This window comes from Marinomonas communis, assembly GCF_004363305.1.
Lineage (GTDB): Bacteria > Pseudomonadota > Gammaproteobacteria > Pseudomonadales > Marinomonadaceae > Marinomonas > Marinomonas communis.
The window spans coordinates 150,902-957,133 of the sequence record NZ_SNZA01000001.1; the positions used below are offsets into that span (position 1 = coordinate 150,902).

Genomic DNA, 806,232 nt, shown 5'->3' on the forward strand with positions numbered 1-806,232 from the left:
AGAAGTAAAGCTGATATCGAGATTTTCTAGGTGTTGCTCCAACTGTTGCTTCGAGTCAGCAGAGACAGCCAGAATGTCTACGCCTGCTTCGGCAAATGCTTGTTTATATGTCTCAATTTCATTTAGATATTTGGTGCAGAGCGGGCAATGTTTACCACGATAAACAAACACTGCTTGCCATGTCGTATCACCTTCAGGTTTGCCTAGCTTGACTTTGGTTCCATCAAGCTTTGTTGCTTCTAATATAGGAAAAGCGTCACCCGCTTTGAGTTTTTGTGAATATGTCATCTCGGTTCCTTATAGAAAGCACTGTTCTAATGCGGTAAACAGTGTTTGATAGCTTCCTGCTAATTTCTGTACCGGTTTGAAGTTATTATCGAGATTATTGCTATCGGCCAGAATAACACCAGTGTCCTCTATCAATATCAAATAGCCATCCTGACCAAAGTGCACCTTCTGTACCACTTCGGTCAGTTTGTTCAGACTAACGTCCAGTCCTATCACGCCTTCAAGACCACTTTGAGTCGTAAAGGTATGCAGGTAATCAATTAACGGTGCTTTGGTCGTCAGGTCTTAATACACCGGCGGGCGAACAATTTCACCGGGCTTGCTGATAGTCGCTTGATACCAAGGACGTTTTCTGGGGTTGTAATTGCCTAATTTGCCTTTAGGCCATTGAATATAACCCCCGGTTTCAAGCCCCAGGAAAACATAGGCAAGATCTGGTCGGGCCTCACCAAAGGCGTTCATCAGAGCAAAAGCTTCCGCTTCAATATTGCCTTCCAGCTGAGAAAATGTGGGCTTTTCTTCTGCAACATAGTGGTTGGTATCAGCAGTAAGGCGTTTAATCGCGGGACTCTCTGTCAGGTAGCGGGCGTCTTCTGCTAAACCATTCAGGTACAAGCTGAAAGCGTTATCAATATGCTTGATCTCAGCTTGTGCTTGTTGCTGATACTGTCCAAGCGCGTTTTCTCGTATTTGCAGTGTTATCAGAACGGTGATCATTAACAGAGGAATGATTACCGCACAGAATAGTGATGTGATAAGTCGGGCTTTGATCGACATGACTAGCCTTTATCTCAGATTATTTCTTTTACTGTACTTAGCGTGGCTTTTAGCGACAGGGAAAGGCCGTAGCGATAGCTGGCCAAACCTCACTTTAATGCTGACACAGCCTGATTAACGGACAATTGATTTATAGGAATGCCAGGTCAGACAAAAACTCATCCCTGATTTATTTATGGGCCTTAACATGGGGGTTAGAGGCTAGGTTTCTCCATAACAATATCAGGCATTACCTGATGTAATGACCCAGTGATTTTTATTGGTTTCTCTTTTTTTTCCCTCTGCGTCAATCTTGCTTTCAGAGCTTAAACACAAGCTTTTTCAACCAAGCTAGCTTGAGCCGGTAACTAAATAGGTAGCTATACCGGTAACAACAAAAATCAAGAATCAGGATTAACGCTATGCAATACGTACGTCTAGGCCAATCCGGCCTGAAAGTATCCCGTCTGTGTCTGGGAACCATGAATATGGGCTCTAAAGAGTGGAAGCCCTGGATCTTTGACGAAAAGGAGAGCGAACCGATTATCCGTCACGCTCTGGATAACGGCGTTAACTTTATCGATCTGGCCGATTTTTATTCCACAGGTGCCGGTGAAGAAGTGGTGTGTAACGTACTGCGCCGTATTGGTCGTCGTGATGAGATGGTTATCACGACAAAAGTGGGTTATGCCATGAGCGATGATATCAACGCTCAGGGACATTCCCGCAAGCATATTTTTGATGCGATCGATGCTTCTCTGACCCGTATGGGCATGGATTATGTTGATATCTATATGCTGCATTATTTTGATACCGAGACGCCGGTAGAAGAGACCATGGGTGCTCTGAACGATATTGTACTGGCAGGTAAAGCCCGTTATATCGGTATCTCGACCATGACCACTGGTCAGCTGGCGAAGATTCTGATGGTGTGCGACAAAAACGGCTGGCAGCGTCCGATCAATATGCAGCTGCAGCTGAACTGTGCTTACCGTGAAGAAGAGCGTGAGATGATTCCGTTCTGTATGGATCAGGGCATCGGAGTATCTGTCTTCAGCCCGCTGGCGCGCGGTATTCTGACTAATGATCTGCAGTCAAACCGTAATCAGACCGATTTCTTCACAGCAGAGATGTACAACGATCAGGCGTCAAAAGATATCTCTTACTCTGTTGCTAAGGTGGCTGATGCCCGTGGTGTACTGCCTGCTCAGATCGCTCAGGCCTGGGTGCTAAACAAGCCGGAAATCAGTTCTATGCTGGTTGGTGCTGATACGAAAGAGCAGGTTGATAGTGCCCTGGCTGCGGTGGAAACCAAGCTGACCGAAGAGGAAATTTATGAGCTGGAGCGCAACTACACGCCATGTGATCTGATTAACGACTACACCGCAGGTAAGCGTATTCCGCGGACTGCCCGTCCGGCTAAAGGAGATTTTGCCTGATCAACCCCTGCGTTATTTTTTGCTATAACCTTTGATGGTGATTAGCTAGGTAAATTCCAGGTGAAGGCAGTTAAATCTCTGTTTTCAGCCCTCTCGTGCAAGAGTTTGGAAGTTTACCTTACTTGTTAAGCCTTTTGTGTTCACTGCTCTTACAGATTGCTAAGCTGTAAGACAGTACTTTAGCCCTGCCAGAGCGGGGCTTTTTTATATCTATTTTCTTATATATATAGTGGTCTAATAAACCCGGACACCATTTTAGGTGGTAAATGAACAGTGGATGACCTCTCAAAAACTCTTATGACTTTTTTGCATACTCCTTTGTCTTTTTATCTCTTGTCCAAAACTAATGAAATCTTTTTTATAGAGTTTTTGCCCCTCTAATCAAGGACACCGGAATGACTGAAGTAGTGACATCGATACCCGCTGAAACCATCAGGGAGCGAACAGAAATTGATCTTATTGGCCCTGTTCTTGTACCCTCTAATGCACTTTATGGAGGTCAGACTCAGCGGGCACTTAATCTCTATCCCTTAAATGGTGAAAAGCCGTTATCGGATTACCCTCAGCTGATTCGAGGTATACTGGCAGTTAAAAAAATTGCGGCACTCACTAATCGACAGACCGATGAACTCCCCTCTGAAGTTGCGAATGCCATTATTGCCAGTATTGAGTCTCTGGAGGCTAATCTTCCGTTGGATCAATTCCCGGTACATGCTTGTCACGGTGGCGGTGGTATCTCTACCAATATGAATGTTAATGAGGTGCTGGCAAATCTGGTTAACCGTGATTTCTTCCAGCAACCGTTGGGTAGTTACCGCCCGGTTCATCCCAATGATGATATCAATCTGAATAACTCCACCAGCGATGCACTCACCACAGCATGCCACTTTGCAATAATTGAGCAGTGGCAGGGTTTACAGGTAGCAATTAAAGATTTGTCAGCTGAATTTTTACTACAGGCTGAGCAGTGGCAGCACGTACAAAAAATTTCCCGTACCTGTCTACAGGATGCGGTTGAGATCAGTTTTGCCGATCTTTTTAGTGGTTATATCAGTCTGATTGAGCGTAACCAAAAGCGGTTGGATCAAGATGTTGAAGCGCTTTATCGCATTAATCTGGGGGGCAATATTATTGGCCGTAAAGGTGACTGCTCAGAGGCGTTTTTTGCTCAGGTAATGCCGATGGTGCAACAGGTGATGGGTAATGAAAAATACGAGCATAATCCTAACCTGTTTGATGCGTCACAAAACCACGATGATCTGATTGCTGTTGCCAATCGCCTGGATCTGTTTGCCCGTGGTCTATTGAAGATCGCTAAGGATTTCCGTTTGATGTCATCAGGCCCTGCGACCGGTTTTGGCGAGCTGCATTTGCCTGCGGTGCAACCAGGTTCCTCTGCCATGCCAGGTAAGGTCAATCCAACCATTCCTGAGTATCTGGTGCAATGTTGTATGCAGGTGTGTGGCCGCTGTTACTCCGTGCAAATGACCCAGGATCATGGTGAGCTGGATCTGAATGTTTGGCAGGCGGTAGTGATCCACAATCTGCTGGATGCGATGAGTTGTTTGGAAAACGGTATTCGCGCTTTTACCGAGTATTGCGTCAGTGGTTTACGTCCAAATCTGGAACGCAACCAAGAGAATATTAATACTCTGATACCCGTCTTGATTCGTTTGAAACAGAAAAAGGGTTACTCGTTTGCTTCACGTATTTATAAAGAAACGGGAGGGGATTTGGAGCAGATTCTAGCTTATCTGGACTAGTCCATAGCAATCCAGTCATATACGGAACAGGCCACATTACTCTTAAAATAGGCGCTTGAATTTATAGGATGAGTTTTTTGCAGGGTTGGCATTCAGTAATGTCAATTGTGCCTGAGGGCACCTCTTTATAACATGCTTGTGTTCATTTTTGGCAGAGTGGCAGTCGATTCACTACCCTGAATTAAGTAGTCATTCTGCCTTTTATCTATGACTACAGGAAATCATCATGACAACAAATAATATTCCTCTGGCTTGGGCTCGTGACTGGCTGCAACAACCAAAACAACAGTACATCAATGGTCAATGGGTTGACGGTAACAGTGATGATTGGGTGGTCAGTAATCCGGCCAATGGTGAAGAACTGTGCCGTTTTGCCATGGCGGATACAGATCAGGTTGAACAAACTGCTGTGATTGCCAATCAGAACCACGAAGCGGGTACCTGGTCGAAAATGAGCCGCACCGAGCGTGCTAATGCTCTGCGTCAAATCGCTGACCTGATCCGCAATAATGTCGAAAAGCTGGCGCTGTTGGAAACCCTACCAAACGGTAAGCTGTTTGCAGAATCCATGGCTGATGATATCCCAACCTGTGCCGATATCTTTGATTATTATGCTGGTTGGACCGATAAGTTTTACGGTGAAACCTCTCCGGTTGATGACGGTTTCCTGAACTACACCCTGAAAGAGCCCGTGGGTGTCTGTGGTCTGATCGCACCGTGGAACTTCCCGTTGTATCAAGCTAGCCTGAAGATCGCTCCGGCTCTGGCCATGGGCAATACGGTGATTATCAAACCGTCTGAATATACCCCGCTGACCATGATCTACCTGATGGAGCTGATCGACAGCGAACTGGATCTGCCTGCTGGTGTGCTGAATATGCTGCTGACCGACGGTGTTAACGCCAATCAACTGACCATCAGCAACAATGTACACAAGATCTCGTTCACCGGTAGTACAGGTGTGGGTCGTAAGATTGTACAGAATTCTGGCGCCTCTAACCTGAAAGCGGCCACCCTGGAGCTGGGTGGTAAGTCACCTTGTATCTTCTTTGAAGATACGCCGGATCTGGACGGTGCGGTTGATCGTGCCTTTACCGTGATGTTCTCCCACAAAGGTGAGAAATGCTCTGAGCCAACCCGTTTCCTAATTCACGACAGTATCTACGATACGGTAGTGGAAAAGCTGGTTGAGAAAGCGGAAGCGATCAAGTGTGGTGATCCACTGACTGAAGGTGTGGATCAGGGCCCGCAGTGTAATAAGGTTCAGTTCGATAAGATCATGGAGTATATCGAGATTGGTAAAACCGAAGCCAAACTGGTTGCTGGTGGTTATGCCGATATCGAAGGCGACAATGCCAAGGGGTACTATATCCGCCCAACGATCTTCTCTGATGTGCCGGCGGATGCCCGGATCGCCCAGGAAGAGATCTTTGGCCCGGTATTGAGTTGTATCCGTTTCCACAGCACCGAAGAAGCGGTACAGATCGCGAACTCAACGGAGTACGGTCTGGCTGCAGGTCTGTATACTGCTGATGTTTCCCGTGCTCACAAAGTGGCTGAGCAACTGGATGCCGGTATGCTGTTTATCAATCGTTATGGCTGTTACGGCCTGGCCGCACCTTTTGGTGGCTTTAAACAGAGTGGCTGGGGCAAAGAGATGGCGATTCACTCCCTAGCCTCCTACACCAAAACCAAAGGCGTTTGGGTGTACTACGGGGACTAATACGTTACCTGTATCCTTTGAATCAAGCAGAAAAAAGCGCTCTAGGGCGCTTTTTTTTGTACCTGTTCGTCTTATACTCAAAACACACAATTGCTCAAAATTGGTTGATTTAAGATTATGTAAGATAAAGCTTTTGGGCGAAAGTAGAATAAAAATATTTTGTGATGTTCAGGGCATTCCAGGTTTAAAAAATATGCGACAACTACCTTCTTTAACCGCGTTAAGAGTCTTTGAGGTGGCTGGTAAACAGCTCAGCTTTACAATGGCAGCCAAGCAGCTGTATGTGACGCAGGGTGCCGTTAGCCGACAGATCAAGCAGCTGGAGGATTATCTGGGGGTTCCCCTGTTTGTGCGTATGCATCACAAACTGGAACTGACCGATTCAGGTCGACAGCTGCTGCAGAAGATTGAGCAGTCCTTTGATTTAATCGAAACTGCCGTTACTGAAATTCGTGATCCCAAGTTACGGCAAAAGCTGAATATTCTGGTCCCCCCCACCCTGGCCACTCGCTGGTTAGCAAGGCGCTTAACAGAGTTCCATAAGCGCTTCCCTGAGCTGGAAGTGTCTGTTTATGATCATCCTAGTGAGCATGTATTATTTGACTGTGAAATTCGCTTTGGTCGTATGGCGAAACCCAAGCACTTTAGTGAGATGCTTTTTCTGGAGCAGCATGTACCTGTTTGTTTACCGGATATGATCGACAGGGCACAAAACCTGACGCTGGAAGCAGGCAATTTGCTACACATATTGCACGAAGGAGAAAGGTTGCCGGTATGGCGAGACTGGCTGGAGGCAGCAGGGCTCCATCAACAAGTAGACGCAGATCGAGGCCTGTCGTTTAGTACACTGGATCAGGCCATCAGTGCATTAAAAGCGGGCACGGGTTTTGCGGTGATTGAGAAGCATATGATTAGCAGGGAACTGGAAGAGGGTCGACTGGCTCAGTTCAGTGATATCGAGGTGAGCGGCCCTTACGGCTACTGGCTGGATATTCCACCGGAGCGGCAGGGATTATCCAAGGTGGTCTTTTTTAGAGAGTGGCTGCACGAGCAGTTGGCTTGATGGCAGACCGTGTTCTGCTTTCCAGCAGAACACGGTTGCGTTTTTGAGAACGGTTTAAGGCCTGAACTTTAGAGGGAGGGCTAAGGTGCTGGCGATACTTCCTGTTGCATCGGCTCAGAGTCACTATCTGAATCGGTATCCATATCCTGTTTCTCCGCTATCAGCGCCTTGATAAAGCCAGCACACATCACAGATACGATAATCGCAAATGGGAAGCCCAGGATGATCAGGACCGCCTGAATCGCACCCATACCACCTACCATCAGCAACAGGATGGTCACGGTAGATACGGATACCACCCAGAAAATGCGTTGCCAAACGGGGGCCAGATCACCATCCTGAGACGTCAGAATATTAATCACCAGAGTACCCGAATCTGCTGTGGTGATAAAAAAGACAAAGATTGAGAACAGTACTAGGTAGCTAATAAATTCAACGCCTGCAAACAGCTCAAAGAATTTAAACAGAGCGGTAGATGAGTCTGCAGATACGGCTGTTGCCAGCTCAGTGATCCCTTGATTATGAATCATATCCAGAGCGGTAATACCGAAGATGGATAACCAAACCAGTGAGAAAGCGACAGGGATAATCAGCACGCCAAAGACAAACTCACGAATGGTTCTGCCACGGGAGATACGAGCAATAAAGACACCGGTTGGTGCAGCGAAGGCGATCCACCAGGCCCAGTACAGTAGAGTCCAGCCTTCAAACCAGGAAGGGTTGGTTTGCGAGTAGGTTTCAAAGGTCAGAGGTACCAGATTGCTCAGGTAATCTCCAACGCTATTGACTGTCGCGTTAAGCACATCTGAGGTATTACCTGCAAACAGGACAAAAATCATCAGGCCGATAGCCACATTGATATTCAGTACCGACAGCTGCTTGATGCCCTTTTTAAGACCCAATAGCAGAGACAAGCAGGTCACAATACCAATACCGATAATCAAAGCGACCTGTACACCGACACCTTTAGGCACGTCAAACAGGTAATTCAGGCCGGAGTTGATCTGCATAACACCGAAACCCAGCGGTGTCACAATACCAATCACAGTTGCTAATACGGCAAAGGAATCGACAAAATCGCCGATAGGGCCGTAGATTTTTTTGCCAATCAGTGGGTAGAGAGCAGAGCGCATCTCAATAGGTAGGTTTTTACGATAAGCCGCATAAGAGATCACTAAAGCCACAATAGCGTAGATTGCCCAGGCATTAAAACCCCAGTGAAAAAAAGTAATGGTCATGGCCTGCTCCATCGCCTGGGCCGTTTTAGCTTCGGCCACCGGTGGTGACAGATAATGCATCACAGGCTCGGCAACACCAAAAAAGACCAGGCCAATGCCCATGCCGGTGGAGAACAGCATAGCCCCCCAGGCAAAGGTACTGAACTCGGGACGTTCATGATCCTGCCCCAGACGCAGGTTACCGATTTTAGTACTCATACCACAATAGGCCAGCACCAGCATAAAACCTGCAACACTGAGCATGTAAAACCAGCCAAACTTTACTGCGATCAGATGCTGCGCCTGTTTAACCAGGGCTGTAGCACTGTCCGGGGTGACCAGGACAAATAGGATCAGAATACTCAGGACAGCGCAGGAGACTGCAGCGACCCGTTTCTTATAGTTGTTCTCTGTAGTGATCATATTAGGTTACTTCTTTTATGTTTGTGGGAAGTACCACTGAGATAGGATCATGTAGCTTCTTGCTATCCCGTGGTTGAAAGGCGCTGGATGGCATCCAGCGCTCAAGGTTTCAAGACTGTAAACTGCTTAGACAAATCTGAAACAGTGTTACAAGCCTGAAAACAGTGATTATTTCAGCAGGGCCTCTTCAAACGGGTAGGTGGTCAGGTTTTCAAAACCGTTTTCAGTGATGATGACCTGATCTTCAAGCTTAACACCCTCTTTGCCGTCAACAGCGCCAACGTAGGCTTCTACACATAATGCCATGCCGGGTTCCAGTACGCCGCTGTAACCGTGACCTTCCAGATCTTCAGGGTAACGGATGGATGGGTATTCATCACATAGACCCACACCGTGCATCATCACGCCATAGCGCTGCGCGCGGAACTCTTCCGGTAAGCGCACACCGGCACGAGTGACCTCTTCAAAAGTCATGCCTGGGCGCAGAATTTCCATATTGTGTTGGATATGGTCATAAGCCACTCGATACAGGCGTCTTTGTTCTGCCGTGGGCTCGGCATCACCAATCATCCAGGTACGGGAGATATCGGCACAGATACCATAAGGGCCGACCAGATCGGTATCGAAAGCCAGCAGTTCACCGTTTTGCACAACACGCGGGCCCGACTCCTGGAACCAGGGGTTTGTGCGTGGGCCGGAAGACAATAAGCGGCATTCAATCCATTCGCCGCCACGCTTAATATTTTCAGCATGCAATACTGCCCAGATATCATTTTCGGTAGCTCCTGGTACAGAAGCCTGCTGCATCTTAGCCATGGCAATTTCAGTGGAAGCCAGTGAGCAACGCATGGCGTTAATCTCATCCTCGTTTTTGATAGCGCGGGCCAGTTCCATCACTTCCTGACCATCGAAGGTTTCGATATTCAGACGATCCAGCTCACGCAGACCTACGATTTCGATCTTGTCTAACGCCAAGCGGCGGTTATTGCCGCTATGCTCTTTTAGAATGGACTCGATCTCTTGAGCAAAGTGACGGGCATGTTCTGTAGTGCGATCACCTGTTTCAAAGTAGAAGAAAGAAGCTCCACCACGCAGCTCCTTAACTAGCGGTAGGTGAGCGGTGAGGTGATCACAGTTATGGAAATCCCACAAAATGATATGGCCAGAGGCAGAAACAAAGCAGGCGCGAGCAGAGTTGTGGGTTATCCACAGCTGCATATTGGTAGAGTCCGTGGCGTAACGAATATTCAGCGGATCAAACAGAAGAATACCACCTAGGTCACGCTTTCGCAGTTCATTTACAATGCGTTGTAAACGGTACTCACGCATACGTGCGAGGTCTGGGGCTATCAGCCCCAGGGCTTCCCACTCGTTAAAGGCCAGATCCGTTGGACCTATTTCCACTCGGTCATTTTCATTGGGAGAACCATCGGGTTTAAAAGCGCCGCGTCGACGCGTTGGGTCGATTTTTCGGTTTGAACTTGCAATTGAAAAAGGGGACCAGTTCATTAAGCTAACCTCATATTTTTGTTGTGTTTATTGTGATAAGCCAGCACCTGTTGAACGCTGAAGAACTACGTATCCGGTGGACTACAATCGAATGAGGTTTATTATTCGGGGGATGCTAGGATTGAACAACGCACTAAAAAACAATCTGCTATGACTTAATGTAATGGTAGATCAAATAGGCCTTCATCTTAGGTATAGAGCTTGCCTGATAAGACTGCTAATTAAGGGATTACATCGGCGATCAAAGTCTTGTCTGAAAAATCAAAGAAATATCTGTGGATTCAATCTTAATGTAATTCTGACATTAATTGGAGTGGACCTCGTTCAGTAGACATCCTATGACTGTTATTCCATCAAGGGCTAGTGATCTTAACACGCTCAGATTGGCTTAAAGCAGCTGATGGAGATTATGCAGATGAGTACCAAAAATATAAGGCTGGAGTCGTTAAGGCTCATTTGCCTTTGTTATGGAAGCAGATTGAAGAAATGGCTTCAGGCCCAGAATTAAATCTAGAGTTTTTTTATGAAGTATCATCTTAACTATGCCTAACGACATGTTAAGTGAAATTAAATACCGGTGACGAGAAAAGTTAGTCGAATGGGCCGAAGAAAAATTAATAGTACGGTCTATTAATAGAGACTTTCATGTTAGTTGTTTCAGCTAGGTATGAACTAGGTTACTAAAAGTATACTTATTGCATTCAGTCTCTAGGGAACTAAAATATACCGTAAGACGCTCGCCATTAGGTAACTACGCATATTCAATAACTATGAGTGACGTTTTTATTATCAATGACGATAAACTACGTTACTTAGCTTCTTTAAATGACGAGGGGCTGTATGAAAGCTAAAGTTAAAGTTGACCAAAAAGGGCGTAAGAGCGTTATTGATGCTTGTACCGAGCCTTGTGCAATCGAAAAAGGCATGAGGATTTTGGGTTCAAAGTGGAAAGGTTCAATTATCTATCATCTGAAAGATGGCCCAGTGAGGTTCAATGACCTTTCGAGAATGTTGGGTGGTGCAAGCAAGAAGATGGTTGACCAGCGCCTAAAAGAATTAGAAAGTGAAAACATGGTAATGCGTCGAGTGCTCAATGAAAAACCATTGGCGGTCAGCTACGAACTCACTGAGTTTGGGCGCAGTGCGCTAAAAATTCTTGAAGAGTTGAGAAAATGGTCTGAAAGCAACAATGTGCAGCTTAAATAGTGTGAGCAACATTCATCTAAGTCCTTCTTTAACAAAACAAGGCAACCAATAGGTTGCCTTGTTTTGGTTCAATCGACTGTTTCAATAGTCTAATTTGCCACGGATTGGGTAATCGTTAGCTGGGTTACGAATCCATGCAAAACCTCGGGTCAGAGCACCGAGCTCAGGTCTTACAAACGGATTATTGGATAGGTCAACCACGTGTAAGTTGCCGTGTTCATTGACGACAAACAACCCAGGCTCTGCAAAGTTATGGTCGGTTTCTGCTTCAGAGCGTGGTAGCGATATATAAAGTCCCAGAGTTTTCATCTGTTGCTCGGTAAGACCATAGGCGATAGTAAAGCTGATATCGAGATTTTCTAGGTGTTGCTCCAACTGTTGCTTCGAGTCAGCAGAGACAGCCAGAATGTCTACGCCTGCTTCGGCAAATGCTTGTTTATATGTCTCAATTTCATTTAGATATTTGGTGCAGAGTGGGCAATGTTTACCACGATAAACAAACACTGCTTGCCATGTTGTATCACCTTCAGGTTTACCTAGCTTGACTTTGGTTCCATCAAGCTTTGTTACTTCTAATATAGGAAAAGCGTCACCCGCTTTGAGTTTTTGTGAATATGTCATCTCGGTTCCTTATAGAAAGCACTGTTCTAATGCGGCAAACAGTGCTTTAAGTTGTGTTTGCTTGTTCTTGACTGAGTTTAACGCTCGCTAGGATGCGTCCACGCAAACTTCTGGAATGGCGCATCGGTTTCAGTATGTGCCAGTGCATTCGTGAAGTTTGAGATAAGCTTAGCAGACAAGCCAGTCAGCACTTCCAGCGCTTGACGTTTGGTAAAACCAGCGTCTAGGAATGCTTGCAGTTTTTCATCACCGATATGACCACGGTTATCAAGCAGTGCCTTGGTAAAATCATGCAGTACTTGTAGCTTCGCATCAGGAATGGCAGTACCTTCACGTAATGCTTCAATCACCTCATCTGGCATTTTGCCCGCCTTCATCATCCATGTATGACCAGGAACACAGTAGTGACAGTTATTCTCAAAGTTAGCGGTCATAAAGACCACTTGTTGCTCCAATGGACTGAACGTTGTGTTTTTCATAAACAGGTCAAAGACCGTGTTGTATGCTTCGTAGGTAGCCGGTGCTTCAGCAAGAACCGCGTGCAAGTTTGGTAGCATACCGAAGCCTTTTATTGACTGAGCTACCAGTTCTTTAGACTCTTCAGGAGCCGTTTCTGCATCGTAGTAAGTAAATTCAGTGCTCATAGATACCTCCTTAGAAGTGTGTGTCTAGGTGTGTTTCAAAGCGAACAAAGTCGTTTTCAATGTTTGCGTTCTTCATAACGTCGTAGCACGCAAATGTTGGTAGTGCTGACATGCCAAAGAAGCGGAAATTGACGTGCATGTGAAACATCAAATCATCTACACTGCGGCCTTGGAATAGGTATTCTCTATCATCATTAAATGATTCTTCTGGTGCATTAAGTGTGAGCGAAAGCATGTATTTAGTATTTGTACGAGTACCGCCTGTTCCATAATTTTTCTTTGGTTCTTCTGCCGTTCGGCCATCAAAAGCACAAAGCGCACCCCCCATTCCTGCAGTGAAGACTTCATCCATGTATTTTTTGAAAGACCATGGGATAGTCATCCAGTTGACAGGCGACTGAAGAATCACTCTCTCTGCCCATTCGAAATTCGCCAGCTGCTCATCAACTACGATGTCATCTTGCATTGTAACTACACGAACTTCGTGGCCCTTTGATTCTAACTGGGTGCGAGCTTTCTCAACTAAAGTCGCATTTAATTTTCCCTCTGAAAAAGGAGATGGTTCGTGCGCGTTAATGATTAGAACGTTACTCATGATATTAACCTTTCAATAATTGGTTGTTTTACAGAGCGAATAATGATTTCGCCGTCTTGCGGTTTATTATGGTTACCTGCATTTCTAGTTCAATTAGTTAACTTTTAGTAACCACCATGAGAGTTGAATGAGATGGAGATAAAACTATGTTTATTATGAATTTTATTTTTTACATTGAAGTGTTTATACGAAGAGGCAGGTGCTTAAAGTTACCAAAAGTATACTAATTGAAATTATTGCTGGAGTTAGCATACTGAACAAAACATGCGGCTTAGCGCAGTGATTATGTAAAGGACATAACGATATGGATTTAGCCAAGAAACATCCATTGTGGCGCAAGCCCAAGCATCATCTAGATGTGGAGACCAGCAATGATCATGTGCACTGGATAGAACTTTTTTACGACTTGGCTCATGTTGTATCAATTTTCGTGCTGGGAAATTACTTGAGTTATCACCTAGGCTTTACTGGATTCACCGTTTTCGCGCTGCTATTTATCGTGATTTGGTTCGCTTGGTTTGATATAAGCCTTTTTAACTCGATTTATGTCAGCACGGATGTACAACATCGCTACATTATGGCGGCTCAGATTGTCACCATTATGATTATGTCATCCGCTATCGTTCACATTGGTGGTGCTGGATGGATGTACTTTGCTATAGGTTATGCATTAAATCGAGCGATAATCTCGTTGCTCTATTTTAGGGCTAAAACGGTAGAAGAAAGTAAAACATGCTTACCAAGTCATATGTTTCGATGCTTTGCGATTGCAGCTGTCATTTTCTTAATCAGCGCGTTTCTGCCTGCTCCATATAGTTATATGGTGTTCGCTGGAGGTATGGTAGTTTTAGCAGCTTTGTATGTCGCCCCGAAAGTTGGTGCTGTCTTTCAACAGCGCTTCTTACCACGATTTGGGCATATGTCTGAGCGCTTTGCGCTGCTTTTATTGATCGTTGCAGGTGAAGGCTTCTTTAAGCTGGTTATCACTTTAGCAGAAAAAGGCATTGATAATGTGGTTGGCGACGTACTAGTAAACTACGCGTTTGGCGGCCTATCAGTTTTCGTTTTGTGCTGGATATATTTTGATTTTGTTGGCAACGGCAAGCCGCGAGACAATGAGCCTGCCACATTCGTCAAGTGGACGATTGCTCACCTTCTGCTGATGTTATCTGCTGTCACGATAGGCGTTGCATTGTCAGCAGAGGTCAAAATAGGATTTATAGATCAATATCCGTTCAAATATGCATTGATTGGCTGTTTGGGCTTAGCGGCATACCTGTATTGCCTACTTAAGATTCAACATGTTATCGAGCGTCGTACCGCCCATCGCTTTGCCACTGCGAACGTTCGTTATATGGGGATCATGCTTTGTTTCGTGACCCTAATTATCGTTCCTTTTGTTCCTTCAATCGTGGCTAATATGGTGTGGGGGGCAGCATTGTTCTCTCAGATTTTGGTTCCTGTAAGAACCGCATTCAAAACTCTGACTCGAGAAGCGAATCAAGCGCTCGACTAAGCCGTTTTAATTTATACGTTAGCTCTGTTGAACTTCTAATGGTTTGCCACTATGTATCGACCCAAAGTAACGGAACACATTACGAGCTTTCAACTGGCAGTATTAGTACTATCCGTATTTGTTGTTTTCTCTCTGGTAATTGAACTTGTCTTTAACTTGCCACCTGACGTCCTGCAGATTCTGATCTATGTAGATACATTTATTTGCACAATCTTCTTTATTGATTTTGTTCAGCAGTACCGAGCTGCGCCGTCTAAGCTTGAGTATATGAAATGGGGCTGGCTTGACCTTATTTCTTGTATTCCATTAATGGAGATGAATCAATTTGCACGTTTAATTCGAGTTTTTCGTCTGGTCCGTGCGATCAAGTCGATCTCAATGATTTCTCATGCACTTAATGAAAACAAGGTTTCAACGTCACTGCACTTCATGGTAGTGACCGCACTAATGATGATGCTGTTTGGCTCTATTTACATTCTCTATCTCGAGAAGGATATGCCGGGAGCTAATATTCACAACGCTGGCGATGCATTTTGGTGGACATTCGTCACTATCACAACGGTTGGCTACGGTGACTTCTTCCCAGTGACATTGGAAGGTCGCATTGTTGCCATAATATTGATTACAACTGGCGTTGGCATGTTTGGGAGTTTTACCGCAGTTTTGGCCTCATGGATTATGGATGTCTCTGACGAGCGAAAGATGGAAATTCAGATTCTAGAAGAGGTGCATACTCTAAAAGCAGAGCTTAGGGATATGAAAAAGCTGCTGAAGAAGCAAAAAAATGAGTAGCTAGCTATTTTGCAACTAGCATTTGTAATGCTTGTCATTCTTTAGGGGCTATTTTAAACCATGTGTAACACATCTGATTAATATCAAGTTAGCTATTGCGTGGATTTCATTTAAGTGACTGAATTAGAAGGATCTAATGCTTTATCCTTTATGCATTAGTAACAGGTTATAAAAGCACTTAATCATCTGTTTTATCAAGAGTTGGTTGAGCTTCACGGTGCGAGGTACTGTTTGAAATAATGGTTTAGTGAGATCCGCAAAAATATCTTGGTTTTGCAGTGCAAGTTGGACGATACGCGCAGTAAATAATGTTAGACTTCGCGCCATATTGAGTTAGAGGTCCAGCATGGAAATCAAGGTAAATTTTTTAGACAATCTTCGCTTAGAAGCCAAGTTCGACGACTTCACGGTCGTAGCGGATCAACCCATTCGTTACAAAGGGGATGGTTCTGCGCCAAGCCCATTTGACTACTTCTTGGCTTCGTCTGCGCTCTGTGCTGCCTATTTCGTAAAGGTTTACTGTAAGGCCCGTGATATCCCTACAGAGGATATTCGCCTATCGCAAAATAACATTGTCGATCCTGAAAACCGTTACAACCAGATTTTCCAAATTCAAGTAGAGTTGCCTGAGTACATCAGCGATAAAGATCGCCAAGGCATTTTACGTTCTATTGACCGTTGTACCGTTAAAAAGGTGGTACAAGAAGGCCCTGAATTTAAGATCGAAACGGTTGAGGACTTAGACGCAGGCGCGTCGCTTATGGCGATGGCGCAGCCTGACGGTGCTGAGAAAACGGTAATCTTGGGTAAAGATCTACCGCTAGAAGATACCATCGCCAATATGTCTGGTTTGTTGGCAGATCTTGGTATGAAGATCGAAGTGGCGTCTTGGCGTAACATCGTGCCAGGTGTTTGGTCTCTTCACCTGCGTGATGCCGCGTCGCACATGTGTTTCACCAACGGTAAAGGGGCAACCAAAGAAAGTGCGTTGTGTTCTGCGCTAGGTGAGTTCATTGAGCGCGCTAGCTGTAACTTCTTCTACAACGATCAGTATTTTGGTGAAGAATTAGCGAACGCGGAGTTCGTGCACTACCCAACAGAGAAATGGTTCCCGCTGACCGAAGACGATTCTCTTCCACAAGGTCTGCTTGACGATTACTGCTTGGATATTTTTGACCCTGAGCAAGAGCTTCAAGGCTCACACCTGATCGATACCAACTCTGGCAATATCGAGCGCGGTATTTGTGCGATCCCTTACGTGCGTCAATCTGACCAAGAAACGGTCTACTTCCCATCAAACCTGATCGAAAACTTGTTCTTAAGTAACGGCATGAGCGCAGGCAACACGCTACCAGAAGCCATGGTGCAGTGTTTGTCTGAGATCTTTGAGCGTGCTGTGAAGAAACAAATCATCGAGCAAGAAATTGTCTTGCCTGATGTGCCTATGTCGGTCTTGGAAAAATACCCAGGTATTTTGGAAGGCATTAAAAGCCTAGAAGAAAACGGTTTCCCTGTGGTAGTGAAAGACGCGTCTTTGGGCGGTCAATTCCCTGTGATGAACGTGACGCTGATGAACCCGCGTACCGGTGGTGTGTTTGCCTCCTTTGGCGCGCATCCAAGCTTTGAAGTGGCGTTAGAGCGAAGCCTAACTGAGCTGCTGCAAGGTCGTAGCTTCGAAGGTCTAAACGATGTGCCGCTGCCAACGTTTAACTCGTTTGCGGTACAAGAGCCGAATAACTTTGTTGAACACTTTATCGACTCGACCGGTGTGATTTCTTGGAAGTTCTTTAGCGCCAAAGCAGATTACGAATTCTGCGAATGGGATTTCTCAGGCACCACAGAAGAAGAGCGTGATGGCCTAATGGGCATCCTCGAAGACATGGGCAAAGAAGTCTACATGGCGGTATTCGATGAGCTAGGTGCTAACGCTTGTCGAATTTTGGTGCCAGATTACTCAGAAGTGTATCCTGCAGACGATTTGATTTGGGACAACACCAACAAAGCTTTGCTTTTCCGTGAAGACATTCTCAACATTCACTCTCTAGACGACGAAGCGCTAGAAGCATTGCTTGAGCGTTTAGAAGAAAGCGAGCTGGATAACTACAACGATATTCGTACCTTGATCGGTGTTGAGTTCGATGAAAACACCCCATGGGGCCAGTTGGATGTAGGTGAGCTCAAACTCTTATTGTTCCTCGCGCTGCAAATGCACGAAGAAGCGAAGGATCAAGTGCAGGAATTCCTAAGCTACAACAACAATACCGTAGAGCGTGGTTTGTTCTACCAAGCAGTCAGCGCCGTGTTGGAAATCGCTTTGGATGATGAGCTTGAACTCGAGGATTTCCTACCCAACCTATCGCGTATGTTTGGCAAAGAAGTCATGGAAAACGTCGTGGGTTCCGTGAATGGTACGGTCAAGTTCTACGGCCTGGCACCAACGAATATGAAACTTGAAGGGCTAGATCGTCACTTGAAACTGATCGATAGCTATAAAAAGCTACACGCATACCGTGCAAAGAAGCACGCTGAGGCGTCTAAGTAAGCTTTTACCCGAGCGCAAAGGGAATTGCGCTCAGGTAATAAACCTTCCTTAAAAGAAGCTAATTGGCAGGTAAAACTCCAAATCGAAGCTTTCGTCTTCCGTTAAGAATTGGTTATGATAATACTGCACGTAGCCTGGAGTAGAGCGCAGTTTAAACTTCGAGCTGGGCAACCAAGTTTCCAGAACTTGGCTGATTTTAGGTAGCAGTTCCCCGTATTTTCCCTGTAAGTGAAACACCGCATGCAAACCTGCAGGTATCACCAGTTGGCTGACTACGGAATGTCTCGCCACAGGCCTATCGATTTCTAAACACGCCACATAGCGACACCGATTAAGCTCTACCCACGCCGGATTAGAATGATGCAAACCAAATTGTTTATCCGTATCTCGCTGTTCTGTATTGGCCCAAGCCATCAATGTCATCCACGCTTCTTTGATTGAACGGTTATAACCTTGATGGCGCTTGTAGGCGACCAATCGAGCAGGGCACTCTTGAATGCATGGTGTGGGAAGCGGGCAAATGGCGACGGACTCATAACCACGCGCCACATCGGGATCTTTTAGGTAGGGCTTTTTCAACGTTGGACTTTCTTGTTGTCGCCAAGCCGATGGCGCACAGTGGAAGGTGCTTTTAAACGCTTTGTTAAAAGAAGAAGCCGAGCTAAAACCACAGCGATTGGCGATATCGATAATAGAGGAGTGGTTATCGAACATAAGTTGATTGGCGGCGTATTCCATGCGAACACGACGAATGTATTGATGAATAGACTCTCCCACAACACTTTTGAATAAGCGATGGAAATGCTGCTCAGAGTAGGCCGCGACCTCTGCTAGCTCTTTCGCCCCCAAAGTCCGACTGATGTCTTGGTGAATGTAGAACAAGACTTCATTAATACGGTTCTGATGTTGCTGCATAGAGAGCGAAGACATAGTCAATTCACCAAGTTTGAAAGACTTAAAATAGCATAAATGGACAAAAGCTATCGCATAAATGGACAATTAATATTGTATTTGAATTTGTAGGATAGTGTTTCCAAAAACAATACAAATGGATGCCTAACCATGCAAACCGCTGCTTCTCTTGATCGTATGAAGTCTTCTTTTATCCGTGAAATCCTTGCCGCTGCCAGTGACCCAGATATGATCTCGTTGGCTGGTGGTCTGCCCGATGAAAAGACGTTTCCTATTGAATTGCTAAAACCAACGATTGCGCAGTTACACAACGACATATCGTTGTTTCAATATGGTCCCACTCAAGGGTATGCACCGCTGGTTAAGCATTTGAATCAGTTGTACCAGTTACCTGAACACCACAAACTACTGGTGACCACAGGCTCTCAACAAGGATTGGACTTAATTGCACGGGCTTACATGAACCCTGGTGATGGGGTGGCGATGGAAGCACCCAGCTATTTGGGCGCGATGCAGGTATTTGATTTTGTGCAAGCCTCGATTCTACCTATTGCGCAGTTAGCGGATGGCCCTGACTTAGAGGCATTGGAACGATGCTTTGCAAACGACAAGCCAAAGCTCTTTTATGCCGTGCCAGATTTCCATAACCCAACAGGCGTGTGCTGGTCTTTAGCGACACGACAGGCGGTGGCCAAGCTTTGTATTGAATATGACGTCACGCTTTTGGAAGATGCGCCTTATCGACCGCTGCGCTTTTCTGGTGAGGCATTACCTATGGTATCGAGCTTCTGCCCTGATCAGGCGTTGGTGTTGCGCTCGTTTTCAAAAATTGCCTCGCCAGGCCTTCGCATTGGGGTTGTGTCCGGTCCAGCGCAATGGATTGAACCTTTGATCAAGGTAAAACAAGGCGCGGATCTACATTCTAATGTTCCAGCACAAGCCATGTTGTTAGGGCTGTTGGAACATCCAGAATTTGAACAGCACATCGCCAAAGTGTGTGACTTATACCATGGCCGTTATCAAGTTTTGCTGAAGGCTTTGGAGCAACTAGAACCGTTTGGATGTCAGGCACAACCTGTTGCTGGGGGGATGTTTGTCTGGCTGACTTTGCCTGATTGTGACAGCTTTGCATTCGCAAAATACTTGATTGAGCAAGGTGTTGCGACGGTGCCTAGTGACGTGTTTTATTCTGCTGAGAAAGGCGTATCGGCGCTGCGTTTAAACTTTACCAATGCAACGCCGGATATGTTGCAAGAGGCGGTGTCGAGGTTGGCGCAAGCATTGGCGACGCGATAATAAAAAAGCCAGAATGCAAAGCATTCTGGCTAAAAAGGGAACCGTTAGAACTGATAGATTTTACCAGTTGTGGTTAAGCGTCAATTTGATGTCACGACCAGGGTTGTAGAAGTCCGCAGAACCAGAGCCCGCGACATATTCTTTATCCAGTAGGTTACTAACATTCATTGTCAGTTGTGTTTGTTTAGAAATGTCATAACCAAATGATGCATCGACGATGATGGCAGATTCGCTTTTCGCTGTGTTGGTGTTTGCGAAGTAGTAAGAACCTATGTAGCGAGCACCAAGACCCACTGACATGTCTTGGCGTGGCAAGGTGTAGTGTCCCCATACAGAAGCCGAGTGCTCAGGCACATACGCGATGGTGTTGCCTTCGTAGTTATCGTCTTCTGTGATTTTTGGTTCCATGTACGAGTAGCCACCAGAAATAGTCAAGCTGTCAGTAATCTCTGCACGTGCTTCTAGGTCGACACCTTTAACGCGGTTTTTACCGATCGTTTCACGAAGAATGCTGCCATTTTGTTGGAAAGAGGCTGTTTCAACGTTGCTCTTTTGTAGATCGTAAACCGCTACGGCGAATAGGGCATTCATGTTACTTGGTGCGTATTTAGCGCCCACTTCAATCTGTTCACCACGTACGATTTTCGTACTAGTCGATGGTGGTGATACCGACTCAACTTGGCTAATGTAGGCCGACACTTCTTCGTTAAACTTATACGTAAACGCTGAGCGGAACGTATTTTCAGAGAAATCGTTAGATGAGCTGGTGCTGGTTACATAGTTAAATTGGTCCACATTGATGTCATCGTGACGTGCACCGATGGTCAAGATGTACTTATCGTCCCATGCGAAGTTCTGCTGAATTAACGCTGCCTTAGTTTGGTAGTCATTTTTGGTGTTTCCGTACAGCGGGAAGCTACCTGTGACACCAGAATAAACCGGGTTGTTAATATCGATACTAGTACTATTGCCGTAATAAGACGCGGAATCCGTCGTTGAGTTTTGGTACTCCACGCCAAACACTGTGCTGCTGTCTAGGCGACCAGCAGAGAAGTCATATTGACCCAATAAATTACCGTTGAATTGCTCAACCTCAGAGCTTTGGCCGTAGTAATCACGACCCATTGTGCTACCAGAGGTATCAGCAGAGTATTTGCTTAGGTAAATGTAGCCAAAGCCATCTTCTGCTTCGCTGTAACGAAGGTTAGACAGTACTTTAAAGTTGTCATTTACATAGTGGGTAACTTGGGCGCTGATGTTAGTTCGCTCAACGTCATGGAAATTGTAGTCTGGTTCGCCATAGAAAATGCTCGCATCGTAATCTTTGCCAGCTGGGTAACCGCCGCTGTTCGGGCTGCTGTCAGTTTTTAAATAATCCACGACTAAGCTTGCGCTGGTGTCATCGTTTGGTTCCCAAGTTAAGCCAGCCATCAAGAATTGAGAGTCGTCTTTTGAGTAGTCGTATTCACGGTCAGCGTCTTGCACTTTACCCGTTAAGCGATAAGCAAGTGTTTCGTCTTCATTAAGTACATCGCCCACGTCAATGCCAACTTCTTTATGGTCATTTGCGCCATAGGTAATGTGTGCATTACCGAATTGTTCAAACTTAGGTCGCTTGGTAACGAAGTTAATAGAACCACCAGGGTCTGCAGGGCCAAATAGTGTCGAGTTCGCGCCACGAATCACTTCTACTCGCTCGTATGCGTACGCGTCTTCTCGAATGCCACGCATAGAACCCAGTGTTAGGCCATCACGGTATGTGGTAGCACTGAAACCACGGATGTTGAAATAATCGTTGCGATCGTCAGTAGCGTAGTAGCCAGTCAGGGTGCCCGGAGTGTATTCCAGTACTTCTTCCGTCGTGGAGGCGCCACGTTGCTTGATCTCTTTTTCAGTAATAACAGAAACGGAAGCAGGGGTATCTTGAATGCTCGTGGCTACTTTACCGCCTACCCATAACTCTTTGGCAACAACCGACTCAGAATCATTGTCTTCAGATTCGTATGAGTCATTGACTAGGATAGGAGAAAGACGAAATGCTTCTGTATCCGTGTCTGCGAAGGCACTAATCGGCGTGATTACTGCGTAGCAAAATAGTGTTGCTGTAGCGTATTGGCTCTGTTTAGCGGAGAGCTTCATGCGTTTCTTCATTACTGTTCTACCTTTTGATTTTAGTGATGTTAGTAAAGTTGTTAATGATTATTGATATTGGAATAAATTTTTTTTGGTTGCCTAGTCGGGTGAATTAGGCTTGTTTATAGCGCCCAATTGGCAGCACCATGGGCGTTTTGGATATTGGGTCACTGATGACTTTGTTATTGAGGCCGAACACCGAATGAACGGTTGGCTCAGTCATCACATGCTGTGGCGAGCCTTGGTCGAATACGCGCCCTGATTTCATGGCGATCAAATGATCAGAATAACGGGCGGCCAAGTTCAGGTCGTGTAACACTAAAATGATCGTAGTGCCGCGGTCCTGATTCAGCTCCACCATCAAATCTAGGATTTCGATCTGATGGGCAACATCTAAATAAGTGGTTGGCTCATCCAAGAGTAAGATGTCTGTTTCTTGTGCTAAGGCCATGGCAATCCAGACACGCTGGCGCTGGCCACCAGATAGCTCGTCAACATCTCGATCGATTAATTCTGCTGTGTTGGTGGCTTTTAATGCACTGGTAATGGCCACATCGTCCGTCGAACTCCACTGGGAGAAGAGCTTGTGATAAGGGTGTCGTCCGCGGCTTACTAAGTCGCCGACCGTAATGCCTTCAGGGGCAATCGGTGATTGGGGCAGTAGCCCTAGGAGCTGAGCTAAGTCTTTTGTCGCCATCTTATGAATTGAGCGGCCATCCAACAGCACTTGCCCTTGATGCGGTGTGAGCAGGCGAGACATAGTTCTTAGCAAGGTCGATTTACCACAGGCGTTCGCACCGATAATAGATGTGATTTGGCCGGTTGGAATTGTGATATCAATACCATTGAGAATGGAGGTATCACCATAGCCAGCACTGAGTTGCCTAGTCGAAAGTGTGTGCCGTGCGGTCACAGTGAGCCTCCTTTACGGTTAGTTCGGATCATAAGATAGATTAAGTAAGGGGCGCCGAGAGCACCGGTAACAACACCTACTGGATAGCGATTGGGAAGTAGGAATTGACCAATGTAGTCGCCCCCCATCACTAAGCAGGCTCCGATCAGTCCAGCAGGCAAAAGGGCAGAGCCAGTATTACTAATTAAACGAACGGCGATAGGTCCCGAAAGAAAGGCCACAAATGCAATGGGCCCTGTGGTGGCGACTCCCACAGCAATCAGGCCAACCGCGCTTAACATGACGACTAAGCGAGTTTGATTGACCCTGACTCCCAGAGCTTGAGCGGTTTCATCACCAGTTCTAAGCACTTCTAAGTCTTTGCTTCGAGATAACAATAGACTGCCGAAAACGGCTACCGATATGCATAAAAGTGGTACTTGCGTAAGTTGTGCTGAGTTAACGCTGCCTGTTAGCCAGCGCATGGCTTCTTGTAGGTCCCAAGATTGGGCTTGGGAAAGCAAATACGCGATAACACTTTCCAGCATGGCGGCCATACCAATACCGACCAGTATCAAACGAGTGCCTGCAGACCCATGTTTAAACGACAGACCAAAGACTGTTAGCGTCACCATCAGTCCAGCGAAAATAGAGAATACGGCAACACTTCCACCTGACATGTTCAGCATAATGATGGCAAAAACGGCGGCAGCGCTGGCCCCAGAGCTAACGCCAATGATGTCAGGGCTGGCTAATGGGTTGCGAAGCATGATCTGAAAGGCGGCTCCCGCCAAACCAAAGCTCGTCCCTACCAACAACGCGACCAGTACTCTTGGTAAACGTAATTGTCCCACCACGAAAGAAGCACCAGGCACTTGCTCTCCGAGTATGACTGCGACAACCTCTGACAGAGGCGTAATAGATTGCCCGACACTGAGCGTCAGTAGGAGCAAGGCAATTACTAGGATCAAAAGGAAGCCGACAACACGATACCAACGCCATGCACGTTGCTTTCTGGCCTGTTTTAGGCGTTGTTCGATGGGATTGATTGCTGTCGTCATAGTGCTTTGACCTTCTGACGTCTGACAATCCAGATAAAGAATGGCGCACCAATAAACGCGGTGACAATTCCCACCGACAATTCGCTGGGGCGAGCCAATATACGTCCTAAAACATCTGCTGCTAGCAGCAAGTTCGCGCCGCATAATGCGGACAACGTCATCAACCAACGATTATCGATACCGACTAATAGACGGCAAAGGTGCGGTACGACCAAGCCAACAAATCCTATAGGACCGCAAGCCGCTGTTGTTGCCCCAGCTAACAGAACCGCAGCAAGCCAAGCGTGAATGCGTATGCGAGTAACGCTTTCACCTAATCCCATAGCAACATCATCGCCAAGTGCAATCGTATTAAGCTTTCGCGCTACGGTTAGGCTTAACAAACCACCAATGAGCAAGAAGGGCAGAATCAAGGTAATACTGCCATAGGTCGCCCCGCCGACACCGCCAATCTGCCAAGACTGGACGCTGCCAGCGATATCGTTGCGTGGTAGTACAACGGCCATAATGAAAGAGGATATAGCGATAGAGGTGGCAGCACCCGCTAGGGCGAACTTTAAAGGTGTAGCACCGTCGTGTCCGATAGCGCTAATCACATGAACAAATAGAGCGGTCGTTGCAGCGCCAAAAATGGCTAACCAAACATAATGCGACATTTGGGACAGGCCAAACCAAACTAAGCCGATTACTACGAAGAACGACGCGCCAATGTTGACCCCCAATAGACCTGGATCCGCTAAAGGATTTCGAGTAACGCTTTGCATGATGGCACCTGAAATCCCCAGCGCACTACCAGCAAGCAGTGCAAGCAACGTTCTAGGGAGTCGCATAGCCACAGAGGCCTCTTCCATGGTTGCAACGCTCCCCATCAGTCCATTAATAATGTCCTGCCAAGCAACAACCCGTGTACCGATGGAAATCGACAAAGTACACATGATGATCAATAGCACCGCACTACAACCGATTAACATCATCGGTGGAAAGCGATTGGCAGAGAAATAGGTACAAAGAAACTTCATTTTGACTTACGCGCCGCTTCTGCTAACGCTTCTAAATAGCTATCCAGTACCCAAGAGATCGATAACGGCGTTGGGTTGGCAGCAGTAGCGATCTGCTGGTTACCAAGCATGACAATAGCTCCGTTTTTTATGGCGCGCATTTTCGATAGCAAGGGATTAGCGTTCACAGGATCAAGTAGTGTTTTATTGCCGTAGGTAACGAAAATATCGACATCATTGAAATCATCTATTTGCTCTACACTGCTTTCACCGGAAAATTGCCCGCTTTGGCTAATACGCTTAACGCTATCGGGCGAATGCATACCTAGGTCTTCGAAGAAACTCACTCGGGTATCATTGGCAGTATAAAAACGAATAACACTCAAATCTGTTGGGTCAAGATGGGTAATAAACATGGCTGTTTTTCCCTTAAGTTCGGGGAAATGAGCGGCTTTTTCAGCGATTTCGTTCTCTAGACGCTGGATCAGCGCTTCGCCTTCTTTGGCCATGCCTAGGCCCAAGCTGTTAAGGCGAATCATGTCTCTCCAGCTGGTAGACCAAGGTGTGCTTGGGTACGCGACCACTGGAGCAATTAGGCTAAGAGTATTGTAGTCGGATTGGCTTAACCCTGAGTAAGCCGCCAAGATGACGTCGGGTCTGGTCGCCGCGACGGCTTCGAAATCAATGCCATCACCTTCATCAAAAAGAACTGGTGTTTGAGCGTTTAAACTGTCTAATTTTTCAGAGACCCAAGGCAACACCCCGTCTTGGTCATCATCACCGAATGACGCTGCAGCGAAGCCAACTGGCACAACCCCAAGGGCAAGAGGGACTTCATGGTTGGCCCAAGCAACCGTTGCAACGCGTTCAGGCTTTTTAGTAATAATGGTTGTGCCAAACGCATGTTCAATCTTGATTGGGTAATGGGTACTGTCTGCCCAAGTTAAGGCTGGCATTACGCTATAGATAATGCTGGTGAAAATGATTATCAATGATTTGTTCAATTTAAAATAATCCCTGAAACTTTAAGTTCTTAAAATCGTGTAAGCACTGAGTTAAAGGCGTTGTAACGCTCAGATAGGGTCAAAAAGACCGAGCTATCATAGGACTATTTTTTTGAAGATAATTGTATAAATCGGTCACTTTTATCGTGAGCCAACTGCTTTGGGGTCAAGCTAGAGTATTTTTTGATGAGCTTAATGTAGTGAGATTGGTCGTTGAATCCATCCTCTGGAAACAGTTCGCCTTCTTTTAGAGAATCAAAACTGTGACGGAATCTGAGGATATCGCAGTAGCTTTTTAAGGGTAATCCTAGCCATTTATTAAAATAGCGATTGATTTGTCGACTGCTCCAGTTCGCAGCTTCTGCAATATTGCTCACCGTGATGGCGCCGTTCGTTTCATAGATCATATCCGACATGATGCGTTTACGTGGATCCACACGCTCGTCTAATAGTGCTAGAAAATAGGACTCCAGCTTTTCGACAAACGATGGGAAATCCTCTAGATCACTGGATGATATATCTGCAAAGCCCCGATCTAAGGTGATGCGATCATTTAGTAATTCGGCTACGGGCTGTTTTAAAAGAAACTCCGCCGCCAGCAACTTTAAACGCACACCAAACAGAACCGACTGCTTAGGCATATAAGCCGATTGCGAGTGAGTCTCCAAGCCCACCAACGATGTGTGGATCGGAACCTCAGCATTGCGAAAGAAATACAGATCAATACCGCCATCAGGGAATGTAATTACCTGCTCATCAAGATCCGTTGGATTTTTCATCATCCAAAAGCTCTCAACAAAAGGCGCTAGCGATTCGCAAGGTTGGGCTGAAGCTGTGTTTAAAGCATCCGACATCGTTGTCTCATATGGGCATCGTAATGGAAAAACGATGGCATTTTACTCAGCATGGCAGGTTAGTTCCAGAATGTTGAACTGATCATATGCATTCATGATGGCTGAGTTACTAGGTCAAAATACACTGTCACGGACATTTCTTACTCAAGAGTGGTGAACTTTTCAGTATAAAATACTACTAAGTAGTTAGCAGCAATTGAAATTATGTGCGCTGTTTGTTTATAGTAGCCAAATTATTGATCCCGAAGCAGCTTTTATTTAATGATTGAATTAAGTATTAATAGAAAACAATTGGTAGCGATGGCATTCGTGCTGTTTGCTGTATTATTGTCTTCAATTAATTCGGTTAATGCTGCGATCATGTCTTTGGATATGACGTTCTCTGCTGCTTCACAACACAGCTCTGATGAGCATGACTCGTCTCATAGCTCCCATTGTGTTGAAACAACTAGTGCTTCGCATTGTGAATCAAGTCCTGATCAACATGATCATGCGCAATGCAGTGAATTGCACTGCAGTAGTGTTTCATACCCAGTCTCCACCGCGTTGCAAGATATTTTTCCCCCATCCAGTCATGTGATCATGTCTGTTTCGTCGATCTATTCCTCAGTTCCAAAGGCATCGCCCTATATGCCTCCAATAGTCGCGATTAAATAACGTCTAATGTGCCCTTTGTAGGGCGTTTCATTTGTTATTTTTTGAGCGATTTTTATGACTTTTTTAAAAATTGGATCTCTACGTGTATCGTCACGTGGGGTAAACGGCCGCTCGGTGATGTCAACGAGTGGGGCGGTCAGCCTTTTGCTAATAGGCCTGAATGCGCCAATTTTACATGCGCAAGCTTTGACCTTAGAAAGTGCCATTGAGTTGGCTATACAGAATGACCCTTGGCTTAAATCAAACCTGTTTCAAGAGCAAGGTTTTCGGGCGAGCGCTGTCTCGGCTAATCAACTGCCTGATCCTAAACTAACGCTTGGGTTGGCGAATTTACCGACCGACAGCTTTGACTTTCATCAAGAAGCTATGACGCAGGCTGTTCTGGGAGTCAGTCAGTCATTCCCAGCAGGCAAAACATTAGAGCTGGGTAGCGAAAAGCTATCAACCAAAGCCGATCAAACTTTTTATGCGAGAGAGAATCGAGTCGCGCAGCTTCGTCAAGCCATCTCTCAAATTTGGGTTGAGATGTATCGTTACGAGCATACCCTTAGTGTTCTCTCCGTAAACAAAACGCTTTTAGAAAGCTTAAAAGAATCTTTATCGAGTAGTTACAGCGCAAGATTGAATCGCGTGAACCAACAGGCTCTAGTCAACAACGAGCTGGAAATCGCAAAGATCGATGAACGAGCTATTCAAATTCAGCAATCCCTTCAACAAGCAAAAGCAAAGCTGAGTCAATATTCCACCGCTTTCCAAAACGTTGAGCAGCTTCAATTTGTTGCTCTGACGACAGAGTTACAAGCGGTTAAAGAGCTTGATGTTAGTCCTGACTCTCTTGCTCAGCATCCTGCCGTACAGTGGTGGAATCTTCAGCAGGATATCTATGAAATTGATCAATCTTTGGTAGAGCAACAATTTAAGCCTCAGTGGACACTAAACTTGGGGTATGGATACCGAGGAAGCGATCTTTCTGGGCGTGAAAGAGCAGATTTAGCGTCTGTCTCAGTCAGCATGAATCTACCTTTTTTCTCCCGCCAGCGCTTGGATGCTGATACTAAAGCAGCCATTTCATCTCAATCTTCAGCAGGCCATGAACGAGATCTAAAACTCAACGAGCTTAGTGCTCAGTTACAGTCCGTACAATCAGACCTAATGCTACTAGAGCAGCGGGTCAAGCTTTATCAAAACACTTTGCTGCCAGGTTACCGCAAAAGTTATGAAGTGGCTTTGAATGCTTACCGCTCAAGCGAGTCAAGTTACCGTGATGTTATGTTGTCCAAAATTATGGAAATGAATGCTCGTATTGAGCTCATTCAGCTGCAATCAGACCAGTTCAAACGACTCACTGATCTTCAATATTTAGCCACTCAATCTTTAGAAGGAGCTCAATCATGAGTGTTAGTCGTTATGCTTTAGCGATGATCGTTGGCGGTGTAGCAACCTATGGGGCACTGAACTTCTTTCCTGTATTGAATCATGATGTTTCCGCTGGTGTCAGTGACACCTCATCGACAACACAGGAACCGTTGTATTGGGTTGCCCCGATGGATCCTAACTACCGCCGAGATAAACCCGGAAAATCGCCCATGGGCATGGATTTGATTCCATTCTATGGTGATGATGCTCAGCAAAACTCGCCAGGCACGGTTGCCATTTCACCTGAGGTGGTCAACAACTTGGGAGTGAGTACTACCCTTGTAAAAGACAGTGTTCTTCAACAAACCATCAGCACAGTGGGTTATCTGCAGTACAACTCAGATCGTTTAATTCACATCCATGCGCGAGTAAATGGTTGGGTCGAGAAAAGCTTCATTACGGCGAATGGTGATGCGGTCGCAAAAGGTGACCCACTGTATGACGTTTACTCCCCAGAATTAGTGAATGCGCAAGAGGAATTGATCTTTGCTTTAAATCAGAAAGACATGGGACTGATCTCAGCAGCAGAAGAGCGTCTTCGTTCACTACAAGTCCCGGAAACCTTTATCAGTCAGTTAAAACGTCAGCGAAAAGTGTCGCAAACCGTACGATTTTTTGCTCCACAGAATGGTGTAGTCGATAACCTTGGGGTTCGTGAAGGCTTCTATATCACTCCTGGTATGACGTTGATGTCGATTGCTGATCTAAACGAGATTTGGCTGGAAGCGGAAGTATTTGAACGTCAGGCACACCTACTAGATGTTGGTCAAAAAGTGGAAGCGAGGACGGACTTTCTACCCGGAGAAGTACTGCAAAGCGAAGTAAGCTTTATTTACCCAACTATCGATGAAAAGACGCGTACCGTTCGAGTCAGAGTCCGTTTAGACAATCATGATTTACGTCTTAAACCGAACATGTTCGCCCATCTAACGATTGATGCAAAAGAACACCAATCGACGCTGGTGATCCCAAAACAAGCCTTAATCCGCGGTGCTAAACAAGACCGTGTTGTACTTGCACTAGGGGAGGGTAAGTTTAAATCGATTGCTGTGACGACTGGCCGCTATGGTGATGATGACGTTGAAATTCTTTCTGGGCTCAAGCGCGGTGATCTGGTTGTTACGTCGGCTCAGTTCTTATTGGATTCTGAATCCAGTAAATCTTCAGACTTTATGCGAATGGCGCCTTTATCAGATGACTCTGCTGACATGGACCACTCTGCTCACAGCCCCATGTCGGCCGAGACAGAAATGTCCGATAGCAAAGCATTAGAACCTGCAAAAAACGTTTGGGTTGCCGCTCGAATCAATCGCGTGGATTTACCAGCCCGTAAGGTAAACGTTGACCACAGTGCTATCCCAGATTGGAAATGGCCAAAAATGACGATGGATTTTACCGTAGCAGAATGGGTTGAGATGTCAGAACTTCCGATTGGCAAAAACATTCAATTAGAAATCACCAAAGAGAGTTCAACGAAATTCTCAGTGACCGATTTCTATGATGCGGATGCGCAGTAAGGTGACATTATGATTGAAGCTGTGATTCGATGGTCCATCCATAATCGGTTTATGGTGTTGCTAGCCAGTGCCATGCTAGTTGGTATAGGTCTATTTTCCTTGAAAGAAACGCCTGTGGATGCGATTCCTGACTTATCTGACGTGCAGGTCATCATAAAAACAAGCTATCCCGGTCAGGCACCGCAAGTGGTAGAGGATCAAGTGACATATCCGCTGACCACGGCCATGTTGTCAGTACCCGGAGCGCAGACAGTACGCGGTTATTCTTTTTTTGGTGACTCATACGTCTACGTGATTTTCGATGAAAACACAGACATGTATTGGGCTAGAAGTCGAGTGCTTGAGTACTTGAGTCAAGTTGCCCCTTCATTACCTGATAATGCAAGAGCGCAGCTAGGCCCCGATGCGACAGGGGTTGGTTGGGTATATTTATATGCTTTAGTGGATCGGACGGGACAACACGATTTAAGTCAATTACGCTCCCTGCAAGACTGGTTTTTAAAGTATGAATTGCAAACAGTACCCGGTGTGTCGGAAGTGGCTCCCATTGGCGGTATGGTCAAGCAATATCAAGTACGAGTGAACCCAGATAAGTTGCGGGCACTCAACATGCCTTTGACGCATATTCAGAACGCCATACGTCGAGGGAACCAAGAAGTTGGTGCGTCTGTGATCGAAATGGCAGAAGCTGAGTACATGGTCCGGGCTACGGGCTACATCCAAAGCGTTGAGGACATTGAAAGCATTCCACTTGGTGTCAATGACAAAGGGATTCCCATCACACTAAAAGATGTTGCTGACATAGGCATCGGCCCACAGATGCGCCGTGGTGTCGCTGAACTCAATGGCGAGGGCGAAGCGGTTGGTGGTGTAGTGGTTATGCGCTTTGGAGAAAATGCCCAACGGACCATTGATGGCGTGAAGGCAAAGCTAGAAGAGCTGAAAAAAGGTCTACCTGAAGGTGTCGAAGTCGTTACTGCTTATGATCGATCAGGTCTGATTGATCGTGCGGTGAACAACTTATGGACCAAGCTTTTAGAAGAGTTCGTAGTCGTTGCTTTGGTCTGCATTGTCTTTCTTTTTCATGTGCGCTCGTCTTTGGTGGCGATCATCAGCTTGCCAGTGGGGATTTTAACCGCATTCATTGTCATGCATTGGCAGGGGATCAACGCCAACATTATGTCACTTGGCGGTATCGCGATTGCCATTGGTGCCATGATTGATGGGGCCATTGTGATGATCGAAAACCTCCACAAGCATATGGAACGGGAACCTCTGACTCGTGACAATCGATGGCAGGTGGTGGCTCGTTCGGCATCCGAAGTAGGCCCTGCATTGTTTTTCAGCTTGCTGATCATCACGGTAAGTTTTGTGCCTGTGTTTACCTTAGAGTCCCAAGAAGGCCGAATGTTTGGGCCTCTGGCTTACACCAAAACCTACGCCATGGCGGCGTCTGCAGCGCTAGCGATTACATTGGTTCCTGTTCTGATGGGATACTTTGTACGAGGCAAGGTACTACCAGAGCATAAAAATCCAGTAAACAGACTGTTAATTGCTGGCTACATGCCTTTACTAAAAAGCGTTTTGAAATACCCCAAAACAACGCTATTACTGGCGTTAGTTGTATTGGCGGTTGGGATGTGGCCATTGGATAAGCTGGGCAGTGAGTTCATTCCAAGCTTGGACGAAGGTGATCTCATGTACATGCCAACGGCTTACCCAGGAATCTCCATTGGTGAAGCTCGTCGGGTTTTACAGCAAACCAACAAGTTGATTGCGACGGTGCCAGAAGTGGAATCTGTGTTCGGTAAGGTAGGGCGAGCTGAAACCGCCACGGATCCAGCACCACTAACCATGATTGAAACGTTTATTCAGCTTAAAGACCATTCTGAATGGCGTCCAGGTATGACGACCGATAAGCTGAAACAAGAGTTGGATGGCTTGGTACAAATCCCCGGCATCACGAATGCTTGGGTTATGCCCATTAAAACTCGTATTGATATGCTGGCAACAGGTATTAAAACGCCTGTCGGGATAAAGATTGCTGGACCAGATTTGAATGTCATTCAAAACATAGGTCAACGCTTGGAGAAAGTACTAGGGCCAGTTCCAGGGACGGCATCGGTTTATTCTGAAAGGGTAGCGGGTGGGCGCTACATTAAAGTCGATATCCAACGACAAAAAGCAGCTCGATACGGTTTGAATATTCGAGATATTCAGGAACTGATCGCCTCAGTGGTCGGTGGTGTCAATGTTTCAACATCTGTTGAAGGCCTTGAGCGCTACCCGATTAATATTCGTTATCCGCAAGAGTACCGTGATTCCCCTGAACAACTGGCACTTTTACCTATTGTGACGCCAACTGGCCAAAGTATTGCTTTGGGTGACATTGCTAATGTCTATGTTGAGGACGGTCCTCCAGGCCTAAAGAGTGAAAACGCTCGCTTAAATGGTTGGACGTTTGTTGATATCGAAGGCATGGACATAGGCCGCTATGTCGCTAATGCCAAAGAGGTGGTTGCACAACAAGTGGATATTCCTGCGGGATATTCTGTTACCTGGTCTGGACAATATGAGTATATGGAGCGGGCCAAGGAGAAACTGACCTATGTAGTGCCTCTAACCCTGCTGATCATCATTGTGTTGCTGTACCTAAACTTCAAGAACATCGCCGAAGTTGCCATCATCATGGGTACTTTGCCTTTGGCAATGGTCGGTAGTGTGTGGTTAATGTATCTCCACGGCTTTAACTTTTCTGTGGCGGTAGGAGTCGGTTTTATTGCTCTTGCTGGTGTTGCGGTAGAAATTGGCGTCATCATGTTGGTCTATTTAAACCAGTCATGGCGTGATACTCAGCAAACGTGTGCCGAGAAAGGTGTTGAGCCTAGAGAAGAGACGCTTAAGCATGCAGTGCTGCATGGAGCAGGAATGCGTGTTAGGCCCGTCATGATGACTGCAGCGGCAGTGATTGTGGGTTTACTGCCTATTTTATATGGCTCCGGTGCGGGTTCAGAAGTAATGAGTCGGATCGCCGCACCTATGGTTGGTGGCATGATTAGCGCCGTAGTGCTGACATTATTGGTATTACCCGTTGTGTATTTCTTATGGAAACGCTCCACCCTTGCCAAGACGGCGAGCACGAAAGAATTAGCTGAATAAGCTGAGATCGGTGCTCGCCAACCATTGAGGTGAGCACCTTATATTGAATGAATGAGGTGAAACATGAAAAAACAATCTTTCCTATTAGGCTCTTTTGCACTTGTGGCATCAGCGAATGCTTTTTCCCATGGCATGATGAGTATGATGTACCCAGAAGATGGGGCAATGATGATGAGCCAAGCTGAACGTGTAGAAATGCACTTCAAAGCACCTGTTAAATTAGTAAGTTTGAAGGTTGTTCCTGAAGGTGGCGCACCATTGCCTCTATCAATTGACCGCTCTGCGCCAGCAACCGAGCATATTATGGTGAAACTTCCACAGCTAACACCAAATAACTATACGGTCCATTGGAAAGCCATGGGGACTGATGGGCATATGATGAGCGGTTCATACGGCTTTATGCAGCATTAATTAAGGAGGTGGCATGTTATCGTCGTGGGAGGTGTTGCAGTTTATAAGCCGCTGGGGACTGTACTTATCAATATCAGGTACGGTTGGCGGCATTGGCTCCATGCTCTTGCTACGACAATGTGCCACCGAATTAACCACCAAAATTGAGCGTTATGTTTGGCTAAGTAGCGCAGCAGGATTCGTTTTAAATTTGCTGTATTTCTGGGCATTTATCGGTGGAGCGCTTGATGCATCATTTCAGCAATCATTTGATAGTGAAATGGCGACGTTTCTCTTGAGCACTCCAGTGGGCAGCTTTTTTAAGTATGGTGCGTTAGGCTATGGAGGGATCTTTATTCTGCTCAGCTTAAGCAGAACTTACCCAACGAGTATTTCGCTTTGGCGATCTTATTTAGGCATCATCAGCCTGGTCTTTTTGAGCGTATGGATAGTATTAGGTTTTGCCCAAATTGGTCATTCAGTATCACAGCATTGGCTTATTTCTTTAACTCTGGTGCTTCATATTCTTGTTGCCTCTTGGTGGGTTGGAAGCTTGCTTCCACTGATATGGTTATGTAAGGGCGAATCAATGGTTAACACCAAATCAGCACTTGATCAATTTGGGAAAGTTGCTGCGGCCCCCGTCATTTTGTTGTTGGTTTGTGGAACCCTAATGGCCATAATTTATATGCAAGGCAATTCATGGTTTCGCTTCGAATACGGTCAATTTCTATTGGTAAAAGTGACTATTGTATTGATGCTGCTACTGCTAGCGTTTCATCACAAAATACATCGAGTACCAGCTATAAAAAATCTGAGCACCTTAGTGAAAATGAGAATTTCAATATATGTAGAGCTTGCAGTCTGTCTGATAATTTTCCTTTTAACAGCCTACTTATCTACATTTATAGGACCTCCGGGGCATTGATTTCTTTCACAAGACTTTTGCAGCTACTATGACGGAAGGAAATCAATAGCTCGTTTCAACGATGCTAAAAAACAAGAACAGGCTTACGCTGACGGTTACTTTGATAATAAAGGTCGATTGCTTCCTTCCAATGTTGGAAGGGAATTTCTTCCGGTTTGCTCAAAACAGATTGCTTGAGTAGCGGCCATATATCTTTACTTAGAGTCTGGGGGCAAAAACTCTAACAAAGAGCGTTTTGCATGTTTCACATGTTGGAACATTAGCTCGGCTGCTCCCGCGGCATCCTTTGCACGGCACAGTTCAATTAAGGTGTGGTGTTCATCTACTGCGCGATCCGCTCCATTGGAAAAAGACAGCTGGGCGCGTAAATATCGCTCTGTTCGGTCATAGATGGTGTTCAATACACTCAAATGGAAAGTCATATCTGAAGCCTGGAATAGGGCATGGTGTAACTTTCGATTCGTGTCCGTCCAATCTCCAGACGTTTTTGCGCTAGCAAACTCAAGACAGTATTTCTCCGCCTCATCGATCTGATCATCGGTGAGGTTTGGCACCGCTTTTAACATCACCTCACGCTCCATTAACGCTCGCAGATCGAACATTTCCTCTACTTCTTTTAGAGAAATGCTAGCAACCACAGCGCCTTTATAGCGAATGGTTTTGACTAAACCTTCTTGTTCGAGGCGGTTGATCGACTCACGAATGGGGATACGACTAGTACTGAATTTCTTCGCCAACTCCTCTTGTTTCAATGGCGTACCGTCTTTCAGTTCTCCAGTAATGATCGCTTGTTTAAGCGTTTCAAACACAATACTCGAGGCTGAGCCTGCTTGAGAGACATCAATGCCTTGGAAGTGGTGAAGGGAATCGGATTTGGCCATGAATCAATGCTTTAGCTCGTGAAATCAAAGAAAGCATTTTATTGAACCAGAAAGGCAATGTATATAAATGAAAATTGGTTATTGTAGATTGGATCCAATATTGTTAGGTTTCGCTTTATTGTGTTTGTCACAACAACAAATCAACTTATTTCACAAAAGGAAACTTCAATGAGAACCACAAAAGTCGTGCATGTTGTGTCTTGCCACGCAGAAGGCGAAGTCGGTGATGTGATCGTCGGCGGTGTTCAACCTCCTCCAGGTGAGACACTTTGGGAGCAGCGTGAATGGATTCATCAGGATCAGACACTGCGTAACTTCGTTTTAAACGAGCCCCGTGGCGGTGTCTTTCGTCATGTAAATTTGCTGTTGCCTTCTAAGCATCCTGAAGCCAGTTACGCGTGGATTATTATGGAGCCAGAAGATACTCCCCCCATGTCAGGCTCAAACAGTATCTGTGTTTCAACCGTGCTGTTGGATACTGGCTTAGTGCCAATGGTGGAACCTGTCACGACAATGACGCTAGAAGCGCCAGGTGGCTTGGTGAATGTCCGTGCGGAGTGTTCTGACGGCAAGGCACAACGAATCTTCGTTGAAAACGTACCGTCATTTGCATGCGAATTGGATCAAAAGCTAGAAGTGCCAGAAGTAGGTACTTTAACGGTCGATATTGCCTACGGTGGTGACAGCTTTGTAGTGGTTAACCCAGAACAACTATGCATTGAATTGGATGCCATCAACGCGGATAAATTGGCCAAAATAGGGGCGGAAATCACTGACGCGGCTAACGACCAATTGGTGTTTAACCATCCCGAAAAAGATTGGAAACACTTCTCTTTTTGCTTGTTTGCAGGGGCTTTAGCCAAAACAGAAACAGGTTACGAAGCGCTGTCGGCAGTATCGATTAAACCAGGCAAAATTGACCGCTCCCCGACGGGGACGTCCGTTAGTGCACGTATGGCTATCCTTCACCAGCGTGGACAAATGGCGGTAGGGGACACGTTTAAGGCTGTCTCATTAATCGGTTCAACTTTTACAGGCAAGATTCTTCGTACCTGTAAAGTAGGCGAACTTGATGCCATTGTGCCTGAAATCTCAGGAAGAGGCTGGATAACAGGTACTCACCAACACATGTTAGACCCATCAGATCCTTGGCCAGAAGGTTACCGTCTAAGCGACACATGGCCGAACCATAAACAGAAGTGAAGTCTAAAATAATAGAGCTTATGCAAGCGGTGCTGCTTTAGGTGGCACCGCTTTTTTTTAAATTAAATCAATGCATTCATTCAATGAATTGTGAAAATAATTTAAAATTATAAAAAAATAAAATCATTAAGTTAGCGAATACATTTCAATGCATAATCACTTCCTTTTACTCGATAAATACCGAAAACACGAGCGCACCATACGAGATCTGTTGGCTTCGATCACTACCAGTTTAGATTCCATGGCATTGCTTAAAAGTGAGCAACAGCAGATTGCGACAATCAATGATTTGAGTCGTTCCTATCCGTTTATCGAACTGATGTATAGCCTCGATCAACATGGAATTCAGCAGTTTGAGACGGCTTTAAGTAAAGGCGTGACGGCGGCCAAGAAGCGTCACTTCAGTAAAGGCACGGATCGCAGTCATCGACCTTATTTTTTAGAAGCACAAAACAGTTCCAATTCAACTGTGGTGACTGCGCCATATTTATCGTCAGCGACGCACACGCTTTCATTATCGTCAGTGCAGCATTTGGTGGACGAAGAGGGCAATGATCAAGGCTACTTGGTGATTAACTTTAATCTGCCTAAGTTAGTAGCTTACTTGTTAGGTAACGTGCGTCAAAATGCATTACATCCCTTCTTTCAGAGCATATATGCTTTGATTGGTGCCTCGCTTATTGGGGTTGCCATCTGGTTGCTTGGTGCATCGTTCTATAGCTTCTTAAATGTGTTTGATGAACAACGCAGCGCGCCGGATATTTCCTTTGGCATTGTGGTCATGTTGACCTTGTCATTAGCGATATTTGATCTTGGTAAAACCATCCTCGAAGAAGAAGTATTGTCGAGTAAGGACATTAACCACTATCAGTCTTCACGTAGAACCATTATGAGGTTTATGTCCGCGATCATTATCGCGGTAACCATCGAAGCTCTATTGTTGATGTTTAAATCGGTGTTGAGTGCGAACGTGCAGAATATTCAATTTGGCGTCTGGATGCTGCTTTCAGGAGTTGGTTTGTTAGCAGGGCTTGGTGCGTATCTGAGGTTAAGCCGTGAAGACGGTTAATATTAGGCAACGCTCAAACCCTTATTAGGTCTGAGCATTAAAAGAGTAGTCACCATTAAACGGTGTTTTTATTATCAGCTCTTCGATTAAATCGACCAGGGCGGAGCGTTTATCTTCTGCTGGGCTTTTGAATACAGCTATCTCCAGAGCGGGTAGTGTTGGCAGTGCCTTATGGTTCACCAGGGGTAAGCGTTCAGGTACAGAGCATTTGGTCAACATGGATAGTGCTATGCCGCTTTGTGCGGCGGCGATCTGACCTGCAATGTAGGCGCTACTGTAAATGATTTTATAGCCGCCTTTTAATTGATCGAGAACTCCGGTGATTTTCTTGCGTGCTTCGCTGCCAAATTCATACATAGCGACAGGAAGAGGCTTGGATTCATCCCATTGGTAAGGAATATAGCCAGCCCAGACAAGTGGTACGGTCGCTATTTTTACGCCTCTGTCAGTTCTGTCTTGGGTGATAATGCCTATGTCTATTTCACCTTTTTCGATCCGTGGCACTAGGGTAGAAGAAGGCTCGCAGACAAAACTAATTTCGATTTGAGGGTAGGCCTCATTTATAGCTCTTAATATGGCCGGAAAGAAACTCACCGCATAGTCGTCTGGAATGCCCAAGCTGATTTTCCCAGTTAGGTCTTGTTCTTTCGCCATGACAAGGGCAGAGCGATGGGCTTTTAAAATATTGTCAGCATGGATCAGAAACTCTTGTCCCAACGTGGTCAATGTAAGGCGTCTGACTTCTCGATGAAATAACTCGCCATCTAGAACGGATTCTAAGTTTTTTATGTGCATGCTGATGGCAGACTGGGACCGATTCAGCAAGGTGCTGGACTTGGTCATGGAACCTGTTTGGGCCACCGATTTGAAGGTTCGTAACCACTGGATTTCTAAGTCTCGTTCAACATTCACAATGATGGTCCATTTATCTATTCGATTTTCGGGTAGAGTATGGTTGTATTATGCATTTTACGGGACGAAAAAACGCTGCTATTGTCACTTTTTTTAGGGAGTGCTAAATGACAACAACGAAAAATCACGCAGTTTTACTGGTTCATTTGAGCACAGCGTTATTTGCGTTATCGGCCGTATTTGCGAAAAACATGGAGGTTTCTGTAACCAATATTGTTTCCATGAGAGCTCTGCTGGCGGCGTTAGCGTTGGGTCTGGTGTTGGCTTTCTTCAAGAAGAATCAGTGGCGCAGACTGAATGTAAAGGAGTGGGGCCATTTAATTACGCTCGGTGGGCTTTTGGCGTTGCACTGGCTGTGCTTTTTCATCGGCGTTATAGAAGCCGGGATCGCTGTAGGGACATTGGGCTTTGCTTGTTTCCCAGTGTTTGTCGCACTAATCAATAAAACACTCTACGGGCCCATCATTTCTAAATACGAATGGCTCTGTATCAGCGTGATTATTGTCGGCTTATCCATCTTATCGCTTGATAGCTTCTTAGATTCCGACAGCCTGCTGGCACTGGCTTGGGCGATCGCTTCAGGGGCTTCCTATGCGGTCATACTGGTTTACAACCAAAGAGTGTCAGTAAAGGGTTCAGCGATACAATCATCGTGGATACAGTTTGTCAGTTGTGGATTATTCGCATTGCCATTTGGAGTCAGCTCTTTGCCTGCCATCAATGCCGACGATGTTGTTGCACTGATCGTAATTGGCTTTTTGTGCACGGGTGTTGCTTACACAGTACTCACCAAAGCACTGCAATCTGTGCCATCGTCCAAAGCCGCTGTTGTGATTACTCTTGAGCCAGTTTGGGCGATTCTATTTGCGGCGCTATTAGGTACTGTGCCAACCGTAAGCGTTTTGATCGGTGGTGGACTGATTATCGCCGCAGTGACGGCGAGAACATTAAAAGTGTCGGATGTTTAAAATGTTTTATAGCTCATAGGATTAAAGCTCATATTTAATCGCCAGTCGCATAGTAGCATTACTGTAGACACTATAGTTACTCTACTATGTTACTGGCGATTAGGATTCCGGGTAGCAACCCAGCCAAGAATAGAACCAAAGCTAACCATCAAAGCCCCCATCCAAAAGCTTTGGTTCAGTTGTGTGCTGAGATAGATGGATGCGAAGACCGAGGAAAGCACAGGCGTAAAGTACGAAAGCCCCGCTAGCAGCGTGACATTTCCTCGTTGTAAGCCAATATTCCAAAAGGCGTACCCCAATCCAATCGCCAATGAGGCACAGGTAATTTCAATAAGAACACCAAGGCTTACTGAAAAGGCGGGCGCATCCTCAAGAAAGTATTTTGTCCATAAAACGATGGCCGTTGCGGCAAAGAAAGCCGTCACGCTTGAGGATTTTCCTTGGGTCAGTGTTGGTGTTGCTACACAGTAAAGTGACCAGAAAATAGCACCTAGAAAAGCCAATAAATACACCGTTGGATGACTGGCAATGCGTTCTGTTACCGCGCTGAGGTCAGGTGCCGCCGTGCCTGACAATACGGTATAAACACCCCACAATGAGCAAAATAGCCCGGGCCAAAGTAACCATTTGGCAGGCTTTTTCAGCACAAACACCGCTAAAACCGCCGTCAGTGGTGGCCATAGGTAATTTAAAATACTGACCTCAATGGCTTGTGTCGGACTGCTTGATTGGCCAATGGCTAATGCCAAGCAGACTTCATAGCTGACAAACAGCGTCCCGCCGATAATAAAGTAACGCGGTGTGATTTTTCTAAGGCCTAGCCCTCTGCCATGAATCATCAACAGCACAGCGGCGAAGGAATAAATCAGAGCGGCGCCAGCGGTTGCTCCCACTTGATCGGTAATGCTGCGAATGAGCCCGACAACCACGCTCCATAACACGATAGCAAGTACACCAATAAACGTTGCTTGATTCACAAATGCATCCTTTCAGTGAGATGTTTAGGACTGTTCTCTATACAGTGAGCATGGAGTTTAACTTTACCTTATTAAAAAATACATCAATCACCTAAGGCTTGAGACCAGCTGTTTAGAAACTGCGTTTTTTTGTGTTGATCTAAATACAACAAAAGCTCGGGAGCTAGGCGAATGGGGTGAAAGTTGGTGCTGCTGTTGAGCTGATTTTCGGGATCGTTATGAGAGCCTAGCGTCCGATCTAATGGCATTAAAGCCGTGTTGTTGGCGATGGTTTGCTGGCCTGCTGGGGATCTTAAGTAAGCAATAAAGTCCGCACCCAGTTCTGCCGCCTTAGCGTCACGATGCACAAAGGCAGAGCGCACAATCACCAAAGCGTAGTCCTCAGGAACAATCACGCCAATGTGTTCATTGTTCATGGCTTTTGCCATGGCATAAGAGCCCAGCAAGTTGTAGCCAAATACCAAATCACCGGTTGTCAGTCGAGTTAGTAATAAAGACGTACAGCAATGAATATCCGCCCGTGCTCGACCTAAGCTTTCCTGTAGACGCCCTGTAAGGCTAAACGTGACCTCATCTTGAGAGGCAACCAAATAACCTAACCCTGAACTGGCGGCGTCATAAGTTCCAATGCGTCCTTGGTAAAATTTCGCCTGTTCCCTTAGCTGCTCAGCTAATGCTTCATGGGTATGGGGAATGGATCTGTTTTGAAACGACTCTTTATTGTAAACGAATACAATTGGTTCATAGGTAAAGCCAAACAGTTCGTTGCTCCATTGTGCCCAAGGTTGGTGGCTGGAAACATTCGGCACGTCGTAAATAGGTTGTGCAAAGCCATCATTGACTAGTTTTACTTGTAGATCTGAAGCCGAGCTGATCACCACATCAGGGGGCGGCAATATCGGATCGAGCAATTCATCATAGAGTTCTTGGGTATTAAACTCCCGATACAGAATGGTGGCCTCAGGGTTTAAGGTTTCAAACTCATGCAGCAATGGGCGAATCGCACTGATGTCCGTGGCACTGTAGATTCGTAGATTCGATTCTTGTGCCATCAGCGGCAACGAAGAGAAGAATAAATAGCATACAAAGGCGATTCTAAGCATCGTTAGCGTCCATTATATGAGGGAATGAAAAACACACAGCGAGTCCACCTAGTTCGCTTTTAGATAGCAAGAGTTGGCCTCGATGGGTTAACGCAGCACTTTGTGCGATAGCAAGCCCAAGACCAGATCCCTGAGTGTTACGGCCTACTTTAACGAAACGCTCTAACGCTTGGCTCATCATACTTTCCGGTATACCAGGACCATTGTCTTCCACCCATACTTGATGATTTTCCTGCCTATAATGGAGACTGATGCGGATGATCGCTGTCGTGTTTGAAGTATGGGAGCCATGCTGGACAGCGTTATCAATGACGTTTCGCAAGGCTTCTTTTAACACTAACTCGTCACCTAATATCTGCACATCGTTGTGCGGCGGAACGTATTCGAACTCTATATCCGTATGGGCGTAGTCCCGCACGGCCTGAGTGATGACGTCTTGCAGGATCTTTTGCATGGTCAATACAGAAAATGTTTGACGATCACCGCGATGAACGATGGTGGCATGGGCCAACAGCTGATTGGTTAATCGGGTAAGCTTGGTATGGTCTTTATAAATCTCGTTAATGGTATTTTTATCAATTTGCTCGTTATCTGAGGTGAGAGCAATTTCTAGCTGTGCTTTCGTGGTGGCTTGTGCGGTTCGGATTTGATGAGAGGCATCGGCAATAAAATCACGCATAGCCGCCAATGCACTCAGCCATTGTTGACGATAGTCGTTGATGGCTTGAGTTAAGGGCGCAACTTCAAGCATCTGGGTTGTCGGTAGGTTTTGCTTATCCATTGGCGATTGAGTTTTGAGCTGGGAAGACAGCCAATTCAAAGGGGACAATGCGCGATTGATGGCGATCCACATCACTAACAAAGCCGTGCCCATTACCACCATTAGCGTTGTTAGAGCGGCGTAAAGTGTGTCCCGCATCTGAGCGTCTCTTGCTAGGGTTGTTTGGCCCAAAATAATAGTGACATTGCCTGCCACTGAACGCTCACTCAGGCGTTTTTGGCGAACGATAAAACGCACTTTCTTCCCTTTATAGGTGTGCAAGGCGTAATGAGGTTCGATTAGATCCGCTTGTTGGTCAGTTAGCTTTACGGGCAGGTCAAAATATCCACTGAGAAAATCAGCGTTAGGCCCGTAAATGGCGTAGTAGACCTTATCGTCTGGGGCCAGTTGTAAAATTTCGAACGCGGAATAGGGTAAGTCGATATGAACCTGATTTTTGGCCACATTAATGCCGTCTAGCATGGTGACGCTTGCACTGGATAACAGTCGATCATAGGAATAGTCTGCGCTGGTATTCGCGTAATGCCAAACGCCCACACTCAGTATGGCTAGAACGGTACACATAAACAGCGCCGTTCTTGTCAACATTCGCTGGCGTAAGGAATACTCCTCAGAGGATGAAATCAGAGCGAGTATTTTTTCAATCGTGGACATGCGCTAAATACCCCAGACCACGGACAGTCTTAATGATTAATGTGGAGCCTTGAAGTTGTTTTCGTAACCTCGTCAGTGTCTGTTCAACCGCGTTAGGGGTGTAAGCTTCATCGAAATTGTAGAGCCGATTTGCGATGTCATCTTTGGTCAGCATGCGATCAAGATGGGTTAAAAACAGCTCAAGCATTTGTACTTCTCTAGGGCGAAGCTCAATGATCTCTTGGTTGACCTTGACGACTTTGGTCGCACTGTTAAAGCTTAAATTACCGCAATGAATTTCATTATCGGACTTGCCTCGCTCCCGACGAACCAGTGCTCGACAGCGCGCCGCCAGCTCTCTTAAATCAAACGGTTTGACCAAATAATCATCGGCGCCTAAGTCTAGCGCACTGACCCGATCATCGACTTCGGCACGGGCGGTTAGAATTAAAACAGGAATCGAGTTTTTTCTTGATCTAAGTGACGTTAGCAGCTCAAAGCCACTTTTTCCTGGCAAGTTCACGTCAAGAATCAATACTTCGATGGTGTCATGAGCCAAGATGGATTCCGCTTTTTCAGCACTGTCTACCCAATCAATGGCATGTCCCATTTCAGAAAAATACTGGACAATGGATTGTGCTAGTCCTTGGTTATCTTCAGTGAGCAACACTCGCATATTCGCTACTCTTTTTTGTTTTTTTATTCGGTGTCAGTTTGATGTCAGTTTCAACGCTTACTTTTACGCTACTGCGTTTTTGGGCGCAGAACAATAACAACAAAAGTGGAGCTTTGTTAATGAAGACTTTCAAAAAATCCTTACTTGCTATTTCAATCATTGGTCTAACGTCAACGGCGTTCGCCTACGAACCTTCCAAACCGACGTGTATCGCCCCAGCGAAACCGGGTGGCGGTTTTGACTTAACTTGTCGTGTGGTATCAACGGGGTTCGAGCGTGCTGAATTGTTGCAAAAGCCAATGGCGGTAACATTTATGCCGGGTGGTGTTGGCGCAGTTGCTTACAACCACATCAACAAAGTGAATCCAGATGATGGCGATGCGTTGGTTGCTTTTAGCTCTGGCTCACTGCTTAACCTAGCGCAAGGTAAGTTTGGCAAAGGCCTAGATGAGAACGATGCCCGTTGGGTGGGCACAGCCGGTGTGGATTACGGTGCCATTATGGTCAAGTCTGATGCTCCTTGGCAGACCTTAGGTGAGTTGGTGGAAGACATGCGCAAAGACCCATCGGCTTTCGTATTGGGCGCTGGCGGTGGTGTTGGTAGCCAAGATTGGATGAAAGCAGCAATTCTGATGAAAGCCTCTTCTATTGATCCGAAGAAAATGCGCTACGTAGCCTACGAAGGTGGCGGTGAGGCGGTAGCCGCGCTGATGGGGGGACATATCAAGGTTTACCCAGGTGATATCGGTGAAATGAAAGGTCAACTGGATGCCGGCAAAGTTCGTGTGCTAGCAGTGATGTCTCCAGAACGTTTAGAAGGCGAGTTTGCCTCGATCCCAACTGCCCATGAGCAAGGCTTTGATGCGGAATGGACCATCATGCGTGGTTACTACCTAGGGCCAAAAGTGTCCGATGAAGCGTATCAATACTGGTCAAACAAGTTTGCAGAAGCCTACAAAACGGATGCATTCAAACAAATCGTGGCGGAAAAAGGGCTAATGCCATTTTACATGCACGGTGCGGCGTTAGATGAATACGTAAAAGTTCGAGTTCAGGACATGCGTGAGCTTGCTAAAGCAGCTGGTTTGATCAAGTAATGAGGCTTTTTATGTTTGACCGCCTATTTGCTGGCGCTCTGTTAGGTTTGTCCGGGCTTATTGCCTGGACAGCTTATCACTTTGAGGTAGCGTTTCAGTATGAACCCCTTGGGCCAAAGGCCTTCCCTCTAATTTTATCTGCTGTCTTAGCAGTGTGTTCTGTTTGGTTAATCATTAAGCCGAGTGCAAACAAGTGGGCACCCACGGGTGCTGTGCTGGTCAAGTTAATCAGCGGTGTTTTGTTGATGACTGGTTACGCATTTCTGTTTGAGAAAGCCGGATTCATTATCTCGACAGCCATTGTGGGTACGGTTTTTTGCGTGCTGTTCGGTGAGCAAACCAAACGCGCGGTGCTGTACTCAGTGACGTTAAGTGTTGTGAGCTATTTTGTTCTGAAACATGTTTTACAGTTAAACGTACCGACCGGTATGTTATTCGGAGGTTAGTATGGAAACACTCGACTTTTTAGCGACGGGTTTTTCTGTGGCTCTCGCTCCTATGAACCTTGCCTTGGTGCTGATCGGCTGTTTTGTCGGCACACTGATTGGTTCGTTACCGGGTATCGGCCCAATTAATGGTGTGGCCATTCTATTACCATTGGCTTATGCCATGGGCTTTCCTCCAGAATCGGCGCTAATTCTATTAGCAGGGGTCTATTACGGTGCTGAGTACGGTGGTCGTATCTCTAGTATCCTGCTTAATGTCCCAGGTGATGCAGGGGCCATTATGACTACCTTAGATGGCTATCCTTTGTCGCAAAAAGGGGAAGGTGGAAGAGCGTTGGCGCTATCTGCGGTTGCCTCCTTTATCGGAAGCATGGGCGCATTGATCCTGATCGTGCTGTTTGCGCCTTTGCTAAGCGAACTCGCACTTAAGTTTGGCCCGAGTGAATTTGTTTGGTTGATGGCGTTTGCCTTTACCTGTCTTGCTACCATGGTTGGTAGCCGCCCTTTAAAAACAACCGTTGGGGTTGTCATCGGTTTATTGTTGGCCACTGTGGGTGTGGATTCAGGCACCGGCGTGTTGCGCTTCACCATGGATATTCCGAATTTCTATGATGGTGTGGATTTCTTGGTGGTTGTCATCGGCATGTTTGCGATCAGTGAAGTGCTGATTTTGCTGGAAAACTGGCTGAAAAATGACATGAAGCTCACGCCCGTTGGCAAAAGCTTTGTCTCAATGAGCGACTTGATTGCGGTGAAATGGGTTGTGCTTCGCTCTACTTTGATTGGTTTTGTCATCGGTGTTTTACCAGGTACTGGGGCGTCAATTGGTAGTGCGGTGGCGTACGGCACGGAAAAGCGTTTTGCTGAAGGTAACGATGATCAATTTGGAAAAGGAGATATCCGTGGTTTAGCGGCTCCTGAAGCGGCCAACAATGCATCAGCCGCAGGCTCCATGTTGCCTATGTTAACTCTGGGCATTCCTGGTAGCGGTACAACAGCGATTTTATTGGGTGCGTTGCTGATGTTTAACATCACACCTGGACCGCTTTTGTTTGAACAGCAGCCAGAAATCGCGTGGGGTCTGATAGCATCCATGTTTGTCGGCAACATCGCTTTACTGGTTATGAACTTGCCTTTGATCGGTATGTTTGTGCGATTGCTTTCGATTAAGCAGTCTTATCTAGTGCCTATTATCGTGATGCTGACCTTTATCGGTATCTATTCGATCCACGGTGATAGCTTTGATCTGTACTTCATGGTTTTGTTAGGCGTCTTTGCATTCATCTTGCGTAAACTAGGTTTTTCTTTAGCGCCAGTGATTTTAGGTCTGGTACTGGGTGAGGTGTTAGAAGAAAACCTTCGTCGAGCTTTGTCTATCAGTGGCGGCGAATGGAGCATTCTGTTTAATGGACCGATCTCTATTTCGCTTGCGGTGGCGACCCTAGTTGCTGCGACAGGGCCTTTTATCTACAAGGCATTAAAGCCGAAACAATAAACTTTACGAACACAAGTTCATCATTTAAGCCACTGATCTAGACGGTCAGTGGCTTTTTAATTTGATCTCACTACAACCGCATTACGAATAAAGCGAGCAGGGGAGGTTTGTTGATTAACATAGCGATAGCGTTGATCACTCGGGTAGCTGATAGATTGGCCAGCCTGAAGGACATGGGTTTGATCGCTAAGTTCTAGATGTAAGACACCTTCGATGATGTAAAGCATTTCATAGAAGCCTTGTGGGTCTGGCTCTGCCTGGTAACAGTCGCCTGCAGCAAGTTTCCATGACCACAGTTCCACTTCATTTTGCGAGATGACTGAGCAGCCTAAATAGGCTTCACTGCCAGCTTTCGCACCTTTCCAAGTCAAAATCTGCTCTGGCTGGGTCGTGTTGTCGATAGCAGGACGAACAATTTCAGAGAACGTCACGCCAAGCACCATGGCCAGTTGGTTTAATTTTGCGAGGCTGATGTTGGCTTGACCATTTTCAATGGACGCCACCATTCTGCGGCTAACCTCAGATTGGTCGGCCAGTTGTTGCTGGGTCAATTGGCGCTCGTTACGAAGGCGCTTTACATTTTCAGCCACGAACTCCAAGACAGCAGGAGTTTCGGCAGGGTTTGAGTCGGACAAAGCAAACTCCATAAAAATTGCATGTGCAGTATATTGCACAATATGCAAATGAGTGTTAATTTGTGCACTATATTACACAAATCAATAAGAGTTAACAGCTATGTTTCAAAACACAGTATTGCCATGGTTGGCCCGTTGGATAGGCCCTAAAACCGCTTTGCTTATGGTGACAGTGGTCTGGGGGGGGACGTTTGTGGTGGTGAAATTTGGCCTGACTTTGAGCTCTCCCATGTTTTTTGTGGCGTGCCGGTTTCTTGTAGCCGCTTTGGCGATTGGACTGTTGTCCTATCAGTCGCTAAAACGCACCACCAAAGCCGACTTAATAGCGGCCATGGCCATTGGTTTGTCTATTACAGGTGGCTACGGCGCACAGACCGTGGGTATGCAGTACATCACCAGTAGTGAGTCGGCGTTTATTACGGCTCTATATGTTCCTTTGGTGCCATTTATCTTGTTTCTGGTGTTCAAGAAAGTCCCTCATTACATGACCTGTATCGGTGCCTTGGTCGCCTTTATGGGATTGGTAGTGTTATCTGGCGGCGGTTCCAGTTCTCAAACTATGAATTTTGGTCACATCATCACGGCGCTCAGCACCATCGCGCTGGCGATTGAGATTATTTTAATTAGTCACTTTGCACCCAACGTGAACCTTAAAAACGTCACGATCTTACAATTGTTCTTTGCAGCGGTGTTTGCCTTTATCAGCATGCCAATCGTCGGTGAAACAGAGCTTCCTGAGTTCTCTTGGGCGTTAGTGGGCATCATTGGCGGATTGAGTATGGCCAGCGCCATTATTCAGCTCACCATGAACTGGGCACAACGCAGTGTGGATTCTTCTACTGCTGCCATTATTTATGCGGGCGAACCGGTTTGGGCTGGCATCATTGGACGTATAGCGGGAGAGCGACTACCTGCGATGGCATTACTAGGCGGTGTATTGGTAGTGATTGGACTATTGCTTAGCGAGCTTCGACCAAAGCGTAAAAAAGCCTTGATCGAAACCCCAGCAGAGCAAGTCAACGACGCATTAGAAAAATAGTACGCTGGCACCGTGCCAACACATGTAAACGCCGACAACACAGATCAGTGCGCCTGATAGATAGGGCGCGCGGGTCGCAATGCGATTAAGCCCTGACCAGCGTTGTTGGGCTTTACGAGCGCCAATCGCCGCAATGACTCCGACCGATACTAATGTCAGAGCCAGTCCTATGCTGAAAGACAAAACCATGGTTGAACCAAGGGCAACTTCTTTCAATTGAAGACAGATCAAAAGCACTGTTACTGCGGCAGGGCATGGAATAAGCCCACCCGTCAGGCCGAAAATAAGAATCTGCAGGTTAGTCGCAGGTTTGTTTTCAAAACGCTGTTTGATTTCCATTGCATGGGCACGCTCATGGTCATCAAAGTAGATTTCCTCTGGCACATGACTATGATCGTGGTGGTCATGGTCATGGTCATGGTCATGTGAATGATGGTGATGATGTGCTTGGCTGCGCTGAGTTCGCCAAATCATCCAGCTACCCATGATCAAAACAATCCCTCCTGAGAGCAACTGAATCCATGGTTCAACATGGGTGGCGGTGAGTTGATTACTGACATATAAACCGCCTAAAGCAATCAACCAAACCACCAATGTATGTGAAATCGTCGCCGCCAATCCGAGCATAATGGCTTGTTTGACGGTGCCGTGAATCGCCACAATAAATGCCGCCATCATAGTTTTTGAGTGACCAGGCTCTAAGCCATGCAAAGCCCCCAACAGGATCGCGCTAGGGATATAGAGCCATGCATTGCCATTTTGTAGAAGTGAAACAAAGTCCATAGAAAAGTCTTTTAAAGTAAATGTTGAGAAAACTATACCCCCCCTTAGTATAAAATACTATGGGGGAGTATAATTATCCTGCTATCTTTGCCAGTACAATAGGCACTGTTCATTCATCAATAGGTTTGGCTATGTCGCATACGATAAAAGACAAAAAGAAGTTGCTTGCACGTGTTAGTAAGATCCAAGGCCAAATGAATGGTTTGAAAAAAATGCTAGAGGAAGACGGCGAATGTGAAGCCGTATTACAACAAGTGGCCGCAGTAAAAGGTGCGGTGAATGGCGTGATGCGTGAGCTGATCAAAGGGCATTTGGTGGAACACATCGCTGAGCAAGAAGACGCTCAAAAACGCGAACAGGATATGCAAGTCATCCTAAAAGTATTGGATTCTTACATTAAGTAATGATGTAACGCCCCTTAACCAATCAAAGCTAAGAGGCGTTAGTTATGGGTTATTATTGGCAGGTATAGCCGCCATCAATCACAACGGCTTGACCAGTGATGCCTTTCGCGGAGGCGCTGGTCAAATACAAGCAGTAGTCCGAGATCTCTTCCACCTCCAGTAATCGTTTTTGCGGTACCAAAGGCCAGATGACCTCTTCTAAAACTTCCTCTAGAGCGACACCGCGGGTACTGGCTAAGTCTTTAAGCTGATTACGAACCAAAGGAGTGTCAACGTACCCTGGACAAAGAGCATTGACGGTCACACCATAAGGGGCTGCTTCTAAAGCCGCAACTTTAGTCAAACCAATGACCCCATGTTTTGCCGAGTTGTAGCCCGCTTTTCCAGCGAAACCGATTAGACCGTTGATTGACGCCATATTGATAATACGGCCAAAGCCTTGTTCCTTCATTAATGGCATCAGTTTCTTAATGGCCACGAAAGGGGCAATTAGCATGATATCGATTAACTGGCGATAACGCTCAGTAGGGAACTCTTCGATCGGTGCCACATGTTGAATACCTGCGTTATTGATCAAAATATCTACTTTGCCAAAATGCTCAATTGCTCGATCCATCGCATTTTCAAAATGCACTTCATCCGTGACATCACTCTGCAATAAACAAAGCTGTGTGGAGAAACGGGTCAGGTCTTTAGCGACTTGATCCAAAGCAGTTTGGTTAAAGTCGATAATGGCAACATTGGCGCCTTGTTTAAGAAACGCTAGTGCGATTTCAAGGCCAATTCCGCTGGCTGCGCCAGTAATTAAAACGGTTTTATGTTTCATAACGATTCTCTTAAATTAATTCCCATACATCGATTGAGGCAGCCACAGCACAATATCAGGGAAGTAAAACACCAAACTGACCGCTAAAAGCTGAATTAAAATAAATGGGATGACGCCTTTATAAATATCAAGGGTGGTGACATTTGGCGGTGCGACACCTTTCAGATAAAACAGTGAGAAACCGACCGGAGGCGTTAAGAAAGAGGTCTGTAGTGCCAGCGCAAACAAAATCACAAACCAGACCAAGTCAAAGCCCAACTCGACCACAACAGGGCCTACTAATGGCAGTAAAATTAAACTGATTTCTAACCAATCTAAGAAGAAGCCTGCCACGAACGTGATTAGCAAAATCACGATCACAATCCCCGCCGCTGACAACGGGATACTTTGTAGCATTTCACTGATGAACTCATCACCACCAAGGGTACGTAGCACCACAGCAAAGGCGGTTGCCCCTAGGAAGATACCGAATACAAACGCCGTAGTGACTGTGGTTCGACGACAAACATCGGCCAACATTTCAAACGAAAAACGCTTATTCACGATCGCGAGAAGAGTGGCCCCCAAAGCACCAACGCCTGCCGCTTCGGTAGGAGAGACAATGCCAAGGAAAATGGAGCCAAGCACCGCTAAGATCAAACCTAAAGGTGGTAATACCGCAAGCAAGGTTTCTTTAATAAGCCCCCAAGTAACAGGCGGTAAATCCGTGGGTAACTCACAAGATTTAGGGTTCAGAAATGCGCTAGAAATGACGTAAGCAATGTACAAAAAGCCCAGCATCAATCCTGGCATCAAGGCTCCCATAAAGAGGTTGCCAACGGAAAGCGACAGTTGATCCGCCATAATAATCAACATAATACTAGGGGGGATCAAAATCCCCAGCGTGCCGGAAGAGGCGACAATGCCACTGGCAAAGGATTTAGAATAGTTCTGTTGCAGCATGACAGGCATAGACAGCATCGCAAGCAGCACCACGGATGCACCTACGATGCCAGTGGAAGCGGCGAAAAGAATGCCAATCAAGATAACGGAAACGCCTAAACCACCACGAAAACGGCCAAACAGTCGAACAAAGTTGACCATTAACTTTTCGGCAACACCGGAGCGTTCCAGCATCAGTCCCATAAAGATAAACATGGGGAGTGCCACCAGTACCCAATTACTCATTTGTGCGTAGATACGTTGAACAAAGGTGCCGTATATACGCCAATTGGTCATGTAGTAAGTGTCCCAATCAAGGTATTCGTAGCCAATAATGCCTACACAACTAAAGACCACGGCTAACCCAGCCAAAATCCAGGCAACAGGAAAACCGGTGAAGATTAGGGCAATGAAGCTTCCTAGCATTGCCATAACAAGAATTTCATACGTTTCAAACATGTTTGGCTCCTACGCAGACGTTCGTGAGTGAGATTGACGTAGGAAGGCAAGACAGCGCAGCCAACGAGAAAATGCCGCTAATGCCAGCAGTACAAATGCCACGACAATGGTCGATTTGATCAACCAACGCATGGGTAATCCGCCGGGGGCAGAGGACACTTCATTTAGTTGATACGCCCGAGAAATAAAAGGGATGGCGTAATCAATGACGATAAAGCAAAACGGGAATAGCAGCAGAGTTAAGCCAATCAGCTCGATGATGGCCCGTGTGCGTAACTGACTGTGCTCAACTAAGGCATCGACACGCACATGACCGTCGTGGATTAAGCAATAAGAAAGGCCAATCATGAATCCCACAGCGTAAAGGTGCCATTGCAATTCTTCTAATGCGATGAAATTGACGCTGAAAAAATAGCGCATCAGAGCGTTAGCCACGATTAACAACATTAATAGAATCCAAACAAACGAAATATTACGTCCAATGGTTTCGATAACCTGTTCAATGCGTCGGCTTAATGTTGTGTGTGGTAGGGCAGACCAAGTAGTGTCTGATAATTTTGCTTCGATCTCTTCCAGATCAAGGCGGTTATCATGATTCGACATACTAGAATTCCAAATCAGAAATGAGCGAACAAGGCCAGCGTAGGCTGGCCTCTTACAACGACGTTACACAGTGTTGTGTGGCTTAGTTATTGCCCCAATCACGTGGTAAGTAGCCGAATTTCTTCCATGAGCTGTGCTCTTTTTGGAATGCTTTCATGGAAGCGTAAATATCACCAAAAGCTTTATCGCTTGCTGAGCGGCGAGCCATTACTTTTTGCGTCGCTTCTTCAAACGCCATTAGGATTTCTGGTGAGTACTGGTGCAGTTGAACACCTTTCTCTTCAAAGTCAGATAACACAGCGCCTTGCATGGCTTCTGCTTTGGCGATAGACAAAGTGTTTGCGGCCATACAGGTGTTCTCAATCAGTGATTGAGTCTGCTTGTTTAGACCATTCCAGCTATCTAGATTGATGTATAAAAATTGGTTCGTACTAGGTTGGTGCCAGCCTGGCAGGTAGTAGTGTTTGGCCACTTGATAGAATCCAAGTTGCTGATCCACGGTTGGGATCGAGAACTCAGTACCATCTAGGACGCCTGTTTCAAGCGCTTGATACAGTTCACCGCCAGGTAGAACCGTTACCGACATACCTAGTTCTGACATGATTTCACCACCCACACCAGCGGCACGGAACTTAAGCCCTTTCATGTCTTCAGGGGTATTAATTTCATTTCGGTACCAGCCCGCTGCTTCTGGGCTGATTGTTCCACAGAGAATAGGGTAAACATTATGTGGTTTGAAAAGGTCTTTAAGCATTTCATTGCCGCCATGGAAATACATCCATGCGGTGAATTCGCTAGACTCTAAGCCAAAGGGGGTTGCGCCAAATAGGGCAGAGGCTGGTACTTGTCCCCATTCATAACCCATCCAAGAATAGCCAGCGTCAATGGTACCGCTACTGACGTTTTCAAAAACGCCCAAGGCTGGAATGACGGTATTGGGCTCAAAGACTTGCAGTTTGACTCGACCGTCACTGGCATCACTTAGCATTTTAGAGACTTCTGGCATAGTGTCGCCAAGAGCCGTGAGAGTAGAAGAGAAGGACATCGGTACTTGCCAGCGAATCTTATCGAAGTCTGCATAAGTTGGAGCAGATAGGGCAAGCGCTGACGCGCATGACAGTGCGACAAGAGTTTTCTTCATAATGAGATCCTGTAGTTATTGTTGTTTTAGTGCCTGAATGCATTCCAATGCAGAGGCAATTATCTAGCGGAAGTTTCTATATCAATAAAGATGCCAATTGGTAAAAATCATTTAAAAACAATTGCTTATGGTTTTTATGGTGTTTGGTTTAGATTTTTTTCACAGATATAGTCCGAGAAATCGAACGCTTTGTGATGGTTTGTTAATCAAAAATGATAATTGAGGTGTCCGAATAATCGGACGGCGTTCGATTATTCGGACAAAATGCATGATATTTTAGGCTATCTGATGCTTGCTCAGCTTTTCATAGAGGGTGGATTTGCTAATGCCTAACTGTTTTGCTGCCAGTGTTCTGTTGCCAAACGCTTGACTAAGTGCTTGTTTGATAGCTGTTTTTTCAGCCCGATCCATTTGTTCTTTGAGAGTACCTGTTGTTGTGTAGACTGATGTTGTCGCGCTTTCGTTACTTTGTTCAACGGACGTTTCTAACTGGGTATGATTACGAACATTCGAAGGTAACAGTGACAAGGGGATCTTACGATCTTGTGCCGTGAAAAATGCTGCTTCCATGATATTTTCTAGCTCACGTATGTTACCAGGCCAATGGTATTCCAGTAGTGCGGTCATTGCCTGCGCTGTTAGCTTAGGGGCGCGACGGCCAGTTCGACGTGACAAGGCTTGTAAGAAGTGCTCAGCCAGCTTGGCAATGTCTTCTTGTCTTTCACGAAGTGGTGGCAGTGAGACATTGACGACATTAATGCGGTAATAAAGGTCTTCGCGAAATTTCCCTTCTTTGATCAGAGTCTCTAAAGGGCGATGCGTAGCGGTAATCAAGCGGATATTGACGGGACTGGGTGATGTGCTGCCCACAGCCTCAACTTCTCGCTCTTGAAGAACGCGCAGTAACTTCGCCTGCATAGATAAGGGCAAGTCGCCAATCTCGTCCAAGAACAAGGTGCCACCATGGGCCAACTGAAACTTACCGGCTTTACCGCCTTTTTTGGCCCCAGTAAACGCGCCTTCTTCATAGCCGAACAGTTCACTTTCTAAAAGATTCTCAGGAATAGCAGCGCAGTTTACTTTAATAAACGGTGCATCGGCTCGCTCTGAAAGTTGGTGAATGGCATGAGCATAAAGCTCTTTCCCTGTCCCTGACTCACCTCTTAATAGGACGGTGACATCGCCCGATGCGACTTGCGTAATGGTTTGATTCAGCTCTTTAATGGCTTTGCTGTCGCCGACGATATCGGCTAAGCGATAATGACTGCTGGTAGGTAATTCTGGGGTGTTTTTGTCTTGTGCGCGAAATTCATGCTCTGCAAGTAGGGCTTTAATATGGCTGTTAATTCGCTTCCACTCATAGGTATCGTGGAAAATAACCGTACCCACAGCACCGATGACTTTGCCTTGATCCGTAATCGGAAAGCGGCTGGCGATCATATTGCTACCGCGAATTTTCTGGATGGATAAGCGCTCGGCTACACCTTTTTCAATGGTGATATGCATTCGTGTGTTTTCGATGACATCAGTGACTTTCTTGCCTTTTACATCATCCGCATTAACCCCTAAAAAGCGTGCGTATGGACGGTTCAAGAAGAAGATCCGCGCGTTGTGGTCCACCACGACCACCCATTCTTCAAGGGCATCTAAAATGGTGCGATAGGTATCCGCCGCTTGGCGTAGTTTCGATGTCGATGATGTTTTCATGAGTCTGACTCACTTTGTTTAATCGGTTGAGCAAAGGCATCCATTAAGGTGTCGAGCATAGCGGCTGCGGCTATAGATAACATGGATCGTGGCTTACAAATGACGCCGACCGTCCTTTCTATAGAAGGGGAGGTAATGGTTCGTTCAACCACGTTCTGTTCGCGAATTTGTTGTCGGCAGGTGGCTGGAACCACCGCCACCCCCATGCCTTCACTGACCATGCGAATCACAGTAGTTAATTGGTGAGCATCAAAGGCAACGGTCAAATCAATATTGGCGTCCTTGAGCGTATTTTCTATCATCTTTCGGACACTGGAGGGGCGCTGTAGGGTGATGAAATTGTGTTGTAACAAAGTCGTCCAAGTGACTTCTTGTTGGGATGCTAGTGGATGTTGTTTCGGTAGAATGGCAATAAATTCATCGTTATACAGAGGATAAAACGTCAGACCTTCCGAATGTTGAGGCTCAAAGGTGACACCCAGTTCAACACTGTTGTTGGCAACTCGTTCTACCACGATATCAGAGAGCACATCGTCTATGGCAACTTGAATATTTGGAAAGCGCTGATGGTATTGTTGAATCGCTTTAGGGAGCAATGATCCAGCGAATGAAGGCATGGCTGCAATAGAGATCTTCCCCAGTTGCAGAGCGAAGCGTTGCTTCATTTCGTCTTCCGCATCTTGCCACTGTGCTAACAAACGTTTGGCAATCGGAACGAGGGCATCCCCTTCGGGCGTTAGCGCAATGGTTCGAGTCGTACGGGTTAGCAGTTTCCCGCCCAAAGCTTCTTCAAGCCCTTTGATAGCAAGGCTTAGGGCCGGTTGAGATAAGTGCAGTTGATTAGCGGCTTGAGCAAAGCTTAACGACTCTGCGACGGACAAAAAGGCCTTCACTTGCTTGATATTCATTTGTTTTTCTTATTAATAAATATGAAAAATAAAATTAATTAATTTTTACCAATAAGTCAAACTGTTTGCCATACATCCCAGACAGCATTAATCACACAATAATAATTAGGAGTGGCGTGATGGCGGGTTTTGACAAAGTAGTCGTATCCTACGAAGAGGCCATGTCAGGTCTAGAAGATGGTATGACCATCATTGCCGGTGGCTTTGGCCTCTGTGGCATTCCAGAAAATCTCATCGCAGAAATCAAGCGCCGCCAAACCAAGGGCCTCACCGTTGTGTCGAACAACTGTGGTGTCGACGGTTTTGGTTTAGGCATCTTATTAGAAGATAAGCAGATCAAGAAAATGATTGCCTCTTATGTGGGCGAGAACGCATTGTTCGAGCAGCAACTGCTGAACGGTGAGTTGGAAGTTGATCTCACCCCTCAAGGCACCTTAGCGGAAAAGATGCGTGCAGGTGGGGCTGGTATCCCTGCTTTTTACACGGCTACAGGTGTTGGTACACCCGTCGCCGAAGGCAAAGAAACACGCAGCTTTCATGATCGAGAATACCTTTTAGAAGAGTCCATTACCGGAGACTTTGCCATCGTGAAGGGCTGGAAAGCCGACCGCTTTGGCAACGTGATCTACCGTCATACAGCTCAAAACTTTAATCCGCTGGCTGCAACAGCAGGCAAAATCACCGTGGTTGAAGTTGAAGAGATCGTCGAAGTGGGCGAACTTGAGCCGTCTCAAATCCACACACCAGGTATTTATGTGGATCGTGTCATCCAAGGCTCATTTGAGAAACGCATTGAAAAAGTCACCGTTCGTTCTTAACGGTTTCTCCTAATCCAACAATAATAAGAGGTTGCTATGGCTCTTTCACGAGAACAAATGGCACAGCGCGTGGCACAAGAACTGCGCGACGGGTTTTACGTAAATTTGGGTATCGGCATTCCAACCTTAGTGGCGAACTACGTCCCTGAAGGTATGGATGTCATGTTGCAGTCAGAAAATGGTTTGCTAGGCATGGGAGCGTTCCCGACAGAAGAAACCTTAGACGCTGACATGATCAATGCAGGCAAACAAACGGTTACCGCAGTCGCTGGCGCATCCATTTTCTCATCCGCAGAATCCTTTGCCATGATTCGCGGTGGTCACGTGGACTTAACCGTGTTGGGGGCTTTTGAAGTGGATGTAAATGGAAACATCGCTTCATGGATGATCCCTAATAAACTGGTAAAAGGAATGGGCGGCGCCATGGATCTTGTGGCTGGCGCAGACAACATCATTGTCACCATGACACATGCTTCTAAAAGTGGCGAATCAAAGCTGCTATCTAACTGCTCTTTACCATTGACGGGTAAAGGCTGCATCAAGAAAGTCTTAACCGATCTGGCTTGGTTAGAAATCGAAAATGGTTGCTTCGTTCTTAAAGAACGTGCGCCAGGGGTTTCTATTGAAGAGATCAAAGAGAAAACGGCCGGTGAGTTGATCGTTCCTGATCATGTGCCGGAAATGACGTTCGCATAAGGCTTGAAATCTCGTTTGGTACGGGAGACATTCACGGCTTTATTTTTCTTATGATCATGGTTTAAGACAAGAGGAATACATTATGAAAGCGGTAATCGTGGCAGCAGGACGAAGTGCAATCGGGGCATACCAAGGGGCGCTATCACCACTCAGTGCGGTAGACATTGGCACTCAAGTATTACAAGGATTATTAGACAAGCAGCCTTCGTTAGCAGAACACATTGATGAGGTGATACTTGGTCAAGTGTTAACCGCAGGCTGTGGCCAAAACCCTGCACGTCAAACGACTTTAAACGCTGGACTTGGCAATCATGTTTCAGCGATGACCATCAATATGGTCTGTGGTTCAGGCTTGAAAGCCGTTCAGCTCGCGGCTCAAGCCGTTCTGAATGGTGATGCCAAAGTAGTGGTAGCAGGTGGACAAGAAAGCATGAGCCAAGCGCCTCATGTATTGCCACAAAGTCGCACGGGCAAAAAAATGGGCCATTGGTCAATGCTGGATACGATGATCACTGATGGCTTATGGGATGCGTTCCACGATTACCATATGGGACAGACTGCGGAGAACATTGCAGATCAATGGCAAATCAGCCGTGCTCAACAAGATGACTTCGCAGCAGCTTCACAGCAAAAAGCGGCCAAGGCACAAGAAGCAGGGCGTTTTCAGGATGAGATCATCCCTATCACCATTCCACAGCGTAAGAGCTCACCCATCGTTGTGGCAGAAGATGAGCAGATTCGTCCTTACACCACGGCTGAGTCTCTCGCGAAATTGCGTCCAGCCTTTACTAAAGAAGGCAGTGTTACTGCGGGCAATGCCTCCACTTTAAACGATGGCGCTGCCATGGTTGTGGTGACCACAGATGCAGAAGCGAAGCGCCTAGGCCTGCCTGTGCTAGCCACCATTGAATCGTCTGCAACCTCGGGTGTAGATCCGAAAATCATGGGAACAGGCCCGATTACTGCCACCCAAAAAGCGATGCAAAAAGCCCAGTGGCAGGTTGCGGATTTAGATTTGGTTGAAGCTAACGAAGCCTTCGCTGTGCAAGCACTGTGCGTGGGGCAAGAGCTTGGGCTCAACCCTGAACGAGTCAACGTCAATGGCGGTGCGATTGCCTTAGGCCATCCGATCGGTGCCTCTGGATGCCGTGTATTGGTGTCACTTATTCATGAAATGCAAAAACAAAAAGCTGAAAAAGGATTGGCGACTTTGTGTATCGGCGGAGGCATGGGCGTTGCCATGTTGATCAGTCAATCACACTGAGTTCGTTCAGTAAAAGCAAGTGGTAAAAATAGGGCCACAAGCCCTACCTAAAATAACTATAAAATCGGGAAAACATATGTCTCATTCAATGACTCAGAAAACCGCTTTACAACGGATAAGCTACTTCTTCGTAACGCTATTACAACGTTACTTACCGGATCCATTCATTTTTGCGATTGTCCTAACACTAGTGGTGTTCGCATTGGTGATGCCCAGTACTGGGCAAGGCCCTGTTCAAGTGGTTGAAGCTTGGGCAGGTGGCTTTTGGAAGCTGCTCAGTTTCTCCATGCAAATGGCCATGGTTGTAGTGACAGGTCATGCCATGGCCAGTGCGCCTGCGTTCAAACGTAAACTTGCCATTATGGCAGGCATTGCCAAAACACCAGGCCAAGCCATCGTATTGGTGACAGTTGTCAGTGCCATTGCCTGCTGGGTCAACTGGGGCTTTGGCTTAGTTGTTGGTGCCATTTTTGCTCGTGAACTTGCCGCTAAAATACGCGGAGTGGATTACCGTCTATTAATCGCCTCTGCTTACAGTGGTTTCTTGTTTTGGCACGCGGGTTTGTCTGGCTCGATCCCATTGGCAATCGCAGGTGGTGCGAACATTGAGACTGTAACGAATGGTGCAGTGACCGCAGCGATCCCCACGTCGGAGACGATTTTTTCACCGATGAACATCACTATATTGTTGGTGATGCTGGTGACCATTCCCCTATTAAATCGCTTAATGCATCCAGCGCCGCAAGATACGATCGAATTCGATACCTCAGAATTATTAGAGTCGAATGCCGCTGAGTCGATCGATAAAGCGTCCATGACACCTGCAGAACGCATGGAAAATAGCCGTGTGCTTTCTGGTTTAATCGGTCTAATGGGCTACGTATTTGTCGTGTACTACTTTGTTCAGAACGGCTTTGCACTGAATCTTAATATCGTGAACTTCACCTTTTTGTTCACCGCCATCTTGTTACACGGCACACCGAAAAGCTTACTAAACGCTGTATCCGATGGCGCGAAAAACTGCTCAGGTATCTTACTTCAATTCCCGTTCTATGCAGGGATTATGGGGATGATGACAGCAGTGGGTAGCTCTGGTGACAGCTTGGCAAGTCTTATTTCTCAAGGCTTTGTGGCGATTTCCAATGAAACCACTTTCCCACTATTTACCTTCCTAAGTGCTGGCATAGTGAACTTCTTTGTACCATCGGGTGGCGGACAATGGGCAGTGCAAGCTCCGGTCATGATGCCGGCTGGCGCTGAGTTGGGTGTGGACGCTGCGAAAACCGCCATGGCAATCGCATGGGGGGATGCTTGGACCAACATGATCCAACCTTTCTGGGCACTACCTGCCTTGGCTATCGCAGGGCTTGGAGCAAAAGATGTGATGGGGTACTGCCTACTTGCTCTACTTGGTTCAGGCGTCATCATCGGTCTAGGTTTAATGATTTTCTAACGAAGTTATTCCGCTCCTTCGTTAAGCAAGCGCCCGAGAAATCGGGCGTTTTTTTATGAGCTGACTTCCTGCCAGATCTCTTCCGCCATCTGCTTGAGGCGCAATGAGTCTTGCCAGCGATCGTTGATATCGTGGCCGTCTGCTCCGGTGATGGCGTAGGGACGTGTGCCCAGTTCACAGGTAAAGGACAGAGTGTCATTCTTGTTCGCACGTTCAAGCCAGTTTTGAAAGCCCCAACGCCACAGGGAGCGAAACGCCTCAACCCATACTTGGTGCTGTGGGAAGCCAAGCGGGATTTGCACTTGCTCGCGGCTGGCAACACGACCATGGTAGGCATGACAATGACGCATGATGTGTTGCAGTTGCTTGATTTCCTCATCGGCACCTTCATCAAAGGGGATTTCATGGCCGACCACATAATGGGAGAGATCCCCGAGCAGCTGTAAATTTGGCAGTTCTTTCAGGATCTCTAGGGTAAACAGCAGATCATTGGTTAAGCGGTAACGGTGGGTTTCAATATAAACTGGCACATCAATTTGCTCCACTAACCGTTGCCAGCCTTCTAGTAATGCCATTGCTTGTTTGAGGTCATGGGTGCGCACATTCGGTTGAATGGTCACATGGTGGGGACGAAATTCTGCCGCCAGCTCCAGCGTGGGTTGTAACGCGTCCACACTGGTAGGGAAACATTGCCCCTCCATCGTTAGCCCATGGGCTTTTAATTCTCGTATCAGTGGCAGTACCTGCTGTCGTTGCATCATATGATCTGTGACACCCTGAAAGCCGTGCGCTTTAATCTGTGCAATGGCGTCAGGCATAGGCAGTGTTTCACTGTTGGGCAGGATATTTTCCATTGCCCACATGGACTGCAATATTACTAAACTCATGCGCACTCCTTAGCTCGCTTTAATAAGCTTTTAAGTGGCACGTTTACATCCCCCAAAGTGGTGATATCGACTGTGCTGTTTTGGTTAATAAGGCGCTCGATGACCTTAATATCCTTGGCGACACTGTTGCCTGGTCCAATAGCGCAAGCGCATAAAATTTGCTGTTGTTCATTGAGTTCCACATAAAGGCGTGTTCGCTCATCGTAACGTCGCTCTAGCCTAGTTACCGGATTGATCGACAAACCAACAGATTGCAGTCCTAAATCGTATTGATCGGACCAGAACCAAGGGGCTTGCTCATATTGAGCCCTATGACCGAGCATATTGAGCGCAGCGATTTCCGCTTGCTCCTGCGCACAACGCCAGGATTCCAGTCGCACTTGAGTGCCATAACGGGAGAGGGGAAAGTTACAGACATCGCCAGCAGCATAGATATCAGGGTGGGAGGTTTTCATCGCGGCAGTCACTTTAATGCCATTTTCAAGGGCCAAGCCAGCTTGGTTGGCTAAGTGAATATTTGGCTCTGCACCAATGCCCACCACAAGCCAGTCGGCGGTAAGGCGGGTTTGTCCAACAAGATCGACTTCAACCACATGATCGAGTCGAATATCCTCAATCTGACAGTTTAAGCGGATATCAACACCCTGATCGGCATGGGCCTGTGCCAACACCTCTGCGATAGGGGCAGGCACGGCACGTTGTAGAATACGTGCTTGAGACTCAAGCACGGTCACCTTTAAGCCTTTACTGCGAAGACTGGCCGCAAGCTCCAAACCAATAAACCCTGCACCGACCAAGACCACATGTTGCCCCGCTAAGGCGTGGGCACGAATACGCTGACAATCAGCAGCGCTTCGCAATGAAAACAGTAAAGGGTGTGAATCCAAGCCTTTTTGTTGCAGCAAAGGCAATGCCCGTGCTTTGGCGCCAGTGGCGATGAGCAGTTTGTCAAAAGCCAGATATTGCCCATTGGATAGATGAACTTGCTTAGACGCAGGCAATAACTCGTCCACATAGGTGTCACTATGATAGTGAATCGACAACTGCGTTAACTCTTCTTCAGAGATAATGAGCTGGCGCGTAAACGCTTCGTCCAATAAGGCACTTTTGGAAAGGGGCGGGCGTTCATAAGGCAGGCCATTCTCGCGCTCAAACAGATGAATCTCGATGTCTGGGCTATGCTGACGCAGGGTGCGAGCGGCCCTTACGCCCGCTTCGCCTGCGCCAATGATCACCATTGTCTGACTCATGGCGCTACCTCAATGTAGATGGTGTCGTTTTCTATTTTGGTCGCGAAGGTTTTTAAATGCTCGCATACTGGCGCACCTTGGGCTTGGCCATTTTTATAGTTAAAGCGGCCATTGTGTTTCGGGCATTCAATGATGTCATCCATCACTAAGCCATCGGCAAGGTGAATGCGTTCATGGGTGCACAGTCCGCTGGTGGCAAATACATCCCCTTCGGGACAACGGTAAATGGCGTAGGTGTGACCTGCGTGATCAAACGGCACCACATCTTCTTCGTCAATTTCATCTAGGGCGCAAACTTCGATCCAATTCGACATAACAGTCTCCTTTATTATTGTAATGGTGCGTGTCTCTTGAGTAGTAAGTGCTAAGCGGTTTGAGCCGCCATGGTGGTGGTTGCGATATCTTCTGCTGGATTCTGAGGTGGCTCGCGACGCACATAGTGTTCAGGGTCTTTTCGCTGTCGCCACATGGCCGTCACCACTTCTTTAAAGGCCGACCAAGTGCTGCGATACACTGGAGGGCAATCGTGCTTCATTAATTGATGCAACGCTGGAAGCTGGTGATAAGGCACCATCGGAAACATGTGATGCTCGATGTGGTAATTCATATTCCAGTACAAGAAACGGAACACGGGATTCATGTAAATAGTTCGGCAGTTTTGGCGATGATCGAGCACATTTTCCGCGAGGCCAGCATGCTGGGTCAGGCCAAAGACATAGGCTAACCAAACACCGCCCATGGCTGGTAGGGGACCGATTATCAATGCTAGATACCATGACTGAAAACCTACGGCCAAGCCAATGCACAAGGCATAAAGAGCCAACATGACGCGGGCGGTGCGAAACACAGAAGTCAGCTCCATAGATGGAATAAAGCTTTGTTCGTCGGCGGATAAGCGGCCGCCAGCATGACGCACTAGACTTTTCAAAGTGCCCCACGTTTGCGGCACGCCAACCATGGCTAGCATATGGCGCAGAACTCGTGTTGGGCGGTGCCCCATAATTTCATAGTCCCGTCCAACGACAATGGTATCGGTGTGATGGCGAGCATGACTCCACTTCCATACCTTGGGCTCGCGTATCACCATAAAGCTGGCGAGGTAATATACGGCGTTGTTCATCCAAGGGGTTTTAAACGCTGTTCCATGACTGCATTCATGCCAGCGAGAATCTGACGCAGTGCCGTATAACAGCGCATAACAGAAAAAGACCAGTGCTGCCCACAAGGTCCCCCAAGACACATACAACGCCGTAGCGAACGAGACGAGGCAGAGCAGCCAAATCGCCGTATCACGAATAGCGGGGCCATCAGAGCGCTTCATTAGCGTCTTCATCGTTTTGCGGGGAATATCGGTTTGATACCAGGTGGCCGACGCTAGTCCTTGCTCTTGAGCAAGACGGCTGGAAGCGCCAGTTAAACTGTAATCGCGCAGAGTCATAGAAGTCTCCCATGAGTGACACACAGTGCCATTAGGTTTGTGCATGGCACTGTTGTGCTTGTTATTTTTATTTTGAGACGTTCACTGCAGAGCTAGCAGCAACGAATCTCATGGGGAGATTGTCCTAAGAAACAGGCTTAACGGTACATGCCTGATATGGATCAAAACCTATCTGAGATCACACTCTATTTCGAAAGGTTGTCGCGATATTGACGTGGGGAGAGGTCGTGGGTCTGTTTGAACAGTCGTGAAAAATGGAACGGTGAAGCGAAACCACATTGCTCTGAAATGAGGGTGATGGAGAGCGGGGTGTGGCGCAGTAGGCTTTCAGCACGGTCAAGTCTGAGGCGCCATAGATAACGCATTGGGGTCGTACCCACCGTCGCTTTAAATTGATTGATGAGGTGGTTTACCGAGCAGTGACTGGCGGCGGCTAAGTCTTCTAATTGTAAGTTGTCTGAAAGGTGAGCCTGCATACAGTGAATGGCATTACGGACAATACGCGAGGTGGGTTGTGGTCGACGCTGATCGGGCAGTTCGGCCATGTCGACATAATATTGCGCCAAGCTTTCCGCCAGTCGTAAGAGCACCGATTGATTGGCGAAGGATTGGGAGTTGGTAATACCAAGCCCTACATTCATTAACTCTTCCACATCTTTGGGCATGGGCAGCGTCGCGGGCAGTTTGGCAAATCCCTCAACGATGTCATTTGGACACTGATCAAAGTCCAATTGGCACCAGGCATGAACCGTCGGCTGTTCTTTGTGAAATTGATAATGCTCTTGCCGCCCAGGTAGCATCAGTGCCATATGGCCTGGTAGCAAGCGCTGTTTCGCCCCATCGACCGTGATGTCGATCTGACCTGAAATCAAATAAACGAACTCAATGCCACGCTGAATACGTGGTCCCAATGTGCTGCCAGCTGGGTATTTCACATAGCCAAAGTAGGTTTCACTAAATAGATTGCCCAGTGAGATGGATGGTTGAATCATACTACGCAGACTCCTCAATGAAGCTCATGCTGTAGAAACCTAAATATGATGAAGTTGACTGTTCATCTAATAATCCGAGTGAGATCAACGCCAACTCATGGGCCGCATGAGCTGCGCCATGGAGTGATGCTGCTTCTGGGCTATGGCTTGTTTTGATAGTCGTATTGGGCAATAGCGATTTCGCTTGTGTTATGAGCGTCTCGCTAAAGCGTTCATTTTGCGTCAGTTCACCCCCTAAAATAATCGACTGTGGCGCAGTGACCTCACAGACAGAGCGTAGCGCTTTAGCAATGTCCTCAAAGTTATTTTTATGAACACGCTCAGGCTGACTTTTAGCGGATTCATAGAAGGCTTCAGTGTAGACACTTTCGAGTAAATTCTTTTCGTTGTTAAGGGTTAGATAGCCTATTTCCCCAGCCATGCCGTTGTGGCCTCGTATCAAGGTTTGATCAAAATACAAGCCACAGCCAATGCCTAGGCCTAAAAAGACGTAGAGGAAGTTATTGAAATCAGTCGTTTGTTGCTCGTGTAATGTCGCCCAATTCACATCGTTATCAATGGTCAAAGAGCATTGAAACTCTGTTGTCAGCAGCTCAACAAAGTTGATTTGTTGGGCCGTTGGGAAAGGGGAGTGTGGCATCGGAACAACACGTCCCGTTTTGGGGTGAACCGGATCAGCAATGGACACTCCTATCGATAACAGAGGCAGGCTGATTTGCTCAACTGTGCAACGGATGAAATCCACTAAGTCATCCTCGAATTGCTTAACAGTGCGCCCTCTGGGGAATTCCTTACTTTCAAGTTGACGAACATTGCCTTGCAAGTCTGTTGCACAGAGTTGGCTGCGGTTTTCCTCTAGAACAATAGCAATGGAGATGCCACGATCTTTATTGATCTCATAAAGAACAGCGGGACGTTTTGAGGTCTGCGTATCTTTCACTGCGCATTCAGAAATCAATTCACGAGTTAATAGACGTTGAGCAGACTCTGAGACAGTGGGCTTAGAAATGCCTGTTTGTGTAGCTATTGCCGCTCTGGATAAAGTCCTGTGCTCACGCAAACATGCCACAAACGCACGATCCGTATTGACCGCCAAACTACTGGGTTTATGAGCTGAGTGTTTCGGCACGGAAGATTTCCTTTCAATAAATGACTTTACAAGATGGTGCTCTGAGATTAATCTGAATTAAAAAGTTAGGAAACTTTACTTATTTAATTTAGAGGTCACAATGACAACAACAAAACACCTTTCAAAACACACCCTGCCAGAGGATGTTTCTCAGGCCATTATTGAAATGAAAACACAGTGGCGTGCATCGATCGGTGATGTCCCTGCATTGATGGCGCAGATTGTTTCGGAGTTAGAAAAAGACATACAAGACATCGAAGCCACCCAAAAAGCGGGCAAAAGCGCCTGGCCTGAAGTGTCTTATCATGACATCGCCAATGGGGGTGTCTCAGCTGACACAATGGCGTTGATTAAGCGCCGTGGCTGTGTGGTGGTCAGAGAACACTTTCCTTCAGAGCAAGCAAAGCAATGGGATAGAGAGCTGGTGGAATATGTGGAACGCAACGACTTTGACAACCAGTACCGCGGCCCAGGTGATGACTTCTTTGGTACGTTAAGCGCTTCTCGACCTGAAATTTTTCCTATTTATTGGTCAAAACCCCAGATGGAAGCGCGCCAAAGTGAGCGCATGCATCATGTGCAGTGCTTTCTCAACAGCTTTTGGAAAGTAGAGTCCGAAGGCAAGCAGTGGTTTGATCCGAACATCAATTATATTTATCCCGATCGTGTGCGCCGACGCCCACCGGGTACCACTTCAAATGGCTTAGGCCCGCATACGGACTCAGGTGCCTTGGAGCGTTGGTTATTGCCCGCCTACCAGAAAGTCTTTCGCCATATCTTGAGTGGTGATTTTCATCGATACGATCCTTGGGATGCCGCTTATCGTCCTGATGTGGATGAGTACGTGGGAGGCACCACCAAATGTTCGGCGTTTAGAACCTTCCAAGGTTGGACGGCACTGTGTGATATAAAACGTGATCAAGGGGTATTGTTCACGATTCCTTTGCCAGCGGCCATGGCTTATCTCTTGATTCGCCCTTTGCTTGATGATGTCGCTAACGAAGCGTTGTGTGGTGTGTCGCCTCGTAAAGTCCTGCCGATTGATGAGCAATGGCACAGCTTGTTATTAAGGGCCAAAGCCTTGATCCCAGATCTTAACGCAGGGGATTCCGTGTGGTGGCACTGTGATTTGATTCATGGTGTGAACCCCGTTGAAAATCAGCAAGGTTGGGGCAATGTGATGTACATTCCGGCGGCACCTGGGTGTGAGAAAAATCGCCAGTATGCCAAACAGTGTGCTGAGGATTTCAAAGCTGGTCGTTCGCCGGATGATTTCCCAGAAGAGCATTATGAAGCCTCGTGGCAGGATCGCTTTCAATGGCAGGACTTGTCTTCACTAGGTCGTAAAGCGTTTGCCGAAAGGTAAACGCTAATTTAGTGAGAAACTATGACGTGAGGCTTGAGGAAAAGAAGCGACTTTATCGTTCTAATTTCATATCAATATGCGGAATCCCATCTTCTATGTACATAGTCGATGTCGGAACAAAGCCATGTTTTTGATAGAAGGTAGATAGGTATTCTTGAGCGCCGATTTCTATTGGCTCATTAGGCCAAAGTGCCTCACATGAATTCAGAGCTTGCTGTATGAGTTGGTGGCCAGTACCACTGCCACGGTGGCTTTCTGCGATAGCCACACGGCCTATGCTTACCGATGGGTAGCTAATACCTTTCGGTAGTAGGCGGGCGCAAGCCACCAGATGGTCGCCGTCATAGCCTAATAAATGGTTTACCGCATGCATATGGTCTTTGTCATCGAGCTCTTGATAAAGACACTCTTGCTCTATCACAAACACGTCCATTCTGAGTTTTAGCAGTTGATAAAGCTGCATGGTCGTTAACTGGGAAAACGATTTGAGTTGCCAAGTAATCATTCAATAGTTGCCTTGCGAATTGTCCCATTTCTACTGGGATGAAATGACTTTACTGCAAAGCATCTTAACTTATCCATCGTAGATCATGCTACGAAGGTTCCTGTTTTGCTCTGCACGTATCATTATTTTGAATAGTGCTTATCCAATCTCGAATATTGTTCTTTATATAAATAAAAATCAATAATAATGCTTTCTAGGACGATTACCTCATGTTGGAGAAAAAAGCGTGGTAGACCTATGGCAATCATTACTTCCTGAAGCCCTCAGTTCATTTGATTTCATTTTGTTAATCATCGTCAGCATTTTTACATCCGCGATCACCGCGGCGTTTGGTGTTGGCGGTGGCGCAACGTTATTGGCGCTAATGGCGAATATCTTGCCCGCTAACGCGGTGATCCCTGTTCATGGAGTGGTTCAGTTAGGCTCAAATACTGGACGTTTGCTGACGATGCGCAAGTTTATACATTGGCGTATGACCTTGTGGTTTATCGGGGGTTGTGCAGTGGGGAGTTTGATCGGCGGCCAAATTGCTGTGTCCATCCCTAAAAACTGGCTACAAGTGATCTTAGGTAGCTTTATCTTAGTGATGTGTTGGGAGCCTTTTAAAATTAAAGCGATCCGAGATCGATCCAGCTTCTTGTTAGGTAGCGTCACATCTTTCTTGGCGATGTTTGTCGGAGTGACAGGCATTTTTGTGATTTCAACTCTTAAACATATCATCGAAGACCGCCGTGAATTAATCGGCACCATGGCGGCCATGATGATGTTTCAACACCTGAGTAAGTGCGTGGTGTTTTTCGTACTAGGTTTTTCCTTTAGTGATTGGGGCTGGCTGATTGTTTTGATGATTGCCTCAGGATTTATCGGCACATTACTTGGTCGCAACCTATTGAATAGAATGTCCAATCAGGGCTTTGGCACCGCGATCAAGATACTGATTACCGTTTTGGCGCTGAGATTACTGTATACAGGCATTACCGCAACAATAAATGGCTAACGGCTTGGTGCTTTGGTTGAGCGAGCGCGCTCAATATGTTGTTTAAGCAGTGTTGAGGCTAAGCTCATTTCATTCGCTTGGATCGCATAGAGAATATCTAAGTGTTCGTTAGATTGGATGTTACGCGACATGGCGGTTTCTATTTGTCGGTATTCCACAAGACGTCTCAACTGGTTTAGGCGTTGGATGGCCTGCAGTGTAAAACGATTGTTAGCCCAGCTGATGATCGTTTCGTGAAAACGGATATTGGCGTCATAAAGTTCTTTAGCGCTGAGTTTTTCAAAACCATGGTTTTGGATGAATTGTTGCTCTTCGATTAAGCTTGCCAACTCGTTTGGGTCAGGTTGGAAGGATTCAGCCAGAAGTGCAGCGGGTTCGTTGAGTAAACGAAACTCATAGCTTTCACGGTAAGCGGTTTCGTCATTAACCACTTCGATAAACTGCCAGCCATGGCCTTCATTTCGTACGACCCAGCCTTCTTGCAGGATTTTTGACAAACACTTCAGCAGCAGGGCTCGAGAGGTATCAAAGCGACGCATCATTTCCGATTCGCTTAATTCTCCCAATGGATCAGCAAAATGATTGTCGCAAATACTTTGATAGAGCTTTTCTAGACCCGACTCGGGTAGCGTCTCAAGTTGCTCGTCGAGCGCATCGTAATGACAAGCAAGCAGATAGCCTTTGTTTTTGTCGTAATGAACCACATCGTCTTTCACCAACACATCTAATGCAGCTAACACGGGGGTACGAGACACGCCAAACTGTTTAGCGATCTGAGATGTCACTAATTTATGCCCAGCTTCCAATCGCTCCACACGGATCCACTGGAGTAATTCCCGTAGAATTTTTTGCTGTAAATGATTGTGCTTCAAGATAGTTCCTAACAACAGACATGCATAAGTGGGTGTATTTATAACATAGGATATCGCTGATGGTGATGCTCACTTGGTCTTATAAAACTACTGTTTTTGATGCGAGTTATTTTCATGGGTTTTGATAACAATAGGTTATGAGACAAAACGATAGATTAAATAAATTCAAGATAATCAGTAAGTTAAGATAAGTGATTTGATTCTTCTCGATAAAACCTCGAAAGCTATGACTCAGTTAGTCGGATTGGGTGAGTTGTATTTTGGATACGTAAAGTGTAAACAAAACGTTTGCCTCTAGCTTGATAAGAAGAACAGAATGGACTTTATCGAAAACATCCAAAACTCCGGCAGGCTTGCCATTGACCTTGTTTTATATTTGATGCTTCCCATTACCGTCGTGATGGGGGGACTTATGAAGGTGATCGAAAACAAAAGGATATTGGCTTGGTTATCCGTCAAACTGTCCGCTGTTACTCATACTTTTGGGGCATCTGGCTTGAGTGTGATCGCCTCCACCAAAATGCTATTTGTGAGCTCTGTTGCGCCTTTTCCAACGTTGGCAAAAATTGATTTGATGGAGCAAGATCAGCGCAAGTTGGCTGCGTCCATGGCTTTAGTCCTGACTTTAACCCAAGGCAACATTTCCTTTCCGATGATTGCTTACGGCGTCAATATTTGGGTGCTATTGGCCTCTTCAATTATCGGTGGCGTCCTCGCTTCGGCTTTTACCTACTATGTTTTAATGCGTAATCAATCCGCCTACGCAAACGGCACAGAAGCCATCGAAGAAGGCCCTAAGGTTAAAAAAACCATCGTGCAATCTCTGTCTGATGGGGGCATGGAAGGTATGAAAATCGCCATCAACATGATCCCAATGTTGATCATCACGATTTTTATTCTAACCATTCTAAAAGATTTGCATGTTATCGACGTGCTAACTAAGTGGCTGGAGCCGATCTTTAGTTCGCTAGGTTTGCCAGGTGCTGCGGTACTGCCAATTATTACTAAATACATCGCTGGCGGAACGGCCTATTTAGGGGTGATTATTGATCAGGTGGAGCAGGGCACACTGACAGCAAGGGATCTGAATATTATTGTCGGTTTGGCCAGTAACCCTGTGGATTTAGTGGGTTTAGCATTATTTTCAGCCATCGGTCCTCGTATCGGTAAAATCTTCCGTTATGCGCTGATGGGGGCGTTGTTTGGGCTGTTGGTTCGAGCTGTGATCCACATCGTTTGGTTTATCTAACGTTTCAAGGTTTCTTAGATATAAGATTTTATGATAGGCCTGATTTTACTTGGTGATTGGTCTTATAACTGAGTATCCATCATGATGGCCTCATCGAAACGCACCGTATGGGACGGTGCTAGATGAGGATTTAACATGAGCGATATTATTTGGCCGAAAGGCTTTGTACCAGGTTTTACAGACAACTACTGTTCAAATGAGGTGATTGTGGCGGGATTGAGTGCAGCAGAAGTATGGCCATTGCTAGCTCAACCAGAGCAATGGCCGAGCTATTACGAAAATTCAGCAAATCCTCGCTTTTATGACGATAAAGGACCTGAACTTTCTAAGGGCGTGCGTTTTTACTTCGAGACATTTGGTTTTCCTGTGGAATCTCAGTGTGTTGAATACATCGCACCGATCGAAGGCGAAGCAGGGCGAGTGGCTTGGCATGGTTGGGCTGGCGAAGGTGAGACTCGTTTGGATGTGCACCACGCATGGTTGGTCGAAGATTTATCGGGTGGCCGTGTACGCATTCTGACTCAAGAAACTCAAGTCGGTGAGCCTGCCAAAGAGCTTGCGAAGACGGTTCCTAATCCCATGATTAATGGTCATCAGGCTTGGTTAGATGGCTTGGTTGCGGCGGCAAAAGCCCGTAAAGGCTAGGTTTATATTGCTATAAGCATTGCAAAGGCTGTACTTATCTTGAGTACGGCCTTTTTTATTGGCCTTAAATTATGGCTTAATCTCATTATCTTAACGCTTCACGACAAGACGATGGCGAACTTAAAACATCTAGATCTGAATTTATTAAGAGTTTTTGACATTCTGATGGACGAGCGCAATGTGTCTCGTGCGGCAGAGCGTTTGTCGGTTAGTCAGCCTGCTGTGAGTGGTATGTTGACTCGGTTGAGAGATAGCTTGGACGATCCACTCTTTATTCGTGGTCAACATGGCATGATTCCTACGGAGCGCGCCTTGGAGCTTGCCGATCCCATCAAAAAAGTATTGCAAGACATAGATCAGATCGTCACACCTGTTGAGTTCATTCCACAAGAAGCACATTTCACAGTGACCATCGCAGCAACGGATTACGCTTTACAAGTCATACTGACGCCCTTCCTAAAACAGCTATCGCTGCAGGCACCGCACATCAAGGTCGATGTGCGAATGATTCAAGACAGCACCGTCCAAGAACAAATGGAACGAGGCTTGATCGACTTCGCTTTGATGACACCTAATACGGCACCACCAATGCTTCGTGCCAAAACATTGTTCCAAGAAGACTATGTTTGCGTAGTACGTCAAGAACACCCAACAGTGCAGGGTGATGCGATGGATTTAGACACCTTTTGCCGGCTTGATCATGCGCTAGTGTCTTATAGTGGTGGGGCATTTTCTGGGGCGACGGATCAGGCTCTCAAAACGCTAAACCGACAGCGAAATGTAATGGTATCAATGCCTAGCTTTCTGTCCTTGGCAGAACTGATTCGAAGCACTGACTTTTGCGCAGTGGTCCCGAAAAGGCTGGCAGAAGGCCAGCCCTTGTTGAAACAAGTGGCATTGCCATTTCAAGTGGAAGGTTTTACCAAAGTACTGGTTTGGCATGAACGTACCCATCATCAAGCGGCTTTTAAGTGGCTCAGAGCGCTTATTTATGACACCTGTCAATTGTTGGATATTGCCCCTTTAGCTGCTCAAACCAAGTGAGTGCGTCGTCCCACATCGGGGAGGCGTGTTCTCTAAAGTATCCCATATGACCGACTTTGCCTTGGTAATTTTTGGGGTCTAAGTCTTCTCGCTCAATGGTTGCATTCGTATAGGCTTGTAGAAAAGCATCCCTCGATGCAGGCATGGCCCATAAATCATCGAGCGCATTGACAGCATAGATCGGCGTTGTAACCGCAGCATAACTTTGTTCAATCCCTTGCATAGCTGGGTCGTCGAAAAAGTAACGGGGAAATTGGCACCAATGACGCCACTGACGAAATACATCGAGAGGTAGGTCTTCCCCGAGCCCTAACATCTTCCAAGGACAATAACCTTTCCAAAGAGTGAGTGCTGGTAGCAACGTTCGCCACATAATTTGAACTTTGAGTCGCTCTAACTTTGGCATGTATCCATGCCAGCCAGCGCTGGTACCAAACACATAGAAGCCGTTGATTAAGTCATGATTTGGCAATAAACCAAGAGCGTGTCCGCCATATGAGTGTCCGACTAAAAACAAAGGGACATCTTCTGAATGCATATACGATACGGCCGCTGCCAGATCTTTTTGCCCCCAGTCGAGCAAACTCATTCGAAATCCCTTTAACTGCTCTGGGCGTGACAGGCCAATGCCACGGTAGTCAAAAGTTAACGTCTCATAACCTTGATCAGCGCAATATTGAGCGAAGCGTCGATAGAAACCTTGTGGAACTGCGGTGGCCCCCGCGACAATCAACTTCGCTTTAACGGGCTTTTTGGCAGGAAATATAAAACCTTGGAGCGTGTAACTATCCTCTGTTATGAGGCTAATAGATTGATTTGTTGCCGACATAGGTCCCTCGTTTCGTTGCTAAATTGAACGGTTATAACGACTGTTATAGAAATGTAGCCTATAACGACTGTTATAAAAAGAGGGTGTGACAAATTTTTATGATAAGAAATGACTTAATGCTGGGATATGGCTTGGCGCATTAGCTCGTCTAACAGCTGTTCGATTTCATCTAATGGTTGCAAGCTACGGTGGGCGCGGCATAAGGCGACAGAGCCTTCAACCGAGGCAACGGCCAGTGTTGCAATACTATTCGCTTGAGCTTTTTCAGCCCCATGTTTGATGAGCGACTCAGCGAGTAGAGAGCGCCATTTGGAAAAGACTTCTGAGGCAGCTTCTAAAGTAGCTAAACCGACTTCGTCTGTTGGCTCTTCTGTTGCCACAGCAAGAACCGGACAGCCTGCTTGGAAATGACTTTGCTTTACTCTTGAACGCCAAAGATCCAGAAAACTGTGTAATCCTGCAATTGGTCCAGCTTCTAGTGCTTGTTGAAGTAAATGCGCGACATTATCACCAGCATATTGAATCGCCTCAACCGCCACTTGCTGTTTACCACCGGGAAAGTAGTGATAGGTAGAGCCTAAAGGCACCTTCGCGTACTTAGCGAGTTCACGAATACTGGTCGCATCAAGTCCTCGGCGGCTGATCATATCCGCAGCGGAGGAGACTAAACGTTGGCGTGTTTCTGGCTTATTGTTGCTCATTGGCGAGTCTCTAAAACAAACTGATTAAAGCCTACCAAATGACAACATATTTGTCTGAGCCTTTTTAAGTTTGTTTATAACGGCCCCATCAGCATCAAAGAACTTAGTGTCAGCATAAACACTGCGATGATGGCGTCCAGTACACGCCACGCATTTGGGTTGTTAAATACGGGGATTAGAAGTTGTGATCCATAGCCTAGAGACATAAACCAAGCCACGCTGGCTAGGCAGGCACCGATGCCAAATGCCAGTTGCCCCAGTCCTGGATAATGGGTGGAAATACTGCCCAGTAAAACCATGGTATCAAGGTACACATGGGGGTTTAGGAAGGTAAACGCCAAGCAGGTTAGCACCGCTTTTTTCAAAGAATTATGGTTGGCCGCGTCGTCGGCATTGAGAGCACCGGCACCCGACCAAGCACGCTTAGCGGCTTGTAAACCATAAAACGCAAGGAATGCAGCCCCACCAAATTGCAGCACTTGCATCAGTTCAGGCCACTCTTTAACCAGTAAACCAATGCCTGCTACGCCCAGTGTGATCAGTAAAATATCGCTTAGGGAAGTAATCGCGACAATGATGCCAATGTGGTTGCGCATCAAGCCTTGCCTAAGAACAAAAGCGTTTTGAGAGCCGATGGCGATGATAAGTCCCGCGCCTGTAGTAAAACCTGCAATTAAAGCTGTCAGTAACATTTGATAATCCAGTGAATGGTTAGAGATTGAATGGGCCCATGATCTGAGAAAACTGAAAGTTAGTAAAATTAATAATTCTATGTATAGTTAAGAAAAACTTATCTGAAGGCTATTCTCATGAGCTTAATACATCCCCAACTAGCGGCGTTCGCAGCAGTGATTGAAGAAGCGAGTTTTGATGGGGCGGCGCAACGTTTATCAGTGACGCCATCGGCCATTTCACAACGTGTCAAAGCATTAGAAGACCGTTTAGGGCAGGTGCTCATCGTTCGACAATTACCGTGTCGGCCGACAGAAGCAGGGGAGAAATTACTGCGAAAAGTGAAGCCCATGCTGGCATTAGAAGCGGAAGCCTACGAAGACTTTGAGCTTGAACAGCCCAACGCAGTGAATCGACGACTGGCCATCGCAGTCAATGATGATTCGTTAGAAACTTGGGTATTACCAGCACTGGCCACCTTAAATCAGGAGTTTGGTTACTTATTTGATGTCATCGTAGATGATCAAGACCACTCACTCAGCTTATTGCGAAATGGCAGTGCAGTAGGCGCTGTAACATCCGAAACCAAAGCAATTCAAGGATGCGATATCCATGCACTAGGCACCATGCGTTATCACGCCATTGCATCCCCTGAATTTAAGCAGCGCTTCTTTTCCGAAGGCTTAAACCTTGAGAGTTTAACCAAGGCGCCAATGTTGGTGTTTAGCCGTAAAGATGAGCTACAAAATCGCTTTATTCATCAGGTAGTGGGGCATGATTTGTACCCACCAACGCACTACATCCCCACCTCAACAGGCTTTGTTGAAGCCGCTTCGCTGCATCTTGGTTGGTGTATGGTGCCTGAATGTATGATTCAGCAGGCGCTAGCCGATGGCAAAGTAGTTTTGATCCATCCAAGTGTCACGATTGATGTGCCACTGTACTGGCAACATGCTTCTATCCGTTCAACCACACTTCAAAACCTAACCAAAGTCTTTGTAAATCAAGCTCAGGCGAAATTGGCATTTGTAGAACCCTAATGACAGAAGAAAGGCGTTAGTCTAAGTCTTGATAATAATCTTCAATTGTTTGTATTAGCTCTGCGATGGCGGTGTTGTGCTGTTGGCTCCTTGGGTAAACTAAGCCGACTTCCCGAAAAAAGGTTTGTTTGCCAAGGGGCAATTCGGTGATGGAGGATTGCCAAGGTGAAAAATCAAACGCTTTTGGGATTAAGGCCACGCCAGCCCCCGCAGCGACTAATCCAATCAAGGCTTCAAGTTCATCGGCTTCACACTTCTCATCTACATCAACCGCCGCACGTTGAAGAAATCGGTCGACTTGTCGTCCACCGAATGAGGTTCGGTCGTAACGAATAAAAGGTTTGGTGATGAGTGCTTCACGCCAGTCTAGGCAATCCCAATCCTTAGGGGTGACACAAACATAAGGCTCACTGACCAAAGGACGCCAGATCAAATCCGCATGCAATGGAAAGGGTGGCATGATAGTCACAGCCAAGCTTAGCTCGCTGCTGTCCACTTGATCCACAAGATTGATCGAAACCCCTGGCAGGATCTTAATGCGCACATTGGGTTGCGATTGAAAGTATTGCTGTAAAATATGCGGCAGCGCATGCCTTTGCGCAGAGGAGATGGCGCCGATTTTTAAGGTTAACGCGTTAACAGTCGTTTCAGTGGAAGTACCTAAACTGTTATAGCGATCGATGATGTCTTTGGCTTGATCGAGAATCTGGCGACCGGTGCTATTCAACTCAGCACTACGTCCGACCTTATCAAACAGTTTTAATCCAAGCTCTTGTTCTAGTCGCTGCATCTGAGCGCTGACCGCAGCTTGAGTTAGGCCAATTTTATTACCAGCGGCAGCGAAAGTGCCTTCTTTTGCCACGACAAGAAGCGTTTTCAATTCTCGAATCATTCATAAAATTCCTTTATGTTTCTGTAAAAAATATATTGATTTTTTTACTGCATTTCCAGCATTAGAATGAATTCACAACAAAATAAAACGTTGTTTTAACGTTAGCTAGCCAACAAAAGGAAGCCAAAATGAGCCTACAACCATTTCACCTAGCCATCCCTGTTTACGATGTACCTTTAGCCCGCGCTTTTTACCGTGATGTCTTTGGTCTTGAGGAAGGGCGTTCAGCGGAAGCTTGGGTCGATTTTAACTTTTTCGGCCATCAGCTAGTGATTCATAGCCATCCAAAAACACCTTCTCAAGAAAATGCCACGACCAACCCAGTGGATGGTCACGATGTGCCAGTCCCGCATTTTGGTGTCGTATTGGAATGGCAACAATGGGAAGATTTAGCCGAGCGCTTAAAATCATTCGATACCCAATTCGTCATCGAGCCTTACATCCGCTTTAAAGGCCAAGTTGGCGAACAGGCGACTATGTTCTTGCTCGATCCATGTGGCAACGCGTTAGAATTCAAAGCCTTTAAAGATATGGGTCAACTGTTTGCTAAGTAGTGGTTAGTTGATAAATAAAACGCACCTTGAGTGGTCTCAATGTGCGTTTTTTTGTTTTTAGGGGGCTAAGGTAGAGTCAAAAGTTCTGCTGGACAGCCCACGATGAGATATGTCTTAATACTGTTTATTTAAACAGTATCGTGTTTCCATGCAGAATCCTTCTAACTACCAAAAAAAGATTATCCATATTGATATGGATGCCTTCTTTGCGTCGGTAGAAATGCGTGATTTCCCTCAGTATCGCCATATTCCGTTGGCAGTTGGGGGGAATGAAAAGCAGCGTGGGGTTATTAGTACTTGCAACTACGAAGCACGTAAATACGGTGTTCGTTCGGCTATGTCGACGGCGATTGCGAAGAAGCTGTGTCCACATTTAACGGTGATTCCGGGTAGGATGCAGGTTTACAAAGATACCTCAGCTAAAATTCGGGCGATCTTTGCTCGCTATACGGATTTGATCGAGCCGTTATCTTTGGACGAAGCTTATTTAGATGTCACACACTGCCAGCAACATCATGGTTCAGCGACCCTTATTGCTGAGGCCATACGAGATGAGATCCGAACAGAATTAAATCTAACAGCCTCAGCGGGCGTCGCCCCGATCAAGTTCTTGGCCAAAATTGCCTCTGATATGAATAAACCTGATGGGCAATTTGTGATTACGCCTAATCAAGTGCAATCTGTGATTGACCAGTTGCCACTTGGCAAAATCCCAGGTGTCGGTAAAGTCAGCCTTGAGAAGCTTAATCATGCTGGGTTTTATGTCTGTTCCGATATTCGTAATGCCGATTACTTAGCGCTCGTAAGGCGCTTTGGGCGATTAGGTGATTCTCTTTGGAATAGAAGTCATGGGATTGATCCGCGAGAAGTCACACCCCATCGTCAACGCAAATCTGTTGGTGTTGAAAGAACCTTTGCCACCAATATATCAAGTTATGATGAGTGTTGGCAGGTGATCGAGCAGCGCTTATACCCTGAGTTACAGCAGCGCCTTGGACGTCATACTAAAGATAAAAGCATCACTAAGCAGGGTATTAAAGTTAAGTTTGCGGATTTCCAGCTTACAACTATTGAGCATGTTCACCAGAAGTTGGATCTTGATTACTTCAGAGATTTATTAGAGCAGGTTCTAAAACGCCAGAATGGACGTGAAATCCGCCTATTAGGCTTAAGTGTCATGCTAAAATCCGAAGAAGAAGCTCGACAGCTTCACTTGGATTTTGCTGAGTCATGATGTTTAAAAGAAGGGCAGCCCCTGTTTGGTTTTCATTTCGACGACTGGCTCCGAACGGTGACTTAAAGACCGTATCAATATTGGTGCGACAATAATACTAAGCACTACATTGGATAGTGGCAGCGCCAGCCATATTCCTTGTGTCCCCAGCACTGCAGGAAAGGCCAACAGGAATGGGATTTGAATCACGATATTTCCCAGTGCGACGAGCATGGCTTCACGGTTTTGTCCAACAGATAAGAAATACACCGATGCGACAAATAAAAAACCATCCAAGCATAAAGCAAACAAATGCAGTCGCATGCCTTCAATTGTAATTTGAACCAGTCCAGTTTGTTCAGTCGTAAATAATCCGATTAACTGCTCCGAAAAGATGTTGGCGATCAGCGTGGTGCATAAGCCAAGGCCTAAGACGATTTTTAAAGCCAATATCATGGTGGTCTTTATGTGCTTAGGCTGCTTGGCCCCATAGTAATAACTGACAGGAGGCTGAATGCCATTCGCTAACCCCTCTGCAATCAAGTAATAGAGCAGGGCAATGTAATTAATAATCGCGAAGGCACTCACATACTCAACGGAGCCGTATTTAAGTAATAAGGTATTGTGCGCAGCAACAATAAAACTAAAGTATAAAAACATCACTAAGCCAGAGCTGCCTGTTTTCAGTACCTGCATAAGTTGTTTGAGGTTAATAAATTCCAGTGCTAAGCGGATGCTGGCTTTGTTCGAACAAAAATAAAGCAAAGCAAACACAGCAACAGTGGCTTGAGAGATTACCGTAGCTATCGCCGCACCTTTTAAACCTAGATTCCAATGCCCGAGCATTAAATAATCTAAAACGATATTGAGCAGTGCACCTATCCCTAACAATAACGTAGCTAGGTTAGGGCGATCATCATTGCGAACCAACATGGGCAAAGCGCCTGATGCAATCGTCATGATCGCTCCCCATTGAAAAACACTGATGTAATCAAGGGCCCATTGATAAGCTGTTGCTTCAGCGCCTTGTAGTGTAAGCAGCTGGCTACCACTCAATGCTAAGTAGCCACTGGAGACGATGGAAAGTAATAGAATCAGCCATAAAGAAGCAGTTAGACTACTGGACGCTTTTGCTTCATCACCTGCGCCACGCTGTTGGGACATGATGGCACCGCCACCCATGCCCACTAAAATCCCAAAGCCAATGATTAGACCCAGGATTGGCCAAGCCAAGTTCATGGCTGCAAGTCCATTTGCTCCGACATAGTGTCCAACAAACAAGCCATCAATGACTTGATAAAGCCCATTGACCAGCATGCCCGCCACCGATGGGATGGCAAACCGCCAAAAAGTTCGCTGAACAGAGCCTGTGAGGGAAAGAGATGCGTGTTCCATGATGTCACCTGAAGTTGATGTCTATATATTATTAAATGAAAATAAGATGAACCAAAATTAGCATTCATCTTAAAAAGAGATGGAGTGGCGCAGGAGTAAGAGAGTTTGAATTGGACAATTGATCAACTAAAGATCTTTGAAATGGCCGCAACAGAAGGTTCATTTTCAGCAGCAGCACGTAAACTTGGTAAAGCCCAATCCCGAGTGAGTACTGCGATTGCTGATTTAGAGTTAGATCTTGGGGCTGAACTATTCGACCGTTCTTTGCATACGCCGACATTAACGTCCTTTGGCCAAGAAATGCTAACTGAGGCTCGGTTTGTATTGGCTCAGCGAGATAGACTAAATGCCAGAGCCATGGCTGCCGTAGCAGGTCAAGATATTGAGCTGGTTATTGCTGGAGATGAGGCGGTCCCGCTCGTTGGCTTTCAAACCATTTTTGCGCGATTGGCTGAGCAGTTTCCAAATTTAAAGCTAACTCTCACACATGGATCTAGAAATGATATTGCCGCCGCTGTGCTATCCGGTAGAGCTACTATGGGGGTCTTGTTCCGATCAAGTCAGTTAGACGATGACATAGAATTTCATTCAGTTGGGCATTTTAAACAAACCCTAATTGTTGCCAAAGATCACCCACTTTGCAGCAGCGCTGAACCTAATTTGTCCCAGCTACAAGCTTTTCGCCAGTTGGTGATTTGTGACCGTTTAGGAGAAAACCGAGCGGCACCGCTGACGTCTAACTACTGGCACATTGATAGCTATTATCAAATCTCTGAAATGGTGGCCATGGGGCTAGGCTGGGCGCTTGTGCCTGAACACATAGCGCGTTCCCCTTGGTATCGCGATTCACTAATTAGCTTGTCCACGCAAAACATCCCGCAGTCCACCCTAGTCGAAGTGGGCGTGATAAAACGACGGGATCAGCATTTTGGTGAAGCCGGACAGTGGTTACTTCGACAGCTAGAGCAGCTCTTTAATCATTAATCTAAGCTGAGCTCCCGAAGGATCGACGCAAAATTTAAGGTCGTTGGTGAGGGGAGACGTTGTCGATAAGCCAAAGCAAGACTAACCTTTGGTGTCGGGGCGGTAATGGAGCGGAAGGTAACGCCTGCAATGGACAGCTGTCGCATGGAATCAGGCAATAGAGACACGCCTAGATTGGCCGCGACGAGGGAGAGTATGGAGGCGATTTGTGGTGCGGCTGGCCCCAATTTGGGCTCAAACCCTGCTGCTCGACAGTTTTCCAGCACCGCATCATGCAGGCTGATGGCGTCTTCTCTTGCGGTCATGATAAAGGGGGAAGCAGCCAGTTCCTGCAAGGCAAGGGTTTCGCTTTCTGCTGTTGCGGCCAAAGGGTGATCGATAGGGAGTACGGCGATCAGTTCTTCCTCGATGATCTCGCGGATATACAAACTTGGGTCATCGGAGCTCGATGGTCGAATAATGGCAATATCCAACTTTTCTTGTAGCAATAACTCAACCAGTTTTAATGCCGTGGCCTCCTTGATCACCAACTCGACCTCTGGATACGCTGCTTGAAAGGCTTTGATGGTGGCTGGAATCTTTGGGTTCAGCGCTGCGGTACCAGTGAAGCCGAGGTGTAAACTACCGGATAGCCCTTTTGCCGCTCTTTGGCTCATGTGCAACGCATGCTGAGCTGTGGCGGGTAGATCTTTAACGGCTTGATAGAACACTTCGCCGGCTTCTGTTAGCTCCACCCCTTGCGGGATGCGATGAAATAGAGCCGCGCCAACCTCCCGTTCTAAATCCTTTATTTGCTGACTTAACGGCGGTTGATTAATACCTAGATTAGCTGCAGCGCGGGTCATGTTTTTTTCATCGGCTACCGCTAAAAAGTAGCGAATATGTCTAAGTTCCATAGGGATATGCAAATAGTATTGAAGAGAAAGTCTTAATACTTTATACGACTTTCTATTTGTTCACTATTAAAAGTCTCAATTTGGAGCTAACTACCTTTCAACAAGGCCGCTAATGTCTACAAAATGTTGTTTTAGCCACTGATATGATCTTTCTTGTGTTCTTGTTTTATGGAAGTAGAGACAAGACTGATGGGTTGGCGCTGGTAGCGGTAATGGTCGAGTGGTGATCGCAAACTCTTTACTTAGTTGGAGCGCTAATGAGCGTGGCAGGATGGCAAAAAAGTCGCTTTTTGCGACGGTTTCCGCAATAACCAATGGTGAAGAGAGCGTTAGCATAACATCACGTTTTAGCCCCATCTCATTTAACTTCTCATCAATTGTCCCAGGCTTGCCATCCCAATGAACCACTAAAATATGCGGATAATGAATGTAGCTATCTAGGCTGATCGGTTTCGTTTGGTCACTACTGATCCCAGGATGATTGCTCCGTGCAATCATTAAAAATGGCTCTTCGAGAAGTATCTGAGACTCGACGATAGACGGAACCTCACCAGAAAAGGGTGTTGCAATAACAAAGTCGATCTCTTGGTTAGCAATGGCTGTTAAAGCCTGCTTGTCCATCTTTTCAACATGCAGCTTGATGCCTCGAGAAAGATGCTGCCATTGTGTCATAAGTGGAGGAATTAATGTCAGCTGAGCATAGTCATTCGCTACAATGGTGAATGTCTTCTCATCTTTAGTTGGATCGAACCCTTTGCTTGCATCCAGTGCTTGTTGAAGCAACAACAAGGATTCTGTGATTCTCGGAGCAATCAAGTAGGCCAATGCGGTTGGTTGCATCTGATTATCTCGGCGGATAAACAAGACATCTCCTAGGTTTTCCCTTAAACGAGCCAGCGCATGACTGAAAGCGGACTCGCTTAGCGCAACCTTGGCGGCAGCTTTTTTGACAGACTTTGTCTCCATTAAAGCATCAAAAATAAGCATAAGATTAAGATCAATGTTGCGTAAATTCATTCTGCATTCCCTGCAGGTTGTCCTGCATATTAAGCACTTCTATTGATTGGTCGGATTCCATAAGATGGTTTCAGAGAGACATTAGTCTTTCTGTCAAACGATAATAATATAAGGAATGTATCAATGCGATTTGCAATCAAAACGCTGGCCCTTTCAGTTTCTTTGTTGAGTAGCTCTGGTCTCATGGCTGCTGGACAAGCAGCTGATGCTTTTTCACCCGAGGCCGCCGGAGCCATTGAGCAGAAAAAGTTAGTTGAGGCACACAATTTTATGGTGGCCGCAGCTAACCCTAAAGCTGTGGAAGCTGGCTATGCTGTGCTTAAGAATGGTGGTTCTGCTATGGATGCGTATGTTGCTGTTCAAGCAGTTTTGGGGCTTGTAGAGCCGCAATCATCAGGGATCGGTGGTGGAGCGTTTGCCGTATACTACGATGCCGCTAAGCAAAAAGTAACCACTTTCGATGCCCGAGAAACGGCCCCATTAGAAGCGACGCCAGAGCTGTTTCAACATGAAGACGGCACAACTTATAAGTTCTATGATGCGGTTATAGGAGGGCGTTCAGTTGGCACACCCGGAACGGTAGCGTTGATGCAAAAACTGCACAATGTTCATGGTAAGCTGCCTTGGAACTCACTGTTCGAACCTGCCATTAAGCTTGCAACAGATGGCTTTGCAGTGTCCCCACGTTTGGCTGGTGCGATTTCTCAAACTCATGAATCTCTAGCTAAGTTTCCTGAAACGGCTGAATACTTCCTAGATAAAAGTGGCCAACCTTTGGCAGAAGGAACGCTTTTAAAGAATCCAAAATACGCTAATACACTTAAGCATATTGCTTCGACGGGTGCAGAAGGCTTTTACCATGGTCAAATCGCTGAAGATATCGTAAATACCGTCCGTTCTATCTCAGACAATCCCGGTGTACTTTCCTTAGCCGATTTTCAAACTTACAAAGTAAAAGAGCGACCTGCGACCTGTCTACCTTACGAAGCATTTGATATTTGTGGTATGGGGCCACCAAGTTCGGGTGCTCTAACCGTTGGTCAGATTTTAGGGATTACACAGCACTTTGATTTGGCTTCTATGGGGCCTGAATCCGCTCAGGCATGGCAAATTATAGGGGATGCTTCGCGTTTAGCGTTTGCTGACCGTGGCCGATACATGGCTGACACGGATTTCGTGCCGATGCCCGAAGGCTTGTTAGACAAAAGTTATTTAGCCACCAGAGCACAATTAATCACTCCAGGAAAAGCATTGTCTTCGGTAGCGGCAGGCGAACCTCGTTGGCAGAAAGCCGTGGTTCAAGCGGATGACCAATCCATTGAGTTTCCAAGTACGAGTCATATTTCCATCGTCGATGCGGAAGGTAATGCCTTATCGATCACGACTACGATTGAAAATGGCTTCGGCTCACGAGTAATGAGTAATGGCTTCTTACTAAACAATGAACTAACAGACTTCTCATTTGCGTCTTACAGTGAGGGTTATCCGATTGCTAACCGCTTAGAACCCGGAAAGCGTCCTAGATCTTCCATGGCCCCAACAATCGTATTGAAGGATGACAAGCCATACATGGTAGTGGGCTCACCAGGTGGCTCTCGAATCATTGGATATGTGTCCAAAGCCTTGATCGCACATCTAGAATGGGGCATGGATATGCAATCCGCCATCTCTATGCCAAATATGTTAAACCGTTTTGGCATCTATGATATTGAAAAGGGGACTTCAGCAGAATCTCTTGCACCAGAGCTTGAGTCGATGGGCTTTGACGTCTCGGTGAAAGATTTAAATTCCGGTTTACAAGGCATAGTGATTGAGAACGGCAAACTTTATGGCGGTGCTGACCCACGTCGTGAAGGCATTGTGATGGGCGATTAAAGATACACAGAGTAAGCAAGCTCTTAAGGGGCTTGCTTACTAATTACACCTGCAAGGCCTGTTTGCTTTTAATCGACGACAGTAGCATGTAGGTGTGTAAACCGGAGATAAAGCTGGCTTGTAAGGTGTCGTTTATCAGGTGGTTAAACTCTTCCATGGTTTTACAGTAGACGTGCAGCATAAAGTCGTCTTCTCCTGTTATGGAATGACACTCATGAATTAAGGGGTGATTCTGAATCAGTTCGATGGTTCTTTTGCGTGCATCGACTTCGCTTTTCCGGTACTGCACCATGATCACGGCAGACACATCAATGCCGACTTTTTTCTTGTTCACGACTGCGACATAGTGGTCGATTACGCCTTCCTCTTCTAGCCGCTTAATTCGACGAAAACACTGTGACGAAGACAATCCAATTTGTTCAGCAAGCTCAATACGGGGTATTTGGCTGTTTTGCTGAAGTAAGTTAAGAATGCTGATGTCATATCGATCAAGGGCAGGGTGGTGCATGATTAATGTCTCAAATTTAAGATTAATGAAATTATTCATGCATTATGGGTTTTGGGTCAAGCCAATTTCGCTGAGATAGTGGCGTAGGTTTTGGGATACATTTTTAGTCCTTATCCCCTTACCAGCTCGTGAGAAATTGAAATGAATTTAGTCTTACTCAGTGTGTTTATTCCGACCTTCTTTTTTGTCTCTATCACCCCCGGAATGTGTATGACGTTGGCCTTGAGTCTTGGCTTAAGAGTCGGTTATCTGCGCACACTTTGGATGATGCTGGGTGAATTAATCGGCATTGGGTTAGTGTCACTTGCCGCTGCATTAGGGGTCGCGTCGATCATCGACAGCTACCCATGGCTGTTTGTCATGCTTAAATACGCAGGTGGTGCGTATCTGCTGTATTTGGGCATTTCTATGTGGCGCTCGAAGGGCAGTCTAGCCTTGTCAGCTCATAACGATGAACAAAAAAGTGGCAGCAATGTACAGCTAATGCTGCAAGGATTTGTGACTGCAGTGGCGAACCCTAAGGGCTGGGCGTTTATGATTTCTTTATTACCGCCTTTTATCGATAGTAGCCAATCGTTAGCGACACAGTTAGCCAGCTTAGTCGCAGTGATTTTAATCATTGAGTTTGTTTGCATGAGCATTTACTCAATTGGTGGCAAAAGCCTAAAGCACATGCTCAGTCATTCAGACAATATTCGCACCATGAATCGAATCTCAGGCGCCTTGATGGTAGGCGTGAGTTTTTGGTTGGTAATGAGTTGAGTTATCTCTTTTGATACTTTTTATGTATGGAATGTGATAGCGCCATATATTAGAGCGCTTATAAACAACTCACTAAAATAGTCTCACTTTAAAAAGGAGACCTTAAAGTGAGTACATCGCAATCCTATCTTTCCCAACCTTCCACCCAGCCTAACAGTAATGACGGCAATGCCTCGCTTGTTTTTATCGAGCGGGGGACGGCTGCCTATCGCCGTGCGGGCTGGGCATTATTTCTCGCAGGGTTTTCCAGTTTTTCCCTTATTTATTGTGTTCAGCCGTTGCTACCTATTTTTGCCAAGGAGTTTGCTGTCTCCGCTGCTCAGAGTTCCTTGGCCTTGTCTTACACAACTGGAGTACTAGCGTTTGCCATTGTACTGGCGGGCGCCTTTTCCCAATCCCTAGGTCGTAAAGGGTTGATGTGCGTTTCGATGTTATTGACGGCAGGCTTATGTGTTGCGTTTTCTCTAATGACAGATTGGAATGCCTTTTTAATCCTAAGAGCTTTGATGGGGTTGTTATTAGGTGGCGTGCCTGCAGTTGCCATGGCGTGGTTAGCAGAAGAGATTGATCCTGCACATTTAGGTAAAAGTATGGGGCTTTATGTGGGGGGCACGGCATTTGGAGCCATGATGGGCCGAGTGGGGGGGGGCGTGCTCACCGAGTTTGTCTCTTGGCGCATGGCTATGGGAACTTTGGGTGTTCTCTGTTTGTTGACCACATTAGGGTTTTGTTGGTTATTGCCGCCTTCTCGAAACTTTGTACGCCAATCTGGTTTCAGTCTAAGTATTCATTTGCGTTATTGGGGCAAGCACCTTGCCAACATGAAACTGCTGGCTTTGTATGGGGTGGCGTTTTTACTACCCAGTGTCTTTACCACCTTGTTTAACTACGCCACGTTTCATCTAGCGGGGCCTATCTATCAGCTCTCGCCATTTCAAAGTAGTTTGCTATTCCTCGCCTTTGCATTTGGCATGGTGTCTTCCACACTGTCTGGAGCGCTTGCCGATCGGTTTGGCCGAATACCTATGATCCAGCTAGGCTTTGTTTGTCTTTTGCTAGGCAGTGCGACGACGATTTGGCAGCCACTTTGGTTACTGGCCAGCGGTATATCTTTGGTGGCTATAGGCTTTTTTATCGGCCATAGCGCCGCCAGCGGCGCGGTCGGTCGTATAGCTCCCCAAGCGAAGGGGCATGCTACATCACTGTATTTACTGTTTTACTATCTAGGCAACAGCGTGACTGGCACCCTAGGTGGTTGGTTTTGGCATCTAGGCGATTGGAGCGGGGTGGTGGTGCTCACGACAGTGATCGCTATGATCGGGCTTATATTTAGCTTGTTCTTAAGGGAATAGATCTGTCTATTACTAAAGTTCTAACGTGCCTTGTTTGGAGTTTTTGTGGTGATACATGTGCTTGTCAGAAACTAATAGTAGTTCATTTAAGGATTGCCCATGTTCTGGGTAAGAGGCGTATCCTACTGATGCGCTCATTGAAATTGGAATCGACTCACATAAGAAAGATTTTGAGATAGTTTCTAACAGTGATGCCTCTAGTTCTTTGATGTTGTTAGCGTGCTTTCTAAGGATGACAAATTCGTCACCGCCTATGCGGAATGCCAAATCGTCAGGCGCTAGCACGCTATTAATTTTACTGGCCATTTTTTGGAGTACTTTATCGCCGATATGATGGCCATGAACATCGTTGACTTGCTTAAACTTGTTCAAGTCGATGAATAGAAGAGACAGTTTATCGCTTTCTTTGAGCGCATTATTAAATGCTGTTGTTAAGGCTCCACGATTTAATAAGCCAGTGAGAATATCGTTATTGGCTAAAAAGTGTAGTTTTTCGTAGTTGGTCTTCCATTCAATGAGGTTGTTGACCAGATCTGTTATTTTCAGCAGATTTTTGTGAGCCAGATGGCTATTGCCTTCATCATTTGTGGATGTGAAAACAATGTAACCTTTTACTTTCTCTTTGTTGACGTCATGAATGGCGTGAAAAATAGCACCGCTGCTATCTTTAATCTGGCTAATTTCATGGATGGCATCATTTGCTGATCTAGACAATATAATGGATTCAACCGACTTGTAAGAGGCTGGGTGGCTAGGATCGATAAACCGCAAAAAGTGGTCATTAATAATGACAGCGACTTGAGCGTGGAATGAGTGCGGTAAACGGTTAACACGATCAGTAAAAGCTTCAATGTATTCAGCTAACGACTCAGACAGATTGGGAGCACGGGATAAAAAGTCTTTCTCAAGAGTCAAAAGTTTTTCATTAAAACGAATTTGCGTTTCCCGTCTTACTAGTGCTGTGTAATCAATGACTCTAAGCAGGACTCCACCCACCTCACTTAGAGGTGTGACGAGCACTGAAATGTCGAGTTTATGTTGACCTGATTGATTACTCACATGCAGAGGTAGTAGTTGCTTATGCATTTTATGAGAAAGCATACGGCTTAGTGTGCTGGATCTCGCTTGCTCAAGCGCACTTAATAAAGCTGGTGATATCCCTTCAAAAACGTACTCTAATTTACGCTTTATCAATGCATCTCTATTTAACTGACAGTGTTTTAGGATCCAATCGTTGACATGCGCGACCTTACCATTTTTATCGAGAATGATGATGCCACCTTCAATTGAATCCAGCGAAGACATCACAATATCAATAGGAATTGTTCGGTCGATCATGGCTTATTCCCCAAGCTCGTTAAGGTAGTTTTGTAGCGCTTCTTTAAAAGTATCTACGATTGAAAAATCAATGGTGAAAACTAAATGTCCAGACAAGTCTTTGTGTTTTAGGCTAAAGTCGATGGTCAAAAGCATGACTACAACAGACTTGGGTTCTTCCCCTTTGCTTAAGTGTTTGAGCAAACTGTCTGATTCAATATGGAAGGTCGTAGGGAGATCTGTATGCAGACTTTCGCCAAGAATGTTGGCAATGGTCGATAGGCAGTTGTTTAGCAAAATATTGCCAAGCTCTGATAGAACTTCTTGTTCAAGTTCCGCGTCCAACTCAATGTCATCGTCTAATTCTTCCCCAAGCATTGCCGTGACCAGATCTAGACTGCGAGCTTCGGGAAAAAGTAGTGTAGCGGTACCGCCAATAAAACCTTTAAACTCCTGGCTTACGCCACTTAAAGCAACAGAAAGGCGCTCATTGAAAGCACTTTCCGCTTCTTCATAAGACAGAAACTCAAGTTTTGGCACGCATAATGTCACTTCATCATCGGCAATTTGAGAAAGCGAAGCGGCTGCTTTCCCAACACCGATGTTCATGAGCTCAACGACTAAATCATGTTCATCAGGGTTAAGGTAATTAATCACAGAAGCCTCCTATCACTTCAGCCAGTTGGCTTGCGTTGACAGGTTTGCCGACAAACTCTACTCCTAATCCCTTTGCCTTTTCTTGAATGGACGTTTGAATGTTTGCCGTGACAAGCACGTATTTCATATCGGGATGCTGACCAATGATGGCTTCAACCAACTCTAAACCATTGCGTCCAGGCATGTTGAAATCAATCAATGCGATATCAGCAGTATTGTCTTGCAGGTAAGCTTCGGCGACATCCGCGTTTTCAGCCTCGGAAATTTCAAACTCTTGCGATACACCCTTAATCGCTTTTTTTAATCCCATTCGACTTACGCGGCTGTCGTCAACCAATAAAACTTTAACTGTCATGGCAAAATCCTGATATAGATCAATTTATTCTTTAATAGTAAATCAAACAAACAGCTCTTGTGATGCCGTAAACGTATAAGTTTGTGTAGTTATTGTTAACTGAGTGAGTTTTTGTAGACAGAAAACTTATGGTATTTCAGCGCGTTAGATTTTCGAAAAAGACGTTATAAGCCAATCTGAGAAAAGTTTTGCGCTGGGGGATAATCGGCGGTTTTGGGGCGATACAAGGTAGTAGCCTTTACCGGAAGGGATGCGGATTGGTAAAGGCTCAATTAATGTTCCATTACTCAGTTCTTCGGCAGAGAGTACTTTGTTGCTTAATGTGACCCCTTGACCACGTTTGGCTGCTTCAATCGCTAATAGGGATTGATCGAAGTACAGCTTAGGCCCACGACAATGGACAGACGCGCCAGCTTTGCTCAACCAGAAATTCCAGTCAGGGTAGAGGCTTATTTCAATGAGCGTGGTTTGATTGAGCTGCTCAATTTGCCCTAACTGAGCCTTGGCCTGATAACTAGGGGAGCACACCACCATGACTTCGTCTTCGCACAATAATTGGCAGTTCAGGTCTTTTGCTTGACCGTCAAAGTAGCGTATCGCCATATCGACTTTGTCTTTGCGAAAATCCACCACATCGTTAGTCGCATTAATGCGCACGTTAATCTCTGGGTGCAAGATCATAAAGTCAGCAAGTCGTGGTGCCAGCCATTTTGCTGCCATGGATGTGGACATCGACACTGAAACATCGGTGCTTGCTCCGGCTCTGTAGCGCTGGCAAATCTGATCTAAATTGCTGAGTGAGTCGGACAGCTCTTGGTAAAGAGCCTGCGCGGCTTCTGTGATCACCAGCTTACGTGTTCTTCTCTCAAATAAGGCATAGCCCAACCATTCTTCTAGCTTCTTGATCTGCTGGGAGACGGCTCCTGGCGTTACGTTTAATTCTTCTGCCGCAACTTTGAAGCTGCCAAGTCTTGCCGTTGCTTCGAATGCCCACAATGCTCTAATGGGGGCTTTGCTATTGGAGGTTTGTGGCTTATGCATTAGAAAAACTACTTTATATGAAAATTAAATTGGTTTGTTTTCAGCCTCTTTGAAGGAGACCATACATCGATACATTAGTTTATCGAGAGTATGCTATGAACTATAAATTGACCAGTACTAAGTTTCTAATCTTTTCTGCCTGTTGCTTGCTGATCCTTTCCTTTGGATATCGGTCTGGCTTTGGCCTATTTATGGAACCCATTTCTGATGCCAAGGGGTGGGGGCGAGATACGATTTCCTTTGCCCTGGCGTTGCAGAACCTGATCTGGGGTGTGGTGGCGGTGTTTGCGGGTGGTCTTGCTGACCGCTATGGCAATGCCAAAGTGATCATTGCCGGAGCTATAATGTACGGTGGCGGCATGATGCTGATTACGGTTTCCGACTCGCCGCTTTTACTAAATGCCACCATGGGATTATTAATTGGCTCGGGGATTGCCGGAACCGCTTTTGGCATTGTGCTGCCTGCGATGGCACGCGCTGTGGGAGAAGAGCGCCGTCAATGGGCACTAGGCGTCGGTACAGCGGCTGGCTCGATGGGGCAGTTTCTGGTGGTACCAATAGCCCAACAATTATTGGGTTCTTTAGGCTGGGAAATGGCCATGTTAGTACTGGGGGCAAGTGCCTTGTCCATGGCGATTTTTGCCATGCCACTCGCACCATATTCAGGTGCTAATGCCACTTCTTCAAATAATGGACCTTCTCAAGGAGTTTTCGAGGCGCTATGGGAAGCACTCAATAACCGCTCATTTCTATTATTAACGGCAGGGTTTTACGTCTGTGGTTTCCAATTAGCGTTTGTGACGGTACACATGCCTGCATACCTACGAGACTTAGGCTTCGACCCTTGGCTAGGTGCGTGGAGCATTGCGGTGATCGGGCTATGTAACGTGATTGGTTCTTATGTTGCAGGGATTGTGTCAGGAAAATACTCAAAGTCGCTGGTATTAGGGATTATTTACTTTGTCCGTGCTTTATCGATCGTTGTCTTTATGCTGCTACCTACCAGCACCTTTAGTGTATTAGGCTTCAGTGTATTGCTAGGCTTATTCTGGCTGGCAACAGTTCCACCAACATCGGGACTGATTGCCGTACTATTTGGCACCCGTTATATGGCGCTGTTATACGGCGTGGTTTTCTTAAGTCATCAAATTGGTAGTTTCTGTGGTGTATTGCTGGGTGGTGTTCTGTATGAAATGAACGGAAGCTACGATGTAGTATGGTGGTTAAGTGTTGTATTGGCTTTGATTGCAAGTATCCTTCATTGGCCAATTAAGGAGCAGCCCGTGCAGCGACTTGCGACCGCATAATTTGGCAATTAAAACGAGGCCAGCTGAGATAGCTGGCCTCGTTTTTATAAAAGTGAATTAACCTAAAAGCACCACAACTACGCCAAATACCGCAACGCCGGAAAAGATAGGCCAGCCCATCGAACGGGTTCGACGCCAGACTAAGTAAGTCATCATGACTCCCACAAAGGTTGCAAACCACGTTGTCACGGAAGGGTGCCCAGGAACTAAAGAGGTACCAAACATAGCCGCGATCATCGTTGGTCCCAAAATCGTCAACCAACTTGGCATATTGGCAATGCCTTCTTGAGTGTTCTCTCTTTCTAGTTTTCGCGCCATCCATAGATATGGCAACAGTCGAATCAAATACGTACCGATAGCGATGGTAAGTAGGGTGATCCAAATCGTATGGCTCATGAGTGTGCTCCTTGTTTGCCTGTGTACTTAAGTGCATAGAACGCTAGAGCACCGCATAAGGCTGCCGCCGGGATAGCGATATTTGGAAAACCAAAGACTTTCAGCAGCATGGCACATGCAGCGGCACCTGCAATAGTCACTGTCCACTGTAGGTTATTGCAACGGGGCACGATGAGTACAAAGAACAAAGCAGGTAAGGCAAACGGAAGGACGTCATTGATTAACGGCCAGCGCTGCATTAACTCATCCCCGGCAATGGCCCCCAAAGCCGAGCCCCCAATCCAACTCAACCAAGCCAAGGTTGCCGCTCCGGTGTACCAGCTAATACGTGTTTCACTGGGCATTTGTGGTAAGCGTGTGTGGGCGATGGCGAAGATCTGATCCGTTAGACCATGCATGAGTGGTCCCCAACGGGCATCCTTGGTTAAGTAGGGCGCTAAGTTTGGGCCATACACAACATGTCGTGCGTTGATCAGCAACGTCATAATAATCACCAGCCAAAGTGGAGCGCCAGAGGCCACCATAGCGACAAATAAAAACTGTGATGCACCAGCGTAGATAAAGGTCGAGATCAAGATGGTTTCAAGCACACTGAAACCAGATTGAACAGAAATCAGACCAAACGAAATCGCCACAGGAATATAGCCACCTAGAAGCGGAATCGCATCTTTAATACCTTGCTTCCAAGGCGTCATAGATAAGGGTTGTGTAATGCTACTCATATTGACTGCTCCTGTTTAGGGTAGGTGATCACCATGATCAAAGTCGTCCATAAATCCCCTGTCCGGTAACAGTGAGATTTATCGGCTGAGAAGGTAAACGTATCGCCAGCACTAAGCTTTTGTAGGTCCTGCTCCTCACCAGCAAACAATTCGCCACTAATAATAGTGATCGATTCAGTGGAGCCTGTGATATGAGGCTCCGACAGTTTGGTTGTATGAGGCGCACACGACATCCAGTAGACATCAACCCTTGGGTTATCTGTGCCTTGATCGATCAGCTTTACTTGAATGCCATTTTCACCCAATGAGGCGGGTACTCTGGCGATTAAGTCACTAAAAGGCACATTCAGCTGTACCGCTAAGCGCCAGATCGTTTCGATGGTCGGGTTACCATCCCCTTGTTCAATCCTAGACAGATTGGATTTGGCGATGCCTGCATCTTGTGCAAGCTGTGACAAAGACAAGCCCTTCTTAAGGCGCAGGGTTTGTAGATTCCTGCCTAAAATGTCGAGATTTGGTTTTTCCATAGAGTTGGCTTCTTATTTGAGCGTTTCATAAATTGTTCCATATATCGAACGTTCTATATATAGAACAGTTAAAAGTCAATTAAAGAAGCTGTTTTTGCACAATTCATATGCAGTTGGCGTTTTTGTCCGTAAGTGACAGGTCTATTATTGAAAAAAAGTGAATAAAGATTTAACCCTCAGAAAGCGTAAGGAAATACGCATGTGGTTATAGTGATCAAGCTAGTTAATCACAATAAAGGGTTACATAATGAATAAAAATAAAATTGCTCGTTTTACAAAACCTCTCCTTACTGCGATGACAGTAGGGGCTTTGTCTATGTCAATGTCGTCAATGGCGGCTGAAGACTTTCCGTCAAAGCCCATTAATTACATTTTGACATTCAATGCCGGCGGTGAGTCTGACTTATCTGCTCGTTTCCAACAAACCGTATTTGAAAAGCACGCCGGTGTTAAAACGGTAATCCAGTACATGCCAGGTGCTGGTGGGGCGGTTGCGTGGTCGCAGCTAAACGGTATGGAAGGTGATGGTTACACTATTATGGGGATTAATATTCCGCACACCATCATGCAACCAATCGTGAAAGATTCGGGTTACAAAACCGAAGAACTGACTCCTATTTACTACTTCCATTACACACCGAATGCGATTTTCGTTCCGGCAAACAGTAAGTTCGAACAATTATCCGACTTGGTCGATTATGCGAAAAAGAATCCAGGTATGGTGACGTTCGCTGGTTCTGGCTCTAATTCCGCCAACCACATTGGTCAAACCTTGTTCGATAAAATGACAGGTGTCACCACAACGTATGTACCTTTCAGTGGTATCGGTCCTGCAATGACGGCATTGATGGGAAATCAGCTGACTGCTGGATTTAACTACGCCACATCTGGCGCTAACGCAGGGGATAAACTGCGTATGTTGGCTGTATCTGCTGAGAAACGTTTGAAGGCGTTCCCTGATGTGCCGACGTTTAAAGAGCTAGGCATTGATCTAGTCGGTGGCGCTTACCGCGGTTTGGCTGTGCCAAAGTCGACCCCTGAAGAAGTTCGCCAGAAGCTATCTAAGATCATCGGTGATATTAATAGCGATCCAGAGTTCGTTAAAAAGATGGAAGATAATGGCTTTGTGCTAACGGACATTCCATATGAACAAATGGATGCATTTATGGAAGCCAATCAAAAGGAATATGAAGGCGTTGCAGAGTTACTGGGCTTGAGCAAATAAAAAAGTAGGTAATCAAAATGGAACTACTGAGCTATTTAGTTGAAGCCCTCACGCCTTTAAACCTGATGCTTGCATTGATTGGCGTGATTGCTGGGACGGTTATCGGCGCCATGCCTGGGCTGTCAGCGACAATGGCTGTCGCTGTATTAGTGCCATTTACCTATGTGATGGGGCCAGCTTCTGGCCTCATCGTACTGGGGGCGATTTATACGGGTGCCATTTATGGTGGCGCGTTTGCGGCCATCTTGGTCAATACACCAGGAACACCTTCTGCCATTGCGACCACGTTTGATGGTTATCCGATGGCAAAACAAGGCAAAGGTGCATTGGCTATTTCCTTAGCCACTCTCGCCTCCGTCGGCGGTGGTGTAGTGGGTGGCATTGCTTTGTTATTGCTTGCACCTCCGCTAGCGGAAGTGGCGTTGGCATTTGGTCCAGCCGAGTACTTTTGGATGGCGGTATTTGGTCTTACGTTGATTTCCGCACTGTCTATTGGCAACACTGTAAAAGGCTTGATTGGTGCCTGTATCGGTTTGATCCTCTCGACCGTGGGTGTGGCAGTGGTGGGCGGCGATGTACGTTTTACCTTTGATCAAGTGTCTCTACTAGGTGGCATCGACATCACCTCGGCCATCATTGGTCTTTATTGTATGCCGGTGATCATTGATCTGGTGGCGTCGAAAACGCCGCATTTAAACTTCGCCAAAGTTGAGGGAGAATCTTCTCTTAAAACGGCTTTTACTCTCGCTGCAAAGCGTAAGTTCAACCTTCTGCGAAGTTCCATTATCGGTACTGTGGTGGGTATCTTACCAGGTGCAGGCGGCTCTATTGCAGGCTTGGTAGCTTACACCGAGGCACGTCGTAGTTCTAAGGAATCGGACAAGTTTGGTAAAGGCGCACCGGATGGCATCATTGCTACTGAATCTGCCAACAATGCTACCGTGGGTGGGGGCTTTATTCCGACCTTGGTATTGGGTATTCCGGGCACACCACCTGATGCAATCATTCTAGGCGCTTTGTTAGTTCAAGGCATCAAAACCGGTCCTACGCTCTTTACTGAGCAAGGCAGTATTGTTTACACCTTTATCTACGGCTTATTGATTGCAACATTGCTGATGTTGCCAGTTGGACTGGTGCTAGGTAAGTACGCTTACAAATCGATTGCTAAAACGCCAAAGCAGTTGTTGGTGCCAACGGTGGCGTTCTTGACCGTGATTGGTAGCTACGCGATCCACAGCAACCCACATGATACCTTTGTGATGTTTGCCTTGGGTGTTTTGGCTTGGGTATTGTCGAAATTTGGCTTCAGTGCCTCACCGATTGTATTAGGCTTAGTGCTTGGGAAAATCGCCGAGCAAGGTTTCGTGCAAACCTACTTGATTGGCTCTGCGCAAGATCGAGTGATGGAGATGTTCTTTGGTCGCCCGATTTCGATTGGCATTATTATCTGTGCGGTGTTTGCCTTGATTTATCCATTGTGGATGGCGCGTCGTAAGAAGAGCCAAGAACAAACCGTGGCGCTAGATAATAAACCTGCCACCTTGATGGTAACGCTGCTGATCATGGCTGGAAGTGGGGTACTGCTTTCACAAATGGATGGCATGTCAAAATTAGGCGCTGTATTCCCAAGCTATATTTTGTATGCGGTATTGGTTCTATCAGGTTTGTTGCTGATTCGACTGTTGAGAACGAAGCATTCAACGCCGTTTCTACAGTTGGGTGTTTTGCCCACTGCACGTCAGTCAGCGGTTGTCGTGACGATCGGTTTATGGACGCTGTTTATGTCGACTTTGGGCTTTGCTCTGTCTTCTTTGTTAGCGTTTACCAGCATCATGCTGATAGCGAACTTTGATAAACCGAAGCTGGTACCAATGTTGCGTAACGTGTCGGTATCGGTAGTGATTGTGGCGGCATTTTACTTATTAATGAAAGAAGTATTGTTGCTGAGGATGCCTGCAGGGATCTTGTTTTAAAGTATAACGGCAATCGCTTTACTCAAGTTATTCCTTAACATTCCTACCAGAAAGGTCCTACCAAAAGGACCTTTCTTTGTTTTCATTGTTTAAAAATGAATCCTGTAAGTAATCCAAAAAGCGAGTGACCTTAGCGGATTGATTCAAACGCTCCATGTATACGGCATAAATATCTGCTTCAGGTGTTTCGTAGTCGGTAAAAATCGCTTCCAACTTTCCTTGGCGCATGTATTTCGCCAAATCCCATTCCGCGCGCATCACAATGCCATGACCATCTAAGGCCCAGCGTAAGGCGATTTCGCCGTCGTTGGTGAGCATGTTGGCCTTCACTTTGACTACTTCTTCTTGATTGTCTTTGTAAAAGCGCCAAGCGCTGGCCACTTGCTGGTTTTGTTTGATGATAATGCAGTTGTGCGACATTAACTCCGCAGGCGTCTCTGGTTTGCCAAAGCGCTTAAAGTACGTAGGGGAGGCGCAGACCAAACGGCGATTGGGGGCTATTTTACGGGCAATAACTCGTGAGTCAGGTGCTTGGCCAAAACGGATGCACACATCTACGGACTCGTCCGGTAGGGTGATAGGGCGGTCGGTGAGCATCAGCTGAATTTCAACTTCTGGGTTTTCGGTTAAAAACTCCGACAAAATCGGCGCAATGTAATTCCTACCAAACCCTAAAGGCGCGTTAACTCGCAATAAGCCTCGCGGGGTTGAGCGTCGGTTGGTGACCGCTGCTTCCATTTCTTCGATTTGCGTTTTGATGTCTTTAGCGTGTTCTAGATAGATTTCCCCTTCATTGGTCAGACTGATACGACGAGTGGTGCGATTGACGAGACGAACCCCAAGACGAGACTCCAAATTGTTCAAGCGTTTCGTTACCGCTGAGGGTGTTAGATTGAGCTCACGGGCGGTGGCGGATAACGCGCCATTTTTGGCCAGTGAAATGAAAAATTCGAACTCAGAGTTTGCGTCCATTATTGCCTCTAGGGAAAAAGTGTCTGTCTTTTATTTTTAACTGATGACGTCTGATATCCCTAAAATCATATCACCAGCCTCATGATAAAAACCAATAAAGGGGGAGATATGAGCAGCGAAAACTCTGTGGAGTACATGTCTGACGTGATGACCAAGTTTACCAGCTACATTGGTAAACGTTTACCGAAAGACGTTAAGCAAAAACAAGCGGATTTGAGAAAAAAAGAAAAGAATCCGATGGCCATCGAGATTTACGACACCATGGCCGAAAACCAAGAAGCGGCGGATAAATTAGACCGTCCGAGCTGTCAGGACACGGGTGTTATTCAATACTTTCTAACGGTCGGTGCCAAATTCCCTTTGATCGGTGAGCTGGAAGATATCCTTCGTACCGCCACCCTTGAAGCGACTAAAAAAGGCCCGTTACGTCACAACGCAGTGGAAACGTTTGACGAAAAAAATACCGGCACAAACACTGGCTCGAAAATCCCATGGTTGGATTGGGACATCGTACCGAACGATGATACGGCGACGATCGAAGTCTACATGGCCGGAGGCGGTTGTACCTTACCAGGCCACGCTAAAGTCTTGATGCCAGGGCAAGGCTATGAAGGTGTTGCTGACTTTGTCTTTGATGTAATCACCTCTCGCGGCATTAACGCATGTCCGCCATTGTTAGTAGGTGTTGGAGTATCGACGTCGGTGGAAACCGCTGCACGTTTGTCGAAGAAAGCCATTTTGCGTCCAGTGGACACCTCTAACCCGAATGCGAATGCCGCCTTGATGGAGCAGTTATTGGAAGAGGGGCTAAACGAAGTAGGGATTGGGCCTCAGGGCTTAACCGGTGATAACACGGTGATGGGGGTGAATATTGAATCCTCTGCTCGTCATCCATCGACCATTGGTGTTGCGGTATCCACTGGCTGCTGGGCTCACCGTCGCGGCACGATTAAGTTCAACTCGGATTTAAGCTACGAAATCATCTCTCACGAGGACGTCACACTATGAAAAAAATCCTAACGACCCCTATTTCAGATGAAGCATTGGCCGACCTTAACGTGGGCGACATTGTTTATCTGACCGGACACTTAGTGACCTGTCGTGACGTGGCACATCGTCGTCTTATCGAACTTAAGCAAAAATTGCCAGTGGACGTGCGTGGTGGGGCTATTTTCCACGCAGGTCCAATTGTTCGAGAAAAAGACGATGGCTCTTTTGAAATGGTTTCCATCGGCCCTACGACCAGTATGCGAATGGAGAAATTTGAACGCCAGTTTATCGCCGAAACGGGTGTGAAAATGATCATTGGTAAAGGTGGTATGGGTGAGGAAACGGCCGCGGGCTGCCTTGAGAACAAGGCAGTTCACGCGGTTTTTCCTGGCGGTTGTGCTGTGGTCGCAGCCACCAAAGTGGAAGCCATTGAAGCGGCAGAATGGCGTGATCTGGGTATGCCAGAAACCCTATGGGTGAACCGCGTCAAAGAGTTTGGTCCATTGATTATTTCCATCGATACCAAGGGAAATAATATCTTTGAACAGAACAAGAAAACGTTCAACGAGCGCAAAGGGGCCATCCTTGAGCGTATTCATGAACAGGTCAAATTCATCAAGTAATCGAGGAGCCTCCACCCAGTGGGGGCAGTTTTTTACTATTACAGTGATACTTGATTAAGTCTCACAAGGATGTGAACTTGACGGTATAATGTCCCCTCCATGGAGACTGAATACTAATAAAGAGGACACAATGGAAATAACTCGACTAGATCACTTCGTGTTAACCGTAAAAGATCTGCAAAAAACCGTAGCCTTTTACACTCAAGTGATGGGGATGAAAGAAGTGCGTTTTGGCGAAGGGCGTATTGCCTTGGAATACGGCCAACAAAAAATCAACCTGCATGAGCTAGGCAATGAATTTGAGCCCAAGGCTCAAAATGTCCGTGAAGGCAGTGCTGACCTGTGCTTTATCACACAAACACCATTAGAAGGCGCCATGACCCATGTCCGAGAGCAGGGCATTGAATTATTAGAAGGCCCAGTAAAACGAACGGGTGCCCAAGGCCCGATTCTATCGTTTTACTTCCGCGATCCTGACGGCAACTTAATCGAAGTGTCGAATTATCTTTAACAAGAAGCATCTGCTTGTAGTAGAACTTTGATAAGATAACACTAGTTTGTAACGATTTCGGTAAGCCTCATGTCCCAAGAATTTCCCTTCAATATTTACGCGAAAGATTGCCCCTCCCGAGTGTTCTTTGAACGATTATCTGACAAGTGGAGCATGTTGATCATTGGTTTGTTGGTGCAGGAAACCAAGCGCTTTAATCAGCTTAAGCGTGAAGTGGAAGGCATCTCACAAAAAGTTTTATCACAAAAACTAAAGCAACTTGAGCGTGATGGATTGGTGCATCGTGAGGTACAGGCGACGGTGCCGGTGACGGTGAAATACAGTTTGACCCCACTAGGTGTTTCGTTCACTGGCATCATTGATGAGATGAAAGTTTGGGCGGAAGGAAATGTTATGCAGATGTTGGAAGCGCAGCGTGAATATGATTTGGCGAATGCCTAGCATCCTAGCCAGTTACTTCTGGGTAACTAGCGCACTTCAAGGTAACTAATTGTTAAGTAAGTTTCTTAAGGATACTATACCCATATCTAATTCACATGACCTAGATATGGAGTCAGAAATGAGTAAAACAGCTGTTGTATATTTTTCAGGTTACGGTCACACCAAGCGCGTTGCAGAGTTTGTTGCAGAGGGCGCTCAAGCAGAGCTAATTGCTATTGATGAAAACGGTGATATCGCCGAGTCTGCATGGGACACACTTAACAGTGCCGATGCGATTATCTTCGGTGCGCCAACTTACATGGGATCTTACCCTTGGCAGTTTAAGAAGTTCGCCGATGCTACGTCAAAAGTTTGGTTCACTCGTGGCTGGCAAGACAAAGTGTTTGGTGGTTTCACAAACAGTGCCAGCTTGAACGGTGACAAGCAAGTCACTCTGATTGCATTACAGACACTTGCGTCACAACACGGCGGTATCTGGGTAAGTCTAGGTTTAGCACCATCCAACACTTTGGTCGCTTCTCGCGAAGACGTAAACAATCTAGGTGGTTCTGTAGGCCTTTTGGTTCAGTCTCCTTCTGATGCGGGTGCAGAAGCTATCCCTTCAGGCGATTTGGAAACAGCGCGTCAATACGGTGAGCGTGTGGCGGCTGTGGCAGCACGCTTTGCTTAATGCATTACAAGGTAGGGCCGTTGCGTCCTACCTTTCTATCTATATTTGAATGCCTCCAAGAACGCCAAAAATGCAGGCGATGATTGTCTTCGGTTTGGGTAGTAAAGATGAAATCCAGGGAAATACGGTGTCCAGTCGATTAGAACCGTTTTCAAACGACCATCATCCAGATAAGGTCTTGCCAACTCTTCTGGAACAAAGCCTAAACCAACCCCGTCTACAGCAGCGTTTAGTACGTGCATAATACTATTGAATACAATATTTCCCTTACCTTTGACGGTGAATTCTTTACCATCTTTCTCAAACTCCCATGCGTAGATAGAGCCGTCTGGTCGATGACGAATATCAACACACTTATGTTGGGGTAATTCGTAAGGTGTTTTAGGTTCTCCGTATTTTTCAAAATATTCAGGAGATCCAACGACTACAAGGCGTATATCTGGACCCACTGGAATGGCAATCATATCTTGGCTGATGGATTCGCCTAAGCGAATGCCTGCATCAAATCTTTCAGTTACGACATTGGTAAAGCCATAGTCCACATAAATCTCTACGGTTACATCAGGGAAGTCCTCTAGAAATTTAGCGATTTTGGGTCTCAAGCAGAGCTCAATTTGGTCATCCGTACAGGAAATTCGAATCGTGCCTGATGGCTTATCTCTCAACTCACCAAGCGCTTCTACTTCTTGAGATATCATTTCAAATAGTGGTGATAATGAGTTGATTAAGCGTTCTCCTGCTTCCGTAGGAGAGACATTACGCGTTGTTCTAGTCAGTAGTCTAATCCCTAGCCGTTCCTCTAGGCTTTTCATTCTGTGACTCAATGCTGATGGTGTGATGCCAAGTCTTGCTGCAGCTTTGGTGAAGCTCTGGTCTTCTGCCACTGCTAGGAAGGCCTGTATATCATCGATTTTTGTAATATTCATTGCTGAGTATTTCTCACAAGTACATCAAATTACCTCCTACTAATCATGCTAGAGCTACTGTGTCAATATTTAATGAATTATCAAACAGTTCAATCATGGCTCAATCAAAAATGATTAAGGGGACACGCAAATGACTTCACAAAAAACTAACCAGGAATCAACTAATGACGTTCCAGCTCGACGTACTTTTTTAAAACAATCCGGTGCGTGTGCTGCGGCGTTAGGCGCGTTAACCGTGACGGGAGGGGCTTATGCAGCGGCTAATTGCGCACCAACATTGGCACTTGCAACAGAGTGGGATAAGACATTCGAGAAAAGTGACAAAGTTGATCATCAGAAAGTAACGTTTAAAAACCGATATGGGATCACGCTAGCGGCAGACCTGTATCACCCCAAAAATGTTACAGGTAAGATCGCAGCACTTGTGATAAGCGGTCCATTTGGCGCGGTAAAAGAGCAGTCGTCGGGGCTCTATGCGCAAACCATGGCTGAACGAGGATTTATTACACTTGCTTTTGATCCATCCTACACAGGGGAAAGTGGTGGAGAACATCGTGATGTTGCCTCTCCAGACATCAACACAGAAGACTTCAGTGCAGCGGTAGACTTTATTGGTATGCTTCCTAGTGTTGATCGTGAGCGCATCGGCGTCATTGGTATTTGTGGTTGGGGCGGCATGGCATTGAACGCTGTCGCGGCCGATAAGCGCGTCAAAGCAGTCGTTGCTAGCACCATGTATGACATGACTCGCGTTATGTCAAAAGGCTACAACGATAGCATGACGTCAGAACAACGTACTCAAGTTCTGGAGCAATTAAGCCAACAACGCTGGAAAGATGCAGAGAATGGTAAGCCCGCATACCAACCAGCCTACAACAGTGGGCTTAAAGGTGATGAGCCACAGTTCATGGTGGATTACCACGATTACTACATGACACCACGCGGTTATCATAAACGTGCTGTCAATTCAGGTAACGCTTGGACTATAACGAATAATATTTCGTTCATGAACATGCCAATTCTGACTTATATCAAAGAGATTTCTCCACGTCCTGTGTTGTTCATTCACGGTGAGAACGCTCACTCACGCTACTTCTCCGAAACCGCTTATGCCGCAGCGGCACAACCTAAGGAACTTATGATTATCAAAGGGGCTAACCATGTCGATTTGTATGATCGTATCGATAAAATTCCATTCGACCGTATCACGGCGTTTTTTGGCGAGCATCTTAAGTAAGTCATAACTGAATGCTCCTAAAGGTAGATAAATCATTAATAAGGGATTGATATTGTATGACCGCTCAAATAGATGGAACGCTTTCTAATCATCATGATGGCTCTTTCCAATCTGCAAATTGGAGTGGTGTATTCGCCATGTCATTGTGCGTTTTTGCATTGATTGCATCGGAGTTTATGCCAGTAAGTTTGCTGACTCCGATAGCGTCGGACCTCAATGTTAGTGAAGGTATGGTCGGGCAAGGGATTGCCATTTCCGGTGTTTTTGCCGTGTTAACCAGTTTGTCAATTGCGTGGCTGGCCGGTGATATGAACCGCAAGACACTACTGCTGACATTGACAGCATTGATGGCTGCCTCTGGCGCAATTGTGGCATTAGCGCCGAATTATTTAACTTATATGGTGGGGCGTGCGCTTCTAGGTGTCGTGATTGGCGGCTTTTGGTCTATGTCTGCAGCCACTGCCATGCGGCTAGTCCCAACAGATCAGGTGCCGCGGGCATTGGCAATATTTAACGGAGGCAACGCTATTGCGACGGTGATAGCCGCACCATTAGGCAGTTTCTTAGGATCTGTTATGGGCTGGCAAGGGGCCTTCTTTTGTATTGTGCCTGTGGCTGTTGTGGCCTTGATTTGGCAATGGATTAGCTTACCCAGCATGAAGCCTGCTCAGCGCAGTCGCGAATCAGGCAATGTATTTACGTTATTTAAGAGTCGACTTGTAGTCTTGGGCATGGCTGCCTGTGGCGCATTTTTTATGGGTCAATTCGCCTTGTTTACCTATGTTCGGCCATTTCTGGAGACAGTGACTTTGGTAAATGTCTCCAGTCTTTCGCTGATTTTGTTGGTGATTGGTGTGGCTGGCTTTGTTGGGACAGTGATTATCGGTTCAGTGCTTCGACAGGGCTTATACCTAACGCTGATGACCATTCCAATACTGATGGCAGTTATCGCCTTGGTGTTGATTCCTTTTGGCGCTTGGCTTGCTGCCGTAACCGTGCTTTTGGGTTTATGGGGCCTGCTGGCGACAGCTGCTCCGGTAGGTTGGTGGAGTTGGGTTGCCAAAGCGATGCCGCAAAACGCTGAGGCCGGTGGTGGTTTGATGGTTGCTGTGATCCAACTGGCCATTGCTCTTGGTTCGACCATAGGTGGTTTGTTGTTCGACTTAGGCAGCTATCGAAGTACCTTCATGTTTAGCGCAATTGTATTACTGATAGCAGCCTTACTTGCGTACCTAACGTCACGCAGGAGTGCTTTATGATCATTACCTATATTGTTTCTAACTCTGCAGGTCACATTGTTTAAAGCAAAAAAGCGGTAGGCCTTGTGGCTTTACCGCTTAGTTAGTTGCTTTTTGGATTAGTGCCTAAATTGCCATTGTGGCAAAGGCTTCTCCGAATGGTCAATCTGTATCAGATCTGCTTTGTATGTGTTTTCAACCACAGAAGTATGGTGCATCTTGCTAGGAGTGGCGTAGTAAACGGTTTCCCCCCGCTCGATGATGAGCAATGTATCTGCATAGAGTGTTGCCAAGTTCAAATCGTGCAACACACAGAAGATACTCATGCCTCTCTCTGTCATCGTTTTTAACAGCCGCATAACGATTTGCTGTTGTTGTAGATCTAGAGCAGAAATCGGTTCATCTAGGAAGAGTAGTTTGCCTGTCAAATCTTGCTCGCCATGAGCGAGTAATTGCACGAGTACTCGAGCAAGTTGAACACGCTGCTGTTCACCACCAGAAAGGCTGTTAAAGACACGGTCTGAGAAATGCGCCATGCCAACCATATTCAAGACATCAGTAATCGCCTTGTCTTGCTCTTTGATGGTCAGCGACCATGGGCTCAGTCCTAAACTCACCACTTCGTGCACACGCAAAGCAAATGGTATGGATAACTGTTGAGTTAACACCGCCCTAGACTGAGCAAGTTCATTTAAAGGCCACTGTTCCAAAGTCGTGTTATTTAAATGGATACTTCCTTGTGATGGCTTGAGTGTTCCCGCACAACATTTAAGTAACGTCGATTTACCCGCTCCATTAGGGCCAAGTACCACAAGTAATTCACCAGCCAATAGGTCAAAGGTTATGTCACTTAGCAGCGTGTCACGCTGATGTTGATAAGACAGTTGAGTTACTTTTAGCATTACTGTCCTCCCTTGATATTACGCATTAGTAGCCAGAGGAAAAATGGTCCACCAAGTAAGCTAGTCACCAAGCCAACGGGCAATTCTGCAGGGATGACCAGAATTCTAGCAACAGTGTCTGCACTGGTTAGCAGGGCTGCTCCAAGAATGGCGGAGCAGGGTACCACGAGGCGGTTATCAGAGCCGAACATCATGCGTACCAAGTGCGGAACCATCAGGCCGATAAACCCTATTAAGCCAGAGAAAGCCACGGCAACGCCCACTAGCAATGCAACAACAAGCACTATTTGCCCTTTAAAACGCTCAACATCTAAGCCTAAATAACGGGCCTCTTCTTCACCTAATAGTAGCAAGTTAAGCTGTTGAGATTTAATCACCAAAAAGATCAGCATTGGGCTGAGTAACGATGCAAGTGTAAACACATGTTCCCAGCGGGCTCCGCCAAGATTGCCCATGGCCCAGAAGGTTAGGGCGCGTAATTGCTCATCACTGCTGATGTAGGTGAGTAAACCTGTAGCAGAGCCAGCAATCGCATTGATGGCAATCCCCGCCAACAATAGATGCAAGACCGATACTTTTCCTTGGTTCTTGGATAAGCGAAAAATGACGCTACAGGTAATTGTCGCTCCGATAAAAGCCGCAAAGCTTGAGGTATATGGTTTCAGCCACTCTACCTGTTGCAGAAACTGCCAGTGTTCTCCAAAAACGATCAGAAGTCCTACCGCCACCGAAGCACCGGCTGCAATACCCAGCAAGCCTGGGTCGGCCAATGGGTTGCGAAATAGTGCTTGCATCAACGCACCTGACACAGCCAGTGTCGTACCTACTAGCATTGCCATGAGCAGCCTAGGTAAACGCACGTCCATAATGATGTCTTGATCTAATGAATAGCCAGTTGTTTGCAACACGCTAAACCACGAGATCTGATAAGCACCTTGAGTTAATGCCCATACGCTGATCCCTCCTAATAAAATAAAGAGATACAAGTATGGGCTAATCGATTGGCGTACCTTAGTCAGTGATTGGACAAGTTCGCTCATGGTGTCCAATCACCCATTTGCTGATAAATAGCTTCAATAGCTTGTGGGGTTCTAGGTCCGAAGCCAAGAGCGAGTAGGGTATCAAGTTCGATTAAGCGCTTTGCTTGCGCCGCTGGCGTGCTTTTAATGCCAGGTATACGCCAAATAGTATCCGCTTTCGAACCATGACTACCATGTGACGTTACGACAATGGCATCAGGCTGAGCTTGCATCAGGGCTTCGGGCGTGAGGTTTTTATATCCTTGAACGTCACCTGCGGCATTAATCGCTCCTGCAAGGTTAAATAGACCGTCTGGCCCAGTATCCCGACCAGCAATCATCGGTGATCCACCCATTTGCATAATAAACAATAGCCTTGGCGCTTTAGTCCAATTCTGGGGGCGTTCTAATTTATCAAACGCGGCCTCGACATCTGCCACTGCATTTTGTCCTTTTGCTGGAACCTGTAGGGCATCAGCAACGGTTTGAATAGCATCGAGGATGCCTTGTTTAGTCCGCGGTGTATCAATAACCTTGCTCTGAATACCGGTATCTTCCAGCTGACGCAGTACAGATTGCGGTCCAGCGGTGGTCGTCAGTAATAGCATGTCAGGACGAACACTTAATACGCCTTCTGCTGAAAGGGTTCTCTGATAACCCACCTTTGGCGTTTGATTGGCCGCTTCTGGATAGACGCTACTAGTATCAGTAGCGACTAATTGATCAGATTCCCCTAGCAAGTAGACAATTTCGGTGACTGTGCCACCGATACTGACGACACGTTCAGCCCAAGCTGTAGAAGAAACAAAACTGGTACTTGCGATAACAAGTGCTAAGAGCGCTTTACAAGACATGGCTAGGCTCCTCTTTTTCAACAGATTCAGCAAGCTCTTGCCAAGTAGGGAGTTCCACTTCACCTGGCTTACGTTTACCAAACAAAGTGATCACTGAATCGCCGTATTGGTTAAAGGCTTCGATAGACGTGATGATGCCGTCTTTACTTGGGCGACGGATGATCCACGTTTCAGTGATGAGGTCCGGTCTGAGGTGAAGGTTAAATTCAGGGTCCAAGATATTGAACCAAGGCCCATAAGGCATCAGTTTTTCGATGGTGCCGCTGAATATTTGGATACAGCCTGGGTTGCCAACAAATATCATGATCGGACATTGTTGTTGCTGGGCCCGCTCTAGGGCATCAACGACAGCATTAGGGTTCAGTTTCTGCGCCCAATTTGGACCAATATTTCGTAGCGCCTGCGTGCGGCTCAGCTGATGCTTCTTCAACATTCCGTGATATTCATGCACGTCTTTCAAGTCCGCCCAGTCGCGGTCGAATTGTTGGGCATCAAAGTTTTCTGGTGTGCTCTGAGCTGGGCTGATTTTCTGACGGCTTGGCTCGAATTCAATGTTTTTAGGAGCGTCGTCACGAAATTGCTGTGTGATTCGCTGCCACTCGTTCTCATCCGAGGCGTCTGTTTTATAAACTTTGTGTACAGCAATGCCATATTGATCGAAAAACTGCAGGCTTTCTCGCCCGTTTTCAATCACATGAAAACCACTGCGCCATTGGCTTAAAAATAGTCTTAGGTCTAAATCCTCTGATAAGACCAGCCCCATTTTGCCTTCACCATAAATGCTTAGTTTTCGATAGATTCCATGATGCTCGTGAACGGCTTCATCGTTACGAGTGATGGTCATGATCTCACCGATCTTTACTAACTCGGTCAGCAGTTCAGTGAATGGGAATTGTAATTGCCATACTTGATTTCCTTGGCGGCATGCTACCAGCTGTCCTTCGCTGACGTTTAACGCAGCGGCAAGCTCACGTGCGCGGCGTTTAGGTTGTTCTTGTATTTCAGCCTGAAAACGTTGAAATAGCGTTGGTTCAGGCATAACGTCAGAAACTGTCATAAGTTAACTCTCAGCTACAAAAAAATAGGCAGTGTTGATGAACACTGCCTTGTGGGTGGCGTTAGAATGAAACCGTTACATCAACACCGACATTTCGGCCTGCACGAGTGTATCGAGCTAGATTGACGCTGTTATTGGAAAGACTGCGAATGTCATTCCATACCCAGTACTCTTCATCGAACGCGTTAAATACACCGGCATTGATCGTTACGTAGTCGGTTGGTTTGTAGTACGCAGTTAGATCAACCAGCGTATGGGACGGAGTGGCTAGCCAGCTGTCTGACTCTGCAAGGTCGCTGGCGCTTTTACTAGCTACCCAAGTTAGGTTTAGTTTTGAGCCCCATTGTTCACTCGGTGCGTCATAGCCAAGACCTGTGACCAATGTAAGAGGTGAGATGCTGTTCAGCGCCTCGTTGCTGTTTTTGTCTTCACCATCAGCATATGCAATGGCTCCAGCAATACTCCATCCTTCACCAATTACTTGATCTAAAGACCATGCGCCTTTGGCTTCAACCCCTTTGATGACAACATCGTTTAGGTTAATCGTTGTGTATTCGCCGTAAGGGTTTTCTGCTGTTGCGCCGAGGCGGTAATTGCTTTCAATGAAGTTATTGTAATCATTGTAGAAGGCGACCACTTCAGCGAAACCGCGGTTGGTTTCATAGCGCACGCCCGCTTCAGCGAACAAACTTTCTTCAGGCTCTAGATCAGGGTTTGGCACAATTGCGTAGCCTCGACCACTGCTGTAGTAGTAATACAGCTCGTCTAGTTTAGGTGCACGGAACCCTGAACCTACTTTACCAAACACAGACGTTGTCTCTGTGATGGTAAATTCGCTAGCAAGTTGAGCCGTGAAGGCTTCGTTGTTGCTATCGTCATAGGCAGAAACGTACTCATCACCTGATGTGCTATAGCGGTAGCTGTCAAAGCGAATAGCTGGGGTCAATAGCCAGCGATCGTTGACTTGCCAAGCATCTTCAAGATAAATACCTGCGATATCCGCATCGGCAAGAGGAGAGAAACGAGAGTTACTGTACAAGGTATCTTGGTTGTAGTTCTCTAACGATTTCTGCTCAGCATTTATGCCGTATCTCAATTGATGTTGGCCTAGCTGCTTGTTGGCATCGGCCTTGAAGGCAATGGCTTCTTCTTCATAGAATCGTTCAATATTTCGCACCGGTGTGCTGGCAATATTAGTACGGTTCGTGGTCTTAGTATTTTGATAATCTAACTGCCATGCTGCACTATCAAATGCAGGCGTTTTGCGCTGATATTCTTGGAAAATACCAATTCTCTGGCGAGTCTGGTCATCATCAGCATCACGAAGTTGACTGTTTGTGCTTTCCGAATAGAGATCCGACGTCATCTCACTTTCATAGTGTTCAGCGATGAGGCCAATCTTATTGTGCTCGGATAGGTGGTATATGCCTTTCAGTAATAGGTTGTCTGAACCATTATCTTGAGGGTCAACTGACTGACGATCGCTTCCCATCGTAACGTCACCGTTGCTATCTCCGTAATAGTTTTCCGTTTCTTCACCATCTCTGTGCGTATAAACAACTAATGACTCAAGTTTGCCTTGGCGATTGGCCACAGTAACGGTTTCACTCAACTCATTTGATGCACTCTTGTAGCCTAGCTTTACGCTGCCGAAAGTATCATTCCCTTCTGGATTAAGGTAAGAGGCTGGCGATTTAGTTTGGTAGCGAACACTGCCACCAAACGCACCGCTACCGGCAACGACATTACCGCCTTTCTCAATGGTGATTTTCTCTAGGGAATCTACGTCCAGTGCATTACGACCCGTACGTAAATACGTTGAAGTCGGGCCATAAGCATCGGCTTGATCCATGCCATCAACGCTTAATTTAACTCGGTTTTCATCTAGACCACGGATCGTAATGCCACTGATACCGAAACGAGCATCTTGAGTCGTGCTGACACCAGGCTCATAGCGCACAGCATCATCTAAATCACGGACTAGATTCGTCTCAAGTTCTGCATTCGTTACCGTACTAGTGCTACTACCAACGGTTGAGTTGTTATCCAAAGCCTCAGATTCAACGGTAATGCTCTCTAAAGCGACGGATGTTTGGTGAGTTTCAGCCCATGCTGAAGAGTGTCCAGCCAGTAAAACAGCGCTGGCAATGACGGATAGGGGGAAGCGATTTTTGATTTGTCTCATATACCTTTCTCTAATTCACGTGTTGCACGTTTGCACAAAGGAGACAGAGTTATACAACAAATAATTGAGAATGGGAATGGTTATCATAAACATTTAATCCTTGTGTTATACGATATGTCTATTACTTCAAGTTATTGTTTCTGCGATGCAAATGTTGTTTGTGACAGTTTGTTGGCACTGGTTACTATCAATAAGTTGGAAAGAAGAGAGGGAAAGTTTGGTGACAGTGATGTTTGCTGCTACATAGATTGAGTTAGAGACGCATACCAAAAAGTTATCTAAACTAGGTGAGGAATTAGAGGAGCTGACTCATCGTTTTAATCTGTCTTAAAGCAGTAGCCGCCGATCATTAGGGAAGATTGCGCGAGGCGGTTGATATAGATAATGACCAAAAAGAGTACACCATGGCAAAGCCAATTGAGCCGGATCAAATCTTGCTAAAAATGCCATCGCTAAGGGCGGTGAAGTCCTTTGTGGCGGCAGCAAAATATCTCAACTTTACGCGTGCGGCAGAGTCGCTTTGTGTGACTCAAGCGGCGATAAGTCGTCAAATTAGAGAATTGGAGGTGGCTTTAGAGGTGCCTCTTTTCAAACGTACTGGGCGTGCTGTGGAGCTGACCGAGGCTGGGCAAATATTTTATGATGCGGCCTACTTATCCTTTGTAAACATTGCTCAAGCGGCTCAGAGAATTCAAACCTCTGCGAAGAAGAAAAAAGAGCTAAGCATTTGTTGTACGCCGGCTTTCTCATCATTTTGGCTAACTAGCCGCTTGCCTGATTTTGTGCAGCAATATCCGGATATAGACATCAATGTGATCTCCACCAGCAGTATGTTGAATACAGAGCCTGGGGTGTATCCAGATATTTTTATTAGCAAGCTGAGTGATCCGCGAGAGGGCTATCATTCAGAAGAGTTGTTTCATGATCTTATTTACCCAGTATGTTCGCCATTCTATTTAGAAGAGCACCCTGAGTTAGATGAGTTTGTGAATTTGGATGGCGTGACACTTTTGAACCTAACTCCTTATGGGCGCTCACAAGTAGCGGAGCATGTGGATTGGGATGTTTGGTTAAATAGCCTGAGCTTAGGATCAGAAGCCATTGGCGAGGCACATTATTTCAATACGAACGATTACAACATGCTGATCCAGTTGGCAGTGTCGAATCAAGGTGTCTGTCTCGGTTGGCATCACTTAGTCGCACCATTAATCGAACAGGGTGCGCTGGTGAAGGTAGGTGAAAAAGAAATGGTGTATCGGGAAAAGCGACACTATTTGTCTTACGCCGAACGTAATGAAGGGAATGAAGCGTTACAGTCCTTTAGGAAATGGTTTTTGGAAGATTTGAAAAATAATTTATCAAATTTATTTTAAGGTTTTAAGCGGCTCATCAGGCCGCTTTTTTTTGTCTCGCTGTCTATCGATTTACCTTTTATCCATAACTTAATGTCATCAATAGATTGGAAAAATGGTTGATTGTGACAGTTTGAATACGCTGGGTAATATCAATTTAGGTTAGGTGGCTTGTTCACCCTCATCACAGCGTATTTGATAGAAGGCAATTAGAATGAAATTTGAAGGGATCTACACTCCTGTTATAACCCCTTTCTTTGAAGACGGCTCGATCAATTATGATGCGTTTTCACAACACGTAGCGTACCTAAAAGAGTCTGGTGTGCACGGTCTAATGATCGGTGGCACTACAGGTGAGTATTATGTTGAAACCCTAGAAGAGCGCTTAGAGCTGCTATCCACTGCGCGTAAAGCTGTGGGTTCTGATTTAACGATCATTTTCGGGACTGGCTCTGTTAATCCAAACGATTCCATTTGGTTGTCTGAGCGTGCCAAAGGCGCAGGCGCTGACTGCATTCTATTAGCCACACCTCCTTACTCTCTGCCAACTCAGAAAGAATTGGCAACCCTTGCCCTTGAGATTGATCGCGTCGCGGACCTACCAGTCATGCTTTACAACTACCCAGATCGTATGGGTGTGAACATGGAAGCAGAATTCTTTGAGCTAGTGAAAGGTGCAACCAACATCTGTGGCATCAAAGAAAGTTCAGGCGATATCAACCGTCTACACATGCTAATGAACGAATTCCCTCACATCCAAGTCACTTGTGGTATGGACGACCAAGCACTTGAGTTCTTCGCTTGGGGTGCAAAAGGTTGGGTGTGTGCAGGCTCTAACTTCCTGCCAAAAGAGCACGTAGCGCTTTACCAAGCTTGTGTTGTTGAAAACGACTTTAACAAAGGCCGCAAAATCATGGCAGCGATGATGCCGCTGATGAGTGTTCTTGAGCAGGGCGGCAAGTTTATTCAGAGCGTTAAGCACGGTGTTACCTTTGATGGACGCGATGCGGGCATCGTTCGTTCACCACTGATGGGCCTAGACGAAGCTGAGAAAAATGAACTAGAGCAAGTGATTGTTGCGCTGCAGAAAAACATTGCAAGCATCGTTGCCGAGTAATCACGCATCTAATTGATACGACCTTGTCATCATAAGAAATAGGAAAGGAACATGTCAGAATTTTTAACCACTTCAGAATACAAAGACATTGCTAAATCGTTGGTGCTGCCAACTACTAGCTTTATCAATGGTGAAGCATACCGTGCTATGAGCGGTGAGTCGTTTACATCAACGAACCCTGCAACAGGTGAAGTGCTAGCTGAAATTACGGCCTGCCAAGCAGACGACGTAGATTACGCTGTGTCATGCGCTAAAGGAGCATTCGATAGCGGTGTTTGGAGTGAACTTCACCCAAATGAGCGTAAAGCGACGCTATTGGCTTTGTGTGACCTAGTTGAAAAGCACCAACACGAACTTGCTGTGATGGAGAGCCTAGATTCAGGTAAACCTATCTGTGACTGTGAATCCATTGATATCCCAGAGTTCGTTCATACGGTTCGTTGGCACGCTGAGTTGATGGATAAAATCTACGATCAGACGGCTCCAGTAGGCTCGGATGCTATGTCGATGATCGTGCGTGAACCTGTTGGTGTTGTGGGTGCGGTTCTGCCATGGAACTTTCCTCTACTTATGTTGGCTTGGAAAATCGCTCCTGCCTTGGCAGCCGGTTGTTCAATGGTGATCAAGCCTGCGAAACAGACGTCTTTGACTGCGATCCGTATTGCTGAGTTAGCCGCTGAGGCAGGCCTACCAAAAGGTGTACTGAACATCATCACAGGTGGCGGAGCAGCAGTGGGCGAAGCCATTGGTCGTCATATGGACGTTGATATGGTGACGTTTACAGGCTCTACGGTCACTGGTCGTCGTTTCCTACAGTACTCATCTGACTCTAACCTGAAGAAAGTGGTACTTGAGCTAGGTGGCAAAAACCCATGTGTTGTTCTAGACGATGCAGAAGATCTAGATTACGTCGCTCAACAAGTATGTGCTGCGGCGTTCTGGAACATGGGTGAAAACTGTTCAGCAGGTTCTCGCTTGATTGTTCATGAAGCGATTCAAGACAAGTTGCTTGAACTGGTTAAAAAGTACTCTTCTCAATGGCAGCTGGGTGATCCACTGGATCCACAAAACAATTTGGGTGCGATGATCGATACTGGTCACTTCAATAAAGTTTGCGAATACCTAGAGCTTGGTAAGCAAGAAGGCTATGAAGTTGTGATCGGTGGTAATGCCCGCGATGGTCGCTTTATTGAGCCTACTATTTTCGCAGGCGTGAAAAACAGTGACCGCATGGCGCAAGAAGAAATCTTCGGCCCAATCCTTTCAGTTATTACGGTGTCTAGCTTCGAAGAAGCGATGGAAATAGCAAACGATACGGAATACGGCTTAGCCGCCTCTGTTTTCACTGCGAACTCAAAGCGCGCTATCAAGGCGGCACGTGCGATCAAAGCGGGAACTGTCACGGTGAACTGCTTTGGAGAAGGGGACATCACAACACCATTCGGCGGCTACAAGCTGTCAGGCTTTGGTGGTCGTGATAACTCTATCCACGCACACGATCAATACACAGAGCTAAAAACTATCTGGGTAGATCTATCTGATCATTCAGCATAGTGCATTAGACGCAGTGCATTGCTATAGGCATTACATAGGGTAATGCCTAACCGATTCTGGCCGCATTTCTGTGCGGCCTATGGCTTGTTGTAATGTGGTAATCATATGGTCAAAACAATAAAGACAAAACGCCTTCCTAAAGACCCTGGGCCAGCGGGTTGGAACGAAATTTATCGTGATAAGTCGTCCTTTCCAGCGTTAGATAAAGATATCGAAGTGGATTGGGTTATCGTGGGAGGTGGTTTTGCAGGGCTTGGTGCAGCAAAGCGTTTGCTACAACTTTTAGGTAGCAAAGAACGTATTGCAGTGGTTGAAGCCCGAGGGATCGCCCAAGGCCCAGCAGGGCGAAACAGTGGCTTTATGCTGGATCTTCCACACGAATTAAACTCTGATACCTATGCTGGCTCTAAAGAGCAGGACTTGCGTCAGATTCGTTTAAATCGAGAAGCCATTAACCTGGCCGAAAGTATTGCCACCCAATACGGTATGGATAAGGCCCTGTTTAGTCGCTCAGGGAAAATCACCGCGTCAGCCACCCAGCGGGGTTATCGAAGTATTGAAACTTACGCCAAACACCTGACGGCTCTAAATGAGCCATTTGAACTGTTGGGTGCTTCAGAGCTAAAAGATCTACTTGGCATTGATTTCTATACTCAAGGGCTGCGAACGGATAAAACGGCGATGATACAACCAGCAGGGTATGTTCACTCCGCTTATCAAGGGTTGGTGTCTGAAGGTGTTCAGGTGTACGAATGTTCTCCAGTTCAAGAAATGCTATTGGGCGACAGTGTTCATACATTGAAATGCGCGAACGGCAACATTAGAGCTAAGAATGTGATCATGGCAGTTAACGGCCACATCCAATCTTTTGGCTTTTTCAAACAGTCGTTATTGCACATATTTACCTACTCATCCATGACTCGGGCTCTAAAGCCTCATGAATTGAAAGCTCTAGGTGGTATTGATAATTGGGGCGTTCTGCCAGCAGACCCCATGGGTAGTACCATACGTAAGATTTCTGATCATGCCGGATCAGGTCATCGCGTGATTGTGCGCAACCATGCGACCTTGAATCAAAGCATGGAGGCGTCAGATGGCAACCTTAAAGACGCTGCAAGGTTGCAAGATAGGTCTTTTGTAAGGCGTTTTCCAATGCTCGATGGTGTGGAAATGGAGTATCGCTGGGGAGGGCGCTTGTGCCTAACCTATAACTCAGTACCCGCATTTGGAGAAATCGAAAAGCGGGTTTGGTCGGCCTGTTGTCAAAATGGTTTAGGAACCGTCAAGGGGATGCTGTCGGGGATGATGGCGGTTGAACAAGCGGTGCTTGGTCAATCCGAATTGCTATCGGAGTTCTTAAAGCATCAGCAGCCTAAGCGACTTCCTCCTGAGCCTTTTTTGTCTGTGGGGGCGAATGCCACCTTAAGATGGAAAGAATGGTTGTCAGGAATTGAGCTCTAGTACGTCTCTTTTTTAAGAGCGTTAGCAATGTCTACAGTCTCATGTCCATGAGGCTGCATTCATGCGTTTCAGTAATGTTTCCTCCAGTGCTTACACGACCCTTTTGTGTAAGCCATCTTTAGCCGCCTCTATGTTAGAGGCGGCTTTTTTCGTTATGGGTTACGTTGTTATTTCTGGTTGGCGCAATAAACGATGACTTTAGGTTATGGTTTGATGAGTGAATATATTATTGGACGGTTCCTGAGCGCAAAACTTATTCTGTAAATCCCAGAATAAGTTTAACAAGTAAGTCGTAAAGCACTGTTTTATGGCTAAAAATAAAGGAACTGGATGATATGAATAATGTTTTCAATACAGGTTTGAAATACACGAAATTGATCGCGATGACCACCACGCTGGCGGTAGCTGGAATGGGTTCAGCATTGGCGAGCGATGATAATCACAAATTCAATTTGGCTCTAGAATCAGGCGATCGCGATTCTGCATCAGGTAAATCGATGCAAATGTGGGCAGATTTAATTCGTGAAAAATCGGATGGCCGTATGAAGGTCAATATCTTCTATCAAGGTGAGCTAGGTGGTCAGCAAGAGCTATTCGACCAGCTAGTAAAAGGCAACATCGATATGATGTTGACGTGGCCGCAAACGTCTTACGACGAGCGTTTAGGTGTGAACTACATTCCATACCTGACTCTTGGTTGGGATGACGCTCTGAAAGCGTATGGCGAAGGTGGTTGGTTGAAAGAAATCTTCGGTCCTCTATACAAAGATATCGGCCTTAAATACTTCGGTCCATACCCAGAAGGTTTTGGTGGTGTAGCAACCAAAGGCAAATACGCGACGAGCTACGATCAAGCCGTTGAACAAGGCTTGAAAGTGCGTTCAGCGCCAGTTTTCCCACTGCCACAAACTGTTCAAGCGATGGGCTTCCAAGCTGTTCCTATCGATTGGAACGAAGTGTACACCTCTATTCAAACAGGCGTAGTGGATGGCGATTCTAGTAACGTTATTTACTGGGATTACGAATACTTCCGTGATCAACTTGACTACTACGTTCACACTAAACACAACTTCTCTTCTTACGCGCTACTAATGAACGACGACACATGGGAAGAGTTGGATGCATTTGATCAAGCAATTATCGAAGACGCAGCACAACAAGTGATTAACAAGCAGTTTGTTGATGCCAAGATCGAAGATGAGAAATGGATCAAAAAAGCACAAGAAGCCGGTATGCAATACATCGAGCCAAGTGCTGAAGACATGCAAGTTTGGGTGAAGAAAGTACGTGAAGAAGTCTGGCCGATTGCTGAAGAATCGCTAGGCAAAGAAATCATGGATGAAATCCGCGCGAACGCTTCTGTTCCAAAATAAGATTGCCACTCTCTATGCGTGGGGCAGGTAACTGCTACCTGTCCTTCGCTCGCTGTATTCGAGGTTTTTTATGTTCTCTCTCAACAGCCTTATCGGCTTAATCGATAAGATATTGACGATGATCGTCATCCCCGTTGTTGTGGTCCTAAGTATAGCCATTGCCTCTATGCTGGCTTGGGGGATTTTTAGTCGTTCTTTATTAAACGCACCCGTCTTCGGTCTAGAAGAATTGGTTCTGATCTCTGCAATGTGGCTGTACATGCTAGGCGCAGTGTTAGCTGCGAAGGATCGTTCTCACTTAACCGCTGATTTTGTATCGGTCATTTTTAAAAACGAAAAGCTGATCGCTGGCTTTGCGATTCTAGCGACGACTATTTCTATAGTCATGGCGCTGTATTTCGTTTCCTGGAGTTATGAGCTTATGGCTTGGTCACTAAAGAAAGCTCAGATAACGCCTGTTTTCAAACTGCCATGGTACATCTCTCAAAGCAGTTTGTTTGTAGGAAGCCTAGCGCTGGTTTTCTACTTAATTCGAGATTTTATTAAAGATTGCCAGAAATTTATTAACGTTTAGTGACGGTTGGGGAATATTATGGGCGCGTTATTAGCCATAGGGGCAGTAATTGTATTGATGATGGTCGGTGTGCCAGTTGTCTATTCATTTGCCGCCATGACATTAGTGTTATCGATCGTTTACGACGTCGATGTATCTTCTTTAATGACCACAGGGTTTTGGTCGGTTAACTCGATCATCCTGCTGGCTTTGCCACTGTTTGTGATGACAGGCTACCTGATGCAAGCAGGGGGCATGGCAAGTCGATTGGTTCATTTCGTTGAATCGTTAGTGGGTAAATCTCGTACTGGTATGGGCTCATCAATGGTTATGGCCTGTGGTGTGTTTGGTGCGATTTCAGGCACAGCTTCTGCAGCGGTGGCATCAATCGGTACGATTATGATTGGTCCCATGGAAAAGCATGGCTACAAGCGAGAATATACCAGTGCGCTATTGGGTATTTCATCTCTATTAGGGCTGTTAATCCCACCCAGTTTGACAATGATTTTATATGCTGTGGTGACTCGTCAATCGGTGGCGGCGTGTTTCTTGGCGACGATCGGTCCCGGTATCCTGTTGATCATCATGTTGTGTCTTTTGAACTGGATCAAGATGCGTAATGCGCCAGGTGAAGTGGTCAAAATGACCTTTAAAGAGCGCACAGACCTTATCAGCAAAAACTTTTGGAAGGCGATGCCTGCCCTGATGTTACCAGTGATTATCTTAGGTGGCATTTACGGTGGCGTATTTACACCGACTGAAGCAGCAGCGATTGCCGTGGTGTACGCAATCCCTGTCGGTCTGTTTGTGTACCGTGAATTAAGCTTTAAAGATCTAGCGCGTTGCCTTGTCAGTGCTGCAGCAACAACGGGCGTGATCATGGTGATCCTTGTGTTCTCATTTGTTTCGAGCCGTATTTTTACGTTTGAACGTGTGCCACAAGAGCTAACCGAACTGTTGATGGAAACGTTCCAAAACAAGATTCTTATTTTGCTTGTGGTAAACATCTTTCTGATTCTGCTTGGCATGATTATGGATGATGTCAGTGTTGTGGCAATCATCAGTCCACTGCTACTGCCAGTGATGGTTAATATCGGTGTGGACCCAATTCAGTTTGCAGCGATCGTGGGTACCAGTGTGGTTATTGGCTGTAATAGCCCGCCGATGGCCCCGATTCTCTTTATGACCTGTCGAATAGGTAAAGTGGGTATGAGTCAGGTTATGAAACCAGCGCTGTTCTTTATGTTCTTTGCCGCATTACCTGTCATGCTGGTGACAACATACTGGCCGCCATTGGCGCTGTACCTACCAAAACTGTTCGGTTACTTGTAACTCGGTGGGTTTTATTTAGATCTGTTTACACACTCTCTACGTAGATGATTTGTAGGGTTCTTGACCCTTTCAATACATCACCCTTTTGGGAAGCATGCATTGGTCATCCAATCATGCTTCTTTTTTTATCTCTTAAACTTTCCAGTTCCAGTCACTTGCCTCAACAAAGCTTGCGACAAGTGTCTCGATGCCTTGTTGATCATCTTGAGTGAAACGATGGGTCACGGGGCTATCTATATCAAACACGGCTTTTAATTCGCCATTGACGATCACTGGAATCACCAATTCCGAATTAGACGCCGCATCACATGCAATGTGGTCAGGAACCGCATGTACATCGTCGACACGCTGTGTTGTTAGGCTTCGAGCCGCAGCACCACAAACACGCGTTGAAACGGGATACGCGTGCAGGCCACTTTGCCAACATAAGGACCTAGCACTAGCTCCTCTTGACGAGCAAAATAGAATCCCGCCCAGTTTAGTTCAGGCAGTGATTGCATGATAAAAGCGGAAAATTGTGCGGCATTACAAATCAGGTCTGTTTCACCCGTTAGCAAGGCTTGCAGTTGTTGGTTTAGATCTTGGTACAACTCTGCTTTTGGCAGGTTGTTATCGACTTCAATGTTGAACATGGAATGGGTAACTCCAACTGTCTATAGAAATTTTTCAGCAGACTAACGTAATTCTAAAGAAAACGATAGATTGTTCATAAATTTGAACAGACTGTTATCTATTGGGCTATTATTATGTTCAATGAATTCTCCTATGATGAGCTTACTTTAAAACAGAAAGCTTGGAGAAACAGATGAAAATATTAGTCGTAGGTGCACACGGCACGATTGGTTCTGGTGTTATCAATGAATTAGCAGATCGCCATGAAATGATTACCGCTGGGCGTACCAGTGGTGATGTGACCGTGGACTTAACCGATGTAGACTCCATCCGCGCGATGTATCAGAAGGTGGGTAAGGTAGATGCCGTCATTGCGTGTACAGGGCATTCTAAGTGGGCACTTGTCACAGACATGACCGCTGAAGATTACCAGTTTGGCTTAGAAGATAAGCTAATGGGTCAAGTTAATCTCGTACTGGAAGGCATTGATTATCTCAATGATGGTGGTTCGTTTACCTTAACATCTGGGGTAACAGACCATGTTCCTGTGCCAATGGGATCGTCTGCATCCATGGTGGCGTGTGCATTAAGTGGATTTGTTATGTCTGCTGCGACGGAATTGCCTCGTGGTATTCGCCTTAACTTGGTGAGCCCTGGGGTGATTGAAGAGGCGATGGACAAATACGGCGCGTTCTTTCGTGGGCATCAGCCTGTGCCCGCAAGTCGTGCCGCGTTAGGCTATGCCATGAGTGTGGAAAGCAAGCAAACTGGTCAAACATTCAGAATTGTCTGAGTATTCTGCTGATGTGACCAATCCTGAAGAATAGGAAACAGTATGCAGGAAGTGGTTCAAGAAATGATTACCTTTGCGGTGGTCAATCGAGAGGGCAGCCTAACGGCTGCCGCTCACGCATTAGGTAAATCAAAAGGTTATGTCAGCACACACATTGCACGTCTAGAGTCTTTTATGGAGACCAAACTGCTGTTTCGTTCTACCCGTAAGATCGCACTAACCAAAGCGGGCGCATTGTTGTTACCCCATTGCGAAGCCTTGGTTGAACGTTTGGATCTTGCGAAACACACCATGAGTGAGAGTCATGAGCAAATGTCAGGGGAGATTCGTCTCACCATTCCCATGTCTTTTGGGCATTTTGCCATTCAAACCTGGATTTCAGAGTTTAAGCAGCTTTATCCAAACGTGATGTTGTCGGTTAGCTTATCCAATACCCCATTTGACCTCGAAAACAGTGACTTTGATTTGGCTATTCGTGCGGCAAACGATGTTTCTAATCTGGATTATGTTGCAGTGCATTTAGCGAGTTTTCACTATGCACTGTATGCATCTAAGCAGTTTTTAATGGAGAAAGGGGAGCCGAAAAACATCGGTGAACTTGCTCACTATGATGCGGTGTTACACAGTGAAGTAGACGCGACAAAGACATGGCAGTTGACTTCATCTGAGCAAACGATTGTGATTGAGCCGAAGGTAAGCTGCTCGTTCAACAGTGCGGAAGCATGTATGCAAGCAGCGCAAATGGGCTTAGGGATCGCACGATTACCTGAGTACCTTGCCGCGGAGACTGACTTAATAAAAGTATTAAGCCACTACCAGTCTTCACCTATAGCGGTCCAACTGATTTATCCTTATCAGGGACAGCAACCAAGACGAGTTCGCGCCTTGATTGATTTCTTAAAAGCAAAACGGGAATTGGGAGAGCTACTCGCTCACTGTTAACGCTATCGATTTACATTGATCGAAAAGTTAAACAGGTAGCCTTTTTGTAAGAAATTAATGAATCGATCACGAAACAGTTCCGTATGCTCGTGTGCCATTTGTTCTGCTAAATCGGCATCTTGATCAATAATGGCTTGTGTTAAGCCACTGTGTTCGGAATGGTTTAATTTACTGTGTTCGTCTTCCATGATGAACTCATAATGTAGATGCAACATTCGCTGCCCCTCATCCAGTAGGCGACGGTAAAAGTCACTCACGTAGGGGTTCTTGCTGGCTTGACCGATGGCGTTATGGTACGCCTTATTGGCTTCAGACATGGCCAAATAGTTCTTTGGCTTTACCGATTTCTCGTAGGCTTTTTGAGCCGCTAAGATCATTTCTACATCCGCGTCACTGCGCAATTGCGCGGCAAGCCTACACACCATGCGTTGGGCAACATCAAGGGACTCAATGTATTTTGGAAATTGAGCAATGTCTAAAGGCGCCACTTGGTTGGTGCGATTTGAAGTGCCGATCACCAAACCATCGCCAGATAGGCGAATTAATGCTTCACGAACGGGGGAGCGTGACAGGTTGAAACGTTCAGCCAGTTGGCTTTCATCTAGAAATTTCCCAGGTGGCAGTTCTAGCGTTAAAATTTCTCGACGAAGCACGGTATAAATTTGTTGTGCACCAGAGCCTTTAGCGAGCTTACGCGGTGCGGTTTCTTTATCTTTTGCATGAACGCTAGACATGTAAAGTACTCCAGAAGAAAGCAAAAATTGGAGGCCGAAGCCTCCATGTGCAGTGGCTCAGTATACGATATCCTAGATACCGTACCAAGCATGACTAGTTCTCAAGATACCAGCCCCACGGCTCTTCGCTGTGGAAATCGGTAATTTGTTTGGTAGTTAGGTAGTTTGACAATCCCCAGTGGCCTAACTCACGGCCAATACCGCTTTTCTTGCGTCCACCCCATGGCGCTTCGACGAAGGTTGGTTGTGAGCAATTGGTCCAGATAATACCGGCATCCAAATTACGCGAGACACGATCAAGGCGAGATTTGTCTTTAGACATCACCGCAGCTGCCAGACCAAACTCAGAATCGTTCGCCAGTTTCACGGCTTCCTCTTCTGTAGCAAAAGAACGAATACACACCACTGGACCGAAGATTTCTTCTTTCCAAATACGTGCTTGAGGATCTACGTCAGCAAAAATCGTTGGCTTGATAAAGTAACCTTTGTCAAAACCGTCAGGACGCTTACCGCCCGACACAAGGTTACAGCCCTCATCAATACCAATCTGAATGTAGTTAAGGACGTCGTTGTATTGTTTTTCACTGACGGCAGGTCCCATTTTGATGCCTTCTTCAAGACCATGGCCAATCTTGATCTTGCGTGTTTCAGCAATCAGTTTTTCCATAAAGGCATCGTAGATGTTCTCATGTACTAACACGCGTGAGGTAGCGGAGCAGACCTCGCCTTTGTTCCAGAAAATACCGAACATGGTCCATTCCACCGCGGCATCGATATCGGTGTCGTCAAAAATGAGAAGGGCTGATTTACCCCCCAATTCTAACGTCACTGGTTTGATACCAGCGGCTGCCGCTTTCATGACCGTGCTGCCTGTTTCAACGCTGCCAGTGAATGCCAGTTTGTCTACGAGTGGGCTAGACGTAATGCCGGAACCACCACCGGTGACAATGTTCAGTACACCTTTAGGTAAACCAACTTCATGGGCGATCTGTGCTAACCATAATGCCGTCATAGGAGTCTGAGTGGAGGGCTTCAATACCGCTGTGCAGCCTGCTGCCAGCGCTGGTGCAACTTTCCAGGCTGCCATCAGTAATGGGAAGTTAAACGGGACGATTAGACCTGCCACGCCGATTGGCTGACGAATGGCTTTGCTTGTGAAACGATCATCCCCAAGTTTAATTTCTTCTTCAGGGTTTTCATCCAGCTCTTCAGCCAGTTGGGCATAAAATGAAAAGCAGTCTGCCGCATCGGTGATGTCCCATTCTGCTTCTGGGTAGGGCTTACCGTTATCTAGGGTTTCCATCTCACTGATTGCTTGCAGGTTATTACGGATCGCATCACCCATTGCATATAGGTAGCGAGCACGCTCTTTGCCTGTAAGTCCTGACCATTCACCTGAGTCAAAGGCATGACGAGCTGCCTGTACTGCGTTGGCCGCATCTTGGCTACTCGAATTGGCAATGGTGGCAATGATGGATTCGTCCGCGGGATTGATGATGTCTAACGTTGCGCCGTGCTCTGCATCGACAAATTCGCCATTGATGTATAGCTTAGTTTGCATAGGTGTTCCTTTTACTCGAAAGTGGATCAGTTTGGAGGGTGGGGGAGCACCCTCCAAGCGTCGTTATACTGCTTGTGCCAACTCGTAAGCAGCACGCATTGCAGCTTTTTCGTCCTCTGTTAGCGGTAGCAGTGGTGCGCGACACTCACCACCCGGTACGCCTGCTAGTTCAGCGCCGTACTTCAGTTTTTGGATGAATTTAGATTCTTCTAGACAAGCCATTACCGGGAACAGACCTTCGATAATGCGTTTCGCTTCTAGAATGTCGCCAGCTTCAAACGCGTTGTAGAAACGTACGACTTGTGGTGCAAGGAAGTTTGCAGGACCACAAATCCAGCTAGTCGCGCCCCATAGGAAGAAGTCCAACGCCTGGTCATCACTGCCACAAGACAGGTCGATTTTGCCTTTGAACTTGTTGTTGATGTCCAGTGCACGAAGCAGGTTGCCGCTGCTTTCTTTGATCGCAATAACACGATCGTTGTCTTGGAAGGCTTCCATGATTTCTAAGCCCACATCCACGCCAGAGCGGATTGGGTAGTTGTAAAGCACAAGCTCAACATCGACTGCTGCCAGCACTTTGTTGAAATGCTCGATTAGCTCTTCGTTTGAAGGCAAAGCGTAGAAAGGCGCTGACAAGAGTACTGTGTCATAACCGATTTCTTTCGCTGCTTTGGTCAGCTCGATGACTTCACGAGTAGAAGGCGCGTTTGTACCAGCGATAAGTGGCACACGACCATTTACTTGCTCTTTAACAAACTTAAGCACTTGTGCGCGTTCCGCATGGCTCATGGCGTAGTATTCACCAGATGTTCCTAATACAGCGAAGCCATGAACGCCGTCTGCAAGTTGCTTTTCGATCACTTTTGCTAACGCATCGAAGTCGATGTTTTCATCTTTATCAAATGGCGTGATAAGTGCTGGAAGAATACCTTTAAGTTTCATAACTGCTCCTATTGATTAAGCATAATTGCGAACATAATGTTCTATTTTAAAAATCCACACTGAATACATTGTGTATGCAATGATTTTGGCGTCAAAAAAAGACAGGCCCAGAATTGGGTCCTGCCAATGACAGAAACTAAGCTTGAGTTATTTCGTTGATAAAACGTCCCCAAGTGTCCGAAAGCGTAAAGCCCTGTTTAAAAGGATCGGTTGGATCGACCATTAACTGCTGTGTGCCATAGATCCAAGCGCGACCAGTTACCTTTGGCAAGACTGCCGTTTTGTCTGCAATCGTCGTGGTATCCTCTAGCAGCACACCAAATTGACTACCAATGATGGACTGTGAGGTCAGTGAGTCTCCAACTTCCACGAGGTTGCGAGCGTACATAGTGGCGAGGTTTGCAGAGCTTCCTGTGCCGCAAGGAGAGCGATCACAACGGCCAGGTTTTAGCGTGGTACAGGTTTGTACCAATGCACCATCTATGTTGCGGAACATCACATAAGAGATTTTATTTAACGAAGCATACATTGGGTGCTGTACAGAATATTGTTGGTTCAAGCGAGTGACCAAATCTACGCCGATATCAAACAAAAGATGTGCATTTTGCGGCGCGATTTCCATACCTAGCTGCTGCACATCGACGATACCGTAATAATCACCACCAAAAGCAATATCCGCTTTGATCGTTTGATCCATGTACGGGATCTCAACGTCTAGCGCTTCTACAAAAGATGGCACCATAGACAAGGTGACGTCGATACACTTACCACCCTCGCAGCGTGCCGTTGCTGTGACTAATCCCGCCGCGGTATCCAATCGAACAATTGTCTCTGGCTCGGTCATTGGAACCATGCCTGTTTCAAGTAATACAGTGGTGACACAAATCGCATTAGAGCCTGACATTGGGTGTGCACCGTCAGGTTGCAGAATGACAAAGCCTGCGTCAGCGTCCGGACGGGTTGGTGCTGTGACAATATTCACTGATCCATGGGGTACGCCTCTTGGCTCAAAGCATAAGAACCTTTGTAGGTCACGGCCTTCATTGTTGAGGTAGTCGAATTTCTCCTGCATGGTGGCGCCAGGGATCTGCAACACGCCACCCACGACCACGCTGCCGTTTTCTCCTTCACAGTGTGCATTAACGACTTGAATATACTTAGACGTATTCATAAGGCTTCCTAAAAACGGTCCGCACGATAAAAAGACATGTCCATTTGCATGGAGGCTTCACTGGTTATCATATCTGCGACTAACTCACCAGAAATAGCACCATAGGTAATACCTAGCTGTCCGTGACCACAAGCATAAATGACATTATTAAAACGCGGTGAACGGTCAATCACGGGTAAGGTGTCTGGCATCATTGGTCGATAGCCAACCCATTCTTTTGCGTCTTCATTTTGGAGGTTTGGCAGGATTTTCTGTGCTTTCTCAACAATGGCTTGGGCGCGTTTGAAGTTAGGTTTGCTGTTTAAGCCTCCCAACTCTAATGTACCGCCGACACGAATGCCCATTTCCATCGGTGTGATGACAAAGCCTCCATGGTGGTGAAGCAGGGGATGTTTGATTTGCACATTCGGCTTAGCAATCGTGGTGTTGTAACCCGCCATGGCTTCTAGCGGAATATAATCGCCCAGTTTGTTAGACAGTAATGGCGTCCAAGCTCCCGCAGCGATGACGTAATAATCAGCACTCAATACATCACCGCTCTCAAGTGTCAGGTCAGTCACGTGGTTAGGTTGTTTATCAAACTGAGCTACTTTATCAATGCGGATACGCCCACCTTGCTCCACGAAATGGCGAGCGAGGTCTTTGGTTAAGCGTGCTGGATCAGCAAAGTAGTCCCAGCCTTTCATTAGCATGGCGCAAGCAATGTCTTGGCTGATTTCAGGCTCTAAATCGTGTAGTGCTTTATGATCCAAAAACTCACTGTTAAAGCCGTACTTTAAACGTAAGTCCCAATCATATTGCCCTTCAGCGATTTCCTTTTGCTCGTCGAAGAGATACAGCACTTCATAGGGTTGTAGTAGGTCTTCAATCCCAGCTGATTTCAACAGCGGTTGATACGCTTGCGCTGCAGCGGCAGACAACTGCGTTAAGCCCTTGGCAATGTGTTGAACATTTTCAGGACGTCCCGCTTTTAAAAATTGCATGAACCAGCTAGTCATGGTGATCGCATGGAGCGGTCGAACGCTAATCGGCCTGGTCGGATCTGTGAGCCATCCTGGCACCTGAGATAACACTCCTGGTTTCGAAATGGGCACGATCTCACCAACAGCCATCAGTCCACAGTTGCCCGTGGAGGCTCCGGCGGCAATGGCTTCTTTTTCAATCAGAGTGACGTCGAATCCTCTTTTTAGCAGGTTGATCGCCGAAGTTACCCCAATAATGCCGCCACCAATGACGGCAACGCTTGGTTTGATTGAAGTTTCTAAATGCGTGGTGTTCATATACGTATTACTCGCAAACGGGGCTAAAGCGCAATTTTATGAATCAGTTTTCGTTCTACCCAACTCACTGAGCGAGTGAGCGGGAAGGCGATTAGGAAATAGATCACGGCCACAGCAGTGAGCATTTCAACCGGTTTAAAGGTCACGCTGGAGATGTTTTGACCGATGTACATTAGGTCAGACATACCGACAGCAGAGACCAAAGCACTTTCCTTGAACAGGCTCACTGAGTTAGAGAGCAAGGTAGGGATTGCGCGAAGGATGGCCTGAGGCAAAATGACGTAGAAGATTTTGGTAAAGCCACCAATACCTAGTGCGACACAGGCATCCATTTGATCCTTCTCGATGGCACGAAGCGAGGAGCGAAAGGTCTCGGATACGATGGCGCCCATGTATAAGGTGAGGGCGATGACCGCTGAAACAAAGTTGCTGATCTCAAAGCCTAAGATTAATGGCAAGCAGAAGAAGATCCAGAACAACTGTATCAGTACCGGTGTGCCACGAAAGAACTCTACATAAAGTGTGGTCACGGCTTTCACAACGGGATTGCTGGATAAACGAAGCAGAGCGACGACAAAACCCAGACCCAAACCTAAGATCAGACAAAGCCCAGTAATGCCAAGGGTTGTCATTAATCCTTCTAACAAGGCATCCCAGTAGTCCAAAAGAAATAGGAAATTAACGTTGTACGACATGGGAACTCCTTAAGCCACTTTTAGACGTTTTTCGAGTTGACTGCTGATGTACATCGCAGGCAATGCAATGGCAAAGTAAATCAGAGCAACCACAGTAAAGGTTTCAATCGGGCGATAGGTTTCCGTGGAAAGCATTTTGCCCATGTACATTAAGTCTTCGATGGCAACGATTGCCACCAAGGCGCTTTGTTGAAAAATACTGATGCCATTAGTGACCAATACCGGCAGTGCCAAACGAATGGCCTGAGGCAGAACCACGTAGACATTGGTTTGAATTTTGTTCAGACCAAGCGCCACGGATGCATCCAATTGCGCCTTAGGGATAGCCTGAATTGCGGCACGATACGCTTCTGCATTGAAAGCAATTAGGTTTAAAGACAGTGCTAAAACGCCCATTACAATCGGATCTAAGAACACGTTAAAAAGCATGGGGACACAGTAGAAAATCCATACAATCTGTATCAATGCTGGAGTGCAGCGAAAGATCTCAATGAAGCTGGTGGCTGGCCAGCTCAGCAATTTGCTTGGACTCATTACCATCAAAGCCACAACAAAACCCAATGAGACGCCGATCACGATGGAGGTAAGGCTGAGTTGTAAGGTGACTAGCAAACCCTCCATCAATGTATCTATGCCTTTTAAGGTATAGAAAAAATCAATGTCATAACTCATGCCGCGTTCTCCGTGTGCAGGATTTTCTCAAGGAAGTCACGGGTACGTTGTTCTTTAGGGTTACTGAAGATCTGTTCAGGTGTACCGTCTTCCACAACGACACCGCCGGCACAGAACACCACACGTGTGGCGATGTTTTTGGCGAACCACATATCATGGGTCACAATCATCATCGGCATGTGCTGATCGGCTAACTGCATCATCACAGACTCGACCTCGTTGACCAATTCTGGATCAAGCGCTGAAGTGACTTCATCAAACAACATCAATTCTGGGGAAAGCATCAACGCACGAGCAATGGCAACACGTTGTTTTTGGCCGCCCGATAGTTGACTAGGTTGCGCGTCCGCTTTGTCTGCTAGCCCTAGGCGTTTAAGTAGACCGCGAGCTTTTTCTTCGGCCTGAGAACGTGGGATACCACGGGATTTCACTGGTGCAAGGGTCAGGTTTTGCAAAATAGTGAGGTGTGGAAACAACGTGTAGTGCTGAAATACCATGCCCACTTGCTTTTGAATGGTGTGATCAATGGCATTTTTTTCTGTGCGGCCTTGCCCTTTAATATACGGCTTGCCGTCCACTTCGATCGTTCCTTCATCGATGTTTTCAAGTCCCATTACGCAGCGCAGTAGGGTACTTTTACCACCGCCACTGGGGCCGATGACGACGATGCGGTCACCAGGATACATGTCCAAATCCAGGCCTTTCAACACCTGTATAGTTTCGCTGTAACTTTTCTTTAAACCTCGGACCTTAATAAAAGCTGGGGTGTCTTGAGTTGTTGTTTGCATGGGGCGTTCCTCTATAGAAGGGCAAGCTCCATCTAGAGCTTGCCTAATTGTTATTTGACGTTACTTCTTAGCGTTTGCGATGGACTGTTCTGTGTAGAACTCAGTCATGCGTACGATGTCGCCTTTGGCAATTTTTTCTTCTAGGAAAATGTTGAACGCTTCGATATCTGACCACGCCACGTTTTTACGTAGACCGTTGGCAATACCTTGTTTCAATAGAGCTGGTTCTGGGTAAACGGTTTCTGACCAGTCTTTATTGGTCGCTGCAAAAATTCGGTTGGTATCAGCCATGTCGACAAGTACATCTGCACGACGAGACATCAGTGCTAGACGTGTTTCATCGTTAGCTGGAAGACGTAGGATTTTTGCGTTTTTGATCACATCGGTAACAGCTTGATCCTGAACGGTTCCTGACATCACTGCTAAGGTAATACCTTTCTTATCGAAGTCTGCCAGTTTGCTGGAGTCTTCAGGAAGTTTGCTGTTGTCTTTGTTAAAGACGAATGATACTTCGCCGTACATTGGCGAAATAGAGAAAGCAACCGCCATGGCGCGCTTTGGCTTACGGTTCAATGCGAGTGAGATATCCCATTTTCCTGCTTGTAGGCCTGCAATGATGTTATCCCATGTTGTATCCATAAACTCTGCTTTAACACCTAAGTGTTGTTCTGCAAATTCACGACATAGGTCCACATAGATACCGCTGTATTCACCAGTTTTAGGATCACGGATGACATATGGCGGCGCAACGGCTGCGCCACAACGAAGGCTGCCGCGATCTTGTGCGTCTTGCCAAAGTGGCTCGGAATCAGCAGCTTGAGATAAGCCTGACACCATAGTTGTTGCTAACAACATGCCTGCTGCAAAGGTCTTCTTGAGGGAAATGCCAAATTGCTTGTTCATGTTTTGGTTCCTTTCTCTACGTTTTGTTAGAAGTGTTATTGCCGTATTTGCTTTCTCGTAACCAGTTCTCGAAAGCTAATATACACTTTGCATACAAGAAAAAGATCGGTCAATAAATTTTTATGGCTCGTCATTTTTTTTTAATAAACTTAGATTAAGTAAATACAAAACTAACTTTAGTTACTGGCAATAAACTGGTTTTTAATTCAATAAAAACAGATAGATAAGATATTTTTAGAATGATGTTATGCAAATTAATCGTGCTTTAACGAAGTGATTAATACTCGTTTTTTATTTTTTTAATGTGATATAAGTGAATTCATGTATACACAAAGTACATTTTAATTGTCTGTTTGGATTGCTGATAAGAGGTGGTTTATGTGCAGTAGATTTTCAGGGAAAAGTGCGATTGTAACGGGGGGCGCGGGAGGCATTGGTCAGGCCATTTGTCAAAAACTTGCAGAAGATGGCGCAGCCATCGTGGTGTGTGATATCCAGCTTGAAACAGCCGAAAAAGTTGCACAAGAGCTGATCGATAAAGGACATCAAGCTATTGCGGTGGCAGCTGATATTTCACAAAAAACAGAGTGTGAGCGAGTAGTAGAACTGACGTTACAGGCCTTTGGTTCGGTTGACTTGCTTGCCAATAACGCGGGTATTAACCGCCGCGGAAATCTGTTGTCCTTAACGGATGAGGATTGGCTTACTTCTTTCGATGTGAATCTACATTCTATGTATTACTTAACCAAAGCAGCGTTGCCGCATATGGTTGAGCAAGGTTCTGGAGCCATCGTCAATACTGCATCGCAGTGGGGGTTATATCCTGCTCCTAACCACATTGCTTACAACACCACAAAGGCTGCGGTGGCTGCCTTTACGCAAAACCTAGCGCGAGACTATGCACCACACAATGTACGTGTGAATGGTATTTGCCCTGGCGAGGTCCATACTCCAATGCTCGAAGCTGGAGTAAAACGCGCAGGAAAAAACATCTCTGATTTGGATGCTTTGGTGCCATTTGGTCGAATTGGGAAACCTGAGGAAATCGCTAACCTCGTGGCATTTTTATTGTCAGATGAGGCGGCATTTATGTGCGGTTCATTAGTAGAAATCACCGGCGCGCAAGCGGTTGCATAGGAGCAAGGTATGACTCAATTAGTTGAAAAGAAAGTGGTACTGGTCACTGGTGCAACCCGAGGCATTGGTTTGTGTATCGCCAAAGCACTATTAAGTGAAGGTGCGTTAGTCATTGCCCAAGGACGCAGCTGTTCAGACGCTCTGAAAGAGCTAATGACTCAACATCCTGATCGGCTAAAGTTTGTTGCTGGGGATTTGATGGACAGTGCGTCTATTCAAAGCTTTTGGCAGGAAGCGTTCTCATGGCAACAGCGAATCGATGTTCTAGTGAACAATGCAGGGGTTTACATTGGATCACCCTTAGCGGATGAACTGCATTGGCGTGCAGGGTGGGGGGATAACTTGCAAATCAATTTAGTCGCGGCTGCGGATCTATGTCGTTTAGCGTTGCTGGCGTTCAAAGATCAGAGCCAAGGCATCATTATAAATATGGCTAGCCGCTCATCACATCGTGGCGATGACGCAGAACACTTGGCATACGGCGCAGCTAAAGGCGGTTTGCTCGCGTTAACCAAAGGCATTGCTCGTGGGTACGGTGGACAAGGTGTACTGGCTTACGCATTAGCACCAGGTTGGGTACGAACAGATATGGCTGAGGATTTTATCGCGCGTGTTGGGGAAGAGGAAGTGACGAAAAACTTACCGCTTAGAGAAGTAACGCCACCTGAAGATGTGGCGGCCATGGTGAGCTTCTTAGCCAGTGGGCGCTGCCGTCACGCGACTGGATCGACCATCGATATCACAGGTGCTGACTACGTCCGATAAGCTTGTTATCTAATTAGTATGAATAAGTCATCACTGTTGGTTTTTTACAAGTGAACAATGCATTACCCTGATACGCTTGGGTAGATAAATATTGTCTACGCAAACGTAATGATAGGAGTTTACATGCGTTACAGCTTTCTAAATGATTACAGTGAGGGCGCTCATCCAAGTATTCTTAATGCTTTGGTTGAGTCCAACATGATTCAACAAACGCCCTATGGAGACGATGTGTTTTCAGTGGATGCAAAGCAACGTATCCGCAAGCATCTCGGGGCGTCTTTTTCCGGTAGTGTGCATTTTGTTGCTAGTGGAACCTTAGCAAATCTCGTATCGATCAGCAGTGTGCTGAAGCCCTATGAGGCGGTTATCACCGTACAATCGGGACATATTGTGTCACATGAAGCGGGTGCGATTGAGGCCACGGGGCATAAACTGATTACCGTCCCTGGTGTAGAAGGCAAGCTAACGCCAGTCAATCTGAAAGAAGCCATCGCTAAAAACTCTTTCTTCCCACATATGGCAAAACCAGGGCTGATTTATATCTCCAATGTCACTGAAATGGGTACCGTTTATACTCACGCTGAGCTTAGCGCGCTATCAGCGATCGCCAAGGAACATGGACTATTGTTGTTCATGGACGGTGCTCGTATGGGGATGGCGCTGGCGTCTAATAAGAATGACATGACCTTAGCTGATATTGCTGAACTGTGTGACGTCTTTTGGATCGGTGGTACTAAAGTTGGAGCGTTACTAGGAGAAGCGATTGTTGTCAGTAACCCAGACTTAGTAGAAGGCTTTGATATCTGTATTAAGCAAAAAGGTGGTTTGCTAGCAAAGGGTCGTCTGCTGGGCGTGCAGTTCCAAACCTTATTTAATGATGAGTTGCTATACGTTGACATCGCAAGGCACGCAAATGCGATGGCCGCACAATTGGCACAAGGCATTAAAGCGGCTGGTTACGATCTACAGGATGAACCGGATGCTAACCAAGTGTTTGCGATTCTACCAAATACATTAATTGAAACACTTAAGCAGTCATTTGAGTTCTTCGTCTGGCAACCTGTGGATGATAAAAAATCTTTGGTGCGCTTGGTAACGTCTTGGGCGACAGAAGAATCTCAAGTTATTCGTTTTGTGGAACAACTGAGCAGTTAAAGGAACGACTGCTTGAAAAGTGAATAGGGCGTGAAACTTAAGATCTGTTCATGCCCTAAGTATTCAATCTGTGGTTTAATGACCTCATGAATGATGAGTCTTGAGGTATGTATGACACGAGTTTTAACTTCCCGAATTGTAAAAGGGTTTTCCATACTAACGGTTGCTTTCAGTGCCAATTTTGCTATGGCCGAAACTTCTGACGATTGCACTGCGAAGCTAGAAAAATATTTGGACACGCTGCGTAAAAATGTTGCCTCGGATTACATTTCACCTAGACAAAAAGAAGCCTCACAGAAATTGATTGATAAGGCTGCGAGACTGCGCGCTAACACAGAATACACTTATACGGATTGTGCCGTGTTCGATAAGTTACTGTTCTAATTCCAATCTCGACGTAATAAAAAAGCTGGCTTTATGAGCCAGCTTTTTTATTAGTAAACCATTCTGAGTTGTTTTGCTTTTTCGTTGTTATTCTCTGTCCAATCAGAGATGGGGGAGGGCTTGCCGAAGTAGTAGCCTTGCAACGTATCACAGCCCAAGCTAATTAATAAATTAGCTTGTTCACGGGTTTCTATGCCTTCTGCAATGACACTCATATTTAGAGATCTAGCAAGTTGGATGGTGGATTTAACGATATCTAGGTGGCGTTTGTCATCCGGAAGAGGTGCAACGAAGCGTCGGTCAATTTTTAGAATGTTTGCAGGTATATCAATAAGCTGGCCCATAGAAGCTTGACCTGTACCAAAGTCGTCAATTGCAATGGAGTAACCGTACTGAGATAAAGCGCGTAAACGTTTATGAATCAAAGGATTGGTCATAACAGGGCTGGTTTCAGTGATTTCTAGCTCAAGCATTTCACTCAGCCATGGGCGCTCTGATGTCATCGACATTAACAGAGCAAAGAACACATCGTTCATGAGTTCTTGCCCTGCTAGGTTAAATGCGATTGGGGTTTTGATGCTTTCTTGATGCCACGCTTCTAACACGGACACCAATTGTTTTAAGAGGTTTTCAGCAAGTTTAGGTAGTAATCCTAATTCTTCTGCAAGTCGAATGAATACGATAGGCGATACGTATGAGCCATCGTCTAAACGCCAACGCGCTAGGGCTTCAAATGAACGTATCTCGCCAGATGATACAACTTGTGGCTGTAGCCAAATCTGGATTTGCTTATTTTTAATGGCATCACCCAAGGCCAAACCAAGTTTGTGCTCTTGGATAAGTTTCGCTTCAAGTTGTTGATCAAAGAATGCAATACGCTCAGCTGAGGTTGAGTATTCCAATGCCATTTCACAACGTTCTAGGAGCTCTTCTGCTGTCTCACCTTCATTTTGGTAATAGGCAACACCAATTTGGTAATCAATATTGAGTATATCTTCTCCAATACGGATTTGTTCAGGCAGTACAGATTTGATCAAGGTTCTGAGGTTACGCTGTATTAGATAGGTTTGGCCCACTGGCATAAAACAAGCGAACTTCACACCGCGCAAGCGACCGGAGATAGTTTTATCTGAAAGGCGAGCTTGTAAGGTACGAGAAAAGTTTAAAATGACTTTGTTGGATTGCTCACGACCGTACTGTTTATTTAGTAATTTAAACTGGCTAATACGGATGATAAACATCGCACCAGTATAATAATCTGATACGTTTCGGATGCGGTGATTGACTTGATTACAGAAGTTTTGGTGATTTGGTAATCGGGTCAAGGAGTCAAAGTGCGCCAGACGTGAGTTGGTTTGCTGAGTGGTCTCAAGCTCTTCTGTCAACGCTCTAAGGTGAGTAATGTCTTGCAAGTGTAGAACGTAGTGGCCATGTGTCGTCAGACTGGACCGATGTACTTCCAAGAAGTTTTTAGAATTAGACTTGAGTACACATTCGGATACATTCTTTTGCCAGAAAAAACGGCTTGATGCGTCAGAAGTTGAAGCGATCCAGTCGTTGATTTTAGTGCCTTCAATCGTATCAGCAGAAACATTTGGAAAGAGGTCGAGTGCTTTCTGGTTTAGCTTGAGTACGACGCCTCGTTTGTCACACAAAAGTGTTGGTGTACCCGTATGTTCGAAAATTTCTTCGTATAGCTCTGATTGGTGATTGATGTTCTCTGCTAACTCTTTATGGCTATCTATGCTCATTTGCAGTGTTTTAAGCAGTCTAGACACAGAGAGAGGTAAGCCAAAGTTCAGCAGTGCAAATAGCATCAGCTGCATGTATAGGGTACCGCTGCCAGTCTTGAAGTCTTGGCTTTGTGCCAAATACAAGTCAATGCCAAGGGTAGCAATGTTGGCGATACTAAAGCACAACGAAGCTTTAAAACTGTAAAACAGCCTCACTATCAACGGCAACGAATAGAGTGCTATGACACCAAATTCGACGCCATCATTGGTATTAGAGAATCCAATAAAAAGTGCACCGGTGACAGCAATAAGACTGGCCAAAGCAATGGCTGCAAACTCATGGAAACGTCGAGAAACAATTAAAAGGAGAGCAACAATTAGAGTGTAAAGTATGCCTAAGGAAACAAATAAAACACTCTCATCAGAGGCGTCAAATTCGATCAGGCTGCTGGAAGTAAAGCCCAGAATGGCAAGTAAACTAACGGATAAAAGAATTCTCAGAGCGCTGATACGAAAGCGGCTCGAGTGGTGAGAATCATTGTCAGTGTCATCAAGTACAAAATACTGTTTAAAAAAGTTTAATAACATCAAACTACTACAATCAGATTTAAGGCAGCTGTCTTACACAATGTGCAAGACAGCCTATCAACACTACCTAAAAAAACTGCCTCTGACCATCCTGAGATTGATGCAATTTACGAAAAAGTTATATGTTTAGTTCAATTCGGCGTAGATGGTTATCCCAGTGCACCCCAACCAACTGATTTATTTGACTAATTTGACTATTACGGGGCGCAGATAGCAACTGCTTACCTGTGCCGCTGGTCAATACAAACTCATTTATTTTGTCTGTCGCGACCAGGCCGCATACATCACGGCAGTTGTCCACTTTTAAAAATGTTCGTGATGGCACATCCCAATATGCGACAAAGCCTCCTCGAGGAGTGCTGATAGCCAAGGTTTCACCTGATTGGTCAAAACAAACACTGCCACAATATTGTTTAAATCGTGCTCTAACGTGTTCAGGGATAGGCAAGTATTCCAAGTCTTTTGATTCCTTAGTAGAAATCGCAACCAATGGTACTTGCTCCCATAATTCACCTTGGTATTGGAAGCCCAGAGCTACTTCTCCTTTAGCATTTACGTCTAAGTGTCGAATACTTAACTTATGAAGCTCTGGCGCATGGCTAACATGGTTGAGTATCGAACCATCTTTTAATGACAAATAAGTGACATTAGGCTGCATCGTATCCAAATTCAGAATATCACGATCGTTGTCTGGGTGAGTTTTTAAGCCGCCATTCGCAATGACTAAGGTGGACTGGTTCATTAACACCGATTCATGAGGGCCGATTCCACCACTTGAATATTCATGCAGAACATCGCCAGTTGGCCACTGGCGCAAAACGATTTTCCCTTCGCCAGTCGGGTAGTGGTTTTCTTGTGTGATTAACGTTTGACCATCTTCGGTAAATACGGCATGTCCATAAAAATGATGGTCTTTTAATGGCTCGATACGAGAAAACAACTTACCTGTTATGGGATTGAAAAAATCGATATAGAAACCAGGACGACGCGCTACCGCACCGACCACCGAATGGGTGGGGTGAACGACTGGCGCATGGGCCCTATCAGGTAACGCCATGGACCAAAGTAGCTCGCCATTCGTTAAGAAAGCACCGATAAAATGCTCTGTTTTGCTTTTGGAAAAAGCAGATATGAACAGCTCTTGGTTTGACTTCACCGGGAGAGACGATGCCCAAGTAGGGATCGTCCACGCAGCCAATGATGACGCTAAGAATTGACGTCGGCTCAAATTCATAATCAATCTCCATCACGGCTATTGAAGCCGATTTGGAACCCCATCGAAGTCACTAAGTTAGTGAGTGTTTGTTGGCTATTTGAAATAGCACTAACTAGAGGTTTTGCCATCTCAACTCGTTGTTCTTGAGTATAAGACCCAGTGAAGTAGTCCGATGGTAATTGCATTGCAATCTTCAGGTTGTCAGCTAGAGCATTTTCGAGACTCTGTGCTAACTCAGGCTGTTGAGCCTTAGCCGCGTCATACAGTGAAGGCGAACCTACATGATAAAGAGTGCGGTAGGATTTTAGATTAGTTTTGATCGCCTCTAGCGATTGCTCGCTACGATAAAACTCTGCCAGTTTTAGATTGGCGCGCTCTTTATATCCAATTGGAACTTCAAGCTTAGCGTCTTTCACCACTGACATATGTTCCAACCACTGCTGGACCATTTGTTCTAAAACAAGGTGCTCCGCAGAAGCGGTGGCGCCTTCTTCAGGAAAGATCCAGTCAGTGGCTTTGCTTTGTTGCCATTGATTAAGCACGTCTTGTGTTGTGCTGGCATGATGCTGACTGACTGCTTGGAGAACTTCACAATCGCTTGGGCGAGCCACAACATTGAAATCACCATGATATAGCAGCGACTCAATTGCAGTCATACCACGAACAGCAATACTCGCTGAGGTCCAGAACTTGGGTGCCTGCATGGTCTGTGGATCAGCACTGAGGCTGCGTAGTTGTCGTTGAGTCACCCCTTTTTTATCCGGCCAGTATTCGTATGCGTAGTAACGCATGAAGTAGGTAACAGGTCCGAAATTAAGCCACTGCAATTGCTGCCAATCTTCAACATTGTTGATAAAAGCCTGCTTTGCGTCGAGGAGCGTTTGTTCACTCGGTGCGCTACATAATGCCTGAGTGGAAGTTGCTAAAGCCTCAGCACTTTGACTAAATTGAGAGTATTTAGGAACGATAAACTGGCTTTGGATTTGTTCTAGAGTGACATCCAGGCTATCAGCGGTAGCTTGGCCTGCTGTAATGATTGCGAGAGCGGAAAAAAGCGCTTTTTTACTGAATAACATTAAAGTGACTCCAAGAATCGGATAAATAAATCGCGTTGTTTCGCATTTAAATTTTTGTAAGCCATTTTACTGGCTTGAGCTTCGCCACCGTGCCAAAGAATGGCTTCTTCAATCGTTCGTGCACGGCCATCGTGTAAGAAACCGTTTCGTCCAGATACTTTTTCAGATAAACCAATTCCCCAAAGTGGCGCGGTACGCCATTCTTGAGGCGCAGCGTTGAGGACCGGAAACTCGTTGGCTAGATCAGGACCCATGTCATGCAAAAGCATATCAGTAAACGGATAAAAATCTCTATGCGCCAACGCAGCAAATTCTGAGGAGCCTGTAGTTAATTTGGGGCGATGGCAACTACCGCAATTTAAATCATCAAAGATTTTCTTAGCGGGTCTAAACCAAGGCTCATTAAGGTTCCTCATGGCAGGAGGTCGGCTTAGGGCGACATAAGTATCTAACAGTCGGCTTTGTTCCACGCCAACTTCCAAGTCATCAATGTGCTGGCTATTACCGTTTGGTGCAGATAAGCAGTCTAGTTGTTCAGTAGTACAGTCACCACTTGGTGCTGGGAATAACGGTGTAGAAAGACCTAAATCACCATTAAATGCGGATTGGTTTTGCGCTGTAAGTGATGTCACACTGGCTTTATGGCCAAATTTTCCTAGCCGTTTTGTGCCTTCTACTTCAAGCCAATTAGCCTTGCCAGAGATGCCGTCGTTGTTATCATCATCTGGATCTGCGAATTCTAGAATGGTTTGCGGATCGACTGCATCAAGTAATCCCATGCCCACAAGCGGTGGCGTAACACGCAGCGAGACACCGGTTTCTTTTGACATAGGGCCATAATTTAAAGAGGTCCAATGTAGGCTTGGAAAGCGCATTTGTACTTGATGACCATCTGGGAATGTTTCCGTTTTTTCATGCCAAGTGATTCGGTAGTCACCCTCTGGCTGAATATTGGTAGAGCTAAGTGGATGGAATTGGCGTCCATAAATATAGTCGCCAACGACACCTGTACTAGAAAGTTGTGTCTTGCTGCCTAAGCGGATAAAAAATGAAGGAACTTCGCTGCCCAATTGATCGGCGGTTGGTGCATGCCCTCGACCACTATTGATATGGCAACTGTGACAAGAGCGAGCGTTAAAAAGCGGTCCTAAGCCATCGCTTGCCGTCGTAGAGGACGGGGAGGGGACCCAAAAGCGCTCAAATACACTTTCCCCAAGATAGAACGACTGTTTTTCCTCTGCAGACAGATTTGCAAAAGGTTGTTTATAAGCATCACTAAGACCGTCGGCTAATGCACTAACACTGATAAACGTTAGCGCGGCGACATAGTATCTCGACAAGATCATCATTACATTGTTTCTCAAACGACAAAAGGGGTGACACTGTCCCCCCTTTGTAAAACACTGTTCGATTATTCGAAGACTGCGCTTGGGTTATCCAAACTGTCAGATCCTTCAAGAGTGATATCTTGTAGGTCTAGAGTACGGATTAAGTCTTCCGTTGTACGAGTCTGATCAACTAGAGAATCAACAAATGTTTGTACTAGAGCATTACCTGCTGTGTTGTTCATCGCAATCAAGACGTCAAACGTTTGACCTTTTTTAGCGGCTTCCACCATAGCAAGACCCGCAGCATCTGTTTTCTTAAGGTCCGCTTTCATCTCTAGGTCTAGCGCAGGATCTTGTTTAGCAATCAATGCAGACAGTGATGGACCTTTAACCCAGCTGCCATCAACACGCTTGTATTCGCCTAGGTAAACGTTTTCGATACCTTTCGCATCGTAGTAATGAGACCAGTGCGTGTTATCAGAAAAACAATCATGCTCTTCTTCTGGGTCATGAAGCATTAGGCCAAGTTTGGTACGCTCACCACCAAGTTCACCGTAAGCAAGGCTACCCATACCTGTAAGGATAGTGCTTAGGCCTTCTTCAGCAGTTTGATCAGTCAAAGCAGTACGCGCTTCACCGCCTTGTTTCCAAGCATTTGCCATGAACTCAAGATCCGATACTAGCAAGTCAGTCGCAGCAGCTAAGTATTGACGACGACGGTCACAGTTACCGTTAGTACAGTTCTCAACATCGAAGTCTGTTGCTGGACGTTCACCCGCACCAGGTTTCGTGCCATTTAGATCTTGGCCCCATAGAAGGAACTCAATAGCGTGGTAGCCGCTTGCTACGTTCGCTTCAACGCCATCAGCCTCTTGAAGGTAGTCAGCAATAAGTTCAGGAGTGATTGTGCTCGCATCAACTGCTTGACCACCGATCATTAGCTTTGGATTAGCGATGACGTTTGCAGTGTATAGAGGGTTGATGTCAGATTCTGAGCCGTAAGATGTTGCTGATACGTAGTCGATCAAGCCTTCATCTAGAGGCCAAGCGTTAACTTTGCCTTCCCAATCATCAACAATCGCGTTACCAAAGCGGTAAACTTCTGTTTGTTGGTAAGGTGCACGGGCAGCAATCCAAGCATCTTTAGCTGCTTGAAGGTTGTGCTCAGTAGGTTGAGCTAAGAAAGCATTGATCTTATCTTGTAGCGTCAATGCTGTGGTGTACGAATCTCCGTATGCGGCTTCTGCAATGTCAGCGTAATGCGTAACAACTGATTCTGGTGTTACGGCAACACTGTCTGTTTTAACCGATTGTGTACCACAAGCAGTCAACATGCCGGCAGCAACGATTGCTGCGATAGGGGTCAACACTTTTTTCATTGCTTAATTGCTCCTTATGCAAAATGTGCAAACATTCTAGGAAAAATGAAAATGATTATCAATAGTCAAAACTTTATCTAGATCAATCAATTCTTATTCTTAGTAAGAGCAATTAAGTGGCCATATCTAGTCGGGGTTACAGCAAGTTATTCACAGGTTACACCGAATTGACTAAGAGATTTTGTGGGTAATTTATATGAGCAACTTGCGTCGCGGTAATGATCTTCGCTCTCCCAAGAGATGGAGACCGTTGTTGGCGAGCTTTGTTTGTAGCTTGGGATGAAACGGTAGGACGCCAACACTTCTATATCACTCTTTGGGCCAAGCTCAATTGAGTGACCTATTAACCTTTGACGAGTGGCAGGATCGTACAAAGTGTAATCGGTTGTATATTCTCTGTTGCCGTTCTCATGTTCAAAGTAAAGCCAAATTTTGCGATAAGTCACCGATTCACTGCTTGGGTTGGATAGGGTGAACTTTGTAAATATTTGCTGAGGCTGGCTTAAAGACTGACTGGCTTTGACAAAACCTGTTTGGTCAGTAGAACGTTGCCACGGACTGGTTGCACCGTACGAAATACTGGCAAGTTCGATATTGGCCTTAGCGACTTTCTGACTTGCAAAATTCAACAGATCTTTTGCTGGAGCGTACATAGCCATCAACATCATCGCTAAAATTACGTAAGAGGATTTACCGCGTAAGAAGTGGATCAAAGTGTTCATAAACTCACCTGTACTGTATCGATATACAGTACTGTATAAAAAAACAGATAATTGATGCAAGCTTTTTCTTGACGGTTTCTTGAACACTGATGGTTATTGATTCAGAGCGAAGTATGTAAATAAAATATAAAAAAGTGCTTGATTTAAAAAACTGCACTGATTTATAAGGGAAAAATTGATATTCCCACAGTCTTTTTCACCTTTTCTGTGGAAATAAAATGGAATGCAATTTGCTGTAAACAAATGAACTAGCGCAAGACTATTTCGCTGTTTTCGGTATAATGCCCGACTCGAAAATAGGGGTATCAATGGAAAGTTTTGACGTAGTAATTATCGGTGCAGGTGCATCAGGCTTATTCTGTGCAGCGCAAGCTGGTTACCGTGGTCGTAAAGTGTTGGTGATTGACCACGCAAATAAAGCCGGTAAAAAAATCCTGATGTCTGGTGGCGGACGTTGTAATTTCACAAACCTTGATGCTGCCCCTAAACACTACTTATCGAACAACCCTTATTTTTGCATTTCGGCATTGAAGCGTTATACCTCTTCTGATTTCGTTGAGCTGGTAGATCGTCACGCGCTTGATTATGTTGAAAAGGCCCCCGGTCAATTTTTCTGCGAACATTCTGCAAAAGATCTGCTACAAATCCTTTTAACAGAATGCGAATGGTCTGGATCAGAAATCCGTCTTAATACTTCTGTTCAGCAGATTACAAAAAATGAAGAGTCATTCACGCTGCTCACGAATGCTGGAAGCATTAAATGTAACTCCTTAGTGGTTGCTACTGGTGGCCTGTCTATACCTACTTTAGGTGCGTCTGGTTTTGGTTATCAGATCGCTGAACAGTTTGGTTTAAGCGTACTGCCAAGGCGTGCAAGCTTGGTTCCGATCACAATTCAACCAGCTATGAAAGAAAAGTTATCCACACTCTCTGGTGTCAGTGTGGATATTGAAGCGACTGCCAATGGTGTTAGCTTTAAAGAGCCGATGCTTTTTACCCATCGAGGCATCAGTGGCCCTGCAATTCTTCAAATAAGCAATTTCTGGCAACCGGGTGATGACTTACAACTTAATTTATTGCCAGAGATCGATCCTGAGCTTCATTTCAAGCAAGTACGCCAAGATAGACCGAAAAGGGCACTTGAAACCGAACTTACCAGTTTACTGCCAAAACGATTTGTCGAACTGATGAAGCAAGATTTCTCATGGCTAAGTAAACCTATGGCGGAGTTATCTAACGATCAGCTAGCTGAAATTACCCAATACTTAACCCACTTCGATGTCCAACCGAATGGCACAGAAGGCTATCGAACAGCCGAAGTCACCTTAGGCGGTATTGATACAGACCAAGTAAGCTCTAAAACCTTTGAATGTAACACTGTAAAAGGCTTGTACTTTATTGGTGAAGTGCTAGACATCACTGGCTGGCTTGGGGGCTACAACTTCCAATGGGCATGGAGTAGCGGGTATGCAGCGGGTCAGTATGTGCAATGAGTTGGGTTCAATAAATTAAACCGTTAACTATTTAATTGCACCGTTAACTTTCTCTGGTTTCCATTAAATTAGACCGTTAACTTTTCAGCTAAAATCCTCATCAAATAGCCTCAATGCTAGATGCACTGGGGCTTTCAGTGTTTTTCGAGCAAAATCCCGCCAAAAATGGAATTAGAGTGTTAACTTTTGGTTTTGCTCTGATATGGTGCTCTAGATTTTGAAGAAGGGTTTGATGATTAGCGTAAAAACTGTCTAGTAAAATCTGGTCGATTCAGTTTTAGTCGCCACTAGACAGCCTGTCTAATTCAATAAATGTTTAATTGAGTTCCAAAGGGGTGGGCCCCATGCGGTAATTCTGATCAAGGTGACTGATTTCTGCTATGTCAGCCTTTGATAATTCAAAGTCGAATACGGCCAAACTGTTTTCAATTCACTCTGGGATTACCAATTTAGGGATCGCTACATTGCCTTCTAAATGTTATTGGTGATCAATTGATTTTGAGTGTGTTATTGGTTTGTTTTGCGTTGATAAATAAGTGAGAGCATCATCAGGATAATGCCAAACAATGCGAGGGCGCTGCCTACCCAGCCTGTTGAGGACCAACCAAATCCATACGCAATTGATAGCCCACCTAAACTCGCGCCGATAGCATTAGAGATATTGAACGCACTGTGATTCAGCGAGGCCGCCATGGTCTGTGCGTCACCTGAAACATCCATCAGTCGAACCTGTAGTGCCGGCACTAGCGCAAAGCCACATCCAATCATAAAGAGCGTCGCGAGGGCACCTATTGGGCTGTGGGCATACACTGCAAAGAGCGCAAGGCTAATCACGTTCCAGAGCATGGTTGCTAGAATAGTTTTTGTTAGGTTAATATCGGCCATCTTTCCGCCAACTAAATTACCAACGACCATACCTAATCCCCAAAGCGCGAGCACCAATGGAACATGTTGTGCTTTGAGCCCTGTGATTTCAGTCAGTGTGGGTGTGATGTAACTGTAAACCGCAAACATCCCTCCAAACCCAATGGCAGCCGTGGCGAGGGTCAGCCACACTAGAGGTTTTGCTAGGCCTTTCAATTCGGATAGAGGCTTGGCGTCTTTAGTGCGTGATAAGTTAGGCAAGCAAACTGCAAACAATCCCATCGTGATGACCCCTGCTGCCCCTAATGCCCAAAAGGTTGCCCGCCAGCCGAACTGTTGTCCTATCCAAGTGGCAATAGGCACGCCAACAACGTTTGCCGCAGCAAGGCCTATCATCACAAAGCCTGCTGCTTGAGCCTTTTTATTTTTTGGAACTAAGGCTGCTGCAAATAAGCAAGCAACGCCATAATATGCGCCGTGGGGTAGGCCGCCAATAAAACGTCCAGCCAGTAATGAGCTATGGTTCCATGCACTAGCGCTTAAACCGTATCCAACTGCAAATAGCCCTATTAAACCGATTAGCAATGTTTTACGAGGCAGTCTCGCCCCTAAAATAGCAATGGTCGGTGCGCCTATCACAACTCCGACTGCGTAGGCACTGATATAGGCACCAGCATTTGGTACAGAAATGTTCATTGCCCTCGCTAAGTCTGGGAGTAAACTCATCGAAACAAACTCGCCCGTCCCGATAAACAAGCCACCACTGGCCAGTGCAATAAAAACTAGGAAGATGTGATAGATTGACTCTTGCTGGTTTGTAGATTGGTATGAGTGCATTACTTGCAGCCTTCTTCAATGTAACGTTGAAAGGCTTCTTTATAATCTGAGTGCCAGCGGGACAAAGCCGGACGATTTTTGATCATGTCATCTGCTGCCCATTGCATACGCATATGATCAAGCTGTTCAGTGACTTCATTGTCTTGGCAAAAAATGTAGAAATCCTGCTTGTTCAACCCTTCTACTAGGCGATCGGCCACTTGTGCCGCAGTCCATGGGGCGTTTGGCTTTTGAGTTTGGTCTTTCATCTCAGGGAAGTTCATTGGAGTAAAGGTATAGCCGGGCACCAAGAGATGTGCGGTGATTGTATTACCTGATAGTTGTCTTAATTCATGGGCGAGCTGTTCTGTCAGTACTTTCACACCAGCCTTTGAGACAGAGTATGCGGCATTGCCTGGCGGTGTTGTGATACCCTCCTTAGAACCAAGATTGACTATGGCAGCAGGCTTGCTTTGTGTAATTAGGTGCTCAACGAAAAGCGACTGAATCTCTAAGATGCTCCAGAAGTTAACATCCATTGTTTGGCGCCACTGAGTTAGATCATGCCAAGGGCCAGCACCTTTTAGGATGGCTGCATTGTTGATTAGGAGTGCAATATCACCTAGTTTGGTGGCTGCTTGGAAAAGGTCTGCTAAAGACTATCGAGATGTGACATCGCCATAAACAATAGAGACCTCAAGGCCTGGGTATGCTTGTACCAGTTGAGTCTTAGCATTGTTCAATTTGTGTTGATCACGATCAAAAAGAACGAGCTTCATACCTTCCTTAGCCAAACGCTCCGCAATGGCATAACCAATCCCTACAGCGGCCCCTGTGATAACGGCGACCGCATTGTTTCTAATAGCTGTAAGATTCATATTAATGTCCTTGTCTTAGTCAGGTTGGTGAAGTGTTATTTCAGTGATTTCCGATGGTACGCCTAAGCGGATAGGGAAGCCGTTCCACAGTGCTGTACCGTTGCTGACATAGACATACATGGAAGAAAGCTGATACAGGCCTGATATGAGTCCTTGGTTGGCATATCTAGCCATCTGATTAAAGCCCCAAATCATCCCTCCATGGGTGTGTCCTGATAGTTGCAGGTCGGTGCCATTTTGACCTGCTATTTCAGCATTAATTGGTTGGTGTTTTAGTAAGATAATTGGGCTGTCGTGAGGTGCATTTTTAAGCGCCAGCGAGACGTCGGGTTGGGGCAAATCAAATTGTGCAGCAGACTCATCCGTTACGCCTGCGATAGTGAGTTGTTCGCCGTTGACATTTAGAACAATATGTTCATTTTCCAGAATATTAATACCTAGTGACTCAATGTGATGTGCCCAGTCTTTTGCATCAAAGTAGTACTCATGGTTTCCTAAAACCCCGTAAGTACCGTATTTAGACCGTAAATTACTTAGCGGTTGAATATCTTTGGAACGGTTATTGACTGTTCCGTCAATGAAATCTCCAGTGATAAGAATGATGTCAGGATTTAGTGCGTTCACTTCCTGAACGATTTGCTGTGTCCATTGCTTTGGGTACAGAGTACTGATGTGCAGGTCAGTAATCTGTACCACTTTTAGTCCATTTAATGCTTTTGGCCACGTCTCAAACTCTAGCGTTACTTGCTTAACCTTAGGTATCTGAAGGGCGTTATATACCCCCATGGCGGACAAGGAGCTCGCTATGACGACGATCAGTAGCGCAGAGATGGATCGCCATAACGGAAGAGTGTTCATTTTATGAGATATGTTCCACATGATTTGGATAAGGTCCTTTACTAAGGTGACAGGCACCATTAATACAAAGGTACAAAACGCCCAACCTAAAAGAATGACCTGCCACCTTGGAAGTTCTGGTGAAAACATATTTCCAAAAATGGCAGTCAGTAACAGGTGGTATTGAGAGATAATTAAAAGCAGTACGGTAAGCCCCCATTTTTTTGTACTAGATATTGAAAGGGGATAAATTAGCCGCCATGCCAGTAGTAAGAAGCCAAGGAAAATGTAGAAATGGAACAACTCGTTCTCCCGAGATTACTATTGAGATGACTTTACTTTAATAGTTCGAGTGAGTTTGATCTTGCGGCTTTGATGCATGCTTCTTTGAATATAATTCAACAATAGGTTTGTGCCATGATCTTCTATAGTTGATTTAATAACAGATTTGCAGTTTAGTTAGTCGTCTTTTTCATTGTAAGATGAATAAAATTAAATGTTTTTATGGGGCGGTTGGTGCTGTGAGCACGAAACTATCAAAGAAAGATCTATCTAATCTAAATGCTTTTTGTAGCGTTGAGCGTTTGAGAAGCTTTACGCAAGCTGCTAATGAATTAGGTATTACGACTTCTGCGTTAAGTCATTCCATAAAAAATCTAGAGCAGAGGTTAGGTGTTAAACTGCTGAATCGCACGAGTCGAACCGTTGCTCCGACAGACGCAGGAGCGAACCTTGCGCGAAGGTTAGAGATAGGCTTCAAAGAGATTGGATTAGCTCTAAATGATGTAAACCAGTACAGAGACAGACCTTTTGGAAAGCTTCGTTTAAGTGTGCTGACTGACAGTGCGAGATTAATACTCGGAAAGTATCTTCCAAGATTTCTCTCAGAGTATCCAGATGTTGAGTTGGAAGTCTCTGTTGATGACCATATGATGGATATTGTAGGTGAAGGGTACGATGCGGGTATTCGCTTCGGTGGTACCGTTCCTGAGGACTTTGTGGCGGCAAAACTCGGTACAGAGCTAAAATGGGTCACTGTCGCCTCGCCTAAATATTTGTTTGAGCATCCAGCGCCAGACACGCCAGAAGACCTATATCAGCACGTCTGCATTCGCTTGAGAAATGGACGTGGTGAAGTCTTCAAATGGGATTTTGAACGGAATGGAGAGCAACGTATTATCGATCCCAGAAGCAACATCTGCGTCAATGAAACAGCCTTATCAATCGAGCTATCACTCGCCGGGACAGGTATTACTTACTGCTTGGAAGAGTTGATCAAACCCTATCTCAAGAGCGGCGAGCTGGTATTGGTACTACCGGACTGGTGTACATTTGAGCCGCCTATGTTTTTGTATTACCCGGGTCACCGACAGGTACCGCAGGGGTTACGAGAATTGATTGCTACGTTACGAGAAGAAATTGATTTTGATATAGCATCTAGCTTGTAAAAATACATAACTTTTTTCGTTTTACAGTTTAATCCCGTTGATACATAGTTGCTTGGTCTCAAAGAATTTGCCGTTAATTTTCTAGGCCTATCAACTAGGCACTACAGTCTCCCAAATCCAATTTGGGCCATTTCAGTTAGGCGGCTTTGGGTGCGTCGAAACTCAAATAATAGGGTGCCTGCTTGGTATAGCTGTTCAAGCGGGACTTCAGCTTGAAGGATTAAGCGTACTCGTTGGTCGTAACACTCGTCGACAAGGCTGATAAATCGTCTCACTGCATCGTCGTTAATGGCGAGAGATACCACACGATCCCCCGTTTTTCCTGAACCTAGTGCACTGTCTTCGGTGCCGCGGGCTTTGATATGTTCAAAGGCTTCACCACTCAAGCACGGAATTTGACTGACGATGATTTCGTCGAATTGGGAAGCGAGTTCCATATAGTCTGCAGCGGCGCGTGGGCCAATACATAGGTCTTCAAACCGGAACCATATTTGGTTTTCATTACGTCCTTGAGCTGTTATCGGGCGATGATTGATTTTTATCGTATCGATCGGGGAGAGTATCGAGGCATTCAAGTAGGCGGTAAATTCTGTTTCAGTTGTAAAGTAAATAGGTCGAGTAGGGCGGGGCTGAAAGCGATGATCAACATCTCCAGTTAGATGAATGCTTGTAAACGCTTGTGACATTCTATCGATGGTGGGTTGAAAGCGCTCTTTTTGCAGCTGAGACTGAAACAACCCAGTAATGGCAATGTTTGAAGTGGCTACGATGATGACACCTCGGTCAAGCAATGCACTAACTATACCACCGAGCAGCATGGCATCGCCGATATCGCTGACAAAGAACTCATCAAAACACAGTACTTGATACTCAGATGCCAAGCGATCAGCGATGGTCAACAAAGGGTTGGCTTGTCCAAAGGTTAGGTTAAGTTCCCTATGTAGTCTCGCCATAAAGTGATGAAAATGAACTCGCTGCGCCATCCCGCTTGGTAAGGCTCCATAAAAGATATCCATCAGTTTCGTTTTACCGCGTCCCACGTCTCCCCACAGGTAAATACCTTGCTTAGCATATTGCTCAGTAGTGCTAACTAGGGCCGTGTAAATGGCGTTCAGCTCAGTGATTGCCTCTTGTTGAGCGTGATCAGTCTTTAATTCCTCAGAGGCACATAAGCGCTGATAAATGTCGGCGGGGGAATTCATCTTATCTTCTTTCAAAGCTTAAACATGGGGCGCTAACATACACTCCACCCCCTTGTACTGCAATGACTTGGCTAGGTGACTTGATATCAGTGAAAGTTATTCGTTTCAGTTTGTCTAAAAAAGCGGGTGGGCAATTTTATGTAAGGGTCAGCCTTATCAGGTGGAGACGCCCTAGATAAGGCTTGATGTTTTTAAAGGCGATCTTTAAAAAATGGAATGACTGAAGACAGCGCTAAATTAACAGCTTCTGGTTGATCATATAGCTCGTAGTGAGAAATACCCTCAGCTACGATAATGTGTTTGTCGTTCGAGGCTGCGCGTCCATAGATCTCCATGCCATCTCGGTATGCTCCAAACCCTCCCACTTTGTCTCCTACGACGACTAGAAGTGGTTGAGTAAGCAGTGTCTCGGCATTGAGAAACGCATCCCAACCCAATGCCGCTCCGTTAAATGAGAACAGACCGCTGGTTTTCCCGTTTGATCTTTGGCCTCTTGGGGTTTTGTAGTAATCCGTTGCTTCTAAAACGTCGATATCTGATATCCCTGCTGTTTTGGCGTCTTCAACAGAGTTGGGTAAATAATCCAAGATGTAAGCTTGCTCGCCTTTGGCTTCAGCGGTGCGTTGTTTGGCAATGGCTTCTAGTGCCGATACAGGGTCGAACTGACTAAAACCTTCTCGTAGTAGCCGACCAAAATTCACACCAGTAATCGATGCTACCGCTTTAATACGATGGTCAGTGATAGCAGCATGGATGGAATAAGCACCACCGCCACAGATGCCAATAGCTCCAATTTTATTTTCATCTACAAAGGATAAGGACATTAAGTAATCGATTGCGAAGCGGATATCTGATGTGCGAATAGATGGGTCTTCGATAAAACGTGGAGATCCACCACTTTCACCCTGAAAGCTGGCATCGAAAGCAAGTGCAATAAATCCTGCATCGGCTAGTGCGCGAGCGTATATGCTTCCTGATGTTTGTTCTTTACAGCTTCCGATAGGGTGTGTGCTAACGATTGCCGGATAGGTTTTACTTTCATCAAAGTCGCTAGGTAGATATAAGTGTGCGGCTGATGCCCAGCCTAAATTCTGGTAAGAAACCTGTTTCAATGTACACATTGGGAAAACCTCAGATTCTGTCGGTATTATCTAAGGCGAGTGTATGGACTCGCCTTAGAACTTTATTTGTTAAAGAGTGCGTTGGAAAAATGGCGCAAGTTTAGACACAGCTTGATCAACATAATTTGGCAGGTCGTAAAATGACATATGGTTGCCACCTTCGATGATCTCGAGTTGTTTGTCGTTTGAAGCTGCACGTTCAATTAGGTTTTCGCTCATCCAACGACTGCCTGCTTGACTGCCTGCGACCATCAATAATGGTTGTGTCAAAAATGCCTCTGCAAGGTAATAGGCATCATAAGTTACCAACTGGTTTAGGTTGCGCGTCAATGTATAACCGGGTGCATTTGGGTGCGCACAACGAGGCGTGTGGTAATACTCCCAAGCTTCCGCCAACTCTTCATTTGGCGCATCTTCCCTACGCATTGGGGCCAAAGGGATTTGCATCAAATCGGCTCCGCTTACATCATTAGTTCTGGCGTTTGAACCAAAGTCTAAATATCCCATGGCATCTGTATCAGCGACTGAGCCGTCCCATCCATTTCGAAACATCTGCCCAATGTTAACTGCGCTGACTGTTGCAACGGACTTTATTCTGCGATCATTAATCGCAGCATTAGCGGAGTATCCGCCGCCTGCACAGACTCCTAGAGCGCCGATGCGATCAGCGTCTACGTAACCTAAAGTGGTTAAGTAATCAATTACAGCGCTAATATCTTCAGTGCGGGTGTATGGGTTTTCCAGCTGTCGAGGCTCGCCAGTGCTTTCCCCTTGATAGGAGGCATCAAATGCAATCGCAATGAAGCCATTCGCCGCCATATGTTTGGCGTATAACCCAGCCGCTTGTTCTTTAACACCACCGCCAGGATGTGTAACGACAATGGCAGGGTATTTGTTTGATTCAACAAAGGTGGATGGAAAATAAATGTTTGCAGACATAGTGATACCTGCACCGCTGATGTTTTTAAAAGTCACGTTTTTCATGTTCTGCACTCCTAAAGGTTTGGTAGCGTTGGTTCGTTCAACCGATAGAAAGCAGTTTAGATGGGGTTACCGTATAGAAAAATATGCTAAAACTATCATCATAATTTAGCAGGACTTAACAATATGGCTCTCGATTCTTCTTTATATTCCTCAATGATTTGGTTTTCTCATGTTGCGCAACATGGAGGTTTCACGAAAGCAGCAGATCACTTGGGGGTGACACGCGCGGCGCTATCTCAGCACGTTAAATCCTTAGAAGAACAGCTAGGGGTTCGTTTGCTTAATAGAACCACTCGTAGCATGTCGCTGACAGAGGAAGGTCAAAAGCTAATGGATGTGTTAACACCTTCGTTTGATTCTATAGAGCGTGTAGTGACCGAACTTAGAGAAGCCCATGATGAACCGAGTGGTATGATCCGTATTAATACATCTCGTGTGGCTGCCAACCTTCTGTTGATACCTGTGTTAGATCAGTTTCTTGAAAAGTTTCCCAAGGTGCGCGTGGAGGTGTCTATCAATGATGGGTTCTCTAGCATCATTTCTGATGGCATGGATGCGGGGATTCGTCTAGGAGAAAGCTTGGATGAAGGCATGGTTGCGATCCCTATTTCTCCCGCGATCACTCCTACCATTGCTGCTTCGCCAAGTTACTTAGACATTTATGGATACCCTAACACTCCTGAAGACTTGGTGGATCATAATTGTCTGGCCTACCGCTTCTCATCTAGTGGCGCCATCGACAGATGGAAGTTCCAGCATAGTAGTGATCGAGAGCGAACGCTTGAATTTGAGCCTGTAGGAAATGCTATCTTCAACGATGATGAGAATATGATTAAAGCCGCATTAAATGGTGTTGGATTGATGAAGCATTTGGATTTGTGTATCGAACCGCATCTCAATGAAGGCCGCTTGGTAAAAGTACTTGAAGATTGGTGTCAGTCTTTTCCTGGATTTTATCTATATGTGTCCTCAAGAGAGAATATGCCAGCGAAGATTCGAGCCTTGATCGATTTTCTGCTTGAGCAACGAGGTCAGTTTAGCAAGCTATGACATGTAGCTAGCAAGGCATTGATTTTCAATTCTTTACCCCCAACTTCATTAGATACAATGAAAGGAGGTTATAATGATGAGTCGTCATTTTGAGAAAGCCGAAGGTTTATGCGAAGAAAAAGATCCCGCTACCAATGGGTTTGTGTTTAACCAAACAATGTTGCGCATTGCAGATCCTGTTCGGTCGCTGGACTTTTACACTCGAGTGATGGGCATGACATTGCTAAGAAAGCTCGACTTCCCAGAAATGGAGTTCAGTTTGTACTTTTTGACCTATGGCGAAGATTTTTCTGATATCAGTGCCGATGAAGGTAAGCGAACGGCGCAAACGTTTGGTCGTCCAGCAGTGTTGGAGTTGACTCATAACTGGGGGGACACGGCAGATACGGTGGAATATCACAATGGTAATAGTGATCCACGCGGTTTCGGTCACATTGGTTTTCATGTACCCGACTTAGAAGGGGCGTGCCAACGCTTTGAGGATTTAGGTGTGACGTTTCAGAAAAAGCTGTCTGACGGTAAGATGAATTATATTGCATTTATTAAAGACCCTGATGGTTATTGGATCGAGATTTTCGATGCGAATCGTGTCAATGGGTAATTAAGTCAACGCATGATCATTAAGCAGTCTATATAAAGAGCCAGTTTCAACAAAGTGTGATACTGGCTCTTAGCTTTATTAAGCATGTATTAATGGGATAACCTCACCAGTGTTTATATTTGGTAGCTGTCTGTGCTGGTAAGGAGCAAGTTTGAACCAAGCTGTTCGCAGTATCTGCAAAACATCGCCATGTGCAACCAGCAGAATGTTTTCATTTCGGTGGGTCTCTTCTAGCCTTGCTATGACAAGCATAGCTCTTTTAAATACCTGATCGGTCGTTTCTACTCGATGAGTAGATCCGCTTGTACCCAATGCATCATGTTGCCATACCGTATCGTAGTAACGATCACTCAGGCCGTCCCATTCGCCAAAGAAGCGTTCCCGTAATAATGGCTCAATTACGGGTTCAGATAATGAAAGGTTGTCGGTCAGTAATTGAGCGGTTTGTTTTGTTCTGAGGAAGTCGGAGCAGTAAACGCTTTGTATCTTTAGTTCTTTACATGTGGGTAAGCTATTTATTACTTGCTTCTTACCTTCGCAAGTTAGGCCAAAATGAGTGCACCCTAGTTTGGGGGCGCTGACAATGATGCCTGCAACATTGGCTTCACTCTGGCCGTGTCTCATTAAGTAATACTGATTGCTGAGAGTCATTTTCTTATAGCTCTGGGTGATAATTCGAAAGGGGGTTAGAACTCTTCTTAAAAGCTCTAACCCATGGTTTTAAATCTATGATTAGAGTAGTTTTTTACGAATTTGTACGACGATAATCTCTGCAACAATTACCACTGCGAATATTGCAAGTAATGCCATCGCTACTCGCTGCCATTCAAATAGGTTCATGGCATCGCTCAAAACAACGCCAATGCCACCAGCTCCGACTAACCCCAATACTGCCGATTCCCGAACATTAATATCCCAGCGGAACAGAACAATACTGAAAAATGCAGGTAGCACTTGAGGCCAATAACCCTTCAAAAGTACGGACGCCCAAGAAGCACCTGTGGCGCGCAGTGCCTCGATAGGCCCCATGTTTATCTCCTCGATAGCTTCTGCTAGGAGCTTACCGACAAAGCCTACCGAACGAAATGCAATAGCTAATACGCCTGCCAGCACTCCTGGCCCAAAGATTGCGACAAACAATAGTGCCCAAACTAACGAGTTCACTGAACGGGATGACACTAGAAAAAATCGTGCGACCCAATGACTAATTGGTGAAGCCACAATATTGTTAGCGTTCATTAAGGCAAATGGGATGGCGAATAGTAATGTGACTAGTGTGCCAAGAGTCGCGATGTTTAGAGTCTCGATCATGGCATCGTGAACAGAGATTGAATAAAAAGCAAAGTCAATTGGCCACATCCGTGTAAACATGTCAGCCATTTGCTCTGGTGCATCATAGAAAAACTCTGGAATCACTTCGACTGTTCGAATGGACTGTACTAACGCCAGTAATAAGATGAGATAGACTGAGTAGCGCGACAACTTTTGTTTTAAAGTAAAACGTTGCCAATGAGAGTGCATAGTGGTCATTTTGATGTCCTCATTGGGTTATCTGAAAATGCGACGAACAATGTTGGAAAGAAACTCGCCGAACATGATCAGTGCAATGATGGTGATTAAAATAGCGGCAACAAAGTCGTAGTCAAAACGTTGGAAAGCTGAAAAAAGAGTACCACCAAGCCCGCCTGCGCCGACAATTCCGACCATAGTTGAGTTACGTAAATTCGAGTCTAACTGATAGGTCGAAAAGCCGATGAAACGTGAGAAAACTTGAGGCATGACTGAAAACAGAATCAGGCTTACAAAGCCTGCTCCAGTCGCGCGTATAGCTTCCACTTGTTTCAAAGAAATTTCTTCGATGGCCTCAGCAAATAATTTTGCAATAAAACCAATCGATGCAACCACTAACGTGAGAATCCCTGCTAGCGCACCAAAACCAACGCTTTTAACAAACAATATAGCTATGATGACAGGATGAAACGTTCGACATAAAGCAATTAGACCACGCATGGGAACCGTCACCCAATTCGGCATCAGGTTCCTCGCAGCAAATAACCCCAAAAACAGTGATAATATAATCCCTGTAACGCTGGCAATGATGGCTATTTCCAGACTTTCTGCTAGTCCGCTTAGAAGCAGTTCCCAACGAGCGAAGTTGGGTGGAAACATGCGTTCGAAAAGTTGACCCGCATGACCTAAGCCTTCCGAGAAACGCGTCCAATTAAGCCCCATTGCTTGCACAGAATAGAGTAGATAAGTTATCAATAATGCCCAAAGCCCAGTAACGAACCAGTTACGTTTGAAGGGGTTATCACGATGAGTAGACGGAGTTATACCAGCCATGACTCACCTCCATAGATTTGTTTTAGGTGATCATCTGTGATGCCTTCAGGAGCACCATCATAAACCACGACACCCTCACTCATACCTATCATTCTGGTGGCAAAGCGGCGTGCTAAGTTCACATCGTGAATGTTAACCAAAGTGGGGATGTTTTTTTCTTCAGCGAATTTTTCTAATAGCTCCATGATTTCAACGGCTGTTTTTGGGTCAAGAGAGGAAGTCGGCTCGTCCGCCAACAGAATGTGAGGATCTTGCATGACCGCCCGGGCGATGCCGACTCGCTGGCGTTGTCCACCAGACAGGCTGTCTGCGCGTTTGTTTGCATGTTCTGTCAACCCAACAGCATCTAATAACTGAAAGGCCATATCGATATCCGCTTGACTGAATTTACGGCGCCATGCGCTCCACGCAGACATATAGCCAAGTCGGCCTGTGAGTACATTCTCAATCACCGATAGACGTTCTACTAAGTTGTACTCTTGAAACACCATGCCCACGTGACGGCGAAGCTTGCGTAACTGGCTACCTTTAGCCAAACAAAGATTCGATTGATGGAAAATGATTTCACCGGCTGTTGGGTCAATAAGCCGATTAATGCAACGTAGTAATGTGCTTTTCCCTGTGCCAGAAGGGCCGATAATGGCAATGATGCCAGGCGAATTGATTTCAATGTCAATGCCTTTCAAAATGGGGTTTCCAGGGGTGTATTCTTTCTTTAAACCTCGAATGTATAGTGCATTGGGTGAGACTGGAAAATCTGAGGCGGTTGTCATAGCAAGTTCCTTTGGGTAAAAGGGCCCCTTACCGCATATATGAGCACAGCGGTAGAGGGGTATCGTAAGACAGAAGGGAGTTGGTACTCCCTAAGTTGGGTAGCAGAGCTTAATTAGTGCTCTGCATCGCTTGTTTTTTCGCTGCGGCTTTCGCAGCTTTCGCTGCATCGGCTTCAGCCAGCTGTTTTAGGCCAGTTTTGGTGTAAGCTGTACCGGAAGCATGAGCAATATCACGGATGACTTTCCAATCTTCTTTATAGGTGACTGGGTAGAAACGGTCTGCACCACCAAAGGTTTTTTGCATGTCTTCCGAGAAGCGGAAGCTATCAAAGGCTTGCTTGATTTTGGCAACAAGATCAGGGTGTAAGTCGTGGGCATAGCCAAACGCAGAGGTTGGGAACTTAGGACTCTTGTAGATGATACGGAAGTCCTTTTCTTCAATACGACCACCATCGACCATACGGTGGAATACGTCCGAAGCAACAGGGGCTGCATCGTAGTCGCCTGCTAAAACACCCATGATTGATTGGTCATGTTTACCTGAATATTTTACTTGGTAGTCTTTATCTGGCGTAACGCCCACGTACGGGAATAGAGCTCTTGGGGCTAAATTACCTGAGTTGGAAGACGCGGAAGTATGGGCAACTACTTTACCTTTTAGATCTTCCATTGAGTGGATATCACTGTCTGCACGAGTAATGGTAATTAGGTTATAACCTTGAAATCCATCTGCTGTGCCTTTTACTGCAATTGGTACATAACCGCCAAGATTCACTGCGTAGCCCGTTGGGCCGGTTGAAAAGCCTGCGATATGAAGCCGACCTGATCGAATCGCTTCAACTTCGGCAGCATTTGAATGCACAGTGTAGTAAATCACTTTTTTGCCAGTGGCTTCACTTAAATACTCTTGAAAGTCATGGAATGCATCCTTGTATACTGCAGGATCCTCTACTGGAGTATAAGTGAATACTAAAGTGCTTGGGTTGCGCCATTGAGAAGAGTCTTTAGGGCTGTCAGCAACAAGATCGTGATTCTCATCACAGAATTTATCGTCAAGAACACCACGATGTGAGCAGTCATCTGCTAATACAGGGCTTGCTACAAAAAGCAAGGAACCCGAAACAATCAAGCTTGTAAGCAGTTTTTTTGACATTATGTGTACCTCTTTAAACATTGTTTTTATTGTTATCGCCGGGCGGGAGGAGCCGTTGCCGGAGATGGCTGACTCTGCGTTATAAAGCAGAGGCAGCATTTAGATAGCAAATCAAATACCAACATGATTATTCATAATAAAAACATGAGGTTAGGGGACTCTTGTCGATGGGAAGTTAACTTATGGGACAGACATGTCCATCCTAAAAATAACAAACGGGTCATAACTGTCCTTTTTCCAAATTGCTACGGAAGACTTGTTTATCAAGATGGTGCTTTTTCATTTTGCGATATAAGGTTTTACGTGAAAGATCCAACAAGTCAGCTGCTTCATGTAACTGTCCTTGGGTGGCTCTTAGACCCTGTTCTAAGATTTGACGTTCATACTGTTCCATGCGTTCTTCGTAACTAGCACCGGTGGGACTATCTTCATGTTGTAATGAGGCTAAAGAGGTTTCACTGATGCCGAGCACAAATCTGTCGGCTGCATTTTTGAGTTCGCGGACGTTACCTGGCCAATTGTGTTGTAGTAAATGAGTCAAGGTCGTTGGCTGTATTTCTGGAAGGGGCCTTACAAAGTGTTCTGCGGCTTTACGAACATAATGATGGAAAAGAGGCAGTATGTCTTCAGGTCTGTCTTTTAGAGGGGGAATAGTCAAGCTGGCTACATTGAGGCGATAGAACAAGTCTTTGCGAAAGCGACCATCCTCGCTAAGCTGAGCAAGATCATCTTTACTTGCGGCAATAACTGTTAGAGAGACTGGGATAGGAGTTGTACTGCCAACACGCTCGATGGTTCGATCTTGTAAAACCCTGAGTAGTTTAATTTGTACAGAAATTGGCATCGTTTCTATTTCGTCTAGAAATAATGTTCCGCCGTTAGCGGCTTCGATCTTGCCGATGTGTCGTTTATTAGCCCCTGTAAAAGAGCCCGCTTCATGGCCGAATAATTCGCTTTCAATCAAACTTTCGCTGATACCGCCACAGTTTATTGCGATAAACCGCTTGTCAGATCGCTGGCTAAATCGGTGTAATGCTCGTGCGACAACGTCTTTTCCTGATCCTGTTTCACCATAAATAATGGTGTCTACATTGGCTTGCGCCAGAGCTAAAATATGTCGGCGTATGTTTTTAATCGCAACCGAATCGCCGATAATGAACTCGTTCAGCCCACTTTGCTGTTCTAAGTTTTGCTTTAATGAACGGTTTTCCAATACTAGCAGACGTTTTTCAACCGCTCTTGAAAGCTGATTGACGAGTTGATCGGGCTTAAGTGGCTTTTCTAGAAAGTCATATGCACCATCTCTCACTGCTTCGATCGCCATCGGAATATCCCCATGGCCACTCATTAGGAGTACGGGAAGTTCACAATCAAGCTTTTGCAGCCGTGTAAGCAGTGCTAGACCATTCATTTTTGGCATTCTTACATCGCTTAGAATCACTGCTGGACTGTCAGTGTCCAGTGAAGCTAAAGCTCCTTCGGCGTCAAAAAAGCTTTGGATTTTAAAGCCTTCCAGCTCCAGCATTTCTGTCAGGGCTTCAACGATGGACTGATCATCATCTATGATTATTATTTTAATATCCTGATTCATTTTATTGCTCTGCCTTATTTAATATCAGAGTAAAACAGCTACCTTTACCCAAAGTGGAGCAAACGCGAATGCGCCCTCCAAAGTCTTGAATAATGTTGTAACTGATAGACAAACCGAGCCCGAGTCCTTGCCCTACTTCCTTTTGCGTGTAAAAGGGGTCAAAGATCAGTTCAAGTTTGTCTGGCTCAATGCCAATGCCTGTATCTTCCACTTGAATCTCAATTACAGACCCAAGGTCAGTAACTTGGATGCTAATCTTCGCATCGGTTACTTGACTGTCATTTTGTTCTAGAGCATCCAAAGCATTACTCAACAAGTTCACCAGCACTTGCTCTAAGCGTATTGGCTCAGCAAGTACGGTAATCGTTTTGGAAGGTGCTTGATAGTCAAACTGACATGGGTGTTCTTTCAAACGATTTGACATAAGGTCAACAGTGTCTTGAATGACTTGATTAACTGACACCGGGGATAGCTCGGTTTCAGCAACCCTTGCAAACGTTTTTAGGTGACGGGTGATTGAGGCCGTTTTATCGAGTAAATGTGATATTTTAATCATCGTCTCGCGGGCTTTTTCTGGTTCATTTTTTTCTAAACGGCGTCCTAAAATATGCAGCTGGCTTGCTATGGCGGTTAGGGGCTGATTGATTTCGTGGGTAATACCAACACTAAGTTGACCAAGTGCTGCCAGTTTACCTGCTTGCACCAGCTCATTTTGTGTAGCTTTTAGTTGTGCTTCGGCGGCGATACGTTCTTCTATTTCGGCCGCAAGCTTGTGATTTGTTTGCTCCACCTGGATGGCTGTATTTTGAAAGTGTTTAAGGTCCATAGCCATGCTTGATACTTCATCGTCACCAAGAATACGAATTTGTGTATCCAGTTTTGAACTGGCGATGGCACGCATGTTTTTCTGAAGCTCTTGAATCCGTTGGAGCACATTTCTTTGCACATAAAACCAGGATATTGCCCCGGCTACGATAAGGCTTGCTAATGACAGCAGCAGCACGCTACGGATGCTGATGTTGATTGACTTGATAGCGTTGTCTAGTGACGTGCCAATACTAGTGTTAGTTTGATTGGTGTATTGGTTGATCTGAGCGGCCAACTGTTGAATATGGTTTTGGCTGTTTTGAAGGTAAAAAGACTGTTGGTAAAGTAGATCAAGTTCCTGATTTTTAAGTAAAAATAGTTCCCCCTTACGTGACCCCATCTTAATAAGACTTTGTAACTCATAGTGTGTGTCGGGCGCTATATCCAACTTGCTGGCATTTACTTGGAGTTCTTCTCCAAGTCGTTCTAAATGTAAAAACGTATAGTCTAAATCGTTAAAAGATGCGTCATTTCTGATTTTCTCGGCCATACCAGAAAAATAATAAAGGTGGCTAATAACAGATAAGACGTCTGCTGGTGGAGATTGTTTAAATTGATCAATTAATTGCTCGATGCGAGGAAATATCAAGCTTAAAGTCAGTACCAAGTCTCGATGAACGAGTTCTCTTTGTTCAACGTTTTGATTAAGTAAGGTCAGGCTATTATGAATCTGTGTGATCAGTTCGACGAAGTAGCGGTTGTAATCGGGCAGGTTGCGCATCAACAGGTCCATTTCATCAATGGCAACATTAAGCTCGGCCATAGCTTGTAATCTTGAGGCATTTGATTCGCTGCTTACCAATAGAGGAGCCGTAGAGACAATGAGGCGGCTTTTATCGTTAAGTTTTGCTGCAGCATCTAATCCTGGTATGTCTTGGTGTTGAAGTAGTTCTAGCTTGCCTCGCAATTGGATATAAGTGTTTGTAGCGAGGGTACTGGCAACAATTGTAATGGACGAGATCAAAACGAATGCTAAAAAAAGACGCCCACCAATACCGATATGACGAATCCAACCGCGTAAATTAATACTCATGCAAGTATCCTATTATTATTGTAGTAAGGCCTTGTAATGAAAAAAGGATGCCAGTTTTACCTGCTTAAATACAAGGTAAAAAAATAATGGATCGGTCAGAAATGTCCCTTTTAAATTGATTGTTGGCTGCTAACTAGGTGGTAGCAAGTTATAGTATTTTTCAATACAGCCTCAAAATTATGAATCCCTGTTTCTCAACTTGAATATTTACAACGCTACATAAAAAGCGAATTCTTCGAACTCACTAACAATAAAAACCAAGTTAACTCATATGCGTATTCTTATAGCAGAAGACGATCCGGTCTTGTCAAAGTCTGTATCCAGCCAATTCGAGAAGCTGGGTTTTGTAACAGACGTGGCGTTCGATGGTGTCCAGGCAGAAATATTAATGAAGGAACAGCCATACGATTTGCTGATCCTAGATCTTAATATGCCTAAACGTGATGGCAACGAGGTACTGTGTGCGCTGCGTCGAGGAGGTAATAATACGCCAACTTTAGTTTTAACGGCACGAGGTGCGTTAGACGACAAGTTGAAGCTTTTTAATCACGGTGCTGATGATTACCTAACTAAGCCGTTTCGATTTGAAGAATTAGAAGTGCGCTGTCGAGCACTTATTCGGCGTAATCGGGGATTAGCTAACGACCAAATTGAACACAATGAAGGTGCTCGATAAAAATTATCAAACACTATTTAATTGGGTTTTAACTGTTTTAGCGTTTCGTCTAATTTGGCTCTCACTGCAAGAGTACTTGTGATGCTAACTTAGGTGGACTGTTTAATGATGATGGACGCGTAAGTGTATGGTTGCGCGTTCGCTAATTTCTTGAATGTTGATGAAACCTCCATTATCACTTTGTACTCCACCATTTAAGATACATTGTTGATATTCCTTCACGCTTAATTTGGTTGTTGAATTGTCAGTTTCGAAAACTTCTACAGTGGTTTCAAACAAAGCATAGGGCGGCATTGAAAGCCTGAATACTGCAGTCAACACGCTAAACCCACTTGCCCCAATTAATGCCTCTAACTCATCTAGCGTATAATAAGTTTTGTTAGGATGATTCCGAACATAATTGGCAATTTCTGTCCAAACAGCACCACATGGGTAAAGTGTCTCATCAACTAGCTCGGCAAGCCGTAACTGGGTTTTCTTGTAGGAGCTACTTGTCATCTATTCACATCCTTTGAACGGGTTATAACAACCAAATACTAGTCAAGCGTGAACATCTTGTTTGGTGCAATTTGTAAACTTTCATTTCTATTTATAAGTAATGTAATGATTTGTTATCTGATGGGTGTTGACTGAAACCTTAAGATAAATATCTTCAATAAAATCAATTGGTTGTGTTCAAATCAATATAGATTTGATGGTTTTGAGCAACTTAAAAATTTTAGCAAGTGGTTTTGCCCTATATCTAATAGTGATCATAGAGTCGTATTTTGGATGAGATATCAAGTTGATAAATGATTAACATGAAACTGTTTATGCATTAAACAAAATTCGTGTGGCTCCTTTAAAATAAAAATGATTCTAGGAGGGTATTCATGCATCTCAAAGTGTGTGATCGAGAGGCGGTTGGCGTCTCTGCTAAGTCCGTATCCGACTTTCTAATGAGTGAGCATTTCGGCAAGCATGAGCTTATCGAAGGCTCACCAAACGATAGATTGGCTGAAATAAAATTTAAACGCTTTGGCGTTTTATCTATTTCAGAGCATTGTTTTGGCTGTGAAGCGAAACTTAATGCTCTTGGATCATCTGAAAATTTTCATTTGCAAGTGGTTCTAAGCGGTGAAAGTGTGGTTCAAAGTCGTGGTTTGATTCAGCGACTACGACATGGTGATAGTATGATGCTTGCTCCTCATTCATCGTTTACCAGCACTTACAGCGCAGACTGTCGAAAGTTAATAATTTGCATACCTGCATCGTTTATAGAGCAAACGGCATTTGAATTCGGGTATCGAGTGCACAAAGGCACTATTGAATTCTCGTTTGAAAAAAAACGTTTACCTCATTCCAGCTCTTTTATCTGTTTATTGGAAGCTATACTGCAACAGACTAAAGATAATTCCAATGATCGAGGCTTTATGTATTACAACAAATTACTTGCGCATATGGTGATCGGAGAATTCTCTTGTAATTTAGAACGCTATCGTCAGTTGCCAATGAGTGAACATCGTTTGATAGAGCGTATTCGTCAACATGTACTTAGGAATATCGTGCAAGATATTAGCATTGAAGATTTATCTAAGGTGTGTCGTTTAAGTCGTAAGTCAATATACAACTTATGTCGCAGAGAATTGGGTATGACACCATTGTCGTATATTCGTTGTTTAAAGCTTGATAGTGTGTACTCTGAGCTAAAACAAGATGATCGCGTCCGTAATGTAACGGAAGTCGCTTTAAAATATGGATTCACTAATTTAGGCAGGTTTTCTGCCCAATACAAAGAGTACATAGGTGAATTGCCATCACAAACATTCCGAAAAGGAGTATTTTGATTAGCTCCGTGAACACTCTAGCCCAAGCAAAGGGGTAGCCTGGGCTAGAATGTCTTTACAGTATGGGTTATTAGAATTTGTACATAGCCATTAATTCAAGCTGTTTTCCTGCAGGGCGAACAGATGTTCCTTGTGAGGTAGGTGGACGGTTTCCGGCATTTTGCTCTCTAACTTCTATGCCCAGATCTACATTAGGCAGGTATGCATACACCATGTTGATGGCAGTTTGCTTAAGTGTATCGTCACTCAGGCTAGATTTGTCCGTACTTACTTGGCCATAACGCAGGTTTGCACGCAATTTGTCTGATATTTTATGTCCAATTCCAGCACTAAAACCAGTTGTCGTGATAAGGCTGCCGTTATTGTCTACTTCCATTTGCGCGTCTAATCCTCGTGCTCCGTTATAACCCCAGCCCGAATAGATTGCTGCTCCTTTACCTGTAAAACCGCTAATGCTCACTGTGGTATCGCCAAACTTCAACTTACTTGCCAGGGAAATCGCAGCACCATACTTTGATTCGTCATCAGAAGTAATACTTGGGGTTGTATCTACTTCACGGCCAGTTAAAGCAAGGTTAAATGCATGGCCTGACGAGGTTCGATGTGTATATGCTAAAACGGCATCTGGAGTATCTGCGTTACTATATAGAGGATCTTGGGCGGTAAAACGCCAACCGTCTTTTACGTAATGTATGACTAGATTAGGTCTGATTGGTGCACCATTTCCTGCGATGGTACCAATTCCAAGCCCCCAAAAGTTTAATGTTTCAGTATCGAATGGTGCGTTAGCAAAAAATTGACCATTCCAAGTTTGGCCAACAGTTACATTGTCAATATTAATGTAAGCATGACGCAAGCGCCAAGCGTAGCTACTGTCAGAGGAGGTGTTGTTGTCCCAAAAGTCGCCTTCAATGAATCCGCGGATTTTATGATCTTCAACCATGCTTGATGTACTTAAATTAAAGCGTGATTGTCGAACGCTCCCCTCGACAGAGTTTTCGCCAACGTCTGGTTGGTCGAAAACAGTCTCCGCTTTCAAATAACCACCAACGCTGAAGTTAGTACCGTTGAATTCACCTAAGTCAACGGCGAGTGAGTGTGCTGAAAGGCTTGCTGTTGTAATCGCAAGCGCTAGTTTTGTTTTTATCATAGTGATATGCCTTCATTATTATCATTGTTGAAAGGTGTTTTCACTATGGCAAAACAATGTAAGTACAAATATTCAAATAGTGTAATGTTTGTACAGTGCACTCTACGAATGCATCATGAGGCTAATAAACAATGTAAAACAACGTGTTGTGGCACAAATCTTTCATGCTATAACGCAAAAACTGGGCCACTTTATATCGCCTAGTTTCCAGTAATGTGCGAAAATGACCATTTAGTCAAGATCAATGCCATTATTAAAGAGGTTTCCATGAGCGTTTATGAAATTCGTCACCCCCTTGTACAACATAAAATTGGCTTGATGCGAAATCAGAAAATGAGTACCCGCGGGTTTCGTCTTCTAGCATCTGAGGTTGGTAACTTACTGACATATGAAGCAACAAAGGATTTAGAGCTAGAAGATTATCAACAAGATGGTTGGTGCGGTCCGACGACATGCCAGCGTATTCGCGGCAAGAAAATTACGGTGGTACCGATTCTACGTGCTGGCCTAGGGATGCTGGACGGTGTGTTGGAGCTGATTCCTAGTGCGAAAATCAGTGTTGTCGGTATCTACCGTGACGAAGAGACGCTAGAACCAGTGAGTTACTTTGATAAGCTTGCAAGCGACATTGATCAGCGTATGTCATTGGTTGTAGACCCAATGCTGGCGACCGGTGGCTCATTAATTGCGACCATTGATCTTCTTAAAAAGCATGGCTGTGAGACGATTAGAGCACTTGTTCTAGTGGCTGCACCAGAAGGCATCAAGAAAGTTCAAGAAGCTCACCCTGATGTAGATATTTACACTGCGTCAATTGATAGTCACTTAAACGAGCATGGTTATATTGTTCCTGGTTTAGGTGACGCAGGCGATAAAATCTTTGGTACTAAATAACAGGACGGTTCCCTTCACATGGCTTCTCAAATATCTAGCCACTATCTAGCTGGGTGGCGATTGCTTCTTGCGGGTGCACAAATGCTGTTTGTGGCATTTGGCTCATTAGTGCTTGTTCCTTTAATAACAGGTCTCGATCCTAGTGTTGCATTGTTTACAGCGGGTTTGGGTACGTTAATTTTCCAGCTTTGCACAAAACGATCTATTCCTGTATTTCTAGGTTCTTCGTTTGCTTTTATTGCACCGATCATTTTTGCGGTGGAAACGTGGGGGCAGGCGGCAACCATGGGGGCGCTTTTCTGCGCGGGTTTAGTCTATGTGTTGCTATCAATTTTGGTGGCTTTAAGAGGCCCTGGCTTCTTACATCGACTATTACCACCTGTCGTAACTGGTCCGATTATTATGGTCATTGGCTTAGGCTTGGCACCTGTCGCCGTCAATATGGCGCTAGGTAAAACGGGAGATGGCTCTGCGCAGCTATTCCCTTATGCTGATGCAATTTTAGTATCAATGCCTGCTTTGTTAACGACTTTGCTTGTTGCTACTTATGCAAAAGGCGTATTCCGGTTAGTCCCTATCATTGCTGGCGTGTGTGTTGGCTACATAGTCGCTATGATCATGGGGCTTGTTGACTTTACTGCGATCCAAACCAGTGCTTGGGTAAGTGTGCCTGCGTTTGTGATGCCTGAATTCAAGTTAGCAGCTATTCTTTTCATGCTACCTGTAGCCATTGCGCCTGCTATCGAGCATGTCGGGGATGTATTGGCAATTGGTAGTGTGACTGGCAAGGACTATGTTCAAAAGCCTGGTCTACACAGAACCTTGCTCGGTGATGGCTTAGCGACGTCTGCAGCATCTTTGTTTGGTGGCCCACCAAACACTACCTATTCTGAGGTAACGGGTGCTGTGATGTTAACGAAAGCTTTTAACCCTGTTGTGATGACTTGGGCGGCAGTTTTTGCAGTGGCATTGGCGTTTATTGCTAAATTCGGTTCATTCTTACAAACCATTCCAACTCCAGTAATGGGGGGAATCATGATTCTTTTATTTGGTTCCATTGCTGGCGTTGGTATGAATATCTTAATCAAGGCTCGAGTCGACCTTAGCGCACAGCGTAACCTTGTGATTGTTGCCGTTACATTGGTATTTGGTATCGGTGGTATGACTCTTGGCGGATCAGGCTGGCATCTACAGGGCGTTAGCCTTTGTGGCCTGGTTGCAATTATATTGAACCTGATTTTACCAAAAGCGGATCAAACGAACGATTTACATGAAGAGCAGGGAGTTGTTGAGGATCTAGTCCATCCAAAACACTAAGTCATTCTCTTATTAATTATTTACCTGAAACATAGTGATTTAACTAAAACGTATGCATCTCAAACCCGATTAGGGAAGCCTAATCGGGTTTTTTTATTGGCAATATGATAAAAAACGAGGCCATTTAGGCCTCGTTTGATAAGAATCTAGTAAAAGAAGCGCTGCTTTTTCTTACCAGCCAGTGGCTTCACCACTTGTATCAAACTGCAAATCAGTTTGTGGCATGCCATTACTGCTTGTGTCGAATTGCAGAGCAGGGGGCGTCGGCATACTTGGAGTAGTGGCCATATTATCAACACTGTAAATGTTCCAGCGTTTTTCTTGATTGGTTTGGCTTGCATAAAGGTTTGCGACAACCCGACGATTTTGCAAGCGGCCTTCGGGTGTCTCATTCGAAGCTATCGGTCTTGTTTCGCCGTATCCAATGCCACGAATACGCTCCCGGTCTATGCCGAATTGGCGAATCAGTACTAATGCAATTTCGTTGGCCCGATTGCGAGACAGCGTCAAGTTCTTATTAGCATCACCAAGGTTGTCTGTGTGACCTTCAATAATCACACTAGAAGTAGGGTTGGCAATCATGAAATCAGCAACTTTTCTAATCTCAGAGTAATATTCAGGTTTCACATCGTATCTTGCAGGATCAAACAATACTCGTAGGTTTATTTTCTGCTCAACTGTGTTTACTGTCGGACAACCATCGTTATCAACTTTAGCTCCCGCTACTGTTTCAGGGCAGAAGTCTCTGATATTAATGACGCCATCTTTGTCATCATCAGCAATGTTTTGAGGTAGTGAAGCGCTGTCATAGAGAGGCTCGCTGGCTACACACAAAGGGGCACTAAGTAATCCCGCAAGCAGTAATCCATTTTTCGCGAATTTTGATATGGTCATTGCTTTATCCCATTATTAACTAGACAGTTATGTAACTATAGTTGGCTAGGGTTACATAACTCTAGCCACTATTTGTACGCATAGCGCTTTTATGGTGTTGCAATGTAATTTTATGTAATTAAATGTTACCAGCTGCCTGTGTTTTCCATCGAAGCCCATGGCTCTTGAGCGACTAAGGCATCACCTGTTTGTAATAGCTCAATGGAAATACCATTAGGGTCTTTAATGAATGCCATGTGCCCATCGCGTGGTGGGCGAAGAATGGTAACGCCCATGCTTTGTAAGTTTTGGCAAACTTGATAGATATTTTCGACCTCGAAAGCAAGATGACCAAATTGATCGCCACCAGAATAAGTTCTGTCATCCCAGTTGTGTGTTAGTTCGACTTCTGGTGCGCCTTGTTCAGTTGCGTAGTAAATCAGTGAAAACTGGCCTTTTTCACTATCATAGCGGCGAGTTTGAATTAGCCCTAGGCCTTTAGTGTAGAATTCGTGGCTTGCCTCTGGGTTAGCGGTGCGAATCATTGCATGTAAATAACGTATACTCATCTTTTCTCTCTCCAAGTGGATGAATTTCCTTATGGTAGAGTAACTTAGCTAGGCTATCAAAAGATGCAGTGAGGCTTACAAAGACTTTCCTTAATCTTCCCAGACGTACCGGATTGGATCTCCGAAATCGTCGTAGATGATTTTCTTCTTAGGTTGCTTTGATTTTTCCTTGGCAGGAGGTGTTGGTGCTTTTTTATCCGACTTTCTTTGCTGGATGGCGGCAACAACATGATTTAGAGGGGTTCTATCTTTTTTAGGCTCAATAAATCCTATATGGCTCGTGTTATACTTGCCATCTTGTAAGCCGGAAGCGCCCATTTCAACTTGCTTAATCTCGCCTTGCTGGCGTATAAATCGCTCAACTTGTGATTCGATTTCTTTTCGAGTTTGCGCCTTTGTTTTAACTGGTTTAGTCATTACGCTTGTTTAGGTTGCTCCTGTTGGCGAATGCATATTACAAACCATTCATACTAATCGTAAGAGGTTACTAGTGTCTATTGTCAATTTAATTGTTCACGAAGTTCAAAAAGAAGAGGGTGAATCTAAGGCGATGCTGGTCGCTCGCCCAAATGAAAACCCAATTGATTCTGATGCGGAACAACTAGCCGACAAGGTTACACACTTATTTAACCGCTCTGGTATGAACACTGGACAATTTTCCAACCCAGAAGGCAGTGAAGAAGGGAGTAAGTTGCCTGCGCTGCTTCACAAACATTTTACTGGTTCTGAGTTCGATGATTTTGCTGCGTTCAGTAAGGCCTGCGCTGCTGAGTACGTCCGATTTCTTGAGAGCGTTTCTGAGGCTGAAGGTGGTTTATTATGGTTTAACCATTACGAGCTAGGTGGTTCACACTTTCTGTTTATCGTTCTATTGAAGCGCAAAACAGGGATTACGCTGGGAGATGATTTGAGCTTTGCCCAAGTGAATCCTCTAGAAACAGATAAGCTGCATATGGCTTTGCGAATCAATTTATCTGCTTATCATGATCGTGATGATACACGGTATATTGCGTTTCGTTTTGGTAAAGCACCAAAATGGGAAAGTGAATATTTTACTCAGTTTATTGGCTGTGATGAGCCTAAAGTCGCAGCTAAAGAAACACGTAAGTTGGTAGAGGCTGCTTCCGCTTTTTGCCAATCTCAGTCTTTGCCATCTAAAGCAGCCAATGAATTTAAACGTGCTGTAGCAGAACAATGTTTGGAGAAGGCTGAAGAAAGGGAGCCGTTAGAGCTAACTGATATTGCCAGACAAATAGAGTCACGCTTTTCCGCAGAGCAGGCGTCGAAGTTTTTGGAGATTGCTGAGTCAGATGCTTTTCAGGTAGAAAAAGAGATTTTCGTTGAAAAGGCTGCATTAAAGAAACTAACCCGCGCTTCTGGTTCAAACCGATCTCTGACATTGAGCTTTGATACAGATCTTCTTGGTGAAAGTATTGAGTTCAATGCAGACACTGGCGAACTCACTATTAAAGAGTTGCCGCGTAGTCTGCTTAAACAACTGATGTCATTAGAGTCTTAATTTACGATGTAAGCCCTAGGAGGCTCTGAAGCTCTTTCATGGAGGCGAAGGTTGCATCAGCACCAGCCTCTTTCTGAAGACTCGCCGGTAAAACAGCGCTGTACGCATAAACTCTTGCACCAGCCGCTTTTCCGGCCTGAATGCCTGCAAGAGAATCTTCAATGACAATGCAGTCTTCTGGGGCAACACCTAGTGCATCGGCAGCCTTTAGGTATAAGTCCGGTGCAGGCTTGCCTTGAGTGACATCATCCACGGCAAAGCGTGTTTTGAAAAAGTGTGTTAACTGGATAAGCTCAAGCTTTAGCTCCATCTCTGCACGCTTTGCATTAGTAGCCATGGCAATAGGGCAGCGGATTGAGTTAAGAAGCTCAACCACGCCTTCTATCGGCGTTAATGAATTTTGAATTGCGCTGTTAAATGCTTGTCGGTATTGCTCTGGAAAGGTTTCGGGAAGTGGTTTCCCAAGCATCGATTCTGCTAGTTCGAGACATTCTTGCGTGGTGAATCCTGCAAATTGAGTATGAAGTGTGTGATCGTCTACATTTAACCCAATTTCATGAAGCATTTGTTTAAGGATATTTGAGGACAGTGTTTCGGTATCGACGATGACGCCGTCGCAATCGAACAGAATGGCTTGATAATCTGGACGCATTACAACTCCTTTGCGTGTAAGTAAGTTTCTTACAGGAGTGTAGCGAGTCTGAATATAGAAAGGAAAGGGGGTGTTATTCTTTTTCTCCCCAATTGCTTAATTTCTGTGAATTCAAAGTATTATTGAAAGTTAATGTTTTTATAGGTGAGCACCAGAGTGCTGTTTACCTAAAACAGGAGCGGCTTTAACGAAACTAAACAGTGACTTTATCGCAAAAACACCCTTTTTGAAGGATTTAGCAACTTTAGTTGTAAAGCTTTCGCTGTGGTATTGTGAGTGAGTTACGCCCCATTTGGATAACAAAGCTTCATACTGTTCTTGTGAATCTTTGGTTTGCTTAGCTGCGCCAGTGTAGTGCAGGTTATACAAAGCGGATGTGTTTACGTCTTCTGATGTGTACATGTTTAAATCTCCGTAAAATATAAAATGTAGTTTTATTACTACATTGATAGCTTAGTGCTTTCATTTGAGAGTCGCAAACGCTGTTTTTTCACTAAATAGGTTATTTTTTTTCATCAATTAGGTGGTTATATGTCTCAATACCGTTCCCTTTCGCTTTCTGGTAAGGAGTGGGTGTTTAAAAGGGAGGAGCCTTTTGTGTCGGCTGATGATCGAGAGCAAATTAAGCTTTTGGGTGAAGTTGCTGGCGCTAACATTTGGCGGGATTACGTTTCCGACTCTTTTCTATATCCTGATCTGTTTTCGGGCGACGTATGGGTTAAGAAGAACATCGTTGACACATGCGAGTGGGAGCAAGCTTGGGAGTCTGATGAGGAGAGTGTGCCCGATATGATGCTTTCGCACCTTGAAAATTGGGGTGATGATACAAGGGTGTACTTCTGTTGCCATGCTGATTTAGTTCTTGAGACAACTTGGGCTGTGTTTAAGCGAGCATGGAAAGCGTTTTTGTTTTTAGAAAGCGATGCTGTCTTGGTAGGTAAGAAAAAAAAGCAAGCGATCCAGTTCTGTGAGGATGGTCGCTTGACGCTTTTGATGAGGCCAAGTTAAGGGTGTTTATTCGCTTTCATCTAAGATCGCAAACGATAAGCATGTGCTAAACAATATTCCTCCTACCAAAATCGGGGGTGTAGGGAAAATTAGCATTAAAAAGCCAGTTCCAGTCCACAGTGTTTTTACAAGTCTTCGTTTAGCTTTATAGCGCCCACTGAATCGTCTGAAGTGGGCGTGCTTAGATTCTGATGAAGGATCAAGGAAGTCCTTTTGATACCAAGATGGCATGATACGAGAAATAGACAGGTGCACATAGAACATAATTAAGCAAATGATCATAAACCTCACCAAGGAAATCAGTTTGGATTTATGATTAGTTTAGTTGTTTCTTACTAAAGTGCAGTTCGATTCTGTCGTTTGTTGGTGAATCTAGGTGTTCAAGTGTAATTTCTGGTTGCTATCGACGCCTACTCGTCATGCTTCGCTCATTGAAAATGTTGTAATACTTAAATAAAGCTAAAGCCTCTTCAGGTGCATGTAAGGACTCTAGGCACATCGAGGCGACTTCTGCTGTAGCAAATTGATGGTCATGCTTTGCGTGTCGAGTTTTAAAAGAGCGAATGGCTTCACTACTAATGCCGTAAGTTGGAATATCATCAAGCCAGCGGCTTTGATGCAGCATTTTGCTGGCTAAGCGCCATGTGGCGTCCAATAAAATGATGTGCTCAATTTTGTTTTCGGCGGTTTCTGCACTCAAATAATCTCCTGATGCTTTTCTTTTTTCTGTTTCAGGAAAAAGGATTGCCGTATTGCCCTTGAGGGCATTAAGTCGTTCTAATAGGTCTTCTTCTGGTTCTGTTCTGGACCACAAATACGCTTCAGTCTGATTTGGGAATAAATCTGCCAAAAGTCGACCGCTATTAGTAGGTTTATGGATTTCTGTATTGTGATAGAGCAATGTGAATTGGATTGGGCTTGTCATGCTGGTGCGTTCAGAACAAAAGCAGGCTGACTCTGACATGAGGCAAGAAGGGCAGCGAACGGTATTCGATCCACGAGCAATAAATGCTCTTTGGCTTGCTAGTTCTAGTTTGGTGCGAAGTAGATCAACGCAGTGAGCAGGGTGTTTGCGCTTGGGTTTTTCTATCATGAGATCGATATAATCATAAAGAGTAATTTGACATAAATTTTGACTCTTTTTGTAATATTTTTCTATTACATATCAGTGCTCTTTACGCAAAATATGCAAATTTAGTGGAATCACTGTAGAACGCTTTGCAACGGACTATCTAGTATTTATTCGACACGCTAAGGTTACGTCATGATGTTTTTTATGAGTGAATTATGAGTCGATATATTTCGCCCGTGTTGTACATTTTAATGATGTTGATTGGGTGTGCGGCGTTTGTTTCTATTTCAGGAGTGCGAGTTGGCTTTATCGAGCCGATCACGGCTTTTGAAATGCTGCGTAAAACCGTATATGCAGCCATTGTGTTGACTGTTTTGACAGCAGCTTCTTTACTAATCTGTCGTAAAGAGTGCAGCGCAGGTGGTCGTCGATTCTTTATCCTCATAGGTGTTGTCTCGTTTATATATAGCGTCATGTGGGTTGGCCTGTATATGCAGAAGTCCAAACTCCCCGATTTGTATGACATCACTACTGACCTAAATAACCCTCCTGTTTTTATCAATATCACATACCTTCGTAAAGCGTCTGAACATGGTCTGGCATATGATTTTTCTGCAGTACCTTTGCAGAAAAAGTACTATCCAGAGATTAAGCCGCTTGTAGTAAATACACCTTTTAAAGAAGCCTACATTGAGGCAGTCTCCCTTGTTAAAGAGCGTGGTTGGGAAATGGTTTCGCAATATCCTAGCGCTGGTGTTATTGAGGCAACGGCGAGAACGCCTATTTTTGGCATGCGAAATGACATCGTTATTAGGATTTCGCAACAGCAAGAAAGTGTAGTGGTTGATATGCGCTCTTGTTCAAGAGCTGGGAAATCTGATCATGGTAATAATGCTGAGCGCATTTCTGGCTTTCTTGGTGAGCTTGGCTCCCGCTTGAAGCCCGTTCCAAAGGAATTTGCGTTCCGTAATTGATTTTTTGTTGTTCACCCGGACACTTCTTTTGGTTAGACTCACCTTATGAAAACAGGGAGATGACGAAAGTGAATCGTCGAGAGCAGCAGAAAGCCAATACACGAGCCAAAATAAAAACCGCCGCAAGAAAAGCATTTCATGAATTTGGGATCGAAGCGACAACTACACGAGAGATAAGTCGTTTATCTAATGTCGCGGTGGGCACTTTCTTTGTACATTACGCTGACAAGCTGGAGCTTGTAAAAGAAATATATTTTGACGACATGGATGAGGCCTTGTCTTCCAGTGTAGGGCAGTTGGCTCCTACATCATCTCCAGCAGAATACCTTATTCAAATTGCAAAAATCCTCTTCCCTTTTTACTCCGATTACATCGAATCCACTCGTCACATTGTGGCAGATAGCATTAACCACGGTGGTTTCCATACGCAGCAAATGCAATCCATCAGCCAAGGTGTGTCAAAACGTTTTGCGGATGCCGGTATTGACACCAAAACGGCTCAACTATTTGCAGAAAACATGATGGCAAACTACTGGTTGGTATTCATGGAGTGTTTGCCAAAGAACGAGTTTTCTAATGGCTCAGTAATAGAGCGATTAGAGGGTTTAAATTTGCCATTCAAGATTTCTTTTGAAAATGCCTTACAAGCTAAACGCTAGCTTAAGGCATTGGCTTTTCGGTAAGGTCCTTGATAGTCAAACAGTAGCTGTGTCACGCGCCAGTGTTTTTTATCCTGTTCTGCAATAACGAAGTCAGGGCTAGGTAGGTAACTGGCGAAGGGTGTGATTTGTTCTGCACTATCGAACTCCAAGGGAGTGCTCCCTTCGCCAAGTCGACGTCCGAACTCATCATTAAAGCGTTGCCTGCTTTTTTTGAAATCAAAATTAAAGCTCTGTTTAAGCTCGTCACCATCCTCATCATGGTAAGTAATGTGAACTTTATTGCTTTCTATCTTGCATGATATTGCTTGGCAACGAATCACTTTATGCCCTTTGAGGTTTAAAGCTTTCTTCAAAATGTTGTCTGGGTCGATTAAGCGCTCATGACAATGCTGGCAATGACGTGCGGCAATATCATTTTCTTCGTTGCAGTGTGGGCAGCGTTTAAAGACAAAGCGATAATCACACTGTAATTCTCCGTGCAGTGTTTCAGCTAACCCCTGGCAGCGACGGCCGTAATGCTCGCGAATGGTGCCATCAGCTGCTTTGATTCCCCAAAATAGATTTTGATGTGCGCACTGGGGGCACTCGATTTGTACAAGCTGGCAGTTTGGATTGGGCTTCTTGGTGCCGATTTCTGGCTGAAAGATATCGTAACCACTGTTGGTGTAGTCAAGGATCAAGCAATCCGTTTTATTAGGGGAGAGTCTAAGTCCACGCCCAACCATTTGTTGAAACAAACTAACGGATTCAGTGGGGCGAAGTAGTGCAATGACATCAACGTGTGGTGCATCAAAACCAGTCGTCAAAACCGATACATTGACGAGGTATTTGATCTGTTTGGCTTTAAACGATGTGATGATTTGGTCACGCTCTTTTAAGGGGGTGTTGCCTGTGACAATTTTAGCTTCTTGCTCAGGGAGATAGCCCATTATTTCCTTGGCGTGTTCAACAGTGCTGGCGAAAATCATCACGCCATTGCGTTGCTTGGATAGCTCGATGATTTGTTCGCAGATAGCTTGCGTGACACGAGGGTGTTTACTGACTAGTTCGTTGAGCTGTTGCTCTACTGGGGATTGATCGTCATTGTATTCGTTGCTGTGCAGTTGGTTAAAGTCGTAGTGTGCTACAGCTGCATCGTAGACTTTTGGCTCCGTTAAATAGCCATCTTTAACAAGGCGTCTTAACGGCAGCTCATAGATGCATCGACTGAAAAAAGACTGTTCAGTGTCACGGGCAAAGCCCCAGCAATGTTTGTGATAAATCCAGCCGCTGTCTAGACGATATGGCGTCGCAGTAAGGCCTAATACTTTGAGTGTCGGGTTAAGTTGTTTAAAGTGTTCAATGACTTGGTGATATTGCCCTTGCTGATCTTTTGGTATGCGGTGGCACTCATCAATGATTAGAAGTGATAAAGCGTCTTGGTGTTGCTCAAGGCCTCGTGCGATGCTTTGAATGCTAGCGAAAGTGACTTTGTTTTTGATGTCTTTACGTCCTAGCCCTGCTGCGAATATGCCAGCGTCTACACCCAGTGCGATAAGTTTTTGGTGGTTTTGCTCAACTAATTCTTTTACATGGGTAAGGCAGATGACCTTTTGGCGAGCAAGTCTGCATAATTCAGCAATTACTATACTTTTTCCGGCACCAGTTGGCAGTACGATGACGGCGGATTCATTGCTTTTTCGAAAGTGATCTAGAGTCGCGTCGACTGCTTCTTGCTGGTAGTCACGTAGTTGATACATTTGCTAAGAAATCGTTAAAAGTTGGTGTTTTCGCAGGGCACGCTACAGTATCATTCGCCCCATTACAACGTTCCACACAGGTTTTCATCATGAGTTCAATTGTTCCTTTTACTTCAGAGACACCGTTTGACAAAGTGCTTGCGGATATACGAGAGAAAGGCTGGAGTATTACGGATGATTTCTTTTCGGATGAAATGGTTGAAGCTTTGATGTCAGATATCTCTGATCTCGACAATAGCTATATGAAGCAGGCTGGAGTCGGTCGTTCATTGGATCACCAAGTGGCACTGGAACGCCGTCGAGATTACATTCGGTGGATTGATCCAGTCAATCCAGCCCGTAGCGCTTTTCTTAATGCGATGGGGGAGCTGCGCCTAGAATTTAACCGTCGTCTGTTTCTTGGTTTATGGGATTATGAAGCACACTTTGCACGCTATGAAGAGGGCGCTTTCTACGAGAAACACTTGGATGCATTCAAGGGTAAAAGCAACCGTGTCTTATCGACTGTCTTGTATCTGAATGAGAATTGGGAAGAAGGTGATGGCGGTGAGTTTGTTCTCTTTGATGAAAATGATGAGCATAAAGAGCTGGGGCGCTTTCACCCGAAAAAGGGGCGTTTGGCTGTGTTCCTCAGTGAAGAGTTCCCTCATGAGGTGTTAAAGGCGAAGCGAACGCGACACAGTATTGCTGGGTGGTTTCGAGTCAATAACAACATCCAAAACAATCTTGATCCTGGTCAATAAGATTCGCAATTTATAAGACTTTTCCCTATAATGCGCGCCTTCAATTTAAGGCTCTGGTTTTACGTTCCAGATCGCATTAGGAGAAAAAGACGTGTCAAAAGTTGTTGTATGTGCCCTGTATAAATTCGTTCAGCTTGATAACTATGAAGAGTTGCGCGAACCCCTTCGTCAAACCCTTGAAGATAACGGTATTCGCGGTACATTGCTGCTAGCGAAAGAGGGTATCAATGGTACGGTTGCGGGCAGCCGTGAAGGCATTGATGCTATGTTAGCTTGGTTAGATCAGCAGCCGGGCCTTGAAAACATCGTATACAAAGAGTCATACGATGAGGGTATGCCGTTTTACCGAACTAAAGTTAAGCTGAAAAAAGAAATCGTAACCATGGGTGTTGAAGGTATTGATCCACGTAAAGTGGTCGGTACCTACGTTAAGCCGAAAGATTGGAACGCACTGATTTCAGATCCTGATGTAGTATTGATTGATACACGTAATGATTACGAATTCCAAATCGGTACGTTTGAGAACGCGGTTAACCCTAAAACTGATACCTTCCGCGAGTTCCCTCAGTACGTTAAAGAAAACCTTGATCCAGAGAAGAACAAGAAAGTTGCTATGTTCTGTACAGGTGGTATTCGTTGTGAAAAATCCACTGCTTACTTGAAAGAGCAAGGTTTTGAGGAAGTTTACCACCTTGAAGGCGGTATCCTTAAATACCTAGAAGAAGTGCCTGAAGAAGACACTATGTGGAAAGGTGAGTGTTTCGTGTTCGATAACCGTGTATCGGTAAACCATAAGCTTGAGAAAGGTGAATACGACCAGTGCCATGCTTGCCGTATGCCAATCACTGAAGAAGAAAAGCAGGATGAGCGCTTTGAACAGGGCGTGAGCTGTCCACATTGCTTCGATAAGTACACAGATGAGCAGCGCCGTCGTTTTGTTGAGCGTGAGCGTCAAGTTCAGCTTGCAAAAGAGCGTGGTGAAGCTCATATTGGCGCAGAAGTTGTCGATGCAGTGGAAAAACACCGTCGTGAAAAAGAGCTTGAGCGTGAGCGTCAGCGTCAAGCAGGTCAACAAGCAAACTAATTGCTTATGTGATATTTCAAAAGGGTCAGCGAATGCTGGCCCTTTTTGCATTTTGGTACTAATCGCATTCCTTTTTGGGCTGAAAAAGCTTAAAATTCAGTAAATTATCCACTGTGCTGTTGAATGCAGCCCCAGTCATCACCAGATTACATTGCATGAGCTATCAAGTACTCGCACGAAAATGGCGTCCGCAAACCTTCCTAGAAATGGCAGGTCAAGATCACGTATTACAAGCCTTAGTTAATGCTTTGCGCCAACAGCGCTTGCATCACGCTTACTTGTTCACGGGAACTCGTGGTGTGGGTAAAACCACCATTGCGCGTATTTTTGCTAAATGTCTGAATTGTGAAACCAATGGCATTTCACCGGAGCCGTGTGGTGAGTGTGATAGTTGCCGCGAAATTGCTGAAGGTCGCTTTGTCGATTTGATCGAAGTCGATGCGGCATCTCGAACTAAGGTGGAAGACACCCGCGAACTACTTGAGAATGTTCAATACGCACCGACTCGTGGTCGATTTAAAGTCTACCTGATAGACGAAGTGCACATGCTTTCGACACACTCTTTTAACGCTTTATTAAAAACGTTAGAAGAACCACCAGAACACGTTAAGTTTTTGCTGGCGACAACTGACCCACAAAAACTACCCGTGACGATCTTGTCTCGATGTTTGCAGTTCAACTTGAAGAATATGTCGGCACAGCGTGTCGTTGATTATCTGCAAAAGGTATTAACAACAGAGCAAGTGAGCTTTGATCAACCTGCATTGTGGCAAATAGGCCAAGCAGCCAACGGCAGTATGCGTGATGCTTTGAGTCTCACCGATCAGGCAATCGCCTTTGGTGATGGTCAAATCACCGAGACTGGTGTTACCTCTATGCTAGGTTTGGTGAATCAAAGCCAGATCCTTGCACTGCTTGAGTCAGTGGCAGCGAAAGATGCCGCACAAACCCTTCAAAAAATTGAAGCACTAGCTGACTATCAGCCAGATTTTGTTTCAATATGTGGCGCTATGTTGGATTCACTGCACCGTGTTGCGATTGAGCAGCAAGTACCAGGGGTGTTGCAAGATCAGATAGGCGATCTGGCTCGAATAAAGCATATTGCGCAAACGGTTTCACCTGAAGAAGTTCAAGTGATGTATCAAAGCTTGTTGGTTGGGCGTAAAGATTTGCCGCTTTCGCATTCGATAAAGTCTGGCTTTGAAATGCTTATGCTAAGGTTGATCGCGTTCCGTCCTGCCAATGCAATGGCTGTTCGTTATGATGCGCCTCCAGCTCCAGCTCCAGCTCCAGCTCCTGAGCGCTTGGCCACATCGTCTTCACCTGCTGATGTGACGCAAGAGAACACTCCATTAGCGGCGCCTATGGTCGAACAACATAAGACCAAAGAAACTGTCGATGTGCCTGATAGCATTGATGAACAAAGCTCATTGGCAAGTAGTGACTCGCTTGAATCTCAGGGAGCAGCTGAATCGGAACCGAATACGCTAACTGCTGAGAGTATCAATGGTGCTGCGGTGGTCGATGAAGAAATCGAAACAACGCCTCCGCAAGAAAACACAATGGACGCTTCACCCCCAGTAATTGATGAGCCTTCATATGATGGTGTGCCGCCATGGGATGAGTCACTACCAGACAGCTCGCAAAATACGACAGCTATGCAATCTGTTGATGCGGTCGACAATGTGACAGCTGAAACGCCAGCACCGTCTACTAAAGCATCTGGCATTGACCCCGCTGAGCGCTTGTCCAGAATGTTGCATGATGATTCGAATGATATGGACGATGAGGAAAGCGATGAAGAGGCCGATGAGCGCGCCATCGCAGAAACGGAAGATCCTTATGCAACGGCGGCTAATTTGGTTGAGGCGGTAAATGAAAAGCCTTCGCTAATTGATAAGCATCCAGATACCGTTGCACAGCCTGCGCTAGCGATGCCTTTGCCAGAAATCGCACATTTTAAAGATATGACCATGAATTTATGGTGGTTAGTAGCGCCTCGGTTGAAATTAACGGGCTTAGTACAAAATATAGTTATGAACTCTTGTTTGATGGATGCATCGGAACAGGGGCTTAGATTACAGGTGCCATTAGAATACGGACACATGCTTAATCAGGCACGTTATGAACAAATTCAACGTGAGTTGTCCGGTTTCTTTGAGGTACATGTACCGCTGATCATTGACACACTTGAGGAAGTCCAAGGTGTTACAGCGGAAGAATTTGCGGCAAGCAAGCGTGCAGAAGCATTGCAGGCAGCCATTACACATTTGAATAATCATCCCATCGTACAAGCTTTGGCTAGTACGATGGGAGGGCAAGTTATATACGACACTGTTAAAGTGAAAGCCTAGTTAGAATATTGGAGAGAGTTATGTTTAAAGGTGGTATGGGCAACATGATGCGCCAAGCGCAGAAAATGCAAGAAAATATGCAAAAAGCCCAAGAAGAAATCGGCAACATGGAAGTAGAAGGCCAAGCAGGTGCTGGCCTAGTTAAAGTGACTATGACAGGTCGTCATGATGTAAAACGCGTTTCTATTGATGATTCTTTGTTTGAAGATGACAAAGAAATGCTTGAAGACCTAATCGCAGCAGCGATTAATGATGCTGTGCGTAACATCGAAACAGCTTCTAAAGACAAAATGTCTGAAGCAACGGCGGGTATGCCAATTCCTCCTGGCTTCAAAATGCCATTCTAATTGGAGATAGGTGCTTGTTTAGTCCGTTAATTAAAGAACTCATTGAATCTTTGCGATGCCTACCAGGTGTAGGTCCAAAGTCTGCTCAGAAAATGGCGTTGTACCTTTTGGAACGTGATTCTCAAGGCGCTGACCGCTTAGCGGCTTCACTTCGTTCCGCTTTAGACAAGGTAGGGCGATGCCAACAATGTCGAACTTTAACGGAAGATAACTTGTGTCCAATTTGCGCTGATGACCAGCGTAATCAGCAACGACTCTGCATTGTGGAAACGCCAGCAGATGTTATTGCAATCGAAAGTACTAAGCAGTTTGACGGCTTATATTTTGTTCTTCTAGGGCATCTGTCTCCGATTGATGGGATTGGCCCAGAAGAACTTGGTTTGGACCGTCTTGAAATGCTTTGTAAAGAGCAAGGTGTCGAAGAAGTCATCATCGCGACTAATAGTACGGTCGAAGGTGAGGCGACATGCCACTATATTGCTCAACTCCTTAAGCCAAATGGTATTGACGTAAGCCGCATAGCCCAAGGTGTGCCGATGGGTGGTGAGTTGGAATACGTTGATGGTAATACCTTGGCTCTGGCACTTGAAGGTCGGAAGAAACTCTAACATGGATACTCAAAATCAAAATTTAGACATAGTCTGGGTGGATACAGATGCTGTCTTGAAAGAGTGGTGTGACTATTGGAGCACTTTACCTTTCGTTGCAGTGGATACGGAGTTTGTTCGTCGAACAACTTATTATCCAGTCACAGGGTTGATTCAGATTTCTGAGGGCAAAAAAGCAGTACTTATTGATCCGCAAACGATTTCAGATTGGTCTGCTTTACGGGACTTAATGGTGAATGAAAGCGTTATGAAAGTCTTTCATGCCTGCTCGGAAGATCTTGATGTATTCGATCGCTTGTTAGGTGTTCTGCCTGTGCCTTTTTATGACACTCAAATTGGTGAAGCTTTCGCCGGTGCTGAGTGGTCTTTAAGCTATGTTAAGTTGGTCAAGGCATACCTAGACATTGACGTGGCAAAAGATGAGACGCGCTCAGATTGGACACTACGACCTCTAACCGATGCGCAAAAACGTTATGCGGCGCTGGATGTTATCTATTTGGCAGAAGTTTACCCAATGCAAGTTCAGCGACTACAGAGCAAAGGCATGTTGGACTGGGTATTGGAAGATTGCGAAAGCCTGAAATGGCAGTATCAACAGAACAATGACCCAGAGCAGAATTGGGACGGTGTCAAAGCGGCATGGCGTTTAAGTCCAAAGGGGCTGACACTGCTTAGAATGTTGTTTTTATGGCGTGATGAGCGTGCTCGTCAAGATGATTTGCCCAAAGGGCAAGTTCTAAAAGATCGCTCTTTATGGGCAATCGCTAAATTCATGCCGGACAGCGCAAGAAGCTTAGGTAAAGTGGAAGACGTAACGCCAAAACAAGTGCGCCTATACGCTGATGTTGTGTTAGAGAAAGTTGCTTGTGTGAATGAACTAAGCGCTGATGAGTTTCAAAATCCATTGCCGGCGCCATTGCCATCGGATGCTGGGGACTTATCTAAAGCGATTCGCAGCTACTTAAAAGAGTTGGCACAAACATTTTCTATTGCTCCTGAAGTGGTATTGAAACGCAAATTGCTCGACCCGTTATTGCGTCATATTTATGAAGGTTCACCGATGGACTGGTCGAATCCAGCTTTTAATGGTTGGCGTCAAGATAAGGTTATTAAGCCTTTGTTAGAAAAATTCGCCAAGTAAACAGTTACCTTGTGAGACTCATTATGAGCCAAATGATTATTGAAATTTTTCGTTCGTCAAAACGTGATGAAATGTATTTATACGTTGAGAAGCAAAAAGGTACAAAGGATGTTCCTGAAATGCTGATGGAGCGCTTTGGTAAACCAATCAGTGCAATGACGATGCTTTTAAAGCCAGAGAAAAAACTGGCCCGTGCGAACGCTGAAGATGTGATGAAAGCGATTCGTGAGCAAGGCTTTTATTTGCAAATGCCACCTGTTCGCGACGAGTACCTGCTAGATTTATATAAAGCACCAACGGAAGCTAAGTACTAATGATCGCCAAGCGTTATGAACCCTTTTGGAAAACGACTCCACTGGCACAAATGTCTCCTACGGAGTGGGAGTCTATTTGTGATGGTTGTGCGAAATGCTGTCTGCAGAAGTTGATGGACGACGATACAGATGAGGTTTATTACACTGATCTTGCCTGTCATCAACTGGACATCAAAGGCTGTCGTTGTAAAGTTTATGACAAGCGTTTGGAGAAAGTAGAAGGGTGTCTCTCTCTGACACCTCAAGATGTGACTGCGTTTGAGTGGCTTCCAGATACTTGCAGTTATCGAGTATTACATGAAACAGGTGACCTTCCGAATTGGCACCCTTTGGTTGTCGGGAGTCATCGCGAAATGATTAGCCAAGGTCTAACCGTAAGTCATTACGCGGTTAACGAAAATACTGTTGACGAAGATCGCTGGCAAGAACATATAATCAAATGGGTTCACGGCATGCCGGAGTGCTACGATCCGACCCAAGACTGAAACCATTAAACATGGTTTAATTCGCCGCCCAAGGAGTATCAAAATGGTGAAACGAAGACAGTTACAAACTTATGTATTATCACTGTTTCTTTTCTTTGTACCTTGGGCCTGTGCGGATACCCAATTTCGATTAATCGTCGATGCATCAGGCAGTATGTTGATCAGTGATCCTGATAAGTTAACGTCTGAATCTCTTAAATTAATCTCTGACCTCGCACCTGAACAAGAAGCCACCCTCGGAGTATGGCTCTTTGGTGAGCGCGCTCGCGTACTGCTGGCCGAATCTAAAATCAATGCTTCAACCAAGGCTCGCCTAAATAAAGCAGTAAACAGTTATACGCCAGGTGACCTACAAACCGACCTAGAATCTATTATCAAATTGCTTTTGCAAACACCTGATGTAGGTGGTTTAGAGCCAGGCTTTGATCGACACTGGATACTCGTGACCGATGGCATGGTGGATGTCAGTTTAGATGAGGCAGTTAACCAAGCTTCTAGAAATCGTATCACTAACGAGCTCGCTACTCAGTTGGCGGAACGTGGGGTGCACTTGCACACGGTTTCGATGACAGGCTACACCGACAAAGAGCTGCTTCAATCGGTTTCGACGTTGACCAATGCAACACACACCGAAGTAGCCACACCTGATGAGCTGCTTGATACATTTGATCGTATCTTTTCACAGGCCTCACCATCTGAAGAAGTGCCTTTTGAAGGCAATACTTTTTTCATTGATGAGGCAATTGACGAAGCCACACTGCTCATCTTTCATGATTTAGGTGTTCAACCAAAGATTTTCAAACCCAATGGTCAACCGCTTGTTTTGACAGAAGCTAATGTCTCTGCAGTCGATGCAGATCATTACCTGCTGGCAACGATTACGAAACCAGCTGTGGGGACATGGCAAGTGGAAGACGTTGACTTAGAACGTAGTAATATCCGTGTCATAACAAAGCTGAGTGCGCAAACCACCAAAGTGGCGCCAGTGTTGTTTGTTAATGAGCCGATCTATTCAACAGTTGGCTTGTTTCAAGATGATCAACTGATTAACGATGCTAAAATGTTGGAGTTAGTTGACGTCCATCAGCGATTAAACTTATTAAGCGGGGAGAGTAGTAAAGAGCTGATGAAGCGTCCCCTTGATATTGCAAACTATCAGTTCAAGAACAAGATTGACCAAATAACGGATGTAGGTAACTACGAGCTGATTTCTGAAGTGGACGGTAAGACTTTCGTTCGTAAATTGAGTCAATTCTTTTCCGTGGCTGCGCCGATCACCTTTGAGGCAGAGCGTCAAAGCGAAAACCTGGTCTCGTTCTCTGCCAAGCCCACAAACCTTCGATTAAATGTTTTAAGAAGTAACGCGCGTCTTATTTTGACGTCAGCAGATGGTGGTGAGGAGTCTTTAGAGTTGCCATTGATTGGCGAAGGGTTCTGGCAAAAGATTTACCCAGTGCCGCCAAATAGTACCGTCAGCGCTCATGTGCGATTAATCGGTATCACTCAAACGGGCGTTCGATTTGAGTACTCAACACCTTCTTGGTATCTGACCCGTGATGGAGCGGGCAGTGTAACGGTCAGTCGATCTCAACAAGAGCCTGATACAGCACTTGCAGCGGCCGCAGCAATCAATAGAGACCTCGTTCCTTTGGTTGTAACACCACAAGTGGCTATCGTCTCTGAGTCCGAATTAGACAATGAGCCTGAGGGAATGAGCAATGAAGAAGATGCAGGCTCAACGGATGAGCCTTTGCCTGAAGCATCAGATGAATCATTAGTTGAAGAAGCTGAAACAAGTCTATCCACTACAGACTGGCTGCTTTATGGTGCTCTAAATGGCCTAGGCTTACTGTTATTTATCGGTGGCTATTGGTTATTCCGACGTATTCGGAAAAAACGTAAACAACTAGTAATAGAAGATTAAACAATGTGTGAGTTACTTGGCATGAGTGCCAATGTCCCTACGGACATCTGCTTCAGTTTTTCTGGTCTACGAGCTCGTGGCGGTCGTACAGGCCCCCACAAAGATGGTTGGGGCATGGCAATGTATCGTGACAGTAGTGTGTGGTCTATTCATGACCCGAGACCTAGTGCTGACTCCGATATGGCTGATGTAATGAGCAAGACTTCTCTAAAATGCCATATTGTAATCAGCCATATTCGACAAGCAAATGTTGGCAATGTTTGCTTACCTAATACTCATCCTTTCAGTCGTCTCTTGTGGGATACAACATGGAGCTATGCTCACAACGGCCAGCTTGATACCCCTCAAAGTCTGACATTGCTGACCCATTATCCTTTGGGGACAACCGATTCTGAGCGCGCGTTTTGTTGGTTGATTGAGCAGCTGCTGGCGAAGTTCGGAGATCAAATGCCAGAGCTTGAAGAGCTAACGGCATTTCTCGGTGAGCAATGTGACCGCTTAAGGGAAAAGGGTGTGTTCAACATGATGCTCTCCAATGGGCAGTATTTATTTTGCTACTGTACAACCAAGCTTCACTGGATAACCCGTCGTGCCCCGTTTAAACCAGCAACACTTTCTGATGAAGATGTCACCATTGATTTCAAAGAAGTCACCACGGACAAAGATGTTGTCACTGTGATCGCGACACAGCCTCTTACTCATGATGAGACATGGCAGCAAATGCAAGTGGGTGAGATGTGTGTGTTTGATGCGGGTGAGTTGGTGGCTCGAATTGAATCAAGGGCGACGGCAGAATGAATAAAGCAAAAAAGCTATCAGTATAATAAAGTTAATTGATTTTGTTGTTTGATTGAGTTGCCCTACATTAAAGCTACACAGAGCAATTAAGCTCAGCAACGGATTAGGTAGCCGTTATTTAATAAGGGGAATAACTGATGAAACATTACACTTTATATTGCTCAGCTGATAACGAGTTTTGCAGCATTGCAAAGAACACATTAACACGAAATAACATTGCTTTTGATACGTTAAGTGTTGATACGAATTGCGCGAATGAATCACTAATGCGTGTTTTCGAAGGGGAAAACAATAAAACTCCAAAAGTTTTTTATGGCGCAGAATACGTTGGTGATCTCGGTGACATCGAGAGACTTTTCAATAGAACAGTCTAAAAAAAACAGGCTCAATGAGCCTGTTTTTCGTTTAAACGATATTAATTCAAATTATTGAACGGTTTCGTTTTCGCTGAACTCGCCTTCAAAAAGCGCTGTTGATAGATAGCGCTCACCAGAATCTGGTAACACAACCACAATTTTCTTATCAGCAAATTCAGGATCTTTGCTTAGCTTTTCCGCTGCAACCACTGCCGCGCCACAAGAGATACCGCATAGGATACCTTCTTCACGCATTAGGCGTTTTGCCATGGCAATTGCATTTTCGTTGGTAACTTGTTCAACACGGTCAACAACTGAAAGGTCAAGATTCTTAGGAACAAAACCTGCACCAATACCTTGTATCTTATGTGGTGCTGGAGTAGGCGTTTCACCGTTAATGGTTTGTGTAATAACAGGTGATGACGTTGGTTCTACTGCAACCGAGGTAATGGCTTTACCCTGAGTGTTTTTAATGTAGCGGCTTACACCTGTGATGGTGCCACCTGTACCAACACCCGCTACGAACACATCGATTTCACCGTTGGTGTCATTCCAAATTTCTGGGCCAGTGGTTTTCTCATGAATTTCAGGGTTAGCAGGGTTATCAAATTGCTGTAGCAAGACAAAGTTAGGGTCTTGTGCAATCTCTTGTGCTTTTTCGATCGCACCTTTCATGCCTTTGGCTGGCTCAGTTAGAACAATGTTAGCGCCCAATGCTTTCATGACTTGGCGACGCTCAAGACTCATGCTTGAAGGCATAGTGATGGTGATCGGGTAGCCACGAGCTGCGGCAACGAAACATAATGCAATCCCAGTGTTACCGCTCGATGGTTCTACCAGTGACTTACCTTTGGTAAGAACGCCACGTTTCTCTGCGTCCCAAACCATGTTCGCACCAATACGGCATTTAACAGAAAATGCAGGGTTACGGGCTTCAACTTTAGCCCAAATATTGCCGTTACCGATTTGATTAAGTCGCACTAATGGCGTGTTACCAATCGTCAAAGAGTTATCATTAAATACTTTTTCAGACATGGGTCATCCTTATCTTTTACATCAAGCGTTTTAAACGTATTGGATTCTAGTCATTCACTATACCTGCTTCCAGTAGGAGGAGGTAAGAACTTTGAACTATATGGTTAGATTTGATGGTATGAAAAACAGCTGGTATTCATACCATACTCGTGAAGCAATTTAGTGGTAGAATCCTATTTATATTAAATAGTTATCGTCAGTGCTCGATATTTAGCACTGCACAATTGAAAGGTCACATCCATTTCATGCGAGAACACACCGAATCCATTGCCATGACTGCTGGGCAAGATCTGCTGATGGCAAAAGATCGCTTCGCGATAAAACGCAAACTAGACGTACTTGATAAGCGTCGTAAAGAAGGTCTGCCAACATCTAAGCTTGAAGCTGAATTGGCAGAGTTGGTCGAGGCATCGAAAGCACTCTATCAAGCCCGACAAGAACGCATGCCAACCATTACTTACGACGATTCGTTACCCGTTTCTGCTCGTCGTGATGAAATTATTAAAGCGATACAAGAAAACCAAATCGTAATCATTGCCGGTGAAACCGGTTCTGGTAAAACGACTCAACTTCCTAAAATGTGCTTGGAAGCTGGTCGAGGTTTGACTGGCCAAATCGGCCACACCCAGCCACGACGAATTGCGGCACGCAGTGTGGCGGAACGAATCAGTGATGAGCTACAGGTTAAGTTGGGGGAAGCAGTTGGTTTCCAAGTCCGTTTTACGGATGAAAGCCAAGAAGATACCCTGATTAAGTTGATGACTGACGGTATATTGCTCGCTGAAATTCAGCAAGATAAGTTCTTACAAAAATACGACACCATCATTATCGACGAAGCCCATGAGCGTAGTCTGAATATCGACTTTTTGTTGGGGTACTTAAAGCGTATTACAACGCAACGTCCTGACCTGAAAGTTATCGTTACTTCGGCAACCATCGATGTGGAGCGCTTTTCACGTCATTTTAATGATGCACCAATTATCGAAGTATCCGGGCGTACATATCCTGTAGAAATTCGTTATCAGCCGTTATTAAGTAAATCCGATTTTGAAGAGCTCGATGAAGATCAATCAATGGAGCAGGGTATTCTTGATGCCGTGACCTTATTGATCGATGAAGAGCGTGAGACGGGGTATCGCGGTGCCGGCGATATTCTTGTGTTCTTGCCTGGTGAGCGTGAAATTCGTGAAACCGCTGAGTTGCTGCGTAGGGAAGCGCTTCAAGGGGTTGAAGTATTGCCACTCTATGCGCGATTAAGCAGTTCGGAGCAACAACGAATTTTCAAACCCCACGGCGGTCGACGTATTGTGTTATCGACCAACGTGGCGGAAACATCTTTGACGGTACCGGGCATTCGTTATGTTATTGATCCAGGCTTAGCGCGTATTAGTCGTTACAGTGTGCGCTCAAAGGTCCAGCAGTTACCGATCGAGAAGATTAGTCAGGCCAGTGCAAATCAAAGGGCAGGTCGATGTGGTCGTGTGGCGGAAGGTGTTTGTATTCGCCTTTATGACGAAGAAGATTTCAATGGGCGCCCAGAGTTTACCGATCCGGAAATTTTCCGTACCAACTTAGCCTCTGTTATTTTGCAAATGGCGAATTTGCGTTTAGGTGCGGTTGAAAAATTCCCATTTGTTGAAATGCCAGAAAAACGCATGATTAACGATGGTTATCGTGCATTGACCGAATTGGGGGTATTGCGTGGGGATCGACTAACCACTATCGGCCGACAATTAGCAAAGCTTCCGATTGATCCCAAACTTGGACGTATGTTGATTGCTGCCAATGATCACCATGTCTTGAAAGAAGTCGCCATCATTGTCAGTGCGTTATCGGTACAAGACCCTCGTGAGCGTCCACAAGACAAGAAAACTCAGTCAGACCAATGTCACGCTGTCGATAAAGACGAAAACTCTGACTTCATGGTATTGCTGAACTTATGGCAACGTTATGAAGAACAACGCCAAGAATTGTCCCAAAATCAACTACGCCAATACTGTCGTAAGCAATTTTTGAACTTTATGCGGATGCGTGAATGGCGTGATATTCACCGTCAAATATTGATTGCTTGTAAACAGCTGGGCTTTAAAGAAGTTGAACATGAAGAGCGTCAGTACGACTCAATCCATCGTGCATTGTTGGCTGGCTTGTTTACTCAAGTGGCCAATAAAATGGACGAAAGCAAAGAAATGCTAGGTTGTCGCTCGCGCAAGCTATCCATCTTTCCAGGCTCTATGTTGTTTAAGCGCCCGCCACAGTGGGTGATGGCGGCTGAGTTGATTGAGACGAGTAAGCTATACGCGCGAATCGTTGCGAAAATTGATCCTCAATGGGTTGAAGACTATGCCGCACCATTTGTGAAGCGACAGTATTTCGACCCACATTTCGAACGAAACCAAGGTCGTGTTGTTGCCTTTGAGCAAGTGTCATTGTACGGCCTGATTCTTGTAGCCAAACGTCGTATAGATTATGGGCATGTGAATCCAGAAGATGCTCGCGAAGTCTTTATTAGGCAAGCATTGGTCGAGGGCGACTTAAAATCCAAAGCCGCTTTTTATAGGCAAAATGCTGAACTGATAAAAAGCGTTGAGACTCAAGAAGCAAAGCTCCGTACACGTGATATTTTGGTTGACGATGAAGCTGTGTTTGCTTTTTATAACGAACGTTTGCCTGCTGATGTGCGTAATCAAAAGAGCATTGAGTATTTTGCGAAGCGAAATCCCGACGCACTGATCATGACGCGTGACGATCTGATTAATCAGGATGTCAATGTTGATGAGTATGCCTTCCCTGATAATTACTCGTTAAATGGCGTTGCCTTACCTATAGACTACGAGTTTGCCCCAGGCCAGCAGAAAGATGGGGCCACTTTGAAAGTGCCTGTCGGATTGCTAAGACAGCTCACTCTAGATGAGCTTGGTTGGGCTGTACCTGGTTATGTTAAGGAGCGTTGCGAATCTTTGATCAGAGCGCTACCCAAAGCATTACGTCGCCGCTTTGTCCCCATACCACAGTTTGTTGAACGTATTTATCCAAATTTGTCGAAGGACAAAGGGGATCTATTAGAACAGCTTTCACTTCAAATTAAGCGAGAAACTCTGATCGATATTCCATTAACCGAGTGGAATGCGGATAAATTAGAAGGGCATTTAACGCTTAATATTGATGTGATTGACGAACGCGGCAAGGTGTTAGGCAGTGGTAAAAATCTGTCTGAGCTACAAACCCGCTTTGCAGAGATGGTCGAAAAAAGCTTTGCAAAATTCGGCACGAAGAAGCATGAACAAGTTGAGTTGACCGAATGGCCCGATCAGGATGTGCCAGAGCGTCAAGAAATAAAGCAAGCAGGCATTAAAGTAACTGCTTTCCCAGCCCTAGTGGCGAGCGATGGGAGCAGTGTTTCTTTAAAAATGTTCGATGACCCAAATACGGCCATTGAAGCTCACCGTAAAGGGGTTATTGCTTTATTAAAGTTAGCGCTTCATAAGGATATGAAATACCTTGAAAAGAACTTACCTAAGTTACGAGAGTCTATGTTGTTATTCTCACCAATAGGTAAGAAGGAAGTATTACTTCAAGATTTGCTGGATGCGATCGTCGAAAAAGTGTTTCTCGATGAACGTCCATTGCCGCGTACCAAAGAAAGTTTTGAGCAACGCTTAATGGATCATAAAAAGCAGCTCATCAGTATCGCTAATGACATGGCGTTACAGTTACATGCCGTTTTATCCGCTTATCAACATGTGGCTAAGCGAATGAAAGGCTCCATTCCTCTACCTTGGACTCGAGTCTATGGTGATATAAAGAATCAGTTGGAAAATTTGGTGTACCCAGGTTTTATCGGTGCTACGCCACTTTATTGGTTAGGTCAATTGCCTCGCTACTTTAAGGGTGTTGAGGTTAGGCTAGAACGTTTCCAGAACCACCTCAATAAAGAGAATGCCGCAGTTGGTGAGTTGGAAAACCTTTGGGAGCAATATCTGCGTCAGAAAAAAGCTCATGATGAGAAGGGGATTTATGACCCTAATCTGACGCGTTATCGCTGGTTATTAGAAGAGTATCGAATTTCATTGTTTGCACAAACCGTTGGAACGTTAGAGCCAATTTCTGACAAACGCTTAGCTAAACAGTGGCAAGAAGTTAAAAAACTTGTTTAAACGCAAGGAAGGAGAAACACATGAAACGTATAGTAGCCAGCATTGGATTGCTGATTGCCTCACTCTTTGCAGTGGCTGAAACTGCAGAGGATCCATGGGAGGGTTTTAACCGTTCCATGTTTACCTTTAATGAGACAGTAGATGAGTATGGGCTTAAGCCCCTAGCGCAGGGGTATGACGCGGTAACCCCAAACTTTATGCAAAAAGGGATTAGTAATTTTTTCTCCAATCTAGGGGAAGTTCCCAATGCATTTAACAACCTGTTTCAAGGTAAGTTTGACGAAACCGCATCATCGACCTTTCGTTTTATCATCAATACCACATTCGGTATTTTTGGTTTGTTTGATGTGGCGAGCGAAATGGGCTTGCAACGTTATAAAGAAGACTTCGGTCAAACGCTAGGTCATTGGGGAGTCGATTCTGGGCCTTATTTGATGTTGCCATTTTTTGGTCCCTCTACGGTTCGTGATGCAAGTGGCATGGTCGTAGACTATTCTATTTATGATGCCATGGATTTGTATGATTTTAGTGATGATCAGAAGTGGATCGCACGAGGTATCAATGTCATCCAGGTGCGTGCTCGCTATCTTTCTGCTGAGCAAATGGTATTTGGTGATCGTTATACGTTCATCCGCGATGTCTACCTTCAGTCACGTCGAGCGGAAATAGAAAGTCTTTCAGGCGGCGATGAGTTTTCTGCTCAAGACCCTTATGCAGATGAGGTTCAAGGTGACTCTTGGGGGGATGAAAGTGAAGATTCCTGGGGTGACACTGACTCTTGGGGAGAAAGTAATTAATTAGATTGTTAGCTCCCTTTAACAGAGGAGGATAAGCATGGTTGTATTGAAACATTTTTATCCTATAGCGACATTGGCGCTGCTGTTAGCTTTGCCGATTGAAGCACAAGAACAAAGGGAGCCTTTGGTTTTTTACACATGGGAAGATTTTATCGATCCAAGCCTTATAGAGGCGTGGGAAGAGCAGTCCGGAATCCCAGTAAAAGTCATTTTTTACGATGACGAAGGTTTGAGAAATCTAGTGCTATCTAGGTCTGATCTGGCGGCTAAAATTGATGTAGCTATCGTTGATAATGCAACGATGCATGTTTTACAAGAAGCGGGTCATCTTTCAGAAATACCTTCTGCTCGTTATGAGCAGTTCTGGCCTGATGCTTGTACTGGGTTCGGTCGTCCATATCTTTGGGGTGTTTACGGACTTGTTTATCGTCAAGATAAAATGCAGAGCAATATTTCAAGCTGGAGAGATATCTTAAATCCCAAGTCCTACCTAAAGGGACATATTGGTATGCTAGGGCAGGCTGATGAGCTTATGACGACAGCGCTTGCTGGAATGGGCTACCCAATAGACTCAACGGATGAAATGTATTTGAGGCAGGCATTTAGTCTTTTAAAACTACAATCTGAATATGTTACGACGTATGATTACATATATAGTTTCATACTATCTGACCCTGAAAACAATGACTTATGGGTTGCGCCTGCTTATTCGGGTGATCAGTATGGGTTGAATGAAATACAGGGAATAGATGCGTGGCGATTTGTGGTTCCCGAAGAGGGGGCAATTGTCTGGGTTGATTGCCTTACTATTCCTGCTTCGTCTATTAGAAAAGACGAGGCGCTTGCTTTTATCGATTTTATAACTCGCTTGGATAACAGTGCTCAAAACTCCGAGTATTTATGGACGGCAAGCCCTTATAAAGAAGTGAATTCTTTAGTAAGTGCAGAGCTTAGAGAAGATCAAACCATCTATTTAGATAAGGACTCTCTTGCGAAAGCCATCCCTTTCAAGGATATGAAAGGGACCGATATTCTTCAAAGGACGCGTATAAAGGACGCTTTACTACGATATTATGACTCTCACTAAGCGCTTAGTACTCCTTGTGCTGCCTATTCTATTTGTAGGCGTTTTAGTAGCCACAATTGGAGTTTTTAAAATTCAGACGGCGACGCTTACGGAAGTTGAGCAGAATCGCTTGGACTTAAAACTTCTGCAAGCAAAAGTTGAGTTTGAGAGAGAGGCTAATATCAGCTCCGGTATTCTTGCGTTGCTTCTGGAAGGAAAGACTTTAACTGAGTTTGCTCGCTTTGCTGGCAATGATATTCGAGAGTATATCGTTACACAAAGGTTGGATTATCTACTCAGCAATGTTGTAGAGAATAGCAGTATCCGAATCGCTATATCTGTTTTGGATGCTAAAGGGGATTCCATTTATCACTATGAGAGAAGTGATAACCCTTTCTCCAGTACTCCTAGCTTTTTACCTGGTTTTGCTCGCTCTTTGCTAATGAAGCAGGAGATGGAAGAGCAAAAGCTGATGTTTCTTAAAAATGGAAATCATGCTTATTTATACGGTCGTAGTATTGATGCTGCCACCCTAGCTAGTCCAGTTCGAGCGTCCTTAGAAGATACACTAGCGATCGTTGTAACCGTGTATATGTCAGAGTTTGATAGATTATACTCTGAGCTAGAGCAGGAATATGGCGTAACTCCATTGATTGTCAATCGCTCACCAACGTCACCAATAGTTTCTACCAGTCATATCAGAACAGTAGAACTGTTTCCCGGTACTATTTTAGAAATGGAGCTTACTCAGGATTATATTCGCTCAGAGCGAACAGCCTTAGTGGATTGGCTGTTGGCAATGTCAGTTATGCTTGGCTTAGGCATCACCCTGTTACTGTTGTTCTTAATTAGGCGTTTTATTATTCTGCCGATTGAATCCTTGGATAATCAGCTGTCATTAGTTATGAATGAGCATCAGTCTAACATCGAGAAGCCCAAGGGAATCGATGAAGTTAGTCGCCTGGGTGTGAAGTTCTACGAGCTCTATGACCAACTTAATATTAACCTTAAAGAATCTCAGACATTAGCTGTAACAGATTCTCTTACGAAACTTCCTAACCGCACACGCTTTCAAGATTTCGCAAAACGTGCATTGATTCGTGCTTGGAATCGGCATAGCCATGTTTCGTTGATTTACATAGATCTTGATAACTTTAAATTTGTGAACGACCGACTTGGGCATGAAGCTGGGGATGAGTTACTACAGTACACTGCGCAAGCGTTCCAAGACCTACTGACTAAACATGTCCCTAAAGAACAAGCGGCATTAGTATCTCGGTTAGCTGGAGATGAATTTGCCATTGTTCTAGCTCATGATGTTTTAGATGATCGTTTGGATCTGGCATCCAGTGTTGTGAACCTGTTCGAAGGTGGCTTCAAAACGGATCGTTACATAACACCGGTATCTGCGAGTGTTGGGATTGCAAGCTATCCAAATGATGGTGAGGATCTACGCGAGTTGATTGCAAACGCGGATATGGCGATGTATCACGCTAAGCGTACTGGTAAAAACCGTTTTGCTGCGTATTCTCATACCATAGCTAGAGAAGCACGTCGGGTTAAGCTTATTGAAGATGCGCTTAAATTTGTGAACTGCGACGAAGAATTTTCTCTAGTGTTTATGCCGTTTGTGGATAAAGACCGAAAAATTAAAGGTCTTGAAGTGCTGCTTCGTTGGTATTCACCTGAGCTTGGTCAAATAACGCCAGATGAGTTTGTGCCTATCGCTGAGCAGACTGGAACTTACACTAAGATTGACGATTGGGTATTTAGAAACGCCTTTGAGCATCTTGAAAAGCTTAGGTCATTCTTAGGTGCAGACATCGTTATTGCGATCAATATTTCTGCTGGCGAATTAGGTCAAGCGAGTTTCGTTGATCGTATAATTGAACTTAAGAAACTGTATTCAGTCCCTGATTCTGCGGTTGAGCTTGAGATTACAGAAACGTTTGGATACTTTGCCGTTCAGCAAGTGTTAAGTGTTCTACGAGATTTACGAAACCATGGTTTTAGAATATCGATTGATGACTTTGGAATAGGGTATACACCCTTGTTACAAATGATCGACTATCCAGTCGATAAAGTTAAATTTGATAAAGAATTGGTCGATCGATTAACGGATAAATCTCATCATCAGTTAATGCAACCTACAGTAGAGCTATGTCACTTGCAGAATATCAAAGTGACAGCGGAGGGGGTTGAAAATGCGGATAAGTTTGAACTGTTAAAAGATGCTAAATGTGACTATTTCCAAGGCTATTCAATTGCCCAGCCAATGACGATTACTGAACTTCGTCAATGGCATAGACAATATAAGCTATCAAATGAAGATTAGTGTAAGTTGGATGTATCTTTAGGTCTGATATTTAAAATACGTCCTGAGTCGGTGCTGATCATCAGGCTACCGTCTTGCATTTCAATGACGTCTCTCATACGTTCATTGAGGTCTTCTAAAAAGCGTGTCTCGAAGACTTCGCCAGACTCCAAACGAACATTGTTTAAATGGCGTAGCGCAAGAGCAGTTGATAGAAAATCACCTTCCCAGTCTTTAAATAATTGACCACGGTAGATTAGTAAAGAGCTCGGTGCGATAGAAGGAATGTAAACTTTCGCAGGGTCTTCCATGCCTTCTTTACTGGTGGCCTCACCGACAGAAAGCGGCGCCCAGTATTCCTTACCATGAGAAACGATAGGCCACCCATAGTTTGCACCGACACGAATTAGGTTAATTTCATCTCCACCCCGTGGGCCGTGTTCGTTTGACCATAGAAACCCTGTTTTTTGGTCAAAGAATAAGCCTTGTGGGTTTCTATGCCCAAAACTCCAAATCTCAGGTTTAATATTGCCATGACGAACGTATGGGTTGTCTGCAGGAACTGAGCCGTCCATGTTTAATCTTAAAATGCTACCCGCATGATTCTTCAGATCCTGTGCATTGGCGCGTTTGCCTCTGTCACCTACACTGAAGAACACATGCCCATTACCATCAAACGCAATTCGACTGCCAAAATGCTGCCCTTTGTCAGACGATGCCTCGGTAATAAGAAGGTCTTGCCAATCAATTAGGGATAGGTCTTTCAACTTCGCTCGTGCAAGAGCAGTGGTCGCTCCTTCTTCAGTAGGATGAGCGTAAGTAAAATACACCCAACCAGATTCTCTATAATCTGGTGCTAACGCCACATCTAATAGGCCGCCTTGCCCAATTCTCGCAATATCGGGCAGCCCTTGTATTTCATCCGCATCACCTGAGTTCAAGTTGATACGTAAAAGCTTACCATCTAGGATGGTAACCAAAAGAGTATGCTGGTCTAGTTGTGCCATCCCCCATGGAATGCCATTCACTTGTGCCACTTCATCAATTTGAAATGTTTTATTTGCTTCCGCTGCATAGCTAAGTGTACTGAACGATAGAAGAACACTAAGACTAAAAGTTTTTAAACGTTGAAGCATATTGATACCTAGTTCATTCAAGAGCTTTGAGTATAGGTTCAAAAAGCATAAGAAATGCGGCGAAATGCTGTGTTTCATATTCATTGCGGAATACTTGCCAACTGATCATAAAATCAGCAGCTCAAATAACAAAACGCGACATAAAGTCGCGTTTTGAGGAAGATTCAGCTTAGCTGAATTTTAGAGAGTGGATTGTAGCCTTACAGCTTCTCTTCAATCATCTTCTCAAGTTTACGTTGGTCTACTGCGAAATTACGGATGCCTTCAGCCAGTTTTTCTGTTGCCATGGCATCTTCGTTGAGTGCCCAGCGGAAAGCTTGCTCAGTAATTGCTTCGCCAGCAGGTGTAACGTCTGAAACTGGTACCAGTTTGCGTTCAAGTGTGCCTTCGTCTTTCTTAAGTTCTTCAAGAAGGTTCGGACTAATAGTTAAACGATCACAACCAGCTAGTTGTTCGATTTCGCCGATATTTCGGAAACTAGCACCCATTACAATCGTTTTATAACCGTGCTGCTTGTAGTAGTTGTAGATCTCAGTCACTGAGACAACACCTGGATCCGTTTCAGCTGTGTATTCTTGGCCAGTAGATTTTTTGTACCAATCTAAAATGCGACCAACAAATGGTGAAATTAAGAAAACACCTGCCTCAGCACATGCTTGAGCCTGTGCGAATGAGAACAGCAATGTAAGGTTACAGTTAATGCCCTCTTTCTCTAGCTCTTCAGCTGCTTTGATACCTTCCCATGTAGAGGCCGCTTTGATCAAAACACGATCTTTTGAAATACCGGCTTCTTCATAAAGTTTAATTAGGCGACGCGCTTTCTCGATCGTCGCTTCTTTATCGTATGAAAGGCGAGCGTCTACTTCAGTAGAGATACGACCTGGAATGTATTTAAGGATTTCTGTACCAACAATTACTGCAAGCTTGTCGCTAGCGTCAATAACCTGCTGCGCTTTGTCATTGCTTTGCTCTTTCGCCCAAGCGACAGCTTGGTCAATGAAAGGGGCGTATTCAGGAATCTGAGCAGCTTTCAGCATCAATGATGGGTTAGTCGTTGCGTCTTCAGGTAGGAAATCCTTGATCGCAGTGATATCACCCGTATCGGCAACAATCGTTGTGAACTCTTTTAATTGAGATAACTTATTGCTCATTGCTCTTATCCTTTGCTTTTATCTAGCTTTTGTTTAACCAATTCAATGGCGTCTACTAATACGTCTATTGTAGCGTCACTTCGATGACCGTTTTCTGAAAGGTAGCGTCTAAACTGCTTGCCACCTGGCAAACCTTGGAAAATACCCAGTAAATGACGAGTTAAATGCATCAAGCGCTCGCCCTTTGCCAATTGACTCTCTGCGTATGGGATGAAACGCTCTAACGCTTCAAAGCGATCATTGACTACGTTTGTAGCCCCAAAAATAGATTGATCCACTTCACTGAGAACCCAAGGGTTGTTATATGCTTCTCGCCCCATCATAACGCCATCAACGTGACGTAAATGTTCTTTTGTTTCTTCTATTGTTTTTATCCCACCATTGATCAAGATTTCAAGGTCAGGGAAGTCTTTCTTCAATTGATACACAAAGTCATATTTAAGTGGTGGGATTTCACGGTTTTCTTTAGGGCTTAAGCCTTGCAAAATAGCGTTGCGGGCATGAACAATAAATGTTTCAACCCCTTCGTCAGCAATCATACCAACAAAATCACGCACAACCGCGTAGTCTTGCTGATCATCTAATCCAATGCGGTGCTTAATCGTTACTGGGATAGACGTGGCATCCTTCATGGCTTTCATCGCATCAACCACTGTTTGTGGATGTGCCATCAAGATGGCTCCAATTAAACTATTCTGAACGCGATCACTCGGACAGCCTGCATTTAAATTCACTTCATCGTAACCGTATTCTTCGGCCATCTTGGCACATTTCGCTAGATCTGTAGCGTTGGAGCCACCCAGCTGCAATGCAATGGGGTGTTCGCAGCCATCATACTTAAGAAAACGGGCAGGGTTGTCACCCTGAAGCAAAGCACCTGTTGTTACCATTTCAGTGTAAAGAAGCGTGTGTTTTGTTAAACAGCGTGCAAAAACACGGTAGTCAGACGTAGTCCAATCCATCATGGGCGCTATAGAAAAGCGTCTATCTAATGTACGAGAAGTGTTTAAAGGGCTTTGATCAGTTGTGTTTTGCATGGTGTCAGTTTGGTGAATCTATCTATGTGAACAAAAGTCCTAAGTTTACCGTTTCTCATCAAAGAAAAGTTAAAAATCTACCGTTAGCTCAAACACAAGCTATCTATGTAATTTTATTACATGACTTAAGGTTGAGCTAATAAAATATCACCTGATTATGTCATAAAATTACATCGATTTGGAATCGACCGTTGTCGGATAGTAGGACTTTTTTGCGCTATGTATTTATTCAGTGTTTTTGACAAAAAAACTGTGATCCAACCGTTAATTTGTTTACGTATAATTACATAAATTAATTAGCTTATTGTTTTACAAGAAATATTGATTAAGAAATGTCTTGATTAAAATGTAATCAAAGGTTAACAATGTCAAATAAGTGTTTAATTAAAAACTGAGTCATAGTTGTAGGAGTGAAGATGCCAGACGTTACTCGTATCGCTTTACCTGAAACTTTTTCATTTGAGCACCATCAATGGTTTAGGGGGCAGTGTACGGAAGCATTGAATCGTTCTCAGCGTGTTGAGCTGATATGTGATCAAGTTAAATACTTAGATTCTGCTGCACTTGGGATGATTGTTTCCTTCCAGCGTAAACACAAAGAAAAGCACAATCACGATATCTGGGTTTCAAATCCAAGCTTGTACTGTGATGAACTTTTCACATTAGCTAATTTGTACAACAAATACCTAAATAGAATGCCCACATAAGGCTGGTCTAGCTTTACAAGTCAATACATTCTTTAACAGGGTTGTCAGTGTAATTAATTCAGTTATGCATGATTCTTAGGGTAACAAATATATATTCTGTTACTTCTTTGGAGCGCTACTGACATGACCTCTTCAACAAAAGATCTTGTAGATGCTACCTCTCCAAGTATCGCATCCATAACGGAAGCCTTCTTTTCATCTACTGATGGCGCTCCGCTTTTCATTCTTGATCCATCAAGTGATTGTCGCGTTATATTTAGTAATCCACCTGCTAAACGATACTTTCAGCTTTCAGATGATTGTGGTGACCAATGGTTTATAGAGTGTTGGGGGAGAGACAAGCCAGATACATGGTTAGATAAGTTCACTGCTCAGTTCGAAAAAAGCTCAAAGGTCTATCAACGCATTCCTGATCATCTGCTGCGCCATAAGAATTCTGCTCAAGAGTTGTGTTTTATTCAGTTTAAAGCGCAAGAGCAGTTATTTATTGCTGCAGTAATCATAAACTCAGACACGAGAGTGCTAAATAATTTTGAGCCAAATGCCATCCTCAGTGCTTTGGAGCTTGGGGATTTTTATCACTCCGTACTGGATAATTTGCACCAAGCAATTGGATTATTTGAGTTAAATCAAAACGAAAAATTAGAAATCGTCTGGCTTAATGAAAAGGCGATGAAATATGTCGCACCGCATACAACAGTCAAAGGAGAGTTAGTTGAGAGTTACTTGCCGGACAATATTCAATACAGCTGGGGAGAACTCGAAAAATCCTTGAAGACTAGTGATGGCGACATTACTTGTAGTTTTCTACTCGGCGATAGGTTCAATCACCAGGCATGTGAAATCCAATTTTACCCTGTTGACTTGTTAAAGCGTGCTGGCAGTAAACAATTTTTGGCAACTTGGTTTAATGTTACCCAACGATACCAAAAGGAAGTTGCCGAGACTCAGAAGAGACAAGACTTTTTCAATCTGGTTGAAAATGCCCCTGATGTCATCATTCGTTACGACGTTTTGGGACGTCGGACATATGTTAATCATATGTTTGAAAAGGTCACTGGACTAAAGCGAGATGATGCGATAGGTAAATTACCCGCTGAGCTTACTGGAATTGGTGAGAGTACGAACCTGTTGCAAAGGCATGTAATGAGTACGATCCAGTCAGGTTTGGCGAAAACTGAGCGTATGGTCATGGATACTGGCTCAGAAACAAACCCAACGTTTGAAATTAGATTTTTACCCGAGTTTAGTAAGCTAGGTGCTGTCTCTGGGGTTTTGTTGATCGGCCGTGATATCACTCAGCAAGAGCAAGCGATTCAGCAAACGAGAACTAGTGAAACGCAGTTTAGGAGTTTGGTTGAAAACTCACCTGATTACATTTGCCGATATGATTTAGATTGCAAGCTACTTTATTCGAACCCAGTGTTGGCACGCTTATTTGACTGCCCAATCAGTGATTTACTAGGAAGAACACCAACTGAGTTGAATCAGTTCCTGCATAAACGGTTTGGGGTAGATGTGCCACAAGAAGAATCCATTCTGCATCATCATTTGAAGAATGTACTGCGAACACAAAACAGCATTGAGTGTGAAATTTCGGGGCCAACAGTTAAGGGGCAGATTCACTCCTATGTAAGTCTTACTCCAGAATATAGTGCTGAGGGGGTATTGAGCTCTGTTTTGGTAATAGGCAGAGACATTACTGAACTAAAAGAATATCAAGAGAGAGTCGACTTTTTATCTAAGTTTGATTCACTAACGGGGCTACCCAATCGGGCCAACCTATTAGAAAAAGTGAGTTCAAAGGTCATCAATGCAGCCTTGGACAGCCATAAAATTGGTTTGTTGGTAATTGGTGTCGACCATTTTAAAAACATTAATGATAGTTTTGGCTATAAATATGGGGACTTTGTATTAAGGGCGTTAACAGCCCGCTTACAAGCTGTCATTTCTTCTTCAAGTTATGTTGCGCGTATCGGGGCCGACGAGTTTGGTGTCTTTTTACCAACAGTATTGAACCGGCATGTTTTCAATAATGAAGCTGAACGGATTGCTAACGCTATTTCAAAGCCAATTCGCATTGGTGAAACAGAAATAATTATCTCGGTTAGTATGGGGGCGTGTCTGTTCCCAGATGATGCCGATGATCTGGATGATATCGTACGGTACGCAGACTCTGCCTTATTTGCCGCAAAGGCTACACAACGTGGGAGTATTCGATACTATTCCCAAGAGCTAACTGATAGGGCGCTTGAAAGAATGGAGTTTAGAAATTCCATTCGTTCGGGAATTAAAAACAAAGAGTTCTGTGTGTATCTGCAGCCAAAAATTAGTCTGTTTGATGGTTCACTTATGGGGGCAGAAGCGTTAGTAAGATGGCATCACCCAAGAAGAGGGCTGGTAACACCGGATTCATTTATCCCCGTTGCCGAGGAAATGGGCTTGATTTCCGAAATTGACATGCTTGTTTTAGACCAATTATGTGAATATTTATCTTCTTGGCGTAGCCTCCTAGACGATGGACAACGTTTTGCTGTCAATTTATCCGCGGTGCAATTCAATCGGCAAGATTTAATCAGCTCTATTGATAAGATTGTCCAGTTGCACCATTGCGATACAGCTAATCTCGAACTTGAAATTACAGAAGGTGTTTTGCTTGTCCACTGCGAGCATCTAGAAGAGAAAATTAACGAGCTTAAAGCTATGGGGTTCACCCTTGCACTAGATGACTTTGGTACGGGCTACTCTTCACTGAGCTACTTATCTCGTTACCCTATTGATGTATTAAAGATTGATCGGTCTTTTATCATGGATATGAATCAATCTAAATCAAGCCAAGTATTAGTAAAAACTATTGTATCAATGGCTCAAAATCTTGATATGAAAGTCGTTGCTGAAGGAGTTGAAGACCATGATCAAGTATCACTTCTTCGAGAGTATGGTGTGGACTTAGCTCAAGGCTTTTTGTACTCAAAACCTATTCCGATAGAACAGTTTGCTGAAAAATACGGATTGCCAGTATCGAAAAGCGCCATCTGAAGGTTGATCCCAGTAGATGCTATCTGTTCTTTCTACGTGTAAATTTGAACAATGAGTTAAGAATATAAATCTCGTTAATTTCCAACATAAGCCGCATTTTTGCCTTTTGGAAGTTTGATTCAGAGCAAAGCACTGACGAAATCTCGTAATTTAGTTAGAATTTCGACGTTTTTCGTATGAATGCCTATTTCGAAATTTATGTCAGAAATAAGGCCGTTTTCAGGAGTAATTTCATGGCAACCCCATCCCAACACGATCTACGTAAAGACTTTCGTGCTTTGCTAGAGAGCGACAACTGTTATTACACTGCTTCGACGTTTGATCCAATGTCAGCGCGTATTGCGGAAGATTTGGGTTTTGAAGTCGGCATCTTAGGTGGTTCGGTTGCTTCGTTACAAGTGCTGGCAGCGCCGGACTTTGCTCTGATTACCTTAAGTGAATTTGTAGAGCAGGCGACACGAATTGGCCGTGTCGCACGTTTACCGATTATTGCTGATGCCGATCATGGCTACGGTAATGCGCTAAATGTGATGCGAACTATTACGGAACTTGAACGAGCAGGTGTAGCAGCTCTGACAATCGAAGATACTCTTTTACCTGCAAAATTTGGTCATAAATCTACTGACCTGATTCCTCTCGACGAAGCGGTTGGTAAAATTGAAGCGGCACTTGAAGCTCGAATCGATCCAACTATGTCGATCATTGCTCGAACCAATGCAGGGCAATTAACGACAGAAGAAACAATTGAGCGTGCCAAAGCTTATCAAGCAGCAGGTGCTGACGGTATTTGTATGGTTGGCGTGAAGGACTTTGATCATTTAGAAGCCATTAGTGCGCATGTTTCAGTTCCTCTTATGTTAGTTGCTTATGGCAATCCAGAGCTTAATGATCGAGAACGATTGGCTAAAAATGGTGTCCGTATTGTTGTAAATGGGCATGCTGCATACTTTGCGGCAATTAAGGCAACTTATGATTGTCTGCGTGAACAAAGAGGTATTGCGGAAGGTAAATTAAATGCATCGGAGTTATCTACACGTTACTCGACTTTGGATGAAAGCCGTGAATGGGCTCGCCGCTTTATGGAAGTAAAAGAGTAATACTTCTTTCACTATATAGATTAATAAAAATGCCAGCGTAAATGCTGGCATTTTTATTTAAAAGATCAAACTATGCACAAAATTAATTTGTGGCATTCTCTACTTCGGTTTCGGCATCGTTAGCACCATCTTTAATGGCATCTACACCGTCTTCCCAAGCATCACCCACTGCATCTGCACCGTTTTCCATTGCCTCAGCAGTTTCATCATACGCTTCACCAACAGCATCTTTGCCATCTTCGTATAGAGCTTTAGCTTTCTCTTTTCCTTGTTCAATACGGTAATCAAAGCATTGATCTGAAAAGTCTTCGCGAATTTTCAGGTCATCAATTTGTTGAATGCTTTCCTGAGTACAGTTCTCTTCGTTTACTGTTGGCATTTTTTCACTACAAGCAGTGGTAAACGCTGCAACAGCCATAAAACCAGCGATGTAAATAGGCTTAATGTTTTTCATAATACTTCCCTCAAAATTTATGTGGATTTAATTAATTAAGTGTCTATTCAGCTTTTCCATAAACAGTAATAGAGCGCTTTTGTATTAATAATTAAAAACCAATCAGCAAAGACAGTTTTTTAATATATACAGCTGTTTGCTGTGTCCTTAAGCATGGATATATTGTTATTTTTGGGAGAGGGATTATCAATTCAGGAAATTGTAAACATTATTTTTTCGGAACTTCTTTCAAAATTTTTGAAAACTAATTCCGAAGTGTAAAGATCCATGTGGCGCACGGGTTTGATGAGGAAATTAGAGATAAAAAAAGCCCCTTTCTAGGGGCTAATCTAAAAGGGTCTTTACATTACAAATCGCGTCTAAATTGGTCAACAGCGAGTTTGTAGCAGTGCAAAGCTAGCTCAGCATCGTAACGCTCGCCTTCATCACGCATAAATGCATGTTGGCCGTTGAACTCATGCCAAACAAAGTTTCTTTCGGTATCAATGAGCTGCTGATAAATTTTTTGGCGTCCTTCAGTCGAAACATGAGGATCCTGTTTCCCCCAAATCATAGTGATCGCGCCTTGAATATCTTTTGTTCGACTAAAAGAGTCATTGCCATCTTGGCAAGGAAGCGTATTTGAATGTATGTCTGTCGCATACAAACAAAAAGCGGATTCAATTCGTGGATTCAATGCTGCACGATAAGCTAAGTGCCCGCCTATACAGACACCCATTGCACCAAAACGTTTCGAGCAGTATGGCTGTTGTTCGAAATATTCAATCATTGCGACAGTATCACTGTCATGATCTTCTAATGGCTTGGTGAACTTGTCTTGGTTGCCTTTATCTTTGCCTGCATCATCATAAGCCAAAACTGTTCCGATCGCGTTAAGCTCATGAAATACTTCAGGCACAACCACAACGAAGCCATGTCCAGCCATTATTCTAGCGCTACGCTCGATAGGTGCGGTGATCTGGAAGATTTCAGAATAGAAAATAACGCACGGAAATTGACCCTCTTGAGTAGGGCGATAGACATTGCAACGCATGGTGCCAGTTGCTGTATTAAGATCGATTATGTCTTTTTGTGAAATCATACTTTTCGACTTATTCTATGGAAAGGTATTGATACTTATATCATTTTTATTAACTTTGATGAATCAAATCGATCTCAGACTATATACTCGAGTTGCCATCAAGTCGGCATCTTCTTGGTCGTGAGTCACTAAGATAGTAGGCACTTGCGTTTTCTGAATAGCATCTAATACAAGTTCTCTCATTTCTGCTCTGAGTGAGTGATCTAATTTGCTAAAAGGTTCATCCAACAATAAGGCTTTAGGCTTTGCCAAAAGGGTTCGCAATAACGCTAAGCGTGCCTGCTGCCCGCCAGATAAGTGTTGCGGTAGTTGATGCTCTAATCCTTCTAAGCCAATTTCCTCTAGCTTCGAGCGTATGGCTTGTTTTCGTAAAAATCGAGATTCGGGGCTTTTATAAGCGAATAGTAGATTCTCTTCTACGGTTAAGTGGTTAAACAGTAAAGGGCTTTGTTGGAGCAGGCCTAATTGACGTTTTTCGATGGGAAGATCTTGGATAGCGAGGTGCTCTAGTGTTACCTCACCATGCCCTGATAGTCCGCTCGGTAACGTTCCCGACAAATACGCTAGTAAGCTTGATTTACCGACGCCACTAGGTCCCATTAATGCTAGTACTTCCCCTGCGTTGATGGTTTCAGAAACGGGGGCGATGATTGGCGCATGATCTCGGGCGATGTATACATTTTTAAGAGTTAGCAAAACTTTCTCCTTAAAGCGACACGCCAAGTTGTCCAGTGTTTCGGCATCACTGTGGCGAGATAAAAACAAATCAATGGTAAGAATGCTTGAATCAGAGCAAGTGAACTGACGAGCTTTCGGTCACCTGATGACGCTCGGGCAACCGCTTCAGTTGTCAAAGTGTTAATCCTTCCTTCTCCAGACATTATAGTCGGTAAATACTGAGCCATGCTGACCGCAAAGCCGAGCGCGAAAGCTGCACTGAGCGATACTTTTAACAAAGGAAGCTTAATGAGTAGATAATTTTTTATCGGTGAATCTTTAAGTAAATTCGCTTGCTGAAGTATGCGCTCATCAAAAGCGAGATAGGGAGCTTTTAAGGTCAAATACACATAAGGAAGCACGTAAATCAGATGCAGTAGTAGAACGCTCCACCAGTTACCGTTCCAACCAGTCCAAAGTAACCCCACCTGAATGCCAAATAGAAGTGTGATCTGAGGCATCAAAACCGTGAAAAGCATCATCGTTGTAACGAGTTTAGATTGTAAAAAACGGCGCTCTCTTTCGAGTAATACTAACGAAATTAGCAGAGCTACAAAGCCGCTGACTAAGGCAAGGGAAAGAGAAGACATACTTAGCTCGAAAAGTCGCTGACCTAGGCGGCTAATCGTATTTAAAGAGAATTGAGAAGGCCAAGTATCAGGAAAACGCCAGCGATGGGCAAAGGCCCAGATAGGCAAAACTATTAAGGTGAGCGCAGTCAGCAAAAATATACCACTACCAACCAATGCACTAAACCAAGTAAGAGGTCTGATATTCGTTATGCCATCACCCGACAATGTCACGTACTTACGAAGCTTGTCGTAGATAAAATAACAAGCTTCCCAAAGCAGCATCATACAAACGACACCGCAAGCTAGTACGATTGCTGCTGCACTGGCTTGGCCGCGCAGCATTAATGATGGATCGTTAAACCATCGAAGTAACGTCACAGCCAAGGTTGAAGGGGTATTAGGTCCTATGATCAACGCCACATCAACAACTGTTATGCTGAACGCTAAAACAATCATGATGGGGAGTCTAACTAATCGGTAAAGCGGCCCTAACAAGGTGCCATGCCATGCAGAAATCGTTGTATGGCCTAATATTTTGGCAGTTTGAATGCGTGACCTAGCATCAAGTTGTGATAACGCAGCCATAATGGCAAAAACAAGGTAGGGCGTTTCCTTAATAACAAGCGCCAGAATCATTGACCACCCTTGAGGGTCTTGAACGATAAGCCAGTTTGGAGGTCTTTCAAAACCGGTCAACCAAGGACTAAACCAGCGCACCAGCCAACCAGAGGGGCTAATCAAAAAGATTAAGCCAATACTAATGGCTACATGGGGAATCGAAAGAATGGGTGCAATAAAAGTATTTAAACGGTCAAACCAGTGGCTTCCAAAACACGCAATGACTAAGCTGGTTGCGATCCAATAAGACAGAGCAGTGGAAACTACGCCTATAAACAGGCTAAGGGACAAACCTGACCAGAACTCAGCTGAATGAAAGAGCTGCTTCCAAGCCGTTAAAGTAAATTGATCAGACCCGGCCGCTGGATCAATGCCAAAGCTGGGTAGAAAAACGCCTAAAAAGCCCATTACAAGAAGCAAACAAAACATCAATGTAATAGGCCAATAAAAGCATGTGGAAAAGGTGTATCTCATGCGTTACTGTGCGTATCGTTCACGCCATGCGCTTTCGAGCGCTTCCATCCAAGTGCTATGAGGTTCAGGCAACGTCGTACCTAGTTCGTCTACACTCAGTGTCGCAATACCTTTTGGTAGATCGTCAAAACGCGCTTTCTGCTCATTATCTAACGATGCGTAATCTAACACCGTCATATCACCCCAAACTGTTGGATGCTGTTTGTAGGCTTGAGCTTCTGGAGATAACAAGAAATTCGCCACTACTTGCGCTGCTTCTTTGGCGTCGCTGTTGTATGGGATCGCTACAAAGTGTGTGTTACCAATTGTTCCTTGGCTTAAAACATAGGAGCGAACCGTGTCAGGTAAATTGCCTTGTTCAATTTGAACGGAAGCGGCTGACACGTCAAAACTCAACGCAATGTCGATTTCACGATCATCGAGTAAACGCATCATTTCTTCACTGCTTGATGGGAAAACAGCGCCACGACGCCACGCAACAGGGTGTAACTCATCCAAAAATGCCCATAGAGGTTGAGTGGCACGTTCGAAATTCACTTCTGAGACGGGTTTTAACAATAATTCAGGGTCAGGTGTTAGTTCATGCAATGCTTGCTTAAGAAATGTAGAGCCAAGAAACTGAGGTGGTTCTGGGTAGGTAATTCGTCCAGGGTGATTTTTTGCATAATCCAACAGTTCACGCATAGATTTAGGTGGTTTAGATAGCGTTTGAGTGTCATGCATGAATATCACCTGAGCCATTCCCCAGGGGGACTCCATACCATCCACTGCTGTGCCAAAATCTTGGGTTAAACTTAAACGTGCTTTCGGATCGACGTAGGCTTTATAGTTTGGAAGGCTTTCTGAGAATGGCCCATACAGTAGGCCGTTTTCTTTCATGGCGCGGAAGTTTTCACCGTTTATCCAAATGAGATCAACAGAGCCATCGGTATCTTTACCAGCGGTTTTCTCTGCGAGAACTCGACTTACTGTGTTAGCGGTATCTTGGATTCGTACATGTTTTAGCTGAATTTGATAATCTTTTGCAACCCGATCCGCTACCCACTCAATGTATGCATTGATATTGTCTGCACCCCCCCAAGCATTCCAATAAACGGTTTGACCAGCTGCTTGATCAACTGTGTGTTGCCAAGCCGATGCGTCATCATCTGCAATGGATAGGCTGCTGAAGAGGGAAGCACTGACCAAACTTGATGCCAGTAATGTAAACAGTGGTTTCATCCAAGACTCCTAAAGCGTTGATATTATTCCATTAGACGTACGGAAATGCGTTTTATTACATGGTTTTATTTTTTATTCGTTCGCGCTTTAGCGTACCATGTTGCACCGAGATATCATTGTTGGAATTTGTAATCTTCCTCTGTTCTAAGGAATTTGGTTTTTCATGAGCTATCAACTGTATTCGCATACATTACCCAGCGCGACACCAGGCACGCATCGTATTATCAAGGCTCATCACTTCGGTGAAGCGGGCGCACACCCTAAAATCTATTTTCAGGCAGGGTTACATGCGGATGAATGGCCTGGCTTTTTGGTGCTCAATACGTTGATTAAAAAGTTGATCGAAGCAGATGAAAAAGGGCTTATTAAGGGAGAGATAATCATTGTGCCAGTGGCAAACCCTATTGGGTTAGGCCAGAACTTCCATGGCTACATACCTGGGCGTTTTGCATTCTCAGATGGCGGCGGTAACTTCAACCGTAATTGGCCACAGCTAGGTTCAAAAGTTGAAAACCAAATCCAAGGTAATATCTCGGGCGATGTCGAAGAGAACATTGCTATTGTTCGCCAAGCCATTAAAAAAGAGCTAGCTCAGCTCCCTGAGTTGACCGAACTACAAGGTCTACGCAAAACCCTATTAGCGCTTTCCATGGATGCGGATGAAGTAATTGACCTGCACTGTTCTGGTGAAGCATGTATGCACGCCTATGTGGCACAAGAGTTTGAAGAGCACTTTACGCCATTGTTAGATTTACTTGAAGCAGAGGTAGCCTTATCAGAATTGGAAACCGGCGCGCATTCTTTTGATGAAACCAATGTAAGTGTGTGGCGTCATTTAAAGACACACTACGCTCACATGATGCCTTGGGGTTGCCGATCGTTGACATTAGAGCTTCGTGGTGAGAACGATATTTCTCATGAATTGGCGGAAAAAGATGCCTCGGCGTTGATGAAATATCTAATTCTTCGAGATGTGGTAGCAGGGGAAAAACCAAAGCTTAAAAAGCAGAAGGTTACCTTTTACCCACTTGACGCCATGGACCTGGTCAAAGCGCCGGTGGCAGGCATTGCGTGCTTCCATAAATCACTAGGTGAGCCCGTTGAGGCGGGAGAAGTGATTGGCGAAGTCATCGATTTGATGGCGGATGATGTCACACAAAGTGCGCACCCTTTGATCGCAAGAGCCAATGGTGTATTTTTTGCCCGCTTCCAGCGTCGACTGGTTGTCTGTGGCGAGTCGATTGCGAAAATTGCGGGGCGTGAACACTTAGCGTTTCGCGAGATTGGTCATTTGTTTGAAGATTAACCTCGCGGATTGGATGTGATGAACAACTCAAAGATTGCCTTTACGGCCGAACAGTCGGCGGTTATCGAGCACGATAGTGCAAAGCATGCGAAGGTCATCGCGGTTGCTGGTGCTGGCAAGAGTACCACCCTGATTGGGCGTATACAGTACTTGCTAGATCAAGGTGTGCAGCCAGAGAAAATTGGCGTTTTCATGTTTAACAAAAGCGCGCAGGAAGAATTCTTGCAACGCTTGCAAACGGCGATGTCTGAGCGTAATTCTGCCCGTGCGCCTCATGTCATGACATTTCATGCGTTCGGAATGCGTTTAAGTAAAAGGCTTGAGCAACGCGGTTTATTGCCTTCTGCAAAGTTGGTGACAGATGAGTTTTCTCTGGTAAAACTCATCCGAGAAGCACGTCACAGATTGATGCGCATGAATCTAGACGTAGAAATGCATGATGAGCGCGATTGGTTAGAAGACTTCTTACTCTTCATTGATCAAGTGAAAGCTACCAGTACCTGTGCAGATATTGTTTTCGAAGCAGGTAATTGGTCCAGAGAATGCCGTCATTTTGTCGCATTGTATGAACAACTTGAAAGCTTACGCAAAAAATCGAATCTACGCTTTTTCTCAGATCTATTGGCTGACCCCTATGCACTAATGCAAGAGGCTGATGCCGCTTTGATGGATCGTATCCGAACCCTGGCACCACAATATGATCATTTGTTAATTGATGAATTTCAAGACATAAACCCTTGCCAATACGAGCTGTTAAAACTGCTTTATCAAACGCAATCCAGCTGGATGATTGTGGGCGATGTTCAGCAATGTATTTATGAATGGCGCGGTGCCTCGCCTGGGATCATGGCAGAGCAATTCGATCAAGATTTTGGCGCAGTGAATACATACCCGTTAGCATTTAGTTTTCGCTTTGGCCACAGCATAGGGATGATGGCTTCCTGTGTTGTTTCACAAAATGATACCCAGCAAATCGTGATCGGTCAGGGGCAGAATACAGAAGTGGACTTTGCCCGTTCAGAACTGCCTGGTCGAGCATTGCTAGCTGAGCTAAAGAGTTGGCATGAACAGGGCGAGTCACTAGATCAATGCGCCGTATTAGTGCGTTTGTACAGCGATATGGTGCCGATCCAGTTAGCGCTCATGCACAAAGGGGTGCCGTATCAACTGCACGGCGATTCACCATTACTTGAAAACCGTCAAATACGTATGTTGATGGCGTATTTATCAGTGATGGCAGGAGGGTTAAATGATACGACTAAATTTTATACCCCAGCAGATGTTGAATACCTCGTCACTGTACCGAACGTCACTCAGGTCGCAGCAGATCGACAGCGGCTTTTGACGCAGGCGCGACAGAGTCCACACCTTATTCCAGAGCTATTAGAACGTCTTGCTGAGCAGTCAGAGGGCTGGAAATCAAAGAAAATTGCTGAGCGAGCAGACTGGTTAAGAAGTCTTACGCTGTATCACAAAGAGCCAGCACAGGGGCTATTGCAGACCATAGATAAGCTAGGCATCTATCGCTATTTCGAGCATTCCAGTAGCAAAGACATTCAGGTGCAAGAGAAGATCGCTACCTGTGAAGCGTTTTTAAGTTACGTTCGTGGCATGAACGTTGATGCTGGAACAATCATTGCACAGTTGATTGGCCTGAACGAGCGTGAGCTGCAAGCAGGGCAGGGCGTACACTTGATGACTATTCATAAATCAAAAGGGTTAGAATTTGATTTGGTGATGATGTCTGGTCTACAAGAAGGGCGATTCCCTTATTATGAGGACGATTTGAGCTCAATCGACAAGCAAGCCGCTGCTGAAATGCAGGCGGAGCGTCGCTTGTTTTATGTCGCGATGACTCGTGCGAGGAAGCGTCTGGTTTTCCTAGAAACGCCTAATGGTGACGCGGTGCGCCGTTTAAGTGACGGTACGTTGTCAACAGGGGCGAGTAAAGCTGGCACTTTAAGTCGATTTCTCTATGAAGCACAGCCTATACCTGTGCGGAAAATCAGCCAGCAGTGGCGTGCAGATGCATCAGTAGAAGTGCAATCTGAACTGGACGGCTGCTTGTCTAGATACTTAGGAGAGGCAGGTGATAATGCCCCTAATGTTAGTTTTAAACGATCTAACACACAGTCAAAAAGAGATTTGAAAGCAGGTGACAAGGTTCGTCACGAGCAATATGGACAGGGTGTCGTTGTGCGACAAGAAACATCCGGCAAAAACATGATCTATGTAGATTTTGCCGAAGGGGGATTAAAGCGTTTTAACCCCAAACATACACGGCTGGTTCGTCTGGCCGATCGTCATCATGAAGCATAATCGGAGCAACAATGGGTATTCCATTAATTGATTTTTCAAAGCTAACAAGTCCAGACAAAACATTACGCAGTCAGGAAATTCAGAGTTTAGACAAGGCGTGTCGTGAAATTGGCTTTTTTTACTTGATCAACACTGACATTGATACTGCTCTGATTTCTCGCATTATGAAAGCGGCGAAACGCTTTTTTGATGAGCCATTAGATGAAAAGCTTAAAATCGACATTAAGAACAGCCTAAATCATCGTGGCTACGGTGGTGTAGGGGAAGAACAGCTAGATGAGGTTCATAAGGCGGATTGGAAAGAAACCTTTGATATGGCGCTAGACCTTGCTGCGGATCATCCGTTGGCAGCAAAATACCCCAAAATGTATGGGCCAAACCAAAACCCAACTGATCCTGTGGTGTTGGAAACACTCCATGACTACTATGTTACTGCGTTCAATGTATCTCAACATGTATTGGCAGCTATGGCGGAAGCATTGAATCTAGAGCAGGATTTCTTTACTCGTTGCTTCAAAGACCACGTTACCGTATTGCGTATGATTCATTACCCACCACGCCCAACGTCAACTCATGATAATGGCGCCGGTGCACACACAGACTATGGCTGTGTCACGCTTTTGCTACAAGATCAGATCGGTGGCTTAGAAGTTAAGCATCGTAACGGTGAATGGTTACAGGCGACCCCTATGGAAGGTGCGCTGGTTGTTAATATTGGTGACTTGATGCAGCGCTGGACTAACGATGAGTATGTTTCTACAGCTCACCGTGTACGCGCGTCTGAAAATGGCGTGCATCGTTACTCGTTCCCATTTTTTGTTGAACCGGATTACGAAACCCTAGTGGAATGCGTTCCAACTTGTATGAGCAAAGATAAACCCGCGAAATATGAGCCAATTTACAGTGGTGATTGGATTCAGTCGCGTTTTGATGCGACTTACGCATATCGAGACAACGAGAAATAGTCTTTCTCAACAGAATATTGGGTGCCTAAATGGCACCCAATTTTTATGTCTGTTATTTACTCAGAAGTGCACTACTCAACGGTTAATGACTGGCTGTTGTAATGCTCTATACCAACTTTCACGATGTGTCCCGGTTCGACGAGTTGCCAACCTTCACCAGAAAGATCTAGAGGCTCTGAGCCCACGACGACATGATCACCAAACTGCTTGTAGTAAAGTGATGGAGCATGTTCATCGCTTGAAAAGCGAACCGCCCACATGTCTTTGCCATTTGAAAGCATACTGGTGAATCTAAATGGTTCTGTAATACCTTTCTCGCGCATAAGATCTAAGATCTGCTGCAGCGTCTTGTTGATGGCATTCGCAGGGTTTTCATCCAACCCATTTGCAATCATCAGCATGAAAATCGCCTCGGAGTCTGTGCCGCCACGTCGATGATTATAAAGCTCTTCTGGTATCCAACGATCGATTTGCCAGCGCACTTGCTCGTACTGACCGATTTGTCCATTGTGCATAAAGAGCCAGTTCTTATAACCAAATGGGTGACAATTCGATCGTGCGGTTGAAGCACCGGTTGAGGCACGGACGTGAGCAAAGAAGAGGCCGCTTTTGATATGCCGAGCCAAGCTTTTAAGATTGCAGTCACTCCATGCGGGCAGTATTTCATGGTATTGACCAGGTTCTTCACGCTCATCGTACCAACCTAGGCCAAAACCGTCCGCATTAACGGTCACTTCAGATTTACGCGCACTTAGGCTTTGATGAATAAGAGAGTGGTCAGGCTCAAATAACCACTGTTCTAAATAGACGGGGCTTCCTTGGTAAGCCATCCAACGACACATATTCACTCCATTTGGAAACGATCAGAGAGCAGGCGCTCTCTGATCAATGCAGAAAGGTTAAACTTTAAAGTAACGGATTTTACTGGTTAATTGAGAAGCAAGCGATGCCAATTGGTCAGAACGTTCACTGATTGCGGTAATAGACTCGTTAGTACGTTCAGCGATCGCAGAAATAGTATCCACGTTTCGACGAACTTCTGTGGTTACGGCCGCTTGTTCTTCCGCTGTGGTTGAGATCGAGTCATTCATCGCTCTAATTTGAGAAATTGCCTGACTGATATTAGATAGAGTGGCGCCTTCCTCACGAACCTGACTCACTGCATTGCTTGAACGTTCATGACTGTTTTTCATGGCTTCAACGGCTTTGGTTGTGCCTGCTTGAAGCTGTTGGATCATGGTTTCAATTTGTTGAGTCGCGTTTTGAGTATTTTGCGCTAGATGACGAACCTCATCTGCGACCACTGCAAACCCTCGACCTTGCTCGCCAGCGCGTGCTGCCTCAATGGCAGCATTCAAAGCCAATAGGTTCGTTTGTTCTGCAATGCCTAAAATTACATTCAGGATGTTATTAATTTCATCCGTGCTCTGTTTAAGGTTCGTGATAGTGTTCGAAGAAGAGCTAATTTCTTGCGCTAAGGATTCAATGGTTTGAATGGTTGAGTTAACAATGCGCATACTGTCTTCCGCAGCAGATTCAGCAGAGTGGGCGGCATTACTGGCTTCAGTGGTTGACTCGGATACATGCACTGCGGTGCTCTGGATTTCATGAATTGCATGGGAAATATGACCTGTTTCAGAACGCTGCTCACCAACCATTTGAGTTGACTCGTCAGTAATTCGGTTTAGATCGTTGGCAGCATTGGTCAATGCATTGCTGGATTCCGCTACGTCTTTGATGATGTCACTCAGTTTATCAACTAACTGATCAAAGGCGTTTTCTAGTGCACCAATTTCATCTTTTCTTCCAGTATTGGATTGACGACGAGAAAGCGTGCCGGCTGCAATTTCTTCAGCTCGAATAACAGCATTGCGAAGCGGTTGGGCGATACCGTTAATGATCATAACGCTAAATAAAATGCCAATAGCCACTAATACACCAGCAAGGCCGATATTGGTGTAGATGCTTTGATCCAGTTTACTTGCTTGAGAAGACGATACTTGCTGGTTGTAAGCATCAATGGTGGTAATGATTTCTTCCATGCTGGTGTTAATGGACGTTAATGTCTCATCAGCACTGCGGCGAGCTTTGTTGGCTTGCATCGTTTTAAGCTGCATCCACCAATCGTAAGTTGTGGTGCTGGCTTCTAAGAATTCTACTTGTAACGTTTCTAACGTGTTGATCTGCTCGTTCAGCGTCGGTAGTAGGTCGTTTGCAGGCAACGAGTTAAGTGTCGATTTCACCGCTTCTAGGCTGGCTTTGAGATCGGCTGAGTAGGTCTGAAAGTTATCAGATGATTCTTTAATCAACTCGACACCGTAGCCGCCCATTGATTTGGCGATGGAGACTTGGAAAAAGCCACGCTCAAACTCAACCGTTTGCTGTAACAGTAACTGTCTTGCTTTCTCAAGGTTTTTAACGAGCTCTAAAGTTTTGCTCGATACGGATTGCAGGTCATGAGCAACGGATTTGCTGGTAAAGGACGAATTGGCGGCTGTTGCCAATATCGCAATGGTAAAAAGAAATACTAGAGAGAGTATCTTGGTTCGTACGGATAGGCTGTTCATGGGGTCACCCTTATAATCATTTTTATAATCTCTTCACAATTGGGCATCGCAGTTCCTTTGTGATGTGTTTATCTATCCATACTAGCAATATTAATTCCAGCTTTTCTTTTATTTTCAATATGTTAACTATGGTAAGTTGTAGCTAAGTGTTGCTTTATGTAACTGGTAGCGCCAATGGTGATGCTAGAAGAGTGCTAACTAGTTATAAAGATTACTTATGAGAGTGGCTAAGAGGGGAAGGAGAGAACTGTGTTACTTCAATTTAGTTCAAGAATGGATGGTTGCAAGCGGAGTATTGAAGAGATTTGTAATGATGAGAGGTTCACTTTTACCAGACGAACGCGAAAAGTGAACCATTATGGTGCAATTTATTTAGGGTCAGAATCAATATGCACCTTGCCATCTCTCACTTCAAAAAAGAAGCAATCTCGGCGATTAGTGTGGCAAGCTGGGCCTTGCTGATCGACTTGTAATAATATCGCGTCCCCATCGCAATCGAATGCCATGGAAACTAACTTTTGTCTGTGGCCAGAGCTTTCGCCTTTACGCCAATAGGTTTGACGAGAGCGGGACCAATAGCACACTTGACCTGTTTCAAGAGATTCACGAATCGATTTTTCGTTCATGTAAGCCAGCATCAGCACTTCTTTTGTATCATGCTGCTGTGCAATCGCCGCAATCAAGCCGTCTTTGTCAGTTTTTAAATTCGCCATGATCAAATCAAGATCAAGCTCGGTCCCTTTCGGAGACATTTCAAATTCTTTTAAACTCATTTGCTTACCTTAAATTCAGAGATAGCACCTTTGCCAATGCCTTCAAATGCATGAACTTCAATCATGTCATTAGGGTTTTCTTGAGCGAGTTGTTCAGCGATGTGTGCCGATAGAGACTCTACTGTGGTATCGCATGACAACATGTAAACCTGCTCACTACGAATAATCAGCTCAAATAAACCTTGCTTGGCGACGTAAGTGAAATGATGGTAACGATTTTGATCTTCTTCAATGATGCCAATAAGGTCATCTTGAGTACCTAGATAAATGTCGTTCCAGCGAGTTGACCAATCTTGTTCAAGCGTACGATCACGTTCCCCGTTACGGTAAATCTCAATAACGGAACGATGGCCATGAGCAATACGCTGGCAATTACCATCGTGCTTCTTTAGACCATGACTGTACTGGTATTGAGCCTCAGTAGTGCTCTCTGGGTGGAACTTTACAGATACGGCTTCAAGTTCTGCTGGTAATAGGTCTAAGATCTGCTCTTCTACCCAACGGGCAGCATTTTCTGGCGTGATATGCTCAACAGGTAAAACAGAAATGGCTTGCGTTGGTGCGTTACATTGAAAACGCTGACCATTTTCATGTTGGAATGAAAAAGCAACTCTGTCGTCGCTAAGCTCTTCTAGATGAGTCGCAGAATTTTTACCTGGAACAGCCAATGTGTGATCTAAGTGTGCGTCAAGCCACTGCTTGATCATCTTTTTAACAATACTAAAATCGCAGACCATGCTTTCATCGTTTAGCTTCCCTGTTAACACGATATCTGCTTGCCAACTTTCACCTAGCACACCGCGAGTAGGGCAAAAGTAAGACAAATCAACATGGGTTAGGTTTTTTACAAACAGCTTCAACGAACGGCCCTCAATCAATTATTGCGGGGTATAGTACTAAATGCTAAAGCGTATACCAATGGTGAAAGTGTCACATAACGAGAAACCCACATTAAAAAATATTCGCTAAGTGACTGAAAAATATAGATCCTTGGTTGCACTTTCAAAAAAGCTACGTATAATGCGCTTCCAAGGTCAACGGGCCTCCTTTATGGTGTCTCCGCTGGTCCCCTCGCAACGATAAACCGTTAACCTGGTCAGGTCCGGAAGGAAGCAGCCACAGCGGCGGACTCGGGTGCCGAGGTGAGGCTGGTGGAGATGCCACCTTAATCTCCCCAAAGATTTCCACTCAAGCTAATCATTTAGTTTTTGTAATTCTGCATCTCTTTTCTTATAAGTTAATCCATCCTTGGATCGAATCTGTCATTGAGTTTTTATTTCAAGTAACGACTGATTAACGCTGTCATTTTCATTATTGCCAAGACCAGTAAGAAAGCTAAAGCAAAGAAGCTCATGCTTTGATTTGTGAAATCCCAGAAATTCATCGTTTGAACCATCAATGCTTTGTTTTTGATATCAAGTTGTGCAAATGCATAAGCCCCAATATAAACAATGGTTAACCATAAACCCAAAGATAAAAATTTCGGTGTCTCACCAAACTTTCCTTTCCATATCTTCGAACGAAGGTAGCCTTTCATTTTGGGGAAGTGTTTACCTATATGAACGCCTATCATAAGCAATAGCCAGTATGCTGAGGCTTGATGCCATTGTTTGATACTAAAGTCATTAGTGAAAGGGCCAATTGGATTAATAGATCGAGACAGTAGGGTGCTGGTTATTAATAGAAGAATAACCATTAAGATTAGCACCGCATGAGATAGCAAACGAATGCTTCCCCATCTTTGGCTAGACATGCGCTTAGCAGAGGATGTATACCACTTTCTGTTGATTATGTTGTGGCATAAAACCAATGCCATGAAAGTAAATCCAACTACCTCATGAAAAACGTTTGTCTGCCAATAGTAGGCTAAAGATGAAATAAGCAGTGCTAGGCCAAAGCAATCTAAGAATAGCTTAACTGAGAAAGGTGTCTTCATCGACACTAATCCTCCCTGCGACGCTCAATGTAAGCTTTTAGATCGCTATAGGTGAACATGTAATTCGCGTTATCGCGACTTTGATGGCATGACTGGCAGCGCTCAGTGTTTTCGTTCACATTGATGCTGCCATCTGGCCAATACCATTGAAATTGCCAGTCTGCTGTTTGACGATAAGTTGGGTAATCGTCGCCCCAGTTGGCGCCTTTTTGCATGACAAAGTAGCGATATATTTCATTGTCACGATAATCCGCCAATATGACTTGGGTGCCATTGGGCATTTCTTGTCCTTGTTCTATGGCATTCAGCGCTTCCTTGCTGGTTAGCATGTGCTCCGTAATATCACCGCGGTTAACGGTTGTGTAGTGAATGAGAGAGTCAATGTTCTTGGGAAACTCAACCCTATTTGGTTCGGCGATGGATGATGCAGCTGACAAGATAAAAAATAGGCTAATACAGGTACGCTGACTGATGGTGAAGTTGCTCATTTGATGTGCTCATTGTTGAATGAATTTTTCACATTAACAGCCTTAGCCGGAAAGCTTTATTGTCTAAGATAAGTTGCCCTAATGAATAAAACTCATGAAACTTTTTGGCGGTAATGAAGTTCGAATAAGTTATTTATTAATGAGATAAATTCATATCTGTTAGCTAAACTAATGAATTATTGCATATTAAAAAGCTGTTAAAGTGATTGCATTGTTTTATTGATAGGGTTTATCTAGGTCGCTCATGAATCGTAACTACAATGATTTACTTGCCTTTGTCACGGTAGCTAAGGAGGGGAGTTTCACTAAAGCCGCTGGATTGCTTGGCGTATCACAATCGGCTTTAAGTCACACGGTCAGGGGCTTAGAGGAACGACTCGATGTTCGTTTATTACACAGAACAACTCGTAGTGTGTCTCCCACGACGGCAGGGCAAAAACTACTAGAGTCCATTGCTCCAAGATTAGCTGAGATTGACTACCATCTAGAGATGGTCAATGAATTTAAGAGTAGGCCCGCAGGAACGTTACGGATTACTGCCGCCGAGCACGCCATGTATGCTTACCTTTGGCCTAAAGTTAAAGCGTTGCTCTTGGATTACCCTGATATCAACATTGAAATAAGTCTAAACAATAGTTTTGTAGATATTGTTGCGGATCGTTTTGACGCTGGCGTTCGCCTAGGGGAAAGCCTTGATCAAGATATGATCGCAGTGCCGATTTCACCACCGCTACGTATGGTGGTTGCAGCATCGCCCCTATATTGGCAACGTCACCCAAAACCCCTTACACCACATGATTTAGTGGAACATAATTGCATCAATATTCGTCTGCCTACCCATCAAAAATTGTACGCATGGGAATTTGAAAAAGACGGAAAGCCATTAAATGTGAATGTCCGAGGTCAATTGACGATAACCAGTGGGCAAGCGCAAATTGACGCAGCATTAAGTGGTGTTGGAGTGATGTTTTCGCCAGAAGATAAAATCAAAAAGTATCTCGACTCAGGTGAATTGGTGTTGGCATTGGATGACTGGTGTCCACCATTCGATGGGTATTACTTATATTACCCTAACCGGCAATTGTCATCGCCTGCTTTGAAATTACTCATAGAGACCCTTCGATACCAACGTTGAGTGATTTATTAAAATATCTCATGAGCCCATGCACTTTTCTGCCGTTCACAGAATAAATCTTGCTCCTTAGTATGGTTGTACACACAACGACTCAACGATTAAGGAGCAATTCATGCCCAAAACTATCAATGCGATTGGAGTACATTCAGCGCAATCGGATATGACATTTATGTCAATTCAACGCCGCGATTTAAAGCCAACAGATGTCGAAATGGAGATTCTATACTGCGGGATTTGCCATTCAGATTTGCATCAAGTTAACAATGATTTTGGTGCGTCACATTATCCGATGGTTCCTGGTCACGAAATAGTAGGGCGAGTGACATCAATCGGCAGCGCAGTCACTCAGTTCAACGTCGGAGATTATGCTGCCGTGGGCTGTATTGTTGATTCTTGTGGTACTTGTCCAGCCTGCGAACGTGACATGCAACAATTTTGTGAGGGCGGTACAAGCCTTTCATTTAATACCCCAGATAAAGAGATGGGCGGCTTTACCTTCGGTGGTTTTTCGAAAACCTATGTATGCAAAGAAGACTACATGCTACACATGCCTGAAAATGTTGACCTAGCCGCCAGTGCGCCTCTTCTGTGTGCAGGGATTACCGTTTATTCGCCTCTAAAACATTGGAATGCTGGGCCTGGTAAAGTAGTAGGTGTTTTAGGCATAGGTGGATTAGGACACGTTGCTATTCGCATCGCCAAATCAATGGGAGCGAAAGTCGTTGTATTAACCTCTTCTCCAGCAAAAGTAGAAGATGCGAAACGCTTGGGTGCGGATGACGCTGTGTTAACCAGTGATACCGAACAAATGGCAGGTTATGCCAGCAAGATTGATCTAGTGATCGATACGGTTTCAGCGAACCATGACGTGAACGCTTATCTTAACTTATTAGCCATCGATGGAACGGTTGTGCTGGTTGGCCTTCCTAATGAACCAATAGAAATAGGCGCTTTTAACGTTGTTAAAGGTCGTCGCAGTTTCTCAGGCTCGAACATTGGTGGCATTGTTGAAACGCAAGAAATGCTAGAGTTTTGCGCTGAACATGGCATCGTTGCTGACATAGAAATGGTTCAGCCCGATCAAGTTAACGAAGCCTTTAAGCGCCTCGAAAAGGGGGATGTGAAATATCGCTTCGTTGTTGATATGAAAGCGCTGTAGCTCAAATCGATAAGCAGCTGATGAAAAGGTGAAGCGTGGCTTCACCTTTTTATTTGTGTTTAAGAAACAATTTTACCAATGTACACAGAGTTGGCTGGAAGGATCATTTTATGGTTCTCGTATTCGCCGATCTTTAACCCTTCAGGCATGACGATATTGCGGACCTCATAGCTCAGTGGTGCTGTAAAATGAGCTTGCTCACCGCTATTAATGCCAACGATCAGACTTTCTTCTTTGTGCGTTCGCGTAAAGACAAGCACATCGTCGTCACTGAATAAAAACTCAATGTCGCCATCGATCAAAGCAGGGTGGTGCTTACGGAAGTGTAAGAAGTCACGGTAAGCATGCAGCACGGAATGGCGGTCGCCTTGCTGAACGTTCACGGCAAGTGGTAAATGCGCTTCACTTACTGGTAGCCAAGTGTTTTCGATTGTAGAAAAACCGCCTTTGCTGTCGTTGGTCCAAGGGAACGGTGTACGGCAACCATCGCGTCCTTTAAACTCAGGCCAAAAGTTGATACCAAATGGATCGACCAATTGCTCAAAGGTTAGCTCGGCTTCTGGTAAGCCAAGTTCTTCTCCTTGGTATAAACAGACGCTGCCGCGAAGCGATAACAGCATTGCCATAAACACTTTACTTTTCGCTGGATTTGCTTTGCCATGATTCCAACGGGAAGCCACGCGCTCCACATCATGGTTGCTCATGGACCAGCAAGGCCAGCCGGTGCCAAGACCTTCTTCGATGGTACTCATGGTTTTATGGATGTGGGTCATGGTGCTATCGTGGGTTAACAGATCAAACGAATAGCACATGTGCAGCTTATCTGTACCTTGGGTGTATTCCGCCATGGTCTTGAGCGAAAAGTCACAACCCACTTCACCGACTGTAGTAGTACCTGGGTACTCATCAAGCAATGCCCGTAAACGTTTTAGAAAGGCAATGTTTTCAGGGCGTGATTTATCATAAAGGTGCAATTGGTATCCGTAAGGGTTGTCCAAGCTCACACCAATACTGCCTTCGACTATCTCTTGTTTTGGCGGATTGTCTCTTAGTTCTAAATCGTGGAAGAAATAGTTAGCGGTATCCAAGCGGAAACCGTCTACACCGCGCTCTAGCCAAAAGCGCACACTGTCTAATAACGCATCCACCACATCAGGGTTATGGAAGTTCAAATCAGGCTGGCTATCGAGGAAGTTATGTAGGTAATACTGACGACGGCGACTGTCCCAATGCCAAGCTGGGCCGCCAAATACCGATAGCCAGTTATTTGGCACTGTGCCATCCGTTTTCGCATCCGCCCAGACATACCAATCAGCTTTGTCATTATCTCGGCTTGAGCGGGACTCTTTAAACCAAGGATGCTGGTCAGAGCTATGGTTCAGCACCTGATCAATGATCACCTTAATATTATGCTTGTGAGCATGCTCAATAAGCTCATCAAAGTCTTCTAGTTGGCCAAAGATCGGATCCACATCGCAATAATCCGACACGTCGTAGCCGAAATCTTTCATTGGCGAGGTAAAGAAAGGCGAAAGCCAAATAGCATCCACTCCAAGGGAGGCAATGTAAGGCATTTTTTCAGTGACGCCTTTTAAGTCGCCAATTCCGTCTCCGTTTGAATCCATAAAACTGCGCGGATAAATTTGGTAAATCACGGCACCACGCCACCAGTCAGACCCTTGCTTGCTCATCTTGGACTCCTTTATCTAGACGACTCTCTTTAACCTAGCATTTATTTATCACAACGCATGTGATTTAAACGTGTATATTAGGTTTCATTTGCGGATTCTTGTAATAATTCAATAAACGCCGAGGCAGCACGACTAAGCGTGCGCTGCTTATGATGGATAACACCTAATTTACGCTCTACGTTCAGGTCGGGCAAATTCACCACCACCAACTGTTCGTTCACAACAGTAGAAGGCACTAACGACCATCCCCAGCCGATACTGGCCAGCATCGCCAACGTTTCTAGATTGTTGGTATTCATCTTCACCTGTGGCCGCACACCGTTTACGGCAAACACTTTCTCGGCGATTTGGCGGGTAAAGGTGTTGTCGTGGGGTAAAACACAAGGGTATTTGGATAGTTCGACAACATCCACATCATCCATTTGGGCTAAAGGATGATCGTGGCTCACCACACACTTTAATGGATCAGACCAAATCGGTATCGCGTTTAGCATCGCTTCAGAATGAGCGGACAGCGTGATAATGCCCAGCTCTGCATCGCCTTTTAGAACCTGCTTGTGAGCATCTTCCGACTGAGTGAAGTCAATGTGGATTTCCGCTAAAGGGTAAGTCTGTTGAAAGGTTTTTAAAGTATTGGGCAAACGGTGCAAACCAATATGATGACTCGTGGCAATTAAAAGCTCACCGGATACATCTTCCATTTGCAATGACATGCTGCGCTTGATGTCATTCACATCTTCAGCGACTTTCTTAGCTTTGGGTAGTAATCGACGACCCGCTTCGGTTAAGTGTACTTGACGGCCAATGCGGTCAAATAAGCGCACATTTAAGTGGCTTTCCAGTGCCGCAATACGTTTGCTTACCGCCGGTTGTGTCACAAATAGGGCATCGGCTGCCTCGGAAAACGATTGCGTTTCCGCCACCTTAATAAAGGTTAATAGCTCTTGAATATCCATGATTCCAAAAAATTATCCAAAACATGAAAAATATGAATTGGAGTAATTTAAGTTCAGCCAGTACTATAAAGCAATGCTTATGTAGGAGAGAAAGCAATGGCAGGTAAAACACTTTATGACAAGTTGTGGGACAGCCACCTTGTTCAACAACGCGACGATGGTAGTGCCTTAATCTACATCGACTTACAACTACTACACGAAGTAACGTCTCCGCAGGCGTTTGAAGGTCTACGCATGCATGGCCGTAAGCCATGGCGTTTGACGTCAAGCCTTGCAACACCGGATCACAACGTTCCAACAACCGTTGAAGAGCGTAAGAGCGGTGTCAACGGTATCGCCGATCCAGTATCAAAAATCCAAGTAACCACTTTGGATGATAACTGTGACGAATTCGGCATCACAGAATTCAAAATGACCGATATCCGCCAAGGTATCGTTCACGTTGTTGGGCCGGAGCAGGGCGCAACACTACCAGGTATGACAGTCGTATGTGGTGACTCGCACACTTCTACTCACGGTGCGTTCGGTGCATTAGCACATGGTATCGGTACGTCAGAAGTGGAACACGTACTTGCGACTCAATGTCTAGTACAAAAGAAAATGAAAAACATGCTAGTGCGCGTAGACGGCCAATTGTCGCCATACGTCACAGCGAAAGACGTGGTCCTAGCGATCATCGGTAAAATCGGCACAGCCGGCGGTACTGGCTTTGCGATCGAATTCGGTGGTGAAGCAATCCAGTCGCTATCAATGGAAGGTCGTATGACCGTTTGTAACATGGCAATCGAAGCGGGCGCACGCGTTGGCTTGATCGCTGTTGACCAAACGACTATCGACTACGTTGCAAACCGTCCATACGCACCTAAAGGTGATCATTGGGATATGGCGGTAGAAGCTTGGTCTGACCTTGTTTCTGATGCGGACGCACAGTTTGACGAAGTGGTTGTACTTAATGGCGCAGACATTAAACCACAAGTGACTTGGGGTACGTCTCCAGAAATGGTTATCGCCATCGACCAAGACATCCCACGTCCAGAAGATCAAGCAGACCCTGTGGCACGTGAAGGTTACGCTCGTGCATGGAAATACATGGGTCTAGAAGGCAAGAAGACCCTTGCTGATATTACTCTAGACCGCGTATTTATCGGTTCTTGTACCAACTCTCGTATTGAAGACTTACGCTCTGCTGCAGAAGTAGTAAAAGGCCGCAAAGTGGCTGCTACGTTGAAGCAAGCGATCGTGGTTCCAGGTTCTGGTCTAGTGAAAGCGCAAGCGGAAGAAGAAGGTCTACATGAGATCTTTACTGCGGCAGGTCTTGAATGGCGCGAGCCAGGCTGTTCAATGTGTCTAGCCATGAACGCCGACAAACTAGGTCAAGGCGAGCACTGTGCTTCTACGTCTAACCGTAACTTTGAAGGTCGTCAAGGCTTTGGCGGTCGTACGCACTTGGTTAGCCCAGCGATGGCAGCCGCTGCAGCGATTGCCGGTCACTTTGTTGACGTAAACGATTTGGTTAAACAGTAGGAGTTAGCGATGCGTCCATTTACAAAACACACAGGTATCGCAGCGCCATTAGACTTGGCCAACGTTGATACCGACATGATCATCCCAAAACAGTTCTTGAAATCGATCAAGCGTACTGGCTTTGGTAAAAACCTTTTTGACGAATTGCGTTACCAAGACGAAGGTCAGCCAGACCAAGATTGTACTGGCCGTCCGTTACGTGAAGACTTCGTGCTAAACCAAGCACGTTACCAAGGTAGTAGCATCTTGTTGGCACGTAAAAACTTCGGTTGTGGTTCAAGCCGTGAGCACGCGCCTTGGGCACTAGACGATTACGGCATGCGTTCTGTGATCGCACCAAGCTTTGCCGACATCTTTTACAACAACTGTTTCAAAAACGGTCTACTACCGATCGTTTTGACAGAAGAAGAAGTGGATCAGCTTTTCAAAGAAGTAGAAGCGAACGAAGGTTACGAACTAACCATCGATCTAGAAGCGCAAAAAGTGATCGCGCCTTCTGGTGCTGAGTTCAGCTTCGAAGTGGATGCGTTCCGTAAGCACTGCCTATTAAATGGCCTAGATGACATCGGTTTGACGCTACAAGAGTCGGATGCGATCAAAGCTTACGAAGAACAACGAATTAAAACAGCGCCTTGGTTATTCGAAGCGCGCTCATTGTAAGGAAAGAACATGTCTAAGAAAGTATTAGTATTGCCGGGCGACGGCATTGGTCCAGAGATCGTAGAACAAGCGGTACGCGTCCTTGATGCAGTAAACGCTAAATTCAACCTAGACATCGAGCACGAGTCTGCCTTGGTAGGTGGTTCTGCTTACGACGAAACAGGTTCTCCACTACCAGAAGTAACGTTAGACAAAGCGAAAGCTGCCGATGCGATCCTTCTAGGTGCGGTAGGTGGTCCTAAGTGGGATGGCCTAGATATGTCTGTTCGCCCAGAAAAAGGCCTATTAGGTCTACGTTCTAACCTAGAACTATTTGCCAATTTGCGCCCAGCGATTCTTTACCCACAACTTGCTGACGCTTCTAGCTTGAAGCCAGAAATCGTTGCCGGTCTAGACATCCTAATCGTACGTGAGCTAACAGGTGGTATCTACTTCGGTCAGCCACGTGGTATCCGTACCCTAGAAAATGGCGAGCGTGAAGGTTTCAACACTTACGTTTACAGCGAGTCTGAAATTCGCCGTATCGCCCGTTCTGCCTTTGAAGCGGCGCGTCAGCGTGGCAAACGCGTATGTTCTATCGACAAATCAAACGTACTAGAAGTTACAGTTCTATGGAAAGAAGTCATGGAAGAAGTAGCGAAAGAGTACCCAGATGTTGAATTGTCACACATGCTAGTCGACAACGCAGCGATGCAACTTGTACGCGCGCCTAAGCAATTTGACGTCATGGTAACCGGCAACATGTTCGGTGACATTTTGTCAGATGCGGCAGCCATGTTGACAGGCTCTATCGGTATGTTACCTTCTGCTTCTCTAAACGCAGAAGGTCGTGGTATGTACGAGCCATGTCATGGTTCAGCACCGGATATTGCAGGCAAAGGCATTGCAAACCCATTGGCTACGATCCTTTCTGTTGCTATGATGTTGCGCTATTCGCTTGACGCAAAAGACGCGGCGGATGCGATCGAAGCGGCGGTCAGCACAGTGCTTGACCAAGGTCTTCGTACAGCAGATATCGCTTCACAAGGAAGCGAAACAGTAAGCACATCACAAATGGGTGATGCGGTGCTTGCTGCACTAGAAGCTTAATTCATAATAATTAAGCATTAACTCGGGATACTGCTCTTGGTATGAGTAGACCCACACTAAAAAAGGTAAAGAAAACATGTCAAAACAAACTGTAGGTTTAGTCGGCTGGCGCGGAATGGTTGGTTCTGTGCTGATGAAGCGTATGCGTGATGAGAACGACTTCGATCATATTGATCCAGTGTTCTTCTCTACGTCCCAAACGGGCCAAGCGGGTCCAGATATTGGTAAGGATATTCCACTTCTACAAGACGCAATGGATATTGAGTCATTGAAAAAGATGGATGTCATTATTACGTGTCAAGGTGGTGACTACACTAAAGCGGTCTACCCACAGTTACGTGAGGCAGGTTGGAAAGGTTACTGGATCGACGCAGCGTCTTCGCTACGCATGGATAAAGATGCAATCATCGTCCTAGACCCAGTTAACCAACACGTGATCAAGCAAGGTCTAAAAGATGGCGTGAAAACCTTTGTAGGTGGTAACTGTACTGTATCTTTGATGCTTCTAGCTCTAGGTGGTCTTTTCGAAAAAGGCCACATCGAGTGGATGACATCTATGACATACCAAGCAGCGTCTGGTGGCGGTGCACGTCACATGCGCGAGCTACTCAACCAATTCGGTCTGCTTAACGCAGAAGTAGGTGCTGAACTGGCTGACCCAGCAAGTGCAATCCTAGACATCGACCGTAAAGTGGCAGAGAAAATGCGCTCTGGTACGCTTCCGACTGATCAGTTCGGCGTACCTCTAGCGGGTTCTTTGATTCCTTACATCGACAGCCAACTTGAAAACGGCCAAAGCCGTGAAGAGTGGAAAGCACAGGCTGAGTGTAACAAGATCCTAGGCATCGACGGTAAACCAATCCCAGTGGACGGCCTATGTGTACGTATCGGTGCGATGCGTTGTCACAGCCAGGCTTACACGATCAAGCTAAACAAAGATATCCCAGTAGCGGACATCGAAGGCTTGCTTGCTGAGCACAACCAATGGGTTGATGTAGTACCAAACGACAAACAAGCAACTATGGAGCGTCTAACTCCGACTGTTACTACTGGTACTCTAAACATCCCAGTAGGTCGTATCCGTAAACTGAACATGGGCCCTGAGTACATCAGCGCTTTCTCAGTAGGTGACCAGCTACTTTGGGGTGCGGCAGAGCCACTACGTCGTATGTTGCGTATTTTGATCGAAGGTTAATTGGCCTTTGGTTGGATTGAGTTAGAAAGACCCGTTGTCGGAAGGCAGCGGGTTTTTTGTTTTGGGATTTTAATGGAACTTTGATTATGGAAATAAAAAAAGACTTTACAATTCTTATTGGCGAGAACGGAGGGGGGAAAACGACTTTGCTTTCTGAAGTAGCTGATAAGTATGTCCGATTGGGGCGAAATGTAATAGCTATCTCAAACACAATTCATGACAAGTATGATGATGAGTTATTAAAAAGAAATAACTTTTCTTTTATGGGTAACAGATATGGAAGTGATGTGACTCATAAATCATTTGAGTTTTTTTTTAAATAGATATTTGAAAATTAATAGAAAGGAAAACCCTGAAGACATAAGTAAATCTAAGTTGGCTTCGATATTCGAGTACATTGGGTTTGATGCTAAAATTGGCTTGAAATATCATATTGAAAATGAAGATGATTTCAAAGATATTGAAATTTTTGATAAAAAAATGTTTTATTTTTATAAAAAAATTAAAAATGGATTTGATGAAGTGTATTGGATTGACCTTGGTGGAGACTGGTTTAAAAGTAATCTGAAGCTTAATGATCTTGATTTTGTTGCTTATGAAAATAATTTAATTAAATCTGGGGTAAGATTAAAAAAAACATTTTTCTTGAGTAAGAATGGGAAGAGTATTGCTTCTACTAAGGCTAGCTCTGGTGAGCTTCATCAGCTCTCATTACTGTTGTTTATTGCTTCTAATATCAGAATAAATAGTATTGTTTTAATCGATGAGCCTGAAAATAGCCTTCACCCAAAATGGCAAAAAGAATACATTGCTCGCCTCAATGATTTATTTTTTATATACAGACCGCAAATAGTACTTGCGACTCACTCGCCTCTATTTATTTCCGATTTCAATAAAGATAATGAATCGTTTTTTGATTATAATAATTTCACATATGATATTTATGAAATAAAAGGTTCCAAGTTGAATTATAAACAAGCCTCATCGAACCTTGAGGAAATTTTCTTGGATAAATTTGATGTTCTTACCCCAGAAAATCATTACTTGTCGAATTTAATTATTGAGCTTATTAATGAAATGAATAGTGGGCATCAGAGTCCTGAGAATGTTCTTTCTAAACTTAAACATTATTATGATATATCGTATGATGATAAGCAAAAGAATCTAATTAGAAGTATTGCTTCAGAAATTCAAAATGGGAGGCTATTATGAATTACTCAATAGCTGACATTAAATTGATTCTTAAAGCTTTGAAACAGGATGACATATGGGGCTCCAGTCATATTTATGATATAAAAAAAAGACTAAAAGAGCATCTTCTTCATAAAGGTGGTCACAGATGTTGCTACTGTTTAAAAAGTTTTTTTGGTGAATTTTCTTATGTTATAGATATTGAGCATATCTTACCAAAAAGAAAATATAGAAGCTGTATTTTCGATATTGTAAACCTTAGTTTGTCTTGTAAAAGATGTAATATGAAGATAAAGAGGGATGATGTAAGCTTTTTGAATGTAGATTTGCTTCGCTTGTATGGTGGCGATAAGTTAAAATATTTTAGATCTCACTTTTACAATATTGTTCATCCAAATTTAGATGATATTAATAGTCATATCTCTATGGTGAATATAGATGTTGACTTTAATAGATTGGTAAAGTATAAGATTTTAAATGAATCAAGAAAAGGGAAATATACTTACGAATATTTCAAACTAAAAGAGTTTGAGATTGATAGTTTTGACTCAGCTCAAGGTTTGAGTGTTTCAACGCCTAATTGTGAATTATCAGCTAGAATTAAAAATATACTTCTTGAGTCCGGAGTCTAATAAATTGAGAGAGTAAGTTTAATTGAGACACCCACCTTAAAAAGTGACTGGTAGCTCAATTCTAACCAGCACCGATCAACTAGCCAGTTTCAGTCGAAACTGGCTTTTTTATGTGTGTTAGTTGGGAAATTGGCTTTAGTTGAACTGTTTTAGAGGGTTTAAGGCAGGGGTTAATCAAGACACCCACCCCAAAAAGTGACTTGTAACTCAGTTCTTACTAGCGCCAAATAACTAGCCAGTTTCATCCGAAACTGGCTTTTCTATGCGTGTTTGTTGGGAAATTAGCTAATTAATTGAGACATCCACCTTAAAAAGTGCTCAAAACCTCACTCCTTGGAGTTCAATTAAGACACCCACCTTAAAAAATGACTGGTACTTCAATTCTTACCAGCACTAAACAACTAGCCAGTTTCAGCCGAAACTGGCTTTTTTATGCATGTTAGTTGGGAAAATAGCTGTAATTTTGCTGTTTTGATGGGTTTAAGGCGAGCGGGAGCCTTACCAGTAGGGTAATTAGTTCATGTCGGAGATGATCGGGTTAAGCCAGTAGTTGTTTGGCTTTGTTGATCTTGGGCCTTCGTTTGTAGCCGGCGTTTTGGTAGTAGTTGGAAAGTATGGTTTCAGTACCCACAGCGGCGAAGGTATGTTGTTCAAATTGAGTGGAGATGGTGAGCCAGTTTTCCGATGGGATATTGAGGCGTTGTAGAATAGGAGCAAGGCTTAGGTCGATGCTGCCGCGTTTATCTTCTCGCACAATGCGGCCAGTGAGATCCACAAGTTCTAGGTAGTCTTCCAGCTTAAATGGCAGACCTTTGGGCTGGTCTGCTCGTGGGTTGCCAACAAATGGATGCAGTACTTTTGGTTGTTGGTTTTGCTTTGCGTTATGAATGCGTTTTTTGATGCTGGTGTAGTCTGACGTTTCGGGTGAGTCGGCCATCTTGGCACGAACAGGGTTGAGATCAACATAGGCCATGCAAGCCATCAGCGCAGCTTCGTCCAGTAGTGCTTGAGATTTGAATCTGCCTTCCCAAAAGCGTCCCGTGCAGTTGTCTTCATAATTAGCTTGTCTGGCGATATTTTCGTTCAGCTCACGTAAAAACCAACTGATGTCCATTAGCCTTTGTCGGTAGGTTTCAACGGTTGCGTCCAGTAATGGCTGTAAGTAGTCGGGCACTTGGCCTTGTAACATGTATTGCTGGGTAATCATGGTGCCTTTATGGATTGTATGCCAGCGGGATAACACTTCCTCGGTTGTCCAGTTTTCCGCGGTGTCATGGTCGATAAACAACACTAGGTGGGTGTGATTACTCATTACAGCGTAAGCACAGACTTTGATAGCAAAAATGCGGCTTAGAAACAGCAATCTCTTCTCGACCCAATCTCTTCGATGCTCATAGCTTTGGCCAGTCATAGGGTCTTCCCCACATAGAAACGCTCGACGAACACAGCGAGAAACGCAGTGGTAGTAAGGTGTATCAGCAATGCTGATCAGTTGTTTTCTAGGTTTTGGCATACTCAAACCCTCTGTCCTTGAGGTATTTGGGTAAGTTTAATATAAAACTGTACACATATACAGTATCTGACTAAATGGTATGCCTGAAGAGGCTAGCCTCTAGCTCCTAGCAATGAAAGGGTCAACGCTTCGAATGACGCTGAGGCGAAAAAAGCGGCCTATTTGCCGCTTTGAAGTTCCTTTAAGGAGATTAAAGTTGATTCAGGCTAATGAGTTCAACTCGGTCATTCAATGCTGCCAAAGCAATGTTATGAACCATTTCATCTGGTGCGGTACACGCTTCGGCCAATACTTGTACCTGGTAGTTGGCTGCGCTGGAGGATATAGCTGTGTGGGTCACACAGTTTTGCGTCATTATGCCGCATACAACGATGCTATCAATGGCGTGTTCTTGAAGAACATCGTTTAAGTTCGTATTTAAGAAACTGTCCGCATGCGCTTTAACGATAATGGGCGCGTCAACAGCCTCAGCTAGCACCGCAGGGTGAATGTCAATGCCCGTGCCACTGGGATTAAATATGGGCGATTCTTGGCCAGCAATATGTTGCACCACAATGACCAAGTCACCCTTTTCAAGAAAATGTTGAATTGCCTTTATGGTCTTATCCAATGCACGCTCAACGTCCCATTGAAGGTATAAGCCAGTTGGAAAATATTCCATTTGTACATCGACCACAACTAATGCTTTTTTCATTTAACTCTCCTATCTCTATGTGTATTTGATAGGGAAATTATGGATTTTAAGGGCAGAGTTCAGTAGTGTCTTAAATGACATATTAAGGGTTAAATACGACAAAATGACAACTCAACTATATTCAGTAAATATTGCTGTCTTGGCATATCCAGGGTGTTTGCAGTCTGCGGTATTCGGTCTGCAAGAGATGCTGCAATTAGCCAACACTGCAAGTGTTGAGTTAGGACTGGAGCATCGTTTTATAACCGACATTGTGCGTTGGCCAGATGATTTCCAATCACAAATCGCCTGTTCGCATTTCTCCATTATCATCATACCGCCGAGCCTAGAACACAGTTTTGTTTTAGCGCCAGATGAGAGCTTGGTCAATTGGCTCTCAAACCAACATAAGCAGGGCAGTGTTTTAGCTTCTGCCTGTGCCGGGGTATTCATTCTCGCTAAAACGCCATTATTGAAGAATAAAAAGGTCACCACCCATTGGGGGTTGAGTGAATACTTTAGGTCACTTTATCCCGCTATTGAGTTGTCGACCGATGCGATTTTGATCAATCAAGGGGATATCATAACGGCAGGTGGTTTGATGTCATGGCTGGATCTTGGCCTAGAGGTCATCGCACAATTTGGCACTCCGGCTATTATGAGACGCGTCGGCAAAACATTGGTTATTGATACCGGTAAACGTGAACAGCGTTATTACCAGCCTTTTACGCCAAGCTTGCAACACGGTGATCATAACATTGTCGCGCTGCAGCACTTTATACAAGATCACTTTGCAGATCCTTTGACTTTGTCTCGGTTAGCAGACCTCGCAAGTTTAACCGAGCGGACACTGCAACGACGCTTTATCAAAGCGACAGGGTTGAGCCCGAGCCAATACTTACAACGAGTCCGAATACAGCGTGCATGTGATTTACTGGAATCCTCGCAACAAGCTTTTGAATCGATTAGTACAAGCGTTGGCTATGATGATGTGAGTGCTTGTCGCAAGACGTTTATCAAAATCATTGGTTTAACGCCTAGCGAATTTAGAAAGCGCTTCCATTAACCATTGAACTTTCTTTGTTTTATAAGTTACCCCGTACCGTCAAAGGCCAATTGCTACAAAGTGATAACCGCTGTTACTTTGCCATTGATGCAAGTTAATTAAGACACCTACCTTAAAAAGTGACTGGTATTCGATGTTAATAGGATTCAGTTCTTACATGTGGTGGTAGTTTTTTTTGAACATTGTGTTTTATTAATGCTTATTTGCAGATTCGAAGAAACCGTCTCTCTCGCTAAGACATAGTACTGCGCTTACGCCATTATGTTGGGATACCTAACTAAGGAGTGGCACAAGATGAGCAAAGATGTAGCAGAAGTGATCGTTGAAACGTTAGCTGAGGCAGGTGCAAAACGTTGCTACGGTGTGGTCGGCGATACCATCAATCACTTAACCGATAAGATTCGTACCTCAGACATTGATTGGGTGCATGTGCGTCACGAGGAAGTCGGTGCGTTTGCGGCTGGTGCTGAGGCGTATATGACTCAAGAGCTTGCATTGTGTGCAGGTACATGTGGCCCAGGCAGCTTACACTTTATCAACGGTATTTTTGAATCTCACCGCAATGGCTCGCCTTTAGTATTCATTGCTTCAAATGTGGATCGCCAAGAAGAAGGCCTTGACTTTCCGCAAGAAGTCGATCAAACCAAACTTTATGAACAGTGCTCTGTTTTTTGCGAACGCATTTCTCATCCTGATCAAGCCGCACGTATTTTTACCCAAGCGGCTCAAGCAGCACTTACACACCAAGGCGTGGCGGTTGTAGTGGTCAATGGTGATATGTTTAAAGAGAAAGTTAACAGTGATACCCATTGGTCAGTACATCGTTCTCAGCCTGTGATTCACCCAAGCCCAGCCGAGTTGGATGGGTTGGTAGGTTTAATCAACAACGCTGACAAAATTACCTTGTATGCGGGTATCGGTGCTAAGGGCGCTAATGAAGAATTGATAATGTTGGCTGACCGCTTGAAGGCGCCAATCGTACATAGCTCGCGCTCGAAAGAGTTTGTAGAGCCGAATAATCCCTATCAAGTCGGCATGACAGGCATTTTAGGTAACAAAGCCGGCATGGAGTCTGTATTAGATTGTGATCTGCTGATTTGTCTTGGGACGGATTTTGCCTACAGCCAGTTTTATCCTAGCCATGCCAAGATTGCTCAAATCAACCTTGAGCCAACTCATTTGGGTAAACGTTGCCCGATCGACTTAGGTTTGATGGGCGATGTTAAAGCGTCCATTGAGCAGCTACTTCCCAAGCTAAACCAACGTACTGACGAGGCACACCTGGATAAGGCGCTTAAGCAATGGCAGAAAGATCAAGAGGGCTATCGCAAAGAAGAGGTATCTAAACACTCGTTGATCCATCCGCAAACCGTGACTCGCCGCTTGAATGAGCTAGCCGGCGATGATGCGATTTTCACAGCCGATGGTGGCTCGCCCATGGTCTGGTTGCTGCGTCATTTAGACGCAAAAGGTTCACGCCGTTTTCTCACCAGTCTGTCACATGGCACCATGGCTAATGCGTATCCTCAGGCGATGGGTATTGCCAAAGCTTATCCTGAGCGCCCAGTAATAGCTTTGTGTGGTGATGGTGGTATGACGATGTTAATGGGTGATCTGCTTACGCTGATACAAGAAAACACCCCCGTCAAATTGCTCATCTACAATAATGAGAGCTTGGGCTTTGTGGAGATGGAACAGCGTGTTGAAGGTCAGTTAGACAGCTTTACTAAATTGCAGAACCCTGATTTTTCAGAGGTTGCTAAAGCCATGGGATTAGATGCTTGGCGAGTTGAGAATCCAGATGAATTAGAAAATGCCATGTCGAAATGGCTGGCATCTGACAAACCTGCATTGCTGGATGTGAAGGTCAGTCCAATGGAATTGGTAATGCCGCCGAAGATTGAAGCTGGTCAGGTAGCGTCTACGGCTTTGTTTGGTATTAAAGCGGTCTTAAATGGGCGCGCGGATGAAGTTGTGGATTTGCTAAAAGATAATTTCCTTCGCTAATCACAACCCCTTAATAACAACTGCTTGGAATACTTATGGATCAGATACTGGCTATTTCAAATTGGATAATACAATGGGGCGCGATCATTGTGTTCGCGCTACTGCTGGCGGTAATAGTCTACTTCAGCATTTTATATTTTATCGACGTGCGTCAAACTAAGCACACGATTCGACGCAATTACCCATTGATCGGGCGAATGCGTTACACCCTCGAGCATTTAGGGGAGTTTTTTCGGCAATACTTTTTTGCCTTTGATCGCGATGAACTACCTTTTAATCGAGCTGAGCGCTCTTGGGTGTATCGTGCTGCCAAGCATGAAGATACCACTCAAGGTTTTGGTTCGACACGGCCACTCACTCAAGAAGGTGATGTGTTCTTCGTTAGTAGTGCTTTTCCTAAGTTGGCCAGTGAAGCTGTTGAGCCAAAAGCCGTTGTTTTCGGCGAACACACAGCGCGACAGCCTTACAGTACTAACTCCATCATCAATATTTCTGGCATGAGTTTCGGTGCGCTGTCTGAGCCTGCGGTAAAGGCGTTGTCGATTGGTGCAGCCAAAGCGGGTGTTTGGATGAATACTGGCGAAGGTGGGTTATCACCTTACCATCTAGAAGGTGGCTGTGACATTGTGTTTCAGATCGGTACCGCGAAATATGGTGTGCAAGACAGTGAAGGTCATTTGGATACCGATCGTCTGCAAAAAGTAGCCTCTTATGAACAGGTTAAAATGATCGAAATAAAAATGTCTCAAGGGGCAAAACCAGGCAAAGGTGGTATGTTGCCGGGAGAAAAAGTCACCGCGGAAATCGCTGAGGTGCGTAATATTAAGCAAGGCGAAGATTCGATTAGCCCTAATCGACACGTAGACATTGGCAATATCGACGAGTTATTAGACATGATCGTTAAGGTAAGAACACTCACAGGCAAACCCACTGGCATAAAGTTGGTGGTAGGTGAGTTGCAGTTCTTTGATGATTTGTTCAGTGAGATTCATCGTCGCGGGCTTGAATACGCCCCGGACTTTATTACCTTAGACAGCGCGGATGGCGGTACCGGCGCTGCTCCTCAAACCTTGATGGATTACGTGGGCATGACTGTTCGAGAAAGTCTGCCAGCTGTGGTGAACCGTGTGACATCTTATGGCTTAAGGCCTCGTATTAAGATTATTGCGACAGGCAAATTGATGATACCTGGCAAAGTGGCTTGGGCCTTTGCGATGGGGGCTGATGCGGTGGTGAGCGCGCGGGGCTTTTTGTTCTCTATCGGCTGTATTCAGGCACTTAAGTGTAATAAAAACACTTGTCCTACAGGCATTACTACCCATGATAAAAAGCTGCAAAAAGGCTTGGTGCCACAAGAAAAAGCTGTCCGCGTCGCAAATTATGTTAGTGAAATGAAACATAGTGTTGGGCTGATCGTACATGCATGCGGCGTCTCTGAGCCACGCGAGTTAAAACGTGAGCATGTGCATCTGATCCAAAATCAAAGTCACTCTATACGTTACTCAGACATAGACCCTTTGCCAGAAGAGAAAAAGCGCGCCTCTTAGGGGCTGCTACCTTTCTAATAACTTTTAAGTCATCAAGCATTTGGCTTTTTTGGACTAACAGCCAAATGCTTCAAGTTAGATATTTATCTTGCCACTTACTGTGCAGATCAACTCTGTGCAAATAATGCATCTTAATTGAGGGTTTTCCCTTTCTAGGTTGCTTGTTTACGCCTGATCCCTCTAATGTGTTTTCAAAAGAGGGATTTTTTTATGACTAAGCAAAGATTAAATAGAACTCTAATTTGGGTAGGTGTGATTGCTCTACTTTTGTTGGTCATTCATCTGACATTACCTTACTGGTTGACCAAGTTTTTGAATAAACGACTAGAGAATATGGATGGCTATAAGGGGCATATTGATCATGTATCACTGCAATTATACAGAGGGGCATACCAGCTTCATGACCTATCCATCGTTAAGGTGGATGGCACCAAGCAAGTGCCTTTTGTGCGGGTGGATGAAATCGATATCTCATTGAGCTGGAAAGCGTTATTTAAAGGTGCTGTGGTGGCTGATTTCGTTTTTGATGAACCAGAAGTGAATTTTGTTGATGGTGAGTCAGAGCAGCAAAGTCAATCTGGTCAAGGTGCTGATTGGCGTAACGTGGTCAACGACCTAACCCCTATCGTTATTAACAAAGTAGAAGTTCATGGTGGCACGATTGCTTTTCGCAACTTTCAATCAACACCACCTGTTAACATTCAAATAAACAACATTGAAGCGACGCTGAATAATTTAACGAATGTCGATCAAGGCAACGGTAGGGTGGCGACATTAGATGTGAAAGCCAATGCATTAAATGATGCGAAAATGATTGTTAATGCGGAACTAGATCCATTTGTGGACGATGATTTTATTGTCGCCTTACGTTGCGAAGAGTTAAGTCTGCCCATGTTTAATGATCTAGCAAAGGCTTATGCGGGCCTTGATTTTAAAGGTGGTACAGGCCAGTTGGTGAGTGAAATACAGGCAACGGACGGAGCTCTAAGTGGTTATGTTAAACCTTTATTTAAAGATGTAGACATCTTTGATTGGGAGCAAGATGTCGAAGAGCAGCACGACAACCCTTTTCAAATGGCATGGGAGGCGATCGGTGGTGGCGTGGCTGGCATTCTGACCAATAGCGATAGCGACAAAGTGGCAACGAGATTAGATTTTTTTGGGCAACTGGATAACCCTGAAATTGGCACTTGGCAGACCATTAAAAACACTTTAAGCAACGCATTTTTAGAAGCTTACAACACGAGGTTTGAAGGCTTGTTTGAATCCAGCACTAAAGAAGCCGCCAGTGATGTAAATACTTAAGTGCTCACTAGGTTCTAACTTAATAAGCTAGCTACCATGGCGCTTAGAACTAATAAGATTTGCCAAAGCGGTGACCGCTGCCAGTCACTGCTGATGAAGCAATTCAGGTGCTGAAAGTACTTGATGCTGCATTACTCAGCGCTAGTAATTGATGCTAATTGAGACACCCACCTTAAAAAGTGACTCGTGACTCAGTTCTAACCAGCACCAAACAACTAGCCAGTTTTAGTTGAATCTGGCTTTTTTATGCGTGTTCGTTGGTAAATTTGCTTTAGTTGAACGGGTTTAATTAAGACACCCACCTTAAAAAGTGACTGGAAGCTCAATTCTAACCAGTACCGATCAACTAGCCAGTTTCAGTCGAAACTGGCTTTTTTATGTGTGTTAGTTGGGAAATTGGCTTTAGTTGAACTGTTTTAGAGGGTTTAAGGCGAGTGGGTGTCTTACCAGTTAGGCAATCGCTTAAGGGCGGGGAGGATTGAGTTAAGCCAGTAGCTGTTTGGCTTTGCTGATCTTGGGCCTTCGTTTGTAACCGGCGTTTTGGTAGTAGTTGGAGAGGATAGTTTCAGTACCCACAGCGGCTAACGTGTGTTGTTCAAATTGGGTGGCGATGGTGAGCCAGTTTTCCGATGGGATGTTGAGGCGTTGCAGAATCGGTGCGAAGGATAAGTCGATGCTACCGCGTTTATCTTGGCGAATAATACGGCCACTGAGATCGACTAGTTCTAGGTAGTCTTCCAGTTTAAAGGGCAGGCCTTTGGGTTGGTCTGCTCGTGGGTTGCCAACAAATGGATGCAGTATTTTTGGTTGTTGGTTTTGCTTTGCGTTATGAATGCGTTTTTTGATGCTGGTGTAATCTGACGTTTCGGGAGTGTCGGCCATCTTAGCGCGCACTGGGTTGAGATCAACATAGGCCATGCAAGCCATCAATGCTGCTTCGTCTAGTAAAGCTTGAGATTTAAAGCGTCCCTCCCAGAAACGGCCTGTGCAGTTATCTTCGTAATTAGCCTGCCTGGCGATATTTTCATTCAGTTCTCTTAAGAACCAGCTGATGTCCATTAGCCTTTGTCGGTAGGTTTCAACGGTTGCATCCAGTAATGGTTGTAAGTAGTCAGGCACTTGGCCTTGTAACATATATTGCTGGGTGATCATGGTGCCTTTATGAATGGCGTGCCAGCGGGTTAATATCTCTTCCGTTGTCCAGCTTTCCGCTGTTTCATGATCGATAAACAACACTAGATGGGTGTGATTACTCATTACAGCGTAAGCGCAGACTTTGATGGCAAAGATACGGCCTAGAAACAGCAGTCGCTTCTCAACCCAATCCCTTCGATGCTCATAGCTTTGGCCAGTCACAGGGTCTTCCCCACATAGAAATGCTCTACGAACGCAGCGGGAAACGCAGTGGTAGTAGGGGGTATCAGCAATGCTGATCAGTTGTTTTCTTGGTTTTGGCATACTCAAATCCTCTATCCTTGAGGTGTTTGGGTAAGTTTAACGTATAACTGTATAAATATACAGTTATACGTTTTAGGTCACTAATAGTAATGATATATCCTTTCTAAATTGGAAAGGTGATTGACTACGCTCTGTGCAAATAATGCATCTTAATTGAGGGTTTTCCCTTTCTAGGTTGCTTGCTTACGCCTGATCCCTCTAATGTGTTTTCAAAAGAGGGATTTTTTTATGACTAAGCAAAGATTAAATAGAACTTTGATTTGGGTAGGTGTGATTGCTCTACTGTTGTTGGTCATTCATCTGACATTGCCTTACTGGTTGACCAAATTTTTGAATAAACGTCTTGAGAATTTGGAGGGCTATAAGGGGCATATTGATCATGTTTCACTGCAATTATACCGAGGTGCATACCAGCTTCATGACCTATCCATCGTTAAGGTGGATGGCAACAAGCAAGTGCCTTTTGTGCGGGTGGATGAAATCGATATCTCATTGAGCTGGAGAGCGTTATTTAAAGGTGCTGTAGTGGCTGATTTCGTTTTTTACGAACCAGAAGTGAATTTTGTTGATGGTGAGTCAGAGCAGCAAAGTCAATCTGGTCAAGGTGCTGATTGGCGTAAAGTGGTCAACGACCTAACACCTATCGTTATTAACAAAGTAGAAGTTCATGGTGGCACGATTGCTTTTCGCAACTTTCAATCAAGCCCATCTGTTAACATTCAAATTAACAATATCGAAGCGACGCTGAATAATTTAACGAATGTCGATCAAGGCAACGGTAGGGTAGCGACCTTAGATGTCACGGCTAATGCATTAAATGATGCCAAAATGATTGTTAATGCGGAACTAGATCCATTTGTGGACGATGATTTTATTGTCGCCTTACGTTGCGAAGAGTTAAGTCTGACCATGTTTAATGATCTAGCAAAGGCTTATGCGGGCCTTGATTTTAAAGGTGGTACAGGCCAGTTGGTGAGTGAAATACAGGCAAGGGACGGGGCTTTGAGTGGCTATGTTAAGCCTCTTTTTAAAGATGTAGACATTTTTGATTGGGAGCAAGATGTCGAAGAGCAGCACGACAACCCTTTTCAAATAGCATGGGAGGCGATCGGTGGTGGCGTAGCTGGCATTCTGACCAATAGCGATAGCGACAAAGTGGCAACGAGATTAGATTTTTCTGGGCAACTGGATAACCCTGAAATTGGCACTTGGCAGACCATTAAAAACACTTTAAGCAACGCATTTTTAGAGGCTTACAACACGAGGTTTGAAGGCTTGTTTGAATCCAGCACTAAAGAAGCCGCCAGTGATGTAAATACTTAAGTGCTCACTAGGTTCTAACTTAAAGTTGATGAAGCAATTCAGGTGCTGAAAGTACTTGATGCTGCATTACTCAGCGCTAGTAATAATCAAGTTATCGAACTTGGTTCAAGCTAATCTTAAACATAGATAGCGACCTAATAGTCGCTATCTTTTAAGTTGTTCCTAGCATTCAAGCCGCTGCATCCTGTTTAACTTTCTTCGCAGCGTCGTCAGTGACTAAGTTTAATGTTACTGCATGCTCTACGGCATCTCCGGCGTCACGTATGAATGCAAATGGGACGTTGCAATCAGAAAACTCCGCTACGGCTGATATCATTTTCTCAGAACGTGCATCAGGTTTAAGATCACGAATGTAAACCGCAAGGATTCTATCAGGGTAATCTTTCGCTACTTTTAAGTACGCGTAGACATCTTTTTGACCAGAGTCTCCGATCAACACAAGTTTTAAGCTTGGGTACGTTCTAAGAATCGTCTCTATGCGGTCTGTTTTATAGCTTTCATGGCCGCTCTTAAACCAACGATCTTCACGCAAACCAAAATCTTTTAAGAGTACAGGGCCTTTGGGAAGTTGATGAATATGGATGAACTCGGCAATTAAGTCATAAATATTCCAAGGGCTGCTTGATACATAGTAGAACGGGTTTTCTGCCTTGCCTGAGCGACCTTTGTGCAACGCGTTGTAGAATTCAGACGTGCCTGGCATTAGTTCGCGGGTGTGGGCATTGTTCATGAGCACAGTTTGAGTGTGGCGAAAGAAGTTTGTGGCACCGGTATGCATGATGGTGTCATCGACATCACTTACTACGCCAAATTCGGTGCTTTCACTGAGTAAAGAGACCTCTGCAACACTGTGCTCTTCGGCTTTTGGTAACTTGGGATCTGTTGGTTGAAGGACAAATTGCGTCCATGGATTTTGTATGTATTGGCTATCTTTTGTGTGCCAACGATAGTGAAAATAGCCATGTGCATCCGTTGTTACGGTACGCACTTCATCGCCTAATATGAGGTTGATGTCGGTAAAAGGGATTTCATCACTACGATAACGGCGCACCATATGTAACATATTTTTTAGGCGGCTATCTTCTAGGTGACCTTGAATTCTTTTCGCTTCTAAGAGCCTGCCCGCAATCCATAGGTTCTCAGCCGTTCCATAGGTGATGTAAGGTTGCACGATAACAGGGGAGTAACCACGCCAACGTTTTAGGCGGTGCTTAAGCTTGTCGTAGCGGCGGCCAAAGCGATACACCCATTTTCGAGTGGTTTTTTGCATGGTAAATCCTTGAATAACAGGCATTAATATTTGATCAGATGAACTATGCGAATTTTACAGAGAAATAGAACGTATTAAAAACACTTGTATGGTTTGTTGCTATTCATATCAACTCAGCATTTAGACGCAAGCAATAAGAACTCAGGCACGAATTCGTATAAGAATTCGCAAGCTTCTTAGTTAAATTGTTCGACTGCGGCTTTGGCCTTATCATTGCGCACTTTTTGGATGTCCGTAAAAAGGAATGGTATGTCTAATTCTTTATACTCCACCGAGTGGCGCATTAAGCCTCTAATCGCTTTAAATTCCATCGCTTTCTTACTACTGATTTCATGGTTGTTACCTACCACACGTTTGTTGTGGGACAGGTTTGATTATTTCTTATTCACCTTGTTGAATGATCCCATTGAAACCAGTGAAATCTGGGCCACTATTTGGGCCGTTGGAAGTGTCAGGTTAACAGACATAGCTGTTGGACTTGTAATGCTGTCCTTTCTTTTATGGGGAAGATTGTTATTTCGCGGTGAGCAAATTAGAAGCGCATTTATTGGCTTCATCGTGTTGTTAATTATGATGTTGCTGGTTCGAGTGGGATTTACTGAATTCAGCGAGCTTGTAGGCTGGGGGCGAGCCAGTCCGACGATGTTGCTTCCTGAGTCTGTCCGCCTAAGTGAAATATTTCCTGAGTGGGTGGCGCTTGGATTGAAAGACTCTTCTTCGCAAAGCTTTCCTGGCGATCATGCATCAGTGATTCTATTGTGGGCGCTTAATCTTAGTCTGGCTGCCAAGGGCTGGCGCTGCGCTGTTATATGGGCATTAGCAGTTGTCTTTATGCTACCTCGTTTGGTGGCTGGTGCTCATTGGGGAACAGATGATTTCGTAGGAGGGCTGTTCATTAGCTTGATGACGTTCAGCTGGGCTTGTTGCACGCCATTGCTGGCGACTGTTACTGGAAAATTGCTTAATATTCTCGCCCCTATCTTTAACTACCTTGGGCGTTATCAGCCTTTTGCTTGGTTTGAATTTTTCAACCCTACATCTGTTAAGTAAGTTTTGGTGCTATAAAAATGGGAGCTAATTTAGCTCCCATTTTATTTCGCTTTAGTCTGAAACTGTATTCCAAGGAAGATGCCCAGGCGCTGCATCCACGAAATTAAAATATTGCTCTAACTGATCAATCAGATCACGGATTACCTCATCTTGGCTACAGCCAAACAGCTCGTAACCTAGAGCACCGTTTCGAATGTAGACATCCGCCTGCCAGTGAGTATCGTATTTTGAGTTTTCACTGTGTGCTTCTGGTATCTCATGTTCCGTGGCGATGACTTGGTAATAAAAGTCTAATTTGTCATCGCGCTCTAGCTGAAAGGTTACGCCATTCTCTTCTCGAGTGATGTTGGCATTCCAGCCATGGGCAGCAAGCTCTTTCTGTACTTCAACCATAGCCGGGTCAACCACTTCTTTGATGAAATGTGTAACCTTTGCTTCCCCTGGGAATTTAAAAAGTGTGCTTAGGCGTTTTCGCCAGTTTCCTTCGTTGCTAAATGCGCGAGCAGGCGTTGCAGCGGCTTCAACAGCGGCGCCTCGATGCCCCTCGATTACCAGTGCTCGCCATAAGCCTGCTGCAGCGATCAACATAATTATCGCGAACGGTAACGCAGCTAAAATACTCATGGTTTGTAATGCACTCAAACCACCAGCTAGTAGCAATGTGGCGGCGATGACGCCCTCAAGAGAGGCCCAAAATACTCGTTGCCAAATTGGAGTTTCCAGTGCACCGCCAGATGCTAAGGAATCAACAACTAACGAACCAGAGTCGGAGGAGGTGACGAAAAAGGTGATGATTAAGAACACCGTCACAACAGACAGGAATGTTGATCCTGGCAGTAGGTCATAGAATTGAAAGAGAGCAACAGAGTGATCCGCTTGAACTTCGCCAATCAGTACGTTTTTGCCTTCTTCCATGATCAAGTGCAAGGCCGTATCCCCAAAGATCGAGAACCATAGGAAAGTGAAAACAGTCGGCACAGCTAGCACACCGAAAATGAATTGACGGATCGTTCTGCCTCGGCTGATTTTGGCAATAAACAGTCCGACAAAAGGAGCCCAAGCGATCGTCCATGCGAAGATAAACAGAGTCCAGTTCCCGATCCAATCACTTTGAGTATAGGCTTGTAAGTTAAAAGTACGCTCAACGATGTTGCTCAAGTAAGACCCTGTGTTTTGTACAAATGCATCAAGGATATGGATGCTTGGCCCGACAAAGAACACAATCGCCATAATAAATACGGCTAAACCCATATTTAGAATGGATAGGTTTTTCACGCCTTTATCCATACCCGCGACCACTGAGCCGATTGCCGCTAATGTAATTAAACCAATAGCGGTAATTTGAACGGTTGTACTGATAGGAATATCACTCCAAAGATAGTGTAATCCCGCATTAATTTGTGTGACGGATAGGCCAAGTGTTGTGGCTAAGCCGAATAGAGTGCCGAGTATGGCAAATACATCGACCGTATGACCAATAGGTCCGTGGATACGATCACCGATTAAAGGGTATAAAGCTGAGCGGACGGATAATGGTAAACCATGACGGAAGGTAAAATAGGCTAATACCAGCCCCATTAGACCGTAAATCCCCCAGATGTGTAGACCCCAATGGAAGTAGGCAATTTGCATCGCTTCACGGGCGGCGGAGATGGTTTCTGGTGTGGCGCTAGGCGGTTGAGAAAAATGTAGCACAGGTTCTGCCACACCAAAGAACAGCAAGGCAATACCGTAACCAGCAGAAAACAGCATAGCGAACCAAGCGGGGAAACTGTAATCAGGATCGCCGTGATCGGAGCCTAGTCGAATGTTGCCCCAGCTGCTGAATCCAATGCAGACAAGAAAAACCAGAAACACTGCAGTAGCGAGCATATAGAACCAGCCAAAAGTGTTGGTTATCCAAGCCAAGGCACTCTGAAAAGCTTCTCCCGCAAGCTCAGGATTGCTTAGAGTACCAATAATTAGAAGTAATGTGATAACAGCAGTTGGAACAAATACTGGTAACAGCATTGCCCCCGCCCCTGCCTTTTTGATTTGATTCATGGTCGATCCTCCTTTATTAAAAGTTTACAAATGGAAGGGGTGAAGGCAACTAAAGTGAGCGAAATATAGTTAGAGATCTAATTATTTTCTTGGTTGTATTGAAATAGGGATAAAGTGAGGCGGAAAGAAAGGGGGAGTATTGAGAAGGTCAAACCTAATCCATGGATAGATTAGGTAATATAATTATCATAGATACTTAATTTGCTTACCGTTAACAACGGCTAACCAAGCAACGGCGATACTTAGCTGGGGTAATTCTCATAATGCCGCGAAACTCTCTAGTGAAGTGTGATTGGTCACAGTAGCCGCACTCCAAAGCAATTTGAGTCATGCTCTTGCTTGTGTCCATCTTGATGGCAGTCATTGCTTGCCTTACGCGATAAATACGTGCGAGATGTTTCGGTGTGATGCCACATTGCTGTTTAATATGTCTTTCCAATTGACGTTGGCTAAGTGGGGTTTCATCAAGCGCATCCATAAGGGTTTGTCGTTCAGCAAGTCGCTGAATAAATGCATGCGTAAAATCAGCGATATGATCTCTCGAAAATGTGAAATCAAAATATGGTGCCAAGGCTTTTTTAAAGTCTAATAAATTGTTGCACTGTGTGACTTGTTTAGAGATACAACTTAGATTGTCTATTTGGGTTAACGGGTGGTTTAGTGCTTCAAGCTGTGAGTAGCCCGCCGGTTGAAAGCGTATTCCAAACAGCATCATTTCATTTGAATAAGTGAATTTTTTCGATTGCAGTGAATGCTTCTGAATATCGTAAGGCTGCATGATCGGTTTATCGTCAACTTTAGCGTTGCCTCGCTTTAAAAATACGATACCTGATCCGGCATCACTTGGCAGCCAAATCTCACCGTCAGTTGTACTACGCGCAAACCATAGAGATTGCACGTAGTAACCTGCATCACCCTGGGGTGACTCTATTTCAAGGGAGAGCGGTTCAGTCATTGAATTCCACATCAGGCTTAAACATTTTGACGACACGGTTCCAGCTATTGATGGCATTGATTGCTATGGTCAAGATTACCAATTCCTTGTCGTCAAATTCGCTGGTTAGTTTGCCGTAGAAATGATCATCTATCTCGTAAGATTGCGTCAGTTTCTCACACAGCTCAAGCGCTAAACGTTCTTTTGCATTATAGAAGGGCATATCTCGCCAAGCGCTTAGCCCTATGATCCTTTTATAATCTTCTCCCAACTGTTGAGCCTGTTTAGTGTGCATGGCAATGCAGTAAGCGCACTGATTAATTTGTGATGAGCGAAGTTTGATTAATTCCCAAATAGTTAAACCAAAAGAGATTTCCGATTGTTGCTTTATCAGTTCTTCTTGCTCAATCAAGTGCTTCAGTAAAGTAGGGGATGTATTGAAATAATCAGCTCGTTTCATAATGCTTCTCCGTTTAGTTTGGAGGCATTTTAAGGGCGATAGGTGGGCAATAATTGAATAAAATCGACGTTATAAATACTCAAGGCTTGAGTTGACTTGTTTACCCAGAGTAAGCTGGCTGAATATACACAAACAAGGATGCCCCAATGATTACCCCTATTTACGCTGCTTTACTAGCATTGCTATATGTTTATTTAAGTGCTCGCGTCATAAAGTTACGTATGAAATATCAAGTTGGCATAGGGGATGGGCAGCAAACGTTGTTAACCCGTGCCATTCGAGTACAGGGCAATTTTGGTGAATATGTACCATTCGCTCTGTTATTAGTGTGGATGTACGAAACATTGAGTGGTGGGCCGATTGTGGTTCATGTTTTGGGGAGCGCGCTTTTGGTCGGCCGCTTACTTCATGCATACGGTGTAAGCCAAAAACATGAAGTCTTAAAATATCGTCAAATTGGCATGATTATGACTTTCGTAGTGATTGTTGTAAGTGCTTTGTTGTTGCTGTTTAAAACAATTATTTAAAAACGTGGCGCGTTAGTGTCAGGCTATCTAGTTTTCTGACACTAACGCCCCTAAAGAAAAGCCTGAAACTTCTGATACTCTGCCACGCCACCATACCCCTCGATTTTCGGGTACTGGTGAACCTGAGGTATGAAAAAAGTGAGCATTTTTAAGGTGTATGTAATTTGGCTGCATTGGTTGGCCGCCAGATTGTGTATAGACGTTGCCATTTTTGGCAAAAGCGGCTTTGACTTTCTTAGCTGCTTCGCCAGACAAACCGAAAGAGAACTCCTCGCCAAAACCCTCAAAGTATTCTTTACCGCCTACCAGAGTCCCTGATACAAGAAACCCGCCCACAGTCAATGTCACATCAAAACTCATTTTGCCGCTATTAACGATCTCGATGAGATCTTGTAAAAACCAGTCTTTACTGTCTACATTGACGACTTTGGTTAATGTTGTTTCTGATTCGCTCATGCTATCCCTACACCTTGCCGATAAAATTGAAGCTACGTTAATAACATAGACCATCATTCAATAAGTTCAAAATAGATCGTCATATGAGCTTAGCAACAACGATACAAAAGTTAAGATGACAGTTTTGTTTTGTACGTAAAGTTTTTGATAAGGATATGGTGTTTGCCTGAGCGATTGGTTAGACTCGGCTTGTTTAGGGGAGTAGCCTTCTTCATTCATTGAAGAGTAAACATCAACAGTCTCCAAGCATCTGCTTGTGGTGTTTACGTACTTAAGTGTATTGGCAAGACTTAAGCGATATTTGCGTGCGGACAGGGCGTAGATGTTGCTTGAGTAAATGCCTGTCCGCTAACAAGAGTACGTACAGTGAAAACCTTCCTTTCTAAGATGATCAATATGTCTTACTTCACACACACTGAGTTTTATAGTGGAGGTAATTCATGATTTTACCTATTGTCGCCATCATCGTTGGCTTTTTCTTACTTATCAAAAGTGCTGACAAATTTGTTGAGGGTGCGTCTTCGGTAGCGCATCATAGTGGTATGCCGCCTTTATTGATCGGTATGTTAGTCGTGGGCTTTGGTACTTCTGCACCAGAAATGGTTGTCTCTGCCATGGCTGCGATGGATGGCAACCCGGCTTTAGCGCTTGGTAATGCAATTGGCTCAAACATCGTCAATATTAGCTTAATCCTTGGTGTTACCGCTGTTCTAGCACCCATTGCTGTACATTCAAATATTGTTCGTAAAGAGCTTCCTATACTGTTGCTTATATCATTGGCTCTAGGTGTGATGCTGTGGGACTTTGAGATCAGCACCATAGAAGCAATTGTGCTTTTAGGCATTTTTTTTAGTGTCTTTGGGTGGCAAATCTATGCTGGACTAACCGGGAAAGGCGATGCACTAGAAGCTGACTGCGAAGCGGATGTCGGCCCTATTGATACATCGTTATCAAAATCCATTTTGATGCTGACGCTTGGGCTTATCGTACTAGTCGCAAGTTCTCGATTATTGGTTTGGGGCGCGGTTGAAATTGCGGCTGCATTGGGTGTAAGTGATCTAATTATTGGCCTGACCATTGTTGCTTTGGGCACTTCCTTACCAGAACTGGCTGCATCCATCACGGCAGTACGAAAAGGTGAGCATGACTTAGCCATAGGCAATGTTGTGGGATCTAACATGTTTAATACTCTCGCTGTGATCGGTATTGCCGGTGCGATTCAGCCTATTTCAAATATTGGTGCAGAGATTTTCTGGCGTGACTGGATAGCGATGATTGTTTTGACTGTTCTCTTACTGCTGATGTCTATTAAAATCCGTAAATCACGTACCATTAACCGTTATGAAGGTGGTGCGTTGCTATTAACCTACGTTGGCTATAACGCATATTTAATTTCTTCTAGTTTTTAGGTTTGCATCATGACTGTCCAGGAGTTTAAAAAATGGATACTTTGTTAGCGTTTTATCACACTTATGAGAATCAGATTTTTAACATGGGTAAGAATACGTTACTCACGTTGATGATCTTGGTAATAGCGTCTCTGTTATCAAAAATGGTTAAGAAAGGGGTGTTTGCTAGCGTTTCACGCCTGAGTAAGAACGATGAAATTGTGTCTGCTCTGTTATCTAAAGTAGCTGCCTATGCCGTGTATTTGGTGGCAATGGTCATTATTTTAGATTTGTTCGGCGTGAACACTGCAAGTTTGGTTGCTTTAGTCGGTGCCGCTGGTTTAGCCATTGGTTTGGCATTGAAGGACACGCTTAGTAACATCGCCGCAGGCATTATGATTTTGTTTTTAAAGCCAATCAAAAAGGGCGAGTTCGTAGAATTTAGCGGCACCATGGGAACGGTAAAAGACATTGGCCTGTTTACTTCGATTTTTGAAACGGCGGATGGCTTGTACATTTCTAGCCCAAACAGTGCTGTGTGGGCCTCGACGATTAAAAACTTTTCTCGTAATAGTCGTCGTCGAATGGATATCACGGTAGGGATTTCTTACGATGATTCCATTGATGTGGGCATGAAAGCGCTATTGGATTTAGCCAGTGAGGTGGAAGTGCTTCTGAAAGATCCTGCACCTCAGGTGATTGTTCATATGCTTGCTGACAGCTCGGTGAACCTTCAGTTGCGTGCTTGGGCACCAACGGACAAATATTGGGAAACATTCTGGGCAATGCAGAAGAATGCCAAGCTTCGTATAGAGGAAGCAGGGCTTACGATTCCGTTCCCGCAGCGGGATCTGCATATCTACAACCATGCACCTGCACAACAGAACGTAACTCAATAAATAGAATTATTTATTGTAAAAGGCCTCATATGAGGCCTTTGTTTTGTGTACATTCGATGGCAATAAATCACAAAAGCCACTCAATACCTATCTAATCTTTAAAAGGCTTCATAGTATGAACAAAAAGCTGGAAGCGAAGGTAAGAGATGGGAATTTTAAACAGTATTGAACAAACGACAAAGCGAGCGATTAACTCGAAACACATGCTTAAGGGGATTACTCTTGCTTCGTTTTTAGAATCCATCATCGTTCCCATTCCTTTAGAAGCTATATTAGTCCCATTGCTTCAGGCTCGTAGAGAAAAAATATGGCTGATTGCCTTGATGACAACCTTGGGTTGTATGGTGGGGGCATTAGTTGGTTATGCCTTAGGTTATTACTTATTTGACCTGATTGGTGACTGGGTCATACAAACCTTTTCCAGCCCTGAGCAATTTGAACAAGTTAGCAGTAAAATGGAAAGCCAAGGCTTTTGGTTTGTTTTAACTTTGGGGATTGTCCCCGTGCCGTTTCAAATCGCCATGCTTGCTGCAGGAGCCACAAAGTATTCACTGATTGGGTTTATCGTGGCTACAACGATTGCTCGTTCTATCCGTTATTTTGGTCTAGCTCTTGTCGTTTATTTTGCAGGTAATCAAGCGGAAAGTCTGATTCGTAAGTACAAAACGAAAGCTATTATCGCACTATCCATATTGGTTCTATTGCTTTGGTGGGTATCTTCGTTGCTTTAAAGCTCACTCGAAGGCATCAGTCGCTTTAATGGTGATTGATTTGTATCATAATGATTAAACAGTGGTAGGCAGCAGGAACTAGACAGGCTTCTAACGGTCAATATATGCTTGAGCCACTTTATTTAGTGATCTATATATGACTCGAAGAAGCCTTACCACCATTCTATTGCTGATACTTTCTTTCGCTGTATTTTCGAATAACGCTTTGGTGAATGGAATGGATAGCATGGGTACACATGCTATGCTGGCTTTTGATATGCCTAATCACGCGCAACAGGACTGCTGCAAAGAGCTAAACCACCAACAAGAATGTGGTTGTTATGTTGCAGGGGCAGTTAATCTGGCTCATCAAATAAGCTACAGTCATGAAGCACTTGAATATTTATGGCCCACCTTTGGAAAGCCGTTAACCTATACCGCCAAATTATATCGTCCTCCAAAGTTTGTTTAGTTAGACCCAGCTAACACTTAACTTTTTTAAACTTTGGAGAATTCTATGAAACGATTAACACCTATCGCTATGGTTGCTGTAATCAGCCTACAAGCCTTTGCACTAAGCACTGCTGTGCAAGCACAGCAAAATATTACCTTTAATGCTGACAAAGAGTTTTTAGTTCACAAAAGCCCTACATGTGGTTGCTGCACTGGTTGGGTTGATCATATGACGTCCCATGGCGCTCATACCAAGGTGCAGCATTCGGATAATTTAGCAGACTTAAAAGCTGATTTAGGCATACCCGCCAACGCTAGATCCTGTCATACCGCAATCACAGAATCAGGCTATGTTTTTGAAGGTCATATTCCTGCGAAATTTATTCAGCAATTTCTAAGCAACCCGATCCCAGATACAAAAGGGTTGGTGGTGCCGGGTATGCCGGTTGGCTCCCCTGGAATGGAGTACAACGATCAGTTCATGCCTTACGCTGTATACTTATTAAAGTCGGATGGAAGCCTAGAAGTTTTCGCAAAAGTGAATTCCCTAGCGGATCAAACTTAAGTGTTATTGAATTAGCAATTTGCACATCAAACGCTGCTACATAGCAGCGTTTTTTTATCAAGATAGGTTATGGTTATCAAATGTTAATTATTGTAGGTCATTGATAATTATAGATTTATATTCAATTTAAAGCACTTATTCTGGCTCTGATCAATTGCTTCAAAAAATTATCAGTCTTTTTACTCAGCACTGGTTGAAAAAGGATTAAAACACCCTTAGGTTAATAGATGTGACAATGAAACGCTAAACGTCCCAGATGAATGGGATAGGAAGAAGGAATTATTATTATGTATACATTAGATATCAGCGGTCACCATGTTCACACTACTGAAGACGTTCAGGCAACAATCAAAGAGGGGATGGACCAGCTTGCTGACATCAACAGCCACATTACTTCAATCAAAGTCATTGTTAATTCTGAAAACCATCACAATAAAAGCGAGCTAATTGTAGAAGCTCGAGTACATATTCCTGGTCACGATCTATTTGCATCGGTGACAACAGATAAACAACTAGGTGTTGCTGTTGATACCCTAGTTGAAAAACTTGAAAAACAACTTCTTAAGCACAAGGCTAAGCATGAAGGCCGTAAGCACCACCCAGATGCTCGCGATGTTGAATCTTTAGAAGAGCGCGAAGAACAAGACGAGTTTAATGAACTAGATCGTCGAGATGCGATCTAAGTTTTGAAATTAGATTTCTAAACGAAGAAAAAAGGGCGCTTTAAAGCGCCCTTTTTAGTGGCTAACTAGTTTAGCTGTTTTAAGTAACAGCATCTGTTGCGATCACAGATGATGCTTTCTTAACGTATTCACCCATTTGATCAAAGTTCAAATAGTCGTAGATCTCAGCAGACATGCTGTTAATCTTATTAGCGTATTCGAAATATTCTTCTGGGGTTGGTAGTTTGCCTAGTAAAGATGAGACTGCTGCTAATTCTGCAGATGCAAGATATACATTCGCGCCATTCCCTAGGCGATTAGGGAAGTTACGTGTTGAGGTAGAGACAACAGTTGCTTTATCTGCGACTCGTGCTTGGTTACCCATACACAATGAGCAGCCCGGCATTTCAACTCGTGCACCAGCTTTGCCGAAAATACTGTAGTAACCCTCTGCAGTGAGCTGTTGTTGATCCATTTTCGTTGGTGGAACCACCCAAAGTCTTGTTGGAACAACTTGCCCAGCTGACTCAAGGAGCTTGCCAGCAGCACGAAAGTGGCCAATATTGGTCATGCATGATCCGATGAATACTTCATCGATTTTTTCACCTTGCACCTCGGAGAGTAAACGAGCGTCATCAGGGTCATTTGGCGCACACAATACCGGTTCTTTTAAGTTGTCCAGGTCAATTTCAATAACGGCTGCATATTCCGCATCTGCATCTGCGCGCATTAGTTTTGGATCATCCAGCCAAGCTTCCATAGACTTCGCTCGACGTTCCAGAGTCCGTGGATCACCGTATCCTTCGGCTATCATCCAACGTAACATCACGATATTGGACCTTAGATACTCTGCTACAGACTCTTCCGATAGATTGATTGTACAGCCTGCTGCAGAACGTTCAGCAGATGCATCCGAAAGCTCAAAGGCCTGCTCCGCGGTTAGGTGTTCAAGACCTTCGATTTCAAGGATACGGCCAGAAAAGACGTTCTTCTTACCTTTTTTTTCAACGGTCAAGTGACCATCTTTAATTGCTTGATATGGAATGGCATGAACTAAATCACGTAATGTGATTCCAGGCTGCATTTTGCCCTTAAAACGAACAAGTACGGACTCGGGCATATCGAGAGGCATCACACCTGTTGCTGCAGCGAATGCAACGAGACCTGAGCCTGCTGGAAACGAAATACCTAAAGGAAACCGTGTATGAGAGTCGCCACCGGTGCCAACTGTGTCCGGAAGCAGCATTCGGTTTAACCATGAATGAATGATGCCGTCACCTGGACGCAGAGAAACACCGCCACGATTCATAATAAAGTCTGGGAGTGTATGGTGTGTAGTGACATCTACTGGTTTGGGATAGGCTGCGGTATGACAAAATGACTGCATCACAAGATCAGCGGTGAAGCCTATGCAGGCTAAGTCTTTTAACTCATCTCGAGTCATTGGGCCAGTTGTATCTTGTGAACCAACAGTTGTCATTTTAGGCTCACAATAGGTGTTTGGTCGAACACCTTCGAGACCACACGCTTTGCCAACCATTTTTTGAGCAAGGGTATAACCTTTGCCAGAATCCTTAACGTCACCTGGTTTTAAGAACAGGTCTGAGTGACCTAAACCTAAAGATTCTCGTGCTTTGTTAGTTAGACCGCGCCCAATGATTAATGGGATGCGACCACCTGCACGAACTTCGTCTAGCAATACTTGAGTTTTTAGCTCAAAAGTTGTGATGACATCGTCAGTTTCGTGTTTTTTAACGACCCCTTCATAAGGATAAATATCGATTACATCGCCCATTTCCAGCCCATCAACATTGAGTTCGATAGGCAGAGCACCAGCATCTTCCATAGTGTTAAAGAAAATTGGTGCAATTTTGCTTCCTAAACAAATACCACCTGACCGTTTATTCGGAATAAATGGGATATCTTCACCCATGTGCCAAAGTACTGAGTTGGTTGCAGACTTTCGACTTGATCCTGTGCCTACAACATCGCCAACATAGGCTAATGGAAAGCCTTTCTCTTTCAGCTTGTTGATTGTTGTGATAGGGCCAACTTCACCATCAACATCTGGGGTAATGCCCTCGCGGGCCATTTTGAGCATCGCATTAGCATGCAACGGGATATCAGGGCGTGACCAAGCATCTGGCGCAGGCGATAGATCATCAGTATTCGTCTCGCCAGGTACTTTAAATACTGTGACAGTAATTTTCTCAGCTAACTTAGGTTTACTTGTGAACCATTCGCCTTCAGCCCAAGATTCTATGATTTGCTTGGCGAAGACATTGCCTGATTTAGCTTTTTCTTCTATATCGTGGAAAGCATCAAATATGAGTAGAGTATGAGACAGTGCTTTCACCGCGATTGCAGCAACCTCTTCGTCATCTAGACATTCGATTAGCGGTTGGATGTTGTAACCACCCAGCATAGTTCCTAGTAACTCGGTGGCAAAGACTTTATCAATTAGAGGAGAGGAGGCTTCCCCTTTTACAATAGCGGAGAGGAAACCAGCTTTAACGTAGGCTGCCTCATCTACGCCAGCAGGAATACGATTTTTAAGTAGATCGAGCAAAAACTCTTCTTCACCGGATGGCGGATTCTTTAGAAGGGCTACTAATTCTGCGGTTTGTTCTGCATCAAGTGGTACGGCGGGAATGCCTTGAGTAGCACGTTCTTCGACGTGTTTTCGATATGCTTCTAACATGATAGATCCCCTTACTTTTGGGCATCGATTTTTGATCGATGCTGTTAAAGCCTAAGCTACACTGCTCACATAAGAGTTTTCATGAGAGCAGAGCTCGGCACTGGCAAATAGATCAAATATCATTCTAACGAAAAATCGGTGCTCAAGAGCACCGATTGGCATATGAATGGAAAATAGGTGGTATTTATGCTGTTTATTGAAGGATTAAAGCTTCACGACTCTAACAACTCTAAATCCCCAGTTGCTAGCTCTTAAGGTTGGTTCTGCTCGATACCGTGTTGCACTGCGTCCTACCGTTGGGACATCAAACCAAGACCCACCGCGAAGGACTCTCCCAGTACATTGGTCTGATAACCATACTTGATTGGTTGCTGGAGCACCTTCATAGCTGTCGTGATAACAATCTTCAACCCATTCAGCTACGTTGCCATGCATATCGAAAATCCCTAGTGGGTTGCTTGCTTGAGACGCGACAGGCGCTGTGGATACGCCATCCCATTGACTGCCACAACTGTCACAGACACTGTAGCCTGGCTTAACATCATTGCCATACCAATAAGCCGTGGTTGAGCCTGCTCGGGCGGAGTATTCCCATTCGATTTCGGTGGGGAGTCGATACTCCGCGCCGGTTTGTTCAGATAACCATGCCGTGTAAGCTTTTGCATCATACCAGCTGACGTTTATGACTGGGCGATTAGCTCTACCCCAGCCATTATCAGGTGGTGGCATTCGTCCAGTGGCGGCGACAAAGCGATCGTATTGATCAAACGTCACTTCATTTTTACTGAAATAAAAACCAGTGGGGATATTAACTTCGTGTACAGGAGATTCGTTATCATCGCCAGAGCCATTTATATCTCCCATTTGGAAGGTTGCAGGCGCTATTTTTTCAACTTTTGGTGCTTTGCCACCGTCTTTTAGATCTTCTTCTAGAATTTGTGGTAGCGCATCAAATCGACTTTCAGCAGAAACCGTAGCAGTCACTTGAGGTGGATTAGCCGAAGATTCTGGCTCTGGCCATAAAATGACTGCGGCAAATGTTGAAGCAGTAATGGTGCCAAGGGCGGACCAAAGCCATTTCTTGTTGATCTTACGTTTTCTTACTGTCTCGCGTTTGACTGGTTCTACACTCGATTTAGAACTGTTTAAAAACAAGTTGGCACGTAAAAAACGCATAACTTCGACTAACGATTTTGGGCGATTACGTTCTGATGGATGCGCCCATTTTCGTAATTTATCCCACGTCTCTTGGTTTAATGTGTCTACGTGATCAGGCAGGTGATCCAGTTTTCCATCATCAAGCCATGATTCTCCGACAAGAGACGCTAGCAAAAGCCGCATAAACATGTAGTTATCGGATGCAACCGACATGCTCGGACGGCGTTTTTTGTACTCAGGTGGGATAAAACGTTCGTCCATATCTTGGTCAGTGATTTTATCAAGCCAGCTGTGAGTGCCAAACCCTGTTAACACGCCTGCACCGTTGACCACGTGAACACTGCTTAAATCGAGGTGACCATGAATGTAGCCATGCTGATGTACTTGATCGAGCGCTTTGGCAATTGGGTCAAAAATACTCAGAACAATATTGAGTGGCGCCCCATCAGGGTACTTTCCTAAATGACTGAAAAGGCGTTCACCACCGCATAGGCTATATATCGAAAAAACCCACAGATTTGAATAGAAGGGTGGGTAACTGCGTGTGATGGCTGGGTGTTTCAATTTAGCATGGCGTCGAGCAATGGATAGAAACTGATTCACATCGCCACGGTCTGAGCGATAAAATCGCAACACAAATGATTGGCCGCCTTGGTCTGCTACCCAAACGCTTCGGTCATCGCTTAGTGGATAGTTAAGCACATATGGGTCGACTTCAACGCCGACTTGCTGTCCGATGCTTAATTTACTTACGTCATAAAAATGATTCATTGCTGAATTGATATCCAAATCAATGTTTTGCTTGTGCTGATTAAACGTCTCAATGAGAGTATAATCCGTTTTTTTTTAGAAAAAAGGTAGCATTGATGTTAACTGATTATCCTGAGCTAGTAGCTTTTTTGCCATGTGAGTCACCAAAAGAATGGGTGCAATGGGCTTTGGAAAACGAAGAGTTACTATTAGTTGATCACGCTCACTGTGAAAAAAAGGCGGCGTCAACAGCGATGAACTTAATGTATCGTTATGTTGATCGGGAAAATCTTTTACACAAAATGTCTCAACTTGCCCGTGAAGAACTGCTGCATTTTGAACAGGTACTTAAAATCATGAAGAATCGTGGCATAGAGTATCGTCATCTTGAGGCTTCGCGCTACGCAAGTGGTTTACGTCAGCACATTCGTACTCATGAACCAGCAAAATTGATTGATACCTTAATTATTGGTGCATACGTAGAAGCTCGTTCTTGCGAACGATTCGCTGTGCTTATTCCACATCTTCCACCAGAGATTGCAAAGTTCTATAAGTCGCTACTGAAATCTGAAGCACGTCATTTTGAAGATTATCTGTCTTTGGCTGAAGAATATGCAGGACATCCGATTGATGATCGCGTGGCGTTTTTCCGTGAAGTAGAGCGTCAGTTGATCGAAGAACCAGATGTAGAATTTCGAGTTCACAGTGGTCCGCCAAAAGCTGCTTAGATACATTCCTTTACTGAATTAAAACAAACGTTTGTAAAGATTCTTCTTCACAAACACATTTGTGGTGCTACACTCGAATTAACTGCTCTAACAAGAGGAGGGCATGCGATGGGCACTCAAATGAATGATTTATTGCCAGACGTGACCTACTGGCTAACATTACAAATTGCAAAAAGTGATCCGGGTATCGATCTCGAGCAAGTTTACCAAGGGACTGTTGAACTAGATTACCTTTATCAAGTGCTAACCAGTAAAGCTCAGCAACACTGGTGGTCTAAGTACGGCATTGAGCTTAGTCCTGTGACGGTTAACAATGCTTTTTTTAGAGCCATTGCAGTGCTTCATGACCGAAATCTAGAATACAAACGGTCTAGAAATCGCTCTGAAACTGACTGGGTTCGAGAACTCCTCCACTTATAAAAAAAGAGCAGCTTAGCTGCTCTTTTTTATGCATGTATATTTTATAAACTTCGATGACAATTAGAGGATTATAAATTCACAGTCTGCATTGCCCGCCACTCAGATACTGGTGTTACTTGATCGAGATAGCTTTGAGTGTCCATCGAGTAATGCTTGAAGGAATTGTCCTTTAGAACACCGCACCAGATCGATCTGTCCCAGTCTCCTAGAACTAAGCGTTTAATGTTTTCAGAGTCATGTAAGGCTGGTCTATGTGTATGGCCGTGAATCAGCAAATCCGTATCTGATGGCAGTACACGACTGATTTCATCAAGGTTTACATCCATAATGGCCATGCTTTTGTCAGCAGAGCTACTTTTGGAATCGTCCCTAAGCTTTTGGGCCAGTGCTAAGCGTTGTTCAAGAGGCATGGCGAGCACTTGCTGTTGCCAAGCCGGCTGTCTAACCATGGCACGAAACTCTTGATACGCTTTATCGTCAACACAAAACTCATCACCATGAGTGAGTACAACCTTTATGCCATCAATCGTAAGCGGGCTTTGTTCTGGCAACTCAATGACTTGGTTTCGTTTGAACCATCTGTCGCCCACTAAAAAATCACGATTACCAGCAATAAAGTAAGTTGTTACTTTGCGTTGGTGAAGTTTCTGTAACTGAAGATCGAGCTGTATAACCCAATCAGGTTGGTAGTCATCACCGATGTAAGCTTCAAAAAAATCACCAAGGATATAGAGTTCGCAAGGTGCTTTTGAGTGGCAAATTTCATCTGTTAAATGCACAAACGCCTGGATTAGATCCAGGCGCTTGTCACTCAAATGCAAATCTGAGATGAAGTATCGAAGCATGCGCTTATTCTTTGATTAGCTCAGCTGATTCGATGATCACGTCTTCAGCAGGAACGTCTTGGTGACCTGCTTTGATCGTTGTTTGAACTTCTTTGATCTTGTTCACAACGTCCATGCCAGCGGTTACTTTACCAAATACTGCGTAGCCCCAACCGTCAGGTGTTTTGCTGCGGTGGTTAAGGAAGCTGTTGTCAGCAACGTTGATGAAAAACTGAGCAGAAGCTGAGTGTGGATCCATTGTACGCGCCATTGCTAGGGAACCAGCAACGTTTTCAAGGCCATTGTCTGCTTCGTTTTCAATTGGAGCACGTGTTTCTTTTTGCTTCATACCTGGCTCAAAACCACCGCCCTGGATCATGAAGCCATTGATAACACGGTGGAATACAACACCGTTGTAAAAGCCTGATGTTACATATTCTTCGAAGTTTTTAGCCGTTTTTGGCGCTTTTTCGTAGTTAAGTTCGATAGTGATGTCGCCAAAATTCGTATGGAAAACGATCATGTAACTTTCCTTTATTCAGTTAGGTTTAAATCAATCAATGCCGAGCATTTTATGTGTTTGTAAACTTAGACGCCACTGCGGATTCTGTAAACAATAGCGAATTGTCTGTGCTTGAGCGTCATTGATGCGCTCATGACCCTCTGGAAGGGCACTCTGATCCATTGGTTGGAGGTAAAAGTGCTCAAATTCAAGGTCAGAGAACAAATTAGGTGGCAAATGATCCTGCGGAAAAATGAGCTTGAGTTCACTGCCTTGGTTCACAACTAAAGGCTCTGCTGTTTTAGGGCTAACACAGATCCAGTCAATGCCATCGGGAAGGGGAAGTGTTCCGTTGGTTTCAATGGCCAAAGTGTAGTGTGAAGCTTTAGCAGCTGCTATTAACGCTTCGTCTAGTTGTAAAGCAGGCTCACCACCGGTGAAGATTAAATATTTATGGCTTGTTTGTTCAGGCCAGAGTGTATCTAAGTGCTCGATCAATGCTTCTGCAGTTTTGAATTTGCCGCCATTTTGACCATCGGTACCGATAAAGTCGGTATCGCAAAATTGACATTTAGCACTGGCTCGGTGTTTTTCTTTGCCAGTCCACAAGTTACAGCCAGTAAAACGACAAAATATTGCAGGGCGACCTGCATGAGCGCCTTCTCCTTGTAGGGAATAGAACGCTTCTTTAATTGAGTACATGGTTATTCCTTCAATCACCCGAAGACAGTCGGGGTTGATAGTGATAACGGTCATTAGCAAATTGCTTGGCAAAAGCTAAATCAGGTTACGTGTTTTTTACGAATCGTTAAGCTTCGTAGTTTAGTGGGTCAGTGACGCCTTGTTCAGTAAACGCTTCAAGGCGCTCATTACAGGCACCACATTTACCACACGCTTTTTCACGCCCGTTGTAACAAGTCCATGTATCAGAGTAATCCAAATTTATGGCTAAGCCGGCAGCTAAAATCTCACCCTTAGAGTTGTTTAAGAAAGGCGTAACAATTTCTACAGGCTCATAATTAGCAATTTTAGACACAGCATTCATGGCGTGAACAAATTCTGGACGGCAATCTGGGTAAATATGATGATCTCCAGAGTGTGCACCATAATAAACTTCTGGCGCTTCAAGCGATACTGCGTAGGCAATCGCCATAGATAGAAGCACCATGTTACGGTTAGGAACGACCGTATTTTTCATGCTTTCTTCGGCGTAATGGCCTTCTGGGATGTCGATTTCGCTGGTTAGTGATGATCCAGCCATCAAGCTATTGATTGCCGAAATATCAACCACCTTATGCGGAATGCCGTGCTTGGCACAAACTGCTGCGGCTACATCAAGCTCTTTGCTATGGCGTTGGCCGTAGTTAAACGACAGCGCATACACTTCTTTTCCTTCTGCTAAGGCTGTGTGCAACACAGTGTAAGAATCCATTCCTCCTGAATAGACCACAACGGCTTTATTTGACATGGATTATTTCCCCTTCGTTTCAAGGGCGCGGATTATAGCAAAAACCGTATTTCTAACTAGTCCTAGCCATGAAATAGCAACGCATAAAACGAGGAAGTAACAAATTAACTTGTGCGTAACTGGTTACGCATATAAAGTATGTAACCAGTTACATAATGTGAGAGTTAATTCGTCGTGGAGCAATTTGGAATTTTATCCCTAGGGAGTCGCCTTAAAAGATTAAGTGATTATCTATACAGTGAGGTTCAGTCAATCTATACAAGTCAGTCTCTTAAAATCTCATCTACCTACTTTCCAATTTTGCGCTTATTGCAGCAGTCGGGGCCGTTGTCAGTGGTTGAGATTTCAGAGCAATTGGGGTTATCGCATCCAGCGGTAAGTAAGCAAGTGACAAAAATGCTAAAGGAAGGCTTGCTTTTAAAAGTTCAAGATCCTGATGACCAACGCAGATCATCAATTAGCCTTTCTACATTAAGCGAGCAGGAAATGTTGAAGGCTGAACCTATCTTAAAAGCGATCGGAGATGAGCTTCAGCGATATCTAGATCGTGTTTCTGGTCCATTTCTTCAGCAATTAGAGCTGCTTGAGGGCGAACTGTTAAACGGCCCTTATGCAAAGAGAGTCATCTACAGGCTTAACCCTGAGCAATTAGTTATCCAAACCTGTAACACCGACAAAGACTTTAAAGCATTTAAGCAACTTAACTTGGAATGGCTTGAAAAATACTTTTGCAATGAAATCTACACCAAGGACAGACAATTACTAAGCCAACCTCAGAAATATATTGGTGACTTAGGAGGTGTTGTAAAAGTTGCCAGCGTAGGGGGAGAGGTCATAGGTGCTTATTATGTGTTGCCTCATTCAGCTCATGAAATTGAGCTTGGTAAGCTTGCAGTGACTGAAGCTTATCAAGGACTGGGCATTGGTGAGGCGCTTTTAAGTGATGCGATGGATGAAGCAAAACGACTAGGTGGTCAGCGTTTGATGCTTGAGTCACACACATCACTGGCACCAGCACTTAGGTTGTATCGTAAAGCAGGGTTTATTGAAGATTTAGACGTTGATGGGTTCAGCGTGCCGCGAGCCAACATAAGAATGATAAAACAATTGGTGGAATAAAATGAAAACACTACGACATGCGCAAAGAGGCGCTATTGCCTCAATACCGATGATCATTGGGGGAATTCCATTCGGTTTATTGTTCGGCTCATTAGCCATCGCGAATGACTTAAGTATTTGGTTCGCAATCGCTATGTCGAGCATCGTATTTGCTGGGTCAGCACAATTTGTTGCTTTAGGATTAATTGCTGCAGGTGCGCCAATATGGGTAATTGTATTAACGACTTTTGTGGTCAACCTAAGGCACATATTGTATGCGGCCGACATGCTAAAGTTTGTTAAACATTTACCTTTAAAACTAAGGTTATTTATGGGTTTTGGGCTCATTGATGAAACATATGCTGCGGTTCGCCCAATGTATGACATGGGGTCAGCCAACAAAGATACCGGTCACAAAGTCTATATCGGCTCATTCTTTAGCTTTTATTTAATGTGGAATGTGACAACGATTATTGGTGCTTTAGCTGGTGAGTTGATACCAGGTATCAGCCAATGGGGCTTAGAGTTTGCCATGGTTGCCACGTTTATCAGCATTGTGACTCCGTATTTGAAAAGCGTTCCTTATTGGGGGGCGTTTGCTGTTGCAATCGTTGCTTCGGTGGCATTGCGCGAGATGCCAAACCACCTAGGATTGATAATGGCCACATTGATGGCGGTAACAACGGGTTATGTACTCGATCGTGGCAATGCTCAGAATGCTTCACAGGAGGCGAAACATGTCTAATGCACAGCTAACACTGATTATCATCGGTATGTTTTTAGTAACTTATTCTGTACGGACGGTTCTGTTTGCGAGTGCGCACAAAGCTCACATCCCAGACTGGTTAAATAAAGCGCTGAAATTTGTGCCGATTTCTGTGTTAACCGCCATCATTGCACCTATGTCCTTAACCAATGCCAGTGGACTTTTGCTTACGCTCTCTAACCCTTGGCTAGTTGGGGCGCTAACATGTCTTGTAGTTGGCTTGTTCTTTCAGCGTCAGTTACTCACGATATGTGTTGGCGTGATGGTATTTTTCGTTATGAAAGTCTTTGTTGTGGCGTAGTTTTCGCTTTTGAACATACCAATCAATCGACAAAATCAGATATACTCTAACGCTAATTTTTCTAAACGTTACATGAACACCAATCGGGATTCGAACATAACATGTCAGAAGCGTCTAAAACTGGGAATTTCATTACCCAAATTATTGATAAAGATAACGAAACTGGCAAACACGGTGGCAAAGTCCTAACGCGCTTTCCGCCTGAGCCAAACGGTTATCTTCACATCGGCCATGCTAAATCTATCTGCCTAAACTTCGGCATAGCACAACGTTACCAAGGCCAATGTAACTTACGCTTCGACGACACCAACCCTGAAAAAGAAAGCGTTGAGTACATCGAGTCAATAAAACGTGACGTTGAATGGCTTGGCTTTGATTGGGCGGGTGAGCCTAAATACGCATCAGACTACTTTGATAAGCTTTTTGAGCTAGCTTGCGAATTGATCAAACAAGGCAAAGCTTATGTTTGTGAGTTGAACGCAGAGCAAATGCGTGAATACCGTGGCACACTAAAAGAGCCAGGTAAAAACAGTCCATACCGCGACCGCACGCCAGAAGAAAACTTAGCACTATTTCTAGAAATGCGTGATGGCAAATACGCTGACGGTGAGAAAGTATTACGTGCGAAAATTGATATGGCTAGCCCAAACATCAATATGCGTGATCCAATTATCTACCGTATTCGCCACGTCCATCACCATCAAACTGGTGATAAGTGGTGCGTATATCCAATGTATGACTTCACCCACTGCCTATCAGATGCACTAGAAGGCATTACTCACTCTATTTGTACACTTGAGTTCCAAGATCACCGCCCGCTATATGACTGGACGCTTGAAACACTTGGTACTGCGCACCCACAGCAGATTGAGTTTGCGCGTCTAAACCTAAACTACACGGTGACAAGTAAGCGTAAGCTAAAACAATTGGTCGATGAAAATCACGTGGAAGCATGGGATGACCCACGTATGCCTACTATTTCAGGTATGCGTCGTCGCGGCTTCACGCCAGCTTCTATTCGAAACTTCTGTGAACGTATCGGTGTGACTAAGTCAGACAGTATCGTTGACTTTGGTATGCTTGAACACGCAATCCGTGAAGATTTAGATGCTAATGCAAACCGCGCGATGGCCGTGCTGAACCCAATTAAGGTGACACTGACCAACTACCCAGAAGATAAAGAAGAAATCTTCACCGTTGGCAACCACCCGAAAAACGAAGAAGCAGGTACCCGTGAAGTGCCGTTTAGCAAAGAGCTTTTCATTGATGCCGCGGACTTCGAAGAAGTACCACCGCGTAAGTGGAAGCGTTTAAGTCTGGGTACTGCTGTGCGTCTGCGTGGTGGCTACGTGATTACCTGTGACGAAGCCATTAAAGACGAAAATGGTAACGTTGTTGAGCTGCTATGTTCTTACGATGAAAACACGCTTGGTGTTAACCCAGAAGGTTACAAACCAAAAGGCGTTATCCATTGGGTAAGCGCTAAGCACGCTGTGGACGCTAAAGTTCGTCTATACGACCGTTTATTCAATGACGAAGCCCCGGATGCGAAACACGAAGGCAAAACGTTCCTAGACTTCATTAACCCTGAGTCAATGACTGTTGCAGAAAATGCGAAACTTGAGCCGTCTCTTGCGAAAGCAGAAGCGGGCGTTGGTTTCCAATTTGAACGTGAAGGTTACTTCTGTCGTGACTTGAAAGAAGAAGGTATGGTGTTTAACCGTACTGTGACACTACGTGATTCTTGGGCGAAAATCGAAGCGAAAGGCTAAGGCATAGCATGTTAAAACTGTTTAACACCATGACCGGCAAGAAAGAAGAGTTCAAGCCGATCGAGGAAGGTAAAGTAAAAATGTACGTATGTGGCATCACAGTCTATGACTTTTGCCACATTGGTCACGCGCGGGCGATGATCTCTTTCGATGTCATCACGCGATTCTTGCGTCACATTGGCTACGATTTGACATTTGTTCGTAACATCACGGACGTTGATGACAAGATCATTAAGCGTGCAGAGGAAAACGGTGAAAAGCCATCTGAGCTTACCGAACGCATGATTGCGGCAATGCACGAAGATGAATTGGCTCTAGGTAATAAACTGCCTGACCAAGAGCCTAAAGCAACTGAGTTCATGCAGCAGATCATCGACATGATCCAAGTATTAGTGGATAAAGGCTTTGCATACCAAGGCGAAAGCGGCGATGTATTTTACCGTGCAAGCAAGTTCTCTGAGTACGGCAAGTTAAACAACCGTAAACTTGAGGATATGCTAGCTGGTGCTCGAATTGAAGTGGAAGCTTCAAAAGAGCACCCAGCGGATTTCGTACTTTGGAAGCCTGCGAAAGCTGGTGAAGTCTCTTGGGATTCTCCTTGGGGCAAAGGTCGCCCAGGCTGGCACATCGAGTGTTCAGCAATGTCGACTCACTGCCTTGGTAATCATTTTGATATCCACGGTGGCGGCCCGGATCTTAAGTTTCCACACCACGAAAACGAAATTGCGCAATCTGAAGCGGCAACAGGCGAGCAGTATGTTAATTACTGGATGCACTGTGGAGCGGTTCGCGTAAATAACGAGAAAATGTCTAAGTCACTAGGCAACTTTTTCACGATTCGTGAAGTGCTTGAGAAGTTCAACCCAGAAGTAGTGCGTTACCTGATGGTATCGAGCCAATACCGCAGCAGTATTGATTACTCTGACTCGAGCTTGAAAGAAGCCAAGACAGCACTTGAGCGACTGTACACAGCGCTTCGTGGTCAAGAAATCGCAAGTAGCTATGTTGCTACGGAATACACTCAACGCTTTGAAGATGCGATGCGTGATGATTTCAATACACCTGTAGCGCTTTCTGTTCTGTTCGAGTTAGTGCGTGAGCTAAACAAAGCACGTGCAGAGGGAAGCGAGCAGGCAGCAATGCTTGCAGCTGAACTTAAAGCATTGGCGGATCTTGTTGGTTTGCTATCTCAAGACCCAGAATACTTTATGCAAAACAGTACGGTTAACGAAGGTTTGTCTGCTGAAGAGATCGAAGGTTTTATTGCTGAACGTGCACAAGCACGTAAAGATAAAAACTTTGCACGCAGTGATGAGATTCGCGACTTGCTATTAGAGCAGGGGATTACACTGCTAGATACACGTGAAGGCACGACCTGGACACGTGGTTAAGTCTTTACGTATTGACTGAGTATTAAAAAGGGAGGCTTTGCCTCCCTTTTGTTTAGATCGATGTCTCTATCTCGGATCAGTCACCTGATTTAACACGAACAGCTAATACATCACATGGTGCGCCGTGCAGTACGCCATTGGCTGTTGAACCTAGAAGCAAAGCCAAGCCATGTCGGCCATGGCTGCCGACCACAATTAAGTCAGCGTTATTTTCTTCCGCTACTCGATGGATTTCGGTTTCAATACCACCCTGGGTAACGACAGTGGCTTGTACAGGAACATCTAGTTGATCAACTAAGACTTCCATTCTTTGTTTTGCTGTAGTCTGCAGTTGTTCTTGAATGTCGCTTACATCAATCGGCACATCGCCGCCGTAAGCGTAGTTTAAAGACTCAATAACGTGGATAATAGTCAGTTGACCATCAAACGCCTTGCACATTGCAGCGGCCTTGTTGGCAACTAAAATACTTTGGTCCGTTAAATCCACCGCCAAAACAATGCGTTGGTAGGGCATGGGATACCTCCAATTTTGGGTTCCATTTGTTCTCAACACTTTAAGAGTAATTCAATGACAGCTTTAATTGTAGTGTTTATTACCCTTTCCTTGATGGGGTCCGCTTTATGGATCATGCCTTCAAAGAGAGAGCGAGAAAAAATGTCTCTTCGGATGCTAGCTCGAAAACACAATATCACCGTTCAATTAACCAGTATTGAACTGCCCGATAAATGGGATAAGGTAACAGAAAAGGAAAGTGTCTGTGCCTATCACAAGTATCGTGAAAAACCGCTTAAAGACTTTAGCGATATCAATGTATACCCATATGAGGTTTGGAAGCACCCGGAAGTTTGTAAAAATTGGTATGCAAGCCAATCATTTACTCTTTCAGAGCGCGCTATTTCTATATTGGAAAAACATCATGGTGTCTTTGTGGCAATAGAAATAAGCGCAGCGAAAGTAAGCTTGTACTGGCGAGAGAAAGGTGACGAAGAAACCGTGAATGAGGCTAACGAGCTTATTGAGGACCTTTTGCAGCTTCGTCTTGGTTAGCCTCGGCTTGACTTTGATCTTCCAAAGAATGCATAAACTCCGAGAGCACTTCCTCGGGGTTTTCAGCATCTTGAATCGCCATGATTTGTGGTGCAAAAATCTCTTTCATTCGTTCATCGACAAACTTTTCTAATTCTTTCTTTTCTGGTCGATCAACATTATTAGATTTCAAATGTGACAAGATGACACTATATAGGGTCTGCGCTACACGCATGTCACCAGAATGAAAATTCTTGTTTGCCTGTACAATCTGACGATTCAACTGAATCCATAGGTTAAGCCAGCGTAAGTAGGTGTAGCAAAGTTTGTAGTGTGTGTTGCTAATACGACCTTTACGACGCATGTAAAGAAGCATTTTCGCTGCTTTCGTTAACCGTTCTTTGTACTTGGTTTTCTCGTGGAAACTCATCTCATCTGGTTCAAGATTAAACTCAGTGGGTGCGTCTTCACGTTCTGCTTCAGCTTTAGCGATACGCTCTTCTATTTTTTCAGGATCATCCGAGTAGGAAACTAGTTCCCTTAAATTCTCCAAATAAAAGTCATAGAATACATCGCTGACAATCATGTCGGTATTTATGCCGCGTAAACCAATGATGTGCTGCTCCATACGATCAGCGCGATTTTGTAACTGTAGATACTTTAGTCGACGCTCTTTTAGCTCCTGTTCTTTTTGATGTGCACGAGAGCCAATCACTACTGAAACCAGTACGATTATGAAAAGAATGACTATAGTTAAGATCTGAAGCGTGGCCATGATTGTCCTTTTTAAATGATTTCAGTATGTTAAAGGGCAAATGCTGGACTCGGCAATAGGAATGTTGCGAATCTGTAAGGGATTGCTTGTCATATAATAGCGCTTTGCTTAATATCTGCGCCCCTAAAGTATTCAAACTACGTTCATCTTTCAAAAGTAATTAAGGCTCGAACAACTCAATGGCTAAATCTCTAGTTATCGTGGAATCGCCAGCTAAGGCGAAAACAATTAACAAATACCTCGGCAACGACTTTGTCGTAAAGTCGAGTGTAGGTCATATACGAGATCTGCCTGCAGGGACTACATCAACCTCCACTCCGCAGGAGCGTGCTAAGCAAGCGGCCTTAACTCGAAAGATGAGTCCAGAAGAAAAAGCGGTTTACAAACGCACTAAAGCTCGCAAACAGCTCATCAACCGTATGGGTGTTGACCCTGAGCAAAATTGGGCTGCTCACTACGAAGTGCTTCCTGGTAAAGAGAAAGTCGTTGATGAACTAAAACGCCTAGCCAAAAATGCTGACACTATCTATCTCGCAACCGATTTGGATAGAGAGGGTGAGGCGATTGCGTGGCATTTACGTGAAGCCATTGGTGGTGATGACAGCCGCTATAAGCGAGTAGTGTTCAACGAGATCACTAAAAACGCCATCAAATCCGCTTTTGAGACGCCATCTGACTTGGACATGAACCGAGTCAACGCTCAACAGGCACGTCGTTTTCTTGACCGTGTTGTTGGCTTCATGGTGTCACCACTCCTGTGGGCAAAAGTTGCCCGCGGTTTATCCGCTGGTCGTGTGCAGTCTGTGGCTGTACGCCTAATTGTTGAGCGTGAAAAAGAAATTCGAGCTTTCATTCCAGAAGAGTTCTGGGAGTTGGATGCTAACTTAGCGACAAAAGATGATTCAAATATTACCTTTGAAACCGCTAAGTACCAAGGTAAAGAATACCGCCCAACGTCTAAAGAGCAGTCTGACGAGCATGTTCAGCGAATTGAAAAGCTGCCGTTTAATGTCGCTAATCGTGAAGACAAACCGACTAAGTCTAAGCCTTCAGCACCATTTATCACGTCTACTCTGCAGCAAGCTGCCAGCACTCGCCTAAGCTTTGGTGTTAAAAAGACAATGATGCTCGCTCAACGTTTGTACGAAGCGGGTTACATTACTTACATGCGTACTGACTCGACCAACTTGAGCCAAGAAGCGGTAGAATCTGTTCGCGAGTTTATTCAATCGAGTTACGGTGATGCTTACTTACCAAAAGAAGCACTGCGCTATTCAAGCAAAGAGGGCGCACAAGAGGCGCACGAAGCGATTCGACCATCAAGCGTAACGGTTACCCAAGACATGCTTCAGGGCATGGATAAAGACGCTCATCGTCTTTACGATTTGATCCGTAATCAGTTTATTGCCTGTCAAATGACGCCTGCAGAATACACGTCGACAACGATCACTGTGATGGCGGGTGAATACGAATTACGTGCTAAAGGCCGCATCCTTCGTTTTGATGGTTACACGCGCGTGTTAACCCCTGTAGGTAAGAAAGCAGAAGATACGATCCTGCCTGATGTACAAAAAGGCGATCAACTAACCCTTCTGAACTTAGATCCGGCGCAACACTTCACGAAGCCACCGGCTCGTTTTAGTGAGGCTAGCCTTGTAAAAGAGCTAGAAAAGCGCGGCATTGGTCGTCCTTCCACTTATGCTTCGATCATCTCTACGATTCAAGATCGTGGTTATGTTCGAGTTGAAAACCGTCGTTTTTATGCTGAGAAGATGGGAGACATTGTAACCGATCGCTTGGTGGCAAGCTTTGACGATCTAATGAACTACAGCTTCACTGCACAAATGGAAGAGAAGTTGGACGACATTGCAGAAGGCGAGCAGGATTGGATCAAAGTTCTGAATAACTTCTACTCAGATTTCAGCAAGACCTTGAATCAAGCAGAAGCTGAAGACGGTGGTATGGCTCCAAACGAACCAACACCAACAGATATTCCTTGTCCGACATGTGGGCGCCCAATGCAGATTCGTACAGCAAGTACAGGCGTTTTCCTATCATGTTCTGGTTACGCATTGCCACCAAAAGAGCGCTGTAAAGCCACGATCAACTTGGTAAGCGGTGATGAAGCGGTTGCTGTAGATGATGAAGAGGGCGAATCTAAAGTACTGATCAACAAGCGTCGTTGTGATATCTGTGGCTCAGCTATGGATAGCTACTTGGTTGATGAGCATCGTAAGCTGCATGTGTGTGGTAATAATCCATCTTGTACTGGTTACGAAGTTGAGCAAGGCACCTTTAAATTGAAAGGCTATGACGGCCCTGTCATTGAATGTGACAAGTGTAGCTCTGAAATGCAGCTTAAGACTGGTCGTTTTGGTAAGTACTTCGGCTGTACCAACGAAGAATGTAAGAACACTCGTAAGCTTTTGAAAAATGGTGAAGTGGCTCCACCAAAAATGGATCCAGTACCAATGCCTGATTTGGCATGTCAAAAAGTAGAAGATCACTATGTTTTGCGTGATGGTGCGACTGGCTTATTCTTGGCTGCAAGTCAATTCCCGCGTAAGCGTGAGACGCGACCACCATTGGTAAAAGAGTTGAAGCCTTACATGGATCAAATTGATCCTAAATACCACTACTTCGATAAAGCCCCTTTACAGGACGAAGAGGGTAACCCAACCGTTATTCGCTTTAGCCGTAAAACTAAAGAGCAATACATTATGACTGAAGTAGAAGGTAAGCCTACTGGCTGGAAGGCTTTCTATGAAGGTGGTAAATGGAAAATCGAACACGGTAAGAAGAAATGAGTAGCTCAAGCTTAGCAAGCGTAACCAACCAGCGTCTAGACGCTGCTAGAAGACTGCTTCAGCAAGCAACAGAAATGGATAACGATTGGATGACTCAAAGCCTCGAGTCATCTGCATTGTTCCAGTTAAGAAGTGGCCTGAATGGATTGCTGCAAGAGGTGAAAACCTCTTACAGCCTACCTGCTGCTCTCGATTTAGACTTGTTGCTTCAAGCCGCAAATGCGAAAGGGATCAGTGTTCCTGTGCTGAATGAGTTGGCACTATTGAAAAGCAATGGTCAATCTTGGTTGAGCCAATTGCATATTGCCTTCCAAGCCGCCTTAGATTGCCAAGTGGCTAATCAGTCCTATGGAGCAGGAGTGGAATTGATTGGTCGCGGCTCTGATGCTGGCACATCTACGAAATACATTTTGAGCTCTTTAACAGAGCTAGTCTTACGCTACCGCGAAGACGCAGCTGAATATTAGTGATGAAAGATACATACTTAGAAATTGTCGAATTGGAAAATGGTGAGATTGTCTTACGCCCAGCAGGGGAGGATGACGATAAAACTCCTATTGCAACACTCACGATTTCCGATGATACGAAAGACTTCCTAAAAGACCGTTATTTTGAGCTTGCCAAGTGCATGTTCCATGCGGGCATCGACTTCGTTTATTCAGAAGATTTCGGTGGCATGGATTCGTCTGAAGGCGATGTGCACGATGAAGAGTTTATGCCGCGGATTTTGCATTAAATAAACCGTATCGAATCATGGTCAATGCCATAAAAAAGCCTCTATCACTAGAGGCTTTTCAGGAATTGATTATAAGAATTGATTAGTGGCCTCGTCGTATTACGCCAACCGACAGCCCTTCAATGGCAAAGTCTTCGCTTTCCAGATCTACGATAATGTCATTAAATTCTTCGTTTTCCGGGATTAAGCGAACTTCACGACCTTTTTGCTCAAATCGCTTCACGGTTACTTCGTCACCGATGCGGGCCACCACGATCTGACCATTGCGAACGGTGTGAGTTTTGTGGACAGCTATCAGGTCACCATCTAGAATGCCTGCGTCTTTCATACTCATGCCGTTAACAGACAGTAAGTAGTCAGCTTTTGGTGAGAACATTTCGGCGGCAATAGGGATTCTGGCATCGATGTTCTCTTGTGCCAAAATTGGATAACCTGCGGCGACTCGTCCAACGATTGGTAAAGTGCCAGCTTCATCGTTCGCACTAACAGGTGCTTCTTGCTCTACAAGGCGAATGCCACGAGAAGCGCCAGAAAGCATTTCTATTGCGCCTTTTTTGCTAAGCGCTTTTAAATGTTCTTCTGCTGCGTTTGGTGAGCGAAAGCCTAAACGCGCCGCAATTTCAGCACGAGTAGGTGGAAAACCTGTTTCGTTAATAAATTCGCGAATTGTTTCTAGTACGTCAGACTGTCTTTTTGTTAATTTAATCATACGGCATCTGTTTGTTTATACAGTTACTGTTATTATATACAGCTATCAATCAATTGCTCAACTATATTCCATGCTTTCAGACTCGATAAAAGAAAATATACAAACAGCCTATCGCGCTTACCTTGAAGCTAAGGGCCATAAAGCACGTGTTGGTCAGCGTCATATGATTGCTACGATTGCACGAACGCTTGGTAATATACGACAAGGTTCAGAAGGCGAAAGGCTTGGTGAGAAGCATGTTGCCGTGGTTGAGGCTGGAACAGGTACTGGTAAAACACTTTCTTACTGTTTATCTGCAATCCCCATTGCGAAAGCGAAAGGGCTTAAATTAATCATATCAACAGCCACTGTTGCGCTGCAGGAGCAGATTCTCCATAAAGAGCTACCAAGCCTGCTGGAGTACACCGATTACACGTTTCGCTATACCTTGGCCAAAGGTCGTGGTCGCTATCTTTGCTTAAATAATTTAGAGAGCTTTTTAAGTGCGGAAGATCAAGCCACTGAAGATATGTTTGCGGGCCTGTTTGAGCAACACTTAACACCTGATGATGTAAATACCGTTTTGTATCAGGAAATGGACGATTCACTTCGTGATGGCAAGTGGGATGGCGATAAAGATAATTGGGAAGGCGTTATTCGTGAGCAGGATTGGCGACGTTTAACCACCGATCATCAGCAGTGCACGAACCGTAATTGTGCTAATTTTTCTGCTTGCCCGTTTTTTAAAGCCAGAGCAGAGTTAGAGACGGCCGATGTCATCGTGGCTAACCACGATTTGGTGTTAGCTGACTTATCATTAGGTGGCGGTGCGATCTTATCCGATCCCAAAGAAACCATTTATGTGTTTGATGAGGGACACCACCTACCAGACAAAGCAATCGGTCATTTCCGACATGAAGTTCGCCTTCAGCAAAGCATTAGTTGGCTTAAGCAGCTAGATAAGAACTTGATCAACCTACGTCAAGAGCTAACCGATGAGGTCAGTTTAACGGGGCAAATACTTCTAAAATTGCCACAGCAGATACAAAGCACGATCAATTTTATTCAGTATGCACAGCAAGGGCTCGCTCCATTTATTCAGAATTTAGGTTTAGATGAAGACTCGCGACAACATCGCTTTGAGTTTGGTGTGATTCCTGATGAGTTAAGACAGCTTGCTTACAGCTTATCTACTTCCTATCAAAAGCTGTTTAACCAGATTGAGAGCATTCAGGACGAATGTAAAAAGGTGAAACAAAACGAAGGGATGGGATTAACCGAAGAAACCGCAGAGAACTGGCTGCCGATCCTTGGTGTCATCCTTGGTCGCTTAGAAGCTTGTGTGGAACTATGGAAGCTTTACGCGGCGCTGGACGATCAAAACTATCCCCCAAACGCTCGCTGGTTGCTGGTGGTTGGACAAGGGCTTGAACAAGACATAGAGCTAGGCGGATCACCGATCTTGGCGGCTCATACGCTGAGAATGCAGCTGTGGGATAAGTGTTTTGGTGCTGTGGTGACATCGGCCACACTGACTGCGTTAAACGAATTTCATCGTTTTAATATGCGCTCTGGTGTGCCAAGAGAAAGCGAATACCTAAGAGTCGTCAGTCCCTTTGATTTCCAGCGCAAGGGTACTCTGGTTGTTCCGAATATGACGTCCGAGCCCAATCATGCAGAAGCTCATACAAAAGAGCTCATCACATACTTGAACGACAACGTCGATACATCGCTTGGCTCGTTGGTGTTGTTTTCCTCACGACGCCAAATGGAAGAAGTGGCTGCTGGCCTAAAAGATCCCCTTAAAGACATCTTACTGATTCAAGGGGAGCAGTCGAAACGTATTATTTTGGAAAGCCACAAAGATGCCATAGATGGCGACAAAGGCAGTTTGCTATTTGGCTTGGCAAGTTTTGCGGAAGGTGTCGATCTGCCTGGTAAATATTTAACAAGAGTGTACATCGCCAAAATCCCATTTGCGGTTCCAGATGACCCTGTAGAAGCCACATTAGCAGAGTGGATTCAGCGACGTGGAGGTAATCCATTTATGGAAATTACGATTCCGGATGCCTCGTTACGACTTGTTCAAGCAACCGGTCGATTACTGAGAAGTGAAACTGACAGTGGCGAAATTCATATTCTGGATAAGCGCTTACATACGAAGCGCTACGGTAGACAATTAATCAACAGCTTGCCACCTTACAAACAGATTTAACCAAACTTAAGGTGATAAAGAGTTCCCATTTAGGTACACTTTGTGCCTTGAGTACCTACATTCATTCAATAGAGATTAAAGACTCTCACATGGAAAAACAGCAAGAAGCCGCGCGCCCTGCATCAAAGGGACCAAAGCGCCAACGTAGACCCCGTCGTAAACACAACAAAAGCAGTGCTAACGCAACGGGAGCTAGTACTCCAACTGCTGAAGAAACGCCTAATGGAGAACTTTGGTCAATTAAAGACTTCAAGGTCGCTGAAGTTGAAGGCAAAGTACGTTTTCATGATATGAACCTACCGGATCGTGTGATGAAAGCCATTCAAACCATGGGGTTTGAATACTGCAGTGAGATTCAAGCCGCGACGTTACCTGCCACACTTCAAGGTTATGACCTGATTGGTCAAGCTCAAACAGGCACCGGTAAGACAGCCGCATTCTTAATTGCGATGATCAGTGACTTCTTAGATTACCCAGTTGAAGGTGAACGTGCCAACAACTTCCCGCGTGGTCTAATCATTGCCCCAACTCGTGAGCTTGCTTTGCAAATTGCTGATGAGGCAGAGAAGTTAACCAAGTACACCAATCTAAATGTTGTGTCATTGGTTGGTGGTATGAACTATGACAAACAGCGTCAGCAACTTGAGACAGAGTTTGTTGATTTAATCGTTGCTACGCCAGGCCGTTTACTTGACTTTGCACGAAGCAAAAAAGTCATGTTGAACAAAGTAGAATGTGTGGTGCTAGACGAGGCCGACCGTATGCTGTCAATGGGCTTTATCCCAGACGTGAAGAGCATTATTCGTATGACGCCTCATAAAGAGCGCCGACAAACGATGCTGTTTAGTGCAACGTTCCCGAAAGACATTCAGGCATTGGCTCGTCAGTGGACATTCCATCCAAAAGAAGTGTCTGTTGTTCCTAAAGAAACAACGAATAAAAACATCGATCAAGTCATTTACACGGTTTCTAATAACCAAAAATGGCCAATTTTGAAAAAGCTAATCGAAGAAAATGGTAGTCAACGTACCATTATTTTTGCGAACCGCCGTGATGAGACCCGTGATCTCCACGAAAAACTGAAGAAGGCTAACATTAACTGTGCCATGCTATCAGGTGAGGTTTCACAAGATAAACGCGTTAAAACCCTTGCTAAGTTCAAAGACGGAAGCATTCAGGTATTAGTTGCAACAGATGTGGCTGGCCGTGGCATTCATGTCGATAACATCGAGCTAGTCGTTAACTATGCATTACCTGATGACCCTGAAGATTATGTGCACCGTATCGGTCGTACTGGTCGTGGTGGCGAACAAGGTAAATCTGTTAGCTTTGCAACAGAAGATGACTCTTTCATGATCCCTGAAATTGAAGCGACCATCGGTACGTCTATTCGTTGCGAATACGTTCGAGATCAGGACTAGAAATAGTTTATGCGTTTGCAGCATCGTTTTGCTCAATTAGGTAATGAGTTTAGTGCTCATACCCATATACAACCGTTGCAAGAGCAACGGTTGGTTGAGATAAACAAACTTCATGCTCAACATTTAGCAATTGATGTGACTGATGCGCAGACGCTTTCTATCTTATCTGGCGAAACCACTTTATCCGACAGCCTTAGTATGGTGTATGCTGGCCATCAATTCGGTGGTTTTACGCCACAGCTAGGAGATGGGCGAGGTGTTTTGCTGGGTGAAGTCATCGCTCAGGATGGCTCCTACCATGATCTTCACGTAAAAGGTTCTGGGCAAACGCCATTCAGCAGGCAAGGGGACGGTAGAGCCGTTCTTCGCTCATCTATCCGTGAATATCTGGCCTGTGAAGCAATGGCAGCTCTTGGTATTCCGACATCCAGAGCTTTAGCTCTGTATGATAGTCAGCAAGCTGTCTATCGTGAACGTCCCGAAATCGGCGCTATGCTCATTCGCACGGCTCAAACACACATTCGCTTCGGGCATTTCGAATACTTTTTTGCTCATAAAAAGACCACAGAGCTACAGCGTCTCATCGACTTTACTCTCGAAAATTATTTCCCCCATTGCCTCAACACTGAACAACCAATAAAAGCCATGCTTATTGAAGTGGTTGAGCGGACTGCTCGAATGATCGCCAAGTGGCAAGCGGTTGGTTTCCAGCATGGGGTAATGAATACCGATAATTTCTCTATTTTAGGAGAAACCATCGATTACGGTCCGTTTGGTTTTATGGAAGATTTCAATGATCGCTGGATTAGTAATCATTCCGATCATGACGGTCGATATGCTTTTCATCGTCAACCCGGTATAGGGCTTTGGAACCTAAACTGCTTAATGCACGCTTTCTCAGGTCATTTGACTCGTGACGATCTGATTGAGGTGTTAAAGCATTACGAGCCCTGCCTACAAGATCATTACGATACCTTGATGGCACAAAAGCTTGGTATCAAAGTAGATGAAAGTCTTGAACCTTTACTAGAAAAATTATTCGCGCTACTGCGCCGTGAAAAGCTCGATTACTCATTTTTTTTTAGATCTCTGTCGCATTTAACACCTAACAATCCAGAATTACTCTTAGATGAGGTGATCGATAGGGAAGCAATGTCTCAATGGCTTGACTACTATTGGTCTGTGCGCAATAAATCACAAGTGGCTAATGCCCAGCACATGATGCTGTGCGTTAACCCAAAATTTGTTTTAAGAAATTATCTGGCTCATGAAGTCATAACAGCTGCTGAAAAGGGGAATTATTTGCCATTTCGTCAGCTGCTTGCGGTCTTATCTAGTCCTTTTGAGGAGCACCCAGAGAGTAACTCTTTGGCCATGCGTAGCCCTGAGTGGGGAAAAGACCTAGAAGTAAGCTGCTCATCTTAATGTAAGGTTAAATATTTATATGGATAAGCAATCAGTTTGTGTATTAGGTGGTGGTAGTTTCGGTACAGCGCTGGCTAACATCATGGCAAAGAATGGTCACCAAGTAAGCCAATGGATGCGCAACGAAGAGCAAGTGGAAGAGATCAATTTAACAGGGCTTAATAGCCGCTATCTTCCTAATGCACCGTTACATCAAGAGCTACTTGCCACCAGCAACTTGGAAGAAGCCATACGTACTAGTAACACGATCTTTGTATCGATTCCTTCGAAATCATTTGAGCAGGTCGTAGAAAGAATTAAGCCGTTGCTGACACCTAATCAGGTTTTGATCAGCACGACTAAAGGCTTCAACCCTAATCGTTTTGAGCTTATGAGTGATATTCTGAAGCGAAACGGTGTCACTGAGCGCATTGGCGTATTAAGCGGTCCAAATTTAGCAAAAGAAATTGCAGCAGGCCATTTGACTGGATCCGTTATTGCCAGTGATGATGACGCACTTAGAACTACTGTTATTGAGCTACTTAAATCTCGGACGTTCCGAGTCTATGAAAACCATGATAGTACTGGTGTTGAATTAGCCGGCGCCTTGAAAAACATCTATGCCATTGTCTGTGGCTTGGCCAAAGCTATGAAAGTGGGTGAAAACACCATGGCAATGATCATGACGCGTAGTCTTGCAGAGATGAGTCGATTTGCGGTTCACTTTGGTGCTAACCCAATGACATTTTTAGGCCTTGCTGGGATGGGAGACCTAATCGCCACCTGTACCTCTCCGCTTAGTCGTAATTATCGAGTAGGTTTTGCCTTGGGGTCAGGAGAAGAGTTGGAAAAGGCAATTGGAGCCATTGGTGAAGTTGCTGAAGGTGTGAATACACTGAAAATGGTAGTTGAAGAAGCGGATAAGCATGGCTTGTATATGCCATTGGCTTCTGGTTTATATAAACTAATTTTTGACAACGCGAGTTTAGATTCTTTAATCGGTAGCATGATGACCGGCGAACAGAAATGGGATGTAGAATTCGCAACTGCTGGAGTAAATAGAAATGAATAAACCTGGTTACGCAAATCAAGAGTTTTGGATCCGACTTGTCTTCATGTTGATTTATTGGTGTCTACTAAACCTAGCACTCACTGTGTTTGGTTTCTTGGTTGTTATTACCACGATCGTAAAATTCGCCTCTAAATGCGAGCTTTCTGGATTGACGTATTGGGTTCGTTCAACCGGCGTATTTGTTAAACAAATCGTCTCTTTTTTATCTTTCAGCACTGAAGAAAAGCCATTTCCTTTCCAGCCATGGTCAGATAAAGATGGCGAGTAATCTTAAGCGCTTATATGTCATGAGGCACGGCCATGCCGAGCCTTTTGGCTATGACAACGATGCACAACGAGAGTTGACCACTCAGGGTTTTGCAGAGGTACGACAAACTGCTGAACAGTTTGCTGTGAAGCAAGAAGACTTTGATGCTATTTTTGTCAGCCCTTATATTCGCACACAACAAACGGCCAATGAGTTTATCAAGGTACTGGGTACTGGAGCTAACTTCCAAACGGTGGATTTGATTACTCCGAGTGGTAAACCGCTTGATGTGGCATTATGGCTTCACGACTTACCTTATTCTTCAGTCTTGCTGGTTACTCACCAACCCTTCGCTCATCAATTAGTGGATATGTTGGCTGACGAACCTTTGCCTTATGAGTTCCAGATGACAACGGCAACTATGGCAGCTCTTGAGGGGGAACTCTTTGCAACCGCTTGCTGTCAATTTAAATGGGCGATCTCTCCAAAACTGTAAAGAGTCTATTAAATAAGTTATGTCCAACGATACACAATATAACTTAGGTCACACCAGTTTAGCCGGTCAGCAATGGCTATCTAGCAACCCTAATGCCCTAAGGGTATTAATGCTCCATGGCTGGCTAGATAATTCGGCTTCCTTTACTAATTTAGCCCCATATTTATCTGATTATAATTTGTCCGCTGTGGATCTTGCGGGACATGGATTATCCGACCACCGTCCAGATGGCTGTTTTTATCATCTATGGGATTATGCATTAGATATTATTAGTATTTTGAACCTTAGCTCGCAGCCTCTTTGGTTGGTGGGGCATAGCATGGGAGGCGCAGTGGCTATGCTGGTTGCTGCTTTGGCCCCCGAAAAGGTGCGCGGATTGATTGTTTTAGACAGTCTTGGTCCAGCGACGGCGACGCCCAATGAGCGTGTCGTCACTATGAAACGTGCTATGCAGAAAATGCTAAAGCAGCGAAGCCAACGAAATACGCATTACCCATCTCAAGAAGATCTCGTTTACGCAAGGATGCATGGCATGACAGAGCTGAGTCATGATGCGGCAAAATTATTGGTTAAACGAGGCTCAACAGTAAAAAATGGCGAATGGGTATGGCGAGCAGATCCTAAACTGTCTTTTCCATCGCCATATCGTATGGATGAAGACTCTGTTGAAGCTTATATTTCCTCCATTAAATGCCCAACATTGGCTTTGTTAGCGAACCAAGGGTTTTATGGAAATGAACCGGATTTGCTTAAACGACGTACCCAGATGTTCCCATGGATAAAAGTGCAATTTCTTGATGGTAGCCATCATTTCCACTTAGAAACTGCAACGTGCTACTCGGTTGCACAGGAAATTCATCGATTTATCGACCAGAATTAATATTCGTATAACCGTGTTAAGGAGTGAGCAATATGTTTCGTAACTTTGTCACCGCATTCACGGCAGCTTGTTGTCTAAGCAGCACGGTTGTCTTTGCAGCAGAATCATCGAATCCCCCACAAGAAATACCTCTTTATCGAAGTGCTCAGATCGTTAAAAGTACGCCTGTAGAAAACGCCAGTTTTGAAATTCCTTTGGCCAAAATATACCGTTCAGGACGAGGCTGGGAACCAGAAAAAGTGACGGTTGTTGAAGGCTCTTCTGTTCAAACACTTTATAAAATTGGTCGTAATGTTCCGATGGAATCGGTTGAGTCTTTTTATGATCAGGCTATTCGAAACTTAGACGGTGTCGAGCTCCTTTTTGAGTGTCATAGTCGTTCATGTGGCAGCTCAAATGCTTGGGCAAATAACTTCTTTAATGACTATTTACTTTACGGAGCAGACTCTAGCCAGACGTTGTGGGTCGCAAAAGATGCGCAACAACATTACTGGGTGGTATACCTGAATCGCCGTGGAGCCGGTGATGTTATGGTTAGGATTGACGAGGTCATTCCCAAAGGCAGTGATCAGAATATTGCCATCCTTGCTCAATTTAATGCTAGCGACATCCCAAGAATTCGACGCTTTCTCTCTGAATCCAATGATTTAACAACTATCATTGGTTTTGTCACAAGCCAAGCCGATCATCGAAGTGCGGTAAACGTTGGCGACCAGTATATTAGCGATATCCAATTTGGCTTAAGTCCTGAAGAGAATCAAGACATTCGCTTTATCAACTTGGCAAATATGGGTGATCCAGCACTTGGTGCTGACAGAGTGATCTTCATTCGCAACCAATGAATTCAAGCCTTAAAGGAATAAAGAAGTATGTCAGGTAAAACCGTATCGTTGGTGCTAGGGAGCGGGGCCGCTCGAGGTCACGCACATATAGGTGTGATCAATGCACTTGAGCAACAAGGGTATGAAATTATTTCCATATCAGGCTGTTCAATCGGATCCATCATCGGTGGTATTTACCTCTCAGGCAAGCTTAAGGAATACCAAGAATGGGCAGAATCTTTAGATCGATTTCATGTGCTAAAGCTGCTGGATATGGCGGTGCTAATGGGGGGTTATGTACGAGGCGACCGCTACTTCAAAGTTATCGAAGAGTTATTAGGCGATGATCTAAACATAGAAGATCTACCACGACCATTTACTGCTATAGGTGTTGATTTACTCAGCCAAAAAGAATTTTGGTTTCAAAAGGGCAGTCTGCTAAAAGCTATGCGGGCTTCTTCTGCAGTGCCTTCTATTGTCAGTCCAGTTCAAGTGGGTGGACGAGTTTATGTTGATGGTGGTGTCCTTAACCCGTTACCTATTATACCCACGGTGTCGGCTGGGGCTGATTACATTATAGCTGTGGATCTAAATGGTCCAGCGCAAGAGCTATCCGAGGCAACAGTTGTTCAACCAGAACAGGAAGCTGAGTGGTGGCGAAGTGTAAAAGACTTTTTTGGCAAGATGGGAGACGACTCGGGATCTGAGTTGGAGCCAGAAACGCGCTACGACACCCAAAACTGGGGACGCATTCAAACTATCAACATGATGTTTGAAACCATGCAAGAATCACTGACTCAATACAAAATCGCAGGCTATCCGCCAGATTTGTTAATTTCTCTGCCAAAGGATGCGTGTAGCTTTTATGAGTTCTGGCGTTCAAAAGAATTAATCGAACTCGGTCATAAAGTCACCACTGATGCTTTAGCGCAATTAGAGTCACCAAAACGCGACTACTTTTCTTTCCCTAGCTAATTGTATTGTTTCGCACTGCGAGCCTCAAACATAGATATAAAAGATAAAATAAGTATAATATTTTTCATTATTATTTTATCTAGGGTTTTATTGTTATGGCTCGTAAGGCAAATATTGCGAAAGAAGAAATCATCCAAGCCTGCTGGGATCTTATTGAGCAGAACATCTTTCCTAACATTCCACGATTGAGTGATTACTTTAAAAACCTTGATGGTCGCGGCTGTTCGAATACAACATTGCTAAACGCCATCAGCGAATGGGAAGAATCGTATAAAGAACATCAAGAGAATGAGCTGAAAGAAATCACTGAGCATTTCGCTCCAACCTTCAAGCGCTTCGAAAGAGATATTATTCAATCACTTTCTATCATCCTGGACGAGCAGATCACTGCGCATGAAGAGAAACTATCTCTTAGACAATCATCTATTGAAGGTAGAGAGCGCTCCCTATCAGAATCTTTTATTAACTCTCAACAAGCGCTAGAAACAACTCTTGAACAAAAGCAGATATTTGAGACACGCTGTAATGAATTGCAACAAAGCCAAAAAGCACTAGAAGACCGACTAGAGCATTCATTAACTCGAAACAGGGTACTCGAATCCGAAATTGAACAATGGAAGCTAGCTCAGAGAGAAGCAGACACCAAACTCCATCAAGCGCAAGTTGATCTAGCCAAACTGGATAATGAAATTTCCCAGTTAAAACAGCTTTTAACGGACAGCCAAGCAGAGGTTCAGCGCTTAAAAAAGCAAAACGATCAGCTTTTAAACAGTGCAATCGAACAAGTCTCAAAGCTTGCAGAAAGCGTGGCGACAAAAGCTTCAGATTCATAGAGTCTAGCGGGGATTATCGCTATAATGACACGCATTTTTAACGCATAAGATATTGCTATGAGTAGACACCAATCCGCCATAAAGGATTTATTGACCATTCAAGATTACATCCGCTGGACGTATTCTCGTTTTCGTCGTTCTGATATTTTTTATGGCCACGGTACAGATAATCCTTGGGATGAAGCTGTTCAGCTGGTTCTTGGGGCGCTTTCATTACCTTTAGATTTTCCAAAGGAACACTTGGACAGTCGCTTAACCCATGATGAGAAAAAGCGGATCTTAAAATTGGTAGATCGCCGCATAAACGATCGTGAACCATTGCCGTACCTATTAGGCGAAGCATGGTTTATGGGGCTACCGTTTAAGGTTACTAAAGACACCTTGATTCCTCGCTCGCCGATTATGGCTCTGATTGAGAATCAATTTGCTCCATGGTTAGAGCAATACCCGCTGTCCATTCTTGATATGTGTACTGGTTCTGGGTGTCTAGGCATCGCAGCTGCGTTAACCTTTGATGAAGCTGAAGTCGACATTACTGACGTTAGTGATGCGGCATTGAATGTGGCTTTGCAAAACATCGCTATGCATGAGGTGGAAGACCGTGTACATGCTATCCACTCCGATATGTTTAATGCATTATCCGGTAAGCAGTACGATTTGATTATTTGTAATCCGCCGTATGTGGATGCGAATGACTACAATACTGCGCCAAGAGAATTTCACAACGAACCACAGTTGGCCCTAACATCCGGCGATGATGGTTTAGACTTCACCAGAGCATTCCTAGCGCAAGCGGCAGATTATCTTCATGATAACGGCATTGTTGTCTATGAGGTTGGCAACAGTGAAGTAGCATTACAAGAAGCGTACCCTGATACACCATTTATGTGGGTAGAATTAGAGAATGGTGGTAACGGCGTCTTCGTATTAACGAAAGAAGAATTGAAAACCCTACAACAAGAGTAACTAGACAACATGGCTGGCAATACATTTGGTACGTTATTTAAAGTCACAACTTTTGGGGAAAGCCACGGTTTAGCCCTAGGCGCAATCGTTGATGGTTGCCCTCCAGGACTTGAGTTGACTGAAGCTGATCTTCAGCGTGACTTAGATTTACGTAAACCAGGCACATCAAAACATACAACTCAACGCCGAGAGCCGGATGAAGTAGAGATTTTGTCAGGTGTATTTGAAGGCAAAACAACCGGCACACCGATTGGTCTTTTAATTCGCAACACAGATCAGCGCTCAAAAGACTACGGTAATATCAAAGAAACATTCCGTCCTGCGCATGCTGATTACGTGTACGACCAGAAGTTTGGCTTCCGCGACTATCGCGGTGGCGGTCGTTCTTCAGCACGAGAAACAGCGATGCGAGTTGCGGCGGGGGCTATTGCAAAAAAATGGCTTAAACAGCGCTACGGCATCGAAATCCAAGGTTTCTTATCTCAACTTGGTCCAATTAAATTGGATGTTAAAGATTTAAGCCAAGTCTACGAGAATGCGTTCTTTAGCCCTGATCCTGATGCCATTCCTACGCTTGAAGAGTACATGGTAAACCTTCGTCGTGAAGGCGATTCTGTAGGTGCCAAAATCACAGTAATTGCTAAAAACGTACAGCCAGGATTAGGTGAGCCAGTATTTGATCGTTTAGACGCTGATATCGCCAAAGCAATGATGGGCATTAATGCCGTAAAAGGCGTCGAAATCGGTGATGGCTTCGATGTGATCGAGCAAAAAGGTAGCCAACATCGTGATGAAATGACACCAGAAGGTTTCTTATCGAACCATGCCGGCGGTGTAGTTGGTGGCTTATCCTCTGGTCAAGATATTGTGGTACACATGGCATTAAAACCAACGTCGAGTATTACAATTCCAGGTAAAAGCATTGACCGCTCAGGTCAAGCGATAGACGTCATTACAAAAGGGCGTCATGACCCTTGTGTCGGCATTCGAGCGACACCAATTGCTGAGGCGATGCTTGCGTTAACCATTATGGATCACGCATTACGCCATCGAGGGCAAAATGCGGATGTCCATTGTGAAACACCCATTATTAAAGGCCAAGCCGAATAATATACAAAAGGTCGCGATTGCGGCCTTTTTTGCTTTAGGGAGAACTTTATGTCGAGTGTGGTAATAAGAGTATTAGTAGGCTCCACCAACCCAGTGAAGAAAGGGGCTGCGATGAAAGCTTTTGCTAAAGCATTCCCGGATCATGCTATTCATTGTGAAGATCTTAATGCTCCATCTGGAGTAGCGGATCAACCCATGAATGAGCAAGATACCAAGCTTGGAGCACAAAACCGAGCAACATATTGCGCCCATTTTGATAGCCAACAGAAATACGATTACTACGTGGCGATGGAAGGTGGTGTGGATTATTTTGATGAAGGGCCCGCAACCTACGCATACATCACAGTCCGAAATCAGGAAGGACGAATGATCACGGGGCGAACAGCCAATTTACCGTTACCTCAGTTTGTCTATCAACGCCTTGAACAAGGCGAAGAGTTAGCTCATGTGATGGACGATATATTCAATCAGCACAATATAAGACAAAAGGGCGGTGCTATCGGTGTTTTGACAAACCATATCGAAACCCGTGAAAGTGTTTATATGCAAGGGCTAGTGTTAGCTCTCGCGCCGTTTTTACACAGTGAGATGTTTTATGAATCATCTGTATGATTTCTATATTTTTGATGCGGACCATACATTGTTCGAATTCGATGCTTTCGAAGGGCTTAAGCACATGTTTGCTAATTTTGATGTGCAGTTTGACTTGGAAGATTATGAGTTCTACCAACAAACTAATAAGCCATTATGGGTGCAATATCAAAACGGTGAAATAAGTGCCGACACATTACAAACAGTGCGATTTAGTCATTGGGGTAAAAAGCTCAATATACAGCCTAAAGAGCTAAATGAGAGTTTTTTAGACAGCATGGCGGAAATATGTGAGCCGTTGCCAAATGCTAAATTGTTATTGGAAACGTTAAAAGCTAAACGAAAAAGCCTTTCCATACTGACCAATGGCTTTACAGCCTTGCAGCAGCGCCGATTGAATAAAACAGGTTTAACTGATGTATTTGATCATGTGATCATTTCTGAGCAAGTTGGCTTCGCTAAACCAGATGAACGTGTTTTTAGGCATACTCTGGACAAACTAAATATCAACCAAGACCAGAGGAATCGCGTTCTGATGATCGGTGATACGTTTGCTTCAGATATTGTTGGAGGACAACGGGCAGGTATTCAGACATGTTGGTTAAATCATCACAACGAACAGCTTACGGATGAACAGATTAAGCCAACGTATGAAGTTAAGTCTTTAAAAGACTTGATGGCATTATTAGAGCTTTAATAGCTCTAAAATAGGTCTGCTATTTCCGATAAATGTTATTATCGGAAATAGTATAATATCAGGAATTAAGGCCTTTCCCTCGTAATTTCTTTCTTATTAGGCTCAAACTAAAATTCTAAAACCGTTCGTTTTACAAATTGAAGCTGCTTCTTCACCTGTGTTGCCCTTGTTGTTAAATGATTCGTCAAAACGAATTCATCTTTTGTGCTACCCAAGCCTATCGAGGAAATAAATTCTTTTATCGCGGACTGGAGTCAGCTCGTACGCCGTATTCCATTTCGTACGGCCCGAGATAAAAATTACTTTAACGCTGACAGGATTCTCAGCTAGTACGCAAGACTACAGCAGAAATAATAAATCCGTCATCACTGACTGGCGTCTGCTTATACAACTTCGATTTCATCAGCAAAACAATGTTCAGATCGCTCACAGCTCGTATGATCCGATTCCATCAGTGGCTATCCTTGTTTATTGCTTAATCGTTCGATTGACATGTCACCTCAAAAACGAGTTAATAACAAAGTCATATAAAGACATTTCATTTAACCCTAAACCGATTCGGAGGCCATTATGACTTGCATGCATTCCATCATGACAACATCTATGACTACGCCTCGAATTTATGTCCGATCAGCCAATAAGGCCTCTGGCATTCGCGTTTAGTGTTGTTTATTACATTGATCGCGGGAATTTACGCGGTCAACCAAGCATTTAAGCCCACTCCTCGTAAATTCTCATGATCTTCCTGATTAGGAGAACATTATGAGCTTTATCGCACTTTTAAACTTGGCAAAAGAATACTTTGAACAGCGCCGTTTAAACCAAACGTTCGGTCACCTTGATAACCATGTTTTACGAGATATTGGTTTTATTCGTACCGGTTCTGGCATTCGTCCGTTAAACCCTCATGCTAAAGGCGAAACACCACCGCCCCAAAGTGAGTTAAGTCCTAGGTGATGATTGACGCTGGAGGCAGGATAAACAACATATTAATGATTTTCCTGCTTCCTCTGTCTACTTGCTAACGCATCACCCAGTATTGAAAAATATTGTTGGAACATCTCATTAATCATCAAACGCTGCTCACCATTTGGATATAAACCAAGCTTGGCTTCATCGGTTCCTATTGTCCCTCTTACTAAGAAACGACTATTGGGTAAGCAATCCTCAATAAACGCTTCAAACGCACGAGCACACATTTCTTCTGGCTTTGAGTAGTAGAAGCTATTCAGTCGAGAATCTGTTTCTCTTGAGCAAATAAACAGCGGACTTGGCTCCTTACCGTCAACTGACAACAAAATCGTTTCGTAACATTGAGCCAGTAATGTATTCAGGGTATGCGGCCCATATTGGTAATCGTTTAACCATAGTTTCGAGGCGAATACCATGCGGTCTGCAATAGGAAACATCTTGTCTGCCATGTAGTGATCAAATGCATGAAACCATTCGTGAGCGAGACTACCGGCTCCAGCATTCTTCGCTAACGAAAGCTTTTTAACTGCAGGCATGTAGTGAGCGGAAACACCTAACTGCCCGCCTTTACCGTACTGTAATCCAAGCGATCCTCTAAGTGAGATAACGGACTCCGGTACTTTTAAAGCGTGCATTAGATCCACTAAAGCTTGATGGAAATTTAAGGCAGCTCTATCACGTTCTTTGGGTGTAACCCATTGACCAAGTTCGATGCTTTTAAAGCCAAATTGACGTCGTATTTCAACAAAGTTCATGAATGTGCATATATTAGGATAATTTGAAGTGCGCCCTTATATTTTATCATCGGGATGCATGTTTGATTCATATTTAGCCCTTTAAATTCGTGTAATTAAGTGAAGAATACTACCCTTTATTTAATCGACTAAACTCTTGTTCGGAACCCCTATGACACAATTACCTCCAGCGAGTACCACACCCAAACATGTGCAATATCTTCGTGTGCTTGCGCTGGGTTTTTGTGCGTTTATTTTTAACACATCTGAGTTTGTACCGGTTGGGTTATTATCTGATATATCCGAAGACTTTGGCATTACACCGTCACAAACAGGCTGGATGTTAACGATTTATGCATGGATTGTTGGTGTTATGTCTTTGCCTATGATGCTGATCACGAGTCGCATGGAACGAAAACTGTTGTTGATGGGAACATGTACAGTTTTTATCGTCAGTCATGGTTTATCAACCATCGCTTGGGACTTCCAAAGCTTAATGATTAGCCGTATTGGTGTTGCGTTTTCGCACGCAGTGTTTTGGTCCATTACAGCATCCATTGCGATTCGTGTAGCACCTCCAGGAAAAATGAATTTTGCCCTCAGTGTGCTTGCGACAGGTACGGGTATGGCAATGGTACTAGGGGTTCCTCTTGGCAGATTAATAGGCCAGCACCTTGGTTGGCGAATGGCTTTTGAGGTGATTGGACTGGCTGCATTAGTCATTACCGCATTGGTATTTCGCCTACTGCCGCCCTTACCAAGCCTTACCAGTACTAATCTGACAGCCAAAGTAAAATCGGTATTCACGAACAAGCGTTTGTTCATCATGTATTTGTCTGTGTTTCTTGTGTTCACAGCTCATTACGGTACTTACAGCTACATTGAACCGTTCCTAATGGATTTCGGCGGTGTTTCCAGCAATTTAACCACAGTCATCCTACTAACATTTGGTATATCAGGCATTATTGGTAGTACGTTATTTAGCTATCTCGGTGAAAGGTATGGTGCTCAATTGATGATTGGTAGTTCTGTCGGCATGGCTCTTTGTATGCTGTGTCTAGCCATTGCTTTAAGCTCTGAGACCGCTTTGATCGTCATTACTGTTGTTTGGGGGGCTGCATTAATTCTGACTTGCTTGGCCATGCAATCTAGGGTTCTGAGTATCGATACCAGTGCTTCAGATATCATCATGTCGCTTTTTTCTGGCATCATCAACATGGGAATCGGGGCTGGCGCACTGGTCGGCTCTATCAGCATAGAACAAGTGGGATTAGGCAATATTGGCTACGTCGCATCAGTGGTTGCGTTTCTAGCAATATGGGTTGTGATTTATATTGCTAGAATGAACATCAAGCCAGTTGCGGTTAGCGGTGGTGGACATTAGGCGCCTTAGCGCAGCAATGTGGCTTATGACGTGCATTAGCCCGTATATTTTCACTTACCTGCTGTGCCACTCGGTATTTCCAACGCCACCATAACGAATCTGTATTCGGCTTAACATCGAGTTCTGAAAGCAAATTAATAATTTCTTCAAGCGCTAACAATGAGGCATCATAGTGAAAGACGATGATGCCACTTTTAGCATTGAGTTTAATTAAGTCAACAGCTCTAGTGTCTGTAAAATACAACTCAACCAAAGGGATGGTTGAGTTGTTTAAACCAGAGAACTTTAAGGTAACTTGATGGCGATAAGCAGAATGCTTAATTGCTGACATAAGAACTTCCTATTTCCCTAACCAAAACCACCAAACGATAAAAGCAATGGCAGCAAGTCCAATAAGATTTAAATAGATCATCACTATTTAGCTCCTTTAGCAGTTGAATTAGGTCTGAACCAGCGCAGGCGATTAGCGTTTACAACTACCGTAATCGATGACAGGGACATGGCTGCCCCAGCAATGACAGGACTCAAAAGCCATCCTGTTAATGGATACAATAATCCCGCTGCAACAGGAATCCCCAGGGTGTTGTAACCAAACGCCCCCCAAAGGTTTTGTTTGATATTACTGAGCGTTGCTTTACTGATTTCGATGACGTTTGCGATATGGTTCAAATCACTACCAATGAGCGTAATATCAGCGCTTTCCATCGCAACATCTGTCCCCGCCCCCATCGCAAAGCCAACATCAGCTTGAGCCAATGCAGGCGCATCATTGATGCCATCTCCGATCATACCAACCGTTTCACCTTCTTTTTGCAGATGTTGGACAAAATCGAGTTTGTCTTGCGGCAACATATTCGCCTTAAATTGATCTATCCCCACTTCATCAGCAACCACTTTAGCCGTTTCAGCGTTATCACCAGTAAGCATGATCACTTTAATGTGATTCGCATGTAACTGCTTAATCGCAGCCTTAGCACTTGGTTTTATTTTGTCTTCAATAACAAAACCAGCCATCAATTGTTTGCCTTTAGATAGATACACATGCGAACCCGCACTGAGCCCAAATGTGACGTTTATACTTATTCCTTTTTGTGTCATCAGAGCCGCATTACCTAGCGCATAATCGATACCATCAATGGACGCTGTAACCCCTTTGCCAGGCACATTGTCAAAGTTTTCAATCAATTGCTCTTCTGCACTGTCTGAGTACTCTAACAAGGCCTGTGCTAATGGATGGTTCGCTCCTGATTCAAGGCTTTTAATGATGCTTTTGATAGCGTGCTCATCATCACCTATCAGCTTCACTTCGCTGACGGTTGGTTTACCCTCCGTAATCGTGCCCGTTTTATCAAGCACAATCGTTGTGATTTCACTCGCTTTTTGAAGTGCATCACCATTACGAATTAAACCGCCGTATTCAGCCGCCTTACCGACTCCGATCATGGTCGATATAGGTGTGGCTAACCCTAATGCACAAGGGCACGCAATGATTAAAACAGACACCGCTGCAACCAGCATGTGAACAGCGGCGGGTTGAGGGCCGAAATTCAACCAAGCCATCGCTGCTAAGATAGCGAAAATAATGACACTTGGCACAAAGACAGAAGACACTTTATCTGCCAGGCGACTGATTGGCGGCTTAGAATTTTGCGCTTTACCAACCATCGAAATAATTTGAGCCAGCAACGTATCACCGCCTACTTTTGTCGCTTTATATACAAAGCGTCCGTTTCCATTCACCGTACCTGCAGAGACAGTGTCGCCTTCACTTTTTTCGACTGGTACCGGCTCACCAGTCAACATAGACTCATTGATCGATGACTGCCCTTCCACAATCACACCATCAACCGGTAGCTTCTCACCTGATTTTATTAAGATGTGGTCATCGATTTTTATGGCTGAGATATGAACCGTATGGGTTATGCCATCTTGTAAAACATTTGCTTGCGAAGGTTGTAGATCTAATAGTCTTTTTAGCGCAGCACTCGTTTTACCTCGAGCCTTTACCTCCAAAGCTTGGCCTAAATTAATCAAACCAAGGATCATCGTGCTGGCCTCGAAGTACAAGTGTCTAGCGTTAGCAGGAAGCCATTCAGGCAGCAAAACGACAGACATGGAATACAACCAAGCCGAACCAGTGCCTATTGCAATGAGAGTGTCCATATTGCTATGCCGATGCTTAAAAGCACGCCATGCACTGCGATAAAAATGCCTTCCACTGTAATACATGATAAGCAAAGAAATCGCCCCAACAACACCCCAAGCGATTTGTTCTCCAGCTGTCGTTACCATCATAGAACCACCGAGCAGCCCCCACAGCATTAGCGGAATACCGATGATTAGGCCTGCAGCTGAGAATCGTACCTTGGTGCGGTACTCATCAAGTTCTCGTTGAGCTCGCTCATCCTGTTCTTTTAGAGGGTCTTTGATCTGCTCTGCTTCATAGCCAGCATTTTCTATCGCTTTTATTAATTCATCGACAGGAGCTTGGCCTTGAACCTGAGCTGTACGGCTTGCAAAGTTTACTTCTGCTTCCGTTACATCAGGTAGTGCCTTAAGAGCTTTTTGAATGGTATCGACACAGCCAGCACATGTAATTCCTCTTAAGCTTAACTGTACGGCAGGGTCAGACGCCTCTTTTTGTTCAGGCTTATTTGAATGAACAGGATCAGTGGAATTGGCATTATCTTCAATAGATGTGCCTTCTTCACCAATTGAATAAACACCGTCAAACTGATATCCCGCATCTTGAACGATTGATTCAACATCTGATGCATCTAAACTTGATCGAACAGTGAGCTTTGATTCCTTGGGCATGCCTTCTACTTCTGCCATTGGGTCCATATCAATGATCTTCTTCCTAACCTTACCAACGCAACCTTGGCAAGACATGCCTACAACCTTGTAGTGTACGGCTGAATTAGCAGGTTCATACTCTCCTTTAAACTGAAAACCTGCTTTGGCAACAGCCTGGCTGAACTGCTCTTCCGTCATGTCTCCCATTAAGATAATTCGGTCTTCTTTAGGAAAACCTTCAATGTCAGAAGAGGATGAAATGGATTGAATTTCATTGCGCAGCTTTTTGACGCAACCTTGGCAATTAAGCCCCTCTACACGATAAGAACTATTGTGATGAGCTTGTTCAGTCATTTTTACCTCCATTTCCACAGCAGTCATCTGGCTTATCCCATTCCTCAATTAAGCAGCAAATGGAATGCCCATTAGGAACGCCATCCTGCATTTGATCCCAGACGGATAAAGCCGCTTCCATTTTATTTAAGTGAGATTGAAGCTGAGCAATCTGTTGTTTCACTTCTGGGACTTTTTGCTTTAAAAGATCCCTAACCATTGGGCACGGTGAATCTCCCGAGTCTGATTGCTCAAAGATATCCTGCACTTGCTTAAGGCTGAAACCTAGCTCCCTCGCCTGCTGTATGAACCTGACTTTGCGAAGTGCTTCTTTATCGTATTGATGGTAGCCATTTTCAGGGTTTCGATTCGCTTGTATTAAGCCCTCTCGCGTGTAATGCCGAATAGTTTCGGGCGTTACATTGGCAGTGTTAGCAAGTTCGCTGACTTTCATAGCAACCTCCTTTAGTCTTCTTAATAGACAGTTTAAAACCTTTGGGTTACACAAAGGTCAAGCGAATTTGAAAATATGCTTTTTAATTACAAGACAGATGCCTTTTTGCCAAGTAAAGTAGAACAAAAATCCACTACATCAATGAGTAATCTATGTTCTCAGCACTCTCCATGGCCTTAACACCTATTCTACTTTTAGGAGCATTAGGCATTTTTCTAACAAGACGAACACAATACTTAGATAGCCCACAATTAGGTTCTCTTGTCTCGAACGTTGGATTACCAGCTCTACTACTGTCCTCTGTATTAAAAATGGATATGGATTTGGGGGGAATGCTTTCTATTGTGGCGGCCACTCTTCTATGCTTAATGGCTATGCTAGTTGTTTCGCTGATTTTTCTAAAAATCATGAAGCTGCCCTCTCGCTATTACTTGCCGCCATTGGTGAACCCCAATACTGGTAATCTTGGTATTCCTGTTGCCTATGCGTTATTTGGTGAAGAAGGCCTTACCGTCGCAGTGGTCGTAAGCTCTGTCGTGCAAGTAAGTCACTTTACATTAGGCGTGGGTTTTATGTCCGGAAGTTACCGGCCAAAAGAGCTTTTAAAAAATGGTCCTGTGGTCGCGTTAATTCTAGGGGTTTTAGCATTACTCTTTGACGTCTCACTTCCTGCACCAATGTTAAAAACATTGGAAATGCTCAGTGCTATCACACTACCTATTATGTTAATGCTATTGGGCAAGTCTTTAGCGAATTTGTCCTTCAAGCAAAGCAACACGCTTTATCGTTCCATCAGCTTTGCTCTTTTTAGACCACTTGTTGGTGCAGGGATTGCTGCGTTCATTGTGCCTTGGTTTTCGTTTTCTGAGGTAGAGCAAGCCGCAATCATTGCTTTACAAGGTATGTCTGTTGCGGTCATTAGCTATATGTTGGCCACTAAATTTGATGGCCCTAAAGATGAAATAGCCCTAATGATTTTACTATCTCTACCTGTTTCATTGGCCGTGGCAGCACTGGTTTGGTGGTTGAAAGTCGCCAGCTAACTAAGGCTGGCAAATTTATTCTTCAGTATCTAGATCTGATACTTCAACGTAGGGTGATACGGAGCCGTCCGTGTTCAATTGTAAAATTGAAAACGGCATGCTTTGACCATTGATTCCCAAATTTGTGGCGGATGGTAATGGTGCAACCAACCCTTTAGCGTTGCTTGGAGGGTTCGCTAAAAATTGTTTTACAACCGCTGCAGGAATATTACCTTCAAACAAGTAGCCACTCTGAGATAAAGAGGTCTGGCACGAACGAGCATCTAGAGGGACACCATAACTGTCTTTGATTTTATCCAATGCGTTCGAAGAATGAATAACCGCCTTCATCCCCTGGTCAGTCAACCCACCAACCAAGTCACCACAGCAACCACATGAACGGCTAATATGAACATCTAAGGTATCATCTTTGGGCACAATGCTGGTTTCGCTTGCACTATATAGCCAAGGGCTTGGAAACAATAAGAATAGTAAAGGAAGTGTACGGATTACATTCATAGTCATGCTTAAATAGTTTCATTATCTTTAAGATATTAGCAAGAATGTAGAGGCTGCATCTGCGCTAGTTTATTGAAATAACGTTTTTTCCGTAATAACCGAAACTTAAAACAAACTGTGCACAACATATAAGTAAGGGAGCAAAGCTCCCAAACTTATATAGAACTGGTTATTTCTTAAGCGTCCAGTTTACTTGACGTCCTGCATAAAAAGGCACAATAGGTTCGCCTGTTGGTAGGTCAATTGACTCTGGTACCACCCACTGCTCACGCACAAGAGTGATGGTATCTGTGTTACGTGGTAACCCATAAAAATCAGCACCGTGTAGGCTGGCAAAGCCTTCTAACTTATCTAGTGCGTCTAATTCATCAAAGACCTGCGTGTACAGCTCAATAGCAGACCATGCGCTGTAACATCCAGCGCAACCACAGCCAGACTCTTTGCGATGCTGAGCATGTGGAGCGGAATCCGTGCCTAAGAAAAACTTAGAAGAACCTGTTTTTACCGCTGCACGAAGCGCTTCTTGGTGAGTCGAGCGTTTTAGAACAGGCAAACAGTAGTTATGCGGACGAATACCACCATCTAGCATATCATTACGATTCAACATCAAATGCTGTGGTGTAATAGTTGCCGCCACGCCATCACGAGCAGACATAACAAAGTCAGCCGCATCTTTAGTGGTAATGTGTTCAAACACCACTTTTAGGTGTGGGATTTTCTCAACAATCTTCACTAAGTGCTGATCAATAAATTCCTTTTCACGGTCAAAAATATCAATGTGCTTTTGCGTCACTTCACCGTGAACTAATAAAAGCATGCCTTCATCAGCTAGCGCTTCAAATACCGGGTAAAGACTGTCCAGCGAACTTACACCAGCGTCAGAGTTCGTTGTTGCACCGGCTGGGTACATTTTAGCCGCCACAACGCCCGCAGCTTTTGCGGCACGGATATCTTCTGTTGAGGTTTTATCGGTAAGATAAATGGTCATTAAGGGAGCAAAAGAATTACCCGCCGGAATCGCCGCTTCAATGCGCTTACGGTACTCTACTGCTAACTGCGCATTGGTCACAGGCGGAACTAGATTGGGCATAACAATCGCTCGCGCAAAACAGCGAGCAGTCGCTGGTACAGTTTCCTTAAGCATATCGCCATCGCGGAAGTGTAAGTGCCAATCATCTGGACGAATAATTGTAATTTGATCCATCTCTAATCCTGCTTTTTTAAAATATTGTTTCTGTTAAACCATTATCCCCGATGGAATCGGGTCGTAAGAGAGGAGGCTCCCCTCGCTAACTCAATCTGGCATGTAATTGTAGGACCGCGCTGTGCGCGGGAAAAGCCATATCACTCGGGAACCGATGTCCTACTTTCCAATGTAAATCCGGTCGTACGCAAATTTCTTTCAATAAAAAGCCGAGCAATGCTCGGCTTTTTGAGAACTTAATCTTTATTACGAGGACGTGGCTTACGGTCGCCACGATCTCCGCGATCACCACGGTCTTTATTAAAGTTACGTGGACGACGGTCACCACGATCACCTCGGTCATTACCTTGGCGACGGCGATTACCACCAGCAGGACGCTCGCGCTCGAAAACTTTATCATCAGCATTTTCAAGCATTGTTAGGTCACAGCGTTGGCCGCAAATACGAGTCTTAGCCAATTTGCTAACAGCTTGCTTGTTCATATCAGCAGGTAAATCTACCGTTGCAAAATCTTCGAAGATTTCGATATGACCAATCAGGCGGCTGTCTAGATCCGCTTCGTTTGCAATCGCGCCTACGATATTACCCGGTTTAACACCGTCACGGTAACCCACTTTAACAAGGTAACGCTTCATTTCTACCGAAGGGTTATCTTTAAGAGGCATCGCTTCTTTAGTAATGTTGCGAGGCTTACGTGGAGCGCGATCACCACGATCTGGACGTTCACTGCGCTCACGAGGTTTGATCTCGATCTCTTTCAATAGAAGAGGTGTTTTACCTTGTGCCATGTAAGCTAACGCAGCAGCTACTTTCGTAGGATCTACTTCGTTTTCTTTTTGGTAGCCTTCCATCAATTCGATGAAGAAATCTAGATCTTGGTTATCAATTGTGTCAGTGATACGTTGCTTGAAGCGAGCCACACGTTGCTCATTGATGTCTGCGGCTGTTGGAAGCTGCATGCGCTCAATGGTTTGGCGTGTTGCACGTTCGATTTGTTGCAACATACGGCGCTCACGGTGACCAACAAATAGAATCGCAGTACCAGAGCGACCTGCACGGCCGGTACGACCGATACGGTGTACGTAAGACTCAGTGTCGTATGGAATGTCGTAGTTAACAACATGGCTTACACGATCAACGTCTAGACCACGAGCTACAACGTCCGTAGCAACAAGAATGTCAATCTGACCTTTCTTGATACGCTCAACAGTACGTTCACGAAGGTTTTGGCTGATGTCACCGTTTAAGGCTTCACAAGCATGACCACGTGCTGTCAATTTCTCAGCAAGCTCAACCGTTGCCGCCTTCGTACGAACGAAGATGATCATACCGTCGTGTTCGTTCATTTCTAGGATACGTGTTAGCGCATCTAGCTTATGAAGACCACTTACTTGCCAGTATTTTTGAGTAATAGTCGTTGCAGTAGACGTCTTAGTTTGGATCTTAACTTCTTTCGGGTTGTTAAGATGTTGTTGCGCTACTTTACGAATGACACCTGGCATTGTTGCCGAGAACAATGCGATTTGGCGTGTCTTAGGTGTGTGCTCCAGAATCCACTCAACGTCGTCGATGAAGCCCATACGTAGCATTTCATCCGCTTCGTCTAGAACAAGCGACTGAAGGCCATCTAGTTGAAGGGTCTTACGACGAATGTGGTCCATGATACGTCCTGGCGTACCTACAACAACCTGCGCGCCACGCTTAAGTTGGCGAAGCTGAGAGTCGTAAGACATACCACCGTAAATCGGTAGAACGTGAAAATCTGGAATGTAACGAGCGTAGCTCTGGAATGCTTCAGAAACCTGAATAGCCAACTCACGTGTTGGCGCCAACACCAATAATTGTGGTGCTTTATTTGCTACATCAATGCGAGATAGCAATGGCAGAGCGAATGCCGCCGTCTTACCCGTACCTGTCTGCGCTTGACCTAGAAGGTCGTGCCCTTCTAACAAAAATGGAATACTTTGCGCCTGAATGGCAGAGGGTTGTTCGTAACCTAGTTCACTTACCGCTTTAAGAATTGGGGCGGCCAGACCCAGAGAATCAAAAGTAGGCTGAATATCAGCGTCAGACATGTAGATGGTAACCTTTAAATAGGATAAGAGACGTGCGAGAATCCGCACCGAAAAAATCAATCGCGTATTCTAGTAGAGATTAGGAAATAATGCCAGTTCTTATTTAACTAACCTCTACCATTTGATGAGGAAAAATTATGGATGAGCTTTTGAATCAATAAGAATCGCTAGCCATCGCATTTTAGGATTCGCCTCAAAGGCAAACTTTAAAATAATCGTTAACGGGATAGATAAAAGCATACCGACAGGCCCGAATACCCAGCCCCAAAGCATTAATGACAGGAAAACGACTAATGGCGACAAGCCAACTCCTTTCCCCATAAATTTCGGCTCAATTAGATTACCCATCACTAAATTTACCAATAAAAAGCCTAAACCGGTAATGAGTGCTTCAAAACTACCCAACTGAACGAAGGCCAAGAAGACCGCAGGGATGGCTGCTAAAATGGAGCCAATATTAGGAATGAAATTGAGTAGGAATGCGCAAACGCCCCACAATACCGGGAAATCAACGCCTACGACCCATACCCATACGCCAACAAACACACCGGTTCCAATGCTAATCAGTGTTTTAATCATCAAATAACGATTCACGGTTGCAATAAACTGATTAACCTTGGCCATTGAATGCGTAGCATCATCAAGGGCATAGCTTAATTTCTTTGGAATCTCAGCCGCTTCCAACAAAATAAACACAACGATCATGATCACAACAAACACATTGGTTAATACACTCCCAAGACTAGTAAGCGTATTGGTAAACAGTGTCATCAATGAGGATGGGTCTACATAGCCTTTAATTTGCTGATATGAAATATTGATACCTAAGTGATTAAGCTGCGCGAATATTGCTGACATTTCACTGCCAAAGCGCGTTCGGTAATTGGGGAGTTGCTTAGAAAAATCGTCCAATGAAGCGGCCACCAACAATCCAACAGACCCTAAGCAAGCCACGATTATAAGCACGATAAATACAATCGATAGCCAAGTCGGTACATGATAACGGCGCAAAGTGTTTTGCAGCGGTGAGCAAATGATCGCGATAAATACAGACAGCATAAACGGCACGACGATTTGTGATGCCTCTTTAAGGCCTGCAATGATTAGAATAAACGCCGCAATACCGACTAACCACTGTGTGGTACCTCGTGACTCGCTCATGCTCAGGTCTCTCCTTGTATATAGCTCGTGTGGCCGATTATTAATATGGATAAATGCCTTGGGCATAATCCGCTAAGTCTTGCAGCATGATGCGCTTACTATCAGGTAGACTTTCATCCAGCGCCAATTCATTAAGACGCTTAAAATATTGGTCCATGGTGATACTACCGCCGCCATCGGCTTCTAGCAGTCGTACGCGTCGATACTCCTCCCACTCTTCCCTCTGCTGACTGTTCATTTGCTCAGGATAATTTCTAGCAAGATATCTCATAAACATTTCAGGCAAACGACGATCATCAAACGTCAGTTCCAATTCCCCTAAAATATCGCTTGGGGTTGAGCGTATCTCATCCATTCGTTGTTTGTCATCACGAGAAAAGAAGCCGCCGCTATAGAGCATTAAATCTGGATCTTTGTCGATCTTTTCAAAAGCTTGCATAAAGACATTGGACAATTTAGCAGCAAGTCCAGGTGCATTTTTTAACAGTGACAAGTTTTTGCGACAAATATCACCGTCCAAATTAAGCCGTTGCACAACTTTTTCATCTTTTAGGAAAGTAGCCGGAGCCACAGCTGGACATTTATTCAAATGAATCACTTTCAGCGGCAGTCGTGTTTCTTCGGCCAATTCTTCTTTAGTCGAAAAAACGCGGCGCTGAATTTCTTCAACGGATAGATCAATTAGTGGCTGCGCATCTTCCATAAGGTCATACACAATAACACCATTTTTATTGGTGGGATGCGGCGCTAACGGAGCGACAAACGCAGCAAACTTTTTCTCAAGCCCAAACATTCCCGAGATATGCAAAAATGGCTTCATACGAACCGGGTCTACAAATTGTTGCAACGCTGATTTTTCACGCATAGCAAAGTAGTAATCGAAGAGTTTTGGGTGAGTTTCCTTAATCAACTTGGCCATGGCGATAGTGCCATGCACATCTGATAAGGCGTCATGAGCCTGTTCGTGAGCGATCCCATTTGCCTTAGTCAGATCTTCTAACTTAAACGAATAGCTTCCATCTTCTTTTTTAGGCCATTTTATGCCGTCAGGTCGCATGGCATAGGTCATGCGTACCAGATCGATAATATCCCAGCGGGAACAGCCGTTTTGCCATTCTCTTGCGTATGGGTCGATAAAGTTACGGTAGAAGCTATTACGGACCACTTCATCATCAAAGCGCAGTGTGTTGTAACCTAAAGAGCAGGTTCCTGGAACGGAAAGTTCCTGTTCAATTTGTTTAACAAACTCAGATTCTTTTAGGCCTTCTCTAATAGCATCTTGCGGCGTAATACCCGTGAGCAAGCATGCATCAGGGTGAGGTAACACATCATCAGCCAACTTACAGTAAAGCATGATGGGTTCACCGATTGGATTAAAGTCCAAATCCGTGCGAATACCAGCGAACTGCATTGGTCTATCTTTGGCGGGATCCACTCCGGTAGTTTCAAAGTCGTACCAAAAAAACGATGTTGTCGCACTGTTACTCACAAATTAGTCCTGTTCGGTTTGTTTAAAACGGGTATTATACGCATCTAAACAAGAACTTGGCGATGAAGGAATGTGAATGACTCCACCTGCTCAATGTCCCTGCGGATCAAAAGCACATTATGAAATGTGTTGTGGAATGTACCATAACAACCCTGGCACGGCTCCTACTGCCGAAGCCTTAATGCGATCACGCTACAGCGCTTTTGCACTTCAGAACTTCGACTACATTGCCAAAACCCAGAATCTGAAAGAAGACACTGGGCAAACAGCCGATGAAATACAAGACAGCAATGGTGCAACACAATGGGTTCAGCTTGAAATCATTGCTACCGAAGATGGTGGGCCAAAGGACAAAACTGGAATGGTCGAATTTGCGGCGCATTTCAAAGAAGGTTCGAATACTGGGCGTCTATCAGAGCGTTCTCTTTTCGAGAAGAAAAACGGTCAATGGTTGTACATCTCAGGTGAGCATGAAATTCAAGGCCATACTCCTTATGTTGCCCCAGATAGCGCCAAGGTTGGACGCAACGATCCTTGCGTTTGTGGGTCAGGCAAAAAGTATAAAAAATGTTGCGGCTAGACGTGCAATTTAGTTAGCAATGCACTCTGTCTAAATAGACGAATAATGTCTATTTAGACAGAACAATAAAAATATTTTCAATTACCAAATCATTACCCCCTTTCCTGCCACTCAGCCTTTACTGCTCTAATTTGATCATCTTGTGAAATGAATGCCGCAACAAGTTTGGGGTCAAATTGTTTACCAGCATTGTCTTGTAAATACTGATACGCTTCTTCGACCGTCCAAGCTGTTTTATACGGCCTCTCCATTGTTAGTGCATCAAACACATCTGCAATTGCAACGATTCGCGCAGTGAGTGGAATTTCTTCTCCTTTAAGACCTGATGGGTAACCTGAGCCATCCCACTTTTCATGGTGCCCTAATGATACTTCAGCCGCCATTTTGAACAATGGTGCTTTGCTGTTGCCGAGGATATCCGCGCCAATCACAGGATGCTGTTTCATGATATCCCATTCTTCAGGTGTCAATTTTCTTGGGGCTTTTAGAATGTTATCAGGTATCCCTATTTTTCCCGTGTCATGCATCGGCGCAGCAAGATGGATATTTTCTACATCTTGCTCACTCCACCCAAGGCTTCTAGCCAACACAGCACAATAATCAGCCATCCGCCACATATGACTTCCTGTCATTTCGTCATTATACGTGCCTGCTTCACTTAGCATTTTCACTGCCGAGTACAGAGCCTCTCTGAGCTGAGCTGTACGCTGCTCAATGATAAGGCGGTTACGTTGGTCTTGTTGTGACAGAGCAAGGTGGTTGGCAACACGAGCTAAAGTGGTCAAAGGCGTGATGGGTTTGGTAATAAAGTCCACCGCACCAACCTCGAACCCTTCTTGTTCATCTTCAATGGAGGTCATAGCTGTTATGAAAATAACGGGGATATGACAAGTAGCTGGATCTCTCTTGATGGCTTCACATACCTGATAACCATTCATCTCAGGCATCATAACGTCTAGAAGCACCAAATCGGGTTGCTGATTGGCAATAATGGACAAAGCTAACTTGCCGTTTTTAGCGACAAGAACATCATACTGTTCCTGCAAAATGCCTTTCAGAATATTAATGTTATCGGCTAAGTCATCAACGACTAATACCTTGAAACGGTTTTTAGAGCACTCAAAGCTCTCTAGCGACTCATTAAAATAATCCAAATCAATCATCGATTATCACACCTGCCTTTACAGCTCTTCTTTGAGTTTTTCTAACTGCTCAATAGCTAAATCATAGTCGTAATTGTGTATCTTATCCTGGACTCGCTTAAGCACTCGCGCATGATCTTGGTTTACTTGATGGAACAATGACTCCAAATGATCAGAAGCATCTGCTGCGCCCATCTCAAGTTCTTTAATCAACCTAGACACGGACTCAATAATCTCATTATTCGTTAGTCGTTCTTCTGCTTGTGAAGCAACAGGAGCGCCATAAAGATCATGCTGTTCGTTTAGATACACAGTGATTTGTTTCAGAAGTTCTTCTGCCGAATCACGTACACGCATTATCTGGACGGTATGTTCTTTATCGCCACTATTTCCACCTTCTGCCAGGTCCCTTTCTAATAGTGCGACTTCCGCTGCAAATTGCTCGCCTCCGATATTGGCCGCACTACCCTTAATGCTATGCAATTCATAAGAGGTTAACGGCACTTTCGAGGCTTGCTGCTGTGTGTAGGGAGTCAATAGCACAACAAATCGTTTTAGTAGTTCAAGATAACGCGCTCTTTCACCACCAACACGATATAAACCAAGGTCTGATGCAAAAATACGCTTTGGCTTGGCTGTGTTATCAGCAATATGATCAACGGTTTGCCCAACCAGCCACTCTTCTAATTTATTCAGCAATAACAATGGATCGAGTGGTTTAGTTAGAAAGTCGCTCATGCCTGAGTTCATCGCTACTTGTCGATCCGAGTCAAGCACACCCGCAGTTAGTGCTAGCACAGGAGGATGTTCGTCACCACAATGTTGAATGATGGCTTGCGTGGCTTGATAACCATCCATCACTGGCATCTGCACATCCATCAACACCAAATCAAAGGTTTCTTTTTGAACGGCGCTGACGGCCTCTTCCCCATTCTTGGCGAGCACAACCACCACACCTAGCTTTTCTAGTAAGGCGGAGGCAATCTCAGCATTGATAGGATTATCTTCGGCAAGCAAGATTTTCTTGCCCAGTAAGCTATCGCATTCGTGATATCGATCTAATGGATCGGAATCATGACCATCAATTGAGGTTTTCAGATTAATATAGCTGTTTAGTTTTGTCTTAGTCATCAGACAAACTTTTCGCCAATGGAATGCACTTTCATGGGACAGGGAGCGACCATGAACCCATACCTGCCCACTGAACCCCGCGTTAAGTAAGGCTTCGTTTGAAGGATCCATCTGACTGTAAAAGGCATCACTAATAATCAAATATTGCCCTGAGTTACCAATATGCGAGACCGTTGTAATCAGGTACTTTATTTCAAGCTCGTTTAACAATCTTTGCATTGCCACATCATCTTCTAGAGCACATAGATTGGCATTAAGAGAGATAGGCGAAGCATCACTTACTGCTGTAAGCGGTAACTCAGCGAAAAATGTGGACCCTTCGCCTAGACGACTTTCAAAGTAAATATTACCGCCCATTAACTCCACTAGACGCTTCGAAATACCCAACCCCAAGCCGGTACCGCCATACAATCTGGTTGTGCTGGTATCTGCCTGACTGAAGCCCTCGAAAATATCGTTATCAGATTTGATACCAATCCCCGTATCAGAGAAGGTAAATTTCAAATGATTCTCTTCTTGGCTGACGAATAGCGATACAGAGCCTGAGTTAGTAAATTTCACCGCATTACCAAGAATGTTTACCAATATTTGCTTAAGGCGGGTGGCATCCCCCTTCCAAATATCAGCTAAAGCAAAGTTTCTTGAAACCGAAAAATCTAAATGCTTATCTTCTGCCGACGTTCTGCATATTTGATAGCTGTACTCTAAGATCTCGTCTAAAGAAAATGGCGCAGACTCTAATTGAAGCTTACCTGCTTCAACTTTCGAAAAGTCCAATATGTCATTGATAATCAAAAGTAGATTATTTGCAGAACTCTGAATCTTAGAAACATAGTTGCGTTGTTTGGGCTGTAAGTCTGAATCCAAAACAAGGTGAGACATACCCAAGATAGCATTCATTGGCGTTCTGATTTCATGGCTCATCGTTGCCAAGAAGTCTGATTTAGCTCGAGTTGCCGCTTGTGCCGCCGTCGCTGTTTGCTGTAACTCATTCGCCAATTGTTTAGTCTGATTATAGGTTTTGATACCTTCTTTAACTTGTCGAATCAACATGCCAATAATGAGCACCATAACCAGCGTTAGAGCTGCGACTAATATCCCTAAATAGTGATAAAGTGTCGCCATACTATTTCGTTGAGTTACTTTTTCAGCAGAGCGACGCTCTAAGGCACTAAATACAACCGCCTCACTTGTTTCAAGCAGCTTCTCAACTTGATCAATCATCATTTGTTTATCGATACTCTTTGGATCATCGACAAACAATATTGCATCAATTGAATCCATGCTTGATCTAAGCTGAGCTCGGTACTCATCAGCATGAGCTAGATCATTGAACAGGTGCTTAAGTTGACCAGCAGAAATGATGTTTAAACGACTGTATAAAATGTCAAAGCGTAGCTGTGCTTCGTCCAGACGATCATATTCTTCAGCAGCGGTCTTAGAGTCGATAAACAGCCTAACTGAATTACGAAACTTTAGAGCTTCCCGGTCAAGCTGATAAGAGGCCCATAATGCATCCTCTTCAGCTGCAGATAGAAGTGCTTTCTGGCGTTCCAAAAGTTGCATGTAAAGAAGCACGACAACCACCAAAAATACAGCGGCCGCCGTCACTAATACGCTTAAAAAGCGTCCATATCTGAACTTAAGAAACGCCCACTTCATCTAATGACCTACTCGACAGTGATGCTTTTGACTTGCCAAACAGAACGGTTATGTATTACTTCGTTGTTGAGAGATGGGTCCTTAGCGAAAGGGTATAAAACAAATACCGGGCCTTTGTCTCTGACTGACATACGCTTGCCATTCATATCCATTGCCAGCATGACATCATGATCGTAAGCATCTTTAGAGGGGACATTTGCAGTGTAGTCATTCAACGCTGTAACCGCTAAGTTACTTCCGTTCGCCCCAACCGCTTCTAACAAAGACTTGAGAGATGGTCCATTAAATGTATTGATGCCCTCCGTCCAAGGGGTATCGGTCATCAGCTCTTGCTTTCCAAGTGCCATGAGCATTTCGCGATCAAACTGAGCTCCGAATGAGCTATTTGTCTCGGATATGTTGCCCGACACCGTTAAAATAACGCGCCCCTTAGGTGCCTCAAGCGCAAAACTAGTATTGGCGACGAGCAACGTACCCACAGCAACAAAAATAAGCGTTTTCTTCAGTGTTATGGTCATGGCAACTTACCTCACATGGTGGTTGGCTAGTGATTGCATTCAGTGAATACTATAGGCCCTCAACCTGTGCAGTCATTGACATGTTACCAATCTTTACGCAATCACAACCCAGCTATACGAACCATTAAACACAATGTGTACAAACATTAATCAAGACCATTAATAAGCTCGCAAAACGGTTGCAGTCAGCCACGAGTAAACGTATCGTACGAAGAAATGTAAGAAAATAACGAAGTTGTATTTTGATACCTCACTTCCTTTGGTATGGATAGATTCATGAACTCCCTAACACTTGGTCCCCTTAATAGCGCCAACGGCGAAATCCAAATCCCTGGTTCGAAAAGCTTATCAAACCGTATTCTCCTGCTTGCAACACTTGCAAAAGGCACTACTAAAATCACAAATTTGCTAGACAGTGATGACATTAAGCACATGCTGAATGCACTTAAGACCATGGGAGTGAGCTATCAACTGGAAGATGAAGGTCGCACTTGTATTTTAGAAGGCCTTGGCGGTCCAATAAATGTTGAAAATGCTGATCTGTTCCTAGGTAACGCTGGTACAGCAATGCGCCCGCTGACAGCAGCATTATGCCTTGGCACAGGTGAATACCGTTTGCACGGTGAACCACGTATGCATGAGCGCCCAATTGGTGATTTGGTGGATGCGCTAGTAGATCTAGGTGTTGATGTTCAATACGAGGATAACAAAGACTATCCTCCGCTTTTGATCAAAGCTAATGGTATCCAAGGTGGTGAAGTATCGATAAAAGGCAATATTTCTAGCCAATTCCTGACAGCTCTTTTGATGAGTGCGCCATTAGCAAAAGGTGACTTAACCATTAAAGTTGATGGTGAACTGGTTTCCAAGCCATACATCGACATTACATTGTCTGTCATGAAGCAGTTTGGTGTAGAAGTTGAGAATCAAAATTACGAAGCATTTGTGATCAAAGGCAACCAGACTTACCAAAGCCCTGGCGAAATCATGGTGGAAGGTGATGCTTCCTCTGCTTCTTACTTCCTTGCGGCAGCAGCGATTGCTGGCGGCAAAATTAAAGTTCATGGTGTTGGTTCTGAAAGCGTACAAGGCGACGTCAAATTTGCTGAAGTGCTTGAAAAAATGGGCGCAAAAATCACATACGGCCCAACATGGATTGAATCGGAGCGTGGTGAGTTAAATGGCATTGATATGGATATGAACCACATTCCTGATGCTGCGATGACTATTGCGACAACCGCGTTGTTTGCTAAAGGCCCAACAACGATTCGTAATATCTACAACTGGCGCGTAAAAGAAACCGACCGTTTGTACGCCATGGCAACTGAGCTTAAGAAGCTTGGTGCGGATGTGGTAGAAGGTGAAGACTACATCACGGTCACGCCTGTTGAGACTTTACAGCATGCGGCTATCGATACTTACAACGATCACCGTATTGCGATGTGTTTCTCTTTGGTTGCTTTTTCAGACACACCTGTAACGATCAATGACCCAGGCTGTACATCAAAAACCTTCCCGACTTACTTTGACCTATTCAATAGCATCACAGAGTAATCTGAATAAAATTTATTTAAGGCCAGCATTGCTGGCCTTTTTTATAATTATGCTAAACCACTGTTATTCAATCATTTTTCTTTTCCATGCTAGAATGCAAGGACTTACTTGAAGCGAAGAATGATTCAAATGTCTGCTCCACTTCCGTTAATTGACAACTTAGAACACTTGCCTAATCCATTTACACAGTTTCATGGTATTTTGGGACCTTTGCAAAACGATATCCCGCAACTTAGCAAAGTGGATTACCAGCGAGACTTACAATTAGCGCTTTGTTTTATTTACAGTTACAACGGTTCTCAAGCAACTTTTAATTCTTATCGTCGTGAAGTAGAGAGACTCTTGCTTTGGGCTTGGTTTGTCGTTGAATCACCCGCTCTGGCACTGCGCCGAGATCAAATCGAAGAATTTATCCATTTCTGTAATGCGCCACCAGAAGATTGGATTGGCACTAAAAACGTAGCTCGCTTTAAAAACAAAATGGGGGAACGAGTCCCTAATGATGAATGGCGTCCATTTGTCGCACACGTTTCCAAACTGGACTTTCGCAACGGCCAAGTGCCATTGTCACAGCAATATTCCCTATCACAAGCGGCTATTCGTGCCACCTTCTCTATTTTATCGTCTTACTACGGATTTTTAATGCAAGAAGAGGCGGTGCAACAAAACCCCGTCGCTTTGATCCGCCAAAAAAGTAAGTTTGTTAAGAAGGAAGTCACGCGCCGCCAAGTTCGACGCATCTCTAATTTACAATGGGATTATGTCATTGAAACCGCTGAATTAATGGCTGAAGAAGACCCTGCCACCCATGAACGCACTTTGTTCATTATGAATGCACTACTTGGGATGTATCTGCGTATTTCTGAATTGGTCGCGGATGAACGATCAGCGCCAATTATGGGAGATTTCATTAAAGACGCTGATGGTAACTGGTGGTTCAAGGTTTTATCGAAAGGCAATAAAGAGCGCTTGGTAAGCGTTTCGGATGAAATGCTTAACGCGCTGATTCGCTATCGCCGTTTTCGCCAGCTTCCAGATTTACCAACCGTGGCTGAGCAAACCGCCCTCATTCCGAAAACTCGTGGGCAAGGCGCTATGACCAGCTCTCGACAAGTGCGCAATATCGTACAACATTGTTTTGATCAGGCTTTCTATCGTATGTGTGATGATGGCCTAAAATCTGACGCGGAAGATCTAAGGGTGGCTACAGTTCACTGGTTACGTCATACCGGTATTTCAGAAGACGTGAAAGTTCGGCCTAAAGAGCACGTTCGTGAGGACGCTGGCCACGCAAGCATGGCCACGACTGATCGATACATAGATACGGAATACCGCGAACGACATGCCAGCGGTCGCAAAAAGCCGCTTCGACCACATTAATCTATACGCCACCTATCGAGACTGGCCTCATCACTTGCTTTTGCTTCCACCCACTGCTCTCCTTCTGGAGTGACCTCTTTTTTCCAGAAGGCAGCACGGCTTTTTAAATAATCCATAATAAAGTCACAAGCAGCAAAGGCTTCCGCTCGGTGAGCTGATGAAACACCGACGAAAACGATCTGGTCGTCAACTGATAACTTACCAATGCGGTGTACGACTTTTACATCTAATAGCGTCCAGCGCTGATTTGCCTCTGCGACGATTTTTTCTAGATTATGCTCAGTCATACCTGGGTAGTGCTCAAGTATGAAGCTTGATTGAGCGGGATCATCGCTAAAATCACGAACCCGCCCAACAAACATTGCAACCGCACCTGTTTTGTTTGCTACGCAAAGCGAGTCATATAAAGACTGAACATCAAAGTCTTGTTCTTGAACGGCGATCATTTATCCCCCTGTTACTGGTGGGAAGAAAGCCAGCTCTCGCACTTTGGCTGGGTCAACCAGGTCATCGTCACGGGCAAAATCAAAATCAATCGCTGCTTTGACCTTTTCTTCAAGCAAAATAGACTGCCCTAACTCTTCAGCTAGGCGCTGTTTAATCTGCAGAATAGTAAGTGGCGTTTCCAATAACAGTTCGAGCTCATCGCACTTCATGGCTTCACGCAACGATGCAAAAAAGACAATTTTGATATTAGCCATTATTTACGCTCCAAGAGCCACTTTTGCCACCATGTTTTTCTAACAAAGATGTCTCTACAATGGTGATCCCTTTATCTACCGCTTTACACATGTCATATAAGGTTAATGCCGCGACGCTTGCTCCCGTTAATGCTTCCATCTCGACGCCCGTTTTTCCACTCAAAGCGCAGGTACATAGAATCTCAATTCGACAATCATCCAGCACATTAATCCCTACCGTTATTTTCGTCAGCATTAGCGGGTGACACAAAGGAATCAATTCTGGCGTTTTCTTGGCAGCTTGAATGCCGGCAATACGAACCGTAGCCAACACATCACCTTTTGGTAGACCACCTTCAATCACCTTTTTAAGCGTCTCAGGCAACATTTTTACAACAGATCGAGCGGTTGCAGTACGCTTAGTAACGTCTTTATCACTCACATCAATCATGTGTGCATTGCCATTACTGTCTAGGTGGGTCAAAGTTTCGCTCATGGGCTTTCGCTCTTGCCTGTTATTCAATGAAAAACGTTTATAGTCGCAAAACTTCAGCACAAATCAAGGCTTAAGATGTCATTGGGTTTGTGCTTGGACGTTATTGAGGCATAATGATTTGAAATTGACGTAAGTTGACCCTATGAGCCTGATCGACGATTTTAACCTTCTTGAATTACCGACTAATGCAACGGAGCAGGATGCTAAAGCCGCATACCGTCGTTTAGCACGTCGTTACCATCCAGATAAAAACCCTGACCAAGATACCACAGAACATTTTCAACGAATTCATGACGCCTACCAAAATGTCTTAACAGCGATTAAGCGCAGTCAAGGTCAAGATTGGAAGCCCTATGCGTTTACCGAAAAGGCCAGTAGCCGCAACACCTCTGGGTTTGAGCGTTACGAGTTTGAAAGCGATGCCAAACAACGTGAATACGTAAAAGAGCAACAACGCGCTTACGAAGAAATGAAACGCGGCAATGCACAACAGGAGCGAGCTCGCGAAGAGGCGCTTCGTAATGCTCGTAGCACTTTACACCAACGTCGCATGAATGCTTTATATGAGGAAATGCGCAAAGCTGAGTCAGGCCAGCCCAAAGCAGAATTTGATCAAGATACCTTTAATCGTTATGCCGAGGACTATACTTCATCTGACGAAGCTTTTTATGCAGATTCTGACTCAAGTTTTGATCGTGAGCCAAATGCTAAAGCTTCGAGCATGCCACCAAGAGTAAAGCCTTTTAGACGAAGCGCAGCGAAAGCCGCTTTTATTGCCAGTACATATTTAGCGACCTTTGCGATGGGGATCTATAGCGCCCATTATTGGAACAATCTGTTTACTCAAGAGCAAACCTTTGAGCAGTCTTATATCAGTGGACTCTACCCACAATTCCAATTGGGAGATCACTACACTCTAAAAGATACTCGGCTGTTTACAGAGCCAAGCGTCGCCTCACAAATCAAACAAACCATCTCTGCTTTACAAGATGTAGAAGTCGTTCAAGCACAAGGCGACTGGTACACACTGAGTTATTCAGGTAATACTGGATGGTCAAAAGCGGAGAATTTTGGTTTTGGTCAATCTAGCTTTGCGCAGCAAACAGGCTGCCTCGGCCACCCAGGAGTAGCCCCAGTTCACGGGGAAGTGATTGGCAAGGCTAGCGGCTCCAGTCGATTGAGGATTCTGAACCAATTGCCTGAAGCCAGCATATTAAAATTTGAGTCCTTAGATGGTCTCCCCCCGTTTTCTGTGTACTTACACGCCAACCAACCTTTTGCGGCTAATTTCATACCGAAAGGAAACTACCGGTTGGTGTTAGAGACGGGTTCCCTGTATCATCAGGCTTGTCAGCGTTTCCTATTCAATGAGCAGCAACGTACCGTGCTCGAACAAGTTAGTTTCGCCAGCACCGAGCAAACGCTCACCTTGAGAAACCTCAACACTCCGTAATCTGATAACGTAAACGAGTTACCATTTCATGCTTAGCAATATTCGCATTGTACTGATCAATACCTTCCATCCTGGCAACATCGGCGCTATTGCACGCGCTATGAAAAACATGGGCTTAAGTAACCTGTATTTGGTTGATCCAAATGACTACCCATCAGAAGAAGCAACAAGCCGTGCGGCAGGTGCTGTGGATCTGTTAGAAAATGCGACCATTGTGAACACTCTTGAAGAAGCGATTTCTGACTGTAGCTTAGTGATTGGTACCAGTGCTCGTCATCGTACCTTCCAGCTGCCTATCATGAATGCTCGTGAGTGTGCTGAAACCGTTATCCCAGAAGCAAAAGAACACAATATTGCGATCTTATTTGGCCGCGAAACGATGGGGCTTTTAAATGAAGAAATCGCCCAGTGCCATCGTCAGGTATACATCGATGCAAACGATGAATACCCTGTACTTAACATTTCCCAAGCGGTGCAGATCGTAGCCTATGAAATCTGGATGGCTCATCAGAATGAGCAAGTGCATGAGAAGACCGTTCCAGAATACCCACGTAAAAAAGAAATGGACTTGTTTTACGAGCACCTTGAAGAAACTTTATATGGTATTAACTTCGTTGTTCGTAACCACCCTGGTAAGGTACTCGACAAACTTAAACGATTCTTCAACCGCTCGCGTCCAGAGAAACAAGAATTGGGGATTCTACGTGGTGTTCTAGCTGCGGTTGATCGTGAGGCTGGCCTGAATGAAGGCATGAGTCACGAAGCGAAGAAAACCAAAGAAGAACAGGAATAGACCGCACTCAAAGGGGTCAGATCCCTTCAACACAGAGTCTTTTGGAAATATTCAAATGATTTCGGTGTATAAGGGATCTGACCCCTAAGATATTCATAAGTGTCAGCTCGTCCAAGTTATTTCATTTCTTCAAGCACTGCCAATTTAGCTTGTATAAACTCAGAGTGTTGCATAAACAAAAGCTCACTGATTTTGCGAATACGGTGATCTTCATGCGCATCCAAGTTTCCATCCGCATAAGCTACTCGCCATAAGCATTTCAAGAGTTCAAATTTCTGCTCTAGGCTTGCCTGCTCATTAATGACTTTAGTGAATTGATAAGCGTCGTTAGCATCATGAATGGTATTTTTAACGTCATCAAATAGGCGATCAATATCTTCACCCAAGTCACTTACTGATTTTATTGCCTCTTTGGCTGATTGTTCTTCACTTGGGTGAATTTCATCATCAGCAATCACTACTTCAAGTAATAGAGCAGCAACCGCTTTTTGATAGCTGATTGGATCTGCAACGGTGTCTGTAGAGCTAAATAGTTTTTTTAACGCATTGATCATGAAGAAACCTTAAGTCTTGTTTTTAACGCTTCAATAAGTACATTTGGGAATTGGCGGTAGTCCAAATACGGGCTCCATATATATGAGCCAGATAGATAAACAGCATGCTTTCTACATACGATTTGCTCTGCATCTTGCGGAATGGGCATCTGTTCGAGAAATGTTTTGCCCACAATAACTGTACATTCACCCTTCAAAGGCAGCTCATCGGCACTGAAGCAGAGCTTCGCCCTTTCCCATATATATTGATCTCTAACTATACGCCAATCTTCACCAGGTTCAGTAAGCAACTTTGCAATGATTGTGAGTATTTTACGCCAGTGATTGCCATTGAGTTCAATCAACTGTGTAGGAGCACAGTCTAAGTAACTATCACAGGTGTCTGGTAGGATCGGGGCGTTTGGTATTAAGAAAATCATTAGTCGTATAGGTGGTTTTGAGAGTTACAAAATTCTAACTTTTTGACCAATAAATTGCTTCATAAAAGCTAGTAAATGCCTTTATATTAGATTATTCTTATTTAAATGGTTTTATATGAGGTATTATTTATGGAGTCCTTTTCACTCCCACTATTAGGTGGCTTGCTTATTGGTCTTACGACCGCCGCTTACCTTCTTCTAACAGGAAAGGTGGTGGGGATCAGTGGCATTCTGGCCCAAGCTTTATTTAGCAGAGATCGATTGCTTCCCTTTCTCTTTGTCATTGGCTTAATCCTAGGCGGAAGTGCTTACGGGATTTTTGTGGAACCATCGCAACCCTTCCCTGAAATGAGAAGCCCAATACTGCTGATCATATCAGGCCTTTTAGTGGGTTATGGAACACGTTTAGGTAGTGGCTGCACCAGTGGTCATGGTGTTTGTGGGATTTCACGACTTTCACCTCGATCATTGGTTGCGACGGCGATATTCATGACCACTGCGATAATAACCGTTTTGCTAACCAAGTAGCTGGAGCTTTACTATGTACGCAATCATTACATTCCTTACTGGCCTTCTATTTGGATTAGGATTGGCAGTATCTGAAATGACGAACCCAGCTGTAGTCATTGGTTTCTTGGATATATTTGGAGAGTGGAACCCGTCTTTGATTTTTGTGATGGGTGGTGCGGTTTCTATTGGAATGATTGGCTATGTCATTCGAAATAGACGTTCAAAGCCTTGGCTTGCAGATAAGTGGTACGTCCCTACGCGACGTGATATCGATAAGAACTTGGTATTAGGGGCAGGACTCTTTGGCATCGGTTGGGGGCTAAGCGGCTACTGCCCAGGCCCTGGTTTGACCGCATTAACCAATAACCCAATGGAAGGTGTGTATTTCGTTGGCGCATTAATCACAGGTTCTGCACTTTTTCACTTTCAAAACCATCGAAATAATAGTTAGAACTCTATACACTAAAGGCTCTTCGGGGCCTTTTTTTCTACCTGAAAAAAAGATAAAAATTTACTTGACGTGAAATTCATTGCGCCTTAAATTTCGCCTCGCGTCGTTGCTGAACATATTCCGCACCGCTTCAACTGCTGCGCTAGTCGCTTAAGGCTTAAAATGCCGGATAAGTAACAGCTACAAGTAGGATGGGGGGAGGTAAAGGCGTATTTTTCGGATTATGTTTTCTCAAAATAAGGAGCAATGCGCCATGTCAATGATGCCTATTGATGTACATTCTTTTTACACACCTGAACAATTCAAACGCTTGAAGTCTTTGGCTGACACAAAGGAAACCCCTTTTGTTGTAATCGATACTAAAATGATCGACGAAGCGTATACTGAATTGGCAAAAGGCTTTCCTACTGCTGATATCTTTTACGCAATTAAAGCCAACCCAGCACCAGAAATTTTAACGCTTTTACGTGATCGCGGTTCAAACTTTGACGTTGCTTCACGCTACGAGCTAGACAAGTTACTTGCTATTGGTGGTGTAAAACCTGAGCAAGTTAGCTACGGCAACACAATCAAAAAAGCCCAAGACGTTCGTTACTTTTACGAGAAAGGCGTGCGTATGTTTGCAACAGACTCAGAAGCTGACCTTCGTAATATTGCGAAAGCTGCTCCTGGATCGCGTGTTTACGTTCGCATTCTAACAGAAGGCACTGTATCAGCTGACTGGCCGTTGTCCCGTAAATTCGGTTGCCGTCCGGACATGGCTATGGATCTATTGATTTTGGCTAAAGAGCTAGGTCTAGAACCATACGGTGTATCATTCCACGTTGGTTCTCAGCAACGAGATATCGGCGCATGGGATGCAGCGATCGCCAGCGTTAAAGTGATTTTTGAACGTCTAAAGAGTGAAGACAACATCACTCTAAAAATGATTAATATGGGTGGTGGTTTCCCTGCGAACTACATCAGCCGTACCAATGATCTTGCTACCTATGCTGAAGAAATCACTCGATTCTTGGAAGAAGATTTTGGTGATGATATGCCGCGAATTATCCTAGAGCCAGGTCGCTCTTTGATTTCTAATGCGGGTATCTTGGTAAGTGAAGTGGTATTGATTTCTCGTAAGTCACACACTGCACTTAACCGTTGGATCTTCACTGATGTTGGTAAGTTCTCAGGCTTGATTGAAACGTTGGATGAATCGATCAAATATCCTATTCACGTTGAGAAAACAGGTGAGCTTGAAGAGGTTATCATTGCAGGACCAACCTGTGACAGCGCCGATATCATGTACGAACACTACAAGTACGGTCTACCATTGAATCTTGCTATCGGTGATCGCTTGTACTGGTTATCTACAGGTGCGTACACCACCACTTACAGTGCAGTAGAGTTTAACGGCTTCCCTCCGCTAAAATCTTACTACATCTAATACAATTACCTTGAATTAGGTAACAGACCGGCCCCCTGTGATGTATCAACATCACAGGGGGCCGCTTTGTTTGTGGGCTGCACGCATTTTTACAAAGGGTCAGATCCCTTTTCTAGAATGATTGAAAACATTACATAAGCGCTCTTATAAGGGATCTGACCCCTAGACCTCTATCGGTCAATACCTTTAAGATAACTTAACGCTCATTTCATCTAAGGATTATTCGTGTCTCTGCAAGTCTCTCAATTAGCCGTTTACCCTTTAAAATCTTGTAAAGTTATTCCATTGAACTCATCTAGGGTCACATTATCTGGATTAGAGTTTGATCGACGTTATATGTTAATTGATGAAAAAGGGCTATTTTTAACGGCGCGAGACTACCCAGCTCTAACACTTATCGAAGCAAGCATTTCTGGTACTACGCTTTCCTTAAGCCACCCAGAACAGTCTGTCGGCATCTCGATCAATCCAGATCAATTTGATGATCACTACGTCAATACTGAGATCTGGGAAACGCCCGTTAGTGGGCAATTAACCAGCAGCCAATTTGATACTTGGTTTAGCGAATTACTCAATCTGCCCGTAAAGCTTGTCTATTTTGGTGATCAGTCCGAGCGCTTTACAAGTCGCAGACCGGATCTTCCTGTAGCTTTTGCTGACGGCTACCCTTTCCTATTGACCACTGAAGCATCGCTTAAAGACTTAAACAACAGCGGCCCTCAAGTAAATGAGATGGAACGTTTTCGACCAAATATCGTCATCACTGGCAATGAGCCCTTTGCCGAAGATACTTGGAAGAGAATTCGAATTGGCAATGTGGTTTTTGAAAATGTTAAGCCCTGTGAACGCTGTATCTTTACCACATTAGACCCAAATACTGCTGAAAGAAGCCGCAAGGGAGAGCCCCTTAAAACGCTTGCTAAATTTCGCTTAATTGCAAAAGAAGGTGTTACGTTTGGTGTAAACCTAGTTGCTGAAAATGAAGGCACTATCCATGTTGGTGATGAAGTAGAGATATTAGAGTTTCAGCAGGCATATCCTTACAAAGACAAACGTTAAGTCATTTTATTAACACTCTGAGTACATTCCTGCTCTCAAGTTGTAGCAAACGATTACGGTTTGCTACGAATCTCTATGCAAACTACATGGTTAAAGGCCTGTAACGGACATATGCTGTAAACAAAGGGAGGTGATTGTTATGAATACAGTCAACACTAAAAACTGCCCTTACGATCTGACAGCAGATACGTTAAAGACAGGTTCTATATTTGGTGCACTCAGTGCTTCAGCGATCGATTACTTGGTTAATCGTGGAAAAATGATTCATTTGGAGCAAGGTGAGCAACTATTTTCAGATGGCGATAAAGGCGACAGCTTTTTCATCATCATTGAAGGCACTTTGAGCTATTACCGAGAGAAGAACAATGCCTCTTCACTCATACGACAGGTGACATTTGGACAAGCGTTAGGTTATGTCACTATGGTTTCACTGTCTGCTCGTAATGGTTACGCGATAGCAGATACAGATGCCGTGTTACTTGAAATTGATTACTCGGCATTCGGCGAGTTCCATGATCGATTCGCCTTTGATTTTGGGATTTTGATACTGAATTTATCAAGAGATATGGCTCGCAACATCCAAATATTGAGCCATACTATTGCCGACGCTGGAATCAGCGTCGACCTTAGCAAACACTAACTAAAAGGTTATTTCTCAGCAGCAACCACTGAGATCTCAACCAACAACTCTGCTCGCGCCAGGCGTGCTTCGACACAAGCACGTGCTGGTGCATGACCTTCTGGTACCCATGCATCCCAAACAGCGTTCATGGCAGCGAAGTCTTTCATATCACGAAGGTAAACCGTCGCAGAAAGCATATGTTCACGGCTAGAACCAGCTTGCTCAAGCAGTGCATCCACTTTATCTAGCATAGTTTGAGTTTGCTCAGAAATATCAGTATTTGCATCCGCAGCAACTTGGCCACACAAAAACACCATTCCGTTATGCTTAACAATACGGCTCATACGCTGACCAACTTCTTGACGCTCGATAGCTGCCATGACCACTTCTCCAATAAGTTAAAAACGCTATGATACCAATCTAACTGCAGTTTATTTGACTAAAATAATCAATCAGATCAGATTTTTATCCCTAATATTATGGATAAATCGAAATTACGACCTTATTTGAATTGGGGGGAATTAGCTTAAGGGGTCAGACCCCTTTCCCTGAAGCAATTAGCATTGAAAGATAACCTTACAAGGGATCTGACCCCTAGGAGAGGATCGCTGACATGAGTCAGCTCGTACGACTCGGATCCTTCCGGGGAAGCAAGGCTTTTATCGCTGGATGCAAACCGCTCACAACCAACGCAATCACTAAAATTCCAGCCCTTTCTGGGCTTTAATGCCTCGCTTGAAAGCGTGTTTGATTTCTTTGATTTCACTAACGGTGTCGGCAAGTTCAATCAGCTCATCGCTTGCACCACGGCCTGTCACAACAAGGTGCTGCATTTCTGGTCGCTCCATAAGCGCTTTGAGGACTCTATCGGCTTCTAGATATTCATAATGAAGTAAGTAGGTGAGCTCATCTAACACAACAAGATTATAGCTTTCATCTTGAAGTAGTTGTTCTGCTTTCTCCCAGGTCAACTTAGAGCTTTCGATGTCTTTCTCACGGTTTTGGCTTTCCCAAGTAAAACCAGTTTCCATGATGTGCCAAGTAACATTTGGATGAGACTTAAAGAAATCAATCTCGCCAGTGTTCCATTCACCTTTTAGAAATTGCACGACACCGACTTTCATATCATGCCCCAATGCACGTGCAACCATGCCTAATGCAGAGCTAGACTTCCCTTTACCATTGCCTGTAAGCAGTACAAAGGTACCCTTTTCTTCTTGGGCTTTCGCAATTCGTTTGTCGACATGCTCTTTAATTTTCTTCATGCGTTCTGCATGTTTTTCAGGATCATGAATTGCTTTTGCCATAATGTTAAAACCTCTCAGACTGAAGCCTTAAACTCTCCAGCCATAAATTAAGTATATTATTTACGATTAATTTCTTTTCATTCCAAATGCGCGATGCAAATGCGCCACTTAAAACAAAAGATATGGTCACCTCTGTCTGAGCCACACCAATGGATGAAAAATGAATTTGCCATTGCTCAGTATGTTTGGTCAAGCAATGACGGAAATGCCCTTCAAGTACGAGCAGCTGGCCAGGAATGGATTCAATGACTTCAAATTTTGCAGTAAATGGACCGCGAAGAGATTGAAAAGTGATGTTTTGCGTTGAGCCAGTTAAAAAGCCAAAATCCGAATCAAACGATTGTATCGCATGATTCCAGTTTGTCTGATTTGGCTGAGTGAAAAGATCCCAAGCGGCTTGGCTTGGGATCTTAAGTTGAATGCCTGCCTTAAGGCTGAATGGCGAATTAGATTCGATCATCCTCTGGGTCGTATCCTAAATTAGGGGCCAACCAACGCTCGGCGTCATCTTTCGTCATACCTTTACGCTCAGCATAGCTATCGACTTGGTCTGGACCAATTTTACCCACACCAAAGTAATTACTTTCTGCGTTACCAAAATACCAGCCACTTACCGCAGCAGTTGGCAGCATCGCGTAGCTTTCAGTAATTTCCATACCCGTGTTTTTGGTCACATCCAGCAATTCCCAAAGCTTGTCTTTCTCAGTGTGATCAGGACATGCAGGATAGCCTGGCGCAGGACGAATCCCTTTGTAGCGCTCTTTGATAAGCTCTTCATTCGTTAGAGATTCATCTGGCGCGTAACCCCAAAGCTCTTTACGAACTTTCTCGTGTAGATATTCTGCTGTCGCTTCCGCTAAACGGTCAGCTACCGCTTTGATCATGATCGAATTGTAATCATCATGATCTGCTTCGTAACGTGCAACAATTGCATCGATACCAAAACCAGCCGCACAAGCAAAAGCCCCAATGTAATCGTTGCCCTGCTCTTTAGTCGCCACAAAGTCTGACAAACACTGGTTGTATTTACCTGGCGCATTTAGCTCATTCTGGTTACGCAAGAAGTTTAATGTCATCACCTCTTCCGTACGAGACTCATCTGTGTAAATGACAACATCGTCATGGTTTACTTGGTTCGCAGGAAATAGACCCACTACTGCTTTTGCGTCTAACCAACTCTCTTCGATAACGGTCGCAAGCATGGCTTTAGCATCTTCAAACAAGCGAGTCGCCTCTTCACCAACAACTTCATCCGTTAGGATTCGTGGGTAGGCACCGGCAAGCTCCCAAGTTTGGAAGAATGGCGTCCAGTCGATGTAGTTTTGCACTTCATTGAAGTCGATATCTGTTGTATCAAATACTGTGATACCAAGCTTCTCAGGTGTTTTAATGCTAGTGAAGTCCACTGGCGTTTTATTGAGACGCGCCTTATCAAGTGATACACGACGACCCGCTTTAGCACGATCTTTAAAGCGAATACGTGTTTTCTCATAGTCATCTTTGATTTCAGCAATGAACTTAGCATGACGCTCAGCATCTTTAGTCAGTAAATTACTGGCAACACTTACACTTCGCGAAGCATTGGTCACGTGGACGACTTGGTTGTTTTTGTAGTTCTGCTCGATCTTAACCGCTGTGTGCGCTTTTGAAGTGGTTGCACCACCGATCATCACTGGAATATGAAAATCCTGACGCTGCATTTCTTTGGCAACATGTACCATTTCATCCAGTGATGGTGTGATCAAACCTGATAGACCAATGATGTCTGCGTTTTCTTCTTTCGCGGTACGCAAGATCTTTTCAGACGGCACCATCACGCCAAGGTCGATCACTTCGAAGTTGTTACATTGCAGCACTACGCCAACGATGTTCTTACCGATATCGTGTACATCACCTTTAACGGTGGCCATGATCACTTTACCAGCGCTTGAAGAACCTTTCGTTTGGTTACGAGCTTTTTCCTCTTCAATGAATGGCATCAAGTAAGCCACGGCTTTCTTCATTACACGTGCTGACTTAACCACCTGAGGAAGGAACATTTTGCCGGAGCCAAATAGGTCACCCACGACGCCCATACCATCCATCAAAGGACCTTCGATTACTTCTAGAGGTCGATCAAACTGTTGACGTGCTTCTTCAGTGTCTTCGTCGATAAACTCTGTGATACCTTTCACCAAGGCGTGCGTTAGACGCTCACCTACTGGCAAACCACGCCACTCTTGTGTTTCTTTTTCTGCTACTTCACCCGTGCCAGCGAATTCACCCGCAATAGCCAACAGATTGTCTGTTGCATCAGGTGTGCGGTTAAGCACGGCGTCTTCTACCGCATCACGTAGACGCTTTGGAATGTCCTCGTAAACCGCAAGTTGACCTGCGTTTACGATACCCATGGTCATGCCATTTTTGATCGCGTGGTATAGGAATACCGCGTGGATCGCTTCACGAACAGGATTATTACCACGGAATGAGAAGGATACGTTTGATACACCACCAGAGATTTTCGCGTAAGGAAGCTCTCGCTTGATATCACCGGTTGCTTCAATGAAGTCTAAGGCGTAACGGTTGTGCTCTTCGATGCCTGTTGCGATAGCAAAGATGTTCGGGTCAAAAATGATGTCTTCTGGGGGGAAGCCCACTTTGTTTACCAACACATCGTATGAACGGCGACAGATTTCGATTTTACGCTCTCGTGTATCCGCCTGACCGACTTCGTCAAACGCCATCACGATAACCGCTGCACCGTATTTCATCAGCAGTTTAGCTTGTTCGATGAACTTTTCTTCACCTTCTTTCAAGCTGATCGAGTTAACAACACCCTTACCTTGAATGTTCTTAAGACCTGTTTCTAGAATTTCCCATTTGGACGAGTCCAGCATGATTGGCACACGAGAGATATCTGGCTCAGAGGCGATCAGTTTCAAGAAGCGCTCCATAGCGGCTTCTGAGTCCAACATCCCCTCGTCCATGTTGATATCGATGATTTGCGCACCGTTTTCTACCTGTTGACGAGCAACATCTAGCGCTGTGTCAAAATCACCCTCTTTGATCAGGCGTTTAAACATCGCAGAACCCGTAACGTTAGTACGCTCACCTACGTTAACGAATAAACTTTCATCGCTGATATTAAACGGCTCAAGACCAGATAAACGACATTCTTTTGGAATTTCAGGAATAACGCGAGGCGTCGCTTCTAGGAACGCATCGGCAAAGGCTTTGATGTGGCTTGGTTCAGTGCCACAACAACCACCAATAATGTTCAAGAAACCGGCGTCCACCCAAGTTTGAATCTCTTCCAGCATTTCTTCTGGTGTTTCATCGTATTCACCAAACGCATTTGGCAGACCTGCGTTAGGGTGCGCAGAAACATGCGTATCAGCAATATTTGAAAGCTCTTCGATGTACTGACGTAGATCTTTTGGACCCAAGGCACAGTTCAAACCTACAGAAATTGGTCGAGCGTGAGAAATGGAGTTCCAAAAAGCTTCAGTGGTTTGTCCAGAAAGTGTACGACCTGACGCATCGGTAATCGTACCGGAAATCATGATTGGATAACGAACACCATGATCTTCAAAGTATTGAAGCGCAGCAAAAATAGCGGCTTTAGCATTTAGGGTATCGAAAATGGTTTCGATTAAAAGCAGGTCTGAACCGCCTTTAATCAAGCCATCAATGGAAACAGTATAGGCTTCCACTAATTCGTCAAATGACACATTACGAAAACCTGGATCGTTTACATCAGGCGAGATCGTACAAGTTCGGCTAGTAGGTCCTACCGCACCCGCAACAAAACGTGGCTTATTTGGGTTCTTAGCCGTAAATTCATCAGCCGCTTCACGAGCCAGTTTTGCAGACTCATAGTTAATCTCGTAGCTCAAAGACTCCATATGGTAGTCGAGCATCGAGATCGAGTTCGCATTGAAGGTGTTGGTCTCGATAATATCCGAGCCAGCTTCTAGATAAGCAGAATGGATAGCCTTAATAATTTTAGGTTGAGTTAATGACAGCAGGTCATTGTTGCCTTTAAGTTCACTGTGCCAGTCACTGAAACGCTCGCCTCGATAATCCTGTTCCTCAAGCTTGTAGCTTTGGATCATGGTACCCATACCACCATCCAAGATCAGAATATTATCTTTTAAACGATTCTCAATAACTTCATACGAATCAGACTGAACCACTGCCACTACCTCTATATTTGAATGCGAGCTTAATATAACAAACTCATCACGCAAGTTGTTGAATTTTAGTAATGCTAAGATGAAGGATTGTGAAGTGATGGCGCAATTGAGCAGATTTCAGCTAAATTGCACCATAATTGAATAGCTTAACAATGGTAATGCTTTGGTATCAGCTTCGCTTGCCGACTTTTCCACCGACAAAACCAATTAACAAACCACCAAGGATAGCGGCCACCCAAAAACCGTATTTGCCCAGCCAATCGTTAGATATCAGCTCAACACTTTGAGTATCTCTGTACACCTTTCGCAGTATCATTTGTCCATCGTAATTAACGGCTTGCGTGACCGAGACATTCATCGTGGCATTTGGTCGCTCATTCAAACCACTCAGACGCCAACGGAAATTCAGTTTGCCTTGATTGACCGTCGCCTCAGCTTCAGACGAACTCATCATGCTCAAGGCACTGTCAGTAAACAGTTCAGCAAAATAGGTTTGACCTTGCACCGGCTGATCAACCGTCGCTGAAAGCTGAATTTCAAAGGTATCGTGAAGGTTAGCGGAAGTTGGAAGCGTCCAACGAACATCTGACAACTCGCTTTTCAGCTGTTGTTGCAAAGACAGAACCGCTCCTTCAAAAGGAATCAAGTTATTGACTTGGTTCTCTAAACGAGCCTTTTCTTCCTGTTGCTGCTGTGACTCATTTTCCAATTGTTGCACGCGCTCATTGGATGCAGCATAGCGCTGCTTCAGTTCTGTTAATTGAGCTAAAACGGTATTTTTTTCTGCAGAAGTATCCTGGAGAGCTTGTTGAAGCTGCTGTGCATTTTTCTCACTAGCTTCTAGCATCTCCTGAACAGCCTTAATTTCACGATTTAGCGTCGCATTTTGAGCCACTGCTTCGCGGTACTTCAACTCAACACTAGACAGCTGATTTCCTAAATCATCTTCCTGACGAACAAGCGCTTGCTCTAATTTTTGAACATCACCTTGGTAGTTGGAAATCAAAGCATTTTGAGCATTCAATTCTGCTTTTAAGCGTGCTATTTGAGACTCTAATTTAGAAACATCTGCCACACTGTTGCTATCTGGAGTTTCCGCAGCACTGATCAAAGAACCGCTACGGCTTAAATTGGCATTTTCTGATTGTAATGTGTCAATCACATTGCTCTGAACTCGAATCTTGTCCCATAGAACCTGGTGCTGCGCCCTTGCTTCAGATAAGGCACCGCCCAGTCTTAGATTGTCTTGTTTGACGGCATTAAACTCGGCTAACAAACGATCATTTTGAGACAGCAAAGATTCAAATTCACTTTTCAAATGCGCATGCTTGATGGATAAGTCACGATAATCTTTTGAAAGGGAAAAGTGAGCACTATCAAGGGTACGAAAGCTTTTGTTTAACTCAATAAAGTCCGTTTGTTGTTGCGCAAGCTGCAGCTCAGTCTTTTCAGCTTGGTTTTCAAGTTCGGCCACCCGTTGAGTTAGGCGATCATTTTCAAGCCTTAACTGGTTATACTTTCGCTCAAGGTCTTCTCTTTCGTTTTGAAGTCTTTCGATTTCGATTAACTGGGAAGCATTTTTTTCAGTTGACATGAGGGTTGCAAGCTGACGATCTTTTTCATCAAGCTGCGCCGTCAATATCACCAACTTCTCAGAGTTTTGTGCTAATTGCTTACGAAGATCACGAATGATTCGTTCTCTTTCTAGAAGCTTTGTGTCATCTAGTTTCGAAGAATTAACACCAAAAATTGAAGTCTGATTAGATGAGTCGCCAGATGACATACTAGACTGAGTTAGCGTCGATGAATCTGTCTCACTCGTTTGAGTCGTACTGCAAGCACTTAACGCTATTCCCAGCGCAACCGGCACAACATAACGATATGGCTTTCTCATTATAATTCTCCCATCTCTGTTGAACAGATCTTCAAAATCAATCAGTTAATTGTAGATTGTATTGTTGACGTTTACCTTACAAAAAAAAGCGCTGGTCTGACCAGCGCTTTTCTCTAATTTAAGCCAGTGATTTTGAAACCACTTCGTAAACATCTTTTGAAAGATCTTCTCTCGCAATGCGCTCAAGCTCCCCTTTCATTTTTTCCGCTAGCGCCGGCACCATTCTCTGCCAACGAGTTAGAGGCGTACACAGACGAGATGCAATCTGAGGATTACGCTTATTTAACAAAATAATCTGATCCGCCAAAAATGCATAACCGCTGCCATCTAGATTATGGAATGCGTCAACGTTTTGACCTAAGCCACCAATAACTGAGCGCAGTTTATTAGGGTTCTTGATGTCAAAGCTTGGATGTTCCATCAAAGCCTTAACTTGCGCTAAACCATTTTCATGCTCACGAGCCGCGGACAGCATTAGCCATTTATTCACCACAAGCGCTTCATGCTTCCATTGTTCAAAGAATGCATTGAGCAATTCATCGGCTTCTGCCAAGTTGAAATGCACAACACAAGACAACGCAGCAAACTGATCCGTCATATTGTCTGCATTACGGTATTGACGAACCACAGCTGCTTTCGCTTCGTCACTACCAGATGCCACCCAGTAGCTTAGTGCGGCATTCTTAAGAGAACGTTTGGCAATTTGTTCTGCACTCGCTTGGTAAGCCTCATTAGAAGCATTGCTTTCATAGACATGCTTAAACTCTACTTCAAGAGCTTTCGCAGCAATCCCACGAAGATGCTCTCGCGCAGCTTTGATAGCTTGCGGATCAATCTTATCAGCTAGTTCTGACATATAAGCCTGACTTGGCAAACCAAGGATCAATGCCACCATGGCAGGATCAAGGCTTTCATCTGCAAGCAATGCTTTAAAGCCTTCAACTAACGGTGTTTCCTCGCTGAATTGTGCGCCATTTTGGTATTGGGCAATCAGTTTATTCAGTTCATTAACAGCCAGCTGTTGTGATGCACTCCAACGGTTAAAGCCATCTGGATCGCCTGACATCAATTGTAGCAATTGCTCTGTTGAGTAATCGTAGTCAAGTTTCACAGGAGCAGAGAAACCACGAAGCAATGACGGAACCGGCTTAGACATAACGTTTTCAAAAACAAACGTTTGTTCAACATCATTCACATGTAGCACAACTTCGTCTTGAGTTTGTCCATCAAAAGTAAAGCTTAACGCTTCATTGGACTGACCAACCAATCCGACTTTCACTGGGATATGTAATGCTAATTTAGTCGGCTGATTAGGTGTGGGTGGAGTCATCTGCTGAATCGTCAGACTGTAAGTTTGAGCCTGTTCATCATAGCTATCTGTGACGGTCAGACGCGGCGTACCCGCTTGTGAGTACCAACGCTTGAATTGGCTCAAATCTACGCCATTAGCATCTTCCATAGCCTTTACAAAATCATCACAGGTCACCGCTTGACCATCATGACGCTCAAAGTAAAGATCAGAACCCTTACGGAAACCTTCTTCGCCTAATAACGTATGGATCATGCGCACAACTTCTGAACCTTTCTCGTAAATTGTTAAGGTGTAAAAGTTGGAAATCTCGATAAATGAAGCAGGTCGAATCGGATGTGACATTGGGCCTGCATCCTCAGCGAATTGCGCTGTTTTAAGGAAAGACACATCCTCAACACGTTTCACAACATCTGAATGCGTATCAGCAGAGAAGGATTGATCACGGAACACTGTGAAGCCTTCTTTTAAGCTCAACTGGAACCAATCACGACAGGTTACACGGTTACCCGACCAGTTATGGAAGTACTCGTGCGCGACAACCGCCTCAACACGCAAGTACGCATCATCGGTCGTGGTTTCTGGGCTGGCCAGCAAGCAAGAAGAGTTAAAAATGTTTAGCCCTTTATTCTCCATCGCGCCCATGTTGAAGTCATCTACGGCAACGATCATAAAAATATCCAGATCGTATTCGCGGCCATACACTTCTTCGTCCCATTTCATCGAGCGCTTCAAAGAATCCATGGCAAAGTCGACTTTATCGATATTGTGCTTTTCGGTGAAAATCTGAAGCTTCACATCACGACCGCTCATGGTTGTGAAACTATCGTTTAAAACTTCAAGATCACCGGCTACCAAAGCAAACAGGTATGCAGGCTTTTTAAACGGGTCGTGCCATGTGACGAAGGTTTTACCCTCTTCTGTTTTACCACGCTCAATTTCATTACCATTTGAAAGCATCACAGGGTAACGCGTTTCATCGCCAATAATGGTCGTTGTAAAAATCGACATGACATCGGGACGATCTAAGTAATACGTAATATGACGGAAACCCTCTGCTTCACATTGAGTGCAGAACATAGAAGATGAGCGGTACAGACCTTCAAGCTTGGTATTGTTCTGTGGCTCGATCATGGTTTCGCACGTCAGCACAAACTCATTGGGTGTGGCAGTTATAATGAGTTTGTCATCTTTGATCGTATATTCTTGCTCTGGCAAAGCATAATCATCAATTGCAACGCCAATCAATTTCACATCTTCACCACCGTCTAATACCAGTGCAGAGGTTTGCACCTTGCTTTCTGGGTTTCGGCGTAGATGCAGGCGTGACGTCACAATGGTTTGTGTTTCGTCCAGATCGAAAGTCAGTTCCGTTTTATCGATCAGAAAGTTCGGGACTGTGTAATCTTTTAAATAAATTGCTGACGGCTTTTGCTCTGCCATGATCGGCTCCTATAGCGTGAATTCCGCTTCATATCCTGTGTATTTGCGTAGGTTGATAACGCCCGTGTCCAAAATCCAGTACTGACCTTTGATACCCATTAACGTGCCTTCTACAAACGGCGTTTTTTCTGCATTAATGCTGGCTATTTTAGATGGGTATTCTAGTACAGGGTAGACAAATTCATGTGTGACGTTATCAGCAGATAATTCTTGAATGGATTGTAATCCGTATTCGTTTTGCAGTGCGTCCAGACCTTCCCATAAACGATTAATCAAACGCTCTTGCTCTGACTCAAGGTCTATCTCGACATCTAACCCTTTTAGCATATTTCGCCAATTGGTTTTATCCGCCACTTCAGATTTAAATAATGTTTCAACTAAACCTGACATACGGCGATTTTCCACCAGAAATATTGCGCGTGCCTGAGTCGCACCTTGATCGATCCAGCGCGTTGGTAATTGGTCACCACGGGTGATGCCGACTTTCAATGAGGTGGTATTCGATAAATACACGTAATGACTTTGCATACAGTATTTTTCCGCCCACTCCGGCTCACGACAAGTACCTTCATAGTAATGGCACTTTTCCGGACTCATAATGCATGTGTCGCAAGCTGCCAGTTTCTTGAAGCACGGGTAACAGTAACCTTGGCTAAATGATTTTTTACTAGCACGCCCACAATGAATGCAGTTTATAGAACCAGTAAAATTCAAAGAGACTTTTTGCCCAATTGCTTGCTCAAGTGGAAAAAGCTGATCGCCAAGTTTTAGCTCGTAACTAACTTTGCCATCTATAACTTTGGCTGGCATTTTACGAATACTGCCTTGGATCATTGCTTGCTATCCGGGTTAGTTACCCATTTCACTGTTTCATGCTCAAGAGTATCTTTTTTGCTGCTGCAACCAAGGTGTGCTTCACGATCAATAAAGCCAACACGCTCTTCTTCAGGTTTATTAGTGTAGTCATAAGTAATCACTGCCTGCATACACAACTCTGTTTGCTCTGGCGTGAGTTTCACACCATTAGGCCATTTGCCTAATTCAACAGCTTGTTTAAGGCGGCCGTAAACCTCGGGCGACATATTGTCGATCATATCTTTAAAATTCATAACTCACTCTACCGGAACACCGGTTAATTAGCGTTGTTTGATTAGTTTCCAAAGCAGGCTGTAGACACCTGCAAAGACTAAACCTGAAACCAAGCCCATAAGATGCGCTTCATTGGCCATATTGCCAAGGCCGAGAGCAGAAAATACGTCGGTGTATCCTGCCATCAACCAAACCACAAAGAAAATCATCAGTGGTTTTGAAATAATTGGCGGCCACCCCTTGATTAAATAAGGCATTACCCAAGCAAAAGCGATTAAGCCATACACTAAGCCTGATAGCCCGCCAAACAAAGGATAGCCGTTAATTAAGTATTGTCCGATATTGCTCACGACTGACACAAATACCGCAAAAGCCAGCCATATTAGAGAGCCCATCAGACGCTCAAGCTTACGTCCGACTTCCCACACCCATAACGAATTGAAAATAAGATGCGCGATACCAAAGTGCAGGAATGCAGGTGTAAGCAAACGCCAGTATTCTCCTTTACTTAGCACTTCGGCTAATGGATTAAACTGAATACGATTGCCTATCACTTCAAACGAAGAAATCGTAAACCAACTGATAGTGTCTAAATATTCGCCTAGACCAGTAATTACTGCCACCAAGCATGACAATACTATGAATGCCAACGCCATGGGAGATTTGTGCCATTGTTGAAAGACTGGACTGCTAGACTTCTGACGCTTTGGGGCTTCAGGTAGTTCTAAGTCCTCGTCAGGAGAGTGCTGCCATAACTGCAATATTTCCATTGCTTTATGCGTATCAGAGGGATCTAAAACCCACAATTGATCTCGATTGTTCGACTGGACGATACGATGACCGATACGCTGCTGCCAAAGAATCTTACTCAGTGGTTCTGGTGATTCATTAACAGCAAATTCGTAAAGTAAAACCATAGTAATAGGTCTACCCTATTGGCGATAACCTGACTGCCATCCCAGCTTGGTGCGACACACATCGTAAAAATCATGATCTTTTGGATGGATCAAACGGATCCCACCCTTACGACGAGTTATATGGATTTCGTCACCTGGAGCAGCGGTAATATTAAGTTGGCCATCACAACTCACGCTTGGGTACGTCAAATTCGATTCACAGACAACGATTCGAATTTTAGCATCCGCGTCAATCACGATAGGACGATTACTTAATGTATGAGGGTGCATTGGCACTAATACAAGTGCATCAAGCTTTGGCAGCATAATAGGACCGCCAGCAGACAATGCATAAGCGGTAGAGCCAGTCGGTGTGGCAACAATTAAACCGTCTGACTTTTGGTTCATAACGAACTGATCATCAATAAATAGATCAAAGCGAATCATCCGAGCAGACTTGCCTGGGTGAAGAACCAAATCATTTAAGGCGATACCCTCACCGCTTGGTCGATTTTGACGCTTAATTTTTGCTTCGATCATGAAGCGCTTCTCTTCAAGGTATTCTCCTCGAAGAATCGGCTCTAACTCATTTTCAAAATCCGTTGGAGATATGTCGGTTAAGAAACCCAAGGTACCACGGTTCATTCCGAGAACTGGAATATCGTAATCAATGATTGCCCTAGCGGCTCCTAAAAAGCTGCCGTCTCCACCAACAACGATTACTAAGTCACAACGGTCGCCTAACTCTTTTAAAGGGGCGGATGAAAGTTTCGCCCCAGACATCATGGTAGCCAAATCCGCCTCTAGAACAGGGGTAACACCTTGCTCCAAAAGAAAATCTGTTAGTTTTTTAACCGTGTCTAGAATTTGTGGTTTATCAAGACGCGCAATAATACCGATTCGTCTAAAAAGACTCATGTAATCAATCTTTCCCATCACTGATTCGTATACGGCACGCTTGCCGTTACGAAATTAATTTTGCTGTGGTTTCAATCAATTAGCCAACAAGCTACCTATTCGTAGAATGTAACACGAAGCAACGCTATAGGCTATGACACGACACTATTGAGCGTATTGAAAACACTCTCAATACACTTGTTTTTCTAAAGGAAGCCCTTGCCAGCCCTGTAATCCACCTGTGTGAACAAACAAAGTATGATCGTGCTGCCATTCCCCCTGTGCACACAGCTGATTCACTTTATAGACCATTTTAGAAGTATACAATGGATCTAATGGTATATCGGGATTGAGTGTTTTAAGGGTTTTCAGGAAATCGAGCTGAGCTGTTGATACTTTACCGAACCCTCCGTGGAGCGCCTCATCAAACCCTTTTATCGAGGTGTTGATTGACAAGCCAGCGTCTAGACATTGATTCTCAATGTTAGTTGTTAAGGAAACGACTCCCTTTAAAGCTGAAAATACTGTCATAGAGGAAAACCCTGACGCTGCAAACCCTGCCGCAGTGGTTCCTGTACCGCTTGCAATACAAAGGTGGAATGGTTTGCCACGGCAGAGTCTATAAATTTCATTGGCCCAATCTAAACAGCCACGGACACCTTCAGCGCCAGCGCCACCTTCTGGTATCCAATACACTTGATGATCATAATATTCATCTACGACTTTCTTTATATTGGCCCTTAGGCCAAGTTTGTAATCTACCCGCTCACTTGGAAATAAGAGCGCGCCGGAATCGACAGCCTGACGCAATGTCGGTGTTAACTTAGCCCATGTTTCACCGCGTACCACGATGAGTGGTGTTAACCCTTGATGCTTACATTGCGCTACAAAGGCTGCAATATGATTTGAATGAGGCCCGCCAAATGTGGCCAGTATTTTTTTGTTTTCTTTACTGGCTTGCTGTAGATGATACTTAAGCTTATGGCGCTTATTACCCGGCGCGACACTACACTCTAAATCACCTCGATAGATGTAAAACTGACACCCGCAGGTTTGCTGGGTGGGCAAATATAAAGGTTCTATGATCATTTGATTGTCGTTTAACAGATTCTCAATAAAGGCACCGTTGCCAATGTCATGCATGACAAAATACGTTTACTTAATGCGTAATTATTTATTAAGTCCACACTCATGTTAAGGCGTTTATTTGTTACAATGTAACAAGCAATAGGCTACTAACATCGGAGAATAGTACATGATCCCTAAGCTGTCTGAAGTCTCACCAGTCCAAGCAAAGTACCTCGCTTTTATCGAACGCTTGAAGACTTCAGGATTCCAAGGAGATACCAACCCAGATTACGCTAACCGAGTTGTGTTAGCGACCGATAACTCCATTTATCAAGTACTACCACAGGGCGTCATTTATCCTAAGTCGGTAGAAGATATTCAGCTAATCACGCGCCTTTCAAACAACGACGCTTTTCAGGATATAGTTCTGAGTCCGCGTGGCGGCGGAACAGGAACGAATGGCCAATCCCTTACAGACGGACTGGTAATCGACCTTTCTAAGTTTTTGAACAACATATTAGAAGTCAATGTCGAAGAAGGTTGGGCTCGAGTGCAAACTGGGGTGGTAAAAGACCAGCTAAATAAAGCAATCGAAGCACATGGGCTATTCTTTGCACCAGAGCTTTCCACCAGTAACCGAGCAACCATTGGCGGCATGATCAACACCGATGCAAGTGGTCAAGGTTCCGTCATGTATGGCAAAACCCGCGATCATGTATTAGAGCTCAAAACCGTTTTGCTAGACGGCGAACTGCTGACCAGCCATGCCATTTCCGAAGATACCCTAGAGCAAATCAAGCAAGGCTCAGGCTATTCGGCTTATGCCCACAGAGTCGTTGATACCATTGCCACAACCAAACAAAGAGAGATTTCAGAAACTTTCCCTGAGTTAAATCGTTGTTTAACAGGCTATGATCTCGCCCATATCCGTGGTGAAGATGGCTTGTTCAATATGAACAATATCTTATGTGGATCCGAAGGGACGCTCGGTTTTATCGTCGAAGCGAAGGTCAACCTACTAAAAATCCCCAAATACGCTGCTCTGGTCAATATCCGCTACAACAGTTTTGAAGCATCGTTACGCCATGCCAAGGATTTATTATCCGTTCAGCCAACCTCCATCGAAACCGTAGACTCTAAAGTTTTAGGGCTCGCTAAAGGCGATATTATCTGGGACTCTGTGTCAGAGTTCTTCCCTGAAAAAGCGGGTGAGAACACACAAGGAATAAACCTTGTGGAATACACCGGTGACAGTGAAGAAGAAATTACCGAGCGTATAAAAGTCCTAACAGATATCTTAGATAAATTAGCAAACACACCAAACAGTAGCGCTCTTGGCTACACCATTGCTAACGGTCATGCCAATGTTAATAAGATTTGGGGCATGCGAAAGAAATCTGTTGGCTTATTAGGAAACGCAAAGGGTGAGCAGCGCCCCGTGCCGTTCGTAGAAGACACCGCCGTACCACCAGAAAACCTTGCTGACTTTATTATGGAATTTCGCACGGTCTTGGACTCTTATGGCGTTACTTATGGCATGTTTGGGCACGTCGATGCGGGGGTGTTACACGTTCGCCCTGCCCTAGATTTAAAAGATGATTCTCAAGTGCCTATGATCCGTGAAATCACAGATAAAGTCGTAGCACTGACACAAAAATACGATGGTTTACTCTGGGGGGAACACGGTAAAGGCGTGCGTTCAGAGTATGCACCCGCGTTCTTTGGTGATCTATATCCAAGCATTCAGCAAATAAAAGGCGCATTCGATCCGCGTAACCAGTTAAATCCCGGAAAAATAGCAACACCTTATGAATTAGGTGCCGAACTCCTTAAAATAGATCAAGTGCCACTACGCGGCGAATTAGACCGTCAAATTCCTTTGACCAATCGCGATCAATTCAAGGACGGTATGTATTGTAATGGCAATGGTGCCTGCTTTAATTTCGACCCTGATGACGCTATGTGCCCTTCTTGGAAAGGCACACGTCAGCGCATCCACTCCCCAAAAGGTCGAGCATCCTTAATGCGCGAATGGCTTCGAGGCATGAGCAATCATGACATTGATATCTCGAAAGAGCGTTACAAAGTCAGACACTCTAATCTTATAACCAGCTTCTTCCCTAGGCTCAAGAACACCTTAGGAAAACGCAAAGGCGAGTATGATTTTTCACACCAAGTTCATGAGTCCATGATGGGGTGTTTAGCTTGCAAATCTTGTGTTGGTCAATGCCCGATTAAAGTCGATGTACCTGAGTTTAGAGCAAAGTTTCTGGAGCTGTATTACAGTCGATATTTACGACCAATAAAGGACTATTTTGTCGGCTCATTGGAATATATGACACCGACCTTGGCATTGTTCCCAAAACCCTACAATTGGCTTATCCGTAACAAGGTCACGAATCGTTTGATGAGTAAGGTGATCGGACTAGAGGACAGTCCAGCGTTGTCAGACCTTAACCTTAAGCGAGAGATGTCCCGACGCGGCATTCGATTAGCCACACCGTTGGCAATTGAATCCCTAAGCCCTAAAGACAGAAAACGTGCGGTTATTGTTATTCAGGATGCGTTCACCAGTTACTTTGAAACACAGCTGGTATTAGACATCATGGAGTTGTTGAGCCGCTTGGGCTTTCAAGCCTACTTAGCGCCGTATATGCCAAATGGTAAACCTTTACATGTGCATGGTTTTCTAAAGCCTTTCGAAAAGGCCGCCAAGAAAAACCTCGATATGCTGCAAAACCTTGCATTTTATGGCATCCCGATGGTGGGTATCGACCCATCAATGACACTCACTTATCGATCTGAATACACAAAAACCTTTGGTACTAGTCGCCCTATTCCTAAAATTCAGTTAATCCAAGAGTGGCTCGCAGGCCAATCTGAACATTTACAAAAACAGGGAATCTCGGTCAAAGATGAAACATTTCATATGATGGCCCACTGCACCGAAAAGACCAATGCAGCACCATCGATAAAAGATTGGCAGCAAGTATTCGAATTGCTTGGCCTGAATCTGTCCATTGAAAATGTTGGCTGTTGCGGCATGGCAGGCACCTACGGCCATGAGTCCCGAAACAAAGCGACTTCTGTTGAAATTTATAATTTATCTTGGAAAGAAAAAGTCAACGACCCCAGACTTCAAAACAAGCTGGTCGCAACTGGCTACTCTTGCCGCTGCCAAGCTAAACGCCTTGATGCTACAGCGATAAAACATCCGGCTCAGGTATTGCTAGAACACATAAAAGCAGATTTTGCTTAGCCCCAAAGTTCGTTATGATACAGCCAACAAGGCCAGACAGTTGTCTGGCCTTTCTTTTATCACGAGAACAACCATGTCACTAATCTTTGAAACTCAAGATGAGTTTGGTGTGATCAGCGTTTATGACGATGGCAAATACCGTATCTTATCTTTTGCAGAAGGCGACGAACAAAGTCGCGTTCAAATTAAAAGCCCTCACGTCCTTCAGCATGAATACACACAGGCTATGCTGTTAGCGCTGATGGACCGAACACCAAAACGAGCCTGCATTCTTGGCTTAGGTGGAGGTGCCTTAGTACATGCTCTTGCTAAGGCGATCAGCGGCATACATATTACTGCTGTAGAACTAAGACCTGAAATCGTTGCCATCGCTGAAGAGTTTTTTAGACTACCAAAAAGCAAACGCATAGAAGTGATAACACAGGACGCCATTGAATTTGTTCACAGTAATAAATCTAAAAAATTCGATATTTTATTTACCGATCTATATCAGCATTTCGGAATGGATAATCGCGTTGCGACAGAGGCCTTCTTGGACGATGCCAGCAGGCAGATAAAGGAAAGCGGCATGTTAGTACTGAATTGTTGGGAAGAACATCAGTACCAACATGACTTGAAAGATTCATTAAAACAGAGATTTAACACTGTGACGGGACTCGATACTGGCTGCGGAAACTGGGTGGTTTTTGCGACCAACGCTCCACACGATCTCAACCTAAAACAACAAAGAGACGAGTGCGAAAAGCTGTCTCAACAGCTTGGCTTTCCGTTGAACAAATGGCTAAATCGCTTAGAAGACGTTGAATAACGTCCTCTAAGCTTCCCAGCTCAAGCAGAGATTAGCTTAAAACTGTGTTAACCAAAGCCACAGCTTCCTTTTCAAGCAGTGCTAAATGCTCCTCAGAGACAAAACTTTCTAAATAGATCTTATAAACATTTTCTGTACCGGATGGACGCGCTGCAAACCAACCATTATCCGTCGACACTTTCAGCCCACCAATGGCCGCGCCATTGCCTGGCGCGTGAGTGAGCTTGCTAACAATCGCGTCACCAGCAAGTGTGTCTGCTTCTACAGAACTTGCTTCTAACTTACCAAGTATGGCTTTTTGCTCTGGGGTAGCCGCTACATCGATACGCTTGTAATAAGGTTGTCCAAAACGCTGCGCTTGCTCTTGCGCAAGTTGCGCAGGATTTTTGCCAGTAACGGCCAGAATCTCAGCAGCGAGTAACGCCAAAATAAAACCATCTTTATCCGTTGACCAGACACCACCGTCACGACGTAGGAAGGAAGCACCAGCACTTTCTTCTCCACCGAACGCCATGCTCCCATCAAATAATCCGTCAACATACCACTTAAAGCCAACAGGCACTTCACAGAGCGTTTTATTAAGTGACGCAACAACTCTATCAATCATGGCACTTGAAACCAGAGTTTTGCCATATTGAATGTCAGCAGGCCAGTCTCGATGGGTTGCTAAGTATTCAATCGCCACAGCAAGGTACGCATTGGGATTCATTAAACCGAAACCAGGGCAAACGATGCCATGGCGGTCATAATCTGGGTCATTGCCTACCGCTACATCAAATTGGTCTTGGATCTTAAGCAAGTTATTCATTGCATAAGGCGAAGAGCAATCCATTCGGATACGTCCGTCTTTATCTAAGGGCATAAATGAGAAGGCGGGATCCACTCGATCATTCACGACCTCAATATTCAGACCATATCGATCTGCAATCGGTTGCCAATAGGCAATACCAGAGCCACCCAATGGATCAACACCAATACGAACATTAGCATCGCGAATGGCATTCATATCGATCACATTTTCAAGATCCGCTACATAATGCTCAATGTAATCGAATTCTTCTACCAAGCTACTCGACATGGCTTGCGCAACCGACACAGCATTTACACCATTGAGTTGATTGGCTAACAATTCATTCGCGCGGTTCGCCACCCAATCGGTTATGTCTTTGTCAGCTGGACCACCTTTAGGTGGGTTATATTTAATGCCTCCATCTTCTGGAGGGTTATGGGAAGGAGTGATGACAACACCATCAGCCATTTCTTCAGAAGATTGATTATGAGTCAGAATAGCGTGTGAAATAACAGGTGTCGGGGTATAACCATCCCCTTTCTGAATGCGTACCGTCACTTCGTTTGCGACAAATACCTGAAGTGCGGTTGTAAACGCGGCTTCCGATAAAGCATGAGTATCTTTACCTAGATAAAGAGGACCATTGATATTGTGCGACTTTCGGTATTCGCAGATGGCTTGGCAAACCACCAGAATATGATCTTCGTTGAAACTTGTATGTAATGCACTGCCTCGATGGCCTGATGTACCAAAACTTACTTTTTCATTAGGATTAGCTACATTCGGCTTTTGGGTGTAATAGGCACTCATAAGCTTTGGAATGTTAACTAAATTGTCCGTGGGAGCAAGCTGCCCTGCTAGCGGATGAATTGCCATAAATAGCCCCTTTCTAAAATGCTGTTATTATGTTCCTTAATAGTTTGTAAACTTTCAACACAATTAATCATTAAATCAAGTAATTACGAAGGTTTGATGACCTAATCAATCTTCACTCACTAAAACATCTACTAGTAACATTTCACCATTTCCCAAACGAACAACGATTGTCTTACAACTTTTACCCGAATGCAGGTCGTAATAAACATCGGATACGATGGCACGCCTTGCATTACTGGCTTTGCAAAAATAAGGGCGCCAAGACCAATTAACATTTTCCCAAGGCGTTCCTTCATCAACAAACTGCCCAGAAGAGTTCAGTGAGAAATTAGGCGACAACTGATTACCTTCGTAATCCGTCATGTAGTAACGAATTAAGTGAGAAATAGCTTTTAATTCGGGCTCTATATCATTTCTGATAAAGCCTGCCACATGACTTCGCTCTTTGATTCGATTGATTGTTTGCACCAAATGCTTATTCCAACGGGTAGAATCCCGCAGCGTCTTTCTAGCCTCATTAAAGTAGATTGTTCTTAGAGTTTCTATTTGATCTTTGAATGTATCCTTTGGCAGGAACTCAGCAACTGCTGGAGAAAAAAGATAGCCCTGCATGTAGTGAGCACCACAACTTAAGCCAAAGAAGAATTCTTCTTCTGTTTCTACCCCCTCCATGACCACAAGAGCGCCACTTTTTTCGCAAAAATCGACAATAGATTTCACAGCAACTCTTGCGAAACGCCCACCAGATAAAGCCTTCTTCAATAAACGCATATCTAGCTTGATGATGTCTGGGGTTAATTCAATAACACGATCAAAATGCGAAAAACCCGAACCAAAGTCGTCAACAGCAATGCGTAACCCTTGCTCTCGATATCGATGCACGAGCACCGCTAAGTCAGAGATAGCACCATCGGATTCCACCAGCTCGATAACGACTTTCTGAGGCGAAATATTTTCTGATTTCAGCATCATCGTCGTTCGGATAATAGGCATCCCATCCTGAAACTCTATCAACTCTGGGGAAATATTAACTGTCAAGCGTGTGTTATCAGGCAAGCTCTGGATATTTCTAATGGCTTGCATGCGGACATGCTGATCGAGTTCTCGCTGAATATTTTTAGGCAGGTAATCATCATGGAACAAAAAAGCCGCAGAGCTTATTTCCCCATTTGGCTTGTGATAGCGAGCCAAAGTTTCAAAGGCAGTTATCATCCCAGTTGAAACCTCTACGATAGGCTGAAAAAAGGGAACCAGCCCTTCTTTTAGGCTATCTAAATCATGAGTATCCATTTCATGCTCCATGATGAATCTAGTAAGTAACTTAAGCAGCACTAACTTTGAACAAGCTTACCAACCTTGAAAGCGAGCTTGCTTTAGCATTAACCTGCTCTGCATTAGCACTTACTAATTTTACACAGGCCCCCATCTGAAGTGAACTGGCTGCAACCTGATGTGCATGGTCACCGTTTGCCTGGCTGCTTTGAGATATTTGCTCAATGATTGAGAACATATCCTGTGCTATCAACGAAAGTTTATCACTGTCGTTCGAAGCCTCTTCGTTTCTCAGCAAACTCTTATTAACGTCTTGAACGCCTTTTTCCATGAATATAACAGCACGATCTGTCTCAAGCTTTATACCCTCAACCACTCGACCAATATCCGCTGCCGCCGTGGCAGTCCTGTTGGCAAGCGCTCTTACTTCATCAGCAACAACTGAAAAGCCTCGACCAAACTCACCGGCCCTTGCGGCTTCAATAGCAGCGTTTAGCGCTAGGAGATTCGTTTGGCTGGTGATATCAGTTATTTCATCAACAAATTGACCAACGTTATCTGCTTGCTTACTCAATGAGTTAACCGAATCTGCTGATGTTTGCACCACATCGCGTATCGTTTCTGTACTTTGTCTAACCAATAAATATTGGTTTTGAGCACCTTGAACCGCCGCGTCCATGGATTCCTTCATATTTGATACAGTATCATTGGCTCTGGTTACATAACCTGCTTGTTGCTGCACGATACTTAGTGAATCATTTGCGGCCTCTTGAACTGCTTCAGCCGCTTCAGCCGCTTCTCTATTAGATGAGTCCATTTGCTGAGAAAGAGTGGTTACTTGACGAGCGGAAACAATTACCTCCCCGACAATTTGATCTAGATTGTCGATGAAGCTATTGATCCAGCGCCCCAGATTGCCCGCTTCGTTAGGAGGTAGACGCGTGAGATCCATTCGCTGAGTGAGATTTCCTTCTCCTTCGGCTAATCCGCGTATGACTTTTGTCATGCCGCCAAGCTGTCTTGACGTTTTAGCAGGGCCCTTTGCCGAGAAAAAAGCACCTATGATAAGAGCGGCTAAACACGATAAAGCTAGGTTCGCCCAAAGAGGTAGTCCACTGTAACTAAGCAGCAAAAATTGAATGAACAAAGCACTGATTAATGAAACACTAAAAAGCTTCATGGTTGTAAAGTGAATAGATCGAGGACGGTACACTTCCTCAACGTCGCCTTCACACATCATCCCCCATCGATCATCTGAACCTTCTAACTGAAAGGTAACGCCCTTGCCTATCACCGGAATATGGCGGTAATCAGAATAACCTGGGTATTTAACAAATAGATTACTGCCTTTTTTGATGGTTTCTCGTACACCTGGGTGTAACTCACCAGTTGATGGGTCGGTAAACATCACTTCAAGTTCAGTGTGCTCTTTGATCGAAACCACTCCAAATGGCGTTTTAACACCTTGCTTTAAATTCTCACCTAGAAAAAAAGTATCATCTTCGAAACGAGAACGACTGAGTGCGATACCTGGCTGAATAGCCGTATCAAAATTGGATTCCACCATGAACAAGTAATTGTCACCGGACTCATTAAAAATGTGGCCCGCTTCGCGCTGTATCAAGTCACTCATCACATCATTTGGTATTCGAGCGCATAACAATAAACACGTTGTTTCACACTGCACTGGCAGATAAAACATCATGGTCATTTGATCATGAAACTTTGAAGTGGTTGCTCCTAAAGATAACGTAATCGGATCCTTATAAGGTCCATGCAGAAACTTACTTGCTCGAGCTCTTGTGGCTGCTTTAATTTGTGTGTGAGATTGCTGAGTATGCTTCACTTCAGTTGACGCGATCACAATATTGTCTTGATCGAGGAGAAATAACTCTGAGGCTTCCGGAAGGGACTGCTTTAATAAACCTAATATAGCTTCATGCTGTGAATCAGATACATTTTGTAACGTAGGAGCAGCTTGCTCAAGCCTTTCCCAAACAGATCGAGTAAATTGTTTAAGTAATCGCACTCGAGTATTTGCGATCCCTTCAAATGTTGCTTCAATATCTTGGTAAGCAGAGCGATTAACATAACAGCTCCAGCCTAGGTTTAACTTTCCGTTCGCGCCAAACCATTTCAGCCAACGCTTTTCTTTACTACTAAGCGACATCAAATCACTTGCCAATTGGGTCATGGGGGTCCCCTTCTATGGTAGGTGTGGCGAGCCATCATCATTGATGCTCAACCAATCTACATAGCAATCGTCATACCAAAAACATTACCCCCATATAGATACATTCAATACCTAAGCAGGTAGAGAAGACGACACTTTGCTAAAATTTTACAACTGTAAACTATAATAGTGACTTATATTGCATTTACACTCCGTTACAGAAGAATCTACATCTGCAACCAATTAAAATCTTTTGAAGTGTTAAAAACTATAATCTTAGATTACATTTAGCTGTATAAATATCGTGCAAATGATACCGAAATCATGCACCAACTTGAGACGCGATTCACAATAAAGCACCATGTAAAATCATTTTTCAAAATCACGGTGGTCTCAATGCTTTAAAGGAGTGCAAATGGCTAACAAAAAAGCACTACTCCTATCTGGCGGTGGCGCTAGAGGCGCATATCAAGTAGGCGTCTTGATTGCCTTATCGAGCATGTTGAATAAAAAGACGCCCATTCCATTTGATATTTTATGCGGGACCTCTGCTGGCGCTTTAAACGCAGCATTCCTTGCCACTCAGGCTGATAGCTTTAGAAAAGGTGTTAAGCAACTTTCATATATTTGGCGCCATCTAACAACGGACCAAGTCTTTATGATGAGTCGCTGGCCTATCGCTTCGTCCATCACCAAAACGATTACCTCAGCATTCTTACAACAACAATCTGGCCACTCATTGTCTTTGTTAATGAATCAACCGCTTGAAGAGCTTTTAAATAGATTTTTGGATTTTAATAAAATATCCATTGCATTGAATCAAAGACATATTGAAACACTTGCCATAACAGCGATGAACTACAGTGACGGACACTCTACAATGTTTTTTCAAACGTCAAACAATGAACTACCCAATTGGACTCATGGCAGAAAAGTAGGCATTAAAAGTGCTGTGACAATTGACCACCTATTAGCATCTAGCGCTATCCCCGGCGTTTTTCCACCAAGGAAGATAGGCACTCAGTTCTACGGCGATGGAGCTGTGCGGCTTGGTTCAGCCATTCAGCCAGCTATAAACCTTGGAGCAGATAAGCTACTGATGATTGGTGTCAGCGATAACCGACAAGCAAAAGATTGGACTCAATCACCAACAAGTATCAATCATGATGCACCCTCTATTGTTCAGGTTTTAGGGCAATTACTAAATAGCGCTTTCATCGACACCATTGATCAAGATATTGCGCACATAGATGAATGCAATCAATTGCTAGCACTGATTCCCGAAGAAAAAAGACCTTACAATTTAGCACATCGTCAGACGCTAGTTATATCACCCTCTATAGGGCTTAATGTGCTCGCGCAAGAACACCTAGAAAGCCTGCCATTGAAAATCAGAAAACTTCTAAGGACCGCTACTGGTGATAAATCTAAAGGAGCCGCTTCAGCAGCAAGTTACTTGATGTTTACGCCAAGTTACTGCCAAGCTCTTATTGAATTAGGTTATAAAGATGCAATGTGGCAAAGAGATAAAATAGAAGATTTTTTTGCAGATTAATTTCAATTATACGATCCGATTCTATCGGGAATGGAGAACATTGTAGGACCGCAATACGCGCAAGACTCCAGGGCGTGGTTCACCTTCAACACTAGCAAATAAAAAAGGCAGCCAATTGGCTGCCTTTCGGTTCTGAATCAGAACAATTCGATTACAGAGTCAAACGACGTACGTCGCTTAGCAATGCATTCAAGTAAGTCATAAAGCGACCTGCATCAGCGCCGTTTACGGCACGGTGGTCGTAAGACAAGCACAATGGCAACATTGTACGAGGCTCGAACTCTTTACCGTTCCAACGAGGCTCGATGTCAGCTTTAGATACACCTAGGATACCCACTTCAGGAGTATTCACGATTGGAGTGAAGCCTGTACCACCCATAGCACCAAGGCTAGAGATAGTGAAACAGCCGCCTTGCATGTCAGCAGGTTTAAGCTGCTTAGCCAGCGCTTTCTTGATCAGTTCACCTGCTTCTGTAGCGATTTGAACAACAGACTTCTGGTCAACATCACGTAGAACAGGGACCACAAGGCCTACTGGTGAGTCTACTGCGATACCGATGTGAACGTATTTCTTCTGTACGACGCTTTCGCCGTCAGCATGCAGAGATACGTTGAATGCAGGATTCTTAACCAATGCTTGAGCAACAGCTTTGATCATGAATGGAAGCGGTGTTAGTTTCACACCTTGTTTTTCCATTTCAGGCTTCAAGCTCTTACGGAACTCTTCTAGGTCCGTAATATCAGCTTTGTCGAATTGCGTTACGTGAGGAACATTCAACCATGAACGCGTCATGTTAAATGACGTGATCTTCTGAATCTTGCTCATCTTAACAACTTCAACTTCACCAAATTGGCTGAAATCGATTTCCGGTACGCGTGGAATACCTGCACCTTCAGCAACTGGTGTAGCAGACTCTGCTGGAGCAGAAGCCGCTTTCTGAACCGCTGCTTTAACGTAGGCGTGTAGGTCTTCTTTCGTGATACGACCACGAGGACCTGTTGCACGCACTAGCGCAAGATCGACGCCTAGCTCACGAGCCAACAAACGCACTGCTGGGCCAGCATGCACTTTCTTGTTTGGAGCAGAAAGAACAGCACCTTGGTCTACAGCAGGTGCAGCTGCTTTTGGTGCTTCTTGCTTAGCAGGAGCGGCCGCTTTCGGTGCTTCTTGCTTAGCTGGAGCTGCTGCAGGTGCAGAACCTTCCACTTCAAGCTCAAGAATCAACGTACCTTCAGATACTTTATCGCCTTCTTTGATAGAAAGAGATTTAACCGTACCTGATTTAGGTGCTGGGATGTCCATAGAAGCTTTGTCAGTTTCAAGAACGATGATCGAATCACCTTCTTCAACTTTATCGCCTACCGCAACAGACACCTCGATTACGTCAACATCTGTTGCGCCACCGATATCTGGAACATTCACCGCTTCAACACCACCTGCTACAGGTGCAGCTGCTGGAGCAGGAGCCGCCTCTTGTGCTGGCGCAGCTTCTTGAGCCTCAGCAACAGGTGCTGCAGCTTCCGCTGGAGCAGCGCCCTCAGCAAGGATAACAAGAATGTCATCGCCTTCAGAAACTGTGTCACCTTCCTTAATCAGAAGCTTAGAGACCTTACCAGTCACTGGAGAAGGAATGTCCATTGAAGCCTTATCAGTTTCCAGAACGATGATTGAATCACCTTCAGAAACCTCATCGCCTTCAGCGACACAAACTTCGATAACATCAACACCTGTAGCACCACCGATATCTGGAACAGAAACAGTCTGTTCAGCAGATGCAGCAGGAGCTGCTGGCTTTTCAGCTGCAGGGGCTGGAGCAGGAGCAGCTTCGGTTTTAGGTTCTTCTTTAGCAGGCTCTTCAGTGGTTGCAGCACCCTCAACTTCAAGAGTCAGAATGTCGCTACCTTCAGAAACTGTATCGCCCTCTTTAACAGAGATCGCAGTAACTTTACCTGCTAACGGAGACGGAACGTCCATAGACGCTTTATCAGTCTCTAATACGATAATTGATTGGTCGACTTCAATAATGTCGCCAACTTGTACGCTAACTTCGATAACATCGACGTCAGACGCACCACCAATATCCGGTACTCGAATGATCTCAGTACTCACGGAAATCTCCTTTGTCGTAAAGACGCATCAAACTTTTACAAACTGGGCCGACTTTTGATTAGTCGGCCCAGTCCCGATTATTCTGCCAATTAGCAGGTAACTGGGTTTGGCTTGTTTGGATCAAGGCCAAATTTGCTGATTGCTTCAGCAACGACGTCCGCTTTCACTTTGCCGTCTTTCGCTAGAGCGCTCAGTGCAGATACAACAACCCAGTAACGGTTCACTTCGAAGAAGTGACGTAGCTTGGCACGAGTATCGCTTCGACCGAAGCCGTCAGTACCAAGAACATTGTAAGTACTGTTAACGAACGGACGAATTTGATCTGCGTAAAGTTTAATGTGGTCAGTTGAAGCAATAACTGGACCTTTATCACCTAGGCACTGTTCTACGTAAGAAAGACGTTGCTCTTCTGTTGGGTGAAGCATGTTCCAACGCGCAGCATCTAGGCCTTCACGGCGCAGTTCGTTGAAAGAGGTTACACTCCAAACATCAGCATTAACGCCGAATTCTTCGCTTAGGATCTCTGCAGCCGCTTCTACTTCACGTAGAATTACACCTGCACCTAGAAGCTGAACAGATTGTTTGTTGCCTTTCTTCTCAACAGACTTGAACTTGTACATACCTTTCAGGATGCCTTCTTCAACACCTTCAGGCATATCAGGGTGTTCATAGTTCTCGTTCATTACTGTCAAGTAGTAGAACACGCTCTCACGGTCTTGGTACATACGACGTAGACCGTCTTGTACGATTACCGCAACTTCGTAAGAGTATGTTGGATCGTAAGATACACAGTTCGGGATAGTGCCCGCAAGGATGTGCGAGTGACCATCTTCGTGCTGTAGACCTTCACCGTTAAGTGTTGTACGACCCGCTGTAGCACCTAGTAGGAAACCACGAGCTTGTGAATCACCTGCCGCCCAAGCCAAGTCACCAATACGTTGGAAACCAAACATTGAGTAGTAGATGTAAACAGGAATCATTGGGTAGTTGCTGTTACTGTAAGAAGTAGCAAGCGCTAACCAAGCAGACATCGCACCCGCTTCGTTAATACCTTCCTGTAGAATCTGACCTTTTTCAGACTCTTTGTAGAACATTACCTGCTGGTGGTCATGTGGCGTGTAACGCTGACCTTCAGACGAGTAAATACCTAGTTGACGGAACATGCCTTCCATACCGAAAGTACGTGCTTCGTCGGCAACAATTGGTACAACACGAGGACCAATGCCTTTGTGTTTAACCATGTTGTTCAAACAGCGAACAAAAGCCATCGTCGAAGAAATCTCACGACCAGCTGTGCCTTTAATCTGCGCTTTGAAGTCTTCCAGTGTTGGAACATCTAGAGCTTCACAGTCTTTACGACGCACAGGGAAGTCACCGTGAAGCGCTTCACGACGTGAGCGTAAGTACTTCATCTCTGGGCTGTCTTCAGCTGGGCGGTAGTAAGGAAGATCTTTTAGCTCTTCATCACTGATAGGAATACCGAACTTGTCACGGAATTGAGCCAGAGACTCTTCATCCAACTTCTTAGTTTGGTGAGCAGTGTTTTGCGCTTCAGCTGCCTTGAACATACCGTAGCCTTTAACGGTTTGAGCAAGGATAACGGTTGGTTGACCTTTGTGAGAAGTCGCTGCTGCATAGGCTGCGTAAACTTTGTATGGGTCGTGGCCACCACGGTTAAGGTTCATGATGTCATCGTCAGACATATCCTTAACCATTTCTAGCAATTCTGGGTACTTGCCAAAGAAATGCTCACGAGTGTACGCGCCGCCGTTTGCTTTGTAGTTTTGCAACTCGCCGTCACATACTTCGTCCATACGTTTTTGAAGAAGACCTTTATCATCTTTTTCAAATAGCGGGTCCCAATGACGACCCCATAGACATTTAACAACGTTCCAACCTGCGCCGCGGAATACGCCTTCAAGCTCCTGAACGATTTTGCTGTTACCACGAACAGGGCCATCAAGACGCTGTAGGTTACAGTTGATAACAAAGATTAGGTTATCTAGCTTTTCACGGCCAGCCAATGCGATAGCACCTAGTGATTCTGGCTCATCACACTCACCGTCACCTAGGAACGCCCATACTTTACGGTCGCCTTGTTTAACAAGTTCACGGCTATCTTGGTACTTCATAACGTGAGCTTGGTAAATTGCTTGTAGTGGACCAAGACCCATAGACACCGTTGGGAACTGCCAGTAATCAGGCATCAACCATGGGTGTGGGTATGAAGAAAGACCTTTGCCATCTACTTCGCGACGGAAGTTGTCCATTTGCTCTTCAGTCAAACGACCTTCGATGAATGAACGTGCGTAAATACCTGGTGCGATGTGACCTTGGAAGAAGACCATATCGGCTTCTTGTGTTTCGCTAGCACCACGGAAGAAGTGGTTGAACGCGATATCATACAAAGTTGCTGCAGATGAGAAACTTGTAATGTGACCACCAAGTGTTGAGTCTTGGCGGTTCGCTTTCATAACCATCGCCAGTGCGTTCCAACGAATGATAGAGCGAATACGACGCTCCATGAACAAGTCACCAGGAAGTGGCTTTTCATTCTGTGGTGCAATGGTATTGCGATATGGCGTAGTAATAGAAGCCGGCATTGGAGTGCCAGATTTAACAGCCTCTTTACTTAAGCGATCCAGAATATACTGGGCACGTTCAGGACCTTCTTCTCGAAGGACAGACTCGAGTGCATCGACCCACTCTTTAGTTTCAATTGGATCGATATCTTCGAGGATATGCTGCTCCGTCATAGTGTTTATAACCCCCGCTATTAGAACAGATCTTCAAACTTATAGAGGCGTTTGGTTGTTTTGCTCTCTATAAGCAGTTTAAACAGACATTGCGAATTCAATTTATGAATCCAGCCGATACCTACATACAGTAAAAGTGACCGAGTTATTGGCCTCTTATGTATGTAAGCTCGATCTTGAACATGCTTTTTATTCTAATTAGACGCTTGTCGCCATCGTTACCGACCACCCATCATCTTGGGTCAGTCTGTTTCCGTATTAAAAGTTTGATTCTCAAACTTTCTGCTTACTCAGAAATCTGCACACTGTTTTGCAGTGCAGTCGATCTAAGTAGGCGTTAACAGATGCCACATTTTTGCCTTAGTAAAACAGATGAAACTAAGGTTTTCTCGCTATCCATGGCTCGATTTATAAGCTTCCGCTTCAATCGATGTAGCTGTTAATCCCGTGAGTTGGTACAAAAAACGCGGCCTAGGTTACCATCTAAACTCACCAAGGAATAGATATAGGACCTAAGTTACTGCCTTAAAACCGAGCAAACAGCACCTAAAGTGATTGTTTTTCGTGCAATTTATCTCTTCAAGCACCGTAAAAACCTGATTACTAGGGCATAATAATAGCACCATTCCCCAAACTAATATCACCTATACATATAAATTATACCCAAGTTTAGGTGCTAGCAGCCTAACAAATGTTACAAAACCAATTTCTAAACTGACTAAAGGGATGATAATCGATACAATTGAGGAACATATCGAGCTAAATAATTGGATACATGAATGGCCACTCTTTCCAACTCATTACAAGACCACATATCTAAGCATGTGCAAGCTTCTCTCGAAGAAGACATCGGTTCCGGCGATATCACCGCCAAATTAATACCTACAGACAACACGTTAACAGCGTTAGTTATCTCAAGAGAGCCTGCTGTCCTTTGCGGCCGCGCTTGGGCAGACGAAGTGTTTGCTCAATTAGATCCTAGCGTTTCCTTAGAATGGCTAGCTGATGATGGTGATGAACTTACACCAAACGAGCCTTTCCTTAAATTAAGCGGTAACGCTCGAAGCATTCTTACTGGTGAACGTACTGCCTTAAACTACATTCAAATGTTGTCCTACACTGCGACCATTTCAAGACACTACGCCAATATGGTTCAAGATGCGTCTTTGACTATTTTAGATACTCGTAAAACCATCCCAAGCCTTCGTCTTGCGCAAAAGTACGCCATCAAAGTTGGCGGTGCATCAAACCATCGAGTTGGTCTATATGATGCCTTTTTGATTAAAGAAAATCACATCATGGCCGCTGGCTCGATTACGGCAGCAGTTACACAGGCTCAATCCATTGCTCCAGGGAAAACGATTGAGGTAGAAACTGAAAACTTGGTAGAAGTTGAAGAAGCTGTAAATGCGGGTGCCGACATCATCATGCTCGACAATTTCTCATTAGAAGATATGCGTTTCGCGGTAAATAAGTATCAAGGCAAGGTTAAATTTGAAGCCTCAGGTAACATGACAGATGCCCACATTAAAGATGTGGCAAGTACTGGAGTTGACTTCATTTCTGTTGGTGCGTTAACAAAACACGTTCAAGCAATCGATCTATCATTACGTGTTGTAAAAGAGGGTATTTAATATGTCACAAGTACTGGTTGTTAATTGCGGCAGTTCCTCACTTAAGTTTGCTATTATGGATGGATCCGGTGCTGCACCATTGCTTGAAGGTATTGCGGACAGACTTGGCTCTGAACACAGCAATATCACGTTTAAGTTTAACGGTCAGAAAGTGGAGCAGCCTCTTCATGAGCATGACCACAAAGGCGCTGTAACGGCCATTAAACAATGGATCGATGATCATAAAGATCTGAATATCCAGCTAGTTGGTATCGGACATCGAGTGGTTCATGGTGGTGAAACATTTAGCCAATCTGTTTTAATCGATGAAGCAGTGCTTCAAGGTATTGATGATTGTTCAAAGTTTGCCCCACTTCACAACCCAGCACATGTAAAAGGCATCAATGAAGCACAAGCTTTATTTGGCGACTTGCCACATGTCGCAGTGTTCGATACAGCATTCCACCAGACCATGGAAGCAGACCAATACCTGTACCCTATTCCAATGCGCCTATATCGTGAGCATCATTTTAGGAAGTATGGATTTCATGGCACCAGCTACCGTTATATCTCGGCAAAACTAGCCTCGCTTAATGAGAACTTCGGCTCTCAGAATACGCTAATCGCTCACCTAGGTAACGGAGCAAGCGTTTGTGCTGTGCGTGCAGGAAAGTCTGTTGACACTAGTATGGGCATCACCCCTCTTGAAGGCTTAATGATGGGGACAAGAAGTGGCAGCCTAGACCCAAGTCTACTATCGTTCATTAGCGATGCAGAAGGCATCTCAATGAAACAAGCATTAGATATCTTGAATAAAGAGAGCGGCTTAAAAGGTGTTTCTGAGATCTCAAATGATTGTCGAACGATTGAAACAGCGCAAGCTGCAGGTGATGATCGCGCAGAGTTAGCGCTTAATATGTTTGCCTCTAAAGCAGCCAAGCATTTGGCCTCAGTTGCGACAAACCTTAATTCTGTAGATCATCTAGTCTTTACTGGAGGGATTGGAGAAAATTCCCCAGTATTAAGGGACAAAATCTGTGAGCGACTGAAAATGATGGGAGTTAGATTAGATCAAAACCTGAATCAGACTTGCCCTCGTGGTGAAATCAGCCAAATTTCTTCAGATACGTCTTCTGCCAATATTTGGGTGATCCCAACAAACGAAGAGCTTTTAATTGCTCAAGATACTTTGTCTCTAATTGATAAACATTAATCAAACCCTGTTAACGGTATTTTATTTATATGTCTACCAACGTTTTAATGACTGTCCCTACTGGCCCTGGTGTCGGACTAACTTCTGTGTCAGTCGGACTGGTTCGCGCATTGGAACAACAAGGTTTGAAAGCCAGTTTTTTCAAGCCAATCGCGCAACCGCATCCAGGTGATACGGGACCAGATCGATCAACCGCAATGGTTGCTCAAGGGTCAACCTTACGCCCTGCAGACCCGATCCCGCTTCACGAGGCAGAACGTTACTTATACAACGATTCTATTGATGAACTTATGGAAGAAGTCGTGGGGCGTTTTCAAGCCAGTATAGAACCTGATTCCACCGTTATTGTTGAAGGGCTTGCGCAAATTCCTGGTCATCCCTATGCCACCCGTTTAAACAAAGCCATTGCTCGCACATTAGATGCTGGCATCGTATTGGTAACAGCACCGAACAAGATGCGTGTAACTGAGCTGGAACATCACGTAGAGATTGCTGCTGGCTCATACGGTGGTATCAAGGCGGAAGATGTAATTGGTTGTATCTTAAATAAGACGCAGCCAGGCTCTTTAGGCATGAAGTCTTATGGAGACTCTTTCGCACAGCGCCCAATTTTCAAACGTAACTTTAGTCTTCTTGGTCAAATCCCAGCCTCTGAAGAATTGACTTACCCACGTGTTAAAGATGTGGCAGATTTCCTTGGCGCCAAAGTCATCAGTGCCGGCGAAATGGAGACTCGACGTATTCAGTCCTACACTCTATGTGCTCGTGGTGTAGAAAATATGCTTGAAGCATTGAAGCCAGGAGTATTGGTATTCACCCCTGGCGACCGGACTGATGTCATCATGGCGACAGCGATTGCAGCGCTTAATGATACAAAAATCGCTGCTCTGGTGCTCACGGGTGGTTACCAACCTAGTGAAGCTCTTATGACGCTATGTGGTAAGGCCATGGCGAAAGGGTTGCCGATTCTATCCGTAGACAGCAATAGCTGGGAAACAGCGATAAAAATGCAGTCTTTCAACCAAGAAATCCCGCTTGATGACAAAGAGCGAATTCTGACGGTCAAAGAACACATTGCCCGCTGTATTGATCATGACTGGATTAATACATTCGCACTGAATAATGAGGAGCGGAAACTTTCTCCTCCAGCGTTCCGTTATCGATTGATTGAGCAAGCACGCTCATTGAACAAGCGAATCATCCTACCAGAGGGTGAAGAAATTCGTACGATCCAAGCGGCATCCATCTGTGCTGAACGTGGTATCGCACGCTGTACTCTTCTAGGCAACCCTGAAGAGATACAACGTATTGCTCAAAACAACGGCATCGACCTTAACTATGGCGTCGAAATACTTGATCCGAAAACCATTCGTGATCAGTACGTCGGACCAATGGTAGAACTGCGCAAGCATCGCGGCCTTACAGACATCGTTGCCAGAGAACAGCTTGAAGACAATGTTGTTCTGGGTACCATGATGCTGCAACAAGATGACGTAGATGGTCTAGTATCTGGCGCAGTGCATACGACAGCCAACACTATCCGCCCTGCTCTACAGCTAATCAAAACCTCTCCGGATTCAAGCTTGGTCTCTTCGGTGTTCTTTATGTGTCTACCTGATCAAGTTCTGGTGTACGGTGATTGCGCCATTAATCCAGACCCAACGGCTGAGCAGCTGGCCGAGATTGCCATTGAAAGCGCCATGTCCGCACAGGCATTTGGCATCACACCTCGAGTAGCAATGATCAGTTACAGTACTGGCGGCTCAGGTTCTGGCAATGATGTTGATAAAGTTCGTGAAGCAACACGAATTGCTCAAGAGAGACGTCCAGATATTCTTATCGATGGCCCTCTTCAGTACGATGCAGCCATCATGGAGAAAGTTGCCAGCCAGAAAGCACCAAATAGTAAAGTAGCAGGTAAGGCAACTGTGTTTGTCTTCCCTGACCTTAATACAGGAAACACTACTTACAAAGCGGTGCAGCGAAGCGCTGAAGTGGTAAGCATTGGACCGATGTTGCAAGGCATTCGAAAGCCAGTAAATGATTTATCTCGCGGCGCCCTTGTCGACGATATTGTTTACACTATTGCGATCACAGCAATCCAAGCAGGACAGCTGATAAAGTAAACATCTATTGATCAATATCTAGACAAAAAACGGTTATTTGATTACATTTAAAAAGTTAATGTTAATTGAATGGCCGTTTTTTATGTCTGGTAGTGTTTCTCTTTCAATTGAAGCGCAACGCTTAGTTAATGAGCGCACCTCTAATGCCGCTTCAGACAAAAGCAGTTCAATTCAGCCAGAACAGCCATCAAGCTCAGCTATTCAAAGCCGTTCCAGCTCTGATTATACAGTCACCCTTTCCGAAGATTCCCAAAGCCTTTTAAATGATGAACGTCAATCAGAGGCTCAAGATGCCGACATAACGAATGATGAAGTGGATAGAAGTTCATCAGCTCAAGATTCTGAGGATGTATCTGCTAACGAGTTGACTGAAGAAGAACAGCAAGAAGTAGAGGAACTTGAAGCTCGCGATGAGGAAGTACGAGTTCATGAACAAGCTCATGCTTCGGTGGGTGGCCAGTACGCAGGAAGCCCATCATACAGTTATGAGCAAGGCCCTGACGGCAAACGTTATATTACTGATGGCGAAGTTCAAATCGATGTCAGCCCTATAGCCAACGACCCACAAGCCACGATTGAGAAAATGAAACAAGTTTATCGTGCTGCACTAGCTCCTGCCGAACCTTCTGCAGCCGACCGATCTGTCGCCAGCGAAGCCCAACAACAAATTGCTGAAGCGACAGCAGAATTGGCTCAACCTAGTCAGAGCAATGAAACAAACGAAACATATCAATCAAGCAGCAATCGCTCTACATTAGAAATTAATAGCTTTTATTCTCAAACCAACAGCACCAGAGGAGCCCAAATAAATTTAACTGCTTAACACTTTCACAAGACGTGATTTTACACTCATACATTACAGATTATTTCATGGAGGAAATAGGTAATGAAGAACCAGAGAAACTTTGGGTTTACCCTTATCGAACTAATGGTAGTAATTGCCATCATTTCAATCTTGGCAACAGTAAGCGCCCCCACCTTTGAAAAACACATCGCCAAGGCAAATTTAGTAGATGTTCAACTCTACGGTAATGAGCTCACTAGTGCAGTCGATGAATTTGTCTTAACCCATTCAGCGTTTCCAAGCGATACAGACTTTTCCAATTTCAAACCAGATCATAGCAATATAGATCTCATAAAAGCAGTAAGCCTATCTAAGCTCGACACGCTGCAGGGCTCTCTTTCGTTGAGTTTTGTTAAGGGCATTGGCATCAATGAAAACCAATTCATCAAGTACTCTAGAACGTCCAGCGGGACTTGGGTTTGCGAAACGTCATTAAGCAGCCAACTCATTCCCGAAAAATGTACGCCGGCAGAGTGAGTGCAGATATGACTTTGGATCAATTAATGATTAGCACGATCGAGCGACAAGCCACAGACCTCCATATTCTCGTTCAACCCACACATGCTTGCGTTAAGTGGAGGTGTCATGGAAGACTTTCAGAGGAGCAGCTTCTTCCTAATGGCGAAATCCTTGTTAATCGAATAAAGATTTTATCCGAACTTAACATTGCCGAAACTCGCCGTGTTCAAGAAGGGATGTTTGACTATGAACACCTCAATCAACGCTACTCTATCCGCGTAAGTATTGTTCGGTCTGACAAAGGTGAAAAATTAGCTCTTCGAGTACTGCATTCATCGATTAGTGTTTTGATCGATGAACTAGGCCTAGGCAACCTTGCTTTGAGCGCTTTAAAAGAAAGCATTCACTTGTCAAATGGACTTATTCTTGTTTGTGGCGCTACTGGCAGCGGAAAAACCACTACCTTATATTCATGCCTACAAGAGATAAATGATGGCTCTCGGTCAATTTTCACCATCGAGGACCCAGTTGAAATGCCTACTGACGGGATTTATCAATTCGAACCAAATCCTGCACTCGACATTTCGACTCACGACCTACTAAAAGCATTCATGAGACAAGACCCTGATGTCATCATGGTGGGGGAAATTCGTGATGCTAAAACAGCTGATTTAGCCATATCAGCTGCGCTAACAGGACACCTAGTCCTTGCAACATTACATACCAACAACCCATTAAATGTTGTTCAACGATGCAAGAATTGGCAGGTGGATTATTTTGCTTTAGCAAGCTCTTTGAGATTAATTATTCACCAGTCTATGCAGTACATAAACGAGAACCCACGACCGAAATTTACTACTATTCGACCAAACTGGGATAAAAAACTGCCATCTGATTATAACGACCTCATTGAGCAGCCCTCTCTATGGACATATCTTGATGAGGAGCCAGTATGAGTTGGTACTACTTCAATGATCGGCTTATTTTAGAATTCTCTAGCCATCACTTAGCTTGTCAGTATGCTTGTCTACATGGCTTCCCTCTAACATCAATAAAAAGTGTGCAAATTAAGCCTTTTGAACCTAAACAGGGGTTACACTATTGCAATCAAATCTTATCACTTTGCGAGAACGGCCACTCCTTACAGAGCGCCTTGCTAAACCTTCAAGCAAACCATTTCCAGAAAAAAGACCAATTTGCAGTGATTGCCATTCAGAGTCAATTAGCACAAGGTCAAAGCATCGCAGAAAGCTTAACCAGGTTCTTACCAAGTAACCTTGCATCACTAGGTCACAGCATTCGACAAGATGGCACTGAAGAAAATAAGCTATCTAGCATTAAAGTTTTACGCGAAGCCTTATATGAGCAAGTTACGCTTTCTGGTCAACTTGTTAAGTGCTTAACTTACCCTTATTTAATTATTCAAAGCTCATTTTTACTTGGCTTAATTTCTAATCTTCTAAATAACTCGAATAGCCTTCCACTTATGGTATATTGGCTGATTGTTAGTCTTATGCAATACCTGCTATTTTGTTATATCAACAAGGGCCATTTGTACACAATGTTGTGCAGCATATTACATAGTTTTCAAGTGCGCCGAACCCTAATGCTCCTTAGCGCATTGTTGAAAAGTGGTCAGACATTACAAAATTCAATACACATTCTGATGCATACAACTTCTAAGAAGAGCAGACTACAGCTGATAGAAATTCACCTCAAATTATTAAGCGGCAAAAAAGTATGTGAGTGTTTACCGCTTCAGTGGCTTAGCGCAAACAGCCAAGCTTCTTTCAAGGAGTTAGATAAGACTGGCGATTTAATCACACCACTAGAGCAGTCTATAGACTATTGGCGAACATACAACGACACTCGCTTACGATGGCTATCAAAAGCGTTCCCAATAGTTGGTATTCTTGTTGCTTCGTTATTTGTTACAAAAACAATGATTGCACTTTATGCACCATTTTTGGAATCAAATTATTTTGGATCTTAACCTATTAATCTACATTGTCGCCTTGCTCTGCCTTGGCAGTAGCTTATCTTCATTCACCTATCGTTGGCATCAACGTGCAGAGTACGAATGGAAATCAGAAGCCCATGATTTTTTAGAGCTTCCCTTCTATGCTCCAAAGCCCTTAAGCTTTGTCCTTGGTCGCTCTTGCTGCCCCAAGTGTCATCACAAGCTTTCCGCATTGGATCTTATACCTTTACTTAGTTACGTATTTAGCAAAGGTCGCTGCCGTTATTGCACCAAGGAGATACCCTTACGCTATCCCATCATAGAGCTAATAACCGTTTTATTCTTAGTACCACTTTATTTCTTACCAATCAGTTCACTGGAATGGTTTATTTTATCCATCATTATCATGGCACTTATCTGTGCCATGATAATAGATGCTGAACACTATTGGCTGCCTGACGAATGTGCTTTCATTGTTGTTGGTTTCGCTACTTATTATTTCTATATTAATGGCCATCAAGCATTACTACCCAATATCGCTGTCGCAATACTCTCTTATCTTAGCATCTATTGTCTAAGGGCCTTTTTTTTGCGCTTTAGGAGTATCGAAGCAATAGGTCTGGGGGACGCTAAGCTACTTGCCGCTCTGACTTATTGGTTAGGTTCAGCTTCCTACAGTAACATCCTTCTAATCGCCTCTTTTGCAGGTTTAATCTGGGCTATCCTTACAAGAAAAACGAAAGGCGAGAAAATTCCATTTGGACCTTTTTTAATCGCAGGCGCAGTTCTGTATTTTTACGTTGAGCAATTTAGATGAGTAAGACAATTAATTCCCCCATCATCATTGGGCTAACTGGAGGTATTGGCTCTGGTAAAACGACCGTCGCAAAGCTTTTCAACAAGCTTGGAGTGGAATCAGTAGACGTTGACGATATAGCTCGGGAGGTCGTTGCCCCTGGTGAAAACTGCCTTCAGGAAATCGTTCAAGCATTTGGAAGAGATATTCTTACTGAGGATGGCAGCCTTGATAGAGCCGGTTTAAGACAAATTGTATTTGCTGATACTGCTCTTCGCAAGAAATTAGAAAGCATCACTCACCCAGCAATTAAAGCGCGTCTAAAACAAAAAATAGCGTCCTGTGAAAGCAAAATTGTGCTACTTGTGCACCCTCTTCTTTTTGAAACTGGCCAAAATAGTGAATGCAAATTCACTATTGCTATTAGCGTCTCCAAGCAGATTCAGATTGAGCGAGTCATGCGTAGAGATAACAACAGCGAACAACAAGTTAATCGAATTATGGACACTCAGCTCACAAACCAAGAGCGCATCGAAAGAGCGGATTTTATCTTGGAAAACACTAGCAACAACGCAGATTTGAGTGTTAAAGTCTTTCAATTACACAATAAATTACAAAGCCTACTATCATTAGAATAATGGAAAACAAAACACTGATCGCATGCCCTACCTGTGGAACTAAATCACCTTGGTCCCAAGATAATAAAGACCGCCCATTCTGTAGTGCACGGTGCAAACTAATAGACTTAGGAGAGTGGGCAAACGAGAGCTACTCTATTCCTCAGCAGACTTCTGATGAGGATGAGGTTTTCTCAGAAGATCTTGTTGCTAATCCAAATAAGTCATTCCTAGAGTAACAGAGAGATTGAAGCTGGATGAATAAGCCTAACTTTTCAGATAAAAAAGCATTACTGATAGAAGACATGGCTGAAGCACGAATCATGCAGAAAAAAATGCTGAATGATTTTGGCTTTAAATCGATTGAAATCGCCATGAAGGCAGAAAGTGCGATTGAGTTGCTACGCTCTAATTCTTACGATGTCATCCTATCCGATTACAATCTTGGCAATGGTAAAGATGGCCAACAACTACTGGAAGAAGTTCGCCATTCACACCTTATTCCAAACACATCAACGTATTTAATGGTAACCGCTGAAACATCAACGGAAATGGTGATGGGTGCCATCGAGTACGTTCCAGATGGCTATATAACAAAACCGTTCTCGCAAGCCGTGTTAGAACGCCGACTACTAAAGTTGATTAAAAATAAAGAACAACTATTGGAAGTCAACAAAGCTCTTGATGCTAACGATTATGAAAAAGCGGTATCTGAAGCACGCAAAGTAGCTGATTCTAAACCCGCTTTAGCTGGCCGTTGTCATCGCATCATCGGCGATGCATTAATGAATCTAGAGAAATACCAAGAAGCTTTAGAGTTATTTAAAACTTGTCGAAAAGAGTCTCGAATGCCTTGGGCTGCATTCGGAGAGGCAAAGTGTCACTATTATTTAAACAATATAGACAAAGCTGAATCTAAGTTTCGTCAGCTCACCTTAGATAACAAATTCTTTGTAAGCGCATACGACTGGCTTGCCAAAACCCTTGTAAAAAAGGGAGAGCTTGAGGAGGCTCAGGCCGTTCTTGTAGATGCAGTTGGACGCTCCCCTAAAAATTTGAAGCGCCAGATCGAATTAGGCAAGCTAAGCTTAGACGTCCAAGACAACCTCATGGCTGAGATGTCTTTTCGCCGCGCAGTGTTTCTTGCCAAACACTCCTGCTTTAATGAGGCAGAGGTTTACTTGCAACATATGACTGCAATCGTCGCTCTGGCACGCGAAGGCGATATCCCCTCAAGGCAAATTGATAACTTTCAGACTACTTTAAGTAAAGTGCATCAAAACTTTTTTGACTCACCTAAGGTTAGAAGTGAAGCTTATCTTCTTGAAATGGAGCTTTACAGTGCTCTGGGTGATAAAAAAACAATGAATCAAATAGAAGAAGTGTGGAACCATGATATCGAGTCTGGTAATGCCGAGCCTACTAGCGACTCTATTCAGAAAAGAATTACTCAACTAAAGGCGTAGTTCAGATTATGCAAAAGATTGACATAAGCACCATTCTTGCAAGCGCCATTCATGAAAGTAAAAACCACTTAGGCACCCTGCTTTATCAACTTGAAGCGCTTAAACGATTAAACTTACCTTCAGAAGGCAGTACTGCACTAAGAAAAGTTGAAGAAGGCATGAAGCAACTCAATGATGAGTGGGTTGAATACTTGTACTTATATCGCTTGGCGTCAGATGGATACCAAGTTCATTATGAGTGCCATGCACTGGACGAGTTTCTAGATGATCAAGTTTTTGCGCTTACTCCATCAGCGTCAGCAAAAAATCTTTCTCTATCCTACGATGTAGATGAATCTTTAACAGGAATATTTGATGAGCGCCTTATGACAGCAGTGGTAGGTACAGCTGTTTATAACGCCCTGAGATTTGCAAAGAATAAAATTGAGATTAACGCTGACATCGTAGATGAATATTTAATTATCAACATCGAAGATGACGGTAAAGGATTCGAAGAAACAGCAAGTGAGGAAGATGAAATGCTGTTTCAAACCAATACTGGTCTTGGCCTTTACTTTGCCGAGTTGTCAGCAAACGCACACAAGGTTGACCATAAATCGGGGTTTATTCAGAAGCAAAGCTCCAGCAAACTTGGTGGAGCTAAGTTGACCATTCATTTACCACAATAACTGGATGAACTTACGGTATAAGCATATCTATTCGACCACCACCAGTTGTGTCATCATTTTTCAAGGTAGTGCGGCCAAAACGCCCCTGATTGGTATGAAGTCTCACTACCTTATCGCAATATAGCCAGCCGGTATTTTGACTGGTCACATTGTCAACAGAGCTACCCGACACCAATGCATCATAAGCCTCTAATATAAATTCTGGATAACCTCTCCCATTATCAATAACGGATAATAAAAGACCATCACTCGTTGCTTGAAACTGAATATCGATCTTATTGTTAGTGTATCTTAATGCATTCAGGAGAGCGATTTGCAAAACTGTTTCCATCAGCTGCGAATCCAGATACCAACTAATATCCTCACCTTGCACAGTTACCTCAATTCCCTTCTGCTGTAGCAAAGCATCTAAACCTGCTAAGGTGTCTTCCACCAACTCTAGAACAAACGTTTCTGAAGCACTTACTACTAATTTATCATCATTCACCAAATACAAACCGTACATCTGGCTAATAACGTTTTGCATGCGAACAATTTCATATTGAGCCTCGGCAAACATATTTCTGTCCACACCATCAGTATTAGCAATAGCACTGTCGAGCTTAAATAAAACCTGACTCAATGAATTGCGCATATCTTTGATAGAAGCCTCAATAACCTCTTGAAAAGGTAATTGCGGTTGAAATGACATGTAGCAGCCTCCTAAAACATGACCTTATAATGCTTTACTAAATACTCTTTTAAAGCATTCAATCTTTTATATTGTTTGTGTGCTGGAGTCACATGTCTTAGCCGTTGAATTGATTCAACACACTCTGCAACCATATGTGACTCGCTACCTTGTGCTTCCATCAATTTAAGACAAGTTTGCACATAATTTAAATTCAAGCCTGGATGACGGGGAGACAGCTCTAAAGCTGTTTTAAATTCATGGATTGCATCTTGATAAGCTTTATTTGAGTAGTGGTTTAGGCCCTGCTTGTTCAGTGATTTAGCTTGAGCTTTTGCTCCAAGACTGATTGGCTCGTCTAAGAAATCTGATGCTTGCTGCTTTAAGGCATCGCTTGTTGCCTGATCATTTACCAATGAAGCTAAAATAGTCTCTGCTTGCTCTTTCTCGCCAGCACTGTAGAGTGTCTTACCATATTCAACGACCAGATCTTGAGGCAAACCACCTTCTAACTCAGAGGCAATTTGCTTTGCGACTTGAAGTGACTGTTGTGCTTCGCGCATTTGACCTTGTGATGCATGAAAACGACTCTCAGCGAGAGACTTTCTTAACTTTACTGAATCATCATTGCCAAAGCGTTTTGTAACAACGGATAGAGCCTGACCAGCCTCAGCTAACAGCCTCTTTTTATCTGTGCTGTTTTCCACATTCGCAGCGGATTCAGCCACAATGTCCACCAACTGAATATAATCATCAGGGCTTTCATGAACTGAGTTAATCCCCAACCGAACGGTTTGTTGACTGGCCTTCAAAGCCGTTTGGGGATCACCATTTGCTAGGCTCACTGCAGCCATATGTTTTTGTCGTTTATGAATTCTTGGAGAGATTTTGATTGCATCATTTAAGATTTCTTGAGCCTCCTCTAACCTCCCCATTGCTTCATAAGCTTGTGCAAGTAGATCGTAAGCACTGATGGTCTGCGGGAATTGCTGAATAGTTTTCTGTAAAACCGATACAGCCTTAGGAAACTGTTCTTGCGCCATCGCTAACCGAGCTAACCCAAGTAGAGCCCAATCTACTTCTCTTTGCTTAATCTCAGTTTTACAAAGATGCTCTAATTCTTGGCTAGCACCAGCATTCAAGTAAGCATCGACAAGATTACGCTTACACCAAGTCGCATAGCGGCCATTTTCTTCTATATGTTTAACGCAAAGAGGAATAAGCTGATCAAACTTCTCTTTTGCTATCAAAGTTTTCATTGTCGAAAGCGCTTTGGTTTGCACAAATTGACGCTCTAAACGGCGCGCAAGTACTGCTTGGGTAAAAGGCTTAGACAGGTACTCGTCAGGTTGAGATTCCATAATACCCATTACAACATCTCTACCCGTTTCAGCGGATACAATAATAAAGATATTAGTCGGCTTTAAGAGCTGTAGCGTTCTCAGCTCTTCTAGCACCTGTTGTCCATTCTTACCGCCGGTCAAGCGAAAATCACAAAGGACAATGTCGTATTTACGTGCTCTACAGGCATCAACAACCCCTTTACCACTTGAGGTCTGATCAACATGCTGTATACCAAGCCCTTGCAGCATCTGACGAATTGATACACGAGAATTTTCAAATTCATCCGCGACAAGTGCTTGAAGCCCCGCATACACAGAGGAGTTTTGAGCAGCTTTAGCCTGAAATAAAGATTTATCCACCAGTTAAACCCAAAAGCTAGTTTTCATTTTTAAGGTAATCAACAAGCATTCGACCCGCAACTTCAATATGTCCTTTCAAATAGCGCAGTGCTTGGTCTTTTTGGTCGCTCTCAATCAACGAAATCAACTTTTCATGCTCGTTCTGACTCGTGTCACGATAGTTAAGAGGGCCATATTGGAACCCCATGTAACGTCTCACTTGTTCATTGAGTATAGCGACTACATTAAATAAAGTAGGCCTATTTGCTACTTCATAGAGTGTCGCATGCAAATCCCAATTTAGCTGACCACGCTCAAGTAAGGTTAAACAAGGGTTATTAAGTTGTAAATTAATATCTTTAGCACGACCAAGCACTTCGTGCGTTAAGTTAGGCAGAGCATGTCCCAATAACTGAACTTCGAGAGCCATACGCATTTGATACAAATCCTCGGCCTCACGCCAATTTAGCTCTGGCACCATGACACCCGCTTTACCATGAGTCACCAACCAACCTTGGTTTTTAAGCTGTGCAATTGCATCGCGAACGGGAATGCGACTTACATTGTATCTAACTGACAATTCTTGCTGTCTAAGTGGACAACCTCGAGGCAATGCACCATTCAGGATATCAGCTTTTAGCTGCTCAATAAGCTCCAACATGACGTTATGATTTTTTAAGATTTTGAATAAGAAGCACCGTTAAACCAAAACAGATTCCCCAGAAAGCTGAGGCCACACCAAAAAATGATACGCCTGAAACGGTAGTTAAGAACGTAATGAGTGCTGGTTCGCGATAGCGCTCTTCATCAAAAGCCGCTTTCAGATTTGCTGAAATGGTCCCCAACAAAGCAATGCCTGCAAGCGCAGCGATCATCGTCTTAGGAAAAACAGCAAATAAACCAACCACTGTTGCCCCAGCCAACCCTGCCAATGCATAAAACACCCCTGCAGATAACCCAGCAATATAGCGTTTTGAAGGATCCTTATGGCACTCCTCACCACTACAGATAGCCGCAGTAATAGCGGCTAAATTGAACGCAAACCCACCAAATGGTGCTAACAGTACGGTCGTTACCCCCGTCCAAGAGATAATATTTGATACGGGGGTTTCATATTTACTGGCTCTCATCACAGCAACACCAGGAATGTTTTGGGACGTCAGCGTCACTATGAAAAGGGGCACACCCACACCTAAAATCAACGAAGTGTTCCACTCAGGTGCCACAAAACTCATACTGCCAATTGATAAGGGAATACCACTAAAAGCGGCATGCGGCTGCAATAAAACCATGACAACGCCCGCTATCAATACCATGATGACAGCATAACGCGGCAGCACCACTTTACAGGCTAAGTAAGCCACAATCATCACTGCAACAATAAGTGGATCAGTTTCTAGTGATGTGAAAATCGCCACACCAAAATTAAACAACACACCGACTAACATAGCGCAAGCGACAGGCAATGGAATCCATCGCATTAAACGGTCAAACAAGCCGGATATACCCAACAAAAGCATCAGTCCACCGGCAAATATAAACAAACCAATGGCTTCAGCATAGCTTGCCCCAGTCAAGCTAGTTGCCAACAACGCGGCTCCAGGGGTTGACCATGCAGTGATAACAGGAGACTTATACCACATTGATAAGAAAAAGCAGGTTGCCCCCATGCCTAAGCCTAGGGCCATGATCCATGATACTTTCAGAGCTTCACTAGCACCGGCCATATCCGCTGCCTGAAATACAATCGCCACCGAGCTGGCAAAGCCGATTAATACCGCTACAAATCCTGCAGCAACAGCACTCAAGCTAATATCTTTTAAAACATTCATTGATTAGTTCTCCTTACTTGTGGAGAACATAGCACAAATATAAAAATGTATACATTTTTATATTTGTATCGATTTTAATGCTGCATCATAAAACCCACTAATCCCAATACAAACCCAAGTACTGCACCAAATGGCGGAGCCCAATGTTTCTCAAGCTTAACTTGAGGAGCAATATCCTGAAAAACTGCATACATAATACCGCCTGCTGCCACCAACATAATGCCGGCAACAAGCTCCTCAAACCTCGCCAACCAAAAATATGCGATTAAAGCTGAAACAGGCCCCATCAAAGCCAATAGCAAAAACAGCCACAAAATACGTTTATCAGACAAACGTCCAGATTCCCTTAACTCACGGAACGCATTAAAACCTTCTGGTAAGTTTTGCATGGCAATGAGGGTCGCCAATAAAAATGAGGAGCCTTTTCCAAGGGCTAATGAAGCACCAAGGGCGATTGATTCAGGTATAAAGTCCGATAGCATAGCAATGAGCTGGCCTGCCGCACTTTTGTGTTGATATAGATAGCGGTCAATACACATGAAAAGCAATCCACCCGCTAAAAACAAACCAGCACTGACCGCAACAGAAAATGGCACAATACCTTCTGGCACTAACACCAAAGCAATCGCTGAAAGCAGAGCGCCACCACCAAAAGCCGTTACACTGTGTCTTAACTCTTCATTTAGCCAATTCGGTCTTATCGCATCTATTGTGGCCAGACAGCCTCCTAATGGCATAGCCAAACCAGCACCAAGTGTAAGCAGCAAGATATAGATCCATTCCGGCACATTGAATTCCTTGTAAAACGAGAACACCGCCATTTGGCGGTGTTAGGGTTAATATTCAGCTTAATAATAACTTTCTATTGACTCATGTAGGCATTCAGAAATGCCTGTGTTCTTGTCTCTTTAGGCGCCGTAAAAATTTGTTCAGGTTCACCCTCTTCTACAATAGCACCCTGATCAAAAAAGCACACTCTGTCGCTTATTTCACGAGCAAAGTACATTTCATGGGTCACGAGAAGCATTGTAAAACTATGCTTCTTCGCTAGATTGCGAATCACATCAAGCACTTCATCGACTAATTCTGGATCAAGAGCCGACGTAATTTCATCCAAAAGCAAGATCGATGGCTGCATTGCCAAAGCTCTCGCGATACCTACCCGTTGCTTCTGACCACCAGACAATTCATTAGGATACATGTCCGCTTTATCGCTCATTCCAACTAATTCTAATAGTTCATCAGCAATCGCTTCCGCTTCCGCTTTTGTTTTACCCTGTACTCGCATCGGCGCTTCTGTAATATTGCGCTTGACACTCATATGCGGAAATAAATTAAAGTGCTGGAACACCATACCTAAATGGTGGCGCATTCTATGAAGGTGCTTGTTGTCAGCTGGCACCAGGCCATTGGCCGTACGTTTATGCCAAAGAGGTTCACCCGCGACATTGACCACACCACCCTCTATTCCTTCTAAAGTCATCAGAATTCGCAACAAGGTGCTTTTGCCTGAGCCGCTCGGACCTATGATGGACACAATCTCTCCATCTTCTACCGAAAAATTAAAATCTTTAAAAATGACTGTATCACCAAAACGTTTTTCAACGCCCTGAAACTCTATTAAAGGCTGACTCATTTTAGCGTTATTCCTTCTTTCGGAAAGCGTCTTTCGACACAATGGATACCGTATGCGGCTATCAGACTAAACAATAAATACAACACGCCAACTAACGTGAAAGGCTCAAGATATCTAAAGTTTTCAGAGCCAATAATTTTTGCAACTTGAAGCATTTCTAGCAAAGTGATGGCTGAAAGCTGGGGAGTTTCCTTAAACATTGCAATGATATAATTGCCAGTTGCAGGAATCATTGGCCTTAAAGCTTGAGGTAAAACGATATCCTTATAGGTATCGAATACACTTAAGTTTAATGCCCTAGAAGCTTCCCACTGCCCTTTTTCAACGCCATCAATGCCACTTCGGAAGACTTCTGACAGATAAGCGCCATAATGAAGCCCAAGCGCCAAAACTCCCGTTAAAAGTGGAGACATGCTGATTCCAAACTCTGGCATCACGTAGTACAGGAAGAAAATCTGCACCAGAAGCGGTGTGCTTCGAACAAACTCAACAATCCAGTATGTTATAGAACGAACCAAAAAGAATCCGCTTCGACGCAATAAAGCGAATGACAACCCCACGACTATGGCTAGACAACTGCCCAACAAAGTAGCCAAAAGTGTTACTTTAGCAGCCTCTAAAATCGTCGGCATAACCTCAAACGTGAATTGCCAATCCCAATCAAATCCATTCATTGGCCCAACCCTCCACGACCTAAACCTCGGCTCAGTTTTTTCTCCAACACTCTAAACCCAATTGCTAAAACTTGAGCAAATAGGAAATAAAGAACCAAGACAACAGCAAAAATTTCTGTCACTTGAAGTGTCATATCCGCTAAAGCTTTTGCTCGATAAGTTAGGTCTGCGATGGTAATCAACGAAACTAACGACGTTGCTTTCACAAGTTCAATCGCTAAGTTGCCAAACGGGGGAATCATATTGACTAATGCTTGAGGCATTAAAATTCGCCACAATCGTTGGGTTGAACTGAAATTTAGCGCGACGGCCGCTTCATACTGACCTTTCGGCACGGATGCCATGGCACCACGAACAACCTCTGTACCATAGGCGCCAATATTTAGACCTAAAGCGACCACACCTGCGGTCATTGCATCAAATGAAAAGCCAAAGAACGGCAATACAAAATAGATCCAGTACAGCTGGATCAAGGCAGATGTGCCTCGAAAGAACTCTATGTAGATAATTGCAAGATATTTAATCGGCTTGGGGGCATAAAGCCTTAACATACCAAAACCAAACGCCATCACTGCAGCTAAGGGTAAAGCTAAGGCCACAATTTTAAGTGTGACCAAGGCCCCCTCGAGCAGGATAGAGATAATTTCGCCAAACGGCATTTCTCTCTCCTACTCTATTTTATTGCTGGCACAATGTTTCAGCGGTTGCCGAGCCCGGCAGGGTATGTTCACCAAAACCGTACTCTTTTACCATCGCAATATGCTCAGGTGTTGCAATAAAGCTTTTTAGCTCTTTATTGAATGCATCTCTTAGGGACTCATCACCGGGCCTAAAACCAAATGCTCCGTAACCTTTGATAGCTTTTCCATCAATCACTAAATCTTCAAAGGGTTGCGCTAGAGTCACTCGATCATCTTTTTGGGCGAGTGTTGCCATTGTAAGAGCCGTGCCCGCTAATGCATCGATGCGTCCAGCCTTTAGTGCTGCAACACCAGATGGATAATCTGGCAAAGTGACAATCTTACTCATTTCAATGCCGTAATCTTTGGCATAACCGTATTCAACAGCCCCCGACATCACGCCCATTTTTACATCCTGCTGATGTACATCTTCGTAACCATGAAGATTTTTTGGATTACCATTTTTAACCAAAAAACCCTCACCAATGCTGTAAGTTGGGTTCGAGAACAATACTTGCTGACAACGTTTTGGGGTGATGTACATACCTGCGGCGATGACATCAAAACGACCAGCTTTCAAACCTGGAATGAGTGCGCCAAACTCAGTTACCACAACATTGACGTCTTTAACACCCAAAGACTCTAAAACGTGAACAGCTATACTTGGTGACTCACCAGCAGGATCCCCAGCTGGGGTCGTGTAGCCATAAGGCACTTCATTAGCAACACCTATTGTCACTTCCCCACTCTCTTGAATATCTTCAAGTGTGCCTGCGTTAACACTTAAACTCGCTGCACAGACTGCAAGTGCGACCATACTACGATTTAATTTAGTCATGCTCATTGCTTCTCCTAATGATTAGAGTTCAAAATTGTGTCCTAAACCATCGTAAAGAATTGCTAAAAAACATTCAAACAAATTACATGTCTAAATATTTTAAATCTAAGTATTTGATCATTCTGAATTTAAAGACATTTAATATTATATTATATATTTCAATATCTTATTGTGTTCTATTTAGATGTTGGAATATTTTATAACTAATCTTACCTTTCAATTATGAATCTGCATTCACCTCAATTGATAAACGCCTCTAAGCACTTTTAAGCTACCAAAGTTTGCAAGTTTAGAATGGTAAAAATGACTCAAAAATCGCTTTGAATTTGACAACATTAGCCTTATTATCGCGCGATCTTTATTATTGAGCGCTAACACGTGAAAATTGTTTCTTTTGATGCTTTAAGATCCCTTCATCTACCCAATGTGCAATACATTAAACCCGAAAACATGTACGCGCATTTAGACGATATTCGTGCAGCAGATTGGGTGATTTTTCCTGAGTATTGGCAGCTTAACGCACTTGTACACGGGCTAAAGAAACGTATTTTTCCAAGTTTAGCATCGTATATGGTGGGCCATGATAAGGTCGAAATGACACGTACATTTATGACCATTATCCCTATGAATCATCCATATACGGAGATTGTTGCCAACACCCCATACGAAGCTGATCGGATATGGGACATTATGCCAACACCATTTGTCGCTAAGATCCCACGTAGCAGCATGGGCAATGGGGTGTTTCTGATAGATAACCCAATCCAATGGCGTGAATATTTAGAGAAAAGTTCTGTTATCTACGCTCAAGAATATCTCCCTATAGACAGAGATCTTCGCGTTGTATGGGTGGGAGGAAAAGTCGTGAGTGGTTATTGGCGACTACAGGCCGACAAGGGGTTTTACAATAACATCAGTCAAGGTGGGAAAGTTGAAGTTGCTCTAATTCCAAAAGAAGCACTGGATTTAGTTCATTTTGTCTCGACTTCATTAGGTATTGACCATGGTGGTTTCGATATTGCGATGGTTGGCTCAGTTCCATACTTAATCGAATTCAATCGTATCTTCGGTAACCAAGGCGTTAAAGACCTGCAACAGAGTGTTGATGCGAACATTATCGAGTATTTAGAAAATGAACTTCCTACTGACAACATAGTTGACATGATCGGATAAAAAAGGAGTGAATATCACTCCTTTTTCGATCATTGCATTTGCCTATTTGTATTCAACCCAAGCTTCGCCACCCAATACAACATCTTCGATATCTTGATTGCCCGCAAAGTGCTTGGTGATTTTCTCTATAAAAGCTGCCATAAACCTCTCTCCTACGTAGTCAATAGAGACATAATACGTTTGAAAGATGACAATCAGAATTTGGTTTAAGCTAACAGTTTCATAAAGATTTGCTATCAGTATCTTGGCAGTTCAATTCCTTCAAACAACGATTCAACGTCTTGTCGAGTCGGCATTTCCATCGCTTGCATAACCAAATCTTGCGTAAGGTGCGGTGCAAAAGACTGGATAAACTTGTACATATATCCGCGTATGAAGGTATTTGAACGTATACCTATTTTAGTAGTGCTATCTGCAAATAAGTGTGAAGCATCAAGCGCAACAAGATCACTGTCTGCTTCTTGGTCATAGGCCATCGTAGCAACAATACCGACGCCTAACCCCAAGCGAACATAGGTCTTGATAACATCGGAATCTGCAGCGGTGAACACCACATTAGGTTCTAAGTCGGCCGTTTGGAAAGCTTCATCAAGCTGCGAGCGGCCCGTAAAACCAAAAACATAAGTTACAATTGGGTATTGAGCCAATGCTTCAAGCGTTAGGGTATCAATCTGAGCCAAAGGGTGATCTTTAGGAACTACAACAGATCTATTCCATGTATAACATGGCAGCATCACCAAGTTGCCAAACATCTCCAATGCTTCTGTTGCGATTGCAAAATCCACGACACCATCATTCGCCATCTCAGCAATTTGCATAGGTGTTCCCTGGTGCATATGCAGAGTGACATCAGGATAGCCTTCAATAAACTTATGAATGACATTAGGTAGGGCATATCGAGCTTGTGTATGGGTAGTAGCGATATCTAGCGACCCTTTCCTTTCATCACTGAACTCTTTTGCGACCTTTTTAATGTTTTGCGTTTGATTGAGAATTTCACCAGCAAGAGCAATGATTTGTTCGCCAGCAGGCGTGATATGAGTCAAATGCTTACCACTACGTGCGAACACTTCGATGCCTAATTCGTCCTCGAGCAGTCGAATTTGTTTACTAACTCCCGGCTGAGAGGTATACAAACTTTGCGCAGTTGCCGAGACATTTAAGTCGTGTCGTGCGACTTCCCAAATATACCTTAGCTGTTGTAGCTTCATTGGCCGATTATCCTTATTCTAAAAAGAGTTAAAAACATAAAAAAATATTACTTTATAGAATAGTAAAAAAGATCTATGGTTGCCAACATTAATCTAGTAAAGATGCGAAACAATGGATTTTATTTGGTACATCATGGCAGGCCTTGGCGTGGGCTTAGCGGTAGGTATTACAGGCGTTGGAGGTGGCTCACTAATGACACCACTCCTTTTAATGTTTGGCTTTCCACCCCACATTGCGATAGGCACAGACCTACTTTATGCAGGCATAGCTAAAAGCACAGGCGTGGTTATGCATGCAAAACGAGGCAATGTGAATTGGCGAATTATGGGGGCCATGGCCGCAGGCAGTCTACCTGCATCTTTTGTCACTGTTTGGGCATTATCACAGTTTGAGCATCCAGAGCACTATCAGCATTTGTTGACTGGTACGCTGGGGTTAATGCTCATTATCACTGCCGTTGTAATAGTATTTAGAAAGCATTTACATGGCTTTCTAAAGCTCAACATCAATGAACAGCAAGGCTCAACTGCAATATTCTTGTGTGGACTTGTGCTTGGCGTATTCGTTACGCTCACTTCGGTAGGAGCAGGAGCGCTAGGAACCGCTATGATGATGTTATTATTCCCGGCTATGCAAGCACGCAACGTCGTTGGTACAGACCTTGCCCATGCTGTACCTCTTACTCTTGTTGCTGGTATTGGGCATGTATTCCTAGGAAATATTGACTACAACTTATTAGCAGGACTTTTGATCGGCTCCATCCCAGCTATTTATGTTGGAACAAAAGTAGCCTCATTTGTTCCGAATAAAGTTCTTCAACCAGTACTAGCAACGGCGCTGGCCAGCTTTGGCGTAAAGTATCTTTTTTTCTAATCCCCGCCAAACAAGCTAATTGAGAAAGGCACTCATTTGAGTGCCTTTTTTTATTTCAAACACATTTTTTAGCATTTTTATTTATAAAGCCCCTTCATTCTTACTTTGAAAACCTGTAATGTACCTAACACATAAAAAAACAAGCAATTAAATTGCACAAAAAGTTATATTAGGAATCTTAGAGATGAGTGATTCGCGTTTAGAGGACTTAAATATCGCCTCTTTCAGTTCTTTAGTTACCCCACAAGCTCTTAAGCAAGAGCTTCCATTAAGCAACTCAATCCGTGAGCAAATTGCTCAATCACGTGATGTGATTAAGAACATTATGGATGGCACTGATCACCGTCTTGCTATTGTGATTGGCCCATGTTCTATCCATGACCCTGAGGCGGCGTTAGATTACGCGCGTCGCTTAAAAGCACTATCAGAAAAAGTGAGCGATTCACTTTACATTGTTATGCGAGCTTACTTTGAAAAGCCGCGCACCACTGTTGGCTGGAAAGGCTTAATCAACGATCCAAATCTAGATGGAACATTTGATATCAATAAAGGTATGCGTGTCGCTCGCAAACTTTTGGTCGACCTTTCAGAATTGGGTCTTCCTCTTGCTACAGAAGCGCTGGATCCGATTTCACCTCAATACTACCAAGACCTAATCAGCTGGTCTGCAATCGGTGCACGTACTACTGAGTCGCAAACTCACCGTGAAATGGCATCTGGCCTTTCTGGTCCAGTTGGTTTCAAAAACGGTACAGACGGATCAATGACAGTTGCCGTTAACGCGATGCAATCCGTATCCCACCCACACTCTTTCCTTGGTATCAACGAAGGTGGCCAAGTAACCATCGTGAATACAAAAGGTAATGAGTACGGACATCTTGTACTACGTGGTGGTAACGGCTTACCAAACTACAGTGCAGAACACATCGCAGCAAGTGAAGCGGAACTTACAAAAGCAGGTCTTAAGCACAACATTATGGTGGACTGCTCACATGAGAATTCAGCTAAAAAGCCTGAGCGTCAACCTGAAGTGGCATTGGACGCAACTCGTCAAATCATTGAAGGTAACAATTCAATCATGGGCTTGATGATCGAAAGTAATATTGGCTGGGGCAATCAAAAAGTGCCAGCGAACATTGCCGAGCTTGAGTACGGTGTATCGATTACTGATGCATGCATTGATTGGGCGACCACAGAAAAAACTCTGTTGGAAATGGCTGAAGTACTAAAAGACGTTCTGCCAAAACGCCCTCGTTCATAAAGGGTTATCGCTTTAAAATAAAAATGGAGCCGTTGGCTCCATTTTTTATGTCTTCAATTTGACTAAGCAAATCTTACATAAAGGCGTTATCTGTTACTGTGTGGTCAGTCGCATCTTTAACAGCCGTTAGCCCCGGTACTTTTTCAACCAACGTTTTTTCAACGCCTTCTTTAAGTGTTAGATCAACTGCACTACAGCCTTGGCAACCACCACCAAATTGTAGAACAGCAACGCCACCCTCAATCACTTCTACCAACTTCACTTCACCACCGTGTGCAGCAAGACCTGGATTGATTTCAGAATACAAGACGTAATTAATTTGATCTTCAATTGGGCTATCAGCGGTTACTTTTGGCATCTTAGCGTTAGGTGCCTTGATCGTTAATTGGCCACCCATTTTCTCAGTTGCGTAATCAACAAATGCTTCGTCAAGGAATGGCACTGAGTTAGCTTCCATGTAAACACGAAGCTTTGGTAGGTCTAACACTTCATCTGTTTCGACTACTTCTTCAGGACGACAATAAGCCAAACAAGTTTCAGCGTATGGTGTTCCCGGCTGCTGAATAAAAATACGCACAGCCATACCTTCTACACCTTGCTTATCTAGCAAACCGCCTAGGTATTCTTGCGCGCTGTCTGTAATCGTGATGTTCATACTCACCCTTATAAAATCGTGTGATCATTCAATAGCGCCAATGTTACCCCACTATGATTACAAAACAAAAGACCCACTAAAGAAGTAAAGTATTTTTTCCATTTAGGAAGAATCAAGACACTCTTCTTTAGTCGATTTTTTTTTAAAGATATAGATAAATATTCATTTTAGGAATAAAGGATTTTTGGTAAATTTACCCTACCTAAAATTTATACAACAACGGTTCAGTCTTTTATGTATCAATACGACGCAATTGACCAGCAGCTAGTGGAAGAGCGTGTGGCACAATTTCGCGACCAAACTCGCCGCTACCTGAATAAAGAGCTAAAAGAAGAAGAGTTTCTTCCTTTACGCTTACAAAATGGCCTATACGTTCAGCGCTATGCTCCTATGCTACGTATTGCCATTCCTTACGGAATGGTTTCCAGTACGCAACTACGACTTCTAGCGGACATCACTCGTCGCTACGATCGTGGCTATGGTCATTTTAGTACTCGCCAAAACCTGCAATTGAACTGGCCTAAGCTTGAAGATGTGCCAGATATTCTTGCTGAATTAGCAACAGTTCAAATGCATGCAGTACAAACCAGCGGTAACTGTATCCGTAATACGACAACAGACCAATATGCAGGTGTTATCTCTGACGAGGTAGCAGACCCTCGCCCATATTGTGAACTGATTCGCCAGTGGTCTACATTCCACCCAGAATTCGCGTTCTTACCACGTAAATTCAAAATTGCTGTCTGTGCAACAGATTCTGCCGACCGAGCAGCGACTCAAGTACATGATATCGGTCTTCATATTAAGAAAAATGATGCCGGTGAGATTGGCTTTAAAGTCATCGTTGGTGGTGGTCTAGGCCGTACACCAATGGTCGGTGAAACCATTTCTGAATTCATTCCTCGTAGTGACCTTTTGACGTACCTTGACGCGATCATTCGTGTTTACAACCAACAAGGCCGTCGTGACAACAAGTACAAAGCACGTATTAAGATCCTAGTGAAAGCATTAGGTATTGAAGAATTCCGTAAGCGTGTAGACGCTGAGTGGGAACACCTTCGTGGTACTGAAAGCACTGTTCCAATGAGTGAGTTCGATCGTTTAGCAAGCTTCTTCACTGAGCCAGCTTATGAAGCACTTGAAGATCAGCCTGCTGAACTAGCTGCAAAAATCGCTGAAAGCAACGGTTTTGCACGCTGGTACGAGCGCAACACATTCGAACACAAAAAACCAGGCTATCGCATCGTAACGCTTTCATTGAAGAAGCCAGGTATCGCACCAGGTGATGCAACAGCTGATCAAATGGAAAAAGCAGCGAACCTTGCGGATCAATACAGCTTCGGTGAATTGCGTGTTAGCCATGAACAAAACCTTGTACTGGCTGATGTTCGTCAAGATCAGTTGATCGAGCTTTGGGAAGCCGCGAAAGAAAACGGTTTTGCAACACCTACCCTAGGCCTATTAACAGATATGATCTGTTGCCCAGGTGGTGACTACTGTGGTCTAGCAAATGCGAAATCGATCCCGATTGCAGAGCAAATCCAAGAGACTTTCGACAACCTAGATTACTTATTCGATATCGGTGAAGTTGACCTTAACATCTCTGGCTGTATGAATGCCTGTGGTCACCACCACGTGGGTAACATCGGTATCCTTGGTGTAGATAAGAAAGGCGAAGAGTTCTACCAAGTATCTCTAGGTGGTGCTTCTGGTCACGATGCATCGATCGGTAAGATCTTAGGCCCCTCTTTTGCTCAGGAGCAAATCGGTGGCGTGATTCAGAAAATCATTGGTGTTTACGTTTCTCAACGTACCGAAGAAGAACGCTTTATTGATACCTTCCGCCGTATTGGAATTGCACCATTTAAAGAGGCCGCATATGCCAAAGATAATTAAGAACGGCGAAATCGTCGAGAACACTTACGTATGGCAACAAGACGTCGAAGCTGTTGCCACTGAGAACGCGATCGTACCAATGCAGAAATGGTTAGATAACCAAGACAGCATCGGCAAAGTTGCTGGTATTTGGATTGATGCAGGCGAAGGTGTTGAACCTCTTGCAGGTGTTGACATAAGCCAATTTGATGTGATCGGCGTTAACTTCCCAACGTTTATGGATGGACGTGGCTTCAGCTACGCTCGTCTACTACGTGAGCGCCTAAATTACCAAGGTGAAATTCGTGCACTTGGTGCATTCATGGCTGACCAGCAAGGCTACTTGATTCGTTGTGGCTTCAACAGCTTTGAGTTTGCAGAAGACGTTAACCTTGATATCGCGTTAACGCTTAACAAACCATTCAGCGTTGCTTATCAAGGCGATGTGGCGGATCCACGCCCAATCTTCTTACGCCGCGGTTAATTAAAACATTAGCCAGAAACAAAAAACCGAGCTAAATGCTCGGTTTTTTTATGCTTGTACGACCCGATTCCATCGGGGAGAGATGGCTCGTACGACTCAATTCCTATCAAGGTCGTAAGATTAATCTCCTTCGCACAGCGAAGTCCTACAACAGCATCATTCTTTAAGGTAGGACCGCGCTTCGCGCGGGAAAAACATTTTAGCAACCTCCATATGAAGACGCGCTTAATCGCCCTTCATATGCTCACTGTTGACCACGTGGTAAATTGGGTAAAGCACATCAGCACCTAGAATCTTAGAGCGCTCAGGCGACCAGCCAACGACTTCGTCAGGCAAGTTCTGATTGTCTTTAAATGGCATTTCTAACGTTAATGATAAGCAGCGGTAGGTGTTGCCAACCCATTTAGAAGCCACGGTCAGTGTTTCTTCACCGTAACGTACTTTTTCATAGCCGATTTCGTTTTGGAAATCAGGACTAACCGCAGTGAAAATTTCTTCGAATATGGATTCCATATCAGCAATACGTTGATCGAAGTTTGGCACACCTTCACAGCCATCAACGAAGTTTACTGGCAGAGTTTCATCACCATGAATGTCCAAGAATAAATCAACGCCAGTTTCAGCCATTTTCTTCTGCACAGCCAGTACTTCAGGGCTACGCTCTTCTGATGCACGCTTCCATTCACGATTCAGATTTACCCCTTTACTGTTAACACGCAAATTACCGTGTACGGCACCATCAGGGTTCATGTTTGGTACGATGTAAAATCGACATTGTTCCAACAGAGCACGAGCAACAGGGTGTGACTCGTCAAAGATACGCTCCAAAAGCCCTTCCATAAACCACTCTGCCATGGTTTCACCAGGGTGTTGACGTGCGATGATCCAAATATTCTTCGCCAAGCCTTGAGTCTTACTAATCTCAAGCATCGTGATATCACGGCCTTCAGCAGTTTCACCGATATGATGTGTAATACAGTCCTCATAACTTGCCGCCCAAGCGACCATGTCTAAGTGACGCTCGTAGCTGTAAGGCGCAAAGTAAGCGTAATAAACACTGTCTTGATCTGGCGTATGCGTCACTACTAACACGCCATCAACGTATTCTGTAGGGACACGGAACCAATGTTCACGATCATAAGAGGCCACCGCTTGGTAACCATCCCAACCTTCCGCAAAGGCTGCGTCTGACGCATTCTCAAAACGAATGACACATTGCTCACCCATGCCACCTTGTAAACGGAAATAGAACCATTGGAAGAAATCAGAGTTTGTATCTTTGGGTATATTTACTCTAATATTGTCCGGCTCTGTGGCGTCGATCACTTCGATATTACCGCCATCAAAGAAACTGCTGATTTTGAGTCGGCTAGTCATTCACTCTTCCTTAACGCTAGGCTGTTAATTTTCATTATGGCAAGTTTACCCATATTCATAAGCGCTGTCGCTAACTCTACGGACGAACCGCACTTTCCACTGTTATTTACTTGGTCCACACACGACGGTCAGATCAAAGAAGTCTTGGTAACCCCTGACGATGACTGGTTACACGAGCATTCTATTGAACCCAACCTGCAAAATTTAGACGAACAACAACTGTACGAGTTCGGCTATGAAGCCCAAGACATCTTGTCAGAATGGGCAACTGAACTCGATACTGACACCATGTATGCAGTAGATGCAGAGTCGGTAGAGGCGTTAGTCGAAACACTATACGATACAAAAGGCTTAGATCCTGCCTTTGAAATCGTATCCATTGAACAATGGTTTAATGAACGTGATATCAACCTTCACCGCGCTCGCGAAGAACAAGGCGTTAACACCCCTTTGCACTTGTTAAGCCCTGACGAGCAAATCATGAGCCTATTACAACTTGCAGCAAGCCATGACCTACTCGACCTCAGTGATTTGGAAACAGAATAGTTTCAAGTGTTGTCTGAATAATGAATATAAACGAGGTGCTATAGCACCTCTCTTTGTATGCTTCTAAAGTGATTAATAAATTTAGATCATATGTTCCGTCTCCATCGGGGAAGCAAGCTTTTTTTATCACGGGTGCAACCCGCTCCTCCGTTCGGGGATGAGAGCTTATATCGCCATCAGGAGATGGCTTGTACGACTCGATTTAGATCAGGAACAGCCATTTTCATCACTTTGGAATTCACTATGAAAGACATTCTGCCAGATCTGTGCGACCTATATCCTAAGCATATTCAAATTGCCGATCCCATTTTCCAAGACTTTGGTGGCCGTGATAACTTCCATGGCGAAGTCGTTACAGTATATTGCTTTGAGGACAATAGCCGCATTCGGGAACTTGTCCAAACACCCGGTAAAGGCAAAGTCTTGGTGGTAGACGGTGGCGGTAGCCGGCGTAAAGCGTTGCTTGGAGACATGCTGGCGGAGAAAGCTGCAGCCAACGGTTGGGAAGGCGTGGTGATTCATGGTGCGGTTCGTGATGTTGCTGCGCAAGCACAAGTTAATCTTGGCTTGAAAGCCCTGTGTGCTCACCCAATGCCAACCGAGAAAAAAGGCTTGGGCGAAGTCGGTAAAACACTGTCTTTTGCCGGTATCGTGATCGTAAACGGTGATTACATCTATTGTGATGCAAATGGTATTTTGGTTGCCAAGCAACCTTTAGCCCTACCTTAAGCAAGCAATAAAAAAGGGGAAGCACGTCGCTTCCCCTCAAGTTCACACTAGGTGAAGAAGCTCTGCTGAACAGCAGACTAACCTAAAGATAGTCCAATCGGTAAGGTTTCGCCAATCAGCTTAGAAAGGTCAGCATCCGTGAGCTCAGACGCGCTTTGCTCTAATCGCTGGCCCCATTGGGACGGACATTTATCTTTCTTAAGCTTATCAAGCACCTTTTTACGCAGAGACTTGAGCTCTTTGCTGTCTTCATCAGAACTCAATTGGACCATCAAAACCGCGGCCAACCCCGCCTGTTTACGCTTCTTCCAATCCTCTTTAAGCGCATCCTGAGTCAACTTAATCGCCAACGCTTGGTCAAGTGTATTGCCCTCTTCATCCAACAATAATCGACGTGACGCTAAACGCCCTACTGACCACCATGCCGTATCTGGCTCGGAAGATTTCTTAAGGCGTTTTGAGAGCCAATCAATCGTTTCAAGCTTACGCTCTTTGGGCAGTCGCTCAAGTGCTCCCACCATACGAATCATGTCATCGCTGGATTTCGTAGTAAGTGCTTTTTGCTTTTCACGAGATCGCTGTCCCGCTGGTGAGTAATATTGAGCAAACTGTTTGTACAGATTTTCCTGCATCGAAACAGAGAGCCCACCTGCAATACGGCGATACAAGGTCCAATGTTGCCCCCATACTGGTGCTTGATCATGCTTAGGGCCTTGTTTCGTTGCATTCATGGTCTGCTCGACCCGAGCTTCATCGCCTAAAGCACCATAGCCTGGACGTAAACAGAAACCAATCAACTGCAACCACTGGCGCTCATGTTGTGGCGACTTGGTGCGACCACTTTTCACGGCTAGCAATTTATCAACTAAACGACGAGAAGTGGCCAAGTTCCACTCTTCGCGATCACCAAGTAAGCGGTCTAAGTCCTGCTTAAGGGACTTCACCAAATCTGGGTATGCTTTTTGGCCTGCAGCAGAAAAGCATTTCACTAAATGTTCTTCAGCTTGCCCCATATTACTATGTAACGGGCCATCTTGATCGTTTGCGGCATTCTCTTCTGATGACTTAGCCACACCAAAATGCAGTACCCACTGATCTTTTAGTGCCTGTGAAAGCAGCTCTACTTTAAGAATACCCACTTCCGTCATGATGGCAGACAAAGCCACTTCAACAGTGTCGCTAGAGGCATTGCCATCTAGCTCAGTCACTAAGTTTGAGACAAAATGAAGGCCTGATTCATCAGACTTCAACTCTCCCACATCACAGGACAAATGGTCATCACAACGATACAGAGGAAATTGAACCTGCTCGCCCATTTTCACTTTAAAGGTTTGCGATAGCTTAATTTGCTCTTCTTTTGGCGTACCTTTCGGCAACAGCCCTAGGAACTGACCATCAGCAAGCTTCAATAACAAACCATGAGCCACACCACTTTCGATCCGTTCAGACTCACCTGCTAAAGAGCGTAGGTACTGGGCGGCACCTTTCGCAACCGCATCGTTTGGCTCTGAAGCATTGCAGACAATAATAGGGCTATCAGACCATTGGTTAAGCTGTTCTAAAACACGATTCTTTAGAAGATCACTGTTGAACAAACCACCGTTAAACAACACCACATCAGGCATATTGGCACCTGTTGCAGCGCTTATTTCATCTCGGTGGGAAGCAAGAAAAGCCGCTAAATGGCGGGTAAAGGCTGCATCACTTTCATAAGGCAAACCCAGAGTGTGAACAGCGTAGTCGCTTTTCTGTACTTTGGTATCAAGTGCCTCTAGCGGTAGAAACCCTGTTTCCACTTGTTCAACCAATTGAGCGCGTTCAACCGTGAATTTCTGTGAGCCGCCAATCAAACGACTGCCGCCACCTAAAACCGTTAAGGTAACGGATTCTGGAGCATCCTGCCCTAACAAAGACTCTTTGGCTTTACGGGTTTGTTGTACCAACGCTGCCAAGCGAGAAGCAGACAATGCAGAGATTTGACGAGGGTCTAACTGGTAAGCAAGTGCCTGATCAAGATTGTCGCCACCCAACAGTAGATGATCCCCTACCGCGACACGTTTAAGACTAGTCTTTTTCTGGCCAGTAGTATCAATACGAACCAAGCTAAAGTCCGTGGTACCACCGCCAATATCAACCACTAAAAGCATTTTTCCTTTCGCCAAGACGCCCAGGTTTTCTTGATTACGAATAAAGTGATAACACGCGGCTTGAGGCTCTTCGAGTAAGTACAACTCGCCAAAACCTGCTTGCTGAGCAGCTTCAAGGGTTAGAGCTCTCGCTTCTTCATCAAACGAAGCAGGAAGTGTCAACGCAACATCTTGTGCTTCAATTGGGCTAGCAGGAAAAGCATGATTCCACGCCGCTCGAATGTGCGACAAAATAAAGGCACTGGCTTGTAGTGGACTGACTTTACGCGGTGCTTCACTGCCCCAAGGAAGGATCGCTTCGCGACGGTCAACTTGGCGATGACTAAGCCAGCTTTTTGTACTTTGAACCAATTGTCCAGAGCGGCGCTGACCAAGCTCTAATGCGCCATGCCCCACAATCAAGTCTGTGGCCTGCCCACGCCATGGAAGAACAGGCTCGATTTTACCGAGTTCATCTTTGGCTAATAGGTAAATCGCACTCGGTAAACGCGTGGATGGGCGCACCGTCCCATCCGCCATAAACTGAGGTATTTCCAACAATTTGGGCTCTGTCTCGCCCGCCGCAAGGTAAGACACCACACAGTTAGTGGTGCCCAAATCAATACCAATACGAAATCGAGCGTTTGACATTAAGACTCCCTAACTTGGAATTCGATTGTCCATACTAAGTCGGAATTTACATCGTGCGCTTGAAGTAGTAGTAATCCAAGCTCTGTCACACGAGCAGACAAGCAAACACGCACCATATCGCCTTCTTTGTAATGACCAGCGTCCAATGCAATGGACAGTGGGCTAAGCTCACTTAAGGCCGGAACTGAGAAGGACGGGATAACTTTACCGAGTGCGTCGACCTCTGCACCTTGTGACTGGAAGAAACGGAACGTTACTGTTTCACCTACCACAAGTGAGAATTCGTTTGGCAGCATCTGCTCATCAGAGCCTTCCTCTAGACCAAACGGCGCAACACACAATGCATCGACAGGTGGAGCCATGCCTGGGATCGCAGGCATTGGGCTTGCAACACCAATGTAGTAGTTCGCAGCTAGGCCGCTCTTAACTTTAACACCACCTTCTTGCTGAACTTTCTCGTAGAAAGCCGCACCTTTTGCAACAGCGTAATCAAGATGCGCAGGCGTTAACATTGTTAATTCAGTATGCTCACCTAGCATCTCCTGAAGACGTTGCTCTAGCAAATCGCGGATTGGTTTCGCGTTAAACACACCACCGTTTAGCAGTACTTTATTTGGTACGACCTCAACGGTTGCAAGGAATTCTGATATGTGGCGGGTGATCGCAGGGTCCGCTTCGTAATCGAGGTTAATGGCAGCAAAACCTGAGCGCTGCGCCACTTGAGCACGTTCACCTAAAGTGACTGTTGGAAAGAAACCAGCCAATAATTGCTGCTGAACATCTTGCTGAGTCAAGGTTGCCTTAATGCTGTTATTAAACAGGCTACGACCTCGGCTCGGTACCACAACTGTGGCATCCACTAAATCTTGATTACCTAACAAGCGCTCTTTCGCTTCACGACACGCTTGCGTTAGACCTGTTATTTGCCAAGGTTCAAGTTGCGTGCCTTGTTGCGCAAGTTGACCCGCCAAATGGTACGTCAAGGTCATGTCCATGTTGTCACCACCTAGGAGGATATGGCGACCTACTGCAACACGTTCAAGACCTAGACTGCCGTCTTGATCAACGGCTTGGATCAAGGACAAATCAGTGGTACCACCACCTACGTCAACCACCAGAATATGATCGTCAACGTTTAGTGCATCCGTCCATTTAGGTTGATCCGCCAACCAAGCATAGAAAGCAGCTAATGGCTCTTCGATTAAACGAGCGCGAAGACCCGCTTTGTTAGCAGCATTTTCCGTGATGGCACGGGCAGCAGGATCAAACGAGGCTGGCACGGTGATCACTACTTGCTGATCGGCCATTGGCGCATCTGGAAACTTATGATTCCAAGCACTTACTAAATGCTGGATATACCATTCAGTGACTTGTGCAGGGGAAACTTTTTCGACTTCCTCTAGCGCATCAACCGGTAAAACCTGCTCATCAGCGTTCACTCGCGAGTGACACAACCAGCTTTTCGCACTTTGGGCCATACGACCTTGTGACTTGCCACCTAGCTCACGTGCTAAAGCACCAACAATAACGTCGACTTTGCCCCAAGGTAGCTGACGATCACTTTCTAAAAATTCCGTCGCATGTGGAAAGTAAGCAAAAGATGGCAGCAATGCCAATTCTTCCACTCGGCCTGCAGCGGTAAGCTGAGGGATCAACAATTGTTGAAGACTTGCATCTTCGCCCTGCTCTGCATAGAAAACTGCTGAGTGAGTGGTACCCAAATCGATACCAATAAAATACTGTGCCACTTAAACCTCTACTTCCGCAGGCGCCAAAATATGTAGGCTGTCTGTGTTAGAAACTTTTGGTAGGTTGGTAGCCGTTACTTGCCAACCTGGATGAATCAAGGTACCTGCGTATGGGCCTTCACCCTGTACGCGACCTTCAAGTTTGATCGCTTTTGGATCATAGTCCGCAGCCACTTCTACGCGGCTGTTTTCTGGTGCGCCATTTACCACATCAACGGTAAAGTATTGGCTTACCACCTTTGAACAACCTGCATGGATCTGACGAGCGGCAGCACCAACATCCGCATCACTGTAGCCATCAATGCTCTCTTTTACGAAGTCGATAAAACGCGCTTCTTGCTGCAGAAGCTGTAACAATTGAAGTGCACCATCTTCGTTAACGGTATCAAGCTTAGGCGCTTGCACCTCAACTTCTTTCACCACTTCAACGGTTTTCGTGATGACTTCTGGTTCTACTTCTGAGGCAAACTTTTGGCCTTCACTGACCGCTGAACAGCGCGCCGCGTATTGACCATTCCCCATGTATTTAAAAAACTGGCCGAACGCGCCAAAGAAGCGCGAAACAAAGCCAATGGATTTGATTTCATCTGACATAGTATTTATCCGTTCTGCATTTCTTCAAGCTCGACCCAACGTTCCATCGCGTCTTCGAGCGCTTGTTCTGTTTCGCTAAGCTTCGCCAGAGTGGCTTGAACCTTTTCTTGGTCGCCCGTGTAGAAATCAGCCGCTGAAGTCACTTCATTCAGCTCTTCTAACTGCTGTTCTAAGTCGGCTAATAGATCAGGCATCGCATCAAACTCACGCTGAAGCTTGTAGCTTAGCTTGCTCTTAGCTTTGACAGGCTCTGGGGCTTTTTTAGAGGCTTCTGCTTTCTTTTCAGCCTTTTTCTCTGCCTTTTGCGGCTTTTCTACTTCAGCGGTCGACTCATCTGGGAATTTACCACCTTGGCGGATCCAATCTTCGTAACCACCCACGTACTCTTGAACGTTACCTTCACCTTCAAATGCAATCGTACTGGTGACTACGTTATCTAGGAATGCACGGTCGTGACTGACTAGAAGCAAAGTCCCGTCGTAGTTCATCAGTAGCTCCTCTAGAAGCTCCAGTGTTTCTACGTCTAGGTCGTTGGTCGGTTCGTCCAATACCAATAGGTTGGCTGACTTTGTGAAAAGCTTCGCCAGTAGTACACGGTTACGCTCACCACCTGATAAAGCTTTTACCGGTGTACGCGCGCGTTCTGGCGGGAACAAGAAATCTTGTAAGTAACCAATGATGTGACGGTTCTGACCATTGATTTCAATGCTGTCTTTACCTTCGCCCACGTTATCCGCGACTGTTTTTTCAGGGTCTAGTTGATCACGTAGTTGGTCAAAATACGCAATTTCAAGCTTGGTACCTTGTCGAACTGTACCTTGGTTAGGCGTCAGCTGGCCAAGAAGAATCTTTAAGAAAGTACTCTTACCACAACCGTTAGGGCCGATCAGACCGATGCGATCGCCACGACCTACCACGAGATCCATTGGCTTAAGAATCACTTTGTCACCGAATGAATGGGCAACTTGGGTAAACTCAGCCACCAACTTACCGGATTTCTCTTTGCTATCCAGCGTCATTTTCGCGGTACCTTGACGGCTAACTCGCTCTTTGCGTTCTTCACGTAACGCTTTCAAAGCACGAACTCGGCCTTCGTTACGGGTACGGCGAGCTTTGATACCTTGTCTGATCCAAGCTTCTTCTTCGGCTAATTTTTTATCAAATAAAGCATTAGCGCGCTCTTCTTCTTCCAGAAGCTTTTCTTTGTAATCTAGGAAAGCAGACAACGAGCCCGAAAACGACAGCATGTTGCCTCGGTCAAGCTCGATAATACGGTTGGCTAAATTTTCTAGGAAACGACGGTCGTGGGTAATGAACAGGATCAAGCCACGGAACTGTTTCAACTGACTTTCCATCCACTCAATGGTTGGAACGTCCAAATGGTTGGTTGGCTCGTCTAGTAATAATACATCTGGATTCGACAACAAAGCTTGCGCCAAGATAACGCGACGGCGCCAACCACCAGATAGCTCTGACATGAGTTTGTCAGCTGGTAACGCCAAGCGTTGGATCATATGGTTAACACGCTGGTCAAGGTCCCAGCCTTGGCGTTTATCCAATTCGTTTTGGATACGAGCTAATTCATCATGATGCGCATCGTCAAAGTCGGCAAGCAGCTCATTGTATCGCTGCATAAGCTGGTGGATATCGCCACCACCCTCACTCACTACTTCACGAACTGTTTTATTATTCGCTGCTGGCAGTTCTTGCGGCAACTGAGCAACACGCATACCGCCTTCTACTCGAATCACACCTTCATCAGGAATGATTTCACCAGCAATGATTTTTAGAAAAGTAGACTTACCCGCGCCATTTCGGCCGATGATCGCTACTCGTTCTCCGGCTTCTGCAGAGAAGCTGACTTTACTTAGCAACGGATGATGGCCAAACGCCACGCTCACTTGGTCGAGTGTTAATAAACTCATAGTATTCCGTAAAAACAGGGTCAATTTAGTGCGGCAATGTTACCACTGTTCTTAGGTAAAGATTAACTACAGGCACCCTTTTGCATTGATTTTTAATATATTTTCCTTAGCAAATAGGTCCTTTTGTCGGTAATAACGCTCTATAAATCATCCTGATATCAATATTTCTCATATTTGGTGGTACGTTTCACAACCCTAATGCGTATAATTTGCACAAAAATAATGCTTACTTGGATGCATGGAGTAACACATGGATTTTCGAAACAAACTTGGGCCGATGCTGGCAATCAGTATGGCTGGGCTTGCTGCAATTTGGTTATTAAGTGGTGAAAATGGCATCACTCAAGCGCAAGCACAAGACACGTCATCTAACGAAACTAAGCCTTCCACTTCTAGCACTAACAAGCCAGCGTCCTTATTCAAAGTCACGGCTGTACATTCTACCTCTGAAGTAATCCCTCAAACGATTAAACTGAGCGGCTACACCAGTGCAAACAATACTCTTAGTATTACCAATCAACTTCCAGGTTATGTGGCAAGCGTACATGTTATCAAGGGCGATCGAGTCAATGCAGAGCATGTCCTGATTGAAGTAGATAGACGCGCTTTAGAAGCGAATATCGTTCATGCACAAGCATTGGTAAAACAAAGAGCATTAGAGCTAGAAGGTATTCGAAAACTTACAGGTCAAAAGCTGACTTCTGAAGTAAGTGTCGCATCAGCAGAAGCGGCGCTAGCCAGTGCAAAGGCAAACCTTACCACATTAAAAATCGATCTTGAAAATAGTAGAGTTCGAGCACCTTTTACAGGCGTGATTAATGATTTCAGCATCAAGCCAGGACAATGGCTAAATGACGGCGCTACGGTTGCCACTCTGATTGACCTTAACCCTCTAAAAGTAGCGGCTCAATTACCACAAAAATACTTAAACAAATTATCAATCAATTCTGCTGTCGAGCTCACAATCAATGGTCAAGAAACAAAACAAGGCAACGTTAGCTACATCAGCATGACAGCGGACAATGCAACCCGCGCCATTCCTTTTGAAGTTAGCATTGATAACTCCGACGCCAAACTTTCCGCTGGTTTGAGTGCTGAGATCAACCTAATTCTCGGCCAAGTTGAAGCACATCCAGTATCGCCGGCATTACTCAACGTTAATAATGATGGCCAGATGTCAGTTAAGACTTTAGAGGGAGACATCGTCACCGATTCACCTGTCCAAGTTGTCAAAACTGACCGTGAATTTGCATGGGTATCGGGCCTCTCCACAAAAAGCACCATTATCACTTACGGTCAGGGTTTTGTGAAAGCTGGTGACCAAGTTGAAGTTACGATTGAACCTGCTCAGCTAACTGAAGGGACATCATTATGAGGACGGTTATCGATGCGGCATTAACTCGGTCACGAACTGTGTTGATGCTGTTTGCATTACTACTTGTTTCGGGAACTGTCTCTTACATTGAAATACCAAAAGAAAGCTCACCAGACATCAGCATTCCGATGGCCTATGTGTCAGTGTCACTTGAAGGAATTTCGCCGGAAGACTCAGACAGTTTATTAGTACACCCATTAGAACAAGAGCTTCGCGGTGTTGAAGGACTTAAGGAAATACGCTCAACTGCGTCAGAAGGTCATGCCTCCATTATCCTCGAATTCCAGTCTGGCATTGATATTGACCAAGCCATCATCGACACCAAAGACAAAGTAGACCGAGCTAAAAGCGAACTTCCTGATGACGCCGATGAGCCAACGGTCACCGAGATTAATTTATCAACTTTCCCTGTTATCCGAATTAATCTGTATGGCAATGTTGCTTTTACAACGTTAAGTAGCATCGCCAATCGCCTGCAAGATGATCTTGAAGCCATTGAAGGCGTATTGGAAGCGGACATCAGTGGAGATCGAGACCAGCGTGCTGAAATCATTGTCGATCAACAGAAATTAGACAGCTATGGCATCAATTTAAGCGATGTTGCCAGTTTAGTATCAAACAATAATCGACTGGTGGCTGCAGGCAACCTCGACAGTGATGCGGGCCGTTTTCCGGTAAAAGTTCCTGGGCTGCTCAAAACAGAACAGGACATCATGGACTTACCTGTAAAAGTCGCGGGCGATCAAGTCGTGCTACTAAAAGACATTGCGACTGGGGAAATTACGTTTGAAGACCCAAACAGCTATGCTCGAGCGAACGGTCAACCAAGTATTACTTTAGCGGTGTCTAAACGTGTCGGCGCCAATATTATCGATACGCTATCTAAGGTTAAGGAAGTTGTAAGTGAGAGCCAACAAAGCTGGCCTGAGGAACTCGAGTATAGCTTAACTCAGGACCAGTCCGAGGAAATCGAAACCTCCCTAAACGATTTATTCAACAATGTACTAGCAGCTACATTGTTAGTAATGATCGTAATTGTTTGGGCACTTGGCGTCCGCTCATCCATCCTGGTTGGACTGGCCATCCCAGGCGCCTTTTTAACCGGCATACTGTTTCTTAACCTACAAGGTTACACCATCAACATGGTGGTACTATTCGCCCTAATCTTGAGTGTCGGCATGTTGGTTGACGGCGCCATCGTCGTTACTGAATACGCGGATAGAAAACTTGCTGAAGGCGCCTCCAAACAACGTGCTTTTGCCGAAGCCGCTAGACGTATGGCCTGGCCGATTCTCGCCTCTACTGCAACCACTCTAGCGGTATTCATGCCATTACTATTTTGGCCTGATATCGTTGGTGAGTTTATGCGCTATATGCCTATCACCGTTATTGCGACATTATCCGCATCACTTTTAATGGCATTAATTCTACTTCCAACATTGGGCGCTATCATTGGCAAACGTGGTGCATACTCGCCCAGTGCTTTAAGGACACTACAATTAACTGAAGATGGCGATTTAACTGAACTATCAGGGCTAACTGGTCGTTATGGTCGCATTCTAGCTAAGCTAGTGAATTATCCGAAGTGGGTCCTGTCATTCGCCATAATTCTGCTGTTCTCAGTAATCGCTGTTTATGCATCGTTTGGTAAAGGGGTTGAATTCTTTCCCAACGTTGAGCCTGAAGTTGCCAACTTAGAAGTCAGAGCGCGCGGCGATTATTCACTCAGTGAAAAGGATGCTTTTGTTAAACGTGTTGAGGACATCATATTACAACACCCAGAGTTTGAAAGTGTCACAACCACGACCTACAACTCGCCACCAGATAATGGAGCCGCTGATTCGATCGGCACCATAACCATGGAATTTATTGATTGGTATTTACGCCCCTCCGCCGATGCCATTCTGTCTAAAGTTCGTGAGGAAGCTCAGCAAATACCCGGCATAAAAGTCAGCACTGTCGTGCAACAAGGAGGCCCACAATCTGGTTCTGACATAGAGCTACAGCTCACATCCAGTTACAACGAGTCCTTAAACTTGGCAGCCGATCGCATTGTGGAGTCTTTACAGCAACGACCTGAGATTGTGTCTGTGAACGATGACCGCTCTTTACCTGGTATTGAATGGCGTATTGACATTGACCGCGCTGAAGCCAGCAAATACGGCGTAAACGTCAACACATTGGGCAATGTTATTAAGCTTGTCACGACAGGGATCACTCTCGGTGACTTTTTACCGGAAGGGGCCGAAGACAAGATCGATATCGTTCTGAGATATCCAGTAAACCAAAGAACGTTGGACCAGCTTGATGAACTTCATATCCCAACCAATCAGGGGATTGTTCCCGTTAGTAATTTTGTTCAGCGCTACGCTGCCCCAAAACAGGGGTACATCCACCGCGTGGAAGGTAAACGCTCGGTAAAAATATCCGCTGATGTTCAGGATGGTTTAGTCGTTGACCAAGTCATACAGGAAATACGCAGTGAACTAGAACAAGCGGGATTGCCTACTGATCTTCATTATGAGTTTCGTGGTAATACGGAAGATCAGCAAAAAGCAGCCAGCTTTTTAATCAAAGCATTTGGCGTTGCCTTTTTCATCATGGCCATTATTTTGGTCACCCAGTTTAATAACTTCTTTCAGTGCTTGCTTATTCTCAGCGCGGTTGTTTTCTCAACCATGGGTGTGTTCATTGGCTTACTCCTAAAGGGCGAACCTTTTGGCATTGTGATGAGCGGCGTTGGTGTTATTGCTCTAGCGGGGGTCGTCGTTAACAACAACATTGTTTTAATTGATACCTTTAACACCCTTAAAGCAAAAGGCATGACGGCTAAAGAAGCCGCCGTTCGTACCGGCGTACAACGTCTGAGGCCCGTAATGCTAACCACCATTACTACTATCTTAGGGCTGCTACCTATGGTATTTCAGCTCAATATTGATTTTATTCATCGTGAATTGAGCCTAGGAGCCCCCTCTTCCCAATGGTGGACTCAGCTCTCAACAGCGATAGCGGGAGGCTTGGCATTTGCAACACCTTTGACTTTAATCCTTACCCCTTGTCTTTTGGTACTTGGACATAGAAACAGGAAGCGAGAACAGAATTTGTAAGAATTACGACTGAATGTCATACAAAAAACTTACAATTCACTTGTGGTGATGCTCGTGCATCGACATAATGAAAAGACATTTTATTGCAAAAATTAGGTAGTTAGCTCAATGGATTTTGCATCTTTTATTGGAATAATTTCAGGTATAGCACTAATTGTTTCTGCTATTTTTCTAGGCAGTAGCGACTTTAGTATTTTTATCAACATACCTGGCATCATGATTGTGATCGGTGGCACCATTGCCGCCACCCTACTGACTTTTCAGTTTAAAGATACTATGGCCGCTCTGCGGGCGATGTTTATAGTCTTTGCTCAAGACAAACAAGACCCGCAAGCTATGATTGCAACCATGCTACAGCTTACTAAGATCGCTCGACGTGAAGGTCTGGTCGCCTTAAGCCGCGTTGAAGCAGACTCTCCATTCCTTAAACGAGCTTTAGGGATGGCATCCGATGCCTCCGATGAAGAATACATCCGTAACACTCTTCAAGCAGATATAGATTCATTAAAGATGCGTCATTTTGTGGTGCAAGATGTGTTCAAGAAAATGGGCACCTACGCGCCAGCATTTGGTATGTTGGGTACGCTAATAGGTCTAATACAAATGCTTTCTCAACTTGATGACCCAGAAACCATTGGACCGTCCATGGCTGTGGCGCTTTTAACCACATTCTATGGCTCATTACTGGCAACTGTTATCTTTAACCCTATAGCGGGTAAGCTAAAAGCTAGAACTATTCTAGAAATTCAAACACTTGAGATTATTCGTGACGGCACAGTGAGCTTACTAGGGAGTAACAACTACCTAGCAGTTTATGAGCGACTATCTTCTTATATTCCGGCACATCAACGGAAACCTGCTGGTATTGGTGGCGGGGAGTAAACCATGAGCGACCCATTATTCGAGGATGATGAAACTGCAGGTTGGATTTTTACTTTTGCTGACCTAATGTCACTACTTCTGGTTTTTTTCATTCTTCTTTATAGCCTATCAAGAATGACGGAAACCACCTTGGTTGCTGCTTTATCTTCCATCCAAATAGCCTTAAATAGTAATGGCGCTTTAGTTCGACAAGATCCCGTTAAATATTCTGGTGGTGGCACTGAGACCATCAAGCCAGCAGAACCACAAATGGCGACAAATAAAGAACTGATCTACGCAAAAGATCCGATTGACGAGGAAGTTCGTGAAGAGGTCAATGACATTGCCAATGATGTGGTTAGTAAGTTTGTCGCCAACAACCTTGAAAGCCAAGTAATGGTTTTTGAGGACGGGGAGAAGATCACCATTCGAATCGATGGTCAATCGCTATTTGAATCTGGTGAAGCGGAGATCTTATACAGCGCCGAACCGATTTATGAAACATTGCTTGGCATTTTTAACCGTTACCCTGATTACAATATCAACATTAAAGGTCACACTGACAACATTCCAATCAACACAGTGAGATTTCCAAGTAACTGGGAGCTTTCAGCGATTCGGGCTACCACTACCCTACGTTACTTCCTAGAAAATGGAATTCCTCCAGAGCGCATGACTGCCACTGGCTATGCTGACAGTATTCCTTTAATGAGAAACGATACAGAAGAACATCGTGCTGTGAATCGACGTGTAGAATTTGTTCTTCAACGTGACAAAGACAAGCCAATAAACAAAAACCAATAATCAATAGGCGCGCTCAACACGCTCACAAGGAGTTCAGTATGGCGAGTGATAAAAATATGACATACCACTCCAGTGAGCGCAGAAATGCCCTCAGGGTTACTCCTAATGACCATAAGCTTTCTTTTGATCAAGGCTCTTTTAAACTCAATTGCCTTGATATCAGTATGGATGGGGTTGCCCTAAAAAGTGATAAGACACTGCCAACTTTAGAAGGTGAACAAGTTGCGTTTGTTCTCGACCAAAACGATGTCATCATTGGTAAAGTAAGAGCTAGATTAGTATATAAGCAAGATGCGCGTTCTGGTTGGCAATTTACTGCACTAGAAGATGCCGTTAGAAGCTTTATCGATCAGCTCGTACTCGACACACAAAAAGATGCATTACGTAAAGCTGCTGGTGAGCGACTGGCAGAAAAAGAAAAGCAATTGCTAGATCTAGACGCTCAAAGCAATAGAGAAGATTTCGATTAACGTTTATGAAAAACGTGAGTGCATTAAAAGTAAAAGGGAGTTAGCACATGCAGCCAACTCCCTTTTTTAATATCAGCAATCTATACTTTTGCCAATGCTTGCTCTACATCAGAGATAATATCGTCAATGTCTTCAATACCGACAGAAAGACGTACTAACCCTTCCTTGATGCCTGCAGCCAGTTTTTCTTCATCTGTTAAGCGACCGTGCGTGGTCGTTGCAGGATGTGTTACGAGCGTTTTCGTGTCACCCAAATTGCCAGTGATCGACATAAGCTTAACGTTATCAATAAACGTCCAAGCTGCCTCACGACCGCCATCAAGCTCAAATGACAATACGCCACCAAAATCTTTCTGCTGCGCTTTTGCAAGCTCATGATACTTATGGGATGGCAAACCACCGTAGTTTACCTTGGTAACTTTAGGGTGATTTTCAAGAAACTCAGCTAATGCCAATGCATTCGAAGAATGCGCTTTCATACGAAGACTTAATGTTTCAAGACCATTCAAAAGCACCCATGCATTAAACGGGCTCATTGCAGGGCCAGCACTACGCATAAAAGCGACAAACTGATCCACAATCTCTTTAGAAGAAATCAGAGCACCGCCCAAGCAGCGACCTTGGCCGTCTATAAATTTAGTAGCTGACTGCATCACAATGTCAGCACCCTGCGTTAGAGGGTTCTGCAAAGCAGGCGTCGCTAACACAGTATCAACACACAATAATGCACCTTTAGCGTGCGCAAGCTCAGCCACTTTAGCTACATCCACCACTTCGTACAAAGGGTTTGATGGCGTCTCAAAGTAACAAAGACGTGTATTATCATTAATTTCTCGTTCCCATGCCTCATAGTCGGTTGCGTCAACGTAGGCAATCTCTACGTTGTACTTGGCCATGTAAGCATTGAAAAATTTAACTGTTGAACCAAAAATATTACGTGAACAAACAACTTTGTCACCCGCTTTAAGTAGCGAGTAGCCCAGTGTCATTAAAGCCGCCATACCTGAAGACGTAGCAATTGCAGCCTCCCCTTTCTCAAGAGCCGCCAATCGCTTCTCAAACATCTCTACAGTTGGGTTCGTGAAACGTGAGTAGACATTTCCATCAAGATCACCACAAAACTTACCCGCTGCTTCTGCTGCGCTAGAGTAAGCGAAGCTTGATGTCATAAAGATCGCTTCACTGTTCTCTTGCTCTTGGGTTTGACGAATACCTGCTCTTACAGCAAGTGTTGCATCTTTATATTCAGACATAGGTCACTCCAAGTTGACACTTTAAAAACAACTAAGCCAGGTAAAAACCTGGCTTAGCATGAGCAAAAACAAACAATCGCTAAGCCAATGCTATTACATTGGGTGCATTAAATCGCTGTTTGCTGCTTCTTCTACAGAAGCTTTATTTGAATCACTACGCGCGTTAGCAAGACCGTTCAAGTATTCTTGATCAATATTGCCGGTAATGTACTTACCATCGAAAACAGATGTATCGAATTCACGAACATCAGAATGTTTTTCATCAATACACGCTTCAATCAAGTCTTCCAAGTCTTGGAAGATTAAACGATCCGCACCGATCAATTCACAGATTTCGTCTACTGTACGCTCATGAGCAATTAGCTCTGTCGCAGCAGGCATATCAATACCGTAAACGTTCGGGTATCGAACTTCAGGTGCAGCAGAAGCTAGATATACTTTTTTGGCACCCGCTTCACGTGCCATTTCAATGATCTCTTTACTCGTGGTACCACGAACAATTGAATCATCAACCAACAACACATTCTTGTCTTTAAATTCGAAAGGCACTGGGTTCAATTTCTGACGAACAGACTTTTTACGCACCGTTTGACCGGGCATGATGAAAGTTCGGCCGATGTAGCGGTTTTTAACTAAGCCTTCACGGAAAGGAATATTTAGCTCTTGAGCAATTTGAAGTGCTGCAGTACGGCTTGTATCCGGGATTGGAATAACCACATCAATGTCATGATCAACCCACTCACGCTTGATCTTAGCAGCAAGACGGTCACCCTGATTGATACGTGCCTTGTACACAGAAATGCTATCAATAACTGTATCCGGACGAGCAAAGTAGACATATTCGAACAGACATGGGCGAGGTGCTTTCGCTTCTGTACATTGACGCTGATGAACATTGTGCTTCACATCAAAGAACATCGCTTCGCCTGGACGAATATCGCGCTCAATCTTGAAGCCAGCTGCATCAAGAGCAACGCTCTCTGATGCCACCATGTATTCCGTACCATTCTCAGTTTCTTTCGAACCATAGATAAGGGGGCGAATACCATCTGGGTCACGGAACGCTAAAATACCGTAGCCAGTAATCAAGGCAACTACCGCATAACCACCTTCGATACGCTTATAAACTCGCTCTAAGGCGTTAAAAATATCGTCAGGAGTTGGTACTAATTTACCCTCTTCATGAAGTTCATGCGCCAAGACGTTAACTAATACTTCAGAGTCAGATGTAGTGTTAATGTGACGAAGATCCGACTCAAATACTTCCTGCTTTAACTTAGCCGTATTGGTAAGGTTGCCGTTGTGGGCCAACGAAATACCGTAAGGAGAGTTCACATAAAACGGCTGAGCTTCAGCTGAACTAGACGTACCCGCAGTCGGGTAGCGAGCGTGTCCAATGCCGATATTGCCGTGCAGTTTTTTCATGTGTCGTGTACGAAACACTTCACTCACTGGACCATTATCTTTGCGCAAGCATAATAATCCGTTATGGCTTGTAACCATACCAGCAGCGTCCTGACCGCGATGCTGAAGAAGCGTGAGAGCGTCAAAAATGGTTTGGTTAACCATCGACGTGGCTACGACACCAACGATACCACACATGTATATATACCTCGTGATTTGGGGGAACGACTTCGTCGTTTATTTAAAACTTCGCATGTAAATGCGATTAACTTGTTAAAGTACGCTCGATAAGAGAGCTATCAAAGACTTCACCCCCTTTGCCTAACATCTCGCGTACCCAATCTTTCAATACGACCAATTGTGGTACTAACTGTGAAGATTTCCACATATCAGATTTTTCTATTGCAGGGCTTAGACTTAGCAACGAAATGAAAGCCACAACAATCAAACCACCTCGCACAAAACCAAACAGCATACCTATAATGCGATCTGTGCTACTTAGACCTGTTGCCTGAACCAGGGAACCCAGAACAAAATTAACCAATGCACCAAGCACTAGAGTAGCAATAAATAATGCGATAAATGCCACAACATAGCGTATTTGATCGTTCTGCACTTGGTCGATCAACAATGTTTGAAGTGGGCTTGTGAACTTAACGGCAATGATAAAAGCAACGACCCATGTTACTAATGACATCACTTCCTTCACAAAGCCACGCTTTAGACTCAATAACGTCGATAACACCACCACTGCAATGATCATCCAGTCGAGTGTTGAAATTGATTGAATCTGATCCATGCTTACCTCTAAATTATGCTGCGCAGTTTACCAAAAGATTCCGGTATTCCAAGCAGCAAGATGAAACAATTACGAATTTGGCGAATATTTAACGACAATCCCGCTTAACTTAAATTCTTTCTGAACTTTCTGTTTCATTTTTTCTGACTCTTCTCGCTTAAGCTCTGGTCCAACAAACACTTTAAATAAAGAGTTCGTGGTCATTACGTAAGCTGGATAACCTGCATCCTTTAACTTTTTCAGCGTACGAGTGGCGTTATCTTGCTTGCCAAACGTTGCAACCTGAAGAGTCCAACGCTCACCAATCGGCACGGGCTCTTTTGTCACTTTTAGAACAGGCTCTTCAGGTTTCACCTCTAGTTCCGAAACAACACTAACAGGCTCTTTAGCAACAGGTTTAACGGGTTGCGTTTCAGGATCAGAAGGCAAAAGTTCGATGCTATTTACGTCAACGGGTTCGTCTGGGATCTCCATTTCAGAAACCGGTTGAACAGGCGCAATCGCCACCTCAGGGAACTCAGGGCGCTCTGGAACACTAATCTGAACATCTAATGATTCAGGACGCTCCCCGTCCAAGATAAGGGGCAGCAAAATAGCTGAGGACCCTAGAAGAAGACCTGCACCAATCAAGCGATATTTCGACTTAGCATCCAACATTCCGTCACCTACTTAACAACATGAGTTGACAGGTATTCTGACACAGTTAAGAAAGAGCCAAATACAATAACGACAGAATCCTTTGTCTTTGCCATCTGTTTAGCTTGGCTTAACGCTTCAGCCATAGACGGATGACAAATGGCATCACTTTGCACGTATCTAGACAACTCTTCGCCTTTGGCACCCCTTGGTCCGGGTAGATCGATAAAATGCCAAGCCGTGAAGGAATCTTTTAACGTATCCATAACACTGGCTATATCTTTATCTTTCAGCATGCCGCAAACAGCAATTGCAGGCTGCTCAAGTTGAGCAATTTGCGTTTTAAGTTGACTAGCCGCTTCTGGATTATGAGCAACATCGATATACACACAAGGCGCTTCTTCAACTAATTGAAAGCGCCCCAACAGAGTGGCAGACTCAAATAATGCAGCAAGGTCTGTATGGTTTATTTCTAGGTCCAGCTGAAGTAGTGTTGCAATCACCGTTGCAGCGTTTTCCAAAGGAAGCTTTGGCAGCGGCAATTCAGCAAACTCTTTGCCTAAACCTTTCCATGACCACTTTTTACCATCAACACTGAATGAGAAATCTTCATGTTTTTGGATAAGTGAAGCACCAACCTCTTCGGCAACTTTGGCAATCGTCGCAGGAGGATTAACCACACCTGAAACCAAAGGCTTATCTTTTCTGGCAATACCGGCTTTCTCGTAGCCAATACCATCAATCGAATCACCCAGCCAATCAACATGGTCAAGCGCGATAGACGTAATCACAGCCAGATCAGTATCGATCATATTGACGGAATCTAATCGACCGCCCAAACCTACTTCTAACACCCAGTAATCTAGTTCAAGGTGATTAAACACCCAAAGCGCAGCCAAGGTTGAAAATTCAAAGTACGTTAGAGGTGTATCACCACGTGTTGTCTCAATAACTTCAAATGCTTCACACAGTAAAACATCTGAACATTCCTGAGCATCAACCTGAACACGTTCATTGAAGCGGAGAAAATGAGGGGATGTGTAGGTACCAACTTTAAAGCCAGCATTCACTAAGTATTGGGTCAACATGGTACAAGTTGACCCCTTGCCGTTTGTCCCAGCAACCGTGATGACTTTTGCTTTAGGTCGGCCTAGGTTCAAGGCATTTAAAACCTTTAAACCACGCTCCAGTCCGAGTTCGATCTCAGCTGGATGCTGGCTCTCAATGTATGAGAGCCATTCAGATAAAGACTTAGCGGTCATTAATTAGGCTGCTTTGTTCGTCAAGATCGATAAAATATTGTACAAGCGATCGCGCATTTCATGACGTGTAATAATCATGTCTAGCGCGCCTTTATCCAGAAGGAACTCAGAACGTTGGAAGCCCTCAGGAAGCTTTTCGCGTACTGTTTGTTCGATAACACGTGGGCCGGCAAAACCGATCAACGCGTTTGGCTCAGCTACATTTAGATCACCGAGCATAGCAAGTGATGCCGATACACCACCGAATACAGGGTCTGTCATAGCAGAAATGTAAGGAATCCCTTGTTGCTTCATGCGCTCAAGACCCGCACTGGTTTTCGCCATCTGCATCAAAGAGATCAAGGCCTCTTGCATACGTGCACCACCTGAAGCCGAGAAACAAATCAAAGGAATACGTTTTTCAAGACAAACATTAACGGCTTGTATGAACTTCTCACCGACAATTGAGCCCATTGAGCCACCTAGGAAGTTAAACTCAAAAGCCACCGCTACGACAGGCATGCCATTCAAAGTACCTTCCATTGCAACTAAAGCGTCTTTTTCACCAGTTGCTTTTTGTGCCGCAAGCAGACGATCTTTGTATTTCTTGGAGTCTTTAAACTTCAGTTTATCTTCTGGCTCAAGATGTGCCGCGATTTCTGAGCGCCCTTCTTTGTCAAGGAAGATATCCAAACGACGACGCGCATTCACACGCATATGGTGCTCACACTTAGGACAAACGTCTAAGTTTTTTTCAAGCTCTGGACGATACAAAACGTTGTCACATTTTGGGCATTTTTTCCAAAGACCCTCAGGAACACCACCTTGCTGTGCACGCTTCGATTCACTACGCATAATCGAAGGAACAAATTTATCTAACCAACTGCTCATTTAACTCTCCAAATTAATTACTAACTGATCGCGTTTGTTTACTTATCCATTTCCGAACGCATCGGTGACAAGATTGAACGTAGCGCATCAGCGACTTGATCTTGTGTACTATCCTTCGCTTGGGCGATGGCATTAACTAAAACACTGCCGACGATGACACCGTCTGAGCATTGGCTCACTGCACGCGCAGTTTGCGCGTCACGGATACCAAAACCAACACCTATCGGCAGGCTTGTAATTTCTCGTAATGATTGAACGTGCGACGCAACATTATCAACATCCAACGTTGCCGAACCTGTCACTCCTTTTACCGACACGTAATAGACGTATCCAGATGCCAAATCACAAATCTTTTTGGCACGAGCTGGCGTTGTTGTTGGCGATAAAAGATAAATCAAATCAATGTTGTTACTACGGAAGCATTCTACAACATCTGTCGCCTCTTCTGGAGTCAAATCTACTAATAAAATACCATCAACTCCGGCTTCTTTTGCTGCATCTGAAAAAGCTTGATAACCGAAGAACTCAATTGGATTCAAATAGCCCATTAAAACAACAGGCGTTTGCTGATTGACCTGACGAAACTCAGCAATAATTTCCAGCACTTTGCGGATGTTCGTTCCCGCCGCGAGAGCGCGCTCACACGCCAGCTGAATCACTGGACCGTCAGCCATCGGATCAGAGAATGGCATTCCGATCTCTAAAATATCCGCACCAGACTCAACTAAGGCATGCATCAACTCAACGGTGTACCCAGGAGCCGGATCTCCAGCGGTAATATAAGGGATTAATGCTTTTTTGCCATCAGTCTTTAATTGTTCAAAACATTTTTCAATACGACTCATGATCACATCTCCAAACCATCGATTTCTGCAACCGTGTGGATGTCTTTATCACCACGCCCCGATACATTAATTACAACGATTTTATCTTTATCCATGGTTGCTGCGAGCTTCATGCCGTAAGCTATTGCATGACTGGACTCCAAAGCAGGCATAATACCTTCTAAGCGCGTCAATTCACGGAAGCCATGCATCGCTTCATCATCATTAATTGCCACATAGTTAGCTCGACCAACATCTTTCAGCCAAGAGTGTTCAGGTCCAACACCTGGATAGTCAAGACCCGCTGAAATTGAATGGGTGCCAAGAATCTGACCATCATCATCCGCCATGACATAGGTACGATTTCCGTGAAGAACACCTGGTCGTCCAGCACTTAATGGCGCTGCGTGACGTCCAGTTTCAATACCATCACCGCCCGCTTCGACACCGTACATTGCGACACTTTCATCTTCGATAAACGGATAGAACATACCGATCGCATTAGAACCACCGCCAACACACGCAACGACAGCATCAGGCAAACGCCCTTCTTGGTCTATACATTGAGCTTTGGTTTCTCGTCCAATAACGGCTTGAAAATCACGCACCAATTTCGGATACGGATGTGGGCCTGCTGCAGTACCGATGATATAGAACGTATCATCAACATTACTCACCCAGTAACGCATGGCTTCATTCAATGCATCTTTCAGAGTTTTAGTACCTGACTCAACAGGAATAACCTCTGCACCTAAAAGCTTCATACGATACACATTTAGAGCTTGGCGACGAATGTCTTCAGAACCCATAAACACTTTACACTTCAAACCTAAGCGAGCCGCAACAGTTGCCGATGCAACACCGTGCTGGCCAGCACCTGTTTCAGCAATAATGTTCGGTTTGCCCATATGTTTGGCAAGTAAAGCCTGACCTATGGTGTTGTTGATCTTATGAGCCCCCGTATGATTTAGATCTTCTCGCTTCAAGTAGATCTTAGCGCCACCCACTTTTTCTGTTAGGCGCTCTGCAAAATACAACGGTGATGGACGACCAACATAGTGAGCTAGGTCTTTATCAAAGGCCGCCTGAAACTCAGGGTCTTTTGACAGAGTTTCATAAACTTCCGCTAGATCCTCTAACGCCGACATTAGGGTTTCAGAGACAAACACACCGCCGAATTGACCAAAACGACCATGTTCATCTGGCAAATTTAAGGAAACTTTTGATTTATCCACGCTTAGCTCCAGTAATAAATTGCATCACTTTTAAAGGGTCTTTAATACCCTTATGCTGTTCTACACCGCCACTAACATCCACTGCATAAGGTGTAACTGCATTCACTGCTTGTTCAACATTTGCAGCGGTTAAACCACCGGCCAAAATTAAGGGCTTTGGCAACTCGTCAGGGATCAAATGCCAATCAAATGTTTCTCCAGTACCACCAGGAACACCAGCCTTGTAAGCATCCAACAACACTGCACTGGCATCAGTATAACGAGAAGCCTCTTCAAGTATATCTAACCCAGGTTTCATGCGAATCGCTTTGAAATACGGGCGTAGCCAACGTTGGCATTGCTCAGGTGATTCATTACCATGAAATTGCAGTGTCCAACGGGCACTGCCAGCTAAAACTGACTCAACCAAAGCCTCATCAGCGTCAACAAACAGCGCAACCGGTGTGATAAAAGGCGGCAACTTGGCGACAATTTTGTTCGCGTCTTCTGGGGAAATATAACGAGGGCTCTTTTGATAAAAAACAAAACCTAAGGCATCCGCACCACACTCCGATGCATGCAAAGCGTCTGACAAATTTGTAATACCACAAATCTTAACGCGGCAAGACATAGGGTGGCTCCTCTTTAAATGGTAAAAAGTGAGGACCTAATGCAGGCTTTGGCACACCAAAATGCTCAGGAAACTCGGCATCAACAAAATACAAGCCATAAGGGGGGGCCGTAACACCTCCTTGAGCACGGTCTTTTGCCTCAAGTACTTGCTTCGCCCATTCGACAGGCTGCTCCCCAGCACCGATTGTCATCAGAACCCCAGCAAAATTACGGATCATATGATGCAAAAATGCATTCGCTCGAACATCTAGCACAATGTACTGCCCGAATTGATCAACAGAAAAATTCAGGATAGTTCGAACTGGGCTATGCGCCTGACACCCTACGGCACGAAATGAAGTAAAATCATGAGTACCAATAAAATACTCACAAGCCTCCTTCATTGCCGAGACATTTAACTCTTTATAAGTCCAAGTAACACCCTTGCCCATTACCGCTGGCCGGAATTCAGATTGGTATATCACATAGCGATAGCGGCGACTGACTGCACTAAATCTAGCATGAAAATCCTCGGCAACATTCGCTGCTGCTTTCACTGAAATATCTGGAGGTAAATGGGTGTTTACACCGAGCGTCCAAGCTCTTAATGGCCGCTGGACATGCGTTTCAAAGTGAACAACCTGTGCACTTGCATGAACGCCTGCATCAGTGCGTCCAGCGCAAATTACATTGACAGGATGATTAGCAATTTTTGAAAGGGCGTTTTCTAAACATTCTTGAACGGTGGCAACATCAAATTTTTGAGCTTGCCACCCTTTGTAGGCTGCCCCGTCGTATTCCACGACTAGGGCCACTTTTTGATTACTCACTTGGGAACATGCGCTCCATCATACTACTTGCTTCAGCTACCTGGCTTTCATTGCCAGCATTTATAACGTCTTCAAGTATAACACGAGCGCCCTCTTCATCACCCATATCCATGTAGGCACGAGCCAAATCTAATTTCGTTGCAACCTCATCGCCACTGGCATCAAAGAAATCAATTGGTTCTTCGTCATCGTCGTCATCAGAGCTGTTTTCCATATCAGCAGCAGCTTCATCAGCACCAAACTCAGGGACGTCAAGGCCACCAAATTCATCTTCTTCCTGAGCCTCGGCAAGCACTTCATCAATGCTATCAGCCAACGCAGTATCTGGCTCAACATCAAACACAGATGACTCATCCACATCATCCTGCTCATCTTCAGTGAGAAGATTATTTACAAAGCTCTCTTCTTCAGAGAAGTCTTCAGACTCCTCTTGAACCTCGAAGTCATCACTGTTCAGTTCCTCTTCTGAGTCTAGCCCAGACAAGGTATCTTCTAAATCAAAGCCTTCTTCGGTGTTAAAGATATCATCTTCTGCCAAGCTTGCAGGATCTTGCTCAGCCACCTGCTCTTCAACTGCCGCATCAAAATCTTCTAGGTTTGTATCTTCCACTTCGAATTCAGAGAATGGATCATCGCTTGAATCCTCATCAGCCAATTCGTCCATTTCTGCGCCAAGTGCATCATCAAAAGCTGAATCAGTCGCTACATCATCCAACTCAGGCACTTCAAACTCATCAAAGGCATCTTCTTCAGGCAAAGACGACTCTAAGTCTGCTGATGCAACAGTCTCATCAAACCCTTCAAAACTTTCTTCTTCTGGAGCGTCGACTTCAAAATCAAAAGCAAATGGATCCTCTTCTTCTATCTGCTCTTCAGTCTCTGCAAAAGGATCACTTTCAGGCTCTGGTTCAGCCACAGCTTCAGCTGCGGCAACAGCAGCCACAGGTGCAGCAGCGGCTGCTGGAGAAAGATCAAACTCATTAGACTCTTTAGAGGAGTCTTCTTTCTCGGCCTTATTTCTACCTGAACGCTTGATAAGCATACCGATCAGCAAGCCAAGAAGCAGCAGAACCGCGCCAGCAATTGACAAAATAATCGGGTTTCCAAAAATCTTATTTGACCAAGAAGCCTCTTCAATTGCCTCTTGTTCACGGCGTAACTGATCAGCTTCCAGCAATTGATCTACAGTATTCTTCTGTTCCTGCATAGCCTGCTGAGCACTCGTAAATTGGCGCTGCAGCTCAGCCATCTGTTGATCTTTTAAAGAAATCAAACGTTCAAGTGTAGCAAGCTGCTCATTCAGCTCACCCAACTTGTCATTTAATTCAGCCTTCTCTCGAACTTCCTTATCAAGCAATTCATTAGTTGAAGAAAGCTCTGACTCTAACTCCCCTATACGCTGTAGATCGGCTTCATTGGAGCTTGCATTTTCTTCAGGAAGAACATTTTGACCAGATGCCAATCGAAGTGTGTCACTAACAGGCATTGCTGGCGCAGGTTCAGCATTACTACTCGCTTGAGTATTCATTTGCTCGTTTGCGATCAACTCATCCAGCTTACCAGCCTGTTTGAGTGCCATCCAGGCTGCGTGTTGGCGAGCAAACTCAGCCTCAGAGGTCGCCTTATTAAACAGCTCAATTTGTTCTCGAGTAGGCAAACGTAATACAGCTCCTTCGCGCAGGAGGTTAATATTGTTTGCATAAAAAGCATCTTGGTTAAGCGCTTGAATCGCCATCATTGTTTGATAGATGGTCAACTGATTAGTAGGACGATTTTTACCCGCGATAGACCAAAGGGTATTGCCTTTTTTAACGGCCAACTCGCCTTGTCCAGCCATAGAGAGGGCTTGTTCGGTTTCAGTGCGGAAAACTTGGTTTGATACAGTTTGAGGCGGCGGCGGTGTTACAGCCTGAACCACTTCAGGCTGAGATTTTTCAACAAGAGCGGATCTATTTAAAGGAGCACTGTACTCACGAACAACTTGGCCGCTAGGCCAACCAGCAGCCAACACAAAATTTAGCTGATCAACGTTCAAAGGAGCTTGTGATTGTACAGTCACTGCTAACTGACCATTCTCATTAACCACCCCAAATCGTAACTGGGATAAAGTTCTTGTTAACGGAACCCCTGCCTGTCTGAACTCACTCTCAGAACCAAGTCGGATGGCAATATCGCCTGGGCTTAAGCCTTCTGTGTCCGATAGCTGTATCCTACCTCGGTACGGCTCATCAAACTGGGATTGGGAAGTCAGTTCGCCCAGCTCCAAAGCATATCCATTGGACATGTACAGCGCGCTGGAAACGGCCAAACTAATCAGCGTTTTTTTGAGCATAAGCTTCCCTTTCTTGTTAAGACCCGACGACAAGTTTAGCTCAAGTATCTTATACGGGTCGCCATTTATCAATAGCTTTAGAATCAATGGTTTGGCGAATATCAGACTTTAAGAGCATTAAGGCATCTTATTAATAAATTGTGTACGGTAAAAAAAGCCCTGCACACAATCCACTTCAAGCATTTTGGCCGTCTGAAGATCCGCTTCCGTCTCGACACCTTCCAAAATAATCTTCTTATCCGTCATTTTGGCAAATTGAATCATTTGACGGACAAATTTCATAAATACATCATTATGCTGCATTCTCAATACACATCGATCTAATTTAACCCACTTCACCAATTGCAATACCGAAACAGAAATCATCGAATGCGGATGACAAAGATCGTCCAAAGCGGTGTCAATACCCAACGCGTCAAACGCTTCAATCATAGATAAGCTCATAATTGCATCGTTTATCTCAGAGTTTTCAATAAGCTCCACAACAATTTCTGATTCTTTTTGTTTACGAATCAGCTGAATAAACGGGTTGTTATGAGCTTCTACATCCGTTGCAAAAAATGCATCTTGGTCAAGATTAACAAAAAGGCGTGTCTCCGGGGACTCTGCAAGCTGAAGCTTCTTTTGTAGATATTCCACCTGAAACAGTGTGATGGGGTTTTCATGCAATGATGCATATATTAAATCTGGCCTTACCGACTCACCACCATAATTATAGAATCTCGATAGGGCCTCATATGCCACTACTTCACCAGTACTGAGCTCAATGATTGGCTGATATTCCACACCAAATCGCTCAGACTGAATAATCTCAAGTAAAACTGATTTACTTAGTGCCCCATGAGAAGTCGTCATATTCCAATAATATCCATCTTTAAAAACCACCTACATGATAATAAATATCATTTGCTTTAACAATTTGAAGAACATAAAAAAACCCTGCCGGAAGCAGGGTTTTTCGTAGATGTATAGCTAGAAATAAGAAGCTAATGTAATCCCTAGGATCACATCATGCCGCCCATTCCACCCATGCCGCCCATATCAGGCATAGCAGGAGCACCACTCTCTTGCGGAATATCAGCAATCATTGCTTCAGTTGTGATCATCAGACCAGCAACAGATGCTGCTGCTTGAAGCGCTGAACGAGTAACTTTTGCTGGATCAAGGATACCCATTTCGATCATGTCGCCGTAAACGCCTGTTGCAGCGTTGTAACCGAAGTTACCTTCGCCTTGCTTCACTTTGTCTACCACAACAGATGCTTCGTCACCCGCGTTTGATACGATCTGACGCATTGGAGATTCCATTGCACGCAGCGCTAGTGCGATACCAACATTTTGGTCTTCGTTATCGCCTTCAAGAGCAGACAGCTTAGATAAAGCACGTACAAGTGCAACACCACCACCCGCTACAACACCTTCTTCAACCGCTGCGCGAGTTGCATGAAGAGCGTCGTCTACACGAGCTTTTTTCTCTTTCATTGCAACTTCAGTCGCTGCACCAATCTTGATAACGCCAACGCCACCAGCAAGTTTTGCAACACGCTCTTGTAGCTTCTCTTTGTCGTAGTCAGACGTTGAGTTAGCCATTTCTGCGCGGATCTGTTCTACGCGAGCAGAGATAGAAGCATTGTCGCCTGCGCCATCAACAATAGTTGTGTTTTCTTTTGTCAATGTTACACGCTTAGCAGTACCTAGCTGATCAAGAGTTGCACCCTCTAGCGTTAGGCCAACTTCTTCAGAGATCACTGTTGCACCCGTTAGGATAGCGATATCCTGAAGCATTGCTTTACGACGGTCACCGAAACCAGGCGCTTTTGCCGCAGCAACTTTCACGATGCCGCGCATAGAGTTAACAACCAATGTTGCCAACGCTTCGCCTTCAACGTCTTCTGAGATAATTAGCAGAGGACGTGATGCTTTAGCAGACGCTTCCAAAATAGGTAGCAAATCACGGATGTTAGAGATTTTCTTATCAACTAGAAGGATGAACGGGTTTTCAAGTTCCGCACTCATTGTCTCTTGGTTGTTGATGAAGTAAGGAGATAGGTAGCCACGATCAAACTGCATACCTTCAACCACTGCTAGCTCGTCTTCGAAGCCAGAACCTTCTTCTACAGTGATCACACCTTCTTTACCAACGCGCTCCATCGCTTCAGCAATGATCTTACCAACTGAACTGTCAGAGTTTGCAGAAATTGTACCTACTTGCTCAATCGCACGAGTGTCAGCACATGGTGTTGAAAGGTTTGCAATCTCAGCTACAACTGCAGTGGTCGCCTTATCGATACCACGCTTAAGATCCATTGGGTTACGACCTGCGGCAACAGCTTTAAGACCTTCGGTAACGAACGCTTGTGCAAGAACTGTTGCTGTTGTTGTACCGTCACCTGCTACATCGTTTGCTTGTGAAGATACTTCTTTAACCATTTGAGCACCCATGTTCTCAAAACGGTCTTCAAGTTCGATCTCTTTAGCAACGGTAACACCGTCTTTCGTCACTAGTGGTGCACCGAATGATTTCTCGATAACTACGTTACGACCTTTTGGTCCAAGCGTAACTTTTACAGCGTCCGCTAGAACGTTAACGCCTTTCAACATTTTTTGACGTGCACTGTCTGAGAATTTTACTTCTTTAGCCATTTTCTCTAATCCTAAATTTATTAATTTACGCTAATCGTTGATTAAACAAACAAGACTTAGGCTTCGATAATGCCGTAGATTTCGTCTTCTTTCATGATAAGTAACTCTTCGCCATTTAGCTTAACTGCTTGACCCGAGTACTGACCGAATAAAACGGTATCACCTACTTTTACTGCAAGCTCGCGTACGTCACCGTTAGACTGAATACGACCCGTGCCCACAGCCAAGACTTCACCCTGAGTTGGTTTCTCAGTGGCAGACCCTGGTAGAACGATACCAGATGCAGTAGTTGTTTCTTCTTCTTTACGGCGAACAACAACGCGATCGTGCAAAGGACGAATATTCATTGATCTATATCTCCAAAGTTAATCAATACCAGGACTCCCCTGGCCGGATTAGCCCCACTCTTCTGGTGGGATTCGTTATCGAATTGATTTATGCGGTTAGCCCATTTTTTTTCAAGGGCAAAAAACAACTATTTTTTCTCAATGTGATCATTTTTTTCCGTTTCAGAACGGTATTCACCTTCGATCACATCCTCTCGTGTGTAATGGCCCTGTGCATCACGGGTAGACCACGCTGCGCGCATATTCATGCGACTCTTTAGGAAGTCTAGAGACACCTTAGCAGCGACAGCTTTTCGTAACGGTGAAATCAACAACAACGCACCAATAGCGTCCGTCACAAAACCAGGAATTAACAGACAAACGCCAGCAAAAGCCAACATGATACCCTCCGCCATTTCTGAGGCTGGCAGCTCACCTCGGCGCATTTTCTCTTGCGCACTACGATGGGTTTCAAACCCTTGGCGACGAATTAACGTAATACCGACAATGGCGGTCAAAAAAACCAGTGCAATGGTGGTCAAGCTTCCGATTTGTGAGCCAACTTTTATCAATACGGAGAGCTCAACCACAGGAATTAATATAAAAAGCAATAATGCAAAACGCATGGTAACCTTCTTTCTTTCTGATTGTATCTTTGACTATTTAGGGGTGATTCTTGGCGAATCAAGAGACAGAGGCATTTAAAACACGTGTTCTATTTGTTCTTGCACACTTAGAAGAAGGTGAAATCACGTCATACGGTGAACTTGCAAGACAAGCAGGCAATGCGCGCTATGCACGTTTAGTTGGTCAAATTTTAAAAAAATTGCCCTCGGACACTCATCTACCCTGGTACCGAGTTGTAAATAGCCAACATAGAATTAGTTTCACCGAAGGAACGGATGCTTATGCACGACAAAAAGTGAAATTAGAACAAGAAGGCTGGATTGTGGTAGGTCAAAAGCTCATGCAAAAAGAGGCGCCTTAGGCACCTCTTCGAAAACACAATCTTGTTATGTTCATCACACAGTATTAATCACGGAAGTTATTGAATTGCACTGGCAACTCAAGGTCCGCGCCACGCAATAACTGCATCACTTGCTGCAGATCATCACGCTTTTTACCAGTCACACGCAATTGTTCACCTTGAACTTGCGCCTGCACTTTGATCTTGCTGTCCTTGATCATTTTAACTATTTTCTTCGCTTCAGCCTGATCAATACCTTCTTTTAGCTTGATCTCTTGAGTGGCACGTAAATTACCTTCAACCACTGGACCACGATCTAATGTCTTAAGGTCGATACCACGATTGACCAATTTCTGTCCCAAGATATCCATCATCTGACGCAATTGCATTTCTGCCTTTGCTTCAAGGACAACAGCTTGCTTATCTTTTACAGTAAAGCTCGCATCAATTCCTTTAAAGTCATAACGTGTTGAAACTTCACGGTTTGATTGGTCTACAGCGTTCGTTACTTCGTGCCAGTTCAGCTCAGAAACGATGTCAAAAGATGGCATTTTGGCCTCCTCCATTCGATATTTACTCTTTGGGGCGGCATAATAGCAGGCTTACCGTTAAAAAACTTCTAATACGAGGCTTAAATGACAAAAGATGAGTGGTTAGTAGTCGGCAATGGTGCCATCGGCTTACTGTGGGCGAGCAAGTTACGCCAGCTAGGTGAGCCTGTTACCGTTTTATGCCGTCGCGATGTACCAAGCGGCTTACTCACTGTCGAAGACTTAGATGAAGATGGATCTCAACAAAGCTCAGAATATGACATTCGTTTTATTTCCAAGGAACAGCTCGAAGGAAAATACACCAAGGTTTTACTTTGCACCAAAGCATTTGATCTGGTTGCTGCCTATTTAGATATCCGCAAGCACACTAAAAAAAGAGGCCTAGTTGCCACACTGTGCAATGGCTTAGGCGCACAGCATGATTTAATTGCACATCTTAAAAAACACCAGAATTTGTGGGCTGGCACCACTAGTGAGGGCGCCCAAAAACTCAGCGCTAACCGCGTCAAGAAAACAGGCCTAGGGGATACTTTTTTTGGACTTTTAACAGATGCAGATGAAAATTTCTTTGGTAAAGAATTTCCTTATCCAGGAGTGCAGTGCGAAAACATTGAACGTAGATTGATTGAAAAGCTTGCCATCAATGCTGTGATAAACCCGCTTACAGCTATATTTTCAGTACGAAATGGCCAAGTTCTTGAAACGCCAATACGAGGGATTTTTGATGCCGCCGTGGCTGAACTTGCTCAGATTATGCAATTAAGTACGTTCAAATATGCGGAACTAGTATCCGATTTATCACAAGACCAATTGCACAACCGAATTGCAAACGTTGCTCGTCTAACCTCGCTAAACTGCTCATCTATGTTCGAAGACATTCGCAATCATCGTAAAACAGAAAACGAGTACATTTCTGGCTTTTTCCATCGTCAAACCTCAAGCGGTCAGGCACCTATTCAAGACGCCTTCTATGCGGCTCTAAACGATCAGAGCAATTTGGAAATGCATAAAAAAAAGCTTCTAGAAATGTTCTAGAAGCTTTATATGCTCGCAGCCTAATAAAACTATTGGGCTGTTTATTTTTTTAGCATCGTCTTATCCTTGCTTAGGATAACTTTTTGATCTTTATACAATGCCCCAAGTGCTTTCTTAAACGTCGCCTTGCTGACCTTAAATGTTTTGAAGATGGTATCCGGTGCACTCTTATCCGTTAGAGACATTTCACCACCGTTTTGCTTCATGTATTCGATAATCTCTTCTAACAGACCCGTTACCTTTTTGTAACCTGTCTGCTGCAAACTTAAATCGATTTTACCGTCTTCACGAACACGCTTGATAAAGGCTTTTAAATGATCACCTTTGTACACGCGCCCCACGACATCTTGGAAAAACAAAACTCCCCAATAACGGCTGTCTACAATACACTTGTAGCCAATATCAGTACGATCACCAATAATGATGTCTACTTGTTCGCCAGTACGATAAGAAGGCTCGTCGCGATTCAACAAACGGTCAACCTTTGTCGTCGCAACAATGCGGTTTGTTGTCTGATCCAAGTAAACAAACAGAAGATGTGCTTGCCCTTCTTCAACACGTGTTTTTTGTTGACCAAAAGGCACCAAAAGATCTTTTGGTAATCCCCAATCGAAAAATGCGCCGACCTGGTTAACAGAAACCGCTCGCAACCCTGCAAACTCGCCCACCTGAACTTTTGGCACCAAAGTCGTGGCAATCAATTCATCCTCAGAGTCTAAGTAAACAAATACTTCCAACTCATCACCGATGCGCAGGCCGTTAGGCACATAACGTTTAGGCAATAAAATTTCACCTAGTTGATCTGCATCGAGGTAGACGCCGAAATCTTTTTCTTTAACTACGCGTAAGCGGTTCATGCGTCCGATATTGGTTGGCATATTGACTCCAAGGAATTAAGTAAGGTCGCGCACTATACACACAACCTGGTAAAAGTAAACGGTGTTTAAGCCTGTGTCATGCATTGCTGCATAAGTTTAGCCAAGGCCTCATGGCCAGTCTCTTCCATTAATTTAATATTACGATCAGGTATGGTTGCCGTATCGCCATAGAATTCTATGGCCTTTTCCAAACTTGCTTCACGCAGTATATGCAACATTGGGTAAGGCGAACGGTTAGTGTGGTTACTTACATCATCTTGTTCTGCACCCGAAAAACAGTACTTTGGGTGAAACGTTGCTAATTGGTAAACCCCTTCACACCCCTGTTCGTACATTAACTCTTCTGAATCATCGACAAAATCCAAGTAGCTGACGAAATCCTGAAACATAGTAGGAAAAATCATTAATGTCGTTTCCACGTCAGGGTTTTGATCCAGAAAATCAATCTCCGCCATCAACTCTTCAAGTGCTATTGTCTCTTGACGAGAGCGCACTACAACATACCGCACTGAGCCACGCTCCACTTCACGCTTAGCAAAGGGGCATACGTTCATGGCAACGATAAAAGAACTGACCCACTTTTGTGTTTGGGCGACCACTAACTCTTCGGTTAAGTGCATGAAATAAACCTCATAATTTTTCGTCATTTTATTTCATTCCCAATAAGCGGTCTAATGCCTAACAAGAATTAATGAAATTAAATGAAAGAAACCTACGTCTTCAACAGGACAATGATACAATCACACCACAATTTACGTTTTAATTGAGAGCATACATGTCCTTTTCCGAATTAGATCTGGATTTTACCATTACGCAAGCCATTGAAGACATGGGGCTTAGCGAACCGACACCGATCCAAGAGCAAGCAATCCCCCTTGCTATGGATGCCCAAGACATTCTTGCCTGCGCTGCAACAGGTACAGGCAAAACTCTAGCGTTTGCTGCACCTGTTGTGCAGCACATTTTAGATCGTGACGAAGAATCTAGCCTTGCGCCTAAAGCGTTGGTGCTGGCCCCTAGTCGTGAACTAGCACGTCAGATTTTCCAAGTATTTGAACAACTGCTCGTTCACACACGCATCAAGCTACAACTGATTGTTGGCGGCACACCTTACGGCATGCAACAACAGCAATTGAGTGAACCTTGTGACATTCTAGTAGCCACTCCGGGTCGTTTAGTCGAGCTAGATGAAAAAGGCTGGTTAGACTTCAGTGATTGCTCAATGTTTGTCATCGATGAAGCCGACCGCATGCTTGATATGGGCTTTATTGATGCCGTGAAACACCTTGCTAAACAGCTACCGAAAGAACATCAAACATTGATGTTCTCGGCGACCATTGATGGCGAAAAAATGAGTCGTTTCTCTCGCTCTTTGCTAAATGAAGAAGCGGAAACCATTCAACTAACGGATTCACCACGCACAGTACCAAGCCAGATCAAACAGGTTGCACTGCGTGTTGACGATGACGCCCATAAAGAAGCGTTACTCAAACACCTGCTATTGCAAGAACGCGTTCAGCAGGCGGCATTATTTGTTTCTAACCGTGACCACGTGGATGTTTGGGTACAACGCATCCGTAAATGGGGCCTACGATGTGACGGTCTTCACGGTGAAATGAAGCAAAGCGACCGTAACGATCACCTAAAGCAAATGAAGAAGGGACGCCTACAAGTATTGGTTGCCACAGATGTGGCGGCACGAGGCATCGACCTTCCGGAAATTAATACGGTCATCAACCTTCGTTTACCGCGCCGCGCTGACTCCTATGTCCACCGTGCTGGCCGTGCGTCACGCGAGGGAAATCCTGGTGAGTGCTATTCATTGGTTGATATGCATGACTTGCCGATGATGGAAAAAATCCAACGCTACATGCAAGCCCCTATCGCCTTTAGTAAAATAGCAGGGTTGGAGCCAAAGACTAAGATTCGCGCTGCAAGCGTAACTAAATCGAAGAAAAAACCAAGCAAAAAGAAAACTGCATCCGGCAAAGCTAAGAAAAAGAAATAGTTTTTAACCATTTCAATATCAAAAAGGGAGCTCAGATGAGCTCCCTTTTTTTTCTAAGCACTACAAAATCAATTTGAGAACGACAATTTAATCAAATTTAATAGTGTGTTGCTTATGACGTACTTTTGCTTCTAAGTAGTTGCGATTGTGCTGATTAACATGTACCTGCGTCGGCACCAGTTGTTCGACTTCAACGCCATTTTGAGTTAACTGCTCAGCCTTATCAGGGTTGTTTGTTAGCAAGCGCACCTTATCAACGCCTAGAGCCTTTAACATGCGCGCCGCGATACCAAAGTCACGACTGTCTTGAGGCAAGTGCAACATTTCGTTCGCTTCATAAGTGTCATAACCTTGATCCTGTAATGCATAGGCTTCAAGCTTCGCATACAGGCCAATTCCACGCCCTTCTTGACGCAAGTAAAGGATGTAACCACCCTCTTCATTAATTCGGTCAATGGCTTCATCTAACTGCTCACCACAATCGCATCGACCCGAACCAAATACATCACCCGTTAGGCACTCTGAATGAAGACGAACTAAAGGGGTTTGATTTTTTTCTTCTGCGATACCTGCAAAAGAAATAGCGATATGTTCTTTGCCGCTCTCATCGCCATTGAACGAAATAAACTCGGCCATGACGTCACCAGCTCGAACTGGAATCACTACTCGACGTTTAACCGTTAATTGATCCATTGATACTGCTCTCTTACATAAAATAATGTTCTATATGTGAACATTATAAAGGTTTTCAATCCTACAACTAAGGAAAACTATAATAAGTGCCCTAGTGGTAACGAAGTGTTCTCCTTAACACTACGTAATAAGAAGCTAGATTGGACGCCACTAACCCCCGGAATTCTTGTTAATTTTCCAAGTAAGAAGTCATGGTACTTTTCCATATCTTCTACCACGACCTCGACCAAGTAGTCACAATTCTGCCCTGTAACAAGATTACATGCCCGCACTTCTGGGAATGAATTCACCTGTTCCTCAAATACAGTAAAACGATCAGGCGTGTGTCGATCCATGCTGATCTGAATGAAAGCCGTTAATTTTAAGCCCAATTCAGAGCGCTTAAGCAGCATCACTTTTCGATCTACAATGCCGCTCTCCTCTAACGCTTTGACTCGTCGAAGACAGGGAGATGGCGACAAGCCAACGCGATCAGCTAACTCCTGATTCGTTAAGCTAGAATCTTGCTGCAATTCTTGAAGTATCCGAATATCAATTCTATCCAACTGAACCATTAAGCCACCATTAACCTGATTTTTATAAATTTAAGCAATTTTATTCTAAAATATGGCCAAAAAAATGAGTAAAACGCAATCATTTTCCGATAAAATTTAGATAAACTATTTCTTGTCGAATGATGCTAACCGCATCCGAACTAAAAAGGCTACCAGCCTATCTACTTATGGAAGGAAAAGAATATGAGTTCTTTTGATCACACTAAATATCGTCCGTTTGAGCCGGTCGCGATTGAAAACCGCACTTGGCCTGATCAAGAAATCACAACCGCACCAATTTGGGCGAGTGTTGACCTGCGTGACGGCAACCAAGCACTGGTTGAACCAATGACTGTGGACCAAAAGAAAGAATTCTTTAAACTTCTTGTAGATGTAGGCTTTAAAGAAATCGAAGTAGGCTTCCCTGCAGCGTCTCAGTTGGATTTTGACTTCGTTCGCTGGTTGGTGGAAGAAGACCAAGTGCCAGATGACGTTTACATCCAAGTTTTGACTCAAGCACGCCCAGAATTGATTGAGCGCACTTACGAATCGTTGAAAGGCGCCAAGAAAGCCGTTGTACACGTATACAACTCAACCTCTAAGACTCAGCGTGAGCAAGTATTCCGCTTAGGCAAAGACGGCATCAAAGAGATTGCCGTTAAAGGCGCTCAATGCGTTAAAGAGCACGCAGCCAAACACCCTGAAACAGAGTGGGTATTCCAATACTCTCCTGAAAGCTTCACAGGCACTGAGACAGACTTTGCTGTTGAAGTATGTGATGCCGTGATCGATGTATGGCAACCGACACCAGAAAACAAATGCATCATCAATTTGCCAGCTACTGTTGAGGTGACAACGCCTAACCGCTTTGCTGACCAAATCGAATACTTCTGTCGAAAAGTTAAGAACCGTGACAGCATCATCGTTAGCTTACACACGCACAATGACCGCGGTTGTGGTGTAGCAGCAGCAGAGCTTGGTTTAATGGCAGGTGCAGACCGTATTGAAGGTACTTTACTTGGTAACGGTGAACGTACAGGTAATATGTGTGTTGTAACCATGGCCATGAACATGTACAGCCAAGGCGTTAACCCTGAATTAAACTTTGCTGACATGGACCGCGTAATCAGCGTTGTTCAATCATGCACGCAATTGCCTGTTCACCCGCGTCATGCTTACGCTGGCGAATTGGTATTCACGGCATTCTCAGGCTCTCACCAAGACGCCATCAAGAAGTGTTTGGCGAACCAAACAGATGATAAACCTTGGGATGTGGCTTACCTACCGATTGACCCACGCGATATTGGCCGTAGCTACCAAGAAGTTATCCGTGTGAACAGTCAGTCAGGTAAAGGTGGCGTTGCCTTCGCGCTTGAACAAGAGTACGGCTTGGCTTTACCGCGTTGGTTGCAAGTTGAGCTAAGCCCTATCGTTCAGAGATTCTCAGAAGAAGACGGCGGTGTTATTGAAGCGGCGGATATGAAACGCCTATTTGAAGAAAACTTCATGACAGCTTCAGCTCCATACGCATTAGGTAACTACGAGCTTAGCAAGAAAGACCGCGACAGTGTCACCGCTGAACTAACTCATAAAGATGGCAATATCTCAGTACAAGGTGAAGGCAATGGTGCGTTGTCAGCCTTTACCAGTGCGCTAAGTGAACAGTTCAATATTCGAGTAGACATTGTTCAGTACCAAGAACATGCATTGACTGTAGGCAGTGATTCACAAGCGATTGCGTACATCCAAGCAAACATTGATGGAGAACGTTACAACGGCGTAGCCATTGATAACGACATTGTGTCTGCTTCCATCCAAGCAGTACTTGCAACAGTAAACCAAAAAGTCAGCGCTTCAGAACAGGCGAACGTTGCATAACCCCCGTAACGTTGGTTTGAAACTGGGGTAAGTGGCAAAACCATTGCCCCAGATACTAGAAAGCCGAGCATTTATCCCGCTCGGCTTTTTTTACGCTTGAAGTAAATCCTGATCACGAAACAATCGAACCAGAAATTAGTTAGTAACCTTCAATAACCACTTTGTCTCGGCCAGTGTTTTTAGCCATATATAACGCTACGTCAGCCCGTTTAATCAACTCAAGCTGACTAATATCATTATCAAACTTACATGCCCCAACACTTACCGTTAGCTTTATTATATGACCATCATAATGATAATCTTCTGTAGAGAGCACTTCACGATATCGCTCACAAGCAATTTTGGCTTCTTCTGCGTTGGTATGGGGCAGTATAAGTCCAAACTCTTCTCCTCCAACGCGTCCAAATACATCACCGCTTCGCTGGGAAGCCATCAACCTTTTTGATACTTCCCTTAAAATCAAATCACCACCATCGTGACCATAGGTATCATTGATTTGTTTAAAATGATCAATATCCAATATAGCAACACTCAACATCTGAGCATGTCTACGAGCTTTAGCCATCTCATCTCTTAAAGTATGCTCAAATGCTCGTCTATTTGGCAAGTTTGTCAAATAGTCTGTGGTAGACAATGCTTCCAGCTGAGAATTTGCTGCCAACAATTCTTGCCTCATATGAGCTAGGCGTGTTACTGCAATTAACTTAGCTAGCAATACCTTATGCTGTATAGGTTTACTTAAATACGCATCAGCCCCAGCTTCGATGCACTTCAAAATGTCATCTTCAGCATCTGAGCCACTCAAAAAAATGATGGGGATCCAATTTGCAGCATAAGAACCTTGGTGCTTTCGAATTTCAGTTACCGCTTCGATACCAGATTTTCCTGGCATATTTAGGTCAACAACCAAGATATCAAACTCTTCAGAATGCTCATAAAAATGCTGCACAAGCTCAATACCATTGGACACTTCATAAACACTGTGCCCCAACTTCTCTAAATGCAACTTTAAAAGCATACGATCTGAAGGAGAATCTTCAGCGATCAATACATTCAAGGAAGCCTCCCATTTTGTTTCAAGGCAGCCTTAACACTTTCGAGTTCTTTAATGATATTTGATATTTGAACCTCGGCATCAATCAATCCGTCTGACTTTGCTTGCTTTTCCAGTGTAAGCGCCATTTCACTCAACTTTATTGCTCCAATGTTTGCACTAACAGATTTTAAACTGTGTGCCGGACGGTAAATCATATCAGATGGGTAGCCTTGTGCACCTGCACTATTTAAATCACTCACAATACCTTCGGCATCCTGTAAAAACGCCATAACCACTTCCTGCACTTGCTCTCCCAATAGTTCTTCTAACCCTTCAAGAACAGAAGTATCTAATGAATCACCATTATAGCTAGCCTCAGGTACAGCAGATGAATCCTCCATGACAACCTCCGCCACCGGATTACCGAGCCATGTAGAAATAGTACGGATCAATTCACTTCCTTTAAATGGTTTGGTTATATACCCATCTCCGCCAATTGCATTAACTTGCTTGATTCGATCTGGTTGTATGTCCGCAGTTAAAGCAAGTATTGGGACCCTCCCACCTACAGACATCTCATTTTTACGTATCTCTTTAATAGCGGTTAAGCCGTCCATAACCGGCATATGCAGATCCATCAATATTAGATCAGGACGACATTGTTGCCACTTTTCTATCGCTTCAACACCATTCTCCGCGGTTTCAATTGTAAAGTCATAAGATGCAAGCATACCTTTAACAACCGCTAAATTTGCTTTCATATCTTCTACTACCAAGATGGTAGCCGCAGGCATTTCGATGTCTTTATAGGAATCATCTGGCAGGTCCGAGACAGAGTAACTTTGGTCAATTACACGACTTTTTTCATATGGCTTGTGTAACATGCTTTCAAAGCCAGCCTTGAGGTCTCGAATACTGGCTGGCTTGTTCAAGCATACGTTGATGTTAGCTCTTTTCAAATCTTCACCAGCTAAAGTACCTGCCGAAGAAATCATCATGATATGTGGCAACTGGTTGCTCGGCACTAGCTCCTGAAGCATTTCTGCCAATTTCAAACCGTCCATGTCAGGCATTAAATAATCAAGTATCAACAAGTCATATGGCTCTGACCTTTCAGCCGCTTTTATTAATTTTTCAAAGGCTTGTAGCGGCTGTTGCATAAACTCCGCAGTCATCTCACACTGCTTTAACTGATTCTCAAGAATGGATAAGTTTGTTGGGTTATCATCAACAACAAGAATCTTTTCAAAACGTTCCAAAGCGAGTGATTCAGACGGCGAGGATGAAGGAAACTCGGAAATTCGTAAAGGTAAACTGATAGTGAACACACTACCTTCACCTATTGTACTCTTAACGTTAATCTCTCCCCCCATCAACTCTACAAGCTGTTTGGTGATTGCAAGACCCAAACCTGTGCCACCAAATTTACGGGTGGTGGAATTATCCGCTTGCACAAACGCTTTAAATAACTGCGACTGAGCATCTGCAGTGATACCTATACCAGTATCAATCACACTTATCTGAACATTAATTTCATGGCCTCTAGGCCCTTCTAGGCTGTCAACCTGAATAATGACTTGGCCTTTCTCGGTAAATTTAATCGCATTACCCACTAAGTTGGTTAACACTTGTCGTATTCTGTAGGCATCACCACGTACAATGGAAACGCCCTTTAAGTTGTACTCAACCAGTAGTTCAATGCCTTTTGCCTCAGCTTTTATGACTAGCAAGCGAGATAAGTCATAAACCATCGCTTCTAAATCAAAATCAATCAACTCTAATGAAAAGTGCCCTGCTTCTATTTTAGAAAAGTCTAGGATTTCATTAATTAGCTCTAATAAGCTTTCCCCTGAGCTTCGAATAATAGCCAATTGATTATGCTGCTGCTCGGTCAACTTACTGGATGACAAGACTTCCGCCATGCCCAACACGCCGTTTAATGGCGTTCTTATTTCATGAGACATAGTCGCAAGAAAGTTACTTTTCGCCTGACTCGCTCTAATGGCCTCTTCACGTGCCTCTTTTAGAATGGCCTCGGTCTCATAGCGCTCAGTAACATCAATATTGGTGCCAAATAGATATAAAGGATGACCTTCGCGATCCATTGCAGTTCGAGCGTTAGCTTTGATATACCGAGTTTCGCCATCAGTTCTTATGATGCGAAATACAATATCAAGATCCTGATGGGTTTCGATGACTCGATCAGATTCATGACGAACTCGTTCAAGGTCATCAGGATGCAGCATCTCTTCCCAAACTGAATATGAAATCGTCGAGCTTTCACTTGATAAACCATAGAGATCGAACATTCTCTGGTCCCATATCAGGGAAGCACGCTGAATATCCATCTCCCAAACACCAATCTTCGCAGAATCCGCAGCGATGCTTAAGCGACTTTGGGCCTTTGATATTTCATTCTCGATTTTCAAACGCGATGTGATATCCCTTGCATGAATGATGTAGCCTTTTAGCTTGCCATCCTCATCAAGAATTTTGCTTCTGACGTTCTCAGCAACAAATTCACTTCCATCTGCTCGACGGTAGCGCATTTTATAATCGACCAGCTCTGGAGTATTTTGATCTGTATAGGCTTGCCCCACCTCGTTGAAGTCGCTACTTTGTGCATATAAGAAATCGGGGGTTTTACCGATTAAATCACTCTCTTTGTAGTGAAACAAATCCAGCGAATGAGGGTTTGCCATTAAAATTCGACGATCTTTGTCTGTCACAACAATCGCTTCTGGCGCATCCATAAACAAAGAGCGAAACAACTCCATTTGCTGATTAAGGGCATTCTCGGCAATTTTTTGCTCTGAAATATCATGAAACGTAATCACACCAGCCAAGCCATCCTGCTCTCCACCCTCAACAGGCGTACAGGAAAACTTAACTGGAAACTCTCGGCCATCAAACGTAAAGAATGTCGCATTTTTACTGTTTATCTTCTGCTTTCTGCGCACAGCATGAGTGATTAAGTTTTCATAATGAGTTAACCCTGGTGTGCTTCGTGATCGATCACGTAAAAGGTAGGTGACCGGTTGCCCAATCATGGTTTCAGAATCGACTCCGATCAACTTTGCCGCCGCTGGGTTAGCAAAGGTAATTTTACAATCGTGATCAACACCAACAATGCCATCGTGGACAGACTCGACTATCAGGCGGTGCTGCCGCTCTGCGTCTAAAGCTTCTTTTTGCTCTTGCGCTTTGGACAGTTCACTTTGCAACCATTGGCCAAATAATTTTACCAACTCGTATTCATCATCACTGAAGTCTTCATCTTTGGCTTCAAGGCTTGAAAAATTTAGGGTTCCCCAAACCTTACCATTCACTTTTAAGGACACCCCTAAATAGGACTCTAACTTAAAGTTTTCGTAGCACGGATGAGTGGCGATTTCGCTTTGACTAGCATGATAAAAACCTGTGACTTGATCACGGTTTAAGGTGTGTACACAATAGCAATCACCGAGATTGAAAACAGCTCCCTGTTCTGGGCCGCCACAACCATACATAACCTCATAGTTTTGATCGACCACATGGCTAACAATTCCAACGGGTAAATTTAAAATCTCGACACCTAGATCAAGCATGTCTTGAATTTTTGTGTCTAATGAGCTCGCTGTGTTCGTTGTGATTTCATGAAACTGTTTTAGGGCTTGGGTAATTCGTTTTAAAGGCGTTTGATCTCTAACACAGATGTAAACGCCTTGAATTTCTTCAGCTTTGTAATTGGGCGTAAACGAGCAGGCAATGTGATGATGCGTACTAGAGCCAGAGCGATTAGGTAAAACAGCTGGTATCTGAACCTCTACATGTTCACCCTGGAGTGCACGCTGTATGTAGGGCTCTACATTATTAAATTGTTCATCTCCGATAATGTCTTTGATCGATTGTCCGATTAGAGACTCTCTTGGGTGTTTAAACACTTTCTCATAAAACTTATTGGCATACTGATAACGTAATTCGGTATCCACTGCTGATACAAGAAACGGCAGATCATCAGCGATACTGGTAGTTAGTCCAACAGGAGAATGAGACGATTCTGGTTGCGGTAAAGGCTGCCCAGTTCCAAGTAGAGAGTTAATTAAAGGTAACGCATCATGAATGATATGAGAGTCCACATACAAAGGCACACCAAGCGATGCTTTATTGGATACAGTAAACCACTCCAGTGATCTCACTGATAAAGCGCTCATTGGCTTGATGATGCCTTCTTCGACATAAAGACCATCACCACTTTCAAGCACCACTGCCCAATGGGATACCGCCCCAGTCCGCTCCAGTAACACAGCCAGAGAGCGAAACTCAGCAAATGCCCCTGAGAAAGATAAGGTCCAGTTAATTGGACGGGGAAACAGTGGAATGCCGCTCGAATTCATACGTACCCTTTCGTTGGATTTTATTATTTATCTCAAAAACTTACTATTACATCCTAGACTACTGTCAGCAACTTTTTCTTACTGAAAATAGAAATCTTTCTTGATTAAAAATAAACAACACTTAAATATAGAAAACCTTATTAAAAAACCCAATAACAAAACAAAACGCATATGAACCCTAACGCTTTAAAGCAGCTTGCCGTAATCATCAGACAAGGCTCCATCAGCTCAGCGGCGGAACAGCTTTTCGTCACTCAGCCTACGCTTACTCGTGCTATTAAGCAGCTGGAACAAAAAGTCGGTGCGCCAGTACTAACTCGAACACGTTATGGTGTTGTGGCAACTGAAATCGGTGAACGCTTGGGTAAAATCGGTGAGAAAATCCTCTTAGATGCCGAGCAAGGCGAAGAAGTAATTCGACAATGGCACAGTGGTTTTCATAACGAGTTTTCTATCGGCATCGATCCACTATGGGAATACGCAGCAGCTCAACAAACAACCCATGCTTTCTTACAAGACCCACGTTATGTTTTCCATTTGAGAACAGGCTCGGCTGCCGCTCAAATCGAGTTACTTCAGCAAGGCGAGTTGGACTTTATTATTGGGCCTGCCCATCTGACAGTAGCGCAAAAAGGGCTTCATAGAGAGGTATTGTTTCGCGACAGGGCTGCCATTTTTGCAGGTGCAAAATCGGCACTGCTCAAGCAAAAACGAGCCATTACGACAAACGATTTATCCAAGAGCAAATGGTTTATAGCAGGCGCCAATGCAGGCTTTATGAATCATCAGCATAATGTAGCACCGAACAATGCTGCCAAGATTAGTTTCACGGGCAGCATTCATTCGGTTATGAGTCTTTTGAGTTCAAGCGATATGCTGGTTCAACTCCCAGCTCGTCTTGCCTTAATGAGCGGCGCACTCCAGTCAGAGCAAATGCTCAATATTGAAGATATGCCTGACCAGCCAAGACGAGACATTGCTTTGTGGTCACGCAATGAAGAAATAGAGCGCCCTGACGCGCAACGAATTCGACAATTGATCTGCGATTTCTTGCGAGATTTAGATCAAAATACGTCAGAATATGGTCTGGAGCTTTAACCTCTTACTGGTTATACCAATTGAAGTCTTTAATGATGCTCTGAACCACATCATTTGAGCGGCCCACAACAATCATCCCCTCTCTCACCGAAGGCTGATAATCTCGTCCGTCCAACATCTGCACTACACCACCTGCCTCTTGAACGGCCAAGATCCCAGCTGCATGATCCCAAGAATTAGGCTTAGGGCTAATGAAGAAATCAACATTACCATTTAACATGGTCCGATATTCATGACAGCAACATCTCAGAGCAATGACTCTGGCATATTTAGTTTGTGTTTCCGCTGCCGACTTACGGTGACCTTTATCTTTAAAAAGAAAGGGGGAGAATACGCCCACTAACGACGGATCAGTGGCTTGCTGAGAAAGCACAATCTGAGTAGGAGCTTGATTCGGTTTAACATACCAAGTCCCTTGCCCCCTAGAGGTCTCAATCCAATCGTCATTTACAACATCGTATAATAGCCCGAAGATCGTTTCACCCTTATAGGCTGCGGCAATAAGAACGCCAAACGTCGATAAACCATTGGCATAATTCCAAGTACCATCGATTGGATCAATAATCAGCACTAAATCAGAAGAGTCCAGTAGGTCTAATACAGACTCATCTTCTGCCACAGCTTCCTCTCCTACAATCAAAGCATCAGGCAATGCTTCATGAAAACGTTCAGTCATCGCTTTCTCTGCAGCAACATCGGCAACCGTAACCAAGTCATCAAACCCAGATTTGGTATCGATCGCATCACTTGTCAGAGATCGAAAACGCGGCAAAATCTCTGTTTTCGCAACATCTCGAACAATCTCAATAATAGTTTGCTTATCTTGCATTGAAAGCATGCATGCTCCTTGCGCTAATGGTTTTTCTCTGTAGAAAAGAGGATGACACCACTCTATTACATTACTTGGGCAGAAACCACTTTCGCATTTTCAGTGACTCTGTTCAGTGAGCAAGTTTTAGCACGACCACACCTGAGATAATCATCAGAATACCGAAATAACGCATTGCTGAGCCTGGATCGCCAAAAAACAACACCCCAACCAAGAAGGTGCCTGCAGCACCAATCCCTGTCCATACTGCGTAAGCCGTACCAATAGGGATCTGTTTCTGCGCTAGCCACAGAAACATGCCACTAATGGCCATAAAAGCAATCGCCATCAAGATACCGGGCCACCTTACTGAGGAAGTTTGTGCGATTTTCATACCTAACGGCCAACCTATTTCTGTCAACCCTGCCAACAACAAATATATCCAGCTCATATTTACCTCCGAATTCAGATGAACGGCTAATGTTTGACCGAAATAATATCTACAAATAAGATACTTAATAGTTAATAACCATCTATTAATTTCATATGCAAAACTTAGAACATATTCGAATGCTGGTACTTTCTGCTGACTTGGGCTCTTTTTCGGCTTGCGCAAGAAAACTGGGTAAAGTTCAATCGGCTGTAAGTCACGGCATCAATTCCTTGGAAATTGATCTGAATGTCACGCTGTTTGATCGAAGTACTCGTAAACCAACACTTACGCCAGCAGGAGAGCGTCTTTATCGAAGTGCCAAAGCACTACTGGCACAATCAGACGAGTTCGAACAGATTGCCCAGTCCGTAAACCGAAGAGAAGAAGGCCTCATACGCCTAGCCATAGATGATGCGTTAATGACACCTCAAGTATTAACGCTTCTAGAACAATTTTCTGATCAGTACCCTCATACACAACTTGAGTTTTTAGCTCTGCCATCACCCGATATCATTCAACAAATACAAACCAACCAAGCGCATTTAGGTGTTATGTTTTCTGAAATTAAGACCTTTAAGGAAGTCGATTTCGGATACATTGGGCAAATTAAAATGCTGCCTGTTTGCCATGCACAATCGCCGTTAGCTGCTCAAAAACAAGTTACAGAAACCGCTCTATACCCGTATCGCCAAGTGGCTATTCGTGGAGGAAAAAAAATTGAGCCTTCGATGTTGGTTAGCATGACGCCAAATGTTTGGTGGTGTTCAAGCACTCAAACAGCTTTAGATTTGATTCTAAGTAAAGTTGGTTGGGGATATTTACCCTACCATCTCGTTCAAGACGCCCTGAAAGACAAGCGTCTGGTAAAAGTAGACGTTGAGTTTGATCAGAAAATATGGGAAGCGCCAGTCGACCTTGTCTGGCAACGAGGCAGCTCAAGAGGCCCAGCACTAACGTGGTTGATACAAGAATTCAAAGCGGCCTTTGCTCAAGCTAATGATTAGAAAATCATTCTAGATATAGTCATCTTTTCTATCTTATTAATAGATAAACAGTTTTTCTCAATACTGCGCGACATGAGCTCTCCATATCGATAGAAATAAAGTAAAACTGTTGACTTAACCAAAATGTTATCGGTAACATTGCGCTCAGTTACCGGTAACATACTTCATGTAACTGGTTTCTTTATCATTCCTTCAAAACAATAAATAGCGGGAAGACATCATGAGCACATTTGCCAAGACGTTACTCACTGCCACGCTTACTGGCGCCCTATCCGTATCAGCATTCGCAGCTGACTACACTTTTAAATTCCAATCATCTGACCCATCAGGTGATAAAAACTTCCAAATCCAAAAAGAATGGACTGAGCGTGTAGAGCTTATGTCTGGCGGTCGCATCAAGATCAACTTGCTTCCAGTTGGCAGTGTTTTTAAACACACTGAAACCCTTGATGGCATCAAAATGGGCATTCTTGATGGTCAAATTACCGCGACAGAGTTCTTCTCTGGTAAAGACGCTGCTTTCGGTCTAATTGGTAACACCGTTGGCGCGTGGTCAGATACTAGCCAACTATTGCAATACATTAACTACGGCGGTGGTTACGAGCTAATGAACGAACTTTACGCTCCTTACGGCGTGAAATTCATTGGTGGCTCTACAACGGGTGTTGAATCATTCGTATCACGTGTACCTCTAAATGGTGTTGAAGACCTGAAAGGCCTTAAGCTTCGTGCACCAGAAGGTCTAGTACAACGTGTATTTGCTGCAGCAGGTGCTGCACCAGTAAACCTGCCGGGTTCTGAAGTATTCACAGGTCTAAGCAAAGGCGTTATCGACGCTGCTGACTACACAGTGTTTTCTACCAACCAGAAAGCGGGTATGAACGACATTGCAACACACCCAGTTCAACCTGGTTTCCACTCGCTACCATTGATCGACGTGTCAATGAGCATGAAAAAGTGGAACCAGCTTCCTGAAGATCTTCAAGCCATCATGACGACTTCGGTTCGTGACTTCGCTAACGACATCACAACTCAGCTACGCATTGCTGACCAAAAAGCAGTCAAAGCAGCTCAGGAAGATCCAAACATCACTATCCACGACTGGTCTGCAGAAGAGCGTAAGAAGTTCCGTGCGATCGCTCGTACACAGTGGGAAGAGTTTGCTAAGCAATCTCCAAACGCACAGAAAGTGTATGACTCAGTGACTTCTTACCTAGAAGAAAACGGCCTTCTTTAATCTTTAAGAAGACCATCGCCAAACCAAAACAGGAGCTTTGTGAGCTTGTAAATGACAAGCAAGCAGGCTCCTGTTTTAAACTGGACCCTACCCCATGAGCAAAGAAATCCCCATTCCACATACTGAAGATACTTCAGAACAACCTCGCAATCTTTTAGATAAAGCCATTGTTCGTATCGGCAATGCGTTAAGTCTGTTGTTTCTTTTTACAGTGGCTATTTCATTTTATGAAGTGGTCATGCGTTATGTCTTCAATGCCCCGACTATATGGGTACATGAATCTGCATCTTTTCTAGGAGCGTGCTTATTTGTCTTCGGTGGCATCTACGCCTTAGCGACTAATAAACACGTGCGCGTTGTGTTGATTTACGACGCGGTCTCAGAGCGCACACGCCAATACCTGAATGTCTTTCATCACATTATGGGACTAATTTTTGCTGGGTTACTCGCGTACGCGGCTTATCAAATGACCGAAAGCGCAGTGCTATCTCCATTTGGCGACATTCATTTTGAGACTTCCGGCTCAGCTTGGAATCCTCCGTTTCCAGCGTACGTGAAAATTACCATTTTCATCACAATGTGCGTGATGTTCATTCAGTTCGCTCTTCACTTAATTCAAGAAGTACTGAACCTAAGGAAGTCATAAGATGTTTGATTTATCTAGCTTGGGCATTGGCTACGGCAGCCTTTTAATGTTGGTGTCCATGATCCTGCTGCTACTCACAGGTATGCAGTTGGCCATGGTGACAGGTCTTGTGGCACTGGTTTTTGCAATCGGTTGGTTTGGGATTGATGCCCTACCCTTGGTGACTAGCCGTTTATACAGTTTCGTCGGTGGTTACGTATTCTTAGCCGTCCCTATGTTTGTACTGATGGCCGCCTTACTTGATCGCTCAGGTATTGCGCGAGACTTATTCGATGCCATGAAAGTACTGGGGCGTAAAGTTCGCGGTGGTGTTGCGGTTCAAACACTTGTGGTAGCCGTAATCTTGGCTTCTATGTCTGGGGTAATCGGTGGTGAGACTGTACTGCTTGGTATCCTTGCATTACCACAAATGCTGCGCCTTGGTTACAACCGTAAGCTTGCGATCGGCACCACCTGTGCTGGTGGCGCACTGGGCACCATGCTTCCACCCAGTATCGTATTAATTATCTACGGCTTAACTGCAAGTGTATCGATCGGCGACCTGTTTAAGTCGGCGTTCCTACCTGCATTGATTCTAGCCGCGGCGTACATGATTTACGTGTTAGTCATTTGTCGTCTACACCCTGAATACGCGCCACTGCCAACTGAAGAAGAGCTTGCTCAAGACAATGAGATCAACTATTTCAAAGCACTGTTTTTCCCTGTGCTGTCTGTTGCGGTCGTGCTTGGCAGTATCTATACCGGTATAGCATCGGTAACAGAAGCCTCTGCGTTAGGTGTCGTGGGTATCTTTATCAGTGCCTGGATTCGTGGTGAATTAAGCTTCGAGATGCTTAAAGACAGTGCAAAAGCGACCATGAGCACCTGTGGCATGATCATTTGGATCGGTATTGGTGCGACGGCCTTAGTAGGTGTTTACAACCTAATGGGCGGTATTGATTTCGTTGAAGAAACCATCCTTGCTCTGTCTGGCGGCAGTGTCATGGGTACGATCCTAATCATGATGGTGATCCTCTTAGTATTGGGTATGTTCCTAGATTGGGTGGGCGTTGCCTTGCTTACCATGCCAATCTTTGTACCGATCATCACTAACCTTGGTTTAGACCCTGTTTGGTTTGGTGTTGTGTTCTGTCTAAACATGCAGGTGTCTTTCTTGTCACCGCCATTTGGCCCAGCCGCTTTCTACTTGAAATCTGTGGCGCCAAAAGACATCAGCTTAGGTGAAATTTTCAGCTCTTTATTACCATTTATCGCCCTTCAGGTAAGCGTACTAGCATTAGTCATCATCTTCCCTGAGTTGGCAATTTGGTGGAAGTAAGCAGCCAAGCAACCTGTAAAGACATAAGTAATTTTGCAAAGTGCCTGTTGGCACTTTGCTAGAGAGGAAAAAATGATTAATAAAATCATTGTGATGGGAGTTTCTGGCTGCGGGAAGTCTTCAATGGGACAAAAAATTGCAGCGTACTTTGGATTTCCATTTTTTGATGGTGATGATTACCACAGTGAAGCCAATGTCGAGAAAATGCGCCAAGGTATTCCACTGACGGACGAAGATCGATTTGGGTGGTTAAAAACACTGAATGGCATTTTGAAAGAACATCCTACGGCTGTCGTTGCCTGCTCAGGCCTAAAGCCTGAGTACCGAGAAATCTTACGCCATGATGTAAATGATCTAGGGATCATTTATCTTCAAGGGGACTTCGACACGATTTGGCAACGCCATCAAAAGCGTGACGGACATTATTTTAATGGCAAAGAAATGCTTGAAAGCCAGTTCGCCACGTTAGTAGAACCCAAAGATGAAGCGGATGTTATTACCGTCGATATCCGTCAATCAATCGAACAAGTTTTCAACGTAAGCATTCAAGCGCTAGAAGCAAAATAACGCGTGTTAGCTGACCTTAAACATTTGTTTTAAAGTCAGCTAACTTATTATTACATATTGCTTTTTTTATAATCCGTTCATTCGCAGCTTACCTAATATGTGGTAATGTTAACGTTAACAGAACAAAAACAGATCGACCAAAATGAAGAAGAAGCGCCCCACCTTACAGGATGTAGCTGACTTAGTCGGAGTGACAAAAATGACTGTCAGTCGTAGCATTCGTAATCCGGACCAAGTGTCGGACACGCTACGCGATAGAATTCGAGCGGCGCTAGATGAGCTAGGTTATATCCCTAATCGAGCTCCGGATATTTTATCGAAATCAAAAAGCCACGCCATTGGCGTCTTACTACCCTCTCTTACCAACCAAGTTTTCGCTGAAGTCATTCGAGGTGTTGAGTCCGTACTTGAACCTGAAGGCTATCAGACTATGCTGGCTCACTTTGGTTACAGCAAAGAAGTGGAAGAAAAGCGTATTGAGACACTGCTCTCATACAATGTCGACGCATTAATCATTTCTGACAGTGTTCATACTCCCAAAGCACAGAAAATGCTAGAAAACGCTGGCGTGCCGGTTATTGAAATCATGGACTCAACGTCCTCTAGTCCACTGCACATTATCGGCATCGATAACTGTGCTGCCGCACGTGATATGACTCAGACCATGCTTGATCGAGGCCATCGCAATATTGTTTTCTTTGCTGCGCGAATGGACACACGCACACTGCAAAAGATCAAAGGCTATCAACAAGCCATGGCACAGAATGGTTTAAAAACAGTCGTTAAAGAAACCGAAAAAGCCTCTTCTTTCTCATTGGGTGCTCAGTTTCTTGACGAAATATTGCAGGAACATCCTGAGACGGACGGCATTATTTGTACCAATGACGACTTGGCAATCGGTGCTATTTACGCCTGCCAAAAGAGAAATATCAGAGTCCCTGAACAAATAGGTATGGCAGGGTTTCACGGGTTAGACATAGCACGAGCGATGATACCTTTACTTGCTACGGTTATCACACCACGTGAAGAAATAGGACGCTTAGCTGCCAAAAACATCATTCAATGCCTTAATGGCCAACCTCCTCAAATGCAAACAGTACAGCTTGATTATAAAATTGAGTGTGGTGAAAGCATCAGATCGAACAAGTGATCGCCATAAAAAAAGGGAAGCATGCGGGGTGTTGAAGAGTCGCACATACTTCCCTTAAAGGGTGACGTTAATCATCATCACAGGCCTATTCAAGTAGCTTAAAAAGGCACCGAGCCAGCAAGTAATCCCCCATTTATGATGACTTACTGACTCCGTGACAATGATAGAAATAGATCACCATTCCATAGAGGACTTCGCATACGATATAGGGCAGAACAAATATGTATCGCGACGTCGAAATACATAATAGAGACTTTAAGCCTCTTCAATCTTACTGTATGCGCCCAAGATCTCATCATTTACGACATATCTAGATGGTCACTTTGGCTTTCAAGATAAATGATTACTTTTCGTTTTATCTAACAATAACGAGAGCTATCAGTTCAAAATAAACAACAAAGCACTTATTGAGAAGAAGGATAAAACTGTCGTAATCAATAACGTGCTAGCACAAAAACTTCTTTGCCCATAGGTTTCGCCGATGATTGGATAAATACTAAACATAGGCATCGCAGCAAATAATAACGCGGACACTTTAAGTTCAAATGGCATCGCCGGAAACGCTTGCAGACCAGCAAACACAACCAATGGAAAAATCACTAATTTCACACTGGCTACTAAGGCTGTTCGAATTTTGCTGCCACGGATAACAACACCAACCAAAGAGCCACCGATCACGATCAAAGCGCACGGCGCTGCTGCCGAGGCAAGGAGCTCCAACCCACCTCCCATAAAGTTAGGCAAGCTCACACCAAGCAAAGACATGATCACACCAGTAAAAACCGCGAGGATAATAGGGTTTGATGCAATACGTTTGGCTACATTAAGTAATACCTTACGACCTACACCAGATTCTTGGTGATACAAAGACTCAATTAGAATCAAGCCAACCGGTAAGAATAGAATATTTTCAACCACTAGCGACATGGCGAAAGCTTGCGCTGGTGCATTGTCCAAGTACTGTAGCAAAATGGGAAAGCCAATAAATGAACTGTTTGGCATCATTGCCCCAATACCACTGACAGCACCATTACTCCAAGACTCTTTCAACACCCCTTTAACCAATATGAGTGTTAGAAAAAAAGCCGTCAACCCTCCTAAGGCATAAACTCCCATATACGAAAGGTCGACTACAGCTCTTAAGTCTAAAGATGAGATTTTGGTAATCATTACCGAAGGCAATGCAAAATATAGGACAAACTTACTTAAAGCAGGTAAGGCATCTTTGCTGAGGAGTTGATACTTAGTCCCAACGAAACCAAGCAAAATCAAGAAGAAAATAGGTGCAGTAATATTAAGAACAACGTCCAAAGTAAATCCCTACTAAATTGGTCTAATTAAGTGATTGATCCTATATTAAACTCAACTTAATAACATTACGTTACATAATTAACGAAGGCTTTCTGCATAAATCCAATAATGAGAAAGCCTGAAAGATAGGATCAAATGGACATCATTGATCCTGTGCGGTATGCCAGTTCACAAGATTCTCAAACGCGGTGCGAAAATACAGTTCATAACTGTTTTTTTCGACATAACCGATATGTGGTGTCGCGGTAACATTTTCTAACGTGAGTAACGGCTCCTGCTCCAGCGAAGCAGGCTCATGATCAAACACATCAATGGCAGCTTGTCGTTTGGGGTGATGTCGTAATGCTTCAAATAAAGCATTCTTCTCAACTAGCTCGGATCGACTCGTATTCACAAACAAAGCGTTGTCTTTCATTAAAACAAGGTCATTGGCGGTCACGCAGTTTTTTGTGGCTTCGTTTAGTCGTAAATGAAGGGTAATAACATCCGCTTGGGTGAAAAAATCTTGTTTACTTTCCGCTACCGTAAAGCCGTCTAGCACTGCTTGATCACGGGAAGACTGACTCCCCCAAACCAACACCTGCATATCGAAAACCTTAGCGTATTGGGCGATACGCTTACCTATTTTCCCATACCCCCAAATCCCTAAGGTTAAGCCATTAAGAGTCCTACCTAGCCCCATATTTCCGGAGCTTTGCCAGATATTTTCACGCAAGTTGTCACTATAACTTGGAATGTGTCTGATCGCGGACATAAGCAATGCCCAAGTTAATTCAGAAGGCGCCACAGGTGAGCCTACACCCTCAAGCACCTGAACGCCGTAACGCTGACACAATGTGACATCAATGTGATTACTAACTTTGCCTGTCTGACTGATTACCTTGAGCTTGGGGAGCTTTTTAAGAAGAGATTCAGTAATGTGGGTTCTCTCACGGATAAGAACGAGTGCTTCAACATCGGCCAGCTTCTCTGCCAATTTACTTTCACTGTAGGTTTGGTTGAGAACTTTTACCTCGTGATCGCCCAGTAAATCGAAGCATTCCAAATCCTGAACTACATTTTGATAATCATCTAGAATTGCAATTTTCATAGTATTCCCTCTGATATGCAGGCCTCATTAAGCCAAACATTGGAAACTTCATACTATGATAATCTCAGTAATTTAAGAATAGGACTGGTCGATTAAACTCTCTGCTAGCTTGGCCGCGTGGCCAAACTCGTAATCTTCTAAACTATGAATCAAAGCCTGCAATATTTCGCTGTGTACGCCGCCTTGAACATAGCGTTCCAACTCTGTTACGTACTCTAGTGCTTGTGCATCCCCATTTTCAGCAAGCTGCTGAATCATTTTTAAAACTGGAGCTAAACTTTCAGCATCTGCGATCGCTTCCTCTTGGTTAGAGAGATCTACTTTTGAATGCAGTAATGTTAGGTTTTGCGCTAACTCATCCAGTTCACCTGTTAAACGTTCTAATAAAGCTTCAATGGTTTTCGCATCGATGAAACTAATATTCTCAATGTCCCTTGCGGTCGCCAACAAATTCACAGCCCCCAGATTACTAAAGATCCCCCTTAGGTCATGCCCGAGAAACTTTAACGAGTCCAGCTGCTTCAAATCACAAAGCTCTTTTACTTTCGCATCTAATTTAGGGTATTTGCGCTGATACTTAGCCCACAAGTCCAAATACTGAGATAAACCACCAGGAATTCTGCTTATAGATCTTTTTAGATTTAACCCAGGTAAGGTATCAGGTAGTGCACTAAGTAAACCAAGATTATTCTTGCTCGTTGTATTAGACGCCACACGCCATTTAATGAGTACTTCTTTAAGCTCGGCAGGGTCGATTGGCTTGGTGATGTGATCATTCATCCCAGCGGCGATACTTTTATCGTAATCCCCTACCATTGCATGGGCAGTCAAAGCGATGATCGGTAACGATTGATTATCAACCGACTCTCGAATTTTGCGAGTCGCTTCAAAACCATCCATCAGTGGCATTTGCACATCCATCAATATTAAGTCGAATTTCTTTAAATCGACAGCGTCAATGGCCTCTCTGCCGTTGGTAGCGGAGTGCACAACAACCCCTAGCTTCTCAAGCAAACTACTCACAATCATCATGTTAATCGGATTGTCTTCCACAACCAGTATCTGCATGCCATCAAGCACACCTTGATCTTGGTTTATAAAGCTAGATGCTACAACATCCTTCGCTCCAGACAATACAAATGATATCTGACGACAAAGCCCTTCTGGTGTTCGAAGATTGGTTAGAAAGCGAATACCGTCAAAATCATTTTGTTTAATGGATTTCTTCTGCTCGGCATTACAAATGACTATCGTTCTAGATTCCGCCTGTTTACCACCTTTTTTTAACCAAGTCAGCCAATTATGAATCATTGAATCTGGCATACCGCGTGCGTCCACAACATGGACACAGCTTTCTGAAAATTGATCCGCCTGAAAGTTTGGCATATCCCCAGGCCAGTAATGCTGAACCACTGGCCCGAACGTATTCATAAAGCGTGATACAGACGGTTTAGTCGTAAATAATGACAAGGACTCCACATCATTAATAGCGGGATGAGTTTTTTCAACCTGTTTGGCAATCGGTAAAGACAAGCAAATTCTAAAGCTTGAGCCTAATCCTTCTTGGCTTTCGAGAGAGATATCACCGCCCATGATTTCAACAAGCTGTTTCGTAATTGACAACCCCAGCCCTGTCCCTCCATAACGTCGGCTGGTAGAAATATCAGCTTGCGTGAAAGGTGCGAAGAGTGTGGCTTGCACATCTTTGTTAATGCCAATCCCTGTGTCTTTTACAACGATCTCAATTTGCGCAGCAGACTCAGATAAATGCAGCAAATACACTGAAACAGACACAAAGCCTTGTTGTGTAAACTTGATGGCATTATTTACGAGATTGGTCAAAATCTGATTTAAACGTACGGCATCGCCTATTAAGTGGCGCGGCACATTAAAGTCATAGTCAACAAATAACTCTATGCCTTTTTTATGGGCGTTTAGGTGGTTTATGTCATATACCTGACGTAGTACATCATCTAAATACAGTTCGTGCTCATCGACTTGTAGCTGCCCAGATTCAATTTTTGAAAAGTCTAAAATATCATTGATAATGACAAGTAAGTTGCTGGCTGAGGACTGAATCTTGTTTAGGTAATCACGTTGAGTGTGATCCAGCGGCGTGTCATGAAGTAAATGCGACAATCCGATAATGGCATTCATCGGGGTACGTATTTCATGACTCATATTAGCCAAGAAATAACTTTTATGGTGATTAGCAGTTTCGGCTAACTCTAGAGCGGAACGAAGTTCTTCTGTACGCCTACGTACTAACTCTTCTTGCTGAGAAACAAGATCTCGCAGGTGTGTATTCGCTTTAAATAGCTCATTGGCTTTTTCTTCAAGTAAACGTTCAGCTTCTAGCCTTGCACGTTTTTCTCGATCTAAGCGCTTCTGTAGACGTTGCTCTAAATCACTCATTGTATACGTTTGATTGTAAAGTGAGTTTCGTATTGTTCTTCAGAATCGAAGCTTTCATGACTAATCTCTAGAGTCTCACCGTAATGCTTGGCGCATCCTTGAATAAGACCCAACGCTAGGCGAGAAAAAGGCCTTTTTGAACGGTACTCCATATGGAGAACCGATGGTTCGAGACGTTCGCAACGGAATTCAGGCAATTCCGCGTTTGGGTAAAGTTTTAAAACTTCAACGTGAATAGCTGTATCAACCACTTCAAGCAATTCCATTGAGCTGCTTCGCCCTTCCGCTAAGGTTGGGTACTTGCCGACTAAAACGCCAAATAAGTGCTCACCGAATGCTTCAATAAGAGTATCAACTGGTAGTTTCGTGATCTGGCTTAATCGTACAACAAGCTTAATCATATCTGTGTGGCCGTAATAACCAACCGAGGTGAATGCTCCACCAGTACTTAAGCCCGGATCATCAAGGACTTCATCTAAGACGTCTTCAGAAAAACGCTCTGCGACCATATCCATAAAGGTGGTATACACTACGCCCATCATGATAGAAGTCCCTCACAAAAATTAACCATTCTTATATTTTCAGGCTAACATACCGCCAAGGTTTTGCTATAGCATATATGAAGCGATTTGTTACAGGTTGTGACATCGATGAACTAAGCTTTGCAAGGTGCTCAAAGGGAAGTGGAGGAAAACTATGACTGAATTAGTTCAAAAAACAGTTTTAGTGGTTGATGATGAACCGGTGAACATCAGCGTGCTTTCAAGCACGCTACGCGACCACTATCGTGTTATCGTTGCAAAGTCGGGAATGCAAGCCCTTGAACGCATTGAACAAGTCACAACTCCTGACATTATTCTGCTAGACATCATAATGCCAGAAATGGATGGCTATGAAGTCTGTCAGATACTTAAACAACGTGTTGATACTCGTCATATCCCAATCATTTTTATTTCTGCAATGTCTGATCATCATGATGAAGAAAAAGGCTTATCCCTTGGCGCAACGGATTTTATCGCTAAGCCCTTCTCTCCATTAATCGTATTGAAGCGCATTAAAAATATTTTAAATCTTGAAGAGGCGCAACGCTCACTTAAAGATCAAAATAAGCGGCTCGAAGAAACAGTCTATGCGCGAACCAAAGAACTGTATCTCACTCAGAATGTAACCATTCACGCTCTCGCATCTTTAGCTGAAACACGTGATAGCGAAACAGGTAACCACATTCGTCGAACTCAGCATTATGTCCAAACACTAGCCGTAGATTTGAAAGCTCATGGTTATCATTTAGACGAGCTGACGGATGAGAACATTGACCTGTTATTCCGTTCTGCGCCACTACATGATATTGGCAAAGTGGGTATCCCAGATCGTATTCTTCTAAAACCAGGTAAGCTTGATCATGATGAATTTGAAATCATGAAAACTCACGCCGCTCTGGGTGCACAAGCATTGGCAACAGCAAACGAAGAAGTGGGCGATAACGACACCTCCTTCCTTCGCTTTGCAAGAGAGATTTCTCAAAGTCACCACGAGAAATGGGATGGAACAGGCTATCCCATAGGCTTAATCGGCGAAGATATTCCTTTATCAGGGCGTATCATGGCGTTAGCTGACGTGTATGATGCGTTAATTTCTGAAAGGGTTTATAAGCCAGCATTCCCTCATGAAAAAGCTAAAGACATCATTCTAGAAGGAAGGGGAAAGCACTTTGATCCTAAAGTAGTGGATGCATTTCTTCGAACTGAATCAATCTTTATTGATATAGCGAATCAATACAGAGATTAACGATTACGAAATGTAACTCTCTAATATTTGGATTGCCGCCGATCTGCTTCTACTATCAATATTCAGAATAATAATTTTAAATTGATAGTCTTCAATGCTGAGGCAGCGTCTTTCATGTTTGAGTCTATAAAACGTTATAAGCGGACTGCATTTATTGTATTTACGGTAACATTTTGGCTCTCAGCAATATATGCGATTGATTTCTATTCTGATTTAAATAGTGAGCACTTAACAAAACAACATCAAAAAGCCGTATTAAAGGAAGTCGCTTTAGCCAGAGCGAAGATAGAGTCTTCAATATACAAAGAAGTCTCATTAGCAGATGCTCTCACCACCTTATTGATGACAAATCCAAACAATACTCTAAACCATTGGGACAGGGTTGCTAATAAGCTGATCAGCAACGCCAGTTATATCCGCAACATTGGATTGTCGCCCAATGATATTATTACGCACATTTATCCTCTTGAAGGTAACGAAGCTGCTATTGGGCTCGATTTCCGCACGCTTCCCAGTCAGTACAATGTGGTTGTGCATACTCGAGATTCGGGTCAAGTCTACCTCGATGGCCCTGTCACACTTGTTCAAGGAGGCAAAGCTGTCATTGCGAGATTCCCCGTGTTTCTTGATTACCCTATCAACAATTCATATTGGGGTGGTGCAAGTGTTGTATTAAATTTCGATGATATTATTCATCAGAGTGGACTGCTTAATATTGATGGCACCGAGGTTGCTTTAAAGCGTATGCAACTAGATGGTAGTGAAACTGTGTTTTTGGGGGAGCCGACACTTTTTGAAAAAGCCGATGAGCTTATTCCGATATTTTTACCTCAAGTAGAATGGATGCTCGCGGTTAAAAGCCTAAATACGCCAAGCTCAACCTCCATATTCCAATCTTTTCAACATATATGGTCTCTTGGTTTAATCGCAAGTGGCATTCTTTATATTGCGTTTATTTTACTATTTCGAGCTTATGCCTTAGCACATTCAGCTTCGATTCGTGATGAACTGACCAACCTGCATAATAGACGCTACTTTTTCCAATTCTTAAACCGACTGCTGACAAAAAACAGTTCAGATTTCATTCTATACAGTATCGATTTAAATGATTTCAAAAACGTCAACGACAGATATGGGCACGATGCCGGGGATTATCTGTTGAAGCATATCGGACGGATTCTCACTTCGCTGACCCCAAAAGGTGCCTGCCTTGCTCGTGTTGGAGGAGACGAGTTTGCTTTATTAATCCCACAGCAAAGTAAACGGATCGAGGCAGAACCCTTCGCTTTAAAACTTGAGTTAACAGTGTCCAGTCAAACCATGACTTGGAAGCATCAAGCTTTAACAGGCAGTCTGAGCATCGGTTATGTTTGTTATGATAAGAATGCACCGGAGTCCATGGAAAACCTACTAACCAGCGCCGATCATAATATGTACAACCATAAGCGCAAGCATTATCAAAAGCAGCAATACCCTGGTGGCTATCACGACTATATAATTTAATTCTTAACCCAATTTCTGGGCATTCACCCTACCACTTTCGTATTACACCCATGCAAAAACATTAGCCGAACCGCGAAGATATGATAAATTTGCCGCTTTAAAGGACTTACCAAGAGGAGTAACAAATGAGCCAAATTTGCGAGCTAGCAGATTTACAACGCTTGTATCATAAGCGTGTTCCTAAAATGTTTCAGGGTTATTGTGAGTCGGGCTCATGGACTCAACAAACTCTTGGGCTTAATAAATCTGACTTTCAACGTATTTTATTCCGTCAAAGGGTCGCAAGAGATTTAGAGCCAAGATCACTCGCCTCACAGATGGTTGGCCAAGATGTTAAAATGCCTGTGGCAATAGCGCCAGTTGGTCTACTGGGGATGCAACATGCTGACGGTGAAATCCTAGCAGCACAAGCCGCAGAAGAGTTTGGTATTCCTTTCACCCTATCTACGATGAGCATATGCTCTATTGAAGCGGTTGCCAAAAAAACTCAAAAGCCTTTTTGGTTTCAGCTTTATGTTCAGAAAGATCGTGAGTTTACTAAGAAGCTTATTGAACGAGCAAAAGCCGCGGGCTGTAGTGCTTTAGTCGTTACTCTTGACCTACAAATGATTGGCCGTCGTCATGCAGACCATCGCAATGGTATGACCGCACCTCCAAGATTAACCCTACCCAATATCATTGACATTGCCCGTCGCCCTAAGTGGGCTCTTGGTATGGCCAATACTCGTAATAAAGCCTTCGGTAATATCCAAGGTTGTGCGACTGGCGTAGATGACATGTCTGATTTGATGAAGTGGACTGCAGGCTCATTTGATACGAAATTGAATTGGGAAGACATCCGTTTTTTCCGAGAGCTTTGGCAAGGACCCCTGATCATCAAAGGTATTATGGAAGTCGAAGACGCTAAAGAGTGCGTCAAGCTAGGTGCCGATGCCATTGTTGTTTCCAATCATGGTGGCCGTCAGTTGGATGGGGCGCGCTCTTCAATATCCACTCTTCCAGAGATTGTCGCAGAAGTGGAAAACCAAATAGAAGTCTGGCTAGACAGCGGTATTCGCAGTGGGCAAGACATCATTCGTGCAAAAGCACTGGGAGCAAAAGGTGTCATGGTAGGACGCCCGATGGTCTACGGTTTAGGCGCTATGGGTAAAGCTGGCGTGACCAAAATGCTGGAGATATTTCACCAAGAAGCAGAGCTTACCATGGCGTTTATCGGTCATCGAGACATAGCAAATGTGTCTCGCAAGGATATTGTTTTTCAAGAAGAGACATTTAAGAACGTATAATCGCTGACTCACACTAAGGGCAAATACCAGCCCTTAGTGTGAGTAGAACTTTTGCCTAGTGAAGTTTCAATTTTGGCTTAACAACTTTACCTATTCGCTGAGCCGCTAGGATAATCATTGCCTTAAACCAGCCGTGTATAGCAATTAGGTGAAGGCGATAAAGAGAAACGTAGACAAATCGAGCTAAGCGCCCTTCCACAAACATAGATCCCTTCATCAGATTGCCCATTAGACTACCTACGGTACTGTAACGGCTTAGATTCACCAGAGAGCCGTAGTCTTTGTATTCGTATTCCTTTAATGACTCGCCCTTTAGCGAAGCCAAAATATTCTCATGGACTAAGGACGCCATTTGGTGCGCAGATTGAGCTCGAGGCGGCACAAAAGAGCCATTCTCTTGCTTACAAGCACAGCAGTCTCCAATGACGTACATATCGTCAAACTCTGTACTTTGTAACGTACCTTTCACTAGGATCTGGTTATTACGCGTGATTTCGAGTCCTTCAATATTTTGAATAAACTCAGGAGCTTTGACACCAGCAGCCCAGATCATTAAGTCTGCACTAATCACTTCTTCATCAGCCGTCACCAGCCCTTCCCTTCGAGCTTCGGTAACACGAGTGCCTTCGTGTACATGGACGCCTAGCTTCTCTAGCTCTTTCTTTGCATTGTTAGCGATACGATCAGGTAAAGCAGGCAAAATGCGAGGACCAGCCTCAACCAGTTCTACTTTTACCTTTTTTGAAGACATTTCAGGCATGCCATAAGCTTTTAACAAGTCCGCAACATGGAACAACTCTGCCGACAGCTCAACGCCTGTTGCACCGCCCCCCACAATGGAAATGTTAAGTTGCTGATCGCCGCCCATTTGATGAATACGTAAAAACTGAGTTAAAAGGGCTTGCTGGAAACGTTCAGCCTGGCGATGAGAATCTAAGAAATAGCAATGCTCTGCAACACCTGGAGTACCGAAATCATTGCTCACACTGCCTACAGCCATCACGAGTATATCGTAAGAGACTTCTCTGACTGGCAAAACTTCACGGCCCTTGTCATCTTCCATGCTCGCAAGACGAACACACTTCTGCTTTGGATCAACGTCAATAGCCGTACCCAATTGGAAATCATAGTAATGCTTAGCGGAGTGAGCACGGTAATTAATACCGTCTGTGTTGATATCTAAGGAACCAGTTGCCACTTCATGCAGTAGAGGCTTCCAGATATGAGTTTGAGAGCGGTCGATTAACGTGATCTTAGCTTGTTTACGTTTACCAAGACTATGACCAAGGCGGGTTACTAGTTCAAGACCGCCTGCACCGCCACCGAGAACAACGATGTGTTTCATTTAAAAATCCCCAAATTGTGAATGATTTGCTAAACATTCCTGCTTGCTTAGCAAATCATTCATCACTTCACATCTATTTGGGGCGCTTTGCGAGAAGTCTATCTAGTGTGTTCGCAAAATTAGCTTTATCTTTATCACTAAAAGGAGCAGAGCCGCCAGTATCAAATCCGCTCGAACGCATTTGATCCATGAAGTCACGCATGGCCAGCTTTTGCTTAATATTTTCGAGGGTAAACAGCTCGCCTTTTGAGGTGAGAACCGTTGCACCGCGGGCAATACAATCGGACGCCAAAGGAATATCTGAGGTAATCACCAAATCTTCTTTGGATACATTCTGCTCAATGTATAAATCTGCTTCGTCAAAACCACTAGGAACGACTTTACGAGTCAACCACTTGCTGTTCGGTAAGGCAATGGCCACGTTAGCAACAAAAACACAGACGATTTCACATCGTTCAGCAGCTTTGTATAGAACAGGTTTGATGGCGTTGGGACATGCATCAGCGTCCACCCAGATTTGCATTGATAACTCCTTCTACAAGAAGCTCAATTATTCCTATTGTCTAAAGATTTGGCCATAGCTTTAGGGAAAATTATTAGATGTTTTTATTATAATTAACGAGGTATCCATTTATTAAACCAGTGTGGAAAATAAATGAACACCTCATTAGTAAATTTCTAATTGAAAATATCTTATTTATTTAATAGAGCAACATTTGGTATAGATTGATTACTTTTAAAGCCTTTTATTGATTCAGCAGCGGTGTTGGCTCGAAGAAGAATGTGATCAAAATAGAAATTTGTCTTTGCCAACCAAGCTTCATCCGCAGCAGCGTCTTGCGCCCCTTTGAGCAGTAACCAGCCGCCTAACACATAACCTGATTGCATCATGTAATCAAAAGCAGCTTCTGAAACATTTACTTGCTGATCCAACATCAGTTCGGTGGATGACTGCAGTAGCTTAACTTGTAATGAAAGAGCTTGGACGTGCTCATCAAGCTGAGCAAAGCTTGCCAGATCTGTTGATATTTCTTCAATTAACGCGGCCATGCCAGCGCCTTTGTCCGCTTTCAACTTACGCCCAACGAGGTCGAGCGCTTGGATTCCGTTGGTACCTTCGTAAATTGGCAAAATACGTGCGTCACGGTAAAGCTGAGCAACCCCCGTTTCTTCAATAAAGCCCATACCACCGAAAACTTGTACTGAAGTAGAAGTAATCTCGAGCGCCAACTCCGTTAGCCAACCTTTCACAATCGGCGTATACAGCTCATTTCTAACGAGATGAGATTTATCTATCTTAGCAAGATCCCCTTCCACTGAAGCGGTGTACATCAAGGCACGCATCGCTGACAGCATACTGGCCATTTGCCATAGCATGCGACGCACATCACCATGCTCAGCGATAGCAACCTTCCCTTCTACGCCTCTTACATTACCTTGTTTTCGATCTTGAGCGTATTCAAGCGCCATCTGGTAGGCCGCCTCAGCCACAGCCAATCCTTGAAGACCGACACTTTGCCGAGCATTGTTCATCATCGTGAACATTGCCATGAGGCCGTTGTTCTCTTGTCCTACTAGATACCCTAAGGCCCCTTCAGACTCACCAAACTGCATAACACAAGTCGGCGACCCATGAATACCAAGCTTATGCTCTAGAGAGATAGGGAAAACATCATTTCGGCGTCCTGGTTGGCCGTTTTCATCTAAGAGATATTTTGGCACCAAAAATAGCGAAATCCCTTTCACACCCTCAGGCGCATCAGGCAAACGAGCCAATACCAAATGAATGATGTTTTCACTCATTTGATGGTCGCCCCAAGTAATGAAGATTTTCTGACCATAAATACGGTAGTGATCACCTTCCCTTTCTGCTTTGGTTTTGATCGCTGCCAAATCGCTACCAGCAGAAGGCTCGGTAAGATTCATGGTGCCAGTCCATTTCCCAGAAATCATATTAGGGAGGTAGGTAGACTTTAGCTCATCGCTTGCGTGGGTTTCGATGGCATCTACCGCGCCTTGAGTAAGAAGCGGACACAATGAGAAGGAAAGGTTGGCCGATTGTACCCCTTCGTTAAAGGCAACTTCCAAAGCACGTGGTAGCGCTTGACCACCAAATTCTTCGGGGGCGCTCAACGTGGTCCATGCAGCTTCTTGCAATGCGTCATAGACAGGTTTGAATGTCGCCGTTTCTTGAACACAACGATCGACCATCTTTGGAGGATCTAGATCACCTTGACGATTTGTCGGGGAAACGCATTGCTCAGCAAATTTTCCAGCTTCACTGAGAATGGGTTCCAGTAAATCGTCACTGTAATTTGGAAATTGTGCCTCGAGACGCTTTAATTTTGCGATATGCTCGAGGCAGAACTTGATTTCAGTAGCTGGGTATTGGTAACCGCCCATTGTCTCACTCCTTATAATTTTTATTGTTTTAAGAGTGGTAAATATACACGTTTTCAACAATGGCAAATGATCGCTAATTCACTAACATTTGAGTTCAACTACATTGGCGCCGTGTCACTTAAGCGCCTTAAAATCTGCGTGTTTGCGGTATTCGCCCGGTGTCATCCCAGTCCATTTCTTAAATGAACGATAGAACGCACTCGGCTCCTCAAACCCCATTAGCGCAGCAATCTCATTAAAAGATAATTGTGGTGCGTTGATGTATGTGATCGCAGCCTCTTTTCTGCACTCATCTTTTATCTGCTGAAATGAGGTATTTTCATCCGTTAAACGCCTCCTCATCGTTGAAACACTCATATTTAACAATTGAGCCACTTCTTCGGCAGAGAGCATCTCTTGTGAAAAGTCTTTCCCCAGAATGGAAATCACACGCGACTTAAGGCTGTTATCATTATCCACCATCACCAGAAGCTGATATGGCGCCGTTTTCAGAAAACTACGTAAGCTCTCTTCATTCTGCACCAACGGCATATCAAGATAAGAGGCTGGGAATACCAAAGCATTGCCGTGCTGAGAGAACTTAATATCAGATTGAAAAAGAGTCTGATAATACTCCACATCATCAGGTCGGGAGGCAGTAAAATATGCGGCCTTTAATACAAGACGTCGGCCAATTAACCAGCTGATGAAATGATGCCACATAGAGAGTGTACTTCTGACACGTTCTCGGGACTCAAATGCTTGATCCAGAGAAATATCTTTTTCAAGCTCTATGGATTCAATCGGTGCAAACGTTACTTTCGCAAAGCGACCTTTTTGAACCACAATTGGCTTGATGGTTGGCCCTCTACAAATTTCATAAAAATCGCTACAACGGCGTAATGCTTGCGCCAAATTCTTAGAATGCAGTATACAAAGGCACATCATTCTGAAAGAGCCTTTGGGCATTCTACCGCCACTTAATATACCGAATGACTCATCATTCATACGCTGCATTATACGTTGATAAAGCAAGCCATATTGGTATGCCGAAAGCCCTTCCTTAGTGTCAATATCTTGCTTACTAATGCCTACTTCATCAAGTAAAGGCATAACATCGCAACCTTGATTTTCTACGGCACTCAGCAAATAGCGCACGCTCTGTGCTGGAACGGTTGCCTTCAATCCCATACAAACGGTCCCCTATAATTATTTTTAGGCACAAAAAAAGGCCGCATTAACATGCAGCCTTTTCGATTCACAATTAATGTTCTTCCGTTAATGCATCAAGCAAATCGTTTTTAACGAGTTGTTCAGCATTTTTTTCAGGCGCTTCCGCGACTGTCGCCTCTGCAACTTTTGGCGTAAAAGTAAAACGTTTAGGTCTCACTTTTGGCTCAACTTTTTCAGCCTCTGGCAATAAACCCAGACGGCCTAGCTTACGTTGAGCTTGCTCTTTTCTTTGCTTAGTTTTCTTGGCATCAAAGCGCGAAGGAGAAGCCGCCTTACGTGCTTTTTTCTGCTCTTTTAGCATTTCCTTGGTACCAGTTTTACCAAGTTTCCCTTTCATGCTACGGGATTTCTTCATGCGAGACATAACTCACCTCTCTTACAAGACATGTATTGTAGCAATCTAGATCGACTAGGTCACGCTGATCGCATTGACTAATTAGCAATCCGCTTTAAATGCACGATGGCCTTTTTTACGCAGATTGCCGATCTCCCCTAATGCCATTTTCGCAGAAGACGCATCCTTATCCGCTACTGCTTTGTCTAAAGCAACAAATGCAGTGATGGTATCGTCCATCACGGATTGGTAATCAGCCATTCGCTGGTTAAGCTCTGCCCCTTCAAGCCCCTTTTCCGTGAATAGATATGGCTTTTCCTCACGCGCATCCTTCAAAACGGCAATAATACGGTCAATACGAGCATCGGCCGATGCATAATCCTCTTTTTTAACTTCAAAGGCCAAGCTCTTCATTTCAGTCTTTAGAGTGTCCATATCTTCATGCAAAGGCGATGCTTTACAATTAGCATGAGCAAAACTGCTAACGCTCATCGTCATCAGCAAACCAGTCAAAGCTACTTTTTTACTTAACATCTCTCTCTCCTGTTTCTGTTAAGTCGATCTCAATCACTTTAACGTATAGAAACCTATAACGCAGTATGGTTCCTGAAATTTCCACAAAAGTTTTATGGATTTGGCTTTTACACCTTAAAGCGCGCAATCTGCTGCTCTAATCGATCTGCAACTTGAGCCAATGACTCAGCACCTTCCGCAGTTTTGTTAGCTTCAGCTGATAAGCGATGCGAGATGTCCTGAATAGATTCACTATTTTGTGAAATGTCTCTGGTCACAATATTTTGCTCTTCTGCTGCACTGGCAATTTGCATCGCCATATCACTGATACGTTGGACCGATGCTAAAATAGAACCCAATGCTGTGGCAGCAGCGGCTGCTCCATCAACAGCGCCATCTGCAATGGCCGTTGATCGCTTCATAGATGAGACCACGTTAGAAGTAACAGAGTTGAGCCCTTCAATTTTCTCACGAATCTCTTCGGTCGAACTCTGTGTTCGCTGTGATAGCAAGCGTACTTCATCAGCAACAACCGCAAAACCACGACCCTGCTCACCGGCTCGTGCGGCTTCGATAGCAGCATTTAGCGCAAGCAAATTGGTTTTCTCAGCGATATCCTGAATAGTCAGCAAAATAGAGCTAATTCCTTGAACATGAACGTCCAAGTTGCTGATAATTTCTGATGCCTGGTGCACTTCAGTAGCGAGATTTTTAATTTCCTGCTGTGAGCCACTCACAATTCGGCTACCTTCATTTGAAGTGTCTGCCGCCTCTCTCGATGCTCCTGCTGTATTTTCAGCGTTCAAGGCAATTTCTTGTGTTGCAGTTGATAATTGGCTTACAGCTGTCGCCACCATAGTAATTTCATTTAACTGAACACCTAATTCACGACTGGACTGAAGTGACAACGTTTTAGAGTCATGAGCCAAACTATTAAGACTACGAGACATCGTCTTAATATCGCTAATTAAGCCACCAAGCGTTCCCAAGAAGCGATTAAAATGCGCCGCTAGCTGACCTACTTCATCTTTGCTATCTATCTCAATACGCTTAGTTAGATCGCCTTCCCCCTGACTAATTTCCTCCAGAGCTCGACTAACTTGAGAGATACCCGCGAGTAATTTCGAGCTGATAACCGACATCACCAATGAAACCAAAAGCGCTATCACAATAGCGGCAGGCACAAGAGTAAAAAGAAGCTTGTTTAGAGGCGCCATCACTGCACCGCGATCTAACTCAAAAACAATGGTCCAGTTACTGTTTGGCACGTCAAACTTCGCAACTAACTCCCCATTAATGGTCACAATCTCAGAGTCTTTTAGGTCAGACAATTGATATCCAAAGACCTCTTTCACTGTTTTGTTGTAATGCCCCTTATCAATATCTGCCAATACAACACCATCTTTATTCGCTAAATATGCTCTACCTTCGCCAGCAAGCTCAACATCTAAAACGCCACGTGTTACATCATCTAAATTAATGTCAGCACCAGCCACTCCAATTCGTTGACCATTTTTCTGAACTGTCTGGGCCGCTGTTATCATCAACTTTCCTGAAGATGCTCCAACATAGGGAGACGTGAAAATCACTGCTTGCGTCTTTTGCGCATCTTTATACCAAGGTCGTTTTCTTGGATCGTAATCTGATGGCAGGATCGCACTTGGGTCGTTCTGCAGCATGACACCAGTTGCTGATCCAAAATAACCCAATGCAAAACGTCCAGCGTTGGTAGCCTGCTGTAACGTTTCAAGGGTTGGCTCTGAGTGACTTAAATAAGTTGCAAGCGCCGATACTGCCGCTTCCTTACTCGCCTTCCATTCTACAATTTTTTCAACTTGCCCATTACCTACTGCTGAGATTTCGTTTTGTATACTCTGATTTATTGAACTCTTCAGCTGGGTGTAACTTATTGCACATACAATGAATGCGGTCATCACCGCACAACCAAACACCAATAAAGAAAATTTACGCCTTAACGTCATAGACTGCCCCAATCTAAGTACTCATGATAAAGTTATTATGTTGTTATATTGATAAATTCACTTTTCGCAGCATTACACAACAAATGAATCTATAAGAAAATTTTATGACCTCACTCTACGGCAAGCAAGCACTGTTCATTTTAGTTATTTTATTTAGTGCTACATCCCATTCTACTTTCGCAGCGGAATGCGCGGATCGCAATGCAATGTCAGCAGCGATGAGTGCTTCACAGACCATAATGGGCGGCAATAGTTTCAAGAAACCAAGAGTTTTGAAACGCCACCATCCCAGTAAACGCAAAGAGGTCGCCACTTACTTCAAAAGTGGCGACCTCTATTACACTCTGTACTGGATTGTCTCAGATAACTGTACAGCAGGGTTTATTAAACGTACTCATGGTAAGCGCTAACCTTTTTTAGCACTTGCGTCTTCCTTGTCATTATCGGCTTTTTTACCTTCTTCAGTCGACTTTTCTTTCTCAGCACTCTCTTCCTCTTCTCCAAGCTTTGAGATCTCCTCTAAGCGCTTAAGAATTCTCGCTGAGATAGTGCCTTCAGGATACTTACCATTTGAATCCAATTCGCCAGGCTCCAAGCCAGTCAGCAGATGCAGTGCCTCGTCAGCTTTCTCTACAGCATAAATATGGAATTGGCCTGCTTTCACTGCCTCAATCACCTCATCACTTAGCATTAAATTGATGACATTTGACTTAGGAATAATAACACCTTGAGAGCCAGTCAAACCACGAGCATGACAAACGTTGAAGAAACCTTCAATTTTCTCATTCACACCACCGATAGCCTGTACTTGACCATATTGGTTCAATGAACCAGTAATGGCTAAATCTTGGCGCAATGGCACATTGATCAAAGCAGACAGTAAACAACATAACTCGGCTGTCGAAGCGCTGTCCCCATCTACATAACCATAGCTTTGCTCCATTGCGATGGAAGCACTGATGTCTAATGGGAATTCTTGCGCGTAACGGTGACCAAGGTAACCAGAAAGGATCAACACCCCTTTAGAGTGAATACTTTGCCCAAGGTTCGACTCGCGCTCAATGTCGACAATCCCCTTACCACCAGGGTAAACCGTGGTAGAGATTCTTGCTGGCGCCCCAAAGCTACTGTCACCAATTTGCATAACGGTTAAACCGTTAATGTTGCCTATGGCCTTACCATCGCTTTCGAGCAAGATGGTGCCATCGACAATTTCTTCAATGATCTTTTCGGCAACACGACCTGTACGATGTTTCTTCGCTGCTAGCGCTCGTTGTACATGAACATCAGTAGTCACATCGTCTTTTGCCAAGTCTCGATTAAAGTCCGCCTCACCTAAGAGCTCGAACACATCGCCTATTTTGGCAGCCATTTCTTTTTGATGCTCAGCCAGTCGGCTGCTGTACTCAATTAAGCGAGCAACCCCTTCATCTGTCACATCAGCATAGCCCTCTTTGGCCACTCGATCTTTCAATAATCGAGCAAACGCTAGCTCGGTTTCCTTATCACGCTTAAGCGAGTCATCGAAATCCACCAATACCCTAAACATTTCTTGGAAATCAGGGTCGGCATCTTGTAACAGGTAATAAATCTCACGTGAGCCAATTAGAACCACCTTCACCTGAAGTGGCAGATCTTCAGGCGACAGAGTGGTTGTACTCATCAGCCCCATATCCGCATAAGGATGTTCAATTTTTAGAGTCTTGCTCTTCAGGGCGCGTTTTAATGCTTCCCATAGATAGTGATCGGTCAGCAGCTTTTCAGCGTCTAGAATTAAGTAACCACCGTTTGCAGCATGTAGACTACCAGAACGAATCAAACGGTAGCTAGTGACCAACATACCTTGATCAGAACTGTACTCTACTTGACCAAACAAATTACGGTAAGTTGGGTGAGGCTCATAAATAACCGGTTGACCGCCATCGGATGTATGCGTGACCGCCACATTCGGAAGATACATCTCCTCGTACATAGTACGACGACTGGATTCATCACGATTATCCGACGCTTTATCGTCAACAAACTGATCGATAATGACCTTATCGAGGTCTTCACGCATTTCGTTTAGAAATTGAACCATAATCTCTTGATCGGCATACTTCTCAAACAAAGGTGCCATTAAAGGATCAAGTGATTCTTTCACGGTATTTAAATTCAGCTCTCGCAACTGCTCATACGAAATACGCTTCCAAGTTGGTAAGCTTAACAGCTCGTCGTTCAGCATACCCTCAAGCTCAGAGACACCTGCCTGAAACGCATCACGCTCATCATCAGTAAGCGTTGCGAAATCTGCTTCTTCTAATGCTTTGCCATCACGCATCGGTGCAAAGCTTACAGAGGATGCATCACGGAACATCGCCACCCCAATTTTTGAGGCATGACGTTCCACTAGATTAATCGCCGCTTCATATTGATCGTTAAACGCACGATCAATAGCGCCTTTTTGTTGCTGGTAATTTGGGTGCTCAAACGCTGCTGGGAATGTTCCCATTAAGCCGTCTATTAAGGTACGAATATCTTGTTCAAAGACTTTTGCTTGCCCTGGCTGGAACTCAATGGCTTTTGGTGAACGCGTGTCTTTAAAATTATTAACATACACCCATTCACTTGGTGTTTGTTTGCGCTTGGCTTCACTCTTTAAATAACTAGTTACATAAGAAGAGCGGCCTGTGCCTGCTCCGCCCATCACAAAAATGTTGTAACCAGGGCGATGCATCGCCACACCAAATTGAATGGCTTCAACGGCACGTTCTTGCCCCAAAATTCCACTCAGTGGCTCTAGTTCACTAAGAGTTTTAAAAGGAAGGCTTCCTTTCTCGATTTTTGCTGCCAGCGCATTCGGCGCTAAGGCTTGAACCATTTCTGACATCTAACAGGTCCTTTTGAACATAGCCATCACATTAAATAAACAGGCTATTACAGTGTTATTTTTAAATTAAAATATTATCGCGCTTAACTTTTGAAAATTTGCGATGAAAGTTCTCCGAGCTAATTTCCATAAGCTCTTCGATACGAATCTGTTTTAGATCCGCTACAAATTGCGCTACGTCTCTTACGTATTTAGGCTCATTCTTCTTACCACGGTGCGGAACCGGAGCTAAGTAAGGAGAGTCCGTTTCTACCAATAACGCATCTAAAGGCAGTTTTTTAACGGTGTCACGAAGATCATCAGCATTTCGGAAGGTCACAATACCCGAAATCGAGATCATGTAGTTTAGGTCTAACGCACTTCTTGCCATATCGTAATCTTCAGTGAAGCAATGAAGTACACCTCCAACCTCTTTGTTACCATACGCACGAATAATTTCTAACGTATCATTCTTCGCATCACGAGTATGGATAATCGTTGGTAACTCAAGCTCACCGGCGGTGGCTAAATGTATTGCGAAACTGTCTTTTTGCGCGAGATAGTTTTCAGGCTCTTTATCATAAAAGTAATCAAGACCTGTCTCACCAATAGCCACCACCTTCTCTCTTGATGCCAAGGCTAACAACTCGTCATTGGATGAAAGCAAGCCTTCCTTATGAAGTGGGTGCACGCCACAGCTGGCAATCACACCTGCTCGTTCGGTGAATTGATACACCTCTTCAAAGCTTTCTAGGTCTACTGAGATGGTCAAAATCTGAGAGACACCCGAATCTCTAGCGGCATCTATAGCACCTTGGGTGCCTTTTTCATAAGCTGATACGTCTAATTTATCTAGATGACAATGTGAATCTACAAGCATGTATTTACCAAGAATTTAATTCGCCTACTAACTGTATAGTGGGGTTAAGATGAGTGATATCAAGCTGTCGCTTCAACCCTGTTAAACTCGAACTAAAATTCATCAACCGATAAACATCATATCGAGACAATAGAGCATTCAAAACGCTTTCAATGTGTGTGTCCTTCTGTCCTGTAGCCGAATAATGTATTGCTGCAGAGAGCAATGCCAACAGACCATCAAGCCACAGAGCAACACCATCTTTTGGCACTTTCGCCGCTAACTCGTCTGTTCGCATACTACCATCCAGCCACTGCATTAGATGGTCCGGCAAAGCTTGAAGTAACTCATGCTGCTTTGAGTCAACCAGTCGAAGTAACTGATATGGCGTTTTAGAAAACCATAAAAGATCGCTTACATCCGCTTGAACTCGTTCATTAACCCATCCAACAACAAGAGCTGGATCAGGTGCTGGCAGCATTACTCTTTGGCATCGACTTAATATTGTTGGCATCAACGCTCTAGACGTGTGAGTAGTCAAAATAAAGTATGTCGAAGACGGCGGCTCCTCTAAAGCTTTTAAGATTGCGTTGGCCGCATTCACATTCATTTCATGAGCTTCATGAATAACGACCACCTTAGAAAAGCCTAACTGCGGTTTATTCGCCACTTTTGCTACAACTTGTCTGACTGCATCGACACGAATACCACCTTCACGACCGTCCAATACTAGCCAATCAGGATGGGTATCAGCTTTCGCTACCTGACAGCTATGGCATGTGCCACATGGCGCTTTATCTGAATGCTCACAAAGCAACAGTTGGGCCACATGTTGAGCGAACTCACTTTGTCCAACACCATTAATACCACTAACCAGCAGAGCATGGTGAAAACGACTTTGTCGACGCCAAACCTGAGCCTGCTGATAAGCATCTGTTAACCATGGAGCCAATTCAGTCATTATAAAGTTTTCTCTAGCAGGCTCAGTTGCTGCAAAATTTGCTCAGCGACATTGTCCATCGTCTGACTCGCATCTAACACGGCAAAACGTGCTGGCTCATCAGCAGCTAACTCTAAGAACCCACTTCTTACTGCTTCGTGAAAGGCCGTCGACTCACCATCAAGTCGGTTAGCGTCACCTCGGGAAGCAACTCGACTTAACCCCAATTCGACAGGTACATCCAGTAATAAGGTTTTATCTGGCATACACCCTTCTAAAAACGATGTTCTCAACATATCAATAACGGATTTGTCGATTCCTCGCCCAATCCCCTGATACACATAACTTGAATCCACAAACCGGTCACTGATTACCCATTTGCCTTCAGCTAAAGCTGGTAATATTGTGGTATTGATATGTTGAACTCGAGCAGCAAACACCAACAACAGCTCAGTATCTGCTGCAACAGCCTCGTCTCTAGACGCCAAAACAAGCTCACGAATTTCTTCGGCCATTGGCGTGCCACCTGGTTCTCGAGTAAGAACATACTCGATATTACGTTCTTCAAGCCACGCTTTAATCACGTGAATCGCCGAGCTTTTACCTGCGCCTTCACCGCCCTCTAGGGAAATAAATTTACCTTTCATACAAACCTCTATTGAGTCGGAGTTGACGTGTAATCTTTACGACGCTGGAAACGCTGGTAGCGAGCAACCGCATTATTGTGCTCTCGCAACGTATTTGAAAAAACGTGTGAACCATCACCTTTGGCAACAAAATACAAAGCTTTCGTCTCGCCAGGATTCAGAGCCGCTATAATCGCTTCTTTGCCAACATTTGCGATTGGCGTTGGCGGTAGCCCATTTATCTGGTAAGTATTATATGGTGTGGGTCGGCGCAGATCCGCACGGGTGATATTTCCGTTATAACGCTCTCCCATACCATAAATCACCGTTGGATCGGTTTGTAACCTCATCCCCTTTTCAAGACGGCTAATAAATACCCTTGCGATCAGTGGTCGTTCTGCGGCAACTCCAGTCTCTTTTTCGATGATCGAAGCCATGATCAATGCTTCATAAGGAGATTTAATAGGCAAACCTTTCGCTTTGTTTTCCCATGCATCATCCAAAGCCGCATTAAGCAATGCATGCGCTTGCAAAAAGATGTCTAAATCCGTATCACCATCGTGGTAGCGATATGTATTTGCAAACAGCAACCCCTCTGGAGAGTCGTGCTCAACCCCTAATTTTTCAGCGATTTCTTTTGCGGAAAGGCCGTCCAGCGTCATCTTTATATTACCTTTCGCTTTCATTGCATTAAGGTAATCGCGGTAAGTATGGCCCTCAAGTAGGGTAATTAGGTAAAAGATGGTCTCCCCTGAATCAAATTTGGCCAACACATCCATGAAACTCATGCCAGGCTCAAGTTGATATTTACCAACTTTAGGCGTTAATGATGGATCTAATTCATGAGCCAATCGAGCCAGCAGTGGATGTGGGAGCCAGCCCTGATCCGCTAATTGATATCCTAGTTTGATAATAGAAGTGCCACGCTCAATATCAAATGTCATGCTTTCTTTAATAGGGAGCGGCTCCGTTAAGGATTTGTAAGCCCATGTTGCCGCTAGCGCAGAAAGCGTCGCGACCAAAACCAGCATCAGTACTATCCACTTTACATACTTCATATTGGATTTATTTTTTCCATTAATTGTTTGGTCATCGGTCCTATTGGAAAGGTTTTGTCGTCAAACCTAACTACAGGCATTATTTGACTCATTGCATTACACACAAAGATCTCATCGGCCAGCATTAAATCTTCAAGCGCGTAGCGGCCGATATCAATACACCCATCAAAGTCCGCTAAGATTCGACTCCTCAGACTACCTTGAACACCACTTGTCATCAGGGCAGCAGTCCTTAGTCTACCTTTGTAAAACCAGAATAGATTGCTTTGAATGCACTCGATGATAAAACCATTAGCATCGACTAGAACAGCCTCATAGTAGCTTGCAGGCAGACAGGATTTTGCCATCACATTTTCTAAGCGATTAAGGTGCTTTAACCCCGCCAATGATCGATTAATGGAGGCATCGATAGGAGAAGTAGTTAACGATACACCCACTTGATGCAAAGCCGCATAGTTTGGCTTTTCAAATACGCCGAGAATAAACTCAAAGTTAGAGGTATCTGGTGGCAAATAGCCACGACCGCCTGACCCACGCGTCAAAATAATTTTCAAACCAGAGTCGGGGTACTCTTGCGCTTTTTGACCGACAAACGACCAGATCTTCTGCCAAAGGTGGTCTTCAACTGCAAAATTGAGCCTATTACAGCCTCTTTTTAGCCGGGTTTGATGAATAGCAAGATTAACCAAATCACCATGCAGTACTGAGAGCGTTTCGAATAGACCATCACCGTAGGCTAAACCACGGTCTGATAATGAAACGTTTGTGTCTGGAAGGAAGTTCCTGAACCACTGCATATGATTGATCTCATTGAAAAAGCTAAATCATAACAGATTAGATAGATGGCGTCCCATAGGGGGTTCGAACCCCTGTTACCGCCGTGAAAGGGCGGTGTCCTAGGCCTCTAGACGAATGGGACGTAGTTGAAGCGTACTTCGAATGATTAATTTGGCACCTTAATCAAGAAAGGTGGCGTCCCATAGGGGGTTCGAACCCCTGTTACCGCCGTGAAAGGGCGGTGTCCTAGGCCTCTAGACGAATGGGACACATCGTTGCTTCCGTAGAAGCCCCCTACTCTATTGAGTAAGAGATTTTGGAGCGGGAAACGAGGCTCGAACTCGCGACCCCAACCTTGGCAAGGTTGTGCTCTACCACTGAGCTATTCCCGCATATTGTCATGCACTTTTTACAACCTGCATTGAGTTGGCGTCCCATAGGGGGTTCGAACCCCTGTTACCGCCGTGAAAGGGCGGTGTCCTAGGCCTCTAGACGAATGGGACACATCGTTGCTTCCGTAGAAGCCCCCTACTCTATTGAGTAAGAGATTTTGGAGCGGGAAACGAGGCTCGAACTCGCGACCCCAACCTTGGCAAGGTTGTGCTCTACCACTGAGCTATTCCCGCTTTAAGCTTTCACAAACATCAGCTAAGCTAGCATGGTTTTGCCAATCCGTAGATTGGCGTCCCATAGGGGGTTCGAACCCCTGTTACCGCCGTGAAAGGGCGGTGTCCTAGGCCTCTAGACGAATGGGACACTTGTGCGCCTTGCTGTGTAAGCGGGTGCGTATATTACTGTTAACAAACGGAAAATCAACAACTTTTTTTAAATATCTGTAATCTAAGCGAAAAAAAGTGGTTTCCTATACTTTTACCTATAACAACTACTCTATTAAAGAGGGAGAACAATGAAAGCATTGATCGCAAGCAGCCTAGTCCTTGTTGCACTAGGCCTACAAGGCTGTGCCAACACAACCCACACCATCAATATCGAACCTCAAGATACGACCCTAGAAGCTCAGTACAGTAACCAGCGCCAAATCCATGTTGTCGTGAAACCTTTTCAGGAAACCTCTGTTGGTCACATCAAAACAGGAATTGGAGAAAAGGCAGATATAGAAATCGGCAACAATGTTCAACAAGCCTTGAGCGATTACATGAATAACAAACTCAACATGCTTGGCTTTAAAACCAATCAAGGCCAGTTGCCAGCAACACTATTCACCATTGAGCTGAATGAGCTTAGCTATGTCACTAAAACCATTGCTCTTAAAACAGAAGCTAAACTGACATCACAAATACGTGCAACGGTTTCACAAGGGGAGCAAACATATACCGCTACTTTTAAATCAGAGAAGGTAGACCAATATGGTACACTACCAGATAGAGAAGTTCTGGAAAGTGAGATCAATGAACTCTTAGGCAAAACCATTGACCGAGCTTTTAAAGACAAGAAGCTTGTCCAGTTACTCGGCCAATAATAGCTCCCCTACTATTTCAGCCTAAGCTTTTCCCTTAGGCTGAAATTTCAATGAGGCAGAGTTTACGCAGTAACGAATGCCAGTTGGCTTTGGCCCGTCTGGAAACACATGCCCAAGATGCGCATCGCATTTTTCACATACAATTTCGACACGCTGCATCATCCAAGAGTTATCCTCTACCTCTTTTATATTTTGTTTATCCGCGTCATAGAAGCTTGGCCAGCCAGATCCAGAGTTATATTTTGTCTCAGAATCGAATAGATGCGCTCCACAACAAACACATTCGTAATGACCTTCTTCATAAAACTTTTCATAACGCCCAGTAAACGCTCGCTCAGTGCCTTTCTGACGAACGATTTGATACACTTCTTCTGGTAGACGCTGCTTCCACTCTTCATCACTTAGTGACTGAAATTGGCTTGGCTTTTGTTCATTACTCATAAAACATGACTCCTGTTTTGCGTCTCTACATTATAACTGATTCCATTACCCTATATGAGGAAGCGTGGTGCAAATACGTAAATCGAATAAACTTGCAAACATCTGCTATGAGATTCGCGGACCGGTTCTTAAAGAAGCGGTACGCATGGAAGACGAAGGCCACCGTATCCTTAAGCTGAATATCGGCAATCCAGCGCCATTTGGCTTCGAAGCACCTGATGAAATCCTGGTTGATGTTATTAAGAACCTACCTAACGCCCAAGGGTACTGTGAATCAAAGGGACTGTTCTCTGCGCGTAAGGCTGTCATGCAAAAATACCAAGCCCTAGGCATTCGTTCAGCCAACGTCGAAAACGTTTGGATGGGCAATGGAGTCAGCGAGCTTATCGTGATGGCGATGCAGGCCCTTCTAAATGACGGTGACGAGATTCTTATTCCAGCGCCCGACTACCCACTCTGGACCGCCGCTGCCACCCTATCTGGTGGTTATGTTCGACACTACTTATGTGATGAAGAAAATGGTTGGCAACCTGATATTGCCGACATCAAATCGAAAATCACCAATAAAACCAAAGCATTGGTCATTATCAACCCAAACAACCCAACTGGCGCTGTATATTCTGAAGCCATATTAAAAGAATTGGTCGCACTAGCCGAACAACACGGCCTACTGCTGTTCTCTGACGAGATTTACGACAAAATTTTGTACGATGACGCCCAACACATTCCAACTGCCACTTTGACAGAAGGAAAAGTCCCATGTGTAACGTTTGGCGGCTTGTCAAAAGTTTACCGTACAGCAGGTTTCCGATCTGGCTGGATGATCATCACTGGCCCCAAAACAGGCATTGAAGATTATATAGCTGGCATAGACATGCTGAGTTCGATGCGCCTATGCGCCAATGTACCGGCACAACATGCAGTGCAAACAGCCTTAGGCGGCTACCAAACCATTAACGAATTAACCGCACCTGGCGGACGCCTACTAGAACAGCGCAACCTGGCGTGGGAAATACTAGACAGCATCCCTGGGGTTCATTGCCACAAGCCTGAAGGGGCTTTATACCTATTCCCAAGACTCGATCCAAAAGTCTATAACATTAAAGATGACGTAGAAGTAGCCCTTCGCTTCCTAAAAGAAGAAAAGGTCTTATTGGTGCACGGAACAGGCTTCAATTGGCCAACACCAGATCACTTACGCATTGTATTTCTACCGCACGTAGAGGAACTACAGCCTGCCATGGAACGATTTGCGGCGTTTTTATCTCGCTTACGCAATTAAATCCTACTTGAAAAGGAACCAATTGCCCCTATGATGCTCCATAGTATTTTCACTCTGGAGCATCTCTATAATGCGTATATTGCTTTTCCTTTTAACCAACATTGCGGTTTTGGTCGTTGCCAGCATCGTTTTGAGTGTTTTGGGCGTTGAGCGCTACATTTCGAGCAGCGGTTTAAACCTCACATCACTACTCATTTTCTGTGCCGTGTTCGGTTTTACAGGAAGTATCATTTCCCTATTGCTCTCTAAAAAAATGGCAAAATGGGGCTCAAAAGCTCAGGTTATTGAGCAGCCACGCAACCATAAAGAGCAATGGCTTCTAACGACTGTTCAAGAGCTAGCGAATGACGCCGGCATCAAAATGCCAGAAGTCGCTGTTTTCCCTGCTCATGAAGCCAATGCTTTCGCTACTGGCTGGAACAAGAATGATGCATTGGTGGCCGTTTCTAGCGGTATGCTAGACCGTTACCCACCAGATGAGATCCGCGCGGTCATGGCTCACGAAATTGGCCACGTTGCAAATGGCGACATGGTGACACTGACCTTGATTCAGGGCGTAGTGAACACCTTCGTAATGTTCTTTGCTCGTATCGCAGGCTACGCAGTCGACCAATTCCTTCGTAAAGATGACGAAGGAGAAGGTAGCGTGGGCTGGGGATATTACATCGCCACTATGATCTTTGAGATTTTGTTTGGCATCCTGGCCAGCATGATCGTCATGTGGTTCTCCCGTTACCGCGAGTTCCGTGCAGATGAAGCAGGAGCTCGATTAGCAGGCAAAGGCGCGATGATTGCAGCTCTCGCTCGAATTCAAAGTGAGCATGAAGTATCTCATATGCCAGACACTATGGTTGCCTTTGGTATTCGCCGCGGCCGTAAATCCAGCTTTGGCGAACTATTTTCCAGCCACCCACCAATTAACGATCGTATTGCAGCATTACAAAAGCTGTAATCACTGATCCAATAAAAAAAGGCCCACCGGGCCTTTTTTTATTTTCAATTCACTTTGCAGTCTTAGCGCTGCTTCTTAGCAATACTTTCTAAAATATATGCTAATAGCGGGATGCCTTGCTCTTTTTCTATGTTGTTGAACTTTATTCCATAAACATACATATATTCTACATTCATACGTGACAAAAAGGCATTATCTGCAATAGATGCTTGCAATTGCTCAAGCATTTGAATTTCTTGCGAGCGAATCTCACAATCTATCTTGAGGATATGCTTATATTCACCTATCTGTAGGTTTAGAGCCATCCTCATGGTTTGGTTAACCGACCCAAAATCATCTTTTGAGATAATCTTGCAACCACCAGCACTTAAATCAACAACAACTCCCGTCGCTCCGGCCGAAATTGGATGCCCTCCAGCGCCTGGCTCCATCGAACAGATTAAACGAGACTCAACTCGAACCGCTTGCCTAACTTCCGAAGCATCTACAACATCGGGCGTAGCAATATGTAAATGAGCAGATGGCTCAAGGTAGCTTTTTAATATCTTAGTTGAAAATGCACATACAACTGTAGCCGACATCAGTCTCACATTTACGACTTGATTGTCTCTAACAATGATATTTTTGCCATTTACACGCGGGCAAGAGACGATTAAAGAACGACCAGGAATTCGCCCCAAAACCCTCACAGTATGGCGACCTGGAGGCGATATAAATTCAATTTGAACACTGGTGCCCATAGGCACAGAAATATCTTTGAAATCAACTTGCGTTACTTCAGCCATCTCTACTCCTAGAGGCTATTTTGAAGAAAATCCTAATGCACAAAATAATGGAGTGTACTGATCATGATTAACACAAGCTGTATTAAACTCATCACGTTCTACGTAGTTCTTTCGTAACCAGTCGAAACCTTTGTCTTCACCACTACTCATAACATACTTGAAGCGGGCAGAATCTCTTGCCACATCAAAGCAACATTGAATTGCTCTATTCAATGCCTCTTCTTTCCCAAGGTCAGAATTCATTTTTATTTCACAAATACTACCCTGACTAACCGCTTCAGAAAAACTACTTTTGAGAGGAATATCAAAGAAGTTGCATACAGACTGGTAAATAAACCATGTCCCCTTTTCTCTACCCTGCTTACTGTACCCAGCAATATGCGGTGTTGCGATGTCACACAAAGCAGCAAGTTGCATATTTGGATGGGGCTCTTCATGCCATACATCCAACACAAGATTAAGAGCACCACCCAACGCATGAAAGCGCTCAATCAATGCCGTCTCATTAATCACACCACCTCGCCCAGCTGAAATAATGGTCTGACCGGCAGACAGGTGACCAACATATTCATCGTTGATCATATCAAAGCTTGGGTAAGCACCTGTGTGAGTTAACGGCGCATGTAAACAAATTACGTCACAAGTCATCACTTCACAGAGCGTAGTTAACGTCACACCTGAGACCGTTTCGTTTACTAAGGGATCGTAGGCAACCACCTCACAACCTAGCTCGACAAAACGTGACGCAACACAGCGTCCCACATTACCCTGCCCGACAACTCCAACTTTAGCCTCAAGCCAGTTTACCGACTTAGTAAAATACAAATATGACAAGGAACTAAAAACGTAGTCCGCTACGGCATCAGCATTACAGCCAGGTGCACTATTAAAACCAATGCCCTTTTCCAACAAATATTCCGTGTCTACGTGATCCGTACCTATGGTGGCACTTCCCACATATTTGACCGGCGTACCTTCAAGCAAGGATTCATTTACTTTGGTAACAGAGCGCACTAACAATACATCCGCATCCATCAATTGCTCTTTCGACAAGGAACGACCATTCACTAGAGTAATGTCGCCTAAACCGCCAAAAAGCACTTCAACATTCGGCATATTTTCATCGGCAATAATTTTCATAGCACTCTCTTAGGTGGGGTATAACTAAAGATTCTGAAGATTGATAATGGCGAGCAAATAAAGCTTGGGCAAACAGAGAGACGCGATCAGGAAGACCATTTTCTATGAGTTCATTCACTCGATTTAAAACAGCGTCTCTAAACGGAGATGGGTCATAGTCAGGTAATGCCAAATTATCTACGCTGACATCAAATTTCATTCCGCATGACCAATGGAATAGACATTCATACGCTTGAGGTTGCACCTCAAACTTTTCAAACTCTTTTTGCTGAGCGAGGGTGCGACCGTCTTCGGCATACCAATAGCCAAAATCGTCTTGTTGACGCCTTTCTTCTCCAGCCACACACCAATGGCTGACTTCATGCAAAGCACTTGAGGCATAGTCGTAGCGATATTGAATTTGACTGACACCAGACTCATCACAAGCCAGATAAAATGGTTCGTCAAAACCGCCCTTTAAAACTGTTTGGTAGGTCGAAAAAAAGACGTCATAAAACGTCTTTTCGAGAAATCGTGCGTTCACTTAATCACTCAAAATCAAAGCCCTCTCTCATCACGAGGGCTTTATTCAAAAATGACTTAGCCACGGAAGTATCGTGATGGGAAGAATGGCATCTTCGCAGGGGTTAACGGGATAAGTTTACCACGTAATGAAGCGAAAAGGGGCTGCTCAAGTTTATCTGTCTGCACATAACCCATTACAATTGGCTTCTCAAGAGATGGTGCAAAGCCACCACTGGTAACAGAGCCTGCTAGATCACCAGATTCAGTCACAATATCCACACCCTCACGCACTGGCGCCTTACCTTCCACCAAGAAACCAACACGCTTACGTGAAACGCCTTCAGCAAAATGCTGTAGAACCACATCAGCCCCAACAAAGTTACCAGCACGCTCACCTTCAGCACGACGAACTTTCTGGATCGCCCAGGTGATTGAAGCTTCAACAGGGGTAGTCGATTGGTCTAAGTCATGGCCATATAAACAAAGACCCGCCTCTAAACGAAGAGAGTCACGGGCACCTAGACCAATCCATTCCACTTCTTCTAGAGCAAGTAACGCCTGGCAGAAAGCTGTGGCATTCTCGTTTGGAACAGAGATCTCGTAACCATCTTCACCAGTGTAGCCGGAGCAACTTACCCAAAGCTCAACATCGTTCCACATCACCTTAGTGGACTGCATAAACACTAATGCTTTTAGTTCTGGCAATAGCTTAGCCGCCGCTTCACGAGCTTTAGGCCCTTGCAGCGCAACCAGAGCACGATCAACCACTTCGACTGACGTTGTTGGTAAATTGTTAGTCAAATGAGCAACATCTTGTTCTTTACAAGCAGCGTTCACTACCATGTAAATTTCTTCATCGCCCCAATTTGTAAACATCAAATCATCAGAGATACCGCCATTAGTCGTCGTGAACACACCATAGCGCTGTTGATTAAGCCCTAAGCCGATGACATCAACTGGCAAAAGTGCCTCTAATTCTTGTTTTACGTTCTCACCACGTAAAATAACCTGTCCCATATGCGACACATCGAACAGTCCAGCCGAGGAACGTGTCCAAAGGTGCTCTTTCTTCACCCCCATTGGGTATTGAACTGGCATTTCATAGCCTGCAAATTCGACCATGCGAGCGCCAGCATCGACATGCGCTTGATATAAAGGAGTACGTTTCATGAGCACCTCTGGTTAACATTAAATCAAAATGGGATGTTTCGGATGTTTCCAATCGGAAACAAAGTATCTGCGTTAATCTAAATGAATGCAACCTAGAATGAATTTCCAGCGACTAAAATCCAGCATTAGCAGTTGCCACGTATGTAGAGTGCAGAAAACTAAACACATGGTCAATTTTTCTATTTGCGACATATTTATGAATTCATGCGATTTTGTTTTTGAACACATGTTTCCAATCGGAAACTTTTTGTTTATGATGCATCCATCTCATAGCAATGCAGATGATTAGTACGAAAGGAGAGATGATCTTTTTTCAATTCATTTTCCGACATAAATGATAGAATAAGTATCGTCTCAGAATGTCATCGACATGAATTTCAATTAAGAGGATCTCAAAATGGCTAACACTGAAGCCTTTTTCAGCCAAGCGCTTAAAGACCGCGATGCTGAGTTATTCGCAACGCTTGTAGAAGAGCAAGAGCGCCAAGAAACTGGTATCGAGCTTATCGCATCTGAAAACATCGTTTCTAAAGCTGTACTAGAAGCTCAAGGCTCTGTTTTGACTAACAAGTACGCGGAAGGCTACCCAAACCGTCGTTACTACGGTGGCTGTGAAGCTGTAGACGTAACTGAGCAACTTGCTATTGATCGTGCTAAGAAACTGTTTAACTGTGAATTTGTTAACGTTCAGCCTCACTCTGGTGCTCAAGCAAACGGTGCAGTAATGCTTGCATTGCTTCAACCAGGTGACACTGTAATGGGTATGACACTTTCTTCAGGTGGTCACTTAACTCACGGTGCTGCACCAGCGCAATCAGGCAAATGGTTCAACGCTGTTCAATACGATGTAAACCCAGAAACATTGTTGATGGACTACGATGCGATTGAAGCACAAGCTCTTGAGTGTAAGCCGAAAATGATCATCGCGGGTGGTTCTGCTATCCCACGTCAAATCGACTTCAAACGTTTCCGTGAGATCGCTGACAAAGTAGGCGCTTACCTATTCGTTGACATGGCACACATTGCTGGCCTAGTTGCTACAGGCGTTCACCCATCGCCTCTTGAGCACGCACACGTTGTTACAACAACAACTCACAAGACTCTACGTGGCCCACGTGGCGGTATGATTCTTTCTAACGACCTTGAACTAGGTAAGAAGATCAACTCTGCTGTATTCCCTGGCTACCAAGGTGGCCCACTAATGCACGTTATCGCTGGTAAAGCGGTTGCATTCGGTGAAGCACTAAAACCAGAGTTCACTGACTACATCAAGCAAGTTGTTGCGAACGCTAAAGCGCTAGCAGAAGTAATGGTTGAGCGTGGCTGTGACATCGTTACCGGTGGTACTGACACTCACCTAATGCTTGTTGACCTTCGTCCAAAAGGACTAAAAGGTAATGCAGCTGATGCAGCACTTGAGCGCGCCGGTATCACTTGTAACAAAAACGGCATTCCATTCGACACTGAAAAACCAATGGTTACTTCAGGTATCCGTCTAGGTACTCCTGCTGCAACTTCTCGTGGCTTCGGTGAAGAAGAATTCCGTAAAGTTGGTCACCTAATCAGTGACGTACTAGACGGCCTAGTTGCAATGCCAGAAGGTAATCCAGAAGTAGAAGCTCGCGTAAAGGCAGAAGTACAAGAGCTTTGCAAACGCTTCCCTCTTTACCGCTAATTTGCGCACAGCCCGAGACTCGATCTCGGGCTATTTATAATAAAGGATAGATCGCCATGAGCAACATTCCATCGAATTTGAAATACGCAGACTCTCACGAGTGGGTTTTAGATAACGGTGACGGTACTGTTACTGTTGGTATCACTGACCACGCACAAGAATTACTAGGTGATGTTGTTTACCTAGAACTACCTGAAGTCGGTGCAGAAACCACAGCTTCAGAGCAGTTTTCTTTGGTAGAGTCTGTTAAAGCTGCATCAGATATCTATGCCCCTGTATCTGGTGAAGTTGTTGAAGTTAACGAAGCATTGGATGACTCTCCAGAGCTTGTTAACGAATCACCTTTCGAGGACGCTTGGATCGCTAAAATCAAACTTAGCGACGTAAGTGAACTAGACAAGCTAATGGACGCGGACGCGTACGCTAGCTCTATCGAGTAATCGATACCACACCCCTCTCCTAGAGGGGTGCTTCTCCCCATTTATCTTGCAATTTCTTTTATAGGTGACTTTCCATGACATCGTGTATCCGCGATTTGCTAGGCAAAGACGAATTCATCGCTCGCCACATCGGCCCTGATGCAAACGAGCAACAATCGATGCTAAACACTCTAGGCTTCGACTCCTTAGACCTATTGATTGAGAACACCATTCCAAACGCGATCCGTTTGGCCAATCTTGATATGTCTAAACAACCTGTCAGTGAGAACGAAGCACTGTCGCAACTAAAAGAAATTGCAGGTCGCAACAACGTTGCCCGCAGTTACATCGGTATGGGCTACCACGACACATTCGTACCAACGCCCATCCTTCGTAACCTACTAGAAAACCCAGGTTGGTACACAGCGTACACACCTTACCAGCCAGAGATTTCACAAGGCCGCTTGGAAGCGTTGTTGAACTTCCAACAGGTGATCATTGATCTAACTGGCATGGAAATTTCTAACGCTTCACTACTGGATGAAGCGACTGCCGCTGCAGAAGCCATGACGCTAATGCAGCGCTCAAGTAAGAAGAAAGTTAACGCGGTGTTTGTCGCAGACAATGTACTACCTCAAACCATCGACGTTGTAAAAACACGAGCAGAACTACTTGAGTTTGAAGTCATCGTTGACGACATTGCCAACCTTGGTAACTACGATGTATTTGGCGTCATCGTTCAATACCCAGGCATCGATGGTTCTGTAAACGATCTAAGCGATGTTATTGCTCAAGCACACGAGCAAAAAGCACTAGTCACCACAGCGGTAGACCTGCTGTCTCTCGTGCTATTGAAATCCCCTGCAGACATGGGCGCTGACATCGTTGTTGGTAGTGCACAGCGTTTCGGTGTACCAATGGGATTCGGCGGTCCACACGCTGCCTTCCTTGCAACAAAAGACAAATTCAAGCGCTCTATGCCTGGCCGTGTTATCGGTGTATCTAAAGATAGCCACGATAAGCCGGCACTGCGTATGGCGATGCAAACACGCGAGCAGCACATCCGTCGTGAAAAAGCGACATCAAACATTTGTACTGCTCAAGCACTACTCGCGATGATGGCGGGCTTCTACGCGGTATATCACGGCCCTAAAGGCCTAAAACAAATCGCGTCACGTGTAGCGGGCTTCACAAACATCTTCGCAAAAGCGCTTAAAGGCACTTACTCTTACAACGGCACTTACTTCGATACATTGGTTGTTAAGACGCTTGATAAGACAGATGCAATTCTTAAGAGCGCAGCTGAGAAGAACATCAACCTTTACCGCGCAAGCAGCACTGAGCTGTCGCTATCATTCAGCGAAACCAGCACCATCGAAGACCTATACAACCTGGCAAGCAGCTTCGGTGTAGAACTGACCGACGAAATGCTAGACGCAGAAGTTGGCTTTGGTATCGAAGAAAGTATGCTACGTACTGATGACATCCTAACGCACCCAGTATTCAACTCGCACCACAGCGAAACTGAACTAATGCGTTACATGCGTCAGTTAGAAGTTAAAGACATCGCGCTAAACCAAAGCATGATCCCACTAGGCTCATGTACGATGAAACTTAACTCTGCATCAGAAATGATCCCTGTAACATGGGAAGAGTTTGGTCGCATCCACCCATTCGCACCAAAAGGCCAAGTATCTGGTTACCAAGCATTGATCAACGACTTGATCGCCATGCTGTCTAAAGCGACTGGCTACGACACTATCTCTATGCAGCCTAACTCAGGTGCGCAAGGTGAATACGCAGGTCTAATCGCGATCGACAAATACCACAAATCTCGTGGCGACGATCAGCGTGACATCTGTCTAATCCCAAGCTCTGCACACGGCACTAACCCAGCGTCTGCAGCCCTTGCCGGCATGAAAGTTGTTATCGTTAAATGTGACGAGAACGGCAACATCGACATTGCTGATCTCAAAGAAAAAGCTGAGAAACACGCTGCAAACCTAAGCTGTATCATGGCGACTTACCCATCTACTCACGGTGTGTTCGAAGAACAAATCCGCGAAGTATGTGACATCGTGCATGACAACGGCGGTCAGGTTTACATCGACGGCGCAAACTTGAACGCATTGGTAGGTATCGCACCTCCAGGTAGCTTCGGTGGTGACGTATCGCACTTGAACCTACACAAAACATTCTGTATCCCACACGGTGGTGGCGGTCCAGGTATGGGTCCTATCGGTGTTAAATCACACCTAGCGCCATTCCTACCAGGCCACGCAGTATCACCTGTTGTTCAGAACGAAACTCAACACGGTGCCGTATCGGCAGCACCTTACGGTTCGGCAAGCATTCTAGTCATCACTTGGATGTACATTAAGATGATGGGCGACCGTGGTCTACGTGATGCTACATTCCACGCGATCCTTAATGCGAACTACATCGCGAAACGTTTAGGTGATCACTACCCTGTTCTTTACACTGGTAAAAACGGCACCGTAGCGCACGAATGTATTATCGACATTCGTCCGATCAAAGCAGAGTCTGGCATTTCTGAAGAAGACATTGCTAAGCGTCTAATGGATTTCGGTTTCCACGCGCCAACTATGTCATTCCCTGTTGCTGGCACACTTATGATCGAGCCTACAGAGTCTGAAAGCCGCGAAGAACTTGACCGTTTCTGTGACGCGATGATCCAGATCCGCAACGAAATCGCGAAAGTTCAAGCTGGCGAATGGCCTCTAGAAGACAACCCACTTGTAAACGCACCGCACACAGCAGCGTCTTTACTAAACGGTGACTGGGCGCATGCTTACACTCGTGAAGAAGCGGCTTACCCACTACCATGGATTGCAGCACGTAAATACTGGCCACCAGTAGGCCGTATCGACAACGTTTACGGTGACCGTAACTTGTTCTGTGAGTGTCTACCAGTAGAAAGCTACCAAGACTGATCACAGATTAGTTTAGACACCAAAAAGGCGAATCCACGGATTCGCCTTTTTTGATTCGGCTTTGTACGACCTCGCTTTGCGAGGGAAATGCTCTTTCGCACGAGCAGGTTGTACCCCGCGATGAGAGCCTCACCTCCCTGAACGCTGTCGTGCCGTATGAGCGGACTCCGTTCCGCGACCTGAAATTGTTGGAAGGAGCATCCTTACTCAGATTTATTTATGATAACAGACTAGCTGCTAAAGAATTCGTTTTCCGTCTTCCACATGCTGTTTTAGGTCAACACCAATACTTTTTGAAGTCGGGGTATCACTGAATTCACCGATGCTATCTAAAGGTACTAGCGGATTGGTTTCTGGGTAGTAAGCAGCGATATTTCCTTCTGGAATATCGTAAGGCACGAGTTTAAAGCCTTTTGCGGTACGCTCGACTTTGTCATCCCACAAAGAAAATAGGTCTACTTTCTGTCCTGCTTCGAACCCTAAACGTTCAATGTCAGATGGGTTGATAAACAACACTTGTCGCTCGTTTTTGATCCCCCGGTAACGATCATTCATACCGTAAACAGTCGTATTGTATTGATCATGAGAGCGTAAGGTCTGTAGCACTAAAGATTGATCACTCATCATCTTGCTCGCATTAAGAGGCAAAATACTGATGGGTAGATCATGTGAGTGCATGACGGCTGTTCCGGTTGGAGTGTCCCATATACGCTCACGTGGGTGACTACCTAAGTAAAAGCCTCCAGCTTGCTTGATCTTTTCATTGAATCCCGTAAAAGTAGGGAAAACATCAGCAATCATATTTCGGATATGGCCGTAGTCTTCAACGGTCGCCATCCAGTCTATTGGAAACTCCCCTAGTGTCGCCTGAGCCATACTTGCGATGATCCATGGTTCTGAACGCATTTCAGAGGACAGAGGCTCCATAACACCACCCGATGCATGCACCATGCTAAACGAGTCCTCCACGGTGACGACTTGCTCACCACTACGCTGAAGGTCGATGTCAGTTCGCCCTAAACAAGGCAAAATCAGGGCGTCTTTACCCGTAATTAAATGTGATCGGTTTAGTTTGGTACTGATCTGAACAGTTAAATCACATTGTTGAAGCGCTTCAGCTGTCGCTTGCGTATCAGGCGTTGCTGCAGCAAAGTTACCTCCCAAGGCAATAAAGGCTTTAACCTTCCCTTCCTTCATCGCCCGAATGGTATCAACCACCGCGTAGCCGTGTTCTTGAGGCGGCTTAAAGCCAAAGCGCTTCTCAAGGCTATCAAGTAATGCTTGGCTCGGCTTTTCATTAATCCCCATGGTGCGATCACCCTGAACATTACTATGACCACGAACAGGACATGCCCCAGCCCCAGGCTTGCCGATATTGCCACGCAAACTTAAGAAGTTGATGATTTCATGGATGGTAGGAACGGAGTGATAATGCTGAGTCACCCCCATTGCCCAAGTGCAAATGGTTCGCTCTGCATTGGCATACTGATTCGCTGCATATTCAATGTCATCACGGCTAAGGCCTGATTGCTCCAGAATCTTAGACCATGGTGTTTCGCGCACGCGCTCAAGGTAGGCTTCATAGCCTTGCGTATGCTCTTTTAAGAACGCCCAGTCTAATAGACTTTCGCCAGCATCTTCGCGTTCAAGCAAATGTTTAGCCATGCCCCGAATCACCGCCATATCACCACCCAGTTTCGGTGTAAAATAGGCGGTATTGAGCGGTTTAGAAGAATTCGTCAGCATTTCCACTGGGTTCTGCGGGTGCTGGAATCGTTCTAACCCACGTTCTTTTAAGGTATTAAACGTTAATACCTGAGCACCATTTTCGACACAGTCACGAAGGGTATCAAGCATACGTGGGTGGTTTGTACCAGGGTTTTGCCCGAATACAAACACACAATCCGCTTCTTCAAAGTCATCAATCGTGACCGTCCCTTTACCCGCGCCAATACTACTGGTTAACGCATAACCACTGGCTTCATGACACATGTTCGAACAATCAGGGAAGTTATTCGTGCCGAAAGCTCGAACAAATAATTGATATAGGAACGCTGCTTCATTGCTCGCACGGCCAGAGGTATAAAACGCGCCTTGATGCGGCGAAGGCAACGCCTTGAGGTGTTTGGCAATCAATGCAAACGCATCAGTCCAAGTAATCGGTTCATATTTATCTGAATCCGAGTTATAGCGCACAGGCTCTGCCAATCGTCCTTGATATTCTAAGAAATAGTCACTTTGCTCTTTTAACCAGCTTACGGAATGCTGAGCAAAAAAATCTGCTCCTACTTTACGAGAAGTTGCTTCCCAATTTACAGCCTTCGCCCCGTTCTCACAAAACCGTATTTTGGCGGGATCGTGCTTTTCTCCCCATGCGCAACCGGGACAATCAAAACCTGTCGGCTGATTTGTTTTAAGGAGAGTAAAAATATTTCTGGCGGCATTTCGACTTTTCAATAAGTGCTTAGTAGTGCTTTTTAATGCCCCCCAACCACCTGCTGGGCCTGAATATGGGGTAAAGTAAATATCATTTTTGCGCATGCGACGCTTGATCCATAAAGCAAATCATGGCGCAAACGAACAGTCGACCATGACAATGGGTTAATGAGAATTGGTCACAAAATAGCATAATGACCAGCCTCGATACAGACCCATTATGTGGATCAATTAGTCATCATGATAAGGCCTGAAACTAAGGTAGGCTGCATGATATCCATGCATTAATGATTGATAACATCAAAAAAGCGAGCTAACGCTCGCTTTCAAGAATCTAGTGGCTCAGATAAATGTTATACGCGACGACAAGCTGCAGCCGTGAATAAAACATCTGTTGAGCTGTTTAAAGCTGTTTCGGCAGAATCTTGTAAAACACCAATAATAAATCCGACCGCTACCACTTGCATGGCGATATCGTTAGGGATATTGAAAAGACTACACGCCAAAGGAATCAGCAATAAAGAACCACCCGCCACACCAGAGCTACCTCCAGCAGACACTGCAGCAATGATGCTAAGAAGAATAGCAGTCCCCATATCAACAGGAATGCCTAAAGTATTCACCGCTGCTAGGGTTAATACTGTAATAGTGATTGCTGCTCCAGCCATATTGACCGTCGCGCCAAGTGGAATCGATACAGAGTATGTGTCTTCATCTAAACCAAGCTTTTCACAAAGCGCCATGTTAACAGGAATATTCGCCGCTGAGCTTCGAGTAAAAAATGCAGTGATACCACTGGATTTCAAACATTGAAAAACAAGTGGGTACGGGTTCTGACGGGTCGCTAGGAAGACTAATAGCGGGTTAGTCACTAATGCAATGAATAACATAGCACCAACCAACACTGCCAAAAGATGAGAGTAACTAAACAATGCCTCAAACCCTGTTGTGGCAATGGTATTAGCAACCAAACCAAAGACACCAAAAGGCGCTAGACGAATAACAAAGCCTACTACTGTCGTAATGCCATCGGCCAAATTCTGCAACAACGCTTTTGTTGTGTCTGTGGCCTGTCGTAAACCAATCCCGATTACGATTGCCCAAGTCAATATACCAATGTAATTACCGTTCACTAGTGCGTTAACCGGATTATCAACCATATTAAACACAAGTGTATGCAATACCTCGCCAATACCTCTTGGTGCGGCACGACTTAAATCCGTTGCGATCAGATTTAATTCACTGGGAAAAGCAAAGCTGAACATAACCGCTGTTACTGCGGCGATCAGTGTTCCAAGGATATAAAGCACTAAGACTGGTTTGATATGTGTTTGCTGATTTTTCTTATGATTTGCAATGGAAGCAACAACAAGTAAGAAAACCAGCACAGGCGCAATGCCCTTCAATGCCTTAACAAAAAAACCGCCTAATATCCCAGCGGACTGTCCGGCACTGGGTGAAATTGAAGCCAAAATAACACCACAGACAATGCCAACAATAATTTGCAACACAAGGCTGCCATTCATGTAACGCTGAAAAAGCGTTGGGGTCGAGCTCATAGCCATGTAAAGGAGTCCATCATTTTTTTGAGCGTGCATCATAAAGCATCACAAACAATAAATGAACCTTTAAGGTTAAATTGTCTTGAAAATCTCCAATTCAATAGATAAAAAACAGCTTTTTCTTACCAAAGCGCTTTAGCATAAGCACCGCATCATAGATGAACGCACCAAAATAAAGCTTAGCAGGCATAAAAAAAGCAAACACGATTGTTTGCTTTTTAGGAAGTCGATAACAGATAAGATCTTAAGTAATCGTGAATCTCTTATCAAAACGTGAAATCATCAAAATGTTGCGAATAAACCCATTCGCACCATCGATTTTCACTTCAACATTTTCACCCAACGCCGCCTTCATGCTTAACAACATGCCAAGTGCGGCACTGTCTAAGTATTCAACACTCTCGATGTTGATGACAAAAACTTCATATTGGCTGCCAACGTAACTTTCATAGGCGGATCGAAACTCATTGAATAATGAAAAATCGAAACTGCCCACAACCGAGATTTCGACAATACCTTTCACTTTTTGTTCGGTGACTGTGATACTCATATATTAAGACCTTAGCCTGACTGCTTAGTGGCCGCCTCCCATACAGTTTGGTGACTGTGGGGATTCATAGCGGCGAGCTTCCCACTCTTCATCTGTATATAAGTGTAGCGCTAATGCATGAATTTTCTTCATTTGATCAGTTAAAGCGCCATAAACCAACTGATGGCGCTGAACCGCACGCTTCCCTACAAACACATTACTTACTAAAGTCAGCTTGAAATGTGATTCACTTCCTTCAGGGACATTATGCTTGTAGCTTTCGTTTTCTAGCTCAATGTGATGAACATTAAACGCTCGCTGAATGGTTTCACTGATTTCGTTTTCTACGCTCATACTAACTCCACGCGCTGCGTTTACTCTGCTGCAACCGTTGTCTGGTCTGCGCTGTTTTCATTATCCAACTCATGGTCCCCACTTAGCAAGGCTTTACCGCGCTGTTGTGGGTAAGCAACATCAATCGATACCGCTCCGCCTTCACGCCACACGCTGATAATAGTATCCATATTGGCTGCCATCACCGCACGCTTATCATCCGGCGCCGCTGCAATCACTTGTAGACCGATATCACGCATAAAGCCCATACAAGTGGATGTTTTCGCCATATCAATCTTGTTGAAGGCTTCATCAAACATCGCCAACGAGAAACCACCTACAATGTCACCATCCATGGTTTCATGGAGACGATATGTAGTAGACAGTGCCGCTGCAATCGCCAAGTAGAACGGAATTTGGTGCTCACCACCAGAACCCGTCTGTATACGCTGGGACAATGTTGTTTTCTTCTGGCCATCTAAATCTAAGATATCGACTTCGAAGTTATAAAACTTACGGTAGTCGGCAAGATCTTTCTGCTTCTCTTCATCGCTGATCAGCTCTTGAATAACAGCGATCGCTTTCGCATGCTCTGGATCACCCGTTTGTTCAGGATCAAACAGTCCACCCACATTGGCTTGGTCATGGGCACTGAATTTCGCCACCAAATCCAAGATATCTTTCATGTCGCCGTTCGGGTAGAAGCGGAACTGATACACCTCTTGGTTAAACGGACGTCGTTTCAAGCTGTTATTCAACTCTTTGATGATCAAGGCCACCTGATCCAAAGAGTCCTTCAATTTCGACACATAGTCACTACGGAAGGTTTCTTCCGCTTCACGACGCGCAAGTTCTGCTCGCTTAGCATATTTCGCCAATTCAGTTTCACTTAGTACGTCGATCTGATAAGTCACATAATGCTCGAATTCTTCAAACTTCGATTCGAGGTAATCAAGCTGAATATCATCATCCAAACTACTGTTGTGATATTTAGCATAGTGATCAGCCACCTCTTTACGAACTTTCTGATCAAACATTTTAACTTTTTCAGTCGCCTTCTCAGAACGACTCATGGCCTCTTTGTAAATCGCAGCACCGTTCACCATGCTGGATTCAAGCAGGTCATAACGCTCACTAGCATACTCAGCATTAAACAATGGACTAGAGGTAATGCGTGTACGCTCTTCATCCAACGCTGATAGCGCTTCAGCGAGTTGGTTCTTCTGTGTGTTCAAAGAACCATATTGCTCAGCGATCTGCTGACGTTCACGGTCTAATTTCTTGCGCTCAAGCTCAATCGATTGAATGCGCTCTTTCAAGCTGTCGATACGCTCTTGCAAATCTGTATCATCACGTTGCTGCAATGCTGCAATTTGAGCTTCTACATCAGCGAGATCTTGGGCAATACGGGTATTTGCAACACCGGCTTCCTGCAGTGCTTCTGCGTCAAATTGATTAGCAGCCATAACACGGCCTAACATAGAGTCAGCTTGCTCTAGTCGTTGGTCCGTTTTCATGTAGTCCATCAATTCGCCGCTCAATTGTTGCAATTGCGCTTCTCGAGACTGACGCATGCCGTCGGTATTGATACCCACCATCATATGAGGCATGAAGCGGATTGTCGAAATCGTACCGGACAGCTTTAACATGCCATCTGCAGTCATAGCACTGTCTTCACGTAGCAGTTGACGCTCAGTATCGACCGGTTTGATACCACCTAAACGGCGATTCAAGTACGCTTGAGCATGATCATTATTACAGCGGATAAAACGCAAAACAGAGTTTTGATCACCACGATTCAACCATAGGCGCGTTTGTGTAGTATCGATCACGCGACAGCCCATTAACTGACGACGGTGGGCACGGAAAATACGAATCGCCTCTTCCGCATCATCTGGCTCCACGATCAGTGCTTCACGCTGGCTACCCAAGTAACCTTCAATGGCATCTTGCCACTTGTGATCCGTTACTTCTGCTAAATGACTAAGCGGTGTCGCCTTAATGTTGGCTTGGTCTAATAGATCAATCAGACGTTTCACATTGGGTGATAAAGGACTTGAGCCACCTTTTAGAGATGAGACATCGGCTTCAAGCTGGCGACACTCATCTTTTAGATTAAGGATATTACGGTTTAGCTGCGTACGCTGTTGGAATAACGCGCCCTTACCTTCATCTAAAGCATCATTGATTTTAGCCAGTAAGCGACTTACCGCTTTCGCACTGCCTAAAATGTTACCTTCGTTATCAATAGAACCCACTAAAGATTGCGCTTCGGTAATGAGCTCTTTAATTTCTTTGGATAAGACATCATCAAATGCTTGCAATGCTGCCAGCAATTGCATGACTTGATGAGCTTGAATAACCATTTTCCGGTCTTGTTGACCTTCCAACGTCAGCAGTTTTTTACTCTGTTCAAGCTGCTGTAGCTTCAGACCAACATCGGAATGCTCATATTGCTGCTCAAGTCGAACCAGCTGCGTTTGCAACTGTTTAAGTAAGTTCGCTTGGGCGACGATTTCTTCTTCGATCTCTTCTTCACGCTCTTTGAAGTTTTCGTATTGATCTTGAATCTCGTCTTGCTTGCTACCCAATTGATCGAAGCGGGCCTCTGTCGCAATCCACTGGTAGTTCACGACCGTCTGTTCTTGCTGGTGCTTCTTCTCACATTCCACTTGAATGGCTTTAAGATCATCAATACGCTTTGCAACTTCTTGCGTCTTAGCTTCAAGCTGACGATATTCGCTCAATGATTTTTGATAAGCCCCTACCTGCAAAGGCTGCTCGGCTAAAACGAAGTCTTGAACAAATCGAGTGGGTGATGCAATCGGAACAAACTTAAGAGCGTTCTTGAAGTTCTTAAGGAACGAATCCAACGTGATCAGCTGTTCAGAACTTGGACTTAACTCTTCCAAGTATCGGTTCATGTACTGTGTTGCAGAAGCGCTACCTGACTTAATGTACGGGTCCAAGCAGACCTTTTTCATTGCTTCACGGACTTCTGGCCAAGGCTTCGCCTTGTATTGTTTCTCGCCTAGAGTTTCGATGAAATCCTCACGGCGGACACCGTAGTTCGACAGTACAAAACGCCCAAGCACATCTTCTTCTGGACTTGCTAGCGATGCAGACAGACAAAGTCCTACGGTCGACTCTTTACCAGTGTTTGAGTCTTCAAACACCAGTGCAAGGTATGAAATAGCATCTTGGCGTGTTTGTACGCCGTTGACTTTTTCACTGGCTTGGCCTGAGTCAATCATACCCAGAATATAGGAACGGATGCTTCGCCCTGATGCTTTACCGTCGTTAGCGCTGGCGTTGTAGTTTAAGTGACGCTTACTCGCACCAGTAAGCACTGTCTGAATAGCGTCCAACAAAGAAGATTTACCGGAACCAGTCGGACCGATGATGGCCGTATTGCCACGAACGTTAATTTCTTCAGCACCCAGCAAGTACCAATTTACCAGAACAATTCGATTTAACTTTTTCATTCTAATTCCTATTGCGTCACTTGCGATTCTTCTGGGTTTTGCTCAACTTGTTCGTCTAGCACTTCATCTTCTTCAGGATCCGCACCATTGAACGACTCCAACTGGCGAAGATACGCTTCAGTTACAATTAAGCGTACGACTGGTGTAATGTTGATCATTAGGTTTTTGGCATCTTCTTCATAGGCCTTACCGCGAATAATCACGCCATGTTTGCTGAACAACGTAAGAATATCTTTGAAACGTGTCTCGGTCGGGATTTCACGTTTCACTAACTGAACATAACGTTCGAGAATAGCCACACTATTTGTCGCCACGAAACCATTGTCGATTTCAAAGTTTTCAACTTTCTCTTCGTAGATTTGGCGCAACACTAACAAAAATAGGGTTTCATCCGTTTTTAAGCGAACAAATGCTTCACGCTCAACTGGCAGAAGCCCAGCAAGACGCTCATTTTCATTAACGTAAAGCTTCATGCCAAGGGCGTCGAACAGATTGCCAAAATACTGCTGGTACATTTCAACTAACAAAAAATGACGTCGTTGACCATGTTTGAAAGCGCTGACAAATTGGTTTGCCAATAAGTAGTTCGCAGTTTGCTGAAATTCTTGTGGGTCTTTACCGGACTCTTCTACGACCCGTTTTAATTCTCTAAGCATTCGATTTGCTCCTGCGCACTACGTTAAACTCTCTACATTCGACAAATTCGCGAACGTTTATAAATTGATCGGTAAAGATCACATCAAATGATTTTTCGATTCGCTTTGCATTGATCCCTAAAGAGCCAATGTAACGAAGGTGATCAAAACAAACAAAATCTTCTACAGATTCAATCGTGAAATCTAAGATATGCATCGCAGTTTTTTCTGATAACTGACGATCCAAATAGCCTTGTAGCTTAGTAACACTCACTTGGCGCGCTTCGTGGAAGCGTCGCTGACGATCCCTAAAGGCAATGGCCGACTGAGAAACTTCTGCCTGTGTAATAACCCTCGGTGGAGGTGGCTCACGGCGCTTCATTGGTTGCGCACTGGACTCTACACCCACGATTTTTGTGCCGACCACATTTTTCAATACCGGTAAGCTATCAAACTTGGCCACATCCGTAATAATTCCGGCCACTTTATTTGCCAAGCCAGGACGAGATGAGTCCATGTAGCGCGCGGTATCGGCGGCACGTTTTTCAAGGCGGTAGCGGTATTCGTCAATACGCTCTAAACGCTGCTCAATCGTACTGAATGTTTGAATAATATCACGACAGTCCTTCTCGACTGCTGCTAGAGCTAGATCCACAGAGATCAACTGTTGATCTGCATAACATTGCGCAATGTTCCCCATCAAGCTTGGCTCAGCTAGGAAACCTTGGGTTAGCTCTAGAATTTGGCGACGGAATCGAAACGGGTTATTACTGGTTTTGATAGTTTTGTAGTCGGCGATCAAGATACCTTCGACAAATAAATCAAAAAAGCCTGCCACAATTTCTTTAGGATCGCGTTTAGCAAACAAATCGCGCTGAAGACTTCGAATGCCTAATAGAATTTGGTTCAGATGGGCAGAGAATTCACGGGCTGCCTCAGCGGTTTGGCTGAGGGTCACACCACGTTCAAGTGGGTGGTTAGCAACGGATTCAAGGTTACTCAGAATACTAAGTACTGTTGCACCATAGTTACGCTTACCATGACGACTAATTTCAACGAGTGATCGCAACAACATCGACACTTGAGGTGACATCAGTACGCTGACACGATACAACTCTTGTTCTTCAATCAGCCAGCCTGTATTCACTAAGCGATGATAGATACGCAATGCGTATTCATGGATCGTTTTAGGTGAATCAAACCCATCTTTGTGATCATCATGCCAAGCTAGAGTATCAAGTTTATGGAGCGAATCTTCGATCGCTTCAATGATGGCTGACTTTTCTTTTATAGGATCTTCCGCGTGATCATAAAACACATCTGAAAGATCAAATATTACGGCTTCTATAAGCGCTTTATTGGAGCCCGATAGAGCCTGAAAGATCTCATCGGGCAAATGGGTGAATAGCATTCAGAACCAATCCATTCATTTAAGTAAGCTGACTGTATATGTCACTCTGACGTCAGCTTGGAGAGAATAGCCTGCTCCATTGCCGCAACCACCTCAGGGTCATCCCCAATCGGGTCAAGCAGTGTCAGAGTGCGATGTTCAGTATTTAATTGTGCAAGCTGCTCAGGTACATCAACACGTAAATGTCTACCTTGTGCGAAGAACAAAGGGTATACGGCGATCTGAGCAGTCTCACTTGGTAAAATTTGCAAAACATCTTCGATAGAAGGCTTGCACAATTCCATGTAAGCCAACGTTACCTTATCTTCAGACACGACACCAGTCACCCTCGACAATAACTGCTCAAATGGCACCTTCCAACGGGGATCGCTGCTTCCATGTGCTAGTAAAATAATGTGGTCAAATTGCTCTAGTTGCATGCTCATACCTTATGTTGAGGAGTGTATTTTACCGATTAACCCTTTTAAAAAGAAGGGACTAGCGATTTTCATTTGCCCTAGAGCGAAAATCCTGCTGATCTAACATTCGAAAAATGTCGTACACTTAAAAAACCATCCTTCTAAGGAGTGAGCAATGAGAATTTTAGTGACGGGAGCGAATGGTTTTATCGCTAGCAACCTTTATCCATTACTGACGGCTGCCGGTTACGAATCGGTTGCGCTTATTCATAAGCATCAAAGTTCAATTCCCTCTTACGTGCGAAAGATCACTTTAGATGAATTACCTGGAGAGAATTTTGATGTCGTCATCAATCTTGCTGGAGCGAACATTGCAGCTCAACGATGGAGTGCTTCACGTAAAGAAACGCTCTATAACAGTCGAGTTAGCTTTACCAAAGAGCTATTCAACAAACTCACCATTAAACCAAAAGTCCTCTTAAATGCCTCTGCGGTAGGTTATTACGGCTTTGATAGCAGCAAGACATTCAGCGAAGAAAGCGAGCCCAATGGAGGCTTTACCCACGAGTTGTGTGCAGCTTGGGAGCAAGAAGCAGCCCACTTACAGGATCATGGTGTTAGAACAATTATTTTTAGACTAGGAGTGGTGTTAGGCCATGGCGGTGCCCTGGCCAAAATGAAACTCCCATTCCAGATGGGATTAGGCGGTAAGATAGCGACTGGTGAGCAATTCTTTCCGTGGATACATATCCATGACGTGTGTCGCTTCCTTGTGACAGCCATAGATCAAGAGTCGTACTCTGGGCACTATAATTTAGTAGCCCCGCAGACCATCACTCAAGGGCAGTTTGCCACAGCTTACGCAGATGCATTGAATAGACCAGCGCTATTCACAACACCTTCTTGGTTGCTTGAAAGAATATTTGGCGAAATGAGCTGTTTGCTAACACAAGGTCAAAAGGTGATCCCCAAAGCATTAGAAGAGGCATCATTCAGCTTCGAATTTCCAACCATCGAATACGCTTTAAAAGACTTAACTTAAAACGCTTTTGTGGAATGCTAGCCACGAAGCTTTCTGGGTACTGGCTGACCATTGTCATCAGGTAAGGTATGTCGACATTCAGGGTATTTGATACACCCCCAAAAATGCCCTTTTGCCCCTTTCTTACGAACCAGATAGTGACCGCAAGCACGACATGGATACTTGCGGGCTGAGGCAGGCTCTCCGTTCACATCGTCTAACGTAGCCTTACACTCAGGGTAATTGCTACAGCCCCAAAATACATTTTCAGAGTAAGTTTTCTTGCGTAATTGCCCACCACATAGCGGACAAAAGAATTTTTTCGCCCTTACAGGGCGCCCTTCTTCATCATTAGCAGTGTAGTCACAACGAGGGAAATCCTCACATCCCCAAAACGATCCGTTCTTACCTTTCTTTAGAACTAATGGGTGCTGACACTTAGGGCAACGATAACGCTTACTCGGCGCACCGATATAACCAGTGCTATCTTGGCTTAAAAACTCCTGCTCCCAAGCACTGGATACATGAGTAGGTTTATCGTTGCCTTCGTCTTGACTCAAGGGTGACTACTCCGATGTACAATTAAGCTTATCTTCTTCTGCACATTTCTGTGAGTTGATATAAGACTTAACCTTATTTACACCACTGCGTGCAGCATCAGCCGTTGCATTGCCAACTTCTTTAGTTTTTTTCCAAGCCTTACTATCAGCAATGTCTTGACCGACTTCTTTCGAACGATCCACAGCATCGCCCGCCACTTCACGAGTACGGTCAGCCACATCACCAGCAACATCACGAGTCTTTTCCGCCACATCACTAGCTGATTTCTTGAAGCTTTCCCACGTTTCATTGGCGTGCACTGGCGCCGTCACGGTTAGGGCCAACACTATGCAAGGTAACAATAGTTTTTTTAACATTATGATCTAACCTCTCCACTCAACTGGAAGTGATTTCTTATCCAATTTTCGATTTCCGATGCAGACGACACAGATGGAATATCTGGGTATTGCTTCAACTCTTCGTCTGTTACTTGCTCATGACTCCAAGTCGTATGATATGGAACGTGTAACGCATGAGCTCCAGCATCTAATACTGGTAACACATCCGAGCGTAAAGAATTACCTATCATTAAGACTTCACTCGGTGTTAACTGCAAACTCTCAAAGACCTTTTGGTAATTAGCCACTTTTTTATTGCTCACCACCTCATACCAATCGAAGTACTCACTCAGGCCAGAGCGAGCCAGCTTCCCCTCTTGATCCAACAAGTCCCCTTTCGTAATGACCATCAATTGGCATTTACCTTTTAAGGAGCGTAATAGATCTTCTATGCCTGGTAGCATATGAACCGGCGCTGCCAACATCTGCTTCGCCAGCTGGATAATTTCATGCACTTCATATCCGGTAATGCGACCTTCAGTCAATGAAATGGCTGTTTCAATAAGAGAAAGTGTGAAGCCCTTTATCCCATAACCAAAGTTCGACAGGTTTGAGATTTGGACTTCGTTAAGCCTTTCTAAAATGTATTCCTTTGAGTGATAAGAAGACAGCATTTCTACGAAATACTGTTGTGTACTGAGAAAAACGTCTTCGTTACGCCACAAGGTGTCATCAGCATCAAAGGCTATGGTTGTAATGATGGGCTTTTGCAAATCTACTTCATCCATTGTTTGGTGTTTTCAAGCACCAAAGTTTTATACAGTTCAACATGATCATCGCTATCATTTAGCGCTGGAATGTAATCAAAGTCTTGACCACCTGCGTCTGTGAACTCGTCACGTAATTGCATATCTATTTCTTCCAGCGTTTCAATACAGTCGATTGAGAAAGCTGGACTGATCATATTCAGTTTAGTAATACCCTTTGAGGGTAAACCCTTAATGGTTTCATCGGCATAAGGTTTTAACCATTCTTCTCGCCCAAAACGAGATTGATATGCATGAGTATAGTCAGACTCTTGCAAACCTAGTCGCTCTACAACCGCTTTTGTAGTGGCTTCACAACGTGATTGGTAGGGGTCTCCTTCAGTCACGTAACGCTTAGGTATACCATGATAAGAGAACATCAAGTGGCGCTGCTCACCTTGTGCTTGCCATTGTGCCTGAATACTTTTCACTAAGGCATCGATGTATTGCTCATGGTCAGCGTAATCTTGCATCAGTGATAAAGCTGGCCAGTGCGGGCAGCGTTTAAGCGAAGACATAAGTCGATCATAGGCCGCTGCGGTCGTTGAGCGAGAAAATTGCGGATACATCGGCAAAACAAAAATCTTATCGACGTTATGTTGACGGAAAAGCTTCGCTGATGCTTCAACGCTTGGCTGACCATAGGTCATGGCCATCGAAACAACGAACCGTTGCTGTCCATCATTATTCAATGCCTGATCAAGTTTATGCGCTAACCTTTGTCCCAATACTAACAATGGAGAGCCTTCGTCCATCCATACTTCTTGATAGACTTTGGCTACTTTCCTGGGACGAATATTTAGAATGACACCATTTAAGATGGGCTTCCAAATCCATGGATTTACGTCCACAACCCTTGGATCGGATAGAAACTCTTTTAAATAACGTCGTACCGCACCAGGAGTTGGTGACTCGGGCGTGCCGAGATTCATCAACAGCACCCCTATTTTTTGGGTATCCAAACTCATACTTTTCCCGTTAACTAGGTAATATAAAATGTTTCACCAAGACGTGCCCCCATACGCTGAAGCACATCGCCAGTACGGTCCATTGCAGTACTTTGGATTCAAACCTTGAAACAAGAACATATTTTAACACCAAAGCACCTATCGCCAACCCTAAGCCATTAGCTAACACCACAGGCCAAGAAATGCCATAGCTGACCTCGGTTGGGGGGAGCGCGACAAAACCAATTAGGGCACCTATCAGAGCCATGCACCAAAGTACATAACGATTAACTGGGGATAGCTGATGTAAACCAGATAATATCCAACCACCAACACCCAGACTGATGGTTTGACCTATCCCCAAGATCAGCCCCGACCATAAAGACAGCGGCCCCGATATTGATAAACTATTCAGCCAACGATACCGACTAAAAGTCAGTGATAAGGCAGCCCCAACCACCATAAGTAGAATCAAACTAGTTAGCGAAAATGGCAAAAGAAATAAACACTGAACACCGATAAAACCACCTAATGAGACCCCGGCAGCCATTCGAGTGATACGTTCGACTTCAAGCTCTTTTCTATTCGGAAAAACCAAAGACAACGAAAACAGTAGCAAGCAGGGAAATAGGCTAATGAATACATTTAAAAAGCTCGATGTATCAGCACTTAATAGCAGCGAGCTAGGCAAAATAATCAGGATAGGATCAATACGAAGTGGCTTGCTGACTAGCGCACCAGCAAAGCTGGCTAAAAAAATATAAAATAACAACATAGGTTAAATCACCTTGAGGCTGCTCAAGGTGATCATTCTCTAATTACTCAGCTTCAACAACACTGCGGATACGTTCTTGAATGATGGTAGCCAGTTTATCTGGTTGGAACTTGGACAAGAAGTCATCACAACCGACCTTCTGAACCATCGCTTTGTTAAAGCTACCACTCAATGATGTATGCAGAACGATATATAAGTCCTTCAAGCGAGGATCTTCACGGACCTCTCTCGTTAATCGATATCCGTCCATTTCAGGCATTTCTGCATCGGTAATCATCATTAACAGCTTATTGGGTACGTCCTCACCCTCTCCAGCCCATTTCTTCAGAAGATCAAGTCCACGCTTACCGTCTGTAGCAGAATGCACTTTGATGTTTAAGTGATCCAAGGTTGACTTACATTGCGCCAGACCAACAGAGGAATCATCAACAACCAACACCTCTAAGCCTTTCGCTAATGATAGTAAGTCATTATCAATCACTTCTTCTGAGATATTAGTGTCATAAGGAGATATCTCAGCGAGAACTTTCTCAACATCAATAATTTCAACCAAACGATCATTCACACGAGTGATCGCTGTAAGATAGTGCTGACGCCCTGTGCCGTCTGGCGGCGGAAGGATCTCACTCCAGTTCATGTTTATGATTCGATCAACCTCGCCCACCATAAACCCTTGAACCGTATTATTGTATTCAGTCACGATTAGATTACATGGTTTATCTTTATCAATCGGGCGTAAACCAATCGATTCAGACAAGTCGATAACAGGGATTGTTCGACCACGAAAGTGAGTCACGCCTGCCACAGATGGGTGGCGATGAGGCATTAAATTCAAACGTGGCAGCTGAACTACCTCTTGCACCTTGAATACGTTGATCGCAAACAACTGCATACCGCCAAGGCGAAACATCAATAGTTCAAGCCGGTTTTCACCAACAAGTTGGGTTCTTTGGTCAACCGCTTCTAACATTCCCGCCATAGCATACTCCGAAACGTAAGTTACAAACTCTCAGATCTATATTTATCATGATAGTTAATTCTAACAAACATAACAGTAATTTTTTGCATGTAATAACCCTTAAGTCATGATCTATAAAGAATTTCATACAAATCTACACGCATTCTATAGAAACACTTCGGTAACGTTACAAGACGCTGTTACACTCCTCTAAAATCACCTTATCATGGAGATATCATGTTTGACATTGGCGTCAACCTAGATCATGCATCTTACCTAGAAGATTTGAGTAAATTCGAACAGGAATACCTTGAAGAGGGCGTTGAAGGCATTATCTGCATTGCCTCTAACTTAGAGGAAGCACATAAGCTGACAGAGCTGTGCTCGACCTATCAAAGCATGCATTTCACCTTAGGTTGCCACCCTCATTACGCTTCCACTTGGACAGATTCGCATCAAGCAGAATTGATATCACTGTTCATACATCACAAGAAAGCCATTGCCGTTGGCGAAATGGGGTTAGATTTCAACAGAAACTATTCTTCACCATCGGAGCAAATTACTGCCTTTGAAGCTCAGCTTGAGCTAGCAAATATTGTCAAACGCCCTGCTTATCTTCACGAACGTGACGCTTTTGACGAACTGACATTGCGCCTCGGAAATACACCTTTGGATCACGGCGGGGTCATACACTGTTTCACAGGGGATACACAACAACTAAAAGCCTACTTAGATTTGGGCTTAATGGTTGGCATTACAGGCTGGCTGTTAGATGAAAGAAGAAATCAATCTCTGGTTGAAGCATTACAATATCTGCCGTTGGATCGCCTGCTTATTGAAACAGACGCGCCATATCTATTACCCAGAACAATACGCCCGCGACCTAAACGCAACCACCCTAAATATCTAAATTATATTGCTGAGGCGGTAGCCCACCATAAGCAAACAGATCTAGAAACGATAAAAGAGATCACGGCCGCTAACACGCGACAACTGTTCTTAACTGATGGGCTTTAAGACACGCCTTGTTGAAGACTGCACTTGGCCAGCACTAGAAGACGACTCCAAGATGCGTGCCTGATTAAGCATGACATCTTGGAATTGCTCTAAATTAAATGGCCAGTCTAGCTCGATAGAGCCTACTGCAAGGACCGGAATTCTTATACCGTACTGCTCGACCAAACGCTCGTCACACGCTATATCAATCTGCATGTAGGACAACTGAGGATAAAAGTGCGCAAGCCATGCTTCAGCCTCCTCGCATAAATGACATCCTAACGTACCGTAGAGCGTAATATTATGCATATCCAGTTTGGTTATTTTCCAATTCGTATATAGATTGTGGCAGTGCAGCAAGTGGTGTCACTGGGCAAACCAAGCTTGCGGCTCTGAAAAGGGTATCACCAACAAGCCCCAATGAAGAAAGCGCAACGATAACGATCTGAGTCGCTTGCTCCTCAGATAAGTGTGAGTCTTGTTGATGACAAGATTTGAGCAAAGGAAAAAAACCATTTTCAATAAACGATGCTGTCATTTTTGCATCGTTCACATGGCCTTTCTGGGACAAAATGCTTTCAAGCACCAGCGGCTCGAGCAATGATGCTAGCCCTCCTTCTAGACGCTCTGAAAAATTATCAGCTTTGTAGAAATAGTTCGCCCAAGTGGGCTTTGTGTTTAACACGTTCACAAAGTATTTCAACAGCAGCGAAATACGCGCTTCAACTGACGTCTGTGTAGAAATTAGACTGTTTAAATCTTTTTTGATTACCAAGGAAAGGCTTTGACGAACGTCTGCCAATGCCTCATCTTTGCTATCGTAATAATTGTAAAACGTACCAATGCTGACGCCAGCATTAGCCGATACATGCTGAACCGTGATTTCACTCCAATCTGTTTCAAGCAGGAGGTTTTGCACTGCACTGCGTAAGCGATCTTGGGTTATTACACGTTTAGGGGGAGATGCCATTTTAGAACCCTACTCAACTGTCAATCCATAAAGTTGCGTTGCGCTATAAGCGCAGACACACGAGAAACGTGTGCCTTAAACGAATTTACACTAAATAATAACCTTACATTTTATAGCAGGTTAAATTGTGGGGTCAGTATATCAGTAACTTCCAAATTAAGCATTTGAAAAACGCCTTCCGCAATAGGCAAAATTTGCTTATCGATATAATGCTGATAATCCAATGAGTCTAATGCTTGCTGATCTAAAAAAGGTGAAACGCCACTTAAGGTGTAAACATATTGAACACGTTTACGACCGCGGTCGTATTCAGGTGGCAACCCTTGCTGAGCACGCTGGTCATCAATCATTCGGGCTGCACGCACATGAGGAGGTTGTGTTTTCGTATATTTCGACAATGGTCGAGTGAGTTGTTTGGTATAGACTAGCTCACTATCGTAGCGACCTTCCAGCAAGTCTGCTACAAAGCTACTCACATAATGGTTAAGATCTTTATCGAAGAATAAGTGCTCAAACAACTCTACCTGAAAACGTTTCGCCAATGGCGTCCAATCACTTCGGGCAGCTTCCAACCCCTTAAAAATAAGCTCGCCACCAGATAAACCTGCATAGCGTTTTTTAGAACCTTCTTCCTGACCTCTAATAGTGGGCATGTAGAAGCGGGTATACAGCGTCTCAAACTCTAGCTCTAAATGTGACTCAATGTCAGCATAATCACCACACCATTCAGACAGGCATTGGTTAACTACCGCGCACAGTTGCTTACCCGCTTCCCACGCTTGCTCTTCACTTAATTCATCAGACAACGTGATGAAAAGGGAGTCGGTATCACCATAAATGACCTTGGCGCCACGCTCTTCCATCCACTGCTTACTGCGTCCCAGTAGCTCATGACCACGCATGGTGATAGAGCTAGCCAGTTCCGCATGATAGAAACGGCAAACAGACGAGCCCAGAACCCCATAAAAAGAGTTCATGATAATTTTAATGGCGTAACTTAAGATGTCGTTGCCATCTTGTTTAGCTTGCTCGCGAGAATGCGCTAACTCAGCAACGAGCTCTGGCAGGATCGCAAATTGACGCTGGAATGAAGCCCCTCGATAACCAGGCACAACACCTTCTTCTTGCGATAGTGCTTGCCCAACTACTCGTGCCAGTGGATCCACGTAGAAAGTTCGGATAATGCTTGGATACAGACTCTTAAAGTCGAACACTAAGACATTTTTGTATAACCCGGGTACAGAGTTCATCACGAAACCACCTGGGCTTGGCACGAATTTGTCATCACTCCATGCCGGCGCCACCCAGCCTTTTCGGTGTAAACGAGGTAGGTATAGGTTTTCAAACGACGCCACTGAACCGCCAGTTTGTGAGAGAGGTATCCCGGTTAAATCAACTCGGGTTTGCTGTAATTCGATTAACTGGAGTTTGGCAAAGATTTGTTCAACCAACACACAATCTTGAAGATTATAAGCAACGAAGTTTGCTAACTCTTCTCGGTGCATACGTTCAATTTCTTGCCAACGATCACCACCTGCCAACAGCTTTGAATCATCCAATAACTCTTGGCTAACATTGTTAAGACTGTAAGAATTAAAGTGGTAACCGCCCACTTTAAGCATGGTTATGCCATCTAAAACAACGCGGCCTGCTATGTTAGCAAATACCTTACCACTCTCTTTGGCTTCTCGAACACGCCACGTTTCACCTTGCACACCCAAAGCAGGCTTAATGCCTAATGTCTTAAACCTCTGGTCTAAAAACATTAGGTCGAAACCGATCACATTCCAGCCAATAATAATGTCTGGTGAGTGCTTTCTGACAAACTTGATAAAAGCCATCAACAGCTTACGTTCATCCGCAAAGGTATAAACGTTCTCTAAATCCGTTTGCTCAGGCGACACTACTAAAACAACTTTTCTATCACCGGATGTGATACCAATCGACAGCAGCTCATTGCGGGTAACAGAGGTCTCGATATCCAAAGACCATACTTGCCATGCAGGTTCGTACTCTCCTACTTTCAATCGGGCTTCGCTAAAGCTTTGCCCCGAAGCATCTGGCTGGCCAATAAACGTGACCTTGCCTCGAATATGACGCTCCATTAAGTAGCGGTCTTCAGGTTTCACATCTTCTTCATAGACGGTAAAACCTAATTTCTTCACCATTGCCACCATTTGCTGCTGCAACAACAAACTCTGACAACGTACGACTGTTACTTCATCATGAGAAAAAGTCTTGAGCTGGCTAGGCTCACAGTCAACACCATGGACATCTGTTGCAATCGCCTCGACAGGTGCATTGGTAAAAAATAATGTTTCAGGATTGGCAATGGTGACTTTAACGGTCGCCTTGTCAGTCTTCACATAATAATGGATCGATAATCGACCGTTTTCATCACCACTGTGACGACTGACAATGTAACCTTGTTGCGTTTCAAACATGTATAAGTGTACTTAGATGGATCTCAATAAACGAATGGGCGGCACTTTTAGCACAGCTCGGCTCGCAAATACACCAATAATTGTCACAATTCCCCATCCAGCAATCGGGCCAATCAGCCAGAGAGACAGGTGAAACGCGATTTCCATTTCAAATACGAAGTGCTGCAAACCAACCAAAGCCATCTCAGCTCCCGCTGCGCCAATCACACCCGCAAACAAACCTAACGCACCAAACTCCACCAATAAAGCTTGGCGCACTATCTGTTTCGTTGCCCCCAAAGTGCGCAGCAAGGCACCTTCTTGTAAACGCTCATCTAGTGTAGAGCGCACGCTGGCAACCAGCACTAGAGCGCCAGCACCTAAGATGAAACTGAGTACAATTTTCAAAGCATTCGCCAATTGCGCAATAATGTCTTGGACTTGTTTTAACAGCTCACCAATATTTAACATCGACACCGTTGGGTAATTAGACATAAAGCGATAAAAGTCAGCTGCATTGGTCTGATCTAAGAAAACACTGCTAACGTAGTTCGCCTGATAATTCGACAAAACGGTTTTGGGCAAGATCAAGTAGAAGTTTGGCTGCATACTTTGCCAGTCTACAGAGCGGATAGAGGTAATTGGCAAGGTATACTCAAGCCCACCAATACTGATGGTCAACTCGTCGCCGATTCCCACATTTGCTTCGATCGCCGCTTGTTGCTCAATCGAGATCCCTTGTGCGCTAAAATCCCCTTCTAACAATGCCGAGCCTTCTCCAATTTGATCAGCCCAGGTCAGGTTCAACTCACGTTCAGCAATTTCAGGCTCATCACGTCTATTAGGGTATAACGCCTCAACGTCTTCTCCATTAATCTTAATCACGCGCCCACGCACCATTGGGAACCAATCAGAAGTAGCTAACCCGTTTTCTTGGGTGTATTGCTTAATATCTTCAACTTGAGTTGCTTGAGCGTTAAACAAATAATGATTAGGAGTATTTTCTGGCACTTGCGCTTGCCAATCACGGACCAGATTGCTTTGCACACCGATCAAGATCAAGCTCAGCATAATGATCAAAGTAAACACTAATAGCTGGAACAAGTTAGAGACTAATCGTCTATGCAAAGCAGCTAAGCCAACTTGCCAACCAGTTGTCGATTGTTTAGAGAGTTTGCGACTTAACGCAAACATACCCCAACCAACGACGAACACCAGCGCCGTCACAACCGCTAAACCAACCATTAGGATGGAAGGCAACTGCCATCCGCCAGCGTAGATAATCATCAGACCGTACATCCCCACCAAACCGAACAACAGCAAGGACGTTGAACGCATGGGTAATGCGGCAGCAGGTTGCAGTACTGTAAGCGGAGGCACACTGACCAATCTTGCCAGTAGCGGCGCACAGAATGCCAAGGTGGAAATAATAGCCGTCGCCGCTCCCAACCATAGCTTACTCCAGCTCGGAGACGGTAATTCTGCATTCATCAAAGATGACAGCAAATCGGCTATCAGTGCCTGAACCAACAGCCCTAAGCCAGAACCAATTATGATGCCAAACAGAACAATGGCCGTAATTTGAATCGCCATAAGAGATGACAGCTTTTTAGGTGTCGCCCCCATTGTTTTCATGACGGCAAATTGTGTGAGGTGCCTTTTAACATAACGTGAGGACGCCAACGCCATCGCAACACCAGACATAACAACCGCCAAAGTGCCTGCTAATAACAAGAAAGACTCAGCACGATTGACCGTATTACCCACACGCTCACCACGCTCGATAGGAGTACGAATTCGTTCCCCCTCACCCAACATAGGCCTTAGACTGTTATCGAAACGTTCAAGATTCTCTACTTCACCCGCGTACAAGAACGCATAGCGAACGCGAGCCCCTGGAATGATGATCTGTGTGGCTGCCAAGTCCTCCTGATTCATCACTGCCCTTGGAGCAATGGCAAAAGCTGACGTTGCACTGCCCGGGTCACGGACTAAGAACTTGGTCACCAGAAGTGACACTTCCCCGACACGGACCTTATCCGAAATACCAGCCCCCAATAAACTCGCTAAACGTGAGGAGAGCCAGATTTCGCCAGACGCAGGCGCGTCTTTAGTTGAAACACCGGTACCAAACATTTGCTGGTCGACCAGAAACTCCCCACGTAATGGGTAGTTACTAGACACGGCTCTCAATTGAGCCAGTTGTAGACCTTGGTCACTGAACACCATCGAAGAAAACGAAGCCGTTTGAGCAGTTTCAAGTCCTTCTGATTGAGCCTGATTTATCCATTCTGTGGGAATGGGGTCATCACGTCGCACACTACGGTCTGCGCCTAACAAATTGGCAGACTGTACTTCAAATGACTGCTGCAAACGGTCAACAAACAAGCCTATGCCCGTTACCGTTGCAACGGACAACACAAGCGCAACCAATAATGTCAGCACGTCTCCAGTTTTGCATTCCCTTAATAATAATCGCCATGCAAACATTAGGACTCCTTGAGTTCGCCATCGTGAATTTCAATCTGGCGATCACAGCGTGCGGCAAGCTCTGGATCGTGAGTGACAACAACCAACGTGGTGCCTTGTTTTTGATTTAATTCAAAGAGCAAATCTTCTACTAAGGCACCGTTTTTGCTGTCTAGGTTACCTGTCGGCTCATCGGCAAACAGTATTTTGGGCGCCGAGGCAAAAGCGCGGGCAATGGCAACTCGCTGTTGCTCGCCCCCTGACAGTTGCCGTGGATAATGACTTATACGGTGTGACAGTCCCACCTGTTCTAATAGGGATTGCGCGCGGTCTTTGGCGCTGCGATCACCTTTCAGCTCATTGGGCAACATAACGTTCTCAAGGGCTGTTAAACTAGGTAGTAAGTGAAATGATTGAAAAATAAAGCCGACATATTGCCCTCTCAACACAGCACGCCCCTCTTCATCCAATTGTTCAAGAGGCTGATCGTACAAACGAATAGAACCTTGTGTATGCTGATCAAGGCCCGCCATCAAACCCAGTAATGTCGACTTCCCAGAACCAGAGGCCCCCACTATCGCAACGGACTCGCCATCACGAATTGACAGGTTTATTCCTTTTAGTATGTCCAATTCACCGTTGCTTGTTGCAACAGAATGATTAAGCTTTTCTATTGTTAAAGCTGATAAAGTTTCCGTGTCCTGCATAAGTGGATTGCCTATGATGTCTAAATTAATTGTTTCGTTACTTTGTTTCTTCTCGATCTTCGCTGCCAACGCTCAAGCAAAGACCTTAATGGTATTTGGGGACAGCCTAAGTGCTGCGTATAACTTAAGACAACAACAAGGATGGGTAAGTTTACTTGGCGAACAAATAAATCAAAGCCACCCTGATATAACGATCATCAACGCCAGTATCAGTGGCGAAACGACACAAGGCGGATTAGCTCGGCTTCCAAAACTGCTTGAAACACATCAGCCAACTTGGGTTGTTCTGGAGCTTGGCGCTAATGATGGCCTACGAGGCTACCCATTAAATCAAGCCAAGCAGAACCTTGCTTCTATGATTGAGCTTATTCAGCAACACTCTGCTGACATAGTCCTTTTGGGGAACCATTTACCCAGTAATTATGGTCGCACCTACACCACTCAGTTTTTCAACCTTTACAAAGAGTTAGCCGAGCAATATCAGATCGCATATGTCCCCTTTATGCTGGAAAATGTCGCACTCGATTCAAGCTTAATGCAAAATGACGGGCTTCATCCTAACGCAAAGGGCCAACCTGTTGTTTTAAACAACATTACACCAACCCTTTTGCCACTACTTAATAAATAATAAGGACTTACGATGAAAGCTGTATTTTTGGATCGTGGATCATTTCCTGAGCAAATAGACATCCCCTTACCTGAAAAAGTGGATGAGTTTCAGCAATACCATAACTCCAGCGCTGAAAATGTTGTCGAGAGAATACGTGATGCCGACATCGTAATGACAAATAAAGTTGTTCTAAGCCGAGCTGCACTCGAACAATGCCCTTCCATAAAGTTGGTTCAAGTAATGGCAACTGGCATGAACAATGTTGACTTAGAGGCTTGCCAAGAATTAGGAATCGCTGTCCAAAATGTTGCTGGATACTCTACTGTCAGTGTACCAGAACACACCTTTGCGATGATTTTAGAGCTGCGTCGAAACATTACTCGATATCGTGAAGCGATAAAGCAAGGACAATGGGCATCCTCTGAGTTCTTTTGCTTTATGGATTTCCCGATCCTAGATTTGAACCAAAGTACGTTGTGTATTATCGGCAAAGGCGCATTAGGCAATCGAGTAGCAACCATTGCTGAAGCATTTGGCATGAATGTCATCTTTGCTGAGCACAAACAGGCCACCGATGTACGAAAGGGATATGTCGCGTTTGATGAGGCTATTAAACAAGCGGATATCATCACCTTGCACTGCCCCCTAACGGATCAAACGCGTGACGTAATTGACGAAGCGACATTCGCCAAGATGAAACCAAGCGCCATTCTAATTAATACTGGCCGTGGCGGCTTAGTGAATGAAACCGCTCTTGTAGACGCATTAAAACAGCAACAAATCGCTGGAGCTGGATTTGATGTAGCCACCGTTGAGCCAATGCCAAAAGATCATCCACTTCAAGCCATCGCTCACTACCCCAATTTTATTCTGACGCCTCATGTTGCTTGGGCAAGTCACAGCGCAATGACACGACTACTTCAGATCGCCTGTGATAACATGGCCGCTTTTATTGATCAGTAAACTGAATGACCTTAGACATACTTTACCTTGACGACGACCTAGTCGTCGTCAACAAACCCAGTGGACTGCTCGTCCATCGCACCGACTTAGCCAAACATGAGCAAGACGCCGTAGTGCAAAGATTAAATGAGCAATTGGGCAAATGGGTTTACCCAATACATCGTCTGGATAGAGCAACGTCAGGTGTTCTGGTAATGGCCTTGAAAGAAGATGTAGCGGGGGCACTAGGCGAGCAATTTATGGCTCGAACCACTGACAAAGTGTATCAAGCGATTGTGAGAGGCTATCCGCAAGAACTTGGCACAATTGACTACCCTCTTGCCAAACTTAACGAAGAAAAAGGTCGTTCTCGCTTTAAGATCGAGGGCACTGAAAAGCCTGCTGTCAGCCATTTCAAAACCTTAGAACGTTATGAAATTAATATACCAGTAAGCCGCTACCCGAAAATGCGCCTTAGTCTAGTTGAAGTTAAGCCTGAACAAGGACGCACGCACCAGATCAGACGACACTTTAAGCACGTCTTCCATCCGCTTCTGGGCGATACTCGCTATGGGTGCAGGCATCACAACCAAGTCATGCGTCAACATTGGTCTGAAGACCTACGCTTAATGCTACATGCCAAGTCACTAACCTTTAAACACCCAACCACTCAATCGACGCTGTCCATTGAAGCGCCCCTTGAGCAAGACATGAAAAGCCTATTGAGCTGGCTAGAGAAACACCCAAGTAACTGAGAACCTATCATGAAAAATAAACTTGTCTACTCGACTGACCAAGGTCGTATCTGCCCAGAATGTGATTACGCCATCGACGATTGCCAATGCAATGATAGCTCTACAATTCTAGGCTCTGGAAAAGTAAAGATTCAGCTTGAAACTAAAGGAAGAAAAGGAAAAGGCGTAACTTTGATTAAAGAGTTAGCCATGACTGCCGATGAGCTAAAAGTGCTAGCCAAAAAGCTGAAAAACCACTGTGGTGTGGGTGGTTCAGTAAAAGACGGTTTTATTGAAATTCAAGGCGACCAGCGCAGTAAGGTTCAAAGTTATTTATCAGAGATAGGGATTCAAGCAAAGATTGCGGGCGGTTAAGATACATTTATTTACAATACTGGATGATTGTAACTTAACTCATACGATTTAATTTAAAAAAATCCCTAGATATCAATGATATTTATTTTGATTTTTTAGCTGGTGTTGTTAAATTTGTGTGAATGCAAATTCATAAAAGAGGTTTGAATGCATCCTGACAGTCCGCGACAAGCTAATGCTCTATTGCACAAAGCCGTGCCGCTGATGCGAAAAATGGACATTGCACCTACGCCATACAATTATGGCATTTGGTATGAATATGTCCGTCAAACCTCTCCTAAACTGAATCAGCTTGTTGACTCAACAATTGGAAAGCTAGGTAGTCTACCTAGCTTTATGTCTAAGGAGCTTTTTCATCAGTTCTTAGTTGCTGAAGAAGCCCGCTACAACAACGAACATAAAGACAAACTTGAAGAGCTGGTAAACAGCATTTCAAGTAACACATATTCGATGTCTGAAAGTCTCCAAGAGCTTGAGAGCGTTGTTGCAAAAAGTCGTCGAGTTCTATCTCGTGCAGACAGACATAAGCACCTTGAAAAAGTGGTTCGATTTTTAGACCAGGGCACCAAGAAAGCGCTAAGCGATGCCGAACACTTCTCAAATACTCTCAATCGCGTCAACGAAGAAGTACAGCAACTTAAAGCTGAGCTTGATGAAATAAAAAACAATGTTGATTTGGATCCTCTTACACAGCTTTTTAACCAAAAGGGATTAGAGCGACAACTCTACAGCTTGATTCCAGGCTCTGAGGATGACCTATCTTTGTTGATTTTAGACATCGATCACCTTAAAGATATCAATATCAAACATGGGCGCAGAGCTGGTACTGCCCTCATCTGTCATATCGGGCGCATTCTTCTAAATAAGAAGCTTGAAAATGCAACGCTCGCCCGTTTGAGCGGCGGAACCTTTGCCATTGTTCTTCACGAAGCTACATTGGATTACGCGATTGAATATGCGGAAATCATCCGCTCTCACCTAAACAAGCAACGCCTAAAAAACCGGTCTGGCCAAGGTATTATTGAGAAGATCTGTGTGTCAGTGGGTGTGGCTACCATCATTGGCCAAGAAAGCCCGACCAATCTCATTGCTAGAGCCAGTGGATATCTGGATAATGCCAAGCGTCAGGGCCGCAATCGCACGGCCAGTCGTTAATCTAGAAAAATGAATGAGTGAATGGATAACACACAGCTGCACACCACGGTTATAGAAGTTCGTGATTATGAATGCGACATGCAAGGTATTGTGAACAATGCCGTGTATCAAAACTACCTAGAACACGCCCGACACACCTTTATTAAGGACAAAGGACTAGATTTCGCTGTCATCACCCAGTCAGGTGTCCATCTGGTGGTCATGCGCGCCGAAATCGATTACAAATCCCCACTTAGAAGTGGAATGACTGCTGTGGTTGAAACCCAATGCCGTTCGATCAGCAAATTCAAAACGGAATTTACTCAGACAATCACCATTCAAGGTGATAGTGCAAAAACGAGCGCTTCAGCACGCTTTATTGTCGCCTCAATCTCAGATAGCGGTCGCCCTGTTGTTTTTGAACCCATAAAACAACTAACAAACTAATCTGTTTAGTCCGTACTAAAAAACTGCACCTGGTTTTTGCCGTTACGTTTAGCCTCATACATGGCCATGTCTGAATTTCGTAATAATTCAGACATATCCGAACCATTTTCAGGGTACATTGAGATACCAAGACTGGCTGTAATCGATACTGGAACACCATCTATTTCGTTTATGCTCAATAGACTTTGAATGATCCTGAAAGCAACCTTTTCAGCTAACTCCCTTCGTTCAATGGAAGGTATACAGATTACAAACTCATCACCACCAAGCCTTCCTATCCCCTGACCACCCCTTAATGCTATACGCATTTTGTGAGCTACTTCTTTTAGTATTTGATCACCGAATTCATGACCATAGGTATCGTTAAAATATTTAAAGCCATCCAGATCAATAAAAATCAGGGCAAGTACATCAGCATTTAAAGCAGCTTGGCAAATTTGATTTTCAAAATATGTATCAAACCCAAATCGGCTGAGTAGTCCTGTTAGTTGATCATGATCTAACTGCTTTTTCATTCTCTCTGTTTCAAGTACCTCATGGGTGACATCGCGAGATATTTTAGAAATTGAACGAACAACACCATCTGAATCCATAATGGGCGAGGCCGTGATCGATACAAATAGAGATGAACCATTCTTGTGATGGTAACGCGTTCGATAATGATGCCGCCTCTTACCTTGCACCACGCCGTGAATGAATTCGCACTCTTCCTTATAGCTTAAGCCACTCAGAATAGACATTGGCTTTCCAATAATTTCAGACTCGGAATACCCATAAATCTTTCGTGCTGCATCATTCCAACTCAGTATCTCGCCTTTAAGAGATAAGCAAATAATAGCGTCCTCCGAAAAATCGACCAACGCCTTGAATCGATCAACCTCTTTTCTAGCTATAACTTGCTCAGTGACATCCATGATAAAGCCATCTATCAGCTTTTCACGATCATGAGTGATCACCTTGAAATGATCATGGATCCAACGAATTTGTCCATCAGCTCTGCGGATTCTGTACTCAATGCTAGCATCACCCCGCTCGTTTATTTCATCCAAACGTCCCAAGTCTTCATCAAGAACTAGACTTCGAAAACTGAGCTGACAGTTATCTCCCAAAAAGGCGCACGCCTCATAACCTGTAATATCTTGGATGGCATCACTAACAAATAAAGTATCAGTGTTATTGTGGAAGCGCCTTCTATAAGCAGCACCCGGAATATTGGCAACCAGAGTACGAAAGCGCCCCTCACTCTCTTTCACTTTTATTGTTACGGCTTTGTATTTACTGATCGTAACCAGCGCCAGCACCATGCCAATAATGACCAAGGTGACTACAGATACCCCGAACGCTAATACACTAGGCACTACATTTGCCTCAGTTTCAAAATTAGCGCCTCTGGGCACGATAAAACGCGCGGCAGCCATGCCCATATAGTGCATGCCAGATATTGCAAAACCCATTGCAACAGCCGCTATTAAATTTATGATGTATAGACGCCGTTTATAAAAGACATCAATTAGATAAAATCTAACCCAAAGTGATAACGTGGCAAAAACAACAGCGACAAGAATTGATACCAGAAAAGTACTTAGGTCATAACGAAGCAACAACTCCATTTTCATGGCCGCCATGCCAACATAATGCATAGCACCAATACCAGCACCCACCAGCACTCCACCACCTAATAGAGGCAAGAAAGCATTATGTTTCGCATCAATAAAATATAGCGCTAGCCAAGACGCAAGGAACCCTGGGATGATGGACAAAAGGGTTAGAAAAACATCGTACTCAATCTTGGTATGCAGGTGAAAAGCCAGCATGCCAATAAAATGCATTGACCATACACCACCACCTAAGGCCAAACCAGCACACAAAATAGTGACTCGATCACACCATGGGCCTGAACAATGTTTTTTATAGGACGCTATCTGCAAAGCAGTGTAAGAGGAAAAAATCGCAATCATTAAAGACAACAAAACAAACCACAGGCTATAGCTACCTTTAATGATGACTCCGGAGTTCGGCAGATAAAATAAGTTAGTTAGTAAGCTCTCCATTCCATATCTACTCCATGATAGAAAAACGTAACTCGAAATCACCTTACTTCTTCAAGGGTAGCAGGCATCTATCCATCTTTCCAAAATGCCTGTGTAAATGGTCAGAATTGTAAAGAAAAACAGAAACGAAAAAAGCCGTCACTTTTACAAGTGACGGCTTTTAATAATGGCGGTGAGCAAGAGATTCGAACTCTTGATGCCTTTCGACATACACGCTTTCCAGGCGTGCTCCTTCGGCCACTCGGACAGCTCACCAAAACTTTTTGTTTGCATTGCTGCGAAACGTGGCGCGTATCATATCGATGAAGTCATTGAATTGCAAATATTTTTAGCGACTCAATAAGACTTTTGCTTACCCCCATACCCCCTCGATGGGCGTGACTTCGCCATCATGATAAGCCAAGCTTGGGGTACGATCTTCCGATAGCAACAAAGGTCCATCAATATCCACCCAGCGTGCTTCTTGCGCTAAGAGTAAAGCAGGCGCCATGGCCAAAGAAGTCCCCAACATACAGCCTACCATCACTTCAAAATTCTCGGCTTTAGCTTCCTTGAGTAGAGCAAGTGCTTCTGTCATACCGCCGGTTTTATCCAATTTAATATTGATTCCTTGATACCGTTTTCTCAGAATTGGTAAAGAGTTGCGATCAATACAGGACTCATCAGCAACAATGGGAATTGGGGGTTCAAACCCTTCAAGCAGGTGCTCTTCATCTGGAGAAAGAGGCTGCTCCACCATCTCTACCCCCAATGCTTTAAGTTCTGGGAGATACTGCTTTAATTGGCTAAAGCTCCAGCGAGTGTTAGCGTCGATCACAAGACGAGGAGTAGGCGCTGCACTCCTGACCGCTCGCACACGCTCTATGTCGCCTTCACTGCCCAATTTTAATTTCAGTATTGGCAAGTGCTGATTTCTACTCGCTGCTTGCGCCATTGCTTCAGGCGTTCCAAGTGAAAGGGTAAACACGGTTGTTACGGGTTGGGGAACATCACTCTGCCCCGCCAACTGCCAAGCACTCACTCCCGCTAGCTTCGCCTCCAGTTCAAACAAGGCGCAATCCACTGCATTACGAGCCGCACCGGAGGGTAGCAATGTCTGCAGCGCTTCTCTGGAAACACCATCTTCAAGCGCCTCTTTAACGGATTGGACCATTGCGAGCACATCCGGGTAATCTTCTTCGAAAACATCCATGCGCTCGCACTCTCCGCGACCTAACAGGCCATTTTCTTCCACCTCAACAACGACTACTTCACCATTCAGTTGAGGAGCCATACGCGAGATGACGAAGGGTTCATGCAAAGGCCACTTTTCCACTCGAATACCGACTTTACGCATCATAAGTCTCCAATCGGTCAACAATTGGCTTCACTCCCGTTCTAACCGGATCCACCACTGGTACACCAAATCGTTTTTCTAAATGTGCGATGGTGGTAAGTGCCTCATCTTCAGAAAGATTGGATGTATTTAAAGAAATACCTCCCAGTTTAATATTTGGATTGGTTAACTTGCCCATCATGATATTCATATCAATCACATACTGCAGATCCGGCACTGGATAACCTTCCATCAGGTCCATTTGTTCGCGCCCTGCTTCATGACACACAATGATCACATCGGCTTGCGAACCATGTAGTAATCCTAAACTTACTCCGGCATATGCTGGATGCCCTAGAGCTCCTTGACCTTCGATGACATCCCAATGATCGGGCTCATTTGAGGGTGATAACTGCTCTACCATTCCCGCTATAAAATCCGATACCACCGCGTCAACTGGAACACCCGAACCCTCAATCAAAATACCTGTCTGTCCCGTTGCTCTAAACGTCGCCTTCATGCCCTGTTTGATCATTTCTTGGTGGATGGCCAAAGTGGTAAACATTTTGCCGACACAACAATCTGTACCGACCGCCAATAAACGTTTGCCACTTCTTGGTAAGCCTGTACCACAAACCATGTCACCTTTTGGCACTCGAACATCTAAGAGCTTTTGCCCAGTTCGTTTTGATGCTTCGACTAGTTCTGGAATGTCTGCCAGCTTTTGATGCAAACCACTCGCAATGTCGAGCCCTGCTTCCATCGCTTCAATAAGAATAGCGATCCATTCTGTTGGTAAGGTGCCACCAATTGGTGCCAACCCCAATACGAAAGTTTTCGCCCCCGCATCAGATGCTTGTTGCGGCGTCATGTCAGGTAAGTCTAATTTTGCTTTTGCTTCAGGAAGTCGCATTTGTGCTAAACATTTCTCTGGTCTCCAGTGCGCAATCCCTTTTGCCACTTTTGCCATAATTAGATCTTCTGCATCCCCCAAGAAAACTAGGTAAGGTGCTTTTAATTCGATGGTATTCATAATTAGATCCCCTTTTTAGAGACGAGTGTTTCCCCGAGCGATTAGGCTCGTAAAAAATAAGTTAAGGAATTAGTTCAATGCAGTGCGGTTAGTTATTGGTTTTCGCCGAATAACCCTATGAGATTGATGTCTATTCAGATAGCGTTCAAATAGACGCCAAATTGAAACAAATACAATGGCAATAATTAGGTACATAGCAGCAGCAACGAGGTACACATTTATGTCAAAGGATTGTGAGAACACCCTTCTGGTCTGCCCCATCAAATCCATAACAGTTATCACACTCGCGACAGCCCCTCCTTTCAACATTAAGATCACCTCATTCCCCAAAGCTGGGAAGGCCGTTCTGTATGCAAGTGGCAATACTATGTGACGATAAAGCAAGTTCATTGGCATCCCCATTGCTTTGCCAGCCTCCACTGAGCGTTTGTCCACGGATTGCAATGCACCTCGAAGTATTTCTGTTTGATAGGCCATGGAGTTCATAGTAAAGGTTAAAATCGCGCAGTTCACCGGATCTCTGAAGAATCCCCAAAGCCCCATCTCCATCAAGAAAGGCCTAAATTGACCACTGCCGTAGTACAACAAGAACAGTTGCGCGATCAACGGCGTACCACGAAAAAATGAAATGATGAGCTGTACCGGCCACCTTAAAAAACGCGACTCTTGAATACGCATCAATGACAACGGCAAGGCAAGCAGTGCAGCCATAGATACGGATAGCAGGGTGATTTTTAATGTTATTAACGCACCATCTGCCAGCATTGGAGCAAAACGAGTCAATACATCCAACATATATCCCCCTATTTACCCGCACTTATGCCGCGGTTTAAACGAGTTTCCATTTTGAATAAAACTCGCTCACATAAAATACAAATCAGCCAGTAAACTAAGCAGACGCTTAAGTAGAAAAGAAATGGCTTCTTCGTTGCACCTACTGCAATGTTGGCGGCGCGCATCAGGTCATCTAAGGCAATGACCGAGACCAAGGCCGTGTCTTTCAATAAATTAATCCAAAGATTACCCAGACCAGGCAGTGCCAAGCGCACAATCTGCGGCCTTTCTATAAACCAAAAGATCAGCCACCTATTCATTGACAGTGCTATACCTGCTTCCTTTTGTCCTTTATCCATCGCCTGCCAAGCTCCACGGATCACTTCAGCAGCATAACTACTGAAAACCAAAGCTAGTGCAATTATCCCTGCCGCAAAAGGACTGAACTCTACATACTTAATGTCTGGATTGAGCCACTTTATTAGCTGGTTCAACAGCAATCCAAGACCATGATAGATGATGAATAACGTCAGAAGCTCAGGCAGGCCTCGTAACAGCGTCGTGTAAAATGTTGCGAAGGCTCGCCCAAAACGTGAAGAGCTAACAGATAACCCAGCAACCCCAGTGCCTATTATTAACCCTATGGGTAATGCTAAAAATGCCAACAGCAAAGTAATGCAAAGGCCTTTAAGCAGTTCATCACCCCAGCCCTGACTACCAAAGCTGAGTAAAGCCAAGTTATCCATTTACCTTCCCTCTCATTCTTATTGAAAATCAAGAAAACACAGACCACTCTTACTTGAGCGTCAATAAGTTTAGAGAGAAGTACTGCTCGTTAATTTTCTGATATGTGCCATTAGAAATGATGTTTGCGAGCGATTTATTGATACGCTCTCGTAGCTCAGCGTCTTCTTTACGAAGCGCCATGCCCACCCCTTCTCCGACATATTTTGGATTGGTAATTAACTCCCCTGCCTTCTCACAGCAAGAGCCATCTTGAGTAGCAATCCAATCTGTCATTGGCATGATATCGCCCACCATGGCGTCTATGCGACCACTGGCCATATCGAGGTTTGCAGCATCTTGCGTAGGGTAAAGTCGAATTTCAGCATTTGGATAAGCGCTAGCAAGGTAATCCGCCTGAGTAGTAGAGCTTTGCGCTCCGATGATCATGCCATCCATAGATTCAGGATCAACGTCATTGATCCCTGAATTTTTATCCACGACAAACGTCATCGCAGACGCTTGATAGGGCTTGGTAAAGGCAACTTGCTCTTTTCGCGCTTCTGTAATGAACATAGATGCTAAAACGACATCATATTTATTGGCTAAAAGGGCCGGAATAATGCCATCCCAATCTTGAGCGATGAACTCGCATTGGACTCCCATATCGGCACAAATGGCTTTACCGATATCAATATCAAAACCTGCTAATTGACCATCAGCAGTGAAGTAGTTAAATGGAGGGTAAGCACCTTCTGTACCGATACGAACAGTTTCTTGTGCCGAGGCTTGATAAGCTGAAATGGACATTGCAACAAGCGCTAGTTTGATAGGGAGGTATGTTTTATTCATCGTCGTTTCCTTTGTCATATTCGGTACCGAAAGAGGTACTGCTTCTAATTTTTTTAGTGGAACGTTAAGCAGTATCTACAAAAGAAAACAAAAGCCATAATGATGAATAAGTATGCTATATATAGCTTACCGCTATGTGTAGACTATAAATCCATGCTAACAAATAAAGATAAATTGCTTCGAAACCTTGATTGGAACTTACTGTATACGTTTTTAGTTATCGTAAACGAAGGGGGAATTAGTGCCGCAGCAAGGCGACTTTCTTTAAGCCAGCCTAGTGTCAGCAATGCATTAAAAAGACTTGAAGAACACTTCGATACCCGTCTAATTCTTAGAAAGAAAGGTGTCTTCTCACTCACCCTTGATGGCATGCGTGTGTACGAGTACGCCTCATCGGTTAGCCGTATCATCAGTACTATGGCCAACCAGTTTGTTGATCAGCAAGATTTAGTACAAGGCGAGCTAAAAATTGAAGTGGCCAGCCACCTATTTAGCCCAGCGCTCGACAACACCATAAAGACCTATCACCAACAATATCCAAACGTGCTCTTCAATATTAATACCTTTCCTAGCGCGGATATTGTCGCTCATGTCGCTGAAGGCGAGCTTCATATTGGGCTTTGTAATAAAAAAATTGCCAAAACAGGTATCAGATGTGACTTTCTCGGATATGAGAAAATGGGCTTTTTCTGCGGGCCGTCTCATCATTTATTTGGTCAAAGTGACCTAACCATTGATGATATTAAAGGCATCCCCTATGTATCGTTTGAAAGCGATCAGCCAGGGGAAGGATTAGACGCTATCGCTCAATTTAGAGAGGAGAATCGATTTTGGGGAAAACTTACGGCTGTATCTTCCAACCTAGAAGAAATTAGACGCTTGATATTACTTGGCGTTGGATTTGGTGCCCTGACAACAGAAAGCGCTCAGCCGTATGTTGATCAGGGACTACTGTGGCCATTACCACCCTATGAATCTTTACCCGTCACAGAAGTGTATCTCGTTACACCTGAGTCCGTTGCGCTCAAAGATATAGAAACACAATTTATCAGCATGTTACGCAAAGAAACAAAGAGTCTTGTTATCAGCAATAACGATGGTCGTCATATTTAGCGAAAGTGTTAGGTTAATTTAAAGTTCTCGAACAACTTCGAGAACTTTAAATCATCCATTCGATCTATAAATCAACAAAGCTTAATCTTTCTTCAAGACCTGTATCAGCCACTCGATTAGGAGTCTGCGTCGGTGTTCCTGCGTAAATCAAACCAACAACCTGTTGGTTATCATTAAGATCGAATAAGTCCTTAGCAGTATCGGTAAACACTGCAGGACCCGTTCTCCAAATACCGCCATAGCCTAGAGCATCTAACCCCAGCAATGCTTGCTGTGCAGCAGCTGAAGCCGCCATAAGTTGTTCAAACTCAGGCACCTTGGGATGATGCACAATGTCCGCGTAAACGAGCAAAATAGCAGGGGCTCGGAAGGCTTTCTTAATAAAAGTTTCCGCTTTATCATCCGTCAGTTCTGGGACTTCACTTTTCGCATGCTGCCAATAAACTTGACCAACTTGCTCACGACCTGAGCCGCTAAACACTTTAAAACGCCAAGGCTTTAACGAGCCATGATCTGCCGCTCGGCTCGCTGCATCCAGAATATCAAACCACTCTTCCTTAGAGGGTGCCGGCTCAGCAAGTTGATTTCGAGATACACGATCTCGCATAAATCGTAAAAAATCTTTACTCATAGCGTGAAAAATTCCGTTAATATCATATATATACCTAAAGATAACGAATGTGCTGAGACAAGTAAATCTAAACGACTCTCATTTATGAGGCAGGCATTATGGAAAAATGGGTTCTATGGGTCTTACTGGAAGCCGCCACCGTCATGGCCATCGCATCACTATGGATTCTATGGCGCGCTAAAAAACTAAGCAAACCTTCTAACGACAAACAAACAGATTCTGTCGAGTCAGATGAATCTGTTAGCATCGAAGAAAACACTACTCTTCCGTTTAATAATTCAGCTGAAGACGATGAGCAATCCCCTTTTAAAGCATTTGCAAAGGCCTTAGAACTTCAAGCTAATGAAGCAGCCGATGTCCTTAAAAGCTTACGTACATCCGACGATTTAGAAACTGTCACACGCTTTAAACTTTGGGGCACTCTTGTGAAGGCTGAGCGTGCTATTTTGCTTAATGATGAAACCGAAAAGCCTCAAGCGATTTTAAATCGATTTATGGCCAGCATCATTAGCACTCTTGAAAGTGTTAAGAACCGAAATTTAACGAAGCACTCTCTTACTGAAACATTGAAGGAAACAGACGCTGAATTCATCCAAGCCAGCGAGTTACTCATTTCAAAAGAAGAACTTGTAACCAACCAAAGAGAACTACATGGGGAGCTTCACAAGAGTATCGAGTTTGCTGAAAAGAAACTGAACAAGCTCAAAGTTAAAGATACTGAGTTACAACGATTACGTAATGAACTAAAAAAACAACAGGATCAAGTTAGTAAACTAGAAGAACATGCGCATCATAACCAGGATCTCAAACAGACGGCTCAAGCTCCGGAGAAAGACACCCCCCAAATTCAACACAGCTCTACGCGCCACCTTCATCAACTCGAACGTTTATCGAAGCGCCAACAGGCCATTATTGAACATTTACAAGCCCAGCTTAAAGATAGCGCTAATGACAAAGGTGATCAGAAAGAGAAAGCCCAGCAAATGGCCATTAGTCGTATGGAGCGCCTTGCAAACGAATCCAGCTCTTTGATTGAGCAACTACAGTCGGAGCTCGAAAGTACCAACTTATCCATTTCATCACTTAAGCAAGAAATTCACGATAAGGATAAACAACTTGAAGCCATTGATGAGCAACTGAAGTCAAGCGAGGGTGGTGTTTTAGGTGAATACCAAACATTATCTTCAAATAAGCGCGATACGCTAGAGTCTATTCTAGGTGGCTTTGCAAACCTTAATAAGGATACTCCCGAAAGAGCTCAATCGATTTCAGAGCAAGAAAAGGAAGTTCTGAACCTAGAGCAAATGTTGAAAGAATCTGAGACTTGTGTGCAATTATTGGCTCAAGAACTTGAGAGTGCCGAAACTGAAAACGTTGCCCTGCGAGAGCGCATCGAAAGACAAACAAAAGATAAACGCAATAGCACTAATGCTGAGGATATGCCGAAAGAGCTGTTGGAGTTAGAGGCCCTTAGAGAAGAACACCGAGATCTAGTGGGACAAATTCAGCACATGAAAGACTCATTATTAAATCAAGTGTCTGGCTCAACAGAAAAAACACTACGAAATGAATACAACAAAAAGAGTCTTGAACTTGATAGACTACAACTTGCCTATTCAGATCTTGAGCGGAAATACTTAGGAACACTCCGCTAGCCAGCAACACGACTAGCGGAGTAATTACACTATTGTCTTGTTAAACGATCATTACCTAAGACAATTGGATCTGTCGAGCGATAAGGATTGATATCTAAACCGCCGCGACGAACATAGCGTGCATAGACAATCAAACTCTCAGGCTGACATTTTGTCATGATGTCGATGAAGATGCGTTCCACACACTGTTCGTGAAAGTCAGTATGCTCACGGAATGAAGCAACGTACTTTAGCAGACCAGCATGGTCGATTTTAGCCCCACGATAATCAATGAATACAGAGCCCCAGTCAGGCTGATTCGTCACAGGACAGTTTGACTTGAGCAAGTGGCTAACTAAACGTTCCTCTACTTGCTCTCCTTCAACAGTCGTCAAAAGATCTGCATTTGGATGGTATTCATTGACCTCAACATCTAGATCATCGATACAGTAATCAGGTGTTAGCACCACAAGCGCTTCCATCGCCTCCACATCACGTATGATTACCGTCACATCGGCACCTGCCGCTGCTGATAGATCTTTTTCAAGCAGTTCTTGTACTTCAAACTGATCTTCATAGCGCATCTGATTAAGCGAATTCAGGTACAACTTGAAAGACTTCGACTCAATGATATTTGGCGAATGACAAGGCAGACGAAACTCAGCCGTCGCAACAATAGGTTTGCCTTTTTTATTTAGCCAGGACAACTCATATGCATTCCAAATATCCTCACCATGAAAAGGTAAGCGCTCAGACTCAATTCCCATGTCTTTCCACTTGTCTACGCGCGGGATGGGAAACAACAATCCTGGATCGTACTCAGACACATATTCCGTTTTCTGTCCTAGGGGCAAAAAACCCATGTTCAACACCTCAACTTCTAATGCCTCTACCGCGATTGAGTAGAGACAAACCAATATAAAATAACGCAATGATAAAGGCAGCGATAATAAACAAAGCCCACGTCACGTCAATATCTGAAACACCTAAAATCCCATAACGGAAGGCATTTACCATATAAAGCACCGGATTTAGCATGGATACCCCTTGCCAAAGCTCTGGTAGCAAACTAATCGAGTAAAACACCCCACCAAGGTACGTGAGTGGTGTTAAGATAAATGTCGGCACAATGGACACATCATCAAATGAGCGCGCATAGAGGGCATTAACAAAGCCTCCCAACGAGAACATCACTGATGTCAGGAATACGATAAGCACCGTTAGTAGTAAGTTATGTAGATGCATATGTGTAAAAAACAGCGACAACACTGTCACAATCGCCCCGACAAAAAGCCCTCGAGCAACGCCGCCTAAAACATAGCCTAGTAAAATCACCCAATTAGGCGTAGGTGACACCAGTAATTCTTGAACGCTATGCTGGAACTTGGCTGAGAAAAACGATGACGCAACATTCGAATATGAGTTGGTGATCACCGACATCATGATCAGTCCTGGGACGATGAACTGCATATAACTGAAGCCCCCCATTTCCCCAATACGACTTCCAATTAGATTACCAAAGATCGCGAAATAAAGGGTCATGGTTATGGCTGGAGGTAGGAGGGTTTGCGGCCATATGCGCATAAAGCGGCGAATCTCTCGGCGCAAGATGGTGTAAAAGGCAATCCAAATTTCAGACGAGGACATGCTACTTACTTCCTTTGATCAATTTTACAAATAGCTCTTCAAGACGGTTTGACTTATTACGCATACTGACGACTTTGACATTCAGCTGATTTAAATAATTAAACACATCATTTAGGTTTTGACCTTTCATGACCGCTACTTCGATTGAAGAACCATCACCTACTAAATTCATCTCATAACCGTCCAGTTCTACATTTGAAAGAGAATGATCTAAATCCAATACAAACGTCTCACTGCTTAATGTCTTTAAAAGCGCCTTCACACTGGTGTTCTCAACAATTTCACCACTGTTAATGATGGCAATATTTCGACAAAGCTGCTCCGCCTCTTCAAGGTAATGGGTCGTTAGGATAATCGTGGTGCCCTGCTCATTTAGCTCTTTAATGAACTCCCACATAGAACGACGCAGCTCTATATCAACACCTGCTGTAGGCTCATCGAGGATTAAGACTTTCGGTTCATGTATCAGCGCACGAGCAATCATTAATCGACGCTTCATACCACCTGATAGCATACGAGACTGCGTGTCTTTTTTATCCCAAAGGTCGAGTTGTTTAAGATACTTTTCAGCTCGTTCTTTTGCTAACTCCAATGGTATTCCATAAAAGCCAGCCTGCGTGACCACGACGTTAAACACCGTCTCAAAGACATTGAAGTTGAACTCTTGAGGCACTACGCCGAGGTGTAACTTTGCTTTGGCAAAATCTTGATCAATATCCACGCCAAAAATACGCACACTCCCTGCGGATTTATTGACTAAAGAACAAAGAATCCCAATCGTTGTCGACTTACCCGCGCCATTCGGCCCCAACAAAGCAAAGAAATCTCCCTGCTCAACAGTTAGATCAACCCCTTTTAAGGCTTCAAAACCGTTGTCGTAGCGTTTTTTTAGGTCCTTTATTTCAATAGCATATGCCATAATAACCTTCTTAATTAATACACTTTAAACCCATCAAGATAGGTTTCATTTCTCGTGAGTTCTAGAATCCAATTTATTATTAGCCGCCTACAAAACCTTCAGCAACGCTTCCAAGAGCATGACCCCTTTGATCGCTCTGAGTTAGCTGAAGAAGAGCAAGATTTTATTAATAAGTGGGATGAACTAATTACTTCAGGCAACCAAGCTCAACCTGAGTTTCTCTTTGATGCCCAGGAGCTGTTAAGCCGCTTTATCCGCTGCTACCCAAACTTGGTTCCTTTAATGCATCGTGAGCTATTATATTTTGTCGGTGGTGAATGCTTGCACTTCCTAGGAGACGAAGAGCTCGGTTTTTACCAACAAATTGACGAGCAATTATATGATGCGGAACAAGCAGGTGGGAGCGTAGACATAGCTGAAATGATAGAAGCTAATCGCCCTGCTGCTCAAGGGGAAACCTTGCAATAAAAATTAAGTTTATAAAAAAAGCGGCTATTGCCGCTTTTTTTATATTTTTCGGAACACTAAAGTGCCGTTGGTTCCACCAAAACCAAACGAATTGTTAAGGACTAACTCGACTTTTCGTTTTTGTGCCGTATGGGCAACATAGTTCAAGTCACAACCTTCGCTAGGTTCTTCCAAATTAATAGTCGGTGGCACCAACTGATCCCGTATCGCCAAAACAGAGAAAATAGACTCTACTGCACCCGCTGCACCTAACAGGTGACCAGTCATCGACTTCGTTGAGCTCATTGCAACATCAGAGGCATCAGCCCCCATTAATGTTTTGACCGCTTGCGTTTCAGCAAGATCACCAATCGGAGTTGAAGTACCATGAGCGTTAATGTAATCAATCTCTGACGCCTTGGCACCCGCATCTTTAAGAGCAGCACTCATTGCGGATAAAGCCCCATCACCATTCTCTGGTGGTGCGGTCATATGGTAGGCATCATCACTCATACCAAAGCCAGCCAATTCTGCATAGATCGTCGCTCCACGAGCGATGGCATGCTCGTATTCCTCTAAAACTAGAATACCTGAGCCATCCCCCATCACAAAACCATCACGGTCTTTATCCCATGGCCGGCTTGCTGTCTTAGGATCATCATTGCGTGTCGACAAAGCACGTGCTGCACCGAAGCCACCGATACCAAGCGGAGTGATTGCCATTTCTGCACCACCAGCCACCATAACATCTGCGTCACCGTATGAAATCATACGCCCCGCCATACCTATGTTATGCGTACCTGTAGTACAAGCTGTTACGATCGAAATGTTTGGCCCTTGAAAACCAAAGCGAATCGCAACATGCCCAGAAATCATATTAATGATTGCGCCAGGAACAAAGAACGGAGAGATCCGTTTTGGCCCCGATGCATTCAGCAATTCAACGTTCTTCTCGATCATTGGCAAACCACCAATACCTGAACCGATAGCACATCCAACACGTTGATAGTCAATTGCTTCAGGGGTTAATCTAGCATCTTCAATAGCTTGGACTGCTGCCGCAATACCGTATTGAATGAAAACATCCATTTTCCGAGCTTCTTTTACGCTCATGTATTGCGATGCATCGAAGTCTCTTACTTGCGCAGCAAAACGGGTGGAAAATTGGGAGGCATCAAAGTGCTCAATTGGAGAAACACCACTTTTGCCTTCAATTACATTATCCCAAGAGTCTTTTACGTTATTGCCAAGGGGGCTCACCATTCCCATACCGGTGACTACGACCCGACGACGAGACATATGATTCCTCCGAAAAACTCCCTTTTATGTAGGGGGTATGAATAAGAAAAGCCGCTGTACGTACAATACAAGCGGCTTTTCGAAAACTCAGTGCACCAGGTTATTACAAGTTAGCGTTGATGTAATCAATTGCTGCTTGTACAGTGGTGATTTTTTCTGCTTCTTCGTCAGGAATCTCTGTATCGAATTCCTCTTCAAGAGCCATTACAAGCTCAACTGTGTCTAGGGAATCAGCACCTAGATCATCTACGAAAGACGCTGCTGGCACAACTTCTTCCTCTTTAACACCTAGTTGTTCGCAAACGATTTTTTTAACGCGTTCTTCAATGCTACTCATTAGAAGTTCCTACTCTACTCGTTAATAGCTCACTTTGAGCATATTATAAAAATTAGTGACACCCATAGTGGGCGTGATTCTCATCATGAACCGGAGACGTATTTTCGTTGAATTCATTACGAATTTCAACTCAAATTACGCCATGTACATACCACCATTGACATGTAGGGTTTCACCGGTAATGTAACCTGCTGCATCAGAGGCCAAGAAAGCAACAGCTGCTGCAATTTCAGCTGGCTCACCAAGACGTGCTGCTGGCACTTTAGAAACCAAGTTCGCTTTGTGCTCTTCTGGTAGATCTTTGGTCATGTCTGTCGCAATAAAGCCAGGCGCTACACAGTTTACAGTGATGCCACGAGAGCCAATTTCAGCAGCTAAAGAGCGACTAAAACCTTCTAGGCCTGCTTTTGCAGCAGAATAGTTTGCTTGGCCAGCGTTCCCCATAGAACCAACAACAGAACTAATCGTAACAATTCGACCGAATTTTGCTTTGGTCATGCCACGTAGACACGCTTTTGTTACTCGGAATACAGACGTAAGGTTAGTGTTGATCACTTGATCCCACTCATCCATCTTCATACGCATCATTAGGTTATCGCGCGTGATACCAGCGTTATTAACCAAAACTGTAGGCGCACCAAACTCTTCGTTGATTTGCTTGATAACAGCATCTACTGACTCGTCGTTAGAAACATCCAGTACGATACCCTTACCATTATCGCCTAAGTATTCGCTAATGCTTGCAGCACCCGCTTCACTTGTTGCGGTACCCACTACAGTCATACCATTAGCGACTAGCGCTTCAGCGATGGCTTTACCAATGCCACGCGTCGCACCAGTTACTAGCGCAATCTTGCTCATCAAGTTATCTCCAGTAATTTTAAATTCCTGCAGCAGCTTCAAAACCTGCTACATCTCCAATTGCTACAGCATCTAAACCTTTGACAATACGCTTGTTTAGACCTGTCAAAACTTTACCCGGACCACATTCAATTGTCTTTTCTACACCAAGCTCATTCAACAAGGCAATAGATTGTGTCCATAAAACTGGCTCACTTAGCTGAGAGACTAGGTTTGATTTGATTTGTGCCGCATCCGATACCGCTTGCGCAGTAACGTTTTGAACCAGTTTGATCGCAGGCTCTTTAAATTCAATCGCATTTAAACGTTCTGCAAGTTTCTCACCTGCAGGAACCATCAATTTACAGTGTGACGGCACGCTCACAGGTAAAGGCAATGCACGTTTAGCACCCGCTTCTTTAGCGTTTGCCATCGCAACTTCAACTGCTGCCGTTTCACCTGCAATTACTACTTGACCTGGAGAGTTAAAGTTAACCGCACTCACCACGCCTTCAGAAACTGCCTCACAAGCTGCTACAACCTGCTCATCAGATAAACCAATGATAGCGGCCATAGCGCCAGCACCCGCTGGGACCGCCTGCTGCATGAACTCACCACGCAATTTAACCAGTTCAACTGCATCGGCAAATTCAATCACACCAGCACACACTAACGCAGAGTACTCACCCAAACTATGACCTGCAACATAAGCAGGCTTATCACCACCTTGCTGCTCCCACAGACGCCATAGAGCAACACTACTTGTTAACAGTGCTGGTTGAGTTTTATCTGTTTGATTTAGAGATTCAGCGTCGTTTTGCACCAAATCCCATAGGTCGTAACCTAGCACTTGAGACGCTTCATCAAACGTTGCTTTGATAATGTCGTATTTTTCTGCCAAGTCAGACAGCATACCTAGCTGTTGAGAACCTTGACCTGGAAACACGAATGCTAATGAAGAGTTCATAACACCCCCTGTTGAGTTAACTTGGTTTCTATTCGTTTGTATAAATTTGTGCGAGCTATATCAATACCGTACTCAATCGCACCCATCATAGCCTGCAGATCTGAGCGACCATGACCTTTGACTAAATTTCCCTTGATGCCGACTAAACATGCACCATGCCGACTTTCTGCCTGCACCAGTTTTTCAATTGCAGAAGTATCCATTGAATGCTTTGGCAACTGAGACAACAAAAACATAAACAAGCCTTCAGAAGCTTTCAGCACGGCATTCCCTACCATGCCATCACAAACAATCACATTCTTCTCACCTGAAAAAAGCTCAAACCCTTCAGCGAAGCCCGAAAACTTAGGCCATGCTTGTTCGGATAGCATTTGGTAGCATTCCTTAATAACAGAGCTTCCTTTACTCGTCTCGACACCAACATTTAACAGCGCCACATTTGCTTCACTGTCACTTCGCGCTTCCACATAGGAAGCCCCTAGTAAGGCAAAGCCATTCAACATCTCTGCGGCACAATGCACATTCGCCCCCAAATCCACTAAACAACGAAGCGGATTGGGTCGCATCTCTCGAATTAAAGCTGGATAAAGCTTTGGTCTAAGCAAACCAACAATATGACGTGCAAGCGCCACCATGGCTGCAGTATTACCAAACGTCACCACTACATCAGCCTTAGCTTTAGACATATCAGCCAGAGAACGATATATGGTCGAATCCACTCTTTTAAACAATGAACGATCGACGACTTCCATACTAGATACAGAATCGTGACAAGCGACAGGAATAATTCGAGAAGAAGGCGACTCAGCAGGAAAATCAAATTCCTGAGGGTCAAAATAGAAGTGCGCCTCAACATCTGTAAAGGCGGCAACAATTTTTTCTGTTGCTTGGAATGCAATGCGGGGACCTAAGTCCCCGCCCATAGCGTCAATAGCTACCCTAATCATTGGGGTATCTAATTACTCACCCTTAGGAGTAACAACTTGACGGCCACGGTAAAAACCGTCTGCAGAAACGTGGTGACGACGGTGTAGTTCACCAGTAGTCTGTTCTACAGATAGAGTTGGGTTAGATAGTGCATCGTGTGAACGGCGCTGGCCGCGACGTGAACGAGTCACTTTACTTTTTTGTACTGCCATTTTTGGAGCTCCTAATTTTTCTTAGCCTTTAATTCGGCCAATATACTAAATGGATTCGGTTTATTTTCGTCATCCGGTGCGTCATCGGTAGACGATGCATACTTTAGAGCTACTGGGTTGCAACCACTTTCTTCGTGATAGGCAACAATAGGTAAAGCGAGAAGTAACTCTTGCTCGACCATATTAGCGAGAACGACCTCACCATCGGTCATGACAACGGGATCATAGTCGCTAGGAATATTCTTTGCGTGATCTTCGTCATAAACGAAGCACACACACAGATCAACCTCCAGATCAACTGGTGCAGCTTCCAAGCATCGTTGACACTCAACTTGAACGGTTGCAGTAATGGATCCGGTCGCAATGTAGCGCCTATCTTCATCGACTCTAAAGTTTAGATGAATTAACGCATCCCCTTCATTTGACGCTAAAGCAGCGCTCAACTCCGGAAATACACTGAGTGGTAAACGCCCCTCTAATGCAACTTCTTGAGCAGCATATTTACGAGGGTCAAAGTATTTAGGTAATGTGTCATTCAACATGGCGGGGAATAATATTGCCAAGGACCATTCTTGTCAAAGAATACTGAGGCAGAAATGGCATTTTTTACGTATTATTTCGTGCGATTCTAATTTTTAGCTATTTTTTCGACAAATCAAGGCACTGCAGGCTTCATATGACACAAAAATTGATCTTAGGCTCTTCCTCGAAATACCGTCAAAGCCTTTTAAAACGTCTTCAAATCCCATTCACCACACTTTCTCCTGATATCGACGAAAATCAATTACCAGATGAGACTCCTGAGAATTACATTGAACGGATCACTAAAGCTAAGGCTGAAGCACTCAAAAGCAAGCTGGATGATAATAGTATCTTAATTACATCAGACCAGTGTGCAACGTTCGATGGCATTATTATAGGCAAGCCTCTAACCAAACAAAAAGCCTGCGAACAACTCCAAAGCTTTAGTGGCAAAACAGTCACGTTTCTGACTGGTCTTTACACTTACAGCTCCCTCTCTCAGCAAAGCCGATACACTTTATCTGAGTTTAAAGTAAGCTTTCGAGAGTTGAGTAAATGTGAAATTGAGCGATACATTGACCTTGAGTCGCCACTAGATTGTGCTGGCAGCTTTAAATGTGAAGGCCTTGGTGTTGCTTTGTTTGAAAAGATGGAGGGAGAAGACCCCACATCATTGGTAGGACTACCATTAATTGAAACATGTAAAAGCCTGCGACAGCTTGGCATAAACCCGCTTGCTTAATCGATACAAAAACGGAGCCCTAGGGCTCCGTTTGTTATTTATGTAATGGCATATATTTAGCGCAGCTCATAAAGCCAAGACTTAACACTTGCCGATAGCTCCACCCCTAACTGCTTGGCCACCTTCTCCCATGGCTCTTGGTATGGCGTATAGTAAGCAGGCGTAAGACCCGAAAACTCTGTATTCAATAAATTTTGAGCGTAACCTAGCTCATCAGCCAAACCATTTTGTAATGCCTGTGTCCCAGTAAATACCATACCAGTAAACATCTGCGGATCGTTTGTCAAACGATCACCACGCCCTTCTTTTACAGCGCTAATAAATTGTTGATGCGTCTCATCCAACACCGCCTGCCAACTTTCTTGAGCTTGCTCTGACATAGGCGAAAACGGATCCATGAATCCTTTATTCTCACCAGCAATAAACAAGCGACGCTTTACACCTAACTTTTCGATCAGTTCACTGGCCTCAAAACCACCAGATATCACACCAATAGAGCCAACTAGGCTCGCCTTATCCACAACAATCTTATCTGCCGCCGATGCGATATAATAGCCACCAGAAGCCGCCATATCCTCCACTGCCACGACGACAGGTATCGATGGAAACTGCTTTCTATATTTCATGATGACATCATGCAAAATTCCCGCATGCACAGGACTGCCACCTGGGCTATTCATTTCAATCAATACAGCTTTATTACGTGAATCCGCATAAATATCGTCAAAGAGAGGAACATATTCGTTCGCATCCACCTCACTTTGCGCGCCTATCGTCCCTTGCATTCGAATGACAGCAACACTATCACTCACTGTCACTTCGTCAATCTCTGCACTCATAAATGCGGCGGACAAAACGCCAATAAAAATCGTTAGATAAACAAATCGGAAAAATATTTTCCATCGGCGTGCACGGCGACGTTCGACTACTTGAGCGCCAAGCACTTCTTTTAGTGCATCAACTACACCATCTGACGTATCACTAGATGCCGAGACAATTTTTTTAACTTCGACCTCGGATTCTATGTTTTTCTTATCGTCTTCTTCATTCCACGCCATGAACTTCTCCACTCGCCCAACAATTTTGATGACAGGCCCTATAACAAATACAACACTCATAATGCCGAAGCACTTAAGTTACGAGACATTGAAGTGTAACATAGCGCCATTTATAGAAATAAGGACTTAATAGTGAGCTACTCATTCGAAGAATTAACAGAAGGCCTAAGCGCAAGCTTTGAAAAAGTTGTTACAGAACAAGACGTGCAAACTTTCGCGCAAGTAACAGGAGACACCAACCCTGTTCACTTGGATGCAGACTATGCTGCCACTACTAGCTTTGAAAAACCCATTGCTCACGGAATGCTGACTGCCGGCTTCATTTCAGCAGCCATCGGCACAAAGTTACCTGGGCCTGGCTGTATTTATTTAGAGCAATCACTGAAATTTCGCGCCCCTGTGTTTATTGGTGCAACGGTGACCACTACTGTAACTGTAAAAGAGCTGAATGAACGTCGCCGTCGCGCCGTGCTGGAAACTGTTTGTACAGTAGAAGGTAAGAAAGTTGTGACGGGCGAAGCCACCATCATGTTACCGTAAAAAGTAATTAGTTCCTAGAATGCAAAAAAGCCGCAGCATTCGTTATGCTGCGGCTTTTTAATCAATCAATACTGGATCAAATCAAAACTTACTTGGAAGAGCCTGCATCGCCTCTTTCCAAGCATCTTCAATCGGCGCTTCTAACACTAGCTTTTGACCATCGTAGTCATCAATCACTAATCGAGAAGCGTGTAAGCACAAACGTTTAAAACCAAGTTGCTTTGCTTCAGCATTCGCTTCATTGGGTGAATATTTATCATCTCCAACAATTGGATAACCTGCAAATTGCGTATGCACACGAATCTGGTGAGTTCGCCCTGTGACTGGCTCACATTCTATTAATGTATAACCTTCGAAGTTGCGCATCACTTTAAAACGAGTCAAAGATTCCTTGCCATCCGTATGAACTTTCACGACACGTTCGCCAGATTTAAGTTCATTTTTAAGAAGCGGTGCATTGACCTGTAACTTTCGCTTAGGCCAAGAACCAAACACCAAAGCATTATACGTCTTCTGTACACCTTCCTTCTCTCGCAAGGCAGCATGCAGCATTTTTAACACGCTTCGTTTTTTTGCGATCATGATCAGTCCTGAGGTATCGCGATCTAAACGATGCACTAACTCTATAAACTTTTCTTGAGGGCGCATCTGACGGACAACTTCAACCAAACCAAAGCTCAACCCACTGCCACCATGAACAGCTAAGCCAGATGGCTTATTCACCACAATCAAGCCTTTGTCTTCAAATACAATTCGACTCTCGATTTCTTGCTTCAAACCTTCTGCCACCATGGGCTTATCTGATGGCTGAGCCACAACAATTGGCGCTATGCGTATTACGTCTTCATTACTTAAGCGAAAATCAGGCTTTATTCTTTTTTTGTTGACTCGAATCTCACCCTTACGCAGCAAGTTGTAGATCTTCCCCTTGGGCACTCCTTTAAGGAAAGTCACCAAAAAGTTGTCGATACGCTGACCATGATTATTTTCATCAATGGTTACAAAACGTACCTGTGGGCGCTCTTGTGCGCCATTAATTTCACTAGCTGCCAAAAGAATGGTTTCCTATGTAATTGAAGCACTTAGATTTTACTGTTATATTCAAAACCGCAGAGGGTAAGAGGCAACAGAAAGCCTCGAAGAAGTAATTGTAACGAATGAATAGCCAATACCAAAGCGACACTTTGGTCATTTCTTACCTCTGAGCAAAAAGTTAATTTTTATATAATAAACCGCATGAATCAGTGAATCGGTTCATGGGTGTAACAGTTTACCATTGAAGACGCTTTCAAGATCAGCACCTTTCATGTTGGCCGATAGTTGAAACACGTATTACAGCAACACAGAAAAGAGCGACACCATGGCGATTTTTAGCCTTTGTGGTGAGCCTTTAAATTGTGTCTGATTGCGACCGCCAATTCAAAAATCTCGTTACATTTCATGAGCTTAGCATTCACCGAATCATTAGAAAGAGTCAGCATTAATGATTAGAATGTTAATAAACGCAACTCAACAAGAAGAGTTGCGCGTTGCGTTAGTGGATGGGCAGCGCCTGTACGATCTAGATATCGAATCAGGGTCTCGTGAACAAAAGAAAGCAAATATCTATAAAGGCAAAATCACTCGCATTGAACCTAGCTTAGAAGCCGCTTTCGTAGACTACGGCGCTGAGCGCCACGGCTTCCTTCCCCTCAAAGAAATCTCAAAAACTTACTTCTCTAAAAAATCCAATTCAGACGGCCGCCTTAACATCAAAGATGTGCTAACTGAAGGACAGGAAGTCATCGTACAGGTAGACAAAGAAGAACGTGGCAACAAGGGTGCGGCGCTAACAACATTTGTCAGCCTTGCAGGTCGCTACTTGGTTTTGATGCCAAACAACCCTCGCGCAGGTGGTATTTCACGCCGCATTGATGGTGATGACCGAACTCAATTAAAAGAAGCCATGTCTGGTCTTGATGTTCCAGATAATGGCGGTTTGATTGTCCGTACTGCAGGTGTTGGCCGCTCAACTGAAGAGCTTCAGTGGGACTTGGATTACCTACAAACACTTTGGGACTCGATCACCAAAGCGGCAGCTGACCGCCCTGCTCCATTCTTGATTTACCAAGAAAGCAATATCGTGATCCGTGCTATTCGCGACTACCTACGCGATGACATTGGCGAAGTACTGATCGACGAAAAGAACGTTTACCAAGACGCCCTTAACTTCGTTATGCAGGTGATGCCGCACTTTAAAAACCGCATCAAACTGTACACAGAACCTACCCCGCTATTTAACCGCTTCCAAATCGAAACTCAGATCGAAACAGCTTTCCAACGTGAAGTTCGCCTGCCATCAGGTGGCTCGATCGTCATCGACCCTACAGAAGCCTTGGTTTCTATTGATATCAACTCTGCTCGTGCAACGAAAGGTGGAGATATTGAAGAAACAGCACTACAAACCAACTTAGAAGCCGCTGACGAGATCGCACGTCAATTGCGTCTTCGTGATATTGGCGGACTAGTTGTTATCGACTTTATCGATATGACGCCTGTACGCAACCAAAAAGAAGTTGAAAACCGCATGAAAGCGGCACTTGAAGCAGACCGTGCACGCGTACAAATCGGACGCATCTCACGTTTTGGTCTACTAGAAATGTCGCGTCAACGCCTTCGCCCTTCACTTGGCGAAACCAGCGGCATCGTTTGTCCTCGCTGTAATGGACAAGGATTTATTCGTGACGTTGAATCCCTAGCGCTTTCTGTTCTGCGCCTAATTGAAGAAGAATGTGCCAAAGAGCGTACCGCACAGATCCGAGCTATCTTGCCAGTATCTGTCGCAACATTCTTGCTGAATGAAAAACGTACAAACATCGCTAAAATTGAAAAACGCAACGATGTTCATATCATCTTGGTACCTAACCCTCACATGGAAACACCTCACTTCCATGTAGAGCGAATCCGAGATGACAACGAAGTCATCGCGCAAGATGACAGCAGTTACACTCTAGTTGAAGAGCCTGTTCAGCCTCCTTACGAGCCACGCAAGGCAAATGAACACACTCGCCAACAAGCAGCGGTGACCAGCATTTCACCTGCATCACCAGCTCCAGCGCCAACTGAAGCAGAGAAGAAAACGACGGCTAAGCCTGGCTTCTTCAAACGCTTGTTGAATGCATTATTCGGAAGCACTGAAGAATCCGAGAAAGCAGAAAAAGCGCCTCAAAAAGACACGAAGAAAACTTCTAGTAAATCCTCTGATGAGCGCAAGCCGTCTCGCAACCGTCAACGTGATCGCCGACCTTCTCGCCAAAACAGCGACAAGGATCAAAAAGCTCAAAACAACAGCGAGCACCAGAAACCTAAGTCAACGCGTCAGTCTCGTCGTGCCCAAGCAGAAGCGCAAGAGTCTACTAAAGACACTAACAACAGCCGCAACAAGCAACGCGAAAAGACGAACAAAGACTCGCAGAACAAAGATTCTGCACCTAAGGTAAAAGCACGTCGTCCTGAGCCAGAAGTAAAAGAGCGCAAGCGCGAGCGCAATGAGAACAAGCGCCGTAACGGCAAGCTGAAAGACGAAGTCGAGTTAGCTCAACAGCAACAACTACAAGCTGAACAAGAAGCGAAAGACGCTGAGCAAACGCAAAACGCCGAGACTTCTGCTTCTAATCAAGGCAGTGAAGAAAACAGCTCAACGGAACGCAAGCCTCGTCGCTCTCGCCGCTCTCGACGCAACAAGTCTGATGAAGCAGCTAAAGCAACACCTGAGACACAGGAAAATGCTACCGAGCAAACGGCTGAAGCACCCACTACTGAAACAGAAGTTAAGGCAAAAGAAACTACTTCAGCGAAAGAGACGCCAACTCAAGAAGACACTCCAGCAACAAGTGAAGTAGCTGAGAAAAGTGAAAAGGCTGAAGAAAAACCTGCTAAGCCTAAGATGTCTGTCAAAGCAGGCATGAATAAGATTGCCAAAGCAGATAATCCTGAAGAAGCAGCTACATCTTCTACTGAAGAAAGCAGCACTACAGCCACTCCTGAAAAAAAAGTCGTAGACGCTAGTCAGGAAATTGAAAACAGCGAAGCGGAAGCTGAAGCTCCTGCAACAGCTAACCAAAAGGCTGACAGTGATTCAGAGGCAACAGACGCTAAAGCTGAAACACCAGCTGAGTCTAATGACTCTTCTGAAGTTGCTGAAGAAAACGCTAAGCCTGAAAGCGTAACGACTGCTGAGGCAACTAAGCCAGCCGCTTCCACTAGCGAAAGTGATGCTCAAAATACTGCGCAAGACAAAGAAGTCTCAAGTGATGTTAAAACTGCTACAGAGGATACGCCAGAGCACACTGCAGCGAAGGAATCCAATACAACGGAAGCAAACCCAGCAGAAGCTGAGCTAACCAAAGCTGTGGCAGTAGAATCATCAGAAGATGAAGATACACCAAAAACAGGTAAGAAGATTCGTCAACCGCGACCTATCCGCGGGAGAAAAGTCAACAAGCCTGCAACTGAGCAAAAAGCACCTGTAGAACTACCTAAAGCCCTTATTGAGCAACAAGAAAAGGCTAAGCAGGAGCTTATTGAGAAGCGCGAGCAAGCAGCTCAACAGCGTCGTCAACGCCGTTCAGGTCGAGTGAAAAACGATCCACGCCTTTCACGCTCAGAAGACAGCAACATCGAGCAAAATGAAACTGAAGCAGAATTAAATCAATAACTCTGCAAGGCATTGCTTAGTGCACAACAAAAAGCCAGCTAATTTTAGCTGGCTTTTTTATTGTCATGTAATGGGAAGCTGGGAATTAGCGTAAGATTCTTTCGCTTTAAATATCAACAAAGCATATGTTTTTTGCTTCAATATCTTGCGACCAATAACTTAGACTCTTCTGGAATCCCACTGCACCATTGGTAAATATCGCAACATTAGCATCATCCAGAAAATCATCACTTAAAGCATGACCTTGACTGAGAAGAATACGCCTCACCTGTGCAGTAACCCCCTCACTAGGTTCCACGATTTCAACACCAGGCAATGCTACTTCGAACATATTTTTTATAAGCGGATAATGAGTACAAGCAAGCACCAAGGCATCGGATTGATGCTCTTTGACAATAGTTGAAACCCTAACTACCTCTTGCTCAGCTACAGATAAAACACTAGGCATTTCATCAATAAGTGAAGCCAGGCTCTTACTGGCTAAAACCTGCACTTCCGTATCAAAGCGCCACGCTTCAATGAGCTCATTTAAACGTAAACTCTTACTTGTACCTTCCGTTGCAAGTACAGAGACACGCTTTCGGCTACTGCGTCGACAAGCAGGCTTAACAGCCGGCTCCACACCAACAATCGGAAGATCAGTTTTAGCTCTTAGGGTCTGAATGCCAGCAACGGTCGCGGTATTACACGCAACCACCATCACACAGCAGCCTTGCGATTTAAAAAAATCGGCCACAACCAATAATCGATCAACAATAAACGCATCACTTTTAGCACCATATGGCGCATGAGCCTGATCAGCAAAGTAAATCAACTCTATGTTTGGAAGGTTTTTTTGAATGGATTTAAGTATGGTTAAACCACCCGCACCAGAATCCATCACCCCAATTTTAGTGCTCATTGCGCCTGGCCAATCAAAACAGGTTCACGCTCAAGCGTGACATTGAAGAGCTCTTCAACAGAGCGCTGAATTTTGGCTTCCAAATCAAGCAAAGCATCCGCTTTACTACACTCAAAATTCACCAACACCAATGCCTGCTTTTCATACACACCCACACCCTGGTCGGTATATCCCCTCCAGCCAGCTCGATCATTCAGCCAACCCGCCGCAAGCTTCCACCCACCCTCTTGCTCAAAAGCAACAATATTAGGGTAAGCGCCCTTCAAGCGTGAATAGTGCTCATGAGTGACTATAGGGTTCTTAAAAAAACTGCCTGAATTTGGCAGAACATTGGGATCAGGAAGCTTTTCTTTACGAATCTTACAAACACAATCAAACACTTCTTTTATTGAGGCGTCTGCATCAAGCAAGTTACCCAATCCACCATACGAAAGCGCTAGCTCTGGATGCTTTGATAATTTTAATTTGATAGAGGTAATGATGTAGCGATCTTTCCAATCGGTCTTAAACAAAGAGTCTCGATAACCAAAGCCACATTGTTCTGCATTAAGCTCAAGCAGCTCAAGAGAGCGGCGATCAACAACACATACTGATAGCAGTGTATCTTTGATTTCAACACCGTATGCACCGATATTTTGGACGGGCGCAGCACCGGCAGAACCAGGAATCAAAGCGAGATTTTCAATGCCGCCAAGACCTTGCATGACCGCCCATTCAACACATTGATGCCAAACTTCCCCTGCAGCAAACTCGACGACAGCATAATCCTGAGAGCTTTCACAAAGTGCTCGCCCTTGGAGTTTATTCACAATCACAAGACCAGAAACATCACCACAGATAAGGAGGTTGCTACCGCCACCTAGAACAGTGACAGGTAAATGGTTCGAGTTTGCCCACAACAGGGCTTCAGACAACTCATTCTGAGACGTAACTTCTGCTAAATACTCCGCCTGATAGTCAAATGAAAAAGTGTTGTATTGTTTTAATGAAACCCTACTTTTCACAAAAGAGGGACCAGTAGCAGATGGCTCAACTTTATTCATAGTGTCTTTCCAGAAAGCTTTCCGCAATGGCAAACAAGTGCTTTCGCATCACCACAAATCCAGCGTCACCACCATAATAAGGATCATCGACTTCACCAAACTCTGCGGCCGAATCAAACTCACCAAACATGACCACCTTTGCTGTAGCATCCAGAGGCTTAATGGACTGAAGGTTCAAAAGATTCTCTTTATCCATGGCCAGAATCCAGTCGAACTCATAGAAATCCTGCTGACTCACCTGTCTTGCAGACTGCTTAGAAATATCAATGCCCACTTGCGCCAATGCATTGATTGATCTGGCATCCGGTCGTTTGCCTATGTGATAAGCAGCTGTACCAGCTGAATCAACAGTTAAATCCAGTGATTGAGAGCATGCCAAATACTCAAAAATTCCTTGAGCCGCTGGCGAACGACATATGTTACCCAAGCAAACAACTAAAATTTTCATGAGCTTACTTTTCTTCTAAACGCTCTTCACTGGACAAGGTTCTTGCTTCAGTTTCTAGTAATACAGGTATGCCATCGCGAAGCGGGTAAGCCATTCCACCAACCTTACTAATTAACTCAGTACCATCTTCACTTAATGTAAGCGGTGCTTTAGTGACAGGACAAACAAGGATCTCTAATAATGCTTTATTCATAACGTAAACTCTTTAATTCAGTCACTTGAGCCAACCGGCCCAAAACAAATTGCTTAAAATTTTCTGGCAGTGATAGCTCTGCAACCACATACCACCAATCATCTTGCGACTGAGCAAATGCTTCAACCTTAACCGCATCTTTCTCAGTCATTATTACTTTTTCAAATCCAGCTATGTCATCTCTTTTAAATTGATGATGATCAGAAAAAAATGTCGTATGAGACTGGTCTGGTAACCCCTGTTCTTTTAGAGTTTCCATAAACCTCTCTGGATTACCAACACCAGCCACAACGTGCCAACCATCATGCGCCAATGCTGACAGCACCTGCTGGCGATCATCTATAACATGCTTAAGTTGAGTCAGCTCCATTTCCCCAGTAAACATGGGTTGTTTGGTCACAAGCGCTGGCAGAGCATTTAGAGAAAAGACACAGTCAGCCGCATCGATACGAGATACCGGCTCACGCAAAGGGCCTACTGGCAGTAACTGGCCATTTCCTAAGCCGCGCTTCGCATCAACCATAATAATTTCAATATCACGATCCATAGCGTAATGCTGCATACCATCATCACTGATGATCACATCAACATCCGAATCGTTTTCAAGAGCACGAATAGCTAAGACACGTTTGTTTGCAACAGACACAGGACAGCCAGTGCGACGAGCCAGCATCAACGGCTCATCACCAACTTCTGACGCAGTTGACTGGCGTGTAACGAGCAAAGCAGTGTCTAGCTCACGCTTATGGCCACGTGTCACAATCCCTGGACGATAACCTTGCTCTTTTAAGTATGAACAAAGGGCTATCACCATCGGAGATTTTCCGGTACCACCTACTGTGATATTTCCAACCACAATGACAGGCAGTTTTGACCGATAACTCGCTGTATCTCGGTGCTTTAAAAACGCTTTACGCTTAGCATGGACAATGGGCGCAGTGAGCAACAAAAAAGGCGTCAGTCCCCAAGTCCAGCCACACTTGCGATACCATGACTTCGTCAATGATTGCTCAAAGCTCACTGAGCATCCTCTTTTTGCGCAGTATGAGCTAATTTTGTCACCCCTAACTGTGAGGCAGCGTCATAGACTTTCATGACCATCTCATAGGACGCGTTGGCGTCAGCGGTAATAATTAAAGGACGATCGAAGTTACCAGAGAACGTTTCTTTTAGCCCCTGCACCAAAGTACTTACTCGTTCATTAATCAAGGTCTGACCATTAATCACAAACTGACCGTCTCTAGTAATGGTTACTTCAACAGGATCCTGAGATACGATCGGTGGCGCGCCATTGGCTGCTGTTGGCAAGTCGATTGTAAGGTCAGTCGTCTGTTTGAAGGTGGTACTGACCATAAAAAATATTAATAACAAAAAGACCACATCAATTAATGGCGTTAAATTGATATGGACATCTTCAATCTTTTGCCTACGAAATTTCAATGAAGCCACCTGCTACTCTTTGCCGTCAGCATTCAGTACATCGATCAGTTTAGTCGACTGCTGTTCCATATTGACCACAAGCTCATCAATTTTCCTCGCAAAGTAACGATGAAAGGCAAGCGCAGGAATGGCAACCAAAAGACCTGCAGCCGTGGTTAACAACGCCTCAGAAATACCTCCTGCTAACAATTGGGTATTACCTGCGCCTTGCTCCATCAGCACATTAAAGACTTTGATCATACCTACGACAGTTCCCAGTAGTCCCACCAACGGAGAAATGACTGCGATCGTACCCAAAGTACTCATAAAACGCTCAAGCTCATGAATAACATGATTAGCGGCTTCTTGAATACTTTCTTTCATTGCTCGACGTCCATGCTTTGAACTCAGTAAACCTGCGGCAAATATAGAACTTAAGCCCGATTGAGCCTGCATAGAACGAATATAATCGAGCGTCATTCGGTCTTCGCGCAAACGCGTCATCACATCGGAAAGCAATGCTCTTGGAGCCACTCTGCTTCCACGCAGCGTCCAAAAACGCTCTAAAATAATGGCAAGCGTAAGAATAGAACATAGCAATAATGGCCACATAAACGGACCACCAGATTTAAAAAGCTCTAACACCGAGACCTCCTGTTTCTAATTGGGAGTAATTTAACACACTCTCCAATAATTCTGCATGTTCGCAAGCAACTGTTTTCAAAACATTTAATAATTGGTAGCAATCGGACGATTCGGCCTCCCAAATGCCCTGAGCAAAGGAGATATAGAGCTTTTCACTAGGCTGTAGATGTATCACAGGAACACTCATCGCCTCTAACAGCCCTTTCTCAGCAATCCGTTGCTCCGATAGTATTGCAAGCCGCCAATCGTTAACTATCGCAGCTCGTGCCACATCACTAACGATCACATTCAAGGCGATAACATGATCGCCAATCTTTGTGGAATCTTGGGCATGATAATACATCTCGCCCCTCTCATGCTTCCATTCAATAATCGACTGCTCTGCTGAAGCACGCTCCCAGATTCGCACGGTCGTAGAAGGTTCACTCGATTGTTTAACAGCAAATATCAAACATCCCATCACCAACCAAACTTTGCGTTTTGGCAACCAAGCAACAAAATAATAAGCGAGGATGATAAGCAACAGTTTGATTTGTAAAGATGGCAAACTAATTAAAAATAACGTCGGAACGTCAACCAATAATGGCTCAATCAACTGATATGCATAGACTAAAGCGCCATCAAACAATTCGTAAACATTGGTCGATTGAAACAAGAAACCTTCAAGCAAAGCGACCCACGCAATGGGAAACCAAACAAACGCCACAAATGGAACCAACACCATATTAACAAGAATGGTTAATCCGCTGAGCTCTACTTGCCAGCCCAATGTTAACAACACAGCGAACATAGACAGTAAAACTTGCATTTCGATAAATCGACCAACGGAGACGCTCCGCTTCAAAGTAATACAAATCAAAGCCACAAATGAAAAGGAAAGCCAAAACGAAGGATCTAGCACCCTCCCAGGCCAAACCAGCAACATACACCAAGCACTTACCAGTAACACCTGAAAAACCGAAACCTTGAGACAAACCGCTCTCAATGAAAAGCCTATTAGCGCCATCAAAGCCGCCCGAATAGCTGGCTCCCCTGCTCCGCTCCAATAGGCATATAGGAATGCTAACGGTATCACCAATAAAGCATCCAAGTGACAACGCCAAATACCTAGCACGCGAACTTTAGGAAGCATTAGCCAGATAACTTTGCTGAGCAGCAAAGCTAGAACACAAACAAAACCGACATGAAGACCTGAGACAACAAAAAGATGCGCTATACCTAAATGATTCACCAGCCAACGATCACGCTCACTCCAACCCGAGCGATCCCCCTTGATTATTGAGTAAGCAAATCTCCAGCTAGGAAAATGCGATAGTGACTTGAAATACCAATCACTTGCGGCAACCTCGCCATATAGATACACCACTGCATCCACACCTTTGGCAAACGCATAGCGTTCTCGGTAATCACCACGAGGATTTGCAACAACAGGCACAACAGGACGTCCGTTAATAACTTCAGCAACCGCGTGACAAGGCGCAAAAACAGCCCCTCCACCACTCTGTTTCACCAAGATGGTTTCAAGGACTGTTTCTCCACTTGTAAACCAGCAACCCTGGTCAAGATCTAAAAAGTAATCTTGATGTTGATAAACTAAGGACCGCTCTTGCCATATGTTGTGACTTATCAGTGAAACTAAGGAAATTAAAACTAATATGAGCCCCAGCCAATCTTTACGGAAGATTTGATAGAGACATAGAAGGATCATATGCGTAGAATACAGCCACCGAAGAGAAGGTGGTGTTAATACAGCTGCCACAAGCAAGCAAATATTGAAAAGCAACATTGGACCTCCTTGTCCACTTGTAGCCTTAAGTAGTTATTATGCCAAAGCGTTACCTTAAGAAATTTGTCCCACATCCAGAGAAGCTTAAACAAAATAAAGCGCTTGGGCTCCTTGGAACACAAATATATGAAGCCGACCTTTGGCATCTATCTCGCCGATCCGTCGCAAAAGCATTCTGGAATGGCCTTTTTTGGGCAGCAATACCTATGCCCTTCCAAATGGTTGTCTCTGCACTTTTCGCCATCCCACTGAGAGCCAACATCCCACTATCAATTGCGCTAGTGTGGATCACAAACCCGATTACCATGCCTGTCGTTTTCTATGTCAATTACCTGATTGGCACATGGATTGTTGGTAATGGCATCGACTCAGAATTCCAAATGTCCGTCGAATGGATTTGGCGACAAATCGAGCATATCTGGCTACCACTTTACGTTGGGTCCATCGTCGCGGGCTTTATAGCAGGTGGAATCGGCTACTTCTCAATTCTTCTGTTATGGCGTTTACACGTCATAAAACGCTGGAAAAATCGCCGCCTGAAATAACTAAAAAAGCGCAGACAATTGCTGCGCTTTTTTCTTTCTAAAATTGTCTAATCAGTGATTTGATTCAGCGTTTTGGCGCTTAATCGATAAGCCCTATCCATCCAAGAGAGCATTTTTTCATCGTGAGTTACGATGAGGAAAGCCATCTCTTTTTCCACTTTAAGTCGCAGAATTAAATCCTGAATCTCTTGAGAAGTCGTTTCATCCAAATTACCTGTCGGCTCATCCATCAACACACAAGCTGGGTTATGCGCTAACGCTCGAGCAATTGCGACACGTTGACGCTCCCCCCCAGAAAGTTGCGACGGTCGATGAGAAAGCCGCTCTGATAAGCCTACATCCTGCAACAACTTAGACGCCACGCCTTTAGCATCGCTAGCTTTCTTTCCTGCAATAAGAAGTGGCATCATGACATTTTCAAGCGCACTAAATTCAGGCAACAGATGATGAAACTGATAGACAAAGCCAAGCTTTTCATTACGCAATTTTGAACGCTTAGAATCACCAAGGGAATGCCAGGAAATTCCATCAATTTCCACATCACCATGAGACGCCTTATCTAATCCTGCTAACAGGTTAAGTAAGGTTGTCTTACCTGAGCCAGAGCTCCCCACAATTGCAACCGCTTCACCCTTGCAAAGCTCGAAATCTATATCATCAAAGACCTGAACATCCCTTTTACCATCTCGGTATTGCTTGCTCAGCCCTTTACTTTGTAAAACTACATCACTCATAGCGCAAAGCCTCCGCAGGATCTACTTTTGAGGCACGCCAAGCTGGGTACAAAGTCGCTAAAACAGTCATACAGAATGCAGCCGTCACTATAAGCCGAACATCTTGCCATTCTAATTGCGAAGGCAAATAGTTAATAAAGTACACGTCACCACTTAGGAACTGCACACCCAAGATCCCTTCAAGCCAAGCAATCGCATCACTAACATTCAATGCGGCAGTCACACCAAGCAACAGACCTATCAAGGTACCCAACAGGCCAATAAAGATACCTTGCACAACAAACACCCACATAACCTGACCGGATGTCAGCCCCATCGTACGTAAAATCGCAATATCGGTACGTTTATCCGTTACCACCATTACCAACGTGGAAACGATATTAAAAGCAGCCACGGCCACGATCAACAATAGCAGTAAGCCGATCATAGTCTTTTCCATTTTAATGGCCTGAAATAAGTTACCGTGAGTACGTGTCCAATCACTTACTTTATTTTGACCAGGAATCGCTCTTGCGATATCCCAAATTAAGCTTGGCGCATCAAACAAATTATCAAAAGCAACTCGTAATGCTTCCACATCCTCTGGCTGGTAGCGCTTCAATCTAGCAGCATCCTGAATATGTATATAGGCCAAACTTGAATCCAATTCAGCGCCAACTTTGAACGTACCTACTAGAGTAAAACGCTTCAAGGTAGGAGTTATGCCAGCTATGGATACATTTGCTTTAGGCATTAACGCCGTTACCTTATCCCCTAATCGCACACCTAACATTCGGGCAAGTTGCTCACCAAGAACAATGCCGAACTCGCCAGACTTAAGATCACTCAAAGCACCTGAAGTCATATGATTAGGCAGGATAGATACCATTGCCTCTAAATCAGGATTAATACCATTGAGCAATGCTCCGTGTACCCCACGACTCGACTGAAACATTACTTGGGCTTGTATGTGCGGGGCAACAGCTTTTACCCCCGGCATTTCAGCAACCAAGTCAGCAGTTTTCTGCCAATCATCCAGAGTCGGATCCCCCCAAACTGTTGCGTGGGGAACCATTCCGAGAATACGTTGACGCAGCTCTCGATCAAAGCCATTCATAACAGATAACACTGTAATCAGAACAGCTACGCCTAATGCAATACCTGCAATAGATGAGAAACTTATAAAAGAAATAAAGTGATTGGCACGCTTAGCACGCGCATAACGCAAACCAATTTTGACAGGCAATAAATTCATACAACATGCGTCCATAACAAAGAAGGGGCATAAAGCCCCTTCTTGTGATCAGCGTATATTAAGCATCAAAATCGATGCCAATACGACGACCTACATCTTCATAGGCTTCAATCACACCACCAAGACCTTGGCGGAAGCGATCTTTGTCTAGTTTTTCTTTTGTCTTCGCATCCCACAAACGACAACCGTCTGGAGAGAACTCATCACCAAGTACCACTTCACCTTTGAATAGACCAAACTCAAGTTTGTAATCTACTAGGATCATGCCACCTTCCGCAAACAATGCTTTCAGCACATCGTTTACTTTGTATGTTAGCTCTTTTGCTTTTGCTAAATGTTCGGCTTTTGCCCAACCAAATGATTCAACGTGAGACTCGTTGATCATAGGATCACCTAAAGCGTCATTCTTAAGGAACAATTCAAAAGTAGGAGGTGTAAGCTCCTGTCCCTCTTCAACGCCTAAGCGACGACATAAGCTACCAGCCGCTACATTACGAACCACACACTCTACCGGCATCATATCTAAGCATTTAACCAAAGACTCGGTGTCGCTAAGCAGTGCTTCAAAGTGAGTAGGAATACCAGCTTCTTCTAGTTTACTCATAATAAAGGCATTAAATTTATTATTTACCATGCCTTTACGGTCTAGCTGCTCAACTTTCTTACCGTCGAACGCAGAAGTGTCGTTACGGAATACCAGAACCATTTTATCAGGATCATCGGTACGAAATACCGATTTTGCCTTGCCTGCATATAGCTCTTGTCGTTTTTCCATGTGGAGAATCTCCAATTAATACTGTGAGGGGATTAATTACTTCGCCAGTAGCGAAAGGATGCGGTATGACGTCAGTGCTGGGTTATCCGTAGCAGACGTATCAACCGTTAAAAAGTAGCCTTCCTGTTGACGAATCAACTGATATGGATAGCTACGTTCCGTCCATGGCACATCGTCAAGATTGCGACGACGCACTTTAAAAAGAATCACATCTTTATTTTCCGAAAGTGCACCTAGAGGCACTTTAAAATCAACAATATCGCCTACTTTTGCCAATTCGTTTTGCGGAACTAATGCCAGCTCTTTAGGCATGTCATTAGTAATATGAATACCAGAAGTTGAACGGATGTACTGATCTACTGAAGCGGCATCCGCCTCTTTGCCTAAGTACAGCGCCAACTTATCGTCTCGATTGGTCCAAATGCGAGATTTTAGCACTGGTTCTTTGCTTTGGTTGGACAAAAGCACTGTTTCGACCGTTAAATCTCGTGACATATGAGACCATGCATTCACCATTTGTGAAGCAATAGTTTCATTTAATGTTAGATCGACGTTTTCTTCACGGCCCTCTGCGTCAATAGCAACAACCGAAACGCTGACATCAACAGCTGCACTCTGCTGAGCAAAGTTCGCTGTTACTCGATATTGAGTCGGCTTTAATCGTGTAATGCTGCTCCACAATTTTGCCAAGCTTCCTTGGCTATCAAGCTGAATAGGTGCACTGACCAGCTGCGCATCACTCACGGAATTAAACACAACTTCCTCGCCACTTAGGGACGAGAAGTAGTCCGTAATCAGTTTCTTAGACTGCTCAAGCGAAGCAGGAATTTGATAAGTCACTTGATACTGGCCAAACACCATCGGCACGTAGGCCATAGATAAAAAGGGTTTTGGAGCTCTAGGAGCTTCAAATTCACCTGTTGCATTTAAAGCGGCCACACGATCTTCATTAGGAATGATCATTTTATCTGAAATGTCGTATCGGCCAGCGGGTAATTCCAACTCAACATCGCTACTTTCTGCTGTTTGATAATCTAACCCATGATCTGTGACCAAATTGGAACAGCCAGATAAAACAACGACTGAAAATAAACCACCTAAAACTAACTGAGTTTTTTTCTGTTTAATTGACATTATTTAGATACTCCAGCGGCATCAAGAGCTGCAGAAACTTCTGCAAAGTACTGCTCTGAAAGCGGTGTAAGTGGAAGTCGAATAGCGTTTTCACATAAACCTAGTTGCGCTGCGGCCCATTTAACTGGGATTGGATTCGGCTCTACAAACAGGGACTTATGTAAACCTTTGATCCCTGCATCGACCTCATGTGCTGCTTCAGCATCACCAGCGATGGCAAGCTCTGCAGCTTTTGCAACTTGTGAAGGGGCAACGTTAGCTGTAACGGAAATATTACCTTTACCGCCCAGCAACATTAAACCCACAGCCGTTGGATCATCACCAGAATATACAGCAAACGTTTCCGGTACGGCATTGATCAGTTCTTTTGCTCGCTCTAAGTCACCAGTAGCATCTTTAATCCCTACGATGTTAGGAATAGATGTTAAACGTAGAACCGTCTCATTACTCATATCACAAGCTGTACGGCCTGGAACGTTGTACAGAATTTGAGGAATGTCGACAGCTTCAGCAATGGCTTTAAAGTGCAAGAACAAGCCTTCTTGAGTTGGGCGATTGTAGTATGGCACCACTAATAGACAAGCGTCCGCACCCGCTTCTTTTGCTCGCTGTGTAAGATCAATGGCCTCATGTGTAGAGTTTGCACCTGTACCGGCAATCACAGGAATCCTACCATTCACCTTCTGGACCACTTGGCGAATTACATTCGCATGTTCGTCATAAGTCAATGTGGCGGATTCGCCTGTTGTTCCCACTGCAACAATGCCGTGTGTACCGGCTGCAACATGGTACTCTACAAGTTCATCTAGCTTTTGCTTATCGATGCTGCCATCGGACTTCATTGGTGTGATAAGCGCCACTAAACTTCCAGTAATCATTCCTACATCTCCACATTGATTTAAGCGTGCATAGTCTACCGCTCACGTACCCCCTATACAACACAACAAGAAGGCAATATTTAGTCCTTACACGTTATCAAGTACACTTAGCATCCAATTTGACACTTCAATACGTAAGAGTGCCAAACATAAACATGATAATGGAGCCAAAAATGAGCTTAACAATTGGACAAGAAGCCCCTGATTTCACTTCAAAAGACCAACATGGCAACCCTATCACGCTGAGTGAATTTCGTGGAAAAAAAGTCGTACTTTACTTCTATCCAAAAGATTCCACTCCTGGGTGTACGGCGCAAGCATGCAACCTACGTGATCACCACCAAGAGCTAACAGATGCAGGATATGTGGTACTAGGTATCAGCCCTGACAGCGAAAAGCGCCATCAAAACTTTATCAATAAAAACGAGCTTCCATTCACTCTTATCTCGGATGAAGACAAATCCGTTCACGAATTGTATGGCACTTGGCAACTAAAGAAGTTCATGGGCAAAGAATACATGGGCACAGTGCGCACTACCTTTATCATTGATGAGCAAGGCAACATTGAAAACATCATTGAGAAAGTTAAAACAAAAGACCATACCGCACAGATCCTGTAACCAGTAGACATCAAAATAAAAAGCCCAGTCAAAAACTGGGCTTTTTTAATTAATCCTTGGCGGGCTTCCCAACTAGGAGTTGCTGATCATGAACCCTGGGCCAAGCATTTATAATAGCTTTCACTAATGTTGCCAGCGGTATCGCGAAAAACACGCCCCAAAACCCCCAAATTCCACCGAAAAAGAGCACAGCAATAATGATTGCCAAAGGATGTAAATTTACCGCCTCAGAAAACAGCAGTGGAACCAAAACATTGCCATCAAGAGCCTGCACAACAAGGTAGGCAACAAACACATACCAAAACTCATTTGCAGCACCAAACTGATAAAACGCAACCAATACAACAGGTATCGTTACCGCCGCTGCACCAATGTATGGAATCAGCACAGATAACCCTACTAGCAAAGCTAACAAAGCGGAATAACGCAGATCAAAAAACCAAAAAACAATAAAGGTAACCACACCCACTACAATCATCTCGATCACCTTGCCGCGAATATAATTAGCAATTTGATCATTCATTTCATGGGAGATATCGCGAATCATCTGTCTCTCTTTAGGCAACCAAGATGTCATGTATGACATAATCTGATGCTGATCCTTTAGCAAGAAAAACATCACCAAAGGAACCAGCACTAAGTACAGCATCAAAGAAAACAGTGATGGAATACTGGTTAAAGAGTAAGACAATAACCATTGGCCAACGGTTGCCGCTTCAGCAGCCAGAACATTCACCACTTCATCGACGGCCGCTTGGCTAACATAAGCAGAATGTTCCTGCGCTAACGCTTGAACAAAGCCCTGCAAATCCGAAAACATTCTCGGCAAATCATTAACGAAGCGAACGGCCTGTCGCCAGATAATCGGCACCATCACCCCGATAAAAGCACCACAAACTGTCACAAAGCTCACAAAAACGAGGCTAACGGCTAAATTGTGACTCAAGCCCAGCTTCTTACATCGACCAATAAGCCCTTGCAGCAAAAACGCAAAGACCACCGCAATGAAAACAGGCGCTAGGATTCCTCCCCAGAACGCCACCACCAACAGCGTTGAAATGAGCAGCAGGATAAAGATTACGACTTCTTCGTTACTTAAATAACGAGTCATTAGGTTATCTAGTATGCGAATCATTAATTACAGCTCTCGTTTACATGTCACAAAGAAAAAAGTTCCCTCTAGCTCACCTTGCTGGAGTAAGGGTAACCCCACTAATGAAAGAAAATGCGGTATATCTCGCAGCGAACCCGAGTCAGTGGCATAAACACATATCGTTTCACCTTCGGACATTTTCGCCAACGCAAGCTTCAACTTAAGTAAAGGCATTGGACATCGCTCTTCTTTTGCATCTAGGATTACGTCATACTGCTTTTCATCTAGCATTTTTGATCCCGCTTTTGAACTCAGGCCACTATGAGACATTTTTTTTTACAAATCAGCAAGCTACTTATCTCACTTTGCTTACTTTCACTGTCAATATCCAGCATTGCAGAGCAAAATGAACTCCCTGATTTAGCCCGCTACGAGAATGAGAGAAGTCTCTCCAATCCAAGCTATATACTAGGACAGTATTGGTTCAGAAAGCTAAATGGAAGCTCTGGACTTATGGAGTTTCCACCTGCTTACAACTATCTTAGAGAGGCCATATCGACCCTTGTCCCTCACACGGGCATGAACAACAAAACAATAGATTTTGCTATCTTAAACAGCTCTCAGACAAATGCTTTTGTAATACCAGGCAACCACCTTTTCATCTATTCTGACATCCTCAAACTTATTAATACCGAAAGCTCTTTCATGGGACTCTTGGCCCATGAAATCTCTCACTTGGAATTGCACCATTACCAGCGCTCAGTTGAAAACCAGAAAAACGAGCAAGCCAAAGCACTGCTATTGATGTTAGCAGGCGTTGCTACAGCCGCAGCTGGTGATGGAGAGACCACCTCTGCCTTGTGGCTAGGAGGCATGGCAAACCAAGCGGAGAATATGCTTCAAAACTCGCGCGAACATGAGCAGGAAGCCGACAGGCGAGGCCGTGAATTGCTTGAACAGAGCGGCCAATCTACCATTGGCATGAATGATCTTTTAGCCGGATTACAAAAACAAGCCATGGGAAGCCAGCGTATTGAATTCCTTTCCACCCACCCACTTCCTCAGAGCCGCCTTAGTGACAGCCTTACTGCCCAACAGCAAACGTCTATACTTTATCAACCATCATCAGAAGAGTTTCGCTTTTTTAGGGCAACACTATTAGCTTATCGCGCCACACTGGAGGGTAATGGATATCAGGAGTTCATAGACAGAAACATTCGCTCCAATGACGAGCAACATTTTGCTTTAGCTCTCGCGGAGCTACTAATGCACTACGAGCAGCGTGCTGAAGAAAACATAAGAAAAGTTAACACTTCAAATGAGTTTGTTGATTACTTAAACAGTTTGATCTTGCTAAGCACAAATCAAATATCTCAAGCGCAAGAAGTAATAAACAAACGTTTACTACTTGCCCCCAACAATTTGAGCTTTATCTATTTAGCGGGACAGCTTAGCACCAATGGCCAATACCTAAAAATGGACCAAGACAGCTTAAGCTATGAAAAAAGAATGGCGTTGCGACATAACATCGCTTTGGCTCGGAAGAATAATAATTCATCTTACGCCCTATATAGTCACGCACTTTTGCAATACGAATTAGGCCAAGACAAGCCTGCCTTGCACCTCATAAATCGTGCTTTGAAACAAAGCGATGGCATTCAGAAAGCCGAAATCCAAAAGACCCTAAATAGACTTGAAACAATCCAAGAGTCACAAAAGAGCCAACGATTAGACTAGACACAAAAAAAGCAGCCAAATGGCTGCTTTCTTATGTAAACCAATACGAAGGTACTTTAAGAAGACTTTTTAAAGTCCAGCATACGCTGCAAAGGAATCAGACCTTTAACTCGCACTTGCTCATCAACAAAGATCTCACCCGTACCATCACGCAGAGCATCTCGTAAAAGCTCCAATGAATTCAGAGCCATCCAAGGACAGTGCGCACAACTACGACAAGTAGCACCTGAGCCAGCAGTAGGGGCCTCTACGAAGCGCTTTTCAGGTGAAGCCTGCTTCATCTTGTAAAAAATGCCACGATCAGTCGCCACAATGAAAGTCTGGTTTGACAGCTCTTTACTAGCTTTTAATAGCTGCGAAGTGGATCCGACCACATCAGCGATTTCAACGACCGATTCAGGCGATTCCGGGTGCACTAGCACAGCAGCATCAGGATATATGGCTTTAAGGTCATGAATCCCCTTCGCCTTAAATTCCTCATGCACAATACAAGCCCCATCCCACAACAGAACGTCTGCACCAGTTTGAGACTGAACATAACGCCCCAAATGCTGATCAGGAGCCCAGATTATTTTTTCACCTTGGTCACTTAAGTGCTGAACAACATCTAATGCTATGGCTGAAGTTACCACCCAATCAGCACGCGCTTTAACTGCCGCAGAGGTATTAGCATAAACAACGACTGTTCGATCAGGGTGCTCATCGCAAAACTTAGAAAACTCTTCTTCCGGGCAACCAATATCTAACGAACATGTTGCTTCCAGAGTCGGCATCAATACTGTTTTTTCTGGACTGAGTATTTTAGATGTTTCACCCATAAATTTAACGCCAGCAACGACCAGCGTTTTAGCTGGGTGCTCGGCACCAAATCGAGCCATTTCTAAAGAGTCAGCAATAACACCACCGGTTTCTTCTGCTAGCTCTTGAATTGCATCTTCGGTGTAATAATGCGCTACCAGAACGGCATCTTTTTCTTTCAGAAGCGCCTTGATTTCGTCTCGCAAATCCTGGTTATCAACCACAGGTTTTTTTAGAGATTCTTCTGCTTCAGATAGATACTTCTGAACTGTGTCGCGTAATGCTACTTTGTCAACTAATTCAGACATTTGAAAACCCCTTAGAAATGGGCAATGTTGGAGTGATGGTGGGTCGTACTGGATTCGAACCAGTGACCAATTGATTAAAAGTCAACTGCTCTACCAACTGAGCTAACGACCCATTATCACTAAACAAGGAAGAGTTGGTGGGTCGTACTGGATTCGAACCAGTGACCAATTGATTAAAAGTCAACTGCTCTACCAACTGAGCTAACGACCCAACGGGCGCGTATATTACAGTGGTCACTGGAGAATGCAAGCAATTATTTCATATTATTCAAATAATTAGTCGCAAGGGCCGCAGAGTTTGATTCTGGGTACTGACTAATAACGCGTTGAAAGAACTCTTTAGCAAGGCTCTGATTACCTAATTGATCATTAACAATACCTAGCTTATAAATCGCATCAGGCACTTTGGAATGACCTGCAAAAGAATCCTGCACTGTTTTAAATTGAACCAGCGCCTCACCTTGATTCCCCAACACAAGCGCCAACTCACCCAACCAATAATGAGCATTGCCGGTTAGACTGTTATTAGGATAACTAGTGACATAACTTCTGTAAGCCGACTGCGCTTCTTCAAACTTTTTATTACGAATTAACTCGTAAGCAGAATTGTATGCCGCTCGTGCTTCTGAAGTTGGTTCTTCCAATTTAACTGGGCGAACAGGGGCAGCCGCTAGTGGAGCAACCGTTGCTGTGGGAGCTGCTACTGTTGCAGTTGAATCAGCAGTTTGGACATTTGAGCCAGTCGGGGCAATAACTGGAGCTGCTTGCGCCTGAGTAGCAAGGCCTGACACACGCTTATCAAGATCAATATAACGATCCTTAGACAGCGACTTAAGCTTATTTAGCTCATATTGCTGCTGTTCAACTTGCCCACGCAGCTGCGAAACTTCTTGCTGAAGTGTCTCAAGCTGATATAACAGGTCTGCGGCAACATTAGGGGGAATGCCATTCAACGTATTCGCTGTTGCGATTGGCGCTGACAATGTCAGCGCCAATGCAAGGGAGCTTATCTTAAGACGAGTGCTCATTACTCGTAGCGAACCTCTACGCGACGGTTAAGCTGCCAAGAAGAGTTGTCGTGACCAAATGCCACAGGCACTTCTTCACCGAAGCTTACTGTTTCGATTTGTGCTGCTGGAACACCTTGGATTGTTAGGTAACGCATGATCGCTTTCGCACGACGCTCACCCAACGCCATGTTGTACTCACGAGTACCGCGCTCATCAGCATGACCTTCTAGAACAATACGCGCACTTGGGTTTTCCATTAGGAACTGAGCATGCTTAGCTAGCGCTTCACGAGCTTCAGGACGCACTACAGACTTATCGAAATCAAAGTAGAAAACCGTCGCAACACCAGCAAGCAAGTCTGCACTTGTTTGCGCTGCTGCCTGATCGTCAACGATTACACTGTTTAAAGAACCATCTTCGCCTGCTGCATATGTAGAATCAGTTGAGCTTGTTTCCGCACCTTCTGTTTGCATAGCAGAAGTATCAGAATCAGACGCCGTAGTACTACAGCCAGCCAACCAAGCAGCAGATAAACCAATTACTGCAAACTTACCTAGTTTTGTTACACTCATTATTAGCTCCTTAAAAGTGCTTTTTTAATTAAAATAGGGAGACCAAGCAGGTTCACGCACATCCCCATCAGCTGATGGTAGCCTATATTTAACAAGGCCATCAACAGAAACAACTGAAAGGATTCCCTTTCCTTTATCTGATGTTGCGTACATAACCATACTACCATTTGGCGCAATGCTTGGTGATTCATCCAAGTAGGTTTCTGTCAACACTTGCACACGACCCGTATTCATGTCTTGCAAGGCAACATGGTAGTTTCCATCATTCTTTTGAACCGTTACCAAATAACGACCGTCCGGAGTCAGTCTGGCACGTGTATTTAGCTCACCTTCAAAAGTAACTCGCTCAACATTTTTAGTTCGAACATCTAAACGGTAAATCTGAGGGTTACCGCCTCGATCTGAAGTAAAGATAATACCTTTACCATCCGGTTCCCAGCTCGGCTCAGTGTCAATTGAGTAATGATTTGTCATTCGCTCAAGCTGTCTAGTCGCTATATCTAATGTATAAATCTCTGGGTTATTATCTTTAGACAAAACGAGTGCAAGCTTGCTACCGTCCGGGGACCACGCTGGGGCCCCGTTTAGGCCACGAAACTGAGTTAATTGCTGCTGTTTACCTGTGGCCAACTCTTGAATAAAGATACTTGGACGTCGGTTACGAAACATTACATATGCGATTTTGCGGCCATCACGACTCCACGATGGCGATAAAATCGGCTCCTTGGAGCTAACAATCACCTGAGGGCGATAGCCATCTGCATCAGCAACCTGCAATTTATACGTTGGAGCAGATTTACTACCCTCCGCCGTCACATAAAGAATTCGAGTGCTAAAGGCACCACGAATCCCCGTCAACTGCTCATATACTTTGTCGCTAATAAAATGCGCAGCATCTCTGAAATTACTCGGCTTAACATCTAACGCTTCACGCTTACCAACTCGCGCTTGAGTAAGAACATTTAGTAGTTCGTAGCTCACACGGTAAGTACCATTACCATTATTTGCCACATTGCCAACCAATACATAATCAGCCTTAAGCAAACGCCAATCTCGATAAAAGACATTTTCCGAAGTACTTGGCAGACTCAACATATTGGCACGTGGAATGGTTTCAAAAACACCACTTCGTTGCAGGTCGGCATCAACGATACCTGCTATATCTTCAGGTAAAGGCGAAGCACCAGAATAACCAAATGGCACCACAGCAATTGGCAACAATTGATCCGAACCACTCGTAATTTCAATCACCAGCTGAGCCCTAGCAGGGATCGCAGCAACCAAGCATGCCACCAAAAGGGCAAACACAATGTTTCTTTTCATCAGTTTCTCAAATCTTGTGGGTTAAACAACAAATCAACTTGTCTAAAGTTACGTTCAAATATGTAAGACTCTATGTCAGCCAACTCTTCGATTCGTCCAACTTTGTATACAGCATCCACCGCATATTTATCAAACGTACCATTACCACTCCCTTTCAACACTTGAACATCCGCCACTTCACCATTAGGTAAAAAGTTAATGCGCAAGAGTGTTTTCATACCATTGCGTGCACTGGGTGGGCGAATCCATGCATTGGTAATGCGTTGATTAATCAAGCCACTAATTGACTGAACCATCTGACCAGCCTCCACTTCACGCCTGCGGGCCTCTTCCTCAGCAACCGCTTTTTGTACCGCTTCCTCTGCACGCTTGCGTCGTTCAGCTTCTTGTCGTGCTTGCTCTTCAGCTCTACGCTTTCTTTCTAATTCAGCCGCTTTTTGACGCTCTAATTCCTGCTTCCGCTTGCGCTCAGCCTCTTGACGAGCTTTTTCTTCAGCCGCTTTCTTTTCTTTAGCAATACGCTCCTGACGAGCCTTTTCCTCTGCCGCTTGCTTTTCTTTTGCTATGCGTTGCTGGCGAGCCTTTTCTTCAGCTGCCTTTTGCTTTTCTATCGCCGCCTTACGTTCTGCCTCTGCTTTTTGTCGAGCCTGCTCTTGCTTCTGACGGGTAACTTCAGCTTCCCGCTTCTGTTTTTCTAGAGCTGCCTTTTCAGCTTGGCGCTTGGCTTCCTCTTGGGCTTTTCTTTTTGCCTCTTGCTGCGCCTTTACGGCGGCATCCGCCGCACGCCTCTCTTCTGCTTCACGCTGACCGATAACAGTATCGGATACATCAATGATGGTTGCATTAACGATAGGAGGACGCTTTGGCGGCTCAGGGGCACTCTGAGTAAGCCCAGCTATTATTGCACCGCCTACAAGCACAGCAACGTGTAAACCTACCGCCAGTACCACAGGCAATGAATAGCTGTCTTTATCAGTAAACTTCATTGCTTACTCTGGCTCCGTTACCAAACCAACATTCGGCGCGCCAGCTCCCTGAAGAGCAACCATTAAGCCAACAACCTGACCATACGGAACGTTTTTATCACCACGAACCAGTATTGGAAGTCTTGGGTTCTGAGCAAGAACCTTTTGTACTCTTTCCTTTAAATCATTCAACGAAATCGCACTTTGCTCTCCACCTATGTCAATGTAATAGCTTCCGTCTTTATCAACTGAAGCAATCAGAACATCTGTATCATCATTCTGGATAGGCGCTGCGTTCGCATTTGGTAACTCAACGTCAACACCTTGAGTTAGCATTGGTGCAGTGATCATAAAGATCACTAAAAGCACCAGCATCACATCAATGTAAGGCACAACATTGATCTCAGATACTGGCTTGCGGTGCTTAATACGACGTCTAGAAGGCATGATTAATTCCCTTCACGAACATGCACTTTACGGTACAACACACTACTAAACTCATTGGCAAAATTCTCATAACTGGAAGCCAGCGAATCAGCAGTAGACGAAAAGCGGTTATAGGCCACCACCGCAGGGATCGCTGCAGCCAGACCAATCGCCGTTGCAATAAGTGCTTCAGCAATACCCGGAGCAACAGTTGCTAGCGTGGCTTGCTGCACTTCAGCCAAACCGATAAAAGCGTGCATAATCCCCCAAACTGTTCCAAATAGGCCAACGTAAGGACTAATTGAGCCGACAGTTGCTAAGAAGGGTAGATGCTGATCAAGGCGCTCCTCTTCACGATACAAGGCCACACGCATCGCTCTATCAACACCTTCAATAATTGCATCCGCCTCAACCGTTCCATTTTGACGTAAGCGTGTGAACTCTTTAATCCCAGCAGCAAAGATATTCTCCATGCCTTCAACCTTGCGTCCATCAACTGTTAGTTGGCGATATAAATTACTCAGGTCGATCCCAGACCAAAATTGATCTTCAAAGTTACGTCTCACTTTCTTAGCACGGCCAAGCACTCGCTTCCGCTGGAAGATCACCACCCATGAAAAAACTGATGCAAGTAAAAGCGTTAACATTACCAACTGAACAACAAAGCTGGCATTTAAAATTAAGCCCCAAATGGACATGTGTTTAGATTCCTTTAGTCAAAATCTTTCGGTAGCTGGTAGTCAAAATGTTCGTATGCACGTTTAGTCACTTGTCTTCCGCGTGGCGTACGAATCACAAAACCCTGCTGAATTAAGAACGGTTCGATGACATCTTCAATTGTGTCTTTATCTTCACCCACGGCTGCTGCAATACTGTCAAGCCCCACTGGGCGACCATCAAACTTTTCTATCATAGTCAACAACATACGTCGATCAAGATGATCAAAGCCTTGATTATCTACACTTAACATATCTAAGGCACGTTGAGCAACTATTTGCCCAACAACAGACTCACCACTCACTTGTGCGACATCTCGGACACGACGCAAAAGCCTATTGGCAATCCTAGGTGTTCCTCGCGAACGGCGTGCTACTTCAAAGCAACCAGAGTCATCTAGGTCAATCCCCAACTTCGACGCCGATCGCTTAACGATTGTAGTCAGTGATTGGACATCATAAAACTCTAAACGTTGCACGATTCCGAAACGATCGCGTAAAGGTGATGTAAGCAACCCCGCTCTAGTCGTCGCCCCCACAAGAGTGAAAGGCGGTATTTCAATTTTTATAGACCGAGCTGCAGGCCCCTCGCCGATCATAATGTCGATCTGATAGTCTTCCATCGCCGGATATAGTACTTCTTCAATCGCTGGACTAAGCCGATGAATTTCATCAATAAAGAGAACATCACCCTCTTCAAGATTTGTGAGCAAAGCCGCTAAATCGCCTGCGCGTTCAAGAACTGGGCCTGAAGTGGTTTTAATCTCTGCCCCCATCTCATTTGCGATAATGTTTGCCAGAGTAGTTTTACCAAGACCTGGAGGCCCAAATATCAACGAATGATCAAGTGGCTCCCCTCGCTGTCGCGCAGCTTGTATAAAAATATCCATCTGCTCTTTCACGACAGGTTGCCCAATATATTCAGCCAAACTTTGTGGACGGATTGCCCTATCAACTTGACCTTCACTACCTCTTACCTGAGGCGAAATTATTCGATCATGCTCAATCATAAATTACTTCAACATACTCTTAAGAGCCGCTTTAATTAATGTCTCACTATCAGAACTGTCTTTCGGCAGTTTCGCGATAACACGAGCAGCCTCTTGCGGTTTGTAACCAAGTGCCACCAATGCTGCTTCAGCTTCCTGACGAGGATCTGTTTGAACCTGAGCTACGACTGCACGCTCAGTAAAGAGATCCTGTTTAGCCGCAGTACCAAGTTTATCGCGAAGCTCAACCACTAGCCGCTCAGCAGTTCGTTTACCAACACCCGGTATTTTCACCAGGGAATCCACTTGCGACTCTTGAACCGCTAAAATTAACTCCGATGTTGACATGCTAGACAATACAGAAAGCGCCATTTTCGGACCGATTCCATTCACCTTAATAAGAATCTTAAACAAGGCCCGTTCATCTTTTGTCGCAAACCCAAATAAAGACTGAGAATCCTCCTTGACCTGAAAATGCGTATGAAGCATTACATTTTGACCAACAGGAGGCAGCTCATAGATAGTGCTCATTGAAGCCATCACCTCATAACCCACACCATTCACATCAACCAACAATTCTGGTGGAGATTTCTCTATCAAAGTCCCAACAATTCGCCCAATCATTATTTAACCCTTAAATCTGATAACTGCCAACGTTTTGAAGCGCGCCCTGCTCGCTTACCAACTCCATACTCCAAGCCATCTGAAGTGCGAGTATTTACATGACATAACGCGATGGCCAAAGCATCCGCAGCATCTGCCTGTGGCGTTGACTCAAGCTTTAATAGCAACTGAACCATCGCCTGCACCTGCTCTTTATCCGCGTTACCATTACCCACCACAGACTGCTTAACTCTTCGTGCGGCATATTCATAGACTGGTAAATCGGCCATTGCAGCGGCAACAATCGCAGCACCACGTGCCTGCCCAAGCTTCAAAGCAGAGTTAGCATTTTTCGCCAAGAAAACTTCTTCAATGGCAAATTCGTTAGGTCGAAATTCGTCAATTACATCACTAACACACTCATAAATCCGTTTTAAACGAACTGCCAAGTTTTCATCAGGCAAGCGGATACACCCACTCGTGACGTAATGAGTTTTTCCGTTGATAAAATCCAACACCCCAAACCCTGTTAATCGAGAGCCTGGGTCAATTGCTAAAATCCGAGCCAAAACATATCCTAACAACAAGCCTACAAAACACTGTATATTCCAACAGGCTACGCGACACTTTGCAATCCAAAGCAATAAAAAAGGGCCAACGAAGTGGCCCTTTTTAAATTCATGCTGTGAACTTGATCAATTATTCCGCAACTGGCTTACGCACGCGGATACTTAATTCTTTAAGCTGCTTATCACTTACTTCACCCGGCGCTTGCGTCAGAAGACACGTAGCACTTTGAGTTTTAGGGAAAGCAATAACATCACGAATTGAAGCTGAACCAGTCATTAGCATCACTAGACGATCAAGACCGAACGCTAGACCACCATGTGGTGGCGCACCAAACTTAAGCGCATCTAGCAAGAAGCCAAACTTCTCTTCTTGCTCTTCAGCAGAAATGTTTAGCAACTCAAATACTGTTTGCTGCATATCGGCTTGGTGAATACGAATCGAACCACCACCAAGCTCAGTACCGTTAAGCACCATGTCGTATGCTTGTGAAAGCGCCGTTAGAGGGTTAGCTTTCAGGTCTTCAGGCGAACAAGAAGGTGCTGTGAATGGGTGGTGAATAGCTGTCACACCACCATCTGGCGTTTCTTCGAACATTGGGAAGTCAACAACCCAAAGCGGCGCCCACTCACAAGTGTACAGATCAAGATCCGCACCTAGTTTGCAACGTAACGCACCTAGCGCTTCGTTTACAATGCTTTCTTTGTCTGCACCGAAGAAAATCAAATCGCCGTCTTGCGCTTCAACACGATCTAGCAATGCTTGACGAACTTCTGTTGGCAAGAACTTAACGATTGGAGACTGAAGACCTTCTTCAAGATCAGACTTGTCGTTAACCTTGATGTAAGCAAGACCTTTCGCACCGTAGATACCGACAAATTTAGTGTATTCGTCGATTTGTTTACGAGTCAGTGAGTTACCACCTGGCACTTTAAGCGCAGCAACACGACCTTTTGGATCTGACGCAGGACCAGAGAAGACTTTGAAGTCCACTTCAGTCATAAGATCAGAAACTGTTTCAATCGTAAGCGGGATACGAAGATCAGGCTTATCAGAACCATATTTCTCCATCGCTTCAGAGAAAGGCATACGCGGGAAAGTACCCAAGTCGATGTCTTTAAGCTCTTTGAACAAATTAGAGATCATACCTTCTGTAAGAGACATGATTTCTTCTTGGCCAAGGAAAGATGTTTCTAAGTCGATCTGAGTAAATTCTGGCTGACGGTCAGCACGTAGATCTTCGTCACGGAAACATTTTGCAATTTGGTAGTAGCGATCAAAACCAGACACCATCAACAGCTGCTTGAACAACTGTGGTGACTGAGGTAGAGCAAAGAAGCTACCTTGATGTGTACGACTTGGCACCAAGTAGTCACGTGCACCTTCAGGTGTCGCACGAGTCAAAATTGGCGTTTCAATGTCTAGGAAGCCATTTTCATCTAGGTAACGACGAAGCACCGATGTAACTTTTGAACGGAAACGAAGTTTCTGTTGAATTTCTGGACGACGAAGATCGATAAAACGATTCTTAAGACGAATGTCTTCACCAACAGTTTGGTGATCATCTAACTGGAATGGAGGCGTTGCCGCACGGTTAAGGATCTCAAGTTCATGACCTAAAACTTCAATCTCCCCCGTCACCATGTTTGGGTTAACAGTGCCTTCTGGACGCGCGCGTACAAGCCCCTTGATCTGCACCACGAATTCACTACGGCAGCTGTCTGCCAGCGCAAAACTTTCTGCACGATCTGGATCGAATACAACCTGAGTGATACCTTCACGATCACGTAGATCCAAGAAAATAACACCACCGTGATCTCGACGACGGTGAACCCAGCCGGAGAGAGTGACTTCTTCTGAAATATTTTTTGCTGTTAACTCGCCGCAATAATGGCTGCGCATAATTCCTATCCTATTACTGTCTCGCAAAGTTGCGAACGTACCGTTATTCACCCTGTTTCACACTAAAATTGGCATAGACTGCTCTAAACAAGGAGGTATTAATCATTTAAGGCCCAGCATTATATGCCAAGCGCCTTTTACTCTCTAGGGCGAGATTCAAATTTCTAATCACGTGGTAGAAAAATTTTTACAATTTCTGCCTCTTGATCGACACCACGACTTTTCATCAAAATCTCGTCCCCTTCTTCTCGACCAAGCAAAGACTGCCCTAGGGGTGTTTGTGGTGTTACCAATAAAATCGAGCTTCCCTGACACTCAAACTCAGCGCCACCACAACACTGAGATAAGATAACAATCTTGCTCCAGCCATCTTGACGCTCAACCTTAAACACAGAGCCCAGCGTTATTTCATCGCTGTCCGAAAAAGCGAATTTCTTAAAATATGCTAAATCGGCTTCACACTCAGCCACACGAACCGATTGCCCATGAGCCAAGTAAGAATTCTCTAAACCAAAGGTATCCCACTTTGTTTCTGCAACACTCTCTCTATCCGTTGCCGCAGAACGAGCTTGATTAGCCGCCTCTTTCGCGACTGCCACACGATGCTCAGCATAAGCAACAAGAGCCAAGTAGAGTTGATCTAACATCATTTTCTTCACAAACAAAAAAGCCACTGTTAAAACAGTGGCTTTTTATACACGATTTATCGACTAATTACAGACGAACAGTTGATAAAATTTGCTCTGCAACCTCTTCAAGGTTGCCATCGGTCAGCTCGATATCAGCAATCGCTGCATCCGCCACCACAACTACAACGCCAGTTTGCTTAAGCAATTCCGCTTCAGCAACCGATGCATCCAGCTTAGCAAACGCTACCACACCTCGGCGCAATAAAGAGCGCTCAAGCTGCTGAGCATCTACTGTAGAGCCAGACGCCAATGCAACAACGGCTGGTTTTTGACCTAGACGTGCCGCACGCTCTTCAGCCGTTACAACAGTATCAGCATCCAAGTCACCAACCGTCTCTTCAACCATACCCGCACCAACGGTTACGTTTGAAAGACGATCGATCACAATCAACGCCCCCGTCAGAGGGCTAATCTGGTAACTATCAAATGCTACTGGCGCATCGAAGCTGATAACACAGTCCGCGATAACATTTAACTCAACTTGGTCAACCTCAGTTTGCTCAAGCGTATTCACATCAACACGGTAGTTAATGTGATGCACTTTGCCTGGCACTGTTTGTGTACCAAGCTTGAAGTTATAAAGCTTACCTGGCACCAAAGGCTGCTCAGACATCCACACAATTGAGGCACGAAGGTTCGAGCTAATTTCTGGCTCTTGCCCCGGATGAACAATCATGTCGCCACGACTGATATCGATCTCATCTTCAAGCGTCAAAGTAACTGCCTGACCTTTCTTCGCCACTTCCAAATTGCCATCGTACGTTACGATCTCAGCAACTTTTGATTTTTTACCAGAAGGTAGCGCGATAATTTCATCACCAGGCTTCACCTGACCCGCTGCGATGGTGCCGGCAAAACCACGGAAATCAAGGTTTGGACGGTTAACGTACTGAACAGGGAATCGGAACGCATCGCTCTTAACGTCACGGTTGATCTGAACCTGCTCCAAGATCTCCATCAGGGGACCACCTTGGTACCAAGGCGTTTGCTCAGATGCATTAACAACGTTATCACCTTTCAGCGCAGACATTGGCACAAAGTACACATCTTCTGGCTTACGGTTACCAAGCTGCTCAATGAACTCTAAGTAATCCGCACGGATTTCGTTAAACTTCTCCTCAGAGAAATCCACCAAGTCCATTTTATTAACTGCTACAACAACGTGCTTAATACCAAGTAACGAAGCAATGTAACTATGACGACGCGTTTGCGTTTGTACGCCGTAACGAGCGTCGATCAAGATGATCGCCAGATCACAAGAAGAGGCACCTGTCGCCATGTTACGAGTGTACTGCTCATGCCCAGGTGTATCCGCAATAATAAACTTACGTTTCTCAGTAGAGAAATAACGGTAAGCCACGTCAATGGTGATACCTTGCTCACGCTCTGCTTGCAGACCGTCTACTAGCAGCGCCAAGTCAACTTCTTCGCCTTGCGTGCCAGATTTCTTACTGTCACGCTTTACTGCATCTAGGTGATCTTCATAGATCAACTTAGAATCATGAAGCAAGCGACCGATTAGCGTACTCTTACCGTCATCTACGTTACCGCAGGTTAGAAGGCGAAGCAGGTCTTTTTCTTCATGCTGTTTTAGGTAGCCAAGGATATCTTGACTGATCAATTCTGATTGATGAGACATTCTTACAACTCCTAGCCTTAGAAATAACCTTGTTTCTTCTTCTCTTCCATCGAACCCGCTGAATCGTGGTCGATGACACGGCCTTGACGCTCTGAACTCTTAGTTAAAAGCATCTCTTGAATGATTTCAGGTAACGTGTCTGCTTCAGACTCTACTGCACCCGTTAATGGGTAACAGCCAAGTGTACGGAAACGCACTGATTTCATTTCTGGCACTTCGCCTTCTTTTAATGGCATACGCTCATCGTCAACCATGATTTGAACGCCATCGCGCTCAACCACTGGACGTTTCGCTGCGAAGTAAAGAGGAACAATTGGAATGCTCTCTAGGTAGATGTATTGCCAGATATCCAGTTCCGTCCAGTTAGACAGAGGGAATACACGAATACTTTCGCCTTTATTCACTTTACCGTTGTAAATGTTCCACAACTCAGGACGTTGGTTTTTAGGATCCCAACGGTGTTGCTTATCACGGAAAGAATAAACACGCTCTTTCGCACGAGATTTCTCTTCATCACGACGCGCACCACCGAAGGCTGCATCGAAACCGTACTTATCAAGCGCTTGTTTCAAGCCTTGAGTTTTCATAACGTCAGTGTGTACTGCACTACCGTGTGTAAATGGCCCAATACCTTGAGCAACACCTTCAGGGTTTTGATGCACTAGAAGATCAAGACCAAGATTAGCAACAAGTTCATCACGGAACTTAATCATCTCTTTGAACTTCCAGCCAGTATCAACGTGCAATAGCGGGAAAGGCGGCTTGCCTGGGTAAAACGCTTTCATCGCAAGGTGCAGCATAACCGCTGAATCTTTACCAATGGAATAAAGCATCACTGGGTTATCGAACTCTGCTGCCACTTCACGAATGATGTGGATACTCTCAGCTTCAAGCTGTTTAAGGTGAGTCAGTCTTGCCTCTGTAACTGTCATATAATCTCATCCAAATATTAAAAGGCTTCTGCATTTTGCTAACTATAACATGCCAGAAAGTTATAAAAACCAACCCAACTAGATTTTCATAGCATATAGATATTAAAAAAGGCTCATAGCGAGCCTTTTAGTTACCAAAGATCCACAAAACACTATTTACATAGCGTTTGGCAGATTTCGCATCACCAACCCAAGCTCTAGTTGCTCAGGCTGATATGCCATCGGAATACGCACTTTATGACCAGATCCTGGCGCTACAGCCATAGTCTCTCCCTTAAGATTCTCCATCGCTTCAATATTGCACACCATAGAACCTTTCGGAGTAATCAGCTCTATTGAATCACCAACTTTGAAACGATTTTTCACATCAATCGTTAACCAGCCATTATTCCAGTCCAGCATTTCGCCAACAAACTGCTGGCGGTCTGAAATTGAGTTACCATATTGATAGTTCTGATATTGGTCATGCACGTGACGACGATAGAAGCCTTCTGTATAACCTCGGTTTGCAAGCCCTTCTAATTTATCCATCAAAGACATATCGAATGGCTGGCCATGAACCGCATCATCGATTGCTTTACGGTACAACTGTGCGGTACGTGCTGCGTAAAAGTGTGATTTTGTACGCCCTTCAATTTTAAGCGAGTGAACACCAAGCTCGATTAGCTTTTCAACGTGCTGAATTGCACGTAAATCACGGCTATTCATAATGTAGGTACCGTGTTCATCTTCAAAAGCAGGCATAAATTCGCCCTCACGCCCTTGTTCACGAAGCAGCACCACATCATCGAACGGTTTACCTTCACCTAAAGTAGGTGCGGTATACTCAGAAGGATCAAAACTTTGCACTCCTTTAAGGTGACTACCATCTGCTGGCACGATATCACCATTTTCATCCTGCACAGCAGATTTCACATCATACTGCCATCGGCAAGAGTTGGTACAAGTACCTTGGTTTGGATCTCGGCGATTAAAGTAGCCCGATAGCAAACAACGACCAGAGTAAGCGATGCAAAGAGAGCCATGCACAAACGTCTCGATCTCCATCTCTGGAACCATTTGACGAATCTCGCCTACTTCATCAAGCGAAAGCTCACGAGAAAGGATAACGCGCTCCAATCCGAAATTATGCCAGAACTTGACCGTCGCCCAATTCACCGCGTTCGCTTGAACGGATAAATGGATCGGCATATCGGGCCATTTCTCTTTAATCAGCATCATTAGGCCAGGATCAGACATAATCAATGCGTCGGGACCCATTTCAACAACAGGCTCCATATCCTTGATAAACGTTTTAATTTTGGCATTGTGTGGCGCTATATTTGTCGCTACATAGAGCTTTTTACCCAAGCTATGGGCCTCTTCAATACCTTGAGCAAGGTTTGCCATGGTGAAGTCATTGTTTCGTACGCGCAGACTGTAACGAGGCTGGCCTGCGTAAACTGCATCCGCACCATAAGCATAAGCGTAACGCATGTTTTTAAGGGTACCAGCAGGAGAGAGCAATTCGGTCATAATAAATCTTTATAGAAGGAGTTACGATGGCGCGAATTCTAGCGAATTGATAACGCTTTTCCTTAAGCAAAAAACAAGAAAGGCTGAACAAGTCAGCCTTTCTTTGATCTACATCAACAACATTAATTAATGACTAAATTAACCACCATTGGCAATACTTAACTCCAACGACATCTGACGCACCTGCGCTTTAAGGTTATTTATTTCACGCAATACTTGTGGACGGAACTCATCTATAGAGCGAATCGCCTCCTCCGTATTCGACAAACGAGACGTTAGATCATTTGGTATGGCAGGTGCTGCAGGAGCATCTGATAAAGTCGCAATGGTTTTGCTTTGACTATTTATACTTTTCTCAAGGGCTGCCAAGGAACGCTTAAGCGTTGCAAGCTGGGATTCCAAATTCGACACTTGCCCAGTAACAGACTTGGTCACAGTCTTTTGTTCATCAACCTGAGTCGAAAGCGCTGCCTGCGCTTGCTGAACAGATTGCGCTTGATCAGCAATACCTTTCTCCATCTCCGCCAATGTCTTCAACATTCTATTGTAGCCATTCTCGACTTCATTAAAGGTATCAGCCTGAATGGCAATTCGTTTACCTTGAGTAGAAACCACTTCACGCAGCTCAGCCAACTTACCTTCAAGCAGCTCGATTTTCTGGTCATTATCAGAAATAGCTTTGCGGTTGCGATCATAAGACACTCCCCATAGCTTACGTATTTCGCTATCGTGGTTTGCTAGCGTCTCCTCAATCGTTTCTCCTTGTTTGGTATTAGATACATCAGCTGCAACTAATTGACTATCAAGGTCTTGAATTTGACTGCGAGCGCCAAGCAATTCTGAGCGCAACTTTTGGTTTTCAAGCCACAACCAATAACCGCCACCCGCAATGGCAGCAATAATCAACAGCATTAAAAAGTAGACAAACGCTAAACTCGTTTTCTTAGCTGGGACTTGAGAAGAACCACCATGAACTGAGGCAGGCCTTGCTGGAGGTGGGTTTAGGCGCTGTCGGCCTGCTTTCGGGGTAGAAGCAGCTCCGCTGCGACCACTTAACTCGTCTTGATCTAAAGTTAAGCTAGGAATTTCGACATCATCATCTTTGCGCATAACAGTGTTCGGCCATCAATCATTGTAGAACTATGAAAAACTTTGGGAATAAATAACCACACAAACAGAATGAATATAATATTCAAATGTTCGATGCTACTATATAAGCACCATTAACTGCTTGATCACAAGCACTTTTCAGTACTATAAAGCAAGGAGAAAAGAAATGGCTTTTGAACTACCAGCACTACCATATGCGAAAGATGCACTTGAGCCTCATATGTCAGTTGAGACTCTTGAGTTTCACTACGGTAAACACCACAACACTTACGTTACAAAGTTAAACGGTCTTGTTCCTGGTTCTGAGTACGAAGGCAAATCTCTTGAAGAGATCATTACATCTGCTCCAGCTGGCGGCGTTTTCAACAATGCAGCACAAATCTGGAACCACACTTTCTTCTGGAATAGCCTAAGCCCTAATGGCGGCGGCGAGCCTACTGGCGCACTTGCTGATGCAATCAATGCCAAATGGGGTTCTTTCGCAGCATTCCAAGAAGCGTTCAACGACAAAGCAGTCAATAACTTTGGCTCAAGCTGGACTTGGCTAGTAAAAAATGCTGACGGTTCTCTAGAAATCGTTAACACTAGCAATGCAGGCACTCCAATGACTTCAGGTCAAACAGCATTGATCACAGTTGACCTTTGGGAACACGCTTACTACATCGATTACCGCAACGTTCGTCCAGACTACCTAAAAGGGTTCTGGGCTCTTGCTAACTGGGAATTTGCAGCAGCAAACTTCGCAGCATAATAAAGCTTAAAGCCAGTCAAAAAAGCGCAACACATGTTGCGCTTTTTTTGTTTTACAAGTTGCTGACACATTACCTATATAAAGTCGGCTCTATAGCGGTTGCGATTACTTATCAGTAGCGCTATTGTCTGCATACAAGTAATTGATTGTAAAAGGGTCTTCAAGTGCTAAAACAAATACTGTTCGGATTAACAGCTTCCTTTAGCGTTATCACTTCCACTTACGCGGAAACCGTTTATGTTTCTGACATCCAATTTGTAGCCATCCGCGAAGGGCTAAGCAACGATACACGTGCAACAGAACGCGGTATAAAGAGTGGCACCCCTCTTACAGTGTTAGATCGACGCAATGACTATGTAAAAGTTCGCACACCAGATGGCAATGAAGGATGGCTGCCAAACTACTTCATCAGTGAAGATCGCGTGAGTCGTGACGAATTGGTTTATCTTCAAAACCAACTTACCCAAGCCAAAGAGTCACGCATTGCAGCAGAAGACACATTGCAACAAACCAAGAACACCAATAATGAACTGATTAACTCAGTTGAAAGCCTCACTGCACAGAAACAAGCTCTCGAGAAACAATTGAGCGATGTGTCTGAACTAGCCCAACAAGCAAAACAGATTGTCTCTGCCAATCAAGAGTCAGACTATAAAATTGAGTCACTGCAACAACAAGTAGACACCCTAGTAGCACAGAACAATGAACTTAGTTCATCAATGGAACAACGTTGGTTTATGATCGGTGCCGGTACTTTACTATTGGGCGGCGTTTTTGGATTGCTATTTCCAATGACACGTAAAAAGAAGGTATCATCTAGCTCTTGGTAAATTAATCAAAAGGGCAGCACATGGATGTAAGCATAGTACACTCCTTCTTCTTAATATTTGCTGGGGCAGCGGTTGTTGCCTCGATCGCCCTTTATACAAAACAGCCCCTAATCCTTGCATACATTGCACTGGGGGTTGCTTTAGGCCCCTCATCATTAAAGCTTGTCGATCAGCCTGAACTACTTGAAGGCATGTCCCACATTGGGATCATTTTCTTACTGTTCTTGCTGGGCCTCGACATGAAGCCAAGTCACCTTTTCAATATGTTGAAGAAAGCCTCTTGGGTAGCCGTGGCATCCTCCCTTGCTTTCGCAGCAGTAGGCTACTTAACCGCTAAAGCTTTCCAATACACTGAAATCGAGTCCATCATCGTTGGTCTAGCAATGATGTTTTCGAGCACCATCGTTTGTATCAAACTACTGCCGACAACCGTTTTACACCACAAACATACGGGTGAATTAGTGGTTGGCTTACTGTTACTCCAAGACATTATCGCCATAGCTGTTTTACTCGGTCTTGTGGCTATCGGTGGGTCAGAACAAAATCCAGAACAGTCGGCTTACCTACATTATTTACTGCCTGTTATTGGACTTCCTACGCTCATTATTGGTGCGTTTGCGATGGTGAAATATTTATTATTACCTCTGATAACCAAGTTTGATCGTTTTCATGAATATATATTTCTTTTATCCATTGGCTGGTGCCTTTCACTTGCGACCACAGCGGAAGTCCTAGGCTTATCCGCTGAAATGGGAGCATTCGTTGCAGGCGTCGCGCTAGCCACCTCCCCTATTTCACAGTACATTGCTACGCACTTGAAGCCACTTAGAGACTTCTTTCTCATCCTGTTTTTCTTTTCGATTGGCGCGAGCTTTAACTTAGACTTACTAGGGCTGGTGATCTGGCCTGCTTTGGTTCTTGCAATCTTATCCATGCTCATCAAGCCAACCGTCTTCAGGTTCTTACTCAAAGGCCTGAGAGAAGACCGCTCAACCAGCTGGGAGGTTGGCTTTAGACTTGGCCAAGTCAGCGAGTTCTCACTTTTGATTGCATATTTAGCCGCTTCTTTAGGGCTAATTGGTGAAGAAGCCAGCCATGTTATCCAAGCGACTGCCATTTTGACTTTTGCTTTATCGACTTACGTCGTCATTCTGTACTACCCGAACCCAATTGCAATATCAGATCGATTAAGGCGCGATTAGACCAAAATAATCAAATAAATATCAGGACCATCAAGCGCGCCCCTTTTATTGCGCTAGCAAAGTAATATAGAATACGCGCGAATACCTGACTACTTCGCTGAGAAAGTCTTGTATACTAACCATGCGAAAAATTCATCCTACACTTATTAGAGTAATGTAATGGCTGACTTATCACTTTACAGAAACATCGGTATCTTTGCCCACGTAGACGCGGGTAAAACTACCACTACAGAACGTATTCTTAAGCTTACCGGTAAAATCCACAAGACTGGTGAAGTACACGACGGTGAATCTACAACAGACTTCATGGAACAAGAAGCAGAGCGCGGTATTACAATCCAGTCTGCTGCTGTTACTTGTGAGTGGAAAGGTCACCGCCTAAACGTTATCGATACTCCTGGACACGTTGACTTCACAGTTGAAGTATACCGTTCTTTGAAAGTATTGGATGGCGGTATCGGTGTATTCTGTGGTTCTGGTGGTGTAGAGCCACAATCAGAAACTAACTGGCGCTACGCTAACGAGTCAGAAGTTGCTCGTGTTATCTTCGTTAACAAACTTGACCGTCTAGGCGCTAACTTCTACCGCGTTGTTGACCAAGTTAAAAACGTACTTGCTGCAAACCCACTTGTTATGACTCTTCCAATCGGTGAAGAAGATGATTTCGTTGGTGTTGTAGACGTTCTTTCTAAGAAAGCATTCATTTGGGACGACACTGGTCTTCCTGAAAACTACGAAATCACTGATGTCCCAGCGGACATGGCTGATAAAGTAGAAGAATACCACGAAGCGCTAATCGAAACTGCTCTAGAGCAAGACGAAGACCTATTGATGGAATACCTTGAAGAAGGTACTGTTCCAGCAATCGAAGAAATCAAGCGTTGTATCCGTAAAGGTACTCGTGACCTAGCGTTCTTCCCAACTTACTGTGGTTCTGCATTCAAGAACAAAGGTGTTCAACTAGTACTTGACGCTGTTGTTGACTACCTACCAAACCCAACAGAAGTTGATCCACAAGATCTTACTGATCCAGAAACTGGTGAGCCAACTGGTCAAGTTGCAACCGTATCTGCTGATGAGCCACTACGTGCGCTTGCATTCAAGATCATGGACGACCGTTTCGGTGCCCTAACATTCATCCGTATCTACTCTGGTCGCATGAAGAAAGGTGACACTGTACTTAACTCTGCAACAGGTAAAACTGAGCGTATCGGCCGTATGGTTGAGATGCAAGCAGACGACCGTACTGAAATCACTGAAGCGCAAGCTGGTGATATCCTAGCGGTTATCGGTATGAAGAACGTTCAAACTGGTCACACTCTATGTGATCCTAAGCACGAATGTACTCTTGAAGCGATGATCTTCCCTGAGCCAGTAATCTCTATCGCTGTTCAGCCTAAAGACAAAGGTGGCAACGAGAAAATGGGTATCGCAATCGGTAAAATGGTTGCAGAAGATCCATCTTTCCAAGTTGAGACTGACGAAGAATCAGGTGAAACTATCCTTAAAGGTATGGGTGAGCTTCACCTAGACATTAAGGTAGACATCCTTAAGCGTACTTACGGTGTAGACCTAATCGTTGGTCAGCCACAAGTAGCTTACCGTGAGACAATCACTCGTGAAGTAGAAGATAGCTACACTCACAAGAAACAGTCTGGTGGTTCTGGTCAGTTCGGTAAGATCGATTACCGCATTAAACCAGGTGAGCAAAACTCTGGCTTCACGTTCTCTTCAACAGTTGTTGGTGGTAACGTACCTAAAGAATTCTGGCCTGCAGTTGAGAAAGGCTTCAAGTCTATGATGCAAGAAGGTGTCCTAGCGGGCTACCCTGTTCTTGACGTAGAAGTTGAACTTTTCGACGGTAGCTACCACGCAGTTGACTCATCTGCAATTGCCTTCGAAATCGCTGCGAAAGGCGCGTTCCGTCAGTCTATTCCAAAAGCTGGCGCACAACTTCTTGAGCCAATCATGAAAGTTGACGTGTTCACTCCAGAAGATCACGTTGGTGACGTAATCGGTGACTTGAACCGTCGTCGCGGCATGATCAAAGACCAAGAAGCTGGCGCTACTGGCGTGCGCATCAAAGCTGACGTTCCTCTATCTGAAATGTTCGGCTACATCGGTCACCTACGTACAATGACATCTGGTCGTGGTCAGTTCTCTATGGAGTTCTCTCACTACAACCCATGTCCTGCAAACGTAGCAGAAGCTGTTATCGAAGCTGCTAAAGCTAAGAAAGAAGATAAGTAATTCACTCTTTCTGATCGTACAAAAAACCCGGCAATTGCCGGGTTTTTTTATGTCTTTTGAAAATGATAGGATATTAATAAGGCATTGGGTATTTTTTAAATACGCTTCCAATTTGTGCAATTAACTCATCATCCAGCGCCACATCAAACGCCTTCAAGTCCTCTTCTAACTGAGACATCTTAGTCGCCCCAATAATTGTAGAAGTGACACCGTCTACTTGATCCACCCAAGCTAAAGCCAGTTGCGATGCCGTCAAACCATTGGCTTCAGCAAGCTCTTTGTAGGCTTTAATAGCTTCATTAGAGGCTTCTGTATCACGGAACAAGCCATTACGCTGCGCAAAGCTCCAGCGACTGCCTTCTGGTCGAGCACCATCAATGTATTTCCCAGATAAGGCACCTGCTGCAAGAGGAGACCATGGCAAATAAGCCACATCTTCTCGAACACAATTCTCGATTAAGAATGGCCAATCTTTCGCATGAAGCAAGCTAAATTCATTCTGTATAGACGCTACTCGAGGTAAATCGTGCTTTTCAGCTAAACGAAGATACTCATTAATCCCCCAAGGGGTTTCGTTCGATAGACCAAAATGGCGAATCTTGCCAGATTTAACGCACTCACCTAGTGCCTGAAGGATTTCCAGCATCTCTGCTGAGTGTTGCGCCGTAGCGACACCCGAAAAGTCCAACATACCCGGCCAGTGTTTGGCGAAATGAGGAGAAGTACGGTTAGGCCAGTGAATCTGGTAAAGGTCGATATAATCCGTTTTAAGACGATCAAGTGACTGATCAATGGAAGCAATGATCGCCTCTCCAGTGACGTCACCACCACCTCGGACCCAACTTAAACCATTACCAGCAATCTTAGTCGCTAGCACCATCTCTTCTCTTCGAGAAGCATGACGAGACAACCAATTACCAATAATAGATTCTGTTTTACCGTAAGTTTCAGGCGTTGGCGGTACCGCATACATTTCTGCAGTGTCAAAAAAGTTAATACCCTGATCCAATGCAAAAGCAATCTGCTCATCTGCATCAGCTTGAGTATTTTGCTTCCCCCAGGTCATCGTACCAAGACACACACGGGACACATCGATCCCGGTTCGCCCTAACTGACTGTATTTCATGAAGATATATTCCTTCTGTTGTTATCTTTAACCGTTAAAAATGTAAACAATCGGACACAACAAAGCCAGACCTGCTCAGGGAAACAATGTGAAGGATAACGTCATTACTCCGTTAGCAAATACTCGTAACGCTGATCCGTTAATGTTTTAAGGAAAGCCTCTAGGGCATCAACACGACGATTGTCCAAAGGTGGCCCGATCTCTAGGGATTCCAGATCTATGTTTTCAGGCACCTCAGGTGCCTGCCAAGGTAGGCCTGTCTCAGGATTGAGTTTTCTCATCGGATTATTGTAATGATCATAAAACAGGATAACCGTACGCAAATCCTTGAACACACCGTTGTGCATGTATGGCCCTGTAACCGCTACATTACGCAATGACGGCACTTTGAACTTACCCCTTTGAGCTTCTTCGTTGACCAAAGGATTATCAAACACCCCTTCGTCTAGAGTTGCCAAAGCTAAATTCGGGTTTCGAGGCACACCAATATTTCGGTATTCGTAGTTCGTAAACGTTTCTTTCGGATAAAAAGGCGAGCTATTCAGTTGATGACAAGCATTACAGTTTGTGAATTGCTGAGAAAAGAAAAGCGTTCTACCTAACTCCTCTTCAGGCGTAAATCGCTCCTCACCACGCATCACTCGATCGTATTTTGAATCAAACGGCATAAACAACTCCGTCTGCTCAAAGTGAGCAATGGCATCAGTGATAGCATTGAACGCTTTATCTTTCGCGGCAAACACAGATTCGCCATACAACTCTTTGAAAAGACGCTCATAGGCTGGATTTTCCAATACACGATCCACCACTGCAGATTCACTTTCCATCTGCATTTCAACTGGATTGACAAATGGTCCTGCAGCTTGGTCCGCTAGGTTAGACGCCCTACCATCCCAAAACTGCCCGCCTCGATAGTCTCCATTTTTCATTTTATGAAAGATTGGCGACAACGCAGCATAGCCCGCAGTCGGTGCATTGCGCTCCCCATGGGAAGCATCATCACTTCCCAATGATACGGCACCAAAATCCACCGTTTCACGCCCATCAACAAATGCTCTACCAATATCATGACAGCTTGCACAAGATTGGTTGCGATTCTTTGAAAGATTGACATCAAAAAAAAGCTGGCTACCTAGCTGTGCCTTGGGATTATCTAATGGAACAGGCAAATCTGATTTTTTATCAGCGGAGGAAGATTCGATAGCGAGCGTCTCATTACTAGCGCGACAACCAGCTAAAACGAGACTTAGGGCAACAATTAGAAAAGGGGTAAAATACGACATACAACAACCAACATTTCAGGTGACCAAATAATACACCTAGAAAAATTGCTTGAGAATAAATGAGAATCAAAGTCTATAAAGAAAAATGGCCAAAACTCACTAGTTTTGGCCATTTATTCACCTTAAGAAGAGCATTACTTCTGCAACATCAATTCTTCTCAGGAATCGTTACATTTAACTCAAGCACAGAACAGTCATCAGTATTCTCAAGTTGTATTTGAACATCATCACTTTCGATCTGAACATACTTGCGAATAACCGCAATGATTTCCTGCTGCATTTGCTCTAAGTAATCGGGTTGAGTACGGCGACTACGTTCATGGGCAACAATAATCTGAAGTCGATCCTTTGCAACCGATGCAGAGGTTGGCTCACTTTTGCTCTTAAAATAGTCAAAAATTCCCACTTTAACCTCCTAGTAGTCGCTTAAAAAATCCTTTCTTTTGAACATCCGTAAAACGCAGTGGACGCTGCTCACCCAAAAGACGATCTACGGCATCAGAATACGCCTGACCAGCTTCCGCCTGATCATCTAAAATCACTGGTGTACCTTGGTTAGAAGCTTTGAGTACCGCATCAGACTCTGGAATAACTCCCAATAGAGGAATCGCCAAAATCTCTTCCACATCTTCTACACTTAACATCTCGCCTTCTGATACACGCTCTGGGTTGTATCGGGTTAGCAGCAAATGCTCTTCAATCGGTGGCAAACCTTGCTCAGCACGTCGACTTTTGCTTTGAAGAATCCCCAAAATACGATCAGAATCTCGAACCGAAGACACTTCAGGGTTCGTAGTGACAATCGCAACATCGGCGAAGTAAAGTGCCATTTGCGCACCTTTCTCAATACCTGCTGGCGAATCACAAACGATGTAATCAAATTCTTTTGATAATTCTTCTAAAACAGCCTCTACACCTTCCGCTGTTAGCGCGTCTTTATCACGTGTTTGCGAAGCAGGCAGGATAAACAAATCCTTAGTACGCTTATCTTTGATCAAAGCTTGTGTAAGTGTCGCTTCTTTATTGATGACATTAACAAAGTCATAGACCACGCGGCGCTCACAACCCATGATTAAGTCTAAGTTACGTAGACCTACATCAAAGTCAATAATAACAGTTTTGTGTCCTTTCAATGCCAGACCGGTCCCGATCGCAGCACTGGAAGTTGTTTTACCAACCCCACCTTTACCTGAGGTTACGACGATTATTTTAGCCAACTAAATATCCCCCAAAAACGTAATTCTAATAGCCATTGCCCTAACCTATAGTGAGGCGATTTCTAATGTGTCTTCCACTAATAGCACTTGCGCGGCATCTTTCCAAATAATTTTTTGCAGCGCGTCACTAAGCATAAAATTCCCTGCTATAGCGACTAATTCTGCTTCCATGTTTTTACAAAAAATACGGGCTGAACTATCACCTTTCACACCCGCTAGTGCACGCCCCCTCAAAGCGCCGTAAATATGTATATTCCCTTCTGCCAAGACTTCAGCCCCAGCGCTCACCTGAGACAACACCACTAAGTCTCCAGATGCGTATATCTGCTGACCAGAGCGAACAGGTTTCGTAATAACCTTGGTCGGCTGAGACACTTCTCGCTCTTCAATGACTGTCTTAACCACAACCTGCGGATCTTGTGCAGGAGCAGTCGGCTCACTTTTAATATTGATCTGTCGCGAGTTGGCATTCGGCAGCATAGGTAGATCATAATCTAAGCGCCACGTCGGTATCGCCTCTTGGCTGGTTCGCCACCCAATCACGGCTAGCCCCTGACCTCGACAAGAATCTACAAGAGCTGTAAAAAAATCTAAGGTAACAGAAGAAGCGATCTGACTGATGTCGATAATAAGCGGTGCTTGATCAAAAAATTGCGGGACTTGAGCGATTTTATCTTTCAGTCCTTTGATGATCTGATCCAGATTAGATGTTTTTACCTCTAATACCACAGTGGTAACAACACTTCCCTTTAGACGAAAGTCATTATCTGACATTGAGTGATTTTCCTTAGATAAATCAACGCTGTAGCGCTTCATACAATCAAAATTAAATGCAATACGCTATTCTATCAATATAGCGCTAGATTTGAAGTCATTCCCATAAACAAATGTCAAGCCACAACTAAAGCACCATAATAGTACACCTGTGCGCAATTTAAGCCAAAACACTAGATCATTGATTTTATTGAAGTTTTACAACTTATTTACAAGGTTTTGCCACTCTTTCTGGGGAAAAGTCATGCTCACATATTACGCACTAAAGTTATCCACGAAAACAGCCTGCTAGAGTCGAAACACCTAAGCCTGAATGCTTATTTACGTTAAGCTGCACTGGAATCCGCTCTTTTAGGGCTTCCACATGACTTATAACACCGATTGTTTTGCCAGTACTGTTCAGACGATCGAGCGCATCCAACGCAATATCCAATGTTTCACTGTCCAACGTACCAAAACCTTCATCCAGAAAGAGAGAATCGATTGATGTCTTATGGCTTACCAACTCAGACAATGAAACAGCAAGCGCTAAGCTGACCAAAAATGACTCACCACCAGATAAGGTTTTGGTATCACGGGAAATATCCCCTTGCCATCCATCAATAACCTCAAGAAACAACCCTTCACCTTTTTGACGCTTCAGTTGATAACGTCCATGCAATGTCGATAAGTGACGATTAGCCAACCACACTAAATGATCCAATGTGACACTTTGGGCATAACGTCGAAAACGTGCGCCATCAGAAGACCCGATCAACCCGTTCAAATCATCCAACCACTCGAATGCAGCCTTTTCACTTGCGATTCGCTGCAACATGGTTTCACTAGACTGCCGCTTTTGTTGTTCTGACTGAATGCGTTCAGCCAGCTGCCCAAGTTCAACTAAGACTGATTGATAGGCTTTTTTTGCTTCAACAAGCAACTCACTGAGCGCTTGTTCGTCCTCGTACGCTCCTACATCTGGCAGTTTATCATGATTCAATTTATGGAGCTTAAGCTCTTCATTTGTCTGCATCTGCAACGTCTGACACCGTTGAGCAAACATTTCAGCGTCTTTTATTCGGTCAGCTAATGCGTCTTGCTCCATTTGACTCATTAATGTCTGCTGCCACTGCGCTTGGCCATCGAAGCCATGTTCAGTCAAGCGGGTCTGCAAACTAGACTTCAATGCGGCATTATCAGAAACCATTGTTTGAAGTTGGTTATCAGTTTGCGCTAAGCGTGCTGAATGCTCTTTCAAATCAAGTTGATTCGTTGCAACCAGAGAACTTGCCTTGTCTTTTTCTAATCGAGTCTGCTCCACTTGCTCGCTAATGGATGCTCGTTTTTGACTGACAGTCAGGCCCATTAGTCCAGTGGTATATTTTCCATTTAGCTGCTCATAGTGGCGATTCAGCGCCTTAAGCTGCTCCTGCTCACTTTCAAGCTGCGCCTGAATCACGGACGACTGCTGACTGATTTGCTGTAAATGCCAGTCGCTTTCTGAAACAACCTGATTAAGAGATTGCACCTGCTGCTGAGCACGATGCCATGATTCAAGTGAGTGTTCGATGGCTGATATTTGCGGCAGTGATGCAAGCAACGTACTTTCAGCAATTAGAGGCGCTATCTCTTGATACAACCCTTGAACCAATTTTTCGTAATCTGTCGTAACCTCCAGCAACAATGCTTCAAGCTCCGCTTTCTTATCCGTTAGCTGCACTCGTTGCTGTTCGATGTTTTGATTTTGATATTGCTGCTGAGCCAATTCATGATCGATTGCACCCAGTGATTCCAGTAACTGACGATGCTGACGCTCGACCGTTTGATAGTATTTATTAGCATTCTTGTAATGCTGTTGTTTCGCCTGCAATGCTAAGACTTTATCTCTCAAGCTTTCCATGTCGCTAGATACCGCAGCCAAGCCTTCATAGTTATTACAGTGACTTTCGATGGACAACTCTACATCGCTGATCGCTTGATCTAACGCTTCAATCCGACCAGCTAAACGAGCTAACTCAGCATGCTGCGCTTGTTGTGCAGAAGCCATACTCGAATACGATGTCTGGCACTGCTCTAAACGTTGCAATAAAGCTTCATCTTGAGACTGAGGTTCCACAGCAGATAAATCATGCTCCACACTGCCGCATAAAGGACAAGGACAACCTGACTCAAGCAATTGGCGTTCCTTCTCCAAAATGCTAATGCGCTGTTGCAACTGGAGGCGCTGCTCAATATCTTCTATCTGCTGCGTGAGCGCCATTAGTTTTTCTTCATCGGCCGCAAGAGAGGTTTGCACTACACGCTGCTGATCCACAAGCGTCTGACGAGCAATAAGATGGTTTTGCAACTGCTTATCGAGGCTATGGTACTGCTCTGTCGCAGTTAACCATTGTTGAGTCGTGATGACTTCCTGATCTAGCTGCTCTAATTCTTCCAGCCACTGCTCATACGGCTTACCTTGTATCAATCGGTTAATTTCTGCTTTGGCTTCCGCCTCAGAGGCTAACAGTGCTTGCTTACGCTGCTCAGTCTCAAGAAGTGAAGCTGTATTACTCTCCAACTGTTGCGTTAAAGCCTTCTGATCCGCTTCGATTCTGGTCAAGTTTTCATTGAGCGATTGCTGCTGTTGTTGCAAGGATGAAGATCTATGTGACTCTAATCGCCATTTCTCCAATAGCGACAAGGCCTTTTCTCCATCATGCCAACAAGATAGGTAGACATGTTGAGCATTTATATTTTGCTCGGCTTGCTGTTTCTGCTCCAAGTGATGCTTGTATTGCTGCTCAAGTCGCACTTGTTCATCTTGCTTAGTAATATAACGTTGCTGAGCAGAGGCTTTGTCGCGGGCAAGCTGAGTCAACTCTGACTCTATTGGCAACCATGTGGATTCAGCTTCTTGCTCAAATAGCTCCTGCTCGGCCTTCTGCTGCTGCAACATCGCCTGAGACTTTGCTAGCTTTTGCTCTGAATCCGTCAGCTTTACCTGAACACTATCCAAGGCCTGTACGAGGTGATTTTTAGCTTCGTTCAACGCTTGCTCTTTAGCCAAACCTTTTTCAAGAGCGTTAAAATCAGGCTCGATCTTTTGAGCCAAAACAGCTTGGGCTAAACGCTCTTTTTCTGGCGCCAGCACGATAAGTTGCTCATCAGCCTGCTCAACATCTAACTTTTGCTGAGCTAATTTCTGTTCTAGGCGTGAACATTCTCGATACCAGTCACTGACCTGCTCCAGATTAACCACATTACCTTGCAGTAATCCTTCCTGCTCCGCTATTGATTGCTTTTGCTGCTGTAATGCGATCCATTCGCTTTCATCCATCAGTTTATGACTTGCTTGGACAGCCTCTAGCTCTTTAATCTTAGCTTTCTGATTTCGATGTTTGTCAAACACGCGTCGAGAAATGTCCGCATATACCTCTGTCCCCGTTAGCTCTTCTAGTAACTCCGCGCGCTCATCAGTTTTGGCGTTAAGAAACGCTGCAAAACCACCTTGAGCTAACATCATTGAGCGGGTAAAACGCGCAAAGTCCAAACCAGTGATATCTGATATTTGGCTGAGCTTGTGAGCAATCTTATCCGCTAGAACTGTGCCATCGGCCAATGACAGACTGCATTGAACAGGTTGCAGATTTCCATCAGCCTTGTTTCGGGCACGTTTCTGCTCCCAACTCGCTACGTAACGCTTACCTTTCACTTCAAACACCACTTCCGCCGAACAGAAGCCAGTATGACGAGTCATCACATCGTTTGCTGATTGAGAAATATTCACTCGAGGTGTTTGGTGGTAAAGCGCCAAACATATGGCATCCAATAATGTGGATTTCCCCGCACCAGTGGGCCCTGTAATCGCAAAAATGCCTGCATCTTTGAAAGGCTCGGACTCGAAGTCAATAAACCACTTTCCCTTCAAAGAGTTGAGGTTCTCAAATCGTAACGAACAGATCTTCATGCCTTGTCCTCATGCTCATTGATGATTTGGCTAAACAAACTTTTCAATGTGCTCGCTCGACTTAACTCAACGTCTTTTTCCGTAAGCAAACGCTCAAACACCTCCATTGGAGTAATGTCTTCAAGGGTCGCAGTTTCACCGTCACCATCGAACAATGTGGCCGCTTTACGAGTCCGCTGCACTTTGACGATATCTATCGAACGACCATCACAGAGCTCCGCTAGCTTTTCCTGAAATGGCCCCAAATTGATGTCTTCGTTAACCGTGATATCCAGCCAAACGGAAAGGCTCTCAGTATCTTCCAACGCTTCAATTTGCTTTAGCAGATCGGATCGATTACCAGACATTTGTATAAGCTTTCTAAATACCGGAATGGCAATTCGCTCAACACTGTTCAAATGCGTATCGTAGATGCAAACAGATTTTGGGCTGTTTGCCTCATCAAAACTCATCGGCATTGGAGAACCGGAATACCGCCAGTTGGAGTTTCCTCCAACGGGCATAGGTTTATGAATATGACCAAGCGCTAAATAATCAAAAGCTGGCAACAAGCTTGGTGAAAGCGATTCCAAGCTGCCAACGTAGATATCACGAACCGATTCGGTCTTTTCGCCTCCTACCATGGTTAAGTGGCCCGTTCCAATAATGGGGACCTCATCATGCATAGATTTGGCCAAATCATATTGCTGCTGGTAGTACTGCTGTATTTGATCCGCTAATTGAAGGCTTTTATCTGTGCCCGACTGCCCGGCTTCGTAACGAACCATATCGCGAGCCCGCAGGAATGGGATGGCACATACCAAAGCGCTCACATTCCCAGAACCATCTTTTAATTCTATGATGGCTTCAGAGCCATTTTGCCAAGCGGGCTGCGTCACCACATAAGCATCTAACGTCGCCAATAGATTTTTACTTTCATTGAGCACACTCACAGAATCATGATTACCAGCGACCACGATTAGCACACATTTTAAGGCATGCAGCCGCAACACACATTCATGGTACAGCTCACGGGCGTAACTCGGTGGAGTGGATGTATCGAAGATGTCTCCCGCAATAATAACGGCTTCTATGTCATGCTCCGTGACAGTGTTTGCCAACCAATCGATAAACAAGCAGTGTTCTTCCAGTCGGCTTTTGCCCATGAAACTTTGGCCTAAATGCCAATCTGAAGTATGTAGAATTTTCATTAATTTGAATGTGTCATAAAGGTGAAGTCTGCAACACGGCAGCGACTCGCCGCTAACCAGTCTTCTAGGGAGTCTTGTGAAACAGGCTGATCGTTAAGAATTAAAGCCTTATCGAAACGTTGAAATGCTAATGTCTTAGAAGGTAATGAAAGGTCAATGGCCTCAAGCATTGGAGAGTGGCTAACGCCATATTGTTGTAGCGCATCAGCAAAGTTCTGCGCTAGAGCTCGATTGTTCGCAGAATACAACAGCAAGTGAGTCGCGGATATATCGATCGTCGCCCGCTGTGCGCCTTGTTCAATCAACAACTCTGACAGACGCTCTTGAAATGCTAACGGAAAATAAAAAGCAAGCGCTTCGCCTGCGGTGCTACAACACACAGAACGACCAATATGATCGCCAAGCTGCCATCGAAACACAGCCCCCAAGGGAAGACTAACAGGGCAATGCGCTTTTACTTTACCCCAATGATCAGATAAAACTTCACAGGAAACATTCTCTAGTGCAATGGTAAATCGCTGGCTTGGCTTTGATGATAAAGACATGTCACTTCGAACCGTCTGCTGGCAGCTCAAGATAGGATCACCAACTACTGGGTATAATCGACAGCTGCCGCAAGCACCAGCAAGGCAACTATGAGAAACCATTGCCCCGCGCTGTAACAATGCAGATAACAAGTTCTCCTCTTCGGGCACAATGTACTCATGCCCGTCTAGGTTAATGCGACAGCCTCTACTCATGCGGCATCAGTTTTCGGGGTCTTAGCTAATAACGCAACCAATATCTCCCAGAACTCGCCCACTGAGCTGATTTCCATTCGCTCAGATGGAGAATGCGCGCCACGTATGTTTGGACCAAAGGACACCATTTCCATACCAGGGTACTTGGCACCGATAATGCCACATTCCAGTCCAGCGTGAATCACTTTAACGGTTGGCGTAAAGCCCATGACTTCCTGATGAACTGCATCAAATTGCTTCAGCAAAGTAGACTCCGGCTCTGGCTTCCAGCCTGGGTAGCCATTTTCCAACAATACTTCACAGCCGATCAGAGCAAACGGCGCTTTCGCAACATTTGCCAAGTATTCAGTCTGACTGTCTACTAAAGAACGAACTAATAAACATCCAGAAAAACTCATAGAGTCATTTTCTTCATGCAAACGAATCACTCCAAAGTTACAGGAGGTTTCGACAACCCCTTGTAGTGTTGGCGACATACGATGAACGCCATTTGGAGCACATAACATTGCTTGAATCAAATGATTCTGTACAGAAGCCGGCAAGTGCGCCGCCGTGTTTGACTGCTGCAGGGAAATAGCCAGATTTGGATCCGTGTCTGCAAACTCAGTCTGAATGATTTGAGCTTGCTCAGAAAACCAAGTCTGCAACTTGCTACTATCGGAAGATTGCACCTGTAGCACAGCAAATGCATCTCGTGCGATGGCATTACGAAGGGTGCCGCCATTTAGCTCTGATAAGCCGAAATCCAGCTCTGCTCCAAGACTATTCAACAAACGCACTAGCAAAACATTGGCATTCGCCAAACCCTTATTGATATCTAAACCAGAGTGACCACCTTTTAGACCAGAGATGGTGACTTTAAATGCCGTATCAAATTGATGATTCACTTCTGAAGCGAAACGATGGCTGACGTTAATATCGATCCCACCGGCACAACCGATGTATACGTCGCCACGATCCTCTGAATCCAAGTTAAGCATTCGCTTACCTTTTAGAATGCCCTCTTCTAATTGCGCTGCACCACGTAAACTGGTTTCTTCTTCAATGGTAAAAACGGCTTCTATTGGTCCATGGGCAATTTCTTGGCTTTCTAGTACAGCCAAGATAGCTGCCACACCGATGCCATTGTCAGCGCCTAATGTTGTGCCCTTAGCGTGGACCCAACCCTCTTTTTCGTAGGTATGTATAGGATCCGTTTCGAAGTTATGATTAGAGTCTGATTCTTTCTGCGCCACCATATCCAGATGCCCTTGAAGTACCACTGTTTCGCGGTCTTCCATGCCAACTGTTGCGGCTTTATAAATAATCAAATTTCCAGCAGTGTCGATGTAAGGTTTTAAACCAAGCGTTTGCGCCCAGTTAAATAAATAATCGCGTAATGCCTTCTCATGAAAGGATGGACGTGGAATATCACACAGTACACGAAATTGTCGCCATACCGCTTGTGGCGCTAAAGACTCCAACCATTGATTCATACTTCTACTTCTCCAAATAAATAAGCCGCTTAATAGAGCATTAAGCGGCTTATAGACTTTATGTTTTACTTATCGTTTTTTCAACGATCCAGCCGAAAAGGTAACAAACTCTTCTGCACTGGTTGGATGAACGCCGACGGTGCTGTCAAAATGCGCTTTGGTGGCACCTGCCTTAATAGCAATGCCTAAGCCTTGAATAATTTCGCCTGCATAATCACCGACCATATGCGCACCTAGAACTTTATCCGTGCTGCGATCAACCACAAGCTTCATAAAGGTCCGCTCTTGAGCACCCGAAAGCGTGTGTTTCATTGCACGAAAATCCGTCTGGTAAACATCAATATCGTAACCCCTCTTATCCGCTTCCTGTTCAGATAAACCTACAGTGCCAATAGGAGGCTGAGAGAAGACTGCCGTCGGGATATTATCGTAATCAAAATTTGGCTCAATCCCATCAAACCAATATCCAATCAACGCCATCGCTTCTTTAATCGCAACAGGCGTAAGTTGAACCCGATCCGTTACATCCCCAATGGCATACACAGAATTCACTGAGCTTTGGTAACGATCATTAACAATGATGGCACCATTTTTGGCTGTTTCTATCCCCACTGCGTCTAAGTTTAACGAGCTTGTATTGGGAACACGTCCTGTTGCATAAAGCACTTCATCAAACATCAGGATACGGCCGTCTTTTAGAGTCACCTGTTTCTGGCCATCTTTTGCTTCAATCTTTTCAACATCACTGTTTAATTCAACATTCACACCTGCTCGAGCGTATTCATTTGAAGCAAAGTCACGAACATCTTCATCGAAGCCACGCAACAATTTGTCACCACGATACATCAGCGTTGTTTCAACGCCTAAACCATTACAGATACCAGCAAACTCAACCGCAATATAGCCGCCGCCCACCACTAAAATGGACTTTGGCAGTTTTTCTAGGAAAAACATGTCATCGGAAACAAGAACAAGGTCATTGCCAGAAAACTCAGGCACAAATGGCTTCGCACCCACAGCAATCAAAATTCGTTCAGCTGTTATCAGCTCTTCTCCGACTTTGACGGTATGCGCATCGACAAGCTCACCATAACCCTGATGAATCGTTACGCCAGGATTTTCCAGCAAATTTTTATAAATCCCATTCAGGCGCTCGATCTCTTTGGTTTTGTTATCACGCAAGGTTGCCCAATCGAAAGTAGGCTTCTCAAAGCTCCAACCATAGCCTTTTGCCTGCTCTGTAACATGGCTAAATTCTGAACCATAAACGAATAATTTCTTCGGAACACAGCCAATGTTGACACAAGTACCACCCAAGGCTTGAGCTTCTGCAACGCCCACTTTAAAGCCTTTAGAAGCCGCCACGCGACTCGCACGCACACCACCAGAACCGGCACCAATCACAAATAAGTCGTACTGATATTCCATTTTAAAAACCTTTGTCAGGAAACGTATTCTTAAACAATTGGGTTAAAGCCACCTATTTCAATGGCCACACGCCTATCAACACCTATGCAAGAGAAAGATATTATTGTCAATACGACTTTTATCTGTAACTATTCCAAAAATTAATGTTTTGGTCAGGAATGAATTATCATGAAAGTAGTATCCTTCAACATCAACGGATTGCGCGCTCGCCCGCATCAGATTGAGGCGCTCATAGCCACACAGCAGCCAGATATCATTGGTTTGCAAGAAATCAAAGTTCATGATGAAGCATTTCCCCACGAAATTCCTGAATCCGTTGGCTACCATGCGTATCACTTTGGTCAAAAGTCGCACTACGGCGTCGCTATTTTTAGTAAGCAGGCTGCAACAAAAGTGGAATATGGATTCCCTACTGATGATGAAGACGCTCAACGCCGTATGATCATCGCCACTTTTGACACAGAGTCTGGGCCTTTAAAAGTGATCAATGGCTATTTCCCTCAGGGTGAAAATAGAGATCACGAGACGAAGTTCCCAGCGAAGCGAAAGTTCTACCAAGACCTTATGAATTATCTGGCGCAACACTCTGCAGATGAGCAGATCGTTGTCATGGGGGACTTTAATATTTCGGCACAAGATCTAGATATTGGTATTGGCGAGCAAAATGCGAAGCGTTGGTTGAGAACGGGAAAATGTAGCTTTTTGCCAGAAGAACGAGAGTGGTTTGACAAGCTGCTAGATTGGGGACTTGTCGACACCTACCGTCATCAAAACCCAACCGACAACTCGTTGTTTAGTTGGTTTGATTACCGTTCAAAAGGCTTTGATGACACGCCAAAGAGAGGCCTACGCATTGATGGTGTACTAGCAACAGAGCCGTTGATGGAGCGACTTGTAGCAACAGGCATCGACTATCAAATACGCGGTTTAGAAAAGCCATCCGACCACGCACCAATTTGGGCTGAATTTTCGCTTTAAAGGTTATTTTTTAACCACACCTTATGGAACAAGATGAAGACTATTCTGGTTTGATTTTTACGTTCAATACCCCCAGTCTTATCCACAGTGGATGTGGATTATTTATTTTAGAATGAGTATTTGTTATAAAACCAATACTCATTCGCATCTATCCCTATAACAACAGAACGAACACACCATGCAACAGACTGAAATTGAAATTAAAGACATGCTTGCGCGTGCCAGTGAAGCGTCGGTTTTCCTGAAAGCACTCAGTAATGAAAACCGTCTCATTATTCTATGTAACCTGTTACAAGACGAACTATCGGTAGGTGCCTTAAATGAGCGTGTTTTGCTTAGCCAATCAGCGCTATCGCAACACCTTGCTGTATTACGTAAAGATGGCCTAGTCACAACTCGACGAGACTCTCAAACGATCTTTTACTCGATTGCAGACCCGAGAGTAAAAGAATTAATCCAAACCCTTCACGATCTTTTCTGCGCGGACTAACAAAAGAACCCATTGATTTTGTTGGCCACCCACTTTGGCTGCTCAAGCGGAAGCATATGTCCGCTTTGAGCCACCACATTGACATCTACCTGCTTCAATTCAGACAGCTGCTTAAGCCGTTCTCCCGTGACAAATTGATCCGCTAAACCTGCCAACACCAGCCATTTAGCCTGTGACATTGAAATCGCTTCAAAATTATCTCGACGTTCGAGTGTTGCCTTTAGCTGAGCGATCAGTACTTCCTCCCCTAAAGCACTGTCCATGGCGATGATTGTGTCCAACAGTTCATCTTGGTTTGGGTGTTCAGACCAAAGCATTTGCCTGGCCTTCTTCATTGGCAATCCGTTGTAGCCCACTTTTAGCACCCAATCTAACGCTTGCTGGCGCTGTGCCTTTTCCACGTCAGGAAGACGGTTCCCCACATTAGACATCAGCATCGCAGACTTAATTCTATTAGGCTCAACTCTGGCGATCTCTGTTAGCAAATACCCCCCTAATGAAAAGCCGATTAAGTGCGATGACTCAGGAGGAAGAATTCTTAATACTCCCTCCACCATTTTCTCTAGGGTCTCTTCTACAGGCAGAACAATCGGATGAAGCCGTATAGAGGAGTGAAGTAGTGGCTTAATCCACTGCCAAAGCCTCTCATCGCACATAGTGCCAGGCAAACAATAAACATCAGTCATACTATTGAGGGACTCTAAATTCAAAAGGACCTTGTCTTATCCGCTGGTAGCTTGCAAAACGAGGCAAGCCCGTGGACGTAAGACCTTGGTAACGAAACGTAATAAATACACCTATTTCTGGTGGCTGTGCACGCTCTTGATCTGAAAAGCCAGTACCAATTTTAAAACGTTTGCCATCGGCTAACTCAACCAACAGTGCACCGAGCTGACCAGAATATTTCCCCTGCCCTGGCACATGGTCAACCACTTTGGCTTCTGCATCTTGGTACTTTTTCACTTTCAGCAGTGCATCAGATCGCCCTGAACGAAAAAGCGCTGTTTTCCTATGCAACATAAGACCTTCAGCCCCTAACGCCACCATAGCGTCCAACTGGTCGTAGAGTTGCTCAGCTGAATCAACAGTGAATTGATCGACTGCTTGAATATAAGCGCTATCTGAATCGCTCACCAATGCTTGATAACGTTTTACCCTTTGTTCAAACGTTGAGAAATTATCTGGCGCATCAAACACCATGTAGCGGATCTCTCGCCATTGCTCATGATTTGGAATGGTATCTAGCACTGTATTTTGAACCGCGCCAAATTGATTTCTTCCCGCCCACAATTCGCCGTCTAACCAAACTTTTGGCCAACCTGACACAAACCAGTCGGGGGGATTAAGCTTTTGCCCTTGACGAGTTCGTAAAGCTTCGCCATCCCAGATACCCCGTATACCATCCAGTTTTTCACTCACTAGATAGTCTTGTACATTCTCACCATCATATCGGGTTGCAAGCTGCACTTCCTGAGCATTAGCCGACGTAAAAAACGCAAATAACCACGTAGCGACACACAATTTCATAAGACCTCCTTGTCTTGTTACAGTGCCCAAAAAAAAGCCCAAGCATTAAGCTTGGGCTTTCTGAACAGACCTGATTAGTTCGACATTTGAACAATCAGTTTATTCATACGAGAAACAAACGTCGCGGGGTCATCCAATTGACCGCCTTCTGCTAGCGTTGCTTGTTCGTATAGAAGCCAAGCCATGTCTGCAAAGCGATCTTCATCTGACTCTGCATCCATTTTTTGAACAATTGGGTGATCAGGGTTCACTTCCAATGATGGCTTAGATTCTGGCAGCTGTTGACCTGCTTGCTCCAATAAACGACGCATCTGTAGACCCATGTCAAACTCTCCTACCACTAGACATGCTGGTGAGTTTGTTAAACGGTCTGTGCTGTTCACTGATGTTACTTTTTCTTCCAGAACAGACTTCATACGATCTAGCAATGGCTTGATTTGCTCAGCCTTCTGCTCTTTCTCTTTTTTCTGCTCTTCAGATTCTTCTACTTCAATGTCTAGCTTGCCTTTGGTCACGTCTTGGAAAGACTTACCATCGAACTCACGCAGTGAAGACATCATCCATTCGTCGATGCGATCACTTAGCAGCAATACTTCATAGCCTTTCTTACGAAGCACTTCTAGATGCGGGCTGTTTTTCGCTGTGTTGTGATTCTCAGCGTAGATGTAGTAGATCTTGTCTTGGCCTTCTGCCATACGCTCTACATAGTCTTTTAGAGACTCAGTTTGCGCAGCATTGTCTGTATGCGTTGTACTAAAGCGTAATAGCTCAGCAATCTTATCTTTGTTACCAAAATCATCTGCTGGACCTTCTTTAAGCACGTTACCGAACTCATCCCAGAACTTCTGGTATGTTTCTGCATCGTTTTTCGCCATTTTCGAAAGCATGTCTAGCACACGTTTAGTCAATGCAGAACGCATCGAGTCAACCGCGTTATCGTTTTGAAGAATCTCACGGGATACGTTCAAAGACAGATCATTTGAGTCGATCACACCTTTTACGAAACGCATGTATGGAGGCAGGAAGGCTTCCGCATCATCCATAATGAATACGCGCTGAACGTATAGCTTCAAACCACGCAACATATCGCGGTTCCAGAGGTCTTGCGGCGCTTTGGCAGGAATGTAAAGTAGGCTTGTGTATTCAAGCTTACCTTCAACCTTGTTGTGCGACCATTTTAGTGGCTCTTGGTAATCGTGAGATACGTGCTTGTAGAATTCTTTGTATTCTTCGTCGCTTACTTCGTTACGAGGACGCGTCCAAAGCGCCTTAGCAGAGTTAACCGCTTCCCACGTAGGTTCCGCATCACTGACTTCTTTAACGTTGCCTTCTTCATCGTACTCAGGCATTGGTACTTTAAGCATTTCAACAGGAATCGAAATGTGGTCAGAGTATTTTGAAACAAGTGAACGTAAGCGCCAGTTGTCAGCAAATTCTTTGCCATCTTCTTTTAGGTGTAAGGTGATACTGGTACCACGAGATGTTTTGTCGATCGCTTCGATCGTAAATTCGCCAGTACCTTCTGATTCCCAGCGAACCGCTTCATCGCTGCCAGCACGGCGTGTTTCAACGGTTACTTTATCCGCTACGATAAACGCAGAGTAAAAGCCCACACCGAATTGACCAATCAGTTGGCTGTCTTTCTTCTGATCACCACTTAGCTGTTCAAGGAACTGAGCGGTGCCTGATTTTGCAATAGTACCTAGGTTTGAGATCGCTTCATCGCGGCTCATACCAATACCGTTGTCATCGATAGTGATCGTGCCAGCATCTGCGTCAAAGCCAATGCGTACACGTAGATTTGGATCGTCTGACAATAGATCTGCGTTAGATACTGCCTCGAAACGTAGTTTGTCTACAGCGTCTGATGCGTTAGAGATCAACTCGCGTAGAAAGATTTCTTTGTTTGAATACAAAGAGTGGATCATTAAATGAAGCAGTTGTTTTACTTCAGTTTGAAATCCTAAGGTTTCTTTTTGAGTTTCAGTTGTCATGTTTCTCCATGCTCCTTCGTTACAACACACGCGCAAACGCGCTTAACTTTATGATGTTTAACGATATGGAGGCATGGAAAAATAATTCAAGGCAAAAATTAGCGTTTATGAATAATTGTAAAACCATCGCCGATAGGAAGCAGGCTAGAATCGACTTCTTGGTCTTGATGTACGCGGTCATTTAATTCACGTACGATGCGCGTATCTTTGTCATCAAATGACTCGTCCGCTACATTGCCCCACCATAGGGTATTATCAATCACCATACAGCCACCTTGGCGTAGCAACTGTTTCCCCATGTCGTAGTAAGCCAGTAAATTGGCTTTGTCGGCATCAACAAAGATAAAGTCAAAAGTACCCTTTTGGTCTTTTAACAATTCTTCCATGGACGCTTTTGCGTCACAGCAGCGAGTTTCCACTTGTTCAGAGAGACCTGCCATTTCGATGTGCTTATTCGCAATATCGAGCCACATTTGTTTTTTATCAAATGCCAGAAGTTTTGCATCTTTCGCAAGTTTTAACCCCATCGAAATGGTGCTATAACCCGTAAACACACCCACTTCTAGAACCTTTTTAGGGTTCTGCATAGCAATGAGCAGGCCTAAAAACTGGCCAACTTCAGGAGAAAGCGCCATTCGCGCCATATGATATTGAGCCGTCTCGCGGCGCAGTGACTCAAGCACTTCATGCTCATTAACAGAGTGGTTGATCAAATAACTGTATAAGCGATCATCCACCTTCACCGTGCGATTTATCGGTGGATTATCATCTGACACTTGTTTTGGAAAATTAGGAAGCATGGGATTTAATGACGAGTCCACGACTTAAGGTTTTAAAGGTTTTAGAACGAAATTCTCGGCGATACAAAACAGCGACGACCATAAGGCTTGTGGCCATACAGAAATAAGGTCCTAAGAACCAAGCGGAGAAAGCCATAGCAAAGTAATAAGCTCTTAAACCATAGTTAAATTGGTTAGCAGCTAAGCTACATACTTTTGCCATGTGCATGGCGTACAACTCGCGCTCACTTTCCTCAATGCCTCGCTCGGTTGCTAATGGCGCACTGCCCACCAAGACTGAACAGAAGTTGTATTGACGCACTGACCAGGTGAACGTGAAAAACGCATAGACAAATATCAGAACCAAAACGATGATTTTCAGTTCCCATTCTGTTTGGCTCATGGGTTCCAGAAAATAGAAGTCATTAATAATGCCCATTGCCTGTTCAGAATAACTAAAGGCTGTAAAAAGGCCTGCGATAATTAACAAACTACTGGAAGCAAAAAACAAACTACTGCGTTCAAGGTTAGCCATAACTGAGGCATCGGCGATCCGATTATCTCGTCTTAATAGTCGAGACATCCAGGCCAGACGGAATTGATGCAGCACGCTCACCAAGCAGGTGCGACGCTTAGAGTTGTAGAGAGCATAAAATGCATACCCCCACCAGCAGCCAAAAAAAACAATTAAAGTAATGATATTGATCGGTTCAAACAGCTGAGCAAGTGAATGCGGTTCCATGATGCTTAGATTAAGCCTTATCGAGTGATGGGGTAGTAACGCCATTATATCTGAATAAACATTAAAACCAGCCTAAGGGCATGACTTTTTTTGTTATTTTTTTGAACAAAAAAAGCTACTTCTAAAACATTCCAAACAGATAGTGAAATAAATTTGATCAATCGAGCAAAGTAAAAATTGACCATTGTCATTTTTTACTTTTTCAGGCTATTCTGATCAGCATGAACTTTTGAGGAAAGCCACATGATTCGCTTTTTACTGACAACATTGATCGTGCCGTTATTAGTGCTTTTCAGCATTAATATCAAAGCGATGGATGAAGGTCAGAAAGAGGTACTTGTCAAAGGCGCACTTCTTGAAACGTCTTTTGAACTTCCTTCCGCAGAAACTTCTCCTGACTTTGACCACGCTCTACTTCCGGCTTCTTATAGCCGTTTAGATATTGCATCTCAAGATCAGTTATTTGAAGAACCGTCAGCGCTGCCACTTGATCAAGTCAGCCCATTTTTTGGCCGCGCACCACCTTCGCAATCATTTTTCTAGAAAAGCTTTTACTTTAATTCTTAAAAATGATCGAGGTGACACCTTATGAAAACACTTACGTACACCACTACGAAAGATATTAACGACTTGTCTTGGCCAAACATCGAAGAGAATGTAGGCCTGTACACATCAGCTCTTCGTGTCTTTACCGACTTTAAAACGGTTAGTCCACGCCTGATTGAGCCAACCGTTCGTGCAGATGTATTGGCTGATATCATGAAGAAAGAGCACGTGAGAATGAAACTGGTAGTCGACAGCCAAAACCACTTCTTGGGCGTTGTCAGTTTAGAAGACCTATCTGATGAAGCGTTCGTTAAACACGTCGCTGAAGGTTATGTTCGAAGCGAACTGCTTGCAATTGACTTGATGCGCTCCAAAGAAGACATCCTTGCGGTATCTTACAAATCACTAAGTAACAGCGATATTGAATCGTTAATCGTCAGTCAGAAGCACAATACTTACCAACACTTATTGGTGGTTGATGAAAGCGATATGTCTATTCGTGGTTTGGTATCAGCGAACGATATTGTTAGACAATTAAAGTTAAACATTGATGTGGCAACGTCTACCAGCTTTGCCAAACTGAATGATATTTTGGAGCATGAATACGCGAACAGTAAACGTCTGCGAGTGGCGTAATTAGTGCCCTCTTTCGCTAAGCTCTCAATTAAAAAGGTCAGCTTTATTAGCTGACCTTTTTTTGTACCCAATAAAAATATAGCTCGCCATCTTGTTCAGAGGCTAAAAGAGGATGCCCAAGAAAATTACAGAACTTAGTAATATCTCGTTCTGTTGAAGGGTCCGTAGCAGTAATCTTTACAACTTCGCCAGGCTTCATTTTTCTAACAACCCCGTGCAGCATCATCACAGGTTCTGGGCAATATAGCCCTTGGGTGTCCAACTCGTGTTGGTAGTCAATCACTATAACTCCTTATGAATTAGTGTCTTGGCTTGCAATAAAGTCTGCTGAAACCTTTGCTAATTCTTTAATTACCAAATCTTGTGATCGATTATAACGCTTTAGCACATTAAAATCGTGATCCGCCCCCTCAATCCAATGCAGATTCACATTATTAGGTAAAGTCTGTCTTGCCACCCACTCGATTGCTCCCAAGCTATCCCGTGTTCCTTGACACACCAAGTAAGGAACAGCACCAGAACTCTGAAGATTTTCTAGGCGATGCTTATCTTCTTTCTTCGCTGGGTAAAATGGAAAACCTAGGGCAACGCAAGCCTTTACATTATGGCTTTGACACAACTCGGCAATAATCCTACTCCCCATGGATTTGCCAATTAAAACCACCGGCGCCTCTTTATCAATAGTATCACCTACTTCGGTCACTAATTTAGGTAAACGAGGTGGTGGTCGTTTCTTTCCTGTCTTCTCGATTTCCTGCATATAAGCCATTGTTATAGGGGTTACCGAGGTGTTTAAAAGGGCTTCTAACTCACGCTTAAAAACTTGTAAAAAGGCGCTCCCATGACCCGCACCAGAGCCATGTAATAAATAAACATTAGACATATCGACTGAAAACGTTGCTCTGTGACAAGGAATGCCCACAAAGCAAACGGCGCTCCTGTTCTTTGAAATGTGAAAAGACTTAGAATCAATTTCGCTAGTTTACCGCTGTTGGATTGTGAGGGAAAACCCAACTGCTACAACTCCTAGAGACGCAGCATACAGTCAACCTCGCACAAAAACAGCATTCTCGTTTAATCAGGTCTATCACTCAACGTGGTTTGTGGAAGAAACTATGAGCACAGCTTTTGATCACCCAACATACAACTATCGAGTGGTGCGCGCATTCACCATTATGACGGTGGTATGGGGCGTAGTAGGCATGGCTATCGGCGTATTAATTGCGTCACAATTGGTATGGCCAGACCTACTTGCTAACATACCTTACCTACATTTTGGACGTTTACGCCCACTTCACACTAACGCAGTCATCTTTGGATTTGGTGGCTCTGCATTATTTGCTACCTCATACTATGTCGTGCAACGTACGACACAGGCGAGGCTATTTTCAGACGTATTGTCTGGCTTCACATTCTGGGGTTGGCAAATCATTATTGTCGCCGCAGCCATTACGCTACCACTTGGTTACACACAAACCAAAGAGTACGCTGAGTTAGAGTGGCCAATCGATATTCTGATTACATTAGTTTGGGTGGCTTACGCTATCAACTTCTTTGGTACCGTTGCCAAACGTAAGATGAAGCATATTTACGTTGCCAACTGGTTCTATGGTGCATTTATCATCACCGTTGCCGTATTACACATAGGTAACAGTGCTGTTGTACCGGTCAGTGCGATGAAGTCTTACTCTGTATACTCAGGTGCAGCGGACGCCATGGTTCAGTGGTGGTACGGACACAACGCTGTAGGCTTTTTCCTAACAGCGGGCTTCCTAGGTATGATGTACTACTTCGTACCAAAACAAGCTGGTCGTCCTGTCTTCTCATACCGTTTATCAATCGTTCACTTTTGGGCATTGATCTCGCTATACATTTGGGCTGGTCCTCACCACCTTCACTACACAGCTTTACCTAACTGGACACAAAGTCTAGGTATGGTGATGTCATTGATCCTACTCGCGCCATCTTGGGGTGGTATGATCAACGGTGTTATGACGCTTTCCGGCGCTTGGCACAAACTGCGCCATGACCCAATTCTTCGTTTCCTTGTCGTTTCACTATCTTTCTACGGCATGTCGACTTTCGAAGGCCCAATGATGTCAATCAAGACTGTCAACGCCTTGTCTCACTACACAGACTGGACCGTTGGTCACGTACATGCTGGTGCACTAGGTTGGGTTGCCATGGTTAGTATCGGTGCCGTTTATCACTTACTACCTGCTGTTCTTGGCCTAAAACCAGGCGCTATGTTCTCAACTCGCTTGATCAACGTTCACTTCTGGCTAGCAACGATCGGTACGGTTCTATATATCGCATCAATGTGGGTGAACGGCATTATGCAGGGCCTAATGTGGCGCGCATTTAACAACGATGGCTCTCTTACTTACAGCTTTGTAGAAGCAGTAGATGCAAGCTATCCTGGCTGGTTCGTCCGTGTCCTAGGGGGTGCCATCTTCCTACTAGGTATGTTGCTAATGTCTTACAACACTTGGATGACTGTCCGCCAAGCAAAAGGCAACGAAGCAGCCAATTTCCAAGCCGATACTCAAGCAGCATAGAGGGTTAAAACATGCGCCATGAAGTAATTGAAAAAAATATGGGGCTCATGATCATCCTAATCGTCGTAGCAATTAGCTTCGGTGCTTTGGTAGAGATCATCCCTCTATTCTTTATGAAACAGACAACTCAACCAGTTGAGAATCTTAAACCTCTCACTGCGCTTGAGCTTGAAGGTCGTGATATCTATCAGCGTGAGGGTTGCCTAAGCTGCCACACGCAAATGATTCGCCCTTTCCGTGCAGAAACTGAACGTTACGGACCATACAGCGTTGCTGGTGAATCTGTCTACGATCACCCATTCCTTTGGGGCTCTAAACGTACTGGTCCAGATCTAGCACGTGTTGGTCAGCGCTACAGCGATGAATGGCACCGCGCGCACATGTACAACCCTCGTGATGTGGTACCAGAGTCAAATATGCCAGGTTTCCCATGGTTATTTGAAAACAAGATCGATGGTAACGACACTGCGAACAAAATGTCAGCTCTGCGCATGGTCGGTGTTCCATATACGGACGAGCAAATTGCTAGCGCAAAAACTGACGTACGTGGCAAACGTGAAATTGATGCCTTAGTTGCTTACCTACAGCAACTTGGCACAGTGATCGAACGATAGGGCAACGTCATGGACATTAATACGCTTAGAGCACTTGCAACGCCCATTGCATTTGTCGCGTTCATCGCAATTTTTGCTTGGACGTTCAGCAAAGGACGCAAAAAAGGCTTCGAAGAAGCCGCTAATCTCCCCTTTGCAGACGATGACGATGTAAGTGATATTCAACGCGAGTCATCCGTGGAGAAGAATACCAAATGAATGAATTAACATCTTTTTGGAGCGGTTGGATCATTGTGATCTCACTTGGCTCAATACTGGGTAGTTTTGTACTGTTAAGCATTGTACGTAAAGGTCAACGCTTCAACTCTGAAACCACCCAAACAGTAGGACATGAATTTGATGGCATTGAAGAGTACGACAACCCTCTCCCACGCTGGTGGTATTGGATGTTTGTACTGACCGTTATTTTCGCTCTTGGTTATTTAACCCTTTACCCAGGCCTTGGTAACTTCAAAGGCGTACTAGGCTGGACTCAAGAATCAGCCTATGAACGTGAAGTCGCTAAAGCTGAAGCAGAGTTTGGCCCTATGTTTGCTCAGTTTTCTCAAACACCTATTGAGGAATTAGCGAAAAATGACCAAGCCATGCGTATTGGCCAGCGTTTATTCGCTAACAACTGTGCTCAATGTCACGGTTCAGCGGCAACAGGTAGCTACGGCTTCCCTAACCTAACGGACAACGACTGGTTGTATGGCGGTGATGCAGCAGCCATTTCGCAAACGATTCTAAACGGTCGTATTGCCGCCATGCCTGCGTGGGGCGCTATGCTTGGCGAAGAAGGTGTTCACAATGTTACTCAATACGTATTGAACATGAGTGGCCGTGAAGCTGACGCAGATTCAGCCGCAAAAGGCCAACAGCTTTACAACACCAACTGTATTGCTTGTCACGGTGCGGAAGGTAAAGGCAACCACCTATTTGGTGCGCCAAACCTAACCGACAACATTTGGCTATACGGTGGAAGTGAACAGCAAATCATGCAAACGATTCGCAACGGACGTAATGGGCAAATGCCTGCTTGGGAAGGCATCCTAGGCAAGGATAAGTCCCATGTGGTTGCGGGCTATGTTTACAGCCTATCAAATCAGTAAATCTCTGATGTGAGTCAAAAGGGTGTGACCGAAAGGCACACCCTTTTTTTATCAATAATTGTAATATTAGTTAGTACTTAAGCAGCCTATATTAAGGTTAAGGAAAGCACCGTGAGTGACAAGATCCCCGTCCAACAAGTCGAGCCAGAAGTCATTGAATTCGACCTATATGAAAAGCGTAAGAAAATATACACTCGTGCAATTTCAGGCTTTTTCCAAAAAATTCGAACCCGAGCACTATGGGTGTTAATGCTCGGGTATTTCTTAACTCCTTGGGTTAATTGGCACGAACGACAAGGGGTATTATTTGATCTTCCAGCCCGACAATTTCACATTTTTGGTGTGACATTTTTTCCTCAAGACTTTTTCTTATTAGCGTGGATACTTATCATTTGCGCCTTCGGCTTATTTTTTGTCACCACGCTGTTCGGCAGAGTGTGGTGCGGTTACACCTGCCCACAAACCGTTTGGACCATGGTGTTCATGTGGATTGAGGAAAAAACCGAAGGATCGCGCAACGCTCGTATGAAGCTTGATAAAGCGCCCATGTCGAAAAGTAAATTCATCAAGAAATTCAATAAACACAGCCTGTGGCTCTTGTTCGGTTGGATCACGGGATTAACATTCGTTGGCTACTTCACCCCTATCCGTGAATTGCTAATCGATTTGTTTACCTTTAATGCACACCCTTGGGCATATTTTTGGGTAGCCTTATTTACAGGTGCTACCTACCTATTTGCCGGCTGGATGAGGGAGCAAGTGTGTACCTACATGTGCCCTTACGCGCGCTTTCAAGCTGTCATGTTTGACCCCGATACTATGGTTATTTCCTATGACTACAACCGTGGTGAAGCCCGTGGGCCGCGAAAGCGTTCCGCTGACCATAAAGCTCAAGGCTTAGGTGATTGCATAGATTGCAACCTCTGTGTGCATGTCTGCCCTGCTGGTATAGATATTCGCGACGGATTGCAGTACCAATGTATAGGGTGCGCATTATGTATTGATGCTTGTGATTCGATAATGGACAAGATGGGGTATGAACGTGGTTTGGTCAGCTACACCACTGAGCGGCGTTTAGAAGGTGAAACGTCACATATCATGCGTCCTAAGGCCATTGGTTATGCCATGTGTATGGTGGTTGTTATTTCGGCATTCATGTTTTTTGCCAGTGACCGTGAAGCACTGGGATTAGATGTAATTCGAGACCGAAATAGGCTTTTCAACGAGACACCTAGCGGCATGATCGAGAACATCTATACGGTGAAGGTCATTAATATGGACCAAGCTTCGCACCGCTTTGAAATTTCCGTAAGCGGATTGGACAACATGACGATGATTGGCCGGAAGACCGTGACTGCCAATGCTGGTGAAGTACGCTCTGTGCCTTTTTCTATTCAGGTCCCTCCTACTGCACTGACAGAACAACGCAACACGATTTTCTTTAAAGTGGAGTCATTGGACCCAAATTATCCAGTAGAAAAAATCACCGAAAGCCGTTTTATTGGTCCTGTATCAAAATAATTAATGATAAGCGGTGATAATATCACCGCTTATCTCATTTTAAGTATTGGAGAACTTGTATGTCTTCTACCGTTGCTCCGGTTTGGTATAAGCAGTTTTGGCCTTGGTTTATTATCAGTGTACCGCTGTCTTCCGTATTAGTTGCCGTTGTACAAGTCTATGCCGCCCTTCACTCCTCTAGTGATCTTGTGAAAGACGACTATTACAAAGAAGGCTTAGCAATTAACCAAGTGATTACCCAGCGCGAGGCAGCTAAAACAATGGGAATCAAAGCCCATCTTCGCATGGACGACTTGACTGGTGAGCTTTTACTGAGCACAGAAAATGCCACGGCAGATGAACTGACGGCTTTGTTCGCACACGCGGCAGTGTCAGCCAAAGACTTTAGTGTAACATTCCAAAAAATCCAAAATGATGAGTATCGAGCACAACTTGAGAAACCCTTATCTGGGATTTGGAACGTTTATTTAGAGTCTCAAAATGGCTGGCAGCTTAGCGGCCGCATCAACAGCAACATTCATGACCATTTGAATTTCAACTTATGAGTAATGTTTGTTTTCACTGTGGGGATCCTATCCCCACAGGGCTAGACATCGCGAGTACACTACAAGACCAACGCCGTGAGTTTTGCTGTTATGGATGCCAAGCCATTGCTGAGCACATATGTGGCGCAGACCTATCTATGTATTATGAGCGCAGAGACACAAACACTGCGAAACGCTCATCCTCAGATACTTCAGCACTATTTGACCTATTAAACGATGACGACCTTTACAACGAATACGTTTATCAAGAAGCGCAACAGCACACCATCCAACTTTCCATCTCAGGCATTACCTGCTCTGCATGTGCCTGGTTAATTGAGCGCCATTTATCCAATCAATGTGGTGTCATTAGCATTCACGTGAATGCCAGCGATGCATTGGCGACACTAGTTTGGGACCCAAACAAAACCACTGTTCAAGTTCTTTCGCAGAGCCTCCAACAGATTGGTTACAGCGCACATCCACATCGACCAGGCGAACAAGATCAGATACACAAGGCCGAACGGAAAAAAGCCATTATAAGACTGGGAGTCGCTGGTGTCGGCATGATGCAAGCGATGATGAGTGCCATTGCAATGTATGCAGGTGACATGCAAGGCATGGAAGATAGCCACCGCCAATTACTCCGCTGGATCAGCTTCCTGTTCGCAACACCTGTCGTCCTATACGCCGGCCTCCCCTTTTATAAAGGGGCACTTCGAGATCTCAAAAACCGTCATTTCACTATGGATCTGCCCGTATCATTGGGGATTCTTCTATCTTATGGTTCCAGTGTGATCGCGTTTTACACAGAGTCGGGACATGTCTATTTTGACTCAGCTACGATGTTTATCTTTTTCTTATTACTGGGACGTTTTCTCGAGACACTGGCGCGATCCAATCAAAACAAAGCTCGCCACAACACTGATCTAGAACCGGTTATCGTAAAACGTGAAGGCTCAGAGAAAGTCATTCCAGTACATAAGCTAACAAGCGGAGATATTGCCAAACTTGAATCAGGACAGACCATTCCTGTAGATGGCATTTTATTAAGTGACTTTACTAACGTTGATGAATCTAGCTTGACCGGTGAGTACCAGCCAGTAGCCAAACACAAAGGGGATTTGCTACGAGCGCAAACTATTAATGTTGACCAACAAATTGAGCTAGAAGTCACTAATATTGGACAGAACACCCAAGCAGCTACCATTTCGCGCATTACTGAGCGAGCACTGAGCGAAAAACCACGTGTGGCGGTGATTGCTGATAATGTAGCGCATTATTTCGTTCTCGCTGTCTTGATCACGGCTTCATTAACCTACGCTTTTTGGTCTTTCATGGGCGAAGCACAAGCTTATTGGATCATGGTCAGTGTCTTAGTTGTCACATGTCCCTGCGCCCTATCTCTTGCCACACCTGTCGCATTAACCACCATGACCAATGCGTTTAAGCAGCAGGGCTTTTTAGTCACTCGTGGACATGTTATTGAGTCACTTGCACAAACAAAGCAAATAGTCTTCGATAAAACCGGAACATTAACCCAAGGTAAGTTCTCAATCGTTAAGTTCGTCAACTTATCAGAGTGCTATTCTGAGGAATTGCTACTAAGTTGGATCAGCGCATTAGAAAGTCAATCTAAGCATCCTATTGCCCAGACATTCCATAGTATTCCACCAAGTAAAGTTGACCACCTTCAAAACCTTCCCAGCCTAGGGGTTACGGGGGAGATTGATGGTAAAACGCTTTTCTTTGGTAACGCAGCACTAATGCTTCAAAATGATATCTCATTTGAACAACAGCAATACGCTGAACCAGGCAAACTGACACTTTATCTGGCTGATTCTAAGAAATTAATAGCCGTTGTTTCTCTCTGTGATGCTCTGCGCCCTGAAGCCGAATCGGTTCTTAGTACTTTGAGGGACCAAGGAGTACGCTTAAGCCTGCTAACAGGTGACAGCGCCACCTCTGCAATGAGCATTCTTCCAAGAGATTGGTTTGACGACTATGAAACGGATTGTTTACCTGATCAAAAGTGGCAATGGATTAAACAACAACCTCATAAAGGCATTGTGATGGTTGGTGATGGCCTTAATGATGTGCCAGCTCTTGCTGGAGCAACCACCTCAATGGCAATGGGAGCCAGCTCTGACCTTGCTAAATTGCACTCGGATGCCGTCTTGCTGAGCGACCACCTTGAGACAATTCCACTAGTGTTAAAAGGGGCAAAACGCTGTCGCAAGATCATTAAACAAAACCTATTCTGGGCAGCTGGTTACAATGCGACGCTTTTACCTCTGGCCATTGCTGGGCTTATTCCACCTTGGGTGGCCGCCATTGGCATGGCGTTAAGCTCATTAATGGTTGTTGTCAACGCCTCCAGACTAAACAAACTCTAGGAACACCTTTATGGAAAGCCTTTTTTTATTAATACCTATTGCCGGCATCTTTGTGGTTATTGCTATCCTCATTTTTATATGGGCTGTCAAAGGTGATCAGTTTGACGACCTTAATCGAGAAGGCGAGCGTATTCTGTTTGATGACGATGAAACGGACATGAAACAGTGATTTCCATTTTCCTAAGTGGTATCGCCATAGGATTAGCGGGTGCAGGACACTGTTTAGGTATGTGCGGAGGCCTTGCTTCTTTACTATCAGTGGGCGGCAAGATAAAGCACTCATGGCTAGTGGCTTACAATGTTGGTAGAGGTCTGTCTTACTTAGCGTTCACCTTATTGCTAAGTAGTGCTTTGTACTATGGCCTTGCGGATTACTACACCCAATCCATGCAACCGCTTCGCACATTGGCTGGCATTATCATGATCTTAATGGGCTTATATATCTGCGGCGCATCTAGACTGATTCTTGTTACAGAAAAAGCAGGACGACTTCTGTGGAAAAGCATTCAACCCGCAGCCAAATCTTTGCTGCCTATAAGATCCAGCAAACAAGCCTTACTTGCCGGCATTATCTGGGGCTGGCTACCTTGTGGGCTTGTCTATTCTACCGTGCTATGGGCTACATCCCTTGGCTCAGTGTCACTTTCCATGATGGCAATAACAGGTTTTATCTTAGGCACTCTCCCAAGCATGTTGCTGGCGGGCCTATTTAGCCAACAATTAAAAGACATATGGCAGCGCTATCAACTCAAATGGCTGTTTGGTATCTCCATCATTCTTTATGGGGCTTACAGCATCCCTCTAGTGAAAAGCGTGCTTTCTTCGATCGTATAGCTCCAATTCTTGATCTATATCAGCAAGTGAAAAAGGCATAAGAGTAAAATTCCTATTAGAATTTTTAATAGGACACGCTTTTATGCTTTGGGACTCCCAACTTATCCAAAAATACAACCTTGCTGGGCCACGCTACACTTCCTATCCAACTGCGCCTCAGTTTTCGACAGACGTCAGCAAGATGGAATTGATCGGTAAGATGCTAGAGCCCTCACACTCGCCATTGAGCCTATATTTTCACGTCCCATTTTGCGCGCACCTTTGTTACTACTGCGCTTGCAACAAAATCGTGACCAAGCAATATGACAAGGGAACTGAGTATGTTGAATTGCTGGGTGAAGAAATGCGCTTACGCGCGTTAATGATCGATCAAAGCCGTCCTGTCACCCAACTCCATTTCGGTGGTGGTACGCCAACCTTCTTAAGTGAACAGAATCTTGAAACATTGTTCTCTCGGATTCATGAGCTGTTCAATCTGGTTACTGATGGCTCACAAGATTTTAGTATTGAAATCGACCCACGGGAAGTAAACCGCAGCCAGCTAGAAGTGCTAAGAAAGCTAGGCTTTAATCGAGTTAGCCTTGGCATTCAGGATTTTAACGATGATGTGCAAAAAGCCATTCATCGCATACAGCCTCTAGAACTTGTAGAAAGTGTGGTAAACGATGTTAGAGATCTCGATTTTAACTCTATTAATTTCGACTTAATTTATGGGCTGCCAAAACAAACACTGTCAGGTTTTAAAGAAACCCTTGATAAAGTCATTGCCTTGTCACCAGATCGAATTTCAGTGTTTAACTATGCTCATTTACCACAAAGGTTTGCGCCTCAACGTCGTATCTTAGATGAGGACCTACCCTCACCTGAGCAAAAATTAGCACTACTGAAACTCAGCATTGATACGTTAACGGACGCAGGTTATGTCTACATTGGTATGGACCACTTCGCTAAACCAAATGATTCATTAACAAAAGCACAACAAGAAGGTCATCTTCAGCGTAACTTTCAAGGGTACACTACCCACGCTGAAACAGATCTACTAGCGTTTGGTGTTTCAGCCATCAGCCAAGTAGGTAATGCGTATTTTCAAAACCATACGGATTTATCACTTTATCAAAACTGCATAGAAAACGGTCAACTTGCCATCATGAAAGGCTACATCAGTTGCCAAGATGACCGAATCAGACATGCATTAATCATGCAGCTTCTTTGCCACAACCACTTAAAAAGCAGTGACATTGAACAATCATTCGGCATACGCTTTAGCCAATACTTTGCAGATGAATTGGCCTCTTTGAAAGCACTTGAAGACGATGGCGTTATAAAGGTCTATTATAATGAAGAGCAAGTTGATCTCGAGATAACGGAAGTCGGTAGATTACTGGTTCGATGCGTCTGCATGGCATTTGATAAGTACCTAACAAACAACAACAGTTTTTCAAAAGTTATTTAATTACCCGATCGAGCTCAGGGAGAGTATTTATGGCAATTTCTAATTCTAATAACCGTTTCAGCAGCAAGCTGACTTCGCAGTACCAAAACTGCAGTCTAAGTGCGCTGTGCTTACCAATCGCGTTGGCTGACGAAGACGTCAACCGTCTTGATCAGATCATTGAGCGTAAGCGACCACTGAAAAAAGGTGAGCTTTTGTTTCATCAAGGTGAAGAATTTGATTCTGTATTTGCTGTACGTACGGGCACACTTAAAACTTTTAACATCACTAACTCTGGTGAGGAGCAAATCACAGGCTTCTACTGCCCTAGCGAGCTCGTAGGTCTAAGCGGTATTGATGAAAATCACTATCCTGTTTCTGCCAAAGCGTTGGAAACCACCACAGTCTGTGAAATCCCATTTTCACACCTAGAACAACTGTCTTCGCAGATCCCTTCACTTAAGCATCAATTATTTCGCTTAATGAGCCGTAAGATCTGTGACGACCAACAAATGATGGTGCTCCTAGGCAAGAAGAATGCAGATGAAAAAGTCGCGTCGTTCTTATTGAATCTATCGCACCGTTTCAAAAAGCGTGGCTACTCAGCGACAGCATTCCGCTTATCTATGTCACGCGGAGAAATTGGTAACTACCTAGGCTTGGCTGTAGAAACGGTAAGCCGTGTTATGACGCGTTTCCAGAAAAATGGGTTAATTGACGTGGATGGTAAGGAAATTTCGATCATTGATATGGCCGAAATGGAGAAACTTGTCGGTGCGTCATCAGAATGTGCTACCATTGAGCATGTTTAATTAACCATTCAGTTAAGGTTTTACCTATGCTTTTTGATGACTTTTACTTTAAGTCTCTAATTCGCACAGTTGAAGATTGGCCAAAGCCAGGGATTAGCTTCCGCGATATCACCCCTATTTTCACCAACCCGAAAGGGATGCGTATGGTGGTTGACGCTTATGTACACCGTTACATTGATAGCGACATCACTCACATTGCTTGTATCGATGCTCGAGGCTTCCTGATTGCTTCAGTATTGGCATACGAGTTGCGCAAACCACTTGTGCTAGTGCGCAAAAAAGGCAAGCTACCAGGTAAAACGATTTCGCAATCCTACGATTTAGAGTACGGCAGTGCCGAGCTAGAAATTCAAGAAGATGCGGTTCAAGAAGGTGCTCAGGTTTTGTTATTTGACGATCTGATTGCCACTGGCGGTACTCTTATTGCTGCAATGAGCCTACTGAAACAGCAAGGCGCAAACATTAAAGAAGTGGCAGCTATTATTGATCTTCCTGATCTAGGTGGCAGTGCTAAGATTCAGGACCTAGACATTCCTGTTTTCTCACTTTGTGCGTTTGAAGGCGAGTAAATAAGCATTTCATAAATTGCTTATTTGAAAACAAAAAAGGTGGCCAAGGCCACCTTTTTTAATCGAAACATCACACCTTAGAAGGTTGTTGAGACGCCAATTGCAACACCCTGATTCATATCAACATCACCGTAACGATCAAGATCGACAGATGTCATTCCGTAACGTAAGAATACACGGGCATTACGCAATGTACGGTATTCACCACGGATTTCTGCTTGATACAGGCTATCAATGTTTTGGAAAGATAACACCTTTGGCGAGTAGTAAAGAGAACCTAACACACTGAAGCGATTAGCGTTAGGGAACGTATAGCGGTAAAAACCGCCTAAAGCCACAGCTGTACCAGCATTATCAACACTGTACTCTTTGGTATCTACAGCAAGCAGACGCGCACCCAGACCAACTTGTACTGGGTAATCTTTCGCAACATCGATATCTTCGATGTGTGCACCGATGTAACCGTACTTACCATCATCAGAATGGTACATACCACCGAAATCAAAGAAATAACGGCCTTGATCTAAGCTTACATCCAGCTTTACTGCATCATTAGAAAGACTGCCATCAACAGTAGTTTCTGCAGTTGCTTGAACAGAGACAGCAGCCCCAAACACAAGAGGTAATAGTTTCTTCATTGACATACAGCTTCCTTATATTAAAGCGAGATAACGTTTAAGCGTTTCATTGCTTCTTCAGATTGTTTCAGACCTTTAAAGTCAAACAATTCAGTGTCCGCCAAATGTGACGGCACAACATTTTGGACCGCTGAGAACATCGTATCCAAACGTCCTGGGTATTGTTTCTCCCAGCCTTGAAGCATTTCTTTCACTACCTGACGTTGTAGATTTTCCTGAGAGCCACAAAGATTGCAAGGAATGATTGGGAAAGACTTCAGTAAAGAATACTGTTCAATATCAGATTCCTTACAAAAAGCCAGTGGACGAATCACAACGTGCTTACCATCGTCACTCAAAAGTTTAGGTGGCATCGACTTCAACTTACCGCCAAAGAACATATTTAAAAACATGGTTTCCAAAATGTCATCACGGTGGTGACCCAAGGCAATTTTGGTTGCGCCAATTTCTTCAGCAAAGCCGTACAACGAACCACGACGTAGGCGTGAGCATAAACCACAGGTTGTTTTACCTTCTGGTACGACTTCTTTGACGATACTGTAGGTATCTTTTTCAAGGATGTGGTAGTTCACACCAAGGCCCGATAAATACTCAGGCAAAACATGCTCAGGGAAGCCTGGCTGTTTCTGGTCTAAATTCACCGCCACAATTTCAAAATTAATCGGCGCACTCTTTTGTAGATTACATAAGATATCCAGCATAGTGTAGGAGTCTTTACCACCAGACAAACACACCATGACTTTATCGCCATCTTCAATCATATTGAATTCTGCAATGGCTTGGCCCGTTAGGCGGCGCAGGCGCTTTTGCAGTTTATTCAGTTCAAGCTTTTCTTTTCGATCGATCTCAGAAGTCATTCTAAATTACCATAAAACAGATGGCGGCTATCTTACTACAAGCAGTGTTTGGAAACATCCCATCAAGTTCGCAACAAAACAATAAATCTCTTAGTGACTAGCGATCGGTTTCACAAAAGTTAACTGACTGCCGCACTGACGACAAAGATACTGACTGCCACGCTTCACACGCCCATGACGGTGGGCGGTAAATTCATGAGTTCGACACTGGCAGCGGTATTCAAACAGATTCTTTGCTTTCGGCACTTCGAAGTCATGCGTTCGCGAGGCTTCCACATTAAAAATGTGCTCCATCACTGCCACCCACTCTTTTCCATGAGGCCTTACTTTACTACCAAAAACCTGATGTACCACAATATGAGCCACCTCATGAGGAACCACCTCTTCGATAAAGCGCTCTGTATCTTGGGTTAACATAAACAGATTAAAACGCATTTCATTGCGCTGCAGATACGCCGTACCGGCACTGCGTCCGCGTTGCCTAAAGTTATAGGTCGGCATACTTAACTTGATCTGAAAGTAACGCTCCGCTCGGGTCATGCACTCTTGTACTTTCTCAGCGATTCTATTTTTAAGCTCGGCTGATAAGACGTTAGACATCCAGCTTCTCACTTACTTGTTCATTGAATAAATCGCTCGCATTCAACTTACTAAGAATGTCTTTGCTAAGCCCCGTCAAACGACTCAATGCAGCAATAGACGTTGGGTTAGATTCGAAGATGGCATGCAGTTGCTTCTCTGTAAGGTAATCAGAGGCCCGATTGGTCACACTCCATTGCAATAACTTTTGCCAGTTTCCCGAAGGCTTCACCCATTCCTGCGTATCTTTTAGGGCTGGGTAAAACCAATCCGTTGTCGTTAATAGCTGCACTTCCGAACGCAATAACGCTCGACATTCTTCACCCAGCCCAACAGAGAAAGGCGTTAATCCTTGAATAAATAGATACCCTTTTGCCAGCAAGCTACGTACCACAGATTTCCACTGAATTTCGTCTAACGCTGCTCCAGTACCAAACAATGCGTGACCTTCAAGGCGGTAGTTCATTACTTGCTTAGTACGCTTGCCCATCAATGCTTGAATCAAGGCAGCAAACGGCACCACACCTCTCGTATGATGCACAAGGCTTAAGAGTTTCTGCGCTGCAATGGTGACATTATGCTGCTTGCTGGTTGAACGGCATCGATCACACAACCCACACGCTTCTTTAGGTGATTCAGAGAAAGCCTCTAGCAGCACGTTTTGACGACAATCCGTGTGTTCCAGGCAGGACATCAGGCGCCAGAACTCGTCTTCCATTTGCTCTTGTCGGACAAACTGCCAAGTCTGCATAACGTCTTGAAGGCCATAAAATAACAACGCCTGTGCGGCACGGCCATCACGGCCAGCTCGCCCCACCTCTTGCACATAATTTTCTAGCGACAAAGGTAAGTCCATATGCACTACGAAGCGAACGTGGTCCAAATCAACCCCCATGCCATAAGCCGTGGTCGCCACCAGCACCTGCACTTTACCTTTAGCGAAGCATTGATGAGCCGCTTCTCTTGATTCCGCATTCATACTGGCATGATAACAAGTCGCCGAAATCCCTTTGCTAGAAAGCCAACTGGCTAACTCTTCGGATTTAGCTCGGGCACGACAATAAACGATCCCCGGTTGAGCCACTGCATCTTTCATTAAGAAGGAAAGTAACTGCTGTTTGGCACGTTTTTTTTGCGAGACTTTAAGCTGAATATTTGGACGACTGATACTCTCACGAACAATTCTCGGAGCTTGTAAGCCCAACGCATTCGCTATCGCTTGCTCTTTGTTGGGCAACAGAGTCCCAGTTAGCGCAATGATAGGCGCACCAGGAAACACCGTTTTCAAACAGCCAAGCTGCGCGTATTCCGGGCGAAAATTACGCCCCCAACGTAGAATACAGTGCGCCTCATCCACCGCAATGCAAGCAATCGGTACATCTTCTAATAACCCCATCACACTCGATTGCAGAAGCTTTTCAGGCGACATGTACAAGATTTCGACGTCATTATGTCGCAGGCGCCAATACAGATCATTTTGCTCCGCGCCATTTTGCGTGGAGTTTAAAAACTCTGCTTTAATCCCAAGCCCCTGAAGTGCCTCCACTTGCTGCTGCATAATGGCGATCAAAGGACTGATCACTAAACCAACCCCCTCTCGTGCCAAAGACGCCACTTGATAAATCGCCGACTTACCAGCTCCGGTTGGCAACAGAGCCAACACATCCTCGCCCTCTGCCACAGCACGAACACACGTTTCTTGTGAACCAATAAAAGATGAGTACCCCAAACGTTGCAGGGCATGCTCGAGCGCTGGATCTATTCGCTCTACAGAGTCGTTTTTAACGGGTTTGCTCATGGTTTTTTACAACTGATGTGTTTAAACTGTGTCGCGTATAATGAATAGGATCACTTAAATGCAACACCAACCTCTTGATGACTTAGAATTAGAAGAGCTCGAAAACTTTCTTGATTCCGATGCCGTCCACGAAGACTGCCAAAACTTTGTGATGGCACACGGTTTCCTAACCGCTCTTGCCATTTGCCCAGAGCCACCAGCATCGTCTCAATGGTTACCGCTTGTTTTCGAAGAAACGCCTAATTTTACCTCTGATAAAGAACAAAAGCACATCGAGAATTTAATGGTGCGTTTGGCATCAGATATTCAAAAGGAATTAGAGTCTGAAGACGACTTCTTAGTCCCTTGTGAAATCGAAGTAAGCAGCGATCCAAATGAGCTGAGTGAACTTGAAGAATGGGCGTCAGGCTTCATGGAAGGCGTGTTCTTCACGGAACGTAGCTGGTTTGAAACCGAAAAAGAGGAAGAAGTAGCCGAACTTCTACTACCATTTATGGTGGCATCTGGCTTGTTTGAAGACGAAGAAGTGCAACAAATTCGTGAAAGCGAGAAACTCACCAAGTCTTGTATCGAGCAAATCCCACAATTGGTAACAGACCTATTTCTAGTGCTGCGCACCGAGCCAGAGAAAAAGCCTAACAAGCCAAAGCCTCAACGAGGCCCAAAAGGTGGCAAATCCTCTAATAAAGGTAAAGGCGGTAAGAAGCGCTAGTCGTTTCTCAGTATAAAAAAAGCCGCATCAATGGATGCGGCTATCAAGGTGGGGGAACCGATTTCTCATCTGAACTATTTACGGCGATCTTGCATCAGCTGCACTTGCTGTGGCGTTAACAACGCATAGAATTCATGAGTTGTCTTCGCTTGCTGTACTTCTAGGGTTTGCATCAAATCACTACGTTTCTCAGACAAATCCGCAACTTGATCAACATAATCTTTATCTACAGGGTTTAACTGCATCATAGGTTTGCGTAGCTCTTGCAGATCTTCGATCACTTCTTGGCGATCTTCTCTGGCTTCAGCAAACAGCTTTCCGGCTTTCTTTTTCGTACTCGCATCGAGCTTTAATTCAGCCGCCATGCGGTCTAACGCTTGCTCGGAATACGGATCCATTGACTTCACTGGCGCTTGAGCCGATCCCGCTGCAAAAGAAGTTGACGCCATAGTCACTGCCGCTGCTGCGACCAAAGCCAATGCTGACTTTTTGTAACGCTTCGCATTTAGAGTGGTCATATACACACCTCGCTGTTCGTTAATGATGATTCCATTATCAACCTTTAAATGTCAGTGTGTGTCAGATCGGAGAAATTGCCTTGTAAAGAAATGCATGCCAACGAGCACATTACACTCAATACGCAAAATCCAAGAAAGGAAGTGCACCGATTAAATGATTGTGCAACCAGAATCATCTAAAAGCCGCCATTATCGGCCACTTAGCGCGCCCATTTGATTAGAATGCCTTCTAATTGGGATAGATTGATAGGTTTACCTAAAAAGTCGCACATGCCTACTTCTGCACAGCGCTTTCTATCTTCTTCAAAAACATTTGCTGTTAGGGCAATAACCGGTGTCTGATTATTTTTATTCAATGACTTAATTTCCAAAGTGGCTTGCAACCCATCTTTTACAGGCATTTGCATATCCATGAAAATTAAATCAAACTCATGCTCAAGGCATTGCTCGATAGCCCTCTCACCGTCTTCGGCTACAACAATCGAGCCAACATTAAGCTTAGACAGCAAACCTTTTATGACTATCTGATTGGTTTTATTGTCCTCAGCTACCAAAACCTTGAGTTGTGAATAATCGAAAGTCTCTGTAGTGGGTGTTTTATAAGGCTCATCCGAGATAGTTTCTTCTTGATTCGAGACTTCTGCTTCCATTTCAAAATAGAATTTTGAGCCACAACCGACTTGACTATCAACTTTTAACTCTGACCCCATCAGCTTTAAAAGTTTGCTTGTAATCGTCAAGCCAAGACCTGTTCCACCAAACTTCCTTGTGATTGAAGTGTCGGCCTGAGAGAACGCATCAAATAAACGATCAAGGTATTCCGCCTCAATACCTATTCCCGTATCAGTTATGCTGAATAACAAGCTCACCTTTTTGTTAGCCTGTATAACAGCTTTTGCGTTAACTACGACTTCGCCGTTGTCGGTAAACTTAATGGCATTACCTAAAATATTGATCAACACCTGCTTAAGTCTTGTTTCATCCCCTAAGAAGACAACCCTTTGATCAGGGACTGCAAATGATAATTTGACACCTTTATCCAAAGCCTGCTTTTTGAAAAAGAACTCAAGGGTGCGAAACATTTTTTCCAAATCAATCGGCTGCTTTTCTAAATCAATTTTGTTCGCTTCAATTTTGCTCAAGTCTAAAATATCGTTAATGACTACCAGCAAGCTCTGCCCTGATGAAGTGATAACATCAAGCATTTCCTTTTGCTTCTCTGATAAATCTGTCTCCTGTAACTGTGCCGCCATCCCGAGCACACCGTTCATTGGTGTACGAATCTCATGACTCATGTTTGCTAGAAACTCAGATTTAACTTTCGATGTATGCTCTGCTGCCTTTTTCTCTTTCTCCAAGTCTATACTCATATCTCTAAAACGACTGGCCGCTTGTGCTAGCACGCCTATCTCATCGGTTCGTTTTGTATGGTGAATGGGGGCAGAAAGATCCGAATTAAGAAAGCGACTAAAACTTCCGGTAAGTCTCGCGATTGCTTTAGTGATGTGAACATGAAAGAACCAAGCTAGCACTAAGAGGTAAAGCACAATGGCCAAACTTAATAAGTTAAGAATGGATTTGGTTGTTAAGATACTCTCGTCCCCCACCTCTTTAATAGACTTCAGCCTATCTAGCGAAAGCTCTCTTAGAATATTCGACAATTCACCAAATTCATTAGCATCGCCTGCCATGACAACATTAACAAGATTCAAATAATTTCGATTGACCTGTACAGCTTTCGCAAAAGAGGTTTTATAGCTTGTCAAAAGCGTATTTAAATTCTCGAAATCTTCACCTGACAAATTACGGTTATATAAAGATATCTGCTGTAACAATGAATACACTTGTTGTTTTTTGGAATAATCCTTCTTTGTCAGAAATAGCCAAGCACTTCGATGTAACGTATGCCAACTGTTGCTTACTTCCAGCACTTCTAGCTTTACTTCTGGATTGACCGAATAATCACTTAAAGCATTTAGGTGAATAATGGCTGACTGATAGATGTCTTCTAAAACCACATCGATCATTTCTGATCGAGACTTATAAAGGGGAGCCAAAACCTCCAAATTTCCGCCAATCCTCTCTGTCAAAACAGAAAGCTTTTTAATATAGGTTTCTTCCTCAATGGAGGAGTTAGCCCTTTCTAATGCTGAAATGCGGGCTTTAACATCTTTAAATGTCTCATTGATTTTACCAAAGACAGCATCACTTCCCGTCATACTGTAAACGGAGATATCCCTTTGAATTTCAAAGATCTCTTTATTTATACGAACTATGGATGTTGTATAGCTACTGATATCCGTCACATTTATCATTGCCGTAGCAATTGTTTCAAGGCGCTTATCCATAACGATATAACATGCAACAAGCGTCACAACGACAAAGCTAAAAGAAAGCGCAATTTTTGCAGCAATAGAACGCGCAATAAAAGACAACAGAGTCACTCCTTATGCATTTAACAGCTCATACCATTTATCCAAACTATAATCATAGTTTTGCATGACTGTATTCCACACAGCTATGTTTGATAAACGTTTTACATAGCTCCCCCCGTGCCTGAGCTCCCCAGCTCTGACAGAGACATTACCATCTGTACCTTTCAGATCTGTCATCGCTTGTTGGCCGTCATACCAGTAGTCCCATTCTGCTTGAGACATCAAGTCTCTGCTTCGTTGCGGATTAGAAATGTAATAACCTTGGCGAGCAATGAATGCCCCAGGGTATCCAGATAACCACCAATTCATATACTCATAGGCAGCATCTTTTACCTCTTCACTGGCATTCGCAGACATACACATTACCCCATGCCAAGCTCGATAGCCCTCTTTAGGTGCAGCGTACACGACCGGAATCCCCTGCCCTCGGCAAGCACTGACCGCAGGTGAAAACATACTCTGAATAGTCACTCGACCTGTTTTCATAAACTCGACCGACTGTGGTACCGAAGACCAAAAGCCAGAGAAGTGACCTTGTCTTTTTTTGGTAAGCAGTATCTCAAACAACTGATCGATCTCGGCAATGGACATATTACCAATATCATCAAATGTCATCAGTCCTTGTGCTTGTGCTGACAAAGCCACGTCAAAAATCCCTATAGTAGGAGCGTTAACTAGACCGACTTTCCCCCTATTACTCTCATCCAATAACCATGCCCAAGACTCTGTCTCATAAGCCACACCAGGCTGAATGTGTTGTGTGTTATAGCCAAAGGAGTCGACATTATGCACGTATGGCATAAAACTGAGTTGTTTAGACGGTGTTGCACCTAACGAGCCGTCTGGCTGTACATAGATAATTTTATTCGGTGCATCACCTGCACCTATTTGTGAGTCATCTGTTAACTTCCCTGTTTTGGTTAGATTATTTATTTCGTTCCAATAGCGAAGTCGATCCGTATCGAGAGGCTGAATTGATCCTGCTTGCCACAGAATATTAATAGAGTCCGACCAATGCTCATACAAATCAAAAGAGCTAGGATCTGAAGCAGCCTTTTGCAATAACGCAGCATCCCCCATAGGATAAAACTCAAGATTGATGCCTAACTCCTTCATAGCCCTTTGGCGAAGCTCTTCCTGAAGTGTGACATGAGTCCCCATCACCCTAAGCGTAATAGTCTTTTTGGAGTAAACATATGGCGCTTTTACCGCAACAGCGGACATCGCTACTCCAGCCCCTAATGTTCGTAAAAAACCTCGTCGATCAAACAAGCTGCTCATCATTCTTCCCTATATCAGTTACTAGATCTTAGTATAGATAGGAAAACCAAAACCATTAGAAAACAATGATGTTTTTGTAATGAACTGCTACGAACTTAAAAATCCACTTCTGAAAAGAAGCGAGTTCGAACAATGTAGGGATTGCAAAAAAGAGAGGGATTAAGTCAGCTGAAAGTGACAGAAAGGTCTTCAACTGACTCTGGAAAGAATAATGTTGCAAGTACAACTGCCAGGGAATTGCAGATGCGCCAAAAGCAGGAAAGCGACTCTCTAGCCTTTCACTTTATTAGTTCGCGCATTGCGCTTTTGCTTCTTACGCTCGTTCTTTTCAGTGATGATCTTAATCGCTTCGTCTTTCGTTAAATGTGGATGTTTAGCGATTAGTTCTTCAACTCGGGTATCAAATTTTGTCATTGGTAACTCTCATGTATAGAAATATAAATGCTGTCATATTCAGCGCAGCGCATCTTAACAAGACATGCGTTGCAATACTCTAGAAATAATCACCTTGCTCGATATTTTCCAGTATCGGTATCAGTAATTACATAGAACGGTGTTACCTACCTCCAAAAGTCCGTAGAATCCAGCCTCTTAATTCCACCTAGCTGATAAACGAAAAAAGACAGATACAAGAGATGGTAAACATGACAGAACACACTCCGGTGATTGCGACGCACAATGGCAACTTTCACGCAGACGACGTATTTGCTGTAGCAGCACTGAAACATCTTTATCCATCTGCGAAAGTAATTCGAACACGTAACCTTGACAAGCTAGACCAAGCCGATATCGTTTTAGATGTAGGCGGCATATACGATGCCGACAAAGGCCGTTTCGACCACCACCAACGCGGCGGCGCTGGTGCTCGTGACAACGGTATTCCGTATTCTTCGTTTGGCTTGATGTGGCAAAAATACGGCCTTGAAATCTGTGCTGGCAACCAAGAAGTCACTGACGCCGTGGATAAAAACCTCGTCTCTGTCATCGACGCCATCGACTGTGGCCATGTCGACGGTCCACTCACCGGTGTCAGCCTTAGCCAAACCATCTCCATGTTTAACCCAACTTGGGAGGAACCTGGTGACTTTGACGCTTGTTTTGAAGAAGCCGTAACCTTTGCTTCACGGGTTCTGGCACGCTTTATTGCCTCGGCAAATGGTGGCGTTAATGCCAAATCCATCGTCCTTGAAGCCATTGAAAACGCCAACGATCCAAGAGTCATCGTCTTGGAGCAATTTACACCTTGGAAAACCACAGTGCTAAACACCTCAAAAGATGCTTTATTTATGATCTACCCATCGCAAACTGGTGAATGGCGTATTCAAACCGTGCCGGTTGAACTGGGTTCTTTTGAAGACCGCAAAAAACTGCCAGCGGCATGGGCGGGCTTATCTGGTAAAGAGCTTCAAGAAGTGACCGGATTGAATGATGCTATGTTCTGCCATAACGGCTTGTTTATCGCGGGTTGTGCATCGTTTGAAAACACAATGAAAATGGCCGAGATGGCTTTGGCCGAATAAAGCTTATTTAGAAAAGATCGATGCTTAGCACATCGATCTTTTTGAAATCTACCAGCCTTTATAGAGCCGCCTGAATCGCGGGGATAATATCTTGGCTCAACATACGATGCAGTGAGTCACGATATCCAGTGCGACCAGATGGCAAGTTTTCCTGCGAGGTAATAGCAACGGTGAGCTCTAGCTCCGGCAACACATAAATCATCTGACCGCCATAGCCCCAACCGTAATAACCCTGCACACCTGCAAACGTCTGGATAAACCAGCCGTAGCCATAAAGACTACGATGGTATTGAGACTGAGTCCTTGGCGTCCAACTTTGTTCTATCCAATCTTCTGAAAGAATTCGCTTACCGTCTTTTGTAACACCACCACGACGGTACAACTCACCAAAGGCCAATAACGATGCAGGCGTCATGCCCACTTGATTACCGCCCATCGGAATCCCTTGCGGGTCTGTCTCCCAACTTTGAATGCGCACGCCAGAATCTTGTAACCAGTCATTGGCGAGCTGATACGTATGTCGTCCACTTTCTCGCATCATGATGGCCGATAGCACATGAGTATTACCAGTGGAATACTGCATCTCGCCCCCCACCTCTTCTACAAAAGGTCGAGACAGCACACTTTTTACCCAATTATCACTGGCGACCCAAGCGCCATAATTACGCCCAGACGTGCGCTCTAATCCAGCCTGCATAGAGAGCAAATGACCAAGGGTAATCTCGCTTAAGCGAAGGTCAGGATTTTGCGGCAGTTGATCAGGCAATAACGTCGTAACCGATTGATCCACTCCCTCCAGCACACCACGATCAATCGCCATGCCAACGATCGCCGACATCAGGGATTTCGAGGCAGACTTAATATTTGTCACCGCATCCATGTCGGCATTGTTATACGCCTTAGACCAAACGACCTCGTCCTGATACGCCACTTGAACGGTTTTGATATTTGAAAAACTTTCAGCGGTTTTGTCCATGGCACTCAAATCAATGATGCTTGCTTGTGCGGCAGTAGCGATAGACGTAGTAAAGAAGCAAAGAAAAAGTGTTCGGAAAATAGGTAATTTTGATAATAAGAGCATAAAAGATAAATCATCCGTTGAATGGGGTGAGTTGTTAATAACTCAAAATTTAGCCAAATACATCCATCTAGTTACCTAATTAATGAAAATACGTCATTTTAGTCAGAGCCGCCCTTTTTTGTTTGCCTAAACTGAACGAATGGTGACTTTTACGTTAAGTGTTTTGTTAAATTTTTACATGGTAAAATTCAACAATAATTATCAAGTCATCAACAGGAAGGGATATGACTGCACGATTAGTTGTACTGAACGCTATTGCCGCAGAGATTAGTAAACCAGATAGTAGTTTTAGCTATAAGTTTGGCGATCTTTGGGATGGAGGCAATGAGCATGCACTTAACTTTGTTCAGGAAATAGAAACGAAGTTTAGACGTAAGACTAAGACTTATGGCTTCTTAAGTGTGGATACAGGTAGGAATTCAATACCAACAATTCTGACTAAGTTTAATTCTGATACTGATGGTGTTTTTGAGGATACAACTCGGAGCATGATGGAGAGGCTTAAATCTTCATTAAATGAAGATGGTCGCGGTAACACTCAAGTCGGTCACATGATCTTTATTCATTACTGCAATGAAGGAGAAGAAGAGGACTTAGGTCGCCTGTTAGTGGTGATGGTAGACAAGAAAGACGTGTTTGACTTCGGTGCTGGCCTTGTACCTACAAGATTCAAGTCTATTGATGTAGATACACTGAGACAAGCTGTGCTGTATGATTTGACATTATTTGATTCGGTCTACCCTGACCACATTGAAGAACATCAAGACAAAGCTTACCTAAGATTTATTTCGGGTCGCTCAAAAGGGCAATTTTTCCAAGAAGCTCTTGGCACAAAGGACATGATAGACAATACTGTAAGTGTATCCAGTATTTTTGATGCAATTGAGCAATATGGAAAGGGTTTGGGCCTAAGAGACGCTCATATTCGTAAGCTGCGAGATGAAGTGGAGCTTTTGATTAGAGATAAGAAAGGCAACCAAATCAGCGTAAACAACGTTGCTAAAAAAGTAATTTCAAATTTACCTGATGGTAAGGATGGGATAACTGCGGAAGACTTTGTTGCGTTCATTAATGAGAATGATTACAAAATCAGTGAAATCTTCGATGTAACTCGTGGACAATTGCAGAAAGCTACTAACATTGAAGGACAAAAAGGACAGGATTACTTTTATCGCATCAAAAGAAGTGCTTTGGGTACTGTTGAGGATGCGGAAAAGAGCATTAGGTACGATGCCGGAACAAGAACGATTTATATAGAAGTTCAAGATGATGAACAACATCGTGAGTTATTGGAAGCATTGCCAGACAAGGATTAAGTCTTATGTATGACTCAAGCCATTTGTTTAGCTCGTTCATCAAGGATGGTCAGCAAACGGAGTACGACAAGGATATACAGCTTTATGCTTTTGAGCTTGATGAGAGCATTGCTGAATGCAAAGACTTTACGCATTTGGAAAAGGCTCTCAAAGAGGTTAACAGCTCATGTAGCCTTAAAGCTGAAGGTGGGAAGTTATACCTTGAGTTTGAAGATGGTAGTGAGCATTGGCAGGATGGTTTCAAAAGGTATTTCTATTCGACCTTAGATAACTTCATGCGAGCGTGCATTCGTATAAAAAGCGTTCCTTCTAAGTTTTGTATTATTGATAGGCAACTATCTGAATCGAATACAGATGATCCCTTACTGAAAAAGGTTGTTCAGGTTACTAAGTGGGTGAAGTTATTATCTGATATGGCTGACCATATTCAAGATAACAATCTATTGGTGTTCTTTGTCCATCACAAAGAGGGCAAGACCAAGCCATATCAGATTAGCCCATTTGTTGACCTTCAAAAAATAGAACAATTGGGATTAGACTGTGATGAAGCGAGATACGAGCGTTTATATGATAGTTGGCATTTAGAAGATGCCCAGACCAAAGATAGACAAAGTGTCATGTTGGTTTCATTTGCTGAAATCATGTCTTCAATGGAAGATGGAAACAATCCATTTGAGGTTTTTCTAACAAATACCAAGAAGTTTCATGATAGGTATTGTGAGAACTATGAAATCTATGTAAACAGATTCACTGTAGACACTCAGCTTCGAGAAATTGATGAGCAACATTTAAGCTTTGTTGGCAAGCTGCAAGAATTAGTTACGTCATCACAAACCAAAGCGTTTGCTTTACCGGGCGTAATGGTTGCTATTGGTGCACTAGCAAGAACAAACAACTTCCTAGGAGTGGTTGCAATTGTTGTTGGTGTTGTAATGACAAAAATTTTGATAACTAAATCCAATGAACTTCTTCGAGAAAACTTAGATCATTTTAAGGACACCTTTGATAGAGCGCTAGGTCATTATCTGAAATCTAGAACTGAAGCTGAAGAAGTGAAATCTCATGCCAAGGATGCACAAGAGAAGCTTGATGCTCAATTAGTTAAAGCCAAGGACAGGGTTGATTTTATAGATACGATGTCCAACTGGATGCTTTGGATAGGCTTATTGCTAGCATTTAGTTTAATCATAATGACATTTAAATCAGATTATCCAGAAGAGGCAAAGGCTACTTTGAATTGGGGAGCGGAAGTGTCTAAGACAGCTTTCAACTTGATTAAAGCGAAGCTAGAAACAATATAATCGAAACTATTGCGCCCAGTTGAAAAATAGACTTTTGGACACGATTTTGACCAATTGCTACAGTACAAAAAAACGCACTTAAATTGAATAACATGGAATAGTGCCTCAATGTAGCTTAAAGCGCCGAGGCTGGCTGGTTGCCTGCAGATACTGAAAGGTTGATCGGGGTAAGGCACCCCTCCTACGAAATGCGGGATTGGCGATTTAACTCATAGATGCAGGTTTGGTCGCGAGGTGCAACCTGCTTATATGGACCCGCCCGACTGTTGCAAGCTATTTTGACATCACAGAATAAAGTTGCACGCTTATATTCGACCTACTTTGATTGAGCATATCTGCTCGGCCATTAAAAGATGTGCGCTCACTTTCTCTAAACTCCTACTCGGCTTCATTGAGCCAGCGGGTTGCACAGGATGAGTGAGCCGATTTTATCTGTTCTGTCTTAATAGTCTGCGCAACGCTTTAGGTGTGCCAGCTATAAACCTTTTATTTCTTTATTTGGTCTCTCAAGAACTAGCTCTGATAGTGTGAGTTTGCTCTTGATAGTAAACTCCAAGCGATGCGAGCCAGCTTATTTGCTAGTGCAACGACTATCTTATTCGTATGCTTGCCGCTACTCTTCATGCGCTTCACCCATTCCGCCAAACGGCCTGTTGCCCCATCTTTTTGTAGAACGCGATATGCTGCTCTAGCACCATGAACCAACTGTTTTCTCAGGTATTTATTGCCCTGCTTACTAATCCCTTTATGCTTTTCTTTCTCGCCACTGGATGCTTGCTTAGGCACAAGCCCTAATGAGGCAGCCACATGTCGACCACTTCCGAAGCGTTTAGCATCGCCGATATAACACCACAGCAGAGAGGCATTGATGATGCCAAGACCTGGAATCTCCATTAGCTTTTGGCATTCCTCGCTGCCTTTTGAATACTCTTTGAGTATCCGATCATAGCGCTTCACGTGCGTTTCTTTTTCTAACCATTGTGATCTTAGATCATCTAATAACAATCGACCGCGATAGGTAATGGGTTGCTCAGCATCTTCCAGTAATACTGGAAGTAAGTTCTTAATAGCAGCGTCACCAGTCGGTATGACGACTCCCATATCGGCTAATAAGCCACGGATTTCATTACCTGTTGCAACGCGCTCGCGAACCAATCGTTCTCTCACTCGATGAATCGCCTGCAGATCTAGCTGCTCTTCACTTTTAACCGAGACCGATGGAATCGATGGCAGTGATGCCGCTAAAGCGATAGCGGCAGCATCTCGTTGATCGTTCTTATTCACTCGCACAAACGGCTTAACATACTGAGGAGCGAGCAATTTTACTTGGTGCCCCATCTTCATAAACTGCCGAGCCCATGCATGAGCTCCAATGCACGCTTCCATGGCAATCAAACAAGGAGGCAAATTGGCAATAGTGTTTCTCAACTCTTCTCGACGCAGTCTTTTCTTTAGAACTTGCTTGCCTTGCTTGTTCTGACCATGCAATTGGAAAACATTTTTCGCCAAATCAATGCTTAAGATGCTAATGTTCTTCATAGGACTCGCTCCTTTTAACTTGGATGCCGGACAGGCTTTTGTTTGCACATTAAGCATGGCACATAGTTAGGAGGGCGAGTCCATCTTATTTCCTACAAGATAGAGTCTCATTAGCAGCATTCCATGTGTTTGATTCGCGCTGACGTTCGAAGGGAGGAACGACCTGAGATTTGCGCAAGCGAATTGAATGCATGGAATGGTCATGCAAAGCGCTTCCAGAGTGCCAAAACGGAGATTTAGTAGCCTGGAATTATCTCCTAGGTTGCTGGTTGTTCCCTCGCGCAGCGAGGTCCTACAAAAGGCTTAGTTGCATAGGCAAACTGCTTCTACTAAATCAGTACCGAACGATTTATAGCTCTGCAATTTGGTTGAGCGTTTCTGGGTGGCGCTTAACCAGTTTCAGTAACGTAATGGCTTGGCCGTTTGGAACGCTGCGCCCTTGTTCCCATTTCTCCAACGTTCTAGCAGAGGTATGGAGTAAGCGGGCGAAGACTCCGCGTGACATATTGAATTGCTCTCGGATGCTGACGATTTCACTGGGTGTGATATTCAGTTCCGACACATCATTAACTTGATGAGTTTTAAGCGTCAGCTTACCCTCAGAGTGTGCTTTAGCTTCCCCTAATGCAGAGTTTAGCTCTTCAAATAAATTACGATTGCTCATCGCGCCAAGCCTCCATAAGAGCCTTTATTTTCTAGCAACACGAATATTTCTTAAATCGCCTGAACCTTAGATCACTGCTGCTGTATGTAGATCGCTCATAAAATCAGATTGAAAGAGTCTAAACTCTTCATCTGTTAGATAATCCGGCCTGTACTTTTCAAATATGGTTGATTCAAAAAATACGTTTTTCATGACCTTAAATATACGCCAATAGCGTGTAGATGAAAAATTTACCGTCCTGTCAGCCTCTTACAAAGCTATTGCTTTAATCGCCGGTAGAATCAGCTTCGTACGAAGGGATTTGCTTCATAAAAGTATTGCTTAGGTTGCAGGTCGTTAACTCGGGCAGCAAGACAAAACCGCGTAAATAATTACGAATCATTCAACGACACAGATGGCCAACTACTTGCTTTGAGCTAAATTAGTTGGCTCTGTTGTTGTTAATAGAATTCGTCACTCGCTTTGGTTTCTACCATCATGCCGTTAAACAACGATATCAATAATGCGGAAATACGCTCATGCATAATCACAGTATGATCATTGTGCGTTTCCTGCATATGATAACGTAAGGCATCGCGTACAGATTTGATTCCTGTAACGTCGATAATGATATCGATCTGAGAGCTATCTTGTAGAAGATCGAACATATCAGTTGTAATGGGAATACTGTGCTCCTTCGCCAGTAACATACCTGGAGCCTGCGCGTTTTTATCCGCTACTCCAATGATATCAATGAACTCTGCCTTAAACAGTCGATCCAATAATTCCAAACCAGCGTTCCCTGCCCCGATCACAGCAACTTTGAATTGATTTGCACTCATGATAACTCCTTATCTCAAGACGAATTAGAGGCGCACTCCTATTCGTCATGGCTTAACAAAATACGATTTGGATAAAACATACGCTTTTAGTAAGAATCAAACCAACCCTTGAGCATGTGGTAGCTCATGACTTTATGTATTCTTTGTTTTACATCATGAGAAACATCCATATGTTTGAGCCTCGTTAGCGATTGCAGGAAGTACGACCTGAGGTTTGCTTAAGCGAATTGAATGTATGAAATGGAGACGGGAAGTAACTCTGCAAACAACAATCATGGTCCCTCAAATTCATTCACCCCACACTCACTTTGAGTGCGCGACTGACTTAGTAGCAAAATCAAGGCGGCTAGTCCTAACACACCAAACTTGAGAGCTAATATCAAAATCCGTATCACAGCTTCACTCCATATCTTCAATCAACTGAAGATAATGTAACAAGGCTCTATTTGAAAAATATGTCATGCAAACGCAAACAGGCAGTAAATCTCACGCTTAACTCAATAGCCCAGACTATGGGTTCTTGAGATGACTATTGGGGTCAGATGAAAAATTCACAAAGTAGATTATGAGCACCAAAGCTGAGATTTAGTAGCCTAGAATTATTGCCTAGTTTACTGGTTGTTCCCTCGCGCAGCGAGGTCCTACAAGAGCGCAAAGCTATCGCTTTGGCCGCGGGTACAACCCGCCCTTACAAAATAGATATTAGCAACGTTCCATGTGTTTGATTCGCGCTGACGTTCGAAGGGAGGAACGACCTGAGATTTGCGCAAGCGAATTGAATACATGGAATGGCACCACAATGCAGCTTCAAACGCCGAAGCTGAGATTTAGTAGCCTAGATATATTACCTAGAATGCAGGTTATTGCCTCGCGCAGCGAGGTCCTACAAAAGGTTTGTCGCGGTTGCAATCCGCTTATTTAGGGGAAATTGCAGCCTAGGAAGGTTGTCTAGGCTGCGGATTTTTCCCTCGCAAAGCGAGGTCCTACAAATACCTTATACGTTGCGAGGTTCTACATGTTGAAGGAGATGTCCCAGTCTTTCCAGACGACTTCGCGGCCTTGGGCGCGGATGGCGTTGGCAATTTCGGTGACACTGCGTTCGTCGCTGACTTCAAATTGCTCTAGGGCTTCTTTGGCGTCTTCAGCATAGCCGCCCGGTTGGGTTTTCGATTCGGCGCTCATGGTGGTGAAGCCCATGCGTGCGGCGTGGTTTCGAAACTCCGGTGATTCACGGGTGGAGAGGCTCATTTCTAAGTCCGCATCAAAGAGTCGCCATGCAGCGATCAGCTGTACCAGCTCTAGGTCCGAAATCACGGATTTCGGTACGATACCGCCGGCACAGGGGCGAATACGCGGGAATGCAACGCTAAAACGTGAGCGCCAGTAGCGTTTTTGCAGGTGTCTTAGATGGTGCGCCATCATAATGGAGTCGGTACGCCAGTCATCCAAGCCGAGCAAGACGCCTAAGCCAGTTTTATGCACCTTGGCTTGGCCGATACGATCCGGCGCGTCTAAGCGGTGATTGAAGTCGGATTTATTGCCTCTTAGGTGATGCTCAAGGTAAGTACTGCGGCGGTAGGTTTCTTGATAGACCAAGACGCCATCGAGGCCGAGTTCTTTTAGCTGAGCGTACTCTTCCATTTCCAATGGCTGTACTTCCATAGAGAGCTGGCTAAAAGCGGGCTTAAACAATGGCAACATGCGCTCGAAGTACGGCATGGAGACTTTCTTGGTTTCGCCGGTCACCAGCAAGATATGGTCAAAGCCCTTTTGCTTGATGGCGGCAATTTCTCGCTCGACCTGTTCTTCGTCCAAAGTTAAACGCTTGATGGCATTGCTCATGGAAAAGCCGCAGTAGGTGCATTCGTTGGCGCAGGTATTAGACAAATACAAAGGCGCAAACAAGCTCACTGTTTTACCAAAACGCTGCAGCGTCAGGCGTTCACTCTCTGCCACCATCTGATTGATAAAAGGCTTGGCGGCTGGAGAGATCAAGGCGGCAAAGTCATTAATATCGCGCTTAGGCTTGGCCAGTGCTCGACGCACATCGGCTTCAGTGGCGTTTTGATGCTGAGCGGTGGTGGCGTCCCAATTTAGCGCTTCTAATTGTGCGCTAAATTGGCCTACGACCGCTGGACTTTGATGTAAGACTCGTATGACGCCACTCATACTAGCTCCTTAAGGAACTCGGTAAAGGGGCTGGACGCTTCGGCGGTTTGTTGCACTTTACCGGTACCTGACTCATAGGCCATGCGCCCTGCTTCCACCGCCAGTTTAAAGGCTTTGCCCATCATTTCTGGGTGGCTCGCGACCGCCATGGCGGTGTTCACCAAGACCGCATCGGCACCCGCTTCTAATGCAGCCGCCGCATGGGATGGCGCACCAATACCCGCATCGACAATTACAGGCACGTTGCTTTGCTCAATAATGATGTCTAGGAACGGCTTAGACGCCAAACCTTGGTTGGAGCCAATCGGTGCACCGAGTGGCATGACACATTGTGCGCCCACTTCTTCTAGACGTTTGCACAGTACTGGGTCCGCATGAATATAAGGCATCACCACAAAGCCTTGGCGCACTAGCTCTTCAACTGCTTTTAGGGTATCGATTGGGTCTGGCATTAGGTAACGTTGATCTGGGTGGATTTCTACTTTGACCCAGTTGGTTTCCAAGGCTTCTCGCGCCAATTGAGCAGCGTAGATGGCTTCTTTGGCATCGCGGGCACCAGAAGTGTTTGGCAATAGCTTCACACCCAGTTTTTGCAATGGCTTTAGAATATTGTCAGAGCCCGCTTTTAGATCCATTCGTCGTAAGGACAAGGTGGTCATTTCACTGCCACTGGCCAAGATAGAAGCGATCATCTGCTCTTGGTTGGCGTATTTGCCCGTGCCAGTAAATAAGCGTGATGAAAAGGTATGACCTGCAATCGTTAATGACATATTAACCCCCTGCAATGGATTCAAAGATATCGATACGGTCGTTGTCTTTTAATAGGCAATCCGACCACAGACTGCGTGGCACCACTTGTTGATTCACCGCCACCGCGACCCGCTGTTCAGTACTGACATAGCTTTCTAGTAAAGCGGATAAAGTGTTGTGTTCAGACAGAACTGGCTCATCATTCACATACAGTTGCATCAGCCTCTCCTTGTACATCATTGATCACCGCCTTTAGCAAAGATTGTGTTGCGGCTTTTGGATCGTTCGCACGGGTAATCGCGGTCACTAGGGCAATAGAATCCACTCCCGTGGCTTTTACTTTTGGCAAGCGTTCCGCATTGATACCGCCAATGGCTACAGTTGGATAAGCGCCATTGATCAGTTCCACATATTGGTCTAAACGGGTTAAGCCCTGTGGCTGAGACGGCATATCCTTGGTTACGGTTGGGAAAATATGGCCAAGGGCTATGTAGCTTGGCTTGAGGTTAAAGGCACGCATGATTTCAAAGTAGCCATGGGTACTGATACCAAGGCGCAAGCCTGCCTGCTGGATCGCCGAAAGATCCGCCACTTCAATGTCTTCTTGACCCAAATGCACACCATAAGCGCCCAGTTCAATCGCCAGTTGCCAGTAATCATTGATAAAGACTTGCGCGCCATATTGCTCGCCTAGAGCGATGGCTTGTTGGATCTTTTGCTTAAGCTCTGGGTCGTTCGGGTCTTTGATACGCAATTGCGTGGTGGTCACGCCCTGCTCTAATACCAGTGCCAGCCACTCAACGGTATCTACTACTGGGTAGAGGGTGAATAGCTCTTTGCGAATCGGGTTAAACTCAGCCTCGTCGGCAATCACATGGTCATCGGCAAAGCTAGTGCGTGGGAACCAAGTGCGATCTTCCGGCCAACCCGCCCCCGCAGCACGGGCTTGCTGGGTTAACCAAGCCAGCGCCAAAGTCATGGCATCTAGATGTTCATAGCCTTGCTCAATAAAACACGCCAACGCCACGGCAAGATCGTTTTGGTTTACCTTGGTCAGTTTATCAGCTTGAAAATGGGCAATACGCTGACCTGGCAGATGAACCGTAACCTGATTATTTAGGCATTGGGCCTGATAGATATTGCTTTCTGCCTCGAGCTTACGAACAAACCGCCAAGTTTCCATTGTTGTTTTCAGCGTTAATTCGCCGTGGAGCAGTTCAATACAGCACTGATTCTGAGTTTCATCGGTTGTGGAGTGAAGCACTCGACACCCAAGGTGTCGAGTGTTATCCAAAACAGATGATTTAAACCCAGCGTCATGAAACGCTATTTGTTTAACATCTGTTGTGGTCATTTATTTTTCGCTCACTAATTCTTGTTGCTCTAGCTTTTCGGCAGCCATCTCATCAGTGGTTAACTTGTCTGTGGTCAAATAGACATCACTGCCTAGCTCTTTGAACTGCTCAGACATCTGCTGCATACCCTGTTCTGCCGTTACGTCCACCGCTTCGATCTTCTCAAGGCCTGCGGCGTAGTCACGCACTTCTTGAGTGATCTTCATCGAACAGAATTTCGGACCACACATCGAGCAGAAGTGAGCCACTTTGCCGGACGCTTGTGGCAAGGTTTCATCGTGGTAAGAACGTGCTGTTTCTGGGTCTAGAGACAGGTTGAATTGATCTTCCCAACGGAATTCAAAACGTGCTTTAGACAAGGCATTATCACGCACTTGTGCGCCTGGATGACCTTTGGCCAAGTCTGCAGCGTGAGCTGCAATCTTGTAAGTGATCAAACCCTGTTTCACGTCTTCTTTATTTGGTAAGCCCAAGTGCTCTTTTGGCGTTACATAACATAGCATGGCACAGCCGTACCAACCGATTTGCGCTGCACCGATACCAGAAGTGAAGTGGTCGTAGCCCGGAGCAATATCTTGAGTTAGGGGACCTAAGGTATAGAACGGCGCTTCGTGGCAGTGCTCAAGTTGCAGATCCATGTTTTCTTTAATCAATTGCATTGGCACGTGCCCTGGTCCTTCGATCATCACCTGAACATCGTAGTCCCATGCGATCTTCGTGAGTTCACCAAGGGTACGCAGCTCGGACAATTGCGCTTCGTCGTTGGCATCCATGATCGAGCCTGGACGTAGTCCGTCACCTAGCGAAAGCGCCACATCGTAGGCAGCACAGATTTCACAGATTTCTTTGAAACGTGTGTATAGGAAGTTTTCTGTATGGTGCGCAAGACACCATTTCGCCATGATGGAACCGCCACGAGATACAATGCCGGTTAGGCGTTTTGCCGTCATTGGCACGTAACGCAGTAAGACACCACAGTGGATGGTGAAGTAATCTACGCCCTGCTCGGCTTGTTCGATCAAGGTATCACGGAATACTTCCCAATTTAGGTCTTCGGCAACGCCGTCTACTTTTTCTAGGGCTTGGTAAATGGGTACGGTACCAATTGGCACAGGCGAGTTACGTAGGATCCATTCACGGGTTTCGTGAATGTTTTTACCCGTCGACAAATCCATCACGGTGTCTGCGCCCCAGCGCGTTGACCAGACCAATTTCTCCACTTCTTCTTCGATAGAAGACGTCACCGCTGAGTTACCAATGTTGGCATTCACCTTCACTAGGAAGTTACGGCCAATGATCATAGGCTCGGTTTCTGGGTGGTTGATGTTGTTAGGAATGATGGCGCGACCTTCTGCCACTTCTTTACGCACGAATTCAGGGGTGATTTCAGTCTGCAGGTTAGCACCAAAGCTGTGACCCGGGTGCTGCTTTAGCAACAGCTCAGATTTGATCGCCTGTAGGTTTTGGTTCTCACGGATGGCGATGTATTCCATCTCTGGCGTGATGATGCCTTGACGCGCGTAGTGCATTTGCGTGACACATTGACCCACTTTAGCTTTACGCACTGTTGGTAGGTGCTTAAAGCGCAATTCGTCTAGTTCGTTATTTGCTAAGCGCTCTTGAGCGAAGTTTGAGCTAACGCTTTCTAGCACTTCGGTATCGTTACGGGCTTCGATCCACTGTTTACGTAATGCTTTTAGACCCACATGAACGTCAATGTTTTCTGCAGGATCCGCATATGGCCCCGCAGTATCGTAAACATAGATTGGCTCGTTTGGCTCAAAGGTCAGATTGTTAGGATCCGAGCCAATAGGCGTATCGGTTAAATTAATCTGACGCATGGGCACCTGGATCGATGCATCGGAGCCTTGTACGTAAATACGTTCGGAAGATGGAAAAGGAGTAGCTTGCAAAGACTCTATAAAAGCTTTGGCTTCTAGACGGGCAATTTCACGAGTTTTCTTATTAGGTTTTGCAGGTGTAGTCGACATTAGCAGATTCCCATTATTGTATGTTTGGAAAAAATGCTTGTCAGGAGGTCACGTACTTCCACGTACGCGCGGCTGTTTTAAGACCTGTTGTCCTTTGTGGACTAGGTTAAAACAACGCAATTTTAGCAGAAAAGAAATGATGCTTTCTTGTTCCCTTCGCAGGTATTAGCCTGATCAGGTTCTGCGGATCCCGCATTAAAATGCGATCTCAGCCAATTAAGGCACTCCGACAAGTTGCACATCAGTATACGCGTTTGTTTGCTTCTGTAAACAAACAAAGATTGAATGATTGGTTAGTAAAATTACGCTTCATTCATCGCAAGCGCTTGCTTGTACAAAGCGTTTTTCTTCTCACCAGTGATCTCAGCAGCCAATGCTGCCGCTTGTTTTACAGGCAATTCTTTGAGCAATATTTTTAAAATTTTAAGAGCCTCGCTGTTGTCTTCTTCCTGTGCAGGCAAAGACACCATCATCACGAATTCACCACGAGTTTGGTTGCTATCGTCTTCTAAAATGCGCTTAATTTCGGAAACAGAGCCAGATAAGAACGTCTCAAATGTTTTAGTTAGTTCGCGTGCCAAGGCCACTTGAGCTTGCTCACCCCAAACCGCTTCTAGGTCTTCTAGACAGTCCAAAATACGATGGGTAGATTCATAGAAAACTACGGTACCAAGTGTTGGCGTCCAGCTCGACATCTCGTCACGACGAGATTTACTCTTTGCTGGCAAAAAGCCGACAAAGCTAAAACGGTCCGTTGGTAATCCTGATGCACACAGTGCGGTAATCAATGCCGATGGGCCAGGAACCGGTACGACTTTATGGCCTTCTTGACGCAAAAAGTTCACCACATGGTAACCCGGATCAGAGATCAATGGCGTGCCCGCATCAGAGATCAAGGCCACGTTTTTACCGTCACTTAACAAGGAAGCAATGTAGGACGCCTTATCGCGCTCGTTGTGGTCATGTAGAGCAAACAGCTTTGTATCGATACCAAAATGATTCATCAAACGTTTGCTATGACGGGTGTCTTCTGCAGCAATAAAGTCAACTTCTTGTAAAACTCGTTTTGCACGATCCGTAAAATCGTCCAGATTACCGATTGGGGTCGCTACAATGTAGAAGGTTCCTCTCACATCATTATCAGACTGTGTTACCATGATTCCTCTTTAATAGGCTTAAGTATTGCGTGCATATGAGTTTGTTTAGATCCCGTATCATACCACTTTCCTTCGTGACATTGTCTCTAATTGGTTGTGGTGCCATTGAAACATCCATGCCTGATCAAGGCTCAACTAAAACCGTTGCTGAGCAGCTAGGGGATTTATCCGATTATCAATATGCGATAGCGCAAGCTCAGGCACAAAGTTCGCCTCAGGCGGCCGCGCCATTTTACTTTGCTGCAGCGAAAGCACTTTTTTTAGATGAACAGTATCTTGAAGCGAGATCATTGCTAGAAAGCCACGTTATTTCCATTAGTAACTCAAGCCAGTTTGAAGGCATGCTACTAATGAGTGATATTGCATTGGCATTAGATACACCTTTGCTGGCATTACAGATGCTTGGCCAGGCTTCTCAGCTAAATGTGGCACAGCGACTAGAAAACAACACTGAGCTACTACAACATCGTGCGCGCGTGATGGCTTCATTGGATAATTGGCCCAATGCAGTGAAGGACTACATGCAATTAAGCCTTCAGTTACCTGTGGATGCACAACTAAACAATCAAGAAGACCTTTGGTTTGCAATTCAAAACTTAACCGACAATGAAGTAACTTATCTTCAGGTGAGTAGCAATTTACCGCTACTAGATGAATGGTTAAACGTTTCTAATATCTTACGTGATCAATCCATGACCGTTGAACAGCAAGTCCAAGCCTTCAAGCGCTGGCAATCTGCTCATGCAAGCCATCCCGCTGCAATCAATCCGCCACGCGATTTCCAAATAATGGCTTCCTTAGAAGACCATATGCCGAGCTCTGTTGCGGTATTACTGCCAATGAGTAAAGAATTAAAAGTTGCTTCAGAAGCTATTCTAGACGGTCTTTTGCAACAATATTATGCCAACGCTGAAGTGCAGCCAGCTCTACATCTTATTGATACCGATCGTTATGCAAATTTCGCTGATGCCTATGCAGCAGCAAGTTCTACTGGGGCAGAGACTATTATCGGCCCCTTACGCAAACAGAATGTTAGCCAGCTACCACATTTAGTGACCGACATCCCCACCGTTGCACTGAACCAACTTGAAATTAATACCCTGACGCCGAACCTTTACCATTTTTCATTAAATGTTAAAGACGATATTCGTGAGCTCATCGCATTCGCAAAAAAAGAAGGGGCTGAAAACTCTGCCATTCTTACAACACAGCCAACTTGGGCACTTCGTCAAGGAGATCAATTTAAAGAGATTGCACAGGAAGAGGATCTGCCTGTTTTAACCTCCCTCTCCTATGAAGATACTCCGACTGGGCGTGCAAATGCTGTAAAGCAGTTGCTACAAGTAGATGAAAGTGAGGCGCGAATTCGCCGTATACGTCAGTGGACAAATCAAGATATCGAATCCACACCTCGTGCCCGCCAAGATTTAGATTACGTGTACTATGTCGGAAAGCTTGAGGATGCAAAGCAGATTCGCCCATTGCTCAACTTTTACTTTGCTGACGACATTCCAATGCTGGCTTCGCAAACCATTCATGATCGCTCACCCAGCTCAACGACCAAAAACGAGGATATTGAGCGTATTGTGTTCAGTGAGCTGCCTGCCATCCTAGAACAACAAAGCAGAGGTGGAAGCAGTCAACCTTTAGTCCTACAAAGACTGACAGCATTGGGGAATGACAGTTACTTGATTGCAAAGCGACTGGCATTATTCACTAATGTTCGGTCTGCTAAAGTATCTGCTAAGACAGGCATTATCACCCTAGACAATAATGGCATGTTCAACCGTCGACCTAATGTTGTGACGTATAAGCAAGGAGCGCTTATCGATGCTAAGGAAAGTTATTTCACCCACAAAGAAACAGAGTGATGGCGCTAAAGCTGAGCGACTCGCAGAGCAATTCCTCGTTCAGCAAGGCTACCAAGTTATTGATAGAAATGTTCACTGCCGCGCGGGCGAGCTTGATTTGATCATGCGATCCCCTTGCAGGCAGAGCATTGTATTTATTGAAGTCAGATACAGAGCTAGCAAAGCACGTGGCAGCGCCAGCGAAACAATTACAAGACAGAAATTTCAGCGCTGTTTAAAATCAGCCGAATTCTGGTTAATGAAACACAACTTGCAACAAAGCCAATACCAAATAGATGTGATTGCTATAGATGGGGAGCTATCCCAAAGCAACATTCATTGGCTGCAGGCAGTACAGGTATAAGCAGTTATTTATGGATTATCAAGAAGCGATCTATACGCAATTTGCGCAAAGTTTTGAGTCACAGCAATATGCACTGGAAACCTTACCAGCGCATATAGAGCATGCCGCTAAAGTACTATTTAATAGCATTGCGAATGGCGGAAAAGTAGTTGCGGTTGGCAATGGTACTGGTTCGTACATTTCGCAGTATTTCAGCACATTACTCCTTGATCGAATGGATCGTGAACGCCCAGGCCTACCTGCCGTATCACTCACTAGTAATGGTAATGCCCTACTAGCCATTACACACAATGACAGCTATCACGACGTATTCTCGAAACAGATCACTGCGATCGGCAACCCTGGCGACGTATTATTTGTCGTCGCAAACAAAGGCAATACTTCGCCTATTATTCAAGCTATTCAAGCTGCACATGAGCGTAAAATGAGCATTGTCGCGTTAACAACACCAGACGCTAAAAATGTGTCTGCGCTGACGTCTCAAGATGATACCGAGATTAAAATCAACTTAACTGGCACATCTCGAGTGCAAGAATGCCAAACAACTGTAGTCCACACATTAGTAGACTTACTTGAACGCCAGTTGTTTGGCTATGAAGATTAATCTACTTCACGACTTTTAACGTGAAACCTTTTTGTGGTGGCTCTGGTGGCGTTGGTTCAGGCTCTGGGGTCACTTCAAAGGTTTCAGGTGGGAACACCATTCCGTCATTGTTTTCCTTAGCATATAACGCTATCGCTGCTGCCATTGGCACAAAAACCTGCATTGGCTTACCGCTAAAACGTGCTTCAAATGACACACCCTGCTTATCAATATGCAGATGCCTTACCGCACTCATACTGATATTCAGGACAATTTGACCATCGTTGACAAACTCTCTTGGCACCACAGCCCCCTCAAAGTCTGCGTCTACCAATAAATATGGTGTTAAGTCGTTGTCTGCGATCCACTCATATGTCGCATTAAGTAGATATGAACGTTTCGGAATCATTCTTTGCACTCCTGAAAATAAAAAGGGGCTTTACGCCCCTTTTGAAAACTTGATGTGCCATTAGTCTAGGCGCATTTCCTGCTCTGCTTCTGACAGACTTTCTTTGAAAGACTCACGATCAAAAACCAGATCCATATACTTGTATAAGCCCGGCGCTTGCGCTTTTTCGATATCTACGCCCAATACCGGAAGACGCCACAAGATCGGAGCCAAGCAACAATCAACGATCGTGAACTCCTCACTCATGAAATATGGCTTCTCTTCGAAGATCGGCGATACACTGATTAAGCTTTCACGCAGCTCTTTTTGTGCACTTTCAACCGCATCACGATCTTTACTTGTCAAAATCGTGTCGACCAAACCAGCCCAGTCACGCTGAATACGGTACATGTACAAACGGCTCTCTGCACGTGCAACAGGGTATACAGGTAACAACGGAGGATGAGGGAAACGCTCATCTAAATACTCCATCATTACATTTGGCTCATACAGCACCAACTCACGATCAACCAATGCTGGCAACTCATTGTAAGGGTTGATATCTGCCAATTCCTCTGGCTTGTTGAAAGGATCAACATCAATAATATCTACGGTTACCGCTTTTTCAGCCAAAACGATACGTACGCGATGACTGTAGTGATCTTCTCCATCAGAGAAGAACGTCATTGAAGAGCGCTTTGCAATAACACCCATGTATAACCCCTATTCAATAAACAACGAAAACCCCATGAAGGGGTTAACTTAACAAACTACGATGTAAATGTCCCTCCTGAAGGAGGGACATTTTGGGCAAAACAACAATCACTTTGTGTTTAGTGAATTTCGCGCCAGTATTCTTTGTTCAAAAGGTATGCAAAGATACCAAATAGAACAATGAATAATAACACTTTTATTCCTAAGGATTCAGCCTGTAAACGACTTGGCTCACCCATATACACTAAGAAATTGGTAACATCATAAGCAACTTGATCAAACTCTTCTTCTGAAAGTTGACCGGCTGTTTTCTGTACTACGACATTACATTGTTCTTCTGTCAAAATATCGCCGGTAAGTGTATCAAATTTTGGCTTACCATGCTCGTCCATCGCAGGTGCTTGTGCACAAGTCATATGACGAACCCCTTGCAGGTGTTCTAAAACGTTTGGCATCCCAACACTCGGGAACACTGTATTGTTGACACCCCAAGGACGTGTTTTATCTTCGTAAAAAGACTTCAAGTAGGTATAAACCCAATCATGACCACGAAGGCGAGCTTCAAGCGTCAAGTCTGGCGGTGTTGCACCAAACCACTCTTTGGCATCTTTTGCATCCATCGAGTTATCCATTAGATCACCAATTTTCTTGCCCGAAGGCAATAAGTTGGCTTCAAATAAATCCGCTGGAATACCCAAATCCGTTGCAGCTCGCTCATATCGCGCATAGCCCATTTCATGACAGCCAGCACAATAGTTTGAGTAAACCTGCATACCTCGTTGCAAAGAAGCTTTGTCGTGTAAATCTGGCGACATATGCTCCAAGTGAACAGCTGAACCACCTGATGCGAAGGTCATCGCTGAGGCAAATACTAACGCCGCAGTTGCGAAAATCTTTTTCATGGTTACACCCTCTCCGGCACTGGTTTTGTACTTTCCCACTTGGTATAGAACGGCATCAAGATGAAGTACAAGAAGTAAACCACTGATGCGATCTGTGCCACTGTTGTTCGACCTTCAGTAGAAGGCAATACACCTAGCACACCCAGCACAACAAAACTGATACAGAAAAGAACTAACGCAACCTTACTCATCCAGCCTTTGTAGCGCATCGATTTTACTGGACTACGATCTAACCAAGGCAATACAAACAGGATAGCGATTGCACCACCCATCGCCACAACCCCCCAGAATTTCGCATCCAAGCCAAACAATGGATATGTCACCGCACGAAGAATCGCGTAGAACGGCGTGAAGTACCAAACTGGCGCAATATGCTCTGGAGTTTTCAGCGGGTTAGCCGCCTCAAAGTTTGGTTTTTCTAAGAAGTAACCGCCCATCTCAGGAAAGAAGAAAATCACCCCACAGAAGACAAATAGAAACACTGCAACACCCACAATATCGTGCACTGTGTAGTACGGATGGAACGGAATACCATCAAGAGGAATGCCGTTCTCATCTTTGTGCTTCTTAATATCCACACCTTTCGGGTTGTTTGAGCCCACATGGTGCAGAGCCAATAAATGCAGCACTACCAAGGCCACTAGTACCAACGGCAAAGCAATCACATGAAGTGAGAAGAAGCGGTTTAGCGTGATACCTGAAATCAAGTAATCACCACGCACCCACTGCGCCAGATCTGGGCCAATCATTGGGATCGCACTAAACAATGAAATAATTACCTGCGCCCCCCAGTAGGACATTTGCCCCCATGGTAATAAGTAGCCCATGAATGCTTCAGCCATTAGAGCCAAGTAGATCGCCATACCAAACAACCAAACGAGCTCGCGTGGCTTCTGGTAGGATCCGTACAGCAAACCACGGAACATATGCAGATACACAACAACGAAGAACGCAGAAGCGCCAGTTGAGTGCATATAACGAATTAGCCACCCATACTCCACATCACGCATGATGTATTCAACAGAAGCAAATGCCCCTTCAGCTGATGGGTTATAACTCATGGTCAACCAAACACCGGTTAGTAGCTGATTAACCAAAACTAGTAGTGACAACACACCAAAAAGATAGAGAACATTTAAGTTTTTAGGTGCGTAGTATTTGCTCATGTGTTTTTCAAACGCTTGCGTAACGGGAAGTCGCGCATCTACCCAAGCCATGAAATCTTTCATAACAGCCATTATGCGTTACCCCCAGCGTCAACACCGACTTCGATAACCGTATCACTAATAAAGCGATGTGGTGGCACGACTAAGTTAGTCGGTGCCGGCACACCTTTGTATACACGACCAGCAAGGTCAAAGCGTGAACCATGGCATGGGCAGTTGAAGCCCCCTAACCACTTATCACCTAAATCTTCAGGAGCAACTTCTGGACGGTAGGTTGGTGAGCAACCTAAGTGAGTACAGATCCCAAGTAGAACTGCAAATTCAGGATTGATTGAGCGGAACTCATTTTGAGCATACTCTGGCTGCTGCTCCACTGCAGAGGCTGGATCTGCTAATTGATCACTCAGCTTGGACAGATCGGCTATGTTTTGCTCAGTTCGACGCACCACCCATACAGGTTGGCCACGCCACTCAACGATCATTTGCTGACCTACTTCTAACTTACTAATATCGGCCTTCACCGGTGCACCAGCTGCTTTTGCTTTGGCACTTGGATTCCATGAGGCAACAAAAGGCGTTGCAATTCCCACTGCTCCCACCGCTCCTATCGCGCTAGTCGCTCCCAGTAGAAATCGACGACGGCCCTTATTTACGCCGCTTTGACTCATTATGGTTCTCTCCCACCAATTTACTGTCAACAAGCCCAAATCCACAAAAATAATAAGGATTTGAATACTTTAAAGGATGTTATGGGAAAGGTATTTTGGTGACAAGGCAACATTCTTGCACAATCACAAAACACTGATTTGAGACATAAAAAAACGCCTGCGAATGCAGGCGTTTTGAAGAATACGAAGCGTAGTAAAAATTAACGCTTAGAGAATTGTGGACGACGACGTGCTTTACGTAGACCAACTTTCTTACGTTCAACCTGACGAGAGTCACGAGTAACGTAACCAGCAGAACGTAGAGTGCGACGTAGTGTCTCGTCGTATTGCATTAGCGCACGAGTAATACCGTGACGGATAGCACCGGCCTGACCAGAGATACCACCACCGCTTACAGTAACGTAAACGTCAAATTTTTCAGTTGCTTCAACTAGTTCTAGTGGCTGACGAACAACCATGCAAGAAGTTTCACGACCGAAGTATTGCTCTAGAGAACGGTTGTTGATAACTAGGTTACCAGAACCTGCCTTTAGGAATACACGAGCAGTAGACGTTTTACGACGACCTGTACCGTAGTATTGAGTAGCTGACATAATGATCTTCCCGTATTAGATGTTAAGTTCTTGTGGCTGTTGTGCTGTGTGTGGATGCTCAGCGCCAGCATATACTTTCATTTTCTTGTGCATAGCACGGCCTAGAGGGCCTTTTGGAAGCATGCCTTTAACAGCGATTTCAAGAACGCGCTCTGGAGCGTGATCAATCAACTTCTCAAAGCTCATAGAACGTAGGCCACCTGGGTAACCAGTGTGACGGTAGTAGTTCTTGTCAGAAGCTTTGTTACCAGTTACACGTACTTTCTCAGCGTTGATAACAACGATGTAATCACCAGTGTCAACGTGAGGAGTGTATTCTGCTTTATGCTTACCGCGTAGACGGCGAGCAATTTCTGTAGCCAAACGACCAAGAGTTTTGCCTTCAGCATCAACCACGAACCAGTCGCGGCGTACTTCAGCAGGTTTTGCAGTAAAAGTTTTCATTAAAAAACCCTTTATCATTTACATGCTGTGCGCATGTCAATACCTATTATTATTGGTTATGCTGTCGGGATACGACTGCATAACTTACACATACTCAAAAATTAGAGCGCGTGAATTATAACCAAACCGCACGCAAAACTAAAGCGCTTTTTCTAATTAAGGACGATGCTCTAACATCAAGTATTCTTCGGATTGCATCTCTAGCAATCGACTGACAGTACGGTCATATTCAAAAGCTAGACGTGTCCCTTGATAAATGTCTGGGATCGCCACTTCAGCAGAGAAAATAACTTTTACATGTCTGTCGTAGAACTCATCAATTAAGTTAATAAAGCGACGTGCCATATCGTCACGTGCTGAGTCAAACTGAGGCAAATCTGAAATGATAATAGTGGAGTATAATTTTGCTATTTCAATGTAATCCACTTGGCTTCGTGGACCATCACAAAGCGCTTTAATATCAAACCATGCAACATCTTCATAGCTACGTAACAATGGGATAGAACGACCTTCAATCTCAACCGCCCCACCTTCATTCACCGCATCACGGTTCACAACTAGGCTCGAGAAACGCTCAGAGATAGCGTCCGCAGCATCTTGGTTCAACGGAAAATGATACAACTTGGCTTGCTTTAATGTACGAAGACGATAATCAACACCACCATCTACATTCATCACCTTAGTATGTTTGTTAACTAAATCAATCGCTGGCAAGAAACGTGCGCGCTGTAAGCCGTTCTTATACAAGCCATCTGGCTCGATATTTGACGTCGCCACCAAAACCGTTCCATTGATAAATAGCTGCTCTAGCAAGCCTGCCAAAATCATCGCATCCGTAATATCCGTCACAAAAAACTCATCAAAACACAACACCTGAGCTTTCTCTGAGATTTGCTTACCTACAATTTCAAGAGGGTTTTTTGTATCGTGCAGTTTACGAAGTTCTTGATGCACCATTTGCATGAAACGGTGGAAGTGCAAACGCAATTTGCGTTCAATAGGCAAACATTCGAAAAACGTATCCATTAAATACGTCTTACCACGCCCTACGCCACCCCAGAAGTACAAACCTTGCTCAACCTGGATCTCTGGCTTTTTCTTTTTCAGAAAACCAAACAGAGACTTCTGCGCCTTAGGGGGCTGTTCACCTCTTGCCACAATCCTGTCGAACAAATCTTGCAAAGCTTGGACAGCTTCTTCCTGTGCAGGGTCATAGTTAAAATCTGGACGTTTAAGATCTTCCTGGTATTTCGATAGCGGGGTCATTGTTTGCGTATACACCATTGCGTGAGAGATTGTCGCTATATTACCAAATAGATACAGAAACCTCACTATTCCCTATATTTCCCATGGTGTATTTCCGCTATAATTTAATAAGTTGTTTTTGGGAGTAAACCATGGAACTAGAAGTATTCGATATCATCGTTTTTGTTACTGGCATCATCATAGGATTTGTAGGAGCGCTTGCTTTCCGTGCGCTAAGTAAAAAGAACGCTCATGACTCGCACAAATCTTCAGGTGCGACAATAGAAGCACTACAACAAGAAATGGAGCGACGCCAAGTGCTTGCTGACGACCATTTCCTTCAACTGCACGCTCATTTATCGGCTGCCGAAAAGAAATTAGCGGATGCACGTAAAGCTGTTCTAGAGGGTGCAACAACACTTGCAACTGTCACTCTAGAAAAGCCTGAGAGCGATTCAAACTCATCTAACCAACAAGATGATGTGACTACGCCTCCACGTGACTATGCCTCAAAGTCTGGCACTGACGAAGGCATGCTAAGCGAAAGCTACGGTTTACAACGCAAGCCTGTTGAAGAACCGACTAGAGCGCTGTAACACAATCAATATCCAAAATAGACAAAGCCTGCTCATTGAGCAGGCTTTTTTATTTCTATTTCAAGTACCAGAAAAGATCTTTTAAGCGGGGTTTGGCACGTCCACAAATTCGCAATCCACACCCCAATGCTCAGTGATGTACTCCGCCAAAGCTCTTGGCCCAAAGCACTCTGTAGCATGATGGCCCGCTGCGCAAAAATGGATACCCTCTTCTCTCGCAATATGTATTGTCTGCTCAGAAACTTCGCCAGTAATAAATACGTCAGCCTTAGCTGCTAGCGCTTTATTGATATAACCTTGGGCACCACCAGTACATAATGCCACCTCTGAGATCATTTGCTCAGACACCGATTCAAAGAGCACATCTCGCCCAACGGTTTCTTTCACTAGTTGCTGAAATGCTTCAGGCGCCAATGGCTGCTCTAGAGTCCCAACAACTCCGATACTTTCTTCCAGAGACTTTTCCATCTCCAATGGACGCAAAGACTGAAGCCCCAAACCGCGAGCCAAATTCGCATTATTACCGACCAATAAATGCGCATCCATCGGCAAATGATAGCCAAACAAATTAATATCTTGCTTAATCAACCGAGACAAACGTCGATATTTCATACCAACGATTTCTTGGGACTCACCTTTCCAGAAGTAGCCATGGTGAACAATGATGGCATCTGCTTCACGTTTCACCGCTTCTTCAATCAATGCCATGGATGCAGTAACACCTGTGACAATTTTTTTTATCTCGCCTTTACCTTCCACTTGCAAGCCATTAGGCGCATAATCTTTAAAAGAACGAGGCTGAAATAGCGCCGTCAATTTACTCTCAAGCTCTTTTATATTCATGTTTACTCCTAAATCACTTCTCCAACCACATGTTCGAAGCCATCTAACATGGATATTTCTTGGGCTATGGGTTGGCACACTTTTTCTATTTTGGCAGCAACACCAAAAAGATAATTCACTGAGCTTTGCCAATGCTGCCGCAAAAACTGCAAATGCCGTCGTCAACATTTATACATTCACTAGCCAAGAATCCCCATTTAGCCGAAACAGCAGCCAAAAAATTACAAACCTTGGTTCTGGGGTCATTATATCGGAAGATGGCTATATTCTCACAAACCACCATGTCATTCAGGGTGCCAGCAGTATTATTGTATCGCTGAACGATCAACGCCAAACTCGAGCAGACCTCATCGGTAGCGACCCAGCAACAGATCTAGCGGTTCTGAAAATTGAACTAACAGAGTTAACACCAATCCATCTGGGCAATAGCGACTCTTTGAGAGTCGGCGATCAAATCTTGGCGATTGGCAACCCTTTTGGGATTGGTCAAACAGTCACAGCAGGTATCGTCAGTGCAAAAGGACGCGACAGCATTGGACTAAACACTTATGAGAACTTTATTCAAACAGATGCTGCGATCAACCCAGGTAACTCTGGCGGCGCATTGGTTGACCTTAAGGGCAAATTAGTCGGGATTAGTTCTGCCATCTATTCAAGCTCTGGCGGCTCTCAAGGCATCGGCTTTGCAACACCGATTAATGATGCCGTTAAGATAATGGAGTCCATTATCCAGCACGGTAGCGTGGTACGCGGTTATCTAGGACTACAAGTTCAAGAAAACTCCCCTCAAGTTGCTATTGCTTTGAACCTCGCCTCAGAAGAAGGGCTAATCGTAACAAGTGTCACACCACAAAGCCCGGCTTTTAAAGCAGGTATTCGCCCTGGCGACATATTGACCGCAATTGAGAAGCACACTGATCTAAGTGCTCATAGAGCGCAGCAATTGGTGTCGCAGCTGACACCCGGAGAGAATGTGACCATTAAGGGATTACGCGGGACCCAAAGCTTCATCACCAAAGCTTTAGTGGAGCAACTGCCTGCAATGCAGGCAGTTGATAATAACTAGTTGCCAGCTAAAGCGGATAAACTTTTCTCTATATTGCTTCCTGCAATATCGTTCGCGAAAAGAGCAAGGTAAGGACCTAAAAAGCCAGCATCAAGCTCACCCTCAATAATCCATCGAAGATGAGTACTACCATCCGCGTTTTCTTTGATCAACAAAGTGTTCGGAATCGGTTTCGTTTTTTGGTTTGGCTGAACCGAAAATGCAATAGAGTCAGTCGTTACTGAGGTAATAACTAACTCCCCTTGCTTAGTGGTTGCTTCGTCATACTGCATCAAATAGCGAGTCTGAGAAGAAATAACGCCTTCATCCGACTGAAGTACCAATTTACCCGACTCAACAAACATCCATTGAGTCCATGCACTGGAACTGTACAACCGCTCCTGCAAGAGATCGTATTGCCCTGCTGGAACATCAATGCTTCGTTCGATTTTGTAGTCTGATGGTAAAAAGAAACCGATTGCAACAGCGATCAAAATGACCACTGCCGCAATGCGAGTAACTAAACGAAGTGAAATTAGCGCCTGAGTTGGCTGCATAATATTCGCCTAGCCCTTATCAATCATTCGGAATTCAGCAGACACAGCGTGCGCTTCTAGTGATTCGCCACGAGCCAATGGTGAAGCGATTTTAGCAAGCTCGCTCGCTCCCTCATGAGAACAATAGATGATTGAGCTACGTTTCTGGAAGTCGTAAACCCCCAATGGCGAAGAGAAGCGAGCAGTACCAGATGTCGGCAATACGTGGTTTGGACCAGCACAGTAATCACCCAACGCTTCAGGCGTGTAACGCCCCATAAAAATCGCACCCGCGTGACGAATTTTACCAACCCACTCTTCTGGATTCTCAATTGAAAGCTCTAAGTGCTCAGCCGCCACAATATTGGCCACTTCAATTGCCTCTTCCATCGAGCCCACATGAATCAAAGCACCACGACCTTCAAGAGAGGTTTTAATAATCTCTTTGCGCGACATTTCTTCGATTTGACGCTCCATTGAAGCATGAACTTTCTCGATGAACTCAGCATCTGTACTAATCAGGATGGATTGAGCGTCTTCATCGTGCTCTGCTTGAGAGAACAAGTCCATCGCAATCCAATCAGGATTAGACTGACCGTCACTTACCACAAGAATCTCAGACGGACCTGCGATCATATCGATACCACAAGCACCGAAGACCATGCGCTTAGCCGTTGCAACGTAGATGTTACCAGGACCAACAATCTTATCGACTTTAGGCACTGTCTCTGTGCCGTAGGCCAAGGCAGCAACAGCTTGCGCACCACCTACGGTGATAACTCGGTCAACCCCAGCAACGTGAGCTGCCGCCAGAACGATATCATTCACAACATTATCAGGGGTTGGAACAACCATTACGATCTCAGCGACACCCGCAACCTTGGCAGGCATAACATTCATCAAAACAGAAGAAGGGTAAGCAGCCTTTCCGCCTGGCACATATACGCCGACGCGATCCAAAGGCGTAATCTGCTGACCAAGCACCGTGCCCGTAGATTCTTCATACTGCCAAGAAGGCTGGATCTGACGCTCATGGTATGATTTGACACGCTCAGCAGCTTTCTGAAGCGCCTCAACAATCGCTCCGTCAACACGGCTCGCCGCTTTCGCTAATTCATCTGCTTCAATAACCAATTCGGCCGCAGTTTGTACAGAACGGCGATCAAAGCGGTTCGTCAGCTCAACCAGTGCCGCATCACCCTCGGTACGAACACGATTTACAATTTCTTCAACACTTTTCTGAACACTTGCGTCAGACACGCTTTCCCATGAAAGCAGCTGATCGAGGTCCTTACGAAAGCCCTCATCTTTGGATGAAAACTGTCTAATATTCAATTTCATAAACGTCTAAGCCTCAGCTGAAACTGCACCATTCAACATATCTAAAATAGGCTGAATGTGCTCATACTTCGTTTTATAAGCTGCTTTATTTACTACTAATCGAGTACTGATATCTGCAATCAAATCACGAGCTTCAAGGCCATTAGCGCGTAGCGTATTACCTGTATCCACAATATCTACGATTAGATCAGCCAGCCCCATAATCGGTGCAAGCTCCATCGCCCCATAAAGCTTGATCACATCCGCTTGAATACCTTGCTCTGCAAAGTACGCTTTAGCCGTTTTAGTAAATTTCGAAGCGACTTTTAAACGGCGATTCGGTAGCTCTTGCCCCTGAACTCCAGCCGTCATTAAACGACACTTAGAGATTTTCAGATCAAGTAACTCATAAAGATTCTTCGTATTCGCCTCCATTAAGACATCTTTACCCGCAACACCGAAATCGGCTACGCCATGCTCAACATAAGTCGGCACATCGGTTGCGCGCAAAATCACCAGCTTAATGTTTTCGTGATTGGTATCAAAAATAAGCTTACGGCTTTTACTGATGTCTTCTAGCGGATAAATATTTGCTTTCTCAAGCAGAGGAAGCGTCTCTTTCAATATGCGCCCTTTGGATAACGCAATCGTTAAGGTTTCGCTCATGTTAATTCAGAACCCTTGAAATCTTTGCACCCAATGCACCAAGCTTTTCCTCAATGCACTCATAACCACGGTCAATGTGGTAAATTCGGTCAATCTTAGTGTCACCTTCTGCAACCAATGCAGAAAGAACTAACGAAGCAGACGCACGCAAGTCAGTCGCCATAACTGGCGCCCCTTTTAGCGCATCTTTGCCGCGTACAATCGCCGTATTACCGTTCACTTCAATGTCAGCACCCATGCGAACCATTTCGTTCACGTGCATAAAGCGGTTTTCGAAAATATTTTCGATAACACTACCAACACCCTCAGCAACAGCATTTAATGCCACAAACTGTGCCTGCATATCAGTAGGAAAAGCCGGGTATGGAGCAGTTGAGATATTTACAGCTTTAGGGCGACGGCCTTCCATATCAAGCTCAATCCAATCATCGCCACATGTTACCTTAGCACCCGCCTCTTCTAATTTAGACAGCACCGCTTCTAAACTGCTGACATCAGTATCAGTGACACGCACTTTGCCACCAGTAATCGCACCAGCAACCAAGAAGGTTCCTGTTTCAATACGATCAGGCATTACTGAATATGTTGTACCGCCTAAGCGCTCAACACCCTCAATAGTAATGGTGTCTGTGCCATGTCCTGTAATTTTTGCGCCCATCGCAATAAGGCATTCTGCCAAATCCACCACTTCGGGCTCACGTGCTGCGTTTTCTAGGATAGTAGTGCCCTCTGCCAACGCTGCAGCCATCAATAAGTTTTCTGTGCCCGTTACAGTTACTTTATCAAAGAAAATACGAGCACCTTTCAAACGACCATCTACGTTGGCAATAATGTTACCGTTATCGACAACAATATCTGCACCCATTGCTTCCAATCCACGTAGGTGGAGATCAACAGGTCGACTACCAATTGCGCAACCACCTGGCAGTGACACAACGGCACGACCAAAGTGTGCGACCAAAGGCCCCAAAACAAGAATGGAAGCACGCATTGTCTTCACAAGCTCATAAGGTGCCTCACAGTTATCTAGTGATGAGACATCTAACTCAACATTCATGCGCTCATCAACCACAACACCACACCCCATAGAACCGAGCAGTTCCAACATAGTGGTAATGTCATGTAAGTGAGGAAGATTTTTGATCGTGATAAGATCTTTAGTAAGCAGTGTCGCTGCAAGAATAGGCAAAGCAGCATTTTTTGCTCCTGACGCTCGTACCACACCATTCAGAGTGTTGCCGCCAGTAATTAGCAATTTATCCATTTATTTCTCTCTTAATTTTTAAAGACTTGCAAATTGAGCTGGCGTATACGTTTTCATCGTAATGGCATGGATGGCGCCAGAAGAGATTGCGTCTTGTAAATGAGAGTAAACAAGCTGCTGTCGTTTCACTGCGTTTAGACCTTCAAAGGCCTCAGCAACAATTGTGATTTGGAAGCTGCAGTCAGCACCATCAGTCGTTACCTGGCTGCCTTCAATTTTTGATTCTAATAAAGCTTTCACTTCGGAGGCGTTCACAAAAACTCCAATTTCTATTCAATGTTCTATAAAAACTATTGTACCCCAGCCAACTCAGAATTTGTCAGCTTTATAACGCAAAAACAGGAGTTTCCTCCTGTTTACGTTTTCTAGTCGAACTGAAATATCTTCTGCACACCATAGAGCTTAAACATTTCTTTAAACTCTGCTCGACAGCCCAATAAGGTCAGAGCCTTGCCAGAACGCCTTATTTCAATCAGCAAGGCAATAATTGGGGCATTCATTGACTCTAGTCCAGAAAGATCAAGGGATTGATCGCTTGAGCACTTCACCCCAACCAAACTTTTCTTAATCTTTAATAATTCAGTCGCATCATAGCGTCCCGCTAAACGCCAAACAGCATCCGCTGTCTGCAACTCCATTTTATTCCCCTCCAGACGCCAATGAAGACTGCCAAGCCGCAATAGCTCGATCAATATCATTACCATTCTGCTGCATCATCACCCCGAACTGTTTACGAAAGGTCAGACCGAAGTTGATGTTATTGATCACCACGTTACTTAACATCCATTGCTTAGCCGATTTAGGCTCCATGTAAAACGCAATATCAACAGGACTACCATCGCTGAGCTGAAATTTGGCATCTACCCGAACTTCGCGGCCTGGCTTTTGTCGTGCCAGCGGCAAAACCGTCAAGCGACTTGGGTCAAAGTCTATCACCGCAGCACTGTATGTTTTCAGCAACGTTCCCTCGGTGACAGAGACAAACTCACTAATCTGTTTTGGCGATGCTTGGCGATAGTACTTACCCATTACTTTTTTCGCTAGATCATCAAAATCCACAACCGGCGCTATGATTTCCCTCATAACCGATCTCAGCTTCTGCGGATCCCCCTCAAGGACGTCTCGCTGATCTACTATCTTGGTTTTGAAGTCATCAACAACTCGAAGCACCTCTTCTCGAGCACCCTCAGGGTTCACAGCAGCAAATGCTTGCGATACCCACAACAAAGACATCAAAAAAATACCAATAGCTTTAATACGCATTACTCATCTCCTCCTGCACTCATAAGGAATTGACCAATCAGATTTTCAAGAACCAGTGCAGATTGAGTATCGTAGATCTCATCTCCGTCTTTGAGCACATCCTCCTCAGCACCTATTGAAATTCCTAAATATTTCTCACCAATCAAACCACTCGTCAGAATTGCGATAGCACTGTCGGTAGGAATGTTATCTACTGTAGAATCAATACTCATCGTCACTTTGGCCATGTAGTATTGTTTGTCATACTCAATACTTTCTACTCGACCTACAGTCACCCCAGCAATAGTTACCTTGGCTCTATCCGTCAGACCACCGATATCATCAAAGTGTGCTTGTATCGTATAGCCGTTAGATTTCTCATTAAACGCTAATCCACTGACTTGCATTGCTAGATAAACAAAAGCAACCACACCAAATAGCATAAACAAGCCGACTAAAACGTTTGCTTTAGCATCCTTCATTATCAAAAATCTCCAAACATTGCTGCGGTTAGCAAAAAGTCTAACCCTAAAATAGCCAATGACCCCAACACCACAGTTCGGGTCGTCGCACGACCAATTCCTTCTGAGGTTGGCTGACAGACATAACCCTGGTACACAGCAATCCAAACGACCGCAATAGCAAATACCAAAGACTTAATCACACCATTCATAATATCGGTATCAAAGTATACTGACTGCTGCATGCTGCTCCAAAAAGAGCCTTCATCCACCCCAAGCCACTGTACTGATACCAACATCCCAGCCCAAATCCCCACAGCTGAAAATATTATCGCCAGAATAGGCATGCAAGTTACGCCTGCTAGTAACCTTGGCGCAATAACGCGTCGTAACGGATCTATCCCCATCATTTCATAACTGGATAACTGCTCAGTTGTTTTCATTAAACCAATCTCTGCAGTTAAGGCTGACCCTGCCCGCCCTGCAAACAGCAACCCTGTTACCACAGGCCCCAATTCACGCAGCAAGGTTAAAGCAAGCAACTGCCCCACCGCCGACTCAGAGCCATAACTGGTTAATATGGAATATCCCTGCAACGCAAGCACCATACCAATGAAGGCACCAGATACCATAATGATGATCAGCGACAGCACACCAACCGAATATATCTGCTTAAGGTAGAGCCTAATGGCCTCATCCCAGCGCACAGGCAATCGAAATAAGGACTGAAATAGAAAAACACCAGCCCGCCCCACCGACTCGATGTATTTGTGTATGGCAAGATATATTGTCTTCACTGACACTAAGCCTCTAACAGTTGTGCTTCATAATTGGGTGCAGGGTAATGAAAACCTACTGGACCATCCGCTTGCCCCTGCAAGAACTGAACAACCCTAGGGTCTGAAGACTGTCGAACCTCATCGGGCGTACCAGCTAAAATGACACGACCTGCCGATAACAAGCAAACATGATCGGCAATACTGAGCGACTCTTCAACATCATGCGACACCAAGACACTGGTTATGTTCGCAGCACGATTAAGACGCTTAATCAACTCGACTAACACACCTTTAGAAATAGGGTCTTGACCCGCAAAAGGCTCATCATACATAACTAGGTCGGGATCTAATGCGATCGCTCTTGCTAGCGCAGCTCTGCGCGCCATACCGCCAGACAACTCAGCTGGCATTAGATAAGCTGCACCACGCAAACCAACACTTTGCAATTTCATCAGCACAATATCGCGTATCATCGCCTCATCAAAATCGGTATGTTCCTGCAGTGGTAAAGCGACATTTTCGTAAACACTCATATCACTAAATAACGCACCACTTTGAAACAGCATGCCCATTTTTCTGCGCGCTTCAAACAGCTCTTTCCTAGAGGCCTGCGCCACATCTAGACCAGCCACTGTAATAGAGCCCGAACTGGCTTCAACTTGACCACCAATCAAGCGTAAAAGCGTTGTTTTCCCTACACCACTTGGCCCCATAACTGCGGTAATTTTGCCCTTTGGTATTTGCAAGGTAATATCTTCGTAAATAGCACGATCACCTCGATGGAAGGACAAATTCTTGACGTCAACATAGACTTCCACTGATGACTCCTTGAATTAAAATCGAACGGATACTAGCACCGTAAAAATGTAAAAGATACGCCATCAAAACCAGCTTGTAATGCTAGCCTCTTGAAATCCTTCAATAAACCACATTAAATGATGCGTTTTACGAATCTCTCTCACAGTCTTTAGGTATTTTGCGAATGCTCATGTTTTCCGCCGCACTGGTTGCAGGCTTGATTTTATTGGTACTCAGCTCTGACAAATTCATTGAACACGCTGCTCTGGTCGCTGAAAAGCTCAACGTCAGCCCAATCGTAATTGGTATTACATTGGTAGCGTTAGGTACCTCAGCACCTGAAATGGTGGTCTCAGCCATCGCAGCATTAGATAATGCACCAGGCATTGCGGTAGGAAATGTCATTGGTTCAAACATTGCCAATATCGGCTTGGTTTTTGGCGCGACACTTGTATTAGCAGCTGTGCCGATCAACGGTAGCCTAGTAAAGAAAGAAATCCCCCTAGTTGTTGGCGTTACTCTGCTCGCAGGCTTCCTAATGATTGATCAACACCTATCTATTATTGATGGTGTAGTGTTGATTGTTGCCTTTGTTGTCGTACTCTTTCTGTTGCTAAGAAATTCGAAAAACTTAGAGGAAGAGCTAACCGGTGATTTACCCGAAGACGACGGTAGTAGTGTGGCACGCTCTTTGTTAATTGCCGCCATCGGCTTAGCCGTTCTAATTGGCAGCTCTAAGTTACTAGTATGGGGAGCCATCGGCATTGCCTCAGCATTAGGTGTGTCCGATTTAGTCATCGGCCTTACCATTGTTGCAATTGGCACTAGTCTACCTGAATTAGCTGCTTCGATTACCAGCGTGCGCAAAGGTCACCACGACATAGCAATCGGCAACGTTTTAGGTTCCAACATATTCAATTTAGCAACAGTGCTTCCTCTGCCAGCATTGATTGCACCAGGCATCATTGAAAATACGGTAATTGAGCGAGATTTCTGGTGGATGCTTGGTTTTACCCTTTTGTTTGCATTTGCTGTTATCATCTACTCAAAGCATCGCACAGCAAGCATCCCTCGATGGTTAGCATTGCCACTTCTAGGCGGATACGGTGCTTACATGTACCTGTTAGCGATTTCTGGCTAGACCATCATGCAAACATCAATTAAAAACATTATTCAACACAAGGGCTTTGCGGGTTTTCTAGCCATCGCCCTTGTTTCAATAGCGGTTTTCTTTATCGGAAACCGTCCAACACTCTACATATTGGACGAACAAAAATTATCTGACGCACCCGATTTCTTCCTAGAGGATGTAACAGCTCGCTCTTACAGCCCAGATGGTAAGTTACAAGAAGTGCTGCAAGCACAAGCGGCTAACCACTACTTAAAAAAGCAAACTACACTAGAGCTTCCGGTTGTGACCCGCTATACAGAAAACTTAAAATCTATTTCCTCTGCAGAAAGCGGCCTATTAAATGATCGTGACAATACAGTCACATTTAACGATAACGCCAAAGTAATTCGTTATGCAGAAAATGTAGAAACCGGCCGCATTCAAGCGGATACACTACTTTTCAACAATGACAATCAAACCATTATCAGTCATGGAAATAGCGAACTCATCACGCCTCAAGGCACTACTAAGTCTGCTAGTATATTTTTCGATCTTACTGACAACACCGCAACCTTAAATGGAGGCGTTTCTGGACATTATGAAGTTTCAAAGTAACAAACATTTTATAGCTTGGGGCTTACTCAGTCTCACAAGCAGCGCCGCCTACAGTTTGCCAACCGATCTTTCACAGCCAATCAATATTGAGGCTGATAAAGCTGCATTCGACCAAAAGGAAGGCACGGCCAATTACAGTGGCAATGTTGTCGTCATTCAGGGCAGCATTCGAATAGAAGCACAATCTCTCACTATCAACACAAACCCCGAAACCGGTGAGTTTGAGTCATTAGCCGCTAAAGGAACACCCTCACTATTTACCCAACAGCTAAATGAAGCTGGCGATCAAATGAAAGCAACTGGAAACACATTGAATTACAACGTTGCAAATGGACAGCTTGAAATCCATAAAAATGGTTATCTTCAGCGCGGCGAAGACGAAATTTCAGCAGACTTTATTCACTATCTATTGAATAACGGCACTTTTAATGCTGAAAACCGTGGTAGTGGTCGCGTCAACATGACCCTGCAACCCGTCCAAAGCGAACAGGCAAACTAGACACATGGCGATTCTTGAAGCAAAACACTTAGCCAAAAGCTATAAAAAACGCCAAGTAGTGAAAGATGTTTCACTAGAAGTTCGTTCCGGCGAAGCTGTCGGCTTGTTAGGACCTAACGGTGCAGGTAAAACAACTTGTTTTTATATGATCGTTGGTATGGTTTCAAATGACCTTGGCGGCATTTTCATTGATGGCGAAGATGTCACCAAAGATGCCATGCACAGTCGTGCTCAAAAAGGCATCGGCTATCTACCACAAGAAGCCTCTATCTTCCGTAAAATGACAGTAGAAGATAACCTTCTCGCGATACTTGAGACGCGAAAAGATCTTACTAAGGCAGAACGTATCGCTAAAATGGAAAGCCTACTTGAGGAGTTCCACGTCACCCATATTCGCAAAAACCTTGGCATGGCCTTATCGGGCGGCGAACGACGCCGTGTTGAAATTGCACGCGCCCTGGCAATGAACCCTAAATTTGTCCTATTAGATGAACCTTTTGCAGGTGTCGACCCAATATCGGTTGGCGATATAAAAGGCATCATTAAACACTTACAAGAAAGTGGCATCGGTGTTTTAATCACTGATCATAACGTTCGAGAAACGTTAGACATTTGTGATAAAGCCTATATTGTTGGTAACGGGCATATCATTGCATCTGGAGATGCTGATGCCGTCATCAATAACGAGCAAGTCAAAAAAATATACCTTGGCGACAATTTCAGACTCTAGGCCCCCTTATTTTTCGGCTGAAAAGGGAGTACTATGCATAAGTCATTCCAAATACTTAAATATAAAAGAGTTGCGCTATGAAGCAGTCCCTGCAACTTAAAATCGGACAACAGTTAACCATGACGCCACAATTGCAGCAGGCGATTAAATTGCTGCAGTTGTCTACTCTTGACTTGCAACAGGAAATCCATGAATTTCTTGAATCCAACCCTCTACTGGAGCTGGACGAAGAAGAAGGTTTCCAAACCGAGAGTGATTCTCGACAAACAGAGATCAATGCGTCAGGTGAACCCAATAACGAAAGCTCCGAAAGCAGCTCCGAAACACCTCAGCTCGAGTCTGAATGGACGGAAAGCATCCCTAACGAACTGTCTATAGACAGTAATTGGGATGACACATACCAGAATTCTGCAGCTGCAGCTGATACCCCAGCTTTTGAGGGCGAGCAAGATCTCGACGGCAGAAATGCGCTTTCCGAAGACATGCAAGACCACTTAATCTGGCAGCTTAATCTGACTCATATGTCAGACCGTGACATTGAAATTGCCTATGCAATTATTGATAGCGTGCAAACAGATGGCTATCTTTCAATGAGCTTAGAAGAGATTTTTCAGGCTTTGACCACGGAACTTGAAGACCTAGAGCTTGATGAAGTCGCAGCCGTACAGCACCGCTTACAGCGCTTCGACCCTGTTGGTGTTTGTTCACAAGATTTACGTGAGTGCCTGCTTGTACAACTGGAAGCCTACCAAAAACACCCTCTTTATCGAGCTACTTTTAACGTAGTCGATCAATACCTTGCCCTTCTTGGCAATAGAGACTATGCGCAACTTAGCCGTAAGACAAAGCTTAAAGAAGAAGCGCTAAAAGAAGTCATTACCCTGATTCAGCAACTTAACCCAAGACCTGGATCGTTAATTGATACCAGTGAAACAGACTATGTTATCCCTGATGTTACCGTGAAGAAGAACAATGGCGTTTGGCAAGTGGAGCTAAACAACGACGCCCTGCCACCGGTTAAGATTAACGAAACATACTCAGCTATGGTGAACTCTAAAGCATCAAGTGATGATATCTCCTACATAAAGAATTCTTTACAAGAAGCTAAATGGTTCATGAAAAGCCTTCAGAGCCGTAATGAGACTTTACTAAAAGTTGCTAGCTGTATTGTATCAAAACAAGTTGAGTTCTTTGAAATTGGCGAAGAAGCCATGAAACCCATGGTATTGCACGACGTTGCCGAAGAAGTGGGAATGCATGAGTCTACTATTTCCCGTGTTACAACTCAGAAATACATGCATACTCCCCGAGGCATTTTCGAACTAAAATACTTCTTCTCTAGTCATGTAAACACTTCATCTGGTGGCGAGTGCTCGTCCACAGCTATTCGTGCCATGATTAAGAAATTGGTAGCAGACGAGCCACCTAAAAAGCCATTAAGTGACAATAAACTAGCAACCATTTTAGCCGACCAAGGCATTCAAGTTGCTCGACGCACTGTTGCAAAGTACCGTGAAGCGATGAACATTCCGCCATCAAACGAGCGGAAGCGACTGATTTAAAGGCCAGCAAATATGTCAGTTAAAAATTTAGTAAAAACAGATCTAGTGTTTGCGAAACAACAGATCTCTAGTAAAAAACGATTGTTAGAACAGTTAGCCGAATCAGTTAGCGATCGACTACACTGTAACGCAGATGAAGTTTATGATGCCCTGCTCGGACGCGAAAAGCTGGGTAGCACAGGCATTGGCAATGGCATTGCGATACCGCACTGTCGTCTTGAGCAAGTTAACCGCGCTACACTGGTATTAATGTCACTAGAAGAGCCAATTGATTTTGACGCAATTGATCGACGTCCCGTCGACCTAATATTTGCCTTGCTAGTACCACCACATCAATGTGATGAGCACTTAGCAACACTCGCGCAGATCGCAGAGCTTGCACAAGCAGAAGAGAAGCTAAATCAATTGAGAGAAAAACAAAACAACGAAGACTTGTTTGAAGCGTTTAACGCTTTGCTGTAAGGATACCCTCATGCTGGAACAATCAGTCGAAATTATTAATAAGCTAGGGCTTCATGCTCGCGCTGCCGGCAAGCTAGTAGAAACAACAAGCCGATTTACATCTGACATCACTATCGAGAAAGAAGGTCGAAACGTTGATGGAAAGAGTATTATGGCCATGATGATGCTTGCCGCTGCGAAAGGCACGACCATCAACGTGAAAGTAAATGGTGAAGATGAGGCTGCAGCAATGGAAGCCATCATCGAACTTATCAATGATCGATTTGGAGAAGGCGAATAGCCGAATGAGCGATCAGTCCACTTTAGAACACTTACAAACGGTTGCCGAATCTCTTGAATCCGGCGCCACCATGCAAATTCGTTATTTGCTCAATGGTGCTCTACCCGCACAGGACGTCGCTCGCCTCCTAGAGTCCTCTCCTCCTAAAGAACGTAAACTCCTTTGGGAACTGATTGATCACGATAATCAAGGGGATGTCTTACAATACGTCTCCGAAGAGATCAGTGTTCAATTCATGAAGGACATGGATACCGAGCGTTTATTAGCGGTATCTGAACACTTTGATAATGATGACTTAGCAGACATCCTGCAACAGCTTCCTGAAACCTTGGTTAAGGAAGTGCTGGCCTCCATGACCGCACAGAATCGTGCGCGCATGGAATCCTTAATGAGTTACTCTGAGGATTCGGCCGGTGGTTTGATGAACACCGATACGATAACGATTCGCCCGAACATAACTATCGATATCGTATTCCGTTTTCTGCGACGACACTCTGAGCTTCCAGAGATGACTGATAACCTATTGGTTGTAAGTAGATCGGATCGCTTTCTGGGCATCCTCCCACTTCGTAAACTACTAGTAGCTGACACGGACACCATTGTCCGTGACATCATGGAAACGGACTGTGATGTCATTTATGCTCATCAAAGCGCCGCCGAAGTAGCGCAGCTTTTTGAAAAGATGGACTTGGTCTCTGCCCCTGTCATTGATCCGGAAACAAAGAAGCTACTTGGTCGTATCACCATCGATGACGTCGTAGACGTTATCCGTGACGAAGCAGAACACTCGATGCTACAAATGGCCGGTTTAGATGATGACGAAGACACCTTTGCTCCCATCATGCAAACCACCCGACGCAGGGCAGTCTGGCTTGGCATCAACTTAATCACCGCATTTATCGCATCTTACGTTATCGGTCTTTTCCAAGACACATTAGATAAGGTCGTTGCACTAGCGATATTAATGCCGATTGTTGCAAGCATGGGAGGCATTGCAGGCTCACAAGTCCTAACTCTTGTGATACGTGGCATCGCCTTAAACCAAATTGGCTCATCGAATGCTAGATGGCTCTTGAACAGAGAGGTCGTCGTTGGCTTGATAAATGGTGTATTATGGGCCTCCGTAATCGCTTTGCTCACAACCGTATGGTTTGGAGACATTAAAATTGCTTACGTCATAGCTGGCGCGATTGTTATCAACCTTTTGTTTGCAGCATTGACAGGTACATTGTTACCCATTGCATTGAAAAAGCTTGGCATTGACCCAGCTTTAGCGGGAAGTGTTATTTTGACCACCGTGACCGATGTGATTGGCTTTTTGTCTTTCTTGGGCTTAGCCACACTCTTTTTACTATAGAACGATTTTACCATGACAGATTTTGAACATTACGACGACAACGAAGAAGAATACAAGAGCAAAACTCAAGTAAAAAGAGAAATGGAAGCTCTGCAAGACTTAGGTGAAAAACTAACCAACCTAAGTGCTGGCCAACGTAAAAAAGTACCTATGTCAGACACCCTACGCGCTGCACTTGAAGAAGCTGACCGTATTAAGCAATGGGGCGCAAAACGCCGTCACTTACAATACATCGGCAAGGTAATGCGTACGGAAGATGCAGATGCTATCGCAGCACGTCTGGAATTATTTGATAGTACATCAGCTGCAAACAATAAGCGCTTTCATCAACTAGAAGCAACACGTGACGCACTGATTGGCGAGAACGGTAAAAGCATCCTCGACCAGTACATCCAAGCAAATCCAAGCGTAGATATTCAACAATTACGCTCACTAGTAAGAATGGCTGCAAAAGAAGCAGAACAAGGTAAAGCGACCACTCAACGCAAGAAGCTTTTTAAGCTCTTACGTGAAGTGCAAGACGCGCAGCTAGGTCTACTTTAAGCAGCCCTATCACAAACGGCGATGCTTTAAACAAGGCATCGCTGCCCTTACTTCTCTTAGATATTCCGTATCTACTTTGAAGTAAATACTACCCTGATCACTTTCATCCATGCTATCCAGCAGCTCTCCCCATGGCGAGTATGCGACGGTATGACCATAGGTTTGACGTGTTTCATTGTGCCAACCCACTTGGTCAACACCAGCAATATAAAACTGATTCTCTATGGCCCTAGCTTGCAGCAACGTATGCCAATGAGCTTCGCCAGTTTTAAATGTAAATGCAGACGGCACTACAACCACTTCTGCCCCCAGCTCAGCAAGACATCGGTACAACTCAGGAAACCGTAAGTCATAACACACAGTCAAACCCAAGCTCACACCATCAATCTGTACAACGACAGGATTCACTTCACCAGGCTCGATGAAGCGTGATTCTCGATAAGATGAGGCTTTATCCGCAACATCTACATCAAACAGGTGAACCTTATCGTAACGGGCAACCTGCTTACCATCCGGACCAACGAGTATGGAGGCCTGCCTAACACGCTCATCTGAAACCAGGTTACCAAACTGATCATGGGCCATTGGATGCGAGCCTATCAGCACAAAAACATTGTTCTCGATAGCAAATCGCCCGACAGCCGCAAGAATCTTAGCGGTCGCATCTGACAACGCCACTTCTCGCATTTGCTTAGCATCAAACAAGAAAACGTTCTCGGGCAGCACTATAAGCCTAGGCTGATTCACCATAGCTCGCTCCATCAACAACAAAGCTTGACTAAGATTTGTCATCCAATCCTTCGTACTGGTTAACTGAACGCAAGCAACACCTAGATTAGCCATATTATTGTCACCTTATGGGAGAGTATTTTACTGGAGTAACCTTAGGATCACTAAAAGGACCTTCAATCTGATATTGAATACTCGTTACTTTCGAAAGCTGATCACCAATTAACTTGTCCGTTATATATAAAAGACCCGCAATCTGAGGTGTAGCCAACAGCAAACCCGCAACAGGCAGCGTACTGCTGATCGGAAGCGTGGCTGTCAGGCGCTCATTTAAAGTTTCATCAACAAGGTTAGCCGTTCCTTGTAAAGAAATTTCTGCCGTAGGGGAAACAACCCGAACCGGCTCTACCGTATTTAACTGGCCTTTAGCGATAGCCAGATTTCCACTAAAGCGGTCGAATGGCATACCTGGCTCATATAAATCGGAGAAATCAAACGTCAGTCGCTTGGCAAGCGCATCAACGTTAAAGATACCTAATAACCGTAAAAAAGGCGGCAACTGGTCGACCTGATTGAAATTTCCTTTTTGGACATTGAAGTTGATCTTGCCCGATAACGTAGGACGATCAAAAGACAGCAGTGAATCTTCCCAACTTAGCAGTACGGCCGTTTGGTAACGATTCGAGCTTAAAAATGGGGTTGGCGAGAATTTTTTAGTTAACTCTCTTGCATTTTCGCCTTCTGCTTTAATGGTTAACTCAACATTTTGTTTCGTACCACCTTGCCAAAATATTTGCCCGACAAACTGCCCCTTAGGTAATTGAGTAGTAATGTCTTTAATTCGAAGACTATTACCAAGATTTTCCACTTTGGCAGACCAATCACCATAAGGGCGGTTATCGATATAAAGCTGATCCACTTTTAAAGAAATTGAGGGAAAAATGTTAGGCTGTAGACTCGACTCTTTATCTGCCTCTTTATTTTCTTTGTCTGCCGTCAGCCAATTTAGGTAATGAACATGGAGCTCAGGACCGGCTTCAGTTTGATTTAGCACAGCATTGAACTCATCTGACGCAACTGAGAATGGGTGACCATCTTTTGCTCGGGTATAGGAAAGCTTCACATTATTAAGCTGATTCTTCTCATTAATTGGAAGCACATCAACCAACAATTCAGCTGAGCGTAACCATTCCGGAAGATTAGTTGGCACTTGAGATGCCTGATGATCATTGGAGCTAGATTCAGCTAAGTTTGACTTAAAATCCTCAATAATAGGTTGCCAAGTGAGCCAATCAAACTCATCAAACTGACCATAAACAGACAGCCCTTTTTCTATCTTTTGGTCTTTAGGTAGCGGCTTTGCAAGGGAAACATGCCCCCCCTGAAGCCCATTAGAATTTGCCAGAATTGCACCATACAACCAATCTTGAGAGGACACATCAACCAACACCTCATCATTCAAAGCAGTAATGTGAACATCTGTTGGCACTGAACGGCTAGATGCTTTTGCAGCTGGAGCAGGCAACGCCAACTTTACACCGCTTAAATCGGTTTTAAGATAAATATCTACTTGACTAGGCTTACTACGCCCAATTTCAAGCTCACCCGAGTAATTGGTTTTACCCTCTAGTCGTGATAGAAAAGGCTTAGGAGCATTTCGCCACAAGGCTACCTCATGAGCATCTATGTCACCTGAAAGCGCCCCACTCACGATGAGGGAGCCATCTTCTGCAAACTGCGACGCAAGCATCAAGTGACTTTTCCCACCTAAGGTTTCTACATCAAACTCTGTATCATATAGACCTTTGCTGGATTGATAGTGCAACCTACCAGACTCAACATCCAAAGGTAAATCCGCTTGGGCAAGCATGACGTTGTTTTGCTGAAATTTTAAGTTCAGATCGACGAAGGGATTCAACTCTTTGCTTAACGGAACTTTCAAATCAAAGGATCCCACAACATCACCCGTTACACGCCATCCTTCAAACGGAGTTAACACACTACTCTTCAATGGCGTTTTCTCTAATGCCTGCAGAATCTTTGACGCATTATCTTGTATCTGACCGCGCACCATCACTTGGTTCGCATCATCACCACTAAAAGGCACATTAACTTGCAGGTTAGTTACCGGCAAGCCTGCAAAGTTCGCTTGATTTACAAGCACATTGACGTCATTTTCCGTCACCAAGACATTACCAACGACGGAATTCGCTGATGGCCAATTTGGGTCAAATGTTAATTTTTCTAGCACAGTGTCAATAGAGAGGCGCAAGTGAGGGGCACCTTGCCCTGCGACAAGCCCCGTTCGAAGCAACAAATCAACATTGCTTGCCTCACCCTGCCCCAATGCTTGTTCAAGCCAATTGTCTAATTCATTCGACAGAACCTTAGGAGGGACAAACAAAAGGCCATTGCTCTTAGAAATATGCTGAGCATTTATATCCAGCATCAACTCATCATCACCTACCCCACCTTCCAGTGGCTGCTCTAATCTAAAACGCCCTTGAACTGTAGCTCCTTGATAAGAGAGTTTTAGATTATCGCCCGTGACGACAAATGAATGATCTAATCTTTGCCAAGCCACTTCACCACTTGAGTGCTGAACCTGCCAAGCAGAATCGTATACTGTCGGAAAAGCGAGAGAGTGATTTCGTCCTTTAAATTCAATGCTACCTTGAGTGTCCGTTAACGAGAAAACTCCGTAAATATGATCCGCCGCCGGAATGCCATTATGACCGTTCACTTGAGCATCTACTAAATTACTTAGGTATTGAAAACGCACACCTTCAGAGCCTTGCCAAATCCTTAAAGAAGCATTCTTCGCCTCCCCTCTAGGCTCAAGGCCTGAGAGAATACTATGTAGGCGCCACTCACTCGGGACAAACCTCAATGCAGCTTTACTGGCTATTTCAGCATCCATTTTATTGAACACTACAAAGGTACGATTTCCATCTGACTCCCATTCCGCTTTAATGTCTATCCCTTCGTACAAACGCCCAGAGTCGTTCAGAGCAAGATCCGCAACAGTGATGGCAACAGCTTCATCATTGTATTTCAGACGCCAATCTGCCTTGAGAAATACAGATTCATTATTTTGAAAAGCTAGCTTTGCCCTACTATCTTTCGCCTGAACTGTTACCCCCTTGTTTGGCTGATACATTAACCAATATTCACCCGCCATTGACACAGATTGCAGCGGCTCAAGTGCCTCCACGGCAAGCCAATTCGTTGGTAGAGTAATATCCGGAACGGAAATATAACCTTGGACTTGCTGCTCAAGGAAATTGGTCAAGTCCCGACTCATCTGCGCCCGTACCTGAATAGGCTGCTCGATATCATTAATAAATACGTCGGTTCTAAGAAGGGTCTTTGCAAAGCGCTTGCGCAACATGGTAGCTGGCATTACGACACTTAGCTCATCGAATCTAGGGCTGTTAAGCGTGAGAGACACATCCAACAAGCTGACTTGCTGCTGCTCTGCCGCATAGTTAAGCACACGAGAGACAGCAGTATCAGCACTAGAACTGGCCGAAGGGGAGGCCTCTTGTCCTTTCAAGGTAATATTGCCTAGCTCATCTTCCTGCAGAAGCACATCCACGCCAGACAAGACTACATTTTGAAACTGTGGAGAGAGCGTAAAAAGCGTTTTGGGGATATCAAGCTCTAAAGACAAGTACTCTAATTTAATCGCTTCAAGCTGCTTGGGTGTATCAAGGGAAAGATCGGTCGCCCTAAACTCTACATTAACACCTTTTAGCTCGCCAATTAGATCGCCAACATGGACATCCATGCCAGTAAGTTGAGTAAGATTTCGTTCAATTTGAGGTTGATAGACATTGATCAGTGGTAACGCCAGCTTTGCGAGCAAGACCGTACTTGCCAGCAGCACGCTGGCAATGACTACAGCCCAAAACAAGAAGCGTGTCGCGGCTCTCATTGCTCGCATGCATTCACCTCGTTAACGCAGCACTACATCGTACTGATCTTGGGTATAAACTGGATCGATCTGGAAACGAATGGTCTTACCGATAAACGCCTCAAGTTCAGCAACGGCCGCACTCTCCTCATCGAGAAAGCGCTCCACCACTGGACTGCTAGCCAACACGGTATAGGTCTGTGAGTTGTATGCTCGGTCCGCACGCATGATTTCACGCAGCACCTCGTAGCAAACCGTTTCCGGCGTTTTTACCACTCCACTTCCTCGGCAAGAGCGACACGGCTCGCATAACACCTGCCCTAAACTCTCTCGTGTTCGCTTACGAGTCATCTCCACTAAGCCCAACTCAGATACACCCGTAATCTTAGTCTTAGCATGATCCGACTCCAGCACCTTCTCAAGCATTCTCAGTACTTGTCGCTTATGCTCTTCATCTTCCATGTCGATAAAGTCGATGATAATAATACCACCAAGATTACGAAGCCTTAGCTGTCGACCAATAGCTGTCGCGGCCTCTAAGTTCGTCTTATAAATGGTTTCTTCTAAATTACGACTACCAACAAAGGCACCAGTGTTCACATCTATTGTAGTCATGGACTCTGTTTGCTCAATCAACAGATAACCACCAGACTTTAACTGCACCTTACGATCAAGCGCACGCTGAATTTCATCCTCGACACTGTACAAGTCAAAAATAGGACGTTCGCCAGGGTAGTACTCAATACGATTCATTAAATCCGGAATAAAATCTTCAGCAAAACCACGAAGCTTGGCAAAGTTTTCTTTTGAGTCAATGCGAATCTTTTCCGTCGTCAAGCTGACTAAGTCACGCATTGTTCGAAGATGAAGCGGTAGGTCTTCATAGATGATGGCAGGTGCTTTAGTGGCATGAATACGCTTTTTAACCGACTGCCAGAGTCGAGTTAAGAAGTTGATATCAGCTAAGATTTCTTCTTCACCAGCACGTTCGGCAGCGGTTCGTAGTATATAGCCACTGGTTTCGTCACGATCCTCTAAGGCCTTAGAGACTAACTGCTTTAAACGCTCTCGCTCTTCTTCATTTTCAATGCGCTGACTCACTCCAACATGTGCTTGATCGGGCATGTAAACTAAATAACGAGAAGGGATAGAGAGATGGGTAGTCAGTCGAGCACCTTTGGTGCTAATTGGGTCTTTGGTCACTTGTACGACCAATGATTGACCTTCTCGAAGGTAGTCCCCGATTTGATCACTTGCGTTTACCGAATCACGATCAGCAACCTCAGAAACATGAATAAAGGCAGCTCTTTCTAAACCGATATCCACAAAAGCGGCCTGCATACCAGGCAACACCCTTACGACTTTACCTTGATAAATGTTACCAACAATTCCTTTGCGGCTAGATCGCTCGATATACACTTCCTGTAGCACACCATTTTCAACCAGCGCTACACGTATTTCCATCGGGGTGACGTTAATTAAGACATCTTCACTCACGAATATTCTCCTTTAGAGGACTCACTCCGAACTCACTAAGAAACTGACTTACTTCATAAATTGGCAAGCCCACTACCGCCGAAAAAGAGCCCGTCATATGCTTCACGAACATACCACCAACACCTTGAATGGCATATGATCCCGCCTTATCACAAGGTTCACCCGTGCGCCAGTAATGCTCGATTTCTAGGTCTGATATCTCTCGAAATGACACATCCGACACCACATTACAGGTGGCCACTCGGTTTAAGCCTCCATTACAAACACAAAGTGATGTCATAACTTGGTGTGTTTTACCTGACAGCGAACGCAACATTGTCTTTGCGTGAGCAAAGCTTTCTGGTTTCCCCAAAATCTGCCCATCAATCACAACACTGGTATCCGATGCAATAATCACATCACGGTGATCAACGCCTTGGCCTGCAATAGCTTCCGCTTTTTCACGGGCCATCCGGATAACGTATTCCTCGGGTGACTCCATAGGAAAAGGCGTTTCATCAATATCAGCTGGCCTAACTTCAAACGAGCTAACCAGGTTTGCTAACAATTCTCTGCGTCTTGGTGATGCGGAAGCGAGAATAATCATGAAGATCCTTATTGAATTAAGTAAAGCCTGCGAATACCCCTTAACAATACAAACACCCAAGGCCAAAGAATCGCTGACACCACTGCAGGCATGAAAATCATCAGGGTCGGCTCAGCATCGCCGGTATAATGGTCAATCCAGAACCCAACTAACTGGTTAATAGAAATAAGCAGAAAGATAAAAATACTCTGTTGCCAACGACGATACATTCTCAGTCGTTTATAAAGTGTGGCACAAGCAGCGGTAATGACAACATACGTCAAAGAATGCTGACCAATCACACCACCTTGCAGCAGATCAACCAACAACCCTAGGAACCACGCAATCCCGACACCGACTTTAAATGGCAAGGCAATTACCCAATAGAGAATTACCAGTAGTGTCCACTCAGGCTTAAACCACACTAGGTGGGTCGGAAAGACCAACCCCTCTAGCATCAAAGCCACAACAAAAGTTAGAACAAAAGCTAAAGAAGATTTCATGGCTGAGCCTCATCACTTCGCTCGATGAGCATCACATGGCGACTTCGCCCCAATTGCGCTAGCGGCACAACATCAACGTCAGCGTATGGTTTACCAGAGACATGTCGTACGGCTCGTACAACACCAACAGGGTAGCCAATCGGAAAACGATTTGCTAAACCACTGGTTGTAAGAATGTCACCTTTCTTAATATCGGCAGTATGAGGAACGCTCATCAACTCCATTCGTTTCATGTCACCGGTGCCACGCAACACACTACGAAAACCGGTTCGAGCAAGCTGAACTGGGACAAAATGACTTGCATCGGCGATCAGAAGTACACGACTGGTGTAAGCAGACGTTTCCACCACTTGTCCCAGAACACCTGTGGCATCAAGTACTGGCTGACCAACGTATGCGCCATTAGAGAACCCTTTATCGATCAGTATCTTATGACTGTAAGCGTTCTGATCAAAGCCAATAACTTCACCCATAACCACTTTTTCATCAACTCGTTGCGAAGCGTCTAGCAGCTCACGCAAGCGCACGTTTTCAGCTTTCAAAGCCTCAAAACGCTGCAGCTGACCTCTCAACAAAAGCAGTTCTTGATTCAGTGATTGATTTTGCGCCACCAAGTCTTCACGACTGTCTAAATGCATTTCAGCCCAGCTGATCATCTTTTGAGGTGCGCTCACAACCACTTGGATAGGTGTAACTAACCAAGTTAAGTAAGGCCGGATAGGACTAAAAACTTTGTAATGCAAGTCTCCAACAATCATCGCCAGCGACACCATAACTAGTATCACAAAACGTGTGCTGGAGACTTTGCCAGACAAGAATGCCGAATTACTAATGGGATGCGCTCCTAACTATTAATCGCTCTCTGGAGAGAACAACTCAGAAGCGTGCTTATCCATCATTTCTAACGCCATACCACCACCGCGTGCTACACAAGTTAGTGGATCATCAGCGATAATCACTGGCAAGCCAGTTTCTTCACTGATTAGACGATCAATTTCACGTAGCAAAGCACCGCCGCCAGTTAACACTAAGCCAGACTCTGCAATATCCGCTGCTAGCTCTGGTGGTGACTGCTCTAGCACACCTTTTACCGCCTGCACGATTTGCGCTAACGGTTCTTGCAATGCTTCAAGAATTTCAGAACTCTTTAGTGTAAAGGAGCGAGGAATACCTTCGGCAAGGTTACGACCACGAACATCAATCTGAAGCTCTTCACCTGTGTGGTAAGCCATACCGATTTCAGTCTTGATGCGTTCAGCTGTCGCATCACCGATTAGGCTGCCATATTGACGACGTACATAAGTTGTAATGGCCTCATCAAAACGGTCACCACCAACACGAATCGATTCTGATGTCACAATGCCGTTTAACGAGATGATAGCGATTTCAGTGGTACCACCACCGATGTCGATCACCATTGAGCCAGATGCTTCCGCGACAGGAAGCCCTGCACCAATAGCTGCCGCCATCGGTTCTTCAATGATAAACACTTCACGAGCACCTGCTCCTAAAGCGGATTCTTTAATCGCACGACGTTCTACTTGAGTCGACTTACATGGGACACAAACTAGAACACGAGGACTTGGTTTTAACATGCTGTTTTCATGTACTTTGGAGATAAAGTACTGAAGCATTTTTTCTGTCACATGAAAGTCGGCGATAACGCCATCCTTCATCGGACGAATAGCGGTAATGTTTCCTGGTGTACGGCCCAACATGCGTTTTGCGTCAGAACCAACGGAAGCAACAGTTTTTTGATTACCATTGTGACGAATTGCTACAACAGACGGCTCATCCAAAACGATTCCACGATCGCGCACGTAAATAAGGGTATTAGCTGTCCCCAAATCGATGGATAGGTCGCTTGAGAACATTCCCCTAATTTTTTTAAACATGAATTTCTACACCCTGAAAAGATCCATTACGAATAGTCAGAAAATGTAACAACCCCCCGTGCTTTGAGCAAGCCGAAACCGCATAATTATGCGATTTCTTTACTCTTATATCTTTGTTTATTGGCGCTTTTTCATCCACAAAAGGAATAATGCATATTTTTTAGCAGTTCACTTTCTACCATTCGCCAATGGCGCTACAATGACTCCCATTTTTCGAAAACCGATATAATTAGGTGAAACATGTCTCTAGAAAAGCAAGACGTGCTCAAAATCGCGCACCTTGCTCGTTTGTCGTTGAATGATAACGACGCCGAGCAATACCAACATTCACTTACGAGTGTTTTGGACTTGGTTGAACAAATGCAATCTGTCGACACCAATGGCGTTGAGCCACTTTCTCACCCACTGGAAGCAAAGCAACGTCTTCGTGACGATGTGGTGACAGAAGAAAATCGCCGCGAAGCCTTCCTTGCCAACGCACCTCAAACTGAAGCGGGCCTATTCTTGGTTCCTAAAGTTATCGATTAAGAGCTTACAGACATGGTTGATCAAAGCATTGCCTCGCTCGCAAAGAAACTGCGAGCAAAAGAAATTTCCAGCGTTGAATTAACGCAAGACTACCTAGCACGCATTAAGCAGCTTGATGGTCAGTTAAACAGCTACATCACTGTCACGGATGAAATCGCCCTTGCACAAGCTGAAGCCGCAGACAAGCTGATTGCTTCTGGCTCCACAAGCACCCTAGCCGGCATCCCAATTGCCCATAAAGACTTGTTCTGTACCGATGGCATCTTAACGACTTGTGCATCAAAAATGCTGCACAACTTTGTACCGCCATACGAGTCCACGGTAACGGGTCGCATGTTAGCATCCGGAGCGGTCACGTTAGGCAAGACCAACATGGATGAATTCGCAATGGGTTCATCGAATGAAAACAGCCATTATGGCGCCGTGAAAAACCCATGGAACCTGGACAAAGTTCCTGGCGGCTCTTCAGGTGGTTCTGCTGCTGCTGTAGCGGCTGGCCTTTGTGTTGCTGCAACAGGCACTGACACCGGCGGCTCGATCCGCCAGCCAGCTTCTTTCTGTGGTATCTCTGGCCTTAAACCAACTTACGGCCGCGTTTCTCGTTTCGGCATGATCGCTTACGCATCAAGCCTTGACCAAGCAGGACCAATGGCGCGTTCTGCAGAAGACTGTGCTCACATTCTTCAGTCAATTGCTGGCTTTGATGCGAGCGACTCAACTTGCTCTGAAGTCGCGACCGAAGATTACACTGCTAACCTTGAAGCCCCTCTTGAAGGCCTAACGATCGGTTTACCAAAAGAGTACTTTGGTGACGGCCTTAACAATGACGTTGCAACAGTAATTCAAGACGCCGTTAAAGAGTTCGAGAAACTAGGTGCTAAGGTTAAAGAAATCTCTCTTCCTAACCTAAACCTAAGTATTCCGTCTTACTACGTGATCGCACCATCAGAAGCATCTTCTAACTTATCTCGTTTTGACGGCGTACGTTACGGCTACCGTTGTGAAGATCCAAAAGATCTAATGGACATGTACAAGCGCTCACGTGGTGAAGGCTTCGGCAAAGAAGTGCAAAAGCGTATCATGGTCGGCACTTACGCCCTATCTGAAGGCTACTACGACGCTTACTACCTAAAAGCGCAACGCATTCGTCGCCTAATCAAAGAAGATTTTGTTAAAGCTTTTGACGAAGTAGACGTGATTATGGGCCCTGTTGCACCCACTACTGCATTTGGTATTGGCGCAAAAACCGATGACCCAATCGCCATGTACCTTGAGGACATCTACACCCTATCGATCAACCTTGCAGGCATCCCTGCCATGTCAATTCCAGCTGGCTTTGCAGAAGGCATGCCTGTTGGCCTACAGATCATGGGTAACTACTTCGCAGAAGCCAAGCTACTGAACGTTGCACACAAGTTCCAGCAAGCAACGGATTGGCATACGAAAAACCCTAGCTTGGCAGAAGGAGCATAATCATGAATTGGGAAGTTGTCATCGGCTTGGAAATCCACGCCCAACTATCGACTCAGTCAAAACTATTCTCTGGTGCAGCAACAAGCTTTGGTGCTGAACCGAATACCAATACAACACTTGTTGATTTAGGTATGCCTGGCGCACTACCTGTTTTCAACAAAGAAGCGCTTCGCATGGCCGTTATGTTTGGCCAAGCAGTGAACGCTGAAATCGGCATGACATCCGTTTTTGCGCGTAAGAACTACTTCTACCCTGACCTTCCAAAAGGCTACCAAACCAGCCAGATGGATCACCCTATTGTCGGTAAAGGTCACTTAGATATCACGCTTGATGACGGCACTGTAAAACGTGTTGGCATCACCCGTGCGCACTTGGAAGAAGACGCGGGCAAATCTTTGCACGAAGATTTCCAGGGTATGACAGGTATCGATCTGAACCGCTCAAGCACACCTCTTTTGGAAATCGTTTCTGAGCCAGACATGCGCTCTGCAAAAGAAGCCGTTGCATACGTTAAGATGATTCACTCAATCGTCACGTACCTTGGTATCTGTGATGGCAACATGGCCGAAGGCTCGATGCGTTGTGACATCAATATCTCTCTACGACCTAAAGGCCAAGAAGAATTCGGCACTCGTACAGAAATCAAAAACGTTAACTCGTTCCGTTTCATTGAGCGCGCTATCTACACAGAAATCGAGCGCCAAGCTGACATCCTCGAAGACGGTGGCAAGATTACTCAAGAAACACGCCTGTACGATCCCGACAAAGACGAGACACGCAGCATGCGTAGCAAGGAAGACGCGAACGACTACCGTTACTTCCCTTGCCCAGATCTATTGCCTATAGAGTTGACACAGGAGTACGTGAACGAGATCGCAGCGAACCTTCCAGAACTACCTGTTCAAAAAGCAGAGCGCTTTATGTCTGAGTACAAGCTAAGCGAATACGATGCTGGTGTTCTATCTGCAACACGCGCGATGGCCGATTACTTTGAAGAAGTAGCCAAAGTTGCCGGCAATGCCAAACTGGCTGCAAACTGGGTAATGGGTGAACTAAGTAAGTACCTAAATACTGAAGGTAAAGAAATCACTGAGTCTTCTGTAACCGCAGAGCAGCTTGGTGGCCTACTGGTTCGCATTGAAGACAACACGATCAACGGCAAAACCGCTAAGAACGTTCTTCAGTCCATGTGGGAAGGTGAAGGTTCAGCCGATCAAATCATCGAAGCAAAAGGTCTGAAGCAAGTAACGGACACTGGCGCTATCGAAAGCATGATTCAAGGCGTGCTAGATGCTAATGCCGCTCAAGTTGAACAGTTCCGCGCGTCGGATGAAGACAAGCAGAAGAAAATGATTGGTTTCTTCATGGGGCAGGTCATGAAAGCATCTCAAGGCAAGGCTAACCCTGGTATGGTAACGCCAATCCTGAACAAACTTTTAAAAGGTTAAGTTTCAGCATCACTAAAAAATGCCCGCTCAACTAAGCGGGCATTTTTATGTTATTTAAACAAGCATCAACGGCTAAGCCACCTCACTATTTAAAGGCTCAATTCGATTGCGCCCAGCACCTTTAGCTCGATACAGGTATGCGTCAGCAGCCTCTAATGTATGATCTAAAGTGTCACAAGCATCCACACAGATGCCAACACTGCAGGTTACGGCCATCCGCTTCTCGGTAAACAAAGTCGTTCGAACCTCATTCATAAAGTTCAAAACATCACAGTGAAGGCTGATTTTATCTTTTGTTGAAATAACAACAAACTCCTCACCACCATAGCGACCGACCAGATCATCTCCAAAATGATTCTTAAAAATACTGGAAAATTGAACGAGTAACTGATCCCCAATCAAATGACCGTGCGTGTCATTAACCTGTTTAAACTCATCGATATCAAAAATGCAGACTTCAAACCCTTCATAGCTTTCACGGGTTTTAAATAAAGTTTCACCCTTATCAAAGAGGTAACGTCGATTGAACATACCCGTAAGCGGGTCAAGGTTAGCCTGTTGCTTGATCATCTCCAGCATTTCGACAGATTCAAGGCTGCTAAAAACTCGCCAGTAAAACTCTTCGTGATAAAACGGTTTTTTTAGAAAATCATTCGCACCGCTTTTTATGAATTTAGCAGATAGCAAGCCATCCCCTTCTGCTGAAACACCAATAAAAACCAAGTTCTGATATTCAGACTTCTGACGCAAGGTTTTTACCAGCGTACAACCATCCATGTTCGGCATATGATGATCAGATATGACCAGCTTTATATCGGGATTGGATTCGAGAACCCCTAGAGCCTCTAAGCCATCAGCGGCTCGAAGCACTTTAAAATGCGCTTTATGCAGTAGATTTGTGACAATATTAAGACACATCTTACTGTCATCAACAACCAACACTTTGGTCTCTAAGTTTTTACGAAGACGATCCAAAAGTTTCTCAACTTGACCATAGGCATAGCGATTATCCTTGGTGATGTAGTCCAACACTCCACGATCAAGCAAACGGCTTCGCAAGGACTCATCAAAGTTGCCGGTAAGCACTACAACAGGCACCTTATGACCCAGCACCTCAGAGACAACCTCTCCGTTAGGAGCATCCGGTAAATTAAGATCGACAACTGCCGCCAAAAAAGTCGTACCTTGATTGAGCGCCTCTTTTGCTGCTGCCAGATCTTTACACATCACACAACGAAAAAAAGGATTAGCACCAATCAGTTTCGCGAGGATTTTTCTAACAACAGCGGTATCTTCAACCACTAATATGTTATACATTCTGCTACCCTTAAGATTACTCCTATTGAATGTAACAGCGAATTGCCAATTTAACGTCGGTTACTTAGTAGTAAAATAGTGAACATTTGTAAAAAACTCTAATGAATTGTCGACCGCACTGTGGGGCATGCTGCATAGCTCCATCTATCACCAGCCCAATACCTGGGATGCCTAACGGTAAACCCGCTGGAACCCCTTGCATCCAATTGGATGAGCATTTTCACTGTAAAATTTTCAACCATCCCGACAGACCCAATGTTTGCGCGCAATTTGAAGCAGTGGAATACGTCTGCGGCGACAATCGTAGCCAAGCATTAGAGACCCTAAATGATATGGAAACCGCCACTCTACCTAGCATCTTTTTTAAGGACAAATCATGAACAGAACACTTCAGAATTTTAGTGTCGCCGTTTTAACCTGTGCCTTTTTATCAGGCTGTGCATCCAATTCAGATCGCACTGCGACACAAAGCAATTTTGTCACTACACCACCAAGCGATGCACAAATCGAGAATAGCGTCACGCAACAAGTATCCATGATGCTAGAGGCTTTCACACCGATTGCTGGACAGGCACTACCTAATAAAAGCGTACTAGACGCTTATGCCTTCCGTGACTATGAGCCCATTTGGGTTGAAAAGAAACAGCTAAATCCCGCCATTTACAAGTTAGTCGACACTCTAGAATCGGCACGCAGCCATGGCTTAAACCCAGTCCATTATCATCTTGAAACTATAAAAGAGTACTTAAGCCTGAAAAGTGCTACATCCCAGCAACTAGCAGAGCTAGATGTCATCACTACTATCGCATTAGCAAGTTTTGCACATGACCTATCAATTGGGCGATATGAGCCACAACTGATTGATCCAAACTGGCGTTTAGACGCGCCTAGTAAAGATTGGCAAAATTTACTGTTTCTCGATTCACCAAGCGACATGGTTAATTACTTACCGACCCTAGCGCCGAGACAGCCAGATTATCAAGTACTTCAAAACTGGCTAGTTTTTTACCAAGAAACCGCTCAAAAAGAAGGTGATATCCGCGTTACCCCAGGCATCCCACTTAGGCTCGGAGACGAGGGTCCAAGAGTAGCTCAACTTAGAGCAAGGCTGGTGCAGCTTGGCGATATCCGCTTTAGTACTAGAAAAACTAACGAAGACTTGTTTGACCAGCCACTAAAAGATGCATTGATCAGGTTTCAAAGACGCCATCAACTCGACATGGATGGCGCAGCTGGCCCGCAAACCATCAAATCACTTAATGTATCCTTAGAAACTCGGGCCAAACAAATTGCCTACAACCTTGAACGATGGCGTTGGCTTCCCTCACAAATTGAAGACAATAGAATTTGGGTAGACCTTACCAACTATCAGGCTGACATTCATTTGAATGGACAAACTGAAAACATGAAAGTCGTAATAGGAAAGCCAGATAGAAAAACCAATGTTTTCTATGGCAAGATGACTTATATGGTAGCCAACCCTACATGGCGCGTGCCTATGCGTATCGCTAGGGAAAACCTTTTGCCCAAGATCCAACAAGACCCAGAATATCTTGCCAAGAACAACTATAAGGTTTTCTCAAGCTGGAGCATTGGCGCTAAGCAACTTAACCCAAGCCACATTGATTGGAAAAAGATTGAACCCGAGAATTTAAGATATCGCTTCGAGCAACAGGCTGACGAAGAAAATGCATTAGGCGCTTACAAATTTATGTTCCCGAATAAATTCGACATTTATTTGCATGACACGCCGGCAAAACACTTATTTAACCGAAGTGAGCGAGCTTATAGCTCTGGTTGCGTCAGACTAGAAAAGCCTGACAGCCTCGCGAACCTTCTAGTTTCAAACAGCCCTCGTCGCCAGCAGCAACTACAAGAGGCCCGCAATTCTGGACAAACTAAAGTTATTTCGCTAGAAGAACCATTACCCGTTTACCTGGTGTACTTTACTGTGGTGCCAAATGCGAATGGTATGCCAGAGTTTCGTCAAGATATTTATGACAGAGACAGTTTAATGGAAGAAGCCATGGGATACTCACCGTTCCCAGCAAGAAATAGCTTTTAATATCTTTAAACATAAATATCTTTAAACATAAGAAAGGGGCCAAATTTGGCCCCTTTCACTTCGCACTGCTGTATTTTCCGGACTCACTTAATCATGATGCAAACTGTGATTTCTTCACGGTCATGAAACAAGTGTTTGTATTGAATATCGTATCGCAGTTTATGTTGTGATAGTTGCCCTGCAATAAGTTCTAAACACTGAACAACTTCTTGATAGCGTTTCTTCATCGGCAACTTAAGATTGAAAATCGTACGTTGTGTCCAGCCTTCACATAGCCATTTTGCCATCAGCTCTGCCACCAAGATCGGACGTTCCACCATATCACAAACCATCCAATCCACTTTAACCGGTGGCTCAAATTTGAAGCCGTCTTCCGTCATGTGAGAAACTAAACCTGTCGCCATTAACTCCTTTTGCATTGGCCCGTTGTCAACAGCGTAGGTATGAATTCCTCGCACAACAAACTGATAAGTCCAGCCACCTGGGCACGCTCCCAAATCCACTGCATGCATACCATCGTGCAAATCACGCTCTCGCTTATCTTCAGGTACGAACTGCAGTAATGCTTCTTCAAGCTTCAACGTTGAGCGACTTGGACCTTTTGCAGGAAAACGCAAACGCCGAATACCCATCGGAAATTCCGAACGACAGGAATCAAAGCTCACACCTAGATAAGCTTGATTGCCTTCCATGAAAAATACGTGATGGCGAATACCAACCGCTTTTTTACGAAGCAACCCTGCCTTTTTCCAAGCACCTAGCAAGGGCTTCTGAATTTTCTTGATCAGTCCCGACAAGGCTTTTGCCTCATTGGTATCTGCTGTTTCAAGCCATATGTCTTCCGCCAACGGCAAATCACGAGCCGCCTCAAGCAACGCTTGAACTCGTCCACCCTGTTCAAAATCAACCACATCATTTACCGCAACAATTTGTCGCGCGAAAATCAAATGATTGAACGAAAGGGAACGAATAATTGTTTCAGCCGCATCCTGTTGATCCGTATTAAAGACAATAAAACCGGAGCTTTCTTGCGGCACGCCATAACCATAAATACCGCACTCAGCGGCTTTATCGGTGATTTCAGCCAAGGCATCTTTCTCAAACCCTGGACGACAGTAAATCAAAATATTTTTCATAGTATTCAGGCGTCTAGTTTAGGTAATTTAAATTTGGGCCATGTAACAGGGGAGCGCAGAAACAACTCATCGTATCGCTGTCGAACCTCGTCAGTAAAGACAGCGTCCTCTTCAGGCCACTTAGAAAAGTTGAAAGTTTCTCCAAACCATTCAAAACTTAGAGAAAAGGCATGTAGATAACCTCGTTCAGCAGCATCGGCCGCGTATCGGGTATCACCAAGAATCGGGGCACCAATACTTTTTAGCGCGACTCGAATTTGGTGTGTCTTGCCTGTTAATGGGCGTACAAAGAAGAATCTCAGCCCACCTTCGGCAAAACTAAAGAACTGAGTTACTGCAAAATTCTCAGGCGAGTTGGTCAACTTCCATTGCCCCCTTCTACTCGCAGACATACCGCCAGAAATGGTCCCCTGCTTTTTCTTAGGCTTCATTTTCGACACAGCAATGTATCGTTTCTCCATGACATGCTCACTGAAAAGCTGACCAAAAGCTCTAGCCGCTTCCTTATTAGTGGCAAAAAGCAACAGACCCGACGTCATCTTATCCAAACGATGCACAGGAAAAAATTGAGTACTGGGATAGGCCTGCTGTAGTCGTTGAACAAAACCAATCCCCTCTTCGGAATGAAAACTTTCACCCGCAGGTTTTACAACCACCCAGAAATCAGCATGCTGGCAAACTACTTCTATAGTCATCACACAGCCTCCATATCTTTGCCGGCAAATACCACCTGATTGCGGCCTTGATCTTTTGCTTGATAAAGAGCCTTATCCGCTCTTGCTAAAACTTGCTCATAGCGCTGCGTTTCAGCATCCACTCCTGCAATACCAATACTGGTTGTCACTCGTAATTTTTTATCTAATCCGTTGTATGCCAAACGCAAATCGCTGATTTGTATTCGAACACTCTCCATCAACTTCAGCGCTTCTTCCGTTCTAGTATTAGACATGATAATGACGAACTCTTCCCCACCATACCGACCAATCCAGTCACTCTTTCGAATAGTGTTTTTCATCACTGCCGCAGTTTTCTGAAGCACCAGGTCGCCTGTTTCGTGGCCAAACCTATCATTAATACTTTTAAAGTGATCCAAATCTAAAATCGCAAAACAACAAGCCTGATTACTTAGCATCGAGTCTGCAAATACATTGGCCGCTTCCGCTAAGACTTTACGACGATTATGTACTTTGGTGAGGTCATCAACCTCGGCCAGATAGCGTAAATGCTCATTAAGCTTACGCAATTTGGTAACGACTACCCCTGCAATCAAAACAATCATACAAGCAGATGCAACAAAGGTACTCAATGCAATCAGCAAACGAACATCTAAAGATGCATAAGGGGTGGTTTTCGGTGCAAACAGCTCAATAAAAGCAAACATCATCAGGGCAAATGCGCATACAACAAATTGAGCTTTACCTCTGTCTACCCTAAATCCCGTTACCGAATACGCGGCTAAAATAATTAGCAGCCATGCAAAATGACTATCTGAGCCGTAAAACCTGAAGGTACAAATGGAGACATAGGTCGCACAAGCTAACGGAAACAGAACCCGAGCACAGCCAGCATACCCCTTTATCGAGAGCAGGTAGCCGATAACAGAGACCATGGCTCCCAAAATATGGACGATGGATTCAGTAAACCAGCCATAAACAAAAAATACCAATGCCGACATAATGCCGACCATTGCTGAGAGCAAGTAAGTGATATTGACTACTTGTTTTCTGTTGAGGTCTGCGTCAGCACCATTGATCGCAATCAGCGCTGCAAACCTTCGAATGTACGGCTTTAAAAAAGACAATGTTTGTCCTTGGTGAGAGGGGTAATAGGTATCGAACCCACTACTAAAAAATGGCTCTAAATAAAAACAGTATTTTACACCACTAAAGACTTAGAACCTATGCCTAATTCTGGACCGATCGGTCAAATTTAGCACCAAGTTAGCGCAATTCTGACCAAAAAAACAATTTTCTTGTTTATCTAAGGCAATAATTCATGGCTTAGAAAGCTGACCATGCAGACAAACAAGTGAAAATTGCGTATTCTTCGCGACCAATTATAAGCCTTTAGATGATTATTCATTGATTGGCATAAAAATTGATAAGACATATCGAGCAGACCGATTCTAGTCAGCCAGTCGCCTTACATTTTTAAGGCGCAAATATAGCCATGGACGCTTTAACACGATGACGAAAGCAAACTAAGCTTTCTAAATTAGAAAGATCATTACCCAAACACATAGAGTATTAACGGTGTCGGAAACATTGAAAAACCAGAGCTTGAAGCCACGCTTGGAGCTACTGAATATCACTAAACAGTACCCCGGATGCCTTGCCAATGACCAAATTTGCATGACCCTAATGCCAGGTGAGATTCATGCGTTACTTGGTGAAAACGGTGCAGGCAAAAGCACATTGGTGAAAACCATATACGGTGTAGTATCCCCTGATTCAGGCCAGATCCTTTGGGATGGCCAAGCCGTTGACATTAAGTCTCCGTCTAAAGCTCGTGACTTAGGCATTGGCATGGTGTTTCAGCACTTTTCATTGTTCGAGACGTTAACTGTCGCGCAAAACATTGAGCTGTGTTTAAGCCCCACCCAATTAGCTGACATTGGCAATCTGGCCGCACGTATCACAAAGCTATCGCAAGATTATGGTTTGAATGTTGATCCTGATCGCTATGTTCACTCGCTCTCTATAGGTGAACGTCAACGGGTTGAGATCATGCGTTGCCTAGTGCAATCAGTGAAGTTGCTAATCTTGGACGAACCAACGTCTGTTTTAACACCCCAAGAAGTTGCTGGCTTGTTTAATGTATTAAGACAATTGTCCAATGAAGGGTGTAGTATTTTATTTATCTCCCATAAGCTGCATGAAGTAACAGAGATTTGCCATAATGCCACTATTCTTCGTGGCGGTAAGTTTGTAGGTGACTGTGAACCGGCTAATGAGACGCCTGCAACGATCGCTAAAATGATGGTCGGTGACTTGGCTGAGCAAGATGCAGGGTATGAAAAAGCTCATGGCGAAGAAGTCATTTTCTCTGCGCAATCTCTTAACCTAGCAGCCAAACACCCATTTGGCACGTCTCTTAAGAACGTCAACTTTGAGTTACTCAAGGGTGAAATCTTAGGAATTGCAGGCGTAGCCGGCAATGGTCAAGAAGAGCTAATGTCCATTATCAGTGGTGAAGATAACCGAACTTTAAAAGGTGTATTCACACTAGATGATCAAGACCTTGGCACTTTGTCTGCTGGCGCGAGACGCCGCAACGGTTTAGCGTACGTCCCTGAAGAACGCTTAGGCCGTGGCGCTGTTCCCGAAATGAGCTTATCGGAAAACACTTTGCTTACCCACAGTCGAGGTTTTGTGAAATCTGGGCTTGTAAATTGGAAAGCGGTCAAAGACTACGCTAAAAAACTGATCTCTGACTACAGCGTAAAATGCCACGGCGAGTTCGCAGAGGCCAAGAGCTTAAGTGGCGGCAATCTACAAAAATTCATTATGGGTCGTGAAATTGGCCAAAACCCAAAGGTTTTAATTTGTGCTCACCCTACTTGGGGTGTTGATGTCGGTGCAGCGCTCGCCATTCACCAAGCTCTCCTAACCCTACGTGATCAAGGTGCTGCCATCCTGCTTATCTCTGAAGACATTGATGAGCTGTTCTTACTGGCAGATCGCATGGCCGCGGTATGTGATGGACACCTTTCCCCAGTTGTTCGTACCGAAGAGACTTCCATTGATCAGATTGGTCAGTGGATGGCTGGGACTTTTATTAACGCTAATGATCACGCGGAGGCTACAGCATGATCCGTGTTCAAGCTCGAACTGAGCCTAGCACCCTAATGACATTCGCCTCACCTTTTTTGGCGATCGTTCTGACATTAATTTTTGGCTCTATTCTGTTTACGGCATTAGATAAAGACCCTATTCAAGCATTGCACGTACTGCTTGTATTGCCTTTATCTGATGCTTACAACATCAGTGAGATGCTGGTAAAAATGGGGCCTTTACTGCTTTGTGCTGTGGGTCTATCGCTGTGTTACCGCGCGAATATGTGGAACATCGGTGCCGAGGGTCAATTACTCGCAGGCGCACTAGGTGGCAGCGCCGTTGCTCTGATGTTTGTCGACTCCGAGTCATTCATGGCAATGCCATTGACCCTACTCGGGGGCATCCTATCGGGGATGGCTTGGGCTGCGATTCCAACGTATTTAAAAGTAAAATTTAATTCAAACTTGATCCTAACAACGATCATGTTGAACTACATTGCTTTGTATTTACTGATCTGGGCAGTGCACGGCCCCTTGCGTGATCCAGATGGCTTTGGCTTCCCTGAGTCAGCACTCTTTTCAGACGCCACTTTACTGCCAGTGTTATCTGACAGTGGCCGCGTCCACTTAGGTGTTGTCTTGGCTATTCTGCTAGCACTTTTTGCTTGGTTTATTCTAAGTAAAACTCACCTTGGCTTTAAAATTAGAGTGTACGGTGCTGATGAGCCTGCAGCGACCTATGCTGGCTACAACGCTAAAGGCATTAGTTGGTTTGTTATGTTGTTTGCTGGTGCATTGGCTGGTTTAGCAGGTGTATCTGAAGTGGCAGGCCCCATCGGTCAGCTTACTCCTAATATCTCACCAGGATACGGCTATTCAGCTATTATTGTTGCTTACTTAGGTCGACTTCACCCAGCTGGCGCCATCATTGCTTCGATCTTCTTGGCCATTTTATACATGGGCGGAGACTTAGCGCAGATTGAAATGGGCATTCCCATTGCGGTAGTAGGTATGTTCCAAGGCGTTCTTCTATTTTTCCTTTTAGCGTGTGACTTTTTCATTCGTTACCGCGTTGTATCATCACGTGAAAACATGGCCTAGGAGTAAAACGTGGATATTGATTTAATTACACAAGTTCTGTTTGCGGCCATTAAAACTGGTACGCCTTTGCTGTTCATTGCGCTAGGCGAAGCAATCTGTGAAAAGACGGGCGTACTTAACCTTGGCCAAGAAGGCATGATGTTGATGGGCGCTGTGGTAGGCTTCATGGCGGCTTATGGCACAGGAAATGCAGGTTTTGGCTTACTTGGTGCCATGCTGATCGGCATGGTCATGAGCCTGATTTTCGGCTTTTTAGTGTTACACCTTGGTGCTAACCAAGTCGCCACTGGTTTGGCTTTAACTATCTTTGGCACTGGATTGAGTGCATTTATTGGCTCTGGCGTCGTTGGCCAGACCATTGCAGGCTTCCAGCCTGTGTACATCCCTGTTTTGTCAGACTTGCCTGTTGTGGGCAAAGTTCTGTTTAGCCACGATCCACTGGTATATCTAGCTATCGCATTAGCATTGGTGATCGCATGGGTAGCCAATAAAACTCGTATCGGTTTAACAATCAAAGCCGTAGGCGAAAACCCTAACGCGGCCAACGCAATTGGTATTAAAGTACTACGAGTACGCTACCTTGCAGTTATGTTTGGTGGCGCTATGGCCGGTCTTGGTGGTGCTTATATGTCACTTGTTTACACGCCAATGTGGGTAGAAAACATGACGGCAGGTCGTGGTTGGATCGCCCTTGCCTTGGTTGTTTTCGCATCATGGCGTATTGGTAATATTGTATTAGGGGCGTATCTGTTTGGCCTTGCTAGCATCATGCACTTAGTACTTCAGGGTATGGGCTGGTCTATTTCGCCAAACTTACTGGCAATGCTGCCTTACGTTGCGACCATTGTCGTTATGGTGATTATTAGCGCAGACAAATTTAAAGAGAAGCTATTAGCACCGCGTTCTCTTGGTAAGCCGTTCGATCCACGTCAAATGGCCTAATAGGTTTTGGTAAACGTTTTTTGTAAATCGCCCTCGGGCACAAAAGGAGCAAATAATGAAACTTAAGAGCTTACTTGTAGGTCTAGGCCTATTGGCAGGTGTTGGTGCAGCTCAAGCTGCAGACGACCCATTCAAAGTAGGGTTTGTATATGTAGGCCCAGTTGGCGACCTAGGTTGGAGCTATGAGCACGACCGTGGCCGTCAAGAGCTTGAAAAATACTTTGGTGACAAAGTTGAAACTACTTTCGTTGAAAACGTGCCCGAAGGTGCTGATGCTGAGCGTGTTATCACGCAACTGGCTAAATCTGGCAACGACCTAATCTTCTCTACGTCATTTGGTTTCATGAACCCGACACTGAAAGTTGCTAAGCGCTTCCCAAAAGTTACCTTTGAGCACGCAACAGGCTACAAACGTTCTAAGAACATGGGTACTTATGTTTTAAGAACGTATGAAGGTCGTTATGTTTCTGGCGTAGCCGCTGGCATGCTAACAGAAACAAATACTATCGGTTACATTGGTTCATTCCCAATCCCGGAAGTTATCCGAGATATCAACTCTTCTTTCATGGCAGCTAAGAGCGTTAACCCTGACGTTACCATGAAAATTGTGTGGGTGAACTCTTGGTATGATCCAGGTAAAGAAACAGATGCTGCGAATGCTCTAATGGATCAGGGTGTGGATGTATTGCTACAGCATACAGATAGCCCTGCGCCACTTATCGCAGCAGAAAAACGTGGTAAGCGTGCCATTGGCCAAGCGTCTGACCAAAGCAGCTTCGCTCCAACAGCGCACGTATTCTCAGTACGTGATGATTGGGCTCCTTACTACATCAAAGTGACTCAAGCAGTTATGGATGGAACGTATGAACCATCTGACTTCTGGGGCGGTTTCCAAGAAGAGATGCTTAGCCTAGCGTCTATTAATGACAACCTACCAACTGATGTTCGCGCAAAAATCGATGAGACTTACGCGAAAATCAAATCTGGTGAGTTCCACCCTTTCACTGGTCCAATTAAGGACAACAAAGGTAATGTGGTTGTCGCAGAAGGCCACACACTAACCGATACAGAGCTTGCGCAAGTAAACTGGTATGTTGAAGGCATCACTGACGAGATTCCTCGTTAAGCTACGACGCTTCTGTCATTAAAAACGGGCGATCAATTGATCGCCCGTTTTTTTGGTCAGGCACTTTTTCAAACCTGTGTTATCATCATTCCAAACTTTACTTAGAGCAGCACTATGACGATGAGCAATACAGATTTTTTTAGAGAAACCAGTCAGTCACGCTATGATTTATTTGTTAAACACATCAGCAAAGGTGGCGTCTGTTTCACCCTTGCCGACGAGGAAGGCTGTTTAAACCTCACTGTAGGCAATGAGCGCGTTTTACCTATTTGGCCTACTGCTGAACTCGCTAACGAGTGGGCCTCAACAGAGCACCAAGAATTCAGTGCTCTTGAGATTAGCAACGAAGCATTTGTGGAAACTTGGTTACCAGGCATGCAAAATGACAACATCAGTGTTGGCGTAGCACCAAACATGGCTGGAGAAAGCATTGTCGTTCAGGCAATGGAATTAAAACAAGAGATTCAAGGCTAAAAAGGAAATCACCATGACCTCTAAACTATTGCGAATGTTGACCATAGGACTAGTTAGTACCGCTTTAGTGGCCTGTAGCACCTCCCCTACTGGTAGAAAGCAATTAGTACTGATGCCTGATAGCCAACTCAATGAGATGGGTGTTGCCTCTTTTTCAGAAATGAAATCCAGCACACCTGCCTCTAGCAGTACAAAAGCGACGCAAAACGTTCAATGTGTTGCTGATCGTATCATTGCAGTACTGCCTGATGAGTACCGTAATCAAGCGTGGGAAGTGGTACTTTTTAATGACGAACAAGTAAACGCATTTGCTTTACCAGGTTATAAAATTGGGGTGTACACAGGCTTATTAGATGTCGCACAAAATCAATCCCAGCTGGCTGCAGTGATAGGCCATGAAGTAGGACACGTGATGGCCCGCCATGGTAACGAGCGCGTTTCGACACAGCTAGCGACAAATCAAGCCCTCGCAATTGGCTATCAGCTATCAGGCGAAGATTCCGCGACCAAGGCAGCTATTTTTCAAGGCTTGGGGATAGGTGCTCAAGTAGGGATCATTTTACCATTTAGTCGCATTCATGAATCCGAAGCAGATGTGATTGGCCTAGACCTAATGGCCAAAGCTGGCTTCAACCCTGAAGAAAGTATTAAGTTATGGCAAAACATGGCTAAGAATGGCTCCAGTACAACGCCAGAGTTTTTATCTACTCACCCATCGCATGATACTCGCATGAAAGACTTAAATGCTGCGATGGCAACACCTAAACAAGTATATGCGTCTTTAAAAAGCGCCAACAAAGTTGCCAACTGCTACTAGGCCCTAAAACGTCACAAAAAAGCCCTTAAGCCTTCCACAGCTTAAGGGCCTTATTTATTTTGGACTACCCCTCAGGATCACATCCAGCATAGTCGGTCTCTATGGTTTTTTCACCCATGCCTGACACCAACCATTAGCTTCTACTGCATGGCCTGCAAACAACGGACAAGCTCCCGTTGCTGCATTGAAAAAGTTACAGTTTGAACAGTTGCTGCCTGCTTTAAAAGCAGCATGAGACGCAGCAGATGCTGCATCAGGAGTGTAAGCCAACGCCTTCGCATTCGGTGCATTAACATCTAGCATAGGTAGCGCGGCAAACGCTTGCTGAGTCAGCGCTCCCATTCCAAATGGCAATACAGCCAACCCAAACAAGCCTCTTTTAACAAACTTTCTACGGTCTTGATTCACCATTACTCTCTCCTGCTGTTTAACCTGCTGACAGGTTAGTCATTTCTTAAACAACAAAAGAGTAAGGGTGGAATCATTCTCAGAGACTGACTCACATCACAACTTACTTAACCGCGAGCTTTAAACTCATCGAAACACTCAACACGATTACGCCCATTCTCTTTGGCGATATACAGGGCTTGATCTGCTCGCTTCAACAAGGTCTGATAGTCTTTACAACCCAAGCCATTGGCTAAACCAATGCTCACTGTAATATCAAATGCGCCGTCTAAAGAAGGACACTCTATCTGTGCTACCCCCTCTAAAAGCTTTTTACAAATTCGTTTCGCTTCTTCAGGGGAGCAATGCAACAAGACCGTAAACTCTTCCCCCCCCCATCGTGCCACTTGATTTGGCTCAAGCACTGTCGTATTGAGGTAAGATGCAACCAGTTTAATCACCTCATCACCCACGATATGAGAAAAACGGTCATTTACTTGTTTAAAGTGGTCGATGTCAATGATGGCAAGATTCAAATGGCTTAATAGCGGGAAGGCAAGAATGAAGTCACTACGAACTTGTTCATCAAAGGCCCGACGGTTAGACAAACCTGTTAACGGATCTTCTTTAGACTGCTTTTCATAGCGCTCAGATTGTTCCCTTAATGCCTGGGTTTTCAATTCAATTTGCTGTGCCAGATAAACTTGGCGTAACTTCAACACACGAATACGCCAAAGCACCAAACTAGCAAGTAGTGCAACAAGTGTTAGAAATGCTAGTACTTGCACTTCTATTCTCTGCCACCAAAAAGGCAGTATTTCAAACTGGTAGCTCGTATCCGAATTACTCCATGCCCCATAAGGGTACCGTGCACTCACTAAAAACTCATATTTTCCTGGTGGAAGGTTGGTATACTCAGCAACGCTTTGGTTTTCACGGTAATTCCATTCATCTTCAAAACCAACCAGCTTTGTCTGATACTGAATGCGCTGAGACATAATATAACTAAGTCCAGCAAAGCGAATTCTTAGGCGATTCACGCCAGGCTCAAGAGTACGAATTTTTTGTGGGTTAATCAGAACACCATCAGCATCTACTCGCTCCAACACGACAGGTAATCGGTATTGATAAAGCTGCTTCAGCGAAGTTGGCCGGATCATTGATAAGCCATTCGCCGTGGCAAATGCCATATCACCTTGTCTCGTACTCACTGCCGCTGGGGTCGAGCCGCCATTAACTTGATCACTCCCCATACCATCCGCTTCGTCGAAGTGTTCAAAGTCGATTGAATTCAATTCACCTGACGCAACACGATGCGCTTCAACATAGCCAATTTTCCAAATCCCACGGTTACTGGTGAGCCAGAAGCTTCCCATATGGTCGTAGACCACCTGAAAGATCTTATCAATCGGTAGACCGGATGGCTTACCAATCCCACCTATTGTACCTTGGTTCACGTCGTATCGAAGCAAACCTCGGTCAGTTGCCATCCAGACATATCCTGGCTCGATATAGAAACCAAACACATACTGAGCTCCTTCAAAACCTGCTATGGAGATTTCCTCAATAGCACCGCTGGAGTGATACATGGCAACACCTTCCGCAGTACCAATCCAAATGCGCCCTCTAAGATCTTCAGCCATAGCCATAACATAATTGTCAGGCAGATTAGAATTCTCCTGCGTGATCAGCTGTCGTTCCCCGCTGGCATCAATTTTCAGAACACCACTGGTTGTCCCCAACCAAAGCGTACCTTTAGAATCCTCATAAATTGCACGTACCTCATCCGATGGAAGACCAGAAGCACGATTGATGAGAGGCGACATATCGCCGTTAAACCATTCGTATACACCGGCTCTTTGGGTACCCACATAAACTTTACCCGATATACTCTGGGCAAGGCTTAAAATAGACTGTCGTGCTGAATAAGATGAAGACGCAGGCGACGCTTTACCATCTATGATCAAGCTGAGACCTTGGCTTGTTCCAACTAAGAAACGTTCCCCCGTAATGGGGAGCACTGTTCGGGTAAAGTTTCCCATCAAACCATCCGCTTGATTAATCGACGTGAAGGGAGCTGAACGCAAACGCAAAACGCCAGCATTCGTTCCTACCCAGATACTGCCTTCTACATCTTGATACCAAGACAACACGCGATTATTGGGCAGCCCATTAGAGGTATCAACAAACTCGAGTTGATCATAACCCAAGCGAGCCAAGCCTTTACTTAGTGTACCTAACCAAATAAATCCACTTTTATCTTCAGAAATAGTCGTAATCGTTGAGTTTGAGAGTTCATTTCGATAGCGCTTTACGCTTTCGCCATCGTAGCTCCAAGCACCTAAATCAGATGCAATCAGTAAAGTCCCTTGATGATCAAATGATAAGTCATTAACGCGAGTATCAGGCGCGACATCAGGAAGGAACAAAGGTGTAGGCAAATCAGAGCCAAGACGGTACAAACCTTGCTCTGTTGCAGCAAAAATGGGCCCATCTTTGTATTGAACTAGACGGTAGGCACCGATATCCAGTACTTTTTGTTCTGCGCCATAGGACTTTTCGGATAAATGCGGACGCAGGAAAACCCCTTCACCTTCGATAGCAATCCAGAGGTTACCTTGATGATCCTCTAAAATATCGTTAACAAGGCCTTGAGCAATATCTTGCGGATACCAATTAAAACCTTCTCTGAGCGTTAAACCACCTCGGGCACCGCCGACCCAAAGCTGATTATTAGAGGATGCCTCCAACGCTCGCGTGCCTGCATCAACAATACCCGTCGCAGCGTCGCGACTAAATAGAGTGAATGAAATTCCATTATAGCGGGCAACCCCTTCCCAGGTCGCAAACCACAGATAGCCGTCTTCCGTTTGAGCAATAGCGTTGACACTGTTATGAGGCAGCCCATCATGAGAAGTCCATACCTCAGTAAAATAATCATTTACACTGGTTACTGCATAAGTGAATGTGGCACATACACAGCACAGTAAGCCAAACAGAAGCCTCGAAAGGGTGTGGGTTAAACGATATGGCATGTTCTGTCCTAGAAAACACGATAATAATTGTTTATCAGTTACCACTACTAATATAAGAAAAACTCTTAAGAATACGTTCAATTTAACACATACTCAGTGTCAATTATTCAAAAATGTATCTCTTATAAACTATATTCAGTTTTGATATAGTCACTTAAAATAAAAACTGGGAGCCAGTCGTGGATATACAAATCCCTAATTTACGACATTTACGCGTTTTTTTGGCAGTCTGCGAATTAAAAAGCATCACTCGTGCTTCAGAAAGAATCTATTTATCGCAACCTGCCATCACACAAGCTATTGCAAAATTAGAGAAGCAGCTTGAGACACACTTGTTCGAAAGACACTCTGATGGAATGTATCCAACGGAGTCTGGCATCCTATGGCAGAAACGCGTAACGCGCTCATTAGAATATTTACGCGACTCCACAGCAGAGTTACTGAAGGACCCTTCTCTTAAAGAAAATCTGTCGGCCAATGTCTTAGCTCAAATTAGCACCACTCAATTAAAAGCACTGGTTGCTGTGTGTGATGTACAGAATTTTAGCATAGCCAGCCGCAATTTGGGGGTATCGCAATCCAGTGTGCATCGAGCAGCGCGAGACTTAGAAAAGCTTCTAGGCATCGCCCTGTTTGAGAAAACCAATACCGGAATCAATGCCACGGATGCAGCAAAAGCTCTAACCAAAGCCTCGAAACTTGCATTTAGTGAGCTACGCCAAGGTATTTATGAAATCCATGCTTTGCAGTACCAAGATGTTTCAACCATTTCACTTGGCAGTATGCCTTTAGCAAGGACAACGATTTTACCTAAATCGATTCTGCGTTTTGGCGATCAACACCCAGACGTTAACGTCAACGTGATTGAAGGACCTTACCCCGATTTACTGCATCACTTGCGTCATGGCGACATCGATATCGTGTTAGGCGCACTACGCTACCCTGCCCCTGCTGATGATGTGATACAAGAAGAACTTTGGAACCCGCCTTTATCCATTATTTGTCGCGCCGATCATCCGTTACTACGATTGGAAACAGTGACGGCAGAGGACCTCGCAAACTGCGCGTGGGTTGTTCCAGCCTCTGGTACACCAACCAGAACCGCTTTTAAAGCACTATTTGACCAAGCTGATTGCACGCCACCAACACGAATTGTTGAGTCAAGTTCACAAATTCTTATCCGTGAACTTTTGCTAGGCAGCGATCGTTTAACACTGATTTCAAGGCACCAAATGGAGCGCGAGCTGGATTTAGGGTTACTCAAAATCTTATCCTATCCGCTAGAGCATACGCGCCGACCAATAGGCCTATGCGTCAGGAAAAACTGGCTACCAACCATTACTCAGTCGCATTTTTTAAGTGTTCTGAGAGAGATTTGTGATCAGTTCAGATAACTCTCTAAAAGGTGTAGCTATCTTTTTTTTAAATATCATTATTGGTTTACGAATTACATCATTTGAGCCGTCGATGTTAGATTGATATCCATACGTTAAGAGTCGAAGAACTCCACTGAATAACAAGACAACGGTTAGGAGAAATTTAATGAGAATTTGTATTGCAGGTGCATCTGGCGCATTCGGCATGAAGCACATGGACGCCATTGCAGCCATCGAAGGCTCTGAAGTGGTATCTGTTGTAGGCACAAAACCTGACGCTATCAAAGCGTTTGCTGAAGAGCGTGGTGTACCACACTACACTACCGACTTAGCTGAAGCATTAGCACGTGACGACGTTGATGCCGTTATTTTGGCAACTCCTACACAAATGCATGCCGCACAAACGATTCAATGCTTGGAAGCCGGTAAACACGTGATGTCTGAAATCCCAATGGCAGACAACATTGAAGACGCTCGTAAAGTCGTTGAAGTACAAAAGCGCACGGGACTAGTGGCAATGGCTGGTCACACTCGCCGCTTCAACCCTTCTCACCAATGGATCCACAACAAGATCGAAGCAGGTGAACTAAAAGTTCAACAGATGGATGTACAAACGTACTTCTTCCGTCGCTCAAACAAAAACGCGCTAGGACAAGCACGCTCTTGGACAGATCACCTACTATGGCACCATGCTTGTCACACTGTGGATCTATTCCAATACCAAACTGGTGAAGTCGCTTCTAAAGTACAGGCACTTCAAGGCCCAATCCACGAAGAGCTTGGCATTGCTATGGACATGAGCATTGGCATGAAAGTACCAAACGGTGCAATCTGTACACTGTCTCTATCTTTTAACAATGACGGTCCATTTGGTACATTCTTCCGTTATATCTGTGACAACGGCACTTACCTTGCTCGCTACGATGACCTATACGACGGCAACGATAACAAGATCGACCTTTCTGGCGTAGCAGTATCTAACAATGGTATCGAACTGCAAGATCGCGAATTTATTGCTGCAATCGAAGAAGGCCGCGCACCTAATGCTTGTGTAACTCAAGCAATCGATGCAATGGAAACACTACATAAGCTTGAGCTGTGCCTAGAAGACTAAGCACCGACAAGTGATTCAAAAGCAGGGCCATTTACCCTGCTTTTTTCATTTATACAGACCAATAATGAGGCAAGGAAAATGTCGAATAAGCACCCAAATTTACTGACGCCTAGCATCGGCCTTGGCTGCATGAACCTATCACATGCATATGGCTCACCGGTTGCCGAAGAAGAAGCGGTCAAAGCACTTCATGAAGCCTTTGACATGGGCTACCGTCACTTTGATACCGCCACATTATACGGTGGTGGCAAAAACGAGCTTTTAGTTGGCAAGTCACTTAAACACCTACGCAACGAATTGTTCTTGGCCAGCAAGTGCGGCATGGCCATCGTTGATGGCAAAAAAGAAATCAATGGTCGCCCAGACAATATCCGACAGCAGTGTGAAAACAGCCTTAAACGATTAGGCGTTGAGCACATTGATCTATATTACCTACACCGTAAAGATCCAAACGTAGCGATTGAAGAAAGTGTTGGAGCGCTTAACGACCTAGTACAAGAGGGTAAAATCGGCGCCATTGGGTTATCTGAAGTCTCTGCTGAAACGCTGCGTAAAGCACATACTGAAGCACCCATCACTGCTTTGCAGTCCGAGTACTCTCTTTGGACTCGTAACCCTGAGATCGCCACACTAGAAGCGACTAAAGAGCTTGGCGTAACCTTTGTTGCTTTCAGCCCACTTGCACGTGGCTACCTGACTGGCGCAGTAAAAAGTGCAGAGGAATTAGAGCAAGGCGATATCCGCCTAAACATGCCTCGCTTTAATAGCGAACATTACCCTAGCAATTTAGCCCTTCTAAACGACTTCATTGGCATGGCAAATGAAATTGGCTGCACACCGGCACAGCTTGCTCTGGCATGGGTTCTTCATCAAGGTGATCACGTTGTTGCCATCCCAGGTACACGCTTTGTGAAACACATGAACGATAACTTAAGCGCAACCGACGTTAAGCTTTCTGAAAGCCAGTTAAGCGATCTAAATAACATGATCAATCAAACCAATGTCAGCGGTACGCGTTACAACGACGCACAACAAAAAGAAATCGATACGGAAGAGTTTTAAGAGAAGCCTTCAAAACTTTCGTCACACGCATCTAAGCAAACAGAAGGAGAGCCAATCGCTCTCCTTTTTTTACAGCACAAAAAAAGAGCCCTTCAAACTGAAGCGCTCTTTAAAAGATCTTTTTCGAACGAGCTAAGTGCTATGCTTTCTCTTGCTCTGCTTGGGCAGCCAAACGAACAAAAGCGTTTGCCTCACCATAGTTGTCATAGCCATCAACACGCTGCACCACTTCAAAGAAGACACCGTGCATTTGCTCAGTGTAGAAATGGAAAAACTCGCCTTGATCATTACGGTCAAACAGGATGTTGTGCGCCTTAAGTTTTGCAATCAACTCCTCCGATAGATCAAAGCGCGCTTCAATATCTCGGTAATAATTGTTTGGAATGGTCAGGACTTTTTCTTGGTCCATATTTTTCGCTGCGGTGAAAATATCATCACAAGCAAACGCGATTTGCTGCACACCTGAACCACGAGTTTGCGTTAAGAAGCGCTCAGCCGATGCAGAACGAGCATTGGTCATATTAATCGGAATACGAATACTCTTATCTTTGTTAGTCGCCGTACGGCTCACCACAAGACCATGAATATCAGGCAAATCTTGACTTGGCTGAATATCAAAACCAAATAATGACTTGTAAAAGAAACCGGTCGACAGAAAGTCAACGTTGGCAACGGTTTGACCAATATGATCAATTCGCTTTAAACCAACACCTTGCTCACCTTGCACACCATCGATTGGCTTGAAGTCGACATCAAAGAATCGATATCCCGCATCACGATTGACAAAATACACCAAGCTGTCACCTACGCCACGAATTGCAGGAATATTCAATTCACCAGGGCCTGCTTGGTTTTCAAAGCGCTCAGCTTTGTAGTGCTCAGCAACCGCCAACGTGTGCTTCACACTGTCTGTCGCAAAACCTAACGCACACACAGACACACCATGTTTTTGGAAGTATTCATGGGCCTGACTTTTTGGTTCTTTATTCAGAATTAAATTCACATCGCCCTGACGCATCAAAGTAACATTTTTAGATCGATGTTGGTGAGTTTCAGCAAAGCCCAACTGAGCCAAAGTTTTTACTAGTTCATCACCAGAATCACCTTCCACCGCGAACTCAACAAACTCCACTTCACGAATCGAAGCTGACTCTTCAATGTTATCGATTGCAATATCATGCTTAGGCGTCGTTTGATCATCCAGCCAAATAAGCGAGCGCATTCCATCTACTGCTTTGGCAACGGGATCAGATGAGCGAAATTCATCGTTAAAAATCTCATGCGACAGATAATCGTCAAAACCTTTGTCTTTTAGTACCTGCACAAACTCCACAACAGGCATGTCACCCTGCCCTGGGAAACAACGAGAATGACGACTGTAAGTCAGGTAATCCGTACGAGGCATCACAGGCGCATCGGCCACTTGAACGAGAGCAATTTTATCAACGGTAATTTCATCTCGCAGACAATCCAGTGTGTTGCCACGGGAGAACATATGGAAAGTGTCTAGGTTAATACCTAAATTTGGATGATCTGCACGCTTAACGAGATCCCAAGCATCTTCGTAATCGGCAATATGCTTACCCCAAGCAAGAGCCTCATACCCTAAGATTAACTCTTCGCTAGCAGCGATTTCTGCAAGATGACGTAAATCCGCTGCACACAGCTCTCGATCTGCGGAGGCATAAGGCTGCACGTTACAACACATAAGCAAGCGGTTTGTACCAAGCTCATGAGCAACTTGCATCTTACGCTTTAGCATTTCAACACGCTTTTTTTGAATATCACGAGGGTTGCCTTCCATATCTCGGAATGGCTGTAGGGCAATGATTTCTAACCCTAAGTCTTTGGCCATTTTCCCTACTTCAACAGGGGAGCCTGCAAACTGAGTTAAATCATTTTCAAAAATCTCAACGCCCTGAAAACCAGCTTTCGACGCTGCCTCCATCTTTTCCCGCAATGTTCCAGAAATAGACACAGTTGCTAATGCAGTTTTCATTATATCCCCCTTTTTATATATTGTTTTTAATATATAAAGATAGTCAAAAAGTTCTACTTAAAACTAAGCTTTATGAGCTTAATCTTAGCTTAGCGCATAGAACTGAATCGAATGAAATTCGAAACTTATATATAGTCTAAAAAGGAATACATAGCATAAAAAAACGCAGCCTAAGCTGCGTTAAAACCACCAAAGAACGGTATTAAATCAAATCGCTGACAACGTCATATTTTTCACGGAACTGATTCCACACAGGTGTCACATCATCAACCTGAACGCCCGTGAAAATTTCAAACGCATCCAGAGCCTGATAAAAGAACAGATCAAAACCTGACACAATCGTTAGTCCAGCAGCGTTCGCTGCTTTTAGAAACTCGGTATCAAGTGGTGTGTATACCGCATCGAAAGCCCACTTCTGACCGCCAAATGCTGAAGCGGCTAATGGGTTTCCTGGGGTTTTGTAATGGCCAACTGGTGTGCAGTTAACCAGACCATCAACACCCTTAGCAATATCAGCCACTTCATCTGCAGCAATCACTGTTGCTTTGTAGCCAGCATCGTTTAGAGACTGGGCCAGCGCCTCAGCTCCAGCAACATTCAAATCCGTGATAAACAGCTCTGTCGCACCGACTTCAAACAAGCCAAAGGCAACAGCGCGCCCAACGCCACCTGCACCAATCATCAATACCTTACCAGCAGCCTGATCTGCTAAACGTGTGCGATAGCCACGGATAAAGCCCGTGTAGTCAGTATTAAATGCACAGACTTTGCCATCCTTAAGCAGCAACGTATTGGTCGATCCAACCTTTTTTACGGAGTCATTGACTTCGTCTGCACTGTCCACAGCAATCTGCTTAAACGGAAAAGTAACGTTCGTTCCGATAAACCCCTTCTCACGGATGAGAGATAAACGCTCTGTAAACGCCTCCACAGCAGAGCTATCCAGTTCCTGGAGCTCGTAGCTTACAGGTAGCTGCTTAAGCTCACCTAGCATGTTGTGAAGTGATGGAGAACGGGAAGCAGAAATACTCTGCCCAATAAGACCAATATATTGCATATACGTTACCTTTGAATGCGTCACATATCCCAAAAGGACATGTATTCACTGTCACTCATCCGTACAAAATAGTGTCGTACAGAATTTTATAGAAGTGATGAAAGCGTACACTAAGTACGCCTTCATGATTATGATAAGTTCGACCGTTATGTATGTCGAAAAATTATAGATAGGTTATCGAGCGCTGTCAGTTGCAAGCAGCTGTAATCCGGCACCTGTATTGGAAATTGGCAGATGGTAACTACGGTGTAGCTCCTTCAAAGCACCCTCATTTTCCAATGCCCCACGCATGGCTAGCCACATGTTTAACTCGACACCTTGTGCCCCTGCTTTTTCAACCAGCTCATAATTGCTAAACTGTGTTAATAACTCTGGTTCATTGACAATCTTATCCATGCAATAAAGATCAAAGGGTTTGTTAATGTAGCCCGCACGTTGGCCATCTAACTGATGTGACAGACCTCCAGTCCCCATGACCACCACTTTTTGATCGCCGGCGAACGATCGCACCGCATCACCAATGGCTTGACCAAATGCATAACAACGGCTCGGTTTGGGCATCGGGTGACGCTCACAATTAATCGCCACAGGAATCACTTTGATATGGCCGTACTTATGGCCTGGCCACATCAAAGTCAGCGGCACAGTTAAGCCATGATCAACCTTCATTTCTTGGCATACCGTAATGTCAAAATCATGTTCAATTAAATGATTCACAATGTGCCAAGATAGCTCAGTCTCACCTGTTACGGGTGGAATTTCTGCAATCCCCCAACCTTCGTCGGCATTTTCATAAAGCTCTGACGCTCCGATAGCAAATGTAGGCTTACGATCGTGGAAGAATTCAAGACCATGGTCGTTGTAGAAAATAATAGCGATATCCGGTTCTTGCGTGTAAAGCCAGTCGCGTACTGGAGGATAAGCATCAAAGAAATCTTTCCAATATGGCGTTTCTTCAAGACCTTTATCCATTGCCACGCCGATAGCCGGTATATGAGACGTTGCGATACCACCAAGTAAATTTGCCATTACACTTCCCCTTGCTTAACTAAGAACGCTTTAAATTCATCTGTGGTCATGCCAGTTTGTAATCCGCCCACATCCTGAACATTTAAACCCAGAATGCCGGCAAACTTAGCTAGGTAATAGATGCTGCCGCCCGCTTCGAGCATGCCAATAACATCGCGCTGACGCATCGCCTGCTTTTGCTCTTCGGTTAGTTTGAACTTTTCGTAATAGGCTTCCTCATCTGCTCTAAACTCATCTCGAGCGGATGCATTGTTGAATGAGTAGCACATCTTATTTAAGGGGTAGCCCTTAGTCGCCATAGGACCATCTAACATTATTGTTCCGGGAATACTGTCTTGACTAGCCATTTCTCACCTCTGCAATTTATTCTTATTGAATAACAATTCATAAAAGTGAGTATAAATTGAACTGAGAATAAGAAATTTGACTTACATCTATTTAAAAGGCGAGTACATATTGCTTTTACAGGAAGGAACATTCAAAAAAAGTTATACTTTATATAATAAAAAAGCCACCCACAGGTGGCTTTTAAAATAATCATTTTAATAGATTATTTATTTTCCAATAACATCAAACCCGATCCAGTATTAGAAATTGGCGCATGATAATTACGGTGTAATTCGGTAACTTCACCTAATAAAGCGCCACGCATAGCAATCAGCATATTAAGCTCGACAGCCTGAGCCCCACCCAATTCCACAAGATCGTAGTTGGAATACTGTGTTAGGGATTCAGGATCAGAAACCAATTTATCTAAGCATTCAATATCGAATGCGCGGTTAATAAAGCCAGCTCGCTCGCCATCTAATTGATGCGACATACCACCTGTACCGAACACGACAACTTTTAGGTCGTCTTCGAAAGATTCGACCGCACGACCGATTGCTTGACCTAATGCCAAGGTACGTTTTGGCTGAGGCATCGGGTGTTGTTCACAGTTAATACAAACAGGAATCACCTTTACATGACCGTAGTTGTGACCTGGCCACATCAGGTTTAGAGGTACTGTAAGACCATGATCTACCTTCATTTCCTGGCAAATCGTCATATCAAAACCATCTTCAACCAGACTGTTGGCAATATGCCAAGACAACTCAGACTCACCTGTCACGGGTGGAATAGTCGGAATGCCCCAACCTTCATCAGAGTTGTAATATTCATCAGCCACACCCATAGCAAAGGTTGGCTTCTTATCAATGAAGAACTCTAAACCATGATCATTGTAGAAAAGGATGATGACATCTGGCTTTTGTTCATTAAGCCAATCTCGTACTGGCGGATAACCATCAAAAAATGGTTTCCAATACGGCGTTTCTTCTAGGCCATTTGCCATTGCATTCGCAATCGCTGGAATATGAGAAGTGGTCACACCACCGATAATTTTAGCCATTACACTTCTCCTCGACCGTTTTTCTCAAGCATAGCTTTGAACTCATCAACACTCATGCCTGTTTGCAAAGCACCGATATCTTGCATATTAAGTTTCAGAAGTCCCGCGAATTTAGCCAAGTAGTAAATGCTGCCGCCTTCTCTTAATAAAGCAATAATATCTTTATCTTTAATTGCCTGTTTCTGAACATCTGTCAGCTTATACTTTTCACAGTATGCATCAGGATCAGCATTAAACTCATCACGTGCTTCTTGATTATTAAAAGAGAAGCACATTTTATTTAGCCCATATCCTTTTTTGGCCATTTCGCCATTAAAAAGATACGTTCCTGGAAATTCGCGTTTTTCGTTAGTCGCCATAGGGTGACCTCATTATTTTTATCGTTTTACTTAGCCCAATAAAGCTTCATTGGGTTATCGACTAAAAGTTTCTGCTGAAGTGCTTCAGTCGTTGCAATTTTAGGAATTACATCAACCAAATGACCATCATCTGGCACATGTGATTTCATATTTGGATGCGGCCAGTCAGTTCCCCAAAGAACACGATCAGGGAATTGCTCAACTAAGGTTTTAGCGAATGGTACAACATCTGAGTAATCAGGTGCTTGAAGCGTTAGACGCTCTGGGCAGCTAACCTTACACCAAACATTGTCGTTTTCAGCCATGAAATTCACAAAGCGCTGGAAGTCTGGATGGTCAACGCCTTTCGCAACATCCGGGCGTCCCATGTGATCAACGACAATCGTTGTACCCAATTCTTTTAAGAAAGGGATCAGCTCTTCAAGATCGGGCGCTTCAAAGTACACAACGATGTGCCAGTCCAGTTGCTTCACTTTTTCAGCAATGGATAAAAACACTTCTTTTGGCGTGCTATCAACCAAGCGTTTAACAAAGTTAAAGCGAACACCACGCACGCCAGCGTCATGAAACTCTTTTAATTGCTCAAGAGTAAACGAGTCATCAATGAATGCCACACCACGTGCTAACTCGCCAGCAGTGTTTAGTGCATCGATTAAAGCGGCATTATCAGTACTATGGCAGGATGCCTGAACAATGACATTACGAGAGAAACCTAGATGATCACGTAACGCAAACAATTGATCCTTAGAGGCATCGCATGGCGTGTACTTACGCTTTGGGTGGTATGGGAACTGATCAGCTGGACCAAATACGTGACAATGTGCATCCACAGCCCCTTCAGGTGCTTTGTAAGCAGGCTTACTTGGGTTGGGATGAAATGGAAGATAATCTTTGTCCATCTTTTAATACCTATTTAATTCTTGTTAAAAGAACGGTTTACAAGCCGTTCTTATGTACAAATACTTTGCCATCAAACAACTTTCGTGCCGTACGCAATAATGCCGCTGAGCTAACATCGCCCTGCTCATCTTGGTCCAGTACAACGGTCATACAACCTGTCGGATGCTCAACATCGAGCGTCATACGTGATGCTGCATCATACGTTGCCAACGCATTGGCTGGCGAACCTTTTAACACCGCAGCCGTTGCCACACTCACTGCCCCTAACACCCCTATCGATGCATGACAGCGATGGGGAATGAACGTACGAGTAGAGATTGCACCACCATTAGAGGGTGCGGACACCATGGTCATCTTAGGCACAGACTTTTCTTTGACATCACCAAGGTTCATCAAAGGGCCAGCTTGCAAACGAATAGACTCAAGTTTGGCACGAAGTACCTCATTGGCCTCCAGCTCTTCACGAGTCTCTTGTCCTGTTATGCCCATGTCTTCTGCACGCATCACCACACATGGCATGCCGTTATCGATCATGGTTAACTCGATGCCATCAATGACATCCACTGCATTACCCGTGGGTAGCAAAGCACCGCAGCTAGAGCCTGCTGTGTCTTTAAAGGTAATTGGAACCGGGGCAGAGAAGCCAGGCACGCCATCAATGCGAGCATCACCTTCGTAGACCACCTCTTTGTCTTGCACTTGCACTCGCGCAACAGAGATTTGGCCGGTATTACACATAAAAATGCGCACTTCCGTTTCACCTTCTACGGGATCAACTAAACCACGTTCGATTGCAAACGGGCCAACTCCAGCAAGAATATTGCCGCAGTTTTGCGCATCCGTCACAATGGCTTGGTCTACAAAAACCTGTAGAAATAAGTACTCAACATCAGCATCATCACGATCAGATTTACTAACCACCGCGACTTTAGAGGTTAAAGGATCGGCACCACCCATGCCGTCAATTTGACGCGCATCGGGCGATCCCATTACGCGTAGCAGGATATCCGCACGCGCTTGCTCATCACTTGGCAAAGCATCCGCAAGGAAGTACGCCCCTTTCGACGTACCTCCGCGCATCCACATGCATTCGATGCCCTTAGACATACTTCAGGCCTTTTTCTTCTAGGCGTGGGCGCATGTCGTAAATATCTAGGCCTAGCTCACCGTTTTCTAGACGAACACGTTTTGCTTCTTCGTTGTCCATACGCTTACGGGCAAGCTCTAGAACCTCAGCCGCTTTCTCACGGCGAACAACTACCACACCGTCATCGTCTGCAACCACAACATCACCAGCATTGATCAATTGATCCGCACAAACGATGGTGACATTTACTGAACCAAGCGTTTCTTTGATAGTACCTTCGGCACAAACCGCTTTAGACCAAACCGGGAAGTTCATTTGACGAAGGTCACGCGTGTCACGCACACCGCCATCGATCACTAAACCAACTACGCCACGCGCTTGCGCTGACGTCGCTAGCAAGTCACCAAAGAAACCATGGTATGAAGGTGATGTTGGCGCAAAGACCAAAATGTCACCGGCTTTACATTGCTCAATCGCAACGTGCATCATCCAGTTATCACCCGCGGCACCAGAAATAGTGATCGCAGAGCCTGCTACGGCTATGTCTTGCTGAATCGGACGCATGTAATGAGCCAACAGGCCAACGCGACCTTGAGCTTCGTGGATCGTCGCCACGCCACATTCTGCCAAACCGTCAATGACTGCCTGATCGGCACGTTCAATGTTTTGAACTACAACATTCTCTCGCATGACTCATTCCTTAAACTTTTAGACGGCTGAAAACACGACGAGTATTGTTCTCGAAGATGTCTTGTTTCTGTTCCGCTGTTAGAACAGTGTTGTTATCGATGTATCGTTTCGTGTCATCAAAGTAATGACCGGTTTCTGGATCAATACCACGTACCGCACCAATCATTTCCGATGCAAACAAGATGTTCTTAGTCGGGATAATGTCTAGCAACAGATCAATACCACGTTGGTGATAAACACACGTATCGAAGTAAATGTTATTCAACACACGCTCTTCTAGATCAAAGCCTTTGTCTAGTGCAAGACCACGGAAGCGCCCCCAGTGGTAAGGTACTGCGCCACCACCATGAGGGATGATGATCTTCAAATCTGGGAAGTCTTTGAATACGTCAGACATCATTAACTGTTGGAAACCAGTCGTATCTGCACCTAGGTAGTGAGAGCCAGTCGTATCAAAACAAGAGTTACAAGCCGCAGATACGTGAATCATCGCTGGAATGTCGTACTCACACATCTTTTCATAAATTGGATAAAAAGAGCGATCAGACAGACGAGCGCCATCCCAATGACCACCAGATGGATCCGGGTTAAGGTTGATACCAATGAACCCCATTTCCTCTACGGTACGAATAATTTCAGGAACAGATTTCGCAGGATCAACACCTGGAGATTGAGGCAGCTGAGCCACTGGAACAAAGTTTTCTGGGAACAGATCACAAACTCGGCGGATCAAATCGTTCTGGTGCTCAGTCCAGTATTGGCTGGTGTATTCATTTCCAACATGGTGCCCCATCCAGCTTGCACGTGGAGAGAAAATCGTTAAGTCCGTGCCACGCTCTTGCTGTAAACGTAGTTGGTTATTAATGATACTTTCACGAATTTCATCATCAGTAACGTGGATAGTACCTTTTTCACCCTTTGCTAGTGGGTCTTTTGCTACCAACGCTTTTTGCTTATCACGGTATTCGCCAACGGCAGGTGGTGTGGTTGTGTAGTGACCATGGCAATCTATAATCATGCTACTGCTCTCTTACTTATCTCTATTTTTATTGGATGTATGAAGCGTCCAGAAAACACATTGATCTTAAAGCAGATAATAATGTTACGAGCCGGCTCGCCAACTAATCTTAGAATATTAGTAGGCAAGCGCATTTTGACCATTTCATTTTCAAGCTATCTGTATTGCATTTTGAGATAGCCAGGCACTCTATTTTTCTAATGGCCGTTTTTTTAATTAATAACAGAACGATATTCAATCGATAAAACACATTGTCAAAACAACCAACAAAACACATAAATAACTGTTTTAAATGGCTTTATTTTATAGAGAAAAGTTAACCGTCCTTTTTATATTCTTTTTTCGCATACTTAAAACCTTAAAATTTCATTTCTCAATTGGCTCTTTTTAATTCATTTTTGAGGTGTTCACGAATTTAAGGCACGCTAAAACCGTTTCACACACAATGTGATCATCGACTTAAGTGAAGTCATCAAACGGATAGCCCCCTTAAACAAACTCTCTACCCAGGGTTGAGCAACAAACCTAACTTTATTTACGACGCATAGACGTCTGTTAAACCAACTAGAATTTACAAAAATAATAGCGGGGACTATAAAAATGAAAAAACGCTTACTAAGTACTGTTGCAGGTATTGCATTAATGTCAGGCGCAGCCTTTGCGGATTACCCAACTAAGGACATCCAAGGCATCATCCAATGGGGAGCGGGTGGTTCAACTGACACAGTCATGCGATCCATTTCTCCACATGTTGAGAAAGAGCTTGGCACTGACATCATCCTTACTAATAAGACTGGTGGTGTAGGTGCCATCGCACTGAAATATGTAAATGCGAAAAAGCCAGATGGCTATACCCTTCTAATGGGAGCAGAAAACCCACAAATGTATAAAGTACTGGGCTTATCTGATACTGATTACAACGACATGGTTGCAATCAACATTCTGGCCCGTGGTACGCCAATCTTTGTTGCGCAGAAAGACGCGCCTTACAACAACATGCAAGAGCTTATCGACTACGCGAAAGCCAACCCAGGCAAAGTGAAATTCGGCTCTACTGGTAAAGGTGGATTGACGTCTATCGTGATGGCAATGCTTGAATCACAAGTTGACCTTGATTACACCAGCATCCCATACAATGGTGACGGTCCAGCCTTGACAGCTCTACAAGGTGGCGCTATTGATGTGATGCCATCTGTACTAGGTGCAACAGTTGAACACCTAAAAGCAGGCCGTATGAAAGCATTAGGTGTTGTTGATGTAGAGGAAAGTAAATTGCTTCCTGGTGTTGCGCCAATTACTGACACACTACCAGGCATGAAAGCTTACCTACCTTGGGGCCCATTCTTCGGTGTATTCGTGAAAAAAGGCACGCCAGAAGACGCAGTTGAAAAACTTCAAGCTGCCTTCCATAAAGCTGCGTTCAGCCCAGACTTCATTGACCTAATGGAAAAACGTGGCTTCACCATCCTAAACGTAAGTGGTGAAGAAGCAGACATGTTCCTAAGTGGTTACCGCTCTACTTCTTCTTGGTTAGTGCACGAAGCTGGCTTCAGCAAGCGCTCACCTGAAGAGTTCAATATTCCAAAACCATAACAGCGTTTCGACTAGGGCGGGTGCTCCGTGCACCCAGCCCTTTTGCTTTGTCTTTTTGAGGAGTTATCATGCCTCGCACTGTCTATCGTCGCCCAGGTGAAAGAGTGTTTTGCTTTTTACTGGTCGTTTTCAGCGTGTATCTTTTTTGGCAAGCCTACGGTATTTCAGGCTTCAGTGAACTCAGTTCTCCTGGCGCCTTTCCGTTAGCCACATCCGCTACCATGGTGATTGCCGCCTGTGTCGTGTTTGTTAATACATTAAAGCTTCCTGAAGCGGAAGGTGTTCGCTTTTTCTACCACTGCTTCCCACCCATTGTTGGGATTGTGATGGCATTGATTCTGATCTTTGCAATCATGCTTGAAAGCCTTGGTTTTATTCTCTCGAGCTTCTTCTTTTTATTTGTTGGAATTCAGTTCCTATACCAAAAAAGCGTGCTGACAACCCTGACTATTACCGTGTTGTCTCTTGTGGTGGTGTACATTATTTTCCGTTTAGTTTTCCAAGTGGTTTTACCCGAAGGCATTGTGCCAGAGCGTGAAATCCTTGCTGCCATTGAACAATTCTGGAGGGGCTAATAGATGGATGCTTTATCTTATTTTGCCATTTCTTGGCTATCGCCAGAGTTATTAGGACTAACAGCTCTTGGTACGTTTTTAGGCATTTATGTAGGCGCTATTCCCGGCCTATCCGTCACCATGGCGGTGTCTATTCTGATTTCATTCACCTTTTCATGGGACGTTAACTACGCTTTATGTTTGATGGTTGGCGTATTCATGGGGGGTGTTTACGGTGGTTCACGAACGGCTATCTTGCTAAATATTCCTGGCGCACCTTCCGCCATAGCGACTGCATTAGATGGCTACCCGCTGGCGAAAAAAGGTTTAGCAGGTGAAGCCATCGGTCTCTCAACTATCATGTCGGTTGTAGGTGGCTTTGTCGGTATTTTTGTTCTTTCAATCGCAGCGCCCAGTATCAGTGAATTCGCCCTAACTTTCCAACCACGTGATTACATGATGCTGGGGATTCTAGGCATCATGCTGGTCGGTTCGTTGTCTGGCGGCAGCTTGGCAAAAGGTATTTTTGCCGGTGCTTTTGGTCTTCTAATCGGTACGGTTGGCCTTGACCCAATGACCGCTGAAGAACGCTTTACCTTTGGCGTCGTTGAGCTTTGGGATGGTATTAACCCTGTTGCCGTGATGATTGGATTGTTTGGTATTTCAGAAGCATTGCATCAACTGCACCATATGAACAAAGCGGTTGTGAAGCAGAAGATCTCACGCATCATCCCAAAATGGATGGATGTTAAGAAATACCTACCATTGAGTCTGCAGTCTTCATTCATTGGCGTAATCGTCGGCGCTTTACCAGGCACTGGCGGTGACATTGCGGCTTTAATGGCTTATGACCATGCTAAGCGTATTACCAAAAAGCCTGAAGTTGAGTTCGGTAAAGGGGCGAAAGAAGGCCTGATCGCTCCGGAGGCCGCCAACAATGCTGCGGTAGGTGGCGCTTATATCCCGATGCTGACACTTGGGATTCCAGGTGATGCAGTAACCGCTGTGTTTATCGGTGCGTTGTTTATTCATGGATTGAACCCTGGCCCACTATTAATGGTAGAACAGCCTCATATGTTCTGGTTTACCGTGGGCAACCTGACCCTTGCTAACATCTTCGTTCTGATTTTCGGTTTAACAGGTATCAAGCTGTTTTCTAAAATCGTCGAATGCCCAAAAGGCATCCTGATCCCATTGATTTTCCTATTGTCAGTGGTAGGTGCTTACGCCATCAATAACTCTGTAATTGATATTTGGTGGATGCTGGCATTTGGTGTGTTTGGTTACTTCATGCGCCAATATGGCTTCCCTGTTGGGCCTGTTATTCTTGGTGTGATCCTAAGTAGTTTGACCGATGAAAACTGGCGTCGCGCGATTTTGTCAGAACGCGGCAGTCTAACCGATCTATTTAGCAACCTATTGAGCAGCCCTCTATCGACAGTATTGCTGTTCGCTATCGTCTTTATTTTGGTTTCTCAGAGCCCTATTTGGACTCGATGGATTAAACCCAATCTACTGCGCTCCAAAACGAACTAGTTGAGTTCGTGTTTGCAATGCCGGCCTAGCGCCGGCATTTTTTTATCTCCCCATCCACACAATTAATACTCAGTTAATCAGTGCAAAACCAACGCAAATACATAATTTTTAGCGGCTTATGCTTGCACAAATCATCATGCTGAAACAGCTGTTTTTCATTGCCTGACCAGCCAATCAACTATAGTGTTATAGATATACATAACAGCATTATAAAGATGATATTTCGGGGTCGATGATATGACTGCTCACACTCTTGATGTAAAGCCATCTGTACTCGGTTTAGAATTTATCGAGATCGTGGCTCAAGATATGGATTACATCCGTTCTTATCTTAATCAGCTTGGATTCACACTGACGTCAAAGCACAGAAGAAAGCAGGTCTATTTATTTCAACAAGGCCACACCAAGATCATCGTCAATGCATCAGATGACCTCACTGCAGAAGCCTATTTCAACGAGCTCGGAGTTTCGATCTATGCCATTGCCCTACGCTGTCATCAAGCTGCTGATGTCTACCATAATGCGATCGAATTAGGTGGCTGGGATAAGTCAAATCATTCAGGTCCGATGGAAATCAACATTCCAGGCATAGAAGGTGTGGGAGGAACATCTCTCTACTTCATTGATCAACCTCGGGAAAATTTAAGTGTTTACGATATCGACTTTGTTGAGCTGGATGAACCTGAAGCCAGTACATCCATGATCGAACGCTTCACAGCGGTCAACTTTACGGTTGAAAAACAGCGCGCCCATGCTTTAACCCTATGGTTACAACGTTTACTTGGTCTTGAAGAAAACAAGAACTCAGTCGAACTGTTAGATGGATTCCAAATTCGTTTCACTGAAGATGCAGACAACAGTGAACGTTGTGACTACGTCAATGTATTAAGTGTGGAGCGTTCTAAGGATAGCCAATCACAGTCACTACCAAGTCTTGAAAACTCTGCGTTTTTGATCGAGGGATAAACTATGCGCTTGTCGATCTCTGCGAATCTGTTTAACGGCAACCTTGAGCACATTTTCACCCTATTCACTGAGTACGGCATTACCCATGTCGACTTGACGCATACCGATGTTAAAGCGGATGCCCGCAGCTTAGAAAACCTTGTTGACTTGTCCAACCGCTACAACATTTCGTTTAACAGTGCATCAGGGCTTAGAGAATACGGTGGAAACACCAATCATATTCACGAGTACGATACGGAAATGGCACGTACCTATATTCGTGCTTCTAAACGCCTAAACTGTAAAACCTTAGTGGTTACAGCGCCAACGATTCGATCAAAAGACATTGATCAGAAAAAGATCATCAATGATCTGCGCATATTGGCTAACATGGCGTTACCGTACAATATCAATATCGCTTTAAAAGTCTTGCCGTGGTCACCATATATTGGAAGCTACGAGTCTGCCCAGGACATCATTGCTGCGGTCAACAGCCCTAACTTTGGCCTTGCCTTAGACACTTTCTTATTTATTTGTGACGCAGAGAACTTAGACGTACTGGAGACGTTGCCGGTTGATAAGATTTTTATCGTGCAATGCTCTGACCTAGCGGTCACATTAATTGATTCACTAGAAGAACTGATCGACGCAGATCGCAGCAAGCGCCTATTACCAGGTGATGGCTACTTTCATGATGACATCAAACACATCTGCAACACCTTAACGAGCAAAGGTTATCACTCTCCTTTCAGTGTATACGCAAATGGAAATAGCTATCACGATATGTCTCACGAAGCGCTATTACAAAGGATTTGTCAGATCTCACTCGCTTAAGAAAGATGAATTATGGCGACTTTCTCAAAGCTAAGTAGACACACATAATCTATTTCGATTTGACGAGGCAGGTATTAGTTTTTGAGAACGCGTTGAATTTCATTTTATGAATGAAATTTTATTTTCTGAATAGCGCTATTTTATTATGGATAAAAGATCAGAAAAAAATAGCGCGATAAAACCTTAACCATATGATTTAAATATAGTTTTACCCATTTTAAAATTTTCAAAAAGCATACATTCCATTTCGTCATATTAGATGACGCAAAAATTCATTTCTAAATACATTCATTTTCGTTCATTTTTGAACCGTTCTAATTCGATAGCAGAGTCGTAGAACACTCCTAAACGTTCTATCGCCAAATTGTGACGGCTAGTTTCAAATTACGAGCTATAGTTTGAAAGTCCAATGCGATGGTTAAACTCGTTTGAGTGCGTCAATGTATTACAAGAAATATAAAGATGATGGGCCTCGCCCTAACTTGGAGACAATTTATGAAATTTGCGAAAAAACTGATGCTAGGTTTAGCAACTGCAGGTATGGCAAGTGTTGCCTCAGCGGCAGATATCACTCTAACGATTGGTCACGTAGACCCTCAAGAGTGGACTTCTTCTAAAAAAGGCGCGGCAACAGAAGTCTTTAAAAATCTAGTAGAAGCCGAATCAGGCGGTCGCATTGAAGTAAATGTTTATCCTTCTGGTCAGCTAGGTGGCGAGACGGATCTTGTTCAATCTGCTCAAGAAGGCATGATTAGCATGACAATGGTTTCTGGTGCCTTTGCTAAGGTGTGTAAAGAAGCCTCTGTTCTTGAGATCCCTTACCTATTCCCATCTGCACCTGTTGCTTGGGAAGTACTGGACGGTGAGTTTGGTAAAGCCTTGTCTGAGCATTGTTTAGAGCAAACTGGCCTTCGTACACTTGCTTACGGCGAAACAGGCTTCCGTAACTTCACCAACTCTAAACGCCCAGTCGCAGAGCCTGCAGATCTTGAAGGTTTGAAGATCCGCGTTATGACTCTACCTCTATATGTAGAGATGGTTAAAGCAATGGGGGCTGAGCCAACACCTATCGCATGGCCAGAAGTACCATCTGCATTAACAACTGGCGTAGTAGACGGTCAAGAAAACCCAGTGAGTGTTATCGACGCTAACAAATTCTACGAATTCCAAAAATACCTAACCTTAGACGGACACGTTTACGGTACTGACTTCTTCTTGATCAACGAAGACATTTACCAGTCATTAGACCAAGCTGACCAAGAAATCGTTGCACGTGCCGCAAAAGTTGCCGGTACACTAGGTCGCGCCATTCAACAATTTAACTCGGCTAAAGGCTTAAAATCTTTGGCTGAAAACGGCATGGAAATTACAACGCCAACATCAGAGCAATTGGCTAAGTTCCAAGCGGCTGCTCAACCAGCTGTTATCGAATGGTTGAAAGGTGAAGTTGATTCACAATGGATCGATCACGTTCAAGCGTCTGTAAAAGCTGTTAAATCTAACTAATTCCATAAACGGACATTAGTATTAATAATCGGGGACTATGTCCCCGATTATTGTATCAACTCAATTGTTATTCCCGGAATCGCCCATGATACTCCACTACAAACGCATGCTGGCTTTTTTAACAGGTACATCACTGTTTGTTATTTTCGCCGTGGTACTTGTCAGCAGCCTAAGTCGCTACTTACTAAACGCCCCCATTCAATGGAGCGAGGAAGTGGCCCGATACGCCATGATCTATGGCACCATGTTTGGTACGGTACTTTGTTATCTGCATGGCATTCATATCCGTTTTTCTTTTCTTGAAGACGCGGTAAAGCCTGCTGCAAAACGCTTCCTACAACTTATTTCAGATGTGGTGGCGCTCGTTTCTGGTGGCGTACTGACTTACTCTGGTTACATTTTCATGATGAAGCGCGGTGCTATCAATGCGCCGGCCATGGGCATCCAAATGTATTACTTCCAAGCTGCAATGGTTGTTGGTGGTGTCTTACTGGCTATTGCCGCACTACTTCGCATTGTCGAGTTCTTCACTAACAAACACCAAGAGGAAGGTAAGTAATTATGTTGGGCTTTGGTGTTTTATTGATTCTACTGGCAATAGGTAGCCCTATTGCATTTGCTATTCTATTGGCTGTGGTTGGCCACGTTTCAACGCTTCCGTTCAATATGAGCCTTGTGGCACAACGTGTATTTGCGGGGTTAGATTCGTTCTCTATCTTGGCCATTCCATTATTCGTTCTAGCGGGTGAGCTCATGAACGAGAGTGGTATTACCAGCCGCATTATTAATTTTGCTAACGCACTGGTCGGGCACATGCGAGCAGGTCTTGCGCAAGTGAACATTTGGGCATCGGTCATCTTTGCAGGGTTATCAGGCTCAGCGGTGGCAGACACTTCCGCACTTGGTCGAGTATTCATCCCGACCATGGAAAAAGAAGGCTACCCACGTTCTTTTGCTGCCGCACTGACGGCTGCCTCATCGGTGATTGGCCCGATGATCCCACCCAGCATTCCTGTGATCATTTATGCTTTGATCACTACTGGCGTATCGGTACCTGCACTGTTCTTAGCTGGTGTTGCGCCTGGTTTATTCCTAGCCTGTGGTTTGTCCATTTACGTTTATTTCTTTGCGGGCCACTACGCAGAACTAAAACCGAAGCAGACCATGAAAGAGCGTATGAAGGCATTCGTTCAAGCATGGATTCCGCTGTTTATGCCGATCTTCATTGTTGGGTCGATCTTAACGGGTATCGTGACGCCGACTGAAGCAGCAGCTTTTGCCGCGGCCTATGCATTGATCGCGGGTATGTTCATTCTTCGTACTTTGAAAATTGTCGACCTACCAGCGATCTTCATCCGTGCGATGCGTGACTCTTCCGTTGTTCTTATCATCATGGCAGTCATCGCTGCAGCAAACTGGCTACTAACATTCTCTCGAGTGCCTCAAACAGTGTCTGAGTTGGTGCTTGACTCCGTATCCAGCCCTTGGATGTTCTTGATCCTAGTGAACGTGATTCTATTGGTGATTGGTTTGTTCCTAGAAGGTATCGCTGCAATGCTAATCCTTCTACCAATTCTTCACCCAATCGCGATGACATTAGGCATCGATCCAGTTCACTTTGGTATCGTCGTCATCTTTAACTTGATGATCGGTCTGGTGACACCACCAATGGGTATCTGTTTATTCGTCTCCAACTCCATTGCCAACGTTGGTATCGCTGCGATTTCGAGACAAATCATGCCGATGTTCTTAGTCGAGCTAGCAGTACTACTCTTGATAACGTTTGTACCAAGTACGGTAACCTTCTTACCTAGGCTATTCGGGTATTGATTACCATCTTTAAGGGGGCAACAATGCCCCCTTTTTTGCATGGCTTACTTAACTTCACAACACATCTAAACTTGCCTTTCAGCCTCTTCATATTTGTAAACACTCTCCTAAAATTTTTAACAAAAAGGTACAGCAAAAATTACATATCCGGCCTACCTTTAGATATAACATAAGCAAAAGCTTTTATAATATTTCTATCGTTATTAAGGATATCCAATGAAGCATCGGCTTTGTTCGATCTATGGGTCGATTATTGCGTTAAGTACAGGAATGATGTATTCGAAAATAGCCTTGGCTGATGATAGGGTTCAAGTCTCTGGCTTTACTCGTATCGTAGCTGGTTACTTAAATACAGATGATGCTGAATTTCGAGGATATAAAGACGATATTCAATTCTCACCAAACTCCCTTTTGGGGTTACAAGTAAACGCTCAAGCAAATGAACATATTTCTCTCACTGCGCAAGGAATACTGCGTGCCGATAGTGATAAAGACTCCGGTCTAGAATGGTTCTACGCGACTTTACAGCCTGAAGATAATCTATCTTTTAAAGTAGGCAAGTTAAGAACACCATTTTTTATGCACAGTGATGTATTAGATGTTGGCTATGCATATCATTGGATTAGCCCTCCTCCGCAAATGTACAATGCATTTCTATTTCCAACATTTGAAGGTGTAAATGCAACTTACGGCCATTTCGGTGAACATTATGATGTATCTTTTGAAGCTTATTTAGGACAACATTCAGGGGATATTGATCTTAATAATACTCGTACCCAATACGATGTAGAAGTATTAGGTGGTTTTATCACTGAGGTCAAACGAGAAAACTTAACGTTTAGAGCTTCGATCCACCAAGGGGACGTTGACGTCTCTCTGCCTCAACTAGAATCGTTAGCCGCTGCTTTAAAGAACTATTCTATGTTCAATAAAACAGTTGATGCTCTCTCATCTCAAAGCCAAATCGATGTCATGCAATTCGGCGTTCGGTATGACAACTTAAATTATTTCACTGCTGCAGAATGGGTGAAAATCAAACCAAATCAAAAAACATTTTTACCCGAGATTGATACCTATTATCTCACTGGGGGTTATGTATTTGATCCTGTAACCGTTCACGTGACTTATGCAAAAAGCAAACTTCGCTATAGTGATTTTCCATCAGAGGTCAGTGATACTTTAACTAATCTCCCTACCTCAAGCCCACTTTACCCAGGGTTATCGCAAGCCGCATATGGCTTGAGCACTATTGAGAACTCAAGAAGTAGTGACAGTTTAAATTCATGGACTATAGGCGCTAGATGGGATGTGAAACCAAGGCTAGCTCTAAAAGCTGACATTACGTTCTTACATGGAAATGATGGTGAAACAGCGATGTTTGAGTCCATTAAAGATGGATTTGATCGAGAGTCACAACTTTATCAAGTAGCAATGGAGTGGGTATTCTGATGAACGTATTTATCCTCTCACATCGACAACTAAGAATTATTGCCCTAGCAGTTTTCATGCTGATTACCACTATTCCTCATAGCTATGCTGAAGCTTCTCTATACATTATCACCAACCAAAATTCTGATATTTCAGAGTTGAGTAGCAACGAAGTACGGCAAATTTATATGGGAGGTACATTGAGTAGAAAACTAAATGCGATTTCTCTCCCTGTAGATAGCTCTATTCGCAAGAATTTCAATGTCAGCATAATAGGCCTGACCGAAAACCGAATTCAATCCTATTGGGCTCAACTGTTCTTTACAGGAAGAAGTTCTAGACCGAAGGAATTAAAAACTGTTAATGAAGTTGTAGATTACATATCTAGTGAAGTAAATGTTGTCGCTTACGTACCTGCGAATGTTGAATTACCTAGTAATGTAGTTGTTTTATTTCAACGCTAGAATTACTAGCTAACAAGGATCTTTCTTTGAAGTTAAGTATACGCTTCAAATTATTAACAATTGGTATCGTTTCAGTTATCAGCTCTGCTTTAAGTGTGCTTTCAGTGTCATTGAATGAGCATCAGACTCTCTATGCAAATTCTGTAAAAGAAAGTTTAGTTGCGCTAACAGAGAATACTGCTGATGATATCCTGTTAATAATGTCTGATAACAATGACTCTTTTTTATTAAGGAGCGCTCTGCTGCGCTTCGAACGATATGAGCATATTGAGTATGCTATTTTATACGATCAAAACTGGAATCAAATAGAAATCTACTTGAAACCAAGTCTCATTAACAAATTTGAAAAAGAACTAATAACTATACCTTCAAAGGCACCGAAAAATTTGCCTTTAGGCGTTTCTGTCCTAGAAAATAGCTTTTACGCATTACAAGAGATTGGTGAAAATAAGTTTCTTCAAGGCTATTTACTTGTTACTCATGAATACTCAAATCCTATCGAAAAAAGCCAAAAAGAGCTGTTAAAATTAACACTCCCCTTAATTTTTATTATCTTAGCTGTGGCAATAAGCGCCACACTCTTTACTATCAGACAGCAACTTTTTCCGCTACTCAAGCTCACTGTTTTTACCAGACACATAAGCCGCTCTAAAAACTATAGCAAACGTTTCACTGTTAAAGGGTCCGATGAAGTGAGCACACTGGCGAGTTCGATCAACACGTTACTCGAAGTCATCAATCATGAGATTAAAGAAAACCAAGAAAAAAACAATCAACTAACTGAGCAAAAAGAAGCGATGTATAGGCTAGCCAATTACGACCAATTGACTGGTTTGCCTAATAGAAGACACGTAATGACATTGCTTCATGAATTATTACAGAAGCATAGCGCATTAGATCAACTTGTCGCATTGCTGTACTTCGATATCGATTATTTCAAAAGCATCAATGACCGTATGGGGCATGAGGTAGGAGATAAACTGCTTGTTGAAGTTGGTAGAACCGTTACCAAATTATTAGAAAAAGACCAGATACTCGCTCGTCTTGCTGGAGATGAGTTTCTGATCATCATTCCAAATCCTCCGAGCAAACAAGTGCTTTTTAACATTACCGAAAAACTCACTACAGCTTTCAACACACCACTAGTGATTGAAAAATGGAGCATTCAGACTGGTATTAGTATTGGTGTCTCTGATACCCATGACGCAGGCTATAAAGTAAATGATTTAATCAGCTATGCAGACATCGCTATGTACCATTCAAAAAACTTCAAGAAAGGTACTGCAACATTTTTCAATTCACAAATGCTGATAGAAAGTCAGCGCCACACTCTAATAGTCAATGGTATCATTGATGCCGTTCGAGACAATGAGTTTCAGCTTTATTATCAACCTAAGATTTCTAATCAAGGAATTGTTGAAGGGCTTGAAGCATTAATTAGATGGGAAAGTAAAACCCTAGGCAGTTTGTCACCTAGCGAATTTATTCCTATCGCAGAAACATCAGGAAAAATTTCAGATATTACGAAGTGGGTAATTGATCAAGTTCTGGATGACCTACCAAGATTGCTTGAATACAGCAACAAAAACATCGTCATCTCATTCAATATTTCTTCTTATGATTTGATCAGTGGCTGGTTAGAGGATTACATCAGGCAATTAATCTCCGTTCACCCTAATGCTCTACAACATTTGCAGTTTGAAATCACTGAATCAAGCTATCTTAATGACTTCGACCAAGCTAACCGGCTATTTTCAATGGTGCAAGAAGCAGGCGGTTCTGTCGCCCTAGATGACTTCGGTACTGGTTTCTCATCTTTAAGTTATCTTAGCCGGATAGACATTGATACGATCAAAGTCGACAGAGCCTTCATAGACAATTTCATCAATGATTACCGAGAAAAAGCTGTTCTCAATTCAATACTAGAACTCTCAGACCAGCTGGGACTTAACATTTGTTGTGAAGGAGTTGAGAACATCGAACAAGCCAAATATCTTATCGTAAAGAAATGCCACCTTATGCAAGGCTTTTACTTCTCTGCTCCCACCCCAATTGAGGAGCTGTCGATCGCAGTAGACCAAGCGCAGCAGCGTTATCAAGCTCTAGGACTTTTCTAAAGAGGTGAGGACTTGATAGACCCAGTCCTCAACAAGTGCTCCGTATGCCATAACTTCTTGCTTTACCCCTAAGCCGCTTAACTCTTCTCGAATCGAATCAGGCACCATTTCAACACCTTCAAAATCGATGATTAGCTTCACCTCATGACGTATGATAAGCGCTGCCATATCGCTAGGATAACGCACTGTGGCACCAAGTAGTTCTGTTCGATTGGTCCAAGGTTCATCGTCAATAAATGCAATGATAGTCACCTTTTGGGTCTCTAATAATTTCTGAGCTAACTGATAACTAGGAGTATCTATGCCGACGATGATGACATTAATGGGAGATTGACGAGTTCTAAGGAACGTTTTTTTAAGCCATTTTGGCCACATCATTGGTTCTCCCAAGCATTATACGGATGGTAAAAAAACCAGCTGGTCATTGATCTTTCCTTGCGCTAATCGTTGTTGATACAGAGGTTCTAAGTTTTCAACCGTCAGCAACTGTTCAGTCTTGCCCATTAAAGCGGGACGATCAGGGTAAAGCAACATCACATGTGAGCACCATTTGGTCGCTAAATTCACATCATGAAGAGTCATCACCACCAATTTATTCTGCAACGCTTGCTGGGATAGCATCTTCATCACCGCGACTTGATGGTGGAGGTCCAAGTGGTTACTTGGCTCATCTACGAGCCATACCTTTGGAGCTTGAAACAACAAGGCAGCAATTGCAGTACGCTGGCGCTCCCCACCTGATAATTGGCTTAACGGTCGAGAAGCAAGTGCTTCCAGCTCTAATTGCTTTAAGGCAAGAGTTGCAAGAGCAATGTCTTCTTCAGAGTCCTTATGCCAGCTCGAGGTATTATGGGGAAACCTACCGAGCAGAACCGTTTCAAGTACCGTTGCCGGAAATCCATCTTGATGTTCTTGAAACAACACCCCCATATTTTGAGCGATGAACAAACGCTGACAATCAAGCAGATTTTGGCCATTAAGCAGTATCTCGCCCGAACGTTTATTACGCAGGTTTGCAAGGGTGTGCAGTAGTGTGGTCTTCCCTACCCCGTTTGGCCCCAATATCCCCCAAATCTCGCCTGGATTCATAACAAAAGACAATGGAGGCTGGTTTCGATTAGGTAAATCAAGTGCCAATAACTCAGCAGACAACATCATTACATACGACCTTTACGCAATAAAAAGAGGAATGTTGGTACACCGAGTAAAGCCGTCATAACCCCCACTGGTAATTGTTCAGGAGCAATTACTGTACGCGCTATGGTATCAGCAAATGTTACTAAACAGCCCCCTGCCAGCGCCGCCGCAGGTAAAATCACACGCTGATCATTTCCTAGTATCAAGCGCATCATATGCGGCACAACCAGACCCACAAAACCGACACTGCCCGCTGTCGTAACAGCAACGGCGGTCATCAAGCTTGCCAACACAAATACTAAACGTTCGACCAAAGTAACATTCACACCTAAGGCTGCAGCTTGCAATGGCCCACGGGATAGAACATTCAGAGATTTAGCAAACGGCATTATTACGCCCATTGCGGCTAATAACGTGACCCAAGCCAGCCACGGTGTATGAGCATAGGACAAATCCCCCATTAGCCAAAACAACATACCCGGTATTTTTTGCGGCGGCGCTACTGCCAACATCAATGTAATGCACGCACCCCAGCCAGCGGCAATAACAACACCGGTTAAAAGCAGTCTGATAGGCGTCGTTTGCCCTGTTCGTTGAGACAAGCCGAATACCAATAACGTCGAAATGACCGCTCCGATAAAAGCGGCTCCGGACAAGAGTACGCCACTTAACCCCAGCAGTATCGCACCGAGCACCATAACAGACGCCCCACCGGAGATACCAAGAACATAGGGGTCAGCTAATGGATTACGTAATAAAATTTGCATTAATGCTCCCGCGAGGGACAACAAAGCACCTGTAGCAAACGCTGCCATAACTCTTGGCACTCGAAGCTCCCAAATCAGCGTTTGCGCTAGGTAAGTGCCTTCTGATTGCAATGCTAACGCCACCTCGGAAACAGTTAAGGCAACACTTCCTTGAGAGAGAGAAAACACTACGACCACAATGGCAAGCAAAAGCATCAGGAGCAATATGGAGTTATGAGACAGTTTGATGTTCAAATTAACCTCGTCGCGATCTAGCCAAATCGAGCTTTTCACATAATATCTTTGCACCCTCTAATAGTCGGGGTGTAGGACGCTGGAGTAATGATGGGGGGACAAAAAAGAGATTATCTTGTTTGGTTGCCATTAATTCTGGAAAAGCACGCCACCCTTCAAGCCAATGAGCGTTTCGTTCACCCATGCCTCCTGCTACGATAACCTCAGGGTTTTCGATTAGCACTGCTTCTTTATTTAAACGCGGGATCAAGCGCGGCGATTTAGAAAACACATTAATGCCACCACATAATTCAACAACCTGATTAATATAATGCTGACCATTCATGGTCATCAGAGGTTCATCCCAAACTTGGTAGAATGTACGGATTTTTGGTTTTTGAGAATACTGTGTTTTAAGGTCAGAAATTCCCTTTAGAAAAGCGCTCGCCGCCACATCACCAGAGGCTTCTGTACCCGCTAATTGCGCAATGTCTCTAATGTCTTGTGCAATGCTCGAAAATGAATGGGGTTCAACGTAGAACACTCTCATTCCCAACCGCAATAATGTCGAAATTTGCTCGCTGGGGTTACCGGTTCCCCATGCTAGGATCAGATCAGGTTTCAGGGCCAGTAAGCGTTCAAGATCCAAGCGACTGGGACTGCCCACTGACTCTATTTCTTGTGCCGCTGGAGGATAATCACTGAACGACACCACTGTGACTACCTTGCTACCAGCACCCGCAGCAAATGCCAATTCCGTTGCCCCCGGTGACAACGCTGCAATACGCGTCACAGGGGCATTCGAGCAAACCTCACGCTCTCTATCATCTATTACACAACTCCCCCAAACGGAGCTGACATAGAAAAACAAAACAGTAAAAATAAACGCGGAGGTCGCTTTAAACATGAATTACATCCTTTCCTTAAAATGCGGAATACTGAACTGAAAGGAAAATACCTCGTCCGGGATTACGGTATCCGTCAGCGGTTTGATAACTTTTATCCAAAGCATTTTTCACTTGAACACTCGCTTTCCAATGCTCGGCTAGATCGTATTGGGCACGCAAGTGCAACAGGCCAAAGCCTGGCAAGACGGTACTATTAGCGGCATCATCATAGCGTTGACCGTAACCAACCAACGTCGCCCCGAGCAAACCTTTTTCAAAGTGACGATCCAACTCAATGCGCGCGCTCTGCTTTGCTCGTCTTGCAAGCTGTTTACCATACTCACTGCCCGAACTGCGATTTTCTGTTTCCATAAAAGTCGCAGAGGCAGCAAGTGACCATTGCTCGACTGTTACTCCTGATGAAAGCTCAAGTCCTTGTGCTCGGGCTGCATCAATGTTGCCAACCGTTGGATAGGTCCATGAAATCAAATCCTGATAATCGGCTTGATAAATTGCTGCATCCCAATACATGTTCGCAAAGTCCGCACGGATACCCGCTTCTATTGTCTGGGACGTTTCTGGGCGGATCTCATTGGTTAGGGTATACCCCCAATTTTCCGCATTCATTGAATTAAAAGTCGGAGCTGTGAATGAAGAACGCCCACTCAAACGAAGCGTATAGTGATCCTCCAATTGATAGCCTAAGGCAACACCACCCGTCGTCTGCGTGTCATACTCGCTGTAATGATCGGCCCTAACATTTAGCTGTACACTCGCTTGACCAAATTGCGATAGGCTTTGAGCAAAAATGCTATTGCTCTGTCGGTCTTTAGAATAAGACCCTTCAAAGTCATCTTCAATACGCTCGGCCCCTACAACAAACTCATGATTATCAAGCCAAACTGTATTACTCCAGCGTAGTGCCTGAGACCGACTGTTATAAAACGTGCCCGTTGCATTACCGTCACTGTCTAGTACGTCGTATTCATCACGAGCTTCCCGTAGCTGAAGTTCCGATTGCCAAGACTCGCTTACATCAATGCCAGCTGTCAGCGCCATAACTTGGTTCATATAGTCGTTGGAGCGTAAATTACCATAGGACTCATAATCAGACTCACCTGCTGCCCGCATGACGAGCATTTTAATATATGCATCGTTATCAAACTCGTAGCCAAAACGCGCCATAAAGTGGTCATTCGTGTAAGGCATACTTTTGTTTTCTGACTTCACAGGCGTACCGTCAGTTCGAAAAGTCCCCGCAGAGATAACATAGCTTGCACTCCCCTCCTGACCGGATACCGAAGTGTCAACTTGTCTAGTACCAAACGAGCCTGCGCCAACCGAAACATCTGCCGCCGTTTCTGCATTGCCTTCAGGTAAAAAAACTTGAATCACACCACCTGAAGCACTTGATCCATATAATGAAGATTTTGGACCCCGGACAATTTCTACACGCTCAACCTGACTAATGGGAATGTATTGCCAAGAAGGGGTTCCGAGGGAATGGGATTGGATAGGCACACCATCGATAAGCAGTTTCGTGCCGGTGCTGTTAGCACCACGTGTTAGTACACTCGTACTTTTACCATAGCCACCATTGCTAACAATATCGATACCTGGTTGGCCAGCCAACACCTCGGATAATTCTTGGGGCTGCTGAGCCTGTAATGTCTTTTTATCAATAACGGTAACAGACGTCAGTGATTTAGCCGTAGTCTGCTCAGTTGTCGTTGCCGTCACAACCAGCTGACTTAACGTATTTAGTTCGGTTGAGCTGTCACTTTGAGCGATAGAGCTGGATTGATGCGCAAGAAGTCCCAACGCAATGAAGGTCTTCGGTAAGGAAATAGTTGTGTTCATAATGTCTTCTATGTAGAGATCGAGCACGCCCGCACGATCGTTCATCATTCGCCAACTACATTGGCGCCTCACCATAGGCAGGTCTCCGGACTTATAAAGTGGACTATCCAGCTTGATCGCCTTCCCATGTAAACACAGTGGCCTAATGAACAAGCATTGCTTTAATTACCGTTGCGGGGGCAGTGCTGAATTTGCATCAGCTTCCCTTTTAATTCAGGGGCTTAGTCTCTACAACTAAGCTCCTGTCACCTATAGCGGCGCGTACTCTAACACATGCCCAATGTGGAATGAATGAAAGCCACTCAAGGCCAAATTAGTAAATTAAGTCACCTAATGATTTATTGCTTCCACAGACGTTGTAGAGCATTATTATTTTTACTTATAGATGGAACGAATCATCACAAGGCCGTGAGTAAGTTTGTCATTTGAGGCTTTTATGTTTCGCTATCTTTCTTTCAGTCTTGCTCTTCTTGCCACTACACCCGTTTTTGCACAGATCAATGCGACCGTAGATAACATCAACTCGGTATACGATGCTGATACGTTTCGCGTGGATATCGCTGGTTGGCCAGACATTGTCGGAAAAAATATTCCCGTTCGTGTCAATGGTGTCGATGCCGCTGAGATCCGTGGAAAGTGCTTAAGCGAAAAGGAACAAGCGAAAGCGGCTCGAGATTACACCAAGGCATTTTTGCAAAGCGGCAGCACCATCGAGCTGCGAAATATTCAGAGGGGCAAGTACTTTCGTCTACTTGCGGATGTATATGTGGACGGGGCCTCCCTATCAGAAGCGCTCATCGCTTCAGGCCATGCCAGAAGCTATCACGGTGGAACGCGTGAAGGCTGGTGTGCTTTAAACTGACTTGAAAATCCACATTAATATCAAGCAAAGTGTAACTTTATGTATTTAAAATACTTGTCAGTAACAAAAAGTATTACTTAAATAAACAATAGTGTTACAAATAGTTTTCTTCAATTGTAAAAGCAATGCACCAATTTTATGGTTGTCCGCCACGACACCTGTTCCCCTCAATCGATATGAGGATCGATAAATGTTATTCCAGAACAAGAAGTTGCAATCAAAGATTGCAGAGATGGAGAAAGAATTAGCGATTTTTCACAGCATCCAAAAGGATTTGGTTGAGGAAATGTTGTACTTTTCAGTGGATCGACAAGGTGTATTTGTCGATGCGAACCCTGCGTTTTTAGAGTCTTGTGGTTATAGCCTAAATGAATTAAGCCAGTTAAACGACCACATTTCAGACAAAGCAAAAAGTAGCGCTCACACAAAAAATATGTTTGATGCAATGAAAGATGGGAAGCATTGGCACGGTGCAATGCAATTTACATCAAAGAACGGCGATGAACGTTGGTACCGAGTCATCATGCAGCCAGTACCAGGTATTGGTGGACGTAACCTAAATGCCTACTGCGCTGAGCTCACTCGCACTATCTCACAATCTAGGCAGCAACAGGACATGTTAATGGCTCTAGATAGATCTCAAGCGGTCATCGAATTCAGCCTTGATGGTATTATTCTTGAAGCAAATGACAATTTTTTAAAAGGCATGGGCTATCAGAAAAGTCAGATTTTAGGGAAACATCACAGGATCTTCTGTGACCCCGCTGAAGTCGAGTCAGATGACTACCAGAAATTTTGGCAAAAACTCGCAACTGGGAAATTCTTCTCTGGACGCTTTAAGCGCATTGACAGTCATGGTAATGAGGTTTGGTTAGAGGCGACTTATAATCCAATTCACGATGAGCATGGTGACTTATATAAAGTAGCCAAATTCGCCTCTGTGGTAACGGATCAAGTCAATCGAGAAAACGCTATATCTGAAGCATCCGAAGTAGCCTATAACGTTTCTCAAAGAACTGATGAGCATGCAGCTAAGGGCATTCAGGTTATTAACGACACCATCAAAACCATGCAAGAGCTCTCTTCACGTATGGGAAATGCAAGTGATGGTATTACCGAACTCGACTCTCAATCGCTAAAAGTATCAGAACTTGTTGAAAGTATTCGAGGCATTGCAGACCAAACCAACTTACTGGCCTTAAATGCTGCGATTGAGGCTGCTCGTGCAGGGGAACAAGGTCGTGGATTTGCTGTGGTTGCCGATGAAGTAAGGCAGCTGGCATCTCGGACCAGCGCTGCAACAGAGCAGATCATCGAGGTCGTGACTGAAAACAAAAAGCTTACTGAGCAAGCGGTGAGCTTAATAAAAGGCAGCTTAGTAAAAGTGGAAGAAGCCCACAAACTATCCAGTGATGCCGGAGTTGTGATCAATGATATTCAAGTAGGCGCCCAAGAGGTCGTCAACGCCGTCAATCACTTCAAGCGCAGCCTTTAATAAACTCACTTTGAAATCAAAACAGCCCCTAGTGAAGTCGATTCACTAGGGGCTGTTGTATTAAGGTGTAAAACTTAACTCTCTAGCTTTTACGCTAGATCAAAGCGATCTGCATTCATCACTTTAACCCAAGCATTTATGAAGTCTTTTACAAACTTCTCTTGGTTGTCATCTTGCGCGTAAAACTCAGCGTACGATCTCAAGACAGAGTTTGAACCGAATACCAAATCGACTCGAGATGCCGTCCACTTCACGTCACCTGTAATGCGGTCACAAATATCATAGCTATTACGGCCAGTAGGCTTCCAAGTATTGCCCATGTCAGTTAGGTTAACAAAGAAGTCGTTGGTTAGTAGGCCCTCTCGATCTGTAAATACGCCCGCTTTACTGCCACCGTAGTTGGCCCCAAGCACTCGCATACCTGCTACCAACACCGTCATTTCTGGTGCTGTAAGTCCCATCAACTGAGCTCGATCCAACAACATTTCTTCAGGCTGAACTTTGTAATGGCCTTTTTGCCAGTTTCTAAAGCCATCATGTACTGGCTCAAGTACCGCAAAAGAATCCACATCTGTTTGCTCATCCGTTGCGTCACCACGACCTGGTGCAAAAGGCACAGTAACGTTTACACCTGCGTCTTGCGCTGCTTTTTCAACTGCCGCGCTGCCAGCCAATACAATTAAGTCTGCCAAACTTACTGGTTTGTCTAACTGAGCCTGAATTGACTCTAAAACACTAAGCACTTTAGTTAGACGCTCAGGTTCATTGCCTTGCCAATCTTTTTGTGGTGCTAAACGAATACGCGCTCCGTTAGCACCACCTCGGTAATCTGAACCACGGAAGGTACGAGCACTGTCCCAAGCTGTTGCAACAAGCTCCGCAGTTGTTAGTCCAGACGCTAGAATCTTAGATTTAATTTGATTAATCTCAGCTTCACTTAGATCATAATCCACACTCGGAACAGGGTCCTGCCAAATCAAATCTTCCTGCGGCACATCCGCGCCCAAGTAACGACTTTTTGGCCCCATATCACGGTGTGTTAGTTTGAACCAGGCTCTTGCAAACACGTCAGAGAAGTAGGCTGGATCTTTATAGAAACGCTCCGAGATTTTACGGTACTCAGGGTCCATTTTCATTGCCATATCTGCATCGGTCATGATCGGCATACAACGGATACTTGAGTCTTCGACATCAACAGGCTTATCTTCTTCTTTGATGTCGATTGGCTCCCATTGCCAAGCACCTGCTGGGCTTTTCTTCAGTTCCCACTCGTGATTCAACAGCATTTCGAAGTAACCGTTGTCCCATTGTGTCGGGTTAGTCGTCCAAGCACCTTCAATACCGCTAGTTACCGTATCTCGACCAATACCTCGAGAAGTTTTGTTGTTCCACCCTAAGCCCTGCTCTTCAATCTCTGCAGCTTCAGGTTCAGCCCCAAGTTTCGATGCATCGCCATTACCATGAGTTTTGCCCACTGTATGGCCACCTGCGGTTAGTGCAACAGTCTCTTCATCGTTCATTGCCATGCGAGAAAAGGTTACTCGAAGATCTTGAGCCGTTTTTAGTGGGTCGGGATTACCATCAACACCTTCTGGGTTAACATAAATTAAACCCATCATCACGGCTGCCAGCGGGTTTTCAAGATCACGCTCACCAGAATAACGACTGTTTTCATTGTCAGACGTCGCTAACCATTCTTTTTCCGATCCCCAGTAAACATCTTTTTCAGGATGCCAAATGTCTTCACGTCCACCAGCGAAGCCAAATGTCTTAAGACCCATTGATTCATATGCCATGTTACCAGCAAGAATCATCAAATCCGCCCAAGACAACTTGTTGCCATATTTACGCTTTATCGGCCACAGCAAACGACGAGCTTTATCAAGGTTTGCGTTGTCAGGCCAACTGTTCAATGGAGCAAAACGCTGATTACCTGTATTAGAACCGCCGCGACCATCGGCTTCACGGTAACTACCTGCTGAGTGCCACGCCATTCGGATCATTAAACCGCCGTAGTGTCCCCAGTCAGCAGGCCACCACGACTGACTATCAGTCATAAGGTTTTTTAAATCCTGCTTTACCGCTTCTAGATCAAGCTTTTTAAATTCTTCGGCGTAATTAAATTCACGACCAAATGGGTCTGTTTTCACATCGTGCTGATGCAAGATGTCTAAATTAAGTGACTTTGGCCACCAGGCCATAACGGAATCACCTGATTCGGTATGACTTCCGTGCATAACTGGACATTTGTTTTCTGTTGAATTGTTATTCTGGCTCACAACTAGTCTCCTACTTTTTTGAGGCTTCGCTTTTGAAACACTTCACCTGTAAACATAGATGAATTTCAAATCACTGCTACTTGGGTACAACATGTTCCTTACAAAGAACTATGTTTTGACATATCCATAGAATAATGGGAGCTATTGAATAGTTGAAATATTCATATTAAATACCTTCGATAGGTTTTTTATATGGAAATATAATTTATATCTACCAACATTGATTTGAGTATTTCTGAATTTGTTACGAGACTTGCGCGTAACACTTACAATATCACCTTGAAAAAAAGCAGAAAGCCCACACAAATAGCGCTAGAATAAGAATTCATTCAATACAGCCACTCAACTTAAGTTTCCGATGAACGAGCTGCCAAACCAAATCAAGAATTTATCTTACTGCCTTACCATTCTTCCTGTTTCTAGTCGATGTGTAGAAAACTTTGCACGCCGCCACGACTTACGGCAAGTTATTGAAAAGTTAAATAAGGCATTAAAAAAACACCGTAGTTCAGGCTACGACATTGAGGGTAAGAAACTACCAATTGAAAATGCCTTGCTCACTATTTTGGACCGTCTGAACACGTTAAAGCTAAATCAAGCCGACACGCAAAAACAGTGCACTCTTCTGACACCACTTGAGAAGAACGCTCTACTCGATTTAACACAACAAATCATCGATAAAATGGACGAGCGTGAGAGCAAAGCACAAGCTGTTCTGGAAGCCATGTCGAAAACAGGCATCACTCTTGACGATCTAATGAACGACTAACTCGCTACGCTTCTCTACGAGAAGCCATATACTTGTCTAACCATTGAAGCGCCTCTTGAAATGATAACTTATCAATAAGAGGTTTCATGCCTTCTAAATTTTGGTCCGACTTAAGGTCATTCAGCTGAACCAGTTCATCATATAACTTGAGAGCTTTCATATTTGAGTGCTCCAACAACTCTTTTAACTCTGCTAACGCTTCGTCAGTTAACGCATTACGGTTTTTGCTACCCTCAGCAACTGTCGATACATTTTTTTCTTTTAGGTATAGCTCAATCGCAACAATGGAATGCTCGTAGTAGCTCTGCATTTTTTTTACTAAGGTATAATAGTTTTCAATCTCGCCATTCTTGAGCTGAAGTTCTAACTCTTTCAAAACACTCGCTAATTTATCTGCACCGACCGTGGCACTCGCGCCTTTAAAGGTATGAGCTAATATCGCCATACTCTTTATGTTTGTCTCATCTAGCTCAGAGACAAAGCCACCCATCAGTTCAACAGAGTCGCCAAGATACGCCTCAAGAGCAGCCTGAAAAATAGTCTGATTGCCACCTAATCTCGCTAAAGCCAATTGTGGTACAAAAAACTCATCTCCATCCGACATATCCACGGGATAAGAATGATGTTCGTTGGATTCAACACAATCGCTATTGAGCTGTGGTGCCTCAAATTGCCCGTAGATATACTTAAGAATAGTCCGCACCAAATCAGCACTATTGAATGGCTTACTAACGTGATCATTCATCCCCACATCCAGCGCCTCTCGTCGGTCTGATGCCATGGCATTTGCTGTCATAGCAACAATCGGTAAAGTGTCAGCGTCATACCGTTTCCTAAGCTGACGAGTCGCTTCATAACCATCCATGATTGGCATCTGGATATCCATTAACACCAGCGCATAAGGAACTTCTGACTGCTCTACCGCAGTGATAGCTTCTCGCCCGTTTGCCACTACATCTACCATGGCACCTTCAGCCTCAAGGATCTCACGAGCAACAAGTTGATTGATGCTATTGTCTTCTACTAGTAACAGTCTGTAACCATGCAATCGAGTCATATTCGACGAAAAGTTAATGCTACCCTTGACTCTTAAAAGACTATGCTCAGCGATACGGTCTACCAGTACAGAGGCTGAGAGCGGTTTCTGTATGATGTCATCTACAATTTTTTCACCATCATAATGACCCTGAACTTCTGCATCTTTACCATAAGCTGTGACCACAAACATTTTACCCGAGAAAAACTCCGATCCCAGCTGTCGAATCTTGACGATGGTTTCCCATCCACTCATTTTGGGCATGCTCCAATCCATAAGGATTAGATCAAAATGATGTCCTTGCTCAGCATGATGTCTAATAAGGTTTATCGCGTCTTCACCATTTGAGGCAGTTTCGGCATGCCAAGTTAAGCCTTCAACAATATGCCGACACGCTTCTAACGCCTCTGGTAAATCATCAACAATCAGTACATTGAGTTGCTGGCTTTCTGGCGTAAACACATTTTCGTCAAAACTTGATTTGTAAGGAATCACCGCAGAAAAAGTTGAGCCGGCTCCCTCTTCACTTACAAATGAAAACTGTCCTCCCATGAGATCAATTAGCTTTTGCGTAATGATCAACCCAAGGCCTGTGCCACCAAACTCTCTCACAGTCGAAGCTTCTGCCTGACCAAAAGCTTCGAGTATTTTTTCTTGTTTATTTTTAGGAATACCTATACCGGTATCAATGATATCTATCTGTAATGCACTGTCCGTCCGAGCAGAAAATTTAATTTGCACCATACCCTGATGAGTAAACTTAATTGCATTGCCAGCAAGATTGATAATGATTTGCTGTAATCGGAAAGAGTCTAGAGTAATAAAAGATGGCAACTTAGGGTCAACATCAATAATCAACTCTATTGGTTTATCACCTAGGTTTGCATTCAACACCGTCGCTACATTCTCAGCTAAATCATGAAGGCTAAATGGATGGGGGTCGATCTCAAGCTTCCCTGCTTCGACTTTGGAAAAGTCCAAAATATCATTCAATATATTAAGCAACGAGCGAGCAGCCCCATCAGACTTTGCCACGTAATCGAGCTGTTTTTCATCTAAGCTAGTCTTTCCAAGTAACTCAAGTAACCCAATAATTGCATTCATCGGCGTGCGAATTTCATGACTCATATTCGCCACAAATTCGGACTTTGTTTTGTTCGCTTGATCAGATGCGTCCTTGGCATCTTTTAAGGCTTGCTCATAACGAACTTGTTCACTGATGTCTTTGTTAATGCCCACAAGCTTTATGGCATTATTCAATGGATTATGTTCGATGGTCGCCGATGCTTGTATGGTTTTACGCTTACCCGAGGCGGCAATCACATCAAAACTTATATCCGAGCCTCCTTTTCCTTCTGCAAAGCGTTCGAAATGCTTATTAGCCCTTTCTCGGTCTTCTTCCGCCACCATATCAATCCACGCTTGCGCATCAATTGAATCATCAGGTGACATATCATATACCTCGAACATTTTCTCATTCCATGTAATTGCACCAGATCCTGGATCCCAACTCCAAATACCAATATCTGCAATATCTGATGCGATGGAGAGCTGCTCCTTTAATGCCTCCAATCGATTCCGATTCGATACTAGCTCGGAAATATCCGTTGCCATCCCTAAAAAGCCGATGAGATTTTCTTTATCGTCGTAAATGCCTGTGACGGAAAGGTAGACAGAAATAAACTTGCCACTCTTTGAGACATAGGTCCATTCATGTTCATTTTTCAAACCCTTAAGGGTTTTTGCAACAAAGACCTGAAATCCAGGATCAATTGACTCTTCAAGCTCCTCCGAAAACAGTTTTGCTCGACCTACAACCTCAGACTCTAAATGAAATACTTTTGGCGTTAGTTTTCCGACTAGCTCATCTTGCTTGTATTCCAACATGCTTTCTGCTGCCGGGTTAAAAAGTGTGATGACCCCTTCAAGGTCAGTAGCGATCACAGCGTGGGCAGCATTATCTAAAATAGCCGACTGCATTGAATAAGTACGTTTCAGCTCCTCAGTACGTTCCTGTATCTGCTGCTCCAGCATATGATTGAACTCTTCCAATTGATGCTCTAGTTGTTTCTGTTCAGAGATATCACGAACGATTTTGGAGACGCCGACGACATTTTCATGCTCATCTCTAATCGGTGACGCTGAGATGGATACCAAAAGCACTTGTCCTGATTTCGTTTGGCGCTGTGTCTCAAATAACTTCACTTGCTTGCCTAGCAATAAGTCCTGTCTTATCTTGTCTTCCTCCTCCTTAGTGGATTCGGTTAGGAATACATTGTGGGTGTACTCTCCTAATACTTCTTCTTTTGTAAAGCCAAACATCTTTGTTGCACTGGGGTTCCAATCCGTAATTCGGCCTTCCATTGACACACCAATAATCGCGTCTTGACTGCCTTCAACAATGGCATTGATTTGAGCCTTTTCTAACGCTAATTCATTCTGACTTCTTACACTGGCACGATAAATCACAAAGAAAACAGAAAAGACCCCCATGCCCACTAAGAACATTATAAATGAGTAGAGAGTATTGAATAATGCTTCGTTATTTATGGACGAAAGGGGCTTTAGTAAGCGAATGGTAATGCTGTTTTTGCCTTCAACTAAAGGGATGACTTCGGATGCATAAAGTCCCTCTAGGTTGCCATCAGTTTGATACAGGGTTGCGGTCGTTACTTTATCATTGCGCTGATGGATCGAAGCGTCCCAAACACTCCCCCCCTCCCCAAATTCGAAGGCAAAGGCATTTTGCTTGTCAGGGTGCATAACAAATGCACCAGTGTCATTTGTTATGTATAGAAGAGTATCGGGATCCGTTGCATTTAGGAGACGTTGAAACATTTTCTCTACTGCAACATTAACCATAATAAAACCGAACAATTGACCGCTGTCTGAGTAGACTTGTATCGCAAACCTGATGGTCGGGGTGTGAGGGATCTGGATCACACCTTGCTCCCTATTGAGAGTAATGTCCGAGATATATAGTCCGCTAAAAGTGGGCGATGTGATTTCTTTGTAATAATCCCGAGAGCCTTTGGACTGTAATCCAGTCTCAGCGACTTTCATAATGCCTGATTCAGACTTATCAACTCGGACAAGCTCTTTACCGTTATTTTCTATGCCAATGTAACGAATCTGATAGGCACTCTCATGTGCCGAAACATAACTTTTAAATATTTCACCTAAGCGCGATTTCCAAGTTTCAAGCGGGCTCTGGTCAAAAGGGTCAACACCACCGTTATCAGTCGCCCTAATGATCCCTTGAATAGGTGGGACCGAAAGCATAAATCGTAAGTCACTGGCTAATTCATCTATTTCAGTGAGCAGAATCTGTCTTTGTTCGATTAAGTCTTCTTCCATTTCTAGAGAGTGGTTTGAAAGCAAGCGTTGATGTTGTACCCAATAAAGGAAATACGAGCTTGCAACGAAAAAGCCCGCAACCAACAGTCCAATAACACCCCAACGAATGGCGCTCTTCATCCATGTATACCTTTCATAATTAAAAAGTTCATTTGGAGATTACAAGGTAGATAAATCTACAAAATCGACTACAAGTTAAAGAAATATAGCAAAGAATATGAAACTTTAACGTTACATTTACAGTGTGAAATTTGTCGAAGCACTGAAAGCATGACAGGAAGTTTTGTCATTAACATTTCTCATACCAATATTTGGGGCATTTTCAGTCTATAATGATTGTTATTACGCCATGTTTTTATCGCTTCAAGGAAGGCTGTATGTTCAGTACCACCCACCAAATACCATCCATCTTAATCGTAGATGACTCAACAGCCATTCTAAAATTGCTACATGAGGCTACCAAGGACATGGGGGAGGTTTTTTTTGCGACGAATGGCTCTGACGCAATATTGATTGCTCAAGATAAAAAACCAGATTTGGTACTACTTGACATTGAAATGCCCGATATGAATGGCTACGAGGTGTTTAAGAAGATCAAAACAATTCCTGGCCTAGAAGAAGTGCCAATCCTGTTTGTAACAGGTCATGACGATCAAGGTCATGAGCTAAAAACTCTAGAGCTAGGCGGTGTCGACTATATTCAAAAGCCCATTAATATTTCAATTACTCGTGCAAGGGTAAAAAATCAACTCACACTAATTGAACAAAAAGCCCGCATCCAGAAGCATGCTCATGAAATGGCGCTACTGGTCAATTCATTGCCCGCTTTTGTGGCGTATTGGGATGCTCAGGATAACAATATTTTTTGTAATGATGCCGTAGGGCAATGGTTTGGCATACCAGCCGAGAACATGATCGGGAAACATGCCTCTGAGATACTCCCTCCCATAGCCTGGGAAAAAGTAAAAAATCTAATACACCTAGCCCCCAACGGAGAAGAACAGTCTGTAGATATCACCTGCCGCGTAGGCGATGTTAAGCGTTTTGGTCAAGTAAAAATCGTACCTCACACTGAAGGTACTCTTGAAAATGGCTATTTAATGCTGATCAATGACATTACCAGCCGCAAACAGGCAGAGCAGACATTAATCGATGAAAAGGAACGCATTCGCATCACCCTAAACTCAATTGGTGATGCCGTCATTGCCACGGATACCGATGGTAATGTGACTTTTTTAAATCCTATTGCGGAAAATATGACTGGCTGGTGTTTAGGCAAAGCCATCGGTGAGCCCATTGAAAATGTTATGCCCCTAGTTGACGCTGACTCTGGTGAAGCGATGCGCAACCCGATCCGCGTGGCATTAGAAGAAGAGCGTATAGTCGGCATGGCACTTAACTGTGCCCTCGGTAAGTCAATGAAATCGGCCATTGCAGTGGAAGACTCTGCCGCTCCAATCCGTAACCATGATGGGCAAATTACGGGAGCAATTATTGTTTTCCATGATGTTAGTGAAGCTCGCGCCATGGCAATCAAAATGACGCATTTGGCACAACATGATTCCCTTACTAATTTACCAAACCGTTTGCTACTTCGAGATCGGGCCCTGCAATCTATTAAGCAGCATGCTACTTCAAACCAAAAATTGGCTATGGTCATGGTGGATCTTGATGACTTTAAGTCTGTTAATGAGCTAGTTGGTCATGATGTAGGTGATATGGTCTTGCAACAAGTAGCCTATGAACTACAAAAAGAGCTCAAGCTAGAAGGTAACTTATTCAGACCTGGTGGAGACGAATTTTTAATCTTACTTTCAAACCTCTCGAGCAGTATCCAAGTCACTAGGTTTATTCAAAAGCTCATGGCTATCTTTCAATCTAAATGGGAGGCAAGAGGTCAGCACTTCAAAATTACGATCAGTGTTGGCGTATCAGTTTACCCTGAAGATAGCCGAGATTTAGATGAGCTTTACCGACACTCTGAAGCAGCCCTATTTTCTGCAAAGGATTCAGGTAAAAACCAATATAAGTTTTATAACCAGGGGCTTGAGAAAAAACTACAATTAAAACAGGAACTTGAGTCCTCTCTGAAAACAACTTCGGGAAGGAAAAGCTTTGAAATTTACTATCAGCCCAAAGTCAATGTGCACTCAAAAAATATGATCGGGGTTGAAGCATTGGTACGTTGGCGCAATGCCTCTGGAGAGTTAATACCACCTGGCGAATTTATTTCTCTGTCCGAAGAATCAGGACTCATCATCCCATTGGGAGAGTATGTTTTAACTGAGGCATGCCGACAAGCCGTTGCTTGGAAAGAATCAGGACATGAATTGATCTTAGCGGTCAATGTTTCCATTATTCAGTTCGAAGACAGCAAGTTCTTGTCAATGCTAAAACGAGTACTTGAAGACAGTAAAATTTCGCCTCATATGTTAGAACTAGAGCTAACGGAGAGCGTCCTTGCTAAAGACATAGAGTATGCTCGTAAGCTTATTGAAGAAATCAGATTACTGGGCGTCAAAATAGCTCTAGATGATTTTGGCACCGGTTACTCCAGCCTATCCTACATCAATGGTTTCCCGTTGGACGTATTAAAAATAGATCAAAGCTTTGTACGAAACATGCTACGAAGCAAAACTGACCAAACGATTATCGCCGCCATTATTCAAATGGCTAATGGTTTGAACTTAAAGCTTGTCGCAGAAGGGGTAGAAACTCAAGAGCACGCGGATGAACTTGAAAAAATGGGCTGTGAGATCATGCAAGGCTATTTCTTTAGCCGACCAGTGACAGCAGACACCATTACTAGCACATTAGAAGAGTCAAAATCGATCTTTAAAGATATGCTGTCTTCTATCGAGCCTTAGCCAATAACTGATTGAGTTAGAGGCTTTTTCCCTGAAGAGGAGCTAACAACAACGTTAGCTCCTCTTTTTTTGGTTGATAGTAATCAACCGACTCTTACACCATCCTCGATATAAAAATGAGCCTCCAATCAAAAGTCACTTCGACTACTTTTTGAGCAAAGTGCAGTTTTTTATTTTGGATACATTCTTAATACCTGCAGGAATACAACACTTTTTTTGAAAAAAAGGTAACTTCGACAAAAAAATTATGCTAACTTTGCGCACCTTATTTCCACATTTCTTACTAACTACAAAATAAGGAACCCCCTATGACAGCGACTTACGTTGTTGGTGTTGACGGCAGTGATGCGAGCCATCGCGCTTTAGCTTTCGCCAAACGCCAAGCATCTCTCGTGGGTGATGACTGTTCTTTGTTACTGGTATGTGTGGTGGAGTGGTCTCCCTACAAATTCCAGACGCATGAAGAAAATGCTCGTCGAACCAAACAAAAACAAGAAGAAATCAAGATCGCCACAGAACGTGTGATCGAACCTCTTCTTCAAGAACTTAAGGCTGAAGGCATCAAAGCTGAAGGCAAGGTAGTTCACGGTAAAGCAGCCGCTGTTTTAAACAATGCAGCAGTGGAAGCTAACGCAGAACAAATTTTTGTTGCCCGTTCTGCCGATCATGGATTGAGCGCACGTGTATTTGGCAGTGTAACTGCTCAGCTTGTAATGAGCGCCAATGTCCCTGTGACTGTTGTTAGCTAAAAAAGGTTTTCCCCCAACATGTTTAAGAATTACATCCAAGCAGCAGTCGTTGCACTGCTTACTTTTGGCAGTTCTATGCTGTTTGCAAGTGAAGGTCTAGACGAAGCAGTAAACGCTATCTTTGCTTCCTCTACTGGCTGGTTCGTTAGCCTAATTTTTGCCCCAATCCCTGGTACGTCTTTCCCATGGATCGTTCTATGGTTGGTAGTGGGCGCAAGTGTTTTCACACTTTATTTCGGTTTTGTTCAATTCCGATCTATTGGCCATTCTATCTCCCTCGTTAAAGGTGACTACTCAAACCCAAATGACGCGGGTGAAGTTAGCCATTTCCAAGCTTTAACCACTGCTCTATCTGGTACGGTTGGTCTTGGTAACATCGCGGGTGTTGCTGTAGCGATCGGTATTGGTGGCCCAGGTGCAATCTTCTGGATGATCCTAGCAGGTCTTCTAGGTATGGCATCTAAGTTCACCGAATGTACCCTTGCAGTGAAATACCGTAATGAATACAAAGATGGCAGCGTATCTGGTGGTCCGATGTACTACATCACCAAAGGTTTCGCTGAACGCGGTATCCCTGGTGGTAAGATCCTAGCAGTACTGTTCGCAGTATTCTGTATCCTAGGTGCTCTAGGCGGCGGTAACATGTTCCAAGCCAACCAAGCACACGCTCAACTTTCTGGCGTATTTGGTGACTACCCAGGTTGGGTAACAGGCTTAATCTTCGCGGGCATCGTTTTCGCAGTAATCGTTGGTGGTATCAAATCTATTGCTAACGTTACTGAAAAAGTCGTTCCTTTCATGGCGATTCTTTACGTTGGTACTGCGATCATCATCCTTGCAATGAATGCTGACAAAATTGGTTGGGCTTTTGGTCAAATCTTTGAAGGCGCATTCACAGGTCTAGGTGTTGCTGGCGGTATGGTTGGTGCATTGATTCAAGGCTTTAAACGTGCCGCGTTCTCTAACGAGGCGGGGGTGGGTTCTGCTGCGATTGCCCACTCTGCGGTACAAACAAAAGAGCCTATCACTGAAGGTTTTGTCTCTCTTCTTGAGCCATTTATCGATACAGTCGTAATTTGTACTATGACTGCTCTAGTGATCATCATCACTGGCCAGCTTATGTTCGATGCACAACAAGGTGTCTACCTGCTAGGTGACAGCGGCCATATTCAGACGATTGGTGACACATCAGGTGTTGCACTGACATCAGCAGCATTTGGCTCGGCTGTAGGTTGGTTCCCATACCTATTGGTGATTGCTGTTGTATTGTTCGCTTTCTCAACCATGTTGAGCTGGTCTTACTACGGCCTTAAGGCTTGGACTTACTTGTTTGGTGAAGGCAAGAACACTGAGCTAGCATTCAAACTGATCTTCTGTGTCTTTGTTGTCATTGGCGCAGCAGCTAACTTAGGACCTGTTATCGACTTCTCTGACGCAGCGATCTTCGCTATGGCTGTTGTGAACATCATCGGTCTGTACTTCTTGATGCCGATTGTTAAGCGTGAACTTACGTCTTACAACGCTCGCCTTAAAAGCGGTGAGATTAAGAAAACTAAGTAATTCATAGTTACTTTGAATGAAAAAAAATCCCCAGCCAATGGCTGGGGATTTTTTAGAAGCCTCTGTGATGAATGGCTTTGGATAACCATTTCGTGGCTTTCTGCTCTAGCGCTGAAAATACACCTAAGCCAATTCTCTCGGTTAATCCCTTTGTTTCTCGGTACGAGACCTGCAAAACATCATAGTCTGCATAAAACTGCTCAAGATACGCGTCACTGGTCATCACTGAATCAGCGAGCTTGTTTTCAACAGCTTCTGATCCATACCACGTTTCACCCGTGGCAATGGTTTCGATGTCTAACACAGGACGATTCGTTGAAACAAAACGTTTAAACAACTCATGAGTATCTTCTAGATCTTGTTTAAACTTTTCTCGCCCTTCATCGGTGTTTTCACCGAGCATAGTCAATGTGCGCTTGTATTTACCTGCCGTATGAAGCTCAACATCAATAGTATTACGCTCCAACAAGCGGTGAATGTTCGGAACTTGTGCGACCACACCGATAGAGCCCAGAATGGCAAATGGAGCTGCCACGATCTTGTCCGCCACACAAGCCATCATGTAACCACCGCTGGCCGCAACCTTGTCTACTGTGACCGTCAGTGGAACACCTTTGTCTTTAATACGTTGCAATTGCGAAGCAGCCAGACCGTATCCATGCACCACGCCACCAGGGCTTTCTAGGCGAACCACTACTTCATCTTTAGCGGTCGCGACACTTAAGATAGCGGTAATTTCTTCTCGCATGGATTGCACTGCACTGGCCTTCATATCGCCGTCAAAGTCGATGACGTAAATACGCTTTTTCTCTTCTTGATCGACTTTTTGCTTTTGCTCTTCTTTCTTTTGCTTTTTCAGGGCTTTCTGCTGCTGTTTCAAGGTTTTTTTATCGAACAGCTGCTTGCTCAACTCCGACTTCATCGCTTGGTAGCCTTCATTTAGCTTGCTAATAGTCAGGTTGCCACCTTTGCGCTGCTTACTTTTGCCACTCGCCACGACAGATAAAATGAGCAAAATAATCAATGCGATGCTCAATAAGCGAATTAAAAATCCGGCATAGTCTGCTAAAAACTCCAAGTCATACTCCTAATGTTACATAACAATCAAATTCAGAAACCATAATAGAGCCACTTACCCAATTCACAATAGATAAATACGCCTTAGTTGATTTTTACTATCGCTCTTTGGGCTGCATTTGCTTAAAATTTCCACATTAATAACGCCTATGAGAATAATAAAGGAGCGCACTTTAATGAAAGCCTCGTTGTCCCAAGCTTTCGGCAATAACTTTTTGGGGTCCTCGCCCCTGTGGTACAAGCAAACCATTATCGCCTTTCTGATACTCAATCCCATTGTTTTGATGTCTATGGGGCCATTTGTTACGGGCTGGCTACTGATCATTGAGTTTATTTTTACCCTTGCCATGGCTCTCAAATGTTACCCGTTACAGCCAGGAGGATTATTAGCCATCGAAGCTATACTACTAGGTCTGACCAGCACTGACGGCGTGTATCACGAAGTGAAAGGGAACATTGAGGTTATTTTGCTACTTATGTTCATGGTGGCAGGGATTTACTTCATGAAGGATATGCTGCTGTTTATTTTCAATAAGCTGCTGATCCGTATTCGTTCAAAGGTCGCTATTTCTCTCGTGTTTAGTTTTGCCGCGGCTCTATTGTCCGCATTTCTCGACGCATTAACGGTGACCGCCGTACTGATCAGTGTCAGCGTTGGCTTTTACTCTGTTTACCACAAAGTCGCCTCCGACCAATCCAGTAATAATGCCCACGATCACAGCGGTGATGAGCTGATACTGCCAGTCAACCAAGAAGACTTAGCCAAGTTTCGTGCGTTTTTACGTAGTCTGCTTATGCATGGTGCGGTGGGAACAGCGTTAGGTGGCGTGTGTACATTGGTCGGTGAGCCGCAAAACTTGTTGATTGCCCATACAGCAGGATGGGATTTCATTGAGTTCTTTGTCCGTGTCGCACCTGTATCTATGCCAGTGCTGGCTGCAGGCCTAGTCACCGTGATTGTTTTAGAAAAAACGAAATGGTTTGACTACGGCGCAAAACTACCAGAAAACGTACGTAATATTCTTAAGAATTTTGCAGACGAAGAATCAGCCAAAAGTACTAATAAACATAAAGCACAGTTGATCATTCAAGGCATTGTTGCGGTTGTATTAGTCTTTTCTTTGGCGTTTCACGTGGCTGAAGTGGGCTTAGTGGGTTTGATGATCATCGTCTTACTAACCTCTTTTAATGGCATTACAGAAGAACACCGCATTGGCCATGCTTTCGAAGAGGCGCTGCCTTTTACTGCTCTACTAGTGGTATTTTTCAGTGTGGTATCGGTCATCCACAGCCAACATTTGTTCCAGCCATTTATTGATATGGTGCTACAGCTACCACATGACACCCAGCCAATCATGTTCTTTATTGCCAATGGTCTCCTATCTGCCATCAGCGATAACGTATTTGTGGCGACGGTTTACATCAGTGAAATAAAAGCGGCGTTAGATGCAGGAGTCATCGACCGTGAACACTTTGATTTGCTGGCGATTGCCGTCAACACCGGTACCAACTTACCAAGTGTTGCAACACCGAACGGGCAAGCTGCCTTCCTATTCTTGCTGACCTCAGCCATTGCCCCTCTACTCAGATTGTCCTATGGCAAAATGGTATGGATGGCTCTACCGTACACTATCGTTCTTTCAATTGTTGGCGGTATTTGCGTGAGCTTACTGAGTGCTTCGTAAGCCATAGCCACTTCTTTTAAAGAAAAAAACGGCAAGCCCAATTAGGTTTGCCGTTTTTAATTATGCTGATTTAGCTTCTTTAATACTTTTAGACGAAATTACCAAGCATAGTCACAAGCACTCTAGTCTTGCGAAGCCAACTCGGGGTTCTCTAGTTTTCGCCACAACGATAGTCCAGACTTTTTATCAATTAGATCCAAACGTTCATTATGAGCCTCTAGTTCCGATTCACTCACTTTAAGAACTTTAAGGCGAGGTCTGTCTGGCGACAATCGACGGATAGTGTAAAGATCTTCACCATCTTCATCACCATCACCGCCGAATCCCCCCATGGTGATTTGCCCACCTGTCATGAGCAGGTACACGTCCGCTAGGATTTCGGAGTCAAGCAAGGCGCCGTGCAATTCACGATGAGAGTTATCAATACCATAACGACGACATAGAGCGTCTAGGTTATTTTTTTGACCTGGGTGTTTACGACGAGCATAGACTAAGCTATCAAAGACCTTGCAAACGTCGGCAACATTTGGAAAGCCACCCAACATCGAGAACTCATGATCAATGAAGCCCACGTCGAAAGGTGCGTTATGGATGATTAACTCCGCCCCATCGATGAACTCTAGAAACTCTTTTGCCACCTCCGCGAATTTTGGCTTATCCGCCAAGAACTCATTACTGATACCGTGGACATTGAAGGCTTCTTCTTCTACCTCACGTTCAGGATTAATGTAAACGTGAAAATGTCGATTGGTCAGCTTACGCCCCACCATCTCGACACAACCAATCTCGATGATTCGGTGGCCTTGTTTCGGGTCAATACCTGTTGTTTCTGTATCAAGTACAACTTGTCTCATGAGCGAGCCCTCAACTCTTCAATACCTTGATTGGCTAGCTGGTCGGCAATTTCATTGCCTTCAATGCCAGCATGCCCTTTCACCCAATGCCATTCTACTTGGTGTTTTTGACACATCTCATCCAACTGTTGCCATAGATCTTGATTCTTAACTGGCTGCTTTGAAGCGGTTTTCCAGCCCTTGCGCTTCCATCCAGCTAACCACTCAGTGATCCCCTTCTGGACATAAGAAGAATCCGTAAACAGATCTACTTTACAAGGCTCTCGTAATGCCTTTAAACCTTCAATTGCTCCCAACAACTCCATGCGATTATTCGTTGTGTCGTGTTCACCACCACATAGTCGCTTTTCATGTTGACCAAATGTTAACCATGCACCCCAACCACCTATGCCAGGATTACCTTTACAAGCACCGTCGGTGTACAGCGTTACTTCTTTCATGTGACTACTTGATCTCTTTTATCGTTGGCTTTGTCAGTGGCGGCACGCGAACTTTTGCCGTTTTCCAGCGCGGTTTTAATGGGATATAACGTCGTGTTTGCTTGGTGGCGGTCATAATATAAACGCCTCCCAAAGGCAGCTTAAGCGCTTTTGCTGAACCACCCACCCAATTCATACGCTGACGCCACTTGTTTGATTGAAGCGGCATATCGTAATCAATAAACTCCACATTTTCGAGGGTTAATCCTGCCACTTTTAACCAATCATCTAAACGACGATGAGAAATGAAGCGCCCAGCCCATGGTGCCTTCACACGATTGCTAAAATAACGACGAATCCCCCAAAAACCGATCGGATTAAAGCCAATAATGATTAGCTTGCCGCTCGGCAGCAAAGTACGGGCTACTTCATGCAAATCTCGATGCGGGTTCTCTGATAAATCTAAAGTATGATGCAACACCATTGCATCTATCCCATCTGATTCAAGCGGTAACTCACTCATGCGAGCGACTACCGTTCTTTGACTCGCCCCTAACTCGAGTACTGGTGACAACGAAATCGTTTCACGCATGCGGTGATTGTGAAAAGTTAGATGGCGTAATGGAGATTGCTGTACCAGATAGTAGCCCACCATATTATCCAGCGCGCGCTCAATGAGATCATGCTCTTCATTAAGCAATCGCTGACCTAACTCGGTGTCGTACCAATCTTGGAATAATTGTCTTGATTGGTTATCCAACATACAATGCTCTCTTTTTATGATCGGACTGCCGTAGGAATGTTATGGCGTCTTTTATCAATATTTAAACATAACGTTGGGCATATGACATTTATTCCGTTACCTGCATTCAATGACAATTATATTTGGGTTACCCAAGCAACATCACAACAGACTATCTGGGCAGTCGACCCAGGTGATGCCAAGGTCGTCATTGAATACTGTCAGTCCCAACAACTCAAGCTAGCAGGGATTTTAGTAACCCACCACCACAAAGATCATACCGGTGGCGTTGCTGAGCTAACCCAGCTCTATCAGTGTCCAGTATATGGTCCAGCGTCATTAGCACCACAATTAGTCACTCATCCAGTACAACAAGGCGATGAAGTGTCAGTGGCTGACAACATGTTCCTAGTTCTTGAAACACCTGGACACACACTAGATCATTTGTGCTACTTTGCAGAGCCGCAAGACTCCAAGCCCCTTTTGCTTTGTGGCGATACCTTATTTAGAGGCGGCTGTGGCCGTTTGTTTGAAGGCACTCCAGCGCAAATGCTAAGCGCTATGACAAAACTAAGATCATTACCTGCTGATACATTGGTCTTTGGCACCCACGAATACACACTGGCTAACTACCGCTTCGCTGTAGCCATTGATCCTAACAATACCAAATTAGTTGAAGCCATCGAGGAAGCAGAGTCTCTAAGAGAAGAAGGCACGCCTACTTTGCCTTCAACCATTGCCCTTGAAATTGAAACCAACCCTTTTATGCGGTTCGACAGAAAAGAAGTCGTCGAAGGCGCAGCAAAGCTATTAAAGGAAGATATGGCATTGGATGCTGTCAATAGCTTTGCGCAAATCAGACGAGCTAAAGATGGCTTTTAGTTGACCTCAACTGGCCAATCCTTAGAATGCAGACCAAATGAAAATCTAATGTGAGCAGAATGACGAAAAACATACTCATCGCCCTCTTAGCAGGCAGTATCTTGACTGGCTGTCAGTCTATGACAAACCAACCAGCAGACATTGCCGAAATCGATGCTGAGAACGAAGCCATCGGTGCACCGGAAGCCGACGCGAACGAAGTCGACTTTATTGATACCGTCAAACCTGTTCGCTCTGACGAAGCAAAAGCTCTTGCCAAAAGCAAACAAGACCAAGAACCAGCAAATCTTCCTCCGGAAGATTTGTGGGATCGTATCCGTGCTGGCTACCAATTTGATTTAGATGTCGACCAACCACGTCTGAAGTCTCAGATCCGCTGGTACAGCACGCACCTATCTTATCTAGATCGTGTGTCTAAACGTGGCGAACGTTACCTTCACTACATCGTAGAAGAGCTGGAAAAAGAAGGCTTACCACTTGAAATCGCCCTGCTGCCCATCGTAGAAAGTGGCTTTGACCCATTTGGCTACAGTCACGGACGAGCATCTGGCCCTTGGCAATTTATCCCGTCTACGGGACACATGTACGGACTAGAACAAACTTGGTGGATTGATGGTCGTCGTGACATTCAGCTTTCCACTAAAGCTGCCATAGCGTACCTGAAGCGTCTTAATAAGATGTTCGATGGTGACTGGTTACATGCATTAGCGTCTTACAACTCAGGCGAAGGCACTGTCATGCGCGCCATTCGTAAGAACAAAAAAGCGGGTAAGCCGACGGACTTTTGGTCATTAGATCTACCTGCAGAAACTCGTGCTTATGTACCGAAGTTGATGGCATTGGCCATCATTATGAAAAACCCTGAACGTTACAACTACGAGACTTATTTCATTGCCAATCAACCGTACTTCGAAGAAGTAAACATTGGCGGTCAAATGGATCTTGCTCAAGCAGCTGACATGGCTGAAGTGAGCATCGATGAAATCTATCTTTTGAATCCTGCGTTTAATCAGTGGGCAACATCACCAGATGGGCCACATACCCTGCTGGTACCGATTGATTCAGCTGACAAGTTCCGTACTAAACTTGCGACATTGCCACCGAAAGAGCGTGTTACTTGGATTCGTTACACAGTTCAAGCTGGCGATAATTTAGGAGCCGTTGCTCGCGACCACAACACCACCGTTGCAGTGCTTCAGGACATCAACAAGATCTCTTCTAATCTTATTCGTGTAGGACAACAGTTGATGATCCCAGTAGCAGGACAAAGCGCAGCAAACTATACACTGAGCTCACATCAGCGCTTGCTAGCAAAACAGTCTCGTTCACCTAGCAGCAGTCGAGTAAAAGTAAATTATACCGTTGAAAGTGGCGACAGCTTGTGGAGTATCGCTAAGAAATACAACACGGACACGAAAACTCTAGCGCGCTGGAACAGCATGGGCTTAGCTGATCCGTTGTTCCCTGGCAAAAAGCTTGTAGTATGGATGAAACCAGAAACAAGCAGCTCTAAAAGCAGCACACGCTCCGTTGTTAAACGTGTGGTATACACCATTCGTTCCGGCGACTCATTAGCGGTTGTTGCGAATAAGTTCAATGTCCGCGTCAGTGATATCCGTAAATGGAATCCAAAAGTGGGAAGCCAGAAGTATGTCCAACCTGGCGACAAAGTTACACTACTTGTAAATGTTGTCGGTGGTTAGCACCTTCACCTGATAAAAAAAGAGGCGTTCGCATATGCGAACGCCTCTTTTTTTGGTTTCTAAATTCTATTTATCGAGAAAATAGAATTTATTCGTAGCGGCAAAGGTAAGCCGTTGTTTCTGTTACTTTCACGCCGAATTTTTGGTTTGCTTCAACGATAAAGGTTTCACCTTTAACAAATGTTTTCCACTCAGATTCGCCTGGCAATAGAACCGTCAAAGAACCTGAAACAACCGTCATGTATTCGCGCTGAGAAGTACCGAACTCGTAATCACCGATGCTCATTACACCTACGGTAGACGTTCCCTCTGCATTGTCTAGGGCAATAGATTTAACGGCATCATCAAAATAACTATTTACTTGTAGAGACATAAAACACTCACTGTGGTCAAACACGGCCAGTTATCTAGCCAACTTAAAAACAGCTATAAATTAGCTGTCGTTCATTTCTTCAATAATCCATTCTTTGAACGCTGCCATGGCTGGCGTTAATGCGCGTTTTTTCTCGAATACCAAATAGAACGAACGGTTGGTATCCAGCTGTTTATCAAATAGCACCTGCAATTGACCAGACTCGATCTCAGGGGTCACTAAACTAATATCAGCCAAGGCAATACCTAATCCTTGAGCCGCAGCCCCAGCGGTAAGAGAACCGCTTGAGAACATCAAACCGCGTCGGAAAACCTTTGGATCTAGGTCATTCTGCACCAACCAATCGTTCCACTCATCATTGCGTTTACTAACGTGCAATAAGGGGTAAAAACGCATGTCTTCAGGCTGTTTAATTGGTTGATCCGGTTTGATCATCTTCGGAGAACAAACTGGAGCAAGTCGAATCGGCCTGAGGTAATGAGCTTCTACATCACTCCATTCACCATTTCCGAAGTATACTGCCATGTCGATTTCCCCTAGGGAGAAGTCAATAAAGCCCATCGATGATCGGATTTCGATCTCGATGTCAGGATAACGACTTTGGAAGCGCTCCATGCGTGGCATCAGCCAACGAGTTAAGAATGAGGGCGCTACCGCAAGCCGCAAAGATCCTGCATGCTGAGCGCTCTTAAGATCTGCAGTCGCTTGCTCTAACTTTTGGAAAATTTGCTTGATCGGTTTTAAGTACGTCTCACCTGCCTCGGTCAACACAACTTTTCTTTTCGTGCGACGAAATAGCTCAATCCCCAAAAAGCTTTCCAGCCCTTTGATCTGATGGCTAATCGCTGAAGGTGTCACGTTAAGCTCTTGGGCAGCTTTGTTAAAGCTGCCATGACGAGCAGCAGATTCAAAACACTTCAACGAATTTAAAGGCGGCAATCTGTTAATAATGAGCTCTCCGAGTCAAGCAACCTCTAGCGAGGCTTTACAGCATAGCGATCCAGAAACCACTACGCATCCTTTTGTTTGTTTTTCTTAGGCAAACGAAACGGTTCGAATCCCTGTTGTGTTTGGTCTTGAAAGACAACCTTCTTACGTGCAGCCGGTTTCTTTTGGACTTTATTAGTCTTTGGTTTTTGCTTGGTTTTAGGTTTCGATTGTTTCTGTGGCGCTCGCTTACTTGCAATACCAGTAAACGTCGCTTCTAGCCCTTCGACTTTAGACAATACGAAGGTACGCTTTAGAAACTCTTCCACGTCCTTAAAGTTAAACCAATCTTTCGGTCCCACTAAGGAAATGGCTTCACCTTTAAACCCAGCTCGTCCCGTACGTCCAGTACGATGAACGAACTCTTCTGCAGGTTTTGGGATATCAAAGTTAAACACATGTGAAACACTTGCAATATCAAGACCACGTGATGCGATGTCGGTACTTACCAACACCTCAAATTTACCTCGTGCAAAGTCATCCATCACCTTACTGCGGGCGCTCTGACTCATATCACCATTCAAACTACCAGTTCGCACGTCCCAGCTACCAATAAGTTCAGCCAAACGAACCGTATCAGTTTTGGTTGCGGTGAAGACAATGGCTTGCTTGATCGTGAGGGAGCGAATGAAATGCTCTAGTAACGCCTGCTTATGATCCAAGTGATCACATAAGTAAACATGTTGTTTGATATCTTGGTGTTCGTCTTGGCTGTGACCAATCGCTACACGTACAGGCTCATGTAATAACTCTTGTGCAATCTCATTGACGTCAGTGTTATCAAGTGTCGCAGAGAAAAATAACGTTTGGCGACGACGGTGATTCGCAGCATTGTTGATGGCGCGTAAGTCCGCGGCAAAGCCTAAATCTAACATGCGATCCGCTTCATCAAGGATCAACATTTCTAGACCTTCTAAAAACACGTTGCGCTGTTTTAGGTGATCCGCCATACGACCTGGTGTCGCCACCACAAAATGTGGGTCTTTCTGGAAGTTTTTATGCTGATCGTTAAAGTTCTCGCCACCGAGCACCAAAATCGAGCTGAAACGCGTTCCCGCGATTAACGTTCTGAGGGTAGCGTACACTTGTTTTGCCAACTCTCGAGTTGGCACCAGAATAAGGACACGAGGGTCGCGCTTCGCCAAGGCTTTGCGAGTGTACAAGCGGTGAACCGCAGGCAACAAGTACGCCAGTGTTTTCCCTGAGCCCGTCTTGGAAGACGCCAACAAATCTTTACCAGCCATCGCTTCAGGTATCGCACGCTCCTGAATATCCGTTGCGTGCTCGTAGCCAAAGTGACCAAAAGACTTCATTAATCGGCTATCTAAATCAAACTCAGAAAATAACAATCGCTTCACCTTACAAAGATATATGTCAAAGGCTCATTATAACGTAGCCCGTCAAATGACTGACATAGAAATCGTTTATATTTCGTGAAAAGTTCCAATTGTGTGGGGTTGTCCAGCACTTTTCAGTTGTAGGGTAATACCTTGAGCTTGCTCTATTTGTTCGGCCTCTTCGATCAACTGATAATAAACATTACGATGAAAATTCGCCCACATACCATGGCGCACTGAAACATAGGGCATCCAGTCCCCCTGATACGGTCGCAATTCTATACGGCAATCTTCGCCTAGCGTTAAGACATCATTTGTTTTCGTGTAAAAACGCCAAACAAATTCACCTACACTATTGGGTATCTGCTCCGCTCGCACAATTTGAAATGGCACATCCTCCACTTGTATGCGCACCTTTTCAGCAGGCGTGACTAAAAAGTACTCATTCCCTTCACGCCAAAGAATGCGGCTAAACAGTGTCACCATTTTTTCACGCTTAATCGCACTTCCTTCATGAATCCATTCACCATTCGCTTTGATGAGTAAATCCATATCGCCACAAAAATCGGGGTGCCAACGATCCACTGGCGGGTAACCTTCCTCTAGGGTGATGGGGTCTAAATTAATACTCGGCATGGGCTTTCCTCATACAGCAAATTAGCGCCATTCAATTTAACTTCAAAATTATTCACACGCTGATAGCAGATCTTGAATTCGATTCACTGTTAAAATACGCAGCATAAAATGATTACAAGAAGCTAAGCTTCCATAGAGATTATAAAACGAGCCCCCAAATGACTACTGAATTAGCACGTAAATTTGCCGACCCAAATCGTGGGGTTTACTTTATCGGCACAACACCGCCGAAAAACACGATTGATGATGACCAGAAACTCAATGACATCGGTCAAAAGCTGCTTGACCGCCTAGGCCAAATCGAAGTCGACGGTTTGATTGTTTACGACATTCAAGACGAAAGCAGCCGTATTTCAAAACCGCGTCCATTCCCATACATGGAAACTCATGATCCATTAGAATGGTCAAAACGCCTGAACACGTTGGCAATCAAGCCAGTGATCACCTACAAAAGCGTTTCTTCACGCAGTGCACAAGAGTTTGATCAATGGCTGAACTCTGCTTGGGAAGATTATGGTGTACGCGATATCGTATTGGTAGGCGCACCTTCTTCAGAAGGGCAAATTGTTCTACCACTGAACCAAGCCTATGAAACACTACAAAAGAATGCCCACGACTTTAACTTGGGTGGTGTCACCATTGCCGAGCGCCATGCGGTGAAAGGTGATGAGCACCTACGTTTGATGAACAAATCCATCGCAGGTTGTGATTTCTTTGTTTCGCAAGCCGTTTACAACCCACAAGCGACCGTTGACATGCTGAGCCAATACGCTCGCTCTTGTCGCGATAAGGGAGAAGCACCTAAGCGTGTGATCTTAACCTTCACGCCATGTGGTAGTGAGAAAACATTGAGTTTTATGGAGTGGTTAGGCATTTCTGTGCCTGATGCGACCAAGCACCGTATTCTTGATGCCGAGTCGCCACTTGATGAGTCCATTAAGATTTGTCGCTCTGCTCTGGAGCAGATTATTGAGATTGCTCTGCCTTTGGGCATTCCGCTTGGTCTAAACATTGAGAGCTTAACCAACCGCAAGGAAGAGATTGACGCTTCGATCAACCTCTACAAGCTTTTAAAAGCAACCCTTGATTTAAAGCTTGCTGAACAAAATATCAACTAGCCATCGTCTGCAGCTGAGCAATCACTTGCTCGGCTGCAATATGCTCCATTGCCTTAGGGTCATGTACTCGAGCCGCCCAAGGCAATTCTGCTACTGGCTTGCCGTACTCTTTCTCAGCACATTCATCATAAACACTGACCACACGATCTAAATCCGCATAAGGCCCTGTGCGCCTTGGATTAGAGTGTGCATATAAGCCAACCACAGGTGTGCCGACCAGTGTCGCCATGTGCGCAGGTCCGGTATCTGGACTCAACACCCACTTAGCCCCCGCCAACACTGAGAGCATTTGCGGCAGACTGGTTTGCCCCACCAAATTGATCACGCCCTCAGACTCAAGTTGCTGTGCCATTTCCCGCTCCAATGAACTTGGGCCACCGGTTAGAACCACGGTTTTGCCCTGCTCAGAACACCATTGGATCACCGCTTTGTATCCAGAAACTGTCCAGTTACGCTCAGCTTTTGAGGCACATGGATTAATCACGACGTAATGGTCAGGGAGCGTCGCAGGCTTTTTAGGTAACGACAACGTTAATGGCAGCTCAACCTCTGTAACACCCAACACCGAACTAATAGAAAGGAAGGAATCTAGAACATGTTCAGACTTAGGTGTCACGCCATACTCGCTCACAAACCAATGCTGCTTCTCACGTGAGAAAGCTTTATTAAAACCAATACGCCTTTTAGCCCGGACCATCCTACTCAACAAACTGGCACGCATGGACCACTGCAAGTGAAGCAACACATCAAACGTACTATCAGACAGCTCTTTTCGCAGCGCCAACATACCTTTTATACCTGTTCGCTTATCAAATACTTTGACGCTAATATTTGGCAGCAAACGAACCAATTGCGCTTCAAGCGGCCCAGTCACCCATGTTATTTCAGCATTAGGGTACTTCTTTTGTATTGCACAAATAACCGCCATAGCATGGCACACATCGCCAATAGCCGATAAGCGAATCACGGCAATACGTTGAATAGTCTGATCCATTTGCTCCCCTGGGGCTGTTTAAATAGATCAACTATTATAAAATACGCGCCGTTAAAATGGCCCGTAAAACCTGCCATCTCATTCATTTTTTTAGATTATTTACATGCCAAGCATTCATCCAACCGCAAGTAGCGACATTCTCTTTATTAGCCCAGGCAACCCGGGAGTCACCAAGGAATGGTTTACACCTGAATATTGGCATTCGCAAGACAGGCTAATCCATACCGCTGTGGGGCGAGGGACCGTCTGGTTTCTAGACACGCCTGTAGGTCAAACTGTACTTCGCCGTTACCGACGTGGCGGATTCATCGCAAAGTTCAATACGTTTCACTTTTTCACTCAACCTATCGAGCAAACTCGTGCTTTCAAAGAACTGGCATTACTTGAAAGGCTGCAACAGCTAGGCCTACCAGCCCCGAAACCCGTGGCTGGTATGATTCGTCGTAATGGCCTGTTTTACCAGGCTTGGCTGATGACACAAGTAATCCCTAATGCCAAAGATCTCTACGAATGCCTCCAGCAAACGTCTCTAGAAGAGGCTGTTTGGCAGCGCATTGGACGCACTATCGCAGAATTTCACAAGCATAATGTGTATCACAGTGATTTAAACTGCCATAACATCATGATCGATACGTCGTTTCAGGTTTGGGTAATAGATTTCGACAAGTGCTCAATTCGTAACGACCAGAAGAGCTGGAAGAAAGAGAATTTAGAACGCTTAAAACGCTCCTTCCTGAAGGAACAGGGCAAACATGCCCAGTTCCAATTCAGTGAAGACGCATGGCAAGCCTTACTGCAAGGCTATGACGCTTAACTAGCGGTTTTGCAGTCGGTTGTAGTCTAAGATGCCACTGCTCAGTGGCTTCATAGACTGATTCATACGTGCAATTTTATCGCTTATCGGCCAAAACTCAGGGCTGGTACGCCTTACACCATACTGATCTAGCAAAGCGCTATAACCACTGTCATCACGGATGCCGCTCACTGTCTCAACAAATGCCTCTACTTCATCTTCAGAGACTTTTATTAAGACATTAGGGTAATCTCCGACGACACCATAGGTGACAACAAAAGAATCTTCGTTAGGGGCCACTGTTGATTCTTCATCCAGCAGGCTGGTGATATTGTAATGCCCTCGGTTGTGTACCAAAGTTACCAACTCTGCATTGCCATTCGATTGCTCGAGCAACATCAGAGATACTTCAGGAAATGGTGCAACGGCTTGTCCTCGAAGTGTTTGCAATGATAACAAGGCATCTTGAGTCTTCGCTGCTAGCGAGCTTTGTGAAAGCTCATGATCATGGTTCAACACCTTCACCATACGCTGACGAATGTGATCAAACAGCTCTTCTTTAGGATCATCAGTCTTATAGTCAATACTCGACTCAATATTTACTTTTAGAAGATCGCTGAAGATATAATCTTTGATAGTTTGATCTGCGTTGCGGTACCAATATTCGCGCACAGCCTGACGCTGATCCTTGGGTAAGAAAAGTAAGAAATTCATCTCACCTTCCATACGTAAGAAATCCATATATAAACGTGTCACGAGCTGATGCCCTACGTTTCCAAATACATCAAAGCCTGCAACAAGCAAGTAATGGATCCGCTCAAGCAAAGGATAATCGATAACCCATGCGGTTTTAGGATTTGGTCCTATCATGCCTTTTTCTACGGTTGCATTATCGAAATGACGCATCACGGTGAGGGCCGCATTCTCGTTATGCCCTTCCCCATCCCATACCAAGGATGTCGACATGGTAAGACCTTTATTGCCAAGCTTTTCGATCAGTTTCGCTTTAGCCGAGAGATAGTTCTTTTGCTTCTCGGAATACGATACCCAAGAGGTTAATGGCAAAGCATTACTGCTTTGCGATGCAGGTAGCGCCAACGAAGAGGCATTTTCTTTTAAAAATGTACTGCCGATATTATGCATTTCTAAATCAGGATCAACGAAGTAAACCCAAAATTGCTCATTGATAACGTTTACTGCCACCTGACCACGACATACCGGACCTTTTATAAATGCCATGATCGTATTTTGCGCGTGATCGAGTAGGAAGCGGTAGCGACTGTTTGCCGGCAGCTGTGCAAAAGACTGAAATGGGTTACTAGCCACTTCTGGGGCATAACTTGGTAACTCTGTGACCTCAAATGACAAGTCGTAGAGCCAATCACTCCAGCGCTGCAATCGTTCATCATCCATTTTCATCGGGATGAAGGTTTTCTGTACACGGCTCTCTGGATCTAACCAAAGTCGATAATAGACACGTTCAACCCCTGGCGCATCATATGGGCGACGGGTACTAATACGCTGAATTGGCTCACCCGGTGGTGTGCTAGATCTGACTAATTTGTAAGTGAACTGAGCATCGTCATCGAAATACAAGCTGTAAAGGTAGATATGCTCGTAAACATAGCGATTGATCAATCGAGACTTGAGATCATCTCCATTAAACACCGCTTCCCATTTCGACACTTGCTCAGTTATTTCAGACGGAACATTCACTGGCGCAGACATAGGCGCTCCTTTTACCAACCATCGAGTCAAAATGTCATACTCTTGATCCGTTAATTCAGGTAAACCATATGGCATTCCCCAAGTCGGGTGGGAGGCTTCGAAATTAGAATATTCTTCCACTGCTGGACACTCTTGATCACGGTCCAGTGAAAAATCGTAATCGTCCGATGGCAGCACGGTATCTTGAAACTCACCTTGCTGTCGACGCAAAGCAATGGCTCGGTATAATACACTGCCTTGCAAATTCGCCGCAGGACTTTGCGATCGCTCGTTTAAAATGGGGTAAAAACCCTTATCACGCCACTCTTGGGCTGTACGAGCATCTTCAAATAATCGAGTTGGCTGCACGGCCAGTAAACGATCGCCCTCATAGACTTTATCCTTACTACCACCACGCTCAATACCATCGGCGGCAGTCAGTTTAATTTGGCAAGGAGCGTCATAACAGGCATGACAGTTAATACAACGGTTCTCTAAAATAGGCTTAACTTGATCTTGATAGAAGTTAACAGGCAACTTCTCTTCTTGGGGCAACCGATTCGCGCTGTTGGCCTTTCCATAAACTTCATCCAAGTTTTGAGTGGCGTATACAGCACACCCAGAAATGACTAATAGAGCCAAAATGCCCAACCAGCGAGAAATCGATTTCATATATTCGTCCTAGGATTCTTTTATGACTAATACGTTACTACATTTAAAATAGTTCAATGAGCAATAAAAAAGGGGAAAGTAAACTTTCCCCTTTTTAAGATCATGCAAATTGGGCTTAACGATTGTCTTCGTCTTCATCAAACTCAACAAGTTCGTAAGCGTCTTCGCCCATATCTTCGTTAGCAAGTAGCAATGCATCTTCATACGCACTACCAAACTCAATACGAGTAATGTCATATAAGTCGTATTCGTATGTTTCATCGAACCAGCGGGCATCTGAACCGATTTCTTCCAGTTCAAAAGTAGTAGCGTCAGCTCGAAGCACACGACCGATTTCACAACCATCAGAATCCACTTCTTCGCGGTGGATGGTCACCAAACCGAATTCTTCACTGATGTCCATTAGCAGTACCGCAAGATCATCCAAGTCCACTTCAGGGTCTTCAATCTCTTCACCGCGGATCTCAAGCACGCGCTTTTGGAAATCATTAAACGGCGCGGGATGCATAAAGTCGCTAATATCTTCTAGAAACAGGATCTGATAGCCATTTAGATGAACACCATCATCAATGAGCTGCATCAGCACCATTTCTTCATTCGCCGCGATGATAAAGCCATCTGTCCAATTATCTGGTCCGTCAATTTCCTCACGGAAGATACGTACTACATTCTTACGTGTTCGGGCTTTTTCCAATTCGATGAGCATACTGGCTCCTAAAGGACATCATTAAAAACAGGGTTAGTGTAAACCTTGGCTAACCTAGGAACAACTTATTGCTGAAATTCGTGCCAATTTTCAATCAAATCAATAAGATCATCTAAGCCACACTCCGATTCAATGCCATCATTGGAGGCTTGAAAAAAGTTACTTTGAGTGTCGAACATGGCTTTAATCTCGTCTTCTGCTTGGCTCATGTCTACGCGACGTTTTACCACGACGCCTTCAGGACTGATCACAACTTGAAAAATACCGTGCTGAAACTCTGTGGTTTCGTCTTCTTTTTCCGCCAACGACACAGCTTGCCAAACACGCTGAACCGTTTCTTTGTTGGTTAGGTGCTCGCTAACCCATTCCGCAATGGCTGAAAACTCAATGTCCGCAAATACGCGGTATGAGCCTTCTTCTTGATCAAATGCTATTTCATAATCCATAGAGCAGAACCTCACTCTTTACTATCACTATTTTCTTGGCGATATGCCACATTCTGTTGCTGCTGGCGTTGGGGTACTGCTGCAGCAAGTCGCGCTTGACGGGCGGCTTCCTTAGCGGCTTTAACTTGTTCTACTTTGACCCATTCATCTGCCACCATTTCTGGGGTTTCCATAACGTATGGACCAATGGCACCACTGCGCACATCTGACAAGAAAACTTCAGCGGCTTTGTGCATATCAACTTTTCCGCCTGCGCGTAACGCCCCGCGCTTAGAACCAATAATCTTTAACGTTTCAGCAGCATCTGTCGGAATCTCTTTTAACTTGTAGCGGGTAACGAGCGCGTCATTGTAATCCGCTAAGAAAAAGCTCAAGCCAACTAAGGCGACATCTTCATAATCAATGGCGGTATCTCGCACCGCACCCGTCACTGCCAAACGATAACTGGCATCAGGGTTCTCGATTTTGGGCCATAGAATCCCAGGCGTGTCCAACAGTTGAAAACCATCGTGTACGCGCAGCTTTTGCTGTGCTTTGGTGACTGCTGGCTCGTTACCAACTTTCGCTACTCGCTTACCTAACAAAGCATTCATCAAACTCGATTTGCCAACATTTGGGATACCAGCAATCATCGCTCGAATAGGCTTCTCAGCGGTACCCCGATGCGGGACAAGAGCTTGTACCCAATTTGACAGTTTTGCTAAATCCGCCTTATCAGTCGTACTAAAAGGGTAAGCAGTGATATCGTCAGCTTCACGCCAATGCTCTAACCAGCGATTGACACGCTCGCGATCCGCTAGGTCTTTTTTATTGAGCAGGCGTAATACAGGCACATCTCCACGCAAAGTGGTCAGCATAGGGTTTTGACTTGAGTCCGGAATACGGGCATCCAACACCTCAATGACCAAATCGACTTGGGTCATGACTTTCTCGATTTCACGTCGAGCTTTGTTCATGTGCCCAGGGAACCATTGAACGCTCACGATTACACCTCTCAGTTTGATTCAAAAAAATTGGCGCGCAGTCTACCACAAAGTTTAGTTCACCTACGTAAAAACTCTGTGTTGTTGCACAAATAGACTGTGATTTAGCGGATCTTAGATCAAAAACGACGGATAAATGCAGGAACCACCTTAACCTGACATGTGTCAACGCAGTGAAAAGCCCTCCTGCCTATACTGCCAAGCATCCAGAAACCTTAGGTGTTTAATCACTTATGCTCTCTCTGGGTGTTCTCTCGATCGGGCTATCGCCCCTTTGGCCGCAGTGACGCCATCACTGCGGCCTTTCTTTTATATGATCCACTCCTTCAGAGAAATCCATGGCTTGCACATAATCCAAAACGTCTGGGTAAAGAATTTCAAAGGGCTTTCGGCTCTGCTCCAACAACAATGGTAGCTCTTGAATAAAAGGCTCTAAATAATGACCCAAAGTCCACCTGCGCTGAATAGAGCGTAACGCTCTTTCAACTCCCTGTTGTGTCCCTAAATCAGATAGCCAATTTCTTTGTTCGAGTGAGCTAATCATGGCCTGTAATCTTTGAGGGCAATTCTCTTTATCTTCCCTTAAAGCTGAAACCGCTGTGTCGGCAAATCGCTCAAAAGACACTTGTTCAAAGTGCCCCCATGAACGAACCAACCAATAATCCATGACCACATCCTGAACAATGCCAGCAAATCGCCTACGCCCTTTTCTTGGTAGACTTTTAAACGCTAGTGACTGCGGATGCGCATCCACAAATGTGTCGACAGCCTGATGCAGGCGCCACCCGGTGACCAAATCCTGTTGTTCATTATTCGGTAACCAAGGGAAATCGCCGAGCAAATTGCCCGCATAAGAAGTGTCGGTCACTTTAGCGATGTGTAAATGCGCAATGTAGTTCACAATGTTTAACCATAAATTTCAGTCTGTCTTACCTGCTATAAATAGTGACGCTTCGCAAAATTTGCTAGACTGCGAAAAATTTTTATCATTTAGGTACGCATTTGAACGCTCCGACCAATATTTCGCCTGCGGGCATCCTGCCTGCAAAGCTGACAAAACTGCTTGCAGACATGGGCATCCAAGATTTCACTCCGATCCAACAGCAAGCTTTACCAGACGTCATTGATGGCAAAGATGTCATGGCACAAGCACAAACCGGTAGTGGTAAAACACTGGCGTTTGCCATTGGCTTAATTCTGCGACTTAATCCTCGCTACTTTGGTTGCCAAAGTTTGGTGCTTTGCCCTACTCGTGAGCTCGCTGATCAAGTCGCTAAAGAGATTCGTAAAGTTGCGCGCTACCTAGAGAACATCAAAGTGCTAACACTTTGCGGTGGTATGCCATTCGGCCCGCAAATTGCGTCCCTTGAGCACGGTGCTCACGTGGTTGTGGGCACCCCTGGTCGTATCATGGAGCATTTGCGTAAAGGCAATTTAGACATTTCTGGCATTAGCACACTCGTTTTGGATGAAGCGGATCGTATGCTGGACATGGGCTTTATTGATAGCATTCGCGATATCGTTGAGCTAACACCTAAAAGTCGACAGACCTTATTGTTCTCAGCCACTTACAGCGACAACATTGCCAGTATCCGTGATGAATTCCTTCGCCAACCACGCTTTATCAAGGTTGAAGCAGAGGAAAGCTCAAAGCCCAATATTGATCAATATTTTGTGAGAGCTAACAACAGCGACAAACCAAACCGTTTGCTGGATACATTGGCGCACTTTGAGCCTTCTCAGGTCATTGTTTTCTGTAACACCAAGGCGGAATGTGATGACGTTGCAGCGTGGTTAACCGACCACGATATCAGTGCCCTCGCGATACATGGTGATTTTGAGCAGAAACAACGTGACCAAGTGTTGGTGCGTTTCTCAAACCGAAGCTGTTCAGTACTAGTGGCGACAGACGTGGCAGCTCGTGGTATCGATGTGAAAGAGATTGACCTCGTCATAAACTACGACACTACACGAGACATCGATGTGCACACGCACCGAATTGGCCGAACTGGCCGTGCTGGTGCACAAGGTATTGCTGTTAGCTTCATTACTGAGCGTGAAGACTACAAATTGGCAGACATTGCCGCGCGCTTTGACATTGAGCCAGAGTTCCTGCAAATGGGCATCTGCCCAGGCAATTTTTCACTACAGCCGGACGTCGCTACCATTGCCTTTGATGCAGGTAAAAAGAATAAGCTGCGAGCTGGGGATATTCTTGGTGCGCTAACCGCAGGACTTGGTCTTGAAAAAAGTGCGGTAGGTAAAATTGATATTTTCGACTTCCAAGCCTATGTCGCAATTGAAAAACAACAAGCACGCCAAGTCGTCAAAGCCCTTTCTACCAAGAAAATTAAGGGCCGCACCATCAAATCTCGAGTGCTGCGCTAAGCATGATGAAGTGGTCTTGGTTGTTTGACTCGCGAACCCAATGGCTTGGGTTCGCATTGGGCGCCCTGATTGTTCTGTTGGGGACATTAATGCCTGCCTCTTCTCTTGGTTCACCACCTGGCTCGGACAAGCTTCACCATATTCTTGGATTTGGCTGCTGGGCCGGTTTATGTGCATTCGGCCCCAGCAAACGTTTTTATAGCCTGGCTATCCTGATCGTTTTCGCCGGTGGCTTGATTGAAATCATTCAGCCTTATGTAAATCGATATGGGGACTGGTACGACTTTTTAGCCGATGCAATCGGTGTCGCACTTGCCTGTGTTTTTCATCTCATTGTCTGCTTCTTTAAAAAGCGTGGTACAGATACTGCATAGGGTTTAACACGATGATTCGTGTTAAACCCACCTAACAATAATTAGGGAGTATCAGGATGACCAGCTCAACTACAGCGCATACCCAACTATTGCACTCGTTGTTCGAAGCCGCATTGGATGTGGCCCAACCTAATCGATGTGTTCCAAGACATATGCCCAGCCCCGTCGCAGGTAAAACCATCGTCATTGGCGCAGGAAAAGCATCTGCCGCCATGGCTCAATCTTTTGAACAAAACTGGAAAGGTGAACTTAGCGGTCTCGTGGTCACACGATACGGTTACGCAGTCCCTTGTGAACAAATTAACATCGTCGAAGCAGCCCACCCAATCCCTGATGAAAATGGCCTAAATGCCGCACAAGCCATGCTTGATTTAGTCAGCAATCTGACCGATCAAGACCAAGTGGTCGTGTTAATTTCGGGCGGTGGTTCCGCATTACTGCCTCTTCCCTATGAAGATATGACATTAAAGGAAAAGCAAGACGTTAATAATGCATTGCTAAGATGTGGCGCGAACATTGTTGAAATCAATACTGTGCGCAGACACCTCTCTAAAATCAAAGGGGGGCGTCTAGCGGCTGCGTGTTACCCGGCAAAAGTCACCACACTTTTGATTTCAGATGTGCCGGGCGACGATCTGTCTGCCATAGCATCCGGTCCGACCATCGCTGATAGCACGACTTGTTTGGACGCTTTGGCTATTTTAGATAAATACCAGATAGCCATAAACGATCGTATTCGTGAGCAATTGCTAAAAGGCACTTATGAAAGCATTAAGCCAAATGATGAACGCCTTGCTTTGGCAACAACCAAGCTGATTGCCACACCACAAATGGCATTAGAAGCCGCGGCAAAAAGGGCTCAAGAGCTTGGTATTAATAGCCTGATTTTAGGGGATAGTATTGAAGGCGAGGCCAAAGAAGTCGCAAAAGTGATGGCCGGTATCACTCGTCAAGTGAGAACCTTTGGTCAACCCATTAAGCCACCTTGCTTACTCTTATCCGGTGGTGAAACCACTGTTACCCTATCGGGCAACGGAGTCGGTGGTCGAAATGTCGAATTCCTGCTTGCCTTGGCCATACAGCTCCAAGGCCAAAGCGGCATCTCTGCTATTGCTTGTGATACCGACGGTGTGGACGGAGCCGCTGACATTGCAGGTGCTATCATCACTGAGCACTCCTTAAATGACGCAGATAAGAAAGGTTTAGATGCTAACGCTTTTCTTATGAATAATGACGCCCACACATTTTTTGAAAAAATTGGTCAATCCGTCGTGACAGGACCAACGATGACCAATGTTAATGACTTCCGAGCAATATTTATTGATACACTGCCAACCTAATCGCCTCCAATTGAGCGGGCAAAGAGATGCTCGCTCATTGACTAAAACTAAACAATCGGTCAAAGTCTTTGCCCGACGAATTTTTTCCCTTTATTTCAACTAGTGAGACAACATGGCAACGATTAAAGCATGGCGCTCCGCCATCCTGCATTGCACCGCAAACCCAACTGAAGTCGGCACAGAGCAAGCCTTCGAGTATTTCGAAGATGGATTGCTCGTGGTTAAAGACGGTATCATTCAAGCGTTAGGAAATGCGGAAGAACAGATTGCCCTATTGGACTCGACGATCGAAGTTGAACACCACCCTGATGCGCTGATTGTTCCAGGCTTTGTCGACACCCACATTCACTATCCACAAAGCGACATGATCGCCTCTTATGGCGAACAGTTGTTAGATTGGCTTAATAACTACACTTTCCCTGAAGAAAGTAAATTTGCCGATAAACAATATGCAAGCGACGTTGCTGAACGTTTTCTCGCCGAACTGCTACGTAACGGTACGACCACAGCTCTGGTCTTTGGTACGGTTCATAAGCAATCGGTTGACGCATTCTTTGAAGCTGCACTCCCTCTTAACCTGCGTATGATCTGCGGTAAAGTCATGATGGATCGCCATGCCCCTGACTATTTGACCGACACACCGGAAACCGCTTATGAAGACTCTAAAGAGCTGATCGAACGTTGGCATAATCACGGTCGCTTACACTATGCTGTGACACCTCGTTTTGCGCCGACATCTACATCAGAGCAACTTTCTGCCGCCGGCAAGCTGTTATCTGAATACGATGATCTTTATATGCACACACACCTTTCTGAAAATCGACAAGAGTGTAGCTGGGTTCAAGAGTTGTTCCCTGACTCTAAAAACTACTTAGATGTTTACGATCAACACCAGTTGCTAAGTGAACGCTCTGTTTTCGCCCATGGTATTCATCTATGTGATCAAGAATACAACCGCCTTAGCAAAACAGGCTCTGCAATCGCCTTCTGCCCAACTTCAAACCTCTTCCTTGGCAGTGGGCTGTTCAACTTAGAAAAAGCCGAATTGCATAAAGTGAACGTGGGTATGGGAACCGATGTGGGAGGCGGCACCAGCTTTTCAATGTTCAGCACACTGAACGAAGCTTACAAAGTGATCCAAATGCAGGGCCAAAACTTAGATCCGATTAAATCCTTCTACTTAGCTACGTTAGGTGGGGCAAAGGCCCTAAGACTGGATGACAAGGTGGGTAACTTAGCCATAGGCAGTGAAGCCGATTTCGTCATCCTAGATAAACAAGCAACGCCTTTACTAAGTAAACGCTTAGAACGTGCCAAAGACATCAAAGATACCTTGTTTGCCTTGATGATTCTGGCCGATGATCGAGCTATCCAAGCCACCTATGCGATGGGCCACTGTGTCCATCAAAGAGACGCTTAAGCCTTAAAAGGGCCTGATAAAACGAATGTCAGGCCCTGATCTGACCTACTGTTATTGAACAGCGTCCATCAAGAATTGGCCAATTTTTGAATGATGCTGTATAGAAGACACTGGCAAAATCTGTGCAGCTGGTCCCCAAGCAAATACATTCACTGGCGTACTCGTATGAGTCCCCGTTCCCCACACTGTATTTTGTGCTGTCGCCTGTACACGACCCAATAAATTACCTCGGTCGTTGTATGGGAAGAAAGCATCAAAGTCATGAATTGCAGGAATGGTCTCAGCACTTAAGTAGCTATGGTCATGCGTATGATAAGGATTAGGCTTATCTTGTAACACTTCCTCAGCTTGTGCCAACGTGATATCAAACTCAGAATTCTGATTGACGACTTTTTGTAGGTTAGCGGCCGTATGTTCTGATTCAGGTAACGCTTCGAACTCCGCTAGGATGTCGTAATAGCTTTTCTTCTGGTTGTATAAACCATCAAGGATATCAAAGCTCCCGAAATTGAACTTTGGCGCATAATCCGCGGCTTGGAACGCAACGCCATCTTTTTTCTGTGGTGCCGGAAGATCGTTAGAAGAGTAACTAAATCCAAATGAGCCCGTTTCATGATCCGCTGTGACTACGACAATGGTATCGTCTCGATCTTTTGCCCAGTCATATACCACTTGGATTGCTTCATCAAACTTCAGCAGTTCATGCAACATAGTGCCTGCATCATTTGAATGAGCGGCCCAGTCGATCTGCCCACCTTCGATCATCAAAAAGAATCCATCTTCATCCTTTTCTAGCACGGACAGTGCCTTTAAAGTCATTTCCTTCAACGATGGCTGAGTTCGTGATTCGTCAGACTTTGACTGGCTGTAACGAATGCCATCCATCATGCCTGAGTAAGCAAATAAACCAAGTAGTTTGCCCGAATCAGACGCTTCAAGTTGATCTTTATTAAATGCTAGGCCATAGCCCTTTTCTTGCGCTTCAAGCAATAAATTACGCTCGTCTTTACGCTTTGATTTTAAGTAAACATCACCACCCGTTAGCTCTGTAAGCTGCTGATATACTTCACCCTTTTCATTAGTAGATTCAGGTATCCAATAGCGTAAGCCTCCAGACAGCATAACATCTGGGCCTGTGTTCAGCATGTCAACGGCTATTTCATTTTCATAAGAACGATGTGGCTGATGGGCTGCAAAAGCAGCAGGAGTAGCGTGTGTTAAACGCGTATCAGACACTAGGCCTGTCGCTTTACCCAAACGTTTGGCTTTTTCTAAAACGGTTTCTACGACATTACCGTCTGCGTCGATACCAATGACTTCAGAACCGGTCAATACTCCTGTCGCTAGCTGAGTCGCAGAACAGGCTGAGTCGACAACAATCGCATCCGTCGGATAAGTCAATGACGAGCCGACGACGCCATCTTGTGCCAATCTATGCAATGCCGTTGGCTTTCCTTGATAAATCGAGTGTGGTGCTTTTTGAGCATAGGTTTCCAGCATACCAACTTGCTGAGGCCCCATACCATCCCCAATCATGAGTATGACGTTTTTCACTTCTGCGGCGACGGCACTATATGACGCAACACATAGACCACCAGCAACTAATGCTTTCTTTATCGTATTCATACTGTCCCTTTTTGTTTATTAAACGTTCAATTAAAAACGAATTATTACACTATCATTACAACTCAAAGTTTTGAAGTGTTTATTTTTCGGGCAAAAAAGTATCAAAACACGACTATTCGCTCTGCCAGCTTCTCAGTAAAATACTGAGTCACTCTAGAAGTTTCCTAAGGAAGGGGACGATTGATGAATAATGACGTAACCAAAGTAGCTCCTCCGTGCAGTAGTAAAATCCAACACATTTTAGAAAGTGCTGACTTCTATGACGCATGGGAAGTTAGAGCCGCTGCACCCATGCTGACTCCCTTAGAGCAGTTTTTGAGAGTTGCTTCTAAGACCCCAAAATGGGTAGATAGCCTGATGGTACTGAGAAATAAAGTGGTCTCGCCGTTTGGGCTTAAAGATCTAGGAAAGCTGTCCAGTATCTCGCCTAACAAATCAAGCAAGGACTATGTCGCGGGAGATCGCGTTGGTATTTTTACTTTAATAGAACAGTCCGAAAATGAAGTGCTCTTAGGAGATGAAGACGAACACTTAAAAGTGGTTTTATCTCTTTATCAAACACCGCTAGGAGATAATCAAACTCAAGTTACTATGACCACCGTCGTGCATGTGAAAAATATGCTAGGGCATCTTTACATGCTACCAGTGAAGCCAGCACATCATGTTATAGCGAAATCCATGACCAAGCTGATAGGTGAAAATTAGGAACTGGAATAAAGCTTGCTAGGACTTAGTTGCCAGAAAAACTAAGAGTTACATCCCCCTATATGAAAAGCATTCCAAGTACCGAAGATTTTTTACTCGCTGCCAAGCAATCAGAAATCAACGCGCTGAACCAACTCGCTACTAATTGCCGCTTAGTGGTCAGCGTGTCTGATTTCATTCATGAGCTTCAAAAAGAGAGAGGACTATCCAACTCCTACCTAGTCTCTCAAGGTAAACGTCTGCAAAAAGAGCGTATTGAAGAAATCGAAGCGATCGATCGCGCGCAGCAACAATTTATCGCCACCCTTAAGCCCCTAGATTTGAAACGCTGTGGTAGCTCCACTATTAGGCTATATCACAGCCTCGCTTATGTACTGCATTCCTTGGATGAGTTACCCCAAGTTCGAGAAAGTGTCAGCAATCAAGCCATCTCAGCCACAGACAACACGAAGTTTTTTAACCACCTTATCGCAGGGTTGCTAGCCGTTATTTTTGAGGCGGCGGATGTATCCAATGACCCTGATATCACCAAGGCGCTGATCGCTTTGTTTAACTTTGTGCAAGGCAAGGAATACGCTGGACAAGAAAGAGCCTGGGGCGTCATTGGTTTCACCAAAGGCTCATTTTCCAACTCAACGAAAGATCAAATCAAAGCATTGATGGACGCTCAGTTCGGCTGCTTTGATGCTTTTAACAACTTCAGTTCCGTCATCCCAGCAGCCCAATGGCGACAACTAGAAAGTGCTGAAGCGGCTTTTGAGATGGAGCGCATGCGCCAACTTATTGCCCGCTTCAAGACCGGTGATTCACTGCCTACAGCAATTGGCGAAGTCTGGTACCAAGCCGCAACATCGCGTATTGATGGTATGCAAGAAATCGTAAAAACTCTAACAGAAGAGTTGTCCAATGTTTGTCAGAGCAAAGTGAAGCAAGCCAGTGATGAGTTAAAAAATCACCAAGCTCATTTGGTATCCCTAGGAAATTATGAAGCTCCCCCAATGTCTGCACTTACTGCCATGGACAAACAGAGCTCGGATACAACTATCACCATGAGTAATGGAGTCAATTTAAAACTTGCCCAATCCATTTATGATTTAGTGCAAAAACAAGCGGAGCATCTGCGAAAAGTCAGTGAAGAACTTACATTCGCCAAACAAACCCTCAATGAAAGGAAACTTATCGAAAAGGCCAAAGGTATTCTGATGAGCAGCCAAGGGGTGTCAGAAGAAGCCGCCTATAAACAGCTCCGTCAGGCAGCGATGGATGGAAACAAACGGATTATTGATATCGCCGATAACATTATCAGCGTTTCAAGCATGCTCAATTCACAACACGCCTAGCTTTGCACCAAAGTGGTGTACAGATTTATTCTCGGCACCACTTTGGAATGTTTTAAGGATATAAACGCACTATTCCGGTCTTTGCTTCCATGTCTGCAACCATCCAGATTTTTTCAAATGGATGGTCGTCGGGGACTGTAATATGACCAAATAGTTTCTTGATCTCGTCTTTGCCCCACTGAGGATGGGTATTACGAATCACCAACCACACTTTATCTGTTTGATAGCGCTTACCAGCTTTGTTCAAAAGAATTCTATTCAATGCTTTTAACAAGCGCTCATCGGCTTCTAAGTCTAAAGAATGCAGCTCCGCTTGCGTTTGCTCGGATAATTCCCGCCCTAGGATGGCCATCGCTTCGGCCTCGGAGCCATACAGATGAGCTATCTCAAGATCCAACCGTTCACCTTCTAAAGTACAAGAAACATCCGGCCGCATGGGTTGATTGTGCCAAATATGGCGAATGGGCTTGCGGGTGTTTGCTTCATAACAACGCATAAACAACTTCGCCGCTTCATGCTCTAAGCGTATTTTTTCATGTTCGCTACGTTGGCCTTCAGTGACATCTGCCATAACTACTCCTACCGAAGTTTAGCCTTTCAGGTTTAGCATAGACCAGTTGAACCGTTTAGTCCCCGTTTCTAGTTCCTTGCTTTCCTATTTAGTCCTCATTTTTAGCAACACAGAATTCATAATAAAGCCTTATAATTCAAAGTTCGTTTTGCATTCACTTTTAAGGACTATGGATCATGCCTTCAATTTCTCAACGCTCAGAAATGGGAGCAAAAGAGTTCACTGTGTTGGTTGCACTGTTGATGTCGATTGTCGCTATTTCAATTGACGCCCTGCTTCCCGCACTTGGCCTCATTGGTCAAGACTTAAAAGCGACAGACTCTAATCAGCCACAACTGTTAATCAGTTTAATATTTTTAGGCATGGCGATTGGCCAACTCATTGCAGGCCCTTTGTCTGATGCACTAGGCCGAAAACCGATACTCTTTGCTGGCTTTGCTCTGTATCTGGCTGGCACGGTGTTTTGTTTTTTTGCACCAACTTTATCAGAACTAATGATTGGTCGATTTATACAGGGCTTGGGCGTTTCCGGTCCTTACATCGCAGCCATCTCTTTAGTACGTGACCAATTCAGCGGTGCAAAAATGGCTCGCACCATGTCATTTGTCATGATGATATTTGTCTTAGTGCCTGCGATCGCACCCACATTAGGTCAAGCCATCATGTTTGTCGCAGATTGGCACAGCATTTTTATTATGTACTTTTTATATGCCGCCATTCTGCTCGTATGGATTGCGACACGCCTGAAGGAAACACTAGCCAAACCTGATCGTATTCCGTTCACCTACTCAGGGTTTAAAAATGGCTTCAAAGAAGTCCTGAGTAACCGCCAAACACTTTGCTATATGCTGTGTATGGGACTGTTCTTTGGTAGCTTTATTGGTTACCTAAACTCTTCACAGCAAATTTTCCAAGTGCAATTCAATACTGGCGCCTTATTCAGTTTGTACTTTGGTGCCTTAGCACTCGTGCTTGGCTTTTCCTCGTTATTAAATGCCCGTATTGTTGAAGCATTTGGGATGCGTCCTATTGCACTGTGCGCCATCACTACAGTGGTCATTGCCTCCCTTATTTTCTGGGCACTGCATTCATTCGTTAACGTTACATTATGGATGTTCTTAACCTACGCAACTGTGTTGTTCTTTTGCTTTGGCTTATTGTTTGGCAACGTTAACGCCCTAGCCATGGAACCTATGGGGCATGTTGCAGGCATTGCTTCTGCGGTCATTGGCTCAGTTTCTTCTATCTTATCAATGGGCATAGGCACTTTGATTGGTCAGTTGTACGACAATACGCTTATTCCCGTTGTCATGGGCTTTAGCTTACTTGGGCTACTAGCACTGGGGCTAATGTATATTGCCGACAGCAAAACACCTGATGACTTAGATCCTGCGATAGCATAGGCACAACATGCGTAAAACAGATAAGAAAAGAGACAACTTGATTCGAGAGTCGCTGACTAAGCTCTGCGATGAACTATTGGCTCTAAACATAGGCTTTGCGTGGCTGACGCACACCGTGGATTACAATACCTTTCCGCAAAGCCTAAAAGTCATCATTATCTTTGAGACAGACGAAGCTCAAGAACGATTCGCCAACAGTTCCGCTCTAGACAAACTCTTATCGGATATTGCCAATCGCTTTAAACAGCTAGACATCCGCCTTGCCACACCACATAAACACGTCTTGCTCGATAACGAGCAAGCATGCTTTAGAAGTCATCAAGGCAAATGGGCTAACCGATTACAGCAACACTGAGCACATTCCTGCGTACTCATGACAAGGCGCTGACTTAAGAAGCGCCTTTTTCTATAAAGCTTCGTCCGCATACATAATCTTTACATTCTCGGCTATAACTCCCAATTCATCGCACGTTTCTTGCGCTTATTGCATGTCTTACCTGTCTATCCTGATTACGTCATTTAGAAAATTAGCGATTAAGGAGAACGAATTATGTTGGGTTGGACATTTCTATTTTTGATTGTTGCGTTATTGGCGGGTGCTCTTGGTTTCACTGGGATTGCAGGGGCAAGTATGGGAATTGCAAAAGTACTGTTCTTTGTCTTCTTAGCATTGATGATAATTTCGGCAGTCCTTCATGTGATTCGAGGCAAAAAACCTCTTTAACCGCTATTCCATTCATAGGCCCACAGGTATTTACCGTGGGCCTCAATCGCCTTATTTTTGTCACCTTTTCCAATCAGATAAGACGTACCATGTTTTCTTCGCCCTATCAATGTACCAGAGGATGAAACATGAAAGCTTACAAGTACGTACCATTAATCATTTTGCCATTCGCCTCAAGCACCTATGCCGATGAGCTGAACTCCAGCATCGGTGTTACAGGTATTTGGGCAAAGTCTTATATCGTAGGCGAAGATAACGCCAGCGACCCTTTTCCTTACGTCAATCTGTCCTATGGCATGTTTAGAGCATCCCCACAAGGTATAGGTGTAGAACACGCCATTAGTGACAAAGATAAAGTCAGCCTTCTTGTGAAGCTAAGACGATCCCCACTGGATATTGATGAGAATAGCCAACTTACTGGCCTAAATGAGCGCAAAGATGCCACGGAATTAGCTCTAGGCTGGTCAACCAAGCTTCAATCTATTGATATTACCTCCTCTTTGGCAGCGGACATCAGTGACAAGCACAATGGCTACGAAGCGAAAATCAAAGCGTCCAAACCGTATAAAACGCAAGTGGGATTGTTCATCCCTTCCCTCGGTTTAGCTTATCAATCAAAAGACCTAGTCAACTATTACCATGGTATCAGTGCTAGCGAGTCTGCTCTGTCTGGATACCAAGCCTATGAAGGTGATGGAGGTGTAATTGGTCAAATGGGCATCACACACATTTTCCCTATTTCTGATCACTGGAAAACCATTACAAACATTCAACATACCACCTTAGGCGATAACATTAGCGACAGTCCAATTGTTGAGCAATCTAGCTTCTGGGCCGGCATGTTTTCGGTAGTGTATACATTTTAAACGGATTAAATAGTGTGATACGCCTTAGGTTTGTTTTAGACTGAAAAGGTCATCATTGCGGAGGTGCTTATGAAAAAACTAAAGAATGAAGCGCAACTCGTAAAAAAAGCCATTCAAGTAGGTGAATCTTACGCCAAGAACCGTGGCTATGCGGCATTTTCGGCACAGACCTCAGCCAATCAAAAAGTGGAGTCTTTATACCGCTTACTGGTACTCGATAAACTGGTGGTCGCACTGCCTCCGGATAAAGAAGACTTGCCTGGAATGAAACACAAACTGGCTATTTGGATTGATAAAATGCTCCCTGCAGATCATCCATTGAAAGAAGCCAGTTAGCACTGAGCTAAAAAAAGGGCAATTTGATTCCAAGCAAGGTTTCAAATGGCCCTTTTAAATTTCTAACGAAAAAAAACTCTGAACTACAAGCCAGATTGATCCAACAACACTGCCGTTTGTTGCAAAGCACCGATACCATGAATATCCGTTGGCATTAACGGCATTCTAAACTGTGCTTGGTCAGCGAAAATACGATCGATATCGTTTAAGTAACGCTTTTCTTGCTCGCGACGCTGTGCTAAAAACTCGCCATCTGCATTGTCTGGCAATACTCGATTAACGACCAAACCGTGTAACGGTAACGCTTCGTCCTTAAGAGATTTCACCGCACGTTCAGTTTCTAGAATAGGTAATTTTTCTGGCGTTAACACGAACAGCAAACCTGTGTTTTCAGCGTCTTGAAAACGACGGCGACTACGTTGAAACAAGCGTTGACGCTCAAGTAAGGTTTCTGTGATTTCCTGTGTTCGGCTGTCCATACCGTCGGTTGCATGTTTGCTCGGATCCGCCATTGGGTTCGCAATGTCTTTTCCCGCTTTTGCCGTTAAATGGTCCAACACACCAGCGAGCTTTTCTGACTTCGCCTGCTGGCTAAGCATACCTTGAGTCCAAGCCGCCATTGCCTCAGGGAGACTTAACAAACGAAGTGTATGCCCTGTGGGGGCAGTATCGAAAATCACTAAGTCATATTGATCTTCAGCGTCTTCAATAAGCCGGCATATACGCTCTAACAAGGCCGCTTCCTGTGCACCTGGTGATTGCTCTGTCAAACGCATTTGACGCTCAATCTCAGGGTACATTTCTGGGCGTGTGAAGCGTTTCATATCTTTCGTCACACGCTCGATATGCGCCATAACCTCTTTGTCAGGGTCAATCTCTAGCGCATGAACACCCGCGCACACCGCGGCACCTTGGTCACCAATCTCCCAATCAAACGCATCGCCTAAGCTATGAGCTGGATCGGTTGACACCACTAACACACGTTTACCCCGGCGAGACGCCAATAACGCCAGCGAAGCAGAAATGGTGGTTTTGCCCACTCCTCCTTTACCACCCACCAAAATTAAACGCTTATCTGTAATGCACGACATCGACTTCAACCTACAATGACTTGGTTTATTAACAACAACGAAAATGATCCAGCGGCGAATGCTCCATTCCCATACGCTTATGCCAGTCATGGAAACGTTCGAGCAACAAGGGTTGTAATTCAAGCGTGTAATAGGCGGCCGGATTTGGCACGCCCATCAACTCAGAAAACACCAACATCATAAACAAGTCGTCTTCGTCACGCTTTGCCCGAGCAATCGCGGAGCGGTATGGCGCGTTGTAAGCTTCTTCTAGCATACGCGAGGCTTTACCAGCCCACTGACGAACAGATTTAATCTTCATGATTAAGCATTCTCTTTACGAACACGAACCATGGTGGCCGCTGCTTCTAGAGCAATACAAATCGCCGCCACCAAGATTACCCCATCAAGGCCAAATAAGAACCAGTTCTCGTCGTTATAGAAACCTTTTAGCTGGATAAGCAATGCAAAAATGGTCATAACTAGTAAGAACACCAATGGGATCAAGGTGTAATACGAAGGACGCTTAAGGCGAATCAACATCACAGTGATCACCATCAGCGTTAGACCTGCTAATAATTGGTTAGTGGTACCAAATAAAGGCCAAATCAACATACCGCCAGAACCATCGGCACCTGCGCCGAAGGCCAACAACATGCAAGTACCCACAGCTAACAGCGTCGCTGGCGCAGCTTTTTGTAGCCACTTCAGGTTATAGATTTCACCCCACTCTTGGAAAATATAGCGCTGAAGGCGAATACCTGTATCCATGGTAGTACCAGCAAACAACACTGCCATAACCGTTAACAGGGTTTGCGCAATGGTGTTATCCAACCCAATACCATTCGTTAAAATATTCGCGCCACCACTTACAAATGCCGCCACGCCACCTTGACCAAATGAGCTGTAAACCGCTTGCCAATCAGCCAATGTGGCAAAACCAGCCGTCACGGCGATGATAGTTGCAAGAGATAAAGACCCCTCACCAATCGCACCAAAATAACCAACAAAACGAATATCGGTTTCTTTCTCAATCTGCTTAGAGGTCGTACCAGAAGAGACCAAACCGTGGAAACCTGAAATCGCGCCACACGCAATCGTCACAAACAAAAGTGGTACTAAGGACGGCGTGCCTTCAGGGGTTTCCATATTAAACGCAGGCGCGACTAACTCAGGACCAGAAATCACGACTGCGGCATACATTAAAATCAAACCGATAAACAGTTGTAGACCGTTAATATAATCTCGAGGTTGCAGTAACATCCAAACAGGCAAAAGTGATGCAATCGCAGCGTAGATGAACAGCAACACAATCCAGCTGGCTTTGTCAGATAGTCCAAGGATAGCGTCTGGCATGACAATAGGGAGAGATGGCCCAGCCCAAATCAACGCGTACAAAGCCACCACGCCTAAAACTGATACCATACCTAACCCAATCATGCGGCGGAAAATCAATTGCCCAATGATCAAGGCGACAAAAATAGCGCCCCAAACGGGAACAACAGAGCTAGGAAACTTCACTAGAAGATTTGAGATTGCCGTGGCAAAAACAGCGTTTACCATCAACAACACTAAGAAAATCACGATCATGAACAAGCTTCGTGCTCGCTTACCGATGACATCTTCGGTTAGTGCACCAATCGACTTAGCTTTGTTGCGGTTACTGGCCCAAATTGCACCGGCATCATGAACACCGGCAAAGAAAATAGTGCCAAAAACCACCCATAAAAAAGCTGGTACCCAGCCCCAAATCACCGCAATAGCGGGACCGATGATCGGCGCAGCACCAGCAACAGAAGTAAAGTGATGCCCCCAAAGGACATATTTATTGGTAGGTACGAAATCGACACCGTCCTCAAATTCATGGGCAGGTGTGCGGAAGTTAGGGTCAAGCTTGAATATTTTTTCGGCTATGAATTTTGAATAAAATGCATAGCCCAAAAACATAGCAACTAAGCCCATTACCATTAAGATAACAGCGTTCATAGGGAGCCTCTCGAAGGGATTTTATTATTGTTACGGTTTGTAACCGCGCGCAATATTAATCCGGCTTCAGTAAGCATCCCTATTCGACTAAGGTCGTAAAAACGGGACTATGAACTTTAGTTTCTAAAGTTTCCGTATTTAGTAAACAATTCTTACCAAATAGATTCTAAAAGCACTTCAGAAATACTTAGGCATCACTCTTTGGCGTACTTGGGCGAACACGCTTACGCGGTGCACGACTTGGTTTCGCGGGATTCTCAGTTGCTTTATTTGCTTGCCCTGAACGATGATTTTTCGGCTTAGCTTGGTTTGAATTGCCACCATTAGCGCTTGGTCGAGTACCCGAGCGACGAGGTTTTGAATCACGTCCTTCTGCTCCGCCTTCACTACGATTACGTGGGTTAGGCTTACGCTGAGAAGGCTTGTTTGAACGCGGCTTCGCACTGCCTTCTTTTGCTGACGCTGCAGGCTGTTGAGTTTGATCCGTCTTTGGCTTCTTAGGCTTTTTCGGTTTCTTAGGCTTAATAGGACGAGTATCCAATTTTGAGGCCTGCAAAGGAGCGCTTGGTGGGAATTCAGCGCTTACTTGGCGTTCAATCAATTCACCAATCACGCGTTCAATAGCAAACAACTCTTTGATATCTTCTTCCGTTACAAACGATACCGCGTGACCTGTTTCACCTGCTCGACCAGTACGGCCAATGCGGTGTACGTAGTCTTCCGGCACTTTTGGCAAGTCAAAGTTCACCACATAAGGCAGCTGGCTAATATCAATACCACGAGCTGCAATATCCGTTGCCACCAACACTTGCACCGCGCCTGATTTGAAATCGGCCAAGGCTTTGGTACGAGCGTTTTGGCTCTTGTCTCCATGGATCGCCGCAGCGGTGATGTCTTTAGCATTCAACATACGTGCGATGCGATTCGCGCCGTGTTTTGTTTTCGAGAACACTAGAACCTGACGCCAGCCTTCTTGTTTCACAAGGTGAATCAAAAGCTTAGTCTTATTTGGCTTGTCCACTTCAAAAACGGTATGGCTGATCGTTGCAGCTTTTGTGTTAGCTGGTGACACTGAAACTTCTTCTGGGTCATTAACAAAACGCTCTGCGAGCTCTTTGATCGGATCCGAGAAGGTTGCCGAGAACAACAAGGTTTGACGCTTTTTCGGAATCAGAGCCACGATCTTTTTCAAATCATGAATAAAGCCCATATCCAACATACGGTCAGCTTCATCCAAAACCAGAATTTCCAAACGGTCTAACTTAATCGCATTCTGCTGAAACAAATCCAACAAACGCCCAGGTGTTGCCACCAACACATCCGCGCCACCACGAAGCTTCTGCATCTGCGGATTAATCTTTACACCGCCGTACACCACCGCACTTTTAAGCGGCAAGTGCTTGCTGTATAGCGAAACGTTATCCGCGACTTGCTGAGCCAACTCACGGGTGGGAGTCAGCACAAGAGCACGTACTTGGTTGTTACGCGCCCCTTGACCCGCTAATAAATTTTGCAGCATCGGCAAGGTAAAGCCCGCCGTTTTACCTGTCCCCGTTTGCGCCGCTGCCATCAAATCCTTACCAGACAACACCACCGGAATGGCCTGTTGTTGAATTGGACTTGGAGAAGTGTAGCCCTTCTCTTCCAAGGCTTTCAAAATGCGCGCGTCTAATCCAAGGGATTCAAAATTCATTAGGGTTCTCAATTGGGTGATACAAAGGCGCGAAGCTTAACCTTTGTAGGGGGAATTTGCGAGCTTAACCCAACCTCCTTATCCCTCATCATTAAGCCTGTTAACACAGCTGTTGTAGAAACAAAGGATTTCGAATGCAACCGTATCAAGGTAGACTCATGTATATAGACGATCTCATTAAGTAGAAAAAGGACTTTAGGACATAATGGCAGCGGCTCACTCTAACTTTTCTTTCCTAAAAGGTCATAACGATTTTCTGTTCGCCATTGCTCACGCGGCAGAGAAGAACTATCCCGATGATCCGAACACTACTCTCGTAAAACTAAGAATCTTTGGTGAGTATGTCGCGAACCATCTAGGAAAACTGCTGAATATTGAGCCACAAGAAACCCAGTTCAAATTACTCGAAGCCATCCAGCGCAAAACCAACGTCGATCAAACCATCCTCGATGTGTTTCATAATCTTCGCCGTATCGGCAACGACGCCGTACATAAGTATCACGACGATCTAAGCGACGCAGAAATGTGTTTACGCTTAGCCTTTCGACTGGCTCTTTGGTACTACCGCCTTATTAGCCAAGATAAGGATTTCACTGCACCGCTGTTTCAACTGCCCAGCAAGCAAACGGATCAAGACACTCAAGCCTACGAGCAAGAACTCGCACAGCTAAAACAAGCACTCGCCGAGGCGGAGCGTGCGGCACAACAAAACGATCAAGCCAGCCAAACCGAAATAGACGCTCAACAGCAAGAATTAGCCGAGCTAAAAGGCCGCCTGTCTGTATTTGAAAGTAAAGAGCAAGAAACCCAAGCGCAAAGCGACGCTCGTATTGCCGCTCTAGAAGCACAGCTCAAAGCCAAAGAGGCAGAGCTAGCGAAGCTAAGCGAAACGGATCGCCAAGTATTTCATAAAACAGCTCTTAACCAAGCCAATCGCAACAAGCTGGATTTAAGCGAAGCAGAAACGCGCTACTTAATTGATGAACAGCTGCGTCTCGCAGGCTGGGAAGCCGACACGCAAAAGCTCACCTACAGTCAAGGCGCACGCCCTCAGATTGGCCGTAATATGGCCATCGCCGAATGGCCCACCGGTCTCGACGAAACGGGGCTTTCTAATACAGGTAAGGGCTTTGCTGACTATGTGCTGTTTATTGGCATAAAACCGGTTGGCGTTGTCGAAGCCAAACGCTATAACATCGATGTGGAAAGCAAACTTAACGAAGCCTACCGCTACAGCCGCACCTTTGACTCATTGGCCTATCAAGCGGAGCTTGAACAACGAGCTGCCAACGATGAAGATCTCATGGCAAAAGTCGGCGAGCTAAAAATCAATCAGTATCAGGCCAACGGCTTTCACATCCCGTTTTGTTTTTCGGCCAATGGCCGCAGCTACAGCGCAGCCATGAAAAGCAAAAGCGGCATTTGGTATCGCGATACACGCATTGATACCAACCAGCCAGACGCGCTGCCCCAGTGGTTCACACCTGAGGAATTACAGAGCAAGCTGGCGCAATCAATCGGCCAACGTAATCAGTGGTTTGCTAGTCACCCCGATATGAGTGATCTGGGCTTGCGTTACTACCAAGAAGACGCAGTACGCGCCGTGGAACAAGCCGTTGTCTCCGGTCAACGTAGTGCCCTACTCGCCATGGCGACCGGCACGGGCAAAACCCGAACCGCTATTGCCATTATGTACCGCATGATTCAATCCCAGCGTTTCAAGCGTGTATTGTTTTTAGTGGACCGCCGTTCTTTAGGTAACCAAGCGGTGGGCTCCTTTGACGACACCCGTATTCAAAGCCAATCCTTTAACAGCATCTTTAATATAAAAGGGCTGACAGATCGCTTCCCCGAAGACAGCACCAAAATTCATGTGGCTACGGTGCAATCCTTGGTAAAACGCGTACTACAAAGCGATGAATTTATTCCTGTTGGTTTGTACGATGCCATCATCGTCGACGAAGCGCACCGTGGTTATATTCTCGATAAAGAACAAAGCGAGGGCGAGCTGGAGTTCCGTGATCAGCGTGAATACATGTCCGCCTATCGTCGTGTCATCGACCAGTTCGATGCTTTTAAATTGGCCCTGACTGCCACGCCAGCCCTGCATACGACACAGATTTTTGGTCATTCGATTTATAAATATTCTTACCGTACCGCGGTGATCGATGGTTACCTGAATGACTACCAGCCACCGATCAAGATCAACACCGAGCTTAACTCACAAGACGTGGTGTTTGCCAAAGGCGAGCAAGTGGAGCGATTGGAAGTATCTGGGCAATTAGTACCGGATACTCTAGAAGACGAACAGCATTTTGATGTAGAAAAGTTCAACAAAACCATCATCTTGCCCAACTTCACCAAAGCCATTTGTGGCGAGCTGACCAACTGGCTCGACCCTACCAGCCAACAGAAAACCTTAATCTTCTGCGTTAACAACGAGCATGCAGACGCGGTTGTTGGCGCCTTACGGGACGCGTTTTTAAACTCTGGTAACCCGAAATACGCGCAGCTTGAATACGACGCGATCATGAAGATCACCAGTAATGCGGACAAAGACGCCAACAAAGTTCAAAGCCTGATTACCCGCTTTGAAAAAGAGCGTTTGCCCAACATCGTCGTCACGGTGGATCTCTTAACCACCGGCATCGATATTCCGAGCATTTGTAACTTGGTCTTTATGCGCAAAGTTCGCAGCCGCATTTTGTATGAGCAAATGAAAGGTCGCGCCACCCGCCTATGCCCTGAAGTGGGCAAAACCAGTTTCCGTATTTTTGATGCCGTGGATGTGTTTTCGACCCTAGAGTCCGTCGATACCATGAAAGCAGTCGTGGTGCGCCCCAATGTCACTTTACCCACTCTGGTGACTGAAATCAGCGATGACAAAACCTACGAAGTCATCGAAAGCAACGGTCAATCCTTCGCGGACAACAGCCACGAACAACTGGTATCAAAATTACAGCGTGTGATCACCCAAGCGACTTACCAAAAAGACCGTAGCCGTGAGGTAGAGCAACAAGTACAACACTTGGACGAGCGTCTAAAAAATGTCGCTGACTGCACCTTCGCGCAGTTTGCCAATACGATCAAAACCCAAGGGCCACGCCAAGCGGCTCAGTACTTCGCACAACTGCCCAACTTTATTGAGCAAATCGACGAGCTTAAGCGCACCATCAACAGCCTACGCGAGCGCCCTATTTTTAGCGATATCGAAGATAAAGTGATTGGTGTCGAAACCCTCTATGGTGACTACAACCAGCCCGATGATTTCTTAAATGCCTTTGATCGACTGGTCACCGACAACGTCAACCAACTGGCGGCGCTCGATGCAGTGGTTAATCGCCCGCGGGATCTCACCCGCAAAGGACTGGTCGAGCTGCAAGAATGGTTCGATGCCAAGCACTTTGATGAATCCGCGCTACAAACCGCTTGGAAGCAGAAAACCAACCAAGACATTGCCGCCAAGCTCGTCGGGCATATTCGCCGTGCCAGCATGAGAAACCCACAGCTGTTGCCCTTTGATGAACGGGTCGATCATGCGCTGGAGAAAATCAAAACCGAGCAAGACTGGAATACCGTGCAGATCAAATGGCTTGACCGCCTCGCCAGCTCTATTAAAGACAAAGTCGTACTCGACGACGATGTTTACAAAATCGGCAACTACAAGCGCGAGGGTGGCAAGCGCAAGCTACAAGACGCCTTAAACAACGAACTGGACGTGATTTTGCAAAAATTTAACGAGTACATCTGGGACGACCTCGCTTAGCTCGGTATCATGCGCACCAACTTTTACATGGATGCGTCCTAGCCTGTCATACTGCTAGGGCGTATTGTCTTTTATATCGTGTTATCAACAGAGAAACTTTATGAACAACAATGAGCTGGTCGCCAAACTCTGGAAGCTGTGCGACAACCTTCGCGACGGCGGTGTGTCTTACCAAAACTACGTCAACGAACTGGCCTCTTTGCTGTTTTTAAAAATGTGCGAGCAAACTGGCCAAGATGCAGACTTATTGCCCGAAGGCTACCGTTGGCAGGATCTAAAAAGCAAAGTCGGCATCGAGCAGCACAGCTTTTATAAAACCCTGTTAAACAAACTCGACGGTGATCATCACGCCATCGTGCAAGCAATCTTCTTGAACGTCACCACTACCATTACTCAGCCTGCCCAGTTGACCGAGCTGATCGACAGCATGGATAAGCTCGACTGGTACGACAACGACGGTACGGGTAAAGCCCGTGATGACTTCGGTGATATGTACGAAGGTCTATTGCAGAAAAACGCCAACGAGACCAAATCCGGTGCGGGGCAATACTTCACGCCACGTCCGTTAATCAGCGCCATCGTTGAACTGATAAAACCGCAACCGCGAGAGATTATCCAAGATCCAGCGGCGGGCACTGCTGGCTTCTTGATCGAAGCCGACAAATACATCAAAGCGCACACCAATAACCTTGAAGACTTACCGGACGACATGCAGGCATTTCAAATGGAGCGCGCCTTTGTCGGTCTTGAGTTGGTGCCTGAAACCCGCCGCCTTGCCCTAATGAACTGTCTGCTACACGATATCGAAGGCGACAGCGAACACGGCGCGATTCGCCTTGGTAACACGCTCGGTGCCGATGGCGCCAGTATTCCGAAAGCCCATGTCGTGCTGTCTAACCCGCCGTTTGGCAGCGCTTCCAGCACTAATATTACCCGTAAATTTGTACATCAGACCGGTAATAAACAGCTGTGCTTTATGCAGCATATTATCGACACCCTAGAGCCCGGTGGCCGTGCCGCGGTGGTGATCCCTGACAATGTCTTGTTTGAAGGTGGCAAAGGCACCGACATTCGTCGCGATCTAATGAATAAGTGCAACCTGCATACGATTCTGCGTTTGCCGACGGGCATTTTCTACGCCGCGGGTGTGAAAACCAATGTGCTGTTTTTCCAAAAAGGCACGCCAGATAATCCGCATCAAGATACGAACTGCACCCAAGCCACGTGGGTCTACGATATGCGCACCAATATGCAAACCTTTGGTAAACGCCGCATGCTCTCCGACGCGCACTTTGATGGCTTTATCGCCGCCTATGGCGAAGATGCCAATGGCCAATCCCCTCGGGTTGAAGGCGTGTACCAACAACTGGGCGAAATCGACGGTCTCTCTACTGAAGAAGGCGACGACACCGCCCGCTGGCGCGTCTTTAGCCGTGACTATATCCGCGAACAAAAAGGCGACAGCTTAGACATCACATGGCTCAAAGACCTCGAAGCCAGCAGCGCCGAAAATCTCCCTGAGCCGGATGTGCTAGCTGGCGAAGCCATGGCCGAACTGACCGAAGCCATGGGCGAGCTGTACCAACTGATGCAAGCCCTCGGTGCCGACGACGAAGCCCAAGCGCAAAAGCAACTGCTGGAACAAGCCTTTGGCTTGGAAGAAAAAGCCGTCGAAGCTGCGCCAGAACAAAGCGAACCAAAAGGCCAAGGTGAGTTATTGGGAGGCCAAGCGTGAGCGAATTACCAAAGGGGTGGGTTGAGACAACGATTGGCTCTCTTATTTTGAACATGATTGGGGGAGCAAGCCCCAAAAAAGAAAACTATTCCACATCGGGTACTCTAGCTTTGAATAAGGGTGATATAAAAGAGAATGGAATAATTAAGGTCAAAGAGCATGCTAATTACTTACCCCAAGAGTTTGTAGAAAAACATGCATCAAAAAAAGTCACAAAAGGTGCTATTTTAGTAACTCTTCGGGACTTGTCACAGAAAGCTGACTTTTTAGGGTTAATTTCGACTTACCGTGGAATAGATGATGCACTAATTACTCAAGGGATGTATGCCTTGAATACGAGCGAAATTATACTTAATGATTTGCTTGTTCTTTATTCAAATACAGCTTTTTATCGTTCGTATGTTAAACAACAAAAAGTAGGTGCGACTCAAGTTCATTTACGAAATGAACAGTTCCTTAATATTCCTTTTCCTTTAGCCCCCCTAGCCGAGCAAAGACGTATCGTCGAAAAGCTAGATCAAGTCTTGGCGCAGGTGGACACCATCAAAACCCGCCTCGACGGAATCCCCACCATCCTCAAACGCTTCCGCCAATCCGTCCTCGCCGCCGCCGTGAGTGGGCAATTGACTGGGGGGTGGAGAGAGAGTAACAAGCTACCTTTACCTCAAGACATAAAATTAGGTCAGATAATTTGTGAAGGTCCGCAAAATGGGTTGTATAAAGCACAAAGCTTTTATGGTGAAGGTGTTCGTATTATTCGAATTGATGGCTTTTATGATGGTGAAATTGTTGACTGGAGTAAAGTGAAAAGACTTTCCTTAGAAGACTCTGAGTATTTCAGATGGAAATTAGAAACCGGTGACATTTTAGTCAACAGGGTGAATAGTATTGAGTATTTGGGTAAGTCTGCAATAGTTCGTGAACTGCCTGAGCCAACTGTTTTTGAAAGCAATATTATGAAGTTTAAGGTTAATCCTGATACAGCAAATCCTGAGTACATAGTTAGATTTCTATGCAGCTCAACAGGACTTTCTGAATTACGAAGCAATGCCAAACTTGCGGTAAACCAAGCAAGCATAAATCAGCAAGATATTAAAAACTGCTCGATATATTTACCTGCGCTTCAAGAACAAACCGAAATCGTCCGCTTAGTAGATCAGTACTTTGCCTTTGCCGATACCATCGAAGCCCAAGTGCAAAAAGCCCAACAGCGGGTCGATAAACTTACCCAATCCATCTTAGCCAAGGCGTTTCGTGGCAAGTTAGTGCCACAAGACCCAAATGACGAGCCCGCCGACGAACTGCTCAAGCGCATCGCTACCGCCCGCGCCGAGGCCGAAGCGTTAGCTAAAGCCGCGAAGAAGGCCACGAAAAAGACCAGCAAAAAAGCGTAACATCAGAATAAAGAAGATAAGGAATATCGAGAAGTGAGTACCCAGCAAGACAGCCCTTCGGTGACCCAGAACTGGTTAACCTATTGGCGTAACTCCTTGGCGGACGCAGAAAGTGGTAAAGGTGCGCTTAATGCCGATGATTTAAAAACATTAAGTGTGGTCGGTCTTGAGACTTTTAAAGCTGGGGGCTTACCTACTCATTCAACGCAATTGGCCGAGTTGTTTGAGGATGAAGAGGCCGACACGCAACTGGTGCAAGTGCTGTACCGTCCGATGATGCATAAGGTGCGGCTGCAACACGGTAAGAAAAAGTCAGCGTTATACCCTGATTATGTGGCGCCCTTGCTGTGTCGTCTGTGGGTCAGTCGTAGCGGACGGTTTGTACCTGCGGCCTACCCTGTTATTCCGCGAGATCTCTTAAGCCCACTTCCTGAGGACAGCTTTACCCTACTCGCCGTTGCAGATCAAGACACCTTTTTAACCAAGCGAGAGCCGAAATACTGGTCTTACGATGAAGCATTGACGGTATTGGAAGATGAAGACAGCGAGTTTTGGGAGGATTATTGTGCCGTTGCCCGTGAGCTTGTGGCGCTTTGTGATCGAAGCGCCTTAAAAGAAGATTTCGAGGCGCAAGAGAGCGGCTACCTTATCAAAGTCGATGCTCAGCTAGGTGCCTCAGTGCATATTGTTGGGCTGTATGATTGGTTGTCGCAAACAAAAGACGCTCTGCCGTTACTCACTCAGTACGCCCATACGACACCTGCGCCACGCTTACCTTGCGTAACCAGCGAGCAAAGTTTTGAGCGTCGCCTTGGTCATGGCAGCACCCAATATCCTTTGGCACCTGCCCAGCGGGATGCATTGGGGCAAGCGATGACCATGAATGAAGGGGAAATCTTGGCCGTCAATGGGCCGCCAGGAACAGGGAAAACCACCTTCGTATTGTCATTAGTGGCGTCCTATTGGGTGGAAGCGGCGCTGGCCGAGTCAGAGCCACCACTGATTGTCGCCGCCTCAACCAATAACCAAGCGGTGACCAATGTTTTGGAAGCGTTTGAAAAAGGCTTCGAAGTTACGGATGACCCCTTTGGCAGCCGCTGGCTCTCTAAATTAACCAGTTATGGCGGCTACTTTCCCGCGCGAAGCCGAGAGTCAGAGGCCGCCAAGCAGTATCAAACCGCCAGCTTTTATAAAGAGATCGAGCACCCCGAGGCGATCAAACAAGCGGAAGCTGACTTTTTAGCAAACGCTCGTTTGGCGTTTACTGATGACAGCTTAATGAGTGTCCCTAAGGTAAGAGAATGTCTGCATGATGCGCTACTCACAACGCAACAATCCATCAACCAAACCTTAGCTGCTTGGCAAACCTACAGCCATGCCGAAGACGCTTGGTTTGCTGTTGCCGATGACCCAGAGGTCTGGTTATCCCAACAACTTACCGAATTAGAGGCATTGCACGCCCAAGAATCGGTCATCAAACAGGACTTGAAACAATGGCGTCAGTTTTGTGCCGATGAATCATGGTGGTTATCGCTGTTTGGCTTTTTACCTGCTGTGTCACGCAAGCGCCAGCTCCGCCGCGAGCTGTTTATTGAAGCGCATATCAGTGACAAGGGGCGGGATATCTTTCGTGCGTCAGGCCGTGACTCTATTGAACAGGCATTAAAGCAGTGGCTTGGCAGCCATGAACAAACACGCCACGCCCATGAAGATGACATTGCGCGTTTACATGAATTAAAAGCACAATATGAAACAGCAAAAGAAGCGTTTGCAACAAACTGGTCAGACTTAAACACGGAACAGCTAATCCCCTGCTCTTTCGACGAGTTAGATGGCGCACTGGACATCACATTACGCTTCAAGCTGTTTCAACTTACCACGCATTATTGGGAAGCACGCTGGCTCGAAGATTGTACCGAGACGGCGCTGCACAAAAGCCTGCAGCAACAAGCGAAGACAGGCAAAGAAAAGACAGGGTTAAAAGCTGTTCGTCCGCGCTGGCGACGCCGTATGAAATTAACACCCTGTGTGGTTTCTACACTCTATGCGTTACCCAGCCATATGACCTATCAGGTGTTTGAAGGGGATAATAACTTTCGCACTGAATACTTAGCGCAGGAAATCGATTTATTGATCATTGATGAAGCTGGACAGGTGGCACCAGAAGTGGCTGGGGCGTCGATAAGTTTGGCAAAACGTGCAGTGATGATTGGCGATGTATCACAGATTAAACCAGTGGTGGGTGTCGCGCCGTCTGTAAATTTAGGGAATTTATTGACCAATCAGTTGATTGCTTCAAATGAAGACTACGAGGCTGTCATAAATTCTGGTCATTCTGTAGTGGGTGGTAGTGCGATGCACGTGGCACAAACTGCTAGCCGATACCACTATTTGCCGAAAGCTGAGCCGGGCATGTATTTGCGCGAACATCGCCGTTGTTTAGAACCCATTATCTCGTTCTGTAACGACCTGTGTTATCAAGGGTTACTGCAGCCGTTAAGAAGTACGCAGGCGGTTGATTCATCTATACCACCGTTTGCCTATGTACATGTGGATGGCCGATCAGAGCGTCCACCATCTGGTAGTCGTATCAATGAGCTGGAAGCCATCACCATTGCCGAATGGCTTCTCAACGAGCGAGAACGTCTTGAAAGCGCTCATAACTTGCCTTTAGCCAAAATTGTCGGCATCGTTTCGCCATTTAAAGCGCAAGCAGAACTGATCAAAACAAAGTGCCAAGAGCTGGGAATAGAAGTCGGTAACCAAACCGATCAAATAACCGTTGGTACAGTCCATGCTCTACAAGGTGCAGAGCGTCCAGTTGTGCTTTTTTCTACCGTGTACTCACGCCATTCAGACGGGCCATTTCTTGATCAAGACTTGTCTATTTTAAATGTTGCAGTATCGAGAGCCAAAGATAGCTTTATCGTATTTGGCGATATGGAAGTGATTACCAATGCGGCAATAGGTACCCCAAGAGCGCTATTAGCAAACTATTTGTTAAAAGACGATGCCAACCAACTGATGTTTCGTGTCACTCAAGCACGGCCAGATCTACTAAAACTCTGCCCACACCCCAAGACACTAAATAACTCGGAAGAGCATGATCAATGGTTAAAAGATGTATTACAGCACGCTAAAAAGCAGGTAGTGATAGTGTCACCTTGGTTGTCTTATACCAAGCTTAAAGAACATGGGTTTATAGAAGCGTTTTCTGTTGCAATGCAACGTGGCGTTGAGGTCATCCTCTACACAGACCATAGGTTTAATACCTATTTAGACAAAGATGAAAATGCCAAGAAAGCCCGTCAGTTTGATCAAGATTGTCATGAGCTAAGACACCAAGGCGTCATTGTCAAAGTCGTTAATAAAGTACACAGCAAACTGGTGATGGGCGATGAAACTTTTTTATGTGTTGGTTCCTATAACTGGGCCAGCGCCTCAAGAGATGGAGACTATAAACACATGGAGACGTCATTAGCGTATACAAACAGCCACTTAAAAGAGGAGATATCGACTCAAATTGAGTATCTAGAGAACAAGGTTCGACAGGATTAAAAAGTGAATTAGGTCAAGCCATTGATACCTTGGACTAATTCAAAAATGGAATTTAATAGAGATATATTTATGTCATCGATGATGAAAAACATACTTGCTTACGCGGATCTTTTCCTGGGTTACCTCACGTCAGTCCTGATGCGAGTGCTCTTATATGGACTGACCGCAATATTCACGCTTGCAGCGATACTTGTTGTACTGATTGGCCCATTTGAGGGACGCTTTGATTTAAACGAACTGGATAATTTGGAACTCGTGGTACAAATTGTGTTTGTTTTAATCACCGTTCGTTTCTTTAAACGTAGCAAATCGGAAGGCATAGCTTTCTGGCCATGTTTAAAATCTTACTGTTTCATATCCACTTTTTTGAGCATTCTATTTCTAGCTGCCATAGCTTTAGCTTTTTTGATGCTCCTCAAGCAAGAAGGTGAGATTGGTCGAAGTGACTTATATAGGCTTCCAGATTTTAAATATTTTTTATTCAGTGGCCTTTATCTTTTGGTATTACATGCTTTTACGCCTTTACCAAAGTTAAACCTGATTAAAAAGACCGTTAAAAAACAAGATTCAGAAAATAACGATTCAGATTGGCTAGAGTCAGATCACGCTAATTTCTTCGCCGACAGCGCAGGCAATACTCGTACAAATTCAATGGACTCGGGCAATAGTTAAAAAGGATTTTAAAATGTTAACACGCACGCGAATTTTATGGCTTGTTCTATCTTTGGTATTGAGTGGCAATGCTCTTGCGCGAAACGATATTCCTCTAGAAAATGGTGCAGATTTTTTGATAGATGCTTGCCGTGAAGTAGTGGACATCTATGATGCAAGAGGCAAGGAAAAACTTCTGGCCGCTCAGCGTACATCACTGGCCGAAGGGATCCGAACGGGCTACTGCTTAGGTGTCATCGTGCAATACCGTAAAAATGCCGGATATTGTCGTTATTCAAAGCGAAATGTTTTGGAAATGGCGCAAGCCATAGCCAACAACAATTTAACTGTCTCACAACTGCGCAGAACCTCATCGTCGGACCTTTTAGAGGAAGCCTACTGTGGACTCTAGATACTATAGTATTCCAGACGCGCTGAGGCTTCTGTTTGGCTCAGATATTCTGAGCCAAACACCCTCATTGAGAAATAAAGCTAACTCTTTTTTGCGCAACGATCTTTTAACCTTTAAAGAGGAATTGATTGTTCATAAGAAGAGCAAGTTAATTCCTGAAACAGAGCTAAATACCTTGTTCAATGCCATGCTATTGAGCTCTATTTTCGCTGACCCAAAGGAAGTGAAATCAATTTTCTGCGAGCCAGATAAGCGTCAGCAATGCACTGAGATAGTCACAGCCATGTTCACCCGCCAGCACTCGCTCGCGGGGATTGCGCTTTCAAGTCAGAACACATCTGAGTTTGTGGCCTGTCTTGAGGGCGACTTTGATCTCAGAGCTGCACGTTTACCCAATCCATTTAAAACCTTGCCGCAGGCATCGCTTGGCAGCAATACATCACTGCTACGAGTGCTACTGGCTCAAGCCGCGGCGCTGGAGCCGATGGACAGTATTTTGATGAAGTACTTAGATGGCGAATGGTTGGAAGCAAAACGCTTAATCAATCAGTTAGACATGACTGCGCCAGGTGTGGCGGAGCTAAAGACAGAAATCGATCGTAAAATCCGTGACGCTGAAGAGGTCGACGACCTACTCGACTTTATGCTCAAGCTCTAATCGCTTAAAAAGATAATTTTTTAGAAAAACGCTATGTTGTGCAATGCACAAGTTGAATCTAGATCTCGTCAACAACGAACGGAGATTCAACATGACTACATTAACTTCAGCAACATCGACTATTCAAAACCAATTCGAACAGAAACCGTTCACACCGGTATCAGATTTAAATACAGCGGATGGTATTAATAGGTCAGTGCATGCGATTAATTTTGAGAAGCTCAAATGGAAGCTTACCCAGTCAGCCGAGGCAACTTGGAGCAATGAAATGTGTGACTTTGCAGAGTTAGAGTACAAGAAGTTTCTAACATTGAAGCTTCTCTACCCAAAAGTCTCTTTTGTACCAAGTAAGATCGTGGATAAGTTTTGGCACGAGCATATATTAGATACAAAATCTTATGCCGAAGACTGTATGACACTATTTGGCTCGTTTCTTCACCATTATCCGTATTTTGGTATTTATGGTGATGATGATCAGCAAGCCTTACAGGCTGCTTTTGATAAGACGATTAAGTTGTACGAAGCTCACTTTGGGCCATATCCAACCGAGGAGCTTTTTGGGTCCCAGAGTGTAAATGCAGCAAGATGTGCAGATCACGCCTGCCATGTTCCAAGTACTTGCGCATGCCGTGTCCCAGGTGCGTGCAAATAGGCTGAAGCCATTTTAGACAGCACCATATTATTGAGCGGGTGCTGTCTAAACCGATGTTATTTTCTAAACCTCGACAAACACTTTATTTAGCGAATTGAATAGTAGCTATAAGATCACCATTTATAGCGCTATACTCGTTTCTCCAGTTGCAAAAATGAACTATCAGTGCATCTCTAAACCGGCTTACAGACAGTATTTTTAAGGCTTTATCTATTGTCATCAATATCTCAACACAAACGTTTATCGAGCCGATACTTACTTTTGTCTCTAGTTGTGGCATTGGTTCCATTATTTATATTTGCCGGTCTTTATGATCGATACTTTGACCAGCTAGTTTCAAAAATTACAGATGGGCGAATCAATACTCAAGTTGCCGCGGTTCAAAATGAGTTTCGCGTTCATCTAAGAGAGCGCTTGTATCAACTTGATGTACTTGCGGATGAGCTTGATTCTCCCGAAATTTTTCAAAAAGATGGTAAACAAAATCTTCCTGAGGAACTGGAAGCGCTTTTGCGGTTACAGACTGACCTTAATAATGTTTACGGTATTGCCTTTTTTGATGCTGAAAAGCAGTTTCTTTGGAGTTTCCCTGAGTACGCCTATTCACCGGACAGGTATCACGCAGTTCAGCCTTACAAAACACAGTTTGAACAGGCGGATATTTTAGGGCCGGAAGAGTTTACCTTTGATCGACCAAGCTCTGTCCTACTTGTTAAACCAATTATCGGTTTATCCGGTAATAACAAAGCGCCCTATTTAGGGCTTATTCTGCGTTTCAACTCGTTAGCAGCAATCCCAAAATCGTTGGGCACGGATGGGATTTTTACTCCTTATTTAGGCGTGCCAGGTAACCGCATCTTTGACATCGTAGGTCAGCCAGTTCAGAGCATAGACCAATACGCTCAAACGTTTGACTTGTTCCCAGGCTGGTCTATCAAGCTTAAACAAAACGAAGTGCTTGCTGCACCGCCTAGCGCAACCCTTAGATATTGGTTGATTGGCTTGGTGATATTAACAGCAGCTTGCCTTCTACTTGTTCATTGGTTTATTTCCAAACGCTTGAATCGTCAATTAGACACGCTGATTGTGGGTATTGAACGAGTTGCTTCAGGAGATCTCAAATCTCCAGTACCAACTCAGCCGGGCACAGAGCTTGATCGACTAACGATTGCGATTGAGAAAATGCGTTCTCAACTTAATCAAGTGATTCAATCAAATGTTGAAATGGAAAGGCGAGCCTCTCTCGGGAATCTAGCAGCAGGGCTGGCTCATGATATCCGCAACCCGCTTAACATCGTTGGGATCACGACCAAAGCATTATTAAAAAGAGAGCTTAATGATGAAAAAAAAGAAATGCTCTCTATGGTCAAGGATGAACTTGGACGGGTAAATCGAGTGATTGACAACTTATTAAACTTTGCTCGACCAACGCCTCCTAAACAAGAAGTTGTAATATTGGCTGAGGAGCTTCAGCTGGTTTCGAACCTTTTAAACGCAACAGTACACAAACATAAGGCTAACTTGCGCATAGAGTGTGACGCGACATTAGAACTGTTAGCAGACCCTACTCACTTGCATCAGGTATTAATAAACCTTGTCTTAAATGCTATCCAGTCTTTTAATGGTCAGGGCGGTAACGTGACCATTAATGCCAAACGTGAGCCTGAAGAGTTGGTCATCGCCGTTATTGATAATGGTCCGGGTATAGACTCGTCACATCTTGAGCGGATTTTCGAACCCTTTTACACCACGAAATCCACCGGCACAGGTCTTGGTTTAGCCATTTGTCAGGCTCTTATTCAAGCCAACCATGGACGGATGGAGATTCACTCTACCAGTGAAGGCACCACTGTATGTTTAAAATTCCCAATACAAGCAAAGTTAGACGATACTTATGAGTAACCTAAGCGTTTTGGTCATTGATGATGAACAGAATTTAGTACGAAGTATTAAGTTCTCTTTGAATAATCAAGATATTGAACTCTCAGCCGCTTTTACAGGGCAAGAAGGGATAACCGCATTTGAGCAATTAAACCCCGACTTAATTCTGCTCGATTTAGGCTTACCAGATATGTCTGGGCTTGAGGTATTAAGCCATTTAAGACAGCTTTCTCCAACAACGCCCGTGATCATGATCTCTGCTCATGGTGATACTAGAACAGCAGTTAAAGCTGTCAAAGAAGGCGCTGTGGACTACATTACTAAACCCTTTGATGTAGATGAGCTTGAACTGCTGATGCTCAGAACCGCTGAGCAGCAAAGAGCCACCAAAGAACTCGCCTTTCTTAGAAATAAAGATGATCTAAACAATCAGATCATTGGCCAGTCGACGAAAACTAACCTGCTTAAGAAAATGATCACTCAGGTTGCCAACAGTGCCGCCAGAACTATTTTAATTCAAGGCCCATCTGGGACTGGAAAAAGCATGGTAGCAAAGAGTATCCATAATCAGCGTTTTAGCAATGCTCCTTTTATCGAAGTCAATTGTGCTGCATTGCCTGAACACTTGATTGAAGCGGAACTTTTTGGCGCAGAAAAAGGTGCTTATACCGGGGCAACATCTACACGTGATGGCCTCATTGCGCTGGCAGATGGTGGTACGTTATTTTTAGATGAAATTGGCGAAATGCCGCTTAATATTCAAGCAAAGCTACTGACGTTTTTAGAACAAAGAACCTTTCGTCCTGTTGGAGCAGGAAAAGAGCGAAAGTCGAATACAGTCATCATTGCAGCAACGAATCAGAACCTTGCTGAACAAGTATCAGAAGGTCGTTTTAGACAAGACCTATTTTATCGGCTGAATGTAGTACCTGTTGAAATTCCGGCGTTGCAAGAACGCGCCACGGACATTCCAATCCTTGTTGAACATTTCTCTAGCCTCATGGCTCAAAATGAAAGCTGCCAACCAGTGATCATGACACCGGAAGTCATGATGTCATTACAACAGTATGCTTGGCCCGGAAATATTAGGGAACTAAAGAACCTAATCGAGCGATTAACGATCTTGTACCCAGGTGAACACATAACTTGTTCGTTATTACCTAACGAAATCCTACCGAAAACTCCAACATTGCATTCACCGCAAACAAGTTACGATGAGCAGGTTGAGTCAAAAGAAAAGGAAGTCATTTTACAGGCGCTCAGTTCGACTCAAGGAAAAAAAGGCTTAGCGGCTGAGAAGCTCGGCATTTCAAGACATGCCTTAAAAAGGCGGATGCAACGCTTAAATTTAGACCTTTAACTGAATGTACTATGCAAAATAAAAATAAATTTAAACTTCGTATTAACAATACGCTTTGTCTATTAATGGCTTGCTTACTTTCGCAAAGCACCCTTGCAGAAACAAGGTTAGGTTCTGCCGATGAATACGCGACCAAAGTAGGCTGTTTATTTCCTATGACAGGTCGTGGCGGCCTTTATGGACACGATAGTTTGATTGGTATTCAAATCGCTTTGGAAAAGATCGCCTCTTCCCCGCGTTATCCAGAACTTCAGGTATTAATTGAAGATTCACGTTCGAAAGCGTCTCGAGCGACTCGTATTGCGCGAACGTTTGCCCAAGAGGAAGGCGCTCGTTTCTTATGTGGCGTCGTTAACTCTTCTGTTGCGATACAGGTCGCGCAAGTAGCGAGCCAAGAGGAAGTGTTTTTTATTGGAACTGATCATGCTTCATCACGCTTAACAGAGCCATTAACCAATCCTTATTACTTTCGGCTCAGTAATAACACCAAACAAAGCATGCTAGCGGGTGCTAAATACATTAAGGAGCATCTACTCCCTAAGACGAATAACCGCCCTATTCGTATTTCCTACATAGCGCCAGATTACGAATACGGTTACTCCGTCTGGCAGGACCTCACCAGCGCTTTGGACGAATTAAACGTACCGTATCAAATCGTAACGACATTATGGCCTCGATTGTACGAAGCAAATTATTCACCTTTTATACGAGCTTTAATGGAGCAACCGACAGATCTTATTGTTAACTCTATGTGGGGAGGTGACCTCGTTGCCTTTATTCAACAGGCAAAAAGTACTCCCCTGTTTGATCATTCTGCGTTCGCAAACTTTGATACGGGGGGGAATTACGAAGTCCTTGCCGCATTGGGCGACGACATGCCAGATGGTTTGATCATGTCCTCCCGACATCACACCAATTGGCCAAGAACAGAACTAAACCACTGGTTTGTTGAACGATTTAAAGCGATAAGCGGTCGCTATCCTTCTTATGCCGCGGAAGGCGCCTACTCGGGGCTAATGGCCATTGCGGAATCCCTTGCGATTGCCGGAACCAATGCCAGTAACGATACAATAAGAAAGACTCTGGAGCAGCTTGTACTCCATCTGCCGGAGGACCCCATTGGTTACTCATCTTTTATGGATGAGCGAACACACCAAATTCAGCAAGTCATTGCGATAGGCACAACTCAAGCTAATTCAAATCAGCTCCCAGCCAAAAAACTGCTTGGCGATTGGGTTGTCTATTATCCTAGTCGCTTCAGCCCATTTAAAAATAAAGAATAAAACCAGCGAGCGGAATCCGCTCACAATTTCATGTTAATCATGAGCGGATTCCGCTCATGATTAACATGAAACACCATATAAAAATAATTTTTCCCTTTAATATCAATGCAGTAACAAAACTTACAAAACTGGCACCACCTTTGCTATCTCACCTTTAGTACTGCGATCAGTGCGCTCATTTAAGATAAATCAACATTCATAGTACTGCTCAATCGTGAATGTTGACTGAAGCGCACTAGCAGTCGTTTGGCAAAATTAAGACTTGTTTATCACTTGCTTTGCCTACGAATCATAAAAATAAAGGTGTTATAACTATGTATCTACATGATGCGTCTCTATTAAAAGAACGCTGCCTAGTAAACGGCCAATGGGTTTCCGCAGCGGATAATAAAACCATCCCTGTCACCAACCCTGCTAATGGCGAAATCATTGCTCATATCCCTCACCTAAGCGCAGACGAAGTGCCTTCGGTTATCGAAGCGTCACAAGAGGCTCAAAAAAAATGGGCGGCTATGGCAGCAAAAGAACGCTCAAAAATCCTGCGTCGCTGGTTTGATCTCATCATCGAAAATACCGATGACTTGGCAATGATCATGACCTCTGAACAAGGCAAACCGTTAACGGAAGCCAAAGGTGAAATTGGCTATGCCGCTTCTTTCGTTGAATGGTTTGCAGAAGAAGCGAAACGCGTTTACGGTGACACAATCCCTGCCCCGGTGACAAATCAACGCTTAACTGTTATCCGACAGCCTATTGGTGTGACAGCCGCGATTACTCCTTGGAACTTCCCGGCAGCGATGATTACTCGTAAAGCGGCCCCAGCGCTGGCAGCAGGCTGCTCTATGATTGTTCGCCCAGCCGACTTAACGCCTCTGACTGCTTTAGCACTTGCTGAATTGGCACAAAGAGCAGGCATTCCAGATGGCGTTTTCCAAGTGATTACCGGCTCAGCTAGCAAACTTGGCAAAGTCTTAACAGATAGCAATGTGGTGACCAAACTTTCGTTCACTGGTTCAACAGAAGTGGGTCGTTTATTGATGGCTCAATGTGCGGACACCATTAAGAAGGTTTCCCTAGAGTTGGGTGGTAACGCGCCGTTTATTGTGTTTGACGATGCGGACCTTGATAAAGCTGTCGAAGGCGCTATGGCGTCTAAGTACCGTAATGCTGGACAAACCTGTGTGTGCGCAAACCGCATTTTAGTTCAACGCGGTGTTTACGATGCCTTTATTGCCAAACTTCAAGAGAAAGTGGCAGCACTGAAAATTGGTCATGGCATTGAAGATGGTGTCCAAATCGGACCGATGATTGAAGAAAAAGCCATCACCAAAGTAGAAGAGCACATTCAGGACGCGGTTTCTAAAGGTGCGAAGTTGATCCATGGTGGCGAGCGTCTAGGCGGTTTATTCCTTCAACCTTCGATCTTGGTGGATGTCACCAGCGATATGAAAGTGGCGCAAGAAGAAACCTTCGGCCCGATGGCCCCAATCTTTCCATTTGATACAGAAGAACAAGCTGTTGCCATGGCAAACGACACCATATTTGGTTTAGCCGCTTACTTCTTTACTAAAGATCATGCGCGTAGTGTGCGCGTTTCTGAAGCCTTAGAGTACGGCATGGTAGGTCACAACACTGGGCTTATTTCCAACGAAGTTGCACCGTTTGGTGGTGTTAAACAGTCAGGCCTAGGACGTGAAGGCTCTAAGTACGGTATCGAAGAGTACTTGGAACTGAAATACATCTGCAGCGCTCTTTAACACGAGGAAGTCATTATGTCTCAAGGTATCAAACCCTTTTCTTTTAATACTCCAGGCTCCATGCATGTTGAATGGGGCGGAGCCAAACGTCTTGGTGAACTAGCGTCCGAATGGTTCCAAGAACGTAACGTTCTGCTTGTAACGGATAAGTTCCTGAGTGAAAGCGGTCTGTTGAACGAAACTAAAGCCTCTTTAGAAGCTCAAGGTTTCAGTATTTCCATTTTCGATGACGTAGTGGCGGATCCACCAGAACACGTCTTAATGGCCTGCGTAGATTTTGCAAAAGCCAATCAGACTGATTTGGTGATTGGCTTGGGCGGCGGCTCACCAATGGATATCGCTAAACTAGTGGCCGTTATGCTGACATCAGAGCAGCCATTGTCTGAGCTATATGGGATTGGCAAAGTACAGGGCAAGCGCGCACCGTTACTTCAAATTCCAACCACAGCAGGAACCGGTTCTGAAGTTACCAACATCACCATTTTAACAACAGGTGAAACTACCAAGATGGGTGTGGTTTCTAAGCAGTTGTACGCAGATTATGTCTTACTAGATGCTGAGTTAACCATTGGTTTACCTTCCCTACCGACCGCTGCAACGGGCATTGATGCCATGGTTCACGCGATTGAAGCGTACACGTCGGTACACCTAAAGAACCCTCTTTCTGATGTGCTGGCAAAAGAAGCATTACGTTTGCTTAGCAAAAACTTGCTGACCGCTTGCCAAGAAGGCACTAACCGCGCAGCACGTGAAGCCATGCTATTGGGTGCCAACTTAGCAGGCCAAGCTTTTTCAAATAGCCCAGTCGCAGCCGTGCACGCTTTAGCTTACCCATTAGGTGGTCACTACCATTTACCGCATGGTTTAACCAATGCACTGATGCTAGGCCCTGTGCTTCGCTACAACATGAAAGAAGCTGCATCGCTTTACGCTGAGCTTGCTGACGTAGTACTGGATTCCCCTGAAGGAAACGAAAACAGTCGAGCAGAGCAATTCGTAGCCTTTATGCAAAACCTAATGAATGAGTCTGGCGCGCCACAACGACTACGTGATGTTGGGGTCACTGAAGAGAGCCTTCCAACACTCGCCAAAGATGCCATGCTGCAAACCCGTTTGCTTGGTAATAACCCTGTTCCAGTGACTGAAAGCGATGCCCTAAAACTGTATCAAGAAGCTTTTTAATTCACTGAAACAATGTTCGTTTCTGCAATAAAAACGTGTAGCAACGCCCCTGCACCCCCTGGTTGCAGGGAACTTGAATTATTACAAAAATAATAGGAAATCATCATGAGTAAAGAACGTATTGATGGCCAAGAAACACCCTTTTGGTCTATGGGCCCTTTTAAGGTCCGCCTCCCGTTTGTCCACTACCGCATAGAATGGCCTGATTACTTCCAAGGCCTGCTTATGTGTGCAGTCGACCTTGCTGCCATCCCATTAATGACCGAGTTACTAGGCATGCCATTTGAAGTGGCCTTAGCGGTTGTTATGTTAAACGGCCTTTTCTACTTGTTACACCACTTGTTAGGTGACCCTGTTGTTCCTGGCTGGATTACTCCTGCAATTCCGCTATTGATGGCATACTGTACAACCTTCCCTGAAGGGCCTGAACGGATCCATGCCTTAATATCCTTCCAGCTCTTGCTCGGGATATTCTCGATATTTATCGGGGCATCTGGACTGGCTCACAAGGTGGTTTCGTTAATCCCCCAAGCCATCAAATCTGGGGTCATTATTGGTGCCGGCATTGCAGCAGTCATGGCTGTATTCAAAGTAGACGGCCGTTTTGATACTTACCCAATCACCATCACTCTTGCAGTGGGCATTGCGTTTTATGTGATTTTCTCGCGCCACTTTGCGCATTTAAAACAGAACAACGCTTTCTTTAACGTGATTGGTAAATTAGGTGTTTTCCCGATTGTTGCCTTAGCCATTGTTATTGCCCCTACCGTTGGCGAAACATCATGGCCAGACATCCAATGGGGCTTTTCTTCGCCTGATTTCGTTACACTTTGGAACGAGTACACTGTGTTTGGCCTTGGGATGCCGCCCTTAATGATGTTTTTAACTGCAATTCCTACGGTGTTAGCAGCTTATATTGTTCTATTCGGAGATGTATTACAAAGTCGAGCTATCTTGGAAGAAGCTGACCAAATTCGCAAAGACGAAAAAATTGACTATGATCCAGACCGCGCGCACATGATTTTTGGTGCACGTAACTCTGCCATGTCAATTTTAGGCCCTGATGTTGCTATGTGTGGTCCACTTTGGGCGGCGATGCACGTCGTGATCGTCGAGCGTTTCAGCCAAGGTAAGAAAGCCATGAAGTCCATCTTTGGTGGTGCTGGCTCTTTCCGTTGGGGTACTAATACGGGCTTGCTTTTCATGCCAATCGTAACCCTAGTGCAACCAATTCTAGGGGTTGCGCTGGCACTAACGCTACTGATTCAAGGCTACGTATCGGTTCGAATCGGGGTAATGGAAGCACGCTCACAACGAGACCTTGGTATTGCCGGTATTGTCGCGGCCGTTCTTGCCACACGAGGTGCCACATGGGCCTTTGCTGTCGGTGTTGTGCTTTGTATTTTGGTCTACGGACGTGATTTCTTCAAAGGCGAGAAAGACAAGACCTTTGTGAAAGACCAAGCTCAATAAAGCTCCTAGCGCTATCGCGTTTAGGAAAAATGCTAAAGATAAAAAATGCCCCAAGTGTTTCATCACTTGGGGCATTTTGTTATCACAATTTAATAGAACACTAAGCAGACAGTAACCTTATTTTCTTACATTGCGCCCCTAGATAGACGCCTAAGGCAATCAACAGTCCCATCCCAAACACTCTTAGAGTGATGACATTTGTGCTGAAGTCTGCAGCAGCTTCTGGCCAGGCAATTAGCAGCGCAGCCACGATAAAACCGCCTCGTTGAACCATGGTTAAATGGGTTCCTAGCCAACCAGAGAAGCCAATACTCATGGAAATGGTTGCTAGAGTGGCTAAAAAGATCGCCATGGTAATACTCAGTGAGTCACCAATCAGCAAAACCCCCGGCATGGTAACAAATAAGAACGGCACCAATAGTTTAACGAAGCCTAAGCGCATGGATTCTATTGCCGTCTCGTTAGCGTCCGCGCCAGAGATTGTCGCTGCCGCATAGGCTGCCAACGCGACAGGTGGTGTGATCGCTGAGACCAGACCGAAGTAGAAAATAAACATATGCGCCGACAAGGTTTCCATTCCTAACTGCGTCATGGCTGGTGCGACTAAAACCGCCAGCAATAGATACGCTGCAGAGGTCGGTAGCCCCATACCAAGAATAAACGACGCCAACGCCGTCAGCAGTAATACGCCCCAAAGATTGCCATCGCCAAGCTCAATGATAAGGCCTGACACCATCAACCCCATACCCGTCAAGTTCAGGACACCAATCACTACCCCCGCTGAAGCCACCGCAGCGACAATTGGCAAGGTATTTAACAGAGTCTCTTTACAAGATTGGATCAAGTCTACCCAATTAATTCGAGTAGATGCTTTCCAAGGCGAAATTAACAGTCCCACCACAATTCCAAGCACTGCCGCTTGTGTTGGCGATTTGCCCGCAATCATCAGTCCCACCAAGGCGATTAAAGGCAACAACAGATAACTTTTAGCTTTTAGGGTCTCCATGAGCAAGCGCAGTCCCGCTTCATTGTCACGCTCAAGACCTAAACGCCCGGCTTCCAAACGAACAGAGATCATTAACGCCAAAATATACAGAAGAGCCGGCACCAGAGCCGCCAGAGCCACTTCTGCATAAGGGATACCGATCATTTCGGCCATCAAAAATGCTGCAGCCCCCATAACAGGTGGCATAATTTGTCCTGCAGAGGACGCCGCTGCTTCAATGGCTCCCGCAAGTTTCGGGCTGTAACCCACTCGCTTCATCAGTGGAATGGTGAATGTTCCCGTAGTCACTACGTTCGCTACCGCACTACCATTCAAAGACCCTAAGAGAGCACTCGATAATGCCGCCGACAACCCCGGTCCACCTTGAACACGGCCCGTTAACCCGCGTGCGATATCGACAAAAACTTCTCCGGTGCCAATCTTTGTCAAAATGGCACCAAACAACCCAAATAAGAAGATGTATTCAACCGCGACCCCCATAGGCACGCCGTAAACGCCCTCTGTTGATAACAACAAGGTTGACGTTAGGCGATTCAAGTCATAACCGCCGTGTCCATATTGCCCCGGTATTAAATAGCCAAAATGGGCATACAAAAACGCCAATGCCATCAAAACAACTAATGCCCAACCTACGGCAATTCGGACAAAGATGAACACGATCACAGCCAATGCTATAAATACCCATGTATCCGTAGGTATCGACATCGCGCCGCGCATGATGATGTCAATGTAAGAGTTCCAAAGATATGGGCCCGGTATCAAGGCGACCAATGCCAGTGCGTAAAAGACGACGCGTACGATTGGTGTTTTATAGCGTGATCCGTACAACATCATCGCCGAGCAGGCGACCAATGAAAAAAACGATGAGCGTAAAAGTAAGGCAGTAATGCCTCCGTAATAGGCACCATAGATCACTAAACCTGCGATACCGATAGCCAGAATACTGAATAGAAAAGAGACGGATAACTGCTCCTTGCGTCCAAGATGATCAGACGTAAGGAGCAGACTTTTGAGGCTTGTCTGCTCCATAGTGGACTCCTAATTAATTACTGACTGGCTTCGTCGTAAAATGCTTTCGCGCCAGGGTGTAATGCAACCGGAGTATTCGGGGCACTGCTCAATTGAATGTTTTTCGCCTGTGGGTGAACTTGGCTTAATTCATCTAGGTTAGAAAAAATCGCCTTGGTGATGTTATAAACTTTCGTTTGATCGTTTTTACCGCTGGTAAAGAGAATCGCAGGATCGTTGATCACCGTGACCGGTGCCGCAACATCTGGATACGTGCCTGACGCTAGCTGCGTCACTTGATAGAAAGGATATTTTTTGATCATGCTGTCGAGCTTCTCTACATCCGCAGACAGCAGTTTCATATCTGTTTGAGAGTCTAAGTCAATCAGTGATGAAGTGGGTGCACCTGCCAAGACAACCGTTGCATCCACTTGTCCGTTAACAAGCGCTTTAACCCCTTCGGTGTAAGACAAAAAGCGTGGCGTAATGTCGCCAAACACACCATATTCTTCCAGTAGACGTGTCGCGATGACAGCAGCGTTACTTCCCGGAGGCCCCATGCTCACACGTTTGCCTTTCAAGTCATTGAAGCCATTTACGCCTGAACCATCTAACGTCGCCACCTGTAATACTGCAGGGTATAAGTAGGCAATCCCAGCAACGTCTAGCGCTCCGGTATTTTTAAAAGGGCCTTCGCCATTCTTCGCTTCAAATAAAGTTGAAGAGGAAGATAGACCTAACGTCATTTGGCCAGCTGCAACACGGTGATTATTTTCTACCGATGCGCCTGTCACTTCAGCTCGGGCAGTCGTGTCATCCAAATGCTTGTTTAATGTTTCAGCTACCCCGGCGCCAATGACATAAAATAAACCGCCCGTGCCACCGGTACCGATGGAAATACGTTCAGCCGCCATAGTTAAAGAGCTTGCAAACGTGGCTGCAAATGCTGAGGCAAGAAGAAATTTCTTATTCATGGTTGTCTCCATTTAACGATTATTTTTGTTATACAAATGGTGGTAAACGATCATTCATTCGCTTACTCGACGCTAAATTTATAAGACGAACCTTTCACGAACCTTTCATGGGATTCATAAGAAAGCATCGATCACATTATGGCGCTGTGCGCATTGCATGACGCCATTCTTCCAATAATAGGGCGCGTTTTGCTTGATCCGTTTGCACTAATAAAGGCAAACCAAATACGATGGGGCGAAAGATGCCATGGGGTTTACGGCGTATTTCTAAAAGGCTGTTTGGTCCCACAGCGTTTTCAGATAACGGAATCAAGCTTGATGCTTGTGCCAAGACTGTTTGCCCATCATCCGACAATAAAAAATCGATAAAGCTTTGTGCTTGTTGAAGGTTCTTGGCTTCACGAAAAATAAAAGCCGTTCGCATCACTGCTGACGTGTAATCGGTCGGCATGACTGTTTTGATCCAAGGGTAAGTCTGACTCCACTCAAACGCATAGGACCCCAGTACGTTATAGGCAATAAAAATTTCGCCCCTTAATAAGGCCTGTAGCATGGCTGAACTATTGGGGTAAAGCTGTGCGTGGTGTGATCCAAAGGCTTCGAGTAAACGCCCATAAGTACGCGACTGCTGAGAGTCATGGAACCATGTTAAGTAGCCAAGCCCTACGGTTTCGATATCACTAAGGCCAATTTTCCCTTGCACTAATGGACTTTGCTCACGAATCAAAGAAAGTAGCGCCTCCCTACTCTCCGGCATAGCACGATGTCCCAAGATGTCCTGATTAATCACCATGACAATGGGTTCAAAGGTAAATCCAAACGCTTCATCGCGCCACTTTGCCCAATTTGGCAACGCATCCGTCACCTCTGATTGATAGGGCTTAGCATAGCCATCGTTAACCAGCTTAAATTGCAAATCCATCGCTGGACTCATTAAGACATCTGGCTTTTTATCCGCTGGCCGCAAACTTAAAACTCGATTAAAAAGCTCCAGTGAACTGTGCTCAACGTACACAATCGTTATCTCAGGAAATTGCGCTTGATAAGCCTTTAAAAGTGGCTCAATCGCGTCAAAGTTAGCCGCCCCCCAAATGTTCAACTCAACTGGGTTACTCTCTTCGGATGGCAACGTATTCGATTGTTCAGCGTTTGCGATAGGACACAAACTAACCAGTAGCAATAAGCTTAATAGCAATGGCTTCATACTGTTTCACCATTGGCTTCGAAAAGCACTTCGATTAGCAGGCCATGGGGTTGATTATCCGCTAACATCAAACGCGCTCCATGGTGTTCAGCCACTTCCTTAGCAATACTTAACCCTATCCCTGTACCGACGGTGTGATTGTGTTTGCTGCGATAAAAGCGCTCAAAGACATGCTGCTTGTCTTCATCTGAAATGCCATTTCCGTGATCGGCAACGGTGAGACAAAGAAGCTCTTGTTCACGATATAAATTCACCTGCACAACACTTTGCTTAGGGCTGTATTTCACGGCATTTTCAATGATATTGCGTAACATCTGCGTTAAAGCCACGTCATCCCCTAAACATGAAGCGGAAATCTGCCCTAAATATTCAATCTCAACCTCAGACTCCAGAGCCCAAACCACTAAACTACGACACACATCTTTGGTCAGAACATCCAGCTGTACTGGATGGAAAGCTTGGCTTCTCATACGATGGGTTAATGTTGCTTCCTCTAGTAGATGATTAACGGTATCTGTCAGAAGCTCACTGCTTTTAATGATGTCTCGCAGCTGTTGTTGACGCTTGAACTCGTCCTGTTCTACTAACGCATTTTGTGCCTGAAGATTGACACCAGCGAGCGGTGTTCTAAGCTGATGGGCGGCCTCTGAAGTAAAGCGTTTCAGCCGCTCTAAGGTCATATTTAATTGCGACATAAAGAAATTGACCGTCTCCAGTAACGGACGAATCTCACTGGGCACATCCGTATTGAGTGGGGTTAATTCCGTCGAAGAGCGCTGTTCAATGGCTCGCCTCAATGACTTTAAAGGCCTTAATACACGCCAAATGCCAAACATCAACAACCCCAACGTGATGCAAAAAAAGGTAATCAGGAACTGTATTACTAAGCCCCCCATTTCATCCGCCAGCTGTTTTCTTGCCAAGATTGTTTGACCTATGGTGACATGCACTACTTCGCTGTTGTCTGATTCAATTAAGCGCTTGGTTAGGGTAATAAAACGCACATCCTCGCCTCGATAAACGCTATCAAAGTAGACCGGTTCAGCTGAGTTTTCTTGCGAGGATCTATCCTTCTTCACTGCATGAGAAGCATTGGGTAAATCCTCATAGCCTGTGAGCAAAATTCCCTTTTCTGAAGTAACGGAATAATAGGCTCGATCCTCTGGCGCCAAGGCTAGGGTTTCAAATGCAGAAACAGGTAAGTCGACCATCACTTTGTGATCAAGCAAGTTAATATTTTCTGCAATTTGAAGAGCAGCTCCATGAATAAGCCGATCGTAGGAGAGCTTTGCAGCACGATTGGCATACAGATCAGCCGTCCATATGGCCACACCATTTATCACCGTCAGAACGATTAACGTCATAATCAATAACTGGCGTCGAATAGAGCTCGTCTTTGCCCTCATTCTGAAGCGCCTGATTGCTCTTCCAGCAAATAGCCAAGCCCACGAATGGTTCGAATATGTAACGCTGAGTGCGCCAAGGTTTTTCTCAGCCGCGCGACGTATATCTCGATTACATTTGGACCTGGTGCTTCATCAAACCCATAAATATGATCCATTAAAACGTCTTTACTCAGCACTTGCTTTGGCTGAGTCATAAAGATTTCTAACAGCCTAAACTCCCTTTGTTTCAGCTCTACTGCTTGGTTATCGACTTCTACTGAGCAGGTTCGTAGATTGAGACTAACATTGGCAAACTCTATCGTTTCCTGGGCCTGACCCTGACTGCGTCGCAGGATAGCTCGAATACGTGCTTCTAATTCACCAAAGTCAAAAGGCTTAGTAATGTAATCATCCGCCCCCAGATCTAATAACTTGATTCGCTCTTCGACCTGATCAATCGCCGTAATGATCAACACAGGCGAAGTGGTTTTAGACTCTCTTAATGATTGTAATATTGAAGCACCATGGGCATCAGGTAGGTTTAAATCTAACAAAATCAGATCGTAGTTTTGCTGGCGAAGCATTAGACGCGCCTGCTTGCCAGTGAGTGCAAGATCAACTCCATGACCGATGTTTTTAATCCGATGTGAAATGGCCTCACTTAAGACCGAGTCATCCTCTATAACAAGTATTCGCATGCTTAATTTTCTTTTTATGGTTAGCAAGAGAAGTGAAATTACGCCGTAGCCTTTGCCTAACCTACAACGTTGTAAATGCATTTAGCAAATTCAAAAGATAAAGCCATCATTGAATAATATGGAATTTGAAAGGCTAGCTGTTAGGCTATGCGGGTCACTTGATATTGAGCTTTACTCAATATCAAAATATCATTGCTAATACTGTATACACTATGAATTGAGCGTTTCTAAGCTTATGGTACCACTTTGGATATATCAGTTCCGCCTCTAAGGGCACTAGGCAATCATATGCGACATATGCAATTTAATTTTTCAAATCACTACAAGAGCTCCATTTAGACACTCTAATAACGTTATTCAAATAAGCACGCATAACTATTGACTATTCTTGCAAGGGTGTTCATCCCTTTTTCCACACTCATTATTCGGGGAGGAAGCTGGGCGGTTACTCAAGCCCATTTGAGTTGAGAAAAACAAATTTCTTTTTGTGAAATCTGCACTAAGACTTAGTAAGGGACGAACAAAACAGGTACCTTTAACGTTCAGAGAAAGCCTTTAAAACTGCACCGAGGTTATCCCCTAAAACTGGCGAAATATAGCCTCCTTCTTGGACGATCAATGTTGGCAAGCCCAAGTCATCTACTCGCTTACCTATTTCTGCAAACCCCTCAGTCGTAATCCCCAATACTGCAAAAGGATCCTTTTCTGAAGCATCCAATCCTAATGCCAAAATAATGGCATCTGGAGCATAAGACTGAATCTGCTCTAGCGCTTGCTCTAGGACTGGCAGGTAATCTTTGTCGGTCGTGCCTTCTGGTACGGGATAGTTCAGATTGAACCCATAACCACTACCTTCACCTCGCTCATGAGCATAGCCCCAGTAATGTGGGTAGCAATTTGCAGGATCTGCATGAATAGAAACCGTCAAGACATCACGACGATTCCAAAATACCGCTTGCGTGCCATTACCATGATGTAAATCTACATCTAAAATCGCTACGCGCGGATACGTTTCCAGTAAACGTTCAGCGGCAATAGCCGAGTTATTTAAGAAACAGAATCCCGCGCCACCGTCAGGGTAAGCATGATGCCCTGGTGGTCGACAAACCGCATAAGCTGTTTTTGTCGTACCTTTTGCAATACTGTCCGCCGCACTAATCGCTGTCTGGGCCGATGCATAAACCCCCGACCAAGTACCCGGCCCTACTGGGCACGAGGTATCCATCAGGTGCCAGCCAACTTGGCCAACAACATCGCTAGGATAACTGGCGCTATACCTAACAGGGTGACTCTTAGGAATAATCTCTTCACTCGCATCCGGCAACTTTTTCCATTTCGGATAAATCGTCTGCAGGAAAGTTAGGTAATCTGGCGAATGGACTTTACTGATAAACGAAAAACCGTGGTCTTGAGTCTCTTCTATTTCAATGCCGAGTTCTGACAGTACATTACGAAAAATATCGCCTCGCTCAGGTACCTCACGAGCAGCAATCGGTTTACCATTTTTCATATAAAACTTAGGAAAGTGCTGGCTCTGATCTTGGTGATAAAATGCTTTCATCCGGTACTCCTTGATGAGTGTCAGCGCTCTAGTTAGCAGCGCGAAGAATAGTATTCAGCAACACATTACAGCCCTTTTCTAATTGCTCTGGGCTGGTGTATTCACATTCGTTATGGCTGAGTCCCTTTTCTGATGGCACAAATATCATCGCGGTGGGCGCCACTCGACTGACATAGACCGCATCGTGTCCTGCACCACTCACCATGGAGTGAGGAGAAATCTCGGGATAAGAAATTTCACAGGCAGCCTGAATATTCGCCAAACAGTCTTTGTCGAATGGACATGGTGGTAGTGACCAAGTTTCTTTGATAGTCACGTCTAAATTCAATTGAAAAGCCAATTGATGAATGCTTTCAAACGCTTTGGTTTGCAGTTCCTGCAATGCGTCACCACTAGCTTCGCGTAAATCTAACGAGAAATGGACTTCTCCTGGAGAAACATTAGTGGAGGCGTTAGGGATGCTTAACTCGCCAATGGTACAGCGACTATTTATGCCATTCTGCTCTGTCAGTTCAGTGAGGCGAGTGATCATTCTTGCTGTACCAACCAGGGCGTCATTACGTAAACCCATAGGGCTTGGACCTGCGTGACACGAAGTACCTTTGACTTGTACTTGGTACCATTTCATACCCAACACGCCTGTAACAATACCTAGATCAACACTTTTGTCTTCAAGCACAGGACCTTGTTCGATGTGTAGCTCGTAATACTGGTGAATATCGGAAAAGCCATCACTCATAACTTTGCTGTAGCCTAGGCGATCTAATTCATCACCAAAGCGAATGCCTTCGACATCTTTTGTATTTAATACCTCAGCTAATTTAAACACTCCCGCAAAGGCCCCAGAACCCAACATAGCAGGCTTAAAGCGGGCGCCCTCCTCGTTCGTCCACACAGCCACTTCAATCGGCCGAAGCGTTCGAATATTCTGGTCATGCAGGCTTCGCAACACTTCTAAGCCAGCCAAACAACCGTAGATGCCATCAAACTTACCGCCTGTTGGTTGGGTATCTAAGTGGCTACCAGTAACAATGGGGGCTAACTGGTTATCTCTTCCTTCAACGCGAAGGAAGAGATTACCTGCAGGGTCAATGCGAGATGTTGCGCCCACTTCTTTAGCCCATTCGATGAACAAATCACGCGCGGCTTTGTCTTTATCGGTTAATGCTAAACGATGGCAGCCACCGACTTTACTGTCCTTGGCATCGGTATGACCAATTTGCCCCATTGCCATAATAGAGTCCCACAGTCGACTCCCGTTACATTGCTCTACTTTCATATTAATTCTCCCTAATATCCCGTACTTCTTGGCACTTCATTCTGCAAACGTTGCCCATCGATATAACGGAGATATTCATTAGTAATGTTTTTTACGGCCGCAATAGGACGCACATCGCTGGCATCATGGGGCGTAATAATGAGGTTAGGATGTTCCCAAAGAGAACTGGTGATCGGTAATGGCTCCTGTGCAAACACATCCAGTGAAGCACCACTTATTAAGCCCATTTGCAACGCTTGTATTAAGTCAGACTCCACCAGATGGCCGCCTCGCCCAAGGTGAACGAGATAGCCATTAGGTTTAAGCTTTTGAAAAGTTTTAAGGTTAAGAATTCCGTGTGTTTCGTCGGTCAATGGCAACACGCAAATCAGTACTTCGGTTCTAGATAAAAATGCTGACAACTCCTCTGAGCCACAAAACACAGAGATATTAGAGTCTTTCAAAGGCTTATTAGTTTTCCGCCATCCTGCTACAGAAAAACCTAAGTGATCTAGGTCTTTGGCGATTCGTTCGCCCATAAAACCCATCCCCAAAACACCAACTGACACTTCAGATGGAGCTCGCATAGGTTGACGTTGCCAGACTTTGTTTGCCTGCTGCTCGCGATACAAAGGGAAATTACGTTGATGATTGAGCACATGCCATATGGCGAATGTGCTCATGATAGCAGCCTGTTGATCATCTCGGTTGCGGCAGACTTTGACATGTTCAGGTAGACTTGGGCAGGCCAAAATACTGTCAACCCCAGCAGCGACAGAAGCCACGACTTTGATATTTGGGTATCGCTCAAAGAAATCATCTTCAGGGAACCACAATAAAGCGAAAGTGATGCTAAGCGGATCATGAACTTCATGACTTAGAAATACCTTAAGTTCATTTTGCTGCGCTGCAAAACACTCTGCATAGGGCGTCATATCGAGGTAACTACTGTGTAAAATGCCACACTCCATTACGCATACGCCTTTTCTAATGTTTTAGCATGCCCAGTAGTTTTGCCTGAGCGCCAGTCAGCCCCTGGAATTGAAGCTATTAGGCTTTTGGTGTAATCGTGACGCGGTTGTTCAAATACTTGTTTGGTGACTCCCGCTTCAACAATGCGGCCTTTTTGCATCACAATCACGCGATCACACACTTGCGCCGCTACACGAAGGTCGTGGACCACAAAGAGAACAGCGAGATTGAGGCGCTGCTTTAACTGCTCAATAAGATCCAAGATCTGCGCTTGTACTGATACATCCAGGGCGGAAATCGCCTCATCAGCTACCAAGATCTCTGGATCATGGGCTAACGCTCGGGCAATACCGACACGTTGACGCTGACCGCCTGAAAACTCGTGCGGATAACGGTCAAGTGCCGTAGCAGGCAGCTCAACCAAGGCCAAGAGCTCTGCTGCCTTTTGCATGGCTTGGGCCACAGGCATACCTTGAGCAATAGGGCCATCAGCAATGATTTGACCTATGGTCTTACGAGGATTCAGCGACGCAAATGGATCTTGAAACACCATTTGAATACGCTTTCTAAAGGGCGCTAGTGCTTTTGCATCAAGTGCTTGAATAGGATCATCACCTAATAAAATCTCACCACTGTCCGATTCCAATAATCGAACGACGCAACGACTTACAGTCGATTTTCCCGATCCTGATTCACCAACTAATCCAAGTGTTTCGCCACGATGAAGTTCGAATGAAACGTCATCTGCCGCTTTTACAATCCTTGGTTTAGAAAACCAACCGCCACCAGTACTATAGGTCTTACATAACTGATTGACCGTTAATACCGGAGCAGATTCAGCTAACAATGGGCGCTCAGGAGCAACAAGCGGTGGCACTGCGGAGATCAATTTCTTGGTATAGCTATGTTGTGGATTGTTTAGAACCGCTTCACGTTCTCCCAACTCGACCATTTGTCCTTTTTCCATCACCACAACACGATCAGCAATCTCTGCAACAACACCAAAATCGTGGGTAATAAACATCACCGCAGTGTTATGCTTTTCTTGCAGCTCTTTGATCAGTTTTAAAATTTGTGCTTGGGTGGTGACATCCAAAGCCGTTGTCGGCTCATCTGCGATTAAGATTGAAGGCTCTAATGCCAAAGCCATTGCAATCATGACACGCTGACGCTGACCACCCGATAACTGGTGCGGGTAAGCGCTCATCATTTTCTCTGGATCCGGTAAGCCAACGTCTTTTAAGAGTGATAAGGTACGCTCGTGACGCTGCTTTTTACTTAACTCAGTATGAATTAAAAAAACTTCACCAATCTGATCCGCCACTCGCATCAATGGGTTCAACGCGGTCATTGGTTCTTGAAAAATCATACTGATGCGATTCCCACGAATTTTCCGAGCACGATGCTCTTCTAATGACACCAAATCGTAACCATCAAAAGTGATCGCCCCTGTTTCCACTTGAATGGCTTTTGGGAGTAGACCCATGATGGCATTGGCAGTCATGGACTTACCCGAACCAGACTCACCGACCACACATAGAATCTCACCTGGCATTAACTCGTAATTCACATTTGTGATAGCAAACTCACGATCTGCACCTTTGGGTAAACGAATACTTAAATTTTCAACTTTTAGTAGTGGCTTCATATTAATGCTCCCGTTTACCGGACAGTTTTGGGTTTAAGGCCTCATTTAAGCCTTCACCTAAAAGGTTCAGCGCTAATACCGTGACAGCAATTGCTACACCGGGGATAAAGCTCAACCACCATGCTTGGCGAATCACTGTTTTCGCTGCACCAATCATGTAACCCCACGACATGATTTCTGGGTCTCCCAGCCCTAAAAAGGACAGAGATGACTCTAGAAGAATCGCTGTCGCCACCATTAAAGAAGCCAGCACAATAATTGGCGACAGACTGTTTGGAAGGATTTCTTTTAAAATGATATTACGATGGGATTGACCATTGAGTTTCGCTGCTAGCACATACTCTTGATTTCGAAGTGCTAAGAACTCACCACGCACCAATCGAGCCACTGGCGGCCAACTCACGATGGCTATGGCACCTGTGATCGAATAAACACTTGGTTCAAAGATAGCGACTAAGACAACTGCCAACGCAAAACTTGGTACCGTTTGAAACACTTCGGTAAAACGCATTAGGATTTCATCGACCCAACCACCGAAATACCCCGCATAAGCACCTAGTGGAATGCCGATAAGCAAAGCAATAACGGTCGACACTAAGCCCACTAACAGAGAAATACGCGCACCGTAAATCAGCCCCGCCAGTACATCACGCCCTAGAGTATCGGTACCGAGTAAGAAACGATCGTTAGCAAACGGAGGAATAAACGGACGCTGTACCATCTTCCACGGACTGCCGTCGTATAACATTGGGCCAAAAATCGCGATGAGGCTCAGTAACAACAGCACAGCAAAACCAAACATAGCTACTTTATTTTGAGTTAATGCTCTAATTACGTTCATTTTGATAGCTCGATTCGTGGATCAACTACGCAGTAGATAACGTCAGTGATCAGGTTAAAGAGAACCACCATGGCAGAGGAAATAAAAAACACGCCCAGTAGCAAGTTGTAATCACGCTGGAATAAAGCCTCGAACATCAAGCGACCGATACCAGGCCAAGCGAACACGGTCTCAGTGAGCACCGCGCCACCAATTAATTGGCCAGCTTGAAGCCCTGCTAGTGTCACCACTGGCAGTAAGGCATTGCGTAATACATGGCGATAAGTCACACGATTCGGTGTCATACCTTTCGCAATGGCGGTTTTCACAAAATCCATACGCGTGGTTTCGATCATTGAAGCACGAGTCATACGTGCATACACCGCGGTAAAAAACAGCCCTAAAGTGGCCGCAGGAAGAATCAAATGGGTCATAATATCGATAAATCGATCGAAACCCGTCAGATTTGCGCCAACGGTTTCCATACCAAAACTCGGTAGCCAATTGAGATAAACCGAGAAAAATAGTGCTGCCATCATGGCAAGCCAAAACAAAGGCGTTGCGTAAAAGATCAAGGCTGCAACGGTAATGAAGGAATCAGCCCATTGTTTATGCTTTTGTGCGGCCACCACTCCTGCCAATACACCGATCAACAACGACAATAAAAATGCCGCCCCAGTGAGTAACAGGGTTGCAGGCATACGATCCATAATCAGGTCAAAAACCGGCATCTGCTGACGATAAGTGATACCCATATCGAACTGCACCAAATTGCTGATATAGACCCATAGCTGGTAATACAAAGGCTGATCCAAACCAAATTGCTCGCGCAACTGTTGTAAAAAAAGCTCATCGGTTGCCCCTGCCTCCCCTGCCATGACCTTGGCTGGATCTCCCGGAGCTGCCCGGATTAAAAAGAAGTTGAAGACTGCAATGACCAACAGAACGATCGCGCCCTTTATCAGTCGCCCACCTATGTACATGAGAGTCTGTATACTCATCGTTTCACCCCACCGTTAAAACTGAGGGAAGCAATAGCCTCCCTCATGTTTGTCTTACTGTTTAATCCAAGCCGTACCAAATGCATCGTTAATACCAATGCCTGAGTCGATTAGGTTTTGGACTTTGCAGTTGTAGATGGTTGGAAATTCAAGCTCCATTAACCATGCCACAGGCACGTCTTCGACCAGCTTATTTTGGATCTTGCTGTACAGTTCTTGGCGCTTTTCATCAGGAAACGCAGTCGCCGCTGCATCGAACCACTGATCGATTTCAGCATTGCTGTAACCTTCGGCATTATTCCAAGGGGAGCCTTTTGCAATATTGCTAGAGATGTAGTTTCGCGCCACACCTAAAGCGGGGTCGCCATATTGATAGAGGTAAGTGAAAGAAATGTCGTAGTCCCAGTCAGAGACTTTTTGGTTCCAACCTGCGACATCGGTAGACTCGATCTTGGCATTAATGCCCACTTCTTCGAGGTTTTGTTTGATGACTTCAGTCCAGCGTTGCCAGGTTTCTCCGTATGGCATCGGTAAGATACGCACAGGCTCTCCGTTATAACCCATAGCTTTTAACAGCTGTTTCGCTTTGTCTGGGTTGTATTCGTAGGCAGGCAAGTCAGCGTCGTAAAATTTTGTCTTCGATCCAACAGGACTGTTGGCTACTTTACCGTAGCCGTTCCACAGTACATCTTTGGCAAATTCTCGATCCATGGCATACATAACAGCCTGACGGAAACGAACGTCTGCTGTCGGTCCTTGTCGATTATTCAACCAAAGCCACGCATGAGGTGAGAAAAACTCCCAACCATCTGTCGTCACACAGGTATTATCAAGCTCGGTTAGGCGCGGCACGTCAAAATTTTCTACTGAGCCTCCTGGCAGTACATCTATCTTACCAGTTTCAAACGCCACCGCTCGCGAAGCGGCATCAGGAATCACATGCCAATAAACATCATCCAAATGTGGCAGACCTTGAACATGGTAGTTTTCATTTTTTTCAAGATGGATATAGGAACCCTTTTGCCACTCAGCAAATTTGAACGGTCCAGTGCCGATTGGATGATGGTTCGCAGGGTTAGTTTTGTAATCTGTGCCTTCGTAAATATGTTTTGGCAGCATAGGTGTTGTGCCGACTTCAAACAAACGAATGAATGGGCCAAAGGATTCTTTTAATTGAAACACCACCGTATAGTCGTCAGTGGCTTCTATGCTCTCCACATGAGCAAGAGAAGTACGTAAGCGAGCATTTGTTTCACGTAAAAGCTTATCGATCGAAAATACAACATCTGCAGAAGTGAAAGGCTGGCCATCATGCCAAGTGACACCCTCTTTAAGATGGAAGGTCCACGTTTTACCATCATCCGAACTTTCCCAAGAAGTCGCTAACAGCGGATGAGGATTTAAGTCCTGATCGTAGCGCATTAACCCTTCAAAAATATTGCCACCAACCTGCTGCGTCGTAGCATTTGAATACATACCTATCATCAAGCTTGGTGGTTCAGGCTGTACAACAACATTGATTGTGCCACCCTCTTCAGCAGCATAAATAGGTGTTATTAGCGGAACGCAGGCAACAAGAGCCCCCATGAAGATCTTTTTCATGTCATTTTCCTCGGTTCAAAGGTTTTTAATGGTTATTTAAGTGTTCTTTTGTGATCTGTTGACTAACAGTGAGACAAGTAGCACAAGGCTACTCTTTATAAGTGGGAGAGACTTTTTCAAGTAGGCGCAGATAGGCCAACCATTCAGCATGAAAGCCACCGCGCTGACTAATCTCCGCAAAATGCTTATATTGTTGGTAGGTTAATTCGCAGACATCACTATCAATCGGCTGTACCGGTTGCCCACTTGCCAACACTGACATTTGCACCTTACATACGCGCTCTAGGTTGTACATTAGAGTAAAGGCTTCACCGACATTTTCACCCATAGTCATTAGACCATGGTTATCAAGAATCAGAGTCTTATTTTCTGGGCCAACGTCTTTGACTAAACGCTCGCGTTCTTCGAGATTTAACGCAATACCTTCGTATTTATGGCGCGAAACACCATGATAGAACTGAAGTGCCCATTGATTTAGTGGAAGGATGCCTGTTTGCATTGAAGAAACAGCCACACCTGCAACAGTATGGGTATGAAGGGCGCACTTCACATCATGTCGGGCACCATGAATAGCGGAATGAATAGTAAAACCTGCTGGGTTAGCGCCCATATCACATGGGTCATCAATAATGGTTCCATCCAGATCAATTGTTACCAACTCACTAGCTTTCACTTCACCGAAGCGTGTTCCATATGGGTTAATCAAGAAATGCTCATTATCACCCGGTACACGTGCAGAGATGTGAGTATAAATACTGTCACTCATTTGAAAGTGTTCTATCAGATGATACGCTGCGGCTAAATCCACCCGCACACGCTCTTGTTCCGATAAATTTGGGTAGGTATCTCTTACAAAATCGTAATCAGTTTGACTGCTCATTGCTCTGCCCTTTTGTGTCCTACATTTTTCATCTTTTGATTTTGATCATCCAGATCCACATCTCAAATGACCATAATTAGATTCTTGTTGAAAAAATAGGCGAGCACAATCGAATTAAATTTGCACAATTGTTAAATTTTTTTTGACAATTAATCCAAAAAAAAGCCGATTGATGAATTTTTTAATCGAAAACCTTAATAATCCCCCCTCAGTACATCAAGCAAATTACACGCCAATAAAGCAAGATCAAATCTAGTGCAAACTTTCAAATCATGCCTATAAAAATGGCATACACTAATTCATCACCTAGATATGCACCAATATATACCATCATCTTAGATATCAACGACGATCGTACCGAGCTTGTACATCTGAGATCAAACTCTCAAGCCATGCAATAAACGCAGAGACTTCAGGCCTCTCAACCTTCTCTGGCGAACTCACTAAATAATAGGCTCTAGGTGACTCAATGCTTTTCTCAAAAGGCCTAATCAGTAATCCTTTATCTAAGGCATCACCACTGACCATATTGTCACCTATCGCAATCCCCTGCCCAGAAATAGCTGCAGACTGAGCAAAGTTTGCATCAGAGAAAATGATTCCACCTTCAAGCTGAGTGTTGTTCACGCCATTAGCCGCTAACCAAACACGCCAATCAGTTTGGTTAACTAGATGTAATAAAGGCAAATTTACTAAGTTAGCGGGATGCCCCACCCCACCATGTTTCTTAAGAAAATTGGGGCTACAGACCGGAAATAAGCGGATGGTAATGAGTTGCCTGACATACTTATCAGGCCAGTTACCGTTTCCGTAAGCAATGTATAGATCTATCTCATCATTCGACGTATCGTCCGGCACCACTGGAGAAGAAATATGTAAAGTTAGCTTGGGATAGATCGAGGTGAATTCTGCTAAATGATGGCACAGCCAATAGTTCGCTAAACCAGGGGCACAACTTACTGTTAATTTGCCGGTTACTTCATGGCCATTATTCTCACGAGCTGCCTCAGTAAGAATAGATAAAGCACGCTTGGACTCGACTGCATAGCGTTCTCCTTTCTGGGTTAACAGAATGCCTCGACCGCTCTTTTGAGTAAGAGCAAAGCCAACGACTTCTTCCAACATTTGGATTTGATGACTGACGGCACTTCGCGTCAGGTTTAGCTCTTGCGCTGCAGACGATATGCTCCCTAGCCGAGATACCGCTTCTAACGCGCGCAATGACATTATCGAAGGAAGTCGCTTCACTTTACTCTCTTCTGCTTGCTTATACTGATTAACAACCTAAACATAAAAGCAATGTAAAACAACACATAACATTATTTCTAAATTTTTTAACGTATCTAAGACGATCGTTATCTCTAGATAAATCGATTTTAGCCAGCTAATGAAACAGATTGCTCAGTTGCTATAGCTGTATTCCCACCTGAACGCATAAACCTTACGAGTCATTACGCTAAGCTAAACCTACTCTTACTTTGCCATACAAAAAAACTCTGGAGTATAAGTCTTGATTTGGTTGCGGGAGCCCCTGTTTAAATTTAGGGAGCGAACCGACGACCTTCGGGTTATGACCGAACGATGTAAGGTTGGAAATTCACTGCTAGAAAGACTTTGGAGTGTTAGTCTTAAATTGGTTGCGGGAGCCCCTGTTTAAATTTAGAGAGCGAACCGACGACCTTCAGGATATGAGCGAACTATGTAAAATTGCAGATTTAATGCTAAGAAAGACTTTGGAGTGTAAGTCTTGAGTTGGTTGCGGGAGCCGGATTTGAACCGACGACCTTCGGGTTATGAGCCCGACGAGCTACCAGGCTGCTCCATCCCGCGCCTGAAAAAGCCAAAGAATATGACTTTTGAATTGTAATCTTTGAACTGGTTGCGGGAGCCGGATTTGAACCGACGACCTTCGGGTTATGAGCCCGACGAGCTACCAGGCTGCTCCATCCCGCGCCTGACAGTCAAAGATAACTGATTGTAGAATGTGAATCTTAGAATTGGTTGCGGGAGCCGGATTTGAACCGACGACCTTCGGGTTATGAGCCCGACGAGCTACCAGGCTGCTCCATCCCGCGCCATTCAGTCTAGTGACTGTCTAAGATTTCATTCAAGTGATTATGGTAGCTGTAAAACTAAATGGTTGCGGGAGCCGGATTTGAACCGACGACCTTCGGGTTATGAGCCCGACGAGCTACCAGGCTGCTCCATCCCGCGCCTTATTTAGTTTTAACTAATCACTTTCGGTGTGCATTTTAGAAATGTAAACACCTGTCAAGAATGTGTTCCGCTTTAAGTTCTAAAGCTTCCCGTCTCAACGAGGTGCGCATATTAGAGATGTTTTTATGTTTGGTCAACCCCTAAGTTTAAAATCTTTTAATTCTAAACGCTCTGGGTAACCGAAAGATGAACAGTAACAACGAAGACCGGAGCGGTCCGACTGGATGCTACGTGAGTAGAGAGAAATCATTTCACGGGCATTTTGAGACATTTCTTGCCAGTTTTTCAGAAAGTTAATGTAGGGTATCTGTTGGATAGAGTTAACAACCCAACCATTTTCCCCTTCAATAATCCCGTAACGCCTACCCTGTTTTGAAATAAGCATAACAGGCATCCCATACGCATTAGCAACATCCACTAAATTGATATCTGTTTGCAATTCTTCCGAAACAATCAAAAGCCCACACTCATGCACTAGATACTGACTTGGTGGCAAAAACTCTTGTAACGAGCCAACTTCTAGATCTATTTGATTGAGACGCGCATGCTGAACAATTGACTCCGCTAGCGGGTCTTCAGAGAAGCTTAAAAGTTTGGCCGATGCTGAAGAAAAATATCTTGGAAAAAGGTAGTCCTCTTCTCTAGTACCATCACCCCAATTGTCTTCTTTATGCATGTACCTCGCTATTCGCTTAATAGCTGATGAAACCTCTGATTTATCTAACCAGTCGGGTAACTTGTTGGTATGTAATTTGCAACGCAATGCAGGACTGATAAGTGAAGCAAGCGAATTCGCCTTCGAACCAAACGTAATTAGATGAAGCGGTGACTCTTTATGCACTATGTCCAATAGCGCTTTCATGCTAGGTTTTATTTGATTGGTTGCAGACTCAATGACGTCATTGATCGACACGACCTTGAATGTAAGGGAAAACCTTTCAAGCTCATGGCAAAACTCTTCAATGAAAAGTGCAAGCACTTTATTTTCATGTCGAGCATCCCAAACAATCAACGCATCAGACATATTGAATCTTCCTCTGATTAAGACTCGTTAATTCTATGTCAGTGCTGCTTTAACACCACTATTACATGGTGTTTTTTTGCATCAATGCGTAAATATACGTTAATTTTGTACACTTATTAGCCAGAAAAAATCATTTAAAACAGGTATAGTAAAATGAAAGAAAATACATCTAACTTATTGAAAAAATGCGAAATACCTGAAAAAGAAAATGCATTAAAGGGGAGAAGTGAACCACTATTCATAGAAGACACAAATGCAGTTACAAAAGATAACATTAAGCGCGCTCCTAAAAGTAACGAAAAAGAGGTTATTTTAGCTTTAGGCTGCTTCTGGGGGGCTGAACGCAAGTTCTGGAACACGCCTGGCGTTACGGTAACCGCTGTTGGTTATGCAGGCGGTTATACGCCTAACCCTACCTACGAAGAAGTGTGTACAGGGCAAACAGGACATACAGAAGTGGTCAGGGTGATTTTCGATACCAATCAAACCACTCTAGAAGAAGTATTAAAGGTCTTCTGGGAAAATCACGATCCTACCCAGGGTATGCGCCAAGGCAATGATATTGGTAGCCAGTACCGTTCTGCCATCTACGCATTGAACGAAGAAGATTTGGCCTTCGCTAAAGCCAGTAAAGAAAAGTTTGAACGACGCCTGCTAGCCAGCGGTTTTGGCATGATCACAACCGAGATCGAACTATTGGATACGTTTTATTATGCCGAGACCTACCATCAGCAATATCTGCACAAGAATCCAAATGGCTACTGTGGCCTCGGTGGTACAGGCGTTTCATGCCCAATTGGCTTAACGGTTTAATAGGATTAACAATGTCTGAAACAATACAAATCAGCTCCATCTCTCTTGAAACGGCACAGAAAATGGCAAATGCAGCACTTGCCTACGCCAGCAGTAAGAACTTCAAGATGAATATTGTTGTTTGTGATCACGCGGGGCACCCGCTTGTTACCTTAAGAATGCCTGGCGCGCCTTTACCAGCGTACGATTTTGCTCAACGAAAAGCCGCCACAGCGGCTTACTATGGTATCCCGACAGCAGATTGGAAGGAGAAACTCGAGTCACGACCTATCGTGATGACAGGCCTAGCTAACCATGACAATGTGGCGATGTTTGGCGGTGGGCAACCTATTATTCTTAACGGTCAAGTTGTTGGTGGCATCGGGGTTGCGGGCGGTAACGTTGTACAAGATGACGAATGCGCATTGGCTGGCTTTAGCGTTCTCTCTTAACAAGAAACCGAGAAGTGCCTATGCACTTCTCGGTTTCTTTTCGCCAATGATCAAGCTGATCACTTAACTGATATAGAGACTTAGACCGCTTGTTCGCTCTACTTTCCTATTCATGGCTTCTTCGAGCACTTTCTCCCCCCCAGAAATCAGGGTGAAATGCTTTTTAGAGCGAGTAATGCCCGTATAGATCAGCTCTTTGGTCAAAATAGGTGAGCTCTGGCTTGGTAACAGCATAGCAGTGTGATGGAACTCTGACCCTTGAGACTTGTGTACCGTCATAGCAAACACTGTCTCAACGCTCTGCAAGCGGCTTGGCAACACCCAGCGCACGCCCCCTTTGCCATCTGAAAAGACAACGCGCTGTTTCAACTCACCATTCACTGGATAGCGTAAGCTAATACCAATATCACCATTCATCAGGTCAACACTGTAATCATTTTGTGTCACCATGACAGGACGACCTAGATACCACAGACTATCGATGTTCATAAGCTTCTTATCAGAAACTAACAAACGCTCAATCTGGTCATTCATACCTTCAAGCCCCCAGTCGCCTTTACGCAGTGCAACCAGTAACTGAAAATTCGTATGAGCCTGTAAAACCTTTTTTCCCCATTGGTCGAAAGCCTTTGCATCAAGATTTTGTGGCATTTGTGCCACCACATCCAAATAATGACCGTAACCAAATGTGATCAGTTTTTTAAAATCTGCTTCCAGAACTGAATCAGAGTGTTGGGGCTGTGTTAACAAGCGCAACACAGGCACGCCATTCACAGCATCTTTTTCTGCGAAGATGTCTTTTAGCTCATCCATTTTCGGGGCTTCAAGATAGTTGTCACGCTCTTCATTTACCAAGCTTGCCAAACGGTGAATCACCCCACCCTCAAGGAATCGGTAACTTTTGCGCAGCATACAAACCGCCTGATTGAGCATCGAGCCCTGTTCATCACGATAATCATCGCTCATCTCTTCACCACAGACGTTTTTAATCCACTCCATGGTGTCGGGCGTGTAATGCCCTTCGAGTGCACCGCGGCAAAGGTCTCCTAACACGTAACCCGCCTCAACTGAGGCAAGCTGGTCTTTATCGCCTAGTAGAATTACTCGAGTCGTCGGTTCAATGCCTTCAAATAGGCTCGCCATCATTTCAATATCGATCATGGAAGCTTCATCGACCACGACAATATCGGCCACTAATGGATTTGCTTTGTTATGCATAAACTGTCGACTATTGGGTTTAGGCTTAAGCAAACGGTGCAACGTCATAACCTGCGTTGGGATGACGGCTTTTAAGTCTTCCGGTTGAATATTTTCAAGCTCTGGCAGTTGCAATCGTTGTAAGTTATCAGCAATGGACTCATTCAACCGCGCTGCGGCTTTACCTGTCGGTGCAGCTAGACGGATCGCAAGCGGCGGAAGCGCCTGCTTTAGACGCTCAGCTTGCAAAAGGGCCAGTAATTTTAAGACGGTGGTAGTCTTACCGGTTCCTGGACCACCAGTAATGATAGAAAAGTGGTTACTGGCTGCAATGCCACAGGCGATACGCTGCCAATCCGTATCCGTCACAAACTCTTTATTACCGTCAAATAAGTCTGCCAGCAGACTTCGAATATCGCTGTCATCGATTTGGCTAGAAGACATTAAACGCGCACGTATCGCTTTTACAATGATATCTTCGGCCTGCCAATAGCGACGTAAATACAACAGCGCCGAGCCATTGTTTTCGACCAATACCAACGGAGAATTTGGATCACCTTCCACCGTACCCGATGCATCCGTTACCGCAACGGCGGGACACCCCTTGATGACTTCGATCCAAGCTTGCAATGATAAACCATTGATCCACTCAAGCATTTGCACACGTGCAACTTGCTGTGCTTCGTCATCACCCTCGTCCATGCTAAACAACGCTTCTGGTGTGTTTATCACATCCTCTAGGTTGATACAGACCTGACCCAATGCCACGCTGTGACTGGTGAGCATGATCGCTAACAGGGCTTCATCGGAGACATTCTGAGTTTGCTCTTGGGTAAACTTCACCAATGCATAATCAACGTATCGAATTAAGCCCGCGTCCACCCAAGATTTCATAAGATTCACATTAGACATGGTCAACCTCCTGTACGCCTGCGAAAAGCTGGTCTAACGCTTCAATCAGCACTTTTGGCGGTTTGTCCATCACAAGCCCCTGAGTCTCTGGGTTTTCATAGCCACGCAAGAAGAAGTAAATCGCGCCCCCGACATGCTCATCGTATGAGTAATTCGGAATACGCTCTTTCAAGTGACGGTGTAAGGCCACTAGATACAGCACGTACTGCAAGTCATAACGCTTTTTCAATAAGGCTTCTTGTAAGGCATCCGCATGATAATCTTCATCGCTACTACCCAAGAAATTACTCTTCCAGTCGATCACGAAGTACTGACCACCGATGTTGGCTACCAGGTCGATAAAGCCTTTGAACATGCCTTGCAAGGCTTGGAAACTCGCCATCGGACGCTCTTTTCCTTGCCAAGTATGACAACGCACTAATTCATCCATTCGCATGGTGTTCACTTGGTTGGCCGCAAACATAAACTCAAGCTCAACCGCAATGTGCTTCGGCGATAAATCCATTAGTCGAAGTTTGTGCTCCGATTTTTGGGTCAATGTAGAAAGATCAAACGACGTCGATAAAAAGTCTTTTAGCCAATCCGATAAGCCTAGTGCAAACTCATCCAAGTTACGCTTACGACAGCGGCTGTATAGCGCTTCTAAGCGTGTATCGTCATCTGCGACAGCTGCGGAGAAACCTAGCAACCGTTGACCTTCTGGTGTTTCAAAACGTTGCTCAGCAGCCCATTCGATTAATCCGTGTAAAAACGTTCCCATAAAACTACCACGAGGCAATCGGTGCATCAGCTTCAACGCTTTACCACTTGCATTGGATTCGTTTTGCTCTGTGTCATCGTCACTGATTTGCTCATCGATCGCTTTTTCGGCTTCGGTACTCTGCGGGAATACCGGCTCACTTTTTGCCCCGTATTGAATAGACGAATAACTGGCGATCCACCAAGGCTCGATCCCTAAATCTTCCACACGGCGTGCATCTCGAGGCGTTAAATCTTCAGAAGGCTTATAAGCCTCTACCTCTTCTTTTGGCTCGGCTACGGTAAAGACTTCTTCCATTCCAATGTACTGTTGTAAAACCGAACCACTGCTACGCCCAACCAACGCATGGCCCGCTGAAATAAGTTCTGGCTCAGGGTTCTCTTTGGTGCCTTTGGGGTCTTCTATTCCAACCCATTGCGCACATACTGCACGGGTCATAGCGACGTAGATTTTACGTACATCTTCCGCCAGACGTTCAAAATCAGCTTGCTTTACTTCATCTGCTTCAGGGGTAAAGGTTAAACGTAGCTCACCGTCCATATGATGATATTCAATCGGCAAATCAGAGCTTTTCACAGGACGTACATAATCCAAGTAAGGCAGCATCACGACTGGGTATTGCAGGCCTTTGGATTTGTGGACGGTGACCACTTGCACCAAGTCCGCATCGCTCTCTAAGCGCTGTTGGCGACTTTCTTCGCCAGACGCTTCGTTGGTAATGCATTGCTCTAGATGATGAATCAGCGCTTGTTGCCCCTGCACCACTTCTGAAGCTTGCTGTAGCAATTCAGTAATATGGAATAAATCCGTGATTGAACGCTCGCCATTGGCGTCATTTAAGTAACGACTGGTTACCTTTTGCTCGGTAAAGAAGCGATGCAACGTCGCCATCACGCCAAACGATAACCAATGGTGATGCAGGCTTCTGAACTGCTCAATAAAACTTTCCCAGAATACTTCGTCGTGGTTCAAACGATCCAATTCATAAAGGCTCATGCCCATCAAACGGCTACCCAGAGCAATGCGCAGATGATAGCTGTTATAAGGCTCCGCCATCGCTCGTAGTACTCGCAGAATATCCTGTGCTTCTTCGGTTTCAAAAACGTCGTTTGAGTCAGATAAGTACACGCTGGAAACATTTAGCTCAAACAACGCGCGGCGGATCTGTCGCGCTTGATTACCGCTGTTTACCAACACAGCAAAGTCTTTCGGTAAAAGCTTGCGCTCGCCCTCACCAAGATTGATCTTGGCTCGCCCCGCCTCTGAGAGATTTAAAAGATGTGTGATTTCCTTCGCCGTAACCTCTGCGCGGTCCCACTTTTTATCTTTCTCGTCTTCGTTGCCTTCATCAATTTCTAGATTCCAAACCTGCTGTGGCGGCACTACTTCACCGTCCACTAACAAGGCAATCGGCTTACCCTCTTTACCCGATTTCACAGGTAAAAATGGAATCGGGTTAATCCCCTTGTCTTTGAATAAAAATGCACCTTGGGCCTGGTTATGTTGATCAGCGAACTCAAAGTATTTATTTACGCGGTGGACTAGCTCTGACGCTGAGCGGAAGTTATGCGTTAGCGTATATTGGCGATCGCCAGTATCTTCTTTCGCCGCTAAATAGGTGAAAATATCCGCTCCACGAAAGCGGTAGATCGCCTGTTTCGGATCACCGATCATAAAGAAGCCAGTATCAGGGTGCGGCTCAGAGACATTGTAAATGGTGTTAAAGATTCGATATTGAACAGGGTCGGTGTCTTGGAACTCATCTACCAAAGCCACTGGAAACTGCTTACGAATCACTTCGGCTAAACGCTCGCCACCCTCGCCCTGTAACGCTTGATCGAGCTTGATCAACAAATCGTTTTGGCTCAACGCACCGATCTGTAGCTTTTCGTCTTCGACGCGCTTAGCGATCCAATGACTTGAATGGCTGATAAGAAATTGATCTGGTGTAATCAGCTTTTCGATTGCTTCTTGAAGATCGCTTAAAACCCTTGCAGCACCTAGATCAATTGGAATAACGGATGTTGTCCAGAAATCACGGTCGACCAAAGCAATCTTTGCAAAGCTCTTACCGCTAAACAGCTTTTGTAGAATAGAAAGAGATTCACCGGCAGAACTCGCCCACTCAGCTAAACCATCAAAGATCGATGCTCGATGCTTCGCATTAAGCGAAGTCGCTTTAAAGAGTTTTTGCTTCGCGGCGTCTTCAAAGCCTTTTTGCAACACAGGCAAAGCATCGCGTACCTTTGATTTCAGCTCATTTACATTGGCTTCGCGGTCTTTCGCAATCTCTACAAGCTGCTCACTGATGTTATCCGGTACCTTTGCAATCGCATCAACTTTGTAGATCACACGGCTTACTGTGCTGTATAGATCTGCCGGGGATTTGAAACAACCCAGTACTTGGCGCAATTCTGGTTCATCTAGGGTGAAAACCATTTCACGCCAGTAATCTTCGCAAGCTTGTAACACCATTGGCTTTTCATTTTCGATCAACGTTTGCGAGAAACTTAAACCGCTGTAGAACGCATGCTCTGATAGAATTCGACTACACCACGAGTGAATGGTAGACACAGCGGCCTCGTCCATCCATTCTGCAGCCACATCAAGGCGACGTGCCGCTGAATTCAGGTTTTGCTCCTGCTCGACTTCGTTACGAAGTTTAATCAGCGCATCGTCTTTTGATTCCATATCACCACGAAAAAACGCTGCGGCTTCGACCAATCGAGCACGAATACGATCTCGCAGCTCACGTGTCGCCGCTTTGGTGAAGGTCACAACGAGAATATTGGGCGGCAGCAAGTAATCTGAAAAGCTGTTTTCACCGCCATGCTTTAGCACTAAGCGCAAATACAACAACGCCAAAGTGTAGGTTTTACCTGTGCCGGCACTGGCTTCGATCAGTGCTGACCCCGTCAGCGGGAAGGTCAAAGCATTCAATTGTTTGGTGTTATCGCTCATGCTTTTTCCTCCTGCAAACAATTTAACATCGGCTGGCATAACTCTGGGATCAGGGCTTCAAATTGTGTTACTTGCGCTTCTGACAACGGCGCTTGGAAATGCTGCCGAGCATAGTGGCTAGTGGAACTGGTGAGATCACTGTTGAAATAGGCTTCTGCCATACGATCTAAATCAGACTTTTTCGAGCGACCTTTATTCAAATAAGCCATCGCCCCATTCACACCAAAACACAGCGGCGCTTTCATGGCTTTCTGCCAAGTCGCAACTAACACACCTAAATACTCCTCGGCGTCTTTTTGAGTCAGTGCTTTGAATTTCATGTCGCCGTTAGGAGATAGGATTTGCGTTTGTACATTGCCTTGGTGAGCAACGTTTGCCACCACGTGTTTTACCCAGCCCAACACTAAGTTCGACCAACGCACCTTACTACCAGTATCATTTTTGGTAATTGGGCGTGGGAGCTCTTCTTCGGAGATTTTAGCCTCACCATAGACATTGGAGGTTTGCAAAATAAACTGGGTCAAATTGCCGTTACCCGAAAGGTATAAACGCTCTAAATCGTCTGCAAACACCAGACCGGATTTTTCATCCATCACCCGCTCAAATTGACGTAATGTATCTGGCTTCACATTTAAAACCTCAACATGGTGACGCCACGAGAAATACAAGGCTTTAACTTTGGTTGGGAACAGCTTGTCGCGGCGGACCTCAGAAAACGCACCCGCTTGAAGCTCACCTGCTGCCACATGACGCTGAAGTTCTTGTTCAACTCGGTCATCCCACTCGGATTCTGACGGGTTAAAACGCTTGGCGTATTGCAAAATAGTGTCGTGCACCTGCCATTCGTCCAGCCCATTACTAACGAAGTTCTCCACCACCTTGGTTTCTTCAATTTCACTCGGACGGTGAATGTCTAAGCGCTGTGCATACAGAGCGTCTACTGGTGAACGCAGCAACGCTGTGAGCTTACGAACATCAAGCGGTGCATCCGATTGCCAATCCGGCAGAGGTTGATCTTGCCCTAACGTCACTTTGTTATCGTGTTCCCACTCTTTTTGGTAGGTAAAAAGTGGCGAGCCTTCAACAAAATATTGGCGGCTGAATGGCTGCATTGGGAAATCGTTTGTTAGACTTTTCAGTAAGTCTTTATTAGTCCATGCCTTGCCAATGTAATCACGTAACTGGCCAACTAGCACCGAAGGGGGCTGCTCGGTATTGTCTTTGGCACTGCGACCCTGCCAGCTGATCACAAGCTTATCTCGGGCCGACAATACCGCCTCTAGAAATAAGTAACGAGCATCTTCACGGCGAGAACGGTCACCAGGTCGATAGTCACCCACCATCAAGTCAAAATCCATAGGCGTGCTGACTTGCGGGTAATCACCATCGTTCATGCCAATCAAATACACCTGTTTGAATGGGATCGCGCGCATTGGCATTAAAGTGGCAAAGTTCACCGAGCCAGATAAGAAGCGCTGACTTAACGACGGCTCATCCATTTGCCCTAAGAGAGTTTCTTGCACCACCTCGATGGCAACACACTCTTCATCAACGCCCGAACCACGAACGGTTTCTTCAAGGAGTTCAATCTGATCTTCAATCCGAGTAATTACTCGGCGCTCATGGTCGTTACTTGGCTCAAAGAATGTCTGCAAACAGCTTTGCAGTGCCTGACTCCAATCTAACAGTGGCTTAGGCTCATTAAAGCTTTGCCAAACTGTTTGCACATCGTCAACTAAACGATGCATTTGACCGAGCAAACGCGCTTCTAGACCGCCTATATCGCCATAGGGCAAAACGTCTTGCCAGATTTCACCGTTGCCAACGCTATAGCCCAGCAGCATCCGTTTCAAACCAAACATCCAAGTGTTTTGCTCAGAAGGATACGTCAGCCCCAGCCCTTTGCGTTGCTCTTGATTCAGCCCCCAGCGAATATTGGCCTGCTCGATCCAGCTTTTCAGCGTCACCACATCGCCTTCGGTCATGCCATATCGTTTACGTAGTGCCGGAATATCCAATAAGGACAATAAGTCGGTTGCTTCAAAGCGCGAACGTGAAATGGATAACAGGGACTCAAACGCCGCTACAATAGGATGCTGCTGCCGAGCACTTTGATCGGCAACATGAAATGGGATAAAACGTTCGTCGGCATGTTCTCCATATTTAGTAAAACGTCCAAAGACAGCTTCGATATGCGGCACATAAACATTGATATCAGGAGCCATGATCAAGATATCACGAGGCTCTAATGGCTCACCTTTTTGCTTTGCTTGCTCGAACTCATTAAGCAAAGCATCGTGCAACACTTCGATCTCTCGTTGACGACTGTGGGTTTCCACAAAACGAATACTTTGGTCATGCTCTAGATCTACATGACGGGCCAGCGCTTTGCTGTCTTCAATGCTGCGTAAGTTGAAAATATCATCTTGTAACTGCTGCAACATAGTCTCCACTCCCGGAGACTCAAACAAGTCGATTTTGCTGTCAACAAAGAAGGTTTGGTATTGGTCTGGCTGGTCTTTTTCATCGAGCGAGTGCAGATAATCACGCCCTAGTTTGCCCCAAGAAGCCAGCAATGGATTGCCATACAAATGCACATCATCAAGAGAAATATCTTTGCCATTTCGGCCATCTTTTACCGGGCGACGAGACTTTGCTTGGCGCAACAATTGTCGCCCTTCGATTAAGTCTCCCCAGTAAAATTCACTTGGGTTCATGGTGAATAACAAGATCTGCGTAAATGGCGCAATGGCGTGAAAGACTTCTAAAATTTGGTTAGGCAATGACGAAATACCAAACACCACTATACGGCGCGGCAAGCCTTCCATAGAGGTTTGCTTGCGACAATATTCGATAAAGTCTTGGTGGATTTGCGAACGGTTAACGATTTGACGTTTGCCCTCTGCAAACTGCGGATCTTGCTCTACGTCTTGTACCAAATAACGCCAAAGCATCGGTTGCCACAACTGATCATCAGGTACAGATTTGGATTGGCTATTGGCAGGCTCGTCACGCTTTGGCAAGACATCTAAATTATCCTGCCACGCTTGCAACCAGTCCGCACGGTAGACTTGGTATTGGTCAAACAACTTGGCAATACGCTCCGCTAATACATAACGGCGATGCTCTTCGTTTTTACCCGTAGCGATAAAGTGAATCAGTGAATCGTAGTGCCCATTTTGATTGATACTGCTTAAGTCTTTTAACAGGCGGAATAAACGCCATGTCATCGGCTTCATATCAAATGGAGACTGAGTATCTAACTCCCAAAACGCCGCACGATATGCTTCCCAGATAAAACGTCCTGGTAAAGAGACATCAATCGAGGTCGCAATACCCACACCGCCATCGTGCTCATCTTGAGCCAGCGCCTGCTGCAACCACTGAGCAATGCCATTACTCTGCACCAGAAATTTATCTGTCTCCAATGGCTCCAGCGGATAACGTTTGACCCACTCCACCAACACATCTTTCAACGATTCAAGACGATTGCCCTGAATGACCATCAATCCTGTCGGCCAACTGCTCACATCATGCCCCTTTCGCCCAATACTCAAATTAGGTCTATGGTACACCAAAGTCACGACAGATAATGACGCAAGCAAACGCTTGTTTTAAAAATAAAAAAGCCAGCTCGAAAGCTGGCTTTTGAAAGAGCACTTAACCATTAACCATCTGGGTTAATTGTGTACTCTTGGTTATTGAATACTACAGTGATCTCATTACTACTATTCAAGTTAGAGTCAGTGCCAAAGGTCGCAATCTCGACATTTTCGCCATTTTCACCTTTCATCGAAAGTGAGCCTGAACCATCCTCGTTCTTAGTAAGCGATAACCCATCTAGCAAACTCTGAACTTCGTTTTGATCATTCGAATCCAACAAATCCGAAATATCAATCGCATCTTCTGATGCATCGAAATCTTGAATAGTATCAACGGATGTATCATCAAGAACGAAGATATCTGAGCCAGAACCACCAATTAGTGTATCGACTGCAGTGTCATGACCACCAAATAGAACATCATCTCCAGCATTACCTATTAAAGTATTCGCTTCTGAGGTTCCTTCTAGGTAGTCATCACCACGGGTGCCAACAACACCATTATCATCAGAGGTACTCGCTAAATCATCATTGATGCCATTGGTATTAATTTCAGCAATAACATTAATGTCGGTTTCTTTAGAAATGACAGTGATATCATCAACCAGCACGTCACCGCTCACTTCTACATTGATAGTGTAGACTCCATTCACACTATCAATAACGTCATTACCGTACTGAACAACCGCATCATCAGGTAAATTGGTTAGATCGATACTTGCAACAGCTTCTCCATTTTGAAGATCAGATACATCAACAGCAACGCTGTAGTAGTTTATTCCTGTTGCAGCACTGATATCGAACATATTACCTTTAACAACAATGCCTTCTTTGGTGATGACATTATCAAATTCAGATAAGTAACTTTGCAACTGAGTGTTAGCAAAGTATTCATCAGCAGTATAGAACCCTAAGTAAATAGAATCAGTTTCACTATCAGGATGCTCTGCAGCATCAATAAACCTATTTATCACGCCCATAGCAAACAATGCGTCATTGCCAGAACCAAGACTCAACATATTGCCTTGAATTGCTCCGTCCACACGAACCAAATCGTCTCCAGAACCGGTTGCGATCTTACCGTTTAAATCACCTTTAAGATAAACAGAATCAGTTCCACTTCCGGTCTGAATTAAGCCACTACTGTTTAGATTGCCACCGACTAATACGGAATCATTACCAGCCCCTGTATTGATGTTACCATCAACATTACCTGTTACTTGAACAAGGTCATCACTTGTTGCTGATCTACCATCTGCATTAATACCTGTATTAATGCTGCCAGTAGAATTAACTGTTCCTTCAACCAATACCTGATCATTCCCATAACCAGTAATTAACTTGGCATCAACATTTCCATTAACAACAACTGAATCATCTCGGTTTGTTGTTCCTCTAGACTCATACCAACCTGCACCCAAGCCAAATAAGCCTCCATTATCCCAAGACCAATAAGTAGTATTAGTGTTGGTATCAGCGGTTATCGTTCCAAAAATCCAATTGCTGTCATCAAGTCTATTATCATCAATGTGGCCATAGTCTGAATTACTTGATGCTACAGTATGTTTAAACGAGGCTGTATCAAAGCCATCCCACAGACCAGTATTCTCTTGGTTAACCAAGTCTACAGATACATCTACAGTTGCTGTATGAGCAACAGAAACCGTTACTGCATTCACCGCTGTTGACGAACCGTCCGTTGACGTAGCCGAAACATTGAAGTCAAAGTCACCAAGGCTATTTGGCACACTCAAAACAGCAACATCAATATCACCTTCAGAAAGGACGTATTCGCCTGAGCTATTTTTAGAAAATTCAATGCCACTTTCATTTACCAATCGAACGCCTGCAGGTAAACCCGAAACAGAGAATGATAAAGATTCACTTCCATCAATATCTTTTTCCGTACCCTCTATAACCAGCGGATACAAAGTAACGTCACTCGCATTAGCCAACTCAACTTTGATATTAGTGATATCAACAGTTTCGGTCGACTGTGTACTGTCTACAGCAAAACCAACGACTATCTCACCATTTGCATCCAATGTTGCGGTATAAGAATAGGATTCATTAAGTGTAGAGCCATCATGCGACTTATCATATGTGTTTGTTGCAAGCAGACCACCATTAGCACTGATCTTAAATGTATCAGCCCTAGAACCAGAGGAAGATAAATCCCAAGTACCGCTTATCGCTGCATCAAATGTAATAGTCACTGTTTGGCCAGCAAATTCAGGGCCAAAGCTTAATACCCTTGTAGCTGATTCAACTGTGAAATCGGTTGTATCATTGATTATGTCGCTACCGATACTACCCAAATTACAAATCTCATCAGCAACAAATGATAACGCTTCACCACTTGTAGCAATACCTAGCTTAGCACTTAACCCAGGTAGATCCGCAACGGCTTCAACATTTACGGTTGCAACCGCAGTGTCTGTATTGCCAGCCTCATCAACTACGTCATAAGAAATCTCTACCGTACCACTGAAATCTTGATAAGGCGTGAATGAAATAGTGCCATCACTATTCAAAATAGCCGTACCTTTACTTGGGTCAACTGACACGCTCCCTTCTACAACAGTGGTTGCTTCAAGCTCATTCTCAAGCACATTAATAACAACCGTTGTGTCCTCTAGAGTAGAAACCACTTCACCCTGCGCCTCGATGGTTAAATCAGGCAAATTCAGAGCAATTGTTGTCAAAGCACTATCACCATCCGCATCTGTGACAATCAAACCAATATTTAAGGCTGATTGCAGACCGTTAATAGCTTGATATTGGAAGAACTCCCACTGGCCAGTCGCCGCAGTTAATTGCACCTCAAAAATAGCATTTCCACTTGAATCACTTGCGAGCAGGCGATTTCCGTCATTGAGAATTTCTACTGTTCCAACAACACCCAGACTTGATAAAAGACCGTTCACTTCAAGTACTACATCTGAAGCAAACAACACCGTTCCGTAGCCATCTGCACCAATATTTCCGATTGAGCCTGACGCCTCTGCAATTACATTATCGGTTGAAGCCCCGACAAAAGTGATCGAACTAATAGAAAAATCACTGTTGTCCCAAGATGAGCTTGTATTACCGTTTCCACCGGCTTCAAAGACAATTGTATCGAAGCCACCACTGGTTACAGTGACACTAGAGTCAACAATTCCAGAGCTCTGATCAGAACGGATAGTTTGGCTATCGACCAGAATACCGTCACGGTAAAAATTCAGTACCGCAACCTCCAACTCCGAGCCTGTACCGCCAAAGAACCATGTGAAATTGACCTCAGCACCATAAGCAACCTTACCATCAGCAAGGGATACAATTAATTGCTCAGACTGCTCACTACCATTCGTAACACGATAGTCAACTTCACCTCTGTTTCGATCAAAATCTCCAGCACTGTTAACACCGATACCATAGTCATACTGATAAACATTTGAACTGATAAGATCTGCAGAATGAGCATCTGCAAAGCCCATCGCAGTAACCAGTACAGCTCCATTATTAAAGGTCATTGAAGATTGATTACCATGATGTCCAACGAAATTAACAGTCTCAGTAAATGCCGTTATATTTGTCGTTAGCGATACATCAGCTTCAATAACCGCAATACTTGGTGCATCATCTTCAATAGACACATTAATAACTTCAGTAACGCTATCTTGCGTCGAAGAATCTGTGAGAGTAATACCAAAGTTAATGTTTAAAGTATTTTCCTCAGAGGTTAAAGGAAGCAATGGCGCGGCATGATCTACTGCTTCAAATAATGTCACGGTATATGACGCTTCGCCATTCACTATATCGCTAAGCGAAATACGAATAACTTCAGAATCTCCAGCTTTACCGACGATATCATTTCCGTCAAATTGCCACTCAACCTCAACACCACCTGATGTCAGTTCTGTCGTTGGTAATACCAAAGCCAACCCTAAACTATCTGGCGATTCACCCGTTACAGAGAATGTATCAGTGAACACCTTAGAGTTTGTAGTATCTGTATGACCAAATGAATCCTGAATACCACCATCAAGCCCCTCTTCTGAAACGGCTGCATTTAAAGTGATATTAGTTATAGCAGGCTCATCAATCACCTCATTTACTACCACGGTAATTGACTTGGTAGCCGACTCAGTATCACCATTCGATGCTTCAATCGAGGTGGCTTCAAAGTCAAGTATGAACTGACCTACATAGTCAGATGGAGGCGTGACGCTTAAGTTTGTAAAGTCAAAGTCTGTTACATTAAACGGCTGATTATCAGCTGTTAGCGTGACTGTATTTGAACCATCCGTTAATACCGTACCCTCTGGAGCCCCAGAGACGGTAACAGAAGCAATTGACTCAGACCCGTCCGTATCTTGAAGTGACACCGTAAACTTCTCAAGTTCAATAGATGAGTTCTCACAACCCTCGTTCTCCCCAAAGACAACGTAATGACCGTTAAATAGGACAACATTTGCATCAAGCTCAAGAACTACCTCAGCAGATGGATATAAATCGAAGTTGATAGAATTTATTTCTAAAGCAGCACCGCCATCAACTGACAGAAATACTGAGTAATTCCCTGGACCATTCTCATTATGATGGGCTATTTCAATTGGGTAATACCCAGACTGAGTAACCGTAATAGAGCCATCTATGCTGTTATTAGGTGCCCCACCATTCCATTGGGCGTCAGCAACAATATCCGCACCAACTTTTACGTAGAAGCCATCATCCGCTGCTCCAGAGAAAGAGTATTCAGAGCCTGCTTCTAAATATATATAACCCGTAATCGTAGACAACGTTCCTTGGACAACATCTTGCTGTGCTACTACTGCATCAACATCAACTTCAGTCGTTACAGCAATGGCGGATTGAACAGCAACGAGCGCAGATAACTGCAGAGCATTTAGGCCATTACCGTAATTATAGTCTCCAGCAGTTACATTACTCCAAGTAGATAAAGTTAGCCCTTCTGTACCCGAAGTTGAATCAACTTCCTCAAAAACTGGTGCATCAGCAATAGCTTCGACATCAATATCAAGAGTAGAACTTGCTGAAGTATTGGTCGTATAAGTAATTGTTGGCACTTCCCCAGACCAATGAGTCGTCGGTGTAAATGAATATGAACCATCCTCATTTAGCTGAACTGTACCTACGGATTCACCATCTTGAGTAATCACAGCTTCATCGCCGGCATTATAAATAACGGAGCTTCCTTCAATACTAAAGGAAACAACTTTTGCTCCAACTTGATTATCGTTAGCGAGCACTCCGGCCTCAGCATTAACAGTGAAAGCGACATCTTCAAAACCATCATAGAAGTCTGCCACTGGCGCACTTTCGTTATCAACGATCGTCGTGCTCGCGCTGTCTGCTGTGTCAGACACGGTCGCATCCGCACCTGCCACACCTGAGATGCTAACAGTGAAGGATTCTGCTCCTTCGTAGATGCCGTCATCGATGGTCGCGATGTCTAGGTCTGCACTCGTTTGACCCGCTTGGATCGTCACGCTCGCAACACCTGTGAAGTCTGTGCCGTCTGCCGCCACACCGCTGTAAGTGAAGCTCACGACAACGTCTTCATCCGCCACCTGGTCGATGCTCACGGTGAAGCCTGCTGTCTCGCCTTCCGTCACGTTGGTTTGGTCCGCCGCGATGCTCACCACTGGCGCACTTTCGTTATCAACGATCGTCGTGCTCGCGCTGTCTGCTGTGTCAGACACGGTCGCATCCGCACCTGCCACACCTGAGATGCTAACAGTGAAGGATTCTGCTCCTTCGTAGATGCCGTCATCGATGGTCGCGATGTCTAGGTCTGCACTCGTTTGACCCGCTTGGATCGTCACGCTCGCAACACCTGTGAAGTCTGTGCCGTCTGCCGCCACACCGCTGTAAGTGAAGCTCACGACAACGTCTTCATCCGCCACCTGGTCGATGCTCACGGTGAAGCCTGCTGTCTCGCCTTCCGTCACGTTGGTTTGGTCCGCCGCGATGCTCACCACTGGCGATGGT

The 806,232-nt window shown here is 44.7% G+C and carries 735 protein-coding genes, 13 tRNA genes, 1 other RNA gene, 4 pseudogenes and 3 riboswitches; of the genes and pseudogenes, 322 read left to right on the top strand and 431 right to left on the bottom strand.

Annotated elements, in window-relative coordinates; genetic code table 11:
• The 3 genes from C8D85_RS00745 to C8D85_RS00755 form a co-directional block, all read right to left on the bottom strand.
• On the bottom strand, positions 1 to 288 hold a 288-nt coding region (locus C8D85_RS00745; protein WP_133560730.1), incomplete at its 3' end, for a redoxin domain-containing protein.
• A gap of 9 nt (positions 289 to 297) precedes the next feature.
• The gene (locus C8D85_RS00750; RefSeq protein WP_133559452.1) at positions 298 to 504 is read right to left on the bottom strand and encodes a cache domain-containing protein; all 207 of its coding nucleotides are present in this window, start codon (positions 502 to 504) and stop codon (positions 298 to 300) included.
• Positions 505 to 573: 69 nt separating this feature from the next.
• Positions 574 to 1,065, bottom strand: a complete 492-nt coding sequence (locus C8D85_RS00755) for a cache domain-containing protein (protein WP_133559453.1) — start codon at positions 1,063 to 1,065, stop codon at positions 574 to 576.
• Between the two features lie 401 nt (positions 1,066 to 1,466).
• Between C8D85_RS00755 and C8D85_RS00760 the strand changes: the two genes are divergently transcribed.
• The 4 genes from C8D85_RS00760 to C8D85_RS00775 all read left to right on the top strand — a co-directional run bounded on the left by C8D85_RS00760 (position 1,467) and on the right by C8D85_RS00775 (position 7,032).
• Positions 1,467 to 2,483 (top strand): aldo/keto reductase, encoded by a 1,017-nt coding sequence (locus tag C8D85_RS00760; protein ID WP_133559454.1) that lies wholly within the window; start codon positions 1,467 to 1,469, stop codon positions 2,481 to 2,483.
• A gap of 395 nt (positions 2,484 to 2,878) precedes the next feature.
• Complete coding sequence (locus tag C8D85_RS00765; protein WP_133559455.1) at positions 2,879 to 4,246, top strand: lyase family protein; 1,368 nt, start codon at positions 2,879 to 2,881, stop codon at positions 4,244 to 4,246.
• A gap of 226 nt (positions 4,247 to 4,472) precedes the next feature.
• The gene (locus C8D85_RS00770) at positions 4,473 to 5,969 is read left to right on the top strand and encodes an aldehyde dehydrogenase family protein (RefSeq protein WP_211342106.1); all 1,497 of its coding nucleotides are present in this window, start codon (positions 4,473 to 4,475) and stop codon (positions 5,967 to 5,969) included.
• Positions 5,970 to 6,102: 133 nt separating this feature from the next.
• A complete protein-coding gene (locus C8D85_RS00775) occupies positions 6,103 to 7,032 on the top strand; it encodes a LysR substrate-binding domain-containing protein (RefSeq protein ID WP_211342107.1) in 930 nt (309 codons plus the stop codon).
• A gap of 80 nt (positions 7,033 to 7,112) precedes the next feature.
• Here the strand turns inward: C8D85_RS00775 and C8D85_RS00780 are convergent, their stop codons facing one another.
• Both C8D85_RS00780 and dddP read right to left on the bottom strand, forming a co-directional pair.
• Positions 7,113 to 8,672 carry a BCCT family transporter gene (locus tag C8D85_RS00780; RefSeq protein WP_211342108.1) on the bottom strand — a complete coding sequence of 520 codons (1,560 nt, stop codon included), beginning with the start codon at positions 8,670 to 8,672 and terminating at the stop codon, positions 7,113 to 7,115.
• Between the two features lie 168 nt (positions 8,673 to 8,840).
• A complete protein-coding gene (dddP, locus tag C8D85_RS00785; protein ID WP_133559457.1) occupies positions 8,841 to 10,181 on the bottom strand; it encodes a dimethylsulfonioproprionate lyase DddP in 1,341 nt (446 codons plus the stop codon).
• A gap of 840 nt (positions 10,182 to 11,021) precedes the next feature.
• Between dddP and C8D85_RS00790 the strand changes: the two genes are divergently transcribed.
• Positions 11,022 to 11,387: a winged helix-turn-helix transcriptional regulator gene (locus tag C8D85_RS00790; protein ID WP_133559458.1), complete on the top strand. Its 366-nt coding sequence runs from the start codon at positions 11,022 to 11,024 to the stop codon at positions 11,385 to 11,387.
• 81 nt (positions 11,388 to 11,468) lie between these two features.
• On the opposite strand, the gene C8D85_RS00795 is transcribed toward C8D85_RS00790, so the two are convergent.
• The 3 genes from C8D85_RS00795 to C8D85_RS00805 all read right to left on the bottom strand — a co-directional run bounded on the left by C8D85_RS00795 (position 11,469) and on the right by C8D85_RS00805 (position 13,247).
• Entirely contained in the window at positions 11,469 to 12,008 is a 540-nt protein-coding gene (locus C8D85_RS00795) for a redoxin domain-containing protein (RefSeq protein WP_133559459.1), read from the bottom strand.
• 77 nt (positions 12,009 to 12,085) lie between these two features.
• Positions 12,086 to 12,652, bottom strand: a complete 567-nt coding sequence (locus tag C8D85_RS00800; RefSeq protein ID WP_133559460.1) for a carboxymuconolactone decarboxylase family protein — start codon at positions 12,650 to 12,652, stop codon at positions 12,086 to 12,088.
• Positions 12,653 to 12,662: 10 nt separating this feature from the next.
• A complete protein-coding gene (locus tag C8D85_RS00805) occupies positions 12,663 to 13,247 on the bottom strand; it encodes an NAD(P)H-dependent oxidoreductase (protein ID WP_133559461.1) in 585 nt (194 codons plus the stop codon).
• A 304-nt stretch (positions 13,248 to 13,551) separates the two neighbouring features.
• On the opposite strand from C8D85_RS00805, the gene C8D85_RS00810 reads away from it, so the two are divergent.
• The 3 genes from C8D85_RS00810 (at position 13,552) to C8D85_RS00820 (ending at position 18,097) form a co-directional block, all read left to right on the top strand.
• The gene (locus C8D85_RS00810) at positions 13,552 to 14,763 is read left to right on the top strand and encodes a low temperature requirement protein A (protein WP_133559462.1); all 1,212 of its coding nucleotides are present in this window, start codon (positions 13,552 to 13,554) and stop codon (positions 14,761 to 14,763) included.
• Between the two features lie 51 nt (positions 14,764 to 14,814).
• Complete coding sequence (locus C8D85_RS00815; protein ID WP_133559463.1) at positions 14,815 to 15,555, top strand: potassium channel family protein; 741 nt, start codon at positions 14,815 to 14,817, stop codon at positions 15,553 to 15,555.
• A 346-nt stretch (positions 15,556 to 15,901) separates the two neighbouring features.
• A complete protein-coding gene (locus tag C8D85_RS00820) occupies positions 15,902 to 18,097 on the top strand; it encodes an OsmC domain/YcaO domain-containing protein (RefSeq protein ID WP_133559464.1) in 2,196 nt (731 codons plus the stop codon).
• A gap of 48 nt (positions 18,098 to 18,145) precedes the next feature.
• Here the strand turns inward: C8D85_RS00820 and C8D85_RS00825 are convergent, their stop codons facing one another.
• Positions 18,146 to 19,027, bottom strand: a complete 882-nt coding sequence (locus C8D85_RS00825) for an AraC family transcriptional regulator (RefSeq protein ID WP_133559465.1) — start codon at positions 19,025 to 19,027, stop codon at positions 18,146 to 18,148.
• A 132-nt stretch (positions 19,028 to 19,159) separates the two neighbouring features.
• Here C8D85_RS00825 and C8D85_RS00830 point away from each other — a divergent pair, with 132 nt between their 5' ends.
• Positions 19,160 to 20,305 (top strand): aminotransferase-like domain-containing protein, encoded by a 1,146-nt coding sequence (locus tag C8D85_RS00830; protein WP_133559466.1) that lies wholly within the window; start codon positions 19,160 to 19,162, stop codon positions 20,303 to 20,305.
• A 60-nt stretch (positions 20,306 to 20,365) separates the two neighbouring features.
• Here the strand turns inward: C8D85_RS00830 and C8D85_RS00835 are convergent, their stop codons facing one another.
• From C8D85_RS00835 to C8D85_RS00860, 6 genes are all read right to left on the bottom strand, one after another.
• Entirely contained in the window at positions 20,366 to 22,456 is a 2,091-nt protein-coding gene (locus C8D85_RS00835) for a TonB-dependent siderophore receptor (protein WP_244936864.1), read from the bottom strand.
• Between the two features lie 94 nt (positions 22,457 to 22,550).
• Positions 22,551 to 23,351, bottom strand: a complete 801-nt coding sequence (locus C8D85_RS00840; RefSeq protein ID WP_133559467.1) for an ABC transporter ATP-binding protein — start codon at positions 23,349 to 23,351, stop codon at positions 22,551 to 22,553.
• Positions 23,348 to 24,391 (bottom strand): FecCD family ABC transporter permease, encoded by a 1,044-nt coding sequence (locus tag C8D85_RS00845; protein WP_133559468.1) that lies wholly within the window; start codon positions 24,389 to 24,391, stop codon positions 23,348 to 23,350. Before C8D85_RS00845 ends, C8D85_RS00840 begins: the two co-directional genes overlap by 4 nt.
• On the bottom strand, positions 24,388 to 25,410 hold the full coding sequence (locus C8D85_RS00850; RefSeq protein WP_133559469.1) for a FecCD family ABC transporter permease: 1,023 nt from the start codon (positions 25,408 to 25,410) through the stop codon (positions 24,388 to 24,390). Before C8D85_RS00850 ends, C8D85_RS00845 begins: the two co-directional genes overlap by 4 nt.
• Entirely contained in the window at positions 25,407 to 26,393 is a 987-nt protein-coding gene (locus tag C8D85_RS00855) for an iron-siderophore ABC transporter substrate-binding protein (protein WP_244936866.1), read from the bottom strand. Before C8D85_RS00855 ends, C8D85_RS00850 begins: the two co-directional genes overlap by 4 nt.
• A 104-nt stretch (positions 26,394 to 26,497) precedes the next feature.
• Positions 26,498 to 27,247 (bottom strand): DUF6597 domain-containing transcriptional factor, encoded by a 750-nt coding sequence (locus C8D85_RS00860; RefSeq protein ID WP_133559470.1) that lies wholly within the window; start codon positions 27,245 to 27,247, stop codon positions 26,498 to 26,500.
• A 261-nt stretch (positions 27,248 to 27,508) separates the two neighbouring features.
• On the opposite strand from C8D85_RS00860, the gene C8D85_RS00865 reads away from it, so the two are divergent.
• From C8D85_RS00865 to C8D85_RS00890, 6 genes are all read left to right on the top strand, one after another.
• Positions 27,509 to 27,904 (top strand): hypothetical protein, encoded by a 396-nt coding sequence (locus C8D85_RS00865; RefSeq protein WP_133559471.1) that lies wholly within the window; start codon positions 27,509 to 27,511, stop codon positions 27,902 to 27,904.
• Between the two features lie 54 nt (positions 27,905 to 27,958).
• Complete coding sequence (locus C8D85_RS00870; RefSeq protein WP_133559472.1) at positions 27,959 to 29,299, top strand: TolC family protein; 1,341 nt, start codon at positions 27,959 to 27,961, stop codon at positions 29,297 to 29,299.
• The gene (locus tag C8D85_RS00875; RefSeq protein ID WP_133559473.1) at positions 29,296 to 30,837 is read left to right on the top strand and encodes an efflux RND transporter periplasmic adaptor subunit; all 1,542 of its coding nucleotides are present in this window, start codon (positions 29,296 to 29,298) and stop codon (positions 30,835 to 30,837) included. Before C8D85_RS00870 ends, C8D85_RS00875 begins: the two co-directional genes overlap by 4 nt.
• 9 nt (positions 30,838 to 30,846) lie before the next feature.
• Complete coding sequence (locus C8D85_RS00880) at positions 30,847 to 33,996, top strand: efflux RND transporter permease subunit (protein WP_133559474.1); 3,150 nt, start codon at positions 30,847 to 30,849, stop codon at positions 33,994 to 33,996.
• A gap of 63 nt (positions 33,997 to 34,059) precedes the next feature.
• Positions 34,060 to 34,407 carry a copper resistance CopC family protein gene (locus tag C8D85_RS00885; RefSeq protein WP_133559475.1) on the top strand — a complete coding sequence of 116 codons (348 nt, stop codon included), beginning with the start codon at positions 34,060 to 34,062 and terminating at the stop codon, positions 34,405 to 34,407.
• Positions 34,408 to 34,420: 13 nt separating this feature from the next.
• Positions 34,421 to 35,314 (top strand): copper resistance D family protein, encoded by an 894-nt coding sequence (locus C8D85_RS00890; protein WP_133559476.1) that lies wholly within the window; start codon positions 34,421 to 34,423, stop codon positions 35,312 to 35,314.
• Positions 35,315 to 35,508: 194 nt separating this feature from the next.
• Here C8D85_RS00890 and C8D85_RS00895 read toward each other — a convergent pair whose 3' ends face one another.
• Entirely contained in the window at positions 35,509 to 36,195 is a 687-nt protein-coding gene (locus tag C8D85_RS00895) for a GntR family transcriptional regulator (protein WP_133559477.1), read from the bottom strand.
• A gap of 168 nt (positions 36,196 to 36,363) precedes the next feature.
• On the opposite strand from C8D85_RS00895, the gene C8D85_RS00900 reads away from it, so the two are divergent.
• Together C8D85_RS00900 and C8D85_RS00905 are read left to right on the top strand one after the other, a co-directional pair.
• Positions 36,364 to 37,398 carry a trans-3-hydroxy-L-proline dehydratase gene (locus tag C8D85_RS00900; protein ID WP_133559478.1) on the top strand — a complete coding sequence of 345 codons (1,035 nt, stop codon included), beginning with the start codon at positions 36,364 to 36,366 and terminating at the stop codon, positions 37,396 to 37,398.
• Positions 37,399 to 37,546: 148 nt separating this feature from the next.
• Positions 37,547 to 38,467, top strand: a complete 921-nt coding sequence (locus C8D85_RS00905) for a PDC sensor domain-containing protein (RefSeq protein WP_244936868.1) — start codon at positions 37,547 to 37,549, stop codon at positions 38,465 to 38,467.
• A gap of 24 nt (positions 38,468 to 38,491) precedes the next feature.
• Here C8D85_RS00905 and C8D85_RS00910 read toward each other — a convergent pair whose 3' ends face one another.
• Positions 38,492 to 39,379 carry a LysR family transcriptional regulator gene (locus C8D85_RS00910; protein ID WP_211342109.1) on the bottom strand — a complete coding sequence of 296 codons (888 nt, stop codon included), beginning with the start codon at positions 39,377 to 39,379 and terminating at the stop codon, positions 38,492 to 38,494.
• A gap of 107 nt (positions 39,380 to 39,486) precedes the next feature.
• Here C8D85_RS00910 and C8D85_RS00915 point away from each other — a divergent pair, with 107 nt between their 5' ends.
• Positions 39,487 to 40,347, top strand: coding sequence for a DMT family transporter (locus tag C8D85_RS00915; RefSeq protein WP_133559480.1), 861 nt, complete (start codon positions 39,487 to 39,489; stop codon positions 40,345 to 40,347).
• Between the two features lie 89 nt (positions 40,348 to 40,436).
• Here the strand turns inward: C8D85_RS00915 and yddG are convergent, their stop codons facing one another.
• The 4 genes from yddG to C8D85_RS00935 form a co-directional block, all read right to left on the bottom strand.
• Positions 40,437 to 41,324: an aromatic amino acid DMT transporter YddG gene (gene yddG, locus C8D85_RS00920; protein ID WP_133559481.1), complete on the bottom strand. Its 888-nt coding sequence runs from the start codon at positions 41,322 to 41,324 to the stop codon at positions 40,437 to 40,439.
• Between the two features lie 83 nt (positions 41,325 to 41,407).
• Positions 41,408 to 42,427 (bottom strand): ABC transporter substrate-binding protein, encoded by a 1,020-nt coding sequence (locus C8D85_RS00925; RefSeq protein ID WP_133559482.1) that lies wholly within the window; start codon positions 42,425 to 42,427, stop codon positions 41,408 to 41,410.
• Entirely contained in the window at positions 42,420 to 43,862 is a 1,443-nt protein-coding gene (locus C8D85_RS00930; RefSeq protein ID WP_133559483.1) for a sensor histidine kinase, read from the bottom strand. The genes C8D85_RS00925 and C8D85_RS00930 overlap by 8 nt, the downstream gene beginning before the upstream one ends.
• Positions 43,849 to 44,517, bottom strand: coding sequence for a response regulator transcription factor (locus C8D85_RS00935; protein WP_133559484.1), 669 nt, complete (start codon positions 44,515 to 44,517; stop codon positions 43,849 to 43,851). The genes C8D85_RS00930 and C8D85_RS00935 overlap by 14 nt, the downstream gene beginning before the upstream one ends.
• Positions 44,518 to 44,636: 119 nt before the next feature.
• Here C8D85_RS00935 and C8D85_RS00940 point away from each other — a divergent pair, with 119 nt between their 5' ends.
• From C8D85_RS00940 to C8D85_RS00950, 3 genes are read left to right on the top strand one after another with little or no spacing between them, the layout of a single operon-like run.
• A complete protein-coding gene (locus C8D85_RS00940; protein ID WP_133559485.1) occupies positions 44,637 to 45,614 on the top strand; it encodes a Bug family tripartite tricarboxylate transporter substrate binding protein in 978 nt (325 codons plus the stop codon).
• 11 nt (positions 45,615 to 45,625) lie between these two features.
• Positions 45,626 to 46,060, top strand: coding sequence for a tripartite tricarboxylate transporter TctB family protein (locus C8D85_RS00945; RefSeq protein ID WP_133559486.1), 435 nt, complete (start codon positions 45,626 to 45,628; stop codon positions 46,058 to 46,060).
• 1 nt (position 46,061) lies between these two features.
• Complete coding sequence (locus C8D85_RS00950) at positions 46,062 to 47,555, top strand: tripartite tricarboxylate transporter permease (protein WP_133559487.1); 1,494 nt, start codon at positions 46,062 to 46,064, stop codon at positions 47,553 to 47,555.
• Between the two features lie 56 nt (positions 47,556 to 47,611).
• Here C8D85_RS00950 and C8D85_RS00955 read toward each other — a convergent pair whose 3' ends face one another.
• A complete protein-coding gene (locus tag C8D85_RS00955) occupies positions 47,612 to 48,190 on the bottom strand; it encodes a helix-turn-helix domain-containing protein (protein ID WP_162847513.1) in 579 nt (192 codons plus the stop codon).
• Positions 48,191 to 48,290: 100 nt separating this feature from the next.
• Between C8D85_RS00955 and C8D85_RS00960 the strand changes: the two genes are divergently transcribed.
• Positions 48,291 to 49,229: a DMT family transporter gene (locus C8D85_RS00960; protein ID WP_133559489.1), complete on the top strand. Its 939-nt coding sequence runs from the start codon at positions 48,291 to 48,293 to the stop codon at positions 49,227 to 49,229.
• Here C8D85_RS00960 and C8D85_RS00965 read toward each other — a convergent pair.
• Positions 49,218 to 50,012, bottom strand: coding sequence for a nickel/cobalt efflux transporter (locus C8D85_RS00965; RefSeq protein ID WP_133559490.1), 795 nt, complete (start codon positions 50,010 to 50,012; stop codon positions 49,218 to 49,220). The two genes, C8D85_RS00960 and C8D85_RS00965, sit on opposite strands and share 12 nt — an antisense overlap.
• A 131-nt stretch (positions 50,013 to 50,143) precedes the next feature.
• Between C8D85_RS00965 and rcnR the strand changes: the two genes are divergently transcribed.
• Positions 50,144 to 50,416: a Ni(II)/Co(II)-binding transcriptional repressor RcnR gene (gene rcnR, locus C8D85_RS00970; protein ID WP_133559491.1), complete on the top strand. Its 273-nt coding sequence runs from the start codon at positions 50,144 to 50,146 to the stop codon at positions 50,414 to 50,416.
• Between the two features lie 52 nt (positions 50,417 to 50,468).
• On the opposite strand, the gene C8D85_RS00975 is transcribed toward rcnR, so the two are convergent.
• The 6 genes from C8D85_RS00975 to C8D85_RS01000 all read right to left on the bottom strand — a co-directional run bounded on the left by C8D85_RS00975 (position 50,469) and on the right by C8D85_RS01000 (position 56,981).
• On the bottom strand, positions 50,469 to 51,242 hold the full coding sequence (locus C8D85_RS00975) for a 3-hydroxybutyrate dehydrogenase (RefSeq protein ID WP_133559492.1): 774 nt from the start codon (positions 51,240 to 51,242) through the stop codon (positions 50,469 to 50,471).
• Between the two features lie 15 nt (positions 51,243 to 51,257).
• The gene (locus C8D85_RS00980) at positions 51,258 to 52,622 is read right to left on the bottom strand and encodes a TRAP transporter large permease (RefSeq protein WP_133559493.1); all 1,365 of its coding nucleotides are present in this window, start codon (positions 52,620 to 52,622) and stop codon (positions 51,258 to 51,260) included.
• A gap of 9 nt (positions 52,623 to 52,631) precedes the next feature.
• The gene (locus C8D85_RS00985; protein WP_133559494.1) at positions 52,632 to 53,225 is read right to left on the bottom strand and encodes a TRAP transporter small permease subunit; all 594 of its coding nucleotides are present in this window, start codon (positions 53,223 to 53,225) and stop codon (positions 52,632 to 52,634) included.
• An 82-nt stretch (positions 53,226 to 53,307) separates the two neighbouring features.
• A complete protein-coding gene (locus C8D85_RS00990) occupies positions 53,308 to 54,366 on the bottom strand; it encodes a TRAP transporter substrate-binding protein (RefSeq protein WP_133559495.1) in 1,059 nt (352 codons plus the stop codon).
• A gap of 276 nt (positions 54,367 to 54,642) precedes the next feature.
• A complete protein-coding gene (locus tag C8D85_RS00995; RefSeq protein WP_133559496.1) occupies positions 54,643 to 56,073 on the bottom strand; it encodes a sigma-54 interaction domain-containing protein in 1,431 nt (476 codons plus the stop codon).
• A complete protein-coding gene (locus C8D85_RS01000) occupies positions 56,070 to 56,981 on the bottom strand; it encodes a LysR family transcriptional regulator (protein ID WP_133559497.1) in 912 nt (303 codons plus the stop codon). The genes C8D85_RS00995 and C8D85_RS01000 overlap by 4 nt, the downstream gene beginning before the upstream one ends.
• 119 nt (positions 56,982 to 57,100) lie before the next feature.
• Here C8D85_RS01000 and C8D85_RS01005 point away from each other — a divergent pair, with 119 nt between their 5' ends.
• The 4 genes from C8D85_RS01005 (at position 57,101) to C8D85_RS01020 (ending at position 61,212) form a co-directional block, all read left to right on the top strand.
• Positions 57,101 to 57,799, top strand: coding sequence for a CoA transferase subunit A (locus C8D85_RS01005; protein WP_133559498.1), 699 nt, complete (start codon positions 57,101 to 57,103; stop codon positions 57,797 to 57,799).
• A 36-nt stretch (positions 57,800 to 57,835) separates the two neighbouring features.
• On the top strand, positions 57,836 to 58,495 hold the full coding sequence (locus C8D85_RS01010) for a CoA transferase subunit B (RefSeq protein WP_133559499.1): 660 nt from the start codon (positions 57,836 to 57,838) through the stop codon (positions 58,493 to 58,495).
• Positions 58,496 to 58,577: 82 nt separating this feature from the next.
• Complete coding sequence (locus tag C8D85_RS01015) at positions 58,578 to 59,759, top strand: acetyl-CoA C-acetyltransferase (protein ID WP_133559500.1); 1,182 nt, start codon at positions 58,578 to 58,580, stop codon at positions 59,757 to 59,759.
• 76 nt (positions 59,760 to 59,835) lie between these two features.
• A complete protein-coding gene (locus C8D85_RS01020) occupies positions 59,836 to 61,212 on the top strand; it encodes a short-chain fatty acid transporter (RefSeq protein WP_133559501.1) in 1,377 nt (458 codons plus the stop codon).
• A gap of 53 nt (positions 61,213 to 61,265) precedes the next feature.
• Here C8D85_RS01020 and C8D85_RS01025 read toward each other — a convergent pair whose 3' ends face one another.
• The 6 genes from C8D85_RS01025 to C8D85_RS01050 all read right to left on the bottom strand — a co-directional run bounded on the left by C8D85_RS01025 (position 61,266) and on the right by C8D85_RS01050 (position 66,908).
• A complete protein-coding gene (locus tag C8D85_RS01025; RefSeq protein ID WP_133559502.1) occupies positions 61,266 to 62,099 on the bottom strand; it encodes a sugar phosphate isomerase/epimerase family protein in 834 nt (277 codons plus the stop codon).
• Positions 62,096 to 63,349, bottom strand: a complete 1,254-nt coding sequence (locus C8D85_RS01030) for an NAD(P)/FAD-dependent oxidoreductase (protein WP_133559503.1) — start codon at positions 63,347 to 63,349, stop codon at positions 62,096 to 62,098. The genes C8D85_RS01025 and C8D85_RS01030 overlap by 4 nt, the downstream gene beginning before the upstream one ends.
• Positions 63,346 to 63,663: a MocE family 2Fe-2S type ferredoxin gene (locus C8D85_RS01035; protein ID WP_133559504.1), complete on the bottom strand. Its 318-nt coding sequence runs from the start codon at positions 63,661 to 63,663 to the stop codon at positions 63,346 to 63,348. Before C8D85_RS01035 ends, C8D85_RS01030 begins: the two co-directional genes overlap by 4 nt.
• 50 nt (positions 63,664 to 63,713) lie before the next feature.
• Entirely contained in the window at positions 63,714 to 64,787 is a 1,074-nt protein-coding gene (locus C8D85_RS01040) for a fatty acid desaturase family protein (RefSeq protein ID WP_133559505.1), read from the bottom strand.
• A 185-nt stretch (positions 64,788 to 64,972) separates the two neighbouring features.
• Positions 64,973 to 65,779 carry an AraC family transcriptional regulator gene (locus tag C8D85_RS01045; RefSeq protein WP_133559506.1) on the bottom strand — a complete coding sequence of 269 codons (807 nt, stop codon included), beginning with the start codon at positions 65,777 to 65,779 and terminating at the stop codon, positions 64,973 to 64,975.
• A 1-nt stretch (position 65,780) separates the two neighbouring features.
• Positions 65,781 to 66,908, bottom strand: coding sequence for an ROK family transcriptional regulator (locus C8D85_RS01050; RefSeq protein ID WP_162847514.1), 1,128 nt, complete (start codon positions 66,906 to 66,908; stop codon positions 65,781 to 65,783).
• A 100-nt stretch (positions 66,909 to 67,008) separates the two neighbouring features.
• Between C8D85_RS01050 and C8D85_RS01055 the strand changes: the two genes are divergently transcribed.
• Entirely contained in the window at positions 67,009 to 68,274 is a 1,266-nt protein-coding gene (locus C8D85_RS01055) for a YbiU family protein (protein WP_133559508.1), read from the top strand.
• 52 nt (positions 68,275 to 68,326) lie between these two features.
• Here C8D85_RS01055 and C8D85_RS01060 read toward each other — a convergent pair whose 3' ends face one another.
• Complete coding sequence (locus tag C8D85_RS01060) at positions 68,327 to 68,779, bottom strand: GNAT family N-acetyltransferase (RefSeq protein WP_133559509.1); 453 nt, start codon at positions 68,777 to 68,779, stop codon at positions 68,327 to 68,329.
• Between the two features lie 226 nt (positions 68,780 to 69,005).
• Between C8D85_RS01060 and C8D85_RS01065 the strand changes: the two genes are divergently transcribed.
• On the top strand, positions 69,006 to 69,776 hold the full coding sequence (locus C8D85_RS01065; protein WP_133559510.1) for a sulfite exporter TauE/SafE family protein: 771 nt from the start codon (positions 69,006 to 69,008) through the stop codon (positions 69,774 to 69,776).
• Here C8D85_RS01065 and C8D85_RS01070 read toward each other — a convergent pair.
• Complete coding sequence (locus tag C8D85_RS01070; RefSeq protein WP_133559511.1) at positions 69,773 to 70,648, bottom strand: GntR family transcriptional regulator; 876 nt, start codon at positions 70,646 to 70,648, stop codon at positions 69,773 to 69,775. The two genes, C8D85_RS01065 and C8D85_RS01070, sit on opposite strands and share 4 nt — an antisense overlap.
• A gap of 316 nt (positions 70,649 to 70,964) precedes the next feature.
• On the opposite strand from C8D85_RS01070, the gene C8D85_RS01075 reads away from it, so the two are divergent.
• The 3 genes from C8D85_RS01075 (at position 70,965) to C8D85_RS01085 (ending at position 73,586) form a co-directional block, all read left to right on the top strand.
• On the top strand, positions 70,965 to 71,897 hold the full coding sequence (locus tag C8D85_RS01075) for a nucleoside recognition domain-containing protein (RefSeq protein WP_133559512.1): 933 nt from the start codon (positions 70,965 to 70,967) through the stop codon (positions 71,895 to 71,897).
• A gap of 135 nt (positions 71,898 to 72,032) precedes the next feature.
• Positions 72,033 to 72,542, top strand: a complete 510-nt coding sequence (locus C8D85_RS01080; RefSeq protein WP_133559513.1) for an SRPBCC family protein — start codon at positions 72,033 to 72,035, stop codon at positions 72,540 to 72,542.
• A gap of 111 nt (positions 72,543 to 72,653) precedes the next feature.
• On the top strand, positions 72,654 to 73,586 hold the full coding sequence (locus C8D85_RS01085; protein ID WP_133559514.1) for a LysR family transcriptional regulator: 933 nt from the start codon (positions 72,654 to 72,656) through the stop codon (positions 73,584 to 73,586).
• Here C8D85_RS01085 and C8D85_RS01090 read toward each other — a convergent pair.
• From C8D85_RS01090 to C8D85_RS01100, 3 genes are all read right to left on the bottom strand, one after another.
• On the bottom strand, positions 73,528 to 74,415 hold the full coding sequence (locus C8D85_RS01090) for an alpha/beta hydrolase family protein (RefSeq protein WP_133559515.1): 888 nt from the start codon (positions 74,413 to 74,415) through the stop codon (positions 73,528 to 73,530). The two genes, C8D85_RS01085 and C8D85_RS01090, sit on opposite strands and share 59 nt — an antisense overlap.
• Before the next feature lie 113 nt (positions 74,416 to 74,528).
• Positions 74,529 to 75,116, bottom strand: a complete 588-nt coding sequence (locus tag C8D85_RS01095; protein WP_133559516.1) for a TetR/AcrR family transcriptional regulator — start codon at positions 75,114 to 75,116, stop codon at positions 74,529 to 74,531.
• Positions 75,117 to 75,190: 74 nt separating this feature from the next.
• The gene (locus C8D85_RS01100) at positions 75,191 to 75,808 is read right to left on the bottom strand and encodes a LysE/ArgO family amino acid transporter (protein WP_133559517.1); all 618 of its coding nucleotides are present in this window, start codon (positions 75,806 to 75,808) and stop codon (positions 75,191 to 75,193) included.
• A gap of 117 nt (positions 75,809 to 75,925) precedes the next feature.
• Between C8D85_RS01100 and C8D85_RS01105 the strand changes: the two genes are divergently transcribed.
• Positions 75,926 to 76,828 (top strand): LysR family transcriptional regulator ArgP, encoded by a 903-nt coding sequence (locus C8D85_RS01105; protein WP_133559518.1) that lies wholly within the window; start codon positions 75,926 to 75,928, stop codon positions 76,826 to 76,828.
• A gap of 16 nt (positions 76,829 to 76,844) precedes the next feature.
• Here the strand turns inward: C8D85_RS01105 and C8D85_RS01110 are convergent, their stop codons facing one another.
• Positions 76,845 to 77,720: a LysR family transcriptional regulator gene (locus C8D85_RS01110; RefSeq protein ID WP_133559519.1), complete on the bottom strand. Its 876-nt coding sequence runs from the start codon at positions 77,718 to 77,720 to the stop codon at positions 76,845 to 76,847.
• Positions 77,721 to 77,848: 128 nt separating this feature from the next.
• Here C8D85_RS01110 and C8D85_RS01115 point away from each other — a divergent pair, with 128 nt between their 5' ends.
• Complete coding sequence (locus tag C8D85_RS01115) at positions 77,849 to 78,274, top strand: VOC family protein (RefSeq protein ID WP_133559520.1); 426 nt, start codon at positions 77,849 to 77,851, stop codon at positions 78,272 to 78,274.
• A 148-nt stretch (positions 78,275 to 78,422) separates the two neighbouring features.
• Positions 78,423 to 79,508 (top strand): DNA polymerase IV, encoded by a 1,086-nt coding sequence (gene dinB / locus C8D85_RS01120; RefSeq protein ID WP_133559521.1) that lies wholly within the window; start codon positions 78,423 to 78,425, stop codon positions 79,506 to 79,508.
• A gap of 3 nt (positions 79,509 to 79,511) precedes the next feature.
• On the opposite strand, the gene C8D85_RS01125 is transcribed toward dinB, so the two are convergent.
• Entirely contained in the window at positions 79,512 to 80,882 is a 1,371-nt protein-coding gene (locus tag C8D85_RS01125) for an MATE family efflux transporter (protein WP_133559522.1), read from the bottom strand.
• 105 nt (positions 80,883 to 80,987) lie between these two features.
• On the opposite strand from C8D85_RS01125, the gene C8D85_RS01130 reads away from it, so the two are divergent.
• On the top strand, positions 80,988 to 81,866 hold the full coding sequence (locus tag C8D85_RS01130; RefSeq protein ID WP_133559523.1) for a LysR family transcriptional regulator: 879 nt from the start codon (positions 80,988 to 80,990) through the stop codon (positions 81,864 to 81,866).
• On the opposite strand, the gene C8D85_RS01135 is transcribed toward C8D85_RS01130, so the two are convergent.
• The gene (locus C8D85_RS01135) at positions 81,863 to 82,762 is read right to left on the bottom strand and encodes a LysR family transcriptional regulator (protein ID WP_133559524.1); all 900 of its coding nucleotides are present in this window, start codon (positions 82,760 to 82,762) and stop codon (positions 81,863 to 81,865) included. The two genes, C8D85_RS01130 and C8D85_RS01135, sit on opposite strands and share 4 nt — an antisense overlap.
• A gap of 90 nt (positions 82,763 to 82,852) precedes the next feature.
• Positions 82,853 to 83,779, bottom strand: coding sequence for a LysR family transcriptional regulator (locus tag C8D85_RS01140; RefSeq protein ID WP_133559525.1), 927 nt, complete (start codon positions 83,777 to 83,779; stop codon positions 82,853 to 82,855).
• Positions 83,780 to 83,902: 123 nt separating this feature from the next.
• Here C8D85_RS01140 and ggt point away from each other — a divergent pair, with 123 nt between their 5' ends.
• Complete coding sequence (gene ggt / locus C8D85_RS01145; RefSeq protein ID WP_133559526.1) at positions 83,903 to 85,654, top strand: gamma-glutamyltransferase; 1,752 nt, start codon at positions 83,903 to 83,905, stop codon at positions 85,652 to 85,654.
• 43 nt (positions 85,655 to 85,697) lie between these two features.
• On the opposite strand, the gene C8D85_RS01150 is transcribed toward ggt, so the two are convergent.
• Positions 85,698 to 86,162, bottom strand: coding sequence for an Lrp/AsnC family transcriptional regulator (locus tag C8D85_RS01150; RefSeq protein WP_133559527.1), 465 nt, complete (start codon positions 86,160 to 86,162; stop codon positions 85,698 to 85,700).
• Positions 86,163 to 86,303: 141 nt separating this feature from the next.
• On the opposite strand from C8D85_RS01150, the gene C8D85_RS01155 reads away from it, so the two are divergent.
• Positions 86,304 to 86,924 carry a LysE family translocator gene (locus C8D85_RS01155; protein WP_133559528.1) on the top strand — a complete coding sequence of 207 codons (621 nt, stop codon included), beginning with the start codon at positions 86,304 to 86,306 and terminating at the stop codon, positions 86,922 to 86,924.
• A gap of 107 nt (positions 86,925 to 87,031) precedes the next feature.
• A complete protein-coding gene (locus tag C8D85_RS01160) occupies positions 87,032 to 88,276 on the top strand; it encodes an MFS transporter (RefSeq protein ID WP_211342110.1) in 1,245 nt (414 codons plus the stop codon).
• Positions 88,277 to 88,288: 12 nt separating this feature from the next.
• Here the strand turns inward: C8D85_RS01160 and C8D85_RS01165 are convergent, their stop codons facing one another.
• From C8D85_RS01165 to C8D85_RS01180, 4 genes are all read right to left on the bottom strand, one after another.
• Positions 88,289 to 89,614 carry a sensor domain-containing diguanylate cyclase gene (locus C8D85_RS01165; RefSeq protein WP_133559529.1) on the bottom strand — a complete coding sequence of 442 codons (1,326 nt, stop codon included), beginning with the start codon at positions 89,612 to 89,614 and terminating at the stop codon, positions 88,289 to 88,291.
• A gap of 3 nt (positions 89,615 to 89,617) precedes the next feature.
• Complete coding sequence (locus tag C8D85_RS01170) at positions 89,618 to 90,250, bottom strand: chemotaxis protein CheC (RefSeq protein ID WP_133559530.1); 633 nt, start codon at positions 90,248 to 90,250, stop codon at positions 89,618 to 89,620.
• Positions 90,243 to 90,605, bottom strand: a complete 363-nt coding sequence (locus C8D85_RS01175) for a response regulator transcription factor (RefSeq protein ID WP_133559531.1) — start codon at positions 90,603 to 90,605, stop codon at positions 90,243 to 90,245. The genes C8D85_RS01170 and C8D85_RS01175 overlap by 8 nt, the downstream gene beginning before the upstream one ends.
• 144 nt (positions 90,606 to 90,749) lie before the next feature.
• On the bottom strand, positions 90,750 to 91,646 hold the full coding sequence (locus C8D85_RS01180) for a LysR substrate-binding domain-containing protein (RefSeq protein ID WP_133559532.1): 897 nt from the start codon (positions 91,644 to 91,646) through the stop codon (positions 90,750 to 90,752).
• Positions 91,647 to 91,741: 95 nt separating this feature from the next.
• Between C8D85_RS01180 and C8D85_RS01185 the strand changes: the two genes are divergently transcribed.
• Positions 91,742 to 92,953, top strand: coding sequence for an MFS transporter (locus C8D85_RS01185; RefSeq protein ID WP_133559533.1), 1,212 nt, complete (start codon positions 91,742 to 91,744; stop codon positions 92,951 to 92,953).
• 57 nt (positions 92,954 to 93,010) lie between these two features.
• Here the strand turns inward: C8D85_RS01185 and C8D85_RS01190 are convergent, their stop codons facing one another.
• From C8D85_RS01190 to C8D85_RS01200, 3 genes are read right to left on the bottom strand one after another with little or no spacing between them, the layout of a single operon-like run.
• The gene (locus tag C8D85_RS01190) at positions 93,011 to 93,349 is read right to left on the bottom strand and encodes an AzlD domain-containing protein (RefSeq protein WP_133559534.1); all 339 of its coding nucleotides are present in this window, start codon (positions 93,347 to 93,349) and stop codon (positions 93,011 to 93,013) included.
• Entirely contained in the window at positions 93,346 to 94,071 is a 726-nt protein-coding gene (locus tag C8D85_RS01195) for an AzlC family ABC transporter permease (protein ID WP_133559535.1), read from the bottom strand. Before C8D85_RS01195 ends, C8D85_RS01190 begins: the two co-directional genes overlap by 4 nt.
• Entirely contained in the window at positions 94,068 to 94,598 is a 531-nt protein-coding gene (locus tag C8D85_RS01200) for a helix-turn-helix domain-containing protein (RefSeq protein WP_133559536.1), read from the bottom strand. The genes C8D85_RS01195 and C8D85_RS01200 overlap by 4 nt, the downstream gene beginning before the upstream one ends.
• 247 nt (positions 94,599 to 94,845) lie before the next feature.
• Here C8D85_RS01200 and C8D85_RS01205 point away from each other — a divergent pair, with 247 nt between their 5' ends.
• Positions 94,846 to 95,823, top strand: coding sequence for a Bug family tripartite tricarboxylate transporter substrate binding protein (locus C8D85_RS01205; RefSeq protein WP_133559537.1), 978 nt, complete (start codon positions 94,846 to 94,848; stop codon positions 95,821 to 95,823).
• Positions 95,824 to 95,840: 17 nt separating this feature from the next.
• The gene (locus tag C8D85_RS01210) at positions 95,841 to 97,796 is read left to right on the top strand and encodes a tripartite tricarboxylate transporter permease (protein ID WP_133559538.1); all 1,956 of its coding nucleotides are present in this window, start codon (positions 95,841 to 95,843) and stop codon (positions 97,794 to 97,796) included.
• Positions 97,797 to 97,853: 57 nt separating this feature from the next.
• On the opposite strand, the gene C8D85_RS01215 is transcribed toward C8D85_RS01210, so the two are convergent.
• The gene (locus C8D85_RS01215; protein ID WP_133559539.1) at positions 97,854 to 98,768 is read right to left on the bottom strand and encodes a LysR family transcriptional regulator; all 915 of its coding nucleotides are present in this window, start codon (positions 98,766 to 98,768) and stop codon (positions 97,854 to 97,856) included.
• A 108-nt stretch (positions 98,769 to 98,876) separates the two neighbouring features.
• Here C8D85_RS01215 and ttdA point away from each other — a divergent pair, with 108 nt between their 5' ends.
• The 5 genes from ttdA to C8D85_RS01240 all read left to right on the top strand — a co-directional run bounded on the left by ttdA (position 98,877) and on the right by C8D85_RS01240 (position 102,003).
• On the top strand, positions 98,877 to 99,776 hold the full coding sequence (ttdA, locus tag C8D85_RS01220; protein ID WP_133559540.1) for a L(+)-tartrate dehydratase subunit alpha: 900 nt from the start codon (positions 98,877 to 98,879) through the stop codon (positions 99,774 to 99,776).
• Positions 99,773 to 100,381 (top strand): L(+)-tartrate dehydratase subunit beta, encoded by a 609-nt coding sequence (gene ttdB, locus C8D85_RS01225; protein ID WP_133559541.1) that lies wholly within the window; start codon positions 99,773 to 99,775, stop codon positions 100,379 to 100,381. The genes ttdA and ttdB overlap by 4 nt, the downstream gene beginning before the upstream one ends.
• A gap of 130 nt (positions 100,382 to 100,511) precedes the next feature.
• Positions 100,512 to 100,892, top strand: coding sequence for a VOC family protein (locus C8D85_RS01230; protein WP_133559542.1), 381 nt, complete (start codon positions 100,512 to 100,514; stop codon positions 100,890 to 100,892).
• 69 nt (positions 100,893 to 100,961) lie between these two features.
• Positions 100,962 to 101,333 carry a winged helix-turn-helix transcriptional regulator gene (locus C8D85_RS01235; protein WP_133559543.1) on the top strand — a complete coding sequence of 124 codons (372 nt, stop codon included), beginning with the start codon at positions 100,962 to 100,964 and terminating at the stop codon, positions 101,331 to 101,333.
• Positions 101,334 to 101,451: 118 nt separating this feature from the next.
• Positions 101,452 to 102,003, top strand: coding sequence for a flavodoxin family protein (locus C8D85_RS01240; RefSeq protein WP_133559544.1), 552 nt, complete (start codon positions 101,452 to 101,454; stop codon positions 102,001 to 102,003).
• A gap of 35 nt (positions 102,004 to 102,038) precedes the next feature.
• Here the strand turns inward: C8D85_RS01240 and C8D85_RS01245 are convergent, their stop codons facing one another.
• Positions 102,039 to 102,929: a LysR family transcriptional regulator gene (locus C8D85_RS01245; protein ID WP_133559545.1), complete on the bottom strand. Its 891-nt coding sequence runs from the start codon at positions 102,927 to 102,929 to the stop codon at positions 102,039 to 102,041.
• Between the two features lie 130 nt (positions 102,930 to 103,059).
• On the opposite strand from C8D85_RS01245, the gene C8D85_RS01250 reads away from it, so the two are divergent.
• Both C8D85_RS01250 and C8D85_RS01255 read left to right on the top strand, forming a co-directional pair.
• Complete coding sequence (locus tag C8D85_RS01250; RefSeq protein WP_133559546.1) at positions 103,060 to 104,166, top strand: alpha/beta hydrolase; 1,107 nt, start codon at positions 103,060 to 103,062, stop codon at positions 104,164 to 104,166.
• A gap of 56 nt (positions 104,167 to 104,222) precedes the next feature.
• The gene (locus C8D85_RS01255) at positions 104,223 to 105,425 is read left to right on the top strand and encodes an MFS transporter (RefSeq protein WP_133559547.1); all 1,203 of its coding nucleotides are present in this window, start codon (positions 104,223 to 104,225) and stop codon (positions 105,423 to 105,425) included.
• A gap of 98 nt (positions 105,426 to 105,523) precedes the next feature.
• On the opposite strand, the gene C8D85_RS01260 is transcribed toward C8D85_RS01255, so the two are convergent.
• From C8D85_RS01260 to C8D85_RS01280, 5 genes are all read right to left on the bottom strand, one after another.
• Entirely contained in the window at positions 105,524 to 106,306 is a 783-nt protein-coding gene (locus C8D85_RS01260; RefSeq protein ID WP_133559548.1) for a heme ABC transporter ATP-binding protein, read from the bottom strand.
• Entirely contained in the window at positions 106,306 to 107,346 is a 1,041-nt protein-coding gene (locus C8D85_RS01265) for a FecCD family ABC transporter permease (RefSeq protein WP_133559549.1), read from the bottom strand. The genes C8D85_RS01260 and C8D85_RS01265 overlap by 1 nt, the downstream gene beginning before the upstream one ends.
• Positions 107,343 to 108,179 (bottom strand): heme/hemin ABC transporter substrate-binding protein, encoded by an 837-nt coding sequence (locus tag C8D85_RS01270; RefSeq protein ID WP_133559550.1) that lies wholly within the window; start codon positions 108,177 to 108,179, stop codon positions 107,343 to 107,345. The genes C8D85_RS01265 and C8D85_RS01270 overlap by 4 nt, the downstream gene beginning before the upstream one ends.
• Entirely contained in the window at positions 108,169 to 109,236 is a 1,068-nt protein-coding gene (locus tag C8D85_RS01275) for a hemin-degrading factor (protein WP_133559551.1), read from the bottom strand. Before C8D85_RS01275 ends, C8D85_RS01270 begins: the two co-directional genes overlap by 11 nt.
• A 61-nt stretch (positions 109,237 to 109,297) precedes the next feature.
• On the bottom strand, positions 109,298 to 111,421 hold the full coding sequence (locus tag C8D85_RS01280) for a TonB-dependent hemoglobin/transferrin/lactoferrin family receptor (protein WP_133559552.1): 2,124 nt from the start codon (positions 111,419 to 111,421) through the stop codon (positions 109,298 to 109,300).
• 404 nt (positions 111,422 to 111,825) lie between these two features.
• Here C8D85_RS01280 and C8D85_RS01285 point away from each other — a divergent pair, with 404 nt between their 5' ends.
• From C8D85_RS01285 to C8D85_RS01315, 7 genes are all read left to right on the top strand, one after another.
• A complete protein-coding gene (locus tag C8D85_RS01285) occupies positions 111,826 to 112,794 on the top strand; it encodes a LysR family transcriptional regulator (RefSeq protein ID WP_133559553.1) in 969 nt (322 codons plus the stop codon).
• Positions 112,795 to 112,987: 193 nt separating this feature from the next.
• On the top strand, positions 112,988 to 113,890 hold the full coding sequence (locus C8D85_RS01290) for a dihydrodipicolinate synthase family protein (protein WP_133559554.1): 903 nt from the start codon (positions 112,988 to 112,990) through the stop codon (positions 113,888 to 113,890).
• Positions 113,891 to 113,941: 51 nt separating this feature from the next.
• Entirely contained in the window at positions 113,942 to 115,444 is a 1,503-nt protein-coding gene (locus tag C8D85_RS01295; RefSeq protein ID WP_133559555.1) for an aldehyde dehydrogenase, read from the top strand.
• Positions 115,445 to 115,549: 105 nt separating this feature from the next.
• On the top strand, positions 115,550 to 116,905 hold the full coding sequence (locus tag C8D85_RS01300) for an NAD(P)/FAD-dependent oxidoreductase (protein WP_133559556.1): 1,356 nt from the start codon (positions 115,550 to 115,552) through the stop codon (positions 116,903 to 116,905).
• A 335-nt stretch (positions 116,906 to 117,240) separates the two neighbouring features.
• A complete protein-coding gene (gene dctP, locus C8D85_RS01305; protein ID WP_244936870.1) occupies positions 117,241 to 118,278 on the top strand; it encodes a TRAP transporter substrate-binding protein DctP in 1,038 nt (345 codons plus the stop codon).
• 70 nt (positions 118,279 to 118,348) lie between these two features.
• Positions 118,349 to 118,852, top strand: a complete 504-nt coding sequence (locus C8D85_RS01310) for a TRAP transporter small permease (RefSeq protein ID WP_133559557.1) — start codon at positions 118,349 to 118,351, stop codon at positions 118,850 to 118,852.
• A gap of 18 nt (positions 118,853 to 118,870) precedes the next feature.
• Complete coding sequence (locus C8D85_RS01315; RefSeq protein ID WP_133559558.1) at positions 118,871 to 120,163, top strand: TRAP transporter large permease; 1,293 nt, start codon at positions 118,871 to 118,873, stop codon at positions 120,161 to 120,163.
• A 132-nt stretch (positions 120,164 to 120,295) separates the two neighbouring features.
• On the opposite strand, the pseudogene C8D85_RS01320 reads toward C8D85_RS01315, so the two are convergent.
• A pseudogene (locus C8D85_RS01320) lies at positions 120,296 to 120,795 on the bottom strand (GAF domain-containing protein).
• A 173-nt stretch (positions 120,796 to 120,968) separates the two neighbouring features.
• Here C8D85_RS01320 and C8D85_RS01325 point away from each other — a divergent pair.
• Positions 120,969 to 121,568, top strand: coding sequence for a short chain dehydrogenase (locus C8D85_RS01325; RefSeq protein WP_133559559.1), 600 nt, complete (start codon positions 120,969 to 120,971; stop codon positions 121,566 to 121,568).
• Between the two features lie 42 nt (positions 121,569 to 121,610).
• Complete coding sequence (locus C8D85_RS01330) at positions 121,611 to 122,510, top strand: LysR family transcriptional regulator (protein ID WP_133559560.1); 900 nt, start codon at positions 121,611 to 121,613, stop codon at positions 122,508 to 122,510.
• 2 nt (positions 122,511 to 122,512) lie between these two features.
• Here the strand turns inward: C8D85_RS01330 and C8D85_RS01335 are convergent, their stop codons facing one another.
• From C8D85_RS01335 to C8D85_RS01375, 9 genes are all read right to left on the bottom strand, one after another.
• Positions 122,513 to 123,244 carry a GntR family transcriptional regulator gene (locus tag C8D85_RS01335; RefSeq protein ID WP_133559561.1) on the bottom strand — a complete coding sequence of 244 codons (732 nt, stop codon included), beginning with the start codon at positions 123,242 to 123,244 and terminating at the stop codon, positions 122,513 to 122,515.
• A 94-nt stretch (positions 123,245 to 123,338) separates the two neighbouring features.
• Complete coding sequence (locus tag C8D85_RS01340) at positions 123,339 to 124,805, bottom strand: aldehyde dehydrogenase family protein (protein ID WP_133559562.1); 1,467 nt, start codon at positions 124,803 to 124,805, stop codon at positions 123,339 to 123,341.
• A gap of 63 nt (positions 124,806 to 124,868) precedes the next feature.
• Entirely contained in the window at positions 124,869 to 125,747 is an 879-nt protein-coding gene (gene dapA / locus C8D85_RS01345; protein ID WP_133559563.1) for a 4-hydroxy-tetrahydrodipicolinate synthase, read from the bottom strand.
• 136 nt (positions 125,748 to 125,883) lie between these two features.
• Positions 125,884 to 126,918 (bottom strand): proline racemase family protein, encoded by a 1,035-nt coding sequence (locus tag C8D85_RS01350; RefSeq protein WP_133559564.1) that lies wholly within the window; start codon positions 126,916 to 126,918, stop codon positions 125,884 to 125,886.
• An 8-nt stretch (positions 126,919 to 126,926) separates the two neighbouring features.
• On the bottom strand, positions 126,927 to 128,198 hold the full coding sequence (locus C8D85_RS01355; protein WP_133559565.1) for an NAD(P)/FAD-dependent oxidoreductase: 1,272 nt from the start codon (positions 128,196 to 128,198) through the stop codon (positions 126,927 to 126,929).
• Between the two features lie 23 nt (positions 128,199 to 128,221).
• Positions 128,222 to 128,893 carry an amino acid ABC transporter permease gene (locus tag C8D85_RS01360; protein ID WP_133559566.1) on the bottom strand — a complete coding sequence of 224 codons (672 nt, stop codon included), beginning with the start codon at positions 128,891 to 128,893 and terminating at the stop codon, positions 128,222 to 128,224.
• Positions 128,894 to 128,902: 9 nt separating this feature from the next.
• On the bottom strand, positions 128,903 to 129,565 hold the full coding sequence (locus tag C8D85_RS01365; protein WP_133559567.1) for an amino acid ABC transporter permease: 663 nt from the start codon (positions 129,563 to 129,565) through the stop codon (positions 128,903 to 128,905).
• The gene (locus C8D85_RS01370) at positions 129,562 to 130,353 is read right to left on the bottom strand and encodes an amino acid ABC transporter ATP-binding protein (RefSeq protein ID WP_133559568.1); all 792 of its coding nucleotides are present in this window, start codon (positions 130,351 to 130,353) and stop codon (positions 129,562 to 129,564) included. The genes C8D85_RS01365 and C8D85_RS01370 overlap by 4 nt, the downstream gene beginning before the upstream one ends.
• Before the next feature lie 60 nt (positions 130,354 to 130,413).
• The gene (locus C8D85_RS01375; RefSeq protein ID WP_162847515.1) at positions 130,414 to 131,256 is read right to left on the bottom strand and encodes a substrate-binding periplasmic protein; all 843 of its coding nucleotides are present in this window, start codon (positions 131,254 to 131,256) and stop codon (positions 130,414 to 130,416) included.
• Between the two features lie 378 nt (positions 131,257 to 131,634).
• Between C8D85_RS01375 and C8D85_RS01380 the strand changes: the two genes are divergently transcribed.
• The 4 genes from C8D85_RS01380 (at position 131,635) to C8D85_RS01395 (ending at position 134,697) form a co-directional block, all read left to right on the top strand.
• Positions 131,635 to 132,393: an SDR family NAD(P)-dependent oxidoreductase gene (locus C8D85_RS01380; RefSeq protein WP_133559569.1), complete on the top strand. Its 759-nt coding sequence runs from the start codon at positions 131,635 to 131,637 to the stop codon at positions 132,391 to 132,393.
• A gap of 9 nt (positions 132,394 to 132,402) precedes the next feature.
• The gene (locus tag C8D85_RS01385) at positions 132,403 to 133,158 is read left to right on the top strand and encodes an SDR family NAD(P)-dependent oxidoreductase (protein ID WP_133559570.1); all 756 of its coding nucleotides are present in this window, start codon (positions 132,403 to 132,405) and stop codon (positions 133,156 to 133,158) included.
• A gap of 123 nt (positions 133,159 to 133,281) precedes the next feature.
• Positions 133,282 to 134,313 (top strand): threonine aldolase family protein, encoded by a 1,032-nt coding sequence (locus tag C8D85_RS01390; RefSeq protein WP_133559571.1) that lies wholly within the window; start codon positions 133,282 to 133,284, stop codon positions 134,311 to 134,313.
• Between the two features lie 111 nt (positions 134,314 to 134,424).
• The gene (locus C8D85_RS01395; protein WP_133559572.1) at positions 134,425 to 134,697 is read left to right on the top strand and encodes a hypothetical protein; all 273 of its coding nucleotides are present in this window, start codon (positions 134,425 to 134,427) and stop codon (positions 134,695 to 134,697) included.
• 50 nt (positions 134,698 to 134,747) lie between these two features.
• Here C8D85_RS01395 and C8D85_RS01400 read toward each other — a convergent pair whose 3' ends face one another.
• The 6 genes from C8D85_RS01400 to C8D85_RS01425 form a co-directional block, all read right to left on the bottom strand.
• Positions 134,748 to 137,018 (bottom strand): EAL domain-containing protein, encoded by a 2,271-nt coding sequence (locus tag C8D85_RS01400; RefSeq protein WP_133559573.1) that lies wholly within the window; start codon positions 137,016 to 137,018, stop codon positions 134,748 to 134,750.
• Positions 137,019 to 137,136: 118 nt separating this feature from the next.
• The gene (locus C8D85_RS01405) at positions 137,137 to 138,252 is read right to left on the bottom strand and encodes a DUF1513 domain-containing protein (RefSeq protein ID WP_133559574.1); all 1,116 of its coding nucleotides are present in this window, start codon (positions 138,250 to 138,252) and stop codon (positions 137,137 to 137,139) included.
• 2 nt (positions 138,253 to 138,254) lie between these two features.
• Positions 138,255 to 139,310 carry an imelysin family protein gene (locus C8D85_RS01410; RefSeq protein WP_133559575.1) on the bottom strand — a complete coding sequence of 352 codons (1,056 nt, stop codon included), beginning with the start codon at positions 139,308 to 139,310 and terminating at the stop codon, positions 138,255 to 138,257.
• Positions 139,310 to 140,659, bottom strand: a complete 1,350-nt coding sequence (locus C8D85_RS01415; protein WP_133559576.1) for a di-heme oxidoreductase family protein — start codon at positions 140,657 to 140,659, stop codon at positions 139,310 to 139,312. The genes C8D85_RS01410 and C8D85_RS01415 overlap by 1 nt, the downstream gene beginning before the upstream one ends.
• 62 nt (positions 140,660 to 140,721) lie before the next feature.
• On the bottom strand, positions 140,722 to 142,017 hold the full coding sequence (locus C8D85_RS01420; protein WP_133559577.1) for an imelysin family protein: 1,296 nt from the start codon (positions 142,015 to 142,017) through the stop codon (positions 140,722 to 140,724).
• A 146-nt stretch (positions 142,018 to 142,163) separates the two neighbouring features.
• A complete protein-coding gene (locus C8D85_RS01425; protein ID WP_133559578.1) occupies positions 142,164 to 142,739 on the bottom strand; it encodes a hypothetical protein in 576 nt (191 codons plus the stop codon).
• A gap of 308 nt (positions 142,740 to 143,047) precedes the next feature.
• On the opposite strand from C8D85_RS01425, the gene C8D85_RS01430 reads away from it, so the two are divergent.
• On the top strand, positions 143,048 to 144,232 hold the full coding sequence (locus C8D85_RS01430) for a BaiN/RdsA family NAD(P)/FAD-dependent oxidoreductase (RefSeq protein WP_133559579.1): 1,185 nt from the start codon (positions 143,048 to 143,050) through the stop codon (positions 144,230 to 144,232).
• Positions 144,233 to 144,739: 507 nt separating this feature from the next.
• Here the strand turns inward: C8D85_RS01430 and C8D85_RS01435 are convergent.
• The 3 genes and pseudogenes from C8D85_RS01435 to C8D85_RS01445 form a co-directional block, all read right to left on the bottom strand.
• Positions 144,740 to 145,933, bottom strand: coding sequence for an MFS transporter (locus C8D85_RS01435; protein ID WP_133559580.1), 1,194 nt, complete (start codon positions 145,931 to 145,933; stop codon positions 144,740 to 144,742).
• Positions 145,933 to 146,790, bottom strand: a pseudogene (locus C8D85_RS01440) (SDR family NAD(P)-dependent oxidoreductase). Before C8D85_RS01440 ends, C8D85_RS01435 begins: the two are co-directional and overlap by 1 nt.
• 15 nt (positions 146,791 to 146,805) lie before the next feature.
• The gene (locus tag C8D85_RS01445) at positions 146,806 to 147,669 is read right to left on the bottom strand and encodes a metallophosphoesterase (RefSeq protein ID WP_211342112.1); all 864 of its coding nucleotides are present in this window, start codon (positions 147,667 to 147,669) and stop codon (positions 146,806 to 146,808) included.
• A 479-nt stretch (positions 147,670 to 148,148) separates the two neighbouring features.
• Between C8D85_RS01445 and C8D85_RS01450 the strand changes: the two genes are divergently transcribed.
• The gene (locus tag C8D85_RS01450; RefSeq protein ID WP_211342113.1) at positions 148,149 to 149,075 is read left to right on the top strand and encodes a LysR family transcriptional regulator; all 927 of its coding nucleotides are present in this window, start codon (positions 148,149 to 148,151) and stop codon (positions 149,073 to 149,075) included.
• A gap of 101 nt (positions 149,076 to 149,176) precedes the next feature.
• On the opposite strand, the gene zapE (C8D85_RS01455) is transcribed toward C8D85_RS01450, so the two are convergent.
• From zapE (C8D85_RS01455) to C8D85_RS01465, 3 genes are all read right to left on the bottom strand, one after another.
• Positions 149,177 to 150,277: a cell division protein ZapE gene (gene zapE, locus C8D85_RS01455; protein ID WP_133559583.1), complete on the bottom strand. Its 1,101-nt coding sequence runs from the start codon at positions 150,275 to 150,277 to the stop codon at positions 149,177 to 149,179.
• Between the two features lie 191 nt (positions 150,278 to 150,468).
• Entirely contained in the window at positions 150,469 to 151,398 is a 930-nt protein-coding gene (locus tag C8D85_RS01460) for an alpha/beta hydrolase (protein ID WP_133559584.1), read from the bottom strand.
• Between the two features lie 69 nt (positions 151,399 to 151,467).
• Positions 151,468 to 152,382, bottom strand: coding sequence for an alpha/beta hydrolase (locus tag C8D85_RS01465; protein ID WP_133559585.1), 915 nt, complete (start codon positions 152,380 to 152,382; stop codon positions 151,468 to 151,470).
• A 123-nt stretch (positions 152,383 to 152,505) separates the two neighbouring features.
• Between C8D85_RS01465 and C8D85_RS01470 the strand changes: the two genes are divergently transcribed.
• Both C8D85_RS01470 and gloA read left to right on the top strand, forming a co-directional pair.
• On the top strand, positions 152,506 to 153,432 hold the full coding sequence (locus C8D85_RS01470; RefSeq protein WP_133559586.1) for a LysR family transcriptional regulator: 927 nt from the start codon (positions 152,506 to 152,508) through the stop codon (positions 153,430 to 153,432).
• Positions 153,433 to 153,505: 73 nt separating this feature from the next.
• A complete protein-coding gene (gene gloA / locus C8D85_RS01475) occupies positions 153,506 to 154,033 on the top strand; it encodes a lactoylglutathione lyase (RefSeq protein WP_342353321.1) in 528 nt (175 codons plus the stop codon).
• 78 nt (positions 154,034 to 154,111) lie between these two features.
• Here gloA and C8D85_RS01480 read toward each other — a convergent pair whose 3' ends face one another.
• The 7 genes from C8D85_RS01480 to C8D85_RS01510 form a co-directional block, all read right to left on the bottom strand.
• Positions 154,112 to 154,684: a histidine phosphatase family protein gene (locus C8D85_RS01480; protein ID WP_133559587.1), complete on the bottom strand. Its 573-nt coding sequence runs from the start codon at positions 154,682 to 154,684 to the stop codon at positions 154,112 to 154,114.
• An 81-nt stretch (positions 154,685 to 154,765) separates the two neighbouring features.
• Positions 154,766 to 155,563, bottom strand: coding sequence for a phosphonate ABC transporter, permease protein PhnE (phnE, locus tag C8D85_RS01485; protein WP_133559588.1), 798 nt, complete (start codon positions 155,561 to 155,563; stop codon positions 154,766 to 154,768).
• A gap of 18 nt (positions 155,564 to 155,581) precedes the next feature.
• Positions 155,582 to 156,376, bottom strand: a complete 795-nt coding sequence (gene phnE, locus C8D85_RS01490; protein ID WP_133559589.1) for a phosphonate ABC transporter, permease protein PhnE — start codon at positions 156,374 to 156,376, stop codon at positions 155,582 to 155,584.
• On the bottom strand, positions 156,364 to 157,149 hold the full coding sequence (phnC, locus tag C8D85_RS01495; RefSeq protein ID WP_133559590.1) for a phosphonate ABC transporter ATP-binding protein: 786 nt from the start codon (positions 157,147 to 157,149) through the stop codon (positions 156,364 to 156,366). Before phnC ends, phnE (C8D85_RS01490) begins: the two co-directional genes overlap by 13 nt.
• 109 nt (positions 157,150 to 157,258) lie before the next feature.
• Complete coding sequence (gene phnD / locus C8D85_RS01500) at positions 157,259 to 158,302, bottom strand: phosphate/phosphite/phosphonate ABC transporter substrate-binding protein (protein WP_133559591.1); 1,044 nt, start codon at positions 158,300 to 158,302, stop codon at positions 157,259 to 157,261.
• A gap of 220 nt (positions 158,303 to 158,522) precedes the next feature.
• Positions 158,523 to 159,893, bottom strand: a complete 1,371-nt coding sequence (locus C8D85_RS01505; protein ID WP_133559592.1) for a sigma-54-dependent transcriptional regulator — start codon at positions 159,891 to 159,893, stop codon at positions 158,523 to 158,525.
• A gap of 1 nt (position 159,894) precedes the next feature.
• Complete coding sequence (locus C8D85_RS01510) at positions 159,895 to 161,793, bottom strand: ATP-binding protein (RefSeq protein ID WP_133559593.1); 1,899 nt, start codon at positions 161,791 to 161,793, stop codon at positions 159,895 to 159,897.
• Positions 161,794 to 162,064: 271 nt separating this feature from the next.
• Here C8D85_RS01510 and C8D85_RS01515 point away from each other — a divergent pair, with 271 nt between their 5' ends.
• Positions 162,065 to 162,469, top strand: a complete 405-nt coding sequence (locus C8D85_RS01515; protein ID WP_133559594.1) for a response regulator — start codon at positions 162,065 to 162,067, stop codon at positions 162,467 to 162,469.
• 102 nt (positions 162,470 to 162,571) lie between these two features.
• Here C8D85_RS01515 and C8D85_RS01520 read toward each other — a convergent pair whose 3' ends face one another.
• The gene (locus C8D85_RS01520; protein WP_133559595.1) at positions 162,572 to 162,967 is read right to left on the bottom strand and encodes a hypothetical protein; all 396 of its coding nucleotides are present in this window, start codon (positions 162,965 to 162,967) and stop codon (positions 162,572 to 162,574) included.
• Between the two features lie 374 nt (positions 162,968 to 163,341).
• Here C8D85_RS01520 and C8D85_RS01525 point away from each other — a divergent pair, with 374 nt between their 5' ends.
• The gene (locus C8D85_RS01525; RefSeq protein ID WP_133559596.1) at positions 163,342 to 164,295 is read left to right on the top strand and encodes an AraC family transcriptional regulator; all 954 of its coding nucleotides are present in this window, start codon (positions 163,342 to 163,344) and stop codon (positions 164,293 to 164,295) included.
• Positions 164,296 to 164,365: 70 nt separating this feature from the next.
• On the opposite strand, the gene C8D85_RS01530 is transcribed toward C8D85_RS01525, so the two are convergent.
• Entirely contained in the window at positions 164,366 to 165,445 is a 1,080-nt protein-coding gene (locus tag C8D85_RS01530) for a hypothetical protein (RefSeq protein ID WP_133559597.1), read from the bottom strand.
• Positions 165,446 to 165,712: 267 nt separating this feature from the next.
• Between C8D85_RS01530 and upp the strand changes: the two genes are divergently transcribed.
• Together upp and C8D85_RS01540 are read left to right on the top strand one after the other, a co-directional pair.
• Positions 165,713 to 166,339 (top strand): uracil phosphoribosyltransferase, encoded by a 627-nt coding sequence (gene upp, locus C8D85_RS01535; RefSeq protein WP_133559598.1) that lies wholly within the window; start codon positions 165,713 to 165,715, stop codon positions 166,337 to 166,339.
• Positions 166,340 to 166,357: 18 nt separating this feature from the next.
• On the top strand, positions 166,358 to 167,656 hold the full coding sequence (locus tag C8D85_RS01540) for a uracil-xanthine permease family protein (RefSeq protein ID WP_133559599.1): 1,299 nt from the start codon (positions 166,358 to 166,360) through the stop codon (positions 167,654 to 167,656).
• Between the two features lie 171 nt (positions 167,657 to 167,827).
• Here C8D85_RS01540 and C8D85_RS01545 read toward each other — a convergent pair whose 3' ends face one another.
• The 3 genes from C8D85_RS01545 to C8D85_RS01555 form a co-directional block, all read right to left on the bottom strand.
• Positions 167,828 to 168,550 (bottom strand): OmpA family protein, encoded by a 723-nt coding sequence (locus tag C8D85_RS01545; RefSeq protein ID WP_133559600.1) that lies wholly within the window; start codon positions 168,548 to 168,550, stop codon positions 167,828 to 167,830.
• A gap of 125 nt (positions 168,551 to 168,675) precedes the next feature.
• Positions 168,676 to 169,098, bottom strand: a complete 423-nt coding sequence (locus C8D85_RS01550; RefSeq protein ID WP_133559601.1) for a VOC family protein — start codon at positions 169,096 to 169,098, stop codon at positions 168,676 to 168,678.
• 90 nt (positions 169,099 to 169,188) lie between these two features.
• On the bottom strand, positions 169,189 to 169,515 hold the full coding sequence (locus C8D85_RS01555; RefSeq protein ID WP_133559602.1) for a hypothetical protein: 327 nt from the start codon (positions 169,513 to 169,515) through the stop codon (positions 169,189 to 169,191).
• Positions 169,516 to 169,588: 73 nt separating this feature from the next.
• On the opposite strand from C8D85_RS01555, the gene C8D85_RS01560 reads away from it, so the two are divergent.
• A complete protein-coding gene (locus C8D85_RS01560; protein ID WP_133559603.1) occupies positions 169,589 to 170,617 on the top strand; it encodes a nucleoid-associated protein in 1,029 nt (342 codons plus the stop codon).
• A gap of 1 nt (position 170,618) precedes the next feature.
• Here C8D85_RS01560 and C8D85_RS01565 read toward each other — a convergent pair whose 3' ends face one another.
• Entirely contained in the window at positions 170,619 to 171,269 is a 651-nt protein-coding gene (locus C8D85_RS01565) for an HAD family hydrolase (protein WP_133559604.1), read from the bottom strand.
• Positions 171,270 to 171,407: 138 nt separating this feature from the next.
• Positions 171,408 to 171,671: a hypothetical protein gene (locus C8D85_RS01570; protein WP_133559605.1), complete on the bottom strand. Its 264-nt coding sequence runs from the start codon at positions 171,669 to 171,671 to the stop codon at positions 171,408 to 171,410.
• A 129-nt stretch (positions 171,672 to 171,800) separates the two neighbouring features.
• On the opposite strand from C8D85_RS01570, the gene C8D85_RS01575 reads away from it, so the two are divergent.
• Complete coding sequence (locus C8D85_RS01575) at positions 171,801 to 172,277, top strand: DUF2947 family protein (RefSeq protein WP_133559606.1); 477 nt, start codon at positions 171,801 to 171,803, stop codon at positions 172,275 to 172,277.
• Between the two features lie 400 nt (positions 172,278 to 172,677).
• Here C8D85_RS01575 and C8D85_RS01580 read toward each other — a convergent pair whose 3' ends face one another.
• Complete coding sequence (locus tag C8D85_RS01580) at positions 172,678 to 173,370, bottom strand: tRNA-uridine aminocarboxypropyltransferase (RefSeq protein WP_133559607.1); 693 nt, start codon at positions 173,368 to 173,370, stop codon at positions 172,678 to 172,680.
• A 194-nt stretch (positions 173,371 to 173,564) separates the two neighbouring features.
• On the opposite strand from C8D85_RS01580, the gene C8D85_RS01585 reads away from it, so the two are divergent.
• Complete coding sequence (locus C8D85_RS01585; RefSeq protein WP_133559608.1) at positions 173,565 to 174,323, top strand: DUF1499 domain-containing protein; 759 nt, start codon at positions 173,565 to 173,567, stop codon at positions 174,321 to 174,323.
• A 59-nt stretch (positions 174,324 to 174,382) separates the two neighbouring features.
• Positions 174,383 to 174,982 (top strand): TetR/AcrR family transcriptional regulator, encoded by a 600-nt coding sequence (locus tag C8D85_RS01590; RefSeq protein WP_244936871.1) that lies wholly within the window; start codon positions 174,383 to 174,385, stop codon positions 174,980 to 174,982.
• On the opposite strand, the gene radD is transcribed toward C8D85_RS01590, so the two are convergent.
• The gene (gene radD, locus C8D85_RS01595; RefSeq protein WP_133559609.1) at positions 174,979 to 176,724 is read right to left on the bottom strand and encodes a DNA repair helicase RadD; all 1,746 of its coding nucleotides are present in this window, start codon (positions 176,722 to 176,724) and stop codon (positions 174,979 to 174,981) included. The genes C8D85_RS01590 and radD overlap by 4 nt on opposite strands.
• Before the next feature lie 89 nt (positions 176,725 to 176,813).
• On the opposite strand from radD, the gene C8D85_RS01600 reads away from it, so the two are divergent.
• The 10 genes from C8D85_RS01600 to C8D85_RS01645 all read left to right on the top strand — a co-directional run bounded on the left by C8D85_RS01600 (position 176,814) and on the right by C8D85_RS01645 (position 186,522).
• Positions 176,814 to 177,467: a 2OG-Fe(II) oxygenase gene (locus C8D85_RS01600; protein WP_133559610.1), complete on the top strand. Its 654-nt coding sequence runs from the start codon at positions 176,814 to 176,816 to the stop codon at positions 177,465 to 177,467.
• A gap of 91 nt (positions 177,468 to 177,558) precedes the next feature.
• A complete protein-coding gene (gene trhO / locus C8D85_RS01605; RefSeq protein WP_133559611.1) occupies positions 177,559 to 178,551 on the top strand; it encodes an oxygen-dependent tRNA uridine(34) hydroxylase TrhO in 993 nt (330 codons plus the stop codon).
• A gap of 155 nt (positions 178,552 to 178,706) precedes the next feature.
• Complete coding sequence (gene dnaX / locus C8D85_RS01610) at positions 178,707 to 180,905, top strand: DNA polymerase III subunit gamma/tau (RefSeq protein ID WP_133559612.1); 2,199 nt, start codon at positions 178,707 to 178,709, stop codon at positions 180,903 to 180,905.
• 20 nt (positions 180,906 to 180,925) lie between these two features.
• The gene (locus tag C8D85_RS01615) at positions 180,926 to 181,252 is read left to right on the top strand and encodes a YbaB/EbfC family nucleoid-associated protein (RefSeq protein ID WP_133559613.1); all 327 of its coding nucleotides are present in this window, start codon (positions 180,926 to 180,928) and stop codon (positions 181,250 to 181,252) included.
• Between the two features lie 14 nt (positions 181,253 to 181,266).
• Positions 181,267 to 181,860, top strand: a complete 594-nt coding sequence (gene recR, locus C8D85_RS01620; protein ID WP_133559614.1) for a recombination mediator RecR — start codon at positions 181,267 to 181,269, stop codon at positions 181,858 to 181,860.
• 1 nt (position 181,861) lies between these two features.
• Positions 181,862 to 183,001: a ribonuclease D gene (gene rnd, locus C8D85_RS01625; RefSeq protein WP_133559615.1), complete on the top strand. Its 1,140-nt coding sequence runs from the start codon at positions 181,862 to 181,864 to the stop codon at positions 182,999 to 183,001.
• Between the two features lie 23 nt (positions 183,002 to 183,024).
• Complete coding sequence (locus tag C8D85_RS01630) at positions 183,025 to 183,315, top strand: YcgL domain-containing protein (RefSeq protein ID WP_133559616.1); 291 nt, start codon at positions 183,025 to 183,027, stop codon at positions 183,313 to 183,315.
• Positions 183,315 to 183,800 carry a YcgN family cysteine cluster protein gene (locus C8D85_RS01635; protein WP_133559617.1) on the top strand — a complete coding sequence of 162 codons (486 nt, stop codon included), beginning with the start codon at positions 183,315 to 183,317 and terminating at the stop codon, positions 183,798 to 183,800. Before C8D85_RS01630 ends, C8D85_RS01635 begins: the two co-directional genes overlap by 1 nt.
• Before the next feature lie 43 nt (positions 183,801 to 183,843).
• On the top strand, positions 183,844 to 185,724 hold the full coding sequence (locus C8D85_RS01640) for a vWA domain-containing protein (protein ID WP_244936872.1): 1,881 nt from the start codon (positions 183,844 to 183,846) through the stop codon (positions 185,722 to 185,724).
• 3 nt (positions 185,725 to 185,727) lie between these two features.
• Positions 185,728 to 186,522, top strand: a complete 795-nt coding sequence (locus tag C8D85_RS01645; RefSeq protein WP_133559618.1) for a class II glutamine amidotransferase — start codon at positions 185,728 to 185,730, stop codon at positions 186,520 to 186,522.
• A 425-nt stretch (positions 186,523 to 186,947) separates the two neighbouring features.
• Here C8D85_RS01645 and cysK read toward each other — a convergent pair whose 3' ends face one another.
• Positions 186,948 to 187,913 (bottom strand): cysteine synthase A, encoded by a 966-nt coding sequence (gene cysK / locus C8D85_RS01650; protein ID WP_133559619.1) that lies wholly within the window; start codon positions 187,911 to 187,913, stop codon positions 186,948 to 186,950.
• 245 nt (positions 187,914 to 188,158) lie between these two features.
• Between cysK and hrpA the strand changes: the two genes are divergently transcribed.
• From hrpA to C8D85_RS01670, 4 genes are all read left to right on the top strand, one after another.
• Entirely contained in the window at positions 188,159 to 192,070 is a 3,912-nt protein-coding gene (gene hrpA / locus C8D85_RS01655) for an ATP-dependent RNA helicase HrpA (RefSeq protein WP_244936873.1), read from the top strand.
• Between the two features lie 20 nt (positions 192,071 to 192,090).
• Entirely contained in the window at positions 192,091 to 192,867 is a 777-nt protein-coding gene (locus tag C8D85_RS01660) for an MlaA family lipoprotein (RefSeq protein WP_133559620.1), read from the top strand.
• A 37-nt stretch (positions 192,868 to 192,904) separates the two neighbouring features.
• The gene (locus C8D85_RS01665) at positions 192,905 to 193,954 is read left to right on the top strand and encodes a polyamine ABC transporter substrate-binding protein (protein ID WP_133559621.1); all 1,050 of its coding nucleotides are present in this window, start codon (positions 192,905 to 192,907) and stop codon (positions 193,952 to 193,954) included.
• A 109-nt stretch (positions 193,955 to 194,063) separates the two neighbouring features.
• Positions 194,064 to 196,268, top strand: coding sequence for a putative bifunctional diguanylate cyclase/phosphodiesterase (locus C8D85_RS01670; RefSeq protein WP_162847516.1), 2,205 nt, complete (start codon positions 194,064 to 194,066; stop codon positions 196,266 to 196,268).
• Here C8D85_RS01670 and C8D85_RS01675 read toward each other — a convergent pair.
• The 3 genes from C8D85_RS01675 to dusA all read right to left on the bottom strand — a co-directional run bounded on the left by C8D85_RS01675 (position 196,265) and on the right by dusA (position 199,571).
• Positions 196,265 to 197,383 carry a PQQ-dependent sugar dehydrogenase gene (locus C8D85_RS01675; RefSeq protein ID WP_133559623.1) on the bottom strand — a complete coding sequence of 373 codons (1,119 nt, stop codon included), beginning with the start codon at positions 197,381 to 197,383 and terminating at the stop codon, positions 196,265 to 196,267. The two genes, C8D85_RS01670 and C8D85_RS01675, sit on opposite strands and share 4 nt — an antisense overlap.
• Positions 197,384 to 197,583: 200 nt before the next feature.
• Positions 197,584 to 198,534: a transaldolase gene (gene tal / locus C8D85_RS01680; protein ID WP_133559624.1), complete on the bottom strand. Its 951-nt coding sequence runs from the start codon at positions 198,532 to 198,534 to the stop codon at positions 197,584 to 197,586.
• A gap of 5 nt (positions 198,535 to 198,539) precedes the next feature.
• Positions 198,540 to 199,571: a tRNA dihydrouridine(20/20a) synthase DusA gene (dusA, locus tag C8D85_RS01685; RefSeq protein ID WP_133559625.1), complete on the bottom strand. Its 1,032-nt coding sequence runs from the start codon at positions 199,569 to 199,571 to the stop codon at positions 198,540 to 198,542.
• A 416-nt stretch (positions 199,572 to 199,987) separates the two neighbouring features.
• Here dusA and C8D85_RS01690 point away from each other — a divergent pair, with 416 nt between their 5' ends.
• The 3 genes from C8D85_RS01690 (at position 199,988) to C8D85_RS01700 (ending at position 204,414) form a co-directional block, all read left to right on the top strand.
• Positions 199,988 to 200,278 (top strand): STAS domain-containing protein, encoded by a 291-nt coding sequence (locus C8D85_RS01690; protein WP_133559626.1) that lies wholly within the window; start codon positions 199,988 to 199,990, stop codon positions 200,276 to 200,278.
• A gap of 123 nt (positions 200,279 to 200,401) precedes the next feature.
• The gene (locus tag C8D85_RS01695) at positions 200,402 to 203,317 is read left to right on the top strand and encodes a sensor domain-containing protein (RefSeq protein WP_133559627.1); all 2,916 of its coding nucleotides are present in this window, start codon (positions 200,402 to 200,404) and stop codon (positions 203,315 to 203,317) included.
• A 233-nt stretch (positions 203,318 to 203,550) separates the two neighbouring features.
• Positions 203,551 to 204,414 (top strand): isocitrate lyase/PEP mutase family protein, encoded by an 864-nt coding sequence (locus C8D85_RS01700; RefSeq protein WP_133559628.1) that lies wholly within the window; start codon positions 203,551 to 203,553, stop codon positions 204,412 to 204,414.
• Positions 204,415 to 204,496: 82 nt separating this feature from the next.
• Here C8D85_RS01700 and trbK read toward each other — a convergent pair whose 3' ends face one another.
• The 5 genes from trbK to C8D85_RS01725 form a co-directional block, all read right to left on the bottom strand.
• Positions 204,497 to 204,868, bottom strand: coding sequence for an entry exclusion lipoprotein TrbK (gene trbK / locus C8D85_RS01705; protein WP_211342114.1), 372 nt, complete (start codon positions 204,866 to 204,868; stop codon positions 204,497 to 204,499).
• A 346-nt stretch (positions 204,869 to 205,214) separates the two neighbouring features.
• Positions 205,215 to 205,949 carry a dienelactone hydrolase family protein gene (locus C8D85_RS01710; RefSeq protein WP_133559629.1) on the bottom strand — a complete coding sequence of 245 codons (735 nt, stop codon included), beginning with the start codon at positions 205,947 to 205,949 and terminating at the stop codon, positions 205,215 to 205,217.
• A gap of 63 nt (positions 205,950 to 206,012) precedes the next feature.
• Positions 206,013 to 206,645, bottom strand: coding sequence for an ATP-binding cassette domain-containing protein (locus C8D85_RS01715; protein ID WP_133559630.1), 633 nt, complete (start codon positions 206,643 to 206,645; stop codon positions 206,013 to 206,015).
• Positions 206,639 to 208,276: an ABC transporter permease gene (locus tag C8D85_RS01720; protein ID WP_133559631.1), complete on the bottom strand. Its 1,638-nt coding sequence runs from the start codon at positions 208,274 to 208,276 to the stop codon at positions 206,639 to 206,641. Before C8D85_RS01720 ends, C8D85_RS01715 begins: the two co-directional genes overlap by 7 nt.
• A gap of 57 nt (positions 208,277 to 208,333) precedes the next feature.
• Positions 208,334 to 209,551 carry an ABC transporter substrate-binding protein gene (locus tag C8D85_RS01725; protein ID WP_133559632.1) on the bottom strand — a complete coding sequence of 406 codons (1,218 nt, stop codon included), beginning with the start codon at positions 209,549 to 209,551 and terminating at the stop codon, positions 208,334 to 208,336.
• Between the two features lie 163 nt (positions 209,552 to 209,714).
• Here C8D85_RS01725 and C8D85_RS01730 point away from each other — a divergent pair, with 163 nt between their 5' ends.
• Genes C8D85_RS01730 through C8D85_RS01740 form a run of 3 tightly spaced genes read left to right on the top strand, consistent with a single transcriptional unit; the run spans position 209,715 to position 214,141 of the window.
• A complete protein-coding gene (locus tag C8D85_RS01730) occupies positions 209,715 to 210,857 on the top strand; it encodes a succinylglutamate desuccinylase/aspartoacylase family protein (RefSeq protein ID WP_133559633.1) in 1,143 nt (380 codons plus the stop codon).
• 18 nt (positions 210,858 to 210,875) lie between these two features.
• The gene (locus tag C8D85_RS01735) at positions 210,876 to 213,176 is read left to right on the top strand and encodes an ATP-dependent helicase (RefSeq protein WP_133559634.1); all 2,301 of its coding nucleotides are present in this window, start codon (positions 210,876 to 210,878) and stop codon (positions 213,174 to 213,176) included.
• Positions 213,177 to 213,187: 11 nt separating this feature from the next.
• Positions 213,188 to 214,141: an isopenicillin N synthase family dioxygenase gene (locus C8D85_RS01740; RefSeq protein WP_133559635.1), complete on the top strand. Its 954-nt coding sequence runs from the start codon at positions 213,188 to 213,190 to the stop codon at positions 214,139 to 214,141.
• A 71-nt stretch (positions 214,142 to 214,212) separates the two neighbouring features.
• Here C8D85_RS01740 and C8D85_RS01745 read toward each other — a convergent pair whose 3' ends face one another.
• The 4 genes from C8D85_RS01745 to C8D85_RS01760 form a co-directional block, all read right to left on the bottom strand.
• A complete protein-coding gene (locus C8D85_RS01745) occupies positions 214,213 to 214,983 on the bottom strand; it encodes a class II glutamine amidotransferase (protein WP_133559636.1) in 771 nt (256 codons plus the stop codon).
• 57 nt (positions 214,984 to 215,040) lie between these two features.
• Entirely contained in the window at positions 215,041 to 216,708 is a 1,668-nt protein-coding gene (locus C8D85_RS01750) for a methyl-accepting chemotaxis protein (RefSeq protein WP_133559637.1), read from the bottom strand.
• A 368-nt stretch (positions 216,709 to 217,076) separates the two neighbouring features.
• On the bottom strand, positions 217,077 to 217,481 hold the full coding sequence (gene hisI / locus C8D85_RS01755) for a phosphoribosyl-AMP cyclohydrolase (protein WP_133559638.1): 405 nt from the start codon (positions 217,479 to 217,481) through the stop codon (positions 217,077 to 217,079).
• Entirely contained in the window at positions 217,478 to 218,341 is an 864-nt protein-coding gene (locus tag C8D85_RS01760; protein ID WP_133559639.1) for a 6-carboxytetrahydropterin synthase, read from the bottom strand. Before C8D85_RS01760 ends, hisI begins: the two co-directional genes overlap by 4 nt.
• 200 nt (positions 218,342 to 218,541) lie before the next feature.
• Between C8D85_RS01760 and ffs the strand changes: the two genes are divergently transcribed.
• Positions 218,542 to 218,638, top strand: an RNA gene (gene ffs / locus C8D85_RS01765) — signal recognition particle sRNA small type.
• 116 nt (positions 218,639 to 218,754) lie between these two features.
• Here the strand turns inward: ffs and C8D85_RS01770 are convergent.
• A complete protein-coding gene (locus C8D85_RS01770) occupies positions 218,755 to 219,417 on the bottom strand; it encodes a DUF4405 domain-containing protein (RefSeq protein WP_133559640.1) in 663 nt (220 codons plus the stop codon).
• A gap of 5 nt (positions 219,418 to 219,422) precedes the next feature.
• Positions 219,423 to 219,905 (bottom strand): cytochrome P460 family protein, encoded by a 483-nt coding sequence (locus C8D85_RS01775; RefSeq protein WP_133559641.1) that lies wholly within the window; start codon positions 219,903 to 219,905, stop codon positions 219,423 to 219,425.
• 244 nt (positions 219,906 to 220,149) lie between these two features.
• Here C8D85_RS01775 and C8D85_RS01780 point away from each other — a divergent pair, with 244 nt between their 5' ends.
• Together C8D85_RS01780 and C8D85_RS01785 are read left to right on the top strand one after the other, a co-directional pair.
• Positions 220,150 to 221,040, top strand: a complete 891-nt coding sequence (locus C8D85_RS01780) for a LysR family transcriptional regulator (RefSeq protein ID WP_133559642.1) — start codon at positions 220,150 to 220,152, stop codon at positions 221,038 to 221,040.
• 112 nt (positions 221,041 to 221,152) lie between these two features.
• Positions 221,153 to 222,199 (top strand): NAD(P)-dependent alcohol dehydrogenase, encoded by a 1,047-nt coding sequence (locus tag C8D85_RS01785; RefSeq protein ID WP_133559643.1) that lies wholly within the window; start codon positions 221,153 to 221,155, stop codon positions 222,197 to 222,199.
• 59 nt (positions 222,200 to 222,258) lie between these two features.
• Here C8D85_RS01785 and C8D85_RS01790 read toward each other — a convergent pair whose 3' ends face one another.
• Complete coding sequence (locus C8D85_RS01790; protein WP_133559644.1) at positions 222,259 to 223,890, bottom strand: alpha-glucosidase; 1,632 nt, start codon at positions 223,888 to 223,890, stop codon at positions 222,259 to 222,261.
• Positions 223,891 to 223,967: 77 nt separating this feature from the next.
• Positions 223,968 to 224,846, bottom strand: coding sequence for a LysR family transcriptional regulator (locus C8D85_RS01795; protein ID WP_162847517.1), 879 nt, complete (start codon positions 224,844 to 224,846; stop codon positions 223,968 to 223,970).
• A gap of 96 nt (positions 224,847 to 224,942) precedes the next feature.
• Here C8D85_RS01795 and leuC point away from each other — a divergent pair, with 96 nt between their 5' ends.
• The 7 genes from leuC (at position 224,943) to C8D85_RS01830 (ending at position 231,137) form a co-directional block, all read left to right on the top strand.
• Positions 224,943 to 226,370, top strand: coding sequence for a 3-isopropylmalate dehydratase large subunit (gene leuC, locus C8D85_RS01800; protein WP_133559646.1), 1,428 nt, complete (start codon positions 224,943 to 224,945; stop codon positions 226,368 to 226,370).
• Positions 226,371 to 226,379: 9 nt separating this feature from the next.
• Complete coding sequence (gene leuD, locus C8D85_RS01805; protein WP_133559647.1) at positions 226,380 to 227,030, top strand: 3-isopropylmalate dehydratase small subunit; 651 nt, start codon at positions 226,380 to 226,382, stop codon at positions 227,028 to 227,030.
• A 9-nt stretch (positions 227,031 to 227,039) separates the two neighbouring features.
• On the top strand, positions 227,040 to 228,119 hold the full coding sequence (leuB, locus tag C8D85_RS01810; protein WP_133559648.1) for a 3-isopropylmalate dehydrogenase: 1,080 nt from the start codon (positions 227,040 to 227,042) through the stop codon (positions 228,117 to 228,119).
• A gap of 76 nt (positions 228,120 to 228,195) precedes the next feature.
• Positions 228,196 to 229,314, top strand: a complete 1,119-nt coding sequence (asd, locus tag C8D85_RS01815) for an aspartate-semialdehyde dehydrogenase (RefSeq protein WP_133559649.1) — start codon at positions 228,196 to 228,198, stop codon at positions 229,312 to 229,314.
• 86 nt (positions 229,315 to 229,400) lie between these two features.
• Complete coding sequence (locus C8D85_RS01820) at positions 229,401 to 229,637, top strand: hypothetical protein (protein ID WP_133559650.1); 237 nt, start codon at positions 229,401 to 229,403, stop codon at positions 229,635 to 229,637.
• Between the two features lie 4 nt (positions 229,638 to 229,641).
• Positions 229,642 to 230,526, top strand: a complete 885-nt coding sequence (locus C8D85_RS01825; protein WP_162847518.1) for an AAA family ATPase — start codon at positions 229,642 to 229,644, stop codon at positions 230,524 to 230,526.
• A complete protein-coding gene (locus C8D85_RS01830; protein WP_133559652.1) occupies positions 230,523 to 231,137 on the top strand; it encodes an HNH endonuclease in 615 nt (204 codons plus the stop codon). The genes C8D85_RS01825 and C8D85_RS01830 overlap by 4 nt, the downstream gene beginning before the upstream one ends.
• Positions 231,138 to 231,675: 538 nt before the next feature.
• Here C8D85_RS01830 and C8D85_RS01835 read toward each other — a convergent pair.
• Positions 231,676 to 232,650, bottom strand: a complete 975-nt coding sequence (locus tag C8D85_RS01835; RefSeq protein ID WP_133559653.1) for a transposase — start codon at positions 232,648 to 232,650, stop codon at positions 231,676 to 231,678.
• Positions 232,651 to 232,840: 190 nt separating this feature from the next.
• On the bottom strand, positions 232,841 to 233,344 hold the full coding sequence (locus C8D85_RS01840) for a cysteine hydrolase family protein (protein ID WP_133559654.1): 504 nt from the start codon (positions 233,342 to 233,344) through the stop codon (positions 232,841 to 232,843).
• 103 nt (positions 233,345 to 233,447) lie between these two features.
• Between C8D85_RS01840 and C8D85_RS01845 the strand changes: the two genes are divergently transcribed.
• From C8D85_RS01845 to C8D85_RS01860, 4 genes are all read left to right on the top strand, one after another.
• The gene (locus tag C8D85_RS01845) at positions 233,448 to 234,389 is read left to right on the top strand and encodes a GlxA family transcriptional regulator (protein ID WP_133559655.1); all 942 of its coding nucleotides are present in this window, start codon (positions 233,448 to 233,450) and stop codon (positions 234,387 to 234,389) included.
• 294 nt (positions 234,390 to 234,683) lie between these two features.
• Positions 234,684 to 236,396, top strand: a complete 1,713-nt coding sequence (locus C8D85_RS01850) for a thiamine pyrophosphate-dependent enzyme (protein ID WP_133559656.1) — start codon at positions 234,684 to 234,686, stop codon at positions 236,394 to 236,396.
• A 35-nt stretch (positions 236,397 to 236,431) separates the two neighbouring features.
• Positions 236,432 to 237,943 carry an FMN-binding glutamate synthase family protein gene (locus tag C8D85_RS01855; protein ID WP_133559657.1) on the top strand — a complete coding sequence of 504 codons (1,512 nt, stop codon included), beginning with the start codon at positions 236,432 to 236,434 and terminating at the stop codon, positions 237,941 to 237,943.
• 210 nt (positions 237,944 to 238,153) lie between these two features.
• Entirely contained in the window at positions 238,154 to 239,248 is a 1,095-nt protein-coding gene (locus tag C8D85_RS01860; RefSeq protein ID WP_162847519.1) for a DUF748 domain-containing protein, read from the top strand.
• A 483-nt stretch (positions 239,249 to 239,731) separates the two neighbouring features.
• Here the strand turns inward: C8D85_RS01860 and C8D85_RS01865 are convergent, their stop codons facing one another.
• Entirely contained in the window at positions 239,732 to 240,706 is a 975-nt protein-coding gene (locus C8D85_RS01865; protein WP_133559659.1) for a transposase, read from the bottom strand.
• A gap of 228 nt (positions 240,707 to 240,934) precedes the next feature.
• Between C8D85_RS01865 and C8D85_RS01870 the strand changes: the two genes are divergently transcribed.
• Complete coding sequence (locus C8D85_RS01870) at positions 240,935 to 242,029, top strand: AsmA family protein (RefSeq protein WP_162847520.1); 1,095 nt, start codon at positions 240,935 to 240,937, stop codon at positions 242,027 to 242,029.
• Positions 242,030 to 242,198: 169 nt separating this feature from the next.
• Here C8D85_RS01870 and C8D85_RS01875 read toward each other — a convergent pair whose 3' ends face one another.
• The gene (locus C8D85_RS01875) at positions 242,199 to 243,299 is read right to left on the bottom strand and encodes an App1 family protein phosphatidate phosphatase (protein ID WP_162847521.1); all 1,101 of its coding nucleotides are present in this window, start codon (positions 243,297 to 243,299) and stop codon (positions 242,199 to 242,201) included.
• Between the two features lie 249 nt (positions 243,300 to 243,548).
• Between C8D85_RS01875 and C8D85_RS01880 the strand changes: the two genes are divergently transcribed.
• Positions 243,549 to 244,349, top strand: a complete 801-nt coding sequence (locus C8D85_RS01880; protein WP_162847522.1) for a phosphatase PAP2 family protein — start codon at positions 243,549 to 243,551, stop codon at positions 244,347 to 244,349.
• 51 nt (positions 244,350 to 244,400) lie between these two features.
• Here C8D85_RS01880 and C8D85_RS01885 read toward each other — a convergent pair whose 3' ends face one another.
• From C8D85_RS01885 to C8D85_RS01895, 3 genes are all read right to left on the bottom strand, one after another.
• Positions 244,401 to 246,392 carry a BCCT family transporter gene (locus tag C8D85_RS01885; RefSeq protein ID WP_133559663.1) on the bottom strand — a complete coding sequence of 664 codons (1,992 nt, stop codon included), beginning with the start codon at positions 246,390 to 246,392 and terminating at the stop codon, positions 244,401 to 244,403.
• A gap of 211 nt (positions 246,393 to 246,603) precedes the next feature.
• Positions 246,604 to 247,347 (bottom strand): helix-turn-helix domain-containing protein, encoded by a 744-nt coding sequence (locus C8D85_RS01890; RefSeq protein WP_162847523.1) that lies wholly within the window; start codon positions 247,345 to 247,347, stop codon positions 246,604 to 246,606.
• Complete coding sequence (locus tag C8D85_RS01895) at positions 247,340 to 247,786, bottom strand: carboxymuconolactone decarboxylase family protein (RefSeq protein ID WP_133559665.1); 447 nt, start codon at positions 247,784 to 247,786, stop codon at positions 247,340 to 247,342. Before C8D85_RS01895 ends, C8D85_RS01890 begins: the two co-directional genes overlap by 8 nt.
• A 146-nt stretch (positions 247,787 to 247,932) precedes the next feature.
• On the opposite strand from C8D85_RS01895, the gene C8D85_RS01900 reads away from it, so the two are divergent.
• A complete protein-coding gene (locus tag C8D85_RS01900) occupies positions 247,933 to 248,313 on the top strand; it encodes an MAPEG family protein (protein WP_133559666.1) in 381 nt (126 codons plus the stop codon).
• Positions 248,314 to 248,340: 27 nt separating this feature from the next.
• On the opposite strand, the gene gvpU is transcribed toward C8D85_RS01900, so the two are convergent.
• Positions 248,341 to 248,769 carry a gas vesicle accessory protein GvpU gene (gene gvpU / locus C8D85_RS01905; protein WP_133559667.1) on the bottom strand — a complete coding sequence of 143 codons (429 nt, stop codon included), beginning with the start codon at positions 248,767 to 248,769 and terminating at the stop codon, positions 248,341 to 248,343.
• 194 nt (positions 248,770 to 248,963) lie between these two features.
• A riboswitch (yybP-ykoY riboswitch) is annotated at positions 248,964 to 249,130 on the top strand.
• A 79-nt stretch (positions 249,131 to 249,209) separates the two neighbouring features.
• Here gvpU and C8D85_RS01910 point away from each other — a divergent pair.
• The 6 genes from C8D85_RS01910 to hpf all read left to right on the top strand — a co-directional run bounded on the left by C8D85_RS01910 (position 249,210) and on the right by hpf (position 253,467).
• Positions 249,210 to 250,178, top strand: coding sequence for a calcium/sodium antiporter (locus tag C8D85_RS01910; RefSeq protein ID WP_133559668.1), 969 nt, complete (start codon positions 249,210 to 249,212; stop codon positions 250,176 to 250,178).
• Positions 250,179 to 250,210: 32 nt separating this feature from the next.
• Positions 250,211 to 251,056, top strand: a complete 846-nt coding sequence (locus C8D85_RS01915) for a mechanosensitive ion channel family protein (RefSeq protein ID WP_133559669.1) — start codon at positions 250,211 to 250,213, stop codon at positions 251,054 to 251,056.
• A gap of 146 nt (positions 251,057 to 251,202) precedes the next feature.
• Positions 251,203 to 251,787, top strand: a complete 585-nt coding sequence (locus C8D85_RS01920; RefSeq protein WP_133559670.1) for a YqaA family protein — start codon at positions 251,203 to 251,205, stop codon at positions 251,785 to 251,787.
• Positions 251,788 to 252,013: 226 nt separating this feature from the next.
• Positions 252,014 to 252,238, top strand: a complete 225-nt coding sequence (locus C8D85_RS01925) for a hypothetical protein (protein WP_133559671.1) — start codon at positions 252,014 to 252,016, stop codon at positions 252,236 to 252,238.
• A 45-nt stretch (positions 252,239 to 252,283) separates the two neighbouring features.
• Positions 252,284 to 252,784 carry a DUF411 domain-containing protein gene (locus tag C8D85_RS01930; RefSeq protein WP_133559672.1) on the top strand — a complete coding sequence of 167 codons (501 nt, stop codon included), beginning with the start codon at positions 252,284 to 252,286 and terminating at the stop codon, positions 252,782 to 252,784.
• Positions 252,785 to 253,071: 287 nt separating this feature from the next.
• A complete protein-coding gene (gene hpf / locus C8D85_RS01935) occupies positions 253,072 to 253,467 on the top strand; it encodes a ribosome hibernation-promoting factor, HPF/YfiA family (protein WP_133559673.1) in 396 nt (131 codons plus the stop codon).
• A gap of 79 nt (positions 253,468 to 253,546) precedes the next feature.
• Here hpf and acnB read toward each other — a convergent pair whose 3' ends face one another.
• Together acnB and C8D85_RS01945 are read right to left on the bottom strand one after the other, a co-directional pair.
• Complete coding sequence (acnB, locus tag C8D85_RS01940) at positions 253,547 to 256,147, bottom strand: bifunctional aconitate hydratase 2/2-methylisocitrate dehydratase (protein ID WP_133559674.1); 2,601 nt, start codon at positions 256,145 to 256,147, stop codon at positions 253,547 to 253,549.
• A 204-nt stretch (positions 256,148 to 256,351) separates the two neighbouring features.
• Positions 256,352 to 258,076: an SUMF1/EgtB/PvdO family nonheme iron enzyme gene (locus tag C8D85_RS01945; protein ID WP_133559675.1), complete on the bottom strand. Its 1,725-nt coding sequence runs from the start codon at positions 258,074 to 258,076 to the stop codon at positions 256,352 to 256,354.
• Positions 258,077 to 258,171: 95 nt separating this feature from the next.
• Between C8D85_RS01945 and C8D85_RS01950 the strand changes: the two genes are divergently transcribed.
• Positions 258,172 to 258,783 (top strand): MiaE family protein, encoded by a 612-nt coding sequence (locus C8D85_RS01950; protein ID WP_133559676.1) that lies wholly within the window; start codon positions 258,172 to 258,174, stop codon positions 258,781 to 258,783.
• 108 nt (positions 258,784 to 258,891) lie between these two features.
• Positions 258,892 to 259,203: a hypothetical protein gene (locus C8D85_RS01955; RefSeq protein ID WP_133559677.1), complete on the top strand. Its 312-nt coding sequence runs from the start codon at positions 258,892 to 258,894 to the stop codon at positions 259,201 to 259,203.
• Positions 259,204 to 259,271: 68 nt separating this feature from the next.
• Here the strand turns inward: C8D85_RS01955 and C8D85_RS01960 are convergent, their stop codons facing one another.
• From C8D85_RS01960 to queC, 4 genes are all read right to left on the bottom strand, one after another.
• Positions 259,272 to 260,048, bottom strand: coding sequence for a UDP-2,3-diacylglucosamine diphosphatase (locus tag C8D85_RS01960; RefSeq protein ID WP_133559678.1), 777 nt, complete (start codon positions 260,046 to 260,048; stop codon positions 259,272 to 259,274).
• A 4-nt stretch (positions 260,049 to 260,052) separates the two neighbouring features.
• On the bottom strand, positions 260,053 to 260,550 hold the full coding sequence (locus tag C8D85_RS01965; RefSeq protein ID WP_133559679.1) for a peptidylprolyl isomerase: 498 nt from the start codon (positions 260,548 to 260,550) through the stop codon (positions 260,053 to 260,055).
• A 30-nt stretch (positions 260,551 to 260,580) separates the two neighbouring features.
• Positions 260,581 to 261,231 carry a 7-carboxy-7-deazaguanine synthase gene (gene queE / locus C8D85_RS01970; protein WP_133559680.1) on the bottom strand — a complete coding sequence of 217 codons (651 nt, stop codon included), beginning with the start codon at positions 261,229 to 261,231 and terminating at the stop codon, positions 260,581 to 260,583.
• Positions 261,232 to 261,337: 106 nt separating this feature from the next.
• The gene (gene queC, locus C8D85_RS01975) at positions 261,338 to 261,997 is read right to left on the bottom strand and encodes a 7-cyano-7-deazaguanine synthase QueC (protein ID WP_133559681.1); all 660 of its coding nucleotides are present in this window, start codon (positions 261,995 to 261,997) and stop codon (positions 261,338 to 261,340) included.
• A 174-nt stretch (positions 261,998 to 262,171) separates the two neighbouring features.
• Between queC and C8D85_RS01980 the strand changes: the two genes are divergently transcribed.
• The 5 genes from C8D85_RS01980 (at position 262,172) to cysS (ending at position 267,325) form a co-directional block, all read left to right on the top strand.
• Positions 262,172 to 263,116, top strand: a complete 945-nt coding sequence (locus C8D85_RS01980) for a bifunctional helix-turn-helix transcriptional regulator/GNAT family N-acetyltransferase (protein WP_133559682.1) — start codon at positions 262,172 to 262,174, stop codon at positions 263,114 to 263,116.
• A 1-nt stretch (position 263,117) separates the two neighbouring features.
• Positions 263,118 to 263,840, top strand: a complete 723-nt coding sequence (locus tag C8D85_RS01985; RefSeq protein ID WP_133559683.1) for an AzlC family ABC transporter permease — start codon at positions 263,118 to 263,120, stop codon at positions 263,838 to 263,840.
• On the top strand, positions 263,833 to 264,162 hold the full coding sequence (locus tag C8D85_RS01990; protein WP_133559684.1) for an AzlD domain-containing protein: 330 nt from the start codon (positions 263,833 to 263,835) through the stop codon (positions 264,160 to 264,162). The genes C8D85_RS01985 and C8D85_RS01990 overlap by 8 nt, the downstream gene beginning before the upstream one ends.
• 101 nt (positions 264,163 to 264,263) lie before the next feature.
• Complete coding sequence (locus tag C8D85_RS01995) at positions 264,264 to 265,934, top strand: glutamine--tRNA ligase/YqeY domain fusion protein (protein ID WP_133559685.1); 1,671 nt, start codon at positions 264,264 to 264,266, stop codon at positions 265,932 to 265,934.
• Between the two features lie 8 nt (positions 265,935 to 265,942).
• Complete coding sequence (cysS, locus tag C8D85_RS02000; RefSeq protein WP_133559686.1) at positions 265,943 to 267,325, top strand: cysteine--tRNA ligase; 1,383 nt, start codon at positions 265,943 to 265,945, stop codon at positions 267,323 to 267,325.
• 76 nt (positions 267,326 to 267,401) lie between these two features.
• On the opposite strand, the gene C8D85_RS02005 is transcribed toward cysS, so the two are convergent.
• The gene (locus tag C8D85_RS02005; protein WP_133559687.1) at positions 267,402 to 267,839 is read right to left on the bottom strand and encodes a universal stress protein; all 438 of its coding nucleotides are present in this window, start codon (positions 267,837 to 267,839) and stop codon (positions 267,402 to 267,404) included.
• Between the two features lie 54 nt (positions 267,840 to 267,893).
• Here C8D85_RS02005 and C8D85_RS02010 point away from each other — a divergent pair, with 54 nt between their 5' ends.
• Complete coding sequence (locus C8D85_RS02010; protein WP_133559688.1) at positions 267,894 to 268,373, top strand: hypothetical protein; 480 nt, start codon at positions 267,894 to 267,896, stop codon at positions 268,371 to 268,373.
• Here the strand turns inward: C8D85_RS02010 and C8D85_RS02015 are convergent.
• Positions 268,339 to 269,127: a DNA topoisomerase I gene (locus C8D85_RS02015; RefSeq protein ID WP_133559689.1), complete on the bottom strand. Its 789-nt coding sequence runs from the start codon at positions 269,125 to 269,127 to the stop codon at positions 268,339 to 268,341. The genes C8D85_RS02010 and C8D85_RS02015 overlap by 35 nt on opposite strands.
• Positions 269,128 to 269,306: 179 nt before the next feature.
• On the opposite strand from C8D85_RS02015, the gene topA reads away from it, so the two are divergent.
• The 3 genes from topA to C8D85_RS02030 are packed head-to-tail and all read left to right on the top strand — an operon-like array spanning position 269,307 to position 272,670.
• Positions 269,307 to 271,934: a type I DNA topoisomerase gene (gene topA / locus C8D85_RS02020; protein WP_133559690.1), complete on the top strand. Its 2,628-nt coding sequence runs from the start codon at positions 269,307 to 269,309 to the stop codon at positions 271,932 to 271,934.
• Positions 271,931 to 272,401, top strand: a complete 471-nt coding sequence (locus C8D85_RS02025) for a DUF6586 family protein (protein WP_133559691.1) — start codon at positions 271,931 to 271,933, stop codon at positions 272,399 to 272,401. The genes topA and C8D85_RS02025 overlap by 4 nt, the downstream gene beginning before the upstream one ends.
• Positions 272,402 to 272,403: 2 nt before the next feature.
• Positions 272,404 to 272,670, top strand: coding sequence for a hypothetical protein (locus C8D85_RS02030; protein ID WP_133559692.1), 267 nt, complete (start codon positions 272,404 to 272,406; stop codon positions 272,668 to 272,670).
• Between the two features lie 82 nt (positions 272,671 to 272,752).
• Here C8D85_RS02030 and lexA read toward each other — a convergent pair whose 3' ends face one another.
• Positions 272,753 to 273,379 carry a transcriptional repressor LexA gene (gene lexA / locus C8D85_RS02035; RefSeq protein ID WP_133559693.1) on the bottom strand — a complete coding sequence of 209 codons (627 nt, stop codon included), beginning with the start codon at positions 273,377 to 273,379 and terminating at the stop codon, positions 272,753 to 272,755.
• A 70-nt stretch (positions 273,380 to 273,449) separates the two neighbouring features.
• Here lexA and dinG point away from each other — a divergent pair, with 70 nt between their 5' ends.
• From dinG to C8D85_RS02110, 15 genes are all read left to right on the top strand, one after another.
• A complete protein-coding gene (gene dinG, locus C8D85_RS02040; protein WP_133559694.1) occupies positions 273,450 to 275,573 on the top strand; it encodes an ATP-dependent DNA helicase DinG in 2,124 nt (707 codons plus the stop codon).
• Between the two features lie 89 nt (positions 275,574 to 275,662).
• Positions 275,663 to 276,994, top strand: coding sequence for a DEAD/DEAH box helicase (locus C8D85_RS02045; protein WP_133559695.1), 1,332 nt, complete (start codon positions 275,663 to 275,665; stop codon positions 276,992 to 276,994).
• 9 nt (positions 276,995 to 277,003) lie between these two features.
• Positions 277,004 to 278,419 carry a protein adenylyltransferase SelO gene (locus C8D85_RS02050; RefSeq protein ID WP_133559696.1) on the top strand — a complete coding sequence of 472 codons (1,416 nt, stop codon included), beginning with the start codon at positions 277,004 to 277,006 and terminating at the stop codon, positions 278,417 to 278,419.
• 19 nt (positions 278,420 to 278,438) lie between these two features.
• Positions 278,439 to 279,470 carry an NAD(P)H-dependent glycerol-3-phosphate dehydrogenase gene (locus tag C8D85_RS02055; protein ID WP_133559697.1) on the top strand — a complete coding sequence of 344 codons (1,032 nt, stop codon included), beginning with the start codon at positions 278,439 to 278,441 and terminating at the stop codon, positions 279,468 to 279,470.
• Complete coding sequence (locus tag C8D85_RS02060; protein ID WP_133559698.1) at positions 279,463 to 279,738, top strand: DUF4389 domain-containing protein; 276 nt, start codon at positions 279,463 to 279,465, stop codon at positions 279,736 to 279,738. Before C8D85_RS02055 ends, C8D85_RS02060 begins: the two co-directional genes overlap by 8 nt.
• Positions 279,728 to 280,213, top strand: a complete 486-nt coding sequence (gene sixA / locus C8D85_RS02065; RefSeq protein WP_133559699.1) for a phosphohistidine phosphatase SixA — start codon at positions 279,728 to 279,730, stop codon at positions 280,211 to 280,213. Before C8D85_RS02060 ends, sixA begins: the two co-directional genes overlap by 11 nt.
• 19 nt (positions 280,214 to 280,232) lie before the next feature.
• Positions 280,233 to 281,093, top strand: a complete 861-nt coding sequence (locus C8D85_RS02070) for an alpha/beta hydrolase (protein ID WP_133559700.1) — start codon at positions 280,233 to 280,235, stop codon at positions 281,091 to 281,093.
• 32 nt (positions 281,094 to 281,125) lie between these two features.
• Entirely contained in the window at positions 281,126 to 281,935 is an 810-nt protein-coding gene (locus tag C8D85_RS02075) for a DUF4892 domain-containing protein (protein ID WP_133559701.1), read from the top strand.
• Positions 281,936 to 281,962: 27 nt separating this feature from the next.
• Positions 281,963 to 282,889 (top strand): patatin-like phospholipase family protein, encoded by a 927-nt coding sequence (locus C8D85_RS02080; RefSeq protein ID WP_133559702.1) that lies wholly within the window; start codon positions 281,963 to 281,965, stop codon positions 282,887 to 282,889.
• 95 nt (positions 282,890 to 282,984) lie between these two features.
• Entirely contained in the window at positions 282,985 to 283,722 is a 738-nt protein-coding gene (locus C8D85_RS02085) for a hypothetical protein (RefSeq protein ID WP_133559703.1), read from the top strand.
• A 57-nt stretch (positions 283,723 to 283,779) separates the two neighbouring features.
• Positions 283,780 to 284,688 (top strand): 50S ribosomal protein L3 N(5)-glutamine methyltransferase, encoded by a 909-nt coding sequence (prmB, locus tag C8D85_RS02090; RefSeq protein ID WP_133559704.1) that lies wholly within the window; start codon positions 283,780 to 283,782, stop codon positions 284,686 to 284,688.
• 9 nt (positions 284,689 to 284,697) lie between these two features.
• The gene (gene aroC / locus C8D85_RS02095) at positions 284,698 to 285,798 is read left to right on the top strand and encodes a chorismate synthase (RefSeq protein WP_133559705.1); all 1,101 of its coding nucleotides are present in this window, start codon (positions 284,698 to 284,700) and stop codon (positions 285,796 to 285,798) included.
• A 48-nt stretch (positions 285,799 to 285,846) separates the two neighbouring features.
• Positions 285,847 to 286,410, top strand: coding sequence for an inosine/xanthosine triphosphatase (gene yjjX, locus C8D85_RS02100; protein WP_133559706.1), 564 nt, complete (start codon positions 285,847 to 285,849; stop codon positions 286,408 to 286,410).
• Positions 286,394 to 287,086: a pyrimidine 5'-nucleotidase gene (yjjG, locus tag C8D85_RS02105; protein WP_133559707.1), complete on the top strand. Its 693-nt coding sequence runs from the start codon at positions 286,394 to 286,396 to the stop codon at positions 287,084 to 287,086. Before yjjX ends, yjjG begins: the two co-directional genes overlap by 17 nt.
• Positions 287,087 to 287,848: 762 nt before the next feature.
• Complete coding sequence (locus C8D85_RS02110) at positions 287,849 to 288,043, top strand: hypothetical protein (protein WP_133559708.1); 195 nt, start codon at positions 287,849 to 287,851, stop codon at positions 288,041 to 288,043.
• A 32-nt stretch (positions 288,044 to 288,075) separates the two neighbouring features.
• On the opposite strand, the gene C8D85_RS02115 is transcribed toward C8D85_RS02110, so the two are convergent.
• Positions 288,076 to 288,813: a CLCA_X family protein gene (locus C8D85_RS02115; RefSeq protein ID WP_133559709.1), complete on the bottom strand. Its 738-nt coding sequence runs from the start codon at positions 288,811 to 288,813 to the stop codon at positions 288,076 to 288,078.
• Between the two features lie 151 nt (positions 288,814 to 288,964).
• Between C8D85_RS02115 and C8D85_RS02120 the strand changes: the two genes are divergently transcribed.
• Positions 288,965 to 290,176, top strand: a complete 1,212-nt coding sequence (locus C8D85_RS02120) for a sugar transporter (RefSeq protein ID WP_133559710.1) — start codon at positions 288,965 to 288,967, stop codon at positions 290,174 to 290,176.
• Here C8D85_RS02120 and C8D85_RS02125 read toward each other — a convergent pair.
• The 3 genes from C8D85_RS02125 to C8D85_RS02135 all read right to left on the bottom strand — a co-directional run bounded on the left by C8D85_RS02125 (position 290,157) and on the right by C8D85_RS02135 (position 293,759).
• Positions 290,157 to 290,507, bottom strand: a complete 351-nt coding sequence (locus C8D85_RS02125) for a hypothetical protein (RefSeq protein WP_133559711.1) — start codon at positions 290,505 to 290,507, stop codon at positions 290,157 to 290,159. The two genes, C8D85_RS02120 and C8D85_RS02125, sit on opposite strands and share 20 nt — an antisense overlap.
• A gap of 83 nt (positions 290,508 to 290,590) precedes the next feature.
• A complete protein-coding gene (locus tag C8D85_RS02130) occupies positions 290,591 to 293,326 on the bottom strand; it encodes a heavy metal translocating P-type ATPase (RefSeq protein ID WP_133559712.1) in 2,736 nt (911 codons plus the stop codon).
• Positions 293,319 to 293,759, bottom strand: coding sequence for a MerR family transcriptional regulator (locus tag C8D85_RS02135; protein WP_133559713.1), 441 nt, complete (start codon positions 293,757 to 293,759; stop codon positions 293,319 to 293,321). The genes C8D85_RS02130 and C8D85_RS02135 overlap by 8 nt, the downstream gene beginning before the upstream one ends.
• Positions 293,760 to 293,911: 152 nt before the next feature.
• On the opposite strand from C8D85_RS02135, the gene C8D85_RS02140 reads away from it, so the two are divergent.
• Entirely contained in the window at positions 293,912 to 294,802 is an 891-nt protein-coding gene (locus tag C8D85_RS02140; RefSeq protein ID WP_133559714.1) for an AEC family transporter, read from the top strand.
• Between the two features lie 15 nt (positions 294,803 to 294,817).
• Here C8D85_RS02140 and C8D85_RS02145 read toward each other — a convergent pair whose 3' ends face one another.
• The 5 genes from C8D85_RS02145 to sbcB all read right to left on the bottom strand — a co-directional run bounded on the left by C8D85_RS02145 (position 294,818) and on the right by sbcB (position 301,229).
• Positions 294,818 to 295,306 (bottom strand): DUF411 domain-containing protein, encoded by a 489-nt coding sequence (locus tag C8D85_RS02145; protein WP_133559715.1) that lies wholly within the window; start codon positions 295,304 to 295,306, stop codon positions 294,818 to 294,820.
• A gap of 163 nt (positions 295,307 to 295,469) precedes the next feature.
• Positions 295,470 to 296,504 (bottom strand): dihydroorotase, encoded by a 1,035-nt coding sequence (pyrC, locus tag C8D85_RS02150; protein ID WP_133559716.1) that lies wholly within the window; start codon positions 296,502 to 296,504, stop codon positions 295,470 to 295,472.
• Between the two features lie 236 nt (positions 296,505 to 296,740).
• Positions 296,741 to 298,579 (bottom strand): DEAD/DEAH box helicase, encoded by a 1,839-nt coding sequence (locus C8D85_RS02155; protein ID WP_133559717.1) that lies wholly within the window; start codon positions 298,577 to 298,579, stop codon positions 296,741 to 296,743.
• A 135-nt stretch (positions 298,580 to 298,714) separates the two neighbouring features.
• Positions 298,715 to 299,740 (bottom strand): AI-2E family transporter, encoded by a 1,026-nt coding sequence (locus C8D85_RS02160; RefSeq protein WP_133559718.1) that lies wholly within the window; start codon positions 299,738 to 299,740, stop codon positions 298,715 to 298,717.
• A gap of 40 nt (positions 299,741 to 299,780) precedes the next feature.
• Complete coding sequence (gene sbcB, locus C8D85_RS02165; RefSeq protein ID WP_133559719.1) at positions 299,781 to 301,229, bottom strand: exodeoxyribonuclease I; 1,449 nt, start codon at positions 301,227 to 301,229, stop codon at positions 299,781 to 299,783.
• A gap of 76 nt (positions 301,230 to 301,305) precedes the next feature.
• Here sbcB and C8D85_RS02170 point away from each other — a divergent pair, with 76 nt between their 5' ends.
• A complete protein-coding gene (locus C8D85_RS02170) occupies positions 301,306 to 301,809 on the top strand; it encodes a YchJ family protein (protein ID WP_133559720.1) in 504 nt (167 codons plus the stop codon).
• Between the two features lie 92 nt (positions 301,810 to 301,901).
• Here the strand turns inward: C8D85_RS02170 and C8D85_RS02175 are convergent, their stop codons facing one another.
• Genes C8D85_RS02175 through C8D85_RS02185 form a run of 3 tightly spaced genes read right to left on the bottom strand, consistent with a single transcriptional unit; the run spans position 301,902 to position 306,262 of the window.
• The gene (locus tag C8D85_RS02175; RefSeq protein WP_133559721.1) at positions 301,902 to 302,972 is read right to left on the bottom strand and encodes a response regulator; all 1,071 of its coding nucleotides are present in this window, start codon (positions 302,970 to 302,972) and stop codon (positions 301,902 to 301,904) included.
• A gap of 18 nt (positions 302,973 to 302,990) precedes the next feature.
• Complete coding sequence (locus tag C8D85_RS02180; RefSeq protein WP_133559722.1) at positions 302,991 to 305,744, bottom strand: hybrid sensor histidine kinase/response regulator; 2,754 nt, start codon at positions 305,742 to 305,744, stop codon at positions 302,991 to 302,993.
• Positions 305,745 to 305,752: 8 nt separating this feature from the next.
• Positions 305,753 to 306,262, bottom strand: a complete 510-nt coding sequence (locus tag C8D85_RS02185) for a putative pterin-binding protein (RefSeq protein ID WP_133559723.1) — start codon at positions 306,260 to 306,262, stop codon at positions 305,753 to 305,755.
• 276 nt (positions 306,263 to 306,538) lie between these two features.
• Between C8D85_RS02185 and aroA the strand changes: the two genes are divergently transcribed.
• Together aroA and C8D85_RS02195 are read left to right on the top strand one after the other, a co-directional pair.
• Positions 306,539 to 307,816 carry a 3-phosphoshikimate 1-carboxyvinyltransferase gene (aroA, locus tag C8D85_RS02190; protein WP_133559724.1) on the top strand — a complete coding sequence of 426 codons (1,278 nt, stop codon included), beginning with the start codon at positions 306,539 to 306,541 and terminating at the stop codon, positions 307,814 to 307,816.
• A 129-nt stretch (positions 307,817 to 307,945) separates the two neighbouring features.
• Positions 307,946 to 309,196: a tyrosine-type recombinase/integrase gene (locus C8D85_RS02195; RefSeq protein WP_133559725.1), complete on the top strand. Its 1,251-nt coding sequence runs from the start codon at positions 307,946 to 307,948 to the stop codon at positions 309,194 to 309,196.
• On the opposite strand, the gene moaE is transcribed toward C8D85_RS02195, so the two are convergent.
• The 3 genes from moaE to moaC are packed head-to-tail and all read right to left on the bottom strand — an operon-like array spanning position 309,193 to position 310,372.
• Positions 309,193 to 309,642, bottom strand: coding sequence for a molybdopterin synthase catalytic subunit MoaE (gene moaE / locus C8D85_RS02200; protein ID WP_133559726.1), 450 nt, complete (start codon positions 309,640 to 309,642; stop codon positions 309,193 to 309,195). The genes C8D85_RS02195 and moaE overlap by 4 nt on opposite strands.
• Positions 309,643 to 309,897, bottom strand: coding sequence for a MoaD/ThiS family protein (locus C8D85_RS02205; RefSeq protein ID WP_133559727.1), 255 nt, complete (start codon positions 309,895 to 309,897; stop codon positions 309,643 to 309,645).
• Positions 309,890 to 310,372 carry a cyclic pyranopterin monophosphate synthase MoaC gene (moaC, locus tag C8D85_RS02210; protein ID WP_133559728.1) on the bottom strand — a complete coding sequence of 161 codons (483 nt, stop codon included), beginning with the start codon at positions 310,370 to 310,372 and terminating at the stop codon, positions 309,890 to 309,892. The genes C8D85_RS02205 and moaC overlap by 8 nt, the downstream gene beginning before the upstream one ends.
• 142 nt (positions 310,373 to 310,514) lie before the next feature.
• Here moaC and C8D85_RS02215 point away from each other — a divergent pair, with 142 nt between their 5' ends.
• Together C8D85_RS02215 and trmJ are read left to right on the top strand one after the other, a co-directional pair.
• Entirely contained in the window at positions 310,515 to 311,825 is a 1,311-nt protein-coding gene (locus C8D85_RS02215) for a J domain-containing protein (protein WP_133559729.1), read from the top strand.
• 28 nt (positions 311,826 to 311,853) lie between these two features.
• Positions 311,854 to 312,618 (top strand): tRNA (cytosine(32)/uridine(32)-2'-O)-methyltransferase TrmJ, encoded by a 765-nt coding sequence (trmJ, locus tag C8D85_RS02220; RefSeq protein WP_133559730.1) that lies wholly within the window; start codon positions 311,854 to 311,856, stop codon positions 312,616 to 312,618.
• A gap of 116 nt (positions 312,619 to 312,734) precedes the next feature.
• Here the strand turns inward: trmJ and C8D85_RS02225 are convergent, their stop codons facing one another.
• A complete protein-coding gene (locus C8D85_RS02225) occupies positions 312,735 to 313,172 on the bottom strand; it encodes a tellurite resistance TerB family protein (protein ID WP_133559731.1) in 438 nt (145 codons plus the stop codon).
• Positions 313,169 to 313,591, bottom strand: coding sequence for a DUF6942 family protein (locus tag C8D85_RS18265; RefSeq protein WP_425324502.1), 423 nt, complete (start codon positions 313,589 to 313,591; stop codon positions 313,169 to 313,171). Before C8D85_RS18265 ends, C8D85_RS02225 begins: the two co-directional genes overlap by 4 nt.
• A gap of 129 nt (positions 313,592 to 313,720) precedes the next feature.
• On the opposite strand from C8D85_RS18265, the gene C8D85_RS02230 reads away from it, so the two are divergent.
• The 5 genes from C8D85_RS02230 (at position 313,721) to C8D85_RS02250 (ending at position 317,680) form a co-directional block, all read left to right on the top strand.
• Positions 313,721 to 314,119 (top strand): YeeE/YedE family protein, encoded by a 399-nt coding sequence (locus tag C8D85_RS02230; RefSeq protein ID WP_133559732.1) that lies wholly within the window; start codon positions 313,721 to 313,723, stop codon positions 314,117 to 314,119.
• A gap of 13 nt (positions 314,120 to 314,132) precedes the next feature.
• Positions 314,133 to 314,552 carry a DUF6691 family protein gene (locus C8D85_RS02235; protein WP_133559733.1) on the top strand — a complete coding sequence of 140 codons (420 nt, stop codon included), beginning with the start codon at positions 314,133 to 314,135 and terminating at the stop codon, positions 314,550 to 314,552.
• Positions 314,553 to 314,814: 262 nt separating this feature from the next.
• Positions 314,815 to 315,981, top strand: a complete 1,167-nt coding sequence (locus tag C8D85_RS02240) for a type III PLP-dependent enzyme (protein ID WP_133560758.1) — start codon at positions 314,815 to 314,817, stop codon at positions 315,979 to 315,981.
• Positions 315,982 to 316,206: 225 nt separating this feature from the next.
• Complete coding sequence (locus tag C8D85_RS02245; RefSeq protein ID WP_133559734.1) at positions 316,207 to 317,040, top strand: MOSC domain-containing protein; 834 nt, start codon at positions 316,207 to 316,209, stop codon at positions 317,038 to 317,040.
• A 139-nt stretch (positions 317,041 to 317,179) separates the two neighbouring features.
• On the top strand, positions 317,180 to 317,680 hold the full coding sequence (locus C8D85_RS02250) for a Crp/Fnr family transcriptional regulator (protein WP_133559735.1): 501 nt from the start codon (positions 317,180 to 317,182) through the stop codon (positions 317,678 to 317,680).
• A gap of 8 nt (positions 317,681 to 317,688) precedes the next feature.
• Here C8D85_RS02250 and C8D85_RS02255 read toward each other — a convergent pair whose 3' ends face one another.
• From C8D85_RS02255 to C8D85_RS02305, 11 genes are all read right to left on the bottom strand, one after another.
• Positions 317,689 to 318,042, bottom strand: a complete 354-nt coding sequence (locus C8D85_RS02255; RefSeq protein WP_133559736.1) for a RidA family protein — start codon at positions 318,040 to 318,042, stop codon at positions 317,689 to 317,691.
• A 318-nt stretch (positions 318,043 to 318,360) separates the two neighbouring features.
• Positions 318,361 to 318,969 (bottom strand): cob(I)yrinic acid a,c-diamide adenosyltransferase, encoded by a 609-nt coding sequence (cobO, locus tag C8D85_RS02260; protein WP_133559737.1) that lies wholly within the window; start codon positions 318,967 to 318,969, stop codon positions 318,361 to 318,363.
• Between the two features lie 4 nt (positions 318,970 to 318,973).
• Positions 318,974 to 319,429, bottom strand: coding sequence for a hypothetical protein (locus C8D85_RS02265; protein WP_133559738.1), 456 nt, complete (start codon positions 319,427 to 319,429; stop codon positions 318,974 to 318,976).
• A complete protein-coding gene (gene metH, locus C8D85_RS02270; RefSeq protein ID WP_133559739.1) occupies positions 319,416 to 323,144 on the bottom strand; it encodes a methionine synthase in 3,729 nt (1,242 codons plus the stop codon). The genes C8D85_RS02265 and metH overlap by 14 nt, the downstream gene beginning before the upstream one ends.
• A gap of 169 nt (positions 323,145 to 323,313) precedes the next feature.
• Positions 323,314 to 325,038 (bottom strand): coiled-coil domain-containing protein, encoded by a 1,725-nt coding sequence (locus C8D85_RS02275; protein WP_133559740.1) that lies wholly within the window; start codon positions 325,036 to 325,038, stop codon positions 323,314 to 323,316.
• Between the two features lie 118 nt (positions 325,039 to 325,156).
• Complete coding sequence (gene pepN, locus C8D85_RS02280; RefSeq protein WP_133559741.1) at positions 325,157 to 327,790, bottom strand: aminopeptidase N; 2,634 nt, start codon at positions 327,788 to 327,790, stop codon at positions 325,157 to 325,159.
• 9 nt (positions 327,791 to 327,799) lie between these two features.
• Positions 327,800 to 328,624, bottom strand: coding sequence for a DUF2797 domain-containing protein (locus C8D85_RS02285; RefSeq protein ID WP_133559742.1), 825 nt, complete (start codon positions 328,622 to 328,624; stop codon positions 327,800 to 327,802).
• On the bottom strand, positions 328,621 to 328,899 hold the full coding sequence (locus C8D85_RS02290) for a YeaC family protein (protein WP_133559743.1): 279 nt from the start codon (positions 328,897 to 328,899) through the stop codon (positions 328,621 to 328,623). Before C8D85_RS02290 ends, C8D85_RS02285 begins: the two co-directional genes overlap by 4 nt.
• 27 nt (positions 328,900 to 328,926) lie before the next feature.
• Positions 328,927 to 329,796, bottom strand: coding sequence for a rhomboid family intramembrane serine protease (locus C8D85_RS02295; RefSeq protein ID WP_133559744.1), 870 nt, complete (start codon positions 329,794 to 329,796; stop codon positions 328,927 to 328,929).
• A gap of 15 nt (positions 329,797 to 329,811) precedes the next feature.
• Positions 329,812 to 330,693 (bottom strand): NAD(+) kinase, encoded by an 882-nt coding sequence (locus C8D85_RS02300; RefSeq protein ID WP_133559745.1) that lies wholly within the window; start codon positions 330,691 to 330,693, stop codon positions 329,812 to 329,814.
• Positions 330,694 to 330,861: 168 nt separating this feature from the next.
• Positions 330,862 to 331,815 (bottom strand): 1-aminocyclopropane-1-carboxylate deaminase/D-cysteine desulfhydrase, encoded by a 954-nt coding sequence (locus C8D85_RS02305; RefSeq protein ID WP_133559746.1) that lies wholly within the window; start codon positions 331,813 to 331,815, stop codon positions 330,862 to 330,864.
• 112 nt (positions 331,816 to 331,927) lie between these two features.
• Here C8D85_RS02305 and ydiJ point away from each other — a divergent pair, with 112 nt between their 5' ends.
• Together ydiJ and C8D85_RS02315 are read left to right on the top strand one after the other, a co-directional pair.
• Positions 331,928 to 334,999 carry a D-2-hydroxyglutarate dehydrogenase YdiJ gene (gene ydiJ, locus C8D85_RS02310; protein ID WP_133559747.1) on the top strand — a complete coding sequence of 1,024 codons (3,072 nt, stop codon included), beginning with the start codon at positions 331,928 to 331,930 and terminating at the stop codon, positions 334,997 to 334,999.
• A gap of 73 nt (positions 335,000 to 335,072) precedes the next feature.
• Positions 335,073 to 335,807 carry a spermidine synthase gene (locus C8D85_RS02315; protein WP_133559748.1) on the top strand — a complete coding sequence of 245 codons (735 nt, stop codon included), beginning with the start codon at positions 335,073 to 335,075 and terminating at the stop codon, positions 335,805 to 335,807.
• Between the two features lie 31 nt (positions 335,808 to 335,838).
• Here C8D85_RS02315 and pgm read toward each other — a convergent pair whose 3' ends face one another.
• The 3 genes from pgm to C8D85_RS02330 all read right to left on the bottom strand — a co-directional run bounded on the left by pgm (position 335,839) and on the right by C8D85_RS02330 (position 340,939).
• Positions 335,839 to 337,473, bottom strand: a complete 1,635-nt coding sequence (pgm, locus tag C8D85_RS02320; RefSeq protein WP_133559749.1) for a phosphoglucomutase (alpha-D-glucose-1,6-bisphosphate-dependent) — start codon at positions 337,471 to 337,473, stop codon at positions 335,839 to 335,841.
• A 105-nt stretch (positions 337,474 to 337,578) separates the two neighbouring features.
• Positions 337,579 to 338,763 carry an EAL domain-containing protein gene (locus tag C8D85_RS02325; RefSeq protein ID WP_162847524.1) on the bottom strand — a complete coding sequence of 395 codons (1,185 nt, stop codon included), beginning with the start codon at positions 338,761 to 338,763 and terminating at the stop codon, positions 337,579 to 337,581.
• 31 nt (positions 338,764 to 338,794) lie between these two features.
• Positions 338,795 to 340,939: a methyl-accepting chemotaxis protein gene (locus C8D85_RS02330; RefSeq protein WP_133559751.1), complete on the bottom strand. Its 2,145-nt coding sequence runs from the start codon at positions 340,937 to 340,939 to the stop codon at positions 338,795 to 338,797.
• A 394-nt stretch (positions 340,940 to 341,333) separates the two neighbouring features.
• Here C8D85_RS02330 and C8D85_RS02335 point away from each other — a divergent pair, with 394 nt between their 5' ends.
• The gene (locus tag C8D85_RS02335) at positions 341,334 to 342,473 is read left to right on the top strand and encodes a patatin-like phospholipase family protein (protein ID WP_133559752.1); all 1,140 of its coding nucleotides are present in this window, start codon (positions 341,334 to 341,336) and stop codon (positions 342,471 to 342,473) included.
• Between the two features lie 151 nt (positions 342,474 to 342,624).
• On the opposite strand, the gene aceF is transcribed toward C8D85_RS02335, so the two are convergent.
• Together aceF and aceE are read right to left on the bottom strand one after the other, a co-directional pair.
• A complete protein-coding gene (aceF, locus tag C8D85_RS02340; protein WP_133559753.1) occupies positions 342,625 to 344,583 on the bottom strand; it encodes a dihydrolipoyllysine-residue acetyltransferase in 1,959 nt (652 codons plus the stop codon).
• An 89-nt stretch (positions 344,584 to 344,672) separates the two neighbouring features.
• The gene (aceE, locus tag C8D85_RS02345) at positions 344,673 to 347,339 is read right to left on the bottom strand and encodes a pyruvate dehydrogenase (acetyl-transferring), homodimeric type (protein ID WP_133559754.1); all 2,667 of its coding nucleotides are present in this window, start codon (positions 347,337 to 347,339) and stop codon (positions 344,673 to 344,675) included.
• Positions 347,340 to 348,118: 779 nt separating this feature from the next.
• Between aceE and nadC the strand changes: the two genes are divergently transcribed.
• From nadC to C8D85_RS02405, 12 genes are all read left to right on the top strand, one after another.
• On the top strand, positions 348,119 to 348,973 hold the full coding sequence (gene nadC / locus C8D85_RS02350; RefSeq protein ID WP_133559755.1) for a carboxylating nicotinate-nucleotide diphosphorylase: 855 nt from the start codon (positions 348,119 to 348,121) through the stop codon (positions 348,971 to 348,973).
• 1 nt (position 348,974) lies between these two features.
• Positions 348,975 to 350,165, top strand: a complete 1,191-nt coding sequence (locus C8D85_RS02355; RefSeq protein WP_133559756.1) for an acetate/propionate family kinase — start codon at positions 348,975 to 348,977, stop codon at positions 350,163 to 350,165.
• Positions 350,166 to 350,194: 29 nt separating this feature from the next.
• On the top strand, positions 350,195 to 352,291 hold the full coding sequence (gene pta, locus C8D85_RS02360) for a phosphate acetyltransferase (protein ID WP_133559757.1): 2,097 nt from the start codon (positions 350,195 to 350,197) through the stop codon (positions 352,289 to 352,291).
• A 37-nt stretch (positions 352,292 to 352,328) separates the two neighbouring features.
• Entirely contained in the window at positions 352,329 to 353,114 is a 786-nt protein-coding gene (locus tag C8D85_RS02365; RefSeq protein ID WP_211342115.1) for a putative metalloprotease CJM1_0395 family protein, read from the top strand.
• Positions 353,115 to 353,177: 63 nt separating this feature from the next.
• Entirely contained in the window at positions 353,178 to 353,612 is a 435-nt protein-coding gene (locus C8D85_RS02370) for a pilin (RefSeq protein WP_133560762.1), read from the top strand.
• An 8-nt stretch (positions 353,613 to 353,620) separates the two neighbouring features.
• Complete coding sequence (locus C8D85_RS02375; protein ID WP_133559758.1) at positions 353,621 to 354,550, top strand: GspE/PulE family protein; 930 nt, start codon at positions 353,621 to 353,623, stop codon at positions 354,548 to 354,550.
• Positions 354,547 to 355,587: a hypothetical protein gene (locus tag C8D85_RS02380; protein WP_133559759.1), complete on the top strand. Its 1,041-nt coding sequence runs from the start codon at positions 354,547 to 354,549 to the stop codon at positions 355,585 to 355,587. The genes C8D85_RS02375 and C8D85_RS02380 overlap by 4 nt, the downstream gene beginning before the upstream one ends.
• Positions 355,550 to 356,371, top strand: a complete 822-nt coding sequence (locus C8D85_RS02385; protein WP_133559760.1) for a prepilin peptidase — start codon at positions 355,550 to 355,552, stop codon at positions 356,369 to 356,371. Before C8D85_RS02380 ends, C8D85_RS02385 begins: the two co-directional genes overlap by 38 nt.
• The gene (gene coaE / locus C8D85_RS02390; RefSeq protein WP_133559761.1) at positions 356,368 to 356,988 is read left to right on the top strand and encodes a dephospho-CoA kinase; all 621 of its coding nucleotides are present in this window, start codon (positions 356,368 to 356,370) and stop codon (positions 356,986 to 356,988) included. Before C8D85_RS02385 ends, coaE begins: the two co-directional genes overlap by 4 nt.
• Entirely contained in the window at positions 356,988 to 357,206 is a 219-nt protein-coding gene (locus C8D85_RS02395) for a DNA gyrase inhibitor YacG (protein ID WP_133559762.1), read from the top strand. Before coaE ends, C8D85_RS02395 begins: the two co-directional genes overlap by 1 nt.
• 18 nt (positions 357,207 to 357,224) lie before the next feature.
• Positions 357,225 to 358,433, top strand: coding sequence for a response regulator (locus C8D85_RS02400; RefSeq protein ID WP_133559763.1), 1,209 nt, complete (start codon positions 357,225 to 357,227; stop codon positions 358,431 to 358,433).
• Between the two features lie 8 nt (positions 358,434 to 358,441).
• Positions 358,442 to 359,101 carry a sensor histidine kinase gene (locus tag C8D85_RS02405; RefSeq protein WP_133559764.1) on the top strand — a complete coding sequence of 220 codons (660 nt, stop codon included), beginning with the start codon at positions 358,442 to 358,444 and terminating at the stop codon, positions 359,099 to 359,101.
• Between the two features lie 10 nt (positions 359,102 to 359,111).
• On the opposite strand, the gene C8D85_RS02410 is transcribed toward C8D85_RS02405, so the two are convergent.
• The 9 genes from C8D85_RS02410 to ehuB all read right to left on the bottom strand — a co-directional run bounded on the left by C8D85_RS02410 (position 359,112) and on the right by ehuB (position 367,113).
• Entirely contained in the window at positions 359,112 to 359,792 is a 681-nt protein-coding gene (locus C8D85_RS02410; RefSeq protein WP_133559765.1) for a sensor histidine kinase, read from the bottom strand.
• A gap of 11 nt (positions 359,793 to 359,803) precedes the next feature.
• Positions 359,804 to 361,474, bottom strand: coding sequence for a tetratricopeptide repeat-containing response regulator (locus tag C8D85_RS02415; RefSeq protein WP_133559766.1), 1,671 nt, complete (start codon positions 361,472 to 361,474; stop codon positions 359,804 to 359,806).
• Positions 361,475 to 361,490: 16 nt separating this feature from the next.
• A complete protein-coding gene (locus C8D85_RS02420; protein ID WP_133559767.1) occupies positions 361,491 to 362,114 on the bottom strand; it encodes a GntR family transcriptional regulator in 624 nt (207 codons plus the stop codon).
• A 4-nt stretch (positions 362,115 to 362,118) separates the two neighbouring features.
• Positions 362,119 to 363,285 carry a benzoate/H(+) symporter BenE family transporter gene (locus tag C8D85_RS02425; RefSeq protein WP_133559768.1) on the bottom strand — a complete coding sequence of 389 codons (1,167 nt, stop codon included), beginning with the start codon at positions 363,283 to 363,285 and terminating at the stop codon, positions 362,119 to 362,121.
• A gap of 74 nt (positions 363,286 to 363,359) precedes the next feature.
• Positions 363,360 to 364,073 carry a ZIP family metal transporter gene (locus C8D85_RS02430; protein ID WP_244936875.1) on the bottom strand — a complete coding sequence of 238 codons (714 nt, stop codon included), beginning with the start codon at positions 364,071 to 364,073 and terminating at the stop codon, positions 363,360 to 363,362.
• A gap of 74 nt (positions 364,074 to 364,147) precedes the next feature.
• Positions 364,148 to 364,921, bottom strand: a complete 774-nt coding sequence (gene ehuA / locus C8D85_RS02435) for an ectoine/hydroxyectoine ABC transporter ATP-binding protein EhuA (protein WP_133559770.1) — start codon at positions 364,919 to 364,921, stop codon at positions 364,148 to 364,150.
• Complete coding sequence (gene ehuD, locus C8D85_RS02440) at positions 364,918 to 365,595, bottom strand: ectoine/hydroxyectoine ABC transporter permease subunit EhuD (protein ID WP_133559771.1); 678 nt, start codon at positions 365,593 to 365,595, stop codon at positions 364,918 to 364,920. Before ehuD ends, ehuA begins: the two co-directional genes overlap by 4 nt.
• Positions 365,592 to 366,254 carry an ectoine/hydroxyectoine ABC transporter permease subunit EhuC gene (gene ehuC / locus C8D85_RS02445; protein WP_133559772.1) on the bottom strand — a complete coding sequence of 221 codons (663 nt, stop codon included), beginning with the start codon at positions 366,252 to 366,254 and terminating at the stop codon, positions 365,592 to 365,594. The genes ehuD and ehuC overlap by 4 nt, the downstream gene beginning before the upstream one ends.
• Before the next feature lie 19 nt (positions 366,255 to 366,273).
• Entirely contained in the window at positions 366,274 to 367,113 is an 840-nt protein-coding gene (gene ehuB / locus C8D85_RS02450) for an ectoine/hydroxyectoine ABC transporter substrate-binding protein EhuB (RefSeq protein ID WP_211342116.1), read from the bottom strand.
• Positions 367,114 to 367,491: 378 nt separating this feature from the next.
• Between ehuB and C8D85_RS02455 the strand changes: the two genes are divergently transcribed.
• Positions 367,492 to 368,286 carry an ATP-grasp domain-containing protein gene (locus tag C8D85_RS02455; RefSeq protein ID WP_133559774.1) on the top strand — a complete coding sequence of 265 codons (795 nt, stop codon included), beginning with the start codon at positions 367,492 to 367,494 and terminating at the stop codon, positions 368,284 to 368,286.
• Between the two features lie 236 nt (positions 368,287 to 368,522).
• On the opposite strand, the gene cysB is transcribed toward C8D85_RS02455, so the two are convergent.
• A complete protein-coding gene (gene cysB, locus C8D85_RS02460) occupies positions 368,523 to 369,497 on the bottom strand; it encodes an HTH-type transcriptional regulator CysB (RefSeq protein WP_133559775.1) in 975 nt (324 codons plus the stop codon).
• A 112-nt stretch (positions 369,498 to 369,609) separates the two neighbouring features.
• Between cysB and C8D85_RS02465 the strand changes: the two genes are divergently transcribed.
• Together C8D85_RS02465 and C8D85_RS02470 are read left to right on the top strand one after the other, a co-directional pair.
• Positions 369,610 to 370,371 carry a sulfite exporter TauE/SafE family protein gene (locus C8D85_RS02465; RefSeq protein WP_133559776.1) on the top strand — a complete coding sequence of 254 codons (762 nt, stop codon included), beginning with the start codon at positions 369,610 to 369,612 and terminating at the stop codon, positions 370,369 to 370,371.
• 184 nt (positions 370,372 to 370,555) lie between these two features.
• Positions 370,556 to 371,632, top strand: coding sequence for a 3-deoxy-7-phosphoheptulonate synthase (locus tag C8D85_RS02470; protein ID WP_133559777.1), 1,077 nt, complete (start codon positions 370,556 to 370,558; stop codon positions 371,630 to 371,632).
• Between the two features lie 73 nt (positions 371,633 to 371,705).
• Here the strand turns inward: C8D85_RS02470 and nfuA are convergent, their stop codons facing one another.
• Positions 371,706 to 372,287, bottom strand: a complete 582-nt coding sequence (nfuA, locus tag C8D85_RS02475) for a Fe-S biogenesis protein NfuA (RefSeq protein WP_133559778.1) — start codon at positions 372,285 to 372,287, stop codon at positions 371,706 to 371,708.
• Between the two features lie 234 nt (positions 372,288 to 372,521).
• Here nfuA and C8D85_RS02480 point away from each other — a divergent pair, with 234 nt between their 5' ends.
• Both C8D85_RS02480 and C8D85_RS02485 read left to right on the top strand, forming a co-directional pair.
• Complete coding sequence (locus C8D85_RS02480; protein ID WP_133559779.1) at positions 372,522 to 374,183, top strand: nitrite/sulfite reductase; 1,662 nt, start codon at positions 372,522 to 372,524, stop codon at positions 374,181 to 374,183.
• On the top strand, positions 374,167 to 374,646 hold the full coding sequence (locus C8D85_RS02485) for a DUF934 domain-containing protein (protein WP_133559780.1): 480 nt from the start codon (positions 374,167 to 374,169) through the stop codon (positions 374,644 to 374,646). Before C8D85_RS02480 ends, C8D85_RS02485 begins: the two co-directional genes overlap by 17 nt.
• A 225-nt stretch (positions 374,647 to 374,871) precedes the next feature.
• On the opposite strand, the gene C8D85_RS02490 is transcribed toward C8D85_RS02485, so the two are convergent.
• Positions 374,872 to 376,023, bottom strand: coding sequence for a M14 family metallopeptidase (locus tag C8D85_RS02490; protein WP_133559781.1), 1,152 nt, complete (start codon positions 376,021 to 376,023; stop codon positions 374,872 to 374,874).
• A gap of 36 nt (positions 376,024 to 376,059) precedes the next feature.
• Here C8D85_RS02490 and C8D85_RS02495 point away from each other — a divergent pair, with 36 nt between their 5' ends.
• Positions 376,060 to 376,569 carry a hypothetical protein gene (locus C8D85_RS02495; protein WP_133559782.1) on the top strand — a complete coding sequence of 170 codons (510 nt, stop codon included), beginning with the start codon at positions 376,060 to 376,062 and terminating at the stop codon, positions 376,567 to 376,569.
• 243 nt (positions 376,570 to 376,812) lie between these two features.
• Positions 376,813 to 377,298: a putative 4-hydroxy-4-methyl-2-oxoglutarate aldolase gene (locus tag C8D85_RS02500; protein WP_133559783.1), complete on the top strand. Its 486-nt coding sequence runs from the start codon at positions 376,813 to 376,815 to the stop codon at positions 377,296 to 377,298.
• A gap of 77 nt (positions 377,299 to 377,375) precedes the next feature.
• Here C8D85_RS02500 and C8D85_RS02505 read toward each other — a convergent pair whose 3' ends face one another.
• Genes C8D85_RS02505 through C8D85_RS02520 form a run of 4 tightly spaced genes read right to left on the bottom strand, consistent with a single transcriptional unit; the run spans position 377,376 to position 384,342 of the window.
• Entirely contained in the window at positions 377,376 to 380,075 is a 2,700-nt protein-coding gene (locus C8D85_RS02505; protein WP_133559784.1) for a hsp70 family protein, read from the bottom strand.
• Entirely contained in the window at positions 380,075 to 381,823 is a 1,749-nt protein-coding gene (locus tag C8D85_RS02510) for an Hsp70 family protein (RefSeq protein ID WP_133559785.1), read from the bottom strand. The genes C8D85_RS02505 and C8D85_RS02510 overlap by 1 nt, the downstream gene beginning before the upstream one ends.
• The gene (locus C8D85_RS02515; RefSeq protein ID WP_133559786.1) at positions 381,824 to 382,417 is read right to left on the bottom strand and encodes a DUF2760 domain-containing protein; all 594 of its coding nucleotides are present in this window, start codon (positions 382,415 to 382,417) and stop codon (positions 381,824 to 381,826) included. It abuts the gene before it with no gap.
• Positions 382,418 to 382,422: 5 nt separating this feature from the next.
• Positions 382,423 to 384,342: an ATP-binding cassette domain-containing protein gene (locus C8D85_RS02520; protein ID WP_133559787.1), complete on the bottom strand. Its 1,920-nt coding sequence runs from the start codon at positions 384,340 to 384,342 to the stop codon at positions 382,423 to 382,425.
• A 250-nt stretch (positions 384,343 to 384,592) separates the two neighbouring features.
• On the opposite strand from C8D85_RS02520, the gene C8D85_RS02525 reads away from it, so the two are divergent.
• The 5 genes from C8D85_RS02525 (at position 384,593) to C8D85_RS02545 (ending at position 390,959) form a co-directional block, all read left to right on the top strand.
• The gene (locus tag C8D85_RS02525) at positions 384,593 to 385,717 is read left to right on the top strand and encodes an efflux RND transporter periplasmic adaptor subunit (protein WP_133559788.1); all 1,125 of its coding nucleotides are present in this window, start codon (positions 384,593 to 384,595) and stop codon (positions 385,715 to 385,717) included.
• Positions 385,714 to 388,824, top strand: coding sequence for an efflux RND transporter permease subunit (locus tag C8D85_RS02530; RefSeq protein ID WP_133559789.1), 3,111 nt, complete (start codon positions 385,714 to 385,716; stop codon positions 388,822 to 388,824). Before C8D85_RS02525 ends, C8D85_RS02530 begins: the two co-directional genes overlap by 4 nt.
• Positions 388,825 to 388,932: 108 nt before the next feature.
• Positions 388,933 to 389,706, top strand: a complete 774-nt coding sequence (locus C8D85_RS02535) for a motility protein A (RefSeq protein ID WP_133559790.1) — start codon at positions 388,933 to 388,935, stop codon at positions 389,704 to 389,706.
• Positions 389,707 to 389,709: 3 nt separating this feature from the next.
• Positions 389,710 to 390,489 carry an OmpA/MotB family protein gene (locus C8D85_RS02540; protein ID WP_133559791.1) on the top strand — a complete coding sequence of 260 codons (780 nt, stop codon included), beginning with the start codon at positions 389,710 to 389,712 and terminating at the stop codon, positions 390,487 to 390,489.
• A 38-nt stretch (positions 390,490 to 390,527) separates the two neighbouring features.
• A complete protein-coding gene (locus C8D85_RS02545) occupies positions 390,528 to 390,959 on the top strand; it encodes a PilZ domain-containing protein (protein WP_133559792.1) in 432 nt (143 codons plus the stop codon).
• An 80-nt stretch (positions 390,960 to 391,039) separates the two neighbouring features.
• Here C8D85_RS02545 and C8D85_RS02550 read toward each other — a convergent pair whose 3' ends face one another.
• The 15 genes from C8D85_RS02550 to C8D85_RS02620 form a co-directional block, all read right to left on the bottom strand.
• The gene (locus C8D85_RS02550; protein ID WP_133559793.1) at positions 391,040 to 392,212 is read right to left on the bottom strand and encodes an O-succinylhomoserine sulfhydrylase; all 1,173 of its coding nucleotides are present in this window, start codon (positions 392,210 to 392,212) and stop codon (positions 391,040 to 391,042) included.
• A 93-nt stretch (positions 392,213 to 392,305) separates the two neighbouring features.
• Positions 392,306 to 393,814 carry an amidophosphoribosyltransferase gene (gene purF, locus C8D85_RS02555; protein WP_133559794.1) on the bottom strand — a complete coding sequence of 503 codons (1,509 nt, stop codon included), beginning with the start codon at positions 393,812 to 393,814 and terminating at the stop codon, positions 392,306 to 392,308.
• 67 nt (positions 393,815 to 393,881) lie between these two features.
• Entirely contained in the window at positions 393,882 to 394,415 is a 534-nt protein-coding gene (locus C8D85_RS02560) for a CvpA family protein (protein WP_133559795.1), read from the bottom strand.
• A 69-nt stretch (positions 394,416 to 394,484) separates the two neighbouring features.
• Positions 394,485 to 395,072: an SPOR domain-containing protein gene (locus C8D85_RS02565; protein ID WP_133559796.1), complete on the bottom strand. Its 588-nt coding sequence runs from the start codon at positions 395,070 to 395,072 to the stop codon at positions 394,485 to 394,487.
• An 8-nt stretch (positions 395,073 to 395,080) separates the two neighbouring features.
• Positions 395,081 to 396,313 (bottom strand): bifunctional tetrahydrofolate synthase/dihydrofolate synthase, encoded by a 1,233-nt coding sequence (gene folC / locus C8D85_RS02570; RefSeq protein ID WP_133559797.1) that lies wholly within the window; start codon positions 396,311 to 396,313, stop codon positions 395,081 to 395,083.
• A 3-nt stretch (positions 396,314 to 396,316) separates the two neighbouring features.
• On the bottom strand, positions 396,317 to 397,183 hold the full coding sequence (gene accD, locus C8D85_RS02575; RefSeq protein WP_133559798.1) for an acetyl-CoA carboxylase, carboxyltransferase subunit beta: 867 nt from the start codon (positions 397,181 to 397,183) through the stop codon (positions 396,317 to 396,319).
• A gap of 38 nt (positions 397,184 to 397,221) precedes the next feature.
• Positions 397,222 to 398,028, bottom strand: coding sequence for a tryptophan synthase subunit alpha (gene trpA / locus C8D85_RS02580; protein WP_133559799.1), 807 nt, complete (start codon positions 398,026 to 398,028; stop codon positions 397,222 to 397,224).
• A gap of 2 nt (positions 398,029 to 398,030) precedes the next feature.
• Positions 398,031 to 399,242, bottom strand: a complete 1,212-nt coding sequence (gene trpB, locus C8D85_RS02585; RefSeq protein WP_133559800.1) for a tryptophan synthase subunit beta — start codon at positions 399,240 to 399,242, stop codon at positions 398,031 to 398,033.
• On the bottom strand, positions 399,235 to 399,852 hold the full coding sequence (locus C8D85_RS02590; protein WP_133559801.1) for a phosphoribosylanthranilate isomerase: 618 nt from the start codon (positions 399,850 to 399,852) through the stop codon (positions 399,235 to 399,237). Before C8D85_RS02590 ends, trpB begins: the two co-directional genes overlap by 8 nt.
• A complete protein-coding gene (gene truA / locus C8D85_RS02595; RefSeq protein ID WP_133559802.1) occupies positions 399,836 to 400,663 on the bottom strand; it encodes a tRNA pseudouridine(38-40) synthase TruA in 828 nt (275 codons plus the stop codon). Before truA ends, C8D85_RS02590 begins: the two co-directional genes overlap by 17 nt.
• Positions 400,656 to 402,995: a motility hub landmark protein FimV gene (locus tag C8D85_RS02600; protein ID WP_133559803.1), complete on the bottom strand. Its 2,340-nt coding sequence runs from the start codon at positions 402,993 to 402,995 to the stop codon at positions 400,656 to 400,658. The genes truA and C8D85_RS02600 overlap by 8 nt, the downstream gene beginning before the upstream one ends.
• Positions 402,996 to 403,112: 117 nt before the next feature.
• A complete protein-coding gene (locus C8D85_RS02605) occupies positions 403,113 to 403,850 on the bottom strand; it encodes an EAL domain-containing protein (protein ID WP_133559804.1) in 738 nt (245 codons plus the stop codon).
• A gap of 149 nt (positions 403,851 to 403,999) precedes the next feature.
• Positions 404,000 to 405,637, bottom strand: a complete 1,638-nt coding sequence (gene groL, locus C8D85_RS02610) for a chaperonin GroEL (protein WP_133559805.1) — start codon at positions 405,635 to 405,637, stop codon at positions 404,000 to 404,002.
• A gap of 56 nt (positions 405,638 to 405,693) precedes the next feature.
• On the bottom strand, positions 405,694 to 405,984 hold the full coding sequence (locus C8D85_RS02615) for a co-chaperone GroES (protein ID WP_133559806.1): 291 nt from the start codon (positions 405,982 to 405,984) through the stop codon (positions 405,694 to 405,696).
• A 128-nt stretch (positions 405,985 to 406,112) separates the two neighbouring features.
• Positions 406,113 to 406,589 carry an FxsA family protein gene (locus tag C8D85_RS02620; protein ID WP_133559807.1) on the bottom strand — a complete coding sequence of 159 codons (477 nt, stop codon included), beginning with the start codon at positions 406,587 to 406,589 and terminating at the stop codon, positions 406,113 to 406,115.
• Positions 406,590 to 406,639: 50 nt separating this feature from the next.
• On the opposite strand from C8D85_RS02620, the gene C8D85_RS02625 reads away from it, so the two are divergent.
• A complete protein-coding gene (locus C8D85_RS02625; RefSeq protein ID WP_133559808.1) occupies positions 406,640 to 406,951 on the top strand; it encodes an MGMT family protein in 312 nt (103 codons plus the stop codon).
• Between the two features lie 44 nt (positions 406,952 to 406,995).
• Here C8D85_RS02625 and C8D85_RS02630 read toward each other — a convergent pair whose 3' ends face one another.
• Entirely contained in the window at positions 406,996 to 407,481 is a 486-nt protein-coding gene (locus tag C8D85_RS02630; protein WP_133559809.1) for a YajQ family cyclic di-GMP-binding protein, read from the bottom strand.
• An 84-nt stretch (positions 407,482 to 407,565) separates the two neighbouring features.
• Here C8D85_RS02630 and C8D85_RS02635 point away from each other — a divergent pair, with 84 nt between their 5' ends.
• On the top strand, positions 407,566 to 408,516 hold the full coding sequence (locus C8D85_RS02635) for a ketopantoate reductase family protein (protein WP_133559810.1): 951 nt from the start codon (positions 407,566 to 407,568) through the stop codon (positions 408,514 to 408,516).
• Positions 408,517 to 408,557: 41 nt separating this feature from the next.
• Here C8D85_RS02635 and C8D85_RS02640 read toward each other — a convergent pair whose 3' ends face one another.
• Both C8D85_RS02640 and C8D85_RS02645 read right to left on the bottom strand, forming a co-directional pair.
• Positions 408,558 to 409,394: a CvfB family protein gene (locus tag C8D85_RS02640; RefSeq protein ID WP_133559811.1), complete on the bottom strand. Its 837-nt coding sequence runs from the start codon at positions 409,392 to 409,394 to the stop codon at positions 408,558 to 408,560.
• Positions 409,395 to 409,459: 65 nt separating this feature from the next.
• Positions 409,460 to 410,014, bottom strand: a complete 555-nt coding sequence (locus C8D85_RS02645; protein ID WP_133560764.1) for a DUF1415 domain-containing protein — start codon at positions 410,012 to 410,014, stop codon at positions 409,460 to 409,462.
• 155 nt (positions 410,015 to 410,169) lie between these two features.
• Here C8D85_RS02645 and C8D85_RS02650 point away from each other — a divergent pair, with 155 nt between their 5' ends.
• The gene (locus C8D85_RS02650; RefSeq protein ID WP_133559812.1) at positions 410,170 to 411,402 is read left to right on the top strand and encodes a DEAD/DEAH box helicase; all 1,233 of its coding nucleotides are present in this window, start codon (positions 410,170 to 410,172) and stop codon (positions 411,400 to 411,402) included.
• A gap of 87 nt (positions 411,403 to 411,489) precedes the next feature.
• On the opposite strand, the gene ribA is transcribed toward C8D85_RS02650, so the two are convergent.
• Positions 411,490 to 412,095 carry a GTP cyclohydrolase II gene (ribA, locus tag C8D85_RS02655; protein ID WP_133559813.1) on the bottom strand — a complete coding sequence of 202 codons (606 nt, stop codon included), beginning with the start codon at positions 412,093 to 412,095 and terminating at the stop codon, positions 411,490 to 411,492.
• Positions 412,096 to 412,172: 77 nt separating this feature from the next.
• Complete coding sequence (locus tag C8D85_RS02660) at positions 412,173 to 412,649, bottom strand: Lrp/AsnC family transcriptional regulator (protein ID WP_133559814.1); 477 nt, start codon at positions 412,647 to 412,649, stop codon at positions 412,173 to 412,175.
• 183 nt (positions 412,650 to 412,832) lie between these two features.
• On the opposite strand from C8D85_RS02660, the gene leuA reads away from it, so the two are divergent.
• Positions 412,833 to 414,506 (top strand): 2-isopropylmalate synthase, encoded by a 1,674-nt coding sequence (gene leuA, locus C8D85_RS02665; protein ID WP_133559815.1) that lies wholly within the window; start codon positions 412,833 to 412,835, stop codon positions 414,504 to 414,506.
• Between the two features lie 139 nt (positions 414,507 to 414,645).
• Here the strand turns inward: leuA and C8D85_RS02670 are convergent, their stop codons facing one another.
• Positions 414,646 to 415,563, bottom strand: a complete 918-nt coding sequence (locus tag C8D85_RS02670) for a GGDEF domain-containing response regulator (RefSeq protein ID WP_133559816.1) — start codon at positions 415,561 to 415,563, stop codon at positions 414,646 to 414,648.
• Entirely contained in the window at positions 415,560 to 419,918 is a 4,359-nt protein-coding gene (locus C8D85_RS02675) for a PAS domain S-box protein (RefSeq protein WP_133559817.1), read from the bottom strand. Before C8D85_RS02675 ends, C8D85_RS02670 begins: the two co-directional genes overlap by 4 nt.
• 171 nt (positions 419,919 to 420,089) lie before the next feature.
• Between C8D85_RS02675 and C8D85_RS02680 the strand changes: the two genes are divergently transcribed.
• Positions 420,090 to 421,016 (top strand): LysR family transcriptional regulator, encoded by a 927-nt coding sequence (locus C8D85_RS02680; RefSeq protein ID WP_133559818.1) that lies wholly within the window; start codon positions 420,090 to 420,092, stop codon positions 421,014 to 421,016.
• A 4-nt stretch (positions 421,017 to 421,020) separates the two neighbouring features.
• On the opposite strand, the gene C8D85_RS02685 is transcribed toward C8D85_RS02680, so the two are convergent.
• Together C8D85_RS02685 and C8D85_RS02690 are read right to left on the bottom strand one after the other, a co-directional pair.
• Positions 421,021 to 421,854, bottom strand: coding sequence for an inositol monophosphatase family protein (locus tag C8D85_RS02685; protein ID WP_133559819.1), 834 nt, complete (start codon positions 421,852 to 421,854; stop codon positions 421,021 to 421,023).
• A gap of 103 nt (positions 421,855 to 421,957) precedes the next feature.
• Entirely contained in the window at positions 421,958 to 422,275 is a 318-nt protein-coding gene (locus tag C8D85_RS02690; RefSeq protein ID WP_133559820.1) for a DMT family transporter, read from the bottom strand.
• A 95-nt stretch (positions 422,276 to 422,370) separates the two neighbouring features.
• On the opposite strand from C8D85_RS02690, the gene C8D85_RS02695 reads away from it, so the two are divergent.
• From C8D85_RS02695 to C8D85_RS02720, 6 genes are all read left to right on the top strand, one after another.
• Entirely contained in the window at positions 422,371 to 423,261 is an 891-nt protein-coding gene (locus C8D85_RS02695) for a LysR family transcriptional regulator (protein WP_133559821.1), read from the top strand.
• 220 nt (positions 423,262 to 423,481) lie between these two features.
• Positions 423,482 to 424,498, top strand: a complete 1,017-nt coding sequence (locus C8D85_RS02700) for a TRAP transporter substrate-binding protein (RefSeq protein WP_133559822.1) — start codon at positions 423,482 to 423,484, stop codon at positions 424,496 to 424,498.
• A gap of 94 nt (positions 424,499 to 424,592) precedes the next feature.
• Positions 424,593 to 425,144, top strand: coding sequence for a TRAP transporter small permease subunit (locus C8D85_RS02705; RefSeq protein WP_133559823.1), 552 nt, complete (start codon positions 424,593 to 424,595; stop codon positions 425,142 to 425,144).
• Position 425,145: 1 nt separating this feature from the next.
• Positions 425,146 to 426,462 carry a TRAP transporter large permease gene (locus tag C8D85_RS02710; protein WP_133559824.1) on the top strand — a complete coding sequence of 439 codons (1,317 nt, stop codon included), beginning with the start codon at positions 425,146 to 425,148 and terminating at the stop codon, positions 426,460 to 426,462.
• A gap of 72 nt (positions 426,463 to 426,534) precedes the next feature.
• Positions 426,535 to 427,029 (top strand): gluconokinase, encoded by a 495-nt coding sequence (locus tag C8D85_RS02715; protein ID WP_133559825.1) that lies wholly within the window; start codon positions 426,535 to 426,537, stop codon positions 427,027 to 427,029.
• A gap of 142 nt (positions 427,030 to 427,171) precedes the next feature.
• On the top strand, positions 427,172 to 428,179 hold the full coding sequence (locus C8D85_RS02720) for a substrate-binding domain-containing protein (protein WP_133559826.1): 1,008 nt from the start codon (positions 427,172 to 427,174) through the stop codon (positions 428,177 to 428,179).
• A 378-nt stretch (positions 428,180 to 428,557) separates the two neighbouring features.
• On the opposite strand, the gene C8D85_RS02725 is transcribed toward C8D85_RS02720, so the two are convergent.
• From C8D85_RS02725 to C8D85_RS02740, 4 genes are all read right to left on the bottom strand, one after another.
• Positions 428,558 to 429,490 (bottom strand): AEC family transporter, encoded by a 933-nt coding sequence (locus C8D85_RS02725; protein WP_133559827.1) that lies wholly within the window; start codon positions 429,488 to 429,490, stop codon positions 428,558 to 428,560.
• A 142-nt stretch (positions 429,491 to 429,632) separates the two neighbouring features.
• A complete protein-coding gene (locus tag C8D85_RS02730) occupies positions 429,633 to 430,580 on the bottom strand; it encodes a D-2-hydroxyacid dehydrogenase family protein (protein WP_133559828.1) in 948 nt (315 codons plus the stop codon).
• Positions 430,581 to 430,652: 72 nt separating this feature from the next.
• Positions 430,653 to 432,995 carry a response regulator gene (locus C8D85_RS02735; RefSeq protein WP_133559829.1) on the bottom strand — a complete coding sequence of 781 codons (2,343 nt, stop codon included), beginning with the start codon at positions 432,993 to 432,995 and terminating at the stop codon, positions 430,653 to 430,655.
• Complete coding sequence (locus C8D85_RS02740; protein ID WP_133559830.1) at positions 432,992 to 433,537, bottom strand: heme NO-binding domain-containing protein; 546 nt, start codon at positions 433,535 to 433,537, stop codon at positions 432,992 to 432,994. The genes C8D85_RS02735 and C8D85_RS02740 overlap by 4 nt, the downstream gene beginning before the upstream one ends.
• A 154-nt stretch (positions 433,538 to 433,691) precedes the next feature.
• Between C8D85_RS02740 and C8D85_RS02745 the strand changes: the two genes are divergently transcribed.
• The 3 genes from C8D85_RS02745 (at position 433,692) to C8D85_RS02755 (ending at position 437,572) form a co-directional block, all read left to right on the top strand.
• Entirely contained in the window at positions 433,692 to 434,783 is a 1,092-nt protein-coding gene (locus C8D85_RS02745) for a response regulator (protein WP_133559831.1), read from the top strand.
• A 114-nt stretch (positions 434,784 to 434,897) separates the two neighbouring features.
• Complete coding sequence (locus C8D85_RS02750) at positions 434,898 to 436,286, top strand: diguanylate cyclase domain-containing protein (RefSeq protein WP_133559832.1); 1,389 nt, start codon at positions 434,898 to 434,900, stop codon at positions 436,284 to 436,286.
• Between the two features lie 125 nt (positions 436,287 to 436,411).
• On the top strand, positions 436,412 to 437,572 hold the full coding sequence (locus C8D85_RS02755) for an alpha-hydroxy acid oxidase (protein ID WP_133559833.1): 1,161 nt from the start codon (positions 436,412 to 436,414) through the stop codon (positions 437,570 to 437,572).
• A 55-nt stretch (positions 437,573 to 437,627) separates the two neighbouring features.
• Here the strand turns inward: C8D85_RS02755 and C8D85_RS02760 are convergent, their stop codons facing one another.
• The 7 genes from C8D85_RS02760 to C8D85_RS02790 all read right to left on the bottom strand — a co-directional run bounded on the left by C8D85_RS02760 (position 437,628) and on the right by C8D85_RS02790 (position 445,361).
• Positions 437,628 to 438,917 (bottom strand): NAD(P)/FAD-dependent oxidoreductase, encoded by a 1,290-nt coding sequence (locus C8D85_RS02760; protein ID WP_133559834.1) that lies wholly within the window; start codon positions 438,915 to 438,917, stop codon positions 437,628 to 437,630.
• A gap of 73 nt (positions 438,918 to 438,990) precedes the next feature.
• On the bottom strand, positions 438,991 to 439,440 hold the full coding sequence (locus C8D85_RS02765) for a YaiI/YqxD family protein (protein ID WP_133559835.1): 450 nt from the start codon (positions 439,438 to 439,440) through the stop codon (positions 438,991 to 438,993).
• Between the two features lie 170 nt (positions 439,441 to 439,610).
• Positions 439,611 to 441,320 carry an acyl-CoA dehydrogenase family protein gene (locus tag C8D85_RS02770; RefSeq protein WP_133559836.1) on the bottom strand — a complete coding sequence of 570 codons (1,710 nt, stop codon included), beginning with the start codon at positions 441,318 to 441,320 and terminating at the stop codon, positions 439,611 to 439,613.
• Between the two features lie 114 nt (positions 441,321 to 441,434).
• Complete coding sequence (locus C8D85_RS02775) at positions 441,435 to 442,490, bottom strand: AraC family transcriptional regulator (protein WP_133559837.1); 1,056 nt, start codon at positions 442,488 to 442,490, stop codon at positions 441,435 to 441,437.
• A 73-nt stretch (positions 442,491 to 442,563) separates the two neighbouring features.
• A complete protein-coding gene (locus tag C8D85_RS02780; RefSeq protein WP_133559838.1) occupies positions 442,564 to 442,896 on the bottom strand; it encodes a hypothetical protein in 333 nt (110 codons plus the stop codon).
• A 72-nt stretch (positions 442,897 to 442,968) separates the two neighbouring features.
• Entirely contained in the window at positions 442,969 to 443,400 is a 432-nt protein-coding gene (locus C8D85_RS02785) for a cytochrome b562 (protein WP_133559839.1), read from the bottom strand.
• A 107-nt stretch (positions 443,401 to 443,507) separates the two neighbouring features.
• Complete coding sequence (locus C8D85_RS02790; protein ID WP_133559840.1) at positions 443,508 to 445,361, bottom strand: methyl-accepting chemotaxis protein; 1,854 nt, start codon at positions 445,359 to 445,361, stop codon at positions 443,508 to 443,510.
• Between the two features lie 104 nt (positions 445,362 to 445,465).
• Between C8D85_RS02790 and C8D85_RS02795 the strand changes: the two genes are divergently transcribed.
• Positions 445,466 to 445,771 carry a hypothetical protein gene (locus C8D85_RS02795; RefSeq protein WP_244936876.1) on the top strand — a complete coding sequence of 102 codons (306 nt, stop codon included), beginning with the start codon at positions 445,466 to 445,468 and terminating at the stop codon, positions 445,769 to 445,771.
• Here C8D85_RS02795 and C8D85_RS02800 read toward each other — a convergent pair.
• From C8D85_RS02800 to C8D85_RS02855, 12 genes are all read right to left on the bottom strand, one after another.
• Complete coding sequence (locus C8D85_RS02800) at positions 445,768 to 448,230, bottom strand: Lon protease family protein (RefSeq protein WP_133559841.1); 2,463 nt, start codon at positions 448,228 to 448,230, stop codon at positions 445,768 to 445,770. The genes C8D85_RS02795 and C8D85_RS02800 overlap by 4 nt on opposite strands.
• Positions 448,231 to 448,291: 61 nt before the next feature.
• Positions 448,292 to 449,089, bottom strand: a complete 798-nt coding sequence (locus C8D85_RS02805) for a TatD family hydrolase (protein ID WP_133559842.1) — start codon at positions 449,087 to 449,089, stop codon at positions 448,292 to 448,294.
• 4 nt (positions 449,090 to 449,093) lie between these two features.
• Positions 449,094 to 450,029 (bottom strand): DNA polymerase III subunit delta', encoded by a 936-nt coding sequence (gene holB / locus C8D85_RS02810; protein WP_133559843.1) that lies wholly within the window; start codon positions 450,027 to 450,029, stop codon positions 449,094 to 449,096.
• Complete coding sequence (tmk, locus tag C8D85_RS02815; RefSeq protein WP_133559844.1) at positions 450,029 to 450,655, bottom strand: dTMP kinase; 627 nt, start codon at positions 450,653 to 450,655, stop codon at positions 450,029 to 450,031. Before tmk ends, holB begins: the two co-directional genes overlap by 1 nt.
• Before the next feature lie 8 nt (positions 450,656 to 450,663).
• Positions 450,664 to 451,692: an endolytic transglycosylase MltG gene (gene mltG, locus C8D85_RS02820; RefSeq protein WP_133559845.1), complete on the bottom strand. Its 1,029-nt coding sequence runs from the start codon at positions 451,690 to 451,692 to the stop codon at positions 450,664 to 450,666.
• Complete coding sequence (gene pabC, locus C8D85_RS02825; RefSeq protein WP_133559846.1) at positions 451,689 to 452,489, bottom strand: aminodeoxychorismate lyase; 801 nt, start codon at positions 452,487 to 452,489, stop codon at positions 451,689 to 451,691. The genes mltG and pabC overlap by 4 nt, the downstream gene beginning before the upstream one ends.
• A gap of 46 nt (positions 452,490 to 452,535) precedes the next feature.
• A tRNA-Glu gene (locus C8D85_RS02830) sits at positions 452,536 to 452,611 on the bottom strand.
• 51 nt (positions 452,612 to 452,662) lie between these two features.
• Positions 452,663 to 452,738, bottom strand: a tRNA-Glu gene (locus tag C8D85_RS02835).
• A 48-nt stretch (positions 452,739 to 452,786) separates the two neighbouring features.
• A tRNA-Gly gene (locus C8D85_RS02840) sits at positions 452,787 to 452,861 on the bottom strand.
• A 35-nt stretch (positions 452,862 to 452,896) separates the two neighbouring features.
• Positions 452,897 to 452,972: transfer RNA gene (locus C8D85_RS02845), tRNA-Glu, on the bottom strand.
• A 48-nt stretch (positions 452,973 to 453,020) separates the two neighbouring features.
• A tRNA-Gly gene (locus C8D85_RS02850) sits at positions 453,021 to 453,095 on the bottom strand.
• 54 nt (positions 453,096 to 453,149) lie between these two features.
• Positions 453,150 to 453,225, bottom strand: a tRNA-Glu gene (locus C8D85_RS02855).
• A gap of 151 nt (positions 453,226 to 453,376) precedes the next feature.
• Here C8D85_RS02855 and C8D85_RS02860 point away from each other — a divergent pair.
• The gene (locus C8D85_RS02860) at positions 453,377 to 453,949 is read left to right on the top strand and encodes a YajG family lipoprotein (RefSeq protein ID WP_133559847.1); all 573 of its coding nucleotides are present in this window, start codon (positions 453,377 to 453,379) and stop codon (positions 453,947 to 453,949) included.
• Positions 453,950 to 453,970: 21 nt separating this feature from the next.
• On the opposite strand, the gene msrB is transcribed toward C8D85_RS02860, so the two are convergent.
• Positions 453,971 to 454,390 (bottom strand): peptide-methionine (R)-S-oxide reductase MsrB, encoded by a 420-nt coding sequence (msrB, locus tag C8D85_RS02865; RefSeq protein ID WP_133559848.1) that lies wholly within the window; start codon positions 454,388 to 454,390, stop codon positions 453,971 to 453,973.
• Positions 454,391 to 454,457: 67 nt separating this feature from the next.
• Between msrB and C8D85_RS02870 the strand changes: the two genes are divergently transcribed.
• Complete coding sequence (locus C8D85_RS02870; RefSeq protein WP_133559849.1) at positions 454,458 to 455,672, top strand: pyridoxal phosphate-dependent aminotransferase; 1,215 nt, start codon at positions 454,458 to 454,460, stop codon at positions 455,670 to 455,672.
• 67 nt (positions 455,673 to 455,739) lie between these two features.
• Positions 455,740 to 456,624 carry a protease HtpX gene (gene htpX, locus C8D85_RS02875; protein WP_133559850.1) on the top strand — a complete coding sequence of 295 codons (885 nt, stop codon included), beginning with the start codon at positions 455,740 to 455,742 and terminating at the stop codon, positions 456,622 to 456,624.
• Positions 456,625 to 456,686: 62 nt separating this feature from the next.
• On the opposite strand, the gene C8D85_RS02880 is transcribed toward htpX, so the two are convergent.
• Genes C8D85_RS02880 through gcvT form a run of 4 tightly spaced genes read right to left on the bottom strand, consistent with a single transcriptional unit; the run spans position 456,687 to position 460,223 of the window.
• Entirely contained in the window at positions 456,687 to 457,409 is a 723-nt protein-coding gene (locus C8D85_RS02880; protein ID WP_133559851.1) for a flagellar brake protein, read from the bottom strand.
• A gap of 15 nt (positions 457,410 to 457,424) precedes the next feature.
• Positions 457,425 to 458,549: a 4-phosphoerythronate dehydrogenase gene (locus C8D85_RS02885; protein ID WP_133559852.1), complete on the bottom strand. Its 1,125-nt coding sequence runs from the start codon at positions 458,547 to 458,549 to the stop codon at positions 457,425 to 457,427.
• A complete protein-coding gene (locus C8D85_RS02890; RefSeq protein ID WP_133559853.1) occupies positions 458,530 to 459,072 on the bottom strand; it encodes an elongation factor P hydroxylase in 543 nt (180 codons plus the stop codon). The genes C8D85_RS02885 and C8D85_RS02890 overlap by 20 nt, the downstream gene beginning before the upstream one ends.
• Positions 459,073 to 459,128: 56 nt before the next feature.
• On the bottom strand, positions 459,129 to 460,223 hold the full coding sequence (gene gcvT, locus C8D85_RS02895; protein ID WP_133559854.1) for a glycine cleavage system aminomethyltransferase GcvT: 1,095 nt from the start codon (positions 460,221 to 460,223) through the stop codon (positions 459,129 to 459,131).
• Between the two features lie 397 nt (positions 460,224 to 460,620).
• On the opposite strand from gcvT, the gene glyA reads away from it, so the two are divergent.
• The 3 genes from glyA to gcvP all read left to right on the top strand — a co-directional run bounded on the left by glyA (position 460,621) and on the right by gcvP (position 465,271).
• The gene (gene glyA, locus C8D85_RS02900; RefSeq protein WP_133559855.1) at positions 460,621 to 461,898 is read left to right on the top strand and encodes a serine hydroxymethyltransferase; all 1,278 of its coding nucleotides are present in this window, start codon (positions 460,621 to 460,623) and stop codon (positions 461,896 to 461,898) included.
• 56 nt (positions 461,899 to 461,954) lie between these two features.
• Complete coding sequence (gcvH, locus tag C8D85_RS02905; RefSeq protein WP_133559856.1) at positions 461,955 to 462,338, top strand: glycine cleavage system protein GcvH; 384 nt, start codon at positions 461,955 to 461,957, stop codon at positions 462,336 to 462,338.
• A gap of 74 nt (positions 462,339 to 462,412) precedes the next feature.
• Positions 462,413 to 465,271, top strand: coding sequence for an aminomethyl-transferring glycine dehydrogenase (gene gcvP, locus C8D85_RS02910; RefSeq protein WP_133559857.1), 2,859 nt, complete (start codon positions 462,413 to 462,415; stop codon positions 465,269 to 465,271).
• A 237-nt stretch (positions 465,272 to 465,508) separates the two neighbouring features.
• Here the strand turns inward: gcvP and C8D85_RS02915 are convergent, their stop codons facing one another.
• The 8 genes from C8D85_RS02915 to C8D85_RS02950 form a co-directional block, all read right to left on the bottom strand.
• Positions 465,509 to 467,812, bottom strand: a complete 2,304-nt coding sequence (locus C8D85_RS02915) for an FdhF/YdeP family oxidoreductase (protein ID WP_133559858.1) — start codon at positions 467,810 to 467,812, stop codon at positions 465,509 to 465,511.
• Between the two features lie 248 nt (positions 467,813 to 468,060).
• On the bottom strand, positions 468,061 to 469,266 hold the full coding sequence (gene sstT, locus C8D85_RS02920) for a serine/threonine transporter SstT (protein ID WP_211342141.1): 1,206 nt from the start codon (positions 469,264 to 469,266) through the stop codon (positions 468,061 to 468,063).
• A 247-nt stretch (positions 469,267 to 469,513) separates the two neighbouring features.
• A complete protein-coding gene (locus C8D85_RS02925; protein WP_133559860.1) occupies positions 469,514 to 469,819 on the bottom strand; it encodes an STAS domain-containing protein in 306 nt (101 codons plus the stop codon).
• A 24-nt stretch (positions 469,820 to 469,843) separates the two neighbouring features.
• Positions 469,844 to 470,152: a BolA family protein gene (locus C8D85_RS02930; RefSeq protein WP_133559861.1), complete on the bottom strand. Its 309-nt coding sequence runs from the start codon at positions 470,150 to 470,152 to the stop codon at positions 469,844 to 469,846.
• Between the two features lie 20 nt (positions 470,153 to 470,172).
• Positions 470,173 to 473,616 (bottom strand): SbcC/MukB-like Walker B domain-containing protein, encoded by a 3,444-nt coding sequence (locus C8D85_RS02935; protein ID WP_133559862.1) that lies wholly within the window; start codon positions 473,614 to 473,616, stop codon positions 470,173 to 470,175.
• A gap of 8 nt (positions 473,617 to 473,624) precedes the next feature.
• Positions 473,625 to 474,272 (bottom strand): DUF4194 domain-containing protein, encoded by a 648-nt coding sequence (locus C8D85_RS02940; protein WP_133559863.1) that lies wholly within the window; start codon positions 474,270 to 474,272, stop codon positions 473,625 to 473,627.
• The gene (locus tag C8D85_RS02945) at positions 474,265 to 475,662 is read right to left on the bottom strand and encodes a Wadjet anti-phage system protein JetA family protein (protein WP_133559864.1); all 1,398 of its coding nucleotides are present in this window, start codon (positions 475,660 to 475,662) and stop codon (positions 474,265 to 474,267) included. The genes C8D85_RS02940 and C8D85_RS02945 overlap by 8 nt, the downstream gene beginning before the upstream one ends.
• A 41-nt stretch (positions 475,663 to 475,703) precedes the next feature.
• Positions 475,704 to 476,081 carry a sirohydrochlorin chelatase gene (locus C8D85_RS02950; protein ID WP_133559865.1) on the bottom strand — a complete coding sequence of 126 codons (378 nt, stop codon included), beginning with the start codon at positions 476,079 to 476,081 and terminating at the stop codon, positions 475,704 to 475,706.
• 154 nt (positions 476,082 to 476,235) lie between these two features.
• Between C8D85_RS02950 and C8D85_RS02955 the strand changes: the two genes are divergently transcribed.
• The gene (locus C8D85_RS02955) at positions 476,236 to 477,102 is read left to right on the top strand and encodes a TIGR01777 family oxidoreductase (protein WP_133559866.1); all 867 of its coding nucleotides are present in this window, start codon (positions 476,236 to 476,238) and stop codon (positions 477,100 to 477,102) included.
• A gap of 17 nt (positions 477,103 to 477,119) precedes the next feature.
• On the opposite strand, the gene C8D85_RS02960 is transcribed toward C8D85_RS02955, so the two are convergent.
• Genes C8D85_RS02960 through C8D85_RS02985 form a run of 6 tightly spaced genes read right to left on the bottom strand, consistent with a single transcriptional unit; the run spans position 477,120 to position 481,466 of the window.
• Positions 477,120 to 477,641: a DNA topoisomerase family protein gene (locus C8D85_RS02960; protein WP_133559867.1), complete on the bottom strand. Its 522-nt coding sequence runs from the start codon at positions 477,639 to 477,641 to the stop codon at positions 477,120 to 477,122.
• 6 nt (positions 477,642 to 477,647) lie between these two features.
• Entirely contained in the window at positions 477,648 to 477,998 is a 351-nt protein-coding gene (locus tag C8D85_RS02965; RefSeq protein ID WP_133559868.1) for a hypothetical protein, read from the bottom strand.
• A complete protein-coding gene (locus tag C8D85_RS02970) occupies positions 477,998 to 478,747 on the bottom strand; it encodes an HAD family hydrolase (protein WP_133559869.1) in 750 nt (249 codons plus the stop codon). Before C8D85_RS02970 ends, C8D85_RS02965 begins: the two co-directional genes overlap by 1 nt.
• Complete coding sequence (gene hemH, locus C8D85_RS02975) at positions 478,735 to 479,733, bottom strand: ferrochelatase (RefSeq protein WP_133559870.1); 999 nt, start codon at positions 479,731 to 479,733, stop codon at positions 478,735 to 478,737. The genes C8D85_RS02970 and hemH overlap by 13 nt, the downstream gene beginning before the upstream one ends.
• Before the next feature lie 10 nt (positions 479,734 to 479,743).
• Positions 479,744 to 480,487 (bottom strand): hypothetical protein, encoded by a 744-nt coding sequence (locus C8D85_RS02980; protein WP_133559871.1) that lies wholly within the window; start codon positions 480,485 to 480,487, stop codon positions 479,744 to 479,746.
• A 43-nt stretch (positions 480,488 to 480,530) separates the two neighbouring features.
• Positions 480,531 to 481,466 (bottom strand): chemotaxis protein CheV, encoded by a 936-nt coding sequence (locus tag C8D85_RS02985; protein ID WP_133559872.1) that lies wholly within the window; start codon positions 481,464 to 481,466, stop codon positions 480,531 to 480,533.
• A gap of 216 nt (positions 481,467 to 481,682) precedes the next feature.
• Between C8D85_RS02985 and C8D85_RS02990 the strand changes: the two genes are divergently transcribed.
• Positions 481,683 to 482,462 carry a TatD family hydrolase gene (locus tag C8D85_RS02990; protein ID WP_133559873.1) on the top strand — a complete coding sequence of 260 codons (780 nt, stop codon included), beginning with the start codon at positions 481,683 to 481,685 and terminating at the stop codon, positions 482,460 to 482,462.
• On the opposite strand, the gene C8D85_RS02995 is transcribed toward C8D85_RS02990, so the two are convergent.
• The 5 genes from C8D85_RS02995 to C8D85_RS03015 all read right to left on the bottom strand — a co-directional run bounded on the left by C8D85_RS02995 (position 482,445) and on the right by C8D85_RS03015 (position 489,010).
• Complete coding sequence (locus tag C8D85_RS02995; protein ID WP_133559874.1) at positions 482,445 to 482,750, bottom strand: glutaredoxin family protein; 306 nt, start codon at positions 482,748 to 482,750, stop codon at positions 482,445 to 482,447. The genes C8D85_RS02990 and C8D85_RS02995 overlap by 18 nt on opposite strands.
• Positions 482,743 to 483,411 carry a TetR/AcrR family transcriptional regulator gene (locus tag C8D85_RS03000; RefSeq protein ID WP_133559875.1) on the bottom strand — a complete coding sequence of 223 codons (669 nt, stop codon included), beginning with the start codon at positions 483,409 to 483,411 and terminating at the stop codon, positions 482,743 to 482,745. The genes C8D85_RS02995 and C8D85_RS03000 overlap by 8 nt, the downstream gene beginning before the upstream one ends.
• Positions 483,412 to 483,521: 110 nt before the next feature.
• Positions 483,522 to 485,855, bottom strand: a complete 2,334-nt coding sequence (locus C8D85_RS03005; RefSeq protein ID WP_133559876.1) for a DNA polymerase II — start codon at positions 485,853 to 485,855, stop codon at positions 483,522 to 483,524.
• A gap of 12 nt (positions 485,856 to 485,867) precedes the next feature.
• Positions 485,868 to 488,324 (bottom strand): ABC transporter permease, encoded by a 2,457-nt coding sequence (locus tag C8D85_RS03010; RefSeq protein ID WP_133559877.1) that lies wholly within the window; start codon positions 488,322 to 488,324, stop codon positions 485,868 to 485,870.
• The gene (locus C8D85_RS03015) at positions 488,324 to 489,010 is read right to left on the bottom strand and encodes an ABC transporter ATP-binding protein (RefSeq protein WP_133559878.1); all 687 of its coding nucleotides are present in this window, start codon (positions 489,008 to 489,010) and stop codon (positions 488,324 to 488,326) included. Before C8D85_RS03015 ends, C8D85_RS03010 begins: the two co-directional genes overlap by 1 nt.
• Positions 489,011 to 489,023: 13 nt before the next feature.
• On the opposite strand from C8D85_RS03015, the gene C8D85_RS03020 reads away from it, so the two are divergent.
• The 6 genes from C8D85_RS03020 (at position 489,024) to C8D85_RS03045 (ending at position 493,252) form a co-directional block, all read left to right on the top strand.
• Positions 489,024 to 489,638 carry an arylesterase gene (locus C8D85_RS03020; RefSeq protein WP_133559879.1) on the top strand — a complete coding sequence of 205 codons (615 nt, stop codon included), beginning with the start codon at positions 489,024 to 489,026 and terminating at the stop codon, positions 489,636 to 489,638.
• Between the two features lie 12 nt (positions 489,639 to 489,650).
• Positions 489,651 to 490,583, top strand: coding sequence for a D-2-hydroxyacid dehydrogenase (locus tag C8D85_RS03025; protein WP_133559880.1), 933 nt, complete (start codon positions 489,651 to 489,653; stop codon positions 490,581 to 490,583).
• A 5-nt stretch (positions 490,584 to 490,588) separates the two neighbouring features.
• Positions 490,589 to 491,317: an RluA family pseudouridine synthase gene (locus tag C8D85_RS03030; protein ID WP_133559881.1), complete on the top strand. Its 729-nt coding sequence runs from the start codon at positions 490,589 to 490,591 to the stop codon at positions 491,315 to 491,317.
• 9 nt (positions 491,318 to 491,326) lie between these two features.
• Complete coding sequence (locus C8D85_RS03035) at positions 491,327 to 491,671, top strand: translation initiation factor (protein ID WP_133559882.1); 345 nt, start codon at positions 491,327 to 491,329, stop codon at positions 491,669 to 491,671.
• 147 nt (positions 491,672 to 491,818) lie between these two features.
• Positions 491,819 to 492,826 (top strand): GGDEF domain-containing protein, encoded by a 1,008-nt coding sequence (locus C8D85_RS03040; RefSeq protein WP_133559883.1) that lies wholly within the window; start codon positions 491,819 to 491,821, stop codon positions 492,824 to 492,826.
• A gap of 21 nt (positions 492,827 to 492,847) precedes the next feature.
• Entirely contained in the window at positions 492,848 to 493,252 is a 405-nt protein-coding gene (locus C8D85_RS03045; RefSeq protein ID WP_133559884.1) for an acyl-CoA thioesterase, read from the top strand.
• A gap of 5 nt (positions 493,253 to 493,257) precedes the next feature.
• On the opposite strand, the gene C8D85_RS03050 is transcribed toward C8D85_RS03045, so the two are convergent.
• The 7 genes from C8D85_RS03050 to C8D85_RS03080 all read right to left on the bottom strand — a co-directional run bounded on the left by C8D85_RS03050 (position 493,258) and on the right by C8D85_RS03080 (position 500,000).
• On the bottom strand, positions 493,258 to 495,303 hold the full coding sequence (locus C8D85_RS03050) for a sensor domain-containing diguanylate cyclase (protein WP_133559885.1): 2,046 nt from the start codon (positions 495,301 to 495,303) through the stop codon (positions 493,258 to 493,260).
• Between the two features lie 167 nt (positions 495,304 to 495,470).
• Positions 495,471 to 495,558, bottom strand: a tRNA-Ser gene (locus tag C8D85_RS03055).
• Positions 495,559 to 495,655: 97 nt separating this feature from the next.
• Entirely contained in the window at positions 495,656 to 496,642 is a 987-nt protein-coding gene (dgcA, locus tag C8D85_RS03060; protein ID WP_244936877.1) for an N-acetyl-D-Glu racemase DgcA, read from the bottom strand.
• Entirely contained in the window at positions 496,632 to 497,651 is a 1,020-nt protein-coding gene (dgcN, locus tag C8D85_RS03065) for an N-acetyltransferase DgcN (protein WP_133559886.1), read from the bottom strand. Before dgcN ends, dgcA begins: the two co-directional genes overlap by 11 nt.
• 69 nt (positions 497,652 to 497,720) lie before the next feature.
• Positions 497,721 to 498,446: an ABC transporter permease gene (locus C8D85_RS03070; protein ID WP_133559887.1), complete on the bottom strand. Its 726-nt coding sequence runs from the start codon at positions 498,444 to 498,446 to the stop codon at positions 497,721 to 497,723.
• Positions 498,447 to 498,454: 8 nt separating this feature from the next.
• On the bottom strand, positions 498,455 to 499,171 hold the full coding sequence (locus C8D85_RS03075) for an ABC transporter permease (RefSeq protein ID WP_133559888.1): 717 nt from the start codon (positions 499,169 to 499,171) through the stop codon (positions 498,455 to 498,457).
• A gap of 49 nt (positions 499,172 to 499,220) precedes the next feature.
• Positions 499,221 to 500,000, bottom strand: a complete 780-nt coding sequence (locus tag C8D85_RS03080; protein ID WP_133559889.1) for a transporter substrate-binding domain-containing protein — start codon at positions 499,998 to 500,000, stop codon at positions 499,221 to 499,223.
• A gap of 99 nt (positions 500,001 to 500,099) precedes the next feature.
• Here C8D85_RS03080 and C8D85_RS03085 point away from each other — a divergent pair, with 99 nt between their 5' ends.
• Entirely contained in the window at positions 500,100 to 501,113 is a 1,014-nt protein-coding gene (locus tag C8D85_RS03085; protein ID WP_244936878.1) for a LysR family transcriptional regulator, read from the top strand.
• Between the two features lie 64 nt (positions 501,114 to 501,177).
• Here C8D85_RS03085 and C8D85_RS03090 read toward each other — a convergent pair whose 3' ends face one another.
• Positions 501,178 to 501,744 carry a nitroreductase family protein gene (locus C8D85_RS03090; RefSeq protein WP_133559890.1) on the bottom strand — a complete coding sequence of 189 codons (567 nt, stop codon included), beginning with the start codon at positions 501,742 to 501,744 and terminating at the stop codon, positions 501,178 to 501,180.
• Between the two features lie 98 nt (positions 501,745 to 501,842).
• Between C8D85_RS03090 and C8D85_RS03095 the strand changes: the two genes are divergently transcribed.
• Entirely contained in the window at positions 501,843 to 503,399 is a 1,557-nt protein-coding gene (locus C8D85_RS03095) for a coiled-coil domain-containing protein (protein WP_133559891.1), read from the top strand.
• 29 nt (positions 503,400 to 503,428) lie between these two features.
• On the opposite strand, the gene queF is transcribed toward C8D85_RS03095, so the two are convergent.
• Genes queF through C8D85_RS03110 form a run of 3 tightly spaced genes read right to left on the bottom strand, consistent with a single transcriptional unit; the run spans position 503,429 to position 505,944 of the window.
• Positions 503,429 to 504,241 (bottom strand): NADPH-dependent 7-cyano-7-deazaguanine reductase QueF, encoded by an 813-nt coding sequence (gene queF / locus C8D85_RS03100; protein ID WP_133559892.1) that lies wholly within the window; start codon positions 504,239 to 504,241, stop codon positions 503,429 to 503,431.
• 10 nt (positions 504,242 to 504,251) lie between these two features.
• On the bottom strand, positions 504,252 to 505,025 hold the full coding sequence (locus C8D85_RS03105; RefSeq protein ID WP_133559893.1) for an ABC transporter permease: 774 nt from the start codon (positions 505,023 to 505,025) through the stop codon (positions 504,252 to 504,254).
• A gap of 1 nt (position 505,026) precedes the next feature.
• Positions 505,027 to 505,944: an ABC transporter ATP-binding protein gene (locus C8D85_RS03110; protein WP_133559894.1), complete on the bottom strand. Its 918-nt coding sequence runs from the start codon at positions 505,942 to 505,944 to the stop codon at positions 505,027 to 505,029.
• Positions 505,945 to 505,998: 54 nt separating this feature from the next.
• Here C8D85_RS03110 and C8D85_RS03115 point away from each other — a divergent pair, with 54 nt between their 5' ends.
• Positions 505,999 to 506,412 carry a PA2817 family protein gene (locus C8D85_RS03115; RefSeq protein ID WP_133559895.1) on the top strand — a complete coding sequence of 138 codons (414 nt, stop codon included), beginning with the start codon at positions 505,999 to 506,001 and terminating at the stop codon, positions 506,410 to 506,412.
• 39 nt (positions 506,413 to 506,451) lie between these two features.
• Here C8D85_RS03115 and fabF read toward each other — a convergent pair whose 3' ends face one another.
• The 7 genes from fabF to C8D85_RS03150 all read right to left on the bottom strand — a co-directional run bounded on the left by fabF (position 506,452) and on the right by C8D85_RS03150 (position 511,536).
• The gene (fabF, locus tag C8D85_RS03120) at positions 506,452 to 507,690 is read right to left on the bottom strand and encodes a beta-ketoacyl-ACP synthase II (protein WP_133559896.1); all 1,239 of its coding nucleotides are present in this window, start codon (positions 507,688 to 507,690) and stop codon (positions 506,452 to 506,454) included.
• A gap of 103 nt (positions 507,691 to 507,793) precedes the next feature.
• Complete coding sequence (gene acpP, locus C8D85_RS03125) at positions 507,794 to 508,027, bottom strand: acyl carrier protein (protein WP_055462884.1); 234 nt, start codon at positions 508,025 to 508,027, stop codon at positions 507,794 to 507,796.
• 135 nt (positions 508,028 to 508,162) lie between these two features.
• Positions 508,163 to 508,888: a 3-oxoacyl-ACP reductase FabG gene (gene fabG / locus C8D85_RS03130; RefSeq protein WP_133559897.1), complete on the bottom strand. Its 726-nt coding sequence runs from the start codon at positions 508,886 to 508,888 to the stop codon at positions 508,163 to 508,165.
• A 19-nt stretch (positions 508,889 to 508,907) separates the two neighbouring features.
• Positions 508,908 to 509,834 (bottom strand): ACP S-malonyltransferase, encoded by a 927-nt coding sequence (fabD, locus tag C8D85_RS03135; protein ID WP_133559898.1) that lies wholly within the window; start codon positions 509,832 to 509,834, stop codon positions 508,908 to 508,910.
• A complete protein-coding gene (locus C8D85_RS03140; RefSeq protein ID WP_133559899.1) occupies positions 509,831 to 510,781 on the bottom strand; it encodes a fatty acid synthesis protein in 951 nt (316 codons plus the stop codon). The genes fabD and C8D85_RS03140 overlap by 4 nt, the downstream gene beginning before the upstream one ends.
• 12 nt (positions 510,782 to 510,793) lie before the next feature.
• Positions 510,794 to 510,973, bottom strand: a complete 180-nt coding sequence (gene rpmF, locus C8D85_RS03145) for a 50S ribosomal protein L32 (RefSeq protein ID WP_067209547.1) — start codon at positions 510,971 to 510,973, stop codon at positions 510,794 to 510,796.
• 11 nt (positions 510,974 to 510,984) lie between these two features.
• Positions 510,985 to 511,536, bottom strand: coding sequence for a YceD family protein (locus C8D85_RS03150; RefSeq protein WP_228191879.1), 552 nt, complete (start codon positions 511,534 to 511,536; stop codon positions 510,985 to 510,987).
• A gap of 113 nt (positions 511,537 to 511,649) precedes the next feature.
• Here C8D85_RS03150 and C8D85_RS03155 point away from each other — a divergent pair, with 113 nt between their 5' ends.
• Complete coding sequence (locus tag C8D85_RS03155) at positions 511,650 to 512,237, top strand: Maf family protein (RefSeq protein WP_133559900.1); 588 nt, start codon at positions 511,650 to 511,652, stop codon at positions 512,235 to 512,237.
• A gap of 56 nt (positions 512,238 to 512,293) precedes the next feature.
• On the opposite strand, the gene C8D85_RS03160 is transcribed toward C8D85_RS03155, so the two are convergent.
• Positions 512,294 to 513,295, bottom strand: a complete 1,002-nt coding sequence (locus C8D85_RS03160; RefSeq protein ID WP_162847526.1) for a S49 family peptidase — start codon at positions 513,293 to 513,295, stop codon at positions 512,294 to 512,296.
• 132 nt (positions 513,296 to 513,427) lie between these two features.
• On the opposite strand from C8D85_RS03160, the gene C8D85_RS03165 reads away from it, so the two are divergent.
• A complete protein-coding gene (locus C8D85_RS03165; protein ID WP_133559902.1) occupies positions 513,428 to 513,835 on the top strand; it encodes a MaoC family dehydratase in 408 nt (135 codons plus the stop codon).
• Between the two features lie 81 nt (positions 513,836 to 513,916).
• On the opposite strand, the gene rluC is transcribed toward C8D85_RS03165, so the two are convergent.
• Complete coding sequence (gene rluC / locus C8D85_RS03170; protein WP_133559903.1) at positions 513,917 to 514,888, bottom strand: 23S rRNA pseudouridine(955/2504/2580) synthase RluC; 972 nt, start codon at positions 514,886 to 514,888, stop codon at positions 513,917 to 513,919.
• A 430-nt stretch (positions 514,889 to 515,318) separates the two neighbouring features.
• Between rluC and rne the strand changes: the two genes are divergently transcribed.
• Positions 515,319 to 518,531: a ribonuclease E gene (rne, locus tag C8D85_RS03175; RefSeq protein ID WP_162847527.1), complete on the top strand. Its 3,213-nt coding sequence runs from the start codon at positions 515,319 to 515,321 to the stop codon at positions 518,529 to 518,531.
• Positions 518,532 to 518,637: 106 nt separating this feature from the next.
• Here the strand turns inward: rne and murI are convergent, their stop codons facing one another.
• Genes murI through C8D85_RS03215 form a run of 8 tightly spaced genes read right to left on the bottom strand, consistent with a single transcriptional unit; the run spans position 518,638 to position 524,690 of the window.
• Positions 518,638 to 519,432 (bottom strand): glutamate racemase, encoded by a 795-nt coding sequence (gene murI / locus C8D85_RS03180; protein WP_133559904.1) that lies wholly within the window; start codon positions 519,430 to 519,432, stop codon positions 518,638 to 518,640.
• Complete coding sequence (murB, locus tag C8D85_RS03185; RefSeq protein WP_133559905.1) at positions 519,429 to 520,475, bottom strand: UDP-N-acetylmuramate dehydrogenase; 1,047 nt, start codon at positions 520,473 to 520,475, stop codon at positions 519,429 to 519,431. The genes murI and murB overlap by 4 nt, the downstream gene beginning before the upstream one ends.
• The gene (locus C8D85_RS03190; protein ID WP_133559906.1) at positions 520,468 to 520,923 is read right to left on the bottom strand and encodes a low molecular weight protein-tyrosine-phosphatase; all 456 of its coding nucleotides are present in this window, start codon (positions 520,921 to 520,923) and stop codon (positions 520,468 to 520,470) included. The genes murB and C8D85_RS03190 overlap by 8 nt, the downstream gene beginning before the upstream one ends.
• A gap of 4 nt (positions 520,924 to 520,927) precedes the next feature.
• Positions 520,928 to 521,116 carry a Trm112 family protein gene (locus C8D85_RS03195; RefSeq protein WP_133559907.1) on the bottom strand — a complete coding sequence of 63 codons (189 nt, stop codon included), beginning with the start codon at positions 521,114 to 521,116 and terminating at the stop codon, positions 520,928 to 520,930.
• Complete coding sequence (gene lpxK / locus C8D85_RS03200) at positions 521,109 to 522,137, bottom strand: tetraacyldisaccharide 4'-kinase (RefSeq protein ID WP_133559908.1); 1,029 nt, start codon at positions 522,135 to 522,137, stop codon at positions 521,109 to 521,111. The genes C8D85_RS03195 and lpxK overlap by 8 nt, the downstream gene beginning before the upstream one ends.
• On the bottom strand, positions 522,134 to 522,565 hold the full coding sequence (locus C8D85_RS03205; RefSeq protein WP_342353322.1) for an ExbD/TolR family protein: 432 nt from the start codon (positions 522,563 to 522,565) through the stop codon (positions 522,134 to 522,136). The genes lpxK and C8D85_RS03205 overlap by 4 nt, the downstream gene beginning before the upstream one ends.
• 3 nt (positions 522,566 to 522,568) lie before the next feature.
• Positions 522,569 to 523,180 carry a MotA/TolQ/ExbB proton channel family protein gene (locus tag C8D85_RS03210; RefSeq protein WP_133559909.1) on the bottom strand — a complete coding sequence of 204 codons (612 nt, stop codon included), beginning with the start codon at positions 523,178 to 523,180 and terminating at the stop codon, positions 522,569 to 522,571.
• A complete protein-coding gene (locus tag C8D85_RS03215) occupies positions 523,164 to 524,690 on the bottom strand; it encodes a ComEC/Rec2 family competence protein (protein ID WP_244936922.1) in 1,527 nt (508 codons plus the stop codon). Before C8D85_RS03215 ends, C8D85_RS03210 begins: the two co-directional genes overlap by 17 nt.
• 314 nt (positions 524,691 to 525,004) lie before the next feature.
• Between C8D85_RS03215 and C8D85_RS03220 the strand changes: the two genes are divergently transcribed.
• Positions 525,005 to 525,511, top strand: coding sequence for a DUF2062 domain-containing protein (locus C8D85_RS03220; RefSeq protein WP_133559911.1), 507 nt, complete (start codon positions 525,005 to 525,007; stop codon positions 525,509 to 525,511).
• Between the two features lie 47 nt (positions 525,512 to 525,558).
• Here C8D85_RS03220 and C8D85_RS03225 read toward each other — a convergent pair whose 3' ends face one another.
• The 5 genes from C8D85_RS03225 to dapA (C8D85_RS03245) are packed head-to-tail and all read right to left on the bottom strand — an operon-like array spanning position 525,559 to position 530,266.
• Entirely contained in the window at positions 525,559 to 526,245 is a 687-nt protein-coding gene (locus tag C8D85_RS03225) for an ABC transporter ATP-binding protein (RefSeq protein ID WP_133559912.1), read from the bottom strand.
• Positions 526,238 to 527,479 (bottom strand): lipoprotein-releasing ABC transporter permease subunit, encoded by a 1,242-nt coding sequence (locus C8D85_RS03230; RefSeq protein WP_133559913.1) that lies wholly within the window; start codon positions 527,477 to 527,479, stop codon positions 526,238 to 526,240. Before C8D85_RS03230 ends, C8D85_RS03225 begins: the two co-directional genes overlap by 8 nt.
• A 58-nt stretch (positions 527,480 to 527,537) precedes the next feature.
• On the bottom strand, positions 527,538 to 528,254 hold the full coding sequence (gene purC, locus C8D85_RS03235) for a phosphoribosylaminoimidazolesuccinocarboxamide synthase (protein ID WP_133559914.1): 717 nt from the start codon (positions 528,252 to 528,254) through the stop codon (positions 527,538 to 527,540).
• A gap of 36 nt (positions 528,255 to 528,290) precedes the next feature.
• Entirely contained in the window at positions 528,291 to 529,388 is a 1,098-nt protein-coding gene (locus C8D85_RS03240) for a hypothetical protein (protein WP_133559915.1), read from the bottom strand.
• Complete coding sequence (gene dapA / locus C8D85_RS03245; RefSeq protein WP_133559916.1) at positions 529,388 to 530,266, bottom strand: 4-hydroxy-tetrahydrodipicolinate synthase; 879 nt, start codon at positions 530,264 to 530,266, stop codon at positions 529,388 to 529,390. The genes C8D85_RS03240 and dapA (C8D85_RS03245) overlap by 1 nt, the downstream gene beginning before the upstream one ends.
• A 173-nt stretch (positions 530,267 to 530,439) precedes the next feature.
• On the opposite strand from dapA (C8D85_RS03245), the gene bcp reads away from it, so the two are divergent.
• Entirely contained in the window at positions 530,440 to 530,886 is a 447-nt protein-coding gene (bcp, locus tag C8D85_RS03250) for a thioredoxin-dependent thiol peroxidase (RefSeq protein WP_133559917.1), read from the top strand.
• 49 nt (positions 530,887 to 530,935) lie between these two features.
• Here the strand turns inward: bcp and C8D85_RS03255 are convergent, their stop codons facing one another.
• Together C8D85_RS03255 and C8D85_RS03260 are read right to left on the bottom strand one after the other, a co-directional pair.
• Positions 530,936 to 532,021 carry an AI-2E family transporter gene (locus C8D85_RS03255; RefSeq protein ID WP_133559918.1) on the bottom strand — a complete coding sequence of 362 codons (1,086 nt, stop codon included), beginning with the start codon at positions 532,019 to 532,021 and terminating at the stop codon, positions 530,936 to 530,938.
• Positions 532,022 to 532,024: 3 nt separating this feature from the next.
• Positions 532,025 to 532,309 (bottom strand): sulfurtransferase TusA family protein, encoded by a 285-nt coding sequence (locus C8D85_RS03260; protein ID WP_273103679.1) that lies wholly within the window; start codon positions 532,307 to 532,309, stop codon positions 532,025 to 532,027.
• Positions 532,310 to 532,492: 183 nt separating this feature from the next.
• Here C8D85_RS03260 and C8D85_RS03265 point away from each other — a divergent pair, with 183 nt between their 5' ends.
• The gene (locus C8D85_RS03265; RefSeq protein WP_162847529.1) at positions 532,493 to 533,716 is read left to right on the top strand and encodes a M48 family metallopeptidase; all 1,224 of its coding nucleotides are present in this window, start codon (positions 532,493 to 532,495) and stop codon (positions 533,714 to 533,716) included.
• Positions 533,717 to 533,772: 56 nt separating this feature from the next.
• Here the strand turns inward: C8D85_RS03265 and nadA are convergent, their stop codons facing one another.
• The 18 genes from nadA to C8D85_RS03355 all read right to left on the bottom strand — a co-directional run bounded on the left by nadA (position 533,773) and on the right by C8D85_RS03355 (position 549,780).
• Complete coding sequence (gene nadA, locus C8D85_RS03270; RefSeq protein ID WP_133559921.1) at positions 533,773 to 534,822, bottom strand: quinolinate synthase NadA; 1,050 nt, start codon at positions 534,820 to 534,822, stop codon at positions 533,773 to 533,775.
• Positions 534,823 to 534,858: 36 nt separating this feature from the next.
• A tRNA-Lys gene (locus C8D85_RS03275) sits at positions 534,859 to 534,934 on the bottom strand.
• A 23-nt stretch (positions 534,935 to 534,957) separates the two neighbouring features.
• Positions 534,958 to 535,033: transfer RNA gene (locus C8D85_RS03280), tRNA-Lys, on the bottom strand.
• Positions 535,034 to 535,076: 43 nt separating this feature from the next.
• Complete coding sequence (gene ybgF, locus C8D85_RS03285) at positions 535,077 to 535,850, bottom strand: tol-pal system protein YbgF (protein ID WP_133559922.1); 774 nt, start codon at positions 535,848 to 535,850, stop codon at positions 535,077 to 535,079.
• Positions 535,850 to 536,404: a peptidoglycan-associated lipoprotein Pal gene (pal, locus tag C8D85_RS03290; protein ID WP_133559923.1), complete on the bottom strand. Its 555-nt coding sequence runs from the start codon at positions 536,402 to 536,404 to the stop codon at positions 535,850 to 535,852. The genes ybgF and pal overlap by 1 nt, the downstream gene beginning before the upstream one ends.
• A 24-nt stretch (positions 536,405 to 536,428) precedes the next feature.
• The gene (tolB, locus tag C8D85_RS03295; RefSeq protein WP_133559924.1) at positions 536,429 to 537,727 is read right to left on the bottom strand and encodes a Tol-Pal system beta propeller repeat protein TolB; all 1,299 of its coding nucleotides are present in this window, start codon (positions 537,725 to 537,727) and stop codon (positions 536,429 to 536,431) included.
• Complete coding sequence (tolA, locus tag C8D85_RS03300; protein ID WP_133559925.1) at positions 537,727 to 538,713, bottom strand: cell envelope integrity protein TolA; 987 nt, start codon at positions 538,711 to 538,713, stop codon at positions 537,727 to 537,729. The genes tolB and tolA overlap by 1 nt, the downstream gene beginning before the upstream one ends.
• 3 nt (positions 538,714 to 538,716) lie before the next feature.
• Complete coding sequence (tolR, locus tag C8D85_RS03305) at positions 538,717 to 539,139, bottom strand: protein TolR (protein ID WP_133559926.1); 423 nt, start codon at positions 539,137 to 539,139, stop codon at positions 538,717 to 538,719.
• Positions 539,140 to 539,141: 2 nt separating this feature from the next.
• Positions 539,142 to 539,816: a protein TolQ gene (tolQ, locus tag C8D85_RS03310; protein WP_133559927.1), complete on the bottom strand. Its 675-nt coding sequence runs from the start codon at positions 539,814 to 539,816 to the stop codon at positions 539,142 to 539,144.
• Positions 539,817 to 539,830: 14 nt separating this feature from the next.
• Positions 539,831 to 540,844: a Holliday junction branch migration DNA helicase RuvB gene (gene ruvB, locus C8D85_RS03315; RefSeq protein ID WP_133559928.1), complete on the bottom strand. Its 1,014-nt coding sequence runs from the start codon at positions 540,842 to 540,844 to the stop codon at positions 539,831 to 539,833.
• A gap of 3 nt (positions 540,845 to 540,847) precedes the next feature.
• Positions 540,848 to 541,447 (bottom strand): Holliday junction branch migration protein RuvA, encoded by a 600-nt coding sequence (ruvA, locus tag C8D85_RS03320; RefSeq protein WP_133559929.1) that lies wholly within the window; start codon positions 541,445 to 541,447, stop codon positions 540,848 to 540,850.
• Positions 541,447 to 541,995: a crossover junction endodeoxyribonuclease RuvC gene (gene ruvC / locus C8D85_RS03325; RefSeq protein ID WP_133559930.1), complete on the bottom strand. Its 549-nt coding sequence runs from the start codon at positions 541,993 to 541,995 to the stop codon at positions 541,447 to 541,449. The genes ruvA and ruvC overlap by 1 nt, the downstream gene beginning before the upstream one ends.
• Positions 541,996 to 542,125: 130 nt before the next feature.
• The gene (aspS, locus tag C8D85_RS03330) at positions 542,126 to 543,895 is read right to left on the bottom strand and encodes an aspartate--tRNA ligase (RefSeq protein ID WP_133559931.1); all 1,770 of its coding nucleotides are present in this window, start codon (positions 543,893 to 543,895) and stop codon (positions 542,126 to 542,128) included.
• Between the two features lie 164 nt (positions 543,896 to 544,059).
• The gene (locus C8D85_RS03335) at positions 544,060 to 544,545 is read right to left on the bottom strand and encodes a GreA/GreB family elongation factor (protein WP_133559932.1); all 486 of its coding nucleotides are present in this window, start codon (positions 544,543 to 544,545) and stop codon (positions 544,060 to 544,062) included.
• 64 nt (positions 544,546 to 544,609) lie between these two features.
• Positions 544,610 to 546,223, bottom strand: coding sequence for a sulfate adenylyltransferase subunit CysN (gene cysN, locus C8D85_RS03340; RefSeq protein WP_133559933.1), 1,614 nt, complete (start codon positions 546,221 to 546,223; stop codon positions 544,610 to 544,612).
• A 17-nt stretch (positions 546,224 to 546,240) separates the two neighbouring features.
• Positions 546,241 to 547,155, bottom strand: coding sequence for a sulfate adenylyltransferase subunit CysD (gene cysD / locus C8D85_RS03345; protein ID WP_133559934.1), 915 nt, complete (start codon positions 547,153 to 547,155; stop codon positions 546,241 to 546,243).
• 156 nt (positions 547,156 to 547,311) lie between these two features.
• Positions 547,312 to 548,670 carry a prephenate-dependent tRNA uridine(34) hydroxylase TrhP gene (gene trhP, locus C8D85_RS03350; protein ID WP_133559935.1) on the bottom strand — a complete coding sequence of 453 codons (1,359 nt, stop codon included), beginning with the start codon at positions 548,668 to 548,670 and terminating at the stop codon, positions 547,312 to 547,314.
• 138 nt (positions 548,671 to 548,808) lie between these two features.
• On the bottom strand, positions 548,809 to 549,780 hold the full coding sequence (locus C8D85_RS03355; RefSeq protein WP_133559936.1) for a hypothetical protein: 972 nt from the start codon (positions 549,778 to 549,780) through the stop codon (positions 548,809 to 548,811).
• Between the two features lie 166 nt (positions 549,781 to 549,946).
• On the opposite strand from C8D85_RS03355, the gene C8D85_RS03360 reads away from it, so the two are divergent.
• The 4 genes from C8D85_RS03360 to fusA all read left to right on the top strand — a co-directional run bounded on the left by C8D85_RS03360 (position 549,947) and on the right by fusA (position 554,813).
• The gene (locus tag C8D85_RS03360; RefSeq protein WP_133559937.1) at positions 549,947 to 550,531 is read left to right on the top strand and encodes a superoxide dismutase; all 585 of its coding nucleotides are present in this window, start codon (positions 549,947 to 549,949) and stop codon (positions 550,529 to 550,531) included.
• 164 nt (positions 550,532 to 550,695) lie between these two features.
• Positions 550,696 to 551,361, top strand: a complete 666-nt coding sequence (locus C8D85_RS03365) for a TIGR04211 family SH3 domain-containing protein (RefSeq protein ID WP_133559938.1) — start codon at positions 550,696 to 550,698, stop codon at positions 551,359 to 551,361.
• Positions 551,362 to 551,381: 20 nt separating this feature from the next.
• Positions 551,382 to 552,563, top strand: coding sequence for a cation:proton antiporter domain-containing protein (locus tag C8D85_RS03370; protein ID WP_133559939.1), 1,182 nt, complete (start codon positions 551,382 to 551,384; stop codon positions 552,561 to 552,563).
• Positions 552,564 to 552,722: 159 nt separating this feature from the next.
• The gene (gene fusA, locus C8D85_RS03375) at positions 552,723 to 554,813 is read left to right on the top strand and encodes an elongation factor G (RefSeq protein WP_133559940.1); all 2,091 of its coding nucleotides are present in this window, start codon (positions 552,723 to 552,725) and stop codon (positions 554,811 to 554,813) included.
• Between the two features lie 73 nt (positions 554,814 to 554,886).
• Here fusA and C8D85_RS03380 read toward each other — a convergent pair whose 3' ends face one another.
• From C8D85_RS03380 to gorA, 10 genes are all read right to left on the bottom strand, one after another.
• Positions 554,887 to 555,939, bottom strand: coding sequence for an aldo/keto reductase (locus tag C8D85_RS03380; protein ID WP_133559941.1), 1,053 nt, complete (start codon positions 555,937 to 555,939; stop codon positions 554,887 to 554,889).
• Between the two features lie 104 nt (positions 555,940 to 556,043).
• On the bottom strand, positions 556,044 to 557,222 hold the full coding sequence (locus C8D85_RS03385) for a cytochrome-c peroxidase (protein WP_133559942.1): 1,179 nt from the start codon (positions 557,220 to 557,222) through the stop codon (positions 556,044 to 556,046).
• 148 nt (positions 557,223 to 557,370) lie between these two features.
• Positions 557,371 to 557,628 carry a cell division topological specificity factor MinE gene (minE, locus tag C8D85_RS03390; protein WP_133559943.1) on the bottom strand — a complete coding sequence of 86 codons (258 nt, stop codon included), beginning with the start codon at positions 557,626 to 557,628 and terminating at the stop codon, positions 557,371 to 557,373.
• Position 557,629: 1 nt separating this feature from the next.
• Positions 557,630 to 558,439 carry a septum site-determining protein MinD gene (gene minD / locus C8D85_RS03395; protein WP_133559944.1) on the bottom strand — a complete coding sequence of 270 codons (810 nt, stop codon included), beginning with the start codon at positions 558,437 to 558,439 and terminating at the stop codon, positions 557,630 to 557,632.
• 45 nt (positions 558,440 to 558,484) lie between these two features.
• Positions 558,485 to 559,213 (bottom strand): septum site-determining protein MinC, encoded by a 729-nt coding sequence (minC, locus tag C8D85_RS03400; protein ID WP_133559945.1) that lies wholly within the window; start codon positions 559,211 to 559,213, stop codon positions 558,485 to 558,487.
• A gap of 268 nt (positions 559,214 to 559,481) precedes the next feature.
• Complete coding sequence (locus C8D85_RS03405) at positions 559,482 to 563,144, bottom strand: AAA family ATPase (RefSeq protein ID WP_133559946.1); 3,663 nt, start codon at positions 563,142 to 563,144, stop codon at positions 559,482 to 559,484.
• Positions 563,141 to 564,334 carry an exonuclease SbcCD subunit D C-terminal domain-containing protein gene (locus C8D85_RS03410; protein WP_133559947.1) on the bottom strand — a complete coding sequence of 398 codons (1,194 nt, stop codon included), beginning with the start codon at positions 564,332 to 564,334 and terminating at the stop codon, positions 563,141 to 563,143. Before C8D85_RS03410 ends, C8D85_RS03405 begins: the two co-directional genes overlap by 4 nt.
• A complete protein-coding gene (locus C8D85_RS03415; RefSeq protein ID WP_133559948.1) occupies positions 564,334 to 565,074 on the bottom strand; it encodes a 2Fe-2S iron-sulfur cluster-binding protein in 741 nt (246 codons plus the stop codon). Before C8D85_RS03415 ends, C8D85_RS03410 begins: the two co-directional genes overlap by 1 nt.
• On the bottom strand, positions 565,071 to 566,549 hold the full coding sequence (locus tag C8D85_RS03420; RefSeq protein WP_133559949.1) for an aminoacyl-histidine dipeptidase: 1,479 nt from the start codon (positions 566,547 to 566,549) through the stop codon (positions 565,071 to 565,073). Before C8D85_RS03420 ends, C8D85_RS03415 begins: the two co-directional genes overlap by 4 nt.
• Before the next feature lie 69 nt (positions 566,550 to 566,618).
• Positions 566,619 to 567,977 (bottom strand): glutathione-disulfide reductase, encoded by a 1,359-nt coding sequence (gene gorA / locus C8D85_RS03425; protein ID WP_133559950.1) that lies wholly within the window; start codon positions 567,975 to 567,977, stop codon positions 566,619 to 566,621.
• Between the two features lie 168 nt (positions 567,978 to 568,145).
• Here gorA and xthA point away from each other — a divergent pair, with 168 nt between their 5' ends.
• Both xthA and C8D85_RS03435 read left to right on the top strand, forming a co-directional pair.
• The gene (gene xthA / locus C8D85_RS03430; RefSeq protein ID WP_133559951.1) at positions 568,146 to 568,955 is read left to right on the top strand and encodes an exodeoxyribonuclease III; all 810 of its coding nucleotides are present in this window, start codon (positions 568,146 to 568,148) and stop codon (positions 568,953 to 568,955) included.
• 178 nt (positions 568,956 to 569,133) lie between these two features.
• Positions 569,134 to 569,445: an ArsR/SmtB family transcription factor gene (locus C8D85_RS03435; RefSeq protein ID WP_133559952.1), complete on the top strand. Its 312-nt coding sequence runs from the start codon at positions 569,134 to 569,136 to the stop codon at positions 569,443 to 569,445.
• Here C8D85_RS03435 and C8D85_RS03440 read toward each other — a convergent pair.
• From C8D85_RS03440 to C8D85_RS03460, 5 genes are all read right to left on the bottom strand, one after another.
• A complete protein-coding gene (locus C8D85_RS03440; protein ID WP_133559953.1) occupies positions 569,442 to 570,131 on the bottom strand; it encodes an alpha/beta fold hydrolase in 690 nt (229 codons plus the stop codon). The two genes, C8D85_RS03435 and C8D85_RS03440, sit on opposite strands and share 4 nt — an antisense overlap.
• 1 nt (position 570,132) lies before the next feature.
• Positions 570,133 to 570,972 carry a DNA ligase gene (locus C8D85_RS03445; protein WP_133559954.1) on the bottom strand — a complete coding sequence of 280 codons (840 nt, stop codon included), beginning with the start codon at positions 570,970 to 570,972 and terminating at the stop codon, positions 570,133 to 570,135.
• A gap of 74 nt (positions 570,973 to 571,046) precedes the next feature.
• Positions 571,047 to 572,966: a molecular chaperone HtpG gene (htpG, locus tag C8D85_RS03450; protein WP_133559955.1), complete on the bottom strand. Its 1,920-nt coding sequence runs from the start codon at positions 572,964 to 572,966 to the stop codon at positions 571,047 to 571,049.
• 98 nt (positions 572,967 to 573,064) lie between these two features.
• The gene (locus C8D85_RS03455; RefSeq protein ID WP_244936879.1) at positions 573,065 to 573,787 is read right to left on the bottom strand and encodes an O-methyltransferase; all 723 of its coding nucleotides are present in this window, start codon (positions 573,785 to 573,787) and stop codon (positions 573,065 to 573,067) included.
• Positions 573,756 to 574,487: a DUF599 domain-containing protein gene (locus C8D85_RS03460; RefSeq protein ID WP_133559956.1), complete on the bottom strand. Its 732-nt coding sequence runs from the start codon at positions 574,485 to 574,487 to the stop codon at positions 573,756 to 573,758. The genes C8D85_RS03455 and C8D85_RS03460 overlap by 32 nt, the downstream gene beginning before the upstream one ends.
• 243 nt (positions 574,488 to 574,730) lie before the next feature.
• On the opposite strand from C8D85_RS03460, the gene C8D85_RS03465 reads away from it, so the two are divergent.
• The gene (locus tag C8D85_RS03465) at positions 574,731 to 575,030 is read left to right on the top strand and encodes a hypothetical protein (protein WP_133559957.1); all 300 of its coding nucleotides are present in this window, start codon (positions 574,731 to 574,733) and stop codon (positions 575,028 to 575,030) included.
• A gap of 45 nt (positions 575,031 to 575,075) precedes the next feature.
• The gene (locus C8D85_RS03470) at positions 575,076 to 575,669 is read left to right on the top strand and encodes a CBS domain-containing protein (RefSeq protein WP_133559958.1); all 594 of its coding nucleotides are present in this window, start codon (positions 575,076 to 575,078) and stop codon (positions 575,667 to 575,669) included.
• A 46-nt stretch (positions 575,670 to 575,715) separates the two neighbouring features.
• On the opposite strand, the gene tusA is transcribed toward C8D85_RS03470, so the two are convergent.
• Both tusA and C8D85_RS03480 read right to left on the bottom strand, forming a co-directional pair.
• Positions 575,716 to 575,949 carry a sulfurtransferase TusA gene (gene tusA / locus C8D85_RS03475; protein ID WP_133560780.1) on the bottom strand — a complete coding sequence of 78 codons (234 nt, stop codon included), beginning with the start codon at positions 575,947 to 575,949 and terminating at the stop codon, positions 575,716 to 575,718.
• A gap of 12 nt (positions 575,950 to 575,961) precedes the next feature.
• Positions 575,962 to 576,552, bottom strand: coding sequence for an alpha/beta family hydrolase (locus tag C8D85_RS03480; RefSeq protein ID WP_133559959.1), 591 nt, complete (start codon positions 576,550 to 576,552; stop codon positions 575,962 to 575,964).
• 232 nt (positions 576,553 to 576,784) lie between these two features.
• Here C8D85_RS03480 and ccoN point away from each other — a divergent pair, with 232 nt between their 5' ends.
• The 12 genes from ccoN to C8D85_RS03540 all read left to right on the top strand — a co-directional run bounded on the left by ccoN (position 576,785) and on the right by C8D85_RS03540 (position 588,020).
• Positions 576,785 to 578,227, top strand: a complete 1,443-nt coding sequence (gene ccoN, locus C8D85_RS03485; protein WP_133559960.1) for a cytochrome-c oxidase, cbb3-type subunit I — start codon at positions 576,785 to 576,787, stop codon at positions 578,225 to 578,227.
• An 11-nt stretch (positions 578,228 to 578,238) separates the two neighbouring features.
• Positions 578,239 to 578,841 (top strand): cytochrome-c oxidase, cbb3-type subunit II, encoded by a 603-nt coding sequence (ccoO, locus tag C8D85_RS03490; RefSeq protein ID WP_133559961.1) that lies wholly within the window; start codon positions 578,239 to 578,241, stop codon positions 578,839 to 578,841.
• 9 nt (positions 578,842 to 578,850) lie between these two features.
• Complete coding sequence (locus tag C8D85_RS03495; protein WP_133559962.1) at positions 578,851 to 579,039, top strand: cbb3-type cytochrome oxidase subunit 3; 189 nt, start codon at positions 578,851 to 578,853, stop codon at positions 579,037 to 579,039.
• Positions 579,036 to 579,932 carry a cytochrome-c oxidase, cbb3-type subunit III gene (gene ccoP, locus C8D85_RS03500; RefSeq protein ID WP_133559963.1) on the top strand — a complete coding sequence of 299 codons (897 nt, stop codon included), beginning with the start codon at positions 579,036 to 579,038 and terminating at the stop codon, positions 579,930 to 579,932. Before C8D85_RS03495 ends, ccoP begins: the two co-directional genes overlap by 4 nt.
• A 111-nt stretch (positions 579,933 to 580,043) precedes the next feature.
• The gene (gene ccoG / locus C8D85_RS03505) at positions 580,044 to 581,453 is read left to right on the top strand and encodes a cytochrome c oxidase accessory protein CcoG (RefSeq protein WP_133559964.1); all 1,410 of its coding nucleotides are present in this window, start codon (positions 580,044 to 580,046) and stop codon (positions 581,451 to 581,453) included.
• Positions 581,454 to 581,512: 59 nt separating this feature from the next.
• Positions 581,513 to 581,998, top strand: a complete 486-nt coding sequence (locus C8D85_RS03510) for a FixH family protein (RefSeq protein WP_133559965.1) — start codon at positions 581,513 to 581,515, stop codon at positions 581,996 to 581,998.
• Entirely contained in the window at positions 581,995 to 584,373 is a 2,379-nt protein-coding gene (locus C8D85_RS03515; protein WP_133559966.1) for a heavy metal translocating P-type ATPase, read from the top strand. Before C8D85_RS03510 ends, C8D85_RS03515 begins: the two co-directional genes overlap by 4 nt.
• A 10-nt stretch (positions 584,374 to 584,383) precedes the next feature.
• On the top strand, positions 584,384 to 584,542 hold the full coding sequence (gene ccoS, locus C8D85_RS03520; RefSeq protein WP_133559967.1) for a cbb3-type cytochrome oxidase assembly protein CcoS: 159 nt from the start codon (positions 584,384 to 584,386) through the stop codon (positions 584,540 to 584,542).
• Positions 584,539 to 585,207: a sulfite exporter TauE/SafE family protein gene (locus tag C8D85_RS03525; protein WP_133559968.1), complete on the top strand. Its 669-nt coding sequence runs from the start codon at positions 584,539 to 584,541 to the stop codon at positions 585,205 to 585,207. Before ccoS ends, C8D85_RS03525 begins: the two co-directional genes overlap by 4 nt.
• 82 nt (positions 585,208 to 585,289) lie before the next feature.
• Positions 585,290 to 586,660, top strand: coding sequence for an oxygen-independent coproporphyrinogen III oxidase (gene hemN / locus C8D85_RS03530; RefSeq protein ID WP_133559969.1), 1,371 nt, complete (start codon positions 585,290 to 585,292; stop codon positions 586,658 to 586,660).
• A gap of 29 nt (positions 586,661 to 586,689) precedes the next feature.
• Positions 586,690 to 587,451 (top strand): fumarate/nitrate reduction transcriptional regulator Fnr, encoded by a 762-nt coding sequence (gene fnr, locus C8D85_RS03535; RefSeq protein ID WP_133559970.1) that lies wholly within the window; start codon positions 586,690 to 586,692, stop codon positions 587,449 to 587,451.
• Positions 587,452 to 587,477: 26 nt separating this feature from the next.
• The gene (locus C8D85_RS03540; RefSeq protein ID WP_133559971.1) at positions 587,478 to 588,020 is read left to right on the top strand and encodes an adenine phosphoribosyltransferase; all 543 of its coding nucleotides are present in this window, start codon (positions 587,478 to 587,480) and stop codon (positions 588,018 to 588,020) included.
• 77 nt (positions 588,021 to 588,097) lie between these two features.
• Here the strand turns inward: C8D85_RS03540 and C8D85_RS03545 are convergent, their stop codons facing one another.
• The 4 genes from C8D85_RS03545 to C8D85_RS03560 form a co-directional block, all read right to left on the bottom strand.
• On the bottom strand, positions 588,098 to 588,664 hold the full coding sequence (locus C8D85_RS03545; RefSeq protein WP_133559972.1) for a YfaZ family outer membrane protein: 567 nt from the start codon (positions 588,662 to 588,664) through the stop codon (positions 588,098 to 588,100).
• Between the two features lie 14 nt (positions 588,665 to 588,678).
• Positions 588,679 to 589,515 carry a tRNA 2-thiocytidine(32) synthetase TtcA gene (gene ttcA, locus C8D85_RS03550; RefSeq protein ID WP_133559973.1) on the bottom strand — a complete coding sequence of 279 codons (837 nt, stop codon included), beginning with the start codon at positions 589,513 to 589,515 and terminating at the stop codon, positions 588,679 to 588,681.
• Between the two features lie 90 nt (positions 589,516 to 589,605).
• Positions 589,606 to 590,115, bottom strand: coding sequence for a SprT family zinc-dependent metalloprotease (locus tag C8D85_RS03555; protein ID WP_133559974.1), 510 nt, complete (start codon positions 590,113 to 590,115; stop codon positions 589,606 to 589,608).
• Positions 590,108 to 591,892 (bottom strand): RecQ family ATP-dependent DNA helicase, encoded by a 1,785-nt coding sequence (locus C8D85_RS03560; protein WP_133559975.1) that lies wholly within the window; start codon positions 591,890 to 591,892, stop codon positions 590,108 to 590,110. The genes C8D85_RS03555 and C8D85_RS03560 overlap by 8 nt, the downstream gene beginning before the upstream one ends.
• A gap of 58 nt (positions 591,893 to 591,950) precedes the next feature.
• On the opposite strand from C8D85_RS03560, the gene C8D85_RS03565 reads away from it, so the two are divergent.
• A complete protein-coding gene (locus C8D85_RS03565; RefSeq protein WP_133559976.1) occupies positions 591,951 to 592,604 on the top strand; it encodes a YecA/YgfB family protein in 654 nt (217 codons plus the stop codon).
• 74 nt (positions 592,605 to 592,678) lie between these two features.
• Here C8D85_RS03565 and C8D85_RS03570 read toward each other — a convergent pair whose 3' ends face one another.
• The 4 genes from C8D85_RS03570 to C8D85_RS18050 all read right to left on the bottom strand — a co-directional run bounded on the left by C8D85_RS03570 (position 592,679) and on the right by C8D85_RS18050 (position 597,252).
• Positions 592,679 to 593,122, bottom strand: a complete 444-nt coding sequence (locus tag C8D85_RS03570; protein ID WP_133559977.1) for a Spy/CpxP family protein refolding chaperone — start codon at positions 593,120 to 593,122, stop codon at positions 592,679 to 592,681.
• A gap of 200 nt (positions 593,123 to 593,322) precedes the next feature.
• Entirely contained in the window at positions 593,323 to 595,557 is a 2,235-nt protein-coding gene (locus C8D85_RS03575) for an ATP-binding protein (protein WP_133559978.1), read from the bottom strand.
• Between the two features lie 12 nt (positions 595,558 to 595,569).
• Positions 595,570 to 596,838: an ABC transporter substrate-binding protein gene (locus C8D85_RS03580; protein WP_133559979.1), complete on the bottom strand. Its 1,269-nt coding sequence runs from the start codon at positions 596,836 to 596,838 to the stop codon at positions 595,570 to 595,572.
• A gap of 270 nt (positions 596,839 to 597,108) precedes the next feature.
• Positions 597,109 to 597,252 (bottom strand): hypothetical protein, encoded by a 144-nt coding sequence (locus C8D85_RS18050; RefSeq protein ID WP_162847531.1) that lies wholly within the window; start codon positions 597,250 to 597,252, stop codon positions 597,109 to 597,111.
• Positions 597,253 to 597,482: 230 nt separating this feature from the next.
• On the opposite strand from C8D85_RS18050, the gene C8D85_RS03585 reads away from it, so the two are divergent.
• Positions 597,483 to 598,358 carry an MYG1 family protein gene (locus tag C8D85_RS03585; protein ID WP_133559980.1) on the top strand — a complete coding sequence of 292 codons (876 nt, stop codon included), beginning with the start codon at positions 597,483 to 597,485 and terminating at the stop codon, positions 598,356 to 598,358.
• A 58-nt stretch (positions 598,359 to 598,416) separates the two neighbouring features.
• Here the strand turns inward: C8D85_RS03585 and C8D85_RS03590 are convergent, their stop codons facing one another.
• Entirely contained in the window at positions 598,417 to 599,439 is a 1,023-nt protein-coding gene (locus C8D85_RS03590; protein WP_133559981.1) for a serine hydrolase domain-containing protein, read from the bottom strand.
• Between the two features lie 224 nt (positions 599,440 to 599,663).
• Here C8D85_RS03590 and C8D85_RS03595 point away from each other — a divergent pair, with 224 nt between their 5' ends.
• Positions 599,664 to 600,755, top strand: a complete 1,092-nt coding sequence (locus C8D85_RS03595; RefSeq protein WP_133559982.1) for a nucleoid-associated anti-phage protein — start codon at positions 599,664 to 599,666, stop codon at positions 600,753 to 600,755.
• A 5-nt stretch (positions 600,756 to 600,760) separates the two neighbouring features.
• Positions 600,761 to 602,056 (top strand): anti-phage protein, encoded by a 1,296-nt coding sequence (locus tag C8D85_RS03600; protein ID WP_133559983.1) that lies wholly within the window; start codon positions 600,761 to 600,763, stop codon positions 602,054 to 602,056.
• Positions 602,057 to 602,569: 513 nt separating this feature from the next.
• On the opposite strand, the gene C8D85_RS03605 is transcribed toward C8D85_RS03600, so the two are convergent.
• From C8D85_RS03605 to rsmI, 9 genes are all read right to left on the bottom strand, one after another.
• Positions 602,570 to 603,595: an IS110 family RNA-guided transposase gene (locus C8D85_RS03605; RefSeq protein ID WP_133559984.1), complete on the bottom strand. Its 1,026-nt coding sequence runs from the start codon at positions 603,593 to 603,595 to the stop codon at positions 602,570 to 602,572.
• A gap of 349 nt (positions 603,596 to 603,944) precedes the next feature.
• Positions 603,945 to 604,259, bottom strand: coding sequence for a helix-turn-helix domain-containing protein (locus C8D85_RS03610; protein ID WP_133559985.1), 315 nt, complete (start codon positions 604,257 to 604,259; stop codon positions 603,945 to 603,947).
• 440 nt (positions 604,260 to 604,699) lie between these two features.
• Entirely contained in the window at positions 604,700 to 605,080 is a 381-nt protein-coding gene (locus tag C8D85_RS03615) for a Gfo/Idh/MocA family oxidoreductase (protein WP_133559986.1), read from the bottom strand.
• 1,011 nt (positions 605,081 to 606,091) lie between these two features.
• Complete coding sequence (gene thiH / locus C8D85_RS03620; protein ID WP_133559987.1) at positions 606,092 to 607,249, bottom strand: 2-iminoacetate synthase ThiH; 1,158 nt, start codon at positions 607,247 to 607,249, stop codon at positions 606,092 to 606,094.
• Positions 607,246 to 608,019 carry a thiazole synthase gene (locus tag C8D85_RS03625; RefSeq protein ID WP_133559988.1) on the bottom strand — a complete coding sequence of 258 codons (774 nt, stop codon included), beginning with the start codon at positions 608,017 to 608,019 and terminating at the stop codon, positions 607,246 to 607,248. The genes thiH and C8D85_RS03625 overlap by 4 nt, the downstream gene beginning before the upstream one ends.
• Before the next feature lies 1 nt (position 608,020).
• Positions 608,021 to 608,218 carry a sulfur carrier protein ThiS gene (thiS, locus tag C8D85_RS03630; protein ID WP_162847532.1) on the bottom strand — a complete coding sequence of 66 codons (198 nt, stop codon included), beginning with the start codon at positions 608,216 to 608,218 and terminating at the stop codon, positions 608,021 to 608,023.
• Positions 608,199 to 609,353, bottom strand: a complete 1,155-nt coding sequence (thiE, locus tag C8D85_RS03635; protein WP_133559990.1) for a thiamine phosphate synthase — start codon at positions 609,351 to 609,353, stop codon at positions 608,199 to 608,201. Before thiE ends, thiS begins: the two co-directional genes overlap by 20 nt.
• On the bottom strand, positions 609,354 to 611,345 hold the full coding sequence (gene thiC, locus C8D85_RS03640) for a phosphomethylpyrimidine synthase ThiC (RefSeq protein WP_133559991.1): 1,992 nt from the start codon (positions 611,343 to 611,345) through the stop codon (positions 609,354 to 609,356).
• Positions 611,346 to 611,479: 134 nt separating this feature from the next.
• A riboswitch (TPP riboswitch) is annotated at positions 611,480 to 611,584 on the bottom strand.
• A 63-nt stretch (positions 611,585 to 611,647) separates the two neighbouring features.
• Positions 611,648 to 612,502, bottom strand: coding sequence for a 16S rRNA (cytidine(1402)-2'-O)-methyltransferase (gene rsmI, locus C8D85_RS03645; protein ID WP_133559992.1), 855 nt, complete (start codon positions 612,500 to 612,502; stop codon positions 611,648 to 611,650).
• 35 nt (positions 612,503 to 612,537) lie between these two features.
• On the opposite strand from rsmI, the gene C8D85_RS03650 reads away from it, so the two are divergent.
• From C8D85_RS03650 to C8D85_RS03660, 3 genes are read left to right on the top strand one after another with little or no spacing between them, the layout of a single operon-like run.
• A complete protein-coding gene (locus C8D85_RS03650; protein WP_133559993.1) occupies positions 612,538 to 614,373 on the top strand; it encodes a penicillin-binding protein activator in 1,836 nt (611 codons plus the stop codon).
• Positions 614,333 to 614,716 carry a YraN family protein gene (locus C8D85_RS03655; protein WP_133559994.1) on the top strand — a complete coding sequence of 128 codons (384 nt, stop codon included), beginning with the start codon at positions 614,333 to 614,335 and terminating at the stop codon, positions 614,714 to 614,716. The genes C8D85_RS03650 and C8D85_RS03655 overlap by 41 nt, the downstream gene beginning before the upstream one ends.
• 10 nt (positions 614,717 to 614,726) lie before the next feature.
• Positions 614,727 to 615,320 carry an SIS domain-containing protein gene (locus C8D85_RS03660; protein WP_133559995.1) on the top strand — a complete coding sequence of 198 codons (594 nt, stop codon included), beginning with the start codon at positions 614,727 to 614,729 and terminating at the stop codon, positions 615,318 to 615,320.
• A 1-nt stretch (position 615,321) separates the two neighbouring features.
• On the opposite strand, the gene C8D85_RS03665 is transcribed toward C8D85_RS03660, so the two are convergent.
• The 8 genes from C8D85_RS03665 to zapE (C8D85_RS03700) form a co-directional block, all read right to left on the bottom strand.
• On the bottom strand, positions 615,322 to 615,708 hold the full coding sequence (locus C8D85_RS03665) for a ClpXP protease specificity-enhancing factor (protein ID WP_133559996.1): 387 nt from the start codon (positions 615,706 to 615,708) through the stop codon (positions 615,322 to 615,324).
• 60 nt (positions 615,709 to 615,768) lie between these two features.
• Positions 615,769 to 616,401 carry a glutathione S-transferase N-terminal domain-containing protein gene (locus C8D85_RS03670; protein WP_133559997.1) on the bottom strand — a complete coding sequence of 211 codons (633 nt, stop codon included), beginning with the start codon at positions 616,399 to 616,401 and terminating at the stop codon, positions 615,769 to 615,771.
• A 119-nt stretch (positions 616,402 to 616,520) separates the two neighbouring features.
• Positions 616,521 to 617,303 (bottom strand): cytochrome c1, encoded by a 783-nt coding sequence (locus C8D85_RS03675; RefSeq protein WP_133559998.1) that lies wholly within the window; start codon positions 617,301 to 617,303, stop codon positions 616,521 to 616,523.
• A gap of 2 nt (positions 617,304 to 617,305) precedes the next feature.
• Positions 617,306 to 618,541, bottom strand: a complete 1,236-nt coding sequence (locus tag C8D85_RS03680; protein ID WP_228191361.1) for a cytochrome b — start codon at positions 618,539 to 618,541, stop codon at positions 617,306 to 617,308.
• Positions 618,541 to 619,137 carry a ubiquinol-cytochrome c reductase iron-sulfur subunit gene (gene petA, locus C8D85_RS03685; RefSeq protein ID WP_133559999.1) on the bottom strand — a complete coding sequence of 199 codons (597 nt, stop codon included), beginning with the start codon at positions 619,135 to 619,137 and terminating at the stop codon, positions 618,541 to 618,543. The genes C8D85_RS03680 and petA overlap by 1 nt, the downstream gene beginning before the upstream one ends.
• A 200-nt stretch (positions 619,138 to 619,337) precedes the next feature.
• On the bottom strand, positions 619,338 to 619,730 hold the full coding sequence (rpsI, locus tag C8D85_RS03690) for a 30S ribosomal protein S9 (protein ID WP_133560000.1): 393 nt from the start codon (positions 619,728 to 619,730) through the stop codon (positions 619,338 to 619,340).
• 15 nt (positions 619,731 to 619,745) lie between these two features.
• Positions 619,746 to 620,174 carry a 50S ribosomal protein L13 gene (rplM, locus tag C8D85_RS03695; protein WP_055462233.1) on the bottom strand — a complete coding sequence of 143 codons (429 nt, stop codon included), beginning with the start codon at positions 620,172 to 620,174 and terminating at the stop codon, positions 619,746 to 619,748.
• 156 nt (positions 620,175 to 620,330) lie between these two features.
• Positions 620,331 to 621,440 carry a cell division protein ZapE gene (zapE, locus tag C8D85_RS03700; protein WP_133560001.1) on the bottom strand — a complete coding sequence of 370 codons (1,110 nt, stop codon included), beginning with the start codon at positions 621,438 to 621,440 and terminating at the stop codon, positions 620,331 to 620,333.
• 131 nt (positions 621,441 to 621,571) lie between these two features.
• Here zapE (C8D85_RS03700) and C8D85_RS03705 point away from each other — a divergent pair, with 131 nt between their 5' ends.
• Positions 621,572 to 622,015: a Z-ring associated ZapG family protein gene (locus tag C8D85_RS03705; RefSeq protein ID WP_133560002.1), complete on the top strand. Its 444-nt coding sequence runs from the start codon at positions 621,572 to 621,574 to the stop codon at positions 622,013 to 622,015.
• An 81-nt stretch (positions 622,016 to 622,096) separates the two neighbouring features.
• Here the strand turns inward: C8D85_RS03705 and C8D85_RS03710 are convergent, their stop codons facing one another.
• Positions 622,097 to 622,858, bottom strand: a complete 762-nt coding sequence (locus tag C8D85_RS03710) for a Nif3-like dinuclear metal center hexameric protein (RefSeq protein WP_133560003.1) — start codon at positions 622,856 to 622,858, stop codon at positions 622,097 to 622,099.
• On the opposite strand from C8D85_RS03710, the gene C8D85_RS03715 reads away from it, so the two are divergent.
• Positions 622,857 to 623,924 carry a S1C family serine protease gene (locus tag C8D85_RS03715; RefSeq protein ID WP_133560004.1) on the top strand — a complete coding sequence of 356 codons (1,068 nt, stop codon included), beginning with the start codon at positions 622,857 to 622,859 and terminating at the stop codon, positions 623,922 to 623,924. The genes C8D85_RS03710 and C8D85_RS03715 overlap by 2 nt on opposite strands.
• Here the strand turns inward: C8D85_RS03715 and C8D85_RS03720 are convergent.
• The 10 genes from C8D85_RS03720 to C8D85_RS03765 form a co-directional block, all read right to left on the bottom strand.
• The gene (locus C8D85_RS03720) at positions 623,921 to 624,460 is read right to left on the bottom strand and encodes an SRPBCC family protein (protein WP_133560005.1); all 540 of its coding nucleotides are present in this window, start codon (positions 624,458 to 624,460) and stop codon (positions 623,921 to 623,923) included. The genes C8D85_RS03715 and C8D85_RS03720 overlap by 4 nt on opposite strands.
• A 9-nt stretch (positions 624,461 to 624,469) precedes the next feature.
• Entirely contained in the window at positions 624,470 to 625,780 is a 1,311-nt protein-coding gene (gene hisD, locus C8D85_RS03725; RefSeq protein WP_133560006.1) for a histidinol dehydrogenase, read from the bottom strand.
• Positions 625,781 to 625,786: 6 nt separating this feature from the next.
• The gene (hisG, locus tag C8D85_RS03730; protein ID WP_133560007.1) at positions 625,787 to 626,425 is read right to left on the bottom strand and encodes an ATP phosphoribosyltransferase; all 639 of its coding nucleotides are present in this window, start codon (positions 626,423 to 626,425) and stop codon (positions 625,787 to 625,789) included.
• A gap of 1 nt (position 626,426) precedes the next feature.
• Positions 626,427 to 627,689 (bottom strand): UDP-N-acetylglucosamine 1-carboxyvinyltransferase, encoded by a 1,263-nt coding sequence (gene murA, locus C8D85_RS03735; RefSeq protein ID WP_133560008.1) that lies wholly within the window; start codon positions 627,687 to 627,689, stop codon positions 626,427 to 626,429.
• An 18-nt stretch (positions 627,690 to 627,707) separates the two neighbouring features.
• Positions 627,708 to 627,944: a BolA family protein gene (locus tag C8D85_RS03740; protein WP_133560009.1), complete on the bottom strand. Its 237-nt coding sequence runs from the start codon at positions 627,942 to 627,944 to the stop codon at positions 627,708 to 627,710.
• A gap of 110 nt (positions 627,945 to 628,054) precedes the next feature.
• On the bottom strand, positions 628,055 to 628,327 hold the full coding sequence (locus C8D85_RS03745) for an STAS domain-containing protein (RefSeq protein WP_133560010.1): 273 nt from the start codon (positions 628,325 to 628,327) through the stop codon (positions 628,055 to 628,057).
• 1 nt (position 628,328) lies between these two features.
• Positions 628,329 to 628,952 carry an MlaC/ttg2D family ABC transporter substrate-binding protein gene (locus C8D85_RS03750; RefSeq protein ID WP_133560011.1) on the bottom strand — a complete coding sequence of 208 codons (624 nt, stop codon included), beginning with the start codon at positions 628,950 to 628,952 and terminating at the stop codon, positions 628,329 to 628,331.
• The gene (gene mlaD / locus C8D85_RS03755; RefSeq protein ID WP_133560012.1) at positions 628,952 to 629,413 is read right to left on the bottom strand and encodes an outer membrane lipid asymmetry maintenance protein MlaD; all 462 of its coding nucleotides are present in this window, start codon (positions 629,411 to 629,413) and stop codon (positions 628,952 to 628,954) included. Before mlaD ends, C8D85_RS03750 begins: the two co-directional genes overlap by 1 nt.
• Positions 629,414 to 629,415: 2 nt before the next feature.
• Complete coding sequence (mlaE, locus tag C8D85_RS03760; protein WP_244936880.1) at positions 629,416 to 630,189, bottom strand: lipid asymmetry maintenance ABC transporter permease subunit MlaE; 774 nt, start codon at positions 630,187 to 630,189, stop codon at positions 629,416 to 629,418.
• Positions 630,190 to 630,194: 5 nt separating this feature from the next.
• Positions 630,195 to 630,989, bottom strand: a complete 795-nt coding sequence (locus tag C8D85_RS03765; RefSeq protein WP_133560014.1) for an ATP-binding cassette domain-containing protein — start codon at positions 630,987 to 630,989, stop codon at positions 630,195 to 630,197.
• 164 nt (positions 630,990 to 631,153) lie between these two features.
• On the opposite strand from C8D85_RS03765, the gene C8D85_RS03770 reads away from it, so the two are divergent.
• The 9 genes from C8D85_RS03770 to yjgA all read left to right on the top strand — a co-directional run bounded on the left by C8D85_RS03770 (position 631,154) and on the right by yjgA (position 638,128).
• Complete coding sequence (locus C8D85_RS03770; RefSeq protein ID WP_133560015.1) at positions 631,154 to 632,110, top strand: calcium/sodium antiporter; 957 nt, start codon at positions 631,154 to 631,156, stop codon at positions 632,108 to 632,110.
• Between the two features lie 6 nt (positions 632,111 to 632,116).
• Positions 632,117 to 632,695 carry an LPS export ABC transporter periplasmic protein LptC gene (gene lptC, locus C8D85_RS03775; protein WP_133560016.1) on the top strand — a complete coding sequence of 193 codons (579 nt, stop codon included), beginning with the start codon at positions 632,117 to 632,119 and terminating at the stop codon, positions 632,693 to 632,695.
• On the top strand, positions 632,679 to 633,194 hold the full coding sequence (lptA, locus tag C8D85_RS03780) for a lipopolysaccharide transport periplasmic protein LptA (RefSeq protein WP_133560017.1): 516 nt from the start codon (positions 632,679 to 632,681) through the stop codon (positions 633,192 to 633,194). The genes lptC and lptA overlap by 17 nt, the downstream gene beginning before the upstream one ends.
• Before the next feature lie 4 nt (positions 633,195 to 633,198).
• On the top strand, positions 633,199 to 633,924 hold the full coding sequence (lptB, locus tag C8D85_RS03785) for an LPS export ABC transporter ATP-binding protein (protein WP_133560018.1): 726 nt from the start codon (positions 633,199 to 633,201) through the stop codon (positions 633,922 to 633,924).
• A 77-nt stretch (positions 633,925 to 634,001) separates the two neighbouring features.
• Positions 634,002 to 635,486: an RNA polymerase factor sigma-54 gene (locus C8D85_RS03790; protein ID WP_133560019.1), complete on the top strand. Its 1,485-nt coding sequence runs from the start codon at positions 634,002 to 634,004 to the stop codon at positions 635,484 to 635,486.
• 12 nt (positions 635,487 to 635,498) lie between these two features.
• Complete coding sequence (locus tag C8D85_RS03795) at positions 635,499 to 635,948, top strand: PTS sugar transporter subunit IIA (RefSeq protein ID WP_133560020.1); 450 nt, start codon at positions 635,499 to 635,501, stop codon at positions 635,946 to 635,948.
• Between the two features lie 10 nt (positions 635,949 to 635,958).
• The gene (locus C8D85_RS03800; RefSeq protein ID WP_133560021.1) at positions 635,959 to 636,228 is read left to right on the top strand and encodes an HPr family phosphocarrier protein; all 270 of its coding nucleotides are present in this window, start codon (positions 635,959 to 635,961) and stop codon (positions 636,226 to 636,228) included.
• A gap of 4 nt (positions 636,229 to 636,232) precedes the next feature.
• Positions 636,233 to 637,585, top strand: a complete 1,353-nt coding sequence (mgtE, locus tag C8D85_RS03805; RefSeq protein ID WP_211342117.1) for a magnesium transporter — start codon at positions 636,233 to 636,235, stop codon at positions 637,583 to 637,585.
• A 12-nt stretch (positions 637,586 to 637,597) separates the two neighbouring features.
• The gene (gene yjgA / locus C8D85_RS03810; RefSeq protein ID WP_133560023.1) at positions 637,598 to 638,128 is read left to right on the top strand and encodes a ribosome biogenesis factor YjgA; all 531 of its coding nucleotides are present in this window, start codon (positions 637,598 to 637,600) and stop codon (positions 638,126 to 638,128) included.
• A 9-nt stretch (positions 638,129 to 638,137) separates the two neighbouring features.
• Here the strand turns inward: yjgA and C8D85_RS03815 are convergent, their stop codons facing one another.
• From C8D85_RS03815 to C8D85_RS03845, 7 genes are all read right to left on the bottom strand, one after another.
• Entirely contained in the window at positions 638,138 to 638,971 is an 834-nt protein-coding gene (locus tag C8D85_RS03815; RefSeq protein WP_133560024.1) for a carbon-nitrogen hydrolase family protein, read from the bottom strand.
• 7 nt (positions 638,972 to 638,978) lie between these two features.
• Entirely contained in the window at positions 638,979 to 642,803 is a 3,825-nt protein-coding gene (locus C8D85_RS03820) for a YhdP family phospholipid transporter (RefSeq protein ID WP_133560025.1), read from the bottom strand.
• 12 nt (positions 642,804 to 642,815) lie between these two features.
• Positions 642,816 to 644,270: a ribonuclease G gene (gene rng / locus C8D85_RS03825; RefSeq protein ID WP_133560026.1), complete on the bottom strand. Its 1,455-nt coding sequence runs from the start codon at positions 644,268 to 644,270 to the stop codon at positions 642,816 to 642,818.
• Complete coding sequence (locus C8D85_RS03830) at positions 644,263 to 644,856, bottom strand: Maf family protein (protein ID WP_211342118.1); 594 nt, start codon at positions 644,854 to 644,856, stop codon at positions 644,263 to 644,265. The genes rng and C8D85_RS03830 overlap by 8 nt, the downstream gene beginning before the upstream one ends.
• A gap of 8 nt (positions 644,857 to 644,864) precedes the next feature.
• The gene (mreD, locus tag C8D85_RS03835) at positions 644,865 to 645,338 is read right to left on the bottom strand and encodes a rod shape-determining protein MreD (RefSeq protein ID WP_133560027.1); all 474 of its coding nucleotides are present in this window, start codon (positions 645,336 to 645,338) and stop codon (positions 644,865 to 644,867) included.
• Positions 645,335 to 646,123 (bottom strand): rod shape-determining protein MreC, encoded by a 789-nt coding sequence (gene mreC / locus C8D85_RS03840; RefSeq protein WP_280524914.1) that lies wholly within the window; start codon positions 646,121 to 646,123, stop codon positions 645,335 to 645,337. The genes mreD and mreC overlap by 4 nt, the downstream gene beginning before the upstream one ends.
• 66 nt (positions 646,124 to 646,189) lie before the next feature.
• Entirely contained in the window at positions 646,190 to 647,233 is a 1,044-nt protein-coding gene (locus C8D85_RS03845; RefSeq protein WP_133560029.1) for a rod shape-determining protein, read from the bottom strand.
• A gap of 240 nt (positions 647,234 to 647,473) precedes the next feature.
• Between C8D85_RS03845 and gatC the strand changes: the two genes are divergently transcribed.
• The 3 genes from gatC to gatB are packed head-to-tail and all read left to right on the top strand — an operon-like array spanning position 647,474 to position 650,682.
• On the top strand, positions 647,474 to 647,761 hold the full coding sequence (gatC, locus tag C8D85_RS03850; protein WP_133560030.1) for an Asp-tRNA(Asn)/Glu-tRNA(Gln) amidotransferase subunit GatC: 288 nt from the start codon (positions 647,474 to 647,476) through the stop codon (positions 647,759 to 647,761).
• Between the two features lie 12 nt (positions 647,762 to 647,773).
• Positions 647,774 to 649,234: an Asp-tRNA(Asn)/Glu-tRNA(Gln) amidotransferase subunit GatA gene (gatA, locus tag C8D85_RS03855; RefSeq protein WP_133560031.1), complete on the top strand. Its 1,461-nt coding sequence runs from the start codon at positions 647,774 to 647,776 to the stop codon at positions 649,232 to 649,234.
• A gap of 2 nt (positions 649,235 to 649,236) precedes the next feature.
• The gene (gatB, locus tag C8D85_RS03860) at positions 649,237 to 650,682 is read left to right on the top strand and encodes an Asp-tRNA(Asn)/Glu-tRNA(Gln) amidotransferase subunit GatB (RefSeq protein ID WP_133560032.1); all 1,446 of its coding nucleotides are present in this window, start codon (positions 649,237 to 649,239) and stop codon (positions 650,680 to 650,682) included.
• A gap of 72 nt (positions 650,683 to 650,754) precedes the next feature.
• Here the strand turns inward: gatB and C8D85_RS03865 are convergent, their stop codons facing one another.
• Positions 650,755 to 651,999, bottom strand: a complete 1,245-nt coding sequence (locus C8D85_RS03865; RefSeq protein ID WP_133560033.1) for a GGDEF domain-containing response regulator — start codon at positions 651,997 to 651,999, stop codon at positions 650,755 to 650,757.
• 101 nt (positions 652,000 to 652,100) lie between these two features.
• Here C8D85_RS03865 and C8D85_RS03870 point away from each other — a divergent pair, with 101 nt between their 5' ends.
• Complete coding sequence (locus C8D85_RS03870) at positions 652,101 to 652,379, top strand: YkgJ family cysteine cluster protein (RefSeq protein ID WP_133560034.1); 279 nt, start codon at positions 652,101 to 652,103, stop codon at positions 652,377 to 652,379.
• The gene (locus tag C8D85_RS03875) at positions 652,376 to 654,064 is read left to right on the top strand and encodes a L,D-transpeptidase family protein (protein WP_133560035.1); all 1,689 of its coding nucleotides are present in this window, start codon (positions 652,376 to 652,378) and stop codon (positions 654,062 to 654,064) included. The genes C8D85_RS03870 and C8D85_RS03875 overlap by 4 nt, the downstream gene beginning before the upstream one ends.
• 83 nt (positions 654,065 to 654,147) lie before the next feature.
• Here C8D85_RS03875 and rlmM read toward each other — a convergent pair whose 3' ends face one another.
• Genes rlmM through C8D85_RS03890 form a run of 3 tightly spaced genes read right to left on the bottom strand, consistent with a single transcriptional unit; the run spans position 654,148 to position 657,001 of the window.
• The gene (rlmM, locus tag C8D85_RS03880; RefSeq protein WP_133560036.1) at positions 654,148 to 655,200 is read right to left on the bottom strand and encodes a 23S rRNA (cytidine(2498)-2'-O)-methyltransferase RlmM; all 1,053 of its coding nucleotides are present in this window, start codon (positions 655,198 to 655,200) and stop codon (positions 654,148 to 654,150) included.
• A 5-nt stretch (positions 655,201 to 655,205) separates the two neighbouring features.
• Positions 655,206 to 655,895 carry a pseudouridine synthase gene (locus C8D85_RS03885; protein ID WP_133560037.1) on the bottom strand — a complete coding sequence of 230 codons (690 nt, stop codon included), beginning with the start codon at positions 655,893 to 655,895 and terminating at the stop codon, positions 655,206 to 655,208.
• Positions 655,895 to 657,001, bottom strand: coding sequence for a GGDEF domain-containing protein (locus C8D85_RS03890; protein ID WP_133560038.1), 1,107 nt, complete (start codon positions 656,999 to 657,001; stop codon positions 655,895 to 655,897). The genes C8D85_RS03885 and C8D85_RS03890 overlap by 1 nt, the downstream gene beginning before the upstream one ends.
• Before the next feature lie 451 nt (positions 657,002 to 657,452).
• On the opposite strand from C8D85_RS03890, the gene C8D85_RS03895 reads away from it, so the two are divergent.
• The 6 genes from C8D85_RS03895 (at position 657,453) to C8D85_RS03920 (ending at position 663,435) form a co-directional block, all read left to right on the top strand.
• A complete protein-coding gene (locus C8D85_RS03895; protein WP_244936882.1) occupies positions 657,453 to 659,012 on the top strand; it encodes an ABC transporter ATP-binding protein in 1,560 nt (519 codons plus the stop codon).
• Positions 659,009 to 660,076: an ABC transporter permease gene (locus tag C8D85_RS03900; RefSeq protein ID WP_133560039.1), complete on the top strand. Its 1,068-nt coding sequence runs from the start codon at positions 659,009 to 659,011 to the stop codon at positions 660,074 to 660,076. Before C8D85_RS03895 ends, C8D85_RS03900 begins: the two co-directional genes overlap by 4 nt.
• 9 nt (positions 660,077 to 660,085) lie before the next feature.
• The gene (locus C8D85_RS03905) at positions 660,086 to 661,018 is read left to right on the top strand and encodes an ABC transporter permease (protein ID WP_133560040.1); all 933 of its coding nucleotides are present in this window, start codon (positions 660,086 to 660,088) and stop codon (positions 661,016 to 661,018) included.
• Positions 661,019 to 661,073: 55 nt separating this feature from the next.
• Positions 661,074 to 662,144 (top strand): BMP family ABC transporter substrate-binding protein, encoded by a 1,071-nt coding sequence (locus tag C8D85_RS03910; RefSeq protein WP_133560041.1) that lies wholly within the window; start codon positions 661,074 to 661,076, stop codon positions 662,142 to 662,144.
• 114 nt (positions 662,145 to 662,258) lie between these two features.
• Entirely contained in the window at positions 662,259 to 662,618 is a 360-nt protein-coding gene (locus tag C8D85_RS03915; protein ID WP_244936883.1) for a DUF2750 domain-containing protein, read from the top strand.
• A 13-nt stretch (positions 662,619 to 662,631) separates the two neighbouring features.
• Positions 662,632 to 663,435, top strand: coding sequence for a M48 family metallopeptidase (locus C8D85_RS03920; RefSeq protein WP_133560042.1), 804 nt, complete (start codon positions 662,632 to 662,634; stop codon positions 663,433 to 663,435).
• Positions 663,436 to 663,534: 99 nt separating this feature from the next.
• On the opposite strand, the gene C8D85_RS03925 is transcribed toward C8D85_RS03920, so the two are convergent.
• Positions 663,535 to 663,846: a high-potential iron-sulfur protein gene (locus C8D85_RS03925; RefSeq protein ID WP_133560043.1), complete on the bottom strand. Its 312-nt coding sequence runs from the start codon at positions 663,844 to 663,846 to the stop codon at positions 663,535 to 663,537.
• A 104-nt stretch (positions 663,847 to 663,950) separates the two neighbouring features.
• Entirely contained in the window at positions 663,951 to 666,857 is a 2,907-nt protein-coding gene (locus tag C8D85_RS03930; protein ID WP_133560044.1) for a ligand-binding sensor domain-containing diguanylate cyclase, read from the bottom strand.
• A 179-nt stretch (positions 666,858 to 667,036) separates the two neighbouring features.
• On the opposite strand from C8D85_RS03930, the gene C8D85_RS03935 reads away from it, so the two are divergent.
• From C8D85_RS03935 to C8D85_RS03945, 3 genes are all read left to right on the top strand, one after another.
• Positions 667,037 to 668,251 (top strand): LysR family transcriptional regulator, encoded by a 1,215-nt coding sequence (locus tag C8D85_RS03935; protein WP_133560045.1) that lies wholly within the window; start codon positions 667,037 to 667,039, stop codon positions 668,249 to 668,251.
• 148 nt (positions 668,252 to 668,399) lie between these two features.
• Positions 668,400 to 669,347, top strand: a complete 948-nt coding sequence (locus C8D85_RS03940) for a Gfo/Idh/MocA family oxidoreductase (RefSeq protein ID WP_133560046.1) — start codon at positions 668,400 to 668,402, stop codon at positions 669,345 to 669,347.
• Between the two features lie 78 nt (positions 669,348 to 669,425).
• Positions 669,426 to 670,409, top strand: coding sequence for an aldo/keto reductase (locus C8D85_RS03945; RefSeq protein WP_244936884.1), 984 nt, complete (start codon positions 669,426 to 669,428; stop codon positions 670,407 to 670,409).
• Positions 670,410 to 670,548: 139 nt separating this feature from the next.
• Here the strand turns inward: C8D85_RS03945 and C8D85_RS03950 are convergent, their stop codons facing one another.
• The 10 genes from C8D85_RS03950 to C8D85_RS03995 form a co-directional block, all read right to left on the bottom strand.
• Complete coding sequence (locus C8D85_RS03950; protein ID WP_133560047.1) at positions 670,549 to 672,408, bottom strand: bifunctional sugar phosphate isomerase/epimerase/4-hydroxyphenylpyruvate dioxygenase family protein; 1,860 nt, start codon at positions 672,406 to 672,408, stop codon at positions 670,549 to 670,551.
• A 202-nt stretch (positions 672,409 to 672,610) separates the two neighbouring features.
• Positions 672,611 to 673,465, bottom strand: coding sequence for a shikimate dehydrogenase family protein (locus tag C8D85_RS03955; RefSeq protein ID WP_133560048.1), 855 nt, complete (start codon positions 673,463 to 673,465; stop codon positions 672,611 to 672,613).
• A 174-nt stretch (positions 673,466 to 673,639) separates the two neighbouring features.
• Positions 673,640 to 674,494: a class III extradiol dioxygenase family protein gene (locus C8D85_RS03960; RefSeq protein WP_133560049.1), complete on the bottom strand. Its 855-nt coding sequence runs from the start codon at positions 674,492 to 674,494 to the stop codon at positions 673,640 to 673,642.
• Positions 674,494 to 674,841 carry a protocatechuate 4,5-dioxygenase subunit alpha gene (locus C8D85_RS03965; protein WP_133560050.1) on the bottom strand — a complete coding sequence of 116 codons (348 nt, stop codon included), beginning with the start codon at positions 674,839 to 674,841 and terminating at the stop codon, positions 674,494 to 674,496. The genes C8D85_RS03960 and C8D85_RS03965 overlap by 1 nt, the downstream gene beginning before the upstream one ends.
• A 203-nt stretch (positions 674,842 to 675,044) precedes the next feature.
• Positions 675,045 to 675,884 (bottom strand): class III extradiol dioxygenase family protein, encoded by an 840-nt coding sequence (locus tag C8D85_RS03970; RefSeq protein WP_133560051.1) that lies wholly within the window; start codon positions 675,882 to 675,884, stop codon positions 675,045 to 675,047.
• The gene (locus C8D85_RS03975) at positions 675,884 to 676,243 is read right to left on the bottom strand and encodes a protocatechuate 4,5-dioxygenase subunit alpha (protein ID WP_133560052.1); all 360 of its coding nucleotides are present in this window, start codon (positions 676,241 to 676,243) and stop codon (positions 675,884 to 675,886) included. The genes C8D85_RS03970 and C8D85_RS03975 overlap by 1 nt, the downstream gene beginning before the upstream one ends.
• A gap of 26 nt (positions 676,244 to 676,269) precedes the next feature.
• Entirely contained in the window at positions 676,270 to 677,142 is an 873-nt protein-coding gene (locus C8D85_RS03980) for an amidohydrolase family protein (protein ID WP_133560053.1), read from the bottom strand.
• 37 nt (positions 677,143 to 677,179) lie between these two features.
• Positions 677,180 to 678,250 carry a 4-oxalomesaconate tautomerase gene (locus C8D85_RS03985; protein WP_133560054.1) on the bottom strand — a complete coding sequence of 357 codons (1,071 nt, stop codon included), beginning with the start codon at positions 678,248 to 678,250 and terminating at the stop codon, positions 677,180 to 677,182.
• Complete coding sequence (locus C8D85_RS03990; RefSeq protein ID WP_133560055.1) at positions 678,243 to 678,920, bottom strand: 4-carboxy-4-hydroxy-2-oxoadipate aldolase/oxaloacetate decarboxylase; 678 nt, start codon at positions 678,918 to 678,920, stop codon at positions 678,243 to 678,245. The genes C8D85_RS03985 and C8D85_RS03990 overlap by 8 nt, the downstream gene beginning before the upstream one ends.
• Positions 678,921 to 678,930: 10 nt before the next feature.
• On the bottom strand, positions 678,931 to 679,938 hold the full coding sequence (locus C8D85_RS03995; protein ID WP_133560056.1) for an amidohydrolase family protein: 1,008 nt from the start codon (positions 679,936 to 679,938) through the stop codon (positions 678,931 to 678,933).
• A gap of 600 nt (positions 679,939 to 680,538) precedes the next feature.
• Between C8D85_RS03995 and C8D85_RS04000 the strand changes: the two genes are divergently transcribed.
• The 11 genes from C8D85_RS04000 to C8D85_RS04050 all read left to right on the top strand — a co-directional run bounded on the left by C8D85_RS04000 (position 680,539) and on the right by C8D85_RS04050 (position 692,745).
• Positions 680,539 to 681,531, top strand: a complete 993-nt coding sequence (locus C8D85_RS04000; RefSeq protein WP_133560057.1) for a tripartite tricarboxylate transporter substrate binding protein — start codon at positions 680,539 to 680,541, stop codon at positions 681,529 to 681,531.
• A gap of 68 nt (positions 681,532 to 681,599) precedes the next feature.
• On the top strand, positions 681,600 to 682,106 hold the full coding sequence (locus C8D85_RS04005; RefSeq protein WP_133560058.1) for a tripartite tricarboxylate transporter TctB family protein: 507 nt from the start codon (positions 681,600 to 681,602) through the stop codon (positions 682,104 to 682,106).
• A 3-nt stretch (positions 682,107 to 682,109) separates the two neighbouring features.
• Positions 682,110 to 683,621, top strand: a complete 1,512-nt coding sequence (locus C8D85_RS04010; protein ID WP_133560059.1) for a tripartite tricarboxylate transporter permease — start codon at positions 682,110 to 682,112, stop codon at positions 683,619 to 683,621.
• 237 nt (positions 683,622 to 683,858) lie between these two features.
• Positions 683,859 to 684,587, top strand: coding sequence for a VOC family protein (locus tag C8D85_RS04015; protein ID WP_133560060.1), 729 nt, complete (start codon positions 683,859 to 683,861; stop codon positions 684,585 to 684,587).
• 3 nt (positions 684,588 to 684,590) lie between these two features.
• Positions 684,591 to 685,400 (top strand): sugar phosphate isomerase/epimerase family protein, encoded by an 810-nt coding sequence (locus C8D85_RS04020; protein WP_133560061.1) that lies wholly within the window; start codon positions 684,591 to 684,593, stop codon positions 685,398 to 685,400.
• A 495-nt stretch (positions 685,401 to 685,895) separates the two neighbouring features.
• Positions 685,896 to 686,906, top strand: coding sequence for a DctP family TRAP transporter solute-binding subunit (locus tag C8D85_RS04025; RefSeq protein WP_133560062.1), 1,011 nt, complete (start codon positions 685,896 to 685,898; stop codon positions 686,904 to 686,906).
• Between the two features lie 85 nt (positions 686,907 to 686,991).
• Positions 686,992 to 687,465, top strand: coding sequence for a TRAP transporter small permease (locus C8D85_RS04030; protein WP_133560063.1), 474 nt, complete (start codon positions 686,992 to 686,994; stop codon positions 687,463 to 687,465).
• A gap of 2 nt (positions 687,466 to 687,467) precedes the next feature.
• The gene (locus C8D85_RS04035) at positions 687,468 to 688,736 is read left to right on the top strand and encodes a TRAP transporter large permease (protein ID WP_133560064.1); all 1,269 of its coding nucleotides are present in this window, start codon (positions 687,468 to 687,470) and stop codon (positions 688,734 to 688,736) included.
• Between the two features lie 216 nt (positions 688,737 to 688,952).
• Positions 688,953 to 690,185 carry a porin gene (locus tag C8D85_RS04040; RefSeq protein ID WP_133560065.1) on the top strand — a complete coding sequence of 411 codons (1,233 nt, stop codon included), beginning with the start codon at positions 688,953 to 688,955 and terminating at the stop codon, positions 690,183 to 690,185.
• Positions 690,185 to 690,628 carry a hypothetical protein gene (locus C8D85_RS04045; RefSeq protein WP_133560066.1) on the top strand — a complete coding sequence of 148 codons (444 nt, stop codon included), beginning with the start codon at positions 690,185 to 690,187 and terminating at the stop codon, positions 690,626 to 690,628. Before C8D85_RS04040 ends, C8D85_RS04045 begins: the two co-directional genes overlap by 1 nt.
• A 26-nt stretch (positions 690,629 to 690,654) precedes the next feature.
• Positions 690,655 to 692,745, top strand: coding sequence for an EAL domain-containing protein (locus tag C8D85_RS04050; RefSeq protein ID WP_133560067.1), 2,091 nt, complete (start codon positions 690,655 to 690,657; stop codon positions 692,743 to 692,745).
• Here C8D85_RS04050 and C8D85_RS04055 read toward each other — a convergent pair.
• The 5 genes from C8D85_RS04055 to C8D85_RS04075 are packed head-to-tail and all read right to left on the bottom strand — an operon-like array spanning position 692,731 to position 697,657.
• Positions 692,731 to 693,123, bottom strand: a complete 393-nt coding sequence (locus C8D85_RS04055; RefSeq protein WP_133560068.1) for a nucleoside-diphosphate sugar epimerase/dehydratase — start codon at positions 693,121 to 693,123, stop codon at positions 692,731 to 692,733. The genes C8D85_RS04050 and C8D85_RS04055 overlap by 15 nt on opposite strands.
• A 15-nt stretch (positions 693,124 to 693,138) precedes the next feature.
• Positions 693,139 to 693,903 (bottom strand): ABC transporter ATP-binding protein, encoded by a 765-nt coding sequence (locus C8D85_RS04060; protein ID WP_211342119.1) that lies wholly within the window; start codon positions 693,901 to 693,903, stop codon positions 693,139 to 693,141.
• Positions 693,903 to 694,844, bottom strand: a complete 942-nt coding sequence (locus C8D85_RS04065) for a FecCD family ABC transporter permease (protein ID WP_133560795.1) — start codon at positions 694,842 to 694,844, stop codon at positions 693,903 to 693,905. The genes C8D85_RS04060 and C8D85_RS04065 overlap by 1 nt, the downstream gene beginning before the upstream one ends.
• Positions 694,845 to 694,884: 40 nt before the next feature.
• Complete coding sequence (locus tag C8D85_RS04070; RefSeq protein ID WP_133560069.1) at positions 694,885 to 695,769, bottom strand: cobalamin-binding protein; 885 nt, start codon at positions 695,767 to 695,769, stop codon at positions 694,885 to 694,887.
• 16 nt (positions 695,770 to 695,785) lie between these two features.
• Positions 695,786 to 697,657, bottom strand: coding sequence for a TonB-dependent receptor domain-containing protein (locus tag C8D85_RS04075; protein ID WP_133560070.1), 1,872 nt, complete (start codon positions 697,655 to 697,657; stop codon positions 695,786 to 695,788).
• An 11-nt stretch (positions 697,658 to 697,668) separates the two neighbouring features.
• A riboswitch (cobalamin riboswitch) is annotated at positions 697,669 to 697,877 on the bottom strand.
• A 168-nt stretch (positions 697,878 to 698,045) separates the two neighbouring features.
• Between C8D85_RS04075 and C8D85_RS04080 the strand changes: the two genes are divergently transcribed.
• The 3 genes and pseudogenes from C8D85_RS04080 to C8D85_RS18275 all read left to right on the top strand — a co-directional run.
• Positions 698,046 to 698,471 carry a thermonuclease family protein gene (locus C8D85_RS04080; RefSeq protein WP_133560071.1) on the top strand — a complete coding sequence of 142 codons (426 nt, stop codon included), beginning with the start codon at positions 698,046 to 698,048 and terminating at the stop codon, positions 698,469 to 698,471.
• A 286-nt stretch (positions 698,472 to 698,757) separates the two neighbouring features.
• Positions 698,758 to 699,432 (top strand): annotated as a pseudogene (locus C8D85_RS18270) (PAS domain-containing protein); the annotation flags it as partial.
• A 102-nt stretch (positions 699,433 to 699,534) separates the two neighbouring features.
• Positions 699,535 to 699,966 (top strand): annotated as a pseudogene (locus tag C8D85_RS18275) (methyl-accepting chemotaxis protein); the annotation flags it as partial.
• Between the two features lie 89 nt (positions 699,967 to 700,055).
• Here C8D85_RS18275 and katG read toward each other — a convergent pair.
• Positions 700,056 to 702,245, bottom strand: a complete 2,190-nt coding sequence (gene katG, locus C8D85_RS04090) for a catalase/peroxidase HPI (protein ID WP_133560073.1) — start codon at positions 702,243 to 702,245, stop codon at positions 700,056 to 700,058.
• A gap of 358 nt (positions 702,246 to 702,603) precedes the next feature.
• Here katG and C8D85_RS04095 point away from each other — a divergent pair, with 358 nt between their 5' ends.
• Complete coding sequence (locus C8D85_RS04095; RefSeq protein ID WP_133560074.1) at positions 702,604 to 703,014, top strand: hypothetical protein; 411 nt, start codon at positions 702,604 to 702,606, stop codon at positions 703,012 to 703,014.
• Between the two features lie 4 nt (positions 703,015 to 703,018).
• On the opposite strand, the gene C8D85_RS04100 is transcribed toward C8D85_RS04095, so the two are convergent.
• Positions 703,019 to 707,527, bottom strand: coding sequence for a PAS domain S-box protein (locus C8D85_RS04100; protein ID WP_133560075.1), 4,509 nt, complete (start codon positions 707,525 to 707,527; stop codon positions 703,019 to 703,021).
• 257 nt (positions 707,528 to 707,784) lie between these two features.
• On the opposite strand from C8D85_RS04100, the gene C8D85_RS04105 reads away from it, so the two are divergent.
• The 3 genes from C8D85_RS04105 to C8D85_RS04115 all read left to right on the top strand — a co-directional run bounded on the left by C8D85_RS04105 (position 707,785) and on the right by C8D85_RS04115 (position 712,583).
• Entirely contained in the window at positions 707,785 to 710,274 is a 2,490-nt protein-coding gene (locus tag C8D85_RS04105; RefSeq protein WP_162847533.1) for a two-component system response regulator, read from the top strand.
• 308 nt (positions 710,275 to 710,582) lie between these two features.
• Entirely contained in the window at positions 710,583 to 711,023 is a 441-nt protein-coding gene (locus tag C8D85_RS04110; RefSeq protein ID WP_133560077.1) for a universal stress protein, read from the top strand.
• Positions 711,024 to 711,041: 18 nt separating this feature from the next.
• Positions 711,042 to 712,583, top strand: coding sequence for an alanine/glycine:cation symporter family protein (locus C8D85_RS04115; protein WP_133560078.1), 1,542 nt, complete (start codon positions 711,042 to 711,044; stop codon positions 712,581 to 712,583).
• Between the two features lie 52 nt (positions 712,584 to 712,635).
• Here C8D85_RS04115 and sohB read toward each other — a convergent pair whose 3' ends face one another.
• A complete protein-coding gene (gene sohB, locus C8D85_RS04120; protein ID WP_133560079.1) occupies positions 712,636 to 713,661 on the bottom strand; it encodes a protease SohB in 1,026 nt (341 codons plus the stop codon).
• 175 nt (positions 713,662 to 713,836) lie between these two features.
• Here sohB and nhaB point away from each other — a divergent pair, with 175 nt between their 5' ends.
• Positions 713,837 to 715,345 (top strand): sodium/proton antiporter NhaB, encoded by a 1,509-nt coding sequence (gene nhaB, locus C8D85_RS04125; protein WP_133560080.1) that lies wholly within the window; start codon positions 713,837 to 713,839, stop codon positions 715,343 to 715,345.
• Between the two features lie 122 nt (positions 715,346 to 715,467).
• On the opposite strand, the gene dnaQ is transcribed toward nhaB, so the two are convergent.
• From dnaQ to C8D85_RS04140, 3 genes are read right to left on the bottom strand one after another with little or no spacing between them, the layout of a single operon-like run.
• A complete protein-coding gene (gene dnaQ / locus C8D85_RS04130; RefSeq protein WP_133560081.1) occupies positions 715,468 to 716,199 on the bottom strand; it encodes a DNA polymerase III subunit epsilon in 732 nt (243 codons plus the stop codon).
• Positions 716,196 to 716,639, bottom strand: coding sequence for a ribonuclease HI (gene rnhA, locus C8D85_RS04135; RefSeq protein WP_133560082.1), 444 nt, complete (start codon positions 716,637 to 716,639; stop codon positions 716,196 to 716,198). Before rnhA ends, dnaQ begins: the two co-directional genes overlap by 4 nt.
• 4 nt (positions 716,640 to 716,643) lie before the next feature.
• Complete coding sequence (locus tag C8D85_RS04140; RefSeq protein WP_133560083.1) at positions 716,644 to 717,381, bottom strand: class I SAM-dependent methyltransferase; 738 nt, start codon at positions 717,379 to 717,381, stop codon at positions 716,644 to 716,646.
• Positions 717,382 to 717,462: 81 nt separating this feature from the next.
• On the opposite strand from C8D85_RS04140, the gene gloB reads away from it, so the two are divergent.
• Together gloB and C8D85_RS04150 are read left to right on the top strand one after the other, a co-directional pair.
• Positions 717,463 to 718,242 (top strand): hydroxyacylglutathione hydrolase, encoded by a 780-nt coding sequence (gene gloB / locus C8D85_RS04145; protein ID WP_133560084.1) that lies wholly within the window; start codon positions 717,463 to 717,465, stop codon positions 718,240 to 718,242.
• Positions 718,243 to 718,301: 59 nt separating this feature from the next.
• Entirely contained in the window at positions 718,302 to 719,945 is a 1,644-nt protein-coding gene (locus C8D85_RS04150; RefSeq protein WP_133560085.1) for a LysM peptidoglycan-binding domain-containing protein, read from the top strand.
• A gap of 88 nt (positions 719,946 to 720,033) precedes the next feature.
• Here the strand turns inward: C8D85_RS04150 and ppnP are convergent, their stop codons facing one another.
• From ppnP to C8D85_RS04170, 4 genes are all read right to left on the bottom strand, one after another.
• Complete coding sequence (gene ppnP / locus C8D85_RS04155) at positions 720,034 to 720,318, bottom strand: pyrimidine/purine nucleoside phosphorylase (RefSeq protein ID WP_133560086.1); 285 nt, start codon at positions 720,316 to 720,318, stop codon at positions 720,034 to 720,036.
• A 60-nt stretch (positions 720,319 to 720,378) separates the two neighbouring features.
• Positions 720,379 to 721,257 (bottom strand): transcriptional regulator GcvA, encoded by an 879-nt coding sequence (gene gcvA, locus C8D85_RS04160; protein WP_133560087.1) that lies wholly within the window; start codon positions 721,255 to 721,257, stop codon positions 720,379 to 720,381.
• 71 nt (positions 721,258 to 721,328) lie between these two features.
• Positions 721,329 to 722,663, bottom strand: a complete 1,335-nt coding sequence (locus tag C8D85_RS04165) for a DEAD/DEAH box helicase (RefSeq protein ID WP_244936886.1) — start codon at positions 722,661 to 722,663, stop codon at positions 721,329 to 721,331.
• 66 nt (positions 722,664 to 722,729) lie between these two features.
• Entirely contained in the window at positions 722,730 to 723,278 is a 549-nt protein-coding gene (locus C8D85_RS04170) for a DUF1285 domain-containing protein (protein ID WP_133560089.1), read from the bottom strand.
• A 158-nt stretch (positions 723,279 to 723,436) separates the two neighbouring features.
• On the opposite strand from C8D85_RS04170, the gene C8D85_RS04175 reads away from it, so the two are divergent.
• Positions 723,437 to 724,396 carry a methylenetetrahydrofolate reductase gene (locus C8D85_RS04175; RefSeq protein ID WP_133560090.1) on the top strand — a complete coding sequence of 320 codons (960 nt, stop codon included), beginning with the start codon at positions 723,437 to 723,439 and terminating at the stop codon, positions 724,394 to 724,396.
• Here the strand turns inward: C8D85_RS04175 and C8D85_RS04180 are convergent.
• On the bottom strand, positions 724,389 to 725,390 hold the full coding sequence (locus C8D85_RS04180; protein WP_133560091.1) for a glycosyltransferase family 9 protein: 1,002 nt from the start codon (positions 725,388 to 725,390) through the stop codon (positions 724,389 to 724,391). The genes C8D85_RS04175 and C8D85_RS04180 overlap by 8 nt on opposite strands.
• Positions 725,391 to 725,493: 103 nt before the next feature.
• On the opposite strand from C8D85_RS04180, the gene C8D85_RS04185 reads away from it, so the two are divergent.
• On the top strand, positions 725,494 to 726,204 hold the full coding sequence (locus tag C8D85_RS04185) for a 3-deoxy-D-manno-octulosonic acid kinase (RefSeq protein ID WP_133560092.1): 711 nt from the start codon (positions 725,494 to 725,496) through the stop codon (positions 726,202 to 726,204).
• Here the strand turns inward: C8D85_RS04185 and C8D85_RS04190 are convergent, their stop codons facing one another.
• From C8D85_RS04190 to C8D85_RS04210, 5 genes are all read right to left on the bottom strand, one after another.
• The gene (locus tag C8D85_RS04190; protein ID WP_244936887.1) at positions 726,205 to 728,562 is read right to left on the bottom strand and encodes a fatty acid cis/trans isomerase; all 2,358 of its coding nucleotides are present in this window, start codon (positions 728,560 to 728,562) and stop codon (positions 726,205 to 726,207) included.
• 115 nt (positions 728,563 to 728,677) lie between these two features.
• A complete protein-coding gene (locus C8D85_RS04195) occupies positions 728,678 to 729,268 on the bottom strand; it encodes a hypothetical protein (RefSeq protein WP_133560093.1) in 591 nt (196 codons plus the stop codon).
• A 65-nt stretch (positions 729,269 to 729,333) separates the two neighbouring features.
• The gene (locus C8D85_RS04200; protein ID WP_133560094.1) at positions 729,334 to 729,714 is read right to left on the bottom strand and encodes a YacL family protein; all 381 of its coding nucleotides are present in this window, start codon (positions 729,712 to 729,714) and stop codon (positions 729,334 to 729,336) included.
• An 11-nt stretch (positions 729,715 to 729,725) separates the two neighbouring features.
• Complete coding sequence (ylqF, locus tag C8D85_RS04205; protein ID WP_133560095.1) at positions 729,726 to 730,697, bottom strand: ribosome biogenesis GTPase YlqF; 972 nt, start codon at positions 730,695 to 730,697, stop codon at positions 729,726 to 729,728.
• Between the two features lie 292 nt (positions 730,698 to 730,989).
• The gene (locus tag C8D85_RS04210; protein WP_133560096.1) at positions 730,990 to 731,598 is read right to left on the bottom strand and encodes an acyl carrier protein phosphodiesterase; all 609 of its coding nucleotides are present in this window, start codon (positions 731,596 to 731,598) and stop codon (positions 730,990 to 730,992) included.
• A gap of 101 nt (positions 731,599 to 731,699) precedes the next feature.
• Between C8D85_RS04210 and dbpA the strand changes: the two genes are divergently transcribed.
• The 4 genes from dbpA (at position 731,700) to guaD (ending at position 736,219) form a co-directional block, all read left to right on the top strand.
• Positions 731,700 to 733,085: an ATP-dependent RNA helicase DbpA gene (dbpA, locus tag C8D85_RS04215; RefSeq protein ID WP_244936889.1), complete on the top strand. Its 1,386-nt coding sequence runs from the start codon at positions 731,700 to 731,702 to the stop codon at positions 733,083 to 733,085.
• A 2-nt stretch (positions 733,086 to 733,087) separates the two neighbouring features.
• On the top strand, positions 733,088 to 733,459 hold the full coding sequence (locus C8D85_RS04220; RefSeq protein WP_133560097.1) for a VanZ family protein: 372 nt from the start codon (positions 733,088 to 733,090) through the stop codon (positions 733,457 to 733,459).
• Positions 733,460 to 733,515: 56 nt separating this feature from the next.
• Entirely contained in the window at positions 733,516 to 734,799 is a 1,284-nt protein-coding gene (locus C8D85_RS04225) for a glycerate kinase type-2 family protein (RefSeq protein WP_133560098.1), read from the top strand.
• 112 nt (positions 734,800 to 734,911) lie between these two features.
• Positions 734,912 to 736,219, top strand: coding sequence for a guanine deaminase (gene guaD, locus C8D85_RS04230; protein ID WP_133560099.1), 1,308 nt, complete (start codon positions 734,912 to 734,914; stop codon positions 736,217 to 736,219).
• Positions 736,220 to 736,270: 51 nt separating this feature from the next.
• Here the strand turns inward: guaD and C8D85_RS04235 are convergent, their stop codons facing one another.
• Positions 736,271 to 737,845 carry an alkaline phosphatase gene (locus C8D85_RS04235; RefSeq protein WP_133560100.1) on the bottom strand — a complete coding sequence of 525 codons (1,575 nt, stop codon included), beginning with the start codon at positions 737,843 to 737,845 and terminating at the stop codon, positions 736,271 to 736,273.
• Positions 737,846 to 738,028: 183 nt separating this feature from the next.
• On the opposite strand from C8D85_RS04235, the gene C8D85_RS04240 reads away from it, so the two are divergent.
• Entirely contained in the window at positions 738,029 to 738,550 is a 522-nt protein-coding gene (locus tag C8D85_RS04240; RefSeq protein WP_133560101.1) for a DUF2867 domain-containing protein, read from the top strand.
• Positions 738,551 to 738,612: 62 nt separating this feature from the next.
• Entirely contained in the window at positions 738,613 to 739,890 is a 1,278-nt protein-coding gene (locus C8D85_RS04245) for a nitrate regulatory protein (protein WP_133560102.1), read from the top strand.
• Positions 739,891 to 739,942: 52 nt separating this feature from the next.
• On the opposite strand, the gene C8D85_RS04250 is transcribed toward C8D85_RS04245, so the two are convergent.
• A complete protein-coding gene (locus tag C8D85_RS04250) occupies positions 739,943 to 740,461 on the bottom strand; it encodes a hypothetical protein (protein ID WP_133560103.1) in 519 nt (172 codons plus the stop codon).
• Positions 740,462 to 740,637: 176 nt separating this feature from the next.
• Here C8D85_RS04250 and C8D85_RS04255 point away from each other — a divergent pair, with 176 nt between their 5' ends.
• From C8D85_RS04255 to C8D85_RS04275, 5 genes are all read left to right on the top strand, one after another.
• Entirely contained in the window at positions 740,638 to 741,864 is a 1,227-nt protein-coding gene (locus tag C8D85_RS04255) for a multidrug effflux MFS transporter (RefSeq protein ID WP_133560104.1), read from the top strand.
• A 7-nt stretch (positions 741,865 to 741,871) separates the two neighbouring features.
• A complete protein-coding gene (locus C8D85_RS04260; RefSeq protein WP_133560105.1) occupies positions 741,872 to 742,219 on the top strand; it encodes a Fis family transcriptional regulator in 348 nt (115 codons plus the stop codon).
• Positions 742,220 to 742,414: 195 nt separating this feature from the next.
• Positions 742,415 to 742,588: a DUF1328 domain-containing protein gene (locus C8D85_RS04265; RefSeq protein WP_133560106.1), complete on the top strand. Its 174-nt coding sequence runs from the start codon at positions 742,415 to 742,417 to the stop codon at positions 742,586 to 742,588.
• A gap of 128 nt (positions 742,589 to 742,716) precedes the next feature.
• Positions 742,717 to 743,454, top strand: a complete 738-nt coding sequence (locus C8D85_RS04270; RefSeq protein ID WP_133560107.1) for a MipA/OmpV family protein — start codon at positions 742,717 to 742,719, stop codon at positions 743,452 to 743,454.
• Between the two features lie 69 nt (positions 743,455 to 743,523).
• Positions 743,524 to 743,790: a DUF5062 family protein gene (locus C8D85_RS04275; RefSeq protein WP_133560108.1), complete on the top strand. Its 267-nt coding sequence runs from the start codon at positions 743,524 to 743,526 to the stop codon at positions 743,788 to 743,790.
• Positions 743,791 to 743,873: 83 nt separating this feature from the next.
• Here C8D85_RS04275 and C8D85_RS04280 read toward each other — a convergent pair whose 3' ends face one another.
• The 4 genes from C8D85_RS04280 to C8D85_RS04295 form a co-directional block, all read right to left on the bottom strand.
• On the bottom strand, positions 743,874 to 744,881 hold the full coding sequence (locus C8D85_RS04280; RefSeq protein ID WP_133560109.1) for an ArsA family ATPase: 1,008 nt from the start codon (positions 744,879 to 744,881) through the stop codon (positions 743,874 to 743,876).
• A gap of 28 nt (positions 744,882 to 744,909) precedes the next feature.
• Positions 744,910 to 745,182, bottom strand: a complete 273-nt coding sequence (locus C8D85_RS04285) for a cory-CC-star protein (protein ID WP_133560110.1) — start codon at positions 745,180 to 745,182, stop codon at positions 744,910 to 744,912.
• 2 nt (positions 745,183 to 745,184) lie between these two features.
• Positions 745,185 to 746,846: a carbon starvation CstA family protein gene (locus C8D85_RS04290; protein ID WP_133560111.1), complete on the bottom strand. Its 1,662-nt coding sequence runs from the start codon at positions 746,844 to 746,846 to the stop codon at positions 745,185 to 745,187.
• A gap of 187 nt (positions 746,847 to 747,033) precedes the next feature.
• Positions 747,034 to 748,539: a DEAD/DEAH box helicase gene (locus tag C8D85_RS04295; RefSeq protein ID WP_133560112.1), complete on the bottom strand. Its 1,506-nt coding sequence runs from the start codon at positions 748,537 to 748,539 to the stop codon at positions 747,034 to 747,036.
• Between the two features lie 205 nt (positions 748,540 to 748,744).
• Here C8D85_RS04295 and hsdR point away from each other — a divergent pair, with 205 nt between their 5' ends.
• The 14 genes from hsdR to C8D85_RS04365 all read left to right on the top strand — a co-directional run bounded on the left by hsdR (position 748,745) and on the right by C8D85_RS04365 (position 770,301).
• Positions 748,745 to 752,305 carry a type I restriction-modification system endonuclease gene (gene hsdR / locus C8D85_RS04300; RefSeq protein WP_133560113.1) on the top strand — a complete coding sequence of 1,187 codons (3,561 nt, stop codon included), beginning with the start codon at positions 748,745 to 748,747 and terminating at the stop codon, positions 752,303 to 752,305.
• 100 nt (positions 752,306 to 752,405) lie between these two features.
• Complete coding sequence (locus C8D85_RS04305; RefSeq protein ID WP_133560114.1) at positions 752,406 to 754,040, top strand: N-6 DNA methylase; 1,635 nt, start codon at positions 752,406 to 752,408, stop codon at positions 754,038 to 754,040.
• Complete coding sequence (locus C8D85_RS04310; RefSeq protein WP_133560115.1) at positions 754,037 to 755,434, top strand: restriction endonuclease subunit S; 1,398 nt, start codon at positions 754,037 to 754,039, stop codon at positions 755,432 to 755,434. The genes C8D85_RS04305 and C8D85_RS04310 overlap by 4 nt, the downstream gene beginning before the upstream one ends.
• A 33-nt stretch (positions 755,435 to 755,467) precedes the next feature.
• Positions 755,468 to 758,992 carry an AAA domain-containing protein gene (locus C8D85_RS04315; RefSeq protein WP_133560116.1) on the top strand — a complete coding sequence of 1,175 codons (3,525 nt, stop codon included), beginning with the start codon at positions 755,468 to 755,470 and terminating at the stop codon, positions 758,990 to 758,992.
• Between the two features lie 69 nt (positions 758,993 to 759,061).
• Entirely contained in the window at positions 759,062 to 759,664 is a 603-nt protein-coding gene (locus tag C8D85_RS04320) for a hypothetical protein (protein ID WP_133560117.1), read from the top strand.
• Positions 759,665 to 759,677: 13 nt separating this feature from the next.
• Positions 759,678 to 760,055, top strand: coding sequence for a hypothetical protein (locus tag C8D85_RS04325; RefSeq protein WP_133560118.1), 378 nt, complete (start codon positions 759,678 to 759,680; stop codon positions 760,053 to 760,055).
• A complete protein-coding gene (locus C8D85_RS04330) occupies positions 760,045 to 760,713 on the top strand; it encodes a hypothetical protein (protein ID WP_133560119.1) in 669 nt (222 codons plus the stop codon). Before C8D85_RS04325 ends, C8D85_RS04330 begins: the two co-directional genes overlap by 11 nt.
• A 91-nt stretch (positions 760,714 to 760,804) precedes the next feature.
• Entirely contained in the window at positions 760,805 to 761,365 is a 561-nt protein-coding gene (locus tag C8D85_RS04335; protein WP_211342120.1) for a glycine-rich domain-containing protein, read from the top strand.
• A 213-nt stretch (positions 761,366 to 761,578) separates the two neighbouring features.
• Positions 761,579 to 763,267, top strand: coding sequence for a sensor histidine kinase (locus C8D85_RS04340; protein WP_133560120.1), 1,689 nt, complete (start codon positions 761,579 to 761,581; stop codon positions 763,265 to 763,267).
• Positions 763,260 to 764,606: a sigma-54-dependent transcriptional regulator gene (locus tag C8D85_RS04345; protein ID WP_133560121.1), complete on the top strand. Its 1,347-nt coding sequence runs from the start codon at positions 763,260 to 763,262 to the stop codon at positions 764,604 to 764,606. The genes C8D85_RS04340 and C8D85_RS04345 overlap by 8 nt, the downstream gene beginning before the upstream one ends.
• Before the next feature lie 11 nt (positions 764,607 to 764,617).
• Complete coding sequence (locus tag C8D85_RS04350; RefSeq protein ID WP_244936891.1) at positions 764,618 to 765,889, top strand: ABC transporter substrate-binding protein; 1,272 nt, start codon at positions 764,618 to 764,620, stop codon at positions 765,887 to 765,889.
• A gap of 314 nt (positions 765,890 to 766,203) precedes the next feature.
• Positions 766,204 to 767,646: an NAD-dependent succinate-semialdehyde dehydrogenase gene (locus tag C8D85_RS04355; RefSeq protein ID WP_133560122.1), complete on the top strand. Its 1,443-nt coding sequence runs from the start codon at positions 766,204 to 766,206 to the stop codon at positions 767,644 to 767,646.
• 27 nt (positions 767,647 to 767,673) lie between these two features.
• On the top strand, positions 767,674 to 768,828 hold the full coding sequence (locus C8D85_RS04360; protein ID WP_425324506.1) for an iron-containing alcohol dehydrogenase: 1,155 nt from the start codon (positions 767,674 to 767,676) through the stop codon (positions 768,826 to 768,828).
• A gap of 105 nt (positions 768,829 to 768,933) precedes the next feature.
• Positions 768,934 to 770,301, top strand: coding sequence for a hypothetical protein (locus C8D85_RS04365; RefSeq protein WP_133560124.1), 1,368 nt, complete (start codon positions 768,934 to 768,936; stop codon positions 770,299 to 770,301).
• Between the two features lie 100 nt (positions 770,302 to 770,401).
• Here C8D85_RS04365 and C8D85_RS04370 read toward each other — a convergent pair whose 3' ends face one another.
• From C8D85_RS04370 to C8D85_RS04460, 19 genes are all read right to left on the bottom strand, one after another.
• Positions 770,402 to 772,336 (bottom strand): TRAP transporter permease, encoded by a 1,935-nt coding sequence (locus C8D85_RS04370; protein WP_133560125.1) that lies wholly within the window; start codon positions 772,334 to 772,336, stop codon positions 770,402 to 770,404.
• Positions 772,337 to 772,353: 17 nt separating this feature from the next.
• Positions 772,354 to 773,289: a TAXI family TRAP transporter solute-binding subunit gene (locus tag C8D85_RS04375; RefSeq protein ID WP_133560126.1), complete on the bottom strand. Its 936-nt coding sequence runs from the start codon at positions 773,287 to 773,289 to the stop codon at positions 772,354 to 772,356.
• A gap of 136 nt (positions 773,290 to 773,425) precedes the next feature.
• On the bottom strand, positions 773,426 to 774,493 hold the full coding sequence (locus tag C8D85_RS04380) for an ABC transporter substrate-binding protein (RefSeq protein WP_133560127.1): 1,068 nt from the start codon (positions 774,491 to 774,493) through the stop codon (positions 773,426 to 773,428).
• Entirely contained in the window at positions 774,490 to 775,899 is a 1,410-nt protein-coding gene (locus C8D85_RS04385) for a sensor histidine kinase (protein WP_133560128.1), read from the bottom strand. The genes C8D85_RS04380 and C8D85_RS04385 overlap by 4 nt, the downstream gene beginning before the upstream one ends.
• Positions 775,896 to 776,576: a response regulator transcription factor gene (locus tag C8D85_RS04390; protein ID WP_133560129.1), complete on the bottom strand. Its 681-nt coding sequence runs from the start codon at positions 776,574 to 776,576 to the stop codon at positions 775,896 to 775,898. The genes C8D85_RS04385 and C8D85_RS04390 overlap by 4 nt, the downstream gene beginning before the upstream one ends.
• Before the next feature lie 535 nt (positions 776,577 to 777,111).
• Positions 777,112 to 778,137, bottom strand: a complete 1,026-nt coding sequence (locus C8D85_RS04395; protein ID WP_133560130.1) for a histone deacetylase family protein — start codon at positions 778,135 to 778,137, stop codon at positions 777,112 to 777,114.
• Positions 778,138 to 778,165: 28 nt separating this feature from the next.
• The gene (locus C8D85_RS04400) at positions 778,166 to 779,416 is read right to left on the bottom strand and encodes a M20 family metallo-hydrolase (RefSeq protein ID WP_133560131.1); all 1,251 of its coding nucleotides are present in this window, start codon (positions 779,414 to 779,416) and stop codon (positions 778,166 to 778,168) included.
• Positions 779,417 to 779,427: 11 nt separating this feature from the next.
• A complete protein-coding gene (locus tag C8D85_RS04405) occupies positions 779,428 to 780,366 on the bottom strand; it encodes a 2-hydroxyacid dehydrogenase (RefSeq protein ID WP_133560132.1) in 939 nt (312 codons plus the stop codon).
• The gene (locus tag C8D85_RS04410; protein ID WP_133560133.1) at positions 780,366 to 782,015 is read right to left on the bottom strand and encodes an ABC transporter ATP-binding protein; all 1,650 of its coding nucleotides are present in this window, start codon (positions 782,013 to 782,015) and stop codon (positions 780,366 to 780,368) included. Before C8D85_RS04410 ends, C8D85_RS04405 begins: the two co-directional genes overlap by 1 nt.
• 1 nt (position 782,016) lies before the next feature.
• Positions 782,017 to 782,856 (bottom strand): ABC transporter permease, encoded by an 840-nt coding sequence (locus C8D85_RS04415; RefSeq protein WP_133560134.1) that lies wholly within the window; start codon positions 782,854 to 782,856, stop codon positions 782,017 to 782,019.
• A complete protein-coding gene (locus tag C8D85_RS04420) occupies positions 782,853 to 783,836 on the bottom strand; it encodes an ABC transporter permease (protein ID WP_133560135.1) in 984 nt (327 codons plus the stop codon). The genes C8D85_RS04415 and C8D85_RS04420 overlap by 4 nt, the downstream gene beginning before the upstream one ends.
• A gap of 54 nt (positions 783,837 to 783,890) precedes the next feature.
• On the bottom strand, positions 783,891 to 785,438 hold the full coding sequence (locus C8D85_RS04425) for an ABC transporter substrate-binding protein (RefSeq protein WP_133560136.1): 1,548 nt from the start codon (positions 785,436 to 785,438) through the stop codon (positions 783,891 to 783,893).
• A gap of 88 nt (positions 785,439 to 785,526) precedes the next feature.
• A complete protein-coding gene (locus tag C8D85_RS04430) occupies positions 785,527 to 786,318 on the bottom strand; it encodes a class II aldolase/adducin family protein (RefSeq protein ID WP_133560137.1) in 792 nt (263 codons plus the stop codon).
• Positions 786,319 to 786,660: 342 nt separating this feature from the next.
• Entirely contained in the window at positions 786,661 to 787,566 is a 906-nt protein-coding gene (locus C8D85_RS04435; protein WP_211342121.1) for a LysR substrate-binding domain-containing protein, read from the bottom strand.
• A gap of 505 nt (positions 787,567 to 788,071) precedes the next feature.
• Positions 788,072 to 788,148 (bottom strand) — tRNA-Met (locus C8D85_RS04440).
• A 46-nt stretch (positions 788,149 to 788,194) separates the two neighbouring features.
• Positions 788,195 to 788,271, bottom strand: a tRNA-Met gene (locus tag C8D85_RS04445).
• Positions 788,272 to 788,316: 45 nt separating this feature from the next.
• Positions 788,317 to 788,393, bottom strand: a tRNA-Met gene (locus tag C8D85_RS04450).
• Between the two features lie 62 nt (positions 788,394 to 788,455).
• Positions 788,456 to 788,532: transfer RNA gene (locus C8D85_RS04455), tRNA-Met, on the bottom strand.
• A gap of 136 nt (positions 788,533 to 788,668) precedes the next feature.
• Positions 788,669 to 789,559, bottom strand: a complete 891-nt coding sequence (locus tag C8D85_RS04460; RefSeq protein WP_133560138.1) for a hypothetical protein — start codon at positions 789,557 to 789,559, stop codon at positions 788,669 to 788,671.
• A 153-nt stretch (positions 789,560 to 789,712) separates the two neighbouring features.
• Here C8D85_RS04460 and msrA point away from each other — a divergent pair, with 153 nt between their 5' ends.
• Both msrA and C8D85_RS04470 read left to right on the top strand, forming a co-directional pair.
• Positions 789,713 to 790,372 carry a peptide-methionine (S)-S-oxide reductase MsrA gene (gene msrA / locus C8D85_RS04465; protein ID WP_133560139.1) on the top strand — a complete coding sequence of 220 codons (660 nt, stop codon included), beginning with the start codon at positions 789,713 to 789,715 and terminating at the stop codon, positions 790,370 to 790,372.
• A gap of 11 nt (positions 790,373 to 790,383) precedes the next feature.
• On the top strand, positions 790,384 to 790,803 hold the full coding sequence (locus C8D85_RS04470; protein WP_162847535.1) for a GlcG/HbpS family heme-binding protein: 420 nt from the start codon (positions 790,384 to 790,386) through the stop codon (positions 790,801 to 790,803).
• 63 nt (positions 790,804 to 790,866) lie between these two features.
• Here C8D85_RS04470 and recD read toward each other — a convergent pair whose 3' ends face one another.
• From recD to C8D85_RS04490, 4 genes are all read right to left on the bottom strand, one after another.
• Positions 790,867 to 792,912 (bottom strand): exodeoxyribonuclease V subunit alpha, encoded by a 2,046-nt coding sequence (gene recD, locus C8D85_RS04475; protein ID WP_133560141.1) that lies wholly within the window; start codon positions 792,910 to 792,912, stop codon positions 790,867 to 790,869.
• The gene (gene recB / locus C8D85_RS04480; RefSeq protein WP_162847536.1) at positions 792,905 to 796,633 is read right to left on the bottom strand and encodes an exodeoxyribonuclease V subunit beta; all 3,729 of its coding nucleotides are present in this window, start codon (positions 796,631 to 796,633) and stop codon (positions 792,905 to 792,907) included. Before recB ends, recD begins: the two co-directional genes overlap by 8 nt.
• Positions 796,630 to 800,163: an exodeoxyribonuclease V subunit gamma gene (gene recC, locus C8D85_RS04485; protein WP_133560143.1), complete on the bottom strand. Its 3,534-nt coding sequence runs from the start codon at positions 800,161 to 800,163 to the stop codon at positions 796,630 to 796,632. Before recC ends, recB begins: the two co-directional genes overlap by 4 nt.
• A 137-nt stretch (positions 800,164 to 800,300) precedes the next feature.
• Positions 800,301 to 806,222 carry a Calx-beta domain-containing protein gene (locus C8D85_RS04490; RefSeq protein WP_342353323.1) on the bottom strand — a complete coding sequence of 1,974 codons (5,922 nt, stop codon included), beginning with the start codon at positions 806,220 to 806,222 and terminating at the stop codon, positions 800,301 to 800,303.
• Positions 806,223 to 806,232 lie beyond the last annotated feature (10 nt).

Coding starts and splice junctions, on each gene's coding strand:
- murI (WP_133559904.1), bottom strand. CDS start 519,432: ATGAGCACTAAAATTGGGGTGATGGATTCTGGTGCGGGTGGTTTAACC.
- C8D85_RS04295 (WP_133560112.1), bottom strand. CDS start 748,539: ATGAATTTTGAATCCCTTGGATTAGACGCGCGCATTTTGAAAGCCTTG.
- C8D85_RS03230 (WP_133559913.1), bottom strand. CDS start 527,479: ATGAATTTATTGCCTGTCAAAATTGGTTTGCGTTATGCGCGTGCTAAG.
- rsmI (WP_133559992.1), bottom strand. CDS start 612,502: ATGGTAACACAGTCTGATAATGATGTGAGAGGAACCTTCTACATTGTA.
- C8D85_RS02590 (WP_133559801.1), bottom strand. CDS start 399,852: ATGTCTTGCCGCGTTAAGATTTGTGGTATTACAAATTTGTCAGACGCT.
- C8D85_RS01995 (WP_133559685.1), top strand. CDS start 264,264: ATGTCAGAAGCGTCTAAAACTGGGAATTTCATTACCCAAATTATTGAT.
- C8D85_RS04070 (WP_133560069.1), bottom strand. CDS start 695,769: ATGTTTAAAGCGACCTCCGCGTTTATTTTTACTGTTTTGTTTTTCTAT.
- C8D85_RS02480 (WP_133559779.1), top strand. CDS start 372,522: ATGTATCAATACGACGCAATTGACCAGCAGCTAGTGGAAGAGCGTGTG.
- C8D85_RS04175 (WP_133560090.1), top strand. CDS start 723,437: ATGACTACTGAATTAGCACGTAAATTTGCCGACCCAAATCGTGGGGTT.
- C8D85_RS04380 (WP_133560127.1), bottom strand. CDS start 774,493: ATGAAGCCATTGCTATTAAGCTTATTGCTACTGGTTAGTTTGTGTCCT.
- C8D85_RS03050 (WP_133559885.1), bottom strand. CDS start 495,303: ATGGAGAGCTTACTAACTAACTTATTTTATCTGCCGAACTCCGGAGTC.
- C8D85_RS01165 (WP_133559529.1), bottom strand. CDS start 89,614: ATGATCGACCGAACAATTCCTATTGATATTGTGATGTCTTCGCTGGAT.
- xthA (WP_133559951.1), top strand. CDS start 568,146: ATGAAAGTAGTATCCTTCAACATCAACGGATTGCGCGCTCGCCCGCAT.
- C8D85_RS04345 (WP_133560121.1), top strand. CDS start 763,260: ATGAGTAACCTAAGCGTTTTGGTCATTGATGATGAACAGAATTTAGTA.
- C8D85_RS03595 (WP_133559982.1), top strand. CDS start 599,664: ATGACTGCACGATTAGTTGTACTGAACGCTATTGCCGCAGAGATTAGT.
- C8D85_RS03950 (WP_133560047.1), bottom strand. CDS start 672,408: ATGAAAACTGCATTAGCAACTGTGTCTATTTCTGGAACATTGCGGGAA.
- C8D85_RS00990 (WP_133559495.1), bottom strand. CDS start 54,366: ATGAAGAAAACTCTTGTCGCACTGTCATGCGCGTCAGCGCTTGCCCTA.
- C8D85_RS02315 (WP_133559748.1), top strand. CDS start 335,073: ATGTCACTAATCTTTGAAACTCAAGATGAGTTTGGTGTGATCAGCGTT.
- C8D85_RS04040 (WP_133560065.1), top strand. CDS start 688,953: ATGAAGCATCGGCTTTGTTCGATCTATGGGTCGATTATTGCGTTAAGT.
- C8D85_RS02545 (WP_133559792.1), top strand. CDS start 390,528: ATGGCGAGTGATAAAAATATGACATACCACTCCAGTGAGCGCAGAAAT.
- C8D85_RS00975 (WP_133559492.1), bottom strand. CDS start 51,242: ATGAAACATAAAACCGTTTTAATTACTGGCGCAGCCAGCGGAATTGGC.
- C8D85_RS01730 (WP_133559633.1), top strand. CDS start 209,715: ATGAGCTATCAACTGTATTCGCATACATTACCCAGCGCGACACCAGGC.
- dctP (WP_244936870.1), top strand. CDS start 117,241: ATGAATAATGTTTTCAATACAGGTTTGAAATACACGAAATTGATCGCG.
- C8D85_RS04460 (WP_133560138.1), bottom strand. CDS start 789,559: ATGTCTGATGCGTTGATTGTTTGGGATGCTCGACATGAAAATAAAGTG.
- C8D85_RS01550 (WP_133559601.1), bottom strand. CDS start 169,098: ATGAGTATACGTTATTTACATGCAATGATTCGCACCGCTAACCCAGAG.
- C8D85_RS02230 (WP_133559732.1), top strand. CDS start 313,721: ATGGAGTCCTTTTCACTCCCACTATTAGGTGGCTTGCTTATTGGTCTT.
- C8D85_RS04420 (WP_133560135.1), bottom strand. CDS start 783,836: ATGAGTATACAGACTCTCATGTACATAGGTGGGCGACTGATAAAGGGC.
- C8D85_RS01140 (WP_133559525.1), bottom strand. CDS start 83,779: ATGAATTTACGCAACATTGATCTTAATCTTATGCTTATTTTTGATGCT.
- C8D85_RS03610 (WP_133559985.1), bottom strand. CDS start 604,259: ATGAGCAATCGTAATTTATTTGAAGAGCTAAACTCTGCATTAGGGGAA.
- nadA (WP_133559921.1), bottom strand. CDS start 534,822: ATGTCTGAATTAGTTGACAAAGTAGCATTACGCGACACAGTTCAGAAG.
- C8D85_RS04035 (WP_133560064.1), top strand. CDS start 687,468: ATGTTGGGCTTTGGTGTTTTATTGATTCTACTGGCAATAGGTAGCCCT.
- C8D85_RS01330 (WP_133559560.1), top strand. CDS start 121,611: ATGCAGGAAGTGGTTCAAGAAATGATTACCTTTGCGGTGGTCAATCGA.
- C8D85_RS03660 (WP_133559995.1), top strand. CDS start 614,727: ATGGATTATCAAGAAGCGATCTATACGCAATTTGCGCAAAGTTTTGAG.
- C8D85_RS01785 (WP_133559643.1), top strand. CDS start 221,153: ATGCCCAAAACTATCAATGCGATTGGAGTACATTCAGCGCAATCGGAT.
- C8D85_RS01525 (WP_133559596.1), top strand. CDS start 163,342: ATGCATCTCAAAGTGTGTGATCGAGAGGCGGTTGGCGTCTCTGCTAAG.
- C8D85_RS02965 (WP_133559868.1), bottom strand. CDS start 477,998: ATGTTAAAAAAACTATTGTTACCTTGCATAGTGTTGGCCCTAACCGTG.
- C8D85_RS02465 (WP_133559776.1), top strand. CDS start 369,610: ATGGATTTTATTTGGTACATCATGGCAGGCCTTGGCGTGGGCTTAGCG.
- C8D85_RS00800 (WP_133559460.1), bottom strand. CDS start 12,652: ATGAGCACTGAATTTACTTACTACGATGCAGAAACGGCTCCTGAAGAG.
- trhP (WP_133559935.1), bottom strand. CDS start 548,670: ATGACCGAATTGCTCTCTCCTGCTGGTACCCTTAAAAACATGCGTTAC.
- C8D85_RS02505 (WP_133559784.1), bottom strand. CDS start 380,075: ATGTCAAACGCTCGATTTCGTATTGGTATTGATTTGGGCACCACTAAC.
- leuB (WP_133559648.1), top strand. CDS start 227,040: ATGTCTAAGAAAGTATTAGTATTGCCGGGCGACGGCATTGGTCCAGAG.
- yjjG (WP_133559707.1), top strand. CDS start 286,394: ATGAATCATCTGTATGATTTCTATATTTTTGATGCGGACCATACATTG.
- C8D85_RS03915 (WP_244936883.1), top strand. CDS start 662,259: ATGACGATGAGCAATACAGATTTTTTTAGAGAAACCAGTCAGTCACGC.
- C8D85_RS01045 (WP_133559506.1), bottom strand. CDS start 65,779: ATGATTCAACCATCCATCTCACTGGGCAATCTATTTAGTGAAACCTAC.
- C8D85_RS01710 (WP_133559629.1), bottom strand. CDS start 205,949: ATGATTTCACAAAAAGACATAATCGATCTTAATACAGCAACTGGCACC.
- C8D85_RS02990 (WP_133559873.1), top strand. CDS start 481,683: ATGTTTGACATTGGCGTCAACCTAGATCATGCATCTTACCTAGAAGAT.
- gcvT (WP_133559854.1), bottom strand. CDS start 460,223: ATGAAACGTACTCCTTTATATCAAGCGCATGTCGATGCTGGCGCTCGC.
- ttdA (WP_133559540.1), top strand. CDS start 98,877: ATGAGCAGCGAAAACTCTGTGGAGTACATGTCTGACGTGATGACCAAG.
- C8D85_RS01020 (WP_133559501.1), top strand. CDS start 59,836: ATGTCTCATTCAATGACTCAGAAAACCGCTTTACAACGGATAAGCTAC.
- ttdB (WP_133559541.1), top strand. CDS start 99,773: ATGAAAAAAATCCTAACGACCCCTATTTCAGATGAAGCATTGGCCGAC.
- fnr (WP_133559970.1), top strand. CDS start 586,690: ATGGCAATTTCTAATTCTAATAACCGTTTCAGCAGCAAGCTGACTTCG.
- C8D85_RS03440 (WP_133559953.1), bottom strand. CDS start 570,131: ATGACTGATGTTTATTGTTTGCCTGGCACTATGTGCGATGAGAGGCTT.
- C8D85_RS04105 (WP_162847533.1), top strand. CDS start 707,785: ATGTTCAGTACCACCCACCAAATACCATCCATCTTAATCGTAGATGAC.
- C8D85_RS02675 (WP_133559817.1), bottom strand. CDS start 419,918: ATGAATTCGAGCGGCATTCCACTGTTTCCCCGTCCAATTAACTGGACC.
- recD (WP_133560141.1), bottom strand. CDS start 792,912: ATGTCTAATGTGAATCTTATGAAATCTTGGGTGGACGCGGGCTTAATT.
- C8D85_RS01660 (WP_133559620.1), top strand. CDS start 192,091: ATGAAACGTATAGTAGCCAGCATTGGATTGCTGATTGCCTCACTCTTT.
- C8D85_RS18050 (WP_162847531.1), bottom strand. CDS start 597,252: ATGACAAAATTTGATACCCGAGTTGAAGAACTAATCGCTAAACATCCA.
- C8D85_RS01295 (WP_133559555.1), top strand. CDS start 113,942: ATGTCAGAATTTTTAACCACTTCAGAATACAAAGACATTGCTAAATCG.
- C8D85_RS03795 (WP_133560020.1), top strand. CDS start 635,499: ATGTCAGTTAAAAATTTAGTAAAAACAGATCTAGTGTTTGCGAAACAA.
- C8D85_RS04265 (WP_133560106.1), top strand. CDS start 742,415: ATGTTGGGTTGGACATTTCTATTTTTGATTGTTGCGTTATTGGCGGGT.
- C8D85_RS02735 (WP_133559829.1), bottom strand. CDS start 432,995: ATGAGTGATTTAGAGCAACGTCTACAGAAGCGCTTAGATCGAGAAAAA.
- C8D85_RS02155 (WP_133559717.1), bottom strand. CDS start 298,579: ATGTCTGACGCTGATATTCAGCCTACTTTTGATTCTCTGGGTCTGGCC.
- C8D85_RS02795 (WP_244936876.1), top strand. CDS start 445,466: ATGACCTCACTCTACGGCAAGCAAGCACTGTTCATTTTAGTTATTTTA.
- C8D85_RS02420 (WP_133559767.1), bottom strand. CDS start 362,114: ATGTTGGAGCTTATTGAGCAGCTAAAAGCTGATATCCTGAATGGTGCA.
- C8D85_RS01250 (WP_133559546.1), top strand. CDS start 103,060: ATGACTTCACAAAAAACTAACCAGGAATCAACTAATGACGTTCCAGCT.
- C8D85_RS04325 (WP_133560118.1), top strand. CDS start 759,678: ATGTTAACACGCACGCGAATTTTATGGCTTGTTCTATCTTTGGTATTG.
- C8D85_RS00890 (WP_133559476.1), top strand. CDS start 34,421: ATGTTATCGTCGTGGGAGGTGTTGCAGTTTATAAGCCGCTGGGGACTG.
- C8D85_RS03940 (WP_133560046.1), top strand. CDS start 668,400: ATGAGAATTTGTATTGCAGGTGCATCTGGCGCATTCGGCATGAAGCAC.
- C8D85_RS02385 (WP_133559760.1), top strand. CDS start 355,550: ATGCACCATTTTTGGAATCAAATTATTTTGGATCTTAACCTATTAATC.
- C8D85_RS02470 (WP_133559777.1), top strand. CDS start 370,556: ATGAGTGATTCGCGTTTAGAGGACTTAAATATCGCCTCTTTCAGTTCT.
- C8D85_RS04010 (WP_133560059.1), top strand. CDS start 682,110: ATGGATGCTTTATCTTATTTTGCCATTTCTTGGCTATCGCCAGAGTTA.
- C8D85_RS02600 (WP_133559803.1), bottom strand. CDS start 402,995: ATGCTCAAAAAAACGCTGATTAGTTTGGCCGTTTCCAGCGCGCTGTAC.
- C8D85_RS03445 (WP_133559954.1), bottom strand. CDS start 570,972: ATGAAATTGTGTGTCGCTACGTGGTTATTTGCGTTTTTTACGTCGGCT.
- sstT (WP_211342141.1), bottom strand. CDS start 469,266: ATGAGCTCGACCCCAACGCTTTTTCAGCGTTACATGAATGGCAGCCTT.
- lptB (WP_133560018.1), top strand. CDS start 633,199: ATGGCGATTCTTGAAGCAAAACACTTAGCCAAAAGCTATAAAAAACGC.
- C8D85_RS01770 (WP_133559640.1), bottom strand. CDS start 219,417: ATGAAGACACCTTTCTCAGTTAAGCTATTCTTAGATTGCTTTGGCCTA.
- C8D85_RS01285 (WP_133559553.1), top strand. CDS start 111,826: ATGGCAAAGCCAATTGAGCCGGATCAAATCTTGCTAAAAATGCCATCG.
- rne (WP_162847527.1), top strand. CDS start 515,319: ATGATTAGAATGTTAATAAACGCAACTCAACAAGAAGAGTTGCGCGTT.
- C8D85_RS02485 (WP_133559780.1), top strand. CDS start 374,167: ATGCCAAAGATAATTAAGAACGGCGAAATCGTCGAGAACACTTACGTA.
- C8D85_RS02395 (WP_133559762.1), top strand. CDS start 356,988: ATGGAAAACAAAACACTGATCGCATGCCCTACCTGTGGAACTAAATCA.
- C8D85_RS02935 (WP_133559862.1), bottom strand. CDS start 473,616: ATGAAAAAGTTAAATCGAATTGTTCTGGTAAATTGGTACTTGCTGGGT.
- C8D85_RS03980 (WP_133560053.1), bottom strand. CDS start 677,142: ATGGACAAAGATTATCTTCCATTTCATCCCAACCCAAGTAAGCCTGCT.
- C8D85_RS01355 (WP_133559565.1), bottom strand. CDS start 128,198: ATGAACACCACGCATTTAGAAACTTCAATCAAACCAAGCGTTGCCGTC.
- C8D85_RS04365 (WP_133560124.1), top strand. CDS start 768,934: ATGAGTAAAGAACGTATTGATGGCCAAGAAACACCCTTTTGGTCTATG.
- C8D85_RS02760 (WP_133559834.1), bottom strand. CDS start 438,917: ATGAAACACATCGTTGTTCTCGGTGGCGGTGCAGGCGGTCTTGAACTA.
- hpf (WP_133559673.1), top strand. CDS start 253,072: ATGTATACATTAGATATCAGCGGTCACCATGTTCACACTACTGAAGAC.
- C8D85_RS01430 (WP_133559579.1), top strand. CDS start 143,048: ATGGAAAGTTTTGACGTAGTAATTATCGGTGCAGGTGCATCAGGCTTA.
- C8D85_RS02515 (WP_133559786.1), bottom strand. CDS start 382,417: ATGTCAGATGAAATCAAATCCATTGGCTTTGTTTCGCGCTTCTTTGGC.
- C8D85_RS01095 (WP_133559516.1), bottom strand. CDS start 75,116: ATGAGCAACAATAAGCCAGAAACACGCCAACGTTTAGTCTCCTCCGCT.
- C8D85_RS02750 (WP_133559832.1), top strand. CDS start 434,898: ATGTTTGAGTCTATAAAACGTTATAAGCGGACTGCATTTATTGTATTT.
- C8D85_RS02080 (WP_133559702.1), top strand. CDS start 281,963: ATGTCAGGTAAAACCGTATCGTTGGTGCTAGGGAGCGGGGCCGCTCGA.
- C8D85_RS03565 (WP_133559976.1), top strand. CDS start 591,951: ATGCAACACCAACCTCTTGATGACTTAGAATTAGAAGAGCTCGAAAAC.
- ttcA (WP_133559973.1), bottom strand. CDS start 589,515: ATGACTTCTGAGATCGATCGAAAAGAAAAGCTTGAACTGAATAAACTG.
- C8D85_RS01745 (WP_133559636.1), bottom strand. CDS start 214,983: ATGTGTCGTTGGATGGCTTACCAAGGAAGCCCCGTCTATTTAGAACAG.
- dgcN (WP_133559886.1), bottom strand. CDS start 497,651: ATGAATACCATCGAATTAAAAGCACCTTACCTAGTTTTCTTGGGGGAT.
- C8D85_RS01920 (WP_133559670.1), top strand. CDS start 251,203: ATGGGAATTTTAAACAGTATTGAACAAACGACAAAGCGAGCGATTAAC.
- C8D85_RS02325 (WP_162847524.1), bottom strand. CDS start 338,763: ATGGATACTCATGATTTAGATAGCCTAAAAGAAGGGCTGGTTCCCTTT.
- C8D85_RS03420 (WP_133559949.1), bottom strand. CDS start 566,549: ATGAATCAATGGTTGGAGTCTTTAGCGCCACAAGCGGTATGGCGACAA.
- C8D85_RS04395 (WP_133560130.1), bottom strand. CDS start 778,137: ATGAAAGCATTTTATCACCAAGATCAGAGCCAGCACTTTCCTAAGTTT.
- C8D85_RS03900 (WP_133560039.1), top strand. CDS start 659,009: ATGATCCGTGTTCAAGCTCGAACTGAGCCTAGCACCCTAATGACATTC.
- C8D85_RS04370 (WP_133560125.1), bottom strand. CDS start 772,336: ATGGAGCAGACAAGCCTCAAAAGTCTGCTCCTTACGTCTGATCATCTT.
- C8D85_RS04110 (WP_133560077.1), top strand. CDS start 710,583: ATGACAGCGACTTACGTTGTTGGTGTTGACGGCAGTGATGCGAGCCAT.
- C8D85_RS01435 (WP_133559580.1), bottom strand. CDS start 145,933: ATGCACTCATACCAATCTACAAACCAGCAAGAGTCAATCTATCACATC.
- C8D85_RS03870 (WP_133560034.1), top strand. CDS start 652,101: ATGAATTGTCGACCGCACTGTGGGGCATGCTGCATAGCTCCATCTATC.
- hemH (WP_133559870.1), bottom strand. CDS start 479,733: ATGAGTTTGGATACCCAAAAAATAGGGGTGCTGTTGATGAATCTCGGC.
- C8D85_RS04335 (WP_211342120.1), top strand. CDS start 760,805: ATGACTACATTAACTTCAGCAACATCGACTATTCAAAACCAATTCGAA.
- C8D85_RS03705 (WP_133560002.1), top strand. CDS start 621,572: ATGGAACTAGAAGTATTCGATATCATCGTTTTTGTTACTGGCATCATC.
- trbK (WP_211342114.1), bottom strand. CDS start 204,868: ATGAAAAACATTAAGCCTATTTACATCGCTGGTTTTATGGCTGTTGCA.
- C8D85_RS00825 (WP_133559465.1), bottom strand. CDS start 19,027: ATGTCTTCGCTCTCTATGCAGCAACATCAGAACCGTATTAATGAAGTC.
- C8D85_RS01790 (WP_133559644.1), bottom strand. CDS start 223,890: ATGAGCAAGCAAGGGTCTGACTGGTGGCGTGGTGCCGTGATTTACCAA.
- C8D85_RS01340 (WP_133559562.1), bottom strand. CDS start 124,805: ATGCAAACTAAGCTATACATCAATGGCGAATTTGTCGATGCAGAGCAC.
- C8D85_RS03930 (WP_133560044.1), bottom strand. CDS start 666,857: ATGCCATATCGTTTAACCCACACCCTTTCGAGGCTTCTGTTTGGCTTA.
- C8D85_RS02535 (WP_133559790.1), top strand. CDS start 388,933: ATGGATTTTGCATCTTTTATTGGAATAATTTCAGGTATAGCACTAATT.
- moaC (WP_133559728.1), bottom strand. CDS start 310,372: ATGAGCGAAACTTTGACCCACCTAGACAGTAATGGCAATGCACACATG.
- C8D85_RS03480 (WP_133559959.1), bottom strand. CDS start 576,552: ATGTCTAATGTTTATTTATTACATGGCTCTGGTGCGGGTCATGGGAGC.
- fabF (WP_133559896.1), bottom strand. CDS start 507,690: ATGTCTCGTCGTCGGGTCGTAGTCACCGGTATGGGAATGGTGAGCCCC.
- rnd (WP_133559615.1), top strand. CDS start 181,862: ATGGATACTCAAAATCAAAATTTAGACATAGTCTGGGTGGATACAGAT.
- C8D85_RS00985 (WP_133559494.1), bottom strand. CDS start 53,225: ATGTCGAATCATGATAACCGCCTTGATCTGGAAGAGATCGAAGCAAAA.
- C8D85_RS02745 (WP_133559831.1), top strand. CDS start 433,692: ATGACTGAATTAGTTCAAAAAACAGTTTTAGTGGTTGATGATGAACCG.
- C8D85_RS01565 (WP_133559604.1), bottom strand. CDS start 171,269: ATGCGTCCAGATTATCAAGCCATTCTGTTCGATTGCGACGGCGTCATC.
- thiE (WP_133559990.1), bottom strand. CDS start 609,353: ATGACCACAACAGATGTTAAACAAATAGCGTTTCATGACGCTGGGTTT.
- C8D85_RS02120 (WP_133559710.1), top strand. CDS start 288,965: ATGACACAATTACCTCCAGCGAGTACCACACCCAAACATGTGCAATAT.
- C8D85_RS01370 (WP_133559568.1), bottom strand. CDS start 130,353: ATGCAAACAACAACTCAAGACACCCCAGCTTTTATTAAGGTCCGAGGT.
- C8D85_RS02115 (WP_133559709.1), bottom strand. CDS start 288,813: ATGAACTTTGTTGAAATACGACGTCAATTTGGCTTTAAAAGCATCGAA.
- ruvA (WP_133559929.1), bottom strand. CDS start 541,447: ATGATTGGGCGAATTGTTGGGACTTTGATAGAGAAATCTCCACCAGAA.
- C8D85_RS02565 (WP_133559796.1), bottom strand. CDS start 395,072: ATGTTGGATGCTAAGTCGAAATATCGCTTGATTGGTGCAGGTCTTCTT.
- C8D85_RS03995 (WP_133560056.1), bottom strand. CDS start 679,938: ATGATTATAGATTGCCATGGTCACTACACAACCACACCACCTGCCGTT.
- leuD (WP_133559647.1), top strand. CDS start 226,380: ATGCGTCCATTTACAAAACACACAGGTATCGCAGCGCCATTAGACTTG.
- C8D85_RS02805 (WP_133559842.1), bottom strand. CDS start 449,089: ATGCTTGTAGATTCACATTGTCATCTAGATAAATTAGACGTATCAGCT.
- C8D85_RS01915 (WP_133559669.1), top strand. CDS start 250,211: ATGGATACTTTGTTAGCGTTTTATCACACTTATGAGAATCAGATTTTT.
- C8D85_RS02530 (WP_133559789.1), top strand. CDS start 385,714: ATGAGGACGGTTATCGATGCGGCATTAACTCGGTCACGAACTGTGTTG.
- holB (WP_133559843.1), bottom strand. CDS start 450,029: ATGACTGAATTGGCTCCATGGTTAACAGATGCTTATCAGCAGGCTCAG.
- C8D85_RS01235 (WP_133559543.1), top strand. CDS start 100,962: ATGTCCCAAGAATTTCCCTTCAATATTTACGCGAAAGATTGCCCCTCC.
- C8D85_RS02695 (WP_133559821.1), top strand. CDS start 422,371: ATGCAAAACTTAGAACATATTCGAATGCTGGTACTTTCTGCTGACTTG.
- acnB (WP_133559674.1), bottom strand. CDS start 256,147: ATGTTAGAAGCATATCGAAAACACGTCGAAGAACGTGCTACTCAAGGC.
- ccoS (WP_133559967.1), top strand. CDS start 584,384: ATGGAAAGCCTTTTTTTATTAATACCTATTGCCGGCATCTTTGTGGTT.
- C8D85_RS03195 (WP_133559907.1), bottom strand. CDS start 521,116: ATGAATAAAGCATTATTAGAGATCCTTGTTTGTCCTGTCACTAAAGCA.
- C8D85_RS01895 (WP_133559665.1), bottom strand. CDS start 247,786: ATGAAACGAGCTGATTATTTCAATACATCCCCTACTTTACTGAAGCAC.
- C8D85_RS03975 (WP_133560052.1), bottom strand. CDS start 676,243: ATGGCGACTAACGAAAAACGCGAATTTCCAGGAACGTATCTTTTTAAT.
- hemN (WP_133559969.1), top strand. CDS start 585,290: ATGCTTTGGGACTCCCAACTTATCCAAAAATACAACCTTGCTGGGCCA.
- C8D85_RS03865 (WP_133560033.1), bottom strand. CDS start 651,999: ATGTATAACATATTAGTGGTTGAAGATACCGCTGTTGTTAGAAAAATC.
- C8D85_RS01025 (WP_133559502.1), bottom strand. CDS start 62,099: ATGAGTTTAGTAATATTGCAGTCCATGTGGGCAATGGAAAATATCCTG.
- C8D85_RS03070 (WP_133559887.1), bottom strand. CDS start 498,446: ATGTTGGATGTATTGACTCGTTTTGCTCCAATGCTGGCAGATGGTGCG.
- C8D85_RS02125 (WP_133559711.1), bottom strand. CDS start 290,507: ATGTCAGCAATTAAGCATTCTGCTTATCGCCATCAAGTTACCTTAAAG.
- C8D85_RS03385 (WP_133559942.1), bottom strand. CDS start 557,222: ATGTCGTATTTTACCCCTTTTCTAATTGTTGCCCTAAGTCTCGTTTTA.
- C8D85_RS04020 (WP_133560061.1), top strand. CDS start 684,591: ATGCGCTTGTCGATCTCTGCGAATCTGTTTAACGGCAACCTTGAGCAC.
- C8D85_RS02410 (WP_133559765.1), bottom strand. CDS start 359,792: ATGTCATTTCAACCGCAATTACCTTTTCAAGAGGTTATTGAGGCTTCT.
- C8D85_RS03985 (WP_133560054.1), bottom strand. CDS start 678,250: ATGTCTAAGGGCATCGAATGCATGTGGATGCGCGGAGGTACGTCGAAA.
- C8D85_RS01360 (WP_133559566.1), bottom strand. CDS start 128,893: ATGTCGTACAACGTTAATTTCCTATTTCTTTTGGACTACTGGGATGCC.
- C8D85_RS00965 (WP_133559490.1), bottom strand. CDS start 50,012: ATGGACTTTGTTTCACTTCTACAAAATGGCAATGCATGGCTCTATATC.
- tal (WP_133559624.1), bottom strand. CDS start 198,534: ATGAGCAATAAGTTATCTCAATTAAAAGAGTTCACAACGATTGTTGCC.
- C8D85_RS03540 (WP_133559971.1), top strand. CDS start 587,478: ATGCTTTTTGATGACTTTTACTTTAAGTCTCTAATTCGCACAGTTGAA.
- C8D85_RS01860 (WP_162847519.1), top strand. CDS start 238,154: ATGACTAAGCAAAGATTAAATAGAACTCTAATTTGGGTAGGTGTGATT.
- thiH (WP_133559987.1), bottom strand. CDS start 607,249: ATGAGTGGCGTCATACGAGTCTTACATCAAAGTCCAGCGGTCGTAGGC.
- C8D85_RS01830 (WP_133559652.1), top strand. CDS start 230,523: ATGAATTACTCAATAGCTGACATTAAATTGATTCTTAAAGCTTTGAAA.
- C8D85_RS01405 (WP_133559574.1), bottom strand. CDS start 138,252: ATGAATTTGAGCCGACGTCAATTCTTAGCGTCATCATTGGCTGCGTGG.
- ehuA (WP_133559770.1), bottom strand. CDS start 364,921: ATGAGTCAGCCTTTAATAGAGTTTCAGGGCGTTGAAAAACGTTTTGGT.
- gatC (WP_133560030.1), top strand. CDS start 647,474: ATGTCTCTAGAAAAGCAAGACGTGCTCAAAATCGCGCACCTTGCTCGT.
- C8D85_RS02255 (WP_133559736.1), bottom strand. CDS start 318,042: ATGGCAGCTATCGAGCGTCAAGAAGTTGGTCAGCGTATGAGCCGTATT.
- leuA (WP_133559815.1), top strand. CDS start 412,833: ATGAGTTCTTTTGATCACACTAAATATCGTCCGTTTGAGCCGGTCGCG.
- C8D85_RS02380 (WP_133559759.1), top strand. CDS start 354,547: ATGAGTTGGTACTACTTCAATGATCGGCTTATTTTAGAATTCTCTAGC.
- C8D85_RS02645 (WP_133560764.1), bottom strand. CDS start 410,014: ATGCACTTAACCGAAGAGTTAGTGGTCGCCCAAACACAAAAGTGGGTC.
- rpsI (WP_133560000.1), bottom strand. CDS start 619,730: ATGTCAGCTACTCAATACTACGGTACAGGTCGTCGTAAAACGTCTACT.
- C8D85_RS02225 (WP_133559731.1), bottom strand. CDS start 313,172: ATGATCAATGCGTTAAAAAAACTATTTAGCTCTACAGACACCGTTGCA.
- C8D85_RS03515 (WP_133559966.1), top strand. CDS start 581,995: ATGAGTAATGTTTGTTTTCACTGTGGGGATCCTATCCCCACAGGGCTA.
- C8D85_RS04005 (WP_133560058.1), top strand. CDS start 681,600: ATGCCTCGCACTGTCTATCGTCGCCCAGGTGAAAGAGTGTTTTGCTTT.
- C8D85_RS01005 (WP_133559498.1), top strand. CDS start 57,101: ATGGCGGGTTTTGACAAAGTAGTCGTATCCTACGAAGAGGCCATGTCA.
- gcvP (WP_133559857.1), top strand. CDS start 462,413: ATGACATCGTGTATCCGCGATTTGCTAGGCAAAGACGAATTCATCGCT.
- pyrC (WP_133559716.1), bottom strand. CDS start 296,504: ATGGATCAAATTACAATTATTCGTCCAGATGATTGGCACTTACACTTC.
- C8D85_RS04415 (WP_133560134.1), bottom strand. CDS start 782,856: ATGAACGTAATTAGAGCATTAACTCAAAATAAAGTAGCTATGTTTGGT.
- C8D85_RS01505 (WP_133559592.1), bottom strand. CDS start 159,893: ATGAATCAGGATATTAAAATAATAATCATAGATGATGATCAGTCCATC.
- C8D85_RS04375 (WP_133560126.1), bottom strand. CDS start 773,289: ATGAATAAGAAATTTCTTCTTGCCTCAGCATTTGCAGCCACGTTTGCA.
- C8D85_RS01885 (WP_133559663.1), bottom strand. CDS start 246,392: ATGAATCAAATCAAAAAGGCAGGGGCGGGGGCAATGCTGTTACCAGTA.
- C8D85_RS03045 (WP_133559884.1), top strand. CDS start 492,848: ATGGATAACACACAGCTGCACACCACGGTTATAGAAGTTCGTGATTAT.
- pabC (WP_133559846.1), bottom strand. CDS start 452,489: ATGCAGTGGTTCAGGAACTTCCTTCCAGACACAAACGTTTCATTATCA.
- C8D85_RS01820 (WP_133559650.1), top strand. CDS start 229,401: ATGGAAATAAAAAAAGACTTTACAATTCTTATTGGCGAGAACGGAGGG.
- C8D85_RS02300 (WP_133559745.1), bottom strand. CDS start 330,693: ATGAGTCTTTTTAGACGAATCGGTATTATTGCGCGTCTTGATAAACCA.
- C8D85_RS03260 (WP_273103679.1), bottom strand. CDS start 532,309: ATGTCTCATAGTGGCCTGAGTTCAAAAGCGGGATCAAAAATGCTAGAT.
- C8D85_RS02710 (WP_133559824.1), top strand. CDS start 425,146: ATGTTTGATTTATCTAGCTTGGGCATTGGCTACGGCAGCCTTTTAATG.
- C8D85_RS02915 (WP_133559858.1), bottom strand. CDS start 467,812: ATGCGCAAAAATGATATTTACTTTACCCCATATTCAGGCCCAGCAGGT.
- C8D85_RS00915 (WP_133559480.1), top strand. CDS start 39,487: ATGACAACAACGAAAAATCACGCAGTTTTACTGGTTCATTTGAGCACA.
- C8D85_RS03095 (WP_133559891.1), top strand. CDS start 501,843: ATGGAAAAATGGGTTCTATGGGTCTTACTGGAAGCCGCCACCGTCATG.
- C8D85_RS03990 (WP_133560055.1), bottom strand. CDS start 678,920: ATGCGAGAGAATGTTGTAGTTCAAAACATTGAACGTGCCGATCAGGCA.
- C8D85_RS04405 (WP_133560132.1), bottom strand. CDS start 780,366: ATGGAGTGTGGCATTTTACACAGTAGTTACCTCGATATGACGCCCTAT.
- sixA (WP_133559699.1), top strand. CDS start 279,728: ATGGCGAGTAATCTTAAGCGCTTATATGTCATGAGGCACGGCCATGCC.
- tmk (WP_133559844.1), bottom strand. CDS start 450,655: ATGAAAGGTAAATTTATTTCCCTAGAGGGCGGTGAAGGCGCAGGTAAA.
- zapE (WP_133560001.1), bottom strand. CDS start 621,440: ATGACCCCGCTATCGAAATACCAGGAAGATCTTAAACGTCCAGATTTT.
- C8D85_RS02050 (WP_133559696.1), top strand. CDS start 277,004: ATGCGTTTGCAGCATCGTTTTGCTCAATTAGGTAATGAGTTTAGTGCT.
- C8D85_RS01100 (WP_133559517.1), bottom strand. CDS start 75,808: ATGTTACTGACAGCTTTAATTGCAGGTTTTACTACAGGCGCGGGACTT.
- C8D85_RS03005 (WP_133559876.1), bottom strand. CDS start 485,855: ATGTTTGAAACGCAACAAGGTTACATTGTCAGTCGTCACAGTGGTGAT.
- hisI (WP_133559638.1), bottom strand. CDS start 217,481: ATGAGTTTAAAAGAATTTGAAATGTCTCCGAAAGGGACCGAGCTTGAT.
- C8D85_RS01310 (WP_133559557.1), top strand. CDS start 118,349: ATGTTCTCTCTCAACAGCCTTATCGGCTTAATCGATAAGATATTGACG.
- C8D85_RS02235 (WP_133559733.1), top strand. CDS start 314,133: ATGTACGCAATCATTACATTCCTTACTGGCCTTCTATTTGGATTAGGA.
- C8D85_RS01000 (WP_133559497.1), bottom strand. CDS start 56,981: ATGAATATCAAGCAAGTGAAGGCCTTTTTGTCCGTCGCAGAGTCGTTA.
- purC (WP_133559914.1), bottom strand. CDS start 528,254: ATGGAAAAACGACAAGAGCTATATGCAGGCAAGGCAAAATCGGTATTT.
- ggt (WP_133559526.1), top strand. CDS start 83,903: ATGCGATTTGCAATCAAAACGCTGGCCCTTTCAGTTTCTTTGTTGAGT.
- C8D85_RS01215 (WP_133559539.1), bottom strand. CDS start 98,768: ATGGACGCAAACTCTGAGTTCGAATTTTTCATTTCACTGGCCAAAAAT.
- C8D85_RS01415 (WP_133559576.1), bottom strand. CDS start 140,659: ATGATGATCTTGTCGAGATACTATGTCGCCGCGCTAACGTTTATCAGT.
- C8D85_RS01835 (WP_133559653.1), bottom strand. CDS start 232,650: ATGCCAAAACCTAGAAAACAACTGATCAGCATTGCTGATACACCTTAC.
- C8D85_RS01900 (WP_133559666.1), top strand. CDS start 247,933: ATGATTACCCCTATTTACGCTGCTTTACTAGCATTGCTATATGTTTAT.
- gcvH (WP_133559856.1), top strand. CDS start 461,955: ATGAGCAACATTCCATCGAATTTGAAATACGCAGACTCTCACGAGTGG.
- C8D85_RS00935 (WP_133559484.1), bottom strand. CDS start 44,517: ATGCGAGTGTTGCTCACTGAAGATAACCAAGGACTAGCACAATCCATT.
- C8D85_RS02620 (WP_133559807.1), bottom strand. CDS start 406,589: ATGCGTTTTGCATTATTGCTTTTTATATTAATTCCTGTGGTTGAGCTC.
- ehuD (WP_133559771.1), bottom strand. CDS start 365,595: ATGAATGGATTTGATTGGGATTGGCAATTCACGTTTGAGGTTATGCCG.
- C8D85_RS03405 (WP_133559946.1), bottom strand. CDS start 563,144: ATGAAGATCTGTTCGTTACGATTTGAGAACCTCAACTCTTTGAAGGGA.
- phnE (WP_133559588.1), bottom strand. CDS start 155,563: ATGACCACTATGCACTCTCATTGGCAACGTTTTACTTTAAAACAAAAG.
- C8D85_RS00760 (WP_133559454.1), top strand. CDS start 1,467: ATGCAATACGTACGTCTAGGCCAATCCGGCCTGAAAGTATCCCGTCTG.
- tolQ (WP_133559927.1), bottom strand. CDS start 539,816: ATGTCCATTTGGGGCTTAATTTTAAATGCCAGCTTTGTTGTTCAGTTG.
- tolR (WP_133559926.1), bottom strand. CDS start 539,139: ATGCCTTCTAGACGTCGTATTAAGCACCGCAAGCCAGTATCTGAGATC.
- C8D85_RS04170 (WP_133560089.1), bottom strand. CDS start 723,278: ATGCCGAGTATTAATTTAGACCCCATCACCCTAGAGGAAGGTTACCCG.
- C8D85_RS02070 (WP_133559700.1), top strand. CDS start 280,233: ATGTCCAACGATACACAATATAACTTAGGTCACACCAGTTTAGCCGGT.
- C8D85_RS01580 (WP_133559607.1), bottom strand. CDS start 173,370: ATGATAGAAAAACCCAAGCGCAAACACCCTGCTCACTGCGTTGATCTA.
- recB (WP_162847536.1), bottom strand. CDS start 796,633: ATGAGCGATAACACCAAACAATTGAATGCTTTGACCTTCCCGCTGACG.
- C8D85_RS00860 (WP_133559470.1), bottom strand. CDS start 27,247: ATGTCGGATGCTTTAAACACAGCTTCAGCCCAACCTTGCGAATCGCTA.
- cysK (WP_133559619.1), bottom strand. CDS start 187,913: ATGTCTGAAAAAGTATTTAATGATAACTCTTTGACGATTGGTAACACG.
- ribA (WP_133559813.1), bottom strand. CDS start 412,095: ATGGATCAATTAACGGTTAAACGTCGAGTAGTGATTCCAGTTCGAGCT.
- C8D85_RS00770 (WP_211342106.1), top strand. CDS start 4,473: ATGACAACAAATAATATTCCTCTGGCTTGGGCTCGTGACTGGCTGCAA.
- C8D85_RS03220 (WP_133559911.1), top strand. CDS start 525,005: ATGCCAAAGCGTTACCTTAAGAAATTTGTCCCACATCCAGAGAAGCTT.
- ehuB (WP_211342116.1), bottom strand. CDS start 367,113: ATGACTAAATTAAATCGTAGTATGGTCGCACTTGCAGTCTGTGCAGCG.
- dinB (WP_133559521.1), top strand. CDS start 78,423: ATGCAGAATCCTTCTAACTACCAAAAAAAGATTATCCATATTGATATG.
- zapE (WP_133559583.1), bottom strand. CDS start 150,277: ATGAATTCCCCCGCCGACATTTATCAGCGCTTATGTGCCTCTGAGGAA.
- glyA (WP_133559855.1), top strand. CDS start 460,621: ATGGCTAACACTGAAGCCTTTTTCAGCCAAGCGCTTAAAGACCGCGAT.
- topA (WP_133559690.1), top strand. CDS start 269,307: ATGGCTAAATCTCTAGTTATCGTGGAATCGCCAGCTAAGGCGAAAACA.
- yjjX (WP_133559706.1), top strand. CDS start 285,847: ATGTCGAGTGTGGTAATAAGAGTATTAGTAGGCTCCACCAACCCAGTG.
- C8D85_RS04220 (WP_133560097.1), top strand. CDS start 733,088: ATGATGAAGTGGTCTTGGTTGTTTGACTCGCGAACCCAATGGCTTGGG.
- C8D85_RS01210 (WP_133559538.1), top strand. CDS start 95,841: ATGGAACTACTGAGCTATTTAGTTGAAGCCCTCACGCCTTTAAACCTG.
- gloA (WP_342353321.1), top strand. CDS start 153,506: ATGATGAGTCGTCATTTTGAGAAAGCCGAAGGTTTATGCGAAGAAAAA.
- C8D85_RS00905 (WP_244936868.1), top strand. CDS start 37,547: ATGCATAATCACTTCCTTTTACTCGATAAATACCGAAAACACGAGCGC.
- C8D85_RS04355 (WP_133560122.1), top strand. CDS start 766,204: ATGTATCTACATGATGCGTCTCTATTAAAAGAACGCTGCCTAGTAAAC.
- coaE (WP_133559761.1), top strand. CDS start 356,368: ATGAGTAAGACAATTAATTCCCCCATCATCATTGGGCTAACTGGAGGT.
- C8D85_RS01420 (WP_133559577.1), bottom strand. CDS start 142,017: ATGAAAAAAGTGTTGACCCCTATCGCAGCAATCGTTGCTGCCGGCATG.
- dnaQ (WP_133560081.1), bottom strand. CDS start 716,199: ATGAGACAAGTTGTACTTGATACAGAAACAACAGGTATTGACCCGAAA.
- C8D85_RS01175 (WP_133559531.1), bottom strand. CDS start 90,605: ATGACAGTTAAAGTTTTATTGGTTGACGACAGCCGCGTAAGTCGAATG.
- leuC (WP_133559646.1), top strand. CDS start 224,943: ATGGCAGGTAAAACACTTTATGACAAGTTGTGGGACAGCCACCTTGTT.
- C8D85_RS03240 (WP_133559915.1), bottom strand. CDS start 529,388: ATGTCAATTAAACAGAAAAAAACTCAGTTAGTTTTAGGTGGTTTATTT.
- C8D85_RS01090 (WP_133559515.1), bottom strand. CDS start 74,415: ATGTCGGCAACAAATCAATCTATTAGCCTCATAACAGAGGATAGTTAC.
- C8D85_RS02560 (WP_133559795.1), bottom strand. CDS start 394,415: ATGGATCAGATTCAATCAATTTCAACACTCGACTGGATGATCATTGCA.
- C8D85_RS01040 (WP_133559505.1), bottom strand. CDS start 64,787: ATGACTCTGCGCGATTACAGTTTAACTGGCGCTTCCAGCCGTCTTGCT.
- C8D85_RS03090 (WP_133559890.1), bottom strand. CDS start 501,744: ATGAGTAAAGATTTTTTACGATTTATGCGAGATCGTGTATCTCGAAAT.
- C8D85_RS02615 (WP_133559806.1), bottom strand. CDS start 405,984: ATGAATATTCGTCCTTTGCACGATCGCGTTGTTGTTCGCCGTAAAGAA.
- C8D85_RS02160 (WP_133559718.1), bottom strand. CDS start 299,740: ATGAGCGAGTCACGAGGTACCACACAGTGGTTAGTCGGTATTGCGGCG.
- aroC (WP_133559705.1), top strand. CDS start 284,698: ATGGCTGGCAATACATTTGGTACGTTATTTAAAGTCACAACTTTTGGG.
- C8D85_RS00835 (WP_244936864.1), bottom strand. CDS start 22,456: ATGAAGAAACGCATGAAGCTCTCCGCTAAACAGAGCCAATACGCTACA.
- lexA (WP_133559693.1), bottom strand. CDS start 273,379: ATGATTAAATTAACAAAAAGACAGTCTGACGTACTAGAAACAATTCGC.
- C8D85_RS04260 (WP_133560105.1), top strand. CDS start 741,872: ATGCGTAAAACAGATAAGAAAAGAGACAACTTGATTCGAGAGTCGCTG.
- C8D85_RS03910 (WP_133560041.1), top strand. CDS start 661,074: ATGAAACTTAAGAGCTTACTTGTAGGTCTAGGCCTATTGGCAGGTGTT.
- C8D85_RS03790 (WP_133560019.1), top strand. CDS start 634,002: ATGAAGCAGTCCCTGCAACTTAAAATCGGACAACAGTTAACCATGACG.
- dddP (WP_133559457.1), bottom strand. CDS start 10,181: ATGAACTGGTCCCCTTTTTCAATTGCAAGTTCAAACCGAAAAATCGAC.
- C8D85_RS01110 (WP_133559519.1), bottom strand. CDS start 77,720: ATGATTCGAGAATTGAAAACGCTTCTTGTCGTGGCAAAAGAAGGCACT.
- C8D85_RS04190 (WP_244936887.1), bottom strand. CDS start 728,562: ATGAAATCGATTTCTCGCTGGTTGGGCATTTTGGCTCTATTAGTCATT.
- upp (WP_133559598.1), top strand. CDS start 165,713: ATGAGCGTTTATGAAATTCGTCACCCCCTTGTACAACATAAAATTGGC.
- hisD (WP_133560006.1), bottom strand. CDS start 625,780: ATGAAATTGAATATTAGACAGTTTTCATCCAAAGATGAGGGCTTTCGT.
- C8D85_RS01700 (WP_133559628.1), top strand. CDS start 203,551: ATGGCAACCCCATCCCAACACGATCTACGTAAAGACTTTCGTGCTTTG.
- prmB (WP_133559704.1), top strand. CDS start 283,780: ATGAGTAGACACCAATCCGCCATAAAGGATTTATTGACCATTCAAGAT.
- C8D85_RS02175 (WP_133559721.1), bottom strand. CDS start 302,972: ATGATTGATTTGGATTATTTTAATGAGTCGCTAGAGAGCTTTGAGTGC.
- C8D85_RS04425 (WP_133560136.1), bottom strand. CDS start 785,438: ATGAAAAAGATCTTCATGGGGGCTCTTGTTGCCTGCGTTCCGCTAATA.
- C8D85_RS04185 (WP_133560092.1), top strand. CDS start 725,494: ATGCCAAGCATTCATCCAACCGCAAGTAGCGACATTCTCTTTATTAGC.
- C8D85_RS03625 (WP_133559988.1), bottom strand. CDS start 608,019: ATGTCATTAACGATTGCAGGTCATACCTTTTCATCACGCTTATTTACT.
- C8D85_RS01010 (WP_133559499.1), top strand. CDS start 57,836: ATGGCTCTTTCACGAGAACAAATGGCACAGCGCGTGGCACAAGAACTG.
- C8D85_RS02375 (WP_133559758.1), top strand. CDS start 353,621: ATGACTTTGGATCAATTAATGATTAGCACGATCGAGCGACAAGCCACA.
- C8D85_RS01245 (WP_133559545.1), bottom strand. CDS start 102,929: ATGAATATTACAAAAATCGATGATATACAGGCCTTCCTAGCAGTGGCA.
- C8D85_RS01645 (WP_133559618.1), top strand. CDS start 185,728: ATGTGTGAGTTACTTGGCATGAGTGCCAATGTCCCTACGGACATCTGC.
- tolA (WP_133559925.1), bottom strand. CDS start 538,713: ATGAAGTTTACTGATAAAGACAGCTATTCATTGCCTGTGGTACTGGCG.
- C8D85_RS01960 (WP_133559678.1), bottom strand. CDS start 260,048: ATGCTTCGATACTTCATCTCAGATTTGCATTTGAGTGACAAGCGCCTG.
- C8D85_RS01015 (WP_133559500.1), top strand. CDS start 58,578: ATGAAAGCGGTAATCGTGGCAGCAGGACGAAGTGCAATCGGGGCATAC.
- C8D85_RS04280 (WP_133560109.1), bottom strand. CDS start 744,881: ATGTCGTGCATTACAGATAAGCGTTTAATTTTGGTGGGTGGTAAAGGA.
- C8D85_RS02550 (WP_133559793.1), bottom strand. CDS start 392,212: ATGTCTGAATATAAAGATGCAACACTTGCTGTAAGAGCAGGTATTCGT.
- C8D85_RS04045 (WP_133560066.1), top strand. CDS start 690,185: ATGAACGTATTTATCCTCTCACATCGACAACTAAGAATTATTGCCCTA.
- C8D85_RS04390 (WP_133560129.1), bottom strand. CDS start 776,576: ATGCGAATACTTGTTATAGAGGATGACTCGGTCTTAAGTGAGGCCATT.
- C8D85_RS04430 (WP_133560137.1), bottom strand. CDS start 786,318: ATGAGCAGTCAAACTGATTACGATTTTGTAAGAGATACCTACCCAAAT.
- petA (WP_133559999.1), bottom strand. CDS start 619,137: ATGAGTCAAAGCGGCGTAAATAAGGGCCGTCGTCGATTTCTACTGGGA.
- bcp (WP_133559917.1), top strand. CDS start 530,440: ATGAGCTTAACAATTGGACAAGAAGCCCCTGATTTCACTTCAAAAGAC.
- C8D85_RS02490 (WP_133559781.1), bottom strand. CDS start 376,023: ATGACTAGCCGACTCAAAATCAGCAGTTTCTTTGATGGCGGTAATATC.
- rcnR (WP_133559491.1), top strand. CDS start 50,144: ATGTCGCATACGATAAAAGACAAAAAGAAGTTGCTTGCACGTGTTAGT.
- thiC (WP_133559991.1), bottom strand. CDS start 611,345: ATGTCGACTACACCTGCAAAACCTAATAAGAAAACTCGTGAAATTGCC.
- C8D85_RS02215 (WP_133559729.1), top strand. CDS start 310,515: ATGAGCCTGATCGACGATTTTAACCTTCTTGAATTACCGACTAATGCA.
- nfuA (WP_133559778.1), bottom strand. CDS start 372,287: ATGAACATCACGATTACAGACAGCGCGCAAGAATACCTAGGCGGTTTG.
- C8D85_RS01640 (WP_244936872.1), top strand. CDS start 183,844: ATGGTGAAACGAAGACAGTTACAAACTTATGTATTATCACTGTTTCTT.
- gorA (WP_133559950.1), bottom strand. CDS start 567,977: ATGGAATATCAGTACGACTTATTTGTGATTGGTGCCGGTTCTGGTGGT.
- C8D85_RS03380 (WP_133559941.1), bottom strand. CDS start 555,939: ATGAAATACAGTCAGTTAGGGCGAACCGGGATCGATGTGTCCCGTGTG.
- queF (WP_133559892.1), bottom strand. CDS start 504,241: ATGGGTTTTTTGCCCCTAGGACAGAAAACGGAATATGTGTCTGAGTAC.
- C8D85_RS02950 (WP_133559865.1), bottom strand. CDS start 476,081: ATGCAACTAGAGCAATTTGACCACATTATTTTACTAGCACATGGAAGC.
- gvpU (WP_133559667.1), bottom strand. CDS start 248,769: ATGAGCGAATCAGAAACAACATTAACCAAAGTCGTCAATGTAGACAGT.
- C8D85_RS01985 (WP_133559683.1), top strand. CDS start 263,118: ATGAAAACACTACGACATGCGCAAAGAGGCGCTATTGCCTCAATACCG.
- C8D85_RS02995 (WP_133559874.1), bottom strand. CDS start 482,750: ATGCATAATATTACGCTCTACGGTACGTTAGGATGTCATTTATGCGAG.
- C8D85_RS03715 (WP_133560004.1), top strand. CDS start 622,857: ATGTTTACTCCTAAATCACTTCTCCAACCACATGTTCGAAGCCATCTA.
- C8D85_RS02970 (WP_133559869.1), bottom strand. CDS start 478,747: ATGGATGAAGTAGATTTGCAAAAGCCCATCATTACAACCATAGCCTTT.
- C8D85_RS04180 (WP_133560091.1), bottom strand. CDS start 725,390: ATGGATCAGACTATTCAACGTATTGCCGTGATTCGCTTATCGGCTATT.
- C8D85_RS03830 (WP_211342118.1), bottom strand. CDS start 644,856: ATGATTATTCTCGCTTCCGCATCACCAAGACGCAGAGAATTGTTAGCA.
- C8D85_RS02955 (WP_133559866.1), top strand. CDS start 476,236: ATGAGAATTTTAGTGACGGGAGCGAATGGTTTTATCGCTAGCAACCTT.
- C8D85_RS00780 (WP_211342108.1), bottom strand. CDS start 8,672: ATGATCACTACAGAGAACAACTATAAGAAACGGGTCGCTGCAGTCTCC.
- C8D85_RS01615 (WP_133559613.1), top strand. CDS start 180,926: ATGTTTAAAGGTGGTATGGGCAACATGATGCGCCAAGCGCAGAAAATG.
- dinG (WP_133559694.1), top strand. CDS start 273,450: ATGCTTTCAGACTCGATAAAAGAAAATATACAAACAGCCTATCGCGCT.
- C8D85_RS01150 (WP_133559527.1), bottom strand. CDS start 86,162: ATGCACCACCCTGCCCTTGATCGATATGACATCAGCATTCTTAACTTA.
- C8D85_RS02700 (WP_133559822.1), top strand. CDS start 423,482: ATGAGCACATTTGCCAAGACGTTACTCACTGCCACGCTTACTGGCGCC.
- C8D85_RS03435 (WP_133559952.1), top strand. CDS start 569,134: ATGCAACAGACTGAAATTGAAATTAAAGACATGCTTGCGCGTGCCAGT.
- lptC (WP_133560016.1), top strand. CDS start 632,117: ATGCAAACATCAATTAAAAACATTATTCAACACAAGGGCTTTGCGGGT.
- C8D85_RS02305 (WP_133559746.1), bottom strand. CDS start 331,815: ATGCATGACATTGGCAACGGTGCCTTTATTGAGAATCTGTTAAACGAC.
- C8D85_RS03970 (WP_133560051.1), bottom strand. CDS start 675,884: ATGGCTAAAATTATCGGTGGTGTGACCACTTCTCATATTCCAGCGATT.
- C8D85_RS02250 (WP_133559735.1), top strand. CDS start 317,180: ATGAATACAGTCAACACTAAAAACTGCCCTTACGATCTGACAGCAGAT.
- C8D85_RS03460 (WP_133559956.1), bottom strand. CDS start 574,487: ATGGAACCGCATTCACTTGCTCAGCTGTTTGAACCGATCAATATCATT.
- cysD (WP_133559934.1), bottom strand. CDS start 547,155: ATGACAGTTACAGAGGCAAGACTGACTCACCTTAAACAGCTTGAAGCT.
- C8D85_RS02185 (WP_133559723.1), bottom strand. CDS start 306,262: ATGACCATAACACTGAAGAAAACGCTTATTTTTGTTGCTGTGGGTACG.
- C8D85_RS04055 (WP_133560068.1), bottom strand. CDS start 693,123: ATGATGTGGCCAAAATGGCTTAAAAAAACGTTCCTTAGAACTCGTCAA.
- ccoO (WP_133559961.1), top strand. CDS start 578,239: ATGCGCCATGAAGTAATTGAAAAAAATATGGGGCTCATGATCATCCTA.
- C8D85_RS03655 (WP_133559994.1), top strand. CDS start 614,333: ATGCTAAGGAAAGTTATTTCACCCACAAAGAAACAGAGTGATGGCGCT.
- C8D85_RS01795 (WP_162847517.1), bottom strand. CDS start 224,846: ATGGATATTCAAGAGCTATTAACCTTTATTAAGGTGGCGGAAACGCAA.
- C8D85_RS02605 (WP_133559804.1), bottom strand. CDS start 403,850: ATGACGACTTCTCATGGGGCACTAAGTAAATCAGTTTTACTTGAGATT.
- yjgA (WP_133560023.1), top strand. CDS start 637,598: ATGACAGATTTTGAACATTACGACGACAACGAAGAAGAATACAAGAGC.
- C8D85_RS02500 (WP_133559783.1), top strand. CDS start 376,813: ATGAAAGACATTCTGCCAGATCTGTGCGACCTATATCCTAAGCATATT.
- C8D85_RS03555 (WP_133559974.1), bottom strand. CDS start 590,115: ATGTCTAACGTCTTATCAGCCGAGCTTAAAAATAGAATCGCTGAGAAA.
- ruvB (WP_133559928.1), bottom strand. CDS start 540,844: ATGATTGAGCATGATCGAATAATTTCGCCTCAGGTAAGAGGTAGTGAA.
- C8D85_RS02630 (WP_133559809.1), bottom strand. CDS start 407,481: ATGCCATCTTTTGACATCGTTTCTGAGCTGAACTGGCACGAAGTAACG.
- C8D85_RS01325 (WP_133559559.1), top strand. CDS start 120,969: ATGAAAATATTAGTCGTAGGTGCACACGGCACGATTGGTTCTGGTGTT.
- C8D85_RS02370 (WP_133560762.1), top strand. CDS start 353,178: ATGAAGAACCAGAGAAACTTTGGGTTTACCCTTATCGAACTAATGGTA.
- C8D85_RS03335 (WP_133559932.1), bottom strand. CDS start 544,545: ATGATGTTAGATCAACTCTACTTGGCTCTTGTTGCTTATGCTGAGCAT.
- C8D85_RS02780 (WP_133559838.1), bottom strand. CDS start 442,896: ATGTCTCGCATGAAGAAATCCCGTAGCATGAAAGGGAAACTTGGTAAA.
- C8D85_RS01030 (WP_133559503.1), bottom strand. CDS start 63,349: ATGAGTCAGACAATGGTGATCATTGGCGCAGGCGAAGCGGGCGTAAGG.
- C8D85_RS01190 (WP_133559534.1), bottom strand. CDS start 93,349: ATGAGCCATACGATTTGGATCACCCTACTTACCATCGCTATCGGTACG.
- C8D85_RS00815 (WP_133559463.1), top strand. CDS start 14,815: ATGTATCGACCCAAAGTAACGGAACACATTACGAGCTTTCAACTGGCA.
- C8D85_RS01955 (WP_133559677.1), top strand. CDS start 258,892: ATGGGCACTCAAATGAATGATTTATTGCCAGACGTGACCTACTGGCTA.
- ccoP (WP_133559963.1), top strand. CDS start 579,036: ATGAATGAATTAACATCTTTTTGGAGCGGTTGGATCATTGTGATCTCA.
- C8D85_RS02130 (WP_133559712.1), bottom strand. CDS start 293,326: ATGACTGAACAAGCTCATCACAATAGTTCTTATCGTGTAGAGGGGCTT.
- C8D85_RS03845 (WP_133560029.1), bottom strand. CDS start 647,233: ATGTTTAAAAAAATTAGGGGAATGTTCTCAAGCGACCTATCCATCGAT.
- C8D85_RS04270 (WP_133560107.1), top strand. CDS start 742,717: ATGAAAGCTTACAAGTACGTACCATTAATCATTTTGCCATTCGCCTCA.
- C8D85_RS01635 (WP_133559617.1), top strand. CDS start 183,315: ATGATCGCCAAGCGTTATGAACCCTTTTGGAAAACGACTCCACTGGCA.
- C8D85_RS01590 (WP_244936871.1), top strand. CDS start 174,383: ATGACGAAAGTGAATCGTCGAGAGCAGCAGAAAGCCAATACACGAGCC.
- C8D85_RS01205 (WP_133559537.1), top strand. CDS start 94,846: ATGAATAAAAATAAAATTGCTCGTTTTACAAAACCTCTCCTTACTGCG.
- C8D85_RS04290 (WP_133560111.1), bottom strand. CDS start 746,846: ATGAACGCTGTTATCTTAATGGTAATGGGCTTAGTTGCTATGTTTTTG.
- gatA (WP_133560031.1), top strand. CDS start 647,774: ATGGTTGATCAAAGCATTGCCTCGCTCGCAAAGAAACTGCGAGCAAAA.
- C8D85_RS01750 (WP_133559637.1), bottom strand. CDS start 216,708: ATGAACAGCCTATCCGTACGAACCAAGATACTCTCTCTAGTATTTCTT.
- C8D85_RS02770 (WP_133559836.1), bottom strand. CDS start 441,320: ATGGGCGGTTACCAATACCCAGCTACTGAAATCAAGTTCTGCCTCGAG.
- C8D85_RS01390 (WP_133559571.1), top strand. CDS start 133,282: ATGCGTTACAGCTTTCTAAATGATTACAGTGAGGGCGCTCATCCAAGT.
- cysB (WP_133559775.1), bottom strand. CDS start 369,497: ATGAAGCTACAACAGCTAAGGTATATTTGGGAAGTCGCACGACACGAC.
- C8D85_RS03020 (WP_133559879.1), top strand. CDS start 489,024: ATGATGTCTAAATTAATTGTTTCGTTACTTTGTTTCTTCTCGATCTTC.
- C8D85_RS04095 (WP_133560074.1), top strand. CDS start 702,604: ATGAACGAGCTGCCAAACCAAATCAAGAATTTATCTTACTGCCTTACC.
- C8D85_RS03925 (WP_133560043.1), bottom strand. CDS start 663,846: ATGGTGAATCAAGACCGTAGAAAGTTTGTTAAAAGAGGCTTGTTTGGG.
- C8D85_RS02205 (WP_133559727.1), bottom strand. CDS start 309,897: ATGGCTAATATCAAAATTGTCTTTTTTGCATCGTTGCGTGAAGCCATG.
- C8D85_RS02925 (WP_133559860.1), bottom strand. CDS start 469,819: ATGAGTATCACAGTCACCGAACAAAAAGTGAAAGGTATTGTCGAAATC.
- C8D85_RS02650 (WP_133559812.1), top strand. CDS start 410,170: ATGTCCTTTTCCGAATTAGATCTGGATTTTACCATTACGCAAGCCATT.
- C8D85_RS02885 (WP_133559852.1), bottom strand. CDS start 458,549: ATGAAAATTATTGCCGATGAAAATATGCCGAATGTTGAAGTGCTTTTT.
- C8D85_RS02025 (WP_133559691.1), top strand. CDS start 271,931: ATGAGTAGCTCAAGCTTAGCAAGCGTAACCAACCAGCGTCTAGACGCT.
- C8D85_RS01460 (WP_133559584.1), bottom strand. CDS start 151,398: ATGTGTACATTGAAACAGGTTTCTTACCAGAATTTAGGCTGGGCATCA.
- C8D85_RS03140 (WP_133559899.1), bottom strand. CDS start 510,781: ATGATTAGGGTAGCTATTGACGCTATGGGCGGGGACTTAGGTCCCCGC.
- C8D85_RS04275 (WP_133560108.1), top strand. CDS start 743,524: ATGAAAAAACTAAAGAATGAAGCGCAACTCGTAAAAAAAGCCATTCAA.
- C8D85_RS01780 (WP_133559642.1), top strand. CDS start 220,150: ATGAATCGTAACTACAATGATTTACTTGCCTTTGTCACGGTAGCTAAG.
- C8D85_RS03585 (WP_133559980.1), top strand. CDS start 597,483: ATGACAGAACACACTCCGGTGATTGCGACGCACAATGGCAACTTTCAC.
- gloB (WP_133560084.1), top strand. CDS start 717,463: ATGACATTTATTCCGTTACCTGCATTCAATGACAATTATATTTGGGTT.
- C8D85_RS01510 (WP_133559593.1), bottom strand. CDS start 161,793: ATGAGTATTAATTTACGCGGTTGGATTCGTCATATCGGTATTGGTGGG.
- C8D85_RS03085 (WP_244936878.1), top strand. CDS start 500,100: ATGATGAATAAGTATGCTATATATAGCTTACCGCTATGTGTAGACTAT.
- C8D85_RS03750 (WP_133560011.1), bottom strand. CDS start 628,952: ATGCGTATTAAAGCTATTGGTATTTTTTTGATGTCTTTGTTGTGGGTA.
- C8D85_RS03605 (WP_133559984.1), bottom strand. CDS start 603,595: ATGAAGAACATTAGCATCTTAAGCATTGATTTGGCGAAAAATGTTTTC.
- C8D85_RS01740 (WP_133559635.1), top strand. CDS start 213,188: ATGGGTATTCCATTAATTGATTTTTCAAAGCTAACAAGTCCAGACAAA.
- dgcA (WP_244936877.1), bottom strand. CDS start 496,642: ATGATGCGTAAAGTCGGTATTCGAGTGGAAAAGTGGCCTTTGCATGAA.
- C8D85_RS03105 (WP_133559893.1), bottom strand. CDS start 505,025: ATGTCCTCGTCTGAAATTTGGATTGCCTTTTACACCATCTTGCGCCGA.
- radD (WP_133559609.1), bottom strand. CDS start 176,724: ATGTATCAACTACGTGACTACCAGCAAGAAGCAGTCGACGCGACTCTA.
- C8D85_RS00865 (WP_133559471.1), top strand. CDS start 27,509: ATGATTGAATTAAGTATTAATAGAAAACAATTGGTAGCGATGGCATTC.
- C8D85_RS01155 (WP_133559528.1), top strand. CDS start 86,304: ATGAATTTAGTCTTACTCAGTGTGTTTATTCCGACCTTCTTTTTTGTC.
- nadC (WP_133559755.1), top strand. CDS start 348,119: ATGGCCACTCTTTCCAACTCATTACAAGACCACATATCTAAGCATGTG.
- C8D85_RS03675 (WP_133559998.1), bottom strand. CDS start 617,303: ATGAAAAAGATTTTCGCAACTGCGGCGTTAGTATTTGCCTCAGCGATG.
- C8D85_RS03255 (WP_133559918.1), bottom strand. CDS start 532,021: ATGATTCGCATACTAGATAACCTAATGACTCGTTATTTAAGTAACGAA.
- C8D85_RS03875 (WP_133560035.1), top strand. CDS start 652,376: ATGAACAGAACACTTCAGAATTTTAGTGTCGCCGTTTTAACCTGTGCC.
- moaE (WP_133559726.1), bottom strand. CDS start 309,642: ATGATCGCCGTTCAAGAACAAGACTTTGATGTTCAGTCTTTATATGAC.
- C8D85_RS01945 (WP_133559675.1), bottom strand. CDS start 258,076: ATGAATCATTTTTATGACGTAAGTAAATTAAGCATCGGACAGCAAGTC.
- C8D85_RS02060 (WP_133559698.1), top strand. CDS start 279,463: ATGAATAAACCTGGTTACGCAAATCAAGAGTTTTGGATCCGACTTGTC.
- C8D85_RS01520 (WP_133559595.1), bottom strand. CDS start 162,967: ATGACAAGTAGCTCCTACAAGAAAACCCAGTTACGGCTTGCCGAGCTA.
- msrB (WP_133559848.1), bottom strand. CDS start 454,390: ATGAGTAATGAACAAAAGCCAAGCCAATTTCAGTCACTAAGTGATGAA.
- C8D85_RS00895 (WP_133559477.1), bottom strand. CDS start 36,195: ATGGCCAAATCCGATTCCCTTCACCACTTCCAAGGCATTGATGTCTCT.
- C8D85_RS03720 (WP_133560005.1), bottom strand. CDS start 624,460: ATGCAGCCAACTCAGGCGCTAATTTCACTTCGTTTAGTTACTCGCATT.
- C8D85_RS04410 (WP_133560133.1), bottom strand. CDS start 782,015: ATGAAGCCACTACTAAAAGTTGAAAATTTAAGTATTCGTTTACCCAAA.
- acpP (WP_055462884.1), bottom strand. CDS start 508,027: ATGAGTAGCATTGAAGAACGCGTTAAAAAAATCGTTTGCGAACAACTA.
- C8D85_RS03945 (WP_244936884.1), top strand. CDS start 669,426: ATGTCGAATAAGCACCCAAATTTACTGACGCCTAGCATCGGCCTTGGC.
- C8D85_RS00820 (WP_133559464.1), top strand. CDS start 15,902: ATGGAAATCAAGGTAAATTTTTTAGACAATCTTCGCTTAGAAGCCAAG.
- folC (WP_133559797.1), bottom strand. CDS start 396,313: ATGACCGCTAAGTCTTTATCTGAATGGCTCTCATACATTGAGAGCCAG.
- queC (WP_133559681.1), bottom strand. CDS start 261,997: ATGTCAAATAAAGCCGTTGTGGTCTATTCAGGAGGAATGGATTCTTAC.
- C8D85_RS00875 (WP_133559473.1), top strand. CDS start 29,296: ATGAGTGTTAGTCGTTATGCTTTAGCGATGATCGTTGGCGGTGTAGCA.
- C8D85_RS04015 (WP_133560060.1), top strand. CDS start 683,859: ATGACTGCTCACACTCTTGATGTAAAGCCATCTGTACTCGGTTTAGAA.
- C8D85_RS02690 (WP_133559820.1), bottom strand. CDS start 422,275: ATGAGCTGGATATATTTGTTGTTGGCAGGGTTGACAGAAATAGGTTGG.
- C8D85_RS02685 (WP_133559819.1), bottom strand. CDS start 421,854: ATGCTTTCAATGCAAGATAAGCAAACTATTATTGAGATTGTTCGAGAT.
- C8D85_RS00900 (WP_133559478.1), top strand. CDS start 36,364: ATGAGAACCACAAAAGTCGTGCATGTTGTGTCTTGCCACGCAGAAGGC.
- C8D85_RS03040 (WP_133559883.1), top strand. CDS start 491,819: ATGCATCCTGACAGTCCGCGACAAGCTAATGCTCTATTGCACAAAGCC.
- C8D85_RS03615 (WP_133559986.1), bottom strand. CDS start 605,080: ATGAGTGCAAATCAATTCAAAGTTGCTGTGATCGGGGCAGGGAACGCT.
- C8D85_RS02055 (WP_133559697.1), top strand. CDS start 278,439: ATGGATAAGCAATCAGTTTGTGTATTAGGTGGTGGTAGTTTCGGTACA.
- C8D85_RS03885 (WP_133560037.1), bottom strand. CDS start 655,895: ATGACTATAGAAGTAGTTTGCCAGCATGCTGATTTCTGGGTGGTTGTA.
- C8D85_RS04195 (WP_133560093.1), bottom strand. CDS start 729,268: ATGCTCATCGAATTGGAAAAAGCCCGAACACGTAAGAATGTAGTACGT.
- C8D85_RS02540 (WP_133559791.1), top strand. CDS start 389,710: ATGAGCGACCCATTATTCGAGGATGATGAAACTGCAGGTTGGATTTTT.
- C8D85_RS03015 (WP_133559878.1), bottom strand. CDS start 489,010: ATGCAGGACACGGAAACTTTATCAGCTTTAACAATAGAAAAGCTTAAT.
- C8D85_RS01255 (WP_133559547.1), top strand. CDS start 104,223: ATGACCGCTCAAATAGATGGAACGCTTTCTAATCATCATGATGGCTCT.
- C8D85_RS03590 (WP_133559981.1), bottom strand. CDS start 599,439: ATGCTCTTATTATCAAAATTACCTATTTTCCGAACACTTTTTCTTTGC.
- dapA (WP_133559563.1), bottom strand. CDS start 125,747: ATGAAACTTAAAGGTATTCTTCCAGCACTTATCACGCCATTTGATAAA.
- C8D85_RS00850 (WP_133559469.1), bottom strand. CDS start 25,410: ATGAAGTTTCTTTGTACCTATTTCTCTGCCAATCGCTTTCCACCGATG.
- C8D85_RS04060 (WP_211342119.1), bottom strand. CDS start 693,903: ATGATGTTGTCTGCTGAGTTATTGGCACTTGATTTACCTAATCGAAAC.
- C8D85_RS01265 (WP_133559549.1), bottom strand. CDS start 107,346: ATGAGCGAACTTGTCCAATCACTGACTAAGGTACGCCAATCGATTAGC.
- C8D85_RS02680 (WP_133559818.1), top strand. CDS start 420,090: ATGAACCCTAACGCTTTAAAGCAGCTTGCCGTAATCATCAGACAAGGC.
- C8D85_RS01950 (WP_133559676.1), top strand. CDS start 258,172: ATGTTAACTGATTATCCTGAGCTAGTAGCTTTTTTGCCATGTGAGTCA.
- C8D85_RS02330 (WP_133559751.1), bottom strand. CDS start 340,939: ATGACCCAATTGGCAAGTGATTTGATGTCGCTTAGTAGTAAAGAAAAG.
- C8D85_RS02005 (WP_133559687.1), bottom strand. CDS start 267,839: ATGCCCTACCAACGCATTGTTTTGGCGGTGGATTTAACGGACCAAAGT.
- C8D85_RS02170 (WP_133559720.1), top strand. CDS start 301,306: ATGACTCCACCTGCTCAATGTCCCTGCGGATCAAAAGCACATTATGAA.
- C8D85_RS02145 (WP_133559715.1), bottom strand. CDS start 295,306: ATGACTATGAATGTAATCCGTACACTTCCTTTACTATTCTTATTGTTT.
- C8D85_RS02295 (WP_133559744.1), bottom strand. CDS start 329,796: ATGGTTTTACTTTACGAATTTGCTGTTAATGAATCACCAGAACCACTG.
- C8D85_RS01545 (WP_133559600.1), bottom strand. CDS start 168,550: ATGACCATATCAAAATTCGCGAAAAATGGATTACTGCTTGCGGGATTA.
- C8D85_RS03075 (WP_133559888.1), bottom strand. CDS start 499,171: ATGGATAACTTGGCTTTACTCAGCTTTGGTAGTCAGGGCTGGGGTGAT.
- C8D85_RS00795 (WP_133559459.1), bottom strand. CDS start 12,008: ATGACATATTCACAAAAACTCAAAGCGGGTGACGCTTTTCCTATATTA.
- C8D85_RS03815 (WP_133560024.1), bottom strand. CDS start 638,971: ATGGCTAATCTAGGTGTTGCTTGCGTTCAGTTAACCAGTACGAAGGAT.
- C8D85_RS04470 (WP_162847535.1), top strand. CDS start 790,384: ATGTCTGAAACAATACAAATCAGCTCCATCTCTCTTGAAACGGCACAG.
- C8D85_RS01035 (WP_133559504.1), bottom strand. CDS start 63,663: ATGTCGAATTGGATCGAAGTTTGCGCCCTAGATGAAATTGACGAAGAA.
- C8D85_RS00980 (WP_133559493.1), bottom strand. CDS start 52,622: ATGTTTGAAACGTATGAAATTCTTGTTATGGCAATGCTAGGAAGCTTC.
- C8D85_RS03955 (WP_133560048.1), bottom strand. CDS start 673,465: ATGCAATATATTGGTCTTATTGGGCAGAGTATTTCTGCTTCCCGTTCT.
- C8D85_RS02730 (WP_133559828.1), bottom strand. CDS start 430,580: ATGAAAATTGCAATTCTAGATGATTATCAAAATGTAGTTCAGGATTTG.
- C8D85_RS01850 (WP_133559656.1), top strand. CDS start 234,684: ATGAGCAAAGATGTAGCAGAAGTGATCGTTGAAACGTTAGCTGAGGCA.
- C8D85_RS04305 (WP_133560114.1), top strand. CDS start 752,406: ATGAACAACAATGAGCTGGTCGCCAAACTCTGGAAGCTGTGCGACAAC.
- C8D85_RS01055 (WP_133559508.1), top strand. CDS start 67,009: ATGACAACAACAAAACACCTTTCAAAACACACCCTGCCAGAGGATGTT.
- C8D85_RS02860 (WP_133559847.1), top strand. CDS start 453,377: ATGAAAGCATTGATCGCAAGCAGCCTAGTCCTTGTTGCACTAGGCCTA.
- ppnP (WP_133560086.1), bottom strand. CDS start 720,318: ATGTCTCTACAAGTAAATAGTTATTTTGATGATGCCGTTAAATCTATT.
- C8D85_RS00765 (WP_133559455.1), top strand. CDS start 2,879: ATGACTGAAGTAGTGACATCGATACCCGCTGAAACCATCAGGGAGCGA.
- C8D85_RS02635 (WP_133559810.1), top strand. CDS start 407,566: ATGACAAAAGATGAGTGGTTAGTAGTCGGCAATGGTGCCATCGGCTTA.
- C8D85_RS02940 (WP_133559863.1), bottom strand. CDS start 474,272: ATGCTTAGAGAATTAAAACGGGTCGTAGAAGAGTCCGGTAAAGACCCA.
- C8D85_RS04075 (WP_133560070.1), bottom strand. CDS start 697,657: ATGATGAACGATCGTGCGGGCGTGCTCGATCTCTACATAGAAGACATT.
- C8D85_RS02265 (WP_133559738.1), bottom strand. CDS start 319,429: ATGATCGAATCTAATTCGCCATTCAGCCTTAAGGCAGGCATTCAACTT.
- C8D85_RS03160 (WP_162847526.1), bottom strand. CDS start 513,295: ATGGCGTGGAATGAAGAAGACGATAAGAAAAACATAGAATCCGAGGTC.
- C8D85_RS02495 (WP_133559782.1), top strand. CDS start 376,060: ATGGCAAGTTTACCCATATTCATAAGCGCTGTCGCTAACTCTACGGAC.
- C8D85_RS02400 (WP_133559763.1), top strand. CDS start 357,225: ATGAATAAGCCTAACTTTTCAGATAAAAAAGCATTACTGATAGAAGAC.
- C8D85_RS02240 (WP_133560758.1), top strand. CDS start 314,815: ATGCCTATTGATGTACATTCTTTTTACACACCTGAACAATTCAAACGC.
- guaD (WP_133560099.1), top strand. CDS start 734,912: ATGGCAACGATTAAAGCATGGCGCTCCGCCATCCTGCATTGCACCGCA.
- mlaD (WP_133560012.1), bottom strand. CDS start 629,413: ATGAAGGATGCTAAAGCAAACGTTTTAGTCGGCTTGTTTATGCTATTT.
- queE (WP_133559680.1), bottom strand. CDS start 261,231: ATGTACTCAATTAAAGAAGCGTTCTATTCCCTACAAGGAGAAGGCGCT.
- hisG (WP_133560007.1), bottom strand. CDS start 626,425: ATGAGCGAAACCTTAACGATTGCGTTATCCAAAGGGCGCATATTGAAA.
- C8D85_RS04030 (WP_133560063.1), top strand. CDS start 686,992: ATGATACTCCACTACAAACGCATGCTGGCTTTTTTAACAGGTACATCA.
- phnC (WP_133559590.1), bottom strand. CDS start 157,149: ATGACAACCGCCTCAGATTTTCCAGTCTCACCCAATGCACTATACATT.
- C8D85_RS01470 (WP_133559586.1), top strand. CDS start 152,506: ATGGCTCTCGATTCTTCTTTATATTCCTCAATGATTTGGTTTTCTCAT.
- C8D85_RS00960 (WP_133559489.1), top strand. CDS start 48,291: ATGTTTCAAAACACAGTATTGCCATGGTTGGCCCGTTGGATAGGCCCT.
- rlmM (WP_133560036.1), bottom strand. CDS start 655,200: ATGAAAAATATTTTGATTTACTGTCGTCCAGGGTTTGAGAAAGATGCC.
- ccoN (WP_133559960.1), top strand. CDS start 576,785: ATGAGCACAGCTTTTGATCACCCAACATACAACTATCGAGTGGTGCGC.
- trpA (WP_133559799.1), bottom strand. CDS start 398,028: ATGAGTCGTATTGAAAAATGTTTTGAACAATTAAAGACTGATGGCAAA.
- C8D85_RS03710 (WP_133560003.1), bottom strand. CDS start 622,858: ATGAATATAAAAGAGCTTGAGAGTAAATTGACGGCGCTATTTCAGCCT.
- C8D85_RS03965 (WP_133560050.1), bottom strand. CDS start 674,841: ATGGCTAGTCAAGACAGTATTCCCGGAACAATAATGTTAGATGGTCCT.
- C8D85_RS03770 (WP_133560015.1), top strand. CDS start 631,154: ATGCTCATGTTTTCCGCCGCACTGGTTGCAGGCTTGATTTTATTGGTA.
- rnhA (WP_133560082.1), bottom strand. CDS start 716,639: ATGAAAGAAGTAACGCTGTACACCGACGGTGCTTGTAAAGGTAATCCT.
- C8D85_RS01870 (WP_162847520.1), top strand. CDS start 240,935: ATGACTAAGCAAAGATTAAATAGAACTTTGATTTGGGTAGGTGTGATT.
- C8D85_RS01115 (WP_133559520.1), top strand. CDS start 77,849: ATGAGCCTACAACCATTTCACCTAGCCATCCCTGTTTACGATGTACCT.
- C8D85_RS04100 (WP_133560075.1), bottom strand. CDS start 707,527: ATGAAGAGCGCCATTCGTTGGGGTGTTATTGGACTGTTGGTTGCGGGC.
- C8D85_RS01060 (WP_133559509.1), bottom strand. CDS start 68,779: ATGATTACTTGGCAACTCAAATCGTTTTCCCAGTTAACGACCATGCAG.
- C8D85_RS03155 (WP_133559900.1), top strand. CDS start 511,650: ATGACACAAAAATTGATCTTAGGCTCTTCCTCGAAATACCGTCAAAGC.
- C8D85_RS01085 (WP_133559514.1), top strand. CDS start 72,654: ATGGCGAACTTAAAACATCTAGATCTGAATTTATTAAGAGTTTTTGAC.
- C8D85_RS01410 (WP_133559575.1), bottom strand. CDS start 139,310: ATGTTATTCAGTAAAAAAGCGCTTTTTTCCGCTCTCGCAATCATTACA.
- murB (WP_133559905.1), bottom strand. CDS start 520,475: ATGAATAAAGTTGAGCCATCTGCTACTGGTCCCTCTTTTGTGAAAAGT.
- C8D85_RS03030 (WP_133559881.1), top strand. CDS start 490,589: ATGACCTTAGACATACTTTACCTTGACGACGACCTAGTCGTCGTCAAC.
- C8D85_RS03545 (WP_133559972.1), bottom strand. CDS start 588,664: ATGTCAATGAAGAAACTATTACCTCTTGTGTTTGGGGCTGCTGTCTCT.
- C8D85_RS00930 (WP_133559483.1), bottom strand. CDS start 43,862: ATGTCCACGATTGAAAAAATACTCGCTCTGATTTCATCCTCTGAGGAG.
- C8D85_RS01445 (WP_211342112.1), bottom strand. CDS start 147,669: ATGTGGAACATATCTCATAAAATGAACACTCTTCCGTTATGGCGATCC.
- pgm (WP_133559749.1), bottom strand. CDS start 337,473: ATGGCAATTCATCCGCTAGCAGGGCAGCTTGCTCCCACGGACAATTTA.
- htpG (WP_133559955.1), bottom strand. CDS start 572,966: ATGACAACTGAAACTCAAAAAGAAACCTTAGGATTTCAAACTGAAGTA.
- C8D85_RS01630 (WP_133559616.1), top strand. CDS start 183,025: ATGAGCCAAATGATTATTGAAATTTTTCGTTCGTCAAAACGTGATGAA.
- C8D85_RS02405 (WP_133559764.1), top strand. CDS start 358,442: ATGCAAAAGATTGACATAAGCACCATTCTTGCAAGCGCCATTCATGAA.
- C8D85_RS03820 (WP_133560025.1), bottom strand. CDS start 642,803: ATGCGAGCAATGAGAGCCGCGACACGCTTCTTGTTTTGGGCTGTAGTC.
- msrA (WP_133560139.1), top strand. CDS start 789,713: ATGAAAGAAAATACATCTAACTTATTGAAAAAATGCGAAATACCTGAA.
- C8D85_RS01375 (WP_162847515.1), bottom strand. CDS start 131,256: ATGAACAAGCAATTTGGCATTTCCCTCAAGAAGACCTTTGCAGCAGGC.
- C8D85_RS01200 (WP_133559536.1), bottom strand. CDS start 94,598: ATGGAAAAACCAAATCTCGACATTTTAGGCAGGAATCTACAAACCCTG.
- cysS (WP_133559686.1), top strand. CDS start 265,943: ATGTTAAAACTGTTTAACACCATGACCGGCAAGAAAGAAGAGTTCAAG.
- C8D85_RS03410 (WP_133559947.1), bottom strand. CDS start 564,334: ATGAAAATTCTACATACTTCAGATTGGCATTTAGGCCAAAGTTTCATG.
- C8D85_RS03025 (WP_133559880.1), top strand. CDS start 489,651: ATGAAAGCTGTATTTTTGGATCGTGGATCATTTCCTGAGCAAATAGAC.
- C8D85_RS03225 (WP_133559912.1), bottom strand. CDS start 526,245: ATGAGTGATGTAGTTTTACAAAGTAAAGGGCTGAGCAAGCAATACCGA.
- C8D85_RS03360 (WP_133559937.1), top strand. CDS start 549,947: ATGGCTTTTGAACTACCAGCACTACCATATGCGAAAGATGCACTTGAG.
- C8D85_RS01845 (WP_133559655.1), top strand. CDS start 233,448: ATGACAACTCAACTATATTCAGTAAATATTGCTGTCTTGGCATATCCA.
- C8D85_RS02285 (WP_133559742.1), bottom strand. CDS start 328,624: ATGATCCAAGGCAGTATTCGTAAAATGCCAGCCAAAGTTATAGATGGC.
- pepN (WP_133559741.1), bottom strand. CDS start 327,790: ATGGCAGAGCAAAAGCCGTCAGCAATTTATTTAAAAGATTACACAGTC.
- tolB (WP_133559924.1), bottom strand. CDS start 537,727: ATGAAAAGAAACATTGTGTTTGCCCTTTTGGTGGCATGCTTGGTTGCT.
- trmJ (WP_133559730.1), top strand. CDS start 311,854: ATGCTTAGCAATATTCGCATTGTACTGATCAATACCTTCCATCCTGGC.
- C8D85_RS03570 (WP_133559977.1), bottom strand. CDS start 593,122: ATGACCACTCTAAATGCGAAGCGTTACAAAAAGTCAGCATTGGCTTTG.
- cysN (WP_133559933.1), bottom strand. CDS start 546,223: ATGTCTCATCAATCAGAATTGATCAGTCAAGATATCCTTGGCTACCTA.
- C8D85_RS01315 (WP_133559558.1), top strand. CDS start 118,871: ATGGGCGCGTTATTAGCCATAGGGGCAGTAATTGTATTGATGATGGTC.
- C8D85_RS01260 (WP_133559548.1), bottom strand. CDS start 106,306: ATGCTAAAAGTAACTCAACTGTCTTATCAACATCAGCGTGACACGCTG.
- phnD (WP_133559591.1), bottom strand. CDS start 158,302: ATGTCAAAAAAACTGCTTACAAGCTTGATTGTTTCGGGTTCCTTGCTT.
- C8D85_RS04080 (WP_133560071.1), top strand. CDS start 698,046: ATGTTTCGCTATCTTTCTTTCAGTCTTGCTCTTCTTGCCACTACACCC.
- C8D85_RS02075 (WP_133559701.1), top strand. CDS start 281,126: ATGTTTCGTAACTTTGTCACCGCATTCACGGCAGCTTGTTGTCTAAGC.
- C8D85_RS04240 (WP_133560101.1), top strand. CDS start 738,029: ATGAATAATGACGTAACCAAAGTAGCTCCTCCGTGCAGTAGTAAAATC.
- C8D85_RS02525 (WP_133559788.1), top strand. CDS start 384,593: ATGGATTTTCGAAACAAACTTGGGCCGATGCTGGCAATCAGTATGGCT.
- C8D85_RS01890 (WP_162847523.1), bottom strand. CDS start 247,347: ATGACTGAACCGCTCTCCCTTGAAATAGAGTCACCCCAGGGTGATGCA.
- C8D85_RS03265 (WP_162847529.1), top strand. CDS start 532,493: ATGGAGTTTCCACCTGCTTACAACTATCTTAGAGAGGCCATATCGACC.
- C8D85_RS01865 (WP_133559659.1), bottom strand. CDS start 240,706: ATGCCAAAACCAAGAAAACAACTGATCAGCATTGCTGATACCCCCTAC.
- C8D85_RS02980 (WP_133559871.1), bottom strand. CDS start 480,487: ATGTTGTTATTTTATATTTTTTTAGCCAGCTTTGCTGGTGCGCTAGTC.
- minC (WP_133559945.1), bottom strand. CDS start 559,213: ATGTCAGATAATGACTTTCGTCTAAAGGGAAGTGTTGTTACCACTGTG.
- C8D85_RS01135 (WP_133559524.1), bottom strand. CDS start 82,762: ATGGAACTTAGACATATTCGCTACTTTTTAGCGGTAGCCGATGAAAAA.
- C8D85_RS01555 (WP_133559602.1), bottom strand. CDS start 169,515: ATGACTAAACCAGTTAAAACAAAGGCGCAAACTCGAAAAGAAATCGAA.
- C8D85_RS03190 (WP_133559906.1), bottom strand. CDS start 520,923: ATGAAAATTTTAGTTGTTTGCTTGGGTAACATATGTCGTTCGCCAGCG.
- C8D85_RS00755 (WP_133559453.1), bottom strand. CDS start 1,065: ATGTCGATCAAAGCCCGACTTATCACATCACTATTCTGTGCGGTAATC.
- C8D85_RS02520 (WP_133559787.1), bottom strand. CDS start 384,342: ATGAGTTTATTAACACTCGACCAAGTGAGCGTGGCGTTTGGCCATCAT.
- C8D85_RS04225 (WP_133560098.1), top strand. CDS start 733,516: ATGACCAGCTCAACTACAGCGCATACCCAACTATTGCACTCGTTGTTC.
- C8D85_RS01380 (WP_133559569.1), top strand. CDS start 131,635: ATGTGCAGTAGATTTTCAGGGAAAAGTGCGATTGTAACGGGGGGCGCG.
- C8D85_RS04250 (WP_133560103.1), bottom strand. CDS start 740,461: ATGGCAGATGTCACTGAAGGCCAACGTAGCGAACATGAAAAAATACGC.
- C8D85_RS03355 (WP_133559936.1), bottom strand. CDS start 549,780: ATGCGCAAAGATGATGATGTCGAAATTCCTAGCTTAACTTTAGATCAA.
- C8D85_RS02110 (WP_133559708.1), top strand. CDS start 287,849: ATGAGCTTTATCGCACTTTTAAACTTGGCAAAAGAATACTTTGAACAG.
- C8D85_RS03080 (WP_133559889.1), bottom strand. CDS start 500,000: ATGAATAAAACATACCTCCCTATCAAACTAGCGCTTGTTGCAATGTCC.
- C8D85_RS03670 (WP_133559997.1), bottom strand. CDS start 616,401: ATGGGTGTTATTGCAAAGCGCTCTTCAATGACGTTCTTCTCTGATGGA.
- C8D85_RS03470 (WP_133559958.1), top strand. CDS start 575,076: ATGAAAACACTTACGTACACCACTACGAAAGATATTAACGACTTGTCT.
- C8D85_RS00995 (WP_133559496.1), bottom strand. CDS start 56,073: ATGAAAACATCATCGACATCGAAACTACGCCAAGCGGCGGATACCTAT.
- rplM (WP_055462233.1), bottom strand. CDS start 620,174: ATGAAAACTTTTACTGCAAAACCTGCTGAAGTACGCCGCGACTGGTTC.
- fabD (WP_133559898.1), bottom strand. CDS start 509,834: ATGAACTCTTCATTAGCATTCGTGTTTCCAGGTCAAGGTTCTCAACAG.
- asd (WP_133559649.1), top strand. CDS start 228,196: ATGTCAAAACAAACTGTAGGTTTAGTCGGCTGGCGCGGAATGGTTGGT.
- pta (WP_133559757.1), top strand. CDS start 350,195: ATGTCTACCAACGTTTTAATGACTGTCCCTACTGGCCCTGGTGTCGGA.
- nhaB (WP_133560080.1), top strand. CDS start 713,837: ATGAAAGCCTCGTTGTCCCAAGCTTTCGGCAATAACTTTTTGGGGTCC.
- fabG (WP_133559897.1), bottom strand. CDS start 508,888: ATGAGCAAGATTGCGCTAGTAACTGGTGCGACGCGTGGCATTGGTAAA.
- C8D85_RS01910 (WP_133559668.1), top strand. CDS start 249,210: ATGATTTTACCTATTGTCGCCATCATCGTTGGCTTTTTCTTACTTATC.
- C8D85_RS03370 (WP_133559939.1), top strand. CDS start 551,382: ATGGATGTAAGCATAGTACACTCCTTCTTCTTAATATTTGCTGGGGCA.
- C8D85_RS01290 (WP_133559554.1), top strand. CDS start 112,988: ATGAAATTTGAAGGGATCTACACTCCTGTTATAACCCCTTTCTTTGAA.
- C8D85_RS04115 (WP_133560078.1), top strand. CDS start 711,042: ATGTTTAAGAATTACATCCAAGCAGCAGTCGTTGCACTGCTTACTTTT.
- C8D85_RS04350 (WP_244936891.1), top strand. CDS start 764,618: ATGCAAAATAAAAATAAATTTAAACTTCGTATTAACAATACGCTTTGT.
- C8D85_RS03600 (WP_133559983.1), top strand. CDS start 600,761: ATGTATGACTCAAGCCATTTGTTTAGCTCGTTCATCAAGGATGGTCAG.
- C8D85_RS01465 (WP_133559585.1), bottom strand. CDS start 152,382: ATGAAAAACGTGACTTTTAAAAACATCAGCGGTGCAGGTATCACTATG.
- C8D85_RS00870 (WP_133559472.1), top strand. CDS start 27,959: ATGACTTTTTTAAAAATTGGATCTCTACGTGTATCGTCACGTGGGGTA.
- phnE (WP_133559589.1), bottom strand. CDS start 156,376: ATGGCTGGTATAACTCCGTCTACTCATCGTGATAACCCCTTCAAACGT.
- C8D85_RS04285 (WP_133560110.1), bottom strand. CDS start 745,182: ATGAAGATTAAATCTGTTCGTCAGTGGGCTGGTAAAGCCTCGCGTATG.
- C8D85_RS03465 (WP_133559957.1), top strand. CDS start 574,731: ATGATTCGCTTTTTACTGACAACATTGATCGTGCCGTTATTAGTGCTT.
- C8D85_RS01425 (WP_133559578.1), bottom strand. CDS start 142,739: ATGAACACTTTGATCCACTTCTTACGCGGTAAATCCTCTTACGTAATT.
- thiS (WP_162847532.1), bottom strand. CDS start 608,218: ATGCAACTGTATGTGAATGATGAGCCAGTTCTGTCTGAACACAACACT.
- C8D85_RS02640 (WP_133559811.1), bottom strand. CDS start 409,394: ATGCCAACCAATATCGGACGCATGAACCGCTTACGCGTAGTTAAAGAA.
- C8D85_RS02785 (WP_133559839.1), bottom strand. CDS start 443,400: ATGTTAAGTAAAAAAGTAGCTTTGACTGGTTTGCTGATGACGATGAGC.
- groL (WP_133559805.1), bottom strand. CDS start 405,637: ATGGCTAAAGAAGTAAAATTCTCAGACAGTGCACGTCAAAAAATGTTG.
- C8D85_RS03680 (WP_228191361.1), bottom strand. CDS start 618,541: ATGGCTGTTATGAAAGATTTCATGGCTTGGGTAGATGCGCGACTTCCC.
- C8D85_RS02030 (WP_133559692.1), top strand. CDS start 272,404: ATGAAAGATACATACTTAGAAATTGTCGAATTGGAAAATGGTGAGATT.
- C8D85_RS03495 (WP_133559962.1), top strand. CDS start 578,851: ATGGACATTAATACGCTTAGAGCACTTGCAACGCCCATTGCATTTGTC.
- C8D85_RS03110 (WP_133559894.1), bottom strand. CDS start 505,944: ATGGCATATGCTATTGAAATAAAGGACCTAAAAAAACGCTACGACAAC.
- C8D85_RS01855 (WP_133559657.1), top strand. CDS start 236,432: ATGGATCAGATACTGGCTATTTCAAATTGGATAATACAATGGGGCGCG.
- C8D85_RS02660 (WP_133559814.1), bottom strand. CDS start 412,649: ATGGTTCAGTTGGATAGAATTGATATTCGGATACTTCAAGAATTGCAG.
- C8D85_RS03035 (WP_133559882.1), top strand. CDS start 491,327: ATGAAAAATAAACTTGTCTACTCGACTGACCAAGGTCGTATCTGCCCA.
- C8D85_RS02425 (WP_133559768.1), bottom strand. CDS start 363,285: ATGAATGTTTTAAAAGATATTAGCTTGAGTGCTGTTGCTGCAGGATTT.
- C8D85_RS00925 (WP_133559482.1), bottom strand. CDS start 42,427: ATGCTTAGAATCGCCTTTGTATGCTATTTATTCTTCTCTTCGTTGCCG.
- C8D85_RS00845 (WP_133559468.1), bottom strand. CDS start 24,391: ATGACGACAGCAATCAATCCCATCGAACAACGCCTAAAACAGGCCAGA.
- murA (WP_133560008.1), bottom strand. CDS start 627,689: ATGGATAAATTGCTAATTACTGGCGGCAACACTCTGAATGGTGTGGTA.
- C8D85_RS02045 (WP_133559695.1), top strand. CDS start 275,663: ATGGAAAAACAGCAAGAAGCCGCGCGCCCTGCATCAAAGGGACCAAAG.
- C8D85_RS01570 (WP_133559605.1), bottom strand. CDS start 171,671: ATGTACACATCAGAAGACGTAAACACATCCGCTTTGTATAACCTGCAC.
- ydiJ (WP_133559747.1), top strand. CDS start 331,928: ATGATCCCTAAGCTGTCTGAAGTCTCACCAGTCCAAGCAAAGTACCTC.
- accD (WP_133559798.1), bottom strand. CDS start 397,183: ATGAGCAGTTGGTTAGATAAATTTGTTCCTTCGATTATGCGTAGTGAA.
- C8D85_RS01385 (WP_133559570.1), top strand. CDS start 132,403: ATGACTCAATTAGTTGAAAAGAAAGTGGTACTGGTCACTGGTGCAACC.
- C8D85_RS01775 (WP_133559641.1), bottom strand. CDS start 219,905: ATGAGCAACTTCACCATCAGTCAGCGTACCTGTATTAGCCTATTTTTT.
- C8D85_RS02335 (WP_133559752.1), top strand. CDS start 341,334: ATGGCTAACAAAAAAGCACTACTCCTATCTGGCGGTGGCGCTAGAGGC.
- C8D85_RS00805 (WP_133559461.1), bottom strand. CDS start 13,247: ATGAGTAACGTTCTAATCATTAACGCGCACGAACCATCTCCTTTTTCA.
- rpmF (WP_067209547.1), bottom strand. CDS start 510,973: ATGGCAGTACAAAAAAGTAAAGTGACTCGTTCACGTCGCGGCCAGCGC.
- C8D85_RS01075 (WP_133559512.1), top strand. CDS start 70,965: ATGGACTTTATCGAAAACATCCAAAACTCCGGCAGGCTTGCCATTGAC.
- C8D85_RS02880 (WP_133559851.1), bottom strand. CDS start 457,409: ATGGCTGAAGTAACGCAAGTTGATTTCAAAGATATTTCTGTGCCTATG.
- C8D85_RS02290 (WP_133559743.1), bottom strand. CDS start 328,899: ATGAATTTTAAAGATATGATCGACAATATGTCGCCCGAGGTTTACGGC.
- C8D85_RS00945 (WP_133559486.1), top strand. CDS start 45,626: ATGTTTGACCGCCTATTTGCTGGCGCTCTGTTAGGTTTGTCCGGGCTT.
- C8D85_RS01540 (WP_133559599.1), top strand. CDS start 166,358: ATGGCTTCTCAAATATCTAGCCACTATCTAGCTGGGTGGCGATTGCTT.
- C8D85_RS00880 (WP_133559474.1), top strand. CDS start 30,847: ATGATTGAAGCTGTGATTCGATGGTCCATCCATAATCGGTTTATGGTG.
- C8D85_RS00940 (WP_133559485.1), top strand. CDS start 44,637: ATGAAGACTTTCAAAAAATCCTTACTTGCTATTTCAATCATTGGTCTA.
- C8D85_RS02085 (WP_133559703.1), top strand. CDS start 282,985: ATGGCTCGTAAGGCAAATATTGCGAAAGAAGAAATCATCCAAGCCTGC.
- C8D85_RS02715 (WP_133559825.1), top strand. CDS start 426,535: ATGATTAATAAAATCATTGTGATGGGAGTTTCTGGCTGCGGGAAGTCT.
- C8D85_RS02705 (WP_133559823.1), top strand. CDS start 424,593: ATGAGCAAAGAAATCCCCATTCCACATACTGAAGATACTTCAGAACAA.
- C8D85_RS04255 (WP_133560104.1), top strand. CDS start 740,638: ATGCCTTCAATTTCTCAACGCTCAGAAATGGGAGCAAAAGAGTTCACT.
- dapA (WP_133559916.1), bottom strand. CDS start 530,266: ATGATTACTGGAAGTTTAGTGGCGCTTATCACACCAATGAAGTCCGAT.
- C8D85_RS01195 (WP_133559535.1), bottom strand. CDS start 94,071: ATGAGTAGCATTACACAACCCTTATCTATGACGCCTTGGAAGCAAGGT.
- C8D85_RS01665 (WP_133559621.1), top strand. CDS start 192,905: ATGGTTGTATTGAAACATTTTTATCCTATAGCGACATTGGCGCTGCTG.
- C8D85_RS03510 (WP_133559965.1), top strand. CDS start 581,513: ATGTCTTCTACCGTTGCTCCGGTTTGGTATAAGCAGTTTTGGCCTTGG.
- C8D85_RS01875 (WP_162847521.1), bottom strand. CDS start 243,299: ATGCAAAAAACCACTCGAAAATGGGTGTATCGCTTTGGCCGCCGCTAC.
- C8D85_RS02180 (WP_133559722.1), bottom strand. CDS start 305,744: ATGAAGTGGGCGTTTCTTAAGTTCAGATATGGACGCTTTTTAAGCGTA.
- C8D85_RS04245 (WP_133560102.1), top strand. CDS start 738,613: ATGAAAAGCATTCCAAGTACCGAAGATTTTTTACTCGCTGCCAAGCAA.
- C8D85_RS01735 (WP_133559634.1), top strand. CDS start 210,876: ATGAACAACTCAAAGATTGCCTTTACGGCCGAACAGTCGGCGGTTATC.
- C8D85_RS01840 (WP_133559654.1), bottom strand. CDS start 233,344: ATGAAAAAAGCATTAGTTGTGGTCGATGTACAAATGGAATATTTTCCA.
- C8D85_RS02765 (WP_133559835.1), bottom strand. CDS start 439,440: ATGCAAATCTGGGTGGACGCTGATGCATGTCCCAACGCCATCAAACCT.
- C8D85_RS01270 (WP_133559550.1), bottom strand. CDS start 108,179: ATGTCTTGTAAAGCGCTCTTAGCACTTGTTATCGCAAGTACCAGTTTT.
- C8D85_RS03960 (WP_133560049.1), bottom strand. CDS start 674,494: ATGGCAAATTTACTTGGTGGTATCGCAACGTCTCATATACCGGCTATC.
- C8D85_RS00885 (WP_133559475.1), top strand. CDS start 34,060: ATGAAAAAACAATCTTTCCTATTAGGCTCTTTTGCACTTGTGGCATCA.
- C8D85_RS02755 (WP_133559833.1), top strand. CDS start 436,412: ATGAGCCAAATTTGCGAGCTAGCAGATTTACAACGCTTGTATCATAAG.
- mreD (WP_133560027.1), bottom strand. CDS start 645,338: ATGAAATCTTCTTTAGCTTTTGTTCTAACTTTTGTTGTGGCTTTGATG.
- C8D85_RS01930 (WP_133559672.1), top strand. CDS start 252,284: ATGAAACGATTAACACCTATCGCTATGGTTGCTGTAATCAGCCTACAA.
- mltG (WP_133559845.1), bottom strand. CDS start 451,692: ATGAAGTATGTAAAGTGGATAGTACTGATGCTGGTTTTGGTCGCGACG.
- C8D85_RS04200 (WP_133560094.1), bottom strand. CDS start 729,714: ATGGATTATGAAATAGCATTTGATCAAGAAGAAGGCTCATACCGCGTA.
- pal (WP_133559923.1), bottom strand. CDS start 536,404: ATGAGTGTAACAAAACTAGGTAAGTTTGCAGTAATTGGTTTATCTGCT.
- C8D85_RS01185 (WP_133559533.1), top strand. CDS start 91,742: ATGAACTATAAATTGACCAGTACTAAGTTTCTAATCTTTTCTGCCTGT.
- fusA (WP_133559940.1), top strand. CDS start 552,723: ATGGCTGACTTATCACTTTACAGAAACATCGGTATCTTTGCCCACGTA.
- C8D85_RS03650 (WP_133559993.1), top strand. CDS start 612,538: ATGAGTTTGTTTAGATCCCGTATCATACCACTTTCCTTCGTGACATTG.
- C8D85_RS00810 (WP_133559462.1), top strand. CDS start 13,552: ATGGATTTAGCCAAGAAACATCCATTGTGGCGCAAGCCCAAGCATCAT.
- C8D85_RS01275 (WP_133559551.1), bottom strand. CDS start 109,236: ATGACAGTTTCTGACGTTATGCCTGAACCAACGCTATTTCAACGTTTT.
- C8D85_RS01515 (WP_133559594.1), top strand. CDS start 162,065: ATGCGTATTCTTATAGCAGAAGACGATCCGGTCTTGTCAAAGTCTGTA.
- C8D85_RS02010 (WP_133559688.1), top strand. CDS start 267,894: ATGACAGCTTTAATTGTAGTGTTTATTACCCTTTCCTTGATGGGGTCC.
- lptA (WP_133560017.1), top strand. CDS start 632,679: ATGAAGTTTCAAAGTAACAAACATTTTATAGCTTGGGGCTTACTCAGT.
- C8D85_RS01280 (WP_133559552.1), bottom strand. CDS start 111,421: ATGAGACAAATCAAAAATCGCTTCCCCCTATCCGTCATTGCCAGCGCT.
- C8D85_RS03800 (WP_133560021.1), top strand. CDS start 635,959: ATGCTGGAACAATCAGTCGAAATTATTAATAAGCTAGGGCTTCATGCT.
- C8D85_RS01105 (WP_133559518.1), top strand. CDS start 75,926: ATGAGCTTAATACATCCCCAACTAGCGGCGTTCGCAGCAGTGATTGAA.
- C8D85_RS02015 (WP_133559689.1), bottom strand. CDS start 269,127: ATGGCCACGCTTCAGATCTTAACTATAGTCATTCTTTTCATAATCGTA.
- gatB (WP_133560032.1), top strand. CDS start 649,237: ATGAATTGGGAAGTTGTCATCGGCTTGGAAATCCACGCCCAACTATCG.
- C8D85_RS01695 (WP_133559627.1), top strand. CDS start 200,402: ATGACCTCTTCAACAAAAGATCTTGTAGATGCTACCTCTCCAAGTATC.
- C8D85_RS01400 (WP_133559573.1), bottom strand. CDS start 137,018: ATGTTATTAAACTTTTTTAAACAGTATTTTGTACTTGATGACACTGAC.
- C8D85_RS01180 (WP_133559532.1), bottom strand. CDS start 91,646: ATGCATAAGCCACAAACCTCCAATAGCAAAGCCCCCATTAGAGCATTG.
- aceE (WP_133559754.1), bottom strand. CDS start 347,339: ATGACGGAGCAGCATATCCTCGAAGATATCGATCCAATTGAAACTAAA.
- C8D85_RS04000 (WP_133560057.1), top strand. CDS start 680,539: ATGAAAAAACGCTTACTAAGTACTGTTGCAGGTATTGCATTAATGTCA.
- C8D85_RS01530 (WP_133559597.1), bottom strand. CDS start 165,445: ATGATAAAAACAAAACTAGCGCTTGCGATTACAACAGCAAGCCTTTCA.
- C8D85_RS04140 (WP_133560083.1), bottom strand. CDS start 717,381: ATGTTGGATAACCAATCAAGACAATTATTCCAAGATTGGTACGACACC.
- purF (WP_133559794.1), bottom strand. CDS start 393,814: ATGTGTGGTATCGTTGGTGTCGTAGCCACGTCGATGGTTAACCAAACC.
- C8D85_RS04025 (WP_133560062.1), top strand. CDS start 685,896: ATGAAATTTGCGAAAAAACTGATGCTAGGTTTAGCAACTGCAGGTATG.
- C8D85_RS01080 (WP_133559513.1), top strand. CDS start 72,033: ATGAGCGATATTATTTGGCCGAAAGGCTTTGTACCAGGTTTTACAGAC.
- C8D85_RS02140 (WP_133559714.1), top strand. CDS start 293,912: ATGTTCTCAGCACTCTCCATGGCCTTAACACCTATTCTACTTTTAGGA.
- hsdR (WP_133560113.1), top strand. CDS start 748,745: ATGGCAGCGGCTCACTCTAACTTTTCTTTCCTAAAAGGTCATAACGAT.
- dnaX (WP_133559612.1), top strand. CDS start 178,707: ATGAGCTATCAAGTACTCGCACGAAAATGGCGTCCGCAAACCTTCCTA.
- C8D85_RS02195 (WP_133559725.1), top strand. CDS start 307,946: ATGTCTGCTCCACTTCCGTTAATTGACAACTTAGAACACTTGCCTAAT.
- C8D85_RS01925 (WP_133559671.1), top strand. CDS start 252,014: ATGGGTACACATGCTATGCTGGCTTTTGATATGCCTAATCACGCGCAA.
- C8D85_RS03580 (WP_133559979.1), bottom strand. CDS start 596,838: ATGAGCAGCTTGTTTGATCGACGAGGTTTTTTACGAACATTAGGGGCT.
- C8D85_RS01230 (WP_133559542.1), top strand. CDS start 100,512: ATGGAAATAACTCGACTAGATCACTTCGTGTTAACCGTAAAAGATCTG.
- C8D85_RS03000 (WP_133559875.1), bottom strand. CDS start 483,411: ATGGCATCTCCCCCTAAACGTGTAATAACCCAAGATCGCTTACGCAGT.
- hrpA (WP_244936873.1), top strand. CDS start 188,159: ATGCGAGAACACACCGAATCCATTGCCATGACTGCTGGGCAAGATCTG.
- C8D85_RS01575 (WP_133559606.1), top strand. CDS start 171,801: ATGTCTCAATACCGTTCCCTTTCGCTTTCTGGTAAGGAGTGGGTGTTT.
- C8D85_RS00790 (WP_133559458.1), top strand. CDS start 11,022: ATGAAAGCTAAAGTTAAAGTTGACCAAAAAGGGCGTAAGAGCGTTATT.
- C8D85_RS03745 (WP_133560010.1), bottom strand. CDS start 628,327: ATGGAGTTGCAGACAGCGGATGCTGTTTGGCGTTTAGCGGGACGCTAT.
- C8D85_RS04385 (WP_133560128.1), bottom strand. CDS start 775,899: ATGAGGGCAAAGACGAGCTCTATTCGACGCCAGTTATTGATTATGACG.
- C8D85_RS02275 (WP_133559740.1), bottom strand. CDS start 325,038: ATGAGAAAGCCATATCGTTATGTTGTGCCGGTTGCGCTGGGAATAGCG.
- C8D85_RS02790 (WP_133559840.1), bottom strand. CDS start 445,361: ATGACGTTAAGGCGTAAATTTTCTTTATTGGTGTTTGGTTGTGCGGTG.
- C8D85_RS04400 (WP_133560131.1), bottom strand. CDS start 779,416: ATGAAAGTAGAGCAATGTAACGGGAGTCGACTGTGGGACTCTATTATG.
- C8D85_RS02930 (WP_133559861.1), bottom strand. CDS start 470,152: ATGAGCGTAGAAAACGAAATCAGTGAAACCATTCAGCGAGCGTTTAAT.
- C8D85_RS01125 (WP_133559522.1), bottom strand. CDS start 80,882: ATGGAACACGCATCTCTTTCCCTCACAGGCTCTGTTCAGCGAACTTTT.
- cobO (WP_133559737.1), bottom strand. CDS start 318,969: ATGGCAAAAGCAATTCATGATCCTGAAAAACATGCAGAACGCATGAAG.
- C8D85_RS04320 (WP_133560117.1), top strand. CDS start 759,062: ATGTCATCGATGATGAAAAACATACTTGCTTACGCGGATCTTTTCCTG.
- C8D85_RS00950 (WP_133559487.1), top strand. CDS start 46,062: ATGGAAACACTCGACTTTTTAGCGACGGGTTTTTCTGTGGCTCTCGCT.
- C8D85_RS04150 (WP_133560085.1), top strand. CDS start 718,302: ATGACGAAAAACATACTCATCGCCCTCTTAGCAGGCAGTATCTTGACT.
- aspS (WP_133559931.1), bottom strand. CDS start 543,895: ATGCGCAGCCATTATTGCGGCGAGTTAACAGCAAAAAATATTTCAGAA.
- C8D85_RS03920 (WP_133560042.1), top strand. CDS start 662,632: ATGACCTCTAAACTATTGCGAATGTTGACCATAGGACTAGTTAGTACC.
- C8D85_RS01240 (WP_133559544.1), top strand. CDS start 101,452: ATGAGTAAAACAGCTGTTGTATATTTTTCAGGTTACGGTCACACCAAG.
- C8D85_RS02945 (WP_133559864.1), bottom strand. CDS start 475,662: ATGCTATTCACCCATTTGCCCGATGAGATCTTTCAGGCTCTATCGGGC.
- C8D85_RS02775 (WP_133559837.1), bottom strand. CDS start 442,490: ATGGGATTGAAGGCAACCGTTCCAGCACAGAGCGTGCGCTATTTGCTG.
- ehuC (WP_133559772.1), bottom strand. CDS start 366,254: ATGCCGTTTGGCGAAATTATCTCTATCCTGCTCGAGGGGGCCTTGGTC.
- C8D85_RS01880 (WP_162847522.1), top strand. CDS start 243,549: ATGTCTAATTCTTTATACTCCACCGAGTGGCGCATTAAGCCTCTAATC.
- C8D85_RS01480 (WP_133559587.1), bottom strand. CDS start 154,684: ATGACTCTCAGCAATCAGTATTACTTAATGAGACACGGCCAGAGTGAA.
- C8D85_RS04065 (WP_133560795.1), bottom strand. CDS start 694,844: ATGCTTTTGCTTGCCATTGTGGTCGTAGTGTTTTCTCTCTCTCAAGGA.
- C8D85_RS02985 (WP_133559872.1), bottom strand. CDS start 481,466: ATGGCGGGAATGTTAGAAGCGGTTGACCAAAGAACCCAACTTGTTGGT.
- C8D85_RS04235 (WP_133560100.1), bottom strand. CDS start 737,845: ATGAATACGATAAAGAAAGCATTAGTTGCTGGTGGTCTATGTGTTGCG.
- C8D85_RS03560 (WP_133559975.1), bottom strand. CDS start 591,892: ATGAGCAAACCCGTTAAAAACGACTCTGTAGAGCGAATAGATCCAGCG.
- C8D85_RS03665 (WP_133559996.1), bottom strand. CDS start 615,708: ATGATTCCGAAACGTTCATATCTACTTAATGCGACATATGAGTGGATC.
- C8D85_RS00830 (WP_133559466.1), top strand. CDS start 19,160: ATGCAAACCGCTGCTTCTCTTGATCGTATGAAGTCTTCTTTTATCCGT.
- C8D85_RS02740 (WP_133559830.1), bottom strand. CDS start 433,537: ATGATGGGCGTAGTGTATACCACCTTTATGGATATGGTCGCAGAGCGT.
- C8D85_RS02800 (WP_133559841.1), bottom strand. CDS start 448,230: ATGTCAGAAATGGTTCAAGCCTTAGCGCCGAATGCGCTGGCAGCAAAA.
- C8D85_RS01990 (WP_133559684.1), top strand. CDS start 263,833: ATGTCTAATGCACAGCTAACACTGATTATCATCGGTATGTTTTTAGTA.
- dusA (WP_133559625.1), bottom strand. CDS start 199,571: ATGCAAAACACAACTGATCAAAGCCCTTTAAACACTTCTCGTACATTA.
- C8D85_RS01300 (WP_133559556.1), top strand. CDS start 115,550: ATGGTCAAAACAATAAAGACAAAACGCCTTCCTAAAGACCCTGGGCCA.
- C8D85_RS03415 (WP_133559948.1), bottom strand. CDS start 565,074: ATGAGTAGAGGCTGTCGCATTAACCTAGACGGGCATGAGTACATTGTG.
- C8D85_RS01350 (WP_133559564.1), bottom strand. CDS start 126,918: ATGAATACGTCTAAGTATATTCAAGTCGTTAATGCACACTGTGAAGGA.
- C8D85_RS18265 (WP_425324502.1), bottom strand. CDS start 313,591: ATGATTTTCTTAATACCAAACGCCCCGATCCTACCAGACACCTGTGAT.
- C8D85_RS02135 (WP_133559713.1), bottom strand. CDS start 293,759: ATGAAAGTCAGCGAACTTGCTAACACTGCCAATGTAACGCCCGAAACT.
- mgtE (WP_211342117.1), top strand. CDS start 636,233: ATGAGCGATCAGTCCACTTTAGAACACTTACAAACGGTTGCCGAATCT.
- C8D85_RS01335 (WP_133559561.1), bottom strand. CDS start 123,244: ATGTCTAGCGTTCATGCAAAAGATAAAGAAACCGCACCGCGTAAGCTC.
- C8D85_RS02720 (WP_133559826.1), top strand. CDS start 427,172: ATGAAGAAGAAGCGCCCCACCTTACAGGATGTAGCTGACTTAGTCGGA.
- C8D85_RS01395 (WP_133559572.1), top strand. CDS start 134,425: ATGACACGAGTTTTAACTTCCCGAATTGTAAAAGGGTTTTCCATACTA.
- C8D85_RS01600 (WP_133559610.1), top strand. CDS start 176,814: ATGAGTTCAATTGTTCCTTTTACTTCAGAGACACCGTTTGACAAAGTG.
- C8D85_RS01690 (WP_133559626.1), top strand. CDS start 199,988: ATGCCAGACGTTACTCGTATCGCTTTACCTGAAACTTTTTCATTTGAG.
- C8D85_RS01365 (WP_133559567.1), bottom strand. CDS start 129,565: ATGAGTTATGACATTGATTTTTTCTATACCTTAAAAGGCATAGATACA.
- C8D85_RS01965 (WP_133559679.1), bottom strand. CDS start 260,550: ATGATCGTTTTCCATACGAATTTTGGCGACATCACTATCGAACTTAAC.
- C8D85_RS02355 (WP_133559756.1), top strand. CDS start 348,975: ATGTCACAAGTACTGGTTGTTAATTGCGGCAGTTCCTCACTTAAGTTT.
- C8D85_RS01675 (WP_133559623.1), bottom strand. CDS start 197,383: ATGCTTCAACGTTTAAAAACTTTTAGTCTTAGTGTTCTTCTATCGTTC.
- C8D85_RS01585 (WP_133559608.1), top strand. CDS start 173,565: ATGAGTCGATATATTTCGCCCGTGTTGTACATTTTAATGATGTTGATT.
- ybgF (WP_133559922.1), bottom strand. CDS start 535,850: ATGAGCACTCGTCTTAAGATAAGCTCCCTTGCATTGGCGCTGACATTG.
- C8D85_RS01725 (WP_133559632.1), bottom strand. CDS start 209,551: ATGAAACCACTGTTTACATTACTGGCATCAAGTTTGGTCAGTGCTTCC.
- C8D85_RS03010 (WP_133559877.1), bottom strand. CDS start 488,324: ATGTTTGCATGGCGATTATTATTAAGGGAATGCAAAACTGGAGACGTG.
- aroA (WP_133559724.1), top strand. CDS start 306,539: ATGAACTCCCTAACACTTGGTCCCCTTAATAGCGCCAACGGCGAAATC.